At 54.8% G+C, this 922,746-nt stretch carries 878 protein-coding genes, 20 tRNA genes, 24 pseudogenes, 1 riboswitch and 1 other annotated feature (2 of these 924 running past the window's edge); of the genes and pseudogenes, 379 read left to right on the plus strand and 543 right to left on the minus strand.

Annotated elements, in window-relative coordinates:
* From tolR to mngA, 9 genes are all read right to left on the minus strand, one after another.
* A protein-coding gene (gene tolR, locus ECL_RS14695) for a colicin uptake protein TolR (protein WP_003858589.1) crosses the window boundary here: on the minus strand, nt 1-344 show its 5' portion. The gene continues 85 nt to the left of window position 1, outside the view; the window shows 344 of its 429 coding nt (coding positions 1-344); its start codon is at nt 342-344; its stop codon lies off the left edge, out of view.
* Between the two features lie 3 nt (nt 345-347).
* Nucleotides 348-1,040, minus strand: a complete 693-nt coding sequence (gene tolQ, locus ECL_RS14700; protein WP_013097532.1) for a Tol-Pal system protein TolQ — start codon at nt 1,038-1,040, stop codon at nt 348-350.
* Nucleotides 1,037-1,441, minus strand: a complete 405-nt coding sequence (gene ybgC, locus ECL_RS14705; protein WP_013097533.1) for a tol-pal system-associated acyl-CoA thioesterase — start codon at nt 1,439-1,441, stop codon at nt 1,037-1,039. The genes tolQ and ybgC overlap by 4 nt, the downstream gene beginning before the upstream one ends.
* A gap of 147 nt (nt 1,442-1,588) precedes the next feature.
* Nucleotides 1,589-1,879 (minus strand): cyd operon protein YbgE, encoded by a 291-nt coding sequence (gene ybgE / locus ECL_RS14710; protein ID WP_013097534.1) that lies wholly within the window; start codon nt 1,877-1,879, stop codon nt 1,589-1,591.
* Complete coding sequence (cydX, locus tag ECL_RS14715) at nt 1,879-1,992, minus strand: cytochrome bd-I oxidase subunit CydX (RefSeq protein ID WP_003858598.1); 114 nt, start codon at nt 1,990-1,992, stop codon at nt 1,879-1,881. Before cydX ends, ybgE begins: the two co-directional genes overlap by 1 nt.
* A gap of 14 nt (nt 1,993-2,006) precedes the next feature.
* The gene (gene cydB, locus ECL_RS14720; protein ID WP_013097535.1) at nt 2,007-3,146 is read right to left on the minus strand and encodes a cytochrome d ubiquinol oxidase subunit II; all 1,140 of its coding nucleotides are present in this window, start codon (nt 3,144-3,146) and stop codon (nt 2,007-2,009) included.
* Between the two features lie 15 nt (nt 3,147-3,161).
* Nucleotides 3,162-4,730 (minus strand): cytochrome ubiquinol oxidase subunit I, encoded by a 1,569-nt coding sequence (cydA, locus tag ECL_RS14725; protein ID WP_013097536.1) that lies wholly within the window; start codon nt 4,728-4,730, stop codon nt 3,162-3,164.
* 670 nt (nt 4,731-5,400) lie between these two features.
* Nucleotides 5,401-8,031 carry a mannosylglycerate hydrolase gene (mngB, locus tag ECL_RS14730; RefSeq protein ID WP_013097537.1) on the minus strand — a complete coding sequence of 877 codons (2,631 nt, stop codon included), beginning with the start codon at nt 8,029-8,031 and terminating at the stop codon, nt 5,401-5,403.
* 23 nt (nt 8,032-8,054) lie between these two features.
* Entirely contained in the window at nt 8,055-9,971 is a 1,917-nt protein-coding gene (gene mngA, locus ECL_RS14735; protein ID WP_013097538.1) for a PTS 2-O-a-mannosyl-D-glycerate transporter subunit IIABC, read from the minus strand.
* 171 nt (nt 9,972-10,142) lie between these two features.
* Between mngA and ECL_RS14740 the strand changes: the two genes are divergently transcribed.
* Complete coding sequence (locus ECL_RS14740; RefSeq protein ID WP_013097539.1) at nt 10,143-10,859, plus strand: GntR family transcriptional regulator; 717 nt, start codon at nt 10,143-10,145, stop codon at nt 10,857-10,859.
* Nucleotides 10,860-10,941: 82 nt separating this feature from the next.
* Here the strand turns inward: ECL_RS14740 and sucD are convergent, their stop codons facing one another.
* The 8 genes and pseudogenes from sucD to sdhC all read right to left on the minus strand — a co-directional run bounded on the left by sucD (nt 10,942) and on the right by sdhC (nt 20,587).
* Nucleotides 10,942-11,811: a succinate--CoA ligase subunit alpha gene (gene sucD / locus ECL_RS14745; RefSeq protein WP_008501094.1), complete on the minus strand. Its 870-nt coding sequence runs from the start codon at nt 11,809-11,811 to the stop codon at nt 10,942-10,944.
* Nucleotides 11,811-12,977: an ADP-forming succinate--CoA ligase subunit beta gene (sucC, locus tag ECL_RS14750; protein WP_006809579.1), complete on the minus strand. Its 1,167-nt coding sequence runs from the start codon at nt 12,975-12,977 to the stop codon at nt 11,811-11,813. Before sucC ends, sucD begins: the two co-directional genes overlap by 1 nt.
* Nucleotides 12,978-13,072: 95 nt before the next feature.
* Nucleotides 13,073-14,293: a 2-oxoglutarate dehydrogenase complex dihydrolipoyllysine-residue succinyltransferase gene (gene odhB, locus ECL_RS14755; RefSeq protein WP_013097540.1), complete on the minus strand. Its 1,221-nt coding sequence runs from the start codon at nt 14,291-14,293 to the stop codon at nt 13,073-13,075.
* Nucleotides 14,294-14,307: 14 nt separating this feature from the next.
* Nucleotides 14,308-17,116, minus strand: a pseudogene (sucA, locus tag ECL_RS14760) (2-oxoglutarate dehydrogenase E1 component).
* A gap of 227 nt (nt 17,117-17,343) precedes the next feature.
* Complete coding sequence (gene sdhB, locus ECL_RS14765) at nt 17,344-18,060, minus strand: succinate dehydrogenase iron-sulfur subunit SdhB (protein ID WP_008501090.1); 717 nt, start codon at nt 18,058-18,060, stop codon at nt 17,344-17,346.
* Between the two features lie 15 nt (nt 18,061-18,075).
* Nucleotides 18,076-19,842, minus strand: a complete 1,767-nt coding sequence (gene sdhA, locus ECL_RS14770; protein ID WP_013097543.1) for a succinate dehydrogenase flavoprotein subunit — start codon at nt 19,840-19,842, stop codon at nt 18,076-18,078.
* A complete protein-coding gene (sdhD, locus tag ECL_RS14775) occupies nt 19,842-20,189 on the minus strand; it encodes a succinate dehydrogenase membrane anchor subunit (RefSeq protein ID WP_008501088.1) in 348 nt (115 codons plus the stop codon). Before sdhD ends, sdhA begins: the two co-directional genes overlap by 1 nt.
* Nucleotides 20,183-20,587, minus strand: a complete 405-nt coding sequence (sdhC, locus tag ECL_RS14780) for a succinate dehydrogenase cytochrome b556 subunit (RefSeq protein WP_044159455.1) — start codon at nt 20,585-20,587, stop codon at nt 20,183-20,185. Before sdhC ends, sdhD begins: the two co-directional genes overlap by 7 nt.
* A 639-nt stretch (nt 20,588-21,226) precedes the next feature.
* Here sdhC and ECL_RS14785 point away from each other — a divergent pair.
* Entirely contained in the window at nt 21,227-22,510 is a 1,284-nt protein-coding gene (locus tag ECL_RS14785; RefSeq protein ID WP_013097545.1) for a citrate synthase, read from the plus strand.
* A 99-nt stretch (nt 22,511-22,609) separates the two neighbouring features.
* Here ECL_RS14785 and nei read toward each other — a convergent pair whose 3' ends face one another.
* From nei to ECL_RS14820, 7 genes are all read right to left on the minus strand, one after another.
* Nucleotides 22,610-23,401, minus strand: coding sequence for an endonuclease VIII (nei, locus tag ECL_RS14790; RefSeq protein WP_013097546.1), 792 nt, complete (start codon nt 23,399-23,401; stop codon nt 22,610-22,612).
* Between the two features lie 19 nt (nt 23,402-23,420).
* Nucleotides 23,421-24,158, minus strand: coding sequence for a 5-oxoprolinase subunit PxpA (gene pxpA, locus ECL_RS14795; protein WP_013097547.1), 738 nt, complete (start codon nt 24,156-24,158; stop codon nt 23,421-23,423).
* Complete coding sequence (gene pxpC / locus ECL_RS14800) at nt 24,145-25,077, minus strand: 5-oxoprolinase subunit PxpC (RefSeq protein ID WP_013097548.1); 933 nt, start codon at nt 25,075-25,077, stop codon at nt 24,145-24,147. Before pxpC ends, pxpA begins: the two co-directional genes overlap by 14 nt.
* Nucleotides 25,071-25,727: a 5-oxoprolinase subunit PxpB gene (gene pxpB / locus ECL_RS14805; protein ID WP_013097549.1), complete on the minus strand. Its 657-nt coding sequence runs from the start codon at nt 25,725-25,727 to the stop codon at nt 25,071-25,073. The genes pxpC and pxpB overlap by 7 nt, the downstream gene beginning before the upstream one ends.
* A 14-nt stretch (nt 25,728-25,741) precedes the next feature.
* Entirely contained in the window at nt 25,742-26,485 is a 744-nt protein-coding gene (locus ECL_RS14810; RefSeq protein WP_023621132.1) for a type 2 GTP cyclohydrolase I, read from the minus strand.
* Nucleotides 26,486-26,495: 10 nt separating this feature from the next.
* Nucleotides 26,496-27,908: a deoxyribodipyrimidine photo-lyase gene (phrB, locus tag ECL_RS14815; protein WP_013097551.1), complete on the minus strand. Its 1,413-nt coding sequence runs from the start codon at nt 27,906-27,908 to the stop codon at nt 26,496-26,498.
* A gap of 235 nt (nt 27,909-28,143) precedes the next feature.
* A complete protein-coding gene (locus ECL_RS14820; protein ID WP_013097552.1) occupies nt 28,144-28,350 on the minus strand; it encodes a YbfA family protein in 207 nt (68 codons plus the stop codon).
* Between the two features lie 309 nt (nt 28,351-28,659).
* Between ECL_RS14820 and kdpF the strand changes: the two genes are divergently transcribed.
* The 9 genes from kdpF (at nt 28,660) to potE (ending at nt 40,593) form a co-directional block, all read left to right on the plus strand.
* Nucleotides 28,660-28,749, plus strand: coding sequence for a K(+)-transporting ATPase subunit F (gene kdpF / locus ECL_RS14825; RefSeq protein ID WP_014069365.1), 90 nt, complete (start codon nt 28,660-28,662; stop codon nt 28,747-28,749).
* Nucleotides 28,749-30,428, plus strand: coding sequence for a potassium-transporting ATPase subunit KdpA (gene kdpA, locus ECL_RS14830; RefSeq protein WP_013097553.1), 1,680 nt, complete (start codon nt 28,749-28,751; stop codon nt 30,426-30,428). Before kdpF ends, kdpA begins: the two co-directional genes overlap by 1 nt.
* A gap of 17 nt (nt 30,429-30,445) precedes the next feature.
* Entirely contained in the window at nt 30,446-32,494 is a 2,049-nt protein-coding gene (gene kdpB / locus ECL_RS14835) for a potassium-transporting ATPase subunit KdpB (protein ID WP_044158784.1), read from the plus strand.
* Between the two features lie 12 nt (nt 32,495-32,506).
* On the plus strand, nt 32,507-33,082 hold the full coding sequence (gene kdpC, locus ECL_RS14840) for a potassium-transporting ATPase subunit KdpC (RefSeq protein WP_013097555.1): 576 nt from the start codon (nt 32,507-32,509) through the stop codon (nt 33,080-33,082).
* A complete protein-coding gene (kdpD, locus tag ECL_RS14845; RefSeq protein WP_013097556.1) occupies nt 33,083-35,770 on the plus strand; it encodes a two-component system sensor histidine kinase KdpD in 2,688 nt (895 codons plus the stop codon). It abuts the gene before it with no gap.
* The gene (gene kdpE, locus ECL_RS14850) at nt 35,767-36,444 is read left to right on the plus strand and encodes a two-component system response regulator KdpE (protein ID WP_013097557.1); all 678 of its coding nucleotides are present in this window, start codon (nt 35,767-35,769) and stop codon (nt 36,442-36,444) included. The genes kdpD and kdpE overlap by 4 nt, the downstream gene beginning before the upstream one ends.
* A 279-nt stretch (nt 36,445-36,723) precedes the next feature.
* The gene (gene speFL / locus ECL_RS14855) at nt 36,724-36,828 is read left to right on the plus strand and encodes a leader peptide SpeFL (RefSeq protein ID WP_003858645.1); all 105 of its coding nucleotides are present in this window, start codon (nt 36,724-36,726) and stop codon (nt 36,826-36,828) included.
* Nucleotides 36,829-37,084: 256 nt separating this feature from the next.
* On the plus strand, nt 37,085-39,283 hold the full coding sequence (gene speF / locus ECL_RS14860; RefSeq protein WP_013097558.1) for an ornithine decarboxylase SpeF: 2,199 nt from the start codon (nt 37,085-37,087) through the stop codon (nt 39,281-39,283).
* On the plus strand, nt 39,280-40,593 hold the full coding sequence (gene potE, locus ECL_RS14865) for a putrescine-ornithine antiporter (RefSeq protein WP_013097559.1): 1,314 nt from the start codon (nt 39,280-39,282) through the stop codon (nt 40,591-40,593). Before speF ends, potE begins: the two co-directional genes overlap by 4 nt.
* Before the next feature lie 103 nt (nt 40,594-40,696).
* Here potE and pgm read toward each other — a convergent pair whose 3' ends face one another.
* Both pgm and seqA read right to left on the minus strand, forming a co-directional pair.
* Nucleotides 40,697-42,337: a phosphoglucomutase (alpha-D-glucose-1,6-bisphosphate-dependent) gene (gene pgm, locus ECL_RS14870; RefSeq protein WP_013097560.1), complete on the minus strand. Its 1,641-nt coding sequence runs from the start codon at nt 42,335-42,337 to the stop codon at nt 40,697-40,699.
* Nucleotides 42,338-42,361: 24 nt separating this feature from the next.
* The gene (gene seqA, locus ECL_RS14875; RefSeq protein WP_013097561.1) at nt 42,362-42,910 is read right to left on the minus strand and encodes a replication initiation negative regulator SeqA; all 549 of its coding nucleotides are present in this window, start codon (nt 42,908-42,910) and stop codon (nt 42,362-42,364) included.
* Between the two features lie 183 nt (nt 42,911-43,093).
* Here seqA and ybfF point away from each other — a divergent pair, with 183 nt between their 5' ends.
* From ybfF to fur, 4 genes are all read left to right on the plus strand, one after another.
* A complete protein-coding gene (ybfF, locus tag ECL_RS14880) occupies nt 43,094-43,867 on the plus strand; it encodes an esterase (RefSeq protein WP_013097562.1) in 774 nt (257 codons plus the stop codon).
* A gap of 128 nt (nt 43,868-43,995) precedes the next feature.
* The gene (ybfE, locus tag ECL_RS14885) at nt 43,996-44,283 is read left to right on the plus strand and encodes a LexA regulated protein (protein ID WP_013097563.1); all 288 of its coding nucleotides are present in this window, start codon (nt 43,996-43,998) and stop codon (nt 44,281-44,283) included.
* 155 nt (nt 44,284-44,438) lie between these two features.
* Nucleotides 44,439-44,969, plus strand: coding sequence for a flavodoxin FldA (gene fldA, locus ECL_RS14890; protein ID WP_008501067.1), 531 nt, complete (start codon nt 44,439-44,441; stop codon nt 44,967-44,969).
* Between the two features lie 290 nt (nt 44,970-45,259).
* Nucleotides 45,260-45,706, plus strand: a complete 447-nt coding sequence (fur, locus tag ECL_RS14900; protein WP_010428651.1) for a ferric iron uptake transcriptional regulator — start codon at nt 45,260-45,262, stop codon at nt 45,704-45,706.
* Between the two features lie 105 nt (nt 45,707-45,811).
* Here the strand turns inward: fur and chiQ are convergent, their stop codons facing one another.
* The 4 genes from chiQ to nagE all read right to left on the minus strand — a co-directional run bounded on the left by chiQ (nt 45,812) and on the right by nagE (nt 51,815).
* Nucleotides 45,812-46,141, minus strand: a complete 330-nt coding sequence (gene chiQ, locus ECL_RS14905) for a ChiQ/YbfN family lipoprotein (RefSeq protein ID WP_013097564.1) — start codon at nt 46,139-46,141, stop codon at nt 45,812-45,814.
* A 44-nt stretch (nt 46,142-46,185) separates the two neighbouring features.
* Nucleotides 46,186-47,583 carry a chitoporin ChiP gene (gene chiP, locus ECL_RS14910; RefSeq protein WP_013097565.1) on the minus strand — a complete coding sequence of 466 codons (1,398 nt, stop codon included), beginning with the start codon at nt 47,581-47,583 and terminating at the stop codon, nt 46,186-46,188.
* A 445-nt stretch (nt 47,584-48,028) separates the two neighbouring features.
* The gene (gene glnS, locus ECL_RS14915; RefSeq protein ID WP_013097566.1) at nt 48,029-49,696 is read right to left on the minus strand and encodes a glutamine--tRNA ligase; all 1,668 of its coding nucleotides are present in this window, start codon (nt 49,694-49,696) and stop codon (nt 48,029-48,031) included.
* A 169-nt stretch (nt 49,697-49,865) separates the two neighbouring features.
* The gene (gene nagE, locus ECL_RS14920) at nt 49,866-51,815 is read right to left on the minus strand and encodes a PTS N-acetyl glucosamine transporter subunit IIABC (RefSeq protein ID WP_013097567.1); all 1,950 of its coding nucleotides are present in this window, start codon (nt 51,813-51,815) and stop codon (nt 49,866-49,868) included.
* Nucleotides 51,816-52,144: 329 nt separating this feature from the next.
* Here nagE and nagB point away from each other — a divergent pair, with 329 nt between their 5' ends.
* The 12 genes from nagB (at nt 52,145) to ECL_RS14980 (ending at nt 59,010) form a co-directional block, all read left to right on the plus strand.
* On the plus strand, nt 52,145-52,945 hold the full coding sequence (gene nagB / locus ECL_RS14925; protein WP_013097568.1) for a glucosamine-6-phosphate deaminase: 801 nt from the start codon (nt 52,145-52,147) through the stop codon (nt 52,943-52,945).
* Between the two features lie 55 nt (nt 52,946-53,000).
* Nucleotides 53,001-54,149 (plus strand): N-acetylglucosamine-6-phosphate deacetylase, encoded by a 1,149-nt coding sequence (nagA, locus tag ECL_RS14930; RefSeq protein WP_013097569.1) that lies wholly within the window; start codon nt 53,001-53,003, stop codon nt 54,147-54,149.
* Nucleotides 54,150-54,157: 8 nt separating this feature from the next.
* The gene (nagC, locus tag ECL_RS14935) at nt 54,158-55,378 is read left to right on the plus strand and encodes a DNA-binding transcriptional regulator NagC (protein ID WP_013097570.1); all 1,221 of its coding nucleotides are present in this window, start codon (nt 54,158-54,160) and stop codon (nt 55,376-55,378) included.
* 45 nt (nt 55,379-55,423) lie between these two features.
* Nucleotides 55,424-56,176, plus strand: a complete 753-nt coding sequence (gene nagD, locus ECL_RS14940) for a ribonucleotide monophosphatase NagD (protein WP_013097571.1) — start codon at nt 55,424-55,426, stop codon at nt 56,174-56,176.
* Nucleotides 56,177-56,425: 249 nt separating this feature from the next.
* Complete coding sequence (gene asnB / locus ECL_RS14945) at nt 56,426-58,090, plus strand: asparagine synthase B (protein ID WP_013097572.1); 1,665 nt, start codon at nt 56,426-56,428, stop codon at nt 58,088-58,090.
* Between the two features lie 227 nt (nt 58,091-58,317).
* Nucleotides 58,318-58,394: transfer RNA gene (locus tag ECL_RS14950), tRNA-Met, on the plus strand.
* An 8-nt stretch (nt 58,395-58,402) separates the two neighbouring features.
* A tRNA-Leu gene (locus ECL_RS14955) sits at nt 58,403-58,487 on the plus strand.
* 23 nt (nt 58,488-58,510) lie between these two features.
* Nucleotides 58,511-58,585: transfer RNA gene (locus ECL_RS14960), tRNA-Gln, on the plus strand.
* 32 nt (nt 58,586-58,617) lie between these two features.
* Nucleotides 58,618-58,692 (plus strand) — tRNA-Gln (locus ECL_RS14965).
* A 17-nt stretch (nt 58,693-58,709) separates the two neighbouring features.
* Nucleotides 58,710-58,786: transfer RNA gene (locus ECL_RS14970), tRNA-Met, on the plus strand.
* 39 nt (nt 58,787-58,825) lie between these two features.
* Nucleotides 58,826-58,900, plus strand: a tRNA-Gln gene (locus tag ECL_RS14975).
* Nucleotides 58,901-58,935: 35 nt separating this feature from the next.
* A tRNA-Gln gene (locus ECL_RS14980) sits at nt 58,936-59,010 on the plus strand.
* Nucleotides 59,011-59,116: 106 nt separating this feature from the next.
* Here the strand turns inward: ECL_RS14980 and ubiF are convergent.
* Entirely contained in the window at nt 59,117-60,292 is a 1,176-nt protein-coding gene (gene ubiF / locus ECL_RS14985) for a 3-demethoxyubiquinol 3-hydroxylase (RefSeq protein ID WP_013097573.1), read from the minus strand.
* 135 nt (nt 60,293-60,427) lie between these two features.
* On the opposite strand from ubiF, the gene miaB reads away from it, so the two are divergent.
* The 10 genes from miaB (at nt 60,428) to rihA (ending at nt 70,701) form a co-directional block, all read left to right on the plus strand.
* On the plus strand, nt 60,428-61,852 hold the full coding sequence (gene miaB / locus ECL_RS14990) for a tRNA (N6-isopentenyl adenosine(37)-C2)-methylthiotransferase MiaB (RefSeq protein WP_013097574.1): 1,425 nt from the start codon (nt 60,428-60,430) through the stop codon (nt 61,850-61,852).
* A 163-nt stretch (nt 61,853-62,015) separates the two neighbouring features.
* Nucleotides 62,016-63,062 carry a PhoH family protein gene (locus tag ECL_RS14995; protein ID WP_013097575.1) on the plus strand — a complete coding sequence of 349 codons (1,047 nt, stop codon included), beginning with the start codon at nt 62,016-62,018 and terminating at the stop codon, nt 63,060-63,062.
* On the plus strand, nt 63,059-63,526 hold the full coding sequence (ybeY, locus tag ECL_RS15000) for an rRNA maturation RNase YbeY (RefSeq protein WP_003858677.1): 468 nt from the start codon (nt 63,059-63,061) through the stop codon (nt 63,524-63,526). Before ECL_RS14995 ends, ybeY begins: the two co-directional genes overlap by 4 nt.
* Nucleotides 63,527-63,615: 89 nt before the next feature.
* Nucleotides 63,616-64,494 carry a CNNM family magnesium/cobalt transport protein CorC gene (gene corC / locus ECL_RS15005; RefSeq protein ID WP_013097576.1) on the plus strand — a complete coding sequence of 293 codons (879 nt, stop codon included), beginning with the start codon at nt 63,616-63,618 and terminating at the stop codon, nt 64,492-64,494.
* Nucleotides 64,495-64,499: 5 nt separating this feature from the next.
* Nucleotides 64,500-66,038 carry an apolipoprotein N-acyltransferase gene (gene lnt / locus ECL_RS15010; protein ID WP_013097577.1) on the plus strand — a complete coding sequence of 513 codons (1,539 nt, stop codon included), beginning with the start codon at nt 64,500-64,502 and terminating at the stop codon, nt 66,036-66,038.
* Between the two features lie 400 nt (nt 66,039-66,438).
* Complete coding sequence (locus ECL_RS15015; protein ID WP_014883004.1) at nt 66,439-67,344, plus strand: amino acid ABC transporter substrate-binding protein; 906 nt, start codon at nt 66,439-66,441, stop codon at nt 67,342-67,344.
* A 155-nt stretch (nt 67,345-67,499) separates the two neighbouring features.
* Nucleotides 67,500-68,240 (plus strand): amino acid ABC transporter permease, encoded by a 741-nt coding sequence (locus ECL_RS15020; protein WP_013097579.1) that lies wholly within the window; start codon nt 67,500-67,502, stop codon nt 68,238-68,240.
* A complete protein-coding gene (gene gltK, locus ECL_RS15025; RefSeq protein WP_013097580.1) occupies nt 68,240-68,914 on the plus strand; it encodes a glutamate/aspartate ABC transporter permease GltK in 675 nt (224 codons plus the stop codon). Before ECL_RS15020 ends, gltK begins: the two co-directional genes overlap by 1 nt.
* Nucleotides 68,914-69,639 carry an amino acid ABC transporter ATP-binding protein gene (locus ECL_RS15030; protein ID WP_013097581.1) on the plus strand — a complete coding sequence of 242 codons (726 nt, stop codon included), beginning with the start codon at nt 68,914-68,916 and terminating at the stop codon, nt 69,637-69,639. The genes gltK and ECL_RS15030 overlap by 1 nt, the downstream gene beginning before the upstream one ends.
* Nucleotides 69,640-69,759: 120 nt before the next feature.
* On the plus strand, nt 69,760-70,701 hold the full coding sequence (gene rihA / locus ECL_RS15035) for a pyrimidine-specific ribonucleoside hydrolase RihA (RefSeq protein ID WP_013097582.1): 942 nt from the start codon (nt 69,760-69,762) through the stop codon (nt 70,699-70,701).
* A 149-nt stretch (nt 70,702-70,850) separates the two neighbouring features.
* Here rihA and ECL_RS15040 read toward each other — a convergent pair whose 3' ends face one another.
* Nucleotides 70,851-71,333, minus strand: a complete 483-nt coding sequence (locus tag ECL_RS15040) for a zinc ribbon-containing protein (RefSeq protein WP_014831082.1) — start codon at nt 71,331-71,333, stop codon at nt 70,851-70,853.
* Between the two features lie 214 nt (nt 71,334-71,547).
* Here ECL_RS15040 and leuS point away from each other — a divergent pair, with 214 nt between their 5' ends.
* The 14 genes from leuS (at nt 71,548) to lipA (ending at nt 86,509) form a co-directional block, all read left to right on the plus strand.
* A complete protein-coding gene (leuS, locus tag ECL_RS15045) occupies nt 71,548-74,130 on the plus strand; it encodes a leucine--tRNA ligase (protein WP_013097584.1) in 2,583 nt (860 codons plus the stop codon).
* A gap of 14 nt (nt 74,131-74,144) precedes the next feature.
* Entirely contained in the window at nt 74,145-74,714 is a 570-nt protein-coding gene (lptE, locus tag ECL_RS15050) for an LPS assembly lipoprotein LptE (RefSeq protein WP_013097585.1), read from the plus strand.
* On the plus strand, nt 74,714-75,745 hold the full coding sequence (gene holA, locus ECL_RS15055) for a DNA polymerase III subunit delta (protein ID WP_013097586.1): 1,032 nt from the start codon (nt 74,714-74,716) through the stop codon (nt 75,743-75,745). The genes lptE and holA overlap by 1 nt, the downstream gene beginning before the upstream one ends.
* Nucleotides 75,738-76,403, plus strand: a complete 666-nt coding sequence (gene nadD, locus ECL_RS15060) for a nicotinate-nucleotide adenylyltransferase (RefSeq protein ID WP_020685664.1) — start codon at nt 75,738-75,740, stop codon at nt 76,401-76,403. The genes holA and nadD overlap by 8 nt, the downstream gene beginning before the upstream one ends.
* Before the next feature lie 268 nt (nt 76,404-76,671).
* Nucleotides 76,672-76,989: a ribosome silencing factor gene (gene rsfS / locus ECL_RS15065; RefSeq protein WP_013097588.1), complete on the plus strand. Its 318-nt coding sequence runs from the start codon at nt 76,672-76,674 to the stop codon at nt 76,987-76,989.
* 3 nt (nt 76,990-76,992) lie between these two features.
* A complete protein-coding gene (gene rlmH / locus ECL_RS15070; protein ID WP_003858701.1) occupies nt 76,993-77,460 on the plus strand; it encodes a 23S rRNA (pseudouridine(1915)-N(3))-methyltransferase RlmH in 468 nt (155 codons plus the stop codon).
* 28 nt (nt 77,461-77,488) lie between these two features.
* Nucleotides 77,489-79,390, plus strand: a complete 1,902-nt coding sequence (gene mrdA, locus ECL_RS15075; protein WP_013097589.1) for a peptidoglycan DD-transpeptidase MrdA — start codon at nt 77,489-77,491, stop codon at nt 79,388-79,390.
* 2 nt (nt 79,391-79,392) lie between these two features.
* Nucleotides 79,393-80,505, plus strand: a complete 1,113-nt coding sequence (gene mrdB, locus ECL_RS15080; RefSeq protein ID WP_013097590.1) for a peptidoglycan glycosyltransferase MrdB — start codon at nt 79,393-79,395, stop codon at nt 80,503-80,505.
* Nucleotides 80,506-80,521: 16 nt separating this feature from the next.
* The gene (rlpA, locus tag ECL_RS15085; RefSeq protein ID WP_013097591.1) at nt 80,522-81,634 is read left to right on the plus strand and encodes an endolytic peptidoglycan transglycosylase RlpA; all 1,113 of its coding nucleotides are present in this window, start codon (nt 80,522-80,524) and stop codon (nt 81,632-81,634) included.
* Between the two features lie 139 nt (nt 81,635-81,773).
* Complete coding sequence (gene dacA, locus ECL_RS15090; RefSeq protein ID WP_013097592.1) at nt 81,774-82,985, plus strand: D-alanyl-D-alanine carboxypeptidase DacA; 1,212 nt, start codon at nt 81,774-81,776, stop codon at nt 82,983-82,985.
* A 105-nt stretch (nt 82,986-83,090) separates the two neighbouring features.
* Nucleotides 83,091-83,354 carry a DUF493 family protein YbeD gene (gene ybeD, locus ECL_RS15095; RefSeq protein ID WP_003858718.1) on the plus strand — a complete coding sequence of 88 codons (264 nt, stop codon included), beginning with the start codon at nt 83,091-83,093 and terminating at the stop codon, nt 83,352-83,354.
* A gap of 95 nt (nt 83,355-83,449) precedes the next feature.
* A complete protein-coding gene (lipB, locus tag ECL_RS15100) occupies nt 83,450-84,091 on the plus strand; it encodes a lipoyl(octanoyl) transferase LipB (protein ID WP_013097593.1) in 642 nt (213 codons plus the stop codon).
* Nucleotides 84,092-84,382: 291 nt separating this feature from the next.
* The gene (locus ECL_RS15105) at nt 84,383-85,336 is read left to right on the plus strand and encodes a YbeF family transcriptional regulator (protein WP_013097594.1); all 954 of its coding nucleotides are present in this window, start codon (nt 84,383-84,385) and stop codon (nt 85,334-85,336) included.
* A gap of 207 nt (nt 85,337-85,543) precedes the next feature.
* Nucleotides 85,544-86,509: a lipoyl synthase gene (gene lipA / locus ECL_RS15110; protein WP_013097595.1), complete on the plus strand. Its 966-nt coding sequence runs from the start codon at nt 85,544-85,546 to the stop codon at nt 86,507-86,509.
* A gap of 81 nt (nt 86,510-86,590) precedes the next feature.
* Here the strand turns inward: lipA and tatE are convergent, their stop codons facing one another.
* Entirely contained in the window at nt 86,591-86,794 is a 204-nt protein-coding gene (gene tatE, locus ECL_RS15115; protein ID WP_013097596.1) for a twin-arginine translocase subunit TatE, read from the minus strand.
* A gap of 125 nt (nt 86,795-86,919) precedes the next feature.
* Nucleotides 86,920-87,708: a deaminated glutathione amidase gene (locus tag ECL_RS15120; RefSeq protein WP_013097597.1), complete on the minus strand. Its 789-nt coding sequence runs from the start codon at nt 87,706-87,708 to the stop codon at nt 86,920-86,922.
* Nucleotides 87,709-87,775: 67 nt separating this feature from the next.
* Between ECL_RS15120 and crcB the strand changes: the two genes are divergently transcribed.
* Complete coding sequence (crcB, locus tag ECL_RS15125; protein WP_044158792.1) at nt 87,776-88,159, plus strand: fluoride efflux transporter CrcB; 384 nt, start codon at nt 87,776-87,778, stop codon at nt 88,157-88,159.
* Nucleotides 88,160-88,378: 219 nt separating this feature from the next.
* Here crcB and cspE read toward each other — a convergent pair whose 3' ends face one another.
* Together cspE and pagP are read right to left on the minus strand one after the other, a co-directional pair.
* On the minus strand, nt 88,379-88,588 hold the full coding sequence (cspE, locus tag ECL_RS15130; RefSeq protein WP_002439184.1) for a transcription antiterminator/RNA stability regulator CspE: 210 nt from the start codon (nt 88,586-88,588) through the stop codon (nt 88,379-88,381).
* A 191-nt stretch (nt 88,589-88,779) separates the two neighbouring features.
* Nucleotides 88,780-89,397, minus strand: a complete 618-nt coding sequence (pagP, locus tag ECL_RS15135; RefSeq protein WP_249430231.1) for a lipid IV(A) palmitoyltransferase PagP — start codon at nt 89,395-89,397, stop codon at nt 88,780-88,782.
* Nucleotides 89,398-89,978: 581 nt separating this feature from the next.
* Here pagP and dcuC point away from each other — a divergent pair.
* Both dcuC and rna read left to right on the plus strand, forming a co-directional pair.
* A complete protein-coding gene (gene dcuC / locus ECL_RS15140) occupies nt 89,979-91,346 on the plus strand; it encodes an anaerobic C4-dicarboxylate transporter DcuC (RefSeq protein WP_013097601.1) in 1,368 nt (455 codons plus the stop codon).
* A gap of 93 nt (nt 91,347-91,439) precedes the next feature.
* Nucleotides 91,440-92,249: a ribonuclease I gene (rna, locus tag ECL_RS15145; protein WP_013097602.1), complete on the plus strand. Its 810-nt coding sequence runs from the start codon at nt 91,440-91,442 to the stop codon at nt 92,247-92,249.
* On the opposite strand, the gene ECL_RS15150 is transcribed toward rna, so the two are convergent.
* Nucleotides 92,243-92,860: a flavin reductase family protein gene (locus ECL_RS15150; protein ID WP_013097603.1), complete on the minus strand. Its 618-nt coding sequence runs from the start codon at nt 92,858-92,860 to the stop codon at nt 92,243-92,245. The genes rna and ECL_RS15150 overlap by 7 nt on opposite strands.
* A gap of 267 nt (nt 92,861-93,127) precedes the next feature.
* Here ECL_RS15150 and rnk point away from each other — a divergent pair, with 267 nt between their 5' ends.
* Nucleotides 93,128-93,538 carry a nucleoside diphosphate kinase regulator gene (rnk, locus tag ECL_RS15155; protein WP_013097604.1) on the plus strand — a complete coding sequence of 137 codons (411 nt, stop codon included), beginning with the start codon at nt 93,128-93,130 and terminating at the stop codon, nt 93,536-93,538.
* Nucleotides 93,539-93,645: 107 nt separating this feature from the next.
* Here the strand turns inward: rnk and ECL_RS15160 are convergent, their stop codons facing one another.
* Nucleotides 93,646-94,884: a zinc-dependent alcohol dehydrogenase gene (locus tag ECL_RS15160; RefSeq protein WP_013097605.1), complete on the minus strand. Its 1,239-nt coding sequence runs from the start codon at nt 94,882-94,884 to the stop codon at nt 93,646-93,648.
* Between the two features lie 180 nt (nt 94,885-95,064).
* Between ECL_RS15160 and uspG the strand changes: the two genes are divergently transcribed.
* Nucleotides 95,065-95,493, plus strand: a complete 429-nt coding sequence (gene uspG, locus ECL_RS15165) for a universal stress protein UspG (RefSeq protein ID WP_013097606.1) — start codon at nt 95,065-95,067, stop codon at nt 95,491-95,493.
* A gap of 59 nt (nt 95,494-95,552) precedes the next feature.
* Here the strand turns inward: uspG and ahpF are convergent, their stop codons facing one another.
* Both ahpF and ahpC read right to left on the minus strand, forming a co-directional pair.
* Nucleotides 95,553-97,118, minus strand: a complete 1,566-nt coding sequence (gene ahpF, locus ECL_RS15170; RefSeq protein ID WP_013097607.1) for an alkyl hydroperoxide reductase subunit F — start codon at nt 97,116-97,118, stop codon at nt 95,553-95,555.
* Nucleotides 97,119-97,306: 188 nt separating this feature from the next.
* Nucleotides 97,307-97,870 carry an alkyl hydroperoxide reductase subunit C gene (gene ahpC / locus ECL_RS15175; protein ID WP_008501015.1) on the minus strand — a complete coding sequence of 188 codons (564 nt, stop codon included), beginning with the start codon at nt 97,868-97,870 and terminating at the stop codon, nt 97,307-97,309.
* A 638-nt stretch (nt 97,871-98,508) separates the two neighbouring features.
* Here ahpC and citR point away from each other — a divergent pair.
* The 3 genes from citR to ECL_RS15190 all read left to right on the plus strand — a co-directional run bounded on the left by citR (nt 98,509) and on the right by ECL_RS15190 (nt 101,414).
* Nucleotides 98,509-99,408, plus strand: a complete 900-nt coding sequence (gene citR / locus ECL_RS15180; protein ID WP_013097608.1) for a DNA-binding transcriptional repressor CitR — start codon at nt 98,509-98,511, stop codon at nt 99,406-99,408.
* A gap of 171 nt (nt 99,409-99,579) precedes the next feature.
* Entirely contained in the window at nt 99,580-100,803 is a 1,224-nt protein-coding gene (locus ECL_RS15185) for a phosphoadenosine phosphosulfate reductase (protein ID WP_044158796.1), read from the plus strand.
* Nucleotides 100,788-101,414 (plus strand): IbrB-like domain-containing protein, encoded by a 627-nt coding sequence (locus tag ECL_RS15190; RefSeq protein ID WP_013097610.1) that lies wholly within the window; start codon nt 100,788-100,790, stop codon nt 101,412-101,414. Before ECL_RS15185 ends, ECL_RS15190 begins: the two co-directional genes overlap by 16 nt.
* On the opposite strand, the gene ECL_RS15195 is transcribed toward ECL_RS15190, so the two are convergent.
* The gene (locus ECL_RS15195; RefSeq protein WP_013097611.1) at nt 101,415-102,575 is read right to left on the minus strand and encodes a pyridoxal phosphate-dependent aminotransferase; all 1,161 of its coding nucleotides are present in this window, start codon (nt 102,573-102,575) and stop codon (nt 101,415-101,417) included.
* A 122-nt stretch (nt 102,576-102,697) separates the two neighbouring features.
* Here ECL_RS15195 and ECL_RS15200 point away from each other — a divergent pair, with 122 nt between their 5' ends.
* The 3 genes from ECL_RS15200 to ECL_RS15210 are packed head-to-tail and all read left to right on the plus strand — an operon-like array spanning nt 102,698 to nt 104,537.
* Entirely contained in the window at nt 102,698-103,312 is a 615-nt protein-coding gene (locus ECL_RS15200) for a methylthioribulose 1-phosphate dehydratase (protein WP_013097612.1), read from the plus strand.
* Nucleotides 103,309-103,998: an acireductone synthase gene (gene mtnC / locus ECL_RS15205; protein ID WP_013097613.1), complete on the plus strand. Its 690-nt coding sequence runs from the start codon at nt 103,309-103,311 to the stop codon at nt 103,996-103,998. Before ECL_RS15200 ends, mtnC begins: the two co-directional genes overlap by 4 nt.
* Nucleotides 103,995-104,537 (plus strand): 1,2-dihydroxy-3-keto-5-methylthiopentene dioxygenase, encoded by a 543-nt coding sequence (locus ECL_RS15210; RefSeq protein ID WP_013097614.1) that lies wholly within the window; start codon nt 103,995-103,997, stop codon nt 104,535-104,537. The genes mtnC and ECL_RS15210 overlap by 4 nt, the downstream gene beginning before the upstream one ends.
* 75 nt (nt 104,538-104,612) lie before the next feature.
* Here the strand turns inward: ECL_RS15210 and ECL_RS15215 are convergent, their stop codons facing one another.
* Nucleotides 104,613-105,092, minus strand: a complete 480-nt coding sequence (locus tag ECL_RS15215) for an SRPBCC family protein (protein ID WP_013097615.1) — start codon at nt 105,090-105,092, stop codon at nt 104,613-104,615.
* A 43-nt stretch (nt 105,093-105,135) separates the two neighbouring features.
* Complete coding sequence (gene mtnA, locus ECL_RS15220) at nt 105,136-106,152, minus strand: S-methyl-5-thioribose-1-phosphate isomerase (RefSeq protein WP_013097616.1); 1,017 nt, start codon at nt 106,150-106,152, stop codon at nt 105,136-105,138.
* Between the two features lie 104 nt (nt 106,153-106,256).
* Between mtnA and mtnK the strand changes: the two genes are divergently transcribed.
* Nucleotides 106,257-107,456, plus strand: coding sequence for an S-methyl-5-thioribose kinase (gene mtnK / locus ECL_RS15225; protein ID WP_013097617.1), 1,200 nt, complete (start codon nt 106,257-106,259; stop codon nt 107,454-107,456).
* 29 nt (nt 107,457-107,485) lie between these two features.
* Here the strand turns inward: mtnK and ECL_RS15230 are convergent, their stop codons facing one another.
* The 5 genes from ECL_RS15230 to ECL_RS15250 form a co-directional block, all read right to left on the minus strand.
* Complete coding sequence (locus tag ECL_RS15230) at nt 107,486-111,643, minus strand: inverse autotransporter beta-barrel domain-containing protein (RefSeq protein ID WP_013097618.1); 4,158 nt, start codon at nt 111,641-111,643, stop codon at nt 107,486-107,488.
* A gap of 132 nt (nt 111,644-111,775) precedes the next feature.
* Entirely contained in the window at nt 111,776-113,017 is a 1,242-nt protein-coding gene (locus ECL_RS15235) for an LVIVD repeat-containing protein (RefSeq protein WP_013097619.1), read from the minus strand.
* A gap of 43 nt (nt 113,018-113,060) precedes the next feature.
* The gene (locus ECL_RS15240) at nt 113,061-114,125 is read right to left on the minus strand and encodes a sugar ABC transporter substrate-binding protein (RefSeq protein ID WP_013097620.1); all 1,065 of its coding nucleotides are present in this window, start codon (nt 114,123-114,125) and stop codon (nt 113,061-113,063) included.
* A 19-nt stretch (nt 114,126-114,144) separates the two neighbouring features.
* Nucleotides 114,145-115,140, minus strand: coding sequence for an ABC transporter permease (locus ECL_RS15245; protein ID WP_013097621.1), 996 nt, complete (start codon nt 115,138-115,140; stop codon nt 114,145-114,147).
* Entirely contained in the window at nt 115,137-116,639 is a 1,503-nt protein-coding gene (locus tag ECL_RS15250) for a sugar ABC transporter ATP-binding protein (protein ID WP_013097622.1), read from the minus strand. Before ECL_RS15250 ends, ECL_RS15245 begins: the two co-directional genes overlap by 4 nt.
* Nucleotides 116,640-116,798: 159 nt before the next feature.
* Between ECL_RS15250 and ECL_RS15255 the strand changes: the two genes are divergently transcribed.
* From ECL_RS15255 to ECL_RS15270, 4 genes are all read left to right on the plus strand, one after another.
* Nucleotides 116,799-117,887, plus strand: a complete 1,089-nt coding sequence (locus tag ECL_RS15255; RefSeq protein ID WP_013097623.1) for an oxidoreductase — start codon at nt 116,799-116,801, stop codon at nt 117,885-117,887.
* Between the two features lie 57 nt (nt 117,888-117,944).
* Nucleotides 117,945-118,688 carry an SDR family NAD(P)-dependent oxidoreductase gene (locus ECL_RS15260; protein WP_013097624.1) on the plus strand — a complete coding sequence of 248 codons (744 nt, stop codon included), beginning with the start codon at nt 117,945-117,947 and terminating at the stop codon, nt 118,686-118,688.
* A 183-nt stretch (nt 118,689-118,871) separates the two neighbouring features.
* Nucleotides 118,872-119,168, plus strand: a complete 297-nt coding sequence (locus ECL_RS15265; RefSeq protein WP_013097625.1) for a type II toxin-antitoxin system RelE family toxin — start codon at nt 118,872-118,874, stop codon at nt 119,166-119,168.
* Nucleotides 119,149-119,553: a helix-turn-helix domain-containing protein gene (locus ECL_RS15270; RefSeq protein WP_013097626.1), complete on the plus strand. Its 405-nt coding sequence runs from the start codon at nt 119,149-119,151 to the stop codon at nt 119,551-119,553. Before ECL_RS15265 ends, ECL_RS15270 begins: the two co-directional genes overlap by 20 nt.
* Here the strand turns inward: ECL_RS15270 and ECL_RS15275 are convergent.
* Nucleotides 119,550-119,747 (minus strand): YbdD/YjiX family protein, encoded by a 198-nt coding sequence (locus ECL_RS15275; protein ID WP_013097627.1) that lies wholly within the window; start codon nt 119,745-119,747, stop codon nt 119,550-119,552. The two genes, ECL_RS15270 and ECL_RS15275, sit on opposite strands and share 4 nt — an antisense overlap.
* A gap of 103 nt (nt 119,748-119,850) precedes the next feature.
* Nucleotides 119,851-121,956: a pyruvate/proton symporter CstA gene (gene cstA / locus ECL_RS15280; RefSeq protein ID WP_013097628.1), complete on the minus strand. Its 2,106-nt coding sequence runs from the start codon at nt 121,954-121,956 to the stop codon at nt 119,851-119,853.
* A 306-nt stretch (nt 121,957-122,262) separates the two neighbouring features.
* On the opposite strand from cstA, the gene ECL_RS15285 reads away from it, so the two are divergent.
* On the plus strand, nt 122,263-123,375 hold the full coding sequence (locus tag ECL_RS15285) for a M20 family metallopeptidase (protein ID WP_013097629.1): 1,113 nt from the start codon (nt 122,263-122,265) through the stop codon (nt 123,373-123,375).
* 66 nt (nt 123,376-123,441) lie between these two features.
* Here the strand turns inward: ECL_RS15285 and entH are convergent, their stop codons facing one another.
* Genes entH through entC form a run of 5 tightly spaced genes read right to left on the minus strand, consistent with a single transcriptional unit; the run spans nt 123,442 to nt 128,267 of the window.
* The gene (gene entH / locus ECL_RS15290; protein WP_013097630.1) at nt 123,442-123,855 is read right to left on the minus strand and encodes a proofreading thioesterase EntH; all 414 of its coding nucleotides are present in this window, start codon (nt 123,853-123,855) and stop codon (nt 123,442-123,444) included.
* The gene (gene entA, locus ECL_RS15295; RefSeq protein ID WP_013097631.1) at nt 123,855-124,607 is read right to left on the minus strand and encodes a 2,3-dihydro-2,3-dihydroxybenzoate dehydrogenase EntA; all 753 of its coding nucleotides are present in this window, start codon (nt 124,605-124,607) and stop codon (nt 123,855-123,857) included. The genes entH and entA overlap by 1 nt, the downstream gene beginning before the upstream one ends.
* Entirely contained in the window at nt 124,607-125,461 is an 855-nt protein-coding gene (locus ECL_RS15300) for an isochorismatase (protein ID WP_013097632.1), read from the minus strand. The genes entA and ECL_RS15300 overlap by 1 nt, the downstream gene beginning before the upstream one ends.
* A gap of 10 nt (nt 125,462-125,471) precedes the next feature.
* Complete coding sequence (gene entE, locus ECL_RS15305) at nt 125,472-127,082, minus strand: (2,3-dihydroxybenzoyl)adenylate synthase EntE (RefSeq protein WP_013097633.1); 1,611 nt, start codon at nt 127,080-127,082, stop codon at nt 125,472-125,474.
* Nucleotides 127,083-127,091: 9 nt separating this feature from the next.
* Complete coding sequence (entC, locus tag ECL_RS15310; protein ID WP_013097634.1) at nt 127,092-128,267, minus strand: isochorismate synthase EntC; 1,176 nt, start codon at nt 128,265-128,267, stop codon at nt 127,092-127,094.
* A 188-nt stretch (nt 128,268-128,455) separates the two neighbouring features.
* On the opposite strand from entC, the gene fepB reads away from it, so the two are divergent.
* Nucleotides 128,456-129,415, plus strand: a complete 960-nt coding sequence (gene fepB / locus ECL_RS15315) for a Fe2+-enterobactin ABC transporter substrate-binding protein (RefSeq protein ID WP_013097635.1) — start codon at nt 128,456-128,458, stop codon at nt 129,413-129,415.
* Between the two features lie 46 nt (nt 129,416-129,461).
* On the opposite strand, the gene entS is transcribed toward fepB, so the two are convergent.
* Nucleotides 129,462-130,709, minus strand: coding sequence for an enterobactin transporter EntS (gene entS, locus ECL_RS15320; RefSeq protein ID WP_013097636.1), 1,248 nt, complete (start codon nt 130,707-130,709; stop codon nt 129,462-129,464).
* Between the two features lie 108 nt (nt 130,710-130,817).
* On the opposite strand from entS, the gene fepD reads away from it, so the two are divergent.
* Genes fepD through fepC form a run of 3 tightly spaced genes read left to right on the plus strand, consistent with a single transcriptional unit; the run spans nt 130,818 to nt 133,611 of the window.
* A complete protein-coding gene (fepD, locus tag ECL_RS15325; protein ID WP_013097637.1) occupies nt 130,818-131,825 on the plus strand; it encodes a Fe(3+)-siderophore ABC transporter permease in 1,008 nt (335 codons plus the stop codon).
* On the plus strand, nt 131,822-132,814 hold the full coding sequence (gene fepG / locus ECL_RS15330) for an iron-enterobactin ABC transporter permease (protein WP_044158800.1): 993 nt from the start codon (nt 131,822-131,824) through the stop codon (nt 132,812-132,814). The genes fepD and fepG overlap by 4 nt, the downstream gene beginning before the upstream one ends.
* The gene (gene fepC, locus ECL_RS15335) at nt 132,811-133,611 is read left to right on the plus strand and encodes an iron-enterobactin ABC transporter ATP-binding protein (RefSeq protein ID WP_013097639.1); all 801 of its coding nucleotides are present in this window, start codon (nt 132,811-132,813) and stop codon (nt 133,609-133,611) included. Before fepG ends, fepC begins: the two co-directional genes overlap by 4 nt.
* A gap of 83 nt (nt 133,612-133,694) precedes the next feature.
* On the opposite strand, the gene entF is transcribed toward fepC, so the two are convergent.
* From entF to fes, 3 genes are read right to left on the minus strand one after another with little or no spacing between them, the layout of a single operon-like run.
* Nucleotides 133,695-137,555 carry an enterobactin non-ribosomal peptide synthetase EntF gene (gene entF / locus ECL_RS15340; RefSeq protein WP_013097640.1) on the minus strand — a complete coding sequence of 1,287 codons (3,861 nt, stop codon included), beginning with the start codon at nt 137,553-137,555 and terminating at the stop codon, nt 133,695-133,697.
* On the minus strand, nt 137,552-137,764 hold the full coding sequence (locus ECL_RS15345) for an MbtH family protein (RefSeq protein ID WP_013097641.1): 213 nt from the start codon (nt 137,762-137,764) through the stop codon (nt 137,552-137,554). Before ECL_RS15345 ends, entF begins: the two co-directional genes overlap by 4 nt.
* 10 nt (nt 137,765-137,774) lie before the next feature.
* Nucleotides 137,775-138,974, minus strand: coding sequence for an enterochelin esterase (fes, locus tag ECL_RS15350; protein WP_013097642.1), 1,200 nt, complete (start codon nt 138,972-138,974; stop codon nt 137,775-137,777).
* Nucleotides 138,975-139,118: 144 nt separating this feature from the next.
* Here fes and ECL_RS15355 point away from each other — a divergent pair, with 144 nt between their 5' ends.
* On the plus strand, nt 139,119-141,359 hold the full coding sequence (locus ECL_RS15355) for a TonB-dependent siderophore receptor (protein WP_013097643.1): 2,241 nt from the start codon (nt 139,119-139,121) through the stop codon (nt 141,357-141,359).
* 163 nt (nt 141,360-141,522) lie between these two features.
* Nucleotides 141,523-142,170, plus strand: coding sequence for an enterobactin synthase subunit EntD (gene entD / locus ECL_RS15360; protein WP_013097644.1), 648 nt, complete (start codon nt 141,523-141,525; stop codon nt 142,168-142,170).
* A gap of 81 nt (nt 142,171-142,251) precedes the next feature.
* Here the strand turns inward: entD and nadS are convergent, their stop codons facing one another.
* A complete protein-coding gene (gene nadS / locus ECL_RS15365; RefSeq protein ID WP_013097645.1) occupies nt 142,252-142,536 on the minus strand; it encodes a NadS family protein in 285 nt (94 codons plus the stop codon).
* A 138-nt stretch (nt 142,537-142,674) separates the two neighbouring features.
* Nucleotides 142,675-144,708: a choline BCCT transporter BetT gene (gene betT / locus ECL_RS15370; protein ID WP_013097646.1), complete on the minus strand. Its 2,034-nt coding sequence runs from the start codon at nt 144,706-144,708 to the stop codon at nt 142,675-142,677.
* Nucleotides 144,709-144,836: 128 nt separating this feature from the next.
* Between betT and betI the strand changes: the two genes are divergently transcribed.
* The 3 genes from betI to betA are packed head-to-tail and all read left to right on the plus strand — an operon-like array spanning nt 144,837 to nt 148,588.
* A complete protein-coding gene (gene betI / locus ECL_RS15375) occupies nt 144,837-145,424 on the plus strand; it encodes a transcriptional regulator BetI (RefSeq protein WP_013097647.1) in 588 nt (195 codons plus the stop codon).
* Nucleotides 145,425-145,437: 13 nt separating this feature from the next.
* A complete protein-coding gene (gene betB / locus ECL_RS15380; protein WP_013097648.1) occupies nt 145,438-146,910 on the plus strand; it encodes a betaine-aldehyde dehydrogenase in 1,473 nt (490 codons plus the stop codon).
* Nucleotides 146,911-146,923: 13 nt separating this feature from the next.
* Nucleotides 146,924-148,588, plus strand: coding sequence for a choline dehydrogenase (gene betA / locus ECL_RS15385; RefSeq protein ID WP_013097649.1), 1,665 nt, complete (start codon nt 146,924-146,926; stop codon nt 148,586-148,588).
* A 44-nt stretch (nt 148,589-148,632) separates the two neighbouring features.
* Here the strand turns inward: betA and ECL_RS15390 are convergent, their stop codons facing one another.
* The 4 genes from ECL_RS15390 to budA form a co-directional block, all read right to left on the minus strand.
* Nucleotides 148,633-149,106, minus strand: a complete 474-nt coding sequence (locus ECL_RS15390; RefSeq protein WP_013097650.1) for a cold-shock protein — start codon at nt 149,104-149,106, stop codon at nt 148,633-148,635.
* 138 nt (nt 149,107-149,244) lie between these two features.
* Nucleotides 149,245-150,015 (minus strand): (S)-acetoin forming diacetyl reductase, encoded by a 771-nt coding sequence (locus ECL_RS15395; protein ID WP_013097651.1) that lies wholly within the window; start codon nt 150,013-150,015, stop codon nt 149,245-149,247.
* Between the two features lie 20 nt (nt 150,016-150,035).
* Nucleotides 150,036-151,715 carry an acetolactate synthase AlsS gene (gene alsS / locus ECL_RS15400; RefSeq protein ID WP_013097652.1) on the minus strand — a complete coding sequence of 560 codons (1,680 nt, stop codon included), beginning with the start codon at nt 151,713-151,715 and terminating at the stop codon, nt 150,036-150,038.
* 13 nt (nt 151,716-151,728) lie between these two features.
* Complete coding sequence (gene budA / locus ECL_RS15405; RefSeq protein WP_014831009.1) at nt 151,729-152,508, minus strand: acetolactate decarboxylase; 780 nt, start codon at nt 152,506-152,508, stop codon at nt 151,729-151,731.
* A gap of 105 nt (nt 152,509-152,613) precedes the next feature.
* Between budA and ECL_RS15410 the strand changes: the two genes are divergently transcribed.
* The 4 genes from ECL_RS15410 to ECL_RS15425 all read left to right on the plus strand — a co-directional run bounded on the left by ECL_RS15410 (nt 152,614) and on the right by ECL_RS15425 (nt 155,616).
* Entirely contained in the window at nt 152,614-153,495 is an 882-nt protein-coding gene (locus ECL_RS15410) for a LysR family transcriptional regulator (RefSeq protein ID WP_013097654.1), read from the plus strand.
* Between the two features lie 243 nt (nt 153,496-153,738).
* Nucleotides 153,739-153,846, plus strand: coding sequence for an ash family protein (locus ECL_RS28020; protein ID WP_164928061.1), 108 nt, complete (start codon nt 153,739-153,741; stop codon nt 153,844-153,846).
* A 27-nt stretch (nt 153,847-153,873) separates the two neighbouring features.
* Entirely contained in the window at nt 153,874-154,329 is a 456-nt protein-coding gene (locus tag ECL_RS15420; RefSeq protein ID WP_044158803.1) for a hypothetical protein, read from the plus strand.
* Between the two features lie 318 nt (nt 154,330-154,647).
* The gene (locus ECL_RS15425; RefSeq protein ID WP_013087110.1) at nt 154,648-155,616 is read left to right on the plus strand and encodes an IS5-like element IS903B family transposase; all 969 of its coding nucleotides are present in this window, start codon (nt 154,648-154,650) and stop codon (nt 155,614-155,616) included.
* Nucleotides 155,617-155,657: 41 nt separating this feature from the next.
* Here the strand turns inward: ECL_RS15425 and ECL_RS15430 are convergent, their stop codons facing one another.
* Nucleotides 155,658-156,356: a hypothetical protein gene (locus ECL_RS15430; protein WP_044158805.1), complete on the minus strand. Its 699-nt coding sequence runs from the start codon at nt 156,354-156,356 to the stop codon at nt 155,658-155,660.
* 133 nt (nt 156,357-156,489) lie between these two features.
* Here ECL_RS15430 and ECL_RS27580 point away from each other — a divergent pair.
* A pseudogene (locus ECL_RS27580) lies at nt 156,490-156,822 on the plus strand (type II toxin-antitoxin system HigB family toxin).
* A complete protein-coding gene (locus tag ECL_RS15440) occupies nt 156,819-157,238 on the plus strand; it encodes a helix-turn-helix domain-containing protein (RefSeq protein WP_013097659.1) in 420 nt (139 codons plus the stop codon). Before ECL_RS27580 ends, ECL_RS15440 begins: the two are co-directional and overlap by 4 nt.
* Nucleotides 157,239-157,306: 68 nt before the next feature.
* Here the strand turns inward: ECL_RS15440 and ECL_RS15445 are convergent, their stop codons facing one another.
* The 8 genes and pseudogenes from ECL_RS15445 to ECL_RS15480 all read right to left on the minus strand — a co-directional run.
* Nucleotides 157,307-157,684 carry a hypothetical protein gene (locus ECL_RS15445; protein ID WP_013097660.1) on the minus strand — a complete coding sequence of 126 codons (378 nt, stop codon included), beginning with the start codon at nt 157,682-157,684 and terminating at the stop codon, nt 157,307-157,309.
* Nucleotides 157,671-157,886 carry a hypothetical protein gene (locus ECL_RS15450; protein ID WP_013097661.1) on the minus strand — a complete coding sequence of 72 codons (216 nt, stop codon included), beginning with the start codon at nt 157,884-157,886 and terminating at the stop codon, nt 157,671-157,673. Before ECL_RS15450 ends, ECL_RS15445 begins: the two co-directional genes overlap by 14 nt.
* 55 nt (nt 157,887-157,941) lie before the next feature.
* Nucleotides 157,942-158,487, minus strand: coding sequence for an SMI1/KNR4 family protein (locus ECL_RS15455; protein ID WP_052429241.1), 546 nt, complete (start codon nt 158,485-158,487; stop codon nt 157,942-157,944).
* A 297-nt stretch (nt 158,488-158,784) separates the two neighbouring features.
* The gene (locus tag ECL_RS15460) at nt 158,785-159,306 is read right to left on the minus strand and encodes an SMI1/KNR4 family protein (protein ID WP_013097663.1); all 522 of its coding nucleotides are present in this window, start codon (nt 159,304-159,306) and stop codon (nt 158,785-158,787) included.
* A 144-nt stretch (nt 159,307-159,450) separates the two neighbouring features.
* Nucleotides 159,451-160,014, minus strand: a complete 564-nt coding sequence (locus tag ECL_RS15465; RefSeq protein ID WP_013097664.1) for a hypothetical protein — start codon at nt 160,012-160,014, stop codon at nt 159,451-159,453.
* Between the two features lie 33 nt (nt 160,015-160,047).
* On the minus strand, nt 160,048-164,304 hold the full coding sequence (locus tag ECL_RS15470) for an RHS repeat-associated core domain-containing protein (protein ID WP_013097665.1): 4,257 nt from the start codon (nt 164,302-164,304) through the stop codon (nt 160,048-160,050).
* Nucleotides 164,305-164,321: 17 nt separating this feature from the next.
* The gene (locus ECL_RS15475; RefSeq protein ID WP_038981063.1) at nt 164,322-164,759 is read right to left on the minus strand and encodes a DcrB-related protein; all 438 of its coding nucleotides are present in this window, start codon (nt 164,757-164,759) and stop codon (nt 164,322-164,324) included.
* Between the two features lie 72 nt (nt 164,760-164,831).
* Nucleotides 164,832-165,068 (minus strand): annotated as a pseudogene (locus ECL_RS15480) (efflux transporter periplasmic adaptor subunit); the annotation flags it as partial.
* 189 nt (nt 165,069-165,257) lie between these two features.
* Between ECL_RS15480 and ECL_RS15485 the strand changes: the two are divergent.
* The 4 genes and pseudogenes from ECL_RS15485 to ECL_RS15500 form a co-directional block, all read left to right on the plus strand.
* On the plus strand, nt 165,258-165,728 hold the full coding sequence (locus ECL_RS15485; protein ID WP_013097668.1) for a PAAR domain-containing protein: 471 nt from the start codon (nt 165,258-165,260) through the stop codon (nt 165,726-165,728).
* A complete protein-coding gene (locus ECL_RS15490) occupies nt 165,728-167,119 on the plus strand; it encodes a PAAR domain-containing protein (protein ID WP_013097669.1) in 1,392 nt (463 codons plus the stop codon). The genes ECL_RS15485 and ECL_RS15490 overlap by 1 nt, the downstream gene beginning before the upstream one ends.
* Entirely contained in the window at nt 167,120-167,512 is a 393-nt protein-coding gene (locus ECL_RS15495; RefSeq protein WP_013097670.1) for a hypothetical protein, read from the plus strand.
* A gap of 59 nt (nt 167,513-167,571) precedes the next feature.
* Nucleotides 167,572-167,793 (plus strand): annotated as a pseudogene (locus tag ECL_RS15500) (helix-turn-helix domain-containing protein); the annotation flags it as partial.
* Here the strand turns inward: ECL_RS15500 and ECL_RS15505 are convergent.
* On the minus strand, nt 167,790-168,680 hold the full coding sequence (locus ECL_RS15505; protein ID WP_013097672.1) for an oxidoreductase: 891 nt from the start codon (nt 168,678-168,680) through the stop codon (nt 167,790-167,792). The pseudogene ECL_RS15500 and the gene ECL_RS15505 overlap by 4 nt on opposite strands.
* 105 nt (nt 168,681-168,785) lie before the next feature.
* Between ECL_RS15505 and ECL_RS15510 the strand changes: the two genes are divergently transcribed.
* On the plus strand, nt 168,786-169,907 hold the full coding sequence (locus ECL_RS15510) for a YbdK family carboxylate-amine ligase (protein WP_013097673.1): 1,122 nt from the start codon (nt 168,786-168,788) through the stop codon (nt 169,905-169,907).
* On the opposite strand, the gene ECL_RS15515 is transcribed toward ECL_RS15510, so the two are convergent.
* From ECL_RS15515 to ECL_RS15525, 3 genes are all read right to left on the minus strand, one after another.
* Nucleotides 169,858-172,992: an efflux RND transporter permease subunit gene (locus ECL_RS15515; protein ID WP_013097674.1), complete on the minus strand. Its 3,135-nt coding sequence runs from the start codon at nt 172,990-172,992 to the stop codon at nt 169,858-169,860. The two genes, ECL_RS15510 and ECL_RS15515, sit on opposite strands and share 50 nt — an antisense overlap.
* 9 nt (nt 172,993-173,001) lie before the next feature.
* Nucleotides 173,002-174,066: an efflux RND transporter periplasmic adaptor subunit gene (locus tag ECL_RS15520; RefSeq protein WP_013097675.1), complete on the minus strand. Its 1,065-nt coding sequence runs from the start codon at nt 174,064-174,066 to the stop codon at nt 173,002-173,004.
* A 105-nt stretch (nt 174,067-174,171) separates the two neighbouring features.
* Nucleotides 174,172-176,880 (minus strand): cation-transporting P-type ATPase, encoded by a 2,709-nt coding sequence (locus ECL_RS15525; protein WP_013097676.1) that lies wholly within the window; start codon nt 176,878-176,880, stop codon nt 174,172-174,174.
* Between the two features lie 489 nt (nt 176,881-177,369).
* Between ECL_RS15525 and ECL_RS15530 the strand changes: the two genes are divergently transcribed.
* Nucleotides 177,370-177,618, plus strand: coding sequence for a DUF1158 domain-containing protein (locus ECL_RS15530; RefSeq protein ID WP_013097677.1), 249 nt, complete (start codon nt 177,370-177,372; stop codon nt 177,616-177,618).
* 47 nt (nt 177,619-177,665) lie between these two features.
* Here the strand turns inward: ECL_RS15530 and ECL_RS15535 are convergent, their stop codons facing one another.
* Together ECL_RS15535 and ECL_RS15540 are read right to left on the minus strand one after the other, a co-directional pair.
* The gene (locus tag ECL_RS15535) at nt 177,666-178,007 is read right to left on the minus strand and encodes a RamA family antibiotic efflux transcriptional regulator (RefSeq protein WP_014830972.1); all 342 of its coding nucleotides are present in this window, start codon (nt 178,005-178,007) and stop codon (nt 177,666-177,668) included.
* A gap of 32 nt (nt 178,008-178,039) precedes the next feature.
* On the minus strand, nt 178,040-179,143 hold the full coding sequence (locus ECL_RS15540; RefSeq protein WP_013097679.1) for an MBL fold metallo-hydrolase: 1,104 nt from the start codon (nt 179,141-179,143) through the stop codon (nt 178,040-178,042).
* 190 nt (nt 179,144-179,333) lie between these two features.
* On the opposite strand from ECL_RS15540, the gene ECL_RS15545 reads away from it, so the two are divergent.
* The 3 genes from ECL_RS15545 (at nt 179,334) to nfsB (ending at nt 181,056) form a co-directional block, all read left to right on the plus strand.
* Nucleotides 179,334-179,924: a TetR/AcrR family transcriptional regulator gene (locus ECL_RS15545; RefSeq protein ID WP_013097680.1), complete on the plus strand. Its 591-nt coding sequence runs from the start codon at nt 179,334-179,336 to the stop codon at nt 179,922-179,924.
* Nucleotides 179,914-180,282: an MmcQ/YjbR family DNA-binding protein gene (locus tag ECL_RS15550; RefSeq protein WP_013097681.1), complete on the plus strand. Its 369-nt coding sequence runs from the start codon at nt 179,914-179,916 to the stop codon at nt 180,280-180,282. The genes ECL_RS15545 and ECL_RS15550 overlap by 11 nt, the downstream gene beginning before the upstream one ends.
* Before the next feature lie 120 nt (nt 180,283-180,402).
* Nucleotides 180,403-181,056, plus strand: a complete 654-nt coding sequence (nfsB, locus tag ECL_RS15555; protein ID WP_013097682.1) for an oxygen-insensitive NAD(P)H nitroreductase — start codon at nt 180,403-180,405, stop codon at nt 181,054-181,056.
* Between the two features lie 36 nt (nt 181,057-181,092).
* Here the strand turns inward: nfsB and ECL_RS15560 are convergent, their stop codons facing one another.
* The 4 genes from ECL_RS15560 to ECL_RS15575 all read right to left on the minus strand — a co-directional run bounded on the left by ECL_RS15560 (nt 181,093) and on the right by ECL_RS15575 (nt 183,730).
* Complete coding sequence (locus ECL_RS15560; protein WP_013097683.1) at nt 181,093-181,380, minus strand: helix-turn-helix domain-containing protein; 288 nt, start codon at nt 181,378-181,380, stop codon at nt 181,093-181,095.
* Entirely contained in the window at nt 181,361-181,690 is a 330-nt protein-coding gene (locus tag ECL_RS15565; protein WP_044158813.1) for a type II toxin-antitoxin system RelE/ParE family toxin, read from the minus strand. The genes ECL_RS15560 and ECL_RS15565 overlap by 20 nt, the downstream gene beginning before the upstream one ends.
* A 139-nt stretch (nt 181,691-181,829) precedes the next feature.
* Nucleotides 181,830-182,864 (minus strand): hypothetical protein, encoded by a 1,035-nt coding sequence (locus ECL_RS15570; protein WP_044158814.1) that lies wholly within the window; start codon nt 182,862-182,864, stop codon nt 181,830-181,832.
* Nucleotides 182,861-183,730, minus strand: coding sequence for a helix-turn-helix transcriptional regulator (locus ECL_RS15575; RefSeq protein ID WP_013097685.1), 870 nt, complete (start codon nt 183,728-183,730; stop codon nt 182,861-182,863). The genes ECL_RS15570 and ECL_RS15575 overlap by 4 nt, the downstream gene beginning before the upstream one ends.
* Before the next feature lie 107 nt (nt 183,731-183,837).
* Here ECL_RS15575 and ECL_RS15580 point away from each other — a divergent pair, with 107 nt between their 5' ends.
* Both ECL_RS15580 and ECL_RS15585 read left to right on the plus strand, forming a co-directional pair.
* Nucleotides 183,838-185,274: an MFS transporter gene (locus ECL_RS15580; protein ID WP_013097686.1), complete on the plus strand. Its 1,437-nt coding sequence runs from the start codon at nt 183,838-183,840 to the stop codon at nt 185,272-185,274.
* A gap of 64 nt (nt 185,275-185,338) precedes the next feature.
* Entirely contained in the window at nt 185,339-186,583 is a 1,245-nt protein-coding gene (locus tag ECL_RS15585; RefSeq protein ID WP_013097687.1) for a mechanosensitive ion channel family protein, read from the plus strand.
* Here the strand turns inward: ECL_RS15585 and ECL_RS15590 are convergent, their stop codons facing one another.
* From ECL_RS15590 to ECL_RS15605, 4 genes are all read right to left on the minus strand, one after another.
* Nucleotides 186,584-187,555, minus strand: coding sequence for a LacI family DNA-binding transcriptional regulator (locus ECL_RS15590; protein ID WP_013097688.1), 972 nt, complete (start codon nt 187,553-187,555; stop codon nt 186,584-186,586).
* Between the two features lie 75 nt (nt 187,556-187,630).
* Nucleotides 187,631-188,773, minus strand: a complete 1,143-nt coding sequence (locus ECL_RS15595; RefSeq protein ID WP_013097689.1) for a Gfo/Idh/MocA family protein — start codon at nt 188,771-188,773, stop codon at nt 187,631-187,633.
* The gene (locus ECL_RS15600; protein ID WP_013097690.1) at nt 188,766-189,791 is read right to left on the minus strand and encodes a sugar phosphate isomerase/epimerase family protein; all 1,026 of its coding nucleotides are present in this window, start codon (nt 189,789-189,791) and stop codon (nt 188,766-188,768) included. The genes ECL_RS15595 and ECL_RS15600 overlap by 8 nt, the downstream gene beginning before the upstream one ends.
* Nucleotides 189,792-189,806: 15 nt before the next feature.
* Nucleotides 189,807-191,045, minus strand: a complete 1,239-nt coding sequence (locus ECL_RS15605) for an MFS transporter (protein ID WP_013097691.1) — start codon at nt 191,043-191,045, stop codon at nt 189,807-189,809.
* 204 nt (nt 191,046-191,249) lie between these two features.
* Between ECL_RS15605 and ECL_RS15610 the strand changes: the two genes are divergently transcribed.
* On the plus strand, nt 191,250-191,612 hold the full coding sequence (locus ECL_RS15610; protein WP_013097692.1) for a type II toxin-antitoxin system RelE/ParE family toxin: 363 nt from the start codon (nt 191,250-191,252) through the stop codon (nt 191,610-191,612).
* Nucleotides 191,600-191,899: a helix-turn-helix domain-containing protein gene (locus ECL_RS15615; RefSeq protein WP_013097693.1), complete on the plus strand. Its 300-nt coding sequence runs from the start codon at nt 191,600-191,602 to the stop codon at nt 191,897-191,899. Before ECL_RS15610 ends, ECL_RS15615 begins: the two co-directional genes overlap by 13 nt.
* A 125-nt stretch (nt 191,900-192,024) precedes the next feature.
* On the opposite strand, the gene pheP is transcribed toward ECL_RS15615, so the two are convergent.
* From pheP to ECL_RS15660, 9 genes are all read right to left on the minus strand, one after another.
* Nucleotides 192,025-193,413 carry a phenylalanine transporter gene (gene pheP / locus ECL_RS15620; RefSeq protein ID WP_013097694.1) on the minus strand — a complete coding sequence of 463 codons (1,389 nt, stop codon included), beginning with the start codon at nt 193,411-193,413 and terminating at the stop codon, nt 192,025-192,027.
* Between the two features lie 102 nt (nt 193,414-193,515).
* Nucleotides 193,516-195,489 carry a PhoX family protein gene (locus ECL_RS15625; protein ID WP_013097695.1) on the minus strand — a complete coding sequence of 658 codons (1,974 nt, stop codon included), beginning with the start codon at nt 195,487-195,489 and terminating at the stop codon, nt 193,516-193,518.
* A 126-nt stretch (nt 195,490-195,615) separates the two neighbouring features.
* Nucleotides 195,616-197,799 carry a TonB-dependent receptor gene (locus ECL_RS15630; RefSeq protein ID WP_013097696.1) on the minus strand — a complete coding sequence of 728 codons (2,184 nt, stop codon included), beginning with the start codon at nt 197,797-197,799 and terminating at the stop codon, nt 195,616-195,618.
* A 224-nt stretch (nt 197,800-198,023) separates the two neighbouring features.
* Nucleotides 198,024-198,299: a DUF1471 family periplasmic protein YahO gene (yahO, locus tag ECL_RS15635; protein WP_013097697.1), complete on the minus strand. Its 276-nt coding sequence runs from the start codon at nt 198,297-198,299 to the stop codon at nt 198,024-198,026.
* A gap of 150 nt (nt 198,300-198,449) precedes the next feature.
* Entirely contained in the window at nt 198,450-199,481 is a 1,032-nt protein-coding gene (locus ECL_RS15640; protein ID WP_013097698.1) for an ABC transporter ATP-binding protein, read from the minus strand.
* A gap of 1 nt (nt 199,482) precedes the next feature.
* Nucleotides 199,483-201,057 carry an ABC transporter permease gene (locus ECL_RS15645; RefSeq protein WP_013097699.1) on the minus strand — a complete coding sequence of 525 codons (1,575 nt, stop codon included), beginning with the start codon at nt 201,055-201,057 and terminating at the stop codon, nt 199,483-199,485.
* Nucleotides 201,058-201,081: 24 nt separating this feature from the next.
* On the minus strand, nt 201,082-202,098 hold the full coding sequence (locus ECL_RS15650) for an iron ABC transporter substrate-binding protein (protein WP_013097700.1): 1,017 nt from the start codon (nt 202,096-202,098) through the stop codon (nt 201,082-201,084).
* A 358-nt stretch (nt 202,099-202,456) separates the two neighbouring features.
* Complete coding sequence (locus ECL_RS15655; protein ID WP_013097701.1) at nt 202,457-203,287, minus strand: CPBP family intramembrane glutamic endopeptidase; 831 nt, start codon at nt 203,285-203,287, stop codon at nt 202,457-202,459.
* Between the two features lie 661 nt (nt 203,288-203,948).
* The gene (locus ECL_RS15660) at nt 203,949-204,338 is read right to left on the minus strand and encodes a HumD family translesion DNA polymerase (RefSeq protein ID WP_032652866.1); all 390 of its coding nucleotides are present in this window, start codon (nt 204,336-204,338) and stop codon (nt 203,949-203,951) included.
* Nucleotides 204,339-204,450: 112 nt separating this feature from the next.
* Here ECL_RS15660 and ECL_RS15665 point away from each other — a divergent pair, with 112 nt between their 5' ends.
* From ECL_RS15665 to ECL_RS15675, 3 genes are read left to right on the plus strand one after another with little or no spacing between them, the layout of a single operon-like run.
* Entirely contained in the window at nt 204,451-204,813 is a 363-nt protein-coding gene (locus ECL_RS15665; protein ID WP_032652865.1) for a GtrA family protein, read from the plus strand.
* Nucleotides 204,810-205,730 carry a glycosyltransferase family 2 protein gene (locus ECL_RS15670; RefSeq protein WP_013097703.1) on the plus strand — a complete coding sequence of 307 codons (921 nt, stop codon included), beginning with the start codon at nt 204,810-204,812 and terminating at the stop codon, nt 205,728-205,730. The genes ECL_RS15665 and ECL_RS15670 overlap by 4 nt, the downstream gene beginning before the upstream one ends.
* A complete protein-coding gene (locus ECL_RS15675; RefSeq protein WP_013097704.1) occupies nt 205,727-207,226 on the plus strand; it encodes a glucosyltransferase domain-containing protein in 1,500 nt (499 codons plus the stop codon). Before ECL_RS15670 ends, ECL_RS15675 begins: the two co-directional genes overlap by 4 nt.
* A 28-nt stretch (nt 207,227-207,254) precedes the next feature.
* On the opposite strand, the gene ECL_RS15680 is transcribed toward ECL_RS15675, so the two are convergent.
* The 31 genes from ECL_RS15680 to ECL_RS15830 all read right to left on the minus strand — a co-directional run bounded on the left by ECL_RS15680 (nt 207,255) and on the right by ECL_RS15830 (nt 231,293).
* Entirely contained in the window at nt 207,255-209,228 is a 1,974-nt protein-coding gene (locus ECL_RS15680; RefSeq protein WP_013097705.1) for a tail fiber/spike domain-containing protein, read from the minus strand.
* A 58-nt stretch (nt 209,229-209,286) separates the two neighbouring features.
* Entirely contained in the window at nt 209,287-211,764 is a 2,478-nt protein-coding gene (locus tag ECL_RS15685; RefSeq protein ID WP_044158819.1) for a host specificity factor TipJ family phage tail protein, read from the minus strand.
* Nucleotides 211,751-212,143, minus strand: a complete 393-nt coding sequence (locus ECL_RS15690) for an NlpC/P60 family protein (RefSeq protein WP_013097707.1) — start codon at nt 212,141-212,143, stop codon at nt 211,751-211,753. Before ECL_RS15690 ends, ECL_RS15685 begins: the two co-directional genes overlap by 14 nt.
* A 9-nt stretch (nt 212,144-212,152) precedes the next feature.
* Nucleotides 212,153-212,623 carry a hypothetical protein gene (locus tag ECL_RS15695; RefSeq protein ID WP_013097708.1) on the minus strand — a complete coding sequence of 157 codons (471 nt, stop codon included), beginning with the start codon at nt 212,621-212,623 and terminating at the stop codon, nt 212,153-212,155.
* A complete protein-coding gene (locus ECL_RS15700; protein ID WP_013097709.1) occupies nt 212,623-213,120 on the minus strand; it encodes a hypothetical protein in 498 nt (165 codons plus the stop codon). Before ECL_RS15700 ends, ECL_RS15695 begins: the two co-directional genes overlap by 1 nt.
* Entirely contained in the window at nt 213,120-216,569 is a 3,450-nt protein-coding gene (locus ECL_RS15705) for a tape measure protein (protein ID WP_013097710.1), read from the minus strand. The genes ECL_RS15700 and ECL_RS15705 overlap by 1 nt, the downstream gene beginning before the upstream one ends.
* Nucleotides 216,570-216,627: 58 nt before the next feature.
* Complete coding sequence (locus ECL_RS15710) at nt 216,628-217,311, minus strand: DUF6246 family protein (protein WP_013097711.1); 684 nt, start codon at nt 217,309-217,311, stop codon at nt 216,628-216,630.
* Between the two features lie 59 nt (nt 217,312-217,370).
* Nucleotides 217,371-218,114, minus strand: a complete 744-nt coding sequence (locus ECL_RS15715; RefSeq protein WP_013097712.1) for a phage tail tube protein — start codon at nt 218,112-218,114, stop codon at nt 217,371-217,373.
* Between the two features lie 63 nt (nt 218,115-218,177).
* Entirely contained in the window at nt 218,178-218,561 is a 384-nt protein-coding gene (locus tag ECL_RS15720) for a phage tail termination protein (RefSeq protein WP_013097713.1), read from the minus strand.
* Nucleotides 218,558-218,926 (minus strand): hypothetical protein, encoded by a 369-nt coding sequence (locus ECL_RS15725; protein ID WP_044158821.1) that lies wholly within the window; start codon nt 218,924-218,926, stop codon nt 218,558-218,560. The genes ECL_RS15720 and ECL_RS15725 overlap by 4 nt, the downstream gene beginning before the upstream one ends.
* 2 nt (nt 218,927-218,928) lie before the next feature.
* On the minus strand, nt 218,929-219,288 hold the full coding sequence (locus tag ECL_RS15730; RefSeq protein ID WP_013097714.1) for a hypothetical protein: 360 nt from the start codon (nt 219,286-219,288) through the stop codon (nt 218,929-218,931).
* 151 nt (nt 219,289-219,439) lie between these two features.
* Entirely contained in the window at nt 219,440-219,610 is a 171-nt protein-coding gene (locus ECL_RS15735; protein WP_013097716.1) for a hypothetical protein, read from the minus strand.
* The gene (locus tag ECL_RS15740) at nt 219,610-220,011 is read right to left on the minus strand and encodes a DUF7370 family protein (RefSeq protein WP_013097717.1); all 402 of its coding nucleotides are present in this window, start codon (nt 220,009-220,011) and stop codon (nt 219,610-219,612) included. The genes ECL_RS15735 and ECL_RS15740 overlap by 1 nt, the downstream gene beginning before the upstream one ends.
* Nucleotides 220,012-220,073: 62 nt before the next feature.
* On the minus strand, nt 220,074-220,367 hold the full coding sequence (locus ECL_RS15745) for a hypothetical protein (protein ID WP_013097718.1): 294 nt from the start codon (nt 220,365-220,367) through the stop codon (nt 220,074-220,076).
* 9 nt (nt 220,368-220,376) lie between these two features.
* Nucleotides 220,377-221,453: a major capsid protein gene (locus ECL_RS15750; protein ID WP_013095983.1), complete on the minus strand. Its 1,077-nt coding sequence runs from the start codon at nt 221,451-221,453 to the stop codon at nt 220,377-220,379.
* A gap of 17 nt (nt 221,454-221,470) precedes the next feature.
* A complete protein-coding gene (locus tag ECL_RS15755; RefSeq protein ID WP_013095982.1) occupies nt 221,471-221,920 on the minus strand; it encodes a gp53 minor capsid family protein in 450 nt (149 codons plus the stop codon).
* Nucleotides 221,921-221,932: 12 nt separating this feature from the next.
* The gene (locus ECL_RS15760) at nt 221,933-223,255 is read right to left on the minus strand and encodes a hypothetical protein (protein WP_013095981.1); all 1,323 of its coding nucleotides are present in this window, start codon (nt 223,253-223,255) and stop codon (nt 221,933-221,935) included.
* A 3-nt stretch (nt 223,256-223,258) separates the two neighbouring features.
* Complete coding sequence (locus ECL_RS15765) at nt 223,259-224,185, minus strand: phage minor head protein (RefSeq protein WP_013095980.1); 927 nt, start codon at nt 224,183-224,185, stop codon at nt 223,259-223,261.
* The gene (locus ECL_RS15770) at nt 224,145-225,494 is read right to left on the minus strand and encodes an anti-CBASS protein Acb1 family protein (RefSeq protein WP_013095979.1); all 1,350 of its coding nucleotides are present in this window, start codon (nt 225,492-225,494) and stop codon (nt 224,145-224,147) included. Before ECL_RS15770 ends, ECL_RS15765 begins: the two co-directional genes overlap by 41 nt.
* Before the next feature lie 319 nt (nt 225,495-225,813).
* Nucleotides 225,814-227,061: a PBSX family phage terminase large subunit gene (locus ECL_RS15775; RefSeq protein WP_044158824.1), complete on the minus strand. Its 1,248-nt coding sequence runs from the start codon at nt 227,059-227,061 to the stop codon at nt 225,814-225,816.
* Nucleotides 227,054-227,512, minus strand: coding sequence for a DUF2280 domain-containing protein (locus tag ECL_RS15780; RefSeq protein ID WP_013095976.1), 459 nt, complete (start codon nt 227,510-227,512; stop codon nt 227,054-227,056). Before ECL_RS15780 ends, ECL_RS15775 begins: the two co-directional genes overlap by 8 nt.
* 31 nt (nt 227,513-227,543) lie before the next feature.
* The gene (locus ECL_RS15785) at nt 227,544-228,182 is read right to left on the minus strand and encodes a putative metallopeptidase (RefSeq protein ID WP_013097719.1); all 639 of its coding nucleotides are present in this window, start codon (nt 228,180-228,182) and stop codon (nt 227,544-227,546) included.
* A 3-nt stretch (nt 228,183-228,185) separates the two neighbouring features.
* Complete coding sequence (locus tag ECL_RS15790) at nt 228,186-228,404, minus strand: hypothetical protein (protein WP_013097720.1); 219 nt, start codon at nt 228,402-228,404, stop codon at nt 228,186-228,188.
* Nucleotides 228,405-228,505: 101 nt separating this feature from the next.
* Nucleotides 228,506-228,955, minus strand: coding sequence for a hypothetical protein (locus ECL_RS15795; protein WP_025759831.1), 450 nt, complete (start codon nt 228,953-228,955; stop codon nt 228,506-228,508).
* A gap of 464 nt (nt 228,956-229,419) precedes the next feature.
* Nucleotides 229,420-229,704, minus strand: coding sequence for an Acb2/Tad1 domain-containing protein (locus ECL_RS15800; protein WP_013097722.1), 285 nt, complete (start codon nt 229,702-229,704; stop codon nt 229,420-229,422).
* Between the two features lie 9 nt (nt 229,705-229,713).
* Nucleotides 229,714-230,178 (minus strand): lysis protein, encoded by a 465-nt coding sequence (locus ECL_RS15805; RefSeq protein ID WP_013097723.1) that lies wholly within the window; start codon nt 230,176-230,178, stop codon nt 229,714-229,716.
* Nucleotides 230,175-230,669 (minus strand): lysozyme, encoded by a 495-nt coding sequence (locus tag ECL_RS15810; RefSeq protein WP_013095971.1) that lies wholly within the window; start codon nt 230,667-230,669, stop codon nt 230,175-230,177. Before ECL_RS15810 ends, ECL_RS15805 begins: the two co-directional genes overlap by 4 nt.
* Nucleotides 230,647-230,871: a class II holin family protein gene (locus ECL_RS15815; protein ID WP_013095970.1), complete on the minus strand. Its 225-nt coding sequence runs from the start codon at nt 230,869-230,871 to the stop codon at nt 230,647-230,649. The genes ECL_RS15810 and ECL_RS15815 overlap by 23 nt, the downstream gene beginning before the upstream one ends.
* 188 nt (nt 230,872-231,059) lie before the next feature.
* Nucleotides 231,060-231,134: transfer RNA gene (locus tag ECL_RS15820), tRNA-Thr, on the minus strand.
* Between the two features lie 5 nt (nt 231,135-231,139).
* Nucleotides 231,140-231,213: transfer RNA gene (locus tag ECL_RS15825), tRNA-Gly, on the minus strand.
* Between the two features lie 5 nt (nt 231,214-231,218).
* Nucleotides 231,219-231,293: transfer RNA gene (locus tag ECL_RS15830), tRNA-Asn, on the minus strand.
* A gap of 339 nt (nt 231,294-231,632) precedes the next feature.
* On the opposite strand from ECL_RS15830, the gene ECL_RS15835 reads away from it, so the two are divergent.
* A protein-coding gene (locus ECL_RS15835) for an IS3 family transposase (protein WP_087776199.1) occupies nt 231,633-232,840 on the plus strand; the annotation gives its coding sequence in 2 pieces (ribosomal slippage) (nt 231,633-231,954 and nt 231,954-232,840; 1,209 coding nt in all).
* Here ECL_RS15835 and ECL_RS15840 read toward each other — a convergent pair.
* The 12 genes from ECL_RS15840 to ECL_RS15895 form a co-directional block, all read right to left on the minus strand.
* Complete coding sequence (locus ECL_RS15840; RefSeq protein ID WP_164928062.1) at nt 232,832-233,218, minus strand: HNH endonuclease signature motif containing protein; 387 nt, start codon at nt 233,216-233,218, stop codon at nt 232,832-232,834. The two genes, ECL_RS15835 and ECL_RS15840, sit on opposite strands and share 9 nt — an antisense overlap.
* A complete protein-coding gene (locus ECL_RS15845; protein ID WP_013097724.1) occupies nt 233,215-233,892 on the minus strand; it encodes a bacteriophage antitermination protein Q in 678 nt (225 codons plus the stop codon). Before ECL_RS15845 ends, ECL_RS15840 begins: the two co-directional genes overlap by 4 nt.
* Nucleotides 233,889-234,005 carry a hypothetical protein gene (locus ECL_RS15850; protein WP_088567025.1) on the minus strand — a complete coding sequence of 39 codons (117 nt, stop codon included), beginning with the start codon at nt 234,003-234,005 and terminating at the stop codon, nt 233,889-233,891. Before ECL_RS15850 ends, ECL_RS15845 begins: the two co-directional genes overlap by 4 nt.
* Nucleotides 234,002-234,181, minus strand: a complete 180-nt coding sequence (locus ECL_RS15855; protein WP_044158181.1) for a hypothetical protein — start codon at nt 234,179-234,181, stop codon at nt 234,002-234,004. Before ECL_RS15855 ends, ECL_RS15850 begins: the two co-directional genes overlap by 4 nt.
* Nucleotides 234,178-234,822 (minus strand): recombination protein NinG, encoded by a 645-nt coding sequence (locus ECL_RS15860; protein WP_013097725.1) that lies wholly within the window; start codon nt 234,820-234,822, stop codon nt 234,178-234,180. The genes ECL_RS15855 and ECL_RS15860 overlap by 4 nt, the downstream gene beginning before the upstream one ends.
* Nucleotides 234,815-234,985 (minus strand): NinE family protein, encoded by a 171-nt coding sequence (locus ECL_RS15865; RefSeq protein WP_072072169.1) that lies wholly within the window; start codon nt 234,983-234,985, stop codon nt 234,815-234,817. The genes ECL_RS15860 and ECL_RS15865 overlap by 8 nt, the downstream gene beginning before the upstream one ends.
* The gene (locus tag ECL_RS15870; protein WP_013097726.1) at nt 234,982-235,419 is read right to left on the minus strand and encodes a recombination protein NinB; all 438 of its coding nucleotides are present in this window, start codon (nt 235,417-235,419) and stop codon (nt 234,982-234,984) included. Before ECL_RS15870 ends, ECL_RS15865 begins: the two co-directional genes overlap by 4 nt.
* A gap of 178 nt (nt 235,420-235,597) precedes the next feature.
* Nucleotides 235,598-235,777 carry a primase-helicase zinc-binding domain-containing protein gene (locus ECL_RS28025; RefSeq protein ID WP_072072168.1) on the minus strand — a complete coding sequence of 60 codons (180 nt, stop codon included), beginning with the start codon at nt 235,775-235,777 and terminating at the stop codon, nt 235,598-235,600.
* Entirely contained in the window at nt 235,774-236,022 is a 249-nt protein-coding gene (locus ECL_RS15880) for a DNA polymerase III subunit theta (protein ID WP_013097727.1), read from the minus strand. Before ECL_RS15880 ends, ECL_RS28025 begins: the two co-directional genes overlap by 4 nt.
* A 69-nt stretch (nt 236,023-236,091) precedes the next feature.
* Nucleotides 236,092-236,340 carry a hypothetical protein gene (locus ECL_RS15885; protein WP_131725278.1) on the minus strand — a complete coding sequence of 83 codons (249 nt, stop codon included), beginning with the start codon at nt 236,338-236,340 and terminating at the stop codon, nt 236,092-236,094.
* Nucleotides 236,337-236,741: a hypothetical protein gene (locus tag ECL_RS15890; protein WP_013097728.1), complete on the minus strand. Its 405-nt coding sequence runs from the start codon at nt 236,739-236,741 to the stop codon at nt 236,337-236,339. The genes ECL_RS15885 and ECL_RS15890 overlap by 4 nt, the downstream gene beginning before the upstream one ends.
* An 84-nt stretch (nt 236,742-236,825) precedes the next feature.
* Nucleotides 236,826-237,994 (minus strand): IS3-like element ISEc52 family transposase gene (locus ECL_RS15895; protein WP_085929673.1). Its coding sequence is split into 2 segments (ribosomal slippage): nt 236,826-237,745 and nt 237,745-237,994, totalling 1,170 coding nucleotides; the frame shifts between segments, so codons are not numbered across the junction.
* 70 nt (nt 237,995-238,064) lie between these two features.
* Here ECL_RS15895 and ECL_RS15900 point away from each other — a divergent pair.
* Nucleotides 238,065-238,358 (plus strand): annotated as a pseudogene (locus tag ECL_RS15900) (tyrosine-type recombinase/integrase); the annotation flags it as partial.
* A 26-nt stretch (nt 238,359-238,384) separates the two neighbouring features.
* Here the strand turns inward: ECL_RS15900 and fliE (ECL_RS15905) are convergent.
* Nucleotides 238,385-238,699: a flagellar hook-basal body complex protein FliE gene (gene fliE / locus ECL_RS15905; RefSeq protein ID WP_013097729.1), complete on the minus strand. Its 315-nt coding sequence runs from the start codon at nt 238,697-238,699 to the stop codon at nt 238,385-238,387.
* Nucleotides 238,700-238,927: 228 nt separating this feature from the next.
* Here fliE (ECL_RS15905) and fliF (ECL_RS15910) point away from each other — a divergent pair, with 228 nt between their 5' ends.
* From fliF (ECL_RS15910) to rcsA, 14 genes and pseudogenes are all read left to right on the plus strand, one after another.
* Nucleotides 238,928-240,607: a flagellar basal-body MS-ring/collar protein FliF gene (fliF, locus tag ECL_RS15910; RefSeq protein ID WP_013097730.1), complete on the plus strand. Its 1,680-nt coding sequence runs from the start codon at nt 238,928-238,930 to the stop codon at nt 240,605-240,607.
* A complete protein-coding gene (fliG, locus tag ECL_RS15915) occupies nt 240,600-241,598 on the plus strand; it encodes a flagellar motor switch protein FliG (RefSeq protein ID WP_008500327.1) in 999 nt (332 codons plus the stop codon). The genes fliF (ECL_RS15910) and fliG (ECL_RS15915) overlap by 8 nt, the downstream gene beginning before the upstream one ends.
* Nucleotides 241,591-242,301, plus strand: coding sequence for a flagellar assembly protein FliH (gene fliH / locus ECL_RS15920; protein WP_013097731.1), 711 nt, complete (start codon nt 241,591-241,593; stop codon nt 242,299-242,301). The genes fliG (ECL_RS15915) and fliH overlap by 8 nt, the downstream gene beginning before the upstream one ends.
* Nucleotides 242,301-243,671, plus strand: coding sequence for a flagellar protein export ATPase FliI (gene fliI, locus ECL_RS15925; protein ID WP_013097732.1), 1,371 nt, complete (start codon nt 242,301-242,303; stop codon nt 243,669-243,671). Before fliH ends, fliI (ECL_RS15925) begins: the two co-directional genes overlap by 1 nt.
* 21 nt (nt 243,672-243,692) lie before the next feature.
* A complete protein-coding gene (gene fliJ, locus ECL_RS15930; protein WP_013097733.1) occupies nt 243,693-244,136 on the plus strand; it encodes a flagellar export protein FliJ in 444 nt (147 codons plus the stop codon).
* Nucleotides 244,133-245,368 carry a flagellar hook length control protein FliK gene (gene fliK, locus ECL_RS15935; RefSeq protein WP_013097734.1) on the plus strand — a complete coding sequence of 412 codons (1,236 nt, stop codon included), beginning with the start codon at nt 244,133-244,135 and terminating at the stop codon, nt 245,366-245,368. Before fliJ (ECL_RS15930) ends, fliK begins: the two co-directional genes overlap by 4 nt.
* A 106-nt stretch (nt 245,369-245,474) precedes the next feature.
* A pseudogene (gene fliL / locus ECL_RS15940) lies at nt 245,475-245,944 on the plus strand (flagellar basal body-associated protein FliL).
* 4 nt (nt 245,945-245,948) lie between these two features.
* The gene (gene fliM, locus ECL_RS15945) at nt 245,949-246,953 is read left to right on the plus strand and encodes a flagellar motor switch protein FliM (protein WP_013097736.1); all 1,005 of its coding nucleotides are present in this window, start codon (nt 245,949-245,951) and stop codon (nt 246,951-246,953) included.
* The gene (gene fliN, locus ECL_RS15950; RefSeq protein WP_008500318.1) at nt 246,950-247,363 is read left to right on the plus strand and encodes a flagellar motor switch protein FliN; all 414 of its coding nucleotides are present in this window, start codon (nt 246,950-246,952) and stop codon (nt 247,361-247,363) included. The genes fliM (ECL_RS15945) and fliN (ECL_RS15950) overlap by 4 nt, the downstream gene beginning before the upstream one ends.
* 2 nt (nt 247,364-247,365) lie before the next feature.
* Complete coding sequence (gene fliO, locus ECL_RS15955) at nt 247,366-247,740, plus strand: flagellar biosynthetic protein FliO (RefSeq protein WP_013097737.1); 375 nt, start codon at nt 247,366-247,368, stop codon at nt 247,738-247,740.
* Nucleotides 247,740-248,477 carry a flagellar type III secretion system pore protein FliP gene (fliP, locus tag ECL_RS15960; RefSeq protein WP_013097738.1) on the plus strand — a complete coding sequence of 246 codons (738 nt, stop codon included), beginning with the start codon at nt 247,740-247,742 and terminating at the stop codon, nt 248,475-248,477. The genes fliO (ECL_RS15955) and fliP (ECL_RS15960) overlap by 1 nt, the downstream gene beginning before the upstream one ends.
* A 10-nt stretch (nt 248,478-248,487) precedes the next feature.
* Nucleotides 248,488-248,757 carry a flagellar biosynthesis protein FliQ gene (fliQ, locus tag ECL_RS15965; protein ID WP_008500315.1) on the plus strand — a complete coding sequence of 90 codons (270 nt, stop codon included), beginning with the start codon at nt 248,488-248,490 and terminating at the stop codon, nt 248,755-248,757.
* 7 nt (nt 248,758-248,764) lie between these two features.
* A pseudogene (fliR, locus tag ECL_RS15970) lies at nt 248,765-249,566 on the plus strand (flagellar biosynthetic protein FliR).
* 279 nt (nt 249,567-249,845) lie between these two features.
* Entirely contained in the window at nt 249,846-250,469 is a 624-nt protein-coding gene (gene rcsA / locus ECL_RS15975; protein WP_013097740.1) for a transcriptional regulator RcsA, read from the plus strand.
* Between the two features lie 100 nt (nt 250,470-250,569).
* Here rcsA and dsrB read toward each other — a convergent pair whose 3' ends face one another.
* Nucleotides 250,570-250,758, minus strand: a complete 189-nt coding sequence (gene dsrB / locus ECL_RS15980) for a protein DsrB (protein WP_013097741.1) — start codon at nt 250,756-250,758, stop codon at nt 250,570-250,572.
* Between the two features lie 128 nt (nt 250,759-250,886).
* On the opposite strand from dsrB, the gene yodD reads away from it, so the two are divergent.
* Nucleotides 250,887-251,114, plus strand: coding sequence for a YodD family peroxide/acid resistance protein (gene yodD / locus ECL_RS15985; protein WP_013097742.1), 228 nt, complete (start codon nt 250,887-250,889; stop codon nt 251,112-251,114).
* Nucleotides 251,115-251,384: 270 nt separating this feature from the next.
* Nucleotides 251,385-252,215, plus strand: a complete 831-nt coding sequence (locus ECL_RS15990) for a mannosyl-3-phosphoglycerate phosphatase-related protein (RefSeq protein ID WP_013097743.1) — start codon at nt 251,385-251,387, stop codon at nt 252,213-252,215.
* Here the strand turns inward: ECL_RS15990 and dgcQ are convergent.
* The 3 genes from dgcQ to ECL_RS16005 all read right to left on the minus strand — a co-directional run bounded on the left by dgcQ (nt 252,200) and on the right by ECL_RS16005 (nt 255,155).
* On the minus strand, nt 252,200-253,900 hold the full coding sequence (gene dgcQ, locus ECL_RS15995; protein WP_013097744.1) for a cellulose biosynthesis regulator diguanylate cyclase DgcQ: 1,701 nt from the start codon (nt 253,898-253,900) through the stop codon (nt 252,200-252,202). The two genes, ECL_RS15990 and dgcQ, sit on opposite strands and share 16 nt — an antisense overlap.
* 73 nt (nt 253,901-253,973) lie before the next feature.
* Nucleotides 253,974-254,156 (minus strand): YodC family protein, encoded by a 183-nt coding sequence (locus tag ECL_RS16000; protein ID WP_013097745.1) that lies wholly within the window; start codon nt 254,154-254,156, stop codon nt 253,974-253,976.
* A 78-nt stretch (nt 254,157-254,234) separates the two neighbouring features.
* Nucleotides 254,235-255,155: a DUF808 domain-containing protein gene (locus ECL_RS16005; RefSeq protein ID WP_169746050.1), complete on the minus strand. Its 921-nt coding sequence runs from the start codon at nt 255,153-255,155 to the stop codon at nt 254,235-254,237.
* A gap of 168 nt (nt 255,156-255,323) precedes the next feature.
* Here ECL_RS16005 and yedA point away from each other — a divergent pair, with 168 nt between their 5' ends.
* Nucleotides 255,324-256,238, plus strand: a complete 915-nt coding sequence (yedA, locus tag ECL_RS16010; RefSeq protein ID WP_013097747.1) for a drug/metabolite exporter YedA — start codon at nt 255,324-255,326, stop codon at nt 256,236-256,238.
* Here the strand turns inward: yedA and ECL_RS16015 are convergent.
* From ECL_RS16015 to drpB, 4 genes are all read right to left on the minus strand, one after another.
* Entirely contained in the window at nt 256,198-256,701 is a 504-nt protein-coding gene (locus ECL_RS16015) for a very short patch repair endonuclease (RefSeq protein WP_013097748.1), read from the minus strand. The genes yedA and ECL_RS16015 overlap by 41 nt on opposite strands.
* On the minus strand, nt 256,682-258,097 hold the full coding sequence (locus tag ECL_RS16020; protein WP_013097749.1) for a DNA cytosine methyltransferase: 1,416 nt from the start codon (nt 258,095-258,097) through the stop codon (nt 256,682-256,684). The genes ECL_RS16015 and ECL_RS16020 overlap by 20 nt, the downstream gene beginning before the upstream one ends.
* A 61-nt stretch (nt 258,098-258,158) precedes the next feature.
* Entirely contained in the window at nt 258,159-258,860 is a 702-nt protein-coding gene (locus tag ECL_RS16025; RefSeq protein ID WP_013097750.1) for a phosphohydrolase, read from the minus strand.
* A 51-nt stretch (nt 258,861-258,911) separates the two neighbouring features.
* On the minus strand, nt 258,912-259,181 hold the full coding sequence (gene drpB / locus ECL_RS16030) for a cell division protein DrpB (protein ID WP_013097751.1): 270 nt from the start codon (nt 259,179-259,181) through the stop codon (nt 258,912-258,914).
* Between the two features lie 431 nt (nt 259,182-259,612).
* Here drpB and ompC point away from each other — a divergent pair, with 431 nt between their 5' ends.
* A complete protein-coding gene (gene ompC / locus ECL_RS16035) occupies nt 259,613-260,770 on the plus strand; it encodes a porin OmpC (RefSeq protein ID WP_013097752.1) in 1,158 nt (385 codons plus the stop codon).
* A gap of 56 nt (nt 260,771-260,826) precedes the next feature.
* On the opposite strand, the gene ECL_RS16040 is transcribed toward ompC, so the two are convergent.
* Nucleotides 260,827-261,690: an N-acetylmuramic acid 6-phosphate etherase gene (locus ECL_RS16040; RefSeq protein WP_013097753.1), complete on the minus strand. Its 864-nt coding sequence runs from the start codon at nt 261,688-261,690 to the stop codon at nt 260,827-260,829.
* A 164-nt stretch (nt 261,691-261,854) separates the two neighbouring features.
* On the opposite strand from ECL_RS16040, the gene ECL_RS16045 reads away from it, so the two are divergent.
* Together ECL_RS16045 and dcuR are read left to right on the plus strand one after the other, a co-directional pair.
* On the plus strand, nt 261,855-263,471 hold the full coding sequence (locus tag ECL_RS16045; RefSeq protein ID WP_013097754.1) for a sensor histidine kinase: 1,617 nt from the start codon (nt 261,855-261,857) through the stop codon (nt 263,469-263,471).
* Nucleotides 263,468-264,187 carry a two-component system response regulator DcuR gene (gene dcuR / locus ECL_RS16050; protein ID WP_013097755.1) on the plus strand — a complete coding sequence of 240 codons (720 nt, stop codon included), beginning with the start codon at nt 263,468-263,470 and terminating at the stop codon, nt 264,185-264,187. The genes ECL_RS16045 and dcuR overlap by 4 nt, the downstream gene beginning before the upstream one ends.
* Here dcuR and ECL_RS16055 read toward each other — a convergent pair.
* Both ECL_RS16055 and ECL_RS16060 read right to left on the minus strand, forming a co-directional pair.
* The gene (locus ECL_RS16055) at nt 264,168-265,130 is read right to left on the minus strand and encodes an FAD:protein FMN transferase (protein WP_013097756.1); all 963 of its coding nucleotides are present in this window, start codon (nt 265,128-265,130) and stop codon (nt 264,168-264,170) included. The two genes, dcuR and ECL_RS16055, sit on opposite strands and share 20 nt — an antisense overlap.
* Nucleotides 265,131-265,223: 93 nt before the next feature.
* The gene (locus tag ECL_RS16060) at nt 265,224-268,004 is read right to left on the minus strand and encodes a flavocytochrome c (RefSeq protein WP_013097757.1); all 2,781 of its coding nucleotides are present in this window, start codon (nt 268,002-268,004) and stop codon (nt 265,224-265,226) included.
* Nucleotides 268,005-268,612: 608 nt separating this feature from the next.
* Between ECL_RS16060 and ECL_RS16065 the strand changes: the two genes are divergently transcribed.
* Nucleotides 268,613-270,121: an anion permease gene (locus tag ECL_RS16065; protein WP_013097758.1), complete on the plus strand. Its 1,509-nt coding sequence runs from the start codon at nt 268,613-268,615 to the stop codon at nt 270,119-270,121.
* A 52-nt stretch (nt 270,122-270,173) separates the two neighbouring features.
* Nucleotides 270,174-271,823, plus strand: a complete 1,650-nt coding sequence (fumA, locus tag ECL_RS16070) for a class I fumarate hydratase FumA (protein ID WP_013097759.1) — start codon at nt 270,174-270,176, stop codon at nt 271,821-271,823.
* Here the strand turns inward: fumA and ECL_RS16075 are convergent.
* Entirely contained in the window at nt 271,812-272,714 is a 903-nt protein-coding gene (locus ECL_RS16075; RefSeq protein WP_044159328.1) for a LysR family transcriptional regulator, read from the minus strand. The two genes, fumA and ECL_RS16075, sit on opposite strands and share 12 nt — an antisense overlap.
* Nucleotides 272,715-272,808: 94 nt before the next feature.
* Between ECL_RS16075 and ECL_RS16080 the strand changes: the two genes are divergently transcribed.
* The 3 genes from ECL_RS16080 (at nt 272,809) to ECL_RS16090 (ending at nt 276,542) form a co-directional block, all read left to right on the plus strand.
* On the plus strand, nt 272,809-274,107 hold the full coding sequence (locus tag ECL_RS16080; RefSeq protein WP_013097761.1) for a serine hydrolase domain-containing protein: 1,299 nt from the start codon (nt 272,809-272,811) through the stop codon (nt 274,105-274,107).
* A gap of 340 nt (nt 274,108-274,447) precedes the next feature.
* Nucleotides 274,448-275,749: an MFS transporter gene (gene tcuC / locus ECL_RS16085; RefSeq protein WP_013097762.1), complete on the plus strand. Its 1,302-nt coding sequence runs from the start codon at nt 274,448-274,450 to the stop codon at nt 275,747-275,749.
* 1 nt (nt 275,750) lies between these two features.
* Complete coding sequence (locus tag ECL_RS16090; RefSeq protein ID WP_013097763.1) at nt 275,751-276,542, plus strand: substrate-binding domain-containing protein; 792 nt, start codon at nt 275,751-275,753, stop codon at nt 276,540-276,542.
* On the opposite strand, the gene psrA is transcribed toward ECL_RS16090, so the two are convergent.
* The 20 genes from psrA to flgB form a co-directional block, all read right to left on the minus strand.
* Nucleotides 276,514-277,416, minus strand: coding sequence for an L-proline-binding transcription factor PsrA (gene psrA, locus ECL_RS16095; protein ID WP_013097764.1), 903 nt, complete (start codon nt 277,414-277,416; stop codon nt 276,514-276,516). The genes ECL_RS16090 and psrA overlap by 29 nt on opposite strands.
* Nucleotides 277,417-277,526: 110 nt before the next feature.
* Nucleotides 277,527-278,039: a chemotaxis protein CheW gene (locus ECL_RS16100; protein ID WP_013097765.1), complete on the minus strand. Its 513-nt coding sequence runs from the start codon at nt 278,037-278,039 to the stop codon at nt 277,527-277,529.
* Nucleotides 278,036-279,964, minus strand: coding sequence for a chemotaxis protein CheA (gene cheA / locus ECL_RS16105; protein WP_013097766.1), 1,929 nt, complete (start codon nt 279,962-279,964; stop codon nt 278,036-278,038). Before cheA ends, ECL_RS16100 begins: the two co-directional genes overlap by 4 nt.
* Nucleotides 279,951-280,856, minus strand: coding sequence for a flagellar motor protein MotB (gene motB, locus ECL_RS16110; RefSeq protein WP_013097767.1), 906 nt, complete (start codon nt 280,854-280,856; stop codon nt 279,951-279,953). Before motB ends, cheA begins: the two co-directional genes overlap by 14 nt.
* On the minus strand, nt 280,853-281,749 hold the full coding sequence (motA, locus tag ECL_RS16115) for a flagellar motor stator protein MotA (RefSeq protein ID WP_044159325.1): 897 nt from the start codon (nt 281,747-281,749) through the stop codon (nt 280,853-280,855). The genes motB and motA overlap by 4 nt, the downstream gene beginning before the upstream one ends.
* 205 nt (nt 281,750-281,954) lie before the next feature.
* Complete coding sequence (flhC, locus tag ECL_RS16120; protein ID WP_013097769.1) at nt 281,955-282,530, minus strand: flagellar transcriptional regulator FlhC; 576 nt, start codon at nt 282,528-282,530, stop codon at nt 281,955-281,957.
* Nucleotides 282,531-282,532: 2 nt separating this feature from the next.
* Complete coding sequence (flhD, locus tag ECL_RS16125) at nt 282,533-282,883, minus strand: flagellar transcriptional regulator FlhD (protein WP_013097770.1); 351 nt, start codon at nt 282,881-282,883, stop codon at nt 282,533-282,535.
* Nucleotides 282,884-283,233: 350 nt separating this feature from the next.
* Nucleotides 283,234-283,959, minus strand: a complete 726-nt coding sequence (fliA, locus tag ECL_RS16130; protein WP_013097771.1) for an RNA polymerase sigma factor FliA — start codon at nt 283,957-283,959, stop codon at nt 283,234-283,236.
* A 158-nt stretch (nt 283,960-284,117) separates the two neighbouring features.
* Entirely contained in the window at nt 284,118-285,743 is a 1,626-nt protein-coding gene (locus tag ECL_RS16135; RefSeq protein ID WP_013097772.1) for a methyl-accepting chemotaxis protein, read from the minus strand.
* Between the two features lie 51 nt (nt 285,744-285,794).
* Nucleotides 285,795-286,715 (minus strand): flagellar hook-associated protein FlgL, encoded by a 921-nt coding sequence (flgL, locus tag ECL_RS16140; RefSeq protein WP_013097773.1) that lies wholly within the window; start codon nt 286,713-286,715, stop codon nt 285,795-285,797.
* A 10-nt stretch (nt 286,716-286,725) separates the two neighbouring features.
* The gene (gene flgK, locus ECL_RS16145) at nt 286,726-288,363 is read right to left on the minus strand and encodes a flagellar hook-associated protein FlgK (protein ID WP_013097774.1); all 1,638 of its coding nucleotides are present in this window, start codon (nt 288,361-288,363) and stop codon (nt 286,726-286,728) included.
* 94 nt (nt 288,364-288,457) lie between these two features.
* Nucleotides 288,458-289,378, minus strand: a complete 921-nt coding sequence (flgJ, locus tag ECL_RS16150; protein ID WP_013097775.1) for a flagellar assembly peptidoglycan hydrolase FlgJ — start codon at nt 289,376-289,378, stop codon at nt 288,458-288,460.
* On the minus strand, nt 289,378-290,505 hold the full coding sequence (locus ECL_RS16155; RefSeq protein WP_013097776.1) for a flagellar basal body P-ring protein FlgI: 1,128 nt from the start codon (nt 290,503-290,505) through the stop codon (nt 289,378-289,380). Before ECL_RS16155 ends, flgJ begins: the two co-directional genes overlap by 1 nt.
* A gap of 1 nt (nt 290,506) precedes the next feature.
* The gene (locus ECL_RS16160) at nt 290,507-291,193 is read right to left on the minus strand and encodes a flagellar basal body L-ring protein FlgH (protein ID WP_013097777.1); all 687 of its coding nucleotides are present in this window, start codon (nt 291,191-291,193) and stop codon (nt 290,507-290,509) included.
* Nucleotides 291,194-291,253: 60 nt separating this feature from the next.
* Nucleotides 291,254-292,036, minus strand: a complete 783-nt coding sequence (gene flgG / locus ECL_RS16165) for a flagellar basal-body rod protein FlgG (protein ID WP_013097778.1) — start codon at nt 292,034-292,036, stop codon at nt 291,254-291,256.
* A gap of 19 nt (nt 292,037-292,055) precedes the next feature.
* Nucleotides 292,056-292,793, minus strand: a complete 738-nt coding sequence (locus tag ECL_RS16170; RefSeq protein WP_013097779.1) for a flagellar basal body rod protein FlgF — start codon at nt 292,791-292,793, stop codon at nt 292,056-292,058.
* Nucleotides 292,794-292,802: 9 nt separating this feature from the next.
* A complete protein-coding gene (gene flgE / locus ECL_RS16175) occupies nt 292,803-294,002 on the minus strand; it encodes a flagellar hook protein FlgE (RefSeq protein ID WP_013097780.1) in 1,200 nt (399 codons plus the stop codon).
* A 14-nt stretch (nt 294,003-294,016) separates the two neighbouring features.
* Entirely contained in the window at nt 294,017-294,721 is a 705-nt protein-coding gene (locus ECL_RS16180) for a flagellar hook assembly protein FlgD (protein ID WP_013097781.1), read from the minus strand.
* An 8-nt stretch (nt 294,722-294,729) separates the two neighbouring features.
* On the minus strand, nt 294,730-295,134 hold the full coding sequence (gene flgC, locus ECL_RS16185) for a flagellar basal body rod protein FlgC (protein ID WP_013097782.1): 405 nt from the start codon (nt 295,132-295,134) through the stop codon (nt 294,730-294,732).
* A gap of 6 nt (nt 295,135-295,140) precedes the next feature.
* The gene (flgB, locus tag ECL_RS16190; RefSeq protein WP_044158162.1) at nt 295,141-295,575 is read right to left on the minus strand and encodes a flagellar basal body rod protein FlgB; all 435 of its coding nucleotides are present in this window, start codon (nt 295,573-295,575) and stop codon (nt 295,141-295,143) included.
* A 212-nt stretch (nt 295,576-295,787) separates the two neighbouring features.
* Between flgB and flgA the strand changes: the two genes are divergently transcribed.
* The 3 genes from flgA to ECL_RS16205 all read left to right on the plus strand — a co-directional run bounded on the left by flgA (nt 295,788) and on the right by ECL_RS16205 (nt 297,310).
* On the plus strand, nt 295,788-296,486 hold the full coding sequence (flgA, locus tag ECL_RS16195) for a flagellar basal body P-ring formation chaperone FlgA (protein ID WP_013097784.1): 699 nt from the start codon (nt 295,788-295,790) through the stop codon (nt 296,484-296,486).
* Nucleotides 296,487-296,555: 69 nt separating this feature from the next.
* A complete protein-coding gene (gene flgM / locus ECL_RS16200) occupies nt 296,556-296,849 on the plus strand; it encodes a flagellar biosynthesis anti-sigma factor FlgM (RefSeq protein ID WP_013097785.1) in 294 nt (97 codons plus the stop codon).
* A gap of 17 nt (nt 296,850-296,866) precedes the next feature.
* A complete protein-coding gene (locus tag ECL_RS16205; RefSeq protein ID WP_013097786.1) occupies nt 296,867-297,310 on the plus strand; it encodes a flagella synthesis protein FlgN in 444 nt (147 codons plus the stop codon).
* Nucleotides 297,311-297,433: 123 nt separating this feature from the next.
* Here the strand turns inward: ECL_RS16205 and fliT are convergent, their stop codons facing one another.
* Genes fliT through fliD form a run of 3 tightly spaced genes read right to left on the minus strand, consistent with a single transcriptional unit; the run spans nt 297,434 to nt 299,673 of the window.
* Entirely contained in the window at nt 297,434-297,754 is a 321-nt protein-coding gene (gene fliT, locus ECL_RS16210; RefSeq protein WP_013097787.1) for a flagellar protein FliT, read from the minus strand.
* Nucleotides 297,747-298,154, minus strand: coding sequence for a flagellar export chaperone FliS (fliS, locus tag ECL_RS16215; RefSeq protein ID WP_013097788.1), 408 nt, complete (start codon nt 298,152-298,154; stop codon nt 297,747-297,749). Before fliS ends, fliT begins: the two co-directional genes overlap by 8 nt.
* Before the next feature lie 43 nt (nt 298,155-298,197).
* Entirely contained in the window at nt 298,198-299,673 is a 1,476-nt protein-coding gene (gene fliD, locus ECL_RS16220) for a flagellar filament capping protein FliD (protein WP_013097789.1), read from the minus strand.
* A gap of 300 nt (nt 299,674-299,973) precedes the next feature.
* Between fliD and ECL_RS16225 the strand changes: the two genes are divergently transcribed.
* Nucleotides 299,974-301,488: a flagellin FliC gene (locus ECL_RS16225; RefSeq protein WP_013097790.1), complete on the plus strand. Its 1,515-nt coding sequence runs from the start codon at nt 299,974-299,976 to the stop codon at nt 301,486-301,488.
* 719 nt (nt 301,489-302,207) lie between these two features.
* Here the strand turns inward: ECL_RS16225 and ECL_RS16230 are convergent.
* Together ECL_RS16230 and ECL_RS16235 are read right to left on the minus strand one after the other, a co-directional pair.
* The gene (locus tag ECL_RS16230; RefSeq protein ID WP_013097791.1) at nt 302,208-303,371 is read right to left on the minus strand and encodes a PDC sensor domain-containing protein; all 1,164 of its coding nucleotides are present in this window, start codon (nt 303,369-303,371) and stop codon (nt 302,208-302,210) included.
* A gap of 112 nt (nt 303,372-303,483) precedes the next feature.
* On the minus strand, nt 303,484-303,954 hold the full coding sequence (locus ECL_RS16235) for a DoxX family protein (protein WP_235123353.1): 471 nt from the start codon (nt 303,952-303,954) through the stop codon (nt 303,484-303,486).
* Nucleotides 303,955-304,430: 476 nt separating this feature from the next.
* Here ECL_RS16235 and ECL_RS16240 point away from each other — a divergent pair, with 476 nt between their 5' ends.
* Both ECL_RS16240 and ECL_RS16245 read left to right on the plus strand, forming a co-directional pair.
* On the plus strand, nt 304,431-305,243 hold the full coding sequence (locus ECL_RS16240) for a winged helix-turn-helix domain-containing protein (protein WP_013097793.1): 813 nt from the start codon (nt 304,431-304,433) through the stop codon (nt 305,241-305,243).
* The gene (locus tag ECL_RS16245; protein WP_013097794.1) at nt 305,209-305,733 is read left to right on the plus strand and encodes a hypothetical protein; all 525 of its coding nucleotides are present in this window, start codon (nt 305,209-305,211) and stop codon (nt 305,731-305,733) included. The genes ECL_RS16240 and ECL_RS16245 overlap by 35 nt, the downstream gene beginning before the upstream one ends.
* 3 nt (nt 305,734-305,736) lie before the next feature.
* On the opposite strand, the pseudogene fliR (ECL_RS16250) reads toward ECL_RS16245, so the two are convergent.
* From fliR (ECL_RS16250) to fliF (ECL_RS16310), 13 genes and pseudogenes are all read right to left on the minus strand, one after another.
* A pseudogene (gene fliR / locus ECL_RS16250) lies at nt 305,737-306,516 on the minus strand (flagellar biosynthetic protein FliR).
* Nucleotides 306,516-306,785, minus strand: a complete 270-nt coding sequence (gene fliQ, locus ECL_RS16255) for a flagellar biosynthesis protein FliQ (RefSeq protein WP_013097797.1) — start codon at nt 306,783-306,785, stop codon at nt 306,516-306,518. The pseudogene fliR (ECL_RS16250) and the gene fliQ (ECL_RS16255) overlap by 1 nt, the downstream one beginning before the upstream one ends.
* 9 nt (nt 306,786-306,794) lie before the next feature.
* Nucleotides 306,795-307,493, minus strand: coding sequence for a flagellar type III secretion system pore protein FliP (fliP, locus tag ECL_RS16260; protein ID WP_109455524.1), 699 nt, complete (start codon nt 307,491-307,493; stop codon nt 306,795-306,797).
* Between the two features lie 29 nt (nt 307,494-307,522).
* Nucleotides 307,523-307,891, minus strand: coding sequence for a flagellar biosynthetic protein FliO (gene fliO / locus ECL_RS16265; RefSeq protein ID WP_013097799.1), 369 nt, complete (start codon nt 307,889-307,891; stop codon nt 307,523-307,525).
* Nucleotides 307,891-308,274: a flagellar motor switch protein FliN gene (gene fliN / locus ECL_RS16270; RefSeq protein WP_013097800.1), complete on the minus strand. Its 384-nt coding sequence runs from the start codon at nt 308,272-308,274 to the stop codon at nt 307,891-307,893. The genes fliO (ECL_RS16265) and fliN (ECL_RS16270) overlap by 1 nt, the downstream gene beginning before the upstream one ends.
* Before the next feature lie 7 nt (nt 308,275-308,281).
* Entirely contained in the window at nt 308,282-309,274 is a 993-nt protein-coding gene (gene fliM / locus ECL_RS16275) for a flagellar motor switch protein FliM (RefSeq protein WP_013097801.1), read from the minus strand.
* Between the two features lie 5 nt (nt 309,275-309,279).
* A complete protein-coding gene (locus tag ECL_RS16280; RefSeq protein ID WP_013097802.1) occupies nt 309,280-309,786 on the minus strand; it encodes a flagellar basal body-associated FliL family protein in 507 nt (168 codons plus the stop codon).
* Nucleotides 309,787-309,914: 128 nt separating this feature from the next.
* Complete coding sequence (locus tag ECL_RS16285) at nt 309,915-310,976, minus strand: flagellar hook-length control protein FliK (protein WP_013097803.1); 1,062 nt, start codon at nt 310,974-310,976, stop codon at nt 309,915-309,917.
* The gene (gene fliJ, locus ECL_RS16290) at nt 310,973-311,422 is read right to left on the minus strand and encodes a flagellar export protein FliJ (protein WP_013097804.1); all 450 of its coding nucleotides are present in this window, start codon (nt 311,420-311,422) and stop codon (nt 310,973-310,975) included. Before fliJ (ECL_RS16290) ends, ECL_RS16285 begins: the two co-directional genes overlap by 4 nt.
* A gap of 12 nt (nt 311,423-311,434) precedes the next feature.
* A complete protein-coding gene (gene fliI, locus ECL_RS16295) occupies nt 311,435-312,799 on the minus strand; it encodes a flagellar protein export ATPase FliI (RefSeq protein WP_013097805.1) in 1,365 nt (454 codons plus the stop codon).
* Nucleotides 312,796-313,500, minus strand: a complete 705-nt coding sequence (locus tag ECL_RS16300; RefSeq protein WP_013097806.1) for a flagellar assembly protein FliH — start codon at nt 313,498-313,500, stop codon at nt 312,796-312,798. Before ECL_RS16300 ends, fliI (ECL_RS16295) begins: the two co-directional genes overlap by 4 nt.
* Nucleotides 313,487-314,473 (minus strand): flagellar motor switch protein FliG, encoded by a 987-nt coding sequence (fliG, locus tag ECL_RS16305; protein ID WP_013097807.1) that lies wholly within the window; start codon nt 314,471-314,473, stop codon nt 313,487-313,489. Before fliG (ECL_RS16305) ends, ECL_RS16300 begins: the two co-directional genes overlap by 14 nt.
* Nucleotides 314,473-316,153: pseudogene (gene fliF / locus ECL_RS16310) on the minus strand (flagellar basal-body MS-ring/collar protein FliF). Before fliF (ECL_RS16310) ends, fliG (ECL_RS16305) begins: the two are co-directional and overlap by 1 nt.
* A 265-nt stretch (nt 316,154-316,418) precedes the next feature.
* On the opposite strand from fliF (ECL_RS16310), the gene fliE (ECL_RS16315) reads away from it, so the two are divergent.
* The 11 genes from fliE (ECL_RS16315) (at nt 316,419) to mtfA (ending at nt 325,279) form a co-directional block, all read left to right on the plus strand.
* Nucleotides 316,419-316,742: a flagellar hook-basal body complex protein FliE gene (gene fliE / locus ECL_RS16315; protein WP_013097810.1), complete on the plus strand. Its 324-nt coding sequence runs from the start codon at nt 316,419-316,421 to the stop codon at nt 316,740-316,742.
* A 16-nt stretch (nt 316,743-316,758) separates the two neighbouring features.
* Nucleotides 316,759-317,613, plus strand: a complete 855-nt coding sequence (locus tag ECL_RS16320; protein ID WP_013097811.1) for a CheR family methyltransferase — start codon at nt 316,759-316,761, stop codon at nt 317,611-317,613.
* The gene (locus tag ECL_RS16325; protein ID WP_013097812.1) at nt 317,610-318,686 is read left to right on the plus strand and encodes a protein-glutamate methylesterase/protein-glutamine glutaminase; all 1,077 of its coding nucleotides are present in this window, start codon (nt 317,610-317,612) and stop codon (nt 318,684-318,686) included. Before ECL_RS16320 ends, ECL_RS16325 begins: the two co-directional genes overlap by 4 nt.
* Nucleotides 318,676-319,062, plus strand: a complete 387-nt coding sequence (gene cheY, locus ECL_RS16330) for a chemotaxis response regulator CheY (RefSeq protein ID WP_013097813.1) — start codon at nt 318,676-318,678, stop codon at nt 319,060-319,062. The genes ECL_RS16325 and cheY overlap by 11 nt, the downstream gene beginning before the upstream one ends.
* A gap of 5 nt (nt 319,063-319,067) precedes the next feature.
* Nucleotides 319,068-319,706 (plus strand): protein phosphatase CheZ, encoded by a 639-nt coding sequence (gene cheZ, locus ECL_RS16335; protein WP_013097814.1) that lies wholly within the window; start codon nt 319,068-319,070, stop codon nt 319,704-319,706.
* Nucleotides 319,707-319,724: 18 nt separating this feature from the next.
* Nucleotides 319,725-320,870: a flagellar biosynthesis protein FlhB gene (gene flhB / locus ECL_RS16340; RefSeq protein ID WP_013097815.1), complete on the plus strand. Its 1,146-nt coding sequence runs from the start codon at nt 319,725-319,727 to the stop codon at nt 320,868-320,870.
* Nucleotides 320,870-322,963 (plus strand): flagellar biosynthesis protein FlhA, encoded by a 2,094-nt coding sequence (gene flhA, locus ECL_RS16345; RefSeq protein WP_013097816.1) that lies wholly within the window; start codon nt 320,870-320,872, stop codon nt 322,961-322,963. Before flhB ends, flhA begins: the two co-directional genes overlap by 1 nt.
* Nucleotides 322,960-323,367, plus strand: coding sequence for a flagellar protein FlhE (locus ECL_RS16350; RefSeq protein ID WP_044158142.1), 408 nt, complete (start codon nt 322,960-322,962; stop codon nt 323,365-323,367). The genes flhA and ECL_RS16350 overlap by 4 nt, the downstream gene beginning before the upstream one ends.
* Nucleotides 323,368-323,711: 344 nt before the next feature.
* Complete coding sequence (gene aroQ / locus ECL_RS16355; RefSeq protein WP_013097818.1) at nt 323,712-324,071, plus strand: gamma subclass chorismate mutase AroQ; 360 nt, start codon at nt 323,712-323,714, stop codon at nt 324,069-324,071.
* A gap of 56 nt (nt 324,072-324,127) precedes the next feature.
* Nucleotides 324,128-324,253, plus strand: coding sequence for a hypothetical protein (locus ECL_RS27855; protein ID WP_261289262.1), 126 nt, complete (start codon nt 324,128-324,130; stop codon nt 324,251-324,253).
* A 228-nt stretch (nt 324,254-324,481) separates the two neighbouring features.
* A complete protein-coding gene (mtfA, locus tag ECL_RS16360) occupies nt 324,482-325,279 on the plus strand; it encodes a DgsA anti-repressor MtfA (RefSeq protein WP_029881844.1) in 798 nt (265 codons plus the stop codon).
* On the opposite strand, the pseudogene ECL_RS16365 reads toward mtfA, so the two are convergent.
* Nucleotides 325,276-326,485, minus strand: a pseudogene (locus ECL_RS16365) (MFS transporter). The gene mtfA and the pseudogene ECL_RS16365 overlap by 4 nt on opposite strands.
* 138 nt (nt 326,486-326,623) lie before the next feature.
* On the opposite strand from ECL_RS16365, the gene ECL_RS16370 reads away from it, so the two are divergent.
* The 6 genes from ECL_RS16370 to ECL_RS16395 all read left to right on the plus strand — a co-directional run bounded on the left by ECL_RS16370 (nt 326,624) and on the right by ECL_RS16395 (nt 334,834).
* Complete coding sequence (locus ECL_RS16370) at nt 326,624-328,366, plus strand: IucA/IucC family protein (protein ID WP_013097822.1); 1,743 nt, start codon at nt 326,624-326,626, stop codon at nt 328,364-328,366.
* Complete coding sequence (locus ECL_RS16375) at nt 328,366-329,313, plus strand: GNAT family N-acetyltransferase (protein ID WP_013097823.1); 948 nt, start codon at nt 328,366-328,368, stop codon at nt 329,311-329,313. Before ECL_RS16370 ends, ECL_RS16375 begins: the two co-directional genes overlap by 1 nt.
* On the plus strand, nt 329,310-331,052 hold the full coding sequence (iucC, locus tag ECL_RS16380) for an IucA/IucC family protein (RefSeq protein WP_013097824.1): 1,743 nt from the start codon (nt 329,310-329,312) through the stop codon (nt 331,050-331,052). Before ECL_RS16375 ends, iucC begins: the two co-directional genes overlap by 4 nt.
* Complete coding sequence (locus tag ECL_RS16385; protein WP_013097825.1) at nt 331,049-332,374, plus strand: lysine N(6)-hydroxylase/L-ornithine N(5)-oxygenase family protein; 1,326 nt, start codon at nt 331,049-331,051, stop codon at nt 332,372-332,374. Before iucC ends, ECL_RS16385 begins: the two co-directional genes overlap by 4 nt.
* A gap of 26 nt (nt 332,375-332,400) precedes the next feature.
* Entirely contained in the window at nt 332,401-334,590 is a 2,190-nt protein-coding gene (locus ECL_RS16390; RefSeq protein ID WP_013097826.1) for a TonB-dependent siderophore receptor, read from the plus strand.
* 168 nt (nt 334,591-334,758) lie between these two features.
* Nucleotides 334,759-334,834: transfer RNA gene (locus ECL_RS16395), tRNA-Asn, on the plus strand.
* 165 nt (nt 334,835-334,999) lie between these two features.
* On the opposite strand, the gene ECL_RS16400 is transcribed toward ECL_RS16395, so the two are convergent.
* The gene (locus ECL_RS16400; RefSeq protein WP_013097827.1) at nt 335,000-335,389 is read right to left on the minus strand and encodes a RidA family protein; all 390 of its coding nucleotides are present in this window, start codon (nt 335,387-335,389) and stop codon (nt 335,000-335,002) included.
* Nucleotides 335,390-335,530: 141 nt separating this feature from the next.
* On the opposite strand from ECL_RS16400, the gene ECL_RS16405 reads away from it, so the two are divergent.
* Nucleotides 335,531-336,463 carry a LysR family transcriptional regulator gene (locus ECL_RS16405; protein ID WP_013097828.1) on the plus strand — a complete coding sequence of 311 codons (933 nt, stop codon included), beginning with the start codon at nt 335,531-335,533 and terminating at the stop codon, nt 336,461-336,463.
* A gap of 47 nt (nt 336,464-336,510) precedes the next feature.
* Here ECL_RS16405 and cbl read toward each other — a convergent pair whose 3' ends face one another.
* Both cbl and nac read right to left on the minus strand, forming a co-directional pair.
* Nucleotides 336,511-337,461, minus strand: a complete 951-nt coding sequence (cbl, locus tag ECL_RS16410; RefSeq protein WP_013097829.1) for an HTH-type transcriptional regulator Cbl — start codon at nt 337,459-337,461, stop codon at nt 336,511-336,513.
* A gap of 96 nt (nt 337,462-337,557) precedes the next feature.
* Nucleotides 337,558-338,475 carry a nitrogen assimilation transcriptional regulator NAC gene (gene nac, locus ECL_RS16415; protein WP_010432103.1) on the minus strand — a complete coding sequence of 306 codons (918 nt, stop codon included), beginning with the start codon at nt 338,473-338,475 and terminating at the stop codon, nt 337,558-337,560.
* 320 nt (nt 338,476-338,795) lie between these two features.
* Here nac and ECL_RS16420 point away from each other — a divergent pair.
* Nucleotides 338,796-338,871: transfer RNA gene (locus ECL_RS16420), tRNA-Asn, on the plus strand.
* An 85-nt stretch (nt 338,872-338,956) separates the two neighbouring features.
* Here ECL_RS16420 and ldtA read toward each other — a convergent pair.
* Nucleotides 338,957-339,892 carry a L,D-transpeptidase gene (gene ldtA, locus ECL_RS16425; RefSeq protein WP_013097830.1) on the minus strand — a complete coding sequence of 312 codons (936 nt, stop codon included), beginning with the start codon at nt 339,890-339,892 and terminating at the stop codon, nt 338,957-338,959.
* 192 nt (nt 339,893-340,084) lie between these two features.
* Between ldtA and shiA the strand changes: the two genes are divergently transcribed.
* The 3 genes from shiA to ECL_RS16440 all read left to right on the plus strand — a co-directional run bounded on the left by shiA (nt 340,085) and on the right by ECL_RS16440 (nt 344,717).
* Nucleotides 340,085-341,398 carry a shikimate transporter gene (gene shiA / locus ECL_RS16430; RefSeq protein ID WP_013097831.1) on the plus strand — a complete coding sequence of 438 codons (1,314 nt, stop codon included), beginning with the start codon at nt 340,085-340,087 and terminating at the stop codon, nt 341,396-341,398.
* 73 nt (nt 341,399-341,471) lie between these two features.
* On the plus strand, nt 341,472-342,926 hold the full coding sequence (locus tag ECL_RS16435) for an AMP nucleosidase (protein ID WP_013097832.1): 1,455 nt from the start codon (nt 341,472-341,474) through the stop codon (nt 342,924-342,926).
* Nucleotides 342,927-342,944: 18 nt separating this feature from the next.
* Nucleotides 342,945-344,717: an aminopeptidase P family protein gene (locus tag ECL_RS16440; RefSeq protein ID WP_013097833.1), complete on the plus strand. Its 1,773-nt coding sequence runs from the start codon at nt 342,945-342,947 to the stop codon at nt 344,715-344,717.
* A 138-nt stretch (nt 344,718-344,855) separates the two neighbouring features.
* Here the strand turns inward: ECL_RS16440 and ECL_RS16445 are convergent.
* Together ECL_RS16445 and emmdR are read right to left on the minus strand one after the other, a co-directional pair.
* A tRNA-Asn gene (locus ECL_RS16445) sits at nt 344,856-344,931 on the minus strand.
* A 103-nt stretch (nt 344,932-345,034) separates the two neighbouring features.
* On the minus strand, nt 345,035-346,489 hold the full coding sequence (gene emmdR, locus ECL_RS16450; protein ID WP_126347545.1) for a multidrug efflux MATE transporter EmmdR: 1,455 nt from the start codon (nt 346,487-346,489) through the stop codon (nt 345,035-345,037).
* 161 nt (nt 346,490-346,650) lie between these two features.
* On the opposite strand from emmdR, the gene ECL_RS16455 reads away from it, so the two are divergent.
* A tRNA-Asn gene (locus ECL_RS16455) sits at nt 346,651-346,726 on the plus strand.
* A gap of 53 nt (nt 346,727-346,779) precedes the next feature.
* Entirely contained in the window at nt 346,780-347,112 is a 333-nt protein-coding gene (locus tag ECL_RS16460) for a gamma-glutamylcyclotransferase family protein (protein ID WP_029881834.1), read from the plus strand.
* 49 nt (nt 347,113-347,161) lie between these two features.
* Here the strand turns inward: ECL_RS16460 and ECL_RS16465 are convergent, their stop codons facing one another.
* The 4 genes from ECL_RS16465 to dacD form a co-directional block, all read right to left on the minus strand.
* Complete coding sequence (locus tag ECL_RS16465; protein WP_010432067.1) at nt 347,162-347,497, minus strand: DUF496 family protein; 336 nt, start codon at nt 347,495-347,497, stop codon at nt 347,162-347,164.
* Nucleotides 347,498-347,665: 168 nt separating this feature from the next.
* Entirely contained in the window at nt 347,666-348,724 is a 1,059-nt protein-coding gene (locus ECL_RS16470) for an FUSC family protein (RefSeq protein ID WP_013097836.1), read from the minus strand.
* 92 nt (nt 348,725-348,816) lie between these two features.
* Complete coding sequence (gene sbmC, locus ECL_RS16475; protein WP_013097837.1) at nt 348,817-349,290, minus strand: DNA gyrase inhibitor SbmC; 474 nt, start codon at nt 349,288-349,290, stop codon at nt 348,817-348,819.
* A 118-nt stretch (nt 349,291-349,408) separates the two neighbouring features.
* On the minus strand, nt 349,409-350,575 hold the full coding sequence (gene dacD / locus ECL_RS16480; RefSeq protein WP_013097838.1) for a serine-type D-Ala-D-Ala carboxypeptidase DacD: 1,167 nt from the start codon (nt 350,573-350,575) through the stop codon (nt 349,409-349,411).
* A 198-nt stretch (nt 350,576-350,773) separates the two neighbouring features.
* On the opposite strand from dacD, the gene sbcB reads away from it, so the two are divergent.
* Nucleotides 350,774-352,210, plus strand: coding sequence for an exodeoxyribonuclease I (gene sbcB / locus ECL_RS16485; RefSeq protein ID WP_370626772.1), 1,437 nt, complete (start codon nt 350,774-350,776; stop codon nt 352,208-352,210).
* A gap of 121 nt (nt 352,211-352,331) precedes the next feature.
* On the opposite strand, the gene ECL_RS16490 is transcribed toward sbcB, so the two are convergent.
* The 4 genes from ECL_RS16490 to ECL_RS16505 all read right to left on the minus strand — a co-directional run bounded on the left by ECL_RS16490 (nt 352,332) and on the right by ECL_RS16505 (nt 355,755).
* Nucleotides 352,332-353,690 (minus strand): APC family permease, encoded by a 1,359-nt coding sequence (locus tag ECL_RS16490; RefSeq protein ID WP_013097840.1) that lies wholly within the window; start codon nt 353,688-353,690, stop codon nt 352,332-352,334.
* The gene (gene yoeI / locus ECL_RS16495; protein WP_099458931.1) at nt 353,680-353,742 is read right to left on the minus strand and encodes a membrane protein YoeI; all 63 of its coding nucleotides are present in this window, start codon (nt 353,740-353,742) and stop codon (nt 353,680-353,682) included. The genes ECL_RS16490 and yoeI overlap by 11 nt, the downstream gene beginning before the upstream one ends.
* Nucleotides 353,743-353,959: 217 nt before the next feature.
* Complete coding sequence (locus tag ECL_RS16500) at nt 353,960-354,889, minus strand: LysR substrate-binding domain-containing protein (RefSeq protein WP_013097841.1); 930 nt, start codon at nt 354,887-354,889, stop codon at nt 353,960-353,962.
* Between the two features lie 41 nt (nt 354,890-354,930).
* Complete coding sequence (locus tag ECL_RS16505) at nt 354,931-355,755, minus strand: SDR family oxidoreductase (RefSeq protein ID WP_013097842.1); 825 nt, start codon at nt 355,753-355,755, stop codon at nt 354,931-354,933.
* A 175-nt stretch (nt 355,756-355,930) separates the two neighbouring features.
* On the opposite strand from ECL_RS16505, the gene hisL reads away from it, so the two are divergent.
* The 9 genes from hisL (at nt 355,931) to hisIE (ending at nt 363,147) form a co-directional block, all read left to right on the plus strand.
* The gene (gene hisL, locus ECL_RS16510; protein ID WP_001364200.1) at nt 355,931-355,981 is read left to right on the plus strand and encodes a his operon leader peptide; all 51 of its coding nucleotides are present in this window, start codon (nt 355,931-355,933) and stop codon (nt 355,979-355,981) included.
* Nucleotides 355,957-356,080 (plus strand) — a sequence feature (His leader region). (Overlaps the previous gene by 25 nt.)
* 45 nt (nt 356,081-356,125) lie before the next feature.
* Nucleotides 356,126-357,025 (plus strand): ATP phosphoribosyltransferase, encoded by a 900-nt coding sequence (gene hisG, locus ECL_RS16515; protein ID WP_000886595.1) that lies wholly within the window; start codon nt 356,126-356,128, stop codon nt 357,023-357,025.
* Between the two features lie 5 nt (nt 357,026-357,030).
* Entirely contained in the window at nt 357,031-358,335 is a 1,305-nt protein-coding gene (gene hisD / locus ECL_RS16520; RefSeq protein WP_013097843.1) for a histidinol dehydrogenase, read from the plus strand.
* Nucleotides 358,332-359,393, plus strand: a complete 1,062-nt coding sequence (hisC, locus tag ECL_RS16525) for a histidinol-phosphate transaminase (RefSeq protein ID WP_013097844.1) — start codon at nt 358,332-358,334, stop codon at nt 359,391-359,393. The genes hisD and hisC overlap by 4 nt, the downstream gene beginning before the upstream one ends.
* Nucleotides 359,390-360,457, plus strand: a complete 1,068-nt coding sequence (gene hisB, locus ECL_RS16530; protein WP_013097845.1) for a bifunctional histidinol-phosphatase/imidazoleglycerol-phosphate dehydratase HisB — start codon at nt 359,390-359,392, stop codon at nt 360,455-360,457. The genes hisC and hisB overlap by 4 nt, the downstream gene beginning before the upstream one ends.
* Nucleotides 360,457-361,047 (plus strand): imidazole glycerol phosphate synthase subunit HisH, encoded by a 591-nt coding sequence (gene hisH / locus ECL_RS16535; protein ID WP_001103580.1) that lies wholly within the window; start codon nt 360,457-360,459, stop codon nt 361,045-361,047. The genes hisB and hisH overlap by 1 nt, the downstream gene beginning before the upstream one ends.
* Nucleotides 361,047-361,784 carry a 1-(5-phosphoribosyl)-5-[(5-phosphoribosylamino)methylideneamino]imidazole-4-carboxamide isomerase gene (hisA, locus tag ECL_RS16540; RefSeq protein WP_013097846.1) on the plus strand — a complete coding sequence of 246 codons (738 nt, stop codon included), beginning with the start codon at nt 361,047-361,049 and terminating at the stop codon, nt 361,782-361,784. Before hisH ends, hisA begins: the two co-directional genes overlap by 1 nt.
* Nucleotides 361,766-362,542, plus strand: a complete 777-nt coding sequence (hisF, locus tag ECL_RS16545) for an imidazole glycerol phosphate synthase subunit HisF (RefSeq protein WP_013097847.1) — start codon at nt 361,766-361,768, stop codon at nt 362,540-362,542. Before hisA ends, hisF begins: the two co-directional genes overlap by 19 nt.
* Nucleotides 362,536-363,147 carry a bifunctional phosphoribosyl-AMP cyclohydrolase/phosphoribosyl-ATP diphosphatase HisIE gene (gene hisIE, locus ECL_RS16550; protein WP_000954830.1) on the plus strand — a complete coding sequence of 204 codons (612 nt, stop codon included), beginning with the start codon at nt 362,536-362,538 and terminating at the stop codon, nt 363,145-363,147. The genes hisF and hisIE overlap by 7 nt, the downstream gene beginning before the upstream one ends.
* Before the next feature lie 39 nt (nt 363,148-363,186).
* On the opposite strand, the gene wzzB is transcribed toward hisIE, so the two are convergent.
* On the minus strand, nt 363,187-364,167 hold the full coding sequence (gene wzzB, locus ECL_RS16555; RefSeq protein WP_013097848.1) for an LPS O-antigen chain length determinant protein WzzB: 981 nt from the start codon (nt 364,165-364,167) through the stop codon (nt 363,187-363,189).
* A 192-nt stretch (nt 364,168-364,359) separates the two neighbouring features.
* Here wzzB and ECL_RS16560 point away from each other — a divergent pair, with 192 nt between their 5' ends.
* On the plus strand, nt 364,360-365,364 hold the full coding sequence (locus ECL_RS16560) for an NAD-dependent epimerase (protein WP_013097849.1): 1,005 nt from the start codon (nt 364,360-364,362) through the stop codon (nt 365,362-365,364).
* A gap of 51 nt (nt 365,365-365,415) precedes the next feature.
* On the opposite strand, the gene ugd is transcribed toward ECL_RS16560, so the two are convergent.
* The 37 genes from ugd to ECL_RS16745 all read right to left on the minus strand — a co-directional run bounded on the left by ugd (nt 365,416) and on the right by ECL_RS16745 (nt 407,651).
* Nucleotides 365,416-366,582 (minus strand): UDP-glucose 6-dehydrogenase, encoded by a 1,167-nt coding sequence (gene ugd / locus ECL_RS16565; protein ID WP_013097850.1) that lies wholly within the window; start codon nt 366,580-366,582, stop codon nt 365,416-365,418.
* A 240-nt stretch (nt 366,583-366,822) separates the two neighbouring features.
* Nucleotides 366,823-367,704, minus strand: a complete 882-nt coding sequence (gene rfbA, locus ECL_RS16570; protein ID WP_013097851.1) for a glucose-1-phosphate thymidylyltransferase RfbA — start codon at nt 367,702-367,704, stop codon at nt 366,823-366,825.
* Nucleotides 367,701-368,789: a dTDP-glucose 4,6-dehydratase gene (gene rfbB / locus ECL_RS16575; protein ID WP_013097852.1), complete on the minus strand. Its 1,089-nt coding sequence runs from the start codon at nt 368,787-368,789 to the stop codon at nt 367,701-367,703. Before rfbB ends, rfbA begins: the two co-directional genes overlap by 4 nt.
* A gap of 92 nt (nt 368,790-368,881) precedes the next feature.
* A complete protein-coding gene (gene gndA, locus ECL_RS16580) occupies nt 368,882-370,288 on the minus strand; it encodes an NADP-dependent phosphogluconate dehydrogenase (RefSeq protein WP_000043519.1) in 1,407 nt (468 codons plus the stop codon).
* A 150-nt stretch (nt 370,289-370,438) separates the two neighbouring features.
* Nucleotides 370,439-371,875 carry an undecaprenyl-phosphate galactose phosphotransferase gene (locus tag ECL_RS16585; protein ID WP_013097853.1) on the minus strand — a complete coding sequence of 479 codons (1,437 nt, stop codon included), beginning with the start codon at nt 371,873-371,875 and terminating at the stop codon, nt 370,439-370,441.
* Nucleotides 371,876-371,889: 14 nt separating this feature from the next.
* A complete protein-coding gene (gene glf / locus ECL_RS16590; protein ID WP_013097854.1) occupies nt 371,890-373,035 on the minus strand; it encodes a UDP-galactopyranose mutase in 1,146 nt (381 codons plus the stop codon).
* Complete coding sequence (locus ECL_RS16595; RefSeq protein ID WP_044158124.1) at nt 373,032-373,802, minus strand: DUF4422 domain-containing protein; 771 nt, start codon at nt 373,800-373,802, stop codon at nt 373,032-373,034. The genes glf and ECL_RS16595 overlap by 4 nt, the downstream gene beginning before the upstream one ends.
* Nucleotides 373,803-373,805: 3 nt before the next feature.
* A complete protein-coding gene (locus ECL_RS16600) occupies nt 373,806-374,780 on the minus strand; it encodes a glycosyltransferase family 2 protein (RefSeq protein ID WP_013097856.1) in 975 nt (324 codons plus the stop codon).
* A complete protein-coding gene (locus tag ECL_RS16605; RefSeq protein ID WP_013097857.1) occupies nt 374,770-376,092 on the minus strand; it encodes a DUF6418 domain-containing protein in 1,323 nt (440 codons plus the stop codon). The genes ECL_RS16600 and ECL_RS16605 overlap by 11 nt, the downstream gene beginning before the upstream one ends.
* Before the next feature lie 27 nt (nt 376,093-376,119).
* Nucleotides 376,120-377,067 (minus strand): glycosyltransferase family 52, encoded by a 948-nt coding sequence (locus ECL_RS16610; protein ID WP_013097858.1) that lies wholly within the window; start codon nt 377,065-377,067, stop codon nt 376,120-376,122.
* Nucleotides 377,064-378,269, minus strand: a complete 1,206-nt coding sequence (locus ECL_RS16615; RefSeq protein WP_013097859.1) for an oligosaccharide flippase family protein — start codon at nt 378,267-378,269, stop codon at nt 377,064-377,066. Before ECL_RS16615 ends, ECL_RS16610 begins: the two co-directional genes overlap by 4 nt.
* A gap of 6 nt (nt 378,270-378,275) precedes the next feature.
* The gene (gene pseI, locus ECL_RS16620; RefSeq protein WP_013097860.1) at nt 378,276-379,325 is read right to left on the minus strand and encodes a pseudaminic acid synthase; all 1,050 of its coding nucleotides are present in this window, start codon (nt 379,323-379,325) and stop codon (nt 378,276-378,278) included.
* On the minus strand, nt 379,325-380,857 hold the full coding sequence (pseG, locus tag ECL_RS16625) for a UDP-2,4-diacetamido-2,4,6-trideoxy-beta-L-altropyranose hydrolase (protein WP_013097861.1): 1,533 nt from the start codon (nt 380,855-380,857) through the stop codon (nt 379,325-379,327). Before pseG ends, pseI begins: the two co-directional genes overlap by 1 nt.
* Complete coding sequence (pseF, locus tag ECL_RS16630) at nt 380,835-381,545, minus strand: pseudaminic acid cytidylyltransferase (RefSeq protein ID WP_013097862.1); 711 nt, start codon at nt 381,543-381,545, stop codon at nt 380,835-380,837. The genes pseG and pseF overlap by 23 nt, the downstream gene beginning before the upstream one ends.
* A complete protein-coding gene (pseC, locus tag ECL_RS16635; protein WP_013097863.1) occupies nt 381,546-382,697 on the minus strand; it encodes a UDP-4-amino-4,6-dideoxy-N-acetyl-beta-L-altrosamine transaminase in 1,152 nt (383 codons plus the stop codon).
* A complete protein-coding gene (gene pseB, locus ECL_RS16640; RefSeq protein ID WP_013097864.1) occupies nt 382,697-383,695 on the minus strand; it encodes a UDP-N-acetylglucosamine 4,6-dehydratase (inverting) in 999 nt (332 codons plus the stop codon). The genes pseC and pseB overlap by 1 nt, the downstream gene beginning before the upstream one ends.
* 374 nt (nt 383,696-384,069) lie before the next feature.
* Complete coding sequence (gene galF, locus ECL_RS16645; protein ID WP_013097865.1) at nt 384,070-384,966, minus strand: GalU regulator GalF; 897 nt, start codon at nt 384,964-384,966, stop codon at nt 384,070-384,072.
* Between the two features lie 175 nt (nt 384,967-385,141).
* Complete coding sequence (gene wcaM / locus ECL_RS16650) at nt 385,142-386,533, minus strand: colanic acid biosynthesis protein WcaM (RefSeq protein ID WP_013097866.1); 1,392 nt, start codon at nt 386,531-386,533, stop codon at nt 385,142-385,144.
* A 12-nt stretch (nt 386,534-386,545) separates the two neighbouring features.
* A complete protein-coding gene (wcaL, locus tag ECL_RS16655; protein ID WP_013097867.1) occupies nt 386,546-387,766 on the minus strand; it encodes a colanic acid biosynthesis glycosyltransferase WcaL in 1,221 nt (406 codons plus the stop codon).
* Nucleotides 387,763-389,043: a colanic acid biosynthesis pyruvyl transferase WcaK gene (gene wcaK, locus ECL_RS16660; RefSeq protein WP_013097868.1), complete on the minus strand. Its 1,281-nt coding sequence runs from the start codon at nt 389,041-389,043 to the stop codon at nt 387,763-387,765. The genes wcaL and wcaK overlap by 4 nt, the downstream gene beginning before the upstream one ends.
* Nucleotides 389,044-389,060: 17 nt before the next feature.
* Nucleotides 389,061-390,539, minus strand: coding sequence for a colanic acid undecaprenyl disphosphate flippase WzxC (gene wzxC / locus ECL_RS16665; RefSeq protein WP_013097869.1), 1,479 nt, complete (start codon nt 390,537-390,539; stop codon nt 389,061-389,063).
* Between the two features lies 1 nt (nt 390,540).
* Nucleotides 390,541-391,935: an undecaprenyl-phosphate glucose phosphotransferase gene (wcaJ, locus tag ECL_RS16670; protein WP_014832616.1), complete on the minus strand. Its 1,395-nt coding sequence runs from the start codon at nt 391,933-391,935 to the stop codon at nt 390,541-390,543.
* A gap of 46 nt (nt 391,936-391,981) precedes the next feature.
* On the minus strand, nt 391,982-393,352 hold the full coding sequence (cpsG, locus tag ECL_RS16675) for a colanic acid biosynthesis phosphomannomutase CpsG (RefSeq protein WP_013097871.1): 1,371 nt from the start codon (nt 393,350-393,352) through the stop codon (nt 391,982-391,984).
* A gap of 110 nt (nt 393,353-393,462) precedes the next feature.
* Complete coding sequence (cpsB, locus tag ECL_RS16680; RefSeq protein WP_000084309.1) at nt 393,463-394,899, minus strand: mannose-1-phosphate guanyltransferase; 1,437 nt, start codon at nt 394,897-394,899, stop codon at nt 393,463-393,465.
* Nucleotides 394,900-394,902: 3 nt separating this feature from the next.
* Nucleotides 394,903-396,126: a colanic acid biosynthesis fucosyltransferase WcaI gene (gene wcaI / locus ECL_RS16685; protein WP_013097872.1), complete on the minus strand. Its 1,224-nt coding sequence runs from the start codon at nt 396,124-396,126 to the stop codon at nt 394,903-394,905.
* Nucleotides 396,123-396,602, minus strand: coding sequence for a GDP-mannose mannosyl hydrolase (locus ECL_RS16690; RefSeq protein WP_013097873.1), 480 nt, complete (start codon nt 396,600-396,602; stop codon nt 396,123-396,125). The genes wcaI and ECL_RS16690 overlap by 4 nt, the downstream gene beginning before the upstream one ends.
* A gap of 2 nt (nt 396,603-396,604) precedes the next feature.
* Nucleotides 396,605-397,570, minus strand: a complete 966-nt coding sequence (gene fcl, locus ECL_RS16695; RefSeq protein ID WP_013097874.1) for a GDP-L-fucose synthase — start codon at nt 397,568-397,570, stop codon at nt 396,605-396,607.
* Nucleotides 397,571-397,572: 2 nt separating this feature from the next.
* A complete protein-coding gene (gmd, locus tag ECL_RS16700; protein WP_003863514.1) occupies nt 397,573-398,694 on the minus strand; it encodes a GDP-mannose 4,6-dehydratase in 1,122 nt (373 codons plus the stop codon).
* 24 nt (nt 398,695-398,718) lie between these two features.
* The gene (gene wcaF, locus ECL_RS16705; RefSeq protein WP_013097875.1) at nt 398,719-399,267 is read right to left on the minus strand and encodes a colanic acid biosynthesis acetyltransferase WcaF; all 549 of its coding nucleotides are present in this window, start codon (nt 399,265-399,267) and stop codon (nt 398,719-398,721) included.
* Between the two features lie 15 nt (nt 399,268-399,282).
* Nucleotides 399,283-400,029 carry a colanic acid biosynthesis glycosyltransferase WcaE gene (wcaE, locus tag ECL_RS16710; protein ID WP_013097876.1) on the minus strand — a complete coding sequence of 249 codons (747 nt, stop codon included), beginning with the start codon at nt 400,027-400,029 and terminating at the stop codon, nt 399,283-399,285.
* A 16-nt stretch (nt 400,030-400,045) separates the two neighbouring features.
* Complete coding sequence (wcaD, locus tag ECL_RS16715) at nt 400,046-401,266, minus strand: colanic acid polymerase WcaD (RefSeq protein ID WP_013097877.1); 1,221 nt, start codon at nt 401,264-401,266, stop codon at nt 400,046-400,048.
* Nucleotides 401,241-402,458, minus strand: coding sequence for a colanic acid biosynthesis glycosyltransferase WcaC (gene wcaC / locus ECL_RS16720; RefSeq protein ID WP_013097878.1), 1,218 nt, complete (start codon nt 402,456-402,458; stop codon nt 401,241-401,243). The genes wcaD and wcaC overlap by 26 nt, the downstream gene beginning before the upstream one ends.
* Nucleotides 402,455-402,946: a colanic acid biosynthesis acetyltransferase WcaB gene (wcaB, locus tag ECL_RS16725; RefSeq protein ID WP_013097879.1), complete on the minus strand. Its 492-nt coding sequence runs from the start codon at nt 402,944-402,946 to the stop codon at nt 402,455-402,457. The genes wcaC and wcaB overlap by 4 nt, the downstream gene beginning before the upstream one ends.
* On the minus strand, nt 402,946-403,788 hold the full coding sequence (gene wcaA / locus ECL_RS16730; protein ID WP_013097880.1) for a colanic acid biosynthesis glycosyltransferase WcaA: 843 nt from the start codon (nt 403,786-403,788) through the stop codon (nt 402,946-402,948). The genes wcaB and wcaA overlap by 1 nt, the downstream gene beginning before the upstream one ends.
* A 108-nt stretch (nt 403,789-403,896) precedes the next feature.
* A complete protein-coding gene (wzc, locus tag ECL_RS16735) occupies nt 403,897-406,059 on the minus strand; it encodes a tyrosine-protein kinase Wzc (RefSeq protein WP_013097881.1) in 2,163 nt (720 codons plus the stop codon).
* 2 nt (nt 406,060-406,061) lie between these two features.
* Nucleotides 406,062-406,505, minus strand: coding sequence for a low molecular weight protein-tyrosine-phosphatase Wzb (wzb, locus tag ECL_RS16740; protein WP_013097882.1), 444 nt, complete (start codon nt 406,503-406,505; stop codon nt 406,062-406,064).
* A gap of 6 nt (nt 406,506-406,511) precedes the next feature.
* Complete coding sequence (locus ECL_RS16745; RefSeq protein WP_014170829.1) at nt 406,512-407,651, minus strand: polysaccharide export protein; 1,140 nt, start codon at nt 407,649-407,651, stop codon at nt 406,512-406,514.
* 691 nt (nt 407,652-408,342) lie between these two features.
* Between ECL_RS16745 and ECL_RS16750 the strand changes: the two genes are divergently transcribed.
* Complete coding sequence (locus ECL_RS16750) at nt 408,343-409,926, plus strand: TerC family protein (protein ID WP_013097884.1); 1,584 nt, start codon at nt 408,343-408,345, stop codon at nt 409,924-409,926.
* A gap of 88 nt (nt 409,927-410,014) precedes the next feature.
* On the opposite strand, the gene asmA is transcribed toward ECL_RS16750, so the two are convergent.
* From asmA to udk, 3 genes are all read right to left on the minus strand, one after another.
* On the minus strand, nt 410,015-411,865 hold the full coding sequence (asmA, locus tag ECL_RS16755) for an outer membrane assembly protein AsmA (RefSeq protein ID WP_013097885.1): 1,851 nt from the start codon (nt 411,863-411,865) through the stop codon (nt 410,015-410,017).
* A 22-nt stretch (nt 411,866-411,887) separates the two neighbouring features.
* Complete coding sequence (gene dcd, locus ECL_RS16760) at nt 411,888-412,469, minus strand: dCTP deaminase (RefSeq protein WP_013097886.1); 582 nt, start codon at nt 412,467-412,469, stop codon at nt 411,888-411,890.
* A gap of 88 nt (nt 412,470-412,557) precedes the next feature.
* Complete coding sequence (gene udk / locus ECL_RS16765; RefSeq protein ID WP_008500855.1) at nt 412,558-413,199, minus strand: uridine kinase; 642 nt, start codon at nt 413,197-413,199, stop codon at nt 412,558-412,560.
* A 344-nt stretch (nt 413,200-413,543) separates the two neighbouring features.
* Here udk and ECL_RS16770 point away from each other — a divergent pair, with 344 nt between their 5' ends.
* Nucleotides 413,544-416,873, plus strand: coding sequence for a diguanylate cyclase (locus ECL_RS16770; RefSeq protein ID WP_044159316.1), 3,330 nt, complete (start codon nt 413,544-413,546; stop codon nt 416,871-416,873).
* Here the strand turns inward: ECL_RS16770 and alkA are convergent.
* Entirely contained in the window at nt 416,838-417,710 is an 873-nt protein-coding gene (gene alkA, locus ECL_RS16775; protein ID WP_013097889.1) for a DNA-3-methyladenine glycosylase 2, read from the minus strand. The two genes, ECL_RS16770 and alkA, sit on opposite strands and share 36 nt — an antisense overlap.
* 130 nt (nt 417,711-417,840) lie before the next feature.
* Between alkA and yegD the strand changes: the two genes are divergently transcribed.
* Nucleotides 417,841-419,193, plus strand: coding sequence for a molecular chaperone (gene yegD / locus ECL_RS16780; RefSeq protein WP_013097890.1), 1,353 nt, complete (start codon nt 417,841-417,843; stop codon nt 419,191-419,193).
* Nucleotides 419,194-419,244: 51 nt separating this feature from the next.
* On the opposite strand, the gene ECL_RS16785 is transcribed toward yegD, so the two are convergent.
* The 8 genes from ECL_RS16785 to ecpA all read right to left on the minus strand — a co-directional run bounded on the left by ECL_RS16785 (nt 419,245) and on the right by ecpA (nt 428,559).
* Nucleotides 419,245-420,732 carry an EAL domain-containing protein gene (locus tag ECL_RS16785; RefSeq protein WP_013097891.1) on the minus strand — a complete coding sequence of 496 codons (1,488 nt, stop codon included), beginning with the start codon at nt 420,730-420,732 and terminating at the stop codon, nt 419,245-419,247.
* A 370-nt stretch (nt 420,733-421,102) separates the two neighbouring features.
* Nucleotides 421,103-421,576, minus strand: coding sequence for a hypothetical protein (locus ECL_RS16790; protein WP_013097892.1), 474 nt, complete (start codon nt 421,574-421,576; stop codon nt 421,103-421,105).
* Nucleotides 421,551-422,288, minus strand: coding sequence for a winged helix-turn-helix domain-containing protein (locus ECL_RS16795; RefSeq protein WP_013097893.1), 738 nt, complete (start codon nt 422,286-422,288; stop codon nt 421,551-421,553). The genes ECL_RS16790 and ECL_RS16795 overlap by 26 nt, the downstream gene beginning before the upstream one ends.
* Before the next feature lie 99 nt (nt 422,289-422,387).
* A complete protein-coding gene (locus ECL_RS16800; RefSeq protein WP_013097894.1) occupies nt 422,388-423,062 on the minus strand; it encodes a putative pilus assembly protein in 675 nt (224 codons plus the stop codon).
* Between the two features lie 17 nt (nt 423,063-423,079).
* The gene (locus ECL_RS16805; RefSeq protein WP_013097895.1) at nt 423,080-424,696 is read right to left on the minus strand and encodes a fimbrial protein; all 1,617 of its coding nucleotides are present in this window, start codon (nt 424,694-424,696) and stop codon (nt 423,080-423,082) included.
* Between the two features lie 4 nt (nt 424,697-424,700).
* Complete coding sequence (locus ECL_RS16810) at nt 424,701-427,193, minus strand: TcfC E-set like domain-containing protein (protein WP_013097896.1); 2,493 nt, start codon at nt 427,191-427,193, stop codon at nt 424,701-424,703.
* 54 nt (nt 427,194-427,247) lie between these two features.
* Nucleotides 427,248-427,922 (minus strand): EcpB family pilus assembly chaperone, encoded by a 675-nt coding sequence (locus ECL_RS16815; RefSeq protein ID WP_013097897.1) that lies wholly within the window; start codon nt 427,920-427,922, stop codon nt 427,248-427,250.
* Between the two features lie 52 nt (nt 427,923-427,974).
* Nucleotides 427,975-428,559, minus strand: coding sequence for a common pilus major fimbrillin subunit EcpA (gene ecpA, locus ECL_RS16820; RefSeq protein WP_013097898.1), 585 nt, complete (start codon nt 428,557-428,559; stop codon nt 427,975-427,977).
* A gap of 790 nt (nt 428,560-429,349) precedes the next feature.
* On the opposite strand from ecpA, the gene ECL_RS16825 reads away from it, so the two are divergent.
* The 10 genes from ECL_RS16825 (at nt 429,350) to yegS (ending at nt 443,634) form a co-directional block, all read left to right on the plus strand.
* Nucleotides 429,350-430,552: an MdtA/MuxA family multidrug efflux RND transporter periplasmic adaptor subunit gene (locus ECL_RS16825; protein ID WP_013097899.1), complete on the plus strand. Its 1,203-nt coding sequence runs from the start codon at nt 429,350-429,352 to the stop codon at nt 430,550-430,552.
* Nucleotides 430,552-433,674 carry an MdtB/MuxB family multidrug efflux RND transporter permease subunit gene (locus tag ECL_RS16830; RefSeq protein WP_013097900.1) on the plus strand — a complete coding sequence of 1,041 codons (3,123 nt, stop codon included), beginning with the start codon at nt 430,552-430,554 and terminating at the stop codon, nt 433,672-433,674. Before ECL_RS16825 ends, ECL_RS16830 begins: the two co-directional genes overlap by 1 nt.
* Nucleotides 433,675-436,752 (plus strand): multidrug efflux RND transporter permease subunit MdtC, encoded by a 3,078-nt coding sequence (mdtC, locus tag ECL_RS16835; RefSeq protein ID WP_013097901.1) that lies wholly within the window; start codon nt 433,675-433,677, stop codon nt 436,750-436,752. It begins immediately after the preceding gene.
* A complete protein-coding gene (gene mdtD / locus ECL_RS16840; RefSeq protein ID WP_044158099.1) occupies nt 436,753-438,168 on the plus strand; it encodes an MFS transporter in 1,416 nt (471 codons plus the stop codon).
* Nucleotides 438,165-439,568 carry an envelope stress sensor histidine kinase BaeS gene (gene baeS / locus ECL_RS16845; protein WP_013097903.1) on the plus strand — a complete coding sequence of 468 codons (1,404 nt, stop codon included), beginning with the start codon at nt 438,165-438,167 and terminating at the stop codon, nt 439,566-439,568. Before mdtD ends, baeS begins: the two co-directional genes overlap by 4 nt.
* Nucleotides 439,565-440,287: an envelope stress response regulator BaeR gene (baeR, locus tag ECL_RS16850; protein WP_013097904.1), complete on the plus strand. Its 723-nt coding sequence runs from the start codon at nt 439,565-439,567 to the stop codon at nt 440,285-440,287. Before baeS ends, baeR begins: the two co-directional genes overlap by 4 nt.
* 163 nt (nt 440,288-440,450) lie before the next feature.
* The gene (gene trhP, locus ECL_RS16855; RefSeq protein ID WP_013097905.1) at nt 440,451-441,812 is read left to right on the plus strand and encodes a prephenate-dependent tRNA uridine(34) hydroxylase TrhP; all 1,362 of its coding nucleotides are present in this window, start codon (nt 440,451-440,453) and stop codon (nt 441,810-441,812) included.
* A 347-nt stretch (nt 441,813-442,159) separates the two neighbouring features.
* A complete protein-coding gene (locus ECL_RS16860; protein WP_013097906.1) occupies nt 442,160-442,402 on the plus strand; it encodes a hypothetical protein in 243 nt (80 codons plus the stop codon).
* Entirely contained in the window at nt 442,395-442,610 is a 216-nt protein-coding gene (yidD, locus tag ECL_RS28030; RefSeq protein ID WP_072072166.1) for a membrane protein insertion efficiency factor YidD, read from the plus strand. Before ECL_RS16860 ends, yidD begins: the two co-directional genes overlap by 8 nt.
* A gap of 124 nt (nt 442,611-442,734) precedes the next feature.
* On the plus strand, nt 442,735-443,634 hold the full coding sequence (gene yegS / locus ECL_RS16870) for a lipid kinase YegS (RefSeq protein ID WP_013097907.1): 900 nt from the start codon (nt 442,735-442,737) through the stop codon (nt 443,632-443,634).
* A 46-nt stretch (nt 443,635-443,680) separates the two neighbouring features.
* Here the strand turns inward: yegS and fbaB are convergent, their stop codons facing one another.
* On the minus strand, nt 443,681-444,733 hold the full coding sequence (gene fbaB, locus ECL_RS16875) for a class I fructose-bisphosphate aldolase (protein ID WP_008500869.1): 1,053 nt from the start codon (nt 444,731-444,733) through the stop codon (nt 443,681-443,683).
* 252 nt (nt 444,734-444,985) lie between these two features.
* Here fbaB and ECL_RS16880 point away from each other — a divergent pair, with 252 nt between their 5' ends.
* From ECL_RS16880 to ECL_RS16890, 3 genes are read left to right on the plus strand one after another with little or no spacing between them, the layout of a single operon-like run.
* On the plus strand, nt 444,986-446,263 hold the full coding sequence (locus tag ECL_RS16880) for a nucleoside permease (protein ID WP_013097908.1): 1,278 nt from the start codon (nt 444,986-444,988) through the stop codon (nt 446,261-446,263).
* Nucleotides 446,260-447,264, plus strand: a complete 1,005-nt coding sequence (locus ECL_RS16885) for an ADP-ribosylglycohydrolase family protein (RefSeq protein ID WP_013097909.1) — start codon at nt 446,260-446,262, stop codon at nt 447,262-447,264. The genes ECL_RS16880 and ECL_RS16885 overlap by 4 nt, the downstream gene beginning before the upstream one ends.
* Complete coding sequence (locus ECL_RS16890; protein ID WP_013097910.1) at nt 447,261-448,214, plus strand: PfkB family carbohydrate kinase; 954 nt, start codon at nt 447,261-447,263, stop codon at nt 448,212-448,214. The genes ECL_RS16885 and ECL_RS16890 overlap by 4 nt, the downstream gene beginning before the upstream one ends.
* On the opposite strand, the gene ECL_RS16895 is transcribed toward ECL_RS16890, so the two are convergent.
* The 4 genes from ECL_RS16895 to ECL_RS16910 all read right to left on the minus strand — a co-directional run bounded on the left by ECL_RS16895 (nt 448,188) and on the right by ECL_RS16910 (nt 451,570).
* On the minus strand, nt 448,188-448,934 hold the full coding sequence (locus tag ECL_RS16895) for a GntR family transcriptional regulator (protein ID WP_013097911.1): 747 nt from the start codon (nt 448,932-448,934) through the stop codon (nt 448,188-448,190). The genes ECL_RS16890 and ECL_RS16895 overlap by 27 nt on opposite strands.
* Nucleotides 448,935-448,976: 42 nt before the next feature.
* Nucleotides 448,977-449,777 carry a bifunctional hydroxymethylpyrimidine kinase/phosphomethylpyrimidine kinase gene (thiD, locus tag ECL_RS16900; RefSeq protein ID WP_013097912.1) on the minus strand — a complete coding sequence of 267 codons (801 nt, stop codon included), beginning with the start codon at nt 449,775-449,777 and terminating at the stop codon, nt 448,977-448,979.
* Nucleotides 449,774-450,544, minus strand: a complete 771-nt coding sequence (thiM, locus tag ECL_RS16905; protein WP_013097913.1) for a hydroxyethylthiazole kinase — start codon at nt 450,542-450,544, stop codon at nt 449,774-449,776. Before thiM ends, thiD begins: the two co-directional genes overlap by 4 nt.
* Before the next feature lie 36 nt (nt 450,545-450,580).
* Nucleotides 450,581-450,677, minus strand: a riboswitch (TPP riboswitch).
* A 743-nt stretch (nt 450,678-451,420) separates the two neighbouring features.
* The gene (locus tag ECL_RS16910) at nt 451,421-451,570 is read right to left on the minus strand and encodes a hypothetical protein (protein WP_164928063.1); all 150 of its coding nucleotides are present in this window, start codon (nt 451,568-451,570) and stop codon (nt 451,421-451,423) included.
* Between the two features lie 73 nt (nt 451,571-451,643).
* Here ECL_RS16910 and ECL_RS16915 point away from each other — a divergent pair.
* A protein-coding gene (locus ECL_RS16915) for an IS3-like element ISSen4 family transposase (protein ID WP_087451024.1) occupies nt 451,644-452,764 on the plus strand; the annotation gives its coding sequence in 2 pieces (ribosomal slippage) (nt 451,644-451,902 and nt 451,902-452,764; 1,122 coding nt in all).
* Here ECL_RS16915 and ECL_RS16920 read toward each other — a convergent pair.
* Together ECL_RS16920 and ECL_RS27910 are read right to left on the minus strand one after the other, a co-directional pair.
* Complete coding sequence (locus ECL_RS16920) at nt 452,757-455,354, minus strand: NACHT domain-containing protein (protein ID WP_013097914.1); 2,598 nt, start codon at nt 455,352-455,354, stop codon at nt 452,757-452,759. The genes ECL_RS16915 and ECL_RS16920 overlap by 8 nt on opposite strands.
* 118 nt (nt 455,355-455,472) lie before the next feature.
* Nucleotides 455,473-455,955 carry a conjugative transfer relaxase/helicase TraI domain-containing protein gene (locus tag ECL_RS27910; RefSeq protein ID WP_044158077.1) on the minus strand — a complete coding sequence of 161 codons (483 nt, stop codon included), beginning with the start codon at nt 455,953-455,955 and terminating at the stop codon, nt 455,473-455,475.
* Between the two features lie 17 nt (nt 455,956-455,972).
* Between ECL_RS27910 and ECL_RS16925 the strand changes: the two are divergent.
* The 3 genes and pseudogenes from ECL_RS16925 to ECL_RS16935 all read left to right on the plus strand — a co-directional run.
* Nucleotides 455,973-456,581 (plus strand): annotated as a pseudogene (locus ECL_RS16925) (substrate-binding domain-containing protein); the annotation flags it as partial.
* 342 nt (nt 456,582-456,923) lie between these two features.
* Nucleotides 456,924-458,300 carry a diaminobutyrate--2-oxoglutarate transaminase gene (locus ECL_RS16930; protein ID WP_013097916.1) on the plus strand — a complete coding sequence of 459 codons (1,377 nt, stop codon included), beginning with the start codon at nt 456,924-456,926 and terminating at the stop codon, nt 458,298-458,300.
* A gap of 18 nt (nt 458,301-458,318) precedes the next feature.
* On the plus strand, nt 458,319-459,785 hold the full coding sequence (locus tag ECL_RS16935) for a pyridoxal phosphate-dependent decarboxylase family protein (RefSeq protein ID WP_013097917.1): 1,467 nt from the start codon (nt 458,319-458,321) through the stop codon (nt 459,783-459,785).
* 36 nt (nt 459,786-459,821) lie between these two features.
* Here the strand turns inward: ECL_RS16935 and ECL_RS16940 are convergent, their stop codons facing one another.
* Together ECL_RS16940 and ECL_RS16945 are read right to left on the minus strand one after the other, a co-directional pair.
* Nucleotides 459,822-460,337 (minus strand): protein disulfide oxidoreductase, encoded by a 516-nt coding sequence (locus ECL_RS16940; RefSeq protein ID WP_013097918.1) that lies wholly within the window; start codon nt 460,335-460,337, stop codon nt 459,822-459,824.
* Nucleotides 460,338-460,407: 70 nt separating this feature from the next.
* Nucleotides 460,408-461,328: a LysR family transcriptional regulator gene (locus ECL_RS16945; RefSeq protein WP_162185063.1), complete on the minus strand. Its 921-nt coding sequence runs from the start codon at nt 461,326-461,328 to the stop codon at nt 460,408-460,410.
* A 122-nt stretch (nt 461,329-461,450) separates the two neighbouring features.
* Between ECL_RS16945 and ECL_RS16950 the strand changes: the two genes are divergently transcribed.
* The gene (locus ECL_RS16950) at nt 461,451-463,229 is read left to right on the plus strand and encodes an adenine deaminase (protein WP_013097920.1); all 1,779 of its coding nucleotides are present in this window, start codon (nt 461,451-461,453) and stop codon (nt 463,227-463,229) included.
* A gap of 20 nt (nt 463,230-463,249) precedes the next feature.
* On the plus strand, nt 463,250-464,593 hold the full coding sequence (locus ECL_RS16955; RefSeq protein ID WP_013097921.1) for an NCS2 family permease: 1,344 nt from the start codon (nt 463,250-463,252) through the stop codon (nt 464,591-464,593).
* Here ECL_RS16955 and etk read toward each other — a convergent pair.
* Genes etk through ECL_RS16970 form a run of 3 tightly spaced genes read right to left on the minus strand, consistent with a single transcriptional unit; the run spans nt 464,590 to nt 468,376 of the window.
* Entirely contained in the window at nt 464,590-466,788 is a 2,199-nt protein-coding gene (gene etk / locus ECL_RS16960; protein WP_013097922.1) for a tyrosine-protein kinase, read from the minus strand. The genes ECL_RS16955 and etk overlap by 4 nt on opposite strands.
* Complete coding sequence (locus ECL_RS16965) at nt 466,788-467,237, minus strand: arsenate reductase/protein-tyrosine-phosphatase family protein (protein ID WP_013097923.1); 450 nt, start codon at nt 467,235-467,237, stop codon at nt 466,788-466,790. The genes etk and ECL_RS16965 overlap by 1 nt, the downstream gene beginning before the upstream one ends.
* A complete protein-coding gene (locus ECL_RS16970; protein WP_044158068.1) occupies nt 467,237-468,376 on the minus strand; it encodes a polysaccharide export protein in 1,140 nt (379 codons plus the stop codon). The genes ECL_RS16965 and ECL_RS16970 overlap by 1 nt, the downstream gene beginning before the upstream one ends.
* 467 nt (nt 468,377-468,843) lie before the next feature.
* On the opposite strand from ECL_RS16970, the gene ECL_RS16975 reads away from it, so the two are divergent.
* A complete protein-coding gene (locus tag ECL_RS16975) occupies nt 468,844-469,176 on the plus strand; it encodes an RcnB family protein (RefSeq protein WP_013097925.1) in 333 nt (110 codons plus the stop codon).
* Nucleotides 469,121-469,606 carry a GNAT family N-acetyltransferase gene (locus tag ECL_RS16980; RefSeq protein WP_044158060.1) on the plus strand — a complete coding sequence of 162 codons (486 nt, stop codon included), beginning with the start codon at nt 469,121-469,123 and terminating at the stop codon, nt 469,604-469,606. Before ECL_RS16975 ends, ECL_RS16980 begins: the two co-directional genes overlap by 56 nt.
* Before the next feature lie 95 nt (nt 469,607-469,701).
* Here ECL_RS16980 and apbC read toward each other — a convergent pair whose 3' ends face one another.
* Nucleotides 469,702-470,811, minus strand: coding sequence for an iron-sulfur cluster carrier protein ApbC (apbC, locus tag ECL_RS16985; protein ID WP_013097927.1), 1,110 nt, complete (start codon nt 470,809-470,811; stop codon nt 469,702-469,704).
* Between the two features lie 137 nt (nt 470,812-470,948).
* Between apbC and metG the strand changes: the two genes are divergently transcribed.
* Nucleotides 470,949-472,982 carry a methionine--tRNA ligase gene (metG, locus tag ECL_RS16990; RefSeq protein WP_013097928.1) on the plus strand — a complete coding sequence of 678 codons (2,034 nt, stop codon included), beginning with the start codon at nt 470,949-470,951 and terminating at the stop codon, nt 472,980-472,982.
* Between the two features lie 96 nt (nt 472,983-473,078).
* Here the strand turns inward: metG and ECL_RS16995 are convergent, their stop codons facing one another.
* The 3 genes from ECL_RS16995 to ECL_RS17005 are packed head-to-tail and all read right to left on the minus strand — an operon-like array spanning nt 473,079 to nt 475,995.
* Complete coding sequence (locus ECL_RS16995; RefSeq protein WP_013097929.1) at nt 473,079-473,549, minus strand: YehS family protein; 471 nt, start codon at nt 473,547-473,549, stop codon at nt 473,079-473,081.
* A 47-nt stretch (nt 473,550-473,596) separates the two neighbouring features.
* The gene (btsR, locus tag ECL_RS17000) at nt 473,597-474,316 is read right to left on the minus strand and encodes a two-component system response regulator BtsR (RefSeq protein ID WP_013097930.1); all 720 of its coding nucleotides are present in this window, start codon (nt 474,314-474,316) and stop codon (nt 473,597-473,599) included.
* The gene (locus tag ECL_RS17005) at nt 474,310-475,995 is read right to left on the minus strand and encodes a sensor histidine kinase (RefSeq protein ID WP_013097931.1); all 1,686 of its coding nucleotides are present in this window, start codon (nt 475,993-475,995) and stop codon (nt 474,310-474,312) included. The genes btsR and ECL_RS17005 overlap by 7 nt, the downstream gene beginning before the upstream one ends.
* Nucleotides 475,996-476,213: 218 nt before the next feature.
* Here ECL_RS17005 and mlrA point away from each other — a divergent pair, with 218 nt between their 5' ends.
* Nucleotides 476,214-476,954, plus strand: a complete 741-nt coding sequence (gene mlrA / locus ECL_RS17010) for an HTH-type transcriptional regulator MlrA (RefSeq protein ID WP_029881769.1) — start codon at nt 476,214-476,216, stop codon at nt 476,952-476,954.
* A 69-nt stretch (nt 476,955-477,023) separates the two neighbouring features.
* On the plus strand, nt 477,024-477,137 hold the full coding sequence (locus ECL_RS17015; RefSeq protein WP_010433613.1) for a protein YohO: 114 nt from the start codon (nt 477,024-477,026) through the stop codon (nt 477,135-477,137).
* On the opposite strand, the gene ECL_RS17020 is transcribed toward ECL_RS17015, so the two are convergent.
* From ECL_RS17020 to bglX, 5 genes are all read right to left on the minus strand, one after another.
* The gene (locus tag ECL_RS17020; protein ID WP_013097933.1) at nt 477,112-477,849 is read right to left on the minus strand and encodes an ABC transporter permease; all 738 of its coding nucleotides are present in this window, start codon (nt 477,847-477,849) and stop codon (nt 477,112-477,114) included. The two genes, ECL_RS17015 and ECL_RS17020, sit on opposite strands and share 26 nt — an antisense overlap.
* Entirely contained in the window at nt 477,833-478,783 is a 951-nt protein-coding gene (locus ECL_RS17025; protein ID WP_013097934.1) for an ABC transporter ATP-binding protein, read from the minus strand. Before ECL_RS17025 ends, ECL_RS17020 begins: the two co-directional genes overlap by 17 nt.
* Nucleotides 478,776-479,933 (minus strand): ABC transporter permease, encoded by a 1,158-nt coding sequence (locus ECL_RS17030; RefSeq protein ID WP_013097935.1) that lies wholly within the window; start codon nt 479,931-479,933, stop codon nt 478,776-478,778. The genes ECL_RS17025 and ECL_RS17030 overlap by 8 nt, the downstream gene beginning before the upstream one ends.
* Before the next feature lie 12 nt (nt 479,934-479,945).
* The gene (gene osmF / locus ECL_RS17035; RefSeq protein ID WP_013097936.1) at nt 479,946-480,863 is read right to left on the minus strand and encodes a glycine betaine ABC transporter substrate-binding protein OsmF; all 918 of its coding nucleotides are present in this window, start codon (nt 480,861-480,863) and stop codon (nt 479,946-479,948) included.
* Between the two features lie 146 nt (nt 480,864-481,009).
* Complete coding sequence (gene bglX / locus ECL_RS17040; protein ID WP_013097937.1) at nt 481,010-483,307, minus strand: beta-glucosidase BglX; 2,298 nt, start codon at nt 483,305-483,307, stop codon at nt 481,010-481,012.
* 189 nt (nt 483,308-483,496) lie between these two features.
* On the opposite strand from bglX, the gene dld reads away from it, so the two are divergent.
* Together dld and ECL_RS17050 are read left to right on the plus strand one after the other, a co-directional pair.
* Nucleotides 483,497-485,245, plus strand: coding sequence for a D-lactate dehydrogenase (gene dld / locus ECL_RS17045; protein WP_013097938.1), 1,749 nt, complete (start codon nt 483,497-483,499; stop codon nt 485,243-485,245).
* A 111-nt stretch (nt 485,246-485,356) separates the two neighbouring features.
* On the plus strand, nt 485,357-485,911 hold the full coding sequence (locus ECL_RS17050) for a GNAT family N-acetyltransferase (protein WP_013097939.1): 555 nt from the start codon (nt 485,357-485,359) through the stop codon (nt 485,909-485,911).
* A 95-nt stretch (nt 485,912-486,006) separates the two neighbouring features.
* Here the strand turns inward: ECL_RS17050 and pbpG are convergent, their stop codons facing one another.
* On the minus strand, nt 486,007-486,930 hold the full coding sequence (gene pbpG / locus ECL_RS17055; RefSeq protein ID WP_013097940.1) for a D-alanyl-D-alanine endopeptidase: 924 nt from the start codon (nt 486,928-486,930) through the stop codon (nt 486,007-486,009).
* A 167-nt stretch (nt 486,931-487,097) separates the two neighbouring features.
* Nucleotides 487,098-487,685 (minus strand): Yip1 family protein, encoded by a 588-nt coding sequence (locus tag ECL_RS17060; protein WP_013097942.1) that lies wholly within the window; start codon nt 487,683-487,685, stop codon nt 487,098-487,100.
* A gap of 157 nt (nt 487,686-487,842) precedes the next feature.
* On the opposite strand from ECL_RS17060, the gene ECL_RS17065 reads away from it, so the two are divergent.
* Nucleotides 487,843-488,415 carry a DedA family protein gene (locus ECL_RS17065; RefSeq protein ID WP_013097943.1) on the plus strand — a complete coding sequence of 191 codons (573 nt, stop codon included), beginning with the start codon at nt 487,843-487,845 and terminating at the stop codon, nt 488,413-488,415.
* Nucleotides 488,416-488,497: 82 nt separating this feature from the next.
* Here ECL_RS17065 and ECL_RS17070 read toward each other — a convergent pair whose 3' ends face one another.
* A complete protein-coding gene (locus tag ECL_RS17070; protein WP_013097944.1) occupies nt 488,498-489,262 on the minus strand; it encodes an SDR family oxidoreductase in 765 nt (254 codons plus the stop codon).
* A 50-nt stretch (nt 489,263-489,312) separates the two neighbouring features.
* Nucleotides 489,313-490,731: a multidrug resistance outer membrane protein MdtQ gene (gene mdtQ, locus ECL_RS17075; protein ID WP_013097945.1), complete on the minus strand. Its 1,419-nt coding sequence runs from the start codon at nt 490,729-490,731 to the stop codon at nt 489,313-489,315.
* Between the two features lie 203 nt (nt 490,732-490,934).
* Between mdtQ and yohP the strand changes: the two genes are divergently transcribed.
* Entirely contained in the window at nt 490,935-491,018 is an 84-nt protein-coding gene (yohP, locus tag ECL_RS28060) for a small membrane protein YohP (RefSeq protein ID WP_015572324.1), read from the plus strand.
* A gap of 90 nt (nt 491,019-491,108) precedes the next feature.
* Here yohP and dusC read toward each other — a convergent pair whose 3' ends face one another.
* The gene (gene dusC, locus ECL_RS17080; RefSeq protein ID WP_013097946.1) at nt 491,109-492,041 is read right to left on the minus strand and encodes a tRNA dihydrouridine(16) synthase DusC; all 933 of its coding nucleotides are present in this window, start codon (nt 492,039-492,041) and stop codon (nt 491,109-491,111) included.
* A 167-nt stretch (nt 492,042-492,208) separates the two neighbouring features.
* Here dusC and ECL_RS17085 point away from each other — a divergent pair, with 167 nt between their 5' ends.
* The 5 genes from ECL_RS17085 to ECL_RS17105 all read left to right on the plus strand — a co-directional run bounded on the left by ECL_RS17085 (nt 492,209) and on the right by ECL_RS17105 (nt 495,455).
* Nucleotides 492,209-492,607, plus strand: a complete 399-nt coding sequence (locus ECL_RS17085) for a CidA/LrgA family protein (RefSeq protein WP_013097947.1) — start codon at nt 492,209-492,211, stop codon at nt 492,605-492,607.
* Nucleotides 492,604-493,299, plus strand: a complete 696-nt coding sequence (locus ECL_RS17090; protein ID WP_013097948.1) for a CidB/LrgB family autolysis modulator — start codon at nt 492,604-492,606, stop codon at nt 493,297-493,299. The genes ECL_RS17085 and ECL_RS17090 overlap by 4 nt, the downstream gene beginning before the upstream one ends.
* 129 nt (nt 493,300-493,428) lie before the next feature.
* Nucleotides 493,429-494,313, plus strand: coding sequence for a cytidine deaminase (gene cdd / locus ECL_RS17095; RefSeq protein ID WP_013097949.1), 885 nt, complete (start codon nt 493,429-493,431; stop codon nt 494,311-494,313).
* Nucleotides 494,314-494,440: 127 nt separating this feature from the next.
* Nucleotides 494,441-495,160 (plus strand): outer membrane permeability protein SanA, encoded by a 720-nt coding sequence (gene sanA / locus ECL_RS17100; protein WP_013097950.1) that lies wholly within the window; start codon nt 494,441-494,443, stop codon nt 495,158-495,160.
* Nucleotides 495,161-495,176: 16 nt separating this feature from the next.
* The gene (locus ECL_RS17105) at nt 495,177-495,455 is read left to right on the plus strand and encodes a hypothetical protein (protein WP_013097951.1); all 279 of its coding nucleotides are present in this window, start codon (nt 495,177-495,179) and stop codon (nt 495,453-495,455) included.
* A gap of 60 nt (nt 495,456-495,515) precedes the next feature.
* Here the strand turns inward: ECL_RS17105 and mglC are convergent, their stop codons facing one another.
* The 7 genes from mglC to ECL_RS17140 form a co-directional block, all read right to left on the minus strand.
* A complete protein-coding gene (mglC, locus tag ECL_RS17110) occupies nt 495,516-496,526 on the minus strand; it encodes a galactose/methyl galactoside ABC transporter permease MglC (RefSeq protein ID WP_013097952.1) in 1,011 nt (336 codons plus the stop codon).
* 15 nt (nt 496,527-496,541) lie between these two features.
* Complete coding sequence (gene mglA, locus ECL_RS17115; protein ID WP_029883073.1) at nt 496,542-498,062, minus strand: galactose/methyl galactoside ABC transporter ATP-binding protein MglA; 1,521 nt, start codon at nt 498,060-498,062, stop codon at nt 496,542-496,544.
* A gap of 80 nt (nt 498,063-498,142) precedes the next feature.
* Nucleotides 498,143-499,141, minus strand: coding sequence for a galactose/glucose ABC transporter substrate-binding protein MglB (gene mglB, locus ECL_RS17120; RefSeq protein WP_013097954.1), 999 nt, complete (start codon nt 499,139-499,141; stop codon nt 498,143-498,145).
* Between the two features lie 295 nt (nt 499,142-499,436).
* Nucleotides 499,437-500,459 carry an HTH-type transcriptional regulator GalS gene (galS, locus tag ECL_RS17125; RefSeq protein ID WP_013097955.1) on the minus strand — a complete coding sequence of 341 codons (1,023 nt, stop codon included), beginning with the start codon at nt 500,457-500,459 and terminating at the stop codon, nt 499,437-499,439.
* 155 nt (nt 500,460-500,614) lie between these two features.
* Entirely contained in the window at nt 500,615-501,772 is a 1,158-nt protein-coding gene (gene yeiB, locus ECL_RS17130; RefSeq protein ID WP_013097956.1) for a DUF418 domain-containing protein YeiB, read from the minus strand.
* Nucleotides 501,773-501,790: 18 nt separating this feature from the next.
* Complete coding sequence (gene folE / locus ECL_RS17135) at nt 501,791-502,459, minus strand: GTP cyclohydrolase I FolE (protein WP_013097957.1); 669 nt, start codon at nt 502,457-502,459, stop codon at nt 501,791-501,793.
* A gap of 102 nt (nt 502,460-502,561) precedes the next feature.
* Entirely contained in the window at nt 502,562-503,710 is a 1,149-nt protein-coding gene (locus tag ECL_RS17140; protein ID WP_013097958.1) for a YbfB/YjiJ family MFS transporter, read from the minus strand.
* Between the two features lie 138 nt (nt 503,711-503,848).
* On the opposite strand from ECL_RS17140, the gene fghA reads away from it, so the two are divergent.
* Nucleotides 503,849-504,685, plus strand: a complete 837-nt coding sequence (fghA, locus tag ECL_RS17145) for an S-formylglutathione hydrolase (protein WP_013097959.1) — start codon at nt 503,849-503,851, stop codon at nt 504,683-504,685.
* 52 nt (nt 504,686-504,737) lie between these two features.
* Here the strand turns inward: fghA and cirA are convergent, their stop codons facing one another.
* The 3 genes from cirA to yieE form a co-directional block, all read right to left on the minus strand.
* Entirely contained in the window at nt 504,738-506,708 is a 1,971-nt protein-coding gene (cirA, locus tag ECL_RS17150) for a catecholate siderophore receptor CirA (RefSeq protein ID WP_044158044.1), read from the minus strand.
* 226 nt (nt 506,709-506,934) lie between these two features.
* On the minus strand, nt 506,935-508,404 hold the full coding sequence (locus ECL_RS17155; protein WP_013097961.1) for an amino acid permease: 1,470 nt from the start codon (nt 508,402-508,404) through the stop codon (nt 506,935-506,937).
* Nucleotides 508,405-508,562: 158 nt separating this feature from the next.
* On the minus strand, nt 508,563-509,429 hold the full coding sequence (yieE, locus tag ECL_RS17160; protein WP_013097962.1) for a DNA-binding transcriptional regulator YeiE: 867 nt from the start codon (nt 509,427-509,429) through the stop codon (nt 508,563-508,565).
* 97 nt (nt 509,430-509,526) lie between these two features.
* On the opposite strand from yieE, the gene ECL_RS17165 reads away from it, so the two are divergent.
* On the plus strand, nt 509,527-510,573 hold the full coding sequence (locus ECL_RS17165) for a YeiH family protein (protein ID WP_013097963.1): 1,047 nt from the start codon (nt 509,527-509,529) through the stop codon (nt 510,571-510,573).
* Nucleotides 510,574-510,637: 64 nt separating this feature from the next.
* The gene (gene nfo / locus ECL_RS17170; protein WP_013097964.1) at nt 510,638-511,495 is read left to right on the plus strand and encodes a deoxyribonuclease IV; all 858 of its coding nucleotides are present in this window, start codon (nt 510,638-510,640) and stop codon (nt 511,493-511,495) included.
* A gap of 75 nt (nt 511,496-511,570) precedes the next feature.
* On the opposite strand, the gene fruA is transcribed toward nfo, so the two are convergent.
* The 3 genes and pseudogenes from fruA to fruB form a co-directional block, all read right to left on the minus strand.
* Nucleotides 511,571-513,256 carry a PTS fructose transporter subunit IIBC gene (gene fruA, locus ECL_RS17175; RefSeq protein WP_013097965.1) on the minus strand — a complete coding sequence of 562 codons (1,686 nt, stop codon included), beginning with the start codon at nt 513,254-513,256 and terminating at the stop codon, nt 511,571-511,573.
* Nucleotides 513,257-513,272: 16 nt separating this feature from the next.
* Nucleotides 513,273-514,212, minus strand: a pseudogene (gene fruK / locus ECL_RS17180) (1-phosphofructokinase).
* Nucleotides 514,212-515,342: a fused PTS fructose transporter subunit IIA/HPr protein gene (fruB, locus tag ECL_RS17185; RefSeq protein ID WP_013097968.1), complete on the minus strand. Its 1,131-nt coding sequence runs from the start codon at nt 515,340-515,342 to the stop codon at nt 514,212-514,214. Before fruB ends, fruK begins: the two are co-directional and overlap by 1 nt.
* A gap of 357 nt (nt 515,343-515,699) precedes the next feature.
* Between fruB and setB the strand changes: the two genes are divergently transcribed.
* Complete coding sequence (gene setB / locus ECL_RS17190; protein ID WP_013097970.1) at nt 515,700-516,881, plus strand: sugar efflux transporter SetB; 1,182 nt, start codon at nt 515,700-515,702, stop codon at nt 516,879-516,881.
* On the opposite strand, the gene ECL_RS17195 is transcribed toward setB, so the two are convergent.
* A complete protein-coding gene (locus tag ECL_RS17195; protein ID WP_013097971.1) occupies nt 516,878-517,063 on the minus strand; it encodes a hypothetical protein in 186 nt (61 codons plus the stop codon). The two genes, setB and ECL_RS17195, sit on opposite strands and share 4 nt — an antisense overlap.
* 89 nt (nt 517,064-517,152) lie before the next feature.
* Here ECL_RS17195 and ECL_RS17200 point away from each other — a divergent pair, with 89 nt between their 5' ends.
* From ECL_RS17200 to ECL_RS17210, 3 genes are all read left to right on the plus strand, one after another.
* Nucleotides 517,153-517,377, plus strand: a complete 225-nt coding sequence (locus tag ECL_RS17200; protein WP_044158038.1) for a recombinase family protein — start codon at nt 517,153-517,155, stop codon at nt 517,375-517,377.
* Between the two features lie 28 nt (nt 517,378-517,405).
* Nucleotides 517,406-518,103 (plus strand): IS1 family transposase gene (locus tag ECL_RS17205; protein WP_223433957.1). Its coding sequence is split into 2 segments (ribosomal slippage): nt 517,406-517,655 and nt 517,655-518,103, totalling 699 coding nucleotides; the frame shifts between segments, so codons are not numbered across the junction.
* 199 nt (nt 518,104-518,302) lie between these two features.
* Nucleotides 518,303-519,423, plus strand: a protein-coding gene (locus ECL_RS17210; protein WP_087451024.1) for an IS3-like element ISSen4 family transposase whose coding sequence is annotated in 2 segments (ribosomal slippage) — nt 518,303-518,561 and nt 518,561-519,423 — 1,122 coding nt in all. Because the reading frame shifts where the segments join, the coding sequence is not laid out codon by codon here.
* Between the two features lie 118 nt (nt 519,424-519,541).
* Here ECL_RS17210 and ECL_RS17215 read toward each other — a convergent pair.
* The 3 genes and pseudogenes from ECL_RS17215 to ECL_RS17225 all read right to left on the minus strand — a co-directional run.
* Nucleotides 519,542-520,711, minus strand: a complete 1,170-nt coding sequence (locus ECL_RS17215; protein WP_013097973.1) for a hypothetical protein — start codon at nt 520,709-520,711, stop codon at nt 519,542-519,544.
* A gap of 783 nt (nt 520,712-521,494) precedes the next feature.
* A protein-coding gene (locus tag ECL_RS17220) for an IS3 family transposase (protein ID WP_087776199.1) occupies nt 521,495-522,702 on the minus strand; the annotation gives its coding sequence in 2 pieces (ribosomal slippage) (nt 521,495-522,381 and nt 522,381-522,702; 1,209 coding nt in all).
* Between the two features lie 88 nt (nt 522,703-522,790).
* Nucleotides 522,791-523,210 (minus strand): annotated as a pseudogene (locus tag ECL_RS17225) (YagK/YfjJ domain-containing protein); the annotation flags it as partial.
* Nucleotides 523,211-523,918: 708 nt separating this feature from the next.
* On the opposite strand from ECL_RS17225, the gene ECL_RS17230 reads away from it, so the two are divergent.
* Complete coding sequence (locus ECL_RS17230; protein ID WP_046481664.1) at nt 523,919-524,518, plus strand: hypothetical protein; 600 nt, start codon at nt 523,919-523,921, stop codon at nt 524,516-524,518.
* Between the two features lie 2 nt (nt 524,519-524,520).
* On the opposite strand, the gene ECL_RS17235 is transcribed toward ECL_RS17230, so the two are convergent.
* Nucleotides 524,521-524,799, minus strand: a complete 279-nt coding sequence (locus ECL_RS17235; protein WP_052746920.1) for a YkgJ family cysteine cluster protein — start codon at nt 524,797-524,799, stop codon at nt 524,521-524,523.
* A gap of 232 nt (nt 524,800-525,031) precedes the next feature.
* Between ECL_RS17235 and ECL_RS17240 the strand changes: the two genes are divergently transcribed.
* A complete protein-coding gene (locus ECL_RS17240; protein ID WP_013097975.1) occupies nt 525,032-526,012 on the plus strand; it encodes a DUF4236 domain-containing protein in 981 nt (326 codons plus the stop codon).
* A 15-nt stretch (nt 526,013-526,027) separates the two neighbouring features.
* Here the strand turns inward: ECL_RS17240 and ECL_RS17245 are convergent.
* Both ECL_RS17245 and ECL_RS17250 read right to left on the minus strand, forming a co-directional pair.
* A protein-coding gene (locus ECL_RS17245; protein WP_164928064.1) for an IS3 family transposase occupies nt 526,028-527,175 on the minus strand; the annotation gives its coding sequence in 2 pieces (ribosomal slippage) (nt 526,028-526,938 and nt 526,938-527,175; 1,149 coding nt in all).
* Between the two features lie 215 nt (nt 527,176-527,390).
* Nucleotides 527,391-527,474, minus strand: a pseudogene (locus ECL_RS17250) (YkgJ family cysteine cluster protein); the annotation flags it as partial.
* 162 nt (nt 527,475-527,636) lie between these two features.
* On the opposite strand from ECL_RS17250, the gene yeiP reads away from it, so the two are divergent.
* Nucleotides 527,637-528,209: an elongation factor P-like protein YeiP gene (gene yeiP, locus ECL_RS17255; protein WP_013097977.1), complete on the plus strand. Its 573-nt coding sequence runs from the start codon at nt 527,637-527,639 to the stop codon at nt 528,207-528,209.
* Nucleotides 528,210-528,325: 116 nt separating this feature from the next.
* On the opposite strand, the gene uxuA is transcribed toward yeiP, so the two are convergent.
* Nucleotides 528,326-529,516: a mannonate dehydratase gene (gene uxuA, locus ECL_RS17260; protein WP_013097978.1), complete on the minus strand. Its 1,191-nt coding sequence runs from the start codon at nt 529,514-529,516 to the stop codon at nt 528,326-528,328.
* A 204-nt stretch (nt 529,517-529,720) separates the two neighbouring features.
* On the opposite strand from uxuA, the gene ECL_RS17265 reads away from it, so the two are divergent.
* From ECL_RS17265 to yejF, 9 genes are all read left to right on the plus strand, one after another.
* Nucleotides 529,721-531,187, plus strand: a complete 1,467-nt coding sequence (locus tag ECL_RS17265) for a mannitol dehydrogenase family protein (RefSeq protein ID WP_013097979.1) — start codon at nt 529,721-529,723, stop codon at nt 531,185-531,187.
* Nucleotides 531,188-531,310: 123 nt separating this feature from the next.
* Nucleotides 531,311-532,297 carry a CobW family GTP-binding protein gene (locus tag ECL_RS17270; RefSeq protein ID WP_013097980.1) on the plus strand — a complete coding sequence of 329 codons (987 nt, stop codon included), beginning with the start codon at nt 531,311-531,313 and terminating at the stop codon, nt 532,295-532,297.
* Between the two features lie 33 nt (nt 532,298-532,330).
* Nucleotides 532,331-533,044, plus strand: a complete 714-nt coding sequence (locus ECL_RS17275) for a phosphatase PAP2 family protein (RefSeq protein WP_029883087.1) — start codon at nt 532,331-532,333, stop codon at nt 533,042-533,044.
* Between the two features lie 415 nt (nt 533,045-533,459).
* Nucleotides 533,460-534,029: a bifunctional murein DD-endopeptidase/murein LD-carboxypeptidase gene (mepS, locus tag ECL_RS17280; RefSeq protein ID WP_023619753.1), complete on the plus strand. Its 570-nt coding sequence runs from the start codon at nt 533,460-533,462 to the stop codon at nt 534,027-534,029.
* Nucleotides 534,030-534,154: 125 nt separating this feature from the next.
* On the plus strand, nt 534,155-535,711 hold the full coding sequence (locus ECL_RS17285) for a cyclic di-GMP phosphodiesterase (RefSeq protein ID WP_013097983.1): 1,557 nt from the start codon (nt 534,155-534,157) through the stop codon (nt 535,709-535,711).
* Between the two features lie 74 nt (nt 535,712-535,785).
* Nucleotides 535,786-537,591, plus strand: coding sequence for an extracellular solute-binding protein (locus ECL_RS17290; protein ID WP_013097984.1), 1,806 nt, complete (start codon nt 535,786-535,788; stop codon nt 537,589-537,591).
* Nucleotides 537,592-537,600: 9 nt separating this feature from the next.
* Nucleotides 537,601-538,695 (plus strand): microcin C ABC transporter permease YejB, encoded by a 1,095-nt coding sequence (locus ECL_RS17295; RefSeq protein WP_013097985.1) that lies wholly within the window; start codon nt 537,601-537,603, stop codon nt 538,693-538,695.
* On the plus strand, nt 538,695-539,720 hold the full coding sequence (locus tag ECL_RS17300; protein WP_013097986.1) for an ABC transporter permease: 1,026 nt from the start codon (nt 538,695-538,697) through the stop codon (nt 539,718-539,720). Before ECL_RS17295 ends, ECL_RS17300 begins: the two co-directional genes overlap by 1 nt.
* Before the next feature lies 1 nt (nt 539,721).
* The gene (gene yejF / locus ECL_RS17305; RefSeq protein ID WP_013097987.1) at nt 539,722-541,311 is read left to right on the plus strand and encodes a microcin C ABC transporter ATP-binding protein YejF; all 1,590 of its coding nucleotides are present in this window, start codon (nt 539,722-539,724) and stop codon (nt 541,309-541,311) included.
* A gap of 3 nt (nt 541,312-541,314) precedes the next feature.
* Here yejF and ECL_RS17310 read toward each other — a convergent pair whose 3' ends face one another.
* From ECL_RS17310 to rsuA, 3 genes are all read right to left on the minus strand, one after another.
* On the minus strand, nt 541,315-541,659 hold the full coding sequence (locus ECL_RS17310) for a YejG family protein (RefSeq protein ID WP_013097988.1): 345 nt from the start codon (nt 541,657-541,659) through the stop codon (nt 541,315-541,317).
* Between the two features lie 278 nt (nt 541,660-541,937).
* The gene (locus ECL_RS17315; protein WP_013097989.1) at nt 541,938-543,134 is read right to left on the minus strand and encodes a Bcr/CflA family multidrug efflux MFS transporter; all 1,197 of its coding nucleotides are present in this window, start codon (nt 543,132-543,134) and stop codon (nt 541,938-541,940) included.
* Between the two features lie 15 nt (nt 543,135-543,149).
* Nucleotides 543,150-543,857, minus strand: coding sequence for a 16S rRNA pseudouridine(516) synthase RsuA (rsuA, locus tag ECL_RS17320; RefSeq protein WP_013097990.1), 708 nt, complete (start codon nt 543,855-543,857; stop codon nt 543,150-543,152).
* A gap of 151 nt (nt 543,858-544,008) precedes the next feature.
* Here rsuA and radD point away from each other — a divergent pair, with 151 nt between their 5' ends.
* The 4 genes from radD (at nt 544,009) to rplY (ending at nt 547,759) form a co-directional block, all read left to right on the plus strand.
* On the plus strand, nt 544,009-545,766 hold the full coding sequence (gene radD, locus ECL_RS17325) for a DNA repair helicase RadD (protein ID WP_013097991.1): 1,758 nt from the start codon (nt 544,009-544,011) through the stop codon (nt 545,764-545,766).
* 71 nt (nt 545,767-545,837) lie between these two features.
* Nucleotides 545,838-546,431 (plus strand): TetR/AcrR family transcriptional regulator, encoded by a 594-nt coding sequence (locus ECL_RS17330; RefSeq protein ID WP_013097992.1) that lies wholly within the window; start codon nt 545,838-545,840, stop codon nt 546,429-546,431.
* Nucleotides 546,432-546,483: 52 nt separating this feature from the next.
* Complete coding sequence (locus tag ECL_RS17335) at nt 546,484-547,356, plus strand: alpha/beta fold hydrolase (protein WP_013097993.1); 873 nt, start codon at nt 546,484-546,486, stop codon at nt 547,354-547,356.
* A gap of 118 nt (nt 547,357-547,474) precedes the next feature.
* Nucleotides 547,475-547,759 carry a 50S ribosomal protein L25 gene (rplY, locus tag ECL_RS17340; protein ID WP_013097994.1) on the plus strand — a complete coding sequence of 95 codons (285 nt, stop codon included), beginning with the start codon at nt 547,475-547,477 and terminating at the stop codon, nt 547,757-547,759.
* A 52-nt stretch (nt 547,760-547,811) separates the two neighbouring features.
* Here rplY and yejK read toward each other — a convergent pair whose 3' ends face one another.
* A complete protein-coding gene (yejK, locus tag ECL_RS17345) occupies nt 547,812-548,819 on the minus strand; it encodes a nucleoid-associated protein YejK (protein WP_013097995.1) in 1,008 nt (335 codons plus the stop codon).
* A 134-nt stretch (nt 548,820-548,953) separates the two neighbouring features.
* On the opposite strand from yejK, the gene ECL_RS17350 reads away from it, so the two are divergent.
* The 3 genes from ECL_RS17350 to ECL_RS17360 all read left to right on the plus strand — a co-directional run bounded on the left by ECL_RS17350 (nt 548,954) and on the right by ECL_RS17360 (nt 551,110).
* Complete coding sequence (locus tag ECL_RS17350) at nt 548,954-549,181, plus strand: YejL family protein (RefSeq protein ID WP_001135586.1); 228 nt, start codon at nt 548,954-548,956, stop codon at nt 549,179-549,181.
* Nucleotides 549,182-549,200: 19 nt separating this feature from the next.
* Complete coding sequence (gene yejM / locus ECL_RS17355; protein ID WP_013097996.1) at nt 549,201-550,961, plus strand: LPS biosynthesis-modulating metalloenzyme YejM; 1,761 nt, start codon at nt 549,201-549,203, stop codon at nt 550,959-550,961.
* A gap of 72 nt (nt 550,962-551,033) precedes the next feature.
* Nucleotides 551,034-551,110: transfer RNA gene (locus ECL_RS17360), tRNA-Pro, on the plus strand.
* Between the two features lie 90 nt (nt 551,111-551,200).
* On the opposite strand, the gene ECL_RS17365 is transcribed toward ECL_RS17360, so the two are convergent.
* A complete protein-coding gene (locus ECL_RS17365; protein WP_013097997.1) occupies nt 551,201-551,461 on the minus strand; it encodes a DUF2534 family protein in 261 nt (86 codons plus the stop codon).
* A gap of 202 nt (nt 551,462-551,663) precedes the next feature.
* Here ECL_RS17365 and eco point away from each other — a divergent pair, with 202 nt between their 5' ends.
* Nucleotides 551,664-552,173 carry a serine protease inhibitor ecotin gene (eco, locus tag ECL_RS17370; protein WP_044157958.1) on the plus strand — a complete coding sequence of 170 codons (510 nt, stop codon included), beginning with the start codon at nt 551,664-551,666 and terminating at the stop codon, nt 552,171-552,173.
* A gap of 135 nt (nt 552,174-552,308) precedes the next feature.
* Here the strand turns inward: eco and mqo are convergent, their stop codons facing one another.
* Nucleotides 552,309-553,958, minus strand: coding sequence for a malate dehydrogenase (quinone) (mqo, locus tag ECL_RS17375; RefSeq protein ID WP_013097999.1), 1,650 nt, complete (start codon nt 553,956-553,958; stop codon nt 552,309-552,311).
* A 188-nt stretch (nt 553,959-554,146) separates the two neighbouring features.
* Here mqo and ECL_RS17380 point away from each other — a divergent pair, with 188 nt between their 5' ends.
* Nucleotides 554,147-555,436, plus strand: coding sequence for a SulP family inorganic anion transporter (locus ECL_RS17380; protein WP_013098000.1), 1,290 nt, complete (start codon nt 554,147-554,149; stop codon nt 555,434-555,436).
* Here ECL_RS17380 and mgtE read toward each other — a convergent pair.
* From mgtE to ECL_RS17410, 6 genes are all read right to left on the minus strand, one after another.
* On the minus strand, nt 555,399-556,835 hold the full coding sequence (gene mgtE / locus ECL_RS17385) for a magnesium transporter (protein ID WP_013098001.1): 1,437 nt from the start codon (nt 556,833-556,835) through the stop codon (nt 555,399-555,401). The two genes, ECL_RS17380 and mgtE, sit on opposite strands and share 38 nt — an antisense overlap.
* A gap of 148 nt (nt 556,836-556,983) precedes the next feature.
* On the minus strand, nt 556,984-558,627 hold the full coding sequence (locus ECL_RS17390; protein ID WP_013098002.1) for a multidrug ABC transporter permease/ATP-binding protein: 1,644 nt from the start codon (nt 558,625-558,627) through the stop codon (nt 556,984-556,986).
* A 69-nt stretch (nt 558,628-558,696) separates the two neighbouring features.
* Nucleotides 558,697-559,353: a DNA oxidative demethylase AlkB gene (alkB, locus tag ECL_RS17395; RefSeq protein ID WP_013098003.1), complete on the minus strand. Its 657-nt coding sequence runs from the start codon at nt 559,351-559,353 to the stop codon at nt 558,697-558,699.
* The gene (gene ada, locus ECL_RS17400) at nt 559,353-560,411 is read right to left on the minus strand and encodes a bifunctional DNA-binding transcriptional regulator/O6-methylguanine-DNA methyltransferase Ada (protein WP_013098004.1); all 1,059 of its coding nucleotides are present in this window, start codon (nt 560,409-560,411) and stop codon (nt 559,353-559,355) included. Before ada ends, alkB begins: the two co-directional genes overlap by 1 nt.
* A gap of 72 nt (nt 560,412-560,483) precedes the next feature.
* Nucleotides 560,484-561,539: an FAD:protein FMN transferase ApbE gene (gene apbE, locus ECL_RS17405; protein ID WP_013098005.1), complete on the minus strand. Its 1,056-nt coding sequence runs from the start codon at nt 561,537-561,539 to the stop codon at nt 560,484-560,486.
* 115 nt (nt 561,540-561,654) lie between these two features.
* Nucleotides 561,655-562,746 carry a porin OmpC gene (locus ECL_RS17410; RefSeq protein WP_013098006.1) on the minus strand — a complete coding sequence of 364 codons (1,092 nt, stop codon included), beginning with the start codon at nt 562,744-562,746 and terminating at the stop codon, nt 561,655-561,657.
* A 740-nt stretch (nt 562,747-563,486) separates the two neighbouring features.
* Between ECL_RS17410 and rcsD the strand changes: the two genes are divergently transcribed.
* Together rcsD and rcsB are read left to right on the plus strand one after the other, a co-directional pair.
* Nucleotides 563,487-566,159, plus strand: coding sequence for a phosphotransferase RcsD (gene rcsD, locus ECL_RS17415; RefSeq protein WP_044157961.1), 2,673 nt, complete (start codon nt 563,487-563,489; stop codon nt 566,157-566,159).
* A gap of 16 nt (nt 566,160-566,175) precedes the next feature.
* The gene (gene rcsB, locus ECL_RS17420) at nt 566,176-566,826 is read left to right on the plus strand and encodes a response regulator transcription factor RcsB (RefSeq protein WP_003859405.1); all 651 of its coding nucleotides are present in this window, start codon (nt 566,176-566,178) and stop codon (nt 566,824-566,826) included.
* An 89-nt stretch (nt 566,827-566,915) separates the two neighbouring features.
* On the opposite strand, the gene rcsC is transcribed toward rcsB, so the two are convergent.
* The gene (gene rcsC / locus ECL_RS17425; protein ID WP_013098008.1) at nt 566,916-569,762 is read right to left on the minus strand and encodes a two-component system sensor histidine kinase RcsC; all 2,847 of its coding nucleotides are present in this window, start codon (nt 569,760-569,762) and stop codon (nt 566,916-566,918) included.
* 135 nt (nt 569,763-569,897) lie between these two features.
* Nucleotides 569,898-572,534: a DNA topoisomerase (ATP-hydrolyzing) subunit A gene (gene gyrA, locus ECL_RS17430; protein ID WP_013098009.1), complete on the minus strand. Its 2,637-nt coding sequence runs from the start codon at nt 572,532-572,534 to the stop codon at nt 569,898-569,900.
* Between the two features lie 146 nt (nt 572,535-572,680).
* Between gyrA and ubiG the strand changes: the two genes are divergently transcribed.
* The 7 genes from ubiG to ECL_RS17465 all read left to right on the plus strand — a co-directional run bounded on the left by ubiG (nt 572,681) and on the right by ECL_RS17465 (nt 581,757).
* Nucleotides 572,681-573,409: a bifunctional 2-polyprenyl-6-hydroxyphenol methylase/3-demethylubiquinol 3-O-methyltransferase UbiG gene (gene ubiG, locus ECL_RS17435; protein ID WP_013098010.1), complete on the plus strand. Its 729-nt coding sequence runs from the start codon at nt 572,681-572,683 to the stop codon at nt 573,407-573,409.
* A 348-nt stretch (nt 573,410-573,757) separates the two neighbouring features.
* The gene (gene nrdA, locus ECL_RS17440) at nt 573,758-576,043 is read left to right on the plus strand and encodes a class 1a ribonucleoside-diphosphate reductase subunit alpha (protein ID WP_013098011.1); all 2,286 of its coding nucleotides are present in this window, start codon (nt 573,758-573,760) and stop codon (nt 576,041-576,043) included.
* 107 nt (nt 576,044-576,150) lie between these two features.
* Nucleotides 576,151-577,281, plus strand: coding sequence for a class Ia ribonucleoside-diphosphate reductase subunit beta (gene nrdB, locus ECL_RS17445; RefSeq protein ID WP_013098012.1), 1,131 nt, complete (start codon nt 576,151-576,153; stop codon nt 577,279-577,281).
* Nucleotides 577,281-577,535, plus strand: coding sequence for a class I ribonucleotide reductase maintenance protein YfaE (yfaE, locus tag ECL_RS17450; protein WP_013098013.1), 255 nt, complete (start codon nt 577,281-577,283; stop codon nt 577,533-577,535). Before nrdB ends, yfaE begins: the two co-directional genes overlap by 1 nt.
* A gap of 119 nt (nt 577,536-577,654) precedes the next feature.
* Nucleotides 577,655-579,346: a GMC family oxidoreductase gene (locus tag ECL_RS17455; RefSeq protein ID WP_013098014.1), complete on the plus strand. Its 1,692-nt coding sequence runs from the start codon at nt 577,655-577,657 to the stop codon at nt 579,344-579,346.
* On the plus strand, nt 579,240-580,796 hold the full coding sequence (locus tag ECL_RS17460; RefSeq protein ID WP_044157966.1) for a GMC family oxidoreductase: 1,557 nt from the start codon (nt 579,240-579,242) through the stop codon (nt 580,794-580,796). Before ECL_RS17455 ends, ECL_RS17460 begins: the two co-directional genes overlap by 107 nt.
* Nucleotides 580,797-580,827: 31 nt before the next feature.
* Nucleotides 580,828-581,757 carry a LysR family transcriptional regulator gene (locus ECL_RS17465; protein ID WP_013098016.1) on the plus strand — a complete coding sequence of 310 codons (930 nt, stop codon included), beginning with the start codon at nt 580,828-580,830 and terminating at the stop codon, nt 581,755-581,757.
* A 24-nt stretch (nt 581,758-581,781) separates the two neighbouring features.
* On the opposite strand, the gene glpQ is transcribed toward ECL_RS17465, so the two are convergent.
* The gene (glpQ, locus tag ECL_RS17470) at nt 581,782-582,840 is read right to left on the minus strand and encodes a glycerophosphodiester phosphodiesterase (RefSeq protein ID WP_013098017.1); all 1,059 of its coding nucleotides are present in this window, start codon (nt 582,838-582,840) and stop codon (nt 581,782-581,784) included.
* Between the two features lie 11 nt (nt 582,841-582,851).
* Nucleotides 582,852-584,204 carry a glycerol-3-phosphate transporter gene (gene glpT / locus ECL_RS17475; protein ID WP_013098018.1) on the minus strand — a complete coding sequence of 451 codons (1,353 nt, stop codon included), beginning with the start codon at nt 584,202-584,204 and terminating at the stop codon, nt 582,852-582,854.
* 256 nt (nt 584,205-584,460) lie between these two features.
* On the opposite strand from glpT, the gene glpA reads away from it, so the two are divergent.
* Genes glpA through glpC form a run of 3 tightly spaced genes read left to right on the plus strand, consistent with a single transcriptional unit; the run spans nt 584,461 to nt 588,483 of the window.
* Nucleotides 584,461-586,089: an anaerobic glycerol-3-phosphate dehydrogenase subunit A gene (gene glpA / locus ECL_RS17480; RefSeq protein ID WP_013098019.1), complete on the plus strand. Its 1,629-nt coding sequence runs from the start codon at nt 584,461-584,463 to the stop codon at nt 586,087-586,089.
* Nucleotides 586,079-587,296 carry a glycerol-3-phosphate dehydrogenase subunit GlpB gene (gene glpB / locus ECL_RS17485; RefSeq protein ID WP_013098020.1) on the plus strand — a complete coding sequence of 406 codons (1,218 nt, stop codon included), beginning with the start codon at nt 586,079-586,081 and terminating at the stop codon, nt 587,294-587,296. The genes glpA and glpB overlap by 11 nt, the downstream gene beginning before the upstream one ends.
* Nucleotides 587,293-588,483, plus strand: coding sequence for an anaerobic glycerol-3-phosphate dehydrogenase subunit GlpC (gene glpC, locus ECL_RS17490; protein WP_013098021.1), 1,191 nt, complete (start codon nt 587,293-587,295; stop codon nt 588,481-588,483). The genes glpB and glpC overlap by 4 nt, the downstream gene beginning before the upstream one ends.
* Nucleotides 588,484-588,515: 32 nt before the next feature.
* Here glpC and ECL_RS17495 read toward each other — a convergent pair whose 3' ends face one another.
* The 5 genes from ECL_RS17495 to ECL_RS17515 all read right to left on the minus strand — a co-directional run bounded on the left by ECL_RS17495 (nt 588,516) and on the right by ECL_RS17515 (nt 593,132).
* Nucleotides 588,516-589,715: a nicotinamide mononucleotide deamidase-related protein YfaY gene (locus tag ECL_RS17495; protein ID WP_013098022.1), complete on the minus strand. Its 1,200-nt coding sequence runs from the start codon at nt 589,713-589,715 to the stop codon at nt 588,516-588,518.
* Nucleotides 589,716-589,808: 93 nt separating this feature from the next.
* Nucleotides 589,809-590,348: a YfaZ family outer membrane protein gene (locus ECL_RS17500; RefSeq protein WP_013098023.1), complete on the minus strand. Its 540-nt coding sequence runs from the start codon at nt 590,346-590,348 to the stop codon at nt 589,809-589,811.
* Nucleotides 590,349-590,479: 131 nt separating this feature from the next.
* The gene (locus tag ECL_RS17505; RefSeq protein ID WP_013098024.1) at nt 590,480-591,889 is read right to left on the minus strand and encodes a sensor histidine kinase; all 1,410 of its coding nucleotides are present in this window, start codon (nt 591,887-591,889) and stop codon (nt 590,480-590,482) included.
* A complete protein-coding gene (tctD, locus tag ECL_RS17510) occupies nt 591,876-592,550 on the minus strand; it encodes a transcriptional regulator TctD (protein ID WP_013098025.1) in 675 nt (224 codons plus the stop codon). Before tctD ends, ECL_RS17505 begins: the two co-directional genes overlap by 14 nt.
* Nucleotides 592,551-592,724: 174 nt before the next feature.
* Entirely contained in the window at nt 592,725-593,132 is a 408-nt protein-coding gene (locus ECL_RS17515) for a HumD family translesion DNA polymerase (protein WP_439847167.1), read from the minus strand.
* 127 nt (nt 593,133-593,259) lie between these two features.
* On the opposite strand from ECL_RS17515, the gene ECL_RS17520 reads away from it, so the two are divergent.
* Nucleotides 593,260-594,204, plus strand: a complete 945-nt coding sequence (locus tag ECL_RS17520) for a glycosyltransferase family 52 (protein ID WP_013098027.1) — start codon at nt 593,260-593,262, stop codon at nt 594,202-594,204.
* Nucleotides 594,205-594,233: 29 nt separating this feature from the next.
* Complete coding sequence (locus ECL_RS17525) at nt 594,234-595,574, plus strand: DUF6418 domain-containing protein (protein WP_013098028.1); 1,341 nt, start codon at nt 594,234-594,236, stop codon at nt 595,572-595,574.
* An 11-nt stretch (nt 595,575-595,585) separates the two neighbouring features.
* Here the strand turns inward: ECL_RS17525 and ECL_RS27775 are convergent, their stop codons facing one another.
* From ECL_RS27775 to ECL_RS17790, 55 genes are all read right to left on the minus strand, one after another.
* Nucleotides 595,586-597,916, minus strand: coding sequence for a glycosyl hydrolase family 28-related protein (locus ECL_RS27775; protein WP_013098029.1), 2,331 nt, complete (start codon nt 597,914-597,916; stop codon nt 595,586-595,588).
* Nucleotides 597,917-597,928: 12 nt separating this feature from the next.
* Nucleotides 597,929-598,951, minus strand: coding sequence for a gp53-like domain-containing protein (locus ECL_RS17535; RefSeq protein WP_013098030.1), 1,023 nt, complete (start codon nt 598,949-598,951; stop codon nt 597,929-597,931).
* Nucleotide 598,952: 1 nt separating this feature from the next.
* Nucleotides 598,953-599,540 (minus strand): DUF2612 domain-containing protein, encoded by a 588-nt coding sequence (locus ECL_RS17540; RefSeq protein ID WP_013098031.1) that lies wholly within the window; start codon nt 599,538-599,540, stop codon nt 598,953-598,955.
* The gene (locus tag ECL_RS17545) at nt 599,537-600,769 is read right to left on the minus strand and encodes a baseplate J/gp47 family protein (RefSeq protein ID WP_013098032.1); all 1,233 of its coding nucleotides are present in this window, start codon (nt 600,767-600,769) and stop codon (nt 599,537-599,539) included. Before ECL_RS17545 ends, ECL_RS17540 begins: the two co-directional genes overlap by 4 nt.
* An 8-nt stretch (nt 600,770-600,777) precedes the next feature.
* Nucleotides 600,778-601,134, minus strand: coding sequence for a hypothetical protein (locus ECL_RS17550; protein WP_044157974.1), 357 nt, complete (start codon nt 601,132-601,134; stop codon nt 600,778-600,780).
* Nucleotides 601,135-601,170: 36 nt separating this feature from the next.
* Nucleotides 601,171-601,878, minus strand: a complete 708-nt coding sequence (locus ECL_RS17555) for a phage baseplate assembly protein (protein ID WP_013098033.1) — start codon at nt 601,876-601,878, stop codon at nt 601,171-601,173.
* Nucleotides 601,879-602,739 (minus strand): hypothetical protein, encoded by an 861-nt coding sequence (locus ECL_RS17560; protein WP_013098034.1) that lies wholly within the window; start codon nt 602,737-602,739, stop codon nt 601,879-601,881.
* Nucleotides 602,729-603,040: a phage baseplate plug family protein gene (locus ECL_RS17565; RefSeq protein ID WP_013098035.1), complete on the minus strand. Its 312-nt coding sequence runs from the start codon at nt 603,038-603,040 to the stop codon at nt 602,729-602,731. Before ECL_RS17565 ends, ECL_RS17560 begins: the two co-directional genes overlap by 11 nt.
* Nucleotides 603,040-603,840 (minus strand): hypothetical protein, encoded by an 801-nt coding sequence (locus ECL_RS17570; protein WP_013098036.1) that lies wholly within the window; start codon nt 603,838-603,840, stop codon nt 603,040-603,042. Before ECL_RS17570 ends, ECL_RS17565 begins: the two co-directional genes overlap by 1 nt.
* Nucleotides 603,840-605,609, minus strand: coding sequence for a lytic transglycosylase domain-containing protein (locus tag ECL_RS17575; protein WP_013098037.1), 1,770 nt, complete (start codon nt 605,607-605,609; stop codon nt 603,840-603,842). The genes ECL_RS17570 and ECL_RS17575 overlap by 1 nt, the downstream gene beginning before the upstream one ends.
* Nucleotides 605,609-605,806 carry a hypothetical protein gene (locus ECL_RS17580; RefSeq protein ID WP_013098038.1) on the minus strand — a complete coding sequence of 66 codons (198 nt, stop codon included), beginning with the start codon at nt 605,804-605,806 and terminating at the stop codon, nt 605,609-605,611. The genes ECL_RS17575 and ECL_RS17580 overlap by 1 nt, the downstream gene beginning before the upstream one ends.
* Before the next feature lie 14 nt (nt 605,807-605,820).
* Nucleotides 605,821-606,225, minus strand: a complete 405-nt coding sequence (locus ECL_RS17585; RefSeq protein ID WP_013098039.1) for a hypothetical protein — start codon at nt 606,223-606,225, stop codon at nt 605,821-605,823.
* An 8-nt stretch (nt 606,226-606,233) separates the two neighbouring features.
* Nucleotides 606,234-606,674: a phage tail fiber protein gene (locus ECL_RS17590; protein ID WP_234015586.1), complete on the minus strand. Its 441-nt coding sequence runs from the start codon at nt 606,672-606,674 to the stop codon at nt 606,234-606,236.
* On the minus strand, nt 606,675-608,153 hold the full coding sequence (locus ECL_RS17595) for a DUF3383 domain-containing protein (RefSeq protein ID WP_013098041.1): 1,479 nt from the start codon (nt 608,151-608,153) through the stop codon (nt 606,675-606,677).
* Nucleotides 608,154-608,705, minus strand: coding sequence for a phage neck terminator protein (locus ECL_RS17600; protein WP_013098042.1), 552 nt, complete (start codon nt 608,703-608,705; stop codon nt 608,154-608,156).
* Nucleotides 608,702-609,070: a hypothetical protein gene (locus ECL_RS17605; protein WP_044157976.1), complete on the minus strand. Its 369-nt coding sequence runs from the start codon at nt 609,068-609,070 to the stop codon at nt 608,702-608,704. The genes ECL_RS17600 and ECL_RS17605 overlap by 4 nt, the downstream gene beginning before the upstream one ends.
* Nucleotides 609,067-609,519, minus strand: coding sequence for a hypothetical protein (locus tag ECL_RS17610; RefSeq protein ID WP_044157978.1), 453 nt, complete (start codon nt 609,517-609,519; stop codon nt 609,067-609,069). Before ECL_RS17610 ends, ECL_RS17605 begins: the two co-directional genes overlap by 4 nt.
* A gap of 2 nt (nt 609,520-609,521) precedes the next feature.
* The gene (locus ECL_RS17615) at nt 609,522-609,965 is read right to left on the minus strand and encodes a DUF4054 domain-containing protein (protein ID WP_044157982.1); all 444 of its coding nucleotides are present in this window, start codon (nt 609,963-609,965) and stop codon (nt 609,522-609,524) included.
* A gap of 2 nt (nt 609,966-609,967) precedes the next feature.
* Complete coding sequence (locus ECL_RS17620) at nt 609,968-610,294, minus strand: hypothetical protein (RefSeq protein WP_013098045.1); 327 nt, start codon at nt 610,292-610,294, stop codon at nt 609,968-609,970.
* Nucleotides 610,295-610,297: 3 nt separating this feature from the next.
* Nucleotides 610,298-611,332, minus strand: coding sequence for a DUF2184 domain-containing protein (locus ECL_RS17625; protein WP_013098046.1), 1,035 nt, complete (start codon nt 611,330-611,332; stop codon nt 610,298-610,300).
* Nucleotides 611,332-611,814 carry a structural cement protein Gp24 gene (locus ECL_RS17630; RefSeq protein WP_044157985.1) on the minus strand — a complete coding sequence of 161 codons (483 nt, stop codon included), beginning with the start codon at nt 611,812-611,814 and terminating at the stop codon, nt 611,332-611,334. Before ECL_RS17630 ends, ECL_RS17625 begins: the two co-directional genes overlap by 1 nt.
* A 1-nt stretch (nt 611,815) precedes the next feature.
* Nucleotides 611,816-613,003 (minus strand): DUF2213 domain-containing protein, encoded by a 1,188-nt coding sequence (locus ECL_RS17635; protein ID WP_044157986.1) that lies wholly within the window; start codon nt 613,001-613,003, stop codon nt 611,816-611,818.
* 12 nt (nt 613,004-613,015) lie between these two features.
* Nucleotides 613,016-613,705: a phage head morphogenesis protein gene (locus ECL_RS17640; RefSeq protein ID WP_044159293.1), complete on the minus strand. Its 690-nt coding sequence runs from the start codon at nt 613,703-613,705 to the stop codon at nt 613,016-613,018.
* A 58-nt stretch (nt 613,706-613,763) separates the two neighbouring features.
* Complete coding sequence (locus tag ECL_RS17645; RefSeq protein WP_013098050.1) at nt 613,764-615,290, minus strand: DUF1073 domain-containing protein; 1,527 nt, start codon at nt 615,288-615,290, stop codon at nt 613,764-613,766.
* Nucleotides 615,291-616,949 (minus strand): phage terminase large subunit, encoded by a 1,659-nt coding sequence (terL, locus tag ECL_RS17650; RefSeq protein ID WP_013098051.1) that lies wholly within the window; start codon nt 616,947-616,949, stop codon nt 615,291-615,293. It abuts the gene before it with no gap.
* A gap of 1 nt (nt 616,950) precedes the next feature.
* Nucleotides 616,951-617,427 carry a phage terminase small subunit gene (locus ECL_RS17655; protein ID WP_013098052.1) on the minus strand — a complete coding sequence of 159 codons (477 nt, stop codon included), beginning with the start codon at nt 617,425-617,427 and terminating at the stop codon, nt 616,951-616,953.
* Nucleotides 617,428-617,429: 2 nt separating this feature from the next.
* On the minus strand, nt 617,430-617,627 hold the full coding sequence (locus ECL_RS17660; RefSeq protein WP_044157989.1) for a hypothetical protein: 198 nt from the start codon (nt 617,625-617,627) through the stop codon (nt 617,430-617,432).
* Between the two features lies 1 nt (nt 617,628).
* On the minus strand, nt 617,629-617,790 hold the full coding sequence (locus tag ECL_RS27495; protein WP_007851400.1) for a hypothetical protein: 162 nt from the start codon (nt 617,788-617,790) through the stop codon (nt 617,629-617,631).
* Nucleotides 617,790-617,999, minus strand: coding sequence for a head fiber protein (locus tag ECL_RS17665; protein WP_013098054.1), 210 nt, complete (start codon nt 617,997-617,999; stop codon nt 617,790-617,792). The genes ECL_RS27495 and ECL_RS17665 overlap by 1 nt, the downstream gene beginning before the upstream one ends.
* 293 nt (nt 618,000-618,292) lie before the next feature.
* Complete coding sequence (locus ECL_RS17670; protein WP_013098055.1) at nt 618,293-618,580, minus strand: hypothetical protein; 288 nt, start codon at nt 618,578-618,580, stop codon at nt 618,293-618,295.
* A 36-nt stretch (nt 618,581-618,616) separates the two neighbouring features.
* Complete coding sequence (locus ECL_RS28035) at nt 618,617-619,075, minus strand: lysis protein (RefSeq protein ID WP_013098056.1); 459 nt, start codon at nt 619,073-619,075, stop codon at nt 618,617-618,619.
* On the minus strand, nt 619,072-619,566 hold the full coding sequence (locus tag ECL_RS17680; RefSeq protein WP_013098057.1) for a lysozyme: 495 nt from the start codon (nt 619,564-619,566) through the stop codon (nt 619,072-619,074). The genes ECL_RS28035 and ECL_RS17680 overlap by 4 nt, the downstream gene beginning before the upstream one ends.
* A complete protein-coding gene (locus ECL_RS17685; protein ID WP_457921473.1) occupies nt 619,538-619,732 on the minus strand; it encodes a phage holin family protein in 195 nt (64 codons plus the stop codon). The genes ECL_RS17680 and ECL_RS17685 overlap by 29 nt, the downstream gene beginning before the upstream one ends.
* 459 nt (nt 619,733-620,191) lie before the next feature.
* The gene (locus ECL_RS17690) at nt 620,192-620,956 is read right to left on the minus strand and encodes an antitermination protein (RefSeq protein ID WP_013098059.1); all 765 of its coding nucleotides are present in this window, start codon (nt 620,954-620,956) and stop codon (nt 620,192-620,194) included.
* Nucleotides 620,953-621,375, minus strand: coding sequence for an HNH endonuclease (locus tag ECL_RS17695; RefSeq protein WP_044157995.1), 423 nt, complete (start codon nt 621,373-621,375; stop codon nt 620,953-620,955). The genes ECL_RS17690 and ECL_RS17695 overlap by 4 nt, the downstream gene beginning before the upstream one ends.
* A complete protein-coding gene (locus ECL_RS17700) occupies nt 621,372-621,557 on the minus strand; it encodes a hypothetical protein (protein ID WP_013098060.1) in 186 nt (61 codons plus the stop codon). The genes ECL_RS17695 and ECL_RS17700 overlap by 4 nt, the downstream gene beginning before the upstream one ends.
* Nucleotides 621,545-621,742 carry a protein ninH gene (locus ECL_RS17705; protein ID WP_060568999.1) on the minus strand — a complete coding sequence of 66 codons (198 nt, stop codon included), beginning with the start codon at nt 621,740-621,742 and terminating at the stop codon, nt 621,545-621,547. The genes ECL_RS17700 and ECL_RS17705 overlap by 13 nt, the downstream gene beginning before the upstream one ends.
* Nucleotides 621,743-621,818: 76 nt before the next feature.
* The gene (locus tag ECL_RS17710; protein ID WP_044158000.1) at nt 621,819-622,061 is read right to left on the minus strand and encodes a hypothetical protein; all 243 of its coding nucleotides are present in this window, start codon (nt 622,059-622,061) and stop codon (nt 621,819-621,821) included.
* Entirely contained in the window at nt 622,058-622,423 is a 366-nt protein-coding gene (locus ECL_RS17715) for a RusA family crossover junction endodeoxyribonuclease (RefSeq protein ID WP_044158002.1), read from the minus strand. The genes ECL_RS17710 and ECL_RS17715 overlap by 4 nt, the downstream gene beginning before the upstream one ends.
* Nucleotides 622,420-622,710: a DUF1364 domain-containing protein gene (locus ECL_RS17720; protein ID WP_044158004.1), complete on the minus strand. Its 291-nt coding sequence runs from the start codon at nt 622,708-622,710 to the stop codon at nt 622,420-622,422. The genes ECL_RS17715 and ECL_RS17720 overlap by 4 nt, the downstream gene beginning before the upstream one ends.
* The gene (locus ECL_RS17725; protein ID WP_044158005.1) at nt 622,703-622,879 is read right to left on the minus strand and encodes a protein NinF; all 177 of its coding nucleotides are present in this window, start codon (nt 622,877-622,879) and stop codon (nt 622,703-622,705) included. Before ECL_RS17725 ends, ECL_RS17720 begins: the two co-directional genes overlap by 8 nt.
* Nucleotides 622,872-623,240: a phage protein NinX family protein gene (locus ECL_RS17730; RefSeq protein WP_013098061.1), complete on the minus strand. Its 369-nt coding sequence runs from the start codon at nt 623,238-623,240 to the stop codon at nt 622,872-622,874. Before ECL_RS17730 ends, ECL_RS17725 begins: the two co-directional genes overlap by 8 nt.
* A gap of 1 nt (nt 623,241) precedes the next feature.
* A complete protein-coding gene (locus ECL_RS17735; RefSeq protein WP_044158007.1) occupies nt 623,242-623,469 on the minus strand; it encodes a hypothetical protein in 228 nt (75 codons plus the stop codon).
* Nucleotides 623,470-623,838: 369 nt separating this feature from the next.
* A complete protein-coding gene (locus ECL_RS17740) occupies nt 623,839-624,249 on the minus strand; it encodes a recombination protein NinB (protein WP_013098063.1) in 411 nt (136 codons plus the stop codon).
* Entirely contained in the window at nt 624,221-624,580 is a 360-nt protein-coding gene (locus tag ECL_RS17745) for a hypothetical protein (RefSeq protein WP_044158012.1), read from the minus strand. The genes ECL_RS17740 and ECL_RS17745 overlap by 29 nt, the downstream gene beginning before the upstream one ends.
* A gap of 2 nt (nt 624,581-624,582) precedes the next feature.
* Complete coding sequence (locus ECL_RS17750) at nt 624,583-624,834, minus strand: phiTE_015 family protein (RefSeq protein WP_044158013.1); 252 nt, start codon at nt 624,832-624,834, stop codon at nt 624,583-624,585.
* Nucleotides 624,835-624,845: 11 nt separating this feature from the next.
* On the minus strand, nt 624,846-625,055 hold the full coding sequence (locus tag ECL_RS17755) for a hypothetical protein (protein WP_013098064.1): 210 nt from the start codon (nt 625,053-625,055) through the stop codon (nt 624,846-624,848).
* Nucleotides 625,056-625,080: 25 nt separating this feature from the next.
* A complete protein-coding gene (locus ECL_RS17760; RefSeq protein ID WP_044158017.1) occupies nt 625,081-625,482 on the minus strand; it encodes a phage protein NinX family protein in 402 nt (133 codons plus the stop codon).
* Between the two features lie 33 nt (nt 625,483-625,515).
* Nucleotides 625,516-626,684, minus strand: a protein-coding gene (locus tag ECL_RS17765) for an IS3-like element ISEc52 family transposase (protein WP_085929673.1) whose coding sequence is annotated in 2 segments (ribosomal slippage) — nt 625,516-626,435 and nt 626,435-626,684 — 1,170 coding nt in all. Because the reading frame shifts where the segments join, the coding sequence is not laid out codon by codon here.
* Entirely contained in the window at nt 626,653-627,183 is a 531-nt protein-coding gene (locus ECL_RS17770; RefSeq protein WP_013098065.1) for a transcriptional regulator, read from the minus strand. Before ECL_RS17770 ends, ECL_RS17765 begins: the two co-directional genes overlap by 32 nt.
* Nucleotides 627,184-627,186: 3 nt before the next feature.
* Nucleotides 627,187-628,521 carry a replicative DNA helicase gene (locus ECL_RS17775; RefSeq protein ID WP_013098066.1) on the minus strand — a complete coding sequence of 445 codons (1,335 nt, stop codon included), beginning with the start codon at nt 628,519-628,521 and terminating at the stop codon, nt 627,187-627,189.
* Nucleotides 628,521-629,420, minus strand: coding sequence for a replication protein (locus ECL_RS17780; RefSeq protein ID WP_013098067.1), 900 nt, complete (start codon nt 629,418-629,420; stop codon nt 628,521-628,523). Before ECL_RS17780 ends, ECL_RS17775 begins: the two co-directional genes overlap by 1 nt.
* Nucleotides 629,407-629,565, minus strand: a complete 159-nt coding sequence (locus ECL_RS27500) for a hypothetical protein (protein WP_013098068.1) — start codon at nt 629,563-629,565, stop codon at nt 629,407-629,409. Before ECL_RS27500 ends, ECL_RS17780 begins: the two co-directional genes overlap by 14 nt.
* Nucleotides 629,566-629,609: 44 nt before the next feature.
* On the minus strand, nt 629,610-629,900 hold the full coding sequence (locus ECL_RS17785) for a CII family transcriptional regulator (protein WP_023972039.1): 291 nt from the start codon (nt 629,898-629,900) through the stop codon (nt 629,610-629,612).
* 110 nt (nt 629,901-630,010) lie between these two features.
* Nucleotides 630,011-630,208, minus strand: a complete 198-nt coding sequence (locus ECL_RS17790; protein ID WP_013098070.1) for a Cro/CI family transcriptional regulator — start codon at nt 630,206-630,208, stop codon at nt 630,011-630,013.
* Between the two features lie 100 nt (nt 630,209-630,308).
* Between ECL_RS17790 and ECL_RS17795 the strand changes: the two genes are divergently transcribed.
* Both ECL_RS17795 and ECL_RS17800 read left to right on the plus strand, forming a co-directional pair.
* A complete protein-coding gene (locus ECL_RS17795; protein WP_044158020.1) occupies nt 630,309-631,022 on the plus strand; it encodes a LexA family protein in 714 nt (237 codons plus the stop codon).
* A 378-nt stretch (nt 631,023-631,400) separates the two neighbouring features.
* Nucleotides 631,401-631,871 (plus strand): glycine zipper family protein, encoded by a 471-nt coding sequence (locus ECL_RS17800; RefSeq protein WP_013098071.1) that lies wholly within the window; start codon nt 631,401-631,403, stop codon nt 631,869-631,871.
* A 32-nt stretch (nt 631,872-631,903) separates the two neighbouring features.
* On the opposite strand, the gene ECL_RS17805 is transcribed toward ECL_RS17800, so the two are convergent.
* Nucleotides 631,904-632,113, minus strand: a complete 210-nt coding sequence (locus ECL_RS17805; protein WP_013098072.1) for a hypothetical protein — start codon at nt 632,111-632,113, stop codon at nt 631,904-631,906.
* A 65-nt stretch (nt 632,114-632,178) separates the two neighbouring features.
* Between ECL_RS17805 and ECL_RS17810 the strand changes: the two are divergent.
* The 19 genes and pseudogenes from ECL_RS17810 (at nt 632,179) to ECL_RS17890 (ending at nt 640,980) form a co-directional block, all read left to right on the plus strand.
* Nucleotides 632,179-633,327 (plus strand): annotated as a pseudogene (locus ECL_RS17810) (IS3 family transposase).
* Nucleotides 633,328-633,938: 611 nt separating this feature from the next.
* Entirely contained in the window at nt 633,939-634,304 is a 366-nt protein-coding gene (locus ECL_RS17815; RefSeq protein WP_013098074.1) for a transcriptional antitermination N peptide, read from the plus strand.
* A gap of 3 nt (nt 634,305-634,307) precedes the next feature.
* Nucleotides 634,308-634,610 carry a hypothetical protein gene (locus ECL_RS17820; protein ID WP_044157947.1) on the plus strand — a complete coding sequence of 101 codons (303 nt, stop codon included), beginning with the start codon at nt 634,308-634,310 and terminating at the stop codon, nt 634,608-634,610.
* A gap of 45 nt (nt 634,611-634,655) precedes the next feature.
* Nucleotides 634,656-634,850, plus strand: a complete 195-nt coding sequence (locus ECL_RS17825; protein ID WP_044157944.1) for a hypothetical protein — start codon at nt 634,656-634,658, stop codon at nt 634,848-634,850.
* A gap of 149 nt (nt 634,851-634,999) precedes the next feature.
* Nucleotides 635,000-635,386: a hypothetical protein gene (locus ECL_RS17830; protein WP_044157941.1), complete on the plus strand. Its 387-nt coding sequence runs from the start codon at nt 635,000-635,002 to the stop codon at nt 635,384-635,386.
* An 85-nt stretch (nt 635,387-635,471) separates the two neighbouring features.
* The gene (locus tag ECL_RS27860; RefSeq protein ID WP_013098076.1) at nt 635,472-635,603 is read left to right on the plus strand and encodes a hypothetical protein; all 132 of its coding nucleotides are present in this window, start codon (nt 635,472-635,474) and stop codon (nt 635,601-635,603) included.
* On the plus strand, nt 635,588-635,734 hold the full coding sequence (gene kil, locus ECL_RS17840; protein ID WP_013098077.1) for a host cell division inhibitory peptide Kil: 147 nt from the start codon (nt 635,588-635,590) through the stop codon (nt 635,732-635,734). The genes ECL_RS27860 and kil overlap by 16 nt, the downstream gene beginning before the upstream one ends.
* A 75-nt stretch (nt 635,735-635,809) precedes the next feature.
* Nucleotides 635,810-635,980 carry a hypothetical protein gene (locus tag ECL_RS27505; RefSeq protein WP_013098078.1) on the plus strand — a complete coding sequence of 57 codons (171 nt, stop codon included), beginning with the start codon at nt 635,810-635,812 and terminating at the stop codon, nt 635,978-635,980.
* A gap of 12 nt (nt 635,981-635,992) precedes the next feature.
* Nucleotides 635,993-636,865 carry an ATP-binding protein gene (locus ECL_RS17845; RefSeq protein ID WP_013098079.1) on the plus strand — a complete coding sequence of 291 codons (873 nt, stop codon included), beginning with the start codon at nt 635,993-635,995 and terminating at the stop codon, nt 636,863-636,865.
* Nucleotides 636,866-637,315, plus strand: coding sequence for a single-stranded DNA-binding protein (ssb, locus tag ECL_RS17850; protein WP_044157939.1), 450 nt, complete (start codon nt 636,866-636,868; stop codon nt 637,313-637,315).
* A 75-nt stretch (nt 637,316-637,390) separates the two neighbouring features.
* A complete protein-coding gene (locus tag ECL_RS17855; protein WP_013098081.1) occupies nt 637,391-637,735 on the plus strand; it encodes a hypothetical protein in 345 nt (114 codons plus the stop codon).
* A gap of 10 nt (nt 637,736-637,745) precedes the next feature.
* A pseudogene (locus ECL_RS17860) lies at nt 637,746-637,918 on the plus strand (DUF2737 family protein).
* Complete coding sequence (locus tag ECL_RS17865) at nt 637,915-638,400, plus strand: hypothetical protein (RefSeq protein WP_013098082.1); 486 nt, start codon at nt 637,915-637,917, stop codon at nt 638,398-638,400. The pseudogene ECL_RS17860 and the gene ECL_RS17865 overlap by 4 nt, the downstream one beginning before the upstream one ends.
* Nucleotides 638,397-638,873 carry an ead/Ea22-like family protein gene (locus ECL_RS17870; protein WP_013098083.1) on the plus strand — a complete coding sequence of 159 codons (477 nt, stop codon included), beginning with the start codon at nt 638,397-638,399 and terminating at the stop codon, nt 638,871-638,873. The genes ECL_RS17865 and ECL_RS17870 overlap by 4 nt, the downstream gene beginning before the upstream one ends.
* Nucleotides 638,870-639,469 carry a DUF551 domain-containing protein gene (locus ECL_RS17875; RefSeq protein ID WP_013098084.1) on the plus strand — a complete coding sequence of 200 codons (600 nt, stop codon included), beginning with the start codon at nt 638,870-638,872 and terminating at the stop codon, nt 639,467-639,469. The genes ECL_RS17870 and ECL_RS17875 overlap by 4 nt, the downstream gene beginning before the upstream one ends.
* Nucleotides 639,470-639,684: 215 nt before the next feature.
* The gene (locus ECL_RS17880) at nt 639,685-639,885 is read left to right on the plus strand and encodes a hypothetical protein (protein WP_044157936.1); all 201 of its coding nucleotides are present in this window, start codon (nt 639,685-639,687) and stop codon (nt 639,883-639,885) included.
* Between the two features lie 12 nt (nt 639,886-639,897).
* A complete protein-coding gene (locus tag ECL_RS17885; protein WP_013098086.1) occupies nt 639,898-640,512 on the plus strand; it encodes a DUF5420 family protein in 615 nt (204 codons plus the stop codon).
* Nucleotides 640,513-640,547: 35 nt separating this feature from the next.
* On the plus strand, nt 640,548-640,700 hold the full coding sequence (locus ECL_RS27510; protein WP_165444164.1) for a hypothetical protein: 153 nt from the start codon (nt 640,548-640,550) through the stop codon (nt 640,698-640,700).
* Between the two features lie 97 nt (nt 640,701-640,797).
* Nucleotides 640,798-640,980 carry a helix-turn-helix transcriptional regulator gene (locus ECL_RS17890; protein ID WP_223239676.1) on the plus strand — a complete coding sequence of 61 codons (183 nt, stop codon included), beginning with the start codon at nt 640,798-640,800 and terminating at the stop codon, nt 640,978-640,980.
* Here ECL_RS17890 and ECL_RS17895 read toward each other — a convergent pair.
* Nucleotides 640,949-642,190, minus strand: a complete 1,242-nt coding sequence (locus ECL_RS17895) for a tyrosine-type recombinase/integrase (protein WP_013098087.1) — start codon at nt 642,188-642,190, stop codon at nt 640,949-640,951. The genes ECL_RS17890 and ECL_RS17895 overlap by 32 nt on opposite strands.
* A gap of 275 nt (nt 642,191-642,465) precedes the next feature.
* Here ECL_RS17895 and ECL_RS17900 point away from each other — a divergent pair, with 275 nt between their 5' ends.
* From ECL_RS17900 to ECL_RS17910, 3 genes are read left to right on the plus strand one after another with little or no spacing between them, the layout of a single operon-like run.
* Nucleotides 642,466-643,446 (plus strand): Bug family tripartite tricarboxylate transporter substrate binding protein, encoded by a 981-nt coding sequence (locus ECL_RS17900; RefSeq protein ID WP_013098088.1) that lies wholly within the window; start codon nt 642,466-642,468, stop codon nt 643,444-643,446.
* An 11-nt stretch (nt 643,447-643,457) separates the two neighbouring features.
* Entirely contained in the window at nt 643,458-643,889 is a 432-nt protein-coding gene (locus tag ECL_RS17905) for a tripartite tricarboxylate transporter TctB family protein (protein ID WP_013098089.1), read from the plus strand.
* An 11-nt stretch (nt 643,890-643,900) separates the two neighbouring features.
* Nucleotides 643,901-645,412 carry a tripartite tricarboxylate transporter permease gene (locus tag ECL_RS17910; protein WP_013098090.1) on the plus strand — a complete coding sequence of 504 codons (1,512 nt, stop codon included), beginning with the start codon at nt 643,901-643,903 and terminating at the stop codon, nt 645,410-645,412.
* On the opposite strand, the gene menE is transcribed toward ECL_RS17910, so the two are convergent.
* From menE to ECL_RS17950, 8 genes and pseudogenes are all read right to left on the minus strand, one after another.
* Complete coding sequence (menE, locus tag ECL_RS17915; RefSeq protein WP_013098091.1) at nt 645,413-646,774, minus strand: o-succinylbenzoate--CoA ligase; 1,362 nt, start codon at nt 646,772-646,774, stop codon at nt 645,413-645,415. It abuts the gene before it with no gap.
* A complete protein-coding gene (menC, locus tag ECL_RS17920) occupies nt 646,771-647,736 on the minus strand; it encodes an o-succinylbenzoate synthase (protein ID WP_013098092.1) in 966 nt (321 codons plus the stop codon). The genes menE and menC overlap by 4 nt, the downstream gene beginning before the upstream one ends.
* On the minus strand, nt 647,736-648,593 hold the full coding sequence (gene menB / locus ECL_RS17925) for a 1,4-dihydroxy-2-naphthoyl-CoA synthase (RefSeq protein ID WP_013098093.1): 858 nt from the start codon (nt 648,591-648,593) through the stop codon (nt 647,736-647,738). The genes menC and menB overlap by 1 nt, the downstream gene beginning before the upstream one ends.
* Nucleotides 648,590-649,366: a 2-succinyl-6-hydroxy-2,4-cyclohexadiene-1-carboxylate synthase gene (gene menH, locus ECL_RS17930; RefSeq protein WP_013098094.1), complete on the minus strand. Its 777-nt coding sequence runs from the start codon at nt 649,364-649,366 to the stop codon at nt 648,590-648,592. Before menH ends, menB begins: the two co-directional genes overlap by 4 nt.
* Entirely contained in the window at nt 649,363-651,033 is a 1,671-nt protein-coding gene (gene menD / locus ECL_RS17935) for a 2-succinyl-5-enolpyruvyl-6-hydroxy-3-cyclohexene-1-carboxylic-acid synthase (RefSeq protein ID WP_013098095.1), read from the minus strand. Before menD ends, menH begins: the two co-directional genes overlap by 4 nt.
* Before the next feature lie 88 nt (nt 651,034-651,121).
* A complete protein-coding gene (gene menF, locus ECL_RS17940) occupies nt 651,122-652,417 on the minus strand; it encodes an isochorismate synthase MenF (RefSeq protein WP_013098096.1) in 1,296 nt (431 codons plus the stop codon).
* Between the two features lie 95 nt (nt 652,418-652,512).
* The gene (gene elaB, locus ECL_RS17945) at nt 652,513-652,818 is read right to left on the minus strand and encodes a stress response protein ElaB (RefSeq protein ID WP_028028061.1); all 306 of its coding nucleotides are present in this window, start codon (nt 652,816-652,818) and stop codon (nt 652,513-652,515) included.
* Nucleotides 652,819-652,871: 53 nt separating this feature from the next.
* Nucleotides 652,872-653,332: pseudogene (locus tag ECL_RS17950) on the minus strand (GNAT family N-acetyltransferase).
* Between the two features lie 70 nt (nt 653,333-653,402).
* On the opposite strand from ECL_RS17950, the gene rnz reads away from it, so the two are divergent.
* On the plus strand, nt 653,403-654,320 hold the full coding sequence (gene rnz, locus ECL_RS17955; RefSeq protein ID WP_013098099.1) for a ribonuclease Z: 918 nt from the start codon (nt 653,403-653,405) through the stop codon (nt 654,318-654,320).
* A 64-nt stretch (nt 654,321-654,384) separates the two neighbouring features.
* Nucleotides 654,385-655,389, plus strand: a complete 1,005-nt coding sequence (locus ECL_RS17960; protein WP_013098100.1) for a chemotaxis protein — start codon at nt 654,385-654,387, stop codon at nt 655,387-655,389.
* Nucleotides 655,390-655,481: 92 nt separating this feature from the next.
* Here ECL_RS17960 and nuoN read toward each other — a convergent pair whose 3' ends face one another.
* From nuoN to lrhA, 14 genes are all read right to left on the minus strand, one after another.
* A complete protein-coding gene (gene nuoN, locus ECL_RS17965; protein WP_013098101.1) occupies nt 655,482-656,939 on the minus strand; it encodes an NADH-quinone oxidoreductase subunit NuoN in 1,458 nt (485 codons plus the stop codon).
* A gap of 6 nt (nt 656,940-656,945) precedes the next feature.
* Entirely contained in the window at nt 656,946-658,475 is a 1,530-nt protein-coding gene (gene nuoM, locus ECL_RS17970; RefSeq protein WP_013098102.1) for an NADH-quinone oxidoreductase subunit M, read from the minus strand.
* A gap of 76 nt (nt 658,476-658,551) precedes the next feature.
* Nucleotides 658,552-660,393, minus strand: a complete 1,842-nt coding sequence (nuoL, locus tag ECL_RS17975; protein ID WP_014832758.1) for an NADH-quinone oxidoreductase subunit L — start codon at nt 660,391-660,393, stop codon at nt 658,552-658,554.
* On the minus strand, nt 660,390-660,692 hold the full coding sequence (nuoK, locus tag ECL_RS17980) for an NADH-quinone oxidoreductase subunit NuoK (RefSeq protein ID WP_003861496.1): 303 nt from the start codon (nt 660,690-660,692) through the stop codon (nt 660,390-660,392). The genes nuoL and nuoK overlap by 4 nt, the downstream gene beginning before the upstream one ends.
* Nucleotides 660,689-661,243: an NADH-quinone oxidoreductase subunit J gene (nuoJ, locus tag ECL_RS17985; protein ID WP_008500212.1), complete on the minus strand. Its 555-nt coding sequence runs from the start codon at nt 661,241-661,243 to the stop codon at nt 660,689-660,691. Before nuoJ ends, nuoK begins: the two co-directional genes overlap by 4 nt.
* A gap of 10 nt (nt 661,244-661,253) precedes the next feature.
* Nucleotides 661,254-661,796 carry an NADH-quinone oxidoreductase subunit NuoI gene (gene nuoI / locus ECL_RS17990; protein ID WP_003861491.1) on the minus strand — a complete coding sequence of 181 codons (543 nt, stop codon included), beginning with the start codon at nt 661,794-661,796 and terminating at the stop codon, nt 661,254-661,256.
* 13 nt (nt 661,797-661,809) lie between these two features.
* Complete coding sequence (gene nuoH, locus ECL_RS17995; RefSeq protein WP_013098104.1) at nt 661,810-662,787, minus strand: NADH-quinone oxidoreductase subunit NuoH; 978 nt, start codon at nt 662,785-662,787, stop codon at nt 661,810-661,812.
* On the minus strand, nt 662,784-665,507 hold the full coding sequence (gene nuoG / locus ECL_RS18000) for an NADH-quinone oxidoreductase subunit NuoG (protein WP_013098105.1): 2,724 nt from the start codon (nt 665,505-665,507) through the stop codon (nt 662,784-662,786). Before nuoG ends, nuoH begins: the two co-directional genes overlap by 4 nt.
* A gap of 54 nt (nt 665,508-665,561) precedes the next feature.
* On the minus strand, nt 665,562-666,899 hold the full coding sequence (gene nuoF / locus ECL_RS18005; RefSeq protein ID WP_003861487.1) for an NADH-quinone oxidoreductase subunit NuoF: 1,338 nt from the start codon (nt 666,897-666,899) through the stop codon (nt 665,562-665,564).
* Entirely contained in the window at nt 666,896-667,396 is a 501-nt protein-coding gene (gene nuoE / locus ECL_RS18010) for an NADH-quinone oxidoreductase subunit NuoE (protein WP_003861486.1), read from the minus strand. The genes nuoF and nuoE overlap by 4 nt, the downstream gene beginning before the upstream one ends.
* Nucleotides 667,397-667,398: 2 nt before the next feature.
* Nucleotides 667,399-669,201: an NADH-quinone oxidoreductase subunit C/D gene (nuoC, locus tag ECL_RS18015; protein WP_013098106.1), complete on the minus strand. Its 1,803-nt coding sequence runs from the start codon at nt 669,199-669,201 to the stop codon at nt 667,399-667,401.
* A gap of 89 nt (nt 669,202-669,290) precedes the next feature.
* Nucleotides 669,291-669,965 carry an NADH-quinone oxidoreductase subunit NuoB gene (nuoB, locus tag ECL_RS18020; protein WP_003861482.1) on the minus strand — a complete coding sequence of 225 codons (675 nt, stop codon included), beginning with the start codon at nt 669,963-669,965 and terminating at the stop codon, nt 669,291-669,293.
* A gap of 15 nt (nt 669,966-669,980) precedes the next feature.
* Entirely contained in the window at nt 669,981-670,421 is a 441-nt protein-coding gene (nuoA, locus tag ECL_RS18025) for an NADH-quinone oxidoreductase subunit NuoA (protein WP_014171000.1), read from the minus strand.
* A gap of 597 nt (nt 670,422-671,018) precedes the next feature.
* Nucleotides 671,019-671,990: a transcriptional regulator LrhA gene (gene lrhA, locus ECL_RS18030; RefSeq protein ID WP_044157921.1), complete on the minus strand. Its 972-nt coding sequence runs from the start codon at nt 671,988-671,990 to the stop codon at nt 671,019-671,021.
* Between the two features lie 946 nt (nt 671,991-672,936).
* On the opposite strand from lrhA, the gene alaA reads away from it, so the two are divergent.
* Together alaA and yfbR are read left to right on the plus strand one after the other, a co-directional pair.
* Complete coding sequence (gene alaA / locus ECL_RS18035) at nt 672,937-674,151, plus strand: alanine transaminase AlaA (protein ID WP_013098109.1); 1,215 nt, start codon at nt 672,937-672,939, stop codon at nt 674,149-674,151.
* Nucleotides 674,152-674,268: 117 nt separating this feature from the next.
* Nucleotides 674,269-674,868, plus strand: a complete 600-nt coding sequence (gene yfbR, locus ECL_RS18040) for a 5'-deoxynucleotidase (RefSeq protein ID WP_013098110.1) — start codon at nt 674,269-674,271, stop codon at nt 674,866-674,868.
* 53 nt (nt 674,869-674,921) lie between these two features.
* On the opposite strand, the gene ECL_RS18045 is transcribed toward yfbR, so the two are convergent.
* The 4 genes from ECL_RS18045 to yfbV all read right to left on the minus strand — a co-directional run bounded on the left by ECL_RS18045 (nt 674,922) and on the right by yfbV (nt 678,543).
* Nucleotides 674,922-676,754 carry an SLC13 family permease gene (locus tag ECL_RS18045; RefSeq protein WP_013098111.1) on the minus strand — a complete coding sequence of 611 codons (1,833 nt, stop codon included), beginning with the start codon at nt 676,752-676,754 and terminating at the stop codon, nt 674,922-674,924.
* 75 nt (nt 676,755-676,829) lie between these two features.
* The gene (locus ECL_RS18050; RefSeq protein ID WP_013098112.1) at nt 676,830-677,489 is read right to left on the minus strand and encodes a sugar phosphatase; all 660 of its coding nucleotides are present in this window, start codon (nt 677,487-677,489) and stop codon (nt 676,830-676,832) included.
* 11 nt (nt 677,490-677,500) lie between these two features.
* Complete coding sequence (locus ECL_RS18055) at nt 677,501-677,995, minus strand: YfbU family protein (protein ID WP_013098113.1); 495 nt, start codon at nt 677,993-677,995, stop codon at nt 677,501-677,503.
* A 92-nt stretch (nt 677,996-678,087) separates the two neighbouring features.
* The gene (gene yfbV, locus ECL_RS18060; protein WP_013098114.1) at nt 678,088-678,543 is read right to left on the minus strand and encodes a terminus macrodomain insulation protein YfbV; all 456 of its coding nucleotides are present in this window, start codon (nt 678,541-678,543) and stop codon (nt 678,088-678,090) included.
* Between the two features lie 336 nt (nt 678,544-678,879).
* On the opposite strand from yfbV, the gene ackA reads away from it, so the two are divergent.
* Both ackA and pta read left to right on the plus strand, forming a co-directional pair.
* Nucleotides 678,880-680,082 carry an acetate kinase gene (gene ackA / locus ECL_RS18065; RefSeq protein WP_013098115.1) on the plus strand — a complete coding sequence of 401 codons (1,203 nt, stop codon included), beginning with the start codon at nt 678,880-678,882 and terminating at the stop codon, nt 680,080-680,082.
* A gap of 76 nt (nt 680,083-680,158) precedes the next feature.
* Nucleotides 680,159-682,300: a phosphate acetyltransferase gene (pta, locus tag ECL_RS18070; RefSeq protein ID WP_013098116.1), complete on the plus strand. Its 2,142-nt coding sequence runs from the start codon at nt 680,159-680,161 to the stop codon at nt 682,298-682,300.
* Between the two features lie 112 nt (nt 682,301-682,412).
* Here pta and ECL_RS18075 read toward each other — a convergent pair whose 3' ends face one another.
* The 5 genes from ECL_RS18075 to ECL_RS18095 form a co-directional block, all read right to left on the minus strand.
* Nucleotides 682,413-683,366, minus strand: coding sequence for a transketolase family protein (locus tag ECL_RS18075; RefSeq protein ID WP_013098117.1), 954 nt, complete (start codon nt 683,364-683,366; stop codon nt 682,413-682,415).
* Nucleotides 683,359-684,189 (minus strand): transketolase, encoded by an 831-nt coding sequence (locus ECL_RS18080; protein WP_013098118.1) that lies wholly within the window; start codon nt 684,187-684,189, stop codon nt 683,359-683,361. The genes ECL_RS18075 and ECL_RS18080 overlap by 8 nt, the downstream gene beginning before the upstream one ends.
* On the minus strand, nt 684,186-685,577 hold the full coding sequence (locus tag ECL_RS18085) for a PTS ascorbate transporter subunit IIC (protein ID WP_013098119.1): 1,392 nt from the start codon (nt 685,575-685,577) through the stop codon (nt 684,186-684,188). The genes ECL_RS18080 and ECL_RS18085 overlap by 4 nt, the downstream gene beginning before the upstream one ends.
* Nucleotides 685,578-685,598: 21 nt before the next feature.
* Nucleotides 685,599-685,871 (minus strand): PTS sugar transporter subunit IIB, encoded by a 273-nt coding sequence (locus ECL_RS18090; protein ID WP_013098120.1) that lies wholly within the window; start codon nt 685,869-685,871, stop codon nt 685,599-685,601.
* 80 nt (nt 685,872-685,951) lie between these two features.
* The gene (locus ECL_RS18095; protein ID WP_013098121.1) at nt 685,952-686,395 is read right to left on the minus strand and encodes a PTS sugar transporter subunit IIA; all 444 of its coding nucleotides are present in this window, start codon (nt 686,393-686,395) and stop codon (nt 685,952-685,954) included.
* A 235-nt stretch (nt 686,396-686,630) separates the two neighbouring features.
* Here ECL_RS18095 and ECL_RS18100 point away from each other — a divergent pair, with 235 nt between their 5' ends.
* A complete protein-coding gene (locus tag ECL_RS18100; protein ID WP_013098122.1) occupies nt 686,631-687,650 on the plus strand; it encodes a LacI family DNA-binding transcriptional regulator in 1,020 nt (339 codons plus the stop codon).
* A 3-nt stretch (nt 687,651-687,653) separates the two neighbouring features.
* Here the strand turns inward: ECL_RS18100 and yfcD are convergent, their stop codons facing one another.
* The 3 genes from yfcD to yfcF are packed head-to-tail and all read right to left on the minus strand — an operon-like array spanning nt 687,654 to nt 689,516.
* Nucleotides 687,654-688,208, minus strand: a complete 555-nt coding sequence (yfcD, locus tag ECL_RS18105; RefSeq protein WP_013098123.1) for an NUDIX hydrolase YfcD — start codon at nt 688,206-688,208, stop codon at nt 687,654-687,656.
* 55 nt (nt 688,209-688,263) lie between these two features.
* A complete protein-coding gene (gene yfcE / locus ECL_RS18110) occupies nt 688,264-688,815 on the minus strand; it encodes a phosphodiesterase (RefSeq protein ID WP_013098124.1) in 552 nt (183 codons plus the stop codon).
* A 56-nt stretch (nt 688,816-688,871) separates the two neighbouring features.
* Nucleotides 688,872-689,516: a glutathione transferase gene (gene yfcF, locus ECL_RS18115; protein ID WP_013098125.1), complete on the minus strand. Its 645-nt coding sequence runs from the start codon at nt 689,514-689,516 to the stop codon at nt 688,872-688,874.
* Nucleotides 689,517-689,656: 140 nt separating this feature from the next.
* Here yfcF and yfcG point away from each other — a divergent pair, with 140 nt between their 5' ends.
* From yfcG to ECL_RS18135, 4 genes are all read left to right on the plus strand, one after another.
* Entirely contained in the window at nt 689,657-690,286 is a 630-nt protein-coding gene (gene yfcG / locus ECL_RS18120) for a GSH-dependent disulfide bond oxidoreductase (protein ID WP_013098126.1), read from the plus strand.
* A gap of 75 nt (nt 690,287-690,361) precedes the next feature.
* On the plus strand, nt 690,362-690,730 hold the full coding sequence (gene folX, locus ECL_RS18125) for a dihydroneopterin triphosphate 2'-epimerase (RefSeq protein WP_013098127.1): 369 nt from the start codon (nt 690,362-690,364) through the stop codon (nt 690,728-690,730).
* A 13-nt stretch (nt 690,731-690,743) separates the two neighbouring features.
* Entirely contained in the window at nt 690,744-691,637 is an 894-nt protein-coding gene (locus ECL_RS18130) for a TIGR01777 family oxidoreductase (protein WP_013098128.1), read from the plus strand.
* Nucleotides 691,638-691,681: 44 nt separating this feature from the next.
* Nucleotides 691,682-692,191 carry a GNAT family N-acetyltransferase gene (locus ECL_RS18135; RefSeq protein ID WP_013098129.1) on the plus strand — a complete coding sequence of 170 codons (510 nt, stop codon included), beginning with the start codon at nt 691,682-691,684 and terminating at the stop codon, nt 692,189-692,191.
* 130 nt (nt 692,192-692,321) lie between these two features.
* Here the strand turns inward: ECL_RS18135 and hisP are convergent, their stop codons facing one another.
* The 15 genes from hisP to pdxB form a co-directional block, all read right to left on the minus strand.
* Nucleotides 692,322-693,095, minus strand: coding sequence for a histidine ABC transporter ATP-binding protein HisP (gene hisP, locus ECL_RS18140; RefSeq protein ID WP_020690627.1), 774 nt, complete (start codon nt 693,093-693,095; stop codon nt 692,322-692,324).
* An 8-nt stretch (nt 693,096-693,103) separates the two neighbouring features.
* On the minus strand, nt 693,104-693,820 hold the full coding sequence (locus ECL_RS18145; protein ID WP_008502590.1) for an ABC transporter permease: 717 nt from the start codon (nt 693,818-693,820) through the stop codon (nt 693,104-693,106).
* Nucleotides 693,817-694,503, minus strand: a complete 687-nt coding sequence (locus ECL_RS18150) for a histidine ABC transporter permease HisQ (protein WP_013098131.1) — start codon at nt 694,501-694,503, stop codon at nt 693,817-693,819. The genes ECL_RS18145 and ECL_RS18150 overlap by 4 nt, the downstream gene beginning before the upstream one ends.
* An 87-nt stretch (nt 694,504-694,590) precedes the next feature.
* Entirely contained in the window at nt 694,591-695,373 is a 783-nt protein-coding gene (gene hisJ, locus ECL_RS18155) for a histidine ABC transporter substrate-binding protein HisJ (RefSeq protein ID WP_008502592.1), read from the minus strand.
* Nucleotides 695,374-695,599: 226 nt separating this feature from the next.
* Nucleotides 695,600-696,382 (minus strand): lysine/arginine/ornithine ABC transporter substrate-binding protein ArgT, encoded by a 783-nt coding sequence (gene argT / locus ECL_RS18160; RefSeq protein ID WP_013098132.1) that lies wholly within the window; start codon nt 696,380-696,382, stop codon nt 695,600-695,602.
* 297 nt (nt 696,383-696,679) lie between these two features.
* The gene (locus ECL_RS18165) at nt 696,680-697,249 is read right to left on the minus strand and encodes a UbiX family flavin prenyltransferase (RefSeq protein ID WP_013098133.1); all 570 of its coding nucleotides are present in this window, start codon (nt 697,247-697,249) and stop codon (nt 696,680-696,682) included.
* 90 nt (nt 697,250-697,339) lie between these two features.
* Complete coding sequence (purF, locus tag ECL_RS18170; protein WP_013098134.1) at nt 697,340-698,857, minus strand: amidophosphoribosyltransferase; 1,518 nt, start codon at nt 698,855-698,857, stop codon at nt 697,340-697,342.
* 36 nt (nt 698,858-698,893) lie between these two features.
* Nucleotides 698,894-699,382 carry a colicin V production protein gene (gene cvpA, locus ECL_RS18175; protein WP_013098135.1) on the minus strand — a complete coding sequence of 163 codons (489 nt, stop codon included), beginning with the start codon at nt 699,380-699,382 and terminating at the stop codon, nt 698,894-698,896.
* Between the two features lie 213 nt (nt 699,383-699,595).
* On the minus strand, nt 699,596-700,291 hold the full coding sequence (dedD, locus tag ECL_RS18180; protein ID WP_014832787.1) for a cell division protein DedD: 696 nt from the start codon (nt 700,289-700,291) through the stop codon (nt 699,596-699,598).
* Nucleotides 700,281-701,549 carry a bifunctional tetrahydrofolate synthase/dihydrofolate synthase gene (folC, locus tag ECL_RS18185; protein ID WP_013098137.1) on the minus strand — a complete coding sequence of 423 codons (1,269 nt, stop codon included), beginning with the start codon at nt 701,547-701,549 and terminating at the stop codon, nt 700,281-700,283. Before folC ends, dedD begins: the two co-directional genes overlap by 11 nt.
* A 70-nt stretch (nt 701,550-701,619) precedes the next feature.
* Nucleotides 701,620-702,525, minus strand: coding sequence for an acetyl-CoA carboxylase, carboxyltransferase subunit beta (gene accD, locus ECL_RS18190; RefSeq protein WP_013098138.1), 906 nt, complete (start codon nt 702,523-702,525; stop codon nt 701,620-701,622).
* A gap of 154 nt (nt 702,526-702,679) precedes the next feature.
* A complete protein-coding gene (locus tag ECL_RS18195) occupies nt 702,680-703,339 on the minus strand; it encodes a DedA family protein (protein ID WP_013098139.1) in 660 nt (219 codons plus the stop codon).
* 28 nt (nt 703,340-703,367) lie between these two features.
* Entirely contained in the window at nt 703,368-704,180 is an 813-nt protein-coding gene (truA, locus tag ECL_RS18200) for a tRNA pseudouridine(38-40) synthase TruA (RefSeq protein ID WP_013098140.1), read from the minus strand.
* On the minus strand, nt 704,180-705,193 hold the full coding sequence (locus tag ECL_RS18205) for an aspartate-semialdehyde dehydrogenase (protein WP_013098141.1): 1,014 nt from the start codon (nt 705,191-705,193) through the stop codon (nt 704,180-704,182). Before ECL_RS18205 ends, truA begins: the two co-directional genes overlap by 1 nt.
* A 67-nt stretch (nt 705,194-705,260) precedes the next feature.
* A complete protein-coding gene (pdxB, locus tag ECL_RS18210) occupies nt 705,261-706,397 on the minus strand; it encodes a 4-phosphoerythronate dehydrogenase PdxB (protein WP_013098142.1) in 1,137 nt (378 codons plus the stop codon).
* 113 nt (nt 706,398-706,510) lie between these two features.
* Between pdxB and flk the strand changes: the two genes are divergently transcribed.
* Nucleotides 706,511-707,515, plus strand: coding sequence for a flagella biosynthesis regulator Flk (gene flk / locus ECL_RS18215; protein WP_013098143.1), 1,005 nt, complete (start codon nt 706,511-706,513; stop codon nt 707,513-707,515).
* Between the two features lie 90 nt (nt 707,516-707,605).
* Here the strand turns inward: flk and ECL_RS18220 are convergent, their stop codons facing one another.
* Nucleotides 707,606-708,784, minus strand: a complete 1,179-nt coding sequence (locus ECL_RS18220; protein ID WP_013098144.1) for an MFS transporter — start codon at nt 708,782-708,784, stop codon at nt 707,606-707,608.
* 69 nt (nt 708,785-708,853) lie between these two features.
* Entirely contained in the window at nt 708,854-710,071 is a 1,218-nt protein-coding gene (gene fabB, locus ECL_RS18225; RefSeq protein ID WP_013098145.1) for a beta-ketoacyl-ACP synthase I, read from the minus strand.
* A 158-nt stretch (nt 710,072-710,229) separates the two neighbouring features.
* Here fabB and mnmC point away from each other — a divergent pair, with 158 nt between their 5' ends.
* Nucleotides 710,230-712,227, plus strand: a complete 1,998-nt coding sequence (gene mnmC / locus ECL_RS18230; RefSeq protein ID WP_013098146.1) for a bifunctional tRNA (5-methylaminomethyl-2-thiouridine)(34)-methyltransferase MnmC2/FAD-dependent 5-carboxymethylaminomethyl-2-thiouridine(34) oxidoreductase MnmC1 — start codon at nt 710,230-710,232, stop codon at nt 712,225-712,227.
* Nucleotides 712,228-712,263: 36 nt separating this feature from the next.
* On the opposite strand, the gene ECL_RS18235 is transcribed toward mnmC, so the two are convergent.
* From ECL_RS18235 to prmB, 6 genes are read right to left on the minus strand one after another with little or no spacing between them, the layout of a single operon-like run.
* Nucleotides 712,264-712,542 carry a YfcL family protein gene (locus tag ECL_RS18235; protein WP_013098147.1) on the minus strand — a complete coding sequence of 93 codons (279 nt, stop codon included), beginning with the start codon at nt 712,540-712,542 and terminating at the stop codon, nt 712,264-712,266.
* A 13-nt stretch (nt 712,543-712,555) separates the two neighbouring features.
* Nucleotides 712,556-713,101 carry an elongation factor P hydroxylase gene (locus tag ECL_RS18240; protein ID WP_013098148.1) on the minus strand — a complete coding sequence of 182 codons (546 nt, stop codon included), beginning with the start codon at nt 713,099-713,101 and terminating at the stop codon, nt 712,556-712,558.
* Nucleotides 713,098-713,910 (minus strand): sulfite exporter TauE/SafE family protein, encoded by an 813-nt coding sequence (locus ECL_RS18245; protein WP_013098149.1) that lies wholly within the window; start codon nt 713,908-713,910, stop codon nt 713,098-713,100. The genes ECL_RS18240 and ECL_RS18245 overlap by 4 nt, the downstream gene beginning before the upstream one ends.
* Complete coding sequence (mepA, locus tag ECL_RS18250) at nt 713,910-714,734, minus strand: penicillin-insensitive murein endopeptidase (protein ID WP_013098150.1); 825 nt, start codon at nt 714,732-714,734, stop codon at nt 713,910-713,912. The genes ECL_RS18245 and mepA overlap by 1 nt, the downstream gene beginning before the upstream one ends.
* Nucleotides 714,735-714,736: 2 nt before the next feature.
* The gene (gene aroC / locus ECL_RS18255) at nt 714,737-715,822 is read right to left on the minus strand and encodes a chorismate synthase (protein WP_013098151.1); all 1,086 of its coding nucleotides are present in this window, start codon (nt 715,820-715,822) and stop codon (nt 714,737-714,739) included.
* 60 nt (nt 715,823-715,882) lie between these two features.
* Nucleotides 715,883-716,815, minus strand: a complete 933-nt coding sequence (gene prmB / locus ECL_RS18260; RefSeq protein WP_013098152.1) for a 50S ribosomal protein L3 N(5)-glutamine methyltransferase — start codon at nt 716,813-716,815, stop codon at nt 715,883-715,885.
* A 145-nt stretch (nt 716,816-716,960) separates the two neighbouring features.
* Between prmB and smrB the strand changes: the two genes are divergently transcribed.
* Nucleotides 716,961-717,512: an endonuclease SmrB gene (gene smrB / locus ECL_RS18265; RefSeq protein WP_013098153.1), complete on the plus strand. Its 552-nt coding sequence runs from the start codon at nt 716,961-716,963 to the stop codon at nt 717,510-717,512.
* A gap of 46 nt (nt 717,513-717,558) precedes the next feature.
* Here the strand turns inward: smrB and sixA are convergent, their stop codons facing one another.
* The 4 genes from sixA to ECL_RS18285 all read right to left on the minus strand — a co-directional run bounded on the left by sixA (nt 717,559) and on the right by ECL_RS18285 (nt 722,219).
* Nucleotides 717,559-718,044 carry a phosphohistidine phosphatase SixA gene (gene sixA / locus ECL_RS18270; protein ID WP_014832802.1) on the minus strand — a complete coding sequence of 162 codons (486 nt, stop codon included), beginning with the start codon at nt 718,042-718,044 and terminating at the stop codon, nt 717,559-717,561.
* Nucleotides 718,045-718,252: 208 nt separating this feature from the next.
* On the minus strand, nt 718,253-720,400 hold the full coding sequence (gene fadJ / locus ECL_RS18275) for a fatty acid oxidation complex subunit alpha FadJ (protein ID WP_013098155.1): 2,148 nt from the start codon (nt 720,398-720,400) through the stop codon (nt 718,253-718,255).
* A complete protein-coding gene (gene fadI / locus ECL_RS18280) occupies nt 720,400-721,710 on the minus strand; it encodes an acetyl-CoA C-acyltransferase FadI (protein WP_020690612.1) in 1,311 nt (436 codons plus the stop codon). Before fadI ends, fadJ begins: the two co-directional genes overlap by 1 nt.
* Nucleotides 721,711-721,934: 224 nt before the next feature.
* Entirely contained in the window at nt 721,935-722,219 is a 285-nt protein-coding gene (locus tag ECL_RS18285; RefSeq protein WP_013098157.1) for a YfcZ/YiiS family protein, read from the minus strand.
* Between the two features lie 372 nt (nt 722,220-722,591).
* On the opposite strand from ECL_RS18285, the gene fadL reads away from it, so the two are divergent.
* On the plus strand, nt 722,592-723,914 hold the full coding sequence (gene fadL, locus ECL_RS18290; protein WP_014832806.1) for a long-chain fatty acid transporter FadL: 1,323 nt from the start codon (nt 722,592-722,594) through the stop codon (nt 723,912-723,914).
* Between the two features lie 45 nt (nt 723,915-723,959).
* Here fadL and mlaA read toward each other — a convergent pair whose 3' ends face one another.
* Nucleotides 723,960-724,712, minus strand: coding sequence for a phospholipid-binding lipoprotein MlaA (mlaA, locus tag ECL_RS18295; RefSeq protein WP_013098159.1), 753 nt, complete (start codon nt 724,710-724,712; stop codon nt 723,960-723,962).
* 315 nt (nt 724,713-725,027) lie between these two features.
* Between mlaA and ECL_RS18300 the strand changes: the two genes are divergently transcribed.
* The 8 genes and pseudogenes from ECL_RS18300 to ECL_RS18335 all read left to right on the plus strand — a co-directional run.
* Nucleotides 725,028-725,957 (plus strand): formate/nitrite transporter family protein, encoded by a 930-nt coding sequence (locus ECL_RS18300; RefSeq protein ID WP_013098160.1) that lies wholly within the window; start codon nt 725,028-725,030, stop codon nt 725,955-725,957.
* Nucleotides 725,958-726,032: 75 nt separating this feature from the next.
* Nucleotides 726,033-726,107: transfer RNA gene (locus ECL_RS18305), tRNA-Arg, on the plus strand.
* 175 nt (nt 726,108-726,282) lie between these two features.
* Complete coding sequence (locus ECL_RS18310; protein WP_007851503.1) at nt 726,283-727,482, plus strand: tyrosine-type recombinase/integrase; 1,200 nt, start codon at nt 726,283-726,285, stop codon at nt 727,480-727,482.
* Between the two features lie 143 nt (nt 727,483-727,625).
* Nucleotides 727,626-727,847, plus strand: a pseudogene (locus ECL_RS18315) (transposase); the annotation flags it as partial.
* Between the two features lie 236 nt (nt 727,848-728,083).
* A complete protein-coding gene (gene lacI / locus ECL_RS18320) occupies nt 728,084-729,166 on the plus strand; it encodes a DNA-binding transcriptional repressor LacI (RefSeq protein ID WP_007851507.1) in 1,083 nt (360 codons plus the stop codon).
* A 127-nt stretch (nt 729,167-729,293) separates the two neighbouring features.
* Nucleotides 729,294-732,362 (plus strand): beta-galactosidase, encoded by a 3,069-nt coding sequence (gene lacZ / locus ECL_RS18325; protein WP_013098161.1) that lies wholly within the window; start codon nt 729,294-729,296, stop codon nt 732,360-732,362.
* A gap of 51 nt (nt 732,363-732,413) precedes the next feature.
* A complete protein-coding gene (gene lacY / locus ECL_RS18330; RefSeq protein WP_003846917.1) occupies nt 732,414-733,667 on the plus strand; it encodes a lactose permease in 1,254 nt (417 codons plus the stop codon).
* Between the two features lie 65 nt (nt 733,668-733,732).
* Nucleotides 733,733-733,873, plus strand: a pseudogene (locus tag ECL_RS18335) (maltose acetyltransferase domain-containing protein); the annotation flags it as partial.
* Between the two features lie 14 nt (nt 733,874-733,887).
* Here ECL_RS18335 and ECL_RS18340 read toward each other — a convergent pair.
* The 3 genes and pseudogenes from ECL_RS18340 to ECL_RS18350 form a co-directional block, all read right to left on the minus strand.
* A protein-coding gene (locus tag ECL_RS18340; protein WP_237707059.1) for an IS1 family transposase occupies nt 733,888-734,585 on the minus strand; the annotation gives its coding sequence in 2 pieces (ribosomal slippage) (nt 733,888-734,336 and nt 734,336-734,585; 699 coding nt in all).
* A 184-nt stretch (nt 734,586-734,769) separates the two neighbouring features.
* A pseudogene (locus ECL_RS18345) lies at nt 734,770-734,874 on the minus strand (transposase domain-containing protein); the annotation flags it as partial.
* Entirely contained in the window at nt 734,831-735,094 is a 264-nt protein-coding gene (locus ECL_RS18350) for a transposase (RefSeq protein ID WP_004118209.1), read from the minus strand. The gene ECL_RS18350 and the pseudogene ECL_RS18345, both read right to left, overlap by 44 nt.
* Nucleotides 735,095-735,108: 14 nt before the next feature.
* On the opposite strand from ECL_RS18350, the gene ECL_RS18355 reads away from it, so the two are divergent.
* The 8 genes and pseudogenes from ECL_RS18355 (at nt 735,109) to ECL_RS18385 (ending at nt 741,534) form a co-directional block, all read left to right on the plus strand.
* On the plus strand, nt 735,109-735,372 hold the full coding sequence (locus tag ECL_RS18355; protein ID WP_015386469.1) for a hypothetical protein: 264 nt from the start codon (nt 735,109-735,111) through the stop codon (nt 735,370-735,372).
* Nucleotides 735,373-735,615: 243 nt separating this feature from the next.
* A complete protein-coding gene (locus ECL_RS18360) occupies nt 735,616-735,897 on the plus strand; it encodes a helix-turn-helix domain-containing protein (protein WP_004152118.1) in 282 nt (93 codons plus the stop codon).
* Nucleotides 735,898-735,931: 34 nt separating this feature from the next.
* Entirely contained in the window at nt 735,932-736,501 is a 570-nt protein-coding gene (gene hsp20, locus ECL_RS18365; RefSeq protein WP_004152117.1) for a small heat shock protein sHSP20, read from the plus strand.
* A 105-nt stretch (nt 736,502-736,606) separates the two neighbouring features.
* A complete protein-coding gene (gene clpK / locus ECL_RS18370) occupies nt 736,607-739,402 on the plus strand; it encodes a heat shock survival AAA family ATPase ClpK (RefSeq protein ID WP_004152116.1) in 2,796 nt (931 codons plus the stop codon).
* Nucleotides 739,402-739,598 (plus strand): annotated as a pseudogene (locus ECL_RS18375) (hypothetical protein). Before clpK ends, ECL_RS18375 begins: the two are co-directional and overlap by 1 nt.
* A gap of 237 nt (nt 739,599-739,835) precedes the next feature.
* Nucleotides 739,836-739,982, plus strand: a pseudogene (locus ECL_RS27785) (phosphate-starvation-inducible PsiE family protein); the annotation flags it as partial.
* Between the two features lie 114 nt (nt 739,983-740,096).
* Nucleotides 740,097-740,585 carry a phosphate-starvation-inducible PsiE family protein gene (locus ECL_RS18380; RefSeq protein WP_004152114.1) on the plus strand — a complete coding sequence of 163 codons (489 nt, stop codon included), beginning with the start codon at nt 740,097-740,099 and terminating at the stop codon, nt 740,583-740,585.
* A complete protein-coding gene (locus tag ECL_RS18385) occupies nt 740,572-741,534 on the plus strand; it encodes a zinc metalloprotease HtpX (protein WP_004152113.1) in 963 nt (320 codons plus the stop codon). Before ECL_RS18380 ends, ECL_RS18385 begins: the two co-directional genes overlap by 14 nt.
* A 24-nt stretch (nt 741,535-741,558) precedes the next feature.
* On the opposite strand, the gene ECL_RS27865 is transcribed toward ECL_RS18385, so the two are convergent.
* The gene (locus ECL_RS27865; RefSeq protein WP_256025477.1) at nt 741,559-741,690 is read right to left on the minus strand and encodes a hypothetical protein; all 132 of its coding nucleotides are present in this window, start codon (nt 741,688-741,690) and stop codon (nt 741,559-741,561) included.
* On the opposite strand from ECL_RS27865, the pseudogene ECL_RS18390 reads away from it, so the two are divergent.
* Nucleotides 741,690-742,876: pseudogene (locus ECL_RS18390) on the plus strand (IS3 family transposase); the annotation flags it as partial. The gene ECL_RS27865 and the pseudogene ECL_RS18390 overlap by 1 nt on opposite strands.
* 153 nt (nt 742,877-743,029) lie before the next feature.
* On the opposite strand, the pseudogene ECL_RS18395 reads toward ECL_RS18390, so the two are convergent.
* Together ECL_RS18395 and ECL_RS18400 are read right to left on the minus strand one after the other, a co-directional pair.
* Nucleotides 743,030-743,404, minus strand: a pseudogene (locus tag ECL_RS18395) (GNAT family N-acetyltransferase); the annotation flags it as partial.
* 23 nt (nt 743,405-743,427) lie between these two features.
* Nucleotides 743,428-744,548, minus strand: a protein-coding gene (locus tag ECL_RS18400) for an IS3-like element ISSen4 family transposase (RefSeq protein ID WP_144340281.1) whose coding sequence is annotated in 2 segments (ribosomal slippage) — nt 743,428-744,290 and nt 744,290-744,548 — 1,122 coding nt in all. Because the reading frame shifts where the segments join, the coding sequence is not laid out codon by codon here.
* 588 nt (nt 744,549-745,136) lie between these two features.
* Here ECL_RS18400 and ECL_RS18405 point away from each other — a divergent pair.
* Both ECL_RS18405 and ECL_RS18410 read left to right on the plus strand, forming a co-directional pair.
* The gene (locus ECL_RS18405) at nt 745,137-745,328 is read left to right on the plus strand and encodes a helix-turn-helix transcriptional regulator (protein ID WP_013098166.1); all 192 of its coding nucleotides are present in this window, start codon (nt 745,137-745,139) and stop codon (nt 745,326-745,328) included.
* A 229-nt stretch (nt 745,329-745,557) separates the two neighbouring features.
* Nucleotides 745,558-746,556 carry a hypothetical protein gene (locus tag ECL_RS18410; RefSeq protein ID WP_228099692.1) on the plus strand — a complete coding sequence of 333 codons (999 nt, stop codon included), beginning with the start codon at nt 745,558-745,560 and terminating at the stop codon, nt 746,554-746,556.
* Here the strand turns inward: ECL_RS18410 and ECL_RS18415 are convergent.
* Nucleotides 746,553-747,512, minus strand: a complete 960-nt coding sequence (locus ECL_RS18415; RefSeq protein ID WP_007869714.1) for a hypothetical protein — start codon at nt 747,510-747,512, stop codon at nt 746,553-746,555. The two genes, ECL_RS18410 and ECL_RS18415, sit on opposite strands and share 4 nt — an antisense overlap.
* A gap of 81 nt (nt 747,513-747,593) precedes the next feature.
* Between ECL_RS18415 and ECL_RS18420 the strand changes: the two genes are divergently transcribed.
* The 11 genes from ECL_RS18420 to ECL_RS18470 all read left to right on the plus strand — a co-directional run bounded on the left by ECL_RS18420 (nt 747,594) and on the right by ECL_RS18470 (nt 753,324).
* The gene (locus ECL_RS18420) at nt 747,594-748,478 is read left to right on the plus strand and encodes a GTPase family protein (protein ID WP_007869717.1); all 885 of its coding nucleotides are present in this window, start codon (nt 747,594-747,596) and stop codon (nt 748,476-748,478) included.
* Between the two features lie 260 nt (nt 748,479-748,738).
* A complete protein-coding gene (locus tag ECL_RS18425) occupies nt 748,739-749,476 on the plus strand; it encodes a DeoR family transcriptional regulator (RefSeq protein ID WP_013098169.1) in 738 nt (245 codons plus the stop codon).
* Nucleotides 749,477-749,532: 56 nt separating this feature from the next.
* Complete coding sequence (locus tag ECL_RS18430) at nt 749,533-749,805, plus strand: hypothetical protein (RefSeq protein WP_007869719.1); 273 nt, start codon at nt 749,533-749,535, stop codon at nt 749,803-749,805.
* Nucleotides 749,806-749,848: 43 nt separating this feature from the next.
* Nucleotides 749,849-750,145: a hypothetical protein gene (locus ECL_RS18435; protein ID WP_015386464.1), complete on the plus strand. Its 297-nt coding sequence runs from the start codon at nt 749,849-749,851 to the stop codon at nt 750,143-750,145.
* A gap of 126 nt (nt 750,146-750,271) precedes the next feature.
* On the plus strand, nt 750,272-751,093 hold the full coding sequence (locus tag ECL_RS18440) for a DUF932 domain-containing protein (protein ID WP_007869723.1): 822 nt from the start codon (nt 750,272-750,274) through the stop codon (nt 751,091-751,093).
* 23 nt (nt 751,094-751,116) lie between these two features.
* The gene (locus ECL_RS18445; protein WP_007869725.1) at nt 751,117-751,356 is read left to right on the plus strand and encodes a DUF905 domain-containing protein; all 240 of its coding nucleotides are present in this window, start codon (nt 751,117-751,119) and stop codon (nt 751,354-751,356) included.
* A 103-nt stretch (nt 751,357-751,459) separates the two neighbouring features.
* The gene (locus ECL_RS18450) at nt 751,460-751,918 is read left to right on the plus strand and encodes an antirestriction protein (protein WP_013098170.1); all 459 of its coding nucleotides are present in this window, start codon (nt 751,460-751,462) and stop codon (nt 751,916-751,918) included.
* A gap of 15 nt (nt 751,919-751,933) precedes the next feature.
* Nucleotides 751,934-752,410, plus strand: a complete 477-nt coding sequence (radC, locus tag ECL_RS18455) for a RadC family protein (protein ID WP_013098171.1) — start codon at nt 751,934-751,936, stop codon at nt 752,408-752,410.
* Between the two features lie 8 nt (nt 752,411-752,418).
* Nucleotides 752,419-752,646, plus strand: a complete 228-nt coding sequence (locus ECL_RS18460) for a DUF987 domain-containing protein (RefSeq protein ID WP_013098172.1) — start codon at nt 752,419-752,421, stop codon at nt 752,644-752,646.
* A 13-nt stretch (nt 752,647-752,659) separates the two neighbouring features.
* Nucleotides 752,660-752,977 (plus strand): type IV toxin-antitoxin system YeeU family antitoxin, encoded by a 318-nt coding sequence (locus ECL_RS18465; RefSeq protein ID WP_007869729.1) that lies wholly within the window; start codon nt 752,660-752,662, stop codon nt 752,975-752,977.
* Between the two features lie 20 nt (nt 752,978-752,997).
* Nucleotides 752,998-753,324: a TA system toxin CbtA family protein gene (locus ECL_RS18470; protein WP_044157892.1), complete on the plus strand. Its 327-nt coding sequence runs from the start codon at nt 752,998-753,000 to the stop codon at nt 753,322-753,324.
* 209 nt (nt 753,325-753,533) lie between these two features.
* Here ECL_RS18470 and ECL_RS18475 read toward each other — a convergent pair whose 3' ends face one another.
* The gene (locus tag ECL_RS18475) at nt 753,534-754,913 is read right to left on the minus strand and encodes a diguanylate cyclase (RefSeq protein ID WP_013098174.1); all 1,380 of its coding nucleotides are present in this window, start codon (nt 754,911-754,913) and stop codon (nt 753,534-753,536) included.
* Nucleotides 754,914-755,223: 310 nt separating this feature from the next.
* Here ECL_RS18475 and lpxP point away from each other — a divergent pair, with 310 nt between their 5' ends.
* Together lpxP and ypdK are read left to right on the plus strand one after the other, a co-directional pair.
* The gene (gene lpxP / locus ECL_RS18480) at nt 755,224-756,144 is read left to right on the plus strand and encodes a kdo(2)-lipid IV(A) palmitoleoyltransferase (RefSeq protein ID WP_169746048.1); all 921 of its coding nucleotides are present in this window, start codon (nt 755,224-755,226) and stop codon (nt 756,142-756,144) included.
* A 357-nt stretch (nt 756,145-756,501) separates the two neighbouring features.
* Nucleotides 756,502-756,573 (plus strand): membrane protein YpdK, encoded by a 72-nt coding sequence (ypdK, locus tag ECL_RS18485; RefSeq protein WP_099458937.1) that lies wholly within the window; start codon nt 756,502-756,504, stop codon nt 756,571-756,573.
* Nucleotides 756,574-756,628: 55 nt separating this feature from the next.
* On the opposite strand, the gene alaC is transcribed toward ypdK, so the two are convergent.
* Nucleotides 756,629-757,864: an alanine transaminase gene (gene alaC, locus ECL_RS18490; protein WP_013098178.1), complete on the minus strand. Its 1,236-nt coding sequence runs from the start codon at nt 757,862-757,864 to the stop codon at nt 756,629-756,631.
* Between the two features lie 387 nt (nt 757,865-758,251).
* Between alaC and ECL_RS18495 the strand changes: the two genes are divergently transcribed.
* Together ECL_RS18495 and ECL_RS18500 are read left to right on the plus strand one after the other, a co-directional pair.
* Nucleotides 758,252-759,949, plus strand: coding sequence for a sensor histidine kinase (locus ECL_RS18495; protein WP_032618314.1), 1,698 nt, complete (start codon nt 758,252-758,254; stop codon nt 759,947-759,949).
* Between the two features lie 13 nt (nt 759,950-759,962).
* Nucleotides 759,963-760,694, plus strand: a complete 732-nt coding sequence (locus tag ECL_RS18500; RefSeq protein ID WP_013098180.1) for a LytR/AlgR family response regulator transcription factor — start codon at nt 759,963-759,965, stop codon at nt 760,692-760,694.
* A 31-nt stretch (nt 760,695-760,725) separates the two neighbouring features.
* Here ECL_RS18500 and glk read toward each other — a convergent pair whose 3' ends face one another.
* Nucleotides 760,726-761,691: a glucokinase gene (gene glk / locus ECL_RS18505; RefSeq protein ID WP_013098181.1), complete on the minus strand. Its 966-nt coding sequence runs from the start codon at nt 761,689-761,691 to the stop codon at nt 760,726-760,728.
* A 205-nt stretch (nt 761,692-761,896) separates the two neighbouring features.
* On the opposite strand from glk, the gene ECL_RS18510 reads away from it, so the two are divergent.
* Nucleotides 761,897-763,132, plus strand: a complete 1,236-nt coding sequence (locus ECL_RS18510) for an ion channel protein (RefSeq protein ID WP_013098182.1) — start codon at nt 761,897-761,899, stop codon at nt 763,130-763,132.
* On the opposite strand, the gene ipdC is transcribed toward ECL_RS18510, so the two are convergent.
* Entirely contained in the window at nt 763,133-764,791 is a 1,659-nt protein-coding gene (ipdC, locus tag ECL_RS18515) for an indolepyruvate decarboxylase (RefSeq protein WP_013098183.1), read from the minus strand.
* A gap of 184 nt (nt 764,792-764,975) precedes the next feature.
* On the opposite strand from ipdC, the gene mgrA reads away from it, so the two are divergent.
* Together mgrA and ECL_RS18525 are read left to right on the plus strand one after the other, a co-directional pair.
* Entirely contained in the window at nt 764,976-765,974 is a 999-nt protein-coding gene (gene mgrA / locus ECL_RS18520; protein ID WP_013098184.1) for an L-glyceraldehyde 3-phosphate reductase, read from the plus strand.
* A gap of 125 nt (nt 765,975-766,099) precedes the next feature.
* Entirely contained in the window at nt 766,100-766,456 is a 357-nt protein-coding gene (locus ECL_RS18525; RefSeq protein ID WP_013098185.1) for a DUF2502 domain-containing protein, read from the plus strand.
* 34 nt (nt 766,457-766,490) lie between these two features.
* On the opposite strand, the gene ECL_RS18530 is transcribed toward ECL_RS18525, so the two are convergent.
* Nucleotides 766,491-767,729: an Nramp family divalent metal transporter gene (locus ECL_RS18530; RefSeq protein WP_040022336.1), complete on the minus strand. Its 1,239-nt coding sequence runs from the start codon at nt 767,727-767,729 to the stop codon at nt 766,491-766,493.
* Between the two features lie 349 nt (nt 767,730-768,078).
* On the opposite strand from ECL_RS18530, the gene ECL_RS18535 reads away from it, so the two are divergent.
* On the plus strand, nt 768,079-769,266 hold the full coding sequence (locus ECL_RS18535) for a NupC/NupG family nucleoside CNT transporter (protein WP_013098187.1): 1,188 nt from the start codon (nt 768,079-768,081) through the stop codon (nt 769,264-769,266).
* Between the two features lie 44 nt (nt 769,267-769,310).
* On the opposite strand, the gene ECL_RS18540 is transcribed toward ECL_RS18535, so the two are convergent.
* The 3 genes from ECL_RS18540 to ECL_RS18550 all read right to left on the minus strand — a co-directional run bounded on the left by ECL_RS18540 (nt 769,311) and on the right by ECL_RS18550 (nt 771,907).
* The gene (locus ECL_RS18540) at nt 769,311-771,500 is read right to left on the minus strand and encodes an EAL domain-containing protein (protein ID WP_044157883.1); all 2,190 of its coding nucleotides are present in this window, start codon (nt 771,498-771,500) and stop codon (nt 769,311-769,313) included.
* A 214-nt stretch (nt 771,501-771,714) separates the two neighbouring features.
* Nucleotides 771,715-771,790 (minus strand) — tRNA-Ala (locus ECL_RS18545).
* A 41-nt stretch (nt 771,791-771,831) separates the two neighbouring features.
* Nucleotides 771,832-771,907 (minus strand) — tRNA-Ala (locus ECL_RS18550).
* A gap of 217 nt (nt 771,908-772,124) precedes the next feature.
* Here ECL_RS18550 and ECL_RS18555 point away from each other — a divergent pair.
* Nucleotides 772,125-772,487 carry a YfeC-like transcriptional regulator gene (locus ECL_RS18555; RefSeq protein WP_013098189.1) on the plus strand — a complete coding sequence of 121 codons (363 nt, stop codon included), beginning with the start codon at nt 772,125-772,127 and terminating at the stop codon, nt 772,485-772,487.
* Nucleotide 772,488: 1 nt separating this feature from the next.
* Nucleotides 772,489-772,884: a YfeC-like transcriptional regulator gene (locus ECL_RS18560; protein ID WP_013098190.1), complete on the plus strand. Its 396-nt coding sequence runs from the start codon at nt 772,489-772,491 to the stop codon at nt 772,882-772,884.
* Between the two features lie 43 nt (nt 772,885-772,927).
* On the opposite strand, the gene gltX is transcribed toward ECL_RS18560, so the two are convergent.
* On the minus strand, nt 772,928-774,343 hold the full coding sequence (gene gltX, locus ECL_RS18565) for a glutamate--tRNA ligase (protein ID WP_013098191.1): 1,416 nt from the start codon (nt 774,341-774,343) through the stop codon (nt 772,928-772,930).
* Between the two features lie 258 nt (nt 774,344-774,601).
* Here gltX and ECL_RS18570 point away from each other — a divergent pair.
* The 3 genes from ECL_RS18570 to ECL_RS18580 all read left to right on the plus strand — a co-directional run bounded on the left by ECL_RS18570 (nt 774,602) and on the right by ECL_RS18580 (nt 775,279).
* Nucleotides 774,602-774,677 (plus strand) — tRNA-Val (locus tag ECL_RS18570).
* A gap of 4 nt (nt 774,678-774,681) precedes the next feature.
* Nucleotides 774,682-774,757 (plus strand) — tRNA-Lys (locus ECL_RS18575).
* A 180-nt stretch (nt 774,758-774,937) separates the two neighbouring features.
* Complete coding sequence (locus tag ECL_RS18580) at nt 774,938-775,279, plus strand: FlxA-like family protein (protein ID WP_013098192.1); 342 nt, start codon at nt 774,938-774,940, stop codon at nt 775,277-775,279.
* On the opposite strand, the gene ECL_RS18585 is transcribed toward ECL_RS18580, so the two are convergent.
* Nucleotides 775,276-776,211, minus strand: coding sequence for a LysR family transcriptional regulator (locus ECL_RS18585; RefSeq protein WP_013098193.1), 936 nt, complete (start codon nt 776,209-776,211; stop codon nt 775,276-775,278). The genes ECL_RS18580 and ECL_RS18585 overlap by 4 nt on opposite strands.
* An 89-nt stretch (nt 776,212-776,300) precedes the next feature.
* Here ECL_RS18585 and ECL_RS18590 point away from each other — a divergent pair, with 89 nt between their 5' ends.
* Nucleotides 776,301-777,296 (plus strand): bile acid:sodium symporter family protein, encoded by a 996-nt coding sequence (locus tag ECL_RS18590; protein ID WP_013098194.1) that lies wholly within the window; start codon nt 776,301-776,303, stop codon nt 777,294-777,296.
* On the opposite strand, the gene ECL_RS18595 is transcribed toward ECL_RS18590, so the two are convergent.
* The 3 genes from ECL_RS18595 to zipA form a co-directional block, all read right to left on the minus strand.
* Entirely contained in the window at nt 777,293-777,508 is a 216-nt protein-coding gene (locus ECL_RS18595; protein WP_003861328.1) for a DUF3820 family protein, read from the minus strand. The two genes, ECL_RS18590 and ECL_RS18595, sit on opposite strands and share 4 nt — an antisense overlap.
* A 1-nt stretch (nt 777,509) precedes the next feature.
* Entirely contained in the window at nt 777,510-779,525 is a 2,016-nt protein-coding gene (gene ligA, locus ECL_RS18600) for an NAD-dependent DNA ligase LigA (protein WP_013098195.1), read from the minus strand.
* A 69-nt stretch (nt 779,526-779,594) separates the two neighbouring features.
* Nucleotides 779,595-780,581 carry a cell division protein ZipA gene (gene zipA, locus ECL_RS18605; protein ID WP_013098196.1) on the minus strand — a complete coding sequence of 329 codons (987 nt, stop codon included), beginning with the start codon at nt 780,579-780,581 and terminating at the stop codon, nt 779,595-779,597.
* Between the two features lie 230 nt (nt 780,582-780,811).
* Between zipA and cysZ the strand changes: the two genes are divergently transcribed.
* From cysZ to crr, 5 genes are all read left to right on the plus strand, one after another.
* Complete coding sequence (gene cysZ, locus ECL_RS18610) at nt 780,812-781,573, plus strand: sulfate transporter CysZ (protein ID WP_013098197.1); 762 nt, start codon at nt 780,812-780,814, stop codon at nt 781,571-781,573.
* A gap of 163 nt (nt 781,574-781,736) precedes the next feature.
* Nucleotides 781,737-782,708 carry a cysteine synthase A gene (gene cysK, locus ECL_RS18615; protein WP_013098198.1) on the plus strand — a complete coding sequence of 324 codons (972 nt, stop codon included), beginning with the start codon at nt 781,737-781,739 and terminating at the stop codon, nt 782,706-782,708.
* 317 nt (nt 782,709-783,025) lie between these two features.
* A complete protein-coding gene (ptsH, locus tag ECL_RS18620; RefSeq protein ID WP_000487600.1) occupies nt 783,026-783,283 on the plus strand; it encodes a phosphocarrier protein Hpr in 258 nt (85 codons plus the stop codon).
* Between the two features lie 44 nt (nt 783,284-783,327).
* Nucleotides 783,328-785,055 (plus strand): phosphoenolpyruvate-protein phosphotransferase PtsI, encoded by a 1,728-nt coding sequence (gene ptsI / locus ECL_RS18625; protein ID WP_013098199.1) that lies wholly within the window; start codon nt 783,328-783,330, stop codon nt 785,053-785,055.
* A gap of 40 nt (nt 785,056-785,095) precedes the next feature.
* A complete protein-coding gene (gene crr, locus ECL_RS18630) occupies nt 785,096-785,605 on the plus strand; it encodes a PTS glucose transporter subunit IIA (protein ID WP_003861316.1) in 510 nt (169 codons plus the stop codon).
* A gap of 44 nt (nt 785,606-785,649) precedes the next feature.
* Here crr and pdxK read toward each other — a convergent pair whose 3' ends face one another.
* The 10 genes from pdxK to ECL_RS18680 all read right to left on the minus strand — a co-directional run bounded on the left by pdxK (nt 785,650) and on the right by ECL_RS18680 (nt 793,992).
* A complete protein-coding gene (gene pdxK, locus ECL_RS18635) occupies nt 785,650-786,486 on the minus strand; it encodes a pyridoxine/pyridoxal/pyridoxamine kinase (protein WP_013098200.1) in 837 nt (278 codons plus the stop codon).
* Between the two features lie 5 nt (nt 786,487-786,491).
* Nucleotides 786,492-787,403 (minus strand): cysteine synthase CysM, encoded by a 912-nt coding sequence (cysM, locus tag ECL_RS18640; RefSeq protein ID WP_013098201.1) that lies wholly within the window; start codon nt 787,401-787,403, stop codon nt 786,492-786,494.
* 118 nt (nt 787,404-787,521) lie between these two features.
* Entirely contained in the window at nt 787,522-788,616 is a 1,095-nt protein-coding gene (gene cysA / locus ECL_RS18645; protein WP_013098202.1) for a sulfate/thiosulfate ABC transporter ATP-binding protein CysA, read from the minus strand.
* Nucleotides 788,606-789,481 carry a sulfate/thiosulfate ABC transporter permease CysW gene (gene cysW / locus ECL_RS18650; RefSeq protein ID WP_013098203.1) on the minus strand — a complete coding sequence of 292 codons (876 nt, stop codon included), beginning with the start codon at nt 789,479-789,481 and terminating at the stop codon, nt 788,606-788,608. The genes cysA and cysW overlap by 11 nt, the downstream gene beginning before the upstream one ends.
* Nucleotides 789,481-790,314, minus strand: a complete 834-nt coding sequence (cysT, locus tag ECL_RS18655; protein WP_013098204.1) for a sulfate/thiosulfate ABC transporter permease CysT — start codon at nt 790,312-790,314, stop codon at nt 789,481-789,483. The genes cysW and cysT overlap by 1 nt, the downstream gene beginning before the upstream one ends.
* Nucleotides 790,314-791,327 carry a thiosulfate/sulfate ABC transporter substrate-binding protein CysP gene (gene cysP / locus ECL_RS18660; RefSeq protein ID WP_013098205.1) on the minus strand — a complete coding sequence of 338 codons (1,014 nt, stop codon included), beginning with the start codon at nt 791,325-791,327 and terminating at the stop codon, nt 790,314-790,316. Before cysP ends, cysT begins: the two co-directional genes overlap by 1 nt.
* Before the next feature lie 172 nt (nt 791,328-791,499).
* On the minus strand, nt 791,500-792,399 hold the full coding sequence (locus ECL_RS18665; RefSeq protein ID WP_013098206.1) for a Dyp-type peroxidase: 900 nt from the start codon (nt 792,397-792,399) through the stop codon (nt 791,500-791,502).
* A 92-nt stretch (nt 792,400-792,491) separates the two neighbouring features.
* Complete coding sequence (locus tag ECL_RS18670; protein WP_013098207.1) at nt 792,492-793,067, minus strand: RpoE-regulated lipoprotein; 576 nt, start codon at nt 793,065-793,067, stop codon at nt 792,492-792,494.
* A gap of 63 nt (nt 793,068-793,130) precedes the next feature.
* Entirely contained in the window at nt 793,131-793,580 is a 450-nt protein-coding gene (locus tag ECL_RS18675) for a DUF2919 domain-containing protein (protein WP_013098208.1), read from the minus strand.
* On the minus strand, nt 793,567-793,992 hold the full coding sequence (locus ECL_RS18680; protein WP_013098209.1) for a GNAT family acetyltransferase: 426 nt from the start codon (nt 793,990-793,992) through the stop codon (nt 793,567-793,569). Before ECL_RS18680 ends, ECL_RS18675 begins: the two co-directional genes overlap by 14 nt.
* Nucleotides 793,993-794,203: 211 nt before the next feature.
* Between ECL_RS18680 and amiA the strand changes: the two genes are divergently transcribed.
* Nucleotides 794,204-795,079 (plus strand): N-acetylmuramoyl-L-alanine amidase AmiA, encoded by an 876-nt coding sequence (gene amiA, locus ECL_RS18685; RefSeq protein ID WP_013098210.1) that lies wholly within the window; start codon nt 794,204-794,206, stop codon nt 795,077-795,079.
* Nucleotides 795,079-795,978, plus strand: a complete 900-nt coding sequence (gene hemF, locus ECL_RS18690; RefSeq protein WP_013098211.1) for an oxygen-dependent coproporphyrinogen oxidase — start codon at nt 795,079-795,081, stop codon at nt 795,976-795,978. The genes amiA and hemF overlap by 1 nt, the downstream gene beginning before the upstream one ends.
* 79 nt (nt 795,979-796,057) lie before the next feature.
* On the opposite strand, the gene maeB is transcribed toward hemF, so the two are convergent.
* Nucleotides 796,058-798,337 (minus strand): NADP-dependent oxaloacetate-decarboxylating malate dehydrogenase, encoded by a 2,280-nt coding sequence (gene maeB / locus ECL_RS18695; protein WP_013098212.1) that lies wholly within the window; start codon nt 798,335-798,337, stop codon nt 796,058-796,060.
* Nucleotides 798,338-798,583: 246 nt separating this feature from the next.
* Here maeB and tal point away from each other — a divergent pair, with 246 nt between their 5' ends.
* On the plus strand, nt 798,584-799,534 hold the full coding sequence (tal, locus tag ECL_RS18700; protein WP_013098213.1) for a transaldolase: 951 nt from the start codon (nt 798,584-798,586) through the stop codon (nt 799,532-799,534).
* A 19-nt stretch (nt 799,535-799,553) separates the two neighbouring features.
* On the plus strand, nt 799,554-801,542 hold the full coding sequence (tkt, locus tag ECL_RS18705; protein WP_013098214.1) for a transketolase: 1,989 nt from the start codon (nt 799,554-799,556) through the stop codon (nt 801,540-801,542).
* Nucleotides 801,543-801,557: 15 nt separating this feature from the next.
* On the opposite strand, the gene ECL_RS18710 is transcribed toward tkt, so the two are convergent.
* The 3 genes from ECL_RS18710 to aegA all read right to left on the minus strand — a co-directional run bounded on the left by ECL_RS18710 (nt 801,558) and on the right by aegA (nt 805,344).
* Nucleotides 801,558-802,601 (minus strand): DUF1176 domain-containing protein, encoded by a 1,044-nt coding sequence (locus ECL_RS18710; protein ID WP_013098215.1) that lies wholly within the window; start codon nt 802,599-802,601, stop codon nt 801,558-801,560.
* A gap of 105 nt (nt 802,602-802,706) precedes the next feature.
* The gene (nudK, locus tag ECL_RS18715; protein ID WP_013098216.1) at nt 802,707-803,300 is read right to left on the minus strand and encodes a GDP-mannose pyrophosphatase NudK; all 594 of its coding nucleotides are present in this window, start codon (nt 803,298-803,300) and stop codon (nt 802,707-802,709) included.
* A gap of 67 nt (nt 803,301-803,367) precedes the next feature.
* Nucleotides 803,368-805,344 (minus strand): formate-dependent uric acid utilization protein AegA, encoded by a 1,977-nt coding sequence (aegA, locus tag ECL_RS18720; protein ID WP_013098217.1) that lies wholly within the window; start codon nt 805,342-805,344, stop codon nt 803,368-803,370.
* Between the two features lie 152 nt (nt 805,345-805,496).
* On the opposite strand from aegA, the gene narQ reads away from it, so the two are divergent.
* Together narQ and acrD are read left to right on the plus strand one after the other, a co-directional pair.
* Nucleotides 805,497-807,185, plus strand: coding sequence for a nitrate/nitrite two-component system sensor histidine kinase NarQ (gene narQ / locus ECL_RS18725; RefSeq protein WP_013098218.1), 1,689 nt, complete (start codon nt 805,497-805,499; stop codon nt 807,183-807,185).
* A 146-nt stretch (nt 807,186-807,331) separates the two neighbouring features.
* On the plus strand, nt 807,332-810,445 hold the full coding sequence (gene acrD / locus ECL_RS18730) for a multidrug efflux RND transporter permease AcrD (RefSeq protein ID WP_013098219.1): 3,114 nt from the start codon (nt 807,332-807,334) through the stop codon (nt 810,443-810,445).
* A 109-nt stretch (nt 810,446-810,554) separates the two neighbouring features.
* On the opposite strand, the gene ypfM is transcribed toward acrD, so the two are convergent.
* Nucleotides 810,555-810,614 (minus strand): protein YpfM, encoded by a 60-nt coding sequence (gene ypfM / locus ECL_RS18735; protein ID WP_015572204.1) that lies wholly within the window; start codon nt 810,612-810,614, stop codon nt 810,555-810,557.
* A gap of 387 nt (nt 810,615-811,001) precedes the next feature.
* Here ypfM and ECL_RS18740 point away from each other — a divergent pair, with 387 nt between their 5' ends.
* From ECL_RS18740 to ECL_RS18750, 3 genes are read left to right on the plus strand one after another with little or no spacing between them, the layout of a single operon-like run.
* On the plus strand, nt 811,002-811,352 hold the full coding sequence (locus tag ECL_RS18740; protein ID WP_013098220.1) for an ArsC family reductase: 351 nt from the start codon (nt 811,002-811,004) through the stop codon (nt 811,350-811,352).
* Between the two features lie 10 nt (nt 811,353-811,362).
* The gene (gene dapE, locus ECL_RS18745) at nt 811,363-812,490 is read left to right on the plus strand and encodes a succinyl-diaminopimelate desuccinylase (protein ID WP_013098221.1); all 1,128 of its coding nucleotides are present in this window, start codon (nt 811,363-811,365) and stop codon (nt 812,488-812,490) included.
* A 24-nt stretch (nt 812,491-812,514) separates the two neighbouring features.
* A complete protein-coding gene (locus ECL_RS18750) occupies nt 812,515-812,712 on the plus strand; it encodes a YpfN family protein (RefSeq protein ID WP_013098222.1) in 198 nt (65 codons plus the stop codon).
* 91 nt (nt 812,713-812,803) lie between these two features.
* Here the strand turns inward: ECL_RS18750 and ypfH are convergent, their stop codons facing one another.
* The 6 genes from ypfH to dapA form a co-directional block, all read right to left on the minus strand.
* The gene (ypfH, locus tag ECL_RS18755; protein WP_013098223.1) at nt 812,804-813,499 is read right to left on the minus strand and encodes an esterase; all 696 of its coding nucleotides are present in this window, start codon (nt 813,497-813,499) and stop codon (nt 812,804-812,806) included.
* 73 nt (nt 813,500-813,572) lie between these two features.
* Complete coding sequence (locus tag ECL_RS18760) at nt 813,573-815,546, minus strand: tRNA(Met) cytidine acetyltransferase TmcA (RefSeq protein ID WP_013098224.1); 1,974 nt, start codon at nt 815,544-815,546, stop codon at nt 813,573-813,575.
* The gene (gene ypfJ, locus ECL_RS18765) at nt 815,546-816,415 is read right to left on the minus strand and encodes a KPN_02809 family neutral zinc metallopeptidase (protein ID WP_013098225.1); all 870 of its coding nucleotides are present in this window, start codon (nt 816,413-816,415) and stop codon (nt 815,546-815,548) included. Before ypfJ ends, ECL_RS18760 begins: the two co-directional genes overlap by 1 nt.
* Before the next feature lie 119 nt (nt 816,416-816,534).
* A complete protein-coding gene (gene purC / locus ECL_RS18770; RefSeq protein WP_008501631.1) occupies nt 816,535-817,248 on the minus strand; it encodes a phosphoribosylaminoimidazolesuccinocarboxamide synthase in 714 nt (237 codons plus the stop codon).
* Nucleotides 817,249-817,357: 109 nt separating this feature from the next.
* Nucleotides 817,358-818,392 carry an outer membrane protein assembly factor BamC gene (gene bamC / locus ECL_RS18775; RefSeq protein ID WP_013098226.1) on the minus strand — a complete coding sequence of 345 codons (1,035 nt, stop codon included), beginning with the start codon at nt 818,390-818,392 and terminating at the stop codon, nt 817,358-817,360.
* Nucleotides 818,393-818,408: 16 nt separating this feature from the next.
* Nucleotides 818,409-819,287, minus strand: coding sequence for a 4-hydroxy-tetrahydrodipicolinate synthase (dapA, locus tag ECL_RS18780; RefSeq protein WP_013098227.1), 879 nt, complete (start codon nt 819,285-819,287; stop codon nt 818,409-818,411).
* 145 nt (nt 819,288-819,432) lie between these two features.
* On the opposite strand from dapA, the gene ECL_RS18785 reads away from it, so the two are divergent.
* Together ECL_RS18785 and bcp are read left to right on the plus strand one after the other, a co-directional pair.
* Nucleotides 819,433-820,002, plus strand: a complete 570-nt coding sequence (locus ECL_RS18785) for a glycine cleavage system transcriptional repressor (RefSeq protein WP_013098228.1) — start codon at nt 819,433-819,435, stop codon at nt 820,000-820,002.
* Nucleotides 820,002-820,472: a thioredoxin-dependent thiol peroxidase gene (gene bcp, locus ECL_RS18790; RefSeq protein WP_013098229.1), complete on the plus strand. Its 471-nt coding sequence runs from the start codon at nt 820,002-820,004 to the stop codon at nt 820,470-820,472. Before ECL_RS18785 ends, bcp begins: the two co-directional genes overlap by 1 nt.
* Nucleotides 820,473-820,601: 129 nt before the next feature.
* Here bcp and ECL_RS18795 read toward each other — a convergent pair whose 3' ends face one another.
* Nucleotides 820,602-821,666: an AI-2E family transporter gene (locus ECL_RS18795; protein WP_013098230.1), complete on the minus strand. Its 1,065-nt coding sequence runs from the start codon at nt 821,664-821,666 to the stop codon at nt 820,602-820,604.
* Between the two features lie 221 nt (nt 821,667-821,887).
* Between ECL_RS18795 and bepA the strand changes: the two genes are divergently transcribed.
* Complete coding sequence (gene bepA, locus ECL_RS18800; protein WP_013098231.1) at nt 821,888-823,351, plus strand: beta-barrel assembly-enhancing protease; 1,464 nt, start codon at nt 821,888-821,890, stop codon at nt 823,349-823,351.
* 13 nt (nt 823,352-823,364) lie between these two features.
* The gene (arsC, locus tag ECL_RS18805; RefSeq protein WP_013098232.1) at nt 823,365-823,721 is read left to right on the plus strand and encodes an arsenate reductase (glutaredoxin); all 357 of its coding nucleotides are present in this window, start codon (nt 823,365-823,367) and stop codon (nt 823,719-823,721) included.
* Here the strand turns inward: arsC and ECL_RS18810 are convergent.
* Nucleotides 823,718-824,542, minus strand: coding sequence for a hypothetical protein (locus ECL_RS18810; protein WP_013098233.1), 825 nt, complete (start codon nt 824,540-824,542; stop codon nt 823,718-823,720). The two genes, arsC and ECL_RS18810, sit on opposite strands and share 4 nt — an antisense overlap.
* Before the next feature lie 147 nt (nt 824,543-824,689).
* Here ECL_RS18810 and celB point away from each other — a divergent pair, with 147 nt between their 5' ends.
* Genes celB through ECL_RS18825 form a run of 3 tightly spaced genes read left to right on the plus strand, consistent with a single transcriptional unit; the run spans nt 824,690 to nt 828,390 of the window.
* Entirely contained in the window at nt 824,690-826,009 is a 1,320-nt protein-coding gene (gene celB, locus ECL_RS18815) for a PTS cellobiose transporter subunit IIC (protein WP_013098234.1), read from the plus strand.
* Between the two features lie 3 nt (nt 826,010-826,012).
* Nucleotides 826,013-826,966: a glycosylasparaginase gene (locus ECL_RS18820; RefSeq protein WP_013098235.1), complete on the plus strand. Its 954-nt coding sequence runs from the start codon at nt 826,013-826,015 to the stop codon at nt 826,964-826,966.
* Between the two features lie 2 nt (nt 826,967-826,968).
* Entirely contained in the window at nt 826,969-828,390 is a 1,422-nt protein-coding gene (locus ECL_RS18825; RefSeq protein WP_013098236.1) for a leucyl aminopeptidase family protein, read from the plus strand.
* 76 nt (nt 828,391-828,466) lie between these two features.
* On the opposite strand, the gene ECL_RS18830 is transcribed toward ECL_RS18825, so the two are convergent.
* The 5 genes from ECL_RS18830 to bglK form a co-directional block, all read right to left on the minus strand.
* Nucleotides 828,467-829,168, minus strand: coding sequence for a DnaA inactivator Hda (locus tag ECL_RS18830; RefSeq protein ID WP_211944493.1), 702 nt, complete (start codon nt 829,166-829,168; stop codon nt 828,467-828,469).
* A gap of 95 nt (nt 829,169-829,263) precedes the next feature.
* On the minus strand, nt 829,264-830,553 hold the full coding sequence (gene uraA / locus ECL_RS18835) for a uracil permease (RefSeq protein ID WP_013098238.1): 1,290 nt from the start codon (nt 830,551-830,553) through the stop codon (nt 829,264-829,266).
* An 86-nt stretch (nt 830,554-830,639) separates the two neighbouring features.
* Nucleotides 830,640-831,266 carry a uracil phosphoribosyltransferase gene (gene upp, locus ECL_RS18840; RefSeq protein ID WP_003860560.1) on the minus strand — a complete coding sequence of 209 codons (627 nt, stop codon included), beginning with the start codon at nt 831,264-831,266 and terminating at the stop codon, nt 830,640-830,642.
* 227 nt (nt 831,267-831,493) lie between these two features.
* Entirely contained in the window at nt 831,494-832,924 is a 1,431-nt protein-coding gene (locus ECL_RS18845) for a 6-phospho-beta-glucosidase (RefSeq protein WP_013098239.1), read from the minus strand.
* 10 nt (nt 832,925-832,934) lie between these two features.
* Nucleotides 832,935-833,828 (minus strand): beta-glucoside kinase BglK, encoded by an 894-nt coding sequence (bglK, locus tag ECL_RS18850; protein ID WP_013098240.1) that lies wholly within the window; start codon nt 833,826-833,828, stop codon nt 832,935-832,937.
* 247 nt (nt 833,829-834,075) lie between these two features.
* Here bglK and purM point away from each other — a divergent pair, with 247 nt between their 5' ends.
* The 4 genes from purM (at nt 834,076) to ppx (ending at nt 839,560) form a co-directional block, all read left to right on the plus strand.
* Entirely contained in the window at nt 834,076-835,113 is a 1,038-nt protein-coding gene (purM, locus tag ECL_RS18855) for a phosphoribosylformylglycinamidine cyclo-ligase (RefSeq protein WP_013098241.1), read from the plus strand.
* Nucleotides 835,110-835,751, plus strand: a complete 642-nt coding sequence (purN, locus tag ECL_RS18860; RefSeq protein ID WP_013098242.1) for a phosphoribosylglycinamide formyltransferase — start codon at nt 835,110-835,112, stop codon at nt 835,749-835,751. The genes purM and purN overlap by 4 nt, the downstream gene beginning before the upstream one ends.
* Before the next feature lie 206 nt (nt 835,752-835,957).
* Nucleotides 835,958-838,018, plus strand: a complete 2,061-nt coding sequence (gene ppk1, locus ECL_RS18865; protein WP_013098243.1) for a polyphosphate kinase 1 — start codon at nt 835,958-835,960, stop codon at nt 838,016-838,018.
* 3 nt (nt 838,019-838,021) lie between these two features.
* A complete protein-coding gene (gene ppx / locus ECL_RS18870) occupies nt 838,022-839,560 on the plus strand; it encodes an exopolyphosphatase (protein WP_044157876.1) in 1,539 nt (512 codons plus the stop codon).
* Between the two features lie 4 nt (nt 839,561-839,564).
* Here ppx and ECL_RS18875 read toward each other — a convergent pair whose 3' ends face one another.
* Nucleotides 839,565-841,805 carry an EAL domain-containing protein gene (locus ECL_RS18875; protein WP_013098245.1) on the minus strand — a complete coding sequence of 747 codons (2,241 nt, stop codon included), beginning with the start codon at nt 841,803-841,805 and terminating at the stop codon, nt 839,565-839,567.
* Between the two features lie 351 nt (nt 841,806-842,156).
* Between ECL_RS18875 and ECL_RS18880 the strand changes: the two genes are divergently transcribed.
* Nucleotides 842,157-842,345, plus strand: a complete 189-nt coding sequence (locus tag ECL_RS18880; RefSeq protein ID WP_086528036.1) for a YfgG family protein — start codon at nt 842,157-842,159, stop codon at nt 842,343-842,345.
* Between the two features lie 32 nt (nt 842,346-842,377).
* Here ECL_RS18880 and ECL_RS18885 read toward each other — a convergent pair whose 3' ends face one another.
* Complete coding sequence (locus ECL_RS18885) at nt 842,378-843,103, minus strand: SDR family oxidoreductase (protein ID WP_013098247.1); 726 nt, start codon at nt 843,101-843,103, stop codon at nt 842,378-842,380.
* Nucleotides 843,104-843,315: 212 nt separating this feature from the next.
* Here ECL_RS18885 and ECL_RS18890 point away from each other — a divergent pair, with 212 nt between their 5' ends.
* Nucleotides 843,316-843,777 carry a DUF6130 family protein gene (locus ECL_RS18890; RefSeq protein ID WP_013098248.1) on the plus strand — a complete coding sequence of 154 codons (462 nt, stop codon included), beginning with the start codon at nt 843,316-843,318 and terminating at the stop codon, nt 843,775-843,777.
* Between the two features lie 11 nt (nt 843,778-843,788).
* The gene (locus ECL_RS18895) at nt 843,789-844,532 is read left to right on the plus strand and encodes an alpha/beta fold hydrolase (protein WP_013098249.1); all 744 of its coding nucleotides are present in this window, start codon (nt 843,789-843,791) and stop codon (nt 844,530-844,532) included.
* Between the two features lie 89 nt (nt 844,533-844,621).
* Here ECL_RS18895 and iolB read toward each other — a convergent pair whose 3' ends face one another.
* The 10 genes from iolB to ECL_RS18945 all read right to left on the minus strand — a co-directional run bounded on the left by iolB (nt 844,622) and on the right by ECL_RS18945 (nt 857,744).
* Entirely contained in the window at nt 844,622-845,446 is an 825-nt protein-coding gene (gene iolB, locus ECL_RS18900; protein WP_013098250.1) for a 5-deoxy-glucuronate isomerase, read from the minus strand.
* 9 nt (nt 845,447-845,455) lie between these two features.
* Nucleotides 845,456-846,346, minus strand: coding sequence for a myo-inosose-2 dehydratase (iolE, locus tag ECL_RS18905; protein ID WP_013098251.1), 891 nt, complete (start codon nt 846,344-846,346; stop codon nt 845,456-845,458).
* 11 nt (nt 846,347-846,357) lie between these two features.
* Nucleotides 846,358-848,262 carry a bifunctional 5-dehydro-2-deoxygluconokinase/5-dehydro-2-deoxyphosphogluconate aldolase gene (locus ECL_RS18910; protein ID WP_013098252.1) on the minus strand — a complete coding sequence of 635 codons (1,905 nt, stop codon included), beginning with the start codon at nt 848,260-848,262 and terminating at the stop codon, nt 846,358-846,360.
* A 12-nt stretch (nt 848,263-848,274) separates the two neighbouring features.
* Nucleotides 848,275-849,408: a Gfo/Idh/MocA family protein gene (locus ECL_RS18915; RefSeq protein WP_013098253.1), complete on the minus strand. Its 1,134-nt coding sequence runs from the start codon at nt 849,406-849,408 to the stop codon at nt 848,275-848,277.
* An 8-nt stretch (nt 849,409-849,416) separates the two neighbouring features.
* Nucleotides 849,417-850,445, minus strand: a complete 1,029-nt coding sequence (locus ECL_RS18920) for an ABC transporter permease (RefSeq protein WP_013098254.1) — start codon at nt 850,443-850,445, stop codon at nt 849,417-849,419.
* Between the two features lie 11 nt (nt 850,446-850,456).
* A complete protein-coding gene (locus tag ECL_RS18925; RefSeq protein WP_013098255.1) occupies nt 850,457-852,004 on the minus strand; it encodes a sugar ABC transporter ATP-binding protein in 1,548 nt (515 codons plus the stop codon).
* A gap of 48 nt (nt 852,005-852,052) precedes the next feature.
* Nucleotides 852,053-852,982: a sugar ABC transporter substrate-binding protein gene (locus tag ECL_RS18930; protein WP_013098256.1), complete on the minus strand. Its 930-nt coding sequence runs from the start codon at nt 852,980-852,982 to the stop codon at nt 852,053-852,055.
* Nucleotides 852,983-853,013: 31 nt separating this feature from the next.
* Nucleotides 853,014-854,000, minus strand: a complete 987-nt coding sequence (gene iolG, locus ECL_RS18935; protein ID WP_013098257.1) for an inositol 2-dehydrogenase — start codon at nt 853,998-854,000, stop codon at nt 853,014-853,016.
* A 301-nt stretch (nt 854,001-854,301) separates the two neighbouring features.
* The gene (iolD, locus tag ECL_RS18940; RefSeq protein WP_013098258.1) at nt 854,302-856,227 is read right to left on the minus strand and encodes a 3D-(3,5/4)-trihydroxycyclohexane-1,2-dione acylhydrolase (decyclizing); all 1,926 of its coding nucleotides are present in this window, start codon (nt 856,225-856,227) and stop codon (nt 854,302-854,304) included.
* 11 nt (nt 856,228-856,238) lie between these two features.
* Nucleotides 856,239-857,744 (minus strand): CoA-acylating methylmalonate-semialdehyde dehydrogenase, encoded by a 1,506-nt coding sequence (locus ECL_RS18945; RefSeq protein ID WP_013098259.1) that lies wholly within the window; start codon nt 857,742-857,744, stop codon nt 856,239-856,241.
* 292 nt (nt 857,745-858,036) lie between these two features.
* Here ECL_RS18945 and ECL_RS18950 point away from each other — a divergent pair, with 292 nt between their 5' ends.
* Both ECL_RS18950 and ECL_RS18955 read left to right on the plus strand, forming a co-directional pair.
* A complete protein-coding gene (locus ECL_RS18950; protein ID WP_013098260.1) occupies nt 858,037-858,870 on the plus strand; it encodes a MurR/RpiR family transcriptional regulator in 834 nt (277 codons plus the stop codon).
* 396 nt (nt 858,871-859,266) lie between these two features.
* On the plus strand, nt 859,267-859,704 hold the full coding sequence (locus ECL_RS18955; protein ID WP_237707060.1) for a DUF2778 domain-containing protein: 438 nt from the start codon (nt 859,267-859,269) through the stop codon (nt 859,702-859,704).
* A 9-nt stretch (nt 859,705-859,713) separates the two neighbouring features.
* Here ECL_RS18955 and ECL_RS18960 read toward each other — a convergent pair.
* A protein-coding gene (locus ECL_RS18960; protein ID WP_144340281.1) for an IS3-like element ISSen4 family transposase occupies nt 859,714-860,834 on the minus strand; the annotation gives its coding sequence in 2 pieces (ribosomal slippage) (nt 859,714-860,576 and nt 860,576-860,834; 1,122 coding nt in all).
* A 424-nt stretch (nt 860,835-861,258) separates the two neighbouring features.
* Here ECL_RS18960 and ECL_RS18965 point away from each other — a divergent pair.
* From ECL_RS18965 to ECL_RS18980, 3 genes are all read left to right on the plus strand, one after another.
* On the plus strand, nt 861,259-861,750 hold the full coding sequence (locus tag ECL_RS18965; protein ID WP_044157869.1) for an Hcp family type VI secretion system effector: 492 nt from the start codon (nt 861,259-861,261) through the stop codon (nt 861,748-861,750).
* Between the two features lie 462 nt (nt 861,751-862,212).
* On the plus strand, nt 862,213-863,028 hold the full coding sequence (gene sul2, locus ECL_RS18975; RefSeq protein WP_001043260.1) for a sulfonamide-resistant dihydropteroate synthase Sul2: 816 nt from the start codon (nt 862,213-862,215) through the stop codon (nt 863,026-863,028).
* Between the two features lie 86 nt (nt 863,029-863,114).
* Nucleotides 863,115-863,417: a phosphoglucosamine mutase gene (locus ECL_RS18980; RefSeq protein WP_000251875.1), complete on the plus strand. Its 303-nt coding sequence runs from the start codon at nt 863,115-863,117 to the stop codon at nt 863,415-863,417.
* Nucleotides 863,418-863,592: 175 nt separating this feature from the next.
* Here ECL_RS18980 and ECL_RS18990 read toward each other — a convergent pair whose 3' ends face one another.
* The 5 genes from ECL_RS18990 to merR form a co-directional block, all read right to left on the minus strand.
* On the minus strand, nt 863,593-865,086 hold the full coding sequence (locus ECL_RS18990) for an IS91-like element ISCR2 family transposase (protein ID WP_001120888.1): 1,494 nt from the start codon (nt 865,084-865,086) through the stop codon (nt 863,593-863,595).
* A gap of 210 nt (nt 865,087-865,296) precedes the next feature.
* Complete coding sequence (locus tag ECL_RS18995) at nt 865,297-865,521, minus strand: hypothetical protein (protein WP_000743213.1); 225 nt, start codon at nt 865,519-865,521, stop codon at nt 865,297-865,299.
* The gene (locus ECL_RS19000) at nt 865,518-866,255 is read right to left on the minus strand and encodes a recombinase family protein (protein ID WP_001366550.1); all 738 of its coding nucleotides are present in this window, start codon (nt 866,253-866,255) and stop codon (nt 865,518-865,520) included. The genes ECL_RS18995 and ECL_RS19000 overlap by 4 nt, the downstream gene beginning before the upstream one ends.
* Before the next feature lie 421 nt (nt 866,256-866,676).
* Nucleotides 866,677-867,681 (minus strand): IS110-like element IS4321 family transposase, encoded by a 1,005-nt coding sequence (locus ECL_RS19005; protein ID WP_000427623.1) that lies wholly within the window; start codon nt 867,679-867,681, stop codon nt 866,677-866,679.
* Between the two features lie 99 nt (nt 867,682-867,780).
* A complete protein-coding gene (merR, locus tag ECL_RS19010) occupies nt 867,781-868,215 on the minus strand; it encodes an Hg(II)-responsive transcriptional regulator (protein WP_000429838.1) in 435 nt (144 codons plus the stop codon).
* Nucleotides 868,216-868,286: 71 nt separating this feature from the next.
* Here merR and merT point away from each other — a divergent pair, with 71 nt between their 5' ends.
* The 6 genes from merT to merE are packed head-to-tail and all read left to right on the plus strand — an operon-like array spanning nt 868,287 to nt 871,434.
* Nucleotides 868,287-868,637, plus strand: coding sequence for a mercuric ion transporter MerT (gene merT / locus ECL_RS19015; RefSeq protein ID WP_001294667.1), 351 nt, complete (start codon nt 868,287-868,289; stop codon nt 868,635-868,637).
* A 15-nt stretch (nt 868,638-868,652) separates the two neighbouring features.
* Nucleotides 868,653-868,928 (plus strand): mercury resistance system periplasmic binding protein MerP, encoded by a 276-nt coding sequence (merP, locus tag ECL_RS19020; protein ID WP_000735441.1) that lies wholly within the window; start codon nt 868,653-868,655, stop codon nt 868,926-868,928.
* Between the two features lie 2 nt (nt 868,929-868,930).
* Nucleotides 868,931-869,176, plus strand: a complete 246-nt coding sequence (gene merF / locus ECL_RS19025) for a mercury resistance system transport protein MerF (RefSeq protein ID WP_000654684.1) — start codon at nt 868,931-868,933, stop codon at nt 869,174-869,176.
* The gene (gene merA, locus ECL_RS19030) at nt 869,173-870,819 is read left to right on the plus strand and encodes a mercury(II) reductase (protein ID WP_000136268.1); all 1,647 of its coding nucleotides are present in this window, start codon (nt 869,173-869,175) and stop codon (nt 870,817-870,819) included. Before merF ends, merA begins: the two co-directional genes overlap by 4 nt.
* A gap of 16 nt (nt 870,820-870,835) precedes the next feature.
* A complete protein-coding gene (gene merD / locus ECL_RS19035) occupies nt 870,836-871,201 on the plus strand; it encodes a mercury resistance co-regulator MerD (protein WP_003465059.1) in 366 nt (121 codons plus the stop codon).
* Nucleotides 871,198-871,434 (plus strand): broad-spectrum mercury transporter MerE, encoded by a 237-nt coding sequence (gene merE, locus ECL_RS19040; protein ID WP_001087809.1) that lies wholly within the window; start codon nt 871,198-871,200, stop codon nt 871,432-871,434. The genes merD and merE overlap by 4 nt, the downstream gene beginning before the upstream one ends.
* Nucleotides 871,435-871,486: 52 nt before the next feature.
* Here merE and ECL_RS19045 read toward each other — a convergent pair whose 3' ends face one another.
* Genes ECL_RS19045 through ECL_RS19060 form a run of 4 tightly spaced genes read right to left on the minus strand, consistent with a single transcriptional unit; the run spans nt 871,487 to nt 875,966 of the window.
* Nucleotides 871,487-872,101, minus strand: coding sequence for a recombinase family protein (locus tag ECL_RS19045; RefSeq protein WP_000904941.1), 615 nt, complete (start codon nt 872,099-872,101; stop codon nt 871,487-871,489).
* Nucleotides 872,102-872,161: 60 nt separating this feature from the next.
* Entirely contained in the window at nt 872,162-873,379 is a 1,218-nt protein-coding gene (locus ECL_RS19050; RefSeq protein ID WP_013087245.1) for a TniQ family protein, read from the minus strand.
* A complete protein-coding gene (locus ECL_RS19055; protein ID WP_003465065.1) occupies nt 873,376-874,284 on the minus strand; it encodes a TniB family NTP-binding protein in 909 nt (302 codons plus the stop codon). The genes ECL_RS19050 and ECL_RS19055 overlap by 4 nt, the downstream gene beginning before the upstream one ends.
* Before the next feature lie 2 nt (nt 874,285-874,286).
* Complete coding sequence (locus ECL_RS19060; protein WP_003465068.1) at nt 874,287-875,966, minus strand: Mu transposase C-terminal domain-containing protein; 1,680 nt, start codon at nt 875,964-875,966, stop codon at nt 874,287-874,289.
* A gap of 215 nt (nt 875,967-876,181) precedes the next feature.
* Between ECL_RS19060 and ECL_RS19065 the strand changes: the two genes are divergently transcribed.
* The 5 genes from ECL_RS19065 to ECL_RS19085 all read left to right on the plus strand — a co-directional run bounded on the left by ECL_RS19065 (nt 876,182) and on the right by ECL_RS19085 (nt 879,163).
* Nucleotides 876,182-876,514, plus strand: a complete 333-nt coding sequence (locus tag ECL_RS19065; RefSeq protein WP_000447876.1) for an ArsR/SmtB family transcription factor — start codon at nt 876,182-876,184, stop codon at nt 876,512-876,514.
* Nucleotides 876,511-877,278: an arsenical resistance protein ArsH gene (gene arsH, locus ECL_RS19070; RefSeq protein ID WP_001239389.1), complete on the plus strand. Its 768-nt coding sequence runs from the start codon at nt 876,511-876,513 to the stop codon at nt 877,276-877,278. Before ECL_RS19065 ends, arsH begins: the two co-directional genes overlap by 4 nt.
* Nucleotides 877,275-877,781 carry an arsenate reductase ArsC gene (locus tag ECL_RS19075; protein ID WP_000140066.1) on the plus strand — a complete coding sequence of 169 codons (507 nt, stop codon included), beginning with the start codon at nt 877,275-877,277 and terminating at the stop codon, nt 877,779-877,781. Before arsH ends, ECL_RS19075 begins: the two co-directional genes overlap by 4 nt.
* On the plus strand, nt 877,778-878,845 hold the full coding sequence (arsB, locus tag ECL_RS19080) for an ACR3 family arsenite efflux transporter (protein ID WP_001272375.1): 1,068 nt from the start codon (nt 877,778-877,780) through the stop codon (nt 878,843-878,845). The genes ECL_RS19075 and arsB overlap by 4 nt, the downstream gene beginning before the upstream one ends.
* A gap of 114 nt (nt 878,846-878,959) precedes the next feature.
* Nucleotides 878,960-879,163, plus strand: coding sequence for a hypothetical protein (locus tag ECL_RS19085; RefSeq protein ID WP_000131871.1), 204 nt, complete (start codon nt 878,960-878,962; stop codon nt 879,161-879,163).
* 36 nt (nt 879,164-879,199) lie between these two features.
* Here the strand turns inward: ECL_RS19085 and ECL_RS19090 are convergent, their stop codons facing one another.
* The 12 genes from ECL_RS19090 to guaB form a co-directional block, all read right to left on the minus strand.
* On the minus strand, nt 879,200-879,424 hold the full coding sequence (locus tag ECL_RS19090; RefSeq protein ID WP_000211355.1) for a type I toxin-antitoxin system ptaRNA1 family toxin: 225 nt from the start codon (nt 879,422-879,424) through the stop codon (nt 879,200-879,202).
* A 63-nt stretch (nt 879,425-879,487) separates the two neighbouring features.
* Nucleotides 879,488-879,736 (minus strand): hypothetical protein, encoded by a 249-nt coding sequence (locus tag ECL_RS19095; protein ID WP_000213809.1) that lies wholly within the window; start codon nt 879,734-879,736, stop codon nt 879,488-879,490.
* Between the two features lie 4 nt (nt 879,737-879,740).
* The gene (gene trbL / locus ECL_RS19100) at nt 879,741-881,168 is read right to left on the minus strand and encodes a P-type conjugative transfer protein TrbL (protein ID WP_001405816.1); all 1,428 of its coding nucleotides are present in this window, start codon (nt 881,166-881,168) and stop codon (nt 879,741-879,743) included.
* Nucleotides 881,169-881,178: 10 nt separating this feature from the next.
* On the minus strand, nt 881,179-881,415 hold the full coding sequence (gene trbK, locus ECL_RS19105; protein WP_000718002.1) for an entry exclusion lipoprotein TrbK: 237 nt from the start codon (nt 881,413-881,415) through the stop codon (nt 881,179-881,181).
* A gap of 12 nt (nt 881,416-881,427) precedes the next feature.
* The gene (trbJ, locus tag ECL_RS19110) at nt 881,428-882,207 is read right to left on the minus strand and encodes a P-type conjugative transfer protein TrbJ (RefSeq protein WP_000836966.1); all 780 of its coding nucleotides are present in this window, start codon (nt 882,205-882,207) and stop codon (nt 881,428-881,430) included.
* Between the two features lie 140 nt (nt 882,208-882,347).
* Nucleotides 882,348-882,536 carry a FitA-like ribbon-helix-helix domain-containing protein gene (locus ECL_RS19115; RefSeq protein WP_000024442.1) on the minus strand — a complete coding sequence of 63 codons (189 nt, stop codon included), beginning with the start codon at nt 882,534-882,536 and terminating at the stop codon, nt 882,348-882,350.
* 1,032 nt (nt 882,537-883,568) lie between these two features.
* Nucleotides 883,569-884,450: a replication protein C, IncQ-type gene (gene repC / locus ECL_RS19120; protein ID WP_000743064.1), complete on the minus strand. Its 882-nt coding sequence runs from the start codon at nt 884,448-884,450 to the stop codon at nt 883,569-883,571.
* Complete coding sequence (locus ECL_RS19125; protein WP_001346140.1) at nt 884,437-885,249, minus strand: helicase RepA family protein; 813 nt, start codon at nt 885,247-885,249, stop codon at nt 884,437-884,439. The genes repC and ECL_RS19125 overlap by 14 nt, the downstream gene beginning before the upstream one ends.
* Nucleotides 885,250-885,268: 19 nt before the next feature.
* Nucleotides 885,269-885,490 carry a helix-turn-helix transcriptional regulator gene (locus ECL_RS19130; protein WP_001179606.1) on the minus strand — a complete coding sequence of 74 codons (222 nt, stop codon included), beginning with the start codon at nt 885,488-885,490 and terminating at the stop codon, nt 885,269-885,271.
* Nucleotides 885,491-885,637: 147 nt separating this feature from the next.
* On the minus strand, nt 885,638-886,840 hold the full coding sequence (locus ECL_RS19135; RefSeq protein WP_000954590.1) for a tyrosine-type recombinase/integrase: 1,203 nt from the start codon (nt 886,838-886,840) through the stop codon (nt 885,638-885,640).
* A 303-nt stretch (nt 886,841-887,143) separates the two neighbouring features.
* Nucleotides 887,144-888,721: a glutamine-hydrolyzing GMP synthase gene (guaA, locus tag ECL_RS19140; RefSeq protein WP_013098264.1), complete on the minus strand. Its 1,578-nt coding sequence runs from the start codon at nt 888,719-888,721 to the stop codon at nt 887,144-887,146.
* Nucleotides 888,722-888,788: 67 nt separating this feature from the next.
* Nucleotides 888,789-890,255 (minus strand): IMP dehydrogenase, encoded by a 1,467-nt coding sequence (gene guaB / locus ECL_RS19145; protein ID WP_013098265.1) that lies wholly within the window; start codon nt 890,253-890,255, stop codon nt 888,789-888,791.
* A 159-nt stretch (nt 890,256-890,414) separates the two neighbouring features.
* On the opposite strand from guaB, the gene xseA reads away from it, so the two are divergent.
* Complete coding sequence (gene xseA, locus ECL_RS19150) at nt 890,415-891,788, plus strand: exodeoxyribonuclease VII large subunit (RefSeq protein ID WP_013098266.1); 1,374 nt, start codon at nt 890,415-890,417, stop codon at nt 891,786-891,788.
* Here xseA and ECL_RS19155 read toward each other — a convergent pair whose 3' ends face one another.
* A complete protein-coding gene (locus tag ECL_RS19155; RefSeq protein ID WP_013098267.1) occupies nt 891,789-892,922 on the minus strand; it encodes an MFS transporter in 1,134 nt (377 codons plus the stop codon).
* 162 nt (nt 892,923-893,084) lie between these two features.
* Between ECL_RS19155 and ECL_RS19160 the strand changes: the two genes are divergently transcribed.
* Together ECL_RS19160 and ECL_RS19165 are read left to right on the plus strand one after the other, a co-directional pair.
* On the plus strand, nt 893,085-894,104 hold the full coding sequence (locus ECL_RS19160; protein WP_013098268.1) for a M4 family metallopeptidase: 1,020 nt from the start codon (nt 893,085-893,087) through the stop codon (nt 894,102-894,104).
* Nucleotides 894,105-894,455, plus strand: a complete 351-nt coding sequence (locus ECL_RS19165; protein ID WP_013098269.1) for a protealysin inhibitor emfourin — start codon at nt 894,105-894,107, stop codon at nt 894,453-894,455.
* Here ECL_RS19165 and ECL_RS19170 read toward each other — a convergent pair.
* The 16 genes from ECL_RS19170 to ECL_RS19245 form a co-directional block, all read right to left on the minus strand.
* Entirely contained in the window at nt 894,452-894,673 is a 222-nt protein-coding gene (locus ECL_RS19170) for a zinc ribbon domain-containing protein (protein ID WP_013098270.1), read from the minus strand. The genes ECL_RS19165 and ECL_RS19170 overlap by 4 nt on opposite strands.
* A gap of 52 nt (nt 894,674-894,725) precedes the next feature.
* Entirely contained in the window at nt 894,726-896,270 is a 1,545-nt protein-coding gene (locus ECL_RS19175; protein WP_013098271.1) for a peptide MFS transporter, read from the minus strand.
* Between the two features lie 296 nt (nt 896,271-896,566).
* Nucleotides 896,567-898,042, minus strand: a complete 1,476-nt coding sequence (gene der, locus ECL_RS19180; protein ID WP_023620376.1) for a ribosome biogenesis GTPase Der — start codon at nt 898,040-898,042, stop codon at nt 896,567-896,569.
* A 112-nt stretch (nt 898,043-898,154) separates the two neighbouring features.
* Nucleotides 898,155-899,333: an outer membrane protein assembly factor BamB gene (gene bamB / locus ECL_RS19185; protein ID WP_013098274.1), complete on the minus strand. Its 1,179-nt coding sequence runs from the start codon at nt 899,331-899,333 to the stop codon at nt 898,155-898,157.
* A gap of 10 nt (nt 899,334-899,343) precedes the next feature.
* On the minus strand, nt 899,344-899,964 hold the full coding sequence (locus tag ECL_RS19190; protein WP_013098275.1) for a YfgM family protein: 621 nt from the start codon (nt 899,962-899,964) through the stop codon (nt 899,344-899,346).
* A 13-nt stretch (nt 899,965-899,977) separates the two neighbouring features.
* Entirely contained in the window at nt 899,978-901,252 is a 1,275-nt protein-coding gene (gene hisS, locus ECL_RS19195; protein ID WP_013098276.1) for a histidine--tRNA ligase, read from the minus strand.
* A gap of 81 nt (nt 901,253-901,333) precedes the next feature.
* Nucleotides 901,334-902,452: a flavodoxin-dependent (E)-4-hydroxy-3-methylbut-2-enyl-diphosphate synthase gene (gene ispG, locus ECL_RS19200; protein ID WP_013098277.1), complete on the minus strand. Its 1,119-nt coding sequence runs from the start codon at nt 902,450-902,452 to the stop codon at nt 901,334-901,336.
* A 26-nt stretch (nt 902,453-902,478) separates the two neighbouring features.
* Complete coding sequence (gene rodZ / locus ECL_RS19205) at nt 902,479-903,492, minus strand: cytoskeleton protein RodZ (protein ID WP_013098278.1); 1,014 nt, start codon at nt 903,490-903,492, stop codon at nt 902,479-902,481.
* Nucleotides 903,493-903,783: 291 nt separating this feature from the next.
* Nucleotides 903,784-904,950: a dual-specificity RNA methyltransferase RlmN gene (rlmN, locus tag ECL_RS19210; protein ID WP_013098279.1), complete on the minus strand. Its 1,167-nt coding sequence runs from the start codon at nt 904,948-904,950 to the stop codon at nt 903,784-903,786.
* Between the two features lie 169 nt (nt 904,951-905,119).
* Nucleotides 905,120-905,551, minus strand: a complete 432-nt coding sequence (gene ndk, locus ECL_RS19215) for a nucleoside-diphosphate kinase (protein ID WP_003860625.1) — start codon at nt 905,549-905,551, stop codon at nt 905,120-905,122.
* A 124-nt stretch (nt 905,552-905,675) separates the two neighbouring features.
* Entirely contained in the window at nt 905,676-906,551 is an 876-nt protein-coding gene (locus ECL_RS19220; protein ID WP_013098280.1) for a 4Fe-4S binding protein, read from the minus strand.
* Entirely contained in the window at nt 906,551-907,339 is a 789-nt protein-coding gene (locus ECL_RS19225) for a dimethyl sulfoxide reductase anchor subunit family protein (protein WP_013098281.1), read from the minus strand. The genes ECL_RS19220 and ECL_RS19225 overlap by 1 nt, the downstream gene beginning before the upstream one ends.
* Entirely contained in the window at nt 907,332-907,961 is a 630-nt protein-coding gene (locus tag ECL_RS19230) for a DMSO/selenate family reductase complex B subunit (RefSeq protein ID WP_013098282.1), read from the minus strand. Before ECL_RS19230 ends, ECL_RS19225 begins: the two co-directional genes overlap by 8 nt.
* Nucleotides 907,958-910,336, minus strand: a complete 2,379-nt coding sequence (locus tag ECL_RS19235; RefSeq protein ID WP_013098283.1) for a DMSO/selenate family reductase complex A subunit — start codon at nt 910,334-910,336, stop codon at nt 907,958-907,960. The genes ECL_RS19230 and ECL_RS19235 overlap by 4 nt, the downstream gene beginning before the upstream one ends.
* An 88-nt stretch (nt 910,337-910,424) precedes the next feature.
* Complete coding sequence (gene pbpC / locus ECL_RS19240; RefSeq protein ID WP_013098284.1) at nt 910,425-912,752, minus strand: peptidoglycan glycosyltransferase PbpC; 2,328 nt, start codon at nt 912,750-912,752, stop codon at nt 910,425-910,427.
* 1 nt (nt 912,753) lies between these two features.
* Nucleotides 912,754-917,706 (minus strand): alpha-2-macroglobulin family protein, encoded by a 4,953-nt coding sequence (locus ECL_RS19245; protein ID WP_013098285.1) that lies wholly within the window; start codon nt 917,704-917,706, stop codon nt 912,754-912,756.
* 274 nt (nt 917,707-917,980) lie between these two features.
* Here ECL_RS19245 and ECL_RS19250 point away from each other — a divergent pair, with 274 nt between their 5' ends.
* From ECL_RS19250 to ECL_RS19265, 4 genes are all read left to right on the plus strand, one after another.
* Nucleotides 917,981-919,525, plus strand: coding sequence for a PTS transporter subunit EIIC (locus ECL_RS19250; RefSeq protein ID WP_038420384.1), 1,545 nt, complete (start codon nt 917,981-917,983; stop codon nt 919,523-919,525).
* Nucleotides 919,526-919,537: 12 nt separating this feature from the next.
* Nucleotides 919,538-920,905, plus strand: a complete 1,368-nt coding sequence (locus tag ECL_RS19255; protein ID WP_013098287.1) for a 6-phospho-alpha-glucosidase — start codon at nt 919,538-919,540, stop codon at nt 920,903-920,905.
* A gap of 90 nt (nt 920,906-920,995) precedes the next feature.
* Nucleotides 920,996-921,841, plus strand: coding sequence for a 3-mercaptopyruvate sulfurtransferase (gene sseA / locus ECL_RS19260; protein ID WP_013098288.1), 846 nt, complete (start codon nt 920,996-920,998; stop codon nt 921,839-921,841).
* Complete coding sequence (locus ECL_RS19265) at nt 921,841-922,611, plus strand: MurR/RpiR family transcriptional regulator (protein WP_013098289.1); 771 nt, start codon at nt 921,841-921,843, stop codon at nt 922,609-922,611. The genes sseA and ECL_RS19265 overlap by 1 nt, the downstream gene beginning before the upstream one ends.
* 17 nt (nt 922,612-922,628) lie before the next feature.
* Here the strand turns inward: ECL_RS19265 and sseB are convergent, their stop codons facing one another.
* A protein-coding gene (gene sseB, locus ECL_RS19270; RefSeq protein WP_013098290.1) for an enhanced serine sensitivity protein SseB crosses the window boundary here: on the minus strand, nt 922,629-922,746 show its 3' portion. It continues 659 nt past the right edge of the window; 118 of the gene's 777 nt are visible here — the last part of the coding sequence; the start codon falls outside the window, past its right edge; its stop codon occupies nt 922,629-922,631.

The raw sequence follows: 922,746 nt of genomic DNA on the forward strand, positions 1-922,746 counted from the left end.
ACGTCTTTCGCACCACCGATTAAGAAGACCGTTTTCGGATTTGACTCCAGGCGTCGTTGCGCTTCAGCAATCACCTGCTCCGGCGGTAGCTGATCCATACGATCTTTCTCTACCACGACGCTGTATTGCCCTACGCCGGAAACCTCAATGATGACCGGAGGATCGTCATTGGTGCTTACCGCCTGTGATTCTGTCGCATCCGGCAGATCAACTTCCACGCTCTGGGTAATGATGGGCGCTGTCGCCATAAAGATCAGCAGCAACACCAGCAGTACGTCCAGCAGCGGAACGATATTGATTTCGGACTTGAGTTCGCGACGACCTCGTCCACGCGATCTGGCCATGGTTTACCCCTTGTTGCTCTCGGTGCTGGTAAACGCCTGACGGTGCAGAATCGCGGTGAACTCTTCCATGAAGTTGTCGTAGTTCAGTTCCAGTTTATTCACGCGCTGGTTCAGACGGTTGTAAGCCATAACCGCCGGGATTGCCGCAAACAGACCGATAGCGGTTGCAATCAGTGCTTCTGCAATACCCGGTGCAACCATCTGCAACGTCGCCTGCTTCACTGCGCCCAGCGCGATAAAGGCGTGCATGATCCCCCACACCGTACCAAACAGGCCGATATACGGGCTGATGGACCCCACCGTTCCCAGGAAGGGAATGTGTGTTTCGAGATTTTCCAGCTCGCGGTTCATAGAGATACGCATCGCACGCGAGGCCCCTTCCACCACCGCTTCAGGTGCATGGCTGTTCGCGCGATGCAGACGGGCAAACTCTTTGAATCCGCTGTAGAAAATTTGTTCGGAGCCAGCGAGACTATCGCGACGACCCTGACTTTCCTGATACAGACGGGACAGTTCGATACCCGACCAGAACTTATCTTCAAACGCTTCCGCTTCACGGCCAGCCGCATTGAGAATACGCGTTCTCTGGATGATGATGGCCCAGGATGCGATTGAAAAACCAATCAAAATCAGCATGATAAGTTTAACCAGAAGGCTTGCCTTCAGGAACAAATCAAGGATATTCATGTCAGTCACTGCTTAAACTCCGCGACAATAGACTTAGGAAGCGCACGAGGCTTCATTATGGTTGGATCAACACAGACAATCAGTACTTCAGCTGAGTTCAGTACGGTGTTCTCTGCATTGACTATCCGCTGCGTGAAAACCAGCGAGGTTCCGCGCATTGATGTAATTTCAGTTTGGACTTCGAGCATATCGTCGAGTCTGGCAGGCGCAAAATACTCAAGCGTCATCTTGCGTACCACAAAGGCAACTCGCTCAGCCAACAGTACCTGTTGACTAAAGTGATGATAGCGCAGCATCTCTGTGCGTGCCCGTTCATAAAAAGCAACGTAGCTGGCGTGGTAAACCACACCACCGGCATCGGTATCTTCGTAATAGACACGAACCGGCCATCGAAACAGCGTTGTATTCACTTTACATCCCGGTAATGCAACAAAAGTTTATGCTTTAAACTTCGCTACTATACGCGCGGGAATGATGGTTTGGAATGGGAGAAAGTAAACGGAGAGTAAATTTTTATGGGCTCGGGTAAGCCCATATGGTTAACGGACATTTCTTATTCAGAAGAAGAAGAAAATCAATCCAGCAAGCAGCACGATATCGGCGATAAGCGGGCAGAAAATGCCCTGCCAGTGAATCGCTTTCGGACGAAAGCCTACGCCGTGGATCACACCTGCGCACACCGCCCACATAATGAGAAAGCCGTGCCAGATCTCAAGCTCGCTGGTCTTCGCTGCAAAACGCGAAGGGTCCCAGAAGATACACCCTGCCAGCAGTAATGCCATCACTAAAGAAAGCGCCCGTAACGGGCGCTTATCCATTACCGCATATAACGTTGCGATAATCTTCATTAGTGTTTTTCTTCACCCGCTTTGGTCGCTTCAACGTGCTCAAGCGCCAGGGCAGTGATGACACCAAAAGCACAGGCAAGAAGCGTCCCTAAAATCCATGCGAAATACCACATATTCAGCTCCTTACTTAGTACATAGAGTGGGTGTTGCTTTCGATATGTTCTTTAGTGATACGACCGAACATTTTCCAGTAACACCAGATGGTGTAGGCCAGAACAATCGGAACGAACACGCAAGCAACATAAGTCATTAAGTTCAGCGTCATATGGCTGGAGGTTGCATCCCACATGGTCAGGCTAGCATTCAGCATGGTGCTGGATGGCATCACGAATGGGAACATAGCGATACCTGCAGTCAGGATGATGCACGCCAGCGTCAGTGATGAGAACACGAACGCCAGAGCGCCTTTTTCCAGACGAGACGTCAGAACCGTCAGCAGCGGCAGCAACACACCCAACGCCGGAATAGCCCACAGCACAGGCATCGCGTTGAAGTTCACCAGCCATGCACCGGCCTCACGCGCCACTTCTTTGGTCAGCGGGTTAGACGGCGCGACGTGGTTAATCGCAGACGTCACCACGTAACCATCAATACCGTAGACCACCCAAACACCTGCCAGCGCGAAGCAGACCAGTGTGATCAGAGCAGCAACCTGAGCCGTTGCACGTGAACGCAGATGCAGCTCACCAACAGTACGCATCTGCAGATAGGTTGCGCCCTGGGTGATGATCATCGCCACACTGACTACGCCTGCCAGCAGACCAAACGGATTCAGCAGCTGGAAGAAGTTACCGGTGTAGTAAAGACGCATGTACTCGTCCATGTGGAACGGTACACCCTGCAGCAGGTTACCGAATGCCACACCAATCACCAGCGGTGGAACGAAGCTACCAATGAAGATGCCCCAGTCCCACATGTTACGCCAGCGGGTGTCTTCAATCTTGGAACGGTAGTCGAAACCGACCGGACGGAAGAATAAAGACGCCAGAACCAGAATCATCGCCACGTAGAAACCGGAGAACGCAGCCGCGTAAACCATCGGCCAGGCAGCGAACAGCGCGCCGCCTGCGGTGATCAGCCACACCTGGTTACCGTCCCAGTGCGGGGCGATGGAGTTGATCATGATTCGACGCTCGGTGTCATTACGACCGAGGAAACGGGTGAGCATCCCCACCCCCATGTCGAAACCATCCGTGACAGCAAAACCGATCAGCAGAACACCGATCAACAGCCACCAGATAAAACGCAATACTTCATAATCGATCATTTGATGACTCCTGTCTTAGCGTGCCGGCTGAGTAGTCACACCGGACTGCTCGTAGTGATAGCGACCGGTTTTCAGGCTGCTTGGGCCAAGGCGCGCGAACTTGAACATCAGGAACAGTTCAGCCACCAGGAACAGGGTGTAGAGACCACAGATCAGCAGCATTGAGAAGATCAGATCGCCTGCTGTCAGCGAGGAGTTGGCCACCGCCGTTGGCAGCACCTCACCAATCGCCCATGGCTGACGTCCATACTCCGCAACAAACCAGCCGGACTCAATTGCGATCCACGGCAGCGGGATAGCATACAGCGCCGTACGCAGCAGCCATTTTTTCTCGCCGATGCGGTTACGAATCACAGACCAGAAGGACGCCGCAATGATCAGCAGCATGATGATGCCGCAGCCTACCATGATACGGAATGCAAAGTAGAGTGGCGCTACGCGTGGAATAGAGTCTTTGGTTGCCATCTGGATCTGCGCTTCCGTCGCGTCGGAGACGTTCGGGGTATAGCGTTTCAGCAGCAGACCGTAGCCCAGATCTTTCTTCACGTCGTTGAACTGGTCACGAACGGCCTGGTCGGTAGAACCGGCACGCAGCTGTTCCAGCAGAGCGTAGGCTTTCATACCGTTACGGATACGGCCTTCGTGCTGCTCCATCAGCTCTTTCAGACCCGTCACCTGTTTGTCAACAGAACGGGTGGCGATGATACCCAGCGCATAAGGAATTTGAATGGCGAAGCGGTTTTCCTGGGCGTCCTGGTCCGGAATACCGAACAGGGTAAAGGCAGCCGGGGCCGGTTGGGTTTCCCATTCAGCTTCGATTGCGGCGAGCTTGGTTTTCTGTACGTCACCCATTTCATAACCGGATTCATCACCCAGCACGATAACGGAGAGGATGGCAGCCATACCGAAGCTTGCAGCGATAGCAAAGGAACGTTTAGCGAAGGCGAAGTCACGACCACGCAGCATATAGTAGGAGCTGATGCCCAGAATGAACATCGCGCCGCACACATAGCCAGAGGCCACGGTGTGGACGAATTTAACCTGAGCAACCGGGTTCAGGACCAGCTCGGCAAAGCTGACCATCTCCATACGCATGGTTTCGAAGTTGAAATCAGACGCAATCGGGTTCTGCATCCAGCCGTTTGCCACCAGGATCCACAGCGCGGACAGGTTAGACCCTAATGCCACCAGCCAGGTCACCGCCATATGCTGGACTTTGCCCAGACGGTCCCAGCCGAAGAAGAACAGACCTACAAAGGTGGATTCGAGGAAGAAGGCCATCAGACCTTCAATGGCCAGCGGCGCACCGAAGATATCCCCTACATAGTGGGAATAATATGACCAGTTAGTCCCGAACTGGAACTCCATGGTCAAACCGGTAGCCACGCCCAGTGCGAAGTTGATACCAAACAACTTGCCCCAGAACTTGGTCATATCTTTATAAATCTGTTTGCCGGACAGAACGTATACCGTTTCCATGATGGCCAGCAGGAACGCCATACCGAGCGTCAGCGGCACAAACAGGAAGTGGTACATCGCGGTCAAGGCAAACTGTAAGCGCGACAGTTCGACTACGTCTAACATTATGACTCCTTGCTCATCGCATGAAGACTCCGAGAGTGAACCCCAGGAAAAGGATCCACACGCATGCCCCAATACAAAGTTATCTGCTCCCCTTCTTCGTTGCCTATTCTCTACAGAATGAAAAAGCAGTGATGAAAGGTTACAAATACGTTAATAAAAAACTCAAATTGGTCCCGCAAATATAATACGCTGCAAAACCCTTACAATAAACAGGTTTTTATTGAATCATATTTACGTTTTTCGACGGCGATCAATTTATAGCAAAATTACCACTTTTCGACCATTTTGATCGGGGACAATTTAGCGCTTTTAAGCAGCTTTTTCCAAGGATTAAACTTTGATTTAAATCAAAAACAACGACCGATGTTAACTATGTTTAAACGCGGTAAGAATGGTAAAAACCATGTTAACGATATGTGCATACAAAGCTGTGATTGGTTATCGAAGAAGGGAAAAAATATAAACAGAAGTGATTTTAATTAACGCAAAAGAAAAACACCTTTTCGACGCGGGGCAATCCTTAAAGCGTAGTCGGGCCAGGTTATTTTTCCAGAGTTTGACTGCAACCCTTCGAAATTACATTTAATTTACTTTTCGCGCTCTATAAGTTAACACCGTAGCGTGACTATTTAATGAAAAAAGGCTGCACTTGGCAGCCTTTTTTCGTTTTTCAGGCAAGAAGAATGCTAAAGGTTCGTGACTGCCCCGGTCTGAACGTGCCGGTAATCCCCTGCTCTTCACGATCATCCAGTAACCGTTCATTCAGGTCCGTTTCGCCGCACCGTTTCAACGCCGGGTTAACGGATAACGTCGTCTCGCAGACGCTGGACTCCGAAGGGTTGAACAGGCGAAGAATAAGTTCATCCCGATCTTCCGCTTTTTTGAGCGCGCTGAGCACGCATCCCGTCGGGGAAAGCGCCAGCAGACTGTAACTTTCCGGCGTGGTGAACGACGCACGGTTTAATTTCATCGCATCCCAGGGGATCTTGTTATAGCACTGCACCGGCGTTAACCACGCCTTAGCCTGCTGCGCGACACCCGTGCTTTCAGGGGTGCCACTGAAACTGAACAGGCTAAAACGGCAGGTTAACGGACCACGCATCTGGGAATCCGGGACGGGCATCTTAATCCCCGAAGGTCTGCCAGGGCGCAACAGCAAATCTTCTTTTCCGAGTAACCCCACGCCGCGCAGCAGAGTCAGCGCAAAGGCTTTTTTGGTATCGCCCACCACTTCAAATTCACGTAGTCCTTCTGTAAACAGCGCAAGCCCGTTTCGCTTTTCCTGCAGCACGGCATAGTTGAGCAAATTCCAGACAGGAACGGGCGCTTCTTTCCAGCCCTCTTCCTGCCAGCGTTGCATCGCAGCGTCCTGCACGGGGCGAGTAATGGTGCCAAACTGCGTATCCGCGAGCACGTGCTGAGTCGTAAACGGTGTGGGGATCAGCACCCGAACGCGGTGGTCATCCGCCTGGTTATCCAGACGCACCGCCACATCAATACGTCTGCTGTTGTGGCTGAGCGTAATGTCAAATGCCACCTCAAGAGAACCCTTTCGCTGACGTGCAGCGCGTTCAGAGAGGTTTGCCGGTACAGCAATACGGTGGCGGATCACCGCCCTGCTCTGCCAGGCTTCGTGTATGACGTCAACCTGATGCTCGCCCTGTGCCGAAGTGAGCCTCCACTCTTCCCGTGAAGGCGAGTAGTCGTACTCATCGCCATCATCCGAACTCTCTTCAATCTCCAGTACCCGGTCGTAAATCAGGCCGGTTTCTTTGTCGCGCAGACGCAGCGTACCGTCGTCGTTTATATCAATCTGCCAGAAAGCATTTTCGAGTAAAGCACCGGTGTTTTGCGCCGGAGAGAGCACCTTTCCGGCTACGTGCGGTTCAATAAACAGCGTACGGTAGCCCATCGACGGCAGGATCTGGCTGAGCTGGATATCAAACTCCATAAACGGTTCGTAGTTGCCGTAATGGACAATCTGCCGGTCAATGAGACCAGGGTCGAGCTCGCGCGCGCTGCGAATGAAATACGGGATCTCGTTGCCTTTCTCATCACGCAGACGAAACTGGCTGGCGCGCAGCCGAATCGTGGTGTTCATCACCTCTTCACGCGGCCAGGGCATCAGGTTGAACATCACCAGCTTATCGGCGTCGGATTGCGGCATGTTGTCGACAATCTTGCGCATATAGAAGCGCACCAGGTTGTCTGCCATGTCCTCCGCCAGCTCAAAGCGGGAGACAATCTCGCGATGCACCTTGTCGCTGCAGCAGCAGCCGATGCTGTCGTGGGCGTGATTCTTGAGGATCTCTTTCCACATTTTCTCCAGCAGACCGTGGTGATAGTCGAAGCCGAGAGTCCAGGCAAGCGTCGCCAGCGGCTCAAGCACGTTGACGATTTTATTCTCGATACGCGCATGGGCGATTTTAATGTCCATGCGCGTGGAGCCGATTGTCCGGTGCACGCGCATGTATTTCCCGTCGATAAACTCCCCTTTCAGCGTCGCCAGTTCATCGCGCCGCGCCTCAATATGGTCAAACACCTCCTCGAAGCGGCTCATCACAAACTGACGTTGCGGATAGATTTCACGAAGCTTCTCCATCACCGCAAAGAGGTTCTGCTGCAGCGGCATCTGGTCGTGTCCGTTGGGCAGCAAAATCTCTTTGGTGATGGAGGCGTTTTCCAGGACCTCGAAATAACTGTCGAGCCGTTTTCGTAGCCCGGCCTCATCCTCAGGTAAGTACTTACCAATCGCATAGCCCAGCGGCAGCACCTGTGCCGTCACTTCACTGCCGTCCTGGCTCTGCCAGAGAAATTCCGTTTTATCGGTACCGTGTCGTTCAGAACAGCCGCGCCAGAACATCGTGCGGGTAATGCCAAAGCCGTTATAAATATGCGGAAGCTGGCCTGACATCCCAAACGAATCCGGCAGATAACCGATCATCATCGGCTCGCCGAACGCCATACAGTCGCGAATACCGTACATCAGGTTGCGGACAATCGACTCGCCGCTGACGATCGTGGTATCGGTCTGGGTATACCACGGGCCGATAATCAGTTTTCCGCGCTCGACAAGTGCCTTCACCCGCGAGCGGTTTTCGGGCTTGACGGCAAAGTAATCCTCCAGCACTGCCGTCTGTCCGTCGAGAACGTAATATTTATAGGCCTCGTCCTGCTCCAGACGGGTCAGGATCTCTTCCATATTATTGACCAGAAGAATACGCGACTCTTCGGTGGTGAAGTACCACTCACGGTCCCAGTGCATATGCGGCGTGATATGAACGCGAGATACAGCTTTCATCTTCGTTTCCTGTGTTGTGCGTTTTACGGTATGGCGTCTTCAGTGATGTATTTGCCCGTTTTGACCGCCTGACGTCGCCAGAGCAGCAGAATAAATGTGGAGATAGCGGTCCCCACCAGCGCCGCGCCAAACCAGCCTGCCGCTGCAACCACACCGCTCAGCCCTGCATCATGAAGTAAAAAGAGCGAGAAAATGCCTGCGCCCGGCGTGGACAGGCCGATCCCCATCGCGCCAACAATCGCCCCTGTCACCATGGAGCCCAGCACAAATGAGCCAATGACGCGGAGGGGATCTTCAATCGCCATCGGTATTGCCCCTTCGGTAATGCCCGCGAGGCCAAGCAGCCACGTTGATTTGCCGGTTTCAATTTCAAACGGTTTAAACAATCTCGGCGCCAGCATCGTTGACGCCGTCACGGTAAAGGCCGAGACCATCTTGACGGAGGCGAAAATTGCATAGGGGCCATACACCCCGTTGGCCATTGCCCCGAGGCAGAACGCGTAGGAGGCTTTGTTGACCGGCCCGCCCAAATCGAACGAACACATAAAGCCAAGGATCGCGCCCAGGAGCAGCGCATTCGCGCCAGAAAGGCCATTAAGCCAGGCGGTGAGCGCGTTGTTTATCCAGGCCACCGGTTCGCCGATCACAAACAGCATCAGGCTGCCTGCGCCCAGCACGCCAATAACCGGATAAAGATAAAAGGTTAAGAAGCCGTTGAAGCGGCTACTGAGGCGAATGTGATTTTTCACCCAGCGCATCAGGTAGCCCGCAATCAGCCCGCCTGCGATGGCCCCCAGAAAACCGGAACCAATCATATTGGCAGCCAGACCGGCAGCGAAACCCGGCGTCAGCGCCGGTTTATCCGCCAGTGAATAAGCGGTATACGCCGCCAGAACGGGAACCATCAGCATGCCAAGCATGCCGCCGCCAAGCTTGCGGTACATCCACAGCCACGAATTTTCCTGATCGAACAAGTGCTGCAGCCCCAGGATTTGCGCCAGCAATACCGACACGGCCAGCACCGTACCACCGGCGACAATCAACGGCACCGCAAAGGAGATGCCGCTCAGGAGCGCCTGCTTGAGCTCGGTTTTGACACTCTTTTTTGTTTCAGTATCGACGGGCGCATGCCGCGCAGCGTCGGCAGGCTTTAACGCCAGCGCGCGTTCTATTAACGCTTCAGCATGGCGTAGTGGCTCCGCAACGGGTACGGAAACGGTGGGGATCCCCGCAAAGCGTTCACTCTCTTTGATCGCCACTTCTGCGGCAAAGATACATGCTCTGGCCTCCTGCAGTTGCTGTGACGTGAGGCGCCCCTCAATGCCGTTCGCCCCCTGCTTTTCCACCACCACGTTGACGCCCATCCTGCGTCCCGCTTTTTCCAGGTACTCCGCCGCCATATAGGTGTGGGCAATCCCGGCCGGGCAGGCGGTAACGCAGACAATAGTCGGGGCACTCTCCTGGATGGCGTCGGCCTGCTCCCCGGGCGCGGCGTCCAGCGCGGTCAGTACACCTTCTGCCGTGGTCGCCGCCATTACGCGGGCCCTGAGATCGTCATCCGCCAGGCGAGACGTGAGCGCCGTTAACACCTCAATATGCGTTGATCCGGCTTCCGCCGGAGGGATCGCGAGCAGGAAAATGAGCGTGACCTCTTCCGGCCCGTCCACCCCTTCCCATTCCAGCGGTTCGCACAGCGTTGCGACGGCAAAAGCCGCCTCTTTTACCGTGGCCGATTTGCCATGGGGGACAGCCAGCCCCTCACCCAGCGCGGTTGGGCCAAGCGATTCCCGTTGAAAAACGTCCACCAGAAAAGCCTCGGCGTCAGTGATTTTGCCCAGCGCCTCCAGCCGCATCGCGAGCTGACGTATTGCCTCATCACGGCGGGTAAACTGCGCCTGAACGCAGACAGCACGCGGATCGGTCAGGGTCGTCAGGTTCATAGAGATCCTCACAGTTGCATCGTTATAGTCTGCGAAGGATTGTGGCAGAGCGGACAATACATTTATGTGATCATTTTCACTAACACCAATATTTGTATTTAAGTTGTATTATTTACAAATCATTAGTTGAATGCATAATTCTCAGAAAAGGTATTAATCAGGCGCGATAAAATGGGCAATAAACCGCGATACCGGCAGATAGCGGATGTCTTCCGCGAAAAAATTAACGCCGGAGAATTAAAACCGGGTGACGCGCTACCAACGGAATCCAGCCTTCAGGAGGCGTTTAGCGTCAGCCGCGTCACCGTCCGGCAGGCCCTGAAACTGCTTGCCGACGAACAGATCATCGAAAGCATCCAGGGCAGTGGTTCATATGTAAAAGAGGAGCGGGTCAATTACGACATTTACCAGCTCACCGGCTTTTACGAAAAACTGGCGGATCGTAACGTTGATACGCACAGCGACGTTAAAATTTTTGAAGTGGTAAAAGCCGATACAAGACTCGCGGCTACGCTGGCAATTGGCGAGGATGATAAGGTCTGGCACGTCAAGCGCGTACGCTTCATCAAGCAGAAGCCGGTAAACCTGGAAGAAACCTGGATGCCGCTGGCGATGTTCCCCGACCTCACCTGGGAAGTGATGGAAAAGTCGAAATACCACTACGTTGAACAGATCAAAAAGCTGGTCATCGATCGCAGTGAACAGGAGCTGGTGCCGGTCATGCCCTCAGAAGAGGCGATTGCCGCGCTGGCGCTCGATCCGGCAAAACCGATCCTGGAAAAAGTCTCCCGCGGTTTCCTGAAAGATGGCCGGGTTTTCGAATACAGCCGCAACGTGTTCAATACCGACGATTACAAATTCACCCTCGTGGCGAAACGCAGGCAATAAAAAAGGCCGCTTTACAGCGGCCAACCATGTCGAAACGGACATTTTTTATTTCAACGCGCCCCTTTCAGGGCGCAGAGAGGACTTACTTAATGATGGATTTCAGTGCTTCGCCGATATCCGCCAGGCTGCGAACGGTCTTCACGCCTGCGGCTTCCAGCGCTGCGAATTTCTCATCAGCCGTACCTTTACCACCGGCGATAATCGCGCCTGCGTGACCCATACGCTTACCTTTCGGCGCGGTCACACCCGCGATGTAACCGACTACTGGCTTGGTTACATGTTCTTTGATGTAAGCAGCCGCTTCTTCTTCCGCGCTACCACCGATCTCACCGATCATGACGATCGCCTCGGTCTGTGGATCTTCCTGGAACAGCTTCAGGATGTCGATGAAGTTAGAGCCAGGGATTGGGTCACCGCCGATGCCCACACAGGTGGACTGGCCGAAGCCGTAGTCGGTGGTCTGCTTAACCGCTTCATAGGTCAGCGTACCGGAACGGGAAACGATACCCACTTTGCCCGGCTTGTGAATGTGACCTGGCATGATGCCGATTTTGCATTCGCCTGGGGTGATCACGCCCGGGCAGTTCGGGCCGATCATGCGCACGCCCGCTTCGTCCAGCTTCACTTTCACGGTCAGCATATCCAGCGTCGGGATACCTTCAGTGATGGTGATGATCAGTTTGATGCCAGCGTCGATCGCTTCCAGAATGGAGTCTTTGCAGAACGGTGCCGGAACGTAGATAACGGTCGCGGTTGCGCCCGTCGCTTCTACGGCTTCACGCACGGTGTTGAACACCGGCAGGCCCAGGTGCGTGGTGCCACCTTTACCTGGTGTTACGCCGCCAACCATCTGCGTACCGTAGGCAATCGCCTGCTCGGAGTGGAAAGTCCCCTGGCTACCGGTGAAGCCCTGGCAGATAACCTTGGTATCTTTATTGATTAAAACTGACATTATTTCCCCTCCACTGCGGCAACAACCTGCTGAGCTGCATCCGTCAGACTTTTCGCTGCAATAATATTCAGGCCGCTGTCAGCCAGTTTTTTCGCGCCGAGTTCAGCGTTGTTACCTTCAAGACGCACAACAACCGGAACGTTAACGCCCACTTCTTCTACCGCGCCGATGATGCCGTCTGCGATCAGGTCGCAACGTACGATACCGCCGAAGATGTTCACCAGAACGGCTTTCACGTTGTCGTCAGAGAGAATGATTTTGAACGCTTCGGTTACGCGCTCTTTGGTTGCGCCACCGCCTACGTCGAGGAAGTTCGCTGGCTCGCCGCCATGCAGCTTAACGATGTCCATGGTGCCCATCGCCAGGCCCGCACCGTTAACCATGCAGCCGATGTTGCCATCCAGCGCCACGTAGTTCAGTTCCCACTGAGCAGCCTGTGCTTCACGCGGGTCTTCCTGAGACTGGTCACGCATTTCGCGCAGATCCGGCTGGCGGAACAGGGCATTGCCGTCAGCACCCAGTTTGCCATCGAGGCAGATCAGATCGCCCTGAGTGGTGATCACCAGCGGGTTGATCTCGATCAGCGCCAGATCGCGCTCCAGGAAGATGGTCGCCAGCCCCATGAAGATCTTGGTGAACTGCTGAACCAGCTTGCCTTCCAGACCCAGTTTGAACGCCAGCTCACGGCCCTGGTAAGGCATTGGACCTGCCAGTGGATCGATAGCCACTTTATGGATCAGGTGTGGCGTCTCTTCTGCCACTTTTTCGATTTCCACGCCGCCTTCGGTAGACGCCATGAACACCACGCGGCGTGAGCTACGGTCAACCACCGCGCCCAGATACAGCTCTTTCGCGATGTCGGTTGCCGCTTCAACCAGGATCTGGTTGACTGGCTGGCCGTTCGCATCTGTCTGGTAAGTGACCAGACGCTTGCCGAGCCAATGTTCAGCAAATGCACGAATTTCTTCTTTGCTCTTAACAACCTTCACACCGCCCGCTTTACCACGGCCACCAGCGTGAACCTGACATTTAACTACCCACGGGCCGGAACCGATTTTAGATGCGGCTTCTTCTGCTTCACGCGGGGTAGTACAGGCATAACCCACCGGAGCCGGTAAGCCATACCGGGCAAACAGCTGTTTGGCCTGATATTCATGTAAGTTCATGTGTTCTATCCATCCTTCAGGGTAATCGTTATCTTCAAACCTGCAGGCCGGTGCAAGGCGTATCCGGCCTACAGGGCAGGTGATGCTAAAAGGGACTAGACGTCCAGCAGCAGACGCGTTGGATCTTCCAGCAGCTCTTTAATCGCTACCAGGAAGCCCACGGACTCGCGGCCGTCGATCAGACGGTGATCGTAAGAGAGCGCCAGATACATCATTGGCAGGATCTCCACTTTACCGTCTACCGCCATCGGACGATCTTTAATGGCGTGCATACCCAGGATCGCGCTCTGCGGCGGGTTGATGATCGGGGTAGACATCAGCGAGCCAAACACGCCGCCGTTGGTAATGGTGAAGTTACCGCCGGTCAGGTCGTCTACGGTCAGCTTGCCGTCGCGGCCTTTCACGGCCAGCTCTTTAATATTTTTCTCGATGTCGGCCATACCCAGGGTATCCACATCACGCAGAACCGGAGTCACCAGACCACGTGGCGTAGACACCGCCATGCTGACGTCGAAATAGTTGTGGTAAACCACGTCATCACCATCGATGGACGCGTTCACTTCCGGGTAGCGTTTCAGCGCTTCAACAACCGCTTTCACGTAGAAGGACATAAAGCCCAGACGGATACCGTGACGTTTTTCAAACGCGTCACCGTACTGCTTACGCAGGTCCATGATTGGCTTCATGTTCACTTCGTTGAAGGTGGTCAGCATCGCGGTGGAGTTTTTCGCTTCCAGCAGACGCTCTGCCACACGCTTACGCAGGCGAGTCATTGGCACGCGTTTTTCACTGCGCGCACCCAGAGCAGGCTGTGCTGCTGGGGCTGCCACAGGGGCTTTCGCTTCTGCCTGAGCAGGCGCTTTCGCCAGGTGTTTGTCGATGTCTTCACGGGTCAGACGACCGCCTACACCGGTACCTTTGATGGCTGCCGGGTCAAGGCTGTGTTCAGCCAGCAGGCGACGGATCGCCGGGCTGAGCGCGTCGTTGGTCTGTTCTTCCAGAGAAGCCTGCTGGCGCTGAGCCGGCGTAGAGGCTTTCTCTTCAGACTTCGCGCTGGACTCTTTGCCCGCGCTGTTGCCTTCACGCAGGCGACCCAGGATCTGGCGAGAGGTTACGGTGGTGCCTTCGTCTTCCAGCACCGCGTCCAGAACGCCATCCGCCGAAGCCGGTACTTCCAGTACCACTTTGTCAGTTTCGATTTCTACCAGCACTTCATCGCGCTTAACGGCATCGCCTGGTTTTTTATGCCAGGTAGCGACGGTCGCATCTGCTACAGATTCAGGCAGGTCGGGAACAAGAATATCTACGCTACTCATTATGTATCCTTTAATTAATCGACGTTCAGCGCGTCATTGACCAGATCTTGTTGCTGCTTCTGGTGAACGGACATATACCCTACCGCCGGAGAGGCGGAGGCCGGGCGACCTGCATAACGCAGGGCAGACCCAAATGGAATCACTTCACGGAAATGATGCTGGCTGCAGTACCATGCGCCCTGGTTGAGCGGCTCTTCCTGGCACCAGACAAAATCATGCACGTGAGCGTACGGTTTCAGCGCTTCCTGCACCGCCTGGTGCGGGAATGGATAAAGCTGTTCGATACGCACGATGGCGACATCTTTCTGATCGTTCTTACGGCGCTGTTCCAGCAGGTCGTAATAAACCTTACCAGAACACATCACCACACGCTTCACAGCCTGCGGATCCAGTTCATCAATCTCACCGATGGCAGGCAGGAAGGTGCCATTCGCCAGCTCATCCAGGCTGGACACCGCCAGTGGGTGACGCAGCAGGGATTTTGGTGACATGACCACCAGCGGACGGCGCATACCGCGCAGCGCCTGACGACGCAGCATGTGGTAAACCTGAGCGGGGGTGGACGGTACGCAAACCTGCATGTTCTGCTCAGCGCAGAGCTGCAGATAACGTTCCAGGCGCGCGGAGGAGTGCTCAGGACCCTGGCCTTCATAACCATGTGGCAGGAGCATCACCAGGCCACACATACGGCCCCATTTCTGTTCGCCAGAAGAGATGAACTGGTCGATAACCACCTGAGCACCGTTGGCGAAGTCACCGAACTGCGCTTCCCAGATGGTCAGCGTACGCGGCTCTGCGGTAGCGTAACCGTATTCGAAGGCCAGCACCGCTTCTTCAGAGAGCACGGAGTCCCAGACCTTGAACTGGCCCTGACCGTTGTGCACGTGCTGCAGCGGGGTGTAGGTTGAACCGTTAGACTGGTTGTGAACTACCGCGTGGCGGTGGAAGAAGGTGCCACGGCCCGCATCTTCACCGGACAGACGAACAGGAATACCTTCATCAACCAGCGTCGCGTAAGCCAGCGTTTCTGCACCGCCCCAGTCGAACAGCTTCTCACCTGCCGCCATAGACTGACGGTCAGCATAAATTTTTGCCACGCGAGACTGCATCTCGATGGCGTCTGGCACGGTGCTGATGCGTTTAGCCAGCTCCTGCAGGCGCTTCATCTCGACCTTGTTCGGGTAGCTCTCATCCCACTCGTGGTTGAGGTACGGCGACCAGGTAAAGGAGTGCATGTTCATCGGACGCAGCTCTTTTAACCACGCACTCACCCGCATCCAGCGCGTCGCGGTAGAGGTTGACCATTTCGGTCGCATCTTCCAGCGTCGCCACTTTTTCGCTTTCCAGCTTGTCAGCGTAGATTTTGCGCGGCGTCGGGTGTTTTTTGATTTTCTGGTACATCAACGGCTGGGTTGCACTTGGCTCGTCGGCTTCGTTGTGGCCGTGACGGCGGTAGCAGAACAGATCGATGAACACATCGCGTTTGAAGGTGTTACGGAAGTCCAGCGCCAGACGGGTCACGAAGGCGACCGCTTCCGGGTCATCCGCGTTAACGTGGAAGATTGGCGCCTGTACCATCTTGCCGATGTCGGTGCAGTAAGGGGTTGAACGCGCATCCAGTGGGTTAGACGTTGTGAAGCCCACCTGGTTGTTGATGACGATACGAACGGTACCGCCCACTTCATAACCACGCGCTTTGGACATGTTCAGGGTTTCCTGAACCACGCCCTGCCCTGTGACCGCCGCATCACCGTGAATGGTAATTGGCAGCACTTTGTTGCTGCTTGGCTCGTCCAGACGATCCAGACGCGCACGCACGGAACCGATAACTACCGGGCTGACGATCTCCAGGTGCGACGGGTTAAACGCCAGCGCCAGGTGAACCAGACCGCCTTCGGTTTCGATATCAGACGAGAAGCCCATGTGGTACTTCACGTCACCGGTGCCGAGATGTTCTTTATGTTTGCCCGCGAATTCGTCGAACAGGTCCTGCGGTTTTTTACCCAGCACGTTGACCAGCACGTTCAGACGACCACGGTGCGCCATGCCCAGTACCACTTCACGGGTACCGCTCTTGCCTGCATGACGAATCAGCTCTTTCAGCATTGGCACTAACGCATCGCCGCCTTCCAGCGAGAAGCGTTTTGCGCCCGGGAACTTCGCGCCCAGATAGCGCTCAAGCCCTTCCGCTGCGGTCAGTTCGTTCAGGAAGCGTTTTTTCTCGTCAGCCGAGAAGGTCGCGTGGCCCGCTACGGATTCGATACGCTGCTGGATCCAGCGTTTCTCTTCGGTAGAAGTGATATGCATGTATTCCGCGCCGATGGAGCCGCAGTAGGTTTGCTTGAGGGCGTCGATCAGATCGCCCAGCTTCATCGTGTCTTTACCGATGGCAAAAGAACCTACGTTAAAGCTTTCCTGGAAATCGGCCTCGGTCAGATCGTGATACGCCGGATCGAGATCCGCCACACGGTCTTGTTTCCACAGTCCCAGCGGATCGAGATTCGCATGCTGGTGACCGCGGAAGCGATAAGCGTTAATAAGCTGCAGGACTTTAACCTGCTTCGCGTTGGTGTCAGGGTCGGAAATCGCAGAAGAGTAACGTGAGGCATCCTTCGCCAGACGACGGAAATAATCACGTGTTTTGGAATGGAATTGATCCGGTTTGACTCCCGTGCCAGGCAACTGCTGGAACATGGAACGCCAGTTTGCGTCCACTGAGTCAGGATCGGTTAAGAAGTCTTCATAGAGCTGTTCTATCCAGCTCTGGTTGGCACCAGAGAGGTAAGAAGAGTCCAGCCAGGCTTTCATTGCGCCGTTCTGCATCGTGATCCCTTAAGCATTTTTATGCTTACTTTCGCCGTAGAAACTACCACGCACACCGCGTGTACGTGCCGGGGTTCACCTGCGAGCTCTTTTCATTTGGCCCGCGAAGGAACCTTTAGAAACTGTCTAGACTTCAGGGCAGTTTTTAAAGGTTTCTGCAATCTATCCCCTCTCCCTTTGGGAGAGGGTTAGGGTGAGGGGGAACAGCGCCCCCTCTCACTACTTACTTACGCACTGCGCTGCAGCAGCATCGACTTAATATGGCCGATGGCGCGCGTCGGGTTCAGCCCCTTCGGACACACGCTGACGCAGTTCATGATGCTATGGCAGCGGAATACGCTGAAAGCGTCACTTAAACCTTCCAGACGACTATCGGTTTCGGTGTCGCGGCTATCGATCAGGAAGCGATAGGCAGCCAGCAGACCGGCCGGGCCGATGAACTTGTCCGGGTTCCACCAGAACGACGGGCACGACGTTGAACAACATGCACAGAGAATACACTCATACAAGCCGTCGAGTTTTTCACGCTGCTCAGGAGACTGTAAATGCTCACGAGCGGGTGGATTTTGCCCATTATTCAATAAGTAAGGTTTAATCTTCTCATATTGTGCATAGAATTGCCCCATGTCTACCACCAAATCACGCACGACCGGCAGGCCTGGCAGAGGACGGATAACAATTTTCTGGCCCGGGCGTTGCAACGCGGAAATTGGCGTGATGCAGGCCAGACCATTTTTGCCGTTCATGTTGACGCCGTCAGAGCCACACACCCCTTCACGGCAGGAGCGACGGAACGACAGTGTCGGATCTTTTTCTTTCAGCTGGATTAACGCATCCAGCAGCATCATGTCACGACCTTCTTCCGCTTCCAGCGTGTAATCCTGCATGCGCGGAGCGTCATCTACATCCGGGTTATAACGATAAACTGAGAATTCGAGTTTCATTGTCCTGTCTCCGCATTAGTAAGTACGAATCTTCGGCGGGAACGCCGGACGCAGTTTCGGTTCCATGTTCACCTGACGGCGCGTCATGGTTTCCGACTCTGGCAGATACAGGGAATGGCACAGCCAGTTTTCATCGTCACGATCCGGGAAGTCGAAGCGGCTATGCGCGCCACGGCTTTCGGTACGGAAGTTGGCCGACATCGCGGTTGCGAACGCGGTTTCCATCAGGTTATCCAGCTCAAGACACTCAACGCGCTGGGTGTTGAACTCGCTGGAAGTATCATCCAGACGGGCGTTTTTCAGGCGCTCGCGGATCGCTTTCAGCTGCTCAAGACCTTTCGCCATCGCGTCACCTTCACGGAATACCGAGAAGTTGTGCTGCATACATTCCTGCAGCGCTTTGCGGATTTCCACCGGATCTTCACCGTTACGGTTACCGTTCCAGCGGTTCAGACGCTCAAGCGATGCATCAATTTGGTCGTCAGTGGCGTCACGCAGCGCGCCCTGTTCGGCAATGGATTCCTGCAGGTGCAGACCCACCGCACGACCAAACACCACCAGGTCCAGCAGGGAGTTCCCCCCCAGACGGTTGGCACCGTGTACGGATACGCAGGCAATTTCGCCTACCGCGAACAGGCCTGGGATGACCACATCTTCGCCCTGCTCGTTCACGGTCAATGCCTGACCGGTCACTTTGGTCGGAATACCGCCCATCATGTAGTGGCAGGTAGGAATAACCGGAATTGGCTCTTTCACCGGGTCGACGTGGGCGAAGGTACGGGACAGCTCCAGAATGCCCGGCAGACGGGATTCCAGTACCTCTTTACCCAGGTGGTCGAGTTTCAGCTTGGCGTGTGGACCCCATGGGCCATCACAGCCGCGACCTTCACGGATTTCGATCATGATGGAACGCGCCACCACGTCACGACCCGCCAGGTCTTTCGCATTCGGAGCATAACGTTCCATGAAACGTTCGCCGTGTTTGTTCAGCAGGTAACCGCCTTCACCACGGCAGCCTTCTGTCACCAGAACGCCCGCACCGGCGATACCGGTTGGGTGGAACTGCCACATCTCCATATCCTGCACCGGCACGCCAGCGCGGATAGCCATCCCAACGCCATCACCGGTATTGATGTGGGCGTTAGTGGTGGACTGGTAAATACGCCCTGCACCGCCGGTCGCCAGCACGGTTGCGCGCGCTTTGAAGTAGACCACTTCACCGGTTTCAATGCACAGCGCAGTACAACCAACAATCGCGCCATCGGCGTTTTTCACCAGATCCAGCGCATACCACTCGGAGAAGATAGTAGTGTGGTTTTTCAGGTTCTGCTGATACAGAGTATGCAGCAGCGCGTGACCGGTACGGTCGGCCGCTGCCGCGGTACGTGCAGCCTGCTCGCCGCCGAAGTTTTTCGACTGGCCGCCAAACGGACGTTGATAGATGGTGCCATTTTCCAGACGGGAGAACGGCAGACCCATATGATCCAGCTCCAGAATCGCTTCCGGGCCAGTCTTACACATATATTCGATGGCATCCTGGTCGCCGATGTAGTCGGACCCTTTTACCGTGTCGTACATGTGCCATTCCCAGTTATCTTCATGGGAGTTACCCAGCGCAACGGTAATACCGCCCTGCGCAGATACCGTGTGGGAACGGGTCGGGAATACTTTAGAGAGCAGCGCACAGGTCTGGCCGCTCTGGGAAATTTGCAGCGCGGCGCGCATACCTGCGCCACCCGCACCAATCACAACAGCATCAAATTCTCTGACTGGCAGTTTCATTACACACCCCACACCACAACGAATCCATAAATAACGTAAACCACCAGTGCAACGACAATGGCCAGCTGCAGAGGAAGGCGAATTGCCAGCGGTTTAACGTAATCGGTCAACACCTGCCACATGCCAATCCAGGCATGAATAAGAATGGAGAACAGCGCCAGCAGGGTGAACACTTTGGTGAAGGCAGATCCGAAGAACCCACTCCAGATTTCCCACGTCAGCGTGCCGCTGGTCGCGAAGAAACCGATCATATAGATGATGTAGAGGGTGAGAACGATGGCGGTAGCACGGACCAGAATGAAGTCATGTACGCCGTTGCGTCCTAATGCGGAGGCGTTGCTTACCATACGAGAACTCCTGCGAGAAGTGAAAGCACGACTGTAATCACAAATGAAATGTTAGCGGAACGTTTCCCGGCTTCGAAAGTCTCTTCCAGGTAACCAAAGTCCATCAGCATATGGCGAATACCCACCACAACGTGGTACGCCAGCGCAGTCAGAATGCCCCACATGATGAATTTCACGAAGAAGCTGTTCATGATGGCAGAGGCCTGGAGGAATCCTTCAGGAGAAGAGAGGCTGGTGCCCAGTAACCACAGCAGAATGCCTACCGCCACAAACGTAATCACACCCGATACACGGTGCAGAATGGACGCTATTGCTGTTACGGGGAACCGGATCGTTTTGAGATCCAGATTGACAGGTCTTTGTTTTTTCACATTTCTTATCATGAATAACGCCCACATGCTGTTCTTATTGTTTCCTTCCTCCGGACTGCGATGCGGGTCAGACAGCGTTCCTTTTCTATAACTGCGCGTCATGCAAAACATTGCTTCCAAATGCTAAAACGACACGTTACAACGCTGGGTGGCTCGGGATTGCAGGGTGTTCCGGAGACCTGGCGGCAGTATAGGCCGTTCACAAAATCATTACAATTAACCTACATACAGTTTGTCGGGTTTTCTCTGGAACAGTGATCAGGGTCACGATAACAACATCTTTTTAATTTTTAATCATCTGATTTGACAAATGTTAAACAATATTGTTACAAACGTCATCAGAAAAGGCATATAATGCGCAAAAGTTATGAGGTCTCTCTTTCACCTGACAAATAGTTATGTAACAGTGTGATGGTATTGACCGAAGTTATCAGGACAGTTATTAGTGATATACAGGTTTGAAAAATTCGGACTGCAAAAACGCTGATTTGCTGTTGTTTCACTGATATTTCATTCGTTTACCTGCAAGGCGCCATAGCTCTGTACCCTGGTTTGTCCTCGTGAGCTGAGCGGTAAGCCAAATAACAATCTGGTAACGGTGATTAACAGCTGAAAGCAAATCCGGTAAAGCGCAGTCTTAAGCATAAGGCGCTAAGGAGACCGTAAATGGCTGATACAAAGGCAAAACTCACCCTCAACGGTGGTGATGCTATTGAACTGGATGTGCTAAAAGGCACGCTCGGTCAGGATGTTATTGATATCCGTACGCTGGGTTCCAAAGGAGTGTTCACCTTTGACCCTGGATTTACCTCTACCGCATCTTGCGAATCCAAAATCACCTACATTGACGGTGACGAAGGTATCCTGCTCCATCGCGGCTTCCCCATCGATCAGTTAGCCACCGAATCCAACTATCTGGAAGTGTGCTACATCCTGCTGAACGGCGAAAAGCCGACGCAGGCTCAGTATGATGAATTCAAAACCACCGTCACCCGTCACACCATGATCCATGAGCAGATTACCCGTCTGTTCCATGCGTTCCGTCGTGACTCTCACCCGATGGCGGTGATGTGCGGGATTACCGGTGCGCTGGCGGCGTTCTACCACGACTCCCTTGACGTGAATAACCCACGCCACCGCGATATCGCCGCGTTCCGCCTGCTGTCCAAAATGCCAACCATGGCAGCGATGTGCTACAAATACTCCATCGGTCAGCCGTTCGTGTATCCACGTAACGACCTCTCCTATGCCGGTAACTTCCTGCGCATGATGTTCTCCACGCCGTGCGAAGAGTACGAAGTGAACCCGGTGCTGGAACGCGCGATGGACCGTATTCTGATCCTGCACGCTGACCATGAACAGAACGCCTCTACCTCCACCGTCCGTACCGCAGGCTCTTCAGGTGCGAACCCGTTCGCCTGTATCGCTGCGGGCATCGCCTCCCTGTGGGGACCGGCGCACGGCGGCGCGAACGAAGCTGCACTGAAGATGCTGGAAGAGATCAGCACCGTTGAGCACATTCCTGAATTCGTGCGCCGCGCGAAAGACAAGAATGACTCCTTCCGTCTGATGGGCTTCGGTCACCGTGTGTACAAAAACTACGACCCACGTGCAACCGTGATGCGTGAAACCTGCCACGAAGTGCTGAAAGAGCTGGGCACCAAAGACGATCTGCTGGAAGTGGCGATGGAGCTGGAACACATCGCGCTGAACGACCCGTACTTCATCGAGAAGAAACTCTACCCGAACGTAGACTTCTACTCTGGCATTATTCTGAAAGCGATGGGCATTCCGTCATCCATGTTCACCGTGATCTTCGCCATGGCACGTACCGTGGGCTGGATTGCGCACTGGAACGAAATGCACAGCGAAGGCATGAAAATCGCCCGTCCTCGTCAGCTGTATACCGGCTACGAGCAGCGTGATTTTAAGTCTGATCTTAAGCGCTAAAAGACGTGGGTGCGGCCTGATGCCCTCACCCCGCCCCTCTCCCACCGGGAGAGGGTGAAAACATTAAAAACGGTAACCTGAGGGTTACCGTTTTACTTTTTACCTCTGGCACCCGGGACACCAGTAAAACGGTCGTGAAGAGAGCGTTGTCTTCTCAATCACCCCACCGCACCGCTCGCACCTCTTCCCCGCCCGATGAAACACCTTAAAGCGGAATAGCGCCCCGTGATGCTTGTTGTCATCTACCACGCCGCGGGTGTTGTACGATAGCCGCGGAATATCCAGCAGCGCGTGAGAGAGCACTTCCAGCTGGTCATCGCTCAACTGCGACGCTTTATGCTGCGCCGCCAGCCCGACCTCCCAGAGAATTTCGACGCGAAGGTAATTGCCTAATCCGGCCAGGAACGCCTGATCGAGCAGTAGCCCGGAAAATTGCCGGTTGCGGAATTTAGGGGATAACAGGCGGGCTTTGACATCGTTCGCCGTCAGACGCATATCCAGCACGTCCGGCCCGACCCGCTGTAAGAACGGGTGCGTAAGCAGTTGCTCCGGCGTTAACATTTCGATATCAGACGCGCTATACAGCAAAATCGCTTTATCCGCGGTTTGCAGCCTGACGCGCAGCACACGGGTGGTTTGCGGCTGCTCGTTGGTGTTAACCACCCGCCAGACGCCATAAAGCTGGTTGTGGCTGTATAACGTCAGGTTATGAGAAAAATGCGTGAGTAACGCCTTTCCCCGCGTTTCGATGTGGGTCACCGTTTGTCCCACCAGCGGTGCTTCAAACGGCTTCAGTTGAGGAAAAGCAAACCAGACGTCCGTCAGGGGTTTGCCTTTTATCGCCGCCTCGAGGCTATCCGCAGCGCGGCGGATCTCCGGGCCTTCTGGCATCTCTTTATCCTTATGATTTTCAGGCGCTGACGAGGATCCCCTGCTCTGCAAACGCCGCCCGTAAGCGGCGGGCAAACTGCAGCGCGTGCTCGCCATCACCGTGTAAGCATACTGTGTCAGCCTGAACGCTGGCCGTTGTACCTTCAACCGTTGTTACTGTTCCCTCGCGCACCATCTGAAGGGTCTGCGCCAGCGCCAGAGACTCATCGGTGATCAGCGCGTTGGGCCGGGAACGGGGAACCAGGGTTCCGTCGGGCTGATAGCCTCGGTCGGCAAACACTTCCTGGCGGGTGGTTAACCCCAGACGCTGACCGGCGCGAATCAGCTCGCTCCCCGCCAGGCCAACCAGGATCAGTTGTGGGTTGCAATCGAACACTGCCCGGGCGATAGCCTCTGCCAGCGCGGGGTCGTTCGCCGCCTGATTATAGAGCATGCCGTGCGGCTTCACGTGGCGCAGCGCGCCCTGCTGCGAACGCACAATCGCCTCGAGCGCGCCAATCTGGTAAAGCGTCTGGGCGTAGACCGTTTTGGGCGGGAGATCCATCGCCGTGCGGCCAAAATTCTCCCGGTCAGGGAAGCTCGGATGCGCCCCTATCGCAACACCATTTTTGATGGCACTGCGCACGCTCGCCAGCATCGTTTGGGCATCACCCGCGTGAAAACCGCAGGCGATATTCACCGAGGTGACCAGGGTCATCAGTTCAGCGTCGGCGCTGCCGCCCTCGCCCAGATCGGCGTTTAAATCAATCTTTACCATCAAGCCTCCACGCCAGTTGTTCCAGATAACGCTGCTGGTCCTGCCGCGCCTTCAGCGCCTCCTCCAGGGAGCATTGCACGAAGTGAATCGGCTGTCCGAGAGGGATTTGCGCCAGATGGTAGCGATCGGCCTCAATGATGCAGGCGATGCGCGGGTAACCGCCCGTGGTCTGTGCATCGTTCATCAACACAATCGGTTGACCGTTACCCGGTACCTGAATGACACCGGGCAACAGACCGTGTGAAAGCAGTTCGCGGTCCGTCGTACGGGTCAGCGGCTGCCCCTGAAGACGATACCCCATGCGGTTACTCTGCGGGCTAATCTTCCACGGCGAGCGCCAGAAAGACTCCTGAGACACCTCATCAAATTCCTGATACTCCGGCCCCGGCAGGGCGCGGATCTGGTTTCCCCACAGGAGCTGTTTTACACCCTGCGCGGTTGAAAAGTGCCGCGTTGACGGTTTTATCGCCAGACGATCGCCATCGCGCAACAAACGTCCTTCGTGACCGCCAATTCCGGCTTTCTGATCGGTACTGGATGAGCCCAGCACCTCCGGCACGTCAATCCCACCGGCAACGGCAAGATAACTGCGAACCCCATGCTGAGGTCGCTTAAGCGTTAAACGTTGTCCGGCTTTTGCCCGCAGTCGCCAGCCGGTCCAGACCGCTTTGCCATCAAGCGTGGCATCGCACCCGGCGCCGGTTAACGCAAACCAGGTCTCCTGACTAAATTCAATGACACACTGCCCCAGCGTAATTTCGAGCGCAGCCGTATTGCCGGGATTGCCCACCAGCACGTTGGCAATCTCCAGTGCTGGTCTGTCCAGCGCGCCACAATAGCTCACGCCAGACTGGCGCATGCCAAAGCGACCCGCATCCTGAACAGAGGTGTAAAGCCCGGCGCGAATAAGCGTTAACATACCCCCTCCTTCTGCGGGATAAAGCGAAGGGTGTCGCCAGGACGCAGGAGGACCGGCGAGTCCAGGCCCGGTTCAAATAACGGCATAGACGTGTGTCCGATGAGCTGCCAGCCCCCCGGCGACGCCAGCGGATAAATGCCCGTCTGTTCGCCGCCAATCGCGACGGTACCTGCCGGCACGCTCAGACGCGGCTCAGCGCGACGTGGCGTATGCAGTGCCGAAGGGAGTCCGCCCAGATACGGGAAGCCCGGCTGGAATCCCAAAAACCAGACCACATAATCAACGGAGGCGTGCAGCTCAACGACCTGTTTTTCGGTTAGCCCACTGTGTTCAGCCACCACGCCAAGATCGGGTCCCCCTGTGCCCCCATACACCACCGGGATCTCAATCGTGCGGGATTCCGGCTCCAGCGCTTCGCTCTCCTCCCACCAGCGCTGTAAACGTTCAATGGCATCCAGTGCCAGCGTATGCGGATTACGCAGCACCACGGTGATGTTATTCATCCCCGGGATCGCTTCAACCACCTCCGGCACATCCACCAGACGCTGCGTTAACCGCCAGATACGCTTTTGGGTAGCAAGGGTGACGGGCGGCTCCAGCTCCAGCACCACCGCCGTTTCCCCCAGAAGATAACAACGCGCTCGCTGCACTCAGGTACCTCTCATCAGGCCGGGTTAGGGATATCAATAAAGGTGACATCCAGATCGGTATTTTCGGTCAGCCATTCGCTCAGGGCGCGAATGCCGCCGCGCTCGGTGGCGTGGTGACCTGCCGCGTAAAAATGCAGCCCCTGTTCACGGGCTGAATGGATGGTCTGCTCGGAGACTTCCCCGGTAATAAAGGCATCAACACCAAAACGCGCGGCGCTATCGATAAAGCCCTGACCGCCGCCGGTGCACCAGGCGACACGCTTCACCGTATCCGGGCCGGTATCGCCGCTCCACAGCGGACGGCGGCCCAGACGTGCTTCAATCCAGGAGGCCAGCTCAAGACCCGGTACCGGCATCGACAGCTCGCCCCACGGTACCAGCGGCTCAATTTCACCCATCACGGTGATCCCTAACAGCTGCGCGAGCTGGACGTTGTTGCCAAGCTCGGGATGAGCGTCCAGCGGCAGGTGATAGCCATAGAGGTTGATATCATTCGCCAGCAACGTTTTCAGTCGGTTGCGCTTCATGCCGCGAACGATCGGTGATTCGTTCTTCCAGAAATAGCCGTGATGGACGATGACCGCATCGGCCTCCTGACGCACGGCTTCATCCAGCAACGCCTGACTGGCGGTCACGCCGGTGATAATTTTTTGCACCGTGTCGCGCCCTTCAACCTGTAACCCGTTCGGGCCGTAGTCGCTGAAGGCACTGCTGTTCAGTTTTTCGTTGATCAAACTTTCCAGTTCGGTATTTTTCATCATGACTCTCTTACGCTTTGCGGGCCGCTTCGTACGCCGCCAGCGTGGCGACGCGCGCCTGTTTATGTTCAACAATCGGACGAGGATAATCGAGTGTTACGCCCTGTTTGTCCGCCCATGCCCACGGGTCGTGGATCGCCTTAGCGGGAACCGCTTTCAGCGCAGGCAACCAGTGGCGGATAAACGTCCCGTCCGCATCAAATTTTTGTCCCTGCGTGGTGGGATTAAAAATCCGGAAGTAAGGTGCCGCATCGGTTCCGGTCGAGGCCGCCCATTGCCAGCCGCCGTTATTCGCCGCGAGATCGCCATCGATCAGCTGAGAAATAAAATACCGCTCCCCGACACGCCAGTCGATAAGCAGATCTTTCACCAGGAAGCTGGCGGTAATCATCCGCAGGCGGTTGTGCATCCATCCGGTTTCATTCAGCTGGCGCATCGCGGCGTCCACAATCGGGTAGCCGGTTTCACCCTTTTGCCAGGCCTGCAGCAGCATCTCGTTTTGCTGCCACTGCACATTTTCGGTCCAGCGAATGAAAGGACGATGTTTACATAATTCAGGGTGATACGTCATCAGATGACGATAGAATTCGCGCCAGATAAGCTCGTTAAGCCATACCGAGCCAGCGCCCCCCTCCAGCGCCTGGGGCTGCTCTGCCAGAAGACGGTGTAAACACTGGCGCGGAGAAAGCACGCCCAGCGCTAAACAGGCCGACAACCGGCTGGTACCTTCAATGGCGGGGAAATCCCGGCGTGCCTCGTAAGCGGCCGCCCCCGTTTTGCAGAACTGGCGCAGCTGCGCGATTGCCGCTTTTTCATCAGCCGGGAATAAAGAGTGGTCATACGCCTGTTGCGGATAGTCAAACGTCAGTTCAGGCAGGTCGTTTACACACTCCCCTCGTGCGGACGGCGCGGCAACACACTCCGGCAACGCCTCTTTCAGCCGTTTGATAAATGCATTTTTAAACGGCGTAAAGACCTTATACATCTCGCGATTGCCGGTCATTACGCTGCCCGGCGCCAGCATGACGCTGTCATCAAATCCCTGACACTCTACATCCCCGAGGATGCGCTCAAGCTCGCGATCGCGCTGCTGTTCATTGAATTCGTACTGGTAGTTGTAAAAAAGATGCGTAACGTCGTTCTGCTGACACACCTCCTGTACCGCGCTGAGCTGAGCGGTAAAATCGCTGACCTCTTTGTAAATCAACGGAATGCCTTTTTCCGCCAGCGAACGTTGCAGGGCATTCAGATGCGAACAGAGATAAGCGGCTTGTCGGGGGGCCATATCATGCTGCTGCCACTGTCCGGGAGTAGCGATAAACAGCGCCAGCACGCGGGCGTGTTCAGAGCGACAGGCCGCCGCCAGGGCGATGTTGTCATGCAGGCGCAGATCCGCGCGAAACCAAACCAGATGGGTGGGCATAAAACTCCAGGCAATTGTCCATTATGTCCGTAAGGGCATGCCGTAAAACGAAAAAGGCACGCATTGAACTACTTTGCCATGAAGTGTAGACAGGATGAAATAAGGTAGTGGCTGTTGATGACTCAGAATAAGAAGATATGCCTGAAAACCACCCAACGAACCGCGAATCAGGAGGGACAAAAAAACCGCCACATTGCTGTAGGCGGTTTGTTTATTGCTGTGTGTAGTCTTTTTATTAGTAGAAATCACAGGTCGCTTTTTCGGCCTGATCCATCCATACCGGCTTCTCGCTGGTTTTTGCCCAGACGCGGTGCAGATAGCTGTAAAAACGTGCGCGATCTTTCCAGAACAACATCACCGGCAGGGCCAGCACGCCAGCCACTACGGCGAAAGCGCGACGCATGAACACGATATGAGCCGGATACTCTTTATAAAGATCCATATTTTTCTCCCCTGTAGTTGGCCGGAAACGGACTCCGGAAAATTCAAAAACTGTGACCTGGATAAAATAATATCGCTTTGTTTGTAATTTTACTACTCATCCGACCACTTATTTTTAGCCGTTTAGCCAAAATTTACATTCACACCGTAATTAAGTTACAAAAAAGTTAACGATTTACTTATCAATAGTTAAATTGTGGGCTTTGCCATTTTTATACTTTTTTTACACCCCTCGTCCTGATTTTTGCGAAATCTTTGCGCCATAAATCCTACCGTTAGCACAAATACAAATGTCACCCGGAGGTGGATTGTGAGTGCAGGCCTTATTGCCGGCATCGTGCTGGTATTCCTGTTATTGGGTTATCTGGTTTATGCCCTGATTAATGCGGAGGCATTCTGATGGCTGCTCAGGCGTTTTTGCTTATTGCCAGTTTTTTAGGGGTGTTGTTCCTGCTGGCAAGACCGCTGGGAACAGTGCTGGCAAGGATGATTAACAACGTGGCGCTGCCGGTGGCAGGTCGCGTTGAAAAAGGGATCTGGCGCGTTCTGGGCATTCGGGAGGGGGAAATGAACTGGCGCCAGTATCTGATGGCGCTCCTGCTGCTGAATATTGTTGGCCTCATCGTCCTCTTCAGCATGCTGATGCTGCAGGGGAGCTTACCGCTCAACCCGCAGCAGTTACCGGGTCTGTCCTGGCATCTGGCGCTGAACACGGCAGTCAGCTTTGTCACTAACACCAACTGGCAGTCCTATGCCGGGGAAACCACGCTGAGCTACTTTAGCCAGATGGCCGGGTTAACCGTGCAAAACTTCCTCTCTGCTGCCACCGGCATTGCGGTGATCTTCGCGCTCACGCGTGCCTTTGCGCGTCAAAATATCAGCACGCTGGGCAACGCATGGGTCGATCTGACACGCATCACGCTGTGGATACTGCTCCCTGTTGCCCTCATTATCGCGCTGTTCTTTATTCAGCAAGGTACCCTGCAAAACCTGCTGCCTTACGCGCCGTATACCTCTCTGGAAGGGGCAAAACAGCTTTTGCCTATGGGGCCGGTGGCGTCGCAGGAAGCCATTAAGATGCTCGGGACTAACGGCGGTGGCTTCTTCAACGCCAACTCGTCGCATCCGTTTGAAAACCCAACAGCGCTGACCAACTTTGTCGAAATGCTGGCGATCTTCCTGATCCCCGCCGCGCTCTGTTTTGCCTTTGGCGATGTGGTCAACGACCGCCGTCAGGGACGCACCCTTCTGTGGACCATGTCTCTGATCTTCGTGGTCTGCGTCGCACTGGTGATGTGGGCGGAATGGAAAGGTAATCCGCATTTCCTGACGCTGGGCGCTGACAGCGCGATCAACATGGAAGGGAAAGAGAGTCGCTTTGGCATCCTGTCCAGCAGTTTGTTTGCCGTGGTTACCACCGCAGCCTCGTGCGGGGCGGTTAACGCCATGCATGACTCCTTTACGGCGCTGGGTGGCATGATCCCAATGTGGCTGATGCAGATTGGCGAAGTGGTGTTTGGCGGCGTGGGCTCTGGTCTTTACGGCATGCTGCTGTTTGTGCTGCTGGCGGTGTTTATCGCCGGTCTGATGATTGGCCGTACCCCGGAATACCTGGGCAAAAAAATCGACGTCCGGGAAATGAAATTAACCGCGCTGGCCATTCTGGTCACGCCTGCCCTCGTGCTGCTCGGCACCGCGCTGGCACTGATGACCGAAGCCGGCCGCAGCGGCATCTTTAACCCGGGTATCCATGGTTTTAGTGAAGTGCTCTACGCCGTCTCGTCTGCGGCGAACAACAACGGCAGCGCCTTTGCAGGCTTAAGTGCCAACTCGCCTTTCTGGAACTGTCTGCTGGCATTCTGCATGTTTGTCGGCCGCTTCGGCGTGATTGTGCCGGTGATGGCCATCGCCGGATCGCTGGTGAATAAAAAAATCCAACCAACCACCACCGGCACATTACCGACACACGGTGCGCTGTTTATTGGCCTGCTGAACGGCACCGTGTTGCTGGTAGGCGCCCTGACCTTTATCCCCGCCCTCGCGTTAGGCCCGGTCGCGGAAACCCTCTCTTTACGCTGATTTTGCGGAGAATTGTCATGAGTCGTAAACAACTGGCCCTGTTCGAACCGTCGTTAGTTCGACAGGCCCTCATGGATGCGGTGAAAAAGCTGAGCCCGCGCGTACAGTGGCACAACCCGGTGATGTTTATCGTCTGGGCAGGCAGCGTGCTGACTACCGTCCTGGCGATTGCCATGGGAACGGGTCACCTCCCGGGCAACGCGATGTTCACCGGAGCCATCAGCCTGTGGCTGTGGTTTACCGTGCTGTTTGCCAACTTTGCCGAGGCGCTGGCGGAAGGCCGCAGTAAAGCGCTGGCCAACAGCCTGAAAGGGGTAAAAAAGACCGCCTTCGCACGTAAATTACGTGAGCCAAAATACGGCGCGCAGATGGACCACGTGCCGGCAGATGAGCTGCGTAAAGGCGATGTGGTGCTGGTGGAAGCCGGTGACATCATCCCCTGTGATGGCGAAGTCATTGAAGGGGGCGCCTCGGTAGACGAGAGCGCTATTACCGGGGAATCCGCGCCGGTCATTCGTGAATCTGGCGGTGACTTCGCCTCGGTCACGGGCGGGACGCGTATTCTCTCCGACTGGCTGGTGATCCAGTGCAGCGTCAACCCGGGTGAAACCTTCCTCGACCGGATGATCGCCATGGTTGAGGGCGCGCAGCGTCGTAAAACACCCAACGAAATTGCCCTCACCATTCTGCTGGTGGCGCTGACCATCGTCTTCCTGTTGGCTACCGCCACGCTGTGGCCCTTCTCCAGTTACGCGGGCACCGCGGTCAGCATCACCGTGCTGGTGGCGCTGCTGGTCTGCCTGATCCCAACCACCATCGGCGGCCTGCTCTCCGCTATTGGTGTGGCGGGTATGAGCCGCATGCTGGGCGCGAACGTTATCGCCACCAGCGGACGCGCCGTAGAGGCCGCCGGTGACGTGGATGTGCTGCTGCTGGATAAAACCGGGACCATCACCCTCGGCAACCGCCAGGCCTCCGAGTTTTTACCTGCCCCGGGCGTGGATGAAAAAACGCTGGCCGATGCCGCCCAGCTCTCGTCTCTTGCCGATGAAACGCCGGAAGGCCGCAGCATCGTTATTCTGGCGAAACAGCGCTTTAATCTGCGCCAGCGTAATGTGCAGAGCCTGCACGCCACTTTTGTCCCCTTCACGGCACAAACCCGAATGAGCGGTATCAACATTCAGGAGCGCATGATCCGTAAAGGTTCCGTTGATGCCATTCGTCGCCACATTGAAGCCAACAACGGCCATTTTCCACCGGAAGTGGACAATCTGGTTGACAGCGTTGCCCGCCAGGGGGCCACACCGCTGGTCGTAGCCGAAGGGGCGAATGTGCTGGGGGTGATTGCGCTGAAGGACATCGTCAAAGGCGGCATTAAAGAGCGTTTCGCCCAGTTGCGTAAAATGGGAATTAAAACGGTGATGATCACCGGGGATAACCGGTTGACTGCCGCCGCGATTGCCGCAGAAGCGGGCGTGGATGATTTCCTCTCGGAAGCCACACCGGAAGCCAAGCTGGCGTTGATCCGTCAGTACCAGGCGGAAGGTCGTCTGGTCGCGATGACCGGTGACGGTACCAACGACGCCCCTGCCCTCGCACAGGCCGACGTGGCGGTGGCGATGAACTCCGGTACCCAGGCGGCAAAAGAGGCGGGCAACATGGTCGACCTTGACTCTAACCCGACCAAGCTGATTGAAGTGGTGCATATCGGTAAACAGATGCTGATGACGCGCGGGTCATTAACCACGTTCAGTATCGCCAATGACGTGGCGAAGTATTTCGCCATTATTCCCGCAGCGTTCGCGGCCACCTATCCGCAGCTAAACGCGCTGAACGTGATGCATCTGCACTCCCCGTCTTCGGCCATTCTCAGTGCGGTGATTTTCAACGCCCTGATTATTGTCTTCCTGATCCCGCTGGCGCTGAAAGGGGTGAGCTATAAACCGCTGACGGCTGCTGCCATGCTGCGCCGTAACCTGTGGATTTACGGGCTGGGCGGGCTGCTGGTGCCCTTTATCGGGATTAAAGCTATCGACCTGCTGTTAACGCTGTTCGGGCTGGTTTAAAAGGTGAATCAAATGACGATGTTACGTCCCGCTATACTTCTGTTTATTCTGCTGTCTCTCATTACCGGTGGGCTTTACCCGCTGCTGACCACCGCGCTGGGCCAGTGGTGGTTCAAGGATCAGGCCAATGGCTCGCTGATCATACAGCAGGGTGAAAACCGCGGCTCCCGCCTGATTGGTCAAAACTTTACGGACGCCCGGTACTTTCAGGGACGCCCTTCCGCTACCGCCGATAGCCCGTATAATCCGATGGCATCCGGCGGGAGCAACCTGGCGGGCAGTAATCCTGAACTGGACAAAGCCATCGCTGAGCGTGTGGCGGCCCTGCGCAGCGCCAACCCGCAGGCCAGCCGGGAGATTCCAGTTGAACTGGTGACCGCCTCCGCCAGTGGGCTGGACTACAGCCTGACGCCTGAAGCGGTGGCCTGGCAGATACCGCGCGTCGCCGCTGCCCGTCATCTGAGCGTCGAGCAGGTCAGCCAGCTGGTGGCAGCGCACACGCAAAAGCCGCTGGTCAGTTTCATTGGCATGCCGGTAGTGAATATTGTTGAGCTGAATCTGGCGCTGGACGCGCTAAGGAATAACTAAATGACCGACGAGCCCTTGCGCCCGGATCCTGACAGGCTGCTGGAACAGACAGCTGAAGCCCATCGCGGCAAGCTGAAAATTTTCTTCGGCGCCTGCGCGGGCGTCGGGAAAACCTTCGCCATGCTGACAGAAGCTCAGCGGCTTCGGGCTCAGGGGCTCGATATTCTGATCGGCGTGGTGGAAACCCACGGCCGTAAAGAGACCGCGGCGTTGTTAAAGGGGCTGGCCACGCAGCCTCCTCGCCGTATCAGCCATCGTGGCAGGCTGGTGACGGAGTTTGATCTCGATGCCGCCCTCGCCCGCCGCCCCGCCCTTATTCTGATGGACGAACTGGCGCACAGCAATGCGCCAGGCTCGCGCCACCCCAAACGCTGGCAGGACGTAGAAGAGTTACTTGAAGCCGGGATTGACGTCTTCACCACGGTGAATGTTCAGCATCTTGAAAGCCTGAACGACGTGGTCAGCGGCGTGACCGGCATTCAGGTGCGCGAAACGGTGCCGGATCCGTTCTTTGACTCCGCTGATGAAGTGGTGCTGGTGGACCTGCCGCCAGACGATCTGCGCCAGCGCCTGCATGAAGGGAAAGTCTATATTGCAGGCCAGGCCGAACGCGCCATCGAACACTTCTTTCGTAAAGGCAACCTGATCGCCCTGCGCGAACTGGCCCTGCGCCGCACCGCCGATCGCGTGGATGACCAGATGCGTGCCTGGCGCGATCTGCAAGGACAGGAACGCGTCTGGCATACGCGGGATGCCATCCTGCTGTGCATTGGTCACGGTAGCGGCAATGAAAAGCTTGTCCGTACCGCCGCCCGGCTGGCTGCGAAATTCGGCAGCGTCTGGCACGCGGTGTATGTCGAAACGCCGCAGCTTCACGCCCTGCCAGAAAACCAGCGTCGCGCGATCCTGAGTTCGCTGCGCCTGGCGCAGGAGCTGGGGGCGGAAACCGCGACCCTCTCCGATCCGCAGGAAGATAAAGCCATTCTGCGCTACGCGCGTGAGCACAACCTGGGCAAAATTGTCATTGGCCGTCGCCAGCACCGGCGCTGGTTTAGCCGCGAATCGTTTGCCGACAAGCTGGCCCGGCGTGCACCCGACCTGGATCTGGTGGTCGTGGCGCTGGACGACAAACCCACGCCGTTACCCAACCGTGCGCCAGACAGCCGCACGTTCACCGATAAATGGCGCATCCAGCTTCGCGGTTGCCTTATCGCCGTCGTGCTTTGCGCCCTGATTACTTTTATTGCCAGCCAGTGGCTGATTGCGTTTGATGCCGCCAACCTGGTGATGATCTACCTGCTCGGCGTGGTGGTGGTGGCGCTCTTTTACGGGCGCTGGCCGTCAGTCCTGGCAACGGTAATTAACGTCATCAGCTTCGATCTCTTCTTTATCGACCCGCGCGGAACGCTTGCCGTCTCGGATGTACAGTACGTCCTCACGTTTGCCGTCATGCTCACCGTCGGGCTGGTGATCGGGAATCTGACGGCAGGCGTTCGCTATCAGGCACGTATCGCCCGCTATCGTGAACAGCGCACCCGACATTTATACGAGATGTCTAAATCGCTGGCGGTAGGGCGCACGCCGCTGGATATCGTCCAGACCAGCGAGCAGTTTATCCGCTCGACATTTAACGCCAGTAACCTGATTTTACTCCCGGATGAGCACGGTAAGCTGCGCCCGCTGACATCGGCCACGGGCATGACGCCGTGGGATGAGGCCATTGCACGCTGGAGCTTCGATAAAGGGTTACCGGCAGGCGCAGGGACAGACACCCTCCCCGGCGTGCCGTATCAGATCCTGCCGCTGCGCAGCGCGGATAAAAATCAGGGGCTGGTCATTGTCGAGCCTTCTAATCTGCGCCAGCTGATGATCCCCGAGCAGCAGAGGCTGCTCGAGACCTTTACGTTGCTGGTTGCCAGCGCCCTGGAGCGGCTGGCGCTGACGGCCAGCGAAGAACAGGCCCGGCTGGCAAGCGAGCGCGAAAGCATTCGCAACTCGCTGCTGGCAGCGCTCTCACACGATCTTCGCACGCCTCTCACCGTGCTGTTTGGCCAGTCGGAAATTCTGACCCTGGATCTGGCGGCGGAAGGTTCAAAACACGCCCTGCAGGCCAGCGAGATCCGCCAGCACGTGCTGAACACCACGCGGCTGGTGAATAACCTGCTCGATATGGCGCGGATACAGTCTGGCGGGTTCAACCTCAAAAAAGAGTGGCTCACGCTTGAGGAAGTGGTAGGAAGCGCGCTGAAAATGCTGGAGCCCGGTCTCGGCGGACGGCATATCGCCCTGAACATGCCCGATCCCCTGACATTAATTCACGTTGATGGCCCGCTGTTTGAGCGGGTGTTAATTAATCTGCTGGAAAATGCGGGTAAATATGCCGGAGCACACGCGCAAATTGGGGTGAATGCTTCGGTGGAAGATCACACCCTGCGGCTCGATGTCTGGGACACCGGGCCCGGTATTCCTGCCGGGCAGGAAAAAGCGATATTCGAAAAATTCTCACGAGGCAATAAAGAGTCTGCCATTCCGGGGGTTGGGCTGGGTCTGGCGATCTGCCAGGCCATTATTGACGTCCATGGCGGCACCATTTCGGCGGAGAACCGCCCGGAAGGAGGTGCACGTTTTTGTGTTACACTTCCTCTGGACACCCCGCCAGAACTTGATGAATTACCAGAGGATTTGTGATCAACGTCCTGATTGTAGAAGATGAACTCGCCATTAGCCGGTTTCTGCGCGCTGCGCTGGAAGGTGACGGTCTGCGTGTTCATGATGCCGGTACGCTCCAGCGCGGGTTGATTGAAGCCGCTACCCGCAAGCCGGACCTGGTGATCCTCGATCTCGGTTTGCCGGATGGCGACGGTATCGATTTTATTCGCGAGGTGCGCCAGTGGAGCCAGATGCCCATTCTGGTGCTCTCCGCACGCACCGAAGAGTCAGATAAAATCGCCGCGCTGGATGCCGGGGCGGACGACTATCTTATTAAACCTTTTGGGATTGGTGAGTTACAGGCTCGCCTTCGTGTGGCGCTGCGTCGCCACGGTGCCGCCACGCCTGCCGACCCAACGTACACTTTCGGTGATGTGCACGTTGATCTCGCTTCGCGACGTATTGTGCGCGGTGAAGAGGAGATCCATCTCACGCCGATAGAGTTCCGCCTGCTTGCGGTTTTGCTCAACAACCACGGTAAGGTGCTGACCCAACGTCAGCTGCTGGCTCAGGTATGGGGACCCAACGCCGTGGAACATAGTCACTATTTACGCATATATATGGGCCACCTGCGCCAAAAACTTGAAACCGACCCCGCACGTCCTCGCCATTTATTAACTGAAACCGGTATCGGTTATCGGTTTATGCTTTGAATAACTATTCAATTTTATTTCCAATAAAAACAAACCCACCCACATAATTCCGTTTAAATAAGCCATAAGCGATAATTTTGGCTTATTTTCGCTCATTCAAAACAGAAACAACACAATCCGTTAACGCATCATCAACAAACCAGTGTTTTGATCTGCGATATTCATCGAAAACGAATAATTATTTCTGATTTGATCGGTTAAGGGTGATCTGATTCACAGTTAATCGCTTTTTCCTGGATAAAATGACCATGCTTTCAATTACTGAAAGGAAAATGAAACATGGAAAACAATAATCGCTTGATGCCCCATATAAGGCGGACAACACATATCATGATGTTTGCCCACCGAAACTGCTTTGACTTCCATCTCTTTAATGCCCGGTAGTCCTTCGACTTCTGGCGCACCCGCTTGCAGGTTAACCTGAAAAAACTCTATTTTACAGGCCGTTGCCTGTGAAGGCGTGCGTTCATTCAATTTAATTCAGACTTATCCGCAGCCGGGCGGACTGAATCTCATTCATTAAAAAGCAACTTACTGATTTTTTATCAGCGGCCACACTTTGCTTTTTTTTCCGGACATTATCGATTTCTTTCTTGCGAGAAATCGAGGGACGAATATTGCCTTAAATAAAGAGAGAAAGATGAAAAGTTTAAAAATTGCAACCAGCCGTGCATGCCCTGATTGCTTTACCACTCACCGTGAACTGGTAGATGTCAGCACCTCTGATTATATTGACGTGGCCGCCATTGTTCTGGCCGTGAGCGATATTTCCAGTGGCACTCTGGAAGAAATAGAAGCTACCGGGTTTGGTATTCCCGTATTCATTGCGACACATAAAGAAGAGTTCATTCCGGCTGAATATTTATCGCGCATCCACGGTGTGTTTGAGTGTTCAGAGACCAGTAACGACTTTTACGGACGTCAACTGGAAGCGGCCGCGCAGAAGTACGAAACCCAGCTACGCCCCCCGTTTTTCCGCGCACTGGTCGACTACGTGAATCAGGGCAACAGCGCATTCGATTGTCCGGGGCATCAGGGTGGGCAATTTTTCCGCCGTCATCCTGCCGGTAATCAATTTGTCGATTTCTTCGGCGAAACGCTTTTCCGCTCCGATCTGTGCAACGCCGACGTGGCCATGGGGGATCTGCTGATTCATGAAGGCGCGCCGTGCATTGCCCAGCAACACGCGGCGAAAGTGTTTAATGCGGATAAAACCTACTTTGTGCTGAACGGTACCTCATCATCTAACAAAGTGGTGCTAAACGCCCTGCTCACCCCCGGCGACCTGGTGCTGTTCGATCGTAATAACCATAAATCCAACCACCACGGAGCCCTGCTTCAGGCGGGTGCCACGCCGGTCTATCTGGAAACGGCGCGCAACCCGTACGGCTTTATTGGTGGCATTGATGCCCACTGCTTTGAGGAGAGCTACCTGCGCGAGCTGGTATCGGAAGTGGCGCCGGGTCGTGCGCGTGACGAACGTCCGTTCCGTCTGGCGGTGATCCAGCTGGGCACCTACGATGGCACCATTTATAACGCCCGCCAGGTCGTCGATAAAATTGGTCACCTGTGCGACTACATCCTGTTCGATTCTGCCTGGGTGGGCTACGAGCAATTTATTCCGATGATGGCCGACTGCTCTCCGCTGCTGCTGGAGCTGAACGAAAACGATCCGGGGATCCTGGTTACCCAGTCAGTCCATAAACAGCAGGCGGGTTTTTCGCAGACCTCGCAAATTCACAAGAAAGACCGCCATATTAAAGGCCAACCGCGCTATGTCCCGCACAAGCGCCTGAATAACGCCTTTATGATGCACGCCTCCACCAGCCCGTTCTACCCCCTGTTTGCCGCACTGGATATCAACGCCCGCATGCACGAGGGGCAGAGTGGCCGCAATATGTGGATGGACTGCGTGGTTACCGGCATTGAAGCACGCAAGCTGATCCTGGAGAACTGCCAGTTTATTCGCCCGTTCGTGCCGGAGCTGGTAGATGGCCGTCCGTGGGAAAGCTGGGACACGGCTGAAATTGCCACCGACCTGCGCTTCTTCCACTTTGTGCCGGGTGAAAACTGGCACGCTTTTGAAGGGTATGCCGAGCATCAATACTTTATCGACCCGTGCAAACTGCTGTTGACCACGCCGGGCATCAACGCCCGTACCGGCGAGTATGAGGATTTCGGTGTGCCCGCCACCATCCTGGCTAACTTCCTGCGTGAAAACAGCATCGTGCCGGAGAAATGCGATCTCAACTCTATCCTGTTCCTGCTGACCCCTGCGGAAGATATGGGCAAGCTGCAGCAGCTGGTGGCACAGTTGGTGCGTTTCGAAAAACTGCTTCAGACCGATGCGCCATTAAAAGAGGTGCTTCCGTCTATCTGTAAGCAATACCCGGAACGCTACGCCGGTTATACCCTGCGCCAGATATGCCAGGAGATGCATGAACTGTACGCCCGCCATAACGTGAAACAGCTGCAAAAAGAGATGTTCCGCAAGTCTCACTTCCCTCGCGTGATGATGAACCCGCAGGACGCAAACTATGCGTATCTGCGTGGTGAGGTTGAACTGGTCTCGCTGCGTGATGCGGAAGGCCGTATTGCCGCCGAAGGCGCCCTGCCTTACCCACCAGGCGTGCTGTGCGTGGTTCCGGGTGAAGTCTGGGGAGGCTCCGTCCTGCGCTACTTTGCCGCGCTGGAAGAGGGTATCAACCTTTTACCGGGCTTCGCACCGGAACTACAGGGTGTGTACGTTGAGGAGTGCGATGGACGCAAACAGGTTCGCTGTAACGTCATCAAACAACCCGCCGCTCAGCCCGCGCTGCTGAAAGGAGAAAAATTATGAGTAAGTCCAACAAGATGGGCGTGGTGCAGCTGACCATCCTCACCATGGTCAACATGATGGGGTCAGGGATTATTATGCTGCCCACCAAACTTGCCGAGGTGGGTACTATTTCGATTATCTCCTGGCTGGTAACCGCGGTCGGCTCCATGGCGCTGGCATGGGCATTTGCCAAATGCGGAATGTTCAGCCGCAAGTCAGGCGGGATGGGCGGCTACGCCGAATACGCCTTCGGCAAATCTGGCAACTTTATGGCTAACTACACCTATGGCGTGTCGCTGCTGATCGCCAACGTGGCGATTGCCATCTCCGCCGTGGGTTACGGTACGGAGCTGTTTGGTGCCACGCTCAGCCCGGTGCAAATTGGGCTGGCGACCATCGGCGTACTGTGGATCTGCACCGTGGCCAACTTTGGCGGCGCGCGCATCACCGGCCAGCTGAGTAGCATCACCGTCTGGGGCGTGATTATCCCGGTTGTCGGGCTATGCATCATCGGATGGTTCTGGTTCAGTCCGACCCTGTACGCGAACTCCTGGAACCCGCACCATGTGCCGTTCTTTTCCGCTGTGGGGTCCTCTATCGCCATGACGCTGTGGGCCTTCCTTGGTCTGGAATCTGCCTGCGCAAACGCGGAAGTGGTAGAGAACCCGGAAAAGAACGTCCCGATTGCCGTTCTTGGCGGAACGCTGGGCGCGGCGGTGATCTATATCGTCTCCACTAACGTTATTGCCGGTATCGTACCGAACATGGATTTGGCTAACTCCACGGCGCCGTTTGGGCTGGCCTTCGCGCAGATGTTCACCCCGGAAGTCGGGAAAGTGATCATGGGGCTGATGGTCATGTCCTGCTGCGGTTCGCTCCTCGGCTGGCAGTTCACCATCGCGCAGGTGTTTAAATCTTCGGCTGACGAAGGTTACTTCCCGAAAATCTTCTCCCGCGTGACCAAAGCCGATGCGCCGGTGCAGGGCATGCTGGCCATTGTCATCTTCCAGAGCGGATTGTCGCTGATGACCATTAGCCCGTCGCTGAACAGCCAGTTCAACGTGCTGGTCAACCTGGCGGTGGTGACGAATATCATTCCATATATTCTGTCGATGGCGGCGCTGGTGATCATTCAGAAGGTGGCGAAAGTCGATCCCCGTAAAGCACGGGCGGCCAATATTGTGGCGCTGATTGGGGCGATTTACAGCTTCTATGCGCTCTACTCATCCGGCCAGGAGGCGATGCTTTATGGTGCGATGGTGACCTTTATGGGCTGGACGCTGTACGGGCTGGTCTCACCGCGGTTTGAATTGAAGAATAAACATAGTTAGGTAAAAGCAAAACGGCAACCCAGGGGTTGCCGTTTTTCGTGTTTTCACCCTCTCCCTGTGGGAGAGGGCCGGGGTGAGGGCATCAGCCCGCGCCGAACACCACTTACGCGTTTTTCAGCACTTCGCTGACAATCTCTACCGCTTCTTTCTCAATCTGCTGGCGATGCTCAGCGCCGAGGAAGCTTTCACAATAGATTTTGTACGCATCTTCCGTACCGGATGGACGCGCGGCGAACCAGCCATTTTCGGTCATCACTTTCAGACCACCGATAGAGGCACCGTTACCCGGCGCAGCCGTCAGACGTGCCGTAATCGGATCACCGGCCAGCGTGCTGGCACTGACCATCTCCGGAGAGAGTTTAGACAGGGCTGCTTTCTGTGCGGAGGTCGCGCTTGCCTGGATACGGTTGTAGCTCGGTGCACCAAAGCGCGCCGCCAGCTCGTCGTAGTGTTCCTGCGGGTTCTTGCCGGTGACCGCGGTGATCTCCGCCGCCAGAAGACACATGATGATACCGTCTTTGTCGGTTGACCATGGTGTGCCGTCGAAACGCAGGAAGGATGCCCCCGCGCTCTCTTCACCACCAAAGCCGAAGCTGCCGTCATGCAGACCGTCAACAAACCATTTAAAGCCCACCGGCACTTCCACCAGCTTGCGACCCAGCGCATCGACCACGCGGTCGATCATCGCTGAAGAAACCAGCGTTTTACCTACAGCCACCTCTTTGCCCCACTGTGGACGATGCTGGAACAGGTAGTTGATTGCCACAGCCAGGTAGTGGTTTGGGTTCATCAGCCCGGCCGGGGTAACGATACCGTGGCGGTCATAATCCGGGTCGTTGGCGAAGGCCAGATCGAATTTGTCACGCAGTGCCAGCAGGCCTGCCATCGCGCACTCGGAGGAGCAGTCCATACGGATCGCGCCGTCTTTATCAAGGTGCATAAAGCGGAAGGTCTGATCGACGTGATCGTTAACGATGGTCAGATCCAGCTTGTAATGCTCTGCAATGCGTTTCCAGTATTCAATACCAGAGCCGCCCAGCGGATCCACACCCAGCTTCAGGCCGGCTTTCTGGATAGCCGCCATATCGACGATATCCGCCAGCCCCTCCACGAACGGCTGCACCAGATCCTGCTCTTTCACGTGGCCGGACGCCATGGCCGCATCCAGAGAAATACGCTTAACGCCTTTCAGACCATCGGCCAGTAAGGCGTTGGCGCGGTCTTCCACCACTTTGGTGACGTTGGTATCTGCCGGGCCACCGTTAGGTGGGTTGTATTTGATACCACCGTCTTCCGGCGGGTTGTGAGAAGGCGTGATAACGATACCGTCAGCCTGTGGGCCACCTTTTTTGTTGTGCACAAGGATAGCGTTAGAGACGGCAGGCGTTGGGGTGAAACCGTTATTTTCCTGCACAATTACATCAACGCCGTTCGCCGCCAGAACTTCCAGCACGGAAATGAATGCCGGTTCAGACAGGGCGTGAGTATCTTTTCCCACGTAGCACGGACCGGTAACACCGTTTTTGGCGCGCTCTTCCGCAATGGCCTGAGCAATGGCCAGAATGTGCGGTTCGTTAAAGCTATGGCGTGCCGCGCTACCGCGATGGCCTGATGTCCCAAACTTCACTGCGTGTTCTGCGTTGCCCACGACCGGTTTCAGCACATAATACTGCGCGGTCAGCTGAGCGACGTTAATCAAATCGCTTTGTTGTGCAGGTTGGCCTGCACGGCTGTGATTTGCCATTACCGGGTCCTTCTGATGCAAGGGTTAAATTGTACCGCAAACCTTTTCAATCAATTCCGCCGGGAACTGCATGGACTGCATGATGTGTTCAACCATGCTGCACTTGCGGCCCGTATTGGTATTGGTGATGACCCAGTACGGTGTGCCAGGGACATGTTTAGGTTTGGTCTGGTTGCCATTTTGCAGCAGCGTCTGCTCGTCGCCCGCGAAATAGACGCGCGTGCGACCGTGCAGCGACTCAGTCGCTTCAGCAAACGCCTTGTTATCCAGTGAATAAAGTGTAGACAGCACCAGCATGAAGCGGTTGACCGCTTTTTTCTGCTCTGCATATTCATCAGACAGCAGCAGCTCGCGCATCGCACGTACTTTGTCTTTCACCTGCACGGCGGCAGGTTTTGCTTGTGCAACAACACTCGGCTGAGACACGACATCTTTAGTGGCTGGGGTAGCAAACGGTGAGGCGGCGGAAATTTTAAGCATGCGCCGTAAAATGTCGGACGCGCTCTCCCCGATATGCCGCGTTTGGCTGGCAATAAACTGATAGAGTTCGTCATCAACTTCGATTGTTTTCATCTTAATCCAGTGCGATATCTTATCTGAATACAAGTCGTTGAGATTATAAAGTCAAATCCCAACAGCGGATAGCGTCAAACCAGGTTGGCGGCAAAAGTCAGATTAAACTGGAACCTTGCAGCCGGGCGGCAGAATGGTCAACATAATACCCTAACCTGTCACACCTAAAAAAAGAACTTTGCCATGAAATTGAATACCCGAGCGCAATCTGCACAATCGCCGAACACGAATCCTCCCATCGTACTGGTTCACGGGCTGTTTGGCAGCCTGGATAACCTGGGCGTGCTGGCACGCGATCTGGTTACCGATCACGATATTTTGCAGGTGGATATGCGAAATCATGGCCTTTCCGGGCGTTCAGAAGAGATGACCTATGCGGCCATGGCGCAGGATCTGCTGGATACGCTGGATGCCAACAATCTCGAGAAAGTGACGTTGATCGGGCATTCCATGGGCGGCAAAGCGGTCATGGCCCTGACGGCTCTGGCACCAGAAAGAATAAGTGGCCTGGTGGTCATAGATGTCGCCCCGGTGGATTACAACGTCCGTCGCCATGATGAGATTTTCGCCGCCATCAACGCGGTGACCAACGCTGGCGTCTCGACGCGCCAACAGGCAGCCGTCGTTATGCGTGAGCATCTGGATGAAGAAGGGGTTATCCAGTTTCTGCTGAAATCGTTCGTTGACGGTCAGTGGCGTTTCAACGTGCCGGTGCTGTGGGAGCAGTACGATAACATCGTTGGTTGGGAAACCGTTCCGGCATGGCCGCACCCTACCCTCTTCATTCGTGGCGGCAATTCGCCCTACGTTACCGACGCCTGTCGCGATACCCTGCTGGCGCAATTCCCGCAGGCACGCGCTCATGTCATAGCTGGCGCCGGACATTGGGTTCATGCGGAAAAACCAGACGCCGTCTTACGTGCCATTCGCCGCTATCTGACTGATACGGCAAATTGATTAAAAAGAGAGCGACTGGAAGGCTGCGGGCTTCCAGTCGTTGGCGTGCCGTTTTTGGTGATGTATGATGGCGCGCTTATCGCCCAGGCATTAGCAGGGCGGCGTGTTTCCCCCGAAGTCTCAGAATCATGGCCAAAGAACAAACGGACCGTACGACACTAGATCTGTTCGCGAATGAGCGTCGACCGGGACGACCAAAAACGAATCCGCTTTCGCGCGACGAACAGCTGCGTATTAATAAACGCAACCAGCTTAAACGCGATAAAAATCGTGGGCTTAAGCGTGTCGAACTGAAGCTCAACGCCGACGCTGTCGATGCGCTAAACGAACTGGCTGACGCGCGTAATATCAGCCGCAGCGAGCTGATCGAAGAGATGTTACTCACCCAACTCGAGACCATGCGCAGTAAGGCATAAGTCCGAAAAATCCCTTTATTACCCTTTTCATGTAGCACAGAGTGCAGTCCTGCGCGATAGCTGTTTCCGCAGGGTTGCCTGTTCTGCTATTATTGCCTTTATCCGTGGACAAATTGCGCCACCATACCATTAAGTATCAAGAGGTTATTTTACTCATGGCAATTATCGGCATTTTCTTCGGCAGTGATACCGGCAATACCGAAAATATCGCAAAAAACATTCAAAAACAGCTCGGTAAAGACGTTGCCGATGTGCACGACATCGCCAAGAGCAGCAAAGAAGATCTCGAAGGCTATGACATCCTGCTGCTGGGTATTCCGACCTGGTATTACGGTGAAGCCCAGTGTGACTGGGATGATTTCTTCCCAACGCTGGAAGAGGTGGATTTCAACGGCAAGCTGGTTGCCCTGTTTGGCTGCGGCGACCAGGAAGACTATGCAGAGTACTTCTGTGATGCGCTGGGCACCATCCGCGACATTATTGAGCCAAACGGTGCCGTTATTGTAGGTCACTGGCCTACCGCTGGTTACCACTTCGAAGCGTCTAAAGGTCTGGCAGACGACGATCACTTCGTGGGTCTGGCGATTGACGAAGATCGTCAGCCAGAACTGACCGCCGAGCGCGTTGAAAAATGGGTTAAGCAGATCCGTGAAGAGCTGCACCTGGACGATATTCTCAACGCCTGATGATTCTTGCGGCGCAACGGTGGTTGCGCCCATAAACCAGGTCAAACCGATTAAATTAATTGCTACAATCTTTTAACTTTTTCGCCCAGACCTGTACAATGACCCCCTGATAAAACGTGGCTTTCACAATGCAAGTTTGTTGGTGATACCACGTTTTTATAAGCATACTTTACCTGAGACTTGCAGTTTTCATTTAGCCATGGCAGTTCTATAATGAGACGCATTATCCCGGGTGCAATTTCTGTCACTTCCTACAGAAGTGAATCGTTTAGCAACAGGACAGATTCCGCATGACTGACAACAATACCGCATTAAAGAAGGCTGGCCTGAAAGTTACGCTTCCTCGGTTAAAAATCCTTGAAGTGCTTCAGGGTCCAGACAATCACCATGTCAGTGCGGAAGACCTTTATAAGCGTCTTATCGACATGGGCGAAGAGATTGGGCTGGCAACCGTCTATCGTGTGCTGAACCAGTTTGATGACGCGGGCATTGTCACCCGTCATAATTTCGAAGGCGGTAAATCTGTATTCGAACTGACTCAACAGCATCACCACGATCACCTGATCTGCCTGGATTGCGGCAAGGTCATTGAATTCAGCGATGATTCCATTGAATCTCGCCAGCGTGAAATCGCCGCACGTCACGGTATCCGCCTGACGAACCACAGCCTGTACCTGTATGGTCATTGCGCTGAAGGCGATTGCCGCGAAGACGATCACGCGCACGACGCGAAATAAACACGTTTCATACTCTGAGCCAGCCGCAAGGTTGGCTTTTTTTTGCCTGCGGTCTGGCAAAAAAAAGCCCGGCAGCGCAGCGCTACCGGGCATGATAACAGCGGGTTAATGGCTGTTGTTGCTGCGAATCTCTTTCCAGATCTGATCGCAACGCTTCGCGACTTCCTGATCGTTACCGGTTTTACGCGCCTGGATACAGGCCTGATAATCCATTACGCGAATATTCTCCTGGGTTGCGAACTGTTCATGCGCTTTCTCTTTTTTCAGCACATTCAGCACGCTCTGACAGGCTTCGATCTTCTCCGGCGAACCTTCCGCCGTATTGATACACGCGCTGTAGGCTTCTTTCAGACGGGAGTCCTCTTTCGGGGCCTGATTCTGCGCACAAGCCACCAGTCCCGATGCCAGCAACGCGACGATTACAATCTTTTTCATATGTAGTCTCCGGTCCGGCGGGAATTACCCCGCCGGACGAGTCATCAGAAGATGGTGAACGGTGCGATAACCATGAATTTCACGTCGCGTTCATCCTGGAAGATGTTGCCGTAACCGCCCGCGTAGCTCGGGATATCGGAGTGGTTGTCGTATTGTGTAAAGTGCAGTTTGAACATGGTCCCTTTGGCGCGACCATCCTGCAGGGTGTAGATCGCATCCAGGCTGTAAGCGGATTCTTTGAGACGATAGTTTGGATCGTAGTATGCGTCTGGCGTTGCCATATCAGCTGGCTTCGCGTCCCATGCGTAGGCGTAAGATGCCCCCACCGCCCAGCCTGGCAGGTTCCAGTTTTTCAGATCATACATTGCGCCGAAGAAGACTGCTTTTTCGCCATCGGCGTTGAAGTCGGAACGGTTATCCCACCAGATATCCAGACGACCGTTTGAAGAGGCATAGGTTGGGGTCATACGCTGCAGGAAGTAGCCCTGCTGCCCTTCCGCTTTTACCCACGTTCCTTCAAGACGCAAATCTACCTGACCGACTTTGTAGCCGAAGGTCAGCGCCTGCAACCACGCCGTGCCGTCATAAATATCATTCACGCCACCATCACTGACTTTATCTCGCGTACCGTAGAACTGGTAGCTGGTACTCAACGGGCTACCCGCGATGTCAATTTTATAACTGGCCTTAGCAAAATACTGATCGATATAACCTTCCGCCTGACCAAATGCCGCTTCAAGCACTAAATCATTTTTAAAGTCGTACTTCGCGCCCAGCGAGTGAAGATAATCCACTTTGGTCTTTTTATCGTTCTGGTAGAACTTGTCCATTTCGATATGCCACGGCGCTTTATACTCGTTGGTCCACATATACGAGAAGCTCAACGCACCTGCGTCACCGTAATCAAAATTGGCGCCCGCTTCTGCCCCCTGATAGGTACCTGGCATAAAGCTCCAGTGTGGTGCTAACAGGGTTTGACCAGTTGGCTGAATATAACCACCGCGCGCCCATACCGGGCCGTATTTAAATTTCGCAGCAGCTTTATACAGGCTGATACCGCTTTTATCTCCGGACCAGTCTTCTTTATACGCTTTATTACTGGAGGAGAAGGCTATTTCGTTCGGGTGGCCGCTGTCACCATTTTCCGCCATTTCAATTGCCGTGAAGGCGGCAATATCCAGGCCGAACATATCGGCAGCGTAACCAGACTGGAAATCCAGGTTGGCGTTCCAGGTAGAGTGAGAAAGGTTCGTTTTATATTTATCTTCCGTGACATCTTTACGGTCACGTTCACGCTGCCAGTAATAAATACCGCCCGTGAGGGTTGAATCATCGATGAAGCCTGCGGCTTTAGCGTCTGGCGTCACCACCAGGCCTGACATTGCTGTCACACCGGCAATAGCCAGCGCCAGCGCACTACGTTTGCCACTGAACGTACGCATAGATTATTCCTCTTTGACGAATTAAAACGCCTAAAACGGCGAAAAATATAAAAGACCTGATGGTCAGGGGTAGTCGGAAATACCCTCGAATAACTACCGTCTTTAGGTTATTTTTCGCGACGCGAATTATCAATGCTTTTCGGTGGCTAAAACTCAGGATTATGACGAAGAGCACATAATTGGTAGTGCTTTGTAACATTTAACGGGATGCCAGTACTGGCGGGGGAAAAGGCCGATTTTCAATAAGTAACGCGTTAAATGATATTCTTTTTACGGTGCGTCAGACTTTTGAAAGGGGATAAACTTTTTTTAAAAAAATAAGTAGCACCACATTGACCTGTTATTTTTATAAACGCTATTTGGCTACTGCTTTAAAGGCATGATCACTCTATAAAAAAACGCCGCATTACGCGGCGTTTGTTTCTCATTGACCAGCGCGGCGTTATTATTCGCCGATCTTCGTCCAGGTATCACGCAGACCAACCGTACGGTTAAATACCGGTTTTTCAGCGGTGCTGTGACGACTGTCCAGGCAGAAGTAACCTTCACGTTCAAACTGGAACGCTTTACCCGCCTCAGCCGCTTTCAGGGATGGCTCAGCGTAACCCTGTTTGATGACCAGCGATTCCGGGTTGATGGTCGCCAGGAAGTCTTCTGCTGCGCCTGGGTTAGGCACGCTGAACAGACGATCGTACAGACGAATCTCTACCGGCAGCGCGTGTGATGCACTGACCCAGTGGATCACGCCTTTCACCTTACGGCCGTCCGCTGGATCTTTGCTCAGGGTCTCGGCATCGTAAGTGCAGAAGATCGTGGTGATGTTGCCTTCCGCATCTTTCTCTACGCGCTCAGCCTTGATCACATAGGCGTTACGCAGACGCACCTCTTTACCGAGCACCAGTCGCTTGTACTGCTTGTTTGCTTCTTCGCGGAAGTCAGCGCGATCGATCCAGATTTCACCACTGAACGGTACGTCACGGCTGCCCATCTCCGGTTTGTTCGGATGGTTAGGCATCGAGACCATTTCGCTCGCACCCTGCGGATAGTTTTCGATAACCAGTTTTACCGGGTCGATAACGGCCATCGCGCGCGGCGCGTTTTCGTTCAGATCTTCACGAATGCAGGATTCCAGAGACGCCATCTCAATGGTGTTATCCTGCTTGGTCACGCCAATGCGTTTGCAGAACTCACGGATTGACGCCGCGGTGTAGCCACGACGGCGCAGACCGGAGATGGTCGGCATACGTGGGTCGTCCCAGCCTTCAACGTGCTTATCGGTCACCAGCAGGTTCAGCTTACGCTTGGACATCACGGTGTATTCCAGATTCAGACGAGAGAACTCGTACTGACGCGGATGCACCGGAATCGTGATGTTATCCAGCACCCAGTCGTACAGACGACGGTTGTCCTGGAATTCCAGCGTACACAGCGAGTGGGTGATGCCTTCCAGCGCATCGCTGATGCAGTGGGTGAAGTCGTACATCGGGTAGATGCACCACTTGTTACCGGTCTGGTGATGTTCAGCGAATTTAATGCGGTACAGCACCGGGTCGCGCATCACGATAAACGGTGATGCCATATCGATTTTGGCACGCAGGCACGCTTTACCTTCCTCGAAGCCACCAGCACGCATTTTTTCAAACAGCGCCAGGTTCTCTTCCACGCTGCGATCGCGGAACGGGCTGTTTTTACCCGGTGCCGTCAGCGTGCCGCGGTATTCACGGATTTCATCTGCAGAGAGCTCGTCAACATAGGCCAGACCTTTATTGATCAGCTCAACGGCATAGGCATACAGCTGATCGAAATAGTCAGAGGAGTAGCAGATATCGCCAGACCAGTTGAAGCCCAGCCATTGCACGTCGTTCTTAATGGACTCAACGTATTCGATGTCTTCTTTTACTGGGTTGGTGTCATCGAAACGCAGGTTGCACTGCCCCTGGTAATCCTGTGCGATACCAAAGTTCAGGCAGATCGATTTGGCGTGACCAATGTGCAGGTAGCCATTTGGCTCCGGCGGGAAACGCGTATGCACCGTGGTGTGCTTACCACTGGCCAGATCTTCATCGATGATCTGACGAATAAAGTTACTCGGGCGGGCTTCTGCCTCACTCATCGTGGATTCCTCAAAGCGTAAACAACGTATAACGGCATATGATCTTATAAGCCGGACGTAGTGACAACCCTTAAAACGTCCCGGAAGAAAATAATGGGGGCATTTGCTGCAAAAAAAAGCGGCGGAGGATCTCCCCCGCCGCTTAAGGCATGACTCTACTCAGGAGCGATTACTTGCCTTTAATCTCATACAGTGGCGTTTGCCCCGCAACCACCTGACCTTTTGCCTGAAGCACCAGGCCGCTGAAGTCGTCGATGTTGCTGCATACCACCGGGCTTATCATCGAACGGGCATGGGCGTTCAGGAAGTCCAGATCCATTTCCAGAATCGGCTGGCCTGCAACCACATCTGCGCCCTCTTCCACCAGGCGAGTAAAGCCCTGGCCGTTCAGCGCAACGGTATCAATACCCATATGAACCACGATCTCCGCGCCTTTTTCGGTTTCGAGGCAGAACGCGTGGTTGGTGTTAAAGATTTTCACGATGGTGCCCGCCGCAGGAGACACAACGGTTTTCTCCGTTGGTTTCACCGCAACACCGTCACCGACCGCTTTGCTGGCAAACGCTTCGTCAGGTACCTGCTCAAGCGCGACCACCTCACCCGTAACCGGTGAAACCAGCGCGGCGATAGTAGCGGCGTTTGGTACAGCCTGCGGTTTAGCAACCGGAGCATCAGCCACAGGCGCGCTATCCGTTGAGGCAGCAGCGACCGGTCCACGGGCAACCACTTTTTTCATTTCATCGCCGATAGATTCGGCTTTCGCACCCACAATAACCTGGATGGTTTGTTTGTTCAGTTTCACCACACCAGACGCGCCCAGGCGTTTGCACATGGCATCGCTTACGCGCGCAGAGTCGCCAACGGTCAGACGCAGACGGGTAATACAAGCATCAATGGCTTTCAGGTTGTCGGTACCGCCTACCGCGGCGATATAGCTGGTTGCCAGTTGGGTCAACCCTTCTTCGGTATTGCTGTTTGCTTCACTGGTTACGACGTCATCTTTTGTATCTTCGCGGCCCGGCGTTTTGAGGTTAAACATACGAATAACCGCGCTGAACAGGAGGAAGTAGACAACGAAGAACACCAGGCCCATCACAACCAGCATCCAGACGTTTTTGCTGGCTGCCGGCAGGTTGTACATCAACACGTAGTCGATTGCACCGGCAGAGAAGGAGAAGCCCGCGTGAATGCCCAGCAGAGTGGCCACAAACAGGCTGATACCGGTAAGCACCGCGTGCATGAGGTACAGCAGCGGAGCCAGGAACATGAACAGGAATTCCAGTGGCTCAGTAACACCGGTCAGGAACGCCGTTACCGCAACGGAGAGCAGCATGCCGCCAACCATTGGGCGACGCGCTTTTGGCGCGGCCAGATACATTGCCAGCGCAGCGCCCGGCAGACCAAACATCATGATTGGGAAGAAACCGGACATGAACATGCCCGCGGTGCCGTCACCCGCGTAGAAGCGGTTGATATCACCGTGGAATACGGTACCTGCTGCGTTGGTGAACTCACCAATCTGGAACCATGCGATGGTATTCAGAACCTGATGCAGGCCGGTTGGGATCAGCAGACGGTTGATGAAACCGAAGATACCTGCACCCATTGCGCCCGCAGACACGATCCACTCACCGCCTGCATGAATGGCATGCTGTACCGGCGGCCAGACATAACCAAAGATAGCGGCCAGAATCAGACAGAAAAAGCCGGTCGCAATCGGAACAAAGCGTTTTCCGCCAAAGAAGCTCAGGAAATCTGGCAGTTTGATACCCGCCCAACGGTTGTACACTGCACCGCCGACCAGACCGGTAATAATACCCGCCAGAACACCCATGTTGATTTCAGGGTTGATGGTTACCATCGCTTTGGTCAGGATGAAATAACCGACTGCCCCTGCCAGCGCCGCGGCACCCGCGCTGTCTTTAGACCAGCTGGACGCCACGCCGATGGCGAAAATCAGCGCCAGGTTGTCAAATATCGCACCACCCGCTTGCGCGATAAACGGCACGTTAAGAAGATCGGGTTGCCCGAATCGCAACAGCAGTGCTGCAACCGGTAGCACGGCGATAGGGAGCTGCAAAGCCCTACCGAGGCGCTGGAAAAAACCTAAAATATTCATCCTATTCCCCCTACGAGACCCTTGTTAAGGCTCGTGCATTAACTATGTTTTTTATTGTGTCACGAACTAGAAATACAGTTGATGATTCACTGGCATTGTGAGTGTGTGAAAAATTAATTCGTATCGCAAATTAAAAGCGTACTTTTTGTGATTTTCGTCACCAAATATCGTTTATCACCCTCCCTTTCACTGGCTAACATCGAAAACTTATTTTATCATTCGAAAAATCAAGACGGATTGATCCGGCCTGAAAGGTTCCAGGTTACGCTTAAGTATCAGGTCCCGATACCCATCCGCCCACTCTTCTACTTAAACTCTTGAGGTGAACAATGAGACTGATTCCCCTGGCAACTGCTGAACAAGTCGGTAAATGGGCCGCTCGCCATATCGTTAACCGTATCAACGCCTTCAAACCAACCGCCGATCGTCCTTTCGTACTTGGCCTCCCTACCGGCGGCACACCGCTGACCGCATATAAAGCACTGGTAGAGATGCACAAAGCAGGCCAGGTTAGCTTCAAACACGTTGTCACCTTCAACATGGATGAATATGTCGGCTTACCGAAGGATCACCCGGAAAGCTACCATAGCTTCATGCACCGTAATTTCTTTGATCACGTTGATATTCCAGCTGAAAACATTAACCTGCTGAATGGAAACGCGCCTGATATTGACGCAGAATGCCGTCAGTATGAAGAAAAAATCCGTTCTTACGGTAAAATCCATCTGTTTATGGGCGGTGTGGGTAACGATGGTCATATCGCGTTTAACGAACCCGCGTCGTCGCTGGCGTCCCGTACCCGTATTAAAACGCTGACCCATGACACGCGCGTGGCAAACTCCCGCTTCTTTGATGGCGATGTGAACCAGGTTCCAAAATATGCCCTGACCGTCGGTGTCGGCACGCTGCTGGATGCCGAAGAAGTGATGATTCTGGTCCTGGGCAGCGTGAAAGCGCAGGCGCTCCAGGCTGCCGTTGAAGGCAACGTAAACCACATGTGGACCATCAGCTGCCTGCAGCTGCATCCAAAATCCGTCATCGTTTGTGACGAACCGTCCACGATGGAACTGAAGGTGAAGACGCTGAAATACTTCAACGAGTTAGAAGCTGAGAACATCAAAGGTCTGTAATTGAATAACCGCCTCTTCATGAAGAGGCGGCCGCTTTTTTTAACCGGGGGTCGTTATGTACGCTTTAACCCACGGTCGGATTTATACCGGCCATGAAATTCTGGATGACCATGCGATTGTTATCGCCAATGGCCTGATTGAACGTGTTTGTCCGCTGGCAGAGCTGCCGCCGGAGATTGAACAGCGCTCACTCAATGGAGCAGTAATCTCCCCCGGTTTTATCGACGTACAGCTGAACGGCTGCGGCGGTGTGCAGTTTAACGACACCGCAGACGCCGTCACCGTCGAAACGCTGGAAATCATGCAGAAAGCGAACGAGAAATCGGGCTGCACCAGCTATCTGCCAACCCTCATCACCAGCAGCGATGAGCTGATGAAACAGGGTATCCGCGTTATGCGTGAATACCTGGCGAAACACCCAAATCAGGCTCTGGGTCTGCACCTTGAAGGGCCATGGCTGAATATGGTGAAGAAAGGGACGCATAATCCGGATTACGTGCGTAAACCTGATGCCGAACTGGTCGACTATATGTGTGCCAATGCGGATGTGATCACCAAAGTGACGCTGGCACCTGAAATGACCGGTACTGACGTGATCAGCAAACTGGCCGCCGCCGGGATTGTCGTGTCAGCGGGCCATTCAAACGCCACGCTGAAAGAGGCAAAAGCCGGTTTCCGTGCGGGTATTACCTTTGCGACACACCTGTATAACGCCATGCCGTATATCACGGGTCGTGAACCGGGGCTGGTCGGGGCGATTCTGGATGAGCCAGACGTTTACTGCGGCATCATCGCGGACGGTTTACACGTCGATTACACCAACATTCGCAACGCCAAGCGGCTGAAAGGTGACAAGCTTTGCCTGGTGACGGATGCCACCGCACCGGCAGGTGCAAATATTGAGCAGTTCATTTTTGCCGGTAAAACAATATACTACCGCAACGGACTGTGTGTGGATGAAAACGGTACGTTGAGCGGCTCCTCCCTGACCATGATTGAAGGCGTGCGTAACCTGGTCGAGCATTGCGGCATTGCGCTTGAAGAAGTGCTGCGCATGGCAACCCTTTATCCTGCGCGTGCCATCGGCGTGGATAAACAGCTTGGCGGAATTGCACCAGGCATGGTTGCAAACCTGACGGCATTCACACACGATTATAAAATTATTAAGACCATCGTTAATGGTAACGAGGTCGTCACTGAGTAAGTAAAAGTATGACACCAGGCGGACAAGCTCAAATCGGTAATGTCGATCTCGTTAAACAGCTTAACAGCGCGGCGGTTTATCGCCTGATTGACCAACACGGGCCAATCTCACGTATTCAGATAGCCGAACAAAGCCAGCTTGCTCCCGCCAGCGTGACAAAAATTACACGTCAGCTTATTGAGCGCGGCCTGATCAAAGAAGTCGATCAGCAGGCCTCCACCGGAGGCCGCCGCGCAATTTCCATCATCACCGAAACCCGCAATTTTCAGGCCATTGGCGTTCGTCTTGGTCGCCATGACACCACCCTGACGCTTTACGATCTGAGCAGTAAAGCCATTGCCGAAGAGCACTACCCTCTTCCGGAGCGCACCCAGGAGACACTGGAGCACGCGCTGCTCAATACCATCGCGCACTTTATCGAAAGCTGTCAGCGCAAGATCCGCGAGCTCATCGCCATTTCGGTGATCCTGCCCGGGCTGGTTGATCCGGAAAGCGGTGTCATTCGTTATATGCCACATATCCCGGTCGAGAACTGGGCGCTGGTGGAGGCGCTGGAAAAGCGCTTTAAAGTGACCTGCTTTGTGGGTCACGACATCCGCTCGCTGGCGCTGGCCGAGCACTACTTTGGTGCGAGTCAGGACTGTGAAGACTCTATTCTGGTGCGTGTGCACCGCGGTACCGGGGCGGGCATTATCTCCAACGGACGTATCTTTATTGGTCGTAACGGCAACGTGGGCGAGATTGGTCATATCCAGGTGGAACCGCTTGGCGAGCGCTGCCACTGCGGTAATTTTGGCTGTCTTGAAACGGTTGCCGCCAACGCGGCCATTGAGCATCGCGTCCGTCATCTGCTGGAACAAGGCTACCAGAGCCGCGTGACGCTGGATGATTGTAAAATCGGCGCCATCTGCAAAGCCGCCAATAAAGGCGATGCGCTGGCCTGCGAAGTGATCGAACAGGTCGGGCGCCACCTCGGCAAAACCATTGCCATTGCCATCAACCTTTTTAATCCACAAAAAGTGGTGATTGCAGGTGAAATCGTCGAGGCGGAAAAAGTGTTACTGCCCGCGATTGAAGGCTGCATTAACACCCAGGCGTTGAAAGCGTTTCGTCAGAATTTACCGGTCGTGCGTTCGACGCTGGATCACCGCTCTGCGATTGGCGCGTTTGCACTGGTCAAACGCGCCATGCTCAACGGGATCCTGTTGCAGCATTTGCTGGAAAGCTAATCGGGACTTATAGTAACGCCTTCTTTTTTTGATGTCGGATTGTTCATGACCATTAAGAATGTAATTTGTGATATTGACGGCGTGCTGATGCACGACAACGTCGCCGTGCCAGGTGCTGCGGAGTTTCTACACCGCATCATCGACAAAGGAATGCCGCTGGTTCTTCTCACGAACTACCCTTCCCAAACCGGTCAGGATCTGGCGAACCGTTTTGCCACTGCGGGCATCAACGTACCGGACAGCGTGTTTTATACCTCCGCAATGGCGACGGCAGATTTTTTGAAGCGTCAGGAAGGGAAAAAAGCCTACGTGGTCGGTGAAGGTGCGCTGATCCACGAGCTGTATAAAGCAGGCTTTACCATTACCGATGTGAACCCGGACTTTGTGATCGTCGGCGAAACGCGCTCGTTTAACTGGGAGATGATGCATAAGGCCGCCTACTTTGTCGCCAGCGGCGCGCGCTTTATCGCCACCAACCCCGATACGCACGGCCGTGGTTTCTATCCGGCCTGCGGCGCACTGTGCGCCGGTATCGAAAAAATCTCCGGTCGTAAACCGTTTGTGGTCGGTAAACCGAGCCCGTGGATCATTCGTGCCGCGCTGAACACGATGCAGGCCCACTCTGAAGAGACGGTGATTGTCGGTGATAACCTGCGCACCGATATTCTGGCCGGTTTCCAGGCGGGTCTGGAGACCATTCTGGTGCTCTCCGGTGTCTCTCAACTTGATGACATTGATTCGATGCCGTTTCGGCCGAGCTGGATCTACCCCTCCGTCGACGAAATTGACATTATCTGATTCAGAACCACGCCTCAGGGCGTGGTTTTTCATTTATAGTCCCGCCCAATAAAATCATATCTAACAAAAAAGCCAATTCATTGCATAATCATCAATAAAACTGTTCATGGCATACTCTTTTTTCAACATTCCGCAATCACCATTGCACTATTTTCGCTTAACCCGGTAAAACCCTTGCGCGCTCTTCTCCTTTGCGGCATTTTCATAAGCAAGCAACATTACAAAGCAACAGGGTTAACGGAGAAGGTTATGTGTTCAATTTTTGGCGTACTGGATATTAAAACTGACGCGGGCGAACTGCGTAAAAAAGCACTCGAGCTGTCCCGCCTGATGCGCCATCGCGGCCCGGACTGGTCCGGTATTTACGCCAGTGACAAAGCAATTCTGGCTCATGAACGTCTGTCGATTGTGGACGTCAACGCCGGTGCACAGCCGCTGTATAACGAGAAAAAAACACACGCGCTGGCTGTAAACGGTGAAATCTATAACCATCAGGCGCTGCGTGCCGAGTATGGCGATCGCTACGCCTTCCAGACCGGCTCTGACTGTGAAGTCATTCTGGCGCTGTATCAAGAGAAAGGCCCTGAGTTCCTGGACGACCTGCAGGGTATGTTTGCATTCGCCCTGTACGACAGCGAAAAAGACGCTTATCTGATCGGCCGCGACCACATTGGTATCATTCCGCTGTATATGGGCCATGATGAACACGGCAACTTCTATGTTGCGTCTGAAATGAAAGCGCTGGTGCCGGTATGCCGCACCATTAAAGAGTTCCCGGCAGGTAGTTACCTGTGGAGCAAAGATGGTGAAATCCGTCAGTACTACCAGCGCGACTGGTTTGACTATGATGCGGTAAAAGACAACGTGACTGACAAAGCCGAGCTGCGTCAGGCGCTGGAAGATTCCGTTAAAAGCCACCTGATGTCAGACGTGCCTTACGGTGTGCTGCTCTCCGGCGGGCTGGACTCCTCCGTTATTTCAGCCATCACCAAGAAATTTGCGGCGCGTCGTGTTGAAGATCAGGAGCGTTCAGAAGCCTGGTGGCCGCAGCTGCACTCCTTTGCCGTCGGGCTGGAAGGTGCACCGGATCTGAAAGCCGCGCAGGACGTGGCGAACCACCTCGGCACCGTGCACCATGAAATTCATTTCACCGTGCAGGAAGGACTGGATGCGATCCGCGACGTGATCTATCACATTGAAACCTATGATGTGACGACTATTCGCGCATCCACCCCTATGTACCTGATGTCCCGTAAGATTAAAGCAATGGGCATCAAGATGGTGTTGTCAGGTGAAGGTTCAGATGAAGTGTTTGGCGGCTACCTGTACTTCCATAAGGCGCCGAACGCGAAAGAGCTGCATGAAGAGACCGTACGTAAACTGCAGGCGCTGCACATGTTTGACTGCGCACGTGCTAACAAAGCGATGTCCGCATGGGGTGTTGAAGCGCGCGTTCCGTTCCTGGATAAAAAATTCCTCGACGTGGCCATGCGCATTAACCCGCAGGACAAAATGTGCGGCAACGGTAAAATGGAAAAACATATCCTGCGTGAATGTTTTGAATCCTACCTGCCGGCGAGCGTGGCATGGCGTCAGAAAGAGCAGTTCTCGGATGGCGTTGGCTACAGCTGGATCGACACCCTGAAAGAGGTGGCGGCGAAACAGGTTTCAGACCAACAACTGGAAACAGCAAGCTTCCGCTTCCCGTACAACACGCCAGGCTCTAAAGAAGCGTATCTGTACCGTGAGATCTTCGAAGAGCTGTTCCCGGTACCGAGTGCTGCTGAGTGTGTGCCAGGCGGTCCTTCAGTGGCCTGCTCTTCAGCGAAAGCCATTGAATGGGATGAATCTTTCAAAGCGATGAACGATCCATCAGGACGTGCGGTAGGCGTTCACCAGTCTGCCTATAAATAAACACGTATTTGAACATCAGGCCCTGCGGGGCCTGTTTTTATTTGCCTTACATTTCACCGTCTAAAATCGATTAATAACCAATAATTGCCGAATATTCGGTCACGCTGTTCGCAACCTAACCAAACAGTCACATTCCGGCCATTTTCGTTGAAAAAGGTGTTGACGCTGCAAGGGTCTATACGCATAATGCGCCCCGCAACGCCGATAAGGTAACGCGAAAAAAAGATGGCTACGTAGCTCAGTTGGTTAGAGCACATCACTCATAATGATGGGGTCACAGGTTCGAATCCCGTCGTAGCCACCATCTTTTTTGCGGGAGTGGCGAAATTGGTAGACGCACCAGATTTAGGTTCTGGCGCCGCAAGGTGTGCGAGTTCAAGTCTCGCCTCCCGCACCATTCCCAGGTAAGCGTTGCACGGATGGGGTATCGCCAAGCGGTAAGGCACCGGTTTTTGATACCGGCATTCCCTGGTTCGAATCCAGGTACCCCAGCCATATTTCTTCGATCATGCGGTTCTCCGCGGTATTGGGGTATCGCCAAGCGGTAAGGCACCGGTTTTTGATACCGGCATTCCCTGGTTCGAATCCAGGTACCCCAGCCATCGAAGAACGCAGTACTGGCTACGTAGCTCAGTTGGTTAGAGCACATCACTCATAATGATGGGGTCACAGGTTCGAATCCCGTCGTAGCCACCATATTAAGATTATCGATCTGTTTCGGTAATAAAAAATTGTTGGGGTATCGCCAAGCGGTAAGGCACCGGATTCTGATTCCGGCATTCCGAGGTTCGAATCCTCGTACCCCAGCCAATTTAAAAGTCGTTAAGCAGTACGTTTAACGCAATTGGGGTGTCGCCAAGCGGTAAGGCTCTGGTTTCTGATACCAGCATTCCGGGGTTCGAATCCCTGCACCCCAGCCACTTAAAACAAAAAAAGCCCGCTCTGCGGGCTTTTTTGTTTTTGTACAGAATTGTGCGGCCTGATGCCCTCACCCTGGCCCTCTCCCACGGGGAGAGGGTAAAAGGATTAGAGTCCCAGAGCGTATTTAAGCGCCTGACGCTTCAACCCGCCGGCGCGTTCCGCCGCCATCAATCCAATGTTTCGCAGAATACGCACCGGGGCCAGATCATTGCTGAAACCGGCATAGAACAGATCCATCCCCGACTGCATGATGAAGTTATCCGCCATACGTCGCGTCTGGTAGCGCTTGAGTACATGATGGCTTGACCAGGCCTCCGCATGCGCACGTGCATTGCCCAGCACATCCAGTAAAGCGTCAACGTCACGATACCCGAGGTTCACGCCCTGCCCCGCCAGAGGATGAATGGTGTGCGCCGCATCGCCCACCAGCGCCAGCCCATCACGGGCATACTGCAGCGCATGGCGACGTGTAAGAGGAAACGCCCCTGCGGCAACCGGCGTGATATGTCCCAGACGGGCCGGGAAGTGTTGCAGAATTTCACGCTGCAACTGCTCCATTGAAAGCCCCTGTAGCTGGCGAATGCGCGCCGGTTTGTCGTACCACACCAGCGACGCCCAGTTATCGAACAGCGGTAAAAAGGCATGCGGACCATTTGGGGTAAAGTGCTGCCAGGTACTCTCTCCCGGCGCATTTTCACACTGAACGGTGATCAGCATACAGGACTGCTCATACTGCCAGGCATGAACACCGATGCCCGCCATCTGTCTGACCTGCGAGTGAGCACCGTCAGCCCCAATGACCAGCTTCACAGCCAGTTCATCGCCGCTGTCGAGCGTCAGCGTGTAGCCGCTATTGTGAGGATGCAGCGCCTTCAGCGACGCAGGAACACGCAGCCTCACCTTCGGATGCGCCTCCAGCGCCTGCCAGAGCGCCCGCTGGAGGACGTTGTTTTCCACCATATAGCCCAGACGCGGCAGCTTCAGCTCGGCGGCATCAAACGCGACGTGGGCATTTTCCCATTCCCAGGTTTCAAGGCGACTGTAAGGGTGAGCCCGCATATCGAGCACCGCCTCCCAGACGCCCAGCCCGCGAAGCAAATCAACAGAGGCCGCGCTGATGGCGGAAATGCGGACATCCGGCTTTGCCGTCGGGTCAAACTCAGCAGGTGCCGCCTGCTCAATAACCGTTACCTCAAATCCCTGCTGCGCCAGCCCCAGCGCCAGCGCGCCGCCGACCATACCGCCGCCGACAACGGCAATTTCGGTGTGTTGGAGTGTCATGGTCACTTTTCCTTATTGGAGAATCCCTTAAGTTTACCGGATTTTTGCAGTCCTGAGACGCATAACCTTCATACTGGTCACAACCCCACCAAAGCATTACAATACACGGCTTGCAATCCTGAGCTGAGCAAGTCGATGACTAAAAAACTCCATATAAAAACCTGGGGCTGTCAGATGAACGAATACGATTCATCCAAGATGGCCGATCTGCTGGATACCACCCACGGATACCAGCTGACTGAAAATGCGAAAGAAGCCGATGTGCTGCTGCTGAATACCTGCTCAATTCGTGAAAAAGCGCAGGAAAAAGTTTTTCACGTTTTAGGTCGCTGGAAACTTCTCAAACGAAAAAATCCGGACCTGATCATCGGTGTGGGTGGCTGCGTCGCGTCGCAGGAAGGTAAGCTGATTCGTCAGAGAGCCCCCTATGTGGATATTGTCTTTGGCCCCCAGACCCTGCACCGCCTGCCGGAAATGATCAACAAGGTGCGCGGCGATCGTAGTCCGGTCGTTGATGTCAGCTTCCCGGAGATCGAAAAATTTGACCGTCTGCCTGAGCCGCGTGCGGATGGCCCGACCGCGTTCGTCTCAATCATGGAAGGCTGCAACAAATACTGCACTTATTGCGTGGTGCCTTATACCCGTGGTGAGGAAGTGAGCCGCCCGGCAGACGATATTCTGTTTGAAATCGCGCAGCTTGCCGCACAGGGCGTACGCGAGGTGAACCTGCTGGGGCAGAACGTTAACGCCTGGCGTGGTGAGAACTACGACGGCACCACCGGCAGCTTTGCTGAACTGCTGCGCCTGGTGGCCGCGATTGACGGTATCGACCGTATTCGCTTTACCACCAGCCATCCAATGGAATTCACCGACGATATTATCGACGTTTACCGCGATACGCCGGAGCTGGTGAGCTTCCTGCATTTGCCGATTCAGTGCGGCTCTGATCGCGTGCTGAACCTGATGGGGCGTCCGCATACGGTGCTGGAGTACAAATCCACCATTCGTAAGCTGCGTGAAGCGCGTCCGGATATCCAGATAAGTTCCGACTTTATCGTTGGCTTCCCTGGTGAAACCGCTGACGACTTCGAGCGCACCATGAAGCTCATCGGCGAAGTGAATTTTGATGTCAGCTACAGCTTTATTTTCTCTGCACGCCCTGGCACACCGGCGGCCGATATGGTTGACGATGTCCCGGAAGAAGAGAAAAAACAGCGTCTGTATATTCTGCAGGAGCGTATCAACCAGCAGGCCAACGCCTGGAGCCGGCGCATGCTCGGCACCGTCCAGCGTATTCTGGTGGAAGGCACCTCCCGTAAGAGCATCATGGAACTCTCAGGCCGTACCGAAAACAACCGCGTGGTGAATTTCGAAGGCACCCCGGACATGATCGGTAAATTTGTGGACGTCGAGATTGTGGAAGTGCTGACCAACTCGCTGCGCGGAAAACTGGTGCGCACCGAGGATGAGATGGGGCTGCGCATTGCGCAATCGCCTGAATCCGTCATTTCCCGCACGCGTAAAGAAAACGATTCTGGCGTTCGGGTTTACCAGCCATAATCCTTCAGGCCTGCCTTCCCGGCAGGCCTTGTATTTCCTCTCAACGTCCCCAATATCTTCCGCAACGCTTGCGCCTTTTTTCCATGGCGTGAATAATTTCGGTAATAACCGTTTTATTACGCCTGAGGGCGCCGGGCCAGTTAACCAATCAAAGAGGAACAGTTTGAACATAGACACGCTTGAAATTAGCCTAACGCCCGCAGACAACGCTCGCCTGCTGAGCCTGTGCGGGCCGTTTGATGACAACATCAAACAACTGGAGCGACGTCTGGGTATCGAAATCAATCGTCGCGATAATCATTTCAAACTCACCGGACGCCCTATCTGCGTCAATGCGGCTGCGGACATCCTGCGTAACCTGTATGTTGATACCGCCCCGATGCGTGGCGAAATTCAGTATATCGAACCGGAACAAATTCACCTCGCCATTAAAGAGGCGCGCGTGCTTGAGCAGAGCGCAGAAAGCGTGCCGGACTATGGCAAAGCCATAAATATCAAGACCAAACGTGGTGTCATTAAGCCGCGTACACCGAACCAGGCGCAGTACATTGCCAACATTCTCGACCATGACATCACCTTCGGCGTAGGTCCGGCGGGTACAGGTAAAACCTATCTGGCCGTCGCCGCTGCGGTTGATGCGCTGGAGCGCCAGGAGATCCGCCGTATTCTGCTGACCCGCCCGGCGGTTGAAGCAGGTGAAAAACTCGGCTTCCTGCCAGGGGACCTGAGTCAGAAGGTGGATCCTTATCTGCGCCCACTGTACGACGCGCTGTTCGAAATGCTGGGCTTTGAGAAAGTTGAGAAGCTTATTGAGCGTAACGTGATTGAAGTCGCCCCGCTGGCCTACATGCGTGGCCGTACCCTTAACGATGCGTTCATTATTCTGGATGAGAGCCAGAACACCACCATCGAACAGATGAAGATGTTCCTGACGCGTATCGGCTTCAACTCGAAAGCGGTTATCACCGGTGACGTCACCCAGATTGACCTGCCGCGCAGCACCAAATCGGGCCTGCGCCACGCCATCGAAGTGCTGGCTGAGGTGGACGAAATCAGCTTTAACTTCTTCCACAGTGAAGACGTGGTACGCCACCCGGTGGTCGCGCGTATCGTTAACGCCTATGAAGCCTGGGAAGAGGCCGATCAGAAGCGTAAGGCCGAACTGGCCGCAGAACGTAAGCGCGAAGCGCAGGAGCAAGAACAGAAATGAGTCAGGTGATCCTCGATTTACAGCTGGCCTGTGAAGATAATTCCGGCATGCCAGAAGAGGCGCAGTTTCAGAAATGGCTGGATGCTGTTATCCCCCAGTTTCAGGAAGAGTCAGAAGTCACGATTCGCCTGGTGGATGAAGCAGAAAGCCATGAGCTTAACCTGACCTACCGCGGGAAAGATAAGCCAACCAACGTGCTCTCTTTCCCGTTCGAAGCCCCACCGGGTATTGAAATGCCGCTGCTCGGCGATCTGATCATCTGCCGTCAGGTGGTGGAACAGGAAGCCAAAGAGCAGCAAAAGCCGCTCGAGGCCCACTGGGCGCATATGGTTGTCCATGGAAGCCTGCACCTGCTGGGCTACGATCATATTGAAGATGACGAAGCGGAAGAGATGGAGTCCCTTGAGACAGAGATAATGCTTGCTCTGGGCTATGAGGATCCGTACATTGCCGAGAAAGAATAGTCAGACAACCGACTGACTAACATGCCGCCGCGTAAGGAAATAGCGCGGCGGTAAACATTGAACTGACGAGAGAACCCTTAACAAACGCCATGAGCGACGACAATTCACACAGTAGCGACACGACAAACAGTAAAAAGGGATTTTTCTCCCTCATTCTGAGCCAGCTTTTCCATGGTGAGCCCAAAAACCGTGATGAACTGCTGGAGCTGATTCGTGATTCCGGGCAAAACGATCTTATCGACGAAGATACGCGCGAAATGCTCGAAGGGGTAATGGACATCGCCGACCAGCGCGTTCGCGATATCATGATCCCCCGCTCGCAAATGATTACCCTGAAACGTAACCAGAGCCTTGATGAATGCCTCGATGTGATTATCGAATCCGCTCACTCCCGTTTCCCGGTCATCAGCGAAGACAAAGATCACATCGAAGGGATTTTGATGGCCAAAGATCTGCTGCCGTTTATGCGCAGCGATGCCGAAGCCTTCAGCATGGAAAAAGTGTTACGCCAGGCCGTGGTTGTGCCGGAAAGTAAACGTGTGGATCGGATGCTGAAAGAGTTTCGCTCCCAGCGTTACCACATGGCGATTGTGATTGATGAATTTGGCGGCGTGTCAGGCCTTGTCACGATCGAGGATATTCTTGAGCTGATCGTGGGCGAGATCGAAGACGAGTATGACGAAGAAGAAGATATCGACTTCCGTCAGCTTAGCCGCCACACGTGGACCGTTCGCGCCCTGGCCTCCATTGAGGATTTCAACGACGCCTTCGGCACCCACTTCAGCGATGAAGAGGTGGATACCATTGGTGGGCTGGTGATGCAGGCCTTTGGTCATCTTCCTGCCCGCGGCGAAACCGTTGACATCGATGGTTACCAGTTCAAAGTGGCGATGGCCGACAGCCGACGTATTATACAGGTTCATGTCAGAACGCCGGACGACTCACCGGTGCCAAAACTGGAAGATTAATGTAAATGGCATTTGCCCCACTGCTTGAACGCCAGCGCGTCCGTTTGCTGCTGGCGCTGTTACTCGGAGCCAGCGGTACGCTGGCTTTTTCTCCTTACGATATCTGGCCTGCAGCCATTCTCTCCCTGATGGGGTTACAGGGGTTAACCCTGAATCGTCGTCCCGTTCAGGCTGCAGCCATTGGCTACTTCTGGGGGCTGGGGCTGTTTGGATCCGGCATCAACTGGGTCTACGTCAGCATCGCCCAGTTTGGGGGTATGCCGGGGCCGGTTAACGTCTTCCTTGTGGTTCTGCTGGCCGCCTATCTCTCGCTCTACACCGGTCTGTTTGCGGGCATTCTTTCCCGCCTGTGGCCTAAAACCAGCTGGCTGCGCGTTGCCATTGCGGCTCCCGTGGTCTGGCAGATCACCGAGTTTCTGCGCGGCTGGGTGCTGACCGGCTTCCCGTGGCTGCAGTTTGGCTACAGCCAGATTGACGGCCCGCTGAAAGGTCTGGCGCCGGTAATGGGCGTTGAAGCCATTAACTTCCTGCTGATGGTGGTGAGCGGCCTGCTGGTGCTGGCGCTGGTCACGCGTAACTGGAAACCACTAGTGGTGGCGCTGGTCCTTTTCGCTCTGCCCTTCCCGCTGCGTTATATCCAGTGGTATACCCTGATGCCAGAGCGCGCCACACAGGTATCGATGGTGCAGGGAAATATTCCGCAGGCGATGAAGTGGGATGAAAAAGAGCTGCTGAACACGCTGAAAATTTACGCCAACGCCACTGAAGAGGTGATGGGTAAATCACAGCTGATCATCTGGCCTGAATCTGCCATTCCGGATCTGGAAATTAACCAGCAGCCGTTTCTCAACATGATGAACGATCTGCTGCGCGCGCGCGGCAGTACGCTGATCACCGGGATTGTGGATGCGCGTCTGAATCAGCAGAACCGCTACGATACCTACAACACCATCATTACGCTCGGCAAAGACAGCGAGTACAGCTACACCTCGACTGACCGGTATAACAAGAATCACCTTGTTCCGTTTGGCGAGTTTGTTCCGCTGGAATCGATACTGCGTCCGCTGGCACCGTTCTTTGACCTGCCAATGTCCTCCTTCAGTCGGGGTCCGTATGTGCAGCCGCAGCTGCATGCACACGGCTTTGCCCTGACGGCGGCCATTTGCTACGAGATCATCCTCGGTGAACAGGTGCGCGACAACTTCCGTCCGGATACGGACTTCCTGCTGACCATCTCTAATGATGCCTGGTTCGGTAAGTCGATTGGTCCGTGGCAGCACTTCCAGATGGCGCGGATGCGTTCACTGGAGCTGGCGCGTCCGCTGTTGCGCAGCACCAACAATGGCATCACCGCCGTGATTGGACCGCGGGGAGAAATTCAGGCCATGATCCCGCAGTTTACGCGCGACGTGTTGACGGCTAAAGTCACGCCGACAAGCGGCCTGACGCCATATGCCCGCACCGGCAACTGGCCGCTGTGGATCCTGACCGCCCTGTTTGGCTTTGGGGCTGTGCTGATGAGCCTTCGTCAGCGTCGTCGCTAATCTTACCTTCTGTTGCCGGGTGGCGCTGACGCTTACCCGGCCTACATTTCGCTTCGTCGGTCGGGTAAGGCGTAGCCGCCACCCGACAGTTCCCTCCCAAATTTCAATTCTGGCACGCCTATTGCTTTGTTTATTCAGGTAAACGCAGTTTGGCTTCGTGTGCAACCTTGTCGCACCAGTATAGATCGCCGGTAGCACCGAAACGGTGCAACGAGAGATTTCTGCCTCGGAATGGTGCGGCGCGCTTCGCAAAAATAAACAATAACGCAGCAAAATCTTTACATTAAGCCAGACTAAATGTTAACAAGCTTGCATAACACTGCACTCGCATAGCGCGAGATATAACAACATCACAATGGGTATCAATGCGTCACTGACGCTGATAAAAAAGGAGTTGGGTATGCAATTACGTAAACTGGCCACAGCAATGCTGGTAATGGGGATGTCCGCAGGCGTTGTACACGCTGAAGACGCGCCGGCAGCCGGCAGCACTCTCGACAAGATTGCCAAAAACGGCGTGATCGTGGTCGGCCACCGTGAATCTTCTGTCCCGTTCTCTTACTACGACAACACGCAAAAAGTCGTGGGCTATTCACAGGACTACTCTAACGCCATCGTTGAGGCCGTGAAGAAAAAGCTGAACAAACCCGACCTGCAGGTAAAACTGATTCCAATCACCTCGCAGAACCGTATCCCACTGCTGCAAAACGGCACCTTCGATTTTGAGTGTGGCTCCACCACCAACAACCTTGAGCGTCAGAAACAGGCCGCCTTCTCCGACACCATCTTTGTGGTGGGGACCCGTCTGCTGACCAAAAAAGGCGGTGACATCAAAGATTTTGCTGACCTGAAAGGCAAAGCCGTTGTTGTGACCTCCGGGACAACCTCAGAAGTGCTGCTGCACAAGCTGAACGACGAGAAGAAAATGGATATGCGCATCATCAGCGCGAAAGACCATGGTGACTCCTTCCGTACGCTGGAAAGTGGCCGTGCCGTCGCGTTTATGATGGATGATGCTCTGCTGGCTGGCGAACGTGCAAAAGCGAAGAAGCCGGACAACTGGGATATCGTTGGTACCGCCCAGTCGAAAGAAGCCTACGGCTGTATGCTGCGTAAAGACGATCCGCAGTTTAAGAAGCTGATCGATGACACCATCGCCCAGGTGCAAACCTCCGGTGAAGCGGAAAAATGGTTCGACAAATGGTTCAAGAACCCAATTCCACCCAAAAATCTCAACATGAACTTTGAACTGTCTGACGACATGAAAGCACTGTTCAAATCACCAAATGACAAGGCTCTTAACTAATTAGAACTACAGGGGCAGGATCTCCTGCCCTCTCGATTGTCGGGAAGCATGGACAGACTATACGTTGAGTGGTCGTTCCCCACTCAGCGCGAAAAATGAGCTTCTCACCAATCTTCGAGGGTAGCTCTGCTACCCTTTTTTTTCTGGAGTTTATTATGTCAATAGACTGGAACTGGGGCATATTTCTGCAACAAGCCCCGTTCGGCAACACAACCTATCTTGGCTGGCTGTGGAGCGGCTTTCAGGTTACCGTTGCGTTATCGATAACGGCGTGGATTATTGCGTTCCTTGTCGGTTCACTGTTCGGTATTCTGCGCACCGTCCCTAACCGTTTTCTCTCTTCTATCGGCACGCTGTATGTGGAACTGTTCCGTAACGTTCCGCTGATCGTGCAGTTCTTTACCTGGTATCTGGTCGTTCCTGAACTGCTGCCGGAAAATATTGGCATGTGGTTCAAGTCGGAACTGGATCCTAACGTACAGTTCTTTGTCTCCTCGATGATGTGTCTGGGGCTGTTTACCGCCGCGCGCGTGTGCGAGCAGGTACGCGCCGCTATTCAGTCGCTGCCGCGTGGACAAAAGAACGCGGGTCTGGCGATGGGGTTAACGCTGCCACAAACCTACCGCTACGTCCTGCTGCCTAACGCCTACCGCGTCATTGTTCCACCGATGACCTCAGAGATGATGAACCTGGTCAAAAACTCGGCCATCGCCTCCACGATCGGTCTGGTCGATATGGCGGCGCAGGCGGGTAAACTGCTGGATTATTCCGCCCACGCGTGGGAATCCTTCACGGCAATTACGCTCGCGTATGTTCTGATTAACGCTTTCATCATGCTGGTGATGAACCTGGTTGAACGCAAAATTCGCCTGCCGGGCAATCTGGGGGGCAAATAATGTACGAATTTGACTGGAGTTCCATTGTTCCTTCCATGCCGTACCTGCTGGATGGCCTGGTGATCACCTTAAAAATCACGGCGATCGCCATCATCGTCGGTATCGTCTGGGGCACCCTGCTGGCGGTAATGCGCCTGTCGAGCTTTAAACCGCTCGCCTGGTTTGCCACTGCCTACGTTAACGTTTTCCGTTCTATCCCGCTGGTGATGGTGCTGCTGTGGTTTTACCTGATTGTTCCCGGATTCCTGCAAAACGTTCTGGGACTGTCACCGAAAACCGATATCCGCCTGATTTCCGCGATGGTTGCGTTCTCCATGTTTGAGGCCGCTTACTATTCCGAGATCATCCGTGCGGGCATACAGAGTATCTCCCGCGGGCAGTCCAGCGCGGCGCTGGCGCTGGGGATGACCCACTGGCAGTCCATGCAACTCATTATTCTGCCGCAGGCGTTTCGCGCCATGGTTCCCCTCCTGCTGACCCAGGGCATCGTGCTGTTCCAGGATACCTCTCTGGTATATGTCCTGAGCCTGGCAGACTTCTTCCGTACCGCGTCCACCATCGGTGAGCGCGATGGTACGCAGGTTGAGATGGTGCTCTTCGCAGGTGCGGTCTATTTTGTGATTAGTTTAAGCGCGTCGCTGTTGGTCAGTTGGCTGAAGAAAAGGACGGTATAATGATTTCCCTGAAAAATGTTTCTAAATGGTATGGGCACTTTCAGGTGCTGACCGACTGCTCCACCGAAGTCAAAAAAGGTGATGTGGTGGTAGTGTGCGGGCCGTCCGGTTCCGGTAAATCGACGCTGATCAAAACGGTTAATGGTCTGGAGCCTGTGCAGCAGGGTGAAATTGTTGTTAACGGCACCAAAGTGAACGACAAGAAAACCAACCTTGCCCAGCTTCGCTCCCACGTAGGGATGGTGTTCCAGCATTTTGAACTGTTCCCTCACCTCTCCATCATCGAGAACCTGACGCTGGCGCAGGTGAAAGTGCTTAAGCGTGACAAAAAAGCGGCGCGTGAGAAAGGGCTGAAGCTTCTGGATCGCGTGGGGCTTTCTGCGCACGCCGATAAGTTCCCGGCACAGCTTTCCGGGGGCCAACAGCAGCGTGTGGCGATTGCTCGCGCGCTGTGTATGGATCCGGTGGCAATGCTGTTCGACGAACCGACCTCCGCACTCGATCCCGAAATGATCAACGAAGTGCTGGACGTCATGGTTGAACTGGCCCACGAAGGGATGACCATGATGGTGGTGACCCACGAAATGGGCTTCGCCCGCAAAGTGGCAAACCGCGTGATCTTTATGGATGAAGGCAAGATCGTTGAAGACTCGCCGAAAGAAGATTTCTTCGCCAACCCGAAATCCGAACGCGCTAAAGACTTCCTGGCTAAAATCCTGCATTAATCATCTCAGTGCGCAATCTTCGGATTGCGCACTGTCTCACGCTTTCAATCTCTGCTTCTCGTCGGCGTCACATTGCAGCGTTAACCTTGTCACAAAATAACGCTACGTATGGAGAACGCTATGGCACAGCCTATTATTTTCGATTGCGATCCGGGTCATGATGACGCGATTGCCCTCGTCCTTGCACTTGCCTCCCCTGAACTTGAAGTCAAAGCTGTCACCTCATCTGCCGGCAACCAGACGCCGGATAAAACCCTGCGCAACGTCCTGCGTATGCTGACCTTGCTAAAGCGCCCCGATATTCCCGTGGCCGGTGGCGCGGTCAAACCGCTGATGCGTGAACTGATCATTGCCGACAACGTACACGGAGAAAGCGGCCTGGACGGCCCGGCGCTGCCGGAACCGGGTTTCGCCCCGCAATCCTGTACCGCCGTGGAGCTGATGGCAAAGGTACTACGCGAGAGTGCTGAACCCGTCACGCTGGTAGCAACGGGCCCGCAAACCAACGTTGCGCTGCTGCTGAACAGCCATCCTGAACTGCACAGCAAAATTGCCCGTATCGTGATTATGGGCGGAGCCATGGGGCTGGGTAACTGGACGCCTGCGGCGGAGTTCAACATCTTTGTCGACCCGGAAGCGGCGGAGATCGTCTTCCAGTCGGGCTTGCCGATTGTGATGGCCGGACTGGATGTTACCCACCGGGCGCAGATTATGACGAATGACATCGAGCGTTTTCGTGCGATTGGCAACCCGGTTGCCACGACCGTGGCCGAGCTGCTCGACTTCTTTATGGAATATCACAAAGCCGAGAAATGGGGATTCCACGGCGCGCCGCTGCATGACCCGTGCACCATTGCCTGGCTGCTGAAGCCTGAGATGTTTACCACGGTAGAGCGCTGGGTTGGTGTGGAGACCCAGGGGAAATACACCCAGGGGATGACGGTGGTGGATTACTATTCGCTGACGGGCAATGAACCGAATACCACGCTAATGGTGGATATCGATCGGCAGGCGTTTGTGGATTTGCTGGCGGAGAGGCTCGCATACTATAGTGCGGCCTGATGCCCTCACCCCAACCCTCTCCCACGGGGAGAGGGTGCAAACACTAAAAACGGCAACGTGGTTGCCGTTTTGCTTTTACCTTTTGCGGCCTGATGCCCTCTTCCCGGCCCTCTCCCACAGGGAGAGGGCGCAAACAGTTTTGCTTTTACCTAGGGCTCAAACGGCCGACGCTGGAACTGATCGTGCCCGCACTTCGGACAGAGTGACAGCACCTCCGGTGTATAAACGGCAATATGGTGATGGCATTTCTCACAGACCAGATTTCCCAGCCCCACCACTTCGCCGCTGTGGTACACGCCGTGATGATTCAGATCCTGAAAGACTTCACGCCACTCCAGCTGTGTTTTATCGGTAATATCCGCCAGCTCCTGCCAGAGGCTCTCCTTTATTACCCGCATAAATACGCTGTCGGTCACCTCGTCCTGGCTCTCCTGGTAACTGCGCGCGAACTCTTCGAGGTCACGACGCACGGCGCGCGTCACCTCTTCCACTTCGGTTCGCGTTAACTCACCCGTTTGCGTCACGCGCGCACGCGCCTGCTCCACCAGCGCGTCGATATCTCGCTCGCCGTTACGCAGCCGTTCCGTCAGTGTTGCCACCAGTTCGCGGTAAAATTGAGCAACCTTGTTCATCATTTTGCCTCCCGGGTAAGTAACTATTTCTAATAATAGACCTTATTTCATCGCCGCTTTGTCAGGTGAACCACAGACCCGGTAAATTCCTGCAAAGCGCATTTGTGCGAAAGGCTGTTTTGACGCGGGCGTTTGGGCTATGCTATGCGGATCTGAAATACCACATCCATTGGCTACATTTGTAGCTGTATTGAAAACAGGACCACTGGCTGCCATGCAAGAGCAATACCGCCCGGAAGAGATAGAATCAAAAGTCCAGCAACACTGGGACGAGAAGCGTACCTTTGAAGTAACCGAAGACGAGAGCAAAGAGAAGTATTACTGCCTGTCGATGCTTCCCTATCCTTCTGGTCGACTACACATGGGCCACGTGCGTAACTACACCATCGGTGATGTGATTGCACGCTACCAGCGTATGCTGGGCAAAAACGTGCTGCAGCCAATCGGCTGGGATGCATTCGGTCTGCCAGCTGAAGGCGCGGCGGTCAAAAACAATACGGCGCCAGCGCCGTGGACGTACGACAACATCGCGTACATGAAAAACCAGCTCAAAATGCTGGGCTTTGGCTATGACTGGAGCCGCGAGCTGGCGACCTGTACCCCGGAATACTACCGCTGGGAACAGAAGTTCTTCACCGAGCTGTACAAAAAAGGCCTGGTCTATAAGAAGACGTCTGCCGTTAACTGGTGCCCGAACGACCAGACCGTTCTCGCGAACGAACAGGTTATCGACGGCTGCTGCTGGCGCTGCGACACCAAAGTTGAGCGTAAAGAGATCCCACAGTGGTTTATCAAAATCACCGCTTACGCTGACGAACTGCTGAACGATCTGGACACGCTGGACCACTGGCCGGATACCGTTAAGACCATGCAGCTCAACTGGATCGGCCGTTCTGAAGGCGTGGAGATCACCTTCAACGTTGAGAACTACGATCAGACTCTGACCGTCTACACCACCCGTCCTGATACCTTCATGGGCGCGACCTATCTGGCCGTGGCCGCAGGTCACCCGCTGGCGCAGAAAGCTGCCGAAAATAACCCGGAGCTGGCTATCTTTATCGACGAATGCCGCAACACGAAAGTGGCAGAAGCCGACATGGCGACCATGGAGAAGAAAGGCGTTGCCACGGGCTTCTATGCGAAGCACCCACTGACTGGCGAAGCGATTCCGGTCTGGGCAGCAAACTTCGTGCTGATGGAATACGGTACCGGTGCCGTGATGGCTGTTCCGGGTCACGATCAGCGCGACTATGAATTTGCCACCAAATACAACCTGCCGATCAAAGCCGTTATTCTGGCGGCTGACGGCTCTGAACCTGACCTGTCTGAGCAAGCACTGACGGAAAAAGGCACACTGTTTAACTCTGGTGAGTTCAGCGGCCTGAGCTTCGAAGAGGGTTTCAACGCCATCGCCGACAAACTGGCATCGCTGGGCGTGGGCGAGCGTAAAGTAAACTACCGCCTGCGCGACTGGGGCGTTTCCCGTCAGCGTTACTGGGGTGCGCCAATCCCGATGGTCACGCTGGAAGACGGCACCGTAATGCCAACCCCTGAAGATCAGCTCCCGGTTATCCTGCCGGAAGATGTGGTCATGGATGGCATCACCAGCCCGATCAAAGCCGATCCTGAGTGGGCAAAAACCACCGTTAACGGTCAGCCTGCGCTGCGTGAAACCGACACCTTTGACACCTTTATGGAGTCTTCCTGGTACTACGCCCGCTACACCTGCCCGCAGTATCAGGAAGGGATGCTGGATTCCGACGCGGCAAACTACTGGCTGCCGGTAGACATCTACATCGGTGGTATTGAACATGCCATCATGCACCTGCTCTACTTCCGCTTCTTCCACAAGCTGATGCGTGACGCAGGCATGGTGAACTCTGACGAGCCAGCGAAACAGCTGCTGTGTCAGGGCATGGTACTGGCAGATGCGTTCTACTATGTGGGTGCGAACGGCGAACGTAACTGGGTCTCTCCGGTTGATGCGATTGTTGAGCGCGACGAGAAAGGCCGTATCGTGAAGGCGAAAGACGCCGAAGGTCATGAACTGGTGTATACCGGCATGAGCAAGATGTCCAAGTCCAAAAACAACGGCATCGACCCGCAGGTGATGGTTGAGCGCTACGGCGCGGATACCGTGCGTCTGTTCATGATGTTTGCCTCACCGGCAGACATGACCCTGGAGTGGCAGGAGTCCGGTGTTGAAGGGGCGAACCGCTTCCTGAAGCGCGTCTGGAAATTGGTTTACGAACACACCGCTCAGGGCGACGCACCGGCACTGAACGTTGCTGCCCTGACTGAAGATCAGCAGGCGCTGCGTCGTGATGTTCATAAAACGATTGCAAAAGTGACCGATGATATTGGTCGTCGTCAGACCTTCAATACCGCAATTGCGGCTATTATGGAACTGATGAACAAGCTGGCGAAAGCACCGCAGGAAGGCGAGCAGGATCGTGCCTTAATGCGTGAAGCGCTGTTGGCCGTCGTGCGCATGTTGAACCCGTTCACCCCGCATGTCAGCTTCACCCTGTGGCAGGAGCTGAAAGGCGAAGGCGATATCGACAACGCGCCGTGGCCGGTTGCTGATGAATCCGCCATGGTGGAAAACACCACGCTGGTGGTGGTACAGGTCAACGGTAAAGTACGCGGTAAAATTACCGTCGCCGTTGATGCAACCGAAGAACAGGTTCGTGAGCGTGCTGGCCAGGAACATCTGGTGGCGAAATATCTTGAGGGCGTTACCGTACGTAAAGTGATCTACGTACCAGGTAAACTGCTGAATCTGGTCGTTGGCTAAGCGCGGGAGGAAACGTGCGACAACTGGCAACAATACTCTTATCTCTGGCGGTGCTGGTCACCGCGGGGTGTGGCTGGCATCTGCGCAATACCACGGCGGTGCCCGCTGAGATGAAAACGATGATTTTCGACTCAGGGGATCCGAATGGTCCACTCAGCCGGGCAGTGCGTAACCAGCTGCGTTTGAACGATGTTCAACTGATCGAAAAAGGCACCCTGCGCCAGGATGTACCGTCATTACGTATCTTAAGCTCATCGCTGGCTAAAGATACCGTGTCGATCTTCCAGGATGGACGTACTGCGGAATATCAGATGGTGCTGACGGTGAACGCGGCAGTATTGATCCCGGGTAAAGACATTTTCCCTATCAATACCAAAGTGTACCGCTCGTTCTTTGATAACCCGCAAACGGCGCTGGCAAAAGATGCTGAGCAGCAGATTATCATTAACGAAATGTACGACAAGGCTGCAGAACAGCTGATCCGTAAGCTGCCAGGCATTGCCGCAACGACAAGACAGGGTTCTGACATCATCGACAAACCGGATGCCAACACGCCTCCTGTTTCTACCTCCATGGGTAACTGATGATCAGGCTGTATCCTGAACAACTCCGCGCGCAGCTCAATGAAGGGCTGCGCGCGGCGTATCTGCTACTGGGTAACGACCCGCTCTTGCTTCAGGAAAGCCTGGATGCCGTGCGACATGCCGCCGCCGCTCAGGGCTTTGATGAACACCACACCGTCCAGTTGGATAACAATACCGACTGGAATGCCCTTTTCTCCCTTTGCCAGGCGATGAGTCTCTTTGCATCACGCCAGACCATCCAGATCCTGCTGCCAGAGAATGGTCCGAACGCAGCCATCAATGAACAGCTGGCGACGCTGGTCAGCCTGTTGCACAGCGATCTGCTGTTAATCGTGCGTGGCAACAAGCTCACCAAAGCGCAGGAAAACGCCGCGTGGTTTACCCAACTCGCCACTCATGCCGTGCTGGTCACCTGCCAGACGCCTGAGCAGACCCATCTGCCGAAATGGGTGGCGGCAAGAGCGAAGCAGAATAACCTGCAACTGGACGACGCAGCGAATCAGCTGCTGTGCTACTGCTATGAAGGCAACCTGCTGGCGTTGGCCCAGGCGCTGGACCGGCTCGCCCTCCTCTGGCCCGATGGCAAGCTGACTCTGCCGCGCGTGGAGCAGGCGGTTAACGACGCCGCACACTTCACGCCGTTCCACTGGGTTGATGCGCTGCTGATGGCAAAGAGCAAGCGTTCCCTGCATATTTTGCAGCAGCTACGCCTTGAGGGTAGCGAACCGGTTATATTGCTGCGTACGTTGCAGCGTGAACTGCTAATGCTCATCACGCTCAAGCGCCAGTCTGCTCATACGCCATTGCGTTCGTTGTTCGACAAACACCGTATCTGGCAAAACCGTCGGGCGATGACCACCGAGGCCATTAATCGTCTGAGCCATGAACAGCTGCGCCAGGCGGTACAGCTTTTGATGCGCGCAGAGCTCACGTTAAAACAAGATTACGGCCAGTCCGTCTGGGCGGAACTGGAAAGCCTTTCTCTGCTGCTCTGCCACAAGGCGCTGGCAGATGTATTTATTGATGGATAGCATGCACTCTCTACAGGCCCTGTACGGTGGCACCTTTGACCCGGTCCATTACGGTCATCTGAAACCGGTTGAAATTCTGGCGAATCTGATTGGTCTTCAGCGCGTGATTATCATGCCCAATAACGTTCCGCCACATCGGCCTCAGCCTGAGGCCACCAGCGAGCAGCGAAAAGAGATGCTCGCCCTGGCCATTGCGGATAAACCGCTCTTCAGCCTGGACGAGCGTGAACTCCGTCGCGACACCCCGTCCTGGACCTCGCAAACCCTACAGGAGTGGCGGGCCGAACAGGGGCCGGACAAACCGCTGGCCTTTATCATCGGCCAGGATTCTCTGCTCAACTTCCCCACCTGGCACCAGTATGAAACCATTCTGGAGAACAGCCATCTCCTCGTCTGCCGCCGTCCGGGCTATCCGCTGACCATGCGTGAAGAGCAGTATCAGCAGTGGCTGGAGGCTCATCTGACCGACAATGTGGAAGATCTGCATAATCAACCTGCCGGGAAGATCTATCTGGCGGAGACGCCGTGGTTTGATATTTCTGCGACAATCATTCGCGACCGGCTTCAGCACGGTTTAGCCTGTGACGATCTCCTGCCATCGTCAGTGCTGGACTATATCCACGCGCACGGGTTGTATCAGAAAAGCGCAGACGCATAATCCGGGCGCACAAAAAGCGCCTTATTGATTATCCTGCCTTGACAGAGTAAGCCATACTGTTATCCTCCGCTGCCAGACTTTCCCGCCGCTCATTGCTTTACAGAAATTGTTTTACAAAAATGGCGATGCAATCTCCGGCGGAGGGTGGGATGATACCCGCCTTCAAAAGCCCGGCCGGTGACATTTGTCCCGACAGGGGCGTCAGTTCAGGTATACTGTCTGGCTACGAATTCATAGTTGCACAATCTCATTCACCCAGGGGGAAAACTTGCAGGGTAAAGCACTCCAGGATTTTGTTATCGACAAAATTGATGACCTGAAAGGTCAGGACATCACCGCTATCGACGTTAAGGGTAAATCCAGCATCACCGACTGCATGATCATCTGCACCGGTACGTCTACTCGCCATGTGGTTTCAATTGCCGATCATGTTGTGCAGGAATCACGTGCAGCAGGGCTATTACCGCTCGGTGTTGAAGGTGAAGCGACCGCTGACTGGGTGGTTGTCGATCTTGGCGATGTGATTGTCCACGTCATGCAGGAAGAGAGCCGTCGCCTGTATGAGCTGGAAAAACTCTGGGGTTAATGCGTGAAGTTGCAGCTGGTCGCCGTCGGCACCAAAATGCCGGACTGGGTACAAACCGGTTTTACTGAATATCTGCGTCGTTTCCCTAAAGATATGCCGTTCGAGCTGGTGGAGATCCCCGCCGGAAAGCGCGGCAAGAACGCGGATATTAAACGCATTCTTGATAAAGAGGGAGAACTGATGCTGGCTGCCGCAGGCAAAAACCGCATCGTGACCCTCGATATTCCAGGCAAGCCCTGGGATACGCCGCAGCTGGCGCACGAACTGGAGCGCTGGAAGCAGGATGGTCGTGACGTCAGTCTGTTGATTGGCGGGCCTGAAGGGTTGTCCCCTGCCTGTAAAGCGGCGGCAGAACAAAGTTGGTCTCTCTCCGCGCTGACGCTTCCCCACCCGCTCGTTCGGGTACTGGTGGCAGAAAGCCTGTACCGCGCGTGGAGCATTACTACCAACCACCCCTATCACCGCGAGTAATGACTGACCAGGGTAGATTAAGCAGCGGATGAAACTACAGAATTCTTTTCGCGACTATACGGCTGAGTCCGCGCTGTTTGTGCGCCGGGCGCTGGTCGCCTTTACGGGGATTTTGCTGCTTACCGGCGTGCTGATCGCCAACCTTTATAATCTGCAAATTGTCCGCTATACCGATTACCAGACGCGCTCAAACGAAAACCGCATCAAGCTGGTGCCTATCGCCCCCAGCCGCGGCATTATTTACGACCGTAACGGCACCCCGCTGGCCTTAAACCGCACCATCTACCAGATTGAGATGATGCCGGAAAAAGTCGACAACGTGCAGGATACGCTGGAAGCATTGCGAAGCGTTGTCGATCTTAACGATGACGATATCGCTGCGTTCAAGAAAGAGCGCGCCCGTTCTCACCGTTTTACCTCCATTCCGGTTAAAACCAACCTGACGGAAGTCCAGGTCGCCCGCTTTGCCGTCAACCAGTACCGTTTCCCCGGTGTGGAAGTGAAAGGCTACAAGCGCCGCTATTACCCTTACGGTTCCGCACTGACGCACGTAATCGGCTACGTCTCCAAGATCAACGACAAAGACGTTGAGCGTCTCGATAAAGACGGCAAGCTGGCAAACTACGCCGCGACGCACGATATCGGTAAGCTGGGAATTGAACGCTATTACGAAGATGTCCTGCACGGGCAGACCGGCTATGAAGAGGTGGAAGTTAACAACCGTGGCCGCGTTATTCGTCAGCTGAAAGAGGTGCCGCCGCAGGCAGGGCATGACGTCTACCTGACGCTCGACCTGAAACTCCAGCAGTATATTGAAACCTTACTGGCGGGCAGCCGTGCGGCAGTTGTCGTGACCGATCCGCGTACCGGCGGCATACTGGCGATGGTCTCCATGCCAAGCTACGACCCTAACCTCTTTGTCGATGGAATTTCCAGTAAGGACTACTCCGGCCTGCTTAATGACCCGAACACGCCGCTGGTCAACCGCGCCACGCAGGGGGTCTATCCGCCGGCGTCCACGGTGAAACCTTACGTCGCCGTCTCGGCGCTGAGCGCGGGTGTCATCAATCGCAACACCAGCCTGTTTGACCCGGGCTGGTGGCAGTTACCGGGTTCAGAGAAACGCTATCGCGACTGGAAAAAATGGGGCCACGGTCATCTGAACGTGACGAAATCGCTGGAAGAGTCTGCGGATACCTTCTTCTATCAGGTGGCGTATGACATGGGTATTGACCGCCTGTCAGAGTGGATGAGCAAATTTGGCTACGGCCATTACACCGGGGTCGATCTCGCCGAAGAACGCTCCGGCAACATGCCAACCCGCGAGTGGAAGCTAAAACGCTTTAAGAAACCGTGGTACCAGGGTGATACCATTCCGGTGGGTATCGGCCAGGGCTACTGGACCGCAACCCCGCTGCAGATGAACAAAGCGATGATGATCCTCATCAACGATGGTGTGGTGAAAGTCCCGCACCTGCTGCAAAGTACCGTTGAAGAGGGCAAAAAAGTGCCGTGGATCCAGCCGCATGAACCGCCGGTGGGGGATATTCACTCCGGCTTCTGGGAGATCGCCAAAGACGGGATGTACGGGGTGGCAAACCGCCCGAACGGTACCGCGCATAAGTATTTCGCCGGTGCGCCGTATAAAGTGGCCGCCAAATCCGGTACGGCGCAGGTCTTCGGCCTGAAGGCCAACGAAACCTATAACGCGCACCGCATTGCCGAACGACTGCGTGACCATAAGCTCATGACGGCATTTGCACCCTATGATAACCCACAGGTGGCGGTGGCAATGATTCTGGAAAACGGCGGCGCAGGGCCAGCCGTGGGCACCATCATGCGCCAAATCCTCGACCACATCATGCTGGGTGATAACAACACCGAACTGCCGGCTGAAAACCCGGCGGCCGCTGCGGCGGAGGACCAATAAACATGACGGATAATCCAAATAAAAAATCGCTGTGGGATAAAATCCACATCGACCCAGCCATGCTGCTGATCCTGCTGGCTCTGCTGGTCTACAGCGCTCTGGTTATCTGGAGCGCCAGCGGCCAGGACATCGGCATGATGGAGCGCAAGATTGGCCAGATCGCGATGGGGCTGGTCATTATGGTCGTCATGGCGCAGATCCCGCCACGCGTCTACGAAGGCTGGGCCCCCTATCTCTACATCTTCTGTATTATTTTGCTGGTTGCGGTAGATGCCTTTGGGGCCATCTCCAAAGGCGCACAGCGCTGGCTGGATCTGGGCGTAGTTCGCTTCCAGCCCTCGGAAATTGCCAAAATCGCCGTTCCACTGATGGTGGCACGCTTTATCAACCGCGATGTCTGTCCGCCATCACTGAAAAACACGGCCATCGCGCTGGTATTGATTTTCCTGCCAACGTTGCTGGTGGCGGCGCAGCCTGACCTTGGTACCTCGATCCTCATCGCACTCTCCGGCCTGTTTGTTCTCTTCTTGTCGGGCCTGAGCTGGCGTCTGATTGGTATTGCGGTGGTGCTGGTTGCCGCGTTCATCCCTATTCTCTGGTTCTTCCTGATGCATGATTATCAGCGCCAGCGCGTGATGATGCTGCTCGATCCGGAAACCGATCCGCTGGGTGCGGGCTATCATATTATTCAGTCCAAGATCGCGATTGGCTCCGGTGGCCTGCGCGGTAAAGGATGGCTGCACGGCACCCAGTCGCAGCTGGAGTTCTTACCAGAGCGCCATACCGACTTTATCTTTGCGGTCCTGGCGGAAGAGCTTGGGCTGGTCGGCATCTTGATCTTACTCGCGCTGTATGTACTGTTAATCATGCGCGGGTTGTGGATTGCCGCGCGCGCGCAAACCACCTTTGGCCGCGTCATGGCGGGCGGGTTAATGTTGATTTTATTCGTTTATGTCTTCGTAAATATTGGTATGGTGAGTGGTATTCTGCCGGTTGTAGGCGTTCCGCTTCCGCTGGTGAGTTACGGAGGCTCGGCACTGATCGTGTTGATGGCCGGGTTTGGTATCGTGATGTCGATCCATACCCACAGAAAAATGTTGTCAAAAAGCGTATAAAAATAAGGGGATCGGAATGCGTAAGCAGTGGCTGGGGATCTGCATTGCGGCAAGTTTACTTGCGGCGTGCACAAGTGATGATGGTCAGCAACAGGCAACCGTCGCGCCGCCGCAGCCTGCGGTGTGTAATGGCCCAATCGTTGAAATCAGCGGCGCCGATCCCGTTTATGAACCGCTCAACGCCAGCGCGAATCAGGATTATGAGCGCGACGGCAAAAGCTACAAAATCGTTCAGGACCCTTCCCGTTTCAGCCAGGCGGGTTTCGCCGCCATTTATGATGCGGAACCCGGGAGCAACCTGACGGCATCAGGAGAAGCGTTCGACCCGACGCAACTCACTGCGGCACACCCGACGCTGCCTATCCCAAGCTACGCGCGTATCACCAACCTGGCGAATGGCCGTATGATCGTAGTCCGCATTAACGATCGCGGTCCGTACGGTAACGACCGTGTGATTTCGCTGTCGCGCGCCTCCGCCGACCGCCTGAACACCTCGAACAATACCAAGGTTCGTATCGACCCCATTATCGTGGCACCGGATGGCTCGCTCTCCGGGCCGGGTACCGCGTGTACGACAGTAGCGAAACAGACCTACGCCCTTCCCGACCGTCCAAATCTTGACGGTGGCATGGGGAGCGTCTCATCGCCGGCCGAGCCTTCTCAGCCAGCAGGCGAAGTGCGTCCTATCAGCAACGACACGTTGCAGAGTGATGACAGCACTGGCGCACCGGTAAAGAGTAGCGGTTTCCTGGGGGCTCCAACGACCCTGGCCTCCGGCGTTCTGGAAGGCAGTGAACCTGCCCCGGCGCCTGTTGCCGCCCCCGTCGCGCAGCAGCCTGCCCCCGTCACCGCTCCGGCAACGACCCAGAGCGCGGCGGCAGCAGCGCCTGCTGCCGCTTCCAGCGGCGGCTTTGTCGTTCAGGTGGGCGCCGTCAGCGATCAGGCCCGCGCGCAGCAATATCAACAGCGCCTGAGCCAGCAGTTTGGCGTTCCAGGCCGCGTTGAGCAAAACGGGGCGGTGTGGCGTATTCAGATGGGACCGTTTGCCAGCAAATCGCAGGCAGCGACCCTGCAGCAGCGTCTGCAAAATGAAGCGCAACTCCAGTCATTTATCGCTGTAGCGAAGTAATTTATCGGCGGCATCCGAATTGTCAGTTTGTGTAAAAGTCATTCACAAACTCATGCTTAAAGTCGGATGCCTGCCTGAATAGCATTTGCTATAGTAAGGCACTTTTTTTAATTCCATCACGGATGTCGTAGTTCTGACCATGAAGACCACTTTTTCTGCTCGTTTTGTGCAGCGCATGGCGCTGACCACGGCCCTTTGCGCTGCTGCGCTCTCCGCAGCTCACGCCGATGACCTGAACATCAAGACCATGATCCCTGGCGTTCCGCAAATCGATGCGGAATCCTACATCCTGATCGATTACAACTCTGGCAAAGTTCTGGCAGAACAGAATGCCGATGCCCGCCGCGATCCGGCCAGCCTGACGAAAATGATGACCAGCTACGTTATCGGCCAGGCGATGAAGGCAGGTAAATTTAAAGAAACAGACCTGGTCACCATCGGTAACGATGCGTGGGCAACCGGGAACCCGGTCTTTAAAGGCTCCTCTTTAATGTTCCTGAAACCGGGTATGCAGGTTCCTGTCTCTCAGCTGATTCGTGGTATCAACCTGCAGTCCGGTAACGACGCCTGTGTCGCCATGGCCGATTTCGCTGCGGGCAGCCAGGATGCGTTTGTGGGCCTGATGAACAGCTACGTTTCTGCGCTGGGCCTGAAAAACAGCCACTTCCAGACCGTTCACGGCCTGGATGCGGAGGGTCAGTACAGCTCTGCGCGCGATATGGCGCTGATTGGCCAGGCGCTGATCCGCGATGTACCGAACGAATACGCCATCTATAAAGAGAAAGAGTTTACCTTCAACGGTATTCGCCAGACCAACCGTAACGGCCTGCTGTGGGATAACAGCCTGAACGTTGACGGCATCAAAACCGGCCATACCGACAAAGCGGGTTACAACCTGGTCGCCTCTGCTACCGAAGGTCAGATGCGCCTGATCTCTGCCGTGATGGGCGGTCGTACCTTTAAAGGCCGTGAGACAGAAAGCAAAAAACTGCTGACCTGGGGCTTCCGTTTCTTCGAAACCGTGAACCCACTGAAAGCAGGCAAAGAGTTTGCCTCTGAGCCGGTCTGGTTCGGTGATAACGATCGCGCCTCCCTGGGCGTGGACAAAGATCTGTACCTGACCATTCCACGCGGACGCATGAAAGACCTGAAAGCCAGCTACGTGCTGAACACCACCGAGCTGCATGCACCGCTGCAGAAAAACCAGGTTGTAGGCACCATCAACTTCCAGCTGGATGGCAAAACTATCGATCAGCGCCCGCTGGTTGTCCTGCAGGAAATTCCTGAAGGCAATTTCTTCGGCAAAATCATTGATTACATTAAATTGATGTTCCATCACTGGTTTGGCTAAAAATCGAACACTTGAAAGTGTGATTTTGATCCCCATATACTAAGTATCCTGATAACTCCCACCTGACGTGGGAGTTATTCTTTTTGACGTTACGCCGGAGCTGACATGAAAACCAAACTTAACGAACTGCTTGAATTCCCTACCCCATTTACTTACAAAGTAATGGGTCTGGCGAAACCTGAGCTGGTTGATCAGGTGGTTGAAGTGGTACAGCGCCATGCGCCGGGTGACTACTCTCCGTCAGTAAAACCAAGCAGCAAGGGCAACTACCACTCGGTATCTATTACCATTACCGCAACACACATTGAGCAGGTTGAGACACTGTACGAAGAGCTCGGCAATATCGAAATTGTTCGTATGGTGCTGTAGTCCCTCTGCGGTTACCCGGTTTGCCGGGTAACCCCTCTCCCCCGCTGTGATATACTCCCCCTCATCTTTTGTCCCTCGTCTTCGGAGACGTCGTTTTGTATCAGGATAAAATTCTTGTCCGTCATCTCGGGCTGCAACCTTATGAGCCTGTCTCCCAGGCTATGCATGACTTCACCGACTCACGCGATGACACCACCCCCGATGAAATCTGGCTGGTAGAACACCTGCCAGTGTTTACGCAGGGGCAAGCGGGAAAAGCGGAACATTTATTGATGACGGGCGATATCCCGGTTATTCAGAGCGACCGCGGCGGGCAGGTTACGTACCATGGCCCAGGGCAACAGGTGATGTACGTTCTCCTGAACCTCAAACGCAGAAAGCTGGGCGTACGTGAACTGGTCACTCTGCTTGAGCAAACGGTCGTCAACACGCTAGCGGAATACGGTATTGATGCGCATCCGCGGGCCGACGCACCGGGAGTCTACGTGGGCGAGATGAAGATCTGCTCGCTGGGGCTGCGTATCCGTAAAGGCTGCTCGTTTCACGGGCTGGCTTTGAACATTAATATGGACTTGAAGCCCTTCCAGCGCATCAACCCCTGCGGCTATGCCGGGATGGAAATGACGCAAATGTGCCAGTGGGTTGATACGGCAACAACAGAAAATATCCGTCCTGTGCTTTTAGCTAATATGTTAGCACTACTTAACAATCCCCCGCACGAATATATCACTGCTTAATATATTATACATCGTGGCTCGATAATTTGACGGGCCACGATTTAATTGCCGCTTTTACACTTTACAATAATCCGCAGATTCTATATTTTCGAAGCGCTCGAATATTACCGATCCATATTATTTAGCCTCCCGTCAGCGCTGCGTGCAGGACCTAAGTAACTTGCGTGATAATCACTCAACTGGTTGTTTTTGATAAACAAGTGAAACAAAACCAACACTTTACGAATCTCTACAAGCATAATAAATAAATTCAACTATCATTCATGTTGTGAATGTGTACGGAGTAAAAGCGTGGAGTATAATAATTTACCAGCCAAACGCCTGAATGAACCCGGAGGCGAAGACAAGCCGCAAATTTTTCGGACTTTACGTAATATTGATCTCAATTTATTGACTATTTTTGAGGCGGTATATGTCCATAAGGGTATCGTTAACGCTGCGAAAATTCTTAATCTCACGCCCTCTGCAATAAGCCAGTCAATTCAAAAGCTGCGCGCTATATTTCCGGACCCGTTATTTATTCGTAAGGGACAGGGTGTTACCCCCACGGCTTACGCCACGCATCTGCATGAGTACATCAGCCAGGGGCTGGAGTCGATTCTGGGCGCGCTGGATTTAACCGGAAGCTACGACAAACAACGAACCATCACCATCGGCTGCTCTCCCTCTGTGGGGGTGTTGGTTATGCCTGCCATTTACCAGGCCGTAAAAGAGCATGCGCCGCAGTTGCTGCTGCGTAATGTACCAATCAGCGAACCTGACGTGCAGCTTGCCCAGTTCCAGACCGATTTAATTATCGACAGCGGCAGCTTCAGCGCCCGCGCGTTGGGGCAAAATGTCCTCTATGCCGACAACCTGGTGCTGGTCTGTCGCCAGCAGCATCCGGTGCTCAGCGAGCCGCTCACCATAGAAAATCTGCGTAACTACGATCACTCGTCATTTATGACGGAAGGACAGTCTCATCATGCGCTGCGCCAGCGTATCGATGACATTTTCCCGGAGCGCCAGATAAGCTTCAGCAGTTACAATATGTTCACTACCGCGTCCCTGATTGGCAGCAGTGACATGCTCTGCATCATGCCTTCGCGCCTGTATCATCTGCTGCGGAAATGCTGGCCGCTGGAGAGTATTCCGCTCAGCCAGTTGAATGCAGAATCTATTGAGATTTCACTGCATTACAATAAGCTCAGTCTGCGCGATCCGGTACTTGAAAATGTGATCCGCATCATCCGCCAGGCCTTCTGACAGGTTGACACAGCACAAGCCCCTGCCGCACGCAGGGCAAAAGGCACAAAACAACAACTATTTTACAAATTGGCGACCTGGCAGGCTGCTTTAACGACCGTTTCAATGATATACTGCCTGTCGTTCGTTCAAAAATAGTTGATAAATACAACATTCCCTTGAATTGAAACGCTTTCCTTCGATATTCGCAACTGGAACACGCACGCTATGAGTAAACCCATTGTGATGGAACGCGGTGTTAAATACCGCGATGCCGATAAAATGGCCCTTATCCCGGTTAAAAACGTGGCTACAGAGCGCGAGGCGCTGTTAAGAAAACCGGAATGGATGAAAATCAAACTTCCGGCCGACTCTTCGCGTATCCAGGGGATCAAAGCGGCGATGCGTAAGAATGGCCTTCACTCTGTATGTGAAGAAGCCTCTTGCCCGAACCTTGCTGAGTGTTTCAACCACGGCACCGCGACGTTTATGATTCTGGGTGCTATCTGTACCCGTCGTTGCCCGTTCTGCGATGTTGCTCATGGCCGCCCGGTGGCACCAGATGCAAACGAACCTCAAAAACTGGCGCAGACCATCGCTGATATGGCGCTGCGTTATGTGGTCATTACCTCCGTTGACCGTGATGACCTGCGTGATGGGGGTGCTCAGCACTTTGCTGACTGCATTACTGCCATTCGCGAGAAAAGCCCGAACATTAAGATTGAGACGCTGGTGCCGGATTTCCGTGGTCGTATGGACCGCGCGCTGGATATCCTGACCGCAACGCCACCAGACGTCTTTAACCACAACCTGGAGAACGTACCGCGTCTCTACCGTCAGGTGCGTCCGGGTGCTGACTACAACTGGTCCCTGAAGCTGCTGGAGCGTTTTAAAGAAGCGCATCCACATATTCCTACCAAGTCAGGTCTGATGGTTGGTCTTGGTGAGACCAATGACGAAATCATCGAAGTGATGCGCGATCTGCGTCGCCACGGCGTGACCATGCTGACGCTGGGCCAGTATCTGCAGCCAAGCCGTCATCACCTGCCGGTGCAGCGCTACGTTAGCCCGGATGAATTTGATGAGATGAAAGCGGAAGCGATGGCGATGGGCTTCACCCATGCTGCCTGCGGTCCGTTTGTGCGTTCCTCTTACCATGCCGATATGCAGGCAAAAGGCGAAGAAGTTAAATAACCCTGTAATATTCACTTACAGGAATACAAAAAAACCGGCCTGTTGAGCCGGTTTTTTTTCGCAAGCCTTAAGGCATTGCCGTTACTCTTTGTGAGAGAGCTTTTCAGCCGGAACGGTATCCTCGGCGCTTTTCTTCGCTGCCGCGTCATCGTCGTTCATCGCTTTCTTAAAGCCTTTGATGGCGGCACCCAGGTCACCACCCAGCGTGCGTAACTTCTTGGTACCAAACAGCAGGACGACCAGTGCGGCAACCACCAGCAGTTTGGTAATACTAATCTCACCCATAGATACCTTCTTTACTTAAAACAGGCTGCATTCAGCGTCAAAACCGGATCATATTAACGGTCATTTGGCGCGTGCACACAATAGCAACCTGTAACAAGGTGAATCAAGCATTGTTGAAAAAAACATCACAATAATTGCGGTGGCGCAAAACGTCGGTTGCGAAGAACAGGTAATTGCTGCCGTGCAAGCGCTATCCTTTCCGAAATTATCTCCGCCATCAGTAAAACCGGACCTTCCGCTGCGGCGGCAATCGTGACGCCCAGCGGGTCAATCACCCTGCTCTGCCCGATATTTTTATTGCCGCACTCCCCTGCCGCGACCACATAACAGGTGGTATCCAGCGCGCGCGCCGTAAGCAACGTGGCCCAGTGATGCTCTTTCAGCGGCCCTTTAACCCACGCGGCAGGCAGAACAAGCACATCCGCTCCCTGTAATGCCAGGCTCAACGCCAGCTCAGGAAAACGCAAATCGTAGCAGGTCATCAGCCCAATGTTTAAACCATCAACCGCGATCAGGGGCGGAACGCACTCCCCCGGGTCAACCAGGCGCGACTCCTGGATACTGAACGCATCATAGAGATGAAGCTTGGCATAGCTGGCGATGATGACGCCGCCACGGATGGCTACCAGTTTGTTAACTGCCCGGCCGGGCGTAGACGGCACATGGAGCGTCAAAATTGTGGTCATGTCATTACCCGCACTCTCGGCCAGTAATTGCTGTAAAAACGCGCCATCCAGCGGCTGCGCGGATTTCACCGATAAATCCGGGTCGTTATCATCGCGAGCCAGCAAGGCCTCTGGCAGCACCAGCAACGACGCCCCCTTCTGTTGTGCCTGTTTCATCAGCGAGACACACTGCGCTGCATTCTCATGCCAGCGAGGCGTGACCGCAAACTGCCCTACCGCAACATACATATTTGTCCCCTGATTATAAACAGCGTTAAACTCGCCACTCTTACACATCAAATAGCAGGTATTTACAGTGTTACAACTCCTTTTAGCTGTTTTTATTGGTGGGGGGACGGGAAGCGTTGCGCGGTGGTTCCTGAGTATGCGGTTTAATCCACTGCATCAGGCGATTCCAATGGGAACACTGGCCGCAAACCTGATTGGTGCGTTTATCATTGGCATGGGTCTGGCCTGGTTTAACCGTATGACGCACATCGATCCCATGTGGAAAGTATTGATTACCACCGGGTTCTGCGGCGGTTTAACCACCTTCTCCACCTTTTCTGCGGAAACGGTGTTTTTGTTTCAGGAAGGCCGTATCGGCTGGGCGTTGCTGAACGTTGCGATAAATATGCTCGGCTCTTTTGCGATGACCGGGATCGCATTCTGGCTATTTTCTTCCGTCAGCCCCCACTAACTGCCGAAGCGTTAATGTTGGCTTAATTTTTCTCTGTCACTCTGGTGCCAATACAGAACGAGGGTGACAGAATGAAAGAGAGTTTGATGAGCGCAGGCGTGGTGTTGTTGAGCGTGCTGATCGTTGCCAGCTTCCTGAAGATGTATCTGCTTGGCTGATGCAAAACGAAAAAAACCCGCTCAGTGAGCGGGTTTTGAAATTCTTGCTGACGCGTCTGAATTACAGAGCGATTACGTTAGCAGCAGAAGGGCCTTTGGCACCGTTAGTGATTTCGAACTCTACACGCTGACCTTCAGCCAGAGTTTTGAAACCATTAGACTGGATTGCAGAGAAGTGTACGAACACGTCTTTGCTGCCATCTTCAGGAGTAATGAAACCGAATCCTTTGGACTCATTAAACCACTTAACGTTACCTTTAATCTTAGACATCAAAATTACCTTTACATTAAAAAACGACACAAATGCTGTGTCGGTTACCAGTACAACAATTGTGGGACCTTTTGTCCAGCGGATCTTTGATAAAAAGTGACTAAAGTCGCGTTAATTTTCGCTGGCGGATTTTTATCCCATATGAATCAACGACTGCGCATTTTTTTCACCGCTTTGTCAGCTTTTTTCAGTTAAAACTGAAAACGCATCCAGGCGAAGTAAACGTTACCGTTGTTGTACGTACCGGGAATGTAGGTCATCTGGAACGTTGCAGGGCCATAACCAATTGAGGCCAGCGGCAGCAGAACCGGAATGGGGATATAGTTCCAGTTGTCGCGTGCAGTCACCCCGGCGGTATAGCCCAGGCCAACGTGGAAGTTGTCGTCAGCTAACGGACGCCAGGTTTTCTCCCAGCCATAGCCACCGATCGGTTCCCATTTGTTAAAGGAGTCTTTAAAGGCCATCAGATAAATACCGTGCCAGTTGCCCTTTTCGTCCCAGCGCGACTGACCAAAACCTGCCCCCCACGGGCGCTCGTTATATTTATCGGTCTTTTCTTTGTCGTAGGCAAAGCGTGCATGCCAGGTGATGGCCGGCACGTAGAGATCATAGTGCTCTGGCGCATTCCAGGTCTGCGAAACATTATCTGTAAAGGTGGAGAACCAGCCCTTATCCGTCGCGTTCTCTTCAGCCTGTGCCACAGAAGAGAGCGTTAACTGTGCAAAAATAAACAGAAAAATGAAGAAAAATTTATTACGTAAGATCACAATGCAATTACCATTCTTAGTATTCGAGGCAAAGTTTACCATACAATAGTTGAATGGAGCCTTAACGGCATCGGCATTACTCCTAATTAATCAGCCACTTTGCGAGAATATTCTGAGAGCGGCACGGCGGCGTGTTGAATAATCATCTCACGGGCGCGTTCAAACCTTTTTTAATAATGCCTACCGGTAAAAATAACCCTGCTTTTAATATGGCTTTCAGGACAAACATAACGCCCTGTCTGCAAGGTATAAAGATTATCATTAGCCTCTACAGCCAGTGTTTTCGTGCTGATCAGCCCCTTTCTCACGAAACGCTGTACGGACCCACTCACCAACGCGCACCGGCAGGAAAAGTCTTTTCCCCTATTATTCAGGAACGTGTTAATATAGAATCAATAAATTAACAACTTATTAGCATTTAAATGACATACTCCACTGTTGTCACCGGTCAATACCCATATGTCATTATTGCCATCACCATGGCAAAAATATCGCTAACATCTGCTTTAGTAGTATATTTATTGATTTTAATCAGCAAGGACTGGCCATTAATTCGGCACATTCTCATCCTTCTTTTTTATTGATTATTTGTGCTCTCGGGCAGCAAGGATACAGGGGAAATCATGCTTACGTTTTTCGAGCTCCTTATCGGAGTCGTCGTCATTGTCGGTGTAGCACGCTACATCATTAAGGGGTATTTCGCCACGGGCGTGTTATTTGTCGGCGGCCTGGCCTTGCTGATCGTTAGCGCCCTGATGGGTCACCAGGTCTTACCCGCCAGCGCAGCCAGCACCGGGTATACCGCCACAGACATTGTTGAATACATTAAAATTCTGCTCATGAGCCGCGGTGGCGATCTGGGCATGATGATCATGATGCTGTGCGGTTTTGCCGCATACATGAGCCATATTGGTGCCAACGATATGGTCGTGAAGCTGGCCTCCAGACCGCTGCAGTACATCAACTCCCCGTATCTGCTGATGGTTGCAGCCTACTTCCTCGCCTGTCTGATGTCGCTGGCCGTGTCGTCAGCCACTGGCCTGGGGGTGTTGTTAATGGCTACCCTGTTCCCGGTGATGGTTAACGTCGGCATTAGCCGTGGTGCAGCGGCGGCTATCTGCGCCTCTCCGGCGGCCATTATTCTCTCCCCTACCTCTGGCGACGTCGTACTGGCGGCGAAAGCCGCGGAAATGTCACTCATCGATTTCGCCTTTAAAACCACGCTGCCGATTTCCATTGTGGCTATCGTGGGCATGGGGATCGCGCATTTCTTCTGGCAGCGTTATCTCGATAAAAAAGAGCACATTAGCCACGAAATGATGGACGTGAATGAAATCACCACCACCGCCCCGGCGTTCTATTCCATTCTGCCGTTCACGCCTATCATCGGCGTGCTGATTTTTGACGGCAAATGGGGACCACAGCTGCACATCATTACCATTCTGGTTATCTGTATGTTGCTGGCCGCCATGCTGGAATTTATTCGTGGTTTCAACACTCAGAAGGTATTTTCTGGCCTGGAAGTGGCGTATCGCGGTATGGCTGATGCGTTTGCAGGCGTTGTGATGCTGTTGGTGGCGGCAGGCGTCTTCGCGCAGGGTCTGAGCACTATCGGCTTTATTCAGAGCCTCATCTCTATCGCCACGTCGTTCGGCTCTGCCAGCATTATCCTGATGCTGGTACTGGTGGTGCTGACCATGCTGGCGGCAATGACCACCGGTTCAGGCAACGCGCCGTTCTACGCCTTCGTTGAGATGATCCCAAAACTGGCACATTCTTCCGGTATTAACCCGGCTTACCTCTCCATTCCCATGCTGCAGGCGTCTAACCTCGGTCGTACCATTTCGCCGGTATCGGGTGTCGTAGTCGCGGTCGCCGGGATGGCAAAAATCTCGCCGTTCGAAGTGGTAAAACGCACGTCGGTCCCGGTGCTTGTGGGCCTGATCATCGTGATTATCGCAACCGAAGTGCTGGTTCCTGGCGCAGCCTGAGTAAAATGACCGATATCCAAAAAGCGCCTGCGGGCGCTTTTTGTGCTTTAATAACTTCCAGAAATCTATCGCGTTAACCCATCAGGAAATCACATGTTCAGGAAGGATATCGTTATCCCGTCTGGCGCCATGGCGCTTGCACTCTGTGTCTTCTCCGCGCAGGCGGATCCGCTCAAAGCCACGCAGTATGGCGATTTCGATCGCTACGTTCTGGCGCTTTCCTGGCAAACCGGGTTCTGCCAGAGCATGGCTGAACGTAACCGTAACGAACCCGAAGAGTGCCGTCTGCAAAAAGAGAGCAATAACAAGACCGATTATCTGACCGTACACGGATTATGGCCGGGGCTGCCTAAATCCATCGCCGCACGCGGCGTGGATGAACGCCGCTGGATGCGTTTTGGCTGCGCGACCCGCCCAATCCCGAACATGCCGGAAGCCAAAGCCAGCCGCAAATGCTCAGCCGCCGAAACCGGGCTATCACTGTCGGGTGCCGCAAAGCTGAACAGCGTCATGCCCGGTGCTGGCGGTAACTCCTGCCTGGAACGCTATGAATATGCCAAACACGGTGTCTGCTTCGGCTTTGATCCTGACGCCTATTTCGGCACCATGGTACGGATGAATCAGGAGATAAAAAACAGCGCGGTGGGTAAATTCCTGGCGGATAACTACGGTAAAACGGTAAGCCGTAAAGATTTTGATAACGCCGTGGCGAAAAGCTGGAGCAAAGACAATGTCAAAGCATTCAAACTGACCTGCAATGGTAATCCGGCCTATCTGACCGAAATGCAGATCTCGCTTAAGGCCAGCACCATTAATAACCCGCTGTCTGCCGGCTCTTTTGCGCCACAGCCACATCCGGGTAACTGTGGCAAACAGTTTGTTATCGATAAAGTGGGTTACTGATCCACAATCGGGCGCACCATATCGAAGCGGTGTTCATCACTGATGCCATAATAGGCCGTCGGCCCACCCGCACGCAGGATGGGCTGCGCTTTCGCCGTCTGGTAGATCCCCTCTTCCAGCAGCGATTCGGCAATATGAATCCCCACGACTTCGCCCAGCACCAGCCAGGTGTCAACCGGTGTGCCGTCGGCGCCGGTCAGCTGAATACACTGCGACAGGCGGCACTCAAAGTTCACCGGACTCTCGGCCACGCGTGGCGCCTTTACAAGCTGGCTTGCCGCTGGCGTCAATCCGGAAAAAGAGAACTCGTCTTGATCGTGAGGCAGCGTAGCGGAGGTGAGATTCATCGCCTCAGCCAGATCGCGCGTGGCAAGGTTCCAGACAAACTCACCCGTTTCGTTAATATTACGCACGCTGTCTTTCCAGCCGTTGCTGGAAAAGCCAATAATCGGCGGGCGGTAGTTAAAGCAGTTAAAGAAGCTATACGGTGCCAGGTTGATCTGTCCTGCCTGGTCGCAGGAGGAGATCCAGCCAATCGGACGCGGACCAATAATGGCATTCAGCGGGTCATGCGGCAGGCCATGCCCCTGTGACGGTTGATAAAAGTACATAGCGCTCTCTTAATGAGGGTCAGACGCGAACTGCGTTTACCCACTATCCTGATTCAGAACGTTCAGCGTAACGCAATCCGCCAGAAATGCAGACTGAATAAATTTCAGCGAAAATTCATATGGCCCATGAATGTGACCTCTATCACTTCAAAGTTGCGTGCGCAGACAGTATCATCGGGAGAGTTAAACCCTCGCTGCCAGACGGCGAGGGTTTTCTTTTGGATTGGTTTCTGCGTTACACGCAGCATTAACGACATGGAGTAAAAAATGTCCAGACCCACCATCATTATCAATGAACTTGACGCAGAACGTATTGACCGACTTCTGGAGAAACCAGAATTCGCCTCGCTCCCGGTAGCCGATGCCCTGAATGAAGAGCTCGACCGGGCGCAGATGTGTACCCCGGAGTCCATGCCGCATGACGTGGTCACCATGAACAGCCAGGTCAAATTCCGCAACCTGACAACGGGCGAAGAGTTAACCCGCACGCTGGTCTACCCGGCGCAAATGACCGACAGCAGCGCTCAGCTTTCCGTGCTGGCACCGGTCGGCGCGGCCCTGCTGGGCCTGCGTACGGGGGATACCATTCACTGGGAATTGCCGGGCGGTGCCTCGACCCATCTGGAAGTGCTGGCGTTGCTCTACCAGCCAGAAGCGGCAGGCGATTACCTGCGTTAATCCCATCTGAACAAGCGCGACCCGCGTTGCACAGAGGATGCCTGCGCATCCTCTTTCCGCAGATTCACCAGGACGCCCTATATCGTGCCGCAGGTAAGGGAACCGTCTTAAACCACCCCACCCGGAAACGCATTCACCAGCCCTTTAACCTGCTGTTCCGCCGCTTCCGGCGTTTCTGCACCGGGCACCAGAATCACCTTGCGGCACGCCTCCTCCCGTTTTTCAAAGATCCGGTAGGCGCGTTCGGCATCGTCCAGCGGCAGATAGTGGGTGACAATCTCCTCCGGCGTCAGTAGCCCTTTTTCGATCAGCGGTAACAACTCGCCAAGCCAGGCGTGGACGTGGGTCTGGCCCATCTTAAAACTGAGCCCCTTATCGAAGGCATCACCAAACAGGAAGCCATGGATAAAGCCCGCATACACGCCGGGCACGCTCACCACCCCGCCCCGTCGGACAGCCGCAATACACTGACGCAGCGCTTTACCGCTGCTGCCCTCAATTTTAAGGTTGCTGAGGATGGTTTCCGTGGTGCTGCCTTTGGCTTCAAACCCCACGGCATCAATGACGGCATCCACGCCGCGCTGGCCTGCGGTTTGCTCAATGATTTTTTCCGCTGCGTCGTTGTCTTCATCAAAGTTAATGGGGATGGCGCCGTAGCGCTCTGCGGCAAAACGCAGACGATACGGGTGATGGTCAACCACAAAGATCTGTTCGGCACCTAACAGCCGCGCGCAGGCGATGGTCAGTAACCCCACCGGTCCTGCACCAAAAACGGCGACGCTGGAGCCTTTTTCAATCTGGGCATTTTTCGCCGCCTGCCAGGCGGTAGGCAAGATATCGGAGAGGAACAGCGCTTTATCATCGGAGAGCAGCTGAGGCACTTTGAACGGCCCGACGTTACCTTTGGGCACCCGAACGTATTCCGCTTGTCCACCGGGCACGCCGCCATAAAGATGGCTGTAGCCAAACAGCGCGGCGGGCGCGGGAATTTGCTTTTTATTCAGCGCGGCGCCCTGCCCGGCGTTGGTGCTCTCGCAGGCCGCGTACTGCTGCAGGCGGCAAAAGAAGCAGTCACCACAGGCGATGACAAACGGGATCACCACCCGGTCGCCTTTTTGCAGCGTCTTCACTTCCCTGCCCGTCTCCACCACTTCGCCCATGAACTCGTGGCCAAAAATATCGCCGTGCTCAACTTTGGGGATCTTCCCGCGGTAGAGATGCAGATCCGAACCGCAGATCGCCGTGGCCGTTACACGCAGGATAATATCGTCAGGTTGTTCAATAACAGGATCGGGGACATTCTCGACACGAACATGATGTGGACCGTGGTACGTGAGTGCTTTCATGCGACCTCCGAAAGGATCCGGGTAAGTATTTAAGGGTAGCGTTCCCTGACGACCTGCCCGGGATTAGCGGGCTTTTGAGATTTATCCTGGGAAAAACAGAAAAGTGCCGCAGCGCTTACAAAAACCATATTCATTTTATGGTTGAATGATTCCAGCGTTTATAAACAAGGAGAAACGGGTATGTATCAAAGAATTATTATGCCGGTTGATGTTTTTGAGATGGAGCTGAGCGACAAGGCCGTACGCCATGCGGAATTTCTGGCGCAGCAGGACGGGATTATTCATCTTCTACACGTGCTGCCGGGTTCTGCCAGCCTGAGTCTGCATCGCTTCGCCGCCGATGTACGCCGCTTTGAAGAGCATCTGCAGCACGAGGCGGAAAATCGCCTGCAAACGATGGTCGGGCACTTCACCATCGACCCTTCCCGCATTAAAACGCATGTCCGGTTTGGCAGCGTGCGCGATGCCGTTAACGAGCTGGCGAGCGAGCTGAACGCCGACGTGGTGGTTATCGGTTCACGCAATCCGTCCATTACCACGCATCTGCTGGGTTCAAACGCCTCCAGCGTTATCCGTCACACCCACATTCCGGTGATGGTCGTGAGATAAAAAAAGAGGCCACCTTCTGGTGGCCTCTCCTGGTGCAGGTGCAGTCTTACTGACTTTTATTATGCTGTTTTGGTGCGAATCAGGTAGTCGAACGCGCTCAGAGACGCTTTCGCCCCTTCACCGGTCGCGATGATGATCTGCTTGTACGGCACGGTAGTACAGTCGCCCGCCGCAAATACGCCCTTCACGCTGGTTTCACATTTGGCATCGATGATAATCTCGCCCATGCGGTTACGCTCAATGGCGCCTTCCAGCCAGGTGGTGTTTGGCAGCAGACCAATCTGCACGAAGATCCCCGAAAGCGGAACGCTGTGCACATCGCCACTGACGCGGTCGCGGTACTCCAGACCGGTGACTTTACTGCCGTCGCCCTTCACTTCCGTGGTCTGCGCATTCAGCACGATGTCGACGTTTTTCAGGCTGCGTACTTTATCCTGCAGTACCTGGTCTGCCTTCATCTCTGGTGCAAATTCCAGCAGGGTAACGTGTTCAACAATGCCCGCCAGGTCGATAGCCGCTTCAACACCGGAGTTACCGCCGCCAATCACCGCCACGCGTTTGCCTTTAAACAGCGGACCATCGCAGTGCGGGCAGTAGGTCACGCCTTTGGTGCGATACTGATCTTCACCCGGCACGTTCATGTTTCGCCATTTGGCACCGGTGGCAATGATAACACTGCGGGCTTTCAGCACCGCGCCGGAAGCAGTTTCAATCTGGTGTAAGCCACCTTCGACTGCGGCAGGAACCAGCTTGCTGGCGCTCTGGCTGTCGATCACATCCACTGCGTAATCATTGACGTGCGCTTTAAGTGCGCCAGCCAGTTTCTGGCCTTCGGTCTTCGGCACAGAGATGTAGTTTTCGATATCCACGGTATCCAGCACCTGGCCGCCAAAGCGTTCGCCCATCAGACCGGTACGAATACCTTTACGTGCGGAATAGACCGCTGCCGCGGCGCCCGCCGGGCCAGAGCCGACAATCAGTACATCATACGCATCGCGCTTGTTCAGCTCTTCTGCGGCACGTTTTTCGGCGCCGGTATCCACTTTGGCCACAATTTCGGACAAGGTCATACGGCCCTGGCCAAACTCCTGCCCATTCAGGAACACTGCCGGAACCCCCATCACGTTGCGATCGGTGATTTCGTTCTGGAAAGTGCCGCCATCAATTGCGGTGTGTTTAATACGCGGGTTCAGGACTGACATCAGGTTCAGCGCCTGCACCACGTCCGGGCAGTTGTGGCAGGAGAGTGAATAGTACGTTTCAAAGGTGAAATCCCCGTCGATATCGCGGATCTGCTCCAGCAGCGCCTGCGCCTCTTTCGACGGATGCCCACCGGTCCACAGCAGAGCCAGCACCAGTGAGGTAAATTCGTGGCCCAGCGGTGAGCCGGCAAAACGCGGCCCCTGATCAGAGCCCGGGTTGGTGATCAGGAAAGATGGCTTACGCACCGCCAGATCGTTCGCTTCTTTGAAGGTCACTTTCGGTGACAGTTCGGCGATCTCCGCCAGCAGTTCCTTGATTTCTGCCGATTTAGCGCTGTCGTCCAGCGTGGCAATCAGCTCAACAGGTTTGGTCAGTTTCTCAAGGTATGCCTTGAGCTGGGTTTTCATTGTAGTGTCGAGCATTGTTCTTCCCTCTCTAAAAACGTCATCATGCAAGCTGCCTTATACGGGCGGCCTGAATGCAACTTGCATCATGGTGCTGGAATGAAATGGGCGCGGGGGGCGCCCATGGGTTGCCGGGTGGCACGTCGTTTACCCGGCCTACGATACTGTAGGCCTGTGCAAGCGCAGCGCCGCCAGACTTTACAGACTTAGATCTTGCCGACCAGGTCTAAAGATGGAGCCAGCGTCGCTTCGCCTTCTTTCCATTTCGCCGGGCACACTTCACCTGGGTGAGACGCCACGTACTGAGCGGCTTTCACTTTACGCAGCAGGTCAGATGCATCACGGCCGATACCTTCAGCGGTAACTTCGATAGCCTGGATAATGCCCTGCGGGTCAACAACGAAGGTCGCACGGTCTGCCAGGCCTTCATCTTCACGCATGTTGTCGAAGTTACGGGTCAGGGCGCCAGTCGGGTCACCGATCATCGCGTATTTGATTTTCGCGATGGTTTCAGAGCTGCTGTGCCACGCTTTGTGGGTGAAGTGGGTGTCGGTAGAGACAGAGTACACGTCTACGCCCAGCTTCTGCAGTTCATCGTAGTGATCGGCTACGTCACCCAGTTCGGTCGGGCAAACGAAAGTGAAGTCAGCCGGATAAAAGAAGAACACGCTCCAGCGGCCTTCGGTATCTTTCTCAGTGACTTCAATGAATTCGCCGTTTTTGAACGCCTGGTTTTTGAAAGGTTTAATTTTGGTGTTAATCAAAGACATCTGTACTTCCTCCGTGTTTTCGTTGAGATGTAAGGTAACGAACTTTCGCTACATGGGCTAATGCGTTTGCTTTATCAAATCAATCAGCCATACCTAACAACCCGAACAAGACAACGTTGTGAACCCAATGAATAAAAGCCCGAAAGTAAAAAGGCCGCCCTGGTGGGCGGCCCTGATACCTGAACTTTCCACAGGAACTTTCAGTGCCAGTGAGACTGGCGTTGCGTTGCGCTCTACATACCTTTATATCAAGGTCGTTACAGCCCCCCGATTACAGCACTCGTGTCGGGACAGGGCAATGGATTGAAGGGATAATCATATCTATGGCTGTGATAGGTTTTACCAAACTAAGCATTCCCCATCGCCGCTAATGCTCACGCCAGTAAAAATAAAAATGAGTGATAATTACTTGTCCATATATAAATCTGACTATTTTTATTCAGTTCTGTTTTCTATTTTAAAGGTAAAAATATCTTAACCATTATTGAAGTTCTATTTCATTAATCTACGTTCGTGATATATTAAGTTGGTTTTCAATCATAATTAAGCGAGCTAACCATCAAGGATGGTAAATGGTTACGTTCCTTCTATAGTTATCAGTGATGTGATAACGCAACGCAGCACACTCAGGATGAAACATGGCAAATCTTTACGACTTAAAAAAATTCGATCTCAATCTGCTGGTCATTTTCGAATGCATCTACCAACACCTGAGCATCAGCAAGGCAGCAGAAACGCTCTACATAACGCCTTCCGCGGTCAGTCAATCCCTGCAGCGGCTGCGTAACCAGCTGAACGATCCGCTGTTTATCCGTTCGGGAAAAGGGATCACTCCCACCACCGTTGGGGCAAATTTGCATCATCATCTTGAGCAAAACCTCAATCAGCTTGAGCAGACCATCAACATCATGCATGGCTCATCGCTCAAAAAGAATTTTGTCATCTACTGCCCGCAGGTTCTGACAACTGACAATCTGCTCAACCCCATGAAGCTATTGATGCGAGAGCACAATTATGAAATAGAGCTTCATGACATGCTGCTGTCCGCGGATTCCGCAGAAGACCTGCTTGCCTACCGTAAAGCAGACTTAATTTTCTCCATTGCGCCTATCAACAATCGCTCAATGGTATGCGTTCCCTATGTTAATTACCGAATGATTCTGGTGTGCAGCCAGGATCACCCCCGTCTGCAGGAGACCGCTACCCTGGAAGAGCTGCAGAAAGAGAAGTTTACGATCTTCCTGAGCGATGAAGCGGGTGTGAAACACTATCAGTCAAAGACTGAGGAAGTGCATGCCGACAGGACAATCGGTTTTCGCTGCGACTCTCTCTTTTCAATCATGGCCATGATCAGCGCATCGCATTTAGTGGGATATATCCCGGAAGTCCTGTATGAAAAATACCGTGACGTATTGCGACTGAAAAAAGTTGACGCACCCTTTACGCTGCCTCAAATGGAAGTCTTCATGGTTTATAACCGCTCAGCGCTTAACAGCTCGGTTTTCTCGAAGTTTGTTGAGCAGATTACGCAAAAATAAATCCGAATGGCTGTAATATTTACAGCCATTTCTCTCATCAAAATATAATCCTCATTTATAGATAATAAAAAATCTGCCTTTTTTGATTTACCTGCCTTTATTTTCACTACTATTATTCTCTCTCCTGCATTGACATGAACGTCCGGTATTTATTTCCAGGAGGAGTTGCCTTTGTCAATTTATAAGCATCCACTTAATCAAAATGTCCTTGACGCTGCCACAGAGCGCATAACATGGACGCTTGAGAATCTGCCAAGGGTCTGTGTTTCATTTTCTGGCGGAAAAGATTCCACCATTATGTTCCATTTAACGGCCCGACAAGCCCGAAAAATGGGAAAGAAAATCTGTCTGTTATTTATCGACTGGGAAGCACAGTTCACCTGTACCATTCAGCATGTGAATAACATGATCGCACAATACGCCGATGTGATTGAAAAATGCTGGTGGGTAGCGCTCCCGTTGACCTCGCAAAATTCACTTTCACAATTCCAGCCCGAATGGCAGTGCTGGGAGCCGGGTAAAAACTGGGTACGCACGCCCCCGGAAGAGGCGGTAACCGATCCAGATTACTTCTCGTTCTACCAGCCCGGCATGACCTTCGAGGCCTTTGTTCGCGAATTTTCCGACTGGTTTGCCAAAAGGCGCCCGGCAGCAATGATGATCGGTATTCGTGCCGATGAATCCTACAATCGCTTTTTGACTATCGCCAACGCACGAAAGCAGCGCTTTGCCGATGACAAACCCTGGACCACCGTCGCCCCCGGCGGGCACGCCTGGTATGTCTATCCGCTTTATGACTGGAAAACCGCCGATATCTGGACCTGGTTTGCGAAAACAGGCGGGTGCTATAACCCGCTTTACGACCTGATGTTTCAGGCTGGCGTGCCGCCGCGCTATATGCGCATCTGTGAACCCTTTGGCCCGGAGCAGCGTCAGGGATTGTGGCTCTATCATGTTGTGGAGCCCGAACGCTGGGCGGCGATGTGTGAGCGGGTAAACGGCGTGCACAGTGGCGGGGTCTACGCGGGGCAGGACAATCATTTCTATGGCCACCGCAAAATTCTGAAACCCGACGCGCTCAGTTGGCGGGAATACGCCATGCTGCTTCTCGACAGCATGCCGCACACCACCGCGGAACATTACCGCAATAAAATCGCGATCTATTTGCACTGGTATCAGAAGAGAGGCATGGCCGATATTCCCGACACCCAGGAGGGCGATATCGGCGCCAAAGATATCCCGTCCTGGCGACGCGTGTGCAAGGTATTACTCAACAATGACTACTGGTGCCGGGCGCTGTCATTCAGTCCGAACAAACCCAGGCATTACCAGCGTTACAGCGAACGGATGAAATCAAAACGCAAGGAGTGGGGGATCTTATGCAGCAGCAATTAATTAACGAGATGAAAAATTATCTTCAGTCTCTTCCCGAAGATAAACGCATTGAAGCCATTAACGCCTTTCGCCAGGCCATCCATGAAAATAGCCCTTTTCGCGAGCAGCCTGTCGACTGCGTGCTGTGGATCAAACAGGACGAGATTACCGCGAACGATTACAACCCCAACAACGTTGCCCCGCCGGAAAAACGGCTGCTCTGTAAATCCCTGGAGATGGACGGTTTTACCCAACCCATTGTAGTGACGGAAAGTGAGGCCCGGCATTATGAAATTGTCGATGGCTTCCATCGGCATGAAATTGGGTCCAACCGGGCGGTATTAAAACGCCAGCTTAAAGGCTATCTGCCTGTTACCTGTCTGCGTAAAGAGCGGCAGAAAAAGTTCGACCGGATAGCGGCCACTATTCGCCATAATCGGGCGCGCGGCCGCCATCAAATCAATGCGATGTCCGATATCGTCCGCGAGCTGGTGCAGCTTGGCTGGGACGACGAGAGAATCAGTCAGGAACTGGGAATGGATAGCGACGAGGTATTGCGCCTCAAGCAAATCAACGGCCTGCTGGAACTCTTTGCAGACCGCCGTTACTCAGAAGCCTGGACGGTCAAATAATCAGAGCGCGTTAAGACGCTCTGCCGCCGCCAGCAGCGTCGATTCCTGTTTCGCAAAGCAGAGACGAATCAGCTTATGCGGGAAGGGATCGGCGCAAAAGACGGATAACGGGATCGCCGCCACGCCCACCTCTTTGGTCAGCCACTGGCAAAAACTGACGTCGTCCAGATCGGAAATGGCGCTGTAATCGGCCAGCAGGAAATAGGTGCCTTCACACGGCAGGATCTCCAGACGGCTCTGACTCAGGGCACTCACAAACCGATCCCGGCGTGCGCGGTAAAATTCGGGCAGCTCACGGTAATGCTCAGGCTCAGCGCGCAGCATATCGGCCAGCGCCAGCTGGGCAGGCGTGTTCACCGCAAACGTCAGGTACTGGTGCACTTTACGCAACTCCGCGCTGATGGTCGCCGGCGCCACGCAGTACCCCACCTTCCAGCCGGTCATATGATAGGTTTTACCAAATGACGACACCGCCACAGCGCGCTCGCGAAGCTGCGGATGGGCCAGCACGCTGACGTGCCCTTCCCCGGCAAAGCAGATGTGCTCATACACTTCGTCGCTCAGGACATAAATTTCATGTTCCGCAATGGCCTGCCACAGCGCGGCGAAATCGCTCTTCTGCCACACCGTCGCCGACGGGTTGTGTGGTGTATTCAGAATGACCAGCCGGGTGTTGTCGCTCAGCAGCGCAGCAAACGCCTGCCAGTCCGGACGAAAATGCGGCGGCTGTAATGCCACGCGCTTCACCACGCCGCCGGACAGTTCGATGGCAGGCGCATAGCTGTCGTAGCTTGGGTCAAAGCAGATAACCTCATCGCCCGCGCGAACCAGCGCGGTGATGGCCGCATACAGTGCTTCGGTCGCACCTGCCGTCACCGTAATGTCGCTGTTGGCATCCGGTTGATAGCCATAGCATTCCGCCGTTTTATCCGCAATGGCGTCACGCAATGCCTGCACACCGGTCATCGGCGCATACTGATTCGCCCCCTGGGCAACGTGCCAGGCCAGACGCTCCTGCAAATAGCCTGGACCATCAAAATCCGGGAACCCCTGCGAGAGGTTAATGGCGTTGTGCTTCTGGGCCAGAGCGCTCATCTGCGTAAAGATAGTGGTGCCCAGGTTGGGAAGTTTGCTTTGCGGAATCAATGCGTTATTGCTCATTGTGGGGTGCCTGCTTGTAATACTTATGTTGCTGCCACTATAACACGATGTTAGTCTTTGGCAATCAAGACGCTTAGACGTCTAAACAATATGAATATTCCTGACCGAGAGGGTAAAAGGAAATGACAGACAACCTGCAACTCACGCAACTGGTCGAAGCCTGCCGCTGGATTGGCGCCAAAGGCTGGGCCCCCGCCACCGGCGGTAACATGTCGGTACGTCAGGATGAAAACCTGTGCTGGCTCAGTGAATCCGGCAAAGACAAAGGCAGCCTCACGCCGGATGATTTTCTGCAGGTGGAGATCGCCACCAATCGCGCCCCCTCTGGCCGTAAACCTTCGGCCGAAACCGGGTTACACACGCTTATCTATCGCCTGTTCCCGGAGGCCAACGCCGTACTGCACGTCCACACGGTGAACGCCACGGTGCTCTCGCGGCTGGTGAAAGAGGCGGAGTTGCACATCAGCGGCTTTGAAATGCAAAAATCCCTCACCGGGCAGACCACGCATCTGGCTACGGTTGCCATTCCGGTATTCGATAACGACCAGGATATAGACGCCCTCGCTTCGCGAATCGCCCATTACGCGCAGGAGCGCCCGCTTAATTATGGTTTTCTTCTGCGCGGCCATGGCTTAACCTGCTGGGGACGTGATGTGGCCGAAGCCCGCCGTCATCTGGAAGGATTAGAATTCTTATTTGAATGCGAAATGCGTTTACGACAACTGGAGAAGATATGATTCGCGCGATTGTGACGGATATTGAGGGAACCACCAGCGATATCCGTTTTGTCCATGATGTTTTGTTCCCTTATGCGCGTGAGCGTCTGGCGGCCTTCGTCACCGCCCAGCAGTACGCCGAGCCGGTCAAATCGATTCTGGACAACCTGCGCGATGAAATCGACGCTCCGCACGCCAGCGTCAGCGATCTTATCGAGACCCTCTTCACCTTTATGGATGAAGACCGTAAATCGACGGCGCTGAAGGCCCTGCAGGGAATTATCTGGCACGACGGTTACGTCAACGGCGACTTTACCGGCCATCTCTACCCGGACGTGCTGCCGGCGCTGGAAAAATGGAAAGCGCAAGGCATTGATCTCTATATTTATTCCTCTGGCTCCGTCGCTGCGCAGAAACTGTTATTTGGCTACAGCGACGAAGGTGATATTACTCATCTGTTCAGCGGCTACTTTGATACCCATATTGGTGCCAAGCGTGAGGTGCAGTCTTATCAGAATATTGCGGCGCAGACGGGCATCGCCCCGTCGCAGATCCTGTTCCTGTCGGATATCCATCAGGAGCTGGACGCTGCTGAACAGGCCGGTTTTCGCACCCTGCAGCTGATTCGCGGTGATGATGACGGCGCAAGCCACCATCATCAGGTTCACCAGTTCGACGAGATTAACCCGGAGCAGATCCCTTCATGAGCGCATTAACCATTTATTCCGATAAAGACGCCAGTAAGCACCTGTGGCACAGCACCGACGCCGCCGAGATCGCCCAACAGCTCAACGCCAAAGGTGTGCGTTTTGAACGCTGGGCGGCTGACCGTGATTTAGGGCGCGACCCTGCCCCAAAAGTGGTCATTGACGCTTACCAGCATGCCATCGACAAGCTGGTCGCTGAGAAAGGCTATCAGAGCTGGGATGTGATCAGCCTGCGCGCCGACAACCCGCAAAAAGAAGCGCTGCGCGCCAAATTCCTCAACGAGCACACCCACGGCGAAGATGAAGTGCGCTTTTTCGTGGAAGGCGCGGGATTGTTCTGCCTGCACATTGGCGATGAGGTGTATCAGGTGCTGTGCGAAAAAAACGACCTGATTTCGGTGCCAGCAGGCACACCGCACTGGTTTGATATGGGCTCAGAGCCAAACTTTACGGCCATCCGTATATTCGATAATCCGGAGGGCTGGGTGGCGCAGTTTACCGGTGATGCGATTGCGGATGCGTATCCGCGTCTGGCATAGGTGAAAATTGCTCCCTCTCCCTGTGGGCTGAGGGATCCCCATAAAATAATGCCTGCACGGAGGACCCCCTCTCCCTCAAGGGAGAGGGGGTCTGAGAGACTTCACATACCCCACCAGCTGATCCAGCACGATCCCCCAGCCTTCATGGAAGCCCATCTGTTCATGCTGCTCACGGATTTCTTTCGTGGGATGGCGCGCAATCGCCGTATAGCGGGTTTTGCCCTCCCCAAGATCTTCCAGCAACAAAATCGCCGTCATAAACGGCTTTTCGGCCGGTTTCCACCCTTCGGTATAGCCGTCGGTAAAGACCAGCTTTTTGCCGGGATCGATTTCCAGGAAAACACCTTTATTGTCCATTTTTTGCCCGTCCACGTCGAAAACGGTATTGAACCGTCCACCCACGCGCAGGTCGAGGTCGCATTCGGTCACTTTATGGGGGGCAGGAATAAAGAAGTTTTTGATGTGCTCTGGCGTCGTCCAGCAGAGCCACAGCAGGTCGCGCGGTGCATCCACCACGCGTTCCAGTTTTAAGTCTGTTTCGGGATCGAGCGTCACGATGTTGTCCTCTCAGGGGAACCCCTTACAAGGATAGCCGGACTCAGGCGAATTTCCCGTTTGCTACCGCTTCCGGCGTGACCACGCCCGTATCCAGTACCCAGCCGCTAATCAGCGAGGCTGGGGTGACGTCAAACGCCGGGTTGTAAACCTGCGCATTTTCTGGTGCCCACTGTACCGCGCCGAAGCTTCCCGCCACGCCCGTCACTTCACTGGCCGCGCGCTGCTCAATCGGGATCGCCTCACCGTTCGGGCACGCCGGGTCGAGGGTGGTTTGCGGGGCGGCGACATAAAACGGAATGCCGTGAAATTTCGCCAGCACCGCCAGGGAATAGGTGCCGATTTTGTTCGCCACATCGCCGTTGGCGGCAATACGATCTGCCCCCACCCACACGGCATCCACCTCCCCTTTTGCCATCAGACTGGCGGCCATGGAGTCGGTAATCAGCTGATACGGCACGCCCAGCTCGCCGAGCTCCCACGCGGTCAGCCTGCCGCCCTGCAGCAGCGGACGGGTTTCATCCACCCAGACGTTGCTGACGTTGCCCTCCTCATGTGCGCGAGCAATAACACCCAGCGCAGTGCCGACGCCTGCGGTTGCCAGACCGCCAGTGTTACAGTGGGTCAGCAGGCGGCTACCGGGCTTCACCAGCGCGCTGCCCGCTGTCGCAATGGCGTCACAAAGCTGCCTGTCTTCGTCAATCAGTCGCAGAGCTTCCGTCACCAGCGCCGGAACGAAATCTTCCTGCCAGAGCGCCTGCTTCATGCGGTCGAGATTGTTCATCAGGTTGACCGCCGTTGGGCGGGCAGCGCGCAGCGTTTCCAGCGCCAGCGCCAGCTCGTCGCGGCTTTTCCCCTTTTCCGCCAGCAGCGCCAGCAGCAGACTTGCAGAGAGACCAATCAGCGGCGCACCGCGCACCCTAAGGGCGTGAATATGCCCCACCAGCGCCTCAACCGTTGAGGCGTCAAGCCAGCGTTTCTCCTGCGGAAGGGCCTGTTGGTCGAGAATAAAGAGCTGATTATCCGCCACCCGCAGGCTGGTCGTCTGTAATGTCTGCATGTCGTTAATTCCCTGTTGCGTTGTTGTAGCACATTGTGTCAGGATGAAATCCAGATGTATAGACGTCTAAATGTCTTTATTCGCAAATCAGTGAGGAGCAGACAATGTCGCAATACCGTACCTTTACCGCCCAGGACGCCTTGGAGTATGCCAGGCAGTTTGGCGGCCTTGATAATCCATCATCACTGGTAGAGGCGCAGGAAGTAGGCGACGGCAACCTCAATCTGGTCTTCAAAATTTTCGATGCTCAGGGCGTGAGCCGCATCATCGTAAAACAGGCGCTGCCATACGTTCGCTGCGTCGGTGAGTCCTGGCCGCTGACGCTGGACCGCGCCCGTCTTGAGGCGCAAACGCTGGTGGAGCATTACAAACACAGCCCGCAGCATACCGTGAAAATTCATCATTTTGACCCGGAACTGGCGATCATGGTGATGGAAGATCTCTCCGACCATCGCATCTGGCGCGGGGAGCTGATTAAGAATAACGCCTACCCGCAGGCTGCGCGTCAACTGGGGGAGTACCTGGCGCACACGCTGTTCCACACCAGTGATTTTTACCTGCACCCGCACCAGAAAAAAGCGCAGGTTGCCCAGTTCATTAACCCGGAGATGTGCGAGATCACTGAAGATCTGTTCTTTAACGATCCGTACCAGATCCACGAGCGCAACAACTATCCGGCAGAGCTGGAAAACGATGTCGCCGCCCTGCGCGATGACGCCCAGTTGAAAATTGCCGTGGCCTCCCTGAAGCATCGCTTCTTCTCCCACGCCGAAGCGCTATTGCACGGGGATATCCACAGCGGATCGATTTTCGTGGCCGAGGGCAGTCTGAAAGCAATCGACGCCGAATTCGGTTACTTTGGCCCGATTGGGTTTGACGTGGGTACCGCCATCGGCAACCTGCTGCTGAATTTCTGTGGCCTGCCGGGGCATTTAGGCATCCGCGATGCCGCTGCCGCCCGGGAACAGCGTCTGATCGACATTCAGGCGTTATGGAATACCTTTGCGGAGCGCTTCCAGGCGCTGGCGCACGAGAAAACCCGGGATGCCGCGCTGAGTGCGCCGGGCTATGCCTCTGAATTTTTGAAAAAGGTCTGGCGAGATACCATTGGTTTCTGCGGAACGGAGCTGATCCGCCGCAGTGTGGGGCTGTCTCACGTCGCGGACATCGATACCATTCAGGACGACGCGATGCGCCACGAATGTCTGCGCCACGCCATCACGCTGGGTAAAGCGCTGATTGTGATTGCCGATCGCATCGACAGCGTGGAAGAGCTGGTGGCAAGAGTGCGCCAGTACAGTTAAAAAAACCTACCTTTCGGGAGGTTTTTGCATCAGTTTTTGGTGAGCGTGGTGGTCACGGTGTAATCGAGAGACCACGACGAATGCCAGTCTTTACCGGCAAACTTGATATCCCCACGGTAAACCCCGCTCGGGAGATCCGGGTTATCGGCCTCAACATACTTAAGGCTGGCGCTATAGCCTGTGGTTTCCCAACTGCTACACAGAACCGCCACATTGAACGGACGGGTGGAGCAATCCGATCTGCGCTGCGCGCGAATCTTCACGTCCCGGGTATTGCCTTGTTCGTCCTTCATCGGCACGACAAGCGTGCTGTAACCTTCGGCGGTCCATACCAGGGACGTCGGCCCCTGCGTACTTCCCGTTGCCACAAACCCAAGCGAAGGGAAGCCAAATATTGCGCCCGTACTGAATGCGCTTGTCGAACCGGTAACGCTCCACATGGCTGAATAGCTGGCAATAAACACAACCGTTTGATGGGTTTTAGTGGTGTTATTACTCTCTGCACTCACCTTTGCCGTACCGGTATCCGGGCCACTCAGCTTCACGGTCGCCACGCCGCTGCCATTGGTCACACTGGTTTGCGCTGAAAGGGTATTAAGCGTGGTGTTCCAGTTGACCGTCGCATTTTTGACGGCATTACCGTTTACGTCTTTCACCACTGCGGTGTAGGTAATGCGGTCGGTGTTGACTACCGCGTGGTCAGAACTGGCCTTGAGGCTCTCAACCCTGGCGGTAGTCGCATCGCCAATAAATGTTACCGGCTCCGCGTTTATCGCCGCCGTTGAACCGACAACTGTTGCGCTAACCGTTGCCGTTCCGGCCGTTGTCGTTGACGCCGTTACAACCGCCTGACCCGCTTCGTTGGTTTTTGTGCTGGCGCTGGCAAGCTTCACGCTGCTGTTATCTACACGCCACGCCACATCCACACCGCTAAGCGGGTTATGGTTGGCGTCTTCGACGGTGGCGGTCCAGCGTATGGTCGCGTTCCCGTCAGCCACCGCCTCTTTTTTATCCGGACTCAGGCTCGTAAATTGCGCTGTCGCCGGATTACCGGTCACGGAGAGAGTAAGCGTCTGACCGCTACCATTCACCGTCGCGGTAACCGTCATGTTGCCCGCTTTGCGCGATGAGAAGCGCGTTTCAGTCTGCCCTTGCGCATTAGTCATTGCTGAAACGGGTGTCAGGGTCACATCAGCCGCATCACTGCTGCTCCAGTTAACGGCAACGCCTGGTACAGGGTTCTGATGGCTATCCACCACGGTTGCGGTTAACAGTACGGTATCGCTGTCAGCCACAATGCCGGTCGTTTTATCCGCCGTGAGGGTAGCCAGCTTTGCCGTGGTGGTGTCACCGGTGAAGGTCAGTTTTGTCACGCGTAACGTGTTACTGCCGAACGTGGCCTGAAGAGAATATTCCCCCGCGGTTTCAGAACGTAAGGTCACGCTCGCCTCACCCGATGCATTCGTCACGCTGCTCGTATCGGACAACGTCGCGCCGGAAGGGCTCACCGCCCAGCCAACCTTCGCTCCGTCAACCGGGTTGTCATTGGCATCCACAACGGTAGTGCGCACGGTGATACCGTCGGTGCCATTGGCTACCGCCGTTACGCTGTCGGCGGCCATCTCCGTCATTTTCGCGGTCGTGAGATCGGCCGTGAAGGTTGCGCTGTCAGCACGAACGGGTGCGCTTTCAGCGGTCTGAGCCGTGATTACAACGCTGCCTGATTTCAGCGAGGTAACCACCAGCGAGGCATTGCCCTGCGCATCCGTCCGCGTACTGCTGGCGGCGAGCTTAACGTCTGGGTTATCTGCCGACCAGTTAACCTCTACGCCCGAAATGGCGTTACCCTGCAGATCGCGCACCTGCGCCGTCCAGGTAATACTGTCGCTGCCGTTGGCCACGGCCTGTTGCTTATCGGCCACCACGGCGGCGATACGCTGCGTGCTGGTGTCAGCGACAAACGTTACGGCTTCCGCTCTCACCGCATTCTGCTGATTTACATCGGCATAAACCCAGGCAACGCCCGTTTTTGCTGACGACAGCGACAACGTGGCGTTTCCGGCGGCGTCGGTAACCGAGGTTTTGCTTCCTGCGGTCGTGCCATCTTCCCGCTTCACCGTCCAGTTAACCGTCACGCCTTCAAGCGGATGATTGCTGTTATCTGCGACCTGCGCGGTATACGTTACGCTGTCGCTGTTATTGGCAACAATGCGGGTTTTATCGACATTGACCGATCTCACCTGTGCGCTGGCGCTGTCCGCAACAAATTTTAGCGTCGGGGTAGAGAGCGGGTTACCGTCCGCCAGTTGCGCACTCACTGTCGTCGCAACCACGTCACGGCTAATGAGTTGAATGCTGGCCTGCCCTTGTTCATTAGTGAGGGTGCGTTCAGCAGACAGCTGAACCGCAGCGTTATCCGCTGTCCATTTCACCTCTTGCCCCGAAACGGGATTGCCGGACCGATCGACAACGCTTGCCACAACGACAATTGGCGTTACGCCGTCTGCCGGTGCGCTTACGGTCGACGGACTGAGTGATGCAAGTTCCACAACCTCGGACACCGCCTCTTCAGTCACAGAGGCGGTAGCAAGCTTAATATTGCCGTCGATGAACGTCTGAATGGTGAGGGTGGCAGGCGCGGTTCCGCTGATAAGCGTTGCGCTGTATACGCCGCTGCTCGTTTCGCGAAACGCGCTTATTTGCGGTGCGACAGGCGCCGCGGTGCCTGTAACGGCATTTTTCAGGGTGATCGATGCGCCAAGACGCTCCGATAGCCCGGTTGCAGCCTCGCCGGATGCGGTTTTTAGCGCCAATGTTAATACCGACTGACTGGTGCCATCCGCCGGTAAGCGGGACGGAGACGCCGTCAGGCTGGGCTGCAGCGTGGTCACGTCCATGCCGTTTACGTTCACCGTCATCCGCGCGGTATCAGAAGCGTTACCGTGCTTATCCCAGGCCGTTGCGGTTAACGTATACGCGTTGGAACCGCCATTTTTCCAGGCTGGAAGCGTAATCACCACCTGGGCCGGATCGGCACCCGGTGTGATTTTGCCGCCGTTACGTATCAAATTGTCACCCTGCCAGTCGATGCGTTCGAGCCCGTATTTCGTTTTAACCTTCGCGGTTACGGTCTGGCGGGCATTTTCATTCCCGGCAATGTTTTCTGGCAGTGCGAGCGAAATCAGCTCCTGCTTACGGTAATCCAGGACAATATTGTTATTACGATCGACCAGCTCCTGACGTGACCCCAGCAGCGTACGGCGTGCCCCCACCTGGTCCGCATCAAGCTGCGTGCGCAGCGGCACGCCCGGCGCCCAGTTGACCGCAAGGTTAAACTGCGTATCCGATGCCTCGCCTTTACCCATTTTTTGGTTTACACCCAGGGTAACCAGCGGAATGGGCGTATAGCTCAGTCCAACGGTTACGGCGTAAGGATCTTTCTGACGATCGTCCTCATCGTCACCGAAAAGCCCGACGTGCTGACCATAGTATTGTTCGTAGACGAGGTTCGCCCCAAGCTGCGGATAGGCGGGAAGATACCCGGTTGCACGCAGGTCAAAGCCGTTCGCCACGCGCTCGTCATAATCGCGATAGCGGGACGAAGACATCCAGTCGCTTAAACGGTAGTAGCCGTTGGCTGAAAGACGCAGATAGTCCCAGCCTAGCTCGGCTCCAACACCAAGGCGCTGATGCTGATTCGCCGAAACCTGGCGATCGTAAAAGGTATTCACGCCCCACATCCATGCGGTATTAAATTCACGGTAGCCAAACCCGACATTAACGATATTTCTGTCGTCGTGACGACGGCCACCCAATTGGGTGAACACCAGCGACGTTTTTTGCTCGTATAAAGGGATAAGCAGATCTAACTCCGCGTCCTGAATGGAAAAATGCTCATCAGTACCGATATTCAGACGCGTGGTACCAAATTGATTTAACCAGGACTCAATTTCCTGCGTGGCGGTATTTGTTGCCTGGGACGTAATTGCGCTGGCGACAGAACGGCCACTGCCGCTCTCCAACAGTGACCCCGCCTGCACGGCGGTTTGTGCCACTACCCGCTCGGTGGTTTGCGGCTCGGCTACCTTATCCTGCGCGGCGACGGGCGTCGCGCCCAGCGAAAATAACGACGGCGGAAGGAGTTGCAGTGCTATTTGCAACCAGGCTGCACATTTTTTCAGGCTCATTAAATTCATCCTTGAATAAAAAAAGAGCCATAGTACGTATCAGGACTTAAAGATAAAGTCGGCGCGTTTATTTTAAGAATCTATAAATATAAGCATTCACCTTATAAATATATTACAGCCCCCCTTTCCCCTTCAGCCCAAATATTCAATCACCGACAAACCGCCGTTATAATCCGTGCTGTAAATAATTCCCTGCGCATCCACAAAAACATCACACGACTGGATCACCTGCGGGCGATTCGGGCGTGTATCCATCATCCTTTCAGGTGCAGCAGGTACCAGCGCCCCCGTTTCCACCGGGCGGTAGGGATTCGAAATGTCATACGCACGCACCCCTGCATTCTGAAAGGTGGCGAAGATCAGCGTGGAGCTGACAAAGCTTCCCGGCCGGTTCTCGTGCAGATTATGCGGGCCGAAATGCGCGCCTTTCGCCACGTAGTCTCTTTCATCCGGCTGCGGGAAGGTGGAGATACTTACCGGGTTCGACGGCTCGCGGATATCAAACAGCCAGATGAACTTCTCGCCGTCCTCCTGGTTGTCGAGCACCGCTTCGTCGAGCACCACCAGCAGATCGCGGTCCGGCAGCGGCAGCGCGGTATGCGTCCCGCCACCAAACGGCGGGCTCCAGTTGCGGTGGCTAATCAGCTTCGGCTGAGTGCGATCTTTGACATCCAGCAGCGTTAAACCACCGTCACGCCAGCTGCCGTATGCCGTATCCCCGGCAATAATGGCATGATGCAGCGCGTAGCGTTCGCCTTCCGGCCACTCTGGCCGTTCACCTGCGGCCTGGTTCATCCCCGGCAGCCACCAGCGCCCTGCCACTTCGGGCTTACGCGGATCGGCCAGGTCGATGGTCAGGAAGATATAGTCGGTAAAGCCGTCGATCAGCGCCGACACATAGGCCCAGCGACCGCCGACGTACCAGATGCGGTGGATACCAATGCCATGTAACGACAGAAAGCCGATTTCACGCGGCCTGTCCGGCGTGGAGATATCAAATACGCGCAGCCCGGCGCTCCAGCCTTTGTCCTGCACGTCGCTGACGGTCTCCCCCACCTGACGGGTGTAGTAGACCTTTTCATCGGCGAAACGGGCATCGGCAAACAGATCCCGGGCGTTAATCACCAGCAGTAAATCGTCGTGTGCCTGCAAATGCACATTCCAGGTGCCGGGCGGCGCAGGTATATAACCCGCCGCTTTCGGGTTTTTCGGGTCGCGCACGTCAACAATCGAAAAGCCCTGCGACACCATATGGCCAATATACGCATAACCGCGGTGCACCATCAGCTGCACGCCGTCCGGGCGACCGCCCTGGTCGCTATGGCCAATCAGCCGCATATTGCGGCTGTATTCAGGGGTGGGTAATGTTGTCACCTTTAGCTCCTTTCGCCGGGTGGCGGCTGCGCCTTACCGGGCACTATTTTGACTTCGCTTCCAGCGTCGCAAACCACGGCGCAATAAAGTCTTCGGTCTGTCCCCAGCCCGGAATGATTTTCCCCAGCGACGCCACGTTCACCGCACCCGGCTGGGCGGTCAGCAGCGCCTGCGGGATCGCCGCTGCTTTAAAATCATAGGTCGCAGGCGTCGGCTCTCCGGCAATCTTGTTAGCGATCAGACGCACGTTAGTTGCCCCAATCAGCTTTGGATCCACCGCCACGCTCACTGCCCACGGGCTTCCCGGCTCGCGCATCAGCTGTAAATCCTGGTTGGAGATGTCGATGCTGTAGAGCTTGATTTCAGTGCGGCCATTCTCCTTGAGGGCTTTATACGCCCCCTGGCTGAAGGCGTCCCAGGTGCCCCAGATAGCGTCGATTTTACCTTTCGGGTATTTCGCCAGAATTGCCCCGACCTTGTTGGCGGTATCGCCCTGCACGTCCGACGACACCGCGCCAATAGACTCCAGCTCTTTGATATTCGGGTACTGTTTCTGCAGTTCCTTATACGCCGTCTGACGACGCTCCATCGGCGGGAAACCGGCGACCCACAGCTTGACGATATTGGCCTTGCCGTTGAAATCTTTCGCCAGCTGGCCGAAGGAGAGATTCGTCAGGGAGGCATCGTCCTGCTGGGTGACCGTCACGCCTGGGATCTCGCCGTTGACGGCGGTATCAAACACCGAAACCTTAATCCCGGCATCCACCGCCTTCTTCACCAGCGCGGTCGCATACGGATCACGCCCCTGAGAGAGAATAATCCCGTCATATTTCTGGCTGATCGCCTGATTCACAAAGTCCTGGAATTTTGCGTCGTCACCGTTGCTTAAAAAGGTGCTGACCTTAAAGCCAAGTTTTTTCCCTTCCTGAATCGCCCCGGCGACAAACTGCGTGGTGTTGTCATCCGAGCCAAGGTTGCGGATCACCGCAATGCGAATGGGGCCGTCGTGGTTGGCAATGGCCGCCGGAACCGGTGCAGGTGTGGCCGCAAATCCCGGCAGAGAGGTGAGTAACCCAAGAGCCACCAAAGAGAGTGCAATCTTTTTCATTTTTTATCCCGTTGTGTTGTCAGCGTTTTTGTATGTAAGTAATCGCCAGCGCCACGGCAAGCACCAGCCCTTTTATAATGTCCATGGCGTAATACGGTACGGAGAGCATCACCAGCCCGTTCGACAGCACGCCCAGAATGACCGCCCCCACCAGCGTTCCCAGCGCGTTCGGCTTGCCGGAACCGGCCAGCGAAAAGCCGATCCACGCTGCCGCCACCGCGTCCATCAGATACCCGCCGCCCGCATTCACCTGCGACGACCCAATGCGCGAGGCCAGCAAAATCCCGCCCAGACCGGCCAGCAGCGAGGCAAGCACGTAGGCCGCAACCTTGTAGCGCGTGGTGCGGATGCCCGAAAGGCGCGCCGCCTCCGGGTTGCCGCCGATGGCATACATGCGCCGGCCGTGGGTGGTCAGTGACAATCCCAGCTGTGCCAGTAGGGTCACCGCCAGCATGATGATGACGATGGTCGGCACCTGCCCCAGCAGGCTGAACGCCGCCGGAATGGTTCCTTCCGCCATATCACCGCTCGGCAGCACCATGTTTTCGGTAATCGAGCCGCCGTAGCTGTAGGTCATCGCCACGCCCTGAATGACGAACAGGCTGGCAAGCGTGGCGAGCATGTCCGGAATACGCAGAATGACGATCAGAAAGGCGTTAAACAGCCCGACCAGGGTACAGAGCGCAAGGGTGATCACAATCGATTCGGTGGTGCCGAAGCCGTGCCAGACGAAGAGCGAAATCACCAGCGCATTCGCCAGCGACGCCGTGGAGCCAACGGAGAGATCGAACCCGCCCACGGTGAGTGAAATCGATACGCCGATGGCGATCACCGTCACGATGGCGATCGAGCGCAGAATGTTGATGATGTTGTTCGGGTCGAGGAAGCTGTCCGACGCCAGGCCAAAAACCACCACCAGCGCCACCACGGTGAGCAACATGCCCCACCTGTAGAGAAAGTCGAAAATCTGTTGACGGCCAGACGCCGCCGCAGTCACTGAAAGGGCTTTGCTCACGACGCCGTTCCTCCGGTTGAATAATAAAGTAGTGTCTCTTCACGGGCCTCGGCCCCGGGGATTTCCGCCACGATGCGTCCGTCCCAGAGCACGCAGATGCGGTCGCACAGCCCTACCAGTTCGGCAAATTCGCCCGAAGCGTAAATCACCCCTTTGCCCTCGCGGGCCAGGCCGTCGATCAGTTGAAACAGATCGGTCTTCGCTTTGACGTCAACGCCCTTGGTCGGCTCGTCGAATATCAGCACGCTGGCGTCATTGCGCAGCCATTTGCCAATGGCAACCTTCTGCTGGTTACCGCCAGAAAGCCGACGTAAAACCTGCCCCGGCCCGCGTGTTCGCACGCCGACGCGGGCAATCACCTCTTCCGCCCAGCGCCACGCCTGACGATGACCAAAGAGACTCCAGCGCGAAAAGCTGTTATCTGCCGTAACGGCCAGGTTCATGCTCACCGGCTCGTCGATGAAAATCCCCTCCTTGCGTCGCTCCTCCGGTACCAGCGCCAGCCCGCGCAGCACGGAATCGGCCGGATCGCGCGGTTTCCAGGGCTGATGATTGAGCTCGCCACGCTCCACCCGGCTTTTGCTGGCACCAAACAGCGCCTTGCAGAGTTCGGTTTTGCCTGCGCCCGCCAGCCCGGCAATGCCGAGGATTTCGCCTTTACGCAGATGCAGGGAGATATCTTTCAGCAACGCGTCGTCGTACAGCCCCTCAACCCGCAGCAGCGTCTCGTCGCTATGCACAGGACGTGCTGGCGGGTAGATATCGCTCAGTTCGTGGCCGAGCATCTTCTCGACGATCGCTTCACCGCTGAGATCCGCCATCGGGCCGGTCTCAATCAGCTTGCCATCGCGCAACACCGTTAAGGTGTCACAGATGGCTTTCAGCTCATGAATGCGGTGCGAGATAAACACCACGCCAATGCCCTGCTGCTTTAAACGCCGCACCACCGCGAACAGGCGTTCACTGTCGTGGGCATCCAGCGGTGCGGTAGGTTCATCGAGGATCAAAAAACGGCAGTGATGCGACAGCGCCCGCGCCAGCAGGATCTGCTGTTTTTCAGCCAACGAACAGCTGTCGATGGAACGGCGAACGTCCAGCGTAACGTCGAGCTGCGCCAGCGCCTGCTTCGCCTGTTGACGAATAGCACGCCAGCGGTAGCGATGTCCCGGCTGCGCCAGCTGGTCGAGCATGATGTTTTCAGCGATGCTCAGCCCCGGAACCAGCGCCACGTCCACTTCCTGCTGCACAAGGTGGATCCCCAGCCGTTTGGCATCGAGCGGTTCGCGGATCGTCACCGGCTGGTTATTAATGCAGATCTCCCCCTCATAGCGATCGTGCGTTCCGCACAGCACCGCCATCAGCGTCGATTTCCCCGCGCCGTTAGCCCCGGTCAATGCATGCACCGATCCGCCGTTCAGGGTAAAGTCCACGCGCGACAGCGCCTGAAAGCCGGAAAAGGCCAGGCTGATACCGCGCATATCAAGGCGACTGGAAACCATCCGCGTAGGATCCTCATTAATAGTTTGATTTATTGAATTTTTCACAGCTCCGGTTGACTGACAACGACAGAAAAGGCATAAGATAAAGCCAAATATTATTAGCCATCCGGATGTCCAGACATAACATCGGGTTAGCGCTTGCTAAAAAAGGACAACACCATGAGCAACACCGATATCCGCGTCGTTCACGGCCCGGCGAACTACTTTTCTCATCCCGGAAGCCTTGCGCATCTGCATGACTTCTTCACCCCGGAGCAGCTTTCCCGCGCGGTGTGGATCTACGGCGAACGCGCGCTTGAAGGCGCACGTCCCTACCTGCCGGAGAGCTTTGCGGCCCCCGGCGCAAAACACCTGTTGTTCAAAGGCCACTGTAGCGAGCGTGACGTCACCCATCTGGTGAATGAATCCGGCAGCGAGGCGGCCGTGGTGATTGGTGTTGGCGGCGGAGCGGTGATGGATACGGTCAAAGCCGTGGCGCGTCGTTTGGGCGTTCCGTTCGTGGGTATCCCGACCATCGCCGCTACCTGTGCGGCATGGACGCCGCTCTCCGTCTGGTACAACGATGCCGGGCAGGCGCTGCAGTTTGAAATTTTCGACGATGCCAACTTCCTGGTGCTGGTGGAGCCGCAAATCATCCTTAACGCCCCGGCGGAATACCTGCTGGCTGGTATCGGCGATACCCTGGCGAAGTGGTATGAAGCGGTTGTACTCGCACCGCAGCCTGAACACCTGCCGCTGACCGTACGTCTGGGGATTAACGGCGCGCTGGCTATCCGCGCCGTGCTGCTGGAACGCAGCGAGGACGCGCTGGCTGACCAGCAGCACGGCGAAGCAACGCAGGCATTCAGGGATGTGGTGGATGCCATTATTGCCGGTGGCGGCATGGTCGGTGGGCTCGGCGAACGTTATACACGCGTGGCGGCGGCACATGCGGTGCATAACGGCTTAACCGTCCTGCCGCAGACGGAAAAATACCTGCACGGCACCAAAGTGGCCTACGGCATTCTGGTGCAAAGCGCCCTGCTCGGTCAGGACGACGTGCTGGCGCAGCTTATCACCGCGTATGAGCGCTTTAACCTGCCGACCCGGCTTCGCGAGCTGGAGGTGGATATCAACAACCGTGACGAACTGGACAAGGTCATCAATCACACCCTGCGCCCGGTGGAGTCGATTCACTATTTGCCCGTGGCGCTCACACCTGACGTTCTGCGCGCGGCATTCGAGAAAGTGGAATCCTTCAGCCGTTAAACGCGCCGAGCGACTATACCTAATGATGATTCTCACCACTCTCGCAACGAGGTCATCATGCAGATCGATTTAACAGGTAAGAAAGCGCTGGTTACCGGTGCCAGCCGGGGATTGGGCCGCGCTATCGCGCTGTCGCTGGCACGCGCCGGTGCCGATGTGGTTATCACGTATGAAAAGTCCGTCGATAAAGCCCAGGCCGTGGTCGATGAGATAAGCGCGCTGGGGCGGCACAGTGAGGCGGTTCAGGCCGACAGCGCCAGTGCAGAGGCTATTCAGGACGCGGTCACCCATGCGGCGCGCACCCTCGGCGGGCTGGACATTCTGGTCAATAACGCCGGTATCGCCCGCGGCGGCCCGCTGGAGTCCATGACGCTGGCGGATATCGATGCCCTGATTAACGTCAACATTCGCGGCGTGGTGATCGCCACTCAGGAAGCGCTGGTACACATGTCTGACGGCGGACGCATTATCAATATCGGTAGCTGTCTGGCAAACCGCGTGGCGATGCCGGGTATCTCCGTCTACTCCATGACCAAATCCGCGCTTAACTCCTTCACGCGCGGTCTGGCGCGGGATCTGGGGCCCCGCGGTATTACCGTGAACCTGGTGCATCCCGGCCCGACCAACAGCGATATGAACCCGGAGGACGGCGAACAGGCAGAAGCCCAGCGTCAGATGATTGCCGTCGGTCATTACGGACAACCGGAAGATATCGCGGCGGCGGTCACCTTCCTCGCCAGCCCGGCCGCCGGACAGATCTCCGGTACAGGGCTGGATGTGGACGGCGGTTTGAACGCCTGATCGCACATTTTCTGCAAGCCTCTGTCGCCCGGCAGAGGCGTTTTCGCACCGCCTCGACGGTTTGCGTTTTGCCGCTTACTTGCATTTGTTCTCCGCTCTACAGTAGCCCATAAGAAATTCGGAATTTATCTAATAGTCTTATTATTTCCTTATACTTTGTGTGGGCGTACAGTGGAGGTACGGATGAAGATTGTCTGGTCCAATGGGGCAAAGAAGGCATTTTTAAAGATTGACGAGCGATATCAGCGTCGCATTGAGTTGAAGCTTGTTGAGCTGGATGACCGCTCGGCTCCCCGGCCCGATATCAAAAAAATATCGGCGACAGAAGATCACTACCGGCTACGCGTTGGCGATTACCGCATCGTCTATACGCTTCGGGACGAACCCGATAACCATTGTTATGTTTTGGCCGTTAAGCGCAGAACATCAACAACTTACCTGCACAAGGAGAAAGCCACCTATGGCTGTTCAGCTAATTAAGGACGATAACGGAAAAACGCAGTACGTGGTTATTCCCTATGATGAATATTTTCGTATGTGCCTGCAGATGGCGGAAATCGACGACGAAACCGACGACGATCTGGAGGATATTGAAGTCGAACACGATGAGCTGGATGACGTTGAACTTCCAGGTGAGGTTTGCAGCATCATGACCTGGCAGAACGTCAGCCTGCAGGCCGCCTGGCGCATCCTGCGCGGCATGTCCCAGCAGGAGGTGGCAGAGAAACTCGGCATCACCCAGTCTGCCGTATCACAGCTGGAAGCGCTGGACTCCCGTCCGCAAAAGCGCACCCGTGAAAAGCTGGCGGCGATCTACGGCTGTAAACAGGAACAGATCAGCCTCTATTTACCGAAAGAGGGTTAACAGCACTTCGCCCCGCCCTTGCCGCCGTAACGGGCGTCCTGGCGATCGCGGAAAAATTCGTCGTAGGTCATTGGCGTCTGGTCCGGATGGTTGACGCGCATATGCTCGACGTAGTTGTCGTAGTCCGGCACGCCAATCATCATTTTGGCGGCCTGGCCTAAGTATTTGCCTGCTTTGGAAAGGGTGTCGAACATAAGTCATTTCTCGTTTGTTTCCCTCACCCCGGCCCTCTCCCAAAGGGAGAGGGAGGATAAGAAATGTAGGCCGGGTAAGCGCTAGCGCCACCCGGCACACAGGTTAATGCGCCCCTTTGGCCTGGGTGACAATCTCTTCCAGGTTTTCAGGCATTGGCTCGTAAGGCGTCTCTTTTGCCGTTGGCTTGTCGACTTTCAACGCCGCCAGCGCGGTTTTGAGAGAATACAACGCCAGTACCACGACCACCACCATAAAGAAGATGGTCAGCCCGGCATCCAGACGATTGTTAAACACCAGCTGCGACAGCTGTGATTCCGTATACTGTGCCGGGATTTTACCGCTGTCGATCATCGCCTGGAACTTATTGGCAATCGCCAGGAAGCCCACTTTATTGTCCGGGCTGAAGGCTTTCTGCCAGCCCGCCGTCAGGGTACAAATCAGCAGCCAGGAAGTAGGCAGCAGCGCCACCCAGGCATAACGCTGGCGCTTCATCTTGAACAGCACCACCGCACACAGCATCAGCGCCATCCCTGCCAGCATCTGGTTAGCGATACCGAACAGCGGCCACAGCGTGTTAATACCGCCAAGCGGATCCACCACGCCCTGATGCAGGAAGTACCCCCACGCCAGCACGCACAAGGCCGTTGCCAGCAGGTTCGCCGGGAGCGAATCGGTACGCTTCAGATTCGGGGAGATCACGCCCAGCAGATCCTGCAGCATAAAGCGCGCCGCACGCGTCCCCGCATCCACCGCCGTCAGAATAAACAGCGCTTCAAAGAGAATGGCGAAGTGATACCAGAACGAGACATCCATCAGCCCGCCCAGCGCACCGTGAAGGATGTAGGCCATGCCCACCGCCAGCGTAGGCGCGCCACCCGCGCGGGAGATAATCGACTGCTCACCCACTTCACTGGCGATACTCGATAACGTATCCGGGGTAATGGCAAAGCCCCAGCCGCTTACCACCTGTGCTGCGGATGCCACCACGTCGGCGGTGCCCGCCGGAGCCAGAACCGCCATCGGGCTGTTCATCGCGAAGTAGACGCCCGGGTCGATAATGCAGGCAGAGACCAGCGCCATGATCGCCACGAAGGACTCCATCAGCATGCCGCCGTAGCCAATCAGGCAGGCCTGATTTTCATTCGCCAGCATCTTCGGCGTGGTCCCGGAGGCAATCAGCGCGTGGAAGCCAGACACCGCACCACAGGCGATGGTGATAAACAGGAACGGGAACAGGTTACCGGTCCAGACCGGGCCCGTACCGTCAACGAATTTGGTTAACGCTGGCATGGTCAGCGTCGGGCGCATGATCAAAATACCAATAGCCAGCCCGACGATGGTGCCAATTTTCAGGAACGTGGAAAGGTAATCTCGCGGGGCCAGCAGCAGCCACACCGGCAGCACTGCCGCCACAAACCCGTACCCCACCAGCATCCAGGTTAGCTGTACGCCGGTAAAGTCGAAGAACGGTGCCCAGGTTGGGCTCTCTGCCACCCAGCCGCCGGAGATAATGGCGAACACCAGCAGCACCAGACCAATCACCGACACCTCACCAATGCGTCCCGGACGCAGGTAGCGAATGTAGATCCCCATAAAAATGGCCAGCGGAATGGTGAACGCGACGGTGTAAGTCCCCCACGGACTGTGGGTCAGCGCTTTCACCACAATCATCGCCAGCACCGCAAGGATGATCACCATGATCATAAAGGTCGCCACCAGCGCAATCACCCCGGCCGTCGCGCCCATCTCCTCTTTCACCAGCTCACCAAGCGAACGGCCGTCGCGACGGGTGGAGACGAACAGCACCATAAAGTCCTGTACGGCCCCCGCCAGCACCACGCCGGCAAGGATCCAGATCATCCCCGGCAGATAGCCCATCTGCGCCGCCAGCACCGGCCCCACCAGCGGGCCTGCCCCGGCAATCGCCGCAAAGTGGTGACCGAACAGCACTTTCTTATCGGTCGGAACGTAGTCCAGCCCGTCGTTATGACGAACGGCGGGCGTCATGCGCGTGCCGTCAACCGCCAGCACCGTTTTGGCGATATAGCGACCATAAAAACGATACGCGATCAGATAAATGCAGACGGAGGCAACGACAATCCAGAGCGCATTGATCTGTTCCCCCCGGTTGAGGGCGATATAGCCCAGGGCAAAGGCTCCCACAACGGAAAGCAGTGCCCATGTAAGGTATTTCCCTGAGTTGTTCATAGTTGTTGTCCGTTGTTGTGGAACAGTGAGATGTTACATTTTGTTTCTAGAACAACGCGTAAAATTTAACAACTTTGAAACGCAATAATGCGTGGTCAAACCAGAGATTTACACCACAGTGTTAAGTCGATCACTTTCAGGCTGAAACAACCCCGTCGCTGTCATCGGTCACACTTCTGCGTTTTTCGTCCTGGCTCAACCTTACGGGATGATTTGTATCATTTTTTTTACGCTCAACCTCGCCAGAATGACCCTGCGCGATCGCGCGCTTACCGCTTACCGCTTACCGCTTACAAGGAAAAGGAAATGAATCTGGATCGCTACATTGAAGAGCTGAAAAGCCTGGTGAACGTGGACTGCGGCACCCAGACCATCGCGGGCGTTGCCGCCGTGGCTGGCATTTTAGAATCTCTCTGGCAACGCGAAGGCTGGCATACCGGGCAGGTAAACCTGGGCGAGAAGGTTGGCCCGGGCCTCTTCGTCAGCAACAAGCCGCAGGCAGAGCAGTTCGACGTGCTGCTGGTCGGCCATCTTGATACCGTTTTTGCCCCCGGCACCGTGGCCGAACGCCCGTTGAGCGAGGACGATACGCGTCTCTACGGCCCCGGCGTGTCTGATATGAAAAGCGGACTGCTCAATATTCTGTGGGCAATGCGCGAGCTAGATCCTGCGGATAAAGATCGCCTGGCAATCGCGGTCGCGATGAATCCGGACGAAGAAACGGGCTCGGTATACTCCCACGAATGGATCGGTGCGCTGGCACAACGCTCCCGCTGCGTGCTGGTGTGCGAAGCTGCCCGTGCTGATGGCTCTCTGGTGAAAGCGCGTAAAGGTATGGCGGGCTACCACCTCACCTTCAAGGGCGTGGCGGCACACGCGGGTAACGACCCGGAAAAAGGCCGTTCGGCAATCACAGCGCTGGCAAACAGCATCGTTGCCCTGAATGCGCTGAGCGATGGGTCGCGCGGCACCACACTCAACGTAGGGGTGATTAGCGGCGGCAGCGCGGCAAACGTGGTGGCGGACAACGCCGTGGCCGAGCTCGACGTTCGCTTCTGGGAAAACGACGAGTACGACCGGGTGAATCAGGCGCTGGAAGCCTTATGTGAAAAAGGCTTTTTAGACGGCGTGACGACGACGCTGACGCGGGTCAATCACAAACCGGCGATGGCAGCAAGCGTTGCGACTCAGGCACTGATGCAGCAGGTTGAAGCGGCAGGTAAAGCGGAAGGCATCGCCATTACCTGGCAGGCGGTCGGCGGCGGCAGCGATGCCAACCACACCGCTGCGCTGGGTATCCCCACGCTTGACGGCTTAGGGCCGATTGGCGCGGGCTTCCACAGCCCGGCGGAGTGGCTGGACAAAGCGTCCATTGCGCCGCGAATTCGGTTACTTAAACGCGTCGTCTCAATGCTCTAATTTTGTACTACACCGTCCCCTCTCCCTGTGGAGAGGGTTAGGGTGAGGGCAACAGCCCGCACAACATTACCCCAGCACCATCGTACTCAACCGGCAGGTACAGCACCGCCGTCCCTGCTCGTCGAACACCACAATCTCCCAGCTCTGGCTGGATCGACCCAGATGCATCGGCTGACACACGCCGCGCACGGTCCCCTGCGCTACCGCACGATGATGGGTAGCATTCAGCTCCGTTCCCACCACGTTCTGCCCGTCGCGGGTCATCAGAAAACCGGCCATCGAGCCCAGCGTTTCCGCCAGCGCCGCCGACGCGCCACCGTGCAGCAGGCCAAACGGCTGATGGGTGCGCGCATCCACCGGCATTTCCGCTTCCAGCATATCGTCGCCAAGGCGGGTATAAACGATGCCCAGATGCGCCACCAGCGTGTTCTGGCTGGTGGCATTGAGCGCATCTAACGATAAATGGCGTTTCCAGATCATTACGCCCCCAGCGTGGAGCCGCCGTCCACCACGATATCCTGCAGGGTGATATGGCTGGCAGCATCGGAGGCCAGGAACAGGATCGTGCTGGCAATCTCCTGAGGACGGGCAATTTTCCCGAGCGGGATCCCCAGCTTAAACTGCTCGCCAAAACCGCGAATGCGCTGCTGCTCCGCATCGTCGCAGGTCCACAGGGTGCGCTGCATATCGGTATCCGTTGACCCCGGCGACACCAGATTACAGCGCACGCCGCTGCCCGCCAGCTCCAGCCCGACGGTGAGGGCCAGGCTTTTCAGCGCCGCTTTCGAGGCGCCATAGGCACTCATCCCGATGCGCGGCGTGTGGGCCGCGTCGGACGCCACGGTGACAATCGCCCCACTCTGCTGACGACGGAACTGGCCCATCGTCTGTTGAAAGAGGTTAAACGCCCCGCCAACGTTGACCGCAAACGTCTGCTGCCAGTCCTCCTGCGAAAGCTGGTCCGTGGCGCCCATGCGCAGAATGCCGGCGGCGTTGACCAGTATATCCAGACGTTCCTCTACGGCGAGCAAGCGCCCGCAGACATCGCTCACCTGCGCCGCGTCAGATACGTCCAGCGTTTGGGTAGCAAATGGATAATTCTCCTGCGGGAAAGCCAGATCGAATCCGGTCACCTTCGCGCCCGCGTCGGCAAAGGCCAGCGCCGTCGCATAACCAATCCCTTTACCCGCCCCTGTCACCCAGACGGTTTTGCCGGTGAAATCAAAAACCATTACTGCACCTCGCGGGAGAGTAGCGCCCACCAGGCGTCGAGGGTCGGATTTTTTGCCAGCATCACGAAATCGATATCGCCGTGGACTTTACGCCAGCGTGCGGCGAGCGCCATCATGCGCACCGAATCCAGGCCGTAGTCGATCAGGTTTTCATCATCCATCGGTTCGTCGGTTTCATCGAGTAATGGCAGGATGAGCTCACGCAGCGCCGCTTTTGAGGCCGGAACCGACGGCAACAGATCATCGGTCATCACCACGCGGCCGGAACGCCCCGCCACATAGTTGAGCGACATCAGATGCTCTTCGCGGGTGAAATCTGCCAGCGCGTCGGCAATAAAGAAGGGTTTGATGTCGCGCATAAACGCATCGGTGGCGGTGGTCATGCAGCCGATGTGGGCATACACGCCGGTGATCAGCAGCTGATTGCGGCCTGTCTCTTTCAGCATCAGCTCCAGCGGCGAGCGATGAAACGCGCTGTAGCGCCACTTCACCAGCACGGTGTCCGCTTCGTCCGGGGTCAGTTCAGCGACGATGCGCTGCTGCTCCGGGGAGCGGGTCAGGCCCGGGCCCCACATGTCATTCAGCAGGGCGCGGTCTTCGTCGCTCTGCTCTTTCGGCTGGGCGGTGTAGTAAACCGGAATGTTGTGTGCTTTACAGTACGTGCGCAGCCTGGCGATGTTCGCCACCACCTGCTGCATCATCGCGCTGTTTTCGCCCCAGAAGTTCAGGAAATACTCCTGCATATCGTGGATCAGCAGCGCGGCACGTTCAGGCTCAAACGCCCAGTTCACTTTACTTGTCGGCAACTCTGCGGCAGTTGGCAGCGCATAAGCGGTTAATTTTGGAATAGCCATACTCTGTTCCTCAGGCCCGGGCGCGTTCAGCGATCCACAGGCGCAACTGTTTCTTATCGACTTTGCCGACCGGCGTTAACGGCAGCGCATCCACGCTCTCCACGCGATCCGGCAGTTTGAATTCGGCAACGCCCTGCTCGCGCAGGAAGCGACGCACCTCAACCGCGCGCAGCGGCTGTTTCACCACCAGAAACGCGCAGCTTTTCTCGCCCAACAGGCTGTCCTCCATGCTCACCAGCGCGGCGTGGATCACCGCCTCATGGCGCAGCAGCAGGTTTTCGATCTCTTCAGCGGCGATCTTCTCCCCGCCGCGGTTGATCTGATCTTTCTCGCGCCCCTGCACGGTGATGTACCCCTGCTCGTCGATGGCAATCAGATCGCCGGAGCAGTAAAAACCGTTGGCATCAAAGGCGCTGGCGTTGTGTTCCGGGCTGTTGAAATAGCCGCGGAAGGTGTACGGCCCACGGGTCATCAGACGTCCTGTTTCGCCACGCGGCAGCGGGTTGCCTTGCTCGTCCGCCACCCACACTTCGTCATCCGGGCACATCGGACGGCCCTGGGTGTGGATGATGCGCTCCGGGGTATCGTCGAGAGCGGTGTAATTCACCAGCCCTTCCGCCATGCCGAACACCTGCTGTAGCTGGCAGCCAATTTCCGCCGGAATACGCGCGGCAAGCGTGGCGGAGAGGCGTGCGCCCCCCACCTGCAGCAGCTTCAGCGATTTAAGCTGCGCATTGCCCGCGCCGTCGGCAATCGCCTGCAGCCACAGGCTGACCGCCGGGGGTACCAGCGAGGTGACGTTAATTTGATGGCGTTCAATCAGCGGGAAGCAGATCGTGGCGCTCGGATCGTGCGCCAGCACCACGCAGCCACCAGCCATGAATACCCCTAACGAACCCGGGGAACTCATGGCGTAGTTATGGGCCGCCGGTAGCGCATTCAGATAGCGGGTATCCGCGGTAATGCCGCAAATTTCGTTGCTGCGACGGATGCTGTAGTCGTAATCGTTATGCGTACGCGGGATCAGTTTTGGCGTGCCGGTACTGCCGCCTGAAAGCTGGAAGAACGCCACTTCGTCGGCAGGCGTGGGGTTGGGGATGAAATGGGTCGCCGGGTGGGCGATGGCCGCCTCCAGGGCATGTGCGCCGTTATCGCCACGCAGCAGGACAACACGCACAGAGCGATGTTCATCCACAAAACGGTTCAGGAAATCATCGCCCGCAAACAGGGCATGCTCGCGGTCGGCAATCAGCAGCGCGGGTTTGATCTGTGCGGCGTAGGCGTTCAGCTCGTTACGTTGGTGGCTGAAGAGCGCGTTCACCGGAGCCACCCCCACCTGCAGAAGCGCGAAAAAGGTGATGTAAAACTCAGCTACGTTGCCGAGCTGAACCAGCGCGGTCTCGCCACGACGCACGCCTTGCCCCTGCAGGGCGGAGGCCAGGTTATTCACCGCCTGGTTGAACGCGCGCCAGGTCAGGTGACGTTCACCGTCAATAATGGCGACGGTATCTTTCTCCGCGTGGTCGGTCAGAATGTGAGTCAGCGGCAGATCCTGCCAGTAGCCTTTTTCACGGTAGCGCCGGGCAAACTCCTCAGGCCAACGGGTAAAGGGGATGGTCATGATAATTCCTCAGTGCAAACCAAAAACGTTGAGCATGGTGGAGAGCTTCACCCCGGTTTCGCGCCACTCGCCCACCGGGGAGGAGGCTGGCACAATGCCCGCACCGGCAAACAGGCGAACGCGATTTTTAAGCAAACGCGCGCAGCGGATGGTCACCACCCACTCGCCGTTGCCTTCGCTGTCACACCAGCCAACGATGCCGCCAAACAGTTCGCGGTCGAACGGCTCCAGCCCGGCAATCAGCTCTTTTGCCGCGTGATGCGGGAAACCGCTCAGCGCAGGCGTCGGGTGCAGCAGACAGGCCAGAGTCAGGGCGTTCTCATTTTCACGGGCGTCCCCTTCCACTGGCGTCGCCAGATGCCAGAGCGTTGGGGTGGTGATCAGCTGCGGGGAAGCTGGCATGCTGAGATGATGGCTGCGCGGTGCCAGAATGGCTTTCATCGCCTGGGTCACCAGATCGTGCTCGTGGCGATCCTTCTCGGAGGCCAGCAGCTTATTACCCGCCTCGCGATCCAGCACGTCATCCGGCTGACGACGCGCAGAGCCCGCCAGCGGCAGAGAGCTAAAGTGTGTCCCCTCTTTACGCAGCAGCAGTTCCGGGCTCGCGCCCAGCAGCACGCCGCCATCTTCCAGCGGCACATGGAAGTTGAAGCTGGCCGGATTCTGGGCGATCAGTCGCTCCATCAGCGCGCCGCTATCAATCGTTTTATCCGTCGCAATATCAATCAGCCGCGACAGCACCACTTTGTTCACCTGTGGCGTGGCGGTGAGCGCTGCCGCACGGGCAACCATCTCTTCAAACACGGGCTGCGGCGGGATCTCAGTGCGGGTTTCCACGTTCAACGTCTTAGAAGCAGAAAAATAGCGCGCGGACTGCTGACGCGCCGGGCGCGAAAAGGTCTGCCAGTGCTGCGGAATAAACAGGGATGAGGGCTTGCGGGTATCGAACGGGATGGCACCCACCATTACGGGATGCGCAATGCCGCTGGCCTTCGCGTTGCGGAAAGCCTGAGCCAGTTTCTGCTGGAAGGCCCCCGACGGGTTATCACCGCCCTCGGCGGGTTCAGAGAAACGGGAAAAACAGCCTGACGTGGTAAAACTGCGGTAAGGCGACATAAAGAAAAAGCTGTCTGATGGCAGCGTGGTCGCGGTGTGCTGAACTTCCTCAGCCAGGGACGTATCCATATCATCCTCCATAAAATGATAAAAGAAGCAATAATGATTATCATTTATATTTTCGTTGGCTAACCTAATCCCACATCGCGCCGGTGTCAACCGCAGAGCGAACATCTTATGCGAGTATCGCTTGCATCCCCTCGCCGCAATCATGAAAATGAGAAGCATTAACTTCAAAGAGAACAGGATGCCGCGTTGTGAAATTCCCCGCCGTTTGCCGTAATGCCCTTCTTTTAACGGGATGTTTTGTTTTAGGACTAACCTCAGCCATCGCCGCCGACTGGCCGCGTCAGGTAACCGACAGCCGCGGCGTGCATACCCTGGAGAGCAAACCCACGCGCATTGTCTCCACCAGCGTGACCCTGACCGGCTCATTGCTGGCGATTGACGCTCCGGTAGTGGCCAGCGGGGCGACCACGCCCAATAACCGCGTGGCGGATGCGCAGGGCTTTTTACGTCAGTGGGGTGATATTGCGAAACAGCGCAACGTGGCGCGCCTGTACATTGGCGAGCCGAGCGCGGAAGCGGTGGCGGCGCAGATGCCGGATCTGATTCTGATTAGCGCGACCGGCGGAGATTCGGCCCTGGCGTTGTACGATCAGCTCTCCGCCATCGCGCCGACGCTCATCATCAACTACGACGACAAAAGCTGGCAGGAACTGCTGAAGCAGCTAGGCACGATAACCGGACAGGAAAAACAGGCCGCCGAACGCATTGCAGCATTCGATAAACAACTCGCGCAGGTGAAACAGCAGATGACGCTGCCGCCGCAACCGGTGAACGCCATTGTGTACACCGCCGCCGCGCACAGCGCTAACCTGTGGACCGCGGAGTCTGCCCAGGGCCAGCTGTTGCACCAGTTAGGCTTTACCCTGGCCGAACTGCCTGCCGGGCTGCACACCTCAAAAAGTCAGGGCAAACGTCACGACATCATCCAGTTAGGCGGTGAAAATCTGGCTACCGGGCTGAACGGTGAAGGCCTGTTCCTGTTTGCCGGCGATCAAAAAGACGTTGAAGCGATTTACGCCAACCCGCTGCTGGCTCACCTGCCTGCGGTGAAGAATAAACGCGTGTGGGCACTGGGAACGGAGACGTTCCGCCTGGATTATTACAGCGCGATGCTGGTGTTAGAGAGATTAAATGCATTGTTTAAGTAGGCATTTTCCCTCCCTCTCCCCGTGGGAGAGGGGCGGGGTGAGGGCATCAGGCTGCACCGTCGTTCAATACAACCTCCTGCCGGAACCGGCGCAATTCTGCTAATACCATTAACAGGATCCCACCTACAACGGCTAACGCAAACCCGCTGGTGCTCGCCGAAGCCACCGGTGTCATGACAGCCCCCAGCCCACCGAGGATCGCCGCGCCAATGGCATCGCCCGTCACGTTTTGCGCGGTCCACAGGCCGTTGATGCGCCCGAGCATTCCCTCCGGCGTCTGGGTCTGGATCAGGGTGTACTGCAACAGAGAACTGATGGCGCTCAGCCAGCCGAAGAGCACCAGACACAGCACACCCAGCGCCCAAACCGGCATCAGGCTGAAGAACCCCATCGCGATAAACGATGCCAGTGTCGTCAACAGCATAATCAACCCTGGACGCGCGCTCTGCGCCAGCCTGCCGCTGGTTAGCGCACCACACGCCGCGCCGAGCGGAATGGCGGCGTACAGCACGCCAATCTCTGCGGCGCTCATCTGCCACACCCCCGCCAGCGCCGGGTACAGCACGCGTACGGCGCTCGCCATCGTCAGCAGACCACCGAGCAGCGCAATACCACCAATCAGCGGGTTGCTGAACAGAAACCGGATCGCCGCCATCAGCGATTTCAGCGGATGCTCACGCGGCTGCGGTGGCGGTGGCAGAAGCGGCAGACGCAGCAGGGTTAAGGTGGTAATAAACGTCCCCGCTGCCGCGAGGCCGTAGTTCCACGCCACGTTACCGGTGGCCAGCAGCAGGCCGCCCACCATCGGCGATATCACCGAGCCAAGACGGACAGTAAGCATGGTAATTGCCCCCGCCTGCATCAAATTCTCGCGCCCTACCAACGCGGGCGTGGCGGCCAGCAGCGCCGTCACGCCTAACGAAGCAAAGAAACCATCCCACAGCCCGAGGGCGTAAATGGCGAGTAAGGAGGGTTCTGGCAGCATTGCGTTCAGGCACAATCCGACAAACCCCACCCCGCAGGTGCCGCGCGCCAGCAGGATCAGCTTCTTGCGTTCGTACCTGTCGGCCAGCACGCCGCCGATCATCAGACCGATAAACATCGCCCCGCCGGTTAAGGTGACCGACAGCCCGACCAGCCAGCTTGAGTGCGTCAACATCTGGATCTGTACCGGGACGGCAACGCCGAGCAGGCCGAGGGACAAAATGGAGATAAAACGCGCGATAAATACGGCGCGATACGCCGGGTGCGTCTTCAGCAGGCTGAGGTTAATCAGCCAGGATTTTTGATTCATGACAAGACCTTGAGTCTATTTCTACCCATTCCATGGGCGCACATGCTAACATAGCCAAATAAGATAGATAACGATAATCACTATCATTATCAAATCATGGATGTTGCTATGTCGTTTTCCTCTTCTTCTGCGGTGCGCGCCGTTGCCGTGCCCGTGTTATTGCTGCTGTTAATCCTTGCGATGGCGCTCAGTCTGCTGGTTGGTGCGAAACCGCTGCCCGCCTCCGTGATTGTTGATGCGCTCTTTGGTACCTGTCAGAGCGCCGACTGCACCATCGTGCTGGATGCCCGCCTGCCCCGTACCCTGGCCGGATTACTTGCCGGTGGCGCACTGGGGCTTGCGGGAGCCCTTATGCAAACCCTCACCCGCAACCCGCTGGCTGACCCCGGCATTCTTGGCGTGAATAGCGGTGCCAGCTTTGCCATTGTGCTTGGTGCGGCGCTGTTCGGGTTTACCTCTCCCTCAGAACAACTGGTAATGGCCTTTTGCGGCGCGCTGGCGGCCTCGCTGATTGTCGCCTTCACCGGCAGCCAGGGCGGCGGGCAGCTTAGCCCGGTACGTCTGACGCTGGCGGGCGTGGCGCTTGCCGCCGTGCTGGAAGGGTTATCTAACGGCATTGCCCTGCTTAACCCGGACGTTTACGACCAGCTCCGCTTCTGGCAGGCCGGTTCGCTGGATATCCGCACGCTGGAGACGCTTAAGGTGGTGGTCATCCCGGTGATGATTGCCGCCGCCGTGGCACTCGGTTTAAGCCGGGCGCTGAACAGCCTGAGCCTTGGCAGCGACACCGCCACCGCGCTCGGCAACCGCGTGGCGCGAACCCAGTTGACGGGATTAGTGGTCATCACCGTGCTGTGCGGCAGTGCGACGGCAGTGGTCGGCCCGATTGCCTTTATCGGGCTGATGATGCCGCATCTGTCGCGCTGGCTGGTGGGGGCCGATCACCGCTGGTCGCTGCCGGTGACGCTGCTGGCCACCCCGGCTCTGCTCTTGTTCGCTGATGTTGTCGGGCGTCTTCTGGTTCCCGGCGAACTGCGCGTTTCGGTGGTAAGTGCCTTTATCGGCGCGCCGGTCCTGATCTTCCAGGTACGACGTAAACGCGGAGGTGACGCATGATGGCCCCCTCTCGTCGTTTGATCCTCAGCGTTTCGCTGCTGGTTATCGCCATTCTGATGCTGGCGATCGCAAGCCTGTGCAGCGGCGCGGTGACGCTCGATCTGGCCCAGGTGTTTAACGCGCTCACCGGCAGTGCCCCGCGCGCTGTCACGATGGTGGTGACGGAGTGGCGACTGCCGCGCGTGGCAATGGCGATGCTGGTGGGTGCCGCGCTTGGCGTCAGCGGCGCGATTTTCCAGTCGCTGATGCGCAATCCGCTCGGCAGCCCGGATGTAATGGGTCTCAACACCGGTGCCTGGAGCGGCGTGCTGGTAGCGATGGTGCTGTTTGGTCAGCATCTGACGGCCATCACCGTGACGGCGATGACCGGCGGGATACTGACCGCGCTGGTGATCTGGCTGCTCGCCTGGCGCAACGGTATCGACACTTTCCGCCTGATCATTATCGGTATCGGCGTGCGTGCCATGCTGATGGCGTTCAATACCTGGCTGCTGCTGCAGGCTTCGCTGGAAACGGCGCTGTCGGCCGGGCTGTGGTATGCCGGTTCCCTCAACGGCCTGACCTGGGGCAAAGTCTGGCCTGCCGCGCCATTGATTTTGCTGATGTTTATCGCCGCGCTGCTGCTGGTGCGGCGCATGCGGCTGCTGGAGATGGGTGACGACAGCGCCTGTGCGCTGGGGGTCGGCGTTGAGCGTTCGCGTCTGATGCTGATGCTGGTCGCCGTGTTGCTCACCGCGGCCTCCACCGCGATTGCCGGACCCATCTCCTTTATCGCCCTTGTCGCCCCGCACATTGCGCGTCGTCTTAGCGGTACGGCCCGCTGGGGCTTAACCCAGGCGGCGCTGTGCGGCTCAATGTTACTGTTGGCCGCCGATCTCTGCGCCCAGCGGCTGTTTATGCCTTATCAACTTCCGGTGGGCGTTGTCACCGTCAGCCTTGGCGGGATTTACCTCATCGTCTTGCTCGTTCAGGAGTCACGCAAGAAATGACCGATTCAACCACCCGCTTGCGCGGCGAAAGCCTTACTCTCGGTTACGGCAAAAAAATCGTTGCCCATGACTTAACCGTCAACATTCCTGACGGCCATTTCACGGCGATTATCGGCCCGAACGGCTGCGGCAAGTCGACCCTGTTGCGCACCCTCAGTCGCCTGATGACACCGGTCGAAGGCCACGTATTCCTCGACGGCGAGCAGATCCAGCGCTTTGCCAGTAAAGAGGTGGCCAGGCGCATCGGGCTGCTGGCGCAAAACGCCACCACGCCGGGAGACATCACGGTGCAGGAGCTGGTCTCACGCGGACGCTATCCGCACCAGCCGCTGTTTACCCGCTGGCGCAAGGAAGATGAAGACGCGGTAAACCGCGCGATGCAGGCTACGGGCATTACGGAGCTCGCCCGGCAGAGCGTGGACACGCTTTCCGGCGGCCAGCGTCAACGGGCGTGGATCGCGATGGTGCTGGCGCAGGAGACCTCCATTATGCTGCTGGATGAACCGACGACCTGGCTTGATATCAGCCATCAGATCGATCTGCTCGAGTTGCTGAGCGAGCTCAACCGCACGCAGGGTTACACCCTGGCGGCGGTGCTGCATGATTTGAATCAGGCCTGCCGCTATGCCACGCATTTAATTGCACTGCGCGACGGCGAAATTGTGGCGCAGGGCGCGCCGAAGGAGATTGTGACGCCGGCGCTTATCGAGCGGATCTACGGCATGCGCTGCATGATTATTGACGACCCGGTGGCGGGCACGCCGCTGGTGGTGCCGCTTGGAAAGCGTGCGCGCTGATGCCCTCACCCCGGCCCTCTCCCACAGGGAGAGGGAGCAAACCATCCCCTCTCCCTGTGGGAGAGGGTTAGGGTGAGAGGAAATCACTCCCCCAACATCTTCTGCAACACCGGCCCAATCTTCTCAAACGCCTGCGGCGAAATGATGTCCACATGGGCGCAATCCTGGCTGTACACATCCAGTTCATTTACCCACGGCGACCACGCCACCTGCGGATCTATCGTTCGCGTGCGCTCGGCAACAAACAGCGTTGCTTTCCCGTCAAACCGCGAGCTGTGCGCCGTGGTGAGCAGCCGCACCGCGTCGGCGTAGTTACCTTCAATGGCGTTGAATAGCGCGCTGGAGCCCTGCCCCTGCTGGGCAGCGATAAACGCCTGTCGCTCGCGCTCAATTTCGGCCAGCACCGCCGGGTCGAGTCCGTTGGCCTCTTTTTCCGCCCAGTTCTGGGTTTCCGGTGGCCAGGTATCCAGCAGACCAAGGAAGGCGACGGTTTCGCCCTGTTGACGCAGACGCGCAGCAATCCCCTGCGCCAGCGTACCGCCAAGCGAGTAGCCGAACAGGTAATACGGCCCGTGGGGCTGCCGGCCACGTAACGTAGTCAGATGATGTTCAATCACCCCATCCAGATCCGCACACTGCTGCATCGGCCCCTCCGGGCGCGGCGACTGAATTCCGATAATGGACCAGCGCGGGCTAAGGTAGCGCGCCAGCACGCTGAACTGCCAGGCGAAACCGGAAGCCGGATGGAAGCAGAACAGCGTCGGGCCGTCGCTTTCGCGCAGCGGCAGCAAGGTTTCATAACCCAGACGCTGTGCCTGCTCGTCGCTTATCGGCGAATCCAGCAGAGCACTCAGCCTGCTGACCGTAGAGGCGACCATTATCTGCCCCGGCGTCACCTTGCGGGCGAACGTACGGCTGAGCTGTGCGGCCAGGCGCATCGCCAGCAGCGAGTGGCCGCCGAGGGCAAAGAAGTCGGCTTCGATGTCGTTTACCGCGCAGCCCAGCAAAGACGCAAACGCCTGCGAGACGGCAATTTCGGTTGCACTTTCCGGTGCGCGTCCGATGGTTTTGCTGGTCAGCTCCGGCAGCGGCAGCGCCTTGCGATCCAGTTTGCCGTTTGCGCTTAACGGCAGCGCGCTGATTTGCAGCAGCACCACCGGCACCATATGCGGCGGCAGCTGCGATCTGAGTGAGGCAAGCAGCGCGTCGCGATCCAGCGGTAAGCCGGATTCAGAAACCACATATCCCACCAGCTGACGGGCATCGCCGCCCGTGGCCGCCGCCTGGTTGAACACGCAGGCGTGCGCCACGGCTTGCGCTACGTCGGGCAGCGCCAGCATCGCCCGGTCGATTTCGCCAAGCTCGATGCGCTGGCCGCGAATTTTCAGCTGGTCGTCGCTGCGGCCTAAATACTCCACCGCGCCGTTGTCCAGCCAGCGGGCGACGTCACCGGTACGGTACATCCGCTCGCCCGGAGCGAACGGATCGGCAATAAAGCGGCTGGCGGTGAGATCCGGACGCCCCAGATACCCCTGCGCCAGCTGAATACCGGTGAGATAGAGATCGCCCGCCACGCCAAACGGTACCGGGCGCATCATCGCATCCAGGATCCGCAGCCCGGTGTTCCATACCGGGAAACCGATCGGCACGCTGTTACCTGCAGCTGCCGCGAGCTCTGGTCCAAATGCCGGATACCAGCTAACGTCCACCGCCGCTTCCGTCGGGCCGTAGAGGTTATGCAGCGGCACGTGGGTGAGCCGCTCCCATTCGCGACAAAGTTCCGTCGGCAGTGCTTCCCCGCTGCAGAATACCTGCCTGAGGCTTTTACAGCATTCGGCATTTTCCGGCGTCAGCGAGGCGACAAACGCCGCCAGCATCGACGGCACAAAGTGGGTGGTGGTGACGCCATAGTGCGCAAAGAATTGCTGCATGGCCTGAGGATCACGGTGCGCGTCCGGCTCGGCCATCACCAGCTTCGCCCCGGCGATAAACGGCCACCAGAACTCCCAGACCGACACGTCAAAGCTGCACGGTGTTTTTTGTGCCACCACGTCGCACGCCGTCAGCGGGTAGTGATCCTGCATCCATTTCAGACGGTTAACGATGGCAGTATGCCCGACCATTACCCCTTTCGGACGCCCTGTCGAGCCCGACGTAAAGATGATGTACGCCGTCTGCTCCGGCTTCGCCAGCCGCAGCGGTTCAGCATCCGCAGCCGGTAATAGTGTGTTGTAACTAAACGTCCCGACGGACAGATCGCTAAAGCGCGGACGCTGTTCGTCGGTGGTGATAAGCAGCGACGGCTTCGCGTCCTCCAGCATCATCCGCAGACGATCGTCCGGGTAGCCGGTATCCAGCGGCAACCACGCGGCCCCCGCCTCCACAATGCCGTGCAGTGCTAACGTCAGGAATACCGAGCGCGGCAGCGCCACCGCCACGCTGTCGCCCGGTTTCACGCCGCGCTCACGCAACAGATGCGCCAGTGCCACCACCTGCTCGCGCATCTGGCGATAGCTGAGCTCGATGTGCGCATCCGCCAGCGCGGGCGCGTCCGGCGTTTTGCTCGCCTGTTCCGCCACCAGTTCCGCAAGCGTGGTGGACGGTAGCGCCAGCCCGGTGTCGTTGATGCGTGTAAGCTGCTGGTATTCCTGCTCTGAGACCGTTTCAACCTCGCCGCAGCGCAGGTCCGGGTTAGCGGCAAATTGCGTCAACATCGCATTCAGGCGCGCCACGTGACGGGCCAGCGTGGTTTCATCGTAGCGCTGTTTATTGGCGAGGATCTCAATGCTTAGCCCGCCCTGCTCGTCCGGGAACAATGCCAGCTCCAGATCGTTCACCGGGCCGGTGGCCAGCGTGTGGGTGGTGGCCTCCACGCCAGCGATATCCAGCTGATAATCAAATACCTTGACGTTGAGCACCGGGCCGAACAGGGCTTCATCCCCCGCAGCACGCCCGCTGTCGCGCACGATCTGCTCGGCGTCGTAGCGCTGGTGGCGACGCATTTTTTTCAACTGGTTTGCCAGGCGCTGCGCCAGTTCCGGCAGGCTCTCCTGCGGATGAATGTTCACCGCCAGCGGCAGCACGTTGAGCACCGGGCCGGTCGCGGTCAGCGCAGCGGAGCCCATGCGGCGCATAAAGATAAACCCGGCGGCGTAGTCCAGCCGTCCGGTGAGACGGCCCAGCCACAGCGCCACCAGCGCAAGCGCCAGATCGGTGCGCTGTACCTGTCCTGCGGCCTGCGCAAGCTGGCTGAAGGCGCGGCCATCGGCGGCGATTTTCAGGCGCAGGATGTCGGTGGTGGCGGCGCGCCCAGGTAGCGGCGCAGAGGAAAGCGAAACCGGAGAAGGAAGCTGTTTGCGCTGCTCAGCCCAGAAGGCGCCGTCGCGCTGATACGACTCGCTGGCGCGGTAGCGCTGATACTCGTCCACCACCCCGGCGAACGGCGTAAACGGGGAGTCAGGCGTGGGCTCGCCCCTCTTCCACGCGGCATAAATCGCGGCGATCTGGCGGGTAATCGCCGGGAAGCTGAAGCCATCGACCACTAAATGGTGATAGCGCTGATACCAGTACCAGTGTTGCGGACCGATCTGAATCAGCAGGTGAAACGCCAGGGGCTGACCGCTGTCGACACGAAGGTTCTGGTTAAGGTCTGCGTCCATCAGCGCCACGGCGGCGTCATGGGAACCGGCATTCACGATTTCCGGTTCAGGCAGCGTCATTGATGCATCCACCCACTGCCACACCTCACCGTTATCCTCGGTGAAGCGCATGCGCAGAGTGTCGGCCTGCATCATGCCTTCGGCAACGGCTTTTGCCAGCAGCGGTGCGTCAATATCGCCTTTCAGTTCGGTGTAGTGTGCCACGCTCCAGGCGTTCGGCAGGCTGGAAAGCTGCTCCGCCATCCAGATGCCCGGCTGGGCGGCAACAAGCGGCAGACGGTTCATGCATGCTCCCCCGCATAATTAGAGGGGCTGAGCGTCTGCCAGTGTTCGGCCAGCCACTGCTGGCATGCGTCCTGCGATTGCGCTTCGCATACCACGCGCCAGCCTGCGGGCAATTCGCACTGCTGCGGCCACAGGCTGTACTGCCCCTGATCGTTACGCAAAATAGCAAACTGCCCCTGCGGATTATCGAAAGGATTGCTGAATTCCATACAGACTCCGTTAGTGAATAAGCGGCTGCCAGAGGGTCATCAGCCCCTGCGTCAGCCCACCGCGCCAGCAAAGCGCGTCGTGTCCGCCGTCAACCTGACGCCAGTAAACCTGCTGCTGTGTGTGCAGTTCGTCGTAAATGGCCTGATTCGCGCGGTAAATCAGCGGCTCGTTGCGCCCGGCCTCAAGGACGATGCGCAGGCCGCGTGCGGTTTTCTCACCCGCTTTCAGTTGGGCGATAAGCAGCCCTTCCTGCTGCCCGCCGCGATGCGGCCACCAGTAAGAGCCGGACTGGCTCAGCACGCAGCCAAAACGCTGCGGCCAGTTAAGTGCGGCATAAAGCGAGGAGAGACCGCCGAAGCTCTGGCCTGCGACCACCGTACGGTCTGCGCGGTCGCTGAATGGCGTGCGATGTTTTACAAGAGGGAGAAGTTCTTCCTGCACCGCCAGCCAGAAATCGGGGTTACAGGGCAATTCGTTATTGCGATGCGCCATATCTATCACATCGATTAAAACGTAGACGGCAGGCGGCAGTTTGCGTCCGAGGGTAAGCGCCGTCAGCGCTGGCCAGACGGGCATGCTCTCGGCCCAGAACTGGCCGTCGAGCAGCACCGCCAGCGGGCGTTCCGGATCGTCATCGCCAGTGGTAAATATCCAGACGCGACGACGGTTGCCCAGCCGCTTGCTCTGCCAGTCAATGCAGACCGGCTGCCGGTATGGCGTATTGGGGCGATCCCAGCCGGGCTGCACCGGAGCGTCGGGCATCTCCAGCGCAGAGACATCATGCCCTCGCCCGCCTCGCCAGCTCTGGGCATTAAGCGGGTCAGACATTGCCTGCGGCAGCAGCTTGCGCCAGCCTTCGCGCAGCGCCAGGCGATCCGGCTGCTCACCGTGAAACACATCGGGTGCAAAATCGTCTGTATTCTCTGAGGGGATAAAGCAGTAGCTGCCACGCCACTGGGGGCTGAACTCGCCCTGCCATTGCCAGACGTCGGTATCCGGGATGCGTTCGAGAGATTGTGGGCGGGCATTTTTATGGTGATCGGTTACGCCGGTGATATACAGCCAGACGCGTTTCACCGCCGAGGTGTGTTGCGTTCCCGCCGGATCGCGCCACCAGAAGGTGACCCGATATTTCCCCTGTTCACGCACCCATTCCGGGCCGTTTTTCGACTGCCACCAGGCTTCACTTCCCGTTGTTAACACCGTCACCCTTCTAACCTCATGTTTAACAGTCTTTTTGTTTCAGGACAAATTTTATTGATAATATTATTGATAACTATTTGCATTTGCAATAGCGTAATGCCCGCGCTGTGGGAAGCGCGTTCATAAGAAACCATAAAAGCGGGACATCCAATGAATAAGAAGATTCACTCTCTGGCCTTGCTGGTCAATTTAGGGATTTATGGCGTCGCGCTGCCTGCCATGGCAGACGACAATACCGCCTCCGCGCAGCATGAAGACACCATGGTGATCACCGCCGCCGAGCAGAATTTGCAGGCGCCGGGGGTTTCCACCATTACCGCCGATGAGATCCGTAAAAATCCGCCCGCGCGTGACGTGTCTGAAATCATCCGCACCATGCCAGGCGTTAACCTGACCGGTAACTCCACCAGCGGCCAGCGCGGTAACAACCGCCAGATTGATATCCGCGGTATGGGCCCGGAAAACACCCTGATCCTGATCGACGGCAAGCCGGTCACCAGCCGCAATTCGATTCGTCTGGGCTGGCGCGGCGAGCGCGACACCCGCGGTGATACCGGCTGGGTGCCGCCAGAGATGATCGAGCGTATTGAAGTGATCCGTGGCCCGGCCGCCGCGCGTTACGGCAACGGTGCGGCAGGTGGCGTGGTGAACATCATCACCAAAAAATTCGACGACCAGTGGCACGGCTCCTGGAACACCTATCTGAACGCGCCTGAACACAAGGATGAAGGTTCCACAAAACGCACCAACTTCAGCCTGAGCGGCCCGTTGGGCGGCGACTTCAGCTTCCGCATGTACGGTAACCTTGACAAAACCCAGGCCGATGCGTGGGACATCAACCAGGGCCATCAGTCCGAGCGTACCGGGGCCTATGCCAACACCCTGCCTGCAGGCCGTGAAGGGGTAGAAAACAAAGACATCAATGGCGTGGTGCGTTGGGACTTTGCGCCAATGCAGTCTCTGGAGTTTGAAGCGGGGTACAGCCGCCAGAACAACCTCTACGCCGGTGATACCCAGAACACCAACAACGACAATGCGTTGGTGAAGAAGAACTACGGTAAAGAGACCAACCGTATCTATCGTCAGAACTTCGCCGTCACGTGGAATGGCGGCTGGGATAACGGCATTACCACCAGCAACTGGGCACAGTACGAACACACCCGCAACTCGCGTCTGGGTGAAGGGCTGGCCGGAGGAACCGAAGGGCTGTTCAACAGCGATAAATTCACCGATACCGACCTGGCCGACGTCATGCTGCACAGTGAGATCAACCTGCCGATTGATTTCATCGTCAACCAGAACCTGACGCTGGGCACCGAGTGGAACCAGCAGCGCATGAAGGATTCCACTTCCTTCTCGCAAACCCTGCAGGGCGGGACCATTCCAGGGATGAGCGACGATCGCAGCCCCTATACCTCCGCAGAGATTTTCTCCCTGTTTGCGGAAAACAATATGGAGCTGACCGACAGCACCATGCTGACCCCGGCGCTGCGCTTCGACCATCACACCATCGTGGGTAACAACTGGAGCCCGTCCCTGAACCTGTCGCAGGGTCTGGGGGATGATTTCACCCTGAAGATGGGTATTGCGCGTGCCTACAAAGCACCGAGCCTGTACCAGACCAACCCGAACTACCTGTTATACAGCAAGGGCCAGGGCTGCTACGCCAGCTCTGACGGCGTGGGCTGCTACATGATGGGTAACGACGATTTGAAAGCCGAAACCAGCATCAACAAAGAGATTGGTCTGGAGTGGAAACGCGACGGCTGGCTGGCGGGCGTGACCTGGTTCCGCAACGACTATCGCAACAAGATTGAAGCGGGCTATGCGCCAATCGGCCAGACCTCCACCAGCAAAGTCACCACCGATATCTACCAGTGGGAGAACGTGCCGAAGGCAGTGGTTGAAGGCCTGGAAGGTTCCCTGAACGTGCCGGTCAGCGATACCATCAACTGGACCAACAACATCACTTACATGCTGCAGAGCAAGAACAAGGAGACCGGCGACCGTCTGTCGATCATCCCGGAGTACACGCTGAACTCTACCCTGAGCTGGCAGGTGCATCAGGATGTGTCGCTCCAGTCGACCTTCACCTGGTACGGCAAGCAGCAGCCGAAGAAGTACAACTACAAAGGTCAGCCGGTGACCGGGTCAGAGAAAGACGAGGTCAGCCCGTATAGCATCCTTGGCCTGAGCGCGACGTGGGACGTGACCAAAAACGTCAGCCTGACCGGCGGCGTGGATAACGTCTTCGACAAACGTCAGTGGCGTGCGGGTAATGCCCAGACCACCGGGAATACCTCGACGGGTGCCTATATGTACGGCGCAGGGGCTTATACCTATAATGAGCCAGGCCGCACGTGGTATATGAGCGTGAATACCCGATTCTGATACAGGCAGTGACTTCCCCCCTCTCCCTGTGGGAGAGGGCCGGGGTGAGGGCGAGGTAAAAGCAAAACGGCAACCCCGTTGCCGTTTTTAGTGTTTGCTCCCTCTCCCTGTGAGAGAGGGTCGGGGTGAGGGCAATAGGCCGCACAATTCTGAAGGGAATACCATGCACACAACCCACAGCACGTTCGTTCTCGCCAGCCTCACCGTTCACCGCATCACCTTCGCCCCCACCACCTTCAACGACGCCGATCTCCTCTGGCTCCCCCATCACGCACAGCTGGCTGACGCCGGACGCAAACGCAAAGCCGAGCATCTGGCGGGCCGCATCGCCGCCGCGCATGCCTTACCTGGCCACGCCGTTCCCGGCATCGGCCCCAGCGGCGAACCGCTCTGGCCGCACGGGGTTTCGGGTAGCATCACCCACAGCGGCACGCAGGCGATGGCGGTTGTGGTTCACCATCCTCATGCCCTTGTAGGTATCGATACAGAGGCGATCCTTCCCGACCGTGAAGCCCATGAAATCCAGGACGGTATCATCAATGCGCAGGAAGCGGCGTGTTTAACGCGTTCAGGCTACCCTTTTGCACAGGCGCTGACGCTCGCGTTTAGCGCGAAAGAAAGTTTGTTTAAAGCGCTGTTTCCGCAGGTAAAGATTTACATGGGTTTTGACTGTGCGAGAGTCGCAGCGTTAGATGATAAAACTCTTGTGCTGGTGCTTTCACACCCGGCTGGAGAATATGCGGAGGGCACACGTTTCACCCTCTTCTGGCACAAAAGGGATGACAGCGTGTTGACGCTGCTACAAGCCTGATGGCGCTTCGCTTATCAGGCCTACAAAGTTGGCTCGCGGTAGGCCGGGTAAGGCGAAGCCGCCACCCGGCATGAGGGGGGCTCACTGAGCTGCAAGCGCTTTATAAAACGCGGGATCCTTCTGAATCACATTGAGAACCTTCGCCGCCAGCCCGGTTGGGTTACGACGTTTAGACTCCCAGCTTTTTATCGTATCAACGCTCGTGCCAAGCGCCTTCGCCATTTCGCTTTGAGTAACATTTAGCTGTTCTCTGATTGCGCGAACATCCGCGACTTCATAGCGAGTTACCCTGGAAGCGGCTTTCCTTCCGCTATGGATCTCAACGGCCTCTTCAAGCGAAGTTTTTAACTCATCAAAGATACTCATTCTATACCTTGAAACAATACAAAGGAGTACATAGTACACCTCCGATTCAAGATATAATAAGCACTATTTGAAAAGTACAGGGCCAGATTCACAACAATCTGGCCCCTCAACTTTCAAACGCGTTATTCAGATCAAACTTCAAACATCCGGGAACATCACGCTATTCCCCGGCGCTTCCCGGTGCAGATGGATAAAGTTCAGGTGCCGTTCATACTGGTCCAGAATATCCGTAATCACCTGCTCCTTGCTGTAGTCCATCAAATCATTCCCCTGGCTACCTTCCAGCAGGAAGGTCTCCAGCCGGTAGTAGGTCGATTTGCCGCTGCGCGCGCGGTAGGTAAACCCGGGCACCGAATACTGCTGCGGCCAGATCTGATAGACAAAGTTCTGCTCGTCGCCCATATGCACCAGCAGATCCAGGTGCCCCAGGGTCTCGCCCTCTTCCGGCGGCAGGTTTTTCAGCTCCACGTAGGCACCGCGTAATCGCAACTCCTGCGCCACCTCTTCCATTGCCGGGAAGCAGACCGTCTCCATCATCTGGCTGGTGTAGCGCGTGCCCGGGTAGTTCATCAGGCGCGAGAGACGCTTCTTCCAGCTCAGTCTGTCCTGGGCACCCAGCGGGCGCGGCGCGGTATCGCGGCTGGCGCTGACGCGACGGTAGTCTTCCACCTTGAGCGATTTGTACAGCCCGGCCATCACAAAGAAGATCACAAAGCTGAACGGCAGACCCATGATCACCGTGGTGTTCTGCAGGGCGGAAATCCCGTTGGTCATCAGCATGCCGAGCGTCAGCAGGCCGATGGCGACCGACCAGAAGATACGCAGCCAGTTTGGTGCATCGCTGTTGATGTCCTTCAGCTTCGAGGTGAAGTTCCCCAGCACCAGCGCACCGGAATCCGCCGAGGTGACGTAAAACAGCAGGCCGGTAATGGTGGCCACGGAGGCGCTAAAGGTGAACGCCGGGTATTGCGCCAGCAGGCTGTAGAATCCGCGCTCCGGGTGCGCCATCGCCTCCTGCGCAAACGCCGCGTCACCGTGGATGATCTCATGCAGCGCACTGTTGCCAAAGACCGACAGCCACAGCAGGGTAAAGGTGAACGGAATGATCAGCGTGCCCATCACGAACTGGCGGATGGTGCGCCCGCGCGAAATACGCGCCAGGAACAGGCCGACAAACGGCGACCACGCCACCCACCACGCCCAGAAGAACAGCGTCCAGTTGTTCATCCACTCCACCGGGCGGTCAAAGGCGAAGCTGTTCAGCGTCATGCCCATAAAGCGGTTCACGTAGTCACCCACGTTCAGCACTAAGGCATTGAGCAGGAACGAGGTGTCGCCCACAAACAGCACAAACAGAATCAGCCCCAGCGCCAGCGCGACGTTCAGCTCGGAGAGCACGCGGATCCCCTTATCCACGCCGGCAGTGACCGAGATGGTGGCGATAATCACCGACAGCGCGATCAGCGCGGCTTTCGCCGCCAGCGAATCCGGGATATCAAACAGCACGCTCAGCCCGTAGTTGAGCTGCACCACGCCAATCCCGAGCGTAGTGGCAATACCGAAGATGGTGCCGATCACCGCCGCAATATCGACGCTATGTCCTATCGGGCCGTTAATCTTTTTACCGAAAATGGGGTACAGCGCAGAGCGAATGGTGAGGGGTAAATTATAACGATAGCTAAAGTATCCGAGCGCCATGCCCATCAGGGCGTACATCGACCAGCCGGTCAGTCCGTAGTGGAACAGCGTCCAGACCATCGCCTGGCGCGCGGCCTCCATCGTCTGCCCTGCCCCTTCCGGCGGCTGCATATATTGCGTGACCGGTTCGGCCACGGAGAAGAACATCAGGTCGATGCCGATACCGGCGGCAAACAGCATCGCCGCCCAGCTTAACAGACTAAACTCGGGTTTTGACTGCTCGGGCCCGAGCTTCACCGAACCAAAGCGCGAACAGGCAATGCAGACAACAAAGACAATATAGAGCGTCGCCGCCAGCAAATAGTACCAGCCGAAGGTCTTCGACACCCAGTTCAGGGTGCGCCCAATCCACTCGGCAGAGAAGTCGCTAAAGAAGATCGTCATCAGGGAAAACAACAAAATCAGTCCTGCGGATGTATAAAAAACAACCGGATTGATTTTGTCCTTTTCTCTGTCTTGCGAAAGATCTGTCATCCAGTATCCCCACTATTTTTGTAACTATTAAAATCCAAATCCGCAACAATTAAGACACATTTTATATTGAACGTCCAATCAAAAACCGCTTTAATGGTTAACCAACGCTGATGAATGGAGTGGCAAAAATGCCCAAAGTGGGGATGCAGCCGATCCGGCGCAGGCAACTGATCAACGCCACGCTGGAAGCAATAAATGAAGTGGGAATGCATGACGCAACCATCGCGCAGATCGCCCGTCGGGCGGGAGTCTCAACCGGGATCATCAGTCACTACTTCAAAGATAAAAATGGCCTGCTGGAAGCGACCATGCGCGACATCACCGGCCAGCTGCGCGACGCGGTTCTGAGCCGCCTGCATGCCCTGCCGGATGGCAGCGCAGAGCAACGATTGCAGGCGATTGTCGGCGGCAACTTTGATGAAACCCAGATCAGCAGCGCGGCAATGAAAGCCTGGCTGGCCTTCTGGGCGAGCAGCATGCATCAGCCGATGCTCTACCGGTTGCAACAGGTAAGCAGCCGCCGTTTGCTTTCAAACCTGGTGTACGAATTCCGCCGCGAACTGCCGCGTGAACAGGCGCAGGAGGCGGGCTACGGGCTTGCAGCGCTGATCGACGGGCTGTGGCTGCGCGCCGCGCTAAGCGGCAAACCGCTGGATAAAAACGTAGCCCAGTCGCTCACCAGCCACTTTATCAGCCAGCATTTACCGACCGAATAACCGAGGAGAATTTATGTCCCGAATGGCAGAACAGCAGCTTTATATCAATGGTGGTTATACATCCGCCACCAGCGGTCGCACCTTCGAGACCATTAACCCGGCTAACGGCGACGTTCTGGCGACCGTACAGGCCGCCGGGCGCGAAGATGTCGATCGCGCCGTCCAGAGTGCCCGGCAAGGGCAAAAAATCTGGGCGGCAATGACCGCCATGGAGCGCTCGCGCATTCTGCGTCGCGCCGTCGATATCCTGCGCGAGCGGAACGACGAACTGGCGAAGCTGGAAACCCTCGACACCGGTAAAGCGTATTCGGAAACCTCAACCGTGGATATCGTCACCGGTGCGGACGTACTGGAGTACTACGCGGGGCTGATCCCGGCGCTGGAAGGCAGCCAGATCCCACTGCGCGATACCTCTTTCGTCTACACCCGTCGCGAGCCGCTGGGCGTGGTGGCGGGTATTGGCGCGTGGAACTACCCGATCCAGATCGCCCTGTGGAAATCCGCCCCGGCGCTGGCGGCGGGCAACGCGATGATCTTCAAGCCGAGCGAAGTCACCCCCCTCACCGCCCTGAAGCTTGCGGAAATCTACACCGAAGCGGGCCTGCCGGACGGCGTGTTTAACGTTCTGCCGGGCGTAGGCGCGGAGACCGGCCAGTACCTGACCGAACACCCGGGCATCGCGAAAGTCTCCTTCACCGGCGGCGTCGCCAGCGGCAAAAAGGTGATGGCGAACTCGGCGGCCTCGTCCCTGAAAGAGGTGACGATGGAGCTGGGCGGCAAATCCCCGCTGATTGTGTTTGACGATGCGGATCTCGATCTCGCTGCCGACATCGCGATGATGGCCAACTTCTTCAGCTCCGGCCAGGTCTGCACCAACGGCACCCGCGTGTTCGTACCCGCGAAGTTCAAGGCCGCGTTTGAGCAGAAAATTGTTGAGCGCGTGGGCCGCATCCGCGCGGGCGATCTGTTCGATGAAAGCACCAACTTTGGCCCGCTGGTCAGCTTCCCGCACCGCGACAATGTGCTGCGCTATATCGCCAAAGGCAAAGAGGAAGGTGCGCGCGTGCTGTGCGGCGGCGACGTGCTGAAGGGCGAAGGCTTTGACAACGGCGCGTGGGTCGCTCCGACCGTGTTCACCGACTGCACCGACGAGATGACCATTGTGCGCGAAGAGATCTTCGGGCCGGTGATGTCCATCCTCACCTATGAATCTGAAGAAGAAGCTCTCCGCCGCGCCAACGATACCGACTACGGGCTGGCGGCAGGCATCGTGACGGCCGATCTGAACCGGGCCCATCGCGCGATTCATCAGCTTGAGGCGGGTATTTGCTGGATCAACACCTGGGGTGAATCCCCGGCAGAGATGCCGGTTGGCGGCTACAAACACTCCGGTATCGGCCGCGAAAACGGCGTGATGACGCTCCAGAGTTACACCCAGGTGAAGTCCATCCAGGTTGAGATGGGTAAATTCCAGTCCATATTTTAACCGGGAGGTTTTTTTGCAATTTGACTACATCATTATTGGTGCCGGCTCTGCCGGCAACGTTCTGGCAACACGACTGACTGAAGATCCGAATACCACCGTTCTGCTGCTTGAAGCGGGCGGCCCGGATTACCGCTTTGACTTCCGCACCCAGATGCCTGCCGCACTGGCATTCCCGCTGCAGGGCAAGCGCTACAACTGGGCGTACGAAACCGAGCCAGAGCCCTATATGAATAACCGCCGCATGGAATGCGGACGCGGTAAAGGGTTGGGCGGGTCATCGCTCATCAACGGCATGTGCTACGTGCGCGGCAACGCGATGGATCTGGACAACTGGGCAAAAGAGCCAGGTCTGGACCACTGGAGCTACCTCAACTGCCTGCCCTACTACCGTAAGGCTGAAACCCGCGACGTGGGTCCAAACGACTACCACGGCGGCGACGGCCCGGTGAGCGTCACCACCTCCAAACCGGGCGTGAACCCGCTGTTTGAGGCAATGGTGGAAGCGGGCGTACAGGCGGGCTACCCGCGCACGGACGATCTCAACGGCTATCAGCAGGAAGGCTTCGGCCCGATGGACAGAACGGTTACGCCACAGGGCCGACGCGCCAGCACCGCGCGCGGCTATCTGGATCAGGCGAAGCAGCGCCCGAACCTGACCATCCGCACCCATGCCATGACCGATCGCATTCTCTTTGACGGCAAGCGCGCCGTGGGCGTTGAGTGGCTGGAAGGCGAAAGCACCATCCCGTCCAAAGCATCGGCAAACAAAGAGGTGCTGCTGTGCGCCGGGGCGATTGCCTCTCCGCAGATCCTGCAACGCTCCGGCGTGGGCAACGCGGAACTGCTGAAGCAGTTTGATATTCCGCTGGTGCATGACCTGCCCGGCGTGGGCGAAAACCTGCAGGATCACCTGGAGATGTATCTCCAGTACGAATGCAAAGAGCCGGTCTCCCTCTACCCTGCCCTGCAGTGGTGGAACCAGCCGAAGATTGGCGCCGAGTGGCTGTTTGGCGGCACCGGCGTGGGGGCGAGCAACCACTTCGAGGCGGGTGGGTTTATCCGCAGCCGTGAGGAGTTCGAGTGGCCGAATATTCAGTATCACTTCCTGCCGGTGGCGATTAACTACAACGGCTCCAACGCGGTGAAAGAGCACGGCTTCCAGTGTCACGTTGGGTCGATGCGCTCACCAAGCCGCGGGCATGTGCGTATTAAATCGCGCGATCCGCACCAGCATCCGGCAATCCTGTTCAACTATATGTCCCACGAGCAGGACTGGCAGGAGTTCCGCGATGCGATTCGCATCACCCGTGAGATCATGCATCAGCCTGCGCTGGACAAATACCGTGGCCGCGAAATCAGCCCGGGGGTTGAATGCCAGACCGACGAGCAACTGGACGAGTTTGTGCGCAACCACGCCGAAACCGCCTTCCACCCGTGTGGAAGCTGCAAAATGGGCTATGACGAGATGGCGGTAGTCGATGGCGAAGGCCGCGTTCACGGGCTGGAAGGGTTACGCGTGGTGGATGCGTCGATCATGCCGCAGATCATCACCGGTAACCTGAACGCCACCACAATTATGATCGGTGAGAAAATTGCTGATGCCATTCGCGGGCGCGAGCCGCTGGCGAAAAGTACAGCGGCGTATTACGTGGCGAACGGAGCGCCGGTAAGACGCTGAGTTGCCTGATGCCGGGTAAGGCGTAGCCGCCACCCGGCAACAAATTACTTCAGCAGCTTAACCGTGGCATCGATATCGATTTCATCTTCGGTAAAGATCAGCGTGGTGTTCTGGAAGGTGGTGATCGCCAGCTTCTTCACCGTGCGCATTTCGCCCGGCTTTTTGTCGGTTTTCGGTTTGATGTTATTCATCAGCAGCCCGACCGATAGCACCGCGTTCTCTTTGTCGATGCCCGTATCCGCAGGCTCTTCTTCGCTAAACACCACGAAGGATTTGATGGAGGTGAGCTTCACGCGCTCGCCTGCAATATAGAGGTATTTACTTTCCGGGATCACCTTCACCGCATAGGCGGAAAGGCCTTTGTTATTGGTGGTTGGCTCAAAAGTCACCGCCGCATCTTTCTTGATCAGATCAGGGTTGGCGACCTTAATCACATGAAAATAGCGGTTGTCACCGTTTTCATCTTTGATAAATCCAAAGCCTTTATCTTTAAACCACGTTGTGATTGTACCGTTCATCGCTGTTACCGCCTGTCAAATCGTCATGACTAAAGTTTTGCAGCGCGCAGTGTAATGCACAATGGCGGAGGAGACAAAAAAAAGCCCCTGCACGGGGGCAGGGGAAAACTCATGTCAGAGCTTATTAGTATTACGTTTTTAGTTGAACACCATCCCACCATCGATTAACAGAGACTGGCCGGTCATGTAGTCGGAATCTGGCCCGGCGAGATACGAAACGCAGGCGGCGACATCTTCCGGTTCGGACAGGCGGCCAAGCGTAATACGTTTGGCAAAGGTTTCGGTGCCATAGCCAAGCGGTTTACCTGCCGCCTCTGACACCTGGCGGTCAATCTCCGCCCACATTGGCGTTTTCACGATGCCCGGGCAGTAGGCGTTAACGGTGATCCCCAGCGGCGCGAGATCCCGTGCTGCGGTCTGGGTTAAGCCACGAACCGCGAATTTACTGGAGCTGTATACCGCCAGTTCGGGGTTACCGGTATGGCCCGCCTGGGAGCAGGCATTGATGATCTTGCCGCCGTGTCCCTCTTTGCGAAACGCGTCAATCGCGGCCTGCATGCCCCAGATCACCCCTTTGACGTTGATGTTGTAGACCTTGTCGACAATCTCCGGCGTGATGGATTCGATGGGCGTAGACGGCGCAATCCCGGCATTATTCACAATCACGTTGAAACCACCCAGCGCGGTGCGGGCTTTCTCAACCGCCGCAAACACCTGGTCGCGGTCAGAGACATCCACCTTCACGGCGATGGCATTACCGCCGTTACGGATGATTTCATCGGCAACGGCTCGCGCCGTCTCATCGTTATAGTCGGCGATAGCGACAGCAAAGCCATCTTTCACCAGGCGCAGCGCAATCGCTTTACCAATCCCCTGGCCTGAGCCGGTTACGAGAGCAACTTTTTGCATTTCTCTGTCCTTATAGTGAGTCACAAAATCTGGCTGAGATGGAGCTGGCCCATCAGCAGCGGGTTATCGCTGTAGTCAACGGGAATGGCCACCACGGCCGGGCCATTCACATCCATCGCCGCACGCAGCGTCGGTTCAAGGGCATCGGCGCTCTCCACGGCAAAGCCCCTGGCGCCAAAGGCATCGGCATAGGCTTTGAAATCGACCGGGCCGAACTCCACGCCGGAAAGGCGCTGGTATTTTTTCTCTTCCTGAATGGCGACCATGTTGTAGCCGTTATCCACCCAGATGATGTGCAGCACGTTGGCATTAAGACGCACGGCGGTTTCCAGCTCCATGCTTGACTGCAGGAAGCCGCCGTCGCCGGACACCGAGACCACTTTGCGCCCGGGGTTGACCAGCCACGCGCCAATAGCCCACGGCAGCGCAACGCCCATGGTCTGCTGACCGTTGGAGATCATCACCTGACGCGCCCGGAAGCTGTAGAGGTAGCGGGCGATCCAGATGTGGAAGCTGCCCATGTCGACGGTCAGGGTCACGTCGTTATTCACGATGTCCTGCATGGCCCGCACGATACGCAGCGGATGCAGGGCAAACTGGTTGAGCGAGGCACCGCGGCGATCGAGCAGATCGCGCTGATGCTGGCGATCGACCAGGATCTCTGACGCACGCTGGCTCAGCTCCAGCTTGTGATCGATCCGGTTAGCGAGCAGGTTCAGCGTTTCAGCGATATCCCCCACCAGCTCCAGATCCGGTACATAATTGCGTTCTTCATAGGCCGGCAGCACGTCAATGTGTACCAGCGTGGCGTCGCCGCTGTTCCACATGGAAGGCTCATACTCCACCGGGCTGTAGCCGATGCAGATAATCAGATCCGCCAGATGCAGCAGCCTGTCGCCCGCCTGGTTATTGAACAGACCGACGCGTCCGGCAAAGCGAGTGAAGTGCTCCTGGTTCACCGCCCCGGCGGCCTGATAAGTGCTGGTGACCGGAATGCGGCTTTTCTCCAGCAGCTTACGCAGCGCCGCGCTGTTGGCAGGCTGGCTCGCCATCAGCCCCAGCAGGATCACCGGGTTTTTGGCTTTGTCGATGAGCTTCGCCACATCGTTAATGGCCGATTCGGGAGCCGGGCCCATCAGCGCCGGGCCGCTGGCCGGTAAAATCGCGCCCGTAGCGGGCTGGTCAACAATATCCTGCGGCAGGCTGACGAACGCGCCCCCCGGCCTGCCGTGCTCGGCGGCACGAAACGCATTCGATACCACTTCAGCAATCGCATCCGGAGAGCTGACTTCCACTGCGTATTTGGTGACCGGGCTGAACATGGCAACCGTGTCCATGCTCTGGTGCACCAGTTTGGCTTTATCCGCCCGCTTCACCGCTCCGCCCAGCGCCACCACCGGGTCGCCTTCGCTGTTGGCGGTGGCAATGCCGGTGATCAGGTTGGAACAGCCCGGCCCGGAGGTAACCAGCGCCACCCCTGCCTTGCCGGTCAGACGCCCTACCGCCGCCGCCATGAACGCCGCATTCGCCTCGTGGCGTACCGGGATGATTTCGATGGACGAGTCCAGCAGGGAGTCAAAGACTTTGTCGATTTTCGCCCCCGGGATCCCGAACACCTGCTTCACGCCCTGCGCTTCCAGCTGGCCGACAACCATATCGGCGCCGTGCGCCCACTGACGTGACTGTTTCTCACTGTTCACGATAGTTCTCCTGTTAGTTTTCGACGGAACGGATCGCTGCATCAAGGTTGCTGGGGTGAAGGTTGGCCTGTAAAAACGCGCTGTCGGCGGGCAGGTCAATCATTAGCTTGTGTATTTCGCCAAAGGTGAGCACGCCGCTCTCCAGCTGGTAATCCAGCAGATGTCCCCCGCCCTGACGGTCGTCGGTAATGAAATGTTCGTGATAGCCGGCCACGTTGATGCCCTGCATATGCTGCGGCGTGCGGAACCCAACCAGCACCCCTTCACGCTGGTTAAAGCGGAACACCGGCTGGTCGTCCAGCACGTCGGTCATCGCGCGGTATGGCGGCGTCTGACGCGGTACGGTACGGGTGTGGGCGTGGCGGAAGTTGCCGTCGATGCGCAGCGCGCAGAACAGGTTATCCGAGGGAATTTGCTGGTCGATCACGTCGTGGATCTGCTGACGGCTGACCGGCGCATCAAAGGTTTTGCGGTACTGCGGCTGGAACCAGGTCATCACCGCGAACGGCGTTTTCTGCTCTGGCTTCGCGGCGCGTGCGCTGCCGTCGGCGCGCAGCTGGTACACCTGGCTGCTGAAGGCAATCATTTCGCCGTCCAGCTCGTTGAAGGTGCCCAGACCAAAATCACCATGTGCCAGCAGATCGGCGATGGTGGTGTCCCCTTCGTAGACACCGCTTAGCAGGGCGCTCATTAGCGATGTCTGATAGATCACGCTGTCAGGATGTTTAGCGGAGAACCCGCGCAGGGTCTCGCATAAGCTCGCCTCACAGTCGCAGGCAGATGAGTGCATCATCATGCTCGTCCTCTTCAACTTTATTTATAAAGGTTAAATAAATGTTGACCCGATTCAGCAGAGAGTTCCAATATAGAATCCATGCTGGTTTGAGACGTTTTTGATATGGAACTTCGTTATCTGCGGTATTTTGTCGCGGTTGCACGCGAGCGACACTTCACCAGGGCGGCCAAAGCGCTGGGTATTTCACAGCCTCCTCTGAGTCAGCAGATCAAACGGCTCGAAGAGGAAGTGGGCACGCCGCTGTTCAGGCGTCTGACGAGAGGTGTGGAGCTAACCGAAGCGGGAGAAGCCTTCTACGAGGACGCCTGTAAGATCCTGGCGCTGAGCGACGCCGCGCTGGAGAAAGCCCGCGGCATCGCGCGCGGTCTGAACGGCAACCTGTCGATTGGCATCACCAGTTCAGATGCTTTTCATCCCAAAATTTTCGCGCTCATTCGTCAGTTTCAGGTACAGAACATGGCGGTGCAGGTACACCAGGTGGAGGCCAATATGTCTTCTCTGACGGCGATGCTGGCGGAGGGGGAACTGGATATCGCCTTCGTGCGGCTGCCGTGTGAGAGCAGCAAGGCATTCGAGTTAAAAATCCTCGACCGGGAGCCGATGGTGGTGGCGCTGCATCGCGACCATCCGCTCGCAACAAGCGGCGCTCTGGCGCTGGAGCAGCTCCGGGATACGCCAGTGGTGTTGTTCCCGCAGGAGGTCGCTCCCGGCCTGTTCGACCGGGTTTACAGCTGTTGCGAACGGGCCGGAATAGACGTACAGCACGCGCTGCAGTCGTCTCAACTTTCGTCCTCCCTGAGCATGGTCTCTGCAGGCGGCGGATTCGCGCTGGTGCCGAAGTCAATGGCGGCCATTTCTCCGCCGAATGTCACCTACCACGCGCTGAGCTCACCGGAGCTTTATACCGATATCGCGCTGTGCTGGCGGCGCTTTGAACGCTCGCGGACGGTGAAGCGGTTCTTGACGATGATAAGCGAGGAGTAGCGGCCGGTTTGGTTGGTGGTTTTTGTAGGTCGGATACGGCGTAACCGCCATCCGGCAATTCCCTTCTGGAAGCCGCCTCGCAAACCTGCAAGCAACCTTATGTAATTCATGGGCATCCCTTCCTTTCCTTTTTTTGCCGCCGTAAAGTGCCTGCGTTGCGGCACATCCGCAACCGGGCGTAGGAACCCGTTAGCATAAAGCGATATTTTTTGTCGCGACAGCGCATATCCCGTTAGAATCACGGTGGCGCTGACGGAGCAGTCGAAAGGCTGGCCGTTTTTCTTTATGCACGGTATTCCTACCTCCGTCAGCGCTACCCCCTCTGAGTGTAGGAACTCATCGGGCGGTTAATATTTTTTTGCATAAAGAGGATGCCTTATGGCTACTATCCCTGGATTTTCTTACGCGCTTACTGAAGAAAGCTCTGTTTATCACCTTCTCCACCAGCAACTTCCCGATTCTGCGGATCTCTTCGAACTGGCTGACGCCTGCACTGCGTATGTTAGCGTATTGGTGGAAACTGATGACGCGGTGACGTTTGCCACACTCTGCAAGCGATTGCTGGCTGTGCTGAAGCGGCTGCGGGAATGCTGCGATGATGAACTTCCGCAGTATCTTGTTAAACAGTTGATTGCGGGAGAAAAGATTGCCTCCTGCGTGCCGGACTGCTGGCAGGAAACGACGTTGCAGGTGGATTATGCCGTAGCGTTAACGCTGGCGGTGATGGGTGGGACACTGCCTGCAAGCGTGGCGCAAGAACTCGTCGGACTGCTGCATGATATGGTCTGGTTGTTAGCGGAGTTTGTGAAGGAGCCGTATATTACGGCGCACTGAGGCGGGTGATGGGAGGCCGGGGATCTGCTGGGTAAGAAGCAGATCCCCGGTCTTACGCAAAATTTAATGTTGTTTATTGAATGTCTATTACGAAGTAAGAGCAAACGTTTGTATTTTCGCCCTCCCCATAGGCTGAGAACATAATGACGGCATTTCATTCCTAGTAATGACCGTTTGCCCATTTCTTTGCATTTATTCCATTTTATTATGCTTATCGCATCCATACATATGAACTATTTTTCAACTGTTTATTAAAATATTCATATCCATCTTTGTTACTGGCAATGGCTTTGTTGAATAAATCGAACTTTTGCTGAGTTGAAGGATCAGATCACGTATCTTCCCGACAACGCAGACCGTTCCGTGGCAAAGCAAAAGTTCAAAATCACCAACTGGCCCACCTACAATAAAGCCCTCATCAACCGTGGCTCCATAACTTTCTGGCTGGATGATGAAGCTATTCAGGCCTGGTATGAGTCAGCAACACCTTCTTCACGAGGCAGACCTCAGCGCTATTCTGACCTTGCCATCACTACTGTGCTGGTCATTAAACGCGTATTCAGGCTGACCCTGCGGGCTGCGCAGGGCTTTATTGATTCCATTTTTTCTCTGATGAACGTTCCGCTACGCTGCCCGGATTACAGCTGTGTCAGCAGGCGGGCAAAGTCGGTTAATGTCAGTTTCAAAACGCCCACCCGGGGTGAAATCGCACACCTGGTAATTGATTCCACCGGGCTGAAGGTCTTCGGTGAAGGCGAGTGGAAAGTCAAAAAGCATGGCCAGGAACGCCGCCGTATCTGGCGTAAGCTGCATCTCGCCGTTGACAGTAAAACACATGAAATCATCTGCGCTGACCTGTCGCTGAACAACGTTACGGACTCAGAGGCCTTCCCCGGGTTAATCCGGCAAACCCACCGGAAAATCAGGTCAGCCGCCGCCGATGGCGCTTACGATACCCGGCTATGTCACGATGAACTGCGGCGTAAGAAAATCAGCGCGCTTATCCCTCCCCGAAAAGGTGCGGGTTACTGGCCCGGTGAATATGCAGACCGTAACCGTGCAGTGGCTAATCAGCGAATGACCGGGAGTAATGCGCGGTGGAAATGGACAACAGATTACAACCGTCGCTCGATAGCGGAAACGGCGATGTACCGGGTAAAACAGCTGTTCGGGGGTTCACTGACGCTGCGTGACTACGATGGTCAGGTTGCGGAGGCTATGGCCCTGGTACGAGCGCTGAACAAAATGACGAAAGCAGGTATACCTGAAAGCGTGCGTATTGCCTGAAAACACAACCCGCTACGGGGGAGACTTACCCGAAATCTGATTTATTCAACAAAGCCACTGGCAATATGTAAACTTTCATTATTTGTAACATCAAAATAATCGAACACGACTAAAAAGAAACCCTCACGAATTTTGTATGGATTAATGTTTATGCATATAGAGTTTTTCTCGGCCCAATCAACCCAAGCATTATCATTGCTTTGATGCCAGATTCTAATACTATGGTTAAAGTTAGTGTTGTTAAATGTTGAAAAGTAATGTTTAAATAAATCTTTCTTATTTTTGAATAAATATTCAATTTTTATCCTTTCTGGATTAACATCAATTTGGCTAATATTTTTCCCATAATCAATTAAACCATCTCGCATTATTTTACTCTTAATTATTGACTCTTTTATTTCACGTGATAAATGATAGGATAAATCAATAATTTCATGGCTATGCTTATTAAATTCGTTGTCACAATAATGCGCTATTGCAATATTAATTGCAACAGCGATATCTATTGTGGAAAAATGGTAGTCACCTGGTTGGAAAAGTGAATTTATTATACCTCTAAACTCTCTTGCATTAATCAAATCAAGAGGCCTGTAACATTCTCGTAGTTTTTTATCATTAACACTCGTTAGAATATCAATAATACTTTTTTGATATAAATAATGAGAGAGTTTCCTCTTAAATATGTAGTGAAACGGAGATGTAATTACTTCAGATATTTTAAAAATGTCATTTAAAATCACTTTGGATACCTAGAATGTAAGTTAAGCATATGTGCTAACCATATCAAACTATTGCAAAAAATATATGTAGAATCTGCACTCCCCTCCCAGTTTCCATATTGTCAACTCACCACCCACCATCTATAATGTTTCCATTCAGAAAACAAGGGGAAAGGATGCAAGTAGTCCAAGAGCGCCTTTCGACGCGGCCACCAGTCAATTTCCTAATCAAGCACTCGCCCTGGACGATCTTTACCGGGTACTAAAAAATGTGCACTACCCATCACCAGACGACATGCGAAAGCGCTTCCCCCAGTCGGGACAGGATGAAATACCGGGAAAAATGGTGAGTCATTGATGTGGGTGGCGGGCATTTAAGAGTGATGTTTTTGCTGATTTTGAGCGGGGAAAGATCTTCATCAAACACATCAGCACTCACGCAGAGTATGACAAGCTCACGGACCTCTACCGGAGAACGAAAGAATGAACTATGCAGCAGCCATCAAAGCGGCAAACGATCTGACCAACGAGCTTCCTTTCCTGGGCTCAAGCCCGTCGCGACAAGATTACGAGGATGCTCTGGCGTTGGTGGAGTATCTGATTGAGCATGACCCCGATAGCCCGCTGGTAGAGATGCTCACCGCGAAAATCGATAAATACGAAAACGAGTCTCCGGAGTTTGCAGAATTTAATGCGCGTGTTGCCAGCATTCCGTCAGGCGTTGCGTTATTGCGAACGCTGATGGACCAGTACCATCTCACTCAGAGCGATTTCGAGAACGAGATAGGCAAGAAGTCTCTGGTGAGTCGGATCCTTAACGGACAGCGCACGTTAACGCTGGATCATATGCGCGCGCTGGCGAAGCGTTTTGGCGTGCCGGTAAGTGCATTTGTGGGGAATTGATGAGGATGATTTTTTAATATTAAGAAAAAAGTGACGCAGCCAAGCTGGCCATGTCGCGGCTAAAACTCCTATGATAATTGAAGAGGCACGTCACTGCCTTCAAACACTTCCCTCAAACACTTTCCAAGCGATTTAGAGTCTTTTGCTGCAGGAATGGCCACATGATATTCCCTGATACCAATCATTTTTACGGCATCTTCATTAAGCACGATCACAAGTTTGTCTTCAGTGAGCTGAACAGAACGAATAGAGTCTGTTAACTCATATTCCGTTGACTCACTCTGGAAACCAATGCATTCGTTAACGGGTAATTCATCTTCGTCGAATCGTCCGATAATGATAAAGTTTTTGGGATCATGACTGTCATCCCCTATTCCAATGGTGAGAACATCATTTTCTTCAGCGCAGTTAATACACGTTGCAACAAGATTTTTAATTATACTCATCAGTTGTCCTTATCATGAATCGTTTCACTCCTGACAGATTTTTACCGAAAGCCTGCAATTCATTAATATAGTTATTATCGTATGAACAGCCAAAAATGGCATCCACAGAAATATTTTTAATAATGCTCTTTTTAAAAGACAAATTATATATTTCCAGCATAGCGAAGCGGCTGTTGCTGCTGTGATATGCTGCACCAGCCACACCCACCTTACAGCAATAGATGGGCTTCGCCAGGATCACCGCAAGTACACTTTTATTAAAAATCAAGATCGACTTTAACTACCCCTGATGCATCTATTTTATCATTCTGAGCAGTAAGCATATCAACAAACTCATCGAAGGAGTTTGCTATTTTCGTCAGCCCGGAGGTCACTACTGAATGATTGAATATTGGATCAGACTCGTGATCCCAAAACCAAATCTCTCCCGACATATCTCCCTTGAGGCAAAGACAGATTTGGTTATCACCAGACGAGGCTCCTATCGGTAACCATTGATCGCGAAAATCATTCCGGTATATATCAGTCATTTCAAAGACAGTATATTCTTTACCCGATTCTGCAAGGCCGTACAAAGACTCAAGCGTATCGTTTCCTTGCTCATCAGACCACGGAGATGGTTGTAACGGCTTGAAAAGAATATTTACATCAAAAAGAGCAGAAACGCCAAAATGAAGTAAATAGGCACGATAACTTTCAGGAATTGGCCCTATTGATGTTTCTAATGTATGTAAATTCTTTTTCAGTTCATCTAATAGTAATGGTGTCGATTTCGCTCCAAAGCGCTCTAATTTTTTCAACAATGTTCTTTCCTCCATATATCTTATGCGTAGCCAATATGGGGCACATTGGCATGAAGATCTCTCGGCAGAAGAATTATGGTAGTTTCAATCAGATGATGTGGAGTGTGCATCTTTTTCCTTAACAAATTCTGAGTCGCTTTCTGTGAAATGCCTTTTTTATCTAAAAAGACACTATTATCAATAGTAAAATACAAGCATATCTGACATTGTTTTTATCACTATTTATCTATTTACTAACATCTAAATGTAAAAAAATAAGCCATAATCACATTCTAATTATGGCTCATTTTTGAAATATCATAAATCAACAGTTACATTCATTCCTGCATCAAGGGATATTTCACATATTTTCTTGTAAAATTCAGTAAAGCCATTAGTAATTTTATAGATGTTGCCGCACTCATTTTTCTCAGCGATCTCAAACTCTTGGATATCATCCTCTGCATGAAGATGTGTTCTGTCCCAATAATACAAACCTTGGCTTTCACTGCCATTTAATATAAGGTAAAAGTTACCTCCAGGATCATCACCAATAATCAACTTATCATCAATGAAATCAAGTTCACTTAAAACATTTTCATTTTGACGAAAAATGTCGTGGTTTGGATTTTTCATATTTATTCCAAAAAGGGCATAAAAGGCGATAACCCCTTCATCAACACCTTCATACTCCAACTCACAAAAATCCGGAGATTTTACAACAAAGCCATTTTTCAACCTGAGGAATTCTTTATAATCTTCAGGCAAACTGATTTTGAATTTTACCTCCAAAATTTTAATTTCATCTTGAGTTGTAGGTTTACCGCATGAAATAGGCATAAGCTCTCCTTGCTAAGTTCATGACTTCTTGATCTTAGTTACTCAACCTCTATTATGGAAAAATTGATTGTAGTAATTAAAGCCGGAACTTAATGGTTTCCGGCATACTCCATTTATTCATCTATATCAAAAAAAACATGTATCCTAGCCATAAAAATAATCATAGAAAGCATTGAAATTTTCATTACCGATAAGAGGCACAATTCTTTTCCGCAACTCATCAATAAAATCATCTTTTACTTCGTCATTATCATCTGCTATATCAAAGATATCATATTGGCCATATACCAAATCAATAAGCTCAGCCAATGAAAATATAAATCCAGAGAGACTGCCAGCTATTTTAAATGGTTCAATTACATCATAACTTGCATATATAGAGGTATTCCCTTCATCGACAACCGCAATTATAGGTTTACCTCCACCTAAATCATCACCAATAACAAGGTAATTGTTTGGTAAGTACTCATAACCATTTTGAGCCTTCGAGAGCTCACTGACAGAGTGAATTTTAATTGGCGTGAAGCCTGTTTCAATTTTTAACTGTTCAGGATTATAATTTTTATATAAGTAATCAACATCTGTTGAACGAGGTAAGTTGGATGGGAATACATTATCCAAGTCATTGACTGTATTGAAACTCCCGGGCAGCGAGTGTTTTTTGCAAATAACAACAAGTTTTTTTAAAGACTCTTCAATTTCACTCATAACAATACCTCACATTCAGCATATTCATTGATATTATTGACAGCTCTTCAAATTCTTACGGGTAAGGTTGCGGTCTATCAGTCGTCCTTTACCTGGAGTGTCATAACTGCCACGATGACCTTGTAGTCCATGTAAATGCTCATCATAGCCGCTTGGATGATTAGCATTCTGGAGAAATACAATATTCCTTGGATCACCTTGCCATTTTCCTCCCAGAACACCATTACCTTTCACACTATTGATATGATGGCCTGTATAACCCATTTCGGACATAACCGACGATAATTGGCGGTTATTTTTTGTGCTTAGTATTATTTCCCGTTCAGCAGCCGTCCAGTCTCGGCTTCCACCTCCAGCCGCAACTAGTTCTCTTTCTTCTCCCCATGCTCGGCTTATTGCTGTCGCCCTAGCTCCCGGCTGCGCGCTAAGGCTAGGATCTGGTTTGTAACGAACTAAACCTTGCGCGGAGAGTCCCCACGGATCAATCCACCCCAACGGATTCGGCGCATACTGATAAAGGTTCCACCCGCCATTCAACCCAATCGGATCCTGCACAATAAACCGCCCGACCTGCGGGTCGTAGTAGCGGAACAGGTTATAGTGCAGCCCCGTTTCACCGTCAGCGTACTGCCCTGCATAGCGAAGCGGTTGATGCGCCATCGCTGTGCGATTCACAACCCGTGAGAACCCTTCGCTCTGATGGCGCACCTCGCCAAAGCTGCCGTACTGGCCGCTCCAGCGTACCGCACCACGTTCGTCGGTCACCTCCAGCGGCGCGCCGTTCAGGTCGGTGTTGAACCAGTAAATCTCACCGCTGCTCTGGTCTCGGAGATGATCCACCCGCGCCAGCGGGCTCCAGGCTTCATTCGGGTCATAAATATATGTACTGCACAACCCGGTTTGCTGCTGCTCCTGCAACAGGCGGTAGCCCTGCCACAGGAAGCGCGTTTCGGTGGTGCCGTGCGCGGTGGTGACGATTTTGCGGGTACGGCGGCCCAGCGCGTCGTAGTGATAGCGCGCCTCAAACCGCCCTTCCGGCCCGGTTCCGCGGGCGGATACCAGACGGTTCTCGGCGTCATACGCATAATGCTGTTCATACAGCCCGTTGCGGCGGCTGACCAGGTTGCCCCAGTGGTCGTATTTCATAAACAGCGCCTGCCAGTGCTGCAGGCGGTTATCCGTGACCGGTACCGCATCATCATTGGCGGCGAGGTTATCCGCGGCGTCATAGCTGAACTGCGCGCGGCTGTGCCCCTGTCGGGCCTCGTAGTGCTTCAGCAGACGCCCTTCGGCGTCGTAGCCGTAATCCACCTCACCGCGCAGGGTGTCGCTGACGCCAGAAAGCTCACCGCGTGCGGTGTAGCGATACAGGCGTTCCAGTATCGCCTGCTCCGGCAGGGTCACCTCCGTACTCAGCTCACTGCGCTGCAGGGTACGTCTGCCAAGGCTGTCATACTGGCGGAGCTGCTCGCGCGCGCCCTGGGTGCGGCGAATTTCCCTGTGCAGGCGGTCGCGGGTGAACTCGGTCACCAACTGCTGCCCGAAGCGGATGGCGCTGACATGGCCGGAGCCATAGTGCAGCCAGGCCAGCTTTTGCTCGCCGGGCAGCGTCAGGCCGGTCAGGTTGCTCAGGGCATCCCATTCATAGCCCACTGCGCCGTTAATGCCGGATTCGCTCAGCACGCGCCCGGCGGCATCGTGGCGGTAAGCAATCTCATCGCTTTCGATACCCAGCGCAACGCCTTCGGCTGTTGGCGTGCGGCGGATGCGGGTGATCTGGCCGCTCAGGTCGCGGACGTAGCGGTACTCCGCGTGGCGCTGAGTGCGCCCGATCAGCAGCCCGCTGTCGTCATAGCTGAACTGCTGGACGCGACGGGCGATGCCGCCGTCGGCGGCAGGTCGGCCGTTTTCTTCGAGCGCGCAGAGGAACCCTCGCGCATCCCATTCCATATGGCGCACGGTCTCGTCCGGGCGCGTTTCGCTGAGCGGGCGGCCCACGGCGTCATAGGTGAAGCGGTATTCCGCCCCGTTGCCGTTATCGAGTCGCAGCAGGTTACCGCGCGGGTCGTAGCGCCACTGGCGCACGCGGCCAATACGATCGGTGAGGCTGACCGGGAGACCGAGCGCGTTATAGGCCCAGCTTACCTCGCTTTCCAGCGGGTCGCGCCAGCCCGTGAGCTGGCCGCGTTCGTTCCACACCAGCGACTCGCGGCTGCCGTCCGGATGGATCACGGCACTCAGCAGCCCGGCGTTGTTCCACTCCCGACGCGTGATATTCCCTTCCGCATCCTCGCTGGCAATCAGCTGCCCGAAACGGTCGTAACTGAAACGGGTCACGCTGCCAGAGCAATCGGTGCGCTGCGTCAGCAGCCCCTGGATGTTCCAGACCAGACGTACCACGCCGCCGAGGGCATCGGTGATGCTCTCCGGCAGGTTCTCTTCCTCATCGGGATAGTGATACGCGGTGGCGTTACCGGCCGGATCCGTTTCCGACAGCAGACGACCGCGAAGGTCGTACATCGCCTGCGATGAAGTACCGTCCGGGTAGACCGTCCGGGTGATGCGATCGGTCAGACGATACCAGTAATATTCTGTGCAACGGCCCGCCGGGTCCGTCTCACTGGTCATGCGGCCATACTTATCCCAGGTACTGCAGCGCATCGCACCGCCGGGCAGAATGACATCGCTGAGCTCGCCGTCGCGGTAGACAAACGTCGTCTGGCGGCCGTCGTAATCCGTGAAACGCGCGACGTTGTCGTCGTCGTCAATCAGCCAGTTCGCCTGCGCACCATCATCACGATTGGCGCGACGGATGCCGTTTTCAAAATCGTATTCAAACGTCAGCTGTTCGCCGCCGCTGTGGCGGAAACCGACCACGCGCGGCAGACCATCAATCTCCCGCCAGCGGTATTCGCTCAGCAGGCCATTGGCGTCCTCGTGGGCGCTCATCAGCCCGTCCTGCCAGCGGAAGCGTCGGCGCACGCTACCGCCCCGGCCGGTCACACAGACCAGCTGGCGCTGTTCATCATAAGCGTAACTGACCAGGCAAATCTCGTCATCCAGCCAGGCGCTGGCGAGCCTGTCACGGTCGTAGCGGCAGACCACGCGCTGGCCCGCGCTGTCGGTCAGGGCATGCAGGGTATTATCCGCATTCCACTCGAAGAGGATATCGTTGCCGCAGGGTTCTGAGATGCGCTGAAGCAGTGACGGTGCGTCATCTTTCAGCGCTGCGTAGTGCCAGCGCTCGCCACTGACGTCATACACCGACCAGCTGTCGTCATGGTGATGTTCAAGCCAGTTTTTTTCGCTCTCGCAGTAGGTGCGCATCCCTTTCGGCACGTTCGGGAAGGCAACGTAATCGCCGGACGGCGCACGCCACACCAGCCCGTCCTGATAGGGCTCCAGGCGGCTTTCCCAGAACAGGCTCCAGCCGCGGCCCAGCACGCTGTCACCGGGGTTGCCGCTGCGCCAGTAGCGCTGCCAGCGCACCGGCAGGCGTGACGGCAGAACGAAATCGAGTTCATCATCCCCGCTGAGAAACTTCTGTCCGCTGACGATATCCACCGGACGGGCGATGATCCCCGCGGCCGCTACGCCGGTCATCAGCGTGCCGGCGCGGCAGGCGATACGGGCCAGCTTATTGATCCCAGGGATTTTGCCCAGCAGCTTAGAGAGCGCCCCGACTTTGCCGGCCGCACCGCCCCAGCCACCGAGAAGCCCGGCGAACAGCAGGGTAAGATCGGAGACTTTATAGAGCCACTCGGGCACTTCAGACTGAATGGGCAGGGTTTGCTGCGGATCGCCGCCGATGAAGACGTTGTCCGAGCCGGTCATCACCTTCGCGTCGCAGGTGGTGCGATCCCCGATGCGGGACGCAGGCTGGCTGTTAATCGAGACGCGCTTAGAGCCTTCGGCCATCTGCTGCGAGCCATCGTCCGAGCACTTCACCGCGCTGTCCGTCGCGATGGCGGCGGGTTTGCTGTTGATAAACACATTGGGCGAGCCGGAGGTGATGACGCCTTTCTTCGTCATACTGGATGCCCCGGCATCGGCGATACTGTCCCGGGCGGCGGTCGCCAGCTCCCCGGTGTAATACCCCACGGCCAGGCTTGCGCCGACGAGCAGCACACCCACGCCAAGGCAGGATGCGCCGAGACCGGCAATAAACATCGCCCCCGCCAGAATGCCCCCGGCGGCGGCAATCAGGCCACCGACAATCGTTCCGGCAATCATCCCGGCCAGCGCACCGGAGTGGCCGATATCATCACCAACGCGTGCAGCTTCAAACATAACGACTATCCCTGGTGTTAATGGTGGAAGCGAAAGCTCCTGAGAAGATCGCCGAACAGCGCGCAGTCCGTATCGCCCAGCGTACGGGTGCAGGTCATGGTGAACACCAGAATGTTATCGCCCTCGGCATTAAACACGGCCTGCTGCTGCCAGATGCGTTTCCCGTCGCGCAGATAGCTGGCGTGGACAATTTCACCCTGCAAAAGGCCGTCGCCGAGCGTTGCGGCACTGCGTTCACCCTGCTTCCAGCCCTTGAGATGTTTTTCCATCAGGGCGAGCTGGCGATCGATATACGCGGCAAGCGCTTCGCCGGGGTTGAGGGTATCGCGGGAGATGTTGAATGCTGGCGCATCCGCTGCAGGCGGCGCGAAGACATTGACGGTACGATCCTGATAGCCCTCAGGAAAAGCGATCATTCCTTCATTAAACAGGCACTGCGAAGATGGTTCTGACATTGAGCGGGTCCCACCACATTTTTTCAGAAGCGGTAAGTTTCGCATATGTGTTTAAGGCTGACTATCCCCAGATTATTGTCCCACCGCCACGCTCGCCGACAGGCCCGCCACCAGCTCAACCCCCTTCGGTAAGGTGTCGATATGAATGCGCACCGGCACGCGCTGCGCCAGCCGCACCCAGCTGAAGGTGGGCTCCACGTCGGGCAGACCCAGCCCGCCGGTCTCGTCATTGTTATCGCCAATCCCATGACCGATGCTCTCCACGTGCCCCGTGAGGACAGGGTCATAACCCATCAGCGGCAAGTGCGCCATGATAATTGGCCGCCGCGACGACGCTTAACGTCAGCGTATAGCGAGCCAGTAAAGAGAGCAGTGATTTCATGACTATAACCTTCTCTTACGAAACGTAGTTTCACTTAGATTTAATACTTGTTGTGCATGTGGTCATTGTTTGTAAAATGACCGCAGGGATTATTTCCATATAAAGTAGAGGGATTTATGCAGCAATACACCAACGAGATCACGCCTGAAATCCGAGAATCCTCCTCACAGGAACACTACGACGAAGATTTTTTAGCAAGCTGTGACAGCAAGACACGTGAAGAGCTTGAGGATTTTAATAAACAAGTTAGTCGCCCATTAGCCTCCATTTTCCGATTCGCTGTAGTGGGAAGCATCACCCGCAACGGGGGAGTGATCCGCAATGCTTCGGCAGGCAGTCCAACTGGTGGGTATAAGATGGCGCGGGTTGGAGATAGAGTTGTTTACGCTGACGGCAGTGAAGCCACTATTATTTCCGGTGCAGGTGTAGCGCGTTTAATGCAAGGCGCATCTGCGGCACTGGTTGGCAGTATGCTCGATAACGGAGAAGAAATAATCTCAACACCACAGTCCAGCGGCAGACTGGTATTTCGTGAAGGTGACACATTCCCGAAAGGATTCTTAACCATGCCAGGGAGTAAGCACTGATGGGCGTTAAGGGGTACTTTTTATTCAGGGGCGATAAGACAGTATGCGGCGGTAGGATTATTGAAGGATGGAGTGATCATCAGTTTTTCGGTAGAGACATGTCCTGTGAAGGTCATCAAGTGACCTGTGGTAAATATCCAGGTCGTTACCGTATCTGTGGCGGGCTTGATACCGACTATATACATGGTAAAAGGATCGCCGGAACGCTGCACAGCTATAGCTCCTGTCCCTGCAAATCGAAATTCGTTCCTTCAAACTTTGACGATGGTTACGAACTTGGTGGAGAAGAAACAGTAACACACACTGATCTGTCTCACCCCTTAGGGATTCCTGTACTCCCAGAACCGATTGAATCAGAACCGGAACAACACGCCCAGACAGCGAAGAAGAAAACAGGCATAGACGCTGGTTTTGCCGTTCTCCCCTATGGCGGCACTACAGAAGCCTGGCAACGTCTGCTATTCACCGAAAACCCGCCAGCGGGAGCAAAGGAACTATTCGCTACGCTGAACGGCCCCGATGAAAAATACAAAGCTGGTTCGATTATGCTTCTGGTTGATCCTGAAAAGCAGGACGAGGAACAGATTGCCCACATGAAAGCCGCGAAAGCGAGGGTTGATGCAGCGTTAGAACCACTGACTATCCAGGAAGCTAACTTTCTTCATAAGAACAAAGACACCATTGATCTGTTTACTTCACGTGCCAGTACGACAGCCGGGGTTGCTTCAGATGCTGCTGGTAAATACTTTGAGAAGATCGAAAATGTTTTGACCAGGATTCAGCAAGCGTACAAAAATCAGTACATTACCAGTGGATCACTGATCAGCGAACAGTTCTATGTGCAGAGGCGGCAGCTATTCGGTGAACTTGATAGCATTCTCACTGATTTCACCCGTCACAAACTCGCCTTGCAAGACTACCCGGACATCAAGCGAGCATTAGGACTATCGACCAGTTCTATCACTCACCGCTGGAATCAAACGGGGGTTGCTGACATTGAAGGCTACGCCACCTTCATGGAGAACGCAGCAAAATACGTGAAGATGATGAAAGCAGTTGGCTATGTCGGTATTGCTCTCGATGGCGCTAACAGGCTGGACAAAGTTTATGAAGCCTGCACCGTTGGGAGCGATTGTGAAAAAGCGGCATTTACTCAGGTCGGCGGATTCAGTGTTGGTACTGCTGCGGGTATTTACACATCCTCAGCAGTGTATAGTGGAGCCACTGCGGCATGTGCGGTAGTGCTCGGCGCGTTAACTGTAGAAGTCGGAGCCGTTGGCGCGTTAGCATGTGGCGTAATAGTTTCTGGAGCCGTTGGGTATGGTGTCGGTGAAGTTGGCAGCAACGTTGGGGAGTTTGCAGGAGAGAAAATTTATGAGGTTGTTAAATAAATGTTCACTCTATCTGATCTGATTATCTGCGGATTCGCGGGGTTAAGCCTCTGCTGTGGTATCGCGGTCGCGTTCCTCTCATTTCTCAACAAAAAGCGCTTCTCCGCGATCTGCACGCTGTATAAAGAAAAGTTTGGTTCTCTCCCTGCCGGATCGATTATCTTCGATAATGCCGATTCTATAGGGTTTAGCTCAGGTTACGCAGCGAAGATCAACTTTATCGTGAACCCTTTGATCTTTGGTAAAAGCTCAGTTGACAGTACAAATGATGATGTTGCATTCATCAAAGACTTGCCACCTCACCTCAAAAACTGGTTTATCGTCGAGTATGCTTTCTCCGCTTTAGGATTGGTATCAATCGTTATCGCCGGAGCAGTGTTGTATTTTCGATAGCATCCCTTTAAGCAAAAATACAGGAAAAAATTGATTTTAAATATATTTTTATTTTATTTGCGCGCCTGATGCAGCGCGAGACCGGGCTGAGCTTTGGGCGATGGCGGCAGCAGCTGCACCTGATTATCGCCCTGCAGGAGCTGGCGAGCGGTGCCCCGGTGCAGAATGTGGCGACAAAACTCGGGTATGAATCCGTGAATGCGTTTATCACCATGTTTCGCAAAGCGATGGGCACCACGCCCGCGCACTACTTTGCCGAACGGAAAAACAGCGGCCGTTAGCCCGGCCCCTCGCTCCCCGCCGCCAGCAGCGGCACTATCACATCGCTGATGGGCACCGGAATACCGTGCGCGCGGCCATAGCGCTGGATCACGCCGTTGCGGATATCCCACTCCAGTGGGCGGTTGGCCTGACGGTCGGCAAGGATCGAGGTGCCTAAATCGGCCGGGGCGCGCTGGAAATTCGCCAGGATCTCCTGCGCAACGTCATCATTGAGCGCTGCCCCCTCGGCACGGGCGACAGCAAGGCCTTCGCGCAGATACGCCAGCCCCAGCGCGCTGATATCCTCGCGCGAAAACATCCCGGCACGACGGTTGGCCAGCACCATCAGCCCGGCCACCGCGTTTTGCAGCAGCTTGCGCCAGGCGACAGTGGCGAAATCAGCCGACAGCTCAACCGCACAGCGTGTGCCCTGCAACGCGTCTACCACCCGTTTTGCCTGCGGAACGTCCGGCAGCGTCAGGCGCGGTTTGGCGCGCAGCCAGACGGAGGCATCCGGCTCACGCTGCGCCGGGAACCAGACCACCGACGGCAGCACCGTTGCGCCATTAACCCACGGCTCCAACTGAGCTTTCTGCTCCACGCCGTTTTGCAGGGCGCAGACCACTGTGTTTTCATCGCACAGGGTGCGCAGCCACCCGGCGCTGTCGGCGTTCTGCGTCGTTTTTACCGCCACAAAAACCAGATCGGCGGGACGCGTGACGACGGACGGGTCGGTTAATACCGGACCCGGCACGACCGTTTCACCTTCGTCGTCGCGCAGACGCAGTTCAGGATGTGCGGTGCGTCCGCACAACTGCGGCGTGCGGCCAGCGTCATGTAGCACCGCGGCGATAGTGGTACCAATTGCACCAGGACCAATCAGCGCAATCACTGGATTGTCAGACATGGTTAACTCCCCTTTTCGCTAAGCCTGCTAACAGTTATACCACTGTAAAAAGTGAGCGCCACGTCGTTGTCTATACTCAACACACGACAGACAACGGAGTGCGCCATGCCTTTACCCGATTTCAAATCCTCTGAACCCTATACCCTTGGCATCGAACTCGAGCTGCAGGTGGTTAACCCACCGGGATACGATCTGAGCCAGGACTCTTCCGCGCTTATCGCCGCCGTTAAAGACGACATCAAAGGCGGTGAAGTTAAACACGATATCACCGAAAGCATGCTTGAGATTGCCACCGGCGTGTGCCAGAACATCGATCAGGCGGCGGCACAGTTCTCCATGATGCAGCAGAGCATTTTGCGGGCGGCGGCGGAGCAGCATATTCAGATCTGCGGCGGCGGGACGCATCCGTTCCAGAAGTGGCAGCGGCAGGAGGTGTGCGATGACGAGCGCTACAACATCACGCTGGAGCGCTTTGGCTATCTGATTTTACAGGCGACGGTGTTTGGCCAGCACGTGCATGTCGGGTGCCGGACCGGCGATGACGCAATTTATCTGCTGCATGGCCTGTCACGCTTTGTCCCGCACTTTATCGCCCTGGCCGCCGCATCACCCTACATGCAGGGCACGGACACAAAGTTTGCCTCCTCACGACTCAATATCTTTTCCGGGTTCCCAGATAACGGGCAGATGCCGTGGGTCAACAACTGGCAGGAGTTCGAGGGGCTGTTTCGCCGCCTGAGCTCAACCAGCATGATCGACAGCATTAAAGATCTGCACTGGGACATCCGCCCCAGCCCACATTTTGGCACCGTTGAGGTGCGGGTGATGGATACGCCGCTGACGCTCGGCCATGCGATCAATATCGCCGGGCTGATCCAGGCGACATCCCACTGGCTGCTGACCACCCGGCCGTATAAGCATCAGGAGAGAGATTTTCTGCTGTATCGCTTTAACCGTTTTCAGGCGTGTCGCTACGGGCTTGAGGGCATACTGACGGACGTGCATACCGGCGAGCATAAGACGGTGGCGGAAGATCTTGCCTGGCTGCTGGAGCAGGTTGCGCCATCGGCCGAGAAACTCGGCGCGACGAGCGCGATTAAGGAACTTGCCCTGCTGTTAAAGCAGGGCAAGAGCGAGGCGCAGCGCATGCGGGACTTTATCGCCGACGGCGGCTCGCTTATTTCTCTGGTTCAGAAGCACTGCGAGCTGTGGGCGACGAGTCCGTAAGGCCGTGCCCCCACTCGCGCAGGCGCTGGAACAGCACAAACAGTGCGGGGATGAACAGGATCCCCACCACGGTCGCCACCAGCATACCGCTGAATACCGTAGTACCAATGATGCGACGGCTTTGGGCACCCGCCCCGGTCGCCAGCATCATTGGCAGGACGCCAATGATGAACGATACCGCCGTCATCATTACCGCACGGAAGCGGCGTGATGCTCCCTCGCGAGCCGCATCGACAATTGCTATCCCCTCCATGCGCCGCGCGCGGGCAAACTCGACGATAAGGATCGCGTTCTTGGCAGCAAGGGCTATCAGCAACACCAGGCCAATCTGCACATACACGTCGTTGGCGTAGCCGGCTATCCACAGCCAGACCAGCGCCCCGCCGATGGCGAACAGCACCGAGAGCATTACGCTCGCCGGAAGCGTCCAGCTCTCGTACTGGGCGACGAGGAACAGCCACGCCATCACCACCGCCGCCAGCACGATCCAGATTGCCTGATTGCCGGTCTGCTGCTCCTGGTACGACATGCCGCTCCAGGCGTAGTCGTACCCGGCGGGCAGGCTCTGCGCCAGAATGTCGCCCATCGCCGCCATCGCAGTGCTGCTGCTCACCCCTTCCGCCGCGGAACCGCTCACCGACACCGACGGAAACTGGTTGTACTGCTGCAGGAACGGCGCACCAACGGTGGGCGTGATGGTCACGAGATTACTCAGGCGCACCCGCTCACCGTTGTTGCTGCGCACAAACAGCTCGCTGATTTGCCCGGCGCGCTCGCGCCACTGCATCTCATTTTGCATCACCACATGGTAGACGCGGTTGTTGACGCTGAAATCGCCGGCACGCGTGCCGCCAAATGCGGTTTGCAGGCTGCTGAAGATGCGTGACACCGGTACGTCGAGACGCGCCGCACGCTCGCGATCAACGATCAGCGTCAGCTGCGGCACGTTGCTGCTCCAGGTGGTGAATACGCGGCTCAACTGCGGATGCTGGTTGGCTTTCACCAGCACCTCGCGGGTGATGCGCTCCAGCTCCGCCGGGCTCTGCCCCGCCTGCGCCTGAATACGCAGGTCGAAGCCGGAAGCATTGCCCAGCCCCGGCAGCGTCGGCGGGGCAAAGGTCATGATGGTTGCTTCCGGCAGCGCCAGCAGCTGGCGCTGAAGGGTACCCATCACGTCATCCAGCGGCGGACGCTCGCTCCAGTCCTTCAGCATGATGGAGATAAACCCGCCGTTGGAGGCGCTGGTGCCGTTGAGGATGTTAAACCCGGAGACCTGAATCACGTCTTCCACCGCCGGATGTTTAGCAATTAATTCGCGTGCCGTAGCCATCACCGCCTCGGTGCGCTCCAGCGAGGCCGCTTCCGGCAACTGAACGCTGGCGAAGAAGTAGCCCTGATCTTCCTGCGGCAGGAAGCCTTTAGGCATCGACATAAAGCTGAACACCACCACAGCCGCCGCGCCTGCGGTGGCCAGCAGTGCCAGCCACGGACGAAGGGTGAATATACTCACCATGCGGGAGTAGAGGCTACGCGTGGCCTCCAGCCCCCGGTTGAAGCCGCGGAAAATCGCCGCGGGCTGCGCCGGACGCGGACGCAGCAGCAGCGCACACAGCGCGGGTGTCAGCGTTAGCGCCACCAGGCTTGAGAGCGTTACGGCGGTGGAGAGCGTGACCGCAAACTGGCGGTACAGTTCGCCGACAATCCCCGGCAGCAACGCCACCGGCACGAATACCGCCAGCAGCACCAGCGTCGTCGCGATCACCGGCCCGGCAATCTGGCGCAGCGCCAGCGCTGTCGCCGCAGTCCGGCTCTGCCCTTCCGCCATCAGCGTTTCAACACTCTCCACCACCACGATGGCGTCATCCACCACCATGGTCAGCGCCAGAATAATGGCGAACAGGCTGAGCGTGTTGGCGGAATAGCCAAGCGTGTAGAGCACCGCAAAGGTGCCCACCAGCGACACCGGAATGGCAAGGGCGACAATCAGCGTGGCGCGCCAGCTCTGCAGGAACAGGGAGACGACCACCACCACCGCCAGCATCGTCAGCGCCAGGGAGACGCCAATCTCTTTAATGGTGGCAGCCACGAAGGTGGTGGTGTCGAATTTCACCTCATAAACCAGGTCGTCCGGGAAGCGCGTCGAGAGACGCTCCAGCTCTGCACGCACCGCCCCGGCGACGCGCAGGGCGTTAGCAGACGGAGTGGGGTAAATACCAAGGTAGGCGGAGTCATGTCCGTTCAACTGCGCGCCGGAGCTGTAGCTGCGTGAGCCAAGTTCGATGGTGGCAACGTCCTGCAGGCGCACCAGTTGCCCCATCTCGCCCGCGCGGATGATGATGTTGGCAAACTCTTCTGCCTGGTTTAAGCGCCCCAGCCCGTTGATGGTCAGGGTCTGCTGCTGGCCGTTAAAGACCGGTGGTGTACCGACCTGGCCTGCCGCGCCCTGCACGTTCTGCTCGCGCAGCGCCTGCGCCACGTCGTCGGTGGTGACGTTGAGCGCGTTCATGCGATCGGGCCGCAGCCAGATGCGCATGCTGTAGTCGCGCGCGCCAAACATCTGCACCTGCCCGACGCCGGGCAAACGGGACAGCGCCTCGCGCACCTGAGTGCTGGCGTAGTTGCTGACAAACAGCGGCGTGTGGGTGTTTTCCGGTGAGTAAAGACTTACCCCCATCATCAGGTTGGTGGCGCGCTTGCGCACCTGCACGCCGTTTTGCTGTGCCTCGGCCGGTAGCTGTGCCGTGGCCTGCGACACGCGGTTTTGCACGTCGATGGCGGCCAGATCCGGGTCTGTCCCGGCAGCAAACGTGATGTTCAGGCTGTAGGTGCCTTCATCCGAACTGGTGGACTCCATATACAGCATGTGGTCCACGCCGTTAAGCTGGGTCTCCAGCGGCGTGGCGATGGCCTCGGCCACGTCAGCCGCGCTGGCCCCCGGCCATGACGCTGACACATTCACGACCGGCGGCGTGATCTGCGGATACTGCTCCACCGGGATCAGCTTCAGCGCGATAGCCCCCAACAGGGTAATGACCAGCGCAATCACCATCGCAAAGCGCGGGCGTTTGATGAAAAACGTCAGCATGATGGCTCCTTAATTCAGTATCTGGACGGCAGCGCCGGGCTGAACACGCTGCACGCCGTCAGCGATCGCTCGCTCACCAGGCTGTACGCCAGAGGCGATCTGGAACTGCTGCCCGATCTGTCCGGCGACCGTCAGCGGACGTTTTTCCGCCTTGCCGTCGGCGTTTACCACCCAGGCGAAGAAACCGTCGTCATTCTGCTGTACGGCAGCGGCGGGCAGCGTCATAACCGGCGTTGCGCTGGCGGGCCGCAGAAAAACATTCACATTGCCGCCGGGCAGCAGCTGATGGCGTGGATTGGCGAATTCGGCGCGCAGCATCACGCTGGCGGTGCGCGGGTCGATGCGGTTGTCCACCGACGTCAGCTCGCCGACGATGCGCTGGCCGTTGCTGTCAATTAATGCCTGCCAGGCCTGCTTCATGGTGCGGAGATCGGTATGCTTGCCGACTTTAGCGGCAAAGGTGCCCTCTTCCAGCGCAAAAGCGATGCGGATCGGATCCAGCTGCACCACATCCACCAGTACACCGCTTGCGGGGTTGACCAGGCTGCCGACGTGGAAGTTGCTGTGCCCCACGCGCCCAGCAATCGGTGACGTGATGCGCGTGTACCCCAGCGTCACGTTGCGGGTTTCCAGCCGGGCTTTCGCCTGCTCCAGCGCGGCGCGGGCGACATCGCGCTGCATACGGGCGTTATCCACATCGTGGCGGCTGATGGCGTTGTTGTTGCCCAGGCTTTCAAAACGGGAGAGCTGCTGCTGCGCCTGCCGCAGCGTGGCTTCGGCGCTTGTCACCTCGGCCTGGGCCAGACGCACGGCAGCACGCGGCTCGGCATCATCCAGTTCGAACAGCACGTCGCCTTTTTTCACATATTGCCCGTCGCGGAAGTTGATTTTGGTTATCACGCCTTCCGTGCGTGCGCGCAACTCAACGGTGTGAATCGCCTCGATGCGGCCCGGGATCTGGCGTTCAGCAGCGTGGGTAGTTTGTTCCACGGTGGCAACGCGAACAGGGATGGCGGCGGCAAAGGCAGGTGGCAGGGTGAAGGTAAGCAGTGCGAACAGGAGTGGGAATTTCATGGGAGTACCTCAGGGTTGTTGCCCTCACCCCGGCCCTCTCCCACCGGGAGAGGGAGGTCAGGGTCCCCTCTCCCTGTGGGAGAGGGTTAGGGTGAGGGCAAAAGGTTATGCAGCCTTACGGAACCTGCGGGTGAGTCGCTTCTCGATTTCGACGACGAAGAACATCACGCCCGCTACCGCAAGCGTTACGAACCAGTAGCGCAGCGGCAGCGCTTCCGTCCCGAACAGCATCTGCATAAACGGCAGGTAGATGATGGCCGCCTGAAGCAGGAACAGCACGCCGGTAACCAGCCAGATCCCTTTGTTTGCCAGCAGGCCGCGGTTCAGGGAGAACCCTTCGGTATTGCGGCAGTTGATCATGTACACCCACTGGGCACAGACCAGCATCTGCAGCAGCACGGTGCGGATGAACTCCGCGCTGTGACCGCGCGGGGCCAGCAGGGCTTCCAGCGCAAAGGCGGCGATGGCAATCATGGTGCCCACAAAGGCCACGCGCCACACGGCATACGCGTCCATCACATGCTGCCCGGTCTGACGCGGCGGACGGCGCATGATGTTGCGCTCGGCGGCTTCAAACGCCAGGCCGAAGGAGAGCGTGGCGGAGGTTGCCATGTTCATCCACAGAATCAGTACCGGCGTGAGCGGAATGATGTTCCCCGCCAGCAGCGCAATCACAATCAGCAGCCCCTGCGCCAGGTTAGTTGGCATGATGAACAGAATGGTTTTCTTCAGGTTGTCGTAGACACGACGCCCCTCTTTTACCGCGCTGGCAATGGTGGCGAAGTTATCGTCCGTCAGGACCATGTCCGCCGCCTCTTTGGTCACTTCCGTGCCTTTGATGCCCATCGCAATACCCACGTCCGCCTGACGCAGCGCCGGGGCATCGTTCACGCCGTCGCCGGTCATGCCGACGATTTCGCCTTTGTCCTGCAGCGCTTTCACCAGGCGCAGCTTATGCTCCGGGCTGGTACGGGCGAAGATGTCATACTTCACCGCCGCGTCCGCCAGCTCGGTGTCATCCATCTTCTCCAGCTGGTAGCCGGTCACCGCCTGCTCGCTGTTGGTGATCCCCAGCATCTGGCCAATGCTCATTGCCGTCTGCGGGTGATCGCCGGTGATCATCTTCACGCGGATCCCCGCCTGCTGGCAGGCGTTAATGGCGTCAATGGCTTCCGGGCGCGGTGGATCCATCATCCCGGCGATACCGAGGAAGATCAGACCGTGGCTGAGATCGTCATGCGTCAGCGCCTGCTCGCCGTTTGCCGGTTTGAACGCTGCGGCCACCATACGCAGCCCCTGGCGCGCATAGCGCTCCATCTCGCTTTCCCAGTACGCACGGTCAAACGCCTGCGCACCGTTGCGGGTCTGCTGCTGTGCGCAGAGGGCGAAAATCACATCCGGCGCGCCGGTGATCAGGATTTGCTCCTCACTGCCAATCTGGTAGTGGGTGCTCATGTACTTGTACTGCGAGTCGAACGGGATTTTGTTAATCAACGTGGTCATGACCGGCGCGAGGTGGGCTTTCGCCGCCAGCACCTTCAGCGCGCCTTCGGTCGGCCCACCGGTGATGCCCCACAGGCCGCGCTCGTCCTGAATCAGCTGGCTGTCATTGCACAGGTCGATGGTGCGCAGGTACTGCTCCAGCACGGTGTCCGGCTGGATCTGCATCGGCTCGTCGCTGCCTTCCAGGTAAATGTTGCCCACCGGCTCGTAGCTGTTGCCGTCCACGCGGTAGCAGGCGTCAGCGGTGATGATGGCCTTCACCGTCATTTCGTTCATGGTCAGGGTGCCGGTTTTATCCGAGCAGACCACGGTCATCGCCCCCAGGGTTTCAACCGTTGGCAGCTTGCGGATAATCGCCCGCTTGCGCGCCATCGCCTGTACACCCAGCGAGAGGATAATGGAGATAATCGCCGGCAGACCTTCCGGTACGGACGCCACCGCCAGGCTAATCAGCGAGAGCAGCAGCTCGCCCATTGGGATCTCGCGGAACACCAGGCTGAAGATAAACAGCGCCGCCATCATCGCCAGAATAATGGCGAAGATAGCCTTGCCCAGCTTGTCCATCTGTACCAGCAGCGGCGTGCGGTGTTTTTCAATCCCATCCATCATCTGGTTGATGTGGCCAAGCTCGGTCTCCTGCCCGGTGGCAATCACCACGCCGATCCCCCCACCCGCGCTTACGGTGGTGCCCGAGAAGACCAGGTTAGTGCGATCGCCCAACGGCAGTTCACCGTTCAGCGGGTTGGTGTGTTTATCTACCACCGTTGATTCGCCGGTGAGAATCGCCTCTTCCACGCGTAAATTATGTGCTTCGATTAAGCGCATATCTGCGGGAATACGATCCCCCGCACGTAAAACAATAATATCGCCCGGAACTATTTCAGTTGTGGGTATTGTTTCATGGTTGCCATCGCGAATAACACGCGCCTCGCTGGAGAGCATATTACGAATACTCTTCAACGATTTTTCCGCGTTGCTTTCCTGAATATGACCAATTAACGCATTGATCACCGCCACGCCTAAAATAACCAGCGTATCAACCCAGTGGCCCATTATTGCCGTTAATACGGCTGCGGCCAGCAGGACATAAATCAGAACATCATTAAAATGGGCTAAAAAACGCAGCCAGGCGGGTTTACCTTTTTTCTCTGGCAGCGCATTCGGGCCATGTTTTTGCAAACGCGCCTGCGCCTCTGCACGCTCCAGACCTGTGGCCTGGCTCTGGGTGTGCGCAAGCACCTGCTCTACGGTCTGCTGGTATGCCAGCCCGCCGGAAGGCGGCACGTTCGGGGACAATTTTTTTTCGGTCATCGTATTTTTCCTTCAATATCCGGTGAACTGAAGCCTGAATTCCTTTCGGGCTAAAATAAATTCATTTTAAAGTCTTGCGAGTAAAATTGATCTACCGCAATATAATGACTTCTCGGTTATTCAAAACTGCATAAAACTATTTCGATGAGCCAATTTTTACAAAATATTTCTAAACCAACTTTAAACGAGGAGGAACCATGTTTGGTATTTATCGCGGACGCCGTCTGGCGTTATACATTATCGCAGCCATTGTTATTGCAACGTTAATTGGATATAGCACCTATTCCTTTGTAAAATTATTTTCGTAATCCAGACATTAATTGACATAACGCGATATTGTTTTAATCGCGCGTGAGGATTTATTTTTATTTTACGAATAAGAAGCTGATAAGCGGTGATTATTTCAGTGAAACCGGGTGGGTGGGTTTATATTGCTTTACGTTCCGGGATGCCGGACAATGACATTTTTAACTGACGATTAACATTACGATGAAACACCCGTTAGAATCGCTGCTCACTGCGGGCGGCATTTTATTGCTGGCCCTGCTTTCGTGCCTGCTGCTACCGGCACCCTCTCTCGGGCTGGTGCTGGCGCAGAAGCTGGTTCAGACCTTCCACATGGTCGACCTTAACCAGCTCTACACCATTCTGTTCTGCGTGTGGTTCTTACTGCTCGGCGCCATCGAATTCTTTGTGCTGCGTTTCGTCTGGCGCCGCTGGTTTTCTCTGGCGTCGTAAGCGTGATGCAGGCCCGGTCAGGCGAAACCGCCACCGGGTAAAACAGCTCAGTGTGCCCTGCTGTGGTTCTCTTTACGATACGCCCCAGGCGGCTGGTTGAACGTGCGGGTGAAGATGCGAGTGAAGGTCTGCTGCGAGTCAAACCCGTAACGCAGGCAGATGTCGTATACCCGGGCGTCTGATTCGCGCAGATCCCGCGCCGCCAGCAGCAGCTTGCGTTCACGGATATAGCGCCCCAGACTCTCCCCTTTGTATTGCATAAACAGCCGCTGCAGGTGCCATTTCGAGTAACCCGCATGGCGGGCAATCTCTTCGATACGTAATGGCTGGTGCAGGTTATCGTCGATCCACTCGACGATAGTGTCGATGACTTGAGCGGAAATGGTCATACTGCTCTCCCCTTCAGCTTCCTGATTGATCATTATTCCCACCACTCACGAAATGTTTGCGTGGGATCACTCACCCGGACAGGCTCGCCCAGCGCGGGTGTCAACAGCCGATAATTTTTGTCCTTGCTGGCTTTTGCCAGTTGGATCAGCGGATCGTTCCAGGTATGTTTCGCCAGCACGAAGCGCCCGTTATGTCCCGGCACCACGGCTTTCGCGTTCAGATCCACCGAGGCCTGCGCCGTCTCTTCCGGCAGCATATGGATGTACTTCCAGTCCTGGTCGTACTGACCGTTTTCCATAATGGCTAAATCCACCTCGCCAAACTGCTCGCCGATGGCCTTAAAATGCGGCCCGTAACCTGAATCGCCGCTGTAATAAATCTTCTGTTCGGGCGTAACGAACATAAAACTGCCCCACAGGGTTTGATTGCGCTTGATGCCGCGCCCGGAGAAGTGACGCGCAGGCAGTACATGTACCGTCAGCGCCTCGCTGATGCGCACCGACTGGTTCCAGTCGCGCTCTTCAATAATCTCCGGCTTCATTCCCCAGTAACGCAGGTGCGATCCCACGCCCAGCGGAGTGACCACGCGTTTCACCTTTGGCAGCAGCGCCGTGATGGTGGCGTAATCCAGGTGATCGTAGTGATCGTGCGAAATGATCAGCAGGTCGATCTCCGGCATGCTGCTCGCCTGCCAGGGATATTCCCCGGCGAAGGCTTTGTTGAGGAATGAAAACGGCGCGGCGTAATTCCCGAGAACGGGGTCGATAAGGATCCGTTTCCCCGCCAGCTGCATATACCAGGAGGAGTGACCGAGCCACACCAGCGTCTCCTGCTCCCGCGGCAGGCTTGCGAGATCGGTTTTCACCAGCGGCAGCGGCTGTGCAGGACGGGCGTTTTCGGTCTTTTTGGTCAGGAACTCCCACATCGCCACCAGCATATTTTTGTCGCCGTTATAGCCTGGCGTGGGCAACGTATTGTGGAATTTGCCGTCGCGATACTGCGGCGAGGCCTCCACTTCCGTGAGCTGCGCACCCTGCGGTGGCTGACCAAATCCGGCATTCAGAACAAACGGTAAACTCGCGGCTGAAGCAATAATCATGACAAACACCACGCAGATGAAGAGGGACTTTTTCATATCCTGACCCGAAAACGCGCCCCATCCGATGGTTTGCGCGGGCTGAACTTGATTATGAGTGAGTAAGCACTCATTATAGATATGATGATAAAGTCGTCAAGACGTTTTCGATCTTTGACATTCCGCGTTGCAGCGGGTCAAAGCACGTGTTTCAATCAGGGTTTTTACAATTGACAGGAGGAAAAATTTAGTGGCACGTCCGAAGAGTGAAGATAAAAAACAGGCCTTACTGGACGCCGCAACCGCGGCATTTGCGCAGTCAGGTATTGCCGCCTCAACGGCGTTAATTGCCCGTAAAGCGGGCGTCGCCGAAGGTACCCTGTTCCGCTACTTTGCTACCAAAGACGATCTGCTGAATGCCCTCTACCTGCACCTCAAGCAGGACCTCTGTCAATCAATGCTCTCTAATCTGGATCGCAGCCTTACCACACCGAAAGAGCATACGCGAAACATCTGGAACAGCTATGTGGACTGGGGGATTCGTAACCCCGTGGCGCATGCGGCAATCCGCCAGATAGGCGTGAGTGAAAAGCTGAGCGCCGAAACGGAACTGGCGGTGAAAGAGATGTTCCCGGAGCTGCATGAACTCTGCCGCCGCTCGGTGCGCCAGGTATTTATGTCCGATGAGTTTAAAACCTTTGGCGATGCGCTTTTCTTATCGCTTGCCGAATCCACAATGGAATTTGCCACCCGCGATCCTTCTCGCGCCGTCGATTTTAAAGCGCTCGGGTTTGAGGTTATGTGGCGCGGGCTTGCCCAGGAAGAGAGCGATGGACAGTAAATCCCTGCAGGAGCACGCCAAACGCGTGGCGCTGGAGCTGCCTTTCACCGAACACTGCTGGCCGTTTGGGCCAGAATACGATGTGTTTAAGATAGGCGGAAAAATTTTTATGCTGATGGGCACCGTACATGGACGGCCCCACGTCAGCCTGAAGTCAGACCCGGAAAAATCGCTGTTAAACCAGCAGATTTATCGCGGGGTGGAACCGGGCTATCACCTCAATAAAAAACACTGGATTTCCCTCTACGGTACCGACGACGTCACGCCAGAACTGGTGACCGATCTCATCAATGACTCGTGGAATCTGGTGGTGGATAAGCTGCCGAAAAAAGACCAGAAGTGGATCAGACCGGTTTGATTGTTCGTCTGAGACGAACAGTATAAGCGCTCGAATCGCACTTATCTTTTTCCGCGTCTCGCTGTAATCTGCTCTCCTTTCGCGCCCGCGTGCGGGCGAATTTCATTACCAGGAGTTGTTATGGATATTATTTCTGTCGCCCTGAAACGCCACTCCACCAAGGCGTTCGACCCCGCTAAAAAACTGACCGCAGACGAAGCGGAAAAGATCAAAACCCTGCTGCAATACAGCCCGTCCAGCACCAACTCCCAGCCGTGGCACTTTATTGTCGCCAGCACCGAGGAAGGTAAAGCTCGCGTGGCGAAATCTGCCGCAGGCACTTACGTCTTCAACGAGCGCAAAATGCTGGACGCTTCTCACGTGGTGGTGTTCTGCGCGAAAACCGCGATGGATGATGCCTGGCTGGAACGCGTGGTGGATCAGGAAGAAGCCGATGGCCGTTTCAACACGCCAGAAGCCAAAGCGGCGAACCATAAAGGTCGTACCTACTTCGCTGACATGCACCGTGTGGATCTGAAAGATGACGACCAGTGGATGGCGAAACAGGTTTATCTGAACGTGGGTAACTTCCTGCTGGGCGTGGCTGCACTGGGCCTGGATGCGGTACCGATTGAAGGTTTCGACGCCGCGATCCTCGACGAAGAGTTCGGCCTGAAAGAGAAAGGTTTCACCAGCCTGGTGGTGGTGCCGGTTGGGCATCACAGCGTGGAAGATTTCAACGCCACGCTGCCAAAATCTCGCCTGCCGCTGAGCACGATTGTGACTGAGTGCTAATCAGTACTGGCACGCTGGATCCCGGCGTGCCAGCTGTTAATAAAGCGTGATCTGCGGATGCTTTACCCCACACACCAGCGCATAACGCGTTAAGGTATCCAGACTGGCTCGTGTGATATTTGCTTCCATTCGTGAAACCGTTGGCGCGCTAACCCCCATCCTCTCTGCCACCTGCGCACGCGTCAGTCCGGCCTGGTTTCGCCATTGCGCCAGCATGTCACGCAGACGCGCTTTACGCTCTTCCGCATCAAAAGATGCCTGTACCTCGGAATCACTTAATAACTCTGCTCTTAATTCGTCCCAGTTAATAATCTTCTTGCTCATCTAACATCTCCTGTTGTCTCTTCAGTGCCAGACGGATTTCAGCGGAGGGGGTTTTTTGCGTCTTCTTAATAAAGACCCGCAACAGAAAAATGGTCTTCTCCCGTTGATAGACATAAATTCCGCGACTATGGAGCAGCCCAATTGTTCTTATTTCAAACAAGCCATGTGGCAACGGCTTGCTATCAGGCTCCCTCAATGCGGTTGGATGAGTACGCAATTTATCTAGCTGGCGAATCAACTTCGCCTGTACCACCGCAGGCAATGCGAGGATCTCCTCCCGAACCGCATGATGAACGATAAGTCTGAACATGGTTATTCATCCCTGACGATATTAACATATAAGGCAATTTGCATTAAAGGCTAATTTCACCTTTCGTGATTTACCTTACACGTTTGCGCCAGGATCAACCGAGTCCACGTCGATTCCCTGAATCCTTCTCGCAAAAAACTTACCTGGCCGGGTTACCGGCGTGCCAGATTCGTTCTGCATAGCGCCCAATCACCGCCAGCGACGCCGCGAGGAGCAGGAAGAACACCACTTTGTTCATCCCGTCCCAGAAGTATTCGAAGTAGCGGGTGTAGAGGTTAATGGCGAGGAAGGTCAGGCCAAAACCGCGCAGCATGCCGTCGTCGGTTTTAAGGCTGATGTAAATGCAGAGCACCGCCGCCACGGCGAACAGCAGCGCCCACGGCAGCAGCGAAGCCTGCGTAACGCCATACCAGTTATCGATATCGTAGTTGCCGAAAATCGACATGATCCACAGGGCGACAAACAGATACGTGAGCCCCATCGCTTTGCTGGTCGTGTATAGATGGCGCGCCTGTAGCCTTCCGCGCAGCAGCCAGCACAGTGCCAGCAGCGCACCGCCGAAGAAGATAAAGCGTACCGGGTAGTTCATTCCCAGCCAGTAGGCGCCCCAGCCGGACATATAGCCCGTCTCCGCACCAAACCAGTTACCGAGTGAGAGCAGAAAAAACAGCCACACCAGGCCAGAGCGACCAAAGAAGCCCACCAGCCCGTAAACCGCACATCCCGCCAGGAACAGCGGTGCGATATGGCCGCTGCCGTTATCCAGACGCTCCCCGAGTTGCCAGAGTGCGATGGCGGTAAAGAGCACGCCGAGAAAAAGCATGGCTTCAGTGCTGTAATGCCACTGGGTTTCACGCCGCTGTCGGCTGAAGCCCCACAGATAAAACAGCACGGCAACCAGCGCAGGCAGCCCGATGCGGGCGATGGAGGAGAAAGAGAAGAATGCAATAATGCGCGCCATCAGTTCACTGTCGGAGAACAGGCTGCCGATAGCAATAATCACGCAGGCCAGCGCCGTCCAGAAGGCATAGCGGCTGAGCCGCTGCCAGTCCATGGTGACGCGTGTCAAGGTGCCCGCCAGACGCTGATGCTCGTCAGCGCTTAATGTGCCTTCCTGCTGCCATTCGTTGAGCGCGCGGCGCAAAAGCCGCTCCTGTTTTCGGGTTACCTTCATTTTGCCTGCTCCGCCAGCCATTCCATCGCCCTCTCCCCCGCGTCATCCACCGGCAGATAGACCAGCAGCCGCGATCCATTACGCGGTGCAGAGTACCAGTACATCTGCTGCAGGGTAAACTCGCCCAGCTCAGGATGGGTAAACAGCTTGAGCTGATTCTCCACTCCGCGCACGTCGTTGCGCTGATGCCACAGGGTTTTAAATTCCTCAGACACTGCAAAGAATCGCGCCAGTTTCGCTTCCCACAGCGGATCGCCCCGGTGCTCGGCCATCGCCGCGCGGAAATAGGAGACAAAGATCGGCAGCACGTCGTCACGCTTGCCAAGCCGCGCACGCCATGCGGGATGGGTGAGGAAAAGATAAATACAGTTGCGATCTTCCGGCGGGATCGCATTGAAATCGACGCCCATTAAGTGCCCGAAGCTGTCGTTCCACGCCACGATATCGAAGTTGGGTTTCTGGATGCTGGCGGGTTTCGGCATGAGGGTATCAAGCAGGCGACGCGTGCCCTCGCTGATCCCCTCGCAGCCCGTCGCCTGTGGCGCTTCACCCGGCGGCAATCCGGCCAGCACAAAAAGGTGGCGCGTCTCGGTCGGGGTGCATTGCAGCGCTTTTGCCACTGCCGCCATCACGGTGCTGGAGGGATTAACATCTCTGCCCTGCTCCAGCCACGTGTACCAGGTCACGCCCACGTCAGCCAGCAAAGCCACCTCTTCACGGCGCAGCCCCGGCGTGCGGCGGCGGCCGCTGCGCGGCAATCCAAGACGCTGTGGATCAAGGCTCTCACGCCGGGCGCGTAAAAATGCCCCCAGCTGTTTTCGCGTGTCGTCCTTGAGTGAGACAACAGGTTCAGACATCAGCGCCATAACTCCCCCTGCATGGTAGTGCCAGTACCAGTATAAGCAAGAACTGGTACCCGTTTATCAGATCGTTGATGCTACGACCATCTGTTGAATGACGCAATGGAGTTACCATGAATACGTCAGTTGTTTCACCGGGTCGCGCAGGCCTGATATTGCTGTTAACCGGCCAGATGCTGCCGCTGATTGATACCTCGATCACCAACGTGGCGCTGGACGCTATCACCCACTCCTTGCACGCCACCGCCACCGAACTGGAGCTGATTGTCGCGCTCTACGGCGTGGCCTTCGCCGTCTGCCTTGCCCTTGGCAGCAAGCTCGGGGATAACCTCGGGCGCCGTCGTCTGTTTATGTGGGGCGTGGCAAGTTTTGGCCTGGCGTCGCTGCTGTGTGGAATGGCGGGAACCATTGAGCAACTGCTTGCTGCGCGCATCATTCAGGGCGCAGGAGCGGCGCTGATCGTGCCACAAATCCTTGCCACGCTGCACGTGACGCTAAAAGGCACGGCCCATGCGAAAGCGATCAGCCTGTTTGGCGGTATCGGCGGCATTGCGTTTATCGTCGGGCAGATGGGCGGCGGCTGGCTGGTGTCGGCAGATATCGCCGGGCTGGGCTGGCGTAACGCCTTCTTTATCAACGTGCCCATCTGTCTGGTGGTTCTGGGCTTGAGCCGTCGCTATGTGCCGGAAACCCGTCGCGAAACCCCGTCGCGCATTGACTGGACGGGCATCGTCCTGCTGGCCGTCATTCTCTGCTGCCTGCTGTTTCCAATGGCCCTCGGCCCGCAGTGGCACTGGTCCTGGCCGCTGAAGGCCGCACTGATGGCGATTATCCCGCTGGGGTATCTGATGGTCTTAAATGCCCGTAAAAAAGAGCGTGAGGATGCCCATCCGCTGATCCCGCCGCGTCTGATGCAGCTTCGCAGCATCCGCTTTGGCGTGCTGATTGCGCTGCTCTTTTTCAGCGTCTGGTCCGGGTTTATGTTCTGTATGGCGCTGACCATGCAAACCGGTCTGGGAATGGCACCGTGGCAGTCGGGGAACAGTTTTATCGCCCTGGGGGTGACCTATTTTATATCGGCATGGTTTGCCCCGCGTCTGATTGCCCGCTACAGCACCAGCTCGATTCTGCTGACCGGGCTGGCGATTCAGATTATCGGCCTGCTGGCGCTGATTGCCACCTTCCGTCTCTGGGGCATGGACAACACGGCGCTGACGCTGGCACCGGCAACCGGGCTGGTTGGCTATGGGCAGGCGCTGATCGTCAACAGCTTCTACCGCATCGGGATGCGCGACATTCAGCCTGACGATGCCGGGGCGGCCAGCGCGATTTTAAGTACGCTGCAGCAGGCCGCCCTGGGGCTTGGCCCGGCGATTTTTGGTGCGATCCTGCTGCACGCGCTGCAAAACCACCACGGCGATTACACCCAGGCGATTAACGTCTTCCTCGCCGTGGAAACCGGCATGATGATCGTGCTGGGGCTGGCAACGTTACGTATGCGCCATCGTCTGTGCCTGCTGGTGGTGAAAACCTGCCACGCCACCAAATAAGCCGCGAATTTGCATAATAGATCCGCAGCCGCCATTATGGGGCTGCATCAATACAGGAGACGTTATGCAGGAATTAATTGCTCAGGTTGAAGAGTTAGGGATTGAAATTAATCACACCACCTCGTTAGTGATTATCTTTGGTATTATTTTTCTTACCGCCATCATTGTTCATTTTATTCTACACAAAGTGGTGCTCCGCGCTTTCGAGAAACGCGCGCAGGCCAGCAGCCATTTATGGTTGCAGATCATTACGCAGAACAAGTTATTTCACCGCCTGGCGTTTACCCTTCAGGGGATAATCGTCAACGTTCAGGCGGTACTGTGGCTGCACAAAGGCAGCGAAGCAGCGGAAATGCTCACCACCTGCGCGAAGCTGTGGGTGATGGTGTATGCCCTGCTCTCTTTCTTCTCGCTGCTGGACGTGATTTTTAATCTGTCGCAGAAAATGGCGACCGCCTCACAGCTGCCGCTGAAGGGGATCTTCCAGGGGATCAAGCTGGTGAGCGCCATTCTGGTGGGGATCTTAATCATCTCCCTGCTGATCGGCCAGTCACCCGCCATTCTGATAAGCGGCCTGGGGGCCATGGCAGCGGTACTCATGCTGGTGTTTAAAGACCCTATTCTGGGGCTGGTCGCCGGTATTCAGCTCTCCGCTAACGATATGCTCAAGCTCGGCGACTGGCTGGAGATGCCGAAATACGGCGCTAACGGCACGGTGACGGACATTGGTCTCACCACGGTTAAAGTCCGCAACTTCGATAACACCATCACCACCATTCCGACGTGGGCGCTGGTCTCCGACGCGTTCATCAACTGGAGCGGCATGTCTGCCTCCGGCGGGCGACGCATTAAGCGCAGCCTGAATATCGACACCACCAGCATTCACTTCCTCGACGAGCAGGAGCAGCAGAAGCTGATTCAGGCGAAACTGCTGAAGCCTTATCTGGCCGCGCGACATGAGGAAATAAACCTGTGGAATCAGCAAAACGGTGAAGGGGAATCGGTATTAAACCTGCGCAAGATGACCAATATCGGCACCTTCCGCGCCTATCTGAATGAATATCTGCGTAACCACCCGCGTATTCGTAAAGATATGACGCTGATGGTGCGCCAGCTGGCGCCTGACGCAAATGGTCTGCCGATTGAAATATATGCCTTCACCAACACGGTGGTCTGGGCGGAATATGAAGAGATTCAGGCTGACATCTTCGACCATATTTTTGCCGTGGTGGATGAATTTGGTCTGCGTATTCATCAGTCCCCCACCGGGAACGATATTCGCTCCCTGGCGGGTGGCATCGCACAATAATCAGGTACTGGCGCGGGAAATAAAGCGCCAGTCCAGCATCACCCTCTCCGTGGGCGCATCCGGGTTGTCGATTTTATTCAACAGCAGATCGACTGCCTTGCGCCCGATATCCCGCGAAGGCTGTTCAATGGTGGTCAGCGAGATCATCTCCGCCAGCTCCGTACCGTCAAACCCTACCACCGCGATATCCTCCGGCACGCGCAGCCCCACCTGCTGTATGGCACGCAGCGCTCCTGCCGCAAGGGTATCGGACACGGCAAATACCGCGTCCGGCGGGTTGTCCTTCAGCAGATTTTGCATCGCCGCCATGCCCGCGCTGGAGCTGAGATCGCGGGCATATTCCACCGCCTGATAATCCAGATCCCGCAGGTGGAGCACGCTTTTGTAGCCGCGTTCGCGCAGGCGGGCATATTTGTAGCTGAGATCGTGATTGATCATCGCGATACGTTTGCGTCCGCCGTCGGCAAGCTGGCTGATGGCATGCTGTGACGCGTCCACATCATTGATGCCCACGCAGGAGACCGTTCCGGCATCGGCGTATTCGGCGCACTGCACCCACGGCGCGGAGCCGATCAGGGCGGCAAGTTCAGGCAATTTTGAGAAGGCATCCATGGTGATAATGCCGTCGACGATTTTGCCCGACAGCAGGCTTAACCCCGAGCGGGAGCGTTCGATATCAGACCCGGAATTGCACAGCAAAATACGGTAGCCGTTCTTCTCGGCTTCCTCTTCAATGCCCTTCACCACTTCGGCACAGAACGGGTTGGCGATATTCGAGACCATCACCAGGATCATATAGCTGCGCGCGGTGCGCAGCTGGCGTGCCAGCAGGTTGGGCTGGTAATTGCTCTCTTTAATGGCCTGCAGAACGCGCTCGCGGTTTTTCGCCTTCACGGTATCGCTGTTGTTAAGCACGCGCGAGACCGTTGCCACGGACACCCCGGCAAGCTGAGCGATTTTCTGAATTGACATAGCGACGGCACTTCCTGCGGTTAACGTTTTATGCAGGCTACCATAAATTCGTTGCCCGGCGAACCGGGCAACGCGTTACGCTTGCACACGAACCCAGCGCTGCTGCTGATGGCTTTTCACAATGGCATCAATGATATACATCACGTTCGCCCCGTCGTGGAACGTCGCAAACTCGGGCCGTTCGGGCATCACGCCGGCCTGCACGGCACGGTAAAACTGCGCCATCATGTTTTTAAACGCATCGGGCCAGCCTTCGATGTGCCCGCCGGGGAAGTGAGCGCTGTCGGCCACATCGCGGTTCATCAGACCCGGATCGTCACTGAGCGTCTGATTGGCCTGTGCGCGGTGGCCAATCCACAGCTGTTGCGGCACCTCCTGATCCCATGCCACCGACCTTTCGCTGCCGTTGATTTCAAATGTCAGACGGTTTTTGCGCCCGGCGCTCACCTGCGAAACGCTAAAGCAGCCTTTGCTGCCGTCGTCAAAGCGGAACAGGACTGAGCCAACGTCTTCGGTGGTGACCCGCTTGTCTTCATACTGCGCGTTTTCGTCATGAGTGAAGGTGTGATTGCCTGCCACGTTTGCCTTGCGCGTCGGCCAGACGATGGATAAATCGGCCATCACCTCGGTGATGCGCCGCCCGGTAACAAACTGCACCGTGTCACACCAGTGCGAACCGATATCCGCCACCGCGCGCGACGCACCGCCCAGGGCCGCATCCACCCGCCAGTTGTAGTCCGTTTCCAGCAGCATCCAGTCCTGCAGATAGCTGCCGTGCGCGGCGAAGATCCGCCCGATGCTACCCGCCCTCATCATGCTTGCGGCCTGGCGCACCATGGCAAACTGGCGATAGACAAAGCTGACGCCGTGAATCACCCCTGCCTGCTCCGCCAGCGCTACCAGCTCACGCGCTTCGTCCGGGGTCATGCACAGCGGCTTCTCGGAGAATACGTGCTTTCCCGCGCGCAGGATCTGGCGGTTAATCTCCGCGTGCAGATGGTTTGGCGTGCAGTTGTGCACCACGTGTAAATCCGGATGTGCAAGCAACGCCTCCACGCTGTCGAAGGCGTGCGGCACGTTAAGCTGACGCGCTTTTGCCTGCGCCTCGGCAAACGTACCGTCGCAGAGCGCCACCACCTGCACAAACCCGAGACGCCGAAGCGCCTCGATATGCGCCGGGCCGATAAACCCGCTGCCGATAATGCCGACGTTAATCATCGTTACCCCCTGCGGCAAAATCATCAAACGCACGCCCGGAGACCGGAATGATGTGACGGCGGATAAACTCGCTGCCTTCCCTCGCGCCGGTATCGCCATCCTTCAGGCAGCACTCCCACTCCAGCACCGCCCAGCCGTCGTAGTCGTACTGGGTCAGCTTGCTGAAGATGCCTTTGAAGTCGATCTGCCCGTCCCCCAGTGAGCGGAACCGCCCGGCCCGGTTGAGCCACGGCTGGTAGCCGCCGTAGACGCCGCTGCGCCCGTTGGGGCGAAACTCGGCATCCTTCACGTGAAACGCTTTAATACGCGCATGGTAGATGTCGATAAAGGTCAGGTAGTCCATTTGCTGGAGCAGCATATGGCTTGGGTCGTAGAGAATGTTGCAGCGCGGGTGGTTATCAACAAGCGCCAGAAAACGCTCAAAGGTCACTCCATCGTGCAGATCTTCCCCCGGATGCAGCTCAAAGCAGACGTTCACGCCCTGCTCGTCAAAGGCGTCCAGAATCGGGCGCCAGCGGGTTGCCAGTTCCTGGAACGCCGCCTGAAAACGCTGCTCATTGTGCGGCGGCCACGGGTAGAAAAACGGCCATGCCAGCGAGCCGGAGAAGGTGGCGTGCGCCTTCAGGCCTAATCTCGCCGAGGCCACGGCGGCCTGTGTCAGTTTTTCTGTGGCCCATGCCTGCCGGGCGGCGTCATTGCCGCGTACGGCTGCAGGGGCGAAGTGGTCAAACGCGTCACTGTACACCGGGTTTACCGCCACAAGCTGGCCTTCCAGATGGGTCGACAGCTCGCTGATCACCAGCCCGTGCTCCGCCAGCGTGCCGGTGAGGTCATCACAATAGGTCTGGCTTTCCGCCGCTTTCTGCACATCAAAAATAGCCGGATGGTTACAGGGGATCTGCACCGCCTTATAGCCCATCGCTGCCGCCCAGCCCGCCAGCCCGTCGAGCCTGTTGAACGGTGCATTCACACCAATAAATTGCGACAGAAAAATACCCGGTCCCTTAATCTTTCTCATACCACCTCCAGAACATTACGCCTTGTCATCGTCATACTTAAACGTGAGAAGGAAAATCAGCGCGATCGCCGCGGCAGCCACCGCCGGGATCCACCAGAACGTGACCCACGCCTGCGGAACGGCCTGCCCGGCCACCAGGCGGTTATAGAGCGCGCCGGATATCTGCGAGCCAAGCAGCATGCCGATGCCGTAGGTGAACATCACAATCATGCTCTGCGCCTGACCTTTGACCTTTTCGCCTGCGACCCGGTCGGTATAGATAAAGCCGACGACAAAGAAGAAATCGTAGCAGACGCCGTGCAGCAGAATGCCGAGATAGAGCAGGATGCGCCCCTCTTCACTCACGCCCAGCGCAAACATGGCGTAGCGCACAAACCACGCCAGCATGCCGATCAGCAGCATGATTTTCACGCCCAGGCGGCGGAACAGCAGCGGAATGACCAGCATGAAGAAGATCTCAGACATCTGCCCGAACGACATGGCGGTACTGACATCCGCAATACCCGCATCCGCCAGATACGAGGCAGTGTAGGCGTAGTAGGTCCCCAGCGGGACGGAGATCAGCATCGCGCAGACGGAAAAGACGAAAAAGTGGCGGGTTTTAAGCAGCGCAAAGGCATCCGCGCAGAAGAGATCGCGAACCTGCACCGACAGCCCTTTCGCGGGAGCAGGCGTGTGCGGTAGCGTCAGGCTATAGAGAGCCAGCAGCACGGAGCTGACTGCCGCCACCTGGAAGATGGTGACGCTTGCCGCCACGCCGGTGACACCGATGAAAATGCCCGCCACAATCCAGCCGATAGTGCCGAACACGCGCACCACCGGGAAGGTTTTATCCACATTCGCCAGGCTGTGAAAGGCGATATTGTTGGTCAGCGCCAGCGTCGGCATATAGCAGAGCGTATAACCAAACAGCAGGCCGATCAGCAGCGCACCGTTTTCCGCAATCAGCGCGCCCGGCACAAACCAGAGGATTGCTGCCCCGGCCAGATGCATCACCGCCATGACCTTTTGCGAGGCGAAGAAGCGATCCACCAACATCCCGAGCACAAACGGCGACAGAATAGAGGCGATAGGCCCGGCGGAGAACGCATCGCCAATCAGCAACGACATGTTGTGCTGGGTCATCACCAGACCCAGCGTGACCGACCAGCTTCCCCAGATAAAAAACTGCAGAAACATCATCAGCGACAGACGCGGCACCAGCAGCCGGTGCGGTGCTATCGCCTTTCCACTACTTTCAGTTGTTGACACCATGATAAGCCTCACCCTTAAAAGTAATCGATTACAAAAAACTCAAACAAAAAAGTAATCGATTACAAAATAAAGATCCTGTGGATCGTAGAAGATTTGGGAGGGGGGTCACGATAAAGAGGCTTGCCTGATAAACAGATGTGTTCTGATTGGAATTATAGCCAATAGGCTATAAAATAATAAGGCGAGGAAGCTACAGGAGAAACGATGTGGAACGTCGAGACAACAGACAGATTTGATGAATGGTTCTTTGAACAAACAACAGCGTTAAAAGAAGATGTGCTGGCAGCAATGCATATTCTTTCTGAGTTTGGTCCGCAACTTGGGCGGCCGTTTGTAGACACCGTGAAGGCTTCAGCCTTTGGGAACATGAAAGAGTTACGAATTCAGCACAGAGGAAATCCCATCAGGGCCTTTTTTGCTTTTGATCCTGACCGCAAAGCAATTGTGCTCTGTGCCGGGGACAAAACCGGTTGCAACCAAAAACGGTTTTATAAAGAGATGATAGCGCTGGCTGACGTTGAGTATCACAGACATCTGGCGAATAAGGAGGCCATATGGCAACGCTAAAAGAACTTATGGCACAACAGAGCGCGGAAAGTCAGGAGCGCATTGCGGCGAAAGTTGAAGTGATGCGCAGAATTGTTGCGCTGAACCAACTGCGGGAAGAGCTCAATATTTCGCAGACAGAACTGGCTGCGGCAATGGGGGTAAAACAACCCACGGTGGCGAAAATCGAACAGCCGGGAAACGACCCCCGACTTTCAACGCTCAAACGCTATGTGAGTGCGCTTGGAGGGGAGCTAAGCATCGATGTGACGTTACCAAACGGGAAACGGATAGCGTTTGAGATTTAAAATTGCAACATGTAGGCCCGGTAAGCGCAGCGCCACCGGGCGTGAAGGCAGGTGCGGTCTGGTTTAGTGCGGTCTGTTGCCCTCACCCCGGACCGAACACCCACAGGGAGAGGGAGAAAAACGGGCTACTTTTTGCGTGAGAGCTTAAACGCGATAAACAGGAACACCACCCACACCGGCAGCAGCATCGCGGACAGGCGCATGTCGTCGATGGTGCACATCAGCACCAGGATCATCGCCAGGAACGCAATACAGATGTAGTTGCCTGCCGGATAGAGCAGCGCCTTAAACTGCGTCTCACGCCCCTTGCGGCGCATCGCGGCGCGAAAACGCAGGTGCGCCAGGCAGATCATGATCCAGTTCAGCAGCAGCGTGGCGACAACCAGCGCCATCAACAGACCAAAGGCGGATTTCGGCAGCAGGTAGTTGATCAGCACCACCAGCGACGTAATGGCCCCGGAAAGCAGCAGAGAGTTGACCGGCACACCGCGGCGGCTGACGCGGGTGAGGAATTTCGGGGCGTTCCCCTGCACCGAAAGGCCAAACAGCATGCGGCTGTTGGAGTAAACCCCGCTGTTATAGACCGACAGCGACGCCACCAGAATGACGAAGTTCAGCGCCGAGGCCACCACGTTGCTGTTCAGATCGTGGAAAATCATCACAAACGGACTGCTGTCGGACTTCACTTCCACCCACGGGTAGAGCGCCAGCAGTACCACCAGCGAGCCGATGTAGAACAGCAGAATACGGTACACCACCTGGTTAACCGCTTTCGGAATGCTTTTATGCGGATCGCGCGCTTCGGCCGCGGTGATCCCAATCAGCTCCAGCCCGCCGAACGAGAACATAATCACCGCCAGCGACAGGATCAGCCCCTTCCAGCCCGTCGCCAGGAAGCCGCCGTGCTGCCAGAGGTTGTCGAGAGTGGCCCGCTCGCCGCCGTGGCCTGAGAACAGCAGCCACAGGCCAAAGCCGATCATGCCGATAATCGCCAGCACCTTGATCAGCGCGAACCAGAACTCGGTTTCACCATACAGGCGCACGTTCACGAGGTTAACGGCATTGATGATAATAAAGAAGGCCGCAGCCCAGACCCACGTTGGCACCTCGGGCAGCCAGTACTGCATATAGATGCCTGCGGCGGTCAGTTCGGCCATTCCCACCAGCACAAACATCACCCAGTAGTTCCAGCCGGAGAGGAAGCCTGCGAACGGGCCCCAGTATTTATAGGCAAAGTGAGCGAACGAGCCTGACACCGGCTCTTCGACGACCATCTCGCCGAGCTGGCGCATGATCAGGAAGGCGATAACCCCGGCGATACCGTATCCCAGCAGGACCGCCGGGCCAGCCATCTGAATGGCGGGGCCGATACCCAGGAACAGCCCGGTACCGATCGCGCCGCCAAGGGCAATTAACTGAATATGTCGATTTTGCAAACCACGTTGCAGCGTCGGGTTCTGTTCCGACGAAGCTTCAGCGCTACCGTTGCCTGAAGCGGATGACGCGTCTTTCACGTCCTACCCCTGTCTCTTTTTTAGAAGGGGCACGTTTTAACACTTCATGCTGGTGGTAGCAAGTTTAACGCCGGGCCACTGCGTGCACCCGGCGGATAAACGTCACGAACCGATGATCCCACCGTCCGCTTTGGTGATCACCACCGTCGACGAACGCGGACGTCCGTTCGGGTTCGCGTCTGGCCAGTTGGAAACAGCACGCGGATTGGCCGGGTCGGTAATATCATCCCCGCCCTCTCCCGGATGCTGAATGTTAATAAACAGCGTGCGGTTGTCCGGCGTAAACGCAATCCCGGTGATTTCACACCCGCGTGGGCCGGTCAGGAAACGGCGATACTCATTGGTGCCCGGAATGGTAGCCACCATCTGGTTATTGCCCATCCCTTCGTACGCTTTCTTATTAATGGTGCTGGAAGAGACATCGGTCTGGATCCACAGCACGCCCTGGTGATCGAACGACAGGCCATCCGGGCTGCCGAATGCTGCACCCTGCATGGAGCCTTTGGCCTTCGGATCGTCGCTGTCGGTACGCCCGGCCATCACGAGAATATCCCACTTAAAGCGAGCGGCGGCCGGATCGGCTCCCTCTTCGTGCCAGTGCATAATATGACCAAACACGTTGTTGGCACGCGGGTTGGCGGCATCGACCGGCGCCTTACCCTCTTTACCGCGATCGCTGTTGTTGGTGAGCGTACAGTAGACGCTGCCGCTGGCGTGCGGATCGACCGCAATCCACTCTGGACGATCCATTTTCGTCGCCCCCACCACATCGGCCGCCAGACGGGTTTTGATCAGCAGATCGCCCTGGCTTTCGAAACCGTTGCTTTTATCCAGGCCATTCTGCCCGAAGATCAGCGGCAGCCAGTCGCCGCTCCCCTCCTCGTTGAACCGGGCAACGTACAGCGTGCCGGACGTCAGCAGCTGCATATTGGCTTCACGGTTGGCAGGATCGTATTTTTTGTCCGAGACGAATTTATAGATGTACTCAAACTTCTGGTCGTCCCCCATATAGACCACCACGCGGTTATCGGTGGCGAGCGTGACGGCGGCGCCTTCATGCTTGAAGCGGCCCAGAGCGGTGTGCTTGCGCGGCGTGGAGGTGGGATCGTAGGGATCAATCTCCACCACCCAGCCGAAACGGTTGGGTTCGTTAGGGGTTTTATCGACGCTGAAGCGGTCATCCACCTCGTTCCAGCGGTAGGATTCATCGCTGTCGCTGATGCCGTAGCGTTTTTCCAGCGGATTAAGATCGGCTTTTTTGACAAAAATATCCGACCAGTTCTCCTCGCAGGTGAGATAGGTGCCCCACGGCGTATGGCCGTTGGCGCAGTTTTGCATGGTGCCCAGCACGCGTTCCCCCTGCGGGTCAGCGGCGGTTTTCATTAAGTCCTGATGCCGCGCCGGGCCGGTAAGCTGCATCGGCGTATTGACGGTAATGCGGCGGGCATACGAAGACGGGCGAACCACCTGCCAGTCGCTGCCCGATTTTTTTACTTCCACCACCGACACGCCCATCGCGTTCTGCCCCTTGCGGGCCTTGTCGAGATTCCAGTTGGCCGTGCCGTCGGTAAACAGCATCCCGTTATCGATGTACTCATGATTCAGCGCCAGCAGGCCATGTTCCGGGTTTTGTTTCCCTTGCGGCAGGCTAAACCACGCCATCCCGTCGTGGTGCATGCCCGCCTGCACGGCCTGTTCGTCGGTGGTGTTGCTGGCATCCTGTTTAAACGCCGGCATGTTGTTCTTGATCCCCGTCGGGTCACCCCAGCGATAAAACGGACGGGCGATATAGCCTTCCGGCACCCTGACCGTATCTTCCGTGGATACGTCGATGCTGGTAAAGCCCAGGGAAACCGCTTTTGCCAGTGCAGAAGGCTTTGATACTGCGGCAATGGCGCTTTCAGGTTTGATCAGAAAAGGGAATGAAGCGGCAGCACCCGCCACGGCGCCCATCTGCAAAAAACGGCGGCGGGAGAGGAATACCTCCGCAACCTCGGAGAATACCGGGTTAGCGCTGCGGTTAGTGATATCGTCGCGATGTTCTTTTTTAAATACGGATTTGAGGGGTCTGCCCATAGCGGCTTCCTGTCATTGGCCAAGAGGTAAAGGTCTGGAGGCCAGTGTAAGAAGCTTTTATTACAATTTTATAACAAGGTACGGAAGGATGGGGGCATCCCTGCCCCGGATAACGAGGTGGAACGCTTAGAACTCGTAGCCAACCGAGACCTTAAAGGTACGCGGTTCGCCCTGCGTGATGTAGGTGCCGGAATCATCAACGCTGGACCAGTAGTTTTCGTTGGTCACGTTGTCGATGCCCGCGCGCACCGTCATCTGGTTTTCATTGTGGTTCACCGCGAAGCGATAGCGCATGCCCAGATCCAGCGTGGTATAGCTGTCGAGCTTTTTGCTGTTCGCGAGGTCGGCGTACTGCGTGCCGGAGTGGTTGACGCGGGCGGTAGCCGTCAGGCCCTCAATCGGTTTGATGTCGTACTCTGCGCCCAGCACGGCGTAGAAGTTCGGGACACCAATGGCATCGTTGCCCTGATTCACGCCGTTTTTGGTTTTGGTCAGCTCGGCCTGCAGCCAGGTGGCGCTGGCGTTCAGGCGCATCCCGAGCATTGGCTCGCCGAAGACGTTCAGCTCTACGCCACGGTTACGCTGCTCAGCGTCCAGGCCGTAGTGACCGCTGTCGTCGAGGATCGCCGACGGCATTTTGATCTCAAACAGCGCCAGGGAGCCGCCCACGCGACCAAAGTCCGCCTTCACGCCCACTTCATTCTGCTTAGAGTGAACGATACCGGTGCTCTGGCCGTAGTTGGTGGCCGTGTTGGGCGCGGTTTTACCCGGTTGCAGCGCTTCGGTGTGGTTAGCGTAAAGCGAAATTTCCTCCCACGGTTTATAAACCACACCGTAGGTTGGCATCCAGCGGCTGCCGTCAAAACCGTCCGCGTCGTTTTCCGCACCGGTAATTTTGTTGTACCCGCGGATGACCACTTTCTGATGACGTGCACCAGCGGTAAACAGCAGCTTGTTATCCAGCACGCCCAGGGTATCGCTCAGCAGCCAGCCCTGAGTGCGGGTGCGCCCGCTGGTCAGCGGATCGCTGTATTTGCCGCCAGAGCCGTTGAAATTGGAGCTGTCCGGCATCGCGACGCCGGTGTTGTGGTAAATGTTGGTGGTTGGGTTATCCGCCGTCGCCGACATTTTCCAGGCGATTTTTTCGTTTTTGGTCATCGCGGAATACCCCACGTTGACCTTGTGCGAGACAAAGCCGGTAGTGAAGTGACCGCGTATCCCCGCCATACCGCTGACGGAATCGCTGATACGGTTGGTATCAAGACGGCTGACCGTGGCCTTACCGCTCTTGTCCACCAGCTTCGGTGCACTGTAGATCCCCTCTTCGTGCGCGTGCTGCGCGCCGAGACCGGTATAGGCCGTCCAGTTGTCAGTGATGTCGTACTCGCTGCGCCACATCCCGAACTCGTTTTCAATGTCGCTGTAGGCCCATTTCTGCGAGAAGTTACGATCGTTTTTCGGCGGCTCTGGCACAAAGTCCACGGCGGAAATGTTGACGCTGGTCGGGCTGCCGTGGAAGGTTTTCTTCTGATAACCCAGATCCAGCGAAGTGCGGAAATTGTCGCCTTTGTAATCCAGACCGGTGGAGAGCAGCGTGGTGCGGCGGCGGTCGTTCGGCACGCCGGTTTCCCCTTCCCGGTGAACCAGGTTCACGCGCGCGCCGAACTGGTCGTTGTCGCCAAAGCGTCGGCCTGCATCGAGCGTGGTGCCAATCTGTGAGTCGGAGGTGTAGTCCACGCCCACTTTCGCCTGCGGGACGTCGCCCGCATGTTTTGGCTCAAGGTTAATCATCCCGCCCACGCCGGAGCTTGCCGCGCCGTTCATCAGCGAGTTTGCCCCTTTGAAAATTTCAATGCGATCGACCATCTGGGCATCCACCACCTGACGCGGCAGCACGCCGGACAGGCCGCCAAAGGTCATGTCATCGCCGTCAAACTTCAGGCCGCGAATACGGAAGGTTTCGGCGCTGTTACCGTAACCCTGCACGAACTGCACGCCTGCATCGTTGGCAACCACATCAGCAATGGTTTTCGCCTGCTGATCTTCCACCAGCTTCGAGGTGTAGCTGATGATATTAAACGGCACGTCCATGGCATTCTGCTGGCCGAGCATCCCCAGACGGCCGCCGTTTGCCACCTGTCCATCCAGGAAGGCGGGTACCAGCTGGTCGCCGCCGGGAGTGAAATCAGGCCCGGTGGCAGACTGGACGACCATGGTGTCTTCTGGCTTTGCCTCTGCCGCCAGGGCAGCGTGGGTCACTGCGCCAACGGCGAGCGCCAGCAGTGTTTTATGCATTCTGGTGTTGTTCATAATGGACTCATTAAATGTGCGCGCAAAAATGGCCCGTTGTCGGGCCTTAGAAAAGTTTATGTGTAATGCAAATGAGAACTATACGCATTATATCTGCGTTAGCAAGTGTAACCGCGCGTTTCGGCCTGAGGACAAGGGGGTTAAATGAAGACGGGGAAGAGAGAGGTGTTACAGAGGGAAAGCGTGACGCACAGCCACCCCGGATCCGGGATGGCTGCAGGACATTATTTTTTCTTGTAAATATCGGCCGTGCCGTGAATTTTGTTGTTGGTATTACCTGACGTGAGCACCAGTACGTCGGCACCTTCTTTATCTGCTTTTTCAATCAATTCTTTCTTTGCATCATCAATAGAGACTTCATTTGAAGTGCTTACCGTACCGATTTTTTCATACTGCGATTCGACTTTCTCGAATTCATTTTTCGTCAGCAGTTCAGCCGCAAAGGTATTGGTGGTAAACAGAAACGCCGTTCCCAGCAAAATAGCAGTCGTCTTTTTCATAACCTTTTTTCCTTGAGATTAATCAGCAACTACGAAAAACCTCACACATGATGGTGAGGTTTTATGAGCATGGTAGAGAATCTCAGGAAATGCCACACGTTAAGGAAAATTCTTTTATAACAACCCGTTGGATTAAATTACTAACGAACATTAAGAATATTCAAAAACGCGCGCCGTACCAGCAATATCAATACGCACCGCCGCCCCCGGGAGCCAACCAGGCTGACTGACGGTTTTCAGGGTAATCGGCTCCGTTTGTCCGGCTAACGCCAGCGTCAGCGTGGAGAGCTGGCCGGTGAAATCCACATCAACAATCGACACCGGGCTTTCGTGCGCCGCGCATGCCGTCACGTGCAGTTGCTCAGGGCGCAACATCACTCTGCCCTGCCCCGTCGCCTGGGCGTTATCCGTGGGCACCTCGCCCAGCGCGCAGAGCGCATAGCCGCTGGCGAGCTGAGCAGGCAGGATCACCGCATCCCCCAGGAACAGCGCCGTCTCTTCATCCACGGGCTGGCTATAGACCTGATAAGGCGTGCCGACCTGAGTGAAACGTCCGGATCGCATGACCGCCACCTGCGTGGCAAAGGACAACGCTTCGTTTTGATCGTGAGTCACCAGGATCGAGGCCACGCCCGCTTCCGCCAGCAGGTCAGCCGTGGCCTTACGCGTCATGGCGCGCAGGCCGGTATCCAGCGCCGAGAAGGGTTCATCCAGCAGCATCAGGGAAGGACGCTGCGCCAGCGCGCGGGCAAGCGCCACGCGCTGCTGCTGGCCGCCGGAAATCTCATGCGGCCAGTGCGTGGCGAGTTGTCTGTCAAGCGAGACCATCTCCATCAGTGCTTCCACGCGCTGGCGCTTCTCGTGGCGGGTACCGTCTAATCCCCAGGCAATGTTGTCTGCCACATTAAGATGCGGGAAGAGCGCCCCCTCCTGAGGAACAAAGCCAATTTTACGCAGATGCGCGGGAATAAAGTTGTTCTGATCGAACAGGGTTCGGCCCTGCATCACGATCCGTCCGCTATCCGGCGTTTCGAACCCGGCAAGGATACGCAGCAGCGTGGTTTTACCCGACCCTGACGGCCCGACAATCGCCGTCCGGCTTCCCGGCGCGACGCTCAGGTTTAAGCTGTCGAGCACCTGCGCATCGGAAAACGATTTAGAAATGGACGTTAATTCAAGCATCTCATAGCCCTGCAATTTTTTTGGACTGCATATAAAGAATGGCGGTCAGCGGCAGTGAAATCAAAATCATCAGCATGGCGTAAGGCGCAGCGGCAACATAATCGATCTCGCTGGTCAGCGCCCAGAAACCGGTGGACAGCGTGCGCGTTCCCAGCGGGGAGAGCAGCAGCGTCGCCGTCAGTTCGTTACTGACGCCAAGGAAGACCAGCGCCGCCCCTGCCGCCGCACCGGGCGCGGCCAATCGCATGGTGACGCTCCACAATGCCTTCGCGGGCGTGCTGCCCAGACTGCGCGCCACGTTTTCGAGCTCCACCGGCGCCTGGGCAATCCCGGCCCGCAGGTTAATGAGCGCACGGGGCATAAACATCAGCAGATAAGCCAGGAACAGCGTAATTTCGGTCTGATAAATCGGACGTGCATAGTGAATGGTGACCGTGACCAGCGCGAGGGCGGTGACGATCCCCGGCAGAGAGCTGGTGATGTAAATGCACCCTTCCAGCATCCGGAAGATGCGGTGCGGATAACGGATACCGAGCCAGGCGATGGGAATGACACAGGCGGTGGTCAGCAGCGCGCCGCCCACGCCGAGCATCAGCGTCTGGCGCAGCGAGTGCCAGAGATCGGCGCTCATCCAGTTCTGTACGCCGCCAAGCCATATCCAGCGACACAGCACAATGAGCGGTACGCCCAGCGCCAGCACAATCAGCATGAGGAAAAACAGCTGGCCCAACGCCGCAGCAACAGGCTTTAGCGGCCAGCGCGTCTGTTCACGTGCCGCCCCAGCGCCGATGCGCGCATAACGGGCTTTCCCGCGGGTGACCCCTTCCAGCAGCAAGATGGCCAGACAGCATAGCGCCAGCACCCCCGCCAGCATGTTTGCCGCCGGGCCACTGAATGTCGACTGGAACTGGTCGTAAATGGCGGTGGTGAAGGTATCAAAGCGGATCATCACGTACAGGCCATATTCCGCCAGCAGATGCAGGGCCACCAGCAGCGCGCCGCCGCAAATCGCGAGCTTAAGCTGCGGTAACACCACGCGAAAAAAGACCCGCCACGGCGGCGTGCCGAGCGAAGCGGCAACATCTTCAAGCGTTGGATCCAGACGACGCAGCACCGCCGCCACGGGCATATAGATAAACGGGTAGTAGGCTAACACGGAGAGAAACACGCCCGCAGAAAGCCCATGCATGGAAGGCACCACGCTCACCCAGGCGTAGCTTTGCACGAACGCGGGGATGGCCAACGGGGCCACCGCCAGCGCAGACCAGATCCCCCGCCCGGCGAGCTGAGTACGTTCCGTCAGCCAGGCTATCGCCACGCCGGTGACGATACAGAGTGGCACCGCTAAGGCCGTCAGCCACAGCGTGTTGCTGAGCAGCTCAGCAACACGCGGGCGAAACACCAACGCCTTAATGGTTTCCCAGCCCGTCTCAATGCCTATGGCAATGATAAAGCCCAAAGGCAGAAGCGCCATTAATGAAAACAGGACAGCTAACGCAACCATCGGCAGCGCAGGACGCCTGCGGGCAGGCTCCCGCACTCTGTTTTTGCCGATGTCGAGACTCAGACCAGACATAGGACGTTCACTTTACTCTCAGGATCACAGCAGGCCAGCTTGCGTCATCAGCTCGATGACTTTTTTACTGTTAAGCGTGGAAGGTTCCACTTTCGGTGCATCCAGCTCGTTCAGCGGCACCAGTTTCGGGTTAGAGGCCGCGTTCACGCCCACCGCATATTCAAAGGCGTTATTGGTGCGCAGGCTATCCTGCCCTTCTTTGCCGGTGATGTATTTAATGAAGGCCTGTGCCTGCGCTTTGTGTTTGCTGGACGCCAGCACGCCGCCGCCGGAGAGGCTAACAAAGGCGCCCGGATCCTGATGTTTGAAGTAGTAGAGCTTAGTGTTTTTGCTGTTTTCACCCGTTTTGGACTGATCGACAAAACGGTAGTAGTGATAAATCACCCCGCCATCAATCTGACCGGCGTTAACGGCTTTCATCACCGTGCTGTTGCCTTTATAGGCAACGAAATTGGCTTTCATCGCTTTGAGCCACTCAAGAGTGGCCTGCTCGCCTTTCAGGGCCAGCATTGCGCTGACGATCGCCTGGAAATCGGCTCCTGACGGAGAGGCAGCCCAGCGGCCTTTCCACTCGGGTTTAGCCAGATCCATCAGCGATTTTGGCAGCTGCTGCTCGCTCAGTTTTTCCGGGTTATAGACAAACACGGTGCTGCGAGCGGCGATCCCGATCCAGCGGCCGTGTGCCGGGCGATACTCCGCCGGTACCTGCTTTAATGTCTCTGCATCTAATGATGCAAACAGTTTGGCGTTATCAACCAGCACCATTGACGGCGAGTTTTCCGTTAAAAATACATCCGCAGGCGATGCGCTGCCTTCCTGCACCAGCTGGTTGCCCAGCTCGCTGTCATCGCCATTACGCAGCGTGACCTTAATACCCGTTTCTTTGGTAAAACCGTCTACCCACGACTTCACCAGATTTTCATGCTGCGCGTTATAAACAACGATACCTTCGTTATTATCAGCGGCAAACGATTGAGTTGAAAGGAAAAGTGATGAAGACAACAGGGCAAGCGAGAAGCATGACAGCAGGCGAGAATTCATGAACATATCCTTAATAGACCAACGTGATAAACAACAAAGGGCTGTGTGGGACAGGATTAAAGCATATAACAACGCTAATGATAATTACTATCAATCGAGTTTAGACGTAAAAGTGTAAAATTTGTTTTTAGCAGATTTTAGAATGATAAAAACCCAAGTTTTAATGCGAGATAATTTTTAGATTAAGAAAACCTTAAGCCTGCCAACAATGAAATTCATTAGCCTTCTATTTATTCTGACGCGAAGATAAATGTGTTATTCATGCCCGCGGCATATATAAAAAAAGCCCCGATGCTTCGGGGCTTTTTATGCTTATCCGGAGGCAGCCAAATTTATAAGGCCACTATTTTAAAAAGCATCACACAGACGCGTGAGGGGCGTACATCGGATAGGTGAAGAACAATAAATGCACGCAGTTCAGCCCAAAATGCAAGAACGTTGCAACCCAGAGCCCTCCGCTCCACATCCACGCCAGGCCGTAAATAATACCGGAGAGGCTGGCAAAAATAATCAGCAGTAAACCGCCGCTATAATGCATTAGCCCAAAAATGAGTGAGGCAATCAACAGTGCTACAACAGGATGCACAACCCGGGACAAGCGCTGCTGCAGATAGCCTCTGAACAAGGCTTCCTCGGCTAAAGAGACGAAGAAAATATTCGCAAGGGCAAATTGAGCAAACCATTCTGGCGCATGCGGCTCAATTCTCAGCCCGCCCAACGCAACAGCCAGAAGTAACAGCGCGGGTATCGCCAATACCAATATTCCCCAGCCTACCTTGCCAGGTTTATAAAGGGGTTTTGCTACGAATAACGTTGGCATGCACGTAATTAAAAAGAACGGCACCACTGCCTTGTCCATATTAAAGTACATACTGAACGGTATGCTTTGCGGACCAACAACGACAGCGTCCAGTACCTTCGGGTTATGGAAGCCAGGGATCGCATGCAAAACCAGGGCAACGGCGATGACTACGCACAGGCCTTCGACCAGATAAGTATATTTATTATTTTTATTACGTAGCCATTCAACAACAGACCAGCCAATAACGATTAATGCAATCACCAGCAGCGCCGGGGCATCAAGAATGCTCTGTTTCCAGCCGAGAAATGCCGTTAACCCCAGCATCAGGTAAGCCAGGCTTTTATTCAGGGAAAGTGCGGCAAGCGAAGTTGCGAGTAGATACCACATAAATGTCCTTCATGATTGGCATGTACAACAGTGAAATGAATGTCGTGCCGGAGGCATCCCACGGGGAAGCCATAAATAGGGTGCCGACTACCGGAATCGAACGGATGACCTACGGATTACACGTCAGTTGCTCTACCTACTGAGCTAAGTCGGCGTTGGTCCGCCACCGGAGCCTCGAACCCCGTACTACAACATCCTGGTTGTCGCTCTTCCCGATGAGCTAGTGGCGGTATGGTGGCCCTGACTGGAACTACGCCAATGTCCGGTCGATGGCGGAACAAACGTTCTGACCGACAGGCTACAGAGCCGGGTTCAGAATGATACACATCTGGAATTAACCACGCAAATCAGACGGTTAAAAGCGGGTACAGAGTGAAGGTTCGGTAGCGGTTGGTCGGTCTGGGGAAGAGTGGGCTGGATTAAGGCTGAGACTAAATGGCACGCCCTGTAGGATTCGAACCTACGACCTACGGCTTAGAAGAACGTAGAGTACTGTTTAACACACTGTAATATCATTGGTTTTTCCGCGCTCGCACCGCGTTTGTGTCATAACGTGTCATTACTTGCTGTCGTATTTCCTTCTGATTCATCCATGCATGACACAACTGTGACACAGAGAGTACACAGCCATGCCTCATGGTATAGCTGTGTAATTTCCTTTCTACATCACCGGGCAATCATCAAACTCACCTGTCCGCGCATCGTTGATGATGTACGTGATTACCCCGAATATTGGTAGCGCCCCACTGATACCCTCGTCGTTACCAGGCAGCCTCTCCTTTCTCCCGTTCGCCACATTCTCCAGATGCGGATGCGGGTATGTGCGATACCTCTTTACTTTAAACTCACCGTTGCAGTCACAGATAAGCAGCGAGCCGTCACACGGCTTAAGCGACGAATCGATGACAAGGAGCGCATCTTTCATGATGCCGCATCTGTAGATAGTCTCACCCGCCCGCATGTAGTACGTAGCAGCAGGTTTCATGATAAGCGCCTCATCAAGTGACAGGCGACTTTCAACGTAATCAGCAGCCGGGCTCGGGAATCCCATACTCACCTCCGATAGTTACTGTATATGTATACAGTATTATCGATCGACGGTATCGATCAATAGTCTTTGTAGTGCTACACTTCAGACCTTTCAGAATTTACTGATTTATATCATGTTAAAGTTATTTGCCAGGTACACATCAATCGGCGTCATAAACACGCTCATTCACTGGGTTGTGTTCGCTATTTGCATATACGTGTTTCACACAGGTCAGGCGCTTGGTAACTTCGCCGGATTCGTCGTGGCAGTGTCTTTCAGCTTCTTTGCAAACGCCAGGTTCACCTTTAAGTCATCGACAACTACGATGCGCTACATGGTGTATGTAGGGTTTATGGGAACCCTGAGCGCAGCTGTTGGTTGGGCCGCAGATAAGTCCGGTATGGCTCCGATCGTGACTCTCATTCTTTTCTCCGCCATCAGCCTGGTGTGCGGGTTTATTTATTCAAAGTTCATTGTCTTTAGGGATGCGAAATGAAAATTTCTCTGGTCGTTCCGGTATTTAATGAAGAGGAAGCTATTCCAATCTTTTATAAAACCGTGCGCGAATTTGAAGATCTTAAACAACATGAAGTGGAAATAGTTTTCATCAACGACGGCAGCAAAGACGCTACAGAATCCATCATTAACGCGATTGCTATCGCTGATCCGCTCGTGGTTCCACTGTCATTCACTCGCAACTTCGGGAAAGAGCCTGCGCTGTTCGCCGGACTTGACCATGCCACCGGTGAGGCCGTTATCCCGATTGACGTTGACCTGCAAGACCCGATAGAAGTCATCCCTCACCTGATTGAGAAGTGGCAAGCCGGTGCAGATATGGTGCTGGCCAAGCGTTCTGACCGCTCCACAGATAGCCGCCTGAAGCGTAAATCAGCTGAATGGTTCTACAAGCTGCACAATAAGATCAGTAACCCGCAGATCGAGGAGAACGTTGGCGATTTCCGACTTATGTCCCGTGAAGTGGTAGAAAATATCAAGCTCATGCCGGAACGAAATTTGTTCATGAAAGGCGTGCTGAGTTGGGTTGGAGGCCGTACGGATGTTGTCGAATACGCTCGAGCAGAGCGCGTGGCAGGGAGCACAAAATTCAACGGCTGGAAGCTCTGGAATCTTGCTTTAGAAGGTATCACCAGCTTCTCAACATTCCCGCTTCGAGTATGGACGTACATAGGTCTTGGCGTGTCTATGTTTGCATTTATCTATGCTGCATGGATGGTTGTAGATAAGCTGATATGGGGGAATCCCGTTCCGGGTTATCCGTCACTCATGACGGCAATTCTTTTCTTGGGCGGCGTTCAGCTCATTGGTATAGGTGTGCTTGGGGAGTATATTGGAAGGATTTATGTAGAGGTCAAGAACAGACCTAAATATCTGTTAAAAAGGAAAACAAAATGACCACCAATAGAATTGGAGTGTTCATTAAAAACAACCGATTGCCAATTTTCGTTGTCTTTTCCATGTGCATTTTATATGTACTACCAATAATCATGGCCGACAGGCTGTACGTTGACGACATGGGTCGGACTACCACTGGGTATTATGGGTGGAAAGGTAATGGTAGGCCTTTTGCAGAAATGATAATGAAGTTTCTATCATTTGGAGGGCTTAACTTAGACATATCCCCCTTACCTCTGCTGCTAGCGTTAGCCTTGTATTCTGTTACTTCCGTGGCATACGTCAGATCTGTCATTCCAAAGAAAGGTATATTGATAACGGTTATCGCATCATTAGGATTCATAGTTAACCCATTTTATCTTGAGAACCTTTCGTATAAGTATGATTCGTTCCCTATGATGATTAGTGTATGTGTTTTATTGCTTGCTTACATTAATATATCGAACATATACGCTAGAGCTACAATAGCGACTATAGCCGTAATTGCTTCTTTGAGCTCATATCAAGCATCTATTGGTCTTTTTGTATCTTTAGCAGTAATAGAATCAGTTAGTTACATAAACAAAGGAATAGATTTAAAATTTGTCTTTTTGAGAATTGTAGAGAGGGGGTTGTGCTTTGGAATAGGTTACTTATTGTATGACAAGGTAATAAAACCAGCGACAGTTCTGGAAAGCAATGGTTATACTTGGCAGCACTCTCAAACAATCCTTTTAAATAAGGAAGGGTTTGATATATTTGCCCGGAACGTACATATCTATCTTGAAAAGATAATGAAATACGCGACCTCCATACCAAGCATTACTATTGCTTTAGTGGCTTTTTTCATAGTTGCCAGCCTCGGCTCAATTTTATTCGGTATTTTTAATAAACAAAAAAACAAACCTATAGCTATAATCTGCTCAATTATGGTTATGGCATCACCGATCATTGTTTTCGCTTTGACATTTATTCATATGTGCCTATTGGTTTACCCAATTGCATCGCCTCGTGTCTTTGTATCATTTTCAGCTTTCATTTTTTTGATGATGGCTATACTTTTCATGCATGATAGATTCAACAGAGCATCACTGGTTCCTGCAATACTATTTATTGCCTTCTCGTATGTTTACTCATTCTCATACGGAAATGCCTTGAAATTTCAGGACGAATATGAAAATTATGTTGCAGTAAACATTGCAAATGATTTATCAACTATCGATCCACTTGGACAATTGAAAATACAGACTAATGGCTATATGGACTATCCTCAGCAGGTTGCCATTGTTTTAAAAAAATACCCTGCCATGAAGGATGCTATCTTGAGATATTTGAACAATGATTGGTACTGGTCATACTTTCAACTAGGTAAATATGGTGTAACCAATGCTAGAGCTGGATTGTCTCAAAAATATGCATCAGATATATCTAGTGGGAAAGCTCTCCTGGTAAGGCGAGACTATTCTTTCCATAAGAGAGACAATATTTTAGTTATAAGTTTCCACGGAAAATACTGATAGAAATGGGGCGAACGCCCCATTTCTTTTAAGCAAATGCACCAAAGTTACGCCACACAGCAGCAGATCCATTGCCAGCAGTGACGCAAATAGCACCAGCGTAGGCTGTTCCAGAGGCTGGAGGTGTCGTAAACCAGCAAATATCGCCTACGGAATAATTAATTGTTGAGGGTATTCCAGCTACCGTTGTAGCAAAGACTTCTTTTCTCCTGTTTCCTCCGAAATTGATAATGCCATGAGTTCTAGCTGATGAGCCCTCGTTAATCATCGAGATATATCCATTAGCCTGTATGTTATCAACCATTACGTTCGTTGCGCTTGCGTTATTGATAACGAACTGAATCTGAGTTGATGACTGTGAGTTTCGAACATTCAGACCAAGAATCTGAATATTGTTACCACCTCTTATTATTTCCACTGCATTATAAGCTGAGCCACCAAATGCAACACTCATGCTTGGGTTTTTTAACTGAATTGCGTTTAGTACAATGTCTGCACAGTTCTCCATAACAAGGCCATGTTTATATAGCTTACCGAAGGCATTACCAGACACAACGCCGCCTCTCACTCCTGTCATCCATAATGCATAATCAGGGAAGGACTGCGGGTTGGTGCTTGCCGCGTCCGAGGCTATAGTATTGCCTATCAATACAAAATTATCATAGTCAGTATTTGATGATGTAGCGGTATTGTCGATTTTAATCATCACTGATAATGATCCACCACAGCGGAATATGTCATTGCAGGACATGATGCTCCCTCTACCGAAGTGGCCCAGGAAGAATTGGAAGCACCCATTGTCGCATTTGTTATTTTTAATGCTGATATCACCGGCATAATTATCCGCTAACACACCTTGGGCAGTGTTGGTTACAAGTTTTATGCACACAGAATCCGCAAGACTAGTATCGGTAGCTGATCCAAATCCGCCACATGAGTGGAATCTATTGTCGTCTATAACGTGACCACGGAATTGCTGACCAGGCACGTAGTTAAGAGTTATTGGGAAAGCGACATGCGAATAACCATTAAGCCGCTGAGTAAGGTTTCTACCATACCCAACCACACCGTTCTTCAGGCAAAAGAATGTACAGCCGTGCACAGTGCTATCGATGTCTGCAAGCGTGCCCGTTGACGGCTGGAACTTCACGCCGGTACATGTTTCTGTAGCACCAAAGTTAACTGCGGCTTCGAAACCTTCAAAAAGAAGGCCTTCAATACGACAACCACTTCTTGTGAATGTCATCAATGTTGTATTGGCGGCCGCAGCTTTAATTTTAGTTGTGGATGCGCCGTAAGGGTATTCACCTGCACCTTTGATAACCAAAGACGTATTGTTAATAGTTAAACCGGTAGTAAGGTACGTCCCCGCCGGGATACGGACGCTTGTCCTGGTTCCATTAGTATTTAAAAGGGAAAAGAAACCGTTAAGAGCTGCCGTCGAATCAGTAGCGCCTGTCGGATCTACCCCGGCGATCGCACCAACGCTCAACTCCTCATCTAATCTCTTTTTAACCGTATAGGCGCGATAATGGCCGATTGCATTCTGAACAGTCGTTGCATTTCCATCTGAGTCCAGCGCGCCGATCATTCCCGCGCCCGCAGATGTAGCTAGCATTGCTCGCAGGCTCGCATCACCAATACCTACCCACGCGCCTACGCCAACCCCGCCGGAAGATGATGGCGTAGAGCCGGCATCCACATGCTTCGGCAGCGCGCCGTCCCAACGATAATATTCGCCGGTATCTTCGTCACGTAGCGCCTGGTTTGGCAGGGTGATATTAGCGCCGTCCTGGAACGAGTCGATAAGGACCCACCCGAACTGAGCAATAGCCTGCTGAGCCAGCCAGCGAAGACCTTCGATGGTGTAATGCTCGTTTCCGAACCGGTCAACATAGGTGTTTACCAGCGAAGTAACGAACTCGTCAATTTTACCCGCGTTAAACTTAAGGTCGCGTGGTGATTCGCTCGGAACAGAATTCTGAGTAGGTGTAGTAGCCATATTGATTCCATAAAAAAAACCGGCGCGGTGGCCGGGTTCGGTTGGTCGGGGACGGTTCTTATTGGTAGATGGCGTCGCTGTATTCCGCGACGGTCAGAGATACCGTGTTATCTGTGTTCGGTTTGATGCTGTTGACCGTCCATAGCTGACTGTCCAGCTCCTCCACTGTCGCAATGAGATAGCGCGACGGGAGCTGCACAGTGTCTCCGTTCCATATGTTGAGCTGAATGTTGGGGATAGCCGCGGTGAAGCCGTACTTCGTGTCGCTACGGGCGGTGGCTGGATAACGCAGAGTGGGATTGCCAAGACTGTCGGTTACCAAGACAAACATATCCCCGGAAAAGGTGATCGGTTCGCTGGTATCAAAGTCATTCCCGGTGCGGCCTGTTATGTAACCCTGCTGCTGGTTGCTGTCGTAGATGTCCGGCATCTGAATGACGCTGCCTACCTGAATGATTCCATCTTCAAACACTTTGGCGTTCATCTTCACCCTGGAGTAGATAAGTCGCTTCGTTTCGCGCAAAGCGCGTTCCCGCGCCTGGTACTCGTTACGGAATCCGACGATCTCCAGCTTGTTCGGGTTTTCCGCTTCCTGCTCGACGATAGCGCCGTTCACCACGCGGTAGTTGATGTACGTCTTGTTGTTTGTTGTCGGGTGGACGTATGACACCTGCACGCCGTCATAACCGCCAGGAAGAGTAGCTTCGTACGTCATTTTGTACTCGTCCGTCTTCATGTTGGCCCGGTTGAATACGGCCGCCGGGTAGTCAACCTTCTGGTCGCGAGTAAACGTCAGCACGCCATCATCCCAGTAAGCCACCACTGAAGCCGCATTGCAGATCGCCTGTACGCGGTCACCGAGAGAGTCATTCTCATCGTCAAACGTGTAGTCGAAGTAACCCAGCCGTTTATCAGGCAGGCTTTCAGCGATCGAGTACAGTCCATACAGGTCAATGCTGCTTACCGGCTGCTCGCCCATAATCAGCCAGGTGTGCGCCACTGCATCAGCGAACGAGCGCGACGGACGCAGCGTGTAATCCACCGTCTGCGTGTCCAGGTCGTAGGTGATGGTATGGCGCGTCACCAGCGCGTTATATTTGCGCTCACGGCTTCCCAGCGCGTTCTCGGTCGCCCTCACTTTCACCCGTACCAGCGTGTCAGTCTGGTGAACGACGTTTGTCCGGATGTTGATACTGTGGATCTCTTCGACCTTCAACAGGCTTGCATCACTGGAGTTATCGGTGCGCTGGAAGCTAACCGCGTACTTTCCGAATCCCCCGGAAGGTGTGATTTTGTCAGTGCGGTAGAATACCTCACTTGTGGAATCATGCGGGGTCGTCTGCCGGTATGTGAAAGTCTGCTGCGTGCCAGGCACCTGGTTGTAATCGTCGTCGATTTTCCAGAGGACGACCTTCCAGTTAGTTTCCTTATTTCCGCCCAGGCTGGACTGTGTATGCAGCCAAAGCTGAGTTGACTCAACCGGGGAGAAGAACGGTCCGACGATCAGAGCCTCGTTGTCATTGAGAATGAACTTCGTGGTGTTTATCGTCGCGTTGGCAGGGATATCCTGTGGTCCCTGGAGTTGGTTCATCGTGAAGGTGTACCACTGAACTGGGTTAACCACCGCGCCGTCGTTTGTTTCGACTGCGGAAATCAGCGTGCCGGAGAATGTCGCATCGGTAGTCACGTTGCCGGAGGCCGTGCTATACGTCACGTTGATGGTGAAAGTCACAGCGTGCGGCAGAACCAGGCCCATGAAGTAATCAAACTCAGCCTGCTTGACGATTTTCATCGCTATCTGGCCGCCGGAATACGTTCCGCTGACAACCGTGTTTGCCGTTGCTGTTTCGATCGGGAAATCGCTGGCTTCGTTCTGCCCGGGCACCTCCTGCCCGTCGACGTCATCGAACCCGTATCCCTCAACGATCTGCGGAATAACTTCGCCTGGCTGGAAGAACTGGAATTCGGCACCAGCCAGTGAGCCGAGGCTTGATTCTGAGTAGCGCACAGACTCGTAATCGTATTTGCCGATCCCGATGCACATCCATTCCGTGACGTACTTTAGGCCGCCGTCGGTGGACGTCTGGTGCACGTATTCGAATACTGACTCCTGAATCAGATCCGGGAACGAACGAATCTGGCCGTATATGTCTGGCTTGGCCTTATACACACGCGCGGTGTTTGTCTGACCGGTCAGACTATTGTTTGGTGAGTCGACGGTATTTCCGCCGTTGTTTGCGATAGCTGGCTTCGGCGCCAGGAACGAAAACACCTGGCCCACCACTTTAAAGATCGGGCTCAGAATGTCGCCGACAATACCTTTCGGCTGGTCGAAAATCTGGATGTTGTCCAGCTCGCTCAACTCAAACGCCAACTCATCATCGTCGCCAAGCCTTACGCCGTTGCGGACGATCAGCAGATCACGGTGAAAGGTGGCGTCATTGGCTGCCAGCCAGTCATAAAAAAGGGTGCCGTTTGGCACCCTACAACGCAGCTTAGGCGTTCCTGGAAAGTTCGATATCTCAACCAGCGCCATATTCGAAAAACTCCACTTTAGTGAATGCACGCTGAATGACCAGCAACGAGTCCATGCGCACGCTTCCGTTCTCGCCGCGTGAATGCAGCGCCTGCCTGTTAAGCACCAGCCCAACGTGCGCCGGTTGCGCGCCGCGGTACCAGACAAATATTCCCCCATCGATCGGTTTATCGACCTGGCGCCAGAAGACGACGTCCCCCTGATAGCAGGTGAAGAAGTCCTCACCGGCTTCGTAGTCCGGTGTCTGGTGCAGCTCTATACCGATAACGTGCCGGTAATACAGCACAACCAGCCCCCAGCAGTCGACTTTCTCGAACGAGCAGGCCCGGTTAGCCCACGGTACTCCGATAACCCGCCGGATAAATTCATCTTTAGTCATGCGGATTCCTTATAGGTACTGGAGTCCAGTGTATTCGCGGGGATCGTATAATTTTCCAATATTATTATTGAGCGGGTTGGTCACAGACAGAGTGACCGATGCGGCGTCGGCATCAATATCTACCGTCTTGACGTATAACTGCCAGGACTTAATCGGCACCGACACATCGCCGCTGTCGAAGATCTGCCGCGTGGCCGTGATGGCTGTCAGCCTGGCCGCCCCCTTCCACTGTTTCATCAGCGCTTTGATATCCGACGACAACCGGCCTAACTTCACCGTCGCGTCGATCACCGGCGTGCCGCTCTGCTGACTCTCCTCGATTTCAAAGCGCGCGGGAGTGTACGTCTGGCCGCCAAGCGTCTTCGCAAAGAACTGCTTGTCGACCAGGCGGACGTAGCCAAAGGATGGATGGTAGAACGTGATGGTATCGTATAGACCGCGCGTCGGGCGCTGCTGCTTATATTGACGAAAAGATGGCATCAGGGGATCCTCGGGAGACTTTCCGGATCACGCCCGTCCGGATAACCCGTAACCACGATATCCAGCCACGAATCCCAAGGCGGCGGCAGTTCAACAATGATGTCGTCGAATTCGTCGTCTGCGTTGTAAAGGTGGTTGGCGATAACGGTTCCCGTCCAGGTCACCACTCCGCCGTCGATACTGGTTTGCACCGGCATCTGCGTGAAGTGAAGCTCCTGTAGCTGCAGTCCACTGCCGCCAAGATTGATATTCATCCGGAACCAGTTCAGCCCCCGGTTGAGATAGTTCGGGCTGCGCAGCCACTGCTGGAAGGCGCGCTCCTGCGCCAGAGTGAAGATCCACGTCAGTGACCAGGTCACTTTCAGGTCGTCGGTTTGATTCTCGAAGATTGCCGGGCCGACCGCTGGCTGATCGGTCTGGAACCCGGTATCAAGCGTCATGTTTTTGCTGGCCTTCTGCGCCAGCGGCAGCCAGTCGGGATAGTCGATAATTGGCATCAGCCCTGCCCTCTTGGCGTGCGTTTAACGTTCATGTTGCTGGTTATGGCGTTACTGATTGGCCCGCCGTTGTTCAGGTCAGCGACGATTAAATCCACAGTCACGCCGCCATTGCCGTCAGAACTGGCCTGCGCATCTATTGATGAACCGTTATAGTTCTGAACATTTAAGACAACGTTGATGCCTCCCCCACCCTGCATATCCTTGTTGCTGATCACCTTGCCGTTGTCGCCCGGTATCATGTACTGCTTACCGGTACTGGCCTGGTAAATCTCCGGCTTCCCTCGCTCACCGACCTGATAAAGACCTCCTGCATTCACCGGGCCGCCATTGTAACGCATACCGGTTAAAGCAAGGCCCTGTGCCAGGCCTACCGTTGAAGCAATTCCTGTCATGGCAGGAACTGAGTTCCCACCAAAAGAGGCAAGACTGGCAAAGGCTGCTGCCGGAGCCCATGCTTTAGCCAGAAATACAGCCTCCGTCGCACTGGCAGCAGTAGCTGCTGCGCCCAATGTCTGCCCTATAATGAAGTTTTTGAGAGCCTCTACCCCAACCTGGACTAGCGCATTTACCACGCTATTCAGCATCGTGTTACCGAGTGAGCGCATAGCATCCTGCGCTGACATCGTTCCGGTGATCAGCCCGGTTAACGCATTAGATGCATTACCTGAAAACGCATCTACTGCACTTGTCAGCATGCTGTACCCCAGGCTCTGCTGGCTAAGAAGCTCCCATTGTGCAGCGGTTCTTTGCTGCTCATACTGCGTATCGGCAGCATTTTTAAGGGCTAATGCATTCTGGTGAGCTAATAACCCCTGCTGCTCGAACTGTTGGATAAGGGCCAGTTGCTGTGCGTGCTGATTAGCTAATTGCTGCACTGGATCAACCTGTGCAACTGCCTCTTGCTGTGGCGTCACCGCCTGCTGCGCGCGGATTTTTGCGAGGTTTGCCTGGTGAGTTGCCTCCAGTCTCTCAGATGTCTGATTGAACTGCTCCTGACTGATTTTCTTAGCAGCCAGAGCGGTATTCAGATCCTGAACATCTTGCTTATAGCTGGCGTTTTCGCGCGCTTCCGGTAGAAGCTTTTGCGCGGCAGCCTCGGCCTTGATGGCATTCGCCGTATCCCATTTCTCTGCAGCATACTGGCGGGCTTCGGCGATCTGGGCCTGAGTCGCGCCCTTCCCAAGAGATTGCTCGGCATTAAGAATGGCCTGCTCTCTGCTAAGTTCTTGAGTTGACCCAGCCGCCAGTTCTGCTTGCTGCTTCAGGTTTGCCAGCTTCTGAGCAACAGATTCAGCAGAAGACGCTGATTTTTTCCCCTGCTGCTCACTCTCTTGTTGAGCTTTATTCCTGGCTTCTTCTGACTTCTCTAAATCATAATTCTCAGCAGCCAGCCTGCCAGCTGCAGAGATTTGATTCTGATTGTCAGTGACCTTGGCAGCCTGGATCCTTGCTTTGGCTATCGCCCGCTCTCTTTCATCCTGAATTTTAAGTAATTCATTCTGCTCTTCCAGAGTAGCGATAACTTTATCCCCCTCCTTGGTCGCCGGAGATATCTGAAGCGCTTTTGGGTCGAAGCTTTTTCCGGCCTGATTAGCTCGGTTTATTTCATCAGCTGTTTCTCCAAAGGCTTTCGCTACCGCACCCTGCACCTGCTCGAGGGACCATGATTTTTCAATGAGTTGGTCATGAACTCCCATCGCCGTGAGCATGTTGTTCGTGAGCGTTCGAGTCGCCTCTGACGCGGTTTCTTCTGTCCTGGATAATTTATCCTTTGCAGCCTCAAGGTCTCGCGTCTTACGCGCCAAATCATCAGACACTTCAGCTTGTTGCCGGGCAAAGTCTGCGCCCTGCCCCATAGATTCAGCAACCTTCTGGGCGGCCGGGGTAAAGTTCTGGTATCTGTCTCTCAGCGAGTCAACTTCACTTTGCAGATCGGCAACAGCCTCTTTCTGAGCTCGAATAGAATTATTTGCATCTGCAATTGCCCCACGCAGCTGCGTGTTTGACATTGCATTCATGGCAGCATTTAGCTTATCCAGACCATCAGCGAAGGCGATAGCCTCCTCTTTTGCCTGCTGGGCTTTCTGCCAGAAATAGAAGATAGCTCCGGCAGCAAGCATAGCCGCCCCAGCTGGACCACCTATAAGAGCAAGCGCACCGCGAGCCATTCCGATACCAACGGACGCTGCACGAGCAGCTGTCGCCGCACGGGCCGACGCTGCAGCCTGGGCAGTTTCAGCCTCCGCAAGAGCAAGAGATGCGGTAGTAGCCCGTGTTTTTGCGGCCACAAGAGCATCCATTGCCAGCATCTCTGCAGCGCTACCTTTTGCCACGTTATATTCAGCCTGGGCCAGCGCGAGAGAAGATAGAGCAGCCTCTTTATCAGCAAGAGCCTTACGCTGAACAGAATTAGCAGCAACCAAAGCAGCCTGTGCCGTCTGATTGTCTGCTACGACCTGCTGACGAGATGCTGCGATATCTGCAATTTTCGCAGAGGTGGCCATGGTCAGAGCGCCGACATATCGCGCGCCCATAACACCTGCAACAATGGTCAGAGTAGCGCTGAGAACGTCCAGGTTTTCACTGAGTGTAATAACTGAATCACTGAATATTTTGACGCCAGTTTTTACAGTGGCATTCTCGCCAAAGAACTTCGTGATGTTGTTGTTGGCAATTTCAAGAGACTGGCTGATCGTTGCAGTAGTTTTAGCGAACTCCTGTCCAATTTTATCGCCCTGAGAAAGCAACCCATTCACGATCACATCAGTGGTTAACTTGCCCTCTGCAGCCATGTTTCTGAGCGCCCCAATGCTGACATTCATAGAGTCAGCAAGAGCAATCATGAGCCGGTTACCCTGCTCGTTCACAGAGTTAAATTCATCACCTCTTAAAGCTCCGGACGCCAGCCCCTGAGCAAGCTGAATGATTGCGTTGCTTGCCTCCTCGGCTGTTGACCCTGAGACCACGAAGCCCTGGTTAATAATGGTTGTCAGCCTGGTAATGTCCTCAACACTGACACCATAACTCCGTGTTGATCGCTCGAGACGTGCATAGAGAGTGGCCGTGGCATCGAGACCTGAACGAGTCTTTTGAGAGATATCAAAAACACGCTCGGTGACATCAGCCAAGGTCTCAAAAGGAGGTACGGAATCCCTGACGGCGTTTGCCAGTTTATTACTCAGGTCCTGCCATGCCTGGGCATATGCGCCAACCTGCTGGACAGAAAGAGCTGCTATGAGCGCTTTCGCGACGCCAGTTAAGCTGGACATAGTGCCTTCAATCGAGGACAGGGATCGCTCAGTGCGGTTTAATCCCGCCTCAAGACGACCCATGCTACCGTTGAGCCCATTCAACGCGGCATCAATATCCCGGCGTCCCTGAAGGATCCCGGCGGTGTCCATGTCAACTTCATAAACAATCGTTCCAGCGCTGACAGTACCATCCATAATCTAATCTCCGGGCAATAAAAAACCCCGCCTGAGCGAGGTTACTGTAATGAACAGCTCATGCCGCCTGCTGAGCCATCGACACTCTTCTTGCTTTTTTGGCTAAATAATCCTCTGATATTGAGTCATATTCTTCCCTGGTAAATCCTTTCTGGTCCGGGTATTTGGCAGCAATTAAATACTGAAACTCAGTCATGGTAAGCTGCTCCGCCTCATCCCGACTCATACCAAAATGATTTCTGGCTGCGCTGATATACTCGAATGCATTAAATTCAGATGTCGTGCTGGTATTCTCATGGCGCTGTAGCTTTCTTATCCTGGCTTTCCCAATAATGCCGTGCGTTATTAGTGCTTGCGCAATCACAACCATATCAAACTCATCCATTGCCCCATGCCGGAGTTTGAATGGCTTTCCTTTGGTTTTGGCTATGCGTAGCTCACCAATCAATGGGGTAACGTCTGTGTCGCAACAGGATGAAAGCACCGTCATTGCAGCCATTATTGCTTTTTTCCCATAACTGGTTGTTCTTATATGCTGAATGAGCCACTCAGGCACCAATCCATAGGCATTGATGGCCGACCTTATAAGATCTGATACTTCATCATGATGAAGATCATAGAAAGCAGTAACGATATCTTTTGGCTCGCCTATTCGAGTCATATTGATAAACGATGGACGGAAAAAGTATTCCTTTTCGCCAGCAGCAATAAGGAATTCGCCAATTTCTTTTAATGGGATCATGGGTCAATTCCGTTTAGCGGTCATTATCAAGGGCAGCACGCCGCCCTTTGGAATGTCCGTTACGTAACGGTAACCGTATGCACGGCCACAAAGTTGCCGTCTTCGGTGTTGATGATGATCTGCGCGCTGCCGGTGGCGACGCGCGTCACGGTAACGGTGTTGCCGGATGCGGTGGCCGTTGCTTTGGTCGCATCGGTAGTCGCTACAGTGAAATCTTTGTTGGTTGCGCCGGTTGGTGCGATGTTCACCGTGAAGGTGCTGGTACCGCCTGCCGTGCCGGTGCTGGTTGTCGGGGTTACCGTCACGCCAGTCACCGCAACCGCAGTGATTTCGTTCACTTCGATAGTGCTCGCATCGCCGACTTTGAACTCAGTAGAGAACGTGACGATGTCGTTGGTACCACCGTCAGAGCTCAGCGCCGTGATGTTCATGTAGCCGATGAATTCGACCGGGCCGTAGTCCATGCGCACCCAGATACCAGGCTGGCGCTTGGCCTTCAGCTCATCAGCGAAATACTTGATGAACTTGCCGACACCGTACTGATCCAGTTTGTCCTTCTTGCGCACTTCGCCTTCAAAGCTCAGGGTAAAATCACTGTTGGTGATGATGGTCTCGACATAGCCGCCTCCGTCATCCGCATCAGAGGTAACCGAGTTCGGGTTGAAGTCGAAGCCCTTAGACGTACCGGCAGCCAGCGCCATCCACTCAGATTCAAGTGGCTTGACGTCAGGGCAGCCATCGGCGACTTCCAGCACGACCGCACCGCCGAACAGGCGCTCGTTCGAGTTCTGGCAATTAGCCATGTGAAACTCCTCTTTGACGTATAAAAGAAAACCCGCCTGAGCGGGTTATTTGGTTGGGAATGGCTAGTCGCCAAACGTGCATGCAAATTGCAATCGGAAGACTATTCGCCCTTCTTCTGTTAGCACAGGGGGCGGGATTGCGCCCATGTTCTGGATGTAGCCGACACACTCGTCAGCCATGGGGTTGGCCTGGACGTAATCGACGATGCGCTGTACGGCATTGAGTGCGTCTTTGCGCTTATCTTTTGCGCCTACTACGTCGACCAGGACGTGATACTCAGAGCCGAGGTCTGTACGGATATTCGAGCCGCCGTTTGGCCTGAACACCATGATCGCTTTCGACAGGTCGCCGGGGTCATCGTACATCAGCTGCTGCACTGTGAAACCCACAGTTATCCCGGCATCGACGAACATGTTTCTGACCCGCTCATGCATCATTGGTGTCATAGTGAAAGCTCCTTACGCACAACATCATCGATGGCAGAGCGCTCCTCTTCAAATCCAAGGGTGAGGAATTCTTTTTTAGCAGTTGAGCGACGGAACCTCTGCGGGTTGCCAGGGTCATGAACATAAACGGCATAGTTGGTCGAGTAACCAACCCTGCCTGTGATTACAGCTCCGTCAGTTACGATTTCGCGAAACTGGCTATTCAAAAGTGCTGAGGTATCGATCGGCGTGTAAAGTGCCGCTCTAGCCGCCCCAAGAATCATCGCAGACTGGAGCGCTCGAATGATTTTCCTACCCTGAATATCATTCAGAATTCTGTCAATATTGCGCTCAACACGTGCCGCGCCACGAATTTTTATGCCCATAATTACACTCTGCTTGAGGCCGTTATAATGGCGTAATCATCCGTCAGTCGCTCGAACGTATCGGCGTAACGGATAACCTGACGCACCTCGTCAGCACCTGCCGCAACCGGGTTTGCTTCATTCGATACGCCAATCATGATGTAATCACCAGCGGCCGCCAACGCGAACTCCGTCCAGACAGTGTTCTTCACGACGATTTCAGCGCCCAGGCTGGCTAACTTCTTGCTGAGCCCGCCCTCGTAATCACAGGGGATTTTCTCAGGTTCGGCATAGCCCAGCGGATCGCCGTATTCGTCATTTCCTTCCAGCTTGCGCCAGATGGTCGCCGTGGCTGTGTATGACCAGTTCGCTACCGATGACATCAGCCCTCCTTCCAGCGCAGGAAAACCGTCACGTTTCCGCACTGGCCTTTAAGTTGCTCACTGCGCTTAATGGCGTTCGGTGGGATGCAAGAGTCCATGACGACTTCGCCAACTCGATAAAGTGGACTTTTTTTCAGTAACCCGCCTCGCTTCATTCTTTCCACCTCAGCACCTTCGCGCCAGTCGCCCGGATGCGCGGGCAGTTGATGAACCACTCGCCGTCTGATTTTACGTAGCCGGTAGTCTCCCGCCCGGTGTCGGTCATCACCCAGACGCGGGTGAACGAGCGCGGCAGGCCGTGCTTAACTGATTTGTACGTCATCACTTGCCCCCGCACATGCAGCCGCCCTTCCCGATCCAGATACCAGCAAATGCCGGGGCGGCGGTAGGGTCGGCAGGAATTAGCGAGGTGGCGCATCCGTACTTATCCAGCTCGCGCAACAGGTTAACCGAGGCCTTCCAGCGATCGGTGAACGATTGGTATCGGAACGAGCGCGATGCACCACTCGGAGCTGTCTGGCTTGAGATGTACTTATCCCCCTGCCCGAGACCCATAAGCGCCAGCAGATAGAGCTGAATCAGCAGCGCGGTCGATGCCGGATAATGCGCATCGAGACACTCCTGAATGCTGTTGGCCTGGTCGACGAGAGCCTGAAGAACAAAATCGGGAATGGTAATTCCCTGGCTCTCCAGATACTCCTTCGCCTGTTCGAGAGTTACCATTATCGACTCCGTGAAATACCCCGCCGGGGCGGGGCATAAAAAAACCGCCTTAGCGGCGGCTGTTATTCAGCAGGGAAAAGCTTTTCGAGTTCGCCATCCGGCAACAGCTCACTGAGCTTTTCCGCGCCCAGGGTGCCTTTGAACTCAATTCCCAGCTCAGTAAGGCGGTCCTGAATAATCTCTTTGCGAGATTTTTCACTGGTACCGGCATCAGGTGTTGCAGGTTTCAGCTCGCCACCAGCCTCGCCCTTCATCAGCCGGACGTTAGACTTCAGCGCCGGGTGAAGATCTTTCAACTCCACCACGTCGCCAACCTTTACGCCGAACCATGGGCGCACAACTTCGTATTTAGCCATGCTGTTTCCTTACGCCAGGTTAGCGCCGTAGACAACGCCAGACAGGCCCTGATCGTCTGCAGTAATTTGCAGGCCTTCAGCAGACATGATCTGGAAGTTGTAGTTAACGTTAGGCAGTGGGCGCGGCAGTGGCACAACGCCAACAGCCATACCCACCAGTGGGGAGATCACGTCACGACGACGAACGTACGCGATAAACTCGTTACCGGTCAGCGCGAAGCTCATGCGGATTTCTTTCACCGGTGCGAATGGCAGAACAGCCTGCAGGAGAGTGCCGCTCACCACACCATTAACTACGTATGGCTGAGCCATATTTGCCCAGATCTCAGGGGAAACCCACATCACATCATACTGAGCTACTTTGTTGGTGCGTGCGGTGGTACCGAATGCTCCTTTACCAAAGAACTCAAAATATTGAGTCGTGGTTGCGCTGGTCAGGTCGATGTTCGCACCACCAGCACCAGAACCGAGGTTAATCTTCTTGGTGTTGCGGTGGTTCTTGATGCCCTGCGCCGGGTAGGACTGAACCTGAATTTTTGAATCGCCGTTCAGGTAGTAGTTGACGCGCTTCTGGTTGAACTTGCGCATCTTCGCCATCTGCGAATCCAGAACCAGATCAATGCCTACAGAGTTAAGGCCAGCAGCATGACGCCAGTTAACACCGTAGCCAGCAGTGAACACCGGAATCGGGTCGCCATCGCTCGCGTAGTCAGTGTGGTCGAAGGAGAATGGCGCCTGACCATCGATGCTTACTGACACGTCGTCAGCGATGTCGCCGACCACGTTATACAGCTTGGCGGTTTTACCAACCGGCAGCACGGTCTGAACGCCGATCAGGTCGTTTACGATTTCCATGCCAACTTCCTGATCCCGCAGCTGCAGCACCTGGTTGTCAATCTCAGCCCAGAAGTCACGGGAGAAACCGCCAACAGCGTTACAAGCCAGCATGTCAGGCGTCATCATTGCGCGGTTAGCTGCAATGATGGAATCGTTCTGTAGGTTCCACATGTTGCGGTTTGCCCACAGCTCACTCCAGTGCCCGCCGAGGCGGGAGTTAGTCGCCAGCGTCTCTTTAGAGAAGTACATATGTGTTTGTCCTTTTGTTACGCGCCAGCTGCGGCGACAGTGCCAACGCGCATACGCACGCGAATGAAGTCAGTGGTGCTGGCCGCGATGGTGTATTCATCCTGGCTGTAGCCGATCACTGAATCAGTGTCGGATGTGGCAAGGGTAAACTGACCGGCAGTTCCCAGCTTGATCGGGCTGTCTTTTTTATACGCACCAGGCAGGCAGCGCAGCGCCAGCTCACGACCTTCTTCGACGTAGTTACCTACTGCCGAATCCCCGGCAGGGATTTCTTCGGTGATTGTCAGGCCCTGGTGATAACCGACATCGATGATGTACAGGCGGCCGGTTAGCGCGGTGGCCTGAGCGAATTTATCGGATGAGTTGATGGTTGCGGCGGTGCCAGGAAGCAACCCGGCGGCCGTTGTGCGGGTTTCGGTCTTGTACAGAGACTGACCGTCGATATTAACGCGACGATAACGTGGCATTATTCCGGCTCCTTACTTGAAGTGTTCGTCTGCGGCTGGTGCGCCGGTTTCTTTGTGCTGCTGAGCATTGTTGGTGCCCAGCGGCGCAGCTTCGCCCAGCGACTTGAACATCGCGTCCAGAGCTTCGCCTGACAGAGCGTTCGCGACGATATCGCCATGGACCTTCGCAACCGCTTCGCGCTTTGCTTTCTCTTCGGCACGGGAGTTCGCGGTAAGGGTTTCCGCGAGTTGCTTCTGATTGGCCTGCAGCGCATCAACCTTTTCCGCGAGAGGCTTAATAGCCGCTTCAGTATTGGTCGCAACAGCCTGGCCGATCATGCTGCCGATTTGTTCCAGTTCTTCTTTGGTTAAAGGCATGTCGCCCTCCGTTTTGTGGTTTGGTGCAGGCTGTTCCTGCGGTGTGAATAGAGCTTTGAATTTGTTAGCGACGACTGCCACCCACGACTCCTGGCGCGCTACTGCGGTTCCGGTATCGTCGATTGTGATCTTCCCGCCATCAGCGGAATAACCGTAAACCTGAGCATCACCGCCATTTCGCACGATGACCACCTGCGAGTCAGTGAAGTCAGCAACCCAGGCATATTCATCCGTGCCCGGCGCAAACTTGGCTTTGGCTGCCCGATCGAGACGCTGCTCGCGCTCCCGGTAGGATTCACCCACCAGCGCGCCGGAGTTCGCTTTAAGCGGCTGCGCCAGATCGGCGTTTACCATCAGGCCAACGCCCTGCTCAGGGGTGGCGGCTCCGACTTCGTGCAGTAGGATCGCGTCGTGGTCCATGCTGTGAATCTTCGCCACCCACTCGGCACCCGTAGCTCTCTGTTGTTCGTTAGGCTCAAGCTGGTCGAGGAAAGCGGCGACACTGGTATGAATCGGCGGAACGTCATCGCCGCGCTCGATGGCTGCGACGCGCTCAAGTAGTTCTCGGCCACCTTCAGACTCACCGGCGCGGGCAACATCAACCCACTTTTCGAGGTAGATACGATTACCGGACTTCTTAACGTTGCGGTTCCACGCGCCGATATGGCCTGCGTTAATCCCCTCCGGGGAGAAAGCAGACACGAACTGACCATTAACCTGAGGGTGGCCCAGCGGCGCCAGGGTACCTTCCAGCCCCTTATAGTGGGCGTCGATTTGCTCTTGCGTGTACAAGCCGCCATTCATGACGACGTTAGCTGGAAGTGTGTAGCTCGGCAGCACCAGGTGCTCACGCCCGTTGTATGTTTCGCGCCGGATAGACTGGCTGTTCACCTTTGTGGTGATGTTGACCTGAATATGCTCACCATGTTTCGGTGCCTGGATTGGACGCTGTGCTTCGTGGTTTACCTGGAATTTCATGAGTTATTTCTCCGCCCAGGCGTAACCGCTCGCCTGCATCGATTTATATTCCTGTTTGAGTTTCGTGATGGTGTCCGGGTATTCCGGCTTGCCGTCCGCATCCACCAGCACCGACTGCTGGCTGCATTTGCAGTTGATGGAGTTGCCATCTTTGCTGTACCAGTCACGCACCTCTTCGTTGGTGTAGAGGTGGGCATGGCGCACTGCGTGGGTATGTCGCGTTGTCGGCGACAGAGCTGAGATGTGAACCAGCAGCGTTTTAAGGCCGAACAGGTCATTCGCCTCTTGGTCTTCATCCCACTTGGCCCGGCGCAGCGCGGTAGTCACTTCAGTGCGTGCTATCCGGTTAGCCCGGCGTTTCTCGATGCCGGTCTGGTCTGTCAGGTTGCGGGCAATGTCCAGAGGATTGAGCCCGCGCCCAACACCATCAGTAAGAACACGCGCCATGTCGCGCTTAACGTCAGCCGTCAGCCCCTTCATTTCCTCAAATACACGCGCATGCACCAGCGCCATGCGTTTCTGATACTGGTCGCTTGCGAGGATGGAGGCCAGCGACTCACGCCCGGCTGCGTACACCGGGGATTGCTGACTGAGGTTGTAGAACGACTGCCCGGTCCCTTTTTCCGAAGCCAGATCGATGTACTCGTAAAACCACAGGTCGTAATCGCCACCTTCAAGCAGTACCTGATCAACCAGGTAACTGGCATCGTTCAGGATGATGGAGAGTAGCATTGGGTTTAGCTGGTATTCGTATCTGGCGTTTACTGCGAGGGAGGAAGGTATTTTGTTGAGTGCTGATTTGTACGCCTTGCCAATCTTATTCATCCGCCTGGCGAAGTCTTTCATTGCCCGGCGTTCCAGCGCATCGGCTCCGGTCGGATCCTGATAGTTACGCGGCAGAATCGGTGGCTTCGTCTTCTTCGTCGCCATCCTCTTCTCCTAATGGAAATTCATCGACGTTTTCATAACCGGCAGCAGTGCGAATTTCTTCACGACTAAAGGCTGGTTTTTCTCCGCTCCCCTGGAACGTCTGGTTAATCTCTGCCATGGTTTTGGCATTTGCGAGTTTCTCAGTTCCAGTCTGTTCGTTGAGGTCATCCCAGATAACCGTCTTCTCGCTGACTGCATCAATAATTTTCAGGTCGATGAGCTTGTCACTGAAGTCTTCAATTTCGAATGACAGGTCACCGCGCCGTGACTGGCAGCGCGCGTTGAAATATTTCTGATCCTCGGTGCTTGCCCTTTCACCCGTCTGCATCCCAACCAGAACCTTCACAGGGATATCAACAGATGCAGCGAAGGTTTGCAGGTTGACGTTATAGGTCGCTGACGGATCCGCTACAGCTGTGACCAGTGGTGTGACTGTAGCCCCTTGGGTTGTCATCAGAACATCGTTACCACGGTTCATTTCCCCGGCAACTTCGTTAAACTTATCCTGCAACTCGTCCATGCTCACGCCATAAAGTGACGCGAGATTGTTGAAATCGATTTCCTTCTCAAAGTTGACATTAAGCTGCCGCGCGGCGTTCTTTAGGAATGACTCACCAGAACCACCCTCGACCTTCTCAAGGCTGACGCAGGCGTTATAGCCAGGCTCAAGGAAGCCAATAGCATCATTAGAATAGTCACCAAGGATAAAGACGCGATCGGGATGTACGAAGCGCTGATTAGTTCCACCGCTTGGAAGGCTCTCAACATATTTCCACTGCTTTGGCTGCCCGTAGCCTGCCGATTTCTGGTCAGTTACCCACTCGCTGACTGTTAATGACCCAGCCCATGCGATCGTAACCTTTTTTAGTGACTTGCCACGAACAACAGGCTGATCCCATGTTCTGGAATCATTGATATGCAGCAGGATACCCGCATAACGTCCGACCTGTCGGCGGCGGTCTGCTTCAGCAAAAGCCCGCCAAAGGCGCTTTGTGAAAACCTTTTTGGTGTTCTTCTCCCAGGCAGTTTCATCCTTACTCTCGTCGGCATCATCACCCTCGATGATTTCCGGGTTGGTCTGCCAGCACTTGCCCACCAGCTTCTCTACTGCGCCGTGGGCTATTCCACCGCGACGATACAGTGCGTAGAGGTTTTCGTAAGTGACCTGCTCAGGGAATCCATACTCGCACCATGCGGAATGGCGCTTATTGTCCAGCCCCATTGTAGGCGCCAACAGCCCCATACGGGCACGGGCCATCCGCGCATCGTTCAACGCATGGTTGACGGCGAGAGTTAATTTGTCAGTCATGGTTTGTCCGTTGGTGGATTTAAGGCATAAAAAAAGGCCGCTTTGGCGACCTTGTGGCTATTTAAAAAGCTAAACTCTGTTGAACGAAATAAACATAATCTGCTCAGGCTTAACGCCATAATCACTTGCCAACTTCTGAGTGCACTCAATTAAGACAGTTGATGCAGATTTCGAAGAGCTTGCACCATAAATTTCGAAGTTTTCAAATACTCCGCCGTTGGTGTGGTAAATCTTATATGACATAAACCAATCATTCATAATATCTACTCCCTTACAGAATTGAGTAGATATTATCGGCAAGTGCATATGTTTCTTTAAATTATCTCAACCTTTTCGGGATCATCATCCCGGCCATCTGGCCCTTACGTTTAATGTGTCCGTCGAGGCTGTAGCGAATACCGTCCCAGCAGTGTTCGTAACCGTCTGCCAGTTTAGGCAATACCTCGCCGGTGATGCGGTCCGTTTTGTAGGACCACATGCGGGCCTCTCTCGCCACATTCTTGCAGCGAGGATGGATAATGATTTCGTCAAAGCCGCGAAGATGCGCGATACCGTCCTCAACACTCCCCTGCCATTTCTCGGCAGCCGAGATGTTGAAGCCCTGGCGCTTGAGATAGCTGATAGTCTCGGGTCGGGCGGAGTCGGCCTTGATGGGCCAGTCACGCGATCCGGGGATTGTGTCGTATAGCTCTGGCATATGGTCGAGCTCTGTCTGCTGACCGTATGCCTCGTATTCGATGTACAGCCGGTTGTGCAGGATGAACGAGCGCACCAGCGTGTTAGGGTCTTTGGCGAAACCGAAGTCAGCACCGAAGAAAAGGCGATCGGCCTCTTTCCATAGCTGGTCCGAGAACTCAGCGATCCGGTATTTACCGGCCAGCACCTGCTTATCAGAGTTTTCGAGGTAAGCACCTTCCCAAACCCACGCGTATGTTGCCGGGTCAAGGCGGCGCTGATCGTTCTGTCGCTCACCTTCCAGCACGTCGGGGAACCATGGATTATCCGTGTAGTTCATCTCAACGGTGATACAGTCGTCGCCAGCCTCTTTACGGAAACGCTTATCCGTGGCGCTGCCGTCGCGCTCCGGGTTCCATGTCACCCAAATCTCTGAACCTTCCTCACGAACGGTCGGGCTCAGCTTCTGCCAGGCTATTTCGCTGACTGATTCAGCCTCATCAACCCAACAGAGCAAGATGCGCGCTTTCGACTTGATGCTGTCGAGGTTATGCCGCAGACCGCAGAACACGTAGTTAACGCTCTTGTCGATGGTGCGGATGTACTTCTCGCCGATATCAAAGTTGGAAGCCAGCCAGGGAACAGACAGGATAGCCTGTTTCACCTCCTGCATACTCGACTCTTCCAGTGAGTTCATGAATTCACGCGCACAGAGCACCACGCCGCTTTCACCGTTCATCATCGACTGATACGCCTTTACGGCTGTCATCAGCGCAAAAGTGCGCGTCTTGGCACTACCACGCCCACCATGCGAGCACCGGTAACGCTTATTCTCGGCGATGAACAGTGGCGCAAGCTTCGCTGGGATCGGCAGTTGAACGGCGTTACTCATGCTTTGGCTCAACAGGCAGTAGCTGGATGATTGTCGGCTGCGGAGTCATGCTGCCATCAGGGCTTGTATGCTCGACTTTCTGGCGATTTGTGTAGGCATCGCCCATTTCTTTGGCGGCCTGCTCGATAAGCTGCGAGGTCATGCCGTAGTTCTTCATCTTTTCAGCATTGGTCGCCATTCGGTCGAGAACGCGTAACCGGTACGCTTTGTTCGCGATCGGGATGTCGGCGATCTCATTCTGGAATCGTTTACGGGTGGCGTTGAACAGGTCAATCCACTTCTGGCTCAACTTGGCCGCCATTGCATTGCCTGGCGTATATTGCGACACCTGCTGCCGTGAGACATCGATGCCGTATTCAGCCTTTACAAGCTCAATGACTTTTACCGGGGTCTCGTAGCAGGCGAGCGACTGAACGATGAAGGCTTTAACCTCTGTCGATAATGCTGCCACAGGCTACCTCCATGACAATCTGAATAAAGCGTTACGCCAGCTTCAACATGCACGTCCCGCATGACCTGGCTATATCGATGTGAGCCACTTCTGCTGGCGCATTGGCAGCATCAACGAGCTCCTGCACTTCTTTGCTGGCACCGTATCGACGTACGACACCAATGAATTCTTCGACGTCGTGGTCGCGCAGTGTAAGCACTGGCTGCCCGGTCTCTTTGTTGAACTTAGGCGCGCCGAAATCATCGGTGGCCTGGGCGATATGGTAAAGCTCGTGCTCTACAAGCGCGCAGAACTCGAGGTCACTGCATTGCGAGCAGTAGTCAGCCGCCAGGGTGATGATGAACTTCGGTATTCGCCCGAACCATTCATGCATCTGCTGTTCCATTCTGGCTTTCTGCCAACCACCGGCGCGGAGCATTACCTGTTCGGCCTGGCCGAGGACGTAGCGCCCCTTCTTCGCGAAAGAATCAGACGCCCACATGAAGCAGAGATCAGCCTCTAAGAGGTGTTCGTGGTCAGGGTTATGGATGCTGCCGGTATCGCTGAGGATTTGGCGATTTATCCACTCATGCACTTCGTTAGCGGGTATCAGCCTGGTGTGTGGCTGCCAGTTGTCGGAGGCGATGAAGTTAACTGGCGGGTATGGCCTGCGCTCGTCATCGTTAACCATGAGTTACTCCGTCGTTTGTTCTGCTGGCTGTTCGGTTTGCTCTGCCGGTACCGGCGTAAACTGCACGCGCTTCACATCGGCCGGAGCGAAGTAAAGCCACTCGCCAGTCTCGGTCGCCAGCGGCACAAATCCGTTAACCAGCTCAGGCTGACGTCGTGACATCTTGCCCGTGAAGGTTTCGCCTGTCTGGGTGGTTAGCGTGATTTGGTAGATGTCGGACATTGAGAGCCTCTTTATCCGTTTGTTGGGGTATTGCCATTACGATGAGCCTCCCCATTTTAATGGCAATAAAAAACCGCCCTCAGGCGGTTAAATTTTGAGATTTAAAATTTTGGTGCTATGCCATATTTCGGCGTCTTTATATTCGCAGCCCAGACTTTGATATCGTTTTGAAGCAACAAAGTGAAATCTGACTTGAGATAGTTAACCATCTCGTTGACCTTGCCTGCATCATTCACTGCAAAGTGTTCAATCCTGTTAGCTCCTACTGATACACAGGTGTAAGTTGCAGGCACATCCTTCCCGTTAGCATTAAGCCGGATCTTCCTATCGCCACAACCACCATCGGACATATAGGATACGAGCATATTAGCTGACTCCCTCCCCGGTTGAGAGATACTTATCATGACAGGCAACCCCTCTGAGGTCTGGGTAATGTCGTAGAGTACAGCATCTTTTTGATACCAGGTATTGTATTCTCTTTCCTGAAACGCTGCGTAGGATGGAGAAGAAATCGTCGCCAGCAAAGCGATTGTAAGAGAGTGAATTTTCATCGGTTGCTATTGTATTGTTTAGGCAAAGTTATTATCCATATTGTGCCAACAGCAACAACAACGTAAGATTATTCCTACTATTTTTAGTAGCGCTAAATTCCCTCTTAGCAACAGTTAAGTACCCATATATCTCATATCAATAAAGCATTATAAATCCCGGTAATTTGCATTAAGTAAAAACTAAATCCATGATAACGAAAAAAATTTGCAATCACCTCTCAATACATTATCAGTATTTTACAGCATCAACCTTATTTTTGGTGAGCTTTTTCGAATGGAGAACCGGCTGCTATGTTTCATCCATGATGTCTAATAACAAAGAGTCACTTATTAAACAAATAAGCGAGTATGCCAGGCTTAACGAGCAGGAAGAAATCCAGTTGCGCAAGATAATCAGCTGATTTATTCATCTGAATAAGTCTATAACCATTATCAAGCCCACCAGCAGGTGAGCTTTGTCATGGCTAGCAATCGGCATCTGGACGCGCTACAGCACGACAGGCCCACATGCAGGCCTCCTGCATTTTGGTACGCGCAATGGCTAGGCAACGCAGCGCTTCAGCACGCTCGCCAGCCTCCTGAGATTTGGCCTCTACAACCTCGATAGAGAGGTGAGTGCGTTCGATATCGAGCTTCTCACAAAAGTCACGGCTAATTTCTTTCAGCTCATTCATTTGCGCGATATCGTCAGCGGTCAGGGTTCGATATCCCTTTACGGTGCTACCATCTTCCGGTTTTGCTTCGCTCATAAATCCTCTTTAATTAAGACACTGCTCTTTGATGTAGTCCTGCATGCCGCGAATCATCTTGTCAGCGGTTGCAATCCCGTCCCGGTGATCGAAATAATTCCGTCGAGCGTCTGGAGTAAGTTCGGGGGCTCCTGCATCATCCACGCCGGGGGCGGAGGTGGCTTTGGACACTCCAGGGCAGGTTGCGGCGATGCGCAGCCGTTTAGCGCCAGAATCGACATCCCGACGCAAATCGTTAATGGTTTTTTTCGCATCGGACAATTCCTTCGTGTATTTGGCATCCAGCGCAGCGACATCCCGCTGGCGCACCTGCATATCTTTGATGGTGTCGTTAGCCAGGCGGAGATTCTCGGTCGCCTTGTCGCGCTGGTCCTTGTAGGTGATGGCGTTGTCGCGGTAGTGGTTAATCGCCCAAGCCATGGAAACCAGCAGGCAGATAACGACAGCACTGATGATGGCTGTTAATCGGCTCATTTCTGGCCCCACTCACAAACTTCACGCTCAATCTCGCGCCGGGTGATAAGCCCCTTCCACTGCTTGCCACCGGCATACGTCCAGCGCTGCAGTTCTTTGCATGCACCCGGAACATCACCGGAGTTAAGCTTCTTCAGCAGCGTCGAGCTGGCAAAAGCACCAGAGCCAACGTTGTAGGTAAAGGAGTAAAGCGCTGCACGGGTAGGCTCAGGGATACGAACCTTGATCAGCGGGTCGATGGAATCTGCCACTTTTCGCAGATCCGACTTCAAAAGGTTATCGCATTCTTTGTCGGTGTAGCGGTGACCGCGGCGAATGTCGGTACCGGTGTGCCCATCGCAAACAGTCCAGACGCCGACCACATCCTGATAGGCGTAATAGCGCCGCCCTTCCAGTCCATCCGCATTGCCCAGCATTACTGCAGCAATCGTGATTGCTCCGGATCCGCCAACAATGGCACCCACCAGCTTATTCCTCAATGTTGGGTTCATCTCGGCTCCTGCTACGGCGGTTGTCTTCGCGGATCTTGAAATAGAGGTTTGTCAGATACGTCAGTACGGCAATGATGATACCCACCAGCACGCCGATAGCGTTCCACTGCTCGGGGCTGTAGGCATTAAGCATGCCGTTTAGGATGCTCCCGGCTGAAGCGCCATAGGCAGCACCAGTGGTTATTTTTTCCATGCGATACATGCTCTCACCTCGCGTAGTTAGCGGGTGCTGTGTGTGTTTGAAAAGGGTCAGGCCCTCGGGACGATTTAACAAGAAGGCATGTCGAGGATGGTTCCCGGGGCCTGGAATAAAAAACCTGGCGACAAGCCAGGAAGATGAGGGTAAGGCAATGTCGGCTCTCTGGCCGAAGGGTCCCAGGTAGTGGGTTCTGGTGCCGGGCAAAGGAATCGAACCTCTGACGCGCAACTTACAAGGCTGCCGTTCTGCCACTGAACTAGACCGGCGAATTTGGAGCATCTGGCGGGATCGAACCCGCATCTTCTGGTTGGAAGCCAGACGTAATTCCCAAACTACGACAGATGCAGAATTGGCGGGACAGGAAGGATTCGAACCTTCGACCATTCGGTTAACAGCCGAACGCACAACCGCTGTGCTTCTGACCCTGAAACGAAAAAGCCCCGCACGATGGCGAGGCTCTTAATTCTATGTCGACCTACGAAGCTATGGCGACGATATCAGATTTACATGAAATATATGCGTTTCAGTTCGGTTTTGCAAGCCTGAAGTGATTAGCAATTCTGTATGCTATATCCGCTCTTTTTACATCATCGTAGAGACCTAAGTACTCGCGCTTTCCGTCTATAAGAATTTGAGCCTGCCACTTTTTGGCCTTCTTGTTGAAGTAAATGCCTGATGTAGCCCCCTGAAACACCAGACAGTAGCTGTATCTCCAGATAAGAGATAGGCTTGAATATATGTCTAACACTAACACCAATTTTGAGATGACCGGGATCCTGTTAGGGCAAGAAGTCCGTAAACGTAAAACTCCTCAGGAGAAGATCGCCATTATCCAGCAGACGATGGAGCCGGGTATGAATGTCTCCCATGTCGCCCGCCTGCATGGTATCCAGCCCAGCCTGCTGTTTAAGTGGAAGAAGCAATATCAGGAAGGCAGCCTCACCGCCGTTGCGGCTGGAGAGGAAGTCGTTCCTGCTTCTGAGCTTACTGCTGCTCTGAAGCAGGTCCGGGAGCTTCAGCGCCTTCTGGGCAAGAAGACGATGGAAGTTGAGATCCTGAAAGAAGCCGTGGAGTACGGTCAGTCGCGAAAATGGATAGCGCACGCGCCCTTGTTGCCAAAGGACGGGGAATAGCCATGGTCAGCCGGACCATGGGCGTGTCGCGTGCGCAACTGTCACTGCGGATTAACCGTTCTGCCGACTGGCAGGACAGGCGCTGTAACCGGCGTAATGAAGAAGCAGACGCAGAAATACTGTCGGCTATCCTCAACATTATCAGCGATATGCCGAGTTATGGTTATCGACGCGTGTGGGGCATCCTGCGCAAGCAACGTCGCACAGAGGGACAGCCACCTGTGAATGCCAAACGGCTTTACAGGATAATGAGCGAGCATAACCTGTTGTTGTTGCATCACAAACCAGAGCGACCGAAGCGTGAACATAAGGGCAAGATAGCGGTGGCAGAAAGCGATATGCGCTGGTGTTCAGATGGCTTCGAGTTCGGCTGCGACAACGGCGAAAAACTGCGGGTAACGTTCGCGCTGGACTGCTGCGACCGTGAGGCCATAGACTGGGCAGCAAGCACGGGAGGCTATGACAGTTCGACCGTGCAGGATGTGATGCTGAGGTCGGTGGAAAAGCGCTTCGGCGACAGGCTGCCCGACACAGCGGTGCAGTGGCTGACGGACAACGGTTCAGCATATACCGCGCATGAAACGCGGAGGTTCGCCAAAGAGCTGAATCTGGAGCCATGTACAACAGCGGTGAGCAGCCCGCAGAGCAATGGCATGGCCGAACGGTTCGTGAAGACGATGAAGGAAGACTATATCGCGTTCATGCCGAAACCGGATGTGAGAACAGCCCTGCGAAACCTTGCAGCGGCGTTCACGCATTACAATGAAAATCACCCGCATAGTGCGCTGGGATATCACTCTCCGAGAGAATACCGGCGGCAGCGGGCATCGTTAACTTAAGATACAAAAGCTGTCCGGAAATGGCGGGTCAAGATCAATGCCCTTGCTTCCTGATGTGTTGTTTTTGTACATGCCAGTGTTGAGGGAGTTTAGTTGGCTGGTTGCCTCTCTTAGATTGGCAATCCTGTTGTCATTTCTTATTCTGTTTATGTGATCTATCTCTTTTTCCGGCAAATATCCATGAACATAAAGCCATGCTAAACGATGGGAGAGATATATTTTTCCTGAAATGGTTATCCTCTCGTAACCAAGTCTATCTATATGCCCAGCCACTCTTCCTACCACTACATTCTGACGTTTTTTTATCCACGTAAATACGCCCGTCTTCTCGTCATAACTTAGAAGCTCTTTTAACGTGCTCTGGTTAATCTTTTTCATTTTTGAGCCTCTGAGTTTGTCGCCTTTTGTTGTGAACGTGATCGCGTTACGGAGATAAGCGCACCGCTATCGAGCCGCTTAAAGCTGTTACGCATAGCCAGCCAGTGAGGCAGATACGTTTCTGTCCAGGTGGATTTAGCCACGCCCACCAGCTCCGCCAACGCATGATATTCATACGTCTCACGCCCTGCCAGCTCCGCTTTGACGTCCTGCGCCGCCAGCCAGATAAGTTTCTTCATCCGATCCATCGTCTTGCCGGCTACTTTCTTCGCACCGAGTTGTTCCCGGAATTCTGCCCAAGCCCACTGAGTGATCGCCACCTGGTACTCGAACCGGATGTTCTCGCTGTAGTTCCACAGCAGCCATGCTTTCTGGTGGTCTTCAAGCGACAGGACAGCGCGGCGCCAGGATGCGGTCACGAACTCTACCGGACTTACAAGCGCGATTGACGAGCCCTTGGCGCGGGACTGACTACCGCTCATCGGCGGACCGTCTGGGTTGACCATGCGCTGCTTATCCCTGTCGAATACCTTTTTCCGGCCCCGGCTGCGCGCCGTCGCGGTGAATTGCGCATTCTCGGCGAAAGCTACCAGTTGCCCTTTCGTCGCCCCGCTGAGGTCTGCGGTCGCCACAATAAGCTGCTGACGTACGTATTCCAGTTGCAGACTGTTCATGCGGCTTCCTTATGTGGCTGATTGGTTTTGGTCTGGCTGTGCTTTGCTACTGGCGGCAGGCTGGCGCGCTTAACGCTTTCTGCCTGGTACCGGATAATCTGGTCACGGGTCATTGCTGAATCCTCAACGCTGCCTCAAGGTCTGACTGCGGGATTGCCAGAAGCGTCCTTCGCTGCTCGGCGGTGATGTTACGCATCCCCATGAAAACAATGCCTGCAGGAGTCTTTACAGCGGCGACATGCTTTGAGCGATACCAGTTGAGTAAAGCGAGGGTGTTATGGGTGCTCATGCTGCCTCCTGTCGGCGGGCGCGGCGTTTTTCCAGCGCGCGGGCTTTGCGTGTGAAAATGGATTTGATGCGCTGAAGGTATGGGATATCGAAGCGGCGCGGATCGTTATCAGATTCAAGGCGCTCGACACGTTCCTGTCCGATACGCTCAATCAGACGGATCCGGTACTCGACAGCATTGCCGCTCAACTGCCGGTTGCAGCGGGTGCAAGCGGAGTGGACGTTAAACACGTTGAATTTGAGATGCGATGCAGCGCCGCGCGAACGGTAATGGCTGGCGTCAATGGCGCTGCCTGTCAGGTAATTGCTCTTGCCGATGAGTGGATTGCCGCAGCTGACGCATTCTTTTCCCTCGTCCCGGATCCGTATGTAGCGGTTGAAGGCCGATTGGGCTTCTTTATCCCACTGAGCTTTAGTCTTGAATGACTCGCGCTTGGCCTTGCGACGCTGGCGGCCTGCCTTCTCTTCGGCGCGCTGGCGCTGAGCTTCCTTCTGCTGAGCGGCTTCGCGGGCTTTTGCGGTCTGTTCTTTGCCGATAGCGCTGGCGCACTCGAATGAGCAAACTACCTGCCCGTCGCGGACCGGGTGGAACCACTGACGACAAGCTTTATGGGCGCACTTGCGGCGCGGTAACTTAGCCATTCGCCCTCCGCGCCGCGAGACGCAGCCATTTCTGATCCACTAGGCGGGCGGTGTAGTCTTTCAGTGTCGGGATGTCGGACGGATTAACCACGGGCTTGCGCTGACGGCGAGTCGGAACGCGGAAGATTTCGTTTGTGATGACGCGTGCGAGAGGATTATTCATGCAAGCCTCCCAAAATAATCGCCACGATAACGGACATCGCGAAGTTGGATGTTCTGGCTGACGGCGAAAGCCTGGGTGTACTCAATCAGGCTGTTCATCCGCTTGATCCCCATCGATGAGGTGCTTTCGCGAATTGCCACCAATTCCCCCTCAAGCCCGGCAATAACCTTCCCCTGCCCTCCAGTGGCAATGGAGTGACCGGAGACCAAAATTGATTTCCACGACGGAAGCGACCAAGCAGACCCAGCCCACTGAATGCGATGCTTTGCCAGGTCGCCGCAAAGCGCGTGGAACAGTGAATTCTGGGGAAGGGTGCGCTTAGGGTCGGCAAAACTCACCACTAGCGGGAAATCTGCGTTTACAGGCTGCTTGTTGATGTAGTCGATGAGGTTGCGGCGAACCTGCTCGTCGCGTAGGTAGAATTTGATACTCATACGGCCTCCTTAACGGAAACCGCAGAATGCAGAAAATCGCAGGTGCATTTCTGCATCTGTGACAAGGTGAGGAGTTCAGATTGTGGTCGCATTTAAGTCCCCTTAAATGCGCAGAAGTCACCGGAGTTGTTCAGGCTCCGATGACATGATTATGGCGGGTTGATTATGGAAAATCAATTTACTCAGACTTGTCTTTACCTTCTTTCTGGTCAGACAGCACGGTTCCAATAGGAACTCCATTCAATTGACCTACCTCTCCGCAATCACTGCATACCCAATCGCCAGTTTGCGTACCAAGATAATACTCTTTGTGTACATTGCTAGACCCACATTTTGGGCATTTAGATGGACGACTCACTTCCCTTCCTCCTGTTTAAGGTAAACCGGATCGCTACCTTTCGGTAAGGTTATCGACTTCTCTCGATAAAACTTCAGGCGTTCAAGGAAGTAATCTCGCAAATGCTCCGGCTGCTCTCGCATCACCACCTCAGCAATAACCGGCATGTTCAGGCGCTCTTTGTACGCCACTCCGGAGGCCGCAAGGTCAACGTTAACCTTATCGCGGTCCTCCTGCGGTTTGGCTGCAATGTTCCAGTCCGACATAAAAAATCCCCTCGTTGATTTGAGGGGATTATACATCAGTACTGCGCTACCTTGCTTTCTACCCTGCCATTAGCCATCAATCGGTCCCCACGCAGCCTCAGGAACCGTCTCGGACAGATATCCGCCGCACTTCCTGCAGTAAAACGTTGTCACGCCCTCCTGGGTATATGTGAACTGCCCAACCTTAAATGGCTCAATGTTCTGGTCTGGATAGAACGGTCTCTTCCTGTCGGTGCGGCCGCACGACTTTGGATCGGCGTTTAACTCGATGCTGATTGGCTCGCCGCAGTTGCATGTCCCCTGGATGATTTCCATCACTTCACCTCCTGCTGCGGTGCTGATGGCGCTGACAAAATGTTGACAAGAGTCTCATTTTCCATGCTGTCGCAATGTTCCTGCAGCCTATTTATGATTGCCTGCAATGCAAACTTAGGAACCATATTCCCCTTGCCGATTTGTGGGCAGTTTTCCGTGCCGAGCCTAAAGTTCTCAATCTGCAGCAACAGACCATCCTCACCTTCGGATGCACTGAATACACCAAATGCTTCGATGTCGTATGCATCTGGAATCACCGGAGAGTCGCCATCTGCACCCTGAAGCATGGCGTCGCGGCGTAACTTGGCAGGCACGTCAGCCCATACCCCGGCACCAGACCTGTCTTCGTTGCTGAGCAGGTCTTCTATCGCAGATGCTGCCATGTGAAGCAGGTCTTCATCCATCACAGATACCGGCGCTGGCGGGGCGGTGAATAGCGCAACCACATCCCCAACAGTCCGCTCCATTGCCTCACCTAAATGAAGTGGTCAACAAAAACTGGCCACCGCGTTAGAGTTTTTCCAGTATCGGTTTTCTGATTCGTTTGGCGGTAACCCACCATTATATTCGTGCGGTCTTAGTGCGCTGTAATATCCAACGATATAGTCCGTTATTGCGTGAGCTGCATCGCTGAAGCTTACATAGCCCGTCGCCGGCACCCATTCGTTCTTCAGACTCCTGAAGAAGCGCTCCATTGGGCTGTTATCCCAGCAGTTTCCACGCCGACTCATACTCTGCCTGATCCGGTATCGCCACAGTAACTGCCGGAACTGCCTGCTCGTATAATGGCTGCCTTGATCGCTGTGGAACATCACCCCGACGGGCTTACCACGGGTTTCCCATGCCATTTCCAGTGCTTTCATGGTGAGCCTGCTGTCCGGCGAGAACGACATGGCCCAGCCCACTGGTTTTCTTGCGAACAGGTCGAGAACAACGGCGAGGTACGCCCAGCGCTTACCCGTCCAGATATAGGTCACATCACCGCACCACACCTGATTTGGTTCCGTTACGGCGAACTGTCGCTCAAGATGATTCGGGATAGCAACGTGCTCATGACCGCCACGCTTATACCGGTGAGTCGGCTGCTGGCAACTGACCAGCCCCAGCTCTTTCATGAGTCTGCCAGCAAGCCAGCGCCCCATCTGGTAACCTCTCTGGGTTGCCATTGTGGCGATGCTTCTTGCTCCGGCAGAGCCGTGGCTGATGCCATGCAGTTCAAGTACCTGACTGCGTAATACAGCCCGTCTGCCGTCTGGCTTTTCAGGACGGTTTTTCCAGTATTTGTAGCTGCTGCGATGAACCCCGAACACATGGCAGAGAGTGGCCACAGGATAACGCGCCCTGAGTTTCCCGATTATCGAGAACTGTTCAGGGAGTCTGACATCAAGAGCGCGGTAGCCTTTTTTAATATTTCATTTTCCATTTCAATACGTTGTAGCTTTTTCCTGAGCTCACGGATTTCAATTTGTTCCGGGGTAATGGGGGAGGCTTTTGGTGTTTTGCCCTGCCGTTCATCACGTAATTGTTTCACCCATCGCGTCATTGTGGAAAGGCCGACATCCATAGCGCTGGCTGCATCTGCCACGGTGTAGTTCTGGTCAACGACCAGTTGAGCGGATTCGCGTTTAAACTCTGCGCTGAAATTTCTTTTTTTCATTATGACACCTGTGTTGTTCTGAGGTGAGCATATCACCTCTGTTCAGGTGGCCAAATTCAGTAAACCACTTCATTACGCAGTGGGGTCGATCAACCAGTCGTGGGAAGCGGCAATGCGACGCGCCGGGATTCGCTATCGCAGAGCATACCAGTCCCGACACACGTATGCATGCTGGTCGTTAGCTGCCGGTGCAAACCCGAACTTCATCGCGAAGCAAATGGGCCACACCGACGCGCAAATGGTTTACCGGGTGTACGGATCCTGGATGGCTGAAAATAACCAGGACCAGGTACTCATCCTCAACCAGAAATTGAGTGAGTTTGCCCCATCCATGCCCCACGCAGTGGGATCGGATGGTTATTAATTATAAATATCATTAGGTTATATAACCTAAACTTGCATGCCCATCACTTCCTGATACGCAGACACCAGCTTATTACGCACCTGGATCCCCATCTGCAGAGAGACCGAGGCTTTTTGCAAATCGGTCATCACATCGTTCAGCGCCACGCCAGGTTCACCGAGGGTGAACTTCTCGGCCTGGGTACGCGCGGCGGTCTGGGTATCGCTGATACGGTCGAGCGCAGCATGCAGTTGCCCGGCAAAGCTGATGGTCGGCTGCTGTTCTGCCACATTCTGATTACGGGCCGTCATCGCGGTTGCCTGCAGCTGACTGATAACCCCTTCAATACCCTGTATAGCCATGACTCTCCCCTGGATGGTTTTTTACGCGGTCAAGACTAACAGCTTGTCAATAAGATAATGGCGGTAAATAGCGATAAAAAACCAGGTTATTTGGCCCATAGAAAATCACGAATCATCAAATAATGGCTGGGCCATCAATATGGAACTTTTGTCGTGTTTGCCGACCCGGGAGTCAGTTTTGTTTCTCTACACGAATAACGTAAACCACCAGGATTTAAGAGGTGCGCAATGAGTGCAGCAGCATCGACAGCGCCGCAGAATAAATCACTCGAGTGGATGAACCGCCTTCGCGCGAATCCTAAAATCCCGTTGATCGTGGCAGGCGCTGCCGCAATTGCGATCCTTGTAGCGATGGTGTTGTGGGCGAAAAGTCCTGATTACCGCACGCTTTACAGCAACCTTTCCGATCAGGATGGCGGCGCCATCGTCACCCAACTGACTCAAATGAACATCCCTTATCGCTTCGCCGATAACGGGGGTGCGCTTGAGGTACCGGCAGATAAAGTCCATGAACTCCGTCTGCGTCTGGCGCAGCAGGGCCTGCCGAAGGGCGGCGCAGTGGGTTTTGAACTGCTGGATCAGGAAAAGTTCGGTATCAGCCAGTTCAGCGAACAGGTGAACTACCAGCGTGCGCTGGAAGGTGAATTGGCCCGCACGATTGAAACATTAGGCCCGGTGAAGAGCGCCCGCGTGCACCTTGCCATGCCTAAACCGTCCCTGTTTGTCCGCGAACAGAAATCCCCGTCGGCTTCCGTTACTGTCAACCTTGAACCCGGCCGGGCGCTGGATGAAGGGCAAATCAGCGCGGTTACACATTTAGTTTCCAGCGCCGTCGCCGGTTTACCGCCGGGTAACGTCACGCTGGTTGACCAGAGTGGTCACCTGCTGACCCAAAGCAATACCGCCGGACGCGATCTGAATGACGCGCAGCTGAAATATGCCGCCGATGTGGAAGCGCGCCTCCAGCGCCGCATCGAAGCGATCCTCGGCCCGGTTGTGGGTAACAGCAACGTCCATGCCCAGGTTACCGCGCAGATCGACTTCTCTAATAAAGAACAGACCGAAGAGCAGTACCGCCCGAACGGCGATCCGGCTCAGGCAGTGATGCGCTCTCGCCAGGTTAACGAAAACGAACAGGTTGGCGGTGCATACCCAGGCGGCGTGCCGGGCGCACTCTCTAACCAGCCTGCCCCGGCTAACGCGGCCCCTATTTCCACGCCGCCGGCTAATCAGCAGAACGGTCAGCAAAATCAGCAGACCACAACCTCGACGGCCAGCAATGCCGGTCCACGTACCAACAGCCGTAACGAAACCACCAACTATGAAGTGGATCGGACTATCCGCCACACGAAACTGAACGTGGGTGATATTCAGCGTCTGTCGGTGGCCGTCGTGGTGAACTACAAAACGCTGCCGAATGGCAAACCGCTGCCGCTGACGGCAGAGCAGATGAAGCAGATCGAAGACCTGACCCGTGAAGCGATGGGTTACTCCGAGAAGCGTGGCGATAGCCTCAACGTGGTGAATTCACCGTTTAACCCGGTAGATGAGACCGGCGGTGAGCTGCCGTTCTGGCAACAGCAGGCGTTTATCGATCAGCTGATGTCTGCAGGACGCTGGCTGCTGGTGCTGATTGTCGCCTGGCTGCTGTGGCGTAAGGGCGTTCGTCCTCAGTTGCAACGTCGTGCAGAAGCCGAGAAAGCGGCTCGCGAACAGATTAACGCGCGTCAGGAAGTGGAAGAAGCGGTGGAAGTCCGCCTCAGCAAAGATGAACAGATGCAGCAGCGTCGTGCTAACCAGCGCATGGGTGCTGAGGTCATGAGCCAGCGCATTCGCGAAATGTCAGATAACGATCCGCGCGTCGTGGCGCTGGTCATCCGCCAGTGGATGGGTAACGAACATGAGTAATACGCTTACGGGCACCGATAAAAGCGTCATCCTGCTGATGACCATTGGCGAAGATCGTGCGGCAGAGGTGTTTAAACACCTCTCCCAGCGAGAAGTACAAATTCTGAGTGCGGCCATGGCCAACGTGCGTCAGATCTCCAACAAACAGCTGACCGAAGTGTTGTCGGAATTTGAGCAGGAAGCCGAACAGTTTGCAGCGCTCAACGTCAACGCCAACGACTATCTGCGCTCCGTGCTGGTCAAGGCGCTGGGTGAAGAGCGTGCCGCCAGCCTGCTGGAAGACATTCTCGAAACGCGCGATACCGCCAGCGGGATCGAAACGCTCAACTTTATGGAGCCGCAGAGTGCCGCCGACCTTATTCGCGACGAGCACCCGCAGATTATCGCCACCATTCTGGTTCACCTCAAACGTGGTCAGGCGGCCGATATTCTGGCGCTGTTCGAAGAGCGCCTGCGTCACGATGTGATGCTGCGTATCGCCACCTTCGGCGGTGTCCAGCCAGCGGCGCTGGCGGAGCTGACCGAAGTGCTGAACAACCTTCTCGACGGCCAGAACCTCAAGCGCAGCAAAATGGGCGGCGTGAGAACGGCGGCGGAAATCATCAACCTGATGAAAACGCAGCAGGAAGAAGCCGTTATTACGGCAGTTCGCGAGTTCGACGGCGAGCTGGCGCAGAAAATTATCGACGAGATGTTCCTGTTCGAAAACCTGGTCGAAGTGGACGACCGCAGCATCCAGCGCCTGCTCCAGGAAGTGGATTCCGAGTCGCTGCTTATCGCCCTCAAAGGTGCCGAACAGCCGCTGCGCGAGAAGTTCCTGCGCAACATGTCCCAGCGTGCGGCAGATATCCTGCGCGACGACCTTGCCAACCGTGGCCCGGTGCGTCTGTCTCAGGTGGAAAACGAACAGAAAGCGATCCTGCTCATCGTTCGTCGTCTGGCAGAAACCGGCGAGATGGTAATTGGCAGCGGAGACGACACCTATGTCTAATGAGCTACCGTGGAAGCGCTGGACGCCTGACGATCTGGCCCCTGCCCTCTCTGAATTCACCCCGGCTGTCGTAGCGTCGCCCGAGGAGGGCGACACCGACGTCGAGGCGCCTGAACTGAGCGAAGAAGAACAGCGCACACAGATGCTGGCGCAGTTACAAATGCAGGCGCATGAGCAAGGTTTTAATGCTGGCCTGAACGAAGGCCGACAGAAGGGCCATGACCAGGGTTATCAGGAAGGTCTGGCGAAAGGGTTAGAACAGGGTATTGAGCAGGCGCGCCAGCAGCAGGCGCCTCTCCATGCCCGTATGCAGCAGCTGGTCAGCGAGTTCCAGCACACCCTGGATGCGCTGGACAGCGTGATTGCTTCCCGGTTGATGCAGATGGCGCTGGAAGCGGCCCGTCAGGTAATTGGCCAGACCCCGGCGGTCGATAATTCAGCGCTGATCAAACAAATTCAGGGCCTGCTGCAGCAAGAGCCGTTGTTCAGCGGAAAACCGCAACTGCGCGTTCATCCGGACGATCTCCAGCGCGTGGAAGAGAGTCTCGGTGCCACGCTGAGCCTGCACGGCTGGCGTCTGCGCGGTGACCCGTCGCTACATCACGGCGGATGCAAAGTCTCCGCCGATGAAGGCGATCTGGATGCCAGCGTCGCTACCCGCTGGCAGGAACTGTGCCGCCTGGCGGCTCCGGGAGTCGTCTGATGACCGCACGCCTCACTCGCTGGCTCAACACGCTCGATAACTTTGAAACGAAGATGGCGCAACTGCCATCTGTTCGTCGTTATGGGCGCCTGACCCGCGCCACCGGTCTGGTGCTGGAAGCCACCGGCCTGCAGCTGCCTTTGGGGGCCACCTGCGTGATCGAGCGTCAGGATGGGCAGGAAACGCGAGAAGTGGAAAGTGAAGTGGTGGGCTTTAACGGCCAGCGTCTTTTCCTGATGCCGCTTGAAGAGGTGGAAGGCATTCTGCCCGGCGCGCGCGTCTATGCGAAAAACATCATCGGCGATGGTCTGCAAAGCGGTAAGCAGCTCCCGCTCGGCCCTGCCCTGCTGGGCCGCGTGCTGGACGGCAGCGGTAAACCGCTCGACGGCCTGCCCGCCCCGGACACCACCGAAACCGGCGCGCTGATCACCCAACCGTTTAACCCCCTGCAGCGTACCCCGATCGAACATGTTCTTGATACCGGTGTGCGCCCGATCAACGCCCTGCTGACCGTCGGTCGCGGCCAGCGTATGGGGCTGTTCGCCGGTTCAGGGGTGGGTAAATCGGTCCTGCTCGGCATGATGGCCCGTTACACCCAGGCCGATGTGATCGTCGTGGGGCTGATCGGTGAACGTGGCCGCGAAGTTAAAGACTTCATTGAAAACATTCTGGGTGCGGAAGGCCGCGCCCGTTCGGTGGTCATCGCCGCCCCGGCGGATGTCTCCCCGTTGCTGCGTATGCAGGGTGCCGCGTATGCCACCCGCATCGCCGAAGATTTCCGTGACCGCGGCCAGCACGTGCTGCTGATCATGGACTCCCTGACCCGTTACGCGATGGCGCAGCGTGAAATCGCGCTGGCCATCGGTGAGCCACCGGCCACCAAAGGCTATCCGCCGTCGGTCTTTGCCAAACTCCCGGCGCTGGTTGAACGCGCAGGGAACGGCATTAGCGGCGGTGGCTCCATTACCGCGTTTTATACGGTGCTGACCGAAGGCGATGACCAGCAGGACCCGATTGCCGACTCTGCGCGGGCGATCCTCGACGGCCATATTGTGTTATCGCGTCGCCTGGCCGAAGCCGGACACTATCCGGCCATTGATATTGAAGCATCCATCAGCCGCGCAATGACGGCGCTGATTACCGAGAAGCACTACGCCCGCGTGCGTAACTTCAAACAACTGCTCTCCAGCTTCCAGCGCAACCGCGATCTGGTGAGCGTGGGGGCGTATGCCAAAGGTAGCGATCCCATGCTCGACAAAGCGATTAGCCTGTGGCCGCAGCTGGAGGCATTTTTGCAACAAGGCATATTTGAACGTGCCGACTGGGAAGATTCGATTCAGGCTCTGGAGCTGATTTTCCCGCAGGTGTAACACAGGTGGAGGGCGACGGTCATGGCGCAAAACAGCGCGTTATCAACGCTGAAAGATCTGGCTGAAAAAGAAGTTGATGATGCCGCATTGCAGCTTGGCGCAATGCGACGCGGGTGCCAGCAGGCTGAAGAGCAGTTGAAGATGTTAATCGACTATCAGCATGAGTATCGCACCAACCTCAATACCGATATGACACAGGGCATTGGAAGCCAGCGCTGGATTAACTATCAGCAGTTTATTCAGACGCTGGAGAAGGCGATAGAACAGCATCGCCAGCAGCTTCAGCAATGGACCCAAAAAGTCGACACCGCGCTGAATTTCTGGCGCGAGAAGAAGCAGCGACTGCAGGCCTGGCAGACCTTACAGGACCGGCAGATTGCCGCGGCGACGCTGGCGGAAAACCGCCAGGATCAGAAAAAAATGGATGAGTTTGCCCAGCGCGCATCAATGAGGAAACCGGAATGATCACACTGCAACAACTGCTGATGACCGACAGCGACCTGTCAGGCGGCATGCAAACGGGGAAAGGCACCGACGGTGCGCAAGACTTTCTTTCTCTGCTGGCGGGCGCGTTAACGGACGCCAGCGGTCAGGGCAAAGATGCGCCGCTGACGCTGGCCGACCTGAAGGCGGCTGGCAGCAAGCTGTCCAGGGTCGCGAAGGACGCCGGGGGAGAGTCCACCCTGCAGGCGAAAATTGCCGATCTGCTCGCGCGTCAATCCACGCAGGCTGGCGATGAAACGGCGCAGACGACGCCGCTGCAAACGCTGGTCTCCGGGCTGATGCCTGCCGCTAAGGGCGATGCCCTGAAGACGTTGACCACGGCGAATAGTGCCGATAACAGCAAAACCGAACTGAGCGAAGAAGAGCTGGCGGGCTTAAGCGCGCTGATGGCCATGCTGCCGCACCAGCAGACCTCCACGCCGATCCCGGCGAAAGGCGCGGGCAGTGAGGGGCTCAAAGCAACGTCTGCCCTGACCGCCACGACGCTTACGCAAAATGGTACGTCTGCACACGCACTGGGCAGCGCCCTGACGGGCAAGGATAACGTGCAGCCGTCTTTCGCCGGGCAGGCGCAAAACGTTGATCCGTCCCTGCCGGCCAACGCACCGGCGACGCCAGCGCTCGCCGTCGCGGCCGAGAAACAGGATCTTGCCAGCGCGTCTTCGTCTTCAACACCAACCGCCACCCTGGCGCCGATTGTCTCCAGCCACGCCACCGCGCAGCCTGCCGCAACCGTTGCCACTGCTCCGGTGCTGAGTCAGCCGCTCGGCACCCACGAATGGCAACAGAACCTGAGCCAGCACATCACGCTGTTTGCGAAGCAAGGACAGCAAACCGCAGAGTTGCGCCTGAACCCGGAAGATCTGGGCCAGGTGCACATTTCGCTGAAGCTGGATAATGACCAGGCGCAGCTGCAGATGGTCTCTGCGCACGGCCACGTGCGTGCTGCACTGGAAGCCGCCCTGCCGGTACTGCGTACGTCACTGGCGGAAAACGGCATTCAGCTTACGCAGAGTAGCGTCAGCAGCGAGAGCTTTGCCGGGCAGCAGCAGTCTTCGTCCCAGCAGCAACAGCAGGCGTCGCGTTCCGGCCAACATGGCGGATTTACTGAAGAGAGCGATGAGTTGCTGCCGACCCCGGCAGCCCTGCAATCCGCTGCGAGCGGCAACCGCGCCGTAGACATCTTCGCCTAAACGCCAGAGGTAGCGTGATTATCCCCGTCTTTTCCACGCTTTGACGTCAGCCGGACACGGGATAATCACCATATTAAGCTGTACCGAAACAGGAAGCTCATATCAGATGACTGACTCCGCGATCACCAAAAAAGTAAGCGTTCCATCTGGATCCCGCTGCTGGTGTTAATCACGCTCGCCGCCTGCGCTACCGCGGGCTATAGTTACTGGCGCATGCAGCAGAAACCTTCTACTGCTGCGGCCAAAGCCGAACTGCCACCTCCGCCGGCACCGGTGTTCTTCCCGCTGGATACCTTCACCGTCAACCTCGGTGATGCGGATCGTGTGCTGTATGTCGGCATCACGCTGCGCCTGAAAGATGAAGCCACCCGTTCCCGACTGAACGATTACCTTCCGGAAGTGCGCAGCCGTCTGCTGCTGCTGTTCTCTCGTCAGGACGCTTCAACGCTTGCCACCGATGAAGGCAAGCAAAAGCTGGTCGACGCTATTAAGCAAACGCTGGCGACCCCGCTGGTGAACGGCCAACCTAAGCAGGAAGTCACTGACGTTCTGTATACAGCCTTTATTCTGCGGTAACGACATGGGCGACAGTATTCTTTCTCAGGCAGAAATCGATGCGCTGCTCAACGGCGACAGCGATAAGAGTGATGATCCGCAACCGGGCATTGGCGGCGATAGCGATATTCGTCCCTATGACCCGAATACCCAGCGTCGCGTGGTACGTGAACGTCTGCAGGCGCTGGAGATCATTAACGAACGTTTTGCACGTCAGTTCCGTATGGGGCTGTTTAACCTGCTGCGTCGTAGCCCGGATATCACGGTCGGTGCGATCCGCATTCAGCCGTATCATGAGTTTGCCCGCAACCTGCCGGTGCCAACCAACCTTAACCTGATCCATTTGAAACCGCTGCGCGGCACAGGTCTGGTGGTGTTTTCCCCAAGCCTGGTGTTTATTGCGGTGGATAACCTGTTCGGCGGCGACGGGCGCTTCCCGACCAAAGTAGAAGGTCGTGAATTCACCCACACCGAACAGCGCGTCATTAACCGCATGCTGAAGCTGGCGCTGGAGTCATACAGCGACGCGTGGAAGGCCATTAACCCGCTGGAAGTGGAGTATGTGCGTTCTGAGATGCAGGTGAAATTTACCAACATCACCACCTCTCCGAACGACATCGTCGTCAACACGCCATTCCACGTGGAGATCGGTAACCTGACCGGCGAGTTCAACATCTGCCTGCCGTTCAGCATGATCGAACCGCTGCGCGAGCTGCTGGTCAACCCGCCGCTGGAGAACTCACGTCATGAAGATCAGAACTGGCGTGAAAACCTGGTGCGCCAGGTCCAGCACTCACAGCTTGAGCTGGTAGCGAGCTTTGCCGATATTCCGCTGCGGTTATCCCAGATCCTGAAATTACAACCCGGTGACGTTTTGCCGATAGAAAAACCCGACCGCATTATTGCCCATGTGGATGGTGTCCCCGTGCTGACAAGTCAGTACGGCACAATTAACGGCCAGTATGCGTTACGCGTTGAGCACTTGATCAACCCGATTTTGAATTCGCTGAATGAGGAACAGCCCAAATGAGTGACATGAACAATCCGTCCGATGAAAACAGCGGAGCACTGGACGATCTGTGGGCTGACGCGTTAAACGAGCAAAAAGCGACCCCGGCCAAAAGTGCAGCGGATGCCGTCTTCCAGCAGTTAGGCGGCGGTGATGTCAGCGGTACGCTGCAGGACATCGACCTGATTATGGATATCCCGGTTAAGCTGACCGTTGAGCTGGGCCGCACCCGCATGACCATTAAAGAGCTGCTGCGTCTGACGCAGGGTTCCGTCGTGGCCCTCGACGGTCTGGCCGGTGAGCCGCTGGATATCCTGATCAACGGGTATCTGATTGCTCAGGGTGAAGTGGTGGTCGTGGCCGATAAATACGGCGTGCGTATCACCGACATCATTACCCCGTCTGAGCGCATGCGTCGTCTGAGCCGTTAAGAATGAAAACCCAGGCAACAGTATCACAACCTTCCGCCGTTCCCGGCTCACCGCTGCTCCAGGTGAGCGGTGCGTTGCTCGGTATTATTGCCTTTATTCTTATCGCCGCCTGGCTGGCGAAGCGTTTTGGCCTGGCGGGTAAAACCGCCGGGACGCGCGGTCTGAAGGTCAGCGCCAGTACAACACTGGGGCCACGCGAGCGCGTGGTCATCGTAGACGTTGAGGACGCACGGCTGGTGCTGGGCGTCACCGCGTCAAACGTCAACGTTTTACATAAACTTCCGCCCGCCCCTGCTATCAGTGATGAGCGTGCAGAAGCCCCTGCGGATTTCCAGTCCGTCATGAAGAGTTTGCTTAAGCGTTCCGGGAGATCCTGATGCGCCGTTTGTTATCCCTGACGCTCGCGGGCGTTGGCCTGTTTGCTCCTGCGGTTTATGCGCAACTGCCCGGTCTGGTTTCAACCCCTCTGGCGGGCGGCGGACAAAGCTGGTCGCTCCCGGTTCAGACGCTGGTGTTCATCACCTCGCTGACCTTTATTCCGGCGATCCTGCTGATGATGACCAGCTTTACCCGCATCATCATTGTCTTTGGCCTGCTGCGAAACGCGCTGGGTACCCCTTCCGCGCCGCCAAACCAGGTGCTGCTGGGCCTGGCCCTGTTTTTGACCTTTTTTATTATGTCGCCGGTGATCGATAAGATTTATACCGACGCCTACCAGCCGTTCAGTGAAGATAAAATCTCCATGCAGGAGGCGCTGGAGAAAGGCGCGCAGCCGCTGCGTGAATTCATGCTGCGCCAGACGCGCGAAGCGGATCTGGCCCTCTTTGCCCGCCTTTCCAACACCGGGGAGCTGCAGGGCCCGGAAGCCGTGCCGATGCGCATACTGCTGCCTGCGTACGTCACCAGCGAACTGAAAACCGCCTTCCAGATTGGCTTTACCATCTTTATCCCGTTCCTGATTATCGACCTGGTGATCGCCAGCGTACTGATGGCGCTCGGTATGATGATGGTACCGCCAGCCACCATTGCCCTGCCCTTTAAGATCATGCTCTTTGTGCTGGTCGACGGCTGGCAGCTGCTGGTCAGTTCGCTGGCGCAGAGTTTCTACAGTTGAGGAGCGCGCAATGACGCCAGAATCGGTCATGATGATGGGCACGGAAGCGATGAAAATCGCGATTGCCGTTGCCGCGCCGCTGCTGCTTGTCGCCCTGGTGACCGGTCTGATCATCAGTATTCTGCAGGCCGCCACGCAGATTAACGAAATGACGCTCTCGTTCATTCCGAAAATCATCGCCGTGTTCGTGGCAATCATTGTTGCCGGGCCGTGGATGCTCAATCTGCTGCTGGACTACATGCGTAACCTGTTTACCAATCTGCCGTACATCATCGGCTGACGCGACGATGCTCCATTTTACCAGCGACCAGTGGATTCAGTGGCTTGGGGTCTATTTCTGGCCCATGCTGCGCATCCTGGCGCTGATCACCACCGCCCCGATTCTGAGCGAGAAAGCGATCCCGAAGCGGGTCAAAGTGGGGCTGGGCATCATCATCACCATCATCGTTGCCCCTTCCCTGCCTGCGGTGAATATTCCGATCTTCTCGGCCAATGCGGTATGGGTGGCGTTGCAGCAAATTCTGATTGGCGTCGCGGTTGGTTTTACCATGCAACTGGCCTTTGCGGCCGTGCGCACCGCCGGGGAACTGATCGGCCTGCAGATGGGGCTATCGTTCGCCACGTTTGTCGACCCCGGCAGCCACCTCAACATGCCGGTGCTGGCGCGCATTATCGATATGCTGGCGATGCTGCTTTTCCTGTCATTTAACGGCCATCTGTGGCTCATCTCCATGCTGGTGGACACCTTCCACACGCTGCCCATTGGGGAAAACCCGGTTAACAGCAATGCGTTCCTGGCACTCACCCGCGCCGCAGGGCTGGTGTTCCTCAACGGATTGATGCTGGCGCTGCCGATCATCACCCTGCTCCTGACCGTGAACCTGGCGTTGGGTTTACTCAACCGCATGGCCCCGCAACTGTCGGTGTTCGTCATTGGTTTTCCGCTGACGCTGACGGTGGGAATTTTATTAATGTCATTGCTAATGCCACTTATCGCCCCCTTCTGTGAGCATTTATTCGGCGAGATATTCAACCTCTTAGCGGATATTGTCAGCGAGCTGCCACGTAAATAATAGTCCTCACAGTTGATATTGTCTTTCTGAGGATATTCCTAAAATAAAACACGAAAAACATCTTCCAGGATATATCTGACGCGGTTTAATTGTTTCTAACCACCTCACAATACTTAATATTTACTTTACTTTAAGATGATTCCTGGCAAATTATACGTAACTTTACGGGATAGTGAGTCCGCCTGAAAGTCTTTGTCATGCTCACAGGTTTATTAATTTTTTCCATCCCGTATGGCTGTTTATGAGCTCTCAGGCAGATGGTGAATTATCGTTACGCATTGAGTGAGGGTATGCCATGTCAACGATCATTATGGATTTATGCAGCTACACCCGGCTAGGGTTAACCGGGTATCTGGCAAGCAGAGGGGTAAGAAAGAGAGACATCAACGACGCACACACCGTTGAGGAGCTCGCAGCCGCTTGTGATGAACTCAAACCAGGCGTGGTGTTTATTAATGAGGACTGTTTCATTCACGATCCAGCCAACAGTCAGCACATTAAGCAAATCATTAATCAGCATCCTAAAACCCTGTTTATTGTTTTTATGGCGATCGCAAATATCCATTTCGATGAGTATTTGTTAGTCCGTAAAAATTTATTGATCAGTTCTAAATCGATAAAACCAGAGTCGCTGGATGACATTCTGGGGGATTATTTGAATAAGGAAGTTAAGAATGTAGGAGCGGTTAACTTACCCACCCTATCATTAAGCAGAACTGAATCAAGCATGCTGCGAATGTGGATGGCCGGGCAAGGAACGATTCAAATTTCAGACCAGATGAATATTAAAGCGAAAACCGTTTCGTCACATAAAGGAAATATTAAAAGGAAGATTAAAACCCATAATAAGCAAGTGATCTACCACGTTGTCCGCCTGACCGATAATGTGACGAACGGGATTTTCGTCAACATGCGTTAGTTGCATAAGACCTTGAGTACCCTACACGATCTCTGGCCTGGCCAGAGATTTTTGCTTTTACGGGCGCTGTCGGGCACGCACCCAGGCACCCGACGCTGTATTACTCCGCTTTTTCCACAAAGATGCCATCCGGATGCCCCAGTTCGTTAAAGAACCAGATGCCGAGCGGGTAGTCTTCCAGTGATACCAGATACATTGTACCTTCACTAAACTCTTCAATTGCCAGTACCACCCCCGGGCGGCGCGGTCCACCATCCGTTTTGACAGTAACCCGATCGTTAACCTTCATACGTTCCTCCTGTGGTTTTGAGCCAGTGTAGAACAAAACGCAAAATCACACATCGCCACGGCGCGCGAATGGCGTTTTTGTGTTCAGTCTATAATCAATGTTGGACACGATTGAATGAGGACCCCGAAATGAAGACCGATAAAGAGTACAGCGACACCATCAAACGCGAGGTCGAAGTGGATGTCGATGCCCTGTTGGCCGCCATCAATGAGATCAGTGAGTCAGAAGTTCGTCGTACGGATGACAACTCTGACCGGGTCATCGTCAACGGAAGGGATTATCACACCTACCGTGAACTGGCCGAGGCCTTCGAGCTTGATATCCATGACTTTAGCGTGTCTGAAGCGAATCGTTAGGACGAAAAAAATCCCGGTCATGGGGATGGCCGGGATCAAACTTGCTTATGCAAGAAGCACTTGAAAATTCGTTACACCAGGAAATCTGATGTAGCTGAAACACTATCCTCAACGATTTTGCCTGACAAGCATATATTCTCGTGGCGAATATTATATTTTTTAAACGTGAATTTTTGTTATGAGCAGCAAGGTACGTCGAATGCGGGTTTGGCGGGATCGGTTCCGCACGTTTCCCTTCCGACAGTCCTATTTTTTTAGGAATATTCTTAGATGAAGCGCTATTCGCAATCGGGAGCTGCACGGCCTTCCCTGCAGGACACCCTGCTGGTTTTTTCCGACCTGGATGGTTCGTTGCTGGATATTCATACCTACGCCTGGCAGCCGGCAATGCCCTGGCTGGATAAGCTGCAGGATTTTCAGGTACCGCTCATTCTGTGCAGCAGCAAAACCGCAGCGGAGATGCAGGATATTCAGCAGGATCTGGGCCTCGAGGGGTTACCGTTTATTGCCGAAAACGGCGCGGTCATCCAGCCCGATGTACGTTGGGAGAAGGCGCAGCGCCTTACTATGGGAATGCTCCACCGCGACATTCGCCCGTTCATTGAGCAAATCCGCCTGCAGGCAGGGTATAAATTCACCACCTTTGACGATGTCGATGACCGGGTGATCGGCGAATGGACGGGGCTGAGCCGCTATCGTTCCACGCTTGCGCGTAAACATGAAGCCTCTGTCACGCTCATCTGGCGAGACACCGATGAGAAAATGGTGCAGTTTGAAGAGGAGCTGGCGCAGCGCGGTCTGAAATGCCTGCAGGGTGCCCGCTTCTGGCACATTCTGGACGCCCGCTGCGGAAAGGACGTGGCGGTGAACTGGCTGGTTGCGCAGTATCGCGAACAGGAAGGCATCATGCCCACGACGCTCGGGCTGGGCGATGGTCCGAATGATGCGCCCCTGCTCGACAGCGTCGACTTCGCGGTGGTGATCAAGGGCATTAACCGCCAGGGCATCACGCTGCGCGACGATAACCCTGCCCGGGTGTATCACACGCAGCAAGCAGGACCGGCGGGCTGGCATGAAGGGCTGGATCACTTCTTGTCGTGATCGTCCCAGACCACCTGGTTGCGGCCGCGCTGTTTTGCCAGATACAGCCGGGCATCCGCTATCGACTGCAGTTGTTCGAAGTCGTAATTCCCCTTCTCCTGCGCGCAGCTGACCCCCATCGACGCGCTGATACGCAACGTCGTGCTCTTTTTCACCAGGATCTCTTTGCTGTCGATGCGTGAGCGAATGCGTTCCGCCACCGCTCTCGCCTCCTCCAGCCCGATACCCGGCAGGACCACGCAAAACTCTTCCCCGCCCACGCGCCCGGCAACGTCGTTCTTACGCAGGGCGCTGGCAATCAGCCCCGCCGCATGAGACAGCACCTTATCTCCGGCCTGATGGCCGAAGCGGTCATTGATGCTTTTAAAATTATCGAGATCGATCTGCACCACCGAGAACGGCAGCGACTGCGCCTGACATTGCGCGGCCAGCGCTTTTGCCCGCTCGAACAGCGCCCCACGGTTATGGAGGCGGGTGAGCGGATCGTGCCAGGCCTGCCACTGCAACGAATGCTGGAGCGTGTACATGTTGCTGACCATCCGGCGGATCACCAGCCAGGAGATCAGCAGCATGGCGGTGAAGAGCGCCCACAGCAGCGCCAGCACGATACTGATGCTGCCGAAGTCGCCTTTTACCCCTTCATGCAGGGTATGCACCCGCAGGATAACCCCGTCAAAATGGTCGAGCCGCTCCCAGCTGACAAAACGGCTGCCGAGCCGGATCCCGCCGCCGGTATTGTTCTCAATAGCATGCGCAATCTGTGCCGTTTCACGCTCATCAAAATGGTTGGCCTCGCTTGTGGACGCTTCAGAAGAGGCAATCATATTGAGCCGGGTATCATACAGCTGATATTCGCCCTCGGCGTGGTCATCCGTCGCGTCGGCCAGCATCCGTTTCATGGTATTGAGAGAAAAATCCATCGCCACCACGCCGTACCAGTAATGGTCAAAATAGATGGGTACGCTGGCGGTGATCATGCGCTCGTTGCCCGTCCAGGTTGACGGCGAGGTGATAAACCACAGCACCGCGCGCGCACGGTTGTTACGTTCCGTTTGCTGCGTAAACCAGGGCTGGGTCACCAGATGGTAATAGCGCGGGATAATATCGGCAGTCTGTGTCGCTGTCTCCGTGGAGAGGTAAAACCCGGCGCGGGAGACATAGACCACACGTTCTTCGCTGCGCATGACCGGTGAGGCCAGCCTGAGCAAATAGCCCACTTCAAGCGCAGCAGACACTTCATTATCGAGAAGTTCATCGTCGCGATTAAGCAGCGTGGTCTTTTCAACAAAGGCATCCGATACGCCGTTGATGGGCAGCGTACGTTTTGTATCCACGGCAAGTTGCCAGAAAGGACGAGACCGGTCTGCATTGAAGCGTGTCACCGCTGCACGCAGGACATCAAACGCCAGCGGCGTCTGGAGCGCATCGCGCATGCTCTGGCGAAAAAAAAGCAGTTTGTCCACGCTGAACTGAAGCTGTCTGTCCAGCGACGTGGCCACCGTTTCCAGATGGTTGCGCTGGCTTGAGATATAGGCATCTTCCAGCACCACCACTTCACGCCAGGTGAGGAGGGTCGAAAAAACCAGTACCACCAGAAAACAGAGATTAACAATCGCACCTGGATTGCTACGCTTATGCAGCCATTGCAGAAAAGTTCGTCTTACAACAAAGGTATCACGCTGCACACATACTCCCTGATCGCTTCCTTACACCCGATACTTGATATAAAAACGCCCGGCAAGGCCGGGCGTTAAGTGATTAAGCCTTGTCACGCTTTTGCCGCCCGTCACCCGGCTGAAGCTCATCTTCACGAAACGCTTCCCGCTTGATGCTGTAACCGTCATGCCACCGACACTCCACCATTCCGCTGGAATAGCCGGTGACAATCATACGTGGGCCGCCCTTCTTAGGCTTAACTTCATCACTGACCAAAAAGACCATACCTGCCTCCTGTATCAGGGTGAAACTTTTTCAATTTAGACGAGGAATGGCCTTTTTGCATCCTGGCGCGGGTAACAATTAGTGCGCCGCACCGCGCAGCTTTTCAACCAGCTTCACTGCGGCGACCACGATACTGCCCACAATAAAGCCCAGCACCAGATTAAGCAGCGTAGGCAGAATGGCCGCCACCACGGCGCCCTGCTGTGCAGCAAAATGTTCTATCGCATGGTGCAGCGGCGCAATACCGTGTACCACAATCCCACCGCCGACAAGGAACATCGCCAGCGTCCCCACCACGGAAAGACTCTTCATCAACCACGGGGCGAGCACCAGCAGGCTTTTACCGATCCCTTTAGCTATCGCGCTCGATTTCGCTTCCAGCCAGAAGCCAATGTCATCGAGTTTAACGATAAGCCCTACCAGGCCGTAAACCCCCACCGTCACCAGAATGGCGATCCCGGAGAGGATCAGCACCTGATTCAGCAGCGGCGATTCAGACACGATACCCAGCGTAATGGCCACAATCTCCGCCGACAGAATAAAGTCAGTACGAACAGCGCCCTTGATTTTATCGCGTTCGAAGGTTTTTGGATCCTGCGCAGCCAGTGCTTCCAGACGCTGCTGGCGCATTTCTGGCGTGTCGTGCTTCTTCCTCGCGGCGAAGGAGTGCAGCACCTTCTCTACCCCTTCAAAACATAAAAATGCGCCGCCAATCATCAGCAGCGGCGTAATCGCCCAGGGGATAAAGGCGCTGATCAGCAGCGCCAGCGGCACCAGGATCACCTTGTTGAGGAATGAGCCTTTCGCCACGCCCCATACTACCGGCAACTCACGGTTAGCCCGCACCCCGCTTACCTGTTGCGCATTTAGCGATAAATCATCCCCCAGAACCCCTGCTGTTTTCTTCGCCGCCAGTTTTCCCATAACGGAAATGTCGTCCAGCAAGGTGGCAATGTCGTCCAGCAATGTTAATAAGCTACTTCCCGCCAAAATGACTATCCTTCTTTTTTGCTAATTAAGTGAATAGTATGGAACAAAACCGCACACCCGGAAACAGGCACATTGCGTCAACAAAAATTTCACAGCAACTACACAATTAAAGGGCTCGCCAGCCCGGTAGTTTTGACGTTTACTATGAGCGAACTTTTTATTTCGTCGTGAGGGACTATGCGTTTTCGGCACTTACTACCGCTCATCGGGGCGCTCTTTTCGCTGTATATCATCTGGGGGTCAACCTACTTCGTCATTCGCATTGGGGTGGAAAGCTGGCCTCCGCTGATGATGGCGGGTATCCGTTTTCTCTCGGCTGGCGTCCTGCTGATGGCCTTCCTGCTGCTGCGCGGACATAAACTCCCTCCGCTGCGCCCGATGCTGAATGCGGCGCTGATTGGCCTACTGCTGCTGGCCGTGGGCAACGGCTTTGTCACCGTCGCTGAACATCAGAACGTGCCCTCCGGTATCGCGGCGGTGGTGGTCGCCACTGTCCCGCTGTTCACGCTCTGCTTTAGCCGTCTTTTCGGCATTCGCACCCGCAAGCTGGAATGGCTGGGGATTGGAATTGGGCTCGCCGGGATCATTCTGCTCAACAGCGGCGGCAACCTGAGTGGTAACCCGTGGGGGGCCGTGATTATCCTTATCGGATCCATGAGCTGGGCGTTTGGCTCCGTCTACGGTTCGCGTATTGAGCTGCCGTCCGGCATGATGGCGGGCGCCATTGAGATGCTTGCCGCAGGCATTGTGCTGCTGATTGCCTCCATGCTGACGGGCGAAACGCTGACAACCATGCCGGATCTGTCTGGCTTCCTCGCCGTGGGTTATCTGGCGCTGTTTGGCTCCATCATTGCCATTAATGCGTACATGTTCCTCATCCGCAACGTCTCTCCGGCGGTCGCCACCAGTTACGCCTACGTTAACCCGGTGGTTGCCGTGCTGCTGGGTACGGGACTCGGCGGTGAAACGCTGTCGCCGGTTGAATGGCTGGCGCTGGGCGTAATTGTGTTTGCCGTGGTGCTGGTCACGCTGGGGAAATACCTGCTGCCCGCTAAGCCTGAGGTGGTGCCGTGTCAGGTGGAGAAACCGTAAACGGATGAATGCCCTGAGTGTCGATCTGCGCGGTCTGACCGCCGCCGCAGATCCACTCTTCCAGCCGTTCGGTCAGATCCCGATCGTTCAGCTTCAGTCTGCCGCGTAGCGCACACTCCCACACCACCAGCACCCGCCATCCCTGTTCGACAAGCGTGCCGATATCCCGCCGATCGCGCTGGACGTTTTTGCCAATCTTCTCCAGCCAGAAATCGGTGCGCGTCGCCGGGACTTTAAACAGATAGCAGTCGTGACGGTGCCAGAAGCAGCCGTGGGTAAAGATAATGCACTCATAGGCATCAATGACGAAATCAGGACGCCCGGCAAGTGCGGCATCCTGCATCCGAAAGTCATAGCCTGCCTCAGTCAGTAGCCCGGCGAGGCGTTTCTCAATCGCCGTATCACGCGTACCGATGGCACGCATGTTTTTACTGCGCGTCGCCTTATTGTGCACATCCGTCATTGACGGCCTCACTCTGGCGCAGGGCAACCGCCTGTTTAATGCGTGAGGACAGCAGTTTCGCCACCGCCGCAAAGGCGGGCACCACCACCGAGTTGCCAAACTGTCGGTAGGCCTGCGTATCAGAGACCGGAATGCGGAAGCTGTACCCCTGCGGCGTCTCAAACCCCATCAGCCGCGCGCACTCGCGTGGGGTTAAGCGACGAGGACGATGACGCTGGTTCTCAGGGTTATCAAAGTCTTTCTCGCCCAGCGCTTTGTCCCAGCCACGATCGATCAGGATCTCCGCACCATCTTTGTAATAGCGCGCGGACAAGGTGCGGGTGACACAGTGCGGATCGTTCGGGTTGACCAGGCCAAAACCAAAACCGTTGCCTTTTGCCTGATGCTTTTTGGCATAGCGATAGAGGTACTTCCACAGCACCGGGGTGAGGATAAATTTCGCGTCGACGGCGGGCTCCAGAAGATCGGCGACGGACGGACGGCGCGCCGGATAGAGCGACGGGATATCCCGCAGGGTAAAATCACCTTTCAGGTTGAGATCGCGGCGGAACCCGACCAACACAATACGTTCCCGGTGCTGGGGCAGGAAGTATTTCCCGTCAATGATTTTAGGATCATCGGCACCCATATCCTGGGAGTCCGCCACGTCGTAGCCCAGCTCATCCAGCGTCTGCATAATAATGCGGAAGGTTTTACCGCCGTCATGACTCTTTAAATTCTTGACGTTTTCCAGCACAAAAATGGCCGGACGGCGGGCATCGATAATACGGGCGACATCAAAAAACAGGGTTCCCTGCGTATCGCAGGCAAAACCGTGGGCACGTCCGAGGGCATTTTTCTTCGATACCCCGGCAAGCGAGAATGGCTGGCACGGGAAGCCCGCCAGCAGTACGTCATGCGCCGGGATGTTCTGGCGAATATGCTCTGCCGCCTCTTCATCGCTCACGCCGCTTTTATGGCTCAGCGTGACATCGCGGATATCCGCGTTGAACTGATGCGCGTCCGGGTCACAATACCAGTTGGCTTTATAGGTGCGGACCGCGTGTTTGTTCCACTCGCTGGTGAAGACGCACTGTCCGCCGATGGCTTCAAATCCGTGTCGAATGCCCCCGATACCGGCAAACAGATCGATAAAGCGGAAGGCATAATGGGGATGGGCGGCGGAAGGACGCGGAAGCAATGTTTGCAGATAACGAAACTCGCCGTCGCTCAGGCGATGCCCTGCCCGCTCGCTGGTGATAAGTCTCTTAATGATTGCCGGGCTCCAGTGACCCTCACCGTGTGCCATGAGCTGGCTGGCGAGGGTTTTGGCATCATAGATATCCAGCAGCTGGCGCAGCAGCGCCTGCACCGTTGCCGTTGATTTCTCAGCCTGCTCAGGTGCGGGCTCACTCACTGATCGATTTTCCTGCATTCTTTTAACCGGACAATAAAGACTGGAAACAGATTACCACAGTTCAACGGTGCAAACTGCGGCGGAAGCGGCTCAGTACCTGGCTATCCAGCCCCAGGCAGTCACCCTGTAATTCGGCACTCAGTTTTGCCATAAACTGGATGAGAAAATCGGCGTTGTGGCGTGCCAGCTCGCGCCCCATTTCTGTTTGCATTGTATCAGGCAGGCGCAGCAGCTTGGTCTGAAAATGGTCGAGGGCAAACGCCCGGTCATCAAGGGTTCGCGCATCAGCAAAGGGATCGCGTGCGTCAAAAAGCGGCACGCCCAGCGCCCCCGAAACGGCAAACACGCGCGCCAGGCCAATCGCCCCTAACGCTTCCAGCCGGTCAGCATCCTGCACAATTTTCGCTTCCAGACTCTGCGGCGCGATCCCGGCACTGAAGCTGTGCGCCTCAATAGCATGCGCCACGGCGTCATAATGCGCGGGGGGAAAGTCCGGGAAGTCGCGATGCAGGATCTCACGCGTTTTACGCGCTGCCAGCTGGGATGACTGGCCGCGTTCAGGATGGTTTTTCGGCAGGCTGACAATATCGTGGAAATAGCAGGCGGTCAGGATCACCAGCGGCTCGACCGCCTGGTTAGCCAGGATTTTTTGCGCCGTCATCCAGACGCGACGAAAGTGCGAAATATCATGCGCGGTGTCGTCGGTGGTGTGGTTTTCCCCGAGCCAGCGCTCAAAACGTTGCTGCCACTGCGTAAGTTCCATCATCACGTCCTGTTGTTAAAATGGTTACAATAGCAACTTTCCCGGACGCTATCACGAGTTGTCCTGACGGGGACGGGTGTACCACGCAATCCCGCCCAGGATCAGGCCGACCGTGCCCAGCACCAGAAACCCCAGCAATGCCCCAAGCCATTTGCCGCTGGTCGAACCCAAATCCCCTTCCACTGCTGCATTCGGCAGCGACGGTATTTTACTGATGACCCAAACATACCGGGCCATCGCCCAGACAAAGTAACCGCAAAAAGCATAAAACACCCACAGGGCCAGTTTGCCTCCCAGGCTGCGTTCGATTTTTCGTTCCATCTTTCACTCCACGGTCACTGCCGTACCGTTTGCACATGCTTACTCTAGTTTTGTGACAGTTATCACATTTTGGCATTAAACCCTGTACTGTGTGAAGGTTTCTGACGCTCAGTTTGCGTTAAGTTGATCCTGGGCAAGGTTACAGAAGAGGACGACTGGTGAGTGTTTAATTCGGAGAAATATAATTTAGGTTAATAATAGAATTTATAAAATAACCACGAAAAATACTTAACAATAATTAACCAATATATATTTCAAATTATAATTCACGAGAAAAATAAAGCGACACTAGACATATTTAGTAATATTTTTACCCATTTAATTACATTTATTATTGAACTTAAAACCCCTCTCCTGGAATAGTATCGACGCTGTAGTTGCGGAGCGTGATTACATATATTCATATAAATTATCTCTAAAGGGAATATATAATGAAAAGAAAAGTATTGGCCATTCTTGTACCCGCGTTATTAATGGCTGGCGCAGCAAATGCCGCTGAGATGTACAATAAAGACGGTAATAAAGTTGACCTGTACGGTAAAGTCGATGCACGTCATACCTTCTCTGACAACCCTGGCGACGATGGCGATGAAACCTATGTGCAGGTTGGCTTCAAAGGTGAAACCCAGATCACCAACGATCTGATCGGTTACGGCCAGTGGGAATATAAAACCTACGCAAATAATACTGAGTCCGCCGGTGATAAATCCTTTAACCGTCTGGCCTATGCGGGTCTGAAATATGGCGAATACGGTTCATTTGATTATGGCCGTAATTATGGTGTCGTCTATGACGTAGAAGCCTGGACCGATATGCTGCCGGTATTTGGTGGTGATTCCTACACCTGGACTGATAACTTTATGAATGGCCGTGCTAACGGTCTGGCGACCTACCGTAATACGGATTTCTTTGGTCTGGTTGAAGGTCTGAATTTTGCGCTGCAATATCAGGGCGCGAATGAAGGTCAGGACGCGACAGAAGATCAGGAAGGAACCAAAAATGGTCATGACGACGTGCGTTTCCAGAATGGCGACGGCTTCGGTATGTCTACCACCTATGATTTCGATTTCGGCCTGAGCCTGGGTGCGGCATATTCTTCCTCTGATCGTAGCAACAAACAAGAAGGTTACGGTGAGAAATACAGCGCTCGTTACGCGGGCGGTAAAACAGCAGAAGCATGGACTCTGGGTGCGAAATATGATGCTAACAACATCTATCTGGCGATGATGTATGCTGAAACTCGCAATATGACGCCATATGGTGATTATGGAATCGCGGATCAAACTCAGAACTTCGAAGCAGTAGCACAATATCAGTTCGACTTCGGTCTGCGTCCATCCCTGGCATGGGTTTACTCTAAGGGTAAAGATATGACTTACCCAGGTAACCGCAGTAATCCTCAGGGCCAGCACGGTGATGTTGATCTCGTGAACTATATCGATGTTGGCATGACCTACACTTTCAATAAAAACTTCTCCACCTATGTTGATTACAAAATCAACCTGCTGGATAACGATGATCGCTTCTACGAAGCCAATGGCATCTCCACCGATGACATCGTTGGCGTAGGCATGACCTACCAGTTCTAATCCACTAAAACACCAAAGGCCGCAATCGCGGCCTTTTTTTATTCCTGCGCTCTCTATTACGGTGCTTCCTGCAACGCCACCCGAATAAACCCGTTATTCTGCGCAAGCAACTCATGCGCTTTCCATGCATCCAGCCCGGTCAGCACCATCAGCACCGCCGTTTTGCAGTTATGGTTACAGCTCTCCAGCGCGGCTTTTGCTACCGCTCGGGTGCATCCCCCCGCTTCCATCACTATCGCGATTTGCCGTTCAGCCCACTGGGTGCTGCTCGCCTCCAGATCCACGCGCAGGTTGCTGTAAACCCGCCCGGTGCGGACGGCCAGCCCGGTGGTCACCATAGAGAGGATCATTTTCTGCGCGATGGCCGCTTTGGTGTTCAGATACCCGGCAACCACATCCGGGCCCAACTCTGGCGCAATCACCATACTTGCCAGCTGCGCCGCTTCGCTTTGCGCATTATCGGTAATCACCGCCACCGGTGAACCGAGCGACCACGCATGCCGCATGGCGCCCCAGACCCACGGCGTTTTTCCGCTTACGGTGACCGCCAGCATCATATCGTGCTCGCCAAAGTTAATCGCCTGCAGGTCGGCAACGCCGCGCTCGTAGCTTGTCGCATCGTCGTCCGCCGTGATGGCAATCACCGGGGTTTTACCCGGGGCATACTCATCCGCCGCCTGTTTCGCCACACAGCCAGACGGCCCCGCGCCAACCATAACCAGACGCCCCCCGTGGCTCAGGGTCGCGGCGGCGTTATCCACCACACGGGCAATAATGGGTAAAAAAGGGGTGATTGCAGCGGAGATAAGTGCATCATCCTGGTGAATGACTTTCAGCATGTCCAGCGTGGACAATCTATCGATATTCATCGTGCTGGCGTGCCGTCTTTCCTTGACCGAACCGGTAAGCATAATGCTCATAAACAGCCTCCTTATTATGAGTACCCACACACTATAAAGTGTTTTATATGGATGACATGCGAGGAGGGTCACGAAAAGCGGAGCAAATGCATGCTTTTACACAGCTTTAAGAAAAGCGCGTCATCGGCGATAATTACCCCTTTCTTCTTCATCGCGGAGTGTTGATGAGCGATTTGCAGCCCTTTCCCCAGACGCGCAAGCGCCCCATGAAACTGAACACGCTGGTCACGTTGATGGTGTGCGCGATCATCGCCTCTGTGCTGCTGCTGGTCTTTGCGCTCTATTCAGTGCAGATCACCCGGGCGACCCGCGATGACGTCAAAGATACGGCGCTGGGTATTGCCCGAACACTGGCGAACAGCCCGGAGATCCAGCGTGGCCTGATGCAACCGCCGCAGGCCGATATCATCCAGCCCATCGCCCAGGGCGTTACAAAACGCAACGACCTGCTGCTGACCGTGGTCACCGACATGCGCGGTATTCGCTATTCGCACCCGAACGAAGCGCTGATTGGCCTGCATTTTATCGGCGACGATCTGAACCCGGCGCTGGAAGGGAAAGAGAACGTCTCCGTTAACCGGGGCGCGCTCGCGGAAGCCCTTCGCGTATTTACGCCCGTGTATGACAGCCAGCACGAGCAGATCGGCGTGGTGGTGGTCGGCATCTCGCTAAAAAAAGTGGAAGACCAGATCGCCCGCGGGCGACTCAACGCCGTCTGGACCATTTTGTTCAGTATCTTTATGAGCTCCATGGCGATCTGGGGACTGGTTCGCGTTCTGAAACGCATCCTGTTCGGGCTGGAGCCGTATGAAATCTCCGCGCTGTTTGAACAACGTCAGGCGATGCTGCAGTCGCTCCGCGAAGGAGTGTTAGCGGTCGATATTCATGGCCGCGTGACGATGATAAACCACACCGCCAGAGAGATATTGCTCCTGCCCTCCGGCAAGCAGACCGAAAACGCCAGCGCGCCCCTGCTGGCCAGCCTGCGTGAGGTGTCAAAGACGGGCATCGCGCGTCAGGATCAGGAGATCAGCTGCAACGGACGGCTGCTGCTGTGCAACATGGTGCCGGTGAAAAGCCAGGAGCGGGTGATAGGCGCCATCACCACCTTCCGCGATAAAACCGAAATCAGCCAGCTGATGCAGCGCATCGACGGCATGGTGAATTACGTCGATGCCCTGCGCGCCCACACGCACGAGTTTATGAACAAACTGCACGTGATCCTGGGCCTGCTGCATATCAAGCGCTACGACAAACTGGAAGAGTACATCCTGCAGACAGCGCACAATTATCAGACGGACATTGGCACCATCCAGAGCAAGGTGAAATCGCCGGTGATTGCCGGGTTCCTGCTGGGTAAAATCAACCGGGCGAAAGAAGCGGGGATCACCCTCACCCTGGCGGATGAGTGCCAGATACCGGATACCGCCAACGAAGAGCAGGTCGCGGTGCTGGTCACCGTGCTCGGTAATTTGATTGAAAACGCACTGGACGCGATGGAGGGCCAGCCGGAAGGCGAAATCACCCTGCTGCTGCACTATCAGAATGGCTGGCTCAGCTGTGAAGTCAGCGATGACGGCCCGGGAATTGATCCCGCCCAGCTGGAGACTATTTTTACTAAAGGCTTCTCAACAAAAGGTGAAAACCGGGGCGTTGGGCTGTTCCTTGCCCGCCAGCAAATTCAGAACCTGGGCGGTGATATCACCGTCGAATCTGAACCTGGCGTATTTACCCAATTTTTTGTTCACATCCCCTGGGATAGCGAGAGGAATATCGCGTGATAAATGTATTAATTGTCGATGATGACGCCATGGTAGCCGACCTCAACCGTCTGTATGTTAACCGTGTTGAAGGCTTTAGCTGCTGCGGCGTCGCCTCCACGCTGAACCAGGCCGAGGCCATTATTAACAACCCTGCCCAGCCGGTTGATCTGGTGCTGCTGGATGTCTACATGCAACAGGATAACGGGCTGGATCTGCTGCCGGTGATCCGCGCCTCCGGTCGCCCAATCGATGTCATTATGATCTCTTCGGCTGCGGACGCCGCGACAATCCAGACCTCTATCCATTACGGCGTGGTGGATTATCTGATTAAACCGTTCCAGTTCCCGCGCTTTGAAGAGGCGCTGAACGGCTGGAAGGCAAAGCACAGCCTGATGGGCTCGCACCAGTATTATGAGCAGGCGGACGTCGACAGGCTGATCCACGGCGGGGCGCCGGAGCTGGCAGACAGCAAAAAGCTGCCAAAAGGGTTAACGCCGCAAACGCTGCGCACCATCTGCCAGTGGATTGACGCTCACCCGGAGACCGAGTTTTCCACCGATGACCTGGCCAGTGCAGTGAATATCTCGCGCGTCTCCTGCCGAAAATATCTGATCTGGCTGGCGCAAATCAATATCCTGTTCACCAGCATTCACTACGGCGCTACCGGGCGCCCGGTATATCGTTACCGTCTCCAGCCCGAGCAGACAGGCCTGCTCAAACAGTACTGTCAGTAATGCGGTAACTATTATCCAGTAAAGTAAAGCGGAAGTGGTGCGCTGACGAGAGCACCACTTCTTTTGTTTTGGTCACAAAGATCGCTTCTATATCAGGACGCGCGCGCAGCACCGCGCAGCCCTTCTCCACGCCCATGCCGTACATCAGCGTGGTCCAGATATCCCCATCGATAGAATCGTTTGAAATGATGGTCACGCTGTCCAGTTCATTATCCAGCGGATACCCGGTACGCGGGTCAAGGATATGGTGGTAGCGCCTGCCGTTTTGTTCAAAGTAGCGTTCATAGGTTCCCGACGTCACCATGGAGCGGTTCTCTACCGTCATCGCGCCAATCAGCTCATCACCCGCAAACGGTTTTTTAAGCCCCACGCTCCAGCCCCCCTCCGGCGAGCCCAGCGTCTGGATATTGCCCCCGAGGTTGATCAGCCCGAGTTCAGCGCCCTCTTTGCGCAGATAATCCCGCACCCTGTCAGCGATATAGCCTTTGGCTATGGCGCCCAGGTCGATCTCCATCCCTTTTTGGGTCAAAAAGACGCTACTGCTGGCCTCGTCCAGCACCACATCCTCAGGACGGGTAATCGCCAGCAAGGCGGCGATGTCTTCGGCGGGCGGCACGCTGTCGCCGCGAAAGCCAATTTTCCAGCGTTTCACCAGCGGGCCAATCGCCAGGTTAAACGCGCTGTCCTTGAGCAGGCTCGCCGCTTTTGCGCAGCGGATCAGCTCGAACACCGGACGGCTGACGCTGACGGGCCGCTGCCCCGCCGCATGGTTGATTTCCATAACTTCAGAGTGCGCGCGGTTAACGGTAAGCAGATCTTCGTACTGTTTGATCAGGCGAAACACGCGGGAGGCGAGGGCTTCGTCATAGGAGAAGAGTTTCAGGAGGATGGGAGAGCCCATCAGGACGGCGGAGTAGCTGTAGACGCGGTTGTCATCAGACATGGCAGTTTCCTCAGAGGTAGCCCCGGCAGGTGCCGCGCCGCCGGGGAGAATGCCGGACAGCGCAACGCTTATCCGGCAAGGAAAACAGGAGCCTTACGTTCTTTTTGAGCGCATCGCCGCCTGATGTCCTGCAAGCGTACCAAAAATAATGATATCTGCCACCGCGTTACCGCCGATACGGTTACCGCCGTGGATCCCGCCGACCACTTCACCGGCCGCAAACGCCCCTGGCAGCACGTTGTGGTTGCTGTCCAGCACGCAGGTTTCGGTGTTGATGGTTACGCCGCCCATGGTGTGGTGCACGCCCGGCGCAATCTGAATGGCGTAGAATGGCCCTTCGTTGATGGGCGCACGCAGCGCGGTGGTACGGCCAAAATCATCGTCATGCTGTTTTTCAACAAAGCCGTTGTAGCGCTCAAGGGTCGCCAGGAAAGCGTGGTAATCCATACCCAGCGCCTCGGCAAGGGCTTTTGGCGAGCTGGCGCTGGTCACAAAGCCTTTGGCGATGTACTCATCCGCCGCTTTGTTTTTGGCACGAACGTGCTCGTCAAAGACGATATACGCGTATTTCTCCGGCAGTGCGATGATTGACGCCGAGACTTTATCGCGAGTTTCCATTTCATTGAAGAAACGGTTCCCCTGCTGGTTCACCAGAATCGCTCCGCCGCCGCGAATGGATTCGGAAATCAGGTACGAGGTTTTCTGCTCAACGGTTGGGTGGATCTGAATTTCACCCATATCTACCGTACCGGCACCGATGCGTTCCAGCAGCGCGATACCGCCGCCGGTTGCCCCTTTGTGGTTGGTGGTGACAAAACCTTCCAGGTCAGGGCGGTATTTCACCACCATCTGGCTGTTGGCGCTGAAGCCACCGGTGGCGACAATGACGCTTTTAATGGTCACGGTGAGGGTTTCGTTCTCTTCTGTGGTCAGACGCACGCCGGTGACTTCGCCGTTTTCGAACAGGATGTCGCTGACGGACGTATCGAGCATCACGTCGATGTTGCGTTTGTTGACGTTACGCACCAGGCCGCTGATCAGATAGCCGCCTACCGCAGAGCCGTCTTTTGGACGGTGCGTACGGTCAATGCTCATCCCGCCGGTGGTGGTGATGTCATTCAGCATAATGCCGCGGGTTGCCAGCCATTCAATCGCCTGCGGCGCATTCTCCACGAAGCGGCGCAGCAGTTCCGGGTTGTTCTTGTTACCGCCCCCTTTCAGGCTCTCCTGGTAGAACAGCTCTTTGCTGTCCTGGATCCCTTTCACCCGCTGGAAGCGCGTCTCGGCGGCATTCATCCCGGCAGAAGCTTTGATGGTGTTCCCGCCGATGGTTGGCATCTTCTCAACAATCAGCACGCTCGCGCCTTCATCGTGGGCCTGAATGGCTGCGGCCAGACCGGCACCGCCGCTACCCACTACCACCACATCCACACTGCGGGTCGCGTTCGGGTCAGCGCCCTCTTCTGCCGCCAGCGCTTTGCTGGATTTCAGCATCGCTTTAGAGACCGCTTTTTTCACCGCTTCACTCTGGCTGGTTGCACCCGTGATGGCATCCACGTGCGGGGTATTGGCGTCCAGAATGCGGGTGCGGATCTCTTCAAAGCTGGTGACAAACTCAACGTCTTCGCTCGGGCCAGACGCCAGCGCAATATCGGCGATGCGATCGGTTTCCAGACTGACGTTGATTACCAGTTCGTTAACATCGTCCTGCACCTTCTCAGTGAACATGCCTGGTTTGAATTTTGATTCGCCCATGCTCATATCGCGGATCATCGCTTCCACCAGCGAGAAACGCCACAGCGGTTCAGGAATGCTCAGATCTTCGCGTTTGGTGCTGTCCATAAACAGCTCCAGACTTTCACCGGCCGCGATCCGGTCAGTCCAGTCCGGGTAAGCGATGGTAGCGCGCCCCACGGCAATCAGGTCGTAACCGCTATCCAGCGCCTCGTTAACGTCTGCGGCATTCACCACGCCGCCGACCCCCATCACCGGAACCTGAGCCAGGGTTTCAGAGCGCATGGCGCAATATTTTTTGATGAGCGGGGTTGGGTCCTGCGTGTCGACAATGGAAGGACGCAGGGTCGCCCCTACGGAGAAGTGCAGATAATCCACACCGCGCGCCGCCAGTTTTTCCAGCAGGTACATGGTGTCTTCAAAGCGGATGCCCGGGACTTCCAGCTCTTCAGGGGAGAAACGGTAGCCAATAATGAACGCATCGTCCGCGTACTGGCGCACCATTTTGTGCGTGATATCCAGCACCGCCAGCGGGAATTTAGCGCGGTTATCGCGGCTGCCGCCCCACTCGTCGTCGCGCTGGTTAGAGTTCGGGGAGTAGAACTGCTGAATCAGGTAGGTATTTGCGCCGTGAATTTCAACCCCGTCGAAACCAGCCTGAATAGCACGGCGAACGGCTTCACCAAACTTGCCGATCATGCCTTCCACTTCTTCGCCGGTCATGGCAACCGGCGTGGCGGCCCCGTCACGCGGCGCGGCAACGGCGCTTGGGCCAACCGGCGTGCGGCCACCGATCAGTTTTGGATCGACCATACGGCCGCCGTGGTAGATCTGCAGCAGGGCTTTCGAGCCTTTGGATTTAATGGCGTCCGCGATTTTCGCCAGCCCGGCGATTTTCTCGTCATTATCGATACCAATCGCGCCGGGGAACGCAAGGCCGAGATCATCGATAAAGCAGCATTCAACAATAATGGTACCAATGCTGCCGGAACGGGCCCGATAGTACTCCACCAGCTCGCTGGTGACCGTGCCGTCGTAATAGCCGGTACAGGTGGTCATGGGTGCCATTAACAAACGGTTTTTCAGTTCGGTGCCATTCGGTAATGTGAAGGGGCTCAGAATACGTTCGTTAGTGCTCATAATTGAAACTCCAAACTTTAAAAATTAAGAATTCGTTATCGGATTGATTTTTTATTTCGTCGTTATTTGCCGATGTCATGATATTAATATAATGATTTTTTTAGTTTCTAAAGTTATTACGTTAGTTAAAAAACTATTTAATCCCTGCGATAACACAAATAACACATTGGTGTTAGCGATTGTAATTTAGCCATTCACAATAATTTAAAGTTCGTTAAATAACCAATGGTAAAACCACTTCTCCAAAAACCAATAAAGCCCATACAAATCAATCATATAAAAATTATCAAAATTCGACATTGTTACAGAAATGATAAATTGAACTCATAATATACGTAATACCCACATACGCCAGAGTGGTTATTAATAAAAGCATAAAAATACCGCTGCAATTCTCTTTTTTTGATCGCGATCAATAGTTATGGCATCCAAAAGCGCAATATAAAAACATCATCAATTTTTAATTTAGCGCAAACCAAAATGCGTTAAATCGCTATTACTGAAAATACAAATCAGCACCTTTAATAACTAAAAAAAGCAAAGAAACTTAAGAAAGCAATTTTGTTTTTCAGTGCGACCGAATTTTTGACAACTTAAGACGTGAAACTATGAATACAAAAACTGCTGTAACGCCCCCTGTGGCGAACCAGGCATCAAATGGGAAAGCAAAACGACTGCTGATGATGGCATTGCCCGTCATCGTCGCCGTCCTGCTGCTGTTTGTTCCGGTACCAGAAGGACTGCCGCCTTATGCGTGGCACTACTTCGCGATCTTTGTCGGCGTGATCGTCGGCTTAATCTTCGAACCGCTGCCGGGCGCGGTGATCGGTCTGACTGGCGTGGTGGCGATTGCGCTGTGCAGCCAGTGGGTGCTGTTCAGCCCTGAACAGCTGGCCGACCCGAAATTCAAGCTGGCGGGTGCCTCCTTTAAGTGGGCCGTGAGCGGGTTTGGTAACTCGACTGTGTGGCTGATCTTCGGTGCCTTCATGTTCGCCGCGGGCTATGATAAAACCCGCTTCGGCCGCCGTCTGGCGCTGATTCTGGTGAAATATCTCGGCCGTCGCAGCCTGACGCTCGGTTATGCCATCACCTTCGCGGACCTGCTGCTGGCACCGTTTACGCCGTCCAACACCGCACGTAGCGGCGGGACCATCTACCCGATCATCGCTAACCTGCCGCCGCTGTATGGCTCAAAACCAAACGACCCAAGCGCGCGTAAAATTGGTTCGTACCTGATGTGGGTGGCGATCACCGCGGCCTGTATCACCAGCTCGATGTTCCTCTCCGCCCTTGCGCCGAACCTGCTGGCACTGGCGCTGGTGAAAAGCACGGTAGGGATTGATATCTCCTGGGGTACCTGGTTCCTCGCCTTCCTGCCGCTGGGCATTCTGCTGATTCTGACCATGCCGCTGCTGGCCTACTGGTTCTACCCACCAGAAGTCAAAGTGAATAATGAAGTACCGCTGTGGGCAACGCGTGAACTGGAAAAACTGGGCAAACTGTCCCGCAATGAAATTCTGCTGCTGGTGTTCGTGTGCTGTGCGCTGCTGATGTGGATCTTCGCCGCCGCGTGGATTGAACCAGCCATGGCTGCCCTGCTGATTGTGGGTCTGATGCTGTGGACCGGCGTGCTGGAGTGGAACGATATCACCGGAAATAAAGCCGCGTGGAATACCTTCGTCTGGTTCGCCACCCTGGTCGCGCTGGCGGACGGCCTCTCCTCTACCGGCTTTATCAGCTGGCTGGGTAAAGAAGGCGGTCTGTTAATGAGCGGTATCTCGCCGGGCGTTGCCACCATCGTACTGCTGCTGGCGTTCTACCTGCTGCACTACCTGTTTGCCAGCACCACCGCGCACACCACCGCGCTGCTGCCGGCGATGCTGACCATCGCCTCCACCATTCCGGGCATGAATATGGAAGTCTTCGTCCTGCTGATGGTGACCTCGCTGGGTGTGATGGGGATCATCACCCCGTACGGTACCGGCCCAAGCCCGATTTACTACGGTAGTGGCTACCTGCCAACCAAAGACTACTGGCGCCTGGGCACTATCTTCGGTGCCATCTTCCTGGCGGCCCTGCTGCTGATTGGTTATCCGTGGATGTCCATGATGTTCTGATTCCTGACCGCCGGACTTCTCCTCCGGCGGTTTTATTTTTCTGGAGCAAGCTATGTCAAACAAACCGTTTTTTTATCAAAACCCCTTCCCACTCGCGCACGACGACACCGAATACTATCTGCTGACCAAAGAGCACGTCTCCGTGGCTGAGTTCGACGGTCAGGAAGTCCTGAAAGTCGAGCCAGAGGCGCTGACGCTGCTGGCACAGCAGGCGTTCCACGATGCTGCGTTTATGCTGCGTCCTTCCCATCAGAAGCAGGTCGCCGCCATTCTTAACGACCCGGAAGCGAGCCAGAACGATAAGTACGTTGCCCTGCAGTTCCTGCGTAACTCTGAAATCGCCGCTAAAGGCGTGCTGCCAACCTGCCAGGATACCGGTACAGCGATCATCATGGGTAAAAAAGGCCAGCGCGTCTGGACCGGCGGTGGCGATGAAGCCGCGCTGAGTCAGGGGGTGTACAACACCTACATCGAAGACAACCTGCGCTACTCCCAGAACGCGGCGCTGGATATGTATAAAGAGGTGAACACCGGCACCAACCTGCCTGCGCAGATCGACCTCTACAGCGTCGACGGCGACGAGTACAAATTCCTCTGCATGGCGAAAGGCGGCGGTTCAGCCAACAAAACCTACCTCTATCAGGAAACCAAAGCGCTGATCACTCCGGCGAAGCTGAAAAACTATCTGGTGGAGAAGATGCGTACCCTGGGTACCGCGGCCTGTCCGCCTTACCATATTGCCTTCGTGATTGGCGGAACCTCCGCGGAAGCGACGCTGAAAACGGTGAAGCTGGCCTCCACCCGCTACTACGACGCCCTGCCTACCGAGGGGAACGAGCACGGCCAGGCGTTCCGCGATGTTCAGCTCGAACAGGAACTGCTCCAGGAAGCGCAGAACCTGGGTCTGGGTGCGCAGTTTGGTGGTAAATACTTCGCTCACGATATCCGCGTGATCCGCCTGCCGCGCCACGGTGCCTCCTGCCCAATCGGCATGGGTGTCTCCTGCTCCGCAGACCGTAACATCAAAGCGAAAATCAACCGCGACGGGATCTGGATTGAAAAACTGGAACACAACCCGGGTCAGTACATTCCTGAAACGCTGCGCCAGCAGGGCGAAGGCGACGTGGTCAGCATCAACCTCAACACGCCGATGAACGAGATCCTGGCGCAGCTTTCCGCGCACCCGGTCTCTACCCGCCTGTCGCTGAACGGCACCATCATCGTGGCGCGTGATATCGCCCACGCGAAGCTGAAAGAGCTGCTCGACAACGGCGAGGAACTGCCGCAGTACGTTAAAGACCATCCGATTTACTATGCGGGCCCGGCCAAAACGCCGGAAGGTTATGCCTCCGGCTCACTCGGCCCAACCACTGCGGGCCGCATGGACTCGTATGTGGATTTACTGCAGTCCCACGGCGCGAGCATGATCATGCTGGCTAAAGGCAACCGCAGCCAGCAGGTGACGGATGCCTGCCACAAACACGGCGGCTTCTACCTGGGCAGCATCGGCGGCCCGGCGGCGGTACTGGCGCAAAACAGCATCAAGAGCCTGGAGTGCGTGGCGTATCCGGAACTGGGAATGGAAGCCATCTGGAAAATTGAAGTGGAGAACTTCCCGGCGTTTATCCTGGTGGATGACAAAGGTAACGACTTCTTCCAGCAGATCCAGAACAAACAGTGCCAGGGATGTTCACAGCGCTGAGCGTTTCCATAGTGCCGGCAGCCGCGACAACGTTTGATTGATCCGTTCACGCTTGTCGCTGCCCGGCTTCCAGATAGTGACCATCGTCTGACTTATCCCCTGGCTGCCCACTTCGGTGGGCAGCCTTTTTACGTTTTTCCACTGCGTCGCATGAAGATGGGTCGGCAAAAAGCCCCAGCCACAGCCCTGCTCCAGCAGGCCGCGCAGCATCTCAATTTCATTAGTGAAAAGGGTATGCCCGGCAATTTGCAGACGACGGGCAACCGGTTCATCTGACGCGGCATGCATAACCACCTGCGGAACCAGAGAGAGATCGAGCAGCGAAACCGGCGTGGCAACCTTCGCAAAAAGCGCGTCTGCGGCGTAAAAATCCATGTCGATGGCTCCCAAAGCCCGCCACTCCATCTCATTACCCACGCTGCGGTTGCGCGCCTGGCAGATACCTAAATCCGCCTCTCCGCTCGCCAGCATGGCTTCCGCCTCGTCACGCGACGCGCTGGTCAGGCTCAGGCGTATTTTTTGTGCCGCCATTTCTGCAATCAGCGCCTGCAGAAAAGCCCGGGGAGTGAACGGATCGTAAACAAGGGCAATGTCCTGCGTCGCGCTGTCCGGCACCGCTCTGGCAAAGGCCTCAAAGGCTTTCACCTGACGCATCAGCAGGTGCGCCTGTCGCTGAAGCTGTTCCCCTTCAGGCGTTAGCCGCACGCTGCGTCCCTCGCGCAGGAACAGGGCATAACCCAGCCCGTCCTCAAGAAAATCGATCAGATCGCGCAGGGTCGTACGGTCTTTACCGAGCTTAATGGCCGCCTTCATCAGGCTGCCGTGCTCTGCCACCGCGGTAAACGCCTCCAGCTGGGCAAATGAATAGACCATCGCTTCCTCTCCCTTCATTCCGTTTTTCGGGGGAATTTCCCCCATAACCCGTTTTTTATTATAGGGCGCGGCTTCTTAAACTGAAGTCCTTCCTGAACCAAACGAGATAAACATGAAAAACAAAACGTTAAACCGCAGCCTGCTCGCCGCACTGGTGGTCAGCAGCCTCTTATCCCCTGCCGTTATGGCTGCCTGTCACGGCACCGACCTCAACCAGTGCCCTGCACCGTTTGACGCAACTCTTCCCGACACGCACAGCATGCTCACCTGGAGTCAGGCGGATCGCGTGGTGGGCTTTCGTAACGACTATCGCAACTACGCGGGCGATGTTTTCCGCCACGGAAAGGCCACACCGCTGCTGGCAGCAGAGAAACCGCTTACCGACGCCCGCTATCAGGTTAATGGCAAGACCTATACCCTCCAGGATTACGTGAAGCGCCAGAACGTCAGCGGCATGCTGGTGCTGAAGGACGGCAAAATAGCGTGGAAATATCTGGGTGAAGGCAATACCGATTCCACGCTCTGGACATCACGTTCGGTGGGGAAATCCGTGGTCTCTGCGCTGGTCGGGGTCGCCCTTAAAGAGGGCAAAATCCACTCCCTTGACGATCTTATCACCCGCTACGAACCCGATTTAAAAGGCACGGCGTGGGATGGGGTGACGCTGAGACAGCTGATCACTCACACCTCTGGCGTGGCGTGGAACGAAGACTACACCAACCCACAGTCTGATTTCGCGCAGCTCACCGAATGCGAAGCGAAGCCGGGCACCTACGACTGCGTGCGTAAGCTGGTGAAGGGGTTACATCGGGAACACCCGGCCGGAGAGAACTGGTCCTATTCATCGGGTGGCGCGTGGCTGCTGGGTGACGTGCTGGAGCGCGCCACCGGTATGACGCTGGCGGCGTACCTGGAGAAAAGCATCTGGCAGCCGTACGGGATGGCGAACGACGGCGTATGGCATGCCTACCGTAAAGGCCAGCACGATGTCGGCGCGCACGGCTTTAACGCCACGCTGGAAGACTGGGGCCGCTTCGGCGAATTTATCCTGCATAACGGTACGCTCCCTTCGGGCAAACAGATCCTGCCTGACGGCTGGGTAAAAGAGTCGTCAGACTGGACCCAGGCGAAAGGCTCCGTCTCAGACGCGCATCCGAAAGGGTTGTACGGCTATCAGTGGTGGAATAACGAGGTGCCCGCCACGGCCACAGACGTTAAGCCCGCGCCAGAGGATTCCCTGAAAGATTCACTCTGGGCGCTGGGGATTTTTGGCCAGATGATTATGGTGAATCAAAAGGAAAACCTGGTGATCGTCCAGTGGTCCACCTGGCCGCAGGCGGAGCCGTCTTTCAGCGCCCAGCCGCTGGAAGCGTCGCTGATGTTTAGCGCAATTGCACAGGCGCTGCGCTGAATAGAGCGCTCTGCCAGTTTTGCCCGGCGGCGCTACGCTTGCACGGGCCTACAAAATTCACAGGTCGGGTAAGCGAAGCGCCACCCGACAAGAGCAGCGGCTACTCTGCCCTTCTGCGCGATATCACAAAATAGCGATATCAGCCACTTAGCGAATTATGGTGAATAAAAAATCAATGAATTGTTAAGTTATTGTTAGGCATGTAAATCCCGGTCAACGTCCTGTCATTGATGTGCAGCACGCATCAGTCCATGCGTGATTTGCGCTTATTAATTTCCGTTTAATGCGCCAGTTTTCAGAAACAGACGGATAACACGTCAATAAAAAACTGGAGACGACCATGATTTCCTCAACCCCACCTGCAACCGTTCGCGCAAGAGCGGGCGCGATACTTCGCGTCACCTCGGGCAATTTCCTTGAGCAATTCGACTTCTTCCTGTTCGGGTTCTATGCCACCTACATCGCGCATACCTTCTTCCCGGCGAGCAGTGAGTTTGCCTCGCTGATGATGACCTTCGCCGTCTTTGGCGCAGGCTTCTTAATGCGCCCCATTGGCGCGATTGTCCTCGGGGCTTACATCGACAAGGTGGGTCGCCGTAAAGGGTTAATCACCACCCTGTCGATAATGGCGGCCGGTACCTTCCTGATTGTGCTGATCCCCTCTTATGAGAGCATAGGCCTGTGGGCGCCACTGCTGGTGCTGGCTGGACGCTTGCTGCAGGGCTTTTCCGCCGGGGCGGAGCTTGGCGGCGTGTCGGTCTACCTGGCTGAAATTGCCACGCCGGGTCGCAAAGGCTTCTTTACCAGCTGGCAGTCCGGCAGTCAGCAGGTGGCGATTATGGTGGCCGCCGCAATGGGCTTTGCGCTGAACGCGATGCTGGAAGAGAGCGCCATTCGTGAATGGGGCTGGCGGATCCCGTTCCTGTTCGGCTGTCTGATTGTGCCGTTTATCTTCTTCCTGCGCCGCAAGCTGGAAGAGACCGAAGAGTTTCGCACCCGCCGTCACACGCTGGCGATGCGTCAGGTCTTTACCACCCTGCTGGCGAACTGGCCGGTTGTGGTCGCGGGCATGCTGATGGTCGCCATGACCACCACCGCGTTCTACCTGATCACCGTCTATGCGCCTACCTTCGGCAAAAAAGTGTTAATGCTCAGCGCCTCCGACAGCCTGCTGGTGACGCTGCTGGTGGCCATCTCCCAAACTTTTATCTGGCTGCCGGTGGGCGGAGCCCTGTCGGACCGCTTCGGCCGTAAACCGGTGCTGGTTGCCATGACGCTGCTGGCGCTGATCACCAGCTATCCGGCCCTGACGCTGCTGGCGCAGGCACCGAGCTTCTCCATGATGCTGAGCGTATTGCTGTGGCTCTCCTTCCTCTATGGCCTCTATAACGGCGCGATGATCCCGGCGCTGACGGAGATCATGCCGGTTGAAGTGCGTGTTGCCGGTTTCTCACTGGCGTATAGCCTTGCTACCGCGATCTTCGGCGGGTTTACACCGGTCATTTCAACGGCCCTGATTGAGTACACCGGCGATAAAGCCTCCCCGGGGTACTGGATGAGCTTCGCGGCGATATGCGCGTTGCTGGCAACGCTTTATCTCTACCGTCGCAGCGCGATGCGTCTGCAAGTACAGAGAGGATAATATGCGCATATTTGTACGTTCAGGCCTGACCGGGCTGGTAATACTGGCGACCAGCGCAGGTGCGCTGGCCCAGGAGGTGACGGTCATGATTTCAGGCGGTTTTAAGGCCGCGCTGGAAAAACTCGCCCCCCAGTATGAAGCCCGGACGGGCGACCATATCGTGCTGATCCCGGGGCCGTCGATGGGACAGACGCCGCAGGCGATCCCCAACCGACTGGCGCGCGGTGAAAAAGCAGACGTGGTGATTATGGTGGGTGATGCACTGGCGCACCTGGCGAATGACCGGATGGTCAAAGAAGGCTCGCGCGTTGAACTGGCGGATTCGCCCATCGGCGTGGTGGTGAAAGCCGGCTCGCCGGTACCGGATATCGCGACCGATAGCGCGCTCAAACAGACTCTGCTTAAGGCCACCACCATCGCCTATTCCGACAGCGCCAGCGGCCGGTATGTGCAAACAGAGCTCTTCAAAAAGCTGGGGATTGAAGCACAGGTAGAGGGCAAAGCGCATAAGGTGGAGCGCATACCGGTCGCCTCCGAGGTGGCAAAAGGGAAATACGCCGTGGGTTTCCAGCAGGTCAGCGAGCTGTTACCCGTGCCCGGCGTAACCTTTGTTGGCAAACTGCCGGATAACCTGCAGTACATCACCCGTTTTGCCGGCGCGGTCACCGCTCACGCGGAGCATCCTTCCGAAGGTAAAGCGCTGCTGGATTACCTCGCATCAGCAAACGCGCAGGAGACCATCACCGCCACCGGGATGATCCCCGTCACTCCGCCGCGCGATAACGCGCAGTAATGAGTGTTTCCAGCTCAGCGGCAATCCACGACTGAATACGCCCGCTGCGCCGGATCAGCCCGACAGTGCGTTTGACCTCGGGCTCGGTCAGCGGAATGTGCGTCAGGAAGGAGTGCTCAGAGTGCGGCATTGACATGGCGGGGACGGCAGCAATACCAATCCCCGCCTCCACCATTCCCAGCATCGTGGTGACGTGGCGCGTCTCGCAGATCCCCGGGCGCTCCGGCTTAATATGGCCGAGCATCTGAACGAGCAGATTCCGGTTCCCCGATGTAATGTCCAGGCTGATGTAATCCTGCTGATAAAACGTCTGCCAGGTCAGACTCTTGCGTCCCGCCAGCGGATGATCGCGACGACACGCGGCGACGTATACATCCTCCACCAGCGGAATAAAGGTGAGATCTGGCTGCAGGCTCCTCGCAAAACAGATGCCAAAATCCGCCTGCCCGCTGGCCACCGCGTCAATGACGTTGCCCGCGCTGCTGTCGATAAGCTTGATGCGCACACGCGGATAGCGGCGATGAAACTGGCGGATCACCTCCGGCATAAAATGGCAGGCCGCCGAAGGCACGGTGGCAACGGTAATTAGCCCGGTGCGCTCCTCGCTCACCTTGTCGATATCCGCCAGCATCGTTTCCACATTTTCCAGAAGCTGCCCGCAGCGGTCGGCAAAGGTCTGCCCGAAGAGCGTCAGCGTCACGCGCCGGGTGGTTCTGTCGAACAGTTTCGCGCCGACGGCGGTCTCCAGCTTTTCAATGCGGCGGCTTAAGGCGGACTGGGAGAGGCAGATAGATTCTGCGGCGATACGGAAGTTACCGTACTCCACCAGCGCTCGGAAGGCATAAAGATCGTTGAGGTCGAAATTGACGGGCATAGATTCTGGCAATCCTTAGCGCTTTCTGGAAACTCGAATATTCATAATAGCGACTTATGAATCAGCGGCAACCTCCACCGCTGATGCGTATCCAGAAAGCGCGATGCGCCTTAGTGGGAGTCGATATATGACTCGGTCACCGAATCCACCAGCGCCATCTCTTCACGGCTCAGCAGCATCTCAATATTCACCAGAATAATCATTCGACTGTCGAGCACGCCCAGCCCAAGCAGGTAGCGGCCAGAGAGCACCGAGGCCACGTCCGGGGTCGGCTTGATGTTATCCACATCTATCGACAGCACGTCCGCCACGCCGTCAACCACGATACCCACCACGCGATCGTTCAGATTGAGCACGATGACCACCGTTTTGTCGTCCTGTGACGGATCGGGCAGATCAAAGCGTACGCGCAGATCGACAATCGGCACAATCACGCCGCGCAGGTTGGTTACGCCGGTAATAAAGTTCGGCGCGTTCGGAATGCGCGTGAGGCGATCGCAGCCGCGGATCTCCTGCACTTTAAGAATATCAATGCCGTACTCTTCATCGCCCAGGCGGAATACGAGGTACTCCTGGGCGATGGCGTCGGTTGCGGCGGGTTTACTGGCGGTTGCTACAGTCATGCATTTACCCCCTCCCTCTGGGGTTGTGGAGCGTTGAGCGTTGAAAGCTCAACCACATCAAGGATCAGCGCCACGCTGCCATCACCGAGGATGGTTGCTGCAGAGACGCCAGGCACTTTGCGATAGTTATGTTCGAGGTTCTTCACCACCACCTGCTGCTGGCCGATAAGCTGATCGACCCACAGCGCATAGCGGCAGCCCGCGCTTTGCACAATAACCACAATGCCGTCATCGGCAGGCGCTTCGCCCGCCACCGAGAGGCGCTGGCGCAGCAGCACCAGCGGCAGATATTCGCCGCGCACCTGCAGCAGACGCTCTTCGCCGACAAAGCGGCACAGCATGTCGTCGGTCGGCCGCAGCGACTCCATCACCGCGCCCAGCGGCAGGACGTAAATCTCGTCCCCCACCTTCACCAGCATGCCGTCGAGGATCGCCAGCGTCAGCGGCAGAATAATGCGAATGGTGGTCCCGGCCCCCGGCGTCGAGAGCACGTCCACGTGGCCGCCCATCGCCAGAATGTTGCGTCGCACCACGTCCATGCCGACGCCACGCCCGGAGACATCCGTCACGCTCTCGGCGGTAGAGAAACCGGCGGCGAAGATCAGCATCCACACGTCGTCATCACTCATGGTGTCGCTGATGGTCATCCCCTGAGAGCGAGCTTTGGCGAGAATTTTCTCCCGGTTCAGCCCCGCACCGTCGTCGCTGACCTCAATCACGATATTGCCGCCGTGGTGTTCGGCTGAAAGCGTCAGGTTCCCGGTCACCGGTTTGCCTTTTGCGGCGCGCACCTCTTTCTCTTCAATGCCGTGGTCGAGGCTGTTACGCACCAGGTGGGTAAGCGGGTCGATAATGCGCTCAATCAGGCTCTTATCCAGCTCGGCGGAACCGCCTTTCAGGGTCAGTTCGACCTCTTTATTCAGGCGAGCGCCCAGGTCGTGCACCAGCCGCGGGAAGCGGCTAAAGACGTAGTCCATCGGCATCATACGGATAGACATCACCGACTCCTGCAGCTCGCGGGTGTTGCGCTCCATCTGCGCCACGCAGCCGGAAAGCAGATCGTAGCTGGCCGGATCGAGGGTTTTCGACAGCTGGGAGAGCATTGCCTGGGTGATAATCAGCTCACCGACCTGGTTGATGATCTGGTCGACTTTACTCACCGCCACGCGAATGCTGCCCGACTCCTGACTGGCTGCGCGTGGTGCAGGAGGCGCTTTTTTGATAACGGTTTGAGGTAGCGCAGCAGGCGTTGGTACCGGCGGAGTGGCTTCTGCAGAACGTATCTCAATCTGCTTGCTGTCGAGCACAAAACAGAGCACGGCGGTGATATCCTCCGCCGAGGCAGTGGTCTGTAGCGTGACCGTCATGCTGTCTGACGTCGCCTCTACGTCTGTCACCTCGCCCATGTTGGTCAGCTCGTCGCGCAGCGTCGTCTGTTCGCGCGCCCCGACGTCACGCAGGGTCACCACCAGTGTGGTTTCCGTTTCCTGCATCGTACTGGCCGACGCTGGCGCGGGTTCGGCTGGCATCACAGGCTGCTGGCCTTCAAGGGCAATCTCCCTCAGGGCTTCACAGATATAGCGATAACGTGCTTCATCAGGCTCCTGCGAAGACTGATAGGCTTCCAGCTGCGCTTGCATAATGTCCTTACATTCCAGAAAAAGGTTGATGATTGAGCGACTGAGCGTTCTCTCCCCTGCCCGCGCCTGGTCAAGGAGGTTCTCCAGCAGGTGGGTCGTCTCCTGTAATGCGGTAAAGCCAAAGGTTGCCGCGCCCCCTTTCAGCGAGTGTGCCGCACGAAAGATGGCGTTCAGTTGCTCCTGGTCCGGTGCTTCTATGTCAAGCTGCAGCAAAAGCTGCTCCATCTCAGTCAGCAGTTCTTCCGCCTCGGTAAAGAAGATCTGCGAAAAATCATTCATGTCCATCGGTATAGCCCTGCACGTTTTGCAGATTGATATCGCTCAGCACGCTATCTGCACGCTGGGCCTGCGTATCTTCCAGACGGATCTCCTGCTCTTTCGAGCGGCTGAGCACCAAAATGCTGATGCGGCGGTTCACCGCACTGTCCGGGGATGTGTTCTCCAGCGGCATTCGGCTGGCGGTGCCAATCACGCGTAAGAAGCGTTCATCGTTAAGGCCGCCCCGGACCAACACCCGGCGGGCGGCATTTGCGCGCCCGGCGGATAGCTCCCAGTTGCTGTATCCGCCGTCGCCACCGGCATACGGCAGCGAATCGGTGTGCCCCGTCAGGCTCAACGCGTTTGGCAACTCCTGCAGCAGCGGCACCAGCGCCTGCAGAATGCCGTTCATGTAGGATTCCGGCAGTTCGCTGCCGACGCGGAACATCGGGCGGTCCTGCGAGTCGGTGATCTGGATCAACAGACCGTCGTTGGTGAGGTTGAGCAGAATGTTGGATTTAAAGTTATTCAGCCGCGGATCGGTTTCGATCATCTTCTGCAGCTTCTCTTTCGCCTGCTTCAGGCTTTCGAAGCGCTTGTGCTTATCGATACTGGCAATTTGTCCTTTAAACACCTCACCCTGCCGCTTGAGAATGTCATCCCCTCCGCCGGGAATGACGCTGTCGCTCAGGCTGGTTTTATCGCCGTTGGCCATCGAGGGCTTCAGCGGCATACGGAAGTAATCGGCAATGAGCTCCCTTTCCATGTCCGTGGACTGCGACAGCAGCCACATCACCAGAAAGAACGCCATCATCGCGGTCATAAAATCGGCATAGGCAATCTTCCATGTCCCACCGTGGTGGGCATGTTTCTTTTTCTTACGCTTACGTGAAATGATGACAGGCGTGACGTTCTTCATGCGGCGCCGTCCGAGGTTTTGGTTTTCAGCGTGGCGTTAGATTTGACTTCACGCACGTGCTCTTCCAGCTCTTCAAACGATGGACGTTCGCTGGTAAAGATGGTTTTACGACCAAACTCAACCGCAATCTGCGGGGCATAACCATTCAGGCTGGAGAGCAGCGTCACCTTAATGCACTGCAAAATTTTGACCTGGTCAGAACTCTTCTGGCGCAGCAATGTCGCCAGCGGCAAGACAAAACCATAAGCGATAAGGATCCCGAGGAAGGTGCCCACCAGTGCATGGCCAATCAGCATACCCAGCTCCGCCGCCGGACGATCCGCCGACCCCAGCGCGTTAACCACCCCCATCACCGCCGCCACAATACCGAACGCCGGAAACGCATCGCCAACCGTGTTCAGGCTGTGGGCGGGCACTTCCAGCTCTTCTTCGCAGGTTTCGATCTCCTCGTCCATCAGGGCTTCGATTTCATGGGAATTCATGCTGCCGCCAATCATCAGACGGAAGTAGTCGAGGATAAAGTTGGCGAGCATCGGGTCGCTCATCAGGCGGGGATAGGCGCTAAAAATATCGCTGTTCTGCGGGTCTTCAATGTCCTTTTCCAGCGACATCAGCCCGTGAACGCGGCTCTGGGAGAGCAGCAGAAACATCAGCGCCATCAAATCCATATACACCGCTTTGTTGTAGCGCTTACCGACAAAAATTTTAACCAGCGCCTTCCCCGTCGACTTCAGGGATTTCACATTGTTGCCGACAATAAACGCCCCGACCCCGGCACCGCCGATAATCAACAGCTCCAGCGGCTGAAACAGCGCCATCAGGTTACCGCCGGACAGAAGAAAACCACCAAAAACGGTCAATATGACAACAAGATAGCCAACAATAACTAACACACTCTCTCCTTTTACTTTTTTGACCGATGCCGGTTTTCCCGGCATCAGGTATACCCGTCATACTTCAAGTTGCATGTGCGTTGGCTGCACTCGCTCACCCCAGTCACTTACTTATGTAAGCTCCTGGGGATTCACTCCTTTGCCGCCTTCCTGCAACTCGAATTATTTAGGGTATAAACGCCATCTTGCGCACAGCCGTCCGGGGTTACGCCGTCATGATTTCCGGCGCGGCAAACGTGCCCAGAAGCCCGGTATTGCTCACCTGGGATTTTTTAAGCGCGCGCGACGGCGGGCTGCACAAGCTGCAGGTAAATGGGTTTTTAATAAATTCGGTGGTGACGATAAAACCACCACCACACACGCTACAGGCTTTACGCGAAATAATGCCGCAGTCGATAAAGCGTAATAATGTCCAGGCTCGGGTCAGCCCCAGCACAGGCTTCTCATCAGAACAGGTACTGCACTGCTCAAGATAAAGACGATAGGTCTTCATCAGCATTTCAATAGAGCGACCCTGTTCGGTCTTTTTCAAATAGAGGTAAATGTTGTAGAACATGGAAGAGTGAATATTCTGCTCCCACGACATAAACCAGTCTTCGGAAAAGGGCAGCATCCCTTTTGGCGGCGGACAGCCGCGCAACTCTTTATATAAACGAAGCAGGCGACGGCGGCTGAGTGATGTTTCCGATTCCAGCACCTGCATTCTCGCCCCGAGAGAAATTAACCCCATGGCGATATTCACTTCGTCAATTTCCTGCAGCAGACTTTTTTCACCACACATGATTATGCCTCCTCCGCGGTAATAGCATCTTCTTCGCTTAAAGCATTAAGAAGATTGGTCGACAAAATAATGCCGGTGTGAATTTGCTGCAGCGCTTCAATACGCGAATCCTTGGTCAGATTTTCAATCACCACTTCATCATCAACCCGCAGACGACAAATAAGCTGATTAGTGGTGGCCAGCTTCATTAATTGTGGCAGCGAAAGTTCTTTCAGGTTATCAATTGTCCCTTCAGACAATCCAAGGCGAAAACCCGCCGCAAATTTATCCTGACGAATCAGCTGCTGCGCCAGCAGAAGATAGGACAGGTTAATATCGTGAATATTTTGCAGGTACTCGTCAAAATTGGACACAGGCGAAAACTCCCAATGTTATTCAGCCAATAGCTGGCATGTCAGTTAAGATAGATAACGTTTCCGAACTGATGCAGAGAGTCTTTTGGTATTGATATTCACCAAGGTAAGTCATTCTTCCTCAGTAAATGAGTCAATGCCAAAGGAGGCTGCATCTCAAAACTGGCAAAATCATAAACACTAAGTATTTTCCGAACAAGCGACAGAAATTCCCTCAAATCCACAAATTGGTGTTAACTTGTTGATTTTGTAAGTTAATAAAGCATTATTAAACGTTATTAAACCTTGATTTTAATGATTAACCCTGTTCCTTACTCCGAATTAACAGCCGCAATGTTAATAGCCTGTAATTATTTCGATGATGATTCCATCCGACTTCTTAACCGCTTAACAGCCAGGCTGTGTAACTGACTTACGCGCGTTTCCGTAATACCCAGGATTAGCCCGATCTCTTTCATATTCAAATCCTGCAGATAATAGAGCTGCAACAGCACCTGCTCTCTTTCGGGTATGACCTGAATATGTTCTGTGATCCGTTCCATCAAATTCTGCCTGACCGCATCGTTTAATGGATTAAGCTGTTCATTTTCCTCATCACTGGTTTCCCAGCTGTCGGCATAATTTTCCTGCAGCTCGTCAACCGAGTACATCTGGCTGGCGTTATTATCTGCCAGCATCTGCTGAAACTCCTGCAACGAGACGCCCATGCGTTCGGCGATTTCAGCTTCCGTAGCTTCGCCCCCTTTTTCCTGCTCGATTTGTTGAATAAGCGCGACAATTTCCCGAGTATGAGTTCGAACCCGACGCGGAACCCAGTCACTTTCTCTCAGCTCATCTAATAATGCCCATTTCACCCGCTGGGAGATCCACGCGGTAAGCGTTACCCCTTTTTTCGGGTCAAAACTCTCGACTGCACTTAAAAAACCTATCGAGCCCGCCTGAATTAAATCATCCAGCTCGACGCTGGCAGGAAGTCGCTTATGTAAACGCAATGCTTCCTGCCGCACCAGATAGTGATATTTAGACCAGACTACCGATTTATTTTCCAGCCCTTCGGCCGTGTAAATACCATCCACGATTGCATTCCACCTGCTATTCTCTTAAAGAATTATCCGGTGAAACGGCGCATTCAAATAGTGCGATAAGCCTTTATAAAAATGCGTATTCTGTTACTTCGCTTGTATTAACAAGCTATTTTATAAAATAGCGTGATTAATGGCGGTATTTAATAAAATTAAAAGGTTTCCCACTGGGCCAGGTCGGGCTCTTTTTGACGCTGCGGTTTATTCGCTTCTACCGGCACCTTCGCGATCGCGCTCTCATGGTTCAACCTGAATTGCGCCACCAGTTTTTCCAGCGCATCGGATTGGGCTTCCAGTTCGCCCGCCGCCATTGCCGCCTCTTCCACCATCGCCGCATTCTGCTGGGTCACCAGATCCATTTCGTTGACCGCCAGGGAAATCTGGTTGATACCCGCGCTCTGCTCGTCAGACGCCGAGGTGATTTCGCCCATGATCTGTGTCACCTGTGCAACAGAGGTCACAATCTCCTGCATCACGGTGCTGGCCTGCCCCACCTGACGTGAACCGATATCGATATTGTTCACGCTGGTATTGATCAGCTGGTTGATCTCTTTGGCCGCATCGGCGCTGCGTTTTGCAAGGTTACGCACCTCTTCTGCCACCACCGCAAAACCACGCCCCTGCTCACCCGCTCGTGCTGCTTCCACCGCCGCGTTCAGGGCCAGAATGTTGGTCTGGTTGGCAATGCTGTCGATCACACCGTTAATGTCGGCAATCTGGCGCGAGCTGGTAGTGATCTGGGCCATGATCTGCTCAAGGCTTTGCATCACTTCCCCGCCGTTATGGGCATTGTGGCTGGCGCTTTCCGCCAGTTCGCGCGCCGCATGGGCGTTATCGGCATTCTGGCGCACGGTGGTTTTGATCTGCTCCATGCTGGCCGCCGTCTCCTGCAGCGCCGCCGCCTGCTCTTCGGTACGGGATGAGAGATCGTTATTGCCGTGAGCAATTTCCTGGGCGTTGTTGTGAATACGCTGCACGCTGTCACGGATGCCGAGGATCGTACTGGTCAGTGAAGTACGCATCGTCTCCAGTTCGGTCAACATGTGGCCAATTTCATTCTGGCTGCCAGCGTCAATGGGCTGACTCAGATCGCCCGCCGCCACGCGACGCAGCATCTCAACCGTGGTCTCCATACGACGCACCAGGGTATGACGCAACCAGTAACGCACGGCAAGCAGCAACCCGACGGCCAGAATGAGTACGACAATCCCCACGCCCAGCATAATCCGGTAGCCGCGCTCGGAAGCATGAATATAGCTTTCGCTCATGCGGGCGCTGGCATCGGTATACTGATCGACCTTATTACGCAGCGCGGTGCGCAGCTCCATATCATGTTCCAGCGACCCGGAATACCCTGCCGGGTTATGCAGGTAGCCCAGCTTAATTTCGGCAACCTTGTACACTTCGTTGAAAGCCGCATTGACCTCAGCCGCCAGACGACTCTCCTCCGGGGTGTTAAACGGCGAGGCCATAAACGCATCCATATTACGACGCGCAAGTTTCACCACATTCACCGTATGTTTGGCAACATTCTCAGAAACCGGGTTACCCAGCGCTGCCTGCAGCATCAGGCCGTTGGTATTGGCCATTACCGCGCTGATGTTATAGGCGGCATCGCGCATCTGATCGTTATTTTCAGAGGCCACGACAATACGTTTGAAATTGGTATTATTTGAGACTGTGTCATAGACAGAATAGGCGGTTACGCCGAACAGCATCACCGCAAACAGGCCAATAATAAGGCTGATTGCGCTATAAATTTTGAGTTTCGTTAACATAGATTTTCACCGGCCGCAGACGGCCGGTGCCTGTGGGAGTCAATTAAACGGTCAACTGGGGGACATATTAAAGAGGTTCATCGACTGCATTTTTTTGTAGACGAACATCGACGCATTAAAAGCCAGCTCCGACATCTGAGATTCAGAGACCAATGTCACCAGCTTGCTGGTATCGGAGCCGATAGCGTTTTGCACTTTTACAATGGTGTCGTTGATCAGCACGTCTCCGGAGAGATCCAACGCATCAAGCTGCTGCAGGTTGGTGCCCAGCTCGGCCTGGGCTTTACCCAGACGGTTGATGCCTTCATCAACCTCAACCATGGCTGCGCTGAGCGCGGCTTCCAGGTTAGCGTCATAATCAGCGTCGCCAGGATCCGCGGTTAATGCCGCCACGGCGTCTTCCAGCACCGTGAAAATATCACCAAAAATGTCCCTACCCAGATGGCTGACCTGCATCCCGGTACCGTCTGCCACCGTTAGCCTGCGAACATGGTCAGCATTCGTACTGCCCTGATAAACGCCATCTTCATCAAACGCAGGCGTATCGGTTTTAAAACCCGAAAAAATATAGTTCCCGCTGGCGTCGCGGTTATTGGCCAAATCCATCAGATTGGCGCGGATGCCTTTGATCTCCTCCCCCAGCGCCCGACGATCCTCCGGCGAGTAAGAACCCGTTTTCGCCGCAACAATTTTTTCCTTCAGGGTGGTGGTTAATAAATTCCCCACGCCGTTGAGAATATTGTCCTGGTACTCCAGCGCGCCGCGGGCGCGGGAACGCACGTTGCTATACATCTCCAGCTTCGCCAGCGCGTCCTGGTGCTTCACCGCATCGGTTGCCGCCGCCGGGTCATCCGACGCTTTCAGCAGCGTCTTGCCCGCCGACATCCGCAGATAGACGTCGTTGCTCTGGCTCATGCGCTTCGTCATGGTCTCCGCGCTATTTTTATACATATACAGCGTACTTAATCGCATCATCGGTTCCTTATCGGATTGACAGCAGGGCGTCGAACATATCGGTCGCGGTTTTCAGCAGCTGCGCGTTGGCGTTGTAATACTGCTTAAACATATCCAGGTTGATGTACTCTTCGTCCATATTGACGCCGGAGAGGGCCTGTTTGGTGTCGTACTTGGTCCTGAGGTCGGTTTCGGCGCTGACCAGCGCGGATTTCACGCCGCGCGCGCGGTCACCGATGGTGCCCACCAGGCTGGCGTAGGCTTCGGTCAGCGTGTTGTCACCGATGAGCTTCTGATCCTGGATTTTCAGCATCTCTTCCAGGTTAGTGTTGTCGCCAGGGCCGCCGTCTTTATCCCCCGCTGCTGCAAACTCCTGCGCGCTGCCTAAGCTGCGGGCCATCCCTTCAGCGGCACCCGCTATGGGGTTAAGGGTAAAGCTGTCGCCATCGTCAAAGCCGCCCCCCGAAACATCGATCTCAATCCCGTCAAAGGTCAGGTTATCGCCAACGAGGGTGGCCGGTACGGTGCGTCCATCTTCACCCGTGACCGTCCATCCCCCTGCGCCATCACTGGTGACGGTGTAGTTTTCCGATTTCACATCTGTATAGTTGGTAACGTTAATCGCCCCCAGCTTGCCGGTCCCGGTGTTCTTCGCATTGGCGTAAGCTTTAATATCCGCCAGGGAGAACAGGTCACCGCCTTTATCGCCATCAGGCGTATAACCTTCCGCATGCTGCTCGTTCATACGGTTCGCCATCGTAAAGGCGATCTGATCCAGCTCCTGACGGGCAATGGTCAGGTCTTCATTACGGAACTTGAACAGCCCGCCCAGGCGGCCTTTGGTGATACTGCTTTCATCCAACGGCGAGGCGTTCTCGTTCGCATCCACGTAGGAGACGATGGTTTTGTTCGGATCGGCATCCGACGGCGAGGTTTGCAGTTTATACGCGCGATCCCGGGAGACCAGCGGACGTCCGTCGGACAGAAGCACGTCAACCCGGCCCGTGGTTTTGTCTTCCGTAACGGTGATGCCAATATGCTCGCTCATCTTTTCCAGCAGCGCATCGCGCTGGTCGAGCAGATCCGCCGGCGGGGCGCCATTCCCCTGGGCGCGCTCCAGCTGTTTATTGACCTCTGCCAACTGCTGGGTATAGCTGTTGATGTCTTTGGCGCTCTGCTCAATCTGCGTATTGGTGCTCTTCTCAAGCGCGGTCAGGCGTTTGGCGCTGGCGTTGAAACGGTTCGCCAGCGTACCGAGGGCGTTAAATACCGCCGCGCGCGCCGGGCCGTCCGCCGCATCGCCGCTCAGCGTCGCCATGGCCTTGAACATATCGTTCAGCGAGACCGAGACGTTATCGGATTCGTCGGCCAGCATGTTGTCGATATCGCTCAGCTGTTCCATCCGCCCATTGAGAGAGGCGTAATGCGACAGCGAGCCGCGCAGCTCATTGTTGGCAAAGGCGTCATAGGCGCGCTCTACGCCACCGGCGCGCGCGCCGTAGCCGAAAAAGCCCTGCCCGGTAGTCATACCGCCCAGTTCGCCAATGATCAGGCTGCGGCGGCTGTAGGTGCCGGACATGCCGTTGGTCAGGTTATCGCCCGTCACGCGCAGTGCCGCCTGCGCAACGCTCAGGCCGCCTCTCGCCAGGTTAAATAAGTTATTCATAAGATCCGGATATTCCCTGTTTGCAGGCCCGGCGTTCGCAACCGGGCCAGAAAGTTCATGGCTCTGTCTATTTCATCGGTGAATCAAAAATTCTCTAAAAAATTTTATCTAGATCGTGTTTATAGGCGTTCATACCCTGCTGAATATCGCCTTTCACTTTCTGAATAATGGTGATGAGCTTTTTGGCGTAGGCCGGGTCGGTCGCATAGCCGCCCGCCTGCAGCGCCCTCGCCCCCTGCTCCGGCGAACCGGACTGCACCACGCCGCGATAGCGCGGGTTTTTGGTCAGCAGCTTTGCGTAATCTGCGAGCGCATGTTCATACGAGTCGTAGACGCGGAACGCCGCTTTCACCTTCTGCTTCACGCCGTTGATGTATTCGGTGGTGGTGATTTCAGTGGTTTTACCGCGCCAGTCTCCCGTCGCTTTAATGCCGAACAGGTTGTGGCTCGGGCGGCCGTCCGCCGCCGGGATTTCGCGTGTCCCCCAGCCGGACTCCAGCGCCGCCTGGGCGAGGATCAGATGCGGATGCAGCCCGCTCTGCTGCGCGGCAGCCTGGGCCGGGCGCAGCAGACGGGCAATAAACGGATGCGCCCCTTCCGCCGGTTTGGCGAACGACACGGGCGCAGGCAGACGCAATGGCCCGGTGGCGGGAGCCGAAGAAAGGCCCGGGCGCAGGAAATCACGTCCTGGTGCACTCACCACGGGTTCATCAGCCTCCCCGCCCAGCTGGCGGACGATAAGATCGGCAAAGCCGAGCTGACCACTCCCGGCAATGTTTTGTGCGACCTGCTGATCGTGCATCGCGGTGTACATCTCTGAAGACTGGCTGCTCAGCAGATCGCTCTTAAAGGTGGCATCGCGCATGCTCTTCATCATCATCTGCACGAAAATCCCCTCCATCTGCTTTGCCGCCGCTTTCAGCGCGCCGGGCGACTGCCGCCCGGCCTCCCGTTTCAGCGTATCCAGCGAACGAACATCAAACGCTGGCTGGTCGAATTTGTCGAAGGCATTCATCAGTTCACCTCCAGCTTCGCTCGCAGACAGCCGGCACTTTTCATCGCCTGCAGAACCGACATCAGCTCGTTCGGCGTGGCGCCCAGGCTGTTGAGGGCGCGGATCACCGCGTTCAGATCGGTACTGCTGCGCACGTGCTGCAGCGAGCCGCCGCTGTCACGCACCGAGATATCGGTCTGCGGCACCACCACCGTTTCGCCGCCGCCAAACGGCGTATCCGGCTGGCTGATGATGTTGTTCTGCATCACCTCCACCGTCAGCGAGCCGTGCGCCACCGCGCAGGCGTCGAGCGAGACGTGGCGGTTCATCACCACCGAGCCGGTGCGTGAGTTCACAATCACCTTCGCGTCCTGCACGTTCACCCGTAGCGGAATGTCCTGAATGTCGGCCAGGAAACGCACGCGGGACGGACCGTCCGGCGGCGCAAAGAGGCGCACGGTGCGGGCATCTTCCGGCAACGCCGCCCCGCCGCTGTAGCGCTGGTTAATGGCGTCGCTGATCTGCTGCGCCAGCGAGAAATCGGTCTCGTTCAATTGCAGGCGCACAATGCTCTGGGTGGCAAAATCGTTCGGCACTTCCCGCTCCACGGTCGCCCCGCCGCTGATACGCCCTCCGTTAAGCTGGTTCACCTGCACGCGGCTGCCGCCCGCCTGCGCCCCCGCGCCGGAGATCAAAATGTTGCCCTGGGCGATGGCGTAGATCTGGTTATCGGCCCCTTTCAGCGGGGTCATCAGCAGCGTGCCGCCGCGCAGGCTTTTAGCGTTACCGACTGAGGAGACCACGATGTCCAGCTTGTCGCCGGGACGGGCAAACGGCGGCAGCTCGGCGGTAACCATCACCGCCGCAATGTTTTTCAGCTGCATATTAGTGCCAGGCGGGACGGTGATCCCCAGCTGCGAGAGCATGTTGTTCAGGCTCTGGCCGGTGAACGGAGCCTGCATGGTCTGGTCGCCGGTACCGTCAAGGCCGACGATCAGGCCGTAGCCCATCAGGGAGTTGGAACGCACACCCTGCACCGTCGCCAGATCGCGGATACGTTCCGCGTGGACCACTTTGGGTACCGCCAGCGTCATGCCATAGAGCAGGATGCTGAGAAAAAACAGGATAGATTCTTTTTTCATGGTCATATCAGAAAGGAGAGAGGTTCAGGAACAGGCGTTGCAGCCAGCCCATGTTCTGCGCTTCGTTGATGTAGCCGTTGCCGACGTACTCGATGCGGGCGTCCGCCACCTGGGTGGACGGCACGGTGTTGCTGCCGCTAATGGTGCGCGGGTTCACTACGCCAGAAAAACGGATAAATTCGGTGCCCTGGTTGATGGCGATCTGCTTCTCGCCCACCACGCCGAGGTTGCCGTTCGGCAGCAGCTCTTTTACGGTGACGGTAATGGTCCCGGTAAAGGTGTTGCGCGCCGCCGCGCCGCCCTTCCCCGCGAAATCGTTTTTACCTTCGGCTTCGAAATCCGCTTTGCCGTCGCCCAGCCAGCCGTTGAGTTTGGTCGGTACCGCAATCAGCCCCATCCCGGCCGATCCATTACGGTTGGCACTGGCGGAAGAACTTTTGCTGGCGCTGACGTTCTCCTGCAGCAGGATGGTCAGCGTGTCGCCCACGTTACGCGGGCGGCGGTCTTCGAACATGGGTTGATAGCCGTAGTTCATGGCCTGCCCGGCCTGGAACAGTGAGCCGCCGGTGGCCGCCGGTGCCATCGGTAATGGTGTTGCCGTGGTAGGACCCTCGACGAGGGGCTTTTGCATGATGTGCGCGCAGCCGCTGAGCAGCAGCGTACTTGCCAGCAGCGCAGCCGCCGGAATGTGCATAGACAATATTTTCATTTCAGTGTCGATAAAATGTCTGGCCGCGCGAGCGGCCAGAGAGGATTAAAGCTGGGAAAGACGCTGCAGCATCTGGTCAGAAGCAGAGACCGCTTTACTGTTGATTTCGTAGGCGCGCTGCACCTGAATCATGGTCACGAGCTCTTCCGCCACGTTCACGTTAGAAATCTCCACGTAGCTCTGCTTCAGCGTGCCCGCGCTCTCCATGCCGGGGTTCAGCTCGTTCGGCGCGCCGGACGACTGGGTCTCTTTGTAGAGATTGCCGCCGATGCTTTCGAGCCCTGCGTTGTTGACGAAGGTGGTCAGCGTCAGCTGGCCGATCTGCTGCTCTTCCGCCTGACCGGGCACCTTCACGCTGACGATACCGTCGCTGCCGATGTTCAGTTTGGTGGCATCCTGCGGGATGACGATCCCCGGCTGAATCGGATAGCCTTCGGCATTCACCAGCTGCCCGTCCGGGCTTTTGGAGAAATGGCCGTCGCGGGTGTAGGCGGTGCTACCGTCCGGCATCTGCACCTGGAAGAACCCTTCCCCTTCAATGGCCACGTCGTACTCATCACCGGTCTGGTTCATGCCGCCCTGAGTATGCACGCGTTGGGTGGAAACAGGACGCACGCCGGTACCCAGCTGCAGGCCGCTCGGCAGCGTATTTTGCTCGGTTGACTGCGCGCCCGGCTGACGCATGTTCTGATAGAGCAGATCCTGAAACACAGCGCGCTGACGCTTAAAGCCGTTAGTGTTGACGTTCGCCAGGTTGTTGGAGATGACGTCCATATTGAGCTGCTGTGCTTCCAGCCCGGTTTTTGCGATCCATAAAGAACGAATCATAGTGACTCCTTGCGCGGGCTTAGCTCACGCTTAATAGCTGATTGGCTTTCTGGGCGTTCTCGTCGGCGGTACGGATCACCTTCATGTTCATGTCGAAGCCGCGGGAGTTGGCGATCATCTGCGTCATGGCCTGTACCGGGCTGACGTTGCTGCCCTCGATGGCCTCTGGCGTCAGACGCAGGGTTTCATCCTGGGCCAGCATCTCGCCGCCTGCGGTGCGGAACAGGCCGTCGTCGCCGTGAACCAGGCTGTTCATGTCGGCGTTGACCAGCTTCAGACGGCCAACGGGCACCAGCATCGTCGGGTCATCGCCCATGCCGAGTGCCGAGACGGTGCCATCGCTACCGATGGTGACGTGGGACTGCGGCGGTACTTCCAGCGGTCCGCCATCGCCCATCAGCGGACGGCCGTTAACGCTGAGCACCCCGTCCTGATCCACTTCAATAGCGCCGTTGCGGGTATAGCCTTCACTGCCGTCGTCCAGCGCCACTGCCAGCCAGCCGTCCTGCGGCAGCGCCACGTCCAGGCTGCGCCCGGTATGGGTAATCGGCCCCATGGTGGTGTCGTGAAACGGGGTGGACTCCGCCACCAGCGCGCGGGTGCGCAGGGTTTCCCCTTCAATGGGCACCGAGCGGAAGGCCGCCAGTTGGGCGCGAAAGCCTGCGGTGGAGCTGTTCGCCAGATTGTTTGAGGTGACCGCCTGGCGGTTGAGCGCCGCGTTGGCGGCACTCATGGCGGTATAAATAGCGCGATCCATCACTCAGCCTTAACGCAGGTTAACCAGCGTCTGCAGAACTTCAGACTGGGTTTTGATGGTTTGTGAGTTGGACTGATAGTTGCGCTGGTAGACGATCATGTTGACCATCTCATCGCCCAGGTTGACGTTGGAGGATTCAAGCATATTGCCGCTAATATCACCGAAGCTACCCGAACCAGAGGTGCCGAGGAACGGCTGGCCAGACTGTGAAGTCTCCGCCCACAGGTTGTTGCCCTGCTGCTCAAGACCGCCCGCGTTGGCGAAATCAGCCAGCACCACCTGCGCCACGGTTTGACGTTTGCCGTTGCTGTAGATGGCGATCACTTCGCCGGTGTCACTGACCTGATAGCTGTTAAATTTACCCGGTGCCTGGCCGTCAATCTCGTCGAGCTTGACCTGAGTATCGCTGGCGTTTTGGGTGATATTCAGATCGAGATTCAAATCCAGCGCAGCTGAGCCGTTGTAAGCCGCACCCTTGATGTTCAATGTCACCGGCGCGGTAAGCTTGCCGTCGGTACCAAACTTAAGCGTCTGCTCGCTCCATCCGCCAGCAGCACCAGGCGCAGTGGAGTCCTGAGCGTGCGCTTTCCACTCACCTTCTGCGGTATGCACGTAATACACTTTAATGGCGTGCTTATTTCCCAGGCTGTCGGTGGCGGTCACTTCACTGACATAGTTGTAGGTATCAGCGTTGTCAGGATCAAAGGCCGGCGTCGCCGGGATAACTTTATCATCGGACTTCAGGTTGCCAGCTACCGAGCCTTTGGTGGACGCCGCCGGTGGCATATCGTCCGTTGGGATGCGAATCGGTCCCACTTGAGCACCAGGGTTAATCACCCCGTCCGTCGCCTGGTAACCGGTTAAAAAAAGTCCGTTGGTTTTGTTGACGATAAAGCCGTTCTGGTCCTGCTCAAACTGGCCGTTGCGACCGTAGAAAACGCTACCCGCTTCGTCAACCATGCGGAAAAAGCCGCGTCCCGAGATACCCATGTCCAGTGCAGAAGCACCATTCATCAGTGCACCGTCACCAAAGTTCTGACTTACACCCGCAACCTGCACCCCCATTCCGGTCGAACCGGCAAAGATATCGGCAAACGAAACAGAGCCTGCTTTAAACCCTACAGTCTGAGAGTTGGCGATGTTGTTACCCACCACGTCCAGCGCTTTTGCAGCGGCACTCAGGCCGCTAAGACCTTGTGAAAAACCCATAATTTATTTCCAGATTATTTTTGAATGACAAAGACTTTGTTCATGCCAATCGGATCGTTATTCAGCAGATGCAGAATCGGCCCGGTCGGATCCATCGTGACGCCCTGCACCTGATCCTGAACCAGCCCAATCACTTCCGGGTTTTCACCCTCTGGATTGCTGGCCTCAAAGGAGAGGGTGTATTCCCTGTCGCGCGGCGGTCCCGGCTCCGGCTTGAAGTTTTCCAGGTCGTCGAGGTTGAAGGTATTCATCCCCTGCTTCACGTTTTTCAGCTCTGCGGTATACGCCTTGTCGCCGTCGTGCAGCGTGACGGTGACCGTTTCGGCATCGGCCGTCAGCGCGAAGTGGAAGTCGTCCGAATTGCCCGGGATCTCCACGCCCTCCTGCATGATGCCGATCCCCGGTTCGCCAAAGGAAACTTTGGCCTCCCCTTCAATCAGCACGCTGCGGCCCACCCAGGCGGAGGCGCTCATACTGCCGAGCTGGATCATCATCGCCTGAACCCCCGCCACCGAGCTGTTGAGCTTCTCAACCCCAGCAGCCATGTTGAACTGCGCCAGCTGCGAGGTAAGCTGGTTGTTATCCATCGGATTGGTGGGATCCTGGTTTTTCATCTGCGCGACCAGCAGCGTCATAAACTGGTTCGACAGATCCGCCGCGCTGTTTCCGGTACCAGTGCCACCTGCGCCGCTGTTGTTGTTAATCGAAGAGACCGCCATATGCGTCCTTACTGACCAAGCGTTAATGTTTTCAGCATCAGGCTTTTGGCGGAGTTCATCACTTCCACGTTGGCCTGGTAGCTGCGGGAGGCTGAAATGGTGTTCACCATCTCGTTCATGACGTTGACGTTGGGCATACGTACGTAGCCCTGTTCATCCGCCAGCGGGTTGCCAGGCTCATAGACCAGGCGGTCCGGTGCGCTGCTCTCCACTACGTCGCTAACCTGTACACCGCCGATCTCCTGGCCAACGGATGCGTCAACGGAAAACACCACCTGGCGCGCGCGGTACGGCTGGCCGTCCGGCCCCGCCACGCTGTCGGCATTCGCCATATTGCTGGCGCTGACGTTAAGGCGGCGGGACTGGGCGGCCATCGCCGATCCCGAAATATCAAATACGCTAAAGAGCGACATCGTTGATTACCCCTGACTGAGCACAGTCATCATTTTTTTAATATCCGCGCCAAGGAACGTCAGTCCCGACTGATATTTCACAGCGTTATCCGCAAAATTGACGCGCTCACGATCCATATCCACGGTATTGCCGTCGGCACTCGGTTGATCCGGTACGCGATAGAGCAACTGACTGTCGTCAAACGGCCTCGCTTTACCTTCAATATGCTTATTTGACGTTAATGACAGTGATACGGGTGATTTCGCCATGGCGTTATTTTCCATGGCGGCTTTTAGCTGCTGAGTAAAATCAATATCTCGCGCCTTGTAGCCCGGCGTATCAGCATTCGCAATATTTGAAGCCAATATATCCTGACGGCGCGACAGCAAACCTAACGCCTGCTGTTGAAAGCGAAAGGCGTCATCAAGTTTATTCATGACAACAGGACTCCTGTCTCGCATTATTTAAACTGCGATAGTGTAGTCAGCGCGGGTGAAATATCACACTGCAAAGACCCGACAGAAATAAGCCTATTTAGAGAAATAGAAATAATGGATGGCGCGTTAAAACGTTGAAGAAATTAAATGGCGGCAAAAGTGTCATTATTTAAGGGAATAAAACACAGGTTTCTGCGTATATAATTTCGCCACGTTTTATATATTAAGGCAATAAGATGACGCTCCGATTATTCAGCACGGCGATGGCCGTCTTGCTCTGTTCTGCCTCTGCAGCAGCCAGCGTGCCATCCGACCAGACGGCGAAGCAACGTCTGATGCTCAAACTGGACGCCCTGATCAAACAGCCTGAGAACGGCAGCGAGATCGTGCGCACCGCGACCCTTCTCGCCCCCCCGGCACAGCTGGCCGCCGTGTGCGAAAACCCCACGCTGAGTCTGGTGGGACGCGACAGCCGTCTTACCGGCAAACGCACCGTGCTCGCGCAGTGCGGCGCGCGCCGCCATTTCCTGCCGGTACGCATCAGCGCGCAGGGTACCTGGTGGGTGGCAAGCCAGAGCCTGCCCGGCGGGGCGATTGTGCAGCGCAGCGATATCGAACCAGTCACCGGCAACCTTGACCACCAGCCTGGCGGTTTAATCTTTAACGCCGACGAGATTATCGGCCAGCGTCTGACCCGCGCAATTGATGCCGGTAAACCGCTGTTAGAAAACCAGCTGCGTCAGCAGTGGCGACTGCGGGCCGGGCAGACGGTGGACCTGGTCACCACTGGCGCAGGCTTTCGTATTCGCAGCCAGGGCAAAGCGCTGAATAACGCGGCGGTGGATGACGTGCTGAAGGTGAAAACCGTGGGCGGGCGCACCGTAAGCGGGAAAGTGGGGGCTGACGGTCAGGTGATGATTATTTCCCAACAATAAATTTTAGGTTTTCTGTGAATCACCGATGAAAGCAGTATTGAGTAGATAAATTGATTTGCGAGGACAACCATGAGCATCAACAGCAGCCAGACCACCGCGCCGATTGCGAAAATCGCCCCAACGCAGGAACTGCGCGCCCGTACGCAGTCTCAGGAACATGACGCTGTGGCAAAACGCCCGGAAAAGAGCGACAAAACCAACGTCACCCTGAGCGAATTGACCAAAAAAATCCAGACCGACGACAGCCGCGACGTGGATTACGCGCGTGTCGCCGAACTGCGCGACGCGCTGGCAGCAGGTACCCTGCGCATTGAGCCTGAGAAAATTGCTCAGGCCATGGTGCAGGACATGTTTCAGTTTTAACCGTTTACAGGCCCCTTATGGACAAGCTTTACCCGATACTCGCGCAGATGAAAACGTCTCTGGATGAACTGGAGGCGATCATGATTGAAGAGGTGAATCAGCTCAACCGCACGCAGATCAACCCGGTGTCGCTGCAGGTGCTGGCGGATAACAAAAACCAGCTGCTGACCACGCTCCAGTATTACGACGACATGCGCCGCCAGCAGGAGCAGAGCTGTGGCACAGAAGCCCCCTACCCGGGGCTCGGTAAGCTGTTTGCCAGCTGGCAGCAGGTGCATGAGAAGGTGCGCAGCACCAAGGCGCTGAATCAAAAAGTGGAATCACTGCTGCAAAGTCATATGAAGAAAAATCAGCATATCCGCAAGGCTATCGACCATGTGGGCCATGCAAACGCGCTCTATGGCCCGGCAGGAGAATCCAGCCAGCTGCCTTCTGGCCGCAAGTACAACATCAGTATCTGATCGTTCCTGTCTGCGTTGTCCTCTTTTGCCCGCCTCTGGTGGGCTTTTTTTTGCACGGGCCTGCGGGTTTCATCGTTGAGTAGGCCGGGTAAGCGCAGCGCCACCCGGCAATCAGGGAGGGAACTAAACAGCCGTGTAGGCTTTATTCATCGTGCGGGATTTACGCATGGCGGAGAGTTCGGTGCTGATGGTGATCAGACGGCCCTGAATAGCCTGCGTTAACAGGGCGTCGTTCTCCAGCAGCGTCGCCAGTTGAGCGCTGACGGGCGCTTTGTTGTGCTGTGCCAGCTGGGTTAAATCGATATCACACAGCGTTCTCATTCCCATGGTGTACGCCACAGACTCGTCAAGAAACACATCCCATTCGCCGTCCCCGGCCTGCTGACGCAGCTTCGTGTTGCTGATAAGCAGTTCTTCAATCAGCGCAATAACATCCTTATCCATGTTTCACCTGCTTTTGCTGTGGCGCAATGGCCTGCCAGGTTTCAGCCATGCCTGTCATCAGGGCGATAAGGTGCGGCAGCTTTTCGCCGGATTTGTTGAGATTCGCCTCCAGCAGCGTACGGGAAATGTAGTCGTACAGGCTCTCCAGCTCTTCGGCGATTTTCCCGCCCTTCTCGTGGTCCAGCCCGGCGCGCAGGCCGTTGTCGATAATATTGATGGCGCGGGAAATCATCTCACCGCGTCGGGCGATATTGCCGGACTGGAAATAAATCTCCGCCCGCTTCATGGCGTTGATCGCCCCGTCGTAGAGCAGAACGATCAGCTGGTGCGGCGTGGCGCCGGTGATCTGGCTGTCGAGTGAGACAGCGGTGTAGGCACTGTTGCCCGTTTTGGTGTACATCGTCAAATCCTGCCGGGCAGCGGCCTGCCCGGATTGTTAATAGTTAAATTAACCCTGCCAGCGACTGCTGCAACCGGGTGCTCATGCTGTTCATATCGCTCATGGCTTTATCGAGGCGTTGATATTCTTTTTCGCTGCGCAGCATGGCCTCATCGATACGTCTCTGCACTGCCGTTATCTGTTTACCAACGCGCTTTTCCTGCTCGCGCAGGGACTGCAGCGTGGTTTCGATCGCACCCTCTTTCTTATCAATGGAGTCTTTATCGCCAAGATAAGTATTGAAGATCCCTTCCATGCGATCCTTAATCCCCTCCTTTCCCCCTTTGCCGAGGAACAGCGCCTCGACCTCTTTCGGATTGTCCTTCAGGGCGGCATCGAGCTTTTTGCTGTCGATGGTCAGGGTGCCAAGCGTGCCGCTACGATCCTCACCGGTTTTGCCGTCGAAGGTGACGGTGATCCCAAGACGCCCAAGGGAAGTGATCACATCCCCGGCATCACTGTACTCACCGCCGACGGTGGCCTTCAGCTGGCTGGTCAGACGGCGCAGGGAGCCGTCGCTGAACAGTGCGCCGTTGTCGGCATCAGGCAGTGGGATTTCGCCCTCTGCGAGCTTGTCGCGATCGGGCGCCGTGTATTTGGTGGCGCTGGCGACGGTGCTGAGGTAGCTGTTGTAGTTCTTCACGAACTCCTCAATCAGTGATTTCACCTTCGAGGTGTCTTCGGTGATGGTAAGGGATTCGGTTTTGAAGGGGTGTGGAGCTAATGGGTCGGCATCAGGGTCTTTCTCCGACACTTCACGCAGTTCAAGGGTTACGCCGGTTATCAAATCTTTTATGGTATTCGAGCTGCGCTCAACCATATCGCCGTTGAGCCAGACAATGGCATTTTGAGGTTTAGTGACGTCATTAGCCCCCTCAAGCGCCTTTTCGACTTCGGTATCCCCCGTGACCTTTATCGTCATCTCACCGTCTGTACCGGTTTTTTTTGAGGTCAGGACGAGTTTGTGCTCCCCCTCTTTAACGGTGACCACTTCAGCCGCAACGTCGCCCTTCTGCGCATTGATTTTTTTAGCAATATCATCGAGGGACGTTTCGTCTGGCTTGAGTTCCACCACCAGCGGTTTGTCACTGCCTTTCATCTCGATGGTGACGGTCGCGGCGCTCTTACCGATATCCTTATCTCGTGAGTCTCGCGCCACCCCGAGCTGGTGCGCTTTCGCCAACTGCTCCACGGCCATGGAGTAGCTGTTGGGAATGGCCCCTTTACCCGCCGTGGCCTTAAAGGTTTTGTTATCGCTGACGCTGACGCCGTTAAAGCCCTCATCTTCCAGCTTGCCAAGATTATCCTTCAGGGTGCTCAGCGCGCTGGAAATAGAGCCCCACGCGGAGATTTGCCCGTTATAGGTTTTTTGCTTTTGCAGATAGGGGTTCAGCTTGACTGAACTGGCCGCACGCTCCTTTGCCAGCAGTTCTTCAAACGGCAGGCCTGAGCCCATGCCTAAGAAATTAGTTGATACCATAATGATGTTTCCTGTTGTAAAGGGATGACCTGTTACTTTTCCATCGGGAAATAAAGAAAGAAGTTTAATTTTTCATCCAGGCGTGAACAACGCACAGGCGCGCGGATAACAGAGATGTGCGCTTATTGGTTAATTGCTTTTTGCCATCCCGACAATTAATGCCAAACCTGTCGCCATTTCCGTTAATGACAAAAAAATCGAAAAAAATAATTCAGTCATTTTAATTCCCCCCGATGAATTCAGTATGCGAAGCAATTAACGCATATCTCATATTTCGTTATTACTTAGAAGGAAATAACAATGGCACAGGTCATTAATACCAACGCACTTAGCCTGATGGCGCAGAACAACCTGAACAAATCCCAGACTCAGCTGGGTACCGCAATTCAGCGCCTCTCTTCCGGTATGCGTATTAACAGCGCCAAAGACGATGCGGCAGGTCTGGCAATTTCTAACCGCTTCACCTCTTCTATCCGCGGTATGACCCAGGCGGCGCGTAACGCCAACGACGGTATTTCCCTGGCGCAGACCACCGAAGGCGCGCTGGAAGAAGTGACGGAAAACATGCAGCGTATTCGCGAGCTGACCGTACAGGCGAAAAACGGCACCAACTCCGCCAGCGACCTGGACTCTATCAAGAAAGAGATCACCACCCGTCTGGAAGAGATTGGCCGCGTAGCGGAAACCACCAACTTCAACGGTGTGAAAGTGTTTGACGGCTCGAAAGAGAAAATTACCATTCAGATCGGCGATAAAGACGAAGACACCATCGATATCAAGCTGAGCAAGCTGGATATGGAAACCTTGGGTCTGGATAAATTTATGGATGATTTCGCGGATATCGGGATTACTGTGAATGGTGCGGGGACTGCGAGCAGCCAGTATGACAAAGCAGCAACGAAAGCTGTTGCTGGCACAACAATGATTGATGTTGGGCAAGCTGCGGGGGGGTGGAAATATGTTACAGGTGATGCTACCACCCTGAAAAATACCATTAAAGCAGCAGATGCTAATGATGTTGAGGTCTACACCCTGGACGATAAGGTATTTGCTTACGACAAAACAAAGAAGAAAATGTTTGAGCTGGACGTTAGCAAAATGTCTTTCTCGCAAGACGGGACAAATTCATGGGCTAAACTCGACGCTGCACCTGAAGCTGCAGCAACAGAAGTTACCGATCCCGCTGATGTCGATATGCTGTTGAATGGCCCGAGCAAATTGACCAACCCAGTGAAACTGAACCTGGGCGACACAATTAAAGCGGCAGACAATGCTGATGTGGTGCTGGATGAAACTCAGCTAAATGCCATTGCCAATTCAGCTTTCGGTCAGGACGCCGAAGCAGCTGGAATGCAGCTTTTCTCCGTGACAGAGGGTGCTGCAACTAAAGTCTTCGCCTATGGTAAGAACGCAGCAGGCGATACAATTGTTACCGAGGTTGAATTCGCAACTGGTGGTGCGACACCAGGCGGTCTGAATACACCAGCAGCCCGTCCCGCTGACGTTGAATTTATCAGAAAAGAAGCGGGCGATTCGCTGGCCGATGGTCTGCTGGCCAAGCTGGATGAAGCTCTGACCACGGTTGCAGACTTCCGCGCCGATCTCGGTGCCGTTCAGAACCGCTTCAGCTCCATCATTGCGAACCTGAACACCAATATCATCAACACCACCGAAGCGCGCTCCCGTATTCAGGACGCTGACTTCTCCGTAGAAGTGTCCGCCATGAGCCGCGCGAACATCCTCCAGCAGGCAGGTGTTTCCGTACTGGCCCAGGCCAACCAGGTTCCGCAGAACGTGCTGTCCCTGCTGCGTTAATCTGCGTTACCACCTCACTATTATTACGCGCGTGCCTCACGCGCGGTTTGCCCTCCCTGGTGGAGGGCTTTTTTGTTTTTGTGCTCTGTGCGCATTGCCCGGCGGCGCTGCGCTTGCACGGGCCTACAAGGATCAACGCAAACGTAGGTCGGGTCAGCCGCCACCGCCACCCGGCAAGGGTTTAAGACGGGAGATAAGGCTCCTTCACATAATCCGCCAGCAGGTACACCATATCGTGCAGTCATCCCGTCAACGCTATGTTCACCTCCTGCGGCAGGATGTTTCCCAATATTGCCTGTGGCAGCGCCTGCGCATAGTGAACCGGCGTAAACGTGTCCGGCCAGCTGTCCGGAATGCTCGACGGTGTGGCGTCATGGGCAATGAGTTGCTGGAGAAATCGTTGCGAGAGAAAGAAGAAAGTGCGGACAGAATCGTCATATGAAAGCCTCCGGAGAGATGAGAAATGAATAACAAAGAGCAAACCAGCAGGTCGCTTCGGTACCGCCTTGTATTTTCAGGTTCTCACGCCCGGCTGCGGGTATTGCCGCAACGCGGGCACTTTAGTTGGGATAGAAACGAATAACAGGATAAATCGCGTATTACAGAGAGTTACTTATGGGATTGCGAGGCGGCTTCCAGATTTGTGCCGGGTGTCGGCTACGCCTTACCCGGCCTACAAAATCTCCGAAAGTAGGCTGGGTAAGCGCAGCGCCACCCGGCTAGCTGCCTGTGCGCTGAAGCAAGGCATTCGCCACCGTATAAACCTCTTCAATCAGCACGCTATTATTCTGCGTCACCGACGGTGCCCCGCTTTGCGCCTGCATCATCGCATCGTCAACCAGCGCCCGGAGTTCTTTCGACGAACGCGCGCAGCGGCTGGCCAGATTGCGCGACTCGACGGCAAAAATGCCCTCTTCGTTATGCAGCGAATAGCTGTACGCACGGCTGGCCAGTTGCACCAGCGCGCCGCTGCTGTCGGCAATCTGCAGCGCGGCATCGTGCAGGGCGTTCATCGCCTGAACCACACCCGTGGTGCTTTCGCTCAGCATGGCCAGGAGATTACCGTTCGCTTCAGGTACCCGCAGCAGACGCTCGTTTTCCTCAGCAATCGTGCTGGCTGCCTGCGCAATCACCCTCACCTGTTCGCCAATCTCCTGCATCAGCGGCGGCAAGTGCGCACCCTGCTCGGTTTTCAGCTGCGACGGAAGTTCTTCGTTAAGGCGGGAAAGGTGCAGGTTAACGCTGCGCAGAAGAGTCAATGTGGAGACCAGCAGCAAGGCCGCCAGCGGCCACGGTTTATGCAGGAGTATGCCCGGGCGTTCGCCCAGCCTACGGGTGGGAACATCAATGGCCAGCAGCCACGGTGTCTCAGCAATGGGCGTCACCACCAGCGTATGTTCGCCGCTGGCGCTGCGAAAACGGGTATGCCGTAACCCTTCGCCCGGCTGGGCCAGCAGCCCACGCAGCGGAACCGCCATCGGCAGGCTGGCATCGTTGAGTGATTGCACCGTCGGCGCACCGGCGGCATCACCGATGATGCGCCCGGTGTCATCCACCATCCAGGCGCGGCCGCCAAGACGCTCGCCGATCTCTTTGACCAGTGAATTGAAGAATTGACGGCTGGTACCCGTCTCTTCGGCGATATCGGTATCGCCTGGGGCTCCTTTGTCCAGCGCAAAGCTTTTCAGGGTGACCACACTTTCGGTCATTGAACGCTGCTGCGCTTCAACCCTGTCGAGTTGCTCACGTAACTGGGTGGCCAGGGCATCAACCTGCGTGCGCAGACGCTGTCCCTCGGTACGAATAAACCAGGGCATAACCCCAGCCTGCACCAGAATCACCAGGGTAATAAAAATAACGACTAAAATAACGATAAAAACCATGACAACAGCCCTGTTCTTTTAACGGCAGCACAACGCTACCTCTACAGGGCTATTTTATTATGCAGGCGTCAGTAAATATGCTCTTCAAACCGTTGATAACCGCACACTTGTGTTACCCCTCCACAAAAACAATTTTGCGCACATTATCCCAGCGTTTGAGCAACCAGCCATCGAGACTGCAAAATGTGCCGCCCCAGGTCAACGGGAACAGGCAGAGCACGATATACAGCGTTTCAGGCAGATAAAAAAGCCAGCTCAGCCATGCAATCAGATTAAGCCCGCGTGGAATGGTATAGATGCCAATGGTGGCCAGCGCTACGGTACTAATAATTATCAGTACCAGCGCGCTAAAACGGCTGAATAGCCCCAGCGTCAACAGCAGCCCCATGCTGCACTCCAGGAAAGCGACAACGATCGCCATCACGGCCGGAAACGGGATCCCCGCGTCGTGCATCGTATCGACCATCAGCAGTTGGTTTTCCGTCACAAATAATTTATTAAACCCGGCGGTAAAGAAAAATACCCCCACCACCAGACGGCAAATAAATACGGGAAACATCGCTGGCAGCTCGGACGTTTGCATAAAACTTTTCAGAGAGAACATCATCCATCCTTGTAAAGAAAATTCATACTGTGTAATAAATTCAATAATCTGTCTTTGCGCAGTATAAATTCGCAGACCTTATTAGCAACCGCTCCCGTTCCCTTCCCGACACAATTAATAATTATATACAGATTAAAAATTGTTAATTCGAAATAATAACAGCGTCTCATTATCACTGCGACAGATGACCCATCCGCGACATCAATTCCGCAAGTATCTGGTTTTAATATAATTAAAGTAAAACCGCCCAAGGCATTACTTTTAATGCGGTTAATATCCCCCTATTTAATAACCTTAAAAGCATTAAGGCTGTTATTACGTAGTGGTTGCAAAAATATGACGTAAGACATAAAAAGCATGTCGCTCTGGCCTTCGGCTAGCAATAAGGGGCATTCATTACTATTAATTACAGTAACCAGAAGCGATACCTAATACACCAGAAGAATCAAATAACTATGCTAAACCATATCGCGATTGGAACGTCCGTCACGCTGGATTTGCAGACCCGCATGCTTACCCGGACGGATACGCAACAGACCGTTACCCTCCCCCAGAGCGCGTGCCTGTGTCTCGCAGCACTTGCAGAGGCGCAGGGTGAGGTACTTTCCCAGGAACAGCTGATGGAGATCGGCTGGCGTAGCGCCGGGGTAGAAGTCACTGATAACAGCGTGCGGGTGATGATCACCAAACTGCGCCGCGCGTTTACTCAACTGAACCTGCAGGAAGCGATCACGCTCATCGCCGTGACGCGCAGCGGCTACCGCCTGCTGGTGCGGGAGGCAAACAGCGAATTGCAACAAGCAGAACCCCTGCCCCTGCAGAATGAACCGGTACAGGCAGACACAGCAGAAGCACAGCCGGTGGTCACCCACGCGCCTGCCCGTGGGGGCAACACGCTTAAGCAAAAGCTCTGCGTCACGCTTAGCGGCGTGCTCGTCGGGCTGGTGATTGCGCTCCTCCTGCGCGGCGTTGTCGACTTTAGCCCGCAGCCGGTTCACTTTGTGCGCTGGAATGGCCCTGGCGTGCCGCCGGGCTCAATGGTGATGGTTCAGGAGGATAAACAGTCGCAGCAAGCGCTGATTGAATCCACGCTGCAAACCTATACCCGTCATGTGCTGGACCGCCGCCCCAACGAAAAACCGGCCGCCGTGCTGTACGTCACCACCGGCTCTGAAAAAATGAGCCAGTTCCAGGGGCTTATTGCCTGCCAACAACCCTTTAAGGATTCAGGGAATGACTGCGAATCGTTCTATTTTCGCCTTTATTAAATCCCCGCTCGCGCTGCTGTTTCTGGGCGGGATGGTCGTCGGGCTGGGCGGTATGGCGCTGTACGGATTTCAGACCTCTCCGTACGCATCGCAGTGTATCGCCCCCACCTCCTACTACGTGATTGAGGACGACAACAACGCGACGCTGGCACGCGGTATCTACCGCTCCTACCGCGACGGTCTGTTTAGCGGGCATACCACCTATATCGGCACTATCAGCCACTTCAGGGACGGCAAGCGCGACGGACTGCCCAAAGCGGTGAACCGTGAAGTGCGTTACGATGTTGAACTGTCGGGCAAACGGATCCATCTGACTGTCACCAGCCAACACCGCAAACTTGGCGGCCAGGCCCCGGATCAAGACGTGACGGATTATATTTTCCCGCAGATTAAACCGGGTGAAGTCGCCACCAGCACCGCCTACCTGCTGGATGACAAAGTGCTCGCCTCCGGTACAGAAACCGTCGCCCGCATCGCCTGCATGAACTAAGGGTTATACCAGCGCCTGAATCAGCCCGGCAAGGATATCAAACCCGGTAGCCATCAGGCGCTCAAAGAATGGGGCCAGCGTTTCGGCAATCAGAAACAGCGCCAGCATGCCGAAGGTGAGCGTCAGCGGGAAGCCAATCACAAAGATAGAGAGCTGCGGCGTCAGGCGGTTTAACAGTCCGAGGATAAAGTTGATGCACAGCAGCAGCGCAATGACGGGCAGCCCCAGCATCAGCCCCTGGCTGAAGATCATCCCCGCATGGGTGACCAGGTACATAAACCCGCCCGCGTGCAGCGGCGTGGCGTCTATCGGCAGCGTCTGGAAGGTGTCCGCCAGCAGCGCCAGCAACCAGAGATGACCGTTAAAAGCGAGAAACAGCAGCGTCACCAGCAGGTTGAGAAAGCGTGAGATCACCGGGCTGTTCCCGGCACCCGGGTCAAAGAAGGTGGCGAACGACAGCCCCATCTGCATACCGATGATCTCCCCGGCCATGCGCACGGCGGCAAACAGCAATTGCAGCGTCAGCCCCATCGCCGCACCGATAATCACCTGTTTTGCCAGCACCCAGACCCCTTACCAGGCGTAAAGGCCCACCTGCGCATCGGGCAGCGTGCCGCCAATCAAAATGGCGATCAACAGCGCCAGACCGGCACGCAGCCGGGCACTGACCGCCTTCTCACCAAACACCGGGGCAACGTGCAGCAGCGCGGCAATGCGCACCATAATGAAAAAATAGTGGCTGACCAGCCCGTAGAGCTGGTCGAGAGGAAGTCCGAAGGCCATCAGCCGATCACGAACGGGATGCTGGCGAACACCGCGCGGGTGTATTCAATAAAGATTTTCATCATCCACGGGCCAAGCGCCACCGCGACGCCGACAATCATCAGGATTTTCGGGATGAAGGTCATGGTCATTTCGTTGACCTGGGTGGCGGCCTGCAAAATACTGATGATAAGACCGGTGACCAGCGCGGCCACCAGCAGCGGGGCTGATACCATCAGTCCCACCTTGATCGCCTGCATGCCAATCACCATTACGCTTTCCGGGGTCATGGGTCTCTCCTAACTGTAAAAGCTCTGCGCCAGCGATCCCACCAGCAGCTGCCAGCCGTCGACCAGCACAAACAGCATCAGCTTGAACGGCAGGGCAATGGTGGTCGGTGGAACCATCATCATCCCCAGCGCCATCAGGATACTGGCGACCACCAGATCGATAATCAGAAACGGAATAAAGATGGTGAAGCCAATCTGGAAGGCGGTTTTCAGCTCGCTGGTGATAAATGCCGGCACCAGAATGCTGAGCGGCACCTCTTCCGGCGAGGCGATATCGGGGGTTTTGGCGATACGGGCAAACATCGCCAGATCGCTTTCACGGGTCTGGTCGAGCATAAACGCGCGCAGCGGTTTCACCCCTTCCGTCAGGGCCACCTCCATGGTGATTTTGTTTTCCTGCAGCGGTTGCCAGGCTTTTTCGTAGATCTGGCTGAACACCGGCGACATAACGAAAAAGGTCAAAAACAGCGACAGCCCCACCAGCACCTGGTTTGGCGGCGCGGTAGGCGTGCCCAGCGCGTTACGCATTAACCCCAGCACAATGATGATGCGGGTAAACCCGGTCATCATCAGCAGTATGGCGGGGATAAAGGTAAAGCCGCTCAGCAGCAGCAGGGTTTGTACCGGCAGCGTCCAGCCCCCTTCCCCGGAAGGCTGGCCGAGGGTGATGTCACCGTTGGCCGCCAGCGCACCGGCGGCGGGTAACATCAGGCCGAGCGCCAGCAGCAGACGAGGTTTCACTGCTCACCTCCTGGACGGTATTTCTGACGCAGCTTTTCCAGCATCAGCGGGAACGTCGCGGGCGCGGAGGCCTGTGGGGCGTTTTCCGGGCGCGCCTGCGTGGCGAGGCAGGTAATCTGCGAGGCGGTGACGCCCAGCACCAGACGCTGTTCACCCACGTCAACCAGCACCAGGCGCTCACGCGGCCCCAGCGACTGGGTCGCCACCAGGGTCATGTTGCCCTGGGCGTCGTTAAGCCGACGCGCCAGTCCGCTACGGCGGGCAGCCCAGGCCATCACCACCATCAGCAGGATAATCAACGCCAGCGCGCCGGTAACCGTCATCAGCATCGAGCCAGTGGCCGGAAGGGAATCAGTGGCGTTCATTAGCGGCTCAGACGGTGCATGCGCTCGGACGGGGTAATAATGTCCGTAATGCGGATGCCAAATTTATCGGAGACCACCACCACTTCACCCTGCGCAATCAGGTAACCGTTGATCAGAATATCCAGCGGTTCACCCGCCAGACCATCCAGCGAGACCACCGAGCCCTGGCTTAAACGCAGCAGCTCTTTAATGGTCATTTTGGTGCGTCCCAGCTCCACGGTCATTTTTACCGGGATATCCAGGATCAGGTTCATCTCGTCAGAGAATTGCGGTGCAGCCATGGTGTCGGTAATTCCCGCCGCGTGCTGTTCGGTCATGGCCTCACCCCAAAGATTATCGATGGACTGATCGTCAGTACCCGATGAGGTGTTCATATCGCTCATGGGGAAATTACTCCTTGTTTAATGAAAGTAATGAAGGCTGAATCATCTGCTCGACCTTCAGGGCATATTGATTGTTCACGGCGCCGTAGCGGGCCGTGAAGACCGGCACACCGCCGACGCTGGCTTCGATAAACTCCTGCTTATCCAGCGCGATAATGTCGCCTTTTTTCATCTGCATCACGCGGGAGAGCCGGGTGCCGATATCCGCGAAACGCGCCGTAAGCTCCAGCTCCGTTTCCCGCATCTGGCTGGCCAGCAGGCCGCGCCAGTGGGAGTCCTCGTGCCGGGAGTTGTCCATCGGCGGGTTACTCAGCAGCTCGCGCAGCGGCTCGATGGTGCTGAAGGGAATACAGATATTGAACTCCCCGCGATGCGAGCCGATCTCCACCGAAAACGGCGTAGTGACCACCACGTCATTCGGCGATGAAGTGATATTGGTGAACTTCACCTGGATTTCGGAACGGATATACTCCGTTTTGATTTTATAGATTGAGCTCCAGGCAAATTCATAGGCCTCGCGCGCCATCGACAGCATGCGGTGGATCACGCGCTGTTCGGTGGGCGTAAACTCGCGCCCGTCGGCCTTGGTCGGGAAACGACCGTCGCCGCCAAACAGGTTATCCACGGCCATAAATACCAGCCCCGGCGAGAACGCCATCAGCGAGGTGCCGCGCAGCGGGTTAAGGTGCAGCAGGTTCAGGTTTGTCGGCACCGGCAGGTTGCGGGCAAACTCGTGATACGGCTGGATCTTAATGTTCCCCGCCGTAATATCCGGGCTACGGCGCAGCAGGTTAAACAACCCCATACGGAACTGACGGGCAAAACGCTCGTTAATAATTTCCAGCGAATGCAGACGCTCGCGAATAACCCGGCGCTGGGTGTGCGGATCGTAAGGTTTAATCCCCGCGTCGGCGCCGTTTTTATGTTGTTCACTGTTGCTTTCCGCATCGGCGTTTAGCAAACGGTCGATCTCATCCTGAGATAAAAAGCTGTCAGCCATAATAATTACCGCAGAATAAATTCGTTAATAAGCACGTCGGTGACGCGAATGGACTGGTTAAAAGCCAGCGGTTTATCCAGCTCACTCTTAATATTGGTCATCAGACGGCGTTTACCCTCATCGGTGGCTAAATCTTCATAAGTCTGATGGGTTAACAACATAAATAAGCGGCTGCGATATTCCGGCAAATATTTTTCCAGCACCGCCAGCGATTTTTGTTCTGCCACGCGAATGGACAAGCCCAGGTACAATACCCGATCCGATTCGTTCGCCGTGGGCTTCAGGCTCACGGTAAAGGTATTCATTGAGGCATACAGCGGCTCTACCTGCGCGGGTGCCGGTGCTGTTTCCGCTTCCCCTTGTGCAACCTCTGCTGCCGGTTTCGCAAATTTCATTTCCCAGAACAGGTAGCCGGAAACACCGCACGCCGCAACGGCAGTCAAAAACATGAACGTCATCAGAAGCGAGCGAGAGCCTCCGCCGCTGGCGACCTTTTTATTTTTATTACTCATTGAACGTACACCTGAAAATAAGAGAGGGCAGCGTATTGCCCTCGGGTCAATATGGCGGACATTGTAGTCCATATCATCACCCTGATAATCAGGTGATAAAATTTCATTCCTGAAGCTAATTCGCCACTTCAGGCAAAGGTATTTATTCCGTATATATTTCCGGGAGTAGTGGTTAATAAAGTAGGCACGATCTCCTCTTCAACCGATTGCTCTTCCCCTTCCTGGGCACCGTGCTCGTCACCCGATGCGTTTTGGCCCTGCTCACCGGCGGCAAACTGCTGTCCTTCCGCGCTCACGTTGGCCTGGCCAAGCTGAATACCCGATTCCGCCATCGCGGCACGCAGCTGCGGCATGGCCTGCTCCATGGCGTGACGAATGTGGGCATGCTCGCTGACGATATGGATCTGCGCCTGATCCTGCTGCACGCGCAGGGAAATCTGCAGCGATCCCAGCTCTTCCGGGTGCAGGCGGATCTCCGCGCTGTGCAGCCCGTTACGGCTAAAGATGGCGATATGCTGGCTGACCGACTGCTTCCACTCCGGCGTTTCTGGCGGATGGTTAACGGTGACCACCTGCTGCGGGGCGTGCGCGACGCTGGTGCGTACGGCGGCAGGCAGCGCCACGGCATTCGCCGATGTGGCCGCAGGCATCTCTGGCGTGACCATCGTCTCACTGGTGAGCGGTGCAGACTGCGCCGTCAGCGGCGTGGCATTGGCCGCCGGGGTTTTATCGGCGGCGGTCATGAGCGGAGAAACGGTTTTGCCCTCAGGCTCAGGAGCCTTCCCGTTCGCTACGCCCTTCGCAGGGTTGACCGTTTCTGTCCCCGTGACGCTGCGGGTCACCAGCTGTTGCAGCTGCCACTGCGGGCTCTCTTCACCCTCACCGTTGGTGAGCGAAACCCCGTTCAGGACCTCTGCCAGCCCCGGCGGCGCGGCGAGCAGCATACCGTCGGCATCCGTTACCGGCGCGTCGTCGGCAAGCTGTTGCGGCAGTAAATCTGCGGACAACCCCGCCAGCGCGGCTTCCGGCATGGCTGCCAGCGCCTGCGGGTCGAGTCCCGGGAAAAGCTGCACCAGTTCAGCCAGCTTGTCATCCAGCGCCAGGCTGAAGCCGTCGTCAGCCAGTAAACCGCCCTTCGGTTTGCCCTGTGCTCCCCCACCCAGTAACAGGGCGGCAATATCTATGTTCATAGCCTTTCTCTCTTTTGTCCGGCACGCTGAGCAAATTCATCCATCAGCTTTTGTTCATGTCGGCTCTGAACTAACGCCTGCGCCGTCGCCCGGCGTTCAATCAGCGTTTCAAACGCGTTCAGGCGCTGCTTGTTTTGCACCCAGTTCTTTTTCACCTCGTCTACCGCCTTTTCGCAGGCGTTCACGTGGCCAGCCTGCTGCTTTACCACCTGCTTCAGCGACAAAATAAACGACTGGTGATTCACCAGATCCGCCACCGACATACCGCCGCCCATCATCCCCTGACGCAGGGACTGCTGGTACTCCTGCTCGTAGTGCTGAAGCTGTTCGTGCTGGGTCATCGCCTGCTGGAGCTGCTGCTGCGCACCGCCCAGCGCGCGGGTAGTCTGCGTTAGCGTCTCCTGCGCCTTGTCGCGCAGCAGAACCATGGGGTTATGTGCTTTCATCACACCTCCGGCTTAGTCTTTAATATCCGGGAAAAGCCCGGACAGGGCGCGAATGGCGTCGTCATAGCCGCTGCGCTCGTGGATCGCCTGGTGGAGGAACGCCTCCAGCGAGGGATATTTGTCGATAGCCTGATCCAGCATCGCATCGCTCCCTTTGACGTACGCCCCCACGCTCACCAGGTCGCGGTTGCGCTGATACGCGGATAGCAACTGTTTAAAGCGTTGCACCTTGCGGTACTGGGCATGGGGGATAAGCTCGGTCATGGCACGGCTGATCGAGGCTTCAATATCAATCGCCGGATAGTGCCCCGCCTCGGCAAGACGACGCGACAGCACGATGTGGCCGTCGAGGATTGCGCGCGCGGAGTCGGCAATCGGATCCTGCTGGTCATCCCCCTCCGTCAGCACCGTATAAAACGCGGTGATTGAGCCGCCCCCTTTCACGCCGTTACCGGTTCGTTCGACCAGCGCAGGCAGACGGGCAAAGACAGACGGCGGATAGCCTTTGGTCGCGGGCGGTTCACCAATCGCCAGAGCCACTTCACGCTGCGCCATGGCGTAGCGGGTCAGGGAGTCCATGATCAGCAGCACATTGAGGCCGCGCTCACGGAAATCTTCCGCAATGCGCGTGGCGTAAACGGCGCCCTGCATACGCAAAATCGGCGAAACATCAGCCGGGGCGGCAACCACTACCGCACGCGCCAGCCCCTGCTCGCCAAGGATATTCTCGATAAAATCTTTTACCTCGCGGCCACGCTCGCCAATCAGCCCCACCACGATGACGTCCGCAGTGGTAAAGCGGGCCATCATGCCGAGCAGCACGCTTTTGCCGACGCCGGAACCGGCGAACAGGCCCATACGCTGACCACGGCCCACCGTCAGCAGGCCATTGATGGCGCGCACACCAACGTCGAGCACGTTTTTGATCGGATCGCGGTGCAGGGGATTGAGCGTTGGGGTAAACAGCCCCGCCGCCGGTTTCCCCGGCGCGGGGCGGCCATCCAGCGGTCGACCCTGCGCATCCAGCACGCGGCCCAGCAGATGCGGCCCCACGGGCAATTGTTTACCGGCGTGGCTGTCGCTTTGCAGGGCATAAATGCGCGCCCCGGGCAGGATGCCGTCGACATGCTCCAGCGGCATCAGAAACAGCGTCTGGCCGTTAAAGCCCACCACTTCGCTCTCAACCGGGATAATGCCCTGCTCCGTCTGACGCTCAACGATGCACAGCGCACCAATAGGCAGCTTGAGCCCCACGGCCTCCATTACCAGCCCGGTGGCGCGCGTCAGTTTGCCGTACTGGCGAAAATCGGGCACCTGGGTGAGTTTTTCCTCCACCCGGTCAAGGGCGCAGAGCCACTTTTTTAGCTGCTGGCTCATTGCGAGAGCTCCTCGCGCGCCAACTGACACAGCGCCTGCCAGCGGGTTTCCATACTGGCGTCCACTTCCACATCCGGGGAGACCACCCGGCATCCCCCGGCGGCCAGGCTGGCGTCGCGGTGCAGCTCCCAGCCCATCGCGGCAAGCGTTTCACCCAGCGCCTCATGCACCGAAGCAAACGCCTCCGGGCTGACATAGAGTTGAATGGTGCCGTGCAGCAGCGCGTCCTGCTGCATCAGGCTGCGGATCTGCGTGACCAGAGCATGGTTATCCGCCACACGAGACGTACCGTAGAGTTGCTGCACCGCCGTCAGCGACAGCTGCACCAGACGCGCGGGGATCAGCCCTTCGAGGTTTTCCAGCGCCAGCTTAAAGTTGCTGACCCAGGTTTCTGCCTCGCGCAGCAGCGCCTGCTGCTCCACGCGTGCCTGCTCCACGCCCTGGGCATACCCGGCGTCGCGGCCCTCTTTCAACCCGGCCTCATAGCCCTGTTTGCGCCCCTCTTCCTGGCCCTGCTGCAGCCCCTGGGTAAACCCCTGCTGTTCCGCCTGCTTGCGCAGACGCGCCAGTTCGGCTTTCAGCTGCGCCTCAGACTGGGTGTTATCCATCGTCGGCAGCGGGGTATCCTGCGGCTCTCCCAGCAGGTTTTCAGGCTGCCAGGCGCGCCACCCGGTGGCGTTATGTTCATCAAACGTAGGCATCGTCGCTGCCTCCAATCAGGATTTCGCCAGCCTCGGCCAGACGACGCACCACGTTGAGGATGGTCTTCTGTTCGGCTTCCACCTGGGACAGACGCACCGGGCCACGGGAGGCCAGATCGTCGGTCATCAGCTCGGCCTGACGGCGCGACATATTGCGGAAGAACTTCATGCGCAGCGGCTCGTCGGCCCCTTTCAGTGCGATGATCAGCGTTTCGCTCTCGATCTCCTGCAGCAGGCGCTGGATGCTGCGGTCTTCCACCTCCACCAGGTTTTCGAACAGGAACATCTCGTCGATAATTTTTTGCGCCAGCTCGCCGTCGAACTCACGTACCGCCTCAATGGCCGCCTCTTCCTGGTGAGATTTCATCAGGTTAAGGATCTCCGCTGCCGGACGGACACCGCCCATCTTGCTGCGCTTGAGGTTCTGACCGTGCAGCAGGTTATTCAGGACTTCCGTCAGCTCCTGCAGCGCGGCCGGCTGTACGCCGCCGAAGGTGGCGATACGCAGCATGATGTCGTTACGTTCGCGCTCGTCGAATTTGCCCAGCACGTCCGCCGCCTGGTTACGTTTGAGGTGGACCAGAATGGTGGCGATGATCTGCGGGTGCTCTTCGCGGATAAGGTCGAACACCGCCTGCGGATCCATAAAGTTGAGCGTTTCGATGCCGTTGGTGCCCTGGTGGGTATCCAGCAGATCCTCCAGCAGCGAGGAGGCACGCTCTTCGCCCAGCGCCTTGACCAGCACGCTGCGCAGATAATCGTTGGTGTTGAGGCTGAGCGCCGCATATTCGCTGGAGTCTTTTTTAAACTCCTCCAGCACCATGGCCATCTGGTCGTGAGTAAAGCCCGCCATGTTGACCATTGAGGCACTGATCTGCTTCACCTCGTGGGCGTTGAGGTGCTTGAACACCTCCGCCGCCAGGACATCTCCCAGCGTCAGCATGACGATGGCGCTTTTTTCTGAGGCATTCATTATTTCGGCTCCTTACTCATCCACTGGCGGATCACCAGGGCGATAACGCGCGGCTCCTGCTCTGCCAGCTCACGCAGCTGTTGACCATTGAGTTCCGTATCCACGCGCTGCTGGGCACGGTCGCGGTTGATTTTCTCCGCTGCACGTTTTTTCGCGGCAATCTCTTCCTCCCGCGCCTCTTTTTCCATCTCCAGACGGCGCAGGGTGGTCTCCTGGTGACGGATCCAGGCAGGCTGTACCAGCTTGCGCCACATGACCCAGGCGATAATGGCGATGACCAGATAGCGGGCGATAGCCATCAACAGCGCGTAGAAACGATCCTGTTCCCAGAACGGCGGCACCGGCTCTTCCACCACGCCGTTAAAGGCGGAGTTGAGGATATTGACGCTGTCGCCACGGCTGGCGTTAAAGCCAATCGCCTCTTTCACCAGCGCGTTAATACGGGTCAGTTCGGCCTCGCTAATCGGTCCCGGCTTGCCCTCTTCCCCCTGCGGCAGATGGTTAATCACCACCGCCACGGATAAACGTTGAATGCGTCCGGCATTCGATTTGGTATGGATCAGAGTGCGATCGACCTCAAAGTTGGTGGTCTCGTCACTGCGGTTGTTGTACGGCTGTGCAGGCTCACGGTTCGCGCTGTTACTGGTGGTTTTCTCTTTTTTGTCATCCGCCGGGGTATTGAGGGGCTGGGTCAGTGGTGCGGTGGCCGGTGCCGGTGGCGTATTGCTCAACGCCCCCGGCACGCCACTCGCGCCACGGCTATTCCCCTGCTCAGAGAGGCTGGCCTGACGGCTGCGGATCGCCATTTTTTTCAGGGTCGCTGTTCGGCTGATACTGCTCCTGAGTTTGTTCCTGCTCGGTGAAATCGATCTGCGCGGTCACCTGGGCGCGGATGTTTTCATCCCCCACCAGCGGGGCCAGAATGCGCTGAATGCGCTGCTGATAGTCGGTTTCAATTTCACTGGTGTATTTCAGGTGCGCCGTCTGCAAACCGCGCAGGCCGCTCTGGGTCAGCAGGTTGCCGCGCTGATCGACAATGGTCACGCTCCCGGCTGCAAGGCCAGTCACTGCGCTGGAAATAAGATGGGTGATCGCCACTACCTGGCTGTCGTCAAGGGTACGGCCCTGCAACAGGTTAACGGTGACGGATGCGGTCGGTTTTTTCTGTTCGCGGACAAACATCGACGGTTTTGGCGTGGCCAGATGTACGCATGCGCTCTGGATCGGCCCAAGATTTTCAATGGTACGCGCCAGCTCGCCTTCCAGGGCTCGCTGATAGTTTACCTGCTCGGTGAACTGGCTGACGCCAAACTTCTCCTGATCGAGCAGTTCAAAACCCACGCCGCCGCCCTTCGGCAGCCCCTGCTGGGCCAGCTTCATGCGCACCTCATGCACCTGTGAGGCCGGCACCATGATCACGCCCCCTGGCGTGTCGATGCGGTAAGGGACATTGAGCTGCGACAGCTGCGCCACGATGGCGCCGCCTTCTTCATCACTGATATTACTGAACAGCACCCGGTAATCCGGCTCCTTTGCCCAGAACATTAACGCGATGATGACGGAAAGCGCCGCAGCGCCGCAAATCACCAGCAAAAGCTTCGGGCTGCCGCGAAGTGAGGACAGCATCGATTTGATTCGCTCTGCCGGATTGTTGGTTAACTCATTTAGTGTGGCACTCATGCCGTATTCCTGTATGAAATAGCACGCATCAACGATGCGCGTCAGCTCACGAAATTCGCGAGAGTGATGTCGACGATTTCAAAAATATAAGAATTTTTCAGGCGGGCATTATCGTCTGAAAGGCGTTTTTTTTAAGGATAAATAAGCTCAAAGTTCTGTCGGCTTATTGGATTTTCTGAGGTTTTTAAACGCGTGTTAAGCTGTCGACGTTTAAAAGATATGCAACAAACCGCCGTTTTTATCTTAATTACCAGGAATAAAAAGAATGTCAGCGACATTAATGCGTGGCGTACTCGATCAAATTCAGAGCCAGGCGCAGCAGGTCAGCGGTCCGTCTCACCGGCTGCAGACCTCACGCGGCGACGCCCCCTCCTTTTCTGACGTTTTATTTAACAGCATTAACGAAATAAATAAAACCCAGGTTGAAGCGAAGAGCAAAACACAGCAGTGGATGTCCGGCAGTGGCGATATTGCCCTGAATGACGTGATGCTGGCGATGCAGAAATCGTCTATTTCATTCAGCTTTGGCATGCAGGCACGAAATAAGATGATTAGCGCGTATCAGGAAATAATGAATACACCGGTTTAAGGTCTGCCCCAATTCTATGAGTGAAATTATCAGCACTTCTGCACGCTTATCCCTGAATACGCTTTCTCTGACTGACAGCGAATTGCAGCGTGTCGGGAAATTAATCTATAAGCGCGCCGGAATTGTCGTTAACGCGCAAAAGCGAGAGATGATTTTTAATCGTCTTTCCCGTCGCGTGCGCACGCTGGGGCTTGCCACGTTCAGCGATTATATCGCCCTGCTTGAGTCACACTCAGAGCATCCGGAATGGCAGAACTTTATCAACGCGCTGACCACCAACCTGACCTCCTTTTTCCGCGAGGCGTATCACTTCCCGATCCTCGCGGAACATGCGCGCCAGCGCGCATCGGGCTACCGCGTCTGGTGTACCGCGGCGTCCACGGGGGAAGAGCCCTGCTCTATCGCCATGACGCTGAATGAACAGCTGGGCGCGTCGGTGGCCGGACCGCGGATCTGGGCGTCGGATATCGACACCGAGGTGCTGGCAAAAGCGGAAGCGGGCATCTACCGCCTGAACGATCTGGACGCGCTGACGCTGGCGCAAAAGCGTCACTATTTTCTGCGCGGGGCGGGTGACAACAGCGAATGGGTGAAAGCCCGACAGGAGTTGCTGTCCGCCATTCACTACCAGCAGCTGAATTTACTCGATGAAAAGTGGTCCGTTCCCGGGCCGTTCGACGCCATTTTCTGCCGCAACGTGATGATTTATTTCGATGCGCCGACGCAACAGCGCCTGTTGCAGCGCTTTGCGCGTCTGCTCAAGCCGGGCGGCCTGCTGTTTGTCGGCCATTCGGAACATTTTAACCATGCACATATTCCGCTGCGCCTGCGTGGGCAGTCGGTATATGAACTGACGGAGGCCACACGGTGAAGTCGATTCGTGTGCTGGCGGTCGATGATTCCGCCCTGATGCGTAACATGCTCAGCGCGGTCGTCAATCAGCAGCCTGATATGGAAATGGTCGGCACGGCGCCGGATGCGTTTATTGCGCGCGAGCTGATTAAACAGCTCAACCCGGACGTGCTGACGCTGGATATCGACATGCCGCGCATGGACGGGCTGGAGTTTCTCTCCCGCCTGATGCGCCTGCGCCCGATGCCCGTCGTGATGATCTCCTCCCTGACCACCCGCGGCTCGAAAGCCACCATGACTGCGCTGGAGCACGGTGCGGTCGATTTTCTGCCCAAGCCCGAGCATCGCGGCGCAGAGAATATCGACAGCTGGAGCCAGCTGGTGGTGGAGAAGATCCGCGTCGCCGCCCGCGCGAAGCTGGCGCAGCATACCCCCGACGCCAGACCGGTGCTCGCCGGGATCCCCGTGCGCCAGCAGAGCCTCATCGCTATCGGCTCCTCTACCGGCGGCACGGAGGCATTGCGTCGGGTGCTGATGCCGCTGCCGGTCAGCACGCCGGGGATTGTGATTGCCCAGCACATGCCCGCCGGTTTCACCTACTCCTTCGCCCAACGGCTTGACTCGCTGTGCCAGATTGCCGTGCGTGAAGCGCAGGATGGCGAACCGGTGCGACCAGGAACCGCCCTGATTGCGCCGGGCGATCGTCATATGGAGGTTATCTGTCAGGACAACGGCTACCGGGTCCGGCTCAGCGATGCCCCACCGGTGAATCGTCATCGTCCGTCAGTGGATGTGCTGTTTGACTCCGTGGCGCGTCAGGCCAGCAAGCATGCCAGCGCCGCCCTGCTGACCGGCATGGGCGCGGACGGCGCGCGTGGCCTGCTGCATCTGCGCCAGACCGGAGCGTTTACCCTCGCGCAGAGCGAAGCCACCTGCGTGGTGTTTGGCATGCCGCGCGAGGCGATTGCGCTGGGTGCGGCGAAGAAGGTCGTCGACCTCGACGATATCAGCCAGTGCTTACTGGACAGTTTCCATAAACATAATTCATCCAAAACCGACTCACGTTCAGGAGATAAATCCCATGTCGGATAAAAATTTGCGTTTTCTGGTGGTGGACGACTTCGCCACCATGCGACGCATCGTACGCAACCTGCTGCAGGATCTGGGCTACAAGCACATTGACGAGGCCGAAGACGGTCAGGACGCGCTCAACAAGCTGCGTGCCGGAGGTTTTGATTTCGTCGTCAGCGACTGGAACATGCCAAACATCGACGGTCTGGAGCTGCTGAAAACCATCCGCAGCGATGCCACCATGGCAAAGTTGCCGGTGCTAATGGTGACCGCTGAGGCAAAGAAAGAGAACATCATCGCTGCCGCGCAGGCGGGGGCCAATGGTTACATCGTTAAGCCGTTTACCGCCGCCACGCTGGAAGAAAAGCTTGGCAAAATCTTTGAAAAACTCGGGTAACGCTTATGAACTCCCCGTTAAATATGCAGGCGGATAACGCCACTGAGATTTTCGTTCGCATCGGGCAACTGACCCGTCTGCTGCGCGACAGCATGGCCAACCTCGGTCTGGAGCAGGCGATTATGGAAGTCGCCGACGCTTTTCCGAACACCCGCGACCGCCTGAACTATGTGGTCGGCAAGACCTCGCAGGCCGCCGATCGCGCGCTGACCAGCGTGGAAGTGGCGCGCCCTCTGCAGGAAGGGCTGAGCGATAACGCCACTGCGCTGAGCGCGCGATGGGACGCCTGGTTTGAACATCCACAGCCGCTGGAGGATGCCCGCGAGCTGGTCAAAGCCACCCGCGCCTTCCTGCACGACGTGCCGGAGAAAACCCAGCAGACCAACCGCCAGCTGACCGAAATCATGATGGCGCAGGACTTCCAGGATCTCACCGGACAGGTGCTGCAAAGCCTGATGCATGTGATTGAGACCGTTGAGAAAGAGCTTATCAGCGTGCTGGTGGAAAACATGAGCGAGCGCGACGCCAGCGCCGCCACCGGTGACGCACATCTGAAGAACGGTCCGCAGATCGATACCCGCGCCGAAGGCATTGTGGCCTCTCAGGAACAGGTGGACGACCTGCTGGAGTCACTCGGCTTCTAATCCCGCCGGGCAAACGTCATGTCAGAACAAAACGACAGCGAAAAAACAGAAGACCCCACACCCCACCGAAAGCAAAAAGCGCGAGAAGAGGGACAGGTTCCCCGATCGCGCGAGCTGACGAGCCTCCTGATGCTGCTGGCAGGCTGGGGGTTGCTGCTGGTGGCGGGCGGCTGGCTGGCAAAACAGCTGCTGCATCTGCTGCATAACGGCTTAACGTTTGACCGGCTGTTAGTCAGCGATCCGCAGCAGATGCTGCATCACGCCGGATCGCTTCTTGGGATGGCGTTTCTGGCGCTGCTGCCGTTCGTCGGTGGCCTGTTTCTGACCGCCGTCGCCACGCCGTCGCTGATTGGCGGCCTGAATATGAGCGCCAAGGCCCTCAAATTTAACGTCAAAAAGCTCAATCCGATCAGCGGCATCAAACGCCTGTTTTCCGCGCAGATGGTGTCGGAGATGGTGAAAAGCATTCTGAAGGTGACGCTTGCGGGCATCGGCGGCGGGCTGTTTTTGTGGTTCAACAAAGGGAAGTTTATCAGCCTGATGTATGAACCGCTGCGCATGGCGCTGGGTGATATCAGCGCCCTGCTGATGGGCTGCATGCTGGTCATTATTTTATCGCTGATCCCGATGGTGGCGTTCGACGTGGTTTACCAGCTCTGGAGCAACTTCAAAAAGCTGCGCATGAGCCTGAAAGAAATCAAAGACGAATTCAAAAATCAGGAAGGCGACCCGCTGATTAAAAGTAAGGTTCGCCAGTTGCAGCGTCAGATGGCGCAGCAGCGAATGATGAGCGACGTCCCCACCGCTGACGTGGTGGTGAATAACCCGACCCACTATTCGGTCGCCCTGAAGTACCAGGAAGGCGCCATGGGCGCGCCGATGGTGGTTGCCAGCGGCAGCGGGCTTATCGCCCTGCGCATCCGCGAACTGGCCGAAGAGAACCGGGTCCCCATGCTTGAGGCGCCGCCGCTGGCGCGCGCCCTGTATCGCCACTGTGACCCCGGCACACCGGTTCCCGCCGAGCTGTACAGCGCGGTGGCGGAAGTGCTGGCCTGGGTTTATGGCCTTAAGCGCTGGCGTAAGGGCTATGGCTTACGTCCGCTGACACCTAAAGATCTTCCCGTTCCGGCGGGGATGGATTTTGCACAAGAGAGTAGAGAGTGATGGCCAATATCGCCACCAAATTACGATTACCCAACATGAAGGAAACCCAGTGGCAGGTGCTGGCCGGGCCGGTACTGATCATGACCATCCTCGCGATGATGATCCTGCCGCTGCCGACCTTTGTGCTGGATCTGCTGTTTACCTTCAACATCGTGCTGTCGATCATGATCCTGCTGGTCGCCATGTTTACCCAGAACACGCTGGAGTTCTCGGCGTTCCCGACGGTGCTGCTGTTCTCCACCCTGCTGCGTCTGGCGCTTAACGTCGCCTCAACGCGCGTGATCCTGATGAACGGCCATACCGGTTCGGAAGCCGCGGGGCAGGTGGTGGAGGCCTTCGGTCACTTCCTGGTGGGCGGTAATTTCGCCATTGGTATCATCGTGTTCATCATTCTGATCATTATTAACTTTATGGTGATCACCAAGGGTGCCGGACGTATTGCAGAAGTGGGCGCGCGCTTTTCACTCGACGGGATGCCGGGTAAGCAGATGGCGATTGACGCCGATCTCAATGCCGGACTGATCGGCGAAGAAGAGGCAAAACGCCGCCGTAAAGAGGTGACGCAGGAGGCCGACTTCTACGGTTCAATGGACGGTGCGAGTAAGTTTGTGCGTGGCGATGCCATCGCCGGGCTGCTGATTATGGCGATCAACATTATCGGTGGCCTGGTGATCGGCGTGATGCAGCACGACATGTCCGTGGGCGTAGCCGGTGAGACCTATACCCTGCTGACCATCGGTGATGGTCTGGTGGCGCAGATCCCGGGTCTGGTGATCTCTACCGCAGCTGGCGTGGTGGTGACCCGCGTTGCCAACGACCAGGATGTGGGCGAGCAGATGGTGGGCCAGCTGTTTACCTCTCCGCGCGTAATTGTGCTGGCGGCGGGCGTGATTGGTCTGCTGGGCCTGATCCCCGGCATGCCTAACTTCGTCTTCCTGCTGTTTACCGCCACGCTGCTGGGTGTCGCCTGGTGGCTGCGAGGCCGCGAAGGTGAAGCGAAAAAAACCGGCGGCGTACAGGCGGATGCCGATGCGGCAGATGCGGAGGTGGCGCAGGTGAACGAGGCCTCCTGGTCTGATGTTCAGATGGAAGATACTCTGGGTCTGGAAGTGGGCTATCGCCTGATCCCGATGGTGGATCACGAACAGCAGGGTCAGTTGCTGACCCGCGTGCGCGGCATTCGCAAGAAATTTGCCCAGCAGATGGGCTTCCTGCCGCCTGCCGTGCATATCCGTGACAACCTGGATCTGGCGCCAACGCACTATCGCATCCTGCTTAAAGGGGTCACCATTGGTTCCGGGGAAGTGCAGCCGGATCGCTGGATGGCGATCAACCCCGGCTGCGCCGAGGGGGAAGTCCCCGGCACGCCGTGTACCGAGCCCACCTTTGGTCTGCCTGCGCTGTGGATTGACGAAGTCCACCGCGAACTGGCGCAGACGCTGGGCTACACGGTGGTGGATCCGAGTTCAGTGGTGGCAACGCACCTTAACCATCTGATCACCACCCATACCGAGGAACTGTTTGGTCGTCAGGAGGCGCAGCAGCTGCTCGATCAGATCACCAAACATTCACCGAAACTGGTGGAAGATTTGATCCCGGCGGTCATCAGCCTGACCACGCTGCACAAGGTGCTGCAGAATCTGCTGGCCGAGCGTGTGCCGATCCGTGATATGCGCACCATCATCGATACGCTGGCGGAGTTTGCCACCGCCCAGAGCGATGCTGATGAGCTGACCACCCGCGTGCGGGCGCGCCTTTCCCGGGCGATAACCCAGCAGTGGTTCCCGGGCGAGGAGGACATTCAGCTGATTGGGCTGGATCTCTCCCTGGAGCAGTTGTTGATCCAGGCGACCCAGAGCGGCAGCGCAATTGAGCCGGGCATAGCTGAAAACCTGATGAAGCAGACCGAAAAGGCACTGCAGCATCAGGAAGGTTTAGGCGCACCGCCGGTGCTGCTGGTTAACCCGGCTCTGCGTCTGATGCTGTCGCGCTACCTGCGCCGCATCTTCCCGCAGCTGGCGGTGCTCTCCAGCCAGGAGATCAATACCCAGCGCAACGTGCGGATGACGTATCTGATTGGGGGGAAAGGATGATGAGAGCAGTGCTTGCGCTGCTTCTGGTGTCGCCGCTGGCTGTCGCGGCGGACGGTTCCTGGAGCGGAGAGAGCTTTGGCGGCACGCTGACCCGGGGGCAAATGGTACTGAAAAGCAAACCGGTGCAAAGCCCCTCACCCCTGCCCGCTGGCGCAGTGGCCTCGCGCGTGTACTGGAAGATTCAGACAGACGGCCTGACCCCCGCCGGGTTTCGCATTCGCCTGTGCAGCACCACCCGCTGCCTGAGGCTGCCCGGCTTTGCCGGGGAGCTGCCCCTGCCTGCCGGGATACCAGCCGCCGGGCCGTTTCGTTTTGAGTATTATTCCGTGGCGGGGGGGCGTTTCGACGCGCCGCTGCATGTGCTGAGTAATCAGGTGACGGTGAGTTATCGCAACCGGGGTTAAGCGTATCCCATACGTTGCCATCGGTGATTTGCCTGACTCATTTTTATAAATTTTCATCATTTTCTTCCGAACATAGGGTGGTTATTTTTCATGTTATTTCTGAAATGGGGAATAAGATGTCGCTCGGTAGCATATTCCAGGCATAGCAATTGGAAATGCGAAATTTGGCAATAAGATTAAAGACATTTGCGCTATCGATGACTTTATTCATCAGGATTTTTTTATTTTCTATCCATCCCCTGAAATGCTTACAAATATGACCGTTTATTAACGTTATAAACGATTGCCTGTAATAAACAGGCTGCGATAATAGATGCTCAATTCATCTTTGCGGGAGAATAACCGTGCGCTATTTCGCAGTTGTGGTTTCGTCAATTTTAATGTGTGGTTCATCGCTGGCTGCTTCCGTGAATTCGGCAACCCTTCCTGAGCTGGCTGAGGCATTAAATACACGATTCGAGGTGATGAAGGATGTGGCGGGTTATAAGGCGGCGAACCATCTTCCCGTTGAGGATCTCCCGAGAGAAAAAAATGTTCTGCTGAAAGCACAGGACGCTGCCCGTGACGTCATGCTGGATCCGCAGAGTATTGATGCGTTTGTCCAGACACAAATGGCCGTCAGTAAAAACATCCAGTACCGCTATCTCGATCGCTGGCGTTGCAGCCTGAAAAAGCGTGGCAGCCCCGCCCGCTGGCAGAAGTAAGAGCACAAATTCTTCAACTGGATAACACCATCCTGAACCTGATTAGCCGGCAAATCATGACCGGTGGCGGATTTGGTGAAGAGCAGGACCGCCAGCTCTCCGGGTTGCTGAACGATAAGCAGATCTCAGCGCTGGAGAAGGCGCAACTGATCGACGCGCTCGGGGAAATCAAACGTCGATAAACGCTCTGTATCACCCGTTGTGCCATGTTTTCCGCTGGGGATCGTCTCAATGGGATTTTTGTCACTGAAAGGAAACGGGATAAGTGTTTGAATAATGGCAGAGGGCTGGCCTCTCCTGCCATTCCCACATCTCTACGTTTTATAGTTGCCTTCATGCCGGGTTCTTTGGCATGTTAACTGAACCTGACCTTTCAATTTTGTACACGTGACGAGTTTGCGAGCACAGCGATGATTAAGTGGCCCTGGAAATCAAATGACGCTGGTCAACATGTGGCGCTGCCGTGGGATGACGCGCTGGCGATCCCCGTGCTGGCCAACCTCCAGCCGGATGAACAGTCAAAGCTCATTCAACTGGCGGATCGCTTTTTGCAGCAAAAGCGGCTGGTTCCGCTGCAGGGGTTTGAGCTGGATGCACTTAAAAGCGCGCGTATCGCCCTGCTTTTCTGCCTGCCAGTGCTCGAACTGGGTATCGAGTGGCTGGATGGTTTCCACGAAGTGCTGATCTACCCCGCGCCATTTATCGTTGATGACGAGTGGGAAGATGATATTGGCCTGGTGCATAACCAGCGCGTGGTGCAGTCCGGGCAAAGCTGGCAGCAAGGCCCCATCATCCTCAACTGGCTGGATATTCAGGACTCGTTCGACGCGTCCGGGTTTAACCTGATTGTCCACGAAGTAGCGCATAAGCTTGATACCCGCAACGGCGATCGCGCCAGCGGTGTTCCGCTGATCCCGCTGCGTGAAGTCGCCGGTTGGGAGCACGACCTGCATGCGGCGATGGAAAATATCCAGGATGAGATTGACCTTGTCGGGGAAAGCGCGGCCAGCATTGATGCCTATGCGGCAACCGATCCGGCCGAGTGTTTTGCGGTGCTGTCAGAGTATTTCTTTAGCGCCCCGGAGCTGTTCGCCCCGCGTTTCCCGGCCCTGTGGCAACGTTTTTGTCATTTTTATCAGCAGGATCCCCTGCAGCGTCTGCGCCAGAGTGAGGGTTCCGGCAGCACCGCTTCCCGTCACGTCCATTAGGCCCCTGTTTCTGGGGTACGCTCAACCGACCGTACCCCTAAGCTCAAGGCTAAAAACAGCAGCGCCATTGCCCAGGCGGCCACGATTAAAAATGTTTCACCGAATGTGCGCGTCACCAGCGGCACCAGCAATGCGCTGACGCCGTAGCCCAGCGTATGGCTGGTGGCGATCACCCCCGCCCCTTTGCCTGTCGTTAACCTGTCGTTCAGCAGCAGCTGATAGCCGGGCGTTGCCATCGCCGCTCCCAGCGAGGTAATGACGATCCCCACATAGAACAGCGCCACATCCGCGAGACACATCACCCCAAGCCCGACCACCATCAACACCGCTGCCAGGCAAAGTAACGTCATCGGGCGAAAGTGCTGCGGACGCACCACCAGAAACTGGGCAGCGAGCGTTGCCAGCGCGGCCAGGCTCAGCAGCAGCGCGACGTGATGGCTGATTTGCGCCGCATTGCCGTCCAGCAACGGACGGAGATGGGGTGACAGACCCAGCTGCATCAGGCTCACCAGTGCGGCAAGCAACAGCGCCAGCATAAGATAAGGCAGCATTGATGCCTGCAGCCGCGTCGCCTGTTGCGCCACTGGCGGTAAAGGCGGATCGGCCACTTCACGCAGCACCATCAGCAGGGCGATAAACGGAGCCATAGCCATCAGCCACAGCGGTGCCACTGGGTTAACACTGAGCATCAGCGCTGCCAGCGGCGGCCCCAGCAAACGCCCGCAGCTGAGGCCCGAGCTTATCGTCGCCAGCGCGGCCATTCTTTTCTCCAGACCCGCACGCTGAATGGCCCATGTCTGGGCCGCCGGCACCAGACCAGAGACCGTCAGGCCGTACAGGGTGCGCGAGAGGATAAGCCCTGCCAGCCCCCAGGCGGCATTAAGCATCCCGTTCGCCATTGCCCAGACCACCAGCGCCATGACGAAGAAACTTGCCAGATAGCCACTCAGCGAGGCCAGCATCACGCTTTTGCAGCCGTGCCGCTCGCTCTTGCGTCCCACCAGGCGAAGCCGGTAAAAAGAGCATCGAACCGAACATCAACAGCCCCGCCCAAACGGAGAGCGATAGCCCGGTCATCGTGACCAGCTGCGGCAGCATGACCAGCAAACCATTTTGCCCAATCCCCAGTAAACCGGCACACAACGCCAGGGGCCAGTTCGCTTTCGGGGTGAGATTGTCGGTCAGAGTGTCGGAAAGTGAGCGCATAGAATTGTGAACATAGTGTCAATAAATGTGTGGAAATCATGAAGTTTATGAAAACAAATATTGCAAAAATAGTTGCGACTGTAAACAGAATGAATATCATAACGAGAATTATTATCAGTCATGGAATGAGGTACATCTATGCGTACTCTGCCCCGCTCTGCCGGTACAGACGTTGCGGCCCAGTGTTTTTTAAACGCCCTGTTGCGCGAAACGAAGGACTGGCGCTATCTCCCCGCTACCGCTGCGGATGAGCTATCGCAGATCCATATCCCGCTCTCGCAAACCCAGGCCATCCGGGTTTCAGTACACTATTTCTCCCCAACCCAGCATCATCAGTATCGCTTCCCGGCAACGCTCATCCAGACCGACAGCGACCGTAGTGACGCCGTCACCTTTCCTCAACTGGTTGATTTAATTCTTGAAAAACCCGCTGTAAAAGGCTCACTGGATGCCGATACGCTGGCGCGTTTTAAGCAGCGCGCCCTTGAAAGCCATGCCCATACCTGGCAGGCGATCGACTTGCGTCACCGCTGGGCAAACCTGCGCGACACGCCGCTGACGTTCGCCGAGGCGGAACAGGCGCTGCTGGTCGGCCACGCATTCCATCCGGCCCCGAAGTCACACGAGCCGTTTAACGAAACCGAAGCCCGCCGCTATTTGCCCGATTTCGCCTCCCGCTTTCCGCTGCGCTGGTTTGCCGTTGAGAGTGAACTGATCGCTGGCGAGAGCCTGAACGTCTCCCTGCGCGAACGTCTGCTGCGCTTCGCAGCCCAGAGCGCCCCTGAACTGCTCGGTCATTTCACCGACACCCGCTGGCTGCTGCCGATGCACCCGTGGCAGGCGGAGTATCTGCTCGGTCAGGACTGGTGCCAGCGACTGGTGGCGAAGGGAGCCTTGCAGGATCTGGGCGAAGCGGGCGCGCAGTGGCTGCCCACCAGCTCCTCCCGCTCGCTGTACTGCGAAACCAACAGCGACATGATTAAGTTTTCCCTGAGCGTGCGCCTGACCAACTCGGTGCGCACGCTGTCGGTGAAAGAGGTTAAGCGCGGGATGCGTCTGGCGCGTCTGGCGAAAACGGCGCGCTGGCAGGAGCTCCAGGCGCGCTACCCCACCATGCGCGTGATGCAGGAAGACGGCTGGGCGGGTCTGCGTGACGAAAGCGGCGTCATTCAGGAAGAGAGCCTGATGGCGCTGCGCGTGAACCTGCTGTTTGATACGCCGGATACGCAAACCAACGTGCTGGTGAGCCTGACGCAGGCCGCGCCGGACGGCGGTGACAGCCTGCTGGCGGCTGCGGTCCGCCGTCTGAGCCAGCGTCTGGATCTCCCCCTTGCCCAGGCCGCGCGTTGCTGGCTGGACGCCTATTGCGACCGCGTTCTCCTTCCGCTGTTCAGCGCCGAAGCCGATTACGGTCTGGTCCTGCTGGCACATCAGCAAAACATTCTCGTTGAGATGCAGCAGGACTTCCCGGTCGGGCTTATCTACCGTGACTGCCAGGGCAGCGCCTGGACCGAAGGGGCCGACGCGTGGCTGAAAGAGGCAGGTGAAAGCGAGGTGGAAAACCGCTTCGGCGAGAGCCAGCTGCTGCGCTACTTCCCGTATTACCTGCTGCTGAACTCCACACTCGCCGTCACCGCCGCCCTCGCTGCCGCAGGTTTCGACAGCGAAGAGAGCCTGATGTCACGGGTGCGTGACGCGCTGGCCAGCCTGCGCCAGACCGCGAAGCAGACCCGCTGCCTCGACTACGTGCTCGACAGCCCGACCTGGAACTGTAAAGGCAACTTTTTCTGCTACCTGCACGATCGCAACGAAAACACGATTGCCGATCCGGCAGTGATCTATTTCGACTTTAGCAACCCGTTTTACAAGGAGAAGGCGTGATGGCTAACGCGAATATCGTCCATTCCGGCTACGGCTTTCGTTGCACCGCAACGGACACGTCCCTGCCGCTGACCTTAGGCCTCGACGGCAGCGCGGTGCTGGAGCGCCTGCGCGATATCCCGGACGGCTGGCTGGTCGAGGCGCTGGATCAGCTGTTTGTCGCCGCACCGGCACTGACCGGCATCACGCTGCCGTGGGCAGCCTGGCAGGATGAACCGCAGGCGCAGGCGTTATTCGCGCTTGCCAGCGGCGATTATCTGGCCCGTGAGACCTTCTGGCAGCTGCCGCTGTGGCTGCAGGGGGAGCGTCCGCAGGCCAGCGGTGGCATGCAATTCGATGAGAGCCGTCAGCTTTACTTCCCGCAGCGCCCTCACCGTCCGCAAGGGGAAGTCTATCGCCGTTACGATGCACAAATTAAACGCACCCTGAGCTTCCGCGTGGCCGACGTGGTGCTGGACGGCGAGCGTTTTACCCAGTGGATGAACAACCCGCGCGTTAATGCGTTCTGGGAGATGGCCGGTCCTCAGGAAGAGCAGGAAAACTACCTGCGCCGTCAGCTCGACTCGACGTACTGCTATCCGGTTATCGGCTGCTTTGACGATCAGCCGTTCGGCTATTTTGAACTCTACTGGGCCGCAGAAGACCGTATCGGACGCCACTATCGCTGGCAGCCGTTTGACCGTGGGCTGCATATGCTGGTCGGCGAAGAGAACTGGCGCGGCGCGCAGTATATCCGTAGCTGGCTGCGCGGTCTGAGCCACTATCTGTGGCTGGATGAACCGCGCACGACGCGCATTGTCGCTGAGCCACGTTTCGACAATCAGCGCCTGTTCCGCCATCTGGCTTCCGCGGGTTTCGACACCGTCAAAGAGTTCGACTTCCCGCATAAACGTTCGCGCCTCATCATGAGCGAGCGTCACCGCTTCTTCAGCGAGGTGGGACTGTGAACGCACTCTGGCAAAAAGTGAACCGCGAGATGGTGGCGAAGATCCTCGCCGAGCTGGAATACGAACGTACCCTGAGCGCCGAGCCGCTGGCCGCTGACCGCTGGCAAATCACCATGGGCAGCGAAACATGGCAGTTTCGCGCCACGCGCGGCATCTGGGGCTGGTTACATATCGATCCCGCCAGTCTGACCACCGCCAGCGGAGCCGCCGTGGAAGCGGAAAGCGCGTTTCTGCAGCTGGCGACGGTGCTGGAGATGAGCGACGCACAAACGGCAGAGCATCTGGAAGATCTTTACGCCACGCTGCGGGGCGACATGCAGCTGCTGCAGGCGCGAGAGACGCTGGATGCCGACGCGCTTATTCATCTCGACCCGGACGAACTCCAGTGTCTGATGAGCGGCCATCCCAAGTTCATTTTTAACAAAGGACGCCGCGGCTGGGGGCTGGAGGCGCTGCGCCAGTACGCGCCGGAATACCGTGGCCGTTTTCGCCTGCACTGGGTTGCCGTGCAGCGCGAGCATCTGGTCTGGAGCAGCGATGTCGATTGCGATATCAACACCCTGCTGGCCAGCACCATGGACAGTGCCGAGCGCGCGCGCTTTGACGCCCATTGGCAGGCGCTGAAGCTTGACGACAGCTGGCTGCCGGTGCCGCTGCACCCGTGGCAGTGGCAGCAAAAAATTGCCGTCCATTTCCTGGCCCAGCTCGCGCGCGGTGAGATGGTAGAGCTGGGGGAATTTGGCGATGAGTATCTGGCCCAACAGTCCCTGCGCACGCTGACCAACGCCAGCCGCCGCGCGCCGTATGACATCAAGCTGCCGCTGACCATCTACAACACCTCCTGCTATCGCGGCATTCCGGGCAAGTACATTGCCGCCGGTCCGCTGGCTTCGCGTTGGTTACAGCAGCAGTTTGCCAGCGACGCCACTCTCACCCGCTCTGGCGCGCAGGTGCTTGGCGAACCCGCCGCCGGATATCTGGCGCATACCGGTTACGCCGCACTACCGAAAGCGCCCTATCGCTATCAGGAGATGCTGGGCGTGATCTGGCGCGAAAACCCGTCCTGCTATCTGCAGGACGGCGAGCAGGCGGTGCTGATGGCGGCGCTGATGGAGACCGACAACGCCGGACGCCCGCTGATTGACGCGTGGATTGCCCATTCCGGATTAACTGCCGAAGCCTGGCTGGAAAAACTGTTCGATGCCACGGTGATCCCGTTCTATCACCTGCTCTGCCGCTACGGCGTGGCGCTCATCGCCCACGGCCAGAACGTGACGCTGGTGATGAAAGACTACGTGCCGCAGCGCATCCTGCTGAAGGATTTCCAGGGTGATATGCGGCTGGTTGATGAAGATTTCCCGCAGGCGGAAAGCCTGCCGCAACAGGTGAAAGCCGTCACGGCGCGCCTGAGCGCGGAGTACATCATCCATGATCTGCAAACCGGCAACTTCGTGACGGTGCTGCGTTTTATCTCGCGTCTCACGCAGCAAAGCGGCGTCAGCGAAACCCGCTTCTACCAGATCCTGGCGCAGGTTTTACGCCGTTATATGGCCGCGCATCCGGAACTTGCAGAACGTTTCGCGAAATTCGACCTGTTTAAGCCGCAGATCATTCGCGTGATCCTCAACCCGGTCAAACTCACCTTCTCCGAACACGACGGTGGCAGCCGCATGCTGCCGAACTACGTCTGCGATCTCGATAACCCCCTTTTTCTGGTCTCCCAGGAGTCAGCGCAATGAAAACGTATGATTTCATCGGCATTGGTATTGGCCCGTTTAACCTCAGCATCGCTGCCCTTGCAGAGGGGCTGGACGGATTCAGTTCACTGTTTCTTGAACGTAAGCCGCATTTCTCCTGGCACCCGGGGATGATGGTGCCGGACTGCCACATGCAAACCAGCTTCCTGAAGGATCTGGTCAGCGCCGTGGAGCCGACCAACCGCCATAGCTTTCTGAACTACCTGGTACAGCGTAAAAAGTTCTACCGTTTTCTGACCACCGAGCAGCGCACCGTCTCCCGCGAGGAGTTTGCTGATTACCTGAGCTGGGCGGCGGATAACCTCACCAACCTCGCCTTCAGCCAGCAGGTGCAGCAGGTGAGTTTTGATGAGGAAAAGGGCCTGTTTGAGGTAGTAACCCAGCGCGATCGCTTCCTGGCGCGCCACGTCTGCGTGGGGATTGGTAAACAGATCAACCTCCCCGACTGTGTGACCGCGCAGGATGACAGCTGCTTCCACGCCAGCGAGATGATGCTGCGCACGCCAGATTTGGCGGGCAAACGGGTGACCGTCGTTGGCGGCGGCCAGAGCGGTGCCGATCTGTTTTTGAATATCTTCCGCGGGGAGTGGGGTCAGCCGCTGAGCCTGAACTGGGTGTCGCGCCGCAACAACTACAACGCCCTGGATGAGGCCGCATTTGCCAACGAGTATTTCACGCCGGAGTACGTGGACAGCTTCTCCACACTTGGTGAAGAGGCCCGTCGGCAGATGCTGCACGAGCAGAAGATGACCTCTGACGGTATCACCACCGAGTCCCTGCTGGCAATTTACCGCGCCATGTATCACCGCTTTGAAGTGCTGCGTGAAAAACCCTGGGCGCACCTGATGCCGTCCCGCTCGGTAACCGCACTCACGCGGCTGCAAAACGGGCAACGCCTGACGCTACAGCATCACCTCGACGGTGGCCGTGAACAGCTGGAGAGCGACGTGGTGATCTTTGCCACGGGCTACCGCGCCGCGCAGCCTGCGTTTCTGGCGCCACTCTCCCATCGTCTGCACCTGGATGCCGACGAAGCTTTTCACATCAACAACGATTTCACCCTTGAATGGGACGGCCCGCAGAGCAACCGCCTGTTTGCCGTGAATGCCGGGATGCACCGTCTCGGTATTGCCGAACCCCAGCTCAGCCTGATGGCCTGGCGCGCCGCGCGAATTCTCAATCGCGCGCACGATGACGAGCCGTTTGAGCTGGCTACTACCCCCGGCGTGATCCACTGGCGTAGCACCACCAGCACGGATAACAGCCAGGTTTTTAAATCATTAGCACAGACCACCGAGTACTGACACACACAATCAGGATCAACATAACAATGAAACGTTCTCATCTTTGGGTTTTAAATCCGTGCTTGCTTGCCATGCTTTCGACCTCTGCGTGGGCAGAAGAACAAAAGGAAGAAAATATCGTTGTCTCCGCAAGCCGCGCACACCGCAGCGTGGCGGAGATGGCGCAGACCACCTGGGTTATCGAGCGTGCGGAAATTGAGCAGCAGGTTCAGGGCGGGAAAGAGATTAAAGACGTGCTGGCGCAGCTGATCCCGGGCATGGACGTCAGCAGCCAGGGGCGCACCAACTACGGTATGAACCTGCGCGGTCGTTCAATGATGGTGATGGTGGACGGCGTGCGTCTGAACTCCTCCCGCAGCGACAGCCGTCAGCTTGACTCTATCGATCCGTTCAACATCGACCGTATAGAAGTGATTTCCGGCGCTACTTCACTGTACGGCGGCGGCAGTACCGGCGGCCTGGTGAACATCGTCACCAAAAAAGGTCAGCCGGAGACGGAAGTCGAATTCCAGACCGGGGCAAAAAGCGGGTTTAACAGCCACAACGACCACGATGAGAACGTGTCGGCGGCGGTCAGCGGCGGCAATGATAATGCGTCTGGTCGCCTGTCCGTTTCTTATCAGCGTTACGGCGGCTGGTATGACGGCAACGGCGACGAGGTGATTATCGATAACACCCAGACCGGGTTACAGTATTCTGACCGTATTGATGTGATGGGCACTGGCACCATCAATATTGACGATCATCAGCAGTTGCAGTTAACCACCCAGTACTACAAGAGCGAATCTGATGGCAAACACGGCCTGTACCTTGGGAAGAATTTCTCGGCGGTTACGGGTGATGCCACCGCGTATAACAAAAACAACCTGGATTCTGACCGTATTCCCGGTACCGAGCGCCATCTGATTAACCTGCAGTACTCTAATACCGATTTCTGGGGTCAGGACCTGGTCGCGCAGATCTACTATCGTGACGAGAGCCTGACCTACTACCCGTTCCCGACCCTGAGCAAAGGGACGGTGACCAGCATCGGTGCCTCCCAGCAGAAAACCGATTTTTACGGAGGTAAGCTGACCCTGAACAGCAAGCCGGTGGATGATTTGACGCTCACCTGGGGTGTGGACGCCGACCATGAAACCTTCGACGCCAACCAGCAGTTCTTCGACCTGAGTAAAGCGGCAGCGAGCGGCGGCATGAAGCTGGACAATGCGTACAACGTGGGGCGTTATCCGGGTTACAGCATTACCAACCTCGCCCCGTTCCTGCAGGCGAGCTACGACATTGACGCCATCACCCTGAGCGGCGGCGTGCGTTACCAGTACACTGAAAACAAGGTGGATGATTTTGTTGGCTACGCCCAGCAGCAGGCCATCGCCACCGGGAAAGCCACCTCAGCAGACGCGGTGCCGGGCGGGAAAACCGATTACAACAACTTCCTGTTTAACGCCGGGATCCTTGGTCGCCTGACCGAACAGCAGCAGCTGTGGTTTAACTTCTCTCAGGGCTTTGAAATTCCGGACCTGGCGAAGTACTACGGCTCCGGCACCTATCAGCTTGTCGACGGGCACTATCGCCTGCTGAACAGCGTGAACGTTAACGACTCGACGCTGGACGGCATTAAGGTTAACGCTTACGAGCTGGGCTGGCGCTACACCGGCGATAACCTGCGCACGCAGGTTGCGGCGTACTACTCGCTCTCGGATAAAACCATCACTATCAACAAAACCGATATGACCATCAACCTGGAAGACGACAAGCGTCGTATCTACGGGGTGGAAGGTCAGGTGGACTATTTCTTCACCGACAGCGACTGGAGCACCGGCGCAAACTTTAACGCCATTAAGTCTGAAACCCGTGAAAACGGTAAATGGGAGAAGCTGACGGTAGACAGCGCCAGCCCGTCGAAAGCCAGCGCCTGGGTCAACTGGGCGCCGGGCGACTGGACCCTGCGCGTGCAGAGTACCCAGACCTTTGACGTCTCTGATGCCGACGGTAAGAAGATCGATGGCTATAACACGGTAGATTTCCTGGGCAGCTACGCCCTGCCGGTGGGTAAAGTGAGCTTCAGCGTGGAAAACGTGCTGGACAAAGACTACACCACCGCCTGGGGACAGCGCGCACCGGGGCTGTATAGCCCAACGTATGGCGCTCCGGGTCTGTATACCTATAAAGGCCGTGGCCGCACGTTTGGTCTGAACTACTCCGTGCTGTTCTAAACAACTGCGCCGCCTGCCCGCGGGCGGCGCATCCTGCTGTGTAATTTCGCCGCAAATTTGCTATAAAATCAGCGATTTGCTGAAATTGTCGGCAAACGATCAAAAAGGGTGTTTTCACCCTTTGACAAGGCGAACCGAGGTCGCTACTATGCGCCTCGTTCACACGATTCCTCTGTAGTTCAGTCGGTAGAACGGCGGACTGTTAATCCGTATGTCACTGGTTCGAGTCCAGTCAGAGGAGCCAAATTTGAAAAGCCTGCTTTTGAAGCAGGCTTTTTGCTTTTGTGCGTTCTGGAAAACTGCCGGGTGGCGGCTTCGCCTTACCCGGCCTACGCCATCGGGCAATAATCCCCTGCTTTCATCATTTTTCCTCTGTCTTGACTTTCGACTGGCGGAAAGCCCCTAGCGCTCAGGGCAGCCTGGCAATCACCTTAATCTCAAACTGGAATCCGTACAGCCACGTTACACCGATCCCGGTCAACGTTGGGTAAGGTGCTTCTCCCCAATATTCAGGCAGGATACTCCAGATAGCGTCGAGGTTTGACTCGGGATCGACGACAAAAAGGGTAACGTCAACCACGTCATCGAACGTGCAGCCTGCAGCCGCGAGGACAGCATTAAGATTATTGAATGCCAGCCTGACCTGCGCTTTTAGATCGGGCTCAGGCGAACCATCCTCACGACTACCAACCTGCCCCGAAACAAACAGAAAACCGTTAGATTTGATGGCCGGTGAATAGCGATTGCGCTCATAGAGCGCCTGGCGTCCTGAGGGAAAAACTGCTTCGCGTGCTGTCATACTTACACCTTTGCAATGGGGCGAAATCTGCCCAATGAACTTAAAGACACTTTACAGGTGCAGGATCGGGCGGATAAACAAGCGACTTTGTCCATCATTGTTTGTAATATCCAAACAATCGGTGAAAAGAGAGGATAAGGAATGGATCGTTTCGATGCGATGCGCGCCTTTGCTCGCGTGGTAGAGGCAGGTAGCTTCACAAAGGCTGCCCAAACGCTTCATATGAGCAAAACCACGGTGACGCAGCTTATTCAGCAACTGGAAGCGCGCCTGCGCGTCAGATTGCTCCATCGCACCACCCGCAAGCTCAGCGTCACTCCAGATGGCGCGGTCTACTACGAACGCGTCATCCGCCTGCTGGCGGACATGGAAGATGCTGAAAACAGCCTGTCCAGTGCGGCAATTACGCCCAGGGGACGGCTACGGGTGGATGTGCCCAGTCCGCTGGCCCGCCTCATCCTGGTGCCGGCGCTACCGGCTTTCCATGCACGCTACCCTGACATTCAGTTCGACATGGGCGTGAGCGACCGGGTGGTGGACCTGATTGGCGACAACGTGGATTGCGTGCTACGCGGCGGCGAGATCACCGATCAGTCCCTGATTGCACGCCATGTCGGAGATTTGCAAATCGGCGTCTACGCCGCCCCCAGTTATCTGGAACGCCTTGGCCCCCCTTCGCACCCGCGAGAACTGGAAAACACCGACCATCGCAGAGTAGGGTTCTTGTCCTCACGCACCGGTAAGATTGATCCTCTGGTACTGCGCAGTGAGAGTGAACGTATTGAAATCACGGGCAGCTATGTACTGGCCGTGGATGATGGCAATGCTTACATCGAAGCCGGGTTAGCGGGATTAGGCGTGATCGCACTGCCAGTCTATATGGCGGCAGCGCATCAGGCTCGAGGTGCCTTGATTCCGCTATTTGAACACTGGCGTATTGCTCCAATGCCCCTGTACCTGGCGTTTCCGCCGAACCGCCATGTCAATGCCAGACTGCGCGTTTTTATTGACTGGATCGTTGAATTGATGCAGCAGCATGTCACCAACACCAACCGAAAGGGAATTCTGATTTAGCTTGTTTATTCGCTAGTTACTGGCTAAGGCGATCCCAGCCAGAGGAACTAAATCTGATAATCAATCGCCACTTCTTCCGGCTCCATCACCTGGCGCTTGATTTCGTCAACGGACAGTCCGGCGTTGCAGAGCTCGATAAAGCGCCATACGTAGTTGCGCTGTAGCTGCCCGCGCTTCAGGCCGAGCCATACGGTATTGGCATCGAACAAATGACGTGTATCCAGACGCACCAGGTTCCCGGTATCGCCCTCGCCACCAGACTGTTCCGCAACCAGGCCAATGCCCAGCCCCAGCTCAACGTAGGTTTTGATCACATCGGAATCCTGCGCGCTCAGCACCACATCCGGCGTTAACCCTTTGCGGTTGAAGGCCTCGTCGATGCGCGAACGTCCGGTAATACCCTGGCGATACGTAATCAGCGGCCATTTCGCGATCGCTTCCAGCGTTAGCGGTGAAACCTGATTCAACGGATGATCGAGCGGGAGCAACAGGCTGTGGTACCAGCGGAACCAGGGAAAGGCCACCAGCAGCGGGTCGTTGCTCAGGCGTTCGCTGGCGATACCAATATCCGCTCCACCGTTTTGCAGCAGCATTTCAATTTCCTGCGGCGTGCCCTGAATAAGCTCCAGGCGAACGTCAGGGAAAATTTCACGAAACGCTTTTATCACCGGCGGCAGGCTGTACCGAGCCTGAGTATGGGTAGTGGCGATGGTGAGCACGCCGGAGGCGTCATTGGTAAAGAGATCCGCCAGGCGACGGACATTGCTGGCCTCGTTGAGGATCCGCTCAGCGATGGTCAGCAACGCTTTACCTGGCTCCGTCATGCCAAGCAGGCGCTTGCCGCGACGGATAAAAATCTCAATGCCAAGCTCCTCTTCCAGCTCGCGAATATGGCGGCTGACACCCGACTGGGAGGTGTAGAGCATATTGGCGACTTCGGTCAGGTTATAGTCCCGCCTGGCCGCCTCACGGATAATTTTAAGTTGCTGGAAATTCACGATTCACTCCGGCGCATCTGACATAGCTCTATTGTTAGAGTCAGCTGAGCTGCAGAACAAATAATAAAAACCAGCATCTTATGCTTTTCTGGAATATTAACTCACGAGCTGCAGTTCACGATTCTCCAGCGATGGCTTACTCACCAGCGACATTAAAATTTCTTTCACCGCCTGCGCCTGTGGCGACAGCGAGCCACGGGCGGACATGTTCAGCGACAGCGGTAAACTCATTGATGGCGTAGTGATGCGCGCCATCCAGCCATTTGCTGCGCTGCACAGCGAGCGGGCGGCGGATTCTGGCAGCACCGTGACGCCCATCCCACTGGCAATCGCCGCAGTCAGCGTTGAGATGGAGTCAATTTCACCAATGATTTTCGCCGTCAGGCGGCGCAGGGAGAACGCTTCGTCCACGCGTACGCGCACCGCGCTGTAATCACGCGGCAGGAAAAGATTCATTTCTGCAACCGCAGTGAGGTCAACGCTCTGCCCCGGACAGTCGCGGGTGCCCACGAGATACAGATCTTCTTTCAGCAGCGGCTGGCTGGTGATCCCCGCAACCGGGGAGCGATCGTAAAGCACCGCCATATCAAGCTGGCCGTTGAGCAGCTTGTCATTCAGGACAGAGCCGCTGTTCTCGTGCAGATAGACCAGCACTTCCGGCAGCTCAGCGCGCACCGCCTGCAGCAGTGGCATGGTGATTGAAGACGCTGCGGTCCCCGGAGCCAGCCCGATGGAAACGTGTCCGCTCAGCGTCTGGCCAACATTATTTACCGCCAGCTGTGCCTGTTCGCACTGACGAAGAATGGTGCGCGCGTGGGTATACAGGATCTTGCCTGCTTCCGTTGGGGTCACGCCGCGTTTGGTGCGGATCAACAGCTGCTGATCCATTTCGCCTTCCAGAGTAGCCACCTGCTGGCTCAGCGCAGGCTGCGCGATATGCAGCACTTCCGCCGCTTGAGTCAGGCTGCCGATATCGACGATTTTTACGAAGTATTTCAGTCGTCTTAAGTTCATTTTGCCCCCTGTTCGAAATGCTGTGCCGGTACTGGCTGTTGTTGTTGAACAGGTTTTGCAATATGAATGCCAGTTTTACCAGCAGGTCTGATTTGTTCGCTAAGCGCCTGAAAATAAGGAAACCTAATCATAGGTGTCGGATTTATTACTGAAACAGCGGTTTATGATCTGCCCCATAAGAGGTATATCCGCACCACAACGGTGCATTACGTTGGCAAAATCGCCACTTTGCTGAAATTGTCAGCAAACAGACGCAAAGCGTGGTTTCACCCTTTGACAAGGCGTACGCAGGCCGTTACTATGCGCCCCGTTCACACGATTCCTCTGTAGTTCAGTCGGTAGAACGGCGGACTGTTAATCCGTATGTCACTGGTTCGAGTCCAGTCAGAGGAGCCAAATTTGAGAAGCCTGCTTTTAAAGCAGGCTTTTTGCTTTTCTGCGTTCTGGAAAACTGCCGGGTGGCGGCTTCGCCTTACCCGGCCTACGGGACTGTAGGCCCGGTAAGCGCTGCGCCACCGGGCAAAGCAAGCTTAACCGGCATCCCGGATCGACGTTCCAGCTCAGCGCCCGCCCCCTCGTTTATTAGCTGTGCCCGCAACGCGGGGGTAATCGGCAGCGGCACTTTATTGGTTGATTCAAATTCTGCGCGGTTGCGCGACAGCGGTTCGTGCACTTCCACCCAGCGGCTGCCGTCTGGCTCCGTCGTCACTTTTACAGGCTGATCGATAAGCTGCACGCGCGTGCCTGGCGACACATTGTCGAAAAGGTATTTGATATCGTTATTACGCAGGCGAATGCACCCCTGACTGACGCGCAGGCCGATGCCAAAATTCGAGTTGGTACCGTGAATGGCATAAAGCCTGCCAATATAGAGCGCATACAACCCCATCGGGTTATCCGGCCCGGCGGGCACGAATGCGGGCAACGTTTTCCCCTCTTTCGCGTATTCACGCCGGGTGTTTGGCGTGGGCGACCAGGTTGGTCCTTCCTGCTTGCGCTCGACGGCTGTCACCCAGTTGCGTGGCGTTTCGCGCCCGGCCTGGCCAATACCAATGGGAAACACCTCAACGGTATTGCTGCCTGGCGGATAATAGTAAAGGCGCATTTCCGCCACGTTCACCACGATGCCTTTGCGAACCGTATCGGGAAGAATGAGCTGCTGAGGTACCACCAGTCGGGTACCGGATTGCGGTAAAAACGGATCAACACCGGGGTTTGCCTCAAGCATGTTGCTCAGCCCCTGCCCGTGCTGCGCGGTAAACGCTTCAAGCGGTAAGGTGTTGTGGTCCGGTACGGTAATAACCTGCGTGCTGCCCACCAGCCGACTCCCGGCGGGCGGCAAAGGATAACTCACCGCCTGGACACTCTGGCTTATGAGCAAGGCAGCCAGACAGCCCAGCACATTTCTACGACGCATATTCCCTTCCTTAGTCGCTTCACTATTTGCTAAGCATAGCGTAGCCGCTTTGCATTACCCATCAGGAAATAAAATCAGTTTCCTCGTGCCGCCCGTCGCGGTAGTCTCATAGATCGCGTCGCTATGACGATGGCTTTGTGAGTAACCTTTTCTTATACCAATAAATAAAAAATCAGTGCAGACAGGACAACTATGGACTCCACCCTCATCTCCACACGTCCCGGCGAGGGGACGCCTTGCCTTAACCGTGCCCGCCGTGCCGCCTTTGGCAGCTTCGCGGGGGCCGTCGTGGACTGGTATGATTTTTTGCTCTACGGCATCACCGCCGCTCTGGTGTTTAACCGCGAATTCTTTCCGCAAATTAGCCCCGCCATGGGCACGCTCGCCGCGTTTGCCACCTTTGGCGTCGGCTTCCTGTTCCGCCCGCTGGGCGGGGTGATCTTCGGCCACTTTGGCGACCGCCTTGGCCGCAAACGCATGCTGATGCTCACCGTCTGGATGATGGGGATCGCCACTGCGCTCATCGGTATTTTGCCGTCGTTTGCCACGATTGGCTGGTGGGCCCCGGTACTGCTGGTCACCCTGCGCGCCATTCAGGGCTTTGCCGTGGGCGGCGAATGGGGCGGCGCGGCGCTGTTATCGGTCGAAAGCGCACCGAAAAATAAGAAAGCGTTCTACAGCAGCGGCGTGCAGGTTGGGTACGGCGTGGGTCTGTTGCTCTCCACCGGGCTGGTGTCGCTTATCAGTCACTTCACGACCGATGAGCAGTTTCTGAGCTGGGGCTGGCGCATTCCCTTCATCTTCAGCATCGTGCTGGTTATCGCCGCGCTGTGGATCCGTAACGGAATGGAAGAGTCCGCCGAGTTTGAACAGCAGCGGGAAAAACCCGTTGCCAGAAAACGGCTGCCGGTGATGGAGGCGCTTATTCGTCATCCTGGCGCTTTTCTGAAAATTATCGCCCTGCGCCTGTGCGAGCTGCTGACGATGTATATCGTCACCGCGTTTGCCCTCAACTATTCCACGCAGAACCTCGGCCTCCCCCGTGAGCTGTTCCTGAATATCGGTCTGCTGGTGGGCGGGATCAGCTGTCTGACAATCCCCTGCTTCGCCTGGCTTGCGGACCGGTTTGGCCGTCGTCGCGTCTATATTACCGGCGCGCTGATTGGCTCCCTCAGCGCCTGGCCGTTCTTTATGGCGCTGGAGGCACAGTCGGTCTTCTGGATAGTCTTCTTTGCCATTATGCTCGCCAACATTGCCCACGATATGGTGGTCTGCGTGCAGCAACCGATGTTTACCGAACTGTTCGGCGCAAGCTACCGCTACAGCGGGGCGGGCGTGGGATACCAGGTGGCGAGCGTCGTGGGCGGCGGATTTACGCCGTTTATTGCCGCCGCGCTGGTGACGTTCTCCGGCGGAAACTGGCACAGCGTGGCAGGCTACCTGCTGGCAGGCTGCCTGCTGTCGGCCGCCACGGCGCTGGTGATGAAAGAGACACACCATTCCTGATCTCCCTTTTGTTTCACAGGCGTGTGACATACTATCGGGTATAGCAGCACACCTGTGGAACAAGGAGACAGACATGAATAATAAGGGCTCCAGCCTGACCCCGGCTCAGGCACTGGAAAAACTCGACGCGCTGTACGAACAGTCCGTCAATGCGCTGCGCAGCGCCATCAGTGAGTACATCGAAACAGGGAAACTTCCCGACGAAAAGGCCAGAACCCAGGGCCTTTTTGTTTATCCATCGCTCTCTGTCACCTGGGACGGCAGCGCCAGTACCACGCCAAAGACCCGTGCCTACGCGCGTTTTACCCACTCCGGCTGCTACAGCACCACAGTGACCCGCCCAGCGTTGTTCCGTCCTTATCTTGAGGAGCAACTCACTCTGCTCTATCAGGATTACGGCGCACACATTGCCGTTGAGCCATCACAGCATGAAATTCCGTATCCGTACGTGATTGACGGTTCGGCGTTAACGCTCGATCGCTCCATGAGCGCAGGGCTGACGCGCCATTTCCCGACGACCGAGCTGTCGCAGATTGGCGATGAGACCGCCGACGGCATTTATCACCCGGCAGAGTTTTCCCCCTTGTCACATTTTGACGCCCGCCGGGTGGATTTCTCCCTGGCGCGCCTGCGTCACTACACCGGGACGCCAGCCGAGCATTTCCAGCCGTTCGTGCTGTTTACCAACTACACCCGCTATGTCGACGAATTTGTCCGCTGGGGCTGTAGCCAGATCCTTGACCCGGAGAGCCCTTATATCGCCCTCTCCTGCGCCGGCGGGATCTGGATCACCGCTGAAACCGAAGCGCCTGAACAGGCTATCTCCGATCTGGCGTGGAAGAAGCACCAGATGCCAGCCTGGCACCTGATCACCGCCGACGGCCAGGGCATTACGCTTATCAACATCGGTGTGGGTCCGTCAAACGCCAAGACCATCTGCGACCATCTGGCGGTGCTGCGCCCGGACGTCTGGCTGATGATTGGTCATTGCGGTGGGCTGCGTGAAAGCCAGCTGATTGGCGACTACGTGCTGGCCCACGCCTACCTGCGCGATGACCACGTGCTTGACGCCGTGCTCCCGCCGGACATCCCGATCCCAAGCATTGCCGAAGTGCAGCGCGCGCTGTACGACGCCACCAAAGAGGTGAGCGGCATGCCGGGTGAAGAGGTCAAACAGCGTCTGCGTACCGGCACGGTAGTCACGACAGATGACCGTAACTGGGAGCTGCGTTACTCCGCCTCTGCCCTGCGCTTCAATCTGAGCCGCGCGGTGGCGATTGATATGGAAAGCGCCACCATTGCCGCCCAGGGTTATCGCTTCCGTGTGCCTTACGGCACGCTGCTGTGCGTTTCCGATAAACCGCTGCACGGTGAAATCAAGCTACCGGGACAGGCAAACCGGTTCTACGAAGGGGCTATCTCCGAACACCTGCAAATTGGCATTCGCGCCATTGATTTGCTGCGGGCAGAAGGTGACCGGCTGCACTCACGCAAGCTGCGTACCTTTAACGAACCGCCATTCCGCTGATAACAATAAGGAAAAATAATGCACACCCCATCACCGTTATCGGCCCTGCGTCAGTGGCTACAGGAAAATAAGCTCGACGGGATGATCGTCCCACGCGCGGATGCCTGGCAGAGCGAATACTGCGCGCCGTATGATGAAAAACTGGCCTGGCTGACCGGCTTTGATGGCTCGGCGGGGCTGGCTCTGGTGCTAAAAGACAAAGCCCTGCTTTTTGTCGATGGCCGCTATCAGGTTCAGGCCCGCGTGCAGGTCAATATGGATGAAGTAGAGATCCACCATCTGCACAACGAGCCGCTGGCACAATGGCTGACGGCCAACGTTGAAGCTGGCACCCGTATTGGTTTTGAAGCACTGCTGATGACCAATGCCGATTATGAGACGCTATCTGCGACACCGTGTGAAATGGTGCCGCTTAACCAGTCACCGTTTGATACGTTATGGACCGATCGCCCTGCCGCTCCGGCGGGGCTTATCCGCGAGATGCCCGTTGAAATCAGTGGTGAAAGCAGCGCCGATAAACGTCAGCGCGTTGCCGCCGTGCTGGCCGCCAACAATGCCGATTATCTGGCCGTGACCCTGCCGGATAATATCGCCTGGCTGCTTAACGTGCGCGGTTCAGATATTCCCACCAGCCCGGTTCCGCTCTCTTTTGCCCTGCTCAGTCGGGACGGTAGCGTTGAGTGGTTCGTTAACGACAATAAGCTAAGCAACCTGCCTGATAGCGTGCGAAACGCTTTTACCATTGCGCCGCAGGATGCCTTTATTGAACGCTGCCAGCGCCTTTCTCACGGTAAACGGGTGATGGTAGATGCCGATTCAGCGCCGGTGGCTCTGCGTTTTGCCATTGAGCCACACGGTGACATTCTCTGGCGCACCGACCCCATCACGCTGATGAAGGCCAATAAAAATCCGGTAGAACTGGCGGGTTACCGGGAGTGTCATCATCAGGACGGTGCCGCGTGGGTCAATTTCCTGGCCTGGCTGAGCCGTGAAGTGCCCGCACGTGCGGCAGCAGGCCAGCCGCTGACCGAGCTGGAGGCCCAGGCACAGCAACTCGCGTTTCGCGAGCAGCAGCCTGGCTTTATTGAGCAGAGTTTTGCGACCATTTCGGCCTCGTCCAGCAATGCGGCGATGTGCCACTACCACTCAAGCGAAGCCAGCAACAAACCCATCGGCCATGACCACTTTTATCTGAATGATTCTGGTGGTCAGTACCATAATGGTACCACTGACGCCACACGTACCCTGGCGTGGGGCAAGGTCAGCCCGCAGCAGCGATTACACTATACCGCCGTGCTGAAAGGTTTTCTGTCGCTGATTACCCTGCAGTTCCCGTCCGGCACCCAGGGGCATCAGCTGGATGCCTTCGCGCGTCGGCCGCTGTGGGAGATGGGGCTGGATTTCGATCACGGAACGGGCCATGGCGTGGGTCATCAGTTGCTTATCCATGAGAACCCGCATCGCATCGCTAAAAAGGTCAACCCATGGCCGCTGGTGGCGGGCAATATTATGACTATCGAGCCGGGATACTATCTGGCGGATAGCCATGGGATCCGCATTGAAAATCAGGTGGAGATTGTGGAAAGCTCTCCAGGATTCTGCAAATTTGCCTCGTTGACGCTGATCCCAATCGACCTCAGCCAGGTCGAACTCAATCTGTTAAACGAGCAGGAAAAGCAGTGGCTGGATGAGTATCACCAGCAGGTGCGCGAAGCGCTGTCCCCGCTGGTGGAGAGCGACGCGCGTCCGTGGCTGGTGGAGGCGACGGCGCCGATTCGTGTTAACCGGTAGTGCGGTTTATTGCCGGGTGGCGGCTTCGCCTTACCCGGCCTACTCGTCCGTAGGCCCGGTAAGCGCAGCGCCACCGGGCAATTTTTACCTGCTGCACAAAAGCAAAAAGCCTGCTTTAAAAGCAGGCTTTTCAGAATGTGGCTCCTCTGACTGGACTCGAACCAGTGACATACGGATTAACAGTCCGCCGTTCTACCGACTGAACTACAGAGGAATCGTGTGAACGGGGCGCATATTATCGATGCTACCCGGTGTTGTCAAAGGCAGAATGCAGATTTCCGATCGTTTGCCGATTTATTCAACATTTCGCACATTTGTCAGGCATTGTGCCGCGGATATTTCCAGAGCCAGCGCCCACTTACCATACGCCAGTAGAACAATGCCCCACGCACGGCCCAGTCAAGGAACATCCCCAGCCAGACACCGACGACCCCCATACCGAGCATGACCCCCAGCGTATAACCCGCTACCACGCGGCAACCCCACATGCCGAGCATAGAGACCCACATCGCAAAGCGGGCATCGCGTGCCCCTTTTAACCCGGCTGGCAGTACCCAGGACGCCGCCCAGATCGGCATAAATGCCGCGTTGAGCCAAATCAGGATCTTAACGACCTCTTTAACATCATCTTCGTGGGTATAGAACGAGGCCATCAGCCCGGCAAAGGGCGCACTCCCCCACGCAATTATCGTCAGACCAATGGTCGACAGCCAGAAGACATGGCGCAGCTGCCGCTCCGCCTGCCCTATCTGCCCTTTGCCGAGCCGTTTACCGGTGATGATGGTGGAGGCCGACCCTAAGGCGTTACCCGGCAGGTTAATCAGCGAGGCGATGGAGAAGGCAATAAAGTTACCGGCAATCACATCTGTCCCCATACCGGCAACAAACATCTGGGTAAGCAGTTTACCGGCGTTGAACAGTACCGACTCGATACTGGCAGGAATACCAATCCCCATCACTTCCCAGATAATGGCGAAGTTAAAGGGTCGGAAGTAGCTTTTTAACGTGAGGCGCAGCGATGGCGTGATCCCCGCCATCAACACCCCGAGGATGGCTGCCGCACCAATGTAGCGGGAGATAGTCAGCCCCAGCCCTGCACCAACAAACCCCATCCCCTCCCAGGAGAAAACACCGTAGATCAGGACGCTACTGATCATGATATTCAGGATGTTCATTCCGCCGTTGATCAGCAGCGGAATTTTTGTGTTGCCCGCCCCGCGCAGCGCGCCGCTACCGATCAGCGCGATAGCCGCGGCAGGATAGCTTAAGACCGTCATTTCCAGATAGGTCAGCGCCAGATCCTTAACTTCATTCGTCGCTTCACCCGCGACAAAGTCGATAATCTCTTTGCCGAAATAGTGGATCACCGCCGCCAGGATGATCGAAAAGAGGGTCATGATCATCAGCGACTGCCGGGCGGCTTCGCGGGCACGCTTCGGATCCAGCTTGCCCAGGCTAAAGGCCACCACCACCGTGGTCCCAAGATCGATAGCGGCAAAGAAAGACATCACCACCATGTTAAAACTGTCCGCCAGCCCGACCCCGGCCATCGCCTCTTTACCCAGCCAGCTCACCAGGAAGGTGCTCAACACCCCCATCAGCAGAACGCAGGTATTCTCCAGAAAAATAGGTACGGCAAGCGGGGTGATTTCACGCCAGAACAGAACACGATAACTTTTACGTTTTGCATACCATGGCGTGCGCATAATCGCCTGGCGGAGAGTGGCAGTAACGTTCAAAATGGACCTTAGCGAGAAAAGTTGAAACTCCATTTCAAATGATGGGGGAGAAAAGCTCATCCTGCAAAGTATTTTCCATAAAAAGATGTCTGGATTTGCAACAAACTGATGACAGAATCGGCAATCGATCGCTAATCACTAAGATCAGGTTTGACAAAAGTTTTTTCGCCGCTAAGATAAGCCTCCACAACGATTCCTCTGTAGTTCAGTCGGTAGAACGGCGGACTGTTAATCCGTATGTCACTGGTTCGAGTCCAGTCAGAGGAGCCACATTCTGAAAAGCCCGCTTTTAAAGCGGGCTTTTTGCTTTTCTGGTGAGGAAAATGGACTCTTTGTTTGTCTACGGTACGTTACGCCCGGGCCATTCAAATGCACATATTCTCGAAAGCATCGGCGGTGAATGGCAGGCCGGTTTTGTCACCGGGACATTTTATGCGCGTGGCTGGGGCGCTGCGGCAGATTTTCCGGGTATCGTGCTGCACGCCGATGGCCCACGCGTTGAGGGTTATCTGTTTATCTCCAGTAACCTTGAGGCACACTGGCCGATGCTGGACGAATTTGAAGACGGCTACGATCGGGTCGAGGTCATGGTGACCACCGCCGAAGGTGACCAGGTTAAGGCCTGGATCTACCAGCTTCAGCCGCGCTCTGCGTAATAAAAAAGGCTCTCTGTCACCAGAGAGCCTTTTTTGCAATCAGCAGCGATTATTCGCTTTTGGCTTCAGCGTTTTTGATTTCGCCCATCACTTTCAGCTTTTTGGAGATGTCACGACGCTCTTTAGACAGCTCAGCGTTTTTGATGATGTAGTCATCAACGCGGTCTTCGTAGTCGCTCTTCATGCTGGCGATGATGCCCTGAATAGCTTCAACGCTCATACCTGGCTTAATGTAGTCGCTCAGGTTATCCAGCAGCAGAACACGTTTCTGGTTGTCACGGATCTTCTTCTCAACGTCCTGGATTTCACGCTGCAGTTTGTTTTTGCGGCGGAACAGGCGGACGAATTCCAGAACATCCTGGAACGAAGGCTTGGTAGTTTCCATTTTTACACCCCTGATAATGTGAGATTCGGATTCGTTAAAGCAACCGTTGTAACAATAACCTTACTGACAGCGGCTGCGAATGACAATGAGTATATCGTTTAAAACTATCATAACCCCAATTGATGCTGAATCGAAGCAGCAGCCGTCACATATGGCGATAGCTGCTCTTTATTTGCGCAGTGCGCGGCAAATGAGATGCGACAGCAACTCAAGCTGACGCGCCAGTTCCATGCTCAGCCAGACGTAACCATGGATTGGGGTTTCCGCTACGTTATCGCCCTGTCGCTCGTTGATCAGCTGTTTCAGTTCGGCAACGATCTCATTCAGACGCTCGCTGTTTGCGAGGATGGGCTGCGGGTTACCTTCATAAAGGGCATGAGCGATGGTCAGAAGGGTTTGCTGCGTCATCTGCTGCGTCTCCTTCAGCGTCTGCGCGTTCAGCATTAACAGATGGCTGGGGCGTGAGGCCCAGTGCGCGTTGATTTGCAATTCAAGCATGCAGACCAGATTACGGCTCACGGTCTGGATAGCTTCGAAAATCGATTTCTGAATATGGGTCTCTTTACTGGCAGGGGTAATCAGACCGCGCATTTTGACCACGTCATTAAGGATCTGCTGAAGATGCTTCTCCAGCCGGGGACGTTCGACAAGATTAGGTGAAAAACCGGCCTGGTAGACACGGTTAAAAGCGGTGACATAATTTGCCATCTGAATGCGCCAGTGCAGGAAAGCGCGCTGCGGCCAGATACCGGTGAAAAGCATCGCCAGCAGTGAACCAAGGATAACATCCCCGCTTCGCCACAGTGCCGTGGTCATATCACCCGCTGGCGCGCCGACCACCACCGCGAGGGTGATACCAATCAGCAGTGCCTGATAGGGCTTTTTACCCAGCGCCAGCCAGCCGCAGAGGAACATGGCGACACCGCACCAGGCCAACATCACCGGGAATGAAATAAGCTCCAGCTTAAGGGCAATCAACCCAAGGGCTGAGCCAAAAACCGTACCGCCAATGCGCTCGAAAGCACGCGGGACAACGTTCCCCCAGAACGAGATAGGCCCCATGACGACCACCAGCGTGATCAGCGGCCACGTTCCTTCAGGAACATCCAGTAAACGGACCAGCACAAACGTCAGAACGAATGCCAGCGCGATACGGCACCCATGAACCACGCGGTAGTGTTTATACAACCGAATTTCGAAAGACGTTAATGATTTGTCGGGACGCACACCCGCTCTCCAGCTACACGGCAAATCACAATTGTACTGTGTTTTCAGCCGGGCGGATCACACCCGGCTGAAAAACCCTGTATTTAACAGGACTACCCCGCTTTATGCTCTACGGCGATAAACATTTCGATGTCCCAGTACCCGTCGGCGTTGCCATCATTGAGATAGCGCTCGAAGCACGGTTTCAGAGCCATCTGGAATTTGTTGTCCTGCAAAAGGGAGTTAAAGAACTGGTACCACGGCGTGGCGAAGTCGTAGTTTTCAACACGTGCTTTCGCGACGGCGTAATCTCCGGCCGCAATTTCCGTCATCATCACCCCTTCGCTGTTTTCCGGGATAACGAAATCATCCGGTACCGTAACGGCCGTATCGCAGCGCAATTTTTCTGCCGGGACTTCGTCCGGGTTATCGTAATAAACCGCAACCCACTCCAGCGGCTGAATGTGTCGGCCATCGACCCACATGACCAGCTGTTCAAAGCCCTGTTTTACCGTGTGTTCCCATGGCCCGACCAGGTGAAAACCGGCAATCTTACGTTTCTTTTCCTGCCTGATGCTGTAGTCCATACTGCCTCCGTTTATCACTGTATATTTATACACTATAAAGCAGAATTTCTATAATCGGCAATCAAGGAGTGTTTATTATGTGAGCAGACTCGCAACCCTGCCAGTCTGCCCAGAAAGGTTAGATTTTGTGGTGCAGATAATCACTCAGACGGGAGAAAAGGCCACCTTTATCAACACGCTCCAGCGTCACCAGCGGCCAGTGAGCGACCACTTTATCGCGGTCGTATAACTGGATCTCGCCTACCCGCTGATGGGCGGCTATCGGCGCTTCCAGCTCTTTTGTATCCAGCACGTATTTTGCCTTGATGTTCGGTACTTCTGCTTTCGGTAATGCCAGCCAGAAATCCTGGTCGGTGCCCAGGTTCACCTGTTCTTTATCGCCGTACCAGATCCGCTCAGTGCCCACTTTTTTACCGTTGTGCAGGATCTGCACGGTATCAAAATTCTGTTGTCCCCAGTGCAGCAGTTTACGGGCCTGATCCTCACGCCCTTTCGGACTGTCTGCCCCCATCACTACGGCGATCAAGCGACGCTGACCGTCCACGGTGGAAGCAATCAGGTTAAATCCGGCCCCTGACGTGTGCCCCGTTTTCAGTCCATCTACATTCATGGTCTTATCCCAGAGCAGACCGTTACGGTTTTGCTGCGTGATCCCATTCCAGGTCAGGCTCTTTTCGCTGTACATGTGGTAAAACTCAGGCTCGCCGTGGATGATGGCTCTGGACAGCACGGCCAGGTCATACGCGGAGCTGTGCTGGCCTGGGGCATCCAGACCATGAACGGTTTCGAAGTGCGTATCGCGCAGATTCAGCTTTTGCACATAGTCGTTCATCATCTTCACGAACTGCGGCTGGCCACCGGCCACGTGATCCGCCAGCGCCACACAGGCGTCGTTACCAGAATCAACAATCAGACCGCGGCTGAGGTCGCGCACAGAAACGCGGTCACCCTCTTTCAGGAACATCAGTGACGAACCGTCAAATACCGGGTTACCTTTTGCCCACGCGTCGCGCCCGACGGTGACAATGTCATCCGGGGAAATGCGGTGGCTATCAATAGCGCGGTCAACAACGTAGCCGGTCATCAGCTTGGTGAGACTCGCCGGATTGCGTTGTTGATGTTCGTTGCCCGCCGTTAAGATTTGACCCGTAGTGTAATCCATCAGTACCCAGGAGCCGGCCTGAATGGCCGGAGGCTGCGGCGAAAAATCCAGCGGATCGGCCGCAAAAGCAGATGAGACACTCGAAGCGAGTAAAGAAACAGCAATAAACAGACGGCGTTTCAACGGTATATCCTCAGGTCATTAAAAATCGATGACCTTTTTACGGGAGTTCTGGTGTCGTTACCTGGCTTAATTGCAAAAAAATGTGACAGGAAGCATGTTTTTCCCGGAACCACGCTCGCAAATTTGCGTTATGACGGCGCTTTTTATTCGGTCTGTCCCTCACGATCGTTTACCATAGTGACGTCACTTTTTAACAGGATGGTATTACTGGTGTCTGACTCTGCCGCACGCCCGACTTTTTTATTCCACGACTACGAAACCTTTGGCACCCACCCGGCGCTGGACCGACCGGCGCAGTTTGCCGCCATCCGTACTGACGACGAATTCAATATTATTGGTGAGCCAGAGGTCTTTTACTGCAAACCTGCCGATGACTACCTGCCGCAGCCCGGCGCGGTCATGGTCACGGGGATAACGCCCCAGGAAGCGCGGGAAAAAGGCGTTAACGAGGCAGAGTTCGCCCGCCGTATCCACGATCTGTTCACCGTTCCCCATACCTGCGTGGTCGGGTATAACAATATCCGTTTCGATGATGAAGTGACGCGCAACATCTTCTACCGCAACTTCTACGATCCCTACGCCTGGAGCTGGCAGAACCGCAATTCGCGCTGGGATTTGCTGGATATCATGCGCGCCTGTTATGCGCTGCGTCCGGAGGGGATTAACTGGCCAGAGAACGAAGACGGATTGCCAAGCTTCCGGCTGGAGCACCTGACGCGCGCCAACGGCATTGAGCATAGTAATGCCCACGACGCGATGGCCGACGTCTACGCCACCATTGCCATGGCGAAGCTCGTTAAAACCGCACAACCACGCCTGTTTGAGTATCTGTTGAGTCATCGCAGTAAGCAGAAACTGATGACGCTGATTGATGTGCCGCAGATGAAACCGCTGGTGCATATCTCCGGCATGTTTGGTGCCTGGCGCGGCAACACCAGCTGGGTGGCACCGCTGGCCTGGCATCCGGATAACCGTAACGCGGTCATCATGGTGGATTTAGCCGGGGATATATCCCCGCTGCTGGAGCTCGACAGCGATACCTTGCGTGAGCGCCTCTATACCCCGAAAGATGCGCTGGGAGACCTGCCCGCGGTGCCGGTCAAACTGGTGCATATCAATAAATGTCCGGTACTGGCGCAGGCCAATACGCTGCGCCCGGAAGATGCTGACAGGCTCGGGATCAACCGCCAGCACTGCCTGGATAACCTTAAAATACTGCGCGAAAATCCGCAGGTGCGCGAGAAAGTCGTCGCCATATTTGCCGAAGCCGAGCCATTCGTGCCGTCCGAAAACGTGGATGCGCAGCTGTATAACGGCTTCTTCAGCGATGCCGACCGTGCTGCGATGAACATCGTCCTGCAAACTGAACCGCGTAACCTGCCCGCGCTGGACATCACCTTCGCGGATAAACGCATTGAGAAGTTGATGTTTAATTACCGTGCGCGTAACTATCCCGGCACGCTGGATGAAGCTGAGCAGGAATGCTGGCTGCAGCATCGTCGTAATGTGTTTACGCCTGAATATCTGCACGGCTATGCGCAGGAGCTGGAGATGCTTTACGGCCAATACGAAGGGAATGAAGAGAAGCAGGCGCTGCTGAAAGCCCTGTTCAGGTACGTACAAGAGATAGTCTGAAATTCAACGATAAAAAAACCGGAGGCGATGGTCTCCGGTTTTTTTTGCCCGGTGGTGCTGCACTTACGCGGGCCTACGGGTTTTGTCGGTCGGGTAAGCGTAGCCGCCACCCGACACGGTATTACGCAACGTCTTCGTACTGAGGAACCGGGTTACGGAAGCTCTTCGTCACGCAGGCCAGGTAAACCAGACCAATACCACCCCAGATCAGCCCCAGAATCATAGAGCTCTCTTCCAGGTTAATCCACAATGCACCGACCGTCAGCGCACCGCACATTGGCAGAACCAGGTAATTGAAGTGGTCTTTCAGCGTTTTGTTGCGCTTCTCACGGATCCAGAACTGCGAGATCACGGAGAGGTTAACAAAGGTAAAGGCCACCAGCGCACCAAAGTTAATCAGTGCCGTTGCCGTCACCAGGTCAAATTTAATGGCCATCAGGGCGATTGCGCCAACCAACAGCACGTTCCACGCCGGAGTACGCCATTTCGGATGAACGTAGCCGAAGAAACGGGTTGGGAACACACCGTCACGACCCATTACATACATCAGGCGAGAAACCCCTGCATGCGCAGCCATACCAGAAGCCAGAACGGTAACGCTGGAGAAGATCAGTACGCCCCACTGGAAGGTTTTCCCTGCGACATACAGCATGATTTCAGGCTGTGAAGCATCCGGCTCTTTGAAACGAGAGATATCCGGGAAGTAGAGCTGCAGGAAGTAGGAGGCACCAATGAAGATCATGCCACCAATCAACGCAGTCAGGAAAATGGCTCGTGGGATCACGCGTTCTGCATCTTTGGTCTCTTCAGACAGAGAAGAGATACCGTCGAAGCCCAGGAACGAGAAGCACAGAATAGTCGCACCGGTGATCATCGGCACCACATGTGCCCCTTCAGACCAGAACGGACGAGAGCTGACCAGCGTGCCCGCGCCTTCACCGTGAGAAACACCGTAAATGATCAAACCCACAATAACCGCAACAATACCCATTTGCAGAATAACAATCAGGGTGTTGAAGTTCGCCACGGTCTTAATGCTGCGCAGGTTAGAGATGGTCATAAAGGCCACTAACGCAACAACAAAGAGCCACGACGGTACGGAAGGTACCAGCGCTTCGAAGTAAATTTTTGCCAGCAGAATGTTGATCATCGGCATGAACAGGTAGTCCAGCAGGGATGACCAGCCCACCATAAAGCCAACCGCCGGGCTAATGGATTTCTGAGCATAGGTGTAGGCAGAGCCTGCAGACGGGAAACGGCGAACCAGTTTACCGTAGCTCAGCGCTGTAAAGAGAATAGCGACCAGTGCAAAGGCATACGCCGTTGCCACGTGACCGTCAGTAAGGCCTGATACGATACCGAATGTATCGAACAGCGTCATTGGTTGCATATAGGCAAGGCCCATCATAACAACCGGAATCAACGTAAGTGTTTTACGTAATTCCACGCGAGAGGTGTTTGGAGTTGCGTTATGCGACATAGTTATTCTCCTTTACGGTGATAACCGCCACGTAAGCGAAAAATTGCCCCATTTCTTTCTTCCTCAGCGACAACAACTGTCGGATTTTAGTAAATATCTATCCGGTACGAAGCCCGGCCTCTTGGTTTTTAGTTTCGTTTCATACATGCAAAAAAAAATAACCGACGCCTTTTATATCGTCGATTATTCCTTTGGTTGCTGCGGCGCATTTTGCCCCACATCAGATACAAAACGCAATACTTTACAAAGGCATTGTAAATATTCCTGCGCTAACTGGCTGATTTATGGACGCTGCTCTGCGTATAGACAGCGGCGATAGCACTATTTGCTAAAATTTCGTCCCGCCACCAGGCGCTGGCTAACCCCGCCGTTTGTTCATTCCAGCCAACCCAGACCGATTCATTACTGCTTTGAGCCAGCACCTGTTTTTCAATCAGCGCGCCGCTATCAAGAAATCGCTGCGCCAGATAGCGAGGTAAATAGCCGCAACCCAGCCCACTGATTTGCAATTCCAGCTTGGTTTTAAAATCAAAAACGGTAATGGCCTCCTGCTCATCAAGCAGTTGCGACGATACGGCACATTCCGGCCGCGAGCTGTCGCCCACCACAATGGCACGGTAACCTTTAATAACGCGCCGGTTAATGGGCTCGGGCTCCCGGGCCAGCGGATGATGCGGAGCAACCGCAAAAACTTGCTCAAGTATCCCGAGGCGGGCAAACCCAAAATCGCTCAGTTGAGGAGGTTCATGTAATGCGCCGACGATGATATCCGCCCTCCCCTGAACCAAGGCCTCCCAGGAGCCGCCCAGTACACCATTAATAAAAATCAGCCGGGTCACGCTGTGGCGCTGATAAAACGCTTCAATTAGCGGCGTCAGCAGGGAAAACGGAAAAGTATCGTCAACGCCAATCACCAGTTCATTTTCCCAGCCCTGATGAAGTTTGATGGCCTGTTTTTCCAGTTCGCGGACGGTGTGCAGCACTTCACGCCCTTTTTCCAGCAGCATTTGTCCGGTGCGGGTAAAGCGGGCCCGGTGGCCAGAGCGATCGAGGATCTGGATATTCAGATCGCTTTCCAGTTTATGAACCGTGTAGCTCAGCGCTGAAGGGGTTTTGTAGAGCTTCGCTGAGGCAGCCGCAAAGCTGCCTTCTTTTTCCAGTGCATCCAGAATAATGAGAACATCCAGCAGCGGTTTCATGTTCGCCCCCTTCCGGTGTGCGATAGATTCCGCCGGAGGACTTATGCCATGGGCATCACCAGCGGATCGGGATACTGATACTCAAAACCCAGTTCATGACAAATGCGGTTGCCATCGACAATTTTGCCTTTGCTTTCGTCCTTTGTCTCACCAAAAACGGGTGGCGCCAGACCCAACTGACGCGCCATCAGCGGGTAAAATGTGCTTCGCGCAGGATGAGAGGGTGCACATATATTATAGATGTGCCCGCCCTTTGGAGCCTGCAAGAGGAGCTCAATTGCCCCGACTACATCGTCTAGATGCACCAGATTCACCACATGTTGCCCATCGGGGGCAGACTTGCCGGCAAAAAAGCGTCCCGGGTGTCGCCCAGGGCCAACCAGCCCCGCCAGACGCAGGATATCAACCTGCGTTCCCGGCAGGTTGTGCAGCCAGTCTTCCAGCTCTTTTAACACTTTTCCGCTCGCGGTAACAGGACGGCGCTCGGTAGTCTCCTTCACCACACCTTCAACATCACCGTAGACCGAGGTTGAGCTGGTAAAAATAATACGCGGCACATCGTGTGCCAGTGCGCTGTCGACAATCTCCTGCATCGCCTGCAGATAGAATGATTCGCCCGGACCGCTGCGACGCGCGGGAAGCGTAATGACCAGCGCATCCACATTCATCAGCGTGTCCAGATCGTCAGTATCACATACCAGTTCTGGTTCAAGACGCAGCTCGACGCCATCAATACCGCACATGCGCGCCGCCTCCACGCCATCCGCCGTGGTTTTGCTCCCGGTCACATGCCAGCCTTTCGCGGCTAATGACATCGCCAGCGGCATTCCCAGCCATCCTAAACCGACAATCGCGACCTTTTTCATGTGAATTCTCCTGACTCTCACTCGTCTCTCATAAGGCTACGCCAGCGCAGCAGAACACACAATTCATAGCATCAATATGAAATGAATTAATGATCAAAAAAAGCCCTTGCAATGTGTCACACAACTGGTTTAGGTTAAAAGACATCAAATGAATAAGCATTCATCGAGAATTTATATGACACGCGTTCAATTTAAACACCACCATCATCACCATCATCCTGACTAGTCTTTCAGGCGATGTGTGCTGGAAGACGTTTGGATCTTCCAGTGGTGCATGAACGCATGAAAAAGCCCCCGGAAGATCTTCTTCCGGGGGCTTTTTTTTGGACCAAATTCAGACAGATTAAAACAGGTTAACGAGGAACACAGAATGTTAGATAACTCACGTTTACGCATAGCTATTCAAAAATCAGGCCGTTTGAGTGATGATTCACGCGAACTGCTGGCCCGCTGCGGGATTAAAATCAACCTGCACACCCAGCGCCTGATTGCCCTGGCTGAAAACATGCCCATCGACATTCTGCGCGTGCGTGATGACGATATCCCGGGCCTGGTAATGGACGGTGTCGTTGACCTTGGCATCATCGGTGAAAACGTACTGGAAGAAGAGCTCCTGACCCGTCGCGCTCAGGGTGAAGATCCGCGTTACTTCACCCTGCGTCGCCTGGACTTCGGCGGCTGCCGCCTGTCGCTGGCAACACCGGTTGATGAAGCCTGGGATGGCCCGGCCGCGCTGAACGGCAAACGCATCGCTACCTCTTACCCTCACCTGTTAAAACGCTATCTGGATCAGAAAGGCGTGCAGTTTAAATCCTGTCTGCTGAATGGTTCTGTTGAAGTCGCGCCGCGTGCGGGCCTGGCGGATGCCATTTGCGACCTCGTCTCGACCGGTGCCACCCTGGAAGCGAACGGCCTGCGCGAAGTAGAAGTGATCTACCGCTCCAAAGCGTGCCTGATCCAGCGTGACGGCGAAATGGCTGACGCCAAGCAGCAGTTGATCGACAAACTGCTGACCCGTATCCAGGGCGTGATTCAGGCCCGTGAATCCAAATACATCATGATGCATGCACCAACCGAACGTCTGGACGAAGTGATCGCCCTGCTGCCAGGTGCTGAGCGCCCTACCATTCTGCCACTGGCGGGCGATCAGCAGCGTGTGGCGATGCACATGGTCAGTAGCGAAACGCTGTTCTGGGAAACCATGGAAAAACTGAAGGCACTGGGCGCAAGCTCCATTCTGGTGCTGCCAATTGAGAAGATGATGGAGTAATTGCCATGAGCTTTAACACTATCATTACCTGGAATGAGTGTACTGACGAACAGCAGCGCGAGCTGTTAATGCGCCCGGCCATCAGCGCCTCCGAAAGCATCACCCGTACCGTGACGGAGATCCTGAATAACGTCAAAACCCGTGGCGATGAAGCGCTGCGGGAATACAGTGCAAAGTTTGATAAAACGGAAGTTGATGCATTAAAGGTTACCGAACAGGAAATCATTGATGCCAGTAATCGTCTGGGTGATGACATCAAACAGGCGATGGCCGTCGCGGTGAAAAACATCGAGACCTTCCACGTCGCGCAGAAACTGCAGACCGTTGATGTGGAAACGCTGCCGGGTGTGCGTTGCCAGCAGGTGACCCGTCCGGTCGCCTCGGTGGGTCTTTACATCCCTGGCGGCTCCGCCCCGCTGTTCTCAACCGTATTAATGTTGGCCACCCCGGCACGTATTGCCGGTTGCCAGAAAGTGGTGCTCTGCTCCCCACCACCGATTGCCGATGAAATTCTCTATGCTGCAAAACTCTGTGGCGTGCAGGAAGTGTTTAAAGTCGGCGGCGCGCAGGCGATTTCTGCCCTCGCGTTTGGCACTGAATCTATCCCGAAGGTCGACAAAATTTTCGGCCCGGGCAATGCCTTTGTCACCGAAGCCAAGCGCCAGGTCAGCCAGCGTCTTGATGGCGCGGCCATTGATATGCCCGCGGGTCCGTCGGAAGTGCTGGTGATTGCCGACAGCGGCGCCACGCCGGATTTTGTGGCGTCTGACCTGTTATCCCAGGCGGAACACGGCCCGGATTCGCAGGTGATTTTACTGACGCCAGATGCCGATATGGCCAAACGCGTGGGTGAAGCCGTAGAGCGTCAGCTTGCCGACTTACCCCGCGCCGACACGGCACGCCAGGCGTTATCCGCCAGCCGCCTGATTGTGGCGCGCGATCTTGACCAGTGCATCGCTATCTCCAACCAGTACGGCCCGGAGCACCTGATTATTCAGACCCGCAACGCGCGCGACCTGGTCGACAGCATCACCAGTGCAGGTTCGGTTTTCCTCGGCGACTGGTCCCCGGAATCCGCTGGCGATTACGCCTCCGGCACCAACCACGTTCTGCCGACGTATGGTTACACCTCGACCTGTTCCAGCCTGGGCCTGGCCGATTTCCAGAAACGCATGACCGTGCAGGAACTCTCCCGTGAAGGGTTTGCCTCGCTGGCGTCCACCATTGAGACGCTGGCCGCCGCCGAGCGCCTGACCGCCCACAAAAACGCCGTTACGCTGCGCGTTGCAGCCCTGAAGGAGCAAGCATGAACATTGAAGAATTAGCGCGGGAAAATGTCCGTCGACTGACGCCTTATCAGTCTGCTCGTCGCCTGGGCGGCAACGGTGATGTCTGGCTGAACGCCAACGAATTCCCGACAGCGGTACAGTTTGAGCTGTCACAGCAGACGCTGAACCGTTATCCGGAGTGTCAGCCAAAAGCAGTGATTGAAAACTATGCGCAATATGCAGGCGTGAAGCCGGAGCAGGTGCTGGTCAGCCGCGGTGCGGATGAAGGCATTGAGCTGTTGATCCGCGCGTTCTGCGAGCCAGGTAAAGATGCGGTGATGTATTGCCAGCCTACCTACGGCATGTACAGCGTCAGCGCGGAAACCTTTGGCGTGGCGTGCCGTAACGTGCTCTCCCTGGAGAACTGGCAGCTGGACCTGCAGGGAATTGCCGACAATCTGGACGGCGTGAAGGTGGTCTTTGTCTGTAGCCCCAACAACCCGACCGGGCAGATTATCAACCCTCAGGATATCCGAACCCTGCTGGAGATGACCCGCGGCAAAGCACTGGTGGTCGCCGACGAAGCCTATATTGAGTTCTGCCCTCAGGCGACGCTGGCCGGCTGGCTGGAAGAGTACCCACACCTGGTGGTGCTGCGTACGCTGTCGAAAGCCTTTGCGCTCGCAGGTCTGCGCTGCGGGTTTACGCTGGCCAATAAAGCGGTGATCGACCTGCTGCTGAAAGTGATCGCCCCCTATCCGCTTTCTACTCCCGTGGCTGACATTGCCGCTCAGGCCCTGACCCTGCAAGGGATTAATGCGATGCGTGAGCGTGTGGCGCAAATCCTGGAAGAGCGACAGTACCTGGTGACCGCCCTGAAAGCGATCCCTTGCGTAGAGCAGGTGTTCGACTCTGAAACCAACTACCTCCTGGTTCGCTTTACCGCCTCCAGTGCCGTATTTAAATCTTTATGGGATCAGGGCATTATCTTACGTGATCAAAATAAACAACCTTCTCTGAGCGGCTGCCTGCGTATTACCGTAGGTACCCGTTCAGAGAGCCAGCGCCTGATTGACGCACTGAAAGCGGAGAAAGTATGAGCCAGAAGATCCTCTTTATCGACCGAGACGGCACCCTGATTTCGGAGCCACCAACCGATTTTCAGGTCGATCGTTTCGACAAACTGGCTTTTGAACCAGACGTGATCCCGGTGCTGCTGAAACTGCAGAAAGCCGGATATAAGCTGGTGATGATCACCAACCAGGACGGTCTGGGTACCGACAGCTTCCCGCAGGCCGACTTTGACGGCCCGCATAATCTGATGATGCAGGTACTCACCTCTCAGGGGGTGGTATTTGATGAGGTGCTGATTTGCCCACATCTGCCTGCCGATGCGTGCGACTGCCGCAAGCCGAAGGTGAAACTGGTAGAACGCTATCTGCTGGAAGATGTCCTGGATAAAGCTAACAGCTACGTTATTGGCGATCGCGCCACCGACATTACGCTTGCCGAAAATATGGGCATCACCGGGCTGCGCTACAACCGCGACGATCTCAACTGGGTAAAGATTGGCGAGCAGCTCACCAAACGTGACCGCTACTCGCACGTAGAACGCAACACCAAAGAGACACAGATTGACGTGAAGGTGTGGCTGGATCGCGAAGGCGGCAGCAAGATCCACACTGGGGTGGGTTTCTTCGACCACATGCTGGATCAGATTGCCACCCACGGCGGCTTCCGCATGGAGATTACGGTTAAAGGCGATCTCTACATTGACGACCACCACACCGTTGAAGACACCGGTCTGGCGCTGGGCGAAGCGCTGAAGCTGGCCCTGGGCGACAAACGTGGCATCAACCGTTTTGGGTTTGTTCTGCCAATGGATGAGTGCCTGGCGCGCTGTGCGATGGATATCTCCGGTCGTCCGCACCTGGAATATAAAGCCGATTTCACCTACCAGCGCGTGGGCGATCTCAGCACCGAAATGGTGGAGCACTTCTTCCGTTCATTGTCCTACACCATGGGCCTGACGCTGCACCTGAAGACCAAAGGCAAGAACGACCACCACCGAGTGGAGAGCCTGTTCAAGGCCTTTGGCCGTACCCTGCGCCAGGCAATTCGTGTGGAAGGTGACGCCCTGCCCTCATCAAAAGGAGTGCTGTAATGAATGTGGTGATTCTGGATACCGGATGCGCCAACCTGAACTCCGTGAAATCGGCCATTGCGCGCCACGGCTACGAGCCGGTGGTGAGCCGTGACCCGGACGTCGTGCTGCGCGCAGACAAACTCTTCCTGCCTGGTGTAGGCACCGCGCAGGCGGCGATGGATCAGATCCACGAGCGTGAACTGGTCGATCTCATCAAAGCCTGTACCCAGCCAGTGCTCGGGATTTGCCTGGGTATGCAACTGCTCGGCCGTCGTAGTGAAGAGAGCAACGGCGTCGAACTGCTGGGTATTATTGAAGAAGACGTGCCAAAAATGGCCGATCACGGTTTACCACTGCCACATATGGGCTGGAACCGCGTTTATGCGAAAGCGGGTGACAGACTGTTTCGCGGCATTGAGGATGGCGCTTACTTCTACTTCGTGCACAGCTACGCCATGCCGGTGAATCCTTACACCATCGCCCAGTGCAATTATGGCGAGGCGTTTACCGCGGCAGTGCAGAAAGATAACTTCTTCGGCGTGCAGTTTCACCCGGAACGTTCGGGTGCCGCAGGCGCTCAGCTGCTGAAAAACTTCCTGGAGATGTGATGATTATTCCCGCTTTAGACTTAATTGACGGCACGGTTGTTCGTCTTCATCAGGGTGATTACGGCCAGCAGCGCGACTACGGTAACGATCCGCTGCCCCGCCTGCAGGATTATGCCGCTCAGGGTGCGCAGGTGCTGCACCTGGTGGATTTAACGGGCGCGAAAGATCCGGCAAAACGCCAGATCCCACTGTTAAAAAAACTGGTGGCGGGCGTGGATGTCCCCGTACAGGTTGGTGGCGGTGTGCGCACGGAAGATGACATTGCGGCACTGCTGGACGCGGGCGTGGCGCGCGTGGTGGTCGGCTCGACGGCGGTCAAAGACCCCGACACGGTGAAAGGCTGGTTCCGCCGCTTTGGTGCCGACGCGCTGGTGCTGGCCCTGGATGTCCGTATCGATGAACAGGGTAACAAGCAGGTAGCGGTAAGCGGCTGGCAGGAGAATTCTGGCGTTACCCTGGAGGAGCTGGTGGATATTTATCTGCCCGTTGGTCTGAAGCACGTGCTGTGCACCGATATCTCTCGCGACGGCACGCTGGCAGGCTCTAACGTTTCTTTATATCAAGAAGTTTGCACCCGCTATCCGCAGGTGGCGTTTCAGTCCTCTGGTGGCATAGGTGATATTAATGACATCGCCGCGCTGCGCGGGACCGGCGTCAAGGGTGTGATTGTGGGCCGGGCCCTGCTGGAAGGAAAATTTACTGTGACGGAGGCGATTCAATGCTGGCAAAACGGATAATCCCTTGCCTGGACGTACGTGACGGCCAAGTCGTAAAAGGCGTGCAGTTCCGCAACCACGAGATCATCGGCGACATCGTCCCACTGGCAAAACGCTATGCCGATGAAGGTGCAGACGAACTGGTATTTTATGATATCACCGCCTCCAGCGATGGCCGCGTGGTGGACAAAAGCTGGGTCGCGCGCGTCGCAGAAGTGATTGATATTCCGTTCTGCGTGGCGGGCGGGATTAAGTCTGCAGAAGATGCGGCGAAAATCCTCTCCTTTGGTGCCGACAAAATTTCAATCAACTCCCCTGCGCTGGCCGACCCGGAGCTGATCACCCGTCTGGCCGATCGCTTTGGCGTGCAGTGTATTGTTGTCGGGATCGACACCTGGTATGACGCGGCCACCGGCAAGTATCACGTCAACCAGTATACTGGCGACGAAAGCCGTACCCGCGTGACCCAATGGGAGACGCTGGACTGGGTTCAGGAAGTGCAAAAACGTGGCGCGGGCGAAATTGTGCTGAACATGATGAACCAGGACGGCGTGCGTAACGGTTACGATCTGGAACAGCTGAAAAAAGTGCGTGCGGTTTGTCACGTACCGCTGATCGCCTCCGGCGGCGCGGGCACTATGGAACACTTCCTGGAAGCCTTCCGCGATGCGAACGTTGACGGCGCGCTGGCGGCTTCCGTGTTCCACAAACAGATTATCAATATTGGTGAGTTAAAAACGTACCTGGCCGACCAGGGCGTGGAGATCAGGGTATGTTAACAGAGCAACAACAGGCGCAGCTGGACTGGGAAAAAACGGACGGATTACTGCCCGTGGTTGTCCAGCATGCCGTTTCCGGTGAAGTGCTGATGCTGGGATATATGAACCAGGAGGCGCTGGCGAAAACGGTCGACAGCGGTAAAGTGACCTTTTTCTCGCGCACGAAACAGCGCCTGTGGACCAAAGGGGAAACCTCTGGCCACTTCCTGAATGTGGTTAGCATTACGCCGGATTGCGACAACGATACTCTGCTGGTTCTGGCTAACCCCATCGGTCCCACCTGCCATAAAGGCACCAGCAGTTGCTTCGGAGAGGCAAGCCACCAGTGGCTGTTCCTGTATCAACTGGAGCAGTTACTGGCTGAGCGTAAAACGGCAGATCCTTCCAGTTCGTATACGGCGAAGCTGTATGCAAGCGGCACCAAGCGTATTGCGCAGAAAGTGGGTGAAGAAGGCGTTGAGACCGCGCTGGCCGCGACGGTGCATGACCGCGAAGAGCTGACCAACGAAGCGTCTGATTTGATGTATCACCTGCTGGTGCTGCTGCAGGATCAGGAGCTGGATTTAACGGCGGTGATTGAGAATCTTCGTAAGCGGCATAAATAAAAAAACCGGGGAATTTCCCCGGTTTTTTTTATCTGCAAGTCAGGCTTTTGGTTTGTAGTTACGCAACGCGTTGCGGCCGAGAACCACACCTGAACCGATAATCCCACCGAGCAAGACTGCCAGAATTAACGTGATGGCCTTTTTCGGGCTGTCACGTCGGATAGGAAGATCCGGCTTCATGACGTAACGATAGACATGAATAGTGTCCGGCTTAACGTTTAGCTTCTCAATATCCAGTAAGTTTTGTTTGGTCTGATAATACGCACCAGGGAAGACCAGTGGACGAGACGCTTCGTTATCAATCATCGATTTCAGCGCTTCGCTTCCCAGCAGGAACATGGTTTCCTGAGTCACGTCCTGAGTTTGCTGGATCTGCGGGGTGGTAATTTTCGCCGCTTCCGCATTCTTAAGCGCCTCAGTGATCTGTTGGATACGCAGATCTTTTTGCTCCTGAGCAACTTTCTCCTGGTTTTCAAGAGAGTCATTTAGCGTGGTAATCTGCTGCTTAATGTTATCTTTAAGATCGAGCGCAAGTTCCTTCGCCGTTTGCTCGTCTACTTGCTGAATGTATTGCGCCAGCTGCTTCTGCGCAGCTTCAGCAGATTCACCTTGATACGTGACGCTCAACGGCAACGCTTGCCCTTTAACGGTAGAATCGATGGTCAGTTTTTCTGGCATTTCCTGATTTTCAAGCGCCTGAGCTAAAGCAGAAAATGAGGAATTGAAACGACCAATGGCACGGTTTTGGATATCCTGCATTGAAGGTGCCGCACTACCGTAAAGAATATTCAGTGCATTCGCGTATGTGGCAATCTGCGCCGCATCCGGCTGGGAAATGATCGCGGACGAGGTCCATTTTTCTTTTGCAACGGTGATGTAAATACCCGCAATGATGATAAAAACAGCAACAAAAGCGCCAATTACCCACTTTCCACGCCACAGCTGTAGCACTAAATCAAGTAAATCAATTTGCTCCGGACCATTACTGCTATTAACCGGAGTATTGTTGTTCTGCGTCATACAATCCCTAACAGATGAAAAAGGGCAAAAAAAGTGATGTCTACATAGTGTATCTGTTGCCAGCGATTTTTCTATCAGAATCCGATGAGTTATATCGGAAAGATGGGTTATATAACTCGCGGCCAACGCGCTATCATATAGCAATTCTGATGTCTCAGGCATCGACAAGAACGAAGAGTTAACGAGGAAGATATGAAATTTTTGGTTACGGGCGCGGCAGGATTTATCGGATCGCATGTCAGCAAACGCTTGCTGGATGCCGGACACCAGGTCGTCGGTATTGATAATCTGAACGACTACTACGACGTCAATCTCAAGCTGGCACGTCTGGATTTACTGAAATCCGGGAATTTCACCTTCCACAAGATGGAGTTAGCCGATCGTGAAGCCATGGCAGCGCTGTTTGCCTCTGAGAAGTTTGATCGCGTGATACATCTGGCCGCACAAGCAGGTGTGCGCTACTCGCTGGAAAATCCGCACGCGTATGCGGATGCTAACCTGGTCGGTCACCTTAACGTGCTGGAAGGCTGTCGCCATAACAACGTTCAGCATCTGCTGTATGCCTCATCAAGCTCCGTTTATGGTCTGAACCGCAAGATGCCCTTCTCTACTGACGACTCGGTAGACCACCCGGTGTCACTGTACGCGGCGACCAAAAAAGCCAATGAGCTGATGTCGCATACTTATTCCCATCTGTATAACCTGCCGACCACTGGTCTGCGTTTCTTTACCGTGTATGGCCCGTGGGGACGTCCGGACATGGCGCTGTTTAAGTTTACAAAGGCGATGATCGAAGGCAAAAGCATTGATGTCTACAACTACGGCAAGATGAAGCGCGACTTTACCTATATTGATGACATCGCCGAAGCTATTCTCCGCCTACAGGATGTCATCCCTCAGGCTGATGAAAACTGGACTGTCGAAACCGGTTCGCCGGCGACCAGTTCCGCGCCTTATCGCGTTTATAACATTGGTAACAGCTCTCCGGTTGAGCTTATGGATTACATTACGGCGCTGGAAGAAGCACTCGGCAAAGAAGCAGAGAAAAACATGATGCCGATTCAACCAGGTGACGTGCTGGAAACCAGCGCGGATACGAAAGCGTTGTATGACGTTATTGGCTTTAAACCGCAGACCTCAGTCAAAGACGGGGTGAAAAACTTCGTGGACTGGTATCGCGCTTTCTACAACGTCTAAAACAAAAAACCCGGCACACTGGCCGGGTTTTTTACGTGCTTAACGCAAATATCAGTCGCTACCAAACAGATCTCGGGTATACACTTTATCCGCCACGTCTGCCAGTTCTGCTGCCATGCGGTTAGAGATGATCACGTCCGCTTCCTGCTTGAATGCATCCAGATCGCGAATCACGCGTGAATGGAAGAACTCATCTTCCTGCATTGCAGGTTCATAAATAATGACCTGAACACCCTTCGCTTTAATACGCTTCATGATCCCCTGAATGGACGAGGCGCGGAAGTTATCGGAACCGCTCTTCATGATCAGACGATATACACCCACCACTTTCGGCTGACGCGCGAGGATGGAATCAGAAATGAAATCCTTACGCGTGCGGTTGGCATCCACAATGGCTGAAATCAGGTTGTTTGGCACAGCCTGATAGTTGGCCAGCAGCTGCTTGGTATCTTTTGGCAGGCAGTAACCACCGTAGCCAAATGACGGGTTGTTATAGTGGTTACCAATGCGCGGATCGAGACAAACGCCTTCGATAATCTGGCGGGTGTTCAAACCCAGGCTCTCAGCGTAGCTGTCCAGTTCGTTGAAGTAAGCGACACGCATTGCCAGGTAGGTATTTGCGAAAAGCTTAATCGCCTCCGCTTCAGTGGAGTCGGTAAACAGTACCGGAATATCTTTCTTAATTGCTCCTTCCTGCAGTAGGGCAGCAAAGCGCTCAGCACGTTCAGAACGCTCACCAATCACGATACGGGAAGGATGCAGGTTATCGTATAACGCCCTGCCCTCGCGCAGGAACTCTGGCGAGAAGAAGACGTTATCGATGCCCAACTCTTCTTTAATGGATTTAGTGAAACCTACCGGAATGGTTGACTTAATCACCATCACCGCGTTCGGGTTGATTGTGATAACGTCTTTAATGACCGCTTCTACAGTGGATGTGTTGAAATAATTCGTTTTCGGATCGTAGTCGGTAGGAGTGGCAATGATGACGTAATCCGCATCGCGGTAGGCATCTTCTTTATCCGTAGTAGCGCGGAAATTCAGTTCTTTATGAGTAAGATAATCCTGGATTTCTTTGTCAACAATTGGCGATTTCTTCTGGTTGAGCATATCCACTTTGGACTGCACGATATCCAGCGCAACCACTTCATGGTTCTGGGCAATCAGAATACCGTTCGAGAGTCCAACATAGCCTGTTCCGGAGATTGTTATTTTCATTTACTTGACTTCTTCAGTATGAGTTTCTGGTGACATTCAAAGGCCCACCACAATGATTAACTGGTGGATTTTTAGCGCTAATGCCAATTCCCTGTCAAGATTCACCCCCTGCCGGGCAAGGGCTTTTTCTCCGTATCAGGAACCATCCAAACGCCATGTTAGTCGCCTTTACACCAGCATCAACGCTGCATTTGACGACTATCCGAGCTAAAAAAAAGAAAATTAACAGTTGAGCTCAAATCAGACTAATCCCTTAATGAGATTTAACAGATATTGACCATAACCCGTCTTTTTTAATGGCTCGGCAAGCAACTGAAGCTGCTCCGCATTGATGAATCCCCGACGGAAAGCAATCTCTTCAGGACAGGATACTTTCAGCCCCTGCCGTTCTTCGATAGTGGCAATAAAGTTGCTCGCCTCGATCATACTCTGATGTGTTCCGGTATCAAGCCAGGCATAACCGCGTCTCATCATCGCTACCGACAATTGTCCCTTCTGCATGTAAAGACGATTGATGTCTGTTATTTCAAGCTCACCACGTGCCGACGGGCGTAAGGTTTTGGCCATCTCAATAACATCATTATCATAAAAATAGAGGCCGGTTATCGCGTAATTACTCTTCGGCTTTTCAGGCTTTTCTTCAATGCCAATTGCTGCACCTTCTTTATCAAATTCAACGACACCATAACGCTCCGGGTCACTGACATGATAGGCAAAAACGGTCGCGCCTTTTTCCTGGCTGGCTGCATCCTCGAGTAATCTGGGTAAATCATGACCATAGAAAATGTTGTCACCTAACACCAGAGCACAATTGTCATCACCGATAAATTCTTCACCCAGAATAAAGGCCTGCGCCAGTCCATCAGGACTAGGCTGTACTTTATACTGCAGGCGCAATCCCCATTGGCTGCCATCCCCCAGCAATTGTTCGAAACGAGGCGTATCTTGTGGCGTGCTGATAATCAAAATGTCCTTGATACCCGACAGCATTAACGTAGAAAGCGGGTAATAGATCATCGGTTTATCGTAAATTGGCAGGAGCTGTTTACTTACCGCCATCGTTACGGGATAAAGACGCGTACCAGAACCGCCAGCTAAAATGATACCTTTACGCTTCGTCATTTCTTGCGCTCTCCATAATTCTGCTCAATCCAGCTTTTGTAAGCACCGCTTTGAACATTAGAAACCCATTCCTGGTTGTTCAAATACCATTCGACTGTTTTTCGAATGCCACTCTCAAACGTCTCCTGAGGTTTCCAACCTAGTTCAGCTGTAATTTTACGGGCATCAATGGCATAACGACGATCGTGTCCAGGACGATCGGTTACGTAGGTGATCTGGTCCCGATAAGAGGTTGTTTTTGGAACAATTTCATCCAGCAGATCGCATATTGTATGAACTACCTCAATATTTTTCTTCTCGTTGTAGCCGCCAATATTATATGTTTCGCCAGTTTTACCCGTAGTCAGAACGGCATACAACGCACGTGCATGATCTTCAACATATAGCCAATCGCGGATCTGGTCACCTTTGCCATAAATAGGTAATGCCTTATTTTCGAGAGCATTAAGGATGACGAGTGGAATTAATTTCTCTGGGAAATGAAAAGGACCATAGTTATTGGAGCAGTTAGTGACAATCCCCGGCAGTCCGTAGGTGCGGATCCATGCACGAACTAAATGATCGCTTGATGCTTTTGATGCGGAATAGGGACTGCTTGGCGCATACGCTGTTTTTTCGGTAAAGAGCGGTAACGAAGAGGAGCTGTGATGCTCATCAGGATGGGGTAAATCGCCATAAACTTCATCTGTTGAAATATGGTGAAAACGAAATGTCGATTTAGCCCGCTCATCCAGTGCAGACCAGTAAGCGCGGCTCGTTTCTAACAGGACGTAAGTGCCTACAATATTTGTTTCAATAAATGCAGCTGGCCCAGTGATGGAGCGATCAACATGGCTTTCTGCCGCCAGGTGCATTACTGCATCGGGTTGATGAGCGGCAAAAATCTTTTCCATTGCAATTTTGTCGCATATATCAGCATGTTCAAAAACATAGCGGTCACTATCGCTTACTTCACGCAAGGATTCCAGATTACCGGCATAGGTCAATTTATCAACGTTAACAACGCAATCTTGAGTATTATTAATAATATGTCGGATAACCGCGGAACCGATAAAACCGGCACCACCGGTGACGAGAATTTTCACGCAATCTATTCCGTTCAAAAGTGAGTGGACTTGGCGAGATAAAAAAGCCCGGTATCGCTACCGGGCTTGATGGAATGGCAGAACTAATTAGATTAATCCAGCCATTCGGTGTGGAACACACCTTCTTTATCCGTACGTTTATACGTATGCGCACCGAAGTAGTCACGCTGCGCCTGGATCAGGTTGGCAGGCAGTACGGCAGCGCGATAGCTGTCGTAATACGCCACTGCAGCGGAGAAGGTCGGCACAGGAATACCGTTCTGTACAGCGTATGCAACCACATCACGCAGCGCCTGCTGGTATTCGTCAGCAATCTTCTTAAAGTAAGGTGCCAGAAGCAGGTTCGCGATACCTGCATTTTCAGCATAGGCATCGGTGATTTTCTGCAGGAACTGGGCGCGGATGATGCAACCTGCACGGAAGATCTTCGCGATTTCACCGTAGTTCAGATCCCAGTTGTTTTCGTCAGAAGCCGCGCGTAACTGAGAGAAACCCTGCGCGTAAGAGACGATTTTGCCCAAGTACAGAGCACGACGAACCTTCTCAACGAATTCCGCTTTGTCAGCAGCTGGTTTAGCCTGCGGACCAGACAGCACTTTGGAAGCCGCAACGCGCTGATCTTTCAGAGAAGAGATGTAACGAGCGAATACGGATTCAGTGATCAGAGACAGCGGTTCGCCCAGGTCCAGAGAGCTCTGGCTGGTCCATTTGCCGGTACCTTTGTTCGCCGCTTCGTCAAGAATCACATCGACCAGGTATTTACCCTCTTCATCTTTCTTCGTGAAGATATCTTTGGTGATGTCGATCAGATAGCTGTTCAGCTCGCCTTTGTTCCACTCAGTGAAGGTCTCTGCGAGTTCTTCGTTGGAAAGGTTCAGGCCCCCCTTCAGCAGAGAGTAGGCTTCAGCAATCAGCTGCATATCGCCGTATTCGATGCCGTTGTGAACCATCTTAACATAGTGGCCTGCACCGTCCGGACCGATATAGGTCACACACGGCTCACCATCTTCCGCAACTGCAGCGATTTTGGTCAGGATTGGCGCAACAAGCTCGTACGCTTCTTTCTGGCCGCCAGGCATGATAGATGGGCCTTTCAGCGCGCCCTCTTCACCACCGGAAACACCGGTACCGATGAAGTTGAAACCTTCAGCAGAGAGTTCACGGTTACGACGAATGGTGTCCTGGAAGAAGGTGTTACCACCATCAATGATGATGTCGCCTTTGTCCAGATAAGGTTTCAGGGAATCGATGGCTGCATCGGTACCTGCGCCCGCTTTCACCATTAACAGGATACGACGAGGCGTTTCCAGAGATTCAACAAACTCTTTAACCGTATAGAAAGGAACCAGTTTCTTACCCGGATTCTCAGCGATGACTTCTTCGGTCTTATCACGGGAGCGGTTGAAAACGGAGACGGTATAACCACGGCTTTCGATGTTGAGCGCCAGGTTGCGCCCCATCACTGCCATACCGACAACGCCGATCTGTTGCTTGGACATTACATACTCCTGTCAGGTGTGGATACCCCGCCGTAAAGGAGCCGGCGGGTAAAGTGAAGAACATGTTAACTCAGGTTAGAGTCCAGAAGGTAGCAATAGATGTCTTATTTAGAATGGTCTTAAACCATATAAAACCCGCGTATTGGTGCATTAATATGCACCATCACGATGAAGAACGACCTTCACAGTTTTGAACAGAATCGCGATATCATTCCAGAGCGACCAGTTTTTTACATACCAGGAGTCAAAGTAGACGCGCGTATCGTAATCAACATCATTACGGCCACTCACCTGCCATAAACCTGTCATGCCAGGTTTCGCCATCAGATAGTAATCGACATTATCATCATATCGAGGCAGTTCTTCAGAAATAATAGGACGCGGCCCAACCAGACTCATTTGCCCTTTAAGGACGTTGAATAACTGAGGCAGTTCATCAAGGCTAGTTTTCCGAATAAACCGACCTACCGAAGTGATCCTGGGGTCATTTTTTAACTTGAAATCACGATCCCACTCTTCACGGGCCGCCGGATCCGAATCAAGAAGCTTTTGCAAAACCTCCTGTGAATTCAGGACCATAGAGCGGAATTTATAACATGGGAAAAGCTTACCATGTCGCCCGACGCGCATATGTCCATAGATTGCCGGGCCACCATCACGTGTCACTTTATACCAGAGATAAATAAGCAAAGGTGACGCAACCAGGATGATCAGTGACGAACAAACAATATCGAATGTGCGTTTCAGGAAACGAGAAGTCCTCTTCGCCAGATTATTATGGATTCGAAGAAGCATAACTTCGTGGCTGAAGATAAATGACATATCGGTATTATATAGCGGTAAACCTCGTAAAGAAGGTATCACCGTAACAGAACGACAGTCTTTCTTTGACAGTTCTCGCAACCAGTTTAGGGTCTTATCGCTGTTTTCCATTTCAAATGCGACGATGAAATGAATATCCCCTGTTTTCTTCATCTGCCAAAGAATTTCGGGGTCACGCAAAACAGGCAGTCCCTGGAGCATCGATTCCGTAGATTCTTCATCATAGAAGGCCACGACATCGAAACCGAGCATTTCTTCGCTCTGCAACGCGAAGTAAGCCTCAACAGCATTGCTTCCGCTTCCCATGATGATGGTTTTTTTCTTCCAGATACCAAGACGATTAAGAAGATGCTTCGTCATGGCTCTAAAGAATGGAAGCAGGATTAAGGCAAAGGTCCAGCAAAAAACCCACACATATCGTGAGAACTGCCATTTAGAAAAGGCAACAAGCGCCAGGTCAAAAACAGCAAAAATTACGATAGTACGGATAATTTCCTTTAATTCAAACCAAAATGGTTTTCGATAGGAATAATGCCGCAACCGAACCCAGAACCATCCCACACAAATTATACTTAATATGATGTGGGAAATGATACGCATCTCAAGTTGGTTATCGGGGATAAAACGATAGAGATCGTTAAAAATCCAATACACACAACCAATTGAAAGTGCGAGTGAAACGTTAAAAAATATAAAATCCGAGGCCGCCAGAAAAAATTTGCATAGCAACGGGTTATATTTATTCAAAAAATTATCCGTATCCATGACCACACCTGATTTTATCGCGGATTTATATTAAATACGGGCATCGGCTCCTGATTTTTTTGGCATTCGAGATATTTGTTTGCCACATCAATAGCTTCGCGGATAGTGACATCCATATCAAGATAGCGATAGGTACCCAGACGGCCAACAAAAGTTGTATTACGGAGTGCCATGGCCTTGTCGAGATAGCGGTTTAATAATTCTTTCTCTTTTACCATACGAATCGGGTAATAAGGCACATCGTTTTCGGTACAAAAACGGCTAAACTCACGATAGCAGGTAGTATTTTCGTGTGATTCCCAGGGTGAAAAATGCTTATGCTCGGTGATACGAGTATAAGGTACGTCTTCTTCACAATAGTTGATCACTGCTGTACCCTGATAGTCGCCTTCCGCGGAGAATTTTTCAAAGTCCAATGTGCGATAGCCAAGCCGCCCTTCGCTGAAGTTAAAGTATCCATCCAGGGCTCCTGACCAGAACACATGTTCATACGCAGTGCTTTCTGCCGCAGAAAACTCAGTATCCGTTCTGACCTCAATCATCTCATGGTCGAGAATTTTTGCGACCATCTCGGTATAGCCTTCTTTAGGCATGCCCTGATACTGATGATTAAAATAATTGTCGTTGTAATTGAAGCGCAGCGGCAAACGCTTCAAAATACTGGCAGGCAATTCCGTTGGTTCAACGCCCCATTGCTTGCGCGTGTATCCCTTGAAGAACGCCTCGTAGAGCTCACGGCCAATCATGCTGATTGCTTGTTCTTCAAAGTTTTGCGGATCGACAATTGATTTATCCGCTTTTGATTCAATAAACGCCCGAGCTTCGTCAGGACGTAGCGTTTTATTGAAAAACTGGTTAATGGTGTGCAGGTTAACAGGCAGCAGATAGACATTGCCCTTGTAAACAGCCTTTACGCGGTTTGTGTAAGGCATGAATTCAGAATAAGCATTTACGAAGTCCCAGACTTCTTTATCATCTGTGTGGAAGATATGCGGACCATAGACGTGCAGCATGACATTAGTCTGCGGATCACGTTCAGAATGGCAGTTTCCTGCAATATGCGAGCGCTTATCAAAAACAACGGATGATATTCCTTGCTCAGCTAACAGCCTGGCGATAACGGCCCCAGAGATACCTGCACCAACAATAGCGACTGTCATTTTGTTCCCCAAAAATGTCGTTTTAATAATCCAATCCCCTTCAGAAGGAGGTTCTCACCATCAATATTGACCACCGGCATATATTTAATCCTCAGTCGATTGCGCTGATGATGAAGCCACACATTGAAAAGTCTTTCTGCCATAAACCCAAAGACGCGTTTTTGGTACGCATCATAATTCTGATAAGCAATTTTTTGTTCAAGCGCGAACAATAGAGGGAAGAGCCAGGCAAAATATTCATCTATCAATGCTTTTTTACAGACGAACATATTGTACAGGCTGATCTTAGTGCCCCCCATAACATCATCAAAATCTGAGAGATAATCAGGTTGTTGTCGCGCTATTTCATCTCGCAGTTGAGTGTAGTCCGATTCATGATGAGCATGTATATAATGGCTTTTAATGCTCGTAATATAATAATTACGTGGTTTAGCAACCAGAATATCAGCATTCTCCAGAAGATTCATCATCTCTTCAGGAGAGGCGATACGCTTCCCCTTAACCATCAGGTTACTAGTTGATGATGCAAAATATCGACGGTAGTGCGCGAGTCCGACAATGTCTTCCTGAGAGTTCTTCCATATCCAATAGGCTGCGGTGAGTTCGCAGAATGATGAATTTAGATGGGCGATGTTGTCGCCAGTTGAATCACGCACAGTATTTTGCGAAATAGCCGCTGGAGCGGTGCCAACTTGCAACGGCACAAAATTTGTACTGTCAGGGAATTCATATTGTTTATGGCTAACAACATATGTAATTAACTTCATTCTTTACCTTTGTTTATCTGAGAAAACTACAATCTGCCTCAGAGCAGCACTTAATAAGAAAAGAGAGATTTTATTTTTTGATAATAATGATAATATTTTGTATTTTCTATATGACCAACAATTAAAAATATCTCGATAGCTTAGCTTGTTATATTCAGTCAATATTAAATCTATATACTTTTGGCGTATTTTACGATCATCAATCCGCACTAAACTCACTAAGCAAGACTGGATGAGATTTACAAAAGCAGTAGTGTAGAATTTAATGTCAATGTTTTCTCGAATAACATTTTCTTTCAATAATCTTAACGTTTCAAACAATCTAAATTGCTTTTCAGCTGATCCGGTTGTAATTGAATTAGATCTTTTCCTATAACCATATAACTCATGTTCAATGTAGCTAACCGCTCTGGCTCTAGCTGATAATAAAGGCGACGTGAGAACGTCTTCGTAGATAAATCCGACCGGAAAGCGATTTTTAATGTACATCTCTCTCTTTGCTACTCTCGCCCATGCAAAGTTAGGCTTCTTAGTTAAAATAACATTAGAGATTTTACGGATTGAATTAGACGGCACAGATAATTCAAATTGAGGAAGAGGTTCATCTTTTTCAGCATGAAATTTTTTATAGTCGAAATAAACTATATCTGACATATGTTTTGAGATGCATGAATCCACCTCAGACAGAGCATTCGTAGATATCAAGTCATCTGAATCAATAAAAAACACATATTCACCTACCGCCCTGTCAAGCCCAAAATTCCTTGCATCAGAAAGCCCACCGTTTTTCTTATAAAAATATTTAAACTTACTATCTTCCTCTACGAATCTCTCACAAATATCAGAAGAATGATCCGTTGACCCATCATCTATTAATAAGCATTCAAAATCTTTAAAGTTTTGATTATGAATAGACGACAGACAATCTTCTAAATAATCCTGAACATTATAAATCGGAAGAATTAAACTAAATCGCATAAACTTTCTCCCGACGTTTCATTAAGCAAACAAATAAAGTATAAACCAAAGCAATAAAACAAAGAATTATAAATTTTGGATCCGTGAGTGCGTACGTTTCACCCATAGTTAGAATTCTAACGATGGTGTAATGTATTTTAATAAATAATAATATTATCCAATAATCATAGTTCATAACTGCAATTCGGAACATGCCATACAAGACCCCGCAAATAAAACCTACTGGCAAAGCAACTAATAATGACAAAGGATAACCAAAAAAGTAAATGAAATTGACAGGTGAAGCCATTGTAAAGTTAATTCCTTTTTCATAATAGCCTTCAAATATATTTGGAGGTGTTATTTGCGACATCAAGTAGAATATCCCTCGATATCTGTCCTCGCTTGCCGTACCAAAGAATGAGCGAATTAATTCAGAATAATCTTTTATCTCTCCGGAGATATTATCTACTGCCCACCACATTTGTGATTGCAAGATAATCCTAGATAGAAAACTCTCAGTTGCATTTTTTTGCCCCACAATAGCTGCATAGCTATTATAAATTGCAATAGAGAAAATGAAGGTAATCACCAGAGTAATAACAATATTCTTCGTTGAAAATACATTAAACTTACTTGAGTGTATGATAAAGTATGGTGTAATAAAAAATACAATCGCGGAAAACACACCAGTAAATTTTTCACCAACCAATATCTGTGCAATTAATCCCAAAACAAACATAACAAGCAACCACTTATAAGGACGTGCTGCATACATCATACCTAATAAGAAACTTAATTGTACCAAATTAAACTTCAAATAGTCCCCCCAAGAGGGAGCTATATTGGCCCAATAATAAAAGCGATCAACGTTATAATCATTCGGAGAACCATATCTAATACTAATATAAAAAAGCCCAATAATTAATGCAGAGCTTAAAAATGGAATAAATGAATAAACTAGTCTATTTAAAGAAATGATTTGAGGGTACGTCGTTGGCAACAAACGTTTTACAAGACTAAATCCAGCATAACTACTGTACAAAAGAAAGAAGCACAATGAGAGATTACGGGATGTCGCGCCTGTCAAATAGCTTATGGTCTGTGTTTCAACAAAGTAAGAACCAAATTCTGCAATTAGGCAACTAAGCCCAGTAGTTGTATAGGCAAAAATTGCCATGAAATTAAAGAAAGTAAATTGCACTTTCATTCTAAATAAATAAACTACTGTAACCAACCACAGCAAATAAGAAAAGATATTAAAAACGAGCGAAGCAGGAAAAAGGCTATTTATGGCGTAAACCAAAAACCAAACTATAGCTAGTACATTCATATTTAATAACACTTAATTATATGGGTATCAGATGTGAATATGATTTTCTTCTGGCAACTTGTTGGCAAGCATACTTATTCCATCTTTCATTGCTGAAGTAAGCCATGGCGAATCTATCACATATATATTTACATTCCTTACTGTATACAAATTAAACTGAGAACTACTTGCAAAGCCATATAGATTAACCAGGTATCCATCGCGAATTAAGTCAAATACTATTTCCTCTGCAATACTACTACTGCTAAATTTAAAAGACTCAAATTCTTTATCTAATGCCCTAGGATGTGGGATATATTTTGGTTTTTCCGGGAATTTATTCAGAAATAAAAGGACATCAGTTTTGAGTTTATGGCCATTATCCGCTGTAGTAATTTCGTCGTAGATAGTTCCCAAGAAAATATCAATGACCTTATCACTTTTTGAAAGTTCAGTTGATTCAAATAGTTCTAAAAAAATCGCATTTTGCACACAGTTTTCAAAATCTTTAAAAATTGTATAATGTCTGTTAGATCTGCGTTTAACTGACTCTAAGTAATATTTCCTACCTAAAAAACAATGTACTACAGTAAAAATTTTTTTCTTCAACGATTTCCTATGATGTTCTTTAAAATAAGAGCCTGACTTTAAAATATTTCCAATACCATCATCGAATGTTATAAGCTCATTAAATTTTATAAATGACAAAAGATAATGGCTTATACTATCGTCAAGGCTTGCTAATAAAACCTTATCGAATCTAGAAGTAATAAATCTTTTTCTAAGCTTACATAATAATTTAAATGAGTACACATCTTTTATGAATTCAGATTGTTTACAGTGCTCAGCAATGAGCGAATAATATTTCTTATGCTTATCATCTTCAATCTTAGAAAAATAAACAAAACGAATAGAACTATAATCTATTCCTTCTTTCTGGATCACTGCCTTCGCTATTAATATTTGCAAAGGTGTAAAGCAAACTACAAGGTTCATTTTTCCACAACCTTATTAATATTAATATACAGCATACATATTGCAATCGAGTTAGATATTATCATAGCATAAGGTACATACTTTATATTATGGTTGGCCAATACATAAACCAATAAAATATAGATTACAGCTGATACAATCGTGCAAAATGATATGATTTTATTCCTACCATGATAAAAATAAAAATTAACGAGCAATAAATAAGGTATTGTTAAAGATATGGCTAGTGCAAATAGTACAGCATAGTATTTTGCACTTTCGAAGCCGGGTCCTAATACCCAACTGTATATTGACTGAGGTATTATGAGGAAAAAAACGAACGGCAAAGGTGTAATTAACAAACTTAACAAAGCGATTTTTTTTACTTTTGAATGCGTGAGGCTGCCATTTTTGATGTAGTCATAATAATAAGGAACTGTTGCTTTGTTAATTGCCATCAGCAAAATTGCAAATATTGATGCAAGTTGATAGCCTACAGAATATACACCAAGCGTGGATGCACTGAATATTTTATATATTAACAGACGGTCAACTTGACCTTTAGCAAAAAAACTTAACTGATGTAATAGCAGAGGTACACCAAAAGAAAAATTATATTTAAAAAGATTTAAAGCAAAACCGAATGATAAGCGCACGGTATTTTTCTGAAACCAGTAAAAAATAACAATAGACAAGAATAAACTTGCAATATTTGCAATTATCATCGCTACAATTCGATTTAAAACTGATACATCAAAATAGTGAAAAAGGAAAACTGTTGCTCCAGCAGAAATTATTGCATTTAAAAACTGTATAATAATATAGCTGCCAGGACGCCTCTGACACTGTTGTGATGCAAAGAATAATGCAAGTACAGATTGTGTATAGGCGGTCAAGACAGCATAAAATAAAATATTATCTTTAAAAAATGTAGCTACTAAACATGAAATTATCGCGAATACTATCGTTGCCTGAAATGCACTAGCTAACAATATGCTACCGAGTCCATTTTTACCATATTTATAATAATATCTCACCAAGGCGCCATCTTGGCTAAATCCGATAAAAATCAGTCCCAAAGCAATTACTATCTGATAATAGGATAACTCACCGAAACCATCCGAACCCAGCATTCTTGTAAGGTAAGGAAGCAAAAGAAATGGAATACTTCTTGAGAGAAGATCTCCGGTAAGATAAATAAAGCTATCGCGAATTATTTTCATGTATATTCAACTAATATCTTCCAATGATAAAGGTGTTCCTTTAGATAAATTATTTTTAAATGTTAAACCCATTACCTCATCATAATATTTAGGTGCTAAACCGAAGCCAGGTCTAATGCTTTTTACATTCTCACTGGTCAGTGTTTCGCCTTTTTTAACATCTTTAACCACATAAAGAGAACGACGGAATTTTAGGTTACCCTTTTCACTTTCTTTGCGTTCGTAGTTAACTCTTCCCAACGCCATCCAAGCAGTCCTGGCATCATGACACAATGCTTTGAGCTCTTGTGGTTCAAGCGAGAAACTGTCATCTGGCCCCCCACCATTCCGATCCAGTGTAACGTGTTTTTCAATAACGTTAGCACCAAGGACAACTGATGCTACTGCAGTCGTATTATCGATTGTGTGATCGGACAGCCCAGTAATGACCCCAAAACGCTCAGCCATATCTGGAATAGTCGCCAGATTATAATCTTCTGCTGGTGCCGGGTAACCACTCACGCAATGCAGAACGACAAGTTCCTTACAACCACCGTCACGTGCTGCAGTAATAGCCTCCTGAATCTCCTGCTCGTCAGCCATGCCCGTTGAAATAATCATCGGCTTGCCTGTTTTTGCAACATATTTTATTAATGGCAGATCGATAGCTTCAAATGAAGCGATTTTATAGGCAGGGGCTCCGAGTTCCTCCAGAAGATCTACAGCTGTATAATCGAAAGGACTACTGAAAATAGTAATTCCGAGTTCTTTAGCTTTGTCAAACAGAGGCTTATGCCATTCCCAGGGCATTTGTGCCCCTTTGTATAAATTAAAAAGCGTTTGCCCATCCCATAGGCCGCCATGAATCTGAAAATCTTCAGTATCACATTCAATGGTGATGGTATCTGCACGGTATGTTTGTAATTTTATGGCATCTGCGCCTGCAGCTTTCGCTTCTTCCATAATCTTAAATGCACGGTTGATGTCGCCATTATGGTTCGCCGAAAGCTCAGCAATAATATAAGGAGGATGATCTTTACCAATTTTACGACCATCAATAGTAATAAATTCGTTCATTATTTTTTCTCGCTGATATATTCGCAGGGTGATAATTTATAAAATCCAATACGCTCAAATAACTGATGCGATGTATGGTTTTCTGGTAAAACCGTTGCCAGTATGCTTATACCTTTATGCAACATCAAGGCGCGTTTGATAGCTGCACTCGCAATGCCTTTACCGTGACATGCAGATGTCAGAAAAATCGATATTTCATAGTTTGCAAAGGCATGCTCAACAGGGTCTAATCGAATGACACCACATGCCCCTGCATTTTCAATAATGTAAAAGAATGAATTGTCGGCATTTAACTTTCGTTTCATCCATTCGACGTGATTCTCGTATGCAGGAATTTCAGGATTACGAGCATATTTGCGCGTTTGCGGCTCACATTGAAGTTGATATACAAAATCGATATCGTCAAATGTAGCCTGACGCAGAGTCACATTAGTGCCATCTTTGGCTGACATTATTACTATTTCCTGGATATCTCTGTTAAGCCCCTGTCCATCACATATGTTCATAGCAAGGAGGCGCTGCTCGTGATAATGCGCGATCAAATGATTGAGAGCCTCGCTCAACTCTGCAGCATTAAAATTATCCGCATATAGCACAATCGCACCAGCGTTAGACAGATTGTTTGCGATGGTTTTTTGATTATCCGCAATGACTACGTTTACCGCAGGTAATCCCATAGTACATCGTTCCCACGTCGTTCCCCCCATAGCGCCGATTGCGAAATCGTGTTCCAGCATCAGTTCTGCCATATTTGACACATTAACGAGAACGTCGACGTCGTATTTCGATTTATTCGCAAGAGAGATAATTTCAGAACGGTGTGGACAAGCAGAGCCCAATACAACAGTGATTTTTTCTATGTTTTTAAAGTTTGACTGCTCAAGGAATACCAGCATTTTTCCAGCAACATTATGTGCATCCACCCCACCCATTGTTAATAATAGTTTTTTCGGTGCAGTAATGTTGGCTTTACGAACAATTGATTGTTTTCTTAATTGCGAAAATGCAGGGTTTAGCAACGCATATTTTGCGCCAGCGAGAACTTTACCTTCTCTTTTATTGAATTGGGCATATTCTCTGGCGCTGCGCATATAGGTTTGATCAATCAGTAAATCACAACAATGCGGCCGGTTGCAGAGATCATCGATCACCACTAAATGTGAATCAGGAAAACGTGCTTTCACAATCGCTTCCCATTCGTAATCAAGAGAATAGTGATCGACAATGATGATGTCTGGATCAGAACAGTTTTCTACTATTAAATCGATAAATTTCTCAGCATCATCGTATTGACTTCCATTAAGCCATGATTTTTCATCGCTGATGTAAGTACTCGATTTATCGGCAGCTGCGATAACTTCGACAGAAAAACCTTCCTGTTTTATTTTATCCAGAATATTACCAGGGTGGTCTTTTGATATAAATGAACAACGAGCTCCTGCTTTTTCTAAGACTTTCGCAAGATTTAGACAACGGATAATATGACCAGAACCGATCGATAGCGATGAATCAGCCCGCAGAAACACGTTCATTTTTAAACTCCATGGCTTTAAACAACCACTCAGCTACGCGCCAGTCTTCTGGAGTATCAATATCCTGGACACGTTCACGCGGAAGTTCAATCGAGTAGGAATCTGCGCTAAAAATCGGCTTTTCGTTCAACCAAGCTGAGGATGTCCCCCAATAAAATTGCCCGGCATCGTGCCACGACTCTTCAAGATCCTGTGACCGGACATGGAACATCTCAGGTGAAAACATACTTATACGCTGTTCATCACTGACTTTAAGTGCTCGTTGAATGGGATAAGGAAACCTTGAAACTGTGAAAGCATAATCGCCTTGCTGGCTTTGGAGAGTTCCTAATCCCTGAATAATATCTTCAGCGCGGATAAAAGGAGCTGTAGCATAAATACAGCAAACATAATCAACCGCGCAGTCGTGACTAATGAGCCAATCAGTCGCGTGGCGAATCACAGGAATAGTACCTGCATAATCATTTGAGAGTTCTTCCGGGCGCATAAATGGCACTTCTGCACCATATTGACGCGCAACTTCAGCTATCTCCGCATCATCTGTTGAGACAATGATTCGGTCAAAGACGCCGCTCTTTTGAGCGGCTTCAATGGACCAGGCAATCATTGGTTTCCCACAAAATTCTTTAATGTTTTTTCGTGGAATACGCTTACTGCCACCACGCGCAGGAATGATTGCCACATTCATTTAAAAATACTCCCGAATGCACTGAATAACGTAGTCTTGCTCTTCATCTGTCAGCGTTGAGTACATAGGGATACTTAGCGCGCGAGAGTAATAGTCTTCAGCGACGGGATAATCACCAGATTTATGACCTAACTGCTCATAATAAGGCTGAGTATGAACGGGGATATAGTGGACGTTAACCCCAATGCCTTTATCACGCAGATAATCAAACAGTGGTTTACGTTGAGCCGGATCGTTCACCGTCAGTGGGTAAAGATGCAAAGCACTGTATCCACTCTCTGACTGCTGCGGTATTGAAACAGGAACACCGTCAAAAGCCGCGTGATAACGTTTTGCCAGTTCATGACGTCGAGCCACAAAACCGTCAATACGTTTTAACTGACTCACACCCAGTGCAGCCTGTAATTCGGTCATGCGATAGTTTAGTCCGAGATCTACCTGCTGATAGTACCAACCACCTTCCGATAGTTTGGTCATTTTCTCGTTGTCGCGGGTAATCCCGTGGCTGCGGAAAAGTTGCATACTCTCGGCCAGCGCATCGTTGTTTGTCAGCGCCATACCACCTTCAGCAGTTGTGATGATCTTAACCGGGTGGAAGCTCAAAATGGTAATGTCGGCAAAACACGAGTTGCCAATTTTAGCTCCCTGATAATTACCACCGATCGCATGCGACGCATCTTCGATAATGGCGAACCCATACTCTTTAGACAGTTTATGGATCGCTTCCATATCACATGATTGACCCGCGAACGCTACTGGCACCACGATTTTAGGCAATTTGCCTTCTGCTTTAGCCGCAATGAGTTTAGCTTCCAGAGCGGAAACACTCATGTTGTAAGTTTGCGGATCAATATCAACAAAGCTTACATTGGCATCACAATAAAGCGCACAATTTGCCGAAGCCACAAAGGTATTAGGCGAAGTCCAAAGCCAGTCGCCTTTTTTCAACCCCAGTGCTAAGCATGCAATATGAAGTGCAGACGTTGCGCTATTAACCGCTACAGCATGTTTAACGCCAACATAGTCAGCAATGGCCTGCTCGAACTGTGGAACACATGGCCCCTGAGTCAAGAAATCAGACTTCAGTACGTCCACCACTGCACTGATATCTTCTTCTGAGATATCCTGCCGTCCGTAGGGGATAAATTTCATTAGATATTGCCTACTTTTTCACGGTTATCATCAATCCATTGACGCAGTTCTTCAATGCTCATCCACTCGGTATTGCTGTCGCTTTCGTAAACGAACCCTTCTGGTACACGTTTACCATCTTTAATACGTTCAGGAGAATCGCACCAGTTATGGATTGCAGGAAGGATTTTGAAGTGTTCCGGATATTCATAGGTGTAATGCGCATCTTCTGCACTGATCATTTGTTCATGCAGTTTTTCACCCGGACGAATACCGATCACTTTCTGAGTTGCATCAGGAGCAACAGCCGTTGCAACATCAGTCACTTTCATTGATGGGATTTTCTTAACATAGATCTCGCCACCTTCCATGTCATTGAAGGCGTGCCAAACCAGTTCCACACCCTGTTCCAGGGTAATCATGAAACGGGTCATGCGGTCATCAGTGATTGGCAGTTCGCCCTTGTCTTTGATAGACAGGAAGAATGGAATTACGGAACCACGGGATCCCATAACGTTCCCGTAACGCACAACGGCGAAGCGAGTCTTGGTAGCACCGGAGTAGGAATTACCTGCCACAAACAATTTATCGGATGCCAGTTTAGTTGCACCATACAGGTTTGCTGGGCTACTTGCTTTGTCAGTAGACAGTGCAACGACACGCTCGATACCTTTATCAATACATGCATCAATAACATTCATCGCACCGTTGATGTTGGTTTTTACACACTCAAACGGGTTGTATTCTGCGGTAGGAACGATTTTTGTTGCTGCTGCATGCACCACGAAATCAACCCCATCTAACGCACGGTACAAACGATCTTTATCACGCACATCACCGATGAAAAAGCGGATGCGACTTTCATCTTTGAAATGCTTTGCCATTTCCCACTGTTTCATTTCATCACGCGAATAAATGATAATTTTTTTAGGATTATATTTTTCAAGCGTCATGCGAACGAACTTATTGCCAAATGAACCTGTGCCGCCAGTTACCAGAATCGTTTTATTATCAAACATGTTTTTCACCAGAAAATATCAACTTATTGAATGCTACAATTGAAGAGATTGTAATCCAGCCCTGCATGGGTTTTACCCACGCTACCGCCCCTGGCTTAACAGCTACCAGTGCACTGAACGGGGGTGAAATGTTCCATTTGTTGAAGTCCGACACCGAACTCTACTGGCGCTGGACAACTGCATAAACTGGCGTTAATTGTCGTCCTAAATGACCTCAGAAACAAGCACAAATCGTTACAAATCTGACCAGATTTAAATCAGATAAATCCATGTTATCATTAGAATTAATAACAAAAAACGGCAGCTACCATTTTGGTTATGTTTCAACATACCCAAATGATGACTGCCGCTTGTGCAAATCAAGTAAGATAAAATCAGTCGTTAGCTAACAACTTCTCAATCCGGCTTCTGAACTTCGCCCCTTCCTTCAGGTTACGCAGCCCATAGTTCACAAACGCCTGCATGTAGCCCAACTTCTTACCGCAGTCGTAGCTCTCACCGGTCATCAGCATCGCGTCAACAGACTGCTTCTTCGCCAGCTCGGCAATCGCATCGGTCAACTGAATACGATCCCAGGCGCCTGGCTCGGTTTTTTCCAGCTCGGCCCAGATATCTGCGTTCAGGACATAACGGCCAACCGCCATCAGGTCAGAATCCAGCGTCTGCGGCTGATCCGGTTTTTCGATGAACTCAACGATGCGGCTCACCTGCCCTTCTGTCTCCAGCGCTTCTTTAGTCTGGATAACAGAGTACTCGGACAGATCGCCTTTCATGCGTTTCGCCAGCACCTGGCTGCGGCCTGTTTCGTTGAAACGCGCCACCATCGCCGCCAGGTTGTAGCGCAGCGGATCCGCAGAAGCGGTATCAATGATGATATCCGGCAGGACCACGATAAACGGGTTGTCGCCCACGACAGGGCGAGCACACAGGATGGAGTGGCCCAGGCCCAGCGGCTGCGCCTGACGCACGTTCATGATGGTCACGCCAGGAGGACAAATGGACTGCACTTCCGCCAGCAATTGACGTTTAACACGCTGCTCCAGCAGCGCTTCGAGTTCGTAAGAGGTGTCGAAGTGGTTTTCAACCGCATTCTTGGACGAGTGCGTAACCAGAACGATTTCTTTGATCCCTGCAGCAACAATCTCGTCGACGATGTATTGAATCATCGGCTTGTCGACGATCGGTAGCATCTCTTTAGGAATGGCTTTTGTGGCTGGCAGCATATGCATGCCCAGTCCGGCTACCGGAATGACTGCTTTCAAATTAATCATTATTTCTTCCACCTTAAAATGGTTGACGAATTATAGCTCTTAAACCTGTTTTCGCCAGTATGATTTGCCGTAATCCTGTAATGATATTACGCCTTAGCACCACAAATTACAGTAGTTGTAATCTGAAATGAATGCGATCCCGTGCCAGGAATAGTCGCAAAAAGCCCACTGACGATTATCTGTGCGGCAGCGCAAAATTCAGCCGTTCCGTATTCACCACATGCTGATCCACCCGGTCAATATCCACCGAGCTCTGCCCTTTCTCATTCACTGCTTTGATGTTTGCTAGCGACAGCAACGTCTCGTCTTTCGCCATGAATTTACCCCGTACATCCTTACGCAGGTCGAAGTTCAGCTTCAGGGCCGGCCCGATTGCTGCTTCCTGCATTACGTTGATATTGCGTAAGAAAAGGTGCTGAGGTTTGTTATGCAGTTCAAGCGTCGCGCGCTGCATGTCGACGTTGGTGATGGCCACAAACGAGGTCGCATTACCGGATGAAATTTGTATGCCGCGCAGCTTATAGGCAAGCTGGCTATTATCCAGACGAATATCGTTAAGCTTGAAGTTCTGCGGAATCGACAGGTAGTCACCTTTAATCACGCCGTAACCGATTAACATGCCGGCACTATTGACCATATCGACATTATCAATAACGAAATTATCACAGCCATAAATTGCTACCGTGGCATTGTCTATTCCCGCCTTTTTACTGAAATCAGGCGTAATATTTTTGGCCTTAATATTGCGGATAATAAAGTGTTTACCGTTCTCAACGTGCACCAGCTGGCGGCAGTTGCTGCCGGTGATATTGGCAACCACAAAGTTCTTCACGGTCTGTTTTTCCGGGTAGTCGTTGTCGTAGGTACTGCCCGCAAGGCCAATACCAATCCCCCAGTTAATCTTCCCGTTGGTGCAGTTGATGTTGTCGATCACATGGTCGGAGATCAGAATATTGCGGTCATTGATGGCCACATTCCACTCGATCGCATCGCCCTGCAGGTGGCTGAATTTGCTGTTGGTGATGCGGGCGCCATCCACCTGGTTGTGAAACCCCTGGCGCAGGATGGCGTAATTGGCCTGGCTCACGCGGATGTTATCAATGACCAGATTACGCATCACGCTGGGCTTTTTGCCGCCAATGTAGATTTGCGTTACCGGGCCAAATCCGCTCATCGCCAGCCCTTTGATGACACAGTCAGAGCCACGAACGTCAAGGGTAATATTTTCGGTACGGCCTTCGCCCTCACCGATGACTTTGCTGCCCTCCTGCAGAACAAAGCGCCCCCGGCCATTGCCGGTTAACGCCCCGCGAATCAGCAGCGTTTTGCCGCCAGGAATGAAAATGCCCGTGTTGATGTTTTTGCAGGTGAGCCCTGCAGGCACTACGACGGTGTCGCCTTCGTTAAACGCCTGCTTAAAGGCGGCGATCCAGTCGTTGTTATTGTACTGATTTACAGAGACCGTCTTGCCGGTTGCCGCCCGCGCAACGCGGGGCGACAGCAGCGGCATTGCCGCCAGGACGGACAGAGAAGAGACAAAGCTGCGTCGGGTAATCTTTTTCAGCATACAACCTCGGCGTTACAACGTTTGCAGCAGGCTCGCTAACTGGCGATTGATCACCTGCTGGTTAAAATCTGCCTCGACTTTTTGTCGGGCATTGTGCAGCACGGGCTCCAGCGCCTGCTGGTCGATATCGCTAAACGCGGCCAGCCGATCGGCCAGGGCCATGGCGTTATTTTCGGGGACCAGCCAGCCGGAATGATCTGACTTGATCAGCTCCGGGATCCCGCTGTGCAGGGTCGATACCACCGGAATCCCCACCGCCATCGCCTCCATCAGCGCCACCGGTATGCCTTCCATGTCGCCATCGGCACCCGTAACGGACGGCAGCAGAAACACGTCGGCTTCATCGAGCATGGCCTTCACCTCGTGGCTCGGCTTAAAGCCCGGCATCTCCACGTGCGTTTCCAGCTCATACTGTTCAATAAGCGTGCGCAGACGACGCTCCCACGGGCCGATACCGAGAATGCGATAACGGAAATCCACCCCGCGCGCCTTTAGCTGGCGGCAGGCTTCTATCGCCACATGCAGCCCTTTTTTCTCGGTCAGTCGGGCAACAGAGATAATCTGCAGCGGTTTACCCGGCACCTTGACCGGACGGCGGGTAAAACGCGCCAAATCCACACCCATCCGCGAGACGGTGATTTTCTCGCCCGGGCAGCCCATCTTTTTGAGGCGTCCGGCCCACAGGTCGCTGATGGGCAGCATCATGTCGCCGCGCTGGAACAGCTGCTGATACTCCGGCGTGTAGTGGTTCAGCACTTCACGGCTGGAGATATCAATGCCGTGGAAGATCGTGGCGATCTTCCCGTCAATCACTCCCAGCTCGCGCAGTTTGGCTGCGGTCACCCCTGCCGGGCCAAAGTGGGCGATAAAGACATCAGCGCGGTACGGCTGCGCCGTTTGCCCACAGATGGCCGACAGGATCAGATTGCGCGACTCCGCGCCATAGCGGGAGATGTTCAGCGCTCGCCAGGTCGACGCGCGATGAAGCCCGCGTAAGGTTTGGCTGGTACGGTAGCGCAGCTTGTTCACTTTTCCGGATGGCTCATCCTGCAGCCAGCGAGTTTTCGCCTCCAGCCCATACTGGGTATACGCCGCATGGGTGTTTTGCGTATCGCCCTTTTGCAGGGCGATAATTTCCACGTCATATCCCATATCGATAAACGCGGTGATTTGATTGAGTACAAAGGTTTCAGACGACAGTGGAAATTTCAGTAAGAAGAAACCAACCTTCATTTCCCCTCCCGCACGCGGTCAAGCACCGACTTCACCATCCCCATTCCCTTTTCGCGCTCGGCTTTCACCGCCACGGCCAGGCGCTCATTCACGACGGGCAGTTGTCCAAGAGTGTCACCCACCATTGCGCCGAGCGAGCCATCCAGCAGATGACGGATATCCACGGCCATTTCCGGCATCCCCAGCTGCTGCATAATTCCGGCAGATTTGTGCTCATAGTTGATGGCAATGGCTGGCGTGCCAAAGTTCATCGAGATGATGGCAGAGTGCAGACGGGTACCCACGGTCAGGTCACAGGCTGAGAGCAGTTTGCCCATCTCCAGATCGTTCAGTTCGTCCATCACCACGTGATACCGGGACGGATCGTTCACCAGATGGCGCAGGTTAAGCGCCACCATGCGATCATCCTTGTTGTAGCTATCGATACCGGTACAGGTGGAGAGCGCCAGCACCTGATAACCGCTGTCCAGCACGCGGTTAACGACCTCGGCAAAGGCCTTCTCGTAGGCGGCCTGAGTGGTGCCTAAACGCTTATCAAAAGGTGCCAGCTCGCGCAGGGTAATGGCGACGGTTTTCTGTTTCGCCGCCACGTCCAGCCAGTGCTGCACCGCGTAGCTCGGCTGGAAGCTGTCGTCCTGGTGATCCACCAGCCACGCGGTATCCACCCCGTGCTCGACTTTAGAAGTGTCGATCTCGCTGCGCTTCATCATGTCTAGGCTGACTGACTCACGTAAAATCAGGGCATCGCAGTGGCCAAACACATAGTTTGCCAGCTGGTTGAACTGCGGTTCCTGGAATGGTCCGACGCTGTGACCAATCATAAACAGCGGCTTCTTCGCCATAAAGGTACAGAGGGCATGCTCAAACTGCGGCACGCCGTAGAGATCGACAAAGAACGAACCGCCCACCTGAACAATGGCGTCATAGCCGGAAAGCAGACGCACAAAATCGGTAAAGCCCTGCGCGATGGCGATGTTACGCAGCTTGCCGGTGTCGGTTACACGAGAAAGCAGCACCTGATGCTGGTAGCGGCGACGCAACACTTTCTTCACGCGTCCCATCACGCCCGCAGCGTTATTGTGCTGTTTCATCTGGCTGTAGAGCGGGTCGCCCATCACCGGGCGGTTCAGTAACCAGGATGAGCTGACCGGGTAACGGCTCATCACGTCCACTTCTGTCTCAGGCTTAAGGGTGTTAATTGCATCCAGTAAACCGCGCAGGATGGCGCTGTCGCCACGGTTGCCGCAGGTATGGTTGCCAAGAATTAATAATTTCATAATGGCCTCTTAAATAACTAGCCTGCGCGAAGCAGCGTTTTCATTTTTTCGTTACGGCAAAACTGGCGCTTCATCTCCACTACCAGCGCATTGCGTGACAGCACAATCATCACCCCAAACGCCAGCGCGCCCGCGGCAACCTGCACTGCCAGCAGCGCGGCCAGCGGCAAATGGCCCTTCAGGAGCACGCCCAGACCGTAGCTCACCACCAGGGTCGGCAAGGAGAGATAAAACGGCAGCCACAGGCTCAGGATGTACTGACGGTAGCTGGAGCCCAGCACCGGCTTGATCATGATGAAGTAGCTCAACACGGTGTTGATGATTTGCACCAGCAGAAAGCCCAGCGTGACGCCAATGGCGCCCGCCATGTGTCCGCCGACGATAATTGCCGGAATAAACAGGAAGGTTTTAAATACGTTGAATTTAAAGCTGATATCCACGCGCGCTTTCGCCATCAGCAGGGAGCCAATCGGGTTACCCACGGAGCGCAGCAGCCCCACCACGCAGAGCAACTGCAGGATCGGGATGATGCTGTTCCACTTCTCCCCAAATACCAGCGGCACAAAGTTGCTCGACACCACCATCAGACCCAGCAGTACCGGGAAGTTAATAATGCCGACCACGGAGAGCAGCTTGTAGAAGTTGACGCGCAGCTTTTCAGTGTCGTCCTGAATTTTGGCGAACGCCGGGAACAACACGCGGGTGATAATCGGGTTGAGCTTCATCGGCGGGACGACCGCAACGTTGTAGGCCAGGTTATAACCCCCCGCGACGCTCGCCCCCAGAATGCGCGCCAGCACCAGCGTGGAAAGGTTGGTATTGACGTAGTTGATGATGCTGTCGGCCGTCAGCCAGGCGCCAAAACGCAGGTTCGAGGAGACGGACGCCAGGGAAAAATGCAGCCCCGGGCGGTAGATCTTGCGGCCAAAGTAGCCGAACAGCAGCGTGCGCACGACAGAGTTAACCAGATACCCCAGAATAGCGGTCATGGCCAGCGGCCAGAAATGGGCGCTCACCACTGTGAAGGTAAAGCCCGCCAGCACGGCGCTGGTTTCAATCATGCCGATCTTGTTGAACTCCAGCTCTTTTTGCATCAGCGCGCGGAACTGCTGCCCGTGCGGGATCACCACAAAGGCAAACGACAGCGTGCGCATCAGCGGGGCCAGATCCGGGTTGTGCAGCACGCTGGCGATCACATCGCTCAGCAGGAACACCAGCACAAAAACAAATATCCCCAGCCCCACGTTCAGCCAGTAGAGCGTGGTCAGCTCCAGCTGGCTAATCTCTTTGCGCTGGATAATCGAGTTGGCGATACCGAAGTCAGACAGCGTGTCGGCCAGCGCGATAATCACCAGCGAGACGGTCAGCAGACCGAACTGATGATTATCGATAATGCGCGCCAGCACGGTCATCTGCACCAGCCCCAGGCCAATGATGACGATAGTCGCCATCGCTGACCACTTGGCGCCGCTGATGGTTTTTTCACGTAAGCTCATCTTAGTACGCCGCTTTGTTCACGAAACCTTTGAAGATGGTCAGAAAAACAATTTTGATATCGAACCAGAGGCTCCACTCACGGATGTACTCAAGGTCGAATTCAATGCGTTTTTCCATTTTTTCCAGCGTGTCGGTTTCACCGCGCCAGCCGTTGATTTGCGCCCAGCCGGTAATGCCTGGTTTCACTTTATGGCGCAGCATGTAGCCTTCAATCAGCGAACGGTACTGCTCGTTATGGGCAACCGCATGCGGACGTGGCCCGACAATCGACATACCGCCGGTAAAGACGTTGATAAACTGCGGCAGCTCGTCCAGCGAGGTGCGGCGCAGGAAATTCCCCACGCGGGTCACGCGCGGATCGTTCTGCGTAGCCTGCGTCACCACTTTGTCGTTCTCCATCACCTTCATGGAGCGGAATTTCCACACCATGATCGGCTTACCGTCCATGCCGTAGCGCGTCTGACGGAAGATGACCGGGCCGGGAGAGCTCAGCTTCACCGCCAGGGCAATACAGCACAGCACCGGAGAGATCAGCAGAAGGATCAGTGAAGAGAGCACAATGTCTTCCAGACGTTTGAGAACACGGTTGATACCTGACAGCGGCGTGTCGTACAGCGGCACTACCGGTACACCGTTCACCTCTTCGATACGGGAATGGAGAATGTTGAAGGTAAAGACGTCCGGAATGAGGATCACGGAACAGGTGGTGTCCGCCAGGTCGCGCATCAGTTTCTTAATGCGGGACTCCTCTTTCATCTGCATGGCAATGTAGACGTTGTGAATTTTGCCCGCTTTCGCATCGTCAATAAGCTGATCGTAGTTGCCCGCCCAGTCCGACGGCACGCCACCCGGTTTCGCGTCGTGGTAGATCCCAACCACTTCAAAACCTAACCACGGCTCTTTACGGAAGCTATCAAGCAGCACCTGGCCCACCGGCAGATCGCCGGCAACGGCGACATAGCGGCGGTTGTAACCACGGTTACGCAACCAGCCCGCGCCAAAGCGGATCAGGGAGCGGCAAACCACCATGCCGACGCTGGTTAACAGATACCAGCAAAGATATGTCACCAGACGATTATCAAAATCATGGCTGAACGCCACCAGGCCCGCGCTGAAGATCAGGCTTAAGGTCCAGTTCTGCAGCAACAGCATCAGTTCGGTGGTCATCTTGACGCCACGCCACGAACGATAGAAATCCGTCATCCCGCCGATCATCTGAAACACGACCAGCGCAATCAGTGCCATCAGCAGATGCATGTATAAGAACGATTGCCCGCTGATCCAACACACCGCCCACAATCCGCCGACCATGATGGTGATATCAGAAAAACGCTGCACCATAGAGATTAACGATGCATTCGTTCTCGCTCGTTCGCGCTTTTTTAGATTCGTCATCGTTGTTCCTGTATTCGGTTTCCCCTCCCACCGGGAGGGGCAAATATTACTGATTCAACAGCGCCAGAATGTCCTTCGTTCGGGCTTCCATCAGCGCGGTGTCGGCGCGGGATTCCACGTTCAGGCGCACCACCGGCTCGGTATTGGACGAGCGCAGGTTAAAGCGCCACTGCGGGAACGCCATGCTGATACCGTCGGTACGGTCAATTTCCAGCGCGTGAATAGCAAAGTGCTGTTCCACGCGGGCAATGGCCTCAGCCGGCTGCGCCAGTTTGCTGTTGATCTCTCCACTTGCCGGGAAGGCCGCCATACGGTCGCGCACCAGCTCGCCCAGGGTCTGACCTTTCAGGCACAGCAACTCGGTCACCAGCAGCCACGGGATCATCCCGCTGTCGCAGTAGGCAAAATCGCGGAAGTAGTGGTGGGCGCTCATCTCGCCGCCGTAGATGGCGTCTTCTTCGCGCATACGCTCTTTAATAAACGCGTGACCGGTTTTGGACATCACCGGCGTGCCGCCTGCGGCAGACACCACGTCAACGGTGTTCCAGGAGAGGCGCGGGTCATGAATGATCTTCGCCCCCGGATTTTTCTCGAGGAACGCTTCCGCCAGCAGGCCGACAATGTAATAGCCCTCGATGAACTGCCCTTTCTCGTCGAACAGGAAGCAGCGGTCGAAATCGCCGTCAAAGGCGATGCCCATATCCGCACCGTGTTCAATCACCGCATTGCGGGTGTCGTCGCGGCACTCTGGCAGCAGCGGGTTTGGGATACCGTTCGGGAAGTTGCCGTCCGGGGTGTTGTGTACCTTGACGAAGGTCACCGGCACGTTCAGCGCCTTAAAGCGGGCTTCCAGGGCATCCACCACCGGGCCCGCCGCGCCGTTGCCGGAGTTGATGACCAGCTTCAGCGGCTTAAGGTTCGCCACGTTGATGTAACCCAGCAGGTGGTCGATGTACTCTTTACGCAGATCGATCTGCTTGTAGCTGCCGCGTGCAGACTCGTTCACCGGCGGGAAGTCGTTGGCTTCCGCCAGACGCTGCACGTCGCGCAGGCCGGTATCACCGCTGATAGGGCGCGCACCCTTGCGCACCAGCTTCATACCGTTGTAATCCATCGGATTATGGCTGGCCGTGACTTCAATCCCGCCGTCCACGCCCAGGTGGAAGGTGGCAAAATAGATCTCTTCGGTACCGGAAAGGCCGATATCCAGCACGTCCACGCCCGCGTCCTGCAGCCCTTTCGCCAGCGCCAGCTTCAGGGATTCGCTGGTCAGACGCACGTCGCCACCCAGTACGATAGTTTTCGGTTTCAGGTATTCGCCGTACGCGCGGCCGATGCGCCACGCAATGTCTTCATTCAGCTCTTCACCCAGCTTGCCGCGAATATCGTAGGCTTTAAAACAGGTTAACTTTTCCATCATGACCCCTTTTTCAGGCAACAGTTGGCCCGCCCAATTAACAGGCAAAATATTTTTTATTCATTCGTAGGCCCGGTAAGCACAGCGCCACCGGGCATGATGCGAAGTGGTTACACCCGACCGTAGCGGTCCTGGAAACGGACAATATCGTCCTCTTCCAGATACGCGCCGGAGCGCACTTCAATTAAATCGAGAGGTATCTTCCCTGGGTTTTCCAGACAGTGTGTCGCCCCCAGCGGAATATAAATTGACTCATTTTCACCGAGCAGTTTCACTTCACCGTCGATGGTCACTTTGGCGGTACCCGCCACCACCACCCAGTGCTCGGCACGATGGTGATGCATCTGTACCGACAGGCCTTCGCCCGGCTTCACGGTAATGCGCTTCACCTGGTAACGTTCGCCCGCATCGATGGAGTCGTATTTGCCCCACGGGCGGTACACTTCGCGGTGAATATGGTGCTCGTGGCGACCGTCGGCTTTGATCTTCTCCACCACCTTTTTAACGTCCTGCACGGCGTTACGGTCGGCAATCAGCACGGCGTCTTTGGTCTGGACGACCACCAGATCCTTCACCCCCACCGTGGTCACGAGGCCGGATTCGGCGTAGACGTAGCTGTTCTCGGTTTTGTGGCTAATCACATCACCGTGATGGACGTTACCCTCCGGGGTATGCGCGCTGATCTCCCACAGGGAGGACCAGGAGCCAACATCGCTCCAGCCTGCATCCATCGGCACCACCACCGCATCCGCCGTGCGCTCCATCACCGCATAGTCAATGGACTCTTCCGGGCAGGCGAGGAAAGCGGCTTCGTCGACGCGAATAAAGTCGAGATCCGGATCCACCACGTTCATGGCTTTTTCGCAGGCGCTCAGGATATCCGGACGATACTTTTGCAGTTCTTCCAGATAGCGACCGGCGCGGAACAGGAACATACCGCTGTTCCAGTAGTATTCACCGCTGGCAACGTAGGCCTGCGCGGTTTCCAGATTCGGTTTCTCAACGAACTGCGCCACGTCAAACGCCACGCTGTCGCCTTCGCCCGGCGTCACGCTGCCGCGGCGGATATAGCCATAGCCGGTTTCTGGCAGATCCGGCACGATGCCGAAGGTCACCAGCTTGCCGCTTTCTGCGTAAGGAATGGCCGCCCGCACTGCGTCGCGGAACGCCTCTTCCTGCTGAATGACGTGGTCTGCCGCCAGTACCAGCATCAGCGGATCGCAATCCGGGCTGCTGCGTTTTGCCGCCAGCGCCGCCAGGGCAATGGCTGGGGCGGTATTTCGTCCGGCAGGCTCCAGAATGATGTTTTCTGTGAGTTTGTTCAGCTGGCGCAGCTGCTCGGCAACAATAAAGCGGTGCTGTTCGTTACAAATCACCACCGGGCTTTCACACTCCACACCCTGCAGACGGTTAACCGTCGTTTGCAGCATGGTGAGATCCCCTTTCAGGCAGAGGAACTGTTTTGGATAGAGCACGCGGGACAGCGGCCACAACCGGCTACCAGAGCCACCTGCCATCACAACCGGATACAACGTGGTTTGACTCATGATTTATCCCCGTATATCTGCAATAAATTGGCTCAGCACGTTCTCTTTCTCGAGCGTGCGTTCGGCATATTCACGTGCCACCGTGTTCACTTTTGGCATGGCGAGTGCCTGTTCAATTCCGGTCACCAGCGCCGGAACCGATTCCGGCTCCACGCAAACGGCGATCCCCGGGTAGCTGTCACACAGCTGGCCTAATTCGGTTTCGGCTTCTGCCGTGATCACAGCGTTCCCGCCCACGGCCAGAATGTTGGTCAGCTTGGACGGCAGCACCGCATCCGCCGCGCCGCGCTTTTGCACCACCAGATGACAGTCACCCATCTTCAGCAGCGCAGGCAGCGCCTCGTAAGACTGAAGCGGGAAGAATTTCACGTTAGTCAGGCCGCGTTCACTGGCCATCTTCTCCAGACGCGCTTTTCCGCCGCCCTGACCGACAATCACAAACATCCACGGATGTTCGCTAAGCTGTTGAGCCGCCTCGATAACGTTCTCCAGCCCCTGCTTTTCGCCGATATTGCCTGAATAAAGAATGATTTTTTGGTCATCAGGCAAACCGAGCTCTGCGCGAAGCGCCTGCGCGTCGTGTTCTGTTACGTCACGGAAACGGGCCACTTCGGACCAGTTCGGGAAAAAGATCACCTTTTCCGGCGCGACGCCCTTCTCCTGCGCTTTGTTCATCATCGATCGCGAGATGGTGGAGACATAATCCACGTTATGCAGACCGCTGCGCTCAAAAGCGCTGGCGAGTTTCGCCACTTTGCCACCCTTGCCTTTACCTGCCATCCCCAGGCCCAACATGGCGTCGACTTCATAATCCTGAATGTGCAGCAACGTGCGCGCACCGGAGAGCTTGCCCAGCAGCCGCATGCCCGGCGTGCAGAACAGCGTCGGTACCACGCCGATGATGCGATCCGGCTTCCAGCGACGCTGCGCCATCAGCGGGAAGAAACTGCTCAGGGCAAAGCTGCCCAGATGAATTAAACGTTTCAGCGTCGAGGGCTGCTTCGGCACGTACAGCGGGCAACGCCAGACGGTCGCAGCGCCCTCTTCGCGGCGATAGCGCCAGCTGGAGTAGCGCTCGCCCACTTTCCATTCCGGGTAGTACGGCGGCGCGGTAATGACCCGCACGTCATGTCCCTGGCTCGCCATCCACTCGACCATCTCGCCGGTGTATTTCCCGATACCGGTCAATTCCGGCGAGTAGTTGATTCCATATACGAGGATCTTCATAGTCCCGGCACCTCAGACTGACGATCGGCCAGGAAATAGGCACGACTGTTGTCATGCACATTGTCGCTGGCCAGCAGCGCCTCTGGCGTCTGCCAGCGGTAGTCGTCGTGCTGAGAATCAGGCAGACGCAGGTCTGCCTCACTCACCTTCAGGCGGAACCCCAGCACGATGTAGTGCGTGGTGAAGCCGGTACCTGAAAAGTTATCGTCATAGAAGTGCTGCCAGACCCCGTAAAACTGGCCTGCTGCCATCGGCAGTTGCAGGCCCAGTTCCGCCAGAGTGAGACGCTCAAACGCGTTGGCCAGCGTCTCATCCTTCTGCACGCGCCCGCCGGGCACGAACCAGAAGCCCTGAGCAGGACGATTGGTTCGTTTCCCCAGCAAGAACTCGCCGCGTTCGTTCTCCACGATCAAATCAATTGAGATGAGCGGAGTGGAGCGCACTACCGTGGCAAAATCTTCCTGACTTAAAAACATTGTTACCCCCGGAAGCGGTGCTGGTTTTCCAGGAACCACTGGTAGGTACTTGCCAGCCCTTGTTCCAGCGACACCTCGTGATACCAGCCCAGCTGATGCAGACGGGTGACGTCCAGCAGTTTGCGCGGCGTGCCGTCCGGTTTGGTGGCGTCAAACACCACGCGGCCCTTGTAGCCCACCACCTGGGCGATGGTCTGCGCCAGCTCGCGAATGGTGCAATCCACGCCAGTGCCAACGTTGATGTGCGACAGCATCGGCTCGGTGTTCTCCTGCCACACCTCTCGATCCAGCTCCATCACGTGAATGCTGGCCGCGGCCATGTCATCCACGTGCAGGAATTCGCGCATCGGCGTGCCGCTGCCCCACACCACCACATCCGGTGCGTTCTCGGCGGTCGCCTCGTGGAAACGACGCAGCAGCGCCGGGATCACGTGCGAGTTGCTCGGGTGGAAGTTATCGTGCGGCCCGTACAGGTTGGTCGGCATCACCGAGCGATAGTCACGGTTGTACTGACGGTTGTAGGACTCGCACAGCTTGATCCCGGCAATTTTGGCAATGGCGTACGGCTCGTTGGTTGCTTCCAGCGTCCCCTGCAACAGTTCGCTCTCGGCGATCGGCTGTTTCGCCATTTTCGGGTAGATACAGGATGAGCCGAGGAACAACAGCTTGTTCACGTTGTGCAGATGTGCCGCGTGAATGATGTTGCTCTCAATCATCATGTTCTCGTAGATGAAATCTGCCGGGTAAGTGTTGTTAGCGACAATGCCGCCCACTTTTGCCGCCGCCAGATACACCTGATCGATACGTTCATTGGCAAAGAAGTCCTGTACCGCACGGCTATCGAGCAGATTCAGCTCGTCGCGGGTACGGACAACCACTTCCACGTCACCGCGCTGCTCCAGCTGGCGAACAATCGCGGAACCCACCATTCCGCGATGACCGGCGACAAAAATACGTTGTTTTGTCATTCTCAGGACTCCAGCGCGATGGCAACCTCGTAGCCATGAGATTTGAGCAGGGAGTGTTTTTTCGCTGCTTCAAGATCTTTGGCTACCATCTCAGAGACCATCTCCTGCAGAGTGGTTTCTGGTTTCCAGCCCAGTTTCTCGTGCGCTTTGGTTGGGTCGCCCAGCAGGGTTTCCACTTCCGCAGGACGGAAGTAACGCGGGTCAACCTGCACAATCACATCACCTGGTTTCACGCCCGGTGCGTCATGGCCGGTCACAGAGACAACGATCCCCTTCTCTTCCACGCCAGTGCCTTCGAAGCGCAGTTTGATACCCAGCTGTGCGGCAGCCATTTCCACGAATTGACGGACGGAGTACTGCACACCGGTCGCAATCACGAAGTCTTCTGGCTGCTCCTGCTGCAGCATCATCCACTGCATCTTCACGTAGTCTTTGGCATGGCCCCAGTCACGCAGGGAGTCCATGTTGCCGAGGTGCAGGCAGGATTCCAGACCCTGAGCGATGTTGGCGATAGCGCGGGTAATTTTACGGGTCACAAAGGTTTCGCCACGACGTGGGGATTCGTGGTTAAACAGAATGCCGTTACAGGCGTACATGCCGTAAGATTCACGGTAGTTTACGGTGATCCAGTAGGCATACAGTTTGGCTACCGCGTAAGGAGAACGTGGGTAGAACGGGGTGGTCTCTTTCTGCGGGATTTCCTGCACCAGACCGTACAGTTCAGAGGTGGATGCCTGGTAGAAACGGGTTTTCTTCTCAAGGCCGAGGAAACGAATCGCTTCCAGCAGACGCAGCGTACCCATGGCGTCAACGTCAGCGGTGTATTCCGGGGATTCGAAAGAAACCGCTACGTGGCTCATCGCGCCCAGGTTGTAAACTTCATCCGGCTGTACTTCCTGCAGGATGCGGGTCAGGTTGGAGGTATCGGTCAGGTCGCCGTAGTGCAGATGGAATTTCGGGTTCGCCGCATGCGGATCCTGGTAAATATGATCCACACGTTCCGTGTTGAAAGAAGAAGCACGACGCTTAATACCGTGAACTTCATAACCTTTTTCCAGCAGTAACTCTGCCAGGTAAGAACCATCCTGCCCGGTAACGCCGGTGATGAGAGCGACTTTAGACATGTTTATATTCCTCTACTTATGAATTTAATCAGTTTCAACGCGTTCGCGTATCACCACTGCGGGGTTGCCACGGCAAATTTTATTTGCCGGTAGCGATTTAAAAACGCTGCTGCGGGCACCGACTACCGTGCCATCGCCAACAGAAACACCAGGTGCAACAAATACATCTGTTGCCAGCCAGCATTTTTCGCCAATCACAATTGGCGAAGCGGTAATATCAAAATGCTGACTCATAAAATCGTGGCTGCCGGTACACAAATAACACTTCTGTGACACCACTGCGTTTGCACCAATCGTGATATCGCCAAGGGTATATAACACGGCGTCATCCCCTACCCAGGCGTAATCGCCAAGCGTTAATTTCCAGGGGTAAGTAATTTTTACCGATGGACGAATAACTACGTTTTTTCCGATTTTTGCGCCAAACAGACGCAATAAAAAGGCACGCCAGCGATACAGTATTTGCGGTGACCAGGCAAATAAGGTGGCCTGAACGGCCCACCATAACTGCACTTTAATTCCGTTCCCGCCCCGGAAACCTTTCGGCACGGTGAACCCGTTAAGATCCTGCATTACATTTCCTTATATTCAGGCTTTGTTATATAAGGTTTTCGTTTTACCCGTGGTGCGCAGGCGGAATAAATAAGACAATTCCGCCCAGAATGCGGGTACGCGTAATATCTTACGCTGTACGTTTTTTGCATCCTGGCACAATTCCAGATTATTCGAGGTGGATACACCGCCCATTGAAAATTCAGACACCAGCCCTTTAATTCGACGGAACGGGTAGCCTGATTTATACAGACTGGCGGCCAGGGCATAATCTGATGACACTTTATACTGCAGATCGTAAGGCTGTTTTTTCAGACCTTTTACCGGGAAGAAAATGGCCTGATGGCTTGCCGGTAAACTGTGATAGATATACCAGCCGGGTTTCGCGCTGCGGCAAATTTTATGCCCGTCGCCAAAATCGAGCAGCGCATCGCCAATATACATCGCGTCGTCTTTCTGGCGCGCCAGCTGACGGGCAAATTGCGCCACATCGTCATGGAACACATCGCCCGAGTTAAGGAAGATGGCATAACGGCCTTGCGCCATGTTAATGCCTTTGTTCATCGCATCGTAGATGCCTTTATCTTTCTCGCTTACGAAGCGTAAGTTGAACTCACCGTTGAGTTTTTCCAGAAACTCCGCCGTGCCATCGTTCGAGCCGCCATCGACCACGATCCACTCAAAGCTGAGACTCGGATCGCGCGCCAGGTTGCGCAGCGAGCGCCAGGTTTTTACCACCCCTTCGTAATTACGAAAGGCAACAGTAATGACGCTAAGAAACATAAATCACCTCATTTCGTCATACGTTCGTAATATTAAGCGCCTTGCGCAGAATAAACGGACAGACAATCAAGAAAGCATATTCCGGGCTAAATATTGACCCCGTAAAAAACAGCGACACTGGCGTAAACAGATAAAGCTGCACGCGAAAGTTCTGGTTATCCCCAAACGCGTTAATCATCATTTTGAAAACTTTAAACAGATACCAGAGCGTCAACAGTACGGCGAACCACGAAAAATAAATAATTAACAGATACAGGCCATTGTCTATGGTTTTACCGACATCCGCACCGTTAAAGATTCCGAATGATGCAACATATTCGTAAAGTGAGCCGAATCTTACTACACCGTCGATATGGGTTAAGGAATAACCCACCATCACCAGCGGCCCGATAATGCGATAATAGGACGATGAGCCTTCCGTTCCCAAATCTCCCAGTCGCTCTGAGATATACGGGAATGCAAATATCACGCCTACTAAAAATACCGTCAGGGAGATGATCGCCAGCGGCAGCTTTTTCTTAATCGCATCTTTGTTCAGGTACTGGAATGCCCACTCCAGGAGGTAAAACAGGATAAATGTCATGACCCCTGAGAACGAACCAGACAGAACGATTCCTGCAAGAATCATAGCATCGGTCTTAGGGGTTTTGATACCAAACTGTTTGATGCTGAGCCAAATTGAGATTAACGCCAGAGCGAAAAACGCCGGTTCAAAATAGAGGGCTGTCGTACGCTTACCGCCAAACTTAATGAAGTTCAGTACATAGCTGTTACTGTAAATGAGATATTTCGAAATTATCTCCATCAGGCTGCTACCACCGGTGAGAATAATTTGCGCCATTTCCAGTGCAGCAAGCATAACAATTAACGCAACGGCAATATAAAAGAGCCTGAGGATTTTCCGATAATTGTGCGGAGAAATAGTTTTAAAACGAATACTCCACACCATGCCAATAATAATGACAATATAAACAAACAGCATGGTAGAGGTGACGTACTTGCTGGGATCCAGCGACTGGCCAAAGATGTAGTTAAACAGCGTCAGGCCAAAGCCCATCCCTAAGGCAATCATCAGCTTCTTGAGGTTGATTTTATCGACGTACAACAGAAGCAGAGCAGGCAAGAAAGTCACAATGGTTATCGGGAAGCTTTCGCCAAGCTGGGCAATTTTGACGTTGACCAGCAGATAGATCAGCGGCAGCAGCAGATAACTACAGACTCTGATAGAACGAGACATATTCCTCCAGCATCTGTTGTCCACTGTAGGCCTTGCGGCTGCGGTTGCGGAACGATTCCAGGTCAGTGCCAAAAACGGCCTGCGCAATCTGCGGCTTCGGCAGTTGCACCAGCGGCAGCACCTCCTGTTCCGCGAACGTTTTCCCGCCCGATTTTTCCAGCACTTCACGCGCCGCATCGCTGTGGGTGGCGATCACCGGCACGCCAATCGAGAGCGCTTCGCAGAGGATCAGCGGGTAGTTATCGACGCGCGAGCTGAACACCAGCGCATCCATCCCGTTGAGGGCGCTCATCAGCTTGCGCTTATCCGTTTCAAACCCGTGATTCACCACGTTAGCGCCGTCGAACGGCGAGAATTTGCCGAAGGTATGCAGTTCGATTTTGTCACCCAGCGCCATCATATCGCGCACCAGCTGCTGGTTGGTTTTGCCGTCGTAACGCAGGTCATGAGCGACGATTGCAATTTTCGGTTTGCCTGCGGTTTCCGCAACCGGGGTCAACTCGGCCAGAATCGCTTCCGTCGCCACGTCGATCCCGTTGTTGATGATCTGACACCGCCCTGCCCCATACAGACTGTTAAAAGCATCGGCCACATGCTGGCTGGGGGAGATAAACGTGCAGCCGAGCGACAGCATATCGCGGAACTGCTGACGTTTTCCGTCCACCAGCTGGTGAGCGCGATCCACTTTCACCGGCGGGTAATTGGTTAATGTCGGGCACTTCTGGCAGGCGTTTTTCCAGCCTTCACAGCCGTCGGTGAACGCACAGCGCCCGGTCACGCTCCAGTGGTCGTGCAGCGTCCAGATGAAGCGGGTATCCGGCTTGTGAGCCTGTACCTTCTGGCAAAACGTCACCACCTCTTGCAGATTCAGCCAGTAGCTGTGCAGCACGTGAAAATGGAGCACAACCGGGCCGGAAGTGCGCGTGACCGTACGATAGAGGTTGTTCAGGTTGCCAAACAGATCGCGGTTAAACAGACGAAACAGCGCAATGTTGGCGACAGACGTCAGACGTGGCGTCTGCTTGTGCACCTGCGGATAGCTATCGTGGCTGACGCTTTTCTTACCGCCTTTGCCATAGCCGTAGATAAAACGAGACTGAAGCCCTTTTTGCAGCGCACGCTGGTGCAGATCCAGCGCCACGCCAGCCGCCCCGCCCTCGGCGAGACGGACGTTAAATTGCAGAATGTTCATTTGATCACCTTCACGCGGGCTTTTTCGCCCACTACCAGCGCGTTATCCGGAATGCTGTCCAGCACCACGCTGCCTGCACCAATCGTGACGTTGTTACCAATGGTAATGTCGCCAATGATCACCACGTTCGCCCCCAGCTCGACGTTGTTGCCGATGACCGGGCAGGCCAGGCTCTCCGGCCCCCGGTTGCCGATGGTGACCGCATGACGAATAGTGAAATCATCCCCGGCGACCACGAACTTATTGATGACCACCGCATAGCCGTGGTGAATGGTAAAGCGGCGGCCGATGGTGGCCGCAGCCTGAATTTCATAGCCAAAAATGCATTCGGTGATAATTCGGTACAGCACCAGAACCGGTGCCGCCCAGAGGTTGTTCAGAACATTTTTCTTACGCCACACCGAGCAGAAATGCGCGATGCGGTACGCCAGAACCATGCAGCACGGGCGCAGGCTCCAGCTGTTAGCGCGGCAATCTTCCAGAAACATTATTTCCCCCGCAGTCCATCAGCCAGTCGCTTGCCGTTGCGCACGGAAAACAGCGTCAGCAAGGTACGCCAGGTCATCCGCTTATTGCGGATCTGATAGAGGGTAAAGAGCTGGTACTTCCGGCTGGCACGGTCAAACTTATCCTTGTGCTTGCGGTAGAAATGGAAGTAACCCGAGAATTTTTTTGGTGAGGAGGTGATTTGCATCTCCCCGTGGTTGATGTGCAGGATCTGCGTGGCCTCTTCCACCTTCCACGGCTCGCCATACTCCACCACCATTCGCAGGAAGATGTCGTAATCCTGCGCGGCCTTCAGTTCGGTATCGAACAGGCACTCTTTAAAGCGCCACGCCCAGGTGAACACCTGATTGCCGATGATGTTGCGCTTGTAGAACAGGCGGCGAGAGTATGGTGATTTCGGGTACAGCGGCAGGCTGGCAGGCTGCGAGTAAACCTCGCCCTGACAGACATAGTCGTTGGCATACAGGAAAGCGTGCGTGACCAGTTGTTCCTTGTGCGACAGGAAAATGGACAGCCGGTTTGGTGTCCACTCGTCATCGTCGTCGATGCCGGTCAGATACTGCCCTTTGGCCTGCATAATTGCCTGATTACGCACCGCACACGCCCCGGAGTTGATCGCGTTATGGGTATAGCTGACACGCGGGTCATTGAGGTCAGTGACAAACTTTTGCAGCTGCTCATACGAAGAGGAACAGTCATCAACAATGATCAGCTCCCAGTTATCGTAATCCTGGCGCAGCACCGATTTGATTGCACGGATCGCCAGCTGCTGACGATTCCATGTCGGCATATAAATAGAAACTAAAGGGCGTTGTGTGGTCATAGTCTTCCCCTGATCCCTCACCCCGCCTCTCTCCCAAAGGGAGAGGGAGAATAGCTGCACCGGGCAGTTCCCTCTCCCCTCGGGAGAGGGTTAGGGTGAGGGGGATTGTTATTTGCTGTCAGACTTATATTCGTACTCGTAATACCCGTAATCCTGGTACCCGGTCGCACGGCGGAAGATGGAGTTCAGGATCACCCCTTTCACCTCAATGCCATTCTGCTCGAAGCGGCTCAGGCTGGTTTCCACTTCCTTCAGGGTGTTCACCGCATAGCGCGCCACCATCAGCGTGGTTCCCGCCAGGCGACCGACCACGGCCGCATCGGTCACGGCCAGAATTGGTGGTGTATCGATCAGCACCAGGTCATAGTTTTTGCTCGCCCACTCCACCAGCTCGGCAAAGCGGTCGCTCATCAACAGTTCGGATGGGTTTGGCGGCACCTGACCACGTGGAATGAGGTCAAATTTCGGGATGCTGGTCGGTTTTGCGCTCTGGCTAATCTCACCCTTGCCAAGCAGGATTTCCGACAGACCGTTGACGTTATTGGTCCCGAGCAGCTCGTGGGTATAGCCCTTACGCATATCGCAGTCGATCAGCAGTACCCGTTTATTGGTCTGGCTGACCACCGCCGCCAGGTTGGCACAGACAAAGGTCTTACCTATCGACGGGCTGACACCGGTTAACATCAGTACGTTGTTTTTGGCCTGCATCATGGCGAAGTGGAGACTGGTACGCAGGCTGCGCACCGCTTCAATTGCCAGGTCCGTCGGGTTACCCACTGCCAGCAGCTGGCTCTGTTTGTAACGCTTGACGCCTTTGACGCTTTTGACCCGATCATGCGATTTCTGCCATTCGGAGAGCGGGATACTGGCGTAAACGTTGATACCATTCTCTTCCAGCACCTGCGGGCTTTCGATACCGCGGTTGAACAGCGAACGCAGCAGCACACCAACAATGGAGAGCATCAGGCCGAGGATAATGCTGCCGAGGATAATCAGCGCTTTCTTCGGCTTCAGTACGCCAGGCTGGGTAATGGCCGGGTCAACAATACGCACGTCGCCGACGGTGCTGGCTTCGGTAATCTTCAGCTCCTGCTGTTTGTTCAGCAGCTGCATATAGACCTGCTGGCCGGATTCCACGTCGCGGGTCAGACGCACAATTTCCTGCTGCGTTTTTGGCATCGCGGTGACGCGGTCATTAAGCTTCGCTTTCTCCTCTTCGAGGGTGCGACGTTTTTCCAGCAGCGTGCGATAGGCCGGGTGACGTTTGGTGTAGAGCTTAGAAATTTCCGCCTCTTTGAAGGTCAACTCATTAAGCTGCGCATCAATGTTGACCATCGAATCGAGCACCGATTTCGCTTCCAGCGGCAGATCGACGGAGTCTTTATCCTGACGAAACGCGTTCAGTTTGTTCTCTGCATCATCCAGACGTGCGCGTACTTCCGGGAGCTGTCTGGCGAGGAAGGCCAGGCTTTTCGCCGCTTCAGCCGACTTGCGTTCGACGTTCTGCTCAAGGTAGTTGCGGGTAATGCTGTTGAGAATTTCGCGGATTTGATCTTTATCTTCACCGGTAAAGGTCATGCTCAGGACACCCGTGTCCTTGCCATTTTCGGTGACCGTCAGGTTGTTTTGCAGATTGTTGATCATCCCCAGGGTGGAGAATTTGGTGACGGTAAACTCGCTGCCTTCCTGCGCCTGAATAGCGCTCACCTTCATGCTGACGCCATCTTTTGTCAGCATCTGCCCCACTTCACCGCGCGCGCTGAAGCCTGCGTCGCTGGTCAGCTGATACTGCTTCGGCCCTAGCACGGTCAGGGTAAAGGTTTGATCCGCGCTCCCTTTCGGCAGCACAAAGTCGGTAACTTTTACCGTGTCGTTGCTGTGCCCGGTCAGGCGATCCCAGCCGGCACCAAATATCGGGAAGGTATTTTTGGTGACGGAGATATCAAGCCCCAGATCGTGAACCGTTTTGCCCAGCACCAGACGCGACTGGATCAGCTGAATTTCGGCCTCGGAGGCAGGCGGTTTGTTCGCCAGGGCAGAGCCAATATCCTGCACCAGCGAGTTGCCGGTGTTCTGCTCAATCTGCACCAACGCATCGGCGCTGTAGATGGGTGTCGCAAACAGCGTATAGACGATCGCCGCGGCGGCAAACACGGCGGTGATCCCAAGTACCCACCACTTCGCCTCTATGACGGTGCCGACCAGGCGACCAATATCGATTTCATCACTGCCCGAAATCGGGGCGGCAGAAGGTTTTGTTTTTTCTGTCATTGTTATCCCTGCTGAGCTTTCAGTGCCTGCGCCCACTGACGGGCAGACTGGTCAAGTAAGGTATACACCGCCTCAAAGGCCTCACGGCTTTTGCGATAGGGATCGGGGATTTCGCGTTCGTTTTCCCAGTGACCAAACAGCATCACTTTGCCGCGCATCTCCGGTGCGATTTCGCATAGCGAGTGAATATGGCGTTTTTCCATCGTCAGGATCAGGTCATACTCCCGGCACATGCGGCCGGTGACCTGGCGGGCGCAGTGCCCGTCAAGAGAAAGGTTGTGATCGCGGGCCACGCTCGCGGCGCTTTCATCGGCACCTTTACCGACCAGCGCGCCCAGCCCTGCAGATTCGACGGTGAGCTCGGGCTGGTAGTGTTTCAGCAACCGCTCAGCCGTTGGGGAACGGCAAATGTTCCCCACGCATACCACCAGAATTTTATTAAACATCGCGGATTACCAGGTATGAATGTCGCGCGCCGTATCCGTCATGTAGCGAACGCCACTGATGGTTGGCAGCAACTGGTTGATCAGACGGTTCCAGCGGGCAACCGGTGCGGTGGTGACATACACCACGTCATAAGGCTGGAGGCGGAACTCCGTTGCCATTACCAGAGAAGTTGCATCGGACATATCCAGCTGGTAAATATTGGCAATCTTGCCTTTCGCACTGCCCTCGCCTTTCAGCGGACGGATCACGAAGATACCGGTGGCATTAGAGGTGGTGAGATCGATACCCTCTGCATTACCCAGTGCTTCGGTCAGGGTCATGCCGCTGAAGTCCATTTTGAGGGTGCTCTGTTTCTTCACTTCACCCATCACGAAGACTTTCAGATCGTCATTACGCGGTACATACAGAATGTCGCCCGGATAGAGCAGACGGTTCTGCGTCAGGTCGCCGTTTTGCATCAGCGCCTGCAGAGAAATGCGTTGTTCTTTGCCGTTGTGTGTCAGAACGACGTTGCGCCAGTCGGCACCGTCGGTTAAGCCGCCCGCGGCGTTAATGGCGTCCAGCACGGTCAGCGGCACGTTGGTGATGGCCTGCTGGCCAGATTTGTTCACCTGTCCGGAGATATAGGCTTTTTGCGAACGGAATGCGGCGATATTAACGTCCACCTGCGGATCGGCGATGTACTGCGCTAAGCGGCCGGTAATATCACTACGGATTTCGGCAAGGGTTTTCCCGGCAACGTGTACTTTGCCGATATAGGGATAGAACATGGTGCCATCAGACTGCACCCAGTTACCGGTGTCGCTTGAGCTGCGGTATTGGCCCGCTGGCGTGGTCAATTCCGGATGGTCCCACACGGTAACGTTAATGACGTCACCCGGACCTACGCGGTACTGGTAGGAGGCAATTTCCTGGTCCAGTGACATATTCGGCTGCGCAACATTTGGACGTGGACGTAATTGTTCGACCAGACGTGGTGTCAGTGGATAAACATTCACCATTTTGTCGAGATCAAAATCAGCATCCTGTTGTTTGATCACATCCTTACCCATTGTTGACATATTGCTGCCGGGAAAGACTGTACAACCACTCATCAAGGTCACAGACACCAATAATGGCATCAATTTCATTTTGGATTTCATCATTGATTATTTATCACTTTGGCAGAGTAATTATCCTGTGCAATTAAATAAGCCGGGTCGATTTGGCTTTCAGCATGCAGTTGTTCAAATAGAAATATAACTGGCATCAGTCCTAAAAAAAGCTTATTCATCCATTGGCTATTGACAGAATAATCGAGGCTGATTCACACGCTTTCAGGCACGCTACCGCCCTTGGCTTTCAGTTACCAATCCACTGACTAAACAATGCGTTATGGATAGACACCCTCTTTGATAAGGCCTTCTGGAAATATATCAGCCGCTTGCGATACACGGCAGATAATGAATAACCATCACTGAAGACCGGAACAATAATAGCAACAAGGAGATTTAACATTTGATGCTGGGAGAATTGTTGCAGCTAACCTAATAGCAGGCAAGGAGACAACTGTCCTAATAACGGTTTTTAAGATTAATATTAAGAGCAAAGTTTTGACGTTTTAGGATTTTCTTTATATTGACAAAATTAAAATAAAAACCATTTATTGCGATATATCCTAAAATGCGTTCGCCGTAATTAAATCTACGTATTTAGCTTATTTACAGATTCCGCATTGTTCTTCCTTTTTGCCGGATCGTATTAAGAGAAATCTCAGCCCGGCATTGCAATTTCCCCTGGCTTTATCCATGATCGAAGTGTGACATTGCTCATATAACAGAAGGTATTGCGATTACTATGGAATGGATTGCCGATCCATCAATCTGGGCCGGGCTGGTTACGCTGGTCGTCATCGAATTAGTGCTCGGTATTGATAACCTGGTCTTTATCGCCATCCTCGCCGAAAAACTCCCCCCGGCGCAGCGCGACCGTGCGCGCGTAACGGGCCTGCTGCTGGCGATGGTGATGCGACTGCTACTGCTGGCCTCAATCTCCTGGCTGGTGACCCTGACAAAGCCCCTTTTCTCCGTTCACGGCCTGAGCTTTAGCGCGCGTGATTTGATCATGCTCTTCGGCGGGTTGTTCCTGCTGTTTAAAGCCACGGTAGAACTGAACGAGCGGCTCGAAGGCAAAGACAGCGAAAACCCCACCCAGCGGCGTGGGGCTAAATTCTGGCCGGTGGTGGCGCAAATTGTGGTGCTCGATGCAGTCTTCTCCCTGGACTCCGTCATTACCGCCGTCGGGATGGTCGACCATCTGGCGGTGATGATGGCTGCGGTGATCATTGCCATTACGCTGATGGTGATGGCGAGTAAAGCGCTGACCCGGTTTGTTAACAGCCACCCGACCATTGTGATTCTCTGCCTGAGTTTCCTGTTAATGATTGGCTTTAGCCTGGTGGCCGACGGCTTTGGGTTCCACATTCCGAAAGGCTATCTCTACGCCGCCATTGGTTTCTCCGTCATGATTGAGGCGCTTAACCAGCTGGCGATTTTCAACCGCCGCCGCTTCCTCTCGGCAAATCAGACATTACGTCAACGCACCGCCGACACGGTGATGCGCCTGCTCAGCGGGAAGAAAGAAGATGCGGAGCTGGATGCTGAATCTTCCGCGATGCTGGCCGATCACAGTGACGGGCAGATCTTCAACCCGCAGGAGCGGCTGATGATTGAGCGGGTGCTCAATCTTAACCAGCGCACGGTCAGCAGCATCATGACGTCGCGCCATGACATCGAACATATCGACCTCACCGCCCCGGAAGAGCAGATCCGCGCCCTGCTGGACAGAAACCAGCATACCCGGGTGGTCGTGACGGGGGGTGACGAGGAAGAGGAGCTGCTGGGCGTGGTGCACGTCCTTGACCTGCTGCAACAGCAGTTGCACGGTGAGGCACTCAATTTGCGCGCCCTGGTGCGCCAGCCGCTGGTGTTCCCGGAGGGGCTGCAGTTGCTCTCTGCCCTTGAGCAATTCCGTAACGCGCGTACGCACTTTGCCTTTGTGGTGGATGAGTTTGGTTCGGTTGAGGGGCTGGTCACGCTCAGCGACGTGATGGAAACCATCGCCGGTAATTTGCCAAACGAAGTGGATGAAATCGATGCGCGCCACGACATTCAGAAAAACGCGGACGGTTCATGGACGGCCAACGGCCATATGCCGCTTGAAGACCTGGTCCAGTATGTTCCCCTGCCGCTGGATGAAAAGCGCGAGTATCACACCATTGCAGGTCTGCTGATGGAGTATCTGCAGCGCATTCCCCAGCCGGGTGAAGAAGTTCAGGTAGGCGACTATATGCTCAAGACGCTGCAGATTGAGAACCATCGCGTGCAGAAGGTGCAGCTGATACCGCTGCGCGACGAAGACGAGATGGATTTTGAGGTGTAGGAAAAACACGTTGCTCCCTCTCCCGTGGGAGAGGGATGGGGTGAGGGCATCAGGCCGCACTGGCAGCCGCCACCCGGCACAACGAACATCAAAGCTTATCGAGCAGCTTCTTCACGTCCTTCCCGTTTTGGGTGTCTTTATTGCGATCCGCCCAGTCGTTCAACCGACGTTTGGCTTCATCCTGCAGATGCTTGCGCAGGATCTGATCCACCTGCAGGCTGTAGTTCAGCGACTGCCATTGGCCATATACGCTCAGCGGTACCGGCGTCTCTTTCAGGAAGTCGATCAGCTTACCTTCACCCTGCCAGCCGGACAGCACCTGAACGTTGAAGTGGGTATCTGCCGTCTCTTTTACCAGATCGAGCTTGCCCTCGCCGGTTAATGACAACAGTGAGGAGGTCCCCTGCATGCTGTTCAGAGAGAGCTGCCCATTGTCGAGCGTCAGGTCACTGCTAAAGCTGTCGAGACGCGTGGCGCTGTCGTAATTTTCCTGCGCTTTAACTTCGCTGCTACGCTCCACCGCCTGCTGTACCAGCTGCTGGAAGTTGAGCCCTTCCATGCGGGCATCTTTCAGTTCAAGGTGAGCCTGCCCCTGCCAGTCGCGGCGGAAAGCATCAGCATCGATCTTCGTGCCCGAGAAATCCCCCGCCAGCGTCAGTTGACCCGTCATGGAGATGGGGTAGTCAAAGGCTTTCAGGATGGTGCCAATCTCAACGTTGTCGAGACGCGGCTGAAATTCCGCAGTCGAGGCCTCTTTACGCACATCCAGCGTGCCCGGCAGGGAAAGGTGCCCGGCGCCCATTTTGCCGCTCAGTTCGGAGATCACCAGCAAACCGTTCTGGTTGAACATCTGGCTGCTCACGTCGGTGAAATCGATACCGCGCCAGCGCAGGCTGTTGGCCTTCAGCAGAATGTCCGCCGTGAAGCCCCGCAGACCGTTATAGTCCGGCTGATCGAGATTAGACGAGATAACCGGACGCGTCTGTTTCCCCTGGTTTTGCCCGAGCTGCGCGGGATCGTTGTCCGTAGCGCTCGCCGGAGGCGGAGGAAGCAGGTTTTCCAGGTTGAGCTTGTCAAACTGCAGATTGAGCACCCATTTCGGCTTCGCCTCCAGAATGACGCTCGCCTGCCCTTTCAGGCTGCTGTCGTTCGCCTGCAGGTTGAGATTATTCATCTCAAGCTGTTTTAACTCTTCACGCCAGACGGCCTGCATCGTTCCCTGACCGGCAATCCCCTGGGCAGGGAGATCGGCTCCTGTCAGTTGCCAGTTTAGCTGCTGAATGTCGGCGGTAAGCTGGTGCGGATAATCCGACGCATTGACGCTGGCATTCAGAGACAGGGTGAGATCGCGCTGATCGCGGTTGACCCGTCCGCTAAACTCCAGCGAAGCAAGATGGTGCTCATCCTGCTCCATCTTGAGGTTGATATTCCGTACGGTGACCTGCTCATCGTCTTCATGCTGGAAAACCAGCACGCTATCGGCCACCTTCAGTTTGCCAATATCGAATGACCAGCCCGTATCTGACGGTTCATCAGGTAAGGTATTTTCCCGCGGCGCAACCGGCGCATCCGCGTTACGCACGGCTTCAGTTTGCTGGGTAAGCTGAATCACCGCGCCTTTTAACATCACCTGGTTGACCTGCAACTGGTGCGAAAAGAGCGGAACTAACGCCACATCAAGGCGCATGTTATCGGCAGACACCAGGGGCTGCGCAGCCCCCGGCGCGGTTAACGACATGCGGCCAGAGAGAATGCTGAGCTGGGGCCAGACGTGCCAGCGCAGCGGCCCATCCAGCTTCAGTTGATAACCACTGCGGGCTTCGACCTGCCGCACCATATAGGCGCGAAAATCATTCGGGTTAACCAGCAGAACCAACGCTGAAAGGCCAGCAACCAGCACCACCAGCAAAATCATCAGCGTTGTCAGAACTCTTCTCATGGCATCCTCAATGGACTAACGATCAGTCTTTATCAATACGGCTGGCAACCGCACCCTGCTGGTCGCGGTATTTTGCGTCCTGACGGCGGTTGTAAGGACGATCGGCCGGACCCGTCAGCGGTTCAAAGCTCAGCGCACCAATCATCATGCCCGGGCGCAGCGCCAGCGGCAGTTTACCGGCGTTGAAAAACTCCAGCACGATTCGGCCCGACCAGCCTGGATCGATACGGTGCGCGGTCACGTGTACCATCAACCCCAGACGCGCCAGAGAGGAACGGCCATCGAGCCAGCCCACCAGATCCGCGGGCAGCGTCACCGATTCAAAGGTCACCGCCAGCGCCAGCTCGCCCGGATGCAGATAAAAGGCCTCGCCTTCGTCGATAACGATTTCGTCACTCATCACGCGATCAAGCGCGGCGCTGACTTCATCCTTCGGCCCGCTAAGGTCGATGAACGGTGCGGTATGGCCGCTGAAGGTGCGGAATTTATTCCCCAGTCGCACATCAACGGTGACCCCATTGATACGCTCCACGGGTGGACGTGGGGTAATAGACAGGCGGCCTTCATCCAGCCAGGCTTCTATATCGCGATCACAAAGACGCATGGCACTCTCTCCTTTCGTGCATCGTGCCCTGAGGATAACGACTCAGGGCAAAGCAGGTTATCTCTGAACGGTACACAATTCGCGCGGCTTATTCAAAAAACTGGCTGATTTTCGCTTTTAAGATATCAATGGCAATGCGGTTTTTGCCTCCGCGCGGCACGATAATATCGGCGTATTGTTTGGATGGTTCAATAAATTGCAGGAACATTGGGCGAACGGTTTTCTGGTACTGCGCCATGACGGAGTCCATTGAACGGCCACGTTCGTTTACGTCACGCTTGATGCGGCGCATCAGGCAGATGTCCAGCGGGGTATCAACAAAGATGGAGAAGTTCATTGACTCGCGCAGACGCGCGTCGGTCAGAAGCAGGATGCCTTCAAGGATAATCACCTTCTTTGGCTCAATGCGAATCGTTTCCTGCGTGCGGGTATGTTCCACGTAACTATAAACAGGCAGTTCAATTGCCTGGCCGCTCTTGAGCGCTTCTAAATGCTGGAACAGCAAGCTGTGATCCATGGCATTAGGATGGTCATAGTTCGTTTTTACGCGCTCTTCCATCGACAGATGGGATTGGTCTTTGTAATAGCTGTCTTCGGGAATGACGCCGATGTGCTCATCACCAACTTGTTCACGCAGTTCGCGGTAAAGCGTACTGGCAATAAGACTTTTACCTGAAGCCGATGCGCCGGCAATGCCTATAATGACGCACTGATGAGACTTATCAGTCATAAATTTAGCGACCTGATTAACCTGGATGTTAAGGAAGGACGACGCCGGAGCGTCAAACGCGGCAATTATAGGGATTTCACGGGCGTGATACCAGTCGAAAGCGCAGGTTATGCGAGACAGGCTGAAAAGTGACGTCATGTTCCCTGAGTGAAATTTTTACGCGCGTTTTTTCAGCGTTTAACAGGATTTTTTTAAACACTAACTATTTAATAAATCTATGATGTCAAATTATGAGCAGTCGCCATATGAATTGTAAATTGTTTGTACTAGCATAAACCAAATTAGCACATTCACTCGTCCGGACCTTCACTCCTGACGGCATGGCGTCTCTGGATAAAGCGGTAATGAATAAACAACACCAGCGGGTTTTGGTTACCACCCCACATCCTCTTATGCGACTTGTCTGTCTGGGCCTGGTCACCTTTATCTTTACCCTTTTTTCGCTGGAGTTGACCCGCTTCGGCGCGCTGCTGGCTCCGCTCTGGTTTCCCACCGCCATTATGATGGTGGCGTTTTATCGCCACGCCGGAAAAATGTGGCCCGGTATTGCTCTGGCCTGTTCGTTTGGCAATATTCTGGCCTCGTGGATGCTCTTCTCCTGGTCGTCGATTAATCCGACCTATACCGCCATTAACGTGGTGGAAGCGGTAGTTGGTGCATTATTACTGCGCAAACTGCTCCCCTGGTACAACCCGCTGCAGAATCTGAATGACTGGATCCGCCTGGCCATCGGCAGCGCGCTGATCCCCCCGCTGGTGGGCGGTGTGCTGGTGCATTTACTGATACCCAGCCCGGAGCCGCTGCGTAATTTCCTCGTGTGGGTCTTGTCTGAAGCGGTTGGCGCACTGGCCCTGGTGCCATTAGGGTTACTGTTTAAGCCGCACTATCTCCTTCGCCATCGAGACCCGAAGCTGCTGCTGGAAACGCTGGTAACCATGGCCGTGACGCTGGTCCTTAGCTGGGCGGCCATCGTCTGGCTGCCGTGGCCTTTTACCTGCGTCATTGTCTTGCTGATGTGGAGCGCTGTGCGCCTGCCGCGCATGGAAGCCTTTATGGTGTTTCTGGTCACCGTGATGGTGGTTTCGCTGATGATTGCCCATAACCCGGAGGCGCTGACTACGCAGCACACCGGCGCGATGCTGAACGCCCCCTGGCTGCCGTTCCTGATGCTGCTTCTGCCAGCCAACGTCATGACCATGGTGATGTATGCCTTTCGCGCAGAGCGAAAACACATCACTGAAAGTGAAGAGCGTTTTCGTAATGCGATGGAGTATTCCGCCATTGGCATGGCGCTGGTCAGCATTGACGGCCAATGGCTGCAGGCCAATAAAGCGCTGTGTAACTTTCTCGGCTACAGCCAGACGGAGCTGCAGTCGCTCACCTTCCAGCAGCTAACCTGGCCGGAAGACCTGCACACCGATCTCGAACAGCTTGAACAACTGGTCAACGGGGATATTAACACCTACACCCTTGAGAAACGCTACTACACCCGCAGCGGCGAAGTGGTCTGGGCGCTGCTTGCGGTCTCGGTTGTACGTCATGCCGACGGTTCACCGCTCTATTTCATTGCCCAGATTGAAGATATTAACGATCTTAAGCAGACCGAATGGGTCAATAAACGGCTGATGGAGCGCATTACCCTTGCCAATGAAGCGGGCGGCATTGGCATCTGGGAGTGGGATCTTGAGCCGGACATCATCAGCTGGGATAAGCGGATGTTTGAGCTGTATGAAATCCCGCCGCACATCAAACCTACATGGCAGCTTTGGCACGATACGATGCTGCCTGAAGATCGCGCCCATGCGGAAAAAGTGCTTCGGGAATCACTCATTTCACGGCTGCCGTTTAAGCTTGAATTCCGTATTCGCGTGAAAGAGGGGGTACGCCATATTCGCTCCCTGGCGAACCGGGTCCTGAACAAACAGGGGGAAGTCGAACGCTTGCTCGGTATCAATATGGACATGACCGAAGTGAAGCAGCTCAATGAGGCCCTGTTCCAGGAAAAAGAGCGTTTGCACATTACCCTCGACTCCATCGGCGAAGCAGTGCTGTGTACCGATGTCGACATGAATGTCACCTTTATGAACCCGGTCGCCGAAAAAATGAGCGGCTGGTTGCAAACCGAGGCCATCGGCCAGCCGGTGCTGAAGGTTCTGCATATCACCTTCGGCGAAAAAGGGCCGCTGATGGAGAATATTCACAGCGGCGATATGTCCCGTTCAGATATCGAGCAGGATGTGGTGCTGAACTGCCGTACCGGCGGCGTTTTTGATATCCATTACAGCATCACCCCGCTCAGCACGCTGGACGGGCAGAATATCGGCTCGGTGCTGGTTATTCAGGACGTCACCGAATCGCGAAAAATGTTGCGTCAGCTCAGTTATAGCGCTTCTCACGATGCCCTCACCCATCTGGCAAACCGGGTCAGTTTCGAAAATCACCTCAAGCGGCTACTGCAAACCGTGCAGGAGACGCGCCAGCGACATGCGCTGGTGTTTATCGATCTTGATCGCTTCAAAGCCGTCAACGATACCGCAGGCCACGCGGCGGGCGACGCCCTGTTGCGGGAGCTTGCGTCCTTGATGCTGACCATGCTGCGCTCCAGCGACGTGCTGGCGCGTCTGGGCGGGGATGAATTCGGGCTGCTGCTGCCGGACTGCAATATTGAAAGTGCCCGCTATATTGCGGGTCGGCTGGTCCATACCATCAACGATTATCACTTTATGTGGGAAGGCCGCCTGCACCGGATCGGCGCCAGCGCGGGGATCACGCTGATTGATGAAAATAATCATCAGGCCTCGGAAGTCATGTCCCAGGCCGACATTGCCTGCTACGCCTCTAAAAACAACGGTCGCGGCGTGGTGACGGTGTACGAGCCGCAGCAGGAGCGGGCCCACAGCGCGCGCAGCATGATGTCGCTTGATGAACAGTGGCATATGATCAAAGACAACCATCTGATGATGATCGCCCGCAGCGTGGCCTCCCCGCGCATCCCGGAAAGCTGCAACTTCTGGCTGATTTCACTGCGCCTGTGGACCAGCCAGGGAGAAGTGCTGGAAGAGCACGCCTTCCGTTCCGGCCTGGCGGAGCCTGAGCTTTTACATGCGCTGGACCGCCGTATATTTAGCGAATTCTTCCGCGCGTATGCCGCTCCGGTTGCCAAAAAAGGCCTCGGGGTCGCCCTTCCCCTGTCCGCCGCGGGTTTAGCCAGCGCCACGCTGATCGACGAATTGCTCGACCTGCTGGATAAAGGGCCTTTACCGGGCCGTCTGCTGCATCTGGTCATCGCGATCGACGTTGTGGCAAACCCGGATCCAAACGTCCAGACGGGGCTACAAAAGCTCCGCCACGTTGGCTGCCGCGTGGTGCTCAGCCAGGCGGGACGCAACATGGAGCTTTTTAGCCACCTTGGTGCCAACGTGGCTGATTATCTGATGCTGGACGCCGAAGTGGTGACCAATGTGCACGGCAACCTGATGGATGAGATGATGGTTACCATTATTCAGGGCCATGCCCAGCGTCTGGGGATGCGTACCATCGCCGGTCCGTGTAACCAACCCATCATGATGGATACGCTCTCCGGCATCGGCGTTGATTTTATTTTCGGTGACACCATCGGTGAGCCGCAGCCGCTGGATCTACTGCTGAACACCAGCTATTTCGCCATCAACTGATGGCGTCCAGCCGTCGGTATACCAGATGTGCAACAGGGCGTAAGAGCGCCACGGCTGCCAGCGCTGGGCGTAGCGGCGAATTTGCGCGGGCGTCATGCCGGCAAAGCGTTGCTTAATCAGGTAGTCATCCGGCAGGAACACATCTTTCGCCTGCCAGCCGCGCAGGGCAAGGTAATTTGCCGTCCAGCGCCCTATCCCCGGCCGCTGCTGTAAGGCTTTCATCCCGGCCTCAATATCCGCAGGCGGGAACAGCGGAAACGTGCCGTCGACCACGGAGCGGGCCAGATGAATCAACGACTCCGCCCGTTTGACCGGCATGCCGAGGGCCTTCAGCGCCAGCGGATCCACCGCAGCCAGCACCTCAGGTGTGGGAAAGCACAGATAGCCCGGCGCATCTTTTACCGGTTCGCCGCACAGGGCCACCACCCGTGAGGCCAGCTTCGCCGCCATCGCCACGCTGACCAGTTGCCCCAGGATCGCTCTCACGCCCTGCTCGTAGGCATCCATCGCCCCCGGTAAGCGCAACCCTGGCCGCGCAGCGCCCAGGTCGCCCAGCGCCTGCTGAATTTGCTGCGGATCGCAGGCAAGATCGAACAGACCTGCGATGCGTTCAAGACAGGTCTGCGCAACCGGGATTAACCCCGGGCTAAGCGTGACGTTGAGCGTGTGGGTGTTCAGATCCGGGGTGACGCGAAAGATCCCCTGGTGTCGCTGGCAGGTGAAACTGCGCTCGTAGTAGCGTTCGGTAACCGTCTCGATCCCCTCCACCGCACGCGCGCCAAGAAAGCCAAACATCCATTGCCAGTCATAAGGGGGTTGCCAGGTCAGGGTATACATTGTCACTCCTTTTTTGTTCACCTCAGCATAAACCGAAAGGCCTTGTTTCGCCTTGCTTTCATATTCCTGTTGTCGCCGGTCGGGCATTCCGCTAAAGTCTCGCCCCTTCTCACTGGCATGGGGATTAATCGTGTTTATTGGATTCGACTACGGTACGGCGAACTGTTCGGTTGCGATTATGCAAAACGGACAACCATTGCTCCTGAAAATGGAAAACGAGAGTACGCTGCTGCCGTCAATGCTCTGCGCACCAACCCGCGAAGCGGTCAGCGAATGGCTGTTCCGCCACCATCAGGTTCCGGCCACGGCGGCGGAATCACAAGCGTTGCTGCGCCGGGCCGTCAGTTTTAACCGCGAAGAAGATATCGACGTCACACCGTCTAGCGTCCAGTTCGGCCTCTCGTCGCTCGGACACTACATTGACGACCCGGAAGAGGTCTACTTCGTTAAATCGCCAAAATCGTTTCTCGGCGCCAGCGGGCTGAAGCCGCAGCAGGTGGCGATGTTTGAAGATCTGGTCTGCGCCATGATGCTGCACATTCGCAATCAGGCGCAAACCCAGGTACCGGAGGCAATCGATCAGGCGGTCATTGGCCGTCCGATCAACTTCCAGGGGCTGGGTGGCGACGAGGCTAACCAGCAGGCGCAGGGGATCCTTGAGCGTGCCGCGCACCGCGCGGGCTTTCGCGACGTGGTATTCCAGTATGAGCCGGTGGCGGCGGGGCTGGATTTTGAAGCCACGCTGACAGAAGAGAAGCGCGTGCTGGTCGTCGACATCGGCGGGGGCACAACCGACTGCTCGCTGCTGCTGATGGGGCCGCAGTGGCATAACCGTCGTGACCGCGAAAACAGCCTGCTGGGGCACAGCGGCTGCCGCGTGGGCGGTAACGATCTGGATATCGCGCTGGCGTTTAAGAGCCTGATGCCACTGCTGGGCATGGGTGGACAAACGGAAAAAGGGATCGCCCTGCCGATCCTGCCCTGGTGGAACGCTATCGCCATCAACGACGTCCCCGCGCAGAGCGATTTTTACAGCAGCGCGAATGGCCGCTTCCTGAACGATATGGTGCGCGATGCCCGGGAGGCCGACAAGGTCGCCCTGCTCTACAAAGTCTGGCGTCAGCGTCTGAGTTATCGCGTGGTGCGTACTGCCGAAGAGAGCAAAATCGCCCTCTCCGATCGCCCGGAGCACGCGGTTTCCTTGCCGTTTATCAGTGAAGATCTGGCAACCGCCATTTCTCAGGAAGGACTGGAAACCGCGCTCGCCCAGCCGCTGCAGCGCATTCTGGAACAGGTGCAACTGGCGCTGGAGAACGGCAAAGAGAAGCCGGACGTGATTTACCTGACCGGCGGTAGCGCCCGTTCGCCGCTGATCAAGAAAGCGCTGGCAGAACAGCTGCCGGGCATTCCCATTGCCGGCGGCGATGACTTTGGCTCCGTCACGGCGGGGCTGGCGCGCTGGGCGCAGGTGATGTTTAGTTAAATACACAAACTGAGGCCCCTCGATCATCTCGTGGGGCCTCAGTATCGGTATCTATAGTGAGCGACAACGCTCCACTTGCATTGGGTCTGAATTTAGTCTTTTTCTCCTCCATGCAGACCCTATTGCTGCGGAGCCATACTGCTGCATATAGCGATGAAATTCAGCCAGTGCCATAGGTGGCATGAAATAATACCCCTGCAAGAAATCAACCTTATGGGCGATAAGCCATTCGCGTTGACAGGCATACTCCACGCCCTCTGCAACAGTACGTAACCCCAGAATGCCAGCCAGATTAATGATCGATTCCAGCATCGGCAGCGTCTGATCTTCTGCATGGATCCCTTTGATAAAGATCTTATCAATCTTAATCACGTCCAGCTCGAGTTCATTCAGACAACACAGATTGGCGTATCCCGTTCCAAAATCATCCAGAGCAAAGAGGACACCCCGGTTACGTAACGAACGGATTAACTCTTTTATTGCAGGCGTGACTACCAGTGTCTGGTTTTCAGTAATCTCAATCATCAATTTTATTGGCAGTGATTCCGTTAATTCCAAAAAATTGAGGCATTCCCAATAAAAAACAGGGTTACTCAAATTTGAGGGGCTCACGTTAAACGCCACAAAAAAAGACTGTCCCTGCCAGGTAATATCGTGATTTAAATGACTCGCGACCTTATTCATCAGATAACTTGTCAGATCGTTTATTTGACCACTAATTTCCGCCAGCGGGATGAACTCACGTTGAGAAATGGCATAGTTGTGGCCTGAAGGCCACCGCGCCAGCACCTCAACGCCACACAGCTCTCCTTTAATTCCGACGATGGGTTGAAAATAAGGCACAATCTCATCATTTTTCAAAGCCAGAGTTAATCTATTAGCTTCGTTGCTATCAAATATACCCTCTGTCATTGTTTGGCTTTTCTTGTTGTCATGTGCCCCCCATCGTGCTGCCAAAAAACCATTTCTGGAAAGATAAATTATAGTCTCATTAAAGTTATCAAAACTCAGGCGATGAGTTATTTTATCTCGATAACGATAGAGCGATTTTGGCGTTAAAGAATTTGCCTTGCAAAATTCTTCCAGCCCCATTTTAGTGAAAGAGGCGTAAATCATCTCTTGTTCAAAATCACTTAAATGAAATCTATCAACGCAGCCCAATGTTGACGGAGCGCCCCCCTGCACATTTGACATCAATTTAGTTTTTAGAACAGAAATAAGGCCTTTACAGCTTACTTTAGCGTTAACAGACTCACTATTTTCACAGCCTCGATTGATACATTTACTGTCACTCATCGTGAGAACAATACTGTTAACATAGATAAACTGGCTGCTATTTCTTTGCAGCCATTTTTGTATTATACAAAATGGCACTCTGTTATCAATGATTAACAAACAGCTGTTGTACTGTGGCATTAAAATGTCTGAATCAGAAACAAACGTTCCAGAATCAACGAGTACCAGATTAGGCAGAAATGACCTTATTCCTGAGAAAAGATAAATGTCGTAACTGAGCAGAAAGACCTTTTTCGTGTTCATAATTATCACCGTAAAAGTTTAATTGAAAATCGCTTCCTTCTATCGTACAGAGAGAAAGATTATATTTGCTTTGGTTTTCGCAAAACATCCAATGCCCGGTAGACAATATCCGCCTTAATAAAACAAGAACAAGAAATGGTTAATCTTAATGGTCCCTCCCTCCGTCAAGATCATATTTTTTCCACAATGATAAGAATATTTCCGCAGCAGATACAGAAATTTTCCTTATCCTAATACAGTACAAATTAATGCACTTACATTCAGAGCAAGACAAAATAAAATAAGAATAAAAAGAAAAATTACAGAATTAATATCTGTGAAACTCACAAGATGAAGAGAATCACGCCAAAGAGAAGTTCTCATTGTCACGTTACTTTGCTCGACAGACCATCAGCGTGCGCCGTAGATCCCTGACCCCATAAACGTTATCGGTGATATGTATGATCTTGTAATAAAAGAGTTGTTGCTTAGACATGAGCAGGTTGGTTATTTCATCAGGCAAGTCATCGTTATCATTTTTTACCACCGCAATGCGTTGCGTACGCAAATAACCATCACTGTCTTCTCTAAGGAAGCTCAAGGTAGTGGAGCGATTAATAGCATAATGTTTACCGTTAACATCCAGCACCCCAACTTGTGAGAAAGCACCTTCCTCTGCAGAGGAAATCCTCAAAACTAACAAAACCTCACCTTCAATGCTCACCCCCTCTTTTTGAGTATGGAGAAAAACATGGCTTTTAGCCGTACACACAAAAGCCGATGGAATACGAGGGCAATTAAGCAAAAAAAGAAATATCACCATGACCGCAGCGAACATACTAATAAAGATAATTTTCGCATTCATGCACCGTTCCTTTTTGCTCCATTTTACACACGCTAAAGAAATACTCTTTCAGTTTATTACCTGCCGATAAGTTATTGTCATCATAAAATATGATGATTTTATCTCTTCCTTCACAAATGGAACTGTGTTTTTGCCAATTTGGTGAATTCAAAAATCGGGATAACTTCACTGATGAATTATCATCTGTGGTGTAAAAATCACACGAGCCGGATTTCAATATATGTACAACCCCATCGTTATTGCGAAACATTAATATGAGAAAAAAAACCATAACTGCACAGACAATAAAAGTGAAAACACACCATAGGATAAGCTGCGGCCACCGTCTATACTGAAATGCCTTATCAACAATATCTAACTGGGTGGTCGTTATTCTTTTACTCTTGATATCATCATTCACGCTGCTGACCCGGGCCTGAAAAAGAAACCCTTCGCGCGGGATCGTGACGATTATATTGTTCAAGCCTAACGATGAAAAAGCTTTGCGCAATATGCTCACGCTTTTATTAAGGCTATGCCCTGAGGGTATCATGCCATGTTTTCCCCAGACCTCTTCGATGATCAGTTCCCGGTTTACTTGCTTATAGTTATTATCAATAAAAATTTCCAGTAACCTTGAGGTTGGTGCAGAGAGGATAATCCTTTCACCTTGCACACTTAATACCCTCTGCTCTGAATCGTATAAAACCTGACCGTTAATTATTTTTTTCATCCAGATAAACTCTTATTTTTATCTTTGACGAGATTCACATACGATACAGAATATATTCACACCAGATAGTTAGCAATACAAGAATAGTTTGTTCCAATTTTATGAGGCATGTGTAAAACATCCACTACCAACAGGGATATACTTTTGCAAAGCCACTATAAATTTTTTATTTTGTGCTTTCAGTTCGGGGCTTCGGTACGTTTCTCCCGGTAGAATATAGCGAATGGTCGCTTCATCATCGGTCGAATTGCACCCCTTTTGAACAATGATTTTAAAAAAGGTATTTCCTGTATTTTCAAGAACCCCTTTCTGCTCATCCAGCATATAATGCAAATTCATTTTTCGTGGCCGAACAACCAGAATGGTTTCCAGTGCGATAGCTGGTATCGCTTCGCTCTTTTTACCCCTGTTGCGCTCCGGGAAAAGGGTGATGGGCATTTCAGTAAACTGCACACGGTAGTAGCGCTCCTTGTCATCCTGCGGACCACGATAGAAAATTTTGAAAAACTCTCCTGCATCCGGTGCAAGCGAGAAATTAAGCGGTGCAAACAGTAATTCGCCCTCTTCGATAGCCTGGCGACGCTCCCCGCCAGGCCCGGGCTTATCAATTTTCACCGCCGAAATGCTGTAAATATTCTGCTTGTGGCTGTCATTAAAAACACGTTTGCTGATAAAGGATTTATCCGCCGCCATGTCAAAAATGGTTGAATCAAGATACAAGGCGCGTGCGGGCAGGCTAAATAACGCCAGGAGAGCCAAACCAGTAACGATCATAGCCACACGCCATCCGGTCATTTTGTCACCCCTACCCAGTTCGCCATGACTTTTATCTCCCCACTGGCGCTGACCACGCCTTCCCAGTCAGAACCTGATACCGTTAAAGCAGAGCGAGAATCGTCCATCGGAAAGAGCAGTGATAAACGGGTATTGAAGTAACTCCCGTCATCAGTGTTGTTGGCGTCCCAGGGCGTTTGTTGCCACAGAGCATCATTCAGGCTTATGGCCGCTTCACCACAGCTATTTCTTGCCTGAGTCACACTACCTGACTGGTTGTTATACTCAAGATAGGCCGGTATCGGTACACTTACTCCATCTTGTGCGGACGTAAACAGGCAGTACGGCGTGTCATTTAACGTTGTGCTATCGCCAATAACTTGCGCGGTAATGCTGTCAGCCTGGCGAGGGCCTGAAACAGTAACGGTATAATCCATTCTTATTGGCGTATCCTCGCCAATAGTGCCGCTACCGCTAGCAGACGTTGTATTATTAGATGAAATAATACTTATCCCATACTCCTTAGGTACGATATTAAGCTGTAACGAAGGCGTGAACTGGTAATAACCTGACTCAGGTGTTAGAGCATTAGTAAACGCAAAGGTAAACGGCTGGCTATTCGTAATACTGACGCCCGCATTGACCAGATTTTTGAGAAATGTCTGCGACAAAAAGAGGTACACATATTCACCGCTGGTGGTGAACACGTTGTAATACGCCGTCGATGCACTGAAGTTATACCATGTGGAGCCATTACCGGAATACCGCACGGTGGCCGCTGCAGGGGTAAATCCAAGCGCTGTTGAATCCGCATACGCCCTGAACGTCAATGATGCCGTCAGGTTAGCTGTCTGCTGAAGATTATAGCTGACCATTTTGCAGATAACACCGCTCACGTTACTGACGACGCCCAACTCACAGGCACCTGAATCATTGGTAATACTCGGCGTGCCGTCGCTGGCAATCCACAGCTCCTGGAAGGCGCTGGTCGATTCCAGTGCCAGATGGCCGCGTTTGGTTAACGTGTAGTTTACGTAGTTCCAGCGTCCTGAGGACTGATCTTTGCAACGCTCGCCTGCCGCGTAATCATAATTGACCGAGGTATAACAGCGATTGAAAACATATGTTTCGCTACTTCCGGTGGCCATATTGCGGAAATATTCGTAGGCAGAGTCACTCAGGGAGGCAAACCCATATGCCCCGCCGACCACACCGGCGACAGACCCGACCTGAGCATGGTAGAAACCGTTGCTGTCCGTTCCCTGACCCGTAATATACCCTGTCGTTGGGCACTGCGTTCCACTGTAGCAACGAATACCGCTAAACGGTCCATCGATTGGGGAATTATCAATCCACATATCCTGATAGTTATTCGCCGGTGCCGTCCAACCTACGTAGCCTAAATAGCCTAGACTTACCTGGGAAGTTCCATATTTCACCCAGGTATTCGACCCGCTGAAACGTGGATCAAGCGAGGAAGGAGTAATAAAGTACTCACCATCAATGGCATTTTCGATAAACATAAAATTATTACTGACAGATCCGGAGGATGTCGCCGTCAACGCTTTCGCTGTAAAGGGTGTTAAGGCACCGACAATGAGTAAAGGAATAATAATATTTGCACTTTTTTTCATAGAATTACCTCTGCGCCATTGTCGATTGCAGTGCACATTTAACATCACCCACCCACGCAGCCCCCCTGGCTTTATCCAGATCCAAATCGGCTTCACAGATACTTCCATTAGCTGATACCAGGGTAATGATGGGATACTTTTTATCGATATCGATCGCAAACTCACCTTTCCCGTCAGTCCGAGTTTTGCCTATGTGATTATGGATATCTGTGTTCGCCGCCAGTTGCCCATCGGGATAGCGGACGCGACCAAATACGGTCACCATACTTTTCACTTCCGGTGCAACAACGCTCACATTCCCTGGATACAAGTTCATCGCGTGTTTGCGTCCGGAAACAATATCGAAGCTGTCTTCGGAGTTCCGGTCGTTCATAATTTCCAGTTTGTATTGCGCATACGGAGGGAGCGCAATAAAGGTCGATTTACCGCTCAACAGGTAATTGCGGTTATTGACTTTTGCTGCCAGTTTTCCATCGCCTGCCAGACCCGTTTTAACAATGATCCCCGAGCGTTGTCGCTCATTACTCAGACCAACATCACCGCCAGCCCAGGCTATTGCCCCGAGAGAAGAGAAGTTCATGTTAGTCGAGTTATCTGCTGAACGAGTGACAGAGACCGTCCCGGCGTTATATTGGGTGCTGTAACTGACATTGCCATTGACGGAATAATCGTTGCCGTAATTCTGCTCTCCGCTCAGGCGCGTCGAGGCAGAAACGCCTGCTGAGGTGATTGGGCCATCTTTAAACTGTTTACGAGCGCTGATATTGCCCTGCGTCGCACCGTAACGATCGCGCGATGCGCCCACACTTAACCAGGAGGCCAGTGGTAACGAGAAGTCCAGGCTGACATAACGCTCCTGACGACCGTCATCATTCGTGTTGTTATAGAAGTAGCGCTGTACACCCGCCCGCAGACCGACAGTGGCATACCGTCCGGCATAAAGTGTTGTGCTGTAATCTATATTGCGATACTTATTGCCTGAATAGCGGTTTTCCGTCTGGCTTAGCGTTAGCGATCCTCCGTGTGGAATAACGCTTCCCAGGTTGATCGTGCCGCCAATGGAGTAGTTATCACGTTCTTGCACCGGCAAACGGTCACCAATTTTGCTGTCTTCCCGAGAGGCCCACACTGAGCCAAATCCACCGGGTGCGCTGACATTCACATTGCTGACATTTCGCCAGGTTCCATCATTTGCCAGCATCGTTTGCGCACCCACACTCACGTATTCGTTCACATTTAACGTGATATCAGTTTCGTTAACCGCATTGGAATCAAAACCGTAAAGCGTTGACTTCATATTCAGGCCGGAAAGCACCGCCAGCGTCAGAGAAGCCGCGCCCCCTCCAATCCAGCTCTGTTCACTGCCTAAGTCACGGTAATGATTGCGCTTATAACTGACGCGATCGTAATCAAGCGAACCGCCAAAGACCTGCCATGAGATCTCATGCAGCCCCGCCGCCTGCTGGCGTGAGAAGATTTTATTTACGCGACTCATGCGGGTATTGACCGTGCGCCCATTGACGACAATATCCACCGTAACGTCGTACACCCCGTAAGGGAAACGGCTGGTGTCAATTTCGTAGCTGCCCATGTTAAAGTTCTGAACGCTCAGCAGGCGTCCGTCACGAAATACATGCACCTCCCCAGCTGCCGGTAAAAAGACCGTAATCGGGGTCAGCGAAAGGGAGGTATTTTCGACAACGGTGCTGCCTTTATTTCCGTAGCTTGCACCGTAGATTTTTCCGCCGTTTAAGGCGTTAAGACTGGCAATAGACTGGACATTCCACGTATCAAGCATTCCTAATGCCAGGCGATAACCTTCGTAATCGCGCTCGTACATCGCCCGATAAACGTTGCTGGAACCATTACTTTCACCAATACCATATACCGAACCATTAATATTAAAATGGTGCTCACGAAGTGACGTTGTATTATCCAGCGTTAAATAGCTGCGGGAACTGTTGCCGTTTTGATAATCATTGTAATAGGTACCAAAACTGTAATTGAGCACGTTAGTTAACCGGTCAACGCTTGACGGACCTAACAAGGAGCTGCGCGCCACAACAGCCTCGGTCAACGCGTCCCTGCTGACGATCATCTCCAGGTGGAACGATGAAATGTTCAGTTGAAGACGTGCTTCAGGCGTAAGGGCAATAGCGGTGTTGTCCTTAAATTTCACATTGCCTATTTTTTCTACCATCTCGCGCGTTTTATCCGCCAGCACAGCATTGTTTGGCAAGTCAGAAACCATTATCGATTTGACTGTAATATTCCCGTCAACCAATGAGATCACCGCATCAGCAATTTTTTGCTGGCTTTTTTCGTCCGTCTCTTGATACCGAATAAACACCGGAACTGTCATCCCTTGCTCCAGAGAGCGCGCAAAAGTACCAGGAATGACATAATGACCAATTTTAACGGGGGCAGAATGAACTGCCCCTGGTGTTAACGCTAAAGAGAGAAATACACTCCCTCCAATAAAATATTTAAATGACATATGCATCCTTACACTTCAGCATTTTATTATTGGCACCGGTAATGGCGTCGTGCATTACTTCACTGTAATAAATTGCTTGCCATGCCAAATGCCAATACGAGTGCGGCTGTTTGATACATCGCTTTTTTGAAGCCTTATTTTGGTTCCAGGCATAACGTAATAGCGTTCCCGGCATCCCCGCCCCTGGTCCTGAGCGGGATCCTTACACACGCCATAGGCAATCACGCGGAAAGAGACATTACCTGTGTTGATGATCAAATCGTCCTGACGACTGTAGTTGAAGCGCTCATTACGCGGAGCTACAACTAAAATAGTCCCAATTTCCGCTGAAGCCGTTGCCGTCGCGGCTTTGCCCGCTTTCGTTGCTGCGCTTTCGCTCACAGGTTCATCGATCCATTGCAGGCGATAATAGCGTTCTTTATCATCCTCTGGCCCTTTATAGAAAAAGCGGAAAACATCTTTCGCGTCGCCTGGAAGAATAAGGCTGGCGGGTGTAGACAGTAATTCGCCTGGATTAATGCTTATTTCGGTGCCATCAGGCAACGGTGATGAGAGTCGTTTCACCGTAACGCTGACATAGCGTGCGGAATTCGTCGTGTTGATAATTTCTTTCGATAATGAACTCTGCTCGGAAGTCATTATCGACGTGATATCACCCACATTAATTGCCCAACTGGAAAAAGACGTAGCGATCCCCGCCAATATGGCAAAGGGTAAATATTTATTCATCAGTACATTCCTAAGAAATTCGGGAGAAAAATCTCCCGAATTTTTTCATTCATTACGCAGGCGTGGTCCAGGTCGCGTTGAACTGTACTTTCACATCGCCTGTCCAGTAGCCATCAGGCAAAGCAGAATAGTCAGTGACAGCTGTTGAACCATCAGACGTCGCAGAGGCGATAGAGAACTTAAAGCTGGACTGATCGCTCACGCGTTCAGCACCGTTATAAGCACCGTCAGCCATCAGACTTTCCAGACCAGAAGTTGATGAGGCATTAACCAGAACGGTTTCAGCAGAACTGGAAAGTGCATTACCGTTCCAGGCAACACCGACATCCAGAGTAGATGCATCGCCGCTTGCATTGGTTAGGGTATTGCTAATGACCTGTGCAGTCAGTTCAAAGTCGGTTGCACTTTCCTGACCCTGGATCGTAATGTCAAAAGCACCATCCTGAGTATTAAAAGCATTCAGACCTTCCGCATACTGGAATGTCAGGGAGTTCAGCGGAGTAACAACCAGCATGCTAGTTGTATCTTTTGTTGCTGTAGCATCCCATGACGCAGTGGCAGATGCAGTAACATCAGCCATTGCATTTGCTGCTGCGAAAACAGAAACCAGAGAGGCCACCAGTAATAATTTTTTCATTTTCTTCTCCTAAGAACAAACGCGCAACCTGGCACTTTTCATAATAAGTAACCGGGAAGCTCCATTTAATTGCGAGCGAGAATTGCCGCGCCGAAAAATTATGTTCCGAGATATTGTTAACAGCAACAGCATGAAATTATCAAATCCTCAACATTATTAGGAATTTTCTTGTCTGGAAGATAAGCAAATGCCTACAGATTAGAACTTAAAACCATAAAAATTCACAATTAAGTTTTTAAATCTAAAAAATAATAAAATTAAAGAATTTGCATCCATTCTTGCTTTTTGATGCAAATCAAAATTAAAAAAAGATTCAAAGGATTAAAAAACATTTCAAATCAATAAACTATGAAAACCCTCAGAAAAGAAAAAACTTGTTAAAAAAATGCTACAAAAACAACCCATTTTAGTAAAAAATGAAATATTCCTAACGCAAATAAATAAATCAAGGAAAATTCTTATACGCAACCTAAAAGTAATAACGCACGAGAAATTCATTATTTTCGTGGTTATTTATAAAAATAAGAATATTCCGCGAATAATATAAAAATCCTGGTATTCGAATGATACGGTTTATTTCGCGCATTTATCACAACGTGTTGCTGTTCTTCGCCGCTTTCACTCAAAGCGATGAGATAGCATCTTATGTCCGTGCACACGGTGTCACATTGCCCTCTCCGCCATTCAGACAATTCCCGACAGTCTTCCATATTTCCTCCATTTTTCTGCCGACTGACCTGACTAAACTAGTATCATTCCCCGAAGTGTTTCAGGATGAGAACGTATAACGATGAAAGGCAGTCATAAATCCCGCTGGGCAATCGCCGCTGGCATCATTGTGGTGGTCCTTGCCGCCGCCTGGTACTGGCACACTCAATCCGCCGAGCCTTCTACTCCGGCAGGCGCCAGCAGTCAGTCAAAACGCCCTGCGGGCGGGGGACGTCACGGTATGCGCGGCGGCGCGCTGGCACCGGTTCAGGCGGCCACTGCGGTGAATAAAGCCGTGCCTCGCTATCTCACAGGCCTCGGGACCATTACCGCCGCCAACACCGTCACGGTACGCAGCCGCGTCGACGGTCAGCTCATGGCGATCCACTTCCAGGAAGGTCAGCAGGTGAAAGCTGGCGATTTACTGGCCGAGATCGACCCAAGCCAGTTCAAAGTCGCCCTTGCCCAGGCTCAGGGACAGCTTGCCAAAGACAAAGCCACGCTCGCTAACGCCCGGCGCGATCTGGCGCGCTATCAGCAGCTGGTGAAAACCAATCTGGTCTCTCGTCAGGAGCTGGACACGCAGCAATCGCTGGTCAGCGAAACGCAGGGCACCATCAAAGCTGACGAGGCCGCGGTGGCCAGCGCACAGCTGCAGCTCGACTGGAGCCGCATCACCGCGCCAATTGACGGACGCGTTGGCCTCAAGCAGGTCGATATCGGCAACCAGATCTCAAGCGGTGATACCACGGGCATCGTGGTCATAACCCAGACCCACCCGATTGATTTAGTCTTCACCCTGCCGGAAAGCGAAATTGCGACGGTGGTGCAGGCGCAGAAAGCCGGAAAGGGGCTGGTGGTGGAAGCCTGGGACCGTACCAACAAGCAGAAATTGAGCGAAGGTTCTTTGCTTAGCCTGGATAACCAGATCGACACCACCACCGGCACCATCAAGCTGAAAGCGCGCTTTAACAACCAGGACGACGCCCTCTTCCCGAATCAGTTTGTAAATGCACGCATGCTGGTGGCGACGGAAGAAAACGCGGTGGTGATCCCCACCGCCGCGCTGCAGATGGGCAACGAAGGCAACTTCGTCTGGGTGCTGAACAGCGACAATAAAGTCAGCAAGCACCTGGTGAAAACCGGGATTCAGGACAGCCAGACGGTTGTGATCAGCGCCGGACTCTCTGCGGGCGACCGCGTGGTGACGGACGGTATCGATCGTCTGACCGAAGGCGCCAAAGTCGAAGTGGTTGAACCCGCGAAACAGGGAGCGAACTCCTGATGCAGGTCATGCCGCCAGGCGCAACAGGTGGGCCATCACGCCTGTTTATTCTGCGCCCTGTTGCCACCACGCTGCTGATGGTGGCGATTCTGCTCGCCGGGATTATTGGCTATCGCTTCCTGCCCGTCTCGGCGCTGCCGGAAGTGGATTACCCCACCATTCAGGTCGTTACCCTCTATCCTGGCGCCAGCCCGGATGTGGTGACCTCCGCCATTACCGCACCGCTGGAACGCCAGTTTGGTCAGATGTCGGGCCTGAAACAGATGTCATCGCAAAGCTCCGGTGGGGCATCGGTGGTAACGCTGCAGTTCCAGCTCTCGCTGTCGCTGGACGTGGCCGAGCAGGAGGTGCAGGCTGCGATCAACGCTGCCACCAACCTGCTGCCGTCAGACCTGCCTAACCCGCCGGTCTACAGCAAAGTAAACCCGGCGGATCCGCCGATCATGACCCTTGCTGTCACCTCTTCCGCCATGCCAATGACGCAGGTGGAAGACATGGTCGAAACCCGCGTGGCGCAGAAAATTTCCCAGGTCTCCGGCGTCGGGCTGGTAACGCTGGCGGGCGGACAACGCCCGGCGGTGCGCGTGAAGCTTAATGCGCAGGCCATCGCTGCGCTGGGGCTGACCAGCGAAACCATCCGCACCGCCATCAGCAACGCCAACGTCAACTCGGCGAAAGGCTCGCTGGACGGCCCCACCCGCGCCGTGACGCTCTCGGCCAACGATCAGATGCAGTCTGCCGATGAGTACCGTCAGCTGATTATTGCCTACCAGAACGGTGCGCCGGTACGTCTGGGTGACGTCGCCACCGTTGAGCAAGGCGCGGAAAACAGCTGGCTGGGTGCGTGGGCCAACAAACAGCAGGCGATTGTGATGAACGTGCAGCGCCAGCCGGGCGCTAACATCATTGAAACCGCCGACAGCATTCGCACCATGCTCCCGCAGCTTATTGAAAGCCTGCCAAAATCGGTCACGGTGAAGGTGCTTTCCGACCGCACCACCAACATTCGCGCGTCGGTTACCGATACCCAGTTTGAGCTGATGCTGGCGATTGCGCTGGTGGTGATGATCATCTATCTGTTCCTGCGCAACGTACCGGCAACCATCATTCCCGCCGTTGCCGTGCCGCTCTCGCTGGTGGGAACATTTGCCGTGATGGTGTTCCTCGATTTTTCGATCAACAACCTGACGCTGATGGCGCTCACCATCGCCACCGGCTTCGTGGTGGATGACGCCATCGTCGTGATCGAGAACATCTCGCGCTATATCGAGAAAGGCGAAAAACCGCTGGCCGCTGCGCTGAAAGGTGCAGGTGAGATCGGATTTACCATTATCTCGCTGACCTTCTCGCTGATTGCGGTGCTGATCCCGCTGCTGTTTATGGGCGATATCGTCGGGCGGCTGTTCCGCGAGTTTGCCGTCACGCTGGCGGTCGCCATTCTGATCTCTGCCGTGGTGTCGCTGACCCTGACGCCAATGATGTGCGCCCGTATGCTGAGCCATGAATCCCTGCGCAAGCAAAACCGCTTCTCTCGCGCCTCTGAGCGGATGTTCGAACAGATCATTGCCGCTTACGGCCGGGTGCTGGCAAAAGTGCTTAACCACCCGTGGGCGACGCTCGGCGTGGCGCTCGGCACGCTGGCGCTCAGCGTCATTTTGTGGATCGTTATCCCGAAAGGCTTCTTCCCGATTCAGGACAACGGCATTATTCAGGGCACGCTTCAGGCGCCCCAGTCGGTCTCCTTCGCCAGTATGGCGCAGCGTCAGCAGCAGGTCTCTGACATCATCATGAAAGATCCGGCGGTGGAAAGCCTGACCGCGTACGTGGGCGTCGATGGCACCAACCCGTCGCTGAACAGTGCGCGTCTGCAGATCAACCTCAAGCCGCTGGACGACCGCGACGATCGGGTCAACGCCGTCATTGAGCGGCTGCAAACTGCCGTGGCGCGCGTGCCGGGCATTGAACTTTACCTGCAGCCAATTCAGGATTTGACCATCGATACCCAGGTCAGCCGCACGCAGTACCAGTTCACGCTTCAGGCCACCAGCCTTGATGCGCTGAGCACGTGGGTACCGCAACTGGTCAACAAACTCAAGGCGCTGCCGCAGCTTTCTGACGTCAGCAGCGACTGGCAGGACAAAGGGCTGGCGGCATATGTGAACGTCAATCGCGATACTGCCAGCCGGCTGGGCATCACCATGTCCGACGTGGACAACGCGCTTTATAACGCCTTTGGTCAGCGCCTCATCTCCACCATTTATACCCAGGCGAATCAGTATCGCGTGGTGCTGGAACACAACACCGATAACACGCCCGGCCTGGCCGCGCTGGACTCGGTGCGCCTGACCAGCAAAGACGGTGGTATTGTGCCGTTAAGCGCCATAGCCAGCGTGGAGGAGCGTTATACGCCGCTGTCGATTAACCATCTCGATCAGTTCCCGTCCACCACCATCTCGTTCAACGTACCGGACAACTATTCGCTGGGTGAAGCGGTCGAGGCCATTCTGGGCGCGGAGAAAGAACTCAACTTCCCGTCTGATATTCAGACCCAGTTCCAGGGCAGCACCCTGGCGTTCCAGGCTGCGCTGGGCAATACCATCTGGCTGATCGTGGCTGCGGTGGTGGCGATGTACATCGTCCTTGGGGTGCTGTACGAAAGCTTTATCCACCCAATCACCATCCTCTCCACCCTGCCGACCGCCGGGGTAGGTGCGCTACTGGCCCTGATGCTGGCGGGCAGCGAACTGGACGTCATCGCCATTATCGGCATCATCCTGCTTATCGGGATCGTGAAGAAAAACGCCATCATGATGATCGACTTCGCCCTTGCCGCCGAGCGCGAGCAGGGCATGTCGCCGCGAGACGCCATCTTCCAGGCCTGTCTGTTGCGTTTTCGTCCGATCCTGATGACCACGCTCGCCGCCCTGCTGGGCGCACTGCCGCTGATGCTCAGTACCGGCGTCGGTGCTGAGCTGCGCCGTCCGCTGGGTATCGGCATGGTCGGTGGTCTGCTGGTGAGCCAGGTGCTGACGCTGTTCACCACGCCGGTGATTTACCTGCTGTTTGACCAACTGGCCCTGTGGACCAAAAGCCGCTTCCCGAAACGTGAAGAGGAGGCGTAAGTGAAGTTTTTCGCCCTCTTCATTTACCGCCCGGTGGCGACGATTTTAATCTCGCTCGCCATTACGCTGTGCGGCGTGCTGGGCTTCCGCCTGCTGCCGGTAGCCCCCCTGCCGCAGGTGGATTTTCCGGTGATCATGGTCAGCGCATCGCTGCCGGGCGCGTCGCCGGAGACCATGGCCTCGTCGGTTGCCACACCACTGGAACGCTCGCTCGGGCGAATTGCGGGGGTCAACGAGATGACCTCCAGCAGCTCGCTCGGCAGCACGCGCATCATTCTGGAGTTCAGCTTCGACCGGGATATTAACGGTGCGGCGCGCGACGTGCAGGCGGCGATCAACGCCGCGCAAAGCCTGCTGCCGAGCGGAATGCCAAGCCGCCCGACCTACCGTAAAGCCAACCCGTCCGACGCGCCGATCATGATCCTGACGCTGACCTCGGATACCTATTCCCAGGGGCAGCTCTACGACTTTGCGTCGACCCAGCTGGCGCAGACGATCTCACAAATAAACGGCGTGGGTGACGTGAGCGTTGGCGGTAGCTCCCTGCCCGCCGTGCGCGTCGGCCTGAACCCGCAGGCGCTGTTTAACCAGGGCGTGTCGCTGGATGATGTGCGCTCCGCCATCAGCAGCGCCAACGTGCGCAGGCCGCAGGGGGCGATAGAGAGCAACAGCCACCGCTGGCAGATCCAGACCAACGACGAGCTCAAAACCGCCGCCGAATATCAGCCGCTCATCATCCACTACAATAACGGCGCGGCGGTACGTTTAAGCGACGTAGCCAGCGTCACCGACTCGGTGCAGGACGTGCGCAACGCCGGGATGACCAACGCCAAACCGGCCATCTTGCTGATGATCCGCAAGCTGCCGGAAGCCAATATTATTGAAACGGTAAACAGCATTCGCGCGCGTCTGCCGGAGTTACAGAAGACCATTCCGGCCGCTATTGATCTGCAGATTGCCCAGGATCGTTCGCCGACCATTCGCGCCTCGCTTGAAGAGGTGGAACAGACGCTGGTGATCTCCGTCGGGCTGGTGATCCTGGTGGTGTTCCTGTTTCTGCGCTCGGGCCGCGCAACGCTTATTCCCGCCGTTGCGGTACCGGTGTCGCTGATTGGTACCTTCGCCGCCATGTACCTGTGCGGCTTTAGCCTGAACAACCTGTCGCTGATGGCGCTGACCATCGCCACCGGCTTTGTGGTGGATGACGCCATCGTGGTGCTGGAGAATATTTCCCGCCATCTGGAAGCCGGGGTAAAACCGCTGCAGGCCGCCCTGCAGGGCACGCGCGAAGTGGGCTTTACGGTGCTCTCCATGAGCCTGTCGCTGGTGGCGGTCTTCCTGCCGCTGCTGTTGATGGGCGGGCTGCCGGGGCGACTGCTGCGCGAATTTGCCGTCACCCTTTCGGTGGCTATCGGCATCTCGCTGATTATCTCGCTAACGCTCACGCCAATGATGTGCGGCTGGATGCTAAAGCGCAGCAAACCGCACTCGCAGCCGCGTCGTAAAGGGTTTGGCCGTTTCCTGTTGGCAATGCAGGAAGGGTACGGAAAATCGCTGAAGTGGGTGCTCAACCATACGCGGCTGGTTGGTCTGGTGCTTGTCGGCACCATCGCGCTCAACGTCTGGCTGTATATCTCCATCCCGAAAACCTTCTTCCCGGAGCAGGACACCGGCGTGCTGATGGGCGGCATCCAGGCTGACCAGAGTATTTCCTTCCAGGCGATGCGCGGCAAGCTGCAGGATTTTATGAAGATCATCCGCGAAGACAAGGCGGTGGATAACGTCACCGGCTTTACCGGCGGGTCACGCGTTAACAGCGGGATGATGTTTATCACCCTTAAGCCGCGCGGCGAGCGCAATGAAACGGCGCAGCAGGTGATAGACCGGCTGCGAATGAAGCTCGCCAAAGAGCCAGGCGCCAACCTGTTTTTGATGGCCGTTCAGGATATCCGCGTGGGCGGACGTCAGGCGAACGCCAGCTACCAGTACACCCTGCTCTCTGACGATCTGGCCGCGCTGCGCGAGTGGGAGCCCAAAATCCGTAAAGCGCTGGCCGCCCTGCCGCAGCTGGCGGACGTGAACTCCGATCAGCAGGACAACGGGGCAGAGATGGCGTTGACCTACGATCGTGAAACCATGTCGCGGCTGGGCATTAACGTTGAAGCCGCCAACAGTCTGCTGAACAACGCTTTTGGCCAGCGCGAGATTTCCACCATCTATCAGCCAATGAACCAGTACAAGGTGGTGATGGAAGTGGACCCGCGCTATACCCAGGACATCAGCGCGCTGGATAAAATGTTTGTCATTAACAACGACGGTAAAGCGATCCCGCTCTCTTATTTCGCCAGCTGGCGACCCGCTAACGCGCCGCTCTCTGTGAACCATCAGGGGTTGTCGGCAGCGTCCACAATCTCCTTTAACCTGCCCACCGGCTCGTCGCTTTCCGAGGCCAGCGAGGCCATCGACCGTGCCATGACCCAGCTCGGCGTGCCCTCGACCGTGCGCGGCAGTTTTGCCGGGACCGCGCAGGTCTTCCAGGAGACGATGAATTCGCAGGTGATTTTGATTCTGGCGGCCATTGCCACGGTCTATATCGTGCTTGGCGTGCTGTATGAGAGCTATGTTCATCCGCTGACCATTCTCTCGACGCTACCATCGGCAGGCGTGGGGGCGTTGCTGGCGCTGGAGCTGTTTGGCGCGCCCTTTAGCCTCATCGCCTTAATCGGGATCATGCTGTTAATTGGTATTGTGAAGAAAAACGCCATCATGATGGTGGACTTTGCGCTGGAGGCTCAGCGTAACGGCAACCTGACGCCAGAAGAGGCGATTTTCCAGGCCTGCCTGCTGCGTTTTCGTCCGATCATGATGACCACGCTGGCGGCGCTGTTTGGCGCGCTGCCGCTGGTGATCTCCGGTGGCGATGGTTCAGAGCTGCGCCAGCCGCTGGGGATCACTATTGTCGGTGGGCTGGTGATGAGTCAGCTCCTGACGCTCTACACCACGCCGGTGGTCTATCTGTTCTTTGACCGCCTGCGGCTGCGTTTTTCACGTAAAAACAGAACCACGGTGACCGGGTAAATGACTGATCTTCCCAGTAACGTTCGCTGGCAATTATGGATAGTGGCCTTCGGCTTTTTTATGCAGTCGCTGGATACTACCATCGTCAACACCGCCCTCCCCTCAATGGCAAAAAGCCTGGGGGAGAGCCCGCTGCACATGCATATGGTGATTGTCTCCTATGTGCTGACCGTTGCCGTGATGCTCCCTGCCAGCGGCTGGCTGGCGGACAAAGTGGGGGTGCGCAATATCTTCTTCACCGCTATCGTGCTGTTTACCGCGGGGTCGCTGTGTTGCGCGATGGCGAATACGCTGGATCAGCTGGTGATGGCACGCGTTCTGCAGGGCGTCGGTGGGGCTATGATGGTGCCAGTCGGGCGACTGACGGTGATGAAAATCGTCCCGCGCGAGCAGTATATGGCGGCAATGACTTTTGTGACCTTACCAGGCCAGGTGGGTCCGTTGCTTGGTCCGGCGCTGGGCGGGATACTCGTGGAATATGCCTCCTGGCACTGGATTTTCCTCATCAACCTGCCGGTGGGCATTATTGGCGCTATCGCCACCCTGGCATTGATGCCCAACTACACCCTGCAGACGCGGCGCTTTGATGTAATCGGTTTTCTGTTGCTCGCCACCGGTATGGCGACGCTGACCCTCGCTCTCGACGGGCAAAAAGGGCTGGGAATCTCCTCACTGACACTCGCCATTCTGATCGTTATCGGGATGAGCGCCATTCTGTGGTATCTGTGGCATGCCAGAGGAAACGACCGGGCGCTGTTCAGCCTGACGCTGTTTAAAAACCCTACTTACCGGCTTGGCCTGTTCGGAAGTTTTGCGGGGCGCGTGGGCAGCGGCATGCTGCCGTTTATGACACCCGTGTTCCTGCAAATCGGTATGGGCTTTTCACCGTTTCACGCGGGGCTGATGATGATCCCGATGGTGCTGGGCAGCATGGGAATGAAGCGCATTGTGGTGCAGGTGGTTAACCGCTTTGGTTATCGCCACGTGCTGGTGACTGCCACGCTGGGGCTGGCACTGGTCAGCCTGCTGTTTATGGCTGTAGCGCTGATGGGCTGGTACTACGCCCTGCCGCTGGTGCTGTTCTGCCAGGGCATTATTAACTCCATGCGCTTCTCGTCGATGAACACCCTGACGCTGAAGGATCTGCCGGACGAACTGGCAAGCAGCGGCAACAGTCTGCTGTCGATGATCATGCAGCTCTCCATGAGCGTGGGGGTCACCATTGCCGGTTTACTGCTCGGCATGTACGGTCAGCACCATCTCAGCGTCGACACGCCGGTGGCGCATCAGGTCTTTTTATACACGTATCTCAGCATGGCGGTTATCATCGCCCTGCCCGCTTTCATCTTCGCCCGTGTGCCGGATGATACCCGTAAGAACGTCGTTATCCGGCGCAGTAAAAGGAGTGGATCATGAAATTCTGGCGTCCGGGCATTACCGGTAAGCTCTTTCTGGCAATTTTTGCCACCTGTATTGTCCTGCTGATCACCATGCACTGGGCCGTACGGCTCAGCTTTGAGCGCGGTTTTATCGATTACATTAAGCATGGTAATGAGCAGCGCCTGCAGGGTTTGAGCGATGCACTGAGCGAGCAGTATGCCCAGCACGGGAACTGGCGTTTTTTACGCAACAATGACCGTTTTATCTTCCAGATCCTGCGCTCGCTGGAGCACGATAGCGGCGATGACCGCCCCGGCCCGGGCATGCCACCCCATGGCTGGCGCACCCAGTTCTGGGTGATCGACCAGGATATGCGCACGCTGGTTGGCCCTCGTGCGCCCATCCCCCCGGACGGCACCCGGCGGGCAATCAAAGTGAATAACGCTACCGTCGGCTGGGTTATCGCCTCGCCAGTGGAACGCCTGACGCGCAACACCGATATCAACTTCGATCGTCAGCAGCGCCGGGCCAGTTGGCTGATCGTCATCCTCTCCACGCTGCTGGCCGCGCTTGCCACCTTCCCGCTGGCGCGGGGCCTGCTCGCCCCGGTGAAAAGGCTGGTGGAAGGCACGCATAAACTGGCCGCCGGGGATTTTTCCACCCGCGTGGACACGCGCAGCCAGGATGAGCTGGGCAAGCTGGCGCAGGATTTTAACCAGCTCGCCAGTACGCTGGAGAAAAACCAGCAGATGCGGCGCGATTTTATGGCCGATATTTCACACGAGCTGCGCACCCCGCTGGCAGTGCTGCGCGGCGAACTGGAGGCCATTCAGGACGGCGTGCGCAAGTTCACGCCCGAATCCGTGGCTTCGCTGCAGGCGGAAGTGGGTACGCTGACCAAACTGGTAGACGATCTGCACCAGCTCTCTATGTCAGACGAAGGGGCGCTGGCCTACCAGAAAGCACCGGTGGACGTAATCAACATTCTGGAGGTCATCAGCGGGGCTTTCCGCGAACGTTTTGCCAGCCGCAACCTGACCATTGACCTCTCCCTGCCGGACAGCGCGGTGGTGTTTGGCGATAAAGATCGTCTGATGCAGCTCTTCAACAACCTGCTGGAAAACAGCCTGCGATACACCGACAGCGGTGGCGGACTACACATCTCCGGCAAACAGGAAAACGGCCGCTTCGCCCTCACCTTTGCCGACTCCGCTCCCGGCGTGCAGGATGCGCAGCTGGAAAAACTGTTTGAACGTTTTTATCGCACCGAAGGCTCCCGCAACCGTGCCAGCGGCGGCTCCGGGCTGGGACTGGCGATTTGCGTTAATATCGTCGAGGCGCACAATGGCACCCTGCGTGCCGCCCATTCGCCTTTTGGCGGGGTTAGCATTACAGTAGAGTTACCGCTGGAACGGGATTTATCGAGAGAAGCATGACCGAATTACCGATTGACGAAAACACGCCACGCATTTTGATTGTGGAAGACGAGCCTAAGCTTGGGCAGTTACTGATCGACTATTTACGTGCGGCCAGCTACGCCCCGTCGCTTATCAGCCATGGCGATCAGGTGTTACCGTACGTGCGCCAGACGCCGCCGGATCTGATCCTGCTGGATTTGATGCTCCCCGGCACGGACGGCCTGACCCTGTGCCGGGAAATTCGTCGCTTCTCCGACGTGCCGATCGTCATGGTGACGGCAAAAATCGAAGAGATCGACCGCCTGCTGGGACTCGAAATTGGCGCGGACGATTACATCTGCAAACCCTACAGCCCGCGTGAAGTGGTCGCCCGCGTGAAAACCATTCTGCGTCGCTGTAAGCCGCAGCGCGAGCTTCAGGTGCTGGACGCCGAAAGCCCGCTGATTGTTGATGAGAGCCGCTTCCAGGCCAGCTGGCGCAGCAAGCTTCTCGATCTCACGCCTGCTGAGTTCCGCCTGCTGAAAACCCTTTCCCACGAGCCGGGGAAAGTGTTCTCTCGCGAGCAGCTGCTCAACCACCTGTATGACGATTACCGCGTGGTGACGGACCGCACCATCGACAGCCACATCAAAAACCTGCGCCGTAAGCTGGAGGCGCTCGACGCCGAACAGTCATTTATTCGCGCGGTGTATGGCGTGGGATACCGCTGGGAAGCGGATGCGTGCAGGATTGCATAGCTAAACGCCCCCTCACCCTAACCCTCTCCCCAAAGGGGTGAGGGGCAAAGCTTTACCTCCCTGCCCCGCAGCGCTACAATGCCCGCCCTTAAAGTGGGGGATCTCCCCTTACCGCTGCACCTGGTGCACGCGGATCTGACCTGTCATCAGAACGAGAATAAACATGTTTAAACCGGAACTCCTTTCCCCGGCGGGAACGCTGCAAAATATGCGTTACGCTTTCGCCTATGGTGCCGACGCCGTCTACGCGGGCCAGCCGCGCTACTCGCTGCGCGTGCGCAACAACGAATTCAACCACGAGAATCTGCAGCTCGGCATCAACGAAGCGCATGCCCTGGGCAAAAAATTCTACGTGGTGGTCAACATCGCGCCGCACAACGCCAAGCTGAAGACGTTCATCCGTGACCTGAAGCCGGTGGTGGATATGGGGCCGGACGCGCTGATCATGTCGGATCCGGGTTTAATCATGCTGGTTCGGGAGAACTTCCCGGAGATGGATATTCACCTCTCCGTGCAGGCTAACGCCGTGAACTGGGCGACGGTCAAATTCTGGAAACAGATGGGGCTGACCCGCGTCATTCTGTCGCGTGAACTTTCCCTCGACGAAATTGAAGAGATCCGCACCCAGGTGCCGGATATGGAAATCGAAATTTTCGTTCACGGTGCGCTGTGCATGGCCTACTCCGGGCGTTGCCTGCTCTCCGGTTACATCAACAAGCGCGACCCGAACCAGGGCACCTGCACCAACGCCTGCCGCTGGGAATATAATGTCCAGGAAGGCAAAGAGGACGATATCGGTAATATCGTCCACAAGCATGAGCCAATCCCGGTTACGAACGTTGAGCCTACGCTGGGCATCGGCGCACCAACCGACAGCGTGTTTATGATTGAAGAGGCCAAACGTCCGGGCGAGTACATGACCGCCTTTGAAGACGAGCATGGCACGTACATCATGAACTCAAAAGATCTGCGCGCCGTCGCCCACGTTGAACGCCTGACCCAGATGGGCGTGCACTCCCTGAAAATTGAGGGCCGCACCAAATCCTATTACTACTGCGCGCGTACCGCACAGGTGTACCGCAAAGCGATTGACGACGCGGCAGCCGGTAAACCGTTCGACACCAGCCTGCTGGAAACTCTGGAAGGTCTGGCGCACCGCGGCTATACCGAAGGTTTCCTGCGTCGTCATACCCATGACGACTACCAGAATTACGAGCATGGCTACTCCGTGTCCGAGCGTCAGCAGTTTGTCGGCGATTTTACCGGCGAGCGCAAAGGTGCGCTGGCCGCCGTGGCGGTGAAAAACAAGTTCACCAAAGGCGACAGCCTGGAGCTGATGACCCCGCAGGGCAACATGAACTTCACGCTGGAACACCTGGAGAACGGCAAAGGCGAAGCGATTGAGGTTGCGCCGGGCAATGGTCATACCGTCTGGCTGCCGGTACCGGAAGAGGTGGAGCTGGAGTTTGCCCTGCTGATGCGCAATTTCGACGGTGAAAGCACCCGAAATCCGCATAGTAAATAGTCAACCAGGGAAATTTTTTCGCGCCGGGAAAATTCTTAGAATCGGATCACATACCGCTTCGTTCAATACGGGTATTATCCCCAGCGCTGAAAAACATAACCCATAAATGCTAGCTGTACCAGGAACCACCTCCTTAGCCCGCGTAATCTCCCTTACGTGGGCTTATTTTTTTAATGCTCTGTTTTTCGCCATTCTGCTGCACTTGCATGGAACATCTCCTGAGGAAATAAAATTACACTTTTGATGCCTGTAGGCGATCGCATCACCTTGTTTCTGCAACAATCCATTTGAATCAAAAGAAGTCAGGCCTTACCATCAATAACCACTCAAACAGCAAGGGATTCTATATGTACACCTATAAGATGGTTCAGATTCCACCAAACATTTCTATCAAGGCAAAGGATAATAAAGATGGCATTGCAGCAGCGTATTTAGAGCAAGAAGTGAATTCCTGGGCTGCCGAAGGGTGGGAATTCCAGCGCGTTGATACAATCGGTATAGAAGAGCGGCCAGGGTGCTTTGGCGGAAATAAATCAACATTGACCCACTATTATGTCATTACTTTCAGAAAAGAAGTGACAGATGCTTAGATGGCTTAGCATACATTTCATACTCTTATACCGTAACCATGCCCCAATGAGTATCCGTAATCGCTGCCGCCATACTCCTTCCTGCTCAAAGTACACGCTGATTAGCCTGAAGCGGTTCGGTTTTCTGAAAGGGTGGAGATTGGGATTACAACGCATTTATCGCTGTCGTCCTCCTCATGGAGGTTTCGATTACCCTCCTCATAAATGAGTCTAAATTGGAAAGGCCTCCAGATAAAATTGGCGGCCTTATTTTTCCCTTTCATCCTGTTCTTACCCGCTTTTTTCCGCACTGCTATACACTCTTACTAACGCTAAAAAAGGGAGCAGCGAGGATGGCAACCTATCCAGACAGTTTATTGATTCTAAATGGTAAAAGTGCAGGCAACGATCTGCTGCGTCAGGTAATCACTGATTTGCGGGAAGATGGGGCGCGGATCCATGTACGGGTCACGTGGGAAAAAGGCGACGCGGCACGGTATATCCATGAAGGCCTGACGCTGGGCGTCGAGACTATTATCTCCGGCGGCGGCGACGGCACCATCAATGAGATCGCCTCTGCGCTTGTCGACCTGCCCAGCGAAGACCGTCCGGTGATGGGCATTTTACCGCTCGGTACCGCCAATGATTTTGCCACCAGCGCTGGCATTCCGGAGGAGTTGAGTAAAGCCCTGCAACTGGCGATCCTCGGCAAAGCTACCGCCGTGGACATTGCGCAGGTGAATGACAAAACCTGCTTTATCAACATGGCGACGGGCGGGTTCGGCACGCGGATCACCAGCGAAACACCGGAAAAACTCAAAGCGGCGCTGGGCGGTGTCTCTTATCTGATCCACGGCCTGATGCGCATGGACACCCTCAAGCCTGACCGCTGCGAAATTCGCGGCGAGGATTTCCAGTGGCAGGGAGACGCGCTGGTGATTGGCATTGGCAACGGTCGTCAGGCAGGCGGCGGGCAGCAGCTTTGCCCGGAGGCGCTGATTAATGACGGTCAGCTTCAGCTGCGTATTTTCACCGGCGACGGCCTGCTGCCCGCGCTATTTACCACGCTGACGCAGCCCGAAGAGAGCCCAAACATTATTGCCGGAAAATCCGCGTGGTTCGAAGTGAATGCCCCGCACGGGATGACGTTTAATCTGGATGGGGAACCGTTGAGCGGGGAGCATTTCCGCATAGAGGTATTGCCCGGCGCGCTGCAGTGCCGGTTGCCGCCGGATTGTGTGCTTCTGCGCTAATCCCCTCACCCCAGCCCTCTCCCAAAGGGAGAGGGAGAGTGAGGCGTCAGGCGATCGTCACTTTACTGTCCAGATAAACATCCTGAACTGCATTGATCAGCTTCACGCCGTCAGCCATCGATTTCTTAAACGCTTTACGGCCAAGTATCAGCCCCATACCGCCTGCGCGTTTGTTGATAACCGCCGTGCGTACCGCGTCAGACAGGTCAGTATCTCCACCCGCCGCACCGCCGGAGTTAATCAGCCCGGCGCGTCCCATGTAGCAGTTCGCCAGCTGGTAGCGCACCAGGTCGATCGGGTTATCGCTGGTCAGTTTGCTGTAGACACGGTCATCGGTATAACCGAAGTTCACCGCCTTATAGCCGCCGTTATTTTCGGCCATTTTCTGCTTCACGATGTCAGCGCCAATGGTTGCGGCCAGGTGGTTCGCCTGACCGGTCAGGTCAGCTGAGACGTGGTAATCCACCCCGTCTTTTTTAAATGCGGAGTTACGCAGATACGCCCACAGCACGGTCACCATCCCGAGTTCATGGGCGCGTTCAAAGGCAGCGGAAATCTCTTCAATCTGACGACGGGACTGCTCAGAGCCGAAGTAGATCGTTGCCCCAACCGCTACTGCGCCCATATTGAACGCCTGCTCCACGCTGGCGTAGAGGGTCTGGTCATATTCGGTTGGGTAGCTGAGCGTCTCGTTGTGGTTCAGTTTGACGAGGAAAGGAATGCGGTGGGCATAACGCCGTGAAACAGACGCCAGCACGCCATAGGTAGAGGCCACACAGTTACAGCCTGCTTCAATCGCCAGCTCAACAATGTTCTTCGGATCAAAGTAGAGCGGATTGGCTGCAAAGGAGGCGCCTGCCGAGTGCTCAACGCCCTGGTCAACCGGCAGAATCGAGAGATACCCGGTACCGCCCAGCCGCCCGGTATTATAGAGCGTCTGCATATTTCTCAGCACGGCCGGTGGACGGTTGTTATCCACCATCACGCGGTCAACGTAGTCGTGGCCGGGCAGATAAAGCTGGTCGGCTGGAATAGTCATACAACGATGCTGTAAAAGGCTGTCGGCGTCTTTGCCAAGCAACTGCGCAATATCAGTCATAGCGATGCTCCCGTAATTCCGACGTCATGTCGGTGAGTGTTTATCCAGACCCACATTTTTATGGGCAGACTAAGCCTGGTACCGACTTAACAGATTTTCCAGCATTTGCATTTTTTTTCAGCACAATCTGCTGGCTCGATTCGTGTACAACAAAACTGTTACATTGATCAAACAATCACCACAAAGGTATTTTAAAGGTATTATTGAATGGTATGTTAAAGGCGTACTCTCACTGACATGCAGGATTAAACAATGAAAACGAAAGTCCAACTGTCATTCATGATGTTTGTTGAATGGTTTATCTGGGGAGCGTGGTTTGTGCCGCTGTGGCTATGGCTGAGCAAAAGCGGCTTTACCGCCGGGGAGATTGGCTGGTCCTACGCCTGTACGGCCATTGCGGCGATCCTGTCGCCTATTCTCGTCGGCTCGCTGACCGACCGCTTCTTTGCCGCCCAGAAAGTGCTGGCGGTTCTGATGTTTGCCGGTGCCATTCTGATGTACTTCGCCGCACAGCAAACCCAGTTCAGCACCTTCTTCCCGCTGCTGCTGGCCTACTCTCTTACCTATATGCCCACCATTGCGCTGACCAACAGTATTGCCTTCGCCAACGTCGATGACGTGGAAGCCGATTTCCCGCGTATTCGCGTGATGGGCACTATCGGCTGGATCGCCTCCGGTCTGGCATGCGGGTTCCTGCCGCAGATGCTGGGCTATAGCGATATCTCTGATACCAATATTCCGCTGCTGATGACCGCAGCCAGCTCCGCCCTGCTGGGCGTGTTTGCCCTGTTCCTGCCGAATACGCCGCCGAAAAGTACCGGCAAGCTGGATTTCAAAGTGATGCTCGGTCTGGACGCACTGATCCTGCTGCGCGACAAAAACTTCCTGGTGTTCTTCTTCTGCTCTTTCCTGTTCGCGATGCCGCTGGCCTTCTATTACATCTTCGCCAACGGCTATCTCACCGAAGTGGGGATGAAAAACGCCACCGGCTGGATGACGCTCGGCCAGTTCTCTGAAATCTTCTTTATGCTGGCGCTGCCGTTCTTCACTAAACGCTTTGGTATTAAGAAGGTCTTACTGCTGGGCCTGCTCACGGCCGCCATCCGCTACGGTTTCTTTGTTTACGGTGGCGCGGAACAATACTTCACCTATGCGTTGCTGTTCCTCGGCATTCTGCTGCACGGGGTGAGCTACGACTTCTACTATGTAACCGCATATATCTACGTGGATAAAAAAGCGCCGGCGCATATGCGTACGGCTGCGCAAGGCCTGATTACGCTGTGCTGTCAGGGATTTGGTAGCCTGCTGGGTTACCGCCTGGGCGGCGTGATGATGGAAAAAATGTTCGCTTACAAAGAGCCGGTGAATGGGCTGACCTTCAACTGGGCCGGAATGTGGACATTCGGTGCGATCATGATTGCCGTGATCGCCGTGCTGTTTATGCTGTTTTTCCGCGAATCGGACAAAGAGATCACCGCAATTGAGGTGGTTGATGGCGATGCTGCGCTGACACAAGGGGAAGTTAAATGAAACAAGAACGTATTCTCGGTGCTCTTTACGGGCAGGCGTTAGGGGATGCGATGGGTATGCCCTCCGAGCTGTGGCCAAGAAAGCGCGTCAAAGCGCACTTCGGCTGGATCGACCGCTTCTTACCCGGCCCGGCAGAGAATAACGCGGCCTGCTATTTTAAGCGCGCGGAGTTCACCGATGATACTTCAATGGCGCTGTGCCTGGCCGATGCGATTATCGAATGCGACGGGGAGATTGACGCGGATGTCATCGGCAAACACATCCTGAACTGGGCGCTGGATTTCGATGCCTTTAATAAAAACGTGCTGGGTCCCACCTCAAAAATCGCGCTTAACGCCATCCGCGACGGCAAACCCGTCAGTGAACTGGACAACAACGGTGTGACCAACGGGGCGGCGATGCGGGCTTCCCCGCTGGGCTGCCTGCTACCGGCGACGCGGCTGGAACATTTTGTCGGGCAGGTCGCGCTGGCCTCCAGCCCGACGCATAAATCGGACCTCGCCATCGCCGGGGCCGTGGTGATTGCCTGGGCGGTTTCGCGCGCCATCGACGGCGAGCGCTGGCAGAACATCGTCGATGCCCTGCCCGGCATTGCCCGCTACGCACAGGAGGCGAATACCACCACCTTCAGCGCCTCGCTGGCGGCTCGTATTGAACTGGCGCTTAAGACCGTGCGGGAAGCACACGGCATCGACTCCGCCAGCGAGCAGGTTTATCAGCTTATTGGTGCGGGCACCAACACCATTGAGTCCGTTCCGGCGGCGATTGCGATGGTGGAGCTGGCCGGCACGGACCCTAACCGCTGCGCGATTTTGTGCGCCAACCTCGGTGGTGATACAGACACCATCGGGGCGATGGCAACGGCCATCTGCGGGGCACTGCACGGCGTGCAGGCAATTGACCCGGCGCTGAAGGATGAACTCGATACCGAAAACCGGCTCGATTTTGACTACTATTGCGAAAAACTGCTGCACTACCGGGAGCAAAGGGAGGGCGTATGAGTACGTTAGCCCAGCGTCTTGAAACATTACAGGCCACACGCCCGGTCACGGTGCTGGGCGCGGCGGTCATCGACGTGATCGCCGACGCGTACGCCCTGCCCTGGCGCGGATGCGATATCGAGCTGAAACAACAAGGGGTGAATATCGGCGGCTGTGCGCTGAATATTGCCATCGCCCTGAAGCGGCTCGGCATTGCGGCGCAAAACGCCCTGCCCGTCGGCCACGGCGTATGGGCGGAGATCATCCGTAACGCCATGGCAAGACAGGAGCTGCACAGCGCCGTGGAGGCCGAAGCGGGCGATAACGGCTGGTGTCTGGCGCTGGTAGAGCCTGACGGCGAACGCACCTTTATGTCGTTTAGCGGCGTGGAGAACCAGTGGCAGCCGCACTGGCTGGATGGGCTGAACGTCCCGCCGGGTAGCCTGGTGTATCTGTCCGGCTATCAGCTGGCATCGCCATCGGGCGAACTGCTCACACGCTGGCTGGAGTCGCTGGAAAACGTCACCGCGTTTATCGATTTTGGCCCCCGCATTGCCGATATTCCCGACGCACTCATGGCGCGGATCATGGCCCTGAAACCCATCGTGTCGCTCAATCGTCAGGAGGCGCAGATTGCCGCTGAGCGCGCTGGCATGGACGTTGATACTTTAGGCGTGCAGTGGCAGCACCGTTATGGCGCCGCGCTGATTATTCGTCACGACAAAGATGGCGCAGCCTGGTATGAAGGCGACGCATCGGGTTATGTTCCAGCGTTTCCCGCCACCGTCGTCGATACCATTGGCGCAGGCGACAGCCATGCGGGCGGTACGCTTGCCGGTCTGGCGGCAGGATGGCGTCTGGCGGATGCCGTGACGCTGGGAAATGCCGTGGCGGCCTGGGTGGTCAGCCACCGCGGCGGGGATTGCGCGCCGACGCGCGAGGCATTACTCCTCGCACACAAAGACGTATAGGTCGCTGCGACAGTAGCTGATGCTGTACTCAATCGGCCGGTGCTGCTGGTCAAGCGCAACCTGCTTGATCACCAGTACCGGTATTTTGTCATCCATACTGATATGCGCCTGAAACTCGCTGTCCGGCATCCGGGCGCTGACCCGGGAGCGGGTGCGTTGCGGAAAGATATTCTGGCTACGGAAGTAGTCGTACAGCGAGATGCCAATTGCATCCGGGTCATGAATTAACTCAACCGGAACCCAGGACTCCTCAATCGACACCGCGTCATCGTCAACGTAACGAATGCGCTTAAGCAAGAATACCTCGCTGTCCGGGGGTACCGACAGCTGGCTGGCCACCTCTTCCGGACACTTCACCACCCGTTTATTCACCCATAGCGTGTTAGGTTTTTTACCGCGCAGCACCACCTGCTGGGAAAACCCGCGCGCTTCCTTAAGCGAATATTCAAAGATGTTGTTGATCTGTGTCCCGTACCCCCGGGCGCGCGTTACCACGCCCTCTTCTTCCAGCGCCTGCATCGCTTTGCGCACGGTAATGCGCGACACCCCGGTTAACTGGCTCAGATCGCGCTCGCCGGGCAGAATATTCCCGTGCTCCAGCACTCCGCTGCGTACCGCGTTTTTTACCGTTTCGGCAAATTTCAGATACAGCGGCATGTTGTCGGGCGCGGCGATCCGTTCATTCAGTTGAGCGATTAACCGGGTATGCGCTTGTTCCATCTCTGTTTTCTCAGGCGTGGTGTTTCCTGCCAGTATACTGGCTTACCACCATGCATGAAAATGATGAACCGGCCCAATACCGTGACCCACTTCCAGAGTATCGGCTTTTGCCAGCGCGGCCGAGAGCCATGTTTTGGCCTCGCGTACCGTATCGTCCCAGCTGTTGTGCCGTGGACGCAGCGCCGCCAGCGCGGCAGAGAGCGTGCACCCCGTACCGTGGGTATTTTTGGTATGCACGCGCGGGGCCGTGAAACGCAGTTCACCGTCGCGGGTAAAGAGCCAGTCCGGGCTTTCTTCGTCATCGAGATGGCCGCCTTTCATTAGCACCGCGCCGCACCCCATCGCCAGCAGGGCGTTCCCCTGCTCTTTCATCTCACGTTCGTTCTGCGCGTGTGGCGCGTCTAACAGTGCGGCCGCTTCCGGCAGATTTGGCGTAATCAGCGCCACCTGCGGCAGCAGTTTCTTGCGCAATGTCTCAACAGCAGATGCAGAGAGCAGCGGGTCACCGCTTTTAGCCAGCATCACCGTATCCAGCACCACATTTTGCACCTGATAACGTTGCAGCCGCTCAGCCACCGCTTCGACGATATCCGTTTCTGCCAGCATCCCAATTTTGGTGGTGTCGATGCGCACATCGCTGAATACCGAGTCCAGCTGTGCACCGACAAAATCAGGCTCGATACGGTAGACCGACTGCACGCCACGGGTGTTTTGCGCCACCAGGGCGGTAATGACCGAGCAGCCGTACGCGCCAAGCGCCGAGAATGTTTTCAGGTCGGCCTGAATGCCCGCGCCGCCGCTTGGATCGGTACCGGCAATCGTCAGAGCATTAATTCGTTTCATACCTGTGCCTCCAGGTTGTGCAGCGCATCAAGGAACGCGCTGGCAAAGCTGGCCGGCCCGTGAGACTGCGCAACGGCGATCGTTCCGGCACGCTTCATCCATCCGCAGGCAGCGGCAACATTATCCAGCCGATCGCCCGGCAGCGAGCAGCTCGCCGCCACAACGGCAGAGAGCGCGCACCCGGTACCCACCACGCGCGTCATCAGCGGGTCACCGCCCGTGACCGTGCGGGTTCGTTGTCCGTCCGTAATGTAATCCACCTCTCCGGTGACGACCACAATGGCATTAATCTGGCGGGCCAGCGCCTCGGCAGCAGGCACCGCGCTTGCGGCGGTGTCGGTGGTATCGACACCGCGCCCCCCTGCGCTCATCCCCGCAAGGGCAAGAATTTCCGACGCATTGCCGCGAATGGCGGCTGGTTTCAGGGCAAGGATTTGATGACAAAAGCGGGTACGGAACGCCAGAGCGCCCACCGCAACCGGATCAAGCGTCCAGGGCTTGCCTGCCGCCACCGCGCTCTCGATGGCCCGACGCATCGACTGGGCGCGGGGCGTGGTGAGGGTACCGACGTTAATCAGCAGCGCATCGGCCATCCCGGCAAACTGCTCGGCCTCTTCGGCTTCAATCACCATTGCCGGAGAAGCGCCAAGCGCCAGCAGAACGTTGGCCGTAAAGGTTTGCACGACATCATTGGTCATACAGTGCGTAAGCGGGGAACGGGTCCGGAAGTGATGTAAAACGTGTAAATCGAGCAGGTCAGGCTGCATAGGTTCGCTCCTGCCTTGCGTGAAGAAGCGATGACCAGGGGAGGCATCTGACTTCCCTACGCTGGCATTATCCAGATCAGGTAATACGGGTATTTCTCAGCCTTCACAAAGAAGGGCACCCCGAGTCAAATAAAAAAATCAAAAGCTTGTGATTAACGTTCCGTTAATCCCTGTTCTGGATCATGCCAGTGGGAAGCCAAAGACTCAACCCTAAAAAATGCTCTGTGTACCAGTTTGTGTCTCACGTTGGGTTCTACAAATAAACAGCAGGCACAAAAAACCGTCCTTAAGGCGGCTTAAGAAAACTATTTCATTCGTGATGATTAAAATTAAATCTATTTTCTGCATACGTCTTCTTCATGCAGTCGAAGTGCTTTTGCCTACTCTAATTGGAATGCAAAGAACAGACGGGAGCGGCTGAACTTGATACGGTCAATAATGATATGTGTAGGGTAAATAGCGACAATACGTCCCATTTGTTGGAAGATTTAGGGTGATTTAACATATAGTTAATTATTGTGAGCCATCCCTATTGGCTTTGTAAGCCCGGCAACAGGAGATCAATAAAAAACTAAAATCAACCAGTTAGACGAAATTCAACTCAAAAGCAATACAGATCGCCTGTGTGAATATTGTATAAATGGAATTGGAGAAAGGTCTAATTTGACTCCTTTTTGGAACATTATCTTTGTTATGCGAAGTCATTGTATTGTAGCTAAATTGAGATGTCCCTATCTGACCAATTGACCTGTCCGCATTACAGTCTCATCACAGTGATCAGTACATTCAAAGGATGAGACTTGTGCGTATGTCGCTGTCGAGATAACTGGTCTAAGTTCTGTTGTGCCATGATTAACTGGAATAAAAAAGGCGCAATTAGTAGCTATCAGTTCTCCAGCTATCATCCCACTCAGAAGAAGCGATGAAATAATCATCATCTGAACGTTCATAATTATTTATAAGTTCATTCAAATGGCGACGTTCTTTCTCAGGTCTGAATTTTACCATTTCACGTAATGTAATCAAGGTGACCTGCTCCCCGTTGATTAGTACACCCCGATGTTAGTAATGTCTTCATAAGCCACATGAGGACATCCCCATGAAGAAGCGTTTTTCCGACGAACAGATCATCAGTATTCTCCGCGAAGCCGAAGCTGGGGTACCCGCCCGTGAACTCTGCCGCAAGCATGCCATTTCCGATGCCACGTTTTACACCTGGCGTAAGAAGTATGGCGGTATGGAGGTGCCTGAAGTTAAGCGCCTGAAGTCGCTTGAGGAAGAGAACGCCAGACTCAAGAAGCTGCTTGCCGAAGCCATGCTGGATAAAGAGGCGCTTCAGGTGGCTCTTGGGCGAAAGTACTGACGACAGACCAGAAGCGGGAAGCCGTGATGTTGATGTGTGATGCGACCGGTCTGTCGCAACGTCGTGCCTGCAGGCTTACAGGTTTATCCCTGTCGACCTGCCGCTATGAGGCTCACCGTCCGGCTGCTGATGCGCATTTATCAGGGCGCATCACTGAGCTGGCACTGGAGCGCAGGCGTTTTGGCTACCGTCGTATTTGGCAGTTGCTGCGCCGTGAAGGGCTTCATGTTAATCATAAGCGCGTGTACCGGCTTTATCACCTCAGTGGCCTGGGCGTAAAACGCAGAAGACGTCGTAAAGGGCTGGCAACAGAACGTCTGCCGCTGCTCCGTCCGGCGGCGCCCAATCTGACCTGGTCGATGGATTTCGTCATGGACGCACTTTCCACCGGTCGCAGGATCAAGTGTCTTACCTGCGTCGATGATTTCACAAAGGAATGCCTGACGGTCACTGTTGCCTTTGGGATTTCAGGCGTTCAGGTCACGCGTATTCTGGACAGCATTGCACTGTTTCGAGGCTATCCGGCGACGATAAGAACTGACCAGGGGCCGGAGTTCACTTGCCGTGCACTGGATCAATGGGCCTTTGAGCATGGTGTTGAGTTGCGCTTAATCCAGCCGGGCAAGCCAACGCAGAACGGATTTATTGAGAGCTTTAACGGACGATTTCGCGATGAATGTTTGAATGAGCACTGGTTCAGCGATATCGTTCATGCCAGGAAAATTATTAATGACTGGCGGCAGGATTATAACGAATGCCGCCCGCACTCCACGCTGAATTATCAGACACCGTCTGAATTTGCAGCGGGCTGGAGAAAGGGTCATTCTGAGAATGAAGATTCCGACGTTACTAACTGAGTGTTGTATCTAATCGTGGGGGCAGGTCAAAGGCAGGCTTTATATTAGTGTATTTCAGTGTAAACTCCTCCAACAAAATAGAGAATTCACAGCATTGAGCATAAAGGCACAGGGCACCTCGCCACCAGTCATTTTTTAAGTAATGAATAATCTCTATTGACCGATTCTGCATTAGCTCTAATGAAGCTAAGTGTTCCTGATACCTAAGATGACCAAAAGAAAATGTTTCAGATATAGGATCGAAAAAGAGTATATTGCAAGGATCTATTAGCTCATTAACTGCTAATAAACACGTTGATTCCTCATAATTAAAACTAGGGTCATTAATTAAAAAAGAAGCAAGCTCTTGCTTAGTTGCTGCTCTTAAGGTTTTTGAATGCATAGCGAAAGCAATTTTATGAGATGCTTTGATTAAAATACTTTGGGATAACTTTGTTCGTTTAATATCTTTGTAGGTATCATAAGAACCACATAACAACTCTAATCGTTTAGTGAAAATCTCACTTTCACTAGATGGGATATCTATTCCTTTTTCAGCTAGATCACACAGCAGTGTTGCTAATAATGGAGTTCTCACTATGTCAGATATTTTTTTGGCTTTTATATTTTTAATTATAATGTCGCTTAAAGCTGGATTTTTATCTTTAAACCATGCTTGGATGAAACAGTACAACTGAGTTTCACTGAAAGGCATAAGTGTAATACCTAAAAAATTAATTTCAGATAGATAACTAACACAATCCCTGCTTGAAATTAGCAACTGAATATTATTAAACTTATTTTTAAATGAGTTTATTGCATCTATTATTCCTGGGAATTTTACATATGCCTCATCCAATCCATCAAAAATAACTTTATTTCTTTTTTTGCTTTGTAAGTGAAACTCAAGTTTTTCAATATTCTCCCGAATTGGTTCAAGTGCTTTAGAGATCAAAATCATACTCATTAAAATGTCATAGTTCTTAGATTTTGATTCAATATTCATATCTACTTTATTTAAAAAACGATTTAAAGGTAAGTATATAACACCTCTATTTCCTTCCTGCTCTAATTTTCTTGCATACATTTGAAGCGTTGTTGTTTTTCCAGCTCCCGCGCTACCATACACTGCTATATCATGCTGACAATCAAAAAGTCTAAAGGGTGATGTCGATAGGCCATCTATCACTCCCATGCTATCCATAAGAATTTCTTTAGAGAATACCTTTTCACTATCCTCAAGTTTGTTTATTAGTATATCTAGAGTATTTAATGTAATCTGCGTATCATTAAGAAACCTAAATATATCAACATTATTATCCCCAGAATTTATAGCTTGTATGTCAAGTTTATATTTGTTACATCTCTCACTCAACCATGAGTTTATTAGTTCACTGTTGAATGCATACTCTATCTTTGGTTCTTCTTTATACTCACCTTTCAACTTACGTAGTTCAATACTTTGTAAGTTTGAGGCTTTAGCTTTCTTATAACACTCGACTATCTTCGGCAATAAACTTTTCGCATTCCCTTTTGCAAGATCCTGGAGTTTAGTTAGGTTTATAAAGCTTTCAAAGTTATCGATAGAATCTTTATGAAAGCTTGTTTCCAAGCATTTTTTCAAGAAGGTGACGCTGTTAATCATGATGCCTAGATTTGCGTTTTCCAACTTATAGGTTGTTATATTATTGATACTTGCCTCTAGTTCTGATATTGCCTCCCTAATAAAAGAAATGTTTCCAGCCAGCAATTGATTAGCTTGATCTATACTATTTTTAATATTTCTGTTTTCTTTTGATGTATAAATATTTAACTCGTTGTTGTATTTTTTTAGAACCGAATTAGCATCTTGAATTAGAGGTTCGATAGCAGTTAAAGATTTTAATGGGTTGTATACTGTTCGCTCAAACCATTCCCATTTCCCTGGGGTAACCTGAAATTTATCTGGCTTAATAGTAAATCTACTATTAAGCAAAACATTGCTATCAATTGTCCCCATGAAAAAAGCCAAATCGCTATAACAATCAAGTTCGTGTATTGAATTCTGTTGATTTAAAGCAGACATCAGTTCTACATTACATAGCTGACTAGTATCTTGTGTACTAAATATATCATCAACAGAAAGCAATTTCTCTAACAATGTTGGCTTATGTTTTTTTAATAATTTAATTACTAACGGGCCATCCAATATCTCAACTTTCCCCCCATCTATTTTGAGCATTCCATGTATTTCGTCAATCAGACGAAGACTTATTTGGAATGGGCTTGCTAAATATACTTGATCTGGAATTATTTCATCGCCATTATGTAATTTAATAGGATTTGTGAAGCATTGTCTTAGTTGAAAAACAAGCTCACCGAGAATTGCTTTCTCCGATGTGTTAGATTCTTCACCAATTTTTTTTGATTGGATCGCGTAACTCATAGTTTTATTAACCGGAACTTCAACAAACGCTATCAAGTCTTTTCCTGACTCATAAGGTCCTCCGTAGAAGTCAACACGATAAAACCCCATAGATTCAAACAGTGGTTTTATAAGATATTTTGAGAAATCGTCTTCCTTCATTTTTTGCATAGCTTTCAGGTAAACCTGCTGGCTGGTATCTTCCATATTAATTTACTCAGTAATTTATGATGCATTCAATATTCTTTATACTAATCATAGAGTAAACGAATGGTCTATCTTTTTGTGTGAGATGTATTAGCAATTTCTGTAAAATTTTTACTCGCTAAAATGTACTTTTGAAAAGCAGACGCTCTGAAGCTCTCATTCCTCCGATTTTCACGCAGCACACCGGCCGGAGCCCTGGATGACACTGATGCCTGACGATGACCCGGAGCTGATTATGGCGCCGGCAGTCCTTCCCCTCGCTGAGGATTTCCTGCCTAGAGGGACCGGTGGCGAAGGCCCGATCACTCCTGCCTGAACCTACCTGCTTGCGCAATTGCTGAGCGCTCTGCTCGTCAGTCAGTGTGGCGACAATACCCGGTGATATATCCTGTGTTGTCCCGCCGCTCACCTTAAGCAACCATGTTGAGGGCGGTTCTTCGCCTGTCTGCCAGCCCACGCCATCCATTGGGTGATGTCGTATAGCATATAGGACGGCCGTAAGATAACTGGCCATTCTCGTGTTACCGGACTGGTTCCGCTGCTGTACCGCACTACGGGCACGATCTGTCATGACCATTCGGGTTTTCCCCTGCGTTATCATCCCTTCCGGACTTGCGACCAGGGAAACTCCTTACCCTTCCCTGCGTGCTGGCCAACTGCGAAAGTATCGATGAAAAGGTCGCCAGCTATATTCCTGATGATGAACAGGGGCAGTACGCCGCCGTACAGGCGTTACTCGCCGCAGGCTATCGACAGCCCCTGTGCCTGCATTTACCCGCAGATCATCTGGCCACAACCCGACGCCGTCACGGGCTGGAACGTGCATGCCGTGAAGCGGGGCTCGACCCGGACCGTCTGGATCATAGTTATATGGCGTTTGGGGACGAGCACTATCGCGACATTCCGTCAGTTCTGCAGGCGCACATTCAGAATGGCCTTCCCCAGTTCGACTCGGTTATCTGCGGCAACGATCGTATCGCATTGATGGTTTACCAGACCCTGCTGGCGCAAGGAATTCGCATCCCTGAAGATATCGCGGTTATCGGCTATGACAATATGGTGGGCATTGGAGAACTCTTTCTTCCGCCTCTTTCAACGGTTCAACTGCCGCATTATGAAATTGGTCGCCTCAGTGCTCTGCATATTATTCACGGTGAAACCCATCGGGAAACCACGCGCGTTGAAAGTCCATTTTTAATGCGGAATTCCATTACGCATCTATCATGACCACCGCTTTTTAGCCCTGTCGCAGTAATAAGCAGGCTAAGGAGGCGGTCAACCTCCCTTTCAGGGAAAAATGGCACGATTTGTCACACTCTTTTTTATGATTTTACCCTCCGGGCAGTTAGCACGTAACCGGCTGTTTTTATTTGCCATAACACATAATTTTCTTTCTCAAAACGGGGATATTCCGTCCCCTGTGCCCCATGTCACAAAACAGTAAACAAATTAACCATTGAGCCCCGTGGCAAAAGGCTCTATATTGGCGGCGTTTTTTTCAGGCCCCCATCTGTTTTTAACTTTTTATTCAATCGTGGCTCATAACGAAGCGGCGGTTGTAGGAGTGATATGATGACGGATAAAGTCCGTATTGACACCGTAGATGCCCACAAAAGCAACGAAACCTATCTGGCCCGTCAGGCCGAGTTTGAATCTAACGTCAGGAGTTATCCGCGCAAACTGCCTTTAGCCATCACTAAAGCAGAAGGCGTGTGGATCACCGATGCAGATAATAAAGAATACCTTGACTGTTTAGCAGGCGCAGGCACTCTCGCGCTTGGCCATAACCACCCTGATGTGCTGAAAAGCATCCAAAATGTCATTACCAGCGGCTTGCCGTTACATACTCTGGATCTGACTACGCCTCTGAAAGACGCGTTTTCCGAATACCTGCTCTCTCTGCTGCCTGGTCAGGGCAAAGAGTACTGCCTGCAGTTCACCGGTCCATCCGGTGCTGACGCCGTGGAAGCGGCGCTGAAGCTGGCGAAAAAAGTCACCGGCCGTAGCGGTATCATCAGCTTCTCGGGTGGTTACCACGGTATGACTCACGGTGCACTGTCCGTGACCGGTAACCTGTCTCCGAAAGAAGCGGTAGACGGTATGATGCCAGAAGTGCAGTTCATGCCTTACCCACACCAGTACCGTTGCCCACTGGGTATCGGCGGTGAAGCGGGCGTGAAAGCGCTGACCTACTACTTCGAAAACCTGATCAACGACGTTGAAAGCGGCGTGCGTAAACCTGCTGCGGTAATCCTGGAAGCCGTTCAGGGTGAAGGCGGCGTGAACCCGGCTCCGGTTGAGTGGCTGCAGCGCATCCGTAAAGTGACTCAGGAACACGGCATTCTGCTGATCCTGGACGAAGTTCAGGCAGGCTTTGCCCGTACCGGTAAATTCTTCGCGTTCGAACACGCTGGCATTGAGCCAGACATCATCGTGATGTCCAAAGCCGTTGGCGGCGGTCTGCCACTGGCTGTGCTGGGTATCAAAAAGCAGTTCGATGCGTGGGCACCAGGTCACCACACCGGCACCTTCCGCGGCAACCAGCTGGCGATGGCAACCGGTCTGACGACGCTGAAGATCCTGAAAGACCAGAACATCGCTGGCAAAGTGGCTGCACAGGGCGAATGGCTGAAAGGCCAGCTGAACGAGATGGCGAAACGCTATCCGGTTATCGGCCACGTTCGCGGTCTGGGCATGATGATCGGTATTGAGATCGTTAAACCACACGAAGCCGCTGACCACATGGGTTGCTTCCCGGGTGATGGCGAGCTGTCTGCACTGATTCAGAAGAAGTGCTTCGAAGCCGGTCTGATTCTGGAGCGCGGTGGTCGTAACGGTATCGTTCTGCGTCTGCTGCCTTCTCTGCTGATCAGCGATGATGAGCTGAAAGTCTTCCTGGATAAATTCGAGCAGGCACTGCTTGCTGCGGGCGTTCGCCCAGCGTAACCGGAGTTGTTGATTACGATGTCTGATTCAAACCCAATTTTGTTCTCCTCTGCGCAGAGCATTGAAGCTTACCAGCAGGCGATTGAACAAAGCACTCAGGCTGTGATGCAGTGGCTGAAACAGCCTGAGATGTATCAGGGCAAAACGGTCGCGGAACTGCGCGACCGCATTAAGCTGGATTTCAACCCGAAAGGGCTGGGCAACGAAGCGGCGATTGAACGCGCCGTGGAGTTTTTCCTGAAAGACAGTTTGTCCGTTCATCACCCGCAGTGTGTGGCGCACCTGCACTGCCCAAGCCTGGTCGTTAGCCAGGCGGCGGAAGTGCTGATTAACGCCACTAACCAGAGCATGGACTCCTGGGATCAAAGCCCGTCCGCAACCATTATTGAGATCAAACTGATCGAATGGCTGCGTACCCGCGTGGGTTATCAGGCTGGCGACGCGGGTGTCTTCACCAGCGGCGGCACCCAAAGCAACCTGATGGGTCTGATGCTGGCACGTGATGCGTTCTTCGCACGTCAGGGCCACTCTGTCCAGCAGGATGGTCTGACGGGCGATCTGCGTAAGATCCGCGTACTGTGCTCCGAAAACGCGCACTTCTCCGTGCAGAAAAACATGGCGCTGATGGGGCTGGGTTATCAGTCCGTCGTGCAGGTGAAAACTGACGAATTCTCTCGCATGGATCTGACCGATCTGGCGGCGAAAATCGAGCAGTGCAACGCCAACGGCGAACAGATTCTGGCGATTGTCGCGACAGCCGGGACCACCGATGCCGGTGCTATTGACCCGCTGCGTGCCATTGCTGAACTGGCGGCGAAACAGAACATCTGGGTACACGTTGATGCGGCCTGGGGCGGCGCACTGCTGATGTCTGAGCAGTATCGCCACTACCTGGACGGCATTGAACTGGTGGATTCCGTTACTCTGGACTTCCACAAACAGTTCTTCCAGACCATCAGCTGCGGTGCATTCCTGCTGAAGGAAGCGCGCCACTATGAGCTGATGCGCTATCAGGCGGCTTACCTGAACTCTGAGTTCGACGAAGAAGCCGGCGTGCCGAACCTGGTTTCCAAATCGCTGCAGACCACACGCCGTTTCGACGCGCTGAAGCTGTGGATGAGCCTGGAAGCGCTGGGTCAGGAGCAATACGCGGCGATTATCGATCACGGCGTGACGCTGGCACAGCAGGTTGCAGCTTATGTGAAAGAGCAGCCCGCTCTGGAACTGGTTATGCAGCCACAGCTGGCAAGCGTGCTGTTCCGCTTCCGTGGCGAGGTGCAGGCAGATGATGCAGGTATCGCCCTGCTGAACCAGAAAATTGGTGATGCGCTGCTGGAGTCCGGCCGTGCAAACGTCGGCGTGACCGAGCATAACGGCGTGACCTGTCTGAAGCTGACGCTGCTGAACCCAACCGTGACGCTGGAGGATATCAAAACCCTGCTGTCTCTGGTTGAGCGTACTGCGCAGGAAGTTCTGGCGAAGTAATACAAAACCCCTCTTCCACCGGAAGAGGGGTTATTTTTATAACCCTGCCCACCACATCCTGACTTTTAATCCCCAGTAGCTTGTCCAGCCCGTTGTTGTACTGACGACATTGCCTTTAGAGACCAGCACCAGCGTCGGCGTTACGCTAACCTGCCATTGCTGTGACAGCGCACCGTTTTCGTCATTAATCACCGGCATTTTCAGCTGCTTCTTTTCGACCCAGCGCGCAAGCTTAGCGTCATCACCAGAGCGCATGGCAATACTCACCACGTTCCCGCCCTCTTCTGCCAGCCTATTGACCGCAGGCGTGGTATAGCGACAGATGCTGCACCAGGTCGCCCAGACGTAAATCAGCAGCGGCCGATCCTGACTGAGTGCGGCAATGTCATGTACTGAGCCATCAATGCCCTGCATCGAAGTAGCGCTAAACGTGGCGGGTAATGTCGGCTTGCGGTACTGATCCACACCCCACATCACGGCCAGCGCCAGCAGTACGAGTATGATCCCTTCCCGCGCCCAGCGGCGCAGTTGGCTGAATTTGCGGTTTTCCATTGTGACCTCGTGATTTAACGAAGGTCATCTTAGCGAGCTGCGCGCCGTTTCGCTGTAAAGAAGTGTCGCCCTACCTGGTGCGTAAGGTATCAACCATCAGGGTAAAGCAGGACTCAATGAGCGCAGGCAGCGCCTGCGGGGCACGCATCAGCGCCACCGTGCGCGCCAGGGCCGGTTGCTGAAGGTGAACCACCTTAAGCTGCGGGTCCTGCAGGTGGGTGGTATAAAGCTGAGGCAATATCCCCACGGCAAGCTTCGAGCGCACCAGCCCGTATAATGTCTCGATATAGTCCACCTGATAACGGGTCTGCAGGGACAGACGGTGGCTTTCGGCAAGCGCATTGACCAGCCGCTGAATATTGCCTTTTGAGAAAACGGCAATATCCCGGCCCACCAGCTGTTTCCAGGGAACATGTGCCGACGCGGCGAGCGGATCGTCGCAATGCAGCACGGCCACAAACGGATCCTCCTGCAACGGGAACACGTCCAGCTGTTCGGGTACCGAGTTGTCCAGCGCCCCGATGCCAAAATCAATCTGCCCTTTCAGCAGTTGCGCCACCAGCGCATCGTTGGTCTGGTCGTGAAACTCCACCCGCAGGCGCGGAAAAGCCTGCGCCAGCGTCTGCGGCAGCAGCGGAAACAGCAGTGAACTGACTGAAGGCACCAGACCGATCCGCACCGTACCGTCGCCGCCGGCCTGCACAATCTGCTGCATATCATCAAACGCCAGCTGCGCCACACTGAGCACCCGCTGGGCGTGTGGCAGAATGGCGTGCCCCAGCTCGGTCAGCGTGACCGCCGACGCGGTACGGTTAACCAGTTTACCGCCGAGCACGGTTTCGATTTGCCGCAGGGCGCTGCTGAGTGCCGGCTGGCTGATGGCCAGTTTACTGGCGGTATCCGTAAAATGACGCAGCTGCGCCAGAGTGACAAAATACTGTAGCTGCCGAAGAGAGAGCGCAGGCAAGCGCTGCCAGGGTTCCGTCATCATTATCCATTACACGCGTCACAGAATAACCCGGGGTTATCGGGCGATAAATTTTATCAGCTGGGCAAACGTTTGCCGGGTGCATAGAGTAACGTCAATATTTCAATGCTGGAACTGTTAATTGCATGACTGCCGAAACCCGACGCCGCGCCGTGAAGGCTGCACGAGGCGAAACGCCGTTTGACCTGTTGCTTACGCATACCCGAGTTGTTGATATGGCAACCGGTGAGATCCGCGACGCGGATGTGGGCATCGTCGGCTCGCTTATCGCCAGCGTCCATCCACGCGGCAGCCGCAACGATGCGCTTGAGACGCATGACCTGAATAACCAGTTTCTCTCTCCGGGGCTAATGGACACGCATGTTCACCTTGAAAGCTCGCACCTGCTGCCTGCCCGCTACGCAGAGATCGTACTGGCGCAGGGCACCACTGCGGTGTTCTGGGATCCGCACGAGCTGGCAAACGTGCTGGGGATTGAAGGCGTCCGCTTTGCCATTGAGGCGAGCCGCAACCTGCCACTGCAGGTAATGGTCGCGGCGCCATCGAGCGTTCCTTCCACACCGGGGCTGGAGATGTCCGGCGCAGACTTTGCGGGCGAAGAGATGAATACCCTGCTTGGCTGGCCCGAAGTGCGCGGCGTGGCGGAAGTGATGGACATGCACGGGGTGCTGAATGGCAGTCAGCGTATGCTGGAGATCCTGCAGGCCGGGCTGGAAAGTGGGACGCTGATTGAAGGTCACGCGCGTGGTCTGAGCGGCGCGGATTTACAGGCGTACCTGGCGGCGGGCGTCACCTCCGATCATGAACTCACCTCTGCCGACGATGCGCTGGAGAAATTACGCGCCGGGCTGACGCTGGAGATCCGCGGCTCGCATCCTTATCTGCTGCCTGATATCGTCAGCGCGCTGAAAACGCTGCCGCATCTGTCGTCACAAATCACGGTCTGCACTGACGATGTCCCACCGGACATCCTGATGGAAAAAGGCGGCATCATCGCCCTGCTCAACCTGCTGATTGAACATGGCCTTCCGGCGACGGACGCGCTGCGGTTTGCCACCCTGAATGCTTCCCTGCGCCTGCAGCGTAACGATCTCGGGCTGATTGCCGCGGGTCGTCGTGCGGATCTGGTGGTGTTCGATTCACTGGATAAACTGACGGCTCGCCGGGTGTACGTCGCCGGAAAATGCATTGCCCGTGACGGAGCGATGATCGAGCCGATTGTTGATACGCCCCTGACGCTGCCCCGGGATACCGTGCGACTGTCGTCGCTGACCGCCAGTGATTTTTACATGCGCATCGACAACGCAAACCACGGTGTGGCGCGCCTGCGTCATATCAGCGGCGCACGTTTTACCCGCTGGGGAGAAACCGACGCCCGGGTACGTGACGGACGCGTTGAGATACCGGCTGGTTTTAGCCTGATTTGGGTTCAGCACCGCCACGCGCGCCATGCGGCAAAACCGCAAATCGCCCTGCTGGAAGGCTGGGGAGAGCTGCGGGGGGCCATTGCCACCAGCTACTCCCATGACTCACACAACCTGGTGGTACTGGGACGCAATCCTGATGACATGGCACTGGCCGCTAACACGCTGATCCAAAGCGGTGGCGGGATGGCGCTGGTCCAGAACGGGGACGTGATTGCCCATGTGGCGATGCCCATTGCGGGGATGTTGTCAGAACTCGCCCCTGCGGAACTGGCGCGCCAGTTTCGTGAACTGCGTGAACGCAGCAGCCAGATTGCCGACTGGGAGCCGCCATACAGAGTATTTAAAGCCATTGAAGGGACGTGCCTTGCCTGCAACGCCGGGCCGCATTTAACCGATCTTGGACTGACCGATGGCAGCACGCGCCAGATTGTCGATCCGCTGATTTCTTACCGGGAAACCCCGGACACCACACAATAATACCGAAGGAGAGCCGGATAATGGCCGACAATACCGTTAATTCGCCAGCACCAGGGAACTGGCTTGAACGTCGTTTTGCACTGCATACGCGCGGCAGTACCGTGCGCACAGAGTGTCTGGCCGGTCTCACCGGTTTTCTCGCCGCCGCCTATTTGCTGGTGGTCATCCCGGGGCTTCTCGCCGTGGGCGGGATGGACAAAGGCGCGGCGACCACCGGTACCATTTTGGTGTTTGTGGCCGGTACGCTTCTGATGGCGTTTTACGCCAACCTGCCGTTTATTGTCGGGCCCGGCATTGGTGGCTCGGTGCTGGTTGGGGTAACGCTGGCGGGCAGTGAAGGCATCGGCTGGCAAATTGGTCTGGGCATTGCCTGCTGGTCGGGAATTTTGTTCTTCCTGCTCACCCGTTTTGGCCTGCGAGAGGTTGTGACCCGCTCCGTACCGCAGCCCATCAAACTGGGACTGACGGCCTCTATCGGTCTTTTTGTCGCCGTACTGGGCTTTCGCAATGCCGGGCTGGTGCTGGCTAACGCAAAAACGAACGCGCTGATGCTGGGTGATTTTCTCTCGCCAGGCGCGCTGGTGGCGCTCAGCGGTCTGTTCCTCGCCATTGCCCTGCAGGCGCGTCGCATTCCGGGCGCCATTTTGTGGGCCATTTTGTTTGCCACCCTCGTGGGCATTCCGATGGGGGTGACGCATCTTCCTGCCAGCTTTATTGATATGCCTCACTCACTGACGCCGGTGCTGGGCCATATAGACATGCTGGGCGCGCTGAATATTGCCTTCCTGCCGTTCCTGTTTGTCTTTTTCGCATCGGAGTTTTTCTCCACCATGGGCACCACGCTGGCGGTGGGAGGTGAAGCCGGGTTGCTGGATGAAGAGGGCAATATGGCAAACATCAATCGCCCGTTTATGGTGGACTCGATTGCCGCCGCGATTGGCCCCTGGGTGGGTATTCCTGCCGCCACGGCGCTGATTGAATCCTCCGCGGCCGCAGAAGCAGGGGGTAAAACCGGCATGACGGCCCTGGCCGCTGCGGTCATGTTCCTGCTGATGCTGCTGTTTACGCCCGTTGCGCTCATGATCCCAAAAGAAGCCACCGCCCCTGCCCTGATCCTGATCGGCCTGAATATGTTCAGCGGCCTGCGTAAGGTGGATCTGGCAAACTTCACCGACGGGCTGCCGGTGCTGATGATGGTAATGATTACGCTGATTGCCAACAGCTTCGGGACAGGGATTGCGGGAGGGCTGCTGTTTTACATCGTCATTAAAGCGATTGCAGGAAAATGGCGAGAAATCCCCGTTGGTCTTTGGATCCTCGCCATTCCGCTGGTGTATTACTTTGCCACGCTGGTGAAGCACTAATCCTTGCGTGGTTGCCGTGTCGGGCGTTGGCCATACTCGTAATGGCCATAGCCTGCACGGTAATACAGCGCTGCTGATTTCACCACATCGTTCAGCACGGTGCCGTTGATATGCGCCCCCGTTTGCTGCAAACGCTTAATGCTGTTCTCCATCTCTTTGAGGCTGGTTTTACCATAGCGGGCCACCAGCAGCGAGGTGGCGGCCACCGGAGCAGCCACTGAGGCGTCCGTTACGGCCAGCACCGGCGGGGTATCGAGGATCACAAGATCATAATGCTCATCTGCCCAGGTCATTAACGCCCTGAAGCGTTCGCTCATCAGCAGTTCAGAGGGGCGTAACGGAACCGGCCCGCAGGTCAGTACATCAATGTTGCCTTTCTCATAGCGCTGAATCGCCGCCTGGAAATGACATTTTCCGTCAAGCACGTCGGAAAGCCCGGTATGGTTTTTCAGATCGAAGATGTTGTGTACATAGCCTTCGCGCATATCCGCATCAATGAATAACACCCTGAGCCCGGCCTGCGCCTCAATCGCGGCCAGCGAGGTGCTGACAAGGGTTTTACCGCAGTCCTGCGTTGGGCCAGAAATCATCACGATCCGGTTAGCGGCATCTTGCAAGGTGAAATGCAGGCTGGTGCGCAGCCCCCGCACGGCCTCGACAAAAACATCCGCAGGCCGATCAACCGGCAGGAAAGGGACATCGACAATCTTGTGTCTCCAGCGTGAGCCAAATACGCGTTTTTTACGCAGGTTGGTTTTTTTCCACAGCCACTGGGAACGGGGCAAGGTGGCCATCACCTGTACGCCAAGCCCTTCCAGTTGCTCGGAGGTGTTGATGCCGCGTCTGAGCGCCATGCGGACCAGGACCAGCCCCATTGAGCATATCAGCCCCAACAGGATGCCTAAGACGATGACCACCAGCTTTCGCGGTTTGATGGGATCGGGTTGCGTCACCGCGCTGTCGATAATTCGCACGTTACCAATGGCGCTGGAGCGCGAAATGTTCAGCTCCTGCTGACGGGTGAGGAGCTGCAAATAAATGGTGCGGCCTGACTCCACATCCCGACTGAGGCGCAAAATGTCCTGCTGAGTCGATGGCATGGCGGCGACACGCTGATTAAGGCGAACCTTCTCCTGCTCAAGCGTCTGACGCTTTTCACGCAAGGCGCGGTAGTTCGGGTGCTCTTTCTTGAACAGCTGAGAAATCTCCGCCTCACGAAACGTCAGCTCGTTGAGCTGGTTTTCGATATTCACAATCTGCTCGAGAACCGATTTCGCTTCCAGGGAGAGATCCACCGAGTCACGCTGTTTGCGATACTGATTCAGCCGCTCTTCAGCCAGATCCAGTTCGCTTCTGATTTTAGGCAATTGCTTCTGCAAAAATGCAAGACTGCGGGCATCCTGGGCTTCCTGGCGCGCAATGTTTTGCTGCAGATAGTTGTTGGCAATCCGGTCAAGCACATGCGCAATGCGCTCAGGATTGTTGCCGGTCAGCGTGAGCGTCAGCACCCCACTCTGCTTTGCCGATTCAACGACGCTAAATTGGGTGCTGAGCGTATTGATCGCCTCCAGGCGGGTGCTGTTTTGCACCGTGAATTGCGTGCCCGTTGGCGCATTCATTTTCACCACCAACAGTGAAACGCCGGCTTTTTCCAATGGTTTCCCTTCCCTGCCCTCGGCATAAAAGTTATCCCCCTCCAGCCGGTATGCCCCTTTTTCCAGCACAGTGAGCACAAGGGTGCGAGGTTTACCTTCGACAGGGGGAAGTTGCAGCCAGCCAAGGGCAACCGTCGCCGGTTTACGGCCCTGCAATCGTGCCCACAGACGCCCCACAACCGGGAACGTACGCTGCGTCACGTGCTGTGTTAGGCCTAATTCATCGACGGTTGCGCCCAGAATCATCCGCGATTTAAGCAGAAGAATTTCAGGTTCGACATCGGGAGACATCTCACTCCCAAACTGCCTTAAATTTTTGAGCAGGCTGTTATCCTGCTTTCCTTCTACCTGGATTAAGGCATCAGCGCGATAAACGGGCGTGGCCAGAAAGGCATACAGCCCCGCCAGCAGGGTGAACAGGAAAGTTATCGATAAAATGACTGCACGGTGATCGATCACCTCGCCGAGCAGGCTAATGAGATCGATTTCATGATTCTCCGGTGCTGCCGCACCGTAACTGTCTGTTGTGTAAGACGACATTAACGCTTCATTCCTTGTTGACTCAAACGATGAGCCCATTCCTGACTGGCTTTGCCCAGCAGACCGAAAACATAATCGAACGCTTCACGACTTTTACAATAGGGATCGGGGATGTCCTGCGGCCCCAGCCATTGCCCAAAAAGCAGCGATTTGCCGCGAATTTCCGGGGCCATGTCAGAGATAAAGCGAAGATGCGCAGGTTCCATCACCAGAATCAGATCCGATTCCCGCATGATCTGCGGGGTCAGTTTGCGCGCGCGATGTCCCTCAAGTGAGATGCCATGTCGCCTGGCCACGTCCTGAGCGCTGACATCCGCCGGGCTGCCCTCCAGCCCATAGATACCTGCCGAGGTTATCCGTTTTCCCGGTAGCAACTGACGCAACAGCCGCTCGCCAATCGGCGAGCGACAAATATTGCCGGTGCAGACCACTAAGATGGAATCAAACATTATTGCGGCCACGATCTGATGTAACGGACCGTTTCGGTCAGATCATGAACGCCACTGATGGTCGGCACGAGCTGCGTAATGACGCGATTCCAGCGTGACAGCGGTGCCGTGGTGACGTAAACAATGTCGTACGGCTCAAGCTGGAATTCAGTGCCCAATACCATCGCGGAGGCATCCTGCGCGTTAAGCTGATAAATGTTGGCAATTTTTCCCGCGTCGTTGCCTTGGGCAATGGAGCGAATAACAAAAATGCCCGTCGCATCGGCCATATCCTGATTCAGGCCGCCCGCATTGCTCAGCGCTTCAGCAAGGGTCATTCCGCTCCTGTCCATCTTGAGCGTGCTCTGCTTGATCACCTCCCCCATCACGAAGACTTTCAGGGCGTCATTACGAGGCACAAAAAGGATATCGCCCGGATAGAGCAGCTTATTTTGCGTCAGGTCGCCGTGCTGCATCAGCGCATACAGAGAGAGGCGCGAATCTTTCCCCTCATGAGTGAGAACCACATTGCGCCAGTCCGCATCGGCAGAAAGCCCGCCTGCCGCGTTGACGGCATCCATGACCGTCAGGGGAATATTGGTGATTGCCTGCTGACCAGATTTGACGACTTCGCCAGTGACATAGGCCTTTTGCGAGCGGAAGGCAGCCACGCTGACGTCAACCTGCGGGCTTTCGATCACGCTATCCAGCCGTTTGGCGATCTCTTCCCTGACTTCAGAGACCGTTTTTCCCGCCACCGGGAGCTTCCCGACATAGGGGTAGAAGAGCGTACCGTCGGCGTTGACCCAGTTGCCGGTGTCACTGGCACTGCGATACTGTCCGGCCGGTGTTGTCAGTTCAGGGTGATCCCAGACGGTTACGGTCAAAATATCACCGGTTCCAATGCGGTACTCCCAGTTTCTGACCTGCTCATCGAGCTTAGGATTAGACTGAGATTTGGTGACGGCAGGGCGCAATTTCTCAATCAATGAAGGGGTAACAGGATAGAGATCCACGCGCTTATCTAAATTATTATTTTCATCACCCGACGTAATGACGTTTTTTCCCGCTGAGCTTAATGTTTGCCCGGGAGAAAATACGCAGCCCGTCAACTGACTTATCGCTAAGAATATTACAGATAATGTGGTTGTGTTTTTCATTAGAATTAATATTTCATTCATGAGCGCAAAAAACGCATAACAGGCCATTCCGGAAGAATCGCCTACTTTTTCAACATGCTGTTTTTCAAGCAATTACGTAAAATCACACATCACTGAATGATGTGTAGAATGAACTGAAGGACCGGAACCACGTAGAATTGAGAATTAAACCGCTCCGCTTTTAGAAGTTTAAATCGTCTTCAAATGAAATGCATGCATTTCAGGTCACAAATTTAGAGTAAACTTATATTTTCAGAATTAATTAAAAAAAATATTTCCGTTCTGAATAAGTCCTAGGAAATAATATTCATAAACAAAATAGTATTAACCGTTTGATCTACACAAAACCGTCCACTTTTGTTACATTTTTTTCTAACAGGCTCTGCTGGGATACTTAAAATAGGCTGTCTGCCATATCGTCAACACAGCAGGCTGAGCGTATCAGTAACGGTATAACTGGAGAAAAAATGGCTAAGCGTACATGGCTGCTTCTGGGTGTAGTAATGTCTCTTGCGAGCGCGGCTTCGGCAGCCCCGCAAACGGCGTCAGCATCTGGCGGCATCAAAGCTTATGAAGAACAAGAGTTCATTGCTGATTTCACGAAGTTCAAAATTGGCGACACGGCTCCGGCGCTGTATCAAACCCCTGAATACACCATCAAACAGTATCAACTGCGTAACCTCCCGGCGCCGGATGCGGGTACGCACTGGACCTATATGGGCGAGAACTATGTCCTGATCGGCGATGCCGACGGTAAGATCTATAAAGCATACAACGGAGATATCTTCTATCATCGCTGATACCGTCCATATTCGGCCGTGGCAGGAGAGCGATCGTCCTTTCCTGCGCACCCTTTACCTGCATGCCCGCCGCGAGGCGTGGCCGTGGCTGAACGGTGCAGAATGGCAACTCGAAGATTTTAACGAGGCAACCCGAGACGAAGTGATTTGGGTTGCTGTACAGAACGGCCATCGTGTGGGCTTTGCGTCAGTCTGGACGAATGATAACTTTCTGCACAATCTGTTCGTTGATCCGCAGTATCAGAGCCTGGGCGTAGGCCGTTTGCTGCTGGAACAGGTACAAAAAACGTTTACCAGTACGGGGGCGTTAAAGTGCCTGGTGAGAAACGAACGGGCTATCGCGTTTTATCAGCGTCATGGCTGGCACATCGAGGCAACGGGGGATTCTCCGGAGGGAGAGTACTATCTGATGCATTACCGATTGCGTTAATGTCGGGTGGCGGCTTCGCCTTACCCGACCTACATGATGGTGCCATTTGTAGGCCGGGTAAGCGAAGCGCCACCCGGCACTCAAGCGCAGAAGAATTACACCGCGCGGAAGGCGATTTCGCCAGGAATGACTTCACCCTGCCAGTAAAGCTGCGCCGCAACGCGCCCCGCCAGCTGACGGTACAACTCCGCAAACTCACTGTCCGGGCGGTTGATGACCGTCGGTTTCCCGCTATCCAGATCTTCACGCAGCGTGATGTGCAGCGGCATCTGTCCCAGCAACTGGGTGTGATACTGCGCCGCCAGTTTTTCTGCACCGCCGGTGCCGAAGATAGGCTCGTGATGACCACAGTTGCTGCAGATGTGCATGCTCATGTTCTCGACGATACCGAGCACAGGCACCTCGACTTTCTCAAACATCACGATGCCTTTTTTGGCGTCGATCAGCGCGATATCCTGCGGCGTAGTGACGACAACTGCCCCGGTGACGGGGATGTTCTGCGCCAGCGTCAGCTGGATATCACCGGTACCCGGCGGCATATCCAGCACCAGATAATCCAGATCCGGCCACAAGGTCTCTTGCAGCATCTGCATCAGCGCTTTGCTGGCCATTGGACCACGCCAGACCATCGCATTGTCATCAGTCACCAGATAACCGATGGAATTCGTTGCCAGACCGTGCGCCATGATTGGCGCCATGTGGGTTCCATCTGGCGAGGTTGGACGCTGGTTTTCTGCGCCCAGCATGTTGGGAATTGACGGCCCGTAGATATCCGCATCCAGAATACCGACCTTCGCCCCTTCGGCCGCCAGCGCGAGCGCCAGGTTGACGGCGGTAGACGATTTCCCCACCCCGCCCTTGCCGGAGCTGACGGCGATGATGTTTTTCACACCGTTAACGCCGGGCTGGTTTTTCACCCGCTTGAGGGTGGCGATACTGTGGCTCAGCTTCCAGTCAATCGCTTTTGCACCGGTAATGCGCAGCAGCTCCGAGCTGGTTTGCTCTTTCAGCGCGTCGAAGGCGCTGGTCCAGACGAACGGCATCTGCAGCTCGATGTGCAGCGTATCGTCCAGCCATGCGACATGGTGCAACGCTTTCAGCGTAGTGAGATTGTGCTTCAGGGTTGGATGCTGAAAGTTAGCCAGCGTCCCGGCGACCATTGCTCGTAAGGCTTCCGGTGATTTGGCCTGGGATTGCGAACTCATCCCGACTCCTTTGTTCTTGTGAATAAGACCTTAGATGAACAAGTTTACCTGAAAGGCCGTGGTTTGTGCTTACTTAATAATGCCCCTTTTGGTAATATCAAAAACCCTTTTCACAGTTAAAAGAAGTAATGCCTACTATGACTCAAGTCGCGAAAAAAATTCTGGTAACGTGCGCACTGCCGTACGCCAACGGCTCAATCCACCTCGGCCACATGCTGGAGCATATCCAGGCTGATGTCTGGGTCCGTTACCAGCGAATGCGCGGCCACGAGGTTAACTTCATCTGCGCGGACGATGCCCACGGCACGCCGATCATGCTGAAAGCCCAGCAGCTGGGTGTTTCCCCGGAGCAGATGATTGCCGAAATGAGTCAGGAGCATCAGACCGATTTTGCTGGCTTTGACATCAGCTATGACAACTACCACTCCACGCACAGCGAGGAGAACCGCGAGCTGTCAACGCTTATCTACACCCGTCTGAAAGAGAACGGTTTTATTAAAAACCGCACTATCTCTCAGCTGTACGATCCGGAAAAAGGCATGTTCCTGCCGGACCGTTTCGTCAAAGGCACCTGCCCGAAATGTAAATCACCGGATCAGTACGGCGATAACTGCGAAGTGTGCGGCGCTACCTATAGCCCGACAGAGCTGATCGACCCGAAATCGGTGGTCTCCGGCGCCACGCCTGTGATGCGTGACTCCGAGCACTTCTTCTTCGACCTGCCATCCTTTAGCGAAATGCTGCAGGCGTGGACCCGCAGCGGCGCGCTGCAGGAGCAGGTAGCGAACAAAATGCAGGAGTGGTTCGAATCCGGCCTGCAGCAGTGGGATATCTCCCGCGATGCGCCCTACTTTGGTTTCGAAATTCCAAATGCACCGGGCAAATATTTCTACGTCTGGCTGGACGCGCCAATCGGCTACATGGGCTCCTTCAAGAACCTGTGCGACAAGCGTGGCGACACCGTCAGCTTCGACGAATACTGGAAGAAAGATTCCACCGCCGAGCTGTATCACTTCATCGGCAAAGACATCGTTTACTTCCACAGCCTGTTCTGGCCGGCAATGCTGGAAGGCAGCAACTTCCGCAAGCCAACCAACCTGTTTGTTCACGGCTACGTGACGGTGAACGGCGCGAAGATGTCCAAATCGCGTGGGACGTTCATCAAAGCCAGCACCTGGCTGAACCACTTTGATGCAGACAGCCTGCGTTATTATTACGCGGCGAAGCTCTCTTCCCGCATCGACGATATCGACCTGAACCTGGAAGATTTCGTGCAGCGCGTGAACGCGGACATCGTGAACAAGGTGGTGAACCTGGCGTCCCGAAACGCGGGCTTTATCGCCAAGCGTTTTGACGGCGTGCTTTCTGCCGAGCTGGCCGATCCTGAGCTGTATAAAACCTTCACCGATGCCGCCGCTGCGGTTGGCGAAGCCTGGGAAAGCCGTGAATTCGGTAAAGCAATTCGTGAAATCATGGCGCTGGCCGATGTTGCCAACCGCTATGTGGACGAGCAGGCCCCGTGGGTTGTCGCGAAACAGGAAGGCCGTGACGCTGACCTGCAGGCGATCTGCACCATGGGTCTGAACATGTTCCGCGTGCTGATGACCTGGCTGAAGCCTGTACTGCCGCAGCTGGCAGCGCGTGCAGAAGCGTTCCTGAACACCGAACTGAGCTGGGATGCAATCCAGCAACCGCTGCTTGGCCACAAGGTGAATACCTTCAAGGCGCTCTACAATCGCATCGAAATGAAACAGGTTGAAGCCCTGGTGGAAGCCTCGAAAGAAGAGGTGAAAGCAGCTGCCGCACCGGTGACCGGCCCGCTGGCAGACGATCCGATTCAGGAGACCATCACCTTTGACGATTTCGCTAAAGTTGACCTGCGCGTGGCGCTGATTGAAAACGCGGAATTCGTGGAAGGCTCTGACAAGCTGCTGCGCCTGACGCTGGATCTGGGCGGTGAGAAGCGTAACGTCTTCTCCGGCATCCGTTCTGCCTATCCTGATCCGCAGTTACTGATTGGCCGTCAGACCGTCATGGTCGCGAACCTGGCACCGCGTAAAATGCGCTTCGGCATCTCTGAGGGGATGGTGATGGCCGCAGGCCCTGGCGGGAAAGATATCTTCCTGTTAAGCCCTGACGAAGGCGCGAAGCCGGGTCAGCAGGTGAAATAACAAAAAAAGCCGGAGATTATCTCCGGCTTTTTTTGTTCTCCCTCTCCCACAGGGAGAGGGCCGGGATGAGGGCATCAGGCCGCACCCATTCCGCAATCACGCCTTCGTATTATGCACCCGGTGGGTCAGCCCGCGCAGGAAGTTACGCAGAAACTGGTCGCCGCACTCGCGGTAATTTTTGTGGCCCGGCGCACGCATCATGGCGGTCACTTCTGGCACGGATACACGGTATTTTTGCTCCGTCATGATCGCCACAATATCATCCGTTTTCAGCGAGAACGCGATACGCAGCTTTTTCAGCACCGTGTTGTTGTCCACCCGACGCTCCAGCGCCAGTTCAGGTGCAGAATCATCTTTGCCACGCTTATCGTAGATCAGGCCGTTCAGGAAGCCTGACAGGATAATGTCAGGGCAGCGAACAAACCCCTCTTCGTCCTCTTTGGTCATCCAGGTGTCAAAACCAGCAGAGGTGGATCCCATGGCAGACAGCGCAAGAATGCGCACCATGTCGTTGTTGTTTGCTTTCAGGGTGTAGCGCAGGCTACGAAGAATATCATTACTAAGCATGAGTGCCTTTAACTGTCGATGATGCAATGGCGCGCAGTGTACCAGTTTTACAGCCCAATCGCCTCTTTCAAACTTTTCAGGTAGCGACGACTGACGGGTACCGTTTGACCGGCCCGCAGTATCAGCTCTGCCTGACCGTTATCTTCCAGACGGATCTCTTTCAGGTGCGCCATGTTAACCAGATACTGCCGATGGCAGCGGACAAGCGGCGTGCGGCTTTCCAGCGTGCGCAGCGTCAGCTCGGTGAAGCCTTCATTGCCCTCGGCGCTGGTGACAAACACCCCACTCAGGCGGCTGCTGACAAATGCCACATCATCCATTTGCAGCAGGTAAATCCGGCTATGCCCGGTACACGGGATAAACTTCAGCGGCTGCTGGTTTTCCGGCAGCAGCGTGACGTCCTGTACCGTGCGTTCCTGGCGTAAACGCGTCAGGGTCTTTTCGAGCCGCTTCTCTTCAATCGGCTTCAGCAGGTAATCGAACGCGTGTTCTTCAAAGGCCTTCACGGCATATTCGTCAAACGCCGTCAGAAACACGATATACGGGCGATGCTCCGGGTCAAGCATGCCGACCATCTCCAGCCCACTGATACGGGGCATCTGGATGTCGAGGAATAGCACATCCGGGCGCAGTTTATGCACAGCACCAATGGCTTCAATGGCATTGGCGCACTCTCCCACAATCTCAATGTCACTCTGCTCCTGCAACAGCACGCGCAGGTTTTCCCGTGCCAACGGTTCATCATCGACTATCAGCACTCTTAACATGCGGTCTCCTCCAGCGGCAATCGTAACGTAATACGGGTAAATCGGTCCGGCTCACAGGCCACGGTAATGCCACATCCATCCCCAAAGTGAGCGCGCAGGCGTTTATCCACCAGGCTCATCCCCAGCCCGCCGGAAGCGGACGGGACGTAAAGCCCGGCATTGTCTTCAATATTCAGCACCAGATGATGATTAAAACGGCTGGCAGAAATAGTGATCTCCCCAGTGCCCAGAAGCTGCGATGTCCCGTGTTTAATGGCATTTTCCACAATAGGCTGCAGCGTAAAGGCCGGGAGATGCTGATACGCCAGCTCATCCGGCACGGATAACGACACCTGCAGACGAGACTGGAAGCGTGCCTGCTCAATCTGCAGATAGGCGTTAACATGTTCAATCTCATCGGCCAGGGTCACAATCTCAGACGGCCGTTTCAGGTTCTTGCGGAAAAACGTCGACAGAAATTGCACCAGTTGCGCGGCCTGATCGCTGTCGCGACGGATCACCGCTTTCAGGGTGTTGAGGGCATTAAACAGGAAATGCGGGTTCACCTGAGCGTGCAGGAGCTTAATCTCCGACTGCGTTAACAGGGCTTTTTGCCGCTCATATTGCCCCGCCAGGATCTGCGCGGAAAGCAGCTGCGCAATCCCCTCCCCCAACGTCCGGTTGATCGAGCTGAACAAGCGGTTCTTCGCTTCGTAGAGCTTAATGGTTCCCATCACCCGCTGGTTTTCCCCCCGCAGCGGAATGACCAGCGTAGAGCCGAGCTTACACTGCGGATGCAGCGAACAGCGGTAAGGCACTTCGTTACCGTCGGCATAGACTACCTCACCGGTCTCTATCGCACGAAGCGTATACGCGGACGAAATCGGTCTGCCAGGAAGGTGGTGATCGTCGCCGGTACCGGTAAAGGCCAGCAGCTTTTCACGATCGGTAATCGCAACGGCACCGATATCCAGCTCCTGATAGAGTACCTGCGCCACCTTCATGCTGTTTTCTTCGTTAAAGCCCTGACGCAGGATCCCCTCGGTTGAAGCGGCGACTTTCAGTGCCGTGGCAGAGAACGCCGAGGTGTATTTCTCAAACATGGCGCGCTTGTCGAGCAGAATGCGCATAAACAGCGCCGCGCCCACGGTGTTGGTGACCATCATCGGGGCGGCAATACTGTTCACCAGATGCAGTGCGTCCTCAAAAGGTCGGGCGATAAGCAGAATGATCGCCATTTGCGCCATTTCGGCCACAAAGGTGATCGCGCCAGCGGTAAGCGGGCTGAAGACTTTATCCGGGCGGCCACGTTTGATCATGTAGCTGTGCACCAGGCCACCAAGCAGCCCTTCCACGATGGTCGAGATCATGCAGCTCAGCGCCGTCATCCCGCCCATGGAATAGCGGTGCAGCCCACCGGTTAAACCGACAAGGCCACCCACAACCGGGCCGCCGAGCAGCCCGCCCATCACCGCGCCGATGGCGCGCGTATTGGCAATCGAGTCTTCAATATGGAGGCCAAAATAGGTCCCCATGATGCAGAAAATGGAGAAGGTCACATAACAGAGGAGCTTGTGCGGCAGGCGGACGGTGACTTGCATCAGCGGGATAAACAGACGCGTCTTACTCATCAACCAGGCGATGACAAGAAACACGCACATCTGCTGAAGCAACAGCAGCACCAGATTAAACTCGTACATACTCAGGAACCGCACCTTCTGAAAACGCGTAACATACACTGAAGGCGCCGAAGTTTCTTTGAAGCAGTCCAAAAAAGCGGTAAATCGTGTCCGTCATCACATCTTTTGCCGAACATAACGGCTGCTTCGCATTATTTGTACAAAAAAAAGGCAATTCTTCCTGGTTCGACAAACTGGGTCTACAGTTAAGCTGGGGACGCGTTAGCCAGGGGGCGAATATGGCGCTTTACACGATCGGTGAAGTGGCACTCCTTTGTGATATCAATCCCGTCACGCTACGGGCTTGGCAGCGACGGTATGGTTTACTCAAACCGCAGCGCACGGACGGTGGTCACCGCCTTTTCAATGATGCCGACATCGATCGGATCCGCGAGATCAAAAGCTGGATAGATAACGGTGTGCAGGTGAGCAAGGTAAAGTCGCTGCTCTGCCATGACGATCCCGATACCCAACACCGCTGGCGCGAACAGCAGGAAACCCTGCTCCGGCTTCTGCAGGCGGGCAACGTTCAACGTCTGCGCGCGTGGATCAAAGAGCAAGGCCGCGATTATCCGGCGCAAACCTTAATCAACCATCTTTTCATCCCGCTTCGTCGACGGCTGCAATGCCAGCACTCTACCCTGCAGGCGCTGCTGAGTATGCTCGACGGGGTGCTGATCAATTATATCGCCGTCTGTCTTGCCTCGGCGCGAAACAAGGGCGGAAAAGACGCGCTGGTTGTTGGCTGGAACGTGCACGATACCACGCGGCTGTGGCTCGAAGCCTGGATCGCCACCCAGCAGGGCTGGCGCGTGGAGGTGCTGGCGCATTCGCTGGCTCAGCTACGGCCCGAATTCTTCGACGGCCAGACTCTGCTGGTCTGGTGCGGGGAAGTGCCCACCGCCTCGCAGCAACAGCGGCTGACGGAATGGCGGGAGCACGGTTATCCGGTTTACGCCCTGGGCCCCGACGAAACGTAACGGCATTTAATGGTTCATTAACAGCTGCGCTTCACCGTATAATTGTTCCGTTAACAACAGGAGCAGATGATGAAGGCAACCAAACTGGCCGTAATTACCCTTTTTGTACTGATGGCCGTAAGCGGCATCGGCGGCGTGATGCTGGCCGGGTACTCATTTATTGTTCGTGGCGGTGTCGGCTGAGAAGCCGGGCCAGTCGTTCAAACAGGCGATCGATAACGATGGCCGCCAGCGCGACCAGTACCGCACCCTGAACGATATAGGCCGTATTAAACCCGCTTAAGCCGATAATGATCGGCGTTCCCAGCGTATTGGCCCCCACCGTAGACGCGATGGTCGCCGTGCCGATGTTAATAATCACCGACGTACGGATCCCCGCGATAATCACCGGTGCCGCAAGCGGCAGCTCAACCTTGCACAGCCGCTGACCGCTGCTCATGCCCATCCCTTCGGCCACGCTCAGTACCGATGCCGGTACCGACGCAATGCCCGCCAGCGTCCCCTGAAGAACAGGCAACACGCCGTAAAGGATCAGCGCAATGATAGCCGGTTGCTGACCAAACCCGATCACCGGCACCGCAATCGCCAGTACCGCCACCGGCGGAAATGTCTGTCCGATAGCCGCAATCGTCTCTACCAGCGGGCGAAACTCTCTCCCCCAGGGCCGGGTGACCACAATCCCCGCCCCCACGCCCAGCACCACGGCAATCGCGCTGGAGAGCGCCACCAGCCACAGGTGCGCCAGGGCAAGATTGATAAAACTCTCCTGCTGATAGACGGGGCGCGGCAGGCCGGGAAAAAGCGAGCTGAACAGCGCCCCACTGTGCGGCATCAGAAACAGCAGGGCAACAAAAAGCCCCGTCAGCCAGAGGAGCGGATCACGCATGACCTTCATGCGTCACCTCCCCGGCCAGCAGATCGCGAAAATGCAGGGTACCGCACGGTGCCCCAGCGGCATCCGTAACCGGCAGTACCTCGCACTGGCGCGCCACAAATGCAGAGAGCGCGTCCCGCAGGCTCATCTGTTCCTGTAACGGTTCACCACCCATCGCCACATCCTGTCGACGCATATAATCGCTGACGGTTCGCAGGGAGAGCAGTCTGACGCCCAGTTCGCTGCGTCCAAAAAACTCGCGCACAAAATCGTTCTGCGGATGGGTCAGCAGTTCAAGCGGCGTGCCCTGCTGGATCACTTCCCCGTGGTCCATCAACACCAGATGATCGGCCAGCCGCAGCGCCTCATCAATATCGTGGGTCACGAGGACGATCGTCCGGCCAAGGATGCGGTGAATGCGGGTCATCTCCGTCTGCAGTGCCCCGCGCGTAACGGGATCGAGCGCGCCAAAAGGCTCATCCATCAGCAATACCTGCGGGTTCGCCGCCAGCGCGCGCGCCACTCCCACACGCTGCTGTTGTCCACCTGAAAGCTGATGCGGATAGCGACCACGCAGCCCAGGCTCTAACCCCAGCAGCGACATAAGCTCGTCCACCCTCTCGTCACTCTTTGCCCGCGACCATTTTTCCAGCTGCAGCACGGTGGCAATATTCTGCGCGACCGTCCAGTGGGGAAACAGGCCAATGGACTGGATGGCGTAGCCCATGCGACGACGCAGCTCCAGCACCGGCAGACTGCGGATCTCTTCCCCGGCAAAACGTATTACACCGCTGTCGTGCTCCACCAGGCGGTTGATCATCTTCAGCGTGGTGGATTTCCCCGACCCCGAGGTGCCAATCAGTACCGAAAACGCCCCCTCGGCAAAATTCAGGTTCAGGTGACTTGCTGCCGGACGACCGGCAAATGTTTTACTGACATCGTGTAATTCAATCATTGGCTCTTCTCCCGAGCAACGCGAGCCATAAGGCAAACAGCGCATCGATGACGACCGCCAGTGCAATCGTGGGCACCACGCCCAGTAACACCAGATCCAGCGCGCTGCTCAGCAGCCCCTGGAACACCAGCGCGCCAAAACCGCCTGCGCCAATCAGCGCGGCGATAACCGCCATCCCGACGGTCTGGACCGCCACCACCCGCAGGCTGCGCAGCAGCAGGGGCAAGGCGAGCGGCAGCTGGATCTGCCAGAAGCACTGTCGCCGGCTCATCCCCATCGCGTGGGCGCTCTCCAGTACATCCGCCGCGACCTGGCTTAAGCCCGCCACCACGCCGCGGACCAGCGGCAGCAGCGCGTACAGCACCAGGGCAATAAGCGCGGGGGTTAATCCGGTTCCGGCGATACCGACCGAGGCTAACGCCGGAAATGACTTCACCAGCCCCGCCAGCGGCGCAATCAGCAGGCCAAACAGGGCCACGGAAGGGATGGTCTGGATCACGTTGAGCACGGCAAAAACCCCGCCCTGGCGGGAGGGATGACGATAACACCACATGCCCAGCGGTACCCCCAGCAGTAACGCCGGGAACAGCGTGCCGAAGAGGATCGTCAGGTGTTGCGCCAGCGCATCATCAAACACCTCCTGACGGTTGGCGTACTCTTTTAACAGCGAGAGATTATTCAGCTCACCGCTGAACAGCAGCAGCAACGGAATACACCAGATCTGGGCATTGAGCACCAAGCGCCAGGCAGATGACGGGATCAGGCGACGGATCGCATCGCTGCAGGCCAGCAGACACAGCGCCAGCCACAGCCACAGGCCACTGCCCACGGTGGTTCGCGCCAGTGGACTTTCCGCCGAGGTCATGTGCGTGGCGGCAAGCCCGGCACTCCAGAACAAGGTGATGAAGAGGCCTTCACTGAGGAGTAGCGTCAGCCACTGTGCAACCCGCCCACGGCTGAGCGAGAGCACAACCAGTGCACCCAGCGCCACAACCAGCAGCAGCGGCGTAAACGGCCAGACCTGCCAGAGCGCGCGCCCTTCCCCCGACATCAGGCGGTTTGGCGCCACATTGACAAACGGTAGCGCGACCGCCGCAATGGCCACACAGGCCAACAGCAGCAGTACGCGGTTATGACATTTTATTGGCACAGCCCTGTCCTGTTACTTCACAAGCCCTTGTTGTTTCAGGAAATCGGCGGCCACTTTTTTGGCATCCAGTCCCTCTACGGCAATGCTCGCATTGAGCTGTTGCAGCGTTTTTGCATCCAGTTTTTCAAAGACCGGTTTGAGCCAGTCGGCGATATCCGGGTAGGCTTTCAGCACCGCCTCACGCACCACAGGCGTGGGGGCATAAATAGGCTGAACGCCTTTTGGATCGGTTAAGGTTTGCAGACCAAGCGCCGCGACCGGGCCGTCCGTACCGTAGGCCATCGCCGCATTGACGCCAGAGGTCTGCTGCGCCGCCGCCTTGATGGTCACCGCGGTGTCACCGCCCGCGAGCGAGAGCAGCTGTGCCTGGTCAAGCTTGAAGTCGTAGGCTTTTTCGAAAGCAGGCAGCGCGTCCGGACGCTCGATAAACTCCGCCGAGGCCGCAAGCTTGAAGTCGCCCTTCTCTTTCAGATAGCGGCTGAGATCCGCAAGTGACGTCAGTTTGCCTTTCTCCGCCACGTCTTTACGCACCGCGATGGTCCAGGTGTTGTTGGCCGGAGCCGGGGTCAGCCAGACCAGCTTGTTCTGTTCTGCATCGAGTTTTTTGACTTTTTCATACCCGGCTTTGGCGTTTTTCCATGCCGGATCGTTTTCATCTTTGAAGAAAAATGCCCCGTTGCCGGTGTATTCCGGGTAGATATCCAGCTCGCCGGAGGTGATGGCCCCGCGTACCACGGGCGTGGTACCCAGCTGAACTTTATTCACGGTTTTCACGCCGTGGCTTTCCAGCACCTGCAAAATAATATTCCCGAGCAGCGCGCCTTCAGTGTCGATCTTTGAGCCCACTTTTACCGGTTCTGCCGCCTGTAGCGGCAGGCTTAGCGCCGCGAATAACGCCGCAGAAACTACCATCCCCGTTTTAATCGTCATTCCACTATCCTCATTTTTTTGCTGCCTTTTTCAGAGGCTTGAGAGAAAAGCGTAGCTTAAAACGGCGGATTTACCCGGCAAAATGCCTTTTTAGCATAAGGTAAGACGCATCCCCCGGTGAACGGGGGATGCAAAGGAGGGAAAGGTTACAGCAGCTCGAACTCGCCTTTATTGACGCGGGCGGAATCCACACCAATGTAGACATTGAACTTGCCCGGTTCCGCATCGTATTTCATCTGCTGGTTCCAGAACTTCAGGGCATCCACGTCAATCGGGAAGCTGATGGTTTTGGTTTCACCAGGTTTCAGGTTGACCTTCTCAAAGCCGCGCAGCTGTTTCACCGGACGGCTCATGGAGGCGGTCACATCCTGAACATACATCTGGATCACCGTCGCACCTTCACGTTTACCGGTGTTCGTCACGTCAACGCTGGCAGTCACCTTACCGTCACGCTTCAGGCTCGGGGCCGACATTTTCACGTCAGAGACCTTAAAGGTGGTGTAGCTCAAACCGTAACCAAACGGATACAGCGGACCGTTCGCTTCATCGAAGTAACGGGAGGTGTACTTGTTTGGCTTATCGGCGTTATACGGACGGCCGGTATTCAGGTGGCTGTAGTACACCGGGATCTGCCCGACAGAGCGCGGGAAGGACATCGGCAGTTTGCCCGACGGGTTGTAATCACCAAACAGCACGTCGGCGATGGCGTTGCCCCCTTCCGTACCGGCGAACCAGGTTTCCAGAATAGCATCAGCCTGCTGATCTTCTTTCACCAGCGCCAGTGGACGACCGTTCATCAGCACCAGCACCAGCGGCTTGCCGGTGGCTTTCAGGGCGGCGATCAGATCGCGCTGGCTTTGCGGGATCGTGATGTCCGTTCGGCTGGAGGCTTCGTGTGCCATCCCCTGTGCTTCACCCACCACGGCAACCACCACGTCAGACTGTTTCGCGGCGTTTACCGCTTCGTCAATCATCTCTTTCGGCGAGCGCGGATCCACCTTCACCGCCTCTTCATACTGATTGAGGAAGGTCACGATATCTTTATCATCAGTGACGTTCGCCCCTTTGGCGTACACCACCTTAGCGTTTTCACCGACCGCATTTTTAATACCGGTGAGCACGGTCACGGACTGATCGGCCACGCCCGCAGCAGACCAGCTCCCCATCACGTCGCGCTTGCTGTCGGCCAGCGGGCCGACCACCGCAATGGTGCCGGATTTTTTCAGCGGCAGCGTGTCGAGGCGGTTTTTCAGCAGCACCAGGCTTTCACGGGCCACTTCTCGGGCCTCTTTACGGTGCAGACGGCTTTCGGCATTGGTGTCCGCCGGGTCTGACTCTTTCGGACCCAGGTGGCTGTATGGATCGTTAAACAGCCCCATGTCATATTTCACGTTCAGCACGTGACGCGTGGCATCGTCCAGCTCCGCCATCGTCACCTTGCCGCTCTTCACCAGCCCCGGCAGGTATTTGCTGTAATATTCGTCGCTCATGCTCATGTTGATGCCGGATTTGAGCGCCACGCGCACCGCATCTTCCGGGTCGGAGGCCGTACCGTGTTTGATGAGCTCTTTAATGGCGCCATGGTCAGAGACGGTGATGCCCTTGAAGCCCCACTGGTCGCGCAGCACGTCTTTCAGCAGCCAGGCGTCAGAGGTGGCAGGCGTGCCGTTGAGCGAGTTCAGGGCGACCATCACCGCGCCGCTACCGGCATCCAGGCCTGCTTTGTACGGCGGCATGTAATCGTTAAACAGGCGCTGCGGGCTCATGTCGACGGTGTTGTACTCTTTACCGCCTTCCACGGCACCATAGGCGGCGAAGTGCTTGACGCTGGTCATGACCGAATAACGATCCGCCGGGCTTTTACCCTGCATCGCTTCCACCATGGTTTTCCCCATTGTGGCGGTCAAATAAGTATCTTCACCAAAGCCCTCTGACGCGCGGCCCCAGCGCGGATCGCGGGAGACGTCAACCATCGGGGCCCAGGTCATGTTCAGGCCGTCGTCTGCGGCTTCATATGCCGAGACGCGCCCAACGGTTTTCACCGCGTCGAGGTTAAAGGAGGAGGCCAGACCGAGGCTGATAGGAAAAACGGTACGCTGTCCGTGTACCACGTCATAGGCGAAGAACAGCGGAATTTTCAGGCGGCTAAGTTCCATCACCTGATCCTGCATTTTGCGGATATCCTGACGGGTCACGGTGTTAAAAATCGCCCCTACCTGGCTCTCTTTAATCATTTCGCGGATCGCCTCTTTCGGGTTATCCGGGCCGACGCTGATAAGACGCAGCTGGCCGATCTTCTCATCGACCGTCATTTTCTTGAGCAATTCCGTGACAAACGCGTCCCGTGCTTCAGGCGTAAGCGGGTGATTACCAAACAGTTCATCTGCCAGCGCAGGTTGCAGTGCCAGGCTGACGGCGACACCTACAGAACATAGCCATTTCATGTCGTTTTACTCTCTCATCAATTTCCGCCGGAAGATCTCGGCCAGGGCGTGCGAAAAGCGCAGTGTGCCACAAACCCTCAGAACGTTGCAGGGTTATTCTCTGATTTTTCTCGCAAATACGCGCCCTCTAAACAGCTAATCGCGCTATGCTTTACAGCGAGAAATTTGCCCCACCACAAGGAGTGGAAGATGTCTTCTGTTCGAACTGCCGATAACACGACTTTTATTAACGAACTGTCGCGCCTGGTTGGTCACTCTCACCTGCTTACCGACCCGGCCAAAACTGCCCGCTACCGTAAGGGCTTTCGTTCCGGACAGGGCGATGCGCTGGCGGTGGTTTTTCCCGGCACGCTGCTGGAGCTGTGGCGCGTCCTGAGCGCCTGCGTCGCCGCGGACAAGATTATTTTAATGCAGGCGGCTAACACCGGCCTGACCGAAGGCTCGACGCCGAACGGCAACGATTACGATCGCGACATCGTGATTATCAGCACCCTGCGCCTCGACAAACTTCACCTGCTCGATAAAGGCGAGCAGGTACTGGCCTTCCCTGGCACCACCCTCTACTCGCTGGAAAAAGCGCTTAAGCCGCTTGGGCGAGAACCGCATTCGGTGATTGGTTCATCCTGCATCGGCGCCTCCGTCATTGGTGGGATTTGTAATAATTCCGGCGGTTCGCTGGTGCAGCGCGGCCCGGCTTATACCGAAATGTCGCTCTATGCCCGTATTGATGAAAACGGCAAGCTGACGCTGGTGAACCATCTGGGAATCGATCTGGGCGTCACGCCGGAGCAGATCCTGAGTAAGCTCGACGACGATCGCGTGAAAGATGAAGACGTACAGCACGATGGGCGTCATGCCCACGATCACGATTACATCACCCGCGTACGGGATATCAACGCGGATACGCCAGCGCGTTACAACGCCGACCCGGATCGCCTGTTTGAATCCTCCGGCTGCGCGGGCAAACTGGCCGTTTTCGCGGTCCGGCTCGACACCTTCCCGGCCGAGAAAAAACAGCAGGTGTTTTACATCGGCACCAATCAGCCTGACGTGCTGACCGAAATCCGTCGTCATATTCTCGGCGAATTCACGCATCTGCCGGTGGCGGGCGAGTATATGCATCGGGATATTTACGACATCGCCGAACGCTACGGCAAAGATACGTTCCTGATGATCGACAAGCTCGGCACCGACAAAATGCCGTTCTTCTTCACCATGAAGGGCCGCACTGATGCAATGCTGGAGAAAGTGCCGCTGTTTAAACCCCACTTCACCGACCGCTTTATGCAGAAGCTGGGTAACGTTTTCCCGGCCCACCTGCCGGAGCGAATGAAAACCTGGCGCGACAAGTATGAACATCACCTGCTGCTGAAAATGGCCGGGGACGGGATCGCCGAAGCACAAAACTGGCTGAGCGAATTCTTCAAAACCGCCGAGGGAGATTTCTTCGCCTGTACACCTGAGGAGGGGAGCAAAGCGTTCCTGCACCGTTTTGCCGCTGCGGGGGCCGCCATCCGTTACCAGGCCGTACACTCAGAAGAAGTAGAGGATATTCTGGCGCTGGATATTGCCCTGCGACGCAACGATACCGAGTGGTTTGAACACCTGCCGCCGGAAATCGACAGCAAGCTGGTGCATAAGCTCTACTACGGCCACTTTATGTGCTACGTCTTCCACCAGGATTACATCGTTAAAAAAGGGGTCGACGCGCACGCGTTGAAAGAGGAGATGCTCGCCCTTCTGCGCGAACGTGGCGCACAATATCCTGCGGAACACAACGTTGGGCATCTTTACAAAGCCCCTGAGACACTAAAGCAGTTTTATCGCGAGAATGACCCTACAAACAGTATGAATCCCGGCATTGGTAAAACAACGCGGAATAAATACTGGAAAGAGAGCGATAACGCAGAGCAGGCCATTACGCAAGCATCTGATTAATTCATACAGCCATATTTAAGAGATTGTTAAGCACAGCTCAATCGTACTAGAGTACCCGCACTCGCCGGAGAAACGTTTCTCCGGCATTCTTTGACGAGGAGCAGGCACATCATGTCGGCTGTTGATATTTTATCCGTAACCGAAGTGGAAGTGCGCGATGCCCTTCCCGACGATGTGCATGCCATTTCGGCTATTTATTCATGGCATGTACTTCACGGACGTGCGTCGTTTGAGGAAATCCCCCCCACCGTTGATGAAATGCGTAAGCGGTTGAAAAACGTGACCGATAACGGTTTGCCCTGGCTGGTGGCGCTGTATCGCGGCATTGTGGTGGGCTATTGCTACGCCACGCCATACCGTCCACGACACGCGTATCGCTTCACGCTGGAAGAGTCAATCTACGTGGATGCCAGCACCACCGGACGCGGTTTTGGCAGTGCACTAATGGACGCGCTGATTGAACGCTGCGAACAAGGTCCCTGGCGTCAGATGATTGCGGTTGTGGGGGATGGCCATAATAACGCCGGGTCATTGCGGCTGCATAAAAAGCACGGTTTTGAAGTGGTCGGCCAGCTGCGCAGCGTGGGCTACAAAAAAGGCGACTGGCGGGATACGTTGATTATGCAGCGCCCGCTCAACGACGGAGACTGGACCCTGCCGGAATAGGACCAGTGCGGTCTGGTGCCCTCACCCCCGCCCTCTTCCACCGGGAGAGGGAGAAAACATAAAAAACGGTAACACAGTTACCGTTTTGCTTTTACCTAATCGTTCTGCGCCGTCGCCATCTGCTCGGCTTTCTGCTTTTTATACGTCAATGCCGCAGCCGGAACAGGCTGCACTTTCCCGGTTTCAATCCAGGTGCGCAGTCGGCTGGCATCGGCGAAGTGAGTATATTTGCCGAAGGCATCCATCACCACCAGCGCCACCGGTTTACCGTTGAACACGGTACGCATCACCAGACAGTGCCCCGCCGCGTTAGTAAAGCCGGTTTTCGTTAACTGAATATTCCAGTTCTCGCGATACACCAGGTGGTTCGTATTGCGAAACGGCAGCGTATAGGCCGGGTTCGCAAAGGTCGCCATCTCTTCACGGGTGGTACTGAGCTGCCCAATCAGCGGGTACTGTTTGCTGGCAATCAGCAGTTTGGTCAGATCGCGCGCCGTAGAGACGTTGTGAATCGACAGACCTGTCGGCTCAACAAAACGGGTGTTATTCATTCCCAGCGCTTTGGCTTTGGCATTCATCGCTCGAATGAAGGCATCGTAGCCGCCCGGATAATGGTGGGCGAGGCTCGCCGCGGCGCGGTTTTCAGACGACATCAGCGCCAGCAAGAGCATATTTTTACGACTGATTTCACTGTTCAGGCGTACGCGGGAGTAAACCCCTTTCATCTCCGGCGTGTGGCTGATATCCACTTTCAGTTTTTCATCCAGCGGCAGATGTGCATCCAGCACTACCATCGCGGTCATTAATTTGGTTATCGAGGCGATCGGGCGCACCAGATCCGGGTGGCTGGCGTAGATCACCTTATTAGTGTTGAGATCAACAATCATCGCGCTGCCGGAAGCGATTTGCGGTTGGGCAGCAGCGGTGGTCACCGCGGGCGTTTTGGCGAGAGCTGGCACGCCAGCGGACGCCCCCAGCAAGAGTGCCAGGCTAAGTAAAGAAACTCGGAATTTCAGCATGGTGAGACTTCTGATAATTATTCACGCACGTTATGACGTACACCGCCTGCGTCGACGGAGAAACACAGGCTGGCTTCGGCATCATAGCGGTCACCGTGCATTGTCGCCAGCGGATAATCGTGAACAGATGCTGCATTGCTGGCATTTACGCCAGCAATGCAATTAACTCAGAAGAGACGGTAACCATAACCCCAAAGAATCACCGTCAGCGCCAGTAACGCTTCCAGTACCAGCACGCCGATGGCGAGCGTAGAGCTGGAAAAGCTCAGGCCTTCTTCTTTATTGATATTCAGGAAGGTAGGTACGCCCAGATACAGCAGATAGCCGGTGTAAAAGAGCGCAATGGTCCCGATCAGCGCGCACAGCCAGACCAGGGGATAGAGCGCAACAATACCGCTTAAGAACAGCGGGGTTGCGACGTATCCGGCAAAGACCATACAGTGTGCCAGAGAAGGACGCTGCGGATAGTTACGTGCCATCCAGTGAATGACGCGTCCCATAACCGCCACCCCTGCCAGCATCAGGCCATAAAAGAGAATGGCAAGATAAAGCCCGGTAAACCAGGAAAGCTGTACTACGGTGCCATCACCAAAGTTCCAGCCGATTTGTGTTGTACCAATAAACGCGCATATCACCGGCACCGCCGCCATCAGCAGCACGTGGTGCGTGTAATGATGCGAGACCGTTTCGTTCTCACTTTTGATGACATGCATTTCACGATCGGGATGGGAAAAAAGTCCCCAGACATGGTTCATAGCGCCCCCTTGTTGTCGGCCCGTCATCGATACCTTAAGTATAATGCAGGGTTTAGATTATTTTATGTACAGTGGGAAATTTCCGTTGATTGACCCGCGGTTGTCACAAGGGGTATATGATTAACCGAGGCACGCTGAGGGAGATGATATTTACGTAATGGATATCAACGGAGTAATTGAACAATACGGATACGCTGCGCTGGTTGTCGGAAGCGTGGCAGAAGGTGAAACCATCACCCTGTTAGGCGGCGTCGCCGCGCATCAGGGATTACTTAAATTCCCGCTGGTTGTCGCCGCGGTTGCGCTGGGCGGGATGATTGGCGATCAGCTGCTCTACTTTCTGGGGCTGCGTTTTGGGCCGACGCTGCTTAAGCGTTTCGCTAAGCACAAGAAGAAAATTAACCGCGCGCAGCGGCTGATCCAGCGCCACCCTTACCTGTTTGTGATTGGCACCCGCTTTATGTACGGCTTTCGGATTATCGGGCCGATATTGATTGGCGCCAGCCGCCTGCCGCCGAAAATTTTCCTGCCGCTGAACGTGATTGGCGCGTGCGCCTGGGCGCTGATCTTTACCACGCTCGGTTACGTGGGGGGAGAAGTGATTGGCCCGTGGCTGCATAACCTTGACCAGCATCTGAAGCACTGGGCGTGGCTGATTCTGGTGGTGGTGGCGGTGATTGGAGTCAGGCTGTGGATGCGGCACAGAGAGAAGAAGCAGGATGAGGAGTGAGTGCGGTCTGTTGCCCTCACCCTAACCCTCTCCCTGTGGGAGAGGGAACTTAACACACCCTCTCCCACGGGGTGAGGGGAAGCTAACCTTCCGGCTTAAACTGCGGATTCGCCAGCATAAACCCGCCATCGACGATAAACGACTGCCCGGTGGTATAGCTGGCGTCGCTGTCGCATAACCACGCCACCAGACTGGCGATCTCTTTGGTATATCCCGGTCTTGCGAGCGGGATCGCTGGCATCGACCCTTCCTTCACTTCACTCTCGTCCATATCATTCATCGGTGTGGCAATCGCCCCCGGCGCAACGGCATTCACCAGAATGTTGTGCTGCACCAGTTCTAGCGCCATCGATTTGGTTAATCCTCCCAGCGCATGTTTTGCGGCGGTATAGGCGCTGGCTTCCGGCAGCGGCGTATGTTCATGCACCGAGGTGATATTGACGATTCGCCCTCCTTCCCCCTGCTCCACCATTTTACGTGCGGCAATCTGCGAACAGAGAAATGCACCGTCCACGTCGACGGTGAAAATGTTTCGCCAGTCGTCAAATGGCATATCCAGGAAGGGCGCTTTGGTCATCGCCCCCGCATTGTTAACCAGCACGTCCAGGCGACCAAAACGGGCAATTAATGTTTCTATCGCCTGCGCGCCCTGTGGGAGGGTGCTTAGATCAAGGTGGATAGCTTCAGCCCGCCGACCCTGCGCCTCCACTTCGCGGCAGGTATCCCGCGCCCCTTGTTCATCAGAGTGCCAGGTGACGCCAATATCAAACCCACGTTCAGCCAGCATCAGGGCCGTGGTTTTACCAATCCCGGAATCCGATGCGGTAACAATCGCTACTTTGGTCATACTCACCTCCTGAAGAACGGCAAAGAGGTAAGTATAGATAATGACCCTGATTAGCCATGATGATAACCACCCCCCAGCGCGGAGGTGAGCTGTAGCGTGGCATCGATATACTCGCCCTGCAGCATCAATCCGGCGAGATGTTCCTTCAGCGCTGGAATTCTGGCTTCACTGACGCGCGAGCCGGCAATAATTCCGGCGCTAAAACGTGCCTGCGCCAGCGCCACCACGCGCGCCGCATCTTTTTCTACCTGCTGCTGATGCTGATTTTTCGCCGTCAGCATTTCTACTTCGCTGGCCGTGCGCGCCACCTGGTTCACGGCATCCACCACCGCCTTGTTGTAGTTCGCCACCGACAGATTGTTCTGCGCCTGGGCAATATCCAGCTGCGCGTTCAGCCTGCCGCTGTCAAAAATGGGCAGAGTCAGCCCGGCGGTCACACCCATTTGCTGGGCTGAAGAACGGAACAGATCGCTCAGGTGCAGGGCATCCTGTTGTAAAAACGCCATCAGATTCACATCAGGATAAAACGCCGCTCTGGCGGCATCGACCTCGCTCATTGACGCTTCGATATACCAGTGCGCCGCCTGCAGATCCGGTCGTCGGGCCAGCAGTTCATACCCCAGCGTCGACGGTAACGACGCTTCAACCGTCGGTAAGGCATGCCGTGTGAGCGCCAGGGCGGGGGTATTAGTCAACGCGTTCAGACGCGCCTCGATGGCTTTCATTTTGCCGTGAACCTCGGCGATCTGCTCTTCGGTTTTGCTGGCACTGATGTCGGTTTCGACACCTTCCACAGAGGAGGTGATCCCGTGCTGATACAGCTCGCGATCGGCACCGATGATATTGTCCTGTTGGGATTTGATCTGCGTGAGGACCTCCTCCACGGCGGCCTGAGTTTGCCAGTCCCAGTAGAGCCGCGCCACGCTGCTGGCAAGCAGTTGACGGGTCTGCTCAAGCTCCGCTTTTTGCGCATTCACCTTGCCTATCCGGGCCTCCAACCGGGCGCGATTTTTGCCCCACAAATCCAGATCCCAGCCCGCGGTCAAGCCAAAGGTACCGTTGGTATACCAGGGGCCGGTGGTGCCCGCAGCCGGGTCGGTTATGGCAAAGGGCCCCATCAGCCCTTCAGCGGACATTTTCTGACGTTCAGCATCGGCCGAAAAATCAATTTGCGGGCCGTCGGCCGCCAGGGCTGCTTTGGCCTGGGCTTCGGCAAGGGTAATACGCTGACGGGCAATCTGCATATCGGGCGCATCACTTAATGCTTTGGCAATTAGCTTATCAAGCTGCGGATCGTTATACGCTTTCCACCATGCATTTTCCGGCCAGTTCTGATGAGGCAGCACCGTATTAACCGACGCCGTGACCGACTGGGTATTGAGGGGAGTTACCGTGGCATGTTGCGGCGCACAGCCGGCCAGAATAATGGCAAAGGGAGCACTCAGAGATAAAATAAGAAAACGTTTCATTACGCCATTCACGCCAAAAAATAAAGGCGCAAAGTACGCCTGATGCCTCTCTTTTTTTAGTAATGCGTGGCAATGCGCAAATTGTCATACATTTTTGTAATTAGAAAATTATACATGCCGAGAATATTTCAAATTAACAAATTCATCTAAATTATAAATTGCCTGCTACACTTACTGTTGACATACATACGCAGGAGAAGGGAATGAAAATATTATTGTGGGTCATTTTAATTATATTTCTGATAGGACTGCTGGTGGTAACGGGTGTGTTCAAGATGATTTTCTGATTTCTTTGCCCGGCACCGCGCCGGGCAAAGGTCAACCAGCCCATGCGTCTGGTCCAGCGCTTCACAGCGATAATTGCGGTCACACGCTTATTATTTTGCCTGGATCACCCGCGCAATATCCGCAGAAGTCTGTAATGTCCGAATCTCCTGAAATAACCCCAGCGCTTCATCGTACTCTTTGCGTAAATAGCTGAGCCACTGTTTGATGCGCGCCACGTGATATAGCCCGGTGTCGCCCTGCTTTTCCAGACGGCTATATTTTTGCAGCAGCGTAACAACATCAGCCCACGGCATACGCGGCTCGTTATATTTAATCACCCGGCTGAGGTTAGGCACATTCAATGCCCCGCGGCCGATCATCACCGCCTCGCAGCCGGTGGCTTTGAGACAGGCCTGCGCGCTCTGGTAATCCCAGATTTCCCCGTTGGCGATCACCGGAATGCTGAGGCGTTTACGGATCTCACCAATTGCCTGCCAGTTAATGCGCTCGGCTTTGTAGCCATCTTCTTTGGTGCGGCCATGCACCACCAGTTCAGTAGCCCCGGCCTGCTGCACCGCATCGGCAATTTCAAACTGCCGCGCGTCGCTGTCCCAGCCCAGGCGCACTTTCACCGTCACCGGCAAATGAGCAGGCACGGCTTCACGCATCGCTTTCGCGCCACGGTAAATCAGCTCAGGATCTTTTAGCAGCGTCGCCCCGCCGCCGCTGCCGTTCACCAGCTTCGACGGGCAGCCACAGTTGAGATCAACCCCGTAAGAGCCCAGCTCGACGGCACGGGCGGCGTTCTCGGCCAGCCATTCAGGATACTGGCCCAGCAGCTGAATACGCACCAGCGTGCCGGAGGTAGTCCGGCTCTGACGGTGCAGCTCCGGGCAGAGTCTGTAGAACGATTTTACCGGCAACAACATATCGACCACGCGCAAAAACTCCGTCACGCAGAGATCGTAATCGTTTACCTCGGTCAGAAGTTCGCGCACGAGGGAGTCGAGCACGCCTTCCATTGGGGCCAGTAAAACACGCATAGCAGTACCTGTGAAAAAAGACGCGCTATAGTAATCGCTCTGTATGTATGTTGAAAGCACGACGTTCTATTCTGGAATGACGGGTATGCTTAAAATTCATGATGTGATCCATGGCACACTTTCGGGTTTAATTGTATGATGAATGCGTTTCAGCAAGGATTTTAACCATGAGAAAATCATTGAACATTATCTGGCAATATCTGCGCGCATTCGTCCTGATTTACGCCTGCCTGTACGCCGGGATTTTCATCGCTTCCCTGCTTCCTATCACCATTCCCGGCAGCATTATCGGCATGCTGATCCTCTTTGTTCTGCTGGCGTTGCAAATTCTGCCCGCTAAGTGGGTCAACCTCGGCTGCTTCGTTCTTATTCGCTATATGGCGCTGCTGTTCGTGCCGATTGGCGTCGGGGTCATGCAGTACTTCGATCTGCTTAAAGCCCAGTTCGGCCCGATTGTCGTCTCCTGCGCGGTCAGTACGCTGGTGGTTTTCCTTGTGGTGAGCTGGAGTTCGCATCTGGTACATGGCGAACGTAAAGTGGTTGGACAGAAAGGAACAAAACAATGATGGCCAATATCTGGTGGTCGCTGCCATTAACCCTGGCGGTGTTCTTCGCGGCGCGCAAACTTGCCGCCCGGTTCAAGATGCCGCTGCTTAACCCGTTGCTGGTGGCGATGGTGGTGATTATCCCGTTCCTGCTGCTTACCGGTATTCCTTACGAACGCTACTTTGCCGGCAGCAAAATTTTAAACGACCTGCTACAACCCGCCGTGGTCGCGCTCGCATTTCCTTTATATGAACAGCTGCACCAGATCCGCGCCCGCTGGAAATCCATTATTACCATCTGTTTTGTGGGGAGCCTGGTGGCGATGATCACCGGTACTTCAGTCGCACTGCTGATGGGGGCCTCTGCGCAAATTGCCGCCTCTATTCTGCCGAAATCGGTAACCACGCCTATCGCCATGGCCGTGGGCGGTAGCCTCGGCGGCATTCCTGCCATCAGCGCCATGTGCGTGATCTTTGTCGGCATACTGGGCGCCGTGTTTGGCCATACCCTGCTCAATGTCATGCGCATTCATACTAAAGCCGCACGCGGTCTGGCGATGGGCACCGCGTCGCACGCGCTGGGCACCGCCCGCTGTGCGGAGCTGGATTACCAGGAGGGGGCGTTCAGCTCGCTGGCACTGGTGATCTGCGGAATCATGACCTCGCTGATGGCGCCGTTCATTTTCCCCGTGATTCTGGCGGTGATGGGCTAAAATTTGCGATGCGTCGCGCAAATTTCATTTTGTTTTCATAAGTTGCATACATAATGAGATATGGATCACATATAAAGCCCCAGCGGCTCCGTACACTACCGATCCATTAACCTTTATGAGGCAAACGCCATGCATCCACGTTTTCAAGCGGCTTTCGCCCGGCTTGCAGAGAAATTGCAATCAGCTCTGGCCCCGATTCTGGCGGATGAGCATTTCCCCGCCCTGCTCACCGCTGAGCAGATCACCACGCTGAAACAGGCCACGGATCTTGACGAAGACGCGCTGGCTTTCGCATTGCTGCCGCTGGCTGCCGCCTGTGCACGTGCCGATCTTTCCCACTTTAACGTTGGCGCCATTGCGCGCGGCGTCAGCGGAACCTGGTACTTCGGCGGAAACATGGAGTTCCTGGGCGCAACCATGCAGCAGACTGTTCATGCGGAACAGAGCGCCATCAGCCACGCCTGGCTGCGCGGCGAAAAGGCCCTGAGCGCCATTACCGTGAACTACACCCCGTGCGGGCACTGCCGTCAGTTTATGAATGAACTGAACAGCGGGCTGCAGCTGCGCATCAATCTGCCGGGTCGCGCGCCGCACACGCTGGGCGACTACCTGCCTGACGCCTTTGGTCCGAAAGATCTTGAAATCAAAACCCTGCTGATGGACGAGCAGGATCACGGTTACACGCTGACCGGTGATGACCTGACCCAGGCGGCCATTCGCGCTGCCAACAAGAGCCATACGCCGTACAGCAAATCCCCGAGCGGCGTGGCACTGCAATGCCGCGATGGGCGTATTTTTAGCGGCAGCTATGCCGAAAACGCCGCGTTTAACCCAACGCTGCCACCGCTGCAGGGCGCACTGAACCTGCTGAGTCTGAACGGCTATGACTACCCGGATATTCAGCGCGCCATTCTGGCAGAAATTGCCGATGCACCGCTGATTCAATGGGATGCCACCGCCGCCACCCTGAAAGCGCTGGGCTGCACGTCAATCGAGCGTGTATTGCTGGCGTGATCCTTCTGGCGGGCAGACATGCCCGCCCGTTTTGCTGAAAAAGCCTTCAGTTGATGCGCTGTTTCTTGCGCTAACCAGGCGGGTACAGTAGCCTGAGTTAAATTCACCTTCGGTACGAGCCATCTGCATGTTAAAGCGCGTTTTTTACAGCCTGTCTGTCCTGGTCGGCATACTGCTGTTGATCGTGCTGGGTCTCGACCGGTGGATGAGCTGGAAAACGGCCCCCTACATTTTTGATGACCTGCAGGACCTGCCCTATCGCCAGGTGGGTGTGGTGCTCGGCACCGCAAAGTATTACCGCACCGGTGTCATCAATCAGTATTACCGCTACCGCATTCAGGGCGCGCTCAACGCCTACAACAGCGGCAAGGTCAATTACCTGCTGTTAAGCGGCGATAACGCGCTGCAAAGCTACAACGAACCGGTCACCATGCGCAAAGACCTGATTGCCGCAGGCGTTGATCCGGCAGATATCGTGCTCGACTACGCCGGGTTCCGCACGCTCGACTCCATCGTGCGCACGCGCAAAGTGTTCGACACCAACGACTTCATCATCATCACCCAGCGCTTCCACTGCGAGCGTGCGCTGTTTATCGCGCTGCACATGGGCATTCAGGCGCAGTGTTATGCGGTGCCCTCGCCAAAAGATATGCTGAGCGTGCGCGTGCGTGAGTTTGGCGCTCGCTTTGGCGCGCTGGCCGATCTCTATATCTTCAAACGTGAACCGCGCTTTTTAGGCCCACTGGTGCCAATTCCGGCCATGCATGAAGTGCCGGAAGATGCGCAGGGTTATCCGGCGGTGACGCCGGAGCAGTTGCTGGATATGCAGAAAAAACAAGGAAAATAATGGCAGGAGCCAGGTTATGCAAACAGATTATGTATTATTTACGGCTGCCGTAGAGATCGTCGGTTTCTGGTTGCTTTTCCAAAATTTCAGAGCCTGGAAAAAAGGTATCACTCACATCCGTTACTACCCTTTTTTTGGTGCCAGGAGACTTGAACCCATTTATCGTCGTGATGAACCAATAATTTTTTGCCTCATCCTGATATGGGAAACGTTGTTGATAGTTGGACTGATGGCAACGATGCTTTATTGCACCTTGTGGTTATACCTTCACGAAATAGGCTTTTTGCACGAGTAAATATATATCCAAAAAAAACTCGTCGCAGCACAAACTACGACGAGCTTCTTTTTACTTCTATTACTTCTTACGCGCGTATTTCAGTGAGTCCAGCGCAACCGCGAAGATGATAATGGCGCCCTTGATGATGTACTGCCAGTACGGGTTCACGCCGATGTAGGTCAGACCATAGTTGATGACCGTAAAGATGATCACACCGGTGACCACGCCGAGCACAGTACCCACACCGCCGCTGAAAGAGACCCCGCCCACCACGCAGGCGGCAATCGCATCCAGTTCGTACATAAAGCCGAGGTTGTTGGTGGCAGAGCCGATACGGCCCGCTTCCAGCATCCCGCCGAAGGCATAGAACACACCGGACAGGGCATAAATCATCAGCAGGTTCAGGGCCACGTTCACGCCGGACACTTTCGCTGCTTCCGGGTTACCCCCGATAGCGAAGATGTTCTTACCAAAGCGGGTTTTGTTCCACAGGATCCAGACGAACGCCACCGCAATCAACGCGTAGAAGGTGATATACGACAGGCGGAAGCTGCCCAGCGCAATAAATCCTTGCGTGAAGGTCGAGAAGCCGCTGTCGAAGCCCGAGATGGGGGACGCACCGACGAAGTCGTAGTACAGGGAGTTGATACCGTAAACGATGATCATCGTACCCAGGGTGGTGATAAATGGCGTCACGTTCAGGTAAGCGATGATAATACCGTTGATCAGACCAATCACCGCACCGATGGCGCAGACAATCAGGATCACCACGAAAATGGGCATGGTCGCCATTTCCGGGAACACCTTGTTGGCGTTTTCCATCGACTGCAACAGGGTTGCCGCGATCACCGCCGCGAGGCCGACCTGGCGCCCTGCAGAAAGGTCAGTCCCCTGGGTGACGATGAGCCCCGCCACGCCCAGAGCGATGATAATACGCACGGAAGACTGAGTCAGAATGTTACTCAGGTTCAGCAGACTTAAGAACGTAGGGTCCTGGAAAATGATAATGGCCAGCAATACTAAAAGAACAACGTAAATACCGCCTTCTTTCAGATAAGTGAGAAAACTTTTTTTATTTAACGCACTCATGAGGAGCCCCTGATCTTAAAGGTGCAAAGACGCTAAACGCAAAATTTCGTTTTGCGTTGTCGTTTTCGTGTCAACAATACCGGCAACGAGACCATTGCTCATAACCAGAATACGGTCTGTGATCCCTAACAATTCCGGCATTTCGGAAGAGATAATAATGATCCCTTTATCCTTTTTCGCCAGTTCAGCGATCAGCTGATAAATTTCAAACTTCGCGCCGACGTCAATACCGCGGGTTGGTTCATCCAGCATCAGAATTTCTGGCTGCGTTAATAACCAACGACCGATAATGACTTTTTGCTGGTTGCCGCCCGACAACGAACCAATTTGCGTACGATGCCCCGGCGTTTTTACGCGCATGGAGTCAATAACCCACTGGGTATCACTCTTCATGCGGGAGTTATCCAGCAGACCCACTTTGTTTTTATAGTTGCGGATATTAGAAATTAACGAGTTAAAGTTAATATCCAGATAGGCATAAATACCGGTCGAACGACGCTCTTCCGTCACCAGTGCAAAACCATTATTAATGGCTTCGTTGGCGTTGTGGTTGTTAATTTTCTTACCGTGCAGCGTGATGGTGCCTTCGGCTTTCTCGCGAATACCAAACAGGGTTTCGACGATATCGGTACGTTTTGCCCCGACCAGGCCTGCAATGCCCAGAATTTCGCCCTTGTGCAGGTCGAAGGAGACGTCGCGAATAGAGGGCTGACGCAGCGAGGTCAGATTACGCACCTCAAGGATCACCTCACCCGGCTTGTTCTCTTTGTCCGGGAAACGCTGGTTCAGGGAACGGCCCACCATCATGGCGATGATCTTGTCCATGTCCAGCCCTTCGAGAGGCTGAGTGGCAATCCACTGACCGTCGCGCAGGATGGTTATCTCATCACACAACTGGAAGATCTCTTCCATTTTATGGGAGATATAAACAATGCCGCAGCCGCGATCTTTTAGCTTACGAATAATGGTAAAAAGGTGGTTAACCTCTTTTTCCGTTAATGACGATGTCGGTTCATCCATGATGACAATTTTGGCATCATAGGAGAACGCTTTAGCAATTTCGATCATCTGCATTTGCGAGACGGATAATGTTCCCACGCGGGCGCGCGGATCGATATCAATATCCAGCTCATCGAAAATGGCTTTGGTGTCACGGTACATTTTGTCCTGATCGACAAAAACACCTTTGGTTGGATAACGCCCCAACCACATATTATCCATTACCGAGCGTTGCAGTACCAGGTTCAATTCCTGGTGAACCATAGAGATACCGTTTTCCAGTGCTTCTTTCGCTGAATGGAAATCGATCTCTTTCCCCTGAAAAAGAATGCTGCCAGAATCTTTTTGATAGATCCCAAAAAGACATTTTAATAATGTTGATTTACCGGCACCGTTTTCACCCATTAAGGCATGAATTGAATGAGGCCGAACTTTTAAATTAACATTATCGAGTGCCTTAACACCGGGAAACGACTTGTTGATGCCGTTCATTTCCAACAAGAATTCACCGGACGACGGAGTAGTTGTGCTGACCATAATTATACCTTGTTGGCCTCGCATATCGCGTTATAAAAGGGCGCAACATGTTGCGCCCTGTGGAGACATAACTAACTATCTTATTTACCGATAAACTCAGCCAGGTTGGACTGGTCTACGCCCACGTAAGGTACGCGAACGATTTTATTGTCGATTTTCCAGTTGGTGCCATCTGCCGCACCTTTACCGTCGGCCAGGTTTTTCGCCAGATCGAAGGTGGCTTTCGCCTGGTTGTTGGCATCGTTCAATACGGTACCGGCCATCGCACCTGATTTCACCAGTGCCAGCGCTTCTGGCAGCGCATCCACGCCGAACACAGGGATAGAGGATTTGTTGTGTGCTTTCAGGGCTTCTACCGCACCCATTGCCATCGCGTCGTTGTTAGCGATGACCACTTCAATTTTGTTCGCGTTAGGACCAGACAGCCACGCGTCCATTTTATCTTTCGCCTGAGCGGTATCCCACATCGCGGTATCTAAAGCCAGCTGCTGGGTTTTCAGACCTTTGTCGTTCAACTCTTTGACAACGTAAGTGGTACGCGCTTCAGCATCCGGGTGGCCTGGCTCGCCTTTCAGCAGCACAAACTGGATCTGGCCGTCTTTGTTCAGATCCCAGTTCGGGTTGGCCGCCCAGTGTTTCGCGATCAGATCGCCCTGGATAATACCGGACTCTTTGGAGTCAGTACCGACGTAATACGCTTTGTCATAGCTGTCCAGCGCTTTACGGGAAGGTTCTTTGTTGAAGAAGACGATTGGCACGTTCTGGCCGCGCGCTTTCTCGATAACTGTGCCTGCAGCAGCCGGGTCAACCAGGTTGATTGCCAGTGCCTTCACGCCTTTTGCCAGCAGGACGTCAATCTGATCGTTCTGTTTGGACTGGTCGTTCTGGGAGTCATTCATCAGCAGCTGAACATCTGGCGCTGCTTTAGCATTTTTCTCGATCGCTTTACGCACAACAGACATGAAGTTGTCGTCGTATTTATAGATAGTCACACCAATACGGGTATCCGCAGCGTGCGCTGCTGCACCAAAAAGCATGCTTGCCATTACAGCAGACAGAGTCAACACCTTCTTATTCATGGTATCTCCGGTTTTTTTTATGCAGGGTAGTTCTTGTGAATAACGATCGGCGGGCAGGTGTTAATAAAACGTTACTGACAGCCGAAGTTCACTTATAAAATTTCTATCTTCCGTGTTCGGTAACGCTCCAGAAATGCGTTTTATTCGTTGTTTGCGGCACGTTGGCTATAGTGAAAGTGAATAATCACTGTTACATAGCGTTTCAGCCCCTAAAACGCTGACATCATAGTCAGCGCCTTGTTAAGATACTGTGAATTTACTCACAGATTGAAAACGGTTACATCAGCTGGCTTTATCAGTTAGTGATCGGAACCACAATTTGCCGGGCAGAGACCGAATGGCGGCGCACTAATGTCGGCATGAAACAGTGTGTTGCTCCCGTATCAAGCAGCCCTGCCGCGCCCTGTAACGCCAGCTCAGTCGCCAGTTTGGCCATCGAGACAATGGGATAGCGTACCGTTGTCAGCTGCGGGTCGGTGTAACGGGCAATGGGAATATCGTCAAAACCGATCAACGACAAATGCTGTGGCACCGCAATGCCGTTATCTTTTAACGCCGTCAGTGCTCCGGCAGCCATGCTGTCGTTGTAGGCAAACACCGCGGAGAGCTGCAGGTTACGGCCCAGCAGCTCGACCATCGCAGCCTCCCCTCCCTGCATGTCCGGGGTACCGGTGCCTACCCAGCTTTCAGCAGGCGCAATGCCGTGTTCTTTCAGAGCATTTTGCCAGCCTTCGCGACGCAGTTCGTCGTCCTCAATCGCGTGGCTGGAGGCCAGATAACCGATTCGCTGGTGCCCGTTATTAATCAGCATGCGCGTGGCCATCATGGCGCCACTCACGTTATCCAGCCCCACGCAACGGTGGGCATAGCCGGGCACAATCCGGTTGATGAGCACCATGCCGGGGATTTGCTCCATAAATCCGGCAAGTTCCTCATCACTCAGGGCTTTTGAATGCACAATCAGCGCGTTACAACGCTGGCGGATCAGCACTTCGATGGCATAGCGCTCTTTTACTGCTTCATGATAGCTGTTGCCGATCAGCACATACTTTTGGTGCTGCTGGGCGACAACGTCCACCGCTTTCACCAGCGCGCCAAAAAACGCATCCGACACGTCCATCACTACCACGCCAATGGTGTCACTGACCTGCGTAGCCAGCGCCTGCGCGTTAGCATTGGGGCGGTAACCCAGTTGGGTCACGGCTTTCATTACGGTTTCACGGGTTTCAGGGCTGACCAGCGCGCTGTTGTTCAGCACGCGAGAGACGGTGGCCACAGAAACGCCCGCCTGACGGGCGACGTCACGAATGGTGATCATATTCACCATCCTTAAAAGGATTGCAGCAACTCACAGACACCCCCTGTGTTTAGCAAGGTGGCTATTTTGGCAGCGAGAGAAAGGGGACTACGTGAAGAAGGTCACACTGATGAAAACGGTTACATCCATTTTGTTAATGATTGTGATCCAGATCGTTATCTGGATGTATTATTCAATGAAACACCTGACGCTTTTGCGGTTAACTGACGCCACCCCCACTCCAGGGGCCCCTGGCGGAAATACCGCAGCCAGATAACTGAAAACGCCAGGTTTATCGTCCAGACCGGAAGAACAAACGCCACCAGCGTAAGGCGGTCGAATTTCATAAACAGGCCGAATCGATAGAACAGCGTGGTGCAGATGAGGGTCTGCAGAATGTAATTGCTTAACGCCATGCGGCCAACGCAGGCCACGGCACTGACAATCCAGAGGCGGGAGAGCTGCGGCCAGAAGCCATAGATGAGCGCGGCGTAGCCGATGGTCTGGAACGGGGCACCGAGCTCGCGCGGAACCTGCAGCAGGAAAGCGCACCAGCGGTAATCCCAGTGTAGATGCCACTGCGCAATCACCGCCGGAAGATTGATCGCCACGCCCAGCAGCACCAGCAAGACGCCTGTGCGACGATAGTGGCGCAGGCTAAATTCCCCTTTCAGCCAGCCGGTGCGCATCAGGGATGCGCCCATCAGCATCATCCCCGCCAGCTGCCAGCCGTATTGCGCTCCCAGTGCCAGCAGGTTATCGCCCAGCATATCCGCGCGATTGCTTATCGCTTCCGCGCCGCCTTTTAGCTTCCAGAACTGCTCATACTGCAGGTTGGCGGCGTCCGGTATCCATGAGCGGCTTGTTGCGTCGCCGGCGATCATACCCAGCAACAGCAGCACGCCAAGCCCCATGACATAAAGCATCACGCCGGTGTTAAACAGGCTTTTGACGCTATGCGCATCACGGATGAGTCGCCAGCAAATCAGCCCGACTAATCCATAGGCGAGAAGAATATCACCGTCCCAGAAGAACAGGCCGTGAATAAAGCCAAGGAGCACCAGCAGGGTCAGACGTGACTGGATCCAGCGGGTGCCGCGTTTGAGCAGGAGTTGCAGACCGGCGCCAAACAGCAGCGCAAAGAGGGTGAGGAATTTCACCTGAGCAAAGAGATCGAGGATTGCCCACGTCCAGGCATCGCGACGGGTGATCTCGCCATACCAGGCGGGGTTGAGATAAGCGGCCTTCGGCAGACCGAAGGCGCTGATATTAAGCAGCAGGATACCGAGAATGGCGACGCCGCGAACAAAATCGAGCGTGACGTTTCGCTCCATGGTCCCTGCCCTGTCTGATTAGTTGTGGTGACGCACGGCGCGCAGGAACTCCTGGCGGGTGTTCTGGCTGGATTTAAACAGACCGCCCAGCGACGTGGTGGTGGTCGCACTGGTGGCATCACGTACACCGCGCGCCTTCACGCAGTAGTGAACCGCGTCAATGGAGACCGCGACGTTATTGGTGCCCAGCAGCGTTTGCAGCGCAGTCAGGATCTGCTGCGTCAGACGCTCCTGCACCTGTGGGCGTTGGGCAAAGAACTGCACGATACGGTTGATTTTGGACAGACCAATCACCGTATCTTTTGGAATGTAAGCCACGGTCGCTTTACCGTCGATGGTCACGAAGTGGTGCTCGCAGGTGCTGGTCAGCGTGATATCGCGCACCGTCACCATCTCATCCACCTTCATTTTGTTTTCAATGACGGTGATTTTCGGGAAGTTGGCGTAGTCCAGGCCGGAGAAAATTTCGTCGACATACATTTTTGCGATGCGATGCGGCGTTTCCATCAGACTGTCGTCGCTCAGATCGAGATTCAGCAGTTGCATGATCTCGGTCATGTGCCCGGCAATCAGACGTTTACGGGTTTCATTATCCACTTCCTGAACGGGTGGACGCAGTGGCGTTTCAAGACCGCGCGCAACCAGGGCTTCGTGGACAAGGGCCGCTTCTTTACTGAGTGATGACATTCTTTTCTCCTGCAGGTGTGGCGTCTTTTGCCCTCGTTGTGGCAAAAGTGTGCGCTCATTGTGCGTGAGGCCGCGCACATAATCCAGTATTCACGACGATAATTATTGCAATTGCTGCTGCCTTTCGGCCTGACGGTTCCACACCAGCGCGCCCGCAATGAACAGCGCAATGCCCGCCAGCCCCAGCGCAGGCTCAAGCTTGTGGGTAAGCCAGGTGGATAACGCCGAGGTCATCGGCCCCACCAGCTGTCCAATGGCATAACCGGTAGTCAGTAGCCCCGCCATATAGCGGGTATGTTCGGGTGCCAGCTCGCGCCCGTAGAGTAAAGAGAGCTGAACGGCACACAGGAATCCGCCGCCGACCAGCAGGCCGCCCGTCAGCAAGCCGCCAATTCCCGGCAGTAGCCACGCCGCCAGCACACCCGCCCCCTGTAACCACAGCACGATAGCCAGCCTGCGGTTCGAGGTAGAGGTGTGACGCAAAACGATACTGAGCACGATGCCCACAACAGCGGCAGCGCCAAATATCGGCCAGACAAACTGTGCAAACAGGCTGCCGGGAAAACGCACGGCCGCCATTTGTGATAAAAATGTTGCAGGCAGGATGTAGCCAAATCCGGCCAGGCTGTAGCTCCAGACCAGGCACTTCAAATCTTTCGTCAGAATAAGGGGTTCAGGCGCGCTGCCCGGCCGGTGCAGTTGCCCGGCACGCGGTAAATAGCGGGCAACCAGTGCGATAAGCACCAGCGCCAGCACGCCGTAAATCTGCCATGCGGCCCCGGCCGACAACGCTTTTGCGTGAATATAGACCGCAAGCAGTCCGCTCAGGGCGATACCTGCGCCCGGCCCGGCAAACACGGCCGCGCTCAAACCCGGTTTACCCAGTTGCCCCAGCCGCTCGTTGGTCCAGGCGGCAATCAGCACCATCGACCAGCCGCTCATGCAGCCAATCACAAAGCGCAGCAGACCATGTACCAGCGCGTTATCCGCTGCGGCGGAAAGCAGCGTCAGCGCCACAGCGCCAGTAATACCCAGCCAAAGGCGGGTTTCAACGAAGCGATGGGCGCGCATCGCATCCCATGCGCCCACCAGATAGCCCAGATAGTTCATCGCCGCCACCAGACCTGCGCTGGTGAGCGTGAGTTGCCCGGCGGCAATCATCAGCGGCACCTGAGGGGTAAACGCGAAGCGCCCAATTCCCATCGCTACCACCAGAACCACAAATCCACTGAGCGCAATTCGCAGCGCCATGACCGCTCCAGTTGTTAATAAAAAGTAAATTTATGATGCAGGATCTCGCAGTCTTGCGAAAGTGAAAGTTGCTCACAGGTAAATGAAAACTCTGTATTATGGGTTGAATGAATAGCAATTCGCATTAAGGAGCCCTGCATGGAACTGCTCGAAGAGCATCGTTGTTTTGAAGGTCGACAGCAGCGCTGGCGCCACGACTCCACTGTCCTGAACTGTGCCATGACGTTCAGCATTTTCCTACCGCCCACTGAAGAGGGTGCTAAGCCCCCGGTTCTGTTCTGGCTCTCGGGATTAACCTGTAACGATGAGAATTTCACCACCAAAGCGGGCGCGCAGCGTGTGGCGGCCGAGCTGGGTATCGCCCTGGTGATGCCAGACACCAGCCCGCGTGGCGATGAGGTGGCGGACGATGCCGGATATGATCTGGGCAAAGGGGCCGGGTTCTATCTGAACGCCACAGAGCAGCCGTGGGCGAGCCATTACCGCATGTACGACTATATTGCCGACGAGCTGCCAGCCCTGATACAGCGTGAGTTTGCAGTAAGCAACCGGTGTGCCATCAGCGGGCATTCCATGGGTGGGCACGGCGCGTTGATCATGGCGCTAAAAAATCCTGGCAGATACACCAGCGTTTCCGCGTTTGCGCCAATTGTAAACCCCACCCAGGTACCGTGGGGGCAGAAAGCCTTTACGAACTATCTGGGCGATGACGCACAACGCTGGCAGGAGTGGGACAGCTGTGCCCTGATGCTGGCGAGCCAGCCTGGAAATGCGATCCCGACGCTTGTCGATCAAGGTGATGCGGATCAGTTCCTGGCCGGACAGCTACAGCCCGCCGTGCTGGCTGAAGCCGCACGTCAGAAAGACTGGCCGCTGACGCTGCGTATTCAGCCCGGATATGACCACAGCTACTATTTCATTGCATCCTTTATTGAGGATCACCTCCGCTTCCATGCGGAGCATTTGTTCGGGTAAGTGCGGTCTTTTTTGCCCGGTAAGCGAAGCGCCACCGGGCATGAAAACCACATCAGAACTTATAATCCACACCCACAAAGTAGCGGCGGCCATCTTCCGTGTAGCTGTAATCGTCGCGGCTCAGATCTTTATCCAGCAAGTTCTGCACGCCCGCGCGCAGCTTCACGCTTTTCGTTGCCTGCCATGCCGCGCCGGTATTCCAGATGACATAGCCGCCCGGCGTTGCGTCTGCGCTGGTTAACGCACGTTTCTCGCCGGTGTAGTGGCCCTGGACGTAGAACGACCAGTCCTGCGTCGCCTTCCAGTCCACGGTACCGTTGGCGGTATGGAACGGCAGTTCGGACAGCGGTTTGTTGCCGCCGTTGCTGATATCACGCCCGTCGTTGTAGGTATAGTTCAGCGTCAGCTTCCAGTCTTCAGCCACCGGGATCTTCAGCTCGGTTTCCACACCACGAATACGCGCCTTGTTGACGTTGTAATAGCGGAAGATCGGTTCACCGTCAGCATTCAGCCCCACGTAGTTCGGGTAGCTCTTAGCCTGGTTAACGTTCGCCGTACGGCTGATGCTGATACGGTCATCAACATTGTTCTGGAAGGTGGTAATGCTGGCCTGCACGCCCTCTAACCATCCCTCTTCCCCGCTGTAGTACAGCCCGAGTTCAAAGCTTTCGCTGGTTTCCGGTTTCAGGTTCGGGTTACCGACAATCTCGCACGCACCGCGACACGATCCGGTGATCCAGTCCGGACTCAGTTGCAGCAGGGATGGCGCTTTAAACGCGGTTGCCCAGCCCCCTTTCACCGTGACGGTATCGGTCGCGTTATAGACCAGATACGCTCGCGGACTCCAGTGATCGCCGTAGGTGTCGTGGTCGTCCATACGGATGCCGGTAGTCAGCGCCAGCGGTTCAAATATCCGCCATTCATCTTCAAGGAAGAGAGCATACTGGCTGGTAGAGGTCGCGCTGCCGGAGCCGCCGGTCAGGTTTACCGGATCTTTCAGCTTGTCGTGACGCCATTCGCCGCCGAAGGTCAGCAGCTGATTGATTTCACCCAGCGGCAGCACGTATTTACCATCAACGGCGTTGCTCTCGGAAGTGATGGTATGGCTGTTACCCGGGTTTTTGTTGTCCACCTTTTCGCCGTAAACTTTTAGTTCGCTGTTGCCTGTCCCCCATCGGCCGTTGTGGCTCACGGAGTAGTTCTGGCGCTCAAGGCGATTTTTATCGAGGGAATCGGAATCACGATCCTGGCGGTCGAAACCATAGCCTGCGGTAAAGTCATGATCTTCCGTCGGCGTCCAGGCGAATTCCACGTTGGCATCGCGGCTGGTGAAGCCCTCAATGCGCGGCGTTTCACCGCTCGTTGTGGTAGACGATTCTTGCTGTTTGTCTTTTGCACGCTTAGACACGCTGCCGTAGGCCTTCAGCCCCAGCACGCCATCCACCAGCGGGCCGCTGGTGTAGAACTGGCCGTTGTTGGTGTCCCCGCGATCGCGGTGTTCCTGAATGGTGGAGTCGGCGCTCAGGGTGCCCGTCCACTTCTGACCGATTTTTTTGGTGATGATATTCACCACGCCGCCCAGTGCATCTGAACCGTAGAGCGAGGACATTGGCCCGCGCACCACTTCGATCCGCTCGATCGCATCGACCGGAACCCAGTTCAGATCGAAATCGTTATGGCGGAAGACGGCGTTGCGGGAGTTAACACGCTTACCGTCGATCAGGATCAGCGTATAGCTGCTGTCCAGACCGCGAATACTTACCCCTTTACGGTTGTCCCCTTCATTAGTGAGCTGCACGCCCGGTACGTCCTGCAACACATCTTTCAGGTTCTGAACGGGTTTACGCTGCAGGTCTTCCTGGGTGATGACGCTGATGCTCGCCGGCGCGTCCTTCAGGTTTTGCTCAGTCGCTGACGCCGTGACAACCAGTGTGTCGCTGGATTCCGCAGCGATGACAGGCAGTGCCAGGGACATTGCGGACGCACAGAGTCCTCCCCTGACGAAGGGATTCAACCTAAACATTCCATATCTCCATGAGGTAAATACAACTAAATCAAAAGATTATTGCCCACAATGCCTTTTGCTCCGCCCGCATCTCCGGCGGGTCGGTGGTCTGCTTATTTTGACGTAATGATAAAGCAAACGATTATTATTATCAATTAAATTGTTAAAAATTATATCCGTTCTGCATAATGTGGAGATAAAAAAGCCCGCTCAAATGAGCGGGCTAAAAGAGAGGAAGTGCGGTTTATTTGTTAAATCGTTCAGGGAATTCCATTTCACTGTAGCGAACGAAGTGCGTTCCTTTCATCAGCTTGTAACCAAACCAGATCACCAGGAACAGCGGAATACCAATGTAGGTGGCCGTTACGGCGCCCCAGTCAATGGTGTCCGCCAGGAACGCTTCATAGTTCTGGCCCAGGGTGATAATCAGACACAGAATGAAGGCGAAAATCGGCCCCAGCGGGAAGAACCCGGAACGGTACGGCAGGTTGTTCAGATCGTGTCCCTGCATCACATAGCCGCGACGGAAGCGGTAGTGACTGATGGCAATCCCCAGCCAGGCAATAAAGCCCGTCATACCAGAGGTGTTGAGCAGCCACAGGTAGACCGTCTGGTTACCGAACATGGAGGTCAGGAAGCACAGACCAGCAATGACCGTTGTGGCATACAGTGCGTTACGCGGCACACCACCACGAGACAGTTTTGCGAAAATACGCGGCGCTTTACCGTCACAGGCCAGGGTATAGAGCATACGGGTTGAGGCGTACATACCGGAGTTACCCGCAGACAGCACCGCTGTCAGGATAACGGCGTTCATCACCGCCGCCGCAGAGAGCAGACCGGCATGCTGGAAGACCAGCGTGAACGGGCTGACGCTGATGTCTTTGACATCGTTTCGCAGCAGGCTTGGGTCAGTGTACGGGATAATCAGGCTGATAATCAGGATCGCGAACACATAGAACAGCAGAATACGCCAGAATACCTGACGCACCGCGCGCGGAATGTTCTTCTCCGGGTTTTCAGACTCACCGGCAGCAATACCAATCAGCTCGGTGCCCTGGAAAGAGAAGCCAACAATCATCGCCACGCCAATCATCGCCGAGAAACCACCGGCAAACGGCGCATCGCCAATCGTCCAGTTGCTCCACCCGGCCGGTTCCGCCCCTTTGAAAATACCAACGATCATCGCCACACCGACGACGATAAAGATGATGACGGTTGCCACTTTGATCAAAGAGAACCAGTATTCCGCTTCGCCAAAGCCGCGAACGGAGATGTAGTTGAGCAGGAAGATGACCGCGAGGAACAGCGCACTCCAGATCCAGCCTGGCGTGTCCGGGAACCACCAGGTCATAACCAGCTGTGCGGCGACAAGGTCAACGGCGATGGTGACCGCCCAGTTGTACCAGTAGTTCCAGCCCAGCGCGAAGCCAAAGCCTTCTTCAACGTATTTCTGACCGTAGGTCGAAAACGAACCGGATACCGGCATATACGCGGCCAGTTCGCCCAGGCTGGTCATCAGGAAGTAGACCATCAGGCCAATCAGGATGTAAGAGAAAAGTGCCCCACCCGGGCCAGCTGCCGAAATGGTTGCCCCGGAGGCAACGAAAAGACCTGTACCGATTGAGCCGCCGATGGCGATCATCGTCAGGTGACGCGCCTTGAGTTCGCGGCGTAGCGCGGGCGCTTCTGTGGTTTTAGTTTCTGAAACCATGTGAAAATGCTGTCCATCTAATAAATGAGGCGCGATTGTAGCAGACGATCCGCGTTCCTTCCGGCAGAAATACTGAGTTATAAGAGAGCTTCATGACTCGGCCAGGATTATAAGTAAAGCATAATTTTTCCCTCTCCCCATTGGGGTGAGGGGCGCTTTTATATGGCGCAATAGCGCAGAAAACGCTGCAGCGAGCTGGAAAGGTGTTTCTGACGATGGTGAATACACCACAACGTGCGCACCAGTTTGGGCAGCGGAAGCGGAACTTCAACCAGCGTTCCGGCCTCAAGCTGTTCAATAATGACCCGTCGTGAAAGGCAGCTGATCCCAAGGCCATGTCGCACCGCATGCTTGATCGCCTCTGAGTTGCCCAACTCCATCCCCAGCTGGAAATGCGGCAAATGGGAGAGCAGCAGATAATCAACAATTTCCCGCGTGCCGGAGCCCTGCTCACGCAGGATCCACTGCGCCTGTGCCAGACGTTCCAGGGTTACTTCACCCTGCAATAACGACGAGGCGGGTGAGGCGAAGACCACCAGCTCATCTTCCAGCCAGGGTTCCGCAATAATATCGACGTTATGGCACGGCCCTTCGATAAGACCGATATCCACGCGAAAATCGATTACCGCGTTAATCACATCCTGACTGTTCCCCACGCTCATCTCCAGAGGCAGGGTCGGGAAATCCCGGCGATAGCGGGCAATCACTTCCGGCAAGATATAGTTCCCAATGGTACTGCTGGCATACACGCGGATGGCACCGTTCTCTTCCCGGAAGAGTTGTTCAATTTCCGTTGCCTGTTCCAGCAGCGCCAGCGCGCGGGGATAAAGCAGGCGGCCATGTTCGTTAACCACCAGCCGCTTCCCTACCCTGTCGAAGAGCTGCACGCCCAACTGGCCCTCAAGATCGGTTAACGCGGCGCTGACCGCAGACTGGGAAAGCGAAAGCATCTGCGAGGCCTGGGTCGTCGACCCGCTTTTCAGCACTTCGGCAAAAACTTCCAGCTGACGCAAAGTAATGTGCATGGTTGCTTACCACTTATATAGATTGATTATAAGTATATAATCAATTTTATTTTTAAACCAGCGCGCCGTAACCTTTAGCCAGACAAAGGAGAAGGTTATGTCAGAAATCACCTTACAGCATCATCGTACATTGTGGCACTTCGTGCCGGGTCTTGCGCTCAGCGCGGTCGTCACCGGAGTGGCATTATGGGGCGGCAGCATTCCCGCCGTCGCCGGTGCCGGTTTTAGCGCCTTAACGCTGGCGATCCTGCTCGGCATGGTCGTGGGTAACACCGTTTACCCGCACATCTGGAAATCCTGTGATGGCGGCGTTATTTTTGCCAAGCAGCATCTGCTGCGCCTCGGGATCATTCTTTACGGCTTTCGCCTCACCTTTTCACAGATTGCGGATGTCGGCATTAGCGGTATCGCCATTGATGTCCTGACCCTGACCAGCACCTTTTTACTGGCCTGCTTTATCGGGCAGAAAATCTTTGGCCTGGATAAACAGACCAGCTGGCTGATCGGTGCCGGGAGCAGTATTTGCGGTGCGGCGGCGGTACTGGCAACCGAACCTGTGGTCAAGGCGGAATCCAGCAAAGTTACGGTGGCGGTCGCGACCGTGGTGATCTTCGGTACGCTGGCTATTTTCCTCTACCCGGCCATGTATCCGCTGGTGGCCCACTGGTTTAGCCCGGAAACCTATGGCATCTACATTGGCTCAACCATGCATGAAGTGGCGCAGGTCGTGGCGGCGGGTCATGCCATTAACCCGGAAGCAGAAAACGCTGCGGTGATTGCTAAAATGCTGCGCGTCATGATGCTGGCACCCTTCCTGATTATCCTGGCCGCCCGCGTGAAACAGCTTGCGCCCGCGGGTGGTAATCAGAAGAGTAAAATCACCATACCGTGGTTTGCGATCCTGTTTATCGTGGTGGCGATTTTCAACTCCTTCCACCTGCTGCCAAAAGCGGTGGTCGATATGCTGGTGACGCTGGATACCGTGCTGCTGGCAATGGCGATGGCGGCGCTGGGGGTGACCACGCACGTCAGCGCGCTGAAAAAAGCCGGTGCGAAACCGCTGCTGATGGCGCTGGTGCTCTTCATCTGGCTGATTGTGGGTGGCGGTGCGATTAACCTCGTGGTTCACAGCCTGATGGCATAAACCACTACATCCTTCCCCTGTTAACCCGTTATGATACGCATTTCGGGTTAACAGGAGTCCCTTTATGAAATACGTTGGAGCGCACGTCAGCGCTGCCGGTGGCCTTGCGAATGCCGCCATTCGCGCCGCCGAAATTGAGGCGACCGCTTTCGCCCTGTTCACCAAAAACCAGCGCCAGTGGCGCGCCGCGCCGCTTACCGCTGACGTCATAGATGATTTCAAAGCCGCCTGTGAGAAGTACCATTACGGGCCGGGTCAAATCCTTCCCCACGACAGCTATCTGATCAACCTCGGTCATCCGGTTCAGGAAGCGCTGGAGAAGTCCCGCGAAGCGTTTCTGGATGAAGTCCAGCGCTGCGAGCAGCTTGGGCTGACGCTGCTGAACTTCCATCCGGGTAGCCATCTGATGCAAATAGACGAAGAGGCCTGCCTGGCACGCATTGCGGAGTCCATTAACATCACGCTGGATAAAACCCAGGGGGTGACCGCGGTGATCGAGAATACCGCCGGTCAGGGCAGCAACCTCGGCTTTAAGTTTGAACATCTGGCCGCCATCATTGACGGCGTGGAAGATAAATCCCGCGTGGGCGTATGTATCGATACCTGTCACGCGTTTGCAGCCGGTTACGATCTGCGTACAACCGAGGCCACGAAAAACACCTTCGATGAGTTCGAACGCGTGGTGGGCTTTAAGTATCTGCGCGGAATGCACTTAAACGATGCCAAAAGCGCCTTTGGCAGCCGCGTAGACCGTCACCACAGCCTGGGTGAAGGTAATATTGGCCATGATGCGTTCCGCTTTATCATGCAGGACGCCCGTTTCGATGGTATCCCCATGGTGCTGGAAACCATCAATCCGGATATCTGGGCGGAAGAGATCGCCTGGCTGAAGGCACAGCAGACCGCTGAACAGGCGGCATAAAAAAAAGCCGGATCGCGTTAAGCGTCCGGCTTTTTTATAGGTCGGGTAAGGCGAAACCGCCACCCGACACCACTTTTAGGCTACTTTTGCCACCGCTTCCGCTTCAGGGCGTTTCAGCACCGCGTAAGAGAGCCCCGCCACCAGCGTACCAGCAACAATCGCCAGCAGGTAACCCAGTACCGGGGTGATAGCGCCTGGGATCAGCAGAACGAACAGACCACCGTGCGGTGCCATCAGCTTCGCGCCAATCGCCATTGAGATAGCCCCGGTCACCGCGCCGCCAACGATACAGCAAGGCAGAACACGCATTGGGTCACGGGCAGCAAACGGAATCGCCCCTTCGGTGATAAAGCACAGGCCCAGTACCAGCGCCGCTTTGCCGCCTTCCTGCTGCGCTTTGTCGAATTTACGACGCGCAATAATCGTTGCCAGGCCGAGCGCCAGCGGTGGCACCATACCGGCCGCCATAATGGCCGCCATTGGCGCGTAGGTCTGGGTACTCAGCAGGCCAACACCGAATGCATAGGCCGCTTTGTTTACCGGACCACCCATGTCGGTACACATCATGCCACCGAGGATAGCACCCAACAGCACCGCGTTTGCCGTGCCCATGGTTTGCAGCCAGTGGGTCAGACCCGCCAGGATACCCGCCACCGGCTTACCAATCAGGTAAATCATCGCCAGACCGACCACCAGGCTGGAAATCAGCGGAATGATCAGAATCGGTTTCAGGGCTTCCATACTTTGCGGCAGCTTCAGCTTCGAGCTGATAAGCTTCGCGACGTAACCCGCCAGGAAACCGGCAATGATACCGCCAATAAAGCCGGAACCGGTGCTCACGGCCAGCATACCGCCGATAAGACCCGGCGTCAGGCCCGGACGGTCAGCGATGGAGAAGGCGATAAAGCCTGCCAGCACCGGCACCATCAGCGCGAACGCGGAGCCGCCACCAATCTGCATTAACGCCGCAGCCAGCGTTCCTTCTTCTTTAAATGCGGTGATACCAAACGCGAATGACAGTGCGATACACAGACCGCCCGCCACCACCATCGGCAGCATATAAGACACACCGGTCAGCAGGTGACGATAGGCGCCCGCAGATTCTTTTTTCCCTTCGGTAGCCGGTTTCGCCGCACCGGTTGCCTGATAAGGCTGGGCTTCCACCAGCGCTTTATCAAACTCCTGCGCGGTCTTTTTCAGCGCCAGGCCGGTAGAGGTGCGGTACATCGGTTTACCCGCGAATTTCGCCAGATCCACTTCGATATCCGCCGCAACGATCACCAGATCGGCTTCCGCCACTTCTTCCGGGGTGATGGCATTGCCCGCACCCACCGAGCCACGGGTTTCAACTTTCACCCACCAGCCGCGTTTTTTCGCTTCGGTTTCAATCGCTTCAGCCGCCATAAAGGTATGCGCGACGCCCGTCGGACAAGCTGTCACCGCCACAATGCGTTTCGGGCCCGTGGCAGCAACCGGTGCTGCCGCAGCCGGTGCGCTGTAGACAGACGCGTGGCCTTTCGCTTCGCTCAGGAACAGTTCCGGATGTGCCACCGCGCGATTAATATCGCCCAGCCACACTTTTTTGCCGTTCAGCGCGCTGTCAGCCGGGACCTTATCACCCAGCACAATCGCCAGTTCAGCGTCGCCCGGGTTATCGGTCATTTCCAGATGTGCTTTGTTCGCCGCCGCTCCCAGCAGGGTCTTCGCCATATAGGCGCGAGCCTGTCCGAGACCGGAGTCAATAATCAGCAGCGTTTTCATTATTCCTCTCCTGCTGTTAGTTAAAAGGTTTTAAGTCAACGCGCGCCATCATCGCGGCTAACTGGGTACGATCGGTAATGCCGACATTGCTCTGACTCACGGCCAGGGCTGCAACGGCGGTGGCAAGACGTAAAGTATGTTCACTGGATTCGCGCATCAGCAGACCATAGATCAGACCGCCAACCATCGAATCCCCTGCGCCAACGGTGCTGACAACGTCAACCGACGGCGGTTTGGCGATCCATTCGCCAGACGCGTTAACCCACAACGCCCCTTCTGCACCAAGCGAAATCACCACGTGAGCGATACCCCTGCTCGCGCAGCGCATGGGCAGCGTCAATCACATCTTTTAATTCTGGCAGCTTCCGGCCAGCCCAGATCTCCAGTTCACGGCGATTAGGCTTCACCAGCCACGGGGACGCTTTCAGGCCGGCGACCAGCGCATCACGGCTGCTGTCAAAGATGATGCACGGGCACTGGCTGCGCAGGCGCGTCATCCAGTCGGTGAAGGCTTCCGGGCTTACGCCAGATGGCAGACTGCCGCTGACGCACACCATGTCGAACTGGCCCAGCCAGGTCAGAGAATCATTAACAAAACGCTCCCAGTCAGACGGCGTCACTTCAAAGCCAGAGAAGTTCAGATCGGTCACTTCCCCGTCTTTCTCCGTCAGTTTGACGTTGATACGGGTACGGCCCTGAACAACCTGGAAACGGTTAGCAATGCCCAGCTCGCTGAACAGCTGCTGGAAACCATCCTGGTTATCTTTACCGAGGAATCCCCCCACGGTGACATCGATACCGAGATCCTTGAGCACTTTCGCGACGTTAATCCCTTTGCCCGCAGCATGCAGGCCAGTGGTACGCACGAGGTTTACTTCGCCGCGCTCAATCTCCGGGCAAAACCCCACCAGGTCATAAGCCGGGTTCAGCGTAATAGTCGCAACACGTCTGCTCATTATGCGCCCTCCCCCAGACCCGCCGCGATGGCATCGCCAATCGCTTTCAGCGCCTGTTCAGCATCCGCACCCTGCGCGGTGAAACGCAGACGGTGACCCTTCTTCACGCCCAGCGCGACAACTTTCATCAGACTACGACCATTGGCCGCTTTGCCCGTGCCATCCAGGTTAGCCACGGTGATCTCACTTTCAAATTGTTTAATGGTATTCACCAGCATGGTGCCCGGACGGGCATGCAGGCCGTGCTCGTTACGTACAACGAACTCTGCGCTCAGCACGTCATCCGTCAGCGCATCATCACTGGTCAGCAGAGCCAGCACGGTGGCGGCATCCGCGTTCAGCAGTTTTTCAGCTTTGTTGTTCAGCAGCAGATCGCCCAGACGCTTCAGCACGGCAACCGGCTGGTCATCGGTCATGGCGACGGTCACCAGCAGGGCAGCGCTTTCACCGTCTACGTCAAAGGCGTTTGCGGCACGGCTCACCGCGATAGCACTCCGCAGGTTGCCTTCAGCACTGTCGTTCAGCCAGATACCCTGGCCCAGATTGAGAGGCTTATCGTTAATGACGCGGGTAACAAAGGTAGCGTCTGCTGCCCCGGCTTCTTTCAGGCGTCCGGCATTCAGAGCCTGCAGCGTCACCAGATCGGTCGCGACAACGTCCAGCGTCAGCGTGTCGTTATCCAGTTTCAGCGCTTCGCTCTGTTTTTCGCCCATCAGCAGAGCGCGCAGCTCTTCAGCGGTGGTGGCAGATTTCAACTGCTCGGCCACGGCGTCATCGCTCAGCACATGGGTCAGCTGACGCAGCAAACCTAAGTGCTCGTCGCTGCTGGCCGCGATACCGATGGCCACGTAAGCCACCTGCCCCTCGCCCCACACAACGCCCTGCGGGAACTGATAAACCTTAACGCCGGTTTTCAGCACCTGATCGCGGGTGTCTGTGGTGCCGTGCGGAATGGCGATGCCATTGCCGAGGAAGGTCGAGGTCTGCTGCTCACGCGCCAGCATGCCGTTGACGTAGCCTTCAGCCACATTGCCGGCCTGCACAAGGGCAGCGGCAACCTGGCGAATGGCCTCTTCTTTGTTCCCGGCCTGAGCGCCCGGGTGGATATCCTGTACAGATAACTGGAACATGGTTCTCCTCTCCTGCTGAAAGTGAATCGTTTCAGCTTCACTGAGAAAAAATGCGCTAGCCTGCTCCGTTTGTTAAAACAAGATAGCGCTGAAACGTTTCAAAAAGTCTTGCGCTTTCTGCAAGACGTTGCAAGGAAAGTTACATTTCTGATTGCAGAATTTAGAGATGCAGCACATTTCTTCCTCGTTCAGCTGAATTTTGCTGACGTTCAGCAAATCAGTTTCAACTAAGGTCAGCTGCACGCGAATATGAAATGCCATTTTGATTATTCGTGGCGAAATTGACCTCACCCTCTGTTTATTTTCTGACTCGCGACGTACACTCCGCGTCTCCTGGAAACTCACCGACTGTGAAACATGCATAACACGCCCGCCGCCGTCTCGCCGAAGCCCTTTGATTTCACCTCAACGGCATTTTTAATTGTTGCCTTCCTGACCGGCATCGCCGGTGCGCTGCAGACCCCTACGCTGAGCCTGTTCCTGACCAATGAAGTCCATGCGCGTCCGGCGATGGTGGGCTTCTTCTTTACCGGAAGCGCCATTATCGGCATCCTGGTGAGCCAGTTTCTGGCGGGGCGTTCAGATAAAAAAGGCGATCGTAAAAGCCTGATCGTCTTTTGCTGTCTGCTGGGGGTGTTCGCCTGCGTCCTGTTTGCCTGGAACCGCAACTATTTTGTTCTGCTGTTTATCGGGGTGTTTCTGAGCAGTTTCGGTTCAACGGCGAATCCGCAGATGTTCGCCCTTGCCCGTGAGCATGCCGACCATACCGGGCGAGAAGCGGTGATGTTCAGCTCTATTCTGCGTGCGCAAGTATCGCTGGCGTGGGTTATTGGCCCGCCGCTGGCTTACGCGCTGGCGATGGGGTTTGGCTTTACGGTGATGTACCTGAGTGCGGCAGTGGCCTTTGTGGTGTGTGGCGCCATGGTGTGGTTCTTTCTGCCGTCGATGCGTAAAGAGCCAAAAGTGGCAACAGGCGTGCTGGAGGCACCGCGTCGTAACCGTCGTGACGCCCTGCTCCTCTTTATTATCTGTACGCTGATGTGGGGCACAAACAGCCTGTATATCATTAATATGCCGCTGTTTATTATTGATGAGCTGCATCTGCCCGAGAAGCTTGCTGGCATCATGATGGGGACCGCGGCCGGGCTTGAAATCCCCACCATGCTGATTGCTGGCTATTACGCGAAGCGTTTCGGGAAACGTTTTCTGATGCGTATCGCCGCCGTCGCCGGGCTACTGTTCTATGTTGGAATGCTGACGGTTCATACGCCGGGGCTGCTGCTGGCTTTACAGCTGCTGAATGCCATCTATATCGGCATACTCGCCGGAATTGGCATGCTCTATTTCCAGGATCTGATGCCGGGCCAGGCAGGCTCTGCCACCACCCTTTATACTAATACCACCCGCGTGGGCTGGATTATCGCAGGCTCAATGGCCGGCGTGGTGGCTGAAATCTGGAACTATCACACGGTGTTCTGGATTGCGCTGGTGATGTGCACCCTGACGATAGCGTGCCTGACAAGAATTAAAGACGTTTAAGGTGCGGTGAGTGCTTCCAGATTAAGCAGGTACGTCATCGCCTGCGCGCGCGTGTTGCCGCACATCTCGGCGGAGGGCTGCAGCCCGGAGCAGACCTTCGGGCGCAGAGGCGAGCCAAAGATCATGCACAGGTTGGTTTCAGAAAGCTGAACGCAGCGGGTATTCGCAGGCTTGCCTAACATATAATTATTCACTGTTTAAAATTCACATTCCTGCTGTTAGCATCAGGTCTATCTGATCAATCAATACCATCCGAAGGGAATCACACTCAATGAAACCCAAGCTATATTCGTACGTGCGTTTTTCATCTGTGAAACAACGGGAAGGTAACTCCCTGGAGCGTCAGCAAGATACCGCTCTAAAAATTGCGGCCCGTTATAATCTCGAACTTGATACAACGGCTTTCCACGATCTCGGCATGTCTGCGTTCAAAGGAAAAAATGCTCATGAAGGGAAGCTATCGGAGTTCGGTAATGGTGCCAACTTACTGATTTAGTGTATGATGGTGTTTTTGAGGTGCTCCAGTGGCTTCTGTTTCTATCAGCTGTCCCTCCTGTTCAGCTACTGAAGGCGTGGTGCGTAACGGTAAAAGTACTGCCGGACATCAGCGCTATCTCTGCTCTCACTGCCGTAAAACATGGCAGCTACAGTTCACTTACACCGCTTCTCAACCCGGTACGCATCAGAAAATCATTGATATGGCCATGAATGGCGTCGGATGTCGCGCCAGTGCACGCATTATGGGCGTTGGCCTCAACACGATTTTACGTCACTTAAAAAACTCAGACCGCAGTCGGTAACCTCACGCATACAACCGGGCAGTGACGTCATTGTTTGCGCGGAAATGGACGAACAGTGGGGTTATGTCGGCGCTAAATCACGCCAGCGCTGGTTGTTTTACGCGTATGACAGGATACGGAGGACGGTTGTGGCGCACGTATTCGGTGAACGCACGTTGTCCACGCTGGAGCGTCTTCTGGGCCTGCTGTCGGCCTTTGAGGTCGTGGTATGGATGACGGATGGCTGGCCGCTTTATGAATCACGCCTGAAGGGAGAACTGCACGTTATCAGCAAGCGATATACGCAGCGCATTGAGCGGCATAACCTGAATCTGAGGCAACATCTGGCAAGGCTGGGCAGGAAGTCACTGTCGTTCTCAAAATCGGTGGAGCTGCATGACAAAGTCATCGGGCATTATCTGAACATAAAACACTATCAGTAAGTTGGAGTCATTACCCTTCTTAGGATGTGATTGCAATAACGGCAACACAGCGCACACATCGCGGCTGATCAGTGAGTATGAAGTGGTTTACTGAATTTGACCGCCTGAATCGATAGACAAAATGTCCGTGACCTGCTCCCCGTTGATTAGTACACCCCGATGTTAGTAATGTCTTCATAAGCCACATGAGGACATCCCCATGAAGAAGCGTTTTTCCGACGAACAGATCATCAGTATTCTCCGCGAAGCCGAAGCTGGGGTACCCGCCCGTGAACTCTGCCGCAAGCATGCCATTTCCGATGCCACGTTTTACACCTGGCGTAAGAAGTATGGCGGTATGGAGGTGCCTGAAGTTAAGCGCCTGAAGTCGCTTGAGGAAGAGAACGCCAGACTCAAGAAGCTGCTTGCCGAAGCCATGCTGGATAAAGAGGCGCTTCAGGTGGCTCTTGGGCGAAAGTACTGACGACAGACCAGAAGCGGGAAGCCGTGATGTTGATGTGTGATGCGACCGGTCTGTCGCAACGTCGTGCCTGCAGGCTTACAGGTTTATCCCTGTCGACCTGCCGCTATGAGGCTCACCGTCCGGCTGCTGATGCGCATTTATCAGGGCGCATCACTGAGCTGGCACTGGAGCGCAGGCGTTTTGGCTACCGTCGTATTTGGCAGTTGCTGCGCCGTGAAGGGCTTCATGTTAATCATAAGCGCGTGTACCGGCTTTATCACCTCAGTGGCCTGGGCGTAAAACGCAGAAGACGTCGTAAAGGGCTGGCAACAGAACGTCTGCCGCTGCTCCGTCCGGCGGCGCCCAATCTGACCTGGTCGATGGATTTCGTCATGGACGCACTTTCCACCGGTCGCAGGATCAAGTGTCTTACCTGCGTCGATGATTTCACAAAGGAATGCCTGACGGTCACTGTTGCCTTTGGGATTTCAGGCGTTCAGGTCACGCGTATTCTGGACAGCATTGCACTGTTTCGAGGCTATCCGGCGACGATAAGAACTGACCAGGGGCCGGAGTTCACTTGCCGTGCACTGGATCAATGGGCCTTTGAGCATGGTGTTGAGTTGCGCTTAATCCAGCCGGGCAAGCCAACGCAGAACGGATTTATTGAGAGCTTTAACGGACGATTTCGCGATGAATGTTTGAATGAGCACTGGTTCAGCGATATCGTTCATGCCAGGAAAATTATTAATGACTGGCGGCAGGATTATAACGAATGCCGCCCGCACTCCACGCTGAATTATCAGACACCGTCTGAATTTGCAGCGGGCTGGAGAAAGGGTCATTCTGAGAATGAAGATTCCGACGTTACTAACTGAGTGTTGTATCTAATCGTGGGGGCAGGTCATCCGCACCTGGCACGGAGCGAGCTGTCAGATAGAGTTCGGCCCTGCGCCACACCTTTGTCAGGCCAAATCTGAGCTAATACAAATAAAGTTATCGTTTGACGGTCGCTGGAAGAACCTCATCCTGTGCCAGTAAAGTAATCACATCTCTGGCGATATCCGGTATTATGCCAGGCGTTTTGTAAGTGGCATACACCGCAACCGATAATGGACTCCATTTGTGCTTATCAGCAATACGTTTTACCTCCTCGATAACCTTAAACGTATCGTTTTCCAAAGCCAGTCCTAAACGAGCTGTATCCAGATAAACGCGCTGAACTGCGGAGATATACGCGAGCTTTTTAAGTTCTGTGGTAATAATGCGCTGCGCTTCAACACCGATAGAGGAGCCTCCCTCAACGACCCCTGTCAATCCAACAAGCTTGCCTCCATCACTACGAGTATTGTCATCTTTGTCTCTGTGGAGCGGTACTAAGGCATTCAACTCTACATCCTGCTGAAGTAACTCCAGCAGTTCGGGCAAAAGCTCAGTTTTGATGACACCTTTTAAAGCGGCTGCTCTTTTAGCCAGGCTAACAGGGTATTGCCCCAACCGAGCCGACATTGAAATAATGCAACTAGCGATTATGAAAATATCGTTTTCCCCGATTAGTGGGGCACACTCGGCACGAAAGGATTGTTCTTCACGAAGGAGAGGATTTGCTTTTTCAGGCTTCCTAATTTTTGATTTTGGCTGCTTCTTGCTATAGCCACGCAAAGCATCCTGTGCGCTTCGGGTTAGAATGCTGATACTTTTAATGAGCCCCTCATTACCCTTGAGGTTGGCAATCATTTGCTGCATATTTTCGAGCCTGCCAAGCATCTCGGGAACAGCTTTACCCGCTGCGATCTTCTCGCTGATATCATTAAGATTTCTCAGAACACCAGTAACAAGCTGTGAGGGTGCAGGAACCGAGGCATTCAGTTGGTGGCTTTTTTTGATTTCTTTTTCCATCAACTGGATCGCATGCTTCCAGTCGGTTTGTACACCAGCTTTAAGGGTCTCAAGATTAAGAATAGCAGTTCGAAGACTTTCGCATTTATCTAACGGAATAGGTTCACCATTCTGTTTACCTGTTTTCAGCCAGTGAACTAAGGATACGAAGTCAGCTTTAGCCGTCGCAACGAGTCCATTGATAACACGCTGCCTCGCTTCAGGCGTAAAGTGATTTGTTCTCGGCACTGGCAGACGATCATTTTTGCGCGCTATTGGTCTCTTCATAACGGATATCTCAACTTGGCCCCATCACGATAAACCCCATCTGGGTTATTGGCGGCAATTATCCCCAGTTACATATCATGTTTTAAGGTAGTAATACCCGCTACACCATCAAAGTATTGTCATATTTTGATCGCACAGATGGTTGTTCAACTTACGCTTCTGGCAAGGGGCGGAATGTCAAATTGCCTCCGGCTCTGCGGCAAAGCTGTGTCAGGCCAAATCTGATCTAATACTTTTTTCTCGATTCCGACCGGACAATAATCATCGAACAAAACATTCTGCGGGCTGTGAATACATTAAACACTCACTACGTTCGTGTACTTGCTTCAAATGCTGAAGTGATGTCCTGAATTACGAGCGAAGCGAGTTTCGTCAAGCGAAGCGAAGACGGATAGCCAAACTGGTTAAAAAGTATACGGATATGTCTACTTTTCTCTATATATAAAATATAAAAATATAATAGTAGACATTAGACACTCACTACGTTCGTGTCCCTCGCTTCGCTCGGAATTTTGAAGAAATGTATGAATCTATAAGCAAAGCAACTATCGTTGAACTATCATGCAATTGACCGAAGCTAAAGTTAATCAGGTTCAAATCATGCCTTAAAACGCTCTGAGCGAAGCTGTAAGCGCTTTTTATGATATGGGTAATACGATTCATGCCTTGGAAAGAAAAAACGCTCTACGGGCTTCCAGTGCGACATTTACGAATTCAGTGCTTTACCACTCAATTTCGATGTTGAATGATCTTGACCCGCCATTTCCGGACAGCTTTTGTATCTTAAGTTAACGATGCCCGCTGCCGCCGGTATTCTCTCGGAGAGTGATATCCCAGCGCACTATGCGGGTGATTTTCATTGTAATGCGTGAACGCCGCTGCAAGGTTTCGCAGGGCTGTTCTCACATCCGGTTTCGGCATGAACGCGATATAGTCTTCCTTCATCGTCTTCACGAACCGTTCGGCCATGCCATTGCTCTGCGGGCTGCTCACCGCTGTTGTACATGGCTCCAGATTCAGCTCTTTGGCGAACCTCCGCGTTTCATGCGCGGTATATGCTGAACCGTTGTCCGTCAGCCACTGCACCGCTGTGTCGGGCAGCCTGTCGCCGAAGCGCTTTTCCACCGACCTCAGCATCACATCCTGCACGGTCGAACTGTCATAGCCTCCCGTGCTTGCTGCCCAGTCTATGGCCTCACGGTCGCAGCAGTCCAGCGCGAACGTTACCCGCAGTTTTTCGCCGTTGTCGCAGCCGAACTCGAAGCCATCTGAACACCAGCGCATATCGCTTTCTGCCACCGCTATCTTGCCCTTATGTTCACGCTTCGGTCGCTCTGGTTTGTGATGCAACAACAACAGGTTATGCTCGCTCATTATCCTGTAAAGCCGTTTGGCATTCACAGGTGGCTGTCCCTCTGTGCGACGTTGCTTGCGCAGGATGCCCCACACGCGTCGATAACCATAACTCGGCATATCGCTGATAATGTTGAGGATAGCCGACAGTATTTCTGCGTCTGCTTCTTCATTACGCCGGTTACAGCGCCTGTCCTGCCAGTCGGCAGAACGGTTAATCCGCAGTGACAGTTGCGCACGCGACACGCCCATGGTCCGGCTGACCATGGCTATTCCCCGTCCTTTGGCAACAAGGGCGCGTGCGCTATCCATTTTCGCGACTGACCGTACTCCACGGCTTCTTTCAGGATCTCAACTTCCATCGTCTTCTTGCCCAGAAGGCGCTGAAGCTCCCGGACCTGCTTCAGAGCAGCAGTAAGCTCAGAAGCAGGAACGACTTCCTCTCCAGCCGCAACGGCGGTGAGGCTGCCTTCCTGATATTGCTTCTTCCACTTAAACAGCAGGCTGGGCTGGATACCATGCAGGCGGGCGACATGGGAGACATTCATACCCGGCTCCATCGTCTGCTGGATAATGGCGATCTTCTCCTGAGGAGTTTTACGTTTACGGACTTCTTGCCCTAACAGGATCCCGGTCATCTCAAAATTGGTGTTAGTGTTAGACATATATTCAAGCCTATCTCTTATCTGGAGATACAGCTACTGTCTGGTGTTTCAGGGGGCTACATCACAATTTCGATGTTGAATACAAGCGCGTTCCCTTCCCTGTCTGCGACTTCCCGCGTTCTTTTGCCAGGTAAGAAAGCCAGAATACCGGACCTTCGAGTGTCGAAGGATCATCACGATGAATGACGTAGTGATCGGGATAGTCTTTAGTGGCTTTAGACAAGTTCACAAGTGTTGCTTTCCCACCAGTCAGTTTCATCCAGATTTCCGTAATAACACCAGCAATACCTCTTTCAGGAGTTCCAAACCACCTTACCGAACGATGTGGAAGTGCAATCCAGCAATGGTAATGGGGCTGTGATGCCTTTTCCTGTTCGCAAACCCAACCGTACGCAAAATCGATAATAGGTTCCGATAAACCGTTGTTCCCTGACTCCAGGCGGGCACGTAATCGTTTGAACAGTTTGCGTATGTATTCGTTAGAGCGAAAAGGTTGAGCCAATCGAAGACTGTATCCTCTTTGAAATTGGGGAGCACAGCAATGAAACGATACAGGAAAACCAGTGTGTAAGATCTGGAAGGATGATGAATCACGAACGAAGAACATTACAGCTTTAAACAAATACAATTAACGTATATTCAGATCACTGTCTTTTACCTTACCAAATCTACCGACCTAATTATTACCGACGAGTCGCGTAGCGACGAAGTTTCACGAGGCGAAGCCGAAGTGACACACAGCATTTTTGAATGTTAACAGTAAGACTATCACTTGTTCGCTTCGCTCACTGCGTGATACTTCGTCGCTACGCGACTCGTAGTAGTTATATTATGTTATTAAAAGTTCTGATTAGGCTGATCCCTGTCATCCGTTCGCTACGCTCACGTCTGAACTCGCTTCGCTCGAAACCTTTCAGAATTATTGCTTGGGTATGATTTCAACGAGGCGCAGCCGAAGTTGCTATATATTATAGGTAAAAATAAAACCCATGCAAACCAATGAGTTACAAGTATACACGTCTTTTTCATGTCTCTTTTAAGGCGTTTTAATGCAAATAAAAACTTATATATATCAACAAGTTAAAAATACATATCTTTGCATGTCGCGTTTTTTGGGACATGCAAATTTTGATTGTCCACGAAAGATGATAAATAATGGCATCAACAACGAATCTAGGTAGACGAAACCATGAATTTACACTTTACAATTTTTCCCAAAAGAATACAAAAAGAACCCTATTTCCTTCGCGAATCCACGGTAAAACTGAACCGAGTTGGCAATAACCGAGTAAAATCGCAATTCATTTTTAAACGTTCTTTCAGCCAAATAGCACTCATTCTGGACCTCGATAAAAGTGAAGTAGACCGGGTCAGAAAAATTAAACAACGGCTTCCTGATCATAAATTGATAGGGATTGCCCGCTGGATCATTGCACCACTTGAAAACAGCCAATCGGCTTTATGTTATCTTTTTGTCTGTGAAGACAATGTCGCGTACCTATCTGCACCTGAGATGGTTTTTACTAATGACATCATATCAATAGACTCATCAACCAGACGTTCGGTCTATAAAACAACTTACAACCTAACTAACCCCGATACGAAATATGGGTATATTAACCTTCGTTTTCATTCTGAATACAAACTGGTTACAAAAAGACGTGGTCCATCAAAAACTAAAAAATTATCCGAAGGTAAACCGCCTTCTGACTATGCATCTTTGTTGGTTGAGTATGAAGCTTTACGCAAGGAAGTCGAGCGGTTAAAAAAATATGATAACGCAGAATGAAATTATAGATGGAAACTGTTCCCAATCGAAGGTGCTGTTGCTTCCTCTAACTGGATAAGGTAAATAAAAGCTTCTTCACGGTTCGTAGAACACATATCTATCGACGGTTGTAGACTGCCGCATACTTTAGGGCGCAGGGGTGAGCCAAAGATGCTACATAGGTTATCCTCCGATAACTGAACACATCTTACATTAGCTGGTTTCCCCTGTGGCATTCCCGGAATTGGACTTGAAATCGAAGGTGCAGTACAACAAGCCCCGCAATCGATACGACACTTCATTATAGAATCCTTGCTCATCCCCCACTCAATTATTGACAGTAACAGAATGTCCTACTGACTGGTAGCCTGCCATCTATATCTATGCTTTCAGAATGTAGCCGTTAACTTCTAATGTATTGAAAAAATAAGTAAAAACATAAATTCGTTCCCATGCATTTCTTAATCTATTCTTTTTTTCAGTGTAAAATCTTGCTCAGAAGTACTGTCATGCAACTTATTACATGGAGTTACTATGGGCTTTTATGTTAAGAAGAGCATTCGCGTTGGACCGATGAGATTCAACCTATCCAAATCAGGAGTCGGTGCATCTATTGGTATAAAAGGACTGAGGATTGGTACTGGCCCAAGAGGAAATTACATCCACATCGGCGCTGGCGGGGTCTATTATCGTGCTTCGCTTTCACCAAGTATGATCCCACAGGACGGCAAGAAGGTTCAACGTGTACCTGATGAATCCCCAGTAGAACATGACAATACGCATGCACCTCTTGAGGAAATCGAGTCATCTCATATCTCGGAAATCGTTGATTCCAATTCCCGAGAACTGCTTGAAGAGTTGAATAACAAACGTAAAAAGTTACAAATATGGCCCTTCGCTATTTTCCTTTCGATTGCAATTTTACTTTACGGTTTTTCACAGGCATGGCCTGAGTGGTGCCTGGCAATAGGATTTATCGCAGGGGGAGCTGTTTCCGTTTTTGCTTACATGTACGATCAGCTAAGAAAGACCACTGTTCTTTTTTATGACTTTGATGACGAAATGATGGCATGTTACCAGCAACTTCATGATAGTGGGGCTATGCTTGCAAGCTGCTCAAAGGTATGGCATGTAGAAGCTTCTGGAGCTGTTTATGACCCTAAATATCATGCCGGAGCAAGTAACTTGCTACGTAGAAAAACAACCTCTATCAGCAAATCAAATCCTCCCTTCGTTAAAACAAATATTGAGACGATTGCCATCAATGTAGGTCGTCAAACATTACATTTCTTTCCAGATAGAGTACTCGTTTTTGACCGTGACGGTGTCGGTGCTGTTAGTTATGACCAACTATTCATTAACGTTGGTAATAGTCAGTTCATTGAAAGCGAAAGTGTGCCCGGAGATGCCTTAGTCGTTGGCAGGACATGGAAGTATGTTAACAAATCGGGTGGTCCTGACAGACGATTTAAAGACAATACAGAAATTCCTATATGTCTATATGAAAATCTTTGAATCGCCACGGATAATCTAGACACTTCCGAGCCGTTGATAATACTGGTTTTCATATTCTGTCGGTGACATCTGTTCGCTAGAACCATGCCGACGCTTACTGTTATAAAACATTTCGATGTAATCAAAAATATCACTGCGGGCTTCTTCCCGCGTTCCGTAGATCTTTTTCTTTATCCGTTCACGTTTCAACAACTGGAAAAAACTTTCTGCAACCGCATTATCATGGCAGTTACCGCGACGGCTCATGCTACCCTCCAGGCCGTGTGATTTCAGGAACGACTGCCACTCATGGCTTGTGTACTGACTGCCCTGATCCGAATGAACCAGCACCTGTTTTTCGGGATTACGCCGCCATACAGCCATCAGCAGTGCGTTCAGGACAATGTCCTTTGTCATCCGGGATTGCATGGACCAGCCGATAATTTTGCGTGAGAACAGATCAACAACAACGGCAAGATACAGCCAGCCTTCGTGGGTCCTGATGTAGGTTATGTCCGTTACCCAACGCTTATCCGGAGCATCCGGATTGAACTGTCGCTGGAGCCTGTTGGGCGACACGATACTGGCCTCGCCTTTACGTGCCCGCGGGCTCCGGTATCCGACCTGAGCCTTTATCCCGACACGTTTCATCAGTCGCCAGACTCTGTTTACTCCGCACTGTTGCCCGCTGTCACGCAGATCCAGATGGATTTTGCGATAACCATAGACGCATCCCGATTCCAGCCAGAACTGTTTAATCTGTCCTGTCAGTCTCAGGTCTGCCTGATGGCGTTGTGAATGCGGCTGCTGAAGCCAGGCGTAAAAACCACTGGGATGAACATCCAGCACCCGACAGAGCAGGCGAACAGGCCAGCAACAGGAGTTGTCACGGATAAAGGCGTACCTCAGTCGGACAGCTTTGCGAAGTACGCCGCGGCTTTTTTTAATATGTCCCGTTCGTCGGTAACCCGTTTCAGCTCTTTCTGGAGACGGCGGATCTCGGCCTGAGCATCTGACTGTTCTTTATTAGTGGAAGAATCCGGACCGTACTTCTTTATCCAGGCATAAAGGCTGTGGGTGGTGATATCGAGACGTGTTGCAACGCTGGAAACAGAATAACCGCGATCAACAACCTGTTTGACTGCTTCAGTTTTAAACTCTTCGGGATAACGCTTACCGCTCATGGGCACCTCTCTTTAAGCCATCTTAAATGACTCTGAGGTGTCTGTTAAACCCGTGGCGATTCACTTTCGTTCACAAGTCATTCTGGACTAAATGAGTTATTACAGCTGTCTAAAATTGGGTATGGGGAATGTTTTTCACATGCAATTGAAACACTTAGCAAGAAAGTCATATCTTCTTAGTTAAGTCGTTTTTATACTGTGAATAATTGACTATTGGGCTTGCCCTCCGGCATTCCTGGAATGGGGCTGGAAATGGACGGTGCGGTACAGCACGCGCCGCAATCGGGACGACAATCCATAAATGCTCTCTATTGGTGAAAGACCCGCGCAGTCGGGTATCGGGCGCACAGTAACACCTTTTGTGTATTGATAGCAAAAGCCACGAATTCGGCTTGCCTGAAAGGCCGCGCACGAGTAATTTGGCGCGATATTTTTTACCTCCCGTAGACAGGATTACTGCAATGCCAAGAGCGAACGAAATTAAGAAAGGTATGGTACTGAATTACAACGACAAACTGCTGATTGTAAAAGATATCGATATTCAGGCCCCGAGCGCCCGTGGTGCAGCAACGCTGTACAAAATGCGTTTCGCCGATGTACGTACCGGCCTTAAAGTGGAAGAACGTTTTAAAGGTGACGATATCGTTGATACCGTCACTCTGACCCGTCGCTATGTTGATTTCTCCTATATCGACGGCAACGAATATGTATTCATGGATAAAGAAGATTACACCCCGTACATCTTCACCAAAGATCAGATTGAAGAAGAGCTGCTGTTCATTCCTGAAGGCGGTATGCCGGATATGCAGGTTCTGACCTGGGACGGCGTGCTGCTGGCGCTGGAACTGCCGCAGACGGTTGATCTGGAAATCGTTGAAACGGCACCGGGTATCAAAGGCGCGTCCGCCAGTGCGCGTAACAAACCCGCGACGCTGACCACCGGTCTGGTGGTGCAGGTGCCTGAATACCTGTCCGCGGGTGAGAAAATCCGCATCCATATCGAAGAAAAACGCTATATGGGTCGTGCTGACTGAGTGCGGCTTTTGTCGGATGGCGGCTTCGCCTTACCCGATCTACAAAAACACAAAAACCGGCTCTCAGGCCGGTTTTTTGTAGGCCCGGTAAGCGTAGCGCCACCGGGCAACAGCACTTACAGAAGTTCAGGATACTTCGTCATCTTCAGCGCCAGCTCTACGCCGCGCACTTCTGCCATCCCTTTCAGGCGGCCAATCGCCGAATAGCCCGGGTTCGTTTTCTTACGCAGATCGTCCAGCATCTGGTGTCCGTGATCCGGGCGGAACGGGATAGGACGTAAATCGCCAGCCAGTTTACGACGTGCCTCTTCCGCCAGAATGGCATCCACCACCGCCACCATATTCACATCACCGCTCAGGTGCGCCGCTTCGTGGAAGGTTTTCGGGTTCTCTTCACGGCAGGTTGCACGCAGATGCGTGAAGTGAATACGATCGCCAAAGGTTTCAATCATCCGCACCAGGTCATTATCCGCACGCACGCCATACGAGCCCGTGCACATGGTAAAGCCGTTATAGATGCTATCGACCGTCTCTTTCAGCCACTGCATATCTTCAATGGTTGAGACGATACGCGGCAGGCCGAGGATGGGACGCGGAGGATCGTCCGGGTGTACGGCCAGACGCACGCCCGCCTCTTCCGCGACCGGCACAATCGCGCGCAGGAAGTACGCCATGTTTTCGCGCAGCTGATTTTTATCAATGCCGCCGTACTCTGCCAGACGGGCGCGGAACTGATCCAGCGTGTAGCCCTCTTCTGCACCCGGCAGGCCCGCGATGATATTGCGGGTCAGCTTTTCAATGTCTGCTTCGCTTGCTGCGTTAAACCATTCGCGCGCCTGCTGCTGCTCGTCGGCCGTGTAATCGGCTTCCGCGCCAGGGCGTTTCAGAATGTGTAACTCAAAGGCCGCGAAGGCGATCTGATCAAAACGCAACGCTCGGGAACCGTCTGGCAGCTGATACTCAAGGTCAGTACGCGTCCAGTCAAGAACAGGCATGAAGTTATAGCAAACGGTATCGATGCCGCAGGCCGCCAGGTTGCGGATGCTCTGCTGATAGTTAGCAATCCAGGTCTGATACTCCCCAGAATGGGTTTTGATATCTTCGTGAACGGGAATACTTTCCACGACAGACCAGGTTAAGCCTTTTTCTGCCAGCAGCGCCTGACGCTGTTGAATCTCCTCTACCGGCCACACCTGGCCATTCGGAATATGATGCAGCGCCGTGACGACACCCGTTGCGCCAGCCTGACGCACATCATCTAGAGAAACTGGATCGTTCGGCCCGTACCAACGCCAGGTTTGTTCCATTGCCCACCCTCCAAAGTTGTTATACCAATATGTGTTACTGCGATGACGACTACCATACATGTTTAATGAAGGGGGTCAACACAGCGCCACAGATTGATTGATCGAACTCACAGAACGGCGATATTTACGGCTTACCAATTCTCTTTGTTGTCATATAACTTTACACTGGCATTGTTAATTAATGGTTAATCAGGTGTGTATTTCATGAAGACAATTGCCTCCACCTCGCTTCCTGCCCATGTTCAGCAGCCGCGCTACGATCGCTCGCTTCTGCGCTCGCGCATCGTTCACTTCGGCTTTGGTGCTTTTCACCGTGCGCATCAGGCGTTATTAACCCATCGGGTGCTGAATGCCAAAGGAGGCGACTGGGGCATTTGTGAGATTAGTCTGTTCAGCGGCGATGTGTTGATGAGCCAGCTGCGGGCGCAGGATCACCTCTTAACCGTGCTGGAGAAAGGCGCGGAGGGCAACCAGCCGATTATCACTGGAGCCGTGCATGAATGCCTGAACGCAAAACTGGACTCGCTGGCCGCCATCATTGAGAAATTTTGCGAGCCGCAGGTGGCAATTGTTTCCCTCACCATTACTGAAAAAGGCTATTGCATCGACCCCGCAACCGGGAAACTCGATTTGCAAAACACCCGGATCGTTCACGATCTGGAAAACCCGACGGAGCCCCATTCCGCCCCAGGGATCATAGTCGAAGCGCTCCACCGCCGCCGTGAACGCGGCTTACCCGCCTTTACGGTGCTTTCCTGCGATAACATCCCGGATAACGGCCACGTGGTGAAAAATGCCGTGCTCGGCATGGCGCAGAAACGCTCTGAAGACCTGGCCGGATGGATTGATACCCATGTGAGTTTCCCGGGCACAATGGTTGACAGGATTGTGCCCGCCGCCACCGATGCCTCGCTGGCGGAGGTCGCGCAGGAACTCGGTGTGGAAGATCCGTGCGCCATCAGCTGCGAGCCCTTTATTCAGTGGGTCGTGGAAGATAACTTTGTCGCCGGACGCCCGGAGTGGGAAGTGGCAGGCGTGCAGATGGTGCAGGACGTTCTGCCGTGGGAACAGATGAAATTACGTATGCTGAACGGCAGCCATTCCTTCCTGGCGTATCTGGGCTATCTCGCCGGGTATGCGCACATTAATGAATGTATGGAGGATAAGGCGTTTCGTCAGGCCGCGCGGCGTTTAATGCTGGATGAACAGGCCCCTACGCTACGTATCACCGACGTTGATCTGACGGCTTACGCCGACAGCCTGCTCGACCGTTTTGCCAACCCGGCACTGCAGCACCGTACCTGGCAAATTGCGATGGACGGCAGTCAAAAGCTGCCCCAGCGCATGCTGGATGGGATCCGTATTCATCTGGAGCGTCAAAGCGCGTGGCCCCTGCTGGCGCTGGGTGTGGCGGGCTGGATCCGCTACGTCAGCGGTACAGATGAACAAGGCAATACGATTGATGTCCGCGATCCGCTCAGCGACAAAATCCGTGCGAAGGTTGAAGCCAGCAATGACGCAAACCGCGTAAACGCTCTGCTGACGCTGAGCGAAGTCTTTGGTCACGATCTCGCACAAAACCACGTTTTTGTCGAGTCGGTGAACCAGGCATACCAACGTATTGCCCGCCGCGGGGCGCGCCAGGCTGTTATCGAAACGTTAAAACTTTAACGTTTATTGCGCTTAAGGCGAACGGACATGCGCTCCGTTTGCCCTTCCTCTTCTCATTGCGCCCTTTTTTCGTCAGGATAAGAGATAATTGTTACATCATCACAATTATCTACCGGAGCGCACGTGACCAGGACCAACCTTATTACCGGTTTTCTCGGTAGCGGGAAAACCACCTCAATTCTCCACCTGCTGGCCAATAAAGATCCGGCAGAAAAATGGGCCGTACTGGTCAATGAATTCGGTGAAGTCGGTATTGACGGCGCGTTACTGTCTGACAGCGGCGCCATGATCAAAGAGATCCCAGGCGGATGCATGTGCTGTGTGAATGGCCTGCCCATGCAGGTGGGGCTGAACACGCTGCTGCGTCAGGGTAAACCCGACCGCCTGCTGATTGAACCGACGGGGCTTGGTCACCCGAAGCAAATTCTTGATTTACTCACCGCACCGGTTTACGAGCCGTGGATAGACTTACGCGCCACGCTTTGCCTGCTCGACCCGCGACAGCTGCTGGATGAAAAAGCGGTAGCCAACGACAACTTCCGCGATCAGCTCGCCTGCGCAGATATTATCGTCGCAAATAAAGAGGATCGGGCTACGGCTGAAAGCCAGGCGGCATTCGATGCCTGGTGGCAACATTTCGGGGGCAACCGTCAGCGGGTGCAAACCACTCAGGGGAAGATGGATGTCGCCCTGCTCGACCTGCCTCGCCTGAACCTCACCGAGCTGCCAGCCAGTGCGGAGCATGCGCATAGTCATCCCGCAAAGCAGGGTCTGGCGGCGTTGAGCCTGCCGGAACACCAGCGCTGGCGACGTAATCTCAACAGCGGTCAGGGTCATCAGGCCTGCGGGTGGATCTTTGATGCCGACACCGTTTTCGACACCATAGGCGTGCTTGAGTGGGCAAGACTGGCGCCGGTCGATCGCGTTAAGGGGATTATGCGCACCCCCGACGGCCTGGTGCGCATCAACCGTCAGGGTGAAGATTTCTTTATTGAAACGCAGAATGTTGCGCCCCCGGATAGCCGAATAGAGTTAATTAGTGCGGTTAACGCCGACTGGAATGCCCTGCAGTCCAGCCTGTTGAAGCTTCGTTTAAGTTCGGGCGGCTAACGTTGCCCCTGATTTCCCTGTATGCTGAATGTTATGACAACTCGAATTCCCCTGATTTTGCTGCTCAATGTCGCCGGACTGGCGCTCTTTTTCTCCTGGTATATCCCGGTGGATCACGGTTTCTGGTTTCCGCTGGATTCTGCCATCTTCCATTTCTTTAACCAGGCTCTGGTGAAGAGTGATGCCTTTCTGTGGCTGGTGGCGATTACCAACAACCGCGCGTTTGACGGCTGTTCGCTGGTGGCGATGGGCTGCCTGATGCTCTCTTTCTGGCTGAAAGAGGACAAAACCGGGCGTCGCCGCATTATGATTATTGGTCTGATGATGCTGCTGCTGGCTGTCGCCATTAACCAACTTGCTACGGCTATTATTCCGGTCAAACGCTCAAGCCCAACGCTGTTCTTTACCGATATTTATCGCGTCAGCGAATTGCTGCATATTCCAACGAAAGATGCCTCGAAGGCCAGTTTCCCTGGCGATCACGGCATGATGCTGCTTATTTTTTGTGCGGTCATGCTGCGCTATTTCGGCAGGAAGGCGTTCGCCATAGCCCTGATTATTTTTGTGGTTTTCGCCTTCCCTCGCGTAATGATTGGCGCACACTGGTTCACCGATATTGCCGTGGGCTCGCTCTCTGTTGCGCTGGTCGCGTTACCGTGGTGCCTGATGACACCGCTGAGCGACCGGATAATAGCCCTGTTCGATCGCTATCTGCCGGGTAAAAAGCAACAAGCATTAAACAAATAATTAACCAAAATTAACGTCCGCTATCAGGGATCATTGCGATCCCTGATAGATCTCCCGCCACGATCGTTTCGCACTGTCATCTTCCCGTCATCTCTTTCATGATAAAAATGAATCAATTGCGTGATTAAGCGCCGGATCTGACTGCATTTTAAGCAATGTCGGATTTTTACTTTCTGTATCACAATTTCTTATAAAAAAAAGGCTTTTTTTACTCGCAATAGCCCTGGCAATCGGTTAATCTCGAACTCGTTTTGCCCCATAGAGATAATTATTTCCTTGGTGAATAAATTTGTGCGCTGCGCCACAAATGTGACCAGAAAGAATTGTCTCATTGTGAACAGATAATTAGTCTCGTCACGTTTGGCATTTTTATAACGATATTTGTCGTTAAGGACTTCAAGGGAAAATAAACAAAATGGTCAAATCTCAACCGATTTTGAGATATATCTTGCGGGGGATCCCGGCGATAGCAGTTGCGGTACTGTTGTCTGCATGTAGTACATCGAACACCGCAAAGAATATGCATCCTGAGACGCGTGTTGTGGGAATGGAAGATTCCTCGTCACTGCAAGCCTCTCAGGATGAATTTGAAAATATGGTACGTAATCTGGACGTGAAGTCCCGTATTATGGACCAGTATGCTGACTGGAAAGGCGTGCGTTACCGTCTGGGCGGCAGCACCAAAAAAGGTATCGATTGTTCCAGCTTTGTACAGCGTACCTTCCGTGAGCAGTTTGGGTTAGACCTGCCGCGTTCAACTTACGAACAGCAGGAAGTGGGTAAGTCGATTTCACGTACAAAACTGCGCACCGGTGATTTAGTTCTGTTCCGTGCCGGTTCAACGGGTCGACATGTCGGTATCTATATTGGTAATGACCAGTTTGTGCATGCCTCCACCAGCAGCGGTGTGACCATTTCCAGCATGAACGAGCCATACTGGAAGAAGCGCTACAACGAAGCGCGTCGCGTACTGACCCGCAGTTAATATGATGATTGTATCGTTGGTTATCCCTTGGCTGGCGATATGATGAAAAAACACTGCTTCGGCGGTGTTTTTTTTTGCCCGTTACACTGAATACATCCAGCGGCAATTCAGGAATCACGACGTCTATGTTCACCCGCTACTTTTCCAGTCATCGCAAGATACTGTTCCTCAGTATTATTACAGGTCTGGTCACTGCCCTGCTTTTGGGTTCATTGCAATTTTTCTGGAGTTACCACAAGCGGGAAGTCCGGTTCGACACCCTGATTACCGATGTGAGCCTCTACATGGAGAGCTATTTCGAAGAGTTGAAAACCTCTATCGATGTTCTTCAGCCCCTTACGCTGAACAGCTGCCATGACGTCAATGCCGAGCTGACGTCGCGCGCGGCCTTCAGCCTCAATGTGCGCGCGTTCTTACTGGTCAGGGACAAAATCGCCTTCTGCTCGTCGGCCACCGGGCCGATGGATACGCCGATGGAAGCCCTTATACCTGAGCTGCACATCAACAAGAAGATTGATATGGCATTACTGCCGGGCACGCCTATGCTGCCGAATAAACCCGCCATTGCCATCTGGTACCGAAACCCCTTGGTTAAAGACGGCGGGGTGTTTACGTCAGTTAATCTCAATCTGACCCCCTACCTGCTTTATACCGCGCGCCAGGACGACTTCGCAGGGATTGCCATCATCATCGGTGATATGGCGCTGTCCACCATGTCCAGTACCCTGGTCAGGGCGCAAGATTTACATGCCGTGCCCGAGCGTACCGCCACGCTTAAGGCCGTGCCGCTGACCATTAAGCTGTACGCTGAAAAGTGGACGAGCGACGAAATCCTCTACGCCCTCTTCTTTGGGCTGGTGTGCGGCATTGCGGCAGGATCGCTGAATTTCTATATCCTCACCATCCGCGTAAATCCCGGCAAAGAGATCCTCAGCGCCATTAAGCGCGGCCAGTTTTATGTGGTCTATCAGCCCGTGGTGGATGCAAAAGATCTGCAAATGCGGGGGGTTGAGGTCCTGATGCGCTGGAAGCACCCCACCATGGGTGAGATCCCCCCTGATGCGTTTATCAATTTTGCTGAAGCGCAGCAGCTAATTGTTCCGCTCACGCTGCATCTGTTTGACCTTATCATTCACGATGCGCCGGTATTACAGACCCAACTGCCGCCGGGCGCAAAACTCGGTATCAACATTGCGCCAGGGCATCTGCACGCCGACAGCTTTAAAGATGATATGCGCACGTTTAAAGAGTTACTGCCGCCGGATCACTTCCAGCTGGTACTGGAAATTACCGAGCGCGACATGCTCAACCACCGTGAAGCCAACAACCTGTTCGAATGGCTGCACAACGAAGGGTTTGAGATAGCGATCGATGATTTTGGAACCGGCCACAGTGCGCTGATCTATCTTGAACATTTCACCATGGATTACATCAAAATCGACCGGGGTTTTGTTAACGCCATCGGAACAGAAACCGTCACCTCACCGGTGCTTGATGCCGTACTGATGCTGGCAAGACGGCTGAACATGTCCACCGTCGCAGAGGGCGTGGAAACGCCGGAACAGGCGGCCTGGCTGCGCGAACATGGCGTTAACTTCCTGCAGGGATACTGGATTAGCCGTCCGATGCCGCTGGAGCAGTTCCGTGAGTGGCGGCCCGACCTGACGCACGCTGGCGAATAATTTCACATTGCCCGTGACGTCACTTATTATTCAGCTTAACTGAGCCGGTCTGTTAAAGAGGGAGCTGTCGCGAGATGTTTATGCGCTTCATACTGTTGCTGTTGGCACTGACGGCCCTGTCCAGCCAGGCGCAAACCATCAAAGAAGACGTTGCGTTTGCGGTGATTGGTGAACCGAAATACGCGGTGAATTTCACCCATTATGATTACGTCAACCCTGCCGCGCCGAAAGGCGGGAATGTCACGCTCTCCGCCACCGGCACGTTCGATAACTTCAACCGCTTTGCCCTGCGCGGTGTGGCCGCGGCGCGCACAGAATCTCTCTACGATACCCTGTTTGTCACCTCTGATGATGAGCCCGGAAGCTACTATCCGCTGATCGCCGAAAACGTGCGGTATGCGGATAATTTTGCCTGGGCGGAAATTTCGCTTAACCCGCGGGCGCGTTTTCATGACGGTTCGCCGGTCAGGGCAAGCGATGTCGCCTTTACGTTTCATAAATTTATGACTGAAGGCGTTCCCCAGTTCCGTATTGTCTACAAAGGCGCGTCGGTCAGGGCCATCGCACCGCTCACCGTGCGCATTGAGCTGAGCGAGCCGAATAAAGAGAATATGCTGAGCCTGTTCTCCCTGCCCGTAATGCCTGAATCGTTCTGGAAAGCCCATAAGCTGAGCGACCCGCTCTCCACACCGCCGCTGGCAGGAGGCCCGTACCGCATCACCGACTGGCGCATGGGGCAGTATGTGGTCTATTCCCGTGTAAAAGACTACTGGGCCGCCAACCTGCCGGTAAACCGGGGGCGCTGGAATTTCGACACCCTTCGCTATGATTACTACCTGGACGATAACGTGGCTTTTGAGGCCTTTAAGGCCGGAGCCTTCGATTTACGCCTGGAGAGCAGCGCTAAAAACTGGGCTACGCGCTATATCGGTAAAAACTTTGCCAAAGGCTACATCGTCAAGGACGAGCAAAAAAATAGCTCTGCCCAGGACACGCGCTGGCTGGCGTTTAATATTCAGCGTCCGGTATTTAACGACCGCCGGGTACGTCAGGCCATTACCCTGGCCTTTGACTTTGAGTGGATGAACAAGGCGCTGTTTTATGGCGCCTACAGCCGCGCTAACAGCTATTTTCAGAATACCGAATACGCGGCGCGCGCTTACCCCAATGCCGACGAGTTGACGCTGCTGGCCCCCTTCAAAGCACAATTGCCGCCGGAAGTGTTTACCACCGTGTTTGATCCCCCCACCTCCGATGGCAACGGCTTTGATCGTGACAATTTGCTGAAAGCCAGCAAACTGCTGGATGAGGCCGGTTGGGTCCTGAAAAATCAAAAACGGGTCAATGCCCAAACGGGAAAACCGTTGAGCTTCGAGCTACTGATCGCGTCAGGGGCAAACGATCAGTGGGTTTTGCCGTTTAAGCACAACCTGGCCCGGCTGGGGATCACAATGAACATACGCCAGGTGGATATCGCCCAGCTGACCAACCGCAAGCGCAGCCGGGATTACGATATGATGCAGAGCCTGTGGCCCGCGCAGCCCTGGCCAAGCTCCGACCTGCAGATTTCCTGGGCGTCCAGTTACATCGACTCCTCGTACAATGCGCCGGGGGTAAAAAGCCCGGTCGTTGACGCGCTAATTGCAAAGATCGTGGCGGCACAGGGCGATAAACAGAAGCTCCTGCCATTAGGACGCGCACTCGACAGAGTGTTAACCTGGAACTACTACATGCTGCCCATGTGGTATATGGGTGAAGATCGTCTTGCCCGCTGGGACAAATTTTCGCTGCCTGCCGTGCGCCCGATCTATTCGCTGGGCTTCGATACCTGGTGGTATGACGTTAACAAAGCCGCCAGACTCCCAGCTGAGCGGCGATAAGGAATCATCATGGGTGCGTATCTAATCCGCCGTCTCCTGCTGATCATCCCAACCCTGTGGGCCATCATCACTATTAACTTTTTTATTGTGCAAATCGCCCCCGGCGGGCCGGTCGATCAGGCGATTGCGGCGATTGAATTTGGCACCAGCGGCGGGATGCCCGGCGGTGGCGGAGAAGGAATGGGCGCAAGCCATGCCAAAACGGGCGTGGGGAATATCAGCGAAAGCCATTATCGCGGCGGCCGCGGGCTGGATCCGGAGGTGATTGCCGAGATCACCCATCGCTATGGTTTTGATAAACCGATTCACGAGCGCTATTTCAAAATGCTGTGGGATTACGTCCGGTTTGATTTTGGCGATAGCCTGTTCCGCAGTGCCTCGGTCTTAACCCTGATCAAACAAAGCCTGCCGGTGTCGATCACCCTGGGACTGTGGGGAACACTGATTATCTACCTGGTTTCCATTCCGCTTGGGATCCGCAAAGCGGTCTACAATGGCAGCCGTTTTGATATCTGGAGCAGCACGTTCATTATCATCGGCTATGCCATTCCGGCGTTTCTGTTCGCTGTGCTGTTGATTGTCTTTTTTGCCGGCGGCAGCTATTTCGATCTCTTCCCGCTGCGGGGGCTGGTATCCGCCGATTTCAGCACCCTGCCGTGGTATCAGAAAGTCACCGACTATCTCTGGCACATCACGCTGCCGGTGCTGGCAACGGTGATTGGCGGATTTGCCGCCCTGACCATGCTGACCAAAAACGCCTTTCTTGATGAAATCCGCAAACAGTATGTCGTCACCGCCCGCGCGAAGGGCGTGGGTGAAAAACAGATCATGTGGAAGCACGTGTTCCGCAACGCCATGCTGCTGGTGATTGCCGGATTTCCTGCCACGTTCATCAGTATGTTTTTTACCGGCTCGCTGCTTATTGAGGTGATGTTCTCGCTTAACGGTCTGGGGCTGTTGGGCTATGAAGCCACCGTGTCGCGGGATTATCCGGTGATGTTTGGCACACTCTACATTTTTACCCTGATTGGCCTGCTGCTTAATATCGTCAGTGATATCAGCTATACGCTGGTCGATCCCCGAATCGATTTTGAGGGCCGATGATGCCGCGTATAAGCCCCGTCAATCAGGCCCGCTGGGCCCGTTTTCGCCATAACCGTCGTGGCTACTGGTCGTTATGGATTTTTGCCGTCCTGTTTGTGTTAAGCCTGTGCTCAGAGCTGATTGCCAACGATAAACCCCTGCTGGTGCATTTCAACGAGCGCTGGTATGTTCCCGTGCTTAATAACTACAGTGAAAGTGACTTTGGCGGCCCGTTTGCAACACCGGCGGAGTATCAGGATCCGTGGCTGCGCCAGCAGATTGATCAACACGGCTGGGCACTGTGGGCCCCGATCCGTTTTGGCGCCAACAGTATCAATTTCGCCACCACGACCCCCTTCCCTTCTCCCCCGTCCACGCAAAACTGGCTGGGAACGGATGCCAACGGTGGCGACGTGCTGGCGCGCATCCTCTACGGTACCCGAATCTCGATCCTCTTTGGGCTGATGCTGACGCTCTTCTCCAGCGTGATGGGCGTGGTGGCAGGTGCCGTCCAGGGCTACTATGGCGGTAAAATTGACCTCTGGGGTCAGCGCGTGATTGAGGTGTGGTCAGGTATGCCAACGCTGTTTCTGATCATCCTGCTGTCGAGCGTGGTGCAGCCAAACTTCTGGTGGTTGCTGGGGATCACCGTATTGTTTGGCTGGATGGCGCTGGTGGGCGTCGTGCGCGCAGAATTTCTGCGCACCCGTAATTTTGACTATATTCGTGCCGCGCAGGCACTGGGCGTGAGCGACCGTGGGATCATCTTCCGCCATATGCTGCCGAACGCCGTGGTGGCGACACTGACCTTTCTGCCGTTTATTTTGTGCAGCTCCATCACCACCCTCACCTCGCTCGATTTCCTGGGCTTCGGGCTACCGCTCGGTTCCCCCTCGCTCGGCGAGCTGTTGCTGCAGGGCAAAAACAACCTGCAGGCACCGTGGCTGGGCATTACAGCCTTTCTTTCCGTGGCGGTACTGCTTTCGCTGCTGATTTTTATTGGCGAAGCCGTGCGCGACGCCTTCGATCCCAACAAGGCGGTGTAACATGACGCAGCCCCTTCTCAGTATCGATAATCTGTCGATTGCCTTTTCGAAACAGGGTGAGACGCGCACCGTGGTCAGCGATCTGTCGCTGCAGATCCAGCGTGGCGAAACGCTGGCGCTGGTGGGGGAATCCGGCTCCGGCAAGAGCGTCTCGGCACTCTCCATACTGCACCTGCTCCCGTCTCCGCCAGTGAGCTACCCGCAAGGAGATATTCTGTTTCACGGCAGCTCGCTGCTGCACGCCGACGAACAGACCCTGCGGGGCGTCCGCGGCAATAAGATTGCGATGATTTTCCAGGAGCCGATGGTCTCACTCAACCCGCTGCATACCCTGGAAAAACAGCTTTACGAGGTGCTCTCCCTGCACCGGGGCATGCGCAAAGAGGCCGCGCGCGGGGAAATCCTCGACTGCCTCGACAGAACCGGCATCCGCAACGCGGCAAAACGGCTGAGCGATTTCCCGCATCAGCTTTCCGGCGGTGAACGTCAACGTGTGATGATTGCCATGGCGCTACTGACGCGCCCGGAACTGCTGATCGCTGATGAGCCCACCACCGCGCTGGACGTCACGGTGCAGGCGCAGATTTTGCAACTGCTGCGGGAGCTACGTAGCGAGCTGAACATGAGTCTGCTGTTTATCACCCATAACCTGAGCATAGTGAAAAAGCTGGCCGACAGCGTCGCTGTAATGCAAAACGGACGCTGTGTAGAGCAGAACACCGCCGCCGCACTGCTGAACGCGCCTCAGCACCCCTATACGCAGCGGCTGCTCGACAGTGAACCCGCTGGCGATCCTGTGCCTCTTCAGAGGGACAGCGCGCCGTTGCTCAACGTCGAGGGGCTGTCTGTCTCCTTCCCCATCCGTAAAGGTATTCTGCGCCGCGTGGTCGACCAGAACGCCGTGCTGAAGAACATCCGTTTTTCACTGCGCCCGGGTGAGTCGCTGGGACTGGTGGGCGAGTCGGGTTCAGGCAAAAGCACCACCGGCCTGGCACTACTGCGTTTAATTGCCTCGCAGGGCGAGATCCTGTTTGACGGCATGCCGCTGCACCGCTGGAACCGTCGGCAGATGCTGCCGGTACGTCCCCGCATGCAGGTGGTGTTTCAGGATCCCAACTCCTCGCTCAATCCAAGGCTGAGTATTTTGCAGATCATCGAAGAAGGATTGCGCGTCCATCAGCCTACCCTGACGGCTCTGCAACGTGAAAATGAGGTCAGGCGTGTGATGGCAGAGGTAGGGTTAGATCCCGAGACGCGCCACCGCTACCCGGCTGAATTTTCTGGCGGACAGCGCCAGCGTATCGCCATTGCCCGCGCGCTGATCCTCAAACCTGAGCTGATCATCCTGGATGAACCGACCTCCTCGCTGGACAGAACCGTGCAGGCACAGATCCTGACCCTGTTGAAAGGGTTACAGGAAAAGCACCGGCTGGCCTATATTTTTATCAGCCACGATCTACAGGTAGTACGGGCGTTATGCCATCAGGTGATTGTGCTACGGCAGGGAGAAGTGGTCGAGCAAGGTGAGTGCCAGCGCGTATTTACTGCACCGACGCAGAGCTACACGCGCCAGCTGTTATCGGCAGACTAGCACTCAGAAGGGATACTGGCCCGAGAAAGGCTCAGCAATGGCCACGCCGAAGTTTTTCAGGCGGCAGGTTGCGGCAAATTCATCCTGACTTTTAACAAACAGGCACGGCTCGCCTTCACACTCCAGTACGGAGCTGTCCACTTCGATATCCGACAGCGCCTGGCTTAAGCGTTCCATTACCGGCCATGCATCTTCGTCGCTCGGGCTAAGCAGTTTGAGCGCGACCAGACAATTCTCGCAACCTGCAACGTTTTGCGGAATCGGTTCAACTTTCGAACCTGCAAAACCCGCCGACCAGCGATAGCTCTGGGGCAAGCGATGGACTATGGAGAGTTGTAATGTATTCACGTTCGATCCCCGGAAGCAAATTTACTTCACAATTTATTTACATTTATAGTAACACATCATCGCCAACCTGCACTATTCAGCGCTTTTTTATCGGTATCCAGGCTCGCGTCGGCGCTATATGTACCCGTTTCTGCGATCTAACTCAACCTTTTTAAATATAATGATGTGACTTTTTACACAAATAGATTTTACATAAAAGAAACAAACACAGGGTAAACGAACGCAAGTTTGGTTGATATGGGTCAACAAAAAGGCCCGTATCGGGCCTGATGTGCAGATTAATGAGCGGCTTTTCGCGGTCGGCTGGCATAAAGACAGAAGAGAATGGAGCTGGTGGCACAGAACGCCATCGCCCACAGCATTGGCCAGGCCGTGTTAAAGGTCGCCATTGAGAGTAACGCCCCCACCACGGCACCAATCCCGAAGCGGAACGTCCCCGCCAGCGATGACGCGGTGCCAGCCATATGCGGGAACTCATCAAGGATAACCGCCATCGCATTGGATGAGATCATCGAGACGCAGCCAACAAAAGCGGCAACCCCCACCACCAGCGCCCAGAAGCCCACGCCGAAAAACGCGCTGACCACCAGCCAGATAGCCATCACAAACTGGATCCACAGCCCGGCACGGAACATGTTCAGTGCTCCAATCCGGCGAACAAAGCGGCTGTTGATGATGGTCATGATGAACAGGAACACAATGTTCAGCGCAAAGTAATACCCAAAGTGCTGAGGGGAAACGTGGTTCAGCTCAATATAGACAAACGGCCCGGCGCTCAGGAAGGAGAACATGCCGGCAAAGCTGAAGCCGCTTGCCAGCATGTAGCTCAGCACGCGCTTGTGGCGGAACAGCGAGGCAAAATTCCCCATTGTGGTACGGATGTGGAATTTCTGGCGGCGCTCGACGGCTAACGTTTCATCAATAAAGAAGAAAATCATCGCCGAGGCCAGCAGTGCGGCAAGCGCCAGGATCCAGAAAATGGCATGCCAGCTGAACCATACCAGCACCGCGCCACCGGCCATCGGCGCCACCAGCGGCGCAATGGTGGTCACCAGCATGACAAATGACATCATGCGGGAGAACTCTTCTTTCGGGTAGATATCACGCATCAGGGCGTTAATCACCACACTTGCCGCCGCCGCCGCGAGACCGTGGAATAAACGCATCACGATCAGCTGATCGATACTCTGTGCCAGCGCACAGGCCACGGCTGCGGCTGCAAAGATCAGCGTTCCGCCCAGAATAACCGGCTTACGCCCGAGGCTGTCGGCCATCGGGCCATAAAACAGCTGGCCGAGGGCAAAACCGAGAATATAGGTACTGAGCGTCATCTGTGCGCTGCCTGCCGGTACGCCAAACTGCGCCGAAATCACCGGCAGCGCAGGCAGATACATATCAATCGACAGCGGCATCAACATGGCCAGCAGGCCAAGAATGAACACGATTTTGAAAGACGAGTGTGGCCTGGTGGTCACAGGGTTCTCCTGAAATTAATGCGAGGGCAGACCGACGCTGGCGATCTCTTCTTCTGTCAGCGGGCGATATTCGCCAGGCGCCAGATCGGGATCGAGTTCAATTGCCCCAATACGTTCACGATGCAGACCCACAACGTGGTTACCCACCGCGGCGAACATACGTTTCACCTGATGATAACGCCCTTCGCTGATGGTCAGACGGACTTCGGTCGGGGTAATGACTTCCAGCACCGCCGGTTTGGTGAGGTCTTTTTCATTATGCAGCTGAACGCCTTTGGCAAATTGTTCTGCCGTGTCATCTGCCACCGGCGATTCCAGCGTCACCAGATAGGTTTTTTCACAGTGATGTCGCGGAGAGGTAATGCGGTGGGACCACTGACCGTCATCGGTCATCAGCACCAGCCCCGTGGTGTCGATATCGAGGCGGCCAGCCGCATGCAGCTTGTGCGCAACCGGTTCGTCGAGGAAATAGAGCACCGTCGGGTGATCCGGATCGTCCGTAGAACAGACGTAGCCTTCCGGCTTATTGAGCATGAAATAGCGCGGGCCGTGCTGCTGGGTGAGCGGGTTGCCGTCATACTCCACCTGATGGTCAGGTTGCAGTTTGAACGCGCTGTCTCTCACAATGTCGCCATCCACGGTAACGCGGCTGGCGCGGATCTCGCGCCCGGCAATAGCACGGCTTACGCCGAGTTGCTGAGCGATAAACTTATCAAGTCGCATGAAATCTTTTTAGCCTTAATGGTGCTGGAAGTCGGACAATGCGTCCGAAAAAGAAGCAGTCAGGAACGGTTCAGTATAATGGTCTGGTTGCGCCACTCAAGGGAAAAAGTTTCGTGGCATACTATATGCGGAATAACGATACAGAGACCCCATGACTTTTACACTTCGCCCCTATCAGCAGGAAGCCGTTGACGCCACCCTGGCCTGGTTTCGCAAACACCGTGAGCCCGCGGCCATTGTGCTCCCGACTGGCGCAGGCAAAAGCCTGGTGATCGCCGAACTTGCCCGCCTGGCGCGCGGCCGCGTGCTGGTGCTGGCGCACGTCAAAGAGCTGGTTGCGCAAAACCATGCCAAGTATTGTGCGCTTGGTCTGGAGGCCGATATCTTCGCCGCCGGGCTAAAGCGGAAAGAGAGCCACGGCAAAGTGGTGTTCGGCAGCGTGCAGTCTGTTGCCCGCAACCTTGACCTGTTTCGCAGCGAATTTTCGCTGCTGATTGTCGACGAGTGCCATCGCATCAGTGATGACGACGATAGCCAGTATCAGCAAATCCTCACTCACCTGAAAGAGGTGAACCCTCACTTACGCCTGCTGGGCCTGACGGCAACCCCATTTCGCCTGGGTAAAGGCTGGATTTACCGCTTTCATTATCACGGTATGGTGCGAGGGGATGAGAAGGCGCTGTTCAGCGACTGTATCTATGAACTTCCGCTGCGCTATATGATTAAACACGGCTACCTGACCCCGCCTGAACGGCTGGATATGCCGGTCGTCCAGTACGATTTCAGCCGCTTACTGGCGCAGAGCAACGGCTTATTTAGCGAAGCGGATTTGAACCAGGAGCTGAAAAAGCAAAAGCGCATCACTCCGCACATTATCAGCCAGATTGAAGAGTTCGCTGAAACGCGCAAAGGGGTAATGATTTTTGCCGCCACCGTTGAACATGCGCGCGAAATCACCGGCTTACTGCCCGCTGGCGACGCGGCGCTGATCACCGGCGAGACGCCCGGCCCGGAGCGCGACAGCCTGATTGAGGCGTTTAAAGCGCAGCAGTTTCGCTATCTGGTAAACGTCTCGGTGCTCACCACCGGGTTTGATGCCCCCCACGTCGACCTGATTGCTATTCTGCGTCCGACCGAATCGGTCAGCCTGTATCAGCAAATCGTTGGCCGCGGTCTGCGTCTGGCTCCCGGTAAAACCGACTGCCTGATCCTGGATTACGCCGGTAACCCGCACGATCTCTACTCGCCTGAAGTGGGTACGCCGAAAGGAAAAAGTGACAACGTGCCGGTACAGGTCTTCTGTCCTGCCTGTGGCTTTGCCAACACCTTTTGGGGCAAGACGACGGCTGACGGTACGCTGATCGAACATTTTGGCCGCCGCTGTCAGGGCTGGTTTGAAGATGATGAAGGGCATCGCGAGCAGTGCGATTTCCGTTTCCGCTTTAAAAACTGCCCCCAGTGCAACGCTGAAAATGATATCGCCGCCCGCCGCTGCCGCGAATGTGACACGGTTCTGGTCGACCCTGATGACATGCTGAAGGCCGCGCTGAAGTTAAAGGATGCCCTGGTGCTGCGCTGCTCTGGCATGGCGCTGCAACCGGGAGCGGATGAAAAAGGCGAATGGCTGAAAATCACCTATTACGATGAGGACGGCGCCGACGTCAGCGAGCGCTTCCGGGTGCACACTCCGGCTCAGCGCATCGCTTTCGAACAGCTCTTTATCCGCCCGCATACCCGCACACCGGGCGTACCGCTGCGCTGGATAACCGTAGCGGATATCGTGCATCAGCAGGTGCTGCTGCGCCATCCGGATTTTGTTGTCGCCCGCAAGAAAGGCCAGTACTGGCAAGTCCGTGAAAAGGTTTTTGACTATGAAGGCCGTTTTCGTCGGGCCAACGAACTGCGTTAACGACAGACAGGCCTTGAATAGGAAACGATTGTTTCCTATTATGCATTATCGCATTACAACAGGACTCACTCATGTCACGTCTTCCCGGTCGCCCGCGTGAATTTGACACCGACGCCGCCATCGACAGCGCCCTGCTCGTTTTCCGCGAGCGCGGCTACCATGCTACCTCAATCAAAGAGCTGAGTGACGCGACGGGCCTTACGGCGGGAAGCCTGTATAAAGCCTTTGGCAGCAAGAATGGCCTGTTTCTCGCGGCGTTCGATCGTTACACCCGGACGCGCAGCGCCGCCCTGCGCCAGCGTACCGAGGCGGCACGCAGCGGGCGAGATAAAATCGCGGCGGTGTTACGTTTCTACGCCGAGAGCAGCCACGGTCCAGAGGGCATACGCGGCTGTCTGGTGGTCGCCAGCGCGACCGAGCTGGCGGTTTTTGATGAGGCAACCGCGCAGTACATCAAAGCCGCCATGCAGCGTACCGAGCAGCTGTTGCTCGAACTGGTTCAGGAGGGCCAGCGGGACGGTAGCCTTTCCCGCGCGCTGCCCACGGAGCAAACGGCACGTAATCTTTTCGCGCTGCTGCAGGGTTACCGCGTGATCGGCAAAAAAGGCCTGTCTGAGGACGAAATCAATAGCGCCGTTAACGCGGCACTCAGCCTGCTCGGCTGAGTTTTTTTAACCAATTAGGAAACGATTATTTCCTATTATTCCGGAGATCGTTATGACCATGTCCATCGCCCCGCAGCACCACTTCACGCTCATCAATGGCATCCGCACGCACTACGTCACCGCCGGAGAACAGCACGCGCAGACGGTTGTCCTGCTGGCAGGTTTCCCCGAAAGCTGGTACGCCTGGCGCCATGTTATCCCTTTGCTGGCCGAGCGTTATCATGTCATCGCCCCGGACTTACCCGGACAGGGTGATACCGATTGTCCGTCAGAGGGGTATGACACCCACACCCTCGCCAGCCATGTTCATGAACTGCTGACCCAGCTTGGCGTGCATCGCTACTATCTGGCCGGTCACGACGTGGGAGCCTGGGTTGCCTGGCCTTATGCGGCGATGTACAGCGATGAGGTAATAAAGCTGGCGCTGCTGGACGCCGGCATTCCGGGTATTACCTTACCCGATGCCCTCCCCGTCACCGCGGACCGCGCCTGGCGCACCTGGCATTTTGCCTTTCACGTGATTGCCGACCTGCCTGAATTCCTCATCAGGGGCAAAGAGCGCGGCTATCTGGAGTGGTTTCTGCGTCGCAAAGCGGCGAATCCCCTCACCTTCAGCGAGGCGGATCTTGACGAGTATCTGCGCATTTTTACGCGCGAAGGTGGCTTGAGCGCAGGGCTGGCTTACTATCGCGCTGCCGCCCTCTCCGCTGCGCAAAACCGGGCGCTTAGCGAACGGGGTAAACTCTCTGTTCCTGTTCTGGCACTCAGTGCCGATCAGGGTTCGATTCCTGATATGGCCTCGCCGCTGAGGGCGTTTGCAGAACGCGTTGACGGGTGCTTGATCCCCCGTTGCGGCCATTTTCAGCCAGAAGAGCAGCCTCAGGCCGTCGCCGACGCCCTAAGCGGTTTTTTTAGTGGGGATTAATTCATTGCCCTGAGGTGGATTGGGGGCTATAATGCCGCCCGCTTTTGCATCCGCAAAGCAGAACACTCACCTGCTGCTGGGTCGCCTGTAGTAGGGTTTTAAATACAGAGAGAAATCAATGTTCACTATCGAAGCAGAAGTACGTAACGTGCAGGGTAAGGGTGCGAGCCGCCGCCTGCGTACCGCTAACAAGTTCCCGGCTATCGTTTACGGTGGCGAAGCTGCTCCAGTTTCTATCGAACTGGATCACGACAAAGTATGGAACATGCAGACCAAAGCTGAATTCTACAGCGAAGTTCTGACCATCGTTGTTGGCGGTAAAGAAGAAAAAGTGAAAGTTCAGGCTGTTCAGCGTCACGCGTTCAAGCCAAAACTGACTCACATCGACTTCGTTCGCGCGTAATCGCAAACATGTCGAAAAAAAGCCCCGCTTCGGCGGGGTTTTTTTATGGCGGTTATTTACCGCCAGCGGTGCGACGCTGCAGCTGATCGCGCAGGTTGGGTGGCGTACCTTTAATGGTCAGCGTGTCGGTGGCCGGATCCCAGAAGATACGTTCCCCCAGCAGCATGGCATCAAAGTTGATGGTTAACCCGCCGCCGCTTCCGGCAAATTTGGTTAACTGACGCAGCGTACTGCGATCCGCCGGGAAGCTCTCTTCCAGCTCATACCCTTTCTCAGCAGTAAATTCCTGGAAACTGACTTCACTGACGCCGGCCAGCTCTTTTGACAGCGACTCCAGCTCAATCTCTTCCCCCGCCTGCAGCTGTTCGTTGCAGTAGCTGTAAACCTGCTGACGCACGTTCTGGCGCTCAGATTTATCGAGCTGCGCTTCCGCCGTGAAGTCATCCACCGCCTGCAGCAGCCCTTTGTTCTGCGCTTTGGCGTTGAGACCTTCGCTGGCACCGAGGAAGTCCATAAAGAAATCGGCCACTTTACGGCCAACACGCCCTTTGAGGAAGGTCAGGTAGCGCGTCGACTCTGGATTGGTTTCCCACTCGGTCAAATCAATACGCGCAACGATATCCGCATGATTGATATCCAGATAATGGGTGGAGCTGATATCCAGCTGCTCATTCACGCGCATACTGCTTAAATTGTTCAGCACGGTGACCAGCAGATACTCAACCGCCAGGTAGCGATAGTGGCAGAACAGAACGATACCGCCGTCGGCAAACGGGTATTTTGCCAGTTCGTCGCGCAGACGCCCGGTTGCCGCGCGGCTAAACGCCAGGAAATCTTCTTCACCCTGGCGTTGCAGGCGCAGGCTATCAGCCAGTTCACTCTCGTCGCTGAACAGACCATAGGCTTTATTTTTTGCACTGTAGACGCGGTGCAGTTCCGCCATCATTTCCACAACGGTTGCCGTGGGTTCCAGTAACGAATCGCGCAGCACCACTTCAAGGGTTTGCTCATCACGCTTGATAAGCTGGTGCAAGGCAATCTGGTTGATTTCCAGACTCATGATAAACTCTCCTTTTAGACCGGGCGGTATTCAACCACCACCAGGACATGTGTGCAACAACTGATAAAAAAGGGGAAAAAAAGCTGTTGCTACGGTAATATGTTGCCCTTTCATCAACAAACTGATTTTGATTTATGCCACAACATTCCCGCTACAGTGATGAACACGTTGAACAATTGCTCAGTGAGCTGGTCAACGTACTGGAAAAACATAAAACACCGACCGATCTCTCCCTGATGGTTTTGGGAAATATGGTCACCAACCTTATCAATACCAGCGTTGCTCCGGCTCAGCGTCAGGCGATCGCCAAATCTTTCGCCCAGGCTTTACAGTCTTCCGTTAGCGACGACCAGGCCCATTAAGGGAAACGAACAACAGTTTATGGTGACGAATCGTCAGCGCTACCGTGAAAAAGTCTCCCAGATGGTCAGCTGGGGGCACTGGTTTGCCCTGTTCAACATTCTGCTGGCGACGCTTATCGGCTGTCGTTATCTGTTTGTCGCAGACTGGCCGACGACGCTAACCGGGCGTATTTACTCCTGGATAAGCGTTGTAGGGCACTTTAGCTTTTTGGTTTTCGCCACCTATCTGCTGATCCTCTTCCCGCTGACGTTTATCGTCATGTCGCAGCGTCTGATGCGATTTTTATCCGCCATCCTTGCAACGGCAGGGATGACGCTGCTGCTTATCGACAGTGAAGTGTTCACCCGCTTCCACCTGCATCTCAATCCCATCGTTTGGGAGCTGGTGATTAACCCCGATCAGAACGAAACGGCCCGTGACTGGCAGCTGATGTTTATCAGCGTTCCGGTGATCCTTCTGATAGAGATGCTGTTTGCCACCTGGAGCTGGCAAAAACTGCGCAGCCTGACCCGCCGACGCCATTACGCGAAACCGGTGGCCGCGATCTTTTTCATCTCCTTTATCAGTTCGCACATCATGTATATCTGGGCGGATGCGAACTTCTATCGTCCGATCACCATGCAGCGGGCGAACCTGCCGCTCTCTTATCCAATGACGGCGCGTCGTTTCCTTGAGAAGCACGGGCTGCTGGACGCGCAGGAGTACCAGCGTCGTCTGATTGAGCAAGGGAATCCGGAAGCGGTTAGCGTGCAGTATCCGCTGAGCGATCTGCGCTATCGCGATATGGGACGCGGACAGAACGTCCTGCTGATCACCGTCGATGGTCTGAACTACTCCCGTTACGAGAAGCAGATGCCCGCGCTGGCCGAATTCGCCAGCAAGAACGTGACGTTCACCCAGCATATGAGCTCCGGCAACACCGCCGATGCGGGCATTTTTGGCCTGTTCTATGGCATTTCAGCCGCCTACATGGACGGCGTGCTTTCTGCGCGCATTACTGCCGCGCTGATCACCGGGCTCAATCAGCAGGGATATCAGTTAGGGTTGTTCTCCTCAGACGGCTTTAACAGCGCGCTGTACCGCCAGGCGCTGCTGTCTGATTTCTCCCTGCCAGCCGCAGAAAGCCAGTCGGACGAGCAGACCGCCAGTCAGTGGATTAACTGGCTGCAGCGTTATGCGCAGGAAGATAACCGCTGGTTCTCCTGGGTTGCCTTTAATGGCACCACGCTCGATGACAGCAATCAGAAAGGCTTTGCGCGCCGCTACAGCCGTGCAGCAGGCAATGTTGATGACCAGATTAGCCGCGTGCTTGATGCCTTACGCGAATCCGGCAAGCTCGAAAACACCGTGGTGATCGTGACGGCAGCCCACGGCGTACCGCTGGGCGACGAAGCGAAGAGTATGAGCTGGTCGCGGCCGAATCTGCATGTTCCGCTGGTGATCCACTGGCCGGGCACCCCCGCTCAGCGCATTAACATGCTCACCGAACATAAAGATGTGATGACCACGCTGATGCAACGGCTGCTGCACGTCAGTACACCGGCAAATGAGTATTCACAGGGGCAGGATCTCTTCAGCGCCACGCGTCGCCACAACTGGGTCACGGCAGCGGGCAATGATACGCTGGCGGTCACCACGCCAATGCTGACGCTGGTATTGAACAATAACGGAAACTACCAGACGTATAATCTGCAGGGTGAACGGCTGAAAGACCAGAAACCGCAGTTGAATCTGCTGCTACAGGTTCTGACGGATGAGAAACGGTTTATCGCTAACTGATTAATTATAAACCAGTTAGCCTCAGATTCCCTTGCATTCAAAACGGAATCGAGTAGTATTCATTTCATGCGTCGGCACGTAGCGCAGCCTGGTAGCGCACCGTCATGGGGTGTCGGGGGTCGGAGGTTCAAATCCTCTCGTGCCGACCAAAACTATTTAAAAACCAGCCATATGGCTGGTTTTTTTGTGCACAAAAAAAGCCAACCCGCAGGCTGGCTTTTGAGATCGCAAGTGAACGCTTAGTGCTTGTCGCGCCCGCCAAGGAAGAAAATACCCAGCGGAATGGCAAGCAGGACGGTGAACACCAGGCTGTAAACGAAGATCATCGCCGACTGCAGGACATACATGCTGGTCGTCCACGCAGAGAGTGGAATGTTGTACTGTTCGATGACGCCGACAATAGTTGCCCGGCCCACGCACGCGGCCGCAATCATAAACACAACCAGCAGCGCCAGGAGGAACTTACGGCCTTCAGGTGTTTTCAGTTTTGCACGAATCATCTCTCTTCCCTTTACAGATGAATAACATTATGTATGCCTTAAAATAACACGATCTGCCGCCAGACTCCACAGAAGTACAAACCACCACAAAAATGGCACTTAATTAGCTCATTACACTGCTTTTATTGAAAATATAAGTAAATCACGCTAATCATTCATGGGCGTTATGCTAATCTCATCAGGATGGTTTTGACATAAAGGAATGACTGTGAAAAACGCACCTAAATTTGCCCTTGCCCTGATCGCCGCCGCGTGCGTCAGCACCAGCGCCTTCGCAACTGAAAACCAGAAGGTGCAGCCTCTGGAAAAAATCGCGCCTTATCCGCAAGCGGAAAAAGGCATGAAGCGTCAGGTGATCCAGTTACCGGCTCAGCAAAATGAAGCGAATTTCAAAGTGGAACTGTTGATCGGCCAGACGCTGGAAGTGGATTGCAACCAGCATCGTCTCGGCGGACAGCTGGAAAGCAAAACGCTGGAAGGCTGGGGCTACGACTACTTTATCTTTGATAAAGTGACGTCACCGGTTTCCACCATGATGGCCTGCCCGGATGGCAAGAAAGAGAAGAAATTCGTGACCGCGTATCTGGGTGATAATAGCCTGTTACGCTACAACAGCAAACTGCCAATCGTGGTGTATACGCCGGAAAACGTGGAAGTGAAATATCGCGTGTGGAAGGCGGATGAAAATATCGGACAAGCGGTAGTACGTTAAGAATAAGTCGGGTGGCGGCTTCGCCTTACCCGACCCGGAATGGGTGTGCTCTGGTGCCCTCATTCCAACCCTCTCCCGGTGGGAGAGAGAGAAAACACTAAAAACGGTAACGGATGTTACCGTTTTGCTTTTACCTTACAGCGCGATATCCGCCACCGGTTTGTTTTCTGCCTGCGGCTTCAGCTCCGCTTTTGGTGCAGCATCAGCAGCCTGCGGCTTAACGTATTGCAGTTGCAGTACGCGGCTGGTGTATTCCAGCTCCTGCTCCGTCGCGTCCACGTTACCGTTCAGCTTCGTACCGTAGGATGGAATAATCGTTTTCAGCTTCGCCTGCCATTCCGGCGTGGCGACTTTATCTTTAAACACTTTTTCCATCAGGTGCAGCATGATAGGTGCAGCGGTAGAGGCACCAGGGGAAGCCCCCAGCAGGGCGGCAATAGTGCCGTCTTTATCGCTTACCACTTCGGTACCCAGACGCAGCACACCGCCCTCTTTCGGATCGCGTTTGATGATCTGTACGCGCTGACCCGCCTGCCACAGACGCCAGTCTTCTTTCTTCGCCTGCGGATAGTACTCTTTCAGCGCCTCGAAGCGTTCTTCATCAGAAAGCATCACCTGGCTAATCAGGTATTTCACCAGATCGAAGTTATCCAGCCCGACATCCATCATTGGCTTCACGTTTGAGGTGGTGGTTGCGCTCAGCAGATCCCACAACGAGCCGTTTTTCAGGAACTTAGTGGAGAAGGTTGCAAACGGCCCGAACAGCACCACACGCTTACCATCAAGCATACGGGTATCGATGTGTGGAACGGACATTGGCGGCGCCCCCACGGAGGCCTGACCATACACTTTTGCCAGATGACGGTTCACCACTTCCGGGTTTTCCGACACCAGGAACTGACCGCCCACCGGGAAGCCCGCGTAGTCGTCCGCTTCCGGAATACCGGACTCCTGCAGCAGTTTCAGCGCCGCACCGCCCGCACCAATAAAGACAAACTTTGCCTTGATAACGTGCTCGGCTTCGTTGTTTTTCAGATCGGCAACGGTCACGCTCCAGCTGTTGTCAGCGTTGCGCTTAAAGCCACGCACTTCGGTGCTGAGCTGCAGATTGAAGTTCTCTTTTTTCTTCAGAGAAGCCACCAGCTGACGGGTGATTTCGCCATAGTTGACGTCAGTACCAATCTCAGTACGGGTTGCCGCCACCTTCTGGTTCGGGTCACGACCTTCCATCACCAGCGGTGCCCACTCTTTGATCTGCGCGTGATCTTCAGAATATTTCATGCCGCGGAACAGCGTGCTCTGCTGCAGCGCCGCGTAGCGTGCGCGCAGGAAGTTCACGTTCTGCTCGCCCCACACAAAGCTCATGTGCGGCACGGTGTTGATGAAGGAGTGCGGATCGTGCAACACGCCGCTGTTCACCTGGTGAGACCAGAACTGGCGAGAAATCTGGAATGCTTCGTTGATCTCTACCGCCTTCTCGATACTAATGGAACCGTCCTTTTTCTGCGGCGTATAGTTCAGTTCCATGAGTGCCGAATGTCCGGTACCGGCGTTATTCCAGCCGTTTGAGCTTTCCTGCGCCACGCCATCGAGGCGCTCGACCATGGTCATTGACCAGTCCGGCTGAAGCTCTTGCAGATAGGTTCCCAGCGTGGCGCTCATGATGCCGCCGCCAATTAAAAGGACGTCCGTTTCCTGCTCTTTTGGTGCATCAGCTTTCGCCGTCATGGAGACGGTGTTCAGCCCCACGGCCAGAGAAAAGAGCATGGCAGTCATTTTTTTCATAATTTTGCCTTAGTTGAGTAGTGCTTGAAGCGTGGAAATTGCAGGTGAAAAAAGCTGCGGGGGGAACGGTAGCAACTTTTAAATATTGTTTAAAGGTTACGAAATTATTGTAATTGTGAAATTTAATGATGGATTGTTTGTGTGGGATTGCCGGATGAAACTGGCAAGGCGCGTTATTTCTGGTTACTATGCTGCACTTTGTGATCGCGCGCACGGAAGCCCGCCCTAATCTGCGAATTGTTATGTCATTACCCCATGCTTCTCTTTCCCGTGAAGACCAGGTCGCCACGGTGCTGCGTTCCCCTCAACTGCTGCTACGCGAAACGCTGGCAGGCGTAATCACCGCTCTGGCCCTCATTCCTGAGGTGATCTCCTTTTCCGTGGTCGCAGGCGTTGACCCAAAGGTCAGCCTGATTGCCTCTGTGGTGCTGTGTCTGACCCTTTCAGCGTTCGGCGGTCGTCGTGCGATGGTCACAGCAGCTGCGGGCTCCGTCGCGCTGGTGATTGGCCCGATGGTGCATCAGCACGGCGTGCAGTACATCCTGCCGGCGGTCCTGATGGCGGGGATAATCCAGATTCTGTTTGGCGTGTTCGGAATGGCGCGCCTGATGCGCTTTATTCCCCAGTCGGTGATGACCGGTTTCGTAAATGCGCTGGGATTGTTAATTTTCTTCGCACAGGTTCCCCACTTCTGGAGCCGCAGCCCGCTGATTGTGGGCCTGTTCGTGCTGACGCTGCTGATTGTGCTGTGGGTGCCGCGCTTTGTTAAAAGCATCCCGTCACCGCTTATTGCGATTGTACTGCTCACCCTGTTCACCGTGACCAGCGGACAGGTTCTCCCGACGGTGGGGGATGAAGGTTCTATGAGCAGTGGTTTGCCAGGGCTGACACAGCTGCTCGTTCCGCTGAACATGGAAACGCTCAGCATCATCTGGCCATGCGCGCTGAGTATCGCTTTTGTCGGCCTGCTGGAATCACTGCTGACGGCAAAACTGGTGGATGAACTGACCGCGACGACATCCAGCAAACGCCGTGAAAGTATTGGTCTGGGCGCAGGGAATATTTTTGCCGGGTTGTACGGCGGGATCGCGGGCTGTGCCATGATCGGACAAACCATTGTCAACGTGGAGATGGGCAAAGGTCGCAGTCGCGTCTCAACTTTTGCAGCGGGCATGGTGCTGCTGGTGCTGGTCACCGCCCTCAGTGAGGTGATGGCAAAAATCCCTATGGCCGTTCTGGCCGGGATCATGGCGATTGTTGCCATCAAAACGTTTAACTGGCACAGCCTTCAGCCTGCCACGTTAAAAAGCGCGCCCATTGCCGAAACGGTTGTGATGCTGATTACCGTTGCAGCAACGGTTTCAACCGGTAACCTGGCCATTGGCGTGCTGGGCGGGATTATTGTGATGGCATTGCTTCCCGCCCGGCTCAAGCGTCGGCTTAAAGAAGAAAAATCGTTGCAAGCCCAAGAAAAATAAAGAAACCGCCGGTATCGGTGATGGCGGTAATCATCACGCTCGACCCCACCGCGGGGTCGCGCCCCAGTTTGGTCATCGTCAGAGGGATAATGACCCCCATCATGGAGGCCACCAGCAGATTCAGCACCATCGCCAGCATCATCACCCCGCCTAACGCCATATCATCGTACAGCCACCAGGTAATGCCGCCCATAATTCCGCCCCATACGAGGCCGTTAATCAGCGCCACCCCCATCTCCCTGAAGATCAGGAAGGCGAAGTTACCCGGCTGAATGTTCTCCAGCGCCAGTGCACGGACGATCATGGTAATAGTCTGGTTGCCGGTGTTGCCGCCAATGCCGGCCACAATCGGCATCAGCGAGGCCAGCGCGACCAGTTGTGAAATGGTGTGTTCAAAGCCGTCGATCACCCGGGAGGCGATAAATGCAGTGCAGAGGTTAATGGCGAGCCATGCCCAGCGGGTTTTCACTGCCTTGCCGACGGAGGCGTGGACGTCATCTTCGGCGCTGATCCCGCCGAGCGCACGTAAATCGTTATCGGTCTCTTCGTAAACCACGTCAACGATCTCATCGATGGTCAGACGCCCCATCAGTTTACCCACAGAATCGACGACCGCCGCGCTCACAAGGTCGTCACGTTCGAAGGTACGGGCCGCTTTTTCCGCGTCGTCTTCCGGGGAGAAGACCATCGGCTCGGTTTCCATCACCTCACTCACCCGCCGCTGGGTGCTGTTGAGCAGGATCGTTTTAAGCTCCAGCTCGCCAAGCAGGGTTTTATCCCGGGAGGTGACGAACAGTTTATCGGTGTTGTCCGGCATGCTGCCCAGGCGGCGCAGATAGCGCTGCACCGTACCGAGAGTCACATCCGGGCGCACCATGATGACGCCAAACTCCATAATGGCGCCCACGCTGTGTTTGTCATAGTGCATCACCTGACGTACGCGTGCCCGCTCTTCCGCAGGCAGCGAAGCCAGTAGTCGCCCGGTCAGGTTTCGCGGCAGGTGCTGAACGAGGTAAATCTGCTCGTCAATGTCCAGCGTCTGCAGGGCATCGAGGATATCCCGGTCGCTCATCTCATCAATGAGATCGTCCCAGACGTTTTCAGAGGCTTCCAGCAACACCTGCCCGCGCTCATGATCCTGCACCAGACGCCACAGGGCGTGACGCTCTTCCGAGGGGAGGGCTTCCAGAGTATCCGCCAGATCCGGCGGAGGTAAATGAGCAACCAGCGCACCTACCTCAGCAATATCGTCGGCCAGCGTGCCGACATCATATTGCTCAGCCAGGGTCAGTTTGCCCAGTAACGCAGAGGTGACCGCTTTATCCGTCGTGAGGAGCCAGATGAGACGCGCACGTTCCTGGTCGCGCTGCCTGGCACTGTTTTTCTTTAAAACCGACATTAATCATAAATCCATGAAATAAGTTGGCTTTAAGCATAGCGCGGAGATATGTAAATAAGAATAAACAACGGGGCGGGATGGAGAAAAAATCGGCATAACATGCACGATTTATCCCCTCTCCCCGTGGGAGAGGGTTAGAGTGAAGGCTTCAGGCCGTGCGCGCCACCGCATCGCGAGACGCCGCATCGCGCTCTTCACCGGTCAGTTCGCTCAGCTTGCCGTCACGCATCTCCAGCAGCCGGTCGGCGTGAATGAAGTAGTGATCGTCATGGCTGATGGCAAAGATGGTTTTGCCCATCGCCTGCATCAGCGGCAGCAGCACCTGGTAGAACTCGCGGCGGAAATGCGGGTCCTGATCCGCTGCCCATTCGTCCAGCAGGATGATGTCGCGCTCTTCCGCCAGGGCCAGCAGCAGCGCCACGCGCTTTTTCTGGCCTTTCGAGAGCTTCAGGTTGAGGATCTTGCCGTCCTGCAGCTCAAGCTTGTGCGACATCTGCAGATGCGCCAGCCACTTCTCCACCAGCGCCGGGTTAGCCTGTTGCCCTTCCGGCCCCAGCAGCTGGTCGAAGAGCCAGACATCGGTGAATACCGCCGAGAACAGCTTGCGATAATCCTCAGGCTTCTCTGCGCTGAGCGCGCGGCCATCCAGCAGAATGTCACCCGATTGCGGCTGATATAACCCCGTCAGCAACATCGCCAGCGTCGATTTCCCGCTGCCGTTACCGCCAATGAGAAACAGCAGTTCGCCGCGATGAATCGTCAGATTGACCGGCCCCACGGAAAAGGTGTTGTCCTGGTAGCGGAATGTGACGTTACGCAGTTCCAGCGTTTGCCAGTTCGGGAAGGCCTGAGGGCGCGGGAACTCGGCTTTGAACGGCGCAAGGTCGAACTTTTTGAGCTTATTAAACGCCACCTGCGCGCTCAGCAAGGTGGGCAATGCACCGACGGCAGAGAGCAGCGGTGTGCGCAAAAACAGCAGGGTCAGGGAGTAAGTTGCCGCTACATTGGTATCGGCCCAGCCCAGGCTGTTGGCCATCCAGAAGACCAGGCCAATCGCGCCCAGCATCATAATGTTCGACCAGTTAACCGCGCTCAGGTGGAAGGTATCGGCACGGATAATATGGTGCCGGTATTCACGCGCGTCCGGGATGTAGAGGTTGTTGAAGATATGCTCGGCACGCTCGCGGTTAAGGGTCAGCTCTTTACGCCCTTCCAGTACCGTCTGGTAATCGTTATAGAGTTTGTCCTCGGTTTCACGCAGTACCGCCATGTGTTTGTAGACGCGGGAAACCAGCAGAAAACCGCCCCAGATGGTGATAGTAATCCACAGTGCCGTAACGGCCAGCATCTTGCTGGAGAGCCAGGCGAGATAGGCCGCCGAGCCAACGGTCAGGATAATGCCCTGCACCAGCTCCGGCAGACGGACAAACGCAATGGTGATGGCGCGCACGTCGCTGGTCAGTCCCGCCAGCAAAGAGGCACTGCCGAGCTGCTCGACGCGCTCCACCTGGGTATCCAGGATCCGCTTGATAAACTCGCTGCGCAGGCGGAAGACGAAATGATGCCCGAGGGCCGTCAGCGCCAGCTGGGAACCCAGCGTGACCGCCATCAGCAGCAATAATAGCCCCAGAAATTCCGGCAGAACGGACAGCGAGGTGTCGACCATTTCGATCAAACGCAGGTTGATGAAGGCGATAAGACCAATACCTAATGCGGCGCTGGCAAGGCTTAGCGCCATTACCGCAATAAAGGGCCAGCGATACTGACGCCAGACAAGAAGAAGTAGTTGCATGCAGGCAATCCGGACAATAAAAATCAGCCAGCAGTGTAAACTGCCCTGCGTTTACATCAAGAATAATTCTTATTTTTGTTTGCCTGGCGCGGTCTGGCGGAAAGTCAGGTTAAAGCGGAACTCGCCCGTCTGCGGATGGACGCCAGGCTTCAGTGGCTGAATGCCGTGGTAATAGAGCCGCGACTCCCTGCCCCACACCACCACATCCCCATGCTCCAGCATCAGACGCTGGAGAGGATCGTTGCGGCGTAATCCGCCGAACTGGAATATGGCGGGCAGACCCAGGGATACCGAGACGATCGGTGCACGCAGATCGGGTTCATCTTTATCCTGATGCAGCGAGAGTTTCGCCCCAACGCCATAGCGGTTGATAAGACAGGCATCCGGTTGAAAATCGGGATAGGTGGCCTCGACGGCGGCATCATGGCAGAGCGCCTGAAAAACCGCAGGCATGGGCGGCCAGGGCTTGCCGGTGACGGGATCGTCCGGGGCATAGAGATAGCCCCGTTCGTTGGTTGCCCATCCTGCCGTACCGCAGTTGGTCATCGCCACCGACATGGTGTAGCCGCCAGGCGTCACCATATGTCGGAATGGCGAAACGGCCGCGACGTCCTGGATCCCGGCCAGCAGCGCCGAGGCCCGGGAGAGTGCAAACCGGCGCAGGATCACCGCGCCAGGCGCTAGCGGCTCCTGCCAGGGTTCTGCATCCGCAAAGAGATCGAGCATTATCCCTCCTGATTCCTGGACTCACGTTTCAATAATAGCGCCTTTCGTTCCGTCCCCCAGCGATAGCCCGAAAGCGCTCCGTCCTGGCGTACAACACGATGACAAGGGATGACGATCGCCAGTTTATTTGCGGCACACGCTGCGGCCACCGCACGTACCGCGCCAGGTTTGCCAATCGCCTGCGCCACCTGCTGGTAGCTGGCTGTTTCACCGCAGGGAATATTGCGCATGGCCTGCCAGACCTGCTGCTGGAAAGCGGTTCCGCGAATATCCAGCGGCAGAGCCAGCGGCACGCCACGGTTATCGATGGTATGGATAACCTGAGCAATACGTCGGGCAAATTCGCCTTCCAGCGGCGCGCGCTCCGCGTCCGGAAACAGCGACAAAATCTCCTGGGTGACTTTGGCATCATCATCGCCCAGCAATATTGCGCAGATCCCCCGCTCGCTTTCACCCACCAGACAGCGGCCTAAGGCACACTCGCTGATGGCATAGCGCACTGCGACATCCCCTTTACGGTACTGCTTTGCCGTCATGCCCAGCGCGTCGTTGGCTTTACGATAGTAGCTGCTGCTGTCCGGGAACCCTGCCGCCAGCACGGCATCGGTTATTTTATCCCCGTGGGCGAGCGCATTGCGCAGGCGCTGTCCTCGCGCTGCCTGCTGCCAGGCTTTTGGCGTCATCCCGGTTACGGATTTAAACAGGCGGTGAAAATGGAAAGGACTCATGGCAACCTGCTGCGCCAGCATTTCCAGCGTTAACGCGGGATCCTGCTCCAGCAGGCGGCAGGCGCGCTCCACTTTTGCCAGCTTCTCTTCCTGCGGGTCGCGTTTGTCCGGTCGGCAGCGCTTGCACGGCCGAAACCCTGCCTGAACAGCATGGTGCACATCGGGGTAAAAGTGGACATTTTTACGCAGCGCGTGTCGGGCGCGACAGGACGGACGACATACGATCCCTGTCGTCAGGACGGCAAAGACAAATTGTTCGTCAGCACGCTGATCGCGGGCCAGCACGGCCTGCCAGCGATCCTCATCGGTCATATAAGTCGGGTTTTTCATCATCGGCTCCTCTTACAAGCATACCTACAGCTTGCCTGAGCGCCAGCAATCAAAAACCCGCAACCTTGCTTTTTAATTCTTTTCGCTCACCAGGAAGCTGTCGAACTGCGGTGAACTCCAGGTCTTAAAGCCGTCGGCCTCTTTGGTGATCATATATACCGCCAGCCCTTGCTGGCGAACCACCTCTTTGGCTTTCTCAGTACCGAGCACCATTAACCCGGTATCCCAGGCATCGGCTTCAAGCGCCGTCGGGGCAATCACCGTAACCGAGACCAGATTATGCGTAATGGGTCGCCCGGTCTGGGGGTCAATGACATGCGAGATCCGCTTCCCGTCGAGCTCGTAATAGTTACGGTAGCTGCCGGAGGTGCTGATGCCATGGCCGTTAATATCGACAATTGCCTGCACCGCATTTTGCTGGTCGGTCGGTTTTTGAATCGCCACACGCCACGGTTTGCCGCTGGCGTTCATCCCCCGGCTGACCAATGCGCCACCCACGGAGACCAGATAACGCGGGATGCCTTCCTGAGCCATCAGTGCGGCCAGATGATCCGCCGCATAACCTTCCCCGACTGTCGACAGGTCAACAAACAGATCGGGGATGTCTTTTTGCAGATACTGCTGCCCGTACTGGTTGATCACCGTCAGGTGCTGAAGCCCTGTCCGGGCGCGGGCGTCGTCAATGGCCGCCTGATCGGGGGTGGTCACCGGCTGCTTATTTGGGCCGAATCCCCAGAGGTTAACTAACGGCCCCACGGTCACGTCCATCGCACCGTGGGTTTTATAGCCCACGCGCATCGATTCGGTCACGATATCGGCCATCTCCTCGCTCACCGGCCACAGGGACGTGCTGGTAGAGAGGTTAAAGCGCATCAGCGCCGAGTCGTTTTTGTAGGTGGATAGCAGCTGATCGTCGGCATCCAGCTGAGACTGAATTTTGCCGCGAAGTTCTTCTGCGCGTGCTTTATCAAGGTTCATTACGCTGACGCGCCAGAATGTCCCCATCGTTTTGCCTTCCAGCACCGTCGCCGCTGGCGCGTCGGTGTGTGCCACAGGCGTGGAAGAGTCACATGCGGTCAGGAAAAAAAAGGTTGCCAGGACGCTGGCGCGTAAAAAAGTCATGTCCATTCATTATTATCCTCATGCCAGGGCGGCAAGAGTACACCAAAATGCGGGAATTGAAAGGCCTTAAAAAAGGCAATAAAAAGGGGCCAGCCGGCCCCTTTGTTACACTGAAAAGCGATTAGAACTGGTAAACCAGACCCAGTGCTACGATATCGTCAGTGCTGATACCTGCATTACGGGTGAACTCTTTGTCATCCAGCAGGTTGATTTTGTAGTCCACATAGGTAGACATGTTTTTGTTGAAGTAGTAAGTCGCACCCACATCAACATATTTCAGCAGATCCTGATCGCCGTAACCGTTTTCCAGATCCTTACCTTTGGACTGCAGGTAAGCCACGGATGGACGCAGGCCGAAGTCGAACTGGTACTGAGCAACCACTTCGAAGTTCTGCGCTTTGTTAGCCCAACCCAGGTTACCTACGCGAGTCGCGTTATAGGTCTGAGTATACTGAGCAGCCAGGTAGATGTTGTTAGCGTCGTATTTCAGACCGCCGGTGTAGGTTTCAGCGCGGTCGCCATTACCGTAAGTCAGATCGTTCTGGGAGCTGGTACGCTTAGAGCTGGACACGGCAGTACCGATACCGAAGCCTTCGCCCAGGTTATAAGTGATAGAACCGCCGACGCCGTCACCGTTCTGACGCAGTTCAGTACGACCATTGTTAGTCTGGTCTTCACCGCTTGCGCTACCGTTTTTACCCTGATACTGAACAGCGAAGTTCAGGCCATCAACCAGGCCGAAGAAATCGCTGTTACGGTAGGTCGCGAAGCCGTTACCACGCTGCTGCATGAAGTTGTCAGAACCGTAGGTGTCGCCGCCAAATTCTGGCAGAACGTCGGTCCAGGAAGTCACATCGTAAACAACACCGTAGTTACGACCGTAGTCGAAAGAGCCCGCGTCACCAAATTTCAGACCGGCGAACGCCACACGAGTCCAGGAGTTGTTTTCGTTCTCACCAGAGTTACCCTGAATCTGGTATTCCCACTGGCCGTAACCGGTCAGTTGATCGTTAACCTGAGTTTCGCCTTTGAAGCCAAGACGCATGTAGGTCTGGTCGCCATCCTGACTGTCGTCATCAGAGAAATAGTGCAGACCATCGACTTTGCCGTACAGATCTAATTTGTTGCCGTCTTTGTTATAAATTTCAGCCGCATTTGCTGCGCCTGCTACCAGCAGTGCTGGTACCAGGAGGGACAGTACTTTAACTTTCATTTTATTAACCCTCTGTTATATGCCTTATTATTACCACTGCTTACCGGTTAACCCTCTTAACCAGTCGGCAATTTCATTCTCCTCAAAATTACAGAATAATCCAACAGGAATATGATACGAAAACTTTGAAAATGTTTCATTTCACTATCAAGATGTTTCAATTTGTAAACATCAAGGAACTTTTACAAAGCACAAAGCGCTTAGAAAATTAGCACTAATAATCAAGCGAAAATATATGCTCATATAAATCAATCTCTTGCGATAAAGAAAATTACAGCACTGAATGACAAAACAAGATCGTGCGTAATCACTAAAATAACTCTCGCTATCATCATTAACTTTATTTATTACCGTCATTCAGCTTTGAATGTCTGTTTATCCCTAATTCAACCGGATGCTTCGCATTCGGTTTTTTTTACCTTTCTTTACGTAATTATTCTTTTTTTGTGCTACCGCACAGAAATCATAACGACTATTAACTAAATTCGCCTGAACCCCCTTCCGCATAAAACGCAACGCAACAAAACATAATTTCTTGTTTATTCGTGCTATTCTCTGTCTGATATCGAGCGTAATCTGTACATTCACCTCGGGTATGTACACATTTAATACAGACCATTCAGGAGTACTCACAGCGGAAAAAGTCGCGTGTTCAAAGGCTATGAGGCTGGAAATTCAGTTATTACCCTTTATACTGCCCTATCGCCATAAAGCACGGCCATTACGGGTTAAACATATCAATGAGTCAGACTGAAACTACCGCCCCGAGCAAATTCTCCCTTCTCCCCGGGAGCATCACCCGTTTCTTTCTTCTTTTGATCGTTGTGCTGTTGGTCACGATGGGGGTTATGGTTCAGAGCGCGGTGAACGCCTGGCTGAAGGATAAGAGCTATCAGGTCGTTGATATCACGCATGCCGTGCACAAGCGCATTGACACCTGGCGCTACGCCACCTGGCAGATTTACGACAATATCGCGGCCGCCCCGGCGACGTCCTCAGGCGAAGGGCTGCAGGAAACGCGCCTGAAGCAGGACGTTTACTACCTGGAAAAGCCGCAGCGCAAAACGGAAGCGCTTATTTTCGGCTCGCACGACAGCGCGACGCTTGAGATGACGCAGCGCATTTCAACCTATCTCGATACCCTCTGGGGTGCCGAGACGGTGCCATGGTCGATGTACTATCTGAACGGTCAGGATAACAGCATGATCCTGATTTCGACCCTGCCGCTTAAAGATCTCTCCTCGGGTTTTAAAGAGACGACCGTGGGCAGCATTGTCGATTCCCGCCGGGCAGAAATGCTGCAGCAGGCGAACGCCCTTGATGAACGCGAAAGTTTCTCTTCCCTGCGCCGTCTGGCCTGGCAAAATGGCCATTACTTTACCCTGCGCACCACCTTTAACCAGCCAGGACATCTGGCGACGGTTGTGGCGTTCGATCTGCCAATTAACGATCTGATCCCGCCGGATATGCCGCTCGACAGCTTCCGCCTGGAGCCGGACAGCAGTACCCAGAACATGCGTGCTACCTCGGATAAAGAGGCCGCAGAAAGCGTTTCTATCTCCTTTAACGGCTCGAAGATTGAAATTGCCTCTTCGCTAAACTCAACCGGTATGCGCCTGGTGTGGCAGGTGCCGTTTGGCACGCTGCTGCTCGACACCCTGCAAAATATCCTGTTACCGCTGCTGCTGAATATTGGGCTACTGGCGCTGGCGCTGTTTGGCTACAGTACGTTCCGTTTCCAGCCTGGGCGTCAGAGCGATGCCTCAACGGTCCCGGCCGGAACCAGTAATGAGTTGCGCGTATTACGCGCCCTGAATGAAGAAATCATCTCAGTACTGCCGCTGGGTGTGCTGGTTCACGACCAGGAAGCCAACCGCACGGTGATGAGCAATAAAATTGCCGACCATCTGCTGCCGCATCTTAACCTGCAGAACATCACCACCATGGCGGATCAGCATCAGGGGGTGATTCAGGCCACTATCAATAATGAACTGTACGAGATCCGTCAGTTCCGCAGCCAGGTCGCCTCCCGCACGCAGATCTTCATTATTCGCGATCAGGATCGCGAAGTGCTGGTGAACAAAAAACTGAAGCAGGCGCAAAGACTGTATGAGAAAAATCAGCAGGGTCGCGCCGCGTTTATGCAAAATATTGGTGATGCCTTCAAACAGCCATTAAGAACGCTGGCGACGCAGGCGGCGGCGTTGAGCACGCCTGAAAGTCAACAGCTGGCAAGCCAGGCGGATTCGCTGGTGCGGATGGTGGATGAGATCCAGCTCGCGAACATGCTTGAGAACGACTTCTGGAAAGGCACGCCGACCCTCTTCTCGATTCAGGATCTGATTGACGAAGTGGTGCCGGAAGTTCTGCCGGTGATTAAGCGCAAAGGTCTGCAACTGCTGATCAACAACCACCTGCCGGCCAACGACGAACGTCACGGCGATCGTGAGGCGCTGCGTCGAATTCTGCTGATGATTATTCAGTACGCCGTCACCACCACGCAAATTGGCAAAATTACGCTTGAGGTCAATACCGACGAGTCCGCGGAGGATCGTCTGACGTTCCGTATCCTCGATACCGGTGAAGGCGTTACAACCAGTGAGATTGATAATCTGCACTTCCCGTTCCTGAACGATACCCAAAGCGATCGCTACGGTAAGGCCAATGCCCTGACCTTCTGGCTGTGCGATCAGCTGGCGCGTAAGCTTGGCGGCCATCTGAACATTAAAGCCCGTGAATCGCTTGGCACCCGTTATTCGCTGCACGTAAAAATGGCCGCCAATCCTCAGGAAGAAGATGAAGAACGCCTGCTGGACGATGTGGTTGTGATGGTGGATGTGACCTCGAACGAGATCCGCAATATCGTGGTACGCCTGCTGGAAAACTGGGGTGCGGCCTGCATCACGCCGGATGAAAGACTCTCAAGTCAAGAATTTGATCTGTTTTTAACTGATAATCCGTCTAATCTTACTGCCTCCGGCTTGCTTTTAAGCGATGATGAGCCAGGCGTGCGAAAAATCGGCCCAGGCCAGCTGCGCGTCAACTTTAATATAAGCAATGCGATGCAGGAAGCTGTACTACAACTAATAGAAGAGCAACTGGCGCAGGAAGAGATAGCGGAATCCCCGTTAGGCGGCAATGAAAATGCCGAGCTTCACGCCAGCGGATATTATTCACTCTTTGTTGATACAGTACCAGATGATGTTAAGCGGTTGTATACTGAGTCCGCTGCGAATGATTTTGCAGCGCTGGCGCAGACAGCACACCGGCTTAAAGGGGTGTTTGCCATGCTTAATCTGGTTCCCGGCAAGCAGTTATGTGAAACGCTGGAACATCTAATTCGTGAGAAAGATGCCTCTGGCATTGAAAAATACATCAGCGACATTGACGCCTACGTCAAAAGCTTGCTGTAGCAAGGTAGCCTAATACATGAACAATATGAACGTAATTATTGCCGATGACCATCCGATTGTACTGTTCGGTATTCGCAAATCACTTGAACAGATCGAGTGGGTGAATGTAGTCGGTGAATTTGAAGACTCTACAGCACTGATCAATAACCTCCCAAAACTTGATGCACACGTGCTCATTACCGATCTCTCCATGCCTGGAGACAAATACGGTGATGGGATCACGCTCATCAAATATATTAAACGTCACTTCCCGGACATCTCGATCATTGTTCTGACCATGAATAACAACCCGGCGATTCTGAGCGCCGTGCTGGATCTGGATATCGAAGGGATTGTACTGAAACAGGGCGCACCAACTGACCTGCCTAAAGCGCTGGCTGCGCTGCAGAAAGGCAAAAAGTTCACCCCTGAGAGCGTCTCTCGTCTGCTGGAAAAAATCAGTGCAGGTGGCTACGGTGACAAACGCCTGTCGCCAAAAGAGAGCGAAGTTCTGCGTCTTTTCGCTGAAGGTTTCCTCGTGACCGAGATTGCCAAGAAGCTGAACCGCAGTATTAAAACCATCAGTAGCCAGAAGAAATCAGCCATGATGAAACTGGGCGTGGACAACGATATCGCGCTACTGAACTATCTCTCCTCCGTGACGCTGAGCGCAACGGATAAGGATTGATCCAGAACGGGTGTGCGTTCTGATGCCCTCACCCCGTCCCTCTCCCACGGGGAGAGGGTGAAAAGTAAAAGGCCCTTACGGGCCTTTTTTTATGTCCGCGTTTTTCTCACCCGATCCGCGTAAATCGACAATGTCTGCTTCAGTACGTCCAGCGTAACCGGTTTCGACAGACAGCTGTCCATCCCTGACTCCAGGCAGCGCTGTTTCTCTTCCGCCAGCGCATTCGCCGTGACGCCAACCACCGGCAACGTCAGACCAAGCTGGCGGATACGCTGCGTCAGACGATAGCCGTCCATATTGGGCATATTCACGTCGCTGAGAACGATATCAATATGGTTTTTACTGAGCACATTCAGCGCATCCACGCCGTCATTAGCGGTTTTACATTGATAACCCAGCGAGCCCAGCTGGTCAGCCAGCAGGCGACGGTTAATCGGATGGTCATCCACGACCAGAATCATCATATCGTCGTTCACCGACGCCAGCGATTCCGGTGACGGCAGGGTCGCCGCGCCATCGTTCTCTTCGAGCTGCACGCTGTAGATGCGCGCCAGCAGCCCCAACAGCTCATGTGGCGTCGCCACACTGTGAACCCACTCGCCCGGCGCACGCTCAACCGGAATACCGATGTGGCGACGACAGAACATCACCACGCCCCTTCCCTGCCACGGTTGCGCCAGCGTGTCATCGGTGATCAATACATCGTCCACGTCCGGCGTCTGGCCTTCATAACGGGAAACCCGCACGCCGCTGTGGTTCAGCAGTGCCGTCAGATAATCATTCAGCGAGGCGTTGTGCACCGCCAGCCAGCAGCGCTTATCGCTCAGGCCGTCAACCGTCGTTTTCGCCGGATACTGCGCAGAATAGAGCGGAATACGAATGGTGAACTGGCTACCCATACCTGGTTCGGTATCCACCGAGATATCGCCGTCCATCATGCTGACGAGCTTCTCACAAATTGCCAGCCCCAGTCCGGTCCCCTGGAAGTTACGCTGCACGCCGGTACCTACCTGGAAGAACGGGTCAAACAGACGAACCACTTCCTTCGCCGGGATCCCAACGCCGGTATCACGCACACGAATGCTCAGGTAGTCCCCTGCCCGGCACACATGCAACACGATACAGCCGATGTCGGTGAACTTGATGGCGTTACTGAGCAGGTTCGAAATGACCTGCTGCAGACGCATAGGATCGCCATGCAGCGTCAGCGGTACGTCTGGCTCAATAAAGCAATAGAGACCCAGCTGTTTACGTACCACCAGCGGCAGATAGTTGGCGCTGATGTGGTTCATCACCTCGCGCGGAGAGAACTCGCGCGGTTCAATTTTCAGCTGCTCGGACTCAATTTTCGAGAAATCGAGAATGTCGCTGATGATTTTCAGCAGCAGGCTTGAGGAGTTGTTCATCGCCGTCACCAGGCGATCAACGCCTTTCGGCAGCTCTTTGGTTTGCAGCAGATCGAGGTTGCCGATAATCCCGTACAGCGGCGTACGCAGTTCGTGACTGACGGTGGCAAGGAACATGGATTTCGACTGGCTGGCCTGCTCTGCCGCCTGGGCCATCTCCTGCAAAGACTCTTCCATCTTCACACGTGCGGAGACATCCACCAGCACGCAAATCGCCACGTTTTCATTGCGATAGCGCGAATGCACGAAGCTAATTTGTAAGTTGGTGTGGGTGCTGGTCAGCACGTCGACAAAATTCACCTGCTGACCACAGATAATTTGCGTCAGCCTTTGCCGGTCCTCGTGCGTCAGCATGTTCAGGTAGTTATGCGCCAGTTCATTACTGAGGATATTGGTGCCGTCCTGGGTGCGCAGGATACAGATCCCCACCGGTGCGGAGGCAACAATCTTACGGTTAAACTGCTCGTGTTCCTCCAGACGCTGGGCATCGCTTTCAGCGGGGATAAAAATCTTCCGCTCATACATCCGCGCCAGGGTAAACAGCGCGCCACCGGCCAGCACGTTCAGCAGGATGGCATTCATGATAAGAATACGGATCCGCTCAAGCACCATATCCACAGGCAGGGAATAGACGATACTCAGCGACGATGGCGGTAAGCTTTTCTTCAGCACCAGCTCACGGAATCCTGAGGTATAGCCAAACCACGAACGCTCCTGCATCCAGTGCGGATCGACGTTCAGGCGATTATCCGGCCCGGTGAGTGAAATCAGGGGATGGCCGTTCTCATCCAGAATGGTCACTCCCATCGGCAGACTGCCCGGCGTGAAGAAGTTTTCCATGCGGATGGTCTGTTCAATGCCCAGCAGCGCCTGCAGGCGATTGCCCAGATAAACCGGCGTCAGCGCATAGAAATAGCCCACGCCCATGCGCGGCCCCTGGCTTATCCAGAAGATGTTATTACCGCGCTCGTCCTGCGGCGCATTGCGGTATTTCAAAATGCGTTCATGCAGGCTTTTCAGCGCATCATCACGTTCGACGGGCACATCGCGCAGGCCAAAGTCGGCCATGCAGAGGTTTTCGCTGCCAATCAGGAACACGCGGTTCAGGTCATAGGCGGCGGAGAAGTTGTCGCGCCAGTAGCGCATAAACCAGGAGAGCGATTCCAGGGAACCGCGCCAGGTGTTGCTCATGGCGGAGCAGTCGGAATCCGGGAACAGCGGCTCGAAATCCGGTACTTCGGTTTTGTCATTACGGCTGCGGATGGCAAGAATACCGTTTTCCGCCGTCAGGCGATTTTCGGCAATGTACTTCAGCTCCTTCATCACGTCGGAGGTGCGCTGAATATAGCGCTGGGCCTGATCGGAACTTAGGTTAAATTCCTGACGGATCTCCGCTTCTTTCTGGTGCAGCGCGTTGACGATGTAAAACACCGAGGACAAGGCCACCAGTAACCAAAGCAAGAGCGCCAGCGCCCGAAACAGATAGCGAGAGACTTTCAGCGTGGTTCGAAAGGAGACGAGGTATTTCAAAGGGGCGAGGCTCCGCCGTCGGGGTCAAAAAGAATGTGGTTAAGGTAGCGGTAAACGCGGCTTGTCGCAACGTTGACTTGTCTGCATCTGCAAAAGAAAAGGGCCGGAATCCGGCCCTTTATGCGTCAGGAGACATTACTCGTCAGCATCATCCGCTGCATCATCGTCGGTGTCCACTTCCGGTGCGATATCATCATCACCTTCCGCGACGCTACCGTCGATGGAGTCGAGCTCTTCGTCGTCCACTGGCTCAGCAACACGTTGCAGACCCACCACGTTTTCATCTTCCGCCGTACGGATGAGGATAACGCCCTGGGTATTACGACCCACCACGCTAATCTCCGACACGCGGGTACGCACCAACGTACCGGCATCGGTGATCATCATGATCTGGTCGGCATCGTCTACCTGCACCGCGCCCACAACGGAACCGTTGCGCTCGGTCACCTTGATAGAGATAACGCCCTGCGTGCCACGCGACTTGGTTGGGTATTCCCCTTCCGCGGTACGTTTACCGTAACCATTCTGCGTCACGGTCAGGATAGCCCCTTCCCCGCGCGGAATAATCAGAGAAACGACGCTGTCTTCGCCCGCCAGTTTGATACCGCGAACGCCCGTTGCGGTACGACCCATTGCGCGGACGGCGTCTTCTTTGAAGCGCACCACTTTACCGGCTGCGGAGAAGAGCATGACTTCATCTTTGCCTGAAGTCAGATCGACGCCAATCAGCTCATCGCCTTCGTTCAGGTTCACCGCGATGATACCGGCAGAACGTGGACGGCTGAACTCGGTCAGCGCGGTTTTCTTCACGGTACCGCTGGCGGTCGCCATAAAGACGTTCACGCCCTCTTCGTACTCGCGTACCGGCAGAATGGCGGTGATACGTTCGTTCGCTTCCAGCGGCAGCAGGTTAACGATCGGACGACCACGTGCACCACGGCTCGCTTCCGGCAACTGGTAGACCTTCATCCAGTACAGACGACCCCGGCTGGAGAAGCAGAGGATGGTGTCATGGGTGTTCGCCACCAGCAGACGGTCAATAAAGTCTTCTTCTTTAATACGTGCCGCAGATTTGCCTTTACCACCACGACGCTGTGCTTCGTAGTCAGTTAACGGCTGATACTTCACGTAGCCCTGGTGAGACAGGGTCACAACAACGTCTTCCTGGTTGATCAGGTCTTCGATGTTGATATCTGCGGAGTTGGCGGTGATTTCGGTGCGACGCTCATCGCCGAACTGATCGCGGATCAGCTCCAGCTCTTCGCGGATCACTTCCATCAGGCGCTCTGCGCTGCCCAGGATGTGCAGCAGTTCAGCGATCTGCTCCAGCAGCTCTTTATATTCGTCGAGCAGTTTTTCATGCTCAAGGCCGGTCAGTTTCTGCAGACGCAGATCCAGAATCGCCTGGGCTTGCTGTTCAGTCAGGTAGTACTGACCATCACGCACGCCGAATTCAGGTTCCAGCCACTCAGGACGCGCGGCGTCATCACCGGCACGCTCCAGCATTGCCGCAACGTTGCCCAGATCCCACGGACGGGAAATCAGCGCGGTTTTCGCTTCCGCCGGGGTTGGCGCGCGACGGATCAGTTCAATGATCGGGTCGATGTTGGCCAGCGCCACGGCCAGTGCCTCAAGGATGTGGGCACGGTCACGCGCTTTGCGCAGTTCGAAAATGGTACGACGGGTCACCACTTCGCGGCGGTGACGGACAAACGCGCTCAGGATCTCTTTCAGGTTCATGATCTTCGGCTGACCATGGTGCAGTGCAACCATGTTGATACCGAAGGAGACCTGCAGCTGGGTCTGAGAGTACAGGTTGTTCAGCACAACCTCGCCCACCGCGTCGCGTTTGATTTCAATCACGATGCGCATACCGTCTTTATCAGACTCGTCACGCAGCGCGCTGATGCCTTCAACACGTTTTTCTTTTACCAGCTCGGCGATTTTTTCAATCAGTCGCGCTTTGTTCACCTGATACGGGATCTCGTGAACAATGATGGTTTCACGGCCGGTTTTGGCATCTGCTTCCACTTCGGCGCGGGCACGGATGTAAATCTTGCCGCGACCGGTGCGGTACGCTTCTTCAATACCACGACGACCGTTGATGATGGCCGCCGTCGGGAAGTCCGGGCCCGGGATGTGTTCCATCAGCCCTTCAATGCTGATGTCTTCATCGTCGATATAGGCCAGGCAGCCGTTGATCACTTCGGTGATGTTGTGCGGCGGAATGTTGGTCGCCATCCCTACGGCGATACCGGACGAACCGTTCACCAGCAGGTTAGGGATCTTCGTTGGCATGACGTCAGGAATTTTTTCCGTGCCATCGTAGTTATCAACGAAATCAACCGTCTCTTTTTCCAGGTCGGCCATCAGCTCATGGGCAATTTTCGCCAGACGGATTTCCGTATAACGCATTGCCGCGGCGGAGTCGCCGTCGATAGAACCAAAGTTACCCTGACCATCTACCAGCATGTAACGCAGCGAGAAAGGCTGCGCCATACGAACGATGGTGTCGTACACCGCGGAATCACCATGGGGATGGTATTTACCGATTACGTCACCAACGACACGGGCAGATTTTTTGTAGGCTTTATTCCAGTCATTGCCCAATACGTTCATGGCGTATAGTACGCGACGGTGTACCGGCTTCAGGCCATCGCGGACGTCCGGCAGCGCACGGCCAACAATGACCGACATCGCATAGTCCAGATAGGAGCTCTTCAGCTCTTCCTCGATGTTAACCGGTGTAATTTCTCTCGCAAGGTCGCTCATCTAACCGCTATCCCTCTACTGTATCCCGGATTCAAAGGTCGCAAATTATAACACAGCCGCGGTGATACAGGTAAACCTATACGCTTTATTCACAGGGATTGCCTGATATACTCATTCGTCTTGCTAAATAAGGAGTAAAAGCGCCCATGAATGCCGAAAAATCCCCGGTGGCTCACAACGTAGACCACGAAGAGATTGCCAAATTTGAAGCGGTGGCGTCCCGCTGGTGGGATCTCGAAGGTGAGTTCAAACCTCTGCATCGCATCAACCCGCTGCGTCTGGGCTATATCGCGGAGCGTTCCGGCGGTCTGTTCGGTAAAAAAGTGCTCGACGTCGGCTGCGGCGGCGGCATCCTGGCAGAGAGCATGGCGCGCGAAGGAGCCACTGTCACCGGCCTGGATATGGGTTTTGAACCGTTGCAGGTTGCCCGTCTGCATGCGCTGGAGTCCGGGATTCAGGTGGAGTACGTACAGGAAACCGTTGAGGAACACGCGGCAAAACATGCGCACCAGTACGACGTGGTCACCTGCATGGAGATGCTGGAGCACGTTCCCGACCCGCAGTCCGTCGTCAACGCCTGCGCAAAACTGGTGAAACCGGGCGGCCAGGTCTTCTTCTCCACCATCAACCGTAACGGCAAAGCCTGGCTGATGGCCGTCGTCGGTGCAGAGTATTTACTGCGCATGGTGCCCAAAGGCACACACGACGTGAAGAAATTCATCAAGCCTGCCGAGTTACTGGGCTGGGTTGACCAGACGTGGCTCAAGGAGCAGCACATCACCGGTCTGCACTACAATCCGCTGACCGATAAATTCAAACTCGCCCCGGGCGTGGATGTTAACTATATGTTGCACACCACCGCCAAAAACGACTAACGTCATCCATTATTCTTATAAAGATTGCGCGACATCATGTTGCGCAATTCTGACCTCCCGTTGAAGAAATCAGCACTCGATCAAATTTTGAATTTTTTTTCTTAATTATTGACATCTCTTCCAGGCCTTACAGCATGAGGACTTAGCCTTTTTTACCCTTTCACAACCTCAATTTAACGTCAAAATCAACCCTTGTACTGAAAAGAATCCTTACTAGAATACTCACCATATAGCGTTTCTCTTATCGCAAACCCCCTATATGTAGTATTTATCCACAGAGTTAGTCACAAGGCGGATCTGTGGATAAACGGGGGATATTTTTTTATTTCACGGACAGGTAAAACCCACATGAATCAGAGTCTGCTGGTGACAAAGCGCGACGGTACTACCGAGCGTATCAATCTGGACAAAATCCATCGAGTTCTCGACTGGGCAGCAGAAGGCCTGAACAACGTATCTATCTCCCAGGTTGAACTGCGTTCCCATATTCAGTTCTACGACGGCATCAAAACGTCTGATATCCACGAAACCATCATCAAAGCGGCGGCGGATCTGATCTCCCGCGAAGCGCCGGATTATCAGTACCTCGCTGCACGTCTGGCGATTTTCCACCTGCGTAAAAAAGCCTACGGCCAGTTCGAGCCGCCTGCGCTTTACGACCACGTGGTGAAAATGGTTGAGCTGGGTAAATACGACACGCATCTGCTGGAAGACTATACGGAAGAAGAGTTCGAGCAGATGAACGGGTTTATCGATCACTGGCGTGATATGAACTTCTCCTACGCAGCGGTGAAACAGCTCGAAGGCAAATACCTGGTCCAGAACCGTGTCACGGGCGAAATCTACGAGAGCGCCCAGTTCCTCTATATTCTGGTGGCCGCCTGCCTGTTCTCTAACTACCCGCGTGACACCCGTCTGGAATACGTTAAGCGTTTCTATGATGCGGTCTCTACGTTCAAGATTTCTCTGCCGACGCCGATTATGTCTGGCGTGCGTACCCCAACCCGTCAGTTCAGCTCCTGCGTACTGATCGAGTGCGGTGACAGCCTGGATTCCATCAATGCGACCTCCAGCGCGATTGTCAAATACGTCTCCCAGCGTGCCGGTATCGGTATCAACGCCGGTCGCATTCGCGCCCTGGGCAGCCCAATTCGCGGCGGTGAAGCGTTCCATACCGGTTGTATCCCGTTCTACAAGCACTTCCAGACGGCAGTAAAATCCTGCTCTCAGGGCGGCGTGCGCGGTGGTGCGGCAACCCTGTTCTACCCAATGTGGCACCTGGAAGTCGAAAGCCTGCTGGTACTGAAAAACAACCGTGGTGTTGAAGGTAACCGCGTGCGTCACATGGACTACGGCGTGCAGATCAACAAACTGATGTACACCCGTCTGCTGAAAGGTGAAGACATTACCCTGTTCAGCCCGTCCGATGTCCCGGGTCTGTATGACGCGTTCTTCGCCGATCAGGACGAGTTTGAACGTCTGTACACCAAATACGAAAAAGACGACAGCATCCGTAAACAGCGCGTGAAGGCGGTCGATCTGTTCTCCCTGATGATGCAGGAACGTGCCTCTACCGGCCGTATCTACATCCAGAACGTTGACCACTGCAACACCCACAGCCCGTTTGATCCGGTTGTTGCGCCAGTGCGCCAGTCTAACCTGTGCCTGGAGATCGCCCTGCCGACCAAACCGCTGGAAGACGTGAACGACGAAAACGGCGAAATCGCGCTGTGTACGCTGTCTGCGTTCAACCTGGGCGCGATTAAGAGCCTGGACGAACTGGAAGAGCTGGCAGTGCTGGCCGTCCGTGCGCTCGACGCCCTGCTGGACTACCAGGATTACCCAATCCCGGCGGCGAAACGCGGCGCAATGGGCCGTCGTACGCTGGGTATCGGCGTCATCAACTTCGCCTACTGGCTGGCGAAACACGGTAAGCGTTACTCCGACGGCAGCGCGAACAACCTGACCCACGAAACGTTCGAAGCGATCCAGTATTACCTGCTGAAAGCGTCTAACGAGCTGGCGAAAGAGCAAGGCGCATGCCCGTGGTTTAACGAAACCACCTATGCGAAAGGCATTCTGCCAATCGACACCTACAAGAAAGACCTGGATGCGATTGCAAACGCGCCGCTGCATCTGGACTGGGAAGCACTGCGCGAGTCCATTAAGACTCACGGCCTGCGCAACTCCACGCTCTCTGCCCTGATGCCGTCTGAGACCTCCTCGCAGATCTCTAACGCCACCAACGGTATCGAGCCGCCGCGCGGTCACGTCAGCATTAAAGCGTCGAAAGACGGTATCCTGCGCCAGGTGGTGCCGGATTACGAACAGCTGAAAGACAACTACGAGCTGCTGTGGGAAATGCCAAACAATGACGGCTATCTGCAGCTGGTGGGTATCATGCAGAAATTCATCGATCAGTCGATCTCTGCCAATACCAACTACGACCCGACGCGTTTCCCGTCTGGTAAAGTGCCAATGCAGCAACTGCTGAAAGACCTGCTCACCGCGTACAAATTTGGCGTGAAAACCCTGTATTATCACAACACCCGTGATGGTGCAGAAGACGCGCAGGACGATCTGGCACCGTCAATTCAGGATGATGGCTGCGAAAGCGGCGCATGTAAGATCTAATAAATCCCCTCATCCTAACCCTCTCCCACAGGGAGAGGGAACTCTTTCCCCCTCTCCCTGTGGGAGAGGGCCGGGATGAGGGGGAAATAACACCACAGGACACACTCATGGCATATACCACCTTTTCACAGACGAAAAACGACCAGCTCAAAGAGCCGATGTTCTTCGGCCAGCCGGTCAATGTGGCACGCTACGATCAGCAAAAATATGACATCTTCGAAAAGCTGATTGAAAAGCAACTCTCCTTCTTCTGGCGTCCGGAGGAAGTTGACGTTTCCCGCGATCGTATCGATTTCCAGGCGTTGCCGGAGCATGAAAAACACATTTTCATCAGCAACCTGAAGTACCAGACGCTGCTGGACTCCATTCAGGGCCGCAGCCCGAACGTTGCCCTGCTGCCGCTGATCTCCATTCCGGAACTGGAAACCTGGGTGGAAACCTGGGCATTCTCGGAGACGATCCACTCCCGCTCTTACACCCACATTATCCGCAACATCGTTAACGATCCGGCGGTGGTGTTTGACGATATCGTCACCAACGAGCAGATTCAGAAACGCGCGGAAGGGATTGCCCACTACTACGACGAGCTGATCGAGATGACCAGCTACTGGCACCTGCTGGGCGAAGGGACCCACAACGTGAACGGCAAAACCGTCACCGTGAACCTGCGCGCGCTGAAAAAGCAGCTGTACCTGTGCCTGATGAGCGTTAACGCCCTGGAAGCCATCCGCTTCTACGTGAGCTTTGCCTGCTCCTTTGCGTTTGCCGAGCGCAAGCTGATGGAAGGTAACGCCAAAATCATCCGTCTGATCGCCCGTGACGAAGCCCTGCACCTGACCGGCACCCAGCACATGCTGAACCTGTTGCGCAGCGGCGCAGACGACCCGGAAATGGCGGAAATCGCTGAAGAGTGCAAGCAGGAGTGCTACGACCTGTTCGTGCTGGCCGCACAGCAGGAGAAAGAGTGGGCAGACTACCTGTTCCGCGACGGCTCCATGATTGGCCTGAACAAAGACATTCTGTGCCAGTACGTTGAGTACATCACCAACATCCGTATGCAGGCGGTCGGTCTCGATCTGCCATTCCAGACGCGCTCCAACCCGATCCCGTGGATCAACACCTGGCTGGTGTCCGATAACGTGCAGGTGGCGCCACAGGAAGTGGAAGTGAGTTCTTACCTGGTCGGTCAGATTGATTCTGAAGTCAACACTGACGACCTGAGCAATTTCCAGCTCTGATGACGCGCGTAACGCTGAGTCTTTCGGGCACAGAAGTGCTGTGCCAGGAAGAGCACCCTTCCCTGCTGGCAGCCCTTGAGGCGAATCAGGTGACGGTAGAGTATCAGTGTCGTGAAGGCTATTGCGGCTCCTGCCGCTGCCGCCTGGTCACCGGCCAGGTGGACTGGCTGACCGAACCGCTGGCCTTTATCAATGAAGGGGAAATTTTGCCCTGCTGCTGCCGGGCAAAAGGTGATATTGAAATAGAAATATAGCGCCAACCCCTCCTTTCGGGTTCGTGATTTACGAACCCGTGATTCGCCTTTCCTCACCTGTTCACCCCTCCTCATGCCGCTTACTCTAACGGTATATCCACCTGAGGAGGCCATCAGCAATGTCCGTTTTATCCTTAGAACAGTTCATGACCACACCCCCTGAGCAGATGCCCTACGATATTATCATTGTTGGCGCGGGCTCTGCCGGGGCAGTGCTGGCAGCACGTCTTAGCGAAGATGAGCAGACACGTGTTCTGCTGCTGGAATATGGTCCGTCTTTTGATCCCGATGGCTATCCGGAACTGCTTTACAGCGGCAATATTATCGCGGCGAATGGCGATCAGCGATATGAATGGGGCTATTACGCCAGCCCGGTCAGGCAGCCCGATCCCGTCTATACTCCACGCGGCAAAACCCTCGGCGGAAGTTCAGCCATTAACGCCGCCGTCGCCTGCCGGGCGCTCCCCTGGGATTTCGAACGCATCACGGCAAAAGGGCTTAAGGGCTGGAAATATGAGGATGTGCTGCCCTACTACAAAAAGATGGAAACCTACCCTTTGGGTGAGGATAAATATCATGGTCGTGAAGGTCCACTTCCGATCCATCAGATGACGTTAGAGGAGATCACCCCAGTTCAGCGGGCCACCCTGGAAGCGGCGTGGCAGTTGGGTTTTGCGCGGGTTGAAGACTTTAACCACCCAGAAGCCAACAACGGCGCCGGGCCCAATCCGATGAATATCATTAACGGCGTTCGGGTGAATACCGGAATGGCATGGCTTACCCGCAAGGTACGCCAGCGCCCGAACCTGACCATCGTGTATGGGGCGCTCACGGACAAGCTGATCGTTGAGGAGAACCGGGTCAAAGGCGTGCAGCTTGCCGACGGGAAACAGTGCTTTGCCCGCCAGACAATCCTCAGCGCCGGCGCCTATGGTTCCGCCGCGATATTGCTGCGCTCAGGCATCGGCCCACGCCACCATCTGGAATCGCTGTCTATCCCCGTCGTGAAAGAGGCCCCGGTGGGTGAGCGTCTGCGGGATCACGCCTTCTACTGGATAAACTTCGCCGGAAAAGCCGAACTTAAGGGCCACGAGCATCCGGTTGTCGCCGCCCAGATCTGGACGAATTCAAGCTTTGCCAAATCAGCCCGCGAAATGGACATTGCCATTTCCCCTTCGCATCTGTTACCTGCAGACCTCAGCCCAACCGGCGTCGCCTTCTCCCTCGGGCTGGAACTCATGCATTGCAGCTCCACAGGCTACATCCGCCTGAAGAGCCGTGACCCTCACGATGCACCGGAAATAGCGCTTAATCACCTGACGACAGAAGATGACATGCGCCGGATGGTCGAGTGTTTTCGTCTGGCACGCCTGCTGGCGGATATGCCGCCGCTGCGCCAGCTCATTGAGTACGAAATCAGCCCCGGAGCCTCGGTCGGGGATGATGAATCTGACATTCGCCAGGCTCTGGCGCAGGGGGTTAGCACCCTCCAGCACCCCTGCTCCACCGCACCGATGGGGCCCCCTGATGACCCCTATGCCGTGGTGGATGAAAACGGGTGCCTTTACGGTCTGCATGACTTAAGGGTCATCGACGCATCGATCCTGCCCGAAATCCCGCTCATCAACCTCAATCCGACCATCATCATGATGGCAGAAAAACTGGCTGATGCGCTGCGTAACGATATTCATGAGGAGAGGAAAAATGGTATCCATCAAGCCGGAAAACAGCGCCAGAATAATGAAACAATCGTACGACGTCATAGTCGCAGGCGGTGGTTCAGCGGGTGCGGTTCTCGCCGCACGTCTTAGCGAGAACCCTGACTGCCAGGTATTGCTGCTGGAGGGCGGCCCCGTCTTTGCCCCCGATGGCTGGCCGCATGAACTGGCGCAAAGCCACTCTGTTGGCGGCGGTGATTACGTCTGGGAACACGGCGCGGCAACGGGAACCGATCATACCTCTGGTCATCTGCGGGCCAAAGTGCTCGGTGGCGGCTCCACGATCAACGCAGGCGCGTTTGTTCGCGCCCCTAAATCCGATTTTGACCGCTGGGTAAAGCGCGGACTGAGCGACTGGTCGTTTGATAGGGTCTTACCGTGGTTCAAACGGCTTGAAAATGCCGACTATGGCGACGATCGCTGGCATGGCCGCCACGGCCCCGTTCCGGTGCGATTACCTGCGCTGGAGACACTCAGTCCGGCAAGTCAGGCGTTTTATCACGCCTGTCGCGCTCACGGCTTTGCCGCCATTGACGATATTAACGGCGAACAACAACACGGCGTCGCCATCTATCCACTGAATGTTGTCAACGGCATCCGGCAAAACACTGGCATGGTCTACCTGACGGCGGAGGTTCGGGCGCGCAAGAATCTGTCAATTGTCGGCATGACGGTTGTGGATAAAGCGCTTATAGACAATTCGCGGGTGAACGGCATACAGCTTGCGGATGGGACACGGATCGCTGCCGACTGCGTGTTCCTTTGTGCCGGTGCGGCCGGTACGCCAGCCATTCTGTTACGCTCCGGCATTGGTCCTGCTGACGATTTACGCCGTCTGGAAATCCCGCTAAAACAGGATCTCCCCGTTGGCCGCAATTTGCAGGAACAACCCGTGAACGGGATCATGCTGGCGACCTCTGCAGAACATGCCAGCTATCCCCCAATAGGTGCAACGCTCTGGACACAATCTTCGCTGGCCGCAGCCGACGAACTGGATCTGTATATCAGCAATAACCACTTCGTCGATCCAGGACTGTTTCCACACGGGGCGGGTTTCCAGCTCTTTTTCACCGTGGCTCGCCCCTGTGCCCGTGGGCGTCTGACACTGACGAGCCGCAATCCGCTGCTCGCCCCCAGCATCGATCTCAATCTGCTGGGCGACGAGCGCGACGTCATACGGATGGTCGAAGCGGTGAAGTTGTCCCGGGCACTGGTGCAGGAAGGTCCATTGCAGGCACTGGTTACTGGCGAAGTCCCGGCAGTTAAAGGCGGTAAACTCGCCAAAACAGACCAGCAGATAGCTGAGGAGCAGCGTGCGACGGTGAAAAGCAATCTACACCTCAGCGCGACAGCACCGATGGGTAAAGAAAGCGATCCGGCAGCAGTCGTGGACGCGTGCGGCAACGTCTTCGGCATTAACGGGCTGTTTGTCGTCGATGCCTCGTTGTTCCCGGACGTTCCCTCTCAGGCGACTAACCCGGATGTGATCATGGCGGCAGAATATCTCGCCAGCCGTTTTTCCGGCTCCCTGAACGGCGCATAGTAAACCGAATAAGCCATAAAGGAGCGCCTGTGTGAACAAGTTCGTGGAGATGAGCACGTTTGTTTCGGTTGTTGAGTCGCAAAGCTTTGTTGGCGCGGCGGCAAAGCTGGGAACATCAAAATCGGTGGTCAGCCAGCGCGTCAAGATGCTGGAGAAACGGCTTGGCGCAAGCTTGCTGGAGCGTGGGCCCCGCCTTAGCCTGACGGAAGCGGGTCTGCTTTTTTATCAGGAGTGCGTGCGTATCCTTGACGAAGTCACACAGGCGGAAGAAGCCGTGGCACCCTCACGCAGCGAGCTTCACGGCGAGCTGCGTATCGCCACCTCGCATACCTTTATGACCACCCATCTGTCGACGATCCTGGCCGGATTTATTGGCGCTCATCCGGGACTGTCTCTCGATATCTCGACAGAAGATCGGCAGATTAATATGCATCAGCCCGACTTTGATATCGCCATCCGCCTCGGTCTCGTCCCGGACTCTACGCTCATCGCCCGCACGCTGGCGCGCAATCTGACCTGGCTGTGCGCGAGCCCGGACTATCTGGCGCAACGGGGCACGCCTGTGCACCCCGTTGAGCTGGAGCAGCATGACGGACTGTTATATACCCACCGTGCGCCAGGCGGTTGCTGGCAGCTACTGCATAACGGGCAGCGGCAGAACTGGCGCGTCAGAAATCGTCTGCGTTCGGATAATGCTTTCAGCCTGCTGGAAGCCGCCAAAGCAGGACTTGGGATTGTGGTCATGCCGTTATTTTTAGGTGCTGATGCGATATTGCGCGGAGAACTGAATATCATTTTACCCGGCTGGCAACCGGATGGTGGCAACATTGTGGCCCTGTATCGCCAGACGCGTCGCGCCTCGCCGGTGATCCAGGCGCTGGTCAACCTGGTCGCAGAACAGCTAGGGCCAGAGCCAGAATGGGAAAAAAAGCTAAGGCTGGCCGGCCTACTGCCCGAATAAAAAAGGGCCTTACGGCCCCTTGTATTACTTGTTATGCAGGAATGAAACTGCTTTATCCGGGAAATCCGTAAACAACCCGTCTACGTCCGCCTGCTTATACAACACCTCGTAAAGCTGATTCACGTCCGTGGCGTACGGCGGTAACTGGTCTGCGCGCACCGTATACGGATGCACCTGCATCTTGCTGGCGTGTGCCTCTTTTACCATCGCCGTCAGCTTCACGTGGCCCGGGGTTGAACCTTCCGCCACCAGCATGTGGTAATCCGGCCCGATCCCGTCGGCGTACTGCGCGATCTGCTTCATGGCGCCCGGTTTGAACATCCAGTCGTAGTTATAGTTTACCCACTTGCCGTCTGCCTGCTTCTCCTGGGTTTCGTTCCAGTCGGTATAGGCAATCAGCTGGACCAGATTGAGATCCATCCCCATCTTAGGCTCCAGCTCGGTTTTGATGCGCTTCAGTTCTGCGGCGTCAAAACACTGGAGATAAACTTTGTCCTTCTTGCTGGTGTAGCCGTATTGCTTCAGCACCTCCAGCGTCTTCGCGGCAATATCCTTCCCTTCCTGGTGATGGAACCACGGGGCTTTAATTTCCGGATAGATACCGATATTTTTGCCTGTCGAGTGGTTCAGCCCCTGAACAAACTCAATCTCTTCCTGGAAGGTATGGATACGGAAGTCAGATTTGCCCATTGGGAAACGTCCCGGATAAACCTGCACCTTCTTGCCGTTTTCAATCTCGAAGCCTTCGGTAAACTTCAGAGAGCGGATTTCATCCAGAGTAAAATCGATGGCGTAAAAACGACCATCTTTACGGGCGCGGTCCGGGAAACGCTCCGCCACATCGGTCACGCGATCAAGATAGTGGTCATGCAGGACGACCAGCTGGTCGTCCTTTGTCATCACCAGATCCTGCTCAAGATAATCGGCCCCCTGCGCGTAGGCCATCGCCTTCGCCGGCAGCGTATGCTCCGGCAGATAGCCGCTTGCGCCGCGATGGGCAATAACGATTTTATCCGCCGCCAGTGCGGAGCCGGTCATCAGGCCCGCCAGCAGCAGACCGGTCGCTAATTGAGTTAATTTCATGGCAATGCTCCTTATTGACGACGCGCCAGCACGTCCGCGTGGTGACGTTTTTCACCGATCATCACAACAATCAGCAGCAGTACCGCCAGCACGCTGCCGCCGATCATCACCATAAAGCCGCCGTCCCAGCCGAAGAAGTCAACGGTATAGCCCACGATGGCGCTCGCCGCGACCGAACCGCCCAGGTAGCCAAACAGACCGGTAAAGCCTGCCGCCGTACCGGCTGCTTTTTTCGGTGCCAGTTCCAGCGCATGCAGACCGATCAACATAACAGGACCATAAATCAGGAAGCCGATGACGATCATACAGGTCATATCCACGCCCGGGTTGCCCGGCGGGTTGAGCCAGTAGACGACGGTGGCAATGGTCACGAGCGTCATAAAGAAGACGCCCGTTGCGCCACGGTTGCCCTTAAATACTTTGTCCGACATCCAGCCGCAAATCAGCGTCCCCGGGATCCCCGCGTATTCGTACAGGAAGTAGGCCCAGGAGGATTTATCCAGCGCGAAATGCTTCACCTCTTTCAGGTAGGTCGGTGACCAGTCGAGGATGCCGTAACGCAGCAGGTAAACAAACACGTTCGCAACCGCGATGTACCACAGCAGTTTGTTCGGCAACACGTACTTCATGAAGATCTGCTTTGCCGTCAGCTCTTCTTCGTGCTTCTCGCTGTAATCATCTGGATAGTCGTTTTTGTACTCCTCAATCGGCGGCAGGCCGCAGGACTGCGGTGTATCGCGCATCAGCGCAAAGGCGATAATCGCCACCAGAATGGCGCCAAAGGCAGGCATATAGAGCGCAGCGTGCCAGTCGTTGAACCAGGCCATCCCCAGCAGGAACAGCAGAGGCGGAATGCCGCCACCCACGTTATGCGCGCAGTTCCACACCGACACGATGCCGCCACGCTCCTTTTGCGACCACCAGTGCACCATGGTACGCCCGCATGGCGGCCATCCCATCCCCTGGAACCAGCCGCACAGGAACAACAGCACAAACATAATGGCGATGCTGGACGTTGCCCATGGCACAAAGCCCATAAACAGCATCACCGCCGCCGCCAGGATCAGACCGGCTGGCAGGAACACGCGCGGATTCGAGCGATCCGACACCGATCCCATGATGAATTTCGAAAAGCCGTAGGCGATGGAGATCCCCGACAGCGCGAACCCGAGATCGCCACGCGAAAAGCCCTGCTCAACCAGATAAGGCATGGCGAGGGCAAAGTTTTTACGCACAAGGTAATACGCCGCATACCCGAAGAAGATCCCCAGGAAGATTTGCCAGCGCAGGCGGCGGTAAAGCGGATCTATTTCTGCCTCAGGCAGACGCGCCCGGTGCGGCGCAGGTTTAAAGATACTGAGCATGACAGCCTCCGTGGCCATGTATTGAATTTACAGGGGTTTAACTGCCCCAAACTCCAGCAAGGCGGGGATGTTAAGAAATCACGGTGATTGTTACTGTGAATCAACGCACAAATTGTTACAGAAATATGACAACATGCGCAAAAAAAGCGCATGGAATCACGTTTAACTTTCGAATTTCGCTCGTTTGTGTTCGAAATCAAACAAACCACAGTTTTCATGTGGCTAAATGATAAAAAACGAACACAGAGGGATGACAATGACAATTCACGATCCACGCTACAGCGATGTGATTATCATTGGCGGGGGCGCGACCGGCGCTGGCATCGCACGCGACTGTGCGCTCAGAGGGCTGAGCGTCACGCTCCTGGAGCGCCATGATATTGCGACCGGCGCTACCGGACGCAATCATGGCCTGCTGCACAGCGGCGCCCGCTACGCCGTTACCGACGGCGAATCGGCACGCGAATGTATCGCCGAAAATCAGATCCTGCGACGTATCGCCCGCCACTGTATTGAACCGACCGACGGCCTGTTTATTACGCTTCCCGAAGACGATCTCGCCTTTCAGTCAACTTTCATTACCGCCTGCCAGGCCGCGGGAATTCAGGCGCAAGCCATTGACCCAGCCCTTGCACGCCGCATCGAACCTTCGGTTAATCCGGCACTGACGGGTGCAGTAAAAGTCCCGGACGGCACCGTAGATCCGTTTCGTCTGACGGCGGCCAACATGCTGGACGCCCGCGAGCACAGCGCGCGGATCCTGACCGGCCATCAGGTCACCGGGCTTATCCGTGAGGGGCATCGCATCGTGGGCGTGCGGGTCCTGGATACGCAGTACAACGAACACAGCGAGCTGTATGCCGCTGTGGTGGTCAACGCGGCGGGGATCTGGGGGCAACGCATCGCAGAATACGCCGATTTATCTGTGCGCATGTTCCCGGCCAAAGGCTCGCTGCTGATCCTTGACCACCGCATTAATAACCATGTCATCAACCGCTGCCGTAAACCGTCTGACGCAGACATCCTTGTCCCCGGCGATACCATTTCGTTAATCGGGACCACCTCCACCCACGTTGACTACAGCGAGATTGACTACAATCGGGTCACCGCAGAAGAGGTCGACATCCTGCTGCGCGAAGGAGAAAAACTGGCGCCGGTGATGGCCCAGACCCGCATCCTGCGCGCCTACGCGGGTGTGCGTCCGCTTGTCGCCAGCGATAACGACCCGAGCGGACGCAATGTCAGCCGTGGCATTGTGCTGCTTGACCATGCCGCGCGCGACGGGCTGGACGGCTTCATCACCATCACCGGCGGTAAATTGATGACCTACCGCCTGATGGCCGAATGGGCGACGGATGCTGTCTGCCGCAAACTGGGCAATAGCGAACCGTGCGTGACCGCAGAACAGCCCCTGCCCGGCTCGCGCCAGTCCACCGAGAAAACGCTGCAAAAAATTATCTCCCTGCCTGCCCCGCTGCGTGGTTCGGCTGTCTATCGCCATGGCGACAGAACACCGGTCTGGCTGGGTGAAGGACGGCTGAGCCGCAGTCTGGTATGCGAGTGCGAGGCCGTTACCGCCGGGGAAGTGCAATACGCGGTGGAGAATCTGACGGTGAATAGCCTGCTCGATCTCCGCCGCCGCACCCGTGTCGGGATGGGCACCTGTCAGGGGGAGCTGTGTGCCTGCCGTGCCGCCGGGCTGCTGCAGCGTTTTCATACCACCACCGCCACCCAGTCGCTCGATCAGCTCAGCGATTTTCTGAACGAGCGCTGGAAAGGCATTCAGCCTGTCGCCTGGGGCGATGCCCTGCGTGAAAGCGAATTTACCCGCTGGGTGTACCAGGGGCTTTGCGGTCTTGAGAAGGAGCAACGCGATGAAATTTGATACGGTGATCGTCGGCGGCGGGCTGGCGGGTCTGCTCTGTGGCATCAAACTCACGAAGCAGGGACTGCGCTGCGCCATTATCACCCGGGGCCAGAGCGCCCTGCACTTCTCGTCGGGCTCGCTGGATCTGGTGGACGAAACGTACCGCGAAAAACTGCCGGCAGAGCATCCTTATCACCTGACTGGCGCGCAGCACATTGACCGCTTTGCCCTGGAAACCGAAGCGCTGCTGGCTGATTGCGGCGCACGTATGCAGGGGAGCGCCAGGCAAAATCACGCGCGCGTCACGCCGCTTGGCACCCTGCGTTCCGCCTGGCTCAGCCCGGAGGAGGTGCCCGTTGCTCCGTTCAAGGCCACGCGCGTGCGGGTGGTGGGCATTAGCGGTTTTCTGGATTTTCAGCCCCATCTGGCAGCGGCCTCGCTCAGTCGCCAGGGGGTCAACGCTGAAACGGCAGAGATTGACCTTCCTGAGCTGGATGTCCTGCGCGACAACCCCAGCGAGTTCCGCGCGGTGAATATTGCCCGTTTGCTCGATAACGAAGAGAAATGGCCGCTGCTGTATGAGGCGCTCAAACCGCTTGCAAAAGGATGCGATGCGCTGTTTATGCCCGCCTGCTTTGGCTTACAGGACAACCGGCTGTGGCGCTGGCTGTCCGACCGCCTGCCCTGCTCGCTCGGCCTGCTGCCAACGCTTCCTCCGTCCGTACCCGGTATTCGCCTGCATACCCAGCTTCAGCGCCAGTTTGTGGCCCAGGGAGGCGTGTGGATGGCGGGTGATGAAGTGAAAAAAATCACCCTGACTGACGGCTCGGTGAGCGAAATCTGGACCCGCAACCACGACGATATTCCGCTTCGTACGCGTTACGCGGTGCTGGCAAGCGGCAGTTTCTTCAGCAACGGTCTGCTGAGCAGTCGGGACGGCATTCGCGAGGCGATTATGGGGCTGGACGTCCGCCAGAGCGCCTCTCGCGCGGACTGGTATCAGAGCGATTTCTTTGCCCCACAGCCGTGGCAGCAGTTCGGCGTAATCGTGGATAACCAGCTGCATCCGCAACTTTCAGGAAAGTCAGTACCGAATCTCTACGCCATCGGCTCGCTTTTGGGCGGATACGATCCTATCGCCCAGGGCTGCGGCGGCGGCGTCTGCGCCATAACGGCGCTCTATGTGGCAGAGCAGATTTGCCAGCGCACGGAGGCTGAACAATGAACGATACCCGCTTTGAAAGCTGCATCAAATGCACGGTCTGCACCACCGTCTGCCCGGTCAGCGGCGTTAACCCGCGCTATCCCGGTCCGAAACAGGCCGGGCCGGACGGCGAGCGCCTTCGTCTGAAGGACGGCGCGCTGTACGATGACGCGCTGAAATACTGCATCAACTGCAAACGTTGTGAAGTCGCCTGTCCGTCGGATGTGAAAATCGGCGACATTATTCAGCGCGCCCGGGCACGCTATAGCACGCAAAAACCGTCGCTGCGCGATGCCATTCTTAGCCATACCGATCTGATGGGCAGCGTCTCCACGCCGTTTGCCCCGCTGGTGAACGCCGCGACCTCGCTGAAACCGGTGCGCCAGCTGCTGGATGCCACGCTTAAGATCGACCATCACCGTAGTTTGCCCAAATATTCCCACGGCACCTTCCGCCGCTGGTACAAATCCGTAGCGGCAGACCAGGCGCGGTATGCCGACCAGGTCGCGTTCTTCCATGGCTGCTACGTGAACTACAACCATCCGCAACTGGGTAAAGATCTGCTGAAAGTGCTGAACGCCATGGGTACAGGCGTGCAGTTACTGAACAAGGAGAAATGCTGCGGCGTGCCGCTGATCGCCAACGGGTTTACCGATAAAGCACGCAAACAGGCCAGAAGCAACGTCTCGTCGCTGCACGAGGCCATCGTCGATAAAGGCATTCCGGTGCTGGCCACCTCCTCGACCTGTACCTTCACGCTGCGCGATGAGTATCCGCACCTGCTGGACGTGGACAATACCGGCCTGCGCGAACATATCGAGCTGGCAACCCGTTTCCTGTGGCGCAAGCTGGACAGCGGGCAGACGCTACCGCTGAAAAATTTACCCCTGAAAGTGGTCTACCACACGCCGTGCCATATGGAAAAAATGGGCTGGGCGCTTTACACGCTGGAACTGTTGCGGTTAATTCCGGGGCTGGAGCTGACGGTGCTGGATTCGCGCTGCTGCGGCATTGCGGGGACGTACGGCTTTAAGCGTGAAAATTACGAAACATCACAGGCAATTGGCGCGCCGCTGTTCCGCCAGATTGAGGAGAGCGGCGCGGATATCGTGGTGACCGACTGCGAAACCTGCAAGTGGCAGATAGAGATGTCCACCAGCAAGCGCTGCGAGCATCCGATCACGTTGCTGGCGAAGGCCCTGGGTTAGGTATCGCCGGGGCCGCCGCCCCGGCAAACCGGTCACTCAACGAACAGCGATTCCACCACGTTGATCCAGCCGTGCTCGCTGGCCACCTCTTTACCTGCCAGCCAGCGACGCAGCATGTTCAGCGCCATCATGGCGCAGACGTCCTGACGCACCGCCAGGCTGTGGCGGGTGATACTCATTTTGACTCTTAAGGCATGCGTCCCTTCCGGCGTAGCCAGCGCAAAGTTGAGATATTCCTCATCCATACCCCCGACAAACAGCGCCAGCCCGGCAAAATGGTTGACCCGGCGTTCTGACGCCCAGCGCGCCGTCTGCGCCAGCGTCTCCTGCTGGAACGGCACCACCTCGCTGGCCAGCAGCGGAGCATTAACGCGCGACAGTTGCAGCGCCAGCAGGCCGCCGGTGAACTGCTCGCTGAGGGTGACGCTCAGCTGGCGCGACTGCAGATGCTTCGCAATCTGCGCCGGTAGCCCTTCCGTGCCCTCGAAAATCAGACTTTCGCCCGCCACGCGCCGCACTTCCGGCCAGAGCGCCAGCATCGCCGCTTTCTGCGTGGCAGGCCCGGTGAGCTTGAGTTCAATGATCGGCATGGAAGAGCGATAGCCCATGGATACCCCCGGCGGCAGCGGCAGGTGATCGAGGCTCTGCGCCAGATCGCTTTCCGAACGGCCAAAGGTGGTCAGGCGCAGGCAGACTGGCGGTTCAGGCAGGGTAAAACGTTGACGAAGGCGCGGCAGGATCTGCTGTTCGACCATCACTTTAAATTCAGACGGGACACCCGGCGTGAAGAACATCAGGCAGCGGTTCAGTTGAACGGCGAAACCGCAGGCGGTACCCACCGGGTTATCGACCAGTTCGGCGCTGGCCGGGATTTCAGCCTGTTTGCGGTTGCTGGGTACCATCACGCGGCCACGTTCGGAGAAGAAACGCTCCATGTGGGCCAGCCACTCCTCGTGCAACACCAGCCCTTCGCCTTTGGCGGTCGCGGCAGCCAGCGCGCTGAGATCGTCGCTGGTAGGGCCGAGCCCACCGTTCACAATCAGCACGTCGCAGTGTTCGCTACGCTCGCGCAGAACGGTCACCAGCGACTCAAGACTGTCGCCTACGGTATTGCGGCGCGTTAACGGTAATCCTTGCTCAAAGAAAAGATCGGCAAGCCAGGCAGCATTGGTATCAATAATCTGTCCATGCAGCACTTCGTCGCCGGTGGATAACATCTCCACATTAATCATTGTATTCTCCCGCTTATATGGTGAAAACACTATAGCGCAATCACCGGCATGGAGAGGAGAGAAACTGGCGCGACGGACGCCGCGCCGGAGAGGTTAGAAGCCTGCGCTGACGCCCACGTACGGGCCGTCAGCCAGCGCGTTGTCGCGGTTGCCGTCTTTGCCCGCCAGATTCAGATAACGATAACCCGCTTCAATGGTAATTGGGCGCATGATGGTCCAGCGCGCACCCGCGTTGGCTTCTTCATAGCTGTCGATACCGCTGGAGAGGGAGTCCGGCGAGTAGTAGTACTCACCAAACAGGCCGAAGCTGTCGCCAATTTTCCACTGCAGACCGCCGCCCACCGCTGCCGCGTACCCTTCGTCGCCGTCGTTCGGGTTGGTGTAGATGCCTTTACCGCCGACGGTGGCCAGGAACGGGCCAAGAGGAATATTCAGACCCAGGCCGAGGCTTGCCGCATCGCCATCGTCGTCGTTATGCGTCCAGCCGCCGGTCATCGCCAGACCGGCGGTCTCGGTACCCAGGCCAAAGCCCAGATGGGTGTAATCCTGACCCGCTGAGCCGTTAAAGCTGATGGCGTTAGCCGCCGCCGAAACGAATATCAGGCCTAAGCCCATCAATGCCACTTTTTTCATTATCGTGTTCCCGCGCAATTTATAGAAAAGTCCCAAAAAAACCGCGAGATTTTAACCTGAGACGCCTGGCGATCAAGCACTCTGCGTGCGGCGGGCAAGTAGATTGTAACGATTTGAAACGCGCGGTTTTTTTACGTCAGCAACAGAAAGCGCATTTTTACGCTCAGCCCTCCCAGTACCTCACTGCGGGAAAGCTGCAGGTGGCTTCGGTGAAGCCGGGCGATATCGCTCGCCAGCGCCAGCCCGATACCCGATCCGCTGGCGTCCCCGACGTTGTCGAGCCGATGGAAAGGCAGTACTGCCTGATGAATTTGGCTGTCTTCGATGCCGGGCCCGCTATCCTCCACGCTGAGCTCAACGCCGCCCGCGTCGGTGTGCAGGAACACGGTGACGATGCCTCCTGCCGGGGTGTACTTGATCGCGTTCTCAAGCAGGTTGGCGCACAGCTCCCCCAGCAGCACCTCATCACCGTCTATCAAGACGGGTTGCTGAATGCCGTCATAACCCAAATCGATCGCCTTGCTGCGCGCCTGCGTCAGTCTGGAGAAACAGCAGTTCTGCACCACCTGAACCAGGTCCACCGGCGCAAACTGGCGATCCCCCTGCTCTTTGCGCCTCACCGTGGAGAGTTGCAGCAGCCGTTCGGTGAGGACGATGGTGTTATCCAGCGTCACGTTCATGGCGCGTAAACTCTCCTGCCACAGGGCCGGATCGTTTCGCGTCAGGGCAACGGAAACCTGGGTTTTGAGCACCGCCAGCGGCGTTTTGAGCTGATGAGACGCATCGGCGTTGAAGCGCTCCTGGCGGGAAAGCACGCCGCGTAATCTGTCGATATAACGGTTAAAAGCCACGATCAGCAGCCGCGTTTCCGACCAGGGCAGCAATTCCGGCAGCGGGGCCAGCAGCCCAGGCTCACGGCGCACCATCAGCGAGGAGAGCTGACGCATCGGGCGCAGCACGCGGCGCAGCAGCCAGGCGGTTAAGACCAACGTCAGCAGCACCAGCAGCCCCTGCGAAACGAGCGATGAAAACAGAAGCTGAGTGGCCAGATAGCGCCGCGACTGCAAGGTTTCGGCGACGTAGATCTCCGCCATACCGGAAACATTGTCTTCGTTAATCGGCTGGAGCAGCTTCGCCACGCGGATCGCCTGGCCGCGATACTCGGTATGATAAAACCAGGCCAGCGCGGGATAGTGCGTGGTGCGCGACGTGGAGGGGGGCATGTTCGGCAGATCGTCATAGCCGGAGATCACCCGCCCCTCCGGGTCAACCACCTTGTAATAGAGGCGATCGTTCATGTTCAGCTCAAAGCTGTCGAGCACCACCCAGGGAACATCAACCAGCAGCTTGCCGTTGTGCACCTCCAGCCGCTCAGAGACGGTACGCGCCGAAGATAACAGCGTGCGGTCGTACGCCTGGGTCGCCGCCTGCAGGGCGCTGACGTAACTGTTAAAAGCCGATAATCCCCACAACAACAGCAGCGGCAGGCCGAGAAAAAGCAGCAGTTGCAGATAAAGCGACTGAGGCTTAACCCACTTCATCGCCGCACTCCAGCACATAGCCCAGTCCGCGCAGGGTGGTGATCCGCACGCCGCTGCCGCTCAGCTTTTTGCGCAGGCGATGAATGTAAAGATCGAGACTCTCCGGGCTGACGTCGTCGTTCAGGCTAAACACCTGATCGAACAACTGCTGCCGGGAAACGGGGCGGGTGCGACGATGCATCAGCACCTTCAGCAGCGACAGTTCGCGCGGGGTGAGCGAGAGCGGCTCGTCGCGCAGCAGGAAAAAACCGTCGTCGTCATACTCCAGCTCCCCAAGGCGCTGGCGTTCCTGGGTTCTCCCCTCGCTTCTGCGCAGCAGGGCGCGAAGCCTGGCGTCCAGCTCCTCCAGCTCAAACGGTTTTGGCAGATAATCATCCGCCCCGGCGTTCAGGCCTTTCACCCGATCCGCCACGTTGCTGCGTGCGGTGAGAAACAGCACCGGCAAGGTCTGGCCGCGTTTACGTAAACGGTGCACCACCTCCAGGCCGTCAAAACCGGGCATACCGATGTCCAGTATCGCTACCGCGTAGTTTTCCCCCTGCAGCAGATGATCGGCCGCGCGCCCGTCAGAAACGCAGTCTACGGCAAAGCCCTCCTGCACCAGCGCTTTCTCCAGCCAGTGAGCCAGCTCACGATTATCTTCCGCCAGTAAGAGACGCATTCTGTATTTAACTCCATGTTTTTACTGATTACGTTATGATATTACTTCGTTTTATGTCCGGTATGTTGTCCGGTTTTATAAAAGCAACTCAATTCATCACATGGAAAGAATGCCGACTTGTTACATGTTTGCAACATAGCGCGATGGGATATGCGGTCAGCTTAACACAAAACATCACATCACCGGACAATCATCAAACTCACCAGAACGCGCATCATTGATGATGTACGTGATGACTCCGAATATCGGCTTGTCGTCGTCTGATATCTCACCAACCTTGCGCAGCCTTTCACGCTTACCATTCTCCAGATTCTCAAGATAGGACTCAGGATGAGTTCTGTATCGCTTAAACTTGAATTCTCCATCTACTGCACAGACGAGCAATGAGCCATCACATGGATTTAGTGAAGCATCCACAACCAGCATTGCACCTTTAAGGATGCCTTCCCGGTAATGCGTTGCGCCTGCACGCATGAAGTACGTAGCCGCTGGTCTCGACACGATGCGCTCATCAAGCGATATGCGCTGTTCTGCAAAGTCTGCTGCAGGACTCGGGAATCCCATAACTAACCTCCGATAGATACTGTATATTAATACAGTATTACTGATCGGCGGTGTCGATCAAGCACCTTTGTGCATCTGTCGATCATTTGTTGGTGTAATGCTAGAATCCCTTCAACTTTTAGAAACATTTTATCTGGATAAAGCCATGAAGCTTTTTTTATGTAACACGCCTCTTCAGGCCATGATTGCTGCAAGGATAATTGATGAGGAGGGCCTTTCCCTCCATGAGTGCTCTTTGTTGTATGTTTGTGATGGCCTGAACGACAAGATTCATTCTTCTTTCGTAAGACTGTCTTCTTTCATGAAGTATGCAAAGTTGATACACAGGGCCAGGAGTTTATCCGGTGTTAGAAGAATGAGAAAATTCATATCAAGCATAGGAAATGTTGACGAAATATATGTTGCATGTATAGATGACAGCCTCGCTCACTATGCAATCAGTTTCACCAAAGGTGCGACAATAAAGACGTTTGACGATGGCACTGCAAACATTACTCCTTCCAGTAGATATTTTACTGGCCGCTCTGGGTTAGGCTTTAGATCGGCATTATTGAAAGCATTTCATTTTATAAATGGGAATAGATATAACCTTGACTTGGTAAAAGCAGAATCAGTATTGCATTATTCAATCTATAAAGATTTTGATAACGTGATGAACAATGTGAAGCATATACAAATCTTCGGAGATGAGCCCATTAAAAAAGGTGTGTGCCACTTATTTAATGGTGTAAATTATTCTAACTATTGCAAAAGCAAAAAGGATGCGAAATCGCTTAAATCAAAGATTTATAGCTTTTTAAAATCCCTTGATGGAGATGTTATCTACAGTTCTGTGAGCGAAAAAGACCAACAAATATTTAGCAATTACATAGTAAAACATGAACTCATTGATGTTGAATATGTCAATTCTCTTCGACAAAGATACAAAGTTATAAATATTTATGGATTTGCTGATTATATGCAAAATCTTTTAATTGATGAGCCTGGGATAGTTATCCACCCCATATATTCAGATCTGTTACTTGGTGAAGTTAATGAATGCTCGAGAGTCTTATCCTCACGTTGTAAGATAGATTCCGTATGTTTATGATTTTCTTAGCATAACTAGAGTGCGATATTATGGGAATTGCTTTTATTTGTGGGTTGTGGATTTGTATAATCGTTGCCAATATTGTCTTTTCAGATGGTAGCACGATAATAAATTATTGCTCCATATTTTTATGGCTTAGCACTTGCATATACTTTATAAGGAAGAATTACTCCTATGGGATTCTTTCAGCGCAGGTAATGCTTGCTTTTACCACTGCTGGTATTTGTTGCGCTATTGCAGAATCAGGTCAATGGTTAAGTGAGGTTAAATATTATTCCAGTCTGAGCGGAGCAACAGCAAGGATAATGTCTCTTTGTTTTGTTATTTTCTTCTTTTCATTTTTTACTTTTAAATACCTTAGCAGAATGAGATCTGTTAGGTTTGGCATGTCCAATAAATTCAACAAAGTATTACTTAACTGTGTTGTTATAGCGTTCTTTGCCTTCACAGTAACACTATTTATTGTTCATGTGATATATGGGCACCCAAATGACTATGGTGTAGACAGATATTATTACTGGGCTAACATTGCGCCAAAATGGGCTGAGTATGTAAAATTCTTACTCTCTCAGTTCACAGTCTTTATTGGTCTTGCATATGGTTTATCACGTAAAAAACGATACGTAATACTTTTTGTGGTTTCTTTACTTGCTCAATTTTCGGTTGGCGACAAGTTTTCAGGCATGCTATATGCCACGATGACATTCATCATACCTATTGTTATATTGCTGAAAGTTAACATCGGGAAGCTTATTTTTAGCACAAGGTTCTTATTTATTTCAGTGATCTTTGTAACGGCTATGATGTCAGCATCGTATTTAAGTTATGTTGCAATAAGTGGTGCAGGGAATGGCATTGATAGAGTTGTAGACAGGATTGTTTTACAGGGGCAGATGTGGTGGGCACTTGACAACTCATCCAATATGAGTAGTAAGGGTCTGGGAGAGATAATGAGTAATTTCATTGGCATAGGTAATTCTGATGAATTTTCGACGGGAATATTTTACCTTATGTCTATTATTAGTCCACCATCGATATTCCAGTGGTTTGCTGATAAAGGAATTACCATGACTATGGGTAGTCCTGTTAATCTAATTTATTTCTTTGGTTTTCCTCTATCTGTAGTACCTGCAGCAATTTTAGGGATAATTGTAGGAGCAGGCTATCATATATTCTATAGAGCAATATTGATTTCAGACGTCATATTGGTATTTTTTGGCGTAAAGATTATGGACTCAATATTTAGAGCGGTTACCATGGGTGAGATATTCTATTTGTTCTCTCTGAAGGTTCTTGCTGGACTCTTCGCATTCGTCTTTTATATGCTTGCATCATGGGCTACAATACATCGAGGAGTAAAGGCGGCGTAAGCCGCCTTTTTTTATACTAGCGCACCTGAATTCTTCCATGTGGCTCCTGAACCGTTACCAGCAACAGTACAAACAGCCTCTTTGTAGCCAGTAACTGCTGGGTTAATGTACTTGCAAACATCACCAGGCTTGTAGTTTCCTGCTGGGTAGTTGGAACCGGTAATCAGTCCGGCTATAGCGGTGCGTTTAGTTCTGGATGAAACCGCAGAAACATCGCCAACCGTATAACCACTGCCAGTTTCAACAACAGGCCCTGCGGCGGTGTAGCTTGCGCTACCGTACAATTCACCAATGACTGTAGAGGCACACGCGGTCTTGACGTATGCAGCTAACTGTGAGCCTGCTATGGTGCAACGGGTCATAAGGTGCGGGATCATTATGTTTTCACAGTTCGCATCGATATCAACTGAACTGTAAAGCGTTGCAGTCGATTGTTTTACAATTGCGCTAGGATCTTTAACTTCTGCGGTTATGACTATTTCGGAACAGTTAACCAGCTTAATCCCGTCCTTCCATACCTTGTTAATAAGGTTTTCGGAAAGTATCGCACCGCGCACTTGCGTTAATCTAATACCCATATCAGGGCAATATTGAACGCCATTTTGATAAACAGGTAGGTCGAAACCGCCCATTATGTTATCAGAAATAAGCGCGCCGTCCGCACTGGTATTGCCCGCAGTTGATGTGTTATCTACGTCGATGACAATCGCACCTGCACCACCAACACGGAACATGTTGTTGTCTGCCATGATGCTGCCACGATGGAAAGGACCTTTGAAGAACTGGTAGCAACCACCATCACACACGTTGTTCAGAATAGAAATATTACCTGCGTAATTATCGACGTTATTGGTGTTAGGCGTCGTTAACCTGATACAAACGGAATTCAGAATAGTGGGGTTAGTAGCCGCTTCGGTGCCGCCGCAGGAATGGAAACGGTTATTGTTTAGGACATGACCACGGAATTGCTCACTTACCACCCCATACAGATCCACACAGAAACGGCAGAACGTGAACCCTGTGTATGTAACGGTTAAATTCCTGCCGTGCCCTTCAATCCCGGTCTGGAAGTACCAAAGAATACAGTCATTCACAGTTGAGTCAATATCAGCAAGAGTGCCTGTTGCCGGTTCAAAATTCAAACCTTTACATGTTGTGCCTTTACCGAATCCATTGGTGGTGGCGTTGGCTTCGAAACCTTCAAACAGTAAGCCTTCAATGCGGCAGCCATTGCCCGTGAACTTCATCAGCGTGATATTGTCCGCGCCAGCTTTTATCTTTGTTGTCGATTGGCCGTATGGGTAACGGTAGGCTCCACGAATTTTAAGGCTATGGTTCTTTATCACCAGACCGGTAATCTTATATGTCCCCGCAGGGAAATAAACCTCTGAGCCGTTAGGCAGCGTATCAAAGAAATCTTGCAGTGCTGCCGTCGAATCAGTAGCGCCTGTCGGATCAACTCCAGCAATAGAAGCCACACTAAGCTCTTCATCCAGCCGATTGTATACGGTGTAGTTCCTGTACTTTAGGTTGAATGTTCCACCGGTCAGCTGGTCAAACAAAGCCTGCACAGTGGCGCCGCTTGATGTGTTTACTCGCGCTGCGCCAGTTGTTGCTGACAAGTAGGCCTTAGATGCCTTCAGCGCAAGAGCGCCCTGAACGGTAGTGGAGTTGTTATCATCATCAACTGCGCCAACCTCAGTGGCCCCGGTTGAAAGGCCAAGCTGTGCCAGAACATCGTCACTGACTTGTACCCAGTTAGACAGAGTTGATGCTGGCTCAGAAGCTAGGATAAACGAGTAACCAAGGTCTGTACGCTTAGCAACATCACCCTCCTGCGCATCAAGAGCGAGCATTGCAGCCTGGCTGTTCACCACGAACACTTCTGACAGCGCCACTGCTGGAATCATAGATACGGGGATTTTTCCGTTAGAATCCAGGATGGCGAAATCAGCAATGTCCTTTACAGCAGCATCGCCAGCACTATCAAACACAGGAACAGTGTTAACGCGACCTGCTGCTGAAGGGAGGGTGCTTAATACTTCCCCTGTCGGTGCATGTAGTGAGCTGCCAAATACCGCCTCTGCCGCTCCTTCTGCATCAGCAGCGGCCTGTACCGCTTCGTTAGCTGAAGCACTTGCCTGACCAGCTGCAGCGTTAGCACCATTCTGTGCGGTAAGTGCTGATTGCGCTGAGTCGCTGGCCTGTTCTGCAGCAGCTTCAGCCTGAGCGGCATAATCAGGTGCTCCCTCAAGTTTTTCAGCGTATAGCTTCGCTTGTGCTGCAGCCGTCTCGGCGATGGATGCATATTTTTGGGCATTTTTAGTATCTGAAATAGACATTATTTCACCAGTTTAATATCCGATAGCTATCCATCGAACCGCAGTGTTGCTTGCGGCTCCGCTTTGAATTGCCCTTCCGAAGAAGCTAACCTGCGAGAGAGAAAGAACTGTAAGCCCAACTGAGTTTGCCTGAGCTCCACCAGAATCAGTTGCGGTAACAGAGCCAACTAATGTGGGAAAAGGAATTGGAAAATTGACAGTAATACCAGATGTTCCTGTGCTAGCTGTCCCCCATTGTATGATTACCCCACCGGGAAGTCTGGCGTAACCAGATGATGATTTAGAATTTTGAAAAAACGACATGTCAGGTATATTTCCCGATCCGTCACCTACGTTTCGTTGTGACGCCGTGCCAAAATCGCGAGTGATATTCACACCATCGCAATACAACTTTTCTGTCGTACCGGTTGCTGCCGTAATTCCTGTTCCAGAAGCCGTTCTGCAGGTTACAGTGAATGCACCAGTGCAGTTATTTACCACCGTCCATGAAGCCATCCATGCCGGGAAAATGATGGCAATGTTGCTTGTAAGCGTGCCAGTAAGTACGATCCTTTCTTTTGCCGCCTGCAATGAACTTAACGTGACGTTGGTTGCCGCAAGTCCGGTGATGGTCGTTACACCGTAGTTATCTAATGGCACCCAGCCGGTGCTTGCACCCGTCAGTGATTCTGGCGAAGTAGAGTTACCATCGGTTAGGTTCAGCCATTTCCCGGACTGTTGAGAGTTCAGGAGAACTGAGCCTTTCGGGTATCCCGATATGGCGGTGGCAAAGTCGCTGTTGAACGGGTAGCTCATGCCAGCGTCAGCCCATTGCTCTTTCAGGCTTAAGGCGTAAAGAATACCGTTCATATCCTTACCGGATGGAGGAATGCCGCCTGCGCTTAATGGCTGCATTGTAATTTGCGGAAAACCTTTATCGAATGTGGCAACGCCGTTGTTATCCGTTGATGTGCTGGAATCTGTAGGGATGGTGTTTTTCAGGCCATTAAGGCCAAAGGCTTTAAGAATCCGTGCCGGGATATCTGTGAAGTTCATGTCATACCTGCTGAACGATGTTAACTGTCACCCCAATAGGGGCAGGAAGTGCGCCTGAGCTCTGGACAATTGCAAGCTCTGCTGTAGTAAGTTGAAACTCAAATACGTAACTCATGACCATTTCACCATCATTTCTGACGTAGCATTTGCCATTGTCGCCGAACATAAACATCAGTAATTTATTCAGGTTTGGAATGGTGCAGTCTGAGATATTTGCCGCAGCTTTCATCATGATTAACTTGCGGTAAATATCATTTGTGAGGGTTACAGTTGAAGTTAAAAGTTCGCCAGAGTAAAAAGGTGCCTGGTTAAAAGGTTGTGGGTCATCAACGACCGGAGGCTCTGAAGATGCTTCGTTGAAGCCGAAATAAATCTGGTTTTCTGTCACCGTCAGCTGCCTGCTGACAACCACGATTTTTCCCCATACGTCCAGACCGTAGGTGTCTGCCGTCTCGATATTCCATATCACGTCATAGAAATCATCGAGAAAGCCTTCGATACCTACGGCTTCATTGAACGAGTAAATCAGGGATTTGAGTTTCGGGCTGTCGGCATATTGCGTCAGGATGGTATCCGCGACGTTTATCATGCCAGTGTCACCGAGATGTTAGATGCGTCCAGTGTTGGCACTTCATCAATGCCAAAGGATGCAGATGTTTGATATGTCGTTCCGTCACGGCTGATTGTGATGCTGAAGATATCTACATTGTCACTATCAATGGCCTGAACACCTGCGTAGTAACGGCCTGCATAAATGGTTGAGCCAATACGTGCTCTTGTTCCGCCATCCTCGCCATTAAAAGAGCTAAGGATGGCGGTTCTAACTCTGTCAACGATGTCACCAGGAAGGGCGTTATTGTCTGCCAGTTCTACCTTGAAATAGACGCTGACCGCTGATGGAGTTTCCCATTTAATTTCATATTCAGGGTAAGGCTGAACGTAGTTAACATCGTCCACCACCGTGTATGTGGTGTTGCCAACCATTGACGGTCCCGGAGGAAGCTTCTGCCAGATCGCTTTTGCGATATCTTCCGACGCGCCACCGTACACGCATACGTAGAGCGAATGAGGCTCCAGAGATACGTTAGTGAATCCCTTCGTAACCGTCAGGCTGGTGTTGTTCTGCGTCACGTATGCATCAGTGACACCACTGACTGCCAGTACGTTGGCGTATACCGCTCCGAGTTGATTGTTGGAGTTACCAGCAACCGACTGCTTGCGGCGATACTCAAAGTTAGCCCTACTCTCTACTTCATTACCCAACACCCCGGCAGTAGCATTGGTGATACCTGACCATCCCTGTATTGCACGGTAAATCGTGTTTAAAGCACCAATGGGACATGCAATGGGGCCAGATGCCTGATTCTGGAACACGACATCGACAGCGCCAGACGATGGGATAACAGCATCAGCCAGAGAGAAGTACAGGTAACCGCTGGTATCCTGCGCAATGCTGTTAGCCGGGATAACCGTTCCGACAAGACCGGTACACGTAGCAGTTACCGTTGTGCCAATTGCTGCGATACGGTCAATGAAGTAAATCTGTCCAATCGCATCCTGCATGCGACCTTCAGCAAAGTCAGGGTTAATCTGGTTAACCAGCCATGCCATGTTGTCGTTCTTGTCTCCGATGATTGCCGTATCGCTCATGGCAATCTGTCCCTGCGGAGTCGTCAGACTCTTACTCATCCCTCCGCCCATGGCGGTATCAAGGTCAGTTAATCGCCCGTTGAGAATGTCTATCTCATCAGGAACGGCAATGCCGGTAGCGGAAAACGTGACAGAGGGGACGGCTGTGCTAACTGTTACTTCAGCCATTTGTTACCTCAGAATTGGATTGTGGTCCGAACGTTGTTCGTGTCGGTTATAGTCATGACGCCGGATGCAAGGCGATCTGCTTTGCCAACAGTTGTGGTGCAGAATGCAGCCTGAACGTAAGGGAGTTTTTTGGCCTCAGTTGCCATTTTGGTATTGATGAGCTGAGTGCCTGGCCAGTGACCGAGAATTCGCTCGTAATACGGAATCCCCAGCGTGGTGTCATACCAGGGCTCACCGAGGAATGTTGAGCACGCGCACGCTACATCCTGCGCTACTGCGTAAGGATTGGCTGTGATTGCCATGCTTCCGGTGTCGTCTAGCGTGATATCCCACTGGTCAGTCAAAAGCAGTGATTTGGTGAGCATGTAAACTCCGGGCAATAAAAAACCCGCCGACGCGGGTTAGTTTGTTGGCGTTCCGGTGTTTCCGGAGCCTGTTTGTACGCCGCCATGTTTATGCGTACTGAGGTGAATGCCGTTCCCCGTGACTTCTCCTGTCGCGGTAATCGTTCCACCGAATGTCGCGTTACCACCGAAGCTACCAGAACCCTGAGTAAGCTGCCCGTTTGCCTCAATGATTGGAGCATTGAGCGAGATTTTGTCGTCGGCATTGACCACAACTGTGTTGCCGTTTACCTGCACAACCAGTGGGGAGACAATGTCAATCCCATCATTTGCGAACTTCACATACTGGCTTGGCTCTGCGTTCAGCACTCCACCGAGATAGATGCCATCTGATTTGTTGTGTACGCGCAGAGACGCCGGGAGGGATTCTTTCTTCTCATTTCTGACGTTGGTAATGTCTCTGTCGCAGCAGAGCATGAGGCCTATATCACCTTCCACTGGGTCCATAATCACTGCACTGGCCCCGCGCTGAAGCCTCCACACTGGCACATTGAATACCGGCGTATTGCTATTCCTTGAACCATCAGCGGCAAATCCACTTACCAGTGGAGTGACATCGAGTAGCGGGCCATCCTTTACCTTATTTACGATCACGAGCTGGATGAAGGCATTTCGAGACATTAACGTATTGAAAATAAATTCGTTAATGTTTGCCTCGCAGTTCACATCCTGCGGCTTAAAGGAAAACTCACCTTTCTTTGTCATTTACAGCTCCGTCTCCTGGTTCGCTACGACAAATGAAAACCACGGACCGCCTTCAACCCAGGCCGAGATGATGTGCCTTACAGTATTTATGGTGTACATCCCTGAAGCGCCAGGAAGGTCAGTTTCGAGCTTCATCTTTCTCGGAGCTATGAGGTTTGATGAGAACATTGTCGTGAGGTATAGACCGTCTCTTGTCCATGTCGGATAGCCAATCAGGCCATGCTCTTTGGAAACAAAAGGAACAATGTCATCCCACGATCCGTTAATTGACCAGATGCGGATAATTCCAGTGCTGCAGTCAATATTCAGATTTGCGGACTTCGCCAACTGGATAATCTGGCTTACTGGGTCGCCTACTACATGTGGGTTGCTGAGTGGAAATTTGATGTCCTCAAGCACGGAAACCATAATCCCCAGAGGGTCGGCGATTGACCTTATCGCATCGATAACATCGACACTTCCCTCTACAGAGAATGGTTGTGACGGGAGAGACCTTTCTGCACCTAGCGCATGAGCCTCAATGACCAAAGGAGCATCAGGAGCCTCATTAAAATCGGTTGTGGCAAATGTTATCGTCCCCACAAAGATAAGCTCATCCTGTGCCCAGACCTTCATGTAGTTATTCTTCGTTGGTCCTCTCAGGTTTCCCGCATAGCTTAACTTCGCCATATTGCTCAGGCTCAGGCCATAAACCCGGCATGACAATGTGGTAAGCGCAGAACCACCATAGCCGTTGTATTCAACGATAGCTTTGGCGTTTTCTATGGTGAGAACGTTGTCCTGTGATGGACCTTGAGAACCATCAAATACCTGGTCCGTAAGAGTGAACTGGATTTTAATGTTGCGCTTTTTATAGGACATTGCTCATCTCTTCTTCCGTGGCGTAGAAAAGTTTGAAGCGTGAACCTAGCTCATCATAAACAGGATCAAAATCGCCTTTTGTGTCTGCAAAGAACAGCTCACCCTTAAACTTCAGGTACGGGTATCTGATGATTTTATTGCAGTTCAGGCAAAGAACCCCTTGAGCTATCCAGACCCCACTTAACGCCACATCGATAAACATGCCGGTGCTTCTCTGATTAATTCTTAGAGTTACACGCTGACCGCCGAGTGAAACCTGTAATGTCTGCCCCTTAACCGGCTGGAGAGATATCGTCTGCATCAGGATAACCCCTTCACCAGTTCGTCAACTGTCGCTGAAAGATTATTAATAGCGGAAGTAGCTGCACCATTTATGGCACTTGTAGCCCCCGAAGTTACGCTGGTTACAGCATTACTCACTGAGGTAGCAACTGACACTGCAGCGCTGCTTAATGACTGCTTAAGCCCGGTTAAGGCACCCTTCACATCATCAAGAGTGCTTTCTGATGCGTTGGCGTTAACCTGCTTTGCATCAACTGCCCCTCCTTTTGATATGGCATTTTGAGATGGCTGGTTGTTTGCTGTTGCGTTAGACAGTCCTACCTCGGCCTCCTGTAGAACGGCCTGAAATATAGCCTCTACAGTCAGTAGTGTTACGTCACGTTCTGATGTCCGGTAATTGTATCTAACAAGGTCATAGTCTTCGTATGTCGTGTCCGGTGTTTCAATGTCGTACACCTGCGCATCAGCAACCATCGCATCCAGCGCCGCCAGCATGTCTGAGCGACTCGTCAGTGTGAAGTTGGTCAGGTTGGGGATGCTTCCACTAAACCCTGTCCATCCTTCAAGGTTAAACAAAACCCTGATGATGGCCGGTCGCTTAACCTTGTTAAAGCTGGTATATGACCCCTCTTCAATTGGCGCGGAAACTACTGAAGCATCTGCCCCATACTCAATCCCCAGGAACGAGGACGGAGACAATGCCCTTAAGCCTGATTTCAGGTAAATCCCGTAACCAGGCGAAAGGGTACTGTTGATTATGGAGAAGATATTGCCGCTGTTGATCGCACTGAGGAGCGTTGTTTCGTTTAAACTAAACATTAGCTGTTTTGCCCCGTGAGAAAGGTTTGAGTAAGGCTGCTCTGAGCCATGCCTTTATTCGCGGCCTCTTTCGCCAGGCTATCCAGGGTTCTCGACTCTGTTTTTATTGTGGTGTTCTGGAATGTGATATTTGTCCCGCCACCACCTGTAGCCGAACCAGCCTGATATGAGTAGCGCTGTGATGCCTGCATTCTTGAGATAATCTGAGGCGCATAGTTTCTTGCCTCTTCAGGGGCATTTGCCATCCCCTTCTTCTCAAGGTTGCCCATTCCCCAGTTATAAGCAGTCAGGGCTTTCTGCAGATCGCCACCATATCTCTGGAGAAGCGAGCCCATATATTTGGCACCAGCTTCCAGAGACTTCATTGGGTCGAATTCTTTCCCATGAATACCGAAGTCTTTGGCGGTACCAGGCATGAACTGCATTAAACCCTTCGCGCCAGCTCCTGAGACAGCATTTGGATTCCAACCTGACTCTTGGGTTACCTGTGCATCTAGAAGCCCCTCAGGAAGGCCGTATTGCTTCTCAAGGCGTGACGTTTCACCTGAGAAAAGGTCTCTCAACCCTTCTGCTTTTTCTCCCAGCCATTTACCTACACTGCGGGTGTCAAAGCCGGTTTTATCTTTAATCCAGTCAGCGGCAGAGTTTGCGCTATCCGTTACACCAGGAAGAGCATCATCACCACTGCCCATCTTGAAGAGGGATTTAACTTTGTCGCCAAATGTCGAGAAGTCCAGATTAAACAAGCTTTTGAAGGCGTCGATAATCAGCTCAACGGTCTGACGGCCCTCATCGAGATTTTGATTGAGGTTTTTAATGTCACCAGATAACGTCCAGTCTTTCGTATCGATGCTAAGAAGATCGCCTACAGCCTTAGAGACGTCAGTGACATCCTTCCAGAGGATAGAGAATGTTTTCCCTAGCTCATCAAATGAGGCGTTAATCTCAGGTCCATGCCTTTCTACCCACGCGCTCATTGAGTTGAGTGCCTCCAGAATCTTCCATACTGCAGGCAGAAGATTTTCATACAGGGTTAGTGAGGTGGACTCCCACGACTGCCTGACTCTGACGAACTGCTCATTTAAGCGCCTGGCTTTTTCTGTCAGAGCGTCGGTTTGTTTGGACGTTCCTTCGAATGACTTCTGCAAGTCCAGAAGACGTCCGCTAGATAGACCCTGCACAGTTGCATTATCGAAGCCAAGCCTCTGCCCGTACATTCGCTGCTGGTTTTTGTTCAACTTATTCCAGTTTTCAGCCAGGTACTGCATGATTTGGCTTGCATTCTGGGTGGTATCGAACTTGGTTCCGGTCTGGGCGCTGAAGGCAAAGAGGGTATTGAGCGTATCGTCAGCACCAAATCCAGAGTTAAACTGAGATATTGAGCTCTGGAACTTCTGTAGGTTTGAGCTCATTGATGCCGCCGATGAGCCAACCGCATCTGCTGACTTAACCCATCCATCGAGAGCTTTAGCAGACGTATCTATGGCGGACGACTGCACGCCTAAATCAACCAGAGATTTGGTCGTGTCGTTGATGAAGTTTTTAACGCCATTAGCACTCAAAGCTATACCAGCAAGCGCCAGCATGCTCTTCCCAATACTGGTAAAGAACGAAGAGGCTTTCTTACCGTAAGCCTCCATGTCCTTTGCAGTTGATTCCGCTTGCTTCTTAGTTTGGTCTAAGCCTTCTGAGACCTCACTCTTGCCTTTTTTGAATCCAGAAGCATTAAGGCCCAGAGTGACAACCAGGGCATCTATAACTGTTGCCATTACCAGGCCTCACTTGCTCTGTCGATTACCATTTGGTTGTAATTATCAATGGTGATAATTTCCAGCCACCACCATAAATCCTGCACACCAAGCGTCGTGCTTAGCTCTGTCAGCGAGCATTTACCCGATGACATGACAGTCGCTATTGTTTTAGGCACGTTGGTGTACTCGGCAAGGCCAGCGATTTGCTGGCCCATCACCGGAGGGATGTCTAACTGGCGGTGGCTGTGAAAAAATCAACATGGAGCTTGAACACTTCGCTGCGAAGTTTCAGGCGAGTGATAACTTCTTCAGTGTCATCGTCAATCAGGTTGCGCTTAACGCTTTGATTGGCTGGGTCTGGAACAGCCTGTACACATTTCATCAGTTCGTCCAGGAGAGGCCGTGCATCCTCTGGAGGGATTTTAGCCACCATTTCGAGGCCGACTTTCGCCATGCCTGCCATACCCATATCTGAAAAGTTATCCGGAAGATTAACGCCGTTTTTAGCCATTGCCAGTCCGGCACGAATTGCCCACCACTCAGCCTGAGTAGCTGACATTTCGCGAATGTAGAAAACCTTCCCATGATCTCGGCCTTTATCTTCGACGGTGTAGAAAATCTCTTTGCGTGCCATGTTAGTCCTTATGCGTTGTACGCTTCGCCAACAACTGATTCCCAGTTAATCTGGAAGGTCATTGCCTGCAGTACTCGCTGCGCATCAGGGATGGCTTTTACGCGCTGCAGGATGCCGTTGGTCAGCGTGAACTTGCGACTAATCGCCGGGAGAATGATTGTTGCGTTGCAGCGGAATACTGCTTTCGAGGTCAGTGACGTCAGTTGCCAGGTCTCGAACAGTTCACGAGATGGGCTATCAGGCATGATTGTGATCGTCTGTAGATACTCACCGAATACGAAACCGCCAGAGAGTTTTCCGTCAGCGCCACGGACGGAAACCGCCATTTCTGTATCACCCAGAGCAAACATCGCGTCCGCTGCGTATCCCTCAAGCGTTTGAGCGCTGGGGAACAGGTTCGTAACAGTGAGGGCAAAGATTGAATCAGCGCTTGTAATAGTGTTGGACATTTATTGCACCTCAATGCTTGCGAGAGTGATTTTCTGCACGCAACCGCCGTCGCAGTACCACAGGGTCATGCTAGGGCTTGTGCGCTCCTGACGCTGAGTAGGAGTGGCGTCTGCGATATACAGGTAGTAACCCTTAGCAATCAGCGATGGATAGATGTCAGCGCCTACTGCGTTCTGAATCTCGGAAATCTGAGAACTGGACAGTGTTACGCCAGTACGGATGCCACCAAAGGTGATGCCCTGATTCAGCGTATCGGAGAAGGACGCCTCGATGATTGCCTTGCCGCGTGCGTTGTACGGAATGCTGCGGTTGGACTGGAACAGCTCGATAGCATCCTGCATCAGGTTGGCATTCAGCCAAATCTGGAAGCAGAAGGAGTCAAACCATTTAAAGTCACCAGTGATGGTGCCATCAGCCCAGTAACGGGTATCGTAGTTATTCGCCGTGTACGCGCCGTAGAAGTTGTATCCGTTGGCAATCAGCGCATCATAATTTGCTGATGTGGTAACTTCCGGTAGCAGGCCACCGAGTGAGCGGAATTTGAATGGCACGCGGCCTTCCTGACGGTCGAAGTCAAGAGATGCTGCATATCCAATCACACTCGCTGCGTGAGTCTGGTCACCGAACACCGGTACGACGTTTGAATAGTCGTAAGTGCTGATGATTTTGTACGCCAGCGTGTCGGTTGAGCCAGATACCAGCGCGGATTCCTCCAGCGTGAATGGCACGTAGCCGAACCGGTAATTTTGGCCGTTAACCCATGCGGAGAAGTCCAGCGCCTCTTGTTCGGTCGGCGTGAATGATGTAGTGAAGATTGCCCAGTTTTGAGAGCTATCAAGCACTGACTGCATGGCCGTAGTGACTACTGCTGCATCTGCGCCCTGAGACAATTGAGCGCCAGTGGCGGCTGTCAGTTTCAGGCCAGCAGACAAAGTACCGGTTGCGTATGTGATGGTGCTCGCTGCGCCGTCTGTCGCGCTGGTGATGATGAAGCGCTTCTGCGTTGTGTCGTACTCCACTGTTACGCTGGAGCCGATACCTGTTTCAATCAGGTCAGCAGCCATAGCAAAGCTTGTTGCTGTGCTCAGGTCGATACTGGCTGAGGTATGCGCGGTGCCGTCAACGGTCAGTGTCAGTACACCACTCAGCAATTTGAGCTGGTCTAACGTTACGGCCGCCATAGAGCCTGAGCGCAACCATGCTGCCGCTGCTTCCGGGTTAAACCGTGCAAACAGCAATGCGCCCGGTGTCTTGGTGGAATTGTCGTATCCCTGAAAATACACTTCAGCCATGCTGAATTCAGCCGATGCACTGCCGAAATAGGATGCTACGTCTTCTTTGTTCGTGAACGTGATAACACTCCCCACCGGAGCATAAGCGCTGTCGGTAAGGATAAGGCCATTCAGATCAAGCGCTGAACCGCCCGCTGGCAGCACTCCAGGATTGATTTGAATATCTTTGCGTAATGGGATTGCCATTTATGCACTCTCCGGTGGGTATTTTAAATCTGCGGCAATAACGCCGACTGTAATGCTGTCCATGAAGTCCTGGCGTGTGGTAACAGACGGGTTGAATTGCCCGATGAATTCCATCGTCCAGCGGCCTTCGTATTGTTGCTCGCCGTTTATCATCGTTGTCTGATGAGGGTCTGAGCAGTAAAGAGGGGTGATGACATTACCGTTCTGCCTGAACCACTCACAGGCAAAGTCTGAGCGGATTAGCGTTCCGATGATTGCAGCGTTATCGGCCGCGTTCTCACCGTAACAGTCAATCTGACAAGGCCATTGCGTGCTGCGCTGGTTTAGCTGTTTACCTTCGCCATACACGCCGTTGTCGTCGTATTTGACGCGGTTGGTAGACAGTCCTATCTGCTTCAGCGGCGTCATGATGATGAAGTCATGAAGCGGCATTGGCGTGAGGTTCTGCTGACCTACCAGCACGTTATCTATGGTGAGCCCCGTGATATCCATCAGAAACGCCTGCAGAGCAATACGCAGGTCAAGCTCGGTGATGTCTACTGTGGCTGTCATGGTGACCTCTGCAGGTTAACAATCACTCGGCACCAGTCAGGCCATAACTCAGGAACTTTCACCACCAACCACTGCTGACCGTTCACAACGAGAATGTCGCCACCCTTTTGATCTGGTCGGTTCACGCCGTTGAAGTTCCCATTCAGATACGCACTTTTCAGGATGCCCTGAATGTTGATGGCATCTACCTGTCGTAAGTCTGTTGACGATAGCTCCTGCATCTGCACTTCAACATCAACGTTGCTGTACGTCTGCTCTCGCTTTCCGCCAGGTAAAGTAGTGAAACCGGTATTAATCCGGAACACGCCATTTACGTTGGGGTTTATTGATCTCGTGGCGCTATTGGCTATGCCTCTCAGGTTCATACGCCATCCTTAATGTCGTAATCGACGCTGTTTAGCATGTGGGATGTTTCAATGAGTGGCTTAGAGAAGCCCTTTTTGGCGATCGTAACTGGAGATAGAGCAGGCTCCATCAAATCTCTGATTGAGCCTTGTAGTTGCCCTTTAATATGCTCACCCATCATCCCCAGCATCGTTTCTGCGTCATAACCGGTAGCCTCGGCTATCTTCGCAATATCCTGCGGCCATTCTGGTGACTTTTCGGCGATCATGTTTCGGAAGAATGGGCGTGGCGGCCTGTTCATTGCAGGGTCGCCATATTCGTTGGCTGCGGCAACCATTGGGACAGATTGTCCATCAGGGTATGTCGCCCCTTCAAGGAATCCGACCCTAAGCGTTTTACCGTCGCCAAGCTTTTCCGCCAGTTCAGAAAGTTTCGCCTCTAAAGCTGCGCCACCACTAAACGTGGTCATGCTCACCTCCGGGTAACTGGCCTTCGGTAATAATGTCCGGGATAGAATGATGGTGATGCGCCAGGAACATATTTAAACGTCCTGTAAGGAGCGGTAGCTTGCCAGTAAGCAGCGCCGTAAGGTGTCTGCAGATACCACCATGAGGATGGACTTACAGGCACCTCACCAGTTGACACTGATACAGATCCTTCAGATGCGCTAGCAACCCTGCCGACAAGTCCGGATGGCTTCTGACCACCCACACCTGAATTCAGGGCTGCAATGTGCGCCACGAGCATATTCAGATACACCGCACGCACATTTACATCAGTAACAGGACTGCAATCAGTGTTATCAAGGTAGACCGTTGCCTCAACGAAATACGCATTCAGCAGCGTGTCACTTACCGTGTCAAACTCGGGGTAACGCTCACGGAATGCGTTAATGTCGAAAACAACGATCGCCATGATTACTTACCGTCCGATTTTTCGATGCCAGGCATCGGCTTGTCCTGAGGAAGCCCCTCAAGTCCAGATTTGACCTTGGCGTTCTCGGAAGCTTTTGCCTGTGCGCTGTTGGCTTTTGCCTGAGCAAAGACGAGCTCATTCACGACGTAAGGTTGCTCTTTATGAACTGAAAGCCACTTCTCGAACGCATCCTTGTCTACGCCATCGGTAAGACCATAACCGCCAATGACATTGGCAGAATTGGAGCCATTCAGCGTTACCGTGTAGCCATCTTGCTCAACAATCAGGCCATTGGGAAGTTTGCAACCTACTACGATAGTCTCTGCCATGAATTAAACCCCGATCATGCTGGCGATACCCAGCGGTTGACGAATGATTGCACCCCATGTGCCGCCTGATTTCTTCTGCTTCCAGCTGGATTCTTCAACCACAACTGCGTGCGCACGCATCTTCTCGGTGAAGGCCGCATAAGCGGTATCTTGCTCACCAAGACGATCTGCAATCAGCTGCACGAGTTCGCCCGCATCAGTTGAATATTCAACTGCAGTTTCAACACGCAGGTTAGGGAAGTTTTTCTTCAGCAGGTCAGACACGTTGACGTTGTACATGTTGGTCTTGGTCAGGTTCACTTCCGCAGAAGGAGACATGGCAAGAGTCATGGAGTCAGTACGCTCAATCAAACCTTTGGTTTGAGAAACCAACTGGCCGTACAGCTTGACGATATCGTCATACACCGCCTGGCCATCTTTGGTTGCCCAGGTTACAGCTCCGCCAGTGCCGGTAGCATTTGGCGTGATTGATGCCGTCAAAGAAGGGTCATTCAGCAGTCCATAGTTCATCAGGCCGTCGATACCGAAGAAGTAGGACTTGTTCTGGAACTTATTCAGCACCAGAGCAGATGCTACGTTAAGCTCTGCCGCGTAACCGATACGTGCCGCGCCGTACATATCCAGCTCACGTTCACCCCAGCGGGTATGGGTCTGGTAATGGTAAGACTGGCGAGGAACCCAGTTAACGTTCGCTGCAGTCATGCCGTTGTTGTTGAAGTCGCCATATGAGCTGGTCTCACCGGTGCTTTCAACGATTGGGAACTGCGCGGTCAGGGTAGTCCAGTCGCCTTTTTTCACTTCACCAATGATTTCAGCTGCTTTCATCGGTGTGACCAGAACACGAATCAACTCAGGATCAACGTAGTTGGTGAAGTACGCCGGGATACCTGCGTTATTCGCGGTAACCATGGTTGGTTGAGCATCCATAGCCAACTGGAAGTTTTCTGCGAAGTCAGGCTTCAGGTAGTCTTTCGCGCCCGGCAGAATGATGCCGTATTTGCCGCTAGCAGCGGAATAGTGTTTCTGAAATTCGTTCATTACTTGCTCCAGGTGCTGATTTTGACCAGTTCGCCCGCATCGCAAGCGCTACCAGCATAGAAAGGCGTTTCGACTGCGCCGGAAATGGTTGCCCCTGCCGCACCGGTTTTAATGGTGCCGTCAGCAAGCACAGCAAAGATTTTCTGTCCGCGAGTTGCTGCCGTGGCGGTGCGCGCCCAGAAGTCGCCCGCGGTCATCAGGGTTACTTCACGGCCTGGCTGAATGAGCATTGAAGCCTCACCAAGCCATACAGTGATTGATGCCTGACCATCGCGATGGACGAAGCCAGAAGGAGCGCCGGTACCGGTATTTGATGCAACACCATCGACAGCCCATGCAAAGCGACCAACAGTAAGACCGCTAGTGCCAGCTACCAATGCTGCTTCGCCAGCCAGGAAAGTGGCGTGAGGGTTGGTGCTAGCAAAGCCACCTTCAACACCCGGTGCTGGGTATTGGTTAATTACACTCTGAAAACCTGCCATGTTAGAAACCTCGTTTCAGTTTGCCAGCGGTCGGGAAAGCTTTCTCAAATTCACTGACGGTTGCGGAATCCTGCGCAATGACAGGGCGTTTATTGTTCTGCTGCTCGATAGCCATTTTGACCATCTTAGGGAAGGCCGAAGGATGAACGCCTTCGATATCCACCCCAGCCTGCTCAAGTGCAGTGCGGTAGACATCATCAGCGGAGTCCATTGCAACGACATCGCCAATCAGTGGGCGCACAGCCTGCTCAGCTTCACGCACTTTGCGGAAGTTCTCCGCCGCACGTTTGGTTGCGCTGTCCGCAGCTAAGCGAATAGCACTGTCCATTGCCGTTTTGGAGACTTTGTCGTCTTTTTTGTCGTCTTCATCGTCTTCGTCTTCGGCTGGCTTTTTCTTTTTGTCATCGCTGTCTTCATCATCTTCGTCGTCAGCGGTTTTCTTCTTCTCGTCGTCCTTGTCGTCATCCTCGTCTTCAGCCGGTTTCTTTTCTTTCTCGTCTTCTTTTTCGGCTTCATCCAGCGCCAGAAGCGCCTTCCGTACTTCAGCCTCCAAATCAGCATCAGCTGCCAGTAACGGCTTCAGCGTTGCGCGAATAATCGCGGCTTTACGTTTGCTCATGAGCATTAACTCCGGGGGTAATGAATCTGCGACCAATACGTCGCTTCCTGCGCGGCCTCTTTCAACCAGCGCTACGTGGTTCCCGATGATGTCCCGCATGATGCCGTCATAAGGCTCTCCATTCGGTGTAACTCCGGGGGTCATGTCAGCGACGTATTGGTACGACGAAGACAATTCTTCCTGCTCTTCCGTCTCAATACCGGCGATTGCGGAGTCATCCCAAACTGATAAACCGTTTGTCAGATACGTTCCGTCAAAGTCTGCATTTGAATGCGTTACACCAACGCGATATTCACGCGGAGGGTCGCCGGGGAAGTCAGGTGTATGGATTGATAAAAGGGGAATGTTGTTGAATGTTGCAGCGGCTTTCTTCAGTTCGTCAGGGTGTCGCCATAACTGGTAAATCTTATCTGGCTCTAGCCCGAGCTTTTCAGCATTTGGAATTTCTCTCCCGAAGTAGGGGCATACATTCGCTTTGCTGATATTGCTTAACTTAACCTGAAGCCTGCCGTTGCCATCAAACGAGCGCATCGAAGCGCGGTCAAATGCCAACCGTTCAGTTGTTTTCATTGTTTATTCCGTCTAGCTAAGACCGGGTATGACTGGTGACCAGGTGCAACGACAGTTGATTTCCTCGCCAGGCATAACCCATTTGCCGTCCAGATACATCCCCTTGCTTAGCTCAAACACCTTTCCATCAGCTTTAACGTGCGATGGTCGTGGTTCTTTCCCAGCATGTGAGTGCTTCCAGACGCCCTGAGTGATACCGAGTGATTGCTGCCTTGCTGCCTGCATTACTGAAGTTGCTTTGTTATTCTGATCGCGTGCGATTAATGCCGCACGCCTGCGCGTAATGCCATAGCGCTTCTGAAGTTCGCCAGTGAGGTAAGACAGGTCACGCCCCCTTGCAACCGAGCGCATTACCAGCCCCTCAACCTCAGTGAAATATTTCTCAGGAATTGAGCGTATCAGTCCAACGTTCTCTGCAATGGTCGCCTGCAGTGCGTTATTCATCGGCGCGGTCATCTTGAACTCAACCGTGAATCCTGCAGTTTCGAGCGCGTTATGCAGTGATACATCAGTATTCTTCATCGCATCACCGGCAAACCTTTCGGCCAGCTTCTGAGATACGTTGTCGAATGCCTTTGTCCATCGCTTAGCGAGCTTCTTCATGGCATCACGCATAAACACGGCAGGAGATGCGTCCATTGCCACCGCTGCACCGCTCGCTTTGTAGTTAGCAGTCAGCCAGTACACAACGGACTTCTGCATCTCTCTGATGTGGTTGTCTAGCTGTCTGCGATACCACGCCTCAACACCTGCATTAGGATTAATTGCTCTCAGCGTTTGCCGCGTCGATTTCTTCTTCCCGCTGGTCATCGTCTTCGTAGTCGTCTTCGATTTCGATGTCATCGCTTAGGTCCAGTGAGTGGTATGGGCTGTCAGGGTCATTTGCGATCTTCTGCCGAATCTCGTTACCCGTCAGCGCTCCAGTTGCTACGTTTACCGCGTCGGTATCAGCGTCAATTTTGCGAATTTCCGCTTTCTCTTTCTCGGTCATCTCGTAGAGAGGCTCAAACTCGAAGTAGATATCCGGGTCGATGTCGCCAAACTCAGATAACTGGATGATGTCCAGAACGCGCTTCAGGTTGTCTTTGAAGATGGATTGCTGCAGTGCGTGGATGTAGTCGTAGAAGACTCGAATCTCGCCATCAGATGAGGCATTAAGGCCTGCAGGTGAAATGCCTAGCAGCTTGACCAGAGGAATGCTGGAAACTGCCGCCATTTGCTCCTGAGCTTGCGCCTGTAGGGCGTCAAGACCACCAAGGGGGGCACTGATAAACTCAGCCTTTTCTTCCTGCGCTGGCGTGTTATCTACAGCAAAAGCACCGCGATTGTCCCGGCACTGATTGAGCATCTGAAGGCGATTGATAAGCGACTCTGCTCCGCCACCCTGCAACACTGTCGCCATGTTTGTTGAAAGTACAGGAATGGTGAACGAGTGAATCAGGTCGCTAACACTATCCCTCGTTCTCAGCCAGTTATTGACGTACGGCTCGGCAATCTGCGTCAGACTCAGTCCACGGAAGTTGTACGTTGCTTTAAGCAGGTCAGGCACCTCTCTCGATACAAAATCAAGCATGCGGCTGGCATTGACCGTCTTAGCCATCACAAACCATTCTGTCGGTTTGTAGAAGTCAGGACTCATCGGGTTATCTGTGTTATACACGCCCGGGTAAGTCCAGACTGGCTCAATAACGGTGAATCCCTTGAGGCTGCCTTTCTTAATCTTCTTGTCAGACAGGAACAGCTTTGACTGCAGCTCTACCGGGTCATTCCATGCAGACACGCCTTTAGCCGACTGCACATCGATATAAATCTGACCGCCGCCAAAGTAACCGTCGTGCTCTGCTGCCTCGCGGAACCGGTCCTTAACCTTGAACTTCTCCATTGCAGCGTAGAGTTGCTTAACGCGCTCAGCCTTATCGTCATCGCCTACAGTCTTGAGCTTGACCCACTTGCGGGTCATCTCTTCTGCGATGGTTCCGACCATCTTGCGATATTCAGGCTTTTGAGCGAGCGTAGCCAGGTATGGGTAGCCCGGGAAGCTGTCAGGATAGCCATAGGTGTATCCCATATAAGCTTCGTTTAGAGCGGCATATGGCGTTGAGTCCATCGCCAGAATGCCTTTCTCTATGCTCTCAGGGATAACGCCTTTCGGTGGCTTATACTGCTCAATCTCGCGAGGCGGTTTAGCCTGAATTTCTGCCACTGCCTCGGCGCGGATTTTCATCTCAGGCTTTTGTTCTTTCACCGGCTCAGGCGCGGCGACTTGTTTCTTTTTAAACGGCCACACTTAAATTCTCCTGAGTTGGCTCGGGTCGATAACCATTGGCTGGCGACCAGAAATAAGATTGTCGTCAATAGCGTCCATCCATGTATCGAGGATGTCGTCATTGTCGTGACTGTCGTCAGCAGAGAAAGCAGCGCATTCAGTCATTGCGGTGATAACCCATGAGGTAGTACCAGCCACCGTTCCGTCTTCGTAGTAAACGTGAGGCCTGATAGCTCCGTGCTCATCATGAGTGGCAGGAACATAAACCTTGCCAGTTTTAATCTGAGGAATGACGTTAAGGCAGCGAACCAGTTTGTTCTGGCCTGTACCGCGAGGTATCTCTTTTACCGGGATGCTATTTCGCTTCTTGAGGGTAGTTATCAGGCCTTGTCCAGCCTGCTTCTCTTCGATGGCCATATGACGCATGGGCATGATTCTTAGCGAGCCCTGCATGCGCCATTTCTCCCAGACCTCTTCCGCTTTCTTCAGGAGGTCTTCTGGGTCCCAGCGACCTCGTACCACATCGATGATGTAGAGATTTCCATCAACACCCATTCCAACAAGCGTGAATACCGTGTAGTCAAGCCAGTCCTCTACCTTGCCGCTGTTCGTATCAACGTACACGGCGCGATGAGTGAGCTTGGGAAGCGTGGTGTAGGTCTGGAACCAGTCGGTATCGATGATGCCGCCAGTAAGCGCCATAGGGTTCTGCTGGTACTGAGATAGGAACGTGTAACGGTCTTTCTCCCAGAGTTGCAGGAGGTCGTTCACGTCCTCCATCTGCGGCCAGTATGACCAGTAGCGCGTCCCGGACACTTCCACAGAGTCGGTGTCTTTCACCGTCTCCCAGCACAAAGAGCGCCATGGCTCTGCTAGAGACTGAATGTACTTCTCATCAATCAGTGCAGGTATAGCTACATGGTGGAATTTAACGCCCATCCCGCCAGATAACATGAAGCCTGTTGCGTCATCGGTGTGAAGGCGCTGCTGAATGCTCACAAACGGCGTTGGGTGCTCTTTTGACTTATCACCACGACGAGAGCGAATGGTGTTTACCAGAAGCGTGTTGGCGCTGTTCCTGCGAGACTCACTGAGCATGTCGACGGGCTTGTTGTAGTCATCCAACATGACCATGCCGGAGAACTCAGTACCGAAGTAACCACCACGACCACCGGTAATTTGCCCGTTGCTTGAACGGGAAACCGTCTGCCCGATTGAGCGCCCGCGATCGTCTTTTATCTCCCATTCTTCAGCCTGGTTGACACCGAACGAGCAAGGCCATAACTCCTGATACTCCTTGCTGGCGATAATGTCTCGTGTGCGGCGTGAGTTACGTTTAACCAGAGTGTCAGCAAACGATATATTCAGGTTACGAAAGCGCTTTAGTTTGCCTTCCTGCACCAGTGCGTTGACGTAGGCCGGGAAGTGAATGGAGAAGAACTCTGTTTTTGTCCCGCCAGGAGGAATGTTGATAATCAGGTTTCGCGGCTCTAATCGGCCGGCTATCAGGTCATCAATCTTTGACGCCATTAACCGGTGATGCCAGTTAACCAGAAGGCGATCACCCTGAATCAGTTCGAACCACAGGCGAGTGAAATTGAGAAACGATTTAGTGGACTTTGAACGAAGCACTACACGCTCAGGGAATGACAAATCATCCCATTCGATAATTTCGTTCATATCAGTCCAGGCCTTTTAGTTTCTCCTCCATTGCTGCCTGAGCTGCTGCGTAATCTGCTGCTGTATAATTGACGACTTCTACCGGGCCGCCATTGGCACCCTCGATAGCGTGGTTAATTTTGTCTCGCCAGTCTTTCTTCTGTCGGTTCTTAAGCCAGAAGATGGCTGCTGCAGTATCAGGAGGGTAATGCTTCTTGATTTGCGTTTTGACTATCTGGTTATCAATCACGCGGATATCTGTGTCCGGGGCTACATAACCCATTGCTCGCTGGAATAGGCTATCGACCACTTCAGCGTCAACTAGGTCCTTCCCCTTTTTTACGGACTCCAGAAACTCTGGATGCTCTTTCTTCCACGTATTGATAGTTGCTTCAGAGACCTCAAAGAAGTCTGCTAATTGAGCGTCGGTGTAGCCAAGCATGCACAGCTTGCGAGCCTGCTCGGCGTACGCCTTCTGGTACTTGGTTGGCCTGGCCATATTTATTTCTCGTTATTTGCTAATACGTATGCAGCCAGATAACCTTTGGCGTTTAGTTTCGTCATCTCGACCATGTCAAATGCTGCCATGCCGGTTGTTGGGCTTACTGCTACCCATCCTCCGTCCATAACGCTTAACACCCTTCCCTCTGACTTCATCTTTTCTGCGAATTGTGAGATTCGCTTTTCAATGTCGCTCATGTCATTTCTCTGTTTTGAACTTAAATCCCCAGCGAGCAATGAAGCCTGACAGAGATTTGAAGTGTTTCTCTTTAACGATGCGTGCATAGACAAATGCCTTAAGCACGGACAGTAATGGGCTTACCCACCACCGCTTTTGTGCGACCACCTTCATGGTGATCATCACATCAGTCCTGCAGTGCGAGCTTTAGCCAGCAGAGCATTGAAGTCTGCCACCATGCCAGAAACATCGGTTGCAGTTGAATCAGCTTGTGCAGCCATCTTCTTCACCCCGCCAATTGCTGAGGTTGTCGCTGCAGGGATGGTTACCGGGTCAGTTGGGGTGGAAACTTCGATTGGATAACCACCAGTTGAGATAGCGCGTTTAGTCATTTTGGAATTTCCTGCTGGATGTTTGGATATCTCACTGGGAATTATCGACACCAGTGATACTTCAAATCTACATAAAACTCTGTCAATGGCCCTTTACCGACACCATTTGCAGAATTTTATATATCCTCAATTCTTCTACCACTGCTTGAGAAGGCAGCTATGAACGCCACAGACATCCCGCAATGCTGTGACGCGGTATCATCTTTTTCGAATAACCTGCACGCTCTTGCAGAATGAGGGACTGCAGTCATGGCTAATGCAGGTAAACAGCGAAGATGTGGCGCTATGGTGGGTTACTTTTTGAGGAATGAAGCAATGAACTCTTTCTTGGGGTGTCGATAATTAATAATATCTTCAGGCATTTTCATGAATTTATTATCGGCATCCTTCACAGTGACGAAGCAACTATGAACCCCGCAAACATTGGTTTTTATTGTGTCGTCATACTCAAACAGGAGTTGAGCCACTTTCTCTTTCCACTCTTCTGGCATAGCCTCCATGAATACGCGAGGCATTACACAGAATGCAGAATGTGACAGGCCAAACCAAAGCCTCAGGTCTTTACGATATTCTTCATCCATCGTCTTTACCTTTTTGTTTCGCTAGATATGTGCGCTTTACTTCAGGCACTGGGTTTTAATGTATTCCTGGAGGCCAAGAATCATTTTGTTGCTGGTTTCGATTCGTTCTCTGAGACTCCAATAATCCCGTTGAGCGGAGTCAGTAAGTCTGGCGGAGTCTGCATCATCCATGCCGGAGGATCCGGTGGTGTTACCTTTGCAGGTTGCGTTGAGCTGCAACCGACGCTTGCCAGTAGCAACATCGCGCTCAAGCTGATTGATAGTTTCCTGAGCATCTGCGAGTTCCTGTGTGTATTTTGCATCGAGAGCAGATACATCGCGTTGGCGCGTCTGCATGTCGGTGATGGTTGCTTTTGCCAGAGCAGCTTCGTTAATCGCAGTGTCTCGTTGCTTCTTGTAGTCAATGGCGTTGTCACGGTAGTGATTAACAGCCCAGCCAAGCGAGACAATGATGCAGGCGATTACGGCAATAATGATTGCGGTTAGTCTGCTCATTTCTGACCCCAGGTACATACCTGATATTCAACGTCACGCCTGTTAACCAGTCCTTTCCACTTCTGTCCGCCTGCATATACCCAGCGCTTAAGCTCTGAGCAAGCTCCGGAATAGTCTTTAGCATTCAGCTTTTTCAGGAGAGTGGAATTGATTGTGGCAGTTGCGCCGACGTTGTAAGCGAAAGAGTAAATTGCTGCGCGTTGAGTTTCAGTGGTTGGCACTTTGATGTACGGGTCAACCTGTGAAGCTATACGCTGAAGGTCTTTTCTTGTTAGTGCGTCGCACTCTTTATCTGTGTATCGCTTATTTATGATGATGTCTGAACCGGTGTGACCGTCACAGACTGTCAGAACTCCGACAACATCGCGATATGCTTCATACTTTCGACCTTCGAGACCATCCTTACCGGAGAGCATTGTTGTCGCTATTGCGATAGCGCCGCCGCCCAACGTGGCAATAATGCTATTTCTGAGTGCCGGAGACATTGCCATTCAATCTGTCCTCGCGCTCTTTGCGCTTGTAGTACCAGTTGATGCCGAATGTGCCGACGGTACAGAGAATACCAATGATGATCGCCCAGTCGTTAAGGGATAGAACGCCACCCATCGTTGTCAGGCCTCCGAACCAATAACTGAGCCATTCTCTTATCTTGTCCATACGGTACATACTCTACCCCCGAGAAAATGGGGATTTGTTCAAAATTAGGAATCTAGGTAATTGTCTGCTGAACAAATCCGATCTATGGTCATGGCGTCTGATCAGACGATATGGGCCTCGGTCTTTGTTCGTGAGCGCATTCACGGGCAAGATGACAGGAGGCTGTTAGCGCAGTCTCTTGTCGCCCATTTTCACGAAGCCCGCCATTGAGCGGGTTTTCTTTTTTGGCAGCACTCTAGACCCGTAGCCACAGAGCGATACGGTGATATGTGTGAGGTCTGGTTGTTGGATATAGAGTGCTTTCAGAAAGGTCGTGCTTAAAACGCAAAAAGCCCCAGGTGAATAACCCGGGGCCGTTGAATGACTGCACTACTCCATCATTGGTTTCAGATTAAACAAATATCGCCACTTTGTAAAGTGTGATTTTCTAGATTAATCCTATTTCGTAGAAAATAATTACTATCGAGTGACTTTGCTCAACATCTGATTTGCGTATTCCTCCTGCTTAATGCACTCACCAACCAGGCTTTCGAAGAAGTCCTTGTATGACCTGCGCCATGTGGTTTCCGGCACATCAACCACAGTAGCGCAGATGTACTGACGAACACTATCAGGCAACAAACGAGCATAACCACGCCCATTGCAGCGTCTGCACGTTTTATATGCAGGAACGCCGCCCTGTAGAATAGTTTTCTCTTTGTCTACCACAACGCCTTTACCGTTGCACTGACAAGCATTGGTCAGGACTCCCTTCCCTTTACACTTATGGCAGAGCACCTTCACTGTTTCCTTGCGCTCAGTTAGGTACGGCTGCCCGATGCTTTTCATCGTCATGACTTCAGCGTCGACAAACTTCTTACCACCACAGCAATCACAGGTTCGCGTACTGGCAGCACTGCGGGAATAATCAGCGAATGCGAATGTTGCGAGCACTTGCATCACCTTTGGCTTAATATCATTTTCGAGCTTACGTAAGGCGGCAACCTTATCGCAATGCTCTAGTGCATATTGGGTCAGCAGTTCAATAGCTTTCTCACGGTCATTGCTGCTGATTTCCATCTTCCCTAAAAACGCGCTGTAACCCAACGAGGCGCGACTTTGTGTCATGCCCATGGCAGCCATCACGTCGGTACCTGTTAACGTCTCTGAGGAGGTTGCACGCGGCGTATCGTTTATCTGCGTAGACTTCGCGAAGTGAAACTTGACTGCATTTTCCAGGTTCATGCCATTGCTCCTTCCTGATACCGTTCAAACCAGAACACAACCGGCTTATTGACGACTTCAACCAGACCAAATCTCTCTGCTGTTCTGAAATTGACGGAAGTCCTAAGGCCTCTTTCTGCCTGAAGTTGAATCTGATTTCTGAATTCTTCAATATCGAAAACTGACTTGAATAGATTGCATGGGGCGCAGGCGGGGTTCATGTTTTCTAGCGTGTCATGCTGAGGCCTGTAAGATTCTCCTGTCTGCTTCAATTTCCATTTACCTTGACTTCTTGCTTCCTCGTCAATTTCAAGCTTTCTATGAATTGCTTCAACGTGATCGGCATGCCAACCTTTTTCAGGAAGCTCGCATCCGCAGTAGGCACACCGACCACCGAACTTCATGCGCAGTTCTGCACGCTGTTTTTTATTCAGCTTCATGCAGCCTCCGGGTCATGATCTGGCTTATTCGTTCCGAGCCTGTTACGCACTTCCCGTAGCTGCTCGCGCACATAATCAAGACTGCGCTCAAGCTCATGTTCTTTGCCAATCAGCACCTGCTCATTATGCATATCTCGCTGACGCTGCCATTTGACTTGCTGGATGTTAGTTACGCTGCACATGTTTTACCTCGTCCGCCCTGATGAACCATGAGAACGCCGTTAACGATGGCGTGGAATTGAGCTTTGGTGTCTCGTGAATATCTGAGGATAGTGTTGCGACTGCAGGCTAATTGCCTGGCTGCTTCTGACTGATTCCCACGCACTTCTACGAGAATGTCAGGTATGGTTTTGATAGAAGGTGTCATTGAAGTAACCCCAATCTAGACATAAGAAATACGCAAACGATGAAACCCACCGCCAGCGATATACATTCTCCAGTGCTCATGCTGCCTCCCGGATAAGTTCGTAATCATTCAGGTAAAGACCACCAAAGCTGTATAGAACGCCTTCTCTTACGTTTTCTAGCGTGCAGAAAGGGAAATGGCTCAGGTAGAACTCGGCGGCTCTGTCAGCCTGATTTAGAAGCTCCGAGTAATGATTAACTCGCATGACGAAAAGCACATCTTGAAAGATTGCTGCCGTTTCGCATGGGTAGTGGATTTTCTTGACGTATTCTCTGGTCATGCTGCCTCCGATAGCTCTGTAATCTTGATTTCAACCTGACCGCCCTTCACTTTTGCTGCACGAATCACGCGTATATCATCAAACTGCTCGTCGTCCTCTGCGAATGAGGCGTGGACAAGTGAGTCGAGGAGACATTTCAAAATGTTGTCGATATCTCTGCGCCGGGAATCTGGCACTGCGGCGATGATTTTGATGCGGAGTCGTGATTTGGTAAGGATGTCTAGGTTGAGGCTTTTGATAATCTGGATAACTTCTTTGCGGTACTGCTGGCCTTTCTTGCTGATGTAATACCTGCTTCCTTGCCGTCGCCAGTATGTGTTCACGCTGGGAGGCCATGGAAGAATGAAATTATATTCATTCATGTCTTAATCTTCCCTTCCTTGCGCAGAATGTCCTGAGTGCGCATTACACCTTCCAGGTGGTAAATCTTTGCAAATTCGTGGTCGATGTTATGCGTTCTGCGGTCTATTTCGTCGTGGCAACTACTGCACGCCCATGCTGCGAGAAGGTCATCAGGCTTCATGCCTATACCGCATAATCCCGCCATTCGGTAATGAGCCAAAACGGTAGTCTCAGGGTTGTGATTACAGACACCGTAGATACGCACCTGGCATTCCCTGCCCCGCGCTTCTTTTCGTAGATTAGCCATCTTCCTCCTCCGTCATAAATCCGTTAGGGTCGCGATACGCTATTGCCATCGCCGCACATTCCTCACAAACGTGAGTCTCATCGTCGGATAGCTCCTTCGTGCAGCCTGCGCACAACGTTCGACGTATGCTCTGCTGCTCATAGGATTGGGCTTCGTGGGGGCTAAGCATTGGCCTGCTCCTGTTTCATCAGGAAAGCAATCATTGCTGCTCTCAATGGATTTCTATGCTCATATCCTGATGTCACCGTTTCGTCTGTACCAAAGGCACCTATAGGTGCATCGTGTTCGAATGATGCCTCCCATGCACTACCGTAGCTGTTCAGAGAGATTTCGTTATCAACGATAATCGGCCATGCGTCTGCCGGGTTGTTGCAGTAATCGGGCAGCTTGACGGTATTTTTACCTTGCACCCCGTGATTAAAAAACCATGATGGGCTTTCATCGGTTGGTTCAAGTAACCAGTCGCCATTGATAGCAATTTCTGCAACGCGCTTGTTAATTTCAAAATCTGATAACTGTGAATAGTCCATATCAATGCACCCTGTCTGATGTTGTTTGTTGTGGATCAACTACCTGAATAACCATATCCATGTCGTCAAACTGACAGATGTAACAGTCAGCGCAATTGGCCTCCATTTGGCCTTCTGCGTAACCGCGTACCCAGTTCATAATCATTCCTACAGAGTCAACTCCGTCACCTTCCATATCTTCGAGAAGGTCAGCGAGTCGGTCTGCGTAGTCATCGTCTAAGTTACTCATCTTTTTGCTCTCCGAAGCTTCTTTTCAGGTCTGCGGTGATTTGGGCATTTGTACCCAGCTAAATTGTCACCTGTTAATTCGCGCACGGTCGCAAATTTCACCGTTGCTGAAAGAGCAGCACTCCCAAGAATTACAGCTCCAAGTACAAGCTTTCTGTCCTGCATGCCCATAGTTAACTCCACATTCTGGATTGATACTGACTCCTACCCTTTGGCTCGCTGGCGTACTCTGGAAGCAAGGCTCCGAATATCCACAGGCGTGGGTCAGCGCTAAGATGCTTGGTTGTTTGTACGTTTCGGGAGTGGTAGAGAGTGATTAGTTGGTTGGCTTCGTCGGTGGTCATTGGAGGGTGGTAGAAATACGTCCGCTTCAATCGTACCTCCTGTCCGTAAATCTGACTCCCTGACCTGTTGCCCAAGCCATCGTGTACTCTATGAGGCTCGCCATACGCCCTACGCTCATCTCTGCGCTGCTCTCGCGGATATTGACATACTCACCCTCTAGCCCGGGAACGACTTCAGCCTCCTGCTTTGTAGCGACTGCATGACCGCTAATCAGCAATACCTTCCACTGCTCAGGCTTAAGCTTCTTTCCGCACCATGTGACCTGACGAGCGATATCACCCAAAAGCGCGTGAAATTTCGCGTTCTGGTCAATGTTGCGCTTGTAGTCAGAGATTCGAATGGTGATGGGTCGGTCGTTGTCGAGAGGTGATGCGAGGATGGCGTTTATTGCTGACTGCTGTTGCTGCTTACTTCGAAGGAAGATTGTTTGCTTCATCTCCTGCTCTCCTTAGGTTTTCAGGGATTGGAGGGCAGTGCATGTACTCCCACCATTCAGAGCCGTCATACTCTCCTCTGATAGAGAATGTTCCATCCTCGTACCAAATATTTCCGAATAGCTCTTGTCCGCCGTAACCGTCGTCATATTTGAAATCGAGTTTCTGGAGGAATAGGTTATAAAACAACTCTGAATAACCCTCATGAAGAAGCAACTCCTTTTGGCAATCGTCATCCCAAAAGTTATATCCATACTTAACGATGGCGCATTTTATTCTTGGCATATCGGGTTTTGTCACATGCTCTATAAACTCTTCTCTGGCGTTTCTCATACTCACTCATTCACTTTGATTCCAGCTGCGCGGATGGCGCTTTCTACGCTATCTGCATCCATTGTGTAATGCGGCATGTAGTGCTCGTACGGGCTTGATTCTGTCTTTGGCGGTAGCTTTATCTCGATAGCTTCTCGACTGGCTTTCCATGCTTGCCAATACATCTCAATCATATTGGCGTGGCCCGAATTACTGGCCTTTATGCCATGATAATTCTCAAGCCACGATTCGAAAGCCTTTCTTGATTCTTCCATATTCCTCTCCATCACCAAATAGTTTTGCTGGTTTTAAGTAAGCGCCAGACAGCTTTCCCGCGTGGGAATATCTTGTCGATATTCTTCTGCATGTTCTCTGCCATAACCTTGCGGTAGTCATTTCGATAGGGCTTGTTGCGGATAACCTTCGCCATCTTGTAGTGACGCCTGAATCGCTCTTTCGTCCATTCGTCGTAAAGAACGCCAATCGTTGTCATCATTCCTCTCCATCAGCGTGCTGGGGTGTTATTCTTTCAAATCGTCTGGAAGCTCGACTTCTTGACCAAGCTTCGCAAACACAATAGCCTTGCATATAGCTATTCTTGGATTTTTAGCGATTAGACCTCGGCGTCTACCTGGGGAAACAAGCTCGTTTACTCCAACCCAGTGATAAATCCTCCCTGTTGCTGGGTCAGCAGATTGATAGCAGCTTATCGACATGCTCTCCATCAATTCACCGCACTGCCCCCAATCTGTAGATGGTGAAAACACATATCTGCTATAGCGCTTATTTTCTTCCCCACACAGTTGGTGCATGTCATTTAGATATATTTGTGCATCTTGAGGTCGCGTTATCTTTCCGCCAATAGCAATGGCCACTGCAACGTCTAACCTCACTCCTTCTAATTCGTCGACATTTAATTTCACGACCTCACCTCTCTCAATCTCTGGTTGAAGTGGTCAACAAAAACTGGCCACCGCGTTAGAGTTTTTCCAGTATCGGTTTTCTGATTCGTTTGGCGGTAACCCACCATTATATTCGTGCGGTCTTAGTGCGCTGTAATATCCAACGATATAGTCCGTTATTGCGTGAGCTGCATCGCTGAAGCTTACATAGCCCGTCGCCGGCACCCATTCGTTCTTCAGACTCCTGAAGAAGCGCTCCATTGGGCTGTTATCCCAGCAGTTTCCACGCCGACTCATACTCTGCCTGATCCGGTATCGCCACAGTAACTGCCGGAACTGCCTGCTCGTATAATGGCTGCCTTGATCGCTGTGGAACATCACCCCGACGGGCTTACCACGGGTTTCCCATGCCATTTCCAGTGCTTTCATGGTGAGCCTGCTGTCCGGCGAGAACGACATGGCCCAGCCCACTGGTTTTCTTGCGAACAGGTCGAGAACAACGGCGAGGTACGCCCAGCGCTTACCCGTCCAGATATAGGTCACATCACCGCACCACACCTGATTTGGTTCCGTTACGGCGAACTGTCGCTCAAGATGATTCGGGATAGCAACGTGCTCATGACCGCCACGCTTATACCGGTGAGTCGGCTGCTGGCAACTGACCAGCCCCAGCTCTTTCATGAGTCTGCCAGCAAGCCAGCGCCCCATCTGGTAACCTCTCTGGGTTGCCATTGTGGCGATGCTTCTTGCTCCGGCAGAGCCGTGGCTGATGCCATGCAGTTCAAGTACCTGACTGCGTAATACAGCCCGTCTGCCGTCTGGCTTTTCAGGACGGTTTTTCCAGTATTTGTAGCTGCTGCGATGAACCCCGAACACATGGCAGAGAGTGGCCACAGGATAACGCGCCCTGAGTTTCCCGATTATCGAGAACTGTTCAGGGAGTCTGACATCAAGAGCGCGGTAGCCTTTTTTAATATTTCATTTTCCATTTCAATACGTTGTAGCTTTTTCCTGAGCTCACGGATTTCAATTTGTTCCGGGGTAATGGGGGAGGCTTTTGGTGTTTTGCCCTGCCGTTCATCACGTAATTGTTTCACCCATCGCGTCATTGTGGAAAGGCCGACATCCATAGCGCTGGCTGCATCTGCCACGGTGTAGTTCTGGTCAACGACCAGTTGAGCGGATTCGCGTTTAAACTCTGCGCTGAAATTTCTTTTTTTCATTATGACACCTGTGTTGTTCTGAGGTGAGCATATCACCTCTGTTCAGGTGGCCAAATTCAGTAAACCACTTCAAGTTGATAAATGCAGTCATCTGATTGGCGCAGCCGAAGGTAAGCGGTGCATTCTTGCGGTACAGCCAGACCTTACCTTTGTCTAACCACTCACGATAAACCTCACCCTGCTTGCTCAGCGATGCCAGAATCTGCGCGGTCATTTGCAAGTCAACTCCGGTATCTGCTGAGATAACCGATGATGTGCCCTCACTGCCACTATCCAGCCATTCCAGAATCGCCTGGCGACGGTTAGCATGAAGCTCAGTCAGACGATAACGCTTGATGCCGTTATGGACGCTGTGGATTTCAAGCTGTCCTGATTCTGTGAGTTCACGGAGTAACTGGGTGATGCGGGATTTTGGTGCGCCGGTAAGCTGGTGAAACTCTCTTGCAGATGTTGGTTTGTTGTTTTCGAGATGGTTGAGTATTTTTTCTCGTGTGTTCATGAATTATCTCCAGTCGTTTGATTTCGACTCCGTCTGGTTGGCTGAAAACTGTTTGGCGGCTTCCTGCTGATCGATATTCACGAAATGGCCGTTCTTCCATCCCATGTAGAACGTTTGCGGCTGACCAGATCGATATTTGCCGATGATGATTTCCGCGATTCCCTTCATGTTGCTGTTCTCGTCGTAAACTTCATCGCGATACGGGAAGATGATTACGTCTGCATCCTGCTCGATAGCGCCGGAGTCCTTCAGGTCGGAAAGGTTTGGTCGCTTATCATGCCGCCCTTCTACGCCGCGGTTAAGCTGCGAAAGGAGGATTACAGGCACTTTATTGCGAAGGGTAAACTGCTTCAGCTTGCGGGTGATTTCAGCGATAGCTAGGTCATTTCTGTCTGCTTTCGGCTTTTCAATGAGCCCAAGGTAATCGATGGCCAGGAAGCTTAACCCGCCGTCCATGTTAAGTCGCTCAGCATGGGCAATGCATTCGTCCACAGTAAACGCTCCGTCGATTACGTAGTTGTCCTCTTCGAGCAGTGTTCCTGTTGCCGCGGTTAGTCGCGTGTAGTGCTCCTGAATCATCCCAAGGGGATTGCGAAGAGTGCCTACAGACAATCCAGCGCGGTCGGCGACATGGCGCTCTACCACCTGCATATCGGACATTTCCATCGAGATAAACAACCCCTTCCCTTTCTGCCGCCCAATGGAGTTAGCGATGTTGATGGCTAGTTCCGTTTTACCCATTCCCGGGCGTCCAGCGATGATAATCAGGTCTGTTCGGTCAAACCCTCCGTATGCATCGTCCATCGGCTGAATACCGGTACGCAGGTACATTCCTGATTCTTCACCGAGCATCCTGTTTTCCAGAACCACCATGTAGTCGTCCAGCAAGTCGCCTATGCGGCGCGGTAGCTTGTCGTTGGTTTCGAACTGAAGCTTTGACAGAATCCCGCTTACTTCTGCGATCCGGTCATTCAGGTCATGTGTTCCAGCTCCTGCCAGAAGCTCTGCCGCTCGCTTAAGCTCAGCCTCGCCACGACGTAACATCCAGCACTGCCTGACACGCTTAGCCCAGCCACGGATATTTGCCGCCGATGAGCATTTGCATGCCACCTCAACAACAAAGTCCTTTGTCGCTGATGGCACTGCGTCCTTCACAGTGAACATATCTACCGGCTCAGCCTTGTTCAGCAATGTCACAATCGCCTGGTACATGCTTTTCAGGTGGAAGTTCTCGAATGCCTCAGCAGGTAGCTTCCCGGCTATTTCGCGGCAGTCGATGTGATCTCCCTTTACCATCATCGAACCAACCAGTTGGTGCTCAAAGTCGTAACTTTCCATCAGCTTCCCGCTCCTAAAATCTCGTCAATCTTCTTCTGCGTCAGAGCAGTATCAATCCCGTAAACCTTTCCTTCAGGGTTGCCACCTAGCGCCCACTGAGTCGGCTGATAACCGTGTTCGATGTATCCGTTCAGGATGCTGTCGATATCACGCGGCTCTTTGCCAAGCTCTTTGCACTGCTTCAGGTATGATGACCAGAGGCGCTTAATTCCATTCTCTGTCGATGTGGTGATGCTTCTGATGGTTGGCATACCAAGACGTTTTGCTTTGCAGTTCCAAGTCTCCTTGAAGCGTTCGCGATCGAATGCTGGGACAGTAGAGCGAGGATTGGTTTGCCTAGCTCGGGGGTTGGTGCCTTTCTGACGGGGTGTTAATTTCTCATCACCAGACAAGCCCACTTCGTGGGTTTGGGTATCTTTTAAATTGTCTTTGGTAAGACTGTTTAGGGTGTCGGGTGATCTCGCCCAACTTGAAACCTTTTTTCGCCCAACATTTTGGGTGGTTTCGCCCAACTTTTTGGGTGGTGTTTTTGGGGTCTTTTTGAGAACCCATTTATCAATGCTGACGTTCACACTGACCAGCTTAAATCCAGCCACTTTTCTGAGGTTTATAATCTTGCGCTCTGCCAGAACATTCAGGGCTGCGGCTACATCTGAATCATCCAGATCTGTCACTTCAGCCAGGTATGTATTCGTTACCTTGTCCTCCGACTTATTCCAGCCAAAGGTGCAGTAGATAACGGCGTCCAGAACCTGATGTTCACGACCTGCAAGTTTCAGTTTTGGCTTAAGCTTCCCGATGCTGGTAGCTACACGCATGTAACCATCATCAAGACTCGCCACTTTGCGCTCCACTACCTCGCGTTGAGGTTGGTAGTCTGAAAACTTAACGACGCCCATTCTTCACTCCTGCTTTGGCTAGTCTGTAAACGCCAATAAAACGCTCTGCGAACGCCCGGTTATTGGCAGCTGTATTCACTAATCCTTCAGGTGAATCAGGATGTCGAATCTCTTCTTTTTCCTGGTACTTTTTACGCTTTCGCATTAAAATATCTCCTGTAGTTAGTGTTGTTGACGTAACACAGTGACTCAAAAATCCAATGTGATTTGCTCTAAACGCTCAGTTACCGCTGGGCGTTTTTTGCTTTCTGGCATCACAGCTGCAATAGCCTGTCTTGCCACTTCACGAATCAGGCTTGTCTCCCAGACTTTCTCCAGAAGAACGAACGTCACCGCCATATCGTGGATGTTTAATCGACTCACCTTTGAATCAGCCCATCCCGCCATCTTTGCGAAATTTGTCTGACCCATTGATACGAGTCTGGCACGAAGCTCTGTTTCCACTTCGCGTACCTTTTTGCTGTGATTTGCTAGTTCCATTTGTAATACTTCCTTTAGTTAATAAGTGTTTACGCATCGGTTGATGCGATTTGAAGTTTGAGGTTCGCTTTTCAGCGACGTAGGACGAATGTCCGTTGTGGGAGTGGTGCTTATGCGGCTTTCTTATTGCTTGGGAATGGCTTCACTTCTTCCGCATCAATGCTGCCGTCAGGTTTAACTGTTAAAAAAATCTTTCTGCCAGAGCGAATAGCCTTGTTAATTGCACTTTGGTAAACGCCAAGATCTTGTGCGGTCTTGGTTTGACCAAAACGCAGGGCATAATCTTTCAGGGTTATGCGCTGTTCCATACAACCTCCTTAGTACATGGATTCATTATCACCGCTAGAGGTAAAATAGTCAACACGCACGGTGTTAGATGTTTATCCCCTGCGGTGATAAATTTGACGTATGAGCGCTAAAAAGAAACCACTAACCAAAGAGCAGCTTGAAGACGCTATGCGTTTGAAGGCTATATACGAGAAAAAGAAATCAGAGCTTGGCCTATCTCAAGAAGGCATTGCTTTTTCCATGGGGATCGGGCAATCAGCTGTTGGGGCGATTTTAAACGGCGTAAATGCCCTTAATGCGAACAATGCAGCCATGCTGGCAAACATTCTTCAGGTAGGAATAGAGGAATTTAGTCCGTCAATAGCCAAAGAGATTTCTGACTTGTACAGAGCCATAGGCGCAGATGTACAGAAGAGAAGCGAGTATGAGTATCCAGTCTTCTCGCATGTGCAGGCTGGAATGTTCTCTCCTGAGTTTCGCACGTTCACTCAACGTGACGCTGAGGGATGGGTGAGTACAACGAAGAAAGCCAGTGATGCTGCGTTCTGGCTAGAGGTAGATGGTCACTCAATGACAGCTCCTGCCGGATCACGCCCAAGCTTCCCTGAAGGAATGCTTATCCTTGTTGATCCAGAGGAGCCGGTTGACCCAGGTGATTTCTGCATTGCGCGGTTGGGTGGTGATGAGTTCACTTTCAAAAGACTGATCAGGGATAGCGGACAGGCATTCCTTCAACCGTTAAACCCACAGTTCCCTATGATTCCATGCAATGAGAACTGCCGAGTTGTTGGGAAGGTAGTAGCCAGCCAGTGGCCTGACGAGACGTTTGGGTGATTGGGTAGTGATTTTTGCATGTCGGAAAGTCCAGTAAATCTTGACATTTGCGTTATTCGCTTTCTTTTGAGTTGCCTATACTTACCTTTAGGGTAAACTTTGTATTGACTCCTTTGACAGCATTTATCTCTGTTAACATTTGACGAGACAGTCGGGAGGTAACATGAGGGGATATATGAACCACAAAAACAGCAACTTTAACCGCGTTCTGGAACCTATGTATGAGAGGGTTGTATCTGCCGATCAGGTTGCAACTTTAAACAAGTCTCAGATTGATAACATTGAAAAGATTCAGTTTACGCCTCCTAAGATAGGCGGTTCTGATTTTGGTACGTTTAAGATCAGATACAAGACTCCTGTGCTATGTGAAGTGAATAGATGACTGAAAAAGGAAACGAGGTTGTACCTCATCAGGAAGAGCAAGCTGGTCAAAGAGAGAAAAAATTAAACCCTATAGCTGCGATTGAGAAGTTTGTAGAAGTACAGACAAAGGAAATCGAGTTAAAGGAAAAAGAGTTAGATTTTAAGACGCAAGAGCTAGAGATCCGCAAGCAGGAGATTGAAAGCAATAGAGAAATTGCATTAAAATCAATTGAAGCACAGAAAGAAGATAGAGCCACACAGGCCACAATATTCAGTGGTGTGGAGGTAAAAAGGGTCTACTTCAAGTACCTTGTGACTATAGCGGTTGCCACTGTTGTCATTATCTCCATGTATACAGGTAATGCGCAATATGCGATTGAGCTTGCCAAGATAGGCGGTGGAGTTTTAGCTGGTTATCTTGCAGGGGTATACAAGGGTAAATCAGACCAGCTCGAAAGAAATAACGCTCCAAAGAGCGAAGAATAGACCCGGCCACCGAGCCGGGTTTTTATTGCCTGTTACTCAATCGCAGCACTTCCATTCCGCACTATCTCAGCCGCATCCTTGTTAACCCCTTCCCCAATCACGTTACCCATCTCTTTTCGGTACTGCTCCAGCTTTTCAACGACAGCTTCCTGAGTTATTGGTTGATTGGCGAGCGATAGCTCCATAATCGCCCGCCCCATAGCTGTAACCATCATGTTCACGCGATCCTCGTCCAGATTCATACTGAATCGCCACGGGTTTAACAGACACCTCAGAGTCATTTAAGATGGCTTAAAGAGAGGTGCCCATGAGCGGTAAGCGTTATCCCGAAGAGTTTAAAACTGAAGCAGTCAAACAGGTTGTTGATCGCGGTTATTCTGTTGCCAGCGTTGCAACACGTCTCGATATCACCACCCACAGCCTTTACGCCTGGATAAAGAAGTACGGTCCGGATTCTTCCACTAATAAAGAACAGTCAGATGCTCAGGCCGAGATCCGCCGTCTCCAGAAAGAGCTGAAACGGGTTACCGACGAACGGGACATATTAAAAAAAGCCGCGGCGTACTTCGCAAAGCTGTCCGACTGAGGTACGCCTTTATCCGTGACAACTCCTGTTGCTGGCCTGTTCGCCTGCTCTGTCGGGTGCTGGATGTTCATCCCAGTGGTTTTTACGCCTGGCTTCAGCAGCCGCATTCACAACGCCATCAGGCAGACCTGAGACTGACAGGACAGATTAAACAGTTCTGGCTGGAATCGGGATGCGTCTATGGTTATCGCAAAATCCATCTGGATCTGCGTGACAGCGGGCAACAGTGCGGAGTAAACAGAGTCTGGAGACTGATGAAACGTGTCGGAATAAAGGCTCAGGTCGGATACCGAAGCCCGCGGGCACGTAAAGGCGAGGCCAGTATCGTGTCACCCAACAGGCTCCAGCGACAGTTCAATCCGGATGCTCCTGATGAGCGTTGGGTAACGGACATAACCTACATCAGGACCCACGAAGGCTGGCTGTATCTTGCCGTTGTTGTTGATCTGTTCTCACGCAAAATTATCGGCTGGTCCATGCAATCCCGGATGACAAAGGACATTGTCCTGAACGCACTGCTGATGGCTGTATGGCGGCGTAATCCCGAAAAACAGGTGCTGGTTCATTCGGATCAGGGCAGTCAGTACACAAGCCAATGAGTGGCAGTCGTTCCTGAAATCACACGGCCTGGAGGGTAGCATGAGCCGTCGCGGTAACTGCCATGATAATGCGGTTGCAGAAAGTTTTTTCCAGTTGTTGAAACGTGAACGGATAAAGAAAAAGATCTACGGAACGCGGGAAGAAGCCCGCAGTGATATTTTTGATTACATCGAAATGTTTTATAACAGTAAGCGTCGGCATGGTTCTAGCGAACAGATGTCACCGACAGAATATGAAAACCAGTATTATCAACGGCTCGGAAGTGTCTAGATTATCCGTGGCGATTCATACCAATCCCTCGTTCATTTTTCACTCGAAGCAGTATCGCACGAAGATTTTATGAAAATAAATAACCATGAAATACATACACATAACCATTTGCGGTAATTAAATATCTCTCGCGGTGTTGACTGCGATACCACTTGCGGTGATACTAAGCACATCAGCAGGACGCACTACTCACCAGGACGGTGACCCGAGTCTCAATGAGAGCCAGATGCAGGTACAAACTGCAACACACGCTGGTCAGGGTTAAAGAAGAAGAAGGTGTGCCGGTACTCCAGAGCGATCGCCAATCGCTCTCCGGTTAGAGGTGAGGGATTCATGAGATACCCCTGACTACGAACTCAAGGGCATGAGCGCCGCCACTGCGAGAGTGTGGCACCTACAACGATTCAGAGATGAATCTACGAGGCTGAAAAGCCTAACAACCAAAATGAACTTTGGGATGTGGTGAAGCTTAACGGCGAGCTAGGGAATAGTTTTTCGGTGAAGATTCTAGATAACTAACCACAAGGCGCGCGTAACCCAATCGGCAGCGCACCGATGGAAGATGGTTCGACTCCATCCACCACATCACCAAAGTTCATAAGGAGGTCACTATGACACGCAGAACAGCTTTCAATGGCTCAGCATCAGGTCGTCGTCGTGAGCGTCGTGCAGCGCTTCAGAATGCGGTAACGGCAAGCTCAGAAGTATTGCATCGCCCTACTCTCAGCCGTGCACAGATTCAGGCTAAAGGCACTCACGAAACACCTAAGCGCATTGAAGACGCTAAGCCGATCAAGTTCATGGTGCAGGACGCATTCTGGCAGCTTGAAGAGTACAAGCGCAACCTTGAGCGTGCAGCGATTGTGTATGCGAACGAATTCGGGCGTAAGCAGGATGTGAGCGGCGCAGTCTGCTTGCCGGAAGTGGCGATTTTCGCAGCTGGTCATCGTACAAGTAAACAGGTTACAGCGAGGTGAAATATGGCATTTGTTTCGCAGAGAAACATAAACGGTTGGCAAAAGTCGCCGAGCGTACGCTTCAGAAAAACAAAGTCTGGGGCGGGTGGCGGCAGCATTAGTAAGGCCGTTCCATTGCGTGGAAAGCGCATTGACATTCAGATTGATGAGGAAACAAGAAAGGTAAGGCTAGGAATCGATCAGCAAGGCGTGTCATGCAATGCAACAGGCTCCTTTTCATGCTCACTGAATATCTTCCGCATTGTTGGGGATAAGAAAATCGACCTGACTTATGGTGATGATGGTTGGTGGTATGGGGATTATTAGGCCGCATAGTCGGCCTTCTTTTGGCAGCAAGTCACAGAGGTGAATATGAAAAACGAATCAGCATTTCCAATTCCAGCTACGGAATACCATGGCATGGATTCAGGCATGACATTGCGTGATTACTTCGCCGCTAAGGCAATGCAGGGAATTATTAGTAGCGATTGCAATTACGGGGCGTTTGGTGATTTGGCAAGCGATGCGTACTGCATTGCTGACGCCATGCTGGAAGCTCGCGAATAGCAGCTGATAGCTAATTCTCTGAGTTAGCTATTGGGTGTAATACCGCACCGTACTATTGAGGACGACTCGATAGTTCTGATTATTGGAAATCCCTCGTTATGTCTTTGCCGCCAGCAGTCAGGGCGGCATTCTTTTTGCCTGGAGGAAATATGAGCACTGAAGAATATGTAATTGCTGATGAAAGTCTTTTTGATTTTACGGCTGGCGTATATTGCGGAGTCTTAATGCCTGAAGATGTGATGAAAAAACTTTCTAAGTTGCAGGCTAAATACTTACAAGACGTTAAGCGACTTCTTCTTGAAAACAAGGATAGATTGCATCCTTCCTCATGGAGTCTTTATTACCCTGACGGAAAGCAAACATCATTTAAGTACATTGATACCAGCTATCACATTGATATCGAGGACAGAATTAAGCACGCAACAATGTCACATCAGCCAAAGCATGAGCCTGTCGTCTTTATCGCGAATGGTCATGAAGATGCAGAGCGAATGGCTAATGCACACTTCGAAGCAACTGGCACAACAGCCGCTTAAGGGCGGCTTTTTCACATCCGCATATCAACAGAGATTCACGAGTCTCTATCGCTATGCAATCACACACAACATAAGGAATCCCACGATGACATTTGCTATCGCGGGCGGTGCCGTCGTGTCCGCCTATTACCCAACCGAATCCGAATTATCCAAACGTGTTCGCCGTCTTATTCGTGCTGCCAGTAAGCACCTGGAGGGTTTATGTCACCAGTTATAAATCACAGCCTGCTTAAAGCAGCGCAGAGCAAAGCTGTCATTGCTCGCTATCTCGGTGATGGCCGCATGTGGCAAGAGGCTCATGAAGCCATGAAGACCGCAATCAATCATCCGTGGTACCGAAAATCATGAGCATTGCAGATACCTGGTCAGAAGATGCCTTTGTGCGTCTCATGCAAGATTTAATTGGCAGCGAAGGAGGTTTCCATGCAGCCGACAACAACAGTGAAAGAGAGTCAGCTACAGCGCCGCATGACAACGACACAGGCTCTGTGGTGGCGTCACAAGGGTGACAGAGAGCGTATGCGTATGTATCTCAACCTGTCGCGCTTGGAAGTGCTTAATCAACGTTATTTCCTGGGCGGATGCCCGTTCTAAAAGGTGAATACCATGAAATTTGAAAAAGCCATGAGAAAGAAAGCCAAGCTACGGCTGGCACTTACCGGGCCAAGTGGTTCAGGTAAAACTTACAGCGCATTACTGGTTGCCAAAGGGATTGGCGGCAAGATTGCTTTCATCGACACTGAGAAAGGGAGCGCATCACTTTATTCCGATGTGGCTGAGTTTGACGTGCTGGAACTTGACCCACCATTCTCACCAGAACGGTTCATAGAGGCGATTAAGTCCGCAGAGGATGCTGGATATGATTCTCTGGTGATTGACAGTATCACGCACGAATGGGGCGGCGTAGGTGGCTGCCTTGAGCTGGTAGACACAATCGCAAAAGCAAAATATCGCGGCAACAGCTGGTCAGCATGGAGCGAGATTAACCCGCGACACCGCCTGTTCCTTGACGCAATTCTTCGTTCGCCTATGCACATCATCGCCACCATGCGCAGCAAGACCGAAACAGCCCAGGTTGAAGAGAACGGCCGCAAGAAGGTCGCCAAGCTTGGCATGAAGTCAGAGCAGCGTGATGGCGTTGAATACGAGTTCACTACCGTACTGGATATCGCACATGAAACACATCATGCGATCGCCAGCAAAGACCGTACAAAACTCTTCTCTAACTCAGACCCTGTAATCCTCAGCGAGGAAACCGGCAAGCAGCTTCTTAACTGGCTGGAGTCAGGCGTAAACCCTCACGAAGAAACGCTTAAATCATTCGTTGATATGGCTGGAAATGCACAAAGCATGGATGAACTTAAGCCATTGTTTGAAGAGGCATGGAGAACGCTTCGCGGCACAGAATACCAGTCAAAAGCAAAAGAGGTTTACGACGCTCGTAAATCAGATTTCGAACCAGCAGATAAGGCGGCATAAATGGCTAGTAGAGGCGTTAACAAGGTAATCATCGTAGGTCGGTTAGGTCAGGATCCGGAAGTGCGCTATGCGCCTTCTGGTGCTGCATTTGCCAACATGACCGTAGCCACATCGGAGCAGTGGCGAGACAAGCAAACTGGCGAGCAGAAAGAGCAGACCGAATGGCATCGTGTGGTGCTGAGCGGAAAGCTGGCTGAGATTGCTGGAGAATACCTGCGGAAAGGATCTGAAGTGTATCTGGAAGGAAAGCTTCGTACACGAAAATGGACAGATCAGTCAGGCGCAGAAAAATACACCACCGAGGTTCTGGTTGGCGTTGGCGGAACGCTGCAAATGCTTGGCGGTAAGCGAGAAGCGGATAGTCAGCCAAAGCAGAACAATAGCCAGCCGCAACAGCCTAAGCAGGCTAGCGAACCTCCGATGGACTTCGACGACGACATTCCCTTCTGATTTAACCACCACCTTAACATTCTATTTCACCTCACGGAGGCGGCATAACTTCGCCTCCAGTTTAAGGATTAAGCCATGTCACTGATGAAAATGGTTATTGGTTACTTCCGTGCGCCCAAAAAACTGGAATCTAAGGACGAAGTTATTGCCAGGGTATGTGCTGGTCTGGAGCTTTACTACCAGCAAAAAGAGAGCGGAACTCTTCCTAAGGATGAACGCACACCTGAGCAGATTCAGGATGCACAGGACGATTACTGGATAGAAAAGCTCACAAGGAAACGTGAAGCACAGCTCTGGCATGACAACTTCATGGCCTCATTCTCTCCCGGCTGGGCAACAGTCGGACCGAAACAACCCACCTTCAACAGCGACATCTACCGCGACACTTATGGACGCCTTGGCGCTGTCAAAAGTAACTGAGGAATTCATCATGATAGGAATGACATACGACCCATTTATCCAGCCACAAGAGCTTATCGCCGGCATCGCTTCAAACCCATCAACGATATTCCACGCGAGGAAATGCTGAAGCGTCAATCATTCCCGAGCGTGAACGAGAAAAAATTCCTGACAGCGTGGTTAAACCAGAGGACGAAGAAATGAGCGTGAATCGTTATGAGTGGGTGGCCTGTGATGAACATGCGTGCCATTGCGACGTGGTAGAGAGTGCTGAGGGCGATATGGTCGATTACGAAGACTACGCCGCCCTTGAAGCCAGATGCTCGGCGCTGGCTGCGGAGAATGCGGGGCTGAAGAGCATACAGGAATGGGCAGTTGCAGACGTATTTAAGACAGGAGCTAAGCGGTTCGAGTCAACAAAAGCAGCAGGTTTTGACACTGATGACTGCCTGCATGATGCAGTGCTTGTGATGCTTTCTGAACTGCAAACCCCAGCGACAGACGCTTTCCTGGCTGAGGTGCGGGCGCATGACCTCAACGCTTTCATTCGGCATCACAGTGCAGAACTGGATGCGCATATTAAAAACGGTGGTGAGCAGTTCGACGAAAAATCAGTACGCATCAGAGACATCATCGTCTCAGCCCGCTTGTTCAGGGAGCAGATTCGCAAGGAGGCCGCCCAATGAGCAACATCGACAAACGCGCATTACGGGAAGCGGCGGAGAAGGCCAGCACAGATAACCATACCCAGGATGAATGGTTCCACTATCTGCGCTGCTCAACTCCAGAAACCGTGCTGGCGCTGCTGGATGAGCTGGAGAAGATGCAGGCGCAATCGTCCAAATGGTGCGAAGCCTTCCATAAAGCAGTTTCCGTTGGCGCTCGGTATGAGGAGCGGATTGCGGAGCTGGAGCGCAATGAAATTCGCGAAGAAGGAAACCAGTTTCTCGTCGTTCGGCACCCGGGGAAGCTTCCTGTCGTGAAACACTGCGCTGGCGAACTCGAAGGCTTTCTGCGCCAACTGCTTGAGCATGACCCTATGGCAACCATCGACATTGTTACACACCGTTATTACGGCGTTGGTGGTCAATGGGTTCAGGATGCAGACGAATATCTGCAAATGATGGCAGCCGCAGCCGGTAAAGGAGAGGCATCATGAGCACAATTACCAAAGAGAGACTGACGGAATTATCCAGACGTGAAAATGTCGGGGCTATTCTCGGCGAAGAAATTGCAGAGCTGGCGCGTATTGCGCTGGCATCGCTCGAAGCGGAGCCTGTGTGCGTCATCGACCAGTCCAATCTTGATTATCTCAAATCTGGCTCCGATGCCGATGTATGGCCAGCATCAAGAACAGAGATGGGTGATGTGCTTCTGTATCGCACCGCGCCGCCAGCGCCGGTATCTGTGCCCGCTGCGATGGAAATGGATGATGACTTTGACAGCGCGTTTGAACACGGAAAAGCTGTCGGCTGGAACGCCTATCGCGCAGCCATGCTTCAGTCGTTCGGTAATTCCGAACAACTCAACTCTCCGGTGATTCAGGATGCCTGGGTGGCTTGCAGTGAGCGGATGCCGATAGAGAACGACATCGTGCTTGTGGTTGACGATGGGTATTTCGTTTGTGAGGCGCAATACCGAGAAGGCGACTTTTTCTCAGCAGCACGTGGGAAAGGTGAGTTCTTTGAGACAACCTGTCGGGATGTAGAGCTATGGATGCCACTGCCAGCAGCAACGCAGCAGGAGGTGAAGTGATGTGGCCTATATGCAGACATTGCGGTCGTAAGTGCTGGCTAGAATGGTGCAAGCGATGCGACAAACCTTCCTGATTCCACCATAACAAACCCGCACTCAGCGGGCTTTTCTTTATCCGGAGTCACCATGCACGCCAATCCAATCATCTGGCTCATAGTCGGAATTATGGCTCTGAGCGCTATCTCTTCACTCATTCACATGTCAGAGGGCTTGTTATGGCTAAATTTGCTGTGGGCGCGTTAGTTCAGCTTAAGTCTGGAGGAATAAGAGGGATGGTTGAGAGCCAGATTGAGCCGGATAGCGACCATCCGAAATGCTGGGTGAAGTGGGATGACGGCAACTACTCGGTGCATCACGAACACGAACTCCGCGCGGCTACTGTTGATGAGCCTCGCGTGTATAAGAAATTAGCGTAAGGAGATGGATGAATGTCTGACCAGAGCAAATATTATGACTACTACATGGTTGAAGGTGATGATGTAAAAGCGCTCATCAAGTCATACGATACAATTCGAGACAAGCGTAATGCACTACTTCCGGAAGCGGTTAAAAAGGTAGGCGCTATAGCATGGACTACAACCAGTAACTGGGGTGGTGGTGGTGGACTCTTAGAGAACTTTGTTTGGGAAAAGGACTTCAAATTTCCTTGTCCAATGACGATTAAAAGAGAGGATTTTTTCGATGGGAAGCGCGTAGTAATTGCTCGCGGGAAAGGAAATACAAAGGAAGGCAGGGAATTTAACAAAGCGCTTGATGCGGTGCGTCAAGAGGTTAACAAGGAATTGAAGTCTTTGCCTGAATGGTCAGATTTCATCATTAACCACTATGGAATTATGCGAACTGGCATAGGTGGACCATCAGGGAAAGGCTTTGGATTTGCCATGCTGTCAACTCATGGTGGTCGCTATCCAGGCCGAGATGATGCTCTTCTTTTCAGAATTCCGAACGATAAAAGCGATAACCATATCTCTGCAGTCATACCAGAAAACTTCAAAAAAATGACGTATGGGCAGTTTTACGACATCGTTAATACAGACAAATAGACCGCCGCAATGGCGGTTTTTTATTGGAGATAGATATGACCAACGAATTTTTAGCATGGTTTGCGCAGCACATCGGAGAGCGCCCTTTCTTTAGCGAAGAGGAAAAAGAAGAGCTGAAAACTTACACATGGCTTGCGTGGAGGGATTCTCGACGCTCACTGGAAAAGGAAAATTTAGAAACCTACTGATGCTACGGAGTAACCATGGAATCACACAGCCTCACACTCGATGAGGCCTGTGCATTTCTCAAGATATCAATTGGAGACAGCAATGAGCGATACACTCATGCCGATCACCGATGTGTGCGCGGCAACCGGATACAAGAAGCCAACCATTTACGAATGGATGCGAGACGGTAAATTCCCGCGCCCTGTTAAGATTGGAAGAAGCGTAAGATGGCCTTCCAGTGAAGTCGATGCATGGATAAAGGATAAAATCACTTCTTGTCCGCGATCAGGTCAGCAATAACACCGCCCCACCATTCCATCATTTCCCTTCTCTCTTTCATATACTCCGCATGGTTATACGCGGCAGCGACTCTATTCTTTTGCTGATGCGCCAGTTGTGCCTCTATCACTTCTGGCCTGAAGCCTTGCTCATATAAAGCGGTGGATGCCGTGGCACGGAAGTCATGTCCGGTGATCTCACCGCTTGCAAATCCCTGATACTCGATAGCACGGTTAATAGTGGTTTTGGCAATAGGCTGTCCAGCCTTCGATGGGCTGGGGAAGAGATATTCTTTATCACCGGTCAGAGGTTTAAGTTCCTCAAGCAATGAGATAACATGCTCACACAACGGAACGCGATGTTCGCGGCGTTTCTTCATCACCTCTTTCGGGATTATCCATTCAGCCTTTTCAAAGCTGATATCTTCCCACCTGGCAAACCTAAGCTCCTGTTGACGCACGAATGTCATAACCAGCATTTTTATGCAGATGACCATAACGGGGCTTTTATAATTACGTAGCGCAACGAATAGCTGACGCAACTCTCCTGTTGTCGCTGGCCTGGCGTGCGTTGTAGGCTTCTGCATCACTGCCCCCCGTAGCGCATAAGAAGGATCAACTTCCGCTCTCAGCGTAGCTACCGCATAGCAAAATACAGCCGAACATATCTGTCTCACCTTTCCGGCAGAATAGGCGTTACCAGCTTTCTCCAGTGAGAGCATTAAGGCGAGTATGTGCGCTGCCTTAATGTCCTTAACTGGTATCTTTCCAATGGACGGCAGGATGTGCTTGTCAAGGAACCCGCGGTTAACTATCTGCGTCTTCTCTGCCCACGTCTGACACTTGCGCTCATACCATTCTTCAGCGATGGATTTGAAGGTGTTCTCAGCGTCACCCATCACCATCAGCTTCTCAGTATCTTTGACAATGGTCGGATTCTTTCCCTGCTTCACCTGCTCACGAGCCCACTCTCTTTCTCTTCGTGCATCAGCAAGGGAAACTCCAGGGTACTCTCCAATCGTGTAGCGACCGTCTTTTTTTGGTGTAATCCAGAACCGGTATCGCCATATCTTTGCACCGGTAGGCCTGACATCAAGATAGAGACCCTGCCCATCCTGAAGCGAGTAAGGCCTCTCCTGAGGTTTTGCATTTCTGATTTTTGTGTCGGTTAATGGCATGGCAACAGGACAAGGTGAGAAATTTGTCCGGTAGGTTATCCGGTTTTTATCCATCTCTCAATGGACGTTGGCATAACTCGACATAAACGTGATGGGTAAAGCATGGGGTGGGAATGGTGACGGGCATAATGTGACATAACTACACATTATTCAGTGAGGATAAGCCAGTAAGAGACGCATATCACATCCTGTAAAGTTGGTGTCGCGTTGAAAGGGAAATGAAAGGTTATTGTTTTAACAATCACGCAACGGAACCGCTACAAGGTGGTTCACATAATCAGAAAAAAACCCGTACCCGTACCCCCGGATCGCCGGCGTGAGGATAAACGATGAAAAAACAATTACTTTCAACGATTGCTGCAAGCGTATTAATGTTGAGTGCCTCTGTTGTCCAGGCGCAGGACGCCCCGTCCCGCACCGAATGTATCGCTCCGGCCAAACCGGGCGGCGGTTTCGATCTCACCTGCAAGCTGATTCAGGTCAGCCTGCTGGAGACGAAGGCCATTGAAAAACCGATGCGCGTGACCTACATGCCAGGCGGCGTGGGCGCGGTGGCCTATAACGCAATTGTCGCGCAACGTCCGGCGGAAGCCGGCACGGTGGTGGCCTTCTCCGGCGGCTCGCTGCTTAACCTCTCCCAGGGCAAGTTTGGCCGCTACGGCGTGGATGACGTGCGCTGGCTGGCCACCGTCGGTACCGACTACGGCATGATTGCCGTGCGTGCAGATTCCCCGTGGAAATCCCTGAAAGATTTGCTCACCGCCATGGAAAAAGACCCCAACAGCGTGGTGATTGGCGCAGGCGCCTCCATCGGCAGCCAGGACTGGATGAAAGCCGCCCTGCTGGCGCAGCAGGCGAAAGTGGATCCGCACAAAATGCGTTACGTGGCGTTTGAGGGCGGCGGTGAACCGGTGACGGCGCTGATGGGCAACCACGTGCAGGCAGTTTCCGGTGATCTCAGTGAAATGGTGCCTTACCTGAGCGGCGATAAAATCCGCGTGCTGGCGGTCTTCTCCGAAAACCGTCTGCCGGGACAGCTGGCAAATGTGCCGACTGCAAAAGAACAGGGTTATGACCTCGTCTGGCCGATTATCCGCGGCTTCTTTGTCGGGCCAAAAGTGACCGATGCCGAATACCAGTGGTGGGTCGACACCTTTAACAAATTGCAGCAGACAGACGAATTTAAAAAGCAACGCGATCTGCGCGGGCTGTTTGAGTTCAACCTGAACGGCAAGCAGCTGGACGAGTATGTCAAAAAACAGGTGAATGACTACCGCGAGAAAGCAAAAGCGTTTGGCCTGGCCAAATAACCGGAGGCGCTATGAGCGATCGCATTTTTGCCGGGATCTGGTTGTTGCTCTGCATTGGCGGGATGTTCGTCGCCTGGCAGATCCACAGCGAATACAGCTATGAACCCGTGGGGCCCCGCCCCTTTCCAATGGGCATTGTCGGCCTGATGCTGCTTTGCTCGGTGGCCATGCTGTTACGCCACCCGGATACCGTAGAGTGGCCGCCTAAGCGCATTTTGCAGCGGCTGCTGGTGATGGTCATTGTGCTGCTGATGTATGCCTGGGGCTTTGAATGGCTCGGCTTCCCGGTGGCGACCGCCATCCTGACGATGGTGATCGGCACGCTGTTTAACGCCAGCCTGCCTGCGGCGGGGATCTCGGGCGTGGTGATGGGCATTTTCCTGTGGTACGCCTTTGACCGCCTGCTGGATGTGACGCTGCCGCTTGGCGCCTGGCTTAATTAACGGAGCACGCTATGGATACCTGGATTTACCTCTCACAGGGGTTCGCTGTGGCGATGACCCCGGAAAACCTGGTGATCGCCCTGATCGGCTGCTTCGTCGGGACGATCGTCGGTCTGTTGCCTGGGCTTGGGCCCATCAACGGGGTCGCTATTTTGCTCCCGCTGGCGTTTGCCCTGCATCTGCCTGCGGAATCAGCGCTGATCCTGCTGGCGACGGTCTACATCGGCTGTGAATATGGCGGCCGAATCTCGTCAATACTGCTCAACGTGCCCGGGGATGCGGCGGCCATTATGACCGCGCTGGATGGTTACCCGATGGCGCGGCAGGGGCGCGGCGGCGTGGCGCTGTCTATTTCCGCCGTCAGTTCGTTCTTTGGCTCGCTGATTGCCATTGGCGGCATCATTCTGTTTGCGCCTGCGCTGGCCCAGTGGTCGCTGGCGTTTGGCCCAGCAGAATATTTTGCCCTGATGGTCTTCGCCATTGCCTGTCTCGGCAGCATGATGGCACAAAACCCACTGAAATCGTTTTTGTCTGCGCTGATTGGCTTAGGGTTAGCCACCGTCGGCGTGGATGCCAACACCGGGGTCTATCGCTTTACCTTCGACAGCGTTCACCTGTCCGACGGCGTGCAGTTTATCGTGGTCGTGATTGGTCTGTTCTCTGTCTCTGAGATCTTACTGATGCTGGAACATACCAGCAGCGGGCAGACGCTGGTGCGTAAAACCGGCCGGATGCTCTTTAACGCCAAAGAGGGGGTGCAGTGTATCGGTACCACGCTGCGTTCAGCGGTCATTGGCTTCTTTGTCGGCATTCTGCCGGGCGCCGGGGCGACCATCGCCAGCGCCATCACCTACATGACGGAGAAAAAACTCAGCGGCAACAGCGACAGCTTTGGTAAAGGTGATATTCGCGGCGTCGCCGCACCCGAGGCGGCTAACAATGCCTCGGCCTGTGGCTCGTTTATTCCCATGCTGACGCTCGGCGTGCCCGGCTCCGGTACCACGGCGGTGATGATGGGGGCGCTGACGCTCTATAACATCACGCCAGGACCGGCGATGTTCACCGAACAGCCGGATATCGTCTGGGGGCTGATTGCGGCACTGCTGATTGCCAACGTGATGTTGCTGGTCATGAACATCCCGCTGATTGGCCTGTTCACCCGTATGCTGACCATTCCGCTGTGGTTCCTGGTACCCGCAATCGCGGCCGTCTCGGCGGTAGGGGTGTATGCGGTGCACAGCACCACTTTCGACCTGATTCTGATGGTGGTGCTGGGGGTGTTCGGCTACATCTTGCGTAAAATGCACTTCCCGATGTCGCCGCTGATTCTGGGCTTTGTGCTGGGTGAGATGCTGGAACAGAACCTGCGCCGCGCCCTGTCCATCAGCAATGGCGATGTCGCCATTCTGTGGGACAGCAATGTGGCGAAGATCCTGCTGGTGCTGGCTATTGTGGTGGTGGTCGTGCCGCCGGTGCTGCGCCTGCTGCGTCGTCAGCGTAAGCCGCAGCCCGATGTCGGCTAATTAACCAGACAGCTGGGCATTCACCCACTGTTTTAACGCCTGGCGGGAGATCTTAATCCCGCCATTTTTTAACTCTGCAGGCAGTACCAGCCAGTGGACGGGCTGTTCAAATCGTGCCAGTTTGCCCTGTACCCATTCCGGCAAGCAGGTAATATCCGTTCCCGGTTCACACTCCACCACCGCTACCGGACGCTGACCGAATTCGGCGTCATTCAGCGGAACAATGAAAACCTGGCTGATGTGCGGATGGGTCGCGATAATCCGCTCAAGGCTCTCCGGCTGAATGCCCTCGCCTCCGCTGAAAAAGAGGTTATCCATCCGACCGAGGATCGTCAGGCGACCGTCATGCAGTTCGCCGCGATCGCGGGTGGCAAACCAGCCCTCTGAATTCGTGAGCGGCAGCAACGCGCCGTCGCGCCAGTAGCCTGAGGCCATGCTTTGCGCCTTGATCCACACTTCACCGTTAACGACCTGAACCTCCCTGCCCGGCAATGCGCTGCCCACGTCCGGCTCACCGTCAGCCTCTTTCGCGCAGACGGTAGAGGCAAACTCCGTCAGGCCATAGCCACAAAACGTAGAAATACCCTGCGCGCGCGCCTGTTGCGTCAACTCAACGGGGATGGCGGCCCCGCCCAGCAGTACCGCTTTCAGCGCGATCCGCTGGTGGGTATTGAGCAGACGCCAGAGCTGGGTTGGCACCAGCGAGGCATGCGTACACCCCTGCATGGCCTGCTCCAGCGGCTGCTTCTCGCGTACGGTTAAGCGCGCGCCAGCCTGCAGCCAGCGCCATAAAATCCCCTGCCCGGAGACATGAAACAGCGGCAGCGAAAGCAGCCAGTCGTCATCGTCGCCATAGGGCATCAGCGCGAGGACGCCCTCAGCGCTGGCAAGATGCGCCCCGCAGGTATGAACAGCCGCTTTCGGCAGCCCGGTGGAGCCGGAGGTGAGCGTCATTGAGGCCAGCCGCTCAGGCTGCCATGCCACGCGGTATTCGCCGGACGGAGCATGTACGCTAAGCGCGGCGAGCCCGTCATAGTGACCGTCCAGCACCAGCGCAAAACGCAGCGTCATCTGAGGAAGTAATACCTCCAACAGGGGATGCGGGAGCTGGGGATTAACCGGAAGAATTCGCGCGCCGCACTGGAGCAGCGCCAGCCATGCCAGCAGGGTCTGCGGGTGATTATGGGCGAGCAACAGCACGCCGTCACCCGCCTCCACGCCCTGCTGATGAAACCCTGCGGCCAGATTGTCGATGCGGGTGCAGAGCTGTTGCCAGCTCAGCACCTCGTCGTTGAGACGCAGAGCCGGTTTATCAGCACGCTGCTCGCGCCAGTGCCGCCACGGCCAGTCGCTAAAACTCATTGCAACGGCTCCAGCGCCTCAACGCCCGCGCACGGCAGCGCGCTCCCCGGCCACGGGCGAATGAGCTGGGTTTGCATCAGGTTTAACGTATCCAGCCCTGGGATGGTGTCGGGCGTTAACCAGGCGGCAATGCGCGCCAGCTGCGTCAGCCCAAGGCTGGATTCGATGGAGGAGCTGATCACCGCCGTCAGCCCTGCCTCATGCGCTGCCGCCACCTGTTCGCGCACCTTCGCCAGACTGCCCGTTAGCGCCGGTTTTATGACCACGGCGCTGACGCCAGGCTCGGCGCTAAAGGCAAAGTCCGCCTCGCGCAGGCTTTCATCCCAGGCGATGGCAATGCCGGTTTCTCGGGCAAAGGCGCGTGAATCCTCACGGGTTTTGCACGGCTCTTCCAGAAAAGCGATGCGGCTGCGGTACGCCGGGTTGACGTACTTCGCGAACTGCTGCGCCTTAAGCGGCGTCCAGGCGCGGTTGGCATCCAGACGCAGGCGCAGATCGGGGATCGCCTCCAGCAAGAGGTTAGCGACCATGCCGTCGCGTACCGCTTCGTAAAGACCGACTTTGATTTTCGCCACTTTCTCGCCGGGCATTGCGCTGAGCAAGGCAAACAGCTCGTCCGGATCGCCCGTGCAGAGCGGCGCGGCACGGTAATCGGCCTCATCAGGGAGGCTGCCGTCGAGCTCCGCGAGCGCACAGCTGATGCCAAACGCGGCGGAAGGGAGATCGGGCAGCGGCGGATTCAGGCCTGTACGCCATTCCTCTACCCATGCCATCAGCGCAGCCTGCGCCTCCTCCAGCGACTCCAGGCTAAAGCCCGGCAGAGGCGAAATCTCGCCCCAGCCCTGCCCTTCGCCCTGCTGCAATTGCACGAAGAAGCCATCACGGGTTTTTAACCGCCGTTCACGCAGCACCACGCCCGCGTCCATCGGTATCTGCCAGCGGTAAACCTGCGCGCGACGCATTACGGGTTCCGTTTGTATTTACTGAAGTCTGGCTGGCGTTTTTCGTTAAACGCATTGCGCCCTTCCTGACCCTCTTCGGTCATGTAGAACAGCATGGTGGCGTTACCCGCCAGCTCCTGCAGACCCGCCTGACCGTCACAGTCAGCATTCAGGGCCGCTTTCAGGCAGCGCAGCGCCATTGGGCTGTTCTGCAGCATTTCGCGACACCAGCGAACGGTCTCTTTTTCGAGATCGGCAATCGGCACCACGGTGTTAACCAGGCCCATATCCAGCGCTTCCTGGGCGTTGTACTGACGGCACAGGAACCAGATTTCGCGGGCTTTTTTCTGACCGACAATGCGCGCCATGTAAGAAGCTCCCCAGCCGCCGTCAAAGGAGCCGACTTTCGGGCCCGTCTGACCGAAGATGGCGTTCTCTGCGGCAATGGTCAGATCGCACATCATGTGCAGCACGTGGCCGCCGCCGATGGAGTAGCCTGCCACCATGGCCACCACGGGTTTTGGGCAGGTACGGATTTGACGCTGGAAATCAAGCACGTTCAGGTGATGGGTACCCGCATCGTCCTGGTATCCGCCGTAGTCACCGCGTACTTTCTGATCGCCACCGGAGCAGAACGCTTTTTCGCCTTCCCCGGTCAGGACGATAACGCCGATGTTGTCGTCATAGCGCGCATCCGCCAGGGCCTGAATCATCTCTTTTACGGTCAGGGGACGAAAGGCGTTACGCACCTGCGGACGATTAATGGTGATTTTGGCGATACCGTCAGCCGATTTGTGGTAACGAATGTCGGTGTAACCTTCGGAGCAGTCTTGCCATTCAACCGGTGCATAGAGCATGTTTTCATCAGGATAGATCATAGAGTGTCCTTTATTCGACGACGCAGTATCTGAGCCAGACTCGCGCTAACCGCCCCGGGATTTTCCCGGTGGGCGTTGTGTCCGGCGTTTGGAATGACATGGCGAACAGCGTTCAGTTCAGCGGCCAGGGCCGCGAACTTCTCGTCACGTTCGCCATAGAGATAATCAAAAGGGAAATGTCGCGCGCTGAGGGCGGCACGCAGGTCTGGTTGCACGGCGAGCGAGGTTGCCTCGAGCATCATCGCCAGGTTTGTGCCCGCGTTGCGACAGCGCAGGGCGATGAGCGCCCTGCGCTGGCTGTCCGTCAGGGAGGCAAAGACAGGCTGTTGATACCAGTCGGCAAAGACGTTTGAGAGGGGCTGCGTGCGAAAACGCTGCGCCCACAGATGGTCGGATGCTGCTCTTGCCTCTCGTGCTGCGACCCCCTTCAGGCCCGGATGCCCACCTTCCACGATGATGCCGCAAAGCCCCGCAGGATCCTGACAGGCATGAAACATCGCAATGCGGCCGCCAAGGGAGTACCCCACCAGCCAGTAGTTAAGTATGTTGTAACTAACAAGGGTTCGGGTAAGCACGTCACTCATTTCTTTGAACCCCGTGAAGGCCATACTGGCGGACCGGCCATGCCCCGGCAGGTCGAGATAAAGCCGGGGATAATCGCTGAGCGCCTCGCCGACCGTCTGCCACTCGCGGCAATCGCCAGAAAATCCATGCAAAAAGACCAGCCAGGGGTAACCTGGCTTACCGGCCTGTTGCGCGCCTGCGAGGATCACAGGTGGCTCACCTGCGCCAGCAAACTTTGCAGCTTCTGCGCACCGTCAGCCTCGTTGACGACCACTTCAATCAACGTTGCACCGGGCTGTCGCCAGGCGCTGCTCAGGGCTGCATCCAGCGCTTCCCAGTTTTCCGGGCGGTGGTATTTCAGATTAAACATCGCTGCGGCATGTTCAAACTGCACGTTCTGCGGCATCAGATAGAAGCGCTCGCGTTCGCTCTGCGGTGTCGGCAACAGGGAGAAGATCTGCCCGCCGTTATTGTTGACCACAATCAGCACAAACGGCGCCGACACCTGCCGCAGCAGCGCCAGCGCATTGAGATCGTACAGCGCTGAAAGATCGCCCACGATCGCCAGCGTGGATTTCGCGCTGGCTCGCTGCACACCCGCCGCCGTAGAGATCAGCCCGTCAATGCCGCTGGCTCCCCGGTTACTGTAGACCGGATAGCCCGCAGGCAATTTTGAGAACGCATCAATCAGACGCACCACCAGGCTGTTGCCGACAAACAGTTGCCCCTGCTCCGGCAGATACCGGTAAATACGGTGCGCCAGCTCCGCTTCACCAATTTCTTCGCATTGTGCACGGGTCAACTCCCACGCCTGACGCGACAGCGCCGGGATCTCAACGGCCCACGGGGCGCGCTTTTCCGCTGGGTGGAGCGCCAGCCAGGTGTCAATGTCGCTCACCAGACGACGACCGCGATGGTGCGCCGGATCGAGCCGCCCTTCCAGTGGATCCACCAGCCAGTACTCTTCCGGGCTACAGGTTGCCTGCCACTGCAGTAACCGTTTGCCGGTCAGGCTTGCGCCCAGCTGAACCACAATCTGCGCCTGCGCCAGTTCAGTCACCGCTTTCGCATTCCCGAGCCAGAGATCGGCACACGGCAGCGGCTGTCCGGTCTGGGACAGCACGTCGCCAATCAGCGGCCAGCCAAGGGTGTGTGCCCATTCGGCCACCTGCCTGCCTTCGGCGGCGCTCATGCGCCCGGCAATAACCACGCCGCGTTTTTGTCGCCAGAAGAACCAGTCACGTTGCTTTGCGCTCTCAAGGTGTGTCTGCTCGCGCAGCCACGGCTTTTCGCTCTCCCACCAGTCGCCAAGCTGCTGCTGCCAGGCAAGACCGGTGTCGTCCATTTCGCCGTACAACGGCTCGGCAAACGGACAGTTAATATGTAACGCCCCGCTGCGCAACGTCTCCATGGCATGATCGACGGTCGAGACCAGCCAGCTTGCGGGAATGTCCTGCGTGGGTCGGGGTAACGAAACCGTCTGCGAAGGATGCGAGGCAAAGATGCCCGGCTGACGAATAGCCTGGTTCGCTCCGCAGTCAATAAGCTCGGGCGGGCGATCGGCCGTCAGCAGAACCAGTTTCTCACCGGTCAGCCCGGCTTCAATAAGGGCCGGATAGAGGTTTGCCACGGCAGTACCGGAGGTGACGATCACCGCCACCGGTTCCTTGCTGACCTTTGCCAGCCCCAGAGCCAGGTGGCCCAGGCCGCGCTCGTCAAAATGTGTGTGGTGAATAAATGCCCGGTTTTCTGCTGCCGCCAGCGTCAGCGGTGTGGAGCGTGAGCCCGGCGCAATACACACATGCCTGACGCCATGGCGAGTCAGGGCTTCAAGGATCACCGTCGCCCAGCGTCGGTTAAAAGAACTTACTGACATGAGATTGTCCGGTATCAAGAATACGACACAGTATAAATAATAGAAAAAAATAGAATTTTGATATGAATCGGGATTGCGCGAATCAGTACTAATCCTTCAGGAGCAGAGAGCGCAAGCCTGCGGCTTTATTTTCGATCTCCTGCCATTCCTGTTCCGGATCGGAACCGCTGACGATCCCCGCCCCGGCGTAAAGACGGACGGTGGCGTCATGGACGCGCGCCGAGCGCAGGGCCACGCAGAACTCGCTTTGTTCTGGCGACAGATATCCGGCGGATCCGGCATACCATTCCCGGTCGAAAGGTTCAACGCGGTGTATGAATTCGCGTGCTGGCTGGCGCGGTAACCCGGCAACCGCAGCCGTCGGCTGCAGCACATGCAGACATTGCTCATCATCCGCATGCTTGAGCTCGGTCCAGATGCAGCGGCGAAGATGCTGCACTTTGCGCAACCGCATAACCTGTGCTGGCAGGACCTCCAGCGTCCGGGTATGGTGCTGCAGCCGCTGGCAGATATCCTCTACCACCAGCATGTTTTCACGCTGGTTTTTATCATCGTTCATCAGCCAGTCGCCCAGAAGGCGGGCCTGCTTGTCATCGGGATGGCTGGCGACGGTACCGGCCAGCGCTTCGGTACGCAGCAGGTTGCCGCGCCGCCGCCACAGCCGTTCAGGTGTGGAGCCAAGAAACGCGTTGCTGGCATCGAAAACCATGCAGAAATGATAGCAGTTCAGATTCAGGGCACGGCTGGCCGCCATCAGCGCCACGGCATTCACAGGCTGACTGAACTGCAGATCGGTTGCCCGGGCGAGCACCACCTTTTCGACTTCGCCGCGCGCAATGGTCTCTGTCGCCTGACGGATAAGGCGCAGCCATTCCGGTTTTTGCGGCTGATGGGTCTCCTGCACTACCTGGGCGGAGAGCGGGCGGATTGGGCGGGCATCGCGAAGCTGCTGTAAGAACGCCAGCGCCGCGTCGGCATCCTCCTGAAGGGAACGGTCACTCCACAGCTGCAGACGCAACGTGGCTGTCCCGGCAGAACGTCGCCACAGCAGGCGGGGTAAAAAGAGACTGCCCTGCTCCGGGGTGAAGGCATTCAGGCCGCAGATCCGCGTGTCGTTCGCTACAGGCTGTTGCTGTAAAAACTGCGAAGCCTGAGCCAGAGAGGAAAAATGGATGACGGCGCCCAGCGCAGCCAGCTCTTCATCACCGTTACGCTGCTGCCAGTAAAACTGGGGAAAGAGGCACTGAGCACCAAGCCAGGCGAGAGGGTCGAAAGCGTCGTTTAACGGGAAAGAGACGTCCACGTGACGTAAGCCGGGTGTAGCGGGTAACGCTTGCGCAAGCTGAGTACGCAGACGTTCCAGCGCGTTGGAAATCGAATGCACGCGAACCTCTCCCTGTAAAAACGCTTAGTATACGGGGTACCATCAGAAATATCAGTACCCACGTATAGGGAGGGGTTAAGCGTCCGATTCAGGGGTTAACGACGGGCCAGAAGCAGCCCCAGCACCAGACCGACCGCCGCACCGACACCAATCCCTTGCCACGGTTTTTCATGGACGTAATCATCGGCGCGATACACCGCTTTTTTTGCGCGGTAGTAGTAATTGTCGGACGCATGGCTGACGCGGGTTTTGACATCATGTAGCGCCTGTTCGGCACGTGCCTTGAGTTCGATATATTTCTGATCGGCAGGGTCGCCGGACGAACGTAACACCTCTTCCAGCGTTTCGCTCAGTAACGTCAGGTCGTCATCGACACGGGTATCCCAGGATTGAAATGACATATTTTTCTCCATGTTAGTACACCAGTCCGCTAACTATAGCCAACGACCTGCCATTACGCCTGTTTCACTTCCCGCGCCATACCGATATGAGGAATGCCGTCTTCGTCGTACACGTCCGTGACCGGCATAAAGCCAAAGTGGCCGTAGAAAGACTGAAGGTGCGCCTGTGCGCCAAGGTATAACACCTTGTCTGGCCACTGTTTTTGGCATGCCTCCAGCGTTTTTCCATCAGCTGATAGCCCAGTTTTTCACCGCGCGCCTTGCCGCTAATAATGACGCGACCGATAACGACAGGCTCAAAATCGTCCCCGCTTTTCAGAATCCTCGCATACGCCACCAGCTCGTTATCCCTCCAGCCGAGAATATGACGGTTCTCGCCCACCAGATCATCACCATCGATGTCCTGATACGGGCAGGTTTGTTCCACAACAAACACTTCGCAGCGCAGTTTGAGCAGGGCGTACAGTGTCTGAACGGTGAGTTCACTATGGTGTAAATCTTGCCACTGGATCATGTCGGTCTCCTTCCTGGGTTCATCACGTTATACTAAACCCTCCCCCATTCGGCAAAGGGCTGATTGCGTTATGGAACTGATTTTTCTGGGTACGTCCGCTGGCGTGCCAACACGCACACGAAACGTGACCGCGATCCTGCTGGATCTGCAGCACCCAACCCGTGGCGGACTGTGGCTGTTTGACTGTGGCGAAGGAACGCAGCAACAACTGTTACACACCGCTTATCATCCCGGTAAGCTGGATAAGATCTTTATCACCCATCTGCATGGCGATCACCTGTTTGGCCTGCCGGGCCTGCTGTGTAGCCGTTCGATGGCGGGTAATGCCAACCCGCTGACGATTTACGGGCCGGCGGGTACTGGTGAGTTTGTTGAAACCACGCTGCGCCTGAGCGGGTCGTGGACGGATTATCCGCTGGAAGTGATTGAGATAACCGAGGGGCTGGTTTTGGATGACGGGGACTATACCGTCACCGCCCGGCCGCTCAACCATCCGGTTGAGTGCTATGGCTACCGCATTGAAGCGCATGATAAGCCCGGCGCGCTCGACGCCGCTGCGCTGATTGCCGATGGTGTGAAGCCCGGACCGCTTTTCCAGCGACTGAAACAGGGCGATACCGTCACGCTTGAGGACGGCCGCACGATTAATGGCCAGGACTATCTCGCCCCACCGCAGCCAGGGAAAAAACTGGCGATTTTTGGCGATACCGCGCCCTGCCCTGCGGCCCTGCAACTGGCGCGAGAGGTGGATGTGATGGTGCACGAAGCCACGCTTGAAACGGCGATGGAAGAGAAAGCCAACAGCCGGGGTCACAGCTCCACGCGTCAGGCGGCGGCGCTTGCCCGTGAAGCGAACGCCGGAAAATTGATTGTCACCCATGTCAGCTCGCGCTATGACGCCCACGGCTGTGAAAAACTGCTGGCAGAGTGCCGCGACGTGTTCCCGACGTGTGAGCTGGCCAACGATTTCACTAAGGTCAGCGTTTAGTCCTTCATTTTTCTCTCAGGATGCCGATAACGATTAAAAGGGCAGCATTTCACTTGAGGGTAGAATGGATAATTTCCAGAAAGATATTGATGACAGGGCAAATCTCACCCTGTCGAATCGTTTTGAGCTGTTGCTGTTCCGTCTGGGCACGTCTCTGAATGAAAATAAATCCGAACTGTTTGGCATTAACGTCTTTAAGCTGCGTGAAATTGTGCCGATGCCGGAGTTCACCAAACCCGCAGGGATGAAGTCCCCGCTGATGGGGATGGTGAATATCCGCGATCAGGTGATCCCGGTGATCGACCTGGCCGCCGTGGCGGGCTGTAAGCCGACGACGGGGCTCAACATCCTGCTGATCACCGAATATGCCCGCAGCGTGCAGGCGTTTGCGGTGGAATCGGTTGAGAACATCATGCGCCTTGACTGGAAGCAGGTCCACGCGGCGGAAACCGCCGTCAGCGGACGTTACATCACCAGTATCGCCTGTCTGGACGAAAAGACCGATACCAACGAGCTGGCGATGGTGCTGGACGTTGAGCAGATCCTGTATGACATCACGCCGGCCAACCACGATCTGCACGCCACGAATCTGCAGACCACTAAGTTCCACATCAAGCCTGGCGCTGTGGCGATTGTGGCGGAAGATTCCAAAGTCGCGCGCTCCATGCTGGAGAAGGGATTACAGGCTATGGAGATCCCGGCGCAGCTGCATATCACCGGTAAAGACGCATGGGAGAAAATTGGCGTGCTGGCCGCGCAGGCGCAGGCTGAAGGTGTGCCGATCACCGATAAAATTGCCCTGGTGCTGACCGACCTCGAAATGCCAGAGATGGACGGTTTCACGCTGACGCGCAAAATCAAAACCGACCCGCTGCTGAAAGATATTCCGGTGGTGATCCACTCTTCGCTTTCGGGCAACGCCAACGAAGATCATATTCGTAAAGTGAAGGCCGATGGCTACGTGGCGAAGTTTGAGTTGAACGAGCTGTCGTCGGTGATTGAAGAGGTGCTGGACCGTTCGATGAAGAAGATTGACGGGCCGTTGATTAGCAGGAAACAGCTGGCTTAAGTCTGGTGCGGGCTGGTGCCCTCACCCCGCCCCTCTCCCACAGGGAGAGGGCGAAAACCATAAAAAAACCCGCCGAGGCGGGTTTTTTGCTTTTACATCAGCGGCATCGCTCGCTGCACGATATCAATCAGCGGCTGCGGATAGATACCGAAGATCAGCACCAGCAGCGCGGAGATCAGCACCACAATACCACCGGCGCTGTACTGCCAGTTGCCTGGTGCGTCGCGGTTGAGTTGCTGAGGCGCGCTCAGGTACAGGCTCACGGCCACACGCAGATAGTAGTACAGACCGATTGCCGAGCCGATAACCACGCCCGCAGTCAGCCACCACAGGTGCGCCTGCACACCGACAGCCAGCACGTAGAACTTACCGATGAAGCCCAGCGTCATTGGGATACCCGCCAGAGAGAGCATCATCACGGTCATCACCGCAGACAGGATCGGACGGTGCCAGAACAGGCCACGGTAGGAGAACAGTGAATCTGCATCCGGGCCACGGTACGGGCTGGACATCAGGCTCACCACGCCGAACGCGCCGAGGCTGCTGAACAGGTAACCGGCCAGGTAAACGCCTACGGTTTCCATCGACATCTCACCGCTCTGCAGCGCAATCAGTGCCACCAGCAGGTAGCCCAGATGAGAGATGGAGGAGTAACCCAGCAGACGTTTAATGTTGGTCTGGCTCAGCGCCATCAGGTTACCGAAGATGATGGAGACGAACGCGATAATCCCCAGCACCGTGCGAACTGCTTCGCTGTCACCTACCGGTGCGTACAGGAACAGGCGCATGACCACACCGAAGATAGCGATTTTGCTCGCCGTCGCCAGGAAGGTAGAAACCGGCGCCGGTGCGCCCTGGTAAACGTCCGGGGTCCACAGGTGGAACGGAACCAGAGAGAGTTTAAAGCCGAGGCCAACAATCATCATGCCCAGACCCGCCAGCAGCAGCGGCTCGTGCAGCATGCCCTCGCCGAGGCTCTTGCCAAGCGCCATGAACGAAAGGTTACCGGTCTGCGCGTACAACAGCGCAATACCAAACAACAGGAAGGACGAGGCAGCAGCAGACAAGATGGTGTACTTGATGCTCGCTTCCAGAGAGCGCTTCTGACGGAAGGCGTAACCAATCAGGCCGAACAGCGGCAGAGAGATCAGCTCAATGCCGAGGAACAGCGCAGCCAGATGGTTTGCATTCGCCAGCAGAATGCCGCCGAGTGCGGCAATCAGTACCAGCAGGTAAAACTCTTCTTTGTTGTCGTTGTAGCCTTCGAGCCACGGATAGGCAAAGGTACAGGTCGCCAGGCTCGCCAGCAGAACCAGCCCCGTGTACAGCATGGCATAGCCGTCAACGCGCATCAGCGGGGTGACGTCCATCGCCCCGCCCTGGCCAACAAACCAGAGAGAGACTAACGCGGCGTTCAGTCCGATGACCGACAGCGTGGCATTCAGGAAGTGATTGCGTCGCCACGCAATGGAGAGCATCACAACCACCACCGTCAATCCGACGATCAGCAGCGGTAGCAGCGCGATCAGTTGTTGTGGAGTTATTGTCATGGCGAATTACGGCCTTGTAGTAGAAGCAGAATTAACAAACCACTGCTGGATATTACCCATCGCGGAGTGCGAGGTATCCAGAATCGGCTGCGGGAAGAAGCCCAGCAGCACCAGCAGTACGACCAGCAGCAGGATGATGAACAGCTCACGCAGCGACATCCCCGGCAGTTCTTGTGCAGCAATTTCGCTCTTCGCTTTACCGAAGTAAGCACGGTGCAGCATCGCCAGCGAGTAGACGGACGCGAACACCAGACCAAAGGTGGAGATGACGGTAATCATCGGTACCACTTTGAAGCTGCCGAACAGAATCATAAATTCGCCGACGAAGTTACCGGTACCTGGCATACCCAGGGTCGCCACCGCGAAGAACATGGACAACGCCGGCAACCACTTAATTTTGCTCCACAGACCGCCCATCATACGCATGTCACGGGTGTGCAGACGTTCGTACAGCTGACCACAGAGGATGAAGAGACCGGCTGCGGACAGACCGTGCGCAATCATCTGGATCACCGCGCCCTGGTACGCCAGCTGGCTGCCGGTGTAGATAGCAATCAGCACGAAGCCCATGTGGGAAACGGAAGTGTACGCAATCAGACGTTTGATGTCGTACTGCGTGAATGCCATCCAGGCACCGTAGAAGATACCAATCACACCCAGCCACATGGCAATCGGTGCGAACTCAGCGGACGCGTTCGGGAACAGTGGCAGCGCGAAACGCAGCAGACCGTAGGCTGCCGTTTTCAGCAAGATGCCCGCCAGGTCAACAGAACCTGCGGTTGGCGCCTGAGAGTGCGCATCTGGCAGCCAGCCGTGAAGTGGGACGACCGGCATTTTCACCGCGAAGGCGATGAAGAAGCCGAGCATCAGCAGGTATTCCACACCGTGAGACATCGGGGTCTTCAGCAGGTCTTCGTAGTTGAAGGTCCAGACACCGGTCGCATTGTGGTGCACAAACACCAGCGCCAGAATGGCAATCAGCATCACCAGACCACTCGCCTGGGTATAGATGAAGAACTTGGTGGCCGCCGTGATACGCGTTTTACCGTCGGACGCCTTATGGCCCCACAGCGCGATCAGGAAGTACATCGGCACCAGCATCATCTCCCAGAAGAAGAAGAACAGGAACATGTCGATGGCAAGGAACACGCCGATTACGCCGCCCAGGATCCACATCAGGTTCAGGTGGAAGAAGCCCTGGTATTTTTCGATTTCTCGCCAGGAGCAAAGTACCGCCAGAACGCCGAGCAGACCGGTCAGCACCACCATCAGCAGCGACAGACCGTCAATCGCCAGGTGGATCGTAATGCCGAAACGCGGGATCCACGGCAGGATAAACTCAGACTGCCACTGCGGAATGCCCGCAGACTGGGTCAGGGAGTAGCCACCCTGCAACCAGAGTTGCAGACCAAGCGCGAGCGTCAATCCCATGGTGATCAGCGCGATCCAGCGCGGCATCTTCACGCCAAAGCGTTCAGTCTGCCAGCACAGGAAGCCGCCGATGAAGGGAATTAATATTAGCCAGGGTAGTAACATGGCGATTTACATTCCTTTTTAAGGCCCCCAGAAGGGGCCTGATTTTCAACGAATTCGAATAAAATTCACTTTACGATCAACGCAACACCATCAGCAGCGCCAGCACGACAACCGCACCGATGCTCATGGACGCCACATACCAGCGCAGGTAACCGTTCTCGCTGTACAGCAGGCCTTTACCTGCAAAGCGGGAGAGGATCGCCGGGATATTCATCAGGCTGTTCAGTGGGTCGCGCTTCAACAGCCACGCAATGCCCAGGAACGGCTTAACGAAGATCATGTCGTACAGCCAGTCGAAGCCCCACGCGTTGTACCACCAGGTGCCCAGCAGGCGGCCTGGCGCACTGTTGGCAACGGCAGTCACCAGCGTGCGTTTGCCCAGCCACAGCCATGCAGCAATCAGGATACCCGCGATAGCGACCACACCAGAGGTGATTTCAAGCGTCAGAACGCGGCCGTGCTCAAGCTCGGTGGTGTCTGGCAGTACACCCTGCAGCGGCGGCACAATCATCGCGCCAACGAAGGTGGACAGGACCAGCAGCACAATCAGCGGCAGGTGGTGAGTAATCCCCTTCCCTGCATGAGCGTGAATTTGTTCTTTACCGTGGAATACGATGAAAATCATACGGAAGGTATACAGGGAGGTCATGAACGCACCGACCAGACCCGCAACCATCAGATTGATATGACCATTCGCCATGGCACCGGCAAGGATTTCGTCCTTACTGAAGAAGCCCGCGGTAATCAGCGGCAGTGCCGCCAGCGCCGCGCCGCCCACCAGGAAGCAGACATACACCAGCGGGATGGACTTACGCAGTCCGCCCATCTTGAAGATGTTCTGCTCGTGATGGCAGGCCAGGATCACGGAACCGGATGAGAGGAACAGCAGCGCTTTAAAGAACGCGTGCGTCATCAGGTGGAAAATCGCCGCGTCCCACGCCTGAACGCCCAGCGCCAGGAACATGTAGCCAATCTGGCTCATGGTGGAATAAGCAAGAACGCGTTTGATGTCGGTCTGCACCAGCGCAGCAAAGCCTGCCAGCACCAGCGTGACCGCACCGACGATACCCACCAGATGCAGAATTTCCGGGGTCATCAGGAACAGGCCATGGGTACGCGCAATCAGGTACACACCGGCGGTGACCATGGTCGCGGCGTGGATCAGCGCGGAGACAGGGGTTGGACCCGCCATCGCGTCGGCCAGCCATGTCTGCAACGGCAGCTGTGCAGATTTACCCACAGCACCACCCAGCAGCATCAGCGTTGCCCACCACAGCATGTTGTTGCCTGCGGCGAAGTGTGCAGGCGCCAGTTCCACCATTTCGCGGAAGTTCAGCGTGCCCAGTTCGTTGTAGAGAATGAACAGCGCGAACGCGAGGAAGACGTCACCCACACGGGTCACGACGAACGCTTTCATGGCCGCTGCGCCATTCTTCGGATCGGTGTAGTAGAACCCGATCAGCAGGTACGAACAGAGACCCACGCCTTCCCAGCCCAGATACATCAGCAGCAGGTTATCGGCCAGCACCAGAACCACCATGCTGGCGATAAACAGGTTGGTGTAGGCGAAGAAGCGGGAGTAGCCCTCTTCACCGCGCATGTACCAGGAGGCGAACATATGGATCAGGAAGCCCACGCCGGTCACCACGGAGAGCATGGTCAGCGAGAGACCATCCAGCACCAGGTTAAAACCGATGTTGAAATCACCGACCGACATCCAGGTCCACAGCGGCACGCTGAAGGCCTGACGCCCGTTGTTGAAGAAATCGATACCCGCATACGCTGTTACCAGCGCAGCCAGACCGACAGATCCCATGCCGACGGTCGCAGACAGATTCTCAGACCAGCGGCCGCGAGAAAACGCCAGCAGCACGAAGCCAATCAGCGGAAAAATAATGGTTAAGGCAAGCATGTTCATCCACGCAACTCACTTACTGAATCGATGTTCAGGTTCTGGCGGCGACGATGGAGCTGCAGCAACAGCGCCAGGCCAATACTCGCTTCGGCAGCCGCGAGGCTGATGGCGAGAATGTACATCACCTGACCATCGGTCTGGCCCCAGTAGCTTCCGGCGACCACGAAGGCCAGCGCGGAGGCGTTAATCATGATTTCCAGACCGATCAGCATAAACAGCAGATTGCGGCGGATAACCAGACCGGTTAAGCCCAGAACGAATAAAATCGCAGCGAGGATCAGTCCATGTGTTAAGGGGATCATGCGCGTTCCTCCGTTTTTCTTTTCGCGCGGTCGTCAGTGCGGTTGCTCAGCACCTCACCAGCACGCTCTTCGCGGCCAACGTGGAAGGCAACAACCAGACCCGCCAGCAGCAGCATAGAGGCCAGTTCAACCGCCAGAACGTATGGGCCAAACAGCGTGATACCCACTTCTTTCGCGCCGATTGGCGTACCGTCGATGCCCTGGTCGTTCACGCCGAGAATGGCATAAACAATCACCACCAGCATGATGGCCGACAAAATTGCCGGGCCAATCCACACCTGCGGTTTTAACCACTGACGTTCCTGCTCAATTTCAGAGCCGCCCAGGTTCAGCATCATCACCACGAAGACGAACAGCACCATGATGGCCCCGGCGTAAACGATGATTTCCAGCGCACCGGCAAAGTGCGCGCCGAGCGCAAAGAACACCCCGGAAATAGCCAGCAGCGAAATGATTAAGTACAGCAGCGCATGCACCGGATTGGTGTGCGTAATCACTCGTAGCGTAGCCAGGATGGCGATAAGGCCACAGATATAAAAAGCGAATTCCATTGCCCTCTCCTTACGGTAACAGGCTCTTGACGTCGATAGGCTTGGCTTCGTTCTCTGCTTCGCCCTTATCTTTGCCGTCGATTGCCATACCCGCCATCCGGTAGAAGTTATATTCCGGGTATTTGCCCGGACCGGAAATCAGCAGATCCTCTTTCTCGTACACCAGGTCCTGACGCTTGTACTCACCCAGTTCAAAGTCCGGGGTGAGCTGAATCGCCGTGGTTGGGCACGCTTCTTCACACAGACCACAGAAGATGCAGCGTGAGAAGTTGATGCGGAAGAACTCAGGGTACCAGCGGCCGTCTACCGTCTCTGCTTTCTGCAGAGAGATACAGCCTACCGGACACGCTACCGCACACAGGTTACAGGCAACGCAGCGCTCGGAACCGTCCGGGTCGCGCGTCAGCACGATACGGCCACGGTAGCGCGGCGGCAGATATACCGGCTCTTCCGGGTACATCCGGGTTTCGCGTTTGGCAAACGCGTGCAGGCCGATCATCCAGATACTGCGTACCTGGGTACCAAAGCCTACCAGTAATTCTTTTAAGGTCATGGTCTATAGCCCCTTATGGCTGCTGCCAGAGAATGACAGCCGCCGTTACCAACAAGTTGACGAGCGTCAGCGGCAGGCACACTTTCCAGCCGAAGGACATTACCTGGTCATAACGCGGACGCGGTAACGCTGCGCGAATCAAAATGAACATCATCATGAAGAACGCGGTTTTCAGCGCGAACCAGATGAACGGCGGTAAGAACGGGCCATGCCAGCCACCAAAGAACAGCGTTACCATCAACGCGGAAATGGTGACGATACCGATGTACTCGCCCACGAAGAACAGACCGAATTTCATACCGGAATATTCAATGTGGTAACCGTCGGCCAGTTCCTGTTCGGCTTCTGGCTGGTCAAACGGGTGACGGTGACACACCGCCACGCCCGCGATAGCAAAGGTAACAAAACCAAAGAACTGCGGGATAACGTTCCAGATGTCGGCCTGGTTGTTAACGATGTCGGTCATGTTGAATGAACCGGCCTGCGCCACCACGCCCATCAGGGAGAGCCCCAGGAACACTTCGTAGCTCAGCGTCTGCGCGGAAGCACGCATCGCACCCAGCAGCGAGTATTTGTTGTTACTGGACCAGCCTGCGAACAGTACCGCGTAAACCGCGAGCCCTGCCATCATCAGGAAGAACAGAATGCCGATGTTCAGGTCAGCCACCACCCAGGTCGGGCTGACAGGAACGATAGCAAACGCCAGCAGCAGCGAGGTGAAGGCGATCATCGGTGCCAGCGTAAAGATCACGCGATCCGAGAAGCGTGGGATCCAGTCCTCTTTGAAGAACATCTTGATCATGTCCGCGACCAGCTGGAGTGATCCCCCCCAGCCAACGCGGTTTGGTCCATAACGGTTCTGGAACAGACCAAGCAGACGACGTTCACCAAAGCTCATGAACGCACCACAGGTGACCACCACCAGCAGAATGACAATCGCTTTCAGAATGCTCAGCAGGATGTCGATAAGATCCGGCGTTAACCAACTCATGCTTTTGCCTCCTGCAGGTTATCAAGACGCGCACCCGCCAGTACCGGCGCGATGCCAGGCATACCCATCGGCAGACCGACCTGCCCTGCTGTCAGGCTTTCAGAGATAATCAGCGGCAGGCTGATGGTCTGGCCCTCGTAGCTAAAGGCAATGTTCGCACCCGCGTTCACGCCAAGCTTCGCGGCGTCTGCCGGGTTGAGCTTGATGTACGGCTGCGGCATACGCTGCTGGAATACCGGTGAACGCTGGGACAGCTCGTCGCTACCAAACAGATGGTAGTACGGCGCAATACGCCAGCTACCGTCCTGCGCCTGGAAGCTCGCCGGAACGGTGGTGAAGAAGTCCAGACCGGTTTCGGAGGCTTCAATCAGACGCACGCCCGGATCGCCGTGACGCAGTGAACCGCCCACTTCCGCCTGGAACTTGTTCCACGCCTGCGGGGAGTTCCAGCCCGGCGCCCATGCGAATGGGATCTGTGAACGCGGCGCAGACGGCTGGTTGTTCCCTTCCATGGAGAAGGCGAACATGGTGTCTTTATCCTGCGGCTGACGCGGTTCGTGCACGCTGATATTGGCACGCATCGCGGTACGGCCACTGTAACGGTGCGGTTCACGCGCCAGTTTCTGGCCGCGAATACGGAAGCTCGCTTCAGGCGCAGCATCTTTAATGCCCGCCAGCTGAGGCAGTTTTTCGACTACCGCATCGATAACGTGGTCGAGCTGCGTCCAGTCCACTTCACGGCTCTGCACGGTGCTGTGCAGGGAGTGCAGCCAGCGCCAGCTTTCCAGCATCACGGTGTTGCTGTCGTAGTACGCCGGGTCATAAACCTGGAAGAAACGCTGTGCGCGGCCTTCGTTGTTGATAACCGTACCGTCGCTTTCTGCGAAGCTTGCCGCAGAGAGCACCAGGTGCGCTTTATCCATAATCGCGGTGCGCTGATGGTCGATTACCATCACCAGCGGTGCTTTAGAGAGCGCAGCGTCAACGCGCGCGGCAGAGGCATGGCGATGCAGGTCATTTTCCAGCACCACAACGGCGTCAGCAGCACCGGACTCCAGTTCGCTTAACGCTTCTTCCAGCGAGCCGCCGCCAATCATACCCAGACCGATACTGTTCACCGCACGGGCAATCATGGTGACACCAACGTCCGCACCGCGGCCTTTCAGGGCTTTGGCGACGTTCGCTGCAGCCTGAATGATCTCGGCGCTACCGGCGTTAGTCCCGGAGATAATCAGTGGTTTCTTCGCCCCCGCCAGCGCCTGAACAATCACGTCGACTTTGCTTTGCAGGTCACGATCCAGTTCAACGGCCGGAGAATTGTTGTCCAGCGCATGAGCAATGGCAAAGCCAAGACGCGCCTGATCTTCAACCGGCGCGCAGTAGGTCCACGCGGCGATATCGTCCAGACGGGTGTTGTCGACGTTCGTCACAAACAGAGGATGCTTCGCGCGCTGGCCGATGTTAAGGATTGCCGCAATCTGCCAGTCAGCCACTTTCTGTGCCGCTGCCATTTCACGTGCTTTACCCTTCACCGCCTGGCGAACCGCCAGAGCCGCGCGAGCGCCGGTCTGCGTCAGATCTTCGCCCAGCACCAGAACCGCATCATACGATTCGATTTCGCGCAGCGCAGGGGTATGAATACCGCCTTCGCGCAACACTTTCAGTACCAGCTGCAGACGTTCCTGCTCGCCCTGAGCGATACCGGTGTAGAAGTTTTCTGCCCCCACCAGCTCACGCAGCGCGAAGTTGCTTTCGATGCTGGCACGCGGGGAGCCGATACCGATCACTTTCTTCGACTGGCGCAGAATATCTGCCGCACCCTGCATCGCCTGTTCAGCGTTCAGGGTGATAAAGTCGTCGCCACGGCGCTGAACCGGCTGACGCGGACGGTCTTTCAGGTTTACATAGCCATAGCCGAAACGACCGCGGTCGCACAGGAAGTAATGGTTTACGGTACCGTTGTAACGGTTTTCGATACGACGCAGTTCGCCGTAGCGCTCACCCGGGCTGGTGTTACAGCCCAGCGAACACTGCTGGCAGATGCTTGGTGCAAACTGCATGTCCCACTTACGGTTGTAACGCTCGGAGTGAGTTTTATCGGTGAATACGCCGGTCGGACAGATTTCTACCAGGTTACCGGAGAATTCGCTCTCAAGCGTACCGTCTTCCGGACGACCGAAGTAGACGTTGTCATGTGCGCCATACACACCCAGATCCTGACCGTCTGCGTAATCTTTGTAGTAACGCACGCAGCGGTAGCAGACGATGCAGCGGTTCATTTCGTGAGAGATGAACGGCCCCAGGTCCTGGTTACGGTGCGTACGTTTAGTAAAGCGATAGCGACGGAAGCTGTGACCGGTCATTACGGTCATATCCTGAAGGTGGCAGTTGCCGCCCTCTTCACAGACCGGGCAGTCGTGCGGGTGGTTGGTCATCAACCATTCCACAACGCTTTCGCGGAACTGTTTTGCTTCTTCGTCATCAATCGAAATAAAGGTGCCTTCGGTGGCTGGCGTCATACAGGACATCACCAGGCGACCACGCGTGTCTTCCGCGTTTTGATATTGCTTCACCGCACACTGGCGGCAAGCACCGACGCTGCCCAGCGCCGGATGCCAGCAAAAGTACGGAATATCGAGGCCAAGAGACAGACAAGCTTCCAGCAGGTTGTCCGCCCCGTTGACTTCGTATTCTTTGCCGTCTACATGAATCGTAGCCATTAGCATGCTTCCAGTTGTCTCGAATTGCTTCGAGCGTTAATCAAAATTCTGTTTTTACCAGCGTGCTTTCAGCAGGTTCGGCTGAATACCATTGATTGAATGGGTATTGCTGAACGGCTGCTTGATGCCTGCTTCGAATTCGTCGCGGAAATATTTAATCGCGCTCTGCAGCGGCTCGACGGCACCCGGTGCGTGGGCACAGAAGGTTTTACCCGGCCCTAAGAATCGACACAGTTGCTCAAGTGTCTCGATATCACCAGGCTGGCCTTCGCCGCGTTCGATAGCACGCAGGATCTTCACGCTCCACGGCAGACCGTCACGGCACGGTGTACACCAGCCGCAGGACTCACGGGCGAAGAACTCTTCCAGGTTACGCACCAGCGAGACCATGCCGATCTCGTGGTCGACGGCCATCGCCAGCGCCGTACCCAGACGGCTGCCTGCTTTACCAATGCTTTCGAACTCCATCGGCAGGTCAAGGTGGGCTTCGGTCAGGAAGTCTGTCCCTGCCCCACCCGGCTGCCAGGCTTTGAATTTCAGGCCATCGCGCATGCCACCGGCGTAGTCTTCAAGAATTTCGCGGGCGGTAGTACCGAACGGCAGTTCCCAGACGCCAGGGTTTTTCACGCGGCCGGAGAAGCCCATCAGCTTGGTACCGGCATCTTTGCTTGAGGAGATGCCCTGATACCACTCCACGCCGTTGGCGAGGATAGCCGGAACGTTACACAGGGTTTCGACGTTGTTCACACAGGTCGGTTTACCCCACACGCCGGAGCTTGCCGGGAACGGCGGCTTGGAACGCGGGTTCGCACGGCGGCCTTCCAGGGAGTTAATCAGCGCGGTCTCTTCACCGCAGATATAACGCCCTGCACCGGTGTGCACGAACAGCTCGAAGTCAAACCCGGTGCCGAGAATGTTTTTGCCAAGCAGGCCCGCTTCGGTCGCTTCGGCAATCGCGCGACGCAGGTTTTCCGCCGCTTCGATGTACTCACCGCGCAGGAAGATGTAACCACGGTACGCTTTCAGCGCGAACGCGGAGATCAACATGCCTTCCACCAGCAGGTGCGGCAGTTGCTCCATCAGCAGACGGTCTTTATAGGTACCCGGCTCCATTTCATCCGCGTTACACAGCAGGTAACGGATGTTCATGGATTCATCTTTTGGCATCAGGCTCCACTTCAGACCGGTGGAGAAGCCCGCGCCGCCGCGGCCTTTCAGACCCGACTCTTTCACCGCGTTAACGATGTCGTCTGGCGCCATGCCGCCCAGGGCTTTACGCGCCCCGGCATAGCCGTTTTTGCTCTGGTATTCGTCGAGCCATACCGGCTGTTTGTCATCGCGCAGACGCCAGGTCAGCGGATGCGTCTCAGCAGTACGAATTACAGTTTTCATTTGTACTGCTCCAGCAGGTCAGGAATGGCTTCCGGCGTCAGATGGCTGTGAGTATCCTCATCAATCATCATGGTCGGCCCCTTGTCGCAGTTACCCAGGCAGCAGGTTGGCAGCAGAGTAAAGCGACCATCGAACGTGGTCTGGCCCGGCTTGATATTGAGTTTTTTCTCAATCGCAGCCTGAATGCCCTGATAACCGGTAATGTGGCAGACAACGCTGTCACAGTAGCGGATCACATGGCGGCCCACCGGCTGACGGAAGATCTGGCTGTAGAACGTGGCTACGCCTTCTACGTCACTGGCCGGGATACCCAGCACTTCTGCGATCGCATAGATCGCCCCATCCGGCACCCAACCACGCTGTTTCTGTACGATTTTCAGCGCTTCAATGGACGCCGCACGCGGGTCTTCGTAGTGGTGCATCTCGTGCTCAATGGCGGCACGCTCTGCTTCACTCAGCTCAAAAGCCTCGGTTTGTGGTTGTTGATTCTCGTGCATAATTAGCGGTCCACATCTGACATAACAAAATCGATACTACCCAGATACACAATCAGGTCGGAGACCAGACTGCCGCGGATGGCGGACGGGATCTGCTGCAGGTGCGCAAAGCTCGGCGTACGCACGCGGGTACGGTAGCTCATGGTGCTGCCGTCACTGGTCAGGTAGTAACTGTTAATACCCTTGGTCGCTTCGATCATCTGGAAGGATTCTTGTGCCGGCATGACCGGGCCCCAGGAAACCTGCAGGAAGTGGGTGATCAGGGTTTCGATATGTTGCAACGTGCGCTCTTTCGGTGGCGGCGTCGTCAGCGGGTGATCCGCCTTGAACGGGCCTTCCGGCATGTTGTTGAGGCACTGCTCAAGGATGCGCAGACTCTGACGCAGCTCTTCTACTTTCAGCATCACGCGGGTATAGCAGTCGGAAACACCGCCGCCAACCGGGACTTCAAAGTCGAAGTTCTCATAGCCAGAGTAAGGACGCGCTTTACGCACGTCGAAATCAATACCGGTCGCACGCAGGCCAGCACCGGTGGTCCCCCACTCCAGCGCCTCTTTCGCGCCGTAGGCAGCAACGCCCTGGGAACGGCCTTTCAGGATGGAGTTACGCAGCGCGGCTTTCTCATACGAGGCCAGACGTTTCGGCATCCAGTCGAGGAATTCACGCAGCAGACGGTCCCAGCCGCGCGGCAGATCGTGTGCCACACCGCCGATACGGAACCAGGCCGGGTGCATACGGAAACCGGTAATCGCTTCCACCAGATCGTAAATTTTCTGACGGTCGGTAAAGGCGAAGAAGACCGGGGTCATCGCGCCAACGTCCTGAATGAACGTGGAGATGTACAGCAGATGGCTGTTAATACGGAACAGTTCTGACAGCATAACGCGAATCACGTTAACGCGATCCGGCACGGTGATGCCTGCCAGTTTCTCAACGGCCAGCACGTAAGGCATTTCGTTTACGCAGCCGCCGAGGTACTCGATACGGTCGGTATACGGAATGTAGCTGTGCCAGGACTGACGCTCGCCCATTTTCTCAGCACCACGGTGGTGGTAACCGATATCCGGAACGCAGTCGACAATCTCTTCGCCATCAAGCTGAAGAATAATACGGAATGCACCGTGCGCAGACGGGTGGTTTGGACCGAGGTTGAGGAACATGAAGTCCTCGTTTTCGGTACCGCGCTTCATGCCCCAGTCTTCCGGCTTGAAGGTCAGCGCTTCCATCTCCAGATCCTGCTTGGCTTTGGTCAGCTCAAACGGATCGAATTCAGTCGCACGTGCCGGGTAGTCTTTACGCAGCGGGTGGCCGGTCCAGGTCTGCGGCATCATGATGCGTGTCAGATGCGGGTGGCCGTCGAAGGTCATACCGAACATTTCCCAGGTTTCACGCTCGTACCAGTTGGCGTTCGGGAAAAGTTTGGTGAGCGTCGGCAGATGCATGTCGTTTTCAGACAATGCCACCTTGAGCATGATATCCGTATTGCGGTCTATTGAGATCAGGTGGTAGAAAACGGAAAAATCCGCAGCAGGGAGACCCTGGCGGTGCGTGCGCAGACGTTCATCCATGCCGTGTAAGTCAAACAGCATGACGTAAGGTTTTGGCAATTTCTTGAGGAAATCGACAACTTCCAGCAATTGTTCACGCTTCACCCAAACAACGGGTACCCCGGTGCGGGTCGCCTGAACAGTAAAGGCATCCGGCCCAAAACGGTTGCGCAGTTCGCCAATGACGGGGTCATCCAGATGATCCCGGGTCTGCCAGGCGGCTTCTTGCGCGGTTAAGTCGGTCATATTGTTCACCATTGCAAATGGTCCGTGGTGACTGTTAAGCCTGGCTTCGCGCTATTTGAGTAGTGATATGCGAAGGTGTTCTCCAGGCCCACAGGCGCAAATTAAATTTCGTCAGGCGTACGCAGGTTGGTGACGGCAATACGTTCACCACGTTTACGCTCGCGCTCAGACTGCATGTTCGCGCGATAGACACCCTGATCGCCAACAACCCACGACAGCGGGCGGCGTTCTTTACCGATAGACTCCTGCAGCAGCATCAGCGCTTGCATGTAAGCTTCCGGACGTGGCGGGCAACCCGGGATGTATACATCCACTGGAATAAACTTATCTACGCCCTGCACAACGGAATAAATGTCGTACATACCGCCAGAGTTTGCACATGCGCCCATGGAGATAACCCATTTTGGCTCCAGCATCTGGTCATAAAGACGCTGAATAACCGGTGCCATCTTGGTAAAGCACGTACCGGCCACCACCATCAGGTCAGCCTGACGTGGGGATGCACGCAGTACCTCTGCCCCAAAACGCGCAACGTCATGCACCGCAGTGAATGACGTCACCATTTCAACGTAGCAGCAGGAAAGGCCAAAGTTGTATGGCCAGATGGAGTTCTTACGACCCCAGTTGACCATATCGTGCATGGCATGTTCGAGCTTGCCCATGTACACGCTTTTATTGACTTCTTGCTCCAGGGGGTCGGTTACGATCTCCTGTTTTTGCAGGGGGTAACGGTCATTCTCACCGTTAGGATCTATGCGGGTGAGCGTATAATCCATCTTATTGCCTCGCTGTTACTGCTGACGATTAGAGATACTGTTTTCCGGGTTGATGTGTTCACGACGTGAACGCGCAGGCGTCCAGTCAAGCGCGCCAATACGCACCAGATAAACCAGACCGGCCAGTAGCACTAAAATGAAAATTGCGGCCTCGACAAAGCCTACCCAACCACTTTCGCGGATGGAGGTCGACCATGCGAAAAGGTAAAGCGCTTCCACGTCAAAGATGACGAAGAACATGGCTACCAGATAGAACTTGGCAGACAGGCGTAAGCGAGCGGAACCTACTGAATCAATACCTGATTCGAAAGGGGTGTTTTTGTGCCTTGCGCGGGCGCGACCGCCCAGGAACCAGCCGCCGACTAACATCAGGCAGCACAGGCCAATGGCTACAATAAGAAAGATTGCGAATGCCCAGTGATGAGCGATGACTTCTGTGGATGTTGACATACTCATTGCTTACTCATCAAAAGTGATACCAACGACACTGCTCTTGCTGGCAGATGGGCATCACATCGATTCATGGGGAGGAACAAATAACCTTACACTAACTGTCAGAAATGAGACGTAGACAGCAAAATGATGGGGTTTTTTACTCCTTTCTATAACCTATTGTCAACTTTAACAAAGGTTTCTTCACATTAAATTACATCGAGCGATTCTCATTAACATTTGGTGCCCTTTAACCCTGGTGGTTACCTGACTTTTCGTCAAATGCATGTTGTTGAATCGTGTCCGTTTTGGAAGTAAAAAAAATAACCCTCCTATTTTGACAGGATTTGCCAACGATTCCTCCCCCTAAATGGGAGTATTTTCTTGATCTGAGACACGCTTTTGTTAATTCAACCAGTAAAACGGCAACATCTTTCCTGTTTTATTAACATGCCTGGCGCGGGAAGGAAGTGAGAAAAGAATTTGTTCAGAATTTAATCAACTGTATTTTACTCATTGATAATTAAGAACTCTTTTCATTTAACTCGCTTTAGCGGAGAGAATTTGTGCAAAAAAAAAGCCACTCCATGCGAAAATCGCGCGAGTGGCATTTTTTTACACTTACATTTTGTTACCAGAATTTTGAGCTCTCGATAACTCAAAGTCACCTTCAACGATCAGGGAGTCATCCCCCCCTTCGTGGGTAACATGCTCGAACTGCCACGGGTTATGGTAGTTCTCCATTGCTTCGAACACCACTTTCGCCAGCTCGTTGTTACTGGACGTGTTGTGGCACAGCAGATACTCCGTATCCGGCAGCGGAGGGAGTCCATCGGATTTTCCCAGCACCCGCAGATCCGGGCTCATCATCTCCACCGGACGCGCCGTTACGCCAAGGCCGGCTTTGACCGCTGCGCGAACGGCAGGCAATGTGGAGGCCACATACGCCAGTCGCCACGGAATGTTGGCCTCGTTGAGCGCCGCCAGCACCATATCGCGGAATGGGCTAGGATCGTCCAGTAAGACCAGAGGAACCGGCTCGCCTTGCTGAAGCACATATTCCGCCGCGCAATACCAGTGCGTAGGAGACGTTCGCAGCGTCAGGCAATCAAATTGGCCGGGACGATGCGTGGTGACCACGAGGTCAACCTCGTTCTCTTTTAACATCTCAATCATAAAAGCATTACGCTTCACGCTAACATCCAGCGCAAGCTTCGGATAAACCGAACTGATTCGATTAAGAAGGAACGGCAATATAGTATCCGCTGACTCATCAGATGCACCTAACGTTAGCACACCCTGAAGGTTGCTAAACATTAATGACATACATGCTTCGTCATTAAAGCGAAGTATTTTCCTGGCATAACCCAGTAGCTGAATACCGTGTTCCGTTAAGAGCTTATTACGGCCATGACGGGCAAAAAGCTCTTTACCAACCAGTTGTTCCAGACGCTGCATTTGCTGACTGACGGCGGACTGGGTTCGGCAAACTGCGGCAGCAGCTGCTGCAAAAGTGTTGAGGTCTGCGACCGCAACAAACGTTCTCAGCAGATCGAGGTCGAGATTCATTATCGGACGATTTGCATTTATCATATCTATTCACTTTCAGGTTGCTCGTGCGGAGCTGCCCGGGTTGAAGCTGTGTGTAACAGTTAAGCAATTCCTTCTGGAGTTTTCCCTCGCATCCCGGCCCGGCAGACTGCCTGACAGATAGTTATTGTGCTGCTTTAGTGTATATATCAACAGTCAGAAAGCACGTTTCATGACGTTATTTTTATTCTCTTAAACGTTCAGGATATTTAGATGATCGCAGGTTAATGTAAATTACATTAAAGGTATGACACCTTTTCTGCCATCTTTATCGCAGCGCTGTCAACGTTGCAGGTTGTGCTTTGCACACGCCAGCCAGAGATAACTCCAACAATAACAATCAATTAATTCAGAAAATCAGGGCAAGATATACAAATCACATACGTCTTTCCTCTGCTTTCCTTAAAGACATCTTAACTCAAATCCACTTTATTTATAAGTCTTATCGCAATATTCAGGATTAAAGGTTGTTGTTAGGCTTCTAAACTAATTTTATTAAAATTAACTAAAGTTGCATTTTGTAGGTTAATAATAAATAAATTTTAATTTAGATTAAGGCCAATCATTAATAACACTTAACATTAATTTCACATGAGCAACTTTTAACCAAAGCCTGCTATTACAGCGCGATCTATTGAAGCACTCAGATTTTACGAAAAGTCACTCAGGTAAACTTCCGCCTTAACCCTGGCCGCTATTTTATTTTTAATAGCACAATATGCAACAAAGATTAAAATTAACAGCACAATTAACCTAATAAAACGCTTTCATGCATAACTTTAGACCAGAAAATTTCAACGCAGGCAGCGAAAGAGATTCAACAGAATTTTTTCTATTGCACAAAATCTTCTTCTGTTTACCCTTCAAAACGAAGCGAGGGGGGAGTACATTGTTCCGTGCTGACTTCCACGGCAGGGAGCGGCAATAATAGCGAAAAGGTTAAAGGTTCATGTCCCCTATCGAAAAATCCAGCAAGCTAGATAACGTCTGTTACGACATCCGTGGCCCGGTTCTCAAAGAGGCAAAACGCCTGGAAGAAGAAGGCAATAAGGTTCTGAAACTCAACATTGGTAACCCTGCGCCGTTTGGTTTTGAAGCGCCGGACGAAATCCTGGTTGATGTGATCCGCAACCTGCCTACTGCACAAGGCTATTGTGATTCAAAAGGACTCTACTCCGCACGCAAAGCCATTATGCAGCACTACCAGGCACGCGGTATGCGTGACGTTACCGTTGAGGATATTTATATCGGCAACGGCGTCTCTGAGCTGATCGTGCAGGCCATGCAGGCATTGCTGAACAGCGGCGACGAAATGCTGGTACCCGCCCCGGATTACCCGCTGTGGACGGCGGCCGTATCACTCTCAAGCGGTAAGGCGGTGCACTATCTCTGCGACGAATCCTCTGACTGGTTCCCGGACCTCGATGATATTCGTGCGAAAATCACCCCGCGTACGCGCGGCATCGTGATTATTAACCCGAACAACCCGACGGGTGCCGTCTACTCTAAAGCGCTGCTGATGGAGATCGTGGAGATCGCCCGTCAGCATAACCTGATCATCTTCGCTGATGAAATCTACGACAAGATCCTGTATGACGCCGCGCAGCACCACTCTATCGCCGCGCTGGCGCCAGACCTGCTGACCGTCACCTTTAACGGCCTGTCTAAAACTTACCGTGTGGCCGGTTTCCGCCAGGGCTGGATGGTCCTGAACGGCCCGAAAAAACATGCGAAAGGTTACATTGAAGGGCTGGAGATGCTGGCTTCCATGCGTTTGTGTGCCAACGTTCCGGCTCAGCACGCGATCCAGACGGCGCTGGGCGGTTATCAGAGCATCAGCGAGTTTATCGTGCCCGGCGGCCGCCTGTACGAACAGCGTAACCGCGCCTGGGAGCTGATCAACGACATCCCTGGCGTCTCATGCGTGAAGCCTAACGGTGCGCTTTACATGTTCCCGAAAATCGACGCGAAGCGCTTCAACATTCACGATGATCAAAAAATGGTGCTTGATTTCCTGCTGCAGGAAAAAGTGCTGCTGGTTCAGGGCACGGCCTTCAACTGGCCATGGCCGGATCACGTTCGTATCGTGACGTTGCCGCGCGAAGACGACCTCGAAATGGCCATCAGCCGCTTCGGGCGATTCCTCTCCGGCTACCACCAGTAACACAAGCATTCTGCCGGGTGGCGCTGCGCTAACCCGGCCTTCAAAATCCGCAAATTTGCATCTTCCCTCCCCTCCCCGCACAATGAAGTCTGTCGCAGTGAAGACAAAAGGTAACCTATGAGTCAGAGTCATTTTTTTGCCCACCTCTCCCGCCTGAAACTCATCAACCGCTGGCCTTTGATGCGCAATGTGCGCACCGAAAATGTCTCAGAACATAGTCTGCAGGTTGCAATGGTCGCGCATGCCCTTGCGGCCATCAAAAACCGCAAATTCAACGGTCAGGTCAATGCGGAACGTATCGCGCTGCTGGCGATGTATCACGATGCGTCCGAAGTGCTGACCGGGGATCTCCCCACGCCGGTGAAATACTTCAATTCGCAGATTGCACAGGAATATAAGGCCATTGAGAAGATTGCCCAGCAGAAACTGATTGAGATGGTCCCGGAAGAGCTACGCGACGTCTTTGAGCCGCTGATTGACGAACATCAGTATACGGAAGAGGAAAAGTCACTGGTGAAGCAGGCGGACGCGCTGTGTGCCTATCTGAAATGTCTGGAAGAGTTGTCTGCGGGGAATAACGAGTTTTTACTGGCCAAAACGCGTCTGGAAAAAACGCTGGAATCCCGCCGCAGCGAAGAGATGGATTATTTTATGCAGGTGTTTGTGCCGAGCTTCCATTTATCGCTGGATGAGATCAGCCAGGATTCTCCGTTGTAATTTTTCGCCGGGTGGCGGCTTCGCCTTACCCGGCCAACGTTTCTGCGCTCACGCTAAAACGGGAATAACACCGGAATCAGCACCACACATACCAGCATCACCAGTATGGTGAACGGTACGCCAATCTTCACGAAATCGCTAAAGCGGTAATTCCCCGGCCCCAGTACCAGCGTGTTAACCGGCGAAGAGACCGGCGTCATAAACGCCGCAGAGGCCGCCATCGCCACCATCATTGCAAAGGGGTACGGCGACACACCCATCGATTTCGCCATCGCCAGTGCAATGGGCGCCATCAGCACCGCCGTGGCGGTATTGGAAATGAACAGCCCTATCGTGGCGCACATCACGAACAGGCACACCATCATCATATACGGACCGTATCCCCCGCCGATGTCCATGAGCCCTTTAACCACTAAATCCACCCCACCGGTTTTTTGCAGGGCAAGGGCGAATGGCATCATCCCGACAATCAAAATGATGCTTGGCCAGTGAATTGCTTTATAGGCGCTCTCGGCATCAATACAGCGAAACTTGCCCATTAACAGGCAGGCAATAATCGCCGCCACCGGGTTCGGGATCTCGTCGGTGAGCATTAGTGCCACCATCAGCACCAGACAAAAAATGGCGTGAGGCGCCTGGCTGTGGGCCGGAGAGGCATCGCTCTCCTCAACGGGCATGTTGAGTACCACAAAATCGCGGCCTTTTTGGCCGAGTTGGCTGATAAGCTTCCAGTTACCCACCACGAGAAAAATATCGCCCAGCAGGATAGGCTCATCCACCACGGCCCCTTCCATCGCCACGCCATCACGCTTCAGGCCGACGACATTAAGGCCGTAGCGGGTACGGAACCCCATTTCACGCACGGTTTTGCCCAACAATTCCGATTCCGGGATCAGCGACACTTCCGCCATACCCACATCCAGCGCCTGGTCGGAGAAATACTCTCCGCGTAGCACCATCGGCTCCAGCAGCTGCTCACTGCAAAACTCACGTAGATCGACCTCTGCGGTGGACATATCGATCAGCAGAACGTCACGCGCCCGGAATTCTGAGACCCCGTTCACGTTGACGATGACCCGGCGAAAGCGACGCCAGCGCTCCACGCCGATCACGTTCGCGCCATACCGTTCGCGCAGCTTCAGGTCATCCAGGCGCTGGCCGACCATTGGCGAACCGGGGCGAATAGCCAGACGGCGGGCGCGGCCGGCCAGACGGTACTCTTTGATCAGATCGCGGAAGGTGCGTCGTTTCCAGCCATCTTTAGTTTTGTCCTGCTTCTCGCCTTTCAGGGCGAAGCGAGTCAGCAGCATATACACCACACCCATCAACAAAATGACCAGCCCAAGCGGGGTGACGCTGAAGAAGCTAAAGCCCTCCAGCCCTTCACGTATCAGCTCGCTATTGACCACCAGGTTTGGCGGCGTGGCCACCAGGGTCATCATGCCGCTGATGAGCCCGGCAAAGCTCAGGGGCATCATCAGGCGCGACGGTGAGGTTTGCATCCGCATGGAGACGCTCAACACCACCGGGATAAAGATGGCAACGACGCCCGTCGAGCTCATAAAGGCTCCCAGCCCGGCGACCGTAAGCATGAGGTAGATCAGCATTTTGGTTTCGCTGTTGCCAGCCCCCCTCACCAGCCATGCCCCCACGAGTGTCGCCACGCCGGTGCGCACCAGCCCGTCGCCGATAATAAACAGCGCGGCAATCAGAATGACGTTAGGATCGCTAAACCCCGAGAAGGCTTCCGGCAGCGTGAGCGTACCGCTCAGCGCAAACGCAACGATAACAAACAAAGCGACGGCATCCATGCGCACTTTGCCTGTAGCAAACAGAATGATGGCGATTAAAAGCAGGCTGAGCACCCAAATCAGTTCACCGTTCACAACATGTCCTTGTCAGAGAGAGATGCGAAATTGTGCCATAAAAAAGCCCCAGCAGCGTGGGGCTAAATCATGGGATTACACTTTTAGCGAGACGGTTACAATACCGTCTGGCGCCTTAGCGATATCAAGCGCGGTCAGCGTATTGAGCACAAAGTCCGCCTCGTCCAGCCGGGGAGAATCGGCCGGTACGTTGACGGCGATAACGTGGCTGCCAGCGTTCAACCCGGCCAGCACACCCGCTGCCGCATCTTCCACCACCACGCACTCCGCCGGGGGGATGCCCAGCAGTTCTGCACCCAGCAAAAAGGCATCAGGCTCCGGTTTGCCGCGTTTCACGCGCTCAGCGGTAATGAACACGTCCGGCGTGGGTAAACCCGCCGCCTTATGACGAGCGTGAGCCACGGGAACCGAGCCGGAGGTGACAATGGCCCACGGAATTTGCGCTTCATTCAAATGCTCAAGCAGTTCACGAGCACCGGGTAACGCAGTAATGCCGTCCGTATCGGTGGCTTCAATGTGTTCCAGATATTTAAACTCTGCCTGAATTTCGTCCTCAGAGCGTCCCGCCAGAAAATGGCGGAGCGAGGTTATGGCCTGTTTGCCGTGGATAAAATTCAGCACGTCCTGATGGTCGATGCCATGTCTGTCCGCCCAATGGCACCATGAACGCTCTACAACCGGTAGCGAATCCACCAGCGTACCGTCCAGATCAAACAGAAAACATCTACACTGCACACGCACCTCCGTCAGGCATTAATGATTTGTTGAATTTCGTTGCTGCTTAAGTGGTACTGGCGCGGGCAGGCGTGCCATGCGCTCAGCATGCGCTGGTATTTTTCCCACATAGGGGTCTGCGCGTTAAAGCCGTGGGTGCCAGCATCAAAGTGCGTATAACGCCCTTCTGTATTCACCATAAAGCGGACATAGCTCAGATAGCGCGCTTCCGTTGCGGCATCAAAGCCTAAGAAAGTGACGCGGCGCTCGTCAATGGACTGCTGATCTTTCAGGTTGGTCCAGGACACGTGAAGCGCGTGGTACATCTCCATAATGTCGATCACGATGCGGCAGGTTTCTTCTTTCAGCTCGCCAAACTCGCGGTCCAGTTCACGCATCTGCAAACCAAAGCCGCGTTCGACGATGGTCTGCAGGCGGCTGTAGCGCTCAGCGTTATCGGGATCAAGCATAGTCATCATTTTGTACTGGTTGGACAAAATCAGACGTTGAGCATGGGTCATTTCCATCTTTCGACTCCTGTAGCGCATGGCACTTGAAAAAAAAGACACGGTAACGGTGTGTTACTGTGCCTTCTTTTATTAGTCGTTTCGATGATCAATCACAAATCATCGAGGAATGTTTTATCAAGTTGCTTAAAAGCTCGCTTAAGCGTGTCAGCCAGCGCCTGATAATCGGGCTTGCCTTCAACCGGAGCGAGTGCCTGACCGGCTTCTTCCAGTTTCCCGCGAACGTCATAAAACCAGTGTAAAACAGAAGGCGGCAGAGGTGTGATTGAACGCTTACCTAACCACCACAGCCCCTGCATCGGCAGGCTCAACGCAAAAAGCGCCGTCGCCACGGCAGGGCCGAGCTGTCCGCCCAGCGCAATTTGCCAGCAGAGGGTAAAAATAGCGACAGGAGGCATGAAGCGAATCGCGTAGCGCGTGGCGCGGATTGTGCGATTCTCAATGAACATGGGCGCAAGGCGTTTTTCCATCGGCCACGTCTTCGCGTAATGCTGTCCCCGACGAAACAGACTAAAAAAATTCACGGACGGGATCTCAGGTGTCGACATGGCATACCTCAACTTCACATATAAAAATTAAAATTTTCGTGCAAAACCACAACAAGCTATGACAACGTTCAAAATATTTTGTCATCACTACCCCGTATCGGGTATCCTGTGCCAGCCTGATAGGGCCGTAGACGAGAATCGTTAACTCGTCAAATTATCGCATATTATGCCATTGTCTGAAAAATGTTCAAAATGGCTTAAAATCATAGGTATTTCTTCCATCCTGCCAGAATGTTCGTTTGGCATGATGTTAATCATAAATGTCTGGGTCAGCATGCGTTACGCTTTTAGACTCTTTGACGTTTTTTTAGCCACGTATCAATTATAGGTACTTCCATGTCGAGTAAGTTAGTACTGGTTCTGAACTGCGGTAGCTCCTCACTGAAATTCGCCATCATCGATGCGCTCAACGGTGACGAGTACCTCTCTGGTTTGGCCGAATGTTTCCATCTGCCTGAAGCACGTATCAAGTGGAAGATGGACGGCAGCAAACAAGAAGCGGCTTTAGGTGCAGGCGCCGCTCACAGTGAAGCGCTGAACTTTATCGTTAACACTATTCTGGCACAAAAACCAGAACTGTCTGCTCAGCTGACTGCGATTGGTCACCGTATCGTCCATGGTGGCGAGAAATACACCAGTTCCGTCGTGATTGACGACTCTGTTATCCAGGGCATCAAAGACTCTGCATCTTTTGCACCGCTGCACAACCCGGCGCACCTGATCGGTATCGCTGAAGCGCTGAAATCCTTCCCTAATCTGAAAGACAAAAACGTGGCCGTGTTTGACACCGCGTTCCATCAGACCATGCCGGAAGAGTCTTACCTCTATGCCCTGCCATACAGCCTCTACAAAGAGCACGGTGTTCGTCGCTATGGCGCGCACGGCACCAGCCACTTCTATGTGACTCAGGAAGCGGCAAAAGTGCTGAACAAACCGGTTGAAGAAGTGAACATCATCACCTGCCACCTGGGCAACGGTGGTTCTGTTTCTGCAATCCGCAACGGTAAATGTGTTGATACCTCCATGGGTCTGACCCCGCTGGAAGGTCTGGTGATGGGTACGCGTTCCGGTGACATCGACCCGGCGATCATCTTCCACCTGCACGACACCCTGGGCATGAGCGTTGACCAGATCAACAAAATGCTGACCAAAGAGTCTGGCCTGCTGGGTCTGACCGAAGTCACCAGCGACTGCCGTTACGTTGAAGACAACTACGCAGAGAAAGAAGACGCTAAACGTGCAATGGACGTTTACTGCCACCGTCTGGCGAAATACATCGGCTCTTACACTGCGCTGATGGATGGCCGTCTGGACGCTGTTGTCTTCACCGGTGGTATCGGTGAGAACGCGGCAATGGTTCGCGAACTGTCCCTGGGCAAACTGGGCGTTCTGGGCTTTGAGGTTGATCACGAGCGTAACCTGGCTGCCCGCTTCGGCAAGTCTGGCTTCATCAACAAAGAAGGCACCCGCCCTGCTCTCGTTATCCCAACAAACGAAGAGCTGGTCATCGCGCAAGACGCGCACCGTCTGACTGCTTGATTCCACACCGCCAGCTCTGCTGGCGGTGCTGTTTTGTCACCCGCCACAATCAGGCGGTAACGAAAGAGGATAAACCGTGTCCCGTACTATTATGCTGATCCCTACCGGAACCAGCGTCGGCCTGACCAGCGTCAGCCTTGGCGTGATCCGTGCTATGGAACGCAAAGGCGTTCGTCTGAGCGTCTTTAAGCCAATCGCCCAGCCACGTGCCGGTGGCGATGCGCCAGACCAGACCACCACCATCGTTCGTAAGAACTCCAATCTGCCAGCGGCCGAACCGCTGAAGATGAACCACGTTGAATCTCTGCTCTCCAGCAACCAGAAAGACGTGCTGATGGAAGAGATCATCGCCAACTACCACGCCAATACAAAAGACGCGGAAGTGGTGCTGGTTGAAGGCCTGGTTCCGACCCGCAAACACCAGTTTGCCCAGTCGCTGAACTTCGAAATTGCGAAAACCCTGAACGCCGAGATCGTCTTTGTGATGTCTCAGGGCACAGATACCCCAGAGCAGCTTAAAGAGCGTATCGAACTGACCCGCAGCAGCTTCGGTGGTACTAAAAACACCAACATCACGGGCGTAATCGTCAACAAACTGAATGCGCCTGTGGATGAGCAGGGCCGTACGCGTCCTGACCTGTCCGAGATCTTCGACGACTCTTCCAAAGCGAAAGTCATTAAAGTTGACCCGGCTAAACTGCAGGAATCCAGCCCGCTGCCGGTTCTGGGCGCGGTGCCGTGGAGCTTCGATCTGATTGCCACTCGTGCCATCGATATGGCGCGTCACCTGAACGCCACCGTGATCAACGAAGGCGACATCAATACCCGCCGCGTGAAATCCGTGACCTTCTGCGCCCGCAGCATTCCGCACATGCTGGAGCACTTCCGTGCTGGTTCCCTGCTGGTGACCTCCGCAGACCGTCCAGACGTGCTGGTTGCTGCCTGCCTGGCCGCGATGAATGGCGTAGAAATCGGTGCTATCCTGCTGACCGGTGCTTACGAGATGGATCCACGCGTCAGCAAGCTGTGCGAACGCGCGTTCGCGACTGGCCTGCCGGTATTCATGGTTAATACCAACACCTGGCAGACCTCCCTGAGCCTGCAGAGCTTCAACCTGGAAGTGCCGGTTGATGACCACGAGCGTATCGAGAAAGTTCAGGAATACGTTGCAAGCTACATCAACGCAGACTGGATCGAATCCCTGACCGCAACCTCCGAGCGCAGCCGTCGTCTGTCTCCTCCGGCCTTCCGTTACCAGCTGACCGAGCTGGCGCGTAAAGCGGGCAAACGTGTTGTTCTGCCAGAAGGCGACGAACCACGTACCGTGAAAGCGGCCGCAATCTGTGCAGAGCGCGGCATCGCGACCTGTGTGCTGCTGGGTAACCCGGATGAGATTAACCGCGTTGCGGCATCCCAGGGTGTTGAGCTGGGTGCTGGCATCGAAATCGTTGATCCAGAAGTGGTTCGCGAAAGCTACGTTGCCCGTCTGGTCGAACTGCGTAAGAACAAAGGCATGACCGAAGCCGTTGCGCGTGAGCAGCTGGAAGACAACGTGGTGCTGGGTACGCTGATGCTGGAGCAGGACGAAGTTGACGGCCTGGTATCCGGTGCGGTTCACACTACCGCGAACACCATCCGCCCACCGCTGCAGCTGATCAAAACGGCTCCAGGCAGCTCTCTGGTTTCCTCCGTATTCTTCATGCTGCTGCCTGAACAGGTTTACGTTTACGGCGACTGTGCGATCAACCCGGATCCAACCGCAGAGCAGCTGGCTGAAATCGCAATCCAGTCCGCGGACTCCGCGATTGCCTTCGGTATCGAACCACGCGTCGCGATGCTTTCCTACTCTACCGGCACTTCTGGTGCAGGTAGCGACGTAGAGAAAGTGCGTGAAGCGACCCGTATTGCACAGGAAAAACGCCCTGATCTGATGATCGACGGCCCGCTGCAGTACGATGCCGCAGTTATGGCTGACGTTGCGAAATCCAAAGCGCCAAACTCCCCGGTTGCAGGTCGCGCTACCGTGTTCATCTTCCCGGATCTGAACACCGGTAACACCACCTACAAAGCGGTACAGCGTTCAGCAGACCTGATCTCCATCGGGCCAATGCTGCAGGGTATGCGCAAACCTGTGAACGACCTGTCCCGTGGCGCGCTGGTAGACGATATCGTCTACACCATCGCGCTGACGGCGATCCAGTCTTCGCAGCAGCAGTAAATAAGGTCTTGCCGGATGGCGCTAGCGCTTATCCGGCCTACAGGACCGTAGGCCCGGTAAGCGCTAGCGCCACCGGGCAACAAAAAGGCGACCCCACGGTCGCCTTTTTTATTTACAGCAGCTCTCGCGCCGCTGAAACAATGTCATGCGCCGTCAGGCCATACTCCTTCTGCAGGAAGTCCTGCGTCCCTACCTGACCATAACGCTCCTTCACCCCCACGCGACGCATCGGCACCGGGCAGGTCTCCACCAGCACTTCCGCCACCGCCGAGCCCAGCCCGTTGTGAATGCTGTGGTTTTCGCAGGTCACGATCCGCCCGGTTTTCTCGGCGTAGTTTTTCACCAGCATCCGGTCGATGGGCTTCAGGGTAAACATGTCTATCACTGCCGCGCTAACGCCCTCCTGCTCAAGCTGACGGGCCGCTTCCAGCGCTTCGGCCACCATAATGCCGTTGGCAATCAGGGTAATGTCGCTTCCTTCGCGCAGGACATTGCCTTTGCCGATGGTAAACGTTGAACCCGGGGCATACACGCTCGGCGCCTGCTTACGGATAGTACGTACCCAGTAGAACCCGTCGAGGTCGATAAGCTGGCGCAGTATGTCTTCAAACATCACCGCGTCAGTCACCTCCAGCACTACCGAATGCGCCAGACCGCGCACAATGCCCATATCCTCGAACGACATATGCGTCCCGCCGTTGTGGCAGGCCGTCACGCCCGCATCCGAGGCAATAACCTTCACGTTATTACGCTGGTAGTCCAGGGACATAAACAGCTGGTCGAAGCAGCGACGGCTGGCAAACGCGGTAAAGGTATGAACAAACGGCTTGCGGCCGGTGAGTGACAGCCCGGCCGCGGTACCGATCACGTTGGCCTCCATAATGCCGCAGTTGATCACATGTTGCGGATAATCGCGCGCCACGCCGTCCATCGCCATTGAGCTCATCAGATCCGCTTCCAGGGCGATGATCTCGCTCCCGGCTTCAATCTGTTTTGCCACAAAGCCCGCGTAAATCTTACGCATCTCTATGGCATCTTTCTGTCCTGCAGGTGCAACCTTAATCATGAGTTACCTCCAGCTGGCGGATCGCCTCGTCGAGGGCCGCTTTGCTCTCCGGGGTCAATCGCAGATGGTGCGAGTTACCCAGCTGTTCCAGATACGCCACTCCCTGTCCTTTGATGCTGTCGAGGATCACCACCCGCGGACGCGCATCCGCTGGCGGAACCGGTGCAGTGAGCTTCAGCTGTGCCGGGATGTCATCTCCTTTCACCGTCACCACGTCAAAACCAAAGGCGCGGAATTTCCCTTCCAGATCGAACGCGCAGATGATCTCATCCAGCTCGCCATCAAGCTGTTGTTTGTTCCAGTCCACAAATATCGTCAGGTTGTTAAGACGATGGTGGGCAATAAACTGGAACGCTTCCCAGCACTGCCCTTCGTTCAGCTCGCCGTCACCGACGATGCAAAAGACCCGATTTGACCGCCCGGCCAGCTTGTGCGACAGCGCCATGCCGCCCGCGATGGAGATCCCCTGGCCAAGCGAACCGGTCGTGGCATCCACACCGCGTGTTTTTAGCCGGTCCGGATGGCTTGGCAGGCGTGTGCCGTTCTGGTTAAGCGTGCTCAGCTCTTCCATCGGGAAATAGCCCTTAATCGCCAGCGTACTGTACAGGGCCGGTCCCGCATGGCCCTTCGACAGGACAAAGTAGTCTCGTTCTGGCCAGTCCGGGTCTGCCGGGTCAATTTTCATTACCGCACCGTACAGTACGGCCAGGGTTTCGACGACCGACATACTGCCGCCGTAGTGACCAAATCCCAGCTGCGTCAGCGATTTCAGGGTCTCGAGTCGAATTTGACGCGCGAGTTCGGTTATCTCATTCTCATTCATGATTTGGCTCCGGTTTTTTCCTGCGCATTACCACCCGCAGATTTGTTTTTCGCGAACACGTTGTACGCCACCAGCAGCGCGAACAACGCAACGACAAGCCCGGTGATGGCCAGTGGTGACAGGAAGCGCGCCAGGTTGCCAAGCACAATCCCGACGGCGCCGAAATCAGCGTCCGAGAAAGTGGTATTGGCAAAGCCAATGGCTCCCAGTACTGGCAGCAGCAGCACCGGCAGGAAGGTGATTAAGAGCCCGTTGGCAAAGGCGCCAATCATTGCCCCGCGACGTCCACCGGTGGCGTTACCAAACACGCCCGCGGTTGCGCCGGTGAAGAAGTGCGGCACCACGCCCGGCAGGATCAGCACCCAGTTAAACTGGCCGCAGATAATTAACCCCACGATCCCCCCGAGGAAGCTGAACAGGAAGCCAATCAGCACCGCGTTGGGCGCATACGGATAGACCACCGGGCAGTCCAGGGCCGGACGCGCATTGGGCACCAGTTTTTCTGAGAAGCCGGTAAAGGCCGGGACGATTTCTGCCAGAATCAGGCGTACACCCTGCAGGATGATGAACACCCCTGCGGCGAAGGTGATTGCCATGATAATGGCGTAGACCAGGTAGTTCTGACCTCCGCTGAAGGTCGCCTCGACGTATTCACGCCCGGCGCTCACCGCCATGATCAGGTAGATAATCATCATGGTCAGAGAGATGGAGATCGAGCTGTCACGCAGGAAGCTCAGGTTCTTCGGCAGGTTCATCTCTTCGGTTGAACGTGAACCTTTGCCGACCTTGCTGCCAATCCAGCCGGACAGCACGTAGCCCAGAGTGCCGAAATGGCCGAAAGCAATATCATCGTTGCCGGTAATGCGCTTCATGTAACGCTGCGCAATCGCCGGGAAGAAGGCCATGACCAGCCCGAGGATCAGCGACCCCGTAAAGACCAGACCTACCCCTTCAAAGCCCGCAACCGTGAGGATCACCCCAATCATGCACGCCATGTAGAACGTGTGGTGTCCGGTCAGGAAGATATATTTCAGACGGGTAAAGCGGGCGACGAGAATATTGGCCACCATACCAAACGCCATAATCAGCGCGGTCGAGGCCCCATATTTTTCCAGCGCAATGGAAACAATCGCTTCATTATTGGGGATAATGCCCTGGATATTAAAGGCGTGTTCAAACATACCGCCTAATGGATTTAATGACCCCACCAGCACGGTGGCGCCACCGCCCAGCACAATAAACCCGAGAATAGTTTTAATGGTCCCTTTTACAACGTCAGAAAAGGCTTTTTTCTGCGCAACGAGACCAATTAAGGCAATCAGGCCTACCAGCACGGAAGGGACTTTTAAAATATCGACAACGAAATTCAGCGTTTCAAGGATAAACATATCCACCTCGCCTTATCAGGGTTATTGTCTTTCGAACCAGGCACGCAGCTGCGCTTCAAGTTCGTTGATATCGATGATGTTGTTGATCACCACCAGCTGGTTTTCCGGCACGCTGGCGCTGGAGGCAATATCTTTCGCCATCACGAAAAGATCGGCCGCACCGGGCGTGGCTGAAGAGAGATCGGAGTGCTCAACCTCGGCGTCAATGTCCAGCTTCTTAAGCACTTTTTTAATATTCATTTCGACCATAAAACTACTGCCCAGGCCAGAACCGCATATAGCCATGATTTTCATTGTTGTCCCCTTTTTTGCGTAGAGTATGTCCCATCACGCTTGCGCGTAATGTGTGTGACGAGTCGGATTAAATAATTAAATCAGAAGCGGTCGATTATCGTTTTAATTTCCTCCAGGGTATTCGCCTGATGTAATTCCGCCATATCCTCATCGCTTGAAAATAATTCAGCCAGCGCAGAGATCATTTCGATATGGCTGTGTTTATCCGGTGCCGCCAGCATAACGATCACATCGACGGGATCAAATTCGCCTGCACCGAATGAAACGCCCTTCCTGAGTTTTAATAATGAGAGGCCCAGTCCTTTTGCCCCCTCTTCCGGCCGCGCATGCGGCATGGCCAGCCCTGGTGCCAGCACATAATAGGGTCCTAAAGTGTGGTGCTGCTCAATGATGGCCGTTACGTATTCCGGCGCAATGACCTGCAGCTCCAGCAACGGTTTCGCGCATATCTCCAGCGCCTGCGGCCAACTCTCAACGCTATCCTGCAGCGTGATGGTTGTATCATATATCCACTTTTTGAGCATTTTCCCTCCCGACATCGCGCTAAAGATGAACAAACTTTATTCAACGCATAACGAATTGGCTGCGATCGGGATCACAAAGATAGCGCTACCAAGATCTAACATTCAGAAGTGTGATAGCGCTATCAAATTAACATCCTGGCGCGAAATCACAGCAAAAAAAGGGATTTAAGGCGTATACTGCCTGTCACGTGAAGCGAAGGATGAAATGAGTGGCGTCCTGTCAGCAGGAAGGTGTATGTCTCTAACCCGAAAACGGCGCAGTACCGGTAAAGTGACACTTGCCGATGTCGCACAGCTTGCCGGTGTGGGCACAATGACCGTGTCCCGTGCTCTCCGCACGCCTGAACAGGTTTCCGATAAACTGCGAGAAAAAATAGAAGCCGCGGTACAAGAGTTAGGCTATATGCCCAATCTTGCAGCCAGTGCGCTGGCTTCGGCCTCGTCATGGACGATTGCGATGGTCGTCCCCAATCTTTCCGAAGCCGGTTGTTCAGAAATGTTCGCCGGGCTCCAGCAGGTGTTACAGCCCGCCGGCTATCAGATCATGCTGGCCGAATCCCAGCATCGTCTTGAACAGGAAGAGAAATTGCTGGAAACGCTGCTGGCGTCAAATATCGCCGCAGCGATTTTGCTCAGCGTCGAACATACCGACACCGTGCGTCACTGGCTAAAGAACGCCTCGATTCCGGTGATGGAGATGGGCGCCATGCGCGCCGATCCCATCGATATGAATATCGGGATTGATAACGTCGCGGCCATGTATGAACTTACGGAAATGGTCATCAAACGCGGCTACCAGAACATCGGCCTGCTGTGTGCCAACCAGGAGCAGTGGATTTTCCAGCAGCATTTGCAGGGCTGGTACAAAGCGATGCTGCGCCACCATATGTCGCCTAACCGGGTGATTAACGCCGCCATGCCGCCGAGCTTTTCGACGGGGGCCGCACAACTTCCTGAATTTCTGCTGGCGTGGCCGGAGCTGGATGCGCTGGTTTGCGTCTCAGATGAACTGGCCTGTGGCGCGCTGTACGAGTGCCAGCGCAGGCGTATCAAGGTGCCGGACGATTTGGCCGTGGTCGGGTTTGGCGACAGCGACGTCAGCCGTGTCTGTCAGCCGCCGCTGACGACGATGGCAGTACCCCATCGTAAGATTGGTATTGAAGCGGGACGTGCATTGCTGGAACGTCTGAATGACGGAGACTGGCGCGATCAGAAACCCATCGCATCCAGTCTGTGTCTGAGGGAGAGCTGCTAAAGCTTATTCGGCCTCTTCTTCTTTCTCAGATTTAGTCGATTCGTTTTTGGCGTTGCGGGTCATCCACAGCGCCAGTGCTTTTAACGAATCCGGCGTGAACTCGTCACAACGCGCGGTGATCTCTTCCGGCGTCATCCAGCTCACTTCGCTTACTTCTTCTTCCTGCAGGGCGAACGGCCCGTGGGAAACGCAGCTAAACAGCCCGCCCCAGACACGGCAATGTTCGTCTTCAAAATAGAACTGTCCATGCTCGGCAAACGGTACGCCCGCAATGCCTAGCTCTTCTTCCGCTTCACGGCGTGCGGAATCCAGCAGGACTTCATCCGCCTGAACGACACCGCCCGCAGTGGCATCCAGCATACCAGGGAGAAAATCTTTGGTGTCCGTGCGGCGTTGAACCAAAATTTTGCCCATGCCGTCATGAACAACAATATACGTCGCACGATGACGCAGGCGTTCAGCGCGCATTTGTTCGCGGCTGGCCTGCGCGATCACTTCATTCTCTTCGTTGACAATGTCAACCCACTCTGTACTTGCCAAATGACTCTGCTCCACCATCGGGAAACCTTCTCGTCTAAGCGCTCTTACGGCGCGTTTACAGTTGAGGTGTAACTTACGGATTAATCGCTACCTGTGCAATAACTTGCTGATCATTAAGTGCGATAACGCTTAACGTATGCTCATCAAGCATGCCATAGCTCGCCGGGTATCCGCCTTTCGGGATGCTGACCGAACCTGGGTTGAAGTGATAAATCTCCCCGCGTTTTTCTGCTACCGGAATATGAGTATGGCCGTAAACCAGGACATCGCCAGCGGCCAGCGCCGGGAGATTATCCGGGCTAAAAAGATGACCATGGGTGAGGAACAGACGGCATTTTTCCAGCAGCACCTGTTGCCACGGAGCGGTCATGGGGAAGTGCAGCAGCATCTGATCCACTTCGCTGTCGCAGTTACCGCGCACGGCGATAATGCGCGAGGCATACGGGTTGAGTTTTTCCGCCACCTGTGCAGGGGCATAGCCTTCCGGCAATGCGTTACGTGGGCCATGGTTCAACACGTCGCCCAAAATAACCAGCCACTGCGCCCCACTTTGTGCGAACAGGGAAAGAACGCGCTCGGTCGCGGGCAGCGATCCATGGATATCCGACGCAAACATCAGTTTCATCAGTCACTCCTCAGAAAAACAGACTGCCCTTATCATACCTTAAGCGCCAGGGCTTATCAGCCGACGCGCTTAGCGGAGAGTGCCACATAGCGCTGCACCGACGCACGTTGCCACTGGAAAGTGGCGTAATCCACCAGCAACTGGGGGACGTCATCGCCGTTAAGGATCAAGCGGTTCAGCATCAGCGCCAGGTCGGTATCGGCAATACACCATTCGCCAAACAGGTTCGGGTTACCGTGGGCCAACAGCGAGGTGGCGGTGTCAATCAGCTTTTGCGCGCTCTGCGCCCCCTCAGTACTCAGGGCGGGCTTTTTCACACCCGCAAATACCACATCCGTGGAGCGTTCAACGCGAATCGGCACCAAATCGCTGCGTAGCCACGCCTGGATTTGCCGTGCCCGGGCCCGCTTTTGCAGATCGTGAGGATAAATACGCTCCCACTCTGGTGGCGCGAACCGATCTTCCAGGTATTCATCGATCGCCGACGATTCACTCAGCGCGAAGCCATCAATGTCCAGTACCGGCACGCGCCGGGTCAGATCGTAACCCTGCCACTGCGGTTTCAGGTGTTCACCGCCGTCCAGATCAACGGTTTTCAGGCTAAATGACAGCCCTTTTTCCGCCAGCGCCACGTACACGCTCATGACATAGGGTGAAAAGAATTGGGCATCGGACCACAACGTGATTACAGGCTGGTTCATAACATCCTCATCGGCTGATCGGTATTCCCTCAACATATAGTCTCTTTACGCCGCTGTCACTTGATGAAAACTCACGATTTTGCACAACCACCTATACTGATTGGTCATGGCATTACACTTCACACTGACAGGAGTTGAGAATGATCGACCTTTATTACGCCCCTACTCCAAACGGCCATAAGATCACCCTCTTTCTTGAAGAAGCCGAGCTGGAATACAGGATCATCCGCGTGGATATCAGCAAAGGCGATCAGTTCAGGCCTCTCTTTCTGGCCATCTCACCGAACAACAAAATCCCGGCCATCATCGATAACCTGCCAGCTGATGGCGGCAAACCGTTGAGCCTGTTTGAATCCGGGGAGATTTTGCTCTATCTGGCGGAGAAAACCGGCAAACTGCTGAGCGAGGAACTGCGCGAGCGTCACCACACGCTACAGTGGCTGTTCTGGCAGACAAGCGGCCTGGGCCCGATGCTGGGGCAGAACCACCACTTTACCGCTTACGCGCCACAACCCATCCCGTATGCGATAGAGCGCTATCAGGTGGAAACGCAGCGGCTGTACGGCGTACTGAACCGTCGTCTGGAAAAATCACCGTGGCTCGGGGGCGATCATTACAGTATCGCCGATATCGCCTGCTGGCCGTGGGTCAATACCCATGAACGTCACCGTATTGATTTAGCCTCTTACCCGGCGGTTAACAACTGGTTTGAACGTATCCGCACCCGCCCGGCGACCGAGCGTGCGATGAAAAAAATCCAGGAGATTTAGGCCTGCGCCCGGTTGGGCGCGTGTCAGGCTCTCATGTATTATGGGGAGGAAATACTGACACGGAGAAGACCTGCAATGTCGCAGCATGACGCTATTATTCGTATAAAAAATTTACGCTTACGTACTTTTATCGGTATCAAAGACGAGGAGATCGCCAACCGTCAGGATATCGTGATTAATGTGGTTATCCACTATCCGGCAGACAAAGCGAGAGGCAGTGAAGATATCAATGACGCGCTGAACTATCGCACGATTACGAAAAGCATCATTCAGTACGTGGAAAATAACCGATTCTCTCTGCTGGAAAAATTAACTCAGGATGTGCTCGACATCGCACGCGAACATCACTGGGTCACTTATGCTGAAGTAGAGATCGATAAACTTCACGCCCTGCGTTATGCCGACTCCGTCTCCATGACGTTAAGCTGGCAGCGCCGGGCGTAAACCTGGAGGTTGTATGAAGATTCTGCTGACCGGCGGTACAGGCCTGATTGGCCGTCATCTCATTGCGCGCCTGCAGGCGTTACATCACGACATTACCGTGGTAACGCGCAGCCCTGAGAAAGCGCGCCAGGTGCTGGGTGCCGGTATCGACATCTGGAAAAATCTGGCTGACCGGCAGAATCTGGACGGCTTTGACGCCGTCATCAACCTGGCCGGTGAACCCATCGCCGACAAACGCTGGACGGAAGAGCAAAAACAGCTGTTGTGCAGCAGCCGCTGGAACATCACCGAAAAGCTGGTCGAGCTGATCCGTAACAGCCATACCCCGCCATCGGTACTGATTTCCGGTTCTGCGGTAGGCTATTACGGCGATCTCGGTGAGGTGGTCGTGACCGAAGAAGAGCCGCCGCACAACGAGTTTACCCATAAGCTCTGCGCCCAGTGGGAACGTATTGCCTGTGCTGCCCAGAGCGATAATACCCGCGTGTGCCTGCTGCGTACCGGCGTCGTTCTCGCGCCGAAAGGCGGCATTCTGGCGAAAATGCTTCCTCCGTTCCGGCTCGGACTGGGCGGCCCCATCGGTAATGGCCGTCAGTATCTGCCGTGGATCCACATCGACGATATGGTCAACGGTATTCTCTGGCTGCTGGATAACGATCTACGTGGGCCGTTTAATATGGTTGCGCCGTACCCGGTACGTAACGAGCAGTTTGCCCACGCGCTGGGCCATGCTCTGCATCGCCCGGCGATTTTGCGCGTGCCCGCAACGGTGATTCGCCTGATGATGGGTGAAGCGTCCGTGCTGGTGCTGGGCGGGCAGCGTGCGCTACCGAAACGGCTTGAAGCGGCCGGGTTTGCGTTTCGCTGGTATGACTTAGAAGAGGCGTTGAGGGATGTGGTGGGATGAATATGTTACATTTGTACGCCATGTCCCGATGAAATGGCGTAACAATGGCAACCATTACCACACCCCGGCTTCACCTCACCCCTTTCGAACCCACTGACTGGGCCTTCTTCCGCTCGTTGCGGGAAGATCGCAATATCATGCGTTACATGGCCGCCATCGCGCCGGAAAAAGAGACCCGGCGCGTATTTGCTGCGCGCTTAACGGCGGCGCACGTTTTTGTGATTCGTTTTCATGATGATGACACGCCACTGGGCGATATCGGCCTGCAGATCAGCCCGGAGAATCGTGAAGAGGCGGATATTGGCTATACGGTTGTGCCTGCCGCGCAGGGGAAAGGTATCGCCAGTGAGGCGTTGCGCGCGGTATGTGAATATGCGTTTAACCAGACCGGCGTGAAAGCGATTAACGCCTACGTGCTGGCGGACAACGGCGGGTCGGTGCGGGTACTGGAGAAAGCGGGGTTTGTGCGTACGCAGGTGCTGGAGAAGGCGTACGAGATTGACGGCGTACGGTATGACGACTGGGTGTATCGGCTGGAGTGCGGTGCGGTCTGATGCCCTTACCCCGGCCCTCTCCCACAGGAGAGGGAGAAAACCCAGCCTGTAGGCCCGGTAAGCGAAGCGCCACCGGGCGATTGGGCTGCACCGCGGCCCTCTCCCACGGGGAGAGGGAGAAAGGCAAAACCTACTTCAAAGAGCCCTTCAGGAACTGCTGCAAACGCGGGCTTTGCGGATTCGCCAGCACCTCATCCGGATGTCCCTGCTCTTCGATTTTCCCCTGATGCAGGAAGATCACGTGGTTCGAGACGTTGCGGGCAAAGCCCATCTCGTGCGTTACCACAACCATGGTTTTACCCTCTTCCGCAAGCTTTTGCATGATGCGCAGCACTTCGCCAACCAGTTCCGGGTCAAGTGCTGAGGTCGGTTCGTCGAACAGCAATACTTCAGGCTCCATCGCCAGCGCACGGGCGATAGAGACACGCTGCTGCTGACCACCAGAGAGATGCACCGGGTACTTTATCTGCTGTCGCTCATCGATACCCACTTTCGCCAGGTATTTCACCGCGCGCTCACGGGCCTCCTGCTTGCTTAAACCCAGCACCTGAACCGGTGCTTCCATCACGTTCTCCAGCACCGTCATGTGGCTCCAGAGGTTGAAGTGCTGGAAAACCATTGTCAGTCGCGTGCGCAGCAGGCGCAGTTGGTTCTTATCAGCCACCTTCAGCTGGCCGTCTTTATCCCGGGTCAGATTGATATTCTGCCCGCTCACCACAATTGAGCCTTCACTCGGCTTTTCGAGGAAGTTGATGCAGCGCAGGAAGGTACTTTTCCCCGAGCCAGATGATCCGATAATACTGATCACGTCGCCTGCATTTGCCTGCAGCGACACCCCTTTCAGCACTTCATGTTCGCCGTAGCGTTTGTGCAAATCAATTACGTTTAATTTGTTCTCAGCCATCATCATTCTCAGTGCGTCGAAGAGGGTTTTATATGCTGCAACCAGCGCTTTTCTGCCTTACGGAACAGGCTAATCAGGACGTATGAAATAATCAAATAGAGCACTGCCGCAATGCCAAACGCGGTAAACGGCTGATAGGTCGCAGAGTTAATATCGCGGGCGATTTTAAGCAGGTCGGGCACCGTTGCGGTAAAGGCCAGCGCGGTGGAGTGGAGCATTAAAATCACTTCGTTACTGTAGGCTGGCAATGCGATACGTAGCGCCGACGGCAGAATAATGCAGCGGTACAGTTTCACCGACGAGAAGCCGTACGCGCGCGCCGCTTCGATTTCTCCGTAAGGAACGGAGCGGATAGCCCCGGCGAAAATCTCGGTGGTGTAAGCGCAGGTGTTGAGCGTCAACGCCAGCACCGTACAGTTCAGGCCGCTGCGGAAGAAGGCGTTCAGCATCTCGGTGCCTTTCACAATCTCCAGCGTATACATGCCCGAATAGAACACCAGCAGCTGTACGTACAGCGGTGTACCGCGGAATACGTAGGTAAACAGCCAGATCGGGAACTGAATAAATTTATTGTTCGACACGCGGCCAATGGCAAGAAACACAGCCAGAATGCCACCCATCACCACCGAAGAGATCAGCAGCCACAGCGTAATGGCCACGCCGGTGAAGCGATAGCCGTCCGTCCACAGCAGCGATTTCCAGTATTCCTGAATAATCTCAATCACAGGTCAGCCCTCTTCACACCCACGGAGTAGCGACGTTCGAGCAGAAGCAGCACACCATTGGAGACGGTCGTAAAGACCAGATAGATCACGCCACACACCACCGCAAAGTAGAACGGCTCCCAGGTACTTTTACCGGCAAGCTGCGTGGCCTTTACCACATCTTCCAGACCCAGCAGAGAGACCAGCGCCGTGGCCTTGAGGATAACCTGCCAGTTGTTGCCAATGCCCGGAAGCGCGTAGCGCATCATGGCCGGGAACATAATCCGGCGAAACGTCTGGGAGGAGGTAAAACCGTAGGCGGTCGCCGCTTCTATGTGTCCTTTCGGTACCGCCATATAAGCGCCGCGGAAAGTTTCGGTGAAGTACGCGCCGTAGATAAAACCGAGAGTGATAATACCGGCCACCATCGGGTCGATATCGATCTGCCCCATTCCCATGGCGTCCGTCACGCTGTTAAGCGCGATCTGCAGCCCGTAAAAGATAAGCAGCATCAGCACCAGATCGGGAACGCCGCGAATCAGCGTGGTATAACCTTCAAAAATCAGCGCCAGCGGTTTGTTAGCCGAAAGCTTCGCCCCTGCGCCTGCCAGACCTATCAGCACCGCCAGCACCACGGAGCTGATAGCCAGCTCAAGGGTGACAAGCGCGCCCTGTAAAATAACGCCAGAAAATCCGTACAGCATACCGCGAGCCCTGTCGTATCGTGAGTGATGGACCGTGTCTTATCCCCTCCCTGAGCGGGAGGGGCCGCACGTTATTTGACGGGGCGATTAGCCGCCGTAAACATTAAAATCGAAGTACTTTTTCGCCAGTTTGTCGTACGTGCCATCCGCGCGCATTTCAGCAAACGCTTTGTTCAGCGCTTCGCGCAGCTCGTTGTCTTCTTTACGCAGACCCATACCGGTGCCGACACCAAACAACTTCACATCTTTAATGGATGGGCCGCCAAATTTGTAATCTTTACCTACCGGCGTCTTCAGGAAGCCTTCACTCGCGGCGACTTCATCCTGGAAAGCGGCGTCGATACGGCCTGCCGTCAGATCAGCGTAGATATTTTCCTGGCCCTGATAAGAGACGATTTCAATCCCCTTCGGTGCCCAGTGTTCATTACCGTAGGTTTCCTGGGTAGTGCCCTGCAGCACGCCCACGCGTTTGCCCTTCAGTGATTCGAGGGTTGGCTGGATGTCAGACGATTTAGCCACCACCAGACGAGAATCTGCCGCATAGAGTTTGTCGGTGAAGGCAATCTCCTGCTGACGTTTTTCAGTGATGGAAAGTGAGGACATGATAACGTCGATTTTTTTTGCTTTCAGCGAAGGGATCAGCGCATCCAGCGGGTTCTCAACGTAGGTACACTGCGCTTTGATGCGTTTGCACAGCTCATTGGCCAGATCAATGTCAAAACCGACCAGTTCACCCTTCGAATTCTTAGATTCGAACGGGGCATAGGTAGGGTCGGTACCAATACGAATTTTCTGCGGAATTGCTGCGAACGCCGCGGTAGCGCTGGAAAAGGCCAGCACCAGAGATAACGACAACACGAGTTTTTTCATATCTGTCCTCAACAAACTGTCTTCTTACGTGATTTTTACGACGACGGGGTGGTGCTAATGTGCCATCAATCCACGCCATCAGGCAAAGATTAATGCCTTTCAGGCGAGATTTTTTGCATGATAAATGCGTAAGTATGCACACAGCGATCCAATACGGTGCACGAAACGCACCATATTGGATCAATCACACCCGCAGTGCACCAGAATAGTGCACCATCATCGAGTATCAATCACCGTAGACGTTGAAGTCGAAGTATTTCTTCGCCAGTTTGTCGTAGGTACCGTCTTTGCGCAGTTCTGCAAACGCTTTGTCGAAGGCGGCTTTCAGCTCGGTATCATCTTTACGCAGGCCAATACCGGTGCCGTCACCAAAGTATTTTTTGTCTTTCACGGACGGGCCAGCAAAGGCGTAGTCTTTACCTGCCGGCTGTTTCAGGAAGCCTTCACTTGCGGCAACCTCATCCTGGAATGCCGCATCCAGACGACCGGCCGCCAGGTCAGAATAAATCAGATCCTGGTTCTGGTAAGCCACCACGTCAACGCCCTTCTCACGCCAGTTTGCATTGGCATAACCTTCCTGAGTCGACCCCTGCAGCACGCCGACATGCTTGCCTTTCAGGGAGTCAATGGTTGGCTGAATGGGGGAGCCTTTTGCCGCAATCAGACGGGAATCCGCGGCGTAGAGCTTGTCAGAGAAGGCAATCTCCTGTTGACGTTTTTCGGTGATGGAAAGAGAAGAGATAATGGCGTCGATTTTCTTGGCTTTCAGCGACGGAATTAACGCGTCAAAGTCGCTGCCCACCCATGTGCATTTCACCGCAATGCGTTTGCACATCTCATTACCCAGATCGATATCAAACCCTACGAAATCGCCTTTCGCATCCTTGGAAGAGAATGGCGCGTAGGTTGCGTCTGTACCGATACGCACTGTCTGTGGAAGCGCTGCGTAGCTACCTGCGGCTGCACTTAACCCCACCAGCAAAGACAGAGCCAGAACCGTCTTCTTCATACATTTACCCTCAAGTACCGTGATTTTATTATGTATTGTGTTGTGTGTTGTGTGTTGTGTTGCAGGCTTCTCTTGCAGGTCTTATGCCACATTGCCGTCGGGTCAAAACTTCGACGTTAAATATGTTAATAAAACGTTGCGATATTGCCTTAATGGTGAAAGATAGCAGGTCTGCCGAACGAACCGGAAAGAGAAAAAGGGAAAAAACGAATTAAATGTCGAGGATATGATCGCCGTTGCAATTTTGCCCTGAAACAGGGCATCGTCTCTGTTCATGCACGCTGTTTGTGCACAGAATCAGGCGCCCTGCCAGCGGGTGAAGAGGTCTTCGGGCAGGTGGATATCAAACTGATCCAGCACGCGGTTCACTGTCTGATTAATCACGTCATCGAGCGAGGCCGGACGATGATAAAACGCCGGCACCGGCGGCATGATCACCGCGCCCAGTTCAGCGGCCTGGGTCATTAAACGCAGATGCCCCAGATGCAGCGGCGTTTCGCGCACGCAAAGCACCAGAGGACGACGCTCCTTCAGCACCACGTCCGCCGCACGCGTCACCAGCGTGTCGGTATAGCTGTTAACAATGCCGGAGAGGGTCTTTATTGAACAGGGCAATATCACCATGCCCGCGGTTTTAAACGAGCCGGAGGAGATGCTGGCAGCGATATCGCGGGCATCGTGTACCACATCCGCCAGCGCCTGGACATCGCGCAGGGAGAGATCGGTTTCGAGGGAGAGGGTCTGACGCGCAGCCTGGCTCATCACCAGATGGGTTTCGACTTCCGCCACGTCACGCAGCACCTGCAACAGACGCACGCCGTAGATCGCGCCACTGGCGCCGCTAAGCCCAACAATGAGTCGTTTCATGATTTTCGCCCTTACTGATTTCAGGGCAGACTGTGCAGGATTTTGCGGGGAGTTGCAAGTGAGGGCGAAGGCCCTCACCTGCCTGCACAATTAACCTTCGTTGTGCATCTCTAAGCTTTCGAGATCGTTTTGCAGCTGGACGGCTTTCGCATCGTCGTTGCGCAGCGAATCGAGATAGTCCAGATACTGCTGATCAACATCTTTGGTGACGTAAACCCCGTTAAACACGGAACATTCAAACTGCTGAATATCCGGGTTCTCGGCGCGCACCGCGTCGATAAGATCGTTCAGATCCTGGAAAATCAGGCCATCGGCACCGATGATCTGGCGAATCTCGTCCACTTCACGGCCGTGGGCAATCAGCTCGTTCGCGGTAGGCATATCAATGCCATACACGTTCGGGAAGCGAATCTCTGGCGCCGCAGAGGCAAGATATACTTTCTTCGCACCGGCTTCACGCGCCATCTCGATAATCTGCTCTGAGGTGGTGCCACGCACAATGGAGTCATCCACCAGCAGCACGTTCTTGTCGCGGAACTCAGCGCGGTTAGCGTTCAGTTTACGACGCACGGACTTACGGCGCAGCTGCTGACCCGGCATGATAAAGGTACGGCCAACGTAGCGGTTCTTCACGAAGCCCTGACGGTATGGCTTATCCAGAATGCGAGCGATTTCCAGCGCGATATCACAGGACGTTTCCGGGATAGGAATGACCACGTCGATGTCCAGATCGTCCCACTCGCGGGCAATCTTCTCACCCAGCTTGGTTCCCATGTTCACGCGGGCGCTGTAGACGGAGATCTTATCGATAAACGAGTCCGGACGGGCGAAATACACGTATTCGAACAGGCATGGGTTGCTGACCGGGTTGTCTGCACACTGGCGGGTAAACAGCTGGCCCTTCTCAGTGATATAGACCGCTTCGCCAGGGGCTACATCACGCAGGAATTCGAAGCCCAGGGTGTCCAGCGCCACGCTTTCAGAGGCAACCATATATTCGGTACGGCCATCACCCAGGTCACGCTTGCCGAGCACCAGCGGGCGGATACCGTTTGGATCGCGGAAGGCGACCATTCCGTGACCGATAATCATCGCCACGCAGGCGTAGGCACCGCGGATCTGGCGGTTTGTCGCAGCAACGGCGGCAAAGATATTGTCTGCTTCCAGCGGATAGTGGCGGAAGTTATCCAGCTCGCTCGCGAACACGTTGAGCAGGATTTCTGAATCAGAGGTGGTGTTAATGTGGCGACGTTTCTCTTCAAACAGCTTTTTACGCAGCTCATGCGCGTTGGTCAGGTTGCCGTTGTGAGCAAGCGTGATGCCATACGGTGAGTTGACGTAGAAAGGCTGTGCCTCAGAGGCGCTGGAACTGCCAGCAGTAGGATAACGAACGTGACCGATCCCCAAATTACCTTGCAGACGCTGCATATGGCGGGCTTCAAACACATCGTTTACCAGGCCATTCGCCTTACGTAAACGGAAGCAGTTGTTTGCATCAATGGTGATGATACCCGCAGCATCCTGCCCACGGTGCTGAAGCACCGTTAACGCGTCATAAATCGACTGGTTTACCGGCATGAAACCGGCGATACCGACAATACCGCACATTCGTCTTTTCCTCGTTAAGCCACATCTCAGAGCGGGTTACACTCTGGGCAAGAAACTCGACGAGCTTTGCAGATAGTCAAAGAACCACCTGATGATGAAGCTGAACTCTGGAATGAGCTGCGATTTCTGCCAGTCTTCACTTTTGGAGAACCCGGTAAAGGTATCCAGGAAGAACAGTATCGCGGCCACAATCAGCACGCCTCGTAATGCCCCGAAACAGATCCCGAGCACCCTGTCCGTTCCTGACAGACCGGTTTTCTCGACCAGCTGACCTATCACGTAATTTACGATAGCGCCGACAATCAGCGTCGCGATAAACAGCACCGCGATGGCGATTCCATTTCGGACCAGTTCATCTTCAAAGCCCGTGAACCAGACAGACAGGTAAGTGTAGTAATGACTGGCAACAAAGAAAGCACAACCCCAAGTCACCAGCGATAACGCTTCACGAACAAAGCCACGGATCAGGCTAACCAGACAGGAAAAACCAATCACCGCAATGATGGCGTAATCAATCCAGACCATATGTGTCCCACGATTTAACGCCCTGTCATCCAGTTCGGGGCGAATTCTAACAGAAAAAGAAAACGTTTGCGTAGGGATTTCCTTCCCGCGCGTAAATAAAAAAGGCGCTGAAAAAATGTTCAACGCCGTTGGCTTATTACGTCTCTTTGGACGTCTGCCACTCCCCCTCACCCTCTCCCCTTTGAGAAGAGGGCCGGGGTGAGGGGAACCTTATCAATTGGCGCTGTAGTTCATCACCACACCGCTCAGGCCAGAGATCTGCTTCAGCTCACCGAGCGAGCCTTTGAGCTTATCCTTAGACGCTTCTGGCCCCACAAGGATACGGGTGATTTTACCCTGCACCGGCGTGGAAGGTGAAGTGTAAACGCGATAACCCGCACTGCGCAGCTTACCCACTACCTCATTGACCTTATCGGCATTTTTCAGCGCACCCAACTGCACAACGTAGGCTTTCCCCGTCGGTGCAGCCTCTTGCTGGGCCGGTTTTGCCGCAGGCGGCGTCTCTGAAGCCGCGGCCAGCTGTTCTGCTGCTTTATCCCGCTGCGGTTTCGGCTGTGTTTTTTCCACCGGCTTCGGTTTTTCAACCGGCTTCGGCTGCTCTACCGGCACCGGATCGATTTCGATGTTGTTATTCGCCGCCAGACGAGACGGATCGAGGGACGGCGCGGCCGCATCCCCGGCACGCACTTCTTCAGCCGCCCCTTCCGGCGGCTGAGCAGGCAGCGCCTGGGTCGCCGCAGGCAGCATATCCGGTTCGTCGCGATCGCCCGGCTTCGGCACCAGCGGAATGGCTGCAAATTCATCCTGGTAATGCTTTTTCTGCCCGTCGAGCAGACCCGGGAGGATAATCACCCCGAGCGCGACCAGCACAATGGTTCCTGTTAAACGGTTCTGAAACTTACTCGCCACCGGTTCTCCCCGCGTCCATCACTTCCATGACATGTGCCACCGTGTGGAACGAACCACACACCAGCACGGTATCTTCTGGTTTAGCATCCGCCATCGCGGCTTGCCATGCCTGAGCCACGCTATTGTAGATTGCGCCTTTGCCGAGATGTTCCAGTAACTGCTCGGCCGTCGCACCGCGCGGCCCCTCCAGAGGAGCACAATACCAGCTATCGACCACACTCTCCATGCAGGCCAGCGTACCGCCGATATCTTTATCATGAAGCATACCGATAACCGCCAGCACGCGCCCGGTTTTTGGTAACGATTTGAGACGCGCGGCGAGATACGCCGCAGCATGCGGGTTATGTGCGACATCCAGTATCAGCCGCGGAGCGTCGCTGACAATCTGAAAACGCCCGGGCAGAATCGCATTCTGAATACCGTCGCGGATGGCCTGTTCGCTCACCGCCAGCCCACTTGCGCGCAGTGCCGCCAGGGCGGTGGCGGCATTAGGTTGCGGTACCTGCGGCAGGGGCAGATTCTCCAGCGTTCCCTGCGCATCGCGATAGCGCCAGCCGTTGTTCTGAACCTCATACTGCCAGTCCACACCCCGGCGCAGCAGGTGAGCGCCCTTCTCTTTCGCCACGTCGGCAATGGTGTGTGGCATATCCGGCTCGCCAACCACCGCGGGCTTATTCGTGCGGAAAATACCGGCCTTCTCACGGCCAATACTTTCGCGATCGGGGCCCAGCCAGTCGGTATGATCCAGGGCAATACTGGTGACCACCGCCACATCGGCATCCACCATATTGGTGGCATCCAGACGCCCGCCGAGGCCCACTTCCAGAATCACCACGTCCAGTTGCGCCTGTTTAAACAGCCACAGTGCCGACAGGGTGCCGTATTCGAAATAGGTTAATGAGATCTCACCGCGCGCCGCTTCAATTTCCGCGAACGACGCCGTATGCGCAGACTCTGGCAGTTCGCTGTTTTGCACGCGAACCCGCTCGGTATAACGTACCAGGTGCGGAGAGCTGTAGACACCAACCTTGTAACCGGCAGCCATCAGGACAGCTTCCAGCGTACGGCAGGTGGTGCCTTTACCGTTGGTTCCGGCGACGGTAAAAACAAACGGCGCAGGTTTCAGCACATCGAGACGCGCAGCAACCTGGCTTACGCGTTCAAGCCCCATATCAATGGTTTTACTGTGCAGGTTTTCCAGATAAGAAAGCCACGTGGCCAGGGGCGACGTGGCTTGGGGAATGCTTTTATTTTCCATGATGCCCGGTTGTCATTAACAGTTTATAAAGCAAAAGGGCAGCGCCAACCGGCCCTGCCCTTTTCAGTTATCAGGCCTCGGGTTCCTGATCCGGTACTACCACACCTTCGCGCGGCTCATCCGGGTTCGGCGCCGGCAGATTCATCAGCTTCGCCAGGATGCTCGCCAGTTTCAGGCGCATTTCCGGGCGGCGGACGATCATGTCAATCGCGCCTTTCTCAATGAGGAACTCACTGCGCTGGAAGCCCGGCGGCAGTTTTTCACGTACGGTCTGCTCGATAACGCGAGGACCAGCAAAGCCGATCAGCGCTTTTGGCTCAGCGATGTTCAGATCGCCCAGCATCGCAAAGCTTGCAGAAACGCCACCCATGGTTGGGTCGGTCAGTACAGAGATGTACGGCAGACCGCGCTCCTGCATTTTAGCCAGCGCAGCAGAGGTTTTCGCCATCTGCATCAGCGACATCAGCGCTTCCTGCATACGTGCACCGCCAGAGGCGGAGAAGCAGATCAGCGGGCAGTTGTCTTCCAGCGCCTGCTCAACAGCACGCACAAAGCGCGCACCGACCACGGAACCCATTGAGCCACCCATGAAGGAGAACTCAAACGCGGCGGCCACTACCGGCATCTCGTGCAGGGTGCCTTTCATCACGACCAGCGCGTCTTTCTCGCCGGTCTCTTTCTGTGCAGAGGCCAGACGATCTTTATATTTTTTGGAATCACGGAACTTGAGCACATCTTTTGGCTCAAGCTCGCTACCCAGTTCTACCAGAGAACCTTCGTCCAGCAGGCTGTGCAGGCGATTACGCGCCGTCATGCGCATGTGGTGGTCACACTTCGGACACACCTCAAGATTGCGTTCCAGTTCTGCGCGATACAGAACCTGACCACAGCTATCACACTTCGTCCATACCCCTTCAGGAATGCTCGCTTTACGCGTTGGGGTAATGTTGCTTTTAATTCGTTCAATCCAGCTCATTGATAACCTTTCTGCCTGAACCTGGTCGTATGCCAGTTTTGCTGTAAGAGGCGAATAATGCCATTTTTGCCTCCAACAGACCATGAATGTTGCACATTAAAACATAACAGCCCGAAACTTTGGATAAAAAAGTGGTCGAACCGCCTGCGTGCATTTACTTCGCTTGCTTTGCTGCCGCGCGCTTGTGACGAATGATTTCGATAACACCCGGTAAAACAGAAAGCACAATAATCGCTACAATCAGTAACTTAAGGTTTTCCTGAACTACAGGGAGATCGCCAAACAGGTAGCCTGCATAGGTAAAGAGCAGCACCCACAGCAGCGCGCCAATGACGTTGTATGCCGCAAAATGACGATAGGACATGTGCCCCATTCCCGCCACAAATGGCGCAAATGTACGCACAATAGGCACAAAACGCGCAAGGATAATGGTTTTTCCACCGTGGCGCTCATAAAACGCGTGGGTTTTATCTAAATAGCTACGACGGAAAATTTTTGAGTCCGGATTGCTGAATAAGCGCTCACCGAAGACCCGTCCAATGGTGTAGTTGACCGCGTCACCGACAATTGCGGCGATCACCATCAGCACCACCATTATGTGCACATTCAAATCGTTGCCAGGCAGCGCAGATAACGCCCCCGCGACGAACAGCAGCGAATCCCCCGGCAGAAATGGCGTGACTACCAGACCGGTTTCACAGAACAGAATGAGGAACAGAATGGCATACACCCAGACGCCATACTGCGCGACCAACTCCGCCAGGTGAACATCAATATGCAGAATGAAATCAATCAGAAAACGTATTACGTCCATATTGTCTAAGCCTTAATTGCACCTTTGTTTAGTCCGCCAGAAACAGCGGGCCCATTGGCGGTTTTGGCAGGTCAAACCGGTCCGGATAGTCCACCGAGACCAGATACAGCCCTTCCGCTTTCGCCGTTGCTGCCGCAAGCGTTCTGTCCTTCGCTGCCAGCAGTTCTGCAATCCAGCTCTCCGGCTGGTGTCCGGCACCCACTTCCATCAGGCTGCCCACAATATTCCGCACCATATGATGTACAAAGGCATTGGCTTTGATATCCACCACCACATACGCGCCAAAACGGCTGACGTTTATGTGCATGACGTTACGCCACGGCGTGCGGGACTGACACTGCACCGCACGAAACGAGGTAAAGTCATTTTCACCAATCAGACACTGCGCCGCACGATGCATACGTTCTGCATCCAGCGGTTCATAAAAATGCGTCACGCCCTGGCTTAGTACCGCCGGACGAAGACGCTGATTGTAGATGACATAGCGATAACGGCGCGCGGTGGCGCTGAAACGCGCATGAAAATCATCCGGCACAGCTTTCACCCAGCGCACCGCAATGTCACCAGGTAAATTCGCATTTACACCCAACGTCCAGGCAGCGTCCTTGCGCACGGCGGTGGTTTCAAAGTGAACCACCTGCCCCGTTCCGTGGACACCGGCGTCAGTGCGCCCTGCACACAGGACGTTAATCGGTTCGTTCGCCACCTGAGAGAGCGCTTTCTCCAGTTTTTCCTGGACACTGCGCACCTCATTTTGACGCTGCCAGCCATAATATTTACTGCCGTCGTACTCGATACCGAGGGCGACTTTATGAACCGGCTTTTGTTCCACGTCTGACATCAGTACAGATACTCCTGCACCAGTTTTTCAGCGATTTTGACCGCCATCAGCGCGCCGCCGAAGCGCACGTTATCGGCTACGGACCAGAACTGAACCTGCTCCGGCATACCGTAATCATTCCGTACGCAGCCCACCGAGAGGTGTGCGCTGCCGGTGGCATCGCCAACCTGCGTCGGGAATTCACTCTCTTCGGAGAGCACAATGTCTTCACCGCGGCCGAACGCATCACGCGCTTCTTCTGCGGCCAGCGGACGCAGGGCTTCGAAACCTACCATCTGCGCATGACCGTAAAAGACCGGCGACTGAACGACATTTGCGGAGATCATCAGCCCCTCGTCCTGCAGAATTTTGCGCGCTTCGTCGACGATACGGCGCTCTTCGCGCACGGAGCCTTCACGATCCGGCAGCAGCGGCAGCATATTGAATGCCAGCTGACGGCCGAAGAAATCGTCTTCGTCAATCGGGATGCCGTTCAGGAGCTTCGCACTCTGTCCGGCCAGCGCGTCGACGGCCTTTTTGCCTTGCGCAGAAGCGGAAAGCAGGCTGGTCACGGTGATACGCGACAGACCGCCATCGTCGATTAAAGGTTTAAGAGCGGTCAGCAGCTGGCTGGTCAGGCTATTGGGAACCGCAATGATATTGCGGTTACGGTAGTCGGCCAGGACAAACGGGTTCACGTCCGGCACCACCAGCGGGACATCCGGCTCCATCGAGAACAGGCCGCTCAGATCGATCACCAGACAGCCAGAATTCGTCGCGTCTTCAATGTACGACGCGGTGGCTTCAGCACCTGCCGCAAAAAAGGCCAGCTGCGCCTGCGTCCAGTCGAATTCGGCGGCGTCCTGAACCATGACGGATTTGCCGCCAAAACGCAGATGCTCACCGGCGCTGTCAGTGCGCGCCAGTGCATAGATATCACCCACCGGGAACTGACGCTCAGCAAGGGTTTCGAGCAGGGCTTCACCCACGGCACCCGTGGCACCTAAAATGGCAATGTTCCAGCCTTCAGACATGGTGGTTTACTCCAGAAATAAAAAAGCGTCCCTGTCGGAGTATCCAACAGGGAGCGTTAAGAAGACATTAATGCGCCGGGTGATGAACGGCGTTAAAACCCAGTTTATGCAGCAGCGTTGCCGCCGCTGCGTCATCGCACATGACATACAGAGAAGACCATTCACGGCGCTCAACGTAATTCTTGCGCAGCTTGTCAAACTCCCCCGGGATCCCCGCCACTTTACGCAGCAGCGCATCATCGCGGCGCACATCATACACCAAATGAACCAGCCTTTTCAGCGTTGCCTGATCGAGCGGGCCATGCAGGGTAATGCGGCCAAATTCAGGCGCGGGGAGTAAGGTGTCCAGCGCCACCTGCTGCGGACGGCCAATAAAGGCGCTATAGGCCTCAAAGACCTGGGTGGTACCACGGGCCTTTCCTTCGAGTGTATAACCCGCAATATGCGCGGTTGCAACGTCGACCTTGTTCAGCAGCGCAACGTTGAGATCGGGCTCCGGCTCCCAGACGTCCAGCACCACGCTGAGATCCTGCCCCTCTTCCAGACATTTCAGCAGCGCGGCGTTATCGACGACCGGGCCACGACAGGCATTTATCAGAATAGTGCCAGCCTTCAGACGACGGATCAGCGCCTCGTCAGCAAGATGGAGCGTCTTATAGGCCCCCTCTTTGAAGAGGGGCGTATGGAAGGTGATGACGTCACATGCTTCAACCAGCTCATCCAGGGTGCGGAAGTCGCCTTCATCACCGTTGTCTTTACGCGGCGGGTCGCATAGCAGGGTGCGAATGCCTAACGCCTCAAGGCGTTTGTGCAGGCGTCCCCCCACGTTCCCCCCCCCGACAATGCCTACGGTGCGGTCTTTCAGCGCAAAACCGTCGCGCTCTGCCAGCATCAGCAGAGAAGAGAAAACGTATTCCACTACCGCAATGGCGTTACAGCCAGGCGCGGCGGAAAACCCGATCCCCGCCTGCGTAAGCCATTTGTCATCCACATGATCCGTCCCGGCCGTTGCGGTTCCGACGAATTTAATCGCTTTGCCGGAGAGCAACGCCTCATTTACTTTGGTCACCGAGCGCACCATCAGGGCATCGGCATCATCCAGCTCGTTTACCGGAATGGGTCGACCAGGGACAGCCTTAACATTACCAAGGCGGCTAAAGAGCTCGCGGGCGTAAGGCATATTTTCATCAACGAGGATTTTCACGTCTGAGTACCTGTTTGAGAGGAAGAAAACCTGCCAAGTGTGCCATAATCTGGCCGCCAGGCATATATGCATGCCGGGTTTACGCTGAGTTTTGACTTTAAGGATTTTTGACGATGCAGCCTATTTCAGGTACGCCACCACGCCCTCCGGGTGAAGGCCCTGTCACGCCAAACGTTGCAGGTGAACAACCGCTTTCCACGCAACAGCGCACCGTGCTGGAGCGCCTGATCACGCGCCTGACCGCGCTCACTTCACAGCAAAATGCGGAAGTCTGGGCCGGGGTAAAGCATGATTTAGGCGTCCGGAACGATGCACCGTTGCAGTCGCGCCACTTCCCTGCGGCCGAGCAAAATCTGAATCAGCGTATTACCGCCGCACAGCAAAATCACACCACTCGCCAGATAGTTGCACAACTGACCGAGCTGTTGAGCCAGGGCAACAACCGTCAGGCAGTCAGTGATTTCATTCGCCAGCAGTTTGGCCAGACCGCCCTGAGCCAGCTAACGCCAGAGCAGCTGAAAACCGTGCTGACGCTGCTGCAAACCAATCAGCTGACCATCCCGCAACCGCAACAGCGTCCGTCAACCGAGCGTCCGCTGCTGCCTGCTGAACACAATACGTTGAACCAGATGGTGACCAGGCTGGCCGCCGCCACCGGCGAGTCAACGAAGCTTATATGGCAGTCGATGCTCGAGCTTTCCGGCGTGAAGGCGGGTGAGCTGATCCCGGCCAAACAGTTTACGCATCTGGTCACCTGGCTACAGGCTCGCCAGACGCTGAGCACCCAAAGTACCCCTACCCTGCATACGCTACAGGCGGCACTGAAGCAGCCGCTGGAGCCGCATGAATTTGAGGTGATTAGGGATTACGCCCAGCAGACCTGGCAGGCCACGCCGCAAACGGTACTGACCACCGCGCAGGTGCAAGATTTGCTGAATCAGATCTTTATTCGCCGCGCCGAGCGCGAAGGCGGCGTGCCGGAAGTCAGGGATATTCAACCGATCTATAGCCCGCTGTTTGCGCCGGTGGTGGAGACCTTCAGAACCCTCTCTGCGCGTCCGGGATTACTGTTTATTGCGTTACTGATTGCGCTGGCAATTTTCTGGCTGGTTGCCTGATGTTTTGCCCGGTGGCGCTGCGCTTACCGGGCCTACAACGACCCGAACGGTAGGCCGGGTAAGGCGAAGCCGCCACCCGGCAACAACGGCTCAAGACCTGCGAAACGCCACCAGCGTCACCACAATCCCCACCACCGCTGAAACCGCACCTGCCAGGAAGACGGACGGATAACCAAACGACGTGGCCAGGAGCCCCGCCAGCGGTCCGGTGACACCGTATGAGATGTCCTGAAACGCCGCATAACCGCCCAACGCCGTACCGCGCACCTGTGGCGCGACGCGTTTTACCACCTCAACCCCCAGCGCCGGGAAGATCAGGGAACAGCCACAGCCGGTCAGTGCCGCTCCGAGAAGGGCAACGGAGGCCACAGGGGCATACCACAGCAGCAGCAAACCGAGGGTCTCAATCACCAGCGACGCCACGGCCACCTTCACGCCACCAAAGCGATCCGGCATCCAGCCGAACAGCACGCGCATCAGGACAAACGCGCCACCAAAGGCGGTTAGCGTAAAGCCCGCCATCGCCCAGCCGCGGCTCATAAAGTACAGCGAAACGAATGTCCCAATCACCGCGAAGCCCACACCCTGTAGCGCCAGCCCCAGCCCCGGCTGCCAGATTTGACCTATTACGCTCCACAGGGAAGGACGCTCACCTTTATGGGCAGGTACTTTGCGCACCGAGCCGTTAAATGCCCATGCCAGCAGCGGTAACAGCATGGTGGTGGCCGCCAGCGCGGCAAAACCGAACTGGCTGTGGATCAACAGCCCCAGCGGCGCACCTGCCGCGAGTGCTCCATAGATAGCCATACCGTTCCAGGACATCACCTTGCCCGAGCGCGCAGGGCCTACCAGCCCCATTCCCCAGGTCAGGGTGCCGGTCAGCAGCTGGCTTTCACCAAAGCCGAGAATCAAACGTCCCACCACCAGCAGGGCAAATTTATACGCCGCGTCGACCGGCAGAAGCGCGGCAAGCAGCCACGCTGCGCCCGCCAGCCCGCAGGCAAACATGCCCTGCAGCGCTGAGCGTTTGGCACCGTGCTGGTCCGCCAGACGCCCGGCGTAGCCGCGGGTTAATACGGTAGCTAAAAACTGAATACCCACGGCGATGCCAACCAGGGTATTGCCGTAGCCCAGCTCCTGGTGAACAAACAGCGGGATAACAGGCAGCGGCAGGCCAACGGTCATGTAGGTCAGAAATACCGCAAAGGCGATACGGAAAAGGGAAAGGTTCCCGGAAGGGGTACTCTTCTCAGGGATAACGGCCTTCATGCGTAACTCCGTGTTCAGGCATAAAAAAAAGGGAGCCTCGCGGCTCCCTTCTACTATACCTTCAAACGCTTACGCTTTCAGCTTGCGCATCACCAGCGTGGCGTTGGTGCCGCCAAAACCGAAGCTGTTGGACATTACGGTCGTCAGCTCACGTTCGGTGGTTTCGGTCACGATGTTCAGGCCCGCTGCCTGCTCGTCCATCTCTTCGATGTTGATGCTTGGCGCGATAAAGCCATTTTCCAGCATCAGCAGAGAGTAGATTGCTTCCTGCACGCCAGCTGCACCCAGAGAGTGACCGGTCATGGCTTTGGTCGCGGAGATTGCCGGGCTGTTGTCGCCGAAGACTTCACGGATCGCACCCAGTTCTTTCACATCGCCTACCGGCGTAGAAGTCCCGTGGGAGTTCAGGTAGTCGATTGGGGTATCAACGCCGTGCATCGCCATCTTCATGCAGCGCACCGCACCTTCGCCGGATGGAGCAACCATGTCAGCGCCGTCAGACGTTGCACCGTAGCCCACGATCTCAGCGTAGATGTGCGCGCCACGTGCCAGAGCGTGTTCCAGCTCTTCAACCACAACCATACCGCCGCCGCCTGCGATAACAAAACCGTCACGGTGCGCATCATAGGTACGGGATGCTTTAGCCGGAGTTTCATTGTATTTGGTAGACAGGGCACCCATCGCGTCGAATTCACAGGCCATTTCCCAGCCCAGCTCTTCACCGCCGCCAGCAAATACGATGTCCTGTTTACCCAGTTGGATCTGCTCAACAGCATTACCGATGCAGTGTGCGGACGTCGCACATGCAGAGCTGATGGAGTAGTTTACACCGTGAATTTTGAATGGGGTTGCCAGGCACGCGGAAACCGCAGAACCCATGGCTTTGGTTACCACGTACGGACCTACTGCTTTCAGACCACGCGGGCTACGCATGGCGTCAGCACCGAATACCTGCGCTTTGGATGAACCACCGGAACCGGCAATCAGACCTACGCGCGGGTTGTTCTGGTAAACCTCTTCGCTCAGGCCCGAATCTTTGATCGCTTCCTGCATGGAGAGATAAGCATAAATAGAGGCATCGTTCATGAAACGAACCACTTTACGGTCAATCAAACCGGTGGTGTCCAGTTTGACGTTACCCCATACGTGGCTACGCATACCTGAATCTTTAAACTCTTCAGAGAAAGTGATCCCGGAGCGTCCTTCACGCAGAGATGCCAGGACTTCCTGCTGGTTATTACCGATGCTGGAAACAATGCCCAGGCCAGTAATCACTGCACGTTTCATTCAATACCTCTGTAAGTCGCACTATAGTAAGTTTCGAGTCGCACAATAGCGTACACTTGTACGCCGAACAAGTCCGATCAGACATTTTCTGCGGAAATTTGCACCGATGGACTCACATCGTTAAGATCGTGCCACTGCCTGTCAGACGAGTAACTTACGTGAAACAAAACGCTATACAACCCGCCAACCTCGAATTCAACGCTGAGGGTACACCTGTTTCCCGAGATTTTGATGACGTCTATTTTTCTAATGATAACGGACTGGAAGAAACCCGCTATGTTTTCCTCGACGGAAATCAGCTCAGCGCACGCTTTCCCGCCCATCCGCGCAGTCTGTTTGTCGTCGCAGAGAGCGGTTTCGGTACCGGCCTGAATTTTTTGACCCTCTGGCAGGCTTTCGACCAGTTTCACGCTGCCCATCCTGAGGCTACGCTACAAAGATTACATTTCATCAGTTTCGAAAAATTTCCACTCACCGCGCACGACCTGCACCTGGCGCACCAGCGCTGGCCGGAGCTTGCCCCGTGGGCTGAACAGCTTCAGGCGCAGTGGCCGCCCGCCATCGGCGGTTGCCATCGTCTGCTGCTGGACGGTGGACGCGTCACGCTGGACTTATGGCTCGGCGATATCAACGAACTGACCGATAAGCTTGATGATTCGATGAACCAGAAGGTGGACGCGTGGTTCCTTGACGGGTTTGCGCCAGCCAAAAACCCGGAGATGTGGAGTCAGCATCTGTTTAGCGCCATGGCGCGTCTGGCGCGGCCTGGCGCAACGCTCGCGACCTTTACCTCGGCGGGGTTTGTCCGCCGCGGCTTACAGGAAGCAGGCTTTACGATGCGAAAAACCAAAGGGTTTGGCCGCAAGCGCGACATGCTGGTCGGGACGATGGAGCAGACGCTGGCGATCCCCGCCCGGGCGCCCTGGTTTGCACGCCGCGCCAGCGCCTCCCGTGAGGTGGCGATAATCGGCGGAGGGATTGCCAGCGCCCTGCTTTCGCTCGCGCTTTTACACCGTGGCTGGCAGGTGACGCTCTACTGTGCTGACCCGGCTCCGGCAAACGGCGCCTCCGGCAACCGTCAGGGAGCCCTTTATCCGCTTTTAAGCGCGCACGACCCGGCGCTGTTCCAGTTTTTCCCCGCGGCCTTTACCTTTGCCCGTCGCGTATACGACACCCTTCCGGTGGCGTTCGACCATGACTGGTGCGGCGTGACGCAGCTCGGCTGGGATGAAAAGAGCCAGCAAAAAATCGCGCAGATGCTGTCGCTGGGCCTGCCGGAAGAGATTGCCCGCGCGGTAAGTGCGAAAACGGTGACAGACACCACCGGCGTTGAGACGGGCTGCGGCGGTATTCAGTATCCGCTCGGCGGCTGGCTGTGCCCTGCCGAACTGACCACTGCGGCGATTACCCTGGCACAGTCACGCGGGCTGACGGTGCATTATGCTCATAAGGTTGCATCGCTTAGCCTGACAGCCCACTGGACCCTGTGCTTTGCCGATGGCAAAGAGGCCACGCATGCCAGCGTTGTGCTGGCAAACGGACATCACATCAATCAGTTTGTCCAGACAGAGACATTGCCCGTTTATCCGGTTGGCGGCCAGGTGAGCCATATTCCGACCGCGCCTGCACTGAGCCAACTGCGCCAGGTGCTGTGCTATGACGGCTACCTGACGCCGCAAAATCCGTCTAACGCTCATCACTGCATTGGTGCCAGTTACCATCGCGGTGAAACAGACACGCATTACCGCGAGGAAGATCAGCAGCAGAACCGCCAGCGCCTGATTGACTGCTTCCCGGACGCGGCGTGGGCGAGAGAGGTTGACGTCAGCGGGGGCGAAGCGCGCTGCGGCGTACGCTGTGCCACCCGCGATCATCTGCCCATGGCGGGAAATGTACCGGACTATGAGGCAACGCTTGAGGCGTATCAGGATCTGGCTGAACACAAGGAGACGGCTGTGGTCTCACCGGTTCATCCGGAGCTGTTTATGCTGGGCGGGCTGGGCTCGCGCGGGTTGTGTTCTGCACCGCTGCTGGCTGAAGCGTTAGCGGCGCAAATGAGCGATGAGCCCATTCCGCTGGACAGCACCACGCTCGCAGGGCTGAATCCGAATCGTTTGTGGGTGCGGAAATTGCTGAAGGGGAAGCAGGTTAAATAGGGTGCCCTCTCCCACCGGGAGAGGGAGGTGAAACGCTTACTTCGCTTTCGCCTGCTGGAACAGGTTGTCCCACATACCCAGCACCAGAGACTGGTCGCGGGGAGAAAGCTCGCCCGCCTGGATGGCTTTTTCCAGGCTGCGGCTCACTTCATCATGAATGGCCTCGGCAGAGTGATCGTCCCCAGCTTCCAGCTCGGCAACGGCCAGCGTCAGGTGACCACGCAGATAACCGCTGGCGAACAGCTCATCATCACTGGCGTGTTCCACCATGTCATCAATTAACGCCAGAATGCGTGATTCAAATTCTGCGATCATCTTCTTTCCTCTGTTAAAGATCTTCCGGCCACGGGAAGCATTCCGCCGTGATCTCCGGCGTATGGTAATAATTCTGTAAAGCCTTGATCAGGCGTGCCGGGCGTTCCGGGATGCCTTTCTCAAGATACTCCATCACCTGCGCATGTACGCGGCGCTGGAAGAGAATACGGTCTGGCTCGAAATCCCCTTCGAGATTGTCACAGCTGACGTTGAACGGGAAACCCGCCGCCACGCAGAACAGCCACTCCAGCGCCTGCGGTTTGACTTCCACATCTTCAAACTGACCCTGCGTGGCCGCGTCACGTCCGTCCGGACAGTACCAGTAACCAAAGTCCACCAGCTCGCGACGCGCTTTTCCCGCAATGCACCAGTGTGAAATCTCATGCAGGCCACTGGCGTAAAAACCATGCGCAAACACGATGCGGTTATAGGGCACCTCTGCATCAGCAGGAAGATAGATCGGTTCGTCGTCGCCTTTAATCAGACGGGTATTAAAATCATCAGCAAAACAGCCGTCAAAAATCTCAATCAGCTGTTCATAGTTATGCGTACTGTTCATGCGTTCATCCCCAGCCAGGTGAGGATCTCCTGTCCATGGCTGTCATAAAGAAGCTTGGCGCTCATCACCGCCGAGACGATGACGATCATCGGGCGAATCAGCTTCTGTCCTTTGCTTAATACCAGACGCGAGCCCGCGCGCGCGCCTAAAAACTGCCCCGCCATCATCACAAACCCGGTTGCCCAGATAACCTTGCCGCCGATGATAAACAGCAGCAGACCGCCGACGTTCGAGGTGGCATTCAGCACTTTAGCGTGGGCGGTAGATTTGGCGAGGTTAAATCCGGCCAGCGTGACAAACGCCAGGGCATAGAACGACCCGGCGCCTGGGCCAAAGAAGCCATCGTAAAACCCGACGCAGCCGCCTGCGATAAGCGCGAACGGCAGACCATGCAGTCGACGCTGCCTGTCCTCTTCACCAAGCTTAGGCATCAGCAGAAAGTAGAGGCCAATACAGATGACCAGCACCGGCAGGATCTGACGCAGAATGTCAGACTGTACGTGCTGAACCAACAGCGCACCGGAGGTTGAGCCGATGAAGGTCATCAGAATATTGAGCTTCTGGTCGGCTAGATTGACCACCTTACGGCGAATAAAATAGAGCGACGCGGAAAGGGACCCGCCGCAGGCCTGAAGCTTGTTGGTGGCAAGCGCCTGAGCCGGGCTCATGCCCGCCGCCAGCAGCGCCGGAACGGTAAGCAATCCGCCACCGCCCGCGAGGGCATCGATAAAACCGGCCAGCATTGCCACAAAGAACAGCACCACCAGCAGCAGCGGTGACACCATAAACAGGTCGACGAAATTATCCATTAAAGTACATGCTCATCCAGTAGCGCCTGGCAGGAAGGCGGCAACGGAGGCGATGTCTTCTTCTCAGGCTTAGAGGTTCCAGGTTTTGCCGGTTCAAACCAGCTTTGCAGTTCCGCACCGCAGCCATCGCCTGGCGGTGGTAGCGGCTGATCTTCACATTCCAGACTGTTTGCCGGGCAGCGCAGACGTACGTGCATATGCGCACGATGCTGGAACCACGGACGCACTTTGCGCAGCCAGTCGCGATCGGTTCCCTCATCCAGGCAGAGCTGCTGCTTGATGGCCGGGTTAACGAAGATCCGCGTGACCTCGTTGTCCTTCGCTGCCAGCTTAATCAGGCTGAAAACATCCGGTGTCCACAGCGACGGCACAACGCTTTTGCCGTCGCGCGCCACCAGATCCAGCGCCTGCGGCTTCAGCAGTTGGGCCGAGGTCCAGCGCGTTTTAGGCAACTGCAGGAAAATATCCACATCCAGCCCGGTCTGGTGACTGGCGTGCCCACCGTTGAAACGACCGCCAGCAGGCATACCCATATCGCCAATCAGCATCGTACCCAGCCCCAGGTTATGCACCTGGTTGCCCAGACGCTGGATAAACAGCACCAGATCCGGGTGGCCGAAGTAACGACGCTGGTCGGTACGCATCACCTGATAAGTATCCGACTGCAGAGGAAGTTCCTGCGCACCAACGATACAGCCATTGGAGAACGCACCAATCGACTGCGCGCTTCCCGCCACCGGGTGAGTGATTTTTTGCCATGGCGTGGCGGCCAGACTGGCCCCACTGGCGAGTAGCGCCAGCAGAGCAATTGCGGTTTTTTTCATAGTTACCAGCGTGGAATGGTGGTCGTCACATCCGCATTCTGCGCACGCTGGCGCAGGAAGTGATCCATCAACACGATTGCCAGCATGGCTTCTGCGATTGGCACCGCGCGGATCCCGACACACGGATCGTGACGTCCTTTGGTGATCATCTCAACTTCTTCACCAGAGCGGTTAATCGTGTGGCCCGGTACGGTAATGCTGGACGTTGGCTTCAGCGCGATATTGGCAATAATTTGCTGCCCGCTGCTGATGCCGCCGAGAATGCCACCCGCATGATTGCTCTGGAAGCCCTTTTTTGTAATTTCGTCACGGTTCTGGCTGCCGCGAAGCTGAACCACGTCAAAACCGTCGCCAATTTCGACGCCCTTCACTGCATTGATGCTCATCAGCGCGTGGGCAATGTCCGCGTCCAGACGGTCAAATACAGGCTCACCCCAGCCTGGCGGTACGCCGTCAGCCACCACGGTCACTTTTGCACCGATAGAGTCGCCCTCTTTTTTCAGGCCACGCATCAGCTCGTCCAGCGCCTCCAGCTTCTCAACATCAGCACAGAAGAACGGGTTTTGTTCGACCTGCTCCCAGTCTTTAATGGCCAGCGGAATGTCACCCATCTGGGTCAGGCACCCGCGGATCACGATGCCAAATTTCTGCTGCAGGTATTTCTTGGCAATTGCCCCTGCGGCGACGCGCATCGCAGTTTCACGCGCGGAGGAGCGCCCACCGCCGCGATAGTCGCGAAAACCGTACTTTTGTTCGTAGGTGTAGTCAGCGTGGCCTGGACGGAACACATCCTTGATGGCACCGTAGTCCTGAGAACGTTGGTCGGTGTTTTCAATCAGCAGACCAATACTGGTCCCGGTGGTGCGGCCTTCAAAAACGCCTGAGAGTATTTTGACCTGGTCCGGCTCGCGACGCTGCGTGGTGTAGCGAGAGGTGCCCGGACGACGACGGTCAAGGTCGTGCTGTAAATCGGCTTCGGTGAGTTCGATGCCTGGCGGTACGCCGTCAACAATACAGCCCAGTGCCAGCCCGTGCGACTCACCAAAGGTGGTCACGCGGAATATTTGTCCAATACTGTTTCCTGCCATCACGGCTCCGATGTCGTTATTTGTGTGTGAGCGTTGTGAAACGGGCCGAAGCCCGCTGGATTAATCTTTGTAGATGCTGAAATGTTCGCGCGCGTCGAGCAGCTGCGCTTTGGTCAGCATAAAGACGCCGTCACCGCCGTTGTCGAACTCAAGCCAGGTGAACGGCACATCCGGGTACTGCTCTATCAGATGTACCATGCTGTTGCCCACTTCACAAATCAGAACACCGTCGTCGGTCAGATAATCCGGTGCGCAGGCCAGAATGCGGCGGGTCAGCTTCAGGCCGTCAGAACCCGATGCCAGGCCCAATTCTGGCTCGTGACGATATTCGTTCGGCAGATCGGACATATCTTCCGCATCCACGTACGGCGGGTTGGTTACGATCAGATCGTACTGCAGCGTCGGCAGGTCACGGAACAGATCGGAGCGGATAGGCGTAACATGGTGGATCAGCCCGTGTTCTTCAATGTTGTGCTCGGTTACCGCCAGCGCGTCGGTGGAGATGTCCACCGCGTCCACTTCCGCTTCCGGGAAGGCATAAGCGCAGGCAATGGCAATGCAGCCGCTGCCGGTACACATATCCAGAATGTGCTGCGGTTGACGGTTAATCAGCCCTTCGAAGTGGTTGTTGATCAGCTCACCAATCGGCGAGCGCGGCACCAGCACGCGTTCATCAACATAGAATTCGTGACCGCAGAACCAGGCTTTGTTGGTCAGATAGGCTACCGGAATACGCTCGTTCACGCGGCGGATCACACGCTCAACGATGCGGTGCTTTTCGCTGGAGGTCAGACGCGCGGTGCGCATGTCTTCCGGAATATCGAGCGGCAGGTAGAGAGAAGGCAGCACCAGTTGAACAGCTTCATCCCACGGGTTATCCGTGCCGTGTCCGTACCAGATATTGGCGGCGCTGAAGCGGCTAACCGACCAGCGCAACATGTCCTGTATGGTATGCAGCTCGTTTACTGCTTCATCGACAAAAATTTTATCCACTCTTTCCTCCAGGGCATGCTCGCATAATTTTCGGCGGCTAGTTTGCCATGAAGACGGCGATAAATCAGCAATGACGCGTACCGCTTGAGGTTAAAAAATGCGTTTAGTCGGGTACACTATCGGAAATACGAGATGAGAACGACGAATGAAAAAGAAAACATCGCTCAGCGAGGAGGATCAGGCGCTCTTCCGTCAGCTCATGACCGGGACGCGTCAAATCAAGCAGGACACCATTGTCCACCGGCCGATGCGCAAAAAAGTCAGCGAAGTACCGGTCAAAAGGCTATTGCAGGAGCAGGCGGATAATAGCCACTATTTTTCCGATGAGTTTCAGCCGCTGCTTAACACGCAGGGTGCGGTCAAGTACGTTCGCGAAGATGTCAGCCACTTTGAGCTGAAAAAATTACGCCGGGGAGATTATTCACCCGAGCTGTTTCTCGATTTGCATGGTTTGACGCAGATGCAGGCGAAACAGGAGCTGGGGGCGTTGATTGCCGCCTGTCGCCGCGAACATGTGTTTTGTGCCTGCGTGATGCACGGCCACGGTAAACATGTTCTTAAGCAACAAACGCCGCTGTGGCTGGCTCAGCATCCACACGTGATGGCGTTTCATCAGGCGCCCAAAGAGTACGGCGGAGATGCCGCCTTGCTGGTGTTGATAGAAGTTGAGGAGTGGCAACCGCCAGAACTGCCCTGAGAACATGGCGGGAGGCATAGTGGCTCCCGCCTTATCGCACGTCACCTCAGATTGCTTTCGCCATCCGGAGATTGCATGGACTCATTTGCCAGTTGAAGACCCCTTTGCCGGTTTCGTCGAGGGTGACGTTGGCAATGGCGGAGGTTGTAAACATCGGTGGCGTCTCGCCCGGGCACAGTTCAGATACCAGATAGCCAACCAGTGGCAGGTGGGAAATGACCAGTGCAGAAGCGACACCTTCATTGCACAGCGCCTGCAGGTAGGCACTGACAAGGCCGACATCACCACACGGCGTGAGTTCAGGGAGAACATCCACGCTGGTCGGCAGGTTCATACACTCCCCTACCACATCCAGCGTCTGTTCAGCACGCAGGAACGGACTCACCAGAACGCGTTCAATGTCCACTTTTTGACCTTTAAGCCAGTTCGCCATCTGACGAGATTCGTCGCAGCCGCAGACGGTTAAAGGACGTACTGAGTCACTGGCGGCATCGAGTGCCGCGTCGCCGTGACGCATGATAAAAACTTGCATATTGCACCGCTTTTGTTAACCAGAATCACCGGCGTTAACTACCCGCGATTAATGCTTGAGGTAGAAAACCCGATGGCCGGGCATTGTGCCTGATCCATTCGGTGAATGAAACGCTGTTTTTTACCTCAATGGCGTAAGTATAGTCAATCTCTGTTTACAAAATCGCCAAATCAGATTCATTCACCGCCGGATTTACCCTTCTTTGACCTCAACTTACGAGGACAGTTTCCCTTGCTGGCCAAAATGTCTGGCCCCGTTCCGCCATCTGCAATAATTCGTCACAGGGTGTAAACCGGGGACCATACTGCGTGGCAAGACGTTGCAGAATCGCAACCACTTCACCCGCTCCGAGGTTGTCCATGTAACGGAACGGGCCGCCAAGGAACGGCGGGAAACCAATACCAAATACGGCGCCAATATCGCCATCGCGTGCGCTTTTAATCACCTGCTCGCCAAAACAGCGTGCGGCTTCATTAAGCATCATCATCACACAGCGTTCAGCACACTGAACGGCAGACAGTTTCGCCTGTCCGGTTGTTGGGATAAGCCCATAGACCGAAGGGTCGACCTGTTTCTTGCTTTTACGCCCTTTTGCGCGGTAAAGATAGAAACCGCGTTCATTTTTTCTGCCTTTGCGATCGTCCTTCAAAATTGCAGAAACAATGTTTGCAGGCGGGCTAAAACGCTCGCCATATGCGGCCTCCAGCACAGGTATAATTTTAGTGCCGGTGTCTATTCCTACCTCATCCAAAAGTTGGATTGGGCCAACGGGGAAACCAAACTTGACCAGCGCCTCGTCGACGTGTTCGATCTTCTCCCCTTCCACCAGCAGGCGCATCGCTTCGTTGATATACGGCGCCAGAATTCGGTTGACGTAGAAACCCGCTTTATCTGCCACGACGATCGGGGTTTTGCCCTGCATTTTCGCCAGTTTCACTACCGTAGAGACAGTCTGCGGGCTGGTTGACGCGTGTGGAATAACTTCAACCAGCGGCATTTTTTCAACCGGACTAAAAAAGTGCAGGCCAATCACCTGCTCAGGACGCGCGGCTTTCGCTGCGATATCACCGATCGGTAATGAAGAGGTATTCGAGGCGAAAATCGTGTGCGGCGCACAATGTTGCTCAACGTCCGCAACCATCTGCTGCTTAAGCGCCAGATCTTCAAACACCGCTTCAATGACCAGATCGCGATGGGCAAAACCACGGTAGTCCGTAGTGCCGCTGATCATGGCCACGGTTTTATCCCGCTCGCTTGCCTTGATATGGCGGCGTTTAACCTTCCGATCAAGGTTCTGCCAGCTGTACTGCAGTGCGTGGTTGATCCCTTTCGGGTTGATGTCTTTGATACGTACGGGCAATTTGGCTTTGCTGGCTGTAACAAACGCAATACCACCGCCCATCAGTCCGCCCCCGAGAACGCCAACGGCTTTGAGCGGTGCAGGTTCCGCGTCACTGCCCGGATCTTTTTTAACGTCAGTGCTGGCAAAGAAGATGCTGCGCAACGCCTGCGATTGCGGCGTCATCGCCAGTTCACCAAAGGCTTTTGCCTCCGCGGCATAACCGCTGCTGCTGCCCTGCGACAACCCGGTTTCAATCACCTCAAGAATGCGCTTCGTCGCCGGATAGTTGCCTTTGGTCTTTTGTTCGGTTTTCTTGCCCACCATGCTAAACAGCAGCGCCCGCCCCAGCGGCCCGGCCAGGACGCGCTCACGTACCGGCAGAGCACGTCTTGCCTGACGTCCCTTCAGCGCCAGCTCTACGGCGGCTTCCAGCAAAATGGAATGCGGAACGACGTCATCAACCAGCCCCGCTTTCAGCGCCTGACGGGCGCGCAGCTGTTTGCCGGTTAAGATCATCTCCAGCGCTGTACTAACGCCAACCAGCCGCGGCAGACGCTGCGTTCCACCGGAGCCGGGAAGCAGCCCAAGCTGTACTTCCGGCAACCCAAGAACGGTTTTCGCGTCGTCAGTACAAATACGACTGTGACAGGCCAGCGCCAGCTCCAGCCCACCGCCCAGGCATGCACCGTGGATCGCGGCGATCGCCGGGATCGGCAGCGAATGGATCTCCGCCATCACCTGCTGCCCCTGGCGCGCCAGATCTTCCGCCTCCTGCGCGCTTTGCGCCCGGGCGATCATGTTGATATCGGCCCCAGCAATAAAGTTGTCTGGCTTGGCCGAGATAAACACCAGGCCGCGAATCGCTTTGTTCTCGCGGATCTGCTTTAACATCTCGCGCACCTGAACGCCAAATTCCGCCTTCAGGGTATTCATCTTTTCGTCGGGGACATCAATGGTAATCACAGCCACGTTATCGAGGCGAACCGTCAGATTAAATGCAGATGCCATTGCCATTATTCAGCCTCCAGAACCATTGCTGCCCCAAGACCGCCCGCCGCGCAGGCGGTGACGAGGCCAAAACCGCCGCCACGGCGACGTAACTCATGTAATGTTTGGGTGATCATCCTTGCGCCCGTCGCCGCAAACGGATGACCGTAGGCGATAGAGCCGCCCAGTACGTTAAATTTGCTTTGATCCACTTCTCCAGTGGCATGGGCGCGGCCAAGGACATCGCGAGCAAAACGTTCGCTGGCCAGTAGCTGGACATTGGCCAGGGTTTGTGCGGCAAAGGCCTCGTGCATATCAATCAGCGTTAAATCAGCGAGGGTCAACCCTGCGCGATCCAGCGCCAGCGGCGTGGACCAGGCCGGGCCTAACAGCATGTCCTGCCAGACGTCGATCGCCGTGAACGCGTAGCTGCGCAGATAACCGAGCGGAGTAAGGCCCAGCTCTTTGGCTCGCGATTCGGTCATCAGGATCACCGCGGCAGCACCATCCGTCAGCGGAGTACTGTTGGCGGCCGTAACGGTGCCGTGTTTGCGGTCGAATGCCGGACGCAGTCTGGCATAGTCCGCCAGCGTCGAGGTGCCACGAATGTTGTTATCTTCCACCAGCGGTTCGCGATAAGGCGGGATATACGCGGTCATCACCTCGTCGTTCAGCTTGCCTTCCGACCAGGCTTTCGCCGCCAGCTGATGGGAACGGTGAGCCAGCGCATCCTGCTGCTCCCGGGTAATGCCGTAGGTTTTGGCCATCTGCTCGGCGGTGTCGCCCATGCGCAGGCCGGTGGAGTATTCAGCCACCGCAGGTGGAACCGGCATCAGGTCACGAAGGCGTAAACGCGAGAAGAGCTTAAGTTTTTGCCCGGCGGTGCGCGCTTTATTTGCATCCACCAGAATGCGGGCCAGCTTTTTACTAACCCCTATCGGCAGCACGGAGGATGAGTCTGCCCCGCCGGCGATCCCCGCGCGAATGGTGCCCGCCATCAGGCTTTCGGCCACGTTTGCCACCGCCTGAAAGCTGGTTGCACACGCACGGCTGACGCTGTAAGCATCCGTATGCACGTTCATTCCGGTGCCAAGGACAATTTCTCGTGCAATGTTCGGGGCTTCTGGCATCTGAACAACCTGGCCAAAAACCAGCTGCTCAATGACATCAGGCGGTATTTCGCTGCGAGCCAGCATCTCCCCCACCACCATTTTCCCCAGATCGACGGCCGGTATGCCGTGAAACGCTGTCGCCTGACGCGCAAACGGCGTACGCAATCCACTGACAATGGCAATGCGGTCACCTTGTCGGGTGATAAGCGGTAATGCCTGACTCATAACATTCCCCTGTAAAAATTTTGCAAACATAAAGTGGTCTGACCTGATAAATAGTCTTAACCATTTTTTTACATTCAGCCAATTGAGGAAACGAAAAAATGCGAACTAAAACACAGAGAAGAAAAAAGAAAATGCCCCGAGGTAAAAACAAAACGGTAACCCAGAGGTTACCGTTTTGAGTGTTTGCACCCTCACCCGTAGGAGAGGGCATCAGGCCGCAGAGATTAACGCAGACCGAGTTGGAAAATCAGCGTTTCAGCTTCGCAGGCGAAGATAAAGTCGATATCCAGCTTCACGCCGCCGTCCACTTCCGTGTAGGTGGACTTGATTTCACACGGATCGGATTCTACGTCGCGCGCGCGCTTGCTCAGCGCCGCCAGGGTTTCTTCCGCTTCGGCACGGTTGGTGAACACGCGGCTGTAAGAGGCGGTGCAATCGGAGTTGTCCATGATGGTACCAACATCCATACAGCAGCAAACCGGGGTTTCATCAGCACTGCATTTACTCATATCTCAATTTCCTCTGTATTCGCGCAGGACGCGAGACAAACACAATGCTGATATTTTACGCCCCGATGCAGACGCTCTCCAGCCGTTAATGGCGCAAAACGGGATAAGTGACCAATATCACACTAAAAAATGATCTAAAACAAAATTCGCCCTTTTGGGTGAGTCGTGATGGTCACATTTTTGCCAACCAGATCTCGTTTCAAGAAACATGTTTGAAAATATTAATAAACAAACTTGCAACATTCTAGCTGGTCAGACCTATACTCTGGCCACTGGTCTGATTTGTAAGTCATACCTCAGACCCTACACTTCGCGCTCCTGTTACGGTATGTAACAATTATTGAATAAAAATAACTCAATGAGGTTATGGTCATGAGCCAGAAAACCCTGTTCAACAAGACTGCGCTGGCAGTCGCAGTGGCAATCGTCTCTACGTCCGCCTGGTCAGCGGGCTTCCAGTTAAACGAATTTTCTTCCTCTGGCCTTGGCCGTGCGTATTCCGGGGAAGGTGCAATTGCTGATGATGCAGGTAACGCCAGTCGTAACCCTGCGCTGATCATGATGTTTGATCGCCCAACGTTCTCAGCGGGCGCCATCTTTGTTGATCCGGGTGTGGATATTACGGGCCGTTCCCCAAGCGGAGCCAGCCTGAATTCCGATAACATCGCGCCAACGGCATGGGTGCCAAACCTGCACTTCGTCGCGCCAATCAACGACCAGTTTGGCTGGGGTGCATCCGTAACCTCTAACTATGGTTTAGCGACCGAGTTTAATAACGACTACGCAGCAGGAGCCTATGGCGGTAAAACCGACCTTGAGACTCTGAACCTGAACCTGAGCGGTGCTTACCGTCTGAACAGTAACTGGAGCTTCGGCGTTGGCTTTGATGCCGTTTACGCTAAAGCGAAAATCGAACGTTACGCGGGCGATCTCGGCAAAATCGTTGCGGGCTCCGGCGCACTGCCCCCGCCTCTGGCACAACAGGTTGCAGGGATCCCGGCAGACACCCAGATCGCCTATCTGAAGGGTGACGAGTGGGGCTTTGGCTGGAACGCCGGTATCCTTTATGAACTCGATAAAAACAACCGTTACGGTTTCACCTACCGTTCCGAAGTGAAAATCGACTTTGACGGCGACTACAAGAGCAGCCTGCCTTCTGCTTATAACCAGATCCTCGGCACCTTCGGCCTGCCAATGGGCACCGATGGCCGTACCACTGGCGGTTCTCTGAGTCTGCACTTACCGGAAATGTGGGAATTGTCCGGTTATAACCGCGTGGCACCACAGTGGGCGATTCACTATAGCCTGACCTACACCAGCTGGAGCCAGTTCCAGGAGCTGAAAGCGACCAACAGCAAAGGCGACACGCTGTTCTATAAAGATGAAAGCTTCCGTGATGCCTACCGCATCGCGCTGGGTACCACCTACTATATGGATGACAACTGGACGTTCCGTACCGGTATTGCCTTCGATGATAGCCCGGTTCCGGCTGACAAACGTTCTATCTCCATTCCGGATCAGGACCGCTTCTGGCTGAGCGCCGGTGCGACCTATGCATTCAACAAAGATGCCTCTGTCGATGCAGGTGTTTCGTATATGCACGGTCAAAAAGTCAGCTTCAAGGAAGGTCCGTATGAGTTCTCTTCCGAAGGTAAAGCCTGGCTGTATGGCCTGAACTTCAACTACGCGTTCTAATTCGCGCAGGGATCAAAAAAGGTGAGCATCGCTCACCTTTTTTATTTATTCCGAATCGATATCTTTTAATTCGTTCTCGATTGCCTTCGCGTTTGGATTCTCTTCCGGCTTCAGCTTGCCACCATTGGCAATAAAGTCATGATTCTGGAAGTAAGCTTCACGCACCATGATGTATGGATCGGAAGACTGACGCAGCAGACCGTCGGAATCGAGCAGTTGTGCACGTGTTTCAATCCCTTCTACCGTCCATTTACCAATCGACAGCGGCCAGGTCAGCCACGAAAGAACCGGATACAGCGTATCCACCATATCACCGCCATCATCACGCACGGTGAAGCTGCCATAGAACGGCAGATGAACGTAAGGGCCGTAACCGACGCCATAATGACCCAGCGTACTCCCGAAGCGGTGCGGCTGTTCACGCTGCAGTTTCGGGTTCGCCATGCCGGCGACATCGATAAAGCCCCCCATCCCCAGCAGGGAGTTCAGGAAGAAGCGAGTAAAGTGCACCATCCCCTGATACGGATCGCCTTGCAGGAAGTAGTTGACCATCACCGCTGGCTCTTCAAGGTTACTGGTGAAATTGCTCAACCCGTTACGCGCAGGCTGGGGAACATAATCACGCCATGCAACCGCCACCGGGCGAACCACATACGGATCCAGCACGTTATAGTTGAAGCTATACATTGAGCGGTTAAATCCTTCGAGAGGATCGGAGCGTCCCGTTTGCTCCCCGGAGCTGGCGCAGCCCACAAGCATCGTCGCGCCCAGCGCAAGCGCCGACAGCCGAAGTTTCATAAAATTCTCCCTGTTCAGTATGGCTATCGTTGATTGCCATCCGTAACGGAGCATTTGATGCTCCGTCTGTAAACGTGCAAGTGATTGTATCAGCACGTTTACCGATGTCTATGAGCACAATTACGGGCAGTAACCACCGTCACTCTGATCTCAGCATAGCCTGTCTTTTAGAATTCGTTTCGCTGGCAATTTTATAATGGCTTTGAATGAGATGTCTCACCTTTGTTGCCATTACCCTCACTTTAAGAGCATCCCCACGGGCATTTTGTTAAAAGCCGCTACGCTTAAAAGAAAGAACACCCAACTGGAGCGGTTATGAAAGACGTGGGCGAAGAGAAAATTGGCGAGAGCAATGAAGAACTTGAAATTGAGAGCGAGGAAAAAGAGCGCGGTGAAAAGATAGAGATTGATGAAGATCGCCTTCCCTCCCGCGCGATGGCGATCCATGAACATATCCGTCAGGATGGAGAAAAGGAGATGGAGCGCGATGCCATGGCCCTGCTGTGGTCCGCTATCGCGGCAGGCCTCTCCATGGGGGCATCGTTACTTGCGAAGGGTATTTTCCATGTGCAGCTTGAAGGTGTACCCGGTGGCTTTTTGCTGGAGAACCTGGGCTACACCTTCGGCTTTATCATCGTCATTATGGCCCGCCAGCAGCTTTTTACTGAAAACACGGTCACCGCCGTTCTGCCGGTCATGCAAAACCCGACCCTGGGTAACTTTGGCTTACTGATGCGTCTGTGGAGCGTGGTCCTGCTGGGCAACCTCATCGGCACGGGTATCGCCGCCTGGGCGTTTGAATATATGCCGATATTTGATGAACCCACCCGGGATGCGTTTGTGAAAATCGGTATGGATGTGATGAAAAACACGCCCGTGGAGATGTTCTCTAACGCCATTATCTCTGGCTGGATTATCGCGACAATGGTCTGGATGTTCCCGTCTGCAGGCAGCGCCAAAATTGTGGTAATCATATTAATGACGTGGCTGATTGCGCTGGCCGACACCACCCATATCGTGGTGGGTACTGTAGAAATCCTCTATCTGGTGTTTAACGGCACGCTTCACTGGACCGATTTCTTCTGGCCATTTGCACTGCCCACGCTTGCGGGCAACATCTGCGGCGGAACCTTTATTTTTGCGCTGTTGAGTCATGCCCAGATCCGTAACGACATGTCTAATAAGCGTAAAGCCGAGCTGAAAGCGCAGGAAAATGATGAAAAGTCGGCAAATAAATCGGCCTGAATGGTGACTCTTTGAGCAGTCGGGCGGCAATGCGCTTAACGCAAAGTGTAAATAACGGTATACTCGTGCCGCCTCGTCCCCTTAGTTAAATGGATATAACGAGCCCCTCCTAAGGGCTAGTTGCAGGTTCGATTCCTGCAGGGGACACCAGATATAACTCTCCTGATGTCTACCGAATTCAATAAAAACCTTTTATAATCAGCCATAACCCCTCTTCTCAGGCTATGCGACGTCAACTGAAGTCTACCCATATCTACGTGAATCAATAAACGTTTGGGGGCCTAAGTGGGGGCTTATCCTGTTCAACGGAAAATGAGGCCCCCAAATGCCACTGAATGCTCGTCAGGTCGAGACTGCAAAGCCCAGAGATAAAGCCTATAAACTCGCTGATGGCGGAGGGCTCTATCTCATGGTCAATACTAACGGTTCAAAGTACTGGCGAATGAAGTATCGATTTGCCGGTAAAGAGAAAAAACTCTCGTTCGGAACCTATCCTGACATCTCACTTGCGGAAGCCCGCACTAAGCGCGATGAAGCGAGAAAAACATTGGCAAATGATAAAGATCCCGGTGAAGTTAAAAAAGCCGAACTACTTGCCCAAAAACTATCGGTTACGAATACTTTTGAAGCGATAGCGGTTGAGTGGTACAACGCAAAAGTTTCTGGCTGGTCAAAAAACTACGCTGACTATGTTAACCGGGCCTTCAAAAACAATGTATTTCCCTTTGTTGGATCGCAGCCGGTTAATGAGATAAAGCCACTGGAGCTTCTGTCTGTATTGCAGCGTATGGAAAAGCGAGGTGCGCCGGAGCTTGCCAGTAAAGTGCGCCAACGTTGTAGCGAAGTGTTCCGTTACGCTATTGTTACTGGCCGAGCCGAGTACAACCCTGCGGCTGATCTTGGTAGTGCTTTACAGGGGTACGAGAAACAACATTATCCCTTTCTTACTGCTGCTGAGCTACCCGAGTTTTTACAAAAGCTTTCACAATACACCGGCAGTCTAGTAACGCTTCTGGCGACCCGACTACTCATGCTTACGGGCTTACGAACCGTCGAATTACGTATGGCAGAATGGAGTGAAATCGACTTCGAAAACCATATCTGGGAAATACCGAAAAGTAGAATGAAGATGAGGCGACCCCACATAGTGCCCCTTTCTGCTCAATCCTTAGCAGCACTTCGGCAACTAAAGCAATTGACCGGTACTTACCAGTTTATCTTTGCAGGTCGAAACGATGTTAATAAACCAATGAGCGAAGCCAGCATCAATATGGTTATTAAAAGGATTGGTTACGATAAGAGAGCAACCGGACATGGTTTTCGTCACACCATGAGCACAATCTTGCATGAGGAAGGATTCAACACTGCTTGGATTGAGACCCAGCTCGCGCATGTGGACAAGAACGCGATTCGCGGGACCTATAACCATGCGCAGTATCTTGAAGGGAGGAAAGAGATGATGCAGTGGTATGGGGACTATTTGGATGGATTGCGATTGGATGGAAACGTTGCCAGAGTTAGTTAATGAAGAGCCGATTCGAGTTCGGCCTTCGCACCAACAGTATGTAAATAGACCTCAACTGAGGTCTTTTTTTATGCCTAAAATGAATCGCCACGGGTTTAACAGACACCTCAGAGTCATTTAAGATGGCTTAAAGAGAGGTGCCCATGAGCGGTAAGCGTTATCCCGAAGAGTTTAAAACTGAAGCAGTCAAACAGGTTGTTGATCGCGGTTATTCTGTTTCCAGCGTTGCAACACGTCTCGATATCACCACCCACAGCCTTTATGCATGGATAAAGAAGTACGGTCCGGATTCTTCCACTAATAAAGAACAGTCAGATGCTCAGGCCGAGATCCGCCGTCTCCAGAAAGAGCTGAAACGGGTTACCGGTAATGCTGTCAACCTGTTGATGACTATTTTAATCTGTAGTCATTCAATCCTTGTAACATCAGGATGATCCTGGTGTCAGTGAAAATACGAAATCAACACGTTGGTATCATTACCCACCTGTGAACTGACGTCGGCATTTTGAATCTCACTTCGGCGTGCCCCCTCCGAATGGCGCAAAACATTTCGTGGTATGGCATGATAGCACCCGAAGAGAGTCAATTCAGGGTGGTAAATGTGAAACCAGTAACGCTATACGATGTCGCAGAGTATGCCGGTGTCTCTTATCAGACCGTTTCCCGCGTGGTGAACCAGGCCAGCCACGTCTCTGCGAAAACGCGGGAAAAGGTGGAAGCGGCGATGGCGCAGCTGAACTACATTCCCAACCGCGTGGCACAACAACTGGCGGGGAAACAGTCGTTGCTGATTGGCGTTGCTACCTCCAGTCTGGCCCTGCACGCGCCGTCGCAAATTGTCGCGGCGATTAAATCTCGCGCCGATCAACTGGGTGCCAGCGTGGTGGTGTCGATGGTAGAACGAAGCGGCGTCGAAGCCTGTAAAGCGGCGGTGCACAATCTTCTCGCGCAACGCGTCAGTGGGCTGATCATTAACTATCCGCTGGATGACCAGGATGCCATTGCTGTGGAAGCTGCCTGCGCTAATGTTCCGGCGTTATTTCTTGATGTCTCTGACCAGACTCCCATCAACAGTATTATTTTCTCCCATGAAGACGGTACGCGACTGGGCGTGGAGCATCTGGTCGCATTGGGTCACCAGCAAATCGCGCTGTTAGCGGGCCCATTAAGTTCTGTCTCGGCGCGTCTGCGTCTGGCGGGCTGGCATAAATATCTCACTCGCAATCAAATTCATCCGATAGCGGAACGGGAAGGCGACTGGAGTGCCATGTCCGGTTTTCAACAAACCATGCAAATGCTAAATGAGGGCATCGTTCCCACTGCGATGCTGGTTGCCAACGATCAGATGGCGCTGGGCGCAATGCGCGCCATTACCGAGTCCGGGTTGCGCGTTGGTGCGGATATCTCGGTAGTGGGATACGACGATACCGAAGACAGCTCGTGTTATATCCCGCCGTTAACCACCATCAAACAGGATTTTCGCCTGCTGGGGCAAACCAGCGTGGACCGCTTGCTGAAACTCTCTCAGGGCCAGGCGGTGAAGAGCAATCAGCTGTTGCCCGTCTCACTGGTGAAAAGAAAAACCACCCTGGCGCCCAATACGCAAACCACCTCTCCCCGCACGTTGGCAGATTCCTTAATGCAGCTGGCACGACAAGTTTCCCGACTTGAAAGCGGGCAGTGAGCGCAACGCAATTAATGTGAGTCAGCTCACTCATTAGGCACCCCAGGCTTTACACTCTATGTGTCCGGCTCGTATGTTATGCGAAAATGTGAGCGGATAACAATTCACGCAGGATACAACTAAGACAATGATTACGGATTCACTGGCCGTCGTATTACAACGTCGTGACTGGGAAAACCCTGGCGTTACCCAACTTAATCGCCTTGCGGCACATCCCCCTTTCGCCAGCTGGCGTAATAGCGAAGAGGCTCGCACCGATCGCCCTTCCCAAGAGTCGCGCAGCCTGAATGGTGAATGGCGCTTTGCCTGGTTTCCGGCACCAGAAGCGGTACCAGAAAGCTGGCTGGAGCGCGATCTTCCTGACGCCGATACTGTCATCGTCCCCTCAAACTGGCAGATGCACGGTTACGATGCGCCTATCTACACCAACGTGACCTATCCCATTGCGGTCAATCCGCCGTATGTTCCCACGGAGAATCCGACGGGTTGTTACTCGCTCACATTTAATGTTGATGAAAGCTGGCTACAGGAAGGCCAGACGCGAATTATTTTTGATGGTGTTAACTCGGCGTTTCATTTGTGGTGCAACGGGCGCTGGGTCGGTTACGGACAGGACAGTCGTTTGCCGTCTGAATTTGACCTGAGCGCATTTTTACACGCCGGAGAAAACCGCCTCGCGGTGATGGTGCTGCGCTGGAGTGACGGCAGTTATCTGGAAGATCAGGATATGTGGCGGATGAGCGGCATTTTCCGTGACGTCTCGTTGCTGCATAAACCGAGCACGCAAATCAGCGATTTCCATGTAGCCACTCACTTTAATGATGATTTCAGCCGCGCTGTACTGGAGGCAGACGTTCAGATGTACGGCGAGCTGCGCGATGAGCTGCGGGTGACGGTTTCTTTGTGGCAGGGTGAAACGCAGGTCGCCAGCGGCACCGCGCCTTTCGGCGGTGAAATTATCGATGAGCGTGGTGGTTATGCCGATCACGTCACCCTACGTCTGAACGTCGAAAACCCGAAACTGTGGAGCGCCGAAATCCCGAATCTCTATCGTGCGGTGGTTGAACTGCACACCGCCGACGGCACGCTGATTGAAGCAGAAGCCTGCGATGTCGGTTTCCGCGAGGTGCGGATTGAAAATGGTCTGCTGCTGCTGAACGGCAAGCCGTTGCTGATTCGCGGCGTTAACCGTCACGAGCATCATCCTCTGCATGGTCAGGTCATGGATGAGCAGACGATGGTGCAGGATATCCTGCTGATGAAGCAGAACAACTTTAACGCCGTGCGCTGTTCGCATTATCCGAACCATCCGCTGTGGTACACGCTGTGCGACCACTACGGCCTGTATGTGGTGGATGAAGCCAACATTGAAACCCACGGCATGGTGCCAATGAATCGTCTGACCGATGATCCGCGCTGGCTACCCGCGATGAGCGAACGCGTAACGCGAATGGTGCAGCGCGATCGTAATCACCCGAGTGTGATCATCTGGTCGCTGGGGAATGAATCAGGCCACGGCGCTAATCACGACGCACTCTATCGCTGGATCAAATCTGTCGATCCTTCCCGCCCGGTACAGTATGAAGGCGGCGGAGCCGACACCTTCGCAACCGATATTATTTGCCCGATGTACGCGCGCGTGGATGAAGACCAGCCCTTCCCGGCTGTGCCGAAATGGTCCATCAAAAAATGGCTTTCGTTGCCTGGAGAGACGCGCCCGCTGATCCTTTGCGAATACGCCCACGCGATGGGTAACAGTCTTGGCGGCTTCGCTAAATACTGGCAGGCGTTTCGTCAGTACCCCCGTTTACAGGGCGGCTTCGTCTGGGACTGGGTGGATCAGTCGCTGATTAAATATGATGAAAATGGCAATCCGTGGTCGGCTTACGGCGGTGATTTTGGCGATAAGCCGAATGATCGCCAGTTCTGCATGAACGGTCTGGTCTTTGCCGACCGCACGCCGCATCCGGCGCTGACGGAAGCAAAACACCAGCAGCAGTTTTTCCAGTTCAGTTTATCCGGGCGAACCATCGAAGTGACCAGCGAATACCTGTTCCGTCATAGCGATAACGAGCTCCTGCACTGGATGGTGGCGCTGGATGGCAAGCCGCTGGCAAGCGGTGAAGTGCCTCTGGATGTCGCTCCACAAGGTAAACAGTTGATTGAACTGCCTGAACTACCGCAGCCGAAGAGCGCCGGACAACTCTGGCTAACGGTTCACGTAGTGCAACCGAACGCGACCACATGGTCAGCAGCCGGACACATCAGCGCCTGGCAGCAGTGGCGTCTGGCGGAAAACCTCAGCGTGACACTCCCCTCCGCGCCCCACGCCATCCCGCAACTGACCACCAGCGAAACGGATTTTTGCATCGAGCTGGATAATAAGCGTTGGCAATTTAACCGCCAGTCAGGCTTTCTTTCACAGATGTGGATTGGCGATAAAAAACAACTGCTGACGCCGCTGCGCGATCAGTTCACCCGCGCACCGCTGGATAACGACATTGGCGTAAGTGAAGCGACCCGCATTGACCCTAACGCCTGGGTCGAACGCTGGAAGGCGGCGGGCCATTACCAGGCCGAAGCAGCGTTGTTGCAGTGCACGGCAGATACGCTTGCCGACGCGGTGCTGATTACCACGGTCCACGCGTGGCAGCATCAGGGGAAAACCTTATTTATCAGCCGGAAAACCTACCGGATTGATGGAAGTGGTCAAATGGCGATTACCGTTGATGTTGAAGTGGCGAGCAATACGCCACATCCGGCGCGGATTGGCCTGACCTGCCAGCTGGCGCAGGTAGCAGAGCGGGTAAACTGGCTCGGATTAGGGCCGCAAGAAAACTATCCCGACCGCCTTACTGCGGCCTGTTTTGACCGCTGGGATCTGCCATTGTCAGACATGTATACCCCGTACGTCTTCCCGAGCGAAAACGGTCTGCGCTGCGGGACGCGCGAATTGAATTATGGCCCACACCAGTGGCGCGGCGACTTCCAGTTCAACATCAGCCGCTACAGTCAACAGCAACTGATGGAAACCAGCCATCGCCATCTGCTGCACGCGGAAGAAGGCACATGGCTGAATATCGACGGTTTCCATATGGGGATTGGTGGCGACGACTCCTGGAGCCCGTCAGTGTCGGCGGAATTCCACCTTAGCGCCGGTAGCTACCATTACCAGTTGCTCTGGTGTCAAAAATAATAATAACCGGGCAGGCCATGTCTGCCCGTATTTCGCGTAAGGAAATCCATTATGTACTATTTAAAAAACACAAACTTTTGGATGTTCGGTTTATTCTTTTTCTTTTACTTTTTTATCATGGGAGCCTACTTCCCGTTTTTCCCGATTTGGCTACATGACATCAACCATATCAGCAAAAGTGATACGGGTATTATTTTTGCCGCTATTTCTCTGTTCTCGCTATTATTCCAACCGCTGTTTGGTCTGCTTTCTGACAAACTCGGGCTGCGCAAATACCTGCTGTGGATTATTACCGGCATGTTAGTGATGTTTGCGCCGTTCTTTATTTTTATCTTCGGGCCACTGTTACAATACAACATTTTAGTAGGATCGATTGTTGGTGGTATTTATCTAGGCTTTTGTTTTAACGCCGGTGCGCCAGCAGTAGAGGCATTTATCGAGAAAGTCAGCCGTCGCAGTAATTTCGAATATGGTCGCGCGCGGATGTTTGGCTGTGTTGGCTGGGCGCTGTGTGCCTCGATTGTCGGCATCATGTTCACCATCAATAATCAGTTTGTTTTCTGGCTGGGTTCTGGCTGTGCATTCATCCTCGCCGTTTTACTCTTTTTCGCCAAAACGGATGCGCCCTCTTCTGCCACGGTTGCCAATGCGGTAGGTGCCAACCATTCGGCATTTAGCCTTAAGCTGGCGCTGGAACTGTTCAGACAGCCAAAACTGTGGTTTTTGTCACTGTATGTTATTGGCGTTTCCTGCACCTACGATGTTTTTGACCAACAGTTTGCTAATTTCTTTACTTCGTTCTTTGCTACCGGTGAACAGGGTACGCGGGTATTTGGCTACGTAACGACAATGGGCGAATTACTTAACGCCTCGATTATGTTTTTTGCGCCACTGATCATTAATCGCATCGGTGGGAAAAACGCCCTGCTGCTGGCTGGCACTATTATGTCAGTACGTATTATTGGCTCATCGTTCGCTACCTCAGCACTGGAAGTGGTTATTCTGAAAACGCTGCATATGTTTGAAGTACCGTTCCTGCTGGTGGGCTGCTTTAAATATATTACCAGCCAGTTTGAAGTGCGTTTTTCAGCGACGATTTATCTGGTCTGTTTCTGCTTCTTTAAGCAACTGGCGATGATTTTTATGTCTATTCTGGCGGGCAATATGTATGAAAGCATCGGTTTCCAGGGCGCTTACCTGGTGCTGGGTCTGGTGGCGCTGGGCTTCACCTTAATTTCCGTGTTCACGCTTAGCGGCCCCGGCCCACTTTCTCTGCTGCGTCGCCAGGTGAATGAAGTCGCTTAAGAAATTAATGTCGGATACGGCGCGAGCGCCTTATCCGACCAACTTATCAGGACGGAATGTTAAAAATGAACATGTCGATGACAGAAAAAATAAAAGCAGGCAAGCTATTTACCGATATGTGCGAAGGCTTACCTGAAAAAAGACTTCGTGGGAAAACATTAATGTATGAGTTCAATCACTCGCATCCATCAGAAGTTGAAAAAAGGGTAATGACTCCAACTTATTGATAGTCTTTTATGTTCAGATAATGCCCGATGACCTTGTCATGCAGCTCCACCGATTTTGAGAACGACAGTGACTTCCGTCCCAGCCTTGCCAGATGTTGTCTCAGATTCAGGTTATGTCGCTCAATGCGCTGAGTGTAACGCTTGCTGATAACGTGCAGCTTTCCCTTCAGGCGGGGTTCATACAGCGGCCAGCCATCCGTCATCCATACCACGACCTCAAAGGCCGACAGCAGGCTCAGAAGACGCTCCAGTGTGGCCAGAGTGCGTTCACCGAAGACGTGCGCCACAACCGTCCTCCGTATCCTGTCATACGCGTAAAACAGCCAGCGCTGACGTGATTTAGCACCGACGTAGCCCCACTGTTCGTCCATTTCAGCGCAGACAATCACATCACTGCCCGGTTGTATGCGCGAGGTTACCGACTGCGGCCTGAGTTTTTTAAGTGACGTAAAATCGTGTTGAGGCCAACGCCCATAATGCGGGCGGTTGCCCGGCATCCAACGCCATTCATGGCCATATCAATAATTTTCTGGTGTGTACCGGGCTGAGAGGCGGTGTAAGTGAACTGGAGCTGCCATGTTTTACGGCAGTGAGAGCAGAGATAGCGCTGATGTCCGGCAGTGCTTTTGCCGTTACGCACCACGCCTTCAGTAGCGGAGCAGGAAGGACATCTGATGGAAATGGAAGCCACCCGCACAGCGCGCTGGGATATCACTCCCCGAGGGAATACCGGCAGCGGACATCGTTAACTTAAGATACAAAAGCTGTTCGGAGATGGAGGGTCAAGATCAGGGTGACCTGCGCCATGATGTTATCCGAGCCCTGTTTCCTAATCACTACACCGGTATTTGATTACCCAGGTCAACTTCAGGCTGTTACAGGGACGGCAACCGTGTCAGCACATCCTTGAGATAGGCATACGGATCGTGCCCATTATTACGGGCCGACTGGATCAAACTCATGATCGCAGCAGCGCGCTTGAGTATGCGAACCCACGCCGAGCATTTGAGAAGGCAACGGGATGAACGCTGGCTGGATAGCCGTGGTTTTCTGGGTAGGCAGCCGAATCCATTTGTGATCGAGGTTGGCATTGAGGCTGTAGCCCAAGGCGATGTTTGCGATGGAGGCACCGGGTTCAGAACACTCCTGAATGACCTGAGCCTTGAAAGATTTGCTGTAGGTACGGCGCTGAGGGCGCATGGAAAATCCGCTTGATGGGCCATGGCCTTCGGCGGCGGTGTCGGGAAGGTGTGTTGGCCGGACGGATACTGTTGAACTACGTTGTCTGGGGCAACGGAAGTGTTTCGGCCCGACTCTGGAACGCGATCCGCAGCGACGACTGGGCAATTCCGCACGTTAGCCTGAGCAGCCTCGGGGAAATCGTCGTCTGGGCGCGCCCAGACGAGTTTCCGTCAAGGAACATGCAGACGAGCAAGGGGCTGCGGGCACTCGGCTACAACGTGAGGATCGGTGTTTGATCGAGGCGCCTGTGGTACACGCAGGCTGACGAGCCAGGCGCTGTCCATTGCCTGATCAGACCGCCCCGCTGCGCCTTGCCTGAGCAGTTGACCTGCATCAATGGGGCGGGAGAACGCTGTACATTGACTCTTGAAGGCTGTCATGGTAAGCGTAATATCTTACAAAGTATTACAAGGATTTCCTTGGCCGGAACCGCAAAGCGACGCGATTGGAGAGGGTGAGATGAAAGCGCACCTACAGGGATGAAAGCGCACCTACAGGTGATTTTCACGCTCGATGAATTGGCTGCGTACTTGAAAGTCGGCAAGCGGACGCTTTATCGGCTCGCCGCGCACGGGGAAATTCCGGCTTTCAAGGTGGGCGGGACGTGGCGGTTTCCTCAAAGTGAAATCGATCAGTGGATCAATGATCAGACCCGAGCCGCAGCAAAGAAGGAGGTGATGCGCAAGCGTGAACAGCAGAAGTCATCCGAGCAGCCCGTGTCGCCTGGGCGCACTGCCCGTCACAGCAGGCAAAGGGCTTGAGTAACTCGTTTTCCAATTTTTCTGGAGGTATGACATGGACATCGATTTCAAGAAGTTGGCTCCCTGGAACTGGTTCAAGAACGAGCAGCAAGAGCAGCAGACCGTCTCTTCCCTGCCGGTGCAGCGCAATGACCTGCCAGCGGCGAGCGGGCCAGTCAGCCCGATCCTGCAACTGCATCGGGAAATCGACCGGCTGTTCGATGACGCATTCCGGGGCTTCGGTTTTCCGGCGTTGAACATGCCGCAGTGGCCATCCGATTGGTCGGGCATGCTGAAGCCGGCCCTGGACATCCAGGAAACCGACAAGCAGTACAAGATTGCCCTGGAAGTGCCCGGTGTCGAGGAGAAGGACATCCAGATCACTCTCGACAACGACGTGCTGATGGTGCGTGGCGAGAAGCGCCAGGAACAGGAGAAGAAGGAAGGTGGCTTCCACCGTGTGGAGCGCTCCTACGGCAGCTTTCAGCGTGCCTTGAACCTGCCTGACGACGCCAACCAGGATTCGATCAAAGCATCGTTCAAGAACGGGGTGCTCACGGTCACGATCGACAAGCGCGAGGTCAGCGCGCCGAAGCAGGGACGCTCGATCCCGATCAACGGCTGACGTCGCCGGCTCGTTCGTCACAAGAAAAACCCGGCACGAGACGAGGAGTCGCGGTTCGCGATGCCTCGTCGCCTCAACCTTGTCAACCTTCTCAGGAGCATCAGCATGGCCAGAAAACAATGCCAGGTCTGCGGCCAACCCGCCACCGTGCGGGTGGAAGCCAATCTCAACGGTCGTCACAGCACCATGCTGTTGTGCGACGACCATTACCGGCAATTAGTGCGCCAGCAAAAGCGCACCGTTTCGCCGCTGGAAGCCTTGTTCGGCTCGCGCAGCGGCCTGTTCGAGGACTTCCTCGGCAGTGACTTCTTCCGCATCGGCGACGACGCGACGCCAGTTGCCGCCGATACCGATGACGTGGTCGATGCCTCGTTTGGCGAGCCCGCCGCCGCAGGTTCGGGTGCGCCGCGCCGTCGCGGCAGTGGGCTGGCCAGCCGCATCAGCGAACAGTCGGAAGCCTTGCTGCAGGAGGCCGCCAAACACGCTGCCGAATTTGGCCGCTCCGAGGTGGATACCGAACATCTGCTGCTGGCGCTGGCCGACAGCGACGTGGTCAAGACCATCCTGGGTCAGTTCAAGATCAAGGTCGATGACCTCAAGCGGCAGATCGAGTCTGAGGCCAAGCGCGGGGACAAGCCCTTCGAGGGCGAGATCGGCGTGTCGCCGCGCGTGAAGGATGCGCTCAGCCGCGCCTTCGTGGCCTCCAATGAACTCGGCCATTCTTATGTCGGTCCAGAGCATTTCCTGATCGGTCTGGCTGAGGAAGGCGAAGGGCTGGCCGCCAACCTGCTGCGCCGCTACGGCCTGACGCCGCAGGCGCTGCGCCAACAGGTCAGCAAGGTGGTCGGCAAGGGCGCCGAGGATGGCCGCGCTGAGACGCCGACCAACACGCCAGAACTCGACAAGTACTCGCGCGACCTGACCAAGATGGCGCGCGACGGCAAGCTCGACCCGGTGATCGGCCGCGCGCAGGAGATCGAAACCACCATCGAGGTGCTGGCCCGGCGCAAGAAGAACAACCCGGTGCTGATCGGCGAGCCGGGTGTGGGCAAGACCGCCATCGTCGAAGGGCTGGCGCAGCGCATGGTGGCGGGTGAAGTGCCCGAGACCTTGCGCGACAAGCGCCTGGTGGAACTCAACATCAACGCCATGGTGGCCGGCGCCAAATATCGCGGCGAGTTCGAGGAGCGCGTGCAGAAGGTGCTGAAGGAGGTGACCGAGCACCAGGGCGAGCTGATTTTGTTCATCGACGAGGTGCACACCATCGTCGGTGCCGGCCAGGGCGGTGGCGAAGGCGGGCTGGACGTGGCCAACGTGTTCAAACCGATGATGGCGCGCGGTGAACTCAACCTGATCGGCGCCACGACGCTGAACGAGTACCAGAAATACATCGAGAAGGATGCCGCACTGGAGCGGCGCTTCCAGCCGGTGACGGTACCCGAGCCGACGGTGGCCCAGGCCATCATGATTCTGCGCGGCCTGCGCGACACCTTCGAGGCGCACCACAAGGTCAGCATCTCCGAGGACGCGATCATCGCGGCGGCCGAGTTGTCCGACCGCTACATCACGGCGCGCTTCCTGCCGGACAAGGCGATCGACTTGCTCGACCAGGCGGCCGCGCGCGTGAAGCTGTCGGCCACGGCCCGGCCGGTGGCCGTGCAGGAGCTGGAGTCCGAACTGCACCAGCTGCGGCGTGAACAGGATTACGTGGCCGCGCGCAAGCAGTACGACCAGGCCGCCGAGCTCGGGAAGCGCATCGAAGCCAAGGAGGCCGAGCTCAAGAAGCTCGTCGAGGACTGGGAGCGGGAGCGGGCCTCCGGCAGTGCCGAGGTCAAGGCGGAACACGTGGCGCAGATCGTCTCGCGCCTGACCGGCATCCCGGTCAACGAGTTGACGGTGGAAGAGCGCGAAAAGCTGCTGCACTTGGAACAACGGCTGCACGAGCGCCTGGTGGGACAAGACGAGGCGGTCCGTGCCGTGGCCGATGCCGTGCGGCTGTCCCGCGCCGGCCTGCGTGAAGGCAGCAAACCGGTGGCTACCTTCCTGTTTCTGGGCCCGACCGGGGTGGGCAAGACCGAGCTCGCCAAGGCATTGGCCGAATCGATCTACGGCGATGAGCACGCCCTGTTGCGCATCGACATGTCGGAATATGGCGAACGCCATACCGTGGCGCGATTGGTGGGCGCGCCTCCGGGCTATGTCGGTTACGACGAAGGCGGTCAGCTCACCGAGAAGGTGCGGCGCAAGCCCTACAGCGTGCTGCTGCTCGACGAGATCGAGAAGGCACACCCTGACGTATACAACATCCTGCTGCAAGTGTTCGACGACGGTCGCCTCACCGACGGCAAGGGCCGGGTGGTGGATTTCACCAACACCATCATCATCGCCACGTCCAACCTGGGTTCGGACATCATCCAGCGACGGCTGAAGGCGCGCGGGGCGGCCGGCGAGGAGTACGAAAAGACCAAGGCCGGAGTCATGGACGTGCTGCGCGGCCATTTCCGGCCCGAGTTCCTCAACCGCATCGACGAGATCATCGTCTTCCATGCGCTGGGCAAGGAGGAGATCCGCCACATCGTCGGCCTGCAGCTCGATCGCGTGGCGCGCAGCGCCGCCAGCCAGGGCGTGACGCTCACTTTCGATCAGACGCTGATCGACCATTTCGCGGAAGAAGGCTACAAGCCCGAGTTCGGTGCGCGTGAACTCAAGCGCCTGATCCGCAGCGAGCTGGAAACTGCGCTGGCGCGCGAGATGCTCGGCGGCGGTATCGGCAAGGGCGATCACGCCAGCGCACGCTGGGACGACAAGGCCGAACGCGTGGTGTTCGAACGCAAAGAGCCACCGCAGACCCCGGCCGAGCCGGAGCAGCCGGATGCCGCGAAGGCGAGCGACGCATCTTGATGGCGGGCGAGGCTGCCGTGTCCGACCCCATCGGCCTGGCACTGGCATGGGCAGCCTCCCTGGCCTCGATCGCGGTGGCGGTCGTGGCCGCAGGTCACGCGGGCGTCTACAAGCGTGATGAGCAGTCCCCACGGCGTGGGGACTGCTCATCAGCGGCGGCACTGCCCTCCCGCTCGCTGGCCATCCGTTCGCGTGACGGCGCGGCCCATCTGTTCACCTGATCCTCTGGCAACTCGACTTTCGAGGAACAAGGCCCATGGCTGGGTGACGCGGGCAGGCAACTGATAGTCGGTACTCTGTTCGACATCTCTTCTCGCAAGGAAATAGAGCAGCAGTTGCTGCGTATGGTGATCACGGACCCCTTTGCTTCACGGTTGAGGGAACATGTTCGCGCAACCGACATGGCTGCCCGGATTGGGGGGAGGAATTCGCTGTGTTGTTGGAAGCGGTATCGATAGAAGGCGCCCAAGTATGGGCGGAGCGATTTCGTCAGGACACTGCGGCGACAGCGGTGGTGTGTGGAGAGGTGTCGATCAGCTATAGCGCCAGCATGGGGGTGGCTCTCCTTGACCCCCGTTTGCACTCTGTCGAGCAGGTGATGCTGCAGGCGGACAGCGCGCTCTACCAGGCAAAAAAGACGAGGGTGCAACCAAGTTGTGGGCGCACAAGTATTTCAGAATTGAGAGGAGTGGCGATGAAGGAAAAGCAAGCAGACCCGATCAAAACATTTCGCGCCCAATGGGCAGTGATGACGTTCTACGAGCGCTTTGAACAGGTGATCGCGCTCGCGCTGTCCGCAATCATTGCCGTTATCATCGTGGTCTCGCTGCTGCAGCTGATCTCGATCGTCTTCAGCCTGCTGATCATTGATGCATTCAATCCGCTCGATCACAAGGTCTTCCAGACCGTGTTCGGCATGATCATGACGCTGCTCATTGCCATGGAGTTCAAGCATTCCATCGTGAGGGTGGCCTTGCGGCGCGACAGCATCATCCAGGTCAAGACGGTGATCCTGATCGGGCTGATCGCCCTGGCGCGTAAATTCGTAATCCTCGACCCGGAGACCGGCCCCGCCAAGGTCGCGGCGCTTGCAGGCGCGACACTGGCCCTCGGGGCGACTTACTGGCTGCTGCGCGAGCGCGATGACCGGACAGCCGGGGAAAGCTCAGATGATCAGTCGTGATCTGCGCCACGCGCAGAATGTCGGCGCGCGGCATCGCTGGCACAATCGCCTGCAAACCGTGCTGTTGGTGCTGACCCTGCTCGGAATTGCCGCCGTCGCTGGCAGCCTGCTGTTGGGTGACGGCGGGCTTTGGCTGGCGCTTGCGGCTGCGGGGTTCACCCTGCTGCTTGAACCGGCGGCCGCCTCCGGGCTGACCTTGCGGCTGTATGGCGCACGCCCCCTGCACCCGGATGAAGCGCCCGATCTTTGGGCTGTGTTGCGCGAACTGGCGGCGCGGGCCGGGCTGCCTACCGTGCCGGTACCGCACTACGTGCCCAGCGGGGTCGTCAACGCCTTCGCCACCGGTTCGAAGCATCACGCGGCCATCGCGCTGACCGACGGCCTGCTGCGTAGCCTCACGCCCCGCGAGTTGACCGGCGTGCTCGGCCACGAAATCGCGCATATTGCGAACGAGGATTTGCGTGTCATGGGCTTGGCCGATTCCATCAGCCGGCTCACCCATCTTCTGGCCTTGTTGGGGCAGCTTGCGATCGTGCTCAGCTTGCCAACGCTATTGCTTGGAGTCACGGAAGTCAATTGGCCCGCGTTGCTTCTACTTGCGGTCGCGCCACAGCTGGCCTTGCTGGCTCAGTTGGGCTTGTCCAGGGTGCGCGAATTCGACGCCGACCGGCTCGCTGCCGAATTGACCGGCGACCCGCACGGGCTGGCCTCAGCGCTCGCCAAGATCGAGCGGGTGAGCCGCTCCTGGCGCGCCTGGCTGCTGCCCGGATGGGGCAATCCGGAACCCTCCTGGTTGCGCACGCATCCAGCGACGGCTGAACGCATTGAGCGCTTGCTGGAACTTGCTCCGCCGCCCGCGATGCCGCCGTTTCCATCGGCCCGTTTCGACCCCGAAGTGACCGTATCACCACGTCCGCCACGCTGGCGCACTGGCGGCCTTTGGCGCTGATTTCAACATGGAGAATGACGTGACCTACCCGACCCCTACAGCCGCCCGGCGCCGGATCGATTCATCCGGCGCTGGCTCGTCATCACTGGCTGCATCGCCGCACTCATGCTGCTGTGGCAGTTCCTGCCCGCCATCGAAGCCTGGTTCAGTCCCCACGAAACAAATGCTTCAGCCCGGAAGAGAGGTCTCAGGCCGTCCGGGAGCTCTGTAACCGACGTGGAACCGCGCGTAAAGTTGCACAAAGCATAGGCGTCAGCGTCCCGGTCCTGTACAAATGGAAGAAAGACCTTATCAGTGACGAGGCTTATCAATCCATGCGCAAACGAAAGTCAGCCCCTCAGGATAAAAATCAGGATGCTTTACTCGGTGAAATCCAGCGTCTCAGGAAGCAGATTCATCAGCTGCAGCTCGAACGTGACATACTGACAAAGGCGAATGAACTGATAAAAAAAGATCTGGGCGTCAGCTTTCTGAAACTGAAAAACAGGGAGAAAACCCTGATAGTTGATGCCCTTAAGAAAAAGTACCCCGTTGCTGAGTTGCTAAGCGTTCTGCAACTTGCCCGCAGCTGTTATTTTTACCAAAACGTCTGTACGATAAGTATGCGGTAATACGCGTGATCATGGCCGATATCTTTGAGGAGAATTACCGCTGTTACGGCTATCGGCGCCTTCACGCGATGCTTCGCGGTAACAACAGGGTTATTTCTGAAAAGGTTGTCCGCAGACTGATGGCAGAAGAGCAGCTCGTTGTTAAGCGCACCAGGCGACGACGATACAACTCTTACTGTGGCGAAATCGGCCCGGCACCGGAAAATTTACTCGCTTGGGATTTTAGTTCCTGCAGGCCAAATGAGAAGTGGCTGACCGATATTACGGAGTTCCAGCTTCCGGCTGGAAAAGTCTATCTGTCGCCGGTTATCGACTGCTTTGATGGCCTGGTTGTAAGCTGGTCGATAGGAACACGCCCGGACGCGACGCTGGTGAATACGATGCTCGATGACGCACTCGATACGCTCAACGAACATGATAAACCAGTGATACACAGCGATCGTGGTGGCCATTACCGGTGGCCGGGCTGGCTCGAGCGTATCAACACCTCCGGACTTATAAGGTCCATGTCGCGCAAAGGATGCTCGTCGGATAATGCTGCGTGTGAAGGCTTCTTCGGGCGTATCAAAAACGAAATGTTCTATGGCAGAGACTGGGCGGGTATCACGCTGGAAAAATTTATCTGCTTCCTGGACAGGTACATACGCTGGTATAACGAGAAACGTATCAAGCTATCATTAGGTGCAATGAGTCCTGTGAAGTACCGGCAGCATCTTGGGATCACAACATAACAGTCCAGGAAAACATCCGCAGCCCCTGAGACGACAATAACGCTTTGTGCTGACAATACAGGTGCGCATAACAAAGATTATGTTAAATTCAATGGTAAAATCATTATAAATCAATATCTTAAATATCGAACAAGCCCCTTTCTTCCTCAAACCTCACTGTGGTAACTTTAAAAACAATGTCCGTTCCTGAGTTTGTGATGCCTTAAAGCCATGGTGAAGATAAAAGTTTTTGGCTTCTTCAGTCAGTGCATGAACCATAATCGCACGGACTCCAATATTCTCAGCTACACGGTAACAGCGCAGAACTGCATCATGCAGTAAATCGGCCCCGAGCCCTTGGCCACGGTATGAAACATCAACTGCCAGGCGAGCAAGTATGATTACGGGAATTGGATCTGGCATATTGCGCCTGAGGCTTCCCATTGCTTCCACGTGGTTAACGCTGCCGGTGGCCAGAGAGTAAAAACCGACAACCTGTTTAGTGTCTCTTTTACAAACGACGAACGTTCGTGCTGCACCAAGTGACCTGCCCCCACGATTAGATACAACACTCAGTTAGTAACGTCGGAATCTTCATTCTCAGAATGACCCTTTCTCCAGCCCGCTGCAAATTCAGACGGTGTCTGATAATTCAGCGTGGAGTGCGGGCGGCATTCGTTATAATCCTGCCGCCAGTCATTAATAATTTTCCTGGCATGAACGATATCGCTGAACCAGTGCTCATTCAAACATTCATCGCGAAATCGTCCGTTAAAGCTCTCAATAAATCCGTTCTGCGTTGGCTTGCCCGGCTGGATTAAGCGCAACTCAACACCATGCTCAAAGGCCCATTGATCCAGTGCACGGCAAGTGAACTCCGGCCCCTGGTCAGTTCTTATCGTCGCCGGATAGCCTCGAAACAGTGCAATGCTGTCCAGAATACGCGTGACCTGAACGCCTGAAATCCCAAAGGCAACAGTGACCGTCAGGCATTCCTTTGTGAAATCATCGACGCAGGTAAGACACTTGATCCTGCGACCGGTGGAAAGTGCGTCCATGACGAAATCCATCGACCAGGTCAGATTGGGCGCCGCCGGACGGAGCAGCGGCAGACGTTCTGTTGCCAGCCCTTTACGACGTCTTCTGCGTTTTACGCCCAGGCCACTGAGGTGATAAAGCCGGTACACGCGCTTATGATTAACATGAAGCCCTTCACGGCGCAGCAACTGCCAAATACGACGGTAGCCAAAACGCCTGCGCTCCAGTGCCAGCTCAGTGATGCGCCCTGATAAATGCGCATCAGCAGCCGGACGGTGAGCCTCATAGCGGCAGGTCGACAGGGATAAACCTGTAAGCCTGCAGGCACGACGTTGCGACAGACCGGTCGCATCACACATCAACATCACGGCTTCCCGCTTCTGGTCTGTCGTCAGTACTTTCGCCCAAGAGCCACCTGAAGCGCCTCTTTATCCAGCATGGCTTCGGCAAGCAGCTTCTTGAGTCTGGCGTTCTCTTCCTCAAGCGACTTCAGGCGCTTAACTTCAGGCACCTCCATACTGCCATACTTCTTACGCCAGGTGTAAAACGTGGCATCGGAAATGGCATGCTTGCGGCAGAGTTCACGGGCGGGTACCCCAGCTTCGGCTTCGCGGAGAATACTGATGATCTGTTCGTCGGAAAAACGCTTCTTCATGGGGATGTCCTCATGTGGCTTATGAAGACATTACTAACATCGGGGTGTACTAATCAACGGGGAGCAGGTCAACATTAGTCAGCCTTGTAACAAGCAGCAGGTAACACCTGTCGCAACTTACTGCGGTGGTATAGCTGATGCCTTCCATTCAACATGCAATCAATGTTCAGCAATCTGCAGCAAGATGTTGTTTGATATAGCTGTCCATATATCGGTTACGCTGACTTTAAATATATCTTTAATTTTTATTTATTTGGTTTGATTGGCTGGGTTTTTAATTAATGTTTGAATTTATATTCCAATCTTGATCTGTTTGTAAGATTTAAATACTAGTAAATGCTGCGTGGGTAGCAACCTGAATCTTACCATTTTTACTTTAATGGCAGGTCTCATTTGATCATTTTGCATGATCAACTTAGGCGGTTTTATCGGAGCATCTTACAAAGACTACACCATCAATCGTTTCCTCCCCTCTAGTTCGCAACTGAAGTGAATTGTCAAGACAATTTCTAGAGCGATCTTTTGCCTGCACTTTGTGGCCCTATACAGCCAGTATCTTGCGAAAGGGCGGCACATCAGGAGAACAGTGTGGAAAGAAGTGAAAACAATGACATGCAACTTGTAGATATGAAGTGGATCGCAGCAACGCTGAAAGTCACTGATAAATGGATTTATAAGCAAATTCAGGACGGAAAATTTATGAAGCCAATAAAACTTGGCAGAAGTTCTCGTTGGAGGCTAAGTGACATACACGAATGGTTGGAAAACCGCGTGAAGTGAACATGGACGGTATGTAATGGCAATATGTTGCAGAAAAGGGTGCAAAGAGAATATAGCATCTATTAGCTATGAATATGGTGTCAGGCTTTGTTATATCCACTTTAATAGACGGAAGGAATTGAGCCGAAAAAGGAATGTAAAGAAAGACATTCGCTGTAAAGTTTGTGGTGCTAATTTCTCTGAAACGAGAAATAATAAATTTTGCTCAAATAAATGCAAAGGGATTGGTATGAGAACCCTTAAGGATTCTGATAAAACTGAAATCCATAATCACTCGTACTGGCTTAACACAGAGGGGTTTATTAAAAACAATCCATTGCAATTGAATTCAATTAACGGTCTTGAGGATATCGCCAACATCATTTCACTATACCGAATTAAATCCCGATTACAGATTCCATGTAGCCATTTTTTGAAAAAGAAAATACGAGGCAACTGCAAAAAAAATGAACACAAACTAACTCCATTTATTAAGCTGGATTTAAGTCATAAGTATCCAAATTCAAAAGGAGGGATGAATGTACCAGAGAACATTATGATTGCACCTTCATTTATAAACAAAATGAATAAAGATAAAATCCCTGAAAATGATGCTTTTGAGATGTTTAATGGTCATTCTCTAAGTAAGAAAAGGAAGGATATGCCGCATAGTCTCATCAATTCTATCGTTAGAAATTATTCAGACGATGAAGTTAATGCATTGTTTTGTAAAATTGGCAAGCTGCCAAGAATAAAAAATGGACAAAGCAGATGTTTAAATGCTGACGCAGTTTTCAACCAGGTTTTTATTTTTGATCTATTGAATGCGGAACTGATTCGCTTAAAAGAAAGAACCATCCTTTATTGTCTGAAATACATATGTAAGCTTTTTCGAAACAAAATAATTAAGTTTAAAGGTAAGCGTGTCACTTTTATTACCTGCTACTTTGATATGATTGCACTTGCTTTCTTTCATGCTTATTTGCGAGGCGATCCTGAACGCTTTTTATCCAGAATTAAGAGGTTCGTGTGGGTAATGGAAAATGGGAAGAAAACAATGTTAAGGGTACGTGCGCTTTTTTCTTCACTATCTCTGTTTAGGCGGTATTGTAAAAAACACCTGTCAATATCTGTTAGCGATCCTGCGTCTGCTAAAGAGAGTATATTAGACATTTATGCGAAGTTTTTTGCGGTTAAACCCTCCTACATTTCCGATGAGGGCTATCCGAGGTGGATTCGCAAATGCTAGTGAGGTGTGAATTCATTATTATCAAGTTCATCGCTAAGTATATCCATGAAATAATCGATCGCGTTCTTGATATTACGCAACTCAGTGCCTGAGGAATTAAGTGAGTTGTTTATTTCAGTGTTTTTTAAGATTACGCCTTTAGCTGCGCTCAATATTAAAGCATCGATGATAACGAATGTGTCAAGTGTGAGCAATTTCCTTTTTATTGTTTCAAAACTCAGCCAATTATCTATATCATTTTGCACTTGTTTTGGATATGACTGCCTTTCGAGTTTGATGATGCCTGCAATTTGGCTGGAGAGAATATAATCAGAGTAACGAAGATCAATTGTAATCCATAAATTAGATAAAGAGGCCATTTCAGTTGAGTAAGGATAATTATCTGGAATGATTTGGCTGGTCAGATGATTGATTTTATTAAAAACAGAGCTTAACTCAGGATTGGCGCTTCGGGCATTAGGGTAATCATTAGGAGTGAAGGGGAAGCATGCATGGCATGCTTCAAGAAAACGCATGTGCTCCTTTATACTGGGATGTGCATTTCTGGATTCATTAAAAATCCTTTCAAAGGTAAGTTTTTGCACAGCCTGTCTGGGGTTTTGTTTCCAGATAATTAAATCCACATTGTCTTGCTTTAAAATATCAAGGTTTTCGATGCGTGTTGACAACGTTTTTAACTTTTCCTTATTTGAATCGTTTTGCATGAATTTGTTTCGCAGAGTTCTCTTTTGGCTGTCAGAAAGCTTTTTATTATCAAACTCCATGCTGTTTATTTCCATGCGTTTGATTGCTCTTTCACAGTTAAAGAATAACTCTCTGCAGTAGAATGCATTCATTAACTCTTCTTTTTTATAGGTTGATATACGCCTGGAGTATAGTGCTTTGTTCTTTTTAATGAATTCCAGAACTTCTTTTTTTGCTTTTTCTTGATTGTGACTTTTCATTTTTTTATTCACGATTTAAATTTTCTTTAAATATATATCACCAGATTGACAGAGGCAAGCGATGCATTCTTAATCAATTGATAAGGTGACATAATGAAATGCAATAAAGAATTAAATCAGCTGTATTCGCCACTTAGTCTGCTGCCCAGCAATGTTGCAGAGGAAGTCACTAAACGTCTGCACGACATTATTCATTACCAGCCCATCATCGGCATAATGGGAAAGACTGGTGCTGGGAAGTCGAGTTTGTGTAACGCACTGTTTCGCAGCACGGTCTCGGCCGTCAGTCATACCACTGCGTGTACCCGTGAGCCACAGCGTTTTACGCTGCAGGCAGGTGAACGCCAGGTGACGCTGATTGATCTGCCCGGGGTGGGCGAAAGCCCGGAGCGGGATGAAGAGTATCAGGCACTGTATCAACGTATCTGGCCGGAGCTGGACCTGGTGCTCTGGCTGATTAAAGCCGATGACCGGGCACTGACCCCCGACTGTGATTTTTATTTTCGGATGCTGTCACCAGGCAGTGCTGGGAGGGATAAGGTGCTGTTTGTCCTGACCCAAGCCGATAAAATCGAGCCTTCCCGTGAATGGAGCGGCTTTCTTAATCAACCTTCAGAGCAACAGTTAAAACACCTGAAGGAAAAGCAGCGCGCGGTGTGCTCGTTATTCAACCACCCGGCACTCCCGGTGATCACCGTATCAGCAGCCACTGGCTGGCATCTGCCTGAGCTGGTGGAGGTGCTGTTTCGCTCACTGCCTGCCCGCGCCAGCAGTGCCGTCAGTTCGGTCATCAGACCACAATACCGCACGCAAAAAATTGAGGCGCAGGCGCAACAGGATTTTGGCGATACGGTCAGCGACGTGATGACACACACCCTGTCGGAGCTGTCCCTTCCCTCCGCAGTGAATGCGGTGGTCAGTACCGTGATTAGTGCGGTGGTCTCTGTTGCCCGCAGTGTCTGGCGGTTTTTCTTCTGACGGCTGAAATGCCGTTATCCCGTGAGCAAATGCACCACTATGTGTGCACCTTGCATTCGCTCTCCGTTTGCCGGACACACCCTGTCCATTTTAGGTGTGGTGTATCCGGTTAAAAAACAGACTGAATACAGTCAGTGCCGCAGCCCGTACGGTACTGACGGGTGATAAAAATATTTTTCGCCCTGTCCATACCCTGACCCTCCCCCTGTTTACAGTAATCACATCTTTTTCAATACGTTCATCACGATGGAGAACATGCCATGTCACAGACTGAGCACCGCTATGACCGACTGGCGGTCAGACTGTCTCTCATTATCAGTCGTCTGCTGGCAGGCGAAACACTGAGCGTGAAGACACTGGCAGTCGAGTTTGGTGTCTCGGTACGCACCCTGCGCCGCGATTTTCGTGAGCGGCTGATATATCTGAACCTTGAGTACCGTCATGGGCACTGCCGATTGTTGTCAGATCCCGGTATGGCACAGCGTGCCCCGGGAACCCTGTGCTTTATGCGCAATGTTGGGCTTCAGCAGGTGTTTCCAGAAACGGACCTTCGCTTGGTAAACACGCTAACGGACAGTGAGGATATCTCATCCTGTCTGGTCTGGCAGGAGGACGCCGAAAGCGCCCCCGTCCGCCCCGGTCTCTTTTCCCGACTGGTCGATACCATCATTCAGCAGCAGTGCATCCGGGAACTGGCTGACGGTGTGCGGGCTGAACACCTGGCACCGTACCGGCTTATTTTCCTTGAGGGAGCGTTGTATCTGGTCGGTGAGCAGCACGGAAGGATCGTTGTTCTGCCGCTGTCCGGGATCACCGCCATCACCGTCCTGAGTGAGGGCTTCGAGCGTCGTGATACGGTATGTCAACTCACCCGTCAGGTGGCCTTCATCCGGGCGCTGCCTCATTTCCCGGTCATGCACGACGTGATGGCTGCATCCCATTCTGCGCCACCTTTAACAGAGGAGAAGAGCCCTGCTGCAACTAACACGACGGGGTGACCATCAGGCCATCCCTTTCATTGTTGTCTATTACCTACTTAATAAGGAAACACCGTATGCATCCGCGTTATCGTCGCATGATTGCCAGCGCCCTGGCCCTCAGCAGTGTCAGTCTTTTTATCCCCACCGTAGCCCAGGCTGGATACAGTGATTACGAGGCATTCCGTCTGGTCAGAACGGAGAACAGCGCCGCGGGCGGGGCACAGAAAATCTGCACGTATCAGAGTATGGTCACCCGAAAATATGTCCAGTTGGACATGCCCTATACCTGCCAAGGCATGATGTTTCGCAACCGGAACGACGGGCTGTTTTACGACAGAACAAACTAACTCACTGAGTTTATGGAAATTGCCATGTTTAAGGAGGGCTGCTATGCCTTTGAGCCTTTGTCTCAGCCTGTCAACCCTAGTGGGGCTGATTATCACGGTTGTTGATACCCGTATTGTCGGGTTCGGGTATTCAGCATGGGCCGCCGTGCTGCAGTGTGTCCTGCCGGGCCTGGGCGTCTGGCTGGGTAATCTCATCCGAAAATGGATCATGCCGGATGCGGTTTACGGAAGTACCGGTGCCGTCATTCAGGCCCGTCTGCTCTGGGCGGTATTGCCCCAGTTTATTGGCTGGTTCATCGGATTTATGGTCGCCATGAGCATACTGGGTATCCGGGCCTGAGCCTCCCGCGACAAACTCAACGACGGGTATTCCCCCTTCCGCACACTTTGCTGTTTAACCCCCTACCACGGCCTGCTCAGTTGAGCAGGCCGTTTTCGTTTGTTTTTTTCTCACAGGAGTCTCGCCATGACCCGATTAGCCAGCCGCTTTGGTGCGGTAAATCTTATTCGCCGTGACCGTCCGTTAACCCGTGAGGAGTTAATGCATTATGTACCGAGTGTGTTCAGCGAAGACAAGCATGAGTCCCGAAGTGATCGTTATACCTGTATTCCGACCATTACCCTTCTCGATAACCTTCAGCGCGAAGGCTTCCAGCCATTTTTTGCCTGCCAGACCCGGGTTCGGGACCAGAGCAAGCGAGAGCACACCAAACACATGCTGCGCCTGCGTCGCGAAGGCCAGATCACTGGCAAACAGGTCCCTGAAATCATCCTGCTTAACAGTCATGACGGCTCCAGCTCATACCAGATGCTGCCGGGGCTGTTTCGTGCAGTCTGCCAGAACGGGCTGATTTGCGGTGAGAGTTTTGGTGAGGTACGTGTGCCACATAAAGGCAATGTGGTGGAGAAAGTCATTGAAGGGGCTTACGAAGTACTGGGGATATTCGACCGTGTGGAGGAGAAGCGCGATGCCATGCAATCGCTTTTGTTACCGCCACCAGCACAGCAGGCACTGGCCAAAGCGGCGCTCACGTACCGCTTTCGCGAAGACCACCAGCCGGTGACGGAATCACAGATACTTTCCCCACGCCGCTGGCAGGATGAGAGTAACGACCTGTGGACCACCTACCAGCGCATTCAGGAGAATCTGATTAAGGGCGGTCTGCCGGGCAGAACGACCAAAGGCAAGCGAGCTCATACCCGTGCGGTAAAGGGGATTGACGGGGACGTGAAGCTCAACCGGGCGCTCTGGGTCATGGCGGAGAATATGCTGCACCTAGCGTCCTGACACGCTGACTATCCGGAGTCACCATGACTGAATCGTTAACCCTGCCTCCCGGTTCGTTCTCACGTCAGCAGGCCGAAACCCTTATCCGTCTGTACCGTAATATCACCATTGAAGACGACCAGGGCAGTCACTTCCGCCTGGTGGTTCGCGACACCGAAGGCCGGACGGTCTGGCGGGCATGGAACTTTGAACCGGATGCCGGTGAAGGTCTTAACGGCTACATCCGGCAGTATGGCATCCACAAAGACACCGTTACCCGCTGACCCCGAAGCATTTACCCGCGACATCTCACCTTCCCGAACACGCTTTGTTAACCCCATACGCCAGCCCTCGCCGCTGGCGTTTTTTATTGACGGAGACATATCCATGACAACGCAGACGCAGTACGACCTCGCACCCGCTAACCAACCCGAATTTGAACTGACCGTCACGCCAGTCCCCGATGAACAGCGTATCGATTTCTGGCCGCAACACTTCGGCAGCATACCGCAGTGGCTAACCTTGGAGCCGCATATCTTCGCCTGGATGGACCGCTTCTGTACGACCTACGGCGGTGGTATCTGGTCGTTCCACACCCTGAGCAACAGCGGGGCATTTATGGCCCCCGAGTATGACAGTGACGATAAATGGCATCTGTTTAACTGTCTGAATGGCAACGATGCAGATATGAGTGCAGAAGCCGCCGGTATCGCGGTCTGCCTGATTGAATACAGCCACCATGCCTGTCGCACCGAATGCGATGCAATGACCGCACACTTCTACCGCCTGCGGGACTACGCCCTGCAGCATCCTGAAGCCCACGCCATTCTGCGTATCATCGACTGACCGGAGGAACAACGAATGAAACAGCTTTCCTTTTTACCCGGCGAGATGACGCCACACGACCGGCGTCTCATCCAGCGGGCGCTCAGGGCGCTGGACCGGCACCTGCATGAGCCCGGCGTGGCCTTCACCTCCACCCATGCTGTCCGTGAATGGCTGCGACTGCATATGGCCGCACTTGAGCGGGAAGCGTTCCGGGTGCTGTATCTGGACAACCAGAATCAGTTGATTGCCCATGAAACGCTCTTCACCGGCACGATTAACCGCACTGAAGTCCATCCCCGGGAAGTGGTCAAACGTGCTCTGCATTTCAACGCGGCGGCGGTGATACTGGCGCATAACCATCCTTCCGGTGAGACAACACCCAGCCAGGCTGACAAAGCCCTCACGCAGCGACTGGTGCAGGTGCTTCAGCTGGTGGATATCCGCGTCCCTGACCACCTGATTGTTGGCGGCAGGCAAATCTATTCGTTCGCAGAACACGGTCTGTTGTGAGGTATGACATGAAAATTATCAGTAAACGCCGGGCAATGACGATATACCGCCAGCATCCTGAGTCCCGGATCTTTCGCTACAGCAGCGGAAAATATCAGTGGCACGGCAGCGTCTGTCATTACACCGGCAGGGACGTTCCGGATATCACCGGAGTCCTCGCGGTATACGCCGAACGCCGCCAGGACCGCAACGGGCCTTATGCCTGCCTGATGAGTATTACCCTGAACTTACAATAAAAGGAGAGCCCCCATGACCCACATCATCTGGGGCCTGCAGCGGGCTATCACGCCGCGCCTGGGAGCCCGTCTGGTACAGGAGGGCAACCGGCTGCACTACCTGGCTGACCGGGCCAGCATCACCGGTATGTTCAGTGACGCCGAATGCCGGAAGCTGGATGACACATTCCCACACTTTATCCGCCAGATGGAATCGATGCTGACCACCGGTGAACTCAGCCCCCAACATGCCCACTGCGTCACCCTGTACCACAACGGTTTTACCTGTGAAGCCGACACCCTTGGCAGTTGCGGCTACGTATACATCGCCATTTATCCCACTCAGCGTTAATTACCTTCACGAGAGCAAACATGAAAACTTTACCTGCAACAACTCAGCGGGCAGCGAAGCCCTGCCTGTCACCCGTGGCTGTCTGGCAAATGTTACTGGCGCGTTTGCTGGAACAGCACTACGGTCTGACAATAAACGACCCCCCATTCAGCGATGAAGTTGTTATACAGCAACATATCGATGCCGGTATCACCCTGTCAGATGCCGTGAATTTTCTGGTGGAAAAATACGAACTGGTCCGTATCGACAGGAAGGGATTTCGCTGGCAGGAACAATCCCCTTACCTTCGGGCTGTCGATATTCTGAGGGCAAGACAGGCAATAGGTCTTTTACGAGGATCTCATTGAGATATGGTAAGATGAAGTTTTCGAGTACGATATCTATTAAGCGGAATCGAACCAAAGACGGTTAGTTATTATTCAATGAATTCTGTCAAAATAACTTTTGGGGGCCTTATTGGGGGCCCCTTAACTTTATTAACAACAAATAAACCTTAACTATCAACAAATAAACCATACATATTCGAAGTCTGCAGGGGACACTTTGATAGTAAACGTCACTGCGCTTTCCATAACTCCACGCAGTTTCGCCCCCGTCGTTTTGCCCCATACAACGCCTCATCCGCAGCCTGAATCAGACGTTCGTAGTCAGGATGACCATTAAACATGGCCGCCCCAATCGAAAGCGACAACGGTATTGGCTCGCCTGTCGGGGAATGAACCTTAATTTTTTCCACGCGTCGGCGGATCCGCTCGGCAATGCGCAGGGTATCGGCTTCGGTGATTTCCGTTAGCACAATCAAAAACTCATCTCCGCCATAGCGGAAGACATAGTCACAGGTGCGAACGTTGTCATAAAACGCCCCGGCAACCTTTCTTAATATTTCATCTCCCGTGTTGTGCCCCCAAGTATCGTTGATTTGCTTGAACTTATCGACATCAATAAGCAACACCGACAGCGGCGTACCAGAACGACTTGCCTGGGTAATTTCACGTTTAAAAATGGTTGGCAGGAAGCGACGGTTAAGCAGACGCGTGAGCACATCCACGCCCACCTCGTGCCGGGCTACCTCATCAAACAGCTCATGCAGCAGGGTCACGATTTGCGAGAAGGTCGTTCGCGTCAGCCGCAAAAATTGCACCTGCCGCAGTCTGTCGTGAAGGGCATCGTCTGTCTGACGAACGTCATGAAAAGCCGCGTCGAACTCCTGGATAAGACGAGAGATATGCCCTGCTTCGGCAATACCACTGAAGTAGTGACGTCCCTTATGACTGAACCACAGCCCAAAGTCGGACTGCCCGAGCGGCCGGCTATTGTCGATGCTGGAGTCCAGCATCACTTTATAAAGCAGCGACAGTTCCCACGTCAGCAATGCGGCGGTCTGCCGCTCCTTCTCAACTTCCGCATTTTCCATCAGCGAGAAGATTCGATAGTTCTCGTCCTCTTTTGCCGCATTGTTCTCGCTGAAGACATAGGCGCGCGACATCACCTCCATTGCCAGATCAATACTGTTAATGGCGTAGTGATAGATGCTTAACTTGGTCTCAGAAGGGTGTGGTGTGGCATTAATAAGAGGTAACAACAGCTTTTTCAGGATCCGGAAACCCATCTCAACCAGGTCTACCGATATACCTATTCGGGCGTGAACATCGGCGGCGCGCTGCTGAGCCCGCATCTGTTCATCAACCTGTTCAACCCGGCAGGAGAGAACATCAACAAGCCAACGACGCAGCGCTTCCTGCAACTGCCTTTCAACCTGCTCAGTGGTCAGAAACTCCGCTGCATGAGGGTCGGCCAGGACCACACGATAAAACTCCGTAATCAGACCAGAAGCATGATCGCTGGCCAGTTGCGCAGTAAGTTGATGAACGAGGGGATCCGTTTCATTGATTAACTGAATCCACTCATCCCTTACGGTTTGTAAATAGGTTTCCATTTACACCCTCCAGGGGAGATCGTTAGCTTGTCCGACGGGAATGAGCGCACGGATTCACCGTCTGGCATGCGTGATAATCAACAACAGCAACAAAATCAACACCCTTTCCAGGTGCCGCTTTTTTAATCAAAAACGAGTAATAGCACATATCGTATAACGGTGCTACATTACGCCGCCCACCCAACGTCAGCAGTGGTCAGGCAACGCCGTAAAGATCGGTAAAGCCTGCAACCATGACCTTGTCCAACGGTCTAATTGGCACGTGGTATCGCTTTATGCGTTACTTTCAAAGGCTTTACATAGGTTCACTATTTTGTCTCAATCCCACTTCAAACGTGCGTTTTTACACCCGCGTTACTGGTTTACATGGTTTGGTCTTGGCGTACTCTGGCTTCTGGTTCAACTTCCTTATCCTATGATCCGCGTACTGGGCTCCAGGCTCGGCAGCGCGTCCCGCCACTTCCTCAAACGTCGTGAATCTATTGCCCGTAAAAATCTCGAACTGTGCTTTCCCCAGTATAATGCGCAGCAGCGCGAAACACTGATTGCCGAGAACTTTAAATCTATCGGCATGGCGTTGCTTGAAACCGGCATGGCCTGGTTCTGGCCTGATGAGCGCGTCCGCAAATGGTTTGACGTGGAAGGTCTCGAAAACCTGAAACGCGCGCAAATGCAAAACCGTGGCGTGATGGTAGTTGGTGTCCACTTTATGTCGCTGGAGCTGGGCGGCCGAGTAATGGGGCTTTGTCAGCCGATGATGGCCACCTACCGCCCGCACAACAGTCCGCTGATGGAGTGGGTACAAACCCGTGGTCGCATGCGTTCCAATAAGGCGATGATCAGCCGTAACAATCTGCGCGGTATGGTCGGCGCCCTGAAGAAAGGCGAAGCCGTCTGGTTTGCACCCGATCAGGACTACGGACGTAAAGGCAGCAGTTTTGCGCCCTTCTTTGCGGTTAAAAATGTCGCCACCACCAACGGCACGTTCGTGATTTCGCGTCTGTCAGGCGCCGCAATGCTGACCGTGACAATGGTGAGAAAGGTTGATAAATCTGGCTATCGTCTGCACATCTCACCGGAGATGGCAAACTATCCGGAAAATGAATGCGAAGCCGCAGCGTTCATCAATAAAGTTATCGAGACCGAAATTATGCGCGCGCCGGAGCAGTATCTGTGGATGCATCGCCGTTTCAAAACGCGGCCGCATGGCGAAGCGTCTCTCTATATTTAATGTGGAGAAAGGTTAGTTTCGCTAAGAAACTAACCTTTTCAATCACCTGTAATCACCCTGAGTAATTGTCTTTTCTTGCCGTCGCTCAACGTGGATTTATTGCGCTCTGAAATCAAACTGTCGCCGTTCCACGACACCCGTAAGTTACGGAAAGAATTTAAAAAAATGCCTCTTGTCACCCCTCATTTTTAGGCGTACATTAGCGCCGTCTGGCAACAGGAAAGCACAGAATTCTGAGCTGGAGTTTGCATCGTAACGGGATAATTCTCATTTCCGTCGCAGGCAAATGTCAGTTCTCTATAATCAGGTGGACTCTGTTTTTAAGTGCGTACCAGAAGATACGCGGAGCGATGAAACGTGAAATATTTCTTTATGGGCATTTCGGTGATTGTTTTAGTGTGGGCCGGAACCTTCGCCCTGATGATCTAGCGAAGAACATGCAGTCAAAAAAACAGGGGCCGTTGGCTCCTGTTTTTTTATGTCATTAAGATTCGTGCTGTTCAGCGGCACTCTTTGATGCGAGAAGCCCGTCGGCGCGGAACATACTCTTAATGCCCCTCACCGCCTGGCGAATACGGTCGCTGTTTTCAATCAGCGCGAACCGTACATGGGTATCGCCATAATCACCGAAGCCAATGCCCGGCGAGACGCAGACCTTCGCGTCCTGCAACAGCTTTTTGGCAAACTCCAGTGACCCCATCGCCGCGTAAGGCTCAGGGATTTTTGCCCAGACATACATTGACGCTTTCGGCATTTCCACCATCCAGCCAGCCTCATGCAGCCCTTTCACCAGCACATCGCGACGGCGTTTATACTGGGCGGCAATATCATGAACACACTGCTGATCGCCTTCCAGCGCGGCGATAGCGGCCACCTGCAGTGGGGTAAAGGTGCCGTAATCGTGGTAACTCTTAATACGCGCCAGTGCACTCACCAGCGTTTTGTTACCCACCATAAAGCCAATACGCCACCCCGCCATGTTGTAGCTTTTCGACAGGGTAAAGAATTCCACCGCCACATCACGTGCGCCCGGAACCTGCATAATGGAAGGCGCTTTCCAGCCGTCGTACACAATATCGGCGTAGGCTAAGTCGTGTACCACCAGCACATCGTAACGCTTCGCCAGTGCGACGACTTTCTCAAAGAAGTCGAGTTCTACACACTGCGCCGTAGGGTTAGACGGGAAGCCGAGGATCATCATCTTCGGTTTCGGATAGCTTTCACGAATCGCACGTTCCAGCTCGTTAAAGAAATCGACCCCTTCCACCAGCGGCACAGAGCGAACCTGCGCGCCGGCAATCACCGCGCCGTAAATATGGATGGGGTAGCTTGGATTAGGCACCAGCACCGTATCACCATGATCCAGCGTAGCCAGCATCAGGTGCGCCAGCCCCTCTTTCGAGCCAATGGTGACAATGGCTTCACTTTCCGGATCGATATCAACCTGATAGCGATCCTGGTACCAGCGAGAGATCGCACGACGTAATCGAGGAATGCCGCGAGAGGTGGAGTAACCGTGCGTATCCGGGCGCTGGGCGACCGTGCAGAGCTTCTCAACAATATGCGCAGGCGTTGGGCCGTCAGGGTTACCCATGCTGAAATCGATAATATCTTCGCCGCGACGACGCGCAGCCATCTTCAGTTCAGCAGTGATATTGAAAACATAAGGGGGGATACGATCGATACGCGTAAAACGGCGTTCAGGACTGAATTCAGCCATAGATTCCTCAGATTAACGTTAGCGCCCGGACCGTCCGAGCGACGCTGCCACTTATGTGGCGTGTTTAGAAAATAACCTGAAAAAAAACATGCTGTCGAGGGGTTAAGCAAAAAAAAAGATGTCGCGTTAAAAACGGGAACCTTCAGATACCGAAAGCGGAAGCGTTCCTGCTTATTGTGCAATTTTAATACCCAGTCTTTAACATGATGATATCAAAACTGTTACCTTGTCGTTCTCCAGGAGTAAAAAAACTGGCATCTTCAGGAAGCCACCCTCAATCCCCTTTGAAGATTATGGTTTTTCCTCATTTGATAAACCCGACTGATAGCTGGTCAACAGGCGTCAGGTTTTTTATCATTGGGCTTTCCTCTTTTCGCTGGTCGACTCGTGCACGAAATATTCGATATGCTGCTGGCGGTTTTTGACCGTGCGGCATTAATGCTGATTTGCCTGTTTTTCCTCATTCGTATTCGCCTGTTCCGCGAGCTTTTGCACAAGTCCGCCCACTCGGCAAAAGAGCTGCTGGCCGTTACCGCCATCTTTTCACTTTTCGCGCTGTTCAGCACCTGGTCCGGGGTGCCGGTAGAAGGGTCGCTGGTCAACGTGCGTGTTATCGCCGTGATGTCCGGTGGGATCTTGTTTGGCCCCTGGGTGGGCATTATTACGGGTCTCATTGCCGGGACACATCGTTACCTGATAGATATCGGCGGCGTGACGGCGGTGCCGTGTTTTATCACCAGCATCATCGCCGGCGTCCTTTCCGGCTGGATTAACCGCAAAATCCCGAAAAAGCAGCACTGGCGCGCCGGGATCATCGCGGGCATGCTGTGCGAAACGCTGACCATGGTTCTGGTGGTCGTCTGGGCTCCCACCATCGCGCTGGGGCTGGATATTGTCTCTAAAATCGGCATTCCGATGATCCTCGGCAGCGTCTGTATCGGTTTTATTGTGCTGCTGGTGCAAAGCGTTGAAGGGGAAAAAGAGGCCAGCGCCGCACGTCAGGCCAAGCTGGCGCTGGATATCGCCAACAAAACGCTGCCGCTCTTCCGCCATGTTAACGCTGAATCCTTACGTCAGGTCTGCGATATCATCCGTCGCGATATTCATGCCGATGCCGTGGCCATTACCAATATCGACCACGTCCTGGCCTATGTTGGCGTGGGTGAGCATAACTATCAGGACAGCGATGACACCATCAGCCCCACCACCAGGCAGGCGATCAATTACGGTAAAATCATCATTAAAAACAATGATGAAGCCCACAGAACCCCAGAAATTCACTCCATGCTGGTGATCCCGCTGTGGGAGAAAGGCGTGGTGACGGGAACCCTGAAAATTTACTACTGCCACGCGCACCAGATCACCTCCTCCCTGCAGGAGATGGCCATCGGGCTGTCGCAGATTATCTCTACCCAGCTGGAGGTCTCCCGCGCGGAACAGCTGCGCGAGATGGCAAATAAGGCAGAGCTGCGCGCGCTGCAGAGTAAAATTAATCCTCATTTTCTGTTTAACGCGCTGAATGCGATCTCCTCGTCCATTCGACTTAATCCGGATACCGCACGTCAGCTGATTTTCAATCTGTCACGCTACCTGCGCTACAACATTGAGCTAAAAGATGACGAGCAGATCGACATTAAAAAAGAGCTTTATCAGATCAAGGATTACATTGCGATTGAGCAGGCGCGCTTTGGTGACAAACTCACGGTCATTTACGATATTGATGAAGAGGTCAACTGTGTGATCCCAAGCCTGCTGATCCAGCCGCTGGTTGAGAACGCTATTGTCCACGGGATTCAGCCGTGTAAAGGGAAAGGGGTGGTGACCATTAGCGTGACCGAAAGCGGCAACCGCGTGCGAATTGCCGTGCGCGATACCGGCCACGGAATTGATCCTAAAGTCATTGAGCGCGTTGAGGCCAACGAGATGCCGGGGAATAAGATTGGGCTGCTGAATGTCCACCACCGGGTCAAACTGCTGTACGGCGACGGGCTGCATATTCAGCGCCTTGAACCGGGCACCGAGATCGCCTTTTATATTCCGAATGAACGCTCTCCCGTTCATGCGTCTACATCCCTGTTGCCTTAGGCCGGAGTAACCCGTGAAAGTGATCATTGTAGAAGATGAGTTTCTGGCTCAACAGGAGCTGAGCTGGCTCATCAAAACGCACAGTCAGATGGAGATCGTGGGCACGTTTGACGATGGTCTGGACGTGCTGAAGTTTTTGCAGCATAACCGCGTTGATGCCATTTTTCTTGATATCAACATTCCGTCGCTGGATGGCGTATTACTGGCGCAAAACATCAATCAGTTTGCCCATAAGCCGTTTATTGTCTTCGTCACCGCCTGGAAGGAGCATGCGGTTGAAGCCTTCGAGCTGGAGGCGTTTGACTATATCCTTAAGCCTTACCAGGAGTCGCGCATCGTCACCATGCTGCAAAAGCTGGAGGCCGCGTGGCAACAGCAGAACGCCCCTGTCACCGCAAGTCCCGCAGTACGTGAGAATGACACGATTAACCTGGTGAAGGATGAACGTATCATCGTGACGCCGGTTAACGATATCTACTATGCCGAAGCCCATGAAAAGATGACGTTTGTCTATACGCGGCGGGAATCGTACGTGATGGCGATGAACATTACCGAGTTTTGCAGCAAGCTGCCGACAGCGCATTTCTTCCGCTGTCACCGCTCGTTTTGTGTGAATTTAAACAAGATCCGCGAGATCGAGCCGTGGTTTAACAATACATACATTTTGCGCCTGAAGGATCTTGATTTTCAGGTGCCAGTGAGCCGCAGCAAGGTCAAAGAGTTCCGCCAGTTAATGCACCTGTAAATCCCCTCTCCCGCAAGAGAGGGGCTGGGTTTTAGAGGATCTGGCCGAGCACCTGACGCAGGTGGGCGCCCGAGCCAAGTAAACCCGGGTTGTCGTGCACAATCAGATAAACAGGAATGTCTTGCACGTAGCTTTTAAAACGTCCTTTGTCTTCAAACCCGCCGCGGAAGCCTGACGCTTTGAAGAACTCCAGGAAGCGCGGCACAATGCCACCGGCAATGTAAACGCCACCAAAGGTGCCGAGCGTAAGCGCCAGGTTGCCACCAAAACGCCCCATTATCACGCAGAACAGCGACAGTGCGCGACGGCAGTCGATGCAGCTGTCTGCCAGTGCGCGCTCGGTCACGTCTTTCGGCTGCAGATTTTCCGGCAGACGGCCGTCAGACTTCACAATGGCACGATACAGGTTTACCAGCCCCGGGCCGGAAAGCACGCGCTCAGCCGACACGTGGCCGATCTCAGCGCGTAGCTCTTCCAGAATAATGCCCTCTTCTTCGCTGTTCGGTGCAAAGTCCACGTGGCCACCTTCACCCGGCAGACTCACCCAGCGCTTATCAACATGAACCAGATGCGAAACGCCCAGCCCCGTGCCGGCACCGTAAACGGCAATCGGCTTGCCTTCTACCGGTGCAGTACCGCCAAACTGAGTCAGGTGCTCTGGCTTCAGCATCGGGATGGCCATCGACACCGCAGTAAAGTCGTTGATGATTTCCAGATGTGCAAAGCCGAGGTTCTTTTTCATCTCGGCGATGGAAAATGCCCAGGTATGGTTGGTCATCGCGACCCAGTCGCCGGTAATCGGGCAGGCAATCGCGATACAGCCATCGTCAACGCTGACCTTGTGCTCTTCCAGATAGACGCGTACAACGGCCTCAAGGCTGGGGTAATCCAGCCCTGAATAGGTTTTCGCCTGGGAAATTTCACCGCTACTTACATCGCATAATGCCAGGCGCGCGTTAGTGCCGCCCACATCTCCTACCAAAGCATACTTTGTCATTCTTCTACTGCTCCGCTAAAGTCAGAATAAATCTTTGGAACACTGTAAATTCAAGGCGTGATAACAACAACGACCGGAAGGTGAATGCCCCGGGATTATCGATCTTCGTCACAGAATAACTTTACCGTTTCAGCACCTTTTGCACTATTGCCACAATGCTGATTGTGCAAAGTAACGTAATACCTTTTTGTACAAGGAAATTATCATGCTCCACCCGCGAGCCAGAACCATGCTGTTGCTGGCAATCCCGGCCTTAATTATTGGTATTGTCTCAAGCCTGGTGCTTATCGTCGTGATGAAAGTCGCCTCGGTGCTGCAAACGATGTTATGGACTGCGCTTCCGGCTCAGGTGGGTATCAGCGTTGATTCGCCGGCGTGGATCATTATGATGCTGACCCTGACGGGGATTGCGGTGGGTCTGGTGATCCGCTTTAGCCCAGGGCACGCCGGGCCTGATCCGGCGCTGGAACCGCTGATTGGTGCTCCGGTCGCACCTGCAGCGCTGCCAGGACTTATTATCGCGTTGATTATCGGTCTGGCGGGCGGCGTTAGCCTGGGGCCGGAACACCCGATCATGGCGGTCAACATCGGTCTGGCGGTGTATCTCGGTTCACGCATTTTACCCCGCGTCGGGGCCCTGGACTGGACGATTCTGGCATCGGCTGGCACCATTGGCGCGCTCTTCGGTACGCCGGTCGCGGCCGCGCTGATTTTCTCGCAGACGCTTTCCAGCAATAACGACGTGCCGCTCTGGGATAAACTCTTTGCGCCACTGATGGCCGCCGCGGCCGGTGCGCTCACCACCAGTCTGTTTTTCAATCCACACTTCTCGCTCTCCCTTCCCCACTACGGCCAGATGCAGATAGCCGATATCTTCAGCGGTGCGGTTGTGGTCGCTATTGCCATTGCGCTGGGGATGATCGCCGTATGGTGTCTGCCGCGTCTGCACCGGCTGGTGCATAAGCTCAAACATCCGGTGCTTATCCTCGGGGTTGGCGGATTGATCCTCGGCATTTTAGGGGCCATCGGCGGTAAGGTAACGCTGTTTAAAGGTCTGGATGAGATGCAACAGCTGGCCTTCAGTCAGGTATTTAGCGTGTCCGATTATTTGCTGTTTGCGCTCATAAAGCTGGCTGCGCTGGTGGTGGCGGCAGCGTGCGGTTTCCGTGGCGGACGGATCTTCCCGGCGGTCTTTGTTGGCGTCGCGTTGGGGCTGATGCTGCATGAACATGTGGATGCCGTTCCGGCGGCGATAACCGTCTCTTGCTCTATTCTGGGGCTGGTATTGGTGGTGACGCGTGATGCCTGGCTGAGCCTGTTTATGGCCGCGGTGGTGGTTCCGGATACTACTCTCATCCCGTTACTTTGCATCGTGATGTTGCCCGCCTGGCTCCTGCTGGCGGGCAAACCGATGATGATGGCCTGGCGTAACGACAAGTGATCAGGCGTTGTTACGCGCTTCCAGCGCTTTGGTAATCGCCCCTAACAGCGGCGGGATATCCGCTTTGGGTAGCATCACTTCAATCAATGTTAGTCGCTCGTGGTGTGCCACTTTTTCGAGCACCTCCGCCAGCTGTTCCGCTTCACTGACCCGCCAGCACTGTGCCTGAGGATCCAGGCTCAGTGCCTGCGGAATTTGCGTCCAGTTCCATAAGGCAATGTCGTTATAGCGCTGTTCCGGTCCATGAATGGCCCTCTCTACGGTGTACCCTTCATTGTTGAGCACCAGGATAATGGGGTGCTGTTTATCACGCAGCATCGAGCCCAGTTCCTGAATGGTCAACTGCGCGGCGCCATCCCCCGTGAGCACAATGACGCGCCGGTCTGGACAGGCGGTTTGGGCACCATACGCCGCGGCCAGGGTGTAGCCAATGGAGCCCCACAGCGGCTGGACGATAAAATTCACATCTGCCGGTAGACGCAAATCGATCGCACCAAAGGCTGACGTCCCCTGGTCGGCAAGAATAATGTCACCCGGGCGAATAAAGGTTTGCAGGGTGCTCCAGAAATTCTCCTGAGTGAGCGAGCCCTCGGATTGCGGGAAGGCGATACCGCTGTGAGAGACTGGCGCCAGGGTATCATGGACATACTGTTTGCAGAGAGCCACCAGCGTCTCGATCGCGTCAGACATAGGGATACCGGTAAACCAGACATCCCCCACCCGTGCGGCATGGGGCTGCACTTCTATCGTTTGCGCCTGCGTCAGCTGATGGGTAAACCCCGCCGTCAGAGTATCAGTAAAACGCGTGCCAATGCACAGTACCGTATCCGCCCCTTCGATGGCCTCTTTTACCGCCCCGACGCTTGCCGAACCACTGTACGTGCCATAAAAACCGGGCTGGCGTTCGTCAAAAATGCCCTTGCCCATCAGCATGGTGGCGTGGGCAATGGGCACCTCTTTCACCCATTTCTGCAGGGCATGTTTCATGCCGTGGCGCAGGACCAGGAAATCGGCCAACAGCGCGGTACGCTTGCTTGTTTTCAGTCTGCTCTCGGCGGCGTCTCGGAACGCTTTCAGGCAGGCGTTATCGGCATGCGCTGTCTTTAACGTGAGAGCGTTTACAGGCGGCGTGGCTGATTTTTTAGCCACATCAGCAGGCAGCATCAGGTAGCCTGGACGTCGCTCCCGCAGCATGGTTGTTAACACTCTGTCGATTTCGTAGCAGGCGTTTTGTTCGGTCAGGATCGCCTGCGCGACCGTGATCGGTTCACTCATATGGTAGAAGTGACGGAACTCACCATCACCCAGCGTGTGGTGCAGCAGCTCACCTTTTTGCTGTGAGGCCGTACCCGGTGCCCCCACAATGTGTAACACCGGAACATGCTCGGCAAAGCTGCCGGCCATGCCGTTCATGGCACTTAATTCCCCTACGCCAAATGTTGTCAGCAGCGCGGCAAAGCCCTTACATCGGGCATATCCGTCAGCGGCATAAGATGCGTTTAGCTCATTGGCACAGCCCACCCAACAGATATCCGGGCTGTCGATGACATGATCGAGAAACTGCAGGTTATAGTCGCCCGGCACGCCAAACAGATGATCGGCACCACAATCTGTAAGACGGTCCAGCAGGTAATCGGCGACGCAGTACGGGGTTCGCATAACAGGTGTCCTTCTGACGTTGACCTCACTTTGAGTATTAAATAAGCGTGATGGCTGTCCAGAAATGGCAGAAAGAAGAGTATGGAAAGAATGCTTTACAAAAAAGGCTGCGCTATGCTCTGTTTTTTCGCATCAGTGTAAACGCATACACTGTTCTTACTTTTCAGCGCCAGAGGTCATGAGAATGCACTATCAGCCAGATAAAAACCGTTATCAGACAATGCTGTATCGTCGCTGTGGGCAAAGTGGCGTTAAATTACCCGCCGTCTCTCTTGGGCTCTGGCACAACTTCGGTGACGCCACGCTTATCGAAAACAGCCGTCAACTTTTACAGCGCGCGTTTGATCTTGGTATTACACACTTCGACCTTGCCAATAACTATGGTCCGCCTCCCGGTTCCGCCGAGCGCAATTTCGGCCGCATTTTGCAGGAAGATTTTCTGCCGTGGCGCGATGAACTGATCATCTCGACGAAAGCGGGCTATACCATGTGGGACGGCCCTTACGGTGACTGGGGATCGCGCAAATATCTCATCGCAAGCCTGAATCAAAGTCTGAAACGTATGGGGCTGGAGTATGTTGATATCTTCTATCACCACCGTCCTGACCCGGAAACGCCGCTGCAGGAGACAATGAAAGCGCTTGACCATCTGGTGCGTCAGGGGAAAGCCCTGTATGTCGGTTTGTCCAATTACCCGGCCGAGCTTGCACGGCAGGCTATCGACATACTTCATGACCTCGGCACGCCGTGTCTGATCCATCAGCCGAAATATTCAATGTTTGAACGTGCGCCGGAAGCGGGCTTGCTGGACGTTTTGCAGGAAAAAGGTGTCGGCTGCATTCCGTTCTCGCCGCTGGCGGGTGGTCAACTGACCGATCGTTATCTGAACGGCATTCCGGCTGACTCCCGTGCCGCGAGCGGGAGTAAGTTCCTGAACCCGGATCAGATAACCCAGGAGAAACTGGAAAAAGTCAAAAAGTTGAACGCGCTGGCAGAAAGCCGGGGACAGAAGCTGTCTCAGATGGCGCTGGCCTGGATTTTGCGCCACGAGGCGGTAACTTCCGTACTGATTGGCGCCAGTAAAACCGGGCAAATAGACGATGCAGTGGGCATGCTGGAGAACCGCCATTTCACGGCGGAAGAGCTTGCCACCATTGACGCGATCCTGAATAGCTCAAAATAAATCCTGCTTTAGCAAAAAGTGCTATCACGTCTGAATTCGGAGTTGAGGCGATGAAACGAGGCTTTCCCAACTCGTAAAATTGCGTTAACAGGCCCCCTAAGGCCCCGATCGTGAAGGAGAAGAGTATGTTCAGGTCACTGATTCTTGCAGCGGTATTACTGGCTTCGGCCCCGCTGGTCGCCACTGCTGGCGAAATCACCCTGTTGCCATCAGTAAAATTACAAATTGGCGATCGTGACGACTACGGCAGATACTGGGACGGTGGCTACTGGCGCGACCGTGACTACTGGCACCGTCACTATGAGTGGCGCGGCGACCGCTGGTGGAAACATGATAATGGTTTGCACCGCGGCTGGTACAAAAACAACGCCTACGAGCGTGGTTATCGCGAAGGCTGGAACGACCGTGATGATCGCCGTGGCGGCTGGGATCGCGGCGGTAAAGGTCGCGGTGGACATGGCCACGGCCACGGTCGTCACTAATCTAAAAAAAGGAGCCTCCCGGCTCCTTTTTCTTTTATAACCCCAATGCCGTGCCTATCAGTAACCACAGGTTCAGCGCCACTACCACAACCACGATGACCCATCCGGTCCGTTTCACCAGCGTGGTGTTAACCAGTTCACCCATCAGATCTTTGTTGCTGGTAAAGATCAGCAGCGGCACCAGCGCAAGTGCGATCCCGAAGCTCAGCAGCACCTGGCTCATGACCAGAATGCGTGTTGGGTCCAGCCCCATCAGGATCACCACAAATGACGGCAACATTGTGACGGTGCGACGTACCCACAGCGGTATATGGAAGCGGACGAACCCCTGCATGACCACCTGCCCGGCCAGTGTTCCTACCACCGTAGAGGAGAGACCTGCCGCCACCAGGCTTAAGCCAAATATGGTCGCAGCCGCATGGCTCAGTAACGGCTCCAGCGTCAGATAGGCCTGGTCGAGATCGGCAATGCCAGTGTGTCCGTTAAAGTGGAACGCAGCGGCAGCGGTAGCCATCATCGCCAGATTCACAAAACCGGCAATCGTCATGGCGATAGCCACATCCCATTTGGTTGCCGAATAGCGTTCTTTGCGCGTCCCCCCGTGCAGGTGCTGGGTTAACGAGGAGTGAAGGTAAATCACATGTGGCATGATGGTCGCCCCCAGCACCCCGGCAGCGAGGAACACCGCTTCAGAGGTTGGCAGGCTTGGGATCACCATCCCTTTACCGAGCTGCGCCAGGTTAGGCTGCGAGAAAATCAGTTCGACAATATAGGCCGCAGCGACAAACAGCAGCAGGCCGCCGATGACTTTTTCCAGCGGTTTTTGCCCCCGACGCTGCAGCATCAGAATAAGGAAGGTGGCAATGCCGGTAAGCACCGCCCCCTGCAGCAGTGATACGCCGAGGATCAGCTTGAAACCAATTGCCGCACCAATGAATTCGGCGAGATCGGTTGCCATCGCAATGATTTCCGCCTGGATCCAGTACAACCATACCGCCGGGCGCGGGTAATGATCGCGGATCTGTTCCGCCAGGTTTTTACCGGTGGCAATACCCAGTTTCGCGGAAAGCATCTGAATCAGCATAGCCATCAGGTTAGCCCAGACAACCACCCACAGAAGCTTATAGCCAAAGCTGGCCCCGGCCTGAATATTGGTCGCAAAATTGCCTGGATCGATATAGCCAATGGCAGCGATGAACGCAGGTCCCATTAATGCGAACCGCAACTTGCGCGCTGCTCTGCCACTGCTACCCTCTACGCGACTGTTTGTCATTTCTGCCTCTGAAATATAGCCTTTGCTATGTTTAATGCTATCAAAATGAGAATGATTATCAAGATCATTTGTAACGGTTGCAGTGATTTCTCTGATAGCTTTGAACGATAGACAGGCGGGTAAGCGGGGGCGCTCTAACAGAAACCGAAATCGCGCGCTCTTTTGTGAAGACTAGCACACAAACTTAACTTTTCACTCATTTACCTAACATAACAAAAATGTATTGTGGATCACTATTTTTGAGACTCGTCACAGGATGTAACTATAGTGTGTCCTTGATCTCGTTTTCTTTTCGGTTGTTACATAGAATGTGCACGAAAATTAAACCTGCCTCATATTTGGAGCAAATATGGACCGCGTCCTTCACTTTGTCCTGGCACTCGTTGTCGTTACTGCGCTTGCGTTGCTGGTCAGCCATGACCGTAAAAAAATCCGCATTCGCTTTGTTGTTCAGCTTCTCGTTATTGAAGTTTTGCTCGCGTGGTTCTTCCTGAACTCCAACGTGGGGCTTGGCTTCGTAAAAGGCTTCTCCGAAATGTTCGAAAAACTGCTCGGATTCGCCAACGAAGGGACGAACTTTGTCTTCGGTAAAATGAACGACGAAGGGCTGGCGTTCTTCTTCCTGAAAGTACTTTGCCCAATCGTCTTCATCTCTGCGCTGATTGGTATTCTGCAACACATCCGTGTTTTGCCGATTGTGATCCGTGCCATTGGTACCGTACTGTCCAAAGTTAACGGTATGGGTAAGCTGGAATCATTCAACGCCGTCAGCTCCCTGATTCTGGGCCAGTCAGAGAACTTTATCGCGTATAAAGATATTCTCGGCAAGATGTCCCGTAACCGTATGTACACCATGGCCGCAACAGCAATGTCCACCGTTTCCATGTCTATCGTGGGCGCGTATATGACCATGCTGGAACCAAAATATGTGGTTGCTGCTCTGGTGCTGAATATGTTCAGTACCTTTATCGTACTGTCACTGATCAACCCATACCGTGTTGAGGAAGGCGAAGAGAACCTGCAGATGGCAAATCTGCACGAAGGTCAGAGCTTCTTCGAAATGCTGGGTGAATATATTCTGGCGGGCTTTAAAGTGGCGATTATCGTTGCCGCGATGCTGATCGGCTTCATCGCTCTGATCTCTGCCCTGAACGCCCTGTTCGCCGCGGTTCTGGGCATCTCCTTCCAGGGCATCCTGGGCTACATCTTCTACCCTGTTGCATGGGTGATGGGTGTCCCTGCTCACGAAGCGCTGCAGGTTGGTAGTATCATGGCGACCAAACTGGTTTCTAACGAATTCGTTGCAATGATGGATCTGCAGAAAATCGCCAGCACGCTCTCTCCACGTGCGGAAGGCATCCTGTCCGTGTTCCTGGTTTCCTTCGCGAACTTCTCGTCCATCGGTATCATCGCCGGTGCGATTAAAGGTCTGAACGAAGAACAGGGTAACGTTGTTTCTCGCTTCGGTCTGAAACTGGTTTACGGCTCAACGCTGGTGAGCGTACTGTCAGCGTCTATCGCAGCACTGGTACTGTAACCCGTCACGTTATATGAGAACCGGGAGCCTGGCTCCCGGTTTTTTTATGCCTGCAGTGCGTCAAGCGGCGTCGGTTTGCCTATCAGGTATCCCTGCAGGTAATCCACACCAAAGCGCAGCAGCATGTCACGTTGCGCCGGCGTCTCCACATATTCAGCCACCACACACAGTGATTTGGTTTTTGCCAGATTACAAATCGACTGCACAATCATCGCGTCCATGTCGTCGGTACAGATATCTTTAACAAAGCAGCCATCTATTTTAATGATATCCGCCTGAAGGCGTCTGAGTCGTTCGTAGTTGGCATAGCCGGTACCAAAATCATCAATCGCGATACGGAACCCACGATCCCGTAGCTGCTGAAGGTTTTTGATACTGCTGCCAGAGTTCGAGAAGGCCTGCTCTTCCGTGATCTCAAGGACAACGTCCTGCGGCGCGATACCATAGTGTTCGAACAACGCGCTAATCTCGGTAGCCACCTCTTTTTGCATCAGCGTCAGAGGCATCAGATTGACAGAAAAGCGAGTGCCACCCTGCGACGGAGGATGATCGCGCAACCACAACAGCAGTTTTTCCAGCACGCACATATCAAAGCGGTGGCTCAGGTTAAACTGGGCAATCAGCGGGATGAAGCGGTCAGGCGTGATAATCTCTCCCTCGCTTTCCATGCGCGCCAGTATTTCGTAATAACCACTGCCGTCCGCTTTTTGGATCGGCTGGGCATATAAATGAAACTGACCGGCATCCAGGGCATGTTTAATACGCGCTAACATCAGCACCCGTTCTGTGGTTTGCCCCGACGCGGCCTCCAGGCTATTGGTGAGCGCGAGTACGTTATGCGCTCCGCATGACTGCTCGGCCAGCCAGCTCAGTTGGCCCAGCGTATGGTGCAAGTTCTCGCCGTTTTCGACCATTCCCCAGGATGCGCCAAACTCGATATCCAGCCCCGTGTTGTTCCAGTAAATTTTTCGGCTATTTAATTGATCGACCATATGCTGCAGCCGTTCAGCGGTTTCAGGCCCCAGCAATACAATGACCAGCTCGCTGCCTGGCAACTGGAAGAGCTTCTCATCTTTCTGCAACAGCGGCTGCAGGGAGGTGGTTACCCTACGTTTGCAATGCACCCGCATGAGAATGCCGTAGTGGCGACTTAAAAATTCCAAGTTGTCCATCCGCAGGCAGCAGATTTTTGCATCCGGCTGAGCCTGAAGAAACTCTTCCAGCGCCCGAATATTCGGTAAACCAGTCAGCGGGTCGGTCAGCGCCCTGTCCTGCCAGTCCTGCTTCAACCAGTTGCTTCGCTGGTAGAGCCGCGACATGTAAAGCAGACAGATAGCGAAAGAGATCAGCACAGACAGGATAAAGGAGAGTGAATGCCCAGATTCGACGCCATTAAGGAAGTTGTAGTTATAGGTCAACAGCAGCAGAGCGGATGCCGCCCACAGTAAAGAGATGAGCGCATAGCTGAGGCGACTGATACCTAGCGTAAAGAGAATAAAAATGACTGGCATTAAATAGCCAGCAATAACCGGTGACTCAAATGGCGCACATAACACGGCAAGGGTGAAAATTAAAAAAGCCAGCCAGATGAATACATACAAAGATTTTTTATGAAAAAACACTGGCTTCACGCTCCGCAGCCAGAAGGTTCTGACATAGCGGGGATTAATTATCATTCTTAATGGATAATAGAACATCATGGTGAAAATCAATGCTGCGCATATCAAGCTTTGAATATCAACGATGTTATAAATTACGGTGCCTTCGCCAAAGAATGTTGAGATAGTCACGGGAAAATCAAATAAAAAGCCAGCCAGATACATCAACCCTTTAATGCCTATCGGCACCATAAAGCCCAGCCAGAATATACGTTGCCCAATGTGTTTGTTCGGCACGCAGTGACGCCAGCGCTTGCCCAGCACAAGGCGCAGGACGCCACAGGCAGCAAAGACAGAAAACGTCTGACAGATCAATAATACTAAATATTGTAGTGGTGCTAAATTAATATTATAGATGTTAGCAATAGTGAAACTTAAAAGAATGGGAATGATTGCCCGACGCCCAAATAACAAAATGACGGCCAGCATAACGCTTAACGGCAGCCATGCCAGATAAACATCATGACCATTTACTATAGCGCGTGGAGAGATATAACGGGAAAAGGGCACCGTAATCAAACACAGCGCCAGAGCAATCATAAATATCTTTACATTATTGTAAGTTTTTCTATTCATTAAGTTGGATAATCTGTTTTACCATGCAAATTATTGGCCGGACGGATAATAGGTTTATTAATTGCTCGAATCAAGTTGAAGTCCATTTATAGACTCGTTTATTGATTTGGATTGAGGCGAGGTATAGGAACGCTGCTAATTTGGCAACAAAAGAGGGTGAAGGTCGTTACAAAGACATAAAAAAACCCCCGTCTTTCGACGAGGGTTCAAATTTTGGTGGAGCTAAGCGGGATCGAACCGCTGACCTCTTGCATGCCATGCAAGCGCTCTCCCAGCTGAGCTATAGCCCCACATGTTACTTTACTTACCCTACTCTGTTGGGTTCAGAGTTTGGTGGAGCTAAGCGGGATCGAACCGCTGACCTCTTGCATGCCATGCAAGCGCTCTCCCAGCTGAGCTATAGCCCCATCGTAAAGCTGTCATGTTGACGGGCGGCATAATATGAATTCCGCTGCGGAGTGTCAACGGCAAAATCAATCACTGCCGTTCAATCGCCGAAAAATCATGCAAATGAACCACTTTGCGAGCCGCCTCGCAGTCAGGAGTTAAGCCTGTCACGTTTTCACCTAAAACGGTGCTATAAAATGAACCGTTAATTGACCCCACAAATATTCAGGAAATTGTATGATCAAGGAACGAATGACGCCAGAAGAGTTAGCCCTCCTCACTGGCTATAGCCGCCAGACCATCAATAAATGGGTACGCAAAGAGGGTTGGATTACATCGCCAAAACCGGGAGTTCAGGGCGGGAAAGCGCGCCTGGTACATGTGAACGAGAAAGTGCGTGACTTTATCCGCAGCGCGCGCCGGGCAACGGAAACCTCAGATATGCCGGAAAATGCGTTGCAAAACGGTTCTCTGCACACATTACTTCTGACGCTGGCGAATGAAATGACGCCGGAAGAGCAAAAGCAGATGACATCGCTGTTACTGCGGGAAGGGATTACCGGATTGTTGCAACGTTTAGGGATTCGCGACCATAACTGATATGAAAAGATTACGCAGCAAAATGACCACGGAAGAGCTGGCGAACAGCCTGGGTGTTGCCCGGCAAACCGTTAACCGCTGGATTCGTCAGCAGGGCTGGAAAACCGAAGGGATCAATGGCGTGAAAGGGGGACGGGCGCGGCTGATCCACATTGATGCTCGGGTGAAGGAGCATATCATGAACCTCCCGGCCATTCGCAACCGTCAGGCGGTTTACCACCTGGCAGAAGCAACGATGCCCTATGGCGATCCTGCGTCGTCGAATCTGCTCGTGCAGATTGTCGACACGCTTGAAAACATGACGCAGCTGGAACAGGAGCGACTGCACGTGTTGCTAAAACGCGAAGGCATCAGCGGTTTTCTTACGCGCCTGGGTATTGCTGAATTACACGCATAAAAAAACGGCAGGTTACCCTGCCGTTTTTGCTTCTCAGGCTGTTTTACTGCTGGTTTTCGCGTTCAGCAATAAATCCCAGAGCCTTGTTAATGCGCGCCACGCTGCGAGACTTACCGATCGCGTGAACGGTAACATCCAGCGCCGGAGACTGACCCGCACCGGTCACCGCTACGCGCAGTGGCATACCTACTTTACCCATACCGACTTCCAGTTCGTCAGCGGTAGCCTGAATCGCATGATGCACATTCTCGGCGGTCCACTCAGTGAGGGCAGCCAGTTTGTCACGTACCACTTCCAGCGGCTGACGCGCAACAGGACGCAGATGTTTCTTCGCGGCATCCGCATCGAACTCATCAAACTCTTCATAGAAGTAGCGGCAGCTTTCGGCGATCTCTTTCAGCGTTTTGCAACGCTCGCCGAGCAGTTTCACCAGGTCCGCCAGCTCAGGGCCAGTACGGGTATCAATATTGGCCTGCTCAATGTGCCACTGCAGGTAAGTCGCCACATATTCCGGCGGCATGGTATTGATGTAGTGGTGGTTCAGCCACAGCAGCTTGTCAGTGTTAAATGCACTGGCGGATTTGCTCACAGAGCTCAGAGAGAACAGATCGATCATCTCTTCGCGGCTGAAAATTTCCTGATCGCCATGAGCCCAGCCCAGACGCACCAGGTAGTTCAGCAGCGCTTCCGGCAAATAGCCGTCGTCGCGATACTGCATAACGCTGACCGCACCGTGACGTTTAGACAGCTTTTTACCGTCGTCACCGTTGATCATTGAAACGTGCGCATAGACCGGAACAGGGGCATTTAACGCTTTCAGGATGTTGATCTGTCGCGGGGTGTTATTGATATGGTCTTCGCCACGGATAACGTGGGTGATTTCCATGTCCCAGTCGTCAACCACCACGCAGAAGTTATAGGTTGGAGAACCGTCGGTACGACGGATGATCAGATCGTCCAGCTCCTGGTTGCTGAATTCGATTGGGCCACGGATCTGGTCGTCAAAAATAACAGAGCCGTCCTGTGGGTTAGCAAAACGCACCACGCAAGGTTCATCAGCGGCATGCTCGCTGTGGTCATGGCGGCAGCGGCCGTCGTAACGCGGCTTTTCGCCGTTCGCCATCTGCTCTTCACGTAGCGCATCCAGGCGCTCTTTAGAGCAATAGCATTTGTATGCCGTACCCGCGACCAGCATCTCGTCAATTACCGCGTTATAACGGTCAAAACGTTTGGTCTGGAAGTAAGGACCTTCATCCCACTGCAGATTCAGCCAGTTCATCCCATCCATAATGGCTTCAATTGCTTCCGGCGTGGAGCGCTCGAGATCGGTGTCTTCAATACGCAGCACGAACTCACCTTTGTTGTGGCGTGCAAAAAGCCAGGAATAGAGAGCAGTACGTGCACCACCGACGTGCAGGTAGCCTGTCGGGCTGGGCGCGAAGCGAGTTTTGATTTTCATGAAATGGCCTTACGTTATAAAGATGCCGGCAATCGGCAAATCCTGGGGAAAAAACGATGGGCAATATTCTATCACTGTGCGGCGATTCCTCAATGTCGATCCCTTTATCGTGACCGAGTTTGCTGTTTTTGTTTAGAAATCATGCGCCACAGCCCATTTCACGATCGTTTTGTTTAATTTTACGACGAACGAATAAAAACTTTAGAAAATGCGTTGACTCATTTTCAACTCTCCCTATAATGCGACTCCACACAGCGGGGGTGATTAGCTCAGTTGGTAGAGCATCTCCTTTACACGGAGGGGGTCGGCGGTTCGAGCCCGTCATCGCCCACCATTTCGGGTCGTTAGCTCAGTTGGTAGAGCAGTTGACTTTTAATCAATTGGTCGCAGGTTCGAATCCTGCACGACCCACCAATGTAAAAAAGCGCCCTAAAGGCGCTTTTTTGCTATCTGCGATATGGACGGTTCGAATCTTTTGCACAGAAACTTCCTGTAGCCGCTCCAGCCAGCCTAACGCCCTGCCAGATATAGCAGTTTTCCTCAAGCTCCCACCATCGGTGCCGATATCTCTGTTTTATGGTAAGAGGAAAGACTATGACGACCATTCAGACATCAACCCACCCTATTCAAACCAGTAACAGTGGTGGGAGTGCTTCCAGTGGCAACGATATTGCTGCCCAAATCAGCCGCATTACGGAGCAAATCACCAAACTGACTCAACAGCTAAAAGAGCTGCCAGAGAGTGCCGGCAGCCCGGAAGAGAAGAAAAAACAGCAGGAGCTCATTCAGGCACAGCTTAAAGTGCTGCAGACACAGCTTGCACAACTATTGCGCCAGCAGGCGGAAGAGGCCCAGAAGAAACAAGACCAGAAGCAGGGCAAAGTGGAAGGCGTAAACAACCCATCAGATGTCAATCAGATCGATATTTACATCTAATCATCTGCAGCATTAAACAGTGGGTCGCGTATGCGGGCTTCGGTTAACCGTTGCGCCTGGATACGCACCACTTCCCAGATAGCCTGTGCCGCCCCCGAAAGAGAACGATTTTTTCGTCGAACCAGCATCAGCTTTCTGTCAACCACCGGGGTCAACCGTCTTACAGCCAGCCGGCTCCCCTGTGGCAACGGCAGCGCCAGGGCAGGCAATACGCTGATCCCAATGCCTGCCTCAACCATAGGAAACAGCGTAGCCGGATGACCAATCTCCTGCACGATGGTTGCTTTTACCCCCTGAGCATTCAGCGCGGAGTCAATCAACGGACGGCTGCCCGATGCATAATCCTGTAAAACCAGTTTCGCGCCCTGCAGCGTCTGCCAGCTAACATGAGGCAGCATTGCCAGCGGATCGTCGTCCCGACAGAGCAGCAAAAAAGGCTCAGAAAGCACAATCTCACACTCCAGGTCACTCACCTGGCCGGGATCGATGACGATGCCAAAATCCACATCGCCCTGGCGGATGCTCTCCAGCACCCACTGTTGCGGCCTGTCGTGCAGCACAAAATCGATATCCGGATAGCGCTGGTTACCCTCAGCAATACACTGCGGAATAAGATGCGCCGAAATCGTCTGGCTTGCTGCCACCCGTACGGTGCCAGAAAGCTGCTGCCCCAGTCTCCCGACATCCCTGAGCGTGCTGTTCAGTTCATCCAGTAACCGCTCCAGTCGCAGCGCCAGCTGCTGTCCGGCTTCGGTTAATACCACTTCACGCGTGGTGCGGTCGAGTAGACGCACACCTGTCTGGAGTTCCAGTTCTTTCACACTGTGGCTGACGGCCGACTGGCTCAGGCCAATGATCTCCCCTGCCCGGCTGAAGCTGCGGGCATGGGCCACGGTGACAAAAACGCGAAGCTGACGTAAGGAATAATTCATCTGTTTAATTCATGAATAGATGCAATAAATCAATTTTATTTCTCAAAGGGAACAAAGCACAATAGCGACATCTGTTTTCAGGAGTCATTATGAAACTATTTCGTATTCTTGATCCGTTTACACTTACCCTGGTCGTCACTGTTTTACTGGCCTCCTTCTTCCCCGCGCGCGGCGGTTTTGTGCCATTCTTTGAAGGACTCACCACCGCGGCCATCGCGCTGCTGTTCTTTATGCACGGCGCCAAACTCTCCCGCGAAGCCATTATCGCAGGGGGAAGTCACTGGCGACTGCACCTGTGGGTCATGTGCAGCACCTTTATTCTTTTCCCAATACTCGGCGTGCTGTTTGCGTGGTGGGCTCCGGTCAATGTTGACCCGGCGCTCTATACCGGTTTCCTCTACCTCTGTATTTTGCCAGCCACCGTCCAGTCCGCTATTGCCTTTACTTCGCTGGCAGGCGGCAACGTCGCGGCCGCTGTCTGCTCGGCATCGGCATCAAGCCTGTTAGGGATTTTCGTCTCGCCGCTGCTGGTTGGCCTGCTGATGAATATGCACGGTGCAGGCGGTAATCTGGAGCAGGTCGGGAAAATCTGTCTGCAGCTGCTTCTGCCATTTGTCCTTGGTCATCTTTCTCGTCCGTGGACGGGGGCGTTTGTGGCGAAGCACAAGAAATGGATCTCAAAAACCGATCAGACGTCGATCCTGCTGGTGGTTTACTCCGCCTTCAGCGAAGCCGTGGTGAATGGTATCTGGCATAAGGTGGGCGCAGGCTCGCTGCTGTTTATCGTGGTGGTCAGTATCGTCCTGCTGGCGATTGTCATTGCGGTAAACATCTTTGTGGCACGCAAATGTGGCTTCAACAAAGCAGACGAAATCACCATTGTGTTCTGCGGCTCGAAGAAAAGCCTGGCAAACGGCATCCCGATGGCCAACATTCTGTTCCCGACCTCGGTGATTGGGATGATGGTACTGCCGCTGATGATTTTCCATCAGATCCAGCTGATGGTCTGTGCAGTACTGGCGCGTCGTTATAAACGTCAGACGGAAAAACTGGCGCAGGAAGAGACCCGCGCCGCGAAGGCTTAAGGACGTTTCAGGGGCTGAACCAGCTGGGTCAGCCCCTCGGTTTTAATCAGTAGCGTGATGGCCATCAGCTCGCCCAGTCGTCCCGCCGGGAATTCATCCTTTCGGGCAAACCACAGAAGGTACTCTTCCGGCAAATCAATCAGCCTGCGGCCCTTATATTTACCGAACGGCATCTCCGTATTGGCGATCTCGACGAGCTGCTCTTTTTCCACGTTACTCTCCCAGCAGACGCATCATTTCTGCTTCATCGATTACCTCAATCCCGAGCTCCTGCGCTTTTGCAAGCTTGGAACCGGCGGCTTCCCCGGCGATCACCAGATCCGTTTTCTTCGACACGCTGCCCGCCACTTTTGCCCCCAGTGCCACCAGACGCGCCTTCGCATCATCCCGTGAAAGCTGGCTGAGACTGCCGGTCAGTACTACCGTTTTACCGGCAAACGGGCTGTCGATCTCTTCGGCATTGACGACGACCGGCGCAGGCCATTTAATGCCCTGCTCCAGCAGTTTTCCGATGACGTCGCGGTTGCTCTCTTCGGCAAAGAAGTTAAAGACGTGCGTGGCCACCACAATGCCAACATCAGGCACTTTTTGCAGCTCCTCAATGCTCGCTTTCTCCAGCGCGTCCAGCGTGCCAAAGTACGCCGCCAGACCTGCAGCGGTGGCTTCACCCACCTCACGAATACCAAGCGCATAGAGGAAACGGGCAAACGTGGTCTCTTTGGCGGCTTCCAGCGCATTCACCACATTCTGAGCCGACTTCGGCCCCATGCGGTCAAGACCGGTCAGCTTACCCGCCGTCAGTTTGAAAAGATCCGCAGGCGTATGGACATACTCTTTCTCAACCAGCTGATCGATAATTTTGTCGCCCATGCCGTCAACGTCCATTGCCCGTCGGGAAACGAAATGCTTGAGTGACTCTTTACGCTGCGCGCCACAGATTAATCCCCCGGTACAGCGAGCCACCGCTTCGCCTTCCACACGCTCTACGTCTGAGCCACATACCGGGCAATGCGTCGGAAACACGATGGCGCGCGTATCATCAGGGCGTTCTGACTGAACCACGTTGACCACTTGCGGGATCACATCTCCCGCCCGGCGAATCACCACTTTGTCACCAATACGCAGGCCAAGACGATCGATTTCATCCGCGTTATGCAGCGTGGCGTTGCTCACCAGCACACCGGCCACGTGTACTGGCTCCAGACGCGCAACCGGCGTGATAGCTCCGGTACGACCCACCTGGAACTCCACATCGCGAACAAAGGTCATCTGCTCCTGGGCCGGGAATTTAAACGCCACAGCCCAGCGTGGTGCTCGCGCCACAAAGCCTAGCTGCTCCTGAAGCGCAAGCGAGTTAACCTTGATCACCACACCATCGATATCAAAACCGAGCGTCGGGCGGTCTTCTTCAACCTTGCGATAAAACGCAAGAACCGCCTCCGGTGAGTCGCAAAGCTGCACGCGGTTGCTGACCGGCAAGCCCCACGCTTTAAACTGCAGCAAACGCCCGAGGTGGGTGTCCGGCAGCTCCCCTCCTTCCAGAATACCGACGCCATAGCAGAAGAAAGTAAGCGGTCGCTTCGCGGTAATACGCGGGTCCAGCTGGCGTAAAGAGCCTGCCGCCGCGTTGCGCGGGTTCGCAAACACCTTCCCACCGGTGCGACGCGCCTCTTCGTTGATTTTCTCGAAGCCCGCCTGCGGCAGGAAAACTTCACCGCGCACTTCCAGACGAGCAGGAATATTGTCGCCGTGCAACTTCAGCGGGATCGCGCGTATGGTACGCACGTTGGTGGTGATGTCTTCCCCGGTAGTGCCATCACCGCGCGTTGCGGCACGGACCAGCACGCCGTTTTCATACAGGATACTGACGGCCAGGCCATCCAGCTTCAGCTCACAGCACCAGGTCAGGGCGTCGCTGCTTTTGAGTCGATCCTGCACACGCTTATTAAAGGCGAGAAAGCTCTCTTCATCGAAGACGTTATCCAGAGAGAGCATCGGCACTTCATGACGTACCTGGCTGAACGCACCTAGCGGTTCAGCGCCGACACGTTGGGTTGGGGAGTCCGGGGTGATCAACTCCGGGTGCTGCGCCTCTAAATCGCGCAGTTCACGCATCAGGCGATCGTACTCCGCATCCGGCACTTCCGGTGCGTCCATCACATGATAAAGATATTCATGATGGCGAAGCGTGGTTCGCAGTTCAGTGATTTGTTGTTCGATTGAGTCCATATCGCACCATCAATGAGAAAAAACCCCCGACAGGCGGGGGTTGAGGAGGAGTTGAAGAAAACGCGTCGATTACGCGTTGGCTTCCTTAACTTCGCGGATGCGGTCCTGATACTCGCGCAGTTTCTGCGGCGTCATCATGCGACGCTGGTCGTCGAGTACCACACCACCCACTTCGTCAGCGATGTGCTGAGCGGACTGCAGCATCAGCTTAAAGTTTTGCAGTTCGTCACCGTAAGATGGAACCTGCATAAAGATCGTCACGCCCGGCGTTACGAAATCGCCCGTCATTTCAGGGTCGAAGGTGCCAGGGTTAACCATGTTGGCCAGGCTAAACAGCGCCGGGCCGCTACCGTCCGGGCTCAGGTGGCGATGGAAAATATTCATGTCGCCAAACTTGAAGCCAGCCTGTTGAATACTGTTAAGCAGCACGTCACCGTTCAGATGGCTGCCGTGATGGGCGGCCACGTTCATGATGATCACCGCTTCTTTACGCTGCGGTTTTTCAACAACCGGTTCTGGCTCTACAACGGGCTCTGGCTCAACCTGCGGTGCCGGGGCTGGCTGTGGTGCAGGCTGCGCCTGAACAGGCTGTTGCGGCGGTTGCTGTACCGGCTGAGCAGGCTGCGGTTGTACAGACTGCTGCACGGGTTGCTGTGGAACCGGCTGCGGCGCAGCTGGCTGCTGTTGAACAGGCTGCTGCGGCGGCTGACGCACCGGCTCTTCCACAGGCTGCGGCGCAGGCTGGCGCGGCTGTGCAGAAGCATACGGCGGTTGATACTGGTGCTGCGCAGTACGGGGGGCTTCATGCTCCCCATGAGCCGCGCCGGGCGCAGTATTGACCCGATGAACACGAACTTCACCCACGCCGTCGTCATCACGATCGTCGATGTCATATTCACTGTCATCGTCGTCACGACTGGACTTCATGCGCTTCAGTGGGCGATCGCGAAACATAGAAGAACGCTCTTTACGGCTGGTCCAGAAACCATGTACCAGTAAAGCGATTATGGCGATCGCGCCAACAATGATTAATATCAGACGCAAATCCTGCATCATTATATTCTCTGTTGTTCTAACACCTTGCCACCACGGCAAACATTTACTCACTAAGAGTATTTGCCGTTTACGTCAAGTGCAAGTGTGTGCAGAGCATTCACAGCATAAAGATGAACTAAATCGTGCTTTTTGCTGTTTTTTCGAACATTTCCGAACTGGTCATTGGTCCGTAACTGGATAATATAGGCGGGCAATTCCACTGGTTGTGAAAAAAGGAGTACAGCCTGGTTATGGTTTCAACATCATCTTCTCCCCCACGCAGCGGCGTCTGGTATTTTTCTCAGGGCTGGAAACTGGTCTCCCTGCCGGGTATTCGACGTTTCGTCATTCTGCCCTTGCTGATCAACATTATTCTTATGGGCGGCGCCTTCTGGTGGCTTTTCACGAAGCTTGAAAGCTGGGTCCCGGCCATGATGAGTTATGTACCTGACTGGCTGCAGTGGCTGAGCTATCTGCTGTGGCCACTCGCGGTGATTTCTGTGCTGTTGGTGTTCGGCTATTTCTTCTCAACGATCGCCAACTGGATTGCGGCGCCGTTTAACGGCCTGCTGGCGGAACAGCTCGAAGCGCGTCTGACAGGTGCCACGCCACCGGACACGGGCGTACTGGGGATCATGAAAGATATTCCGCGCATCATGAAGCGCGAATGGCAAAAATTCGCCTGGTATCTCCCCCGTGCAATTGTACTGCTTCTCCTTTATCTGGTGCCCGGTATCGGCCAGACGGTGGCACCTGTGCTGTGGTTCCTGTTCAGCGCCTGGATGCTGGCTATTCAGTACTGCGACTACCCGTTTGATAACCACAAGGTGCCCTTTAAAGAGATGCGTACCGCGCTGCGCACGCAGAAAGTGGCCAATATGCAGTTTGGCGCGCTTACCAGCCTGTTCACCTTGATCCCCTTCCTTAATCTTTTCATCATGCCCGTTGCGGTGTGCGGCGCAACGGCAATGTGGGTCGACTGCTACCGTGCTAAGCACGCGTTATGGAAGTAATGCAAAAATGTGTAAACAAGGGATGGCTTATGCTATCCCTTATTCCATACTGATCCCCATTATTTCCTTGCAGTATATAGATATGCGAATTCCTTACTTCCCCCTACCTGCTTAGCAGGTATGCTGGGTCGGTATCCCAATTTCATACAGTTAAGGACAGGCCATGAGTAAGATTTATGAAGACAACTCGCTGACTATCGGTCATACGCCCCTGGTTCGACTGAACCGTATCGGTAATGGACGCATTCTGGCGAAGGTCGAATCCCGCAACCCGAGCTTCAGCGTAAAATGCCGTATCGGTGCAAATATGATTTGGGATGCCGAAAAACGTGGCGTGCTCAAGCCAGGCGTTGAGCTGGTGGAGCCTACCAGCGGCAATACCGGTATTGCGCTGGCCTATGTGGCTGCGGCGCGTGGCTATAAGCTGACGCTGACCATGCCTGAAACCATGAGCATCGAACGCCGCAAGCTGCTCAAAGCGCTGGGCGCAAACCTGGTGCTGACCGAAGGCGCTAAAGGCATGAAAGGTGCCATTCAGAAAGCCGAAGAGATTGTTGCCAGCGATCCGGCGAAATACCTGCTGCTTCAGCAGTTCAGCAACCCGGCAAACCCGGAAATCCACGAAAAAACTACCGGCCCGGAAATCTGGGAAGATACCGATGGCCAGGTTGATGTGTTTATCTCCGGCGTGGGTACTGGCGGTACGCTGACCGGTGTGTCACGCTATATTAAAGGCACGAAAGGTAAAAAAGACCTGATCACCGTGGCCGTTGAGCCGACCGACTCGCCGGTTATCACCCAGGCGCTGGCGGGTGAAGAGCTCAAACCGGGCCCGCACAAGATTCAGGGTATCGGCGCAGGCTTTATTCCGGGTAACCTGGATCTGAAGCTTATCGATAAAGTCGTCACGATCACGAACGAAGAAGCCATCTCGACGGCACGCCGCCTGATGGATGAAGAAGGTATTCTGGCCGGTATCTCTTCCGGCGCGGCCGTTGCGGCGGCGCTCAAACTTCAGGAAGATGAGTCCTTTACCAACAAGAATATTGTGGTTATCCTACCTTCGTCAGGTGAGCGTTACTTAAGCACTGCACTGTTTGCCGATCTGTTTACCGAGAAAGAACTGCAACAGTAATGCCAGCATGTTAATAACGCGTAAAAAAGCACCTTTTTAGGTGCTTTTTTGTGGCCTGCTTCAAAGTTTTACCCCTCCTGGCATTGATTCACCCCGTTGGGTCTGGTATTTAAACCAGCAATTATTTTGATGCGTGAAATTAATCAGCGAACGAAATACCCTTGCTGAATCGATTTTATGATTTGGTTCAAGTCTTGCTTTCGCTGCATAATGTTTAATGACGATCGAAACGTCAGCGCTAACAATACAGGCTAAAGTTCAGTCGCCAGGCTAGACTTTAGTTCCACAACACTAAACCTATAAGTTGGGGAAATACAATGTTCCAGCAAGAAGTTACCATTACCGCTCCGAACGGTCTGCACACCCGCCCTGCTGCTCAGTTTGTTAAAGAAGCGAAAGGCTTCACTTCTGAAATCACTGTGACTTCCAACGGCAAAAGCGCTAGCGCAAAAAGCCTGTTCAAACTGCAGACTCTGGGCCTGACTCAGGGCACCGTTGTCACTATCTCTGCTGAAGGTGAAGACGAGCAGAAAGCAGTTGAGCATCTGGTAAAACTGATGGCTGAGCTCGAGTAAGTTTCCGGGTTCTTTTAAATATCAGTCACAAGTAAGGTAGGGTTATGATTTCAGGCATTTTAGCATCCCCGGGTATCGCTTTCGGCAAAGCATTGTTGCTGAAAGAAGACGAGATCGTCATCGACCGGAAAAAAATTTCTGCCGACAAGGTTGATCAGGAAGTTGAACGTTTTCTGAGCGGTCGTGCCAAGGCATCTGCGCAACTGGAAGCAATCAAAACTAAAGCTGGCGAAACTTTCGGTGAAGAAAAAGAAGCTATCTTCGAAGGGCACATCATGCTGCTCGAAGATGAGGAGCTGGAGCAGGAAATCATAGCCCTGATTAAAGATAAAGGCATGACGGCCGACGCGGCTGCGCATGAAGTTATCGAAGGTCAGGCATCTGCCCTGGAAGAGCTGGACGATGAATACCTGAAAGAGCGTGCGGCTGACGTACGTGACATCGGTAAGCGCCTGCTGCGCAACATTCTGGGTCTGGCCATCATCGATCTGAGCGCGATTCAGGACGAAGTGATCCTGGTTGCCGCTGACCTGACCCCGTCTGAAACCGCACAGCTGAACCTGAACAAGGTGCTGGGTTTCATCACCGACGCCGGTGGCCGTACCTCCCACACCTCAATCATGGCGCGTTCTCTGGAACTGCCTGCCATCGTGGGTACCGGTAACGTCACCACTCAGGTGAAAAACGACGACTATCTGATTCTGGATGCCGTAAACAACGTGGTTTACGTCAACCCAACTAACGATGTGATCGAGCAACTGCGTACCGTTCAGGAGCAAGTTGCCACCGAGAAAGCGGAACTCGCTAAACTGAAAGACCTGCCAGCCATCACGCTGGACGGCCATCAGGTAGAAGTGTGCGCTAACATCGGTACCGTACGCGACGTCGATGGCGCTGAGCGCAACGGCGCGGAAGGTGTGGGTCTGTATCGTACTGAATTCCTGTTCATGGACCGTGACGCCCTGCCAACTGAAGAAGAGCAGTTTGCGGCGTACAAAGCGGTGGCTGAAGCCTGTGGCTCTCAGGCCGTTATCGTCCGTACCATGGACATCGGTGGCGACAAAGAGCTGCCGTACATGAACTTCCCGAAAGAAGAGAACCCATTCCTGGGCTGGCGTGCAGTGCGTATCGCCATGGATCGTAAAGAAATCCTGCGTGACCAGGTGCGTGCGATTCTGCGTGCCTCTGCTTTCGGTAAGCTGCGCATTATGTTCCCGATGATCATCTCTGTTGAAGAAGTGCGTGCACTGAAGAAAGAGATCGAGATCTACAAACAGGAATTGCGTGACGAAGGTAAAGCATTTGACGAGTCAATTGAGATCGGCGTAATGGTGGAAACACCAGCAGCCGCGACCATTGCGCGTCATTTAGCCAAAGAAGTTGATTTCTTTAGTATCGGCACCAATGATTTAACGCAGTACACCCTGGCAGTTGACCGTGGTAATGATATGATTTCACATCTCTACCAGCCAATGTCACCGTCCGTACTGAACTTGATCAAGCAAGTTATTGATGCTTCTCATGCAGAAGGTAAATGGACTGGCATGTGTGGTGAGCTTGCAGGCGACGAACGTGCTACACTTCTGTTGCTGGGTATGGGTCTGGACGAATTCTCTATGAGCGCCATTTCCATCCCGCGCATTAAGAAGATTATCCGTAACACGAACTTCGAAGATGCGAAGGTGTTAGCAGAGCAGGCTCTTGCTCAACCGACAACGGACGAGTTAATGACGCTGGTTAACAAGTTCATTGAAGAAAAAACAATCTGCTAATCCACGAGATGCGGCCCAAATTACTGCTTAGGAGAAGATCATGGGTTTGTTCGATAAACTGAAATCTCTGGTTTCTGATGATAAGAAAGACTCCGGAACTATTGAGATTGTTGCTCCGCTCTCCGGCGAGATCGTCAACATCGAAGACGTGCCGGATGTAGTGTTTGCTGAGAAAATCGTTGGTGATGGCATTGCTATCAAACCAACTGGCAACAAAATGGTTGCTCCAGTTGACGGCACCATCGGTAAAATTTTTGAAACCAACCATGCGTTCTCTATCGAATCTGATAGCGGTATCGAACTGTTCGTTCACTTCGGTATCGACACCGTTGAACTGAAAGGCGAAGGCTTCAAACGTATCGCAGAAGAAGGCCAGCGTGTTAAAGTTGGCGACCCGGTGATTGAATTCGATCTGCCACTGCTGGAAGAAAAAGCCAAGTCTACCCTGACGCCGGTTGTTATCTCCAACATGGACGAAATCAAAGAGCTGATCAAACTGTCTGGCAGCGTCACCGTGGGTGAAACCCCGGTTATCCGCATCAAGAAGTAATTCTTGCCGCACAGAAAAATGGCGCCTTCGGGCGCCATTTTTGTTTATGCGGGGAGGATAAGCTCGTCGTAACCTTTCGACTGCGTATAGATCATGACGTCAGTCACCCGATCGCCTGCCATGCGTATGGCGTCAGCAACGGTTTTTCCCCCCACGATACCGCTGACCAGTTCTGAACAGAACAGATCGCCCGTTCCTTTCAGATCCGTCTCGACGCGCGGGTGCGCGCTTACGGTAACGCCCTCTTTACTCACCAGCACGACGTGAATATTCTGCGGGTCGTCGGCCACTGGCGCACTGGTTATCGCCACCCATTTCAGCGTATCGGAAAGCAGCCCCTGCGCGGCGGCGATGGCGCTCTCTGGCGTGCGGCACGGCTTACCGCTTAACACTTCCAGTTCGAATACGTTGGGCGTAATGCCCCGCGCCAGCGGCAGCAGATGCTCACGATACGCCTCAGGAATATCAGGTTTAACGTACATACCGCTGTCGATATCCCCGATCACCGGGTCAACCAGCACCAGCAGCTCCGGGTGTTGCACTTTGATCGTCTTCAGCCACTGCGCCAGCAGAACAATCTGGCTGGCGCTGCCCATGTAGCCCGTAGTGACCGCCTTAAGCTCGCGCAGGATCTCGCGCTCTTCCAGCGCCTTCAGGTAGCCGCTGAACCACTCATCGGGGATCACCCCGCCGTAAAAGGTGTCATAGTGCGGCGTGTTGCTGAACAGCACCGTCGGCACGGCGGTCACGTTAAGCCGGTGGGTACGAATATTGGGTACCGCAATGCTGTTCCCCACGCTGCCGTACACCACCTGCGACTGCACCGCGACAATATCGGCTTGCTGCGCCCGGGTCTTATCCCGGAATAAAATCATCTCCATGACGCTTAAATCCCCGCCCCCTGCGAATAACTCTCTTCGCCAAAGACGCCGGTAGACAGATAACGATCGCCGCGGTCGCAGATAATCGCCACCACCACTGCACCAGGGTTCTCCTGCGCCACACGCATCGCACCTGCTACCGCGCCACCCGAGCTAACCCCGCAGAAGATGCCTTCGCGTACCGCCAGCTCGCGCATGGTATTTTCCGCCTCGCGCTGATGAATATCCAGCACCTGATCCACCAGCTGAGCATTAAAAATGCCCGGCATGTATTCCGCAGGCCAGCGGCGAATACCCGGAATGCTGCTCCCCTCTTCCGGCTGCAGGCCGACAATGGCGACCGGTTTTTCCTGCTCGCGCAGAAAACGCGACACGCCGGTGATGGTGCCGGTGGTGCCCATGCTGGAGACAAAATGGGTGATACGCCCGTCGGTTTGCTGCCAGATTTCCGGGCCAGTGGTTGTGTAGTGGGCGTAGGGATTATCCGGATTATTGAATTGATCCAGCAGTTTGCCTTCACCGCGCTCAGCCATCGCCAGCGCCAGGTCGCGCGCCCCTTCCATCCCCTGCTCTTTGGTCACCAGTATCAGTTCAGCACCGTAAGCCCGCATCGCGGCGCGGCGCTCCTGACTCATGTTGTCCGGCATCAGCAGCTTCATGCGGTAGCCTTTCAGCGCGGCAATCATCGCCAGCGCAATGCCGGTATTCCCGCTGGTGGCCTCAATGAGCACGTCGCCTGGCTTAATTTCACCGCGCTTCTCAGCCTGGACAATCATCGACAGCGCCGCGCGGTCTTTGACTGACCCCGCCGGGTTATTGCCTTCGAGTTTGACCCAGATTTCGCTGCCGTTGTCAGGCCCCATGCGCTGAAGCTTGACCAGTGGAGTGTTGCCGATGGTGTGTTCGAGTGTATTCACGATTTTTACTCAATAAAAAAGCCGGGTGGCGCTTCGCTTACCCGGCCTACAAGACGCAGTTTTAGCTGTAGGCCCGATCAGCGCAGCGCCACCGGGCGATAAACATCCTAATAACCTATCAGGCTGACTCCGCCAGAGCAATATCCTCGCGCGTCTCGATGCGCTGGTTACCGTGATAAATACGGGCATGCTGCAGCCCCACAAACAGGCGTTCACCCCGGTGTGGCGCCTCTTCATCGCGCATTACCACCGTCAGCGGCTCGGTATACCAGCCCAGCGGTTGTACCACCATTTGTGTGTAGTGACCTTTAGGGCTAGCTTCCAGTACCTGCACCGGCAGAGGTGAATCCAGGCTGGTACGACGGCTGACATCCACTTCCCACGGGCGCAGGAACAGATCCACCGGCCCCTGATGGGCAGGCGTGTATCCCAGCGGCCAGCGGTGTGCCCCGACGTGGAATTGTCCGCCGCGTACGGTGCCCTGCAGACGGTTAACTTCGCCCATAAACTCCAGGACAAAACGGGTGGCAGGTTCACGCCAGAGCTGCTCTGGCTCGTCCACCTGCTCGATGTTCCCCTGGCTCATGACCACCACGCGGTCCGCGACTTCCATCGCCTCTTCCTGGTCGTGGGTGACGAAGACGCTGGTGAATTTCAGCTCTTCATGCAGCTGACGCAGCCAGCGGCGCAGCTCTTTACGCACCTGCGCATCCAGCGCGCCAAACGGCTCATCAAGCAGCAGTATTTGTGGCTCCACGGCCAGCGCGCGCGCCAGTGCGACACGCTGTTTCTGGCCGCCCGAAAGCTGCGCCGGGAAACGGTCAGCCAGGTGGGCCAGCTGCACCATTTCCAGCAGTTTGGTCACTTTCGCTTTGATGGTAGCCGCATCCGGGCGTTCGCGACGCGGCAGCACGGTCAGGCCAAACGCAATGTTGTCGAACACCGTCATGTGGCGAAACAGCGCGTAATGCTGGAACACGAAGCCGACTTTACGATCGCGGGCATGCAGGCGGCTCACGTCGGTGCCGTGAAAACGGATATGTCCGCTGGTCTGATGTTCAAGACCGGCGATGATACGCAGCAGCGTGGTTTTACCCGAGCCAGACGGCCCCAGCAGCGCCACCATTTGTCCGGAAGGGATATCCAGCGAGATATCATTCAGCACCTGGGTGCGACCAAAAGACTTCTTAATATTGGCAATCTCAATGCTCATGATTTCCCTCCTGATGCTGACGTTTTTCCTGATTTTCTAAACGCCACTGCACCACACTCTTCAAAAACAGGGTCAAAATAGCCATCAGCGTCAGCAACGCTGCGGCGGTAAAGGAGCCGATGGTGTTGTAGTCCTGCTGCAGCAGTTCAATCTGTAACGGCAGCGACAGGGTTTCACCTCGAATGGAACCGGATACAACCGACACCGCCCCAAACTCACCAATTGCGCGGGCGTTGGTCAGCACCACCCCATAGAGCAGTGCCCAGCGAATATTCGGCAGCGTGACGCGGCGGAACATCTGCCAGCCTGACGCGCCCAGCAGCACAGCCGCTTCGTCTTCGTTGCTCCCCTGGCTTAACATCACCGGTACCAGTTCGCGTACCACAAACGGACAGGTTACAAAGATAGTCACCAGCACCATACCCGGCCAGGCAAACATCACCTGCAGGTTGTGCTCATCCAGCCAGCCACCCAGCGGGCCGTTAGAGCCGTAAAAGAGCAGATAGACCAGACCCGCCACCACCGGTGAGACGGCGAACGGGATATCCAGCAGCGTCAGCAGCATCTGACGCCCCGGGAAGGTAAAGCGCGTCACCAGCCAGGCCAGCAGCGTACCGAATACCAGGTTGACCGGCACGGTGATCAGCGCAATCAGCACCGTCAGCCAGATGGCGTGCAGCATATCCGGGTCCGCCAGGTTTTCCAGCGCGGGCATAATCCCTTTGCTGAACGCCTGCACGAAAATATAGATTGTCGGTACCACGAGGATGAGAGCAGAAACCAGCACGCCCGTACCAATCAAAAACCATTTACCCCAGTTGATGCGGGGCGCATCGTATCGCTTCAATTGAGTTACTTCCGCCATCAGTGACCTACCACACGTCGACCAAAGCGACTTTGCAGAGTGTTGATTGTGTAGAGCAGCAGCAACGATGCGGCAAGAATGACCGAGGCAATGGCGCTCGCTGCCGGGTAATCAAACTCCTGCAAACGGATAAAAATCATCAGCGACGTCACTTCCGTTTTCCACGCAATATTACCGGCGATAAAAATCACCGCACCGAACTCGCCGAGGCTACGGGTAAACGACAGCGCCACTCCCGCCATCAGCGCCGGAGAAAGCTCAGGCAGGACAACTTTACGGAAGCTCTGCCAGCGCGTAGCCCCCAGCGTTTCTGCCGCTTCTTCATATTCCGGGCCTAACTCTTCCAGCACCGGCTGTACGGTACGCACCACGAACGGAATACTGGTAAAGGCCATCGCCACCGCGATACCGAGCCAGGTATAGGTCACTTTGATGTCAAATTTCGCCAGCCACTCGCCGTACAGACCGTTTACAGAGAAAAGTGACGCCAGCGTCAAACCGGCAACGGCCGTCGGCAGTGCAAACGGTAAATCCATTAACGCGTCGAGCAGCGTGCGGCCCGGAAAACGATAGCGGGTTAAAATCCACGCCATCAGCAGGCCAAACACGCCGTTAAAAAGCGAGGCCACAAACGCCGACAGCAGCGTCACTTTATAGGCCGCTACGACCTGTGGGTTGGTGACCACTTCCCAGTACTGGGACCAGCTCATCTGCGCAAGCTGCATCACCAGCGCACTGAGCGGCAACAACAAAATCAGGCAGACGAACAGCAGGCTGGTTCCGAGGCTTAAGGTAAACCCCGGCAGCACGCGTTTAGTCGAGAGGGCAAACATTACTTACGCCCCGCCGCCAGCAATTTGTCTAATTCACCGCCGCTGGCAAAATGCGTTTTCATCACCTCAGGCCAGGAGCCGAAATGATCCTCCACGCGGAACAGCGCGGTCTGGGGGAATTTATCTTTCAGTTTGTTCATCACGTCAGGGTTGTTCACGCGATAGTAGTAATCGGTAATGATGGTCTGCGCCTGTGGGCTGTACAGGTAGTTGAGATAGGCTTTTGCCGCTTTCTCAGTGCCGTTTGCCTGCACGTTTTTATCCACCCACGCCACCGGGAACTCGGCCAGGATGTTGGTTTTCGGGATAACGACTTCAAAGCCCTGCGCTTCATACTGTTTGCGGATGTTGTTCACTTCCGATTCAAAGCTAATCAGCACATCGCCCAGACCGCGTTCTGCGAAAGTCGTGGTTGCTCCGCGACCGCCGGTATCAAACACTTCGACGTTTTTCAGGAACTGGGTCATGAACTGCTCGGTTTTGGCTTTATCGTTACCGTCTGCTTTGTCCGCTGCACCCCACGCCGCCAGATAGGTATAACGCGCATTACCGGAAGTTTTAGGGTTCGGGAAAATCAGCTTTACGTCGGAACGAACCAGATCGCTCCAGTCGTGGATATTCTTCGGATTGCCTTTACGCACCAGGAAGCCCATGGTGGAGTAGAACGGCGAGCTGTTGTTTGGTAAACGGCTCTGCCAGTCGGCCGGGATGAGCTTGCCTTTGTCATGCAGGATCTGCACATCGGTCACCTGGTTATAGGTCACCACGTCCGCTTTCAGCCCCTGGAGGATCGCCAGCGCCTGTTTGGACGAACCGGCGTGAGACTGTTTAATGGTCAGCTTGTCGCCGTTATTGTCTTTCGCCCACTGCTGCTCAAACGGCGGGTTAAGGGCGGCAAACAGCTCGCGGGAGACGTCATATGAACTGTTCAGCAGCTCAGTCGCCTGCGCCTGTGCCACCAGCAGTAAACCTGCCAGTGCCAGGGATCCTTTTTTCAGTACAGTAACGGCCATTGCGCACCCTTATAAATGTGATGACTATCTTATTGTCATAATATTTATAACGAGGTCGAAAGGAGTAACGGTTTTATATACCGTTTGGTGATTTACAAGCAGAAAAGGGAATAAGGGTGCGGCCTGTTGCCCTCACCCCAACCCTCTCCCAAAGGGAGAGGGAGGAAGGGAATTACAGCGCCAGCAGACGCTCAATGGATGGAGCGAAGTAGTAGCCGCCGGTGACCGGTTTGGTGAAGCGCAGCATAGCGTCACGCTTGCCGTCGGTATCGCCGAACATGCTCAGCAGCTGTTGCTCAATATTGTACAGACGCGCGCAGTAGGCGCAGAAATAAAGGCCATGGGTTCCGCTTGCGGTGCCATACGGCAGGCTCTGGCGAACAATCTTCAGCCCTTTACCGTCTTCCTTGAGGTCAACGCGGCTCAGGTGAGAGGTCACCGGGCGTACATCGCCGTCGATCTCTTCGTTGGCCTCTTTGGTACGGCCAATCATCATCTCCTGGTCCTGCACACTCATGCGGTTAAGCTGCTTAAGGTTATGCTCCCAGCGCTGAACAAATACGTAGCTGCCGCCGGCATCCACGCCATCCTTGATGACCGCCACTTCACGGCGCGTCTCTTCACCTGCCGGGTTTTCCGTCCCGTCGACAAAGCCGCTCAGGTCGCGCTCTTCCACCCAGCGGAAACCGTGGACTTCTTCCTGAACGTCAATGCTGTCACCAAACGCCGCTACCGCCGCCTGAGCAACGGAGAAGTTCACGTCGTGGCGCAGAGAGAGAATATGGATCAACACGTCGTACTGGGTTGCCGGTGCCAGGCCTTTGCCGTAAGGGATAAAGTCTTTGAGCTCTTCCGCCCCTTCGCCACCGCTCAGCTGACGCCAGACGTTATTGCCAAAGGCCACCACAGCGCCCAGATGGGCATCCGGGAATTTGGCCTGGAAGGTGGCCAGTTTATCCACAAAGACTTTGCTGGCCGCACGCAGGGCATCCACATCCCCTTTCACATTGGCTTCAATCCAAATCGCCGCGCGGCAATGTTCTGGCAAAATGCCACTCTGAACCTGAGACATCGCTCCTCCTGAAATAAAGATGCCACGACAACGTGGCATTGATGGCGGGTATTATACCCGGATTTCAGCGAGACGGATTGTTCAGGCGCAAATTACTGCTGCCAGATAATTTTGCTCACTTTCCAGTTTTTCAGCGTATCGTCAGACGGCATTAAGCCTTCAGGGCCGCTCCAGGTTCCGGTAAAGAGGTAGCTGATGTGCTGGCTGTCCGGCGCTTTACATTGCACCGCCACGCCATCGTCTGAAGGCGCGCTGGCGCAGTTGCCGAAAGCCTGTTTATAGAGATCGCTAAACGGCGTACCAACCTTTACACCGCTCGCCGTCGGGATGGCATCGTCCAGCACGGCAATACGGTTTACCGTGCCTTTATCGCCGTTAATCACCAGCGCCAGTTTGTCTCCTTTCAGCGCTTCGAAGTAACGCACGATAGTGCCGTTTTCAGTTTTCATGCCGCTGCGCAGACGATAGTCGCTGCTCAGGGCCGCCTGAAGCGCGTCCTGATCCAGCGCCGTCGCGGCGGTAATGTTGCCCACGCCCTGCTCGGTCACTTCCAGCGAAGAGCCAAACCAGTTCCACGGATAAGCGGCCGACCAGTTAATGGAGGAGAGCGTTGAACAGCCGGTTAACGCCAGCGGGAGAGCGCATAAAAGTAAACGCAGCGATTTCATTGAAACGTCCTTACGTGTTAAATCAACGCTTGTTGGAGTGCAGCATCGGCAAAAAGTGCCGCGTTAATCTGACTCATGCGTAAAACAGGCGCGTAAGCGGGGGTTAGTCAGCAGCCACAGCAGCGCCACGATATCGGCCACCACCAGCGCAATGCCGATGCCCGTAAGCGGTTCACCGTACCACCAGAGCACAGGCTGCCAGCAGAGCAGCGCAATCTGGGCCAGGATCAGCAGCCAGCGAAGCGCACGCCAAAGCCGTGGGATCGCCTGTCGTCGGCCGCTGCACAAAAACGTCACCACCGCCGGTACGCCCGGTAACAGGCCGAGCCAAAAGGCGTCGTGATCGGGATAAAAGAGCGTCAGTAATGTATCGCCCTGCCCGCGGGACGCGGCGGCCATGACAAACAGCACCCAGGTGCGGGCCTGCAGCAGCAGTACGCACCAGAATAAGAAAGGCAGCCTGACACGCCCCTGCGTGTCGTAATCTGCCGGGTGGATCTCAATACTCTTCATCTTCGATCAGACGCTTACCTAAGCTCAGCACGTCAGCGTGTTCATAGCCCAGACGTTCATACATGCCCAGCACCACGTCGTTATCTTCGCGCACCATGATCTGAATTTTCGGGCAACCGCGAGCGATCAGTTTTTTCTCAAGACGATTGAGCAGCGCATTGGCAATGCCGCGCCCCCGGTATTCCGGGTGAACGCCCAGATAATAAGCAGAGCCGCGATGGCCGTCGTAACCGCCCATCACCGTGCCCACCACTTCGCCGTTCACTTCCGCCACCAGAAACAGACTGACGTCGTGATTCAGCTTACGCTCAATGTCCATCTCTGGATCGTTCCACGGACGCAGCAAATCGCAGCGCTCCCAAAGGGTGATCACCTCTTCGAAATCTTCCTGGCGAAAAATGCGTATCTCCATGGTATTAACCGCCTTTTCGGGTTTAAAAACAGTGATTATGGCGCGAACAGGGCATTTAGCCAATAACCGGGGAAAATCTCGCCAAAATTTGGCATAATGTCACTTTGTCACGTATTGAAATGAAAAGTAAAACAATTCTCAATAAGGACTGTCGTAACGCTAAACGCGATACGATATAACACCAGGACCGCAATTTTACTATTCAGGCCGCATGAGCACATTCAAACCATTAAAAGCACTCACATCGCGTCGTCAGGTTCTCAAAGCGGGGCTGGCGGCCTTAACGTTAACGGGCATCGCACAGCAGGCTCAGGCAAAAGAAGAGAGCACGCTTAAAACCAGTAACGGACACAGCAAACCCAAAGCCAAAAAACCAGGCGCGAAGCGTCTGGTCATGCTCGACCCGGGTCACGGCGGCATTGATACCGGCGCCATTGGCAAAAACGGGTCAAAAGAAAAACACGTCGTGCTGGCAATTGCAAAAAATGTGCGATCGATTTTACGCAGCAACGGCATTGACGCCCGCCTGACGCGCACGGGCGACACCTTTATTCCGCTGTATGACCGCGTGGAAATTGCCCATAAGCATGGTGCCGATCTCTTTATGTCCATTCACGCGGATGGCTTTACAAACCCTTCCGCCGCGGGCGCGTCGGTGTTTGCCCTCTCCAATCGCGGCGCCAGTAGCGCCATGGCGAAATATCTCTCCGACCGTGAAAACCGTGCGGATGAAGTCGCCGGGAAGAAGGCCACCGATAAAGATCACCTGTTACAGCAGGTGCTGTTCGACCTCGTGCAGACCGATACCATCAAAAACAGTCTGACGCTGGGCTCGCATATCCTCAAACGGATTAAGCCGGTGCACCGTCTGCACAGCAAGAGCACGGAGCAGGCAGCGTTTGTGGTGCTGAAATCACCGTCGATTCCGTCCGTGCTGGTGGAGACCTCTTTCATTACTAACCCGGAAGAAGAGCGTCTGCTTGGTACTGCGGCGTTTCGTCAGAAAATCGCCAATGCCATCGCCTCCGGCATCATCAGTTACTTTAACTGGTTCGATAATCAAAAAGCGCACTCTAGGAAACGTTAATGAAACCGAATGCAAAGCGGGTAAAAACCTTCCTGCTGCAGTTGCAGGATGAGATTTGCCAGAAACTGGCCGCTGCAGACGGCGGTAATTTTCAGGAAGATAACTGGCAGCGCGAGGCCGGCGGCGGCGGGCGTAGCCGCGTGTTGCGAAACGGCGGTATCTTTGAACAGGCAGGCGTCAATTTTTCCCACGTTTACGGGGAAGCCATGCCCGCTTCTGCAACGGCGCATCGTCCTGAACTGGCGGGCCGCAGCTTCCAGGCGATGGGCGTTTCGCTGGTGGTACACCCGCACAACCCGTTTGTGCCAACCAGCCACGCCAACGTGCGTTTTTTCATTGCGGAAAAACCGGGGGCCGATCCGGTCTGGTGGTTTGGGGGCGGTTTCGACATGACCCCCTACTACGGCTTTGAAGAGGATGCCGTGCACTGGCATACGACCGCACGCGATCTCTGCCTGCCGTTTGGCGAAGACGTTTACCCGAAATACAAAAAGTGGTGCGACGACTACTTTTACCTCAAACACCGCGACGAACAGCGCGGCATTGGCGGGCTGTTTTTTGACGATCTGAACACGCCTGATTTTGATACCGCGTTCAGCTTTATGCGTGCGGTGGGCGAAGGCTATACCGACGCTTATCTGCCCATTGTTGAACGGCGTAAAAACAGCGACTACGGCGTGCGCGAACGCGAGTTCCAGCTTTACCGTCGCGGGCGCTACGTGGAGTTTAACCTGGTGTGGGATCGCGGGACGCTGTTTGGCCTGCAAACCGGCGGGCGTACGGAGTCGATTCTGATGTCAATGCCACCGCTGGTGCGCTGGGAGTACTGCTACGAGCCAAAAGAAGGCAGCCCGGAGGCTGCCCTGAGTGAGTTTATTAAGGTTCGGGACTGGGTTTAACTGCCGGATGGCGCTGCGCTTATCCGTCCTGGTCAACCCGTAGGTCGGGTAAGCGAACGCGCCACCCGACACCACGCGCTTACAGCGGCTGCGTCTGCGCCTCAACTACCGCCAGCGCCACCATATTCACGATACGGCGTACAGAGGCAATCGGCGTTAACACATGCACCGGTTTTGCCACACCCATCAGCACCGGCCCCACGGTCACCCCTTCAGAGCTCGAGACGCGCAGCAGGTTGTAGCTGATACGCGCCGCTTCCACGTTTGGCATAATCAGGATATTCGCTGAGCCTTTCAGCGGGCTGTCTGGCATACGTTCATTGCGGATGCTCTCCACCAGCGCGGCGTCGCCGTGCATCTCACCGTCAATCATCAGCTCCGGTGCGCGCTCGCGAACCAGCTCCAGCGTCTGTCGCATTTTGCAGGCCGCCGCAGATTTAGAGGAGCCGAAGTTAGAGTGCGACAGCAGCGCCACCTTCGGTTCGATACCAAAGCGACGCACGGTTTCAGCCGCCATCACGGTGATCTCCGCCAGCTCGTCCGGGGTTGGATCGTCGTTGACGTAGGTATCGGCGATAAAGGTGTTACCGCTTGGCAGCAGCAGCGCGTTCATCGCACCGGCCGTGTGCACCCCGTCGCGATAGCCGAAGATCTCCTGCACCACGCTGAAGTGCTCGTGGTAATCACCGATGGTGCCGCAGATTAGCGCATCCGCCTCGCCGCGATGAACCATGATTGCGCCAATCACCGTGGTGTTGCTGATCACCGCCCGCTGCGCCTGCTCCTGAGTGATCCCGCGACGTTTCATGATCGCGTAGTATTCGCTCCAGTACTCTTTAAAGCGCGGGTCGGATTCATTGTTGACGATCTCAAAATCAACACCCGGTTTGATCTGCAGGCCCAGCTTCTGGATACGCATCTCTATAACGCTCGGGCGGCCAATCAGGATCGGCTTCGCCAGCCCTAAGGTGATCAGCTCCTGCGTGGCATGGAGCACGCGCGCCTCTTCCCCTTCCGCCAGCACCACCCGCTTCGCGTCGGCACGAGCCTGAGAGAAAATCGGCTTCATAAACAGGTTAGTTTTGTAAACAAACTCGGTGAGCTTATCCACGTAAGCATCGAAATCGGTTATCGGGCGCGTCGCCACGCCGGAGTCCATCGCCGCTTTCGCAACCGCTGGCGCGATTTTGACAATCAGACGCGGGTCGAACGGTTTTGGAATGATGTAGTCCGGGCCAAAGCTCAGATCCTGATCGCCATAGGCTGAAGCAACCACTTCGCTCTGCTCGGCGTGTGCCAGCTCCGCAATGGCGTGCACCGCCGCGAGCTTCATCTCTTCGTTAATGGCCGTCGCGCCTACGTCCAGCGCCCCACGGAAGATGAACGGGAAGCAGAGCACGTTGTTCACCTGGTTCGGGTAGTCGGAGCGACCGGTACAGATGATGGCATCTTCACGCACCGCTTTCGCCAGCGGCGGCAGGATTTCCGGCTCGGGGTTCGCCAGCGCCAGAATCATTGGCGCACGCGCCATCTTCTTCACCATCTCCTGGGTCAGCACTTTCGGGCCTGAACAGCCCAGGAAGATATCCGCGCCGTCAATGACATCCTCAAGCGTACGCTTGCCGTCGTCGTCCACCGCGTAGGCTGCTTTGGTTTCCGCCATGTTCGGTTCGCGGTCTTTGTAGATCACGCCTTTGGAGTCGCAGACCACAATGTTGTGTTTCTGCATCCCGAGCGCCACCAGCAGGTTCATACAGGCAATGGCCGCCGCACCCGCGCCGGAAACTACCATGCGCACGTCAGAGAGATTTTTCTCCACCACGCGCAGGCCGTTAAGAATGGCGGCGGTGCTGATAATCGCCGTCCCGTGCTGGTCATCATGGAACACGGGAATGTTCATACGTTCACGCAGTTTCTGCTCAATGTAGAAACATTCCGGCGCTTTGATGTCTTCGAGGTTAATACCGCCAAAGGTCGGCTCCAGCGCCGCCACGACGTTGATGAATTTATCGGGATCGTGTTCGTCCACTTCGATATCAAACACGTCGATACCGGCGAATTTCTTGAACAGAACGCCCTTCCCTTCCATCACAGGCTTACCGGCCAGCGCACCAATGTTGCCCAGGCCCAGCACCGCCGTACCGTTAGAGATCACAGCGACCAGGTTGCCGCGCGCGGTATATTTGTAAGCGGCCAGCGGATCTTTTTCAATTTCGAGACACGGTGCCGCCACGCCCGGCGAGTAGGCCAGCGCCAGGTCGCGCTGGGTTGCCAGCGGTTTTGTCGGGGAGACCTGAATTTTACCCGGGACAGGAAACTCGTGAAAATCGAGGGCACTCTGTTTTAACTGATCGTCCATCTTGTTATTCCTTTTACGTATCGGTCAGATAGTATCGCCGCAGGCTGCGGCATAAACTTTGAAGGCTGCCAAACTCTCACCATCACACATTAAAAATTGTTATCAATTTATAACAGCCATGTTACCCGTCTCAAAAGCAATGCCTCCCCCGTCTGCTATGCTTTTTTGTTAAGTCCATCATGATTTTTCCAGAAGTGTGAACTAACGCACTCGTCTAACGCTTTTATTTTCAAGGAGTCATGACTTATGAACCAACTTGACGGCATCAAACAATTCACTACCGTGGTTGCAGACAGCGGCGATATCGAGTCGATTCGGCACTACCAGCCTGAAGACGCAACCACCAACCCGTCGCTGCTGCTCAAAGCGGCAGGGCTTTCCCATTTTAGTCATCTGATTGATGACGCCATTGCCTATGGCAAACAGCGCGGCAAAACCCAGGAACAACAGGTTGCCGAAGCCAGTGACAAGCTGGCGGTTAATTTCGGTGCGGAAATTCTGAAAAGCATCCCGGGGCGCGTCTCCACCGAAGTCGACGCCCGCCTCTCCTTCGATAAAGAGAAGAGCATCAATAAAGCCCGCCGCCTCGTCGAACTCTACCAGGAGCAGGGGATCGACAAATCACGCATTCTGATTAAGCTCGCCTCCACCTGGGAAGGCATCCGCGCGGCGGAAGTGCTGGAAAAAGAGGGGATCCACTGCAACCTGACGCTGCTGTTCTCGTTTGCGCAGGCGCGCGCCTGTGCCGAAGCGGGCGTATTCCTGATCTCACCGTTCGTCGGGCGCATCTACGACTGGTATCAGGCAAAACAGCCGATGGATCCGTACGTGGTAGAAGAAGACCCGGGCGTGAAGTCGGTACGTAATATCTACGACTATTACAAGCAGCACCGCTACGAGACCATCGTAATGGGGGCCAGCTTCCGCCGCACCGAGCAGATCCTGGCGCTGGCAGGGTGTGACCGTCTGACCATCTCCCCTGACCTGCTGAAAAAGCTGCAGGACAAAGAAGAGACGGTGATCCGTAAACTGGTACCGACCTCCACCGTACTGCCCAAACCGAAAGCCATGACCGAAGCGGAATTCCGCTGGGAGCACAATCAGGACCCAATGGCCGTGGAAAAACTGGCGGACGGCATCCGCCAGTTCGCCGTCGACCAGCGCAAACTTGAAGATCTTCTCGCCGCCAAACTTTAACCTTGCCACGGAGTGAACTATGTCCCGTAAAGAGTTAGCCAATGCCATTCGCGCCCTCAGCATGGATGCCGTGCAAAAAGCCAATTCCGGCCACCCTGGCGCACCAATGGGCATGGCAGATATTGCCGAAGTGTTGTGGAATGATTTCCTGAAGCACAACCCTAACGACCCCACCTGGTACGATCGCGACCGTTTTATTCTCTCTAACGGCCACGCGTCGATGCTGCTCTACAGCCTGCTGCATTTGTCCGGCTACGATCTGCCGCTCGAAGAGTTGAAAAACTTCCGCCAGCTGCATTCGAAAACCCCCGGCCACCCGGAGATTGGCTATACGCCAGGGGTGGAAACCACCACCGGGCCGCTGGGACAGGGTTTAGCCAACGCCGTTGGGCTGGCCATCGCGGAACGCACGCTGGGTGCGCAGTTTAACCAGCCGGGGCATGACATCGTCGATCACTACACTTACGTCTTTATGGGTGACGGCTGTCTGATGGAGGGGATCTCCCATGAGGTCTGTTCGCTCGCGGGCACGCTGGGGCTGGGCAAGCTGATTGGCTTCTATGACCACAACGGCATCTCCATAGACGGGGAAACCGAGGGCTGGTTTACCGACGACACGGCAAAACGGTTTGAAGCCTACCACTGGCATGTGGTGCATGAAATTGACGGCCACGATCCCGAGGCGGTGAAAAAAGCAATTCAGGAAGCGCAAAGCGTGAAGGACAAACCGTCGCTGATTATCTGCCGCACGGTTATCGGCTTTGGTTCGCCGAACAAAGCAGGTAAAGAAGAGGCGCACGGTGCGGCGCTGGGTGATGAGGAAGTGGCGCTGACCCGGCAGAAACTGGGATGGAAATATCCGCCGTTCGAAATTCCGAAAGAGATTTACCGCGCATGGGATGCCCGTGAAGAGGGTGAAAAGGCCCAGCACGCCTGGAACGAGAAATTTGCCGCCTACAAAAAGGCCTACCCGGAGCTGGCGGCCGAATTCACCCGCCGCATGAGCGGAGGTCTACCGGAGGACTGGGAAGAGAAAACGCAGGCGCTGATTGAAAACCTGCAATCTAACCCGGCCAAAATCGCCACCCGTAAGGCATCGCAAAACACCCTGAATGCGATTGGCCCAATCCTGCCTGAACTGCTGGGCGGTTCGGCGGATCTGGCCCCCAGCAACCTGACCATCTGGTCTGGCTCGACATCGCTGAAAGAGGATATCGCCGGAAACTATATTCACTATGGCGTACGCGAGTTCGGCATGACCGCCATTGCCAACGGTATCGCTCATCACGGGGGATTTGTCCCCTACACCGCCACCTTCCTGATGTTTGTGGAATACGCCCGTAACGCCGCGCGCATGGCGGCCCTGATGAAAGCGCGGCAGATTATGGTTTACACCCATGACTCCATCGGGCTTGGGGAAGACGGGCCAACCCACCAGGCCGTTGAACAGCTGGCGAGCCTGCGCCTGACGCCAAACTTCAGCACCTGGCGTCCGTGCGATCAGGTCGAGGCCGCGGTGGGCTGGAAGCTGGCAGTAGAGCGCCATAATGGACCGACGGCGCTGATCCTGTCACGTCAGAACCTGGCGCAGATTGAACGCACGCCGGAGCAGGTGAAAGACATTGCCCGCGGCGGTTACATTCTGAAGGACAGCGGCGGCAAGCCGGATGTGATCCTGATTGCCACCGGTTCCGAGGTGGAGATTACCGTCAAAGCGGCGGAGAAGCTGACTGCCGAAGGTCACGCGGTGCGCGTGGTTTCCCTGCCTTCAACCGACATCTTTGACGCACAGGATGAGGCATATCGTGAATCGGTCCTGCCATCCAGCGTGACGGCCCGCGTGGCGGTTGAGGCTGGCATTGCCGACTACTGGTACAAATATGTCGGGCTGAAAGGGGCCATTGTCGGCATGCGGGGATACGGTGAATCGGCGCCGGCCGACAAGCTGTTCCCGTATTTCGGTTTTACCGTTGAGAACGTCGTTGAGAAGGCGTTAAGCGTGCTTTAGCGCCACCCGGCAAAACTAGCGTGTGATCCACAACGTGGGCCAGGCATCTGGCCCATTCCAGTTATCGCAGCTGGGCTCCTCGGCATAACGCACCAGACGGAAGCGCTGGCCGTCAAAGCGCCAGCGCGTCTGGATACCGCAGTCGGCAATCCCCCGCCCTAACGCCAGGGTGGTCAACTCACGCGTTTTCTCATCAAAGCGAGCGTTCATTAACTCCATTTCACTGCTGCCGCTGGACGGCGTAAACGGCAGACGCAGCCTGACGCTACGGGAAGAAAACGGTTTTTTACGTGATACCAGCCAGGCCAGATCGACGGTGTTATAGGCCCCCGCTTCGCAACTGACCATCAGCAGCGCTTTGTCATCGGTAAGCGCAGTGACGCGCACTTCCCGACGGTTGGGGTCGAGCGAGCACTGGCTGTTATTCATCCGCCAGGTACCATAATCCAGCAGATCGTTCAGTTCGCTGTGGGAGAGCGGTGTCGGGGTGGGATTCACAACCGCCACCTTTTTCAGGGCCGGTGCGGGCGGCACGCTTAACGGCGGATCGTCACCTTTTTTAATCCAGGCGGTTTCACTGCCGACGCGCTTTTGCTGCGCATCGATAAACAACAGCGCCGCTTTCAGGCCACTGAGGGAGATCGCCTGCTTGCCATCACGCAGGGTTAGCGCTTTCCCTTCCTGGATATGCTTAAGAAATGCAGTGATGGTCGCAGCATCGTCCGTTTTCAGATGCCAGGGCGTTAACTGCCAGTGCTGGCGCTCCAGCGTCACGGGCACCCCATCCAGCAGCAGGCGCGGCGCAATTGCAGGCTCTTTGACAGACGGGTCTGAAAGACCGCCGAGATCGATACGTAACGAGGCATCGGTTTTCGCGCCAGCGCTGCGGCTAAGCGTCATCACCAGACCACGGTGTTCACCGGTGTTGCGTGCCAGGCAAAAATTCTGGTTATTGCAGGTCACCTGCCAGTCTGAGAATGATTGCTGTGCAGGCGCAGCCCACACACGAGGCGCGGGGAGCACACAAATCAGGAAAAAAATAATAACGCAGTAGCGCATGAATGGCACAATCCCGGAACGAAAACGCTTAACTGGGCAGTATCTTCGTGTTCCCGCCGGGGTTGCTCAATCGGATTTATCGGATAGATTTATCCGAAAAACAAACTACATCCGTTCGAAAGAGGGATCCATCAGCCCGGTTGTTTGTAAATACTGCAGTAATATTACAGCCTTACCATCTTTAATTTCCCCGGTACGGATCATCTCCAGCGCCTGGACAAACGGTATCTCCAGCACCTCGATATCTTCATCTTCCACGCCACCGCCCTGATGGATACGATGCGCATCGCTGTATTCGGCAATAAAGAAATGGACGATTTCCGTCACGCCGCCGGGTGACATAAACAGTTCGAAAACTTTTTTAACCTCACCCACTTCAAAGCCCGTCTCCTCGATGGCTTCTTTGCGGATACATACTTCCGGCTCATCGTCATCCAGCAGACCAGCGCAGGTTTCAATCAGCCGTCCGTCCGGATTGCCATTGACCCACGTCGCCACCCTGAACTGGCGGATCAGCACCACGCTCTGCTTTTCACGGTTATAAAGCAGAATGGTTGCCCCATTGCCGCGGTCGTAAACCTCACGTTTGTGGCGGATCACGTCCCCGTTATTACGCGTTAAATCATAGGTGATGTTACGCAGGACAAAGTAATTATCAGAAAGGATTTTGTCTTTGATAACGTCAATTTTCAGGGTCATACGGGCTCCACAACACAATGAGTCTGCCTATATTACGCCGTGAACCCCGCTTTGTCGCCCACCCGATTTAATGCGTTTTTAACGCGCTGACGCCCAGCCAGTCGAGGATACCCTGCGCGGCATGTCGCCCTTCCGCCATGGCGGTGACAACTAAATCTGCGCCGCGTACGGCGTCACCGCCTGCGAAAATTTGCGGGTTAGAGGTCTGATAGCGATAGCGGCTCTCCACCGAGGCGATAATTCGTCCCCAGCTATCCGTCTCCACGCCCTGCGCCTGCAGCCACAGCATCTCGTGTGGATTGAAACCAAATGCCATGATCACCGCATCCGCAGGCATCACAAATTCGCTCCCCGCTATCGGTACCGGCCGACGACGGCCCTGAGCATCCGGTTCGCCGAGTTCGGTACGCAGCATGCGAATGCCGTTGACCTGTCCGTCAGGTGCCAGAGTTAACTCCACGGGCTGAACGTTAAACTCAAACGCGGCGCCCTCTTCCTTCGCATTCTTCACCTCTTTTTTCGAGCCCGGCATATTGGCTTCATCCCGGCGGTAGGCACAGGTTACCTTTGCCGCACCGTGACGTAACGCGGTGCGGACACAGTCCATGGCGGTATCGCCCCCGCCGAGCACCACCACGTTCAGCCCCCGGGTATCGATAAATGGCTCTTTGGTTGTTGCCTCAAGCCCCATCACGTGGCGGGTGTTTGCCACCAGGAAAGGTAACGCGTCATAGACGCCGGGCGCATCTTCATGCGCGATACCCGCTTTCATGGAACGATAGGTTCCCACACCAATAAACAGTGCATCGTATTCGCGTTGCAGCTGTGACATCGGCACATCCTGTCCGACGTCGCAGTTCAGAACGAACTGGATCCCCATGGCCGTGAATATCTCCCTGCGCCGTGCGAGCAGCGATTTATCGAGCTTAAAGGCCGGGATACCAAACGTCAGCAAGCCGCCAATCTCCGGGTGCCGGTCATAGACCGTGACGCTGACACCGCTGCGCGCCAGCACGTCGGCACAGGCAAGCCCCGCAGGCCCCGCGCCAATCACCGCCACACGTTTATCAACCGGTGTCACGCCGCTCAGATCCGGCTTCCAGCCCATCGCCAGCGCCTGGTCAGAGATATAGCGCTCGATGTTGCCAATGGTCACCGCGCCTGAGATATCACGCACGGTACAGGCGCCTTCACATAATCGGTCCTGCGGGCAGACGCGGCCGGTAATTTCAGGTAAACAGTTGGTCTGGTGTGAAAGCTCAACCGCCCCGGCGATATCCCCCGCTTTAACGCGTTCAATCCACTGGGGGATATGGTTGTGCAGCGGACAGGTCCATTCACAAATGCTGTGTTCGCCGCACTTCAGGCAGCGCGATGCCTCACGCGCGGCCTGCTCTGCCCGAAACGGCAGGTAGATCTCCTGAAAATGGCTGACGCGTGCATTCGCGGCGAGTTTATCCGGCTCCCCGCGTCGCGGTGTGTTTCTCATCTGCTCAAAGCGGGTGTGCGGCAGTTCTGGCCTTACCGCCTCGCCGTGCCAGGGCTGCGCCTCCTGACGGGCGGTGCGCTGGCGGCGGGTTTTCGCCAGGTGATTCAGCACGGCGGGCGTCGCCAGGGTAAGCACCTGTGCCGGACAATTTTCGATGCAGGCCGGGCCCTGTGGGCGCGTGTGGCAAAGATCGCATTTATGCGCCGAGGCTTTTACGTTGTCCTTGTCGAGAGGCGTAATAACGATCTCCATCGTGCCGAACGGACAGGCAACCACGCAGGCTTTACAGCCAATGCATTTTTGTTGATTCACCTGTACGCTGTCATCGCATTTGCTGATGGCCCCGTTAGGGCAACTCTGCGCGCAGGGCGCATTCTCGCAATGGTGGCAGATTACAGGCGTGCTCTTCGCGCCAGATTTCAGGACAGTGATGCGGGGATGAAAATGGCGTTCGCTCAGCACGTGTTGTTCATCGTTGTGCGCCATCACGCAGGCCACTTCGCAGGCACGGCACCCTATACACTGCTGGCTGTTGGCCATAATAAAACGATTCATAACGACACCTGTTTTTGGTTCAATAACCTTATTCTTTATAGGAATATTGTATTTACCCACGGCGGCGCTATCAGGCAATGTACAAATGCCCAGGAAGCCGAACTATCTCCAGTGAACCTGTGGCAGATCAATTTTTTTCAGGAAGCTGTTCTGTGACCGTTAAACGACCCGTTTCCGGAAGCCTGGCCCGGGCTTTCATTTCCATTATCGTGCTGTCCGTTCTGACCAGCACCGTCGCACTGTTCACGCTTGCCAGCAGCCAGCGGGATGCAGCAGCCATCAATATTGCCGGTTCCCTGCGAATGCAGAGCTACCGTCTGGGCTATGAGATGCAACGCAACAGCGACGCCCTGGCGGCGCATCGCGAGAGCTGGCAGCAGACGCTGAGCGCCCCTGCGCTACAGAAGCTGAGCCGCTGGTACGTGCCGGACGATGTTAAGGCGCGCTATCAGCAGCTGCATCTGGCATGGCAGGAGATGGACAACCACATCGCTCGCGGCGATATCGGGTGGTATCAGGCCCACATTGAAGACTTTGTCGGCCGGATTGACGCCTTTGTGCTCGCCCTTCAGCACTACACCGAACATAAAATCCGGGCGGTGATTCTGATCTCCCTGGCGGGCGGGATGGGCATCCTTATCCTGACGATCTTTACCCTGCGACGCATCCGCCGCCAGGTGGTGTTACCGCTGAATAATCTGGTGGCGGCCAGCGAGCGCATTGAGCGGGGGCAATTCGATACGCCTGCACCGGATACCGCGCTGCCAAACGAGCTGGGCCAACTTTCCCGGGCGTTCAACCACATGTCTGCCGAGCTGCATACGCTGTATCGCTCGCTTGAACACTCCGTAGCGGAAAAGACGCAGCATCTGAATGAGGCGCATCAGCAGCTCGAGATGCTGTTTAAATGCTCTCAGGCACTGAATACCGGCCAGATAGACAGCCACTGTTTCCGGCATATTTTGCAGATAGTGCATGAGTACACGCAGATGAACTACCTGGAGTTGCGCACCAGCGACGACTGGCGGCTCAGTGAGGGTATCGAATCAACCGGGAGCCCTGTCCAAACGCTGCCCGTGCTGATGCAGGATACCCTGTACGGGGAATTACGCTGGCAAAGCGAGACGGGCCACGTTCCTCTGCCGCTGATGGAAAGCGTGGCGACAATGCTCGGACGCGGACTGTATTTCAACCAGGCGCAAAAGCACTACCAGCAGTTGCTGCTGATGGAAGAACGCGCGACGATCGCCCGCGAGCTGCACGATTCCCTGGCGCAGGTACTGTCGTATTTACGTATTCAGCTGGCGCTACTGAAACGCGCTATCCCGCAGGAAAATGCCCCGGCGCAGACCATTATCACCGACTTTTCCCGCGAGCTTAACAACGCCTGGCATCAATTGCGGGAACTGCTTACCACCTTCCGCCTGACGCTTAACCACGCCAATCTGCCCGCGGCCCTACAGGAGTCACTGGACGGGTTACAGAGCCAGACGCAGGCAAAGCTGCACCTCGACTGCCGCCTCTCCTCGCTGGCGCTGGATGCCCAGAAACAGGTGCATTTGCTGCAGATCGTGCGTGAAGCGGTGTTGAATGCGATGAAGCACGCCCAGGCCAGCGAGATAACCGTCAGCTGCGTGACGTCTGCTGACGGCACCCACAGCGTCAGCATTCGCGATAACGGTATCGGGATTGGCGAAGCCAGCGAGCCGCCGGGACATTACGGGCTGAATATTATGCGCGAACGGGCGGCGAGACTTGGCGGAACGCTGCACTTTTCCCAGCCGCAAAACGGGGGGACGCTGGTGAGCGTGATCTTCCCGACAAACGGGGCCGGGAGGTAAATAACGGTAAAAGGTGAAGCGCAGAGAAAAGCGCATGATAATTTACACTATCTCCTTTATTTCTCCACGTTTGGTCTTCGTCTTGCCGCTAAAGTGATGCGGGCAATAAACAATAATGACGTGCAGCAAAACGAGGTCTCATTTTCATGGCGAATTTTTTTATCGATCGCCCCATTTTTGCCTGGGTACTTGCCATTCTGTTGTGTCTGACAGGTGTCCTGGCCATTACTTCACTTCCTGTTGAGCAATATCCCGACCTGGCACCACCAAACGTGCGCGTCACGGCAAACTACCCCGGAGCTTCAGCACAAACGCTGGAAAATACCGTTACGCAGGTTATCGAGCAGAACATGACGGGTCTGGATAACCTGATGTACATGTCCTCGCAGAGTAGCGCCACGGGCCAGGCGACCGTCACCCTGAGCTTTACCGCCGGTACGGATCCGGACGAAGCCGTACAGCAGGTGCAAAACCAGCTGCAGTCGGCGATGCGTAAACTGCCTCAGGCGGTGCAGAATCAGGGGGTTACCGTACGTAAAACCGGTGACACCAACATCCTGACTATTGCGTTTGTCTCTACCGACGGTTCCATGGATAAGCAGGACATTGCGGACTACGTCGCCAGTAATATTCAGGATCCCCTCAGCCGTATTAACGGCGTCGGTGATATCGACGCTTACGGCTCTCAGTATTCAATGCGTATCTGGCTTGATCCGAATAAGCTGAACAGCTTCCAGATGACGGCAACCGACGTGACGGATGCCATTAAATCCCAGAACGCCCAGATTGCGGTGGGACAACTGGGGGGAACGCCCTCCGTCGATAAACAAGCGTTGAATGCCACCATTAACTCACAGTCGCTGCTTCAGACCCCGGAGCAGTTTCGCAACATTACCCTGCGCGTAAATCAGGATGGTTCAGAGGTCCGCCTGGGCGATGTCGCCACGGTAGAAATGGGGGCAGAGAAATATGATTATCTCAGCCGCTTTAACGGTAATCCGGCCTCCGGTCTGGGGGTTAAACTGGCCTCCGGGGCCAATGAAATGGCCACCGCGCAGCTGGTGCTGGATCGTCTGGATGAGCTGTCGCACTATTTTCCCCACGGGCTGGAATACAAAGTCGCCTACGAAACCACCTCCTTCGTTAAAGCCTCTATTGAAGATGTGGTGAAAACGCTGCTGGAAGCGATCGCGCTGGTCTTCCTGGTCATGTACCTGTTCCTGCAAAACTTCCGCGCAACGCTGATCCCGACCATTGCCGTTCCGGTGGTGCTGCTGGGTACCTTCGCCGTGCTTTATGCGTTTGGTTACAGCATTAACACCCTGACGATGTTTGCAATGGTGCTGGCGATTGGCCTGCTGGTGGACGATGCCATCGTGGTGGTCGAAAACGTCGAGCGCATCATGAGCGAGGAAGGGCTTTCCCCGCGTCAGGCCACGCGTAAATCGATGGGACAAATTCAGGGGGCGTTAGTTGGCATCGCGATGGTGCTCTCGGCGGTCTTTATCCCGATGGCGTTTTTCGGCGGCACAACCGGCGCCATTTATCGTCAGTTTTCAATCACCATCGTCTCCGCAATGGTGCTCTCGGTGCTGGTGGCGTTGATCCTCACGCCTGCCCTCTGCGTCACCCTCCTCAAGCCGCTACATAAAGGGGAGCAGCACGGTCAGAAGGGCTTCTTTGGCTGGTTTAACCGCATGTTCAACCGCAGTGCCGCGCGTTATGAAACCGCCGTCGGCAAGGTGCTGCACCGCAGCCTGCGCTGGATGATGATTTATGTTGTGCTGCTGGGCGGTATGGTGTGGCTGTTCCTGCATCTGCCGACTTCGTTCCTGCCGCAGGAAGACCGGGGGATGTTCATCACTTCGGTGCAGCTCCCGAGCGGATCAACGCAGCAGCAAACGCTGAAGGTAGTTCAGAAGGTGGAGCAGTACTTCTTTACCAAAGAGAAAGATAACGTGGTGTCGGTCTTCTCCACCGTCGGCTCCGGCCCGGGCGGGAACGGGCAGAACGTTGCGCGTATGTTTGTGCGCCTGAAAGACTGGGACGCACGCGATACGAAAACGGGCACCTCGTTTGCCATTATCGAACGCGCGACCAAAGCCTTCTCCCGTATCAAAGAGGCTCGTGTTTTTGCCAGCAGCCCACCGGCCATCAGCGGTCTCGGCAGTTCTGCCGGGTTTGACATGGAGTTGCAGGACCATGCCGGTGCGGGCCACACGGCGCTGATGGCGGCGCGCGACAAACTGTTAGAGCTGGCCGGTAAAGATCCGGGTCTGACCCGCGTCCGTCACAACGGTCTGGATGACAGCCCGCAGCTGCAGGTCGATATTGATCAGCGTAAGGCGCAGGCGCTGGGCGTTTCCATCGACGACATCAACGACACGCTACAAACGGCGTGGGGTTCAAGTTATGTGAATGACTTTATGGATCGCGGTCGCGTTAAAAAAGTGTATGTGCAATCCGCCGCGCCATACCGCATGCTGCCGGACGATATTAACCGCTGGTATGTCCGCAACAATGCGGGCGGCATGGTGCCGTTCTCCGCCTTCGCCTCCTCGCACTGGGAGAGCGGTTCTCCGCGTCTGGAGCGCTATAACGGCTATTCCGCCGTTGAGATCGTCGGTGAAGCCGCGCCGGGCGTCAGCACCGGTACGGCGATGGACACCATGGAAAAGCTGGTGCAACAGCTGCCCGCTGGCTTTGGTCTGCAGTGGACGGCCATGTCTTATCAGGAGCGGCTCTCCGGGGCGCAGGCTCCCGCGCTTTACGCGCTTTCGCTGCTGGTGGTCTTCCTCTGTCTTGCGGCGCTGTATGAAAGCTGGTCAGTCCCGTTCTCGGTCATGCTGGTGGTACCGCTTGGCGTGATCGGCGCGCTGCTCGCCACCTGGATGCGCGGTCTGGAGAACGACGTTTACTTTCAGGTGGGGCTGCTCACCGTGATTGGGTTGTCGGCGAAAAACGCCATCCTGATTGTTGAGTTTGCCAATGAGATGAATGCGAAAGGCCATGAACTGATGGCGTCCACGCTGCATGCCTGCCGTCAGCGCTTACGTCCAATCCTGATGACCTCGCTGGCGTTTGTCTTCGGGGTGTTACCGATGGCAACCAGCTCAGGTGCAGGCTCCAGCAGCCAGCATGCGGTAGGTACAGGCGTCATGGGAGGAATGATTTCAGCCACGATCCTGGCCATTTATTTTGTGCCGCTGTTCTTCGTGCTGGTACGTCGCCGCTTCCCGCTCAAGGAACGGCCTGAATAAGATAGTGAAAATAAAAAAGGCGGCTCAGTAGGCCGCCTTTTTACTGTGTGATTAATTCACACTATGGTTATTTTACTTATTTAAGTGCTCTTGCAATTCTTACTGAATGTCATTTACGAAGCATGCCTTCGATAAAATCTTTCCAGTTCCCCAGTTCACGTTCAATCATAACAACCTCTCTTATTATTATGCGCATTCTACGAAAACGTATCATCATTGTGAAGACAATTTAACCGATTGCTGTGATTGTACCCCGTCTGCGCGCTGGATTTATGATAAATATGAACGGAGAACCTTAAATTTTGTGTGACGGCCAGCAATATTTTGAAATAACCCTACGCACGGGTGAGTTTTATTTTACCCGCTGAGTTTACAGACAATTTATACCTGATGGACATCTATGCTTAAATGATGAAAGAATATTCAGCGTACAGGTGTGAGTTGAATTAAAAAGAGGTGTTAATCCAGAGCGTTTCTGAATGTGTTATATTCCGTTTAAGGATATATCTTCGAATTTACTGAACATTTAATGGTCATAAGAACAAAAGGATTCAACATGGTTGTCATGTACGGCATTAAAAATTGTGACACGATCAAAAAAGCCCGTCGCTGGCTCGAAGCTAACAACGTCGAGTACCGCTTCCACGATTACCGTGCCGATGGGCTTGATGCAGAATTTCTGCATACCGCCATTAACGAACTGGGGTGGGAAGCGCTGCTGAACACCCGCGGCACGACCTGGCGCAAGCTGGACGAATCACTGCGTGCCAGCATCAAGGATGCCAACAGCGCAGCAAATCTGATGCTTGAAATGCCAGCAATCATCAAACGCCCATTGCTCTGCGCGCCCGGGCAGCCTATGCTGCTGGGTTTCAGTGAAACCCTTTATTCCGACTTTTTTCGTTGAGGTGTAGTTTATGTCATGCCCGGTCATTGAGCTGACTCAGCAGCTTATTCGCCGTCCTTCCCTTAGCCCGGACGACGCAGGTTGTCAGGCATTAATGATTGAGCGCCTGCGTGCCATCGGTTTTACCGTGGAGCGTATGGATTTTGGCGACACCCAGAATTTCTGGGCGTGGCGTGGCCAGGGCGAAACGCTGGCCTTTGCCGGGCATACCGACGTGGTTCCCGCAGGTGATGCGGACCGCTGGATCAACCCTCCATTTGAACCAACCATCCGCGATGGCATGCTCTTTGGCCGCGGTGCCGCAGACATGAAAGGTTCCCTGGCGGCAATGGTTGTGGCGGCTGAGCGCTTTGTCGCCCAGCACCCGAACCATAAAAACCGTCTCGCGTTTCTCATTACCTCTGATGAAGAAGCCAGCGCCCATAACGGCACCGTCAAGGTTGTTGAGGCCCTGATGGCCCGCAACGAGCGTCTGGACTACTGTCTGGTCGGCGAGCCGTCCAGCACCGAGGTGGTGGGCGATGTGGTGAAAAATGGCCGCCGCGGTTCGTTAACCTGTAACCTGACCATTCACGGCGTACAGGGACACGTGGCGTACCCGCATCTGGCCGATAACCCAGTTCACCGCGCAGCGCCGATGCTGAGTGAACTGGTGAGCATTGAGTGGGACAAAGGCAATGAGTTCTTCCCCCCAACCAGCATGCAGATTGCGAACGTGAAGGCAGGAACCGGCAGCAACAACGTGATCCCGGGCGATTGTTTCGTTCAGTTTAACTTCCGTTTCAGCACGGAACTGACCGATGAGATGATCAAAGCGCGCGTTATCGCCCTGCTGGAAAAATATCAGCTGCGTTACACCGTGGACTGGTGGCTTTCCGGCCAGCCGTTCCTGACACAGCGTGGCAAACTGGTGGATGCGGTGGTGAACGCCATCGAGCACTATAATGAAATTAAGCCACAACTGCTGACGACGGGTGGCACTTCAGACGGACGTTTTATCGCCCGCATGGGAGCTCAGGTTGTCGAACTGGGGCCAGTGAACGCGACCATTCATAAAATCAATGAGTGTGTAAATGCCGCGGATTTACAACTGCTGGCCCGTATGTATCAACGTATTATGGAGCAAATCGTCGCCTGACGAGCGCTCTGAGAGGAATAGCGAATGGATTGGCTTGCAAAGTACTGGTGGATTCTGGTGTTAGTGTTTCTGGTAGGCGTATTGCTTAACGTGATTAAAGATCTTAAGCGCGTTGACCATAAAAAATTCCTCGCCAACAAGCCGGATCTTCCGCCTCATCGTGATTTTAACGACAAGTGGGATGACGACGACGACTGGCCGAAGAAAGACCAGAAGAAGTAATCCCCTCACCCCCAGCCCCTCTCCCCAGAGGGGCGAGGGATGCCATGTTCCCTCTCCCCTTAGGGAAGAGGGTTAGGGTGAGGGGAAATAATCACATAAACTCAACAATATCATCATCGTCCGGCTTACCGCCGCTGAGCGCTTCATCAAAGTAGTGCTTCGGTACGGTATAGCGCAGATGGTCGAGCGCAAACTGCATGCTGCGATCGTCAATCGCATGACCCAGATCGTCAACGATATCCAGCGTCACATCCCCGCCTTCCCGGATCAGGGCTTCCTGCGCAGCTACGGCATGCGAAAGCTCAATCACCCGGTCTTCGCCACCGTGGATCAGGTGGATCGTCGTCTGCGTGGTCGCGCTCGTCGGTAGCGTCGCGAAACGGCCGTTAAAGGCAATCACGCGCGAAGCCAGACCCGGCTCTGCTTTCACGCTCTCCAGCGACATAATTGACCCCTGTGAAAAGCCAATCAGCGCGGTCGCGTCGGCACCGACGCCGCTCTGCTGCTGCCAGTAACGCACGGTTTCGATAAAGACCGGCATAATGGCATCAATACGCGCCTGACGGTTCTCTTCCGTCACGCCCTGAACGGAGAACCACTGCCGTCCGTCAGGGCCACACGGCTCCACGCCGCCGATACTGACAATCAGCGCCTCAGGAAAAACAGGTGCAAACCAGCGACCAATCTCTCCCATATTGACGGCGTTATCGCCAACGCCATGAAACAGCAACAGTAACTGTTTAGCCGGTTTGTCGGGGCTTTGAACAACAAAATGATCGTGTTTCATGGCGGTCTCCTTAATTGATGACCTGGATTCTACGCCTTGCGGGGGGAATGACCATGCCACTTTACTGAAGAAGTCATTGAAAAAATTGCCATTGCAAAATGTCACTTTTGAGCTGCTGACTGCGTGCTTTATCAAGACATTCAAGGGCCTGCGCCGTTTCAGCGCGTAATCTTGCCAGCACCGCTTTTCGCCCGGTGAGCGACAGTTCATCACTGAGCGCAGCGTCCTCTCTTCGTGCCTCAATTTTACCGCGCAGGGCCGGAAGCGGCAGATCGACGGCGAGCAGCAAACGCGTCAATGCGGCAACGGACGTAGCAAAGGGCCGGTGTGCAAAGGCAAAGCCTGCCAGCTCCAGCCAGTCGTCACTATTAAGGGTAGCTTCCCACTCATCTGCCACCGGGATCTTTTCGCCATTCCACAATGATAAGACGCGCGCATCGCGATGCAGGCGCAGCCGGGCCTGTTCACACAGACGATGCCCCGCCTCACTTTGCGGCAATAATGCCATTGCGGTATAGCAGCCGCTGCTGGCTTCGCGGTGGCTGCCTATCCGTACCAGCTCAAAGCCGCACTGCTGCCAGAAATGCCACAGCGCATTGGTAAAGCCAAAGCTCACCGAGAGATAATCCTCCCCGCAGGCCTCGTGGATGAGCGCCCGGCCGATCCCTTCCCGTTGCCGGTGAGGGTGAACAGCGATGCGCGTGATCCGTCGACCTTTCAGCGTTGCTGCCAGAGGCGTGCCGCCATGCGCGGCCAGAGACTGCGCGACAAGATTGCCGCGAGGTCGACGAAAACCCGCCCATACTGCGCGACTTAGCGCCGGGCTTAACCCGCCTTCGTCTACCAGCCACAGCGCGCCCGCAATGACCGGGTCCGTTTGCGCGACGGCAACGTGCTGACCGGGGGCGTCCATCATACGGCGCAGATCCAGCGGCGAGGTACGGTAATGAGCCGCACAAAGCAGCTCGTAGACACTCGCGGCGAGTGCAGGCGTGTGCTCCCATGCGTCGGGGGCCAGAGAGGTCAGTTGCACCTCTCCTTTCGGCTGCTGGTCGATGAGCGTGTCGTCAAACAGCAGTGCGCTGGCGACTACCCGCTCAAGCGGACATCCCGCAGCCCAGCGAACGGGGGTGGATAAGGTATAACGCTGCAGGGCGCTGAACTGCGCGCAGAATTTAAGCAAAAACCCTCTTCCGGTTCCTTCATACCCTTGTACCGTCGTGGTTAACAGTACCCGTGGAAAGCGCGCAACCAGCTTCTCCAGCACAGGGCCGGGTATGGCCGCCGCCTCATCGACAATCAGCCAGTCGGCATGGTGTGAGGAGGCCAGCAGCGCATCCGGTGCCATAAAGTGAAAATGTTCACCCGCAAACCGTGCGATGACCTCCGTTGCTCCCTTTGCCGGTGCGGTGACAACTGCTCTGCCCTCAATGCTGTTCAGCAGCATGCCGGCAAGCGCCGACTTTCCCCGCCCGCGCGGGGCGGTAACGGCCGCAACGCCTTTCGGCATTGCACGAAGTGCCTGCAGGATCTCCGCCTGCTCGCGCTGGGGTGCACCGTTAGCGGGTTGCCAGTCAGGGGCATCAGGAAATGGAGGAAGGGTTAACGGCTGGTTTTGCTGCCAGACGATTGCATCGGGGTCGCGGGTAATCGTCTGACAAAAGTGGCGAATGAAATTCGGCGTGGGGATGGGTTCCGCGCTGTCGCTCCAGCGCAGGGAATCACTGTCGGGCGTGTCTGCCCACACCGCAAGCGGGGGGGCCAACAGTACCAGCAGGCTCCCGGCACGCAGCGTTCCGCTCAGGGCGGCAAAGGCTGAGACATCAAACCCGACGCGGGCATCAAAAACAGCATGCCGGAACTCGCGCCCCAGCAGCCCGCTTATCTCCCGGGAAGGGTTTTCATCCAGCCACACCCAATCCCCGGAAAGCGTATCACGCAGCGCCCCGGCCTGCGCCAGGGACCACTGCGCATCACCGCTGAGCACCACCAGCCGACGCTGGCCGGTGCGCTCAAGCTGGCTAATCAGTTGGTCAAACGCCACCATTACATGGCTTTACCGAAGGTATTGCACTGCGCCGGGTCACCGCTGTCAAAACCGCGTTTAAACCAGGTGTAACGTTGTTCTGACGTCCCGTGAGTGAAGCTGTCCGGCACAACCCGGCCCTGGCTCTGCTGCTGGAGACGGTCGTCACCAATGGCCTCTGCGGCATTTAACGCCTCTTCCAGGTCGCCAGATTCCAGCACGCCCTGCTTCTGCATGCTGTTACCCCAGACGCCCGCGAAGCAGTCCGCCTGCAGCTCCATACGCACGGAAAGGCGATTGACCTCTGCCTGCGAGGCGTTTTGCTGAAGCTGGCGAACCTTAGGCTCAATGCCCAGCAATTTTTGCACGTGATGCCCCACTTCATGCGCAATCACGTAGCCCTGAGCAAAATCACCGTCGGCACCGAGTTTGCGTTTCATGTCATCATAAAAAGAGAGATCGATATAGACGGTGCTGTCTGCCGGACAGTAGAACGGCCCCATCACCGAGTGTCCGGTGCCGCAGCCAGTGCGGGTCGCACCACGGTACATCACCAGCTTCGGCTGCTGGTAGTTGCGCCCCATTTTCTCAAACTGCTGGCTCCACGTGTCTTCAGTGGTCGCGAGAATAACGGAGGTAAATTTGGCCGCTTCATCTTCATTTGGGTTGATGGAGCGCTGAGATTGCTGCTGTTGCTGCAGCGGCTGACCGGTCATTAACCCGGTGAGATCGACCCCGTAGTAACCCGCAACCAGCACCACAATCAGCAGAATGATTCCGCCTTTTCCGCTGGGTAAACGGAAACCGGGGCCACCCATGGAAGGGCCGCCACCGCTATCACCACGTCTGTCTTCTACATTGTCACTTTCACGACGCCCTTGCCAGCGCATAACTACCTCGAACTATTCCATTAATAATAGCTATGATCGTAGGCGGTTAACGGCAAGATTACCATAGGAAACAAAGGTAAGACGCCAAAGGATATGAACATCCTTTGGCGATGAGGGAGTTAGTCGAGCTTAACGCCTAAACGGTGAGCCACTGCTTCGTACGCTTCAATCAGGCCACCCAGGCTCTGACGGAAACGGTCTTTATCCATTTTATCCAGCGTTTCTTTGTCCCACAGACGGCTGCCGTCCGGTGAGAATTCGTCGCCAAGTACCACTTCGCCTTTGAACAGACCGAACTCCAGCTTGAAGTCGACGAGGATCAGGCCAGCATCATCAAACAGTTTTTTCAGCACGTCGTTGGCTTTGTAGGTCAGCTCTTTCATGCGCGCCAGGTTCTCTTTATTCACCCAGCCGAAGGTTTCACAGTAGGAGTCATTGACCATCGGATCGTGCATGGCGTCGTTTTTCAGGAACAGATCGAACAGCGGTGGATTCAGCTCGATGCCTTCCTCAATGCCCAGACGCTTCACCAGGGAGCCCGCGGCACGGTTACGAATGACGCACTCAACCGGAACCATATCCAGTTTTTTCACCAGACATTCCGTATCGGACAGCAACGCTTCCATCTGAGTCGGGATACCCGCTTCAGCCAGTTTGGTCATAATGAAGTGGTTGAACTTGTTGTTCACCATGCCTTTACGATCGAACTGCTCAATGCGTGCGCCATCCCCTGCTGACGTATCATTGCGGAACTCGAGCACCAACAGATCCGGGTTTTCCGTGCTGTATACGGTCTTCGCTTTGCCACGATACAACTCAGCTTGCTTCTGCATCTTGATTACTCCTGGTGTGATGATTTGTGTTCAAAACTGGGCATATTATGCCACGCACACGTTTGCGTAGCACGAAAATAAAAAGGGCTGGATTCACCAGCCCTCGTATTTATTTGCTGAATGCAGCCTGGAAGACCGCGACCAGCGCATCGTTCTGCGACTGGGTCAGCGTGTGACCTTTCGGATCGATAAACTGCAGGCTACTGCGGTTATCAAGGTCGCCTACCTGAATCTTGTAGTCGCCGGAAGCGAGCTGTGGATCGCGTGCGCCCAGCTCCTGCCATGCGCTGTCGGACAGCGGCTTATACGTTGCGGTTATGCTACCGGTTGAACGCGTGCTGTCGGTCACCTTCATGCCCACTTTCTCCAGCGTCGCTGGCAGGCGCTGCCAGGTCTGGTTGAATGGCGCACGAACAACCAGCATTGGCAGGCCGGTATCATCCGCGCCGCTCTGGACATCAAACGTCATGCCGTTGCGGTTCTGTGAGGCGTTAGCCGCGTCTGTGGCGTTCTTATCCAGGCCCGCAGCAATCACGTTCAGCATTTCAGTGCTGTAACGCTGCATAGAGGCAGCATCCGCCACCGGTTTACCCGCCTGCTCCAGGTTCAACAGCTTAACGGTAACCGCCTGCTGATAGCCCTGCGGTTTAACGGAGACTTGATAACGACCACGGTACTGCTGGTCTTCATCCAGACGGTTCCACTCGATCCAGTCGGTGGTTAACGTCTGGCTGGCGTCATCACGCTTGTCAATCGTGTAGTTCTTCGACTGAATGACGCTCACCACCTGTGGCCACAGCGTGCTGCCACGTGCGCTTTCCACCATCAGAGACGCGGTATCACCGGTAAACTGGGTGCGCGCCCCGCTCACCAGCGCCAGAGGCTGTGCTGGCGGACGAATATCAAGCGCTTTGCCCACCGGGCCGCTGCCGTTGGTCACGGGGATATTATAATCGCCGTTCTGAATCGGCAGGATCATGCCAGCCGGTGCATGAAGTTCAGCAAGCGGGGTCGCATCCAGATAGGATTCATCACCGCTCACCTGGCGCTTGTAGCGCGAGTCTGAACTACAGGCAGCGAGCAGCATAACAAGCGAAACACTCGCAACCTTCGCCAGGCGCGACTTCTGTACTGAATAAGCCATCAAATCTCCCTAAACTTTACAGCAAACCGGCATGCTTCAGCGCTGCAGTGACGATTTCACGACCGTGGTCGGTAATCGGTGTCATTGGCAGACGCAGCGTATCGGTTGCTACAAGTCCCAACTCCTTACATGCCCATTTCACCGGGATCGGATTGGGTTCGACAAATAATTTATTGTGCAACGGCATCAGACGTTTATTAATGAGACGGGCTTCATCAAAGTGACCTGCCGCCGCCAGCTTGCACATTTCCGCCATATCGCGGGCCGCAACGTTCGACGTTACGGAGATCACGCCATGACCACCGAGCTGCATGAAGTCCAGCGCGGTCGCATCGTCACCGCTCAACAGGATAAAGTCGTCTGAAACCAGCTCTTTGATCTGATGAACGCGGCTTAAGTTCCCTGTCGCCTCTTTAATCCCGATAATATTTTTTACTTTCGAGAGACGACCAACGGTTTCCGGCAGCATATCGCAGCCAGTACGGGACGGCACATTATACAGAATTTGTGGCAAGTCAGTATGTTCAGCGATGGCTTTGAAATGCTGGAACAAACCTTCCTGAGTAGGACGGTTGTAGTAAGGGGTGACCGTCAGACAGCCAACAACGCCGCTGTCGTTAAAACGTTGGGTCAGGCTGATCGCTTCTGCGGTTGCATTCGCGCCCGTTCCCGCGATGACCGGAATACGTCCGTCAGCCAGTTCGAGGGTCAACATCACCACATCGCCGTGCTCTTCGTGGCTCAGCGTTGCAGATTCACCGGTAGTCCCTACCGAAACGATCGCCGAGGTTCCATTGGCGACATGGTAATCAATCAGCTTCTTCATGCTTGACCGGCAGACATTACCTTTTTCATCCATCGGTGTTACAAGCGCGACAATACTTCCCGTGAACATGAGCCATCCTCTGTGCGAACAAGAGCCTCAATGGTACGTTTGGAACTGTAATAAAAGCAAGCGACCTGAGGCCCTCAGGCGGTTGTATGCATGTTTTTTTTATGCTTTCCTTAGGAAGACTTAACCAAGCAAAGGAAGAACAGGTTTGACAACCTCATCACAACATTACCTGGTTATCACTGCGCTGGGTGCTGACAGGCCGGGTATCGTGAACACCATTACCCGCCACGTGAGCAGCTGCGGCTGTAATATCGAGGACAGCCGTCTGGCGATGCTGGGCGAAGAGTTCACGTTTATTATGCTGCTGTCCGGGACATGGAACGCCATCACGCTTATCGAATCTACCCTGCCGCTGAAAGGCGCGGAGCTGGATTTGCTGATCGTGATGAAACGCACCAATGCGCGTCCGCGTCCGGCCATGCCTGCCACCGTCTGGGTACAGGTTGAAGTTCCTGATTCCCCTCATCTGATTGAGCGTTTTACCGCTCTGTTTGACAGCCATCAGATGAACATTGCCGAGCTGGTTTCCCGCACACAACCGGCTGATGAGAGTGCCGTTCCTACCCTCTTTATTCAAATCACCGCCCACAGTCCTGCATCACAGGATGCGTCAAATATCGAGCAAGCGTTCAAAGCCCTCTGTACAGAATTACACGCGCAAGGCAGTATAAGCGTCGTAAATTATTCGCAGCATGAACAGGATGGAGTTGAGTAATGAACCCACTGAAAGCCGGTGACATCGCACCGAAATTTAGCTTACCGGATCAGGATGGTGAGCAAGTAAATTTGACCGACTTCCAGGGACAGCGTGTTCTGGTCTATTTCTACCCGAAAGCCATGACCCCGGGCTGCACCGTGCAGGCCTGCGGCTTACGCGACAACATGGATGAGTTGAAAAAAGCCGGCGTGGAAGTGCTGGGCATCAGCACCGATAAGCCAGAAAAGCTGTCACGATTTGCTGAAAAAGAGCTGCTGAACTTCACGCTGCTTTCCGACGAAGATCATCAGGTCTGTGAGCAGTTCGGCGTCTGGGGCGAGAAGACGTTTATGGGCAAAACCTATGACGGCATTCACCGCATCAGCTTCCTGATTGACGCTGACGGTAAAGTGGAACATGTCTTTGACGACTTCAAAACCAGCAACCACCACGACGTGGTGCTGAACTGGCTGAAACAAAGTGCCTGAAAGTGAGTGTCGGGTGGCGGCTTCGCCTTACCCGACCTACAAGATAAATGCAAAACGGCAACCTGGTTGCCGTTTTTAGTGTTTTCCCCCTCTCCCCCCGTGAGAAAAGGGCATCAGGCCGCACAAAAACTACTTCTCTTCCACCGCTGGCACATCCGGCCATGCATGGACGACGGCTTTAATCAGCGTCGCCAGCGGAATAGCAAAGAACACGCCCCAGAATCCCCACAGCCCGCCGAAAATCACCACCGATAAGATAATCACCAGCGGATGCAGATTCACCGCTTCTGAGAACAGCACCGGCACCAGCAGATTGCCATCCAGGGCCTGAATAATCAGGTACACCGCGAAGCAACTCCAGAACTCGGTGCCCAGGCCAAACTGGAACAGCGCGACCCCAACAACCGGAATGGTGACCACAAAAGCGCCAATATACGGAATAAGAACCGACAGCCCCACCAGCACCGCCAGCAGCAGCGAGTAGTTAAGCCCGAAGATCAGGAAGCCAATCCACGTCGCGACCCCAACCACAATCATCTCCAGCACCTTGCCGCGAATGTAGTTGGTGATCTGCTGATTCATCTCTTCCCACACCTGCCCGGCCAGCCCGCGATTACGCGGCAGAATACGCCGCACGGCGTTGAGCATCTGGTCTTTGTCCTTCACCAGGAAGAACACCATCAACGGCACCAGCACCAGGTAGACGGCGAGCGTAAGGAGCCCAACCAGCGACGCCAGGGAGTATTTCACCACCGAATCGCCCATGGTCATGATGCGGGCGCGCATGTTTTCGGCCATCGCATCGATGATCCCCGCGTCCATCAGCGCCGGATAACGACGCGGCAGCGTGGCGGCAAAATCAGAAAGCTTATTTAACATGCCGGGCATATCGCGGATCAGGTTGATCCCCTGCTGCCAGGCGACGGGCATGACCACAAACGCCATCAACAGCAGAATGCCAACAAACAGCACCAGCACGATGCTGGTCGCCCAGCGTCGGGAGCAGCCGATATTCTCCAGCCGCGCGGTTGGCCACTCCAGCAGATAGGCCAGCACAATGGCCACCAGCAGTGGTGCCAGAAGGCCGCTGAAGAAGAACAGAATACCGAACCCGGCAACCAGAATAACCAGCAAAGCAATGGCTTCCGGGTCGCTAAACCGGCGCCGGTACCACTGCATTAACATTTCGAGCATACAACCCTTCCCTGAATCGAATGACGGGAGTCAGAAGGTGAATTGTATCTAACTGTCACAAAAAAGACTTTCGCTTTTTGTATCGCTGTCACAATCCGCAAAAGCCTGATGAATGGGATTTTCTTCATGCCACAACACGGCTACACTCGCAGGGCAGTGGAGATGAACGATATGCGGGTTCATCGGTCAAATTAGCACATCCAAAATACAGGACAGTGGTTATGTTCAGGCAGTTGAAAAAAACAGTGGTTGCGACACTGATTGCCGCCGTAACGGTCGGTCAGGTGTTGCCAGCTTTCGCTGATTCGTCCGATTCATTGCCGGACATGGGCACCACAGCAGGAAGCACGCTCTCCATTGGTCAGGAGATGCAGATGGGTGATTACTATGTTCGCCAGCTGCGCGGCAGTGCTCCGCTGATCAATGACCCATTGCTGGTGCAGTACATTAATGGTCTGGGGATGCGCCTGGTCGCGCACGCCAACTCGGTAAAAACCCCCTTCCACTTCTATTTAATCAATAACGACGAAATCAACGCCTTCGCCTTTTTTGGCGGTAACGTGGTGCTGCATTCGGCGTTATTCCGTTATTCCGATAACGAAAGCCAGCTGGCGTCGGTCATGGCGCACGAAATTTCCCACGTGACCCAGCGCCATCTGGCCCGTGCGATGGAAGACCAGAAACGCAACGCGCCCCTGACCTGGGTGGGTGCGCTGGGCTCTATTTTGCTGGCGATGGCCAGTCCGCAGGCCGGGATGGCCGCATTAACCGGCACGCTGGCAGGCACGCGCCAGGGGATGATCAGTTTCACCCAGCAAAACGAACAGGAAGCGGACCGCATTGGCATCCAGGTGTTGCAGCGCTCGGGCTTTGACCCACAGGCCATGCCCAGCTTCCTGGAAAAACTGCTCGATCAGGCACGCTACTCGTCACGTCCACCCGAAATTCTGCTCACCCACCCGTTACCGGAAAGCCGTCTGTCCGATGCGCGTAACCGTGCTAATCAGATGCGTCCGGTGGTGGTGCAATCCTCACAGGATTTCTACATGGCGAAAGTGAGAACGCTGGGCATGTACAATTCCGGGCGCAACCAGCTCACCAGCGACCTGCTGGATGCCCTGGCAAAAGGCAACGTGCGCGAGAAGAACGCGGCGCAATACGGTCGTGCCCTGCAGGCGATGGAAGCCAGCAAATACGACGAAGCGCGAAAAACGCTGCAACCGTTGCTGGCCGCCGACCCGAATAACCCGTGGTATCTCGACCTCTCCACGGATATCGATCTGGGGCAGAAGAGACCTGCCGATGCGATTAACCGCCTGAAAGGTGCCAAAGAGGTGCGGACCAACCCGGTGCTGCAGCTTAACCTGGCGAACGCTTATCTGCAGGGCGGCCAGCCGGGTGAAGCGGCCACCATTCTGAACCGCTACACCTTCGACAATAAAGACGATCAAAACGGCTGGGATCTGCTCGCTCAGGCAGAAGCCCAGCTGGGCAACCGCGATCAGGAGCTGGCGGCACGTGCCGAAGGGTTTGCCCTGGTGGGGCGTCTGGATCAGGCCATTTCGATGCTCAGCAGCGCCAGTTCGCAGGTCAAACTTGGCAGCCTGCAACAGGCCCGTTACGATGCGCGTATCGATCAGCTGCGCGCGCTACAGCAGCGCTTCAAGCCGTACGAAAAGATGTAAAAAGGAAGAAAATATGACTGACGCGGTAAAAATCTACCATAACCCTCGCTGCTCCAAGAGCCGCGACACCCTCAGCCTGCTGAAATCCAACGGCGTAGAGCCTGAAGTAGTGCTGTATCTGGAGACACCGCCTGACGCGCAGACGATCCGCCAGCTCCTTCATATGCTGGGCATGGGCAGTGCACGTGAGTTGATGCGCCAGAAAGAGGATCTCTATAAGTCACTTAACCTGGACGACCCGCGTCTCACTGAAGCTGAGCTCGTGCAGGCGATGGTTGACAATCCGAAGCTCATTGAACGCCCAATTGTGGTGGCAAACGGCAAGGCGCGCATCGGGCGTCCGCCGGAAGATGTGCTCGACATTCTTTAAACCTCGCGCCGCAGCCCTTCCAGAAAGGCCTGCGGCGTACTTTCCCCCAGCTTTTTCTGCGCTTTACCCCGGTTGTAAAACTCGCACAAGGTCATCAATAGCGCCCCCGCCGGTTCCACATTTACGCGCGGAATAATATCGCGTAAGGGCACCATCACCTGAAGTGCACTGCAGGTACGTTGATGTGCCTTCACCGCAATGTCGTTAACAGCCAGCGTCGCCTCAAAACCAAAAGTCTCAATAGATTGTATAGCAGCCGGACACGCCGCCAGCACCTCCTGCGTCCAGGTATTCAGTCGTTGAGGCGACAGCCCCGCATAAAGCCGGGCATAGCACCAGCCGCTCACCGGCTCTCGCGCCCAAAGCAGATGCTGCTCCCCGCCGTCGTCCATATGCAGCGACAAAGGCAAATGGTGCAGTTCCAGCGTATGGGGCGTAATACCCGCTTTCAGCGCCTTTTTCCCCTGCAAGGGGGCCCCTTTTTGCTTTGCAGCGGCTGGTTTGAGATAGCGGTTCAGGGTGGCGCGGGAAACAGCGATCCCCAGGACGTCGTTGACCATAAGCAGCAGGTCGTCCAACGGTGCGCCCAGGATGTCACGCAGGGCATTCACCAGCGCAACCTGCTCTTGTCTCATCGCTTTGTGTATCACTTTAGGCGCCGTATGGTTATCCGACACCTGGTCGCGATTGCGCCAGCGTCTGACGGTGGTGACCGAAATACCCAGCTCGACGGCCAGCTCTCTGTCGCTCTTATCCGACTGTTGAAGATAACGACGGATGCGCGGCGTCGTGGTCGCATTGGCGTGCAGTTTGATTTCCATCGCAACAAACTCCAGAACTAATCTTATGAGATTTATAATACACCAGCGATTGCTTTGTGACCGATTTCACCTTTCGCACGCCGCGCTTCACTGATAATCCCCAGAGATAACATAAACAATACCTCTCAATCTTGTACGGAGTTCACAATGAACAATGTTCTGGGATTTCTTGAAGCAAAACTGATGCCGCTGGCGGCCAAAACGGCCCAGCAGCGTCATCTTGGTGCCATTCGCGGTGCCTACGTTTCATTCATGCCGTTTATCATCGTCGGCTCTATCCTGCTGGTGATCTCCTCCTTCCCCAACCAAACCTATCAGCAGTTTATGTCTCAGGCGTTTGGGGAAAGCTGGAGCGCGATTATCGAAATCCCGTTCAACGCGGTGTTCTCGACCATGTCGCTGTTTATCAGCTTCCTGGTCGCCTATCGCCTGGCTGAACACTATGGCGAAGACCGTATCTCCTGCGGCATTCTGGCGCTGGTCGCCTTTCTGATCCTGACCCCTTTTATCAAAGTGGCGGAACAGGGTGGCATCACCGTCATGCCGGTAGAGTGGATTGGCAGTAAAGGGTTATTCGTGGCGATGATTGGCTCTCTGCTTTGGACGGAGCTGTTCTGCTGGCTGAAGCGCAAAAAACTGGTTATCAGAATGCCGGATGGCGTGCCGCCTGCGGTGCAGGAGTCGTTCGGGGCGCTGATCCCTGCCCTCTTGGTGATGATCCTGGTGCTGATGATCCGTATCGGCTTTGAAAACACCCATTACAACACCATCCATCAGTTTATTTACGAGGTAGTAGCAACCCCGGTTCGCCACTACGGCACTTCCTATTTTGGCGCGCTGATGACGGTCTTCAGCATCACCATTCTGTGGTCAGTGGGCATTAACTCCGGTTCGATGATCAACGGCATTATTCGCCCGCTGTGGATGGAGAACCAGACCGATAACATCGCCGCCATTCAGGCCGGCGCTACCCCACCGCACATTATCACCGAACAGTTTTTTGACATGATCTGGATGGGCGGCGCAGGGGCCACGCTGTCGCTGGTGATTGCGATGCTGATTTTCGCCCGCAGTAAAAACATGCGCGAAGTGGCACGCCTGGGCGCGGGGGCCTCGGTGTTTAACATCAACGAGCCGATTCTGTTCGGCCTGCCGGTGATCATGAACCCGATCATGCTCATTCCGTTCAATCTGGTGCCGCTGGTGCTGGTCACCGTGCAGTACGTGGCAATGAAAATTGGTGCGGTCGCCGTCACCACCGGGGTGTTTATCCCCTGGACGCTGCCGCCTGTTATCAGCGGTTTTATCGTCACCGGGCATCTCAGCGGCAGCATCATGCAGCTTATCAACCTGCTGATTGGCGCCATGCTGTATCTGCCATTCATGCGTATCGTGGATAAACAGTACCGCGCCGCGGAGATTGCCACCGTGACGCAAACCGACACCACCCTTGCAAAACAGGAGTAAAGCATGTGGGGAATTATCGCCACCTGGCGAATGGCGCTTGAAGGCGTCACCGAGTCGGCCTCTGCGCTGGCAGCTGGGAAACCGGTGGCTGCCGCGGTCGTGGATGCCGTTGCCGCCGTCGAGGACTTCCCGTTCTATAAATCGGTCGGCTACGGCGGGCTACCAACCGAAAATGGCGAGGTGGAACTGGACGCCGCCTACATGGACGGCGACACGCTGGCGTTTGGCGCCGTGGGAAATCTGGTGGATATCGCCAACCCGGTACGCGTGGCGCAGGCGTTAAGCCGCCAGCGCTATAACAGCCTGCTGGTCGGCCAGGGCGCACGCGAGTGGGCATTGAGCCAGGGTTTTGCCGACAAAACGATGCTCACCGACCGGGCCATGCAGCACTACCGCAAGCGCTGCCGGGAGACGCTGGATAAAGGCTTAAGCCCCTACGATGGCCATGACACGGTCGGGATTATCGGTCTCGACAAACAGGGATCCATGAGCGTGGCGACCTCCACCAGCGGCCTGTTTATGAAAAAGCGCGGCCGACTTGGCGATTCGCCGATCATCGGCTCCGGCTTCTACTGCGACAGTGAAACCGGCGCCGCCACCGCCACGGGCGTGGGCGAAGATCTGATGAAAGGCTGCACCAGCTACGAAATTGTTCGCCGCATGGCGCAGGGGATGTCTCCGCAGCAGGCGGCAGATTCCGTGGTGTTCGAGCTGGAAGACAAGCTGATGTCGCGCTTTGGCCGCGCGGGGGATCTCTCCGTGGTATGCATGAATAACAAAGGTGAATTTGGCGCCGCCACCAACATTAAAACGTTCTCCTTTGTGGTGGCGACGGCACGCCAGCCGCTGACCGTGTTTCGCGCCGAACGCCTGCGGGAAAAAACGCACTATCAGGCGGTGGATGATGAATGGATGCAGGCCTATGCCGCACGGATCCGCGCACCGATTGAGGAGTAATGATGATGACGTATCAGCTGATAACCGCCCTTTCTGACGTAAAGCCACACGGCCACCTCATCGCCCGCAGCACGTCTACGCTGTTGCCGGACACGCCACTGATTGCGGAAATGCGCGGGCAAGATGCCGTTGCCGACACCCGTTTTGGCTGTGCGCCTTTTGCACGCATCACGCTGGTGCCGGATGCTCTCTGGCAGGATAGCCTTACCGAAGGATTGCTTACGGCACTCCGTCCGCTGCTGGTCACGCCCGTCAGTACCGACGTGGTCCTGGATGTCACCCACATTGACGACGTTGTGCTGCAACAGGTCCTGCGTTTTCTTTTTAATCAGTCGCACAGGCTTAGCGATCTGCAGCTGAAGAAAGCGGACGATGTCACTTTGCGCGTTGAGCACGTTACCGCCCTCTGCCTGCCAGAACAGCAGGCGCGGCTGGACGTTATCTTCCGCCAGCAGCTCGCCATTAGCCGTGGAATGGTCGCCGCACGCCGTCTGGCCGATATCCCCTCCGACCGCTGCACGCCGCAGTTTATGGTGCAGGAGGCGCAAACATTGTGCGCGGCCTTCCCTGCCCTGCGCTGTGAAGTGCTGGATGAAAAGCAGATCGTTGAGCAGGGTCTGGGGCTGCTTCACGCCGTTGGCAAAGGCGCCTCCTGCCCGCCACGACTGCTGGCTATTCACTATGACGGTGTTTCTGACGGCCCGGTGCGCTGCTATGTTGGTAAAGGCATTACCTTCGATACCGGCGGCCTGTGGCTCAAGGATGGCGCGGGCATGTACACCATGAAATATGACATGTGCGGGGCAGCGAACGTGCTGGGGCTGATGCTGACCGTTGCAGAGCTGGCGCTCCCCGTGCGCCTCATGGGCGTGCTGGCGCTGGCAGAAAACGCCATCGGCCCGGACGCCATGCAGCCTGGCACGGTAGCCAGAGCCTGCAACGGCACCACGGTTGAAATCAACAATACCGATGCCGAAGGCCGACTGGTGCTGGCAGACGCTATCGCCTGGGCCAGCCAGCGCCATCCGCAGGCGCGCTACATTATCGATATGGCAACGCTGACGGGTGCGGTGGTCAAAGCGCTGGGATATGAGCTGAGCGGGTTGATGACCCAGGACGAGCCACTGCGCCAGGCGCTGACGCAGGCAGGAAAACAGAGCGGAGATGAAGTGTGGTCCCTGCCGCTGGATGCGCGGCTGAAAAAGCAGACCGACAGCGCCATCGCCGATCTGTGCAATACGCCGCCCAACAATGCGGCGATCAGTGCCTCGGCGGCGTGGCTGCTGCATCACTTCTGCCCGCCGACAATCCCGTGGGCGCATCTGGATATTAGCGGTACGGCGCTGTGGCGTGAGGGTGGCAGAAGCGTGGCCTCAGGGAGGCCGATTCCGCTGCTGGTTGAGCACCTGATGGGAGACCTCTAGCCGGGTGGCGGCTGCGCCTTACCCGGCCTATTCGATCCCGTAGGCCCGGTAAGCGCAGCGCCACCGGGCAAAAAACTCAAAGCTTCAGAATATCTTTCACAAACGGAATGGTGAGCTTGCGCTGGGCGGTAATGGAGGCGCGATCGAGCTGATCGAGCGTATCAAACAGCGTGCGCATCTCGCGATCCAGACGCTTGAGCAGGAAGCGCCCTACGTCTTCCGGCAGTTCAAATCCGCGCAGTCTGGCGCGCAGCTGAAGCGCCTGGAGTTTGTCTTCATCTGACAGCGGTTGCAGTTTGTAGATTTGCCCCCAGTCGAGTCGGGAGGCCAGATCCGGCAGCCCCAGATTCAGCTGGCGCGGCGGACGATCGCCGGTGATCAGCAGCCGGGTTTTGCCCGATTCCAGGATACGGTTATAGAGGTTAAAGATCGCCATTTCCCACGGCTCATCCCCCGCCACGCATTCGATATTATCGATGCAGACCAGGGAGAGATGTTCCATTCCCTCCAGCACGTCAGGCACAAACCAGGTACGTTTATCCAGCGGTACATAGCCTACCGCATCCCCCCGCGCTGAAAGCTCAGCACAGGCGGCATGCAACAGGTGACTGCGTCCCGCGCCTTCGCGTGACCAGATATAGATGTATCCGCTGTGATCCTGGCGCAGCACATTCTGCAGTGCAGCCAGTAAAGAGGGGTTATCACCCGGCCAGAAACTCGCGAAAGTTTCGTCGTCAGGGAGATAGAGTGGCAGAGAGAGCTGTGCCGGTCCGTTCAGAAGTACCTCAACCAGATCTTACATAAAATCGGAACGGAGTTTAGCACGGAACCTGCCAGGAGAGAACCGGGCGGATCGTCCACCCGGTTTTACGATCAGTGTGACGCTTTTTCGCTTTCGTCGGCGTCCAGCACCACCTCTTCAGGGCGGATCACGGAAATCAGCTTGAAAATCAGGCTCAGGCCCACACCAACGATGGTCGCCAGCGCCATGCCTTTCAGCTCGGCCGCGCCGATGTGTACCTTCGCGCCGCTCACGCCGATGATCAGGATAACGGAAGTCAGGATCAGGTTCTGCGCTTTGCTGTAGTCCACTTTGGACTCAATCAGCACGCGAATACCGGATGCGCCAATTACGCCGTACAGCAGCAGAGACACGCCGCCCATCACCGGAACCGGGATGATCTGGATCGCTGCCGCCAGTTTACCCACGCAGGAGAGCAGGATTGCGATGATTGCCGCGCCGCCGATAACCCAGGTGCTGTAAACGCGGGTGATCGCCATGACGCCAATATTCTCACCGTAGGTGGTGTTTGGCGTGGAGCCAAAGAAACCGGAGATGATCGTCGAGAAGCCGTTTGCAAACATCGAACGGTGCAGACCCGGGTCGCGGATCAGGTCACGTTTAACGATGTTCGCCGTCACCACAAGGTGGCCAACGTGTTCAGCAATAACCACCAGCGCGGCAGGCAGAATAGTGAAGATAGCAAACCATTCAAAGCGTGGCGTATAGAAGGTTGGCAGGGCAAACCAGTGCGCCTGAGCAATTGGCGTGGTATCGACAACGCCCATCACGAAGGAGAGTGCATAACCCGCCAGCACGCCGATCAGGATCGGGATAATCGCCATAAAACCGCGGAACAGCACGGAGCCAAATACCGTCACACCCAGCGTCACCAGTGAGATGATGATGGTTTTAGAGTCCGGCGACTGCCCATCAGCAGGCAGCAGGCCAGCCATATTCGCCGCCACGCCTGCCAGCTCCAGACCGATAACGGCAACGATGGCCCCCATCGCCGCCGGTGGGAACATCACGTCCAGCCAGCCGGTACCGGCCTTCTTCACAATGAAAGAGACCAGGCAGAACAACACACCGCACATGATAAAACCGCCCAGCGCCACTTCATACCCCAAGGGCAGCAGCAGCAACACCGGCGAGATAAAGGCAAAGCTCGACCCCAGATACGCCGGGATTTTACCTTTACAGATAAAGAGGTACAGCAGCGTCCCGATACCATTGAACAACAGCACGGTAGCCGGGTTAATGTGAAACAGGATTGGCACCAGCACGGTTGCGCCAAACATAGCGAACAGGTGCTGCAAACTAAGCGGGATAGTCTGTAAAAGCGGCGGTCTTTCACTCACCCCGATAGCACGGCGCGTCATAGTGTTTTCCTCTGAGATGGTTAGTTATGTGTGTTTTATTCAAAAAAAAGCCGACTTTCAAAGCCGGCTTATTTATCGTTATTCGATTATTTCGTACCAAAGATCTTATCGCCGGCATCGCCCAGCCCCGGGATGATGTACCCGTGCTCGTTGAGCCCCTGGTCGACAGACGCGGTGTACAGCTCCACATCCGGGTGTGCTTTTTCCAGCGCCGCGATCCCTTCCGGTGCCGCAACCAGCACCAGCACTTTGATGCTGCTGCAGCCTGCTTTCTTCAGCAGGTCGATGGTGGCAATCATTGAGCCGCCGGTCGCCAGCATCGGGTCAACCACCAGCGCCATACGCTCGTCGATGTTAGACACCAGCTTCTGGAAGTACGGAACCGGCTCCAGGGTTTCTTCATTACGGTAGATCCCCACCACGCTGATACGCGCGCTCGGTACGTGCTCCAGCACGCCTTCCATCATGCCAAGACCAGCACGCAGGATTGGCACCACGGTAATTTTCTTACCTTTGATCTGCTCAACCTGCACCGGGCCGTTCCAGCCTTCGATGGTCACTTTTTCCGTTTCGAGGTCAGAGGTCGCTTCGTAGGTCAGCAGGCTGCCGACTTCAGATGCCAGTTCGCGAAAACGCTTCGTGCTGATGTCATGCTCACGCATCAGGCCCAACTTGTGTTTAACGAGTGGGTGTTTCACTTCCACAATCTTCATTCTCTTTCTCCTCTGAGGTGGCATCCGCAAAAAAATCGCGGGATTATACCGCTTTTTTCGGATTAGGCCATACCCATCTTGCTTGACGTATATCAAGCAAAGTGATTTAGAGACAAAAAAACCGGAGGCGAGACTCCGGCTTGGGTGCGGGATTCTGCCCGGTGGCGCTGCGCTTACGCGGGCCTACGTGTAGTGTAGGTCGGGTAAGCGTAAGCGCCACCCGACAATTACAGGTTATCGCCGTTGCTCGCAATCACCTGCTTATACCAGTCAAACGACTTTTTCTTGCTGCGGTTCAGCGTGCCGTTCCCTTCGTTGTCTTTATCAACAAAGATAAACCCGTAGCGTTTCTTCATCTCGCCGGTGCCGGCAGAAACGAGATCGATACAGCCCCACGGGGTGTAGCCCATCAGATCCACGCCATCTTCCACCACCGCTTTTTTCATCTCGCGGATGTGCGCCGAGAGATAATCAATGCGGTACTGGTCGTTCACCGTGCCGTCGCTCTCCTGCACGTCAATCGCGCCGAAGCCGTTCTCAACGATGAACAGCGGCAGCTGGTAGTGATCCCAGAACCAGTTCAGGGAGTAGCGCAGGCCAACCGGGTCAATCTGCCAACCCCAGTCAGATTTCTGCACGTACGGGTTGGAGACCAGGCTCTTGCTTTCATCGTAATCCAGTTCCGGGTTATCCGCCGTCGCTTTGGTGGCAAAGGACATGTAATAGCTAAAGCCGATGTAATCCACGCAGCCCTGCGTCAGCGCCGCTTTGTCTTCTTCGGTAATGTCCAGCGTGAAACCACGACGCGCAAAGTAGTTAAGCAGATGCTGCGGATACTTGCCACGCACGTGAACGTCGGTGAACCAGTAGCGACGATGCATTGCGTTCATCGCCATCATGATATCGTCAGGCGCACAAGTCAGCGGATAAATGGGGCACATGGCAATCATGCAGCCGATCTGCAGGGAAGGATTAATCTCGCGCCCGGCTTTTACCGCCAGCGCGCTGGCCACCAGTTCATAGTGCGCGGCCTGGAACATCACCGGCTCACGGTCTTCACCCGGCGCATACTTCAGCCCGGAGTTGGTAAACGGCGCAAAATCTTCGTGGAAGTTAGCCTGGTTGTTGATCTCGTTAAAGGTCATCCAGTACTTCACCTTATGCTGATAGCGCTGGAAGACCGCTTTTGCGAAGCGGACAAAGAAGTCGATCAGCTTACGGTTGCGCCAGCCGCCGTACTCGGTGACCAGATGATACGGCATCTCAAAATGCGACAGGGTGATAACCGGTTCGATGCCGTATTTGAGGCACTCATCGAACAGGTCATCGTAGAATTGAAGGCCCGCTTCGTTCGGCTCCAGCTCATCCCCTTTCGGGAAAATACGCGTCCAGGCAATGGAGGTACGGAAGCATTTGAACCCCATCTCCGCAAAGAGTTTGATGTCTTCTTTATAGCGATGGTAAAAATCGATGGCTTCGTGGTTCGGGTAGTTTTTTCCTGGCAGCACGCCGTCGGTGATTTCACGCGGCACGCCGTGGGCGCCAGCGGTCATAACATCGGCGACGCTTACGCCTTTACCGCCCTCTTTCCAGCCACCTTCCAGCTGGTGCGCGGCCACCGCGCCGCCCCACAGAAAACCTTCTTTAAATCCTGACATACTCTTTCCCTCATTCGATGTTGCTGATTGCTGACGGATACTGCTGTCTGAAGTGGTAAACCGCGCCGACAAGACCGGCCCGGTTGCCGTGGCTGACGACATCGGCGATATCCGCGATGCCAAACCACGCAAGATGGGTGCGAAGCAGATCCATAAACCCGGGCCGCTCCGCGATACCGCCGCCAATGAAGATGGTCTGCGGGTCGAACACATTCGCCAGGTTGTAGAGCCCTGTCGCAATGCCGTTAAGAAAATCATCCACCAGGCGGCGGCATACGGTGTCGCCTGCGTCATAGCCATCAAAAATGGCCTCGCCGGTGACGCTCTCAAGCGTCAGACCATGAAAATCGGCATAGCGCTTGCGAAGCGTGCGTAACGTGCAGTTTTCATTCATGGAGTGGCGGGCAACACGTCTTGAGTCTGCCCTTTCCGTGAGCATGTAGCCGAACTCTCCGGCGCGAAAACGCGCCCCGTGAACCAGCCTGCCGTTGCAGAAAATTGCCCCGCCGATCCCGGTGCCGATGGTCAGTACCAGAAAGTTATCAATATCCTTCGCCTTGCCCTGCCAGCGCTCCGCCAGCAGCACGCAGTTAGCGTCATTCTCGACGGTGACCGGTAAACCCGTTTTCGCCTCAAGCCAGCCTTTCATTGCGAACTGGTCGAAGCGGCGAATGGCCCCGCCCATCTCAATAAAGCCGGTATGCGGATTAACATACCCCGGCGCGCTGATGGCGATCCCCTTAAGCCCGGGATGGGCCGTTACCCAGTTCAGCATCTGCGCAAGAATGGCGTCACCGTCGCTGTTCCTGATGGCGGCCTTATCCGTTTGCAGTAGCTCTCCCTGCGCTGTCGCAATGCCCATTTTTAACGCGGTGCCACCGATATCAAATGCGGCGATGTTCATGGCCTTCATTCCTCCTAAATGAAACTGAAACCGGTTTCATTTCATGATGTTCATTCCCTAAACCGCATGCAAGCAGATCGCCGAAACCGGTTTCATTTTCGTGAACGGAGTCAAGTTTGCGCGCCGCCGGGGGCGGAGCAGAAAAAAAGATCCTCGCGCCGAGAATAGGCTCGCAAACGTTTGCCTGGACTGTTAGAATTGCGCCGATTTTTCTTACTAGCTATGCAATCGCGTGGGGACTTGAGCCGTGACCAACAAAACTTCTCTCAGCTACAAAGATGCCGGTGTTGATATTGACGCAGGTAATGCGCTGGTTGACCGAATCAAAGGTGTGGTGAAAAAAACCCGCCGCCCGGAAGTGATGGGTGGTCTGGGTGGCTTCGGCGCACTGTGCGCGCTGCCGCAAAAATATCGTGAACCTGTTCTGGTCTCGGGTACTGACGGTGTAGGCACAAAACTGCGCCTGGCGATGGATTTAAAACGTCACGACACGATCGGTATCGATCTGGTCGCGATGTGTGTAAACGACCTGGTGGTACAGGGCGCTGAGCCGCTGTTCTTCCTCGACTACTACGCGACAGGCAAACTGGATGTGGATACCGCAGCCAGCGTGATCAACGGTATTGCCGAAGGCTGTCTGCAGTCTGGCTGCGCGCTGGTTGGCGGTGAAACCGCAGAAATGCCAGGCATGTATCACGGCGAAGATTATGACGTCGCAGGCTTCTGCGTGGGTGTGGTAGAAAAATCAGAAATTATCGACGGCAGTAAAGTGGCTGATGGTGATGTGCTGATTGCGCTGGCCTCCAGCGGCCCGCACTCTAACGGCTACTCGCTGGTGCGTAAAATCCTCGAAGTAAGCGGTTGCGACCCACAAACCACCGAACTTGAAGGTAAACCTCTGGCTGACCATCTGCTGGCACCGACCCGCATCTACGTGAAAAACGTGCTGGAGCTGATTGAGAACGTTGACGTTCACGCCATTGCCCACCTGACCGGTGGCGGCTTCTGGGAAAACATTCCGCGCGTACTGCCGGACAACACCCAGGCGGTAATCGACGAATCGTCCTGGCAGTGGCCAGCGGTCTTTAACTGGCTGCAAACCGCGGGCAACGTGAGTTCTCACGAAATGTACCGCACCTTTAACTGTGGCGTAGGTATGGTGATCGCCCTGCCAGCGAGCGAAGCGGATAAAGCCGTTAAGCTGCTGACGGACAAAGGTGAAAACGCGTGGAAAATCGGTATTATCAAAGCTTCCGATTCCGAACAGCGTGTGGTCATTGAATGAAAAACATCGTGGTGCTCATTTCCGGCAACGGAAGCAATTTGCAGGCCATCATTGACGCCTGCAAACAGAAGAAAATCAATGGCACCATTCGGGCAGTATTCAGCAACAAGGCCGACGCGTTCGGCCTTGAGCGCGCCCGGGAAGCAAACATTCCCGCGCACGCGCTGGAGGCCAGTCAGTTCGCTGGCCGTGAAGCATTTGACCGCGAGCTGGTTCAGGAGATTGATGCCTACGCGCCGGACGTTGTGGTGCTGGCGGGGTATATGCGTATCCTGAGCCCGGCGTTTGTCGGGCACTACGCCGGGCGTCTGATGAATATCCACCCTTCGCTTCTGCCGAAATATCCCGGCCTGCACACCCATCGTCAGGTGCTGGAAAACGGCGATGAAGAGCACGGGACCTCGGTGCATTTCGTGACCGATGAGCTGGACGGCGGACCGGTGATCCTGCAGGCGAAAGTCCCGGTCTTTGACGGCGACACCGAAGACGACATCACCGAACGGGTGCAGAGCCAGGAACATGCCATTTATCCACTGGTGGTCAGCTGGTTTGTCGACGGGCGTCTGGCGATGCGCGACGGGGCTGCCTGGCTGGATGGCATGAAACTGCCCCCGCAGGGTTACGCGGCCGAAGAGTAGTCTGTTCTGTCGGGTGGCGCAGCAGCGCTTACCCGACCAACAAAGCGCATTACCCGATATTCCCTTCTCCAACCTTCTAAAATCTCCAACAAAAAAATAACTGTCATACTTTTCTGGCACTGTTGGACATATCGTGGAAATGCTCGCCATAATAAGGACGAGACGGATTTACCACGTCCTGTGATTGAACTGGAGTGTGAGCTGTAATGGGTCAGGAAAAGTTATATATCGAGAAAGAGCTAAGCTGGTTAGCATTCAACGAACGCGTACTCCAGGAAGCGGCGGACAAAAGCAACCCGCTTATTGAGCGCATGCGTTTTTTGGGCATTTATTCCAACAACCTTGATGAGTTCTACAAGGTTCGCTTTGCCGAGCTGAAACGGCGGATCATCATCAGCGAAGAGCAGGGCTTAAACTCTCACTCTCGCCATCTGTTAGGCAAAATTCAGTCCCGCGTGTTGAAAGCCGATCAGGAATTTGACGGCCTCTATAACGAATTGCTGCTGGAGATGGCACGCAATCAAATCTTCCTGATTAACGAACGTCAGCTCTCCGTTAACCAACAAAACTGGCTGCGCCACTACTTTAAACAGTATCTGCGCCAGCACATCACCCCTATTCTGATCAACCGCGAAACCGATCTGGTGCAGTTCCTGAAAGATGACTACACCTACCTGGCGGTGGAAATTATTCGCGGTGAATCCATCCGTTACGCGCTGCTGGAGATCCCGTCCGACAAGGTGCCACGTTTTGTGAACCTGCCGCCGGAAACCCCGCGCAGACGCAAACCGATGATCCTGCTGGATAACATCCTGCGCTACTGTCTGGACGATATCTTCAAAGGCTTCTTCGATTACGACGCGTTAAACGCCTACTCGATGAAGATGACCCGTGACGCCGAATATGACCTGGTGCACGAGATGGAAGCCAGCCTGATGGAGCTGATGTCCTCCAGCCTCAAGCAGCGTCTGACGGCCGAACCGGTGCGCTTTGTCTATCAGCGTGATATGCCAGACGCGATGGTGGAAATGCTGCGCGACAAGCTGACTATCTCGCGCTATGACTCCATCGTGCCGGGCGGTCGTTACCATAACTTTAAAGACTTTATTGGCTTCCCGAACGTCGGCAAAGCCAATCTGGTGAATAAACCGCTGCCGCGCCTGCGTCATCTCTGGTTCGATAAGTTCCGTAACGGTTTCGATGCCATCCGCGAACGCGACGTCCTGCTCTACTATCCGTATCACACGTTTGAACACGTGCTGGAGCTGCTGCGTCAGGCCTCCTTTGACCCGAGCGTGCTGGCAATCAAAATCAATATTTACCGCGTGGCGAAAGACTCCCGCATCATCGACGCGATGATCCACGCCGCGCACAACGGCAAAAAAGTGACCGTGGTGGTTGAGCTGCAGGCACGTTTCGACGAAGAGGCCAATATCCACTGGGCGCGCCGTCTGACGGAAGCGGGTGTACACGTTATCTTCTCTGCCCCGGGGCTGAAAATTCACGCCAAGCTGTTCCTTATCTCCCGTAAAGAGGGTGACGACGTGGTGCGCTATGCCCACATCGGTACCGGGAACTTTAACGAGAAAACCGCACGAATTTATACCGACTACTCGTTGCTGACCGCCGACGCGCGCATCACCAACGAGGTGCGTCGGGTGTTCAACTTTATTGAGAACCCGTACCGCCCGGTGAGCTTCGATTATCTGCTGGTGTCACCGCAGAACTCGCGCCGCCTGCTGTACGATATGATCGACAAAGAAATTGCCAACGCCCAGAAAGGCTTGTCGTCCGGCATCACGCTGAAGCTCAACAATCTGGTCGACAAAGGTCTCGTGGACAGACTCTATGCGGCGTCCAGCTCCGGCGTTCCGGTTAACCTGCTGATCCGCGGCATGTGCTCCCTCATCCCGGAACTGGAAGGCATCAGCGATAATATTCGCGTCATCAGCATTGTCGACCGCTACCTGGAGCACGATCGGGTCTATATTTTCGATAATGCGGGAGATAAACAGGTCTATCTCTCTTCGGCAGACTGGATGACGCGCAATATTGATTATCGAATTGAAGTCGCAGCGCCACTGCTGGATCCGCGCCTGAAACAGCGTATTCTCGACATTATCGAGATTCTGTTTAGCGACACGGTGAAAGCGCGCTATATCGACAAAGAACTCAGTAACCGCTATGTACCGCGCGGCAACCGCCGCAAAGTGCGGTCGCAACTGGCGATTTACGACTATATCAAATCACTCGAGCAACCCGATTAACCTATGCCGATAAATGATAAGACCCCACGACCACAGGAATTCGCCGCGGTCGACCTTGGTTCTAACAGTTTCCACATGGTCATCGCCCGTGAGGTGGATGGCGCGCTGCAGATCATCGGTCGTCTGAAGCAGCGCGTACACCTGGCAGATGGTCTTGATGAACGCAGCATGCTCAGCGAAGAGGCGATGGAGCGCGGCCTGAACTGCCTGTCGCTGTTTGCCGAACGCCTGCAGGGCTTCTCACCCTCCAGCGTCTGCATTGTGGGAACGCATACCCTGCGCCAGGCGCTGAATGCCCCTGAATTCCTCAAGCGTGCGGAAAAAGTGATCCCCTACCCCATTGAGATCATCTCCGGTAACGAAGAGGCGCGTCTGATTTTTATGGGCGTTGAGCACACGCAGCCGGAAAAAGGCCGCAAGCTGGTGATTGATATCGGCGGCGGCTCCACAGAGCTGGTCATTGGTGAAGACTTTGAACCGCGTCTGGTGGAAAGCCGCCGTATGGGCTGCGTCAGCTTTGCGCAGATGTATTTCCCGGGCGGTGCGATCTCGCGGGAAAACTTCCAGCGGGCGCGCATGGCCGCCGTTCAGAAGCTGGAAAATCTGGCCTGGCAGTACCGTATCCAGGGCTGGAACGTCGCGCTGGGGGCCTCGGGCACCATCAAAGCGGCCCATGAAGTGCTGCTGGCGATGGGTGAAAAAGACGGTTTTATCACCCCCGAACGCCTGACGTTGCTGACCGAAGAGGTGCTGAAACATAAAAGTTTCGATGCGTTAAGCCTGCCGGGTCTTTCCGACGAGCGTAAAGCGGTGTTTGTACCGGGGCTGGCTATCCTGTGCGGCGTATTCGATGCGCTGGCTATTAAGGAGCTTCGTCTCTCTGACGGCGCGCTGCGTGAAGGCGTGCTGTATGAGATGGAAGGCCGCTTCCGCCATCAGGATATTCGCAGCCGCACCGCGCAAAGCCTGGCAAACCAGTACAACATCGACCGCGAACAGGCGAAGCGGGTGCTGGAAACGACCGTTCAGATGTACGATCAGTGGCAGGAGCAGAATCCGAAGCTTGCCCATCCGCAGCTTGCCGCCCTGCTGAAATGGGCCGCGATGCTGCACGAAGTGGGCCTGAACATCAACCACAGCGGCATGCACCGTCATTCCGCCTACATTCTGCAAAACAGCGATTTGCCGGGCTTCAACCAGGAGCAGCAAACCATGATGGCGACGCTGGTGCGCTATCATCGCAAAGCCATTAAGCTCGACGATCTGCCGCGCTTCACGCTGTTCAAGAAAAAGCAGTTCCTGCCGATGATTCAGCTGCTGCGTCTGGGCGTGCTGCTGAATAACCAGCGTCAGGCCACTACCACGCCGCCCACGCTGAAACTCAAAACGGATGACCATCACTGGACGCTGAGCTTCCCGCACGACTGGTTTAGCCAGAATGCGCTGGTTCTGCTGGATCTGGAAAAAGAGCAGCAGTACTGGGAAGCGGTCACCGGCTGGCTGCTCAAAATCGAAGAAGAGAGCGCCGACGTCGCGGCGTAACGGCTCAGGCGTCCGCTACGGACGCCTCTGCCTCCAGCAGTGACTCAAGCGCCTCCGGCCGACCTATCAGATAGCCCTGCACATAGTCGATACCGAGCGCGTGAACCGCGCTACGTATCTCTTCGGTCTCCACATATTCCGCAACCACCAGCATCTTTTTCATTCGCGCTAAATGGCAAATAGAGGCCACAATCTGGTAATCCAGGCTGTTGCTGACGATATTGCGAATAAAGCTGCCGTCAATCTTGAGGATGTCTGCGTCCACGCTTTTCAGCCGCGCATAGCTTGCATAGCCGGTACCAAAATCATCTATCGCAATGCGTACGCCCATTTTTTGTAGCTGCCGGAGGGTATGCATCGCCTGCTCCGCGCTGCCGAAGGTACTGCACTCGGTCACCTCGAAGATCAACTGCCACGCCTCCACGGCGTATTTATTCAGCAGACGGCTCACCTCCAGCGGGAACTGCACCCGACAAACGGTTGAGGGCGCAAGATTAATGGCAAAGCGCTGGCCGGGCAGCCTGTCACGGTGTTCGGCCAGGAAACGCAGCGTGCGCTCCAGCACCCACAAATCGACCCGCGACGACAGGCCAAACTCCTGAGCGACGGGCAGGAACCGATCGGGAGTAAGTAACACGCCGTCCGCATCCGGCATCCGCAGCAGCACTTCATGATAGCGATCGCCACGCAGGCCGCGAACGGGCTGCGCCAGCAGGGTGAATTCGTTGTTGTCGAGCGCCTTTTGCAGGCGGCTCATCATCGCGATTTTATCCTTCAGGCTGCGCTGCAGATGGACAGCACCACGCTGCTGAAGGTTTTCCGGGTGGTTGGTTGAGAGCGACAGATCGGCAATAACCCCTAACTCCCCCAGCACCAGATAGAGATGGTTCACGGGTGAGCGTACATAGCAGTAACTCATGCCCACCTGCGGCTGTAGCGGCATGCCATCCCAGATAAAACGGAACTGTTTGATATGCTCATCCAGCGTCTCGATTCGCTGCTGGTGCGATTCCGCGTTGAGTCGCACCGCCAGATCATACCCGGTAAGGTGATACACCCGCTCATTGGGCTGGAGTGTGCCATTAACCCACTGTGCCAGCTGCTGTTTGTACAAAATTCGCAGCAGCACGCCATAATTTCGGCCCAGCACTTCCAGTTCAGGAATACGCAGTAAACAGAGCGCCGACCACGGGTTCCGGGCCAGATCGCGTAACAACGCCCGCAGGTTAGGCATATGGACAACCGGGTCGAGGAGCGCCAGCCTGCGGGAGCGCTTATTCACGGCACGCTGGCGGGTCGACAGCATCGACATATAGACCACCACAAACGAGAAGACCAGGTAGCTGGAAGAGGTGATCGCCAGTTGAATGTCGTAGCCCTGATTCACAGGGATATAACGGTAAAAATAGTGAATTGAGACCAGCAGGACCGGCGTCCAGATGAGGGATGTCAGCCTGTAACCAAAGCGCATCGCGCCCCAGAGCATCACCGGCATCAGGAGCGACAGCGTGTAGTTAGTGGTGAAGATAGAGCTGTTCTCATTCATTGGTATCAGCAGCAACAGCAGCAGCCCGCCCAGTATGATCAACCAGACCAGAAACTCGATGAACGTCACCTTTTTATCGATCTGCGCGCGACTCTGAGAAATCAATGCCCTGAAGTAACGCGGATGGCGAATCAGACGGATTATCAGGTAACTCAGCGGTACGCCCGTTAAGCCGCTGACCAGCAGCGCCTGATAGTTGATCAGCGTGTGAATATTAAGCGGGTTCAGCCCCGCCAGGCTCTGGCGACTCTCATACACGCCCAGATAAACCGCAAACTGAAACAGCACCAGAAACAGCGTTGCCGGACATAACACCTGCCAGAAAATGCGCTGCGCCATCAGCCGTATATCGCCGTAAGCCGTCATATTGCGTCTGGGGGCAAAGACGCGATAACCGCCCCAACTCAGCACTAAGGGAATAATAAAATGGAAGATCCCGGCAACGGTTTCAAACAGCCCAACTTGCGGGTAATAGCGAATAAACAGCGACAGCACTATTCCGGGAATCGCCCCAACGCCGAAAAACAGCATTAAGGTGAGCAGGAAAAAGAGCGGCAGATAATAGAGTGCCACAATGCCGTCGCCCAGTTGCGTCAGGGTATTGGCCGCGCTCAGCACGGGCAGCAACACCACCGGTAAAATAAGCGGCAGCGCCCACCAGCGGTCTTTATTCTGTTTCAGGAAAGCGATAGTGTTCATAGATGCCCGGTTAAACCCCTTTCTCCTGAGGGAAAATGAAGACAGGCATCCGACCTGACGTACGTGCTGCCCGCTAACACCCGGGGCAAACAGTATGGAGGAGGGATTTTAAATACCACTGCGGGGAATCCGTTGACTTAAATCAAACTATTTAATTCAAAATTTCCTTTCTTCTGTTTTTTTCCGGTTAATTTTCCTCGTGTTATCAATATCGTAAATGCAATTATTATTTTTAATAACATCGGTTAATGTATATGTTGACGGTTATTTACACATCGCAGAATTGACCCACCCTTCCCGCTGTGCCTTAATATCCGCGTCGCCCAAAAGGGTATGTCCAGGAAAAACACAGTGAGTCAGGCCACACGTATGCGAAAACGACATCGATTTAACACTCGAATGACCCGCATCATATTGCTTATCAGCTTCCTGTTTTTCTTTGGCCGCTTCGTTTATTCCTCCATTGGTGCCTGGTATCACCATCAGGACAAACTCCAGTCGCAGCAAACGGGTCTGGTGGTCGACGCACCCGTGCGCTAGTCAGAATGTCGGGCTTCCCTGCCCCCTGGCAGTTAAAGCACGAATCCACCGTCAATCGTCAGGCTCGCGCCTGTCATATATCCAGACTCTTCTCCAGCAAGCCATGCGGCAAGTGATGCGATCTCCTCAGGCTGCCCAATGCGTTTTAAAGGGATATGTGCAGTGATCTGCTCCGCCATTCCGGCCGTCATATCCGTGGCGATGGGGCCGGGCTGGATATTGTTAATTGTGATCCGCTTCGGAGCCAGATCCAGCGCCAGGTTTTGCACCATGGCTGCCACCGCAGCTTTACTCATCGCATAAACGCTACTACCCGCATGCCCGGTTCGCACAGCGGTATTGCTGCCAATGGTGATCACCCTTCCCCCTTCCCTCATTCGTTTAACTGCCGCCTGCACAGAGAGGAAAACGCCGCGCACGTTCACCGACAGCGTGGCATCCAGATCGTCCACTGAATAATCCTCAAGCATACCCAGCCGCAGTACGCCTGCGTTCACTACGGCAACATCCAGCCTGCCGTAATGGTTGATCGTGGCATCAACCGCAGCCTGAATTGCACTTGCATCTGCGCTATCAGCGTTAATCGCCAGCGCCACCCCGCCCGCATCAGTAATGGATGAGACCAGCGCATTAGCCCGGTCCGGACGTGATACCCATGTCACGGCAACGCGATATCCTTCCTTCGCCAGTCGTGCCGCTATAGCCGCACCAATTCCACGTGCGCCGCCGAAAATCAACGCAACTTTTTCACTATTCATGATGTTTTCTCCGGGAAGTCTCCGCATCCGATGGATGCGCCTGAAAACACCATGCCAGCAAACTTCTCGTCATGCCCGGGGGAATTGTATCGCACTGTATCTCCCCCATCTGGCTTACGCATCGATACAAAAATCCCGCATCAGCAAACAGACGCGATACATAAAAATGGTCTGCTGTCTCTCGTGACATGACCCCACGAGGAGAGACCAAAATGATTCGCCAGCATCTGTTGCTACCTTTACTCGCGCTGACGTCTTCCGTCTGCGCCGCGCCCCTGAGCGGCCTCAGCGCCGCCGACGTCAACGGTCCGGCTGCCGTTGCCCCGCTTGAGCAGCCCCAGCCGCCCGCCAGGCTGATTGTCGATCCGCCGCTGGCAGGCCCGCTGAGTAAGGGTGCTGTCTTTATTCAGTACCGTGTTGAAAACCTGCGCATAGAACCTGTCTTTGGACCCGATGCGCTGAAAGTCACTCCGCGCATCGGCCATATTCACGTTGTGGTGGATGACGCACCCTGGCACTGGGCGGACACCAGCGGTGAGCCGGTGATTCTGGTGGGACTGCCCGCCGGAAAACACAAGGTGACCATTATCCTGGCCGACCCGACGCATAAGCCTCTCGACCATAAAACCCTTGAATTCACCGTGCCGCCGCATGCGCCGGTCCACCATTTCTGAGGAGCCTGAAGATGAAAACATTATCGATACTGACGGCGGGTCTGCTGGCGATGTCGGCCAGCGCCTTTGCGCAGAGTGAAACCAGCGTGGTGCTGGTGCATGGCGCCTTTGCCGACGGCAGCAGCTGGAACAAGGTGATTTCCCTTTTGCAGAAACGCCACACCGAAGTCATAGCCGTCCAGCTGCCGCTGACCTCACTAAAAGATGACGTAGCAGCCACCCGGCGCGCCATCGCTCGTGCACACGGGGACGTGGTACTGGTAGGTCACTCCTGGGGCGGCACCGTGATTAGCGAGGCCGGCAACGATGCGCGGGTGAAATCACTGGTGTATGTGGCGGCGTTCGCGCCGGACGCCGGTCAGTCAACGGCAGAGCTGGCGAATAGCTACCCGGCGCCACCGGGGAGCGCGGGTATCGCGAAAACCGCGGACGGCTTTTTATACCTGCCGCCTGCGTCGGTCAGTAAGGACTTCGCACCGGATGTGAAACCGGGTGAACAACAGATCATCGCCGCCACACAGGGGCCAATAAAGGGCGATGCGTTTGGCGAAAAAGTCACTCGCGCGGCGTGGCACGCGAAGCCGAGCTGGTATGTGGTAAGCAAGAACGACCGGATGATCAATCCTGAGCTTGAACGCGCGATGGCGAAGGCCATCCACGCGAACACCACCGAGGTCGCGGCAAGCCACGTGTCGATGGTGAGCCAGCCGGAAGCCATTGCCCGCACGATTGAGCAGGCGAGGCAGATGCACTGAAGACAGTTCGACCAGCGGCGCTGTGCTTGTGCGAGCCTACGGTTTCGTAGGTCGGGTCAGCGCAGCGCCACCCGACAAGAAAGGCCGCTTCAGCCCCCACTCTCTGCGGGGTAATCCCGGTTAATCCACGCGTGGTCCTCTTCCCACGTGAACATCCATTTGCGCACCGGCCCGGCCATCACGTTGAGGTAGTAGCTGTCATACCCCGCCAGGGTTGCCACCGGGTGGTAGCCCTTCGGCACCATCACCACGTCACGGTTGTAGACCGCCATGCATTCATCCAGCGTTCTGTCGTCAGTGTAGACCCGCTGCATACAGAACCCCTGCTCCGGGTTGAGGCGATGGTAATAGGTCTCCTCCAGATACGTCTCCTGGGGCGGATTATCCGTGTCGTGCTTATGGCTCGGGTACGAGCTGGTGCAGCCTTCGTTGGTCCAGACCTCCACCACCAGCAGGCTGTCAGCCGGTTTGTCTTCCGGCAGAATGTTGTGCACATAGCGCTGGTTATGGCCTTTGCCGCGCGCTTCAGCGTCGATATCCTGCGGTGCAATCAGCCGCGTCGGCCAGCTACCTTTACCCGGAGCGGCACAAACCGCCAGTTCCAGCTTCGTGAGCGCCTTCACTTGCACCGTCTCCTGCGGGGTAACGTACACCGCCCACGGCTTGATGCGCTCGAACGGGCTCATCCGCTCGCCAATATCGTTAAACTGCGCGGAAGGCGTGCTGATGGAGGCGCGCCCGGCCACCAACACCAGACAGCGCTCTTCGCTGACGGCGGGCAGCGTCAACTGATGCCCCTCCTGCAACTCATAGGCCTCAAAGCCAACATATCCCCACCCGGCGCGTTCCGGCGTGACGGACTGGGTCCGCCCTTCAGCGTTCGGCTGTTGCCAGCGTGATAGCAGACGTGACATGTCACCTCCTCAGATAAGCCCGGCGTCGCGCGCCAGACGGCTCAGGTTGTTATACCCCAGACGGGCATAGGTCAGCGGATGGGCAATCGCCGGATCCTGCTCCGCCTCCACCACCAGCCAGCCGTGATAATCCTGCGCTTTCAGCAGTTGCATGATCGGCGGATAATCCACGCAGCCGTCGCCCGGCACGGTAAATACACCGCTCAGCACCGCATCGAGGAAGCTGGTTTTGCGGTTTTTGACATCCGCCAGCACGTCGGCACGCACGTCTTTGCAGTGAACGTGATTGATGCGCGACGCCCAGCGCTGCGCCACCGTCAGCGGATCGGCCCCGGCAAAGGTCAGGTGACCGGTGTCCAGCAGCAACCCGACCTCTTCGCCGGTATGGGTCATCAGGTTGTCCACGTCGTCAGCAGACTCAATCACCGTCCCCATATGGTGGTGATAGGCAATCTGCACCCCCTGCTGCTGAGTGTAGCGGGCAAATTCCGTGAGCTTCTCACCATACTCTTTCCAGCGTGCCTGCGGGAAGCGCGGGCGCAAATGCACCGGCGTCTGCTGCTCGCCGTGAATGCAGCCGCTCACCTCCGCAAATACCAGCACCTTTGCCCCCAGCTCACGCAGCAGCGTCAGGTGGGACTGCACGGCGGCAATCTCCTCTTCCACGCTGCGCTCCAGCAGTCGGCCGGAGTACCAGCCAGAGACCAGTTGCAGATCGTGGCGCTGCAAAATAGGGCCAAGCAGGCGCGCTTCACGCGGGAATTTGTTGCCCAGTTCGAAACCGGCAAAACCGGCCTCTTTCCCCTCGCTCAGACAGGTCTTCAGCGGCGTTTCGGCACCAAGGGAAGGCAGATCGTCGTTAGTCCACGTCAGGGGGTTAATGCCTAATTGCACACTCATTGTCGTCTCCATTATGCGTGTCCGCGCTCGCGCCACCAGGCGATAAGCTGCAGGTAATTGTCCCGGATGCGCGCCACCAACTGCGCATCGTCGATATCGTGTTTCAGCCATGCGCGGGAAGCTTCGCCAAACAGCGTGCGCCCCACGGCAAATCCTTTCACCAGTTCGTGCCCTGCCGCGGCGTTAAACCCGGCACGCAGCTGCTCGGCAGGCGCATCCAGCCCGAGGATCACCACCCCACGGCAGTGCGGATCCCGACGCTGGATAATCTCGCTCAGTGCCGTCCAGCCATCGGACGTCAGCGGCGGCAATTTCCACCAGTCCGGGTAAATACCCAGGTTGTAGAAGCGGGAGATGGCACGCAGATAAAGTTCATCGCTGCGCGGCATGCTGGCGGGCAATATCACCTCCAGCAGCAGCTCATGCCCGGACTGGCAGCAGGCGTGGTAGACCTCGGCAATTTTCTGCTCCTGCTCCAGGCGCAGGCCGTGAGCATCTTCCGGGTGGAAAAAGACCAGGCACTTCACCACATGCTCCTGCGGCCAGCTGATAAGCTGGGTGCCGATGTTACCGTGCTCCATCTCCAGCGGACGGGAGCCCGGCAGCTCAATGGGCCGCCCGATCCACCACCCTTCACCGGTAATGGCGTTGAGCGCGTCCTGACCAAACGTACCGTCACACAGCAGGCCCGCTTTGCCTGCCAGCCCGGCACGGCTCGCCGCCTCGCGGCTGGCCTGCAGGATCAGCTGCTTGAGCGCCGGAATACGTTTGAGCGACGCCCCGCACTGCAGCGCCATATCTTCAAGCTGGCTGCGGTGATCGAACGCCATTACGCACAATTCCGGCCATTCGCGGCGGCGGGTGGTGACCCGGTGCAGATGGTTCAGACGCGGGTCGAGATCCGGGCGTGGAACGAGCGCGGCGCGCGAGAGATAATCATCCAGCTCAATTTTGCTCGGCATCGCCGGGGCGCAGCCGTGGCGCGAGACCACCAGCGCGCCGCAGGCGTTGGCATAGCGGCACGCCTGCTCCCAGCCCTCATCGTTCAGGTAGCCGCGCAGCAGGCCAGACATAAAGGCATCGCCCGCGCCGAGGACGTTCAGCACCTCCACGCGCACGCCGGTCACCGTCAGGCCGTCATCCAGACGGGCCGGAATGGCACCGGTATAGACCGAACAGCCAAGCGCGCCGCGTTTGCAGACCAGTGTGGCCTGGCTCACGGCACGCACCTGCGCCAGCGCCAGCAGGGTGTCCGTGCTGCCGCCCGCAATGTGAAACTCCTCCTCGGTGCCGACAATGACGTCGAAGAGGTGCAGCACCTCCTGAAGTTCACGGGTGACCTGATCGGCCGCGATAAAGCGCGTTTCGCCGTCGCCTAAGGAGGTCAGCCCCCACAGAACCGGGCGGTAATCAATGTCCAGCACCGTGCGCACGCCGTGACGACGGGCATAGCCCAGCGCCGTCAGCACCGCCTCGCGGGTCTGCGGATGAGAAAGGTGAGTCCCGGTGATGGCAAGACACCGTGCGGAGGCGATGTAGTTTTCGTCCACATCGCTGGCCGTAATGGCCATATCCGCGCAGTTATCGCGATAAAAAATCAGAGGAAAGGTGTCCCGGTCTTTAATGCCGAGTAGCACCAGCGCCGTGAGGCGTGTTTTATCGGTGATCAGATGGCTGGTATCACAGCCCACCTGATTTAACTCTTCGCGCAGGAACCGGCCCATATGCTCGTCGCCCACGCGCGCCAGCATCGACGAACGCAACCCCTGCCGCGCCGTGCCGTACGCCACGTTGCCGGACGAGCCGCCGAGATATTTGGCAAAGCTCGACACATCCTCCAGCCGCGCACCAATCTGCTGACTGTAGAGGTCTACCGCCACGCGGCCCATGCATATCACATCAAACTGCTTTTCCACGTTGATACCTCTTCAGACAATGTCATTCACGTTCAGCCAGCGGCCTTGCTGGTGTGAGAGTGCGATGGCGTCCAGCACGCGCGAGACCTTCCAGCCCTCTTCAAAGTCTGGCCACATCGGTGCGTCGGCGGCAATGCCATCCACCAGGTCACGTACTTCCACCGTTTTTTGATCGTTAAAGCCAATACCGTGGCCTGCACCCATACAGAACGCGCCGTAGTCCGGGTGTGCCGGGCCAACCAGCAGCGTGCGGAATCCCTGACGGTTGACCGGATCGTCATGCAGATAGAGCTTCAGCTCGGCCATGCGCTCCTGAGTAAAGCTGATGGCGCCTTTCGTTCCGGTGATCACATATGACAACCCCATCTTGCGGCCGCAGGCGACGCGGGAGGTTTCAATCACACCCTGCGCCCCGCCCGCGAAACGTACCATCGCGTGGGCCTGATCCTCGTTTTCGACGGCAATCATCTCCGACGACCCGGCCTTCGCCGGACGTTCCGGGACCACAATCTTCAGGTCGCCGCAAACCTGCTCAATCTCCCCCACCAGGTACTGCGCCATATTGACGATATGCGCCGCCAGATCGCCCAGCGCCCCCAGCCCGGCAGTCTCTTTGAAGCAGTGCCAGTGAATGGGCGAAAGCGGGTCGGCCATGTAGTCTTCGTTGTGGGTGCCGTAGAAGTGGATCACCTCGCCTATTTCGCCGCGGACGATAATCTCTTTCGCCAGCTGCGCCGTCGGGTTTTTCATGTAGTTGAAGCCCACCAGGTTTTTCACCCCTGCCCGCTTCGCGGCCTCGACCATCTCACGCGCGTCGTGGGCGTTCAGCGCCAGCGGTTTTTCCGAGTAAACGTGCTTGCCGTGGCGGATCGCCTCCAGCGCCATCTCTTTATGCAGATGGTTGGGCGAGCAAATATCCACTACATCAATGGCCGGGTCGGCCACCAGCGCCCGCCAGTCTCCCGTTGAACGGTTAAAGCCAAACGCCTGCGCGCGCTCTGCCGCCAGCGTCGGGTTTACCTCGGCCACCATCTCACGCACCAGCTTGCCGCGCAGGTTGAATACCGTCGGGGCCTGGGCATAAGCGATGGCATGCGCCTTGCCGATATACCCGGTGCCAATTAATCCAATACGAACCTCTTTCATCGTGATCCTCACAGTGCGCCGCGACGGCTCTTGGCGTAGGTGTCGAATGCCACCGCCAGAACGATAATTAACCCGGTGATAATCTGCTGGTAGTAAGCCGAGACGTTCATCAGCACCAGGCCGTTAATCAGAATGCCCATAATGATGGAGCCGATAATGGTGCCGCCGATGCGTCCGTAGCCGCCCATCAGCGAGGTGCCGCCAATCACCACCGAGGCAATGACGCGCAGCTCAAAGGAGATCCCGGCCACCGCCTCGGCGCTCCCCAGACGCGCGCTGAGAATAAAGCCCGCCAGCCCCGCCAGACAGCCAATCAGCACATAGACGCTGACCAGTACGCGCTTCACGTTCACACCCGCCAGACGCGCCGCCTCCGGGTTGCCACCGATGGCGTAAACAAAGCGCCCCCAGCGGGTTTTGTGCAGCGCCAGATAACCGCCAACGGCGACGATGGCGAAGATCCAGATCGGAATGGAGATACCGAGCAGCTCGCCCCGCCCCCACCAGCGATAGCCCTGATCGAAACCGGCGATTGGCGCGCCGTCGTTAATCACCAGGGTCAGGCCGCGCCAGATGGTCATCCCCCCGAGGGTGACGATGAACGGCGGCAGACGCAGGCGGGTGACGCCCAGGCCATGCAGAAAACCAATCGCCGTGCCCATCGCCAGACAAATCCCCAGCCCTATCAGCCAGCTCATGCCGCCCCAGGCGTTCGGGTCGACGGTGGTAAAGTTGTCGCCTTTAATCACGTACGCCGCGGTCATGGCGCACACCGCCAGAATGGATCCGACGGAGAGGTCGATCCCGGCGGTCAGGATGACGAAGGTCATCCCCACGGCCATGATCCCGTAGATGGAGACTTCGGTCAGGATGTTGAAAATGTTGCGTTCAGAGAAAAAATTGCTGTTCTGCGACTGGAAGAAGATCAGCAGCAGGATCATGAAAATCAGCACCCCAAAGCGCTCGAAGAAGGCGATGGGATCGATGCGTCCGGCGCGTTTGACCGGGGCCTGCGTTTTAGAAATCATCTGCGTCATGAGAAACTCCGTTATGCCGCGTTCAGGGCGTTGTGGTTGATGGCCATCATCGTCATCAGCCGCTCTTCGTTGGCATCATCGCCATGGATCTCGCCGGTAACCCGGCCTTCGCTCAGGGTGATGATCCGGTCGGACACCGCCATCACTTCAGGCAGATCGGAGGAGATCACAATCACCGCCACGCCCTTTTTCGCCATGTCAAACAGCACCTGGTGCACTTCTGATTTGGTCCCCACGTCGATGCCACGCGTTGGCTCATCGACAATCAGCACCCGTGGGTTGAGCGCCATGCAGCGCGCGAGGATCACTTTTTGCTGGTTACCGCCGGAGAGCTTGCGCACCTCCTGCGCGCTGTTGACCATCTTGATCTGCAGCGCCTGGCGGTAGGACTCAATCAGATCGTCCTCTTTGCGGGTATTGACGAACCAGCGCCATTGCAGCAGTGACGAAAGGCAGGAGAGCGACAGGTTGTCGCGAATCGACAGCCCCAGCACCGCCCCCTCTTTTTTGCGATCTTCCGGCACCAGCGCCACGCCCTGATCGAGGGCATACAGCGGGTCGCGCGGCTGGTACGGCACGCCGTCAAGCTCAAAGCTGCCAGAGGTAAACGCGTCTGCGCCAAACAGGCAGCGGGCCACTTCGGTGCGTCCGGCCCCCACCAGTCCGGCGATGCCCAGCACCTCACCCGCGTGGACATGGAAGCTGATGTCATGCAGGGCAATACCGTGCGGATCCAGCGGCGGCTTTTCGCGGCTCAGCCCCTTCACGGCCAGACGGATAGGTTTATCCTCATGGTGGGTTTCGCTGGCGGGACGGCGGTTAAACGCCACGTCGCGCCCGACCATCAGGCGGATCAGCTGCTCTACGTTCGTTTCTGCCACCGCGCCGGTGCCGGTGAAACGGCCATCCTGGAAAACGGTGAAACGGTCGCAGAGCTGGAAAACTTCATGCAGGCGGTGCGTCACATAGATAATGCTCACCCCGCGGTTTTTAAGCTCCCGCACCACACGGTGCAGGCTTTCTACTTCGCTGTCGCTCAGCGCGGCGGAAGGTTCATCCATGATGATCAGCCTGGCGTTGAGAGTCAGCGCTCTCGCGATCTCGACCATCTGCTGCTGGGCCACGCTCAGGCGGGCAACGGGTGTGGTCGGCGCGACGTTCAGTTGCAGGTAATCGAGAATGACCTGCGCCTCCTGGTTTACCGCTTTTTCATCGACGATCAGGTTCCGCTTGCGCGGCTCGCGCCCAAGGAACATGTTTTCCGCGACGGTCATGTTGGGCAGCAGGTTAAATTCCTGATAGATGGTGATAATGCCCTTGTTCTGTCGTTCCACCGGGGAGTCATCTACCGGCAGCGTTTCGCCGTTGAACCAGATCTCCCCGCGCGTTTGCGGCTGCGCGCCCGCAAGCGCCTTCAGCAGCGTGGATTTTCCCGCCCCGTTTTCCCCCAGCAGGGCGTGGATTTCTCCCGGCCCGACGGTCAACTGGGCATTGCTCAGCGCCCAGACGCCGGAAAAGCTTTTCGCCAGCTCGGTCACTTTCAGTAAGGGTTGCGACATCAGTCTGCTCCTCCTCATGATGAGCCGCCAAAGGCGGCTCGGGACATATTAGTTACCGGCCTCACCGATACGCTCAGCCTGCTGCAGGTTCTCTTTGGTGATAAGCGTTGGCGGGTAGTCCGCGCCGGTGATGGCTTTCTTCTCACGCACGTTGGCCACCAGCTGGCTCATTGCCGTTTGCACCGCAAAGCCCGGGCGCTGATCCGCAGTCACCGCCAGCCAGCCGTCACGCACGCGAGCCAGCGCTTCAGGAACCGCATCAAAGCCGGTTACCAGGATTTCACCGGGCTTCACGCCCTGGCTCTGCAGGGCTTCAATCGCCCCCAGCGCCATATCATCGTTGGCGGAAAGGATCACCTGCGGGCGTTTCGGCAGTGACGGCAGAACGCTTTCTACAATGCGCATCCCTTCAGAACGCATCCAGTTGCCGGTCTGATCGGCGACGATCTTGTATTTATCGCCACCCGCTTTCAGGCTGTCGCGGATCCCTTTGGTGCGTTCGATGTTGGAAGAGGAACCCGGCTGACCGGTGAGCAGAATGATCTCTGCCCCGTCGGGGAATTTGCTTTTCACGAAGTCGCCAATCGCCTGGCCGCCTTTGTAGTTGTTGGCGCCAAAGTGCGGTACTTTCTTCTGACTGTCGACGGAGCGGTCAAGGGTGACCACCGGCAGCTTCGCATCCTGAATTTCATCCACCGCGCTGGAGACCGCGTTCACGTCGTTCGGGGAGACGATGAACCCCTGCGCCCCGCGGGTGATGGCGTTTTCCAGGTCAGCCACCTGTTTTGGTGAACTGCCCTGCCCGTCCAGCACCTGCAACTTGACGCCCATCTCTTTTGCGGCTTTCACCGCCGTGCGCTGCATGTGGACTTCAAACGGCATCGCCAGGTTTGGCGTACTGAAAACAATTTGCTCGTTTTCGGCGAGGGCGGCCCCGGACGTCATGGCGATGAGGGCGGCTAAGATCAGCTTTTTCATTATTATGTCTCTCTGTGTAGGGTGGTTGTGTTTAGAGGACGATCTCGCGCTGGCTACGCAGCGACTCCAGCGCTTTATCCGCGAGGTACAGCGCACGTTCACCATCATCGCCGCTGCAGTCAGGCACCGCTTCGCCGCGCAATACCGCAACAAAGTGTTCCCATTCCGCGGCGTAAGCGGATTTGTAGCGCTGCAGGAAGAAGTGTTCCGGCAGCGCGCTGGTGCAGCCCTGTTTGCCGTAGTGCTGTACCTGATTTTCAAGAATATTGCCCGCGCAGAGCAGCCCTTCAGAACCGTGTAGCTCCAGGCGCTGGTCGTAGCCGTAAGAGGAGCGGCGGCTGTTGACGATGGTCGCCATTGCGCCGGAGGCATATTTCAGAACGATAAATGCGGTGTCGATGTCCCCCGCCTCGCCAATCGCCGGATCCACCAGGTTACTGCCCTGGGCATAAACTGACACCGGCTCTTCACCCATGATGAAGCGCGCCATATCAAAGTCGTGAATGGTCATATCGCGGAACATGCCGCCAGAGACGCGGACATACTCCGCCGGTGGTGGAGACGGATCGCGGGAGATGATCAGCAGCGATTCCGGTTTGCCGATACGCCCGGCCTGGGCGTCGGTTTTCACGCGGCGGAACTGCGGGTCAAAGCGGCGGTTAAAGCCGATGAACAGCGGCACGTCGTACTCTTTAACCACTTTCAGGCAGTCGCGCACGCGGGCGAGGTCGAGGTGTACCGGTTTTTCACAGAAGATGGCTTTGCCATGACGGGCGGCCATTTCAATCAGGTCCGCATGGGTATCGGTCGCCGAGGCGATCAGCACGGCATGAACGTCTGGGTCGGTCATCGCCTCAATCAGGCTCTGCTGGCGGGCCTGATACTGCGTGGCGAGACGGGTGGCAAATTCCTGATTCGGGTCAACCACGGACCAGAGTGTGGTCGCGCTGTGGCTGGCGATGTTAGCTGCATGTACCTGGCCAATTCGGCCAGCGCCCAGTAAAGCAATGTTAAACATAACGGCTCCCGGTGTTGGTGAATGCTGTGAACTAACGACCCTTTAAATAAAACATTTATTTCATTTTTATAAATAGTGAAAATTATGTTTTTGAGTGTGGGTTAACACTTTTGAGATGAATGAGATAAATTTTGTTATCAATCTCACAACATGGGAGGGAGGGCATCTTCCCCTCACCCCGGCCCTCTCCCTCAGGGAGAGGGAGGGAAAACCGCACCGAACTATCCCCTCTCCCAGTGGGAGAGGGTTAGGGTGAGGGAAAAAGAAAAATGAAATGAAAATTTCGTTACGGCGGGAAATCTTAATACTGACGTGCTTTTTTCACCTGCGCCTGCGTCTGCGCCGCGGCTTCGCGCACGGCAGGAGACGCCGCTACCTGCGCATCGCCGGTTCGCCACCAGGAAGCGTAATCGTGGGTCATGGTCTTCGGCAGCACTTTGATGTCCAGCAGCGTCGGGCCTGGATGGGCGCGGGACGCCTCCAGCGCCGCCAGCAGGCTTTGCTCATCATGTACACGCCACGCGCGACAGCCGTAGCTTTCCGCGTTTTGCGCGAAATCGACCTTCACCAGCGGCCCGTCAAGCTGCCCGGTCTGCGGGTTACGGTGGCGATTTTCCGTGCCAAAGCTTCCCATTCCATGTCCCATCTGCAGGTTATTAATGCAGCCAAAGCTGGCGTTATCAAACAGCAGAACGGTGATTTTAATGCCCTCCTGCACCGCGGTTTGCAGCTCGGAGTGCAGCATCATGTAAGAGCCATCCCCCACCATGGCGTAAACCGGTTGCCCGGGTCGGGCAAGCTTCGCGCCAAGCGCCGCCGCAATCTCGTAACCCATGCAGGAGTAACCGTACTCCAGATGATAGGTATCAGGCGTTTTGACCTGCCAGAGGCGCTGTAAATCTCCCGGCAGCGAACCGGCTGCGCCCACCACGATGGCGTTATCTTCAACATGCTGATTAATCAGCCCCAGTACCCGCGTCTGGGTCAGGCGGGTGTTGAGCGTCTCGCCATATTCCGTCAGTTGGGCATCAAGATGGCCCGCCACTTCTGGTGCCTCGTCCGGGCGCCAGTGGCGATCCCAGAGACGGCGGCACTCGTCGTGCCAGGCGGCTTTTGCCTGCGCAATCTCCTCTCCCCAGCCGCTGCGATACTCCCTGAGCGAGTGGGTTAAGGCCTGCAGCCCGGTCCGGGCATCGGCAATCAGCGCGGTGGCGTCGAGCTTCAGGGCGTCAAACTCGGCCACGTTCAGCAGCAAAAATTCGACGTCCGGGTGGGAGAAGAGCGCCTTGGAGCCGGTAGTAAAATCGGTAAGACGTGTCCCCACGCCAATCACTAAGTCGGCCTGCGGCGCAAGCTGGTTGGCGGCCATTCCGCCCGTCACGCCCACCCCGCCCATATTAAGTGGGTGGTCACTTACCAGCGCCCCTTTTCCGGCCTGGGTTTCGGCAAACGGCAGATGCAGCGTTTCGACAAATTCGCGCAACGCCTCATGCCCGCCGGAGTAGCGTACGCCACCGCCGCACACCACCAGCGGACGGCGTTTACGCGCAATCAACGCCTGCGCCTGCGCCAGACGCTGCGGATCTGGCGGTCGACGCTCGATGTGATGCACGCGACGCGCGAAGAAGCTGAGCGGGTAATCCCAGGCTTCGCCCTGTACGTCCTGCGGCAGGCAAAGGGTTACCGCACCGGTATCTGCGGGGTCAGTGAGCGTTCGCATCGCATTTAACATGGCGCTCATTAACTGCTCCGGGCGATTGATGCGGTCCCAGTAGCGGGAGACCGGGCGGAAGCAGTCGTTGGTGCTAATGCTGAGATCGTGATACTGCTCGATCTGCTGCAACACCGGGTCCGGCTGGCGGCTGGCGTAGATATCCCCCGGCAGCAGCAGCAGCGGAATACGGTTCGCCGTGGCGGTCGCCGCCGCGGTGATCATATTGGCGGCTCCCGGCCCGACGGAAGAAGTCACGGCGAAAATGCGCTGACGGCGATGCTGTTTGGCGAATCCCGTCGCCATGTGGGCGATGCCCTGCTCATTACAGCCCTGCATTACCTGCAGATGGCCCGGATCCTGTTCCAGCGCCTGGCCGATGCCCAGCACGTTGCCATGACCAAAAATGGTCGCCACGCCCTCCACGAAGGGGGTTTCAATGCCATCAATGCTGACGTACTGTTGATTAAGGAACCGGACCAGCGCCTGGGCCATGGTCATACGTTCGGTTTGCATAAAACCTCCTGTCAGCCCAGCGTCGGCATGGAGAACGCAGCGCCTGTCTCCTGCTGCATTTCCGGCCAGCGTGCGGTGACGGTTTTCATTCGGGTGTAGAAACGCACGCCGTCGTTACCGTGCACGTTGAGTGCGCCAAAAATCGAGCGCTTCCAGCCGCCGAAACTGTGGAACGCCATCGGCACCGGGATCGGCACGTTAACCCCCACCATGCCCGCCTGCACCTCTTCGCAGAAGCGGCGCGCGCAGCCGCCGTCGCGGGTGAAAATGGCTGAACCATTACCATATTCATGGCGGTTAATCAGATCCACCGCGCTGGCGTAATCTGCTACGCGTACCACAGAAAGCACCGGGCCGAAAATTTCTTCCTTATAGATCGTCATCTCCGGGGTGACGTTATCGAACAGCGTCGGCCCGACAAAATAGCCCTTCTCGTGACCCTGCACGCTAAAGCTGCGGCCGTCCACGCGCAGATTCGCCCCCTGCGCTTCCCCGCTGTCAATGTAGCCCAGCACCTTGCTGCGGTGCGCGGAGGAGATAAGCGGCCCCATTTCGTTTTCTGGCGTCTGGTCCAGCCCTGGCCCAACGCGCAGCGCGGCAATCTGTTTTTCCAGACGGGCGCAGAGGTCATCGGCGGTTTTATCGCCCACCGCCAGTACCACTGAAAGCGCCATACAGCGTTCCCCCGCCGCGCCGTAGGCCGCGCCCATAATGGCGTTGGTTGCCATCTCCATGTCGGCATCCGGCATTAAAATGCAGTGGTTTTTCGCCCCACCCAGCGCCTGACAGCGTTTGCCGTGGGCGGACGCGGTCTGGTAGATGTATTCCGCAATCGGCGTAGAGCCAACAAAGCTCACGGCCTGCACGCGCGGGTCGGTCAATAGCACATCAACGGATTCTTTATCCCCCTGCACCACGTTAAGCACGCCGTCCGGCAGGCCGGCCTCTTTCAGCAGTTTTGCCAGCGCGAGCGCCAGAGAGGGATCTTTTTCTGATGGTTTCAGCACGAAGGTATTGCCGGCCGCCAGCGCAATCGGGAACATCCACATCGGCACCATCGCCGGGAAGTTAAACGGCGTGATCCCGGCGCAGACGCCGAGCGGCTGCATCAGCGAGTGGCTGTCCACACCGGTGCCCACGTTGGCAGAGTGTTCACCCTTTTGCAGATGCGGGATGCCACAGGCGAACTCCACCACTTCCAGGCCACGGGTCAGCTCGCCTACCGCGTCGGAGAAGACCTTACCGTGCTCTTCGCTGATAAGACGGGCCAGACGTTCCATATTCTCTTCCAGCAGCGCTTTGAAGCGGAACATCACACGCGCGCGCTTAAGCGGAGAATGACGCGCCCACGCCGGAAACGCCTGCTGTGCGGCGGCAATCGCCTGCTCCGTTTCCTGTGCCGTACTCATCACCACCTGACGGATCTGCTCGCCGGTGGCCGGGTTGAAGATCGCCTGAACGCGCTGGCCTGAACCGGTGACACATTCGCCGTGAATAAAATTCGCTACCGTCTCCATCCTTAACCTCTCGCTGTTGATACGTGACTGTTACCTGAACACTGTGTACTGAACACTATATATGAAACAAATATTCCATTTTAAGTTGAAATAAAATAAATGATGATTATTGTGATCAAGGATGGATTTTTATGTTAACAGCCAACAACACTGACGCAGCGTGCGCTATTAAGGATTTTCAGGCGATGAAATGAGTGAAGTTTCTGTTTCATTTTTGCTGCCAGATGGATGGCCAACATTTAAAAGACGCGGTTTTGCGTTTAGAATCATAAGACTGTATTTGGGGGATAACATGACGACAGCAACCAGCCTGAACGAACTGCAGCAGCAAATCCGCGATCGCTACGATAGCCTGAGCAAGAGGCTGCAGCAGGTCTCCCGCTATGTACTGGATAATACGAACAGTGTGGCGTTTGATACGGTTGCGGTCATTGCCGAGCGTGCCGATGTGCCGCCCTCGACGCTGATCCGTTTTGCCAATGCCTTTGACTTCACCGGTTTCAACGAGATGAAACAGCTGTTTCGTATGAACCTGGTGGAGGAGACCGCCAGCTACAGCGATCGCGCGCGGCTGTTCCGCGAAATGGAGAGCGAAGCCGTGCCGGAAACGCCGCTCGATATCCTGCAGGAGTTTGCCCGCTCGAACGCGCAGGCGCTGCAGCAGCTGGCCGCCCGTGCTGAACCGGAGATGCTGGAGCGCGCCGTACAGCTTCTGGCCGACGCGGACACCATCTACATTGCCGGACTGCGCCGCTCCTTTAGCGTCGCTGCTTATCTCACCTATGCTTTAAGCCACCTGGAGTGCCGCCCGATTCTGCTCGACGGCATGGGCGGCATGCTGCGTGAGCAGATCAGCCGCATTAAGGCGCGCGACATTGTGGTGTCGATCAGCTTCTCGCCGTACGCGGAAGAGACGGTGATGGTCAGCGAAACCGCCGCCAGCGTCGGCGCGCGGCAGATTGTGATTACGGACAGCCAGATTAGCCCGCTGGCGACATTTAGCGATCTCTGCTTTGTGGTGAAAGAGGCGCAGGTGGACGCGTTTCGATCTCAGTCGGCAACGCTGTGCCTGGTGCAGTCGCTGGTGGTGGCGCTGGCGTATAGGTTGGGTGAAGGAGAAAAATAAGAATTCAGTCGCCATAAAGTCTGCACCGATACTTACACGTGAAGGTTTAATGCCATATTAGCGACACTCGTTCAATATGGCTTACCCATGGCATATCGACATTTGATTATTCCCCTTTTTTTTAACGAGCGCTTCATTTTTCCACGACTGTGTTTTTCTGAAGATATTGGGCTTTCACATTTTAATTCGCGCTGCTCGCACATTCCGTACAGGATATCTTAAAAGGTTCAACTATTAGGCATACCTATTTATTTGATGTAGATCTACTTTCTAAAACATCACAATCATTTTCTGAGTTAAAATCTTTAAATGCGCATTTTTTGTATGGTTTAATTTTTGATACATGCCCTGTTTGCAGATAAGATTAATAAATATCTCTACAAGAAAGGATGACACATGACTTTACATGGAAAGTTTACAATAAATGATGCTGACTACTCGCCACTTGCATTTGATGGTATTGGTGTCTTTATGGCATTTTCTGGTAACGGTGCATACAGGAACAAAGGTGCATGTGGAATTATTCCAAACGTTGGGCCACTACCAAAAGGTAAATATTATATCGTAGACAGGCCTAAAGGAAGTATGGCTAACAGATTTAGAGCCTGGGGTGTCGATACATATAAAAGCATTTTTAGTTATCATGTTGATCATTCAGAATGGTTTGCTTTGTTTCGCGATGATGGAAATATAGATGATTCTACATTTTACGAAAGCGTAGCCAGAGGTGGGTTTAGATTACATCCGGGTCAGATATCAGAGGGGTGTATAACACTACCTAGCCAATCAGATTACAGCAGGCTAAGAGATGCCCTGACCTGCCCCCACGATTAGATACAACACTCAGTTAGTAACGTCGGAATCTTCATTCTCAGAATGACCCTTTCTCCAGCCCGCTGCAAATTCAGACGGTGTCTGATAATTCAGCGTGGAGTGCGGGCGGCATTCGTTATAATCCTGCCGCCAGTCATTAATAATTTTCCTGGCATGAACGATATCGCTGAACCAGTGCTCATTCAAACATTCATCGCGAAATCGTCCGTTAAAGCTCTCAATAAATCCGTTCTGCGTTGGCTTGCCCGGCTGGATTAAGCGCAACTCAACACCATGCTCAAAGGCCCATTGATCCAGTGCACGGCAAGTGAACTCCGGCCCCTGGTCAGTTCTTATCGTCGCCGGATAGCCTCGAAACAGTGCAATGCTGTCCAGAATACGCGTGACCTGAACGCCTGAAATCCCAAAGGCAACAGTGACCGTCAGGCATTCCTTTGTGAAATCATCGACGCAGGTAAGACACTTGATCCTGCGACCGGTGGAAAGTGCGTCCATGACGAAATCCATCGACCAGGTCAGATTGGGCGCCGCCGGACGGAGCAGCGGCAGACGTTCTGTTGCCAGCCCTTTACGACGTCTTCTGCGTTTTACGCCCAGGCCACTGAGGTGATAAAGCCGGTACACGCGCTTATGATTAACATGAAGCCCTTCACGGCGCAGCAACTGCCAAATACGACGGTAGCCAAAACGCCTGCGCTCCAGTGCCAGCTCAGTGATGCGCCCTGATAAATGCGCATCAGCAGCCGGACGGTGAGCCTCATAGCGGCAGGTCGACAGGGATAAACCTGTAAGCCTGCAGGCACGACGTTGCGACAGACCGGTCGCATCACACATCAACATCACGGCTTCCCGCTTCTGGTCTGTCGTCAGTACTTTCGCCCAAGAGCCACCTGAAGCGCCTCTTTATCCAGCATGGCTTCGGCAAGCAGCTTCTTGAGTCTGGCGTTCTCTTCCTCAAGCGACTTCAGGCGCTTAACTTCAGGCACCTCCATACTGCCATACTTCTTACGCCAGGTGTAAAACGTGGCATCGGAAATGGCATGCTTGCGGCAGAGTTCACGGGCGGGTACCCCAGCTTCGGCTTCGCGGAGAATACTGATGATCTGTTCGTCGGAAAAACGCTTCTTCATGGGGATGTCCTCATGTGGCTTATGAAGACATTACTAACATCGGGGTGTACTAATCAACGGGGAGCAGGTCATCCCTGTTAAGAACAAAGAAAGAAAAGATTAAAGGCATCGATTTAGAGTCATATGGAACAATTGAGGTAATTATTGGTGGTTATCAGAAAACTTGCCCTTAGTTCCCTTAGAATGATTATATTCATCGGGATATTCGCTATTGTGTCATGGTTAGATGTTGGTTACTTAACTGAACATCCATTAATAAGTAACGAAACAGCTATTAGAATTTCCTATTTGTTTAGCAACAACCCAGCGCCCGAAGATATTTACTACAGTTATGATTATACATTAATTGTATTTAACGTTCTTATCTCTCTCTTCTTATACATTGTAACAATGAAGTTAGTTAAATTAACAAGGAGTAAATAAAATGCCTATCCCTCCCTATCTGTGGCTAAAAGATGATGGCGGCGCAGATATCAAAGGTTCTGTAGATGTTCAAGATCATGAAGGCTCTATAGAAGTAATCAGTATGGGTCATGGTGTTAATCTTCCCGTCGATACAGCCAATGGAAAAATCACCGGAACACGTCAACATTCATCATTTAATTTTGAAAAAGAAATTGATAGTTCTAGTCCCTATCTCTACAAAGCAGCGGCGACAGGACAAACACTAAAAAGCGCAGAAGTCAGGTTTTATCATATCAATGATGCTGGCCAGGAGGTGTGTTATTACACCGTCTTAATGGAAAATGTAAAAATTACGGGTGTTAATTGTGGTGTGCCCAATGTTAAATTATCCGGTAATGATAAGTTAAATCATATGGAATCCGTCTCTATGCAATATGAAAAGATCACTTGGCGTATTGTAGATGGAAATATCCAATTCTCAGATTCGTGGTACGAGAGGCCAACTGCCTAAATTCAGTCACGTCCTGTCCACTCTGCCTTGTAGAAACTATGCTCTTTGTTGCTAACAGCTGCCAGAGAGTGCCAGACAAAAAAACAAAAAGCCCGCAGTTACGCGGGCTTAAGGTGTTTTATTGTTTCACGTACAGGCTGTTACCAGACGAAAAATCATTCCCACTCTATTGTAAACAAGACATTTTTATCTTTTATATTCAATGGCTTATTTTCCTGCTAATTGGTAATACCATGAAAAATACCATGCTCAGAAAAGGCTTAACAATATTTTGAAAAATTGCCTACTGAGCGCTGCCGCACAGCTCCATAGGCCGCTTTCCTGGCTTTGCTTCCAGATGTATGCTATTCTGCTCCTGCAGCTAATGGATCACCGCAAACAGGTTACTCGCCTGGGGATTCCCTTTCGACCCGAGCATCCGTATGAGACTCATGCTCGATTATTATTATTATAGAAGCCCCCATGAATAAATCGCTCATCATTTTCGGCATCGTCAACATAACCTCGGACAGTTTCTCCGATGGAGGCCGGTATCTGGCGCCAGACGCAGCCATTGCGCAGGCGCGTAAGCTGATGGCCGAGGGGGCAGATGTGATCGACCTCGGTCCGGCATCCAGCAATCCCGACGCCGCGCCTGTTTCGTCCGACACAGAAATCGCGCGTATCGCGCCGGTGCTGGACGCGCTCAAGGCAGATGGCATTCCCGTCTCGCTCGACAGTTATCAACCCGCGACGCAAGCCTATGCCTTGTCGCGTGGTGTGGCCTATCTCAATGATATTCGCGGTTTTCCAGACGCTGCGTTCTATCCGCAATTGGCGAAATCATCTGCCAAACTCGTCGTTATGCATTCGGTGCAAGACGGGCAGGCAGATCGGCGCGAGGCACCCGCTGGCGACATCATGGATCACATTGCGGCGTTCTTTGACGCGCGCATCGCGGCGCTGACGGGTGCCGGTATCAAACGCAACCGCCTTGTCCTTGATCCCGGCATGGGGTTTTTTCTGGGGGCTGCTCCCGAAACCTCGCTCTCGGTGCTGGCGCGGTTCGATGAATTGCGGCTGCGCTTCGATTTGCCGGTGCTTCTGTCTGTTTCGCGCAAATCCTTTCTGCGCGCGCTCACAGGCCGTGGTCCGGGGGATGTCGGGGCCGCGACACTCGCTGCAGAGCTTGCCGCCGCCGCAGGTGGAGCTGACTTCATCCGCACACACGAGCCGCGCCCCTTGCGCGACGGGCTGGCGGTATTGGCGGCGCTGAAAGAAACCGCAAGAATTCGTTAACTGCACATTCGGGATATTTCTCTATATTCGCGGTTCAGCAGGCATGTCCCCTTTGAGGGCGACCCGACGACAGGATAATCGACCTTATGGTGCGCAAATATTTCGGCACAGACGGTATTCGTGGCAAAGCCAACGAAGGCGCGATGACGGCGGAAACCGCCTTGCGCGTCGGCATGGCGGCTGGCCGTGTCTTTCGTCGCGGTGACCACCGCCATCGTGTCGTGATCGGCAAGGATACGCGCCTGTCGGGCTATATGCTTGAACCCGCGCTCACAGCCGGTTTCACCTCGATGGGCATGGACGTATTCCTTTTTGGCCCGCTGCCGACAACGTATAGGAAGAATAAACGCCCTTTTCACCCAAGTCCAACAGCTTTGGACCGCAGTTGACTCTTTCGACACCCCTGCGATGCAACCCAATCCGGCTGACGGGGAGCCAGCAACGCTGAAAATTTACCCTCCTCTTTCCCACTAGCGGCTCCTTTTCCGACAACCAGCACGGCGGATCCCTGCCGCGGCGCTGTGAACGCAGCATTTTGATTGGTATCGTTGGCCTTCAGGCTCGTCAGTCAAACAGACCCAGGAGCAGCTCAGCCGGTGGCGCCCGGCTTTCGGGTAACGCCCTGGTCCCGCTGGTTTCGGCTTTGTGCTTCAGGTGATCAAGGATCTGCTTGATCACTATAGGGTCTTCAATGCAGGCGATGACTTTCATGGCGCCGCCGCAGCCGCTGCAGGTCTCGATGTCGATATTGAAAACACGCTTGAGCCGTTGCGCCCATGTCATCGACGCTCGCCGTTGTGCTGGTGTTGCCGGTTCATCAGCCACCCTGACCTTGTTGCCCCTGCCCCGTTTTGCCGGCGTGACCAACGCCCGGTGCCGACTGTTGGGTGCGAACACCCCGTGGAAGCGGGTTAGGTTGACTCTGGGCTTCGGTACCAGGGCGGCCAGCCTTGCAATGAAATCCAATGGTTCGAAAATGACGTGCGTGGTGCCGTCCCGGTACGGCGTCTTGAGCTGGTAGCGCACGTTGCCGCCTCGTGTTAACGACAGCCGCTTCTCGGATACCGCCGGGCGGCTGATGTACCGGCACAGCCGTTCGAGCTTCTTGCGTTCATCGGCCCTGGCCGCCACGCCGGCGTGCAGGCTGGACCCGGCTACCTTGCCAATCCCGTCACCGAACGGATCACCACTGGTCGGCAGAGTTTGCAAAGTGAACACCTTTCGCCCCGCCTGTGAACCGACAGCGATACGGTAAGTGATCGAGTGCCCCAGCAGGGGTGTCATCGGGTCGTCATCCACCGCATCCGAGGCCAGATAGCTGTTTTCGACATCCCGTTCCAGCAGGCCTTGCCGTTCCAGATAGCGACCCACCCGGTGGGCGATGGTGTGCGTCAGCTGGGTGAGCTCTGGGCTGGTCGGCGCCTTGACCCAGCGGAAACGCGCTGAGCCGTGGGATTGCTCGACATACACACCGTCGAGAAACAGCATGTGGAAGTGAACATTCAGATTGAGCGCCGATCCAAAACGCTGGATCAGGGTGACCGCGCCCGTCTTGGCCACTTGGTGGGTATGGCCCGCTTTCTTGACCAGGTGCGTGGCAATGACGCGGTAAACGATGCCCAGCACCCACCCCATGATCTCGGGCCGGCTGGCAAACAGGAAACGCAGCTGAAACGGGAAGCTCAACACCCACTGACGCATGGGTTGTTCAGGCAGTACTTCATCAACCAGCAAGGCGGCACTTTCGGCCATCCGCCGCGCCCCACAGCTCGGGCAGAAACCGCGACGCTTACAGCTGAAAGCGACCAGGTGCTCGGCGTGGCAAGACTCGCAGCGAACCCGTAGAAAGCCATGCTCCAGCCGCCCGCATTGGAGAAATTCTTCAAATTCCCGTTGCACATAGCCCGGCAATTCCTTTCCCTGCTCTGCCATAAGCGCAGCGAATGCCGGGTAATACTCGTCAACGATCTGATAGAGAAGGGTTTGCTCGGGTCGGTGGCTCTGGTAACGACCAGTATCCCGATCCCGGCTGGCCGTCCTGGCCGCCACATGAGGCATGTTCCGCGTCCTTGCAATACTGTGTTTACATACAGTCTATCGCTTAGCGGAAAGTTCTTTTACCCTCAGCCGAAATGCCTGCCGTTGCTAGACATTGCCAGCCAGTGCCCGTCACTCCCACTCGATTGTAAACAAGCACACAAAACCCTTTAGTGACAACAATTTGCAAGAACTATCAGGCTCAGTGCCATGAAAAATACCATGACCAGATCATGAGGTTGAACACGGCTTGCGCCGGCAGCGTTCACGCTCCTGGTCGGCGATCTCGCCCGGCTGCAATGCTAGCTCAGCATCGGTCATGCGCTCCAGCACGTCGCGTAGGCGGATGGTGCAAGGAATGGGCGGCAGCTCGAACTCATAGCCGCCGGCGATCATTTCGGCCGCAATCTCCTCGGTGATGAAAAACGGCTCGTCGTCTTGGTTCGGCTTCTTCATGCCCTTTCCTCCTGGCGCTCATCCTGGCCGACAGCGGCCAGGGCATCGGCTTCCGTCAATGCGTCCTCCACGAACGCGCCGTGCTGCTTCGCTTCGGCCTGGCTGACCTCGGCCCATATCCGTTTCACCTGGGCCGCACTGTACCCGGCCAGCTCGGCGGTCTTGTTGATGCTGTAGCCGGACTTGCGCAGCGCGACAACTTGGGCGCGGCGCTTCGGATCAGCACGGCGGCCCTTGTACCGCCCGGCCTGGCGGGCCAACTCAATGCCTTGGCGCTGGCGTTCGCGCCTGTCCTCGTAGTCGTCGCGGGCCATCTGCAAGGCCAGGCGAAAAAGCATGATCTGCACGGCTTCCAGCACGATCTTGGCGACGCCCTGGGCCTCGGCCGCCAGGTCGGATAGATCGACCACGCCAGGGACGGCCAGGCGTGCGCCTTTGGCCTGTATCGAGGCCACCAGGCGCTCGGCCTCGGGCAAAGGTAGGCGGCTGATGCGGTCGATCTTCTCGGCAATGACCACCTCGCCGGGCTGTAGGTCGCCGATCATGCGCAGCAGCTCAGGCCGGTCGGCGCGTGCGCCGGATGCCTTCTCACGGTAGATGCCGGCGACGTAGTAGCCGGCGGCCTTCGCGGCCGTAGTGATCGCCTCTTGGCGTTCCAAGTCCTGCGCGTCGGTGCTGACGCGCAGATAGACCCGCGCCACCATCGGCGCGGCTACTGGCTTCGTCCTGCGCATACTTGCGGGCTCCTTTGGGCATACTCAAATGCACCCATCTTAAACTGGCAGGCCAATTTATCACATATCGATCTAAATGCTGTCACTTTCAGAAGGCGACAGCACGAAATATCAAAAGTCGACCGCACGGTCTTTTCTGACGTTGGAGTCGCCTCAGAAAACGGAATCTATGGTCACTCCCGTTTTTGCAACACCGATTTTGACGACAAGTTGGCTTGCTTGAATCTATCCGGCGTCTGAATGGGATTTTATTCCCGCGCCTTGATGAGTTCCGCGCCTGATGAACCTCCAGAAAATATACGGCTTCAATGAGCCTTTCCGTTTTACAGGTTCCTCAACAGGCCGGTGGGCCGTTAGTATCATCAATATCAGTATTCGCAAAACCAGATCAGTAATTCTTTAAACCGGTGTATTTCTGCCGTTATGCTACATAAGTTTGCTGTCGTGCCGTTAGGGCCCAGGCTATTCTGGCCAGCTTGTTTGCCAGAGCACAAGTGACGACAAAGTTGCTTTTCCGGCACAGTAAATCCCTGACCCAATCGGCCAATTTGCCAGACTGGTGTTCCAGTTTTTGTATGAATACCCTGGCACATTGAACCAACAAAGTTCGGATCTTTTTATTACCTCGCTTACTAATTCCCAGCAATGTCGTCCTACCTCCCGTGCTGTACTGCCGAGGTACAAGCCCTGTTGCCGCCGCAAAGTCACGGCTGCTGGCGTACTGCTTCCCGTCGCCAATCTCAGTTGAAATAGTACTCGCTGTCAGTGTTCCGACGCAGGGAATGCTCAGCAAGCGCTGTCCAACCTCATCTTCGTCCAACTTTCGTTTCAACTGGGATTCCAAATCTTTAATCTGCTCAACAAGATAGTGATAATGCTGTTGTAATTTCAGCAATAACTGGCTGAGGTAAAGAGGCAAACTATTATCCTCAAGAATGGTACTCAGTCGGCTAATAACGGCAGCTCCTCGGGGAACGCTAATGCCAAATTCCAGCAGAAAAGCATGCATTTGATTGGTTGTTTTTACCTTATCCTGAACCAGGGATTCACGGACACGATGCAGAGCCCGCATTGCCTGCTGAGATTCCGTTCTGGGCTGCACAAAACGCATAGACGGACGCGATGCAGCTTCACAAATAGCTTCGGCGTCGACAAAGTCGTTTTTATTGCTTTTAACGAACGGGCGGACAAATTGTGGTGATATCAGCTTTGGGGAATGCCCCAACTCTTCCAACTTGCGTGCCATAAAGTGAGAACCGCCACAGGCTTCCATTGCGATGGTTGTAGCGGGGCATGTCGCCAAAAATTCGATCAACTTTGGCCGGGTAAATTTTTTACGGTAAACAGCCTTCCCGCGACGATCCTGGCAATGAATATGGAAAGAGTTTTTACCCAGATCGATACCAATGAGCGCAATGTTTTCCATGATAGTTCTCCGAATGAAAGCCTGTCCTCAGCATAGTACCGGGAAGGAGGGAGTGACCATCTCATTAAATAAAGCACGCTAAGGCGTAGTTCCCTCGGGCTACACCGCGTCCGCACTGCGCGGTTCTTTCTTCCCTTGCAGTGACGCAATCAGCGGGCAGGAAACGTTCCCCTTCCGCGCATGGCAGGCGCACACCAAATCAGACAGCACGGCCTCCATGCGCGCCAGGTCAGCCATCCTCTCGCGCACGTCCTTGAGCTTGTGCTCGGCCAGGCTGCTGGCTTCCTCGCAATGGGTGCCATCCTCCAGCCGCAGCAGCTCGGCGATCTCATCCAGGCTGAAACCCAACCGCTGGGCTGATTTCACGAAGCGCACCCGCGTTACATCCGTCTCGCCATAGCGGCGAATGCTGCCGTAAGGCTTGTCCGGTTCCGGGAGCAAGCCCTTGCGCTGATAGAACCGGATGGTCTCCACATTGACCCCGGCCGTCCTGGCGAAAACGCCAATGGTCAGGTTCTCCAAATTGTTTTCCATATCGCTTGACTCCGTACATAACTACGGAAGTAAGCTTAAGCTATCCAATTCAGATTCGAAAGGACAAACGTATGTCTGAACCTCAAAACGGGCGCGGCGCGCTCTTCACTGGCGGGCTGGCCGCCATCCTCGCCTCGGCTTGCTGCCTCGGGCCGCTGGTTCTGATCGCCTTGGGGTTCAGCGGCGCTTGGATCGGCAACTTGACGGTGTTGGAACCCTATCGCCCCATCTTTATCGGCGTGGCGCTGGTGGCGTTGTTCTTCGCCTGGCGGCGCATCTACCGGCCGTCAGCCGCCTGCAAACCGGGTGAGGTTTGCGCGATTCCCCAAGTGCGAGCTACTTACAAGCTCATTTTCTGGGGCGTGGCCGTGCTGGTTTTGGTCGCGCTCGGATTTCCCTACGTCGTGCCATTTTTCTATTGATCACAGGAGTTCACCATGAAAAAGCTGCTTTCCGCCCTTGCCCTCGCTGCCGTTGTTGCCCCCGTGTGGGCCGCCACCCAGACCGTTACGTTGTCCGTACCGGGCATGACCTGCTCGGCCTGTCCGATCACTGTCAAGAAGGCGATTTCCAAGGTCGATGGCGTCAGTAAAGTTGACGTGACCTTCGAGACGCGCGAAGCGGTGGTCACCTTCGATGATGCCAAGACCAGCGTGCAGAAACTGACCAAGGCTACCGAGGATGCGGGCTACCCATCATCAGTCAAGAACTGATCATGAAAGACCCGAAGACACTGCTGCGGGTCAGCATCATTGGCACAACCCTCGTGGCGCTGTGTTGCTTCACCCCTGTTCTGGTCATTTTGCTCGGTGTGGTCGGCTTGTCCGCGCTGACCGGCTATCTGGACTATGTGCTGCTGCCTGCGCTGGCGATTTTCATCGGCTTGACCATCTACGCCATCCAACGAAAACGCCAAGCCGATGCCTGCTGCACCCCGAAATTCAATGGAGTAAAAAAATGACCGAAATCACCGTGAATGGCATGACCTGCACATCCTGCGCCACCCATGTCAAAGATGCTTTGGAAAAGATTCCCGGCGTGAATGCCGCTGTGGTGTCCTATCCAGAAAGCCGCGCGCAAGTCATGGCAGACACCGCCGTGAGCCACAACCAACTGCTGGCCGCCATCGCCGCATTGGGTTATCAAGGCTCGATCCGGGTTGGTGATTTCAAAGATGAACCAAAAATCCGTGATGCACTTGAGGGCGCCGGTTTGCATATCGCCATCATTGGCAGCGGCGGGGCCGCGATGGCGGCGGCGCTGAAGGCCGTCGAGCAAGGCGCGACGGTCACGCTGATCGAACGCGGCACCATCGGCGGCACCTGCGTCAATATCGGCTGTGTGCCGTCCAAGATCATGATCCGCGCTGCCCATATTGCCCATCTGCGCCGGGAAAGTCCGTTCGACGGCGGTATTGCGGCAACTGTGCCTGCGATTGACCGCAGCAAACTGCTGGCCCAGCAGCAGGCCCGTGTCGATGAACTGCGGCACGCCAAATACGAAGGCATCCTGGACGGCAATCCAGCCATCACCGTTTTGCACGGTGAAGCGCGTTTCAAGGACGACCAGAGCCTGGTCGTCCGTTTGAACGAGGGTGGCGAGCGCGAGGTAACGTTCGACCGCTGCCTGGTCGCCACCGGTGCCAGTCCGGCCGTGCCGCCGATTCCGGGCCTGAAAGAGTCACCCTACTGGACTTCCACCGAAGCGCTTGTCAGCGACACCATTCCCGCACGCCTGGCCGTGATCGGTTCGTCGGTGGTGGCGTTGGAACTGGCGCAAGCCTTTGCCCGGCTCGGCAGCCAGGTCACGATCCTGGCACGCAGCACCTTGTTCTTCCGGGAAGACCCGGCCATCGGCGAGGCCGTGACAGCCGCTTTCCGCGCCGAGGGCATCGAGGTGCTGGAGCACACGCAAGCCAGCCAGGTCGCCCATGTGAACGGCGAATTCGTGCTGACCACCGGACACGGTGAATTACGCGCTGACAAGTTGCTGGTTGCCACCGGTCGGGCACCGAATACGCGCAGCCTCGCGCTGGACGCGGCGGGGGTCACTGTCAATGCGCAAGGGGCCATCGTTATCGACCAAGGCATGCGCACGAGCAACCCGAACATCTACGCGGCCGGCGACTGCACCGACCAGCCGCAGTTCGTCTACGTGGCAGCGGCCGCCGGCACCCGTGCCGCGATCAACATGACCGGCGGCGACGCAGCCCTCAATCTGACCGCGATGCCGGCAGTGGTGTTCACCGACCCGCAAGTCGCCACCGTGGGCTACAGCGAGGCGGAAGCGCACCACGATGGCATCGAGACCGACAGTCGCACGCTGACACTCGACAACGTTCCGCGAGCGCTTGCCAACTTCGACACACGCGGCTTCATCAAGCTGGTCATCGAGGAAGGTAGCGGACGGCTCATCGGCGTGCAGGCGGTGGCCCCGGAAGCGGGCGAACTGATCCAGACGGCGGTGCTCGCCATCCGCAACCGCATGACGGTGCAGGAACTGGCCGACCAGTTGTTCCCCTACCTGACAATGGTCGAGGGGTTGAAGCTTGCGGCGCAGACCTTCAACAAGGACGTGAAGCAGCTTTCCTGCTGCGCTGGATAAAAAAAGGAGGTTTTCAATGAGCGCCTACACCGTGTCCCGGCTGGCCCTTGATGCCGGGGTGAGCGTGCATATCGTGCGCGACTACCTGCTGCGCGGATTGCTGCGTCCGGTGGCGTGCACCCCGGGCGGCTATGGCCTGTTCGATGATGCCGCCTTGCAACGGCTGTGCTTCGTGCGGGCGGCCTTCGAGGCGGGCATCGGCCTGGACGCGCTGGCGCGGCTGTGCCGGGCGCTGGATGCTGCGGACGGCGATGAAGCGGCCGCGCAGCTTGCCGTTCTGCGCCAGTTCGTCGAGCGTCGGCGCGAAGCGTTGGCCGATCTGGAGGTGCAGTTGGCCACCATGCCGACCGAGCCGGCACAGCACGCGGAGAGTCTGCCATGAACAGCCCCGAGCGCTTGCCGTCCGAGACGCACAAACCGATCACCGGCTACCTGTGGGGCGCGCTGGCCGTGCTCACCTGTCCCTGCCATTTGCCGATTCTCGCCATTGTGCTGGCCGGCACGACGGCCGGCGCGTTCATCGGAGAGTACTGGGGTATCGCAGCCCTCACGCTGACCGGTTTGTTCGTCCTGTCTGTGACACGACTGCTGCGGGCCTTCAAAGATCGATCATGAGCGCTTCCCATTGAGACAAACCACGCTGTCGCTACGTTGCCTCATGCCGGCATCAAATTCGGCTGAGTAGCTTCTCGCCATCTGGACGTAGCTCACCCTTGGGTGAAACATGCCGATACAGGGTCTGCCGCGTGACGCCAAGTTCCTGGCACAGGTCGCCGACCTTGGTCTCTGGCTGACCCATTGCCGCCATCGCCAGCCGCAGCTTGGCGGCGGTCATCTTGAACGGCCGGCCGCCTTTCCGCCCGCGCGCGCGGGCCGAGGCTAGGCCGGCAATCGTGCGCTCCGCGATCAACTCGCGCTCGAACTCGGCCAGGGCGGCGAAGATGCCAAAGACCAGCTTGCCGGCGGCGGTCGTGGTGTCGATGGCCGCGCCGTGCCCGGTTAATACCTTCAAGCCGATGCCGCGCCCAGTCAGGTCGTGCACGGTGTTGATGAGATGTCGCAGGTCGCGTCCGAGCCGATCCAGTTTCCACACGACCAGTGTGTCGCCAGTTCGCAACGCCTTCAGGCAGCTCGTCAAGCCGGGCCGATCCTCGCGCATGCCGGATGCCTGGTCCTCGTAAAGATGTACTGGATCGACCCCGGCGGCAATCAGCGCGTCGCGCTGCAAATCGGTAGCCTGGGAGCCGTCCGCCTTCGATACCCGCATGTAGCCTATCAGCATGTCGTACCTGTCACATATACGTTCGATTATGTGACAGTGTGAGCCAGAAAGCTCTCGCCGTCAAAAACTGTCACTTAACCCGTCATTTAGTCTAAGACCTGCAAACGGCCATTCAGGCTCGTAATGTGACAAAAACTCCGGCGGGATGCCCTCCTTGGTGAACGTGGCGCGCAAACGTTCCAGGGATTCGGGGTCGCGTCGCCCGTAGGACGCCAGTGTGAACAGCAAGCGGGCCGTCTCCGGGTTGTGTCGCGCTTCAATGATGGCCTCATCGATGGCCTGGGCTGCTCGTTGCCAGTGGTTGATGGGTTCCGGCTTCGGCACCTTCGCCGGCAGGCCGTTGGTGAAACCAGTGTACGGCTCCGTCTGAAACAGCGCGGCCTGTTCCCCGCGCGGGATCAGCGCCTTTGACTCGATCAGCGTGATGGCGGTGGCCGCCGCCTCCAGCATCTGCCACTGCACCGCCGGGGCCAGAATCTCGTAGGGACGCCACAGACTCTGCCCGGCGCGCAGCGGATGGCCGCAGCGCTCCCAGACATGGCGGATGCTCGCCGAGCAACTGCCGCAGTGCGAGAGCGGCGTGTTCAGCTCATCAAGCAGGGTGCGCAGCAGCCGGAACCACAAGCCGGCGTGGACACGCCGACGCGGCAGCTCCACAAAACCCGTCGTCAGCGCCTGCCAGGTGCGCCGGTCCATGCAGGCGATTGCGTCATCGGCAGGGCGCGGCGCAGCATCGGCGATTTCCCACTGAAGATACCGGCCGGGCATGCCCCAGTAGGACTCCAGCCAGCAGCCATGCTGCGGGCAGCTCAGCATCAAGGGGAGCTGCCAGACGAGTAGCACAGCTTGATTCGTTGGATCGTTCAGACACTGCGGACACGCCCGGCGAATCGTCTGGCTCGGTAGCCAGGCACGCCAGCGAGTGATGGACCGCACCTTGCGGGTGCGCTTGGGCAGGAGCACCGCGCATTGGAATGTATAGGTTTCCAAGGCTGCTGGTACCGAATCGTCGAGACTGTCGAGCAGCCACGGCACCCAGCCTGCAAGACTCATGCTGCGCAACCGCTCCAGCTCGACGCCACTGCGCTGGCAGAGCGCCGTCAGCAACGACAAGGATGGTGCGGTATCCAGGTCATCAAGTTGGCTGTGACCAAGATCGTGGGCCAGCAGCTCGTGCACGTCCATCTGGTAGCAGGCGGCGACCCGGTTGAGCCATGAGGACAGGGCTTCGCCTTCCTTGGGTGCCGGATGCAGCGGCCAGCGCGGCGCGGACTTCACATCAGTTCCCGCTCGAACTGTCGCCGCCGCTCACTGGGGCCGATGTAGTCGGCCATGCTGAGCGTGCGGTGGTTGATCGCTTCCTCGCCACTCTCCACGGCGGCGACGGCCGCCGCCACCAGCAGATGTGCAAGCTCGCCGATGGTGCCTTCGCTCCGGGTGAGCAGGTAGCGGGCCATGTCCAGCGTGGCAATCGGGGATGGCCGCCGTAGCGGGAGTGACGCCGCGAAGCTGGCCAGCAGCGAGCAGCAGTCCTCATTGGCCTCCCACGGCGGCAGCAGCATCGGCTCGAAGCGGTTTTCCAACTGATCGTCCGAACGGATGGCCAGGTACGCCTCGCGCGTGCCGACCCCGACCAGGGGGATACGCAGCTCGTTGCCGAGGAAGCGCAGCAGGTTGAGGAACTCGCGCCGGTTAACGCTGTTGCCAGCCAGTACATTGTGCAGTTCGTCGATCACCAGCATGCGCACGCCGACCTTGCGCAGCAGGGCCAGCGCCAGTTGCTCCATTTCCGGCAGCCGTGGGCGCGGGCGCAGCGGCGCGCCCATCGCAGCCAGCAGCGCGACATAGAAGCGGATCACCGATGGCTCTGACGGCATCTGCACGACCAGCACCGGGATATGTTCTTGGTCAGCGTCGGTGCCGACCGGGTGCGCCCGCCGGAATTTCTCGACGATCATCGACTTGCCGTTGTTGGTGGGGCCGACCAGCAGCAGGTTTGGCATGCGTTGCTTGTTCGGCCACGCATACAGAGTTTCCAGCCGGTTCAGCGCCTCGACCGCGCGCGGGTAGCCGATCCAGCGGTCGGCGCGAATGCGCTGGATGCGCTCGTCTGCCGGCAGCCTGGCCAAACCCTGTGCCGCTGGCAGCAGGTGGGACAGGTCAATGACGGGATATTCGTCCACGGCTACCACTCCTCGATCTGATCGAACGGTTTGGCCGGCGGCAGGTTGTCTGCCTGCGGGTCAGCCATGTCCACATCCGGCGGTATGGGCTTGGCCGGTGGCTCCGACGTCTTGAGGTGCTGGCGGCGATCAGCGTCGCGCCGCGCCTTGCGCGTGGCCTTCTGGGCGGTGGTCACGATCTCGCGCATCTGCCCGATCATGCGGAACAGCGCCGACTCGTCCACCTGCTCGCGCCCGAGCTGACGCAATTTGGCCAGCGCCTGGCGTTGTTCCCAGAGGGTGACGGCCGGATGGGACAAGGTGCGGTAGTGGATCTCCAGATAGTGCTGACCTTCCGGTTCCAGTACCCAGATGCGGCTGATGTCGCGCGGATCGCGCCGGATCAGGAAGGCGGGCAAGCGCTCGCGCCGGGCAATCCACGGCTTGAGGGCGTCGGCGTAGTAGTGGATGTGGTCGATGACAAAGCCGGTGCGGGTCAGGGTGCGGCGGATCACCGGCAGGAAATCGACCAAAAACGCGGTGGGGCGGGTAACGACGGCCGGGACGCCAACGCGCTCCACGGCCTCGGCCCAGCGCGCGGCCGGCGGCTGGAGCAGGCCGTTGTGCACGGAGCCGTGATAGGTGCCTACCGCCAACGCGAGCCAGCGCTCCAGCTCGCGCAGCGTCAGGGTGGCCATCTTCTCGGAATCGTACTCGCCGCGCTGGCCGGGATTGGAGAAGGTCGTCCCCGGTAATTCGTCGTGGATCATCTGCATCGCCGTGCCGATGATCCGTTCCACGATGCCGCCGTAGTGCGGCTGGCCTGGTGGGCGATAGTCCAGCCGGATGCCATGCTGTTCGCAGCCACGGCGCAGCGCTTCGCTTTTGAACTCGGCCGCGTTGTCCAGATAGAGCAGCCTGGGCTTGCCGCTCATCGGCCAGTCCATTTCCACATTCAGCCCTTCCAGCCAGGGCCGCTTGTCGCAGGCGGCATGCGCGAGGCATAGGCCGACCGAGACGGCGGACGGCGCTTCCAGCGTGACCACCATGCCGAGTACGCAGCGCGTGAACACGTCGATGGCGAGGGTCAAATATGGGCGGCCAATCGGTTGCCGGTCGCGCTCGTCGACCACGATCAGGTCGATGACGGTGTGGTCGATCTGCACCTGTTCCAGCGGCATGGTGACTTCGGGCGGAATGCCACCCGCGCCTTGCAAGGGACGGGCAGCGTCCTGCCCGCCCCGGCTGCGGGCTATTTTCGCCGGATGTAGTCCGGCAATCCGCTGGGCCACGGTGTTGCGCGCCGGCACCGGCAGCTTCTGGGTTTTGCACGCCTGCGCGACTTCGCGGTGGAACGCCGCCAGGCTGCGTTTCTGCTTGGTCAGGAAGCGCTTTTGCAGCAGCTCGCGGATGATGCGCTCGACCGGTTCCGGCAAGCGCCCCTTGCCTTTGCCGCCGCCGGATCGGCCGGGCGTCAGGTCTGTTACCAGGCCAGTACCCTGCCGGGCGCGACGGATCAGGACATATACCTGTCGCCGGGACAGGCCCAGCGCTTGGGCTGCCTCATCGGCGGCTTCATGCCCGACCACCTCAAGCGCTGCCAGTGGCCCGATGATTTCCGTCCGGTGCCGGGCTTGCGCCCATGCCTCGTCGGGCAGGGTGGCCACGCCTTGCGCGGCAATCGGTGGAGTGTCTGATGTCATGCCCAAACCTCGCTTTGGTGCACACGAGTATTGAGCATAGTCGAGATTGGTGCAGACGACTCCTGATATTGGGCTGTCAGGAGCCGTATGCACACCAGGCGTTACATCCAGTCAGATGGTGCGGTCGTCTTCTGAAAACGACAAATGCGCCTAGCTCATTTTTACAGCTTAAATGAGCTATTGAGCACACTCCATATTTCGACTATTATTGAAACATGGAAACGATAAATGCTGTAGCCGCCCTGGCGGCCATCGCTCAAGAATCGCGCCTCGCGGTGTTCCGGCTTCTCGTCCAGGCCGGCCCCGCCGGCATGGCCGCCGGAAAAATCAGCGAAGCGGCCGGCATCCCGCCGTCTTCGCTATCCTTCCACCTGAAAGAGCTGGCACACGCCGGCATGGTCACGTCGCGGCAAGAAGGCCGATTTGTGATCTACGAGGCGAACTTTTCGACGGCCACTAACCTGGTGGCCTTTCTCACGGAAAACTGCTGCGGCGGCCAGGTGTGCAACCTGTCTTGCACCACGGAAGCCGGGAAGGTGTTGGCATGAGACTTCGCCATCTTTCCGACCCCGATTCTTTGCCCGCTTTGGACAAATCCTTTGCCATCGAGCGCCCGGCGCTCGGGCTGGCACCCGACGCCCCGCCGGTGCGTATCCTGCTGCTGTATGGCTCGCTGCGCGCCCGCTCGTTCTCACGGCTGGCCGTCGAGGAAGCGGCCCGGCTGCTGCAATTCTTTGGCGCAGAAACACGCATCTTCGACCCGTCCGATTTGCCGTTGCCCGATCAAGTGCAAAGCGACGATCACCCGGCCGTCAAGGAGCTGCGCGCCCTGTCCGAGTGGTCAGAGGGACAAGTCTGGTGCAGCCCGGAACGCCACGGTCAGATTACCAGTGTCATGAAGGCGCAGATTGACCATCTGCCGCTTGAAATGGCCGGCATCCGGCCGACCCAAGGCCGCACCCTGGCCGTGATGCAGGTATCCGGCGGCTCGCAGAGCTTCAACGCCGTGAACACCTTGCGTCTGCTCGGCCGCTGGATGCGAATGTTCACCATTCCGAACCAGTCGAGTATCGCCAAAGCGTTCCAAGAGTTCGACGCGGCGGGCCGCATGAAGCCCTCGCCGTACTACGACCGAATAGCCGATGTGATGGAAGAACTGGTGCGCTTCACGGCGCTGGTACGGCCGCACCGTGAAGCACTGACAGACCGCTATTCCGAACGGAAAGCGGCCGGCCACGTCATCGACGAGGCCACCGATCTTTCATCCATCGCCATTGCTCCCCAGCCACTACCAGAAAGCGAAACATCATGACCGAAAGAATCTATAACGTCCTCATCCTCTGCACCGGCAATTCGGCGCGCAGCATCATGGCCGAAGCTCTCATCAACACGATGGGGCAAGGGCGCTTCCGCGCCTACAGCGCCGGCAGTCACCCAACCGGCAAGGTCAATCCCTTCGCCGTCGAAAAGGTGGAGTCGGTGAATTACCCGACCGAGAATCTGCGCAGCAAGAGCTGGGACGAGTACGCCACGCCCGACGCACCGAAGATGGACTTCATCATCACCGTCTGCGACAACGCCGCCGGCGAAATGTGTCCGGTGTGGCCTGGTCAGCCGATCTCGGCGCATTGGGGATTTGAAGACCCGGCCGCCGTCGAAGGCACTGACGCCGAGAAGCGCCGGGCCTTCGAACAAACCTTCCGGCACATGATGAACCGCGTCCGCCTGTTCGTGAATCTGCCTCTCAAAATGCTTGACCAGACGGCCATCAAGCGCGAGCTGGCGAACATCGGCAAGACCGAGCAGGAAGCATGAGCGCCGGCGCACAGGCCATCGCCGCGAAGCCGCGCCAGGCCCCGATGAGCGGCTTCGAGCGTTACCTGACGCTGTGGGTGGCCCTGTGCATCGTCGCCGGTGTTGCGCTCGGCCAGGGCCTTCCTGACGTGTTCCAGGCCATAGGCCGCATGGAAGTGGCCCAGGTCAATTTGCCGGTGGGCCTGCTGATTTGGGTAATGATCGTCCCGATGCTGGTCAAGATCGACTTCGGGGCGCTGCACCAGGTCAAAGAGCATTGGCGCGGCATCGGCGTCACGCTGTTCGTGAATTGGGCCGTCAAGCCATTCTCGATGGCCCTGCTGGGGTGGCTGTTCATCCGACAAGTGTTCGCTCCGTTCCTGCCGGCCGATCAACTGGACAGCTACATCGCGGGCTTGATCTTGCTGGCCGCCGCGCCCTGCACGGCAATGGTGTTCGTGTGGAGCCGCCTTACCAACGGCGACCCGCTTTTCACGCTCTCGCAAGTGGCTCTGAACGACGCCATCATGATCGTGGCCTTCGCGCCCATCGTCGGCCTGCTGCTGGGCATGTCCTCGATCTCGGTGCCTTGGGACACGCTGCTGATTTCGGTCGTGCTCTACATCATCGTGCCGGTGATCCTGGCGCAGCTCTTGCGGCGGCATCTGCTCAAGCAAGGACAGGCCGCCTTTGAACGGGCCATGCAGAAGATCGGGCCGTGGTCGATGGCCGCGCTGCTGCTGACGTTGGTTCTACTGTTCGCCTTCCAGGGCGAGGCCATCATCCGGCAGCCGTTAGTGATCGCCATGCTAGCCGTGCCGATCTTGATTCAAGTGTTCTTCAATTCCGGGTTAGCCTACTGGCTGAACAAGCGGGCGGGGGAAAAGCACTCTGTCGCCTGTCCTTCGGCCCTGATCGGTGCCAGCAACTTCTTCGAGCTGGCCGTGGCGGCCGCCATCAGCTTGTTCGGTCTGCACTCCGGCGCTGCATTGGCAACCGTGGTCGGCGTCCTGGTCGAAGTGCCGGTGATGCTGCTGGTCGTGCGCGTGGTGAATCGCTCGAAGAGCTGGTACGAACGAGGTTGAACATGAGTAGGAAAAAACTGAGGAAATGATTGCAGATTGCCGCGCCGGCCGCTTCCTGGCGCATTCGATCACTGACCTGGAACACCTAGTATCCATGCTTGCTGAGGTCGCCCGATGACAGACCCAAAGAACCTAGAGAACAGGCTGCATGAGAAGGCCGACCCGGCCCGCGCCGTTTCCACTGGTCGGGTGCGCTACACACTGGCCGAACTACTGGCCGACGCGGAAGCATCCGGGGCTTACCCGCTGCCGCCGGAGGAACGCGAATGGATGGATGCGCCGTCTGTGGGTCGGGAATGGCCAAACAGTGAAGATTGAAAAAGGCGGCCAGTTCGAGTGGCCGCCCTTTCGTCATTAGCTGCACGCTTGGCGCAAGGCGTTCATTGCTTCTTGAAAATCAGCCTGTGTCGCCCGGCCCGTTTCAGCTTGGTAGTACACCACCATAAAAGCATTAGCGACGGCTTCGGCCAATGGCCCAAGGCTCCGCGCTTCCGCTTGGTTGATGTACTCCAAAGAAGAAAGAATAGCCGCTGCTTGATGCACTGCTTGCCCTGGTTCGATAATATGTTGTGTTGTCATAATTCACCTCTCCAGTAGGTGTTGATTGAAAGTGCCGGGCTGGTTGTGGCCAGCCCGGTGCGCCTACAGGTACAGCCCCGCCGCCTCCGCGAATGCTGACCGCTCATTCCTGCCGCCATTAACCTCAATACTTATCGGCTTAGTTTCGCTCTCTCTCATAGGGTCTGGCCGTGATACAAAAGCGGCTGTTTCTGTCTCTGCATCGACCTCGGTCGATTGATCACCCAGCGGCGAAATAAATACCTGGCTGACTTCTTCCCTTGGCGCTTCATCCAGGGCCGCCAATGCGGCCATGTATGTTGATGTCGTCATCGTGCTAACTCCTGACTTCGTTACTATCTGGGCCAGAATCGGCGCCCAAGCTATTGCCCTCGAACTGGCCAGATTGGCTTGCTTCTTTCGGCTCCATGCTTTCGCGTATCGAAGCAGCCAGTTTTCCGCCTGTGGTTTCGCTCACTCGCTCCTGGAATCCCTGCTTCACTTGAGAGCCGACACCCTTGGCTAACTCGGAGGCCGTGCCTGTGGCCAGCTTCGCGGCCTTGGCAAAGCCGCCACCGCTTGAGCTACTGCCGCTGTCACCAAAGCCAGCCGCTTGGGCGAATGGGCTACTGCCAGCAGTACCCGCTTCACCACCACCGTTTCCGCCACTGCTGACAACTGACCCCATGCTGGACATGTCACCGCCGGTTTCCATACTCGCTGATGCTTTCTGAAAAGCCGCTTGGAGTGCACTTGCACCTCCGGCTGCACCGGCTGCGGCACCCATAACCGCTTTACCTGCCAGGGCAGCGCCGCCAGTTGCCATACTGGCCGCCGTCACCGCCGCCCCAACTGCCGCACCCGCACCGAAGTTTCCAATTCCACCGGCTGCGCCAATACCACCACCAGACACAAGACCAGAAATCATCGGCGGAACTTTGTTGACCAAGAAAAGCAAGATGACCGATATAACCAACATCACGGCCAGTTCCTGGGATGCCATGTTCTCGCTGATTTGCGTGTAGTAGTGATTGATGAACTCTTTGCCAATCGCAACCAGAAGCACCATTGCCATAAGCTGTGCGGCCAGGCCCAGCACGGTCTTGTAGTAATTGATCGCCATGTCGGAAGTCCAACGACTTCCACCAAAGCCAAGGAAGAACACACCGGCATACAACAGAATCCAGGCTGATGCGAGCAACAGCAACAGGTTGACCGCAATCAACGCCAGGACAAACAAAACAGCCAGGGCCATTAGCTCCATGACCAGAGCAGTTGCCATCTGCCGCCATCCCAGCTCCGAGGTGGCCTGTACTGTGCGGTTGTATAACTCGAAACCAAGATCAAGGATGCTGGAGGGCCCAAGATTGCTATTGGAAAGTCCCCCCGCCTGCGCGCCCAGAGTTTGCAATGACTGAACAATCGTACCGGCGATATTCATGCCCTGGTTCGCATTCGTCAGCAACCACCAGAAAAAGCCGGTGAAGATCGTGAAGCGAACGAACTCCGCGAAGAACTCGCCAATGTCGGCCTTGCGCAAAGCCATCATGCCGAATGTCCAGACCATCGAAATCACAACCAGCGTCCAGAACAAACGCGATGCAGCGGACTCAATAGCTGGCCCCCATGTTGCGGCAGCATCATGAAAACGCTTGAGCACATCATTCATAACACCGCTGCTACTTAGCTCCTGCGCCATTGCAGGTTCAGCCAGCACCATTGTGGCGACCATCATCAAGCCACCTAGAGCAATTTTCTTTCTCATGGCGACCACCTCAATAATCATCTTTAGGGCTGGGCTTGAACTCCCACTGACGCATCTGCTTGGCCTTCTGGAATGCTCTGCATTCCTCGGTAAAGGCCTCTCGGTTCGCTTCGCTGCGCATTTCATTCAGTGCTGCCTGGAACGCATCGGGGGCACACGTCGCCGCATTTGGTTCGGGCATCCTTTCCTGTTCACATCCAGCCAACAACAGCAACGTAGCCGCGGTAGTAAAAAAGATTTTTTTCATCTCACCGCCTCCCTAGTAGTTGTCTGCCGGACTCGGGCGAAACGTCCAGGTACGCATTTGCTCGGCCCTGGCATCACCTCGCGCCTCGGCATCGAGTTCTGCTGCAATCCGGGCTGCCTCCGCGTTGTGTTGGGCGGTCAACATGGTGCGAATCTGCAAGAGCTGATTGGCCTGCTGGCTGGCGAGCTGGTTGGCGTAGCCGATGGCCTGTAGCTGGCCAGTTGCACCCTGGGCCGCGCCTTGCAGCCGCTCCAGGGTACGGGCGTCATCCTTCAAAGCCTTTTGCTGGTCGGCAACGGTCTGGAACAGGGCATCGTTGGCCTTCTTTTGCGACTCTGACGCCAGGCGGCGGTTCTCTTCCATCGCTGCCTTTTCGGCCGGCGTGCATCCGCCGCTGCCGTTGAAGCATGGCGAGCTGCGGTAATAGGCCACGTCCTGAAACTTGGCCAGGTAACGATCCAGGCTGCCTAGCTGGTTCTCGTAATAGGCCAGCGTGTTTTGCGCGGCAATCAGCCGGTTGATCGTAGTCTGCGCCTGATCCCAGATATACGCGGCTGGGGCCATCGTGTTCTGGAGCTGATTTTCGTACTGCTGCAACTGGGTCTGGTACTGCTCAATCTGCTTGAGCGTCTGCGCCACCGACTCGATGGCCGTCATGATGTTCTGGGCCAGGTTGCCGCCGTCGATGACGGGGATACCAGCTTGCACAGGGGCGGTGGTAGTGGTGATAAAGCCGGTTGCGAGTGCAACGGCTAGAGCGGTTTTTTTAGCCGCTAAAATTTTGGACTTCATGGTCGTACTCCGTCGATGAAAAGAAGGCATTGCCTTGACCAAGCGTTGTGCTTGTTCTCGGCAACGTTTCATCGAAGAGCTACGCCACTAGCTGATCGGTATTGCCCTTGGCGCTGAGGCCCGGACTTACAAACGTAAAACTACTCTGTTTTTTTATCGCTTTCGGACAAGCCAACTTCCCGGCCAATCTCTTCAAGCTCTAGCGGCTGTACTGCCGCCGTCAGTATTTCGCGTATTTCCGCGTCGGTGCTCCTATCGTTGAGCGCTGCTCGAACTTTCAACGCACGGTGCACCTCGGCGGGTAAATTCCTGATAAGCACATTTGCCATATCAATACCCTTTTGGTGTACCCGACAACCATGCTATCAAAGATATTAAAAATAGCAAGACCTATACTCTTGCAACCGGCGGTAGCCGATCAGCCCCGCAGGGCAGGATTCCCGTTGAGTGCCCCCGGCGCGAATAAGGGACAGTGAAGATAGATAACCGGCTTGCCGGTTAGCTAACTTCACCCATCCTGCCCGCATTTCACCCACTATTGAAAATCTAGCGCATATCGAACGTAAAGCGTTTTATCGTCAAACAAACACCGATTCTTGGCAACATAACCGTAATCGTCACCAAATCGGCCTGCAATCGACATAGTCGCTTCAAAATCGCTGCTCAATCGGCTTTAAATCGGAACCTAAAATGCCAACAATCGACACAAACCATTCGCCCCGATGGGGCGAGTTGGACGCCAAAAAAGAAGGGCATAACCCGCCCCTCAAGTGTCAATGAACACAAGAAATTTGCCTCCCCTCCCGTCATACCACTAAGGCGACGTATTGATACTTGAGGGGCAACCTTTCCTGATGTTGACACCTTCACGCAGGTTACTGGTTATGGGCGTCCAACACACACGGCTCATTCCTGCTTGGTAATAATAAGAATAATAATCTTCTTATTATTCTTACCGAACGAATGGGCACTGCTTAGCCATTTCACGTTTCGAGCCAAGGTTTCAGTACAGATAACTACAAGTGCACACAGCGGCCCTCCAGCACCGTTAGACGCAGATTCTGCTTCAGCTCATGGAATAAGGGACTCCGGGTTGTTTTCCCCTCTCACAAGGCGTTTCAGCGGCCACTGAAGCCGCCTTCTCTTCTTGGCGTTAAACCATCGGCCTATGGCCGATTGATAAAGCCCGCCAGGGCTTTATTGGCAAGGTCAGAACGCGCCCTCAAGGCGCGAGCTGCACCGCGCATGATGGATTATCTTTAGATAATCTTGGATGGATTTCCCAAACTGCCCGCAAAGCAGCGCACCGTCTGGGTTTTCCAAATTGGGACGGGGAACGTTACGACGGCAGAAGGGGAGCGTTACGACGGTAACAAGGGAACGTTACGACGGTAAACGGGTGCAGTTGCCGTGGGGCCAGGCCTCTTGATCTCCCATTTTCCCTTGGCGTATTCGTTCACTACCCAACCCACGGCGGCAAGTTCGGCCAGTGCCTTCCGGGCAGTCTGACGGCGTTTTTTCATAGCTTCGGCATTGGCTTCATCTGGCCAGACATAGCCGCAAAGCGTGTCCAGTTCCACGCGCCCGGATTTGCCGGGGTCGATCCAGCCGCATAGCCGTTGGTGCATCAGCCGTGCCGGATCAGTCTGTAGCACCCGCACTTCCGCCATGTCGATACGGGCATATGGACGATGCCCCAGGATCGCTTCGGCAATACGCGGATTCAGGGCAACCCATAGCCTGCCGTCCGTCTCGTCAAAAGCATGACTCATCAGGTGGAACGCGGCTTGCCGCCGTCCCTTCGTCACAAGGATGGTGACGTTCGACATGCGCAGCAGGCTGGCTTTGAGCGCCTTGATGTTGTCGCCGCTATCCGTCATGCCCGTTTCTGAGAGCAGTTTGGTCAGGCTCTCACGAACCACCAAGCCGTCTTGCTCAATGGCTTCGAAACGGGGTTCAAGGAATAGCCGTAGCTGTCGCCCCGTCTCACTGGTCGGTTCCGGGGTTAGCAAGATGCCGTTCGGGCCGCCAAGGGCCACGATGCCTTGCAAAAGACGCATATCATCGGCCCCGAGAGGTTCGAATCCGACGAAACGCATGGATTCGTCCTCGCCAAAGGTGTAGGTCACGTCCAGCTTGCAGCGTTTGCGATCGCCACGCTTGAGGCTGCGGAACAGGCCAGGTGCCAAACAGTGCGCGGGATCATGTCGGACGTGGGTCAGGTCATGCTTAGGCTTCTTCACGCTGTCTCCTTTTCACCTTGCACTGCCGCTCCAGTACAGCAGGCTTCAACACGCCGCCGTCGTGCCGTCTAAACCAGAGTTCTTGAAAAGGTGCGCCATAGTTGGCCTTGCTGACGCCAAAGCGGACAAAATACCCACGCTGACAATCATCGACCCCCAGTATCTCGGCCTCGCCTTGCGTCATGCCGGATAGGTACGATTGCCAACGGATGTTATCAACCAGTACGGACGATCCACGACTGGCCTGCTGTTGATCGCCCGACCCCATCATGGCTGCGCTTTTACTCGCGTGGTGCAGAAACACAATGGAGCAGCCTGTATCAGCGGCTATGGCCTCCATGTGCCCAACAACCTGCGCCATCGGCCCGCTAGCGTTCTCCTCCTCAATGTGGAAGCGCCGCAAAGTGTCCAAGATCATCAAGCGACGACCTTCAGCGGCTCGTTTGAGAGCATCGAACCAGCTAGCAGCCATGATGTTTGGGCATTTACCGATCAAGGGTTCAATGAGCAAACCATCAGCCACGGCTTGCCGTTCCGCTGCGCTGAGGTGTGCCCCAAGGGCGTGCAGACGATGGTGAATAGCGGCCGGTGGATCTTCAGCAGGCAGATAGACCACTTGCCCGGTGGGAAACTCGCCTATTTCAAGTAAATCAGGCCCGCCTGCAATCTGTGCAGCCAATTGAAGGGCCAACATGGATTTACCAGCCCCACCAGGCGACACAAGAGCACCAACAGTGCCAGCAACCATATTAGGCAGAACATAATCAATGGGTGGCGGCAATTCCGTGAAAGCCGCCATAAGATCAAGAGCCATATAACTAGCCCTCTATAGGGCCAGGTCGCGCAGCTTGATCACCCGATGATTTACGTGCCTCAATCCACTCTTCGACCTCTGACAAATCCCAGGCGACATTTCTACTGGTTAACGCGATACGGCGTGGAAAATCCCCTCGCTGCTCCAGGTTATAAATTGTTCGTGTCGAAAGCGGGATCATCTCCAGGAGCTTCTTCCTGTTGATGAGGGTCTTTATATTTTGCATGGGTCAATACCTCTCAAATGAATAGTTGCTATTCATCGAGTAGCTGCGCGAAGCAGCTAATCGGTAATTGACCTGCCCGATGCCAATGGCGGCCTTATTTATAAATTCACGGCATCAACTTCAATGCTATCAAAGATAGCAAAAACATCAACCCTTACTGCCTCCCGAAGTCCACTCATCAATCATATCGGCCCAATCCTGCAACATCGCCGCCCGCTGCTCGCGGTACTCAGCCTTGTTGTAGACAGCCCTCACGCCCTTCTGCTCGTGCGCCAGGCACTTCTCGATCCAGTCGGTGTTGTAGCCGGCCTCATGCAACAGCGTGCTGGCTGTGCGCCGCAAATCATGCGGTCCGAACTTGGTAAGTGACTTCCCATCTTTCTGCGCCGCCTTGTAAGTCAGCGTCAGCACCTGGTTAAGTGTGGCAGCGCTCATCGGCGCATCCGAGTCGTACCGTGATGGCAAAACGAAGTCGGAACCACCGGCAAAGGTTTTCATGGCAATGAAAATATCCAGAGCCTGCTGGGACAGAAATACCAGGTGCGGGTTACGGCGTTTCATCCGCTCCTTTGGAATCGTCCACAACGCTTCGCTGAAATTGATCTCGCTCCAGGTCGCATTGGTCAGCTCGCTCTTGCGCACCATCGTCAGCAATAACAGCTTGGCCGCCGCACGGTTTGTTGGGCTTGTGCCCACTCGCTCCATGTACTGGTACATCAGCCCAATTTCTTCTGGCGTCAACGCTCGGTCACGTGGCTCGAATCGAGCGATGCTTGTTGGGCGCACCAGTTCTGCCGGGTTTTCGACCTTCTGCCCACGCTCGATGGCCCAGCGAAATACCTGCAACACGATTTCACGCACATGAACGGCGGTGGCCGGTGCGCCTCGCTCAACAATGGCATCAGCCAGCGCCCGCAAGTCTTCGTGGGTGATCTCCACCAGCTTCTGATTGCTGAATTTCGGCTTCAGCTCACGCTCATAAACCGAGCGGCGCATATCGCGGGTGGAGTCGGCCATCTGGTAGCCACGCAGCCACTTCTCCGCCCAGGCACCGAACGTCTCTGCATCTTTCACCCGCGCCTTGTCTCGGGCTTTCTCCTTGGCCGGCGACTTGCCCGCCGCAACCATCTTCTTGGCGTCACCCAACAGCTCGCGGGCTTCGGCCAGGGTGATGCCACCGACACCATAACGCCCAAAGGTGATGGTCTCCTGCCGACCGTTGATTGAGTAGTTGTAACGGAACGAGATGGAGCCGGCTGGAGTCACTGCCACATAGAGACCTTCCCGGTCATTCACTTTGTAGAGTTTGTCCCTGGGCTTGAGATTGCGCAGCTTGGTATCGGTCAGCATGTACCTTGTCCTTCTTCGTCTCCGATACCATGCTGAAAAAATCTCGAATTTATCGTATTTTTCTTACGAAACAGTAACTTATAGAATATTAATACCATGAACACACAAAAGAACGCAGCATGGTATCGGCATCAATCATGGCATCGCCAAACCATAATACCAGCTTTAATGCCATGCTCAAACGGTGCTTGGCGCTTCCTCCCGTTGCCAGATCGTGCCAAACACAAACAAAAAAAAGCCCGCAATTACGCGGGCTTAGCGGCATTTCATGCCATCAGGTGCCTGGCTGTGCCAGACGCGGAATCATTCCCACTCAATCGTAGCCGGTGGCTTACCGCTGATGTCATACACCACGCGGGAAATACCGTTCACTTCGTTGATGATGCGGTTAGACACACGGCCTAAGAAGTCATACGGCAGGTGCGCCCAGTGCGCGGTCATGAAGTCGATGGTTTCCACCGCACGCAGGGAAACAACCCAGTCGTACTTACGGCCATCGCCCATAACGCCGACGGAGCGAACTGGCAGGAACACGGTGAACGCCTGGCTCACTTTGTTATACAGGTCAGCTTTGTGCAGCTCTTCGATGAAGATAGCATCCGCGCGACGCAGCAGGTCGCAGTACTCTTTCTTCACTTCGCCCAGCACACGCACGCCCAGACCCGGACCCGGGAACGGGTGACGGTAGAGCATATCGTACGGCAGACCCAGTTCCAGACCGATCTTACGCACTTCGTCTTTGAACAGCTCACGCAGCGGTTCAACCAGACCCATCTTCATCTCTTTCGGCAGGCCGCCCACGTTGTGGTGAGATTTGATGACGTGTGCTTTACCGGTTGCGGATGCCGCAGACTCGATCACGTCAGGGTAGATTGTGCCCTGTGCCAGCCACTTCACGTCTTCCAGCTTCAGCGCTTCTTCGTCGAACACTTCCACGAAGACGCGGCCGATGATCTTACGTTTGGCTTCCGGATCGTTGACACCGGCCAGCGCGTCCAGGAAGCGCTGTTCGCCTTCCACATGAACGATGTTCAGACCGAAGTGGTCACCAAACATGTCCATGACCTGCTGGGCTTCATTCAGACGCAGCAGACCGTTGTCCACGAATACGCAGGTCAGGTTTTTACCGATAGCGCGGTGCAGCAGCATCGCGGTTACGGAGGAGTCAACGCCACCGGACAGGCCGAGAATGACTTTGTCATCGCCAACCTGCTGACGGATACGCTCAACGGCGTCGTCGATGATTTTAGCCGGGGTCCACAGGGCTTCACACTGGCAGATATCGCGCACAAAGCGCTCCAGCATGCGCATACCCTGACGGGTGTGGGTCACTTCCGGGTGGAACTGCACGCCGTAGAAGCGTTTCTCTTCGTTCGCCATAATCGCGAACGGGCAGCTTTCGGTGCTGGCAACGGTCACGAAGTCGGACGGGATAGCGGTCACTTTATCGCCGTGGCTCATCCACACGTCCAGCAGCGGTTTGCCGTCTGCGGTCAGGGAGTCTTCGATACCGCGCACCAGCGCGCTGTCGTTCACCACTTCAACCTGTGCATAGCCAAACTCACGCTCGTTAGAGCCTTCTACGTGGCCGCCCAGCTGCATTGCCATGGTCTGCATACCGTAGCAGACGCCGAATACCGGCACGCCCGCTTCGAAAACGTACTGCGGTGCGCGCGGGCTGTTCTCTTCGGTGGTGCTTTCCGGGCCGCCGGACAGGATAATGCCGCTTGGATTGAATTCGCGAATCTGTGCTTCCGTGACATCCCACGCCCACAGTTCACAGTAAACGCCCAGCTCACGCACGCGACGCGCCACCAGCTGAGTGTACTGAGAACCAAAGTCCAGGATGAGAATGCGATGTTTATGAATGTTTTCCGTCATTGACGCTAATTCCGAGGCAAGTGAAACAAAAACAGAGCGCCCGGCATGAGCCGGGCGCGGAAACTTATCAGGAGCCCAGACGGTAGTTCGGGGACTCTTTGGTGATCGTCACGTCGTGAACGTGGCTCTCCTGGATACCCGCACCGCTGATGCGTACGAATTCCGCTTTAGTACGCAGCAGGTCAATGGTACCACAGCCGGTCAGACCCATACAGGAGCGCAGGCCGCCCATCTGCTGGTGAATGATCTCTTTCAGACGGCCTTTATAGGCAACGCGACCTTCGATACCTTCCGGCACCAGTTTGTCAGCGGCGTTATCGGTCTGGAAGTAACGGTCAGAAGAACCTTTGGACATCGCGCCCAGAGAGCCCATACCGCGGTAAGATTTGTAAGAACGGCCCTGGTAGAGTTCGATTTCACCCGGGGATTCTTCAGTCCCTGCCAGCATGGAGCCAACCATCACCGCGGAAGCACCTGCGGCGATCGCCTTAGCGATGTCGCCAGAGAAGCGGATACCGCCGTCTGCGATGACCGGAATACCGGTGCCTTCCAGCGCTTCAACCGCGTCAGAAACCGCAGTGATCTGCGGAACACCTACACCGGTCACGATACGGGTTGTACAGATGGAGCCTGGGCCGATACCCACTTTCACCGCGCTGCAACCGGCGTCAGCCAGCGCGCGAGCACCTGCGCCCGTCGCCACGTTACCGCCGATGATCTGCAGATCAGGGTATTTCGCACGGGTGTCGCGAATACGTTGCAGAACGCCTTCGGAGTGGCCGTGAGAGGAGTCAATCAGCAGCACGTCAACGCCTGCGGCAACCAGCGCATCAACACGCTCTTCGTTACCGGCACCTGCGCCAACCGCAGCGCCTACGCGCAGACGGCCATGCTCGTCTTTACAGGCGTTAGGTTTACGTTCTGCTTTCTGGAAGTCTTTAACGGTGATCATACCGCGCAGGTGGAAGTTCGCATCCACAACCAGCGCTTTCTCAACGCGTTTTTCGTGCATTTTTGCGAAGACGACATCACGCGCTTCACCTTCACGCACGGTCACCAGACGCTCTTTTGGCGTCATATATACGCTAACCGGCTGGTTCAGGTCGGTCACGAAACGCACGTCACGGCCGGTGATGATACCCACCAGCTCGTTCTCTTCGGTCACCACCGGGTAACCGGCAAAGCCGTTACGTTCGGTCAGGGCTTTCACTTCGTGCAGGGTGGTGGTTGGCAGAACGGTCTGTGGATCGGATACGATGCCGGATTCATGCTTCTTCACGCGGCGAACTTCTTCCGCCTGACGCTCGATAGACATGTTTTTGTGAATAAAGCCAATGCCACCTTCCTGTGCCAGGGCAATAGCCAGGCGCGCTTCAGTCACGGTGTCCATTGCCGCAGAGAGCATAGGAATGTTCAGGCGAATGGTTTTCGTCAACTGCGTGCTGAGATCGGCAGTATTCGGCAGAACGGTGGAGTGAGCGGGAACGAGGAGGACGTCGTCAAACGTCAGTGCTTCTTTAGCGATACGTAGCATGGGCAATATCTCTGACCTGGGTGGTTAAATATTGCCGTGGCATTATACAGAGCGTAACCGATTGCATCCACACTTTTTTATAAAAAAACCTTGCACTCCCCTCTCAGCAGGTTACTATCGACTGAATAACTTGCTGATTTAGAATTTGATCCCGCTCACATGTTATCCTCTCAATCCCCCTCAATTTATACTGTCAGCCGCCTGAATCAGACGGTGCGTTTGCTGCTTGAGCAGGAAATGGGGCAGGTCTGGATCAGCGGCGAGATCTCTAACTTCACGCAGCCCGCTTCCGGCCACTGGTACTTTACGTTAAAAGACGACACCGCCCAGGTGCGCTGCGCCATGTTCCGCAACAGCAACCGCCGCGTGACGTTTCGTCCTCAGCATGGCCAGCAGGTGCTGGTGCGCGCCAATATCACATTGTATGAACCGCGCGGCGACTACCAGATTATCGTCGAGAGCATGCAACCTGCGGGCGAAGGCTTACTCCAGCAGAAGTATGAACAGCTTAAGGCTGCGCTTTCGCAAGAGGGGTTGTTCGACCAGCAGTATAAAAAGCCCCTGCCCTCACCAGCCCACTGCGTTGGGGTGATCACGTCGAAAACCGGTGCCGCGCTGCACGATATTTTGCACGTCCTCAAGCGTCGCGATCCTTCCCTGCCCGTTATCATCTACCCGACCGCTGTTCAGGGTGACGATGCACCAGGCCAGATTGTGCGTGCCATTGAGCTGGCGAACGCGCGTCAGGAGTGCGACGTATTAATCGTTGGGCGTGGCGGCGGCTCGCTGGAAGATTTGTGGAGCTTCAACGACGAGCGCGTGGCACGGGCGATTTTTGCGAGTGCTATTCCCATCGTGAGTGCGGTCGGGCATGAAACGGATGTGACGATAGCCGATTTCGTTGCGGATTTACGTGCGCCTACGCCGTCTGCTGCGGCAGAAGTGGTGAGCCGCAATCAGCTGGAGCTGCTGCGTCAGATCCAGAACTGCCAGCAGCGCCTGGAGATGGCGATGGACTACTTCCTCGCTAACCGTACCCGCCGCTTTACCCAGCTTCATCACCGCCTGCAGCAGCAGCATCCACAGCTTCGCCTTGCGCGTCAGCAAACCGTGCTGGAGCGTCTGCGCCAGCGGATGAACTTCGCGCTGGATAATCAGCTCAAGCGCGCGATGTCGCGTCAGCAGCGCGTGACGCAGCGCCTGAACCAGCAAAACCCGCAGCCGAGAATTTACCGCGCACAAACGCGCATTCAGCAACTGGAGTATCGTCTGGCAGAAACTGTCCGGGCACGACTTAGCACCACCCGCGAACGCTTTGGCAATGCGGTGACCCATCTTGAAGCGGTTAGCCCACTTTCTACCCTGGCACGCGGCTATAGTGTTACCACCGCCACTGACGGCAAAGTGCTGAAGCAAACCAAACAGGTGAAAGCCGGAGACGTGCTGACCACCCGTCTGTCGGACGGCTGGGTGGAAAGCGAAGTGAAAGGCGTGATGTCGGTAAAAAAACCTCGCGCCCGTAAAAAGGCGTAATCAGCGATGGCTCTCTGGCGTGACGGCTAGCATCAGCCAGGACATGCCTGAAAAAATCGCCAGCGCAGCCACTGCGCTCGTTAACCCCAGAAGCAGGCCAAAAAGGATAGCCCCCACAACCTGCCCACCTGCCAGCATCAGAAAGGCCAGGCTGACTCCAGCCGCAGGTGAAGGATGTGCGATCTCTGCCCCCTTCACCAGCAATACCCCCGACAAAATCACATACCCCGCGCCGCTCATGGCCACTGCCGGAATAAGCCACCAGGAGAAACCGTGGCTTACTGTCAGAACCGCCAGAGAAATGGCCATGAAGATCTGGGATAAACGATAGACCCCCCGCATGCCGATACGCCTTGCCATACTTCCGGTAAATATGGCAATAATCCCCGCCCCGCCGCTTATCAGCCAGAGAATATTGGTCGCTGCGCTATCCAGCTCCGTGTGACGCATAAGTATTTCCGGGCCAAAGCTCCACCATGCGGCGCTGGCCATACCGCTGATAAAGGCAATCCCCAGCAGCCGAAACATGCCGGGTTTGCGTACGATAGATAGCACCTTTGGCGTTGACTCACGGGATTTCGCCGCAGATGACGGCAGATACCGCCACAAAGCCGGCAGGCACAGCAGCGCCATAATGGCGAACACAACACAGGCTGCCCGCCAGCCCCCGGGCATGAAAAACAGAACGGGCACCGAGAGAATGATCCCACCGCTCGTTCCGGCATTGATGGTGGTATTCACATGGAGCTGACGGTCAGGGGCGATCCTGTCATTAACCGCCCCGGCAAGGGCCGGTGAGGCCAGGCCGGAGCTCAGCCCGGCAATAAATAAACCTGTCGCCAGCATCGTTGAATGTGCCGAAGTCGCGAGAATGAACAACCCCGCGGCGGCGGCGATGGCCGCCAGCAAGGCGGGCAAACGAGGCCCTACGCGCGCAATAAGGTATGAGGCCATAAATATCGACATGCAATACGCCGCATAACTACAGGAGGCTATAAACCCCGCCACCTGCGGGGTGAAAGGGATAGCCTGGCGGATATCAGGCAGCATCAGGCCCCACGAAAACCTTGCCATACCATAGGTCACCGCGATGATTGAAAACCCGGTTATGCTCAGCGAAGTCTGCCTGTTCATTACGCTCCTCTTAGTTAATGCCGTTTAAAAAACCTAAACGGTGGTGAAGCGTTGCGCCAGTTTTTAAGGAGACGAATTGTCCGACTTACAACCAGCACCGGTTTAATGTTTTACACTTAAGAAGATTCTTTTTTCGGCATTGCCAGAAAACAGGAGAGTTGCATGACCCGAATTCACAGCGTGATCCCCCCCTATATTCTTCGTCGTATTATCGAAAGCGGTTCAGAGCCGCAGCAGCGCTGCGCCCGCCAGACTTTAACCCATGTCCAGACGCTAATGGCCCACATGCCCGGTAAACCAGCCGCGCCGCACGTGAGCAAAGCCGGACAGCTGGAGCGTGATATCTACGATGCGAAACAGACCCAGGAGCTGCCGGGCACGCAGGTGCGCTATGAAGGCCAGCCATCCAATGGGGATGTGGCTGTCGATGAAGCCTATGACTATTTAGGCATCACTCACGATTTCTTCTGGAAAGAATACCAGCGTGACTCGCTCGATAATAAAGGGCTGATCCTCACCGGCACCGTGCATTATGGCCGGGAATACCAGAACGCCTTCTGGAACGGTCAGCAGATGGTCTTTGGCGATGGCGACGGGGAAATATTTAACCGTTTTACCATTGCCATCGACGTTGTGGCGCACGAACTCAGCCATGGCGTTACCGAGACCGAAGCCGGGCTGATCTATTTTGAACAATCGGGTGCGCTGAATGAGTCCCTGTCGGACGTGTTTGGCTCGCTGGTTAAACAGTATCACCTGAAGCAAACCGCCGACCAGGCCGACTGGCTGATTGGCGAAGGTCTGCTGGCGAAAGGGATTAACGGCAAAGGGTTGCGCTCCATGTCGGAGCCGGGCACCGCCTATGACGATCCTCTGCTCGGTAAAGATCCGCAACCGGCGCACATGAAGGATTTCATCAAAACGCGTGAAGATAACGGCGGCGTCCACCTGAACTCCGGCATTACCAACCGGGCGTTTTATCTGGCCGCAACGGCAATCGGCGGCTATGCCTGGGAAAAAGCGGGTTATGCCTGGTACGACACAGTTTGCGATCGCAATCTGCCACAAGATGCGGATTTTGATGCCTTCGCAAAACTGACGATAGCCCACGGCGAAAAGCGCTCGGGCAGCGACGTTGGGGCGGCGATAAGACAAGCCTGGGAACAGGTGGGAGTGCTGTAAATGCAGGTTCCGGAACTGACGGATGACGCCGTGGTTGAGCTGGCCCGGGAAGGCGGCGTCGCTTTTATTCCCAGGCTGAGCGGCCAGCGCACCATCACGCTCTCATCTCTCAATGAGGCGCAGCGTCAGCGCGTGGTGAGTATTCTGGAGCAGGCCATTCCGCGTGGGCAACCGCCTGGTCAGACGTCGTCACCAGGCAGCGGTGACCAGCGTTATTTTCGTATCCAGATCTTCTGGACCCGGCACAATGAAGCGCAGTATACCGATATTATTGTGCTGGTACCGGAGCAGGAAGCGCCCGAATCGCTGGTTGAACTCTGGCAGAAAGGCGAAGGCTGCGTGTGTGATTAAGCCCCGGCAGGGACGAACTCCACGCGTTTTTTAGAGATCAGGCCGTGGCCGTTCTGGCAGAAATAGTCCACCGCACCACAGGCCTTTAATACCTGGAGTGGCTGATGGCACTCCGGGCAACGGGCTTCGAGCGCAATATCTTTATGACAGTGTTCGCAGTAAGCCACGCCGTTTTGCGGCTCCAGCTCGGCATGGCAGGTTGGACAGGCGATCGACATAGTAACTCCTTAAGCAGGTTGCCGGGGCGAAGCGGTCGCCCCGGCAGATCGATTATACCGCCTCAGTGGCAGGTTTCGTCCGGGCATTTTCCAGCATGCGACGAACCGGCACAATGAGAACGATCAGTACCGCAGCACAAATCAGCAGCGCGATGGAGCAACGCGCGAAGAGATCTGGCAGCATATCCAGCTGGTCGGCCTTCACGTGGCCGCCAATCAGACCGGCAGCCAGGTTACCCAACGCACTTGCGCAGAACCACAGCCCCATCATCTGACCGCGCATTCTTTCTGGTGCCAGCAGGGTCATGGTAGCCAGACCAATCGGGCTCAGACATAACTCACCCAGCGTCAGCATCAAAATACTGCCTACCAACCAGAACGGCGAAACGCCTGCCCCGCCGTTGCTCAGCACATTCTGCGCCGCCAGCATCATCAGGCCAAAGCCCGCCGCCGCACAGAGAATACCGATAACAAACTTGGTGATACTGCTCGGGCGAATGTTCATGGTGGCAAGCTTCGGCCACGCCCAGCTGAATACCGGTGCCAGCAGAATGATGAACAGGGCGTTGATCGACTGGAACCATACGGCCGGAATTTCGAAATCACCGATCATGCGATTGGTGTAGTCGTTGGCAAACAGGTTAAAGGAAGTCGGTTTCTGTTCAAACGCGGACCAGAAGAACGCAGCGGAAACCAGCAGGATAAAGCAGACCAGCAGTCTGGCGCGCTCTTTACGGGTCAGGCCGGCGAAGATGAACAGATAAATAAAGTAGAGCGCAACGGATGCCGCAATCACATAGACCAGCATACTGGCCACCGCGACCGGGTTAATCACAATGACCCCCTGGGCGATCAGCGTGACGAGAACCGCCACCCCAACCGCCAGCGCCAGCAGCCACGCGCCCACGCCGTTGCGTTTGACCACCGGGCTGTTCCAGGTGGAATCGAGGCCCACTTCGCTGTCGTAGCGCTTCATGGACGGGACAGCAAACACGCGGAAGATAATCAGCGCCACCAGCATCCCGATGCCGCCAATACCAAAGCCCCAGTGCCAGCCGTGGGTTTTAATCAACCAGCCGGAAATCAGCGGCGCAATGAACGAGCCCATGTTGATGCCCATATAGAACAGCGAGAATCCGCCGTCACGACGCGCATCGCCTTTTTTATACAGGGTGCCGACCATCACGGAGATACAGGTCTTGAACAGGCCCGATCCCAGCACAATAAACATCAGGCCGATAAAGAACAGGTTGTTCCCCATCACCGCCGAGAGCGCAATCGACAGGTGGCCGAGCGCAATCAGAATCGAACCGTACCAGACGGCTCGCTGCTGGCCGAGCCAGTTATCGGCCAGCCAGCCACCCGGCAGCGCGGCCAGGTACATGGTACCAGCGAAGATACCGACAATCGCCGAGGCGTTTTCACGCGCCAGCCCCATGCCGCCGTCATAGACAGTGGCGGCCATAAAGAGGATCAGTAACGGACGAATGCCGTAAAACGAGAAACGCTCCCACATCTCGGTAAAGAACAGCGAACCGAGCGGATAAGGATGACCGAAGAACGTTCGGCTTTCTTTTTGATTAACAGAGGATTGCATAATTCTCCCGAAAGGTATGTCGTTGTGCTGAAAGCACCGCGCGTACGCCGGCCAGTTACGTATCTGACCGATTTTTTACATGCGGCGAAAAATGAGTTAACCATTTGATAACCAGGCGCTAGTTTTGTCTAGTACCAGACCCTGGACTTTAAGATGAAAATTCGACGATTGTCTACTTTCTTAGATTTAAACATGGTTAAAAGCGAATAGTGATTGACATCACACAGGGAAGGCAGGCGTTTTGTATGAGCGAAAAAAACCCGCGACAGGCGCGGGTTTTTGTAAGATCGCAAAGCTTATTTGCTTTTCTTAATGTGCTTAATCAAACGCTTACGCTTACGCATCTGGTTTGGCGTCAGGGTGTTGCGCTTGTTGGCAAACGGGTTATCCCCTTCCTTGAACTGGATACGGATAGGGGTGCCCATCACGTCCAGCGATTTACGGAAGTAGTTCATCAGATAACGCTTGTAGGAATCCGGCAGGTCTTTCACCTGGTTGCCATGAATCACTACGATTGGCGGGTTATAACCACCGGCGTGGGCGTATTTCAGCTTCACGCGACGGCCACGTACCAGCGGCGGCTGATGGTCTTCTGCTGCCATATTCATGATGCGGGTCAGCATAGCGGTGCTCTGACGACGGGTGGAGCTGTCATACGCTTCACGCACGGAGTCGAACAGGTTACCCACACCGCTGCCGTGCAGCGCAGAGATAAAGTGCACGCGAGCAAAGTCGATGAAGCCCAGACGGAAGTCCAGCGTCTCTTTCACCTGCTCACGAACTTCATTGCTCAGGCCATCCCATTTGTTCACCACGATAACCAGTGAGCGCCCACTATTGAGGATAAAGCCGAGCAGCGACAAGTCCTGATCGGAGATACCTTCACGCGCGTCGATAACCAGCAGCACAACGTTGGCATCTTCAATCGCCTGCAGGGTTTTAATGACGGAGAATTTCTCCACCACATCGGTGATTTTTCCGCGCTTACGCACGCCCGCGGTGTCGATGAGCACATACTCACGCTCATCACGCTCCATCGGGATGTAGATGCTGTCGCGGGTGGTGCCCGGCATGTCGTATACCACCACACGCTCTTCGCCCAGAATACGGTTAGTGAGCGTAGACTTACCTACGTTTGGACGCCCCACAATGGCCAGTTTAATCGGCAGATCCTGCGGGTTGAATGTCTCTTCAGGCTCTTCTTCTTCGCCTTCTTCACCTTCTTCGAACTGCGCCCAGTATGCCGCGTCTTCGTCCACCTCTTCCGGCGGGTTCACTTCGTCAACCCACGGCAGCAGAACGGTTTCCAGCAGGCTGGTCACGCCGCGGCCATGCGATGCGGCGATCGGGTAGATATCACCCAGACCTAAAGACCAGAAATCGGCGATCGCCTGATCGGCATCGATACCGTCAGTTTTGTTCGCCACCAGGAAGGTCGGTTTTTCACGCGAACGCAGATGTTTAGCAATGGCGGAATCCGCAGGCATCAGGCCAGCACGAGCATCCACCATAAACAGCACGACGTCTGCCTCTTCGATGGCCAGCAGAGACTGCTCCGCCATGCGGGTTTCAACGCCGTCTTCTGTCCCGTCGATACCACCGGTATCGATACAGATGAACTCGCGTCCTTCCACCTCTGCACGACCGTACTTACGGTCACGCGTCAGCCCCGGGAAATCCGCAACCAGCGCATCACGGGTGCGTGTTAAACGGTTAAAAAGAGTGGATTTTCCAACGTTAGGGCGCCCGACAAGCGCGACCACAGGTACCATGTTTGAAGCCTCATAAAATTCAAAATAACGTCGCTTTCGCAGCGTTTTTAAAAATGTCAAAACGGCTCCTGAGTGAACAGGAGCCGTTTAGTATACTACAACCGCCGGGTAATTAACGCGTGATCGCGTACAGCGTACCGTCTTTTGCCTGAATCAGCAGTTTGCCGTCAGCCACAACCGGGTCGGTGAGGAAGCCAGAGCTGTCGACTTTTTGCTGCGCAGTAAAGCGGCCCGTCTCCGGATCGATCCAGTGCATGTAGCCTTCGCTATCACCCACCACCAGGCTACCGTTGTACAGCGCCGGTGCGGTCAGCAGACGGTGCAGCAGATCGCTTTGCGTCCACAGCGTCACGCCGCCATCGGTGCTCAGCGCCAGCAGACGGTCGTTCTGGTCAACCATATAGATACGGTTACCATCAACAATGAAATCATTCACTGAGCCCAGTTCACGTTTCCACATGATCTGGCCACTGCGCAGATCGAGCGCGGTCAGGTTTCCGTTGTACGCCAGCGCATAAACCACACCGTTGACGATAACAGGCGTCGTGTCGACGTCGTTCAGACGGTCGATTTCAGTTGACCCCGTCGCCTGAGAGATACGCTGCTGCCAGATCATCTGACCTTGCTGCATCAGCACCGCGCTCACGCGACCGTTATCACCACCCACAATGGCAGCACCAAAGGCTGTCGCCGGGGCAGATTCGCCGCGCAGGGAGAGTGATGGCATATCCAGGTTGACGGTCCACTTCACCAGACCATCGGCTTCGTTCAGCGCCTGCAGCTGGCCGTTGCTGGTGTGGATCAGCACCAGGCCGTCGCTCACCACCGGACGAGACAGAGACTCACCGGCAACCGTGGTTTGCCAGGCAACAGAACCGTCGCTGGTGTTCAGGGCATAGATCTGTGCTTTTTCGCTTCCCACGTATACGTGACCGCCGGCAACGGTCAGGCCGCCAGACAGCAGTGCAGGTTTACGGGAGAACCAGCCGTCTTTTTCTGCCAGGTTAACGGACCACACTTCTTTTCCGTCATCGGCGTTAAGCGCTTTTACGGTACCTTTACGGTCAGCCGCATAGATAACGCTGTCAGCAAAAGCCGGGTGCAGGTTGGAATAGAAATCACCAATTCCATCGCCCACGGAAGTACTCCACGCGGTTGACGGGGTAAACTGGTTTTCAACCGTCGGCAGCGGGGACATTTTCACAACGTCTTCTTCGCCACTGAACAGTGAACAGCCACTCAATAACGTAACAGAAAGCAGTCCTGGCAGAAGTAATTTACGCAATTGCATCGGGTCCCTCTCAGACGGACAAATTATTTATTTTCATCTGCATCATTTCGCTCAGCGCAGGGGATGCATTGCTATCTACACCAGCTTGCCACGCTTTACGCGCGCCCGCTTTATCACCTTTGCTCAGCAGTGCTTCACCGCGCAGATCGGCAACGATGGCAGCAAAACCTTCGCCTTTGATGGTATCGAGCGTTTTCAGCGCTTCATCAGCTTTTTTCTGCTGAACCTGGATACGGGCCAGGCGCAGATTGATAACCGCTTTCAGGTTGTCATCGCTGGCGGCTGCAAGCCCCTGCGACAGCTGGGCAGCCGCTTTATCCAGTTCGTTCTTGTCGATGTACTGCTGAGCCACTTCCAGCGCGGCCAGCGCACCGTAGGTGTTTTTGTTGTCAGCGGCAAATTTCTCTGCTGCCGTCAGCGTTTGCGGCTGATCGGCACGAATGGCGCTCACGGTATTTTCATAGGACAGAGACGCGCCGCGCGCGGAATCCGCCTGATGATTGTTCCAGTAGCGCCAGCCAATCAATGCACCTACACCTAAAATAACCCCAACAACCAGCGCTTTGCCGTTTTCAGCAAAGAAGCGTTTGATCGCGTCGACCTGGTCGTGTTCGTTCTCGTAAATTTCCACGCAGTCCTTCTCCTTAGCCCAATAGAGTGCGCAAGTGCGCCGCAACGCCGTCCTGCGTTACCGTTGTCTGCTCACCAGAGCGCAGGTCTTTCACTACCACTTCGCCGTTGGCCACTTCGGACTCACCCAGCACCAGTGCAATACTTGCGCCCCACTTATCGGCACGAGCAAACTGTTTTTTGAAGTTGCCGCCGCCATGGTTGGTCATCAGCTTAACCTCAGGCAGTGCATCGCGCACGCGTTCAGCAAGCTGCATCGCCGCAGACTGCGTTTCCGCGCCTGAGGCCACCAGGTATATATCGACAACGGAATCTGCTTTAAATTCCGGATTAACTGCCTGAACCAGCAAAACAAGTCGCTCAAGGCCCATCGCGAAGCCAACCGCAGGCGCGGCACGGCCGCCAAGCTGCTCAACCAGACCGTCATAACGGCCGCCAGCACACACGGTGCCCTGCGAACCGAGGCTGGTGGTAACCCACTCAAACACGGTACGGTTATAGTAGTCCAGACCGCGCACCAGGCGCTGATTAACGGTATAGGCAATGCCTGCTGCTTCGAGCAGTTTGCAAAGACCAGCAAAGTGTTCGCGAGACTCGTCGTCCAGGTAATCGCCTAATGCAGGCGCATCGTTCAGCAGCGCCTGCACGTCCGGATTTTTGGAATCAAGCACGCGCAGCGGGTTGCTGTACATGCGACGTTTGCAGTCTTCGTCCAGCTTCTCTTTGTGCTCTTCAAGGAACGCCACCAGCGCATCGCGGTAGTTGGCACGCGCTTCCAGAGAGCCGATAGAGTTCAGCTCCAGAGAGACATGCTCAGAGATGCCCAGCGCGCGCCACCAGCGGGCGGTCAGCATGATCAGCTCAGCGTCAATGTCGGGTCCTTGCAGGCCAAACACTTCCACACCCAGCTGGTTGAACTGGCGATAACGACCTTTCTGCGGACGTTCGTGGCGGAACATCGGGCCGATATACCACAGGCGCTGCTCCTGATTGTACAGGAGACCATGTTCGATGCCGGCGCGTACGCAGCCCGCCGTACCTTCAGGACGCAGCGTCAGGCTGTCGCCGTTGCGGTCCTCAAAGGTGTACATCTCTTTTTCAACCACGTCGGTCACTTCGCCGATCGCGCGTTTGAATAACGGGGTCTGCTCTACAATCGGCAAACGGATTTCGCTGTAACCGTAGCTGCCGAGCACCTGTTTCAGTGTGCCTTCAATGCGCTGCCAGATGGCGGTTTCGCCAGGCAGATAATCGTTCATGCCGCGGATGGCTTGAATGTTTTTTGCCACGTTTATTCTCTTTCTATATACAAAAAAGAACCCAAAGAATGGGTTCAATCATACATGGGAAGCACTTCGCTTCCCATCACGTTATTTTTCAACCTGCTGAACGCTGATGCGCTGCGCTTCGTCCATCATCGACGCTTTGGCACGAATGCGCGCTTCAAGCTGATCGATCATATCACTATTATCCAGACGATCTTTACGAACGCCATCTTCATAGAGACCACTTTTCTTGTTACCGCCGGTGACGCCCAACGTTGACACCAGCGCTTCACCCGGGCCATTCACCACACAACCGATGATGGAGACGTCCATTGGGGTGATGATGTCTTCAAGACGTTGCTCCAGGGCATTCACGGTTCCGATGACGTCAAACTCCTGACGTGAACAGGTTGGACAGGCAATGAAGTTGATCCCACGTGCGCGGATACGCAGTGATTTCAGAATGTCGAAGCCAACTTTGATCTCTTCGACCGGATCGGCCGCCAGCGAAACGCGCAGGGTGTCGCCGATCCCTTCCGAGAGCAGCAGACCCAGGCCAATGGCTGATTTGACAGAGCCACTGCGCAGGCCACCCGCCTCGGTGATCCCAAGGTGCAGGGGCTGATCGATCTGCTTCGCCAGCAGACGATAGGACTCTACCGCCAGGAAGACATCGGAGGCTTTTACGCTGACCTTGAACTGATCGAAGTTAAGACGATCCAGATGATCAACGTGACGCATCGCGGATTCAAGCAGCGCCTGCGGCGTGGGTTCGCCGTACTTTTCCTGCAGATCTTTTTCCAGAGAACCGGCGTTCACGCCGATACGGATGGGGATGTTCTTATCGCGTGCGCAGTCCACCACCATACGGATACGCTCTTCGTTACCGATGTTGCCTGGGTTAATACGCAGGCAGTCGACGCCGTATTCGGCAACTTTAAGCGCAATGCGGTAGTCGAAGTGGATGTCTGCAACCAGCGGCACACTGACCTGCTGTTTGATCAGTTTGAACGCCTCTGCGGCGTCCATGGTCGGCACGGAGACGCGAACAATGTCCGCGCCTACGCGTTCTAAGGCTTTGATTTGGTTGACCGTCGCTTCCACATCCGTGGTGCGCGTATTGGTCATCGACTGGACGGCGATAGGCGCCCCATCGCCGATTGGCACATTCCCAACGTAAATCCGTTTTGATTTTCTACGTTGAATCGGAGCCTGGTTATGCATGAAAAATCTCCCGCGTAGCCCGTCTGTTACTGTGCTGCTGATTGTTCGGCATTAACGGTAAGACGTGCAACCTGGTTAGTTCTGATAAAGCGGCTCAGATCGACAGGTTTTCCTTGATACTGGATCTGTACCGCTGCCGGTGCGCCGATTTTAAGTTTATACGGTGCCTGACCGGTTAGGTTTAACGTGCCATCTTTACGCTGCAGGCCGCTGAACAGTTTTTTACCTGTTGCGTCAGTGACTTCTAACCAGCAGTCTGCAGTGAAATTCATCACCAGCGCGTTAGGGTCAACCGCTGGCGTTGCGACACCGGCCTGATCGGTCGGCAGGGGGGCAGCGGTGTTCGCCGACGGTGCGTTCGTTGCGGTATCCACAGGAGCCTGAGAAGGTGCAACCACCGCGTTTTGATCCTGCGCTGGAGCCTGCGTCTGAGGCGCTGACGTGTTAGCCGTTGCCGCTGGGGTCTGCGCAGCGTCGGTAGCTGGCGTATCGGTCGTCGCGGTTTGTGGTTCGCTGGTCGTTGCCGCGCTGTCGGTGCTCAGTGGAACGCTCTGCGCGTTACCGTTTCCGGCCTGGTTAAGTTCGGCAGAGGATTGATCGGCCATCGTGGTGATCTCTTCCTGCTGCGCCTTGTGGTTTTGCCACCACCATGCGCCGGTCAGGCCGACCACCACAAACAGCACCAGCCAGGTGAAGCTCATCAGCCAGCCATCACGTTTTTTACGACGTTTGCCCAAAGAGAAGCTCTGCATCGGTGCAACTTTGGCTGCACGAACCGGTGCCTGCTTCTCCATCATTGGCAGTAATTCGTCTTCAGGGATGTGCACCAGTTTTGCGTAAGAGCGGATATACCCGCGCAAGAATGTTGAAGCCAGATCGGCAGGTGCCTTATCTTCTTCAATATCGCGAACCGTGGAAACCTTCAGGCACAAGCGTTCTGCAACGGCTTGCTGGCTGAGTCCGAGTTGTTCACGGGCGTTGCGAAGACGAACGCCAGTGGAGAGTGCTTCATGTTGGTCGTGAGTGGCTTCAGTATTCATTCGCTACAACTACTGGTACGTGAAAAATAAGGGTTCAGGTGCCGGTGAGTCACAATGCCACCCGCACCGCGAAACTTCTGGTCAGTTAACCTTGAACAGTCAGTATAAGACTGTCAGCCCGGAGATGACAGTGCGCCCTGCCCGTGAAGCTAAACTGTTGTTACGTCGTTACATACTGCCCGAAAGTCGTATGAAACGCACCGTAATTATTACTCAGTCATCACGAATCTGACTGATTATTCAGTAAGATTATGCTTCACGGCGCAATAATGCGCCGTGATTGCATAATAATCAAACAGCTTTGACCGCAATCGTCTCGCCCTGCATGCGTTTACGCAGGGTACGTTTGGTTCGGTCAATCACATCACCCGCCAGCTGACCGCATGCGGCATCGATATCATCACCACGGGTTTTACGCACGATGGTGGTGAAACCGTACTCCATCAACACCTTCGAGAAACGGTCGATACGGCTGTTCGAACTGCGGCCATACGGCGCTCCCGGGAACGGGTTCCATGGGATCAGGTTGATTTTGCACGGCGTATCTTTCAGCAGTGCAGCCAGTTCATGCGCATGCTCGGTACCGTCGTTCACGTGGTCGAGCATCACGTACTCGATGGTTACGCGGCCCTGGTTGGCGTTGGATTTTTCCAGGTAGCGACGCACCGCCGCAAGGAAGGTTTCGATATTGTACTTTTTGTTGATCGGCACAATTTCGTCGCGGATTTCATCGTTTGGCGCATGCAGAGAGATGGCCAGCGCCACATCAATCATGTCGCCCAGCTTATCCAGAGCCGGAACCACGCCTGATGTAGAGAGCGTCACGCGACGTTTGGAGAGGCCAAAACCGAAATCGTCCAGCATGATTTCCATTGCCGGAACCACGTTAGTCAGGTTCAGCAGCGGTTCACCCATCCCCATCATCACCACGTTGGTAATTGGGCGGGTTCCGGTCACTTTCGCCGCGCCAACGATTTTCGCGGCACGCCAGACCTGGCCAATGATTTCCGATACACGCAGGTTACGGTTAAAACCTTGCTGCGCGGTTGAGCAGAATTTGCACTCCAGCGCACAGCCAACCTGAGAAGAGACGCACAGCGTGGCGCGATCGTCTTCCGGGATATACACGGTTTCAACACGCTGATCGCCAACGGCAATCGCCCATTTGATGGTGCCATCTGAAGAGCGTTGTTCTTCCACCACTTCCGGTGCGCGGATTTCAGCCACTTCTTTGAGCTTGTTGCGCAGCACTTTGTTGATGTCAGTCATGTCATCAAAGTTGTCGCTGCAATAGTGGTACATCCATTTCATGACCTGATCGGCACGAAACGGCTTCTCGCCCAACTCTTTAAAGAACTCGCGCATCTGCTGACGGTTCAGATCCAGCAGGTTAATTTTTCCATTTTTATTTGGAACCGCAGGCGTGGCGACTTCGGAGGTATTCACTAATTCAGACATAATATTTTCCGGCCTCGTTGTTACACGTTATGGCCCATGGAGGGTTGAAAAGAAACGCCCCGGAAAGCGTTCTGCTCGTCCGGGGCGTTGCATTGTACAAAGTCTGGCGCAGGGATGCCACGTTTGCACGTGGCATTTACGAAAATAATGTGTAAACGAAACCGTTAAATTAACGGGTACGTGGACACACTTCGCCTTCTGCGAAGAAGAAAGCGATTTCGCGCGCTGCAGATTCAACAGAGTCAGAACCGTGGGTGCCGTTCTCGGTGAAGCTGTCAGCGTAGTCAGCGCGCAGCGTACCTGCCAGCGCGTTATCCGGGTTGGTTGCACCCAGCAGGTCACGGTGACGCTGTACCGCATTTTCGCCTTCCAGCACGGATACCACGATCGGGCCAGAGGTCATAAACTCAACCAGACCGTCAAAGAATGGGCGACCTTCATGCTCAGCGTAGAAACCGCGAGCCTGCTCAACGGTCAGATGCAGCATTTTGGTGCCAACGATCTTAAACCCTGCTGATTCAAAGCGAGCGAAGATGCTGCCAATAACGTTTTTTGCCACCGCGTTTGGTTTGATGATGGAAAAAGTACGTTCAATAGCCATTGATAACCTCTGTAAAATGTTCTGTTGTTTTTGCATACCTGAGTATGGTGTGGCGCGGATTATAAAGAGCAATAGCGCCATTGCCTATGGTTATACATAACATTTTTTTAAAATGAGACGAAGATTAGCAACAGGACAGATTTCGCATCCCGTAGTGATGGTGGAAACAGAGCGGGCACTGCTTTTCTTCAGGCGTAAATGACCAGAACCGACGGCGGCACGTCTGGCAAATGGCCTCATATGCGGGCATGGTTACCGTTTTCGCTATTCCCTCTGTTTGTGTCACTTTTATCGCCGCATGCTGGCAAACCGCTTCACAACCACCGCAACCGGTGCAATATTCGGTTTCCACCCTCAGACTGGCGTTCTCAAAACGAATCGCCTTTTCCTGACAGCTTCGCCAGCACGCCCCGCACAGCACGCACTTTCCGGCGTCGAGAGCGATCTCTGCCTCGCTAAACGCGGGAAAAGCCCTTCGCAACTCACGCAGGCCGGGCATGACGCGACAGGCACGAACATCCTCGCGGGGAACGTGCATTAGCGCACGGCGGGCGAGATTCACCTCGTTGTGCGGGATGAGCTTAAATGCCCACGCCCCTTCACCGCGTCGGCGAAGCGTAAGATTAAGCCGGGCAAGCGCCAGCAGCCAGTCAGGATGGTGCTCCACCTCAATACTGATAAAACGAACGCGGTATTGCGCGTGCCACAGTAGCAGCTCATTCACTCCAGGTGCGCGTTCCGCAAACGGCCCGACAAGCGCATCTCCACGCAAAAAGCGTTTTCGCGGTACGATGCCGGTAATGGCTCCGGCTGGACAGACAAACAGGCAGTCACCGCATTCAATACATCGGCTGTCATCAATCAGAACGCCCGAGTCCGTAAAAGAGAACGCCTGCACAGGGCAAGCGTCCGCACAGGCGTGGCAGGAGGCATGACGGAAACGGCGACGAACGCACGCATGCGTCACGTCCATCGCCGGGATAAGCGTTAATCCGTCCATCAGCCAATACTGAAGAAAACGAAGCGCAGCATTAGCTCACCCACAATCAGTAATGCGCTGCCCAGCAGCACCGGGCCTCGCGCGGCCTTCAGACCGCCCGCGGCAAAACACAGCATGCCCGCAACGGAAACGCACCAGCTCAGCAGATGCACCGTGCGCAGTTGCTCCAGCATCCGTAACGGAGCGTGAGGGAATGTCACCACGGTGTTGTCCATGGCTGTAATGTCGGCCAGCCAGACGGGCTTCATCACCAGACGCACAAGCACCAGCAGGGTAATAATCACAACCGCCGCGCGCAGGTTAATCCGGGAAGGCGCCCCAACGGCCACGCAGGCTGAGCCAATGATTCCCACCGAGCCGATGAACAGCACCAGCGTGTTGATGTGCTGCCAGGTGACAACCGACGTATGGATATAAATCTGCGCCATGCAGAACACGTCCACCAGCCCGACAAGACCCGCCACCGCCAGAAGCGGCTTCCAGCCTGGTTTTTTCGCGAACATCAGCAGCGTCGCAAGACCAAGCGCCGCAAGGTAAAGGCTGGCAAATACAATCTCACGGCTCAGCCAGGAGCTGGATACGTGGCGCAGCGCGTTGAGAGCATTGAGCGGGTAGCCCATATGCAGCGCCGAGGCGAGCAGCCCCAGGCAGGCCAGCACGAATGCCCCGGCAGCAGGCAGCAGCGCGTTACGCGGCGAAGCCTGCGCGTCTCCGAGCGCCAGCCAGAGCGTAACGCCTACCGATCCCTGAAGGAACAGGGTAAAAATCAGCAACGGTAACTCATGCATGACGTGTCCCCTCTTTCTCTGCGCCCTGATGTGCTTTGATCACCAGGTTCGGTTTGGTGATGGAGGAATCAGGCAATCCCTTCACGTCACAGACCACACCGTATTTCGCCCGAAGTTCATCAATCGGCCCGAATTTGATCGCTTCAAGGGGACAGGTTGCCACGCAGACAGGCTGTTCGCCTTTCGCCTGCAGATCCACGCAAAAATCGCATTTGGACATCTGCCCGGTCTGCTCGTTGAGCTGCGGCGCGCCATAGGGGCATGACCACGCACAATATCCACAGCCGACGCACTTATCCGTATCGACGCGCACGATGCCGTCACCCGGACGCTTATGCATCGCGGTGGTCGGGCAGTTTTTGGTGCAGACAGGATCCGCACAGTGGTTGCAGGAGACAGAAAGTGTGTAGGCAAAAACGTTATTGCTGACGCCACCCTGGCCGGTTGGGATGAAATTCCCGCCGTTGATTTCGTACACACGACGGAAACGACGCCCGGGTTCAAGGTTGTTTTTATCTTTGCACGCCACCTGGCAGGCCTTGCAGCCCGAGCAGCGGGATGAGTCGATATAGAAGCCCAGCTGTTTGTCGCTCACCGGCGCGTAGTGTTTAAACTGACTCATGCTTTTGCTACCTCCACCAGCATGGTTTGATGAGAATTCCCTTTCGCAAGTGCGGTAATGCGGGCGGAGCTGAGCACGTTCGCGCAGCCACCTTTATCAATGCCCCGCTCGTCCGGCTGCCACCAGGCGCCAGCCTGCATGGCAACAACGCCAGGAATGATGCGCGGCGTGACTTCGGCCGGGATTTCACATATCCCCCGTGCATTGTGAATACGCACGGTATCTCCCTGCGCAATACCGCGTTTTTGCGCGTCCTGTGGGTTAATCCATAACTTTTGCTGCTGAACCTCAATCAGCCATGGGTTGGCATACTGAGTGGAGTTGGCGCGGTTTTTCCCCTTCCAGGTAATGAGCTGTAGCGGGAACGTCTTCGCCAGTTCATCCTCCGGTCCTTCATGGGCTGGCACGTAATGCGACAGCGCAGGGATTTCCGGGTGATGCATGTCGTAAAGACGCTTCGAGAAGATCTCAATTTTTCCGGATGGCGTCGGGAAGGGATGATTTTGCGGGTCGCGAATATTGTCCTCAAAAGCGACATACGGTGCGCTTTTGAAGAGATGTTGCCGCGTCTTTTGCAACGTCGCGAAGTCAGGCAAGTTTTCCTCTGGCATCGCCAGGCGTGTCTGCTCCCATATGTGTTCAATCCACGCCTTTTCATCCCGCCCCTCGCTAAAGGCCGGTTCGATACCCAGCTTAGCGGCTACTTCGCGCAGCCAGTCATAGTCTGAACGGCGTTCAAATTCGGGTTTGATCAGCTTTTCCGACAGGATCAGATAGCTTGCGGTCCCCCAGGTTTCACCGATATTCCAGCGTTCCATAAAGCTGGTTTCCGGCAGCAGAAGATCGGCATAGCGGGCGCTCGGCGTCATGAAGAGATCGCTTGCCACGATGAACTGAATTTTCGACTCGTCTTCCAGTACCCGTGTCGCCTGGTGCAGATCGGGGTTCTGGTTAGCAAGATAGTTACCCGCCAGAGAGAACAGAATGCGGATATTACTGTCGAGCTTTTCAGCATCCTTCAGGCCGACATCCGGTGTGACCTGTGAGGCATCGTCAGCGGCCTGAACCCAGTTCATCACCGATATTTTTGCTTTGACCGGGTTATCCGGCATGTCAGGACCGACCGCAAATTTCCGGTTGGCACAACCACCATATCCTGCAGCCCATCCACCTTTTACGCCAACGTTGCCCGTCAGCGTTGCCAGCAGCGTCGAGCCGCGCGCGGTGCGTTCGCCGCAGTTGTGGCGCTGTGGACCCCAGCCCTGAATTAACGCGGCAGGTTTTGTTGTGGCATAGTCGCGTGCCAGCTGCCGGATGGTCTGCGCTGGCACATGGGTAATTTGCTCTGCCCATTCGGGAGTTTTCACCACTCCATCTTTCGCACCGGTCAGATAGGCGACAAGAGACTCGTTGGCGGGCACACCTTCAGGCATTGAGGCTTCATCGAAGCCCAGCGTATAGCGCTGAATAAATTCACGATCGTGCAGGTTTTCCGTGACGATAACGTACATCATCGCGTCCATCAGCGCGTTATCGGTCGTCGGTAATAAGGGGATCCATTGATCGGCAAGGGATGAAACGGTATCTGAGTAGCGTGGATCAACCACGATAAAACGCGTGCCGTTTTGCTTCATCCTCTGGAAATAGTGGTTGCTGTGACCAAAAATGGTCTCCGTTGGGTTATGACCCCAGAGGATCACCAGCCGGGTATCCTGCAGTGTATCCAGCGAACTGCCGCTGGCGGCGGTGCCGTAGGTGTAAGGCGTCGCGGCAGCTGTATTGCCCATACTGACCGAATGATAGCTTTCAAGGTATCCGCCGGTTAAGTTGAGCAAACGACGGACCATCTTATCCCCGGAAAAGGTGCCCCCGGAAACCGCCGTACCCACATGAACATAACGCGAGGCTGCGCCGTATTGTTGCGTGATCGTTTTTAACCGTTCGGCAATAAGTGTGGTAGCTTCATCCCAGGAAATACGTTCAAATTTTCCTTCACCGCGCTTACCCACGCGTTTCATCGGATATTTTAAACGGTCAGGATGGTAAACAAATTTCCGGTAAGCCCGGCCACGAACGCAGGCGCGCATCACTGGCATTTGCGGATCCAGCTCATTATCCGGGCGCGTAGAAATTCGGGTCACCACGCCATCGTTGACGTGGGCCCGAATATCACACTTCCCCCCGCAGTCAAATGTGCTGCAGGTCTGAATAATGTTTTCCGCAGGCTCGTCTTGTGCGGCGGTGCCTTCACTCGCCTTTGCTTTGCCAACGCGGGCGACAAACGGCAGGGCAGCAAGCGCCGACCCGGCCTGGATAAACTGACGTCGGGATACAGCGGGTAAAAGGCCGTCTCCCTGGCTTTTTATTTTTGTCATTGCTCATTCCTTCAAATAAAAACGCATTCTCGTTTTTTCGCAGGAACGAACATTGATTATTATCAAGCTAATTAATAGGGAGTAGGGGTTAGCGGCTTAATTCAAAATTAAGCGTAGCCAATTTCCCGGCCTCATCCATGGCAACTAATTGATATTTACCGGGCAAAGATAACTGCATTGAAAAATTCCGATTTTTATGTTCGAGAGGCTCGCCATTTAAAAACCACCATCGCTGCCCTTCTCCCCCGCTGGTCGTGACGGAAATTGTCACTTTTTCCTCACCCGGAAGACGCTTAATGACCGCCCCCTCTCTGACACCCGAAATCATTAGCGGTGCCGCATTGTTATCATCCAGCTGTGGACAAACCGTTGAGGGTGCGGGAAGACGTGCCGCTCTTTTTTCTGCTGCGGGCAGCCACGGCTCCAGGGGCAGCGGCCAGACGTCCAGCACTTTCTCTGTGGCATCCGGGCAATCTGCCGCCACGCGTTTGCCGGTTTTATCCAGCCAGATCGGGAAACGGATCCCGCGGATCCCCTCCTGCTCCGGCAGCAACAGCGTCGGCGGCTCACTTCCTTCCAGCAGCCAGGTCGACAGGCGTCGACGGCAGTTTTCACTGCCCTCCGGCAACGATTGCCCACCAGGCCAGCAGATCACGCCTCGCCCGACGCTTTCCGGGCGCGGATCGCGTGGCAGGCGCGCGTCGTCTATCGTTGAGCGCGACTGAAGCAGGTTATTCACCTGATTTAACAGCGGCACGGCACTGGCAAAACCAAACTGTCCCGCCACGGGCGTGCCGTCCGGCCTTCCGGTCCAGATACCAATCACGTAACGCGCATTCAGGCCAATGGCCCAGGCATCGCGATAGCCGTAGCTGGTGCCCGTTTTCCATGCCAGCGGCGCAACCTGCGGCAGTGCGTTATCCGGTAACGGTTGGGCTTCATTCGCCAGAATACGGCGAATAATCCAGGCCGAGCCGGGTGACAACAGCGGACGTTCAACCAGCGCATCACCTGGCTGTAAGCGCAGCCTTCCCGCTTTACCGTGGCGGGCAAAAGCGCTGTAGGCAGCAGTAATATCAGCCAGCCGCGCTCCCGCCCCGCCCAGGATCAACGACAGATTTGGCTGCGCCCCCGCAGGCAAAATAAGCGGCAACCCTGCGTTGCTGAGCATGCCGGCAAAACGCTTAGGCCCGTACGCCTCCAGCACCTGCACGGCAGGCAGGTTAAGGGAGCGCACCAGCGCTTCGCTCATGCTCACCGGCCCATGGAATCCGCTGTCAAAGTTACCGGGACGATAATCACCGGTTTTCCTGGGGACATCCTGAAGCAGCGAAGCGGGATGGATCAATCCATCGTCGAGCGCCATACCGTAGATAAAAGGTTTCAGTACCGATCCCGGGGATCGGATCGCATTCACCATATCCACATGGCTGAAGCGGGTGTCATCGTTAATGTCCACCGAACCGACCCAGCCGCGCACTTTCATATTGGTATGATCCACGACGATCATCGCCAGCGAACTGCGCGCCGGCAGGCGGGATTTCCAGTTCATTGCCAGCTCTTCCAGCTGCCGTTGCAAGGCGGCATCCAGAGTGGTGACAATTTTGGTATCACGGCTTTTTCCCAGCATCATGCGTGCGAAGAGCGGCGCCAGCTGGGGCATCTGCCGGGGAGCCAGCCATAGCGGCTCTTCACGGGATTCGTTAACCTGTCGGGCTGACCAGACGCCCTGCGTTACCATCCGGTCGAGCACTTTGTTGCGCGCCGCCTCCGCCCGCGCTGGCCAGCGGTCCGGGCGTAAACGGCTGGGGGCCTGAGGTAGCACCGCCAGCAGGGCCGCTTCGGAATAGCTGAGCTGTGATGGCGGTTTACCCAGATAGGTCCAGCTTGCGGCACCTATTCCCTGGAGCGTCCCGCCAAACGGGGCGCGGTTGAGGTAGAGGGTGAGGATCTCGCGCTTGGAGAGATGCCATTCAAGCTGCATCGCCCGCCAGAGTTGACGAATTTTACCGCCAAAGGTGCGCGGATGCGGATCCAGCAGACGCGCAACCTGCATGGTCAGCGTGCTGCCCCCGGAGACAACCTTACCGGACGTCAGATCCTGCCAGGCGGCGCGCAGCACAGAGAAAGGATTCACGCCTGGATGCTCCCAGAACCAGCGATCTTCATACTGGATCAGGGCCTCAAGATAGCGAGGAGAGACCTCTTCAATCGTGACCGGATAACGCCAGATCCCTTCGCTGTCGGCAAAACGCCAGAGCGGCGTGCCCTTCTCATCGACCACCACCCGGGCGGGGTTAACCTCTTTCAGCGGCAACGGCCAGAGGCGGTCGGCGGCGACAATCAGCCCCCATAAAATGAGAAGCGCCCCCGCCAGCCACAGCCAGCGGGAGCGTATCAGACGTGCAACTGACATATTACGGTACAACAATCAGCGGGCCACTGGCCGCACCCGTTGCCCGCCACTGCGGAACATACATGGACTCCACCAGCGGCACCGGTACCTGGTACGTTCCCGGCGTCACGGCGCGCGCCAGATAAACCAGCGTAACCGGCTGCCCTTCGTTCACCGGCACTGCGGCCACAAAGCGGTCGTCGCGGAACTCCATATGCTGAATATCCGCCTGCTGCATCTGGTTAAGCAGGTTCTGCACTTCGCTGCCGCTGTCCTGCAGGCTGGCGCTGCTGCTTGCCAGGTTCTGGTTCTCCAGCTCCAGACCCGCCGGGAGGAGATCCACCACCAGCGCATCCGGCACGTTCTGGCTGGCCTTCACTTCCAGCCATACCAGCACCAGCTCACCGCTCTTCAGCGAAGAGAGCGATTTCGAACTGCCGTCGGTTGCCAGAATATGGCGTTCAATCTGCAGAACATTCGAGAATGGCTGAGGGGCTGAGTCCGGGTAACCGGTGCTATCCAGACGCACCCACAGCGGTGTCGTGCCGGTGTTGGTCACCTGCAGCGCACCAAGCTGATCGCCATTCATATTCTGCACCAGCGCCTTGTCACCGCTCAATGCGCTACCCGAGAGTGAGGTTTCCGCCTGCCATGCTCCGGACAGAGTTTGTAGCGAACGTCCGGCCAGGAACAGCGCGTTACTCTCCTGCGTAGACAGCCAGCGCTGGCTGAAGGCCTGTTCAGACAGGGCATTCAGCAGCGTATTTTGCGCATCCGGCAGCAGCTTGTACTCCTCCAGAAGGGAGAGCATCAGCGCGTTATCACGAAGCGCGCTACCGTAATCCGCCATCCAGTGTCTGCTGTCGTTGCGCGGTGTTTTGAGGGCCAGATCCAGCGCCTGCTGGCTGCGCGGGGCATCCCCCATCAGTTTGAGTGCCATACCGAGCTGCATCAGCGGCAGACCGGAAGCCGCCTGCCCGTGACGATCCCAGATTTCACGCAACGCACCCAGCGGGGCTTTTTGCTGGCGCGCCAGTACCAGTGCGGCATAGGCCTGCACGGCAAATTTGCTGGCCTGGGTATCGTCGCTGTAGCGGATGGACATCATGCCCGGATCCTGCAGGTAGCGGAGCAGTCGGCTATTGGCATTATTGACCGCATCCGTCGGCACGCTGTAGCCCTGCTCACCGGCACGCACCAGGAAGTCAGTGACATAGGCAGTCAGCCAGTACTCTTCCGGACCGTTTTTATCCCAGAGCGCAAAACCACCGTCGTCACGCTGCATCTGCAGAAGGCGGGAGATGCCAATATCAATGGCAGCACGACGTTTGTCGTCCGTGTCGCCTTTAATGCCAAGCGCCTTCAGCTGTGACGCGTTGGTATAGAGAGACGGGAACAGGCCACTGGTGGTTTGTTCAAGACAGCCATAAGGATATGCCTGCAGCTCACGGATATAGCGCGCCAGATTAAGCGGCGGTTTGCCGCTAAGCAGCAGTTGTCCCTGCAATGTAGCGGGAGAGAAGCCGTTGATATGCTGCCCTGGCGCAGTCCAGGACTCACCCGGGTTCAGCATGGCCCCGGTATTCACCGTCTGCGCCGGGAACGCAGGACGGACGCCGATTTTCCAGCTCTTCTGCTGCGGAGCGAAGGTCTCGCCAGGCAGCTGAAGTCCTGTTACCTGCGCCGTCACTTCGCCGTCACCGTAACCTTCCAGTGCACGCACCGGAATAAACAGCGTGCTGCGCGCACCCGGTGGCAGTTTGACAGGCTGCGGCTGCGCCCCTTCCAGCGACAGCTTGCCGGTCGCGGTTAAGGCCACACTAAGCGTTTGCGGCTGATCGGTCAGGTTAGTGAGATCCAGTGTCAACCGTGAGGTATCGCCGCTTGCCAGGAAGCGCGGCGTATTAAGCTCGGTAATGACCGGCGCGGCCACAATCACTTTGCTTTCGCTGCTGCCGAAATCCTCTTCCGTCCAGGCCTGCGCCATCAGACGCAGCTCACCGTTGAAGTCTCCAATTGGCAGGGTGATGGACCCTTCACCATTCGCATCAAGCGTCACTGGCTGTGCCTGCTGGGCGATAATGGTGACATGGTTCACCGGCGGCTTACCGCCGCGTTTAAGCTCATCGCCGTCACCACCAAAACGCAGTGCGGCCATACGTCCCTGGCCTTCAATCACCTGGCCGTAGATATCGTAGATATCCGCGCCATAGCGCTTCTGACCAAAGAAGGCCTGCCACGGATCCGGCGTGACGTAATCAGTAATGTTCAGCACACCGCTGTCCACCGCGGAGACCAGCACGTTCACTTTCTGTGGTACCGGGCCCTCTTTAACGCTGGCTTTTACTTTCACGGAAAGCGTCTCGTTAGGGCGCATTTTCTGCGGGTTATCCAGCGCGATATTCAGACGGCGATTTTCATCCCCCATCGGCAGATGCAGCAGGCCAACCGCCCGCTTCGGCGTGGCGGATTTGGATTTATCGCCAGGGCGAACCACCAGCGTGCTGAGATAGAGGTCGTGGCGTTTCCAGGCTTTGTCTACCGGAATAGACAGATCCAGTCCGTTGGCCGGGACGTCGATCTCTTTCCACCACAGTGGCCCTTCGCTGGATTCGATCATCGCATAGCCTTTACCTGCGGCAGGTGCGGCGATATGCAACTGGATGGTGTCACCCGGCTGGTAAGAAGGCTTATCCAGTTTCAGGGTCACGCGGTCGGGGCGCGCGGCTCCCGTGCCGTCACTGTTATCCTGCCAGCTGTACCCGGCCCAGAAACGTACGCTGCTGACCATGTCATCAGGCGCTTTCACTTCCAGACGATAGGAGCCCCACTCTACCGGGAACGTCACTTTACCCGTTTCATCGGCCTTGAGGGTCAGCTCCTGCTCGCCTTCAATGAGATCTTTTTGATCAAACTGGGACTGCCAGCCATCGCTTTCTGACCAGTTCCAATAGTAGTCGCGGCGTTCGCGGATCAGGCGCACCTGTAACCCGGAAACAGCCTTTTTCGCCCCACTGGCATCGGCATAGACAATGTCGAAACTGGCGTTGCCGTTTTCATCGACGATAGGCTGGTTAACGGTGGTATCGGTGCGGTAATCATACACCGCCTTGCTGGCGAACTGAGGACGAATACCCGGTAATTCGGCTGCTGGCCAGATAGCCTGTTCAGCACGACGCGTCACCGGACGACCGCCTGATTCCAGCAGGCTGGCCTGCAGGATCAGCTGAAGCGGAGAGTGCACCTCTTTCCACTGGCTTTCTGTAGAGACCTGCCCACGCCCCTGTTCATCAAGCGTAAGCTGCACTTCATCCAGGCTGCGACTCAGGTTGTCTTCGGCGATATCGCCAAACTGGAAGCCAGGCAGCGCCGGAACCGCTTCACGCAGTGGACGCAAAAAGAGCTGCCCCTGCAGGGCATTACCGTTGGCCGGTGCGCCGTAGAGGTAATATCCCACCACGTTAAAGTCGACGTTATCCTGCGGTGAAACCGGCGTTTTTTGTCCGCTCAGATTCAGCGCCATACGCTCTGGCATAAAATCTTCGACGTGGAAGTCCCACAGACGCTGCTGGTTATCGCCCGTATTGGCGCGGATATGCCACATGCCGGTTTGCGCCCCGCTGTCCAGCGGATAGTTAAAGCGATAGAGACCATTCTCCGGCTGGACGACGACGGTACGCGCTACCTGCCCGTCCGGGCGAAGCACATCCAGCTTCACCGGCTGCGCGGGCAGCGGTTTACCGTCGCTGTCGCGCAGTAAGCCGTTCAGGATCACCGTTTCGCCTGGGCGATAGAGGTCACGCGGGCCAAACATAAAGAATTGTTTGCTGTAACCCGGGCTACCGGCAATGTCGAACTCCGCCAGATCGAGCGCCGGCAGCTTGAGGTCAAGCAGCGTAGTCTGGCCATCTTTACTGGCAAGGATCAGCGCGGCTTCTTTGTCAGTTTCGAGCTTTGCATGGCCGTCAGCATCGCTGTTCGCCTCAGCCAGGGTCTGCCCTTTATCGTTTAACACCGTGACGGTTACGCCGGATTGCGCCGCACCGTTTTCCAGGCTCTGGGTGAAGATATCGAGACGGTTATGATAACGGTGAGCGGACAGCCCAATATCGCTTAAGGTGAAGAGCGTGGCGGCATTGCTGTAGTTGTAATGCCCTGCCTGATTCATCACTGCGATATAGACTCCCGACTGCTGGAGCGGCTTGATATCTTTCAGCGGCAGCAGCAGTTTTTCACGCGTGTTGCGTGCCGGGTTAAGATCGAAACGACCGGTATAAACCAACTCGGCCATCTTCAGCAGATTGTCAGATTCCCAGTTGGTCAGCGAGTTACGGTATTCCCACTGGCTGACGAATGAAGCCAGCGACTCCGGTTTCACGCGATAGAAGTTCACGTCCACGTTATTGACGTTGAGCGCCATGACAGGCAAGCCTTCCACCACTTTCCCCGGCAGCAGTGACCCGCGGCTGGCGAATCCGACCGTCGGCTCGACATCCCGGGTGGTCAGGGCTTTTTCGTAGTCGATGCCAAAAGTCGCTTTGTTTAACGCCTGCAGATCGCGTTCCACGGTGACGACCAGATTGCGGTTAGGCTCCAGATGGCGCAGACGAAGCTCTTTCAGGTTCGGCGCCAGTTCCCACGCCCCGTCAACCTTGCCGCTTTTCTTATCCACGACATGCACGGTTTTCGAGAAATCCTGATCCGGATTCAGTGGAACAGAGAATGTCAGCACCAGCGTGGCGGCGCCGTCCAGCTGCACTTCAGAGGCATCAAGCAGAGTGAGCGCTTTGCCCTGACTTTGTGCCGCCAGTTTTGCCAGCTTGTCAGCGTCTGGCTTTTCCGCCGCTTTTGGTGTGGTTGCTGTAGATGCCGCGGGAGCCGCAGCCTGAGGTTTATCGTCGCTGTTATCACAGCCGACAAGCGTAAACGTGGTGAGCAGCGCAAGAGAGAGCGCGGCTAAGCGAAACGGTTTCATCCTTTGTCCCTGGCCCATGGAGCCTGTTGGTCGTCTTCCGGATAAGTATTATCCGCAAGTTTCGTTAATACAAAAAGTCCATTTTTAGGATCTGGAAGGCGGCTCGCATCGTCAGCGTGGTGATGTTACGCCGATCACAACGTCAAACGTCACATGTTACCTTTCACGTCATTTGTTTTTAAAACAAGAAGATAGCTGGATAAGCTCGCCGGGAGCCTGCTAGTTTTAAGCTCAAGACGCACCCCGAGTGCGCGGTTCAATAAGAGAGAAAGCCATGAAACGAGCCGTGAACGCCCTACAAAATTTCGGAAAATCATTGTACGGACCGGTACTTATTTTACCGATCGTCGGTCTGTTTATCGCCTTTGGCAATGTGCTGGGCAATGGCAACCTGGCCGAGTATCTGCCGTTTCTCGGCCATCCGCTGATCCAGAATATCGGCCAGCTGATCGCCAAATCTGCCGTGTCGGTGCTGGTTAACCTGGCCCTGGTGTTTGCCGTCGGCATCCCGATTGGTCTGGCAACACGGGACAAAGGCTACGCGGCGCTGATTGGGCTGGTGACGTTTGTGGTGTTTATCAACGCCATGAACGTCACGCTACAGCTTCAGGGCGAACTGGCAAACGCAGCACAGATGAAAGCCGCCGGGCAGACCATGGTGCTGGGCGTTCAGGTGCTGGAGATGGGCGTGTTCGCCGGGATCCTGACCGGCGCGCTTTCTGGATACCTGTACAACAAATACTCCGGCGTACAGTTTAACGGCGCGATGGCGATTTACTCTGGTCACTGTTTTGTCGCCATTGTGATGCTGCCCGTTTCCATGCTGCTCGGCGTAGTGATGAGCGAGCTGTGGCCGTTTGCCCAGCACGGCATTAGCGCAATGGCGCTTGCCATCAAAGGTTCTGGTCCGTTCGGCGTGGCGATCTACGGCTTCCTTGAGCGCATTCTGGTGCCCACCGGTCTGCATCATCTGGTCTATACCCCGTTCCTGTATACCGAACTGGGCGGCACGCAAGAGGTGTGCGGTACGGTTTATCAGGGCGCGCGCAACATTTACTTCGCGGAAATGGCCTGCCCGGAGGTGAAACAGCTCAGCAGCACGGTGGTATGGGATGCGCGCGGCATCAGCAAGATGTTTGGCCTGCCGGCGGCGGCGCTGGCGATGTACATGACCGCAAAGCCGGAGCGTAAAGCGGCAGCAAAAGCGATTCTGATCCCGGCGGCGCTCACTTCGCTGCTGGTCGGCGTCACCGAGCCCATTGAGTTCTCCTTCCTGTTTGTCGCCCCGCTGCTGTTCGTGGTGCACGCGGTGCTGACGGGTATCGGGATGATGCTGTTCTCCCTGCTGGGTGTTCACGCCATCGGCGCTAACGGGATTATCGATTTTATTCTCTACAACCTGCCGCTCGGTACGGAGAAGTCCAACTGGCCGATGTACATCGTGGTCGGGCTGATCATGTTCGCCCTCTACTTCGTGGTGTTCCGCTTCCTGATCCTGCGTTTCAACATGAAAACGCCAGGCCGTGAAGATGAGGATCAGGAGACGCGCCTTTACAGCAAACAGGAGTACCAGGCGAAGGGCAATAACGACGGGCTGGGTGAATCCATCGTCGTCGGTCTGGGCGGCCGGGAAAATATTGAAGTGGTGGATAACTGCTACACCCGCTTACGTGTGACGGTGAAGGATGTCGCCATCATTGATGAGCCGCGCCTGAAAGCGACCGGCGCAAAAGGGATTATCAAACAAGGTAACAACGTTCAGGTGGTCTACGGGCTGCATGTCAAAAAAATGCGAGAAGCCGTTGAGACGTTTCTCTGAAAGGAGCTAAAGATGTTTACACCCCCATTCATTCTGTCGATTGCTGGCGGCGGTAGCACCTACACGCCAGGTATTGTGAAAAGCCTGATGGTGCGTCTGCAGGACTTCCCACTGGCCGAAATCCGCCTCTACGACATCGACGAGGCGCGTCAGAACACGATTGCCCCGGTGGTGGAAAAAGTGATCCGCGACCACAGCCAGAGCATCAAATTTACCGTCACCAATGACCCGGAAGTGGCCTTCAGCGGCGCACACTTCGTCTTCGCCCAGATGCGCGTTGGCCAGTATAAAATGCGCGAGCAGGATGAGAAGATCCCGCTGCGCCACGGCGTGGTTGGTCAGGAGACCTGCGGCCCCGGCGGGCTGGCTTATGGGCTGCGTACGATCCTGCCAATGGTCGAGCTTATCGATCTGGTGGATCGCTACGCGCATGAAAAAGCATGGATCGTAAACTACTCCAACCCGGCGGCAATCGTCGCAGAGGGGGTGCGTCGCCTGCGACCGAACGCCCGCGTGCTGAATATTTGCGATATGCCGGTTGCTGCAATGCGTAACATGGGAGCCATTCTGGGGGTCGATCGCCGCAAGCTGGAGGTGGACTACTTTGGGCTGAATCACTTCGGCTGGTTTACCCGTGTGTTGGTGGACGGCGAGGACAAGCTGCCGGAACTGCGTAAACATATCGCGAAGTTTGGTCTGCTGACGGAAGATGCCGCCAAAACCGACCCGCAGCACTCCGATCCGTCGTGGGTGAAAACCTGGCGCAACATCAAGCCGATCATGGATAACTTCCCGGAGTATCTGCCGAACCCGTATCTGCAGTACTACCTGATGCCGAACCAGATTGTTGAGCATCAGAACCCGGACTACACCCGCGCTAACGAAGTGATGAACGGGCGTGAGAAAAAGCTGTTTGCCGCAGCCGAAGACTATAAGCGTACCGGGATCCTGCCGGACGCCTTCCACGTTGGCGTTCACGGCGAGTTTATCGTCGATGTCGCCTGCTCGCTGGCCTTCAACCTGCGGAGCCGTCATCTGGTGATGGTGGAAAACCGCGGGGCAATTACTAATCTGCCGTACGATGCGGTCGTCGAGGTTCCCGCTTATATCACCTCAGAGGGGCCAGAGCCTGTCCGCGTGGGCCAGGTGCCGCTGTTCCATCAGACGCTGCTGCAACAGCAGCTCGCCTCTGAACAACTGCTGGTGGAAGCAACCATTGAAGGGAGCTATGAGAAAGCGCTACAGGCATTTACCCTGAATCGCACCGTGCCGACCATGGAGCACGCGAAAGCGATTCTGGATGAGATGATCGAGGCAAACCGCGAGTACTGGCCTGCGCTGCAAAAAGCCTGGCAGAACGGCGAAGCGGTGAAAAAATAGGGGCTTGCTCGCGAGTTGAACGTGGTTTGCTTGTCGGTGTCAGAAAAAACATCGACAATCCTTTTTTACGGAAAAGAATGGAGGCAACCCATGTCCACCTCATATTTTGTCGCCGCCGACTGGCTGATTGAGCACGGCGACGATCCTGAAGTGCAGATTATTGACGCGCGTATGGCTCCTCCGGGCCAGGAGCATCGTGACGTTCCCGGTGAATACCGCGTAGGGCACCTGCCGGGCGCGGTATTTTTTGATATCGAAACCCTCTCCGATCACACCTCCCCTCTGCCGCACATGCTGCCGCGCCCGGAAGCCTTCTCCGTGGCGATGCGCGAGCTGGGCATCAGCAAAGACAAACACCTCGTTGTTTATGATGAAGGTAACCTCTTCTCTGCCCCGCGCGCGTGGTGGATGCTGAAAAACTTCGGCGTCGAGAAAGTCTCGATTCTGGCGGGGGGGCTGGCTGGCTGGAAGCGCGACGAACTGCCGCTGCAGCAGGGGGACGTGACGCTGCCGGAGGGGGATTTTGACGCGACGTTTGACGCAAATGTGGTGAAACGCCTGACCGACGTGCTGGTCGTCAGCCATGAAAACACTGCTCAAATCGTCGATGCGCGTCCTGCCGCACGTTTTAACGCTGAAGCGGACGAACCTCGCCCTGGCCTGAAACGCGGACACATTCCGGGGGCGTTGAACGTGCCGTGGGGCGATCTGGTGTTTGAGGGCGAGCTGAAAACCACCGATGAGCTACGCGCGATTTTTGATCGTCAGGGCGTGGATTTACACCGTCCGATTATTGCCAGCTGCGGTTCCGGCGTAACGGCCTGCGTGGTGATCCTGGCGCTCGCCACGCTCGGCGTAAACGACGTCACGCTGTACGATGGTGCCTGGAGTGAGTGGGGTGCGCGGGACGACCTGCCGGTTGAACCCGCGAAATAATGGATAACCGCCTGGCCACGCTGTTAACGCGCGGGGAATCGCTGACCCGCGCGGAATATCGCGTACTCGCACATCTCACGGAGCATCCACTGCTGGTGGGCAACATCACGGTGCGGGAACTGGCGCAGGCGACATTTGTCTCTACCGCGACGATTATGCGGCTGTGTCAGAAGCTGGGGTTCAGCGGGTTTAGCGAGTTTATCTGGCACTGCAAACAGCTCCTCACCGACACGCCGCATATTACGACGCAAGGAAACGCCCTTCCGCAATTGCCCGCGCTGTTCAGCCAGTTTATTGCCAACTATCAGCAGACATTCCAGTGGGTGACCGATGAGAAGCGTCTGCAGTTTGCCGACCTGCTGCGTCACAAAGAGAGCTTCTTTCTCTACGGTGCCGGGTTTTCCTATCTGTTTGCCGAATACCTGACCAAAAAACTGCAGGTGCTGGGGAAAACGGCGTTTATCTCCGGGCCGGGTGACAGCCGGAACATCTTCCTCAGCAACGCCGCCCGTTATCAGGTATTTATTGCCGTCTCGCGCAGCGGCGAAACAGAGCAGGTGCTGGATAAAGCGCGGATCGCCAAAAACGTCGGGATGACGATTGTCGCGTTTACCCGCGCCTCGGCCAATACGCTGGCGGGCATGGCGGACGTGCACTTCGCTCTCTATGACGAGGCGGTGCATTACGCCGCGGAAGCCGCAGGGGTGACGTCGTTTGAGTCGAATCTGGTACTGCTGATGGATTTACTGCTGCTGGAAGCAACGGGGTGACAGTCACCCCGCTGTAATCAGATGACGCGGTTGGTTTTGAGATCGCGCAGGAAACCGCCCCAGCGACGCTCATAAAACGGTGTGATGTGCTCGGTAATAAAGTGGCTGATGCCCTTCTCACCGTTCTTCACCTGG

Source organism: Enterobacter cloacae subsp. cloacae ATCC 13047 (assembly GCF_000025565.1).
GTDB classification, from domain to species: Bacteria; Pseudomonadota; Gammaproteobacteria; order Enterobacterales; family Enterobacteriaceae; genus Enterobacter; species Enterobacter cloacae.

Excerpts from the sequence above, each read along its gene's own strand:
- ybgE (WP_013097534.1), bottom strand. The coding sequence starts at position 1,879 with ATGAAGATTATCGCAACGTTATATGCGGTAATGGATAAGCGCCCGTTA.
- cydX (WP_003858598.1), bottom strand. The coding sequence starts at position 1,992 with ATGTGGTATTTCGCATGGATTTTAGGGACGCTTCTTGCCTGTGCTTTT.
- cydB (WP_013097535.1), bottom strand. The coding sequence starts at position 3,146 with ATGATCGATTATGAAGTATTGCGTTTTATCTGGTGGCTGTTGATCGGT.
- cydA (WP_013097536.1), bottom strand. The coding sequence starts at position 4,730 with ATGTTAGACGTAGTCGAACTGTCGCGCTTACAGTTTGCCTTGACCGCG.
- mngB (WP_013097537.1), bottom strand. The coding sequence starts at position 8,031 with ATGAAAGCTGTATCTCGCGTTCATATCACGCCGCATATGCACTGGGAC.
- mngA (WP_013097538.1), bottom strand. The coding sequence starts at position 9,971 with ATGAACCTGACGACCCTGACCGATCCGCGTGCTGTCTGCGTTCAGGCG.
- ECL_RS14740 (WP_013097539.1), top strand. The coding sequence starts at position 10,143 with ATGGGCAATAAACCGCGATACCGGCAGATAGCGGATGTCTTCCGCGAA.
- sucD (WP_008501094.1), bottom strand. The coding sequence starts at position 11,811 with ATGTCAGTTTTAATCAATAAAGATACCAAGGTTATCTGCCAGGGCTTC.
- sucC (WP_006809579.1), bottom strand. The coding sequence starts at position 12,977 with ATGAACTTACATGAATATCAGGCCAAACAGCTGTTTGCCCGGTATGGC.
- odhB (WP_013097540.1), bottom strand. The coding sequence starts at position 14,293 with ATGAGTAGCGTAGATATTCTTGTTCCCGACCTGCCTGAATCTGTAGCA.
- sdhB (WP_008501090.1), bottom strand. The coding sequence starts at position 18,060 with ATGAAACTCGAATTCTCAGTTTATCGTTATAACCCGGATGTAGATGAC.
- sdhA (WP_013097543.1), bottom strand. The coding sequence starts at position 19,842 with ATGAAACTGCCAGTCAGAGAATTTGATGCTGTTGTGATTGGTGCGGGT.
- sdhD (WP_008501088.1), bottom strand. The coding sequence starts at position 20,189 with ATGGTAAGCAACGCCTCCGCATTAGGACGCAACGGCGTACATGACTTC.
- sdhC (WP_044159455.1), bottom strand. The coding sequence starts at position 20,587 with ATGTGGGCGTTATTCATGATAAGAAATGTGAAAAAACAAAGACCTGTC.
- ECL_RS14785 (WP_013097545.1), top strand. The coding sequence starts at position 21,227 with ATGGCTGATACAAAGGCAAAACTCACCCTCAACGGTGGTGATGCTATT.
- nei (WP_013097546.1), bottom strand. The coding sequence starts at position 23,401 with ATGCCAGAAGGCCCGGAGATCCGCCGCGCTGCGGATAGCCTCGAGGCG.
- pxpA (WP_013097547.1), bottom strand. The coding sequence starts at position 24,158 with ATGGTAAAGATTGATTTAAACGCCGATCTGGGCGAGGGCGGCAGCGCC.
- pxpC (WP_013097548.1), bottom strand. The coding sequence starts at position 25,077 with ATGTTAACGCTTATTCGCGCCGGGCTTTACACCTCTGTTCAGGATGCG.
- ECL_RS14810 (WP_023621132.1), bottom strand. The coding sequence starts at position 26,485 with ATGAAAAATACCGAACTGGAAAGTTTGATCAACGAAAAACTGAACAGC.
- phrB (WP_013097551.1), bottom strand. The coding sequence starts at position 27,908 with ATGCCCACCCATCTGGTTTGGTTTCGCGCGGATCTGCGCCTGCATGAC.
- ECL_RS14820 (WP_013097552.1), bottom strand. The coding sequence starts at position 28,350 with ATGGATCTTTATAAAGAGTATCCGGCTCATATCGTGTTCATGCGTCGC.
- kdpA (WP_013097553.1), top strand. The coding sequence starts at position 28,749 with ATGGCTGCTCAGGCGTTTTTGCTTATTGCCAGTTTTTTAGGGGTGTTG.
- kdpB (WP_044158784.1), top strand. The coding sequence starts at position 30,446 with ATGAGTCGTAAACAACTGGCCCTGTTCGAACCGTCGTTAGTTCGACAG.
- kdpC (WP_013097555.1), top strand. The coding sequence starts at position 32,507 with ATGACGATGTTACGTCCCGCTATACTTCTGTTTATTCTGCTGTCTCTC.
- kdpD (WP_013097556.1), top strand. The coding sequence starts at position 33,083 with ATGACCGACGAGCCCTTGCGCCCGGATCCTGACAGGCTGCTGGAACAG.
- speFL (WP_003858645.1), top strand. The coding sequence starts at position 36,724 with ATGGAAAACAATAATCGCTTGATGCCCCATATAAGGCGGACAACACAT.
- speF (WP_013097558.1), top strand. The coding sequence starts at position 37,085 with ATGAAAAGTTTAAAAATTGCAACCAGCCGTGCATGCCCTGATTGCTTT.
- potE (WP_013097559.1), top strand. The coding sequence starts at position 39,280 with ATGAGTAAGTCCAACAAGATGGGCGTGGTGCAGCTGACCATCCTCACC.
- pgm (WP_013097560.1), bottom strand. The coding sequence starts at position 42,337 with ATGGCAAATCACAGCCGTGCAGGCCAACCTGCACAACAAAGCGATTTG.
- seqA (WP_013097561.1), bottom strand. The coding sequence starts at position 42,910 with ATGAAAACAATCGAAGTTGATGACGAACTCTATCAGTTTATTGCCAGC.
- ybfF (WP_013097562.1), top strand. The coding sequence starts at position 43,094 with ATGAAATTGAATACCCGAGCGCAATCTGCACAATCGCCGAACACGAAT.
- ybfE (WP_013097563.1), top strand. The coding sequence starts at position 43,996 with ATGGCCAAAGAACAAACGGACCGTACGACACTAGATCTGTTCGCGAAT.
- fldA (WP_008501067.1), top strand. The coding sequence starts at position 44,439 with ATGGCAATTATCGGCATTTTCTTCGGCAGTGATACCGGCAATACCGAA.
- fur (WP_010428651.1), top strand. The coding sequence starts at position 45,260 with ATGACTGACAACAATACCGCATTAAAGAAGGCTGGCCTGAAAGTTACG.
- chiQ (WP_013097564.1), bottom strand. The coding sequence starts at position 46,141 with ATGAAAAAGATTGTAATCGTCGCGTTGCTGGCATCGGGACTGGTGGCT.
- chiP (WP_013097565.1), bottom strand. The coding sequence starts at position 47,583 with ATGCGTACGTTCAGTGGCAAACGTAGTGCGCTGGCGCTGGCTATTGCC.
- glnS (WP_013097566.1), bottom strand. The coding sequence starts at position 49,696 with ATGAGTGAGGCAGAAGCCCGCCCGAGTAACTTTATTCGTCAGATCATC.
- nagE (WP_013097567.1), bottom strand. The coding sequence starts at position 51,815 with ATGAATATTTTAGGTTTTTTCCAGCGCCTCGGTAGGGCTTTGCAGCTC.
- nagB (WP_013097568.1), top strand. The coding sequence starts at position 52,145 with ATGAGACTGATTCCCCTGGCAACTGCTGAACAAGTCGGTAAATGGGCC.
- nagA (WP_013097569.1), top strand. The coding sequence starts at position 53,001 with ATGTACGCTTTAACCCACGGTCGGATTTATACCGGCCATGAAATTCTG.
- nagC (WP_013097570.1), top strand. The coding sequence starts at position 54,158 with ATGACACCAGGCGGACAAGCTCAAATCGGTAATGTCGATCTCGTTAAA.
- nagD (WP_013097571.1), top strand. The coding sequence starts at position 55,424 with ATGACCATTAAGAATGTAATTTGTGATATTGACGGCGTGCTGATGCAC.
- asnB (WP_013097572.1), top strand. The coding sequence starts at position 56,426 with ATGTGTTCAATTTTTGGCGTACTGGATATTAAAACTGACGCGGGCGAA.
- ubiF (WP_013097573.1), bottom strand. The coding sequence starts at position 60,292 with ATGACACTCCAACACACCGAAATTGCCGTTGTCGGCGGCGGTATGGTC.
- miaB (WP_013097574.1), top strand. The coding sequence starts at position 60,428 with ATGACTAAAAAACTCCATATAAAAACCTGGGGCTGTCAGATGAACGAA.
- ybeY (WP_003858677.1), top strand. The coding sequence starts at position 63,059 with ATGAGTCAGGTGATCCTCGATTTACAGCTGGCCTGTGAAGATAATTCC.
- corC (WP_013097576.1), top strand. The coding sequence starts at position 63,616 with ATGAGCGACGACAATTCACACAGTAGCGACACGACAAACAGTAAAAAG.
- lnt (WP_013097577.1), top strand. The coding sequence starts at position 64,500 with ATGGCATTTGCCCCACTGCTTGAACGCCAGCGCGTCCGTTTGCTGCTG.
- ECL_RS15015 (WP_014883004.1), top strand. The coding sequence starts at position 66,439 with ATGCAATTACGTAAACTGGCCACAGCAATGCTGGTAATGGGGATGTCC.
- ECL_RS15020 (WP_013097579.1), top strand. The coding sequence starts at position 67,500 with ATGTCAATAGACTGGAACTGGGGCATATTTCTGCAACAAGCCCCGTTC.
- gltK (WP_013097580.1), top strand. The coding sequence starts at position 68,240 with ATGTACGAATTTGACTGGAGTTCCATTGTTCCTTCCATGCCGTACCTG.
- ECL_RS15030 (WP_013097581.1), top strand. The coding sequence starts at position 68,914 with ATGATTTCCCTGAAAAATGTTTCTAAATGGTATGGGCACTTTCAGGTG.
- rihA (WP_013097582.1), top strand. The coding sequence starts at position 69,760 with ATGGCACAGCCTATTATTTTCGATTGCGATCCGGGTCATGATGACGCG.
- ECL_RS15040 (WP_014831082.1), bottom strand. The coding sequence starts at position 71,333 with ATGAACAAGGTTGCTCAATTTTACCGCGAACTGGTGGCAACACTGACG.
- leuS (WP_013097584.1), top strand. The coding sequence starts at position 71,548 with ATGCAAGAGCAATACCGCCCGGAAGAGATAGAATCAAAAGTCCAGCAA.
- holA (WP_013097586.1), top strand. The coding sequence starts at position 74,714 with ATGATCAGGCTGTATCCTGAACAACTCCGCGCGCAGCTCAATGAAGGG.
- nadD (WP_020685664.1), top strand. The coding sequence starts at position 75,738 with ATGGATAGCATGCACTCTCTACAGGCCCTGTACGGTGGCACCTTTGAC.
- mrdA (WP_013097589.1), top strand. The coding sequence starts at position 77,489 with ATGAAACTACAGAATTCTTTTCGCGACTATACGGCTGAGTCCGCGCTG.
- mrdB (WP_013097590.1), top strand. The coding sequence starts at position 79,393 with ATGACGGATAATCCAAATAAAAAATCGCTGTGGGATAAAATCCACATC.
- rlpA (WP_013097591.1), top strand. The coding sequence starts at position 80,522 with ATGCGTAAGCAGTGGCTGGGGATCTGCATTGCGGCAAGTTTACTTGCG.
- dacA (WP_013097592.1), top strand. The coding sequence starts at position 81,774 with ATGAAGACCACTTTTTCTGCTCGTTTTGTGCAGCGCATGGCGCTGACC.
- ybeD (WP_003858718.1), top strand. The coding sequence starts at position 83,091 with ATGAAAACCAAACTTAACGAACTGCTTGAATTCCCTACCCCATTTACT.
- lipA (WP_013097595.1), top strand. The coding sequence starts at position 85,544 with ATGAGTAAACCCATTGTGATGGAACGCGGTGTTAAATACCGCGATGCC.
- tatE (WP_013097596.1), bottom strand. The coding sequence starts at position 86,794 with ATGGGTGAGATTAGTATTACCAAACTGCTGGTGGTTGCCGCACTGGTC.
- ECL_RS15120 (WP_013097597.1), bottom strand. The coding sequence starts at position 87,708 with ATGTATGTTGCGGTAGGGCAGTTTGCGGTCACGCCTCGCTGGCATGAG.
- cspE (WP_002439184.1), bottom strand. The coding sequence starts at position 88,588 with ATGTCTAAGATTAAAGGTAACGTTAAGTGGTTTAATGAGTCCAAAGGA.
- pagP (WP_249430231.1), bottom strand. The coding sequence starts at position 89,397 with ATGGTAAACTTTGCCTCGAATACTAAGAATGGTAATTGCATTGTGATC.
- dcuC (WP_013097601.1), top strand. The coding sequence starts at position 89,979 with ATGCTTACGTTTTTCGAGCTCCTTATCGGAGTCGTCGTCATTGTCGGT.
- rna (WP_013097602.1), top strand. The coding sequence starts at position 91,440 with ATGTTCAGGAAGGATATCGTTATCCCGTCTGGCGCCATGGCGCTTGCA.
- ECL_RS15150 (WP_013097603.1), bottom strand. The coding sequence starts at position 92,860 with ATGTACTTTTATCAACCGTCACAGGGGCATGGCCTGCCGCATGACCCG.
- rnk (WP_013097604.1), top strand. The coding sequence starts at position 93,128 with ATGTCCAGACCCACCATCATTATCAATGAACTTGACGCAGAACGTATT.
- ECL_RS15160 (WP_013097605.1), bottom strand. The coding sequence starts at position 94,884 with ATGAAAGCACTCACGTACCACGGTCCACATCATGTTCGTGTCGAGAAT.
- uspG (WP_013097606.1), top strand. The coding sequence starts at position 95,065 with ATGTATCAAAGAATTATTATGCCGGTTGATGTTTTTGAGATGGAGCTG.
- ahpF (WP_013097607.1), bottom strand. The coding sequence starts at position 97,118 with ATGCTCGACACTACAATGAAAACCCAGCTCAAGGCATACCTTGAGAAA.
- ahpC (WP_008501015.1), bottom strand. The coding sequence starts at position 97,870 with ATGTCTTTGATTAACACCAAAATTAAACCTTTCAAAAACCAGGCGTTC.
- citR (WP_013097608.1), top strand. The coding sequence starts at position 98,509 with ATGGCAAATCTTTACGACTTAAAAAAATTCGATCTCAATCTGCTGGTC.
- ECL_RS15190 (WP_013097610.1), top strand. The coding sequence starts at position 100,788 with ATGCAGCAGCAATTAATTAACGAGATGAAAAATTATCTTCAGTCTCTT.
- ECL_RS15195 (WP_013097611.1), bottom strand. The coding sequence starts at position 102,575 with ATGAGCAATAACGCATTGATTCCGCAAAGCAAACTTCCCAACCTGGGC.
- ECL_RS15200 (WP_013097612.1), top strand. The coding sequence starts at position 102,698 with ATGACAGACAACCTGCAACTCACGCAACTGGTCGAAGCCTGCCGCTGG.
- mtnC (WP_013097613.1), top strand. The coding sequence starts at position 103,309 with ATGATTCGCGCGATTGTGACGGATATTGAGGGAACCACCAGCGATATC.
- ECL_RS15210 (WP_013097614.1), top strand. The coding sequence starts at position 103,995 with ATGAGCGCATTAACCATTTATTCCGATAAAGACGCCAGTAAGCACCTG.
- mtnA (WP_013097616.1), bottom strand. The coding sequence starts at position 106,152 with ATGCAGACATTACAGACGACCAGCCTGCGGGTGGCGGATAATCAGCTC.
- mtnK (WP_013097617.1), top strand. The coding sequence starts at position 106,257 with ATGTCGCAATACCGTACCTTTACCGCCCAGGACGCCTTGGAGTATGCC.
- ECL_RS15230 (WP_013097618.1), bottom strand. The coding sequence starts at position 111,643 with ATGAGCCTGAAAAAATGTGCAGCCTGGTTGCAAATAGCACTGCAACTC.
- ECL_RS15240 (WP_013097620.1), bottom strand. The coding sequence starts at position 114,125 with ATGAAAAAGATTGCACTCTCTTTGGTGGCTCTTGGGTTACTCACCTCT.
- ECL_RS15250 (WP_013097622.1), bottom strand. The coding sequence starts at position 116,639 with ATGGTTTCCAGTCGCCTTGATATGCGCGGTATCAGCCTGGCCTTTTCC.
- ECL_RS15255 (WP_013097623.1), top strand. The coding sequence starts at position 116,799 with ATGAGCAACACCGATATCCGCGTCGTTCACGGCCCGGCGAACTACTTT.
- ECL_RS15260 (WP_013097624.1), top strand. The coding sequence starts at position 117,945 with ATGCAGATCGATTTAACAGGTAAGAAAGCGCTGGTTACCGGTGCCAGC.
- ECL_RS15265 (WP_013097625.1), top strand. The coding sequence starts at position 118,872 with ATGAAGATTGTCTGGTCCAATGGGGCAAAGAAGGCATTTTTAAAGATT.
- ECL_RS15270 (WP_013097626.1), top strand. The coding sequence starts at position 119,149 with ATGGCTGTTCAGCTAATTAAGGACGATAACGGAAAAACGCAGTACGTG.
- ECL_RS15275 (WP_013097627.1), bottom strand. The coding sequence starts at position 119,747 with ATGTTCGACACCCTTTCCAAAGCAGGCAAATACTTAGGCCAGGCCGCC.
- cstA (WP_013097628.1), bottom strand. The coding sequence starts at position 121,956 with ATGAACAACTCAGGGAAATACCTTACATGGGCACTGCTTTCCGTTGTG.
- ECL_RS15285 (WP_013097629.1), top strand. The coding sequence starts at position 122,263 with ATGAATCTGGATCGCTACATTGAAGAGCTGAAAAGCCTGGTGAACGTG.
- entH (WP_013097630.1), bottom strand. The coding sequence starts at position 123,855 with ATGATCTGGAAACGCCATTTATCGTTAGATGCGCTCAATGCCACCAGC.
- entA (WP_013097631.1), bottom strand. The coding sequence starts at position 124,607 with ATGGTTTTTGATTTCACCGGCAAAACCGTCTGGGTGACAGGGGCGGGT.
- ECL_RS15300 (WP_013097632.1), bottom strand. The coding sequence starts at position 125,461 with ATGGCTATTCCAAAATTAACCGCTTATGCGCTGCCAACTGCCGCAGAG.
- entE (WP_013097633.1), bottom strand. The coding sequence starts at position 127,082 with ATGACCATCCCCTTTACCCGTTGGCCTGAGGAGTTTGCCCGGCGCTAC.
- entC (WP_013097634.1), bottom strand. The coding sequence starts at position 128,267 with ATGGATACGTCCCTGGCTGAGGAAGTTCAGCACACCGCGACCACGCTG.
- entS (WP_013097636.1), bottom strand. The coding sequence starts at position 130,709 with ATGAATCAAAAATCCTGGCTGATTAACCTCAGCCTGCTGAAGACGCAC.
- fepD (WP_013097637.1), top strand. The coding sequence starts at position 130,818 with ATGTCGTTTTCCTCTTCTTCTGCGGTGCGCGCCGTTGCCGTGCCCGTG.
- fepG (WP_044158800.1), top strand. The coding sequence starts at position 131,822 with ATGATGGCCCCCTCTCGTCGTTTGATCCTCAGCGTTTCGCTGCTGGTT.
- fepC (WP_013097639.1), top strand. The coding sequence starts at position 132,811 with ATGACCGATTCAACCACCCGCTTGCGCGGCGAAAGCCTTACTCTCGGT.
- entF (WP_013097640.1), bottom strand. The coding sequence starts at position 137,555 with ATGAACCGTCTGCCGCTTGTTGCCGCCCAGCCGGGCATCTGGATGGCG.
- ECL_RS15345 (WP_013097641.1), bottom strand. The coding sequence starts at position 137,764 with ATGGAATTCAGCAATCCTTTCGATAATCCGCAGGGGCAGTTTGCTATT.
- ECL_RS15355 (WP_013097643.1), top strand. The coding sequence starts at position 139,119 with ATGAATAAGAAGATTCACTCTCTGGCCTTGCTGGTCAATTTAGGGATT.
- entD (WP_013097644.1), top strand. The coding sequence starts at position 141,523 with ATGCACACAACCCACAGCACGTTCGTTCTCGCCAGCCTCACCGTTCAC.
- nadS (WP_013097645.1), bottom strand. The coding sequence starts at position 142,536 with ATGAGTATCTTTGATGAGTTAAAAACTTCGCTTGAAGAGGCCGTTGAG.
- betT (WP_013097646.1), bottom strand. The coding sequence starts at position 144,708 with ATGACAGATCTTTCGCAAGACAGAGAAAAGGACAAAATCAATCCGGTT.
- betI (WP_013097647.1), top strand. The coding sequence starts at position 144,837 with ATGCCCAAAGTGGGGATGCAGCCGATCCGGCGCAGGCAACTGATCAAC.
- betB (WP_013097648.1), top strand. The coding sequence starts at position 145,438 with ATGTCCCGAATGGCAGAACAGCAGCTTTATATCAATGGTGGTTATACA.
- ECL_RS15390 (WP_013097650.1), bottom strand. The coding sequence starts at position 149,106 with ATGAACGGTACAATCACAACGTGGTTTAAAGATAAAGGCTTTGGATTT.
- ECL_RS15395 (WP_013097651.1), bottom strand. The coding sequence starts at position 150,015 with ATGCAAAAAGTTGCTCTCGTAACCGGCTCAGGCCAGGGGATTGGTAAA.
- budA (WP_014831009.1), bottom strand. The coding sequence starts at position 152,508 with ATGATGCACTCATCTGCCTGCGACTGTGAGGCGAGCTTATGCGAGACC.
- ECL_RS15410 (WP_013097654.1), top strand. The coding sequence starts at position 152,614 with ATGGAACTTCGTTATCTGCGGTATTTTGTCGCGGTTGCACGCGAGCGA.
- ECL_RS15420 (WP_044158803.1), top strand. The coding sequence starts at position 153,874 with ATGGCTACTATCCCTGGATTTTCTTACGCGCTTACTGAAGAAAGCTCT.
- ECL_RS15440 (WP_013097659.1), top strand. The coding sequence starts at position 156,819 with ATGAACTATGCAGCAGCCATCAAAGCGGCAAACGATCTGACCAACGAG.
- ECL_RS15445 (WP_013097660.1), bottom strand. The coding sequence starts at position 157,684 with ATGAGTATAATTAAAAATCTTGTTGCAACGTGTATTAACTGCGCTGAA.
- ECL_RS15460 (WP_013097663.1), bottom strand. The coding sequence starts at position 159,306 with ATGCCTATTTCATGCGGTAAACCTACAACTCAAGATGAAATTAAAATT.
- ECL_RS15465 (WP_013097664.1), bottom strand. The coding sequence starts at position 160,014 with ATGAGTGAAATTGAAGAGTCTTTAAAAAAACTTGTTGTTATTTGCAAA.
- ECL_RS15470 (WP_013097665.1), bottom strand. The coding sequence starts at position 164,304 with ATGTTTGAAGCTGCACGCGTTGGTGATGATATCGGCCACTCCGGTGCG.
- ECL_RS15475 (WP_038981063.1), bottom strand. The coding sequence starts at position 164,759 with ATGTCAGAACCATCTTCGCAGTGCCTGTTTAATGAAGGAATGATCGCT.
- ECL_RS15485 (WP_013097668.1), top strand. The coding sequence starts at position 165,258 with ATGCAGCAATACACCAACGAGATCACGCCTGAAATCCGAGAATCCTCC.
- ECL_RS15490 (WP_013097669.1), top strand. The coding sequence starts at position 165,728 with ATGGGCGTTAAGGGGTACTTTTTATTCAGGGGCGATAAGACAGTATGC.
- ECL_RS15495 (WP_013097670.1), top strand. The coding sequence starts at position 167,120 with ATGTTCACTCTATCTGATCTGATTATCTGCGGATTCGCGGGGTTAAGC.
- ECL_RS15505 (WP_013097672.1), bottom strand. The coding sequence starts at position 168,680 with ATGTCTGACAATCCAGTGATTGCGCTGATTGGTCCTGGTGCAATTGGT.
- ECL_RS15510 (WP_013097673.1), top strand. The coding sequence starts at position 168,786 with ATGCCTTTACCCGATTTCAAATCCTCTGAACCCTATACCCTTGGCATC.
- ECL_RS15515 (WP_013097674.1), bottom strand. The coding sequence starts at position 172,992 with ATGCTGACGTTTTTCATCAAACGCCCGCGCTTTGCGATGGTGATTGCG.
- ECL_RS15520 (WP_013097675.1), bottom strand. The coding sequence starts at position 174,066 with ATGAAATTCCCACTCCTGTTCGCACTGCTTACCTTCACCCTGCCACCT.
- ECL_RS15525 (WP_013097676.1), bottom strand. The coding sequence starts at position 176,880 with ATGACCGAAAAAAAATTGTCCCCGAACGTGCCGCCTTCCGGCGGGCTG.
- ECL_RS15530 (WP_013097677.1), top strand. The coding sequence starts at position 177,370 with ATGAAACACCCGTTAGAATCGCTGCTCACTGCGGGCGGCATTTTATTG.
- ECL_RS15535 (WP_014830972.1), bottom strand. The coding sequence starts at position 178,007 with ATGACCATTTCCGCTCAAGTCATCGACACTATCGTCGAGTGGATCGAC.
- ECL_RS15540 (WP_013097679.1), bottom strand. The coding sequence starts at position 179,143 with ATGAAAAAGTCCCTCTTCATCTGCGTGGTGTTTGTCATGATTATTGCT.
- ECL_RS15550 (WP_013097681.1), top strand. The coding sequence starts at position 179,914 with ATGGACAGTAAATCCCTGCAGGAGCACGCCAAACGCGTGGCGCTGGAG.
- nfsB (WP_013097682.1), top strand. The coding sequence starts at position 180,403 with ATGGATATTATTTCTGTCGCCCTGAAACGCCACTCCACCAAGGCGTTC.
- ECL_RS15560 (WP_013097683.1), bottom strand. The coding sequence starts at position 181,380 with ATGAGCAAGAAGATTATTAACTGGGACGAATTAAGAGCAGAGTTATTA.
- ECL_RS15565 (WP_044158813.1), bottom strand. The coding sequence starts at position 181,690 with ATGTTCAGACTTATCGTTCATCATGCGGTTCGGGAGGAGATCCTCGCA.
- ECL_RS15570 (WP_044158814.1), bottom strand. The coding sequence starts at position 182,864 with ATGAAGGTAACCCGAAAACAGGAGCGGCTTTTGCGCCGCGCGCTCAAC.
- ECL_RS15575 (WP_013097685.1), bottom strand. The coding sequence starts at position 183,730 with ATGGCGCTGATGTCTGAACCTGTTGTCTCACTCAAGGACGACACGCGA.
- ECL_RS15580 (WP_013097686.1), top strand. The coding sequence starts at position 183,838 with ATGAATACGTCAGTTGTTTCACCGGGTCGCGCAGGCCTGATATTGCTG.
- ECL_RS15585 (WP_013097687.1), top strand. The coding sequence starts at position 185,339 with ATGCAGGAATTAATTGCTCAGGTTGAAGAGTTAGGGATTGAAATTAAT.
- ECL_RS15590 (WP_013097688.1), bottom strand. The coding sequence starts at position 187,555 with ATGTCAATTCAGAAAATCGCTCAGCTTGCCGGGGTGTCCGTGGCAACG.
- ECL_RS15595 (WP_013097689.1), bottom strand. The coding sequence starts at position 188,773 with ATGATTAACGTCGGCATTATCGGCAGCGGGTTTATCGGCCCGGCGCAT.
- ECL_RS15600 (WP_013097690.1), bottom strand. The coding sequence starts at position 189,791 with ATGAGAAAGATTAAGGGACCGGGTATTTTTCTGTCGCAATTTATTGGT.
- ECL_RS15605 (WP_013097691.1), bottom strand. The coding sequence starts at position 191,045 with ATGGTGTCAACAACTGAAAGTAGTGGAAAGGCGATAGCACCGCACCGG.
- ECL_RS15610 (WP_013097692.1), top strand. The coding sequence starts at position 191,250 with ATGTGGAACGTCGAGACAACAGACAGATTTGATGAATGGTTCTTTGAA.
- ECL_RS15615 (WP_013097693.1), top strand. The coding sequence starts at position 191,600 with ATGGCAACGCTAAAAGAACTTATGGCACAACAGAGCGCGGAAAGTCAG.
- ECL_RS15625 (WP_013097695.1), bottom strand. The coding sequence starts at position 195,489 with ATGGGCAGACCCCTCAAATCCGTATTTAAAAAAGAACATCGCGACGAT.
- ECL_RS15630 (WP_013097696.1), bottom strand. The coding sequence starts at position 197,799 with ATGAACAACACCAGAATGCATAAAACACTGCTGGCGCTCGCCGTTGGC.
- yahO (WP_013097697.1), bottom strand. The coding sequence starts at position 198,299 with ATGAAAAAGACGACTGCTATTTTGCTGGGAACGGCGTTTCTGTTTACC.
- ECL_RS15640 (WP_013097698.1), bottom strand. The coding sequence starts at position 199,481 with ATGCTTGAATTAACGTCCATTTCTAAATCGTTTTCCGATGCGCAGGTG.
- ECL_RS15645 (WP_013097699.1), bottom strand. The coding sequence starts at position 201,057 with ATGTCTGGTCTGAGTCTCGACATCGGCAAAAACAGAGTGCGGGAGCCT.
- ECL_RS15650 (WP_013097700.1), bottom strand. The coding sequence starts at position 202,098 with ATGAATTCTCGCCTGCTGTCATGCTTCTCGCTTGCCCTGTTGTCTTCA.
- ECL_RS15655 (WP_013097701.1), bottom strand. The coding sequence starts at position 203,287 with ATGTGGTATCTACTCGCAACTTCGCTTGCCGCACTTTCCCTGAATAAA.
- ECL_RS15660 (WP_032652866.1), bottom strand. The coding sequence starts at position 204,338 with ATGGGATTCCCGAGCCCGGCTGCTGATTACGTTGAAAGTCGCCTGTCA.
- ECL_RS15665 (WP_032652865.1), top strand. The coding sequence starts at position 204,451 with ATGTTAAAGTTATTTGCCAGGTACACATCAATCGGCGTCATAAACACG.
- ECL_RS15670 (WP_013097703.1), top strand. The coding sequence starts at position 204,810 with ATGAAAATTTCTCTGGTCGTTCCGGTATTTAATGAAGAGGAAGCTATT.
- ECL_RS15675 (WP_013097704.1), top strand. The coding sequence starts at position 205,727 with ATGACCACCAATAGAATTGGAGTGTTCATTAAAAACAACCGATTGCCA.
- ECL_RS15680 (WP_013097705.1), bottom strand. The coding sequence starts at position 209,228 with ATGGCTACTACACCTACTCAGAATTCTGTTCCGAGCGAATCACCACGC.
- ECL_RS15685 (WP_044158819.1), bottom strand. The coding sequence starts at position 211,764 with ATGGCGCTGGTTGAGATATCGAACTTTCCAGGAACGCCTAAGCTGCGT.
- ECL_RS15690 (WP_013097707.1), bottom strand. The coding sequence starts at position 212,143 with ATGACTAAAGATGAATTTATCCGGCGGGTTATCGGAGTACCGTGGGCT.
- ECL_RS15695 (WP_013097708.1), bottom strand. The coding sequence starts at position 212,623 with ATGCCATCTTTTCGTCAATATAAGCAGCAGCGCCCGACGCGCGGTCTA.
- ECL_RS15700 (WP_013097709.1), bottom strand. The coding sequence starts at position 213,120 with ATGCCAATTATCGACTATCCCGACTGGCTGCCGCTGGCGCAGAAGGCC.
- ECL_RS15705 (WP_013097710.1), bottom strand. The coding sequence starts at position 216,569 with ATGGATGGTACTGTCAGCGCTGGAACGATTGTTTATGAAGTTGACATG.
- ECL_RS15710 (WP_013097711.1), bottom strand. The coding sequence starts at position 217,311 with ATGATCCCATTAAAAGAAATTGGCGAATTCCTTATTGCTGCTGGCGAA.
- ECL_RS15715 (WP_013097712.1), bottom strand. The coding sequence starts at position 218,114 with ATGGCTAATTGCCAGAACTCGAACGAGCGCCTGTTCGGCGGTGCGGTC.
- ECL_RS15720 (WP_013097713.1), bottom strand. The coding sequence starts at position 218,561 with ATGACACCAATGATGCATGAGCGGGTCAGAAACATGTTCGTCGATGCC.
- ECL_RS15725 (WP_044158821.1), bottom strand. The coding sequence starts at position 218,926 with ATGGGCATAAAAATTCGTGGCGCGGCACGTGTTGAGCGCAATATTGAC.
- ECL_RS15730 (WP_013097714.1), bottom strand. The coding sequence starts at position 219,288 with ATGTCATCGGTAGCGAACTGGTCATACACAGCCACGGCGACCATCTGG.
- ECL_RS15735 (WP_013097716.1), bottom strand. The coding sequence starts at position 219,610 with ATGACGTACAAATCAGTTAAGCACGGCCTGCCGCGCTCGTTCACCCGC.
- ECL_RS15740 (WP_013097717.1), bottom strand. The coding sequence starts at position 220,011 with ATGGTAACTCTCGAACAGGCGAAGGAGTATCTGGAGAGCCAGGGAATT.
- ECL_RS15745 (WP_013097718.1), bottom strand. The coding sequence starts at position 220,367 with ATGGCTAAATACGAAGTTGTGCGCCCATGGTTCGGCGTAAAGGTTGGC.
- ECL_RS15750 (WP_013095983.1), bottom strand. The coding sequence starts at position 221,453 with ATGTACTTCTCTAAAGAGACGCTGGCGACTAACTCCCGCCTCGGCGGG.
- ECL_RS15755 (WP_013095982.1), bottom strand. The coding sequence starts at position 221,920 with ATGCCACGTTATCGTCGCGTTAATATCGACGGTCAGTCTCTGTACAAG.
- ECL_RS15760 (WP_013095981.1), bottom strand. The coding sequence starts at position 223,255 with ATGAAATTCCAGGTAAACCACGAAGCACAGCGTCCAATCCAGGCACCG.
- ECL_RS15765 (WP_013095980.1), bottom strand. The coding sequence starts at position 224,185 with ATGGCGACGAAGAAGACGAAGCCACCGATTCTGCCGCGTAACTATCAG.
- ECL_RS15770 (WP_013095979.1), bottom strand. The coding sequence starts at position 225,494 with ATGACTGACAAATTAACTCTCGCCGTCAACCATGCGTTGAACGATGCG.
- ECL_RS15775 (WP_044158824.1), bottom strand. The coding sequence starts at position 227,061 with ATGAGTAACGCCGTTCAACTGCCGATCCCAGCGAAGCTTGCGCCACTG.
- ECL_RS15785 (WP_013097719.1), bottom strand. The coding sequence starts at position 228,182 with ATGGTTAACGATGACGAGCGCAGGCCATACCCGCCAGTTAACTTCATC.
- ECL_RS15790 (WP_013097720.1), bottom strand. The coding sequence starts at position 228,404 with ATGTCCGACATCTACCAAATCACGCTAACCACCCAGACAGGCGAAACC.
- ECL_RS15795 (WP_025759831.1), bottom strand. The coding sequence starts at position 228,955 with ATGAAAATTCACTCTCTTACAATCGCTTTGCTGGCGACGATTTCTTCT.
- ECL_RS15800 (WP_013097722.1), bottom strand. The coding sequence starts at position 229,704 with ATGAGCGAAGCAAAACCGGAAGATGGTAGCACCGTAAAGGGATATCGA.
- ECL_RS15805 (WP_013097723.1), bottom strand. The coding sequence starts at position 230,178 with ATGAGCCGATTAACAGCCATCATCAGTGCTGTCGTTATCTGCCTGCTG.
- ECL_RS15810 (WP_013095971.1), bottom strand. The coding sequence starts at position 230,669 with ATGAACCCAACATTGAGGAATAAGCTGGTGGGTGCCATTGTTGGCGGA.
- ECL_RS15815 (WP_013095970.1), bottom strand. The coding sequence starts at position 230,871 with ATGTATCGCATGGAAAAAATAACCACTGGTGCTGCCTATGGCGCTTCA.
- ECL_RS15840 (WP_164928062.1), bottom strand. The coding sequence starts at position 233,218 with ATGAAAAAGATTAACCAGAGCACGTTAAAAGAGCTTCTAAGTTATGAC.
- ECL_RS15845 (WP_013097724.1), bottom strand. The coding sequence starts at position 233,892 with ATGAACAGTCTGCAACTGGAATACGTACGTCAGCAGCTTATTGTGGCG.
- ECL_RS15850 (WP_088567025.1), bottom strand. The coding sequence starts at position 234,005 with ATGACCCGTGACCAGATTATCCGGTACCAGGCAGAAAGCGTTAAGCGC.
- ECL_RS15855 (WP_044158181.1), bottom strand. The coding sequence starts at position 234,181 with ATGAGCACCCATAACACCCTCGCTTTACTCAACTGGTATCGCTCAAAG.
- ECL_RS15860 (WP_013097725.1), bottom strand. The coding sequence starts at position 234,822 with ATGGCTAAGTTACCGCGCCGCAAGTGCGCCCATAAAGCTTGTCGTCAG.
- ECL_RS15865 (WP_072072169.1), bottom strand. The coding sequence starts at position 234,985 with ATGAATAATCCTCTCGCACGCGTCATCACAAACGAAATCTTCCGCGTT.
- ECL_RS15870 (WP_013097726.1), bottom strand. The coding sequence starts at position 235,419 with ATGAGTATCAAATTCTACCTACGCGACGAGCAGGTTCGCCGCAACCTC.
- ECL_RS15880 (WP_013097727.1), bottom strand. The coding sequence starts at position 236,022 with ATGTCGGACTGGAACATTGCAGCCAAACCGCAGGAGGACCGCGATAAG.
- ECL_RS15890 (WP_013097728.1), bottom strand. The coding sequence starts at position 236,741 with ATGGATGAAGACCTGCTTCACATGGCAGCATCTGCGATAGAAGACCTG.
- fliE (WP_013097729.1), bottom strand. The coding sequence starts at position 238,699 with ATGGCTATACAGGGTATTGAAGGGGTTATCAGTCAGCTGCAGGCAACC.
- fliF (WP_013097730.1), top strand. The coding sequence starts at position 238,928 with ATGAGTGCAGCAGCATCGACAGCGCCGCAGAATAAATCACTCGAGTGG.
- fliG (WP_008500327.1), top strand. The coding sequence starts at position 240,600 with ATGAGTAATACGCTTACGGGCACCGATAAAAGCGTCATCCTGCTGATG.
- fliH (WP_013097731.1), top strand. The coding sequence starts at position 241,591 with ATGTCTAATGAGCTACCGTGGAAGCGCTGGACGCCTGACGATCTGGCC.
- fliI (WP_013097732.1), top strand. The coding sequence starts at position 242,301 with ATGACCGCACGCCTCACTCGCTGGCTCAACACGCTCGATAACTTTGAA.
- fliJ (WP_013097733.1), top strand. The coding sequence starts at position 243,693 with ATGGCGCAAAACAGCGCGTTATCAACGCTGAAAGATCTGGCTGAAAAA.
- fliK (WP_013097734.1), top strand. The coding sequence starts at position 244,133 with ATGATCACACTGCAACAACTGCTGATGACCGACAGCGACCTGTCAGGC.
- fliM (WP_013097736.1), top strand. The coding sequence starts at position 245,949 with ATGGGCGACAGTATTCTTTCTCAGGCAGAAATCGATGCGCTGCTCAAC.
- fliN (WP_008500318.1), top strand. The coding sequence starts at position 246,950 with ATGAGTGACATGAACAATCCGTCCGATGAAAACAGCGGAGCACTGGAC.
- fliO (WP_013097737.1), top strand. The coding sequence starts at position 247,366 with ATGAAAACCCAGGCAACAGTATCACAACCTTCCGCCGTTCCCGGCTCA.
- fliP (WP_013097738.1), top strand. The coding sequence starts at position 247,740 with ATGCGCCGTTTGTTATCCCTGACGCTCGCGGGCGTTGGCCTGTTTGCT.
- fliQ (WP_008500315.1), top strand. The coding sequence starts at position 248,488 with ATGACGCCAGAATCGGTCATGATGATGGGCACGGAAGCGATGAAAATC.
- rcsA (WP_013097740.1), top strand. The coding sequence starts at position 249,846 with ATGTCAACGATCATTATGGATTTATGCAGCTACACCCGGCTAGGGTTA.
- dsrB (WP_013097741.1), bottom strand. The coding sequence starts at position 250,758 with ATGAAGGTTAACGATCGGGTTACTGTCAAAACGGATGGTGGACCGCGC.
- yodD (WP_013097742.1), top strand. The coding sequence starts at position 250,887 with ATGAAGACCGATAAAGAGTACAGCGACACCATCAAACGCGAGGTCGAA.
- ECL_RS15990 (WP_013097743.1), top strand. The coding sequence starts at position 251,385 with ATGAAGCGCTATTCGCAATCGGGAGCTGCACGGCCTTCCCTGCAGGAC.
- ECL_RS16000 (WP_013097745.1), bottom strand. The coding sequence starts at position 254,156 with ATGGTCTTTTTGGTCAGTGATGAAGTTAAGCCTAAGAAGGGCGGCCCA.
- yedA (WP_013097747.1), top strand. The coding sequence starts at position 255,324 with ATGCGTTTTCGGCACTTACTACCGCTCATCGGGGCGCTCTTTTCGCTG.
- ECL_RS16015 (WP_013097748.1), bottom strand. The coding sequence starts at position 256,701 with ATGACGGATGTGCACAATAAGGCGACGCGCAGTAAAAACATGCGTGCC.
- ECL_RS16025 (WP_013097750.1), bottom strand. The coding sequence starts at position 258,860 with ATGGAACTTACGCAGTGGCAGCAACGTTTTGAGCGCTGGCTCGGGGAA.
- drpB (WP_013097751.1), bottom strand. The coding sequence starts at position 259,181 with ATGGAACGAAAAATCGAACGCAGCCTGGGAGGCAAACTGGCCCTGTGG.
- ompC (WP_013097752.1), top strand. The coding sequence starts at position 259,613 with ATGAAAAGAAAAGTATTGGCCATTCTTGTACCCGCGTTATTAATGGCT.
- ECL_RS16040 (WP_013097753.1), bottom strand. The coding sequence starts at position 261,690 with ATGAGCATTATGCTTACCGGTTCGGTCAAGGAAAGACGGCACGCCAGC.
- ECL_RS16045 (WP_013097754.1), top strand. The coding sequence starts at position 261,855 with ATGAGCGATTTGCAGCCCTTTCCCCAGACGCGCAAGCGCCCCATGAAA.
- ECL_RS16055 (WP_013097756.1), bottom strand. The coding sequence starts at position 265,130 with ATGTCTGATGACAACCGCGTCTACAGCTACTCCGCCGTCCTGATGGGC.
- ECL_RS16060 (WP_013097757.1), bottom strand. The coding sequence starts at position 268,004 with ATGAGCACTAACGAACGTATTCTGAGCCCCTTCACATTACCGAATGGC.
- ECL_RS16065 (WP_013097758.1), top strand. The coding sequence starts at position 268,613 with ATGAATACAAAAACTGCTGTAACGCCCCCTGTGGCGAACCAGGCATCA.
- fumA (WP_013097759.1), top strand. The coding sequence starts at position 270,174 with ATGTCAAACAAACCGTTTTTTTATCAAAACCCCTTCCCACTCGCGCAC.
- ECL_RS16075 (WP_044159328.1), bottom strand. The coding sequence starts at position 272,714 with ATGAAGGGAGAGGAAGCGATGGTCTATTCATTTGCCCAGCTGGAGGCG.
- ECL_RS16080 (WP_013097761.1), top strand. The coding sequence starts at position 272,809 with ATGAAAAACAAAACGTTAAACCGCAGCCTGCTCGCCGCACTGGTGGTC.
- tcuC (WP_013097762.1), top strand. The coding sequence starts at position 274,448 with ATGATTTCCTCAACCCCACCTGCAACCGTTCGCGCAAGAGCGGGCGCG.
- ECL_RS16090 (WP_013097763.1), top strand. The coding sequence starts at position 275,751 with ATGCGCATATTTGTACGTTCAGGCCTGACCGGGCTGGTAATACTGGCG.
- psrA (WP_013097764.1), bottom strand. The coding sequence starts at position 277,416 with ATGCCCGTCAATTTCGACCTCAACGATCTTTATGCCTTCCGAGCGCTG.
- ECL_RS16100 (WP_013097765.1), bottom strand. The coding sequence starts at position 278,039 with ATGACTGTAGCAACCGCCAGTAAACCCGCCGCAACCGACGCCATCGCC.
- cheA (WP_013097766.1), bottom strand. The coding sequence starts at position 279,964 with ATGGACATGAATGATTTTTCGCAGATCTTCTTTACCGAGGCGGAAGAA.
- motB (WP_013097767.1), bottom strand. The coding sequence starts at position 280,856 with ATGAAGAACGTCACGCCTGTCATCATTTCACGTAAGCGTAAGAAAAAG.
- flhC (WP_013097769.1), bottom strand. The coding sequence starts at position 282,530 with ATGTGTGGTGAAAAAAGTCTGCTGCAGGAAATTGACGAAGTGAATATC.
- ECL_RS16135 (WP_013097772.1), bottom strand. The coding sequence starts at position 285,743 with ATGTTAACGAAACTCAAAATTTATAGCGCAATCAGCCTTATTATTGGC.
- flgL (WP_013097773.1), bottom strand. The coding sequence starts at position 286,715 with ATGCGATTAAGTACGCTGTATATGTATAAAAATAGCGCGGAGACCATG.
- flgK (WP_013097774.1), bottom strand. The coding sequence starts at position 288,363 with ATGAATAACTTATTTAACCTGGCGAGAGGCGGCCTGAGCGTTGCGCAG.
- flgJ (WP_013097775.1), bottom strand. The coding sequence starts at position 289,378 with ATGAATGCCTTCGACAAATTCGACCAGCCAGCGTTTGATGTTCGTTCG.
- ECL_RS16155 (WP_013097776.1), bottom strand. The coding sequence starts at position 290,505 with ATGACCATGAAAAAAGAATCTATCCTGTTTTTTCTCAGCATCCTGCTC.
- ECL_RS16160 (WP_013097777.1), bottom strand. The coding sequence starts at position 291,193 with ATGCACATTCCGGCGGCTGCGCTGCTGGCAAGTACGCTGCTGCTCAGC.
- flgG (WP_013097778.1), bottom strand. The coding sequence starts at position 292,036 with ATGATTCGTTCTTTATGGATCGCAAAAACCGGGCTGGAAGCACAGCAG.
- ECL_RS16170 (WP_013097779.1), bottom strand. The coding sequence starts at position 292,793 with ATGGATCGCGCTATTTATACCGCCATGAGTGCCGCCAACGCGGCGCTC.
- flgE (WP_013097780.1), bottom strand. The coding sequence starts at position 294,002 with ATGGGTTTTTCACAAGGTCTTAGCGGCCTGAGTGCCGCTGCAAAAGCG.
- ECL_RS16180 (WP_013097781.1), bottom strand. The coding sequence starts at position 294,721 with ATGGCGGTCTCTTCGATTAACAACAACAGCGGCGCAGGTGGCACTGGT.
- flgC (WP_013097782.1), bottom strand. The coding sequence starts at position 295,134 with ATGTCGCTCTTTAGCGTATTTGATATTTCGGGATCGGCGATGGCCGCC.
- flgB (WP_044158162.1), bottom strand. The coding sequence starts at position 295,575 with ATGCGAGACAGGAGTCCTGTTGTCATGAATAAACTTGATGACGCCTTT.
- flgA (WP_013097784.1), top strand. The coding sequence starts at position 295,788 with ATGACGCTCCGATTATTCAGCACGGCGATGGCCGTCTTGCTCTGTTCT.
- flgM (WP_013097785.1), top strand. The coding sequence starts at position 296,556 with ATGAGCATCAACAGCAGCCAGACCACCGCGCCGATTGCGAAAATCGCC.
- ECL_RS16205 (WP_013097786.1), top strand. The coding sequence starts at position 296,867 with ATGGACAAGCTTTACCCGATACTCGCGCAGATGAAAACGTCTCTGGAT.
- fliT (WP_013097787.1), bottom strand. The coding sequence starts at position 297,754 with ATGGATAAGGATGTTATTGCGCTGATTGAAGAACTGCTTATCAGCAAC.
- fliS (WP_013097788.1), bottom strand. The coding sequence starts at position 298,154 with ATGTACACCAAAACGGGCAACAGTGCCTACACCGCTGTCTCACTCGAC.
- fliD (WP_013097789.1), bottom strand. The coding sequence starts at position 299,673 with ATGGTATCAACTAATTTCTTAGGCATGGGCTCAGGCCTGCCGTTTGAA.
- ECL_RS16225 (WP_013097790.1), top strand. The coding sequence starts at position 299,974 with ATGGCACAGGTCATTAATACCAACGCACTTAGCCTGATGGCGCAGAAC.
- ECL_RS16230 (WP_013097791.1), bottom strand. The coding sequence starts at position 303,371 with ATGGTTTTTATCGTTATTTTAGTCGTTATTTTTATTACCCTGGTGATT.
- ECL_RS16235 (WP_235123353.1), bottom strand. The coding sequence starts at position 303,954 with ATGCAAACGTCCGAGCTGCCAGCGATGTTTCCCGTATTTATTTGCCGT.
- ECL_RS16240 (WP_013097793.1), top strand. The coding sequence starts at position 304,431 with ATGCTAAACCATATCGCGATTGGAACGTCCGTCACGCTGGATTTGCAG.
- ECL_RS16245 (WP_013097794.1), top strand. The coding sequence starts at position 305,209 with ATGACTGCGAATCGTTCTATTTTCGCCTTTATTAAATCCCCGCTCGCG.
- fliQ (WP_013097797.1), bottom strand. The coding sequence starts at position 306,785 with ATGACCCCGGAAAGCGTAATGGTGATTGGCATGCAGGCGATCAAGGTG.
- fliP (WP_109455524.1), bottom strand. The coding sequence starts at position 307,493 with ATGTTACCCGCCGCCGGTGCGCTGGCGGCCAACGGTGACATCACCCTC.
- fliO (WP_013097799.1), bottom strand. The coding sequence starts at position 307,891 with ATGAACGCCACTGATTCCCTTCCGGCCACTGGCTCGATGCTGATGACG.
- fliN (WP_013097800.1), bottom strand. The coding sequence starts at position 308,274 with ATGAGCGATATGAACACCTCATCGGGTACTGACGATCAGTCCATCGAT.
- fliM (WP_013097801.1), bottom strand. The coding sequence starts at position 309,274 with ATGGCTGACAGCTTTTTATCTCAGGATGAGATCGACCGTTTGCTAAAC.
- ECL_RS16280 (WP_013097802.1), bottom strand. The coding sequence starts at position 309,786 with ATGAGTAATAAAAATAAAAAGGTCGCCAGCGGCGGAGGCTCTCGCTCG.
- ECL_RS16285 (WP_013097803.1), bottom strand. The coding sequence starts at position 310,976 with ATGAACATAGATATTGCCGCCCTGTTACTGGGTGGGGGAGCACAGGGC.
- fliJ (WP_013097804.1), bottom strand. The coding sequence starts at position 311,422 with ATGAAAGCACATAACCCCATGGTTCTGCTGCGCGACAAGGCGCAGGAG.
- fliI (WP_013097805.1), bottom strand. The coding sequence starts at position 312,799 with ATGAGCCAGCAGCTAAAAAAGTGGCTCTGCGCCCTTGACCGGGTGGAG.
- ECL_RS16300 (WP_013097806.1), bottom strand. The coding sequence starts at position 313,500 with ATGCCTACGTTTGATGAACATAACGCCACCGGGTGGCGCGCCTGGCAG.
- fliG (WP_013097807.1), bottom strand. The coding sequence starts at position 314,473 with ATGAATGCCTCAGAAAAAAGCGCCATCGTCATGCTGACGCTGGGAGAT.
- fliE (WP_013097810.1), top strand. The coding sequence starts at position 316,419 with ATGTCAGCGACATTAATGCGTGGCGTACTCGATCAAATTCAGAGCCAG.
- ECL_RS16320 (WP_013097811.1), top strand. The coding sequence starts at position 316,759 with ATGAGTGAAATTATCAGCACTTCTGCACGCTTATCCCTGAATACGCTT.
- cheY (WP_013097813.1), top strand. The coding sequence starts at position 318,676 with ATGTCGGATAAAAATTTGCGTTTTCTGGTGGTGGACGACTTCGCCACC.
- cheZ (WP_013097814.1), top strand. The coding sequence starts at position 319,068 with ATGAACTCCCCGTTAAATATGCAGGCGGATAACGCCACTGAGATTTTC.
- flhB (WP_013097815.1), top strand. The coding sequence starts at position 319,725 with ATGTCAGAACAAAACGACAGCGAAAAAACAGAAGACCCCACACCCCAC.
- flhA (WP_013097816.1), top strand. The coding sequence starts at position 320,870 with ATGGCCAATATCGCCACCAAATTACGATTACCCAACATGAAGGAAACC.
- ECL_RS16350 (WP_044158142.1), top strand. The coding sequence starts at position 322,960 with ATGATGAGAGCAGTGCTTGCGCTGCTTCTGGTGTCGCCGCTGGCTGTC.
- ECL_RS27855 (WP_261289262.1), top strand. The coding sequence starts at position 324,128 with ATGACCGGTGGCGGATTTGGTGAAGAGCAGGACCGCCAGCTCTCCGGG.
- mtfA (WP_029881844.1), top strand. The coding sequence starts at position 324,482 with ATGATTAAGTGGCCCTGGAAATCAAATGACGCTGGTCAACATGTGGCG.
- ECL_RS16370 (WP_013097822.1), top strand. The coding sequence starts at position 326,624 with ATGCGTACTCTGCCCCGCTCTGCCGGTACAGACGTTGCGGCCCAGTGT.
- ECL_RS16375 (WP_013097823.1), top strand. The coding sequence starts at position 328,366 with ATGGCTAACGCGAATATCGTCCATTCCGGCTACGGCTTTCGTTGCACC.
- ECL_RS16385 (WP_013097825.1), top strand. The coding sequence starts at position 331,049 with ATGAAAACGTATGATTTCATCGGCATTGGTATTGGCCCGTTTAACCTC.
- ECL_RS16390 (WP_013097826.1), top strand. The coding sequence starts at position 332,401 with ATGAAACGTTCTCATCTTTGGGTTTTAAATCCGTGCTTGCTTGCCATG.
- ECL_RS16400 (WP_013097827.1), bottom strand. The coding sequence starts at position 335,389 with ATGACAGCACGCGAAGCAGTTTTTCCCTCAGGACGCCAGGCGCTCTAT.
- ECL_RS16405 (WP_013097828.1), top strand. The coding sequence starts at position 335,531 with ATGGATCGTTTCGATGCGATGCGCGCCTTTGCTCGCGTGGTAGAGGCA.
- nac (WP_010432103.1), bottom strand. The coding sequence starts at position 338,475 with ATGAACTTAAGACGACTGAAATACTTCGTAAAAATCGTCGATATCGGC.
- ldtA (WP_013097830.1), bottom strand. The coding sequence starts at position 339,892 with ATGCGTCGTAGAAATGTGCTGGGCTGTCTGGCTGCCTTGCTCATAAGC.
- shiA (WP_013097831.1), top strand. The coding sequence starts at position 340,085 with ATGGACTCCACCCTCATCTCCACACGTCCCGGCGAGGGGACGCCTTGC.
- ECL_RS16435 (WP_013097832.1), top strand. The coding sequence starts at position 341,472 with ATGAATAATAAGGGCTCCAGCCTGACCCCGGCTCAGGCACTGGAAAAA.
- ECL_RS16440 (WP_013097833.1), top strand. The coding sequence starts at position 342,945 with ATGCACACCCCATCACCGTTATCGGCCCTGCGTCAGTGGCTACAGGAA.
- emmdR (WP_126347545.1), bottom strand. The coding sequence starts at position 346,489 with ATGGAGTTTCAACTTTTCTCGCTAAGGTCCATTTTGAACGTTACTGCC.
- ECL_RS16460 (WP_029881834.1), top strand. The coding sequence starts at position 346,780 with ATGGACTCTTTGTTTGTCTACGGTACGTTACGCCCGGGCCATTCAAAT.
- ECL_RS16465 (WP_010432067.1), bottom strand. The coding sequence starts at position 347,497 with ATGGAAACTACCAAGCCTTCGTTCCAGGATGTTCTGGAATTCGTCCGC.
- sbmC (WP_013097837.1), bottom strand. The coding sequence starts at position 349,290 with ATGGACTACAGCATCAGGCAGGAAAAGAAACGTAAGATTGCCGGTTTT.
- sbcB (WP_370626772.1), top strand. The coding sequence starts at position 350,774 with ATGGTATTACTGGTGTCTGACTCTGCCGCACGCCCGACTTTTTTATTC.
- ECL_RS16490 (WP_013097840.1), bottom strand. The coding sequence starts at position 353,690 with ATGTCGCATAACGCAACTCCAAACACCTCTCGCGTGGAATTACGTAAA.
- ECL_RS16500 (WP_013097841.1), bottom strand. The coding sequence starts at position 354,889 with ATGAAACCGCTGCTGGATGTTCTCATTATTCTGGATGCACTGGAAAAA.
- ECL_RS16505 (WP_013097842.1), bottom strand. The coding sequence starts at position 355,755 with ATGAAAAAGGTCGCGATTGTCGGTTTAGGATGGCTGGGAATGCCGCTG.
- hisG (WP_000886595.1), top strand. The coding sequence starts at position 356,126 with ATGTTAGATAACTCACGTTTACGCATAGCTATTCAAAAATCAGGCCGT.
- hisD (WP_013097843.1), top strand. The coding sequence starts at position 357,031 with ATGAGCTTTAACACTATCATTACCTGGAATGAGTGTACTGACGAACAG.
- hisC (WP_013097844.1), top strand. The coding sequence starts at position 358,332 with ATGAACATTGAAGAATTAGCGCGGGAAAATGTCCGTCGACTGACGCCT.
- hisB (WP_013097845.1), top strand. The coding sequence starts at position 359,390 with ATGAGCCAGAAGATCCTCTTTATCGACCGAGACGGCACCCTGATTTCG.
- hisH (WP_001103580.1), top strand. The coding sequence starts at position 360,457 with ATGAATGTGGTGATTCTGGATACCGGATGCGCCAACCTGAACTCCGTG.
- hisA (WP_013097846.1), top strand. The coding sequence starts at position 361,047 with ATGATTATTCCCGCTTTAGACTTAATTGACGGCACGGTTGTTCGTCTT.
- hisF (WP_013097847.1), top strand. The coding sequence starts at position 361,766 with ATGCTGGCAAAACGGATAATCCCTTGCCTGGACGTACGTGACGGCCAA.
- hisIE (WP_000954830.1), top strand. The coding sequence starts at position 362,536 with ATGTTAACAGAGCAACAACAGGCGCAGCTGGACTGGGAAAAAACGGAC.
- wzzB (WP_013097848.1), bottom strand. The coding sequence starts at position 364,167 with ATGACGCAGAACAACAATACTCCGGTTAATAGCAGTAATGGTCCGGAG.
- ECL_RS16560 (WP_013097849.1), top strand. The coding sequence starts at position 364,360 with ATGAAATTTTTGGTTACGGGCGCGGCAGGATTTATCGGATCGCATGTC.
- ugd (WP_013097850.1), bottom strand. The coding sequence starts at position 366,582 with ATGAAAATAACAATCTCCGGAACAGGCTATGTTGGACTCTCGAACGGT.
- rfbA (WP_013097851.1), bottom strand. The coding sequence starts at position 367,704 with ATGACGAAGCGTAAAGGTATCATTTTAGCTGGCGGTTCTGGTACGCGT.
- gndA (WP_000043519.1), bottom strand. The coding sequence starts at position 370,288 with ATGTCCAAGCAACAGATCGGCGTTGTCGGTATGGCAGTGATGGGGCGC.
- ECL_RS16585 (WP_013097853.1), bottom strand. The coding sequence starts at position 371,875 with ATGGATACGGATAATTTTTTGAATAAATATAACCCGTTGCTATGCAAA.
- glf (WP_013097854.1), bottom strand. The coding sequence starts at position 373,035 with ATGACAGTCGCTATTGTTGGTGCAGGTATCTCTGGGGCCGTTATCGCC.
- ECL_RS16595 (WP_044158124.1), bottom strand. The coding sequence starts at position 373,802 with ATGAAGTTAATTACATATGTTGTTAGCCATAAACAATATGAATTCCCT.
- ECL_RS16600 (WP_013097856.1), bottom strand. The coding sequence starts at position 374,780 with ATGCGATTTAGTTTAATTCTTCCGATTTATAATGTTCAGGATTATTTA.
- ECL_RS16605 (WP_013097857.1), bottom strand. The coding sequence starts at position 376,092 with ATGAATGTACTAGCTATAGTTTGGTTTTTGGTTTACGCCATAAATAGC.
- ECL_RS16610 (WP_013097858.1), bottom strand. The coding sequence starts at position 377,067 with ATGAACCTTGTAGTTTGCTTTACACCTTTGCAAATATTAATAGCGAAG.
- ECL_RS16615 (WP_013097859.1), bottom strand. The coding sequence starts at position 378,269 with ATGAAAATAATTCGCGATAGCTTTATTTATCTTACCGGAGATCTTCTC.
- pseI (WP_013097860.1), bottom strand. The coding sequence starts at position 379,325 with ATGAACGAATTTATTACTATTGATGGTCGTAAAATTGGTAAAGATCAT.
- pseG (WP_013097861.1), bottom strand. The coding sequence starts at position 380,857 with ATGAACGTGTTTCTGCGGGCTGATTCATCGCTATCGATCGGTTCTGGT.
- pseF (WP_013097862.1), bottom strand. The coding sequence starts at position 381,545 with ATGAATGTGGCAATCATTCCTGCGCGTGGTGGCAGTAAGCGTATTCCA.
- pseC (WP_013097863.1), bottom strand. The coding sequence starts at position 382,697 with ATGAAATTTATCCCCTACGGACGGCAGGATATCTCAGAAGAAGATATC.
- pseB (WP_013097864.1), bottom strand. The coding sequence starts at position 383,695 with ATGTTTGATAATAAAACGATTCTGGTAACTGGCGGCACAGGTTCATTT.
- galF (WP_013097865.1), bottom strand. The coding sequence starts at position 384,966 with ATGATTAATTTGAAAGCAGTCATTCCGGTAGCCGGACTGGGCATGCAT.
- wcaM (WP_013097866.1), bottom strand. The coding sequence starts at position 386,533 with ATGCTGAAAAAGATTACCCGACGCAGCTTTGTCTCTTCTCTGTCCGTC.
- wcaL (WP_013097867.1), bottom strand. The coding sequence starts at position 387,766 with ATGAAGGTTGGTTTCTTCTTACTGAAATTTCCACTGTCGTCTGAAACC.
- wcaK (WP_013097868.1), bottom strand. The coding sequence starts at position 389,043 with ATGAAATTATTAATTCTTGGCAACCATACCTGCGGCAACCGTGGCGAC.
- wzxC (WP_013097869.1), bottom strand. The coding sequence starts at position 390,539 with ATGAGCTTACGTGAAAAAACCATCAGCGGCGCCAAGTGGTCAGCGATG.
- wcaJ (WP_014832616.1), bottom strand. The coding sequence starts at position 391,935 with ATGACGAATCTAAAAAAGCGCGAACGAGCGAGAACGAATGCATCGTTA.
- cpsG (WP_013097871.1), bottom strand. The coding sequence starts at position 393,352 with ATGGAAAAGTTAACCTGTTTTAAAGCCTACGATATTCGCGGCAAGCTG.
- cpsB (WP_000084309.1), bottom strand. The coding sequence starts at position 394,899 with ATGAGTCAAACCACGTTGTATCCGGTTGTGATGGCAGGTGGCTCTGGT.
- wcaI (WP_013097872.1), bottom strand. The coding sequence starts at position 396,126 with ATGAAGATCCTCGTATATGGAATCAACTACTCGCCGGAATTGACCGGT.
- ECL_RS16690 (WP_013097873.1), bottom strand. The coding sequence starts at position 396,602 with ATGTTTTTAAGTCAGGAAGATTTTGCCACGGTAGTGCGCTCCACTCCG.
- fcl (WP_013097874.1), bottom strand. The coding sequence starts at position 397,570 with ATGACAAAACAACGTATTTTTGTCGCCGGTCATCGCGGAATGGTGGGT.
- gmd (WP_003863514.1), bottom strand. The coding sequence starts at position 398,694 with ATGTCTAAAGTCGCTCTCATCACCGGCGTTACCGGGCAGGATGGTTCT.
- wcaF (WP_013097875.1), bottom strand. The coding sequence starts at position 399,267 with ATGCAGGATCTTAACGGGTTCACCGTGCCGAAAGGTTTCCGGGGCGGG.
- wcaE (WP_013097876.1), bottom strand. The coding sequence starts at position 400,029 with ATGTTTCTTAGCGTCATTACTGTTGCCTTTCGTAATTACGAAGGGGTG.
- wcaD (WP_013097877.1), bottom strand. The coding sequence starts at position 401,266 with ATGTCTCGTTCTATCAGAGTCTGTAGTTATCTGCTGCTGCCGCTGATC.
- wcaC (WP_013097878.1), bottom strand. The coding sequence starts at position 402,458 with ATGAACATTCTGCAATTTAACGTCCGTCTCGCCGAGGGCGGGGCGGCT.
- wcaB (WP_013097879.1), bottom strand. The coding sequence starts at position 402,946 with ATGTTTCTGGAAGATTGCCGCGCTAACAGCTGGAGCCTGCGCCCGTGC.
- wcaA (WP_013097880.1), bottom strand. The coding sequence starts at position 403,788 with ATGACCACACAACGCCCTTTAGTTTCTATTTATATGCCGACATGGAAT.
- wzc (WP_013097881.1), bottom strand. The coding sequence starts at position 406,059 with ATGACAGAAAAAACAAAACCTTCTGCCGCCCCGATTTCGGGCAGTGAT.
- wzb (WP_013097882.1), bottom strand. The coding sequence starts at position 406,505 with ATGTTTAATAAAATTCTGGTGGTATGCGTGGGGAACATTTGCCGTTCC.
- ECL_RS16745 (WP_014170829.1), bottom strand. The coding sequence starts at position 407,651 with ATGATGAAATCCAAAATGAAATTGATGCCATTATTGGTGTCTGTGACC.
- ECL_RS16750 (WP_013097884.1), top strand. The coding sequence starts at position 408,343 with ATGGAATGGATTGCCGATCCATCAATCTGGGCCGGGCTGGTTACGCTG.
- asmA (WP_013097885.1), bottom strand. The coding sequence starts at position 411,865 with ATGAGAAGAGTTCTGACAACGCTGATGATTTTGCTGGTGGTGCTGGTT.
- dcd (WP_013097886.1), bottom strand. The coding sequence starts at position 412,469 with ATGCGTCTTTGTGATCGCGATATAGAAGCCTGGCTGGATGAAGGCCGC.
- udk (WP_008500855.1), bottom strand. The coding sequence starts at position 413,199 with ATGACTGATAAGTCTCATCAGTGCGTCATTATAGGCATTGCCGGCGCA.
- ECL_RS16770 (WP_044159316.1), top strand. The coding sequence starts at position 413,544 with ATGAATAAACAACACCAGCGGGTTTTGGTTACCACCCCACATCCTCTT.
- alkA (WP_013097889.1), bottom strand. The coding sequence starts at position 417,710 with ATGTATACCCTGACCTGGCAACCCCCTTATGACTGGCAATGGATGTTT.
- ECL_RS16785 (WP_013097891.1), bottom strand. The coding sequence starts at position 420,732 with ATGAACACGAAAAAGGTCTTTCTGCTCAGTTACGACATTTATCTTTTC.
- ECL_RS16790 (WP_013097892.1), bottom strand. The coding sequence starts at position 421,576 with ATGAATGCGAAAATTATCTTTATTAGTATGTTCGCTGCGGTCATGGTG.
- ECL_RS16795 (WP_013097893.1), bottom strand. The coding sequence starts at position 422,288 with ATGAAAAAAATAATTAACGGTCAGGTTTTATACGATTCAGAGCAGAGG.
- ECL_RS16800 (WP_013097894.1), bottom strand. The coding sequence starts at position 423,062 with ATGATCGTTACTGGTTTGGCTCTCCTGGCGTTATTTAGCCTGCCCGCA.
- ECL_RS16805 (WP_013097895.1), bottom strand. The coding sequence starts at position 424,696 with ATGAAAAAAAGTGCAAATATTATTATTCCTTTACTCATTGTCGGTGCC.
- ECL_RS16810 (WP_013097896.1), bottom strand. The coding sequence starts at position 427,193 with ATGTCATTTAAATATTTTATTGGAGGGAGTGTATTTCTCTCTTTAGCG.
- ECL_RS16815 (WP_013097897.1), bottom strand. The coding sequence starts at position 427,922 with ATGAATAAATATTTACCCTTTGCCATATTGGCGGGGATCGCTACGTCT.
- ecpA (WP_013097898.1), bottom strand. The coding sequence starts at position 428,559 with ATGAAAAAATTATTACTGGTGGCCTCTCTGGTTTCTGTTTTCGCAGCA.
- ECL_RS16825 (WP_013097899.1), top strand. The coding sequence starts at position 429,350 with ATGAAAGGCAGTCATAAATCCCGCTGGGCAATCGCCGCTGGCATCATT.
- ECL_RS16830 (WP_013097900.1), top strand. The coding sequence starts at position 430,552 with ATGCAGGTCATGCCGCCAGGCGCAACAGGTGGGCCATCACGCCTGTTT.
- mdtD (WP_044158099.1), top strand. The coding sequence starts at position 436,753 with ATGACTGATCTTCCCAGTAACGTTCGCTGGCAATTATGGATAGTGGCC.
- baeS (WP_013097903.1), top strand. The coding sequence starts at position 438,165 with ATGAAATTCTGGCGTCCGGGCATTACCGGTAAGCTCTTTCTGGCAATT.
- baeR (WP_013097904.1), top strand. The coding sequence starts at position 439,565 with ATGACCGAATTACCGATTGACGAAAACACGCCACGCATTTTGATTGTG.
- trhP (WP_013097905.1), top strand. The coding sequence starts at position 440,451 with ATGTTTAAACCGGAACTCCTTTCCCCGGCGGGAACGCTGCAAAATATG.
- ECL_RS16860 (WP_013097906.1), top strand. The coding sequence starts at position 442,160 with ATGTACACCTATAAGATGGTTCAGATTCCACCAAACATTTCTATCAAG.
- yidD (WP_072072166.1), top strand. The coding sequence starts at position 442,395 with ATGCTTAGATGGCTTAGCATACATTTCATACTCTTATACCGTAACCAT.
- yegS (WP_013097907.1), top strand. The coding sequence starts at position 442,735 with ATGGCAACCTATCCAGACAGTTTATTGATTCTAAATGGTAAAAGTGCA.
- fbaB (WP_008500869.1), bottom strand. The coding sequence starts at position 444,733 with ATGACTGATATTGCGCAGTTGCTTGGCAAAGACGCCGACAGCCTTTTA.
- ECL_RS16880 (WP_013097908.1), top strand. The coding sequence starts at position 444,986 with ATGAAAACGAAAGTCCAACTGTCATTCATGATGTTTGTTGAATGGTTT.
- ECL_RS16885 (WP_013097909.1), top strand. The coding sequence starts at position 446,260 with ATGAAACAAGAACGTATTCTCGGTGCTCTTTACGGGCAGGCGTTAGGG.
- ECL_RS16890 (WP_013097910.1), top strand. The coding sequence starts at position 447,261 with ATGAGTACGTTAGCCCAGCGTCTTGAAACATTACAGGCCACACGCCCG.
- ECL_RS16895 (WP_013097911.1), bottom strand. The coding sequence starts at position 448,934 with ATGGAACAAGCGCATACCCGGTTAATCGCTCAACTGAATGAACGGATC.
- thiD (WP_013097912.1), bottom strand. The coding sequence starts at position 449,777 with ATGAAACGAATTAATGCTCTGACGATTGCCGGTACCGATCCAAGCGGC.
- thiM (WP_013097913.1), bottom strand. The coding sequence starts at position 450,544 with ATGCAGCCTGACCTGCTCGATTTACACGTTTTACATCACTTCCGGACC.
- ECL_RS16920 (WP_013097914.1), bottom strand. The coding sequence starts at position 455,354 with ATGGAAGATACCAGCCAGCAGGTTTACCTGAAAGCTATGCAAAAAATG.
- ECL_RS27910 (WP_044158077.1), bottom strand. The coding sequence starts at position 455,955 with ATGATAACGCAGGGGAAAACCCGAATGGTCATGACAGATCGTGCCCGT.
- ECL_RS16930 (WP_013097916.1), top strand. The coding sequence starts at position 456,924 with ATGATGACGGATAAAGTCCGTATTGACACCGTAGATGCCCACAAAAGC.
- ECL_RS16935 (WP_013097917.1), top strand. The coding sequence starts at position 458,319 with ATGTCTGATTCAAACCCAATTTTGTTCTCCTCTGCGCAGAGCATTGAA.
- ECL_RS16940 (WP_013097918.1), bottom strand. The coding sequence starts at position 460,337 with ATGGAAAACCGCAAATTCAGCCAACTGCGCCGCTGGGCGCGGGAAGGG.
- ECL_RS16945 (WP_162185063.1), bottom strand. The coding sequence starts at position 461,328 with ATGATGACGGAACCCTGGCAGCGCTTGCCTGCGCTCTCTCTTCGGCAG.
- ECL_RS16950 (WP_013097920.1), top strand. The coding sequence starts at position 461,451 with ATGACTGCCGAAACCCGACGCCGCGCCGTGAAGGCTGCACGAGGCGAA.
- ECL_RS16955 (WP_013097921.1), top strand. The coding sequence starts at position 463,250 with ATGGCCGACAATACCGTTAATTCGCCAGCACCAGGGAACTGGCTTGAA.
- etk (WP_013097922.1), bottom strand. The coding sequence starts at position 466,788 with ATGTCGTCTTACACAACAGACAGTTACGGTGCGGCAGCACCGGAGAAT.
- ECL_RS16965 (WP_013097923.1), bottom strand. The coding sequence starts at position 467,237 with ATGTTTGATTCCATCTTAGTGGTCTGCACCGGCAATATTTGTCGCTCG.
- ECL_RS16970 (WP_044158068.1), bottom strand. The coding sequence starts at position 468,376 with ATGAAAAACACAACCACATTATCTGTAATATTCTTAGCGATAAGTCAG.
- ECL_RS16975 (WP_013097925.1), top strand. The coding sequence starts at position 468,844 with ATGGCTAAGCGTACATGGCTGCTTCTGGGTGTAGTAATGTCTCTTGCG.
- ECL_RS16980 (WP_044158060.1), top strand. The coding sequence starts at position 469,121 with ATGCCGACGGTAAGATCTATAAAGCATACAACGGAGATATCTTCTATC.
- apbC (WP_013097927.1), bottom strand. The coding sequence starts at position 470,811 with ATGAGTTCGCAATCCCAGGCCAAATCACCGGAAGCCTTACGAGCAATG.
- metG (WP_013097928.1), top strand. The coding sequence starts at position 470,949 with ATGACTCAAGTCGCGAAAAAAATTCTGGTAACGTGCGCACTGCCGTAC.
- ECL_RS16995 (WP_013097929.1), bottom strand. The coding sequence starts at position 473,549 with ATGCTTAGTAATGATATTCTTCGTAGCCTGCGCTACACCCTGAAAGCA.
- btsR (WP_013097930.1), bottom strand. The coding sequence starts at position 474,316 with ATGTTAAGAGTGCTGATAGTCGATGATGAACCGTTGGCACGGGAAAAC.
- ECL_RS17005 (WP_013097931.1), bottom strand. The coding sequence starts at position 475,995 with ATGTACGAGTTTAATCTGGTGCTGCTGTTGCTTCAGCAGATGTGCGTG.
- mlrA (WP_029881769.1), top strand. The coding sequence starts at position 476,214 with ATGGCGCTTTACACGATCGGTGAAGTGGCACTCCTTTGTGATATCAAT.
- ECL_RS17015 (WP_010433613.1), top strand. The coding sequence starts at position 477,024 with ATGAAGGCAACCAAACTGGCCGTAATTACCCTTTTTGTACTGATGGCC.
- ECL_RS17020 (WP_013097933.1), bottom strand. The coding sequence starts at position 477,849 with ATGAAGGTCATGCGTGATCCGCTCCTCTGGCTGACGGGGCTTTTTGTT.
- ECL_RS17025 (WP_013097934.1), bottom strand. The coding sequence starts at position 478,783 with ATGATTGAATTACACGATGTCAGTAAAACATTTGCCGGTCGTCCGGCA.
- osmF (WP_013097936.1), bottom strand. The coding sequence starts at position 480,863 with ATGACGATTAAAACGGGGATGGTAGTTTCTGCGGCGTTATTCGCGGCG.
- bglX (WP_013097937.1), bottom strand. The coding sequence starts at position 483,307 with ATGAAATGGCTATGTTCTGTAGGTGTCGCCGTCAGCCTGGCACTGCAA.
- dld (WP_013097938.1), top strand. The coding sequence starts at position 483,497 with ATGTCTTCTGTTCGAACTGCCGATAACACGACTTTTATTAACGAACTG.
- ECL_RS17050 (WP_013097939.1), top strand. The coding sequence starts at position 485,357 with ATGTCGGCTGTTGATATTTTATCCGTAACCGAAGTGGAAGTGCGCGAT.
- pbpG (WP_013097940.1), bottom strand. The coding sequence starts at position 486,930 with ATGCTGAAATTCCGAGTTTCTTTACTTAGCCTGGCACTCTTGCTGGGG.
- ECL_RS17060 (WP_013097942.1), bottom strand. The coding sequence starts at position 487,685 with ATGAACCATGTCTGGGGACTTTTTTCCCATCCCGATCGTGAAATGCAT.
- ECL_RS17065 (WP_013097943.1), top strand. The coding sequence starts at position 487,843 with ATGGATATCAACGGAGTAATTGAACAATACGGATACGCTGCGCTGGTT.
- ECL_RS17070 (WP_013097944.1), bottom strand. The coding sequence starts at position 489,262 with ATGACCAAAGTAGCGATTGTTACCGCATCGGATTCCGGGATTGGTAAA.
- mdtQ (WP_013097945.1), bottom strand. The coding sequence starts at position 490,731 with ATGAAACGTTTTCTTATTTTATCTCTGAGTGCTCCCTTTGCCATTATT.
- yohP (WP_015572324.1), top strand. The coding sequence starts at position 490,935 with ATGAAAATATTATTGTGGGTCATTTTAATTATATTTCTGATAGGACTG.
- dusC (WP_013097946.1), bottom strand. The coding sequence starts at position 492,041 with ATGCGTGTTTTACTGGCCCCAATGGAAGGCGTGCTCGACTCCCTCGTG.
- ECL_RS17085 (WP_013097947.1), top strand. The coding sequence starts at position 492,209 with ATGAGAAAATCATTGAACATTATCTGGCAATATCTGCGCGCATTCGTC.
- ECL_RS17090 (WP_013097948.1), top strand. The coding sequence starts at position 492,604 with ATGATGGCCAATATCTGGTGGTCGCTGCCATTAACCCTGGCGGTGTTC.
- cdd (WP_013097949.1), top strand. The coding sequence starts at position 493,429 with ATGCATCCACGTTTTCAAGCGGCTTTCGCCCGGCTTGCAGAGAAATTG.
- sanA (WP_013097950.1), top strand. The coding sequence starts at position 494,441 with ATGTTAAAGCGCGTTTTTTACAGCCTGTCTGTCCTGGTCGGCATACTG.
- ECL_RS17105 (WP_013097951.1), top strand. The coding sequence starts at position 495,177 with ATGCAAACAGATTATGTATTATTTACGGCTGCCGTAGAGATCGTCGGT.
- mglC (WP_013097952.1), bottom strand. The coding sequence starts at position 496,526 with ATGAGTGCGTTAAATAAAAAAAGTTTTCTCACTTATCTGAAAGAAGGC.
- mglA (WP_029883073.1), bottom strand. The coding sequence starts at position 498,062 with ATGGTCAGCACAACTACTCCGTCGTCCGGTGAATTCTTGTTGGAAATG.
- mglB (WP_013097954.1), bottom strand. The coding sequence starts at position 499,141 with ATGAATAAGAAGGTGTTGACTCTGTCTGCTGTAATGGCAAGCATGCTT.
- galS (WP_013097955.1), bottom strand. The coding sequence starts at position 500,459 with ATGATCACCATTCGTGACGTCGCCCGTCAGGCGGGCGTTTCTGTGGCC.
- yeiB (WP_013097956.1), bottom strand. The coding sequence starts at position 501,772 with ATGGAGCGAAACGTCACGCTCGATTTTGTTCGCGGCGTCGCCATTCTC.
- folE (WP_013097957.1), bottom strand. The coding sequence starts at position 502,459 with ATGTCATCACTCAGTAAAGAAGCGGCCCTTGTCCACGAAGCCCTGGTT.
- ECL_RS17140 (WP_013097958.1), bottom strand. The coding sequence starts at position 503,710 with ATGGCGCTGCGAATTGCGCTCAGTGGATTTGTGGTTCTGGTGGTAGCG.
- fghA (WP_013097959.1), top strand. The coding sequence starts at position 503,849 with ATGGAACTGCTCGAAGAGCATCGTTGTTTTGAAGGTCGACAGCAGCGC.
- cirA (WP_044158044.1), bottom strand. The coding sequence starts at position 506,708 with ATGTTTAGGTTGAATCCCTTCGTCAGGGGAGGACTCTGTGCGTCCGCA.
- ECL_RS17155 (WP_013097961.1), bottom strand. The coding sequence starts at position 508,404 with ATGGTTTCAGAAACTAAAACCACAGAAGCGCCCGCGCTACGCCGCGAA.
- yieE (WP_013097962.1), bottom strand. The coding sequence starts at position 509,429 with ATGCACATTACTTTGCGTCAGCTGGAAGTTTTTGCCGAAGTGCTGAAA.
- ECL_RS17165 (WP_013097963.1), top strand. The coding sequence starts at position 509,527 with ATGTCAGAAATCACCTTACAGCATCATCGTACATTGTGGCACTTCGTG.
- nfo (WP_013097964.1), top strand. The coding sequence starts at position 510,638 with ATGAAATACGTTGGAGCGCACGTCAGCGCTGCCGGTGGCCTTGCGAAT.
- fruA (WP_013097965.1), bottom strand. The coding sequence starts at position 513,256 with ATGAAAACGCTGCTGATTATTGACTCCGGTCTCGGACAGGCTCGCGCC.
- fruB (WP_013097968.1), bottom strand. The coding sequence starts at position 515,342 with ATGTTCCAGTTATCTGTACAGGATATCCACCCGGGCGCTCAGGCCGGG.
- setB (WP_013097970.1), top strand. The coding sequence starts at position 515,700 with ATGCATAACACGCCCGCCGCCGTCTCGCCGAAGCCCTTTGATTTCACC.
- ECL_RS17195 (WP_013097971.1), bottom strand. The coding sequence starts at position 517,063 with ATGTTAGGCAAGCCTGCGAATACCCGCTGCGTTCAGCTTTCTGAAACC.
- ECL_RS17200 (WP_044158038.1), top strand. The coding sequence starts at position 517,153 with ATGAAACCCAAGCTATATTCGTACGTGCGTTTTTCATCTGTGAAACAA.
- ECL_RS17215 (WP_013097973.1), bottom strand. The coding sequence starts at position 520,711 with ATGAAGAGACCAATAGCGCGCAAAAATGATCGTCTGCCAGTGCCGAGA.
- ECL_RS17230 (WP_046481664.1), top strand. The coding sequence starts at position 523,919 with ATGAATTTACACTTTACAATTTTTCCCAAAAGAATACAAAAAGAACCC.
- ECL_RS17235 (WP_052746920.1), bottom strand. The coding sequence starts at position 524,799 with ATGAAGTGTCGTATCGATTGCGGGGCTTGTTGTACTGCACCTTCGATT.
- ECL_RS17240 (WP_013097975.1), top strand. The coding sequence starts at position 525,032 with ATGGGCTTTTATGTTAAGAAGAGCATTCGCGTTGGACCGATGAGATTC.
- yeiP (WP_013097977.1), top strand. The coding sequence starts at position 527,637 with ATGCCAAGAGCGAACGAAATTAAGAAAGGTATGGTACTGAATTACAAC.
- uxuA (WP_013097978.1), bottom strand. The coding sequence starts at position 529,516 with ATGGAACAAACCTGGCGTTGGTACGGGCCGAACGATCCAGTTTCTCTA.
- ECL_RS17265 (WP_013097979.1), top strand. The coding sequence starts at position 529,721 with ATGAAGACAATTGCCTCCACCTCGCTTCCTGCCCATGTTCAGCAGCCG.
- ECL_RS17275 (WP_029883087.1), top strand. The coding sequence starts at position 532,331 with ATGACAACTCGAATTCCCCTGATTTTGCTGCTCAATGTCGCCGGACTG.
- mepS (WP_023619753.1), top strand. The coding sequence starts at position 533,460 with ATGGTCAAATCTCAACCGATTTTGAGATATATCTTGCGGGGGATCCCG.
- ECL_RS17285 (WP_013097983.1), top strand. The coding sequence starts at position 534,155 with ATGTTCACCCGCTACTTTTCCAGTCATCGCAAGATACTGTTCCTCAGT.
- ECL_RS17290 (WP_013097984.1), top strand. The coding sequence starts at position 535,786 with ATGTTTATGCGCTTCATACTGTTGCTGTTGGCACTGACGGCCCTGTCC.
- ECL_RS17295 (WP_013097985.1), top strand. The coding sequence starts at position 537,601 with ATGGGTGCGTATCTAATCCGCCGTCTCCTGCTGATCATCCCAACCCTG.
- ECL_RS17300 (WP_013097986.1), top strand. The coding sequence starts at position 538,695 with ATGCCGCGTATAAGCCCCGTCAATCAGGCCCGCTGGGCCCGTTTTCGC.
- yejF (WP_013097987.1), top strand. The coding sequence starts at position 539,722 with ATGACGCAGCCCCTTCTCAGTATCGATAATCTGTCGATTGCCTTTTCG.
- rsuA (WP_013097990.1), bottom strand. The coding sequence starts at position 543,857 with ATGCGACTTGATAAGTTTATCGCTCAGCAACTCGGCGTAAGCCGTGCT.
- radD (WP_013097991.1), top strand. The coding sequence starts at position 544,009 with ATGACTTTTACACTTCGCCCCTATCAGCAGGAAGCCGTTGACGCCACC.
- ECL_RS17330 (WP_013097992.1), top strand. The coding sequence starts at position 545,838 with ATGTCACGTCTTCCCGGTCGCCCGCGTGAATTTGACACCGACGCCGCC.
- ECL_RS17335 (WP_013097993.1), top strand. The coding sequence starts at position 546,484 with ATGACCATGTCCATCGCCCCGCAGCACCACTTCACGCTCATCAATGGC.
- rplY (WP_013097994.1), top strand. The coding sequence starts at position 547,475 with ATGTTCACTATCGAAGCAGAAGTACGTAACGTGCAGGGTAAGGGTGCG.
- yejK (WP_013097995.1), bottom strand. The coding sequence starts at position 548,819 with ATGAGTCTGGAAATCAACCAGATTGCCTTGCACCAGCTTATCAAGCGT.
- ECL_RS17350 (WP_001135586.1), top strand. The coding sequence starts at position 548,954 with ATGCCACAACATTCCCGCTACAGTGATGAACACGTTGAACAATTGCTC.
- yejM (WP_013097996.1), top strand. The coding sequence starts at position 549,201 with ATGGTGACGAATCGTCAGCGCTACCGTGAAAAAGTCTCCCAGATGGTC.
- ECL_RS17365 (WP_013097997.1), bottom strand. The coding sequence starts at position 551,461 with ATGATTCGTGCAAAACTGAAAACACCTGAAGGCCGTAAGTTCCTCCTG.
- eco (WP_044157958.1), top strand. The coding sequence starts at position 551,664 with ATGACTGTGAAAAACGCACCTAAATTTGCCCTTGCCCTGATCGCCGCC.
- mqo (WP_013097999.1), bottom strand. The coding sequence starts at position 553,958 with ATGAAAAAAATGACTGCCATGCTCTTTTCTCTGGCCGTGGGGCTGAAC.
- ECL_RS17380 (WP_013098000.1), top strand. The coding sequence starts at position 554,147 with ATGCTGCACTTTGTGATCGCGCGCACGGAAGCCCGCCCTAATCTGCGA.
- mgtE (WP_013098001.1), bottom strand. The coding sequence starts at position 556,835 with ATGTCGGTTTTAAAGAAAAACAGTGCCAGGCAGCGCGACCAGGAACGT.
- ECL_RS17390 (WP_013098002.1), bottom strand. The coding sequence starts at position 558,627 with ATGCAACTACTTCTTCTTGTCTGGCGTCAGTATCGCTGGCCCTTTATT.
- alkB (WP_013098003.1), bottom strand. The coding sequence starts at position 559,353 with ATGCTCGATCTCTTTGCGGATGCAGAACCCTGGCAGGAGCCGCTAGCG.
- ada (WP_013098004.1), bottom strand. The coding sequence starts at position 560,411 with ATGAAAAACCCGACTTATATGACCGATGAGGATCGCTGGCAGGCCGTG.
- apbE (WP_013098005.1), bottom strand. The coding sequence starts at position 561,539 with ATGGACATGACTTTTTTACGCGCCAGCGTCCTGGCAACCTTTTTTTTC.
- ECL_RS17410 (WP_013098006.1), bottom strand. The coding sequence starts at position 562,746 with ATGAAAGTTAAAGTACTGTCCCTCCTGGTACCAGCACTGCTGGTAGCA.
- rcsD (WP_044157961.1), top strand. The coding sequence starts at position 563,487 with ATGAGTCAGACTGAAACTACCGCCCCGAGCAAATTCTCCCTTCTCCCC.
- rcsB (WP_003859405.1), top strand. The coding sequence starts at position 566,176 with ATGAACAATATGAACGTAATTATTGCCGATGACCATCCGATTGTACTG.
- gyrA (WP_013098009.1), bottom strand. The coding sequence starts at position 572,534 with ATGAGCGACCTTGCGAGAGAAATTACACCGGTTAACATCGAGGAAGAG.
- ubiG (WP_013098010.1), top strand. The coding sequence starts at position 572,681 with ATGAATGCCGAAAAATCCCCGGTGGCTCACAACGTAGACCACGAAGAG.
- nrdA (WP_013098011.1), top strand. The coding sequence starts at position 573,758 with ATGAATCAGAGTCTGCTGGTGACAAAGCGCGACGGTACTACCGAGCGT.
- nrdB (WP_013098012.1), top strand. The coding sequence starts at position 576,151 with ATGGCATATACCACCTTTTCACAGACGAAAAACGACCAGCTCAAAGAG.
- yfaE (WP_013098013.1), top strand. The coding sequence starts at position 577,281 with ATGACGCGCGTAACGCTGAGTCTTTCGGGCACAGAAGTGCTGTGCCAG.
- ECL_RS17455 (WP_013098014.1), top strand. The coding sequence starts at position 577,655 with ATGTCCGTTTTATCCTTAGAACAGTTCATGACCACACCCCCTGAGCAG.
- ECL_RS17460 (WP_044157966.1), top strand. The coding sequence starts at position 579,240 with ATGGTATCCATCAAGCCGGAAAACAGCGCCAGAATAATGAAACAATCG.
- glpQ (WP_013098017.1), bottom strand. The coding sequence starts at position 582,840 with ATGAAATTAACTCAATTAGCGACCGGTCTGCTGCTGGCGGGCCTGATG.
- glpT (WP_013098018.1), bottom strand. The coding sequence starts at position 584,204 with ATGCTCAGTATCTTTAAACCTGCGCCGCACCGGGCGCGTCTGCCTGAG.
- glpA (WP_013098019.1), top strand. The coding sequence starts at position 584,461 with ATGACAATTCACGATCCACGCTACAGCGATGTGATTATCATTGGCGGG.
- glpB (WP_013098020.1), top strand. The coding sequence starts at position 586,079 with ATGAAATTTGATACGGTGATCGTCGGCGGCGGGCTGGCGGGTCTGCTC.
- glpC (WP_013098021.1), top strand. The coding sequence starts at position 587,293 with ATGAACGATACCCGCTTTGAAAGCTGCATCAAATGCACGGTCTGCACC.
- ECL_RS17495 (WP_013098022.1), bottom strand. The coding sequence starts at position 589,715 with ATGATTAATGTGGAGATGTTATCCACCGGCGACGAAGTGCTGCATGGA.
- ECL_RS17500 (WP_013098023.1), bottom strand. The coding sequence starts at position 590,348 with ATGAAAAAAGTGGCATTGATGGGCTTAGGCCTGATATTCGTTTCGGCG.
- ECL_RS17505 (WP_013098024.1), bottom strand. The coding sequence starts at position 591,889 with ATGAAGTGGGTTAAGCCTCAGTCGCTTTATCTGCAACTGCTGCTTTTT.
- tctD (WP_013098025.1), bottom strand. The coding sequence starts at position 592,550 with ATGCGTCTCTTACTGGCGGAAGATAATCGTGAGCTGGCTCACTGGCTG.
- ECL_RS17520 (WP_013098027.1), top strand. The coding sequence starts at position 593,260 with ATGAAGCTTTTTTTATGTAACACGCCTCTTCAGGCCATGATTGCTGCA.
- ECL_RS17525 (WP_013098028.1), top strand. The coding sequence starts at position 594,234 with ATGGGAATTGCTTTTATTTGTGGGTTGTGGATTTGTATAATCGTTGCC.
- ECL_RS27775 (WP_013098029.1), bottom strand. The coding sequence starts at position 597,916 with ATGTCTATTTCAGATACTAAAAATGCCCAAAAATATGCATCCATCGCC.
- ECL_RS17535 (WP_013098030.1), bottom strand. The coding sequence starts at position 598,951 with ATGAACTTCACAGATATCCCGGCACGGATTCTTAAAGCCTTTGGCCTT.
- ECL_RS17540 (WP_013098031.1), bottom strand. The coding sequence starts at position 599,540 with ATGATAAACGTCGCGGATACCATCCTGACGCAATATGCCGACAGCCCG.
- ECL_RS17545 (WP_013098032.1), bottom strand. The coding sequence starts at position 600,769 with ATGGCTGAAGTAACAGTTAGCACAGCCGTCCCCTCTGTCACGTTTTCC.
- ECL_RS17550 (WP_044157974.1), bottom strand. The coding sequence starts at position 601,134 with ATGCTCACCAAATCACTGCTTTTGACTGACCAGTGGGATATCACGCTA.
- ECL_RS17555 (WP_013098033.1), bottom strand. The coding sequence starts at position 601,878 with ATGACAAAGAAAGGTGAGTTTTCCTTTAAGCCGCAGGATGTGAACTGC.
- ECL_RS17560 (WP_013098034.1), bottom strand. The coding sequence starts at position 602,739 with ATGTCCTATAAAAAGCGCAACATTAAAATCCAGTTCACTCTTACGGAC.
- ECL_RS17565 (WP_013098035.1), bottom strand. The coding sequence starts at position 603,040 with ATGCAGACGATATCTCTCCAGCCGGTTAAGGGGCAGACATTACAGGTT.
- ECL_RS17570 (WP_013098036.1), bottom strand. The coding sequence starts at position 603,840 with ATGTTTAGTTTAAACGAAACAACGCTCCTCAGTGCGATCAACAGCGGC.
- ECL_RS17575 (WP_013098037.1), bottom strand. The coding sequence starts at position 605,609 with ATGGCAACAGTTATAGATGCCCTGGTTGTCACTCTGGGCCTTAATGCT.
- ECL_RS17580 (WP_013098038.1), bottom strand. The coding sequence starts at position 605,806 with ATGGGCCAGCAAATCGCTGGCCTTGCCGAGTACACCAACGTGCCTAAA.
- ECL_RS17585 (WP_013098039.1), bottom strand. The coding sequence starts at position 606,225 with ATGGCACGCAAAGAGATTTTCTACACCGTCGAAGATAAAGGCCGAGAT.
- ECL_RS17590 (WP_234015586.1), bottom strand. The coding sequence starts at position 606,674 with ATGTCCAACACTATTACAAGCGCTGATTCAATCTTTGCCCTCACTGTT.
- ECL_RS17595 (WP_013098041.1), bottom strand. The coding sequence starts at position 608,153 with ATGGCAATCCCATTACGCAAAGATATTCAAATCAATCCTGGAGTGCTG.
- ECL_RS17600 (WP_013098042.1), bottom strand. The coding sequence starts at position 608,705 with ATGACAGCCACAGTAGACATCACCGAGCTTGACCTGCGTATTGCTCTG.
- ECL_RS17605 (WP_044157976.1), bottom strand. The coding sequence starts at position 609,070 with ATGAACCTGAGAGGCATAGCCAATAGCGCCACGAGATCAATAAACCCC.
- ECL_RS17610 (WP_044157978.1), bottom strand. The coding sequence starts at position 609,519 with ATGACCACGTTTAGTGGTGGCGCAGCTTTAGAGGCGAAACTTTCTGAA.
- ECL_RS17615 (WP_044157982.1), bottom strand. The coding sequence starts at position 609,965 with ATGGCGATCGTTGTTTTCGACATTAACGCATTCCGTGAGCGTTACCCC.
- ECL_RS17620 (WP_013098045.1), bottom strand. The coding sequence starts at position 610,294 with ATGGCAGAGACTATCGTAGTAGGTTGCAAACTTCCCAATGGCCTGATT.
- ECL_RS17625 (WP_013098046.1), bottom strand. The coding sequence starts at position 611,332 with ATGAACGAATTTCAGAAACACTATTCCGCTGCTAGCGGCAAATACGGC.
- ECL_RS17630 (WP_044157985.1), bottom strand. The coding sequence starts at position 611,814 with ATGGCAGGTTTTCAGAGTGTAATTAACCAATACCCAGCACCGGGTGTT.
- ECL_RS17635 (WP_044157986.1), bottom strand. The coding sequence starts at position 613,003 with ATGAAAACAACTGAACGGTTGGCATTTGACCGCGCTTCGATGCGCTCG.
- ECL_RS17640 (WP_044159293.1), bottom strand. The coding sequence starts at position 613,705 with ATGCAGAAGTCCGTTGTGTACTGGCTGACTGCTAACTACAAAGCGAGC.
- terL (WP_013098051.1), bottom strand. The coding sequence starts at position 616,949 with ATGAACGAAATTATCGAATGGGATGATTTGTCATTCCCTGAGCGTGTA.
- ECL_RS17655 (WP_013098052.1), bottom strand. The coding sequence starts at position 617,427 with ATGGCCAGGCCAACCAAGTACCAGAAGGCGTACGCCGAGCAGGCTCGC.
- ECL_RS17660 (WP_044157989.1), bottom strand. The coding sequence starts at position 617,627 with ATGAGCGACATTGAAAAGCGAATCTCACAATTCGCAGAAAAGATGAAG.
- ECL_RS27495 (WP_007851400.1), bottom strand. The coding sequence starts at position 617,790 with ATGATCACCATGAAGGTGGTCGCACAAAAGCGGTGGTGGGTAAGCCCA.
- ECL_RS17665 (WP_013098054.1), bottom strand. The coding sequence starts at position 617,999 with ATGACTAAACGCGCTATCTCAACTGGTGGTTATCCAATCGAAGTTTCC.
- ECL_RS17670 (WP_013098055.1), bottom strand. The coding sequence starts at position 618,580 with ATGGATGAAGAATATCGTAAAGACCTGAGGCTTTGGTTTGGCCTGTCA.
- ECL_RS28035 (WP_013098056.1), bottom strand. The coding sequence starts at position 619,075 with ATGAGCAGACTAACCGCAATCATTATTGCCGTAATCGCCTGCATCATT.
- ECL_RS17680 (WP_013098057.1), bottom strand. The coding sequence starts at position 619,566 with ATGGCAATGTCTCCGGCACTCAGAAATAGCATTATTGCCACGTTGGGC.
- ECL_RS17685 (WP_457921473.1), bottom strand. The coding sequence starts at position 619,732 with ATGGACAAGATAAGAGAATGGCTCAGTTATTGGTTCGGAGGCCTGACA.
- ECL_RS17690 (WP_013098059.1), bottom strand. The coding sequence starts at position 620,956 with ATGAACCTGGAAAATGCAGTCAAGTTTCACTTCGCGAAGTCTACGCAG.
- ECL_RS17695 (WP_044157995.1), bottom strand. The coding sequence starts at position 621,375 with ATGAAGCTGAATAAAAAACAGCGTGCAGAACTGCGCATGAAGTTCGGT.
- ECL_RS17700 (WP_013098060.1), bottom strand. The coding sequence starts at position 621,557 with ATGTGCAGCGTAACTAACATCCAGCAAGTCAAATGGCAGCGTCAGCGA.
- ECL_RS17705 (WP_060568999.1), bottom strand. The coding sequence starts at position 621,742 with ATGACACCTTCTATCAAAACCATACCTGACATTCTCGTAGAAGTGCGT.
- ECL_RS17710 (WP_044158000.1), bottom strand. The coding sequence starts at position 622,061 with ATGACCAGAGAATACGTCAAGAAAATCCACTACCCATGCGAAACGGCA.
- ECL_RS17715 (WP_044158002.1), bottom strand. The coding sequence starts at position 622,423 with ATGAATGAATATAATTTCATTCTTCCATGGCCTCCCAGCGTGAACACA.
- ECL_RS17720 (WP_044158004.1), bottom strand. The coding sequence starts at position 622,710 with ATGGCTAATCTACGAAAAGAAGCGCGGGGCAGGGAATGCCAGGTGCGT.
- ECL_RS17725 (WP_044158005.1), bottom strand. The coding sequence starts at position 622,879 with ATGCTTAGCCCCCACGAAGCCCAATCCTATGAGCAGCAGAGCATACGT.
- ECL_RS17730 (WP_013098061.1), bottom strand. The coding sequence starts at position 623,240 with ATGGACTATTCACAGTTATCAGATTTTGAAATTAACAAGCGCGTTGCA.
- ECL_RS17735 (WP_044158007.1), bottom strand. The coding sequence starts at position 623,469 with ATGAGTAACTTAGACGATGACTACGCAGACCGACTCGCTGACCTTCTC.
- ECL_RS17740 (WP_013098063.1), bottom strand. The coding sequence starts at position 624,249 with ATGAAGCAAACAATCTTCCTTCGAAGTAAGCAGCAACAGCAGTCAGCA.
- ECL_RS17745 (WP_044158012.1), bottom strand. The coding sequence starts at position 624,580 with ATGAGAAACGCCAGAGAAGAGTTTATAGAGCATGTGACAAAACCCGAT.
- ECL_RS17750 (WP_044158013.1), bottom strand. The coding sequence starts at position 624,834 with ATGGAAGAATCAAGAAAGGCTTTCGAATCGTGGCTTGAGAATTATCAT.
- ECL_RS17755 (WP_013098064.1), bottom strand. The coding sequence starts at position 625,055 with ATGATGACAACGATTGGCGTTCTTTACGACGAATGGACGAAAGAGCGA.
- ECL_RS17770 (WP_013098065.1), bottom strand. The coding sequence starts at position 627,183 with ATGAACACACGAGAAAAAATACTCAACCATCTCGAAAACAACAAACCA.
- ECL_RS17775 (WP_013098066.1), bottom strand. The coding sequence starts at position 628,521 with ATGGAAAGTTACGACTTTGAGCACCAACTGGTTGGTTCGATGATGGTA.
- ECL_RS17780 (WP_013098067.1), bottom strand. The coding sequence starts at position 629,420 with ATGGGCGTCGTTAAGTTTTCAGACTACCAACCTCAACGCGAGGTAGTG.
- ECL_RS27500 (WP_013098068.1), bottom strand. The coding sequence starts at position 629,565 with ATGCGAAAGCGTAAAAAGTACCAGGAAAAAGAAGAGATTCGACATCCT.
- ECL_RS17785 (WP_023972039.1), bottom strand. The coding sequence starts at position 629,900 with ATGGAACTAGCAAATCACAGCAAAAAGGTACGCGAAGTGGAAACAGAG.
- ECL_RS17790 (WP_013098070.1), bottom strand. The coding sequence starts at position 630,208 with ATGGAACAGCGCATAACCCTGAAAGATTATGCCCTGCGTTTTGGTCAA.
- ECL_RS17795 (WP_044158020.1), top strand. The coding sequence starts at position 630,309 with ATGAGCGCTAAAAAGAAACCACTAACCAAAGAGCAGCTTGAAGACGCT.
- ECL_RS17800 (WP_013098071.1), top strand. The coding sequence starts at position 631,401 with ATGACTGAAAAAGGAAACGAGGTTGTACCTCATCAGGAAGAGCAAGCT.
- ECL_RS17805 (WP_013098072.1), bottom strand. The coding sequence starts at position 632,113 with ATGAATCTGGACGAGGATCGCGTGAACATGATGGTTACAGCTATGGGG.
- ECL_RS17815 (WP_013098074.1), top strand. The coding sequence starts at position 633,939 with ATGACACGCAGAACAGCTTTCAATGGCTCAGCATCAGGTCGTCGTCGT.
- ECL_RS17820 (WP_044157947.1), top strand. The coding sequence starts at position 634,308 with ATGGCATTTGTTTCGCAGAGAAACATAAACGGTTGGCAAAAGTCGCCG.
- ECL_RS17825 (WP_044157944.1), top strand. The coding sequence starts at position 634,656 with ATGAAAAACGAATCAGCATTTCCAATTCCAGCTACGGAATACCATGGC.
- ECL_RS17830 (WP_044157941.1), top strand. The coding sequence starts at position 635,000 with ATGAGCACTGAAGAATATGTAATTGCTGATGAAAGTCTTTTTGATTTT.
- ECL_RS27860 (WP_013098076.1), top strand. The coding sequence starts at position 635,472 with ATGACATTTGCTATCGCGGGCGGTGCCGTCGTGTCCGCCTATTACCCA.
- kil (WP_013098077.1), top strand. The coding sequence starts at position 635,588 with ATGTCACCAGTTATAAATCACAGCCTGCTTAAAGCAGCGCAGAGCAAA.
- ECL_RS27505 (WP_013098078.1), top strand. The coding sequence starts at position 635,810 with ATGCAGCCGACAACAACAGTGAAAGAGAGTCAGCTACAGCGCCGCATG.
- ECL_RS17845 (WP_013098079.1), top strand. The coding sequence starts at position 635,993 with ATGAAATTTGAAAAAGCCATGAGAAAGAAAGCCAAGCTACGGCTGGCA.
- ssb (WP_044157939.1), top strand. The coding sequence starts at position 636,866 with ATGGCTAGTAGAGGCGTTAACAAGGTAATCATCGTAGGTCGGTTAGGT.
- ECL_RS17855 (WP_013098081.1), top strand. The coding sequence starts at position 637,391 with ATGTCACTGATGAAAATGGTTATTGGTTACTTCCGTGCGCCCAAAAAA.
- ECL_RS17865 (WP_013098082.1), top strand. The coding sequence starts at position 637,915 with ATGAGCGTGAATCGTTATGAGTGGGTGGCCTGTGATGAACATGCGTGC.
- ECL_RS17870 (WP_013098083.1), top strand. The coding sequence starts at position 638,397 with ATGAGCAACATCGACAAACGCGCATTACGGGAAGCGGCGGAGAAGGCC.
- ECL_RS17875 (WP_013098084.1), top strand. The coding sequence starts at position 638,870 with ATGAGCACAATTACCAAAGAGAGACTGACGGAATTATCCAGACGTGAA.
- ECL_RS17880 (WP_044157936.1), top strand. The coding sequence starts at position 639,685 with ATGGCTAAATTTGCTGTGGGCGCGTTAGTTCAGCTTAAGTCTGGAGGA.
- ECL_RS17885 (WP_013098086.1), top strand. The coding sequence starts at position 639,898 with ATGTCTGACCAGAGCAAATATTATGACTACTACATGGTTGAAGGTGAT.
- ECL_RS27510 (WP_165444164.1), top strand. The coding sequence starts at position 640,548 with ATGACCAACGAATTTTTAGCATGGTTTGCGCAGCACATCGGAGAGCGC.
- ECL_RS17890 (WP_223239676.1), top strand. The coding sequence starts at position 640,798 with ATGCCGATCACCGATGTGTGCGCGGCAACCGGATACAAGAAGCCAACC.
- ECL_RS17895 (WP_013098087.1), bottom strand. The coding sequence starts at position 642,190 with ATGGATAAAAACCGGATAACCTACCGGACAAATTTCTCACCTTGTCCT.
- ECL_RS17900 (WP_013098088.1), top strand. The coding sequence starts at position 642,466 with ATGAAAAAACAATTACTTTCAACGATTGCTGCAAGCGTATTAATGTTG.
- ECL_RS17905 (WP_013098089.1), top strand. The coding sequence starts at position 643,458 with ATGAGCGATCGCATTTTTGCCGGGATCTGGTTGTTGCTCTGCATTGGC.
- ECL_RS17910 (WP_013098090.1), top strand. The coding sequence starts at position 643,901 with ATGGATACCTGGATTTACCTCTCACAGGGGTTCGCTGTGGCGATGACC.
- menE (WP_013098091.1), bottom strand. The coding sequence starts at position 646,774 with ATGAGTTTTAGCGACTGGCCGTGGCGGCACTGGCGCGAGCAGCGTGCT.
- menC (WP_013098092.1), bottom strand. The coding sequence starts at position 647,736 with ATGCGTCGCGCGCAGGTTTACCGCTGGCAGATACCGATGGACGCGGGC.
- menB (WP_013098093.1), bottom strand. The coding sequence starts at position 648,593 with ATGATCTATCCTGATGAAAACATGCTCTATGCACCGGTTGAATGGCAA.
- menD (WP_013098095.1), bottom strand. The coding sequence starts at position 651,033 with ATGTCAGTAAGTTCTTTTAACCGACGCTGGGCGACGGTGATCCTTGAA.
- elaB (WP_028028061.1), bottom strand. The coding sequence starts at position 652,818 with ATGTCATTTCAATCCTGGGATACCCGTGTCGATGACGACCTGACGTTA.
- rnz (WP_013098099.1), top strand. The coding sequence starts at position 653,403 with ATGGAACTGATTTTTCTGGGTACGTCCGCTGGCGTGCCAACACGCACA.
- ECL_RS17960 (WP_013098100.1), top strand. The coding sequence starts at position 654,385 with ATGGATAATTTCCAGAAAGATATTGATGACAGGGCAAATCTCACCCTG.
- nuoN (WP_013098101.1), bottom strand. The coding sequence starts at position 656,939 with ATGACAATAACTCCACAACAACTGATCGCGCTGCTACCGCTGCTGATC.
- nuoM (WP_013098102.1), bottom strand. The coding sequence starts at position 658,475 with ATGTTACTACCCTGGCTAATATTAATTCCCTTCATCGGCGGCTTCCTG.
- nuoL (WP_014832758.1), bottom strand. The coding sequence starts at position 660,393 with ATGAACATGCTTGCCTTAACCATTATTTTTCCGCTGATTGGCTTCGTG.
- nuoK (WP_003861496.1), bottom strand. The coding sequence starts at position 660,692 with ATGATCCCCTTAACACATGGACTGATCCTCGCTGCGATTTTATTCGTT.
- nuoJ (WP_008500212.1), bottom strand. The coding sequence starts at position 661,243 with ATGGAATTCGCTTTTTATATCTGTGGCCTTATCGCCATCCTGGCTACG.
- nuoI (WP_003861491.1), bottom strand. The coding sequence starts at position 661,796 with ATGACCTTAAAAGAATTACTGGTAGGCTTTGGTACCCAGGTACGCAGT.
- nuoH (WP_013098104.1), bottom strand. The coding sequence starts at position 662,787 with ATGAGTTGGTTAACGCCGGATCTTATCGACATCCTGCTGAGCATTCTG.
- nuoG (WP_013098105.1), bottom strand. The coding sequence starts at position 665,507 with ATGGCTACGATTCATGTAGACGGCAAAGAATACGAAGTCAACGGGGCG.
- nuoF (WP_003861487.1), bottom strand. The coding sequence starts at position 666,899 with ATGAAAACTGTAATTCGTACTGCTGAGACGCATCCGCTGACCTGGCGT.
- nuoE (WP_003861486.1), bottom strand. The coding sequence starts at position 667,396 with ATGCACGAGAATCAACAACCACAAACCGAGGCTTTTGAGCTGAGTGAA.
- nuoC (WP_013098106.1), bottom strand. The coding sequence starts at position 669,201 with ATGGTGAACAATATGACCGACTTAACCGCGCAAGAAGCCGCCTGGCAG.
- nuoB (WP_003861482.1), bottom strand. The coding sequence starts at position 669,965 with ATGGATTATACGCTCACCCGCATAGATCCTAACGGTGAGAATGACCGT.
- nuoA (WP_014171000.1), bottom strand. The coding sequence starts at position 670,421 with ATGAGTATGTCAACATCCACAGAAGTCATCGCTCATCACTGGGCATTC.
- lrhA (WP_044157921.1), bottom strand. The coding sequence starts at position 671,990 with ATGATAAATGCAAATCGTCCGATAATGAATCTCGACCTCGATCTGCTG.
- alaA (WP_013098109.1), top strand. The coding sequence starts at position 672,937 with ATGTCCCCTATCGAAAAATCCAGCAAGCTAGATAACGTCTGTTACGAC.
- yfbR (WP_013098110.1), top strand. The coding sequence starts at position 674,269 with ATGAGTCAGAGTCATTTTTTTGCCCACCTCTCCCGCCTGAAACTCATC.
- ECL_RS18055 (WP_013098113.1), bottom strand. The coding sequence starts at position 677,995 with ATGGAAATGACCCATGCTCAACGTCTGATTTTGTCCAACCAGTACAAA.
- yfbV (WP_013098114.1), bottom strand. The coding sequence starts at position 678,543 with ATGTCGACACCTGAGATCCCGTCCGTGAATTTTTTTAGTCTGTTTCGT.
- ackA (WP_013098115.1), top strand. The coding sequence starts at position 678,880 with ATGTCGAGTAAGTTAGTACTGGTTCTGAACTGCGGTAGCTCCTCACTG.
- ECL_RS18075 (WP_013098117.1), bottom strand. The coding sequence starts at position 683,366 with ATGATTAAGGTTGCACCTGCAGGACAGAAAGATGCCATAGAGATGCGT.
- ECL_RS18080 (WP_013098118.1), bottom strand. The coding sequence starts at position 684,189 with ATGAATGAGAATGAGATAACCGAACTCGCGCGTCAAATTCGACTCGAG.
- ECL_RS18085 (WP_013098119.1), bottom strand. The coding sequence starts at position 685,577 with ATGTTTATCCTTGAAACGCTGAATTTCGTTGTCGATATTTTAAAAGTC.
- ECL_RS18090 (WP_013098120.1), bottom strand. The coding sequence starts at position 685,871 with ATGAAAATCATGGCTATATGCGGTTCTGGCCTGGGCAGTAGTTTTATG.
- ECL_RS18095 (WP_013098121.1), bottom strand. The coding sequence starts at position 686,395 with ATGCTCAAAAAGTGGATATATGATACAACCATCACGCTGCAGGATAGC.
- ECL_RS18100 (WP_013098122.1), top strand. The coding sequence starts at position 686,631 with ATGTCTCTAACCCGAAAACGGCGCAGTACCGGTAAAGTGACACTTGCC.
- yfcD (WP_013098123.1), bottom strand. The coding sequence starts at position 688,208 with ATGGTGGAGCAGAGTCATTTGGCAAGTACAGAGTGGGTTGACATTGTC.
- yfcE (WP_013098124.1), bottom strand. The coding sequence starts at position 688,815 with ATGAAACTGATGTTTGCGTCGGATATCCATGGATCGCTGCCCGCGACC.
- yfcF (WP_013098125.1), bottom strand. The coding sequence starts at position 689,516 with ATGAACCAGCCTGTAATCACGTTGTGGTCCGATGCCCAATTCTTTTCA.
- yfcG (WP_013098126.1), top strand. The coding sequence starts at position 689,657 with ATGATCGACCTTTATTACGCCCCTACTCCAAACGGCCATAAGATCACC.
- folX (WP_013098127.1), top strand. The coding sequence starts at position 690,362 with ATGTCGCAGCATGACGCTATTATTCGTATAAAAAATTTACGCTTACGT.
- ECL_RS18130 (WP_013098128.1), top strand. The coding sequence starts at position 690,744 with ATGAAGATTCTGCTGACCGGCGGTACAGGCCTGATTGGCCGTCATCTC.
- ECL_RS18135 (WP_013098129.1), top strand. The coding sequence starts at position 691,682 with ATGGCAACCATTACCACACCCCGGCTTCACCTCACCCCTTTCGAACCC.
- hisP (WP_020690627.1), bottom strand. The coding sequence starts at position 693,095 with ATGGCTGAGAACAAATTAAACGTAATTGATTTGCACAAACGCTACGGC.
- ECL_RS18150 (WP_013098131.1), bottom strand. The coding sequence starts at position 694,503 with ATGCTGTACGGATTTTCTGGCGTTATTTTACAGGGCGCGCTTGTCACC.
- hisJ (WP_008502592.1), bottom strand. The coding sequence starts at position 695,373 with ATGAAAAAACTCGTGTTGTCGTTATCTCTGGTGCTGGCCTTTTCCAGC.
- argT (WP_013098132.1), bottom strand. The coding sequence starts at position 696,382 with ATGAAGAAGACGGTTCTGGCTCTGTCTTTGCTGGTGGGGTTAAGTGCA.
- ECL_RS18165 (WP_013098133.1), bottom strand. The coding sequence starts at position 697,249 with ATGAAACGACTCATTGTTGGGCTTAGCGGCGCCAGTGGCGCGATCTAC.
- purF (WP_013098134.1), bottom strand. The coding sequence starts at position 698,857 with ATGTGCGGTATTGTCGGTATCGCCGGTTTCATGCCGGTAAACCAGTCG.
- cvpA (WP_013098135.1), bottom strand. The coding sequence starts at position 699,382 with ATGGTCTGGATTGATTACGCCATCATTGCGGTGATTGGTTTTTCCTGT.
- folC (WP_013098137.1), bottom strand. The coding sequence starts at position 701,549 with ATGGAAAATAAAAGCATTCCCCAAGCCACGTCGCCCCTGGCCACGTGG.
- accD (WP_013098138.1), bottom strand. The coding sequence starts at position 702,525 with ATGAGCTGGATTGAACGAATTAAAAGCAACATTACCCCAACGCGTAAA.
- ECL_RS18195 (WP_013098139.1), bottom strand. The coding sequence starts at position 703,339 with ATGGACGTAATACGTTTTCTGATTGATTTCATTCTGCATATTGATGTT.
- truA (WP_013098140.1), bottom strand. The coding sequence starts at position 704,180 with ATGTCAGACGTGGAACAAAAGCCGGTTCATAAAGTCGCCCTCGGTATC.
- ECL_RS18205 (WP_013098141.1), bottom strand. The coding sequence starts at position 705,193 with ATGTCTGAAGGCTGGAACATTGCCATTTTAGGTGCCACGGGTGCCGTG.
- flk (WP_013098143.1), top strand. The coding sequence starts at position 706,511 with ATGCAGCCTATTTCAGGTACGCCACCACGCCCTCCGGGTGAAGGCCCT.
- ECL_RS18220 (WP_013098144.1), bottom strand. The coding sequence starts at position 708,784 with ATGAAGGCCGTTATCCCTGAGAAGAGTACCCCTTCCGGGAACCTTTCC.
- fabB (WP_013098145.1), bottom strand. The coding sequence starts at position 710,071 with ATGAAACGTGCAGTGATTACTGGCCTGGGCATTGTTTCCAGCATCGGT.
- ECL_RS18235 (WP_013098147.1), bottom strand. The coding sequence starts at position 712,542 with ATGATCGCAGAATTTGAATCACGCATTCTGGCGTTAATTGATGACATG.
- ECL_RS18240 (WP_013098148.1), bottom strand. The coding sequence starts at position 713,101 with ATGAACAGTACGCATAACTATGAACAGCTGATTGAGATTTTTGACGGC.
- ECL_RS18245 (WP_013098149.1), bottom strand. The coding sequence starts at position 713,910 with ATGGATAATTTCGTCGACCTGTTTATGGTGTCACCGCTGCTGCTGGTG.
- mepA (WP_013098150.1), bottom strand. The coding sequence starts at position 714,734 with ATGAAAAAAACCGCAATTGCTCTGCTGGCGCTACTCGCCAGTGGGGCC.
- aroC (WP_013098151.1), bottom strand. The coding sequence starts at position 715,822 with ATGGCAGGAAACAGTATTGGACAAATATTCCGCGTGACCACCTTTGGT.
- smrB (WP_013098153.1), top strand. The coding sequence starts at position 716,961 with ATGAAAAAGAAAACATCGCTCAGCGAGGAGGATCAGGCGCTCTTCCGT.
- sixA (WP_014832802.1), bottom strand. The coding sequence starts at position 718,044 with ATGCAAGTTTTTATCATGCGTCACGGCGACGCGGCACTCGATGCCGCC.
- fadJ (WP_013098155.1), bottom strand. The coding sequence starts at position 720,400 with ATGGCAATGGCATCTGCATTTAATCTGACGGTTCGCCTCGATAACGTG.
- fadI (WP_020690612.1), bottom strand. The coding sequence starts at position 721,710 with ATGAGTCAGGCATTACCGCTTATCACCCGACAAGGTGACCGCATTGCC.
- ECL_RS18285 (WP_013098157.1), bottom strand. The coding sequence starts at position 722,219 with ATGAGTAAATGCAGTGCTGATGAAACCCCGGTTTGCTGCTGTATGGAT.
- fadL (WP_014832806.1), top strand. The coding sequence starts at position 722,592 with ATGAGCCAGAAAACCCTGTTCAACAAGACTGCGCTGGCAGTCGCAGTG.
- mlaA (WP_013098159.1), bottom strand. The coding sequence starts at position 724,712 with ATGAAACTTCGGCTGTCGGCGCTTGCGCTGGGCGCGACGATGCTTGTG.
- ECL_RS18300 (WP_013098160.1), top strand. The coding sequence starts at position 725,028 with ATGAAAGACGTGGGCGAAGAGAAAATTGGCGAGAGCAATGAAGAACTT.
- ECL_RS18310 (WP_007851503.1), top strand. The coding sequence starts at position 726,283 with ATGCCACTGAATGCTCGTCAGGTCGAGACTGCAAAGCCCAGAGATAAA.
- lacZ (WP_013098161.1), top strand. The coding sequence starts at position 729,294 with ATGATTACGGATTCACTGGCCGTCGTATTACAACGTCGTGACTGGGAA.
- lacY (WP_003846917.1), top strand. The coding sequence starts at position 732,414 with ATGTACTATTTAAAAAACACAAACTTTTGGATGTTCGGTTTATTCTTT.
- ECL_RS18350 (WP_004118209.1), bottom strand. The coding sequence starts at position 735,094 with ATGCGCCCTCAGCGCCGTACCTACAGCAAATCTTTCAAGGCTCAGGTC.
- ECL_RS18355 (WP_015386469.1), top strand. The coding sequence starts at position 735,109 with ATGGGCCATGGCCTTCGGCGGCGGTGTCGGGAAGGTGTGTTGGCCGGA.
- ECL_RS18360 (WP_004152118.1), top strand. The coding sequence starts at position 735,616 with ATGAAAGCGCACCTACAGGTGATTTTCACGCTCGATGAATTGGCTGCG.
- hsp20 (WP_004152117.1), top strand. The coding sequence starts at position 735,932 with ATGGACATCGATTTCAAGAAGTTGGCTCCCTGGAACTGGTTCAAGAAC.
- clpK (WP_004152116.1), top strand. The coding sequence starts at position 736,607 with ATGGCCAGAAAACAATGCCAGGTCTGCGGCCAACCCGCCACCGTGCGG.
- ECL_RS18380 (WP_004152114.1), top strand. The coding sequence starts at position 740,097 with ATGAAGGAAAAGCAAGCAGACCCGATCAAAACATTTCGCGCCCAATGG.
- ECL_RS18385 (WP_004152113.1), top strand. The coding sequence starts at position 740,572 with ATGATCAGTCGTGATCTGCGCCACGCGCAGAATGTCGGCGCGCGGCAT.
- ECL_RS18410 (WP_228099692.1), top strand. The coding sequence starts at position 745,558 with ATGAGAACCCTTAAGGATTCTGATAAAACTGAAATCCATAATCACTCG.
- ECL_RS18420 (WP_007869717.1), top strand. The coding sequence starts at position 747,594 with ATGAAATGCAATAAAGAATTAAATCAGCTGTATTCGCCACTTAGTCTG.
- ECL_RS18425 (WP_013098169.1), top strand. The coding sequence starts at position 748,739 with ATGTCACAGACTGAGCACCGCTATGACCGACTGGCGGTCAGACTGTCT.
- ECL_RS18430 (WP_007869719.1), top strand. The coding sequence starts at position 749,533 with ATGCATCCGCGTTATCGTCGCATGATTGCCAGCGCCCTGGCCCTCAGC.
- ECL_RS18435 (WP_015386464.1), top strand. The coding sequence starts at position 749,849 with ATGCCTTTGAGCCTTTGTCTCAGCCTGTCAACCCTAGTGGGGCTGATT.
- ECL_RS18440 (WP_007869723.1), top strand. The coding sequence starts at position 750,272 with ATGACCCGATTAGCCAGCCGCTTTGGTGCGGTAAATCTTATTCGCCGT.
- ECL_RS18445 (WP_007869725.1), top strand. The coding sequence starts at position 751,117 with ATGACTGAATCGTTAACCCTGCCTCCCGGTTCGTTCTCACGTCAGCAG.
- ECL_RS18450 (WP_013098170.1), top strand. The coding sequence starts at position 751,460 with ATGACAACGCAGACGCAGTACGACCTCGCACCCGCTAACCAACCCGAA.
- radC (WP_013098171.1), top strand. The coding sequence starts at position 751,934 with ATGAAACAGCTTTCCTTTTTACCCGGCGAGATGACGCCACACGACCGG.
- ECL_RS18460 (WP_013098172.1), top strand. The coding sequence starts at position 752,419 with ATGAAAATTATCAGTAAACGCCGGGCAATGACGATATACCGCCAGCAT.
- ECL_RS18465 (WP_007869729.1), top strand. The coding sequence starts at position 752,660 with ATGACCCACATCATCTGGGGCCTGCAGCGGGCTATCACGCCGCGCCTG.
- ECL_RS18470 (WP_044157892.1), top strand. The coding sequence starts at position 752,998 with ATGAAAACTTTACCTGCAACAACTCAGCGGGCAGCGAAGCCCTGCCTG.
- ECL_RS18475 (WP_013098174.1), bottom strand. The coding sequence starts at position 754,913 with ATGGAAACCTATTTACAAACCGTAAGGGATGAGTGGATTCAGTTAATC.
- alaC (WP_013098178.1), bottom strand. The coding sequence starts at position 757,864 with ATGGCTGAATTCAGTCCTGAACGCCGTTTTACGCGTATCGATCGTATC.
- glk (WP_013098181.1), bottom strand. The coding sequence starts at position 761,691 with ATGACAAAGTATGCTTTGGTAGGAGATGTGGGCGGCACTAACGCGCGC.
- ECL_RS18510 (WP_013098182.1), top strand. The coding sequence starts at position 761,897 with ATGCTCCACCCGCGAGCCAGAACCATGCTGTTGCTGGCAATCCCGGCC.
- ipdC (WP_013098183.1), bottom strand. The coding sequence starts at position 764,791 with ATGCGAACCCCGTACTGCGTCGCCGATTACCTGCTGGACCGTCTTACA.
- mgrA (WP_013098184.1), top strand. The coding sequence starts at position 764,976 with ATGCACTATCAGCCAGATAAAAACCGTTATCAGACAATGCTGTATCGT.
- ECL_RS18525 (WP_013098185.1), top strand. The coding sequence starts at position 766,100 with ATGTTCAGGTCACTGATTCTTGCAGCGGTATTACTGGCTTCGGCCCCG.
- ECL_RS18530 (WP_040022336.1), bottom strand. The coding sequence starts at position 767,729 with ATGACAAACAGTCGCGTAGAGGGTAGCAGTGGCAGAGCAGCGCGCAAG.
- ECL_RS18535 (WP_013098187.1), top strand. The coding sequence starts at position 768,079 with ATGGACCGCGTCCTTCACTTTGTCCTGGCACTCGTTGTCGTTACTGCG.
- ECL_RS18540 (WP_044157883.1), bottom strand. The coding sequence starts at position 771,500 with ATGAATAGAAAAACTTACAATAATGTAAAGATATTTATGATTGCTCTG.
- ECL_RS18555 (WP_013098189.1), top strand. The coding sequence starts at position 772,125 with ATGATCAAGGAACGAATGACGCCAGAAGAGTTAGCCCTCCTCACTGGC.
- ECL_RS18560 (WP_013098190.1), top strand. The coding sequence starts at position 772,489 with ATGAAAAGATTACGCAGCAAAATGACCACGGAAGAGCTGGCGAACAGC.
- gltX (WP_013098191.1), bottom strand. The coding sequence starts at position 774,343 with ATGAAAATCAAAACTCGCTTCGCGCCCAGCCCGACAGGCTACCTGCAC.
- ECL_RS18580 (WP_013098192.1), top strand. The coding sequence starts at position 774,938 with ATGACGACCATTCAGACATCAACCCACCCTATTCAAACCAGTAACAGT.
- ECL_RS18585 (WP_013098193.1), bottom strand. The coding sequence starts at position 776,211 with ATGAATTATTCCTTACGTCAGCTTCGCGTTTTTGTCACCGTGGCCCAT.
- ECL_RS18590 (WP_013098194.1), top strand. The coding sequence starts at position 776,301 with ATGAAACTATTTCGTATTCTTGATCCGTTTACACTTACCCTGGTCGTC.
- ligA (WP_013098195.1), bottom strand. The coding sequence starts at position 779,525 with ATGGACTCAATCGAACAACAAATCACTGAACTGCGAACCACGCTTCGC.
- zipA (WP_013098196.1), bottom strand. The coding sequence starts at position 780,581 with ATGATGCAGGATTTGCGTCTGATATTAATCATTGTTGGCGCGATCGCC.
- cysZ (WP_013098197.1), top strand. The coding sequence starts at position 780,812 with ATGGTTTCAACATCATCTTCTCCCCCACGCAGCGGCGTCTGGTATTTT.
- cysK (WP_013098198.1), top strand. The coding sequence starts at position 781,737 with ATGAGTAAGATTTATGAAGACAACTCGCTGACTATCGGTCATACGCCC.
- ptsH (WP_000487600.1), top strand. The coding sequence starts at position 783,026 with ATGTTCCAGCAAGAAGTTACCATTACCGCTCCGAACGGTCTGCACACC.
- ptsI (WP_013098199.1), top strand. The coding sequence starts at position 783,328 with ATGATTTCAGGCATTTTAGCATCCCCGGGTATCGCTTTCGGCAAAGCA.
- crr (WP_003861316.1), top strand. The coding sequence starts at position 785,096 with ATGGGTTTGTTCGATAAACTGAAATCTCTGGTTTCTGATGATAAGAAA.
- pdxK (WP_013098200.1), bottom strand. The coding sequence starts at position 786,486 with ATGGAGATGATTTTATTCCGGGATAAGACCCGGGCGCAGCAAGCCGAT.
- cysA (WP_013098202.1), bottom strand. The coding sequence starts at position 788,616 with ATGAGCATTGAGATTGCCAATATTAAGAAGTCTTTTGGTCGCACCCAG.
- cysW (WP_013098203.1), bottom strand. The coding sequence starts at position 789,481 with ATGGCGGAAGTAACTCAATTGAAGCGATACGATGCGCCCCGCATCAAC.
- cysT (WP_013098204.1), bottom strand. The coding sequence starts at position 790,314 with ATGTTTGCCCTCTCGACTAAACGCGTGCTGCCGGGGTTTACCTTAAGC.
- cysP (WP_013098205.1), bottom strand. The coding sequence starts at position 791,327 with ATGGCCGTTACTGTACTGAAAAAAGGATCCCTGGCACTGGCAGGTTTA.
- ECL_RS18665 (WP_013098206.1), bottom strand. The coding sequence starts at position 792,399 with ATGTCTCAGGTTCAGAGTGGCATTTTGCCAGAACATTGCCGCGCGGCG.
- ECL_RS18670 (WP_013098207.1), bottom strand. The coding sequence starts at position 793,067 with ATGAAATCGCTGCGTTTACTTTTATGCGCTCTCCCGCTGGCGTTAACC.
- ECL_RS18675 (WP_013098208.1), bottom strand. The coding sequence starts at position 793,580 with ATGAAGAGTATTGAGATCCACCCGGCAGATTACGACACGCAGGGGCGT.
- ECL_RS18680 (WP_013098209.1), bottom strand. The coding sequence starts at position 793,992 with ATGGAGATACGCATTTTTCGCCAGGAAGATTTCGAAGAGGTGATCACC.
- amiA (WP_013098210.1), top strand. The coding sequence starts at position 794,204 with ATGAGCACATTCAAACCATTAAAAGCACTCACATCGCGTCGTCAGGTT.
- hemF (WP_013098211.1), top strand. The coding sequence starts at position 795,079 with ATGAAACCGAATGCAAAGCGGGTAAAAACCTTCCTGCTGCAGTTGCAG.
- maeB (WP_013098212.1), bottom strand. The coding sequence starts at position 798,337 with ATGGACGATCAGTTAAAACAGAGTGCCCTCGATTTTCACGAGTTTCCT.
- tal (WP_013098213.1), top strand. The coding sequence starts at position 798,584 with ATGAACCAACTTGACGGCATCAAACAATTCACTACCGTGGTTGCAGAC.
- tkt (WP_013098214.1), top strand. The coding sequence starts at position 799,554 with ATGTCCCGTAAAGAGTTAGCCAATGCCATTCGCGCCCTCAGCATGGAT.
- ECL_RS18710 (WP_013098215.1), bottom strand. The coding sequence starts at position 802,601 with ATGCGCTACTGCGTTATTATTTTTTTCCTGATTTGTGTGCTCCCCGCG.
- nudK (WP_013098216.1), bottom strand. The coding sequence starts at position 803,300 with ATGACCCTGAAAATTGACGTTATCAAAGACAAAATCCTTTCTGATAAT.
- aegA (WP_013098217.1), bottom strand. The coding sequence starts at position 805,344 with ATGAATCGTTTTATTATGGCCAACAGCCAGCAGTGTATAGGGTGCCGT.
- acrD (WP_013098219.1), top strand. The coding sequence starts at position 807,332 with ATGGCGAATTTTTTTATCGATCGCCCCATTTTTGCCTGGGTACTTGCC.
- ECL_RS18740 (WP_013098220.1), top strand. The coding sequence starts at position 811,002 with ATGGTTGTCATGTACGGCATTAAAAATTGTGACACGATCAAAAAAGCC.
- dapE (WP_013098221.1), top strand. The coding sequence starts at position 811,363 with ATGTCATGCCCGGTCATTGAGCTGACTCAGCAGCTTATTCGCCGTCCT.
- ECL_RS18750 (WP_013098222.1), top strand. The coding sequence starts at position 812,515 with ATGGATTGGCTTGCAAAGTACTGGTGGATTCTGGTGTTAGTGTTTCTG.
- ypfH (WP_013098223.1), bottom strand. The coding sequence starts at position 813,499 with ATGAAACACGATCATTTTGTTGTTCAAAGCCCCGACAAACCGGCTAAA.
- ECL_RS18760 (WP_013098224.1), bottom strand. The coding sequence starts at position 815,546 with ATGGTGGCGTTTGACCAACTGATTAGCCAGCTTGAGCGCACCGGCCAG.
- ypfJ (WP_013098225.1), bottom strand. The coding sequence starts at position 816,415 with ATGCGCTGGCAAGGGCGTCGTGAAAGTGACAATGTAGAAGACAGACGT.
- purC (WP_008501631.1), bottom strand. The coding sequence starts at position 817,248 with ATGCAGAAGCAAGCTGAGTTGTATCGTGGCAAAGCGAAGACCGTATAC.
- bamC (WP_013098226.1), bottom strand. The coding sequence starts at position 818,392 with ATGGCTTATTCAGTACAGAAGTCGCGCCTGGCGAAGGTTGCGAGTGTT.
- dapA (WP_013098227.1), bottom strand. The coding sequence starts at position 819,287 with ATGTTCACGGGAAGTATTGTCGCGCTTGTAACACCGATGGATGAAAAA.
- bcp (WP_013098229.1), top strand. The coding sequence starts at position 820,002 with ATGAACCCACTGAAAGCCGGTGACATCGCACCGAAATTTAGCTTACCG.
- ECL_RS18795 (WP_013098230.1), bottom strand. The coding sequence starts at position 821,666 with ATGCTCGAAATGTTAATGCAGTGGTACCGGCGCCGGTTTAGCGACCCG.
- bepA (WP_013098231.1), top strand. The coding sequence starts at position 821,888 with ATGTTCAGGCAGTTGAAAAAAACAGTGGTTGCGACACTGATTGCCGCC.
- arsC (WP_013098232.1), top strand. The coding sequence starts at position 823,365 with ATGACTGACGCGGTAAAAATCTACCATAACCCTCGCTGCTCCAAGAGC.
- ECL_RS18810 (WP_013098233.1), bottom strand. The coding sequence starts at position 824,542 with ATGGAAATCAAACTGCACGCCAATGCGACCACGACGCCGCGCATCCGT.
- celB (WP_013098234.1), top strand. The coding sequence starts at position 824,690 with ATGAACAATGTTCTGGGATTTCTTGAAGCAAAACTGATGCCGCTGGCG.
- ECL_RS18820 (WP_013098235.1), top strand. The coding sequence starts at position 826,013 with ATGTGGGGAATTATCGCCACCTGGCGAATGGCGCTTGAAGGCGTCACC.
- ECL_RS18825 (WP_013098236.1), top strand. The coding sequence starts at position 826,969 with ATGATGACGTATCAGCTGATAACCGCCCTTTCTGACGTAAAGCCACAC.
- uraA (WP_013098238.1), bottom strand. The coding sequence starts at position 830,553 with ATGACGCGCCGTGCTATCGGGGTGAGTGAAAGACCGCCGCTTTTACAG.
- upp (WP_003860560.1), bottom strand. The coding sequence starts at position 831,266 with ATGAAGATTGTGGAAGTGAAACACCCACTCGTTAAACACAAGTTGGGC.
- ECL_RS18845 (WP_013098239.1), bottom strand. The coding sequence starts at position 832,924 with ATGTCAGGATTTAAAGAAGGTTTTCTGTGGGGCGGCGCGGTGGCCGCG.
- bglK (WP_013098240.1), bottom strand. The coding sequence starts at position 833,828 with ATGAACATCGCCGCATTTGATATCGGTGGCACCGCGTTAAAAATGGGC.
- purN (WP_013098242.1), top strand. The coding sequence starts at position 835,110 with ATGAAAAACATCGTGGTGCTCATTTCCGGCAACGGAAGCAATTTGCAG.
- ppk1 (WP_013098243.1), top strand. The coding sequence starts at position 835,958 with ATGGGTCAGGAAAAGTTATATATCGAGAAAGAGCTAAGCTGGTTAGCA.
- ppx (WP_044157876.1), top strand. The coding sequence starts at position 838,022 with ATGCCGATAAATGATAAGACCCCACGACCACAGGAATTCGCCGCGGTC.
- ECL_RS18875 (WP_013098245.1), bottom strand. The coding sequence starts at position 841,805 with ATGAACACTATCGCTTTCCTGAAACAGAATAAAGACCGCTGGTGGGCG.
- ECL_RS18885 (WP_013098247.1), bottom strand. The coding sequence starts at position 843,103 with ATGAATAGTGAAAAAGTTGCGTTGATTTTCGGCGGCGCACGTGGAATT.
- ECL_RS18890 (WP_013098248.1), top strand. The coding sequence starts at position 843,316 with ATGATTCGCCAGCATCTGTTGCTACCTTTACTCGCGCTGACGTCTTCC.
- ECL_RS18895 (WP_013098249.1), top strand. The coding sequence starts at position 843,789 with ATGAAAACATTATCGATACTGACGGCGGGTCTGCTGGCGATGTCGGCC.
- iolB (WP_013098250.1), bottom strand. The coding sequence starts at position 845,446 with ATGTCACGTCTGCTATCACGCTGGCAACAGCCGAACGCTGAAGGGCGG.
- iolE (WP_013098251.1), bottom strand. The coding sequence starts at position 846,346 with ATGAGTGTGCAATTAGGCATTAACCCCCTGACGTGGACTAACGACGAT.
- ECL_RS18915 (WP_013098253.1), bottom strand. The coding sequence starts at position 849,408 with ATGAAAGAGGTTCGTATTGGATTAATTGGCACCGGGTATATCGGCAAG.
- ECL_RS18920 (WP_013098254.1), bottom strand. The coding sequence starts at position 850,445 with ATGACGCAGATGATTTCTAAAACGCAGGCCCCGGTCAAACGCGCCGGA.
- ECL_RS18925 (WP_013098255.1), bottom strand. The coding sequence starts at position 852,004 with ATGTCGCAACCCTTACTGAAAGTGACCGAGCTGGCGAAAAGCTTTTCC.
- ECL_RS18930 (WP_013098256.1), bottom strand. The coding sequence starts at position 852,982 with ATGAAAAAGCTGATCTTAGCCGCCCTCATCGCCATGACGTCCGGGGCC.
- iolG (WP_013098257.1), bottom strand. The coding sequence starts at position 854,000 with ATGTTTAACATTGCTTTACTGGGCGCTGGCCGAATTGGCCAGGTACAT.
- iolD (WP_013098258.1), bottom strand. The coding sequence starts at position 856,227 with ATGCAAACCGAACGTATGACCATGGCCCAGGCGCTGGTCCGGTTCCTT.
- ECL_RS18945 (WP_013098259.1), bottom strand. The coding sequence starts at position 857,744 with ATGGAGACGGTAGCGAATTTTATTCACGGCGAATGTGTCACCGGTTCA.
- ECL_RS18950 (WP_013098260.1), top strand. The coding sequence starts at position 858,037 with ATGACGACAGCAACCAGCCTGAACGAACTGCAGCAGCAAATCCGCGAT.
- ECL_RS18955 (WP_237707060.1), top strand. The coding sequence starts at position 859,267 with ATGACTTTACATGGAAAGTTTACAATAAATGATGCTGACTACTCGCCA.
- ECL_RS18965 (WP_044157869.1), top strand. The coding sequence starts at position 861,259 with ATGCCTATCCCTCCCTATCTGTGGCTAAAAGATGATGGCGGCGCAGAT.
- sul2 (WP_001043260.1), top strand. The coding sequence starts at position 862,213 with ATGAATAAATCGCTCATCATTTTCGGCATCGTCAACATAACCTCGGAC.
- ECL_RS18980 (WP_000251875.1), top strand. The coding sequence starts at position 863,115 with ATGGTGCGCAAATATTTCGGCACAGACGGTATTCGTGGCAAAGCCAAC.
- ECL_RS18990 (WP_001120888.1), bottom strand. The coding sequence starts at position 865,086 with ATGCCTCATGTGGCGGCCAGGACGGCCAGCCGGGATCGGGATACTGGT.
- ECL_RS18995 (WP_000743213.1), bottom strand. The coding sequence starts at position 865,521 with ATGAAGAAGCCGAACCAAGACGACGAGCCGTTTTTCATCACCGAGGAG.
- ECL_RS19000 (WP_001366550.1), bottom strand. The coding sequence starts at position 866,255 with ATGCGCAGGACGAAGCCAGTAGCCGCGCCGATGGTGGCGCGGGTCTAT.
- ECL_RS19005 (WP_000427623.1), bottom strand. The coding sequence starts at position 867,681 with ATGGAAAACATTGCGCTCATTGGTATCGATCTGGGTAAAAACTCTTTC.
- merR (WP_000429838.1), bottom strand. The coding sequence starts at position 868,215 with ATGGAAAACAATTTGGAGAACCTGACCATTGGCGTTTTCGCCAGGACG.
- merT (WP_001294667.1), top strand. The coding sequence starts at position 868,287 with ATGTCTGAACCTCAAAACGGGCGCGGCGCGCTCTTCACTGGCGGGCTG.
- merP (WP_000735441.1), top strand. The coding sequence starts at position 868,653 with ATGAAAAAGCTGCTTTCCGCCCTTGCCCTCGCTGCCGTTGTTGCCCCC.
- merF (WP_000654684.1), top strand. The coding sequence starts at position 868,931 with ATGAAAGACCCGAAGACACTGCTGCGGGTCAGCATCATTGGCACAACC.
- merA (WP_000136268.1), top strand. The coding sequence starts at position 869,173 with ATGACCGAAATCACCGTGAATGGCATGACCTGCACATCCTGCGCCACC.
- merD (WP_003465059.1), top strand. The coding sequence starts at position 870,836 with ATGAGCGCCTACACCGTGTCCCGGCTGGCCCTTGATGCCGGGGTGAGC.
- merE (WP_001087809.1), top strand. The coding sequence starts at position 871,198 with ATGAACAGCCCCGAGCGCTTGCCGTCCGAGACGCACAAACCGATCACC.
- ECL_RS19045 (WP_000904941.1), bottom strand. The coding sequence starts at position 872,101 with ATGCTGATAGGCTACATGCGGGTATCGAAGGCGGACGGCTCCCAGGCT.
- ECL_RS19060 (WP_003465068.1), bottom strand. The coding sequence starts at position 875,966 with ATGACATCAGACACTCCACCGATTGCCGCGCAAGGCGTGGCCACCCTG.
- ECL_RS19065 (WP_000447876.1), top strand. The coding sequence starts at position 876,182 with ATGGAAACGATAAATGCTGTAGCCGCCCTGGCGGCCATCGCTCAAGAA.
- arsH (WP_001239389.1), top strand. The coding sequence starts at position 876,511 with ATGAGACTTCGCCATCTTTCCGACCCCGATTCTTTGCCCGCTTTGGAC.
- ECL_RS19075 (WP_000140066.1), top strand. The coding sequence starts at position 877,275 with ATGACCGAAAGAATCTATAACGTCCTCATCCTCTGCACCGGCAATTCG.
- arsB (WP_001272375.1), top strand. The coding sequence starts at position 877,778 with ATGAGCGCCGGCGCACAGGCCATCGCCGCGAAGCCGCGCCAGGCCCCG.
- ECL_RS19085 (WP_000131871.1), top strand. The coding sequence starts at position 878,960 with ATGACAGACCCAAAGAACCTAGAGAACAGGCTGCATGAGAAGGCCGAC.
- ECL_RS19090 (WP_000211355.1), bottom strand. The coding sequence starts at position 879,424 with ATGACAACACAACATATTATCGAACCAGGGCAAGCAGTGCATCAAGCA.
- ECL_RS19095 (WP_000213809.1), bottom strand. The coding sequence starts at position 879,736 with ATGACGACATCAACATACATGGCCGCATTGGCGGCCCTGGATGAAGCG.
- trbL (WP_001405816.1), bottom strand. The coding sequence starts at position 881,168 with ATGAGAAAGAAAATTGCTCTAGGTGGCTTGATGATGGTCGCCACAATG.
- trbK (WP_000718002.1), bottom strand. The coding sequence starts at position 881,415 with ATGAAAAAAATCTTTTTTACTACCGCGGCTACGTTGCTGTTGTTGGCT.
- trbJ (WP_000836966.1), bottom strand. The coding sequence starts at position 882,207 with ATGAAGTCCAAAATTTTAGCGGCTAAAAAAACCGCTCTAGCCGTTGCA.
- ECL_RS19115 (WP_000024442.1), bottom strand. The coding sequence starts at position 882,536 with ATGGCAAATGTGCTTATCAGGAATTTACCCGCCGAGGTGCACCGTGCG.
- ECL_RS19125 (WP_001346140.1), bottom strand. The coding sequence starts at position 885,249 with ATGGCGGCTTTCACGGAATTGCCGCCACCCATTGATTATGTTCTGCCT.
- ECL_RS19130 (WP_001179606.1), bottom strand. The coding sequence starts at position 885,490 with ATGCAAAATATAAAGACCCTCATCAACAGGAAGAAGCTCCTGGAGATG.
- ECL_RS19135 (WP_000954590.1), bottom strand. The coding sequence starts at position 886,840 with ATGCTGACCGATACCAAGCTGCGCAATCTCAAGCCCAGGGACAAACTC.
- guaA (WP_013098264.1), bottom strand. The coding sequence starts at position 888,721 with ATGACGGAAAACATTCATAAACATCGCATTCTCATCCTGGACTTTGGT.
- guaB (WP_013098265.1), bottom strand. The coding sequence starts at position 890,255 with ATGCTACGTATCGCTAAAGAAGCACTGACGTTTGACGACGTCCTCCTC.
- xseA (WP_013098266.1), top strand. The coding sequence starts at position 890,415 with ATGTTATCCTCTCAATCCCCCTCAATTTATACTGTCAGCCGCCTGAAT.
- ECL_RS19155 (WP_013098267.1), bottom strand. The coding sequence starts at position 892,922 with ATGAACAGGCAGACTTCGCTGAGCATAACCGGGTTTTCAATCATCGCG.
- ECL_RS19160 (WP_013098268.1), top strand. The coding sequence starts at position 893,085 with ATGACCCGAATTCACAGCGTGATCCCCCCCTATATTCTTCGTCGTATT.
- ECL_RS19165 (WP_013098269.1), top strand. The coding sequence starts at position 894,105 with ATGCAGGTTCCGGAACTGACGGATGACGCCGTGGTTGAGCTGGCCCGG.
- ECL_RS19170 (WP_013098270.1), bottom strand. The coding sequence starts at position 894,673 with ATGTCGATCGCCTGTCCAACCTGCCATGCCGAGCTGGAGCCGCAAAAC.
- ECL_RS19175 (WP_013098271.1), bottom strand. The coding sequence starts at position 896,270 with ATGCAATCCTCTGTTAATCAAAAAGAAAGCCGAACGTTCTTCGGTCAT.
- der (WP_023620376.1), bottom strand. The coding sequence starts at position 898,042 with ATGGTACCTGTGGTCGCGCTTGTCGGGCGCCCTAACGTTGGAAAATCC.
- bamB (WP_013098274.1), bottom strand. The coding sequence starts at position 899,333 with ATGCAATTGCGTAAATTACTTCTGCCAGGACTGCTTTCTGTTACGTTA.
- ispG (WP_013098277.1), bottom strand. The coding sequence starts at position 902,452 with ATGCATAACCAGGCTCCGATTCAACGTAGAAAATCAAAACGGATTTAC.
- rodZ (WP_013098278.1), bottom strand. The coding sequence starts at position 903,492 with ATGAATACTGAAGCCACTCACGACCAACATGAAGCACTCTCCACTGGC.
- rlmN (WP_013098279.1), bottom strand. The coding sequence starts at position 904,950 with ATGTCTGAATTAGTGAATACCTCCGAAGTCGCCACGCCTGCGGTTCCA.
- ndk (WP_003860625.1), bottom strand. The coding sequence starts at position 905,551 with ATGGCTATTGAACGTACTTTTTCCATCATCAAACCAAACGCGGTGGCA.
- ECL_RS19220 (WP_013098280.1), bottom strand. The coding sequence starts at position 906,551 with ATGGACGGATTAACGCTTATCCCGGCGATGGACGTGACGCATGCGTGC.
- ECL_RS19225 (WP_013098281.1), bottom strand. The coding sequence starts at position 907,339 with ATGCATGAGTTACCGTTGCTGATTTTTACCCTGTTCCTTCAGGGATCG.
- ECL_RS19230 (WP_013098282.1), bottom strand. The coding sequence starts at position 907,961 with ATGAGTCAGTTTAAACACTACGCGCCGGTGAGCGACAAACAGCTGGGC.
- ECL_RS19235 (WP_013098283.1), bottom strand. The coding sequence starts at position 910,336 with ATGACAAAAATAAAAAGCCAGGGAGACGGCCTTTTACCCGCTGTATCC.
- pbpC (WP_013098284.1), bottom strand. The coding sequence starts at position 912,752 with ATGTCAGTTGCACGTCTGATACGCTCCCGCTGGCTGTGGCTGGCGGGG.
- ECL_RS19245 (WP_013098285.1), bottom strand. The coding sequence starts at position 917,706 with ATGAAACCGTTTCGCTTAGCCGCGCTCTCTCTTGCGCTGCTCACCACG.
- ECL_RS19250 (WP_038420384.1), top strand. The coding sequence starts at position 917,981 with ATGAAACGAGCCGTGAACGCCCTACAAAATTTCGGAAAATCATTGTAC.
- ECL_RS19255 (WP_013098287.1), top strand. The coding sequence starts at position 919,538 with ATGTTTACACCCCCATTCATTCTGTCGATTGCTGGCGGCGGTAGCACC.
- sseA (WP_013098288.1), top strand. The coding sequence starts at position 920,996 with ATGTCCACCTCATATTTTGTCGCCGCCGACTGGCTGATTGAGCACGGC.
- ECL_RS19265 (WP_013098289.1), top strand. The coding sequence starts at position 921,841 with ATGGATAACCGCCTGGCCACGCTGTTAACGCGCGGGGAATCGCTGACC.